Origin of the sequence: Streptomyces cinnabarinus (genome assembly GCF_027270315.1) — a bacterium.
Lineage (GTDB): Bacteria > Actinomycetota > Actinomycetes > Streptomycetales > Streptomycetaceae > Streptomyces > Streptomyces cinnabarinus.
This window is the reverse complement of sequence record NZ_CP114413.1, coordinates 4,893,543-5,802,288: the sequence shown is the minus strand read 5'-3', so window position 1 is coordinate 5,802,288 and position 908,746 is coordinate 4,893,543. Positions and strand designations below refer to the sequence as shown.

Here is a 908,746-nt window from a genome sequence, read left to right as displayed (position 1 = left end):
TCACCACCGACGCCCTGGCACGCCGCGCCCGCGAACTGGCCGAACAGGACATCCGGCTGCGGGGCGCCGAGCCTGAGCCGGCAACGTCGCAGAGCTTCGGGGGCCCGCGCACCTGTGAGCGGCGGGGCTGACGTCAGAACAGGCTCAGCAACGCCTCCGCCGGGTCCATGAGGCCCGTTTCGCCGTCCGGCAGGGGGAGTTCGAACCAGACCGTCTTGCCGCGTGGGGTGCGGCGGGAGCCCCAGGCCGCGCTCAGGAGGCCGACGAGCTGGAGGCCGCGGCCGCCCTCGTCGGTGTCCCGGGCTCTGCGGCGGCGGGGCTGGACCAGGCCCGCGTCCCAGACCTCGCAGACCAGGGTGCGGTCGAGGAGGAGGCGCAGCCGGATCTCGCCCTCGCCGTAGCGCAGGGCGTTGGTCACCAGCTCGCTGACCAGGAGTTCCGTGGTGTCGACGAGGGGTTCGAGGTCCCAGGAGAGGAGTCGGCCGCGGGCGTGTTCCCGGGCGCGGCCCACACTGCGCGGCTCGCGCGGGAGGGTCCAGTCGCCGACCGAGTCGGCGGGCAGGCCCTGGACGCGGGCCATGAGCAGCGCGATGTCGTCCTCGCCGTGGTGGGTGTCCAGGGTGTTGAGGACGTGGTCGCAGACGTCCTCCAACGGGCGGGTGGGGTCCGTCAGCGCTCCCACGAACGCCTGGAGGCCCTCGTCCAGCGGGTGGTCGCGGCTCTCGACGAGTCCGTCCGTGTAGAGGGCGAGGAGGGCACCTTCCGGCAGCTCGACCTCCACCTCCTCGAACGGCTCCCCGCCCACGCCCAGCGGCATGCCCGGCGGCACGTCGAGCATCAGCGCGTCCTCGCCCGGCTCGACCAGCACGGGCGGCAGATGGCCCGCGTTGGCGAAGGTGCAGCGCCGGGTCACCGAGTCGTAGACCGCGTACACGCAGGTCGCGAGGTACACCTCGGACAGGTCGGCCTCACGGGGGCGGCGGGCGGCGCGGGTCGCCTGCTGGACCCCGCCCGGGGCGCCGAGTCCGCGGGCGATCTCGTCCAACGCGCTCAGCACTTCCGCCGGTTCCAGGTCCAGCAGGGCCAAGGTGCGCACGGCCGAACGGAGTTCGCCCATCGCCACAGCGGCGCGCAGGCCCCGGCCCATGACGTCCCCGACGACCAACGCCGTACGGTGTCCGGGCAGTTCGATCACGTCGAACCAGTCGCCGCCCACCTCGCTCGGCCGGTCCGCGGAGGAGTTGCCGGGCAGATAGCGGCAGGCGATGTCCAGGCCGGAGGCGACCGGGTCGCCGGGCGGCAGCAGGGACCGTTGCAGTATCAACGCCCGCTCGTGCTCCCTGCGGTACAGCCGCGCGTTGTCGATGCACACCGCGGCCCGCGCCGCGAGCTCCACCGCCAGATCCCGGTCCCGGTCCCCGAACGGCTCACTGCCCTTGGTCCGCGAGAACTGCGCCAGTCCTACGACGGTGTCGTGGGCGACCATCGGCACGGCCAGCGTGGACTGGACGAGGCCGCCCTCCTCGGCGGGCACGGACCGCGGGCGTGCGGTGCGCAAAGCGTCCGCGCACGGGGAGTTGAACGGGTAGTGGTGGACCGCGCCGACCGCGACGGAGGCGGCGCCGGCCACGAAGGGCGCGTCGGAGACCGCGCTGGCGAAGGCCACCCGGCGCAGTTCCGCGCTGCCGTCGGCGAGGCCCGGCGGGGTCTCGTCGCCGGCCAGCAGGCCCTGGTAGAGGTCGACCGTGGCCAGGTCGCAGAAGCCGGGGACGACGACGTCGAGGAGTTCGCGGGCCGTGGTCTCCAGGTCGAGGGAGTTCCCGATCCGGGCACCGGCCTCGTTCAGCAGGGCGAGATTGCGCCGTGCGGCGGCCGCTTCCCGGGCGGCGGCACGACGGGCCGTGATGTCGGTCCCGAGCCAGGCGATGCCGATGGGGCGGCCGGAGCCGCTGCGCACCCGGTAGAGGTTGATGGACCAGTGCCGTCGCTCGTCGGAGCCGGGCAGAAAGCCGGTGACGTGCATGTCGGTGATGGACTCGCCGGTCTCCAGCACCCGGCGCAGGGTCGCGGTGACCCGCTCCGCCTCCGGCCTCGGCAGATAGTCGTGGACGCCCTTGCCGCGATGGTCGTCCGGCGTGCCGCCGAACAGCGAGGCGAACCGGTGGTTGGCGCGGCGGACCCGGAGGTCGGTGTCGATCAGCAGGAAGCCGAAGGGAGATTGACCGAAAATCGCCTGCGAGGCGGCCAGGTCGGTCTCGATGGTCCGCAGGGTGCGCACATCGACGACGATGCAGACGGCGGCCTTCTCGCCCTCCTCGGTCCGCGTCGGCATGACATAGACCTCGGCAAGGGCCTCCTCGCCGCGCAGACCGGTCTCCTCGTCGGGCTTGCGGAAGGGGACGACTCCGGTCCACTCCCTGCCGTCGAGGATCTCGGCCATCTTGCGGTGGCCCTGCTCGCGCCGGTCGGGGTCGATGAAGGCCGCGATGGGGTCCATGCCGACCGCACGCTGGGCGGGGATGCCGAAGAGCTGCTCGGCGCGCAGGCTCCACTGCTCGACCAGACCGTCGGGGCCGATGGAGAAGGACGCGACCCGGATGTAGTCGTACATGGAGCCGGGCGGACTGCTCTGCCACATGGCGTCGGCGGGCGGGAGATCGCCGGAGACGCGCGTGGCGTCGGCCGCGGGGGCCGCCGCGGCCCCCGTCCTCGCGCCGTCCGACGGGTCCTCGGACTCCGTGGCCTTCGCTGGTATCTCGCTCACGCGAACCGTCCCCTCCAGCTCACCGCGTCCGGCACCGGTCACCGAAAGGCGGCTGCCCGCAGTATCCAGCACTACGGCGCCGCACAACACGGTGTTCACGATCACAGCACGTTCCCGATCGTTTTTGGACCGGACCGCGGAAACACTTCCAGTCTTCTAACCAGCCAACACGCAGTCGAATCACACACTCCGACAACTGCCAGTGGCCTGAACCAGCCGCTCGACAGGGCGGGCCCGGACGTACAGCCTTCGCGGGGGTCTCAGGGCACCGCCAACTCGAACCAGACGGTCTTCCCGACCTCCCCGGGGCGGGTGCCCCAGCGACGCGAGGAGTGGGCGACCAGTTGCAGTCCGCGCCCGCTCTCGTCCTCGGGGCGGGCGACGCGCTCGCGCGGGAAGTCCGGGAGGGGGTCGGAGACCTCCACCCGCAGGACGTCGCCCAGGCGGGAGGGGCGGACCAGACGGACGCCGATGGGGCCGGTGGCGTGCCGGAGGGCGTTGGTGACGAGTTCGCTGACCAGCAGGGCGGCGATGTCGGCGAGGCTGTCGAGGCCCCAGTCGTGCAGTCGGCTGCGGACGGCGGCGCGGGCGGCGCGCACCGCGCCGGGCTCGGCGGAGAAGGTCCACTCGACGCAGTCGCCTTCGGTGTCGATCACACCGATCACTTCCCGGGCAGCGGTGTCCTTTTTTACGGGGTTAATGGGCACATACCCGATATTTGGGGGGCCGTATCGCTGTGGTGGGCGCACTGTGGCGCGAACGGGCGTACGCCGGGGCGCCGTGCGCCTACCGGCTCCCCGCGCCTAAATGTGGCTCAGGCCGCCTTCGATCTTCCGCACCGCCGGAACATCCTGGTCGAGCCACTCCACGTCCCACAGTTCCGTGGGCGTCAGCCAGCGCAGTTCGTCGTGGTCCTGGAGCTGCTTCGGTGCCGGGGAACCCGGGAGCAGGCGGGCCGTCCAGACCTGCAGGACGTACGGGGCGCGCAGCGGCCACTCGCCCGGCACGCGGTCCGACGTCTCCGTCTCCACGCCCAACTCCTCGCGGAGTTCGCGCACGAGGGCCGCCTCGGGGGTCTCGCCCGGTTCGACCTTGCCGCCGGGAAGTTCCCAGCGGCCGGCCAGTTCGGGGGGTGCGCTGCGGCGCGCGGCGAGGAGGCGGCCGTCGTCCAGCAGGGCGGCTCCCACCACCACGATCCGTTCCGTCATGCGCGGGAGCCTACGGGACCCGGAGGGCGTCTCAGTTGGCGGTCTCGCTGCCGCCCTGGCCGATCCGCTCGACCCAGTAGAGCTGTTTGTGCCCGCGGGAGTCGAGGCTGTCCGCGATCTTCTGGGCCTCGGCCCGGGTCGCGTACCGGCCCACGCGGTAGCGATTGCCGTTGTCGTCCTGTCGTATGACGAGCCAGGGAAGAGTGGTCGTGCTGTCGTTCATCGCGCCCCACCGCTCCTTCCCGCCCAAGGCCGCACGAGTTTTGCCCGCGGCCTGTGCCGTGCCCCGCCCGATAAGGAAACCGCAATCCGCATATGCCCGAGCCTACGCCTAACCTTTACGCAGCGAATACGCCTTTTCACAAAGAGGTACGCAACCGGCCAGGACGCAGGGGGCGCACGTCATCGAATGCGCCGTCGGCGCGCGCTGACGCATCCGGTCAGCGGCATGCCGGGCACATCGGCGACCACCTGCGAGAACGACCAGATTCCAACCCCGGTCCACGGGGCTCCGGTTGACCGGGTGACGGGAGCAACTGCCTCGGGGTTGTGCGCTACTTCACTGGGAGGTGGTAGGCGACCCGGTAGCGGTCGGCGGGGACGACAACGTCCGCGGTCTCCACGGGGCGGCCGGAGGCGTAGTAGGTGCGCTGGATGACGAGCACGACATGGCCCGGGACACCGCCCAGGGCGTGCAGTTCCTCGGCGAGGCCGGGGCGGGCGCCGACCTCCTCGGTGACGTTGTCGACGATGACGTCGATGGCGCGCATCCGCTCGACGACGCCCATGCCGCCGAGCGGGCCCTCCTCGGGGAGCATCACGGGCGTGCGGCCGGTGACCGCGAGGGGCTCCCAGGAGGTGGAGAGCATCATCGCCTCACCGGCCTCCCGGAACAGATACCGGGTGCACATGACCCGGTCGCCGGGCTGGAGGCCCAGCCGCTCGGCGACCGCCCCGCTCGCCTCGGCCTGCTCACTGCTGGACTCCCAGGTGCCGCGCGCCTCTCCGTCGGACTGTTCCTGCCGGAACGGCGTGGCCCCGCCGGTGGGACGGAACCCGGAGCGGGCGATACGGCGGGGCACGGGCCGCTCGCGCACATACGTACCGGAGCCGGAGCGGCCCTCCACCAGGCCCTCGGCCATCAGCACCTTGCGCGCCTCCAGGGCGACGGTGTCCGAGACGCCGTACTCCTCGCGGATCCGGGCCTGGGACGGGAGACGGGTATGCGGTGGCAGTGAACCGTCGACGATCTTCTTGCGGAGATCACCCGCGACACGCAGGTACGCCGGCTGCTCACCGAATGTCACTGGCCGCTCCCATCAGGTTGTACAGACAGCAACAGCGTGGCAACCGTGGGTTGTGCCGTGCAAGCAAAGGCCAGAGAATCACTCGATGTGATGACTTGTGATGGCCACTGCCTTTACGCAGGCACTTTCTCCCCGCTATAGCCGCGCTCACACATCGAGTTCGCCGCCACCCGCGCTCTCGTCGCCGCCCTCGTACTCCCCGTCATAGGACGGCACGGAGGTGGTCAGGCCCAGAGCCTTGCGTGCGGTGACCGTGGTGGGGCCGTCGACGTACTCATAGCCGGTGTCGTAGTGCTCGTAGAAGGTGTCCGCGTCGTCGGCCGCGGCCGCCTTCGCCCAGGCCGTACGGGCGGCCTTCAGGTCCGCGAGCAGGTCGGCGACGGGGTCCTCGGCGCCGGACTCCCAGCCGTGCCCCGCCAGCGCCCCGATCTGCTCGCCGAGCACCTCTTCGACATCCTTCGCCCAGGTCAGGTTGACGGGCAGGTCGTCCTCGGGGAATTCCTCCGGCTCCTCGTAGAGCACCTCGTCGACGGTGTTCATGGCCTTGAGGAAGGCGATCTGGTCGGCGTCGAGCGTGCTGTCGTCGTTGCGCAGCGAGCCGGTGAGGGTGCCGTTGTCGGCGGTGCTGCCGAACAGGCAGGTGATCTCGCGGTCGCCGAAGCGCCAGCTCTGGCTGGACGGCAGGAGGTAGTAGACGGCGGCGTCCTCGGGTACGGCCCAGGGGTCCATCGCGTACTCGGCTTCGAGGGTGTAGCACTTGTCCTCGGCGGTCGCGGTCACCGAGTCGTCGCCGGGGAAGCGTCCGCCGGGCAGGGTGATCACGGCGAACACCTCGGCGTCGTGCCGGCCGGCGCAGGGCACCTCGTCCACGTCGTAGGTGGAGCCCTCCAGGGACCCGGTCGGGGAGTCGAAGCAGTCGCCCTTGGCCAGCGCGTAGGCGGTGCCCTCTTCGCTCGCGGCGTCCTTCAGCGTGTCCCAGGCGTCGGAGGCGATCCCCGTGCTCAGGGTCACCGTCCACAGCACGAGCCCCACGGAGGACAGCACCGAGCCCGCGATCGCCATCCCCCGGCCCCGCTCGCCCTTCTTCCTGATCTGCCCCAGCGCCACCAGACCGAGCACCAGGCCCAGGGCCGGGACGAAGCAGAGGATGCCGAGCACCAGGGCGGCGATGGCGACGCCGTTGACCGGCGCGGGGCGGCCGTAGGGCCCGTAGGGGTGGTGCGGGTACGGGGCGTACGGGCCCGGCGGCGGGAACTGGCCCTGCGGGTACGGCCCATAGGGCCCCGGAGGCTCCTGGGGCCCGTACGGCTGGTGGGGCCCGTGGGGCGGGGGTATGGACACGAGTACCGTGCTCCTGGTTCGGGCGGCGGGGGCCGGGGCGAGGCAGAACTGGCGTGCGTGAACGCACGCGCATGGTAAGCGCGGTACGGGCGGGGGCGGAATGCGGGGCACGAATGCGGCAATCCGGGCGGCGAACGGGCTGACGGGACGTTGGGCCGGGGCCGTGGAGGGCGGCACCGTGTTCTCGGCGGTGGGTGTGTGGCCGCTGCTCGCCCTGCTCGCGGACGGTGCCGCCGAGCTGACGCGGGAGGAACTGACCGGGGCGCTCGGGATTCCGGCGGACCGGGCGGCCGGTGCGGCGCGGGAGCTGCTGGGGTCCCTGGACGGCATGGACGGCCTGGACTCCGCGCTGGGGCTGTGGATGCAGGCCACACTTCAGCCGCGGCCGGAGTGGGTGGCGGGACTGCCCCAGGGGGCGCACGGGGTGCTCGGTGGCGACCTCGGGGCGGACCGGAAGGCGCTGGACGCCTGGGCCGCCGAGCGGACCGGCGGGCTCGTCGAGGCCATGCCGGTGGAGCTGACGCCGCTGACCGAGCTGGTGCTGGCGAGCGCGCTGGTGCTGCGGACGACGTGGGAGGAGCCCTTCGAGGGCGGCCCCGGCTACTGGCTCGGCGCCTTCGGCCGCGCGGGGCTCAGCCGTACCACTGAGGGACTCGAGGATCTGGCCGTCGCGCGTACCCCCGCGGGGAGGGTCACCCGGGTCGTGGTGCGCGGTGACAACGGCATCGACGTCCACCTCCTGCTCGGCGAGGAGGAGATGACTCCCGGTCAGGTGCTCGGCGCGGGGCTGGACTGCCTCTCCGGCGCCCTCGCCCCGACCGCGGGCGAGCGGCTGAAGAACGGGGCGGTGGGTCCCGGGCTGGAGATGTCCGAGGTGCGCAGCGCACAGCCGGTGCCCTCACGAATGACCTTGCAGACCGTGGAGTTCACCCTCCACGCCCGGCACGATCTGCTGGCCCGCCCGGAGCTGTTCGGGCTCTCCTGTGCCGACGACCCGGCGTGGGGCGGCTTCCCCGGTATCAGTGCCGTGCCGCTCGGGGTGGGCTCGGCGGGGCAGTCCGTCACGGCGACCTTCAGCGCCGAGGGCTTCCGCGCGGCAGCGGTGACGGCGGTCGGCATGGCGTGGATGGGGTCGTCCCCCGACGCACTGCCCTACACGACGACCAGGGCGTACGTCCGCCTCGACCGGCCCTTCGGCTTCCTCGCCGTGCACCGGGAGACGCGCCTCGCCCTCGTCGCGGGCTGGGTGACGGAGCCCAGGCCCTACGACGAGGCCGAGTTCAGCGGGTGAGCCTCAGAACTGGAGCGCCCAGGCGTCGATCCGCCCGGTGTCCAGGTTCGCGTTGTCGCTGACCCTGAGCTTCCACGTGCCGTTGGCCGCCTCGGAGGAGGCGTTCACCGAGTACGTGGTGTTGATGTTGTCCGAACTGCCGCCGGTGCCATAGCCCTTGAGCGTGTACGCCGTCCCGTCGGGGGCGATCAGCTGGACCTGGAGGTCACCGATGTAGGTGTGGACGATGTGCACCTCGACGGCGAGGGCCGAGGGCGCGTTGCCGGACACGCCGGAGACGGTCACCGGGGACTCCACGGTGGCGTTGTCGTTGATCGCGTAGTCGCCGGTGTTCTCGAAGCGCGGTCCGGGCGGGGTGGTGGTGCCGCCGCCGACGTAGAGCAGCCGGTTGGGCGAGCCGGTGCCGGGGCTCGTGACGACGTTCGGGGTGGCCGCGGTCGTCAGGGCCGTGGAGACCTGCGCGGGGGTGGCCGTCGGGTTGGCGGCCAGGTGGAGCGCGGCCGCGCCGGCCACGTGCGGGGTCGCCATCGACGTACCGGAGATGGTGTTGGTGGCGGAGTCGCTGGTGTTCCACGCCGAGGTGATGGACGAGCCCGGGGCGAACAGGTCCAGGACCGTGCCGTAGTTGGAGTAGCTGGCCTTGGCGTCCGTCGAGGTGGTCGCGCCGACCGTGATGGCCTCCGTCACGCGTGCCGGGGACCTGGTGGAGGCGTTGGTGGACTCGTTGCCCGCCGCCACGGCGAAGGTGACACCGGAGGCGATGGCGTTGCGGACCGCGGTGTCGATCGCGGTGTCCGCCCCGCCGCCGAGGGACATGTTGGCGACGGCCGGCTTGACCGCGTTCCGGGCCACCCAGTCGATACCGGCGACGACCTGCGCGGTCGTACCGGAACCGGAGTTGTTCAGCACCCGGACGCCGACGACCCGCGCCTTCTTGGCGACACCGTAGGAGGTGCCGGCGACGGTGCCCGCGACATGGGTGCCGTGGCCGTGGCCGTCCTGGGCGGTGTTGTCGTTGTCGACGGCGTCGTAGCCGTAGGAGGCACGGCCGCCGAAGTCGCCGTGGGTGATGCGCACGCCGGTGTCGATGACGTACGCGGTCACGCCCTGCCCGGCCGAGTCCGGGTAGGTGTACGAGCTGTTCAGCGGGAGGTTGCGCTGGTCGACCCGGTCCAGGCCCCAGGAGGGCGGGTTGGGCTGGGTCGCGGCGATGCTGAAGGTGCGGTTCTGCACGACGGAGGCGACGGCCGGGTCGGCGGCGAACCTCTTCGCCTCGGCCGCGGTGGCCTCGACCGCGTAGCCGTTGAGCGCCTTCCGGTACGTGCGCTCGATGTCGGCGCCGTACTTCTCGGCGAGCGCCCGGCCCTCGGCGGAACCGGCGCGGGCCGCATCCGACTTGAGGGTCACGATGTAGCTGTCGGCCACGGCGTTGGCCGCGCCCGCGTACTGGACCTGCCCCTCGGCGGCGGTCGGAGCGGCGCCGGCGGGGAGGGCGGAGACGAGGCCCGCGGTGAGTACCGCTGAGGCCGCCACGCTGATCGCGGTCAGTCTTCGCCGAGTGGAACGCATCACTGCCATCTGAGGGATCCTCCTCAATCGGTGGTGCGCGGTGGGGGGGGGTGGTGCAGGCATGCCGGAGCCCGCCCGGGTGGCGTGATCATGTCAATCTTGCTTGCCTGTGCGAACTCTGTGCACCAGCCGAAAGATTGAGGCTTCCACAGGAATTCCACAAGGGCCCTGCACGGACAGGGCCCTTGCGTCAGTCAGGCAATCAGTCGTCGAAGTCGGTCGCCCGGGTGCGCTTCTCGGTGCTCCTCAGCCCCTGCGGCCTATCTGTCTGCGGATCGTCCCGTCCGTGATCTCCTTGTCCGCGGCCAGCAGGAACGCCTTGCTGAGGATCAGGGAGAGGCGGGCGTCCTCGAACGGCAGGAACATCTTGCCGCCGCCCTTCTCGCGGGCCGGGACGATGCACAGGTAGGCGCCGTCCGGATCCATCAGGACGTTGGCCGAGCCGATGTGGATGCGGTACGTGCGCAGCTCACCGCGGACGACCAGGAAGCGGCCGTCCAGCTCGCACCGCTCGGCGATCCTCAGCCGGGGCAGGATCCGCTCCAGGGCGTCCCGGCGGGCCTCGGAGCTCTCGGTCAGCTCGGCGAACGAGGCCCGCTCCCAATAGGCGCGCTCGGGGCCGCGGTCGGCCCAGTCGGGGTCCGCGGCGATCGAGGTGACGCCGATGAACAGGTCCACGTCCCGCATCGCCTCGCTGAAGACCAGCTCGGGCACCTCGGTGAGCGGCACCTCGCGCCAGGCGCCCTCGGCCCGGCGGTCGAAGCGGACCTGGTCGGTCGCCGCGAGGCCCTCCCCGTCAGCGGATTCGGTCCAGGTGTGGAAGAAGCGGATCCGCCACTCCCCCGCCGCCAGGACGCGATCGGCCGTGTCCTCGTACCCGGTGTCCCAGGGCCCGAGGCGGCCGCTCGTCCAGCCCCGGGCCCGGAACAGGGCGAACATCCGGGGGTAGTGGACGAGATGACCGGCGAAGCGGTTGGAGTAGGTGCGGGTCTCCTCCTCGGCCGGGGTGAGCCGGTAGATCTCACGGAACGCCTGCTTGAACGGCTGCCGGACGCGCGCTTCGGTGAGCAGATCCCGCCATCCGCGGACGGCCTCGGCGTCGGAGCGCAGAGGGTGCCAGAGCCGTACGGAGGCGTCGTCCGGGGCGTCGGGCAACTCGTCCGCGGTCTCGGGCAGTACGGTCCGACAGTCGCCGGGCGCGACCTCGATCTCCCAGATCAGGCAGCGTACGACGGTCCGGGCGAGCGGGTGTGCGGCCAGCTCGGTGCGCCACCAGCCGTAGGGGTGGACGGCGTCGACGGTGTAGGCGCCCTCCAGCGCGCGGGCGAGCGTGAGGAGTTGGGCGTCCGCGCGCTTGACCAGCTCGCGCAGCTCCTTCACCAGCTCGGGGTGGTCCCGGCGGACCGGCGCCGGGGTGCCGCGCAAGGTGCGGCCGTCCTTCTCCCAGGTGAGCGCGGCGTTCTCGGTGACGGTGACGACAGCCGTGTAGTCGCCCGCCGTGCGGCGCAGGACGCCGGCCGTGGCCGAGCCGCCGAGGGACTCGGTCGTGAAGTCCAGGGTCGGAAGGCGCAGCGCCACGTCGGTGCGCTCGGCCAGGGCCGCCTCGACCTTGCGCAGCATCTTGTCCAACTGCTTGGGCACGCCCGCGTGCCGGACGTTCCGGCGGACCGTGCGGATCGTGGTGACCAGCTCGGGCGTGGGGAAGTCCTGGGCGGCGCGCACCAGTTCGTAGAGCATGGCCTGTGAGGGGAGCGTCTTCGCCGTAGTGGGGGCGAGGGCGACGCCGGGGAGCAGGCGGTCGAACAGCTCCGGCAGCCAGGGCTCGTCGCGCAGCAGGGCGACCCGCGCGGCCTGGCCGACGGTGAGGACCTCCCGGTCCGTGAACGCCTTGTCCGCGCGGTAGGGGATCTCGCCCGACCTGATCGCGTCGGTGCGGTCGGCGGCGGCTTCCAGGGCGCGACGGGCGAAGGCGACGTAGGCGGAGTGCGCGGCCGGGTGGCGCCAGTCGTCGGCGGGCGGCCGTTCGCCGAACGCATGGTCCCGGTCGATCGCGCTGAGCAGGTCCTGTTCGGCACGGGGAAGGGCGGCCACGACCGCCATCTCGTCCGCCACGATCGGGCCCGCCTCCCGGGCGAAGCGGGCCACGGTCTCGCGCAGGGTCTCCTCGCCCGCGAGCCGCGCGGCCGCGAGCAGCGCGTAGGGCTGGCGCACCCTGGGCTCCGCCAGCCGGAGTTCGAGCAGGGCGCGGATCGGTGCCGTCAGGTCCGGGAGCGGGCCCGTGCGGTGCTCCACGGCGGACAGGGCCAGATTGACGTCGGCGAAGGTGCCCTTCTCGGTCCGCTCGACGAGCGCCTCGAACATCCGGCGGCACGCCTCGGGTGTGAAGCGCGGCCGCCGTTCCTCGGTCGCCCGCCGGATCGCGGTGTGCGCCCGCCCCGCCGCCACGGTCCAGGTGCTCACCGCGCAGGACTCGGCGAACAGGGCGGCGAGTTGCCCGTCGGAGAGGCTCGACAGGTCGGGTGACGGGTCCTCGAACGGGGAGTCCGGGTCGGTCAGCGCGTTCATCAGCAGGTCGGTGAGGTTCATCCGGCGTCCTTCTCGTCGAGCCTGCCCGGATCATGGCAGCCGCCACTGACATCGCGGCCGCCCGGCGGTCACTGTCAGTGGGGGCGGCTACGGTGACAGCCAGTTCGGATCGGACGATCACCGGCCGGGGGTCGGGCGGGAGGGGAGGGGCTGTGCGGCGCTGGGAGTTTGCGGGTGACGGCTCGGCGAAGTTCTGGGAGGCGGCGGCCGAGGACACGACGGTCACCGTGCGCTACGGCCGGGTGGGCTCGCAGGGGCGCACACAGGCAAAGGAGTTGGAGTCGGCGGAGGCCGCCGGGGCGTATCTGGCGAAGGTGATCGCGGAGAAGGAGCGCAAGGGGTACGTGGCGGTGGGGGCCGACGCCGCGCCCGGCTCCGTGGCGGTCGGGTCCGACGCCGAGCCCGGCTCCGAACCGGGCTCCGAAGCTGCTGAAGTACTCCGCCCCGACGAGGACACCTTCGTCATGCCCACCGCCTGGCGCCGGCTGGTCGTCCCCCGGCGCGGCGGCATCCGCCGGACCGTCCCCGAACTCCGCTCCGAGGCCGATGAGTTGCTGGCCAGGCGCCAGACGGAGGAGCAGGGCTGGATCGAGGCGATGCTCGCCGCGCCGGAGAGCGATCCGGAGATTGTCCAGGCGGCCCGCGCCCAGCTGAACGGCGGCGCCAGCCCGCTCGGCGCCGCCACCCTGGCCTGCCTGACCCTGCACTACCGGCTTCCGGAGGGCATCTTCGTGGACGCCTGGGTGCGCGCCCACGGGCTGGCCTTCGCCGCCCGCGCGGTCGTGGACTTCTGCGACATCGAGGCCCACTGGATGCAGTACGGCATGCAGCGCTCGGACCCTCAACTCCGTTACCGCGCCGACCAGGACTGCGCGGACGGCCGTTGGGCCCGCCCCTTCGCCGAGCGGCTGCGCGCCCTGCTGACCGTGGCCGACGAGGACGCCTACCGGCAGGCCGTCGCCGTACTGTCGAAGTGCCGGGACACCCCCCGGCGCCGCGTCGTCGTCTCCTACGTCGTGCCGTCCGAGCTCGACTGGGCCGCCGAGGCCGCAGTGGAGGCGAACGTGGTCGACGAGGGCCTGCGGGCGATGCTGCTGTACTCGCTGAACTCCCCCGAGCAGATCGCCCACTTCGGCACCCGCTTCGGCCTCTCCTGGGGCGACTGGTCGATGGCGCTGGTCGCCACGCTCGCCGAGGGCGTCGGCGAGCACATGACGCCCGTGCTCAGGGCCGCCGTCGAGGAGGCGTACGACACCGATCAGTTGCGCGCCTTCTCGGGCGCCCTGGTGGAGCTGCCGACGGACGAGGCGTTCCGGGTGCTGCTGGACCGCGTCGCCGACAAGACCGTACGTCCGCATCTGATGGAGGCGATGCGGCGCCGGCCGGTCCGCGCGCTGCGGCTGCTGGGCGCGGCGGCGACCGGTGCGGTCAGGGACGCCACGATGGTGGAGCAGCTGCTGGCCGCGCACATCCACACGAACCCCGAGCTGACGGCGGCGATGCTGCCCGAACTCCCGGACACGGTCGCCGAGTTCGTCCGGCCGAGGCTCACCTGTCAGAACCGGGTGGCCGACGCGCCGGTGGAGGCGCTGCCCGCGCTGCTGGTCAGCCCGCCGTGGGCGAAGGGGCGCAAGACCGCCAAGGTGCGCGTCGCGGCCGAGGCGCCGGTGGTGCCCGAGCCGCGGGTCGTCTGGCGGCCCGAGGAGCGGGAATCCTGGACCCCGACCACCAACTGGTGGAGCACCTGGCTGCGCAGGCACAACTGGAAGGAGGAGATCAGGAAACTCCGCAACGGCGAGCAGCAGTGGGGCTTCCAGGAGGCCGGGCTGTTCGTCTCGGCCCCCGCGGACGCGGTCCGTCCGCTGCTGGCCGCCTACGCTCCCGAGTCCTTCCTGTACGGCGAGGAATCGCTGCAGCCGGTCGCCGCGCGGTTCGGGGTGGACGCGATGCCGCTGATGGTGCGCGCCGCGGCCCGGCATCCCGCCACCCTGAGCGGGCTGGTGATGCCGTATCTCAGCGTCGAGGTCGCCGGTTTGGTGGGTGACTGGCTGGTCCGGCTGAAGTCCGGCGATGCCCTGGGCGGCGCCTGGCTGAAGCGGCACGGCCTCGACGTCGTCCCGTATCTCCTCCCGAACGCCCTGGGGAAGGCCGGTCCGGCCCGGCGCGGCGCCGAGCAGGCGCTACGGCTGCTGGCCGACTCCCATGGCGGCGAGGCCGTGGTGGCGGCCGCCGCCGGGGCCGGACCGGAGGCCGCCGGTATCGTCGCGGAGGCACTCGCCGCCGATCCGCTGGAGAGCGCCCTGCCCGCCAGGATGCCGGCCGTCGGCGCCTGGGCCACGCCCGCGCTGCTGCCCCAGATCATCCTCAAGGACGGCGGCGCGCTGCCCACGGGCGCGGTGCAGCACGTGCTCACCCTCCTCGCCCTGTCCAAGCCCGGCGCGGTCTACCCCGGTCTCGGCGTGGTGACCGAGCACTGCACCGCCGACTCGCTCGCCGAGTTCGCCTGGGCCCTGTTCGAGCAGTGGCGGATCGCCGGAATGCTCCCCAAGGAGAGCTGGGCGCTGCACGCGCTCGGCTGGCTCGGCGACGACGAGGTGGTACGGCGGCTCACGCCCGTCATCCGCGCCTGGCCCGGCGAGAGCGCCCATCACCGCGCGGTGGAGGGGCTGACCGTGCTCGCGACGATCGGCACCGACGTGGCGCTGCTGCACTTGCACGGCATCTCCCAGCGGGTGCCGTTCAAGGCCCTCAAGACGCGCGCCCAGGAGAAGATCGCCGAGGTCGCCGAGGGACTCGGGCTGACCAGTGAGCAGTTGGGCGACCGGCTCGTGCCCGACTTCGGCCTGGACACCGACGGCAGCACCGTCATCGACTACGGCACCCGGCAGTTCACGGTCGGCTTCGACGAGCAGCTGCGCCCCTACGTCCGGGACGCCGACGGCAAGCCCCGCAAGGCGCTGCCCGAGCCCGCCGCCAAGGACGACCCGGAGCTGGCCCCGGCCGAACGCAAGCGGTTCGCCGCGCTGAAGAAGGACGTCCGGACCGTCGCCGGCGACCAGGTCCGGCGGCTGGAGGCGGCCATGGTGACGCGGCGCTCCTGGACGGCCGGGGAGTTCCAAGAGCTGTTCGTCGCCCATCCGCTGCTGTGGCACCTGGTGCGGCGGCTGGTGTGGCTCAGCGATGCGGACGGCGCGGTGACGGCCTTCCGGGTCGCGGAGGACCGTACGTTCGCCGACGTCGAGGACGACGAGCTGACGCTGCCCGAGGGGGCGAGCGTACGGCTGGCCCATCCGCTGCACCTGGGCGAGGAGCTGGGCGCCTGGTCGGAGCTGTTCGCCGACTACGAGATCCTCCAGCCGTTCCCGCAGCTGGGCCGGGCCGTGCACGCCCTCACCGGGAAGGAGACCCTGGAGCACCGGCTGGCCCGGTTCGAGGGGGCCACCGTGCCGGTGGGCAAGCTGCTCGGCCTGACCAAGCGCGGCTGGCAGCGGGGCGCGCCGCAGGACGGGGGCGTGGAGGACTGGTTCCTGCGGCGCATCGGGGAGGACCGGTACCTGGTCATCGACCTCGACCCGGGGATCGCCGTCGGCATGGTCAACGAGTTCGGCGACCAGACCTTCAGCGCGCTGCGGCTGAGCGGCAACCCGGACAACCACTGGCGCAGCCGCCAGGAGAACCTCCCCTTCTCCGGCATCGACCCGGTCGTCGCCTCCGAGCTGCTCGCCGACCTGACCGAGGTGACCGCGAAGTGACGGTCGCCGAGGAGCAGGTGCAGCGGCCGCCCGCCGAGGTCCGCTGGGCCGACGAGCTGGCCGCCCTGCGCGCCGCCGACGAGGACCCCCGCCCGCCCGGCTGGCAGCTCAGTCTGCGCGCCGCGCGCCGGTTCGTCGTCGGTGACGAACCGGCCGGTGTCAGCCGCAAGTTCGTCGGCAACGTCTCCTTGGTGGAGCGGGCCCTGGTCACGCTCGCCACCAACCGCGGCCTGATGCTCGTCGGGGAGCCGGGGACCGCCAAGTCGCTGCTGTCCGAGCTGATCGCGGCGGCGGTCAGCGGTGACTCCGCGCTCACCGTGCAGGGCGGCGCGGCCACCACCGAGGACCAGATCAAGTACTCCTGGAACTACGCGCTGCTGGTCTCCGAGGGCCCCTCCGAGCGGTCCCTCGTCCCCGCGCCGATGCTGCGCGGGATGGCGGAGGGCCGCGTCGTGCGGTTCGAGGAGATCACCCGTTGTCCGCTGGAGGTGCAGGACTGTCTGCTGTCGCTGCTGTCCGACCGGGTCATCGCGATCCCGGAGCTGGACGGGCCGCGGGGCATGGTGTTCGCCCGCGCGGGGTTCAATGTCATCGCCACCGCCAACACCCGTGACCGGGGCGTCAACGAGATGAGCGCCGCGCTCAAGCGCCGGTTCAACTTCGAGACGGTCTTCCCCATCGCCGACTTCGACACCGAGCTGGCGCTGGTCGAGGCGGAGGCCACCGCGCTGCTGCGGCAGTCCGGGGTGCCGGCCCCGCCGCGCCAGGACGTACTGGAGGTGCTGGTGGCCACCTTCCGTGAGCTGCGCGGGTCCGCCGAGCGCGGTGAGCGGATGTCGACGGTGATGAGCACCGCCGAGGCCGTGTCCGTCGCGCACGCGGTCGGGGTGCGCGGCTGGTTCCTGCGCGGCGAGTCCGGTACGGCCGCCGATGTGGTGGCGAGCCTCGCGGGCACGGCGGCGAAGGACAGCCCCGAGGACCTGACCCGGCTGCGCCGCTTCCTGGAGCAGGAGGTGCCGCGCCGCAAGGGCGGTCAGTGGCGGGCCCTGTACGACGCACGGCACCTGCTGGCGGACTGATGTCGTCGGCGGTGTTCCTCGGGGTACGGCACCACTCCCCGGCCTGCGCCCGGCTCGTCGGGCGGGCCATCTCGGCGCTGCGTCCGGCGTATGTGCTGGTGGAGGGTCCGGCGGACATGAACGGTCGGCTGGACGAGCTGCTGCTCGAACACCGGCTGCCGGTCGCGGTGTTCAGCCACTACCGGGACGAGTCACGGGTCGCGACGTCCTGGGCGCCGCTGTGCGACTACTCCCCGGAGTGGATCGCGCTGCGCGACGGGCGGGCGGCCGGCGCCGAGGTGCGGTTCATCGATCTGCCCGCCTGGCACCCGGCGTTCACGCGGCGCGCCGAGGGCGCCGCCAACCGGTACGCGGACGCGGAGACGCGGTACGAGGAGGCGGTCCGGCGGCTGTGCGCGCGGTTCTCCGTGGACTCCGTGGACGCCCTGTGGGACCGCCTGTTCGAGGTCACCGAACCGGATGACGCCGATGGCCTCCAGGCCCGCCTCGACACGTACTTCGACCTGGTGCGCGGCGACACCGAGGGGGACCCCGGCGACCGGGCCCGCGAGGAGTACATGGCGTCCTGGGTCCGCGCGGCACAGGCCCACTCGGGCGGACGGCCGGTGCTGGTGGTGACGGGCGGCTTCCACCGGCCGGCGCTGCGGGAGCTGTCGTACCGGGGCGGGACCGGCTGGCCGGAGGTGCCCGAGCCGCCCGGCGGAGCGCTCGGCGGCAGCTTCCTCGTGCCGTACTCCTTCCGGCAGTTGGACGCGTTCGCCGGGTACCAGTCGGGGATGCCCTCGCCCGGCTACTACCAGCGGCTGTGGGAGAGCGGTCCGGAGGCCGCCGCGCGGGAGTTGACGCGCGCGGTCGCCGAGCGGTTGCGCGGGCGGGGGATCCCGGTGTCCACGGCCGCGCTCATCGCCGCGCGCGGTCTCGCGCGGGGACTGGCGTTGCTGCGCGGGCACCCGTACGAGACCAGGGTGGATGTCCTGGACGGGCTGGCGGGCACGTTGATCACCGATGACCTGGACCACCCGCTGCCGTGGACGACCAGGGGCACGCTGCACGCGGGCACCCACCCCGTGGTGGCGGAGATGGTCGCCGCCTGCACCGGCGCCGTCGAGGGCCGGCTGCACCCCGACACCCCCGTGCCGCCCCTGGTGCACGACGTGACCGAGCAGCTTGCCCGGCTGGGGCTCGCCGACCCCGACGGCCCCGTCGTCCTCGATCTCACCGGCCCGGACGGCCTGACCCGCAGCCGGGTCCTGCACCGTCTGCGGGTGCTGGGCGTCCCCGGCTTCACCCGGGTCTCCGGCCCGGCCGACGGCACCGACCCGGTGTTCACCGAGCGCTGGGCGCCGGGACCGGCGGCCGGTCGTGAGGCGGCCCTGATCGAGGCGGGCGCGTACGGGGCGCGGCTGGACGAGGCGGCCTCGGTGCTGCTCGCCGAGCGCGCACACGCGGCGGGCACGGACGCCGGGCCGCTGGCCGGGCTGCTGTTCGACGCGGTGCTGTGCGGCGTCGGTCCGCTCTGCGCGGAGTTGCTGGACACGCTCGCGGCCCAGGTGGGCCAGGTCCGTGAACCGGGCCCGCTGGGCGAGGTGCTGACGACGGCGCTGGGCCTGTGGCGGCACGACCGGGTGTTCGGCGTGGCCCGCGGTCCGCTGCTCGGCTCGGTCGTCGCGAGCGCCGTGGAGCGCGTGCTCTGGCTGGCGGAGGGCCTGCACGGCGGCGAAGGCGGTGTGGACCTCGGGAGACTGCGCGCCCTGGCGGCCGTACGGGACGCGCTGCGGTACGCGCCCGAAGTCCTGCCGGTCACCCGGGAGGCCGCCGCCGAGGTCGCCGCGCGGATCGCCCGGGACCCCCGCGCCCCCGTCGATCTGCGGGGCGCCGCCTGCGGACTGAGCCGGTCGCTGGGCGGCTCCGACGATCCGACGGGGGTCGTGACATCGCTCGCCCTCGACACCCTCGGGGACTGGCTCGCCGGGTTGTTCGTGGTGGCCCGCGAGGAGGTCACGACTGGTGAAGGGGCCCTGGTCGACGTACTGGACGACATCGTCGGCGCGATGTCCGAGGGCGACTTCCTCGCCGGACTGCCCGCGCTGCGGCAGGCCTTCGCCTTCTTCCCGCCCCGCGAGCGCGAACGCGTCGCCGAGCGGCTGCTGGACCGGCGCGGTCGGCGCGGTTCGGCCCGCGCCCTGCTCCGCACGACCGCGGACCCCCTGCTGCTGGCCCGCGCGAGGGCGCTGGAGGAGAACGTGGCCCTACTGCTCACCCGGCACGGCCTGAGGACGACGCCATGACCACCCCCGACCCCGCCCTGGAACGCTGGCGCCTCATCCTCGGCGCCCCCGCCGAGCGCTGCACCGGCGCCTTGCAGGGCTCCGCCGCCGCCCGCGACACCGCGCTCGATTGGCTCTACGGCCGCGACGAGGACCTGCGCCGCCGCGGTGTGCGCAGGCCTCCCTCCTCCCGGGCGGGCGGCACCGGCCCGTCCCAGGTCACCGCCGTGGACTGGCTCGACGACATCCACCGGCTGTTCCCGAAGGAGACGGTGGAGCGGCTGGAGCGGGACGCGGTGGAGAGCTACGGCATCCAGGAGATCCTCACCGATCCGGACGTGCTCGCCCGGGTGGAACCCAGCCAGGCGATGCTGCGGGCCGTGCTGCGCACCAAGCATCTGATGAACCCTCAGGTCCTGGCCGCGGCCCGCCGGATCGTCGAGGCGGTCGTCCGGGACCTGTTGGAGCGGCTGCGCCCGGAGGTCCGCCGGGCCTTCACCGGGTCCCGCTCCCGCCGCCCCAGCCGGCTCCCCCTCGCCCGGGACTTCGACTTCAGGGCCACCATCCGCGCCAACCTCGCCCACTACCAGCCCGAGGAGCGCCGGATCCTCATCCGGCGCCCGCACTTCCACTCGCGCACCCAGCGCCATCTCGAACAGTGGCAACTCGTGCTGCTGGTCGACCAGTCGGGCTCGATGGCGGGCTCGGTGATCCACTCCGCGGTCACCGCGGCCTGCCTGTGGAGCCTGCCGGGCCTGAAGACCCACCTCGTCGCCTTCGACACCGAGGTCGTGGACCTCACCTCCGAGGTGTCCGACCCGGTGGAGCTGCTGATGGGGGTGCAGCTGGGCGGCGGCACCGACATCGCGCGGGCCGTCCACTACGGCGCCGGACTCGTCGACAACCCGCGGCGCGCGATCGTCGCGATCGTCTCGGACTTCTACGAGGGAGGCGACCCCTACCGCCTGGTCCGCACCGTGCGCGGACTCGTCGAGCAGGGCAGCACGGTGCTGTGCCTGGCCGCCCTCGACGAGGCCGCCGATCCCGTCTACGACCGTTCCCTGGCCGGCCGCCTCGCGGAGGCCGGCGCGCCGGTGGGCGCGATGACACCAGGACGGCTCGCGGAGTTCGTCGCCGAGAAGGTGGGCCGATGAGCCGTGCCGACCTGCTGGCGCTGACGCCCGAGACGCTGGTCTCGCTCGCCAACCGGGGGCTCGTCAAGCGTGCCGAGAAGGACCTCGCGGCGGGGTCGGGGCCGGAGGTGACCGTCGCCGACGACGGCACCGTGCGCGGGCGCTTCCCCGACGGAACGGCCACGGCCCTCCCGCCCGGCCGTGGCCTGGACGCGGCGGAGTGCGACTGCGGGGCGCCGCGGGTGTGCCGGCACCGGATCGGCCTGGTGCTGGCGTACCAGCGCGGGGCGGACACCGGGAACCCGGACGCGGCCGCGTTCGTGGACTGGTCCCCGGGCGACTTCTCCGACGAGACGCTGGCCGCGGCGCTGGGCCGGGCCTCCCTGAACGCCGCCCGGCGCACCCGGGACCGCGGCTACACGGCCCGCCTGCACCACCCCACCCCGGCCGACCCGTCCCCCCGAGCCGAACTCCCCACCTGCACCGTCCGCTTCCCGGTCCCCCACGAGCCGGGCTACGCCCTGACCGACGCCAACGACGAACTCCGCGGCGAGGTGGTGACGTTGGCGGTGTGGGCGTTCCGCGCGGCGGGGGCGGAGAACAAGGGGGACGGCGTCACCGAAGTGAGCGTCGGTGGTCGTGCCGCCCCCGCCGTCGGTGACGCGCTGGCCGGTGCTCTGGCGCTCGCCGACGAACTGTTGCTCGACGGAGTGCCGCAGGCGGGCCCGGTGTTCGGTGGGGCGCTCGCGCGGGTTCGTGAGGGGCTGGTCGCCGGGGCGCGGTACTGGCCCGCCGGTGCGGTGGCCGAGCTGGCGGAACAGCTCGGGGCGTATGCCGTACGAGGTGCGCGGTACGAACCCGAGCGCGTGGCCCGGCTGCTGGCCGAGCTGCATGCCCGGGAGCGGGCCGCCGCGCTGGATCCGGTCGGTGTGCTGGGGACCGAGGAGGCGCCGGAGACCCCCCTGCGCCGGGTGCGCCTGGTCGCGCTGGGCTGCCGGATCGGCGGCACCGAGCGGGACCGCACCGCCGAGATCTACTTCGCGCACGCCGACGCGGGCCTGGCGCTGGTGCTGCGCAAGCGGTGGGACGTACCGGAGGGCCAGTCCCCCACCGGCCACGACCTCGCCGCCCGCCGTCTGCTCGGCTCGCCCCTGCACGCGCTGGCCACCGCGAACATCGTCAGCGAGCGCACCGCCCGCGCGGCCGACCGTACGGTGACGATCTCCCGGGGCCGTGTCGCCGCCACCGGCGTCACGCCCCTCGGCACGACAGCCTGGCGCGACCTACCGGCCCCGGTACTGCTCCGGGACACGGCCGCCCACCTGCGGACGACGGCCGGGCGGCCCCCGCGCCTGATCCGTCCACGCGTCGAGGCGGAGTCCGTCCACGTGGTGGAGATCGCGGCCGTGGACGCGGTCGGCTACGACCCCGCGACCCAGCGCCTGGAAGCCACGGCCCACGATCCGGCGGGCAACGAGATCCTGGTCCGCGCCGACCACAACCCCCTGTGCCCGGCGGGCCTGGACGCACTGGCCACGGCGCTGGGCGCGGGCGCCGGGGAGCCCCTCCGGGTGAGCGGCGTGCTGGGCCGCGACCACGGCCGTACGGTCCTGGAACCGCTGGCCGTACTCACCGCCGAGGGTGTCGTCGTCCCCGACCTCGCGCCCGGCGACGGCGACACCGCCCTCACCACATCCGTCCGCCGTACGACGGACCCCCTCACCCACGCCCTGGAATCAGCCCTGCGCGCCCTCGCGGAAGCGGCCCACCACGGCCTCCGCCATCTGACACCCCCGGCCCGCACCCGCCTGACCGACAGCGCGACGACCCTCCGCCGCACCGGCCTGCACACCGCCGCCCACCTCCTCGACGACCTGACCGACCGCCTCGGCCGCGACAGCGTGGACACGGCGATCCCGGCCTGGGTGAACGCCCAGATGCACCTGCTGACCACCCTGGAACTGCACCAGGAGGGAGCGTCCCCGCCGGCCTGAACCACAGGCCCGACTCCCCCCGTTCAGGCCGACGCCCGCCCGGCCGACCGGCGGTTGCGGAGCCAGGTGACCAGCCACAGGACGTTGATCCCGCCGAGGACGACCAGTACGGCGACCGCGTCGGCGTTGCCCGCGAGGCCGTGGTCCGGTCCCAGTCCGCGCGCCGCGCGGACCAGCAGGGTGATGTCGGCCGGAAGGGTGACGACGGCCATGAACGCCAGACAGGCGACCGTGCCGATCACCAGGACGACGCTGTAGACCCGGACGGCCCGGCGCTCGTGCGCCGGCAACCGGGTGCTCGGGTCGGCGGCCCCGGTGGTCCCGCCGCGCCGCGGCCGCCGTACCGCTCTCCGGAACACGTACCGGGCGTAGGCGAGCCCGTCGCCGTACAGGTCGCGGCAGCCGGTGAGGTCCTGGAGGACGAAGTACAGGTCGGTGCGGGTGAACAGCAGGCACTGGAACGGCAGGGGCAGCAGCGCCAGCAGCAGGGCAGCGGCCAGCAGGCGGTGCGCCGTCGTCCCCGGGCCGGTCAGGGCGAGGGTCAGGACCAGGGCCGAGGCGAGGGACAGATTGAAGGCGATGCCGGCCAGGTAGGCGGTCAGCCGCTGGCGGCGGGGCGCGAGTTCGATGCCGCTGATGTCGGTCTGCATGACGAGGAACTGGAGCCGGGTGCCCAGCCGCATTTTTCCCGGCACGCCCGCCGCGCGGGCCGTCACCAGGTGCGCCAGCTCATGGGCCAGCAGCAGCGTCCACCCGGCCGCCGCCCCACCGACCAGGACCAGGCTGCCGTGCGGGCTCCACAGCAGGTCGCGGTAGCCGGGCAGCAGGTCGGGGCGGCGGAACAGGACGACCACGGCGGCCGTCAGCAGCGCCGCGACGAGCACGGGAAGCGCCGGATGCAGGGCGAGCCGGACATGGTGGGGGCGCAGCCACGGCAGGGACGCGCGCGGCGGTTCGGCGTCCGGAATCGGGCGGTCGTCGCCGATCCGGGCCACGAAACCCAGGGTGACCAGGTCCCTGATGAAGTCCGCGATCTCGAACTCCTCGCCGGTCTCGGCGCGCAGGGCCCGCTCCGTGTCGCCCACGCTCCGTCCCTCGCGCAGGAGTTCCACCGCGCGCGCTCCCACCGTCGGCAGGGCGACGAAGGTCCGGGTGGCGGTGCGGCCCACGATCCACTCGTCCCGGTCCCGCCGTACCGCCAGGTCGTGCAGCACGACACGGGTCGACGGCTGGATCCGGGGCTTGCCGTTCTCGGTCACGGCGTCCGTCACGCGCCGGCTCCCGGCCGCACCGGTTCCGTCCCGCAGGCGGGGCAGTCGGAACGTCGTTCCGAGCGCTGCATGATCGGGTCGCCGGGCACCATGAGGTTGAGGCCGAAGCGGCAGCCGGGGTCGATCCGCGGGACTCCGCACAGCAGCGCGAGGGCGGCATGGGCGAGCAGGCTGCCGGACAGTCCCGCGGTCACGGCGTTGACCGGATTCCATGGCATACGGGGCGAGGCGACCTCCTCGTCCTGCCCGGGCGCGAGCCGCAGATCGCGGCGCTCGATCTCCGTACTGCGCAGGCACTCCCAGCACGCGCCCCGGCCCGGCGTGAAGACCCCGACGCTCACCAGGGGCCCGCGGTATCCGGCCTCGGCCCACGAGGTGCCGGAGGCCAGACAGACCTGATTGGCCCAGCGGCGGATCACGGCGGGACGATCCGCGGCCAGCAGCATGACGTCGTACGGCGATCCGCCCCCGGACGGGCCGGTCAGCAGGTCCGCCAGGTCCGCAGGCCCGCGCACCTCGCGGCGCTCGCCGGTCACCGTCACGTCCGAGTTCAGGGCGCGCAACGCCGTCAGCGCCGCGTCGGTCTTGGACGTGCCGAGGTCCGTCTCGCGGTAGAGCGTCTGCCGGTTGAGGTTGGACAGCTCGACGACATCGGGATCGACGCAGTGCAGGAGTCCCACTCCGGAGGCGACGAGATCCCGCGCCGCGGCTCCGCCGGTACCGCCGACGCCGATCAGCAGGACCCGGCCGCGACGCAGGCTCAGCTGGGGTTCCCAGGCGCTCTCCCTCGGCCGGAGATCCATCCAGCGCAGCAGGGTCATGCCCCTGCCGTACCGTTCGCGTTCCCGCTCGGACAGCTCCGCGGGCGGAGGGGCAGCGGCGTCCTCCACGTACCCGGCCTCGGTCAGGTCCGTCATCGCCTGGACGATGTCCGGGGCGGGAAGCCGCAGTTCGGGGTGGTGCCGGGACACCTCGGCGACGATGTCCGCGGCGCTGCGCGTTCCGTCCATGGCCTCGACCAGCGTCCACAGCCAGCCGTCGGGGTCCTTGACCTCGGCGCCGATGCCGTAGACGACGCTGCCGATCCGCAAGTGGCCGTCGACCGTCCGGTACGCCCGGTGCTCCGGCTTGATCCGGGGCCTCCCCAGCCCTTGCACCGTCACTTTCCCGCCAATCTCTTCATCCCCAACTGCCCCGGAATCAACGGACATTGACAACAGTGACCCGATCAACGAAGTCTTGCAAGAGCACCACAGATCACGGACGCCCCAACCACCACGGGAGGAACGGCATGCCGAACAAGATCGAGATCCGTCCGCTGGACAAGAAGGAGACCACCGGCGACAGCGGTGGCAACGGCGGTTCCTGACCCCGGACTCCAGTGATGGACCGCTACCCCACGGTCGCGGACGTCACCGAGTCGGCGCGGCGGCTGGTCTCCCGGTACCCCGGGACCGGCCGCCTGCGCCGGATCGGGACCTCCCGCGCGGGCCGCCCGATCCTGATGCTGTCCGTGGGACACGGGCCACGGCACGTCCTGGTGGTCGCCCGGCCGCACCCCGACGAGCCGGTCGGCGGCGCGACGGCGCTCGCGCTGGCGGAGCGGGTGGCACGGGGCAATAGGCACTCCCCTTCCGCCGACCCGGCCGCCCCGGCCGACCCGGCCGACCGGCTCTCCCCGGCGACCGACCCGGCCCTCGTCACCTGGGACATCGTGCTCTGCCTCGACCCGGACGGCGCCGCGCTGAGCGAGGGGATCGAGGCGGCGACGGCCGGTCCCGGGACCACCCTGGAGGGCTACTACGGCAGCGCCTTCCGCCCGATGGCGGCGGAACAGCCGGAGTGGGCGCCGATCGTCCAGCAGCAACTCCCGGAGAGTCAGGCACTGTTCGACGTGATCGACGAGCTACGGCCGATCCTCCAGTGCTCCCTGCACAGCGTCGACGCGGGCGGCAGCTGGGTCCAGTTGACCCGTGAGCTGCCCGAACTCGCCCTGCTGTTCCGCAAGTCCGCCGCAGAGCTGGGCATTCCGCTCCAGCACGGCACCTACGATGCCCTGTACTGGGACAACCCCAGCCCCGCGATCCACGTCCTGCCCCCACCGGGCAGCACCGCCCGCCTGGCGGCCGGTTCCGAGAACATCGAACGGTCCACCTGGTGCGCGCCCTCGCGATACGGCGGCGTCACCGCGATCATCGAAGTGCCCATGTGGGCCACCGACCTGGCCGACGACCTGTCCCCGCACCCGGACCCCGTGGCCGCCCTGAGCGACCTGTCCCGCCTGGTACGCGGCGGCGGACGCCAGGTGACCGAGATCCTCGACAAGGCACGCGCATTCCTCCCGCCCGCCGACGGCAGCCCGCCCCGACGGGTGCTGGAGTGGATGGCCGATGACCTCTACGACCTGGTCGTCGCCTCCTGGGAACCGCTCGCCCGGCAGGCGGCCGAGGACCCCCAGCGCCTGACGAGGGCCCAGATCAGCGCCCTCGACGTCGTGGCCCGCCGCCAGCCCCTGCGCGCGGCGGGCCTGTTGCTGCGCCTGCTGAGAACGTCGGACGACAGTGCCGCCCCGGGACTCCACCAGGAACTCGGCGCTCTCTTCACAGCCTGGTCCGCGGACTTCGCGAGGACCCTGCGGCTGCGCTGGGTGCCGGTGCGCCATCAGGTGGAGCACCAGACGCGGACGGTGGTGGCCGCGGCGGACAGCGCGCTGAAGGACCCGCGGTGAGGGCTCCGCGTCAGCTCCGCCCCAGCTCGGCGAAACCCTGCCGCCAGGAGGCGTACCGCGGGGTCCAGCCGAGCTCCTTCCTCGCCTTCGCGTTCGATGCGCCGCGGATCTCCGTCGAGGCCCTGACGATGAACTCGCCCGCGAGCAGCCTGCCCAGCCAACGGGGCACGCTCATGGGCTTGCGTGCCCCCACGGCCGCCGCGAGCGCCGGAAGCCACTCGGCCAGCGGCGCCGGTTCGTCGTCCACGATGTTGTAGATCCCGGGCGCACCGCCCTCGGCCGCGGCCACCGCGGCACCGGCCGCGTCCTCGACGTGGATGAACGACCAGACCCCGCCGCCCCCGCCGACCACCGGGAACTGGCGCTTGCGGACCAGCTCCAGCTGTTCGCCGCCCGGGGCGATCGAGGTGCCGGGGCCGTAGAAGCCGCCGTAGCGCAGGACGATGCCGTCGACGCCCGGTGTCGAGGTCACCGCCCGCTCCAGGAACCGGATCGCGGCGAGGGTCTGTTCGCTGCCCGGTGCCGGATGGGTGTCGAGCGGGTCCTCTTCCGCCTTGACCGGCCCGCCGGTACGGGCGTACAGCACCTGCATGGCGCTCTGCACGACGAACCGCCGCACCCCATACTCCGCGGCGGCCGTCAGGAGGTTCTGGGTGCCCTTGGTGCGCAGCTGGTTGGTGACCGCGAAGTCCCGGTCCACCTTGCGCAGCTTCAGGTTCCCGGCCAGCGCGGTCGCCTGATGGATGATCACATCGGGCCGGGCGCGCCGTACCGCGTCCCGTACGGCGGCCGTGTCCAGGACGTCCAGCACGATCGGCTCGGCACCGGCCTCACGCAGCCGGGCCGTCCTGGCCTCGGAGGTGGTGGCGGCGACGACCGTATGACCGGCCTCGACGAGCTGAGGCACGAGCCGACTGCCGACCGCGCCGGTGGCGCCGGTGACGAGAACCTTCATGATGGCCTCCTGCGTTCGCTGCTGCTGTGTCACCCCCCTGACAGGGCAGCGGCCGGGAATCTGACACCATCGAGCCCCTCCGGCACCAATGTGACCGGAGTCACAGGTGCCCGTGTTCTACGCGGCCGGCGGCAGTCGCGGCCGGATCACCGACGAAGCGCCGACCCGCTCGGGGGCCTCACTCGGACGCCCTGTTGCGGTCGCCGTGCCGTGGGAGCACGGCGAGGCTGGGGCCACGGCGGAGACCGCACGGCGCGACAACAGCGAGTGGGCGATCGACCCGAACCTGTCCCGAACTACCCGCTGTGGTCGATCAGCGTGATGATCTCCGACCTCTTCGCCGTCCGGACACCGGCCAGGTCCATTCCGCCGCAGCGCGTGTCCTGACCAGCAGAGTGTCTGATCAGCAGACCTGATCGATGGAGGAGCCGTGGGCAACCTGGTCGTCGTAGGAGTGGACGGATCGTCGTCGAGTCTCGCCGCGGTGGACGAGGCGGTCCGGGAAGCGCGGCGACGGCGTGGGGAACTGCGGGTCGTGCACGCCTTCAGCTGGCCCGTCCGTCCCATGTACGCGCCACTGGATCCCTCGCCGCTCAATCACCTCGCCCACGAAGCCGCGCAACGTGCCCGGAGCCTGGCCCCCGACGTCGAGGTCACCGAGGCCGTGGTGACCGGTGACACGGTGGCGGTGCTGGAGGCCGAGTCGCGCGCCGGGGACCTGTTGGTCGTCGGCCCCCGCGGCATGGGCGGATTCATCGGCATGCTGCTGGGATCGACGGCGGCGTCCCTGGCCGCACACAGCCAGTGTCCGGTGATGGTGGTCCGCGAGGAACCGGCCGACACCGGGCCGGTGGTCGTGGCCGTCGACGGCTCTCCTGTCGGTGAGAAGGCGATCGAATTCGCCTTCGCGGAAGCGGCGCTGCGCGAGGCCGAGCTGCTTGCCGTACACGCGTGGCTGCCGGACTACGCGCCGCCCGGCACGAGCCCCGAGAGCGCGGAACGTCTGCTGGCCCAGGCGGTCGCCGGACGCGCGGAGCGGTATCCCGACGTCACGGTCCGGCACGAAGTGCTGAGCGGCGAAACCCGCGAGGCGCTGATCGAGACGAGCAGGACCGCCCAGCTCATGGTCGTCGGCGCCCGAGGCCGCGGCGGCTTCGCCGGGCTCCTCCTGGGCTCGGTGAGTCAGGCACTGCTGCACCACGGGCACTGCCCTGTCACCGTCGTCCGCGGCAGGGCGTGACGGTCCCGCCGTCAGACGAATACGACATTGGATGCCGCCGGGACCTTCAGGGAACCGGCGCGGTGCGGGATCCCCGTCGCGGAGTCGACGTCCAGCCAGGTGACATCCCCCGAGCCCTCGTTCGCCGCGTAGAGGCGCCTGCCCGACGGATGCAGCACCAGATCGCGCGGCCACCGTCCCCCGCACGGCACCGATGTGACCAGCTCCGCCCGCTCACCGGCCGCGTCGAGGGCCAGGACGGCGATCGTGTCGGCGCCCCGTACCGCCACCCACAGATGGCGTCCGTCGAGTGAGACGACCGGCGCCGACGGGGAGACGGCACCATCGGCACCGTCCGGGAACAGCGGCGTCGCCCGCACCGGTTCGAGGATCCCCGCATCGTCGTCCCAGCGGCACACGGTGACCGTGGGATCGAGTTCGCCCAGAACGTACGCGTGCCGTCCGCCCGGATGGAAGGCGAGGTGACGCGGGCCGGTGCCGGGCGGCAGTGCGGTCTGCCCCTGCAGCTTCAGCTTGCCCGACTCCGCGTCGAGGGAGCAGATCCGCACCGAGTCGGTGCCCAGGTCAACGCTGAGGATCCAGCGTCCCGAGGGATCGGGGAGCACCTGGTGTGCGTGCGGGCCCAGTTGGCGGTCCGGGTCCGGGCCGCTTCCCTCGTAGCGCAGCACATCGGCGGCGGCGCGCGGGGTGCCGTCGGCGGCGAGCGGCAGCACGGTGACGCTGCCGGAGTCGTAGTTGGCGGTCAGCAAATGGCCGTGAGCGACCGCGAGATGCGTGGGCCCCTGCCCGTGCACCGACATGGGCTCGCCGAGCGGGTGGGGCACCGGACCGGCGATGTCGTACGCGGCGACCACCCCGTCCGCGGTTTCGGAGACGGCGTAGAGCACCGGGCCTGACCCGACCGCCAGATACGAGGGGTCGGCGACGCCGTCGACGACGCCGGTCCCGGTCAGCGCGCCGGTCGCCGGGTCCACGGCGGCCGCCACGATTCCGCGCCCGCCCGCCGAGGTGAACGACCCGATGAAGGCGCGCCCCGTGCCGGTGCTGCCGCCCGCGGCGCCCACTCAGCCGCTCCGCGTGTGCTGCGAGGCGCCAAGGTCGCTTTCGCCGTGCTCGCGCACCGCGATCCGGGCCAGTTTCGTGAGCATCATGCCGTTGCGGATCCGGACGGCGTAGTCCACGGGGAGTCCGTGCATCCGGGTGCCGGGACCCCGCAGGGCGTGCCAGTCCAGGACGAAGAGCGTGTTCTCGCCCCAGGGGACCAGGTTCATGGCGATGCGGGCCGCGCCGAAGGGCTCCGCCTTCGCCTCCAGCTCCAGACGGCGCCGCGGTTCGCAGATGCGGACGACGCAGATGTCGTCGAGGGTCAGCGGGCCGAGGCCGACCCGGACCCGCAGCCGGGCGCCCACGTCCGGCCAGTGCGGATCCGCGTCGAGGACCTGTTGGGTGCCGGTCACCCACTCCCCGTAGCGGTGGCCGTCGGCCAGCAGGCTCCAGACCTCGGACGGCGAGCTGAGGATGAGACGGCGGTTCCGGGCCACGCCGACCACGCTCCTTCTCCAGGGCAGGCACAGACACGCCTCAGCGGCTGCTGCTCGGCGTGCTCATCGACCGTAGCCGCGAGGTGCACGGCACGCACCCGCAGCCGATCCGCCTCACCGGGGTGGCTCTGGTGCCGGTGCGATCGGGTCGCGGGACGGTGGGGCCCTTGCGACAGTGGCAGGAGTGAACGACCGAGGCAGGCGCGGCAGGAAGAAGGACGGAGAGATGAAGGCATTCGTCATGAAGGAGATCGGGCAGGTGGGTTTCCTGGAGAAGCCCGTCCCGCAGCCTGGCCCGGGTGACGCGGTCGTCCGCACGACCAAAGCCCTGATCTGCACCTCCGATTCCCACACCGTCCAGGGCGGCATCGGTCCGCGCGAGGATCTGACACTGGGCCACGAAGCGGTGGGCATCGTGCATGCCGTGGGCAGCGAGGTGCGGGACTTCCGGCCCGGCGACCGGGTGCTGGTCGGCGCCATCACCCCCGACTGGGGCGACCCGGCCTCGCAGAACGGGTTCCCGTCGCAGTCCGGGGCACCCCTCGGAGGCTTCAAGTTCGCGAACTCGAAGGACGGGGTCTTCGCCGAGTACTTCCATGTGAACGAGGCCGACGCCAATCTCGCCAAGATCCCCGACTCCGTCAGCGACGATATGGCGGTCTACTGCGCCGACATGCTGTCGACCGGCTTCATGGGGGCGGAGAAGGGCGACATCCCGATCGGCGGCACTGTGGCCGTCCTCGCCCAGGGCCCGGTGGGCCTCATGGCGACGGTCGGGGCGCGACTGCGCGGTGCCGGCCTGGTCATCGGCGTCGAATCGGTTCCCGACCGGCAGAAATTGGCCCGTATGTACGGCGCGGACGAGATCGTCGACTTCACCGGCGAGGATGTCGTCGAGCGGATCCTTGAGCTGACCGGGGGCCAGGGGGTCGACACCGCGATCGAGGCGCTCGGCGCGGATGTGACGTTCCAGACCGCGGTCAAGATCACCAAGCCCGGTGGCACCGTCTCCAACATCGGCTACTTCGGCGACGGGGAGTTCGTGCGCATCCCCCGGGCCGAGTGGGGCGTCGGCATGGCCGACAAGACGATCGCGACGGGCCTGTGCCCCGGCGGCAGGCTCCGTATGGAACGGCTGCTGCGGGTACTGGAGGCACAGCGCGTCGACCCCTCGCATCTGACGACCCATGAGTTCCACTTCGACGATATGGAGCGGGCCTTCGAGGTCTCCGACAAGAAGCTCGACAACGTCGTGAAGGTAATGATCACCTTCTAGCCAAGAGGGACGGCATGCACGACCCCGACCCCCCGTTCCGGCCCGTCCGCAGACGCCAGGGCTACCTGCCGCTGGAGGACCTCGGCCTCATCGGGAACGGCACGACGGCCGCGCTCGTCGGCCTGGACGGTTCCATCCCCTGGCTGTGCCTGCCGCGCTTCGACGCCGACCCGGTCTTCTGCGGACTGCTGGACCGGGCGCACGGCGGGCATTTCACCCTCGCCCCGGAGGACCTGGTCGAGGCGCGTCAGCGCTACGAACCCGACACCGCCGTACTGACCACCGAGTTGCGCAGCACCACCGGCCTGGTCCGTATCACCGACGCCCTCGTTCTGCGCTCCGGCGCCGATCTCACCGACGACGCCCCCGCCGACCGGGCCGAGCTCGTCCGCTCGGCCGTTGTCCTGGACGGCGACGTACGTCTGCGCATGGACCTGGAACCCCGGGACGGCGCACAGACGCGGGTGCTGTTCAGCGGACTCGAAGTACGGCCGTCCCGGCGCCCCGACCTGCGCCTGCACCTGCGCTCCAACCGCCCCCTGACCGGCCTGCACAGCACCCATGACCTCCACCGGGGCGACCGCCTCGACCTCGTGCTGTCCTGGGGCCGCTTCCATCGCCACCACCGTTTCGACACCGACACGATGCTGCGCGGCACCGCCGACGCATGGCGCCGCTGGATGCGCCATTTCCGGTACGACGGCCCCGAGGAACCGCTGGTCCGGCGCGCGGCGATCACGCTGAAGCTGTGCGACGACTGGGCCAATGGCTCGCTCGTCGCGGCCCCCACCTCTTCCCTCCCCGCGCCGATCGGCGGGATCCGCAACTGGGACTACCGCTACACCTGGATCCGGGACGCCGCCTTCACCGTGTTCGCGCTGCGCCGCATCGGGTTCGCGGGTGAGGCCGACGCCTTTCTCGGCTGGGTCCTGGACGCGTTCGAGTACAGCCGTCAGCCCCGGATCATGTACGCCGTCGACGCCAACCCGGTGCCGGACGAGGTGGAGGACGCCGCGCTGGAGGGCTATCAGCGCTCCGCCCCGGTGCGCTGGGGCAACGGCGCGGCCGACCAGCGCCAGCACGACGTCTACGGCGAGATTCTGGACTGCGCCGATCAGTGGCTGCGCTCCGGCGGGGAGATCCAGCCGGCGCTGTGGGCCGGACTTGCGGATCTGGCCGATGCCGCCGGACGGGCGTGGCGCGAGCCGGACCAGGGGATCTGGGAGGTGCGCAGCGAGGGCCGGGCGTTCACGTACTCGGCCGGGATGTGCCAGGTGGCCCTGGACCGCGCGGCGACCATCGGCGAGCGGCTCGGCCTGCCCGGCAAGGTCGCCGAGTGGCGGGCATCCGCCGACGAGCTGCGCCGGCTCATCCTGGAGGGGTCCTGGGACGAGGAGGCGCAGACCCTGAGCGTGCACCTCGACGGCGGCGGCGCCCTCGACGCCAGCCTGCTGGCGCTCCCCCTGCGCCAGGTCGTGCCGCCCGATCACCCACGCATGGTGGCCACCGCCAAGGCCGTGGCCGAACGCCTGTCAGCGGGCGGCGGCCTGCTCTACCGCTATCTGCACAAGGAGTCGCCCGACGGCCTGCCCGGCGACGAGGGCGCCTTCGTGCTGTGCAGCTTCTGGCTGGTCGACAATCTCATCGGCCAGGGCCGGATCGACGAGGCCGAGGAGCTGTACGCCTCGCTGTGCGCCCGCGCGAGCCCGTTGGGGTTGCTGTCGGAGCAGATCGACCCGTCCACCGGAGCGTTCATGGGCAACTTCCCACAGGCCTTCAGCCATATCGGGATCACCGCGAGCGGAGTCAACCTCGCCCGAGCGAAAGCAGGCGTCCACGCATGATCAACCGGCTCGTGATCCTCGGTGCCACGGGCGACCTCAGTGCCCGCTTCCTCCTCCCCGCGCTGGTCGCGCTGAGGTCCGCGGGGAACCTCGGCGACGGCTTCCGGCTGACCGGGGCGAGCCGGGAGGACTGGGACGGCGCACGGTACCGGGAATGGGTGACCGCGCAGATCGAGCGCCACGGCGGGCACTACCCGGCCGACACCAAGGCGGCGGTCGCGGACGCGGCCGACTATCGACGGGCCGACGTCACGAACCCGGCCCACGTCGCCGCGGTCGTCGCGGGCGACGACCCCGTGGCCGTGTACCTGGCCCTGCCCCCGGCCCTGTTCCCGGTCGTGGTCACCGCGCTGCACGAGGCAGGCCTGCCCCCGGGCAGCCGTGTCGTCCTGGAGAAGCCCTTCGGCGCGAACCTGTCCGACGCACGGGAGTTGAACCGGCTCTTGGCCGAACTCGTCCCCGAACAGGCCGTGTTCCGGGTCGACCACTTCCTGGCCATGACGACCGTCCAGAACGTACTCGGCAGCCGACTCGCCAACCGGGTGCTGGAGCCCCTCTGGAACAGCACCCACATCGCCGAGGTGGACATCGTCTGGGACGAGACCCTGGCGCTGGAAGGCCGGGCGGGCTACTACGACACGGTCGGCGCACTGAAGGACATGGTCCAGAACCACCTGCTCCAACTGCTCTGCCTGGTGGCCATGGAACCCCCCATCACCCTCGGCGAACGCGACCTGCGCGACCGGAAGGTGGACGTGCTGCGCTCGGTGCGGCTCCTCACGGAGGACGACGTCCTACGCTGCACCCGCCGCGCCCGCTACCTCGCCGGCCGTATCGGGGACCGCGACATCCCCGCCTACGCCGACGAGGAGGGCGTGGACCCGGACCGCCGTATGGAGACGTACGCCGAAGTGGAGCTGGAGCTGGACAGCTGGCGCTGGTCGGGGACAACGTTCCGGCTCCGCACCGGAAAGGCTCTGCGCGCGAACCGCAAGGAGGTCGCGGTGCGCTTCCGCTCCGTGCCCCATCTGCCCTTCGGTCACAGCGGAGAAGCTCACCCCAACGTGCTCCGCTTCGGACTCGAACCGGAGGACCTGACCTTCGACCTGACCGGCATCGGCGCCCACACCGACACCCTCGCCCCGCTGTCACTGACCGCGCGCATGGAACCACCCCACCTCCCCGCCTACGGCCGGCTCCTCCTGGACGTCCTCAACGGCGACCCCGCCTTGTCCATCCGCGGCGACGAGGCCGAGGAGGCCTGGCGGGTCCTGACCCCCGTACTGACCGCATGGGAGAAGGACCTGGTCCCGCTGGAGGAGTACCCCGCGGGCTCCGACGGCCCGACTCCGGCATGGTGACCCACGAGATGCCCCGCACGACCGAGCATCGGGCCCCCTGCATCGTTGTCACCGGTGTGGCCGGTACCGGAAAGACCACGGTGGCCCGCCTGCTCGCGCAGCGGATGGCCCTCCCCTTCGCGGAGGGCGACGACTTCCACTCCCCCACCGCCATCGCCAAGATGTCCGCCGGCACTCCCCTCGACGACGCGGACCGCCGGCCGTGGCTGGATTCCATCGGCCGCTGGCTGCACGAACGCGACACGGCGGGCAGCGGCGGCATCGTGACCTGCTCCGCCCTCAAGCGCCGCTACCGGGACACCCTGCGAGCAGCCTGCCCCAGCGTCTTCTTCCTCCACCTCACAGCCACCCGCGCCCAACTCCTGGACCGCATCAGCAAACGCACCGGCCACTACATGCCGACATCACTCCTGGACTCCCAACTGGCCACCCTCGAACCCCTGGCCCTCGACGAGCACGGCGCCACCTTGGACGCCAGCCCGGCCCCCCGCACAGTCGCCGACACGGCCACGCGTCTCATCCCGGGACCGGCCCGATAGACAAGGGCACAGAACGTCAGACGTTGACCAGGCTCGCGCGCCGGGTCTCAGGGCGACACCGGCGAGCACAGAACGCGGCAGCCGCACAGGACATGCCGTCGGCCCTCCGACGGGACACGTGCCCCTCGACCCGCTCCGCTCCCTCGGTGCGGGGACGGGATCACCCTCATCCACGGCGCGAATCCCCGTGTGGCGGCGCCGAAGCCACTGGGCGGGGCAGCCGCCTGAGGTCTCGTGACACCTCTCCTGGCGGCCCTCTCCGACACAGCGCGCGGATGCCGGCAGCGCGACCGTGACCTTCACCGAGTCGGCAGGAACCGGGCCCGGCGGAGGCCGGCACTCGCTCTCACCTGATCACTGCACCGGGAGAGCTGGAACCTTTCGCGGTTGCGACCGGAGCACGCTGCGCCCGAGCGGGTTTGTCGCCGTCCAGCACGGATCCAGCACGGCAAAAATCAAGGGGCCTGACCCCGAAGAGTCAGACCCCTTTTGACCTGCACGTTTGCCAGATCGGTGACGTGGTGCAAAGTCACCGGCTAGACGTTGAAGCGGAACTCCACCACATCCCCGTCCTGCATGACGTACTCCTTGCCCTCCATCCGGGCCTTGCCCTTCGCTCGGGCCTCGGCCACCGATCCCGTCTCCACCAGGTCGGTGAAGGAGATGACCTCCGCCTTGATGAAGCCCTTCTGGAAGTCGGTGTGGATGACTCCGGCGGCCTCGGGGGCCGTGGCGCCCCTCTTGATGGTCCAGGCGCGGGATTCCTTGGGGCCGGCCGTGAGGTAGGTCTGGAGGCCGAGGGTGTTGAAGCCGACGCGGGCGAGGGTGGCCAGGCCGGGCTCCTCCGCGCCGACCGACTCCAGGAGCTCCATGGCGTCCTCCTCGTCCAGCTCGGCGAGGTCCGCCTCCAGCTTGGCGTTGAGGAAGATCGCCTCGGCGGGGGCGACCAGGGCGCGCTGCTCGTCCTTGAAGGCGTCGTCGGTCAGCTCGTCCTCGTCGACGTTGAAGACGTAGAGGAAGGGCTTAGTGGTGAGGAGGTGCAGGTCGTGCAGGAGCTCCTCGCGCCCGGAGCCCTGGGCGATGCCCACGGAGAAGAGCGTGTCGCCCTTCTCCAGGATCTCCTTGGCCTCCTCGACCGCCTTGACCTTCGGCGCGACGTCCTTCTTGATCCGCGACTCCTTCTGGAGGCGGGGCAGGACCTTCTCGATCGTCTGGAGGTCGGCGAGGATCAGCTCGGTGTTGATCGTCTCGATGTCGTCCTTCGGCGAGACCTTGCCGTCGACATGCACGACGTTCTCGTCCTTGAAGGCCCGGATGACCTGGCAGATCGCGTCGGACTCACGAATGTTCGCCAGGAACTTGTTGCCCAGGCCCTCACCCTCGGAGGCGCCGCGCACGATGCCGGCGATGTCGACGAAGTCGACCGTCGCCGGGAGGACGCGCTGGGACCCGAAGATCTCGGCCAGCTTGGTCAGGCGGGCGTCGGGGACACCCACCACGCCGACGTTGGGCTCGATCGTGGCGAACGGGTAGTTGGCCGCCAGCACGTCGTTCTTGGTCAGGGCGTTGAACAGGGTCGACTTGCCGACATTCGGCAGACCGACGATTCCGATCGTGAGCGACACGTTGCGACTTCCCGAAGTGAGAGGAGGACTGGAGGCGGGTGGGGCCGATCCACCAGTCTACGGCGTGACCCACCCGGCACCGGCGGCCCGTCGAACGCTTGGCCAAGGTCCGCCCCTCGGCGTGTCTGATGGGCGATTCGACACATAAACAGACCTAAGTTGGTCCAGTGGAGCAACACAGAACCCGATCCGCCCAGGACCGACCGCCCCGCGGCGCCTCCGCCCTGCCTCCGCAGGCGGCCCGCGGGGGCGGCGGCGGATCGGAGAAACAGCGGGCGGCAGCCGCACGCCCGCCCGGCCCCCACGCCCCCCGCGACGGCGCTCCGGCATCGCGCCGGCCCCCCGCGGCGGCTGCCGTACGGCGGCCCGGCCCCCCGGTGATGCAGGCGGTGAGCCGGCTGCCCAACCCCCGGCTCACCGGACTCGGCGTCGGTCTCTTCTGCCTGGTCCTGATGCTCGCGCTCGGCTCACTGGTCTCGCTGCTGTTCGGCTCGTCGCTCACGGTCTACGGCGTGCTGTTCCTGCCGGTGTGCGTGCTGACCGCGGCCTGGGTGCGCAGGGCCGACCTGGTGACCGCGGTCATCATCGTGCCGATCGCCTTCGCGCTGGGCCTGCTGCCCGTCGCCGACGGCGGTGGCGGCGGCACCGGTGACCGGCTGATGGGCCTGTTCACCGCGCTCGCCACCGAGGCCGGCTGGCTGTACGGCGGCACCCTGGTCACCGGGGTGATCGTGACCGTGCGCAAGGTCCGCCAGATGCGCCGCCGGGTCGCCCGCAACCGAATGGCCGGGTGAGCTACCCCTTCGCCGCGTGCATCGCCGCCCCCACGATGCCCGCGTTGTTCTGCAGCTGGGCAGGGACGATGTCCGCCTTGATGTCCTCGATGTAGTGCAGGAACTTCTGCGACTTGCGGCTGACGCCGCCGCCGATGATGAACAGCTCCGGCGAGAACAGCATCTCCACGTGGGCGAGGTACTTCTGGACCCGGCGCGCCCAGTGCTCCCAGGTCAGCTCGCCGTCCTCCTTGGCCTTGCTGGAGGCCCGCTTCTCCGCGTCATGGCCGTGCAGCTCCAGATGGCCGAGCTCGGTGTTGGGCACCAGGGCGCCGTCGACGAACAGGGCGCTGCCGATGCCGGTGCCGAAGGTGAGCAGGATGACGGTGCCCTTGCGGCCCTGTCCGGCGCCGAAGGCGACCTCGGCGACACCGGCCGCGTCCGCGTCGTTGACCACCGTCACCGGCAGGCCCCCGAGGCGCTCGCTGAACCGGGCGCGCGCGTCGGTGTCGATCCAGCTCTTGTCGACGTTGGCCGCGGTGCGGATCGTCGACCCGCCGGTCACCACGCCCGGGAAGGTCAGCCCGACCGGGCCCGTCCAGCCGAAGTGGTCGACGACCTGCCTGACGCCGTCGGCCACCCCGTCCGGTGTCGCCGGATGCGGGGTGAGCACCTTGTGGCGCTCCTCGGCCAGGTCGCCCCTGTCCAGGTCCACAGGGGCGCCCTTGATACCGGACCCGCCGATGTCCACACCGAAGATCTGCATGGCTCTACGTTACGACGAACGACTGACAGTCACTCCCGGGAGTCCCCCGGACGTCCCGCCGTGCGCTCCGCGATCAGGGCCGCGGCCTCCTCGCGCAGGTCCCGGCGCAGCTCCTTCGGCAGCGAGAAGGTGATCGACTCCTCGGCCGCCTTCACCAGCTCGACATCGCCGTACCCGCGCTGGGCGAGATACTCCAGGACCTCCTCGACGAGGATCTCCGGGACGGAGGCGCCGGAGGTGACGCCGACCGTGCTGACGCCCTCCAGCCAGGCCTCGTCGATCTCGCTGGCGAAGTCCACCAGGTAGGCCTCGCGGGAGCCGGCGAGCTTGGCGACCTCGACGAGCCGCTTGGAGTTGGAGGAGTTGCGCGAGCCGACGACGATCACCAGCTCGGCCTCGGCGCCCATCTGCTTCACGGCGAGCTGACGGTTCTGCGTGGCGTAGCAGATGTCATCGCTCGGCGGGGAGATGAGCTGCGGGAACTTCTCCTTCAGCGCGTCGACGGTCTCCATGGTCTCGTCCACGCTGAGGGTGGTCTGGGATAGCCACACGACCTTCGACTCGTCGCGGACCTGGACCTTGGCGACGTCCGCGGGGCCGTCGACGAGGGTGATGTGGTCGGGGGCTTCGCCGGAGGTGCCGATGACCTCCTCGTGGCCCTCGTGGCCGATCAGGAGGATGTCGTAGTCGTCGCCCGCAAAGCGGACGGCTTCCTTGTGGACCTTGGTGACGAGCGGGCACGTGGCGTCGATGGTGGCGAGCTGCCCGCGCGCGGCCTCTTCGTGGACGACGGGGGCGACGCCGTGCGCCGAGAACATGACGATGTTGCCCGGCGGGACCTCTTCGGTCTGCTCGACGAAGATGGCGCCCTTCTTCTCCAGGGTCTGCACGACGTACTTGTTGTGCACGATCTCGTGCCGGACGTAGATCGGGGCCCCGTACTGCTCCAGGGCCTTCTCGACGGCGATCACGGCGCGGTCCACGCCCGCACAGTAGCCACGGGGGGCGGCGAGCAGGACACGGCGGCCAGGCGAAGCAGTCATGCGTCCCATCGTAAGGCCGCGTCCGGCGCGTCAAAGATCGCGGCGTCCATGACGGTTCCGGACACCGGGCGGCATGTCCGACATCGGTACGGCGTCCCCTACGGCCGACGCGGAACCGGCGAAGGGCGCAAGGGCGCCCCGCCGCACCGGACTTCACCGACCGCCCCGCCTCGCCCCGCCGTCGGCGGTTCGTTGTCGGTGCCTGCGGTTACGCTCACGGACATGGCTCTCAACACGTCCGCGGAAACCCCGCTGCCCGTCGGTGAGGTGTCACGGCTCATCGGGGGGTGGATCGACCGGCTCGGCGCGGTGTGGGTCGAGGGGCAGATCACCCAGCTGTCGCGGCGGCCGGGCGCCGGGGTGGTGTTCCTGACGCTGCGGGACCCGTCGTACGACATCTCCGTGAGTGTCACCTGCTACCGGCAGGTCTTCGACGCCGTCGCGGACGTGGTGAGCGAGGGCGCGCGGGTCGTCGTACTGGCGAAACCCGAGTGGTACGCCCCGCGCGGGCAGTTGTCGCTGCGGGCGGCGGAGATCAGGCCCGTCGGTGTGGGTGAGCTGCTCGCGCGGCTGGAGCAGCTGAAGAAGGCGCTGGCGGGCGAGGGGCTGTTCGCGCCGGAGCGGAAGCGGCCGCTGCCGTTCCTGCCGCAGCTCATCGGCCTGGTCTGCGGCCGGGCCTCGGCAGCCGAGCGGGACGTGCTGGAGAACGCCCGGCACCGCTGGCCCGCCGTCCGGTTCGAGGTGCGCAATGTCGCCGTGCAGGGAGTGCACGCGGTGCCGCAGGTCGTGCAGGCGGTGAAGGAGCTCGACGAGATCGACGACGTCGACGTGATCATCGTGGCGCGCGGTGGCGGCAGCGTGGAGGATCTGCTGCCGTTCTCCGACGAGCAGTTGGTGCGGACCGTCGCCGCCTGCCGTACGCCGGTCGTCTCCGCGATCGGGCACGAGCCCGACAACCCGCTGCTGGACCATGTCGCCGACCTGCGCGCCTCCACCCCGACCGACGCCGCCAAGAAGGTCGTACCGGACGTGGGCGAGGAGTACGAGCGGGTGCGGATGCTGCGCGACCGTGCCCGGCGGTGCGTCGGGGCCGTCGTCGAGCGGGAGGAGCGGGGGCTCGCCCATGCGCTGGCCCGGCCGTCGATACAGGATCCGCACCGGATGATCGACGAGCGCGCCGATCAGGTCGCCGCCCTCCTGGACCGCGGCCGCCGCACGCTCGGCCATCTCCTGGACCGCGCCGACTCGGAGCTGACGCACACGCACGCACGCGTGGTGGCGCTGTCCCCGGCGGCGACCCTGAAGCGCGGGTACGCCGTGCTCCAGAAGGCCGACGGTCATGTCGTCCGGGACCCGGAGGAGGTCAGCGGCGACGAGGTGCTGCGGGCGCGGGTCTCCGAGGGTGAGTTCGTTGTCAGAGTCGATTCTTAGGGTGAGTGAATGACCGGCAGGGTGGATGAGGCGCTCGGCTACGAGCAGGCGCGCGACGAGCTGATCGAGGTCGTACGGCGTCTTGAGGCGGGCGGTACGACGCTGGAGGAGTCCCTGGCGCTGTGGGAGCGCGGGGAGGAGCTGGCCAAGGTGTGCCGGCGCTGGCTGGACGGTGCGCGGGCGCGGCTGGACGCGGCGCTGGCCGAGGAAGCGGCGGAAGAGGCGGAGGCCGAGGAGGAGTAGGCCGCCCCCGGCACGCTGTGAAGCGGATCACCACGCCCCGCTTTTTGTTGAAGATTGAACCTCTCTGTCATATGGTTGACGTGTCAGCTGATCCGGTGCCCGGATCCGACGTACACCCCCGAGAAGGTTCACGCATGTCTCTCGTTCTTGACCCCGCCGCCCAGGACCTGCTGTTCCGCGAGGCCCGCACCGCGAACACCTTCACCGACGAGCCGGTGACCGAGGAGCAGGTGCAGGCGATCTACGACCTGGTCAAGTTCGGCCCGACCGCCTTCAACCAGTCGCCGCTGCGCGTCACCCTGGTCCGCTCCGCCGAGGCCCGTGAGCGCCTGGTGCAGCACATGGCCGAGGGCAACCAGGCCAAGACCTCCACCGCCCCGCTGGTCGCGATCCTCTCCGCGGACAACGAGTTCCACGAGGAGCTGCCGCAGCTCTTCCCGCACTTCCCGCAGGCCAAGGACGCCTTCTTCGCCGAGCGCCCGGTCCGCGAGGGCTCCGCCACGCTGAACGCCGCCCTCCAGGCCGCGTACTTCATCATCGGCGTCCGCGCCGCGGGCCTGGCCGCCGGTCCGATGACCGGTCTGGACTTCGAGGGCATCCGCAAGGAGTTCCTGGACGACGACCACACCCCGCTGATGGTGGTCAACATCGGCAAGCCGGGCGAGGACGCCTGGTTCCCGCGCTCCCCGCGACTGTCGTACGACGAGGTCGTCACCACCGTCTGAGCGTGACAGGCAGGCGCATGAGGAAGGCCCCCGGCTGGATCGCCGGGGGCCTTCCTCATGCGCCGGACGCGCTCACTTCGTCTTCAGCGCGCCCGCCATCTCCGCGAGCTGGCCGAACGAGCCCGTGCCGGCCACGACGGTCGTGGCGCCGTCCTCCTTGAGCACCAGGGCGTCGTAGCGGCCGCCGGTGTACCGGGTCCAGTTCCGGCCCGCGACCTCCTGGGTGGCCTTGGTCGCGTGGGCGCCCTGGGTGGCCTCGTCGATGAAGGCCTTCGGCTTCTGAGTGGACTGGCGGACCTGGACGTACTCCCCATCGGGGGCGTGGAAGCCGAGGTGCCAGGTGTCACCCTGGTCGCCCCGGAAGCGCACCGAGGTCGCCTTCCATTCCTGGGCCAGGCCCTCGGGGGCCACCACCGGGTAGGCAGCCGCGCGCCGGGCCGTGAGGAGCTCGACGCGGTAGTCGACCCGGGGGACATCCGGCGCGGCGTCCTCGTGCGGGATGAAGATGTACACGACCCCCGCGGCGAGAATGGTCACCGCGAGGGAGAGGACCATGTTCCGGACCGACTTCTGCTTAGCGCTCGTACCTGCCACGTCCCCTATCGTCGCAGGTGCCCCGGTCCGCTCATCCGTGGGGGCCACTGCTCATTTTGTCGACCTGACGATAGAGTCATGGCCATCACCCTCATCCGGCCGTCGTCGTATCAGAAAGGTGCGCTCCGATGACCGAAAATCATCATCTGCCGTCCGAGCTCGATGTTCCCTCCGAGGCTCCCGACCGCAACCTCGCCCTGGAGCTCGTCCGGGTGACCGAGGCCGCCGCCATGGCCGCGGGCCGCTGGGTCGGGCGGGGCGACAAGAACGGTGCCGACGGTGCCGCGGTACGCGCCATGCGCACCCTCGTCTCCACCGTGTCGATGAACGGCGTGGTCGTCATCGGCGAGGGCGAGAAGGACGAGGCGCCGATGCTCTTCAACGGGGAGCGGGTCGGCGACGGCACCGGGCCCGAGGTGGACATCGCGGTCGACCCGATCGACGGCACCACACTGACCGCCAAGGGCATGCCCAACGCCATCGCCGTGCTCGCGGCGACGGAGCGCGGGGCGATGTTCGACCCGTCCGCCGTGTTCTACATGGACAAGCTGGTCACCGGGCCCGAGGCGGCGGACTTCGTCGACATCAACGCGCCGGTGTCGGTGAACATCCGCCGGGTCGCCAAGGCCAAGCGCTCCACGCCCGAGGACGTCACCGTCGTCATCCTGGACCGGCCCCGGCACGAGGGGATCATCAAGGAGATCCGGGACGCCGGTGCGCGGATCAAGCTGATCTCCGACGGTGATGTCGCCGGGTCGATCTACGCGCTGCGCGAGGGCACGGGCGTCGACATGCTGCTCGGTATCGGCGGTACGCCGGAGGGCATCATCTCGGCCTGTGCCGTGAAGTGCCTCGGCGGCACGATCCAGGGCAAACTGTGGCCGAAGGACGACGAGGAGCGGCAGCGGGCGATCGACGCGGGGCACGATCTGGACCGGGTGCTGACCACGGAGGATCTGGTGACCGGGGAGAACGTGTTCTTCGTCGCCACCGGGATCACGGACGGGGAGTTGCTGCGTGGGGTGCGGTACCGGGCGGACTCCGCTGTCACCGAGTCGATCGTGATGCGGTCCAAGTCGGGGACGGTGCGGCGGATCAGCTCCGAGCACCGGCTGAGCAAGCTGCGGGCTTACAGCGCGATTGACTTCGATCGGGCCAAGTAACGCCTCATCAAAGGGGGGTTCGGGGAGCTTGGCGGCTGCGGGTCCGTTGTGGCTTGTCGCGCAGTTCCCCGCGGCCCTTGGGTCGGAGCACTACCCCTGAGTCAAAAGGGCGCCCTCGGTGCGGTGGGGGCGCCCTTTCCGCTGTGTCTCAGCCTGCTTGCGCTATGCGGTCCGTTGCCCTTGCGGCCTTCTTCAGTTCCAGGTCGCGGCGCCTGCGGCGGGCCAGGACCACTCGGCGTTCCGCCGCGGTGAGGCCGCCCCAGACGCCGTACGGCTCGGGCTGGAGGAGGGCGTGTTCGCGGCACTCGACCATGACCGGGCAGCGCGCGCAGACCCGCTTGGCGGCCTCCTCGCGGGAGAGCCGGGCGGCGGTGGGCTCCTTGGAGGGGGCGAAGAACAGGCCGGCCTCGTCCCGCCGGCACACCGCCTCGGTGTGCCACGGGGCGTCTTGGTCCCTGTCTCGCACTGGCACCCGCTGGGCCGGAACGGCAGCTACCTGCAGGGACGAATGCGGCGGTTGCAGCACGGTCTACTCCTGACGACGGCTTCGCGAGCGAGAGACGATGCAGCAAGGTCTACCCGTTGTACGCGAGCCTATGCAGGGAGTTCCGAAGCGCTGGATTCCGGCGGCTCGCGCACGCCCGGCTGAGCGGAACGGCTGCTTTCGGTTCCGGTCCGCTTCGCGACCGTCAACGATCCAGATGCTTGCGCAAACTCTTCCCGACCTTGGCGTGGACCCGGTCGAGGATGTCCGCCACCAGCTTGCCGCGCCTCGGTCTGCCCTCGACGCTGCCCAGCACGGCCCAGCCGTCCAGGTAGATCACGGGCGCCGCCGGGTCCTCCGCGTCGAGCGTGTCCACCTCGAAGCTGCCGAGGACGCCGCCGCCCGCGCCGCGCAGCGTGACGTTCTCCGGGACGTAGACCTCGACGCTGCCGAAGACCGCGAACGCCTTGATGACGACCTGCTGGTACTCGAAGAGCGCCTCGCTGAGGTCTATCTCGACACTGCCGAAGATCGCGTACGCGTGGATCCGGCGACCGGCACGCCAGCGGCCCTTGCGGACGGCGCTGCTGAAGATCGCCACGGCGGTGTCGTCCGGATCGGCGGGGAGGTTGGCCGGGCGCCCGGGGACCGGGGTGTACGACGGGGCCGCGCGGCGGGCGTGGGCCGCGGGCAGGTCCTGGATGAAGACCTCCAGCTCACCCACCGTCTTGGCGTTCAGCACCCCCTCCACCCGCTCGCTGTGCTCGTCGGCGGTCAGGCGCCCCTCGGCGAGCGCCTCGCGCAGGATGTCCGCGATCCGGTCACGGTCGGCGTCGGAGGCGCGCAGCTCGGCGGCGGCAACGGGCGCGGTCTGCTTCTCAAGGTCCACGACAGCAGCGTACCCAAACACGATAGATCGCGATAGCCCCTGCCCGGATCCAACTGAGCCTTACCTCACAGGCTTGCCGCCGACGGCAGGTTCTACGCTGGTGGACGCTGCCCAATGGAGGTCAGCCGCCGCATCAGTCGAGTGAGGAATGGCACCGATGCCTGAGTTCGAGTACACCGATCTGCTCCCCATGGGAGAGGACACCACCCCCTACCGGCTGGTGACCTCCGAGGGTGTCTCCACCTTCGAGGCCGACGGGCGCACGTTCCTCAAGGTCGAGCCGGAGGCGCTGCGCAAGCTCGCCGAAGAGGCCATCCACGACATCCAGCACTACCTGCGACCCGCGCACCTGGCCCAGCTGCGCCGGATCATCGACGACCCCGAGGCGTCCGGCAACGACAAGTTCGTCGCGCTGGACCTGCTGAAGAACGCGAACATCGCGGCGGCGGGCGTCCTGCCGATGTGCCAGGACACCGGCACGGCCATCGTCATGGGCAAGCGCGGACAGAACGTGCTCACCGAGGGCGGCGACGAGGCGGCCCTGTCGAAGGGCATCTACGACGCCTACCTGAACCTCAACCTGCGCTACTCGCAGATGGCTCCGCTCACCATGTGGGAGGAGAAGAACACCGGCTCCAACCTGCCCGCGCAGATCGAGCTGTACGCCACCGACGGCGGCGCCTACAAGTTCCTCTTCATGGCCAAGGGCGGCGGCTCGGCCAACAAGAGCTTCCTCTACCAGGAGACGAAGGCCGTCCTGAACGAGTCCTCCATGATGAAGTTCCTGGAGGAGAAGATCCGTTCGCTCGGTACGGCCGCCTGCCCGCCCTACCACCTGGCGATCGTGGTCGGCGGCACCTCCGCCGAGTACGCGCTGAAGACCGCGAAGTACGCCTCTGCGCACTACCTCGACGAGATCCCCGCCGAGGGCTCGCCGCTCGGCCACGGCTTCCGGGACAAGGAGCTGGAGGAGAAGGTCTTCGAGGTGACGCAGAAGATCGGTATCGGCGCCCAGTTCGGCGGCAAGTACTTCTGCCACGACGTCCGCGTGGTCCGCCTGCCCCGGCACGGCGCGTCCTGCCCGGTCGCCATCGCCGTCTCCTGCTCCGCCGACCGCCAGGCCGTCGCGAAGATCACCGCCGAGGGCGTCTTCCTGGAGCAGCTGGAGACCGACCCGGCGCGCTTCCTGCCCGACACCACGGACGAGCACCTCTCCGCGGGCGACGACGACGTGGTGAAGATCGGCCTCAACCAGCCGATGGACACGATCCTCGCCGAGCTGACCAAGTACCCGGTCAAGACCCGGCTCTCGCTCACCGGCCCGCTGGTCGTGGCCCGCGACATCGCGCACGCCAAGATCAAGGAGCGGCTGGACGCGGGCGAGGAGATGCCGCAGTACCTGAAGGACCACCCCGTGTACTACGCGGGCCCCGCGAAGACGCCCGAGGGCTACGCGTCCGGCTCCTTCGGCCCGACCACGGCCGGCCGCATGGACTCCTACGTCGAGCAGTTCCAGGCGGCGGGCGGCTCCAAGGTGATGCTGGCCAAGGGCAACCGCAGCAAGCAGGTCACCGACGCGTGCGACGCGCACGGCGGCTTCTACCTCGGCTCGATCGGCGGCCCGGCCGCCCGGCTCGCCCAGGACTGCATCAAGAAGGTCGAGGTCGTCGAGTACGAGGAGCTCGGCATGGAGGCCGTCTGGAAGATCGAGGTCGAGGACTTCCCGGCGTTCATCGTGGTCGACGACAAGGGCAACGACTTCTTCCAGGACCCGGCTCCGGCGCCGACGTTCACGACGATTCCGGTGCGGGGCCCCGGGCTGGCGTAGGGCCTGTCCAAGCCGTCTGAGCAATGAGAGGCGGCGGGGGACAACTTCCCCCGCCGCGCTCTAACCTGAGGGGCAGTCACTCTCGGGGGAGCGTTCATGGCGTCTTTCGACCAGTCCGGCTGGCAGCTCCAGAACAGCCGGGTCTACAACATCGCGGGGAACCTGACGCTCACCGAGCACAGCGGCCCGCGCGAGTTGGCCGAGGTGGTGGCCGAACTCCAGGCCCGGGTCCGTGGGTTGACGGACGTGGCGGAGGCGGAGCGGGAGGCCGTCAACACCGAGCTGGCCGAGGCGCTGGCGGGCGGCGACGAACCGGCGGCCGAGCGGCTGACCCGGCTCGCGGAACGGCTGCGGGACCTCGGCGGCAGTAGGGCCGCCGCCACCGCGCTGGGCAACTCCGTGGACGCTCTGGCCCAGTGGGCCGGACGGCACTTTTGATCGGCCCCGCACCATGCGGGGCGCCCCCGACTTCGAGCAGCCGGCCTGGCAGCCGGGCACCGTCATCAACGCGGGCGTCTACCAGGCGGTCCAGCAGCCCGCCCGGGGCGCGGCTCCCCCGCCGCCCTCCGACGACCCGCAGTTCCGCCGCGCCCTGGCCCGCCTGCTCCTGCGCAAGCTCACCTCCACGCTCGACGAGATCCACTGGCTGGACGACGAACTGGTCGAACTGACCGCCATCGTCGAGGACGTCGACGGCTACCCCGCCACCCGCCGCCGTGGCCTGCTGCGCCGCCGCGGCCGCTACGCCACCAGCCCGCTCAGCCAGGCGCTGACCCGCCCCAAGACCGATCTGATCCTGCTCCAGGGCCAGGCCGGGTCCGGCAAGAGCGTCGCGCTACGGCAGTACGCCACGGCCCAGTTGCGGCAGATCGCCGAGGGCCGCGCCCCGAACGCCCCCCTGCCCGTCTACGTCAACCTCCGTGAACTGCACGCGAAACCGCACGAGATCACCACGGAGCTGCTGCGGCGCTACATCATGGAGCAGACCGGCCCGCGGGGCAGCGCCGACATCGCCGCGTACTTCACCCACTGCTTCGCCGACGACCTGCGCGAGCGCCGGGTCACGCTGCTGCTCGACTCCTTCGACGAGATCCCGGCCGTCCTCGGCAGCGCGACGGTGGACGCGGTGGTCGCGCCGTACGTGCAGACCGTGATCGAGCTCGTCGGGGGCGGCGGGCGGTGTGTGGTGGCCTCGCGGGAGTACAAGGGGCTGCGGGCCAACGGCTGGACCCGGCTGCACATCCTGGGCCTCTCCCCCCAACAGCAGGAGGACTTCCTGCGCCGCGTCGGCCTCGACCAGCGGGAACTGGCCCTGCTCCAGCCCCTGTTGACGGACCCGCGACGCGGTTTCACGGCCGAGGCGCAGAACCCGCTGAGCCTGAAGCTGCTCGCCACCTACGTCCAGGCCCACCATGCCCTGCCGGACCGGCCGAGCACCCTGTTCGCCGACTACGCGGCGCTGCGGCTGCGCTCCGTCCTGGCCGAGGCCCCAAACGTCCAGCAGCGCCTGGCGGACTTCCTGGCCCGCTTCGCCTTCCGGCTCACCGCGTCCGGCGGCGGTCTGTCGGTGGACGAGCGCAGCCACCACGAGGACCTGGCGAAGGTCGCGGAGGAGGACCCTGGCACACGCGTGCTGCTGATCCGGGCCCTGTCGGAGTCCCGCATCCTGGTCTCGTCGGGCCGTCGTGTGTTTTTCGGCCACCGCCGGGTCCAGCAGTACTTCGCCAGCAAGTACGTCGCCGACCACCCCGACGCCGTGGCCCCGCACGAGCTCGCGACCAACGGGCGGTGGCGGGAGACGGCGGTGACCGTCCTCCAGGACGGCGCCCCCGAGGTCACCGAGCCGCTGCTGCGGGCGCTGGCCGAGGTTCTGGCGGCCGAGCGGACGGACGAGGCGGTGTTCGAGTGGTCGCCGGCGGCGGTGCATTGTCTGGAGCTGCTGACGGCGGCGTATCAGGGGCGGGCGAGCTGGCCGTACGAGACGATCCGGCCGCTCGCCGACGCCCTGGTCGCCGCCGCGTGGGAACGGGGCAGCGTGAGCGACCGCAAGTTCGCGCTGGACTGTCTGCCGCTGCTGTCGGAGGAGGCGCGGGAGCTGTACATCGACCGGGCGTTCGCGGGCGAGAGCGGGTGGCTGCGGACGACCGCGCTGCGGGACTGCGCGACGCTGCCGACGCTGTCGCCCGCGATTCGGGGGTCCGTCCGACGGCTGCTGATCACGATGCTCGGGCAGAAGATCCCGCTGGCGGAGGCCCACGCGATCAAGGCGGACCTGCAACGGCTTCGGGAGGACGAGGACCTGGTCAGGGTGCGCAGGGTGGTGGAGCGGGTTCCGCTGGGGGTCGTACTGCTGAGCATCGCCTATTACGTGGGTCTCATGGCCGGATCCATCTGGGATGCCCTGACCCTACTGGTCACCCCCGTCATGCTCCTGATGCCGATCACGCTGTTCTGGTTGTTCAAGTCGACGCAGCCACTGTCGTACGGGGTGGCCAAGAGCCGACTCCGAAGGTTCCTGGAGGAGCTGTTCCGCCGCTGGATCGACATGGACAAGGCCCGGGCGGACACCGACCCCTTTCTCATGGGCATGACCTTGTGCGGCGGTGTCCTGACCGCGGCGCATCTCGCTACCGCGGTGGAACACCTAGTGAAGGGCAACGTCTCCTTCGCCGTGATCTGGGTCCTGACTGTCCCGCTCGCCGCGCTCGCCTGGATCTGGGGCCCGAGCACGCTCTACGTCGTACGGCACGGCTGCCCGCCCGGGGGTCTGGGTGTGGCGGGACTGGTTCGTATGCCGTTGACGGCGCTCCGCATGGAGGAACACCCGATCCATGGATTGCTCGCCGACGACTGGTTCAGGCGGGCGCTTCGTTCGTTGAGGACACACGGTTCCACGTTGGTAACGGGGATGACGATCGTCGGCGGGCTGGTCTATGTGGCCCTCCGGTACCTCTGGATCGCGACCCTGGTCTGGGCATCGGCGCTGGCACTGGGCGTGCTGACGATCATCTTCGACCTGATCCGCTCCCTCTTCCGCGACCTCCGCAGCCGCCGCCGAGTAACCCGAGCCGCCGAACGAGGCTCCGTCGGCGGCCCCGCCTTCTTCTCCGCTCTCCATGAGCTGCGTGACACCGCCGAAGCCGCCGAGTACGTACGCCTAGTCCGTGCCGTTCCCCGGGCGGAGCCGCTCGCGCTGGACCGGCAGGCCCTGCGCCGTTACATCGCGGAGCTGCCCGAGACCGACAGTGAGCTTCTCGATGAGCTCGGACGGCTCGATGAGCAGCTCAGGACTCGCTGAGGTCGAAGTCCAGCTTCTGGTAGTCGCCGTCATCCGTGAAGTGGATCTGGCCACTCGCGCCGCGGTAGTCATCCGTACCGCCCGTGATCGCCGCGTCGAACGGAGGCTGTTCCTCCTCCGTCAGCGGCACCGTCATCAGCACCTGCGCCGTGATCTGCCCGCCGGACAGCACGAACGTGCCGAGACACTGGATGTCCAAGGGGTTGCCCGTGCGGACGACCGTGCAGGTCACGCCGTCGCGGCCGACCCGCTCGCCGCCCTTCTCCTCGTAGAGGTCATCGGCGAAGGTGAAGCTGTCGCCGACCTTGGGAACCTGCTGCGGTTCCTCCTCCTCGGTCGCGACCTCCCTGGCGTAGAGGGTGAAGTCGTCCTCCTGGGCCGCCGCCGGGGTCGCGGCGACAAGGGCGGTCGCCGCCGCAAGGCCCGCGCCGAGTGCGCCGAGTGTCCTGATGGTGCGGAGCATGTCCGGCCTCCTGTGGGGTGGCGAACCCCCCTGCGCTCTTCCTCATTGTCCGGCGGTGGTCCGAACCCCGCCACGGAACATCCTCGCCCGCCCCGGCGCTGTACCGGTCATGACCGACTACCGCATCGAGCACGACTCCATGGGCGAGGTCCGGGTCCCCACCGACGCCAAGTGGCGGGCCCAGACCCAGCGTGCCGTGGAGAACTTCCCCATCTCCGGGCAGCGCATCGAGCGGGCCCATATCGAGGCCCTCGCGCGGATCAAGGGCGCCGCGGCGAAGGTGAACGCGGAGCTGGGGGTGCTCGACGAGGACGTGGCCGAGGCCATTCAGGGGGCGGCGGCCGAGGTCGCCGCGGGCAAGTGGGACGAGCACTTCCCCGTCGACGTCTTCCAGACCGGCTCCGGCACCTCGTCCAACATGAACACCAACGAGGTCATCGCCACCCTCGCCAGTGAGCGGCTCGGCAGGGACGTACACCCCAATGATCATGTGAATGCCTCGCAGTCCTCCAACGACGTCTTCCCCTCCTCCATCCACATCGCCGCCACCGCCGCCGTCACCCGCGATCTCGTCCCGGCGCTCCAGCACCTCGGCGACTCCCTCGGCCGCAAGGCCGAGGAGTTCGCGGACGTCGTGAAGTCGGGGCGGACTCATCTCATGGACGCCACGCCCGTCACCCTCGGCCAGGAGTTCGGCGGATACGCGGCCCAGGTCCGGTACGGGATCGAGCGGCTCCAGGCCTCGCTCCCCCGGCTCGCCGAGCTGCCGCTGGGCGGTACCGCCGTGGGCACCGGGATCAACACCCCGCCCGGGTTCTCCGCCGCCGTGATCGAGGAGGTCGCCCGGGTGACCGGGCTGCCGCTGACCGAGGCCCGCGATCACTTCGAGGCGCAGGGCGCCCGGGACGGCATCGTCGAGATCAGCGGGCAGCTGCGGACCATCGCGGTCGGACTGACGAAGATCGCCAATGATCTGCGCTGGATGGCCTCGGGTCCGCGGACCGGCCTCGCGGAGATCGCGCTGCCCGATCTCCAGCCCGGTTCGTCGATCATGCCGGGCAAGGTCAATCCGGTCATCCCGGAGGCGGTGCTGATGGTCGCCGCGCAGGTCACCGGGAACGACGCGACCGTCGCCACCGCCGGAGCCGCCGGGAACTTCGAGCTCAATGTGATGCTCCCGGTGATCGCGAAGAACGTGCTGGAGTCGATCCGGCTGCTGGCCAATGTCTCCCGGCTGCTCGCGGACCGGACCGTGGACGGCATCGTCGCCGACCGTGAACGGGCCCGTGAATACGCCGAGTCGTCACCCTCCGTGGTCACCCCGCTGAACAAGTACATCGGGTACGAGGAGGCCGCCAAGGTCGCCAAGAAGGCGCTCGCGGAACGCAGGACCATCCGTCAAGTCGTGCTGGAGGGCGGATATGTGGAGCGTGGCGACCTCACCCTCGCTGAGCTGGACGAAGCCCTGGATGTCCTGCGTATGACGCGCCCGTGACGTTTGGCGCCGCGACCGCGAACCGTGACGTTCGCCGCAGCGTCGTCAGTGAGTGACACCTAATATCTGTGCATGGCGGACGACGGAGCGACGACGACAGTGGAAGCGGGCGGTTCTACGGCGTACTGGACGCCCGGGAGTCACATCCTGTGGCGATACCGGGAGAACGCCGGCGCGCGCTTCCACATCGTGCGTCCGGTCACCGTCGTCCGGGACGACGCCGACCTGCTCGCCGTGTGGCTGGCGCCCGGGACCGAGTGTCTGAAGCCCGCGCTCGCCGACGGCACCCCCGTGCACCAGGAGCCGCTGGACTCGCGCTACACCAAGCCGCGCACGGTCCAGCGCGGCCGCTGGTTCGGCACCGGGGTACTGAAACTGGCCAGACCCGGCGAGCCGTGGTCGGTGTGGCTGTTCTGGGAGCCGGGCTGGCGGTTCAAGAACTGGTACGTGAACCTGGAGCAGCCGCTGGCCCGTTGGGCGGGCGGAGTGGACTCCGAGGACCATTTCCTGGACATCTGCGTGTACCCGGACCGGAGTTGGGGCTGGCGGGACGAGGACGAGTTCGCGCAGGCCCAGCAGGACGGACTGATGGACGCCAGGGCCGCCGAGGGGGTGCGGGAGGCCGGGCGGGCCGCCGTGGAGACGATCCGCTCCTGGGGGGCGCCGTTCACGGACGGCTGGCAACACTGGCGCCCCGACCCGTCCTGGGCTGTACCGTCACTGCCGGAGGACTTGGACCGTACGCCCGCGCACGTGTCCTCATGAGACCCTTGATGCGCCCCCGGGCAAGAAACGTAGGATCGTCCTCCGCAAGGGCGCGCGGCGGCAACTGCGGGAGCGCACAGCGGGCTTGACCGATCGTCACCGAGGGGCGGCAGGACGTGAGCGAGGGGTACGACGGCAACACCGGTACGGGCGGCGCACAGCCCGCCGGTTGCACAGGAACAGCCTCTGACCACGCGGGAATCCCGTTCCTGGGGCACGTATTGCGGGTATCGGGACTTCGGCGGGACGAACGACACGCCCCGGACGGATGGATGCGACACGCGTGACGGAGCAGCCGACCTCCTTCGAGCGCCCCCTGGGCGCCGACCCCGCGGACAGCCGCGGGGCGCTCCTGCGTACCCCGACACCGCCCCGCGCGCCCGGCGCCGCCGCGTTACCCGCGCAGGCGCGCACCGGCGAACCGCCCTCCACCCCGGGCACCACCGCACCGTCCGGCAACGACAAGGCCCCCGTGAGCAACGGTCCCGAGCATGCGCAGCCCTCCGCCGCCGCGGAGGCCGACACCCATCGTCCCCGGCCGGTCCCGGAGGGCATCCCGCCCCAGCCGGGCACCGAGTCGTCGGCGGAGGAACGCCGCACCGGCCAGGGCGTGCAGCCCGGCCGGCCCACGCCCATGCGGCGGGACGGCGACCGGCTGCGGTTCGTGGGCGCCGCGACCCGGCGGATCGCCCGCGGTATCGACCTCGACGAGATCGTGATGGGGCTGTGCCGGGCGACCGTGCCGACCTTCTCCGACGCGATCCTGGTCTATCTGCGCGATCCGCTGCCGGTCGGCGACGAGCGGCCCACCGGGCCCGTCGTGCTGCGGCTGCGGCGCACCGACCGGATACCGGAGGAGCGGGACACCGAGGGCTTCCTGCCCGTCCCGGGCGTGCCGGAGCCCACCGAGCTGGCCGAACTGTCCGCCGTCACCGCCGAGTTGTGCGAGGTGCAGCCCGGCGGCGCGCTCGCCGAGGTGCTGCGCGGGGTCCGTCCGGTGTTCGCGGACGCGCCGGCCGCTCGCGCCGCGCTGCCCGAACTCCTGGGCGAGGACGGCGAGTTGGTGGTGCCCACCGGACAGCGCGCGATCCTCGCCCCGCTGCGCGGCCGCCGCCGGGTGATCGGCGCCGCGCTGTTCCTGCGCCGCCCCGAGCGCATCGCCTTCGAGGCGGACGACCTGCTGGTCGCCGCCCAGCTCGCCACGCACAGCGCGCTCGGCATCGACAAGGCGGTGCTGTACGGCCGTGAGGCGTACATCGCGGACGAGCTCCAGCGCACCATGCTGCCCGAGACCCTGCCCCGGCCGACCGGCGTACGGCTCGCCTCCCGCTATCTCCCGGCCGCCGAGACCGCCCGGGTCGGCGGCGACTGGTACGACGCGATCCCGCTGCCGGGCAGCCGGGTGGCGCTGGTGGTCGGCGATGTCATGGGCCACTCCATGACCTCCGCGGCGATCATGGGCCAGCTGCGGACGACGGCCCAGACGCTCGCGGGCCTGGACCTGCCGCCGCAGGAGGTGCTGCACCACCTCGACGAGCAGGCCCAGCGGCTCGGCACGGACCGGATGGCGACGTGCCTGTACGCCGTTTACGACCCGGTCTCGCACCGCATCACCATCGCCAACGCCGGTCACCCGCCGCCGGTGCTGCTGCACCTGGGCGGACGGGCCGAGGTGCTGCGGGTGCCGCCGGGGGCGCCGATCGGGGTCGGCGGCGTCGACTTCGAGGCCGTGGAGCTGGACGCGCCGGCCGGTGCGACCCTGCTGCTGTACACGGACGGTTTGGTCGAGTCGCGGCTGCGGGACGTGTGGACCGGGATAGAGCAACTGCGCGAGAAGCTCGCCGCGACCGCTCAGCTGACCGGTCCCGACCATCCGCCGCCGCTGGAAGCGCTGTGCGACGAGGTGCTCGACATGCTCGGCCCGGGTGACCGGGACGACGACATCGCGCTGCTCGCCGCCCGGTTCGACGGGATCGCGCCCAGCGATGTCGCGTACTGGTTCCTGGAGCCGGAGGACGCGGCGCCCGGCCGGGCCCGGAAGCTGGCCCGGCGTGCCCTGTCGCGCTGGGGCCTTGAGGAACTCAGCGACTCCGTCGAGCTGTTGGTGAGCGAGGTCGTGACGAACGCCGTGCGGTACGCCTCCCGGCCGGTCACGCTCCGGCTGCTGCGCACCGATGTGCTGCGCTGCGAAGTCGGGGACGACGTGCCGCAGTTGCCCCGGCTGCGGCAGGCTCGCGCCACGGACGAGGGCGGGCGAGGGCTGTATCTGGTGAACAAGCTGGCCCGGCGGTGGGGGGCCACGCGGCTCAGCACCGGGAAGGTCGTCTGGTTCGAGCTGAACCGAGGCTGAGCCGAGAACGAGCGGAGGCCGGTCCCCCATGCGGGGACCGGCCTCCTCGGCTATCTCTCCTGGTCCGGATCGACGGGATCCTCCGGGATGTCGTCCGTCGGCGGCCCCGTCGTCGGTTCCTCCGTCGTCGGCTCGCCCGTCGGGGGCTCCGTCGTCGGGGTGCCGGTGGGCGTCTGGGTCGGAGTCTGCGTCGGCGCCTGGGTGGTCGGGGCCTGGGAGGTCGGCTCCTGCGTCGGCGTCCGGCTGGGCTCCTGGGTCTTCGTCGGCGTCCAGGTCGGCTCCACCGCCGCGCCCTGGTCGGTGTCGAGGTCGAACTCGGCGTCCGGGTCGGTCACTCCGAACATGTACGCCGACCAGATCGAGGCCGGAATACCACCGCCGTTGACCCGGCCGTTGCCCGGCAGCTTGCCCGTCGCGCCCTTCATGTTGACCTGCTTGCCGGTCTTGGCGTCCTCGCCGAACAGACCGACCGAGGTCACCAGGTCCGGTGTGTAGCCGGTGAACCAGGCCGACCGGCCGAAGTCGGACGTACCCGTCTTGCCGGCCACCTCCTGGCCGTCGCGGGCCGGGTTGTCGCGCACCGAGCGCTGGGCCGTACCGTCGTCGACCACACCGGTGAGCACCGAGGTCACGGTGTCCGCGGCCTCGGGACTGATGACCTGCTCACCGATCGGGTCGGGGATGTCGACCGTGCGGTTGTGCTGCTCGGCGGACTTGATCAGGGTCGGGGTGACCTGCTTGCCGTGGTTGTCGAGGGTGGCGTAGACCCCGGCCATCTGGAGCGGGCTGGCGCCCATCGTGCCCAGCGTCTGCGCGGGCACGGCCTGGAGGTCGTCGTCCATGCCGAGGGCGGCGGCGGTGTCCATCACCTCGTCCATGCCGACGTCGATGCCCATCTGCGCGAACACCGAGTTCACGGACTTGTTCATGGCGGTCTGGACGGTGACGTCGCCGTAGGAGACGTTGTCCTCGTTCGGCGGGGCGAAGCCGACCTTCTTGCCGTCGGCGTCCACCGCCGGCCGCTTGCTCGTGCCGTCGTAGACCGTCTTGGCGCCGATGGTCTGGCCGTCCTGGTTCTCGGACTCGTTCTCCAGGGCGGCGGCGAGGATGACCGGCTTGAACGTGGACGCCGGCTGGTAGTCGTTTCTGGTCGCGTTGGAGCGGTAGTGCTTGAAGTAGTCCTCGCCGCCGTACAGGGCGACGATCTTCCCTGTCTTGGGGTCGACGGAGACGGCGCCCGCCTGGACGTCCCCGTCGACGGGGCGCTCCTTGGCGTCGAGCTTGCTGGTCAGCTCGGCGTCGACCGCCTTCTCCAGTTGCGCCTGCTTCTTCGGGTCGATGTTCAGGGTGATCGTCCAGCCCTGGGACTTGACCTGGGTCTCGGCCTCGGAGCGGGAGATGCCCTCCTGCTCCATCAGCTGCTCTTCGAGCTGGTTGTTGGCGAGGTCGACGAGATAGCCCTTCTGGCCCTCCAGACCGGCGGCGGCCTTGGGTTCCTTGGGCGTGGGGAACTTCATCGACTGGCGGTCGGAGGAGCTGAGCCAGCCTTCCTCGACCATGTTGTCCAGGACGTAGTTCCAGCGGGCCTTGACGAGCTTCTTGCCGGTCTCGGAGGCGACCGCCCAGTCGTACTGGCTCGGCGCCTGGAGCAGCGCGGCGAGGTACGCGCCCTGCTCGACCTTCAGCTTCTCGGCGTCGACCCGGTAGTAGGCCTGGGCGGCGGCCTGGATGCCGTAGGCGTTGCGGCCGAAGTAGCTGGTGTTGAGGTAGCCCGCGAGGATCTCGTCCTTCGACATCTGGCGGTCCACCTTCAGGGAGATGACCAGTTCCCGCAGCTTGCGGGTGACGGTCTGCTCCTGGGTGAGGTAGTAGTTCTTGACGTACTGCTGGGTGATCGTCGAGCCGCCCTGCGCGCCCTTGCCGCTGACCGTGTTGAGCAGACCGCGGGCGGTGCCCTTGAAGTCGACGCCGGAGTCCTTGTAGAAGGACTTGTTCTCGGCGGCGACGAAGGCGTTGCGGATCTCCTCGGGCACCTTGGACAGGTCCACGATCTCGCGGTTGACCTTGCCGTCGCGGGCCAGGACCGTGCCGTCGCTGTACTTGTAGACGTTGCTCTGCAGCCGCGCGGCGGCGTTGCCCTTGGGCACGTCCACCATCATGTAGAGCACGATGAAGCCGCCGATGCCGAGCAGGCACAGGCCCAGGAACGTGCCGAGGATCTTCTTCCAGGTGAAGAACCGGCGTATGCCGCTCTTGCCGGCAGTACCCGACGAGCGGTGACGCTGGGGCGCCGCGCGGCCGCCACCGCGCTGCCGTGCTCGTCTCTCTTCCGCTCGTCCCATGAGTCCGATCCGCTCCGCTTCGCTCTCGTGTGCACCGATGCCACACAGGTTCGCCGGTCAGGTCAGCTCAGAAAGCTAACACCGGGAGATGTGACAAAGGGCTGCCGATCCGGCCTTTTACGGACGTGACAATCAGCACCCGTATCAAAGGAACCGACCGCTGACGGATGCATAGGGTTGCTTCTCACGTTAAAGTGATATCACTTAGCTAGATTGAAGCTAGTGCACCGAAACGGGGGACCCACCATGTCCGAGAGCCACACCTTCACCGCCGCCGACGTACCCGAGATGCCCGCTCCACGAGTGCGGGAGTTCGCCGCCCAGAGCATCGGCGGCGGGCTCGCGCTGCTGCTCGGTCTGGTCGGCCTCGCCGTCGGGGCCGGCTGCGTCGTCACCGCGACCGCCGTCTCCGGGACCGGCGCCAAGGCGGTGCTGATCACCGGCGGCATCCTCATCGCCCTCGCCGCCTTCCTCGCGATGTGCGGGCTGAACATGGTCGCGCCGGGCGAGGCCCGGGTGGTCCAGCTCTTCGGGCGGTACCGCGGGACGATCCGGCAGGACGGACTGCGCTGGGTGAACCCGCTCACCTCCCGGACGAAGATCTCGACCCGGGTGCGCAACCACGAGACCGCCGTCCTCAAGGTCAACGACGCCTACGGCAACCCGATCGAGCTGGCCGCGGTCGTGGTGTGGAAGGTCGAGGACACCGCGCAGGCCAGCTTCGAGGTGGACGACTTCCTGGAGTTCGTCTCCACCCAGACCGAGGCGGCCGTCCGGCACATCGCCATCGAGTACCCCTACGACGCCCACGACGAGGACGGCCTGTCGCTGCGCGGCAACGCCGAGGAGATCACCGAGAAGCTCGCCACCGAGCTGCACGCGCGGGTGGAGGCGGCCGGTGTGCAGATCATCGAGTCGCGCTTCACGCATCTCGCGTACGCTCCCGAGATCGCCTCGGCGATGCTCCAGCGGCAGCAGGCCGGGGCGGTCGTCGCGGCACGGCGGCAGATCGTGGACGGAGCAGTCGGCATGGTCGAGGCGGCGCTCGCGCGGATCAACGAGCAGGGCATCGTGGAACTGGACGAGGAACGCAAGGCGGCGATGGTGTCGAACCTGATGGTGGTGCTGTGCGGTGACCGGTCGCCGCAGCCGGTCCTCAACACCGGAACCCTCTACCAGTGACCACCCCTCAGGGCCGGCCGCAGCGCAAGCAGGTGCTGCTGCGGCTGGACCCCGCCGTCTACGAGGCGCTGGCCCGCTGGGCCGGCGACGAGCTGCGCTCGGCCAACGCGCAGATCGAGTTCCTGCTGCGCAGGGCCCTGTCCGAGGCGGGCCGCATGCCCCGGGACACGGGCCCGATCCCGCGCCGCGGACGGCCGCCCGCGGACCCCTCCGAGCCCCAGTAGCAGAACCGTGACAATCGGCCCCCACCTGGGCCGCCGCACCCACCGCCAGGAACTGCACACCGAGCGTATACATGCCGCGTATACACCCCGTGTAGAGTCCTGGACATGTCCATCGGTCACACCCTCCTGGGGCTCCTGGAGTCGGGCCCGCGTCACGGCTACGACCTGAAGCGGGCCTTTGACGAGAAGTTCGGTCACGACCGGCCACTGCACTACGGCCAGGTCTACTCGACGATGTCCCGGCTGCTGAAGAACGGCCTCGTCGAAGTCGACGGCATCGAACCCGGCGGCGGCCCCGAGCGGAAGCGGTACGCGATCACCGACGCCGGGGTCACCGACGTACAGCGGTGGCTGGCGACGCCCGAGAAGCCCGAGCCGTACCTTCAGTCCACGCTCTACACCAAGGTCGTCCTCGCGCTGCTGACCCGGCGCGACGCCGCCGACATCCTCGACACCCAGCGCGCCGAGCATCTGCGGATGATGCGGATCCTCACCGACCGCAAGCGCAAGGGCGATCTCGCGGACCAGTTGATCTGCGACCACGCCCTGTTCCACCTGGAGGCCGATCTGCGCTGGCTCGAACTGACCGCCGCACGTCTGGACAAGCTGGCGGAGGTGGTGGTCAAGTGACGCCGCCCCCTGGTGCCCTGCTCGCGGCCGAGGAACTGCGCAAGGCCTACGGCCCGACCGTCGCGCTCGACGGGGCCGAGTTCTCCGTGCATCCCGGAGAGGTCGTCGCCGTGATGGGGCCGTCCGGCTCCGGCAAGTCGACGCTGCTGCACTGCCTGGCCGGCATCGTGCCGCCGGACTCCGGCTCCATCCTGTACGCCGGACGCGAGTTGGCGACGATGAGCGACGCCGAGCGCAGTCAGCTGCGCCGCTCGGAGTTCGGGTTCGTCTTCCAGTTCGGCCAGTTGGTGCCCGAGCTGACCTGCGTCGAGAACGTCGCCCTGCCGCTCAGACTGAACGGCACCTCCCGCAAGGAGGCCGAGCGGACCGCGCTGTCCTGGATGGAGCGGCTGGAGGTCGACGATCTGCGCAAGAAGCGGCCCGGCGAGGTCTCCGGCGGCCAGGGCCAGCGCGTCGCGGTCGCCCGTTCGCTGGTCACCAGCCCCCGGGTGCTGTTCGCGGACGAGCCGACCGGCGCGCTGGACTCCCTCAACGGCGAGCGGGTGATGGAGCTGCTCACGGAGGCCGCGCGGTCCACCAACGCCGCCGTCGTGCTGGTCACGCACGAGGCGCGGGTGGCGGCCTACTCCGACCGCGAGATCGTCGTACGGGACGGGCGGTCCCGGGACATGGAGCGGATCGTATGAACCAGTGGGGGAGGGACCTCGCCCTCGGTTTCCGTTTCGCCTTCGCGGGCGGCCGCGAGGGCTGGACCCGGGCCCTGCTGACGGCCGTCGGGGTCGGGCTCGGCGTGACGCTGCTGCTGCTGACGACCGCGATCCCGAACGCGCTGGCGGCCCGCGACGACCGGGGCAACGACCGCACGGACATCACCTACAGCGGCCAGGTGCCCGCCAAGGCGGACAACACCCTGGTGGTCGCGGACGCGGACACCGACTTCCGTGGCGCGGAGATCCGCGGCCGGACCCTGGAGCCCGAGGGCCCGCGCGCCCCGCTGCCGCCCGGGGTGGACAGCTTCCCGGCGGTCGGCGAGATGGTGGTCTCCCCCGCGCTGAAGCGGCTGCTGGACTCGGACGGCGGCAAGCTGCTGCGCGAGCGGCTGCCGGACCGGATCGTCGGCACCATCGGCGACAGCGGCCTGGTCGGCTCGGCCGATCTCACCTTCTACCGGGGCGGCCAGGGCATCGGACAGTACGTCGACGGCGCCCAGGTGACCCGCATCGACCGCTACGGCGACCCGGACCCGTACGAGGCCGAGGCGGACCCGGTGCTGATCCTGCTGATCCTCGTCGTGTTCGTCGCGCTGCTGATGCCGGTCGCGGTGTTCATCGCGGCGGCCGTGCGGTTCGGCGGCGAGCGGCGCGACCGGCGCCTGGCCGCCCTGCGCCTGGTGGGCTCCGACGGGCGGATGACCCGCCGGATCGCGGCCGGCGAGGCCCTCGCGGGCGCGCTGCTCGGACTGGTCTTCGGTACGGTCTTCTTCCTGATCGGACGTCAGATCGCGGGCTCCGTGGAGGTGTTCCGGTTCAGCGTCTTCCCGGCCGACCTCAACCCCTCCCCCGCGCTCGCCCTGCTGGTGGCCGTACTGGTCCCGGCCGCGGCGGTGCTGGTGACGCTGCTGGCGCTGCGCGGGGTGGTCATCGAGCCGCTCGGTGTGGTGCGTACGGCGAAGCCCACGCGGCGCAGGCTGTGGTGGCGGCTGCTGCTGCCGCTCGGCGGACTCGCCATGCTCTACCCGATGATCGGCAAGGGCAACGACGACGGCGACTTCAACCAGTACCTCGTCATCGGCGGTGTGATGCTGCTGCTGGTCGGGGTGACCGCCCTGCTCCCCTGGGTCGTGGAGACGGTCGTCGCCCGCCTCGGCGGCGGTGGCGTGGCCTGGCAACTGGCCGTACGACGGCTCCAGTTGAGCAGCGGCACGGCCGCCCGGCTGGTGAACGGCGTCGCGGTGGCGGTTGCCGGTGCCATCGCGCTCCAGATGCTGTTCGCCGGGGTGGAGCAGGACTACACCAAGGACACCGGCTACGACCTGGCCACGGCGCAGATGGAGGTGACCGCGGGCGGCGGCGTCGAACTCGCCGATGTCACCGAGCAGTTGCGGCGCACGGAGGGCGTGCGCCAGGTGGTCTCCCACTCCGAGAGCTACCTGGGCGACGCCCGCCTGGACCCGGCCCGCACCTCCGAGGTGACCGTCGGCGACTGCGCGGCGCTGCGCGAGGTGGCGGACCTGCCCACGTGCCGGGACGGTGACGTCTTCGCCGTCCGCGACGCCGAGTGGGACACCGACACGCCCCAACTGGCCCGCCCTGGAACGACGCTGTATCTGGACCCGAGCTACGAGAAGGACGTCCGCGGTCACGAGGTCGCCTGGAAGGTGCCGGAGGGCATCCGCAAGGTGGACTCGCACCAGGACCTGAGCGGGCGGGAGCGCGGCGGCTTCCTGATCACCCCGAAGGCGCTGCCCGAGGCGGCCCTGCCGGCGATGACCGGACGTGCGTACATCGGCCTCGACGCCTCGGTGCCCGACGCCCGTGAGCGGGTCCGCAACACCGCGGCGGCCCTGGGTCCCCTGGTGTTCCCGGCGGACTGGTCGGCGACGGAGCGCGACGACCGTTTCGCCTCCATCCGCACCGGCCTGTTCGTCGGCGCCGTGTGTGTTCTGCTGCTGATCGGATGCAGCCTGCTGGTCTCCCAGCTGGAGCAGTTGCGGGAGCGCAAGAAGCTGCTGTCGGCGCTGGTCGCCTTCGGCACCCGGCGGCGCACGCTGAGCCTGTCGGTGCTGTGGCAGACGGCGATCCCGATCGCGCTGGGCCTGCTGCTGGCCTCGGCGGTGGGCCTGACGCTCGGCGCGGTCCTGCTGCGGATGACCGACACCAAGGTCCGGGTGGACTGGGCGAGCCTGCTGTCGATGACGGGCGCCGCCGCCGGAGTCGTCCTCGCGGTGACCCTGCTCAGCCTGCCGCCGCTGCTGCGGCTGATGCGGCCGGACGGGCTGCGCACGGAGTGACTACGGGCCCCTCCCCGGTGCGCCGGGGAGGGGCCGCGCGCTTCACAGCCCGTACTCCCGCACCACCCGCCTGACCTGGGCGAACAGCATGCCCACATTGACCGACTTACGGCAGACGACGACCGCGACGACGTCCTGCTGCTCGCTCATCCGCACGAACAGATGGGTGAGGTTCTCGCTGTTGACGAGGATCTCCTGGAAGAAGTGCTGGTCGGTCTCGATCCCCCGGCGTTCCTTGAAGACGTCCTCGATCATCACGACCGTACGGCCCTGGAACAGATCGAGGGTGGCACCTGCCAGCAGGTCGAGGACCTCCGGCGGATGGTTGTCCACCGTCTCGTACGACAGCAGCATTCCGGTGCTCATGTCGACCACACCCGAGGCCACACAGTCGGGGGCGTCGGTGCGCAGGGACTTGACGAGTCCCATCACCTGGTCGGAGAAGCCGGGGGTCATGCGTTTGGTGGCCATGTGCTCAAACACCTTCCGTTGCTTTCTGTGGGCTGGTCAGGATCGAGTCGATGCGGCGCAGCGTCGGCTGCGTCGCCTGGTGCAGCCGGTCCAGGTCCATGCCCTCGTCGCCGAGGACGACCATCAGCGCGGTGTCCCCGACGGCGTAGAAGGCCGCGCAGCCGCCGCTGCCGTAGGTCACCGTCCGGCGCAGGGCGCCGCGTTCGGCGGCCTGGGCGGTGCGCCGGGCGAGGCCGAGGCCGGCCGCGGCGAGGGCCGCGAGGCACTCCGCGTCGATGGAGTCGGCGGTGTCGGCGGCGATGAGCAGCCCGTCGGCCGCGGCGACCGCCGTGTCGGTGATTCCGGTCACCTGCTCGCGCAGACCGCGCATTTCGCGTGCCAGCGCTTCGTGGTCCATGTCGTCAACGCTCCTCTTGCTGTTCACACTGTTCCCCCGCTTCCTCTGGCGGCTCCGTTGCGCAGGCGGAAGAACCATTTCCAGCCCGCCGCCGACCGTTCCGGGGCGAGCACATCGGCGATGCCACTGGCGCCCGGTTCACGGCGGGGCAGGGCAGTTGGCGTGGGGGGTGGTGCGAGCGGCGGCTCGGGGGGCGGCTCGGGGATCCGCGGGACGCGGCGGCGGACGCCCTCGGGGGGTGTGCGGATCCGGACCGGCCGGGGTTCCGGGGAGCACTCCAGGAGGCCGTCGGCGAGCATCCGCGCCACCTCGACGGTGACGGTGTAGACGCTGCGCCCGGTGCGGAAGGCGAGGTCGCGGGCAGTGGAGCGGCCGTCGGCATGGGTGAGCAGATCGCTCTGGAGCGGGGTGAGCGGGCCGTCCGGCTCCGCCGTGGGAAGGGGGCGCTCGCGGTCGGGGTGCACGGGGTGGTCCAGCGCCCGGACGGCGGCGATCCGGCGGGCGGTGTCCTGGACCAGCCGGTCGGTGGGCTCGCCGACCGCGACCGGCGCGAACGGGTCGGTGTCGTCGAGGGTGCGCCGCCAGTCCTCCACCCGGCCCGCGGCGATCGCGAACACGGCGTCGTGCAGCGCCATCACACAGACCACCCGCAGCGTGGCGTCGCCCGCGTAGCCGTGCGCGACCAGTGCGGCGACCGGCCAGTTCGCCCCGCCGGACTCGGCCAGCAGCGCGGCCCACTGCTCCGCGCTGATCCGGCCGGAGCGCAGCAGCAGCGCCTCGGGGCCGGGCGCGCCGGGGGACTCGGCTGCGACGACGAGTCCGTTCCTGAAGTGAACGGTGCCGCCCGGGGTTCCGGCGACGCACAGCGCCCCCGTGAAGCCGTCGCGCCCGCAGCCGGCCAAGGCCGGTGCCAGGTGGTCGTAGCCCGACATCACTCCCCTTGGCCTCTCGCACACACGCCTGACGCGTAGCGCTGAGGGGGGAATTCCTATCAGCCGGGGGGTGAACTCCGGCCGTGGATTGCCGACCTGCCGCTAGTTGACGGAAGTTGATATTCCCGACGGTCCAAAGCGCTGACTTGGGCGCCCATTTGACCGATCAGGACTGTGTTCGACCCTCAGCCGTCAACCCCCAACACCCTTACGGGCAGCGGCCGTAGCGCCTCACGCAGGGCGCCGGACAGCTCCCGGTACTCGGCACCGCGGGCGGCGCCGGTGCGCATGGCGAGGGCGATCCGGCGGGTGGGGGCGGGGTCGGAGAAGTAGCCGGTCATCAGCTGGTTGCTGCGGGTCGTCTCGACCTTGACGGCGGTGCGCGGCAGCAGCGTGACCCCGAGGCCTCCGGCGACCAGCTGGACCAGCGTGGACAGCCCGGCGGCGGTGGTGGTGACCGGGGCGTCCTCGCGGCCCGCCTCCCGGCAGATGTCGAGGGCCTGGTCGCGCAGACAGTGCCCCTCGTCCAGGAGCAGCAGGTTCAGTTCCTTCAGCGCCTCGCGCGGGATGCCCTCGCGGCCGCCGAGCCAGTGGTCCAGCGGGGTGACCAGCACGAAGTCCTCGTCGAAGAGCGGGAGTTCGACGACTCCGGGGACCCCGAGCGGAACGGCGAGCAGCAGCAGGTCGAGGCGGCCGGTGTGCAGCCCGTCGACGAGGCTCGCGGTCTGCTCCTCGTGGACCTGGAGGTCGAGGTCCGGGTAGCGCTCGTGGATCAGCCGCAGCACGGTCGGCAGCAGATACGGCGCGACGGTCGGGATGACGCCGAGCCGGAGCACTCCGGTGAACGGGGCCCGTACCGCCTCGGCCTCCTCCAGCAGCGCGCCCACCTCGTCCAGTACGGCCTTGGCGCGTATCGCGAGCCGCTCTCCGGCCGGGGAGAGCAGCACCTTGCGGGTCGTACGCTCAAGGAGGGTGACGCCGAGTGTCTCCTCCAGCGCGGCGACGGCGCCGGACAGCGCGGGCTGGCTCATGCCGATGGCGGCGGCCGCGTCCCGGAAGTGCAGATGCTCGGCCACGGCCGCGAAGGCCCGCAGCTGGGACAGGCTGGGCTGCCGTCGCTTGGCTCCACCATTACTGACGGTCACTGATAATCGCCTCCGATCAACACAACTAAGTGTAGCGATTTCTCTAATCAATGCACCTTGTGCCAGCATCGGGCTCGTCCAACCCATGGGAAGCGTCCGCGATCCGGACGCTTCTTCGCTGCAAGGAGAGCGTGTGCTCACTGTTGGTGACAAGTTCCCCGAGTTCGAACTGACCGCCTGTGTCTCGCTGGAGAAGGGCGCGGAGTTCGAGCAGATCCACCACAAGTCCTACGAGGGCAAGTGGCTCGTGGTCTTCGCGTGGCCGAAGGACTTCACCTTCGTGTGCCCGACCGAGATCGCCGCGTTCGGCAAGCTGAACGAGGAGTTCGCCGACCGCGACGCGCAGATCCTCGGCTTCTCCGGTGACTCCGAGTTCGTGCACCACGCCTGGCGCAAGGACCACCCGGACCTCACCGACCTGCCGTTCCCGATGCTGGCCGACTCCAAGCACGAGCTGATGCGCGACCTCGGCATCGAGGGCGAGGACGGCTTCGCGCAGCGCGCCGTGTTCATCGTGGACCCCAACCGGGAGATCCAGTTCACGATGGTTACCGCCGGCTCGGTCGGCCGTAACCCCAAGGAGGTCCTGCGGGTCCTCGACGCGCTCCAGACCGACGAGCTCTGCCCGTGCAACTGGAGCAAGGGCGAGGAGACCCTGGACCCGGTCAAGCTGCTGGCCGGGGAGTGATCTGACGATGTCGCTCGACTCCCTGAAGTCCGCCGTACCGGACTACGCCAAGGACCTGAAGCTCAACCTGGGCTCGGTCATCGGCAACTCCGACCTTCCCGCGCAGCAGCTGTGGGGCACGGTGCTGGCCACCGCCATCGCCTCGCGCTCCCCGATCGTGCTGCGTGAGCTGGAGCCGGAGGCGAAGGCGAACCTGACGCCGGAGGCGTACACCGCCGCCAAGTCGGCGGCCGCGATCATGGCGATGAACAACGTCTTCTACCGCACCCGCCATCTGCTGTCGGACCACGAGTACGGCACCATGCGCGCGGGTCTGCGGATGAACGTCATCGGCAACCCCGGTGTCGACAAGGTCGACTTCGAGCTGTGGTCCTTCGCCGTCTCCGCCATCAACGGCTGCGGCATGTGCCTCGACTCGCACGAGCAGGTGCTGCGCAAGGCGGGCATCGAACGCGAGGTCGTCCAGGAGGCGTTCAAGATCGCCTCGGTGATCCAGGCCGTCGGTGTGACGCTGGAGACCGAAGCGGTGCTGTCCGCGTAACGCCGGTTCTCCCAGCCCCGTTCACCCCTGGTGAGCGGGGCTCTCGGCGTTCGCGGCCTCGGGTTGCGGCGCCGCGGGGGCCGTCCGCCGTTGCAGCGCCTGCTCCTGGGAGTACGCCCGCAGGTAGCCCACCACGGTGTTCGACACCGCCACCAGCGGCACCGCCACCACCGCGCCCCCGATGCCCGCGATCATGCCGCCCGCCGCGACGGACAGCACCACCGCCAGCGGATGCACCCGGACCGCGCGGCCGAGGATGAACGGCTGGAGGATGTGCCCCTCGATCTGCTGCACCGCGAGCACCACCGCCAGCGTCATCACCGCCGTGAACACGCCCTGGGTCACCAGAGCGACGACGACCGCCAGGGCGCCGGAGGCCACCGCGCCCACGAGCGGGATGAAGGAGAACAGGAAGATGAAGACGGCCAGCGGCACGGCCATCGGCACATCGAGGAAGTAGATGCCGATACCGATGAAGACGGCGTCGATGAGAGCCACTATCACCGTGCCGCGCACATACGCGGTGAGCGTCCGCCACGCGGCCGGACCGGCGCCCGCCACACCCGGCCGGGCGGCGGCAGGCACCAGCTTCAGCGACCACTCCCAGATCCGCTTGCCGTCGTAGAGCAGGAAGAGCGTCGAGAAGGCGGCCAGCAGGATGCCGGTCAGCGCCTCGACGATGACCGTGACGCCCTCAAGGCCCGCCGAGGTGATCTCGTCGGTGTTGGCGCCGATCGTGTCGCGCAGGTTCTCGGCGATGTCGTTGATCTGCTTGTCGGTGACGTGGAAGGGGCTGTCCAGCAGCCAGTTGCGCAGTTCGTCGATGCCGTCCTGGACCTGGTCGGAGAGATTGTCGATGTTCTCCATGACCTGCCAGGTGACGAACCAGCCCATCAGGCCCATCACCACGAAGCCCAGGATCGCCGTGAGCGCGGTCGCGAGGCCGCGCGGGACGCCGTAGCGGCGCAGGCGGGCCACCGTGGGCTCCAGCAGCGCGGTGATCAGCAGCGCCGCGACGAAGGCCAGCACCACCAGTTGTACGGCGCTGATGACCCGCATCAGCACCCAGACGGTCCCGGCGAGCACCAGCAGCCGCCATCCGGCCTCGGCGGCGACCCGTACGCCCCACGGCACGGCCAGCGCGGGATCGGGACGCTCGGGCGCGGCGGGTACGGGTTCGGCGGGTACGGGGACCCGGTCCGCAGGCGGGGCCGGGGCCTTCGGGGTCGGTGCGGGCGCCGGGTCGGCGCTCTCGCGCTCCACCTCGGCGCGGCGCTCGTCCAACCGCTTTTCCATCCGCGTCAGTCCGGCCCCCAGCCGACCGAGCCACCCTGGCACTCGCGCCATGATCCGTCCTCTTCCCCCGTCTTTCCCCACCACTCCCCCCTGGAGTCGTCGGCTCCGACCGTACATGGCGAAGCCCCTCACCGTAGGACGGTGAGGGGCTGCCAAGGGTTGAGAGGTGCCGCGAGGCGCCTAGTACCAGTGGTTGGCCTGCCAGAACGACCAGGCGTCGCAAGGACTGCCGTAGCGCTCGTTCATGTAGTTGAGGCCCCACTTGATCTGGGTGGCCGGGTTGGTCTGCCAGTCGGAGCCCGCGGAGGCGTACTTGCCGGCGGGCAGCGCCTGGAAGAGACCGTAGGCGCCGGAGGACGGGTTCACGGCCTTGTAGTTCCAGCTGGACTCGTGGTCCACGATGTTGCTGAAGCACTGGTACTGGCCGGACGGCACCATCTGCTGCGCCATCGCCTGGATCTGCGCGATGGTGTACGAGCTCTGCACCGCGAAGCTGGTGGAGGACCGGGAGGCCTTCGCCTCGGCCTCTTCGCGCTCCTTGGCTTCCTCGGCAGCCTTCGCCGCCTTCTCGGCGGCGTCCTTCTTGTCGATCGCGGTCTGGGCGGCGGCCCTGCGGGCCGACTCCTCCGCGTCCTTCTTGGCGCTCGCGTCCGCCGCGATGGCCTGGACGTTCGCCTGCTGCGTCAGGGACGCGGTCTGCACCTGGGCCTGCTGACCCGTGGGTATGTCCGCGAGGAGCGTCGCGTCGGCTGCCGTCGCTTCGGCGTCGTTGTTCTGCGCGGTGCTGCCCGAGGCAACGCCGACGACGCTTCCGACAGCGGTGACCGCGGTGGCCGAGGCCACTGCGAATCCCCGGACCGAGATCCGGCTCACACGGTTTCCTTCCAGCATCGTCCGCTTCGGTGACCCTGGCGGACGCAATCGTGCCCCTGGCACTGGCCTCCCAACTGCGGGGTCACGGGAGGCGCGGGCCCGGTGGGCAACTCCCCTGCGGGGAGCGCCGCGTGGTGCACGGGCGGCATACGACGACGCTATGGAGTTAGCGGTGCTTCTCAAGTGGTGCCGTACCGCTGGGGGTACAGATGTGTCGTATGCGGGGCCTGACAGGAGTGAGACTCTGCCGTAACCCGACGCCGCAAGGCAATTCTGTGTCGGGTGTGAAAGCTCACATCTCGTTTGACCCAGGGAGTTCTGAGAATCAGCAACACGCCGAAGCGCCGCCCGGCTAGGCTCTAGGCCTTTGCCAGACGGCGCCAACTGGTAGCTATGGCCTCAGATTTGGCCGTCCTCCAGCATTTCGGTCACAAGGGCCGCAATCTGGGACCTCTCGGACCGCGTCAGCGTGACATGCGCGAAGAGCGGATGCCCCTTCAGCTTCTCCACGACGGCGACGACACCGTCGTAGCGCCCGACCCGCAGATTGTCCCTTTGTGCCACATCGTGGGTCAGAACCACCCTGGAATTCGCTCCGACTCGGGACAGAACGGTCAGCAGAACGTTCCGCTCCAGGGACTGCGCCTCGTCCACGATCACGAACGCGTCGTGCAGGGAACGGCCGCGGATGTGGGTGAGCGGGAGGACCTCCAGCATCCCGCGCGCGGTGACCTCCTCGATGACCTCGCGGCTGGTGACCGCGGACAGCGTGTCGAAGACCGCCTGCGCCCAGGGGCTCATCTTCTCGGCCTCGGTGCCCGGCAGATAGCCCAGCTCCTGCCCGCCCACGGCGTACAGCGGCCGGAAGACCATCACCTTCTGGTGCTGACGGCGCTCCAGCACCGCCTCCAGACCCGCGCACAGCGCCAGCGCCGACTTGCCGGTGCCGGCCCGGCCGCCCATCGACACGATGCCGATGTCCGGGTCGAGCAGCAGATCGAGCGCGATGCGCTGCTCGGCGCTGCGCCCCTTGATCCCGAACGCTTCCCGGTCGCCGCGCACCAGACGGACGTTGCCCTCGGCCGTCACCCGGCCCAGCGCCTTGCCGCGCTCGGACTGGATGGTGAGACCGGTGTGCACGGGCAGATCCGTCACCTCGGGCACATGGACATGCCCCTCCTCGAAGAGGATGTCCACCTGCTCGCCGGAAAGCGTCAGTTCGGACATTCCGGTCCAGCCGGAGGAGTCCGTGATGGCGAGTTCGGCGCGGTACTCCTCGGCGAGGAGCCCGACGGACGAGGCCTTGATCCTGAGCGGAAGGTCCTTCGACACCACGGTGACGTCGAACCCCTCGGCCTGCAGATTGCGGGCGACCGCGAGGATGCGGGAGTCGTTGTCCCCCAGGCGGTAGCCGCTCGGCAGAACGCTGGGGTCCGAGTGATTGAGCTCGACACGCACCGTCCCACCGAGGTCCCCGATGGGGATCGGTGCGTCGAGACGGCCGAACCGCACCCGGAACTCGTCCAGCAGGCGCAGCGCCTGCCGGGCGAAATAGCCGAGTTCGGGATGGTGCCGCTTGGCCTCCAGCTCCGTGACCACGACGATGGGGAGCACGACCTCGTGCTCGTCGAAGCGGCTCAGGGCGTTCGGGTCGGCCAGCAGGACGCTGGTGTCGAGAACGTAGGTGCGCCGGTCGGGCGTGCGGCGCTTTGTGCTGGTCACCACGGAAGGACGTACCCCCTCGGAAGAGGTCGGGGAGCGACGGAGAGGAGCTGGACCGGTCGACGGCCCCCGTGCACGGGCCGAGAACCGGCCCTCCGCTGCTTCGTCCGTACGGTGACCGCACGATCGGGCTGGTGCAAAGGGCCTCCCGGGCGGACGGCCCCGTGCCGTCCGCTGAGATCCGACACCCGTGGTTCGGGCGTCGACCTGCTTGGCTTATGCCCTCGAACAAGCGCTGCCATGCCACGGCATATGACGGCGCGCTGATGAACTCCTCATTACTTCCGCCCCAAACGGGGTACTCCGGGAGCCCCGTGGGCCCCCGCCGCGCTCAGCCGCCGTAACGGCGGTGGCGGGCCGCGTAGTCGCGGAGCGCGCGCAGGAAGTCGACCTTGCGGAAGGCCGGCCAGAACACGTCACAGAAGTAGTACTCGGAGTGCGCCGTCTGCCACAGCATGAATCCGGACAACCGCTGTTCGCCGCTGGTGCGGATGACCAGATCGGGGTCGGGCTGGTCGCCGGTGTAGAGGTGGCGCCCGATCATCTCGGTGTCGACGGTGTCGGCGAGCTTCTCCAACGAGGTGCCCTTGTCGGCCGCGTCGAGCAGCAGCGAGCGCATCGCGTCGGCGATCTCCTGGCGTCCGCCGTAGCCGATGGCGACGTTGACGAGTATTCCGTCGATGTGCTCGGTGGTGTCCTCGGCCTCTTTGAGGGTGGTCTGCATCTGCTGCGGCAGCAGATCACGGGTGCCGACGTGGTGGACGCGCCAGCGGCCGTCGGCGGCGAGGGTGCGGACGACGTCCTCGATGATGCCGAGCAGCGGGACGAGTTCGTCCTGCGGCCGCTCGAAGTTGTCGGTCGACAGCAGCCAGAGCGTGACGACCTTCACGTCCGTCTCGGAGCACCAGCCGAGAAACTCCTCGATCTTCTCGGCCCCGGCCCGGTGTCCGTGCACGGTGGTGGAGCCGGCCGCCTTCGCCCAGCGGCGGTTGCCGTCCATGATGACGCCGATGTGCTGGGGCACCTGAGCGTGGTCCAGGTGGCCTTCCACCCGGCGCGCGTACAGCCTGACCAGCAGGCCGCGCAGCTTGTCGCGCAGGTTCACGTGATTGTCAGCCCCTCCGTGCGGATCGGGCGGCCGTCGCCCCGGCAGGTGTGCCGAGGGCGGTCCCAGCCCGGTGGCGGTCCCCGGGCGCTGCCCGGCGGTGGTCCCCCGGGGCCGAAGCCTACCCCCGTGAGAAGAAGGGGCCGGGCGAGGCTTTGCACGGAAGCGGTGGGAGGCGGTCCGGAAGCGGTGGGAGGCACTCCGGACACAAAAGAAAACGGGCCGGTCCGTGGGGGGGAGACGGACCGGCCCGAGGGGGGGTTTCCACCATAACCCTTCGTAAGTGATGCTGCGCGCATCGGCGTGCCACAACTACTCTCCGAAATCGGACGGCGACGCGGCGAGGGGTCCGGAGGGGGCGTTTCGCAGGGTGTTCATGGCCGGAACACAGCGGATTCCCAGGGAATTCGGGCGTGACATGAGGGGCAGCGGCCGACTTTGGCGGCGGTTGCGCCACACGGGGCGAGTTGTCCGCCCTTCCCTCCCCCGGGTGACCCGGGCAGCGAACGTCGGCTTGACGTCCGGACGGGGTTGTACGGCGACCTGTGCGCCGCAGATGAGCATGGCACCGCGCAGCCCCCTCCTCTGCGCGGTACCGCCCGCGCAGCTTTGCTGACGCGAATTGCCTTGGTCTGAACTTACGTGAGATGCGCGTGAGGCGCGAGTGACAAGCGATAACAATGCGGACAAGGCATGAATCCTTGAATACGTAGGCGATCATCCCGCGGAGCCCTATTTGCCGCCTTTGCTCCATTACGCCCGCCTCTCAGTCGTACCCCCGTGCCGCACCCCGCGCTGCCGCCCGAAGAGGACACGATCCGACCTAGATCACCCCTACCGTCGCCCTATGACGGTGACGATCTCCTGGCACGAGGCGAGCGCGCGGCGGCTCGAACGGCAGTTCCTGGCCAATCCGGCGGCGGAGGGCACCACGGTCCCCGACGTCGTCTCGGCGATGCTCGGCGCGCACGCCCAGGTGCTGTCCGCGGCCGAGCTGTCGATCGGCGTCCGGAGCACCGGCCTGACCCGGACGGACGTACGCGCCGCGCTCTGGGAGCACCGCTCCCTGGTGAAGACCCACGGCCCGCGCGGCACGGTCCATCTGCTCCCCGCCCGGGAACTCCCCCTGTGGACCTCCGCCCTGACCGCGATCCCGTCCGGCGCGGGCTCCTTCGCGCCCGGCGTCCGGGTCACGGACGAACAGGCGCGCCAGATCGTGGCGGCGATCGGGGACGCGCTGGACGGGGTGTGCCTGACGATCGACGAGTTGAGCGAGGAGGTCGTGGCCCGGACCGGCTCCTGGGCGGGTGACCTGGTGATGCCGGCCTTCCAGGGCCTGTGGCCGCGCTGGCGCCAGGTCATGCACCGCGCGGGCCAGTCCGGCGCGCTCTGCTTCGGCCCCGACCGCGGCCGCAAGGTGACCTACACCCGCCCCCCGCACTTCGCCCCCCTCCCCGCCACCGAGGCAGTGACCGAACTCCTACGCCGCTATTTGCACGCGTACGGTCCCTCGACCCCGGCGTTCTTCGCCAAGTGGCTCGCGGCACCGGACGGTTGGGCCGGCCGGCTCTTCGGGAGGCTGGCCGGCGACGGTGTGATCGAGGAGGTCGATTTCGAGGGGGCCCCGGCGTGGGTGGTCGCGGGCGACAAGGAGTTCCCCTCCGGCGGATGGAAGGGAGTGCGGCTGCTGCCGTACTTCGACGCCTACGCCATCGCCGCGCAACCCCGGCAGTCGCTGTTCCCCGGCGAGGCATACCGGCGGGCGCTGGCGGGTGGGCAGGCCGGGAACTATCCGGTGCTGCTGGTGGACGGGGTGACGGCCGGGGTCTGGCACCAGCGGCGGCAGGGGCGTCGTACGACCGTGACCGTGGAGGTACTGGGCGGCGGCGAACTGACGGCCCGGCAGGAACGGGAGTTGACGGAGCAGGTGGAGCGGGTGGGCGAAGTGCTGCAGGCGCGGCCCGAGTTGGTGCTGGGAGAGGTGAAGGTGGGCCCGCACGCGTGAACCGGCCTCGGATCGGCGCGGCCGGCATCGATCAGTCCAGCTTGCGGGCCTCGATGAGGTGACGGGTGCTGTGGGCGACGAAGGGCCCCTCGTCCTGGATCCGCTGATGCAGGGACCGGAGTTGAGACTCGTACGCCTCGACGGTGAAGCCGGGGACCATCCAGATCACCTTGCGCAGGAAGTGGACGACCGCCGCGATGTCGTGGAACTCCATGCGCAGTTCCTCGGCGCGCAGGTCGACGACCTCCAGCCCGGCGGCCTCGGCATCGGCGCGCTCTCGTTCCGGATCACGGCCGTTGCGGACTTCCTCGGGCTGCGGCCCGAGGAAGTACTCGACGAGTTCGACGACGCTGTGCGGTCCGACGTGCTGGGCGAAGTAGCAGCCGCCGGGTTCGAGCACCCGGGCGATCTCGGTCCAGTGCGCCCGCACCGGGTGCCGGCTGCTGACGAGGTCGAAGGCGCCGTCGGCGAACGGCAGCGGGTCCGGCTCGGGCGAGGCGACAACGGCGACGCCGCGGGACCGGAGGAGAGCGGCGGCCTTGGCGAGGTTCGGTGCCCACCCCTCGGTGGCGACGGTGAGAACGGGGGCCTTGGGCGCTCGCCCGAGGGCGAAGTCGAGTACTTCCCCTCCCCCGGTCTGGAGATCGAGGGCGGCAGTGGCGCCCGCGAGCTTCTGGGCGAGGGAGACGGCGTATCCCCAACTGGGGCGCGCCTCGGTGGCGCGCACGCGGGTGGTGGCTCGCACGCTGGTAGTGGCCGGCTCCTGGATGGTGTCCCGCCCCTGGACGGTGTCCCGCCCCTCGAACCAGGAGAAGTCCCAGCCCTCGGTGGGGACGGCGGCGCCCTCTGCGACGAGGTCATCGAAGCTGCGGTGGCGGCTGTGCGGGTGGCCCATGGCCAGATGATCGCAGGAGCGGGCGGGCCCCGCCGCCGAATTTCTGGGTCATACGGCGCTGCTAGCTTCAGCGGTATGACGAACCCTGAGACGACGGACATGGACACGGACGCGGGCACGGACACGGGCACGGGCACGCAGTACACGGCCGGAGACAAGGAGACGCTGCACGCGAGCCTCGACCGGATGCGGGACGCGGTGCTGTGGAAGCTGGAGGGCTTGAACGACGCGGACCTGCGCCGCCCGCTCACCCCCTCGGGCACAAGCCTCCTGGGCCTGGTCAAGCACCTGGGCTCGGTGGAGTACGGCTGGTTCGTCTCGACCTTCGGCGGCGAGGCCGAGCCGCTGTGGTTCGACCCGTACAGCGACGAGGACATGCGCGCGGACCAGGGCGAGACGACCCAGCAGATCATCGACTTCTACGGCCGTGCCCGCGCCGCGGCGGACCGCACGATCACCTCGCGGTCCCTGGACGACCTGGGCCGACCGGACTGGCGGAGCGAGGACGTGTCACTGCGCTGGGTCCTGGTCCACATGATCGAGGAGACGGCAAGGCACGCGGGTCACATGGACATCGTGCGGGAGTTGATCGACGGGGCGACGGGAGTCCGGCGCCCGGCGTCGTCCTGACTCATGCGTCCCCCGCGGGGAGCATGAGCATGATGTGCTCGTCCTCGCCGTGGGTGAGAGTCCCGACGCGCTGGAATCCGTGCTTCTCCAGGAGCCGGACGGAGGCGGTGTTGTCCTTGAACGGGTCGGCGTACAGGGGCCGTACCGCCTCCCGTCGCAGAAAGAGCGCGAGCGCCCGACTGCCGACGCCGCGCCCCCAGTAGGACCGCCCGAGCCAGTACCCGATGAACCGGCGGTCGCCGTCCGACCAGGAGACAACACTCCCGGCGACCTCCCCGTTCACGACGACGGTCTGCACGAGACAGTCGGGATCCCCGATCACACGCTCCTTCCAGTGCCGCATGAACTGTTCCCGAGGCCGCGGCGCGAACCGGGACCGCCGGACGGCGTCGGGATCGTGCTCGAAGTCGAGGAAGATGGGGAGGTCGGCCTCGACAACGTCACGCAACTCCATGGTGTGACCACTCATGTCGGGGAGTGTGGCACCAGGCACTGACAACGGCGGTGACTACGGGACGAGGGGCCGCACGCCCTCGGCAACGAACCGCACGAACCCCTCGGGGTCGGGCTCGTCCCCGGTCGGCTGGAGCACAACTGCGTCAGCCCCGGCCTCAGCCAGCCGCTGCACGGCCTTGGCAACGGCACCGGCGTCTCCGGCGACACCGAGGCCGGGGACGTCCGCGAGCCCTTCCTCCGTCAGCTCCCTGAGCAGCCGTTCGGCAGCGTCGGCTCCGGTGGCGGCGAGGAGATAGACGACGAGGCGATGAGGATCGGTACGCCCGGCGGCGGCGCGCCCTTCGTTGATGAGCTGCCGAGCCCGCCGTACGCCGTCCGGTGGGGTGGAGGCGGTGAGCAGGGTCCCGTCGGCGCACTCACCGGAGAGCCGCAGCGAACGGGGCCCGGTGACACCGGCGATGACGGGAACGGCGGGCCCGCTGGGCGGCCAGTCGAGAGCGACGTCGTCGAGCCGGACGTAGCGCCCTCCGGTGGTAAGCCGTTCCCCACGCAACAGGGCCCGCAGAGCAACAAGGTGCTCCCGCAACAAGGTCACCGGCGACTCGACCCGAGCCCCCACCTGCCCCATCCACTCCTGCACCCCGTGCCCGACCGCGACGACGGCCCGCCCGGGAAACATCCGCTCAAGAGTGGCGGCCTCCATCGCAGTAACAGCAACGTTCCGCAACGGCACGGGAAGCAACCCGATCCCGACCCTCACCCGCTCGGTCCAGGCCAGCGCCGCGGCAGCAGCGGAGACCCCGCCTTGCCGAAAACAGTCCTCCCAAAGCCACAGCTCCTCAAGCCCGGTTTCATCGGCAAGCCGGGCGATGGAGCGGAGGTCCTCTGGCGGGAGCTGCGGACGGAAGACTGCGCCTAGTTGGGTCATGGGGGTGTTCCTACCCAGGATGGAGCATGCCGTAGTACGGGTACAGACTCGGGATGCCGGCCCCGCCGCGGCGGGCGATGCCGACGATTTTGCGGTACAGGCGCACACGATCAGCGCTTCCACGACGATGAAGCCGATCTGAAACGCCCGGGACTTCTGGGCCGCGACCAGATCCCAGAACGGCCACGCGCCGACACCGAAGACGAAGAGCAGTACGGACAGCAGACAGCCGAGGCAGACCGCACGATCAACGAACGGTCGCTGGATGACCCGGGCCAACGAGACTGGCAGAGCGAGGACGCATCACTGCGGTGGGTCCTGGTCCACATGATCCAAGAGACGGCAAGGCTCGCGGGACATGTGGACAAGGAGCGGGAGCTGATCGACGGGGCGGCGGGGGGGGGCGGTGGCTGAACCTCGCGCCCCAAGTTGCACTGGCAACACGGGAATGGAAGAGAATGCCGCAACAGCCCTGTAGCCACTCACCCAACCGCGGTGCGCTGACCACGTAAGTGCAAACGGGAGGTCCCATGGGGGAGCACGACCGCCTGGTAGCTGACTACACACTCCTGGAGTCTTCGAGAACGAATCTGCGGGACATCAAACGGGCTCTCGAAGGCATCGACAAACATCGCGATGACATCCATGACATTTGGGGCCATAGCGACATCACGGGCAAAATGAATGATTTCGTCAACAACTGGGACAACTACCGACGCGAACTCCTCGAAAACGTGCAGGACTTGGGCGAGCACGTCGAGACGGCGCTCGAGAGCTTCCAGAAGCTGGACCTCGACCTCGAGAACGCGACCAAGCCGAAGCGCGGCAGAAGCGGGAGAAAGTAGCCGATGGGTACGGGCACGGGCAGGCGCCGACCGGTCGACTGGCATCCGCTGGCGGAGAAAGACCCGATCCCCGGCGACCCGGAGGACATCCGCCACGAGGTCAACAGGATGACCGACCTCGCCGGGACCCTTCGCGACCAGGCTCGCATCCTGCGTCAGGCCGCCGACGGCGAGGCACTGAAGGGCAAATACGCCGACAAGATCCGCGAGAAGTCCGACGAGCTCGAGAAGCACTTCCGCGAGACGGCGGCCCGCTACGAACGCGTGGTCGGCGATCTCGGCAACTGGGCCAACGAGTTGGAGGACTTCCAGGAGCGAGCCGACGGCGCCTTACGATCCGCGAAGCGGGCCGACGAGGAACACGCCGCCGAGGTGAGGAAAAGGGAAGCCGAGGCCAAGAAGGACGGCAAGGACGGTGACAAGCCGTCGGCGCAGGAAGCTGACCCAGACAGCCACCTGGCGCCATATCACAAGCAGCTCAACCAGGTCATCTCCGAGCGCAACTCCCGCGCCGAGCACTTCGCGGCGAACATCGGCCATGACATCTCGGACATCATCAAGGACAGCCGGTGGGAGAACATCAAGGACTGGGTCCACGAGCACGCGGACACGATCAAGAGCGTCGTTGAGATCCTAAGTTGGGCAGCGACCATCATCGGGGTCATCGCCCTCCTCTTCACACCGGTCGGATGGGTGGCGACCCTCGTCACCTGGGCCGCCCTCAGCCTCACAGGGCTCGTCGGCCTCGGTCACACTCTGCTGGCCCTCTCCGGTGACGGGAGCTGGACGGACGTCGCCATGGACGTCTTCGCGCTGGCGACGCTGGGTTTCGGCAGCATCGCGATGAAGGGCGTGAAGGCCGCGACGACAGCACTCAAGGCCGCCAGCAGGGCAGGCCGGTTCCAGCGCTACGCGAATCTGCGCAAGCTCCTCGACAAAAACATCACCCGGTACGGCACGGACTCGGTCCGCGGCGCGAAAGCAGCACGCGCGAAGAACGCGCTGCGTCAGATCGGCGCGAAGGAAACACGGCCCGCGACAACCCGGCTTGACCGGCTGCTAGGAGGTGACAGGGAGGTCGTCAGCGCGACCAAGTTCGCGAGGGCCATGCGGGCCGAGTTCGGCGGGAATCCTGATGTAGTGAGGGCAGCGGATGCGCTGGACAAGGCCGCACTGAAGTTCAAGCTGAACTACGGCGCCGCTACCGCAGTGGACGTTGGCGACAAACTCGGAGAAAAGGGCCCCTATGCAGACCAGTACGGCGACGCCAAAGATGTCCTGACGCGCGAAGTCGGGAGTCGCTGGTGATCGCTGCGGAGTGCAGATTGGCCGATGCCAACTCAAGGCCAAGCTTGAGGGAGTGGAGATAGTGGCGACAATCCCGGCGAAAAGCCCACAAGAATCGCGGGCCATGAAGTTCCTTGCTGTCTACACACTGGGGCCAGTCCTCTGTCTCGCCTTCCAGGACCTCGGCAGCAAGTACGGCGGCATGGACTGGCTCACGTACGATTACGTAGCGTGGCCGCTAATGATCGCGCCCGTACTGATGCTGATCCTTTTCTTCCGGAACCGAGAACTCATCCGCAACACGAGGATGGGCTCCAATTTCTCCCAGACGATCAAAATCGTTGCCGCCATGTACCTGTTCTGGAACATCATCGGAGCCATCGGTTACAGCTTCCTGGCCGTGATTCCCGTTCTCTGCTGTCTGACGATCCTGGTGGCCGACTGGCAGATCAAGAAGCAGGCCCGCACGTGAGCACGCCAGAACAGCCAGCCCCCGTTGGGGTAACCGCTCCCCGCCGCTATGAGCTCATCCTGCCACCCGGGTGGGTTCGCATCCCCCTGCGCGAGGGAACAAAGGAAGCACTTCAGAACGTCCTCTTCTCGCACATGGAACAAGTCCCGGAGGGTATTCCCCGGGACGACGCGATGCGCTTCCGGCTGGACATGCGTCGCCAGTTGGAGAAACAGGCCCGTGCGGCCAGGAGAAACGGTGGCCTTGACCTCTACCTTCCGGTGCTTCCGCGCGGGGGAATCTTCCTCATGGCCTCCTTCATCGTTGCCGAGATGCCAATCGGCCATCACCATGCGGTTCCCCCGCAGGCAGTCATTGATCAGCTGGCCAACGAGGACGTCCGAGGCGGAAGCGCGACGAAGGTCGACGTGGCAGGGGCGCCCGCAGTCCGTCGCACCTACAGCTCCACCCTCGACGAGGAGAAGTCGAGTTCCGCCGCCGATTCCGTACAGCAGGCCGCGCTGCCGACGCGGCGGGTCGATTACGTAATCCCCGTGCCGGACGACCCCGGTCGCTGGATCAGCATCGACTTCTCCACACCGGGTGACGGCGACGTCGACAGTGAAATCACCGACGTGCTGGTCGAGTTGTTCGACGCGGTGGTCGGCACGTTCAAGTGGAGTTACGAGTGAGCTGGCTCAACGTCAAGCACGCCATGAATCTGTCCCCTTGGATCCGCATCCCGCTCATGTGGCCGGAACCGGGCCTTGAAGACGTCGCGGAGGCACAGACGCCTGAATCGTGGGCACGCTACTTCGCCGAGGGCCTCTGGGAGGACTTCGCGTCGGAGAAGCCGGCGGCGGGCGAAGTCGACCTGCTGACCGACATCCTGACGATGTACGCCGTCAGAGCGCCTGCGGCCTTTCCGGACTTCGAGGTCTTCCTCCACCTCCCGCACCCACGGGAGATCCCCCTGCCCGCATATGTCGACCTGGTGGAGATCGAGGAGGGCGAGGACCGGGAAACGGCACTGCGAGCACTTACGCACGCCGATGCGAGCTACTCGATCGAACCCCCTATCGTCGAGGCCATCACTTCCCCGTATCTGGGAAGCGGCTTGCGGGTGCTGCGCTACTACCAGGACGAGGACAGTAACGAGGTACACGTTGGCCTCCGTTACGCCTGGCGCTACGAGAAGGGCACGGAGGCCGCGGACATCCTGATCATCCTGGCCGACCCGGACGCCGGCCGGATCCTCCGGGCTATCGACGACGTCGACGAATTCGCCCGCACTGTCCGGATCAGCCCGGATGAGGAAGCGGATGCTTGGCAGTCCCCGTGATCCTTCTCGCCGTTGACTCCGCGGGGCGGCGTGCGGTTTGCCTTGAAGCTGACGACGGACTCGGCTGAGACGTTGGCGCGGGCGTGCCGGACCCTCGGGGGCGGTTGGGCTCGTGTCCGCCGACGGGATGGGACGAGCACGACGCGTGCCAGCGGCGTCCAGGCCGTGGTCGAGGACATGACGCCAGCAGACTCGCCGGTGCCGTTCTACGTACGGTCGAAACCCACGCCACCGGCGGATACGGACATCTTGTCGCCATCGATGGCGAGCCGGGCGATGGAGCGGAGCTCTTCTGGGGAGAGTTGGGGACGGAAGACTGCGCCTAGTTGGGTCATGGGGGTGTTCCTACCCGGGCGCGGCGGGGCGGACAACGGGGCCGAACGGCTTCTCGAAGCTGACCGTCTCGGCGATCTGGCGAAGGATGACCCGGTACTCGTCGCGGCGGGCCAGGGCGGTGGTGCCGAGGGTGAGGACGGCCAGGCGTTTGCAGTCGGGGTGGGGAAGGTGGGCGCGGAGCTGGAGAAGCGGCGTGTCCACGGCGGCGGAGAGAGCGGACGTAGACTCGCTGACGGTGGCGGGCCCGCAGGGCAGCTCCAAGTACTCGACATAGGCGCCGCCTTGGGTCACCGACGTGGCCGACACCGCGCGGGCCGCCATCACGCCCCGCGGAACCGTGGCCGTCCGACGCCAGGAGACGGTGAAGAGGGAGAAGAGGGGTCTCGCTCCCCCTCCCACGTCGTCGCGATGCAGGCCGATCGAGCAGTGCACGGTGCCGATCTCGCGTAATGCGGCGAGGAGTTGCTGGCCAGACGCGACCTGGGCGATGAGCTGCTGGCGGAGCAGTTCGTCCGGGGCCGCGTTCAGGAAGGGTTCGGCGGCCGTCCGTAAGGCGTGGGCGGCTGTTGAGTCCGGCTCGGGCAGCAGGGCGTCCAGGGGCAGGGGCAGGAAGCCGGGCGGTTCGGCGAACCAGAACTCCGCGTCGGGGTCCTCGGCGGAGTCGTCCACGACGATCGTGGGGGCGGTGCTCATGGCTCCTGCCTGGCGGGGGTGACGGCGACCGCCGACGGCAGGAACCTGGCTCCGGCCCGGCGTGCGCGTTCGATGTCTTCCGGGGTGATGCCGTCCCACTCCCGCCGTGCGGCCCGTGCGTCGAGCGCGGACGGCTGGTAGAGGAAGTGCAGCCGCCGAGGGGCACCGCGCCGACCGTTCACCGCCACGACCCCCAGGAACCGGGGGTCACCGGCGAACCAGAGCGGCTCCAGCATCGCCTTGAGCTCCGGTCTGGTCCGCGGCCCGCCGATGTGTCGCAGCCACCAGTAGGCACGGAAGTGCTTGACGAAGGTGAGCGGAATCCCCCTCTTCCCACGGCTACTGGGATCAGGCAACTCGATCCACATCTCTCCGACCTCGGCATCGGGGTGCTCATCGAGGGCGCGGGGGGCGTTGGGGAGGAGTTGCCAGGGGTAGTGCTGGAGGACTTGGAGGGTGCGGAGGGCGGTGGGGAGGCAGCGGAGTTGGACGAGGGTTCGGTAGAAGCCGTAGACGAAGTAGGGCATGAAGATCCACACGGCCCAATTGGGGGTGCGTGTGGAAATGCCGAGCAACAGGACCCAGCCGCCGGCCCAGCCCACGAGACCGATCACATTCATGCTCATGTGACCCGCCCAAGCGCGCCGAGTGGGAGGGTGGTCCCAAGCCGTCGAATATGCGGCAGGATTCACGAGATCGCTCCTTTGCCCTGGGAATCAGAGGACATGACGGGCCAGTGCGTAGATTGCGCCCGTGTCCAGCGCAAGCCGCGATCCATCGATACCTGCGACCGTGCCGTCCTTGATGCCGTCGTCCTCGGCGTCCACCACCTTGTTGTGAAGACCGAATCCCCCGGTCCCGACTCCGACCAGCCCTGAACTGCCCTGTACCGCGCGGGCCGCCTTCTCCGGGTCACTCAGTCCCCGCACGGCCCTCACGACCAACGCGTTGTCGAGGCTCGCCACACCCTTCGCCTCATCCATGGTCCTCGTGCCGACCACGGAGAGCTTCTCCCCGAGACTGACTGCCGTGGTGCTGCGAGCAGCCTCCCTGATTCCCGCGAACGCGCCCTTGCCAACCGCACCTACGCCGGGCAGTGCTCCCGCGAGATCCGCTCCGACCGACACCGAGTTGCTCCAGAAGTCAGCATCAAGTTCGCCGTGCCGGATCCCGTCCCACAGAGATGCTCGTACTGCGGGATCGCCGAGCCGGAGGAACAACGCCGTAAGACTGATCGCCGAAGACCCCAGCATCAGCACTCCCACCGTCGCGAGGCCCCACCCCAGTGGCCCGGAGAGAAGCAGTGCGGCCACCGCGATCGTGCCGGCCAGGAAGCTGAGGACGTCCGGCAGGTTCTCGCCGAGCCAGTCGAGCGCGTCGTCGAACCACCCCGGCTCATGCGGCGCCAGCTTCTGCGTCGCCGCCCGGATCTTCCCCGCCCGGTGCTTGGCCCTGGCCTCGTGCTCCTCGGCGAGCCGCCGCGCCCGGCCGAGTACCTTGTCCAGTTCCGACTGGGCGTCGTCGACAACCGCCTCCGCCTTGCCCTCCGCACGCTTCACCGCGTCGCGAGCATCCTGCGCGTCACTCTCGAGCCGCTTGGCGCGCCGCTGGAAGTCGTCGAGTTCCGTCTCCCAGCGGCTGAGTTGAGTGACGGCCTTACACAGCGAACGCGCGGCGTTCCTGAGATTCCGCGGCAGCGGCCCACCATCGAGCTGCTCGCGGAAGGCAACGGCGGCGTCGCCCTTCCAGTAGCTGCCGTCAAGGAGCTTGGTGACGAGGTCGTGGGTGTCCTCCAGGACCTTCGCGCAGGCGGCGAGTTTGAGATGCAGATCCCGGACGGTCTGGGTGCTGCCGGGGACGGGGTTGAAGCCCAGGTGGGGATAGTTCGGGTGGGGAATGGTGGGCGCCGACTTGAGCCCCTGGGGCTTGTCCAGGTCCGCGCGGGACTTGGGGTCGAGGGCGGCGCCGGTCTCTTCGATGCCGGGGGCGTAGGTCACTTGGAACCACCGTCCGCACCACTGCCCGACCCGCCCTTCGCGGCCTTGCTCAGCGCCGCCTCCAGGGCCTTGTCGACCTCCAGATAGCTATCCCGGCTCTTGCCGATGATCTCGGCGAGATCCTCCGTCTGCTTGCCGATCTCCTCGGCGCCGTACTTCCAGTCCTCCTGGAAGTCCTCACAGGCGCAGTCGAGATCGTCCGTACCGAGTCCTGTGACCGTCGAGTCGAGCAACGCCTTGCGGACGCCGTTCAGTGAACTGCGCGACTTCCGCAGCGAGTTCATGAACCGAGTCAGCTCACCACCATCAACAGCCAACCGCTCCGCCATCCTTCGTCCCCTCTCCCTGCACGCCAGGCACCGTACGGAGGAACGACGTGGCGGAGCGTTCGTGGCGTATGCGGAAGTGCTCCCCCTCGTAAGGAGGAGCAGCTGCGGGACAGGAAGGAGGGGGGCGGAATCGTCAGCCCACGAACAGATGTCCGCAGATCAGGGCAGGCACTTCGCGCTCCCCCTCTGCGAATTCAGGGTCTCGGTGACCCATACGCCGCCTTTGCTTTCGCGCAATGTGCCCGCGTAGATGACGTAGCTGTCCTTCGTCACCGGCGTGACGTCGGTCTTACCCGTCCTCAGGAACTTGTTGAACGAAGCAACGCCATCCAGCGTGATGCGGTGACACCAGGGCGCAGCTGATCAGCTGAGGGCGCCGCCGGTCAAACCAGCGGCGCCCTGTGTGTCAGCGGTTGATGGACTGGATTTCCTGGACGACCACGTCCTGGGTGGCGCCGAAGGTGCCATCGGGCATTTCGCCACCGGCTCCGCCGGTGCCGGTCCAGGTGATCTCCCAGGTGATGGTGGCCTGGAGCGGGAAGGTGTCGTCGCCGGACGAGCGAAGGTACTTCACTCCGCAGGGCGGGGTGCGGTTCGCCTTACCCTTGGCGTACGGCTCGCCGATACGGTCGTTGTTGATCTCGCAGACGCCGGACGCGGGGTAGGTGACCGCGTCGGCCGTACCGGGCTCGATCTGGAGGGATACGGGCTCCGCGGTGGCCGTCGCCTCCAGGTTCAGCACCGGGACGGACGCCGTGACCGACACCGGCTTGAACTCCGCGGCATCCAACCAGGCCCACGTCGGGAGGTTGACCTTCGTGGCGTTCTCGGGGGCGAGTGTGACCTCGGTGCCGGGGACTCGGATCTCGGCGTAGGCGAGTTCGGCGAGGATTTCGGGGGTTACGGCGTTCTCGATGTTGGCGGGAGGGGCGTCGCCAGTGTCAACCCAGAAGTACTCGTCCTCGTAGCAGGCATCCCAACCCGCGGGAAAGTCCTTGTCGTTGACGTAGGCGCCCCACCAGTAGCCCTTGCCAGACTTGTCCTTGTTGAAGCCCTTCTCCTCGTCATTGGCGTTGTACTTCTCGCGCTGTTCGGCATCCCAGGTGTGGCCCGTCGAGCCGGCCTCCCAGATCGGCTCCAGGTACTTCTGGAGCCCCTCGGGGGTGTACTTCGGAGCATGCCAACAGGGCGGCGGCGTCCAGGCCGTGGTCGAGGTCAGGGCGCCGGTTGATTCGCCGCTGCCGTTCTTGGAGCGGTCGAACACGACACCGCCGACGGTTACGGAGACCGTGTCTCCGTTGGTGTCAGCGCTCTGTTCCGTGTCGCCGTTGTTGTCGTAGCCCCCTCGGGCGAAGGCTGTCTGGGCAGCGAAGAGTGACGCGCATACGAGCGTCAGGGCCGTTGCGGTCCTCGCCGAGTTCCTTACGGTTGGCACGCCTTGTCTCCCCCGTTCGACGCGATGTTGGTGGTCTGCCAGACTCCCTGGTCGTTCTTGGTCAGGCTGGTGTTGTACCGCACGTAGGAGTCCGCGGTGGCAGGCGACCTGTCGACCTTCCCGGTCTTCCGGTCCTTGATGAAGGACTTGCTCTCGTCGGAGCAGTAGGTGACATATGCCTTGTCAGCTCCGGACAGGGTCACCTTGTAGCCGAAGTAGCGGGTCACGCCGGTCCACGTGTCGCCACCGTCGATGTACTGCTGCGCGAAAGTGATCGACGACTCCAGGGCCTTGCCCGCGTTGTAGAAGCCGAGCGCCTTCGTGTCCGTGTTCCCCTCGAAGATCGCTTCGTCGACGGAGTTCACGCTCGAGGCGCTATCGGCGAGCACCGCGTCCTTCGCCGCGTCGCCCGTCTTCTGGTCCTCGAAAACGTTCTTCGCGTCGGACGGGAAGGTGATCTTCGGGCGGTCACCGGAGTCGGACGCGGCGGCCGTGGGCGACGGGGACTTCTTGCCCCCCGTGTCGGCTCCCGCGATCTTGTCGTTGTCCTTGTCCTTGGAGCTGTCGTCGCTCCCGCACGCGGACAGCGTCAGGGCCGCTGCGGCGGTCAGCGTGAGCGCTGCGAGGAGGGTGGGGCGGCGGTTCACGGTCGACTCCCAGTGAGACGAGACTTCTCTTGAGCGAAGCAACGCTATCCAGCGTGATGCGGTGACACCAGGGCGATGCTCGTCAACTGACGGGATGTATGAGTCCAAAACAACCAATGAGACGTCGATTCGGCCCGTAACGGTTCCGTAACACGGCACCCTGGTGCAACGTACACATCACGAGCAGGTCATTCCACTTATGAACATGCAAAGGAGAGTGCCCGTCAGCGGTGATGCGTAGCGCCATCCGGATCGGGGAGATTCCTGGGCATGAGGCAGCAATGGCGTGACGGCGTGGGGAAGTTGGTCGTACAGGGGGCGGCAGGGGACGTCGGCCTGCCTCTGGAGATCGCCTCGTCCTATCGCGCTCGGACTCGGGGGCTGCTTGGGCGGGACGCCGTGGATGGGGTTCTCCTGCTCTCCCCCGCCAGCAGCATCCACACGGTCGGCATGCGGATCCCCATCGATGTCGCCTATCTCGACTGGCGGTTGAACGTCATCGCTGTCCGGACCATGAAGCCGGGGCGCCTCGGACTACCCAGGCTGCGCGCTCGCCACGTGCTGGAGACCGAGGCCGGGGCGATGGTGGGGTGGGGGCTGCGGGTCGGGGTGCGAGTGAAGGTCGAGGTCGGGGTAGATGGCGACATGGAATGAGCTGCCATCGGGATACCGCGGTGGCGATTCGCTGACGCTGGACACCTACGTTCTCGATCGGGAGTCACGGCCGAGACCTACTGCGACGTTACTTCAGCGACGTGCAGTTCCGGCCGATCGTGTCGCTGCTCGGCTGTTTCAGGGCCGCCCTCACGCCCCTTGGTAGAACCCGACGTATGGGACGCCCCCTTGCACACGGCTACCCGGCCGGTCATGCGCTGCGCAATGCCGGTGATCCGGGGTCAAATCTTCTGCTGCTGCGACACGGTCGAGTGGCAGCCACCGCCGCCCCTGACCGTGATCGATGACGCGCCTTATGGACGGCGGCATGTACTGCGCGTTCTTGCCGGCCAAGCCCGACGTCACCAGGAAGGGATTACCGCCTCTGCGACGATGCCCGCGGCGGCCGGACTGGCGGCTTGGCTGCCGAGCGAGGCCGCGTCATGCGCGAGCGGAAACGTCACCATGCCCGGTAGCCAGCAGATGCTGGCCGACCTCCTGGAGGTCGCCAGGGTGACCGTCAACCGCGCGCTCTCCCGGCTCCGCCAGGATGGCCTGATCGAGGTTAATCGCCACACGATTACTGTCCTTGCCCCGGAACTCCTTGAACTGCGAAACCGCGGCGGGTCTACCGGGCGCGCACCTTGAGGCTCGCGATGAGTGTGGTGAAGGCATCGGCGGGGAGGGAGAGGGCGGCGCGGGTTCGGTCCTTGGAGTCGCGTATGGCGACCCGTGCGCCGAAGTTCGCTATCTCTACGCACGCATCGCCCTGGCCGCCTCCGGAGAACGATGACTTCGTCCAGGTGTCGGGGGTGAGCACGTCCTCACAGCTCCTTCGTCAGCCGGTGGATGAAATCACGCGAACGGCCTGGTTCGAGCGACATCGCCTCTACCCTACGGAAGAGCGTTCGATAGCGGGTGAGTTGCGCCGCGGCATCGACGAAGACCGGCCCGCTGGGGCTGTCGCGGACCATGGTGTCCAGCTGGGGAACCGGGCCGGCCGCATAGACCATGGCGCTCCCGGCCCCGCCGAATCCGTCCAACTCGAAGGGGATGACCCGGACGGTGACGTGACCGGCTCCGGAGAGTTCGAGGATGCGGACGAGTTGTGCCCGTGCCTCGGCTCGGTCGCCGACTCTGATGCGCAGGGCGGCCTCGTGGATCAACGTCTCGTACGGGACCGGGTCGGGTCGCTCGATGATGGTCCTGCGCTTCATCCGGTGTTCCACCCAGCGCTCCACGTCGCTCGCCGGGAACTCCGGGTTGACGAAGGCGAAGAGTGCCCGGGCATAGCCCTCGGTCTGTAGGAGGCCAGGGATGTGCAGGAAGTCGACGTCCCATCGGTATCGGGCGTGGTGTTCAAGCTCGGGCAGGTCGAGGAACGGCGTCGGCAGGTCATCCTGGTATTTCTCCCACCAGCCGCTCACTCGCTCCGTGGCCATCGCGACCAAGGCGTCGATCAACTCCACGTCCGAGCAGGAATAGTGAGCGGCGAGGCGTCGTACGCGCGTCTCGCTCACACCGGCGACACCGGACTCGATCTGGCTCATCTGGACGGAGTCGGCGCCCAGCAGCGCTGCGGCTTCCCGCGCCTTCAGGCCTGCGGCCTCACGTAGTTTGCGCAGTTCAGCGCCCAATCGGACCTGGCGTGCGGTGGGGTTGCGCCGACGCGTCATGACTTCCTCCTTGCCTCCAACGACCGGGAGGCAGCGACTCGTTCGGGCGCAAGATTACGACAACGGCTTGCTTGGGCCTAAATTTAGGACCTACTGTCAGTGACGTAGCGATCACGCTGCGGCATGCCGGGCGCCCCCGGTAGTGCACCACTCCGTCCTGTCGTGACGGCTGCGGCGATGCCACCGCCCGCCCAAACATGCCCCGCCCTCAAGAGGAGTTCACCCATGCCAGCAAACGAACCCGAAGCCTGGGAGTACACCCTCTACATCCCCCACGACCCCCGCGCCGTACCTGTCTGTCGCCGCACCCTCCGCCTGATCCTGACCATCCACGGCCTGATCCGTCTGGTCGACACCGCCGAGCTGGTCGGGGCGGAGCTGGTCTCCAACTCTGTACGCCATACGGCAGGACCCGCGGCCCTGCGTGTCCGTTGGTCGGCCGGGGTGCTGCGGATCGGGGCATGGGACGCCGACCCCGCGCCTCCCGATCCGCCAGAGAAGTGGGAGCGGCTGGGTGGGGCGGAGGAGGAGGGGAGAGGCCTGGCTCTCGTGCGGGCCTGTGCCGATGTGTGGGGGTGGCAGCCGCTGTCCCGTGATGGCCGTCGCGGCAAGTACGTGTGGTGTGACCTTGCCGCTGCGTGACTCGTTGATCAGATCGGATGGAAAGAAGAAGGCCTATGGTCAGCTCACCACATGAAGGTCTGCATCAGATCTGTCAGAAGGATCCGGCAGGTTTCACGCGGACGCTCCAGCGTGTGCTTCACATCCCAATCCCCGAACCGCGCGACTTCGCGGTGCTGAACGCGGATCTCACGGAGATCGGACCGATCGAACGGCGCGTGGACACGCTGTTACGGGCGGAGACGGATGACGGATCGTACTTGTTGGTCATCGAGTCTCAAGGGAAGCAGGACGACGACAAGCGGAGCAGCTGGGCCTACTACCTCAGTTACCTGTACGCGAAGTATCGCTGGGAGCCGGTTCTGATCGTCCTGACGCAGAGCGTCTCCACGGCCAGATGGGCGGCTCGGCCGATCCGTCTGGGGCTACCGGGCTGGCATTCGCTTACCGTGCGACCGCTGGTCCTAAGTCCGGAGAATGTGCCGCTCATCGAGGATGAGACAGAAGCTCAGCGGGACGTGTTCCTCGCGGCGTTCTCGGCGATGACGCATGGTCGGGGCCCTCGTGCCACTGCCATACTGAAGCCGCTGGCCGCAGCCCTGGCGACTACCGACACCGAAAACGCGGGCATGCTCGCGCAGTTCGTCGAATCCTGCCTGGTCGATGTCGAGGCCAAGCAGACGTGGAAGGAGCTGATGATGGCAGTGCACTACTTCTTCCGGCACGAGGTCGCCGAGAAGGTCCGGGAAGAAGGCCGCGAAGAGGGCCGAGCCCAAGCCAAGGCCGAGATGGTCTTGCAGATCCTGGACTGGCGGGGGGTCACGGTGCCCGACTCCGTGCGGGGACGGGTACAGGACTGTGCCGACCTGGAGCAACTGGACCTCTGGGCACAGCGTGCAGTGCACGCTACGGCTGCGGAGGATCTCTTCGCCGCCGCTTCCGAGCCGCCCAGTCATCGAGCAGTTTGTCTGGAGTGACCGTTGGGGCCGCCCGCGGAAAGCGGGGCCCAAGGTGGGAGCCACTCAGGTGGGTTGTGGAATGAGCCGGGGTCGGGGGCGCGTCAGCTCCTCGCCTGCACGCCTGAGCCGCTTTTCACTGCGTTCTCAAGTGGCGCTGCTACTCATACCGGGTCGCTGCCGGCAGTAGATGAGGCAAGCGATTCTTGGAGGTCTCGGACGAGCAGCAAGTCGTAACGGCCCAGGGTGGCCAGGTTCTCGAAGATGTGGCGGGCCGTCGCCTCCTGGCGCTCCAGGTTCGTGTCGAAATCCCTGATCGTGACCAGGGAGTCGTAACGCTCGAACGGCATGCCACGGTCGCCCTCGTACTCGTGGGTGAACTCGACCTCGACCGCGGCGTATCCAAGATTTCCCGCATAGTCGACGAACTCGTCGTCAGTTGGCCTCAGTTCGACAGCGCATGCCGTGGAGATATCCTGAACGAGCCGTTCCCGCGGAAATCCGGGCCTGGCGAAGATGTAGTGGTACTCACTCATGCGGAACCCCCATGTGCAATCCCCTCAGGGCCATACAATATTGTAGCCGTCGCCAATTATTCGGATCGAGTTCATTCGTCCGGGAGGGTTGTTGCGCAGGAACTTCCCCAGCCCCTCACGAGCGCCATCCTCACTGAGCCCGCTCCCTACGCATAGTGGAGGAGCGCGGCAGCCGTGTCGCCGTCTCTTCTCTCCGCGGTCAGGAGTACGTCGGGCAGTCCGCGCTTGGCCCGGTGCAGGGCGAACAGGTCTGCGGTCATCGCGAGGAGCAGCGCGGTGAGGGGGGCGGCCCACAGGATGGCGTCCAGGTCGGACAGCCACTGGTCCGCTTTCGTACGGGTGTGTGTGGCCGCGTAGTTGTTCAGCGTGTGGTGGGCCGCCGCCGCGCCGAACGGGACCAGCGCCAGGACCTTCCATACCCCGCGCGCCCGCCACAGCAACCCGACGCCCAGACCCGCGACGGTCGTCCACACCAGGTGCGTGAAGGTCGGGATCGACACGTCGCCCGTGCGCCCTAGGTCCAGGGGGGGGCGACCGGCGCGGGTAGCCAGGAGGTGAAAACCTGGGAAGCGCTGGGGACGTACGGTGCGGACAGGCTGTCGGGCACGATCCAGCCGCCGTGGCGGGCAATGGCCCGGTCGGCGTCAAGGGCGTATCGCAGCAGCGCTTCCAGGAGCCCGAAGCCGGCACCGAGCGCGGCCCCCAGCACCGTAAAGTCGGTGAGGCCCCATTGTCGGCGGACCCGCGCCCACAGTCCGACGAGCAGCAGTGGTGCCACCTTCACCGATTCCTCCACCCACGGAGCCACGGTGTAGGACGTGGTGTTCACGACCTGGGTCAGGGACTGGTCCGCGGTTTCGGCGATCAGCCTCGTGTACGTGAGTTCAAGGAGGGCCGCGGCCGTTCCGCACGCGTGTACGCCGACGAGGACGGCCAGCAGCACCGTTGTCGGGCCTACGGACCTCGTGGGCAAGGAGAACAGGGACAATTGTGCGACGCCGTACAGGGCCGCCGCCACCATCAGTACGGTCACGTGGCTCCCTGTGACAGGGTCGCGTACGGGTCAGTCCTCAGAGCGCGGAAAGCTGACCTCCACCCTTCGGTTCTTCTTGCGGCTTGCCTCTGTGGTGTTGGAGGCGATGGGGTATTGCTCGCCGTAGCCGCGGACCTCGTAGGTGATGTTCGGGTCGTTCAGTTCGGATTTCAGGATGTCTTCTACGGCCGTGGCTCGCTGTTTGGACAAGACGTCGCCGTGGGCCGATGAACCCAGGTTGTCCGTGAAGCCGAAGACCCGGATCTTTGTTGCCTTCTGGGTTTCGATCTCCTTCGCGATCGCTGCGATTCGGGCCTTTGCCTCGCCGTTCAGCTTTGCGCTGTCCTTCGGGAACAGGACCTCCGCCTGGAGCGCGAACTTCACGTCCGCGTTGGTGTCCTCGCGGCGTTCGTCGCCGCTCTCCTCTTCGACGACTTGCTTGATGTCCAGCACCTTGGCTTCGGCGAGCGTGGCGCCCTCGGGGAGCTTCAGGTCCGGGTCGTTGGGGTCGACTTCTACGGGGGCGGTGGCGGTGGCTTCTGTGCCTGGGGGGACGCTGGGGTTGTCGTCGGCGTGGGCCGTGGTCGCGGCGCCGTAGAGCGTGGTGACGAGCATGACGGTGGTTGCCGCCATGGCTGTGGTGAGGCGCTGGGGGGATGTCATGGTTCGGCTCACCCAGCGATCTGGATGGGGGCTGCCGCGAAGGATGGAAGCTGGAAGGTCACTTCTGTCGTCTCCGCGGGCGGGGCGGGGAACTGCATGAACACAGGGATGGATTCACCAGGTTTGATTCGCGGCATCTCCGTGGTCGCCAAGGGGCGTCCGTCCGTGTCACGCAGCACGTAATACCGCTTCTTGGAACCAGAGTCCACAAGTGTGGCTCCGCCGAGTGACGAGCCATGCCGCATGATCTCGGTTTCATCACCGCGTGTCTGAATGGGGATGCGGGCCGCCTCAGCTCCATCGTTCTTGATCTCACCGCTCACTGTTACGAATCCGCCCGCGTCCCTGGTAACGGCGTCGATAGTGAGAATCAGCCCGCTTTCGCCCCTGAGCTCGGCCAGTGGCTCATCCGTGCCTTCCTGCGTACTCGGATCAGAGCCGCTGTTCTTCGAAGCGGACGCAGACGACTCGGGCTTCTCGTCACTGCCTCCCCCGCCTCCGCAGCCGGCCACGCCGAGGGCCAGTCCAGCCACAACGGTCAGCGCGACCATCCTCCTGCGGGCCTTCGTAGTGAACCGAATGCTCATGCCTCTGCTTCCTTCATTACTCGACATCCGCTTGTCAGTCGGCCAGATGGACTTCGAAGAGATCCTCGGGGTCCGGCAGGTCGGTGAGGTCCTCCGGGTCCAGGTCCCAGTCTTCGTCCTCGCAGGTGAGCTGCGGCAGTTCGTCGTCCCCCGCGTCCTCACCGGGGAGTTCGAACTCGCATCGGGCCTCGATCACGGCTTTGGCGGACGCCTTCGCGAACTTGCCCTCCGTGCCCGGAACGATCGAGTCTCCAACCGGCTTGTCCATCTGGACCTCGACGGTGTACTCCAAGGGACCGGTCTGATCGCACGCCTCTACGTGGGCATCGTTCTGTGCCGCGAGTTGGTCAGCCCGCCAGCACGAGGGTTCAAGTCCGGGCACGAAACCGTCGAAGATGTCCTGCCACTGGGTGGGGTCGAGTACGACTTCGATCCACTTGCCCGCGAGTTGGTCTCGGGTGTCCTGCGCCGCCGCAAGCGCCGCCGCATCGGCAGCTGTCTGGGCGCCGTTGCGGTTCGCTGCGGCCTGGCCGACTGCAAGGTACGCGAACGCAAGAAAGAGCAGGCCTCCCACCACCGTGATGTAGATGGGGAATGCCTGCCCGGTGTCGCCGTACCGAGGGCGTCGTGTCACCCGACGACTTCGTCGATCTTGTCCACGATCGCCGTGTAGATCGTGTTGCCGATGTCCGTCCCCGTAATAGCCAAAACAATCGCAACCACCACCGCAATGATCCCCAGGTACTCCACCGCGGTCTGACCCTTGTCGTTCAGGTTGGGGCGGTTGTTCATGGTGGGTCCCTTCGGTTGCGGGTGTGGTGGCCGCACCGTAGGGCGGGGTGGGGTGGGAGGGGGAGGGTCCGGGGGCCCAACGGTGGGCCCAAAGGTGGGGCATGTCAGGTCACCCCCAGCCATGTGGCGGTGGCCTGGGCCCGGGTGGTGCTGTGGAGTTTGGCGAAGATGCGGTTGATGTGGTTCTTGACCGTCTTCTCGCTGATGAAGCACGTGGCGGCGATCTGGTGGTTGGTCATGCCGGATGCGATGAGGTCCATGATCTCCGCCTCCCTCGTGCTCAGTTGAAACTTCGCCCTCCCGGAGGACTGTCCCACACTTGGTTGCATTTGCGAAAGGGGGGTGGCTTTGTTTGGGGTTGGAGCGGGAGGTTCCGTATGCGGATGCGAATCTGCCGTTCTGCGCAGTTGCGTCAGCAGCGCCTCCGCCGCCGTTGCCGTGAAGTGGGGTCTGCCCTTGTTCAGGCCCCGCACCGCCTCCACCAGCTCCGCCGCCGTGAACTCGCCGTGGACCAAGTAGCCGTTGGCCCCTCTGCGCAGGGCCTCCTCCACCGTCTCCGATTCCCTGCTGTACGTCAGCATCATCACGGGGGCCAGGTCCACCAGGTACGGGAGGGCCGCTATGCCGTCCACTCCTGGCATCTGGACGTCCAGGAGGACCACGTCGGGGCGGTGATGGCGGGCCGCCTCGTACGCTTCTCGGCCGTCCGCCGCCTCCGCCACGACCGTGATGTCCTCGCGGCCGGAAAGGAGCGCTGTCAGGCCCGCTCGTACTACCGGGTTGTCGTCAGCGACCACTACGCGCAGGGGATTGTTCTCGGATTCGGGCGTGGGGAAATCCGGATGTGTCATGCCGTCATGTCCTTCGCGCCGCCAGAGGGAGTTCCAGGAGGACTTCCGTGCCATTCGGGTGCTCGCCGCGGCCCATGCGGATGCGGGCGCCCACCGACGCGGCTCGTTCGACCATGCCGATCAGGCCGAAGTGGCCCGCGCCGCGGAGCTGTTCGAGGGTGGTGTCCGGGGGGAGGCCCGTGCCGTCGTCGTACACGCTGATGCGGAGTACGTCGCCGTGAATGCCCGCGCGGACGTTCACCGCCGTCGGGGTCGCGTGGCGGTGGGCGTTCTCCATGGCCTCCGCGGCGATGGAGAGGAGGTGGCGGGTCACCGCCGCGGTCAGGGGTGGGGGTGTGTTCTCGGGGCTTGTGGGGTGGTAGGTCGCCGGGACTCCCGTGCGGGTTGCGAAGGCTCGTGTCCGTGACGCCAGTTCTTCGAAGACGTCCCTTGTAGGGACAGAGTCGCTTCTCAAGTCCGTCAGCAGGGCTCGGGATTCTGTTGCCGCCCTGCGGGTGGCCCTTGCCACCAACTCCGCCTGTTCCTTGATCAGGGTGGGGTTCAGGCTCGTACTCGTCGTGGATGCCGATGCCGCCAGGGCGTCCGCCGCCATGGCCACTCCGTGCAGGGTCTTCGCCACCGAGTCATGCATCTCCCTTGCCAGGCGGGCCCGTTCCGCGGCTACCGCCTCTGCCGCCGCCAGGCGGGCCCTGGTGGTGGTCAGGGCCTCGGTCGCCTCGCCGAAGCGGAGCATCAGGTTGCGGAGTGCCGAGCCTGCCGCGCCTGTGATCACGCAGAAGCCGGGGAGCAGGAGCTTCTCCGCGAGGGTGGAATGCGCCTCCGCTGTGGTGGCGTAGACGAGGAGGAGGATCAGGGACTGGAGGCTGGCGAAGACCGCGGCGGCTCGGTAGCCATAGGCGATGCCTGCCAGGAGGGGGGTGCAGACGCTGACGTAGGCGAGGGGGGTGTCCGGGCCCGCCGAGATCAGCAGCAGGGCGCCGAAGAGGGTGTCCGCCGCCAGGAGGGTGGGGTGTCGGAGGAGGAGGGGGCCGAAGCGTTCCCAGTCCCTGAAGAGGACGTAGCTGGCCATGAAGGTGGCTACCGTCGCCGCGCCCACCAGGCGTGTGCCCAGGCCGGGGGCGGCGTTCAGGAGGGCGGCGGGGGCGGAGAGGGCGAGCATGGCCAGGCGGAAGGCGAAGACCATGCGGGTGGTTGCCTGCAGAGCGTTTATCTGGAGGGTGATCGTCGGGTCCTTGGACGGGCGGCTGCCCAGCGGCGCCGCCGGCAACGCCTCCCCCAGGCCCCGCGGCTCCTCCAAACCCCGCGGCTCCTCCAAACCCCTCGGCTCGTCCAGACCCCGCGGCTCGTTCAGACCCCTCGGTGGCGTCAAGGTCACCCTCAACCCCCGCACGGGCATTCCGATTCCCATCCCTACTCCCCCGTGATGGAGCCGAAGTCCGTGCCCGAGCCCAGCAGCAGGCCCGCGCCCAGCAGGATCATCGTCGCCGGGACCATGAAGGTCGTGATCATCATCGTGGCCTTGGGGACCGCTCGTGCCGCCTTGCGGCGGGCGTTCTGGGCGTCTGTCCGGCGCATGTCCTTCGCCAGGGCGACGAGGGTGTCGACGATCGGTGCGCCCAGTTCCTCGCCCTGCTGGAGCGCCGTCACGAACATCGCGACCTGTTCGGAGTCGTTGCGGCGGCGGAGTTCCGCGAACGCCTGGCGGCGGCTCATGCCGAGGTCCATCTGGCGGAGCGTGATGCGGAGTTCGTCCGCCCACGGGCCCTCGTAGCGCGAGGCCACTCGGTCCAGCGCCTGGCGGAAGCCCAACCCCGCGCTCACCACCACCGCCAGCACGTCCAGGAAGTCGGGGAGGGTCCGCTCGATCACGTCCTTGCGGATGCGGATCGCCGACCAGATGCCGACCTCCGTCCAGAACGCCCCGAAGGCCAGCAGGAGCAGAGTCACCAGGTACTGGCCCCGCATGAGGAAGACCAGGCCGCCCACCGCGCCCAGGAAGCCGTACACCGCCCGGCGGGCCGCGTAGCGGTCGATCGTCAGGCCGCCGGGGTTGCCCGCCAGGTCGATCCTGCGGCGGTACTTCGCCACCTGCTTCGGGCCCATCAGGCGCAGCACCGCCGGTGCGTACCGCATGCCCATGCGGTCGATCACCGAGTCCACCGCGCCGGTGCGGGTGGCGCCGACCTCCAGCGCCAGTTGCAGGTCACCGGGGAGTTTCGCGTCCGCCCGGTACATGCGGATGCCCGCGAAGAAGCCCCATACGCTCAGGCCCATCACCAGGGCGAGAATCCATGCCATCGTCCCCGCCCTCCTATACGTCGATCCGGGACAGCCGCCGGATCATCACGAATCCGACCGCGTACAACACGAACGCCACGATCACCGCGAACTGGCCCGCCGGTGAGCCCGTCATCCGGTCCAGGGCGCCGTCCTTCACCCCGTTCATCAGGAAGAGCGAGCCAATGCCCAGCGCCGGGACCGCGTACGACGTCATGCTCACCTGGGAGAGCTGGGTGCGGATCTCCCGGCGGGTCTCCTTGCGCTCCTCCAGGGTCTCCGTCAGGTTGCGCAGGGCGCTCACCACCTGGCCGCCCGCGCGGTTCGACAGGACCAAGGTGGTGACGAGGACCACCAGTTCGCGGGACGGGAGGCGGTCCGCCAGTTCGCCCAGTGCGTCGTCCATCGACGCGCCCAGCGCCAACTGGTTGGCCACCTTCGCCAGTTCCTCGCCCGCCGGGGCCTCCAGCTCCTCCGCCGCCATGCCGATCGCGGTGCGTAGGGCCAGGCCGGCCTGGGTCGCGTTGGCCAGGATGCGGGCCAGCTCGGGGAGTTGGTTGATGAAGCGCTCGATGCGCTTCTGGCGTTGCCAGTTCAGGAACTGGACGGCTGCCCAGACGCCCAGCATGCCCGCTATCGGGCCGAAGAAGGGCGCCAGCGTCGCCTGGCCCACCAGCCACAGGCCCGCCACGGCGGTGAGCATGTAGACGAAGAACTCGCCCGGCGTCACGTCCAGGCCCGTCGCCAGCAGGCGCAGTTCCAGCTTCCGGCCCAGTCTCGTACGGCGCAGGCGGCGGTCCAGGTCGCCGAAGCGGCGCCTGCGGCCGACGGGGGCTATCTGGCCGGTGGCCGCCAAGCGGTCCACCAGAGCCTGGCGCTGGGCCCGGCCGGCGGCGTAGGCGTGGAGGCCGGCCACGGCGAGACCGCAGGTCAGGAGGGTGATGCCGGTGGTCAGCGTGATCAGCGTCTCGAACTCCATCGGTTCCCGCCCTCTACCGCGCCGCTCGGATGGCCAGCTGCTCCATGGATCCCGCCACCCCGAACGCCTGCGGTACCGGCTGGTTGGCCATGTAGAGACGGTCCGCGGTGCGGCGTGGGAGCGGGAAGTACTCGAAGTTGCCGTAGACCCTGCCGTCCGCGGCCATCGGGCGGGCGTGGAAGCGGGCGGCCGTGGCCAGCCGGTACGGCTCCGCGCCATGGCTGTCGAGGATCGCGATCTCGGTGATGCGGCGGGCGCCGTCGGCGAAGCGGGTGAGCTGGATGATCACGTCGACCGCACTGTTGATCTGGTCGTGCAGCGCCTCGAAGGGGACCTCGACGTCGGACATGGAGGCCAGCGTCTTGAGCCGCATCAGCGCGTCCTCCGTGCTGTTGGCGTGCACGGTGGCCAGGGAGCCGTCGTGGCCCGTCGACATCGCCTGGAGCATGTCCAGGGACTCGCCGCCGCGGACCTCGCCGACGACGATACGGTCGGGGCGCATCCGCAGGGAGTTGCGGACCAGGTCGCGGATGGTGACCCGGCCCTGGCCCTCCACGTTCGGCGGGCGGGACTCCAGGCGGATCACATGGTTCTGCTGGAGCTGGAGTTCGGCCGAGTCCTCGATGGTGATGATGCGCTCGACCTCGGGGATCAGACCGGAGAGGGCGTTGAGGAGTGTGGTCTTTCCGGTGCCCGTCGCGCCCGAGACGATGATGTTGAACTTCGCCTGCACCAGGCCCGCCAGCAGATACACCATGGGCTCGTCGAGCGAGCCGAGGCCGATCATCTCGTGCAGGGTGAAGGAGCGCGGGAAGCGGCGGATGGTGAGGGTCGCGCCGGTCAGGGACAGAGGGGGGATGATGACGTTCACGCGCTCGCCCGAGGGCAGGCGGGCGTCGACCATCGGGTTCGACTCGTCGACCCTGCGGTTCACCGTCGAGACGATCCGTTCGATCGTCTGCATCAGCTGGTCGTGGGAGGGGAAGCGGAGCGGCAACTGCTCCACGCGGCCCGCTCGTTCCACGAAGATCGCGTCGGGGCCGTTCACCATGATCTCGGTGATCGACGCGTCTTCCAGCAGGGGTTCCAGGATGCCCAGGCCGAGGGCCTCGTCGACGACCCGGCGGATCAGCTGGGAGCGCTCCACCGTGGAGAGCACCGGGCCCTCGCGGCTGATGATGTGGCCGAGGACGCGTTCCAGCCGCGCCCGGCGTTCGGCCGCGGCCAGCGAGCTCATCTCCGCGAGGTCGATCTCCTCCAGGAGCTTGGCCCGGTAGGAGGCGACCAGGTGGCCGTCCTCGCCCCTGCTTCCGTTCTCCTCGGGGGAGTTGATGCGTGCCCGCAGGCTCATGGCTTCCGGTGCTCCTCAGTGGTCGAGCGGCATGGTGGCGGACTTGGTGGCGTCGCCGAAGTCCCAGCCGGGGACCACGGACGGGATGTCCACGGTGGCGGTGACCCGGACCTCGTCGCCGAGCCCGGCGCTGGTGCAGCCGGTCCCGTCGGCCAGCCAGCCGCTCACGGCGGCCTGGCAGTCCGCCGCGTACGGCCCGTCCAGCGAGGCGCTGCGCGCCCCGGCGCGGGCGGCGGTGCCCGCCTGCTGGGCGGTGTAGGCGATGAGGCCGATCTGGATGGCGGCCATGGCGACCAGGATCAGGATCGGGATGAAGCCGAGGTATTCGATGGCCACTTGACCCCGGTCACGGGAACATTCACGGGCACCTTCACCATCACGACCCCGGTCACCGGAACATTCACGGGCACCCTCACACTCACGACCCCGGTCACGGCGGACACGTTCGTACGCCATCTCAGTCCCCCTCCTCCACGACCGCCCCCGCGTGCCCGTCGACCTCGAAGGGGAAGGCGATCGTGCCGGGGAAGAGGACCGGGACGTCCAGATGGACGTCGGCCGTGACCAGGCCCCCGCTCTCGCCGCAGGTCACCTCGGCACCGCCCTCCCACGCGCCCGGCAGATGCTTCAGCCCCGCCTCCTGGCAGGCGCCCTGCCGGTCCTCGGCCGCCGTGCCCGCCCGCGCCGCCTCGTCCGCGGCGTTGGCGGCCAGCGTGAAGGTGTACCCGAGCAGCGCGCACTGCCACAGCAGCACCAGCGTCACCAGGATCAGCGGGGTCATGCCGAGGAACTCGATGGTGACCTGGCCCCGGTCGGCCCCGCGCCGGAAGAGGCCCGCGCGCCCACTCACCCTCGGCCCCGCGCGCCCCCTCATCCCCCACCGTCCTTCCGCCTGCGGAAGGACCCCCGGCCCGCCCGTCGGTCGACCTCCGCCGCCTTCACCAGGCCCAGTTCCCCGGCGAGCGCCCACAACGCCTGTTTCACCGTGCTCTTGGATTCCAGTTCGTGCAGGCGGCCCGCGTCCACCGCCCCCTGGAGTTCCTTGAAGTTGGCGGGGACCGCGGTGGCCGCCAGCGCCGTGCCGGTGATCTTCTGGATCAGCGGGGGCTGGATCTCGGTGCCGCGGGTGTGGCGGTTGACGACGACCGTGGTCTCCTCGGCCTTGCGGATCTGGAGCCGGTCCCACATGCGGACGACGCGCTTGGCACCCCGGACGGCGACCACGTCCGGGGTGGTCACCAGCAGCGCCGTGTCGGCCATCTCCACGGTGGCCGCTCCGGCGCCGCTGAGCTGGGCGCCGCAGTCGACGATCACGACCTCGTAGCGGGAGCGCAGGGCGCTGACGATCTGGCGGGCGGCGCGGTCGGTGACCTCCTCGCCCCGCTCGCCCTCGCCGGGGGCGAGCAGCAGGGCGAGCCCGGTGTCGTGGCGGAAGACGGCGTCGGCCAGGACGCGCGGGGTGATGTCGGTGATGGCGGCGAGGTCGACGACGGAGCGGCGGAACTGCACGTCCAGGTAGGCCGCGAGGTCGCCGGTCTGGAGGTCCATGTCGAGCAGGGCGGTGGAACGGCCGGAGGCCTGGGCGGCCAGGGCCAGTTGGATGGACACCAGGGTCGTGCCGACGCCGCCCTTGGCGCCGCTCACCGTGACGACGGTGCCGCCGACGCCGGTGAACACCTCCAGGGCGCCGCCCAGATGCCGCCGTACGCCCGCCGACCAGGAGGCGACGGCCTGGACGCGGCTGGCGAGTTCCTCGTACGACAGGGGCAGCGCCACCAGGCCCCGGGCGCCGTAGTCCATGGCGGCCTGGAAGAGGCCGGGGGAGGCGTCGGAGGTGACGAGGATGACGCCCACCGCCGGGAAGCGTAGGGCGACTTCGCGGATCAGCTCCAGGGCCGGGACCGGGCCGATGCGCTCGTGCACGACCACGACCTCGGGCAGTTCGTCGACGGACTCGGCGGCCAGCCGGGCCAGGGTGTCGATGAGCTGGGTGGAGTCGGTCACGGGGGCGACCGGCTCGGCGTCCGGGAGCTGGGAGAGCAGGGTCGTTACCGACCGGACCGCGTCCGCGTCGCCGACCGCCGGGAGGATCCTCGTGGGCATGCGGGCCTCTCACTTGTCCTTCGCGAGTTCGTACGTCCGGTCCGACTCGGGGACCGTGGAGTCGCTGCCGGGCGCCACCAGCGCGAGCCGGACCCGCTGGGCGAACGACTCGGCGTAGGTGAGGCGCTGGGCGTCGAGGGTGGACAGTGCGAAGGTGATCGGGACGGCGTCGGTGGGCTGCCGGTCGCGGTCGTCGGCGTCGGGTTCCAGGGGGGTCAGCTCGCCCACGTCGAGGACCTTGGCGTTGGTCACGATGATCTTGGACTGGGCGGGGTCGCCCTCCCGGACGCCCTCGAAGGTGGCGTACACGTTCACGGTGGAGTTGGGCGTGATCTTGCCCGCCACGCCGGTCGCCGCGTCGATCATGATGGCGACCTCCTGCTGCCCGGGCTGGAGGGCGGGCTGGGCCACGACCATGTCGCTCTGGAGCAGGGAGCCCTTGCGCAGCGCGGTGACCGCGATCTTGCCCTCGATCTCCCGCAGATCGGTGACCGCGTTGTCGGACAGCCAGCGCTCCGGCATCGAGATCTTCTCGAACTGGGCCGCGGCCAGCGGCTTGTAGGGCTCCACGTTCGTCTTCAGCCGGTAGGCGGTGACCTCGGGACCGACCTTGGACTCGGCGTCGTTGATGACGGACAGCACGCCGGCGAAGGCGCCGAGGGCGCAGACGACCGACAGGATCAGGAGTATCACGCCGCGGCGCTGACGGGAGTTCATGAACCGTGCAACCTCATTGGGGGAATCGGTCGGGATCGGTCGGGTGCGGCTTGCGGGTCGGCCGGCCCTCGTGGACGGTCGGCCGACCCTCGCGGGCGTCCGTCAGCCCGCGCGGGTATCGGGGACGGGCGCGGGCGGGGTCGCGGAACAGAACACACAGCGGTCGCCGATGACGTCGATGCCGCACCAGTGGCAGGCGCTGCGGCGGACCGAGGTGACGAGCTGGTACAGCACTGACAGGTCGGAGAGGTGGGCGCAGAACTCGATCAGCCGGCCGGTCCCCCACCACCGCGCCGACTCGGCGGGCAGCGGGACCTCGCGCAGGCCCTGGACGTTCCAGGACTTGGCGAGGGTGTCGGTGACCCAGTCGGACTGGAGCTGGCCCCGGGCGACGAGCATCCGGGTGCCGAACTCCGGGCCGGTCAGGGCGGCTTCGGGGCCGATCCGCACGAGCTGGGGCTCGGGGTGGGCGAGGACGCCGAAGTGGCTGCCCGGGACCCAGGACTTGGCGTGCGACTTCAGGCCGACGGGGACGCGGTCGAGCTTGGCGACGGAGCCGAGGAGCGCCCCGGCGTGGATGTAGTGGGTGAGGAGTCGGCCCGCCGAGGCGAGCACGCCGGGGCCGAGGTCGCAGGAGGCGAGCTGGCGCAACTGGCGGGCCAGGACGGCGAGTCCGAGCGGGGGCAGTTCGGGGCGGAACAGGGCGATCCGGTCGCTCTCCAGCAGTGAGCGGAGGGTGTAGAGGCGACGCTCCACGGCGGGGTCGAGGGCCTGGGAGCAGACGACGACCAGATGGCCGTGGCTCTCGACGATCGCTTGCAGCGCGCTCAAGGAGCGGTCGAGGGGCTGGCGGTCCAGACCCTGGAGCACGATGGCGGGGACGGTGCGCTCGTCCTGTGGCGGCAGCGCCAGGTCGGCACTGGTCACGGCGATGGCAGTTGGCACGCGCGGCTCCCCACTCCCCACCCAGGACACACGGTCGACTTCACTGTGTGACTACCCGAGCACTGTATCCACGGGTCGATGACCGGAGAACAGCGTTTCTGTAGCTATGAAGGAACTGCCGTTTCACAAGTTGCGCCAAATCGGGGCAGGTTGAGCATCACGACGGTACCTCTTGACAATTAAATTGGTCTGGACCAACGTCTTTGGCATGTCCATAAGAAGCCGTACGACTCGTCTCTGGACGGGTGCCGTCACGTTGGCGCTCGCCCTCACCTTCGCCGGCACCGGCCAGGCGTCCGCCGCCGATGTCAACAACGCCAAGAACGCCGGTTTTGAGAACGGCCTGACCAACTGGACCTGTTCCGCCAACAGCGGTACGACCGTCTCGTCGCCCTCGCACGGAGGCTCAGCCGCGCTGAAGGCGACCCCGGCCGGTCAGGACAACGCCCGCTGCACCCAGGCCGTTGCGGTCCAGCCCAACTCGACGTACACACTCAGCGCCTGGGTCCAGGGCGGCTACACCTACCTGGGTGTGACCGGCACCGGCACGACGGACGTGTCGACCTGGACGCCCGACTCCAGCGGCTGGAAGCAGCTGACCACCACCTTCACCACCGGCTCGTCGACCCGCTCGGTGAACGTGTACACGCACGGCTGGTACGGACAGGCCGCCTACTACGCCGACGACCTCTCGGTGTTCGGCCCGGACGGCGGCGGTGGCGGTGACCCGGAGCCGACGATCCCGGGCGCGCCGAACGGCGTGACGGTGTCGGGGCGGTCCTCGTCGTCGATCTCGCTGGCCTGGAACACGGTCTCGGGCGCGACCGGCTACAACGTCTACCGGGACGGCACCAAGGTGACCGCGGTGAGCGGCACTTCGGCGACGGTGACCGGGCTCGCGGCCTCCACCTCGTACTCCTTCCAGGTCACGGCGACCAACTCGGCCGGTGAGTCGCCGAAGTCGGCGCCCGTGACCGGGACGACGACGCAGACCCCGACGGGTCCGGCGCTGCCGAAGCACGTGGTGACCGGGTACTGGCAGAACTTCAACAACGGCGCGGCGGTGCAGAAGCTGTCGGACGTGCAGGCGCAGTACGACATCATCGCCGTCGCCTTCGCCGACGCCACCGGGACCCCGGGCGCGGTGACCTTCAACCTGGACTCGGCCGGGCTCGGCGGCTACACCGTCGACCAGTTCAAGGCGGACGTCCGGGCGAAGCAGGCGGCCGGGAAGAAGGTCATCATCTCGGTCGGCGGTGAGAAGGGCACGGTGTCGGTGAACTCCGCCGCGTCGGCCACGAACTTCGCCAACTCGGTGTACGCGCTGATGCAGGAGTACGGCTTCGACGGCGTCGACATCGACCTGGAGAACGGGCTGAACGCGACGTACATGACGCAGGCCCTGCGGTCGCTGTCGGCGAAGGCGGGACCGTCGATGATCCTGACCATGGCGCCGCAGACCATCGACATGCAGTCGACGTCGAACTCCTACTTCCAGACCGCGCTGAACGTGAAGGACATCCTCACGGTCGTCAACATGCAGTACTACAACAGCGGTTCGATGCTGGGCTGTGACGGCAAGGTGTACAGCCAGGGCTCGGTGGACTTCCTCACCGCGCTCGCCTGCATCCAGCTGGAGGGCGGCCTCGCCCCGTCCCAGGTGGGCCTCGGTCTTCCTGCCTCCACCCGGGGCGCGGGCAGCGGGTATGTGTCGCCGTCCATCGTCAACAACGCCCTCGACTGTCTGGCCAAGGGCACCAACTGCGGTTCCTTCAAGCCGTCCAGGACCTATCCCGACCTGCGGGGCGCGATGACCTGGTCGACCAACTGGGACGCCACGGCGGGCAACGCCTGGTCGAACGCCGTGGGTCCGCACGTGCACGCGCTGCCGTAGCGGCGCCGGTCGTGGTCGGGGTTCGTCAGAAGAACTCCGACCACGGCTGGTCCCAGATCTGCTTCACGCACAGGACTAGGAACAGCAGGCCCGCGATGGCCAGCATGGTGTTGCTGAGCGCGCCGTTGCGCCACGGCGCCGGGGTGCGGGCGGAGTTCAGCAGCCAGAGCAGGGTGCCGGCCAGGAACGGCAGGAAGGCCGCGCCGAGGACGCCGTAGATGATGATCAGGCGGAAGGGCTCGTCCTGGAAGAGCAGGACGATCGGCGGGAAGGTCAGCCACAGCAGGTAGAGGCGGAAGGGCAGGCCGCGCTCGCGGCTGCCGGTGGCGATCTCCTCGCCGCGGACCGCCTCGCCGGCCGAGCGGTAGCGGGCCACGAAGTCCGCGAACATCAGGCTCACCCCGTGCCAGACGCCGATCAGCGAGGTGAACGAGGTGGCGAAGAAGCCGATCAGGAAGAACTTCGCGGTCGCCGAGCCGTACTCGGCCTCCAGGATGTCGCTGAGCTGGAGCAGGCCCTTGTCGCCGCTCGCGATGGCCACGTTCGCCGAGTGCAGCAGCTCCGCGCCGACGAACAGCATCGACACGACGAAGATGCCGGTGGTGACGTAGGCGACCCGGTTGTCCAGCCGCATCACCTTCATCCAGCCGGTGTTCGTCCAGCCCTTGGCGTTGACCCAGTAGCCGTACGCGGCCAGCGTGATGGTGCCGCCGACGCCGCCGATCAGGCCGAGGGTGTTGAGGACCGAGTCCTCCTCGTCGGGCAGGACCGGCAGCAGGCCCGCGAAGGCCTCGCCGAGGTTCGGGGTGACCCGGATCGCCAGGTAGACCGTCACCACGAACATGACGCCGACCAGGACCGTCATGACCTTCTCGAAGACGGCGTACTTGTTGAACCAGACGAAGACCAGGCCCACCAGACCGCAGGCGATCCCCCACCACTCCAGGTCCATCACATCGGGGAACAGCGCCTGGAGCGGCAGCGCGCTGGACGACATCGCCGCCGCGCCGTAGACGAAGCCCCAGATCACCACGTAGACGACGAAGAACCAGGTGGTCCAGCGGCCGAGGCTCGCCCAGCCGTCGAAGAGGGTGCGGCCGGTGGACAGATGCCAGCGGCCGGCCGCCTCGGCGAGGGAGATCTTCACCAGACAGCCGAGGACCGCGGCCCACAGCAGGGTGTACCCGAAGCTGCTTCCGGCGATCAGGGTGGCCACCAGGTCCCCGGCGCCGACGCCGGTCGCCGCGACAACGATGCCAGGGCCGATGTACTTCCAGCTGGACTTGCGAGGGGAGGAGTCGGGGGAGGAGTCGGTTCCGTCAACTTGCGTTGCCTGAGTGTTTTCCGAGCTGTCCGCCATGCAGATCAAGAAACCGCAGCGGGCCGGGACCGACAAGAGGGCGCGTCAGAGTTCGAACCAGACCGTCTTGCGCCGCCCGTCCTGGTGACAGCCCCATCTCCGGGCCAGCGCGTCCACCAGGAACATGCCCCGCCCGCTCTCCGAACTGCCCGCCTCCAGCACCTGCGGGGTGCGGCGCCCGGCGTCCTCCACCTCGCAGCGCAGCACGCCGCGCGCGGCGGACAGCGTCACCCGGAACCGGCTCGCCGAGTGCAGCAGCGCGTTCGTCGCCAGCTCACTGACCAGCAGCTCGGCCGTGTCCAGCAGCTCGTCCTGGCCCGCGAGCCCCCACCCCTCCAGCTGCCTGCGCACCTCCATGCGGGCCTCACGGACCGCCGAGGGGCGCGGGTCGTACTCCACGGTCAGATGACCGGCTCCGACGGGCGGTTGACGGAAGGATCCGTTCCGGAGTTGCAGCATGATGTCCATGGTGGCCTCGCCACGGACCCCGCACACGGGTAGATATACCTGCTTACCTACCTGCGTACGGTGCGCACTACCCGTATTGCAGACGTACGGTCGTCCCCTCGGCGTCGGCCCGGACGTCGACGTAGGCGCACACCTGCCGGGCGTACCACAGGCCCTGTCCCGGTTCCGGTTCGCCGGTGTCCGGCGGGACGAACCCGGCCAGCGGATCGGTGATCCGGCGCGTGCCGCGCAGTTCGCAGACGCACTCGGGGGCCCGGCCCCACAGCCGGACCCCGGTGACCGGGCCGAGCGCGGCCGCCGCCTCGGTCACGGCCAGCGCGAACAGCTCCGCGTCCGCCGCGCCGAGCCCCCGGCCGCCGCCCCAGGACCGTACGGCGTCGGCGTCCGGCCGGCCGAGCGAGCGCGCGTCCTCGGGCGCCGACGGCAGGGGTACGGCGTCCAGCTCGGCGGCGATCCGGACGGGGTCCTCGTACACGCCCGTGGCGGGGTGGGTGCGGCGGGCCTCGGCGATGACGGCGGGGCCCGCGGTGCGGGAGTCGTAGACGCACAGCGCGGTCGTGGCGAACGGGGCGAACAGGAGGTTGGCGAGGGCCTCGTAGCGGATCCACTCGGCGCTCTCCCGCGGCGAGCGTCCGGCCCGGCCGCTCCAGACGGGCTCCATCAGCAGATGGATACGGCCGCCGGGGCCGGCCTGCGCGGCGAGGTAACCGGCGGCCCGGGCCACGGCGTTGGCCGCGGAGCCGGTGTACCAGTCGGTGTGCGGCAGCAGCACCGCGCTCCGCGCCTCGGCTCCGAGGGCGTCCCGCAGCAGGGCCAGCTTGTCGGGGGCGGCGATCGCGACGGGCGGGGGTTCGGCGGGGGCGCCGAGGGCTTCGGCGAGGAAGGGGAGGGCAGCGGCCACGAACTCCTCGTCGGTGCCGAGCACGGCCAGGCGGTGGTCGAAGGCCCCCGGGGCGGAGGTGGGTTGGCTGATCACGCGATCCCCTGTCTGTGCCGGGTCCGATGGGTGGTCCGCTGGATGGGGCGATGGGGTGGGGCGGGTCAGCGCCGGGCCGTCACCCAGGCGGCGAGCTGGCTGCGATTGCTCAGCCCGAGCTTGCCGAGGATGCGCTCCACATGGCCCTCGGCCGTCCGCCGGGCGATGACCAGCCGCTCGGCGATCTGCTGGTTGGCGAGCCCTTGGGCGACGAGTTCGGCCACCTGGGACTCGCGAGGGGTGAGGCCGAAGTCCGGAGCGGCTCGTCGGCTGTCCTGGTCGGCTCGTCGGCGGGTCGTGATCTCGCGGGCGCGTTCGCCGGTGCCGGCCTGATGCCGGGTCCGGTCCCGGTGGCGACCACGGGTGGCCGACTCCTCGTCGGGCAGGGCACGAAGCCGGTCGAGGCCGTAGTGGCGGAGGGTGCCGAGGAGGCGGTAGCGGACGCCGCCCGCCGTCGCTTCCCTGATCAGTACCGACTTGTCCACCAGCCCGGCGACCGCCTCCAGGACCTCCTCGCTCCGCAGCCGTACCCCGTCCGCGCACACCGCCTCCGCCGTCTCCAGGTCGAAGCCTCCCGCGAGCACCGAGGCCCGGGCCCAGGTCAACCGCTCCTGTTCGGTGCAGAGTCGGTGGCTCCGGTCGACCGTCGCGCGCAGCGAGCCGAAGTGCCCGTCCGCGAGCCGGTCGAGGCCGACGTCCCGCAGCCGGCCCGCCGCGAGCTCGATGGCCAGCGGGAGTCCGTCCAGGCTCCGGCAGAGACGGGCCACGGCGGCCCGGTTGGCCTCCGTCAGCCGGAAGCCGGGCACGACGGCCGCCGCCCGGTCGGCGAAGAGGGCGAGCGCCGGATGGCGGTCCGCGTCGGACAGGTCGCCGTCGGGGTCGGGGACGGGCAGCGGCCGTAGCTCCAGGAGGTGTTCGCCCGTCAGGCCCAGGCGGTGCCGGCTGGTCGCCAGGATCCGGGCGTTCGGGGTGCCGTGCAACAGGGCCGCGGTCAGTTCCGCGCAGGCGGTCAGCAGGTGCTCGCAGTTGTCGATCACCAGGAGCAGGCGGCGCTCCCCCACCCGCTCCGCGAGCGCGTCCAGCGGGGGCCGGCCGACGCGGTCGGGCGGACCGAGCGCGGCGGCGGCGGCGAGCGGGACCAGGGCCGGGTCGTCGAGCCCGGCCAGGTCCACGAAGCGGATGCCGTCCGGGAACGTGCGGTGGACCCGGTCCGCGAGGCGCAGGGCGAGCCGGGTCTTGCCGACCCCGCCGGGACCGGTCAGCGTGACCAGCCGCGATCCCGCCAACAGCTGGCGCCCGCCGAGCAGTTCGGCGCGACGGCCCACGAAGCCGGCCGGCTCGGCCGAGGGGCGCTCGTCCCGTCGTGGCGCTGATCCGCCCATGACCAGCCAGTCCAGTCCTGTGGGGATGTGGTCCGAGGAGCGGGCCGGAGTATCGGGCTCCTCTTGTCCGCGGACCCTCACTGTCCCCCGCCCCGCCCGGACACGCACCCGAATCTCACACCCCCGGGTGCAACTTCGCCCGCACCCATGCCACTTGACCCGTGCGCGCGTACACTGCGCGGCCCTCGCCCCCAGGAGCGGTTCGCGCCATCGCGGCCCATTTCGCTCTTGACCTGGTCATGCCACGCGCGGACGATGAGCGCCACCCGCACCAGCACGTCGCTGAACCACCCCCCGCTCCACTCCCCACTTCCGGAGATCCCGGAATTCCTGGAGAACCAAGGAGAATTCATGCGACTTCGCATCCGAGGCTCGGGCGCCCGCAGCGGCAGACGAACCGCCGCGCTCGCCACCCTCCTCGCCCTGGCCCTCGCGGCACCCCTTTCCGCGAACGTCACGGCGAACGCCGACAGCGGCACCCGCGCGGCGCCCTCCGCCGACGACATCCGCCAGTACGAGGTCCACACCCACTCCACCGCCAAGGACCGCACCGCGATCCAGCGGACCGGCGTGAGCGTGGACGAGGTCGACAGCCACGGGCTCGTGGTCTCCGGCCGCGCCGCCCAGATCCGCAAGCTGCGCGGACTCGGCTACGAGGTCACGCCGTTGGCCGCCGTACCCGACCGGTCGAACGGGGCGGACGACATCCGGCTGTTCGACTTCCCGTCGGCGGACTCGCGCTATCACAACTACGCGGAGATGACGAGCGAGATCAACTCGATCGTCTCGGCCAACCCGAGCATCGCCAGCACCCGGGTGATCGGCACGTCGTACCAGGGCCGGAACATCACCGCCATCAAGATCAGCGACAACGTCGGCACCGACGAGGCCGAGCCCGAGGTGCTGTTCACCCACCACCAGCACGCCCGTGAGCACCTCACCGTCGAGATGGCGCTGTACCTGCTGCGCGAGCTGACCTCCGACTACGGCACCGACTCCCGGGTCACCGGCATGGTGAACAACCGCGAGATCTGGATCATCCCGGACCTCAACCCGGACGGCGGCGAGTACGACATCGCGACCGGTTCGTACCGCTCCTGGCGCAAGAACCGGCAGCCCAACTCCGGTTCCTCGTACGTCGGTACCGACCTCAACCGCAACTGGAACTACCGCTGGGGCTGCTGCGGCGGCTCCTCCGGCTCCACGTCCTCGGAGACCTACCGGGGTACGGCGGCCGAGTCCGCGCCCGAGGTGCGGGTGGTCGCGAACTTCGTGCGCAGCCGGGTCGTCGGCGGGAAGCAGCAGATCAAGGCCGGGATCGACTTCCACACCTACAGCGAACTGGTGCTGTGGCCCTTCGGGTACACCTACTCCGACACCACGACCGGCATGACGGCCGACGACCGCAACGCCTTCGCCACCGTGGGCGGGAAGATGGCCGCCAGCAACGGCTACACCCCCGAGCAGGCCAGTGACCTGTACATCACCGACGGGTCGATCGACGACTACCTCTGGGGCTCCCAGAAGATCTTCGGGTACACCTTCGAGATGTACCCGCGCTCCGGCGGTGGCGGCTTCTACCCGCCCGACGAGGTGATCGAGCGGGAGACGTCCCGGAACCGGGACGCCGTCCTGCAACTGCTGGAGAACGCGGACTGTATGTACCGGTCGATCGGGAAGGAAGCCCAGTACTGCTAGCCCGGTGCTCCGTTACTCCGACTCCTCGAAGTAGGCGTCCAGCACCTCGTCGAGCTGTGACTCCCACTCGCTGAAGCGGCTCCTGGCCGCCGCCTCGATCTCGATCGGGTACCAGCGGCGGTCAGGAGTGTGCACGGTGATGGTGAACCGCTTGCCGAAGCGCGCGGTCTCCGTCTCCACGGCGCCGATCTCGTCCCAGCGGAACTCGCACTCCTGGTCGTCCAGGGTGAGCCGGACCCCGCGGCGGTCGGCGACGATCCGCGCGCGGCGGTCGGCGGCCTCGAAGACCGGCCCGTCGGCGTCCGCTTCTTCGGAGTCCTCCTGTTCGGAGTCCTCCTCGGCGCCCTTCTCTTCGGCGTCCGTCTTCTCGGCGTCCGTCTCCTCCGAGTCCTCGACCTCGGGGGTCTCCTGCTCGGCCTCGGCCTCGACTTCGCCCTGGCCCTCGGCCTCTTCTCCGGCCTCGGACTCGGGCTCCGCCTCCTTGGACCGGGGCGAGGTGAGCCCGGGGACGAAGGCCGGGTCGGATCCGGCGCCCTCCAGGGGCTGGCTGCTCGAACCTATGCGCTGCTCCACAGCGGGCAGTATGGTCGACGATCCTGTGCCGCACACAGCCAGCCCCTGCATCGTTATACGAAGATGCTCAACGCGGCGGCCACCACGAACCCGACGACGGACAGCACCGTCTCCAGCACGGTCCAGGTCCTGAGGGTGTCCCGCTCGCTGATGCCGAAGTACTTGGCGACCATCCAGAAGCCTCCGTCGTTGACGTGCGAGGCGAAGATGGAACCGGCCGAGATCGCCATGATGACCAGGGCGGTGAAGGCCTGGGAGTGGTCGCCCCCGGCGAGCAGCGGCGCCACGATGCCGGCCGTGGTGACGATGGCGACCGTCGCCGAGCCCTGCGCCACCCGCAGCACGACGGAGATCAGATAGGACAGCGCGATCACCGGCAGGCCCACGTCGTTGAAGGTGTCCGACAGCGCCTGCGCCACCCCGCTCGCCTTCAGCACGGCGCCGAAGACCCCGCCCGCGCCGACCACCAGCAGGATGTTGCCGACCGGCTTGAGGGAGGAAGTGGACACCGTCTCCAGGGACTTGCGGGACCAGCCGCGCCGGATGCCGAGGACGTAGTAGGCGAGCAGCAGTGCGATCGTCAGGGCGACGAAGGGGTGGCCGAAGAACTCGATGACCGAGCGCGGGGTGGAGGGGTCCAGCGCGATCGAGGAGAACGTGGCGGCGAGGATCAGGATCAGGGGCGTACCGATGATGGCGAGCACCGTGCCGAGGGCGACGGGCTGTTCCCGCGGTTCCCCGTGCCCACCCCCGGCCGCACGCTGTTCGTCGAGGACGGCGCGCTTGGCCTCCTCGGCCGCCTCGACCATGTCCTGCGGTACGGCGACGAAGATCCGGCGGCCGATCCAGGCGGCGAACACCCAGGCGGCGAGCACGGCGGGGATGCCGCAGACCACGCCCATGAGGATGACCCAGCCGAGGTCCACGTCCAGCAGTCCGGCCGCGGCCACCGGGCCGGGGTGCGGGGGCAGGAAGGCGTGGGTCATCGACAGGCCCGCGAGCAGGGGCAGGCAGTAGAGCAGGATCGACTTGCCGGAGCGCTTGGCGGCGGCGTAGACGATCGGGGCGAGGACGAAGATGCCGACGTCGAAGAAGACCGGGACGCCGAAGACGACTCCGGTGACGCCCATGGCGAGCGGGGCGCGCTTCTCGCCGAACATCCCGAGCAGCCGGGACGCCAACACCTCGGCGCCGCCGCTGACTTCGAGGATCGCGCCGAGCATGGTGCCGAGGCCGATGATGATCGCGACATGGCCGAGGATGCCGCCCATGCCGGTCTCGATGGTGGAGACGGCGTCGGAACGCTGGACGGTGCCGAAGAGTTCGGTGACCGACAGACCGGCGAGCAGGCCGACGGCTATGGAGACGGCGAGCAGGGCGACGAACGGCTGGAGTCGCACCTTGATGATCAGGAACAGCAGCAGAGCGATACCGATGGCGGCGACGGTCAGCAGACCGGCGGTGCCGTCGAGGAGGAGGAGCAGTCCGCCGGTGTGCGGGGGTGGAGTCATGGGGGGCCTCTTGCTGAGTGCATGCAGCTTTCGGGCAGGGGGGATCGCGGCATGGCCCGGCGAGAGGGGCCATGCCGTGTACGACGTGCGGGAGTTCGGAAGTGTGGGGGTGCGTCAGCTCAGGACGGCGAGGGCGTCGATCTCGATGAGCAGGCCCGCGGGGAGGCCGACGTAGACGGTGGTGCGCGCGGCGGGCGGGGCGGTGAGCCGCTGGTCCTCGAAGTACTGGTTGTAGATCTCGTTCATCTCGGCGAAGTGGGCCACGTCGGTGAGGTAGACGCGGATCATCATCACGTCGTCCCAGGAGGCGCCGCCCTCCTCCAGGATCGCCTTGACGTTGGCGAGGGTCTGGAGGGTCTGCTCGCGCAGGGTGGGCCCGGCGGGGGTGGGCGGCTTGCCCTCCTCGGCGGGCAGGAAGCCGACCTGGCCGGCGACCTGGAGGAGGTTGCCCTTCTTCACTCCGTGCGAGAACTTCGCGGGCGGGGTGGTGTGGGTCTTCGGGGTGAGCGCGATCTTGTCCGACTTGTTGGTCTGGCTCGTCATTCGGGGTCCTTTGCTGGGGTCTTGCCGGAGTACTCGCCGCTGATCCCGTCCGCGGTACGGCGGACCAGCGGGAGCAGGGTGAGGAGTTCGTCGGCGGTGACGACGACGTTGGGCGCGGACACCGACATCGCGGCGACGACCCGGCCGTCCGCGCCGCGGACGGGGGCGGCGACGCAGTTGATGGACTCCTCGTGGCCGCCGAGGTCGGTGGCCCAGCCCTGTTCGCGCACCTTGTCCAGCTCGCGCAGGAAGGCGGGTGCGTTGGGGGTCGAACGGGACGTGTACATGGGGTAGTCGAGCTTCTCGGCGAGCACCCGGCGCTCGTGCTCGGGCAGATCGGCGAGCAGCAGCTTGGCGACGGCGGCGACGGTGATGGCGACGGGCTTGCCGATCCGGGAGTACATCCGCACCGGGTAGCGGCTCTCGACCTTGTCGATGTACAGCACCTCGTCCTCCTCGTACACGGCGAGGTGGACGGTGTGGCCGCACTGCTCGTTGAGGCGTACGAGGTGGGGGTGGGCGATCTCGCGGATGTCGAGGTTCTCCATCGCCTCCTGGGCGAGGGCGATGAGCCGGGCGCCGAGGCGGTAACGCTGGTCCGACTGGCGGTAGACCATGCCGTGCTCGTGCAGGGTGCGCAGCAGGCGCAGGGCGGTGGACTTGTGCACCCCCAGGCGGTCGGCGACGGTGCCCAGGTCGGCGGGGCCCTCGGCGAGCAGCGGCAGGATGCTGAGCGCGCGGTCGACGGTCTGGCTCATGGGGTGCGTACCTCCTCCTCGGCCCGCGGATCGGCCTGTGTCCAGCCGGGGCCGAGTCGAAGTCTCCCCCACACGTCGTCCGCGACGGCCGCCAGACGGTCGGCGGTGTCGCGGGTCGGGGGTACGGCGAGGTCTCCGGGGGCGGTGAGGGCGGCGGCGGCCCAGAGGTGCCCGTGCCGCAGGCGCTCGCGCGCGGGGAGGTTCCGGAGGGTCGCGGAGAGATATCCGGCGGCGAAGGCGTCCCCGGCGCCGGTGGTTGCCACGAGGGTTACTCGGAGGGCGGGTTCGAAGGTGACGTGGGTGGGCGTCGGTGAGCGGTACTCGACCGCCCCTCTCGCTCCTTGCTTCACGACCAGCACCTCCGGCTCCGGCAACAACTCCCGGATCTCCTCAGGGCCGCCGGTCACCCCCCACGCGCTCTCCGCCTCGTCCTCGCCCACGAACACGATGTCGGCGCCCCGGGCCAGTTCCAGCAGCACCCGGGGGCCTTCCGTGCCCCGCCACAGGCCGGGGCGGTGGTTGACGTCGAAGGAGATCAGGGGGCGGTCCGGGCGGGGCGCGGTCAGGGCTCGCAACAGGGCCAGGCACTGGTCCGACAGGGCCGCCGTGATGCCGGAGAGGTGCAGCACACGCCCCGGTCCCGGGTCGACGTTCGCCACGGACATCGCCGAGGCCGCCGAACCCGCCCGGTAGTACGCCACCTCGTGCGCGTCCGTCCCCCGGTCCCCCGCCGTGCGGAAGTACACCCCCGTCGGCCGCGAAGGGTCCCGGCGCACGGACGAGACGTCGACGCCGTACGAACCGATCGTCTCCACCAGGTGGTCGCCGAAGCCGTCCGCGCCGACTCGGCTGACCCAGCGCACGGAGTGTCCCGCGGCCGCCAGCGCGCAGGCGACGTTGGACTCCGCGCCGCCGATCGACCGGTCGAAGGACGGCACCTCGGCGAGGCGCCCCGGCCGGGTGGGCAGGAACGCGACCATGGACTCGCCCAGCGCGACCACATCGACGAAGTCGCAGGCTCCGGTACTGGTCACGATCGTCGTAGCTCCCCACCCTGGTACTCGTCCTTGTGCTCGTGTTGGCCGAGATGTTAGACAGCAGTAAGCGACATACGCAATGAACGTTGCAGACAGCGCAACGCTACTGATCAGGGAGGCCCCATGCCCGCTGAAGCGCTCGCCCGTCTGGCCGAGGAACGCATCGACCACCGCTTCAAGGGCCTTCCGCCGGACGCCACGGGCCGCACGGTCCGCGAACTGGCGGCCGAGCGGCGCAACCTCTTCACCGACGGCTTCGCCACCCCCGTACTCGCCCTCTCCGCCGAGCGGCTCGACCACAACCTCCGCCTCATGGAGACCTACGCCGAACGCCACGGCCTCGCCTTCGCCCCGCACGGCAAGACCTCCATGGCCCCGCAGCTCTTCCGGCGGCAGATCGAGCACGGCGCCTGGGGCATCACGCTCGCGGTGCCGCACCAGGTCTGGGTGGCCCGGGAGTTCGGCATCGAGCGCGTCTTCCTCGCCAATGAGCTCGTGGACGCCGCCTCCCTGCGCCGTATCGCCGCCGAACTGGCCGCCGACCCCTCCTTCCGGTTCATCTGCTACGTCGACTCCGTGCGGGGCGTGGAACTGATGGACGCGGCCCTGGAGGGCGCCGCCCGCCCCCTGGACGTCGTCGTCGAACTCGCCGCGGGCGACGGCGCGCGCACCGGTGTCCGTGCCGAGGCCGAGTGCGTGGCGGTCGCCGACGCCGTGGCCGCCGCCCGCGGGCTGCGGCTGGTCGGTGTCGCGGGGTACGAGGGCGAGGTCCCGCAGGCGACCCCGGAGCGGGTGGACGCCTATCTGCGCCGACTGGTCGCCCTGGCCGCCGACTTCGACAAGGCGGGCCGGTTCGCGGACACGGACGAGGTCGTCGTCAGCGCGGGCGGCAGCGCCTGGTTCGACGCGGTGGCGGAGGTGTTCGCGGAGATCCCCGAACTCTCCCTGCCCGTGCTGAAGTTGCTGCGCTCGGGCGCGTACGTCTCGCACGACGACGGCCACTATCGCAAGCTGACCCCGTTCAACCGGGTCCCCGAGGAGGGCGCCCTGGAGCCCGCGTTCCGGCTGTGGGCGCAGGTGGTCTCCCGTCCCAGCGCGGAACAGGGCTTCCTCAACGCGGGCAAGCGGGACGCGGCGTACGACCTGGATCTCCCCTTCGCCCAGGTGATCCGCCGGGACGGCACCGAGCGCCCGGCCACCGGGGTCTCGGTGACCGCCCTGTCCGACCAGCACGCCTGGCTGCGGACGACGCCCGAGGCGGATCTGGAGGTCGGCGACTGGGTCGGCCTCGGCCTGTCCCACCCGTGCACGTCGTTCGACAAGTGGCCGCTGATCCCGGTCGCCGAGGCGGACGGCACGGTCGTCGACTACATCCGTACGTTCTTCTAGAGACGCAAGGCCGAGGGAGGCCCGCTGTGCTGGACCTGGTCATCCGGGACGCCGAGGTGGTGGACGGCTCCGGCGCCGACTCCTACCGCGCCGACGTGGTGGTCGACGACGGCCGGATCGTCGCGATCGTGCGCGAGGCCGCGGCGGCGGGCTGCCAACGGCCCACGGCGATGCGGGAGCTGGACGCCGAGGGCCTCGTCCTGGCCCCCGGTTTCATCGACATGCACGCGCACAGCGATCTGGCCCTGCTGCGGGACCCGGACCACAGCGCCAAGGCCGCGCAGGGCGTGACGCTGGAGGTGATCGGCCAGGACGGGCTGTCGTACGCGCCGGTCGACGACCGTACGCTCGCCGAGGTGCGCCGCGCGATCACCGGCTGGAACGGCTCCGGCGACGACATCGACTTCGACTGGCGGTCGGTGGGCGAGTACCTCGACCGGCTGGACCGCGGTATCGCCGTGAACGCGGCCTATCTCATCCCCCAGGGCACGGTCCGGGCGCTTGCCGTCGGCTGGGAGGACCGCGAGGCGACGCCCGAAGAACTGGACCGGATGCGGCAGTTGGTCGCCGAGGGCCTGGAACAGGGCGCGGTCGGCCTGTCCTCGGGCCTCACCTACACCCCCGGCATGTACGCCAAGGACGCCGAACTGACCGAACTGTGCCGGGTGGTGGCCTCCTACGGCGGCTACTACTGCCCGCACCACCGCTCGTACGGGGCGGGCGCGCTGGAGGCGTACGCGGAGATGGTGGCGCTGACCCGGGACGCCGGGTGCGCCCTGCACCTGGCCCACGCGACGATGAACTTCGGCGTGAACAAGGGCCGGGCACCGGAGTTGCTGGCCCTGCTGGACGACGCGCTGGCGTCCGGCGCGGACATCAGCCTCGACACCTACCCCTACACGCCCGGCTGTACGACCCTGGCCGCGCTGCTGCCGAGCTGGGCGAGCGAGGGCGGCCCGGAGGCGGTGCTGGCGCGGCTGCGGGACGACGCGACGGCCGAGCGGATCCGCCACGACCTGGAGGTCATCGGCTCGGACGGCTGCCACGGGGTGCCGATGGACTGGGCGACGATCGAGATCTCGGGGGTGAACGACCCGGGGCTGTCGGAGCACATCGGCCGCCGCCCGGCCGACTGGCCGACCGCCCGGAACCTGCTGCTCGCGGACCGCCTCGGCACGACGATCCTCCAGCACGTCGGACATGAGGAGAACGTCCAGGAGATCATGCGCCACCCGGCCCACACCGGCGGCTCGGACGGCATCCTCCAGGGCACCAAGCCGCACCCACGGGCCTACGGCACCTTCCCGCAGTATCTCGGCCGGTACGTACGGGAGTTGGGGGTGCTGTCGCTGGAGGAGTGCGTGGCGCATCTGACGTCCCGCCCGGCGGCCCGGCTGCGGCTGCCGGACCGCGGGCTGGTCCGTGAGGGCTACCGGGCGGACCTGGTGCTGTTCGACCCGCGGACGGTGGCGGCGGGCTCGACGTACGAAGAACCGCGGAAACTCCCGACGGGCATCCCCTACGTCCTGGTCGACGGCCGTTTCGTCATCGAGGAGGGCCGCCGGACGGATGTGCTGGCGGGGCGGGCGATCCGCAGAACGCCCGCCCACTGAGCCACTAGGGCTTGGGCAGCACGCACCCGGCGGCGCTGAGGTCGAGCTTGTTGTCGATGCCGAAGCAGGCCGGGATCTGGTAGGTCTCCTGGGCGTAGTTGATGCCCTGGCGGACTGTGACGTTGCCGCTCTGGTCGACCTCGCAGGGGTTGTTGTCGGTGCAGCGCTGGCCGTCCTCGTTGCCGGTGTTGTTCACGGCGACGACCTTGCCGGTGGCCTGGTCGAGGACGGGCGAACCGGACGTACCGCCGATGGTGTTGCAGGCGGAGGTGTACCGGAGGGAGTCCTTCCAGGTCCAGTCGCCCTCCTTCAGGCGGTAGGCGAAGCCGTCGACGGAGCAGTTGTAGATCCGCTTCCAGTAGCCGGAGACGACACTGATGGCGGTCCCGGCGACCGGGTGGGTGTCGTTGAGGGTGAGCGCGCTGATGCCGTACGAGGACCTGATCTGCGCGTAGGTGCGGGTGAGTTGGTAGATCGCGGCGTCGGTGTCGGTCATCGTCGCGTAGGCGATCTTGCTGGCGCGCAGGGTGCCGACGCGGGTGCCGGCGGAGTTGAGCAGCCCGAAGGAGCGGGAGGACGCCTGGTCGACGACGACCTCGCCGGGGCCGGGGAATCCGCTCTCCAGGCAGTGCCCGTTGGTGAGCACGAGGGCGGGGTCATTGTCCTCGGAGTCGGGCATCCGGACGACCGAGCCCGAGCAGTTGCTGAGCGACACGGTCCCGGCGAAGTTGACGGCCTGGATCGCGGGTGCGGCGCTGTCGCTTTGCTCCGGAGCGGCGACCGCGGGTGCCGCGCCGGCCCCGGCGATCACCAGGGTGAAGAGCGCGGCGACGAGAGGCTTTCTCATGTGGGGGGTCCCCTCTTGCAACAAAGGCAGCCGGAGATCTTCCGGCCGCCCGCAGATTTGTCATGCGCATTGTTGTTTGAGGGGGCGGTGAGAACAAGCGGTGATTTCCGGCCACGCCCGAGGGACGTCGGCGCCGTGAGACCTACCTCGGCTTCTTGGTGGCGCCCGCGCCGTTGCCCGGGTTGCTGCCGGAGTTGCCCGGGCCCGCGTCTTCCGAGGTGGCGGTGGGAGCAGCCGTCGGAGAGGTCTCCGCAGGAGAGGCGGACTCGTCGTCAGGCTCGCTCGCGTCCTTCGACGCGCTCGCATCAGGGGACGTCGTCGCGCTCGGTCCGGCCGAGGAAGCGGTGGACGTCGGCGCCGGGTCGGTCGCCGTGACCTCGTCCGAGGGTGCGCCGGATTCGTCGGTCACCGAGCGGGCCGGGCCCTTCCCGCCGTCCGGACCGGAATCGGACGAAAAGGCGAAACCGGCGACCAGGGCCGCGACCGAAACCGCACCCAGCGCACCGGCGCCCACCAGCGCGCGACGCCGGTTGGCGCGGCCGCGGCGCGCCCGGCGGGCGGCCCGCCCTTCGGGCGTGTGCGACAGCTCGGTCGTGTCGTCGTACACGCTCTGCCAGCCGTGCGCGGCGGCCGGGTCGGCGTACTCCTCGTAGTCGGGGGTCGACGCGGCCCGCGGGACGTAAACGTGGGGCGGATCGTCGGGATGCGGTGGCCTGGACATGGCCGCGCATTGTAGAGACGGGAGGGGCCCCGGGAACAGCGCTCGGCGATAACCTCCCAAATCACCCGTCTCATGTGGTGGGAAACACGGCCCAAGCGGCGTTACCGGGCCGTAAGCTCACCGACATGCAGGTGATCCAGTCGACCAAGCTCGCCAATGTCTGTTACGAGATCCGGGGCCCGGTTCTCGAGGAGGCCATGCGGCTGGAGGCGGCGGGGCACCGCATCCTCAAGCTGAACACCGGCAATCCGGCCGCCTTCGGGTTCGAGTGTCCGCCCGAGATCCTCGAGGACATCCTGCGGAACGTGTCCTCCGCCCATGGGTACGGCGACGCCAAGGGCCTGCTCGCCGCCCGCCGTGCCGTCGTGATGCACAACCAGACCCTCGGCATCGAGACCGACGTCGAGCACGTCTTCATCGGCAACGGCGTCTCCGAGCTGATCGTGATGGCCATGCAGGCGCTGCTGGACGACGGCGACGAGGTCCTCGTACCGTCGCCCGACTACCCGCTGTGGACGGCGGCGGTGTCGCTGTCCGGCGGTACGGCGGTGCACTACCGCTGCGACGAGCAGTCCGACTGGATGCCCGACCTCGCCGACGTGGAGCGGAAGATCACCGACCGCACCAAGGCGCTGGTCATCATCAACCCCAACAACCCCACCGGCGCCGTCTACGACGAGGCGATGCTCAAGGGGCTCACCGACATCGCGCGCCGGCACAACCTGCTGGTCTGCTCCGATGAGATCTACGACAAGATCCTCTACGACGGGGCCACCCACACCGCGACCGCCAGGATCGCCCCCGACCTGCTGACCCTCACGTTCAACGGTATGTCCAAGGCGTACCGGGTCGCCGGGTACCGCGTCGGCTGGATGTCGATCTCCGGGCCGCGCGCCCACGCCGACTCCTACATCGAGGGCCTGACGATCCTGGCGAACATGCGGCTGTGCGCCAACATGCCCGGTCAGCACGGTGTCGTCGCGGCACTGAGCGGCCGGCAGACCATCAAGGACCTGGTGCTGCCCGGCGGGCGGCTGAAGGAACAGATGGACGTGGCCTACGAGCTGCTCACCCGGATCCCCGGGGTGAGTTGTGTACGGCCCAAGGGCGCCCTCTACCTCTTCCCCCGCCTCGACCCCAAGGTCTACAAGATCAAGGACGACCGGCAGCTCGTGCTGGACCTGCTGCGGCGCGAGAAGATCATGGTTGTCCAGGGGACCGGGTTCAACTGGAGCGAGCCCGACCACTTCCGGGTCGTGACCCTGCCGACCGTCGGTGATCTCCGGGACGCGGTGACCCGGATCGGGACCTTCCTGGACGGCTACGGCCAGCCCTGACCGGCCGTTTTAAGAGCGACTCAACTTTAGACGGAATCTAAGCTAGGATGGCTTCCTGTCAGAGCACAGGAGGCCATCCCCATGTACGAACCGATCCGCACCAAGTCGGTCCACAGCACGATGGCCGGCACCACCTCCGACTTCCCCCACCGGACGCGCGAGGAGGAGCTGGACATCCAGCTGGCGGGCCATCTCGCCGCACTGCTGGCGGTGACCGACGAGCTGCGCGCCCAGACCCCGTCCGCCGACCTGGACACCGCCGCCGAGCGCCTCGCGGAACAGGTGACCCGACTGCGCGGCGGCCTGGTGCGAGCGGTACCCGCGACCGACCCCCGGGCCCCCGAGGCCCTCCATCAGCGGGCCCACACCCTCGCCGGACGGGCCCTGGTCGTCGCGGCCTCGCGCGCCGACACCGCGGTAGCCATCCTCACCGCCGAACGCATGGACGCCCACGCCGCGGCCCTCGACCCCCGCGAACTCGCGTCCCACTGAGCCCCCCGGGCTCCCCCTGACGGCCCCGGTCCGCGCGCACCCGCAGCGACGCGCGGACCGGGCGCCACACACCCCGTCGGCCCCGGTCCCGGGAATCCTCGGTTCCCGTTGCATTCCGGGTCCGCCCCTTCACCCCCCGTTCATGCGAGGCGCCCCGGAACGTGGGGTTCCGAGAGCACTCTCCTCGCGTGAGACGAATCGCAGGAATCGTCCTCGCGGTGTTGCTGATCGGCGGCGTGGTGGCTGCTGTCGTGGCGGGCCGGGACAACGGGGACACGGGCACGGCAACGAAGACCGTGCGGGCAGTGATCGGATCGGAGAAGGCGGAGTTCTTCGCCGATCCCGACGTGGTGAAGGCCCTCGCCGCCAAGGGCTACACCGTGCGGACGGAGACGTCCGGGTCCTGGGCGATGGAGGGGCTCGACCTCAAGGGGTACGACCTCGCCTTCCCCTCCAGCCAGGCACCCGCCGATGAGCTGGCCGACAAGTTCCAGGCCCGCCGGCCGTTGCCCCGGCCCTTCTACTCGCCCCTCGTCGTCGTGGCGCACCGCAGCGCCGCCGAGGTGCTGGTGGGCAACGGGCTGGCCGAGCTGGACGGTGGGCATCGCGGCACCCTGAGGATGGATGCCTATCTCGACGCCGCCCGCGCCGACCGGACCTGGCAGCAGCTCAAGGGGGCCGAGAAGTACGGGGAGTTGACCGGCACCCTCTTCATCGCCTCCACCGACCCGGAGACCTCCAACTCCGGCGCGCTCTACCTCGCCGCGGCCTCCTATGTGGAGGGCGGCGGCCGGGTCGCCGCGAGCGGCAAGGACGTCGACGCCACCGCGCCGCTCATGCGCAAGCTCATCAGCGTGCAGGGTGCCCAGCAGCCCAGCACCGACGCCGCGTTCCGGGACTTCGTCTCCGGCGCCGGGAACCCGCTGGTGCTGGTGTACGAGTCGCAGGTCGCGGCACTCCTCGGACAGGGGACCGGCGAGGGCGTGGACGACCTGACCGTCCTCTACCCGGACACCACCGCCAACAGCGACCACACCGTCGTACCCCTCACCGAGCAGGGCCGGGCGCTCGGGGAACTGCTCAGCACCGACCCGCAGTTGCGCGCTCTCGCGGTGCGGCACGGGTTCCGGCCGCAGGGCGCCACCGCCGAGTTCACCTCGGCCACCGCAGCGCACACGGCCTATCTCAACCAGAAGCTCACCGGTGTCCGGCAGGCGCCCGTGCCCACCTCCGCGGTGCTGCACGACATGGCGCGCCGGGCCGGATCCTAGGGGGAACCGCAGATGGCAGAAGAAAGCTTTACGCTCACCCCGCCCGAGGCCGTCGCGCCCGTGCCGCGGGAGAAGGCGGGCGGGCTGGTGCCCGTCGAGGACAGCGTCCGCGCGGGCATCGCGCAGAAGGCGTCCGACTACGTCCGGTCGCTCGCCGCGCTCGACGCCCGCTCCCCCGAGTTCGCGGGCAAGGTCGGGGAGATCACCGCGCTCGGCTCGGGCGAGATGCGCAGCGCCGCCGCGCAGTCCAACCGGATGCTGGAGCGGACCATCCGCAGCCTCCCGGACCAGGGCGGGGACGCGCAGTCGCAGGTCGCGGGCTCGCTGGTGGAACTGCGGCGCGTCGTCGAGGACCTGGACCCGCGTGACCTGCCCGCCGCCAAGGGGCGCAAGTTCCTCTCCAGGCTGCCCGGCGGCAACAAGCTGCGCGACCACGTCGCCAAGTACGCCTCCGCACAAGGGACGCTCAACAAGATCGTGGGCTCGCTGCGCGGCGGTCAGGACGAACTGCGCCGGGACAACGCCGCGTTGCAGACCGAGCGGGTGCGCCTGTGGGAGACCATGGGCAAGCTCCAGGAGTACGTCGTCCTCACCGAGGCCCTCGACAACGCGGTGGAGCAGCACATCACCGGCGTCCCCGACCCGGACACCGCCGACTCGCTCCGCGCCGACGTGCTCTTCCCGGTCCGCCAGAAGCACCAGGACCTGCTCACCCAGCTCGCGGTGTGCGCGCAGGGCTACCTGGCCATGGACGTCGTACGGCGCAACAACGACGAGCTGATCAAGGGCGTCGACCGGGCCGCGACCACGACCGTGTCGGCGCTGCGGATCTCCGTCATGCTGGCCTCCGCCCTCGACAACCAGAAGAAGGTCATCGAACAGGTCAACGCGTTGCGCGGGTCCACCGAGGACCTGATCCGGGGCAATGCGGAGATGCTCGCGACGCAGGGCGGGGAGATCCAGCGGATCGCCGCCGACCCGGCAGTCGGCGCGGAGACCCTGCGCGGCGCCTTCCAGCAGATCTACCGCACCCTGGACGCGATCGACTCCTACAAGGTCCAGGCGACCGAGGTGATGGCCACGACGGTGGAGAACCTGACGGCCGAACTCCAGAGCGCCTCTGCCTACTTGGAGCGCAGCCGGACCCGGGGGGCGCTGGACGGGGGCCTCGGATGAGAGCCCGCGCCGCAGCAGTCCTCGCCGTCGTCCTGCTGGCCGGCGCCTGCACCGGCGAGGGCCACCGGCAGCCCGACTCCCCCACGACGGGCACCCTGCGCGTCCTCGCCTCCAGCGAACTGGACGACATGAAGCCGGTGCTGGACCTCGTCGAGCAGGACACCGGCATCACGGTCAAGCCCACCTACATCGGCACCCTGGACGCGGTGGAGCTGCTGGCCGAGGGCGGGGTGGACGGCAAGTACGACGCCCTGTGGCTGTCCTCCAACGACTATCTGCGGCTGCGTCCCGAGGCGGCGAGTAAGGTCGTCTCGGAGACGCCGGTGATGAGCAGCCCGGTCGCCATCGGCGTGCGGTCGGCCACCGTGGAGAAGCTCGGCTGGAAGCCGGAGGACGTCACCTGGTCCCAGGTCGAACAGGCCGTGCGGGACGGGAGACTGACGTACGGCATGACCGATCCGGCACGCTCCAACTCCGGTTTCGCCACGCTGGTCTCGGTCTCCTCCGCGCTCTCCGACGCCCAGTCGGCGCTCACCGACGCGGATGTGAAGAAGGCGGGCCCTCGTCTGAAGGAGTTCTTCCGGGGGCAGCAGCTGACCTCGGGGTCGTCGGGCTGGCTGGCGGCGGCCTACGAGCGGCGCGGGGACGTCGACGCGATGCTCAACTACGAGTCCGTGCTCATGGGCGTCCCCGGCCTGACCGTGATCCGCCCGAGCGACGGTGTCGTCACCGCTGACTACCCGCTCTCCACGCTCGCCTCGACCGACGCCGACACCCGCGAGAAGGTGCGTCTGCTGACCGAGTCGCTGCGCGGCCTGGACCTCCAGAAGGAGATCACCGACCTCACGCACCGCCGCCCGGTCGTCCCCTCGGTGGCACCGGGAGCGGGCCTGGACACCGGCCGACGGCGTGAACTGCCCTTCCCGGGCAGCCGTTCCGTCGCCGACGGGCTGCTCGACTCCTACGAGAACGAGCTGCGCCGCCCCTCGCGGACCGTGTACGTGCTGGACACCTCCGGCTCCATGGAGGGCGACCGGCTGGCCGGTCTGAAGTCCGCGCTCACCGGTCTGACCAGCGACTTCCGGGAGCGCGAGGAGGTCACACTGATGCCGTTCGGCTCGGCCGTGAAGAGCGTGCGCACCCATGTCGTGGACCCCGCCGACCCGGATGCGGGCCTGGAGGGGATCCGCGAGGACACCGAGGCGCTGACCGCCGAGGGCGACACCGCCATCTACACCTCCCTGGAGGAGGCGTACGACCATCTCGGCTCCGGCCAGGACACGTTCACCTCGATCGTGCTGATGACGGACGGCGAGAACACCGCGGGCGCCGAGGCGGACGAGTTCGACACCTTCTATGCCGGCCTCGACCGTGAGCGGCGCGGCACGCCCGTCTTCCCCATCGTCTTCGGCGACTCCGACCGGTCCGAGCTGGGCCACATCGCCGACCTGACCGGCGGTCGGCTCTTCGACGCCCAACAGGGCTCGCTGGACGACGCCTTCGAGGAGATCCGTGGCTATCAGTAAGTACCTGGAGTCACGCAAGAACATCGCGGGCAGCGTGTGCGGGCTGGCCGGGCTCGGGCTGACCTTCGCCGGGGTGGCGGGCCCGTACTGGCCGGCCGTCGTGGCGGGACTGTACGGCGCGGGCGCGCTGATCGCCCCGCCGGAGCGGCCCGAGCCGCCGGACTTCCCGGATCCTTCGGCCCAACTCGACGAACTGCGGGGCGACTTCGAGAAGCTGAGCGAGTATCTGATGGAGGTGGAGCTGTCCCCGGCATCGGCCGGACAGCTCACCGAGCTGACGAACCTGCTGACCGCGCTGCTCGCTCCCGGCTGGTCCACCCAGCTGCTCGCCCAGGACCCGGAGGGCCTGCACACCCTGTCCCGGGCGGTACGGCAGGACCTCCCCGAGGCCGTGGACAGCTATGTACGGGCGCGCTGGTGGACCCGCCTGACACCGGGCCAGGAACCTCCGGAACGCCACCTGGAACTCCAGCTCGCCCTGCTCCGCCAGGAGGCGGAGACCCTGGCGGCGACCCTCCGCGACACCGAGGCCCGCCGCCAGGAGACCCACAGCCGGTACTTGGAGGACCGGGGTGGGGGCTAGGGCCCGTCCGACGACAGGCCCTGGGGGTCAGCGCGTGACGTAGACCGTCGCCGAGGCGGTCGAGGACGTGTGCAGGTCGTCGCCCGGCCAGGTGACCTTGTACGTCGTCTCGCGTCGGGTGCGGGGGATGTCGTTGATGGTGAAGGTGCCGTCCGCGGCGACCGTCACCGACGACAGGGTGCCGGTGCCGAGCCGGTCGGTGCGCTCGACCTTGAGCACCGCCCGGTCCGGGAGCGCCTTGCCCTGGGCGGTGAAGGTGCCGGTGATCTCGACGCCGGTGCTGAGCGAGGCCTCCGCCGGGGCGGTGAGCGCGATCGAGGTGGGCGCCTTGCCGACGGACACGGTGTGGGTGACGTCGGTGGCCGGACGGTGGGTGAGGTCGCCGAGGTAGGAGACCGTGTAGGTGGCGTCCCCGAGCAGGTCGGGCTCGTCCAGGACGGTGTAGGAGCCGTCCGCCTTGACGGGGAACGTGCCGAGGTCGTGGGTGCCGTTCGCGTCCGTGCGGGTCGCCTTGACCTTCAGCGGCTCGGCGGGCGCGGGTCCGTCGTACTCCAGACGCCCCCGCACCGACAGCGGCTCGCCCGCGACGGCCTGGGCGGGGCTGTGCGTGAACGTTTCGCTGAGGCGTACGTCGTACTGGACGGCCGGGGGCTGGACGACGTGCAGCCAGTACTGGGTGCCGGCCGCGTTGGTGGTGACCGTGAAGAGCCGGGAGCCGTCGGCGGACCACTCGATGCCGCGCGGAGCCACCCGGTCGCCGTCGAGGCTGCCCTCGTAGACGAACTCCAGCGGAGCGGTGGCGTCCGTCGGGTCGGCGGGCTGCACCAGCAGGTCGGGGGTGGAGCCGGTGGCCGAGGAGCCACGCGCGACGTACCTGCCGTCACCGCTGAAGCCGACGGCGCTCGCCGTGGCCCCGGACGGCAGGGCCTGGTAGCCCTCGGCCGCGTCGGACAGGTCGGAGGTGTTCAGCAGCCGGTGGCCGTGGGCGGCGTCCGCGACGCCGACCTTGCTGCCGTCCGCCGAGAACGCCATGTCCTTCAGGTTCAGCGCGCCGGTGCCGTCGGCGGCGGCGAAGCGGCGGGCGGCGTTGCGGACCAGGGTGCCGCCGCTGGTGTCGAAGACGGCGACGAAGGGGTTGGCCGCGTTCGCGTTGGGCGGCTGGCCCATGAGCATCCGGTCACCGGGGCCGGACTTCAGCTGGAGCTTGCCGTAGTCCTGCCAGTTGGTGCGCCCGGCCAGACTGTCCAGGTTCGAGTACGCGGTGGTGTCGCAGTTCGGGGTGTAGGCGGCGTACGGCGTGGTGTAGTACAGCTGGCCGCCGGAGAAGGCCATGCTGCGGCCGCAGTTGTCGAAGGACGCGGAACGCTCGTAGTCCACCACGTAGGTGGTGGTGTCGACCTTGAGGATGTACTCCATCCCGCCGGCGTACAGCGTGCCGGCGTCGGCGCTGAGCGCCAGACCGGAGATGTACTGCGGCGTGGTGATGGTGGTGACGCGCTCGCCGTCGAAGGTGTACACCGCGATGGTGCCGCGGTTGTAGGTGCTGCTGGTCTGGGCGTCGGCGACGTACACCCGCTGGTGCACGTCATCGACGACCAGCGCGGAGTACGACGTGATCGGCAGCTTGGCCACGACATCGGAGGCCGCCGCGTGCGCCGCGGGTGCGACGGCGACGGTCAGACCGGTCCCGGCGAGTGCGGCGGCGAGAACCGTGGCCGCGAGACGTCCGGTACGGTGTGCGCTCTTCAACTGTGCCCCCCACAGGCTGTGTTGGGCCTCACCGGGAGCGGTGAGGCCCGCGTGGCCCCCATGTAACAGGGGTGAAGATCCTGTGATCAAGGGGGCGCGTGGAGGGTGCGGCGATCAGGGGCAGCTGATGCGGGTGTCGCCCGGGTCCGTGGTGCAGGTGTCCGTGTTCGCGCCGCCGTTGGCGGTGTCGTTGCCGGAGACGCTGTCGACGGTGTTGAGGCTGTCGTAGCCGTAGTTGCCGATCAGGTTGTCGTTCCCGGCACCGCCGTTGAGGGTGTCGTTGCCGGAGCCGCCGTCGATCCGGTCGTTGCCGAAGCCGCCGTGGACGGTGTCGTTGCCGTAGCTCGCGTTGACGGTGTCGTCGCCGCCGAGGGAGCAGATGACGTCGGTGCCGGAGGTGCCGGTGATGGTGTCGTTGCCGCTGGTGCCGATCCGGGTGCAGCCGCGGGCGTTGTTGACGGTGGTGGTGACCGTGACCGTGTTGTTGGTGGCCGCCGGGTCGGACTGGGTGGCCGTGACGGTGGCCCGCTGGGTGAGGGTGCCGGTCGCGCGGGGTTCGGCGACGACGGTCACGACGACCTGCGCGCCCGCGGCGAGGCTGCCGAGGGTGCAGGTCACGGCGGTGGTGCAGGTGCCCTGGGTGGTGGTCGCCGAGATGACGGTGCGGGCGGGGCCGGTGAAGGTGTCGGTGAGGGAGACTCCGGTCGCCGTGGCCGGGCCGTTGTTGGTGACGGTCACGGTGTAGGTGGCCCGGTCGCCGATGCTGACCGTGCCGGGGCCGGACTTCGTCACCGCCAGGTCCGCGCCGGAGGGTTGCGGCGTTCCGCCGCCCTGGAAGCGGGCGAGCGCGAAGTCGCCCTCGGCGCCGCCCCGACCGGCCGCGACGATCTTCCCGTCGGACTGGACGGCCACGCCCCGCACGGAGTCGCCGCCGCCGAAGTCCGCGGTCGCCACGCCCCCGCTGCCGAAGCCGGTGTCCTGGCTGCCGTCGGTGTTGTAGCGCAGGACGGCGAAGTTCCCGCCGGCTCCGTTGCTTCCGGCGAGGACGATCCGGCCGTCGGCCGGCTGGAGCGCCAGGTCCCAGGCCGCGCCTCCGGAGACGACGACCTTGCCGTCACCGTCGAAGCCCGTGTCGAGGGAGCCGTTGGTGTGGTAGCGGGCCAGGCTGTCGCCCCCGGCGGCGACGATCCGGCCGTCGGACTGGAGCGCGAGCCCCTCCACGGTCTCGTAGTCGCCGAAGTCGGTGCGGACCATGCCGTCGCCGTCGAAGCCGGTGTCGAGGTCGCCGTTGGTGGTGAAGCGCATCAGCGAGAAGTCGAAGCGGGTCGAACCGACATCACCCCCAACGACGATCTTCCCGTCGGGCTGCAGGACCAGGGCGTGGGCGCCGCCGCCCGCCTCATTGGGCTCCGGCGAGGGGTCGGCGGTCACCGTGCCGTCGCCGCCGAACGAGGTGTCCGGGGTGCCGTTGCCGTTGAGGCGGACCACCGCCACCTCGCCGCCGGTGTAACCGGCCACGACGATCCGGCCGGACGAGTCGATCGCCACGTCGCGGGCCTCGGTCGGACCGTCGATGTCGGCGAAGAACCTGCCGTCATCGCTGAAGGTGTTGTCCAGGCTGCCGTCGCTGTTGTACCGGGCCACCGTGAACCAGCAGCAGTTCTCGTAGCCGCGCCAGCTGTAGCCCGCGACGACGATCCTGCCGTCGGGCTGCAACGCCACGGCGTTGGCCTCGCTCCACTGGAGGTCCGGCTCCATGTTGTTGATGGCGGTCGTCACCGTGCCGCCGTCACCGAAGCCGGTGTCCGGGGTGCCGTCGGCGTTGTGCCGGGTCAGCGCCCAGCGGCCCTCCAGCACCGAGTAGTCGGTGGAGGTGCCGACGGAGACGATCTTCCCGTCGGGCTGCACCGCCACGTCGTAGGCCTGATCGTCGTCGGCGAGGTCGGTGACGACCCGGCCGTCGCCGCTGAAGTCGGTGTCGAGGTCGCCGGGGGCAGCCGTCGCGGTGCCGGGCAGGGTCAGGACGAGGGCCAGTACGGTCGCCGCGACGGTCCCGGCGCGGGCCAGGACGGGTCGGCCGCGGCGCCATGCCCGCCGTACAAGAGGTGTGCGCATGGGCGCCAGCCTTCCGCCGGGCGCCCGCCCGCCGGCGCTCGCCACGAGCGGCGTTGCCCTCACCGGACGCAGGAATTCCATCCCAGCGGGGGAGCGCGCAGCACGGCCCCGCACGCCGTTGTGCGGGGCCGGGTTCGTGACATCGTGCCGCCACCCGCGGCCGGCCCGTGACGATCACTGGTCAGGGCTCCCATCGGAGGCCGGCCGCGGGGGTCTGTGAGGGGACTGACTAGCCCAGGCGCTCGACCAGCGCGTGGTACTCGTCCCACAGCTCCTTCGGGGTGTGGTCGCCGAAGGTGTTGAGGTGCTCGGGGACCAGCGCGGCCTCCTCGCGCCAGATCTCCTTGTCGACCGTGAGCAGGAACTCCAGGTCGGCCTCGGGCAGTTCCAGGCCCTTGGTGTCGAGGGCGCCCTTGGCCGGCAGGACGCCGATCGGGGTCTCGACGCCCTCCGCCTTGCCGTCCAGGCGCTCCACGATCCACTTCAGGACGCGGCTGTTCTCGCCGAACCCGGGCCAGACGAACTTGCCCTCGTCGTTCTTGCGGAACCAGTTGACGTAGTAGATCTTCGGGAGCTTCGCGGCGTCCTTGTCCTTGGCGACGTCGACCCAGTGGCCCATGTAGTCGCCCATGTTGTAGCCGCAGAACGGCAGCATGGCGAACGGGTCGCGGCGCAGCTCGCCGACCTTGCCCTCGGCGGCGGCGGTCTTCTCGGAGGCCACGTTGGCGCCGAGGAACACGCCGTGGTTCCAGTCGAAGGACTCGGTCACCAGCGGTACGGCGGTGGCGCGCCGGCCGCCGAAGAGGATCGCGGAGATCGGGACGCCCTTGGGGTCCTCCCACTCGGGCGCGATGATCGGGCACTGGGACGCCGGGACCGTGAAGCGGGCGTTGGGGTGGGCGGCCGGAACGTCGGACGCGGGCGTCCAGTCGTTGCCCTTCCAGTCCGTCAGGTGGGCCGGGGTCTCCTCCGTCATGCCCTCCCACCAGATGTCGCCGTCGTCGGTGAGGGCGACATTGGTGAAGACGGAGTTGCCCCACAGGGTCTTCATCGCGTTGGCGTTGGTGTGCTCACCGGTGCCGGGCGCGACGCCGAAGAAACCGGCCTCGGGGTTGATGGCGTACAGGCGGCCGTCCTCGCCGAAGCGCATCCAGGCGATGTCGTCGCCGATGGTCTCCACCGTCCAGCCGGAGATCGTGGGCTCCAGCATGGCGAGGTTGGTCTTGCCACAGGCGGACGGGAAGGCGGCGGCGACGTACTTGGACTCGCCCTGCGGGGGCGTGAGCTTCAGGATCAGCATGTGCTCGGCCAGCCAGCCCTCGTCCCGCGCCATCACCGACGCGATGCGCAGGGCGTAGCACTTCTTGCCGAGCAGGGCGTTGCCGCCGTAGCCGGAGCCGTAGGACCAGATCTCGCGGGACTCCGGGAAGTGGGAGATGTACTTGGTCTGGTTGCACGGCCACGGCACGTCTGCCTGGCCGGCCTCCAAGGGCGCCCCCACGCTGTGCACGGCCTTCACGAAGAAGCCGTCCTCACCGAGCTCGTCGAGGACGGCCTGTCCCATGCGGGTCATGGTGCGCATGGAGACGGCGACATAGGCGGAGTCGGTGATCTCCACGCCGATCGCGGACAGCTTGGAGCCGAGCGGGCCCATGCAGAACGGGACGACGTACATGGTCCGGCCGCGCATCGAGCCGCGGAAGACGCCCTGCTCGCCGGAGAAGACCGCACGCATCTCCGCGGGGGCCATCCAGTGGTTCGTGGGGCCCGCGTCCTCCTCCTTCTCGGAGCAGATGAAGGTGCGGTCCTCGACGCGCGCGACGTCGGTCGGGTCGGAGGCCGCGTAGTAGGAGTTGGGGCGCTTGATCGGGTCGAGCTTCCGGAAGGTGCCCTTCGCCACGAGCTCCCCGCACAGGCGCTCGTACTCGGCCTCGGAACCGTCGCACCAGACCACGTTGTCCGGCTGGGTCAGTTCGGCGATCTCGTTCACCCACGAGATCAGTTCCTGGTGGTTGGTGGGAACGACGGAGGGAGCCGCGTTGTCGCGCGCCACGATTGCTCCTAAATGAGGGATTTTTTGTTGGAGGCCCCGTGGGGGCTGCGACCCGGATGCCTGCCAGAGGGGTACCTGGCGCTCATCCGGTGCCGACCGCACTCATTTGATCATCCGACGGGAGTGCGCATATGTCCAGAGGGCGTCACAGGTGAGCGAGCGTGAGGCTGGCCACGTCCGCTTCAGCCGGAGGCCGTACAGGCGTCAACTCCCGTGAGATGATGGCCACTCTTGCTGTCCGGACTGCTACGTAACCTACGGTTCCGTAGGTACGATTCGGACCATGACTGCGTCCGTCCCCGACGCGCCCGCGGACCTGCCGGCATCCGGCCGTGGTTCCGTCGCGCTCTCCCTGCATCCGGTCAAGCCCAAGCTCCGGGGCTGGCTGCATCTCGGCATGTTTCCGGCCGTGCTCATCGCGGGCCTGGTGCTGACCGCCCTCGCCGACTCCTCCAGAGGCCGCATGGCCTGCGGGATCTACGTCCTCACGGCCTGTCTGCTGTTCGGCGTGAGCGCGCTGTACCACCGGGGCAACTGGAGCCCGCGGATGGACGGCATCCTGCGCCGCCTCGATCACGCCAACATCTTCCTGATCATCGCGGGCACCTACACCCCGCTGACCCTGCTGCTCCTGCCGGGCGCCAAGGGGCAGTGGCTGCTGTGGGGGATCTGGGCGGCGGCGGCCGCGGGCATCGTCTTCCGGGTCTTCTGGGTCGGCGCCCCGCGCTGGCTCTACACCCCCTGCTACATCGCCATGGGCTGGGCGGCCGTCTTCTTCCTGCCCGACTTCATGCGCTCGGGCGGCATCGCGGTCCTGGTCCTGGTGATCGTCGGCGGCCTCCTCTACAGCGCGGGCGGCGTGATCTACGGCATCAAGCGCCCGAACCCCTCACCGCGCTGGTTCGGCTTCCACGAGGTGTTCCACTCCTTCACCCTGGCGGCGTTCGTCGTGCACTACGTCGGCATCTCCCTGGTGGCGTACCAGCACGGATAGCCCGTCTCCGGCAGAGCGAGGGCCACGGTTCGAGCGACCGTGGCCCTTTTTCATGCCCGCACACATTTGACAGTGGGCACCTTTTGAGAGCTACTCTCATTTCATGGCTACTGTCACTCCGGACTCCCGCCGTTGGTGGGCCCTCTCCGCCCTGGTCGCGAGCATGCTGACGCTCGGCTTCGACATGACGATCCTCAATGTGGCGCTGCCGACCATGGCCGCCGACCTCGGCGCCACCACCGGTCAGCAGCAATGGATGGCGGACGCCTACGTCGTCGTCTTCGCGGCGCTGATGCTCCCCGCCGGACTGCTCGGCGACCGGTTCGGGCGCCGCCGGATGCTGATCGCCGGACTCGGGGTCTTCCTGGCCGGTTCCGTCGTCGGCGCGCTCGCCGGGGACGTGGACACGGTGATCGCCGCCCGCGCGGTCATGGGCGTCGGCGCCGCCCTGGTCACCCCGCTCGCGCTGTCCGTGCTGCCCTCGCTGTTCGCCCCCGAGGAGCGCACCAAGGCCGTCGGCGTGATGTCCGCCGCCTCCGCGCTCGGCCTGCCGCTCGGCCCGATCATCGGCGGCTGGCTGCTGGACCACTTCTGGTGGGGCTCGGTCTTCCTGGTCAACGTCCCGATGGCCGCGCTCGGCATCACCGCCTGTCTGTTCCTGCTGCCGGAGACCCGGGACCCCGCCTCGCCCAGGGTCGACACCGTCTCCACCGCCCTCACCGCGACCGGCCTCGGCGCCCTGGTCTACGCGATCATCGAGGCCCCGGCGCGCGGCTGGGCCGACCCCCTGGTGCTGGGCACGCTCACCGCGGCCGTCCTGCTGATCACCGCGCTGGTCCTGCGCGAACGGCGGGCCGCCCGCCCCATGCTCGACATGACGCTCCTCGCCCACCGCGGCTTCCTCTTCAACACGCTCGCCGCGACGCTGGTGATGTTCGTCCTGTCCGGCCTGCTGTTCGTGCTGCCGCCCTACCTCCAGGCCGTCCTCGGCCACGACGCCCTCGGCACCGGTGTGCGGCTGCTGCCGATGATGGGCGGACTGCTGGTCGCCGCGCGGGCCGCCCAGCCGGTCGTGGCCCGGTTCGGGGCGCGCGCGGTGGTGAGCGCGGGCCTGGCGGTCCTGGCCTTCGCCGCGCTGCTGGGCAGCCGTACGACGGTGGAGTCCGGCTACGGCTTCACCGCGCTGTGGCTCTCGGTCGCCGGGCTCGGGTTCGGGCTCGCGGTGGTCCCGGCCATGGACGCCGCCCTCGGCACCCTGCCCGCCGACCGGGCCGGCAGCGGTTCCGGGCTGCTGATGACGCTCCGGCAGGTCGGCGGCGCCGTCGGCATCGCCCTGCTCGGCAGTCTGCTCGCCGGGGTCTTCCGCGACCGGCTCGATGCCACCGGGCTGCCCGCGGAGGCCGCCGACACCGCCGGGGAGTCCGTGGTCGCCGCCCATCTCGTCGCCGAACGCACCGGCGCCGCCGACCTGGTGGCCTCCGCGAACAGCGCCTATGTGCACGGCATGGGCGTGGTGCTGCTGGTCTGCGCCGTCGCCTCCCTGGTGGCCGCGCTGCTGGCGGCGGTGTTCCTGACGGATGCCGGGGCCGACGACAAGGACACCGGGGAGTTGGTCCCCGGCTCGGCCGATGCCCGACAATGACCTGCATGACGGCCGCACGCACCACCTCCGCCGACCACTCCCACCTGGGACTGCGGGAGCGGAAGAAGATCAAGACCCGGACGGCGATCCGGGACGCGACGTACGCACTGATCCGGGAGCAGGGCTACGACGCCACCACCGTCGAGCAGATCGCCGAGCGGGCCGAAGTGTCGCCGTCCACGGTCTTCCGCTACTTCCCGACCAAGGAGGACATCGTCCTCACCGACGAGTTCGACCCGCTGCTGATGGAGGAGATCCGCAAGCGGCCGGCCGACGAGCCGTGGATGGAGACGCTGCGGCATGTGATGACCAAGGCCGTCGGCGTCGGGCTCGCGGAGGACCTGGACGTCCTGAAGCTGCGGTCGCATCTGATGGTCCAGGTGCCCGCGGTGCGCTCCCGGATGCTGGAGACCATGTCGGTCACCGGGAAGATGCTCACCCAGGCCATCGCCGAGCGCACCGGCCGGGACCCGGAGAGCCTGGAGGTCCGCGTCTACACGATGTCCCTCATCGGCGGCCTCGCGGAGATCACCCTGTACTGGGCGGAGCACGACTTCCGCGACGACCTCGGCGAACTGCTGCACCACGCCCTGGATGTCATCGAGCACGGCCTGCCCCCGGAAAAGCCCTGAACCCGGGCCGCTCCCCCATGGCATCCTGACCGCGTGACCGGACCGGAGATCCACCTCGAAGTAGCCCCCGAACTGGCCCTGTTCGTCCCGCACGGACGCCGCGTGGGCGTCACCGCCCTGACCACCGACGGAGTCTCCTCCCTCGGCCATGTCGTGGAGTCCCTCGGCGTACCCCTCACCGAGGTCGGGACGCTGGAGGTCAACGGCCGCGAGGTGACCGTGTCGTACGTCGCCGAGGCGGGCGACGCGGTGCGGGTGCGGGCCGTCGAGCGGCCCCAGCGGGTGCCCGGCGCTCCCCTGTGCTTCCTGCTCGACGTCCACCTCGGCACGCTGGCGCGACGCCTGCGGCTGCTCGGGGTGGACACGGCGTACGAGTCGACGGACATCGGCGATCCGGCCCTCGCGGCGCGGTCCGCTGCGGAGCGGCGCGTCATGCTCAGCCGGGATCGGGGGTTGCTGCGGCGGCGTGAACTGTTCGCCGGGGCCTACGTCTACAGCACGCAACCGGAGGACCAACTCCGGGACGTCCTGGAGCGGTTCCGGCCTGAACTCCGGCCCTGGACCCGATGCACCGCCTGCAACGGCCTGCTGAAGGAGGCCACGAAGGAGGAGGTCGCGGATCAGCTCCACGGTGGTACGCAGAGGTCGTACGACGTGTTCGCGCAGTGCCGGGATTGTGGGCGGGCGTATTGGAAGGGCGCGCACCACGAGCAGCTTGTCGCCATCGTGGAACGCGCCCTGTCGCTCCGCTCGGAGGACCGTTGAGCGAAAGGTCGTGGGGAACCGCGGCGCCGTTGTGGCTGGTCGCGCAGTTCCCCGCGCCCCTACGTATGTCTAGCGCTTCCTGAGATCTCCCTTTCCGCAGGCCTTTCCGTCCCTGTTCGGGTCCAGCTTCAGCGGGTCGTCCTTGCCGTTGAGCTTCAGGCGGCCGTAGTCGTTCTTCTTCAGCCAGTCGCAGCGGGACTTGGTCGTGGCCTTCACGGTCGGCGGGAAGTCCGTCGGGACGCAGACGTTGGCCGAGCCGTAGTGGCGGTCACAGCCGGAGACGGTCGGGCTGACCTTCTGCGCGGTGCGCTTCTTGCCGGGGCCCGTGACCTTGCCGGAGAGGTCGTCGGCGAAGGAGTGGACGTGCGCCGAGGCGTCCGTCGCCTTCAGGGCCTCGGGGCCGGAGAGATGGACCCACTTGGCCACCGACGGGACACCGTTGGCGTCGACCGCGAAGAGCATGTACCAGCCGGGCGGGGCCAGGTTGGGGTTGCTCGTCACGTTCAGGTCGATGTTGTTGCCGTCCACCGAGAGCGGCAGGTCGACGAAGCGCTGGTTCGGGTCCGAGGAGTGCGTCACCGCCGCCGGGCGGATCAGCTCCGCCTTCGCGATGGGACGGTCCACCGTGATCCGCTGGGTGTCGCCGTAGGTCCACTCGGTGTCGATCACCGAAGTGATCGCCGGACGCTCGCCCTTGAGGAGATAGGGCGGGGTGTAGATCGACACGTTGTGGTTCCAGGAGCCGTTGCCCGGGTTGTCACCGGTCGTCATGACCCGGCCGTCGGGGAGCAGGAACGCCGAGGAGTGGTAGCCGCGGGCCTCGGGGTCGGCGGCTACCTGGTCGAAGGTCTCCGTCGCCGGGTCGAAGATCGACGTCTCGTAGACCGGGTTGGCACGGTTGTGCAGCGCGCCGCCGGTCTCCAGCACCTTGCCGTCGGGCAGCAGGACCGCGGAGACGTACATCTTGCCCTGGGCGCCGGTCTGCGGCACGGGTCCGTTGCCGAGGTCGACCGTGCCCTGCGGGATCGGCGGCCCGGCCACGTAGGAGGGGTTGGGCTGCTTGAGGTCGATGATGTCGGTCAGCCGGTTGCCGTCCGGGTTGGACTCGATGTTGCCGCCGCCGAGGGTGAGGACCTTCTGGTCCTGCGCCGGAGGCAGCAGCACGCTCGCCGACTGGTCCCGCTCGTCCTTGCGCTGGAGCCCCGGCACCTGGGTGACGGAGTTGGCGCCGTAGTCGTAGATCGCCGAACCGGTGCCCGGGATGTTGTTGCCGAAGACATGGCTGCCGGAGTAGAAGAGGCGGCCGTCCTGCATGAGGATCATCGACGGGTACAGGCCCCAGTAGGACCAGGTCTGGTTGACCTTCCAGAGCTCCAGCCACTTCTGCTCGGCGTCCGACCAGAGCTCGGCGGTCACCGAACCGGTGGAGTCCTCCTTCAGCCCGCCGAAGGAGATCACGTCACCGTTGCCGAGGACGGTCGCCGACGGGTACCAGTGACCGTCGTTCATGTCGTTGGTCTTGGTGTACGTCTCGGTCTCGGGGTCGAAGATGTACGAGTCCTTGTACCCCTGGTAGCCGATCGTGCCGTCCGCCGAGGGATAGCCCTTGTTGCCGCTCATCACCAGCACCCGGCCGTCCTGGAGCTGGACATGGCCGGCGCAGAACATGTCCTTCGGGGTGGGGACGATCTTGTACGTGCCGTTGACCGGGTCGTACACCGCGGAGGTGAAGGTGCCCGCCTCGAACATCTCCTCGCTGTTGCCGGAGCCCGCGATCAGCAGCACCTTGCCGTTGTGCAGCACGACGGAGTGCATGGAGCGCACCGGGTTCTGCACCGGCAGCACGTCCCAGCGGCCGTTGGCGCACTCCTGGGCGGTGCCCGTGCAGTCCGGCGGCGGGGTGACGTCGGCGACCTGTTCCATCGTGTAGTCGTCGGTGGTCGCCGAGCCGGTGCCGTAGACCGAGACGCCCCAGCTGATGCGGTCGGTGCCGGCCGGGACCTCGGGGGTGCGGACCGTCGCCTCGGTCCAGCTGCCCGCCATGTCCAGGGTCTTGAGGTCGGTCCAGTACTGCCAGCCGGCCGTGGTGTCGTGCCGGAACAGGGTGAGGTTGGCGTCCGGGGTGGTCGTCTTGTACCAGAGGCCGAGGTCGTACTGCTTGCCCGGCGACACCACCGGCGCGCAGTCGGTGGACTCGGTGATCAGCGCCTTGCGGTCGCCCGAGGCACGGCGGGTCAGCTCGACCTTCATCGCCTTGGAGCCGGAGTGGGCGTCACCGACGGTCTGGAACGTGAAGTCGTTGTCGCCCCAGCCGGACTTGGACCAGCAGTACGGCATATCGCCGCTGCCCGCGGTCTCGAAGCCGGGGTTCTTGATCAGGTTGGCGGCTGCGGCTGACTGAGGTGTGGTCAGGAGAAGCCCGGCGGTGAGGGTGCCCACCGCGATCAAGGCCGTTCTCCGTCGGTGTCTCATGTGGTGCTCCTTGCTGTGCGGCTCCTGTGCTGCTCCCCGCCGGACTTCCTGCGGGGCAGGTAGACCAGCGCCTCGGTGGCGGCGAAGCGCAGGACGAAGGTGGTGACCAGGGCGACGGCGGTGGCGGTGAGCGCGTCCATGCCGAACCGGTGCACGAACAGCGCGATGAGCGGGATGCGCAGCACCAGGTCGGCGTTGGCGAGCAGCGCGAACCGTCCGGCGCGGTCCCACCAGCGCCGGTGCAGCCGCCGGTCGCGGAACAGCAGGTGTTCGATGAGCAGGAAGTTCCAGGCCACACCGAACTGGTTGGCGACGATCTCGGCGGGCAGGTAGTGCATGCCGAGGCCGGTCAGGATCCACAGGGCGAGCAGGTTCGGCAGGAAGCCGGAGGCGCCGATCAGCCCGAAGCCGATCATGCGGGCGGCCGGGGTCGCGGTGCGCAGTCCGACCAGGTGGCGCAGGAACCGCAGGCCCTCCTGGGCGGTCGACTTGGACTCGCCCGCGAACCGGTCCTGGAAGACGAACGGCACCTCGGCGACCTGGCGGGGGCGGCTGCGCACGGCGAGTTCGAGCAGGATCTTGTAGCCGAGGGGCTTGAGGACGTCGGCGGTCACCGCCTGGCGGCGGATCGCGAAGAAGCCGCTCATCGGGTCGCTGATGCCGTGCAGCCGGCGCGGGAAGAGGGACTTGGTCAGCCAGGTCGCCCCGCGCGAGACCGCGACCCGGTAGCTCCCGGCGAGCCCGGCCCGGCTGCCGCCCTTGATGTACCGGGAGGCGACGACGAGTTCGGCGCCCGCCCGCTCACCCGTGGCCACCAGCTCCGGTACCAGGGACGGCGGATGCTGGCAGTCGCCGTCCATCACCACGATCCAGTCGGAGGTGGCCGCCTTCAGCCCCTCCACGACCGCCCCGCCGAGCCCGCCGACCGGCTCGTCCCGGTGGATCACGGCCACCGGGAACGGGCAGTCCTGCGCCGCCTCCTTGATCACCTCGGGGGTGTCGTCGGTGGAGTCGTCCACGAAGACGACCTCACAGGGCAGCCGCGCGGGCACCGACTCGGTGATCTGGTGCAGCAGTTCGCGGATGTTCGCCGACTCGTTGAAGGTCGGCACGACGATGGTGACGGCACCGGGCTCGGGAACCTCGGAGGCTTCCAGATCCGGTACGGGAGTCGTGTATTCCTGGCTCATCGGGCGCCTCCCGCGGTCTGGATCTGCCGGATCTCGATGCGGTCCTCGCCCTTGCCGAAGACGGCGACGGGCGTCGAATGCTCCATGGCCGCCTTCACGTTGGGCAGGTCGTCCGCGTCCCGTCGTACGGTCGGGGAGGCGACGACGTAGTCGATGTCCCGCCAGCCGCGCGGCATCGTCTTGGTCACCGCGGGGTCGAGGTCGGCCTTGTAGAACCAGATGACGCCGTTGCCGGGCCGGTATCCGGCGTGCACCAGGTCCAGCCAGAGCGCGTCGTCGACGAGCACCCGGGTCTTCTCGGGCTGCTCCACCTCGGTGCTGAGCCACTTCGAGGCCGCCCGGTAGGGGGCGTTGGCGTCGGTGGTGACGGCGGTGCGGGCGCCGTCGTACCAGCGCGGTACGACATAGGCGCCGGCGCCGATCGCGAGGACGGCGGCGAGGGTGTACCGGCCCGCCTTGTGCACCCGTCCCTTGCGCAGCACGGCATGGGCGACGGAGGCGGTGCCACCGGCGAGGACCAGGGCGAGGAACGGCAGCGCCTGGATGATGTACATCGCGGGCAGATAGCCGCTGGGCCGCATGGCGACCAGGGCGAGGATGGCGACCGCGGCGCAGGGCCCGGCGAGAGCGCGGGCGGTGACCGACCAGCGCCAGGTGGCGAGCAGCAGCAGCGCGCCCGCGAGACCGCCGAGGGGCAGCACCCGGTCGTAGTAGAGCCACGACTGCAGGACGCCGTAGGAGCCGGAGCCCTGGTCGAGGATGAAGCCCGAACCGGGCCGGGTCATCTGGTACTTGATGCCGTCCCAGAGCGAGACGTGTCCGGCGCCGGGGAACAACTCGCCCTTGAGCAGGGCGAAGAGGGGGTACGACAGACCGATCAGGGTGCAGGCGGTGATCGCGCCGGTCACCGCGAACTTACGGGTGTCGCGGTGGCTGTGCCGCCACATGGTGACCAGGACCGCCGGGAGGACGAACAGCATCGTCTCCTTGGTCAGCACCGCGGTCGCGGCGGCGATGCCCGCGCCGAAGTGGTGCCAGAGATGGCGGCTCGGGGAGGCGGCGAGGGTGAACGCGAGCAGCGTCCACATCACGGCGAGGTTGTCGAGGAAGATCTCGCGCTGGAGGACCACGGAGAGCGGGGAGAGCCCGAAGAGGACCATGCCGAGTCCGGCGGCCCAGCGGGGCAGCGCCAGCCGGCGGCCGAGCACGTACACCAGGACCGCGCTGATGCCGCTGATCACCAGCATCGCGGCCCGCATCGAGCCGACGGTCATCGACTCGGGGCTGATCAGCGAGGGTATCCAGGTGAGCAGGGCTATCTGCATCCAGCCGAAGGGCGGGTGGTCGTACCAGTACGTGTAGTGGGCGAGGCCCTTGCCCTCCTGGACCGCCCAGGCCTGCGCGAGATAGGTGCCCTCGTCGTCGCTGAGCGTCGGGTAGTCGGCGATGTTCCAGCCCTGGACGACGAGGATCGCAACGAGCAGTACGCCGCACAGCAGCAGGTCGGGCCGGGAGGTGCGCAGTCTCTTCGGCGGGGCGGGGCGCTCGGTCGGACCGGTTTCGGGCGCAGGCTGCCGCTGCGCGGTGACCTCGGTGGTCACCGCGGGGAGGGTGGAGGTCACGCGGGGACGTCCTCTCGGGTCACGTCGGACTGGTTCAGGTGTGCGCCGACATGGGTGGTCAGCTCCCAGTCGTTACGGCCGCGCTGCTCGCGCCAGACGGCACGGATCGCGGCACCGGCGAGCAGCACCTGGTAGAAGGGACCGCCGACGATGAGCTTCAGGTAGTGCACGAAGCGGACACGAAGTCCGTACTGCTTGCCGAAGTCGTGCAGTCCGACGAGCTCGAAGACGAAGGTGACGAGCGCGGTGACGGCCGGCAGGAAGGTGATGAAGGCGATGGACACCGGCACGTCGAGGAAGAGCGCGATGGCCACGTTGAGCGGGATGATCAGGCCGGTGAAGGCCTGGAGGAACGGGGTGGTGAGGGTGTAGCGGGCGAGCAACCGCTGCCCGAAGGTGGGCAGTTGCTTCCAGTCCTTCTTCCGGTAGACCTGCAGGAAGCCCTGGTTCCAGCGGGTGCGCTGCTTGAGCAGCGACATCAGGCTGCCGGGGGTCTCCTCCTTGGTCACCATGTCGGAGTCGTAGGCGACGACGACCTTCTTGCCGACGCTGGAGAGCCGGACGCCCAGATCGCAGTCCTCCGCCAGGCAGTTGGGGTCCCAGCCGTCGGCTTCCCTGAGCACGTCCGTGCGGACGAAGACGGTGTTGCCGCCGAGCGGGATGAACCCCTTCTGCGCGTGCAGGTGGAGCCGGGAGCGGAACCAGAAGAAGTACTCCAGGCAGTTGCGCAGGCTGTACCAGCTGGAGTGGAAGTTGATCAGCTGCACGCCGCCCTGGACGACATCGGCGCCGGTGGAGCGGAAGGCGTGGTCGACGTGGGCGAGCAGCTCCGGGTGGACCTGGTCCTCGGCGTCGAAGACCCCGACGACATCGCCGCGGCAGTGCGGCAGCGCCGTGTTCATGGCCTTCGGCTTGTTCTTCTTCTCGTGGGTGTCGACGACGACGCGCACGCGCTGGTCGCGGGCGGCGGCCCGCTCGGCGACCGCGGTGGTCTCCGGGTCGTCGTGGCCGACGATCACGATGATCTCGAAGTCGGTGTGGCTCGACTCCAGCAGCCGCTGGATGGTGTGGTCCAGCACGGCCTGTTCGTGCCGGGCCGGGAGCAGCAGCGAGAAGGACAGATGCTCACCGCCGTCCGGTCTGCTGAACCGGGTGGAGGCGAGCACCTCGGGCGTGCGCCAGGCGTGCATCTGCCACCACAGCGTGAACGCGGCCATCCAGAACAACGCCAGTGAGACGACAGCAATGAAGACAGACGTGAGCAACAGATCCCCCCAGATCCCAAAACCCCCTGTCGCGACGGGCAGTCACACGCGTCGCGTCACTGTGCAGAGATTAGGGGGGAAGTGTGAAGCGCGGGAGCTGTTCCGATAAATAGCTTGTTTCGGAACGGTGCGGCGACTAGCGGGATCTAACCGAACACACGCGCAATTTGGGCAGCCCGCGAACGCCCCCGACCGCACCTTGTCGCAAAGCTTCAGCCGCTCAGCGCGGTCCGCAGCCGTTCCGGGTCGGTCGTCGGGGCGTCACAGGTGAAATTACGGCAGACATAGGCGGCCGGTTCACCGCCGACCAGCGGACGCCCGGCGAGCAACGGCAGTTCGTCACTGTCCGGAGTCCCCGCCGCGACCACGGCACCGGGCGCGCTGCCCAGCAGGGCCGTGCGGTGCAGGGCGCGGGTGGCCGGGTCGTCCAGCGCGGGGCCCACGACCGCGACCTCCTTCGGCCCGTCGAGTGAGGCCTCGGCGACGGCGAGCCCCCAGCCGATGAACCGGGGCACCCGCGGACCGAGCGCCTTCACCACGCCCAACGCCCGTTCCGCGGCGGTGCGATGGGGCTCGGCGCCGGTCTGCGCGGCATAGCTCAGCAGCGCGCCCGCGGCGGCGGTCCAGCCGGAGGGGGCGGCGTTGTCGGTCGGGTCCTGCGGGCGCCGGATGAGCCGCTCGGCGTCCACCGCGGTGTCGTACAGCGCCCCCGACTCCTCGTCCACGAACCGGGCGAGGACATGGTCGAGCAGGAATCCGGCGAACTCCAGCCAGACGCCCTCACCGGTGACGGACGCGAGCGCGAGGAACCCCTCGGCGACGTCGGCGTAGTCCTCCAGCACCCCCGCGTTCGCCCCGGCGTGCCCGTCCTTGCTGGTCCGGGCGATCCGGACGTGCTCGTCCAGATGCAGCCGTACGAGGAGATCGGCGGCGCACACCGCGGCCTCGACGAGGTCGGGGCGGTCGAAGTAGGCGCCGGTCTCGGCCAGCGCGGCGATGGCGAGGCCGTTCCAGGCGGCGACGACCTTGTCGTCCCGGCCGGGTGCCGGGCGCTCGGCGCGGGCGGCGAGCAGCCGGTCCCGGATCCCCGCGATCCGCTCGGCGTCGAACACGTTCTCCTGCTGCGGAAGCTGGAGGACGGAGGCGCCCTCCTCGAAAGTCCCCTCCTCGGTCACGCCGAAGTACTGGGCGGCGAGTTCCGCGTCGTCCCCGAGAACCTCGCGGAGCTGGTGGGGGGTCCAGACGTAGTAGGCGCCCTCGACATGCTTCCCGGTGCCGTCATCGCTGTCGGCGTCGAGCGCGGAGGCGAACCCGCCCTCGCCGGTGCGCAGTTCACGGACCATGAAGTCGGCGGTCTCCAGCGCGACGCGCCGGGCGAGTTCGGACCCGGTCGACCGCCACAGATGGGCGTAGACCCGGCACAGCAGCGCGTTGTCGTAGAGCATCTTCTCGAAGTGCGGCACCACCCACTCGCGGTCCACGGAGTACCGGGCGAAGCCGCCGCCGAGCTGGTCGTAGATACCGCCCCGGGCCATCCGCTCACAGGTGTCGGCGGCCATCTGCAAGGCGCCCTCGGAGCCGGTCCGCGCATGGTGGCGCAGCAGGAACTCGATCACCATGGACGGCGGGAACTTCGGCGCGCCCCCGAACCCGCCGCGCTGCGCGTCGTACTCCCGGGTGAGCCCGAGCAGCGCCCCCGCCAGCTCCTCCTCGCCGGGCGCCCGGGAGTCGCCGTAGGAGATCTCCCGCTCGGCGAGATCGCGGACGATTTTCCCGGCGACCTCCGAGACCTCGTCCCGGCGTCCGTCCCAGGCCTGCCGGACGCCCTCCAGCACCTGCCGGAAGGAGGGCATGCCGTGCCGGGGGGCGGGCGGGAAGTAGGTGCCGAAGTAGAAGGGCTCGGCATCCGGGGTGAGGAAGACCGTCATGGGCCAGCCGCCCTGGCCGGTGGCCGCCTGCACGGCCTCCATGTAGACGGCGTCCACGTCGGGGCGTTCCTCACGGTCGACCTTGACGTTGACGAAGTTCTCGTTGAGGTAGGCGGCGGTCGCCTCGTCCTCGAAGGACTCGTGAGCCATCACATGGCACCAGTGGCAGCTCGAGTACCCGACGCTGAGCAGCACGGGTTTGCCACTGCCGCGCGCCTCCTCGAACGCCTCCTGCGACCAGGGCCACCAGTCGACCGGGTTGTCGGCGTGCTGGAGCAGGTACGGAGACGTCTCATGGGCCAGTCGGTTCGGCATGGGGTCCATCCTGCCGCAGTACCTGGGCCCGCACAGCGCAGCACACCCCACGAGCCCGATCTTCCGGCCCTCTCCCCACGGCGTCCCGTCCGCAGCACACTTGACCAAGAATGCCGTTGCCGCCGGAGGGGGAAGTGACATGCGGGACAGCCATCGGACAGAGGCCGAGCGGCTGTTGGCTCGGGCCGTGGAGGAGGAGGTGCGCCGCTCGGGCGGACGCACCGACGGGAACGTACTGCTGTCCCGGGCGCGGGGCGCGCTGGACGCCATGGCGCAGACCGCGGCCGAGGAGTACGAGACGTACACCAGCGCGCTGGACGAGACACAGGCCGGCCGGCTCACCTTCGGCCAGCGCTACGCCCGCGACGGCGGCGGCACTCCGCTGCTGGTGGCGGGCGTCGCGGGGATCACCGCCGCGGTCGCCGACCTGGCGCTCGGCACCGGTATGGGTACGGCGGTGGGCGCGGGCGTGACCGCCGGGGTGGTCGGCGCCGTGGCGACCGTGGTGAAGGTGGCCGGGACCCATCTGCCGGCCGCGCACCACCAGGCCGGGGCGGTCGGACAGCCGGGCGGGCCCGAGCAGTTGCGGCTGGCCTGGCTGACCGCGCTGGAGGTACGCGGCATCCGGCCCTTCCTCGACCAGCAGCGGGTGCTGAGCGCGTCGACGGGGTCGGCCCCGCCGCTGCGCGGCACCGACAAGAGCGCGGCGGCGCGCAGGCGCACCGTCCTGGAGCAGTCGCTCGGCCAACTCCCCGAACCGGCCGGGGTGTTCGCCGGGCGGCGGCAGGAGCTGGGGCGGATCGGGCAGTGGGTACAGGCAGCCCGCGCGAGCACCGAGACCCGGCCCACGGTCGTGGTGCTGCACGGGGCGCCCGGCAGTGGCCGTACGGCGCTCGCGGTGCGGGCGGCCCATGATCTGAAGGACCAGTTCCGCGGCGCCTGCGTGGTGGACCTGCGCGGCGACAGCGGCGACGAGCCGCCGCTGTCCACCCGGGACGCCCTGCTGCATCTGCTGAACCGGCTCGGCGCCCCGCGCGAGCAACTGCTCTTCCGCGAGCGCACCGCCCCCGACCAGCAGGTCAAACGGCTCAGCGAGCTGTACCACCAGCATCTGACCGGGCTGCCGGTCACCGTCGTCCTCGACGACGCCCACGACCCGGAGCAGATCCGCACCCTGCTGCCGGAGCGCTCCGACAGCCTGGTGCTGGTCACCGCGCGCGAGCCGCTCGCCCTGCCCGACGACCATGTCGCCTGGGTCCACCAGCTTCCGGTGGAGCCCCTGGACGAGGCGGGCGCGGAGGAGCTGCTGGGCGCGGTGGCCCAGGACGCCTCGGGCCCCTACGACGCCGAATCCGCCGACGGGATCCGCCGGTTGTGCGGCGGACTCCCCCTGGCCCTGCGCATCGCGGGCTCCTCCCTGGGCCCCCGCTCACCCCGGCGCCTGGCCACCGATCTGGGCGCGTACGGCCCCGTCGAACCGGTCGAGCGGGTGCTGTGGCTGCGCTACACCGACCAGTCCGAGCCGGCCCGCCGTCTCCTGCGCCGCCTCGCGCTGGCCGGACGGGCCTCGCTGGGCGCCGCGGCGGCCGCCGCGCTGCTGGCGACCGACGAGGCGGAGGCCACCCGTCATCTGGCGGCCCTCGCCGAGGCGGGCCTGATCGACCACGTCCGCGGCAGCCGCTACCGGCTGCACGAACTGGTCCGCGCCTTCGCCCACGCCCGCCTCCTCGACGAGGAGGAGCCCGCCGAACGCACCTCGGCCCAGGAACGCCTGATCGTCAACTACGCCGACCTCGCCGACTCGGTCCTGCGCCTGGTCGACGGCAACATGTCCACCCGCTCCGACCGCTTCAGCCCGCACGGCTTCACCTCCCTCGACGACGCGCTGCGCTGGCTCGACGACGAGTCCAGCTTCATCACCTCCGCGCTGCGGCACGCGGAGGGCGTCAACCAGTCGGCGGTGCTGGAACTGCTGGGCGCCCTGTGCGACTACTGCCTGCTGCGCGGCGACCTGTACCGGCTGGGCGAGATCAGCGAACTGGCCCAGGCGGTGGACCAGGGCCTGCTGATGCGCTCGGTGCAGTGGCGCACCGGCATCGCGGCCCGGCAGCTGGGCGAGCTGGACAAGGCGCGTACGACACTGGCGTCGGTGGTCGACCTCTACCTGGAGGCCCACCAGGACGCCGGAGCGGCCCGCGCCCTGTGCTCCCTCGGCATCACCCTGCACCACCAGGGCCAGTTGACGGAGGCCGCGCGCAAGCTCCGCGAGGCCCTCGACCTCCAGGCCCCGCCCCAGCTCGCCACCGACCGCGCCTGGACGATGCACGCCCTGGCGGCCGTCGAACGCGACCGGGCCCACCTCTCCGAGGCCCTGGACCTGCTGACCCGCTCCCTGGACCTGCACCGCGCGGGCGAGTCGGTGCACGGCGAGGCCTGGGCGCACTTCCAGCTCGGCCAGCTCGGCCTGCGCATGGGCGACGTACCGCGCGCGGAGCGGGAGTTGCGCACCGCCCTCGACCTGTACGGCCGCACCCGTGACGCGCGCGGCGAGGCCTGGGCGCTGACCCAGCTGGCCCGCGCCCGGCTGGTCGACGGCGACCCCTCGCCGGCGGTCGACGGCCTGCGCCAGGCGGCGTCCCGGCACCGGGAGAACGAGGACGCGCGCGGCGAGGCGTGGACGCTGTACTACCTGGGCCAGGCCCTGGAGGAGACCGGCAGCCTGGACCAGGCGGTCCGCGAACTGGAACGCTCCCGCACGATGTTCTCCCGGATGCGGGACGTGTACGGCCTCGCGTGCGCCCGCCACCACTCGGCACGGGCGACGCGGGACCTGCGCGCCGCCCAGACGGGTTCGCTCAGGAACTCGGGCTTCGCCCGCCAGCTCCTGGTGGACGCGCGGGCGGACTTCCAGCGCATCGGGGTCGCCCACGGCGAGGCCTGGACCTGCCTGGAGCTGGCGGTGGTGGACGCCGGCAACGCCCGTACCCAGCAGGCACTTTCGCTGTGTGACGAGGCGACGGCCCTGTTCACCTCCTACGGCGACCGGCGGGGCGAGGACTGGTCCCGCTTCCTGCGCTGCACGCTGCTGCCGTACGCGGCACCGGGCGGCGTCGAGGTCGGCACGGCGGTGGCCCAGGAGGAGCTGGCGCAGTTGGCGCGGGGCGGCCATGGGGCGCGGGACGAGAAGCTGGAGGAGTACGTAGGCGCGTACCGACTTCTGCTGGAACGGGGCGTGAACCTGGAGGCGGGCTGGCAGGCTTGGAGGTTGGGGATGGTGCCGAGTCGGCATGCCCGGGAGGTGATGGGGGTGGCGGTGACGGTCGCCGGGAGGTCCAGTGGCGTTTGACCTGCGTAAACCGTCGCCGTCCCCGGACCGGGACGGGTTTGTGGGGCGGGAGCCCGAACTCCTCTCGGTCCTCGGTGGCGTGCCCACCGGCCCCGACGGGCGGGCGAGCCACACCTCCGTGCACGTCCTGCACGGCCCGCCCGGCGTAGGCAAGTCGGCCCTGGCGGCCGAGGCGGCCCGGCGGCTGGGCCATGAGCAGCGCCGCCGTTCGGGGGCGGACCCCGTTCCGGTGCACTGGCTCTGCCTCGGCGATGACACGGTGGATGTGCCGGGCACGCTGCTCCGGCTGCTGGCGGAATGCGGGGCACCGCAGGTGCCGGTCGTGCGGGCGGCCCACCAGTCCGGCCGCGCGTTCGGCCGACTGCTGCGGGAGCAGTGCGCGCAGCACTTCCGTGAGCGGATCGTGGTCCTGGACGACATCGGTCCCGCCGCGCACCCCCTGCTGAAGGTGTTACGGGGCTGCCTCCGGCTGACGGTGATCGTCACCTCGCGCCGCCGGCGCGGATGGCGGAACATCGACCGGCTGCACGAGGTGGGGCCGCTCGACGGGCAGGATGCCGCGGAACTCTTCGCACGGCTCTGCCAGAAGTCCGGGAGCGGATCGCTCGTCCCGTCCGCCACGGGAGGACTGCCGTCGCTCGTGCGTCTGGCCGGCGCGCTCGCGCACGATGTGCCGCTCGATCGGCTCCGGGCGGTGAGCAGTCCGGAAGGTCTGGTCGAGCTCGCTCTGCTCGGTTGCACCAGCCAGGAGCTCACGCTCCTGGAGGTCCTGGCCGCAAGGCCGTCCCGCGCTCCCTTCACGATCCTGACGGTCCGGCCCGTGGACGTGGGAAACGCGGTGTCCGGCCTGGTACGGCGAGGGCTGGTGCAGCGGCTGCGCGACACCGATGAGATGTTCCTGCTGTCCGCACCGGCGCGCCAGACGATGCGCGGGCGGATGGGCTACCGGGAGCGCCCGGAGCCGGCCGGGACCGCCGCGCGGATCGTCGACGACGCGGCGAGCCTGCTGGACGGGCGCCCTCGCGTGCTCTCCGACGACAAGCCTCCGGACGTGCTCGCCCCCCGTGTATTCGCCGCGCATCTGGACGAGTTCCTGCGACTGGCCGCCGACGTCAGGCAGCAGCGGAAGCATCCTCTGGACGAGCTGTTCAGCAGTGCGCTGGCGACGGTCCTGGCCTTCCTCGGGGACGCCCACCGGCTCGTGGGGCTGTACCGCTCGTCGAGGGATCACCCTGCGGTGCGCCGGGCCCTGTGCGCCCTCGCGCGTGAGGTGGGCCTGCCGGACGTGGCGCAGCTGCTGGTCGAGGGCGACCCCGGCCCGGAGGCCGCCCACGAGAGCGCCGCGAACCATCACGCGGCCGGTCGTCTGGACACGGCCCTGACCGATCTCGGTACGGCACCCGCGGCGGAGGACATCCACTCGGCCTGGCACCACCTGGTGCGCGGGGCCGTACTGTGCGACCAGGGCAAGGTCGACGAGGCCGCCCGTCACCTGCGGTTCTCCGCCGATCTGCACCGGGCCTTCGACTGCCGGCGCGGCCACGGCCAGGCGTTGCTGCACCTGGCCCGGGTGGACCTGCTGCGTGGACTGGACGCGGCGGCCGAGGAGCTGCTGGCAGAGGCCGACGAGCTGTTCGACGCCCTCGGTGACATCCGCGGCCAGAACTGGGTGGAGACCGAGCGGGTCAGGCTGCGGACGCGGAGCGGCGCCGTCGATGCCGCTCTCCACACGGCACGGGGCGCCTTCGCGGCACACGAGGCCGCCGGGGATACCAGGGGTATGGCCTGGACCCTGTTCTGGCTGGGGCATGCGCATGAGGCCGCCGGCCGGCCACAGGAGGCACGGTCGCAGTGGACGACGGCCGGCGTGCTGTTCTCGCAGTGCCAGGACGCCCTCGGGGAGGCCTGGACCATGCACCGTAAGGCGCTGGGGCCGACCGGCACGCCGGGCGGCGGCTCCCTGGACCAATGGCTGGAAGTCCAGCGGGCGTTCCTCGCGACCGGGTGTCCGCACGGGCGTGCCTGGACGAATCTGGAGATCGCCGCACGGATCCCCGGGAAGGAGATGTCGAGCGCGTTCGCGAGCATGGCGAGCGCCGACTTCGACCTGCTGGACGACCTGACCGGGCAGGCGTGGCGGAGTGCCCTCCTCGTCGTGCGTGGCGGACCGCCGGGCCCGGACGACTACGACCGCATCGCCGGCCTGCTGCCGGCCCGCGTTCCGCGGGCGAGCGAACTGATCGCGGCCATCGGCGCGTTCATGGAGAGCGGGGTCGCCACCGGCATCCCGCCCGCCGCCCGCGACCTCGTCCTCACCCACCACACGCCTGTCCGCACGGATTCCCTCCCCGGCACCCCGGGCCACCCCCGATGCCGTGTCCGGATCACCCTCCTCGACGACTCCCCCGCCGCCGACACCACTGCCCGTCTCCTCCTGCGCGTCTCCCCGGAGCCGGGCCACCCGTGGGCGGCCGGCCTCCGGTCCGCGCCCTGGCTGACCGCCACCGCCCTCCCCCTGACCCGCGCTTCCCTGGAACCGCCGTCAGCGCTTCTGCGCCCTTCCCAAGAGCAGGCCCACGGCGCCGAGTTCGACTTCACCCCGCACCGCACCGGAACCCACCGCCTCCGGTTCACCATCGCCCTCGAACGCACCGGGACGGTCCTGCAACAAGTGGAAACAGAGCTCGACATCCTCGACAGCGACCGGCCCGGCAGCCACGCGGCACCGCACGCCGCCATCCCGCGCGGCCGGTAGCCCGCCATGGCCACCGAACTCCATGTGCGAGTCGTACAGGACCCCAGCCGCGGCTTCACCGCCCTCCCCGACCGGCTGACCCGCGGCCCGGACATCACCGTCACCCTGGACAGCCTGGGCGAGGACCGGATCCGCGCCCGGCTGTACGGCCCCGCCGTGCCCTCGCTGCACGGCACCGAGCACTGCGTCGACCTGTCGGTGCGCCCGGCCGACGTACGCGCGGCATCGGCCCGGCTGTGCAGGCAGTGGAAGGAACACTTCGTCGACCATCAGCCGGACGACGAACCCGAGAACGCGTACGCGACCCTCGTGGACCTGCGTTCCCGCCCGGTCGCTGAGGTGCACGGCATCGTCAGCGAACTGGCCCTGGTGGGCTCGGAGTTGCTGCACGGCACCCTTCTGGGCAGCGCGGACGAGCGGGTCGTACGCTTCCGCGGCTATCTCACCGAGGCGCTCGGCAGCCGCGAGGGGCTGCGGGTCCGCTTCGACTCGGACCTGCATGTGCCGTGGCCCATGGTGTGCCTGCAGCGGAACCAGGTTCCGTACGATCCGAAGGACGACGGAACGCTGTCCTGGCTGTTCCGCCGCTTCCTCGGCCACCGCCACCAGATCGAGCAGACCGGCGGCCACTACCCGTGGGTCGGCGGGCTGCGCGAGGCCCCGGACGTCCCGGCCGTGAGCCTCAACCACGACACCCGCCTCGACCGCAGGGGCCGTACCCGCGCCGCGGACGTCGCCGCCGTGCTGGCCAAGGGCACCCGGTTCGTGGAGCGCACGACGCGCGGCGAGCTGGTGGACGCCCTGGACCAGGAGGACCTCTGCGAGCAGGTCATGTATTTCTGGTGCCACGGCCACTACGTCCCCAACGGCGCCCAGCCCGCCTCCCTCGCCCTCAGGCTGACCGACAGGAAGACCATCGACGCGCAGACGGTACGGGACCGCAGACGCGAGTACGGCAGCGACAGCCCCTTCCAGCCGTTCGTTGTGCTGAACGCCTGTCATGCCGGGGTGCCGGAGGGCGGCGACCACAAGTTCCTGAGCGTGGCGCTGATCGAGGCGGGCGCCCGGGGTGTGCTGGGCCCGCAGATCGAGATGCCGCAGATGTTCGCGGCCGAGTACGCGCTGGAGTTCCTGAGCCGCTATCTGCACGGCACCGGGACGGCGGGCGACATCGCGCACGCCGTCGCCCGCCACTTCGCCGATGTCCTGCGCAATCCCCTCGGCTTCGCCTACACCCTGCACAGCGGCATGGACACCCGGCTGGAACGCGCCGCCGGACAGGAGAGCGCCGGATGAGCGAGGTGCGGGTGGTGCGCCTCGGGGCCGACGGCCGGCTGCTGGAGGAGACCGCGCACGGACTGCGGCCCGTGCCCGCCGACCGGCTGCTCGACCACTTCACCGAGGAGCTGACCCCACCCGAGTGGGCCACCGATCTGCTGGTGTACGCGCACGGCTGGCGCACCCCGCCCGAGGACGCCCGAGCGATGCTCGACGGCCTGCTGGCGCACGCGGCCGAGCGGTACTCCCCCGAGCGCTACCCGGGGCTGCCCGAGTGGCGGCCGTGGACGGTCCTGCTGTGCTGGCCCTCGGGAAAGCGCCGGGGGATGCGCGAGTACCGGAGGATGCGCGCCCGCACACACGCCCTGAGCACGGAGGGCCACGCGGGCCGGGTCCTGGGCCGGCTGCTGGGGTACGTCGACGCCCTCCGCGGCGATCCGGCGGCGCCGCCCGTGCTCGCCACGCGGGAGGGACAGTACCTGCACCTGGTCGGGCACTCCTTCGGGTGCCGCGTCCTGTGCGAGGCGGTGCGGTGGGCGGCGGAGGGGCCGGACACGCTGGGCTGGAGCACGCCCCGGCCGCCGGACCGGCCGTTCACCGCGGACTCGATGCTGCTGTTCCAGATGGCCGCGCCGCGCGACGCCTTCTCGACCCTGTTCAACGCGCTCGACGGGGCGCCGCTGCACGGCCCGGTCGTGGCGACCCACGCGCGGGCCGACCTCGCCACCGGGTTCTGGCACGGGCTCGCCGAGAGGCGGGCGGGGGTCGGGCACGGGGGCATCGGCACCGCGCCCGCGCCGGTCTCCGCGATCCGGCTGCGCGGGGCGGGCGAGCCGTATCCGCACCAGGAGCTCGACCACCGGTTCGTCAGCGTCGACGCCTCGCAGGTGTACGTCCGGCGGCGCGGCTGGTCGGGCGCCCACTCCGACCACGTACGGCCGGAGTCGGCGCACCTGCTGCTGTCACTGGCCGAGCACGCGCGGTAGCGCCGACCGGTGGGGTCAGCCCTTCGCGGAGTCCCGTGGGGCGTCCGCCGGGGACTCGGCCGCCTCGGGGTCCGGGGCCTCCGTGAAGGCGACCTTGCCCATGTGCTTGTTCATCGACTTCATCAGGCCCCACACGGCCAGGGCCATCACCGCGAAGACGATGAAGCCGAGGACACCGGGGGTGACCTTGTCCTCGTCGACCTCCTTGGCGAGGGTGGCCAGGTGCGTCATTGCCAGGCTTGCGCTTGCGCTCATGTCAGGCATTGTCGCGGACGCCCGCGAAGAGGTCGTCCTCGGGGAGGGAGGTATCGACGAGGGACTTCGCCAGCTCGTACTCCTCCGTCGGCCAGACGTCCTTCTGGAGCTCCATCGGCACCCGGAACCAGCCGCCGTCGGGGTCGATCTGCGTGGCGTGCGCGATCAGCGCCTTGTCGCGGATCTCGAAGAACTCGGCGCACGGGACGTGCGTGGTCAGCGTGCGCTCGGTGCGCTCGAACTCGTCCCAGCGCTTGAGCCACTCCCCGTACGGCGACTCCAGGCCGCGGTCGAGCATCGCCTGGTGCAGCGCCTCGGTGCGGGGGCGGTTGAAGCCCTGGTTGTAGTAGAGCTTCCGCGGCTGGTACGCGGGGCCGAACTCGCCCTCCGGGTACTTCTCGGTGTCCGCCGCGCCCTCGAAGGCCACCATCGAGATCTGGTGGGTCATGATGTGGTCGGGGTGCGGGTAGCCGCCGTTCTCGTCGTAGGTGGTGATCACCTGGGGACGGAAGGCGCGGATCTTCCGCACCAGCTCACCGGCCGCCTTGTCGACGTCCTCCAGGGCGAAACAGCCCTCGGGGAGCGGGGGCAGCGGGTCGCCCTCGGGCAGACCGGAGTCGATGAAGCCGAGCCACTCCTGCTTGACGCCGAGGATCTCGCGGGCCTCGTCCATCTCCTTCTTGCGTACCTCGTGGATGTGCTCCTCGATGTACTTGTCGTGCTGAAGCTTGGGGTTGAGGATGGAGCCGCGCTCCCCGCCCGTGCAGGTCACGACCAGCACGTCCACCCCCTCGGACACGTACTTCGCCATGGTGGCCGCGCCCTTGCTCGACTCGTCGTCGGGGTGGGCGTGCACGGCCATCAGTCGCAGCTGGTCAGTCAAGACTCAATCCTCGTCGGTCGGCGCCCCCGTGTGAACGGGCGCAAAAGGCGGCTTCTATAGTGACCGAATCGGGGGCCGAATAATTCCGGGGCCCGGCCCCGCCGAGAGGACGATCATGACCACGGCGAGCACAGGACTGCCCGAGGGCCGTTACGGGCGCCCCTCGGACGAGCGTGCCGACCGTCGGCTCAAGCTCGCCGCCGTCGTCCTCGGCACGCTGCTCGTGGCGGTGGTGGGCTACTTCGGCTATCACTACGTCGGCCAGAACAGGATCAGCGCCGAGATCATCGAGTACGACTTCTCGGAGAAGGCGGTCCAGGTGCATCTGGAGGTCCGCAAGGACTCCGGCGCCTCCGGCTACTGCACGATCCGGTCCCAGTCCCAGGACGGCTCCGAGGTGGGCCGGGGGGACTTCCGCTTCGACGGGGACGCCACCCGGATCGACAAGGTCGTCACCCTCCGTACCAGGGCCGAGGGCACCACGGCCGAGCTGCTCGGCTGCCAGGCGGACTGAGCTCGGGCCGGTCGCCGACCGGCCGCGGCGGGTTCGCTCGCAATACGTAGGTGCTGACCTGCGTTGACGTAATTCTGGTGGCTTATGTCCTCCCCCTGGCGCCATTGAATTGTTAGGCTCGTGGTTTCGCCCATCCGAGAGGGAACATTCTTCTGGGTAGGGCGATGCTTTGTATTCCCAGTACCGACGAGGAGCACCTGTGACCCAGACCAGCGAGTCCGTCACCTGGCTGACCCAGGAGGCGTACAACAAGCTCAAGGACGAGCTTGCGCACCTTACTGGTCCTGCGCGCACGGAGATCGCCGCCAAGATCGCGGCCGCGCGCGAGGAGGGGGACCTGCGCGAGAACGGCGGGTACCACGCGGCCAAGGAGGAGCAGGGCAAGCAGGAGCTCCGCGTGCGCCAGCTGACCCAGCTTCTCGAGAACGCGCAGGTCGGCGAGGCGCCGACGTCCGCGGAGGGCGAGGTCGCACCCGGCATGGTGGTGACGATCGCCTTCGACGGCGACGAGGACGACACCCTGTCCTTCCTGCTCGCCTCGCGTGAGTACGCCAGCGCCGACATCGAGACCTACTCCCCGCAGTCCCCGCTGGGCGCCGGCGTGATCGGCCACAAGGTCGGCGAGGACGCGGAGTACGAGCTGCCGAACGGCAAGACGGCCTCGGTGCGGATCCTGAAGGCCGAGCCGTACAGCGGCTGACGCAGCCCAGTACGCCCTTGCCGAAGCCCCCGGCGTCCGCGCGGTCCGCGTGGCACCGGGGGCTTCGTCATGCCGACGGGCGCCGCGTCACGCCGAGGCCGAGCGGTACTTGCGGACCGCCAGGGTGCGGAACACCACGACGATCACGACCGAGTAGATCAGCGACGCCCACACCGGGTGCTGCATGGGCCAGGCGTCGGAGGTGGAGACCCCGGGGTTGCCGAAGAGCTCCCGGCAGGCCTGGACCGTGGCGCTGAAGGGGTTCCAGTCGGCGACGTGCTGGAGCCAGGGGGTCATCCGGCTGGAGTCCACGAACGCGTTGGAGATGAACGTGACCGGGAACAGCCAGATCAGTCCGCCCGAGGTGGCCGCCTCGGGGGTCCGCACGGACAGGCCGATCAGCGCGCCGACCCAGGTGAAGGCGTAGCCGAGCAGAAGCAGCAGGCCGAAGGCGCCGAGCACCTCGCCGAAGCTGGTGTGGGTGCGCCAGCCGACCAGCAGGGCGACTATCGCCAGCACGAACAGGGTCAGCGCGGTCTGCACCAGATCGGCCAGGGTCCGCCCGGTGAGTACCGCGCCGCGGGCCATGGGCAGGGAGCGGAAGCGGTCGATGAGCCCCTTGTGCATGTCGTCGGCGATGCCCGCTCCGGCGCCCGCGGTGGCGAAGGTGACGGTCTGCGCGAAGATGCCGGCCATCAGGAACTCGCGGTAGACCTGGGGGTCGGTGGTGCCGCCGATGTTCATGGAGCCGCCGAAGACATAGCTGAACAGCACCACGAACATGATCGGCTGGATCAGCCCGAAGATGATCATCTCGGGGATCCTGGACATACGGATCAGATTCCGCTTGGCCACGACCAGGGAGTCCCGCACGGACTGGACCAGCGGATGGGCCGGGGCCATGACCGGCACGGCGTCGGTGACGGCGCTCACTTGACTGTCTCCTTGTCGGTCTCGGCGTCCTTCTCCTCGGCCATGTGTCCCGTCAGGGAGAGGAAGACGTCGTCGAGGGTGGGGCGGCGCAGGCCGATGTCGTCGATCTCGATACCGCGGGTGTCCAGCTCACGGATGACCTCGGCGAGCAGCTTGGCGCCGCCGCTCACCGGGACGGTGAGCATGCGCATGTGCTCCTCGACGGTGGTCTCGCCCTTGCCGAAGCCGCTGAGCACCTCCGCGGCCGTCCCCATGTGCTCGCGCTCGTGCACCACGACCTCCACGCGCTCGCCGCCGGTGCGGGCCTTGAGCTGGTCGGAGGTGCCCTGGGCGATGACACGGCCGTGGTCCACCACCGCGATGTCATGGGCGAGGTGATCGGCCTCCTCCAGATACTGCGTGGTCAGCAGCAGCGTCGTCCCGCCGGAGACGAGCTTCTTGATGACCTCCCACAGCAGCTGCCGGTTGCGCGGGTCGAGGCCGGTCGTCGGCTCGTCCATGAACATCACGGGCGGCGAGACCACCAGGGCCGCGGCGAGGTCGAGGCGGCGGCGCATTCCGCCGGAGTAGGTCTTGGCCGGGCGGTCGGCGGCGTCGGCGAGGTCGAACTGCTCCAGCAGCTCCTGCGCGCGGAACTTCGCGGCCTTCGCTCTCATCTGGTAGAGCTGGCCGACCATCTGGAGGTTCTCGCGGCCGGTGAGGTACTCGTCGACCGCCGCGAACTGGCCGGAAAGACCGATGGAACGGCGCACGGTGTCGGGGTGCTTGAGCACGTCGACCCCGGCGACGACGGCCTTGCCGCTGTCGGGGCGCAGCAGGGTCGTCAGACAGCGGACGGTGGTGGTCTTGCCCGCGCCGTTCGGCCCGAGCAGGCCCAGGACGGTGCCCTCGGGCACATCGAGGTCGACACCGTCCAGTGCCCTTACGTCGCCGAAGGTCTTCACCAGACCTTCGGCATGGATGGCGCCTGGCATATGAGTCTCCACGTCGTCGGGGATTCTTCGGGAAGCCTGGATTCGCCCACACCATAACGCGATGTATCGCGTCTCACAATGCAATTTCTCGAACGAGTGAACGGAAGCCGCTGACCTCGGTCGATGACCTCAGTCGATGACCGTGTAACCGGCCTCGCGCAGGGCCTGCCCGACCTCGGCGCAGTGCGCCGGACCCTTCGTCTCCAGGTGCAGCTCGACCTCCGCCTCGGTGAGCCCGAGCCGGGGATCGGTCCGTACGTGGCTCACGTCGAGGACATTGGCGTCGACCCCTGACAACACCCCGAGAAGCGTGGCGAGGGCGCCCGGCCGGTCCGTCAGCCGCAGCCGTACGGCCAGGTAGCGGCCCTGCGCCGCCATGCCGTGCCGCAGCACCCGCTCCATCAGGACCGGGTCCACATTGCCGCCGGAGAGCACCGCGACCACCGGGCCCTCGAAGGCGCCGGGCTCGCTCAGCAGCGCCGCGACCGGGCTCGCCCCGGCCGGCTCCACGACCAGCTTGGCCCGTTCCAGACAGAGCAGCAACGCCGTGGACAGCTCGTCCTCGGTGACCGTGCGGACCTTGTCCACCAGTTCGCCGATGATCCGGAACGGCACCTCGCCGGGCCGTCCGACCTTGATCCCGTCCGCCATCGTCGCCGGGTTCCGCACCGACACCGGATGCCCGGCCGCCAGCGAGGGCGGATACGCCGCGGCGCCCGCCGCCTGCACGCCCACGATCCGCACATCGGGCCGCAGCGCCTTCACCGCGACCGCGATACCGGCGGCGAGACCGCCGCCGCCGATCCCGACGACGATCGTGCGCACCTCCGGGCACTGCTCCAGGATCTCCAGGCCGACCGTGCCCTGACCCGCGATGACGTCGGCGTGGTCGAAGGGGTGGATGAACACCGCGCCGGTCGCGGCCGCGTACTCCTCGGCGGCGGCCAGCGTCTCGTCGACCACCTGGCCGTGCAGGCGCACCTCGGCGCCGTACTCCCGGGTCGCACTGATCTTCGGCAGCGGGGCGCCCTTCGGCATGAACACGGTCGAGCGGACCCCGAGCAGCGCTGAAGCGAGCGCGACCCCCTGCGCGTGGTTGCCGGCGCTGGCCGCCACGACGCCGGCGGCCCGCTCCTCCGGCAGCAGCCCGGCGATCCGGACATAGGCACCGCGCAGCTTGAACGAACCGGTCCGCTGGAGGTTCTCGCACTTGAAGTGCACCGGGGCGCCCACCAGCTGGGACAGGTGCCTGCTGCCCTCCATCGCGGTCATCCGGGCCACGCCTGTGAGCATCTTCTGGGCGCCGCGCACGTCGTCGAGCGTGACCGGCGGCAACAGGTCGGCCTTGCGGTAGCTCATGACTCAAGTCTCGCAGTTCACACGCGCCCACTGCCGCCGTGACCAACCACCGAGACGGGTTTTCGCAGCGCAGGTACGGCCCGCCTTCCGGCCGCGTACCCTGTCCCCCAACCCAGCAGCCCTCATGAAGTGAGCCTCCGGCCATGCCCACAACACCTGAAATGTCGATGGACATGTCGACCGTCGGTGACACCGGTCTCCTCGACACCCTCCAGCACGAGGTGGCGGTGTTCGCCCGCCGTGCCGAACAGACCCGGCTCGGCGGGGTGGGGCAGGTGCGCAACTCCATGGACCGCGCCGCCTACCTGCTGCTCAACCGCCTCGACAAGGAAGGCCCCATGGGGGTCAAGGCGCTCGCCGCGAGCATGGGCATCGACTCCTCGACGGTCACCCGGCAGGTGGCTCCGCTCGTCGACACCGGGCTCGTCAAGCGCACCTCGCACCCCGAGGACGGCCGGGCCGTGGTGCTTCAGCTCTCCCCGCGCGGGGCGTCCCGGCTGGAGGAAGTGCGGTCCTCCAGGCGTCAGTTGATGGCCGAGCTGACACACGACTGGGCACCGGGGGAGCGCGAGGCGTTCTGCACGCTCCTCACGCGCTTCAACACCGCGCTGTCCACCCGCATGGCCGCCCACGGCATGCCCGGAGCCGAGCCGACCCCGGCCTCCTGAACCCGCGGAGCCCACGGCTCCGCACGCGCGTGCCGCCCGGCTCTTGACCCTGGGCCACTCACGGGCCTCATATGAGACCGGGTCCCCTTCGTACGCCCGTACGTGGCCGGGATCCGACCACTCAGGCGGTCGCCCTCAGGCGGGAGGCGCGGTGCGAGAACGGCTTGTGTCCCAAAACGCACGCCGGACCCGGGAGTTCGAGGCGTTCGTCGCGGGCGCCGCGGGCCGGCTGCTGCACACCGCCACCCTGCTCACGGCGGAGGCACCGGCCGACAACCCCCGCGCACGGCGCCTGCTGACGCTCGCCCTCGCCCATACGTACGCGGGCTGGGACCGGCTGCGCGGCGAGGACCCCTATGACCACGCCCGTCAGCATCTGGCCGGACGCTACGCGCGGGGAGCGTGGCACCAGTACGGCGGACTCGGCCGGGCCCGCCCGCACCCCGACAGCCCGCTGGCCGTGCTCGGTCCCCAGGAACGCCTGATCCTCGTGCTCATGCTGTACGAAGGGGTGGCCGAGCAGCAGACGGCGGCCCTGCTCGGACTGCCCGTCGAACGGGTGCGCACGATCTGCGACCGGGCCACCGCGACCCTGCTGCACCCACCGCGCGGCCCCGCACCGGCGGTCGTCCGCGCGAGGGCGGCGACGCCATGAACCGGTCCGAACGCGAGGCCGCCGCACGGCGGATCATGGAGCGCACGGCACCTGCCGTACCGCCCGACCTGTGCTCGAACGCCGTCCGGCGCGGCGGCCGGATGCTGCGCCGCCGCAGGGCCGCGCTGCGGCTGATGTGGCTGCTGATGTTCGCCGCGACGGTGGCGTTCGTGGTGTGGGCGCTGATGGCGCGCCCGTGGGTGGAGCCACCGTCGGAGGTGACTCCACCGCTCACCGGCTGGTGAACCCTCGCAAAGGGATCAGCCGAGCGCCTGCTGAAGGTCCTCCAGCAGGTCCTCCACGTTCTCGATGCCCACGGAGAGGCGGACGAGATCGGCCGGCACCTCAAGGGCCGAACCGGCGGCCGAGGCGTGCGTCATCCGGCCCGGGTGCTCGATCAGCGACTCGACACCACCGAGGGACTCGCCGAGCGTGAACACCTTGGCGCGGTTGCAGACCTCGACGGCCGCCTCCTCGCCGCCCGCCACCTGGAAGGAGACCATGCCGCCGAACGCCTTCATCTGCTTGGCGGCGACCTCGTGGCCGGGGTGCTCGGGCAACCCCGGGTAGAGCACCTTCGTCACGCGCGCGTGCCGGGAGAGCATGTCGGCGACCTTGGTGGCGTTCTCGCTGTGCCGGTCCATGCGCACCGACAGCGTCTTGGTGCCGCGCAGCACCAGCCAGGAGTCGAAGGGCCCGGCGACCGCGCCCATCGCGTTCTGGTGGAAGGCCAGCTCCTCGCCGAGGCCCTCGTCGCTCACGATCAGCGCGCCGCCGACGACGTCGGAGTGGCCGCCCATGTACTTGGTCAGCGAGTGGACCACGACATCGGCACCGAGCGAGAGCGGCTGCTGGAGGTAGGGCGTGGCGAAGGTGTTGTCGACGACGAGCTTCGCGCCCGCGTCCCGGGCGATCTGGGCGACCGCCGCGATGTCGGTGATGCCGAGCAGCGGGTTGGAGGGGGTCTCCACCCACACGGCCTTGGTCTTGGGGGTGATGGCGGCCCGGACCGCGGCGGGGTCGCTGGTGTCGGCGACCGACCACTCCACACCCCAGCGGGCGACGACCTTCGCGAAGAGCCGGAAGGTGCCGCCGTACGCGTCGTTCGGGATGACCACGTGGTCGCCGGGGCTGAGCAGCGTACGCAGCAGGCAGTCCTCGGCCGCGAGACCGGACGCGAACGCGAGCCCTCGACGTCCGCCCTCCAGGGCGGCGAGGTTCTCCTCCAGGGCGGTCCTGGTGGGGTTGGCGCTACGGCTGTACTCGTAGCCGCCGCGCAGGCCGCCGACGCCGTCCTGCTTGTAGGTCGAGACCTGGTAGATGGGCGGGACGACCGCACCGGTGAGGGGGTCCGCCGTGTTGCCCGCGTGGATGGCGAGCGTCTCGAAGTGCTGACTGATGTGCCTGTCGCTCATGGGTCACGAGCGTAGTGCGCCGACGGCTCTGATGACGCATGGAGCGGTCATCCACAGACCGTTGTCCACAGGCCGCGGACCGGGTTGGCCAATTGTCAGCGCCGTCTGGAACCCTTGAGGCATGGAGATTCTCTTGGTCCTGTGGGCGCTGCTCATGATCGGCTTCGTGGTGCTGCCGGTCATGCGGCGCCGCCGGGGCATGATCGAGCAGGTCCCGGCAGGCCACCCGGACGCCGCGGACCCCGAGAACTATGGCTTCGCACGGCAGGAGGAGCTGGACGTCCGCATGCCGGGCCCCGACCAGGACCTGCTGGATGTGCTGGACCTGGTGCAGCGCAGCCAGGACTACCGCGCGGCGGGACAGCTCCTCGCGGGCACCGGGAGCGACGGCGAGCGGCGCTGGCAGCGGGTGCAGGCCTTCGCGGGCGCCGCCTCACTGGAGCTCCAGCAGCGGCCGGGCGGCGTCGGTGACACCCCGGGCGGACAGTGGCTGCGGGTGTGGCGGGCCGAGCAGCCCAAGGACGCGGGCGGCGCGGCGGTCCACGCCGAGTTCCTGGTGCAGCAGGCGTGGCGCACCGCGACGCCCGGCACGGACGAGTTCCGGATCATCATGGAGGAGGCGAAGGCGGCCTGCGGCGATGCCGCGCTGCTCGCCCCCGGCGACCCGATCCCGTACATCGTCGAGCTGTCGGTGGCCCGTGGCCTCGCCTACACCCAGCCGGAGTTCGAGCAGGTCTGGCTGAAGATCCTGGACCGCGCGCCGAACCACATGGGCGCCCATCTGGCCGCGCTGCACTTCTGGTGCGAGAAGTGGCACGGCTCGCGTGAGCAGGCGTACGGCTTCGCGGAGGCCGCCGCGGCCCGCGCGCCGCAGGGCTCGCTGCTCGCGGCGATGCCGCTGTTCGCGGTGTTCGAGCACCTGCCCGAGGTCAACCTGGTCAGCGGCTTCTACCAGAGCGAGGTCGTGACCAAGGCGATCCACGGCGCGCTGCACGCAGTCCACTCGGCCCGGGCGGACGACCCGATGCTCGCCCATGTCCGCCATCTGCTGGTGTTCTTCCTGGTCCGCGCCGAGCGCTGGGCCGAGGCCATGAACCAGCTGATACACGTCGACGGCCATGTCGGCGCCGTGCCCTGGACCCTGTCCCCGGACCCGGCGGCCGAGTTCGCGGTGTACCGCGCGCTGGCGGTCGCGGGCTACGAGGCGAACGGCGGCAGCCCGGCGACGCTCCCGCACTGAGCGCACTGAGCGCACGGGCGCCGAGCACCGAGCGCCGTAGGACTCGGGCGGCCCCGCCTCAACGCGCGGGGCCGTCCCCCGCTCAGCCCTCCGCGCGGGTGGGCAGTCGCCAGCCCGGGCGCGGGAAGTGGCAGGTGTAGCCGTTCGGGTAGCGCTGGAGATAGTCCTGGTGCTCCGGCTCGGCCTCCCAGAAGGGGCCGACCGGCTCCACTTCGGTGACGACCTTGCCGGGCCACAGTCCCGAGGCGTCCACATCGGCGATGGTGTCCTCGGCGACCCGCTTCTGCGCGTCGTCCACGTAGTAGATCGCCGAGCGGTAGCTGAGCCCGATGTCGTTGCCCTGCCGGTTCCTGGTGCTCGGGTCGTGGATCTGGAAGAAGAACTCCAGGAGCGCGCGGTAATCGGTCTGCTCGGGGTCGTAGAGGATCTCGATGGCCTCGGCGTGCGTGCCGTGGTTGCGGTACGTCGCGTTCGGCACGTCGCCGCCGGTGTAGCCGACCCGGGTCGACGTCACACCGGGGAGTCGACGGATCAGCTCCTCCATCCCCCAGAAACATCCACCGGCCAGCACGGCCCTCTGCGTCTGCCCAGCCATTACGGCCCCTCCAAATGTCAGTCGGCTCGGTCACTGCCCTCAACGCACGACGCCTCCGAGCGATTCCGCATGAAGGCGAGCCTCCGCCACTGACAGTGGTGACGGCTACGGTGTCGCCGTGACCGTCATAGAGATCTTGGCTCGGGCGCGCACCACTGGTGGGGCGCCTGTTGAGCGGCTGGTGTGTCATCCGCGGCTTCCGCTGGTCGCCGGGTTGGACTCGGAGCGGCCCGCGGTGCGGGTGTGGGACTGCGGGGCCGGGCAGTTGCGCGAGGTCGGGTGTACGGGCGGTGAGTCCGACGCCTACGGCGATGCGCCAGGGTGGGAGCGATACCAGCGGATTCCTGTGCCGGCGTGGCACCCGGAGCGGGCCGAGCTGCTGATCTCGGGCGAGGGAGGGGTCGTGCGGTGGACTCCCGAAGGGGTGTCCGACGCCGACGGGGTTCCGGACGGCGCCAGGTATCAGAATCTGGCGTTCAGCCCCGATGGCCGGACCCTGTGGGCCTCGCCCCCTGCCGCCGCCGAGGACGACTCCTACGAGCACTCCGACGCCATCGATCTCCCTACGGGAACCGTGGTGGCCGGGCCGTGGTGGGACACCGGGGTCGCGGAGCATCCCGGGGGCGGGCTCGTCCTCACCCTCAGCAGCGATCAGGGCGCCACGCACGGCCTCTTCGCCAGAGCACAGAACGATGCGGGCAGCGCGGGCGCTCCGCTGCGAGTCCTCCAGCGGGCCCTGATCCTGGACTGCGACGGCTACGAGAAACCTGTGTTCAGCGCGGACGGACGCCACTTCGCGATCAGGGGCAACGCGTACGACAACTCCGTGGACGTCTTCGCGTTCCCCTCCCTGGAGCGCGTCCTGTCGACCACCCTCGGCGACCCCAGCCCGGGGTATCCGTATCCGCCGGAGTGGCTGGAGCGGATGCGGGCCTGGTCGCGGCACAACCTCGCGTTCGGCACCGATCCGGGCGTGCTCTGGGTGGGCACGCCGAAGGGAACCCTCGTAGCCCTCGATCTCGACAGCAAGGAGGGCGAGGAGCACACAGTCCTCGACGGCTCGCCGGTCACCGCGCTCACCTCGACCACGGCCGGTGAACTCCTCGTCGGCACCGCAGCCGGTGAACTCGCCCTGCTGTCCGTGCCCGGCCGCACCGCTGACCCCGACATCGCAAAGGCCGCCGTCGCCGAGTTCCTGCACAGCACCTCCGAAGTCCCCGAGGACGCCTGCGAGGGCCGCGACCTGGAGGAACACCTCGTCGTGACCGACGGGTTCCGGACCTGGTCGGCGGCGGATCTGGACGCGGCGGACGCCGCGACCGACGCCGACCCGAGCTGGCTCCAGATCCAGGCGGCCGTCAACAGCCTGCGGGACCAAGAGCCGTAGGAGACCAGGAGCCCCGAGAATTTCGGTTGCGCCCAGCCCGCCACCCGGGCTTCATAGCGGCATGGCCGACATCCATGGCACGTACGACGATCTCTTCACCGCCGTGCCGAGCACGCTCGCGGAGTTCCTGGACGGCGGGGACGCGGGCGGCTCGGTCGCCGTGTTCGTGGACGGCGAGCCGGTGGTGGACGTGTGGGGCGGGTACGCCGACGCCGGGCGGAGCGTGCCCTGGCAGCGGGACACCCTCGTCAACGTCTGGTCCGTCACCAAGACCATGACGGCCCTGTGCGCGCTGGTCCTGGCCGATCGCGGCGCCCTCGACGTGGACGCGCCCGTCGCCCGGTACTGGCCCGAGTTCGCGGCGGCCGGGAAGGAACGGGTACTGGTACGGCAGTTGCTCGCGCACACCGCCGGGCTGCCCGACTGGGATCCGCCGCTCGCCCCGACCGAGCTGTACGACTGGGACACCGCCACCTCCCGGCTCGCGGCACAGGCACCGCGCTGGGAGCCGGGCAGCGCCGCCGGCTACCACTCGCTCACCCAGGGCTACCTGGTGGGCGAGGTCGTCCGCCGCGTCACCGGCCGCACCCTGAGCACGTTCTTCGCCGACGAGATCGCGGGACCCCTGGGCGCCGACTTCCACATCGGCCTGTCCGCCGAGCACGACACCCGGGTCGCCCCCAGCGTCCCGCCCCCGGGCCAGGACGAGGACTACTCGGCGAGCCCGCCCGGCGGCATCGACCCGACCGAGCCCCACACCCCCGCCCTCCGCGTCCGCGTCGGCAACAGCCCCGCCTGGCGCCGCGCCGAGATCCCCGCCGCCAGCGGCTTCGGCAACGCCCGCTCGGTGGCCCTGGTCCAGTCCGCGCTGGCCTGCGGCGGCTCGGTCGGCGCGACACGGCTCCTCTCCCCGGCCGGTGCCGACCGGGCCCGGCAGGAACAGTTCAACGGCGAGGACCGCACCCTCGGCATGACGACCCGCTGGGGTCTCGGCTACGGCCTGTTCGGCTCCACCTTCGGCTGGGGCGGCTGGGGCGGCTCCCTCGTCATGATCGAGCCCGAGACCCGCTCGGTGGTGGCCTACGTGACCAACCAGATGCGCGAACCCATCGAGGACACCCGGGGCTTGGAACTGGTCATGGCAGCCCAGGACGGAATCAAGGCGCTCCAGAAGTGACCACGGCGTCCGCGGCCGCACGGGGCTCCCGCAGCCCCCGTACCAGCAGCCACCCCACCGCGGGCAGCAGCGCCAGCGGGGCCAGGGCCGTCCGCAGGGACGTCGCGTCGGCCGCGGCGCCGATCAGCGGGGTGGTCAGGCCGCCCACGCTGACCGTGAGGCCGAGGGTGATGCCGCCCGCGGTGCCGATGCGGGTGGGCAGGTAGTCCTGGCCAAGGGTGACCTGGAGGGAGAAGGGGACGTACAGGCCCGCCGAGGCCAGGGCGACGAAGACGTAGACCGCCGGGCCGGGGGCGAACACCAGGCCCGCCACCGCGACGACCGTCAGCAGGTACGAGCGGCGCACCACGGCGACCCGGTCCCAGCGCTCGGCCAGGGCACCGCCCAGCACACTGCCCACCGCGCCGCCCGCGTACAGGACGAACAGCGCGGCGGTGCCGGACGCCGTCCCGCCGCCGGTGCGCTCCTGGACGTGGAAGGCGATGAAGGTGCTGAGGCCGATGAAGGTGATCGAGCGACAGACCACGGCCAGGGACAGACGGGCGAAGGAGCGGGGATCGTCGGATCCCGCCGACAGGTCCCGCGCCCCCGGCTTCCTCGGCCTTTCCGCCGGCGCCCGCAGCGCCACGAGGCACAGCACGCTTCCCACCACCGCCGGTATCACCAACAGCGGGGTCAGCCGCAGACCACCGCCCGCGACGACCGCCGCGACCAGCAGCGGAGCCGCCGCGAAGCCGAGCGTGCCGCCGAGGGAGAACCAGCCCATCGCGGTGTGGCTGCCCCGGGACGCGAGGCGGGCGACGCGCGCCGATTCCGGGTGGTACGCCGCGACCCCAAGACCGGACAGCGCCACCAGCGCCAGCGTCAGCGCGTAGGAGTCCCCCAGTCCGCTCAGCGCGATCCCGGCGCCGCCGAGCAGGGTGCTGACGGGCAGCAGCCAGGGCAGGGGGCGGCGGTCGGTCAGCGCCCCGAACAGGGGCTGGGCCACCGAGGAGAGGAGGGAGGCGGCGAGCACGACGCCCGAGGCGGCGGCGTAGGAGTAGGCGCGCTCGGCGACGAAGAAGGGGACGAGGGCGGCGACGGCGCCCTGGTAGACGTCGACGCAGGCATGCCCCGCCGACAGCAGAATGATCGACTTGTTCCTTCGCACCTGGCCATCGTCGGCGGGACGGCACCTGTCGGGCTTTCGATAATCTGCCAAGCAATGACGCAGATCCGCCACACGCCGGCCGCCCCCACCCGCGCCCAGTTCCTCGCCCCGGGCGCCGCCATCGACGCCCACCGCCACGACGAACACCAGATCGTCTACGCCGCCCGCGGTGTCCTCGCCGTCACCACCGACGCCGGGTCCTGGGTCGCCCCGGCCACCCGGGCGGTCTGGGTGCCCGCGGGCACCGTGCACGCGCATCGGGCGTACGGCGGTCTCGACCTGCATCTCGTGGGCCTGCCCGCGTCCGACAACCCGCTCGGCCGCACCGCGCCGACCGTGCTGAGCGTCGGCCCGCTGCTGCGCGAGCTGATCCTCGCCTACACGCGCGCCCCGCAGGACGACACCCCCGAGCGCGGGCGGCTGCGGGCGGTACTGCTCGACCAGTTGCGGGCCTCGCCGCAGCAGCCGCTGCACCTCCCGGCTCCCGACCACCCCCAACTGCGGGCGCTGTGCGCCCTGTTGCACGAGGACCCGGCCGACCAGCGGACGCTCGGCGCGCTCGGCCGGGAGGTCGGGGCCAGTGAGCGGACCCTGTCCCGGCTCTTCCGGGCCGACCTCGGGATGACCTTCCCGCAGTGGCGCACCCAACTGCGGCTGCACCACGCGCTGGTGCTGCTGGCCGAGGGCCGGTCCGTGACCGCCGTGGCGCATGCCTGCGGCTGGTCGTCGGCGAGCGCGTTCATCGAGGTGTTCCGGCGGACGTTCGGGCACACACCGGGGGCGCACGAGGCACGGTGAGGGCCCCGGGGGCGGGGGAACCTCCGGGGCCCTCGGTCAGATGCCGAGCTCAGTCAGATGGCCGAGCTCAGATCGTGGCGGTGTCGATCACGAACCGGTACCGGACATCACTCGCCAGCACCCGCTCGTACGCCTCGTTGATCTCGCTCGCGGCGATCAGCTCGATCTCCGCACCGAAGCCGTGCTCAGCGCAGAAGTCCAGCATCTCCTGGGTCTCCTGGATGCCGCCGATGCCGGACCCGGCGAGGGACTTGCGGCCCATGATCACCGAGAAGAGGTTGAGCGCGACGGGCTCCTCGGGGGCGCCGACGTTCACGAACGCGCCGTCCGTCCTGAGCAGCGACAGGAACTGGTCCAGGTTCAGCGGGGCCGAGACCGTGGACAGGATCAGGTCGAAGCTGCCGGCCAGCTCCTCGAAGGTCTTCGGGTCGCTGGTGGCGTAGTAGTGGTGCGCGCCCAGCTTCAGCCCGTCCTCCTGCTTGCGCAGGGACTGCGACAGGACCGTCACCTCGGCGCCGAGCGCGTGGGCGATCTTGACGGCCATGTGGCCGAGGCCGCCCATGCCGACGACGGCGACCTTCTTGCCGGGCCCGGCGTTCCAGTGCCTGAGCGGGGAGTACGTGGTGATGCCCGCGCACAGCAGCGGCGCGGCCACGTCCAGGGACAGTCCGTCCGGGATCCGGACGACGTAGTTCTCGTCCACGACGATCTGCTGGGAGTACCCGCCGTAGGTGGGCTCGCCGTTCCTGTCGAGGGCGTTGTAGGTGCCGGTCATGCCGCCGCCGGTGCAGTACTGCTCAAGACCGGCCTTGCAGTTGTCGCACTCACGGCAGGAGTCGACCATGCAGCCGACGCCCACCCGGTCACCGACGGTGTACCGGGTGACGCCGGATCCGACCTCGGTGACCACGCCCGCGATCTCATGGCCGGGGACCATCGGGAAGATGGCCTCACCCCAGCCCTCGCGGGCCTGGTGGATGTCCGAGTGGCAGATTCCGGCGAACTTGATGTCGATCAGCACATCGAACTCGCCGACCGCCCGGCGCTCGATCGTGGTGCGCTCCAGCGGGGCCTTGGCAGCGGGGGCGGCGTACGCAGCGACAGTGGTCATGGGAGTGGTTCTCCTAGGGGGTTGCGCGCCCGGCTGCCTTCCGTCCGGGCACGTCTCCACACTGCCGGTCGAGCCGACATCCACCCAGGTCACGGCTTTGCGTACGTCTGCTGTTCCTACTACTGACGGGGGCAGGCTGGTGTGCGTACGACCGGGAATAATGGACGCATGAACGAGCAGCCCGCATCCCGCCAGGAGCCCGGCGGCGGCCTGGACCGGCGTGCCGAGCTCAGCGAGTTCCTGCGCACCCGGCGCGCCCGGCTGAAGCCGGAGGACGTGGGGCTGCCCGAGTACGGACGGCACCGCAGGGTGCCGGGGCTGCGCCGTGAGGAGCTGGCCCAGCTGGCCGGGGTGTCGGTGGCGTACTACACCCGTCTTGAGCAGGGCAACGGCCGCAATGTGTCGGCGGAGGTACTGGACTCCATCGCGCGGGCGCTGCGGCTGAGCAACGCCGAGCACGCGCATCTGACGCATCTGGCGAAGCCGAAGCAGCACAAGAAGAAGCAGGCGGCGCGCCAGGAGCAGGTGCGTCCGGCGCTACGGCAGCTGCTGGACTCGATCGAGACGGTCCCGGCGTACATCACCGGCCGCCGCTCCGACATCCTCGCCTGGAACCGTATGGCGGCCGCCGTCTTCGGCGACTGGGCCGAACTGCCGCCGCAGGACCGGAACTGGGCGCGGCTGGTGTTCCTGCGGCCCGAGTACCGCGAGCTGTTCATCGAGTGGGACCAGAAGGCGTACGACATCGTCAGCTTCCTGCGCATGGACGCGGGCTGCCATCCGGACGACCCTCAGCTGTCCGCCCTGGTCGGCGAACTCTCCGTGAAGAGCGAGGAGTTCCGGCGGCTGTGGGCCACGCACGACGTCAAGGAGAAGACCTACGGCGTCAAGCCGCTGCGTCATCCGCTGGTGGGTGAACTGACCCTGTCCTTCGAGTCGTTCCGGCTGGCCGACGAGAGCGAGCAGGTCCTGATCACGTATCACGCGGAGCCGGGGTCCCCGTCCGCGGACGCGCTCCGGCTGCTGGCGAGCTGGGGCACGGACGCGACCCGGGCGGGGACCGGGGCGGCTCATCCCTGATACGGCGGCGCCGCCCCCCAGTTCCACCGGGGCACCGGCTGTTCGGCCGGGGCCTGGGCGTCGGGGCCGGAGAAGTAGACGGCCAGGCGGGTGCCCCACTCCACATAGGCGAGGAAGGCCGAGCGGAACTCGGCGTCCGTGGGCAGGCCCACCTCGTCCGCCGCGTCCTGCATGAGGTTGACCCAGCGGCGGCGCTGGGTCTCGGTGATGCCCAGGCCCATGTGCTTGGCGACCATGTGGTTGTGGCCGCCCTGGGTGCCGGAGTAGACGGCCGGGCCGCCGAAGACCTCGCCGAACCAGAGGGCGACATGCTCGGCGTGCTCCGCGGGCAGGCCCTCGAAGAGGGGGGCCAGCAGTTCGTCCTTCAGGGCCCGGTCGTAGAACGCCGTAGTGAGGCGGCTGAACGCCTCGGCGCCGCCCGCCCAGGTGTAGAGCGTCGGCACCGCCGCGCCCGTGCCGCGCACACCGGTCTGCCGGTAGTGCCGCATCTCCTCGATGTTGCCGACGTAGGGGCGGATCTCGGCCAGGAAGTCGGTGAACACCGCCGAGGTGCGGAAGCCCTTGATGTGGTCCTCGGTCGAGGTCCAGGTGATCCGCAGGATGAAGTGCTCGGAGTCCTCCTCGCATTGGGTCAGTTCGTAGTCGACGCATTGCGGGGCCGCCGTCAGAGCGGCCGCCGCTCGGGTGTAGGCGGCCAGGAACTCCGCCGACTGCTGCTCGGGAATGCGGTACCGGACGTATTCCACCGTGTGAGCCGTCATGCCCACACACAAGCACGGAAGCCGGACGGAAGGTGCTCTTCCGGCGTCGCCGGGGCCCGGGTCAGCGCTGAGCGAAAAACCAGCCGCTTCCTGGCTCACGGACAGCCTTCTCATCCTTCTCTTATTTCGGCCTTATCCCTTCATCACGAGCCGTCCCTAGCTTGCGGCGCATGTTCTTCACCTACCTGAGGCGCGAGTTGCGCCGCCGCAGAAAGGCGGCCCTCGTCGTCGCCTCCGGCCTCGCGCTGGGCATCGCCCTGGTCATCGTGGTCAACTCCGTGTCCGCGGGCATGGGCAAGGCCCAGGACAAGGTCCTGGAGTCGCTGTACGGGCTCGGCACCGACATGACGGTCACCAAGGCGGCCGCCGCAGAGGGCAGTCAGCCGGAGCGGCCGCGCTTCGAGTTCGACGCCCAGGACGAGGACTCCGACGAGGAGCAGAGCAGCGACCGGGTCATGGTCCAGGGCTTCCAGACGCTCGCGTCCTCGACCGTGGACAAGGTCGGCGACCAGAACGGCGTCTCGGACGCGGTGGGCGGGCTGAGCCTCCAGGTCATCAAGGTCAGCGGGCAGTTCCGGCGCGGCGAGTTCCAGCAGCAGGAGGGCGGCGGCGGCCAGCAGCAGGGCGGTCCCGGCGGGGGGATGCAGTCCCCCGAGGGCCGGGTCGAGGGCGGTGGCGCCGAGTTCGACGTCAACAACTACTCGGTCTACGGCACGGATGTCACCGAGCCCGCGCTCGGTCCGCTGACCTCCTCGAAGATCACCAGTGGTCGTATGTTCAAGTCGACCGAGACGAACGCGAAGGTGGTCGTCGCCGATGCCTCCTACGCCAAGGAGAAGGAGCTGAAGGTCGGCTCCAAGGTGACGGTGAAGGGCACCAAGTTCGAGGTGATCGGCATCGCCACGCCCGAGAGCGGGGACGCGGCGGCCAACCTCTACATGCCGCTCAAGCAGGCGCAGACGCTGAGCGACTCGAAGAACAAGGTCACTACGATCTACGTCAAGGCGACCGACTCCCAGCGGATCGACGCGGTGAAGTCGGAGATCCAGCAGAACATCTCCGGTACGACGGTGACGACTTCGGCGGATCTGGCGGACACGGTGTCGGGCTCCCTGTCGACGGCGTCGGACCTCGCGAGCAGTGTCGGCAAGTGGCTGTCGATCGCGGTGCTGGTGGCCGCGTTCCTGGTGGCCGGGCTGCTCACCTCCTCGGCCGTCTCGCGCCGGGTGCGGGAGTTCGGCACGCTGAAGGCGCTGGGCTGGAAGTCGGGCCGGGTGACCCGGCAGGTCGTCGGTGAGGCGGTCGTCAACGGCCTGGTCGGCGGCGTCCTCGGCATCGCGGTGGGCCTCGCCGGCGCCTACGCCGTGACGGCGGTCAGCCCGACCCTGGAGGCCCAACTCGGCTCCATGGGCGGCGGCTTCGGCGGGCCGGGCGGCGGCATGGCCGGCGGCCCGGGTGGCGCGATGGGCGGTGGCCCCGGCGCCGAGCAGACCTCCAGCGCCCTGGAGGTGGCCCTCACGGCCCCGGTGAGCGCGACGACGATCGCCCTGGCGGTGGGCCTGGCGGTGGCGGGCGGCCTGATCGCGGGCGCGTTCGGCGGCTGGCGGGCATCGCGCCTGCGCCCGGCGGACGCGTTGAGGCGCGTCGAGTAGCGCGGGTTGGGACTGAAGCAGCGTCGACCTCGAACCAACCCAGGAGCCCCCTATGTACGAACTCAGAAACGTCACCAAGCTCTACACCCGAGGCAAAGAAACAGTCCACGCCCTCCACGGAGTTGACCTCACCATCGCCGACGGGGACCGTCTCGTCATTCAGGGCCCCACCGGCGGCGGCAAGTCCACCCTTCTCCAGATGCTCGGTGGCCTGGACCGCCCGACGTCGGGCGAGGTCGTTCTGGATGGCACGGATCTGGCCAAACTTTCCGAGTCCAAGCTGACCCGCGTTCGCAGCGAGAACATCGGCTTCGTCTTCCAGAGTTTCAATCTGATCCCCACGCTGACCGCACAGGAGAACGTCGAAACCGCGCTCGTACCGCTCGGCGCGAAGGTGAAGGAGCGGCGCGAACGCGCCGCCGAGGCGCTGAAGTCGGTGGGTCTGGGAGAGCGCCTGGGACATCTGCCGTCGGAGATGTCCGGTGGTCAGCAGCAGCGCGTGGCCATCGCCCGGGCCTTGGTCAAGGAGCCCAAGGTGCTGCTCGCCGATGAACCCACCGGCAATCTCGACGAGTCGATGCGCGACGAGATCATGGAGGTGCTCGAACGAATGTGGAAGGAGCTCGGGCTCACTTTCATCATGGTCACGCACGATTCGTCCATCGCGAAGAAGGCCCCCCGTCTCGCGACCATCCGCAAGGGAAAGATCTCCGTCCGGGAAAACACGGGCGGGTAAGTCCGGCGGGTAAGTCCGGTTCGTAACAGTCCGATTCTGCCCGTCCCCGGTCTATTGAGGTCGCTGATCACTCCCCGGCATACTTCGTATACCGGGGGGTGCACGTACGTCTGTGCAGGACCACCCCCGGCCGGGTGAACGGGGAAATTCACCCGGTACATCAGCAAGGGGGAAACTTGCGCAGACAAGTGAAAAGAGCATGCGCGGCCACCGTCGCCACGGCAGCCGCCGTCGCCCTCGCCGCCGGAATGACCAGCCCGGCGTCGGCGAAGCCCGAGCAGCGGAGCGATTCCGCCGCCCAGCTCTCCGCCCACCACCGCATCACCCTCATCACGGGTGACCGGGTCGCCGTGAACGCCAAGGGCCAAGTCGTGGGCCTGGAGCGGGCGAAGGGCCGTCAGCACATACCCGTCCAGGTCCGCAAGGCCGACGGGCACACGCTCGTCATCCCGGCCGACGCGGCCCGGCTGATCGCCGCCGGAAAGCTCGACCAGCGCCTCTTCGACATCACCGAGCTGAACAAGTCCACGACCCGCAAGTCGCAGGCCAAGGGCCTGAAGGTGATCGTCGGTTACCAGGGCGCCGCCACCGGCACCAAGGCCGACGTCCGCGAGTCGGGCGAGCTGCGCCGCACCCTGAAGTCCCTGAACGCGGACGCGGTGCAGACGCCGTACGCCGAGACGCCCGACCTGTGGGACGCCGTCACCAACAGCGGCAGGACCGCCTCGGGCATCGCGCACATCTGGCTCGACGGCACCCGCAAGGCCACGCTCGACAAGTCCGTGGCCCAGATCGGCGCCCCGAAGGCCTGGTCGGCGGGGTACGACGGCAAGGGCGTCAAGATCGCCGTGCTGGACACCGGCGTCGACGCCAACCACCCGGACCTCAAGGACCAGGTGATCGCCGCCAAGAACTTCACCCCGGCCGCCACCGCCGAGGACAAGGTCGGCCACGGCACGCATGTCGCGTCCATCGCGGCGGGCACCGGCGCGAAGTCCGGCGGCAAGTACAAGGGCGTGGCGCCCGGCGCCCAGGTCCTGAACGGCAAGGTCCTCGACGACACCGGCTCCGGTGACGACTCCGGCATCCTGGCCGGCATGGAGTGGGCGGCCGAGCAGGGCGCCCAGGTCGTCAACCTCAGCCTCGGCGGCATGGACACCCCCGAGGTGGACCCGCTGGAGGCGGCGGTCAACAAGCTGTCCGCCGAGAAGGGCATCCTGTTCGCCATCGCTGCGGGCAACTCGGGCCCGGAGTCGGTCGGTTCGCCGGGCAGCGCGGACGCCGCGCTCACCGTCGGCGCCGTCGACGACAAGGACAAGCTGGCCGACTTCTCCTCCACCGGACCGCGCCTCGGCGACGGCGCCATCAAGCCGGACGTCACCGCGCCCGGTGTGGACATCACCGCCGCGTCCGCCAAGGGCAGCCTGATCGAGCAGGAGGTCGGCGAGAAGCCGCCCGGCTACCTGACCATCTCGGGTACGTCGATGGCGACGCCGCATGTCGCGGGCGCCGCCGCGATCCTGAAGCAGCAGCACCCGGAGTGGACGTACGCCGAGCTCAAGGGCGCGCTGACCGCGTCCACCAAGGGCGGCAAGTACACGCCGTTCGAGCAGGGTTCGGGCCGGATCCAGGTCGACAAGGCCATCAAGCAGACCGTGATCGCCGATCCGGTGTCGGTGAGCTTCGGCGTGCAGCAGTGGCCGCACACCGACGACACCCCGGTCACCAAGCAGGTGACGTACCGCAACCTCGGTACCGAGGACGTCACGCTGAAGCTGTCGGCGACCGCCACCAACCCCAAGGGCCAGCCGGCCCCGGCGGGCTTCTTCAAGCTGGGCGCCACCTCGGTGACCGTCCCCGCGGGCGGCAAGGCCAGCGTGGACATGACGGTCAACACCAAGCTGGGCGGCACCCTGGACGGCGCCTACTCCGCGTACATCACGGCGACGGGCGGCGGGCAGAGCGTCCGTACGGCCGCCGCGGTGCAGCGCGAGGTGGAGTCGTACGACCTCACGGTGAAGGCCATCAACCGTGACGGCACCGCGGCCGAGTACTGGAGCGCCTTCCTGCTGGGCGTCGGGGGTCTCGCCGAGAACCGGTACTTCTTCCCGTACGACGCCGACGGCACCGTCACGGTGCGCGTCCCCAAGGGCCAGTACATCCTGGACTCCAGCATCTCCGTGGACGCCGAGGACCCCACCAAGGGCATCGACTGGCTGGCCCAGCCCAAGCTGAACGTCACCAAGAACACGACGGTCACGCTGGACGCCCGTACCGCCAAGCCGGTGGACATCACCGTGCCGGACGCGAACGCCAAGTCGGAGTTCGCCGCTCCGGGGTACGAGCTCCAGGTGGGCGACTCCGGCTATGGGTTCATCTGGTTCCTGGACACCTACGCCAACTTCCGCACCAAGGGCCTCGGTCCGAAGGTCACCGACGGTTCGCTGTCCCAGCAGTGGGACGGCCACTGGAGCAGCGGTGACAAGGCGGAGTACAACACCGTCGCCGGCGGCAAGGTGCAGCAGCTGGCCACCGGTTACACCAAGCACTACAAGGCGAGCGAGCTGGCCACGGTGAAGGTCGGCATGGGCGCCTCGTCGAGCGGCAAGAAGGGCGCCGTCAACGCCGTGGGCTGGCTGCCCAACGCAACGAGCAGCGGCTCCTCGATCGGCATCAGCCAGAAGCTGCCCGGCACCCGCACGCTGTATCTGTCCGCCGCCTCCGGTGTGAAGTGGCAGCTGGACTTCGAGCAGATCGGCGGGGTCGACGCGGACGGCTGGCCGATCACCGAGGCGTACTACACGCTCGGCGGCGAGCAGTCCTTCAAGGCGGGCCAGACCTACTCTAAGACGTTCAACACGGCCGTCTTCGGCCCGCACCTGAACGCCGACTTCGGCCTGTACCGCGACGGCAACGACATCTTCGGCTACCTGCCGCTGTTCGCGGACGGCAAGGCGCACGCCGGCTCCTCGGAGTTCAGCTCGGTCACCACCACGCTGTACCGCAACGGCACCAAGGTCGGCACCAACGACGACCCGCTGTTCGGTGAGAAGCAGTTCAAGGTCCCGTCCGCGGAGGCCGAGTACAAGCTGACGACCTCGGTGAAGCGGAGCGTCAAGGTCGCGGCCGCCTCCACCCGGATCGACGCGAGCTGGACGTTCAAGTCCAAGAAGCCGGGCGCCGACCCGGCCAAGCTCCCGGCCTCCACGGTCCGCTTCAACGCCAAGACGGGCCTGGACAGCAAGGTCGCGGCGGGTCACACGAAGACCATCCCGGTGGTCGTCGAGGGCGCGGCCAAGGGCAGCAACCTGAAGTCGCTGGCGGTGTACGTGTCGTACGACTACGGCCAGACCTGGAAGAAGGTCACCGTCACCAACGGCAAGATCAAGGTGAAGAGCCCGGAGAAGGGCAAGGGCATCTCCTTCCACGCGAAGATCGCCGACAAGAAGGGCAACAAGTCGACGATCTCGATCTACAACGCGTACTACGGCAAGTAGTCCGTAGCCCGTGACAAGGAAGCGGCCCCCGGGACTCAGGTCCCGGGGGCCGCTTCTCTTCTCGTCGAGGAACGAGCGGCGGATCAGGCCTCCGAGCCCGCCTTCCAGTCCGCCCAGTTCATGTTCCAGCCGTTGAGGCCGTTGTCCGGGGAGACCGTCTTGTCGCCGGTGTTCTGGACGACCACGACGTCACCGATGATCGAGTTGGTGTAGAACCAGTAGCCCGCCGTGCCCTTGTCGTTGGCACCCTTGGTGTCGTTCAGGCCCACGCAGCCGTGGCTGGTGTTGACGCTGCCGAAGACCGAGTCGGCGCCCCAGTAGTTGCCGTGGATGAAGGTGCCGGAGTTGGTCAGGCGGATGGCGTGCGGCACGTCCTTGATGTCGTACTCGCCCTTGCCGTCGTCGTCGGTGAAGCCCACGGTCGCGCCGTTCATGCGCGTCTCCTTGAACATCTCCGACATCACCATGGTGCCCTCGTACGTCTTGTTCTCGGGCGAACCGGCGGAGATCGGGATGGTCTTGACGACCTTGCCGTCCTGCGTCACCTTCATCTGCTTGGTGTTCGCGTCGACGTAGGAGACCTGGTTGCGGCCGATGGTGAAGGTGACCGTCTTCTGCTGGACGCCGTAGACGCCCTCGGCACCCTCGACGCCGTCGAGGGCCATCTTCAGGGTGACGGTCGAGCCTTCCTGCCAGTAGTCCTCGGGGCGGCAGTCCATGCGGTTGGCGTTGAACCAGTGGCAGGCGACCTCCTGGCCGCTGCTGCTGGAGACGGTGATGCCCTTCTGGACATCCGCCTTGTTGGTGATCGCCTTGTCGAAGTTGATCGACACCGGCATGCCGACGCCGACCGTGGAGCCGTCCTCGGGGGTGAAGTAGCCGAGGAAGCTGTTCGTCGGGGAGAGCGTGGAGAACGAGGCGTTCTCGTGGGCCTCCAGGCCCTTGGCGTCCTCGGCGGTCGCCGTGATCTTGTAAGTGGTGGACCGCTCCAGCTGGGCGGTCGGCTTCCAGCTCTTCTTGTCCGCGGATATCGCACCCTCGACGGCGGCACCGTCGGCGGTGGTCATCTTCACCTCGGTGAGCGTGCCCTTGCTCACGGTGACCGCGGTGGCGTTGATGGAGGCGTTGTCGGCGCCGTCCTTCGGCGTGATCTTGATCTGCGCCTCGGAGGTCTTCTGGGCCGCCGCCTCGTCGACCTTGGCCTGCGAGGTGTCGCCGCTCTCGTCCCCGGATGCTTCGTCCCCGCCGGAGCACGCCGAGAGCACCAGAACACTTCCGAGCAGTGCGGACGCGACCGTCAGGCCCCTGCGCCGCTTACTGACCGTCATCACACGCTTCTCCATCGTTGCCGAATCCCCAGTACCCCGAGAGTCCCCGTCAAGAACCATCAACGCTACGACCGGTTCGTCCCGTTCCACATCCCTTGGATGTGTGGGGCACACCACGTCCGCCGGGGCGGGTGGTGCGGATGTCGGTCAGTGCGCAAGCTTGAGACGAAGAAACCCCGGACGGCGGTTGCCGACCGGGGTCACGATTTCCCCAAGCCTGCTCAGCCAACCGTCGTTTCGTCGTCGTCCTCGTCGACATCATCCTCGTCGATGTCCCAGTCCGGCGAATCGGGGTCGTAGTCGATCTGCTCGCTGGACCAGGAGGCCTGGGCGAGGTCCACCCCGGGCACCTCACTGACCAGGTCGAACGGGTCGACGAGATAGGCCAGCGCCTCCGCGGTGTCCTCCGTCACAGCGTTCTCGGCGTGCGCCCGCTCGTCGGCGGGCATGTCCACGTCGCCGGCGATCCGGGCCAGGGCCGCCTTGGTCACGGCGCCCGCGTCGTCCACTTCCAGGACGAGCTCCACGCGAAGCCGGACAAATCGTGATGTCTCTTCTGTGTTCATGGTCGGAGCGTACGGCCCGAGCCCGACTTGAGGCTCCCACGACTTTCCCGCGACCCCGGCCTTTCATTAGCATCGCTCCACACGGCCAATTCGCCAGCGCCACAAGGGGATCGATATTCCGTGTCATCCGCTCGCCGTCCACTGCTGACCGCCACCGCCGCGGGGACCCTGCTGGGCGCCCTGTGGTTCGTCCCGTCCGCCAACGCGAGCGGGGACGAGCCGGCCAGAGAGCTGCCCTCGACGAGTCCGACGACGCAGGTCACCCAGCAGGCACGAGCCGCCGCCACGGACACCTCCGAGGTCGAACTCGCCGACACCGGCAGCTTCGACACCACTCCGTACGTCGTCGGCGGGACCTTCTCCCTCGCCCTGGGCGCGGGGTTCGTGGTGTATTCGGTACGACGGGAACGTCACGGTTTCTGAACCGACTTGACGTTTCTTTAACCAAAGCTTCATAGTCCGGCTCATGAAGAGATCATCGGGGGCGCGCATAGGCGCCACGGTCGCCATGAGCGCGGTAACGCTCGCCCTCATCACGGGTTGTTCGAGCGACGAGTCCAAGGACTCCTCGGACAACGGCAAGGAGGCCTCGGCCTCCCCCACCCAGGCCGCGAAGGCGCTCAGCGCCGCGGAGCTGGAGAAGCTGCTGCTCACCAAGAGCGACATCAAGGGCTACAAGGTCGACTCGGGGGACGACACCCTCCCCAAGTCCAAGTCCGAGGTGAAGCCGGACAAGGCCGAGTGCGCCCCGCTGGCCTGGTCCACGGCGGGCCTGGCCCCCGGTGACACCGAGGCGAGCGCCTCCAACACGGTCGCCGAGGACAAGGCGTCGACCGCGACGGCCGCCCCGGACGACTTCGAGGACGCCTTCGACCTCAACATGACCTTCGTGGGCCTCTCGTCCTACGACGGCGACGGCGCCGAGAAGACCATGAAGGCGCTGAGCGACGGCGTCGCCGCCTGCTCCGACGGCTACGGCCTGGCCGCGGACGGCGAGAACTCCAAGGTCACCAAGGTCGCCTCGGCCAAGGCCTCCGGCCAGGGCGACGAGTCCGTGGCGTTCTCCCAGGGCGTCGACATGGACGGCGAGGGCACGGCCGAGTTCACCACCGAGGTGGTCCGCAAGGGCAACACCATCGCCACGTTCTACACGGTGAACCTCGCCTCGCTCGGCACCGGCAAGGTCGCCGAGATCCCGGCGGAGGTCGTCACGGCGCAGGTCGGCAAGCTGAAGTAGGCAAGCGAGAGCCCCGCCGTACATCTCATACGGCGGGGCTCTGTGCTGTCCGGCTACTGAAGTGGCTGTCCGGCTACTGAAGCGGCCCGGTGACGCTCTCCGCGGCCGCCACCAGCCGCCCGTCCCGCACGAAGGCGTCCGCGGCGGCGAGGTCGGGCGCGAGGAACCGGTCCGGCCCGGGACCCTGGACCCCCGCCTTGCGCAGGGCCTCGATAACGGCCTGCGTGGCGGGTGCGGGGGTGAGGCCCTCGCGCAGTTCGACGCCGCGCGTGGCCGCGTACAGCTCGACCGCGATGACCCGCGTGAGGTTGTCCACGGCGGTCCGCAGCTTGCGCGCGGCCGACCAGCCCATGGAGACGTGGTCCTCCTGCATGGCCGAGGACGGGATCGAGTCGGCGGAGGCCGGCACGGCCAGCCGCTTCAGCTCGCTGACCAGCGCGGCCTGCGTGTACTGGGCGATCATCAGGCCGGAGTCGACGCCCGCGTCGTCCGCGAGGAACGGCGGCAGCCCGTGGCTGCGGTTCTTGTCGAGCAGCCGGTCGGTGCGCCGCTCGGCGATGGAGGCCAGGTCGGCGGCGGCGATGGCGAGGAAGTCCAGGACATAGGCGACCGGCGCGCCGTGGAAGTTGCCGTTGGACTCCACGCGCCCGTCCGGCAGGACGACGGGGTTGTCCACGGCCGAGGCCAGCTCCCGCTCGGCGACCAGCCGGGCGTGCGCCATGGTGTCCCGCCCGGCCCCGGCGACCTGCGGGGCGCAGCGCACCGAGTAGGCGTCCTGGACCCGGGGGGCGTCGTCCTGGTGGTGACCGGTGAGCTGCGAGTCCTTCAGCACGGCGAGCATGTTGGCGGCGGAGGCGCCCTGCCCCGGGTGGGGGCGGATGGCGTGCAGCTCCGGCGCGAGGACCTTGTCGGTGCCGAGCAGGGCCTCCAGGGACAGGGCGGCCGTGATGTCGGCGGACTTGTACAAGGAGTCCAGATCGGCCAGCGCCATGATCAGCATGCCGAGCATGCCGTCGGTGCCGTTGAGCAGGGCCAGGCCCTCCTTCTCGCGCAGCTCGACGGGGGCGATGCCGTGCTCGGCGAGCAGCTCACCGGCGGGGCGCACGGCGCCGTCCGGGCCCTCGGCGTCACCCTCGCCCATCAGCGCGAGGGCGCAGTGGGAGAGCGGGGCCAGGTCGCCGGAGCAGCCGAGGGAGCCGTACTCGTGGACGACCGGGGTGATCCCGGCGTTCAGCACGTCGGCCATGGTCTGGGCGACCTCGGGGCGGACGCCGGTGTGGCCCGAGCAGACGGTCTTCAGGCGCAGGAACATCAGCGCGCGCACGACCTCGCGCTCCACGCGCGGGCCCATGCCGGCGGCGTGCGAGCGGACGATGTTCCGCTGGAGTTGGGCGCGCAGCTCCTGGCTGATGTGCCGGGTCGCCAGGGCGCCGAAGCCGGTGGAGACGCCGTAGACGGGCTCGGGCTTGGCCGCCAGCGCGTCCACGATCTCGCGGGCCGCGGCGAGTGCGGCCACGGCCTCCTGACCCAGCTCGACGCGAGCGCCGCCGCGCGCCACGGCGAGAACGTCGGACGCGGTCACCCCGGACGTCCCCACCACCACAGTGTGCATATCCATATTCAGGAGCGTACGCACTGAATTCCAAGATGTCACCAGTGGGGACGGGGTTCGCCCCTTACCGATGCGTCCCTACCGACGGGTCACGTCAGCGGCGCCCGCGGAAACGGCGGCGCTCACCGGACGGCGTCTCCGCCGCGGGCGTGTCGGCGAGTTGTACGACGGGGTCGTCGGGGCCCTCCCGGCCCGCGACCACCGGTTTGGCGGCGCGCATGGCCTTGGCCCGGTACTGGGCGGCGTCCGCGAGCCGGAACAGGCGGCGGGCGGAGCGGACCGGACCAATGGGGTCCTCGGTGGAGGCGACCCCGCAGGCGACCCCGTCGCCCAGCTCCAACTCGGCGGCACGGCGGCACAGTTCGTCGGCGGCCTGGACGACGTCGTCGGCGGGCGGACCGACGGCGAGCAGACAGAACTCGTCACCGCCGAGGCGGGCCGCGAGGGCGCCGGGGAGCATGGCGCCGCACAGGGAGAGCACCGAGCCGAAGCGTTCCAGCAGGCGGTCGCCGACGGCGTGCCCGAGGGTGTCGTTGACGCGCTTGAGGCCGTTCAGGTCGCAGACGACGAGGCTGACGACGACGCCGTCCGCGCGGTGCCGTTCGATGGCCTCGTCGAGGCGTCCGTCGACGGCCCGGCGGTTGGCGAGCCCGGTGAGCGCGTCGGTGTACGCCAGCCGGCGGGCCTCCTCCAGCCGTTCCGCCTGGGCGATTCCGGCGGCCACGACAGCGGCGAGGACGGTGGCGAAGTCGGCGTCGGAACGGTCGAAGAGGGGGGCGCCGGTCGGCCGGGCGACGTACAACTCGCCCCAGGCCCGCCCGTTCAGCACGATCGGCGCGACGACACAGCACCCACGGCCGCGGCGGCGCAGCGCGGCGACCCGCTGATGGACGTACCCCGGGCGCCGCCCCGCGGCAGGCCCCTCCGCGGTCTCCACCCAGGCGTTGGGCTCACCGCCACCCGCCCAGCGCTCGTGCAGGAACTCGGTGATCTCCGGGAACTGATGGACGGGGTAGGCCTCCCCCTCCGGAAACTCCTCCTCGTCGGGGGCCCGCTCCCCCACGTTCACCAGCACCCGCAACCGCCCCAGCTCCCGCTCCCAGACGGACAGCGCGGCAAAACTCCCCCCGAGCGCCCGACAGGCCCCCATGGCCGCCGCCCGCCAGGCCTCCCTCGACCCATGAGCCGCCGCCATCCCCTGGGCCAACCCCACAACAGCCGCCAGCCGAACGTCCTCTCCCATCACTCCAGGCTAGGGAGGTTCACGACAATTAGGGACATTGATACGGCGAACAGGTGTCGCCTCGCGGTCGCGGAGCGGAACACCCGCCCCGCGGACCGTCACTCCCCCGGCCACTCCGGCTTGCGCTTCTCGTTGAACGCCGCGACTCCCTCCGCCCGGTCCCCCGAGAAGGCCACCGAGCGCCAGGCCGCGTCCTCGACCTCCAGGCCCGCCCGCAGATCCAGGCCGTGCCCAAGACGCAAGGCCCGCTTGGCCGCACGCAGCCCCACCGGGGAGTTCCCGGCGATCCGCGCGGCCAGGGCCAGCGCCGCCTCCCGGTCCGTGCCGGGCGCCACCAGCTCGTCCACCAGGCCCAGTTCACGCGCCTCGGCCGCCTCCACCCGCCGCGCGGAGAAGATCAGCTCCGCCGCCCGGGCCGCGCCGACCCGCCGAGGCAGGAGCTGTGTACCGCCGCCGCCCGGGATCACCCCGACCGACACCTCGGGCAGCCCCACCACCGCCGTCCCGTCGGCGACAATCAGATCGCAGGAGAGCGCCAGCTCGAACCCGCCCCCGAGCGCGAACCCGTGCACCGCCGCGATCGTCGGCACCGGAATCTCCAGCACCCCCGTGTACGCCCCCCGCGCCACCGGCCGCTGCCGCACCAGATCCGCGTCGCTGAAGGAGTTCCGCTCCTTGAGGTCCGCCCCGACGCAGAACGCCCGCTCATGCGTGGAGGTCAGCACCACCACCCGCACCCCGCTGTCCGCGCCCAGCGCCGCACAGGCCGCCCCGACCGACCGCGCCATCTCCGTCGACACGGCGTTCATGGCCTTCGGCCGGTCCAGGGCGAGCTCCGCGACGTGCCCACCGTCCCCATGCCGCCGCACCAGCACGAACTCCCCGTACCGCTCCTCGCTCATGACGCCCTCCGGTTAACGCGGGTTAACAACATTCGCCCCGATCATCGCAGCCCAGCTCCCCAGGGGGAAGGCACCCCGTTCGGGTGACATCCCCCGGAACCCGCTCCCCCCGCCCGCCGGAGCGCATAGCGTGCGTCCGCCACGGCGCACCGGGGGCGTGAACGCATCGGGGAGGTTCGTGATGACGACGACGGAATCGGCCGGCACGGCGACCGCGGACGACACGGCGCCCGCGGACACCACGGGAGCCGCGGACGACACGTCGGTCGCACCCCCGCTCCGGCTCTTCGGCCCCCGCGGCCGGCACCGCCGCCCCCGCCCTCGCAAGGTCCTGCTCGCGGCGGGCGGCCTCGCCCTGGCCGCGGGCGCCCTGAGCCTCGTACGGCCGACTCCGGACTCCGGGCTCGGCAGCCTCGGCACACCGGAAGCGGAGCCCTGGGCGAGTGACGACTCCGGCACCGATTCCGGCACGGGACGCTCCACCAACGCCGCCGCGGCCGTGGACACGGTCCCCCGGGTCAGCCCGTCCGCGACCTCCGCCATGGGCGGCCTGACGGCGACACCCACGGCGGCCGCCACCGTCGTACCGACGCCGAACGCCACCTCCGTACCGGCGGCCCTGGAGCGGGACCCGGCGACGACCATCCCCCAGGCGCCGAACGCCACCGCCCCGCGGCCGACCGCCACGAGCGCCGGCCCACAGGCGCCGCCCGCCGCCGCGCCCAGTCGGCCCGCGGCCTCCCCGAGCCCGAAGCCGTCATCGCCGTCGCCCTCGCCTTCACCGAGCCAGTCCGACCGGCCCGGCGTGTGCGTGCCGATCATCGGGCTGTGCGTGGACCCGCTGGCCGCCCGCGACGACGCACCGCGTGAGGCTAGGACGGCTCCCCGTCACGGCGGGTGAGCAGCCAGGGCTCGACGACACCGAGGCCACGCACCGGCCGCTGCCACATCGGCTGGAGCGCGAAGCGGTACGTCGGCGGCTCCTCGCCCTCCTTCTCCGCGGCCGCAGCGGCCTCGGCCGCCTCCGCCTCGGAGGCCGGCGCCTCGCCGCTACGGATCAGCTCCTCCGCGAAGGCGCTGTCGACGAGGACGGCGTCCCGGGGAGCTATCGAGGTGAGCCGGGAGGCGAGATTCACGGTCGTCCCGAAGACATCGCCCATCCGGGTGGTGACCGTGCCGAACGCGATCCCGACCCGCAGCTCCGGCATGGTCTCGTCGTTCGCCATGGTCTCGATGAGCCGGATGGCGATCTCCGCGGCCACGCCCGCGTCGTCGGCGGAGTACAGGACCTCGTCGCCGAGCGTCTTGATGAGCCGTCCACCGCGCGCGGCCACCAGGTCGGCGGCCGTGGTCTCGAAGGCCTCGACCAGCTCGCCGAGCTCCTCCTCCTCCATCCGGCGGGTCAGCCGGGTGAACCCGACGAGATCGGCGAAGCCGACCGCGAGCCGGCGGTCCACCATCTCCTCGTCGTCGGCGGCCTGCACGACCCGGCCGGTCGCGGCGGCGAGCTGGCGCCGCCAGACGTAGACCAGGAACTCCTCCAGCTCGGGCAGGAGCAGCTCGACCAGCGGGTACGTGACCTCGGTCCGGGTCATGCCCGGCTCTGGAGGCTCGGTCAGGCCCTCCAGGAAGGAGTCGATCTGCCACTCGGCCAGCCGGGCGGTGGTCTGCCCGGTGGATCTGGCCACCTGCACGGCCATCGCCTCGCTCAGCAGCCCCGCCTCGACAAGACCGGCGAGGCGCCGCAGCGCCAGCACGTCGGCCTCGGTGAGCGCCTTGGCCTGCCCGATGTCGGCGAAGCCCATGGCCCGCCAGAACCGGGACGCCAGCTCCATGGAGACACCGGCGCTGCGGGCGGCCTGAAAGGGGGTGTAGCGCCGCTCCGCGCCGAGGATGAGGCCTTCGAGACGCAGGGCGAGTGGATCTTCGCCGGGGTCGGCGGCGAGGGGGTCCGTGCCGGAGCCCGTGTCGTCGACGGTCACGCCTGCTGCCCTTCCGATCTGCCGCGGTCAGGTATCGACCGGCCCCAACTCTACGGCAGGTGTGCGCCAGCTCACTCAGTCAAGCGCAGGGAAGACTTCCGTGATTACGGAACTTCCGCTACGCCCCGGCCGGCGCTCCCCGCCTCGGTGCCGGCGCTCGTCTCACGCCGGTCGCAGATGCACGATGTCCCCCGCCCCCACCGGCTCCTGCACGCCCTGCTCCGTAGCGATCACCAGGCGTCCGTCGCCGTCCAGGGCCACCGCCTCCCCGACCACCGAACGGTCGCCCGGCAGCTCGGCCCGCACCGTCCGCCCCAGCGTCGCGCAGCCCGCCGCGTACGTCTCCTGAAGGCCGCTGACCGCCGGGTCGCCCCCGGCCGCGCGCCACCGCCCGTACCAGTCCTCCAGGGACCGCAGGACCGCCCGCAGCAGCGGATCGCGGTCCGTGCTCACCGCTCCGGCGAGCGCCAGGGAGCCCGCCTGGGGGACGGGGAGCTCCTCCGCCTTGAGGGTGACGTTGATCCCGACGCCGATCACCACGCCGTCGTCCCCGGCCCGCTCCGCGAGGATGCCGCCGGTCTTGCGCTCCTCGCCGCCGACGGTCACCAGGACGTCGTTGGGCCACTTGAGTGCCGTGTCCACCCCCGCGGCCCGCGACAGCCCCGCCGCCACCGCCACCCCGGTGAGCAGCGGCAGCCAGCCCCAGCGGGCCACCGGGACCTCGGACGGCTTCAGCAGCACCGAGAAGAACAGGCCCGAGCGCGGCGGCGCGGTCCACTGCCGGTCCAGGCGCCCCCGCCCGGCCGTCTGCTCCTCCGCGACCAGGACCGCGCCCTCCGCCGCCTTGCCCTGGCCCGCCCGGGTCACCAGGTCACCGTTGGTGGAGCCGGTGCGCTGCACCACCTCCACCTCGCTCCACAGTCCGCCCGGCCGGACCAGGGCCCGGTGCAGCGCCTGGGCGTTGAGCGGCGGGCGGTCCAGGTCGGACCAGCGGCTGTCGTCTGATGCATCTCGCGGCGTCATGCAAGCCACCCTAGGTGTGGCCAACGCCGCACTGCCGATTGGTAGGCGCGCCACTACTCTACGGATGAGTAACCGTCCCCCCTTTTGAGCAGGCAGGGAGCCGCGATCCCGATGTCCGAGCCGGAAGAGCAGATCGACATCCACACCACCGCGGGCAAGCTCGCGGATCTTCAGCGCCGCATCGACGAAGCGACGCACGCCGGCTCCGCACGTGCCGTCGAGAAGCAGCACGCCAAGGGCAAGTTGACGGCCCGTGAGCGCATCGAGCTCCTGCTCGACGAGGGCTCCTTCGTCGAGCTGGACGAGTTCGCCCGGCATCGGTCGACGAACTTCGGCCTGGAGAAGAACCGTCCGTACGGCGACGGCGTGGTCGTCGGGTACGGCACCGTCGACGGCCGCCCGGTCGCCGTGTTCTCGCAGGACTTCACCGTGTTCGGCGGTGCGCTGGGCGAGGTCTACGGGCAGAAGATCGTCAAGGTGATGGACTTCGCGCTGAAGACCGGCTGTCCGGTCATCGGCATCAACGACTCCGGCGGCGCCCGGATCCAGGAGGGCGTCGCCTCGCTGGGCGCGTACGGCGAGATCTTCCGCCGCAACACGCACGCGAGCGGTGTGATCCCGCAGATCAGCCTGGTCGTCGGCCCGTGCGCGGGCGGCGCGGTCTACTCCCCGGCGATCACCGACTTCACCATCATGGTCGACCAGACCTCGCACATGTTCATCACCGGCCCGGACGTCATCAAGACGGTCACCGGTGAGGACGTGGGCTTCGAGGAGCTGGGCGGGGCCAGGACCCACAACTCGGCCTCCGGCGTGGCGCACCACATGGCGGGTGACGAGAAGGACGCCATCGAGTACGTCAAGCAGCTGCTGTCGTACCTGCCGTCCAACAATCTCTCCGAGCCGCCGGTCTTCCCGGAGGAGGCGGACCTCGAACTCACCGACGAGGACCGCGAGCTGGACACGATCGTGCCGGACAGCGCGAACCAGCCGTACGACATGCACGCGGTGCTCGAACACGTCCTGGACGACGCCGAGTTCTTCGAGACGCAGGCGCTGTTCGCGCCGAACATCATCACCGGCTTCGGCCGAGTCGAGGGCCGCCCGGTGGGCATCGTCGCCAACCAGCCGATGCAGTTCGCGGGCTGCCTGGACATCGACGCCTCGGAGAAGGCGGCGCGGTTCGTGCGGACCTGCGACGCCTTCAATGTGCCGGTGCTGACGTTCGTGGACGTGCCGGGCTTCCTCCCGGGCGTCGACCAGGAGCACACCGGGATCATCCGCCGCGGCGCCAAGCTGATCTACGCCTACGCCGAGGCCACCGTCCCGCTGATCACGGTCATCACCCGCAAGGCCTTCGGCGGCGCCTACGACGTCATGGGCTCCAAGCACCTGGGTGCCGACCTCAACCTCGCCTGGCCGACCGCCCAGATCGCCGTCATGGGCGCCCAGGGCGCGGTGAACATCCTGCACCGCAGGACCATCGCCGAGGCGGAGGCCAACGGGGAGGACCTGGACGCGGTGCGCGCCCGACTGATCCAGGAGTACGAGGACACCCTCCTCAACCCCTACATCGCGGCCGAGCGCGGCTACGTCGACTCGGTAATCATGCCGTCCGAGACCCGCCGTCACATCGTGCGCGGGCTGCGCCAGCTGCGCACCAAGCGGGCCTCCCTGCCGCCGAAGAAGCACGGCAACATCCCCCTTTAAGGAGCCGCTGTGACGATCAAGGTCCTGCGGGGCAACCCGACCCCCGAGGAGCTGGCCGCCGCCCTGGCGGTGGTCCGCGCCCGCGCCGCGGCGGCAGCAGCCGTACCGCCCGGCGCGGCCCCGCCCGGGGCGGCATGGTCCGACCCGTCGAGAATCGCGGCACACCGCCTGCCGCAACCGGGCCCGACGACGTGGGCACGGAGCTACTGGCCGGGCTAGAACTCCTTCAGGGGCGCGGGGAACCGCGCACAGAAGTGGAACCCAGGGCGCCAATTTAAGTACGCGTACTCAGGCGCCCTGGACCCACCCAGCCGCACCCTGAAGACATGCTGTGGTCCGACCCCGAAGACGAACCCCCCGAGGAACTGCGCGACATGCAGAACATGCTGCGCAGACTGGGCGTGTTCGTCGCGTTGGCCATGGTGCTCGCCATGCTGGTCACCGGTCTACGCTGATCCCATGACAGATCAGCCGCGCCGCCGACTCGTCCTGGCCTCCCAGTCCCCCGCCCGACTGAACCTCCTGCGCCAGGCCGGCCTCGCGCCGGAGGTGATCGTCAGCGGTGTCGACGAGGACGCCGTCACCGCACCCACACCCGCCGAGCTGGCCCTCGCCCTCGCCGAGGCCAAGGCCTCGGTCGTGGCGGCGAAGCCGGAGGTCATGGGCGCCCTGGTGATCGGCTGCGACTCCGTCCTCGACCTGGACGGACGGCCGCTCGGCAAGCCCGCGGACGCCGAGGACGCGACCGCCCGCTGGAAGGCGATGCGCGGTCGCGCGGGCACCCTCCAGACCGGTCACTGCGTCTGGGACACCGTCAGCGGGCGGTACGCCTCCGCCACCGCCTCCACCGTCGTCCGCTTCGGCGAGCCCACCGACGAGGAGATCGCCGCGTACGTCGCCTCGGGCGAACCCCTCTACGTCGCCGGGGCGTTCACCCTCGACGGCCGCTCGGCGCCCTTCATCGACGGCATCGACGGCGACCACGGCAACGTCATCGGCATCAGCCTGCCCCTCGTCCGGCGCCTGCTGGGCCGGCTGGGGGTCTCCATCACGGACCTGTGGACCTGACCCGAGGCGACCGGCCCTAGGCGGGCGCGGGCCCGTTCGCGGGCTCCGGGCCGGGCTTGGGGCCGGGCTCCGGTCCCGGTTCCGGACGGGCGTCAGACGGCTCCTGCTGGGCGTCGTAGGTCATCAGCAGGAGCACGATCAGCCCCAGGACGACCACCATGAAGGAGAACGCTCCCCAGCCCACCAGGCCCCAGGCGAAGGCGCCCAGGAGGCCGTGGACCACCGCCGCGCTGATCAGCAGGACCCGGCCGAGGCCCGCGGGCGGGCGGTCGCGCAGGGCGACCAGCAGGGCCACCAGGCCGCACAGGACGAAGTAGAGGCCGAAGACGACTCCGCCGATCTTCGACGAGATCGCCATCATGTCGGAGTCGAGGCCCGCCAGGGACATGTCCTGGCGGTCGACGACGATGCCCAGGAACCACTGGACCGCCGCGATGCCCAGCCCCTCGGCGAAGAGAACTATCGCCACCACCCATGCCACCGGTCTGCGCACCACCGGCCCCCACCCACTTCCGAGCGCTCCAGCGCCGTCCTAGCAGGACTGCGGTTACTCCAAGTACGTTCGAGACATCGCGAACGCTACTAACGGGTAAACCTCGGGACAAGGGTTCTGGGAGGGGCAAAGAAACGTTGGGCCATTCGTAGGGACTCCACAAAGAAACCGAGTGGCCCGCAGCACCTGATGACAGAGACCTTGACCACAACGGGCGGCTAGGGTTTCCAGGAGGAGTCCGCCGTACCGCGGTGCGACAAGGGATTTCGCGGGTCGAGCGAGCCTCGAATCACGCTCCGTGTGGGCAAGCTCACCATTGGGGACGGGTCGAAGTGCCGTGTCGGCTGTCCCTAAACTCGGCTTGTTTCAAGGAGGGAGCCTCAATCGTGCGCAAGGTGCTCATCGCCAACCGTGGCGAAATCGCTGTCCGCGTGGCCCGGGCCTGCCGGGACGCCGGTATCGCGAGCGTGGCCGTATACGCCGACCCGGACCGGGACGCTCTGCATGTCCGCGCCGCGGATGAGGCGTTCGCCCTGGGCGGTGACACTCCGGCCACCAGTTACCTGGACATCGAGAAGGTCCTGAAGGCGGCACGCGAGTCGGGGGCGGATGCCATCCATCCCGGCTACGGCTTCCTGTCGGAGAACGCCGAGTTCGCGCAGGCGGTTCTCGACGCGGACCTGATCTGGATCGGCCCGCCGCCGCAGGCCATCCGGGACCTCGGCGACAAGGTCGCCGCCCGGCACATCGCCCAGCGCGCCGGCGCCCCGCTGGTCGCCGGTACGCCCGACCCCGTCTCCGGCGCCGACGAGGTCGTCGCCTTCGCCGAGGAGCACGGCCTGCCGATCGCCATCAAGGCCGCCTTCGGTGGCGGTGGCCGCGGTCTGAAGGTCGCCCGGACCCTCGAAGAGGTGCCCGAGCTCTACGAGTCCGCCGTCCGTGAGGCGGTCGCCGCCTTCGGTCGCGGCGAGTGCTTCGTCGAGCGCTACCTGGACAAGCCGCGGCACGTGGAGACCCAGTGCCTGGCCGACCAGCACGGCAATGTCGTCGTCGTGTCGACCCGTGACTGCTCGCTCCAGCGCCGTCACCAGAAGCTGGTCGAGGAGGCCCCGGCGCCGTTCCTCTCCGAGGCGCAGATCGCGGAGCTGTACTCCTCCTCCAAGGCCATCCTGAAGGAGGCCGGCTACGTAGGTGCCGGCACCGTCGAGTTCCTCGTCGGCCTGGACGGCACGATCTCCTTCCTGGAGGTCAACACCCGTCTGCAGGTGGAGCACCCGGTCACCGAGGAGGTCACCGGCATCGACCTCGTGCGCGAGATGTTCCGTATCGCCGACGGCGAGGAGCTCGGCTACGACGACCCGGCGATCCGCGGCCACTCCTTCGAGTTCCGCATCAACGGCGAGGACCCGGGCCGTAACTTCCTGCCCGCCCCCGGCACCGTCACCGCCTTCGCCCCGCCCACCGGCCCGGGCGTGCGCCTGGACGCGGGTGTGGAGTCCGGCAGCGTGATCGGCCCGGCCTGGGACTCCCTGCTGGCCAAGCTGATCGTCACCGGCGCCACCCGGCAGCAGGCCCTCCAGCGCGCCGCCCGCGCCCTGGAGGAGTTCCAGGTCGAGGGCATGGCCACCGCCATCCCGTTCCACCGCGCGGTCGTCAAGGACCCGGCGTTCGGCCCCGAACTCACCGGCAGCCAGGACCCGTTCACGGTCCACACCCGCTGGATCGAGACCGAGTTCGTCAACGAGATCAAGCCCTTCGCCGCGCCCGCCGACGTGGACGCGGACGAGGAGGCGGGCCGTGAGACGGTCGTCGTCGAGGTGGGCGGCAAGCGCCTGGAGGTCTCCCTCCCGTCCTCGCTCGGCATGTCGCTGGCCCGCACGGGCCTCGCGGCGGGCGCCAAGCCCAAGCGCCGCGCGGCCAAGAAGTCCGGCCCCGTGGCCTCCGGCGACACCCTCGCCTCCCCGATGCAGGGCACCATCGTCAAGGTGGCCGTGGAGGAGGGCCAGGAGGTCAAGGAGGGCGACCTGGTCGTCGTCCTGGAGGCCATGAAGATGGAGCAGCCGCTCAACGCCCACCGCTCCGGCACCATCAAGGGCCTGTCCGCGGAGGTCGGCGCGTCCATCACCTCCGGCGCCCCGATCTGCGAGATCAAGGACTGACGTCACGTACGACAGAGTCGAGGCGCCCGGCGGACGGCAACAGCCAGTCCGCCGGGCGCCTCGCTTTTCCCCGTCCCCCGTCGACGGTGGTCGCCGGGTGGTACCGCTAGCCAGTAGCACGCACCCATCCCGTGCCGTACCGGACGACGACGAGCCCGGCCAGCGCGAAGGCGACCCCCATCATCACGAACGACACGACGGTCAGCGGCATGATGCCGCCCGCGTAACCCACGACATTGAGCGGCATGGAGAGGATCAGCAGCCAGGCCGCCCAGGGCGCGATCACCCGGCCGCGCAGCAGGGCGACGCCGAGCAGGATCGCCCCGACGACATGGGCGACGACGAAGTAGAGGATCGGTACGGCGACCACGAGCAGCTCGTACGTGCCCTCCCCGGCCTTGGCCAGGGCGTCCTGACTCACCCCCTCCGCCAGCCCGCCCAGGGCGACCGCGTCCATCTCCGGCGTCGAGGCGATGGCCAGCAGCCCCGTGCCGAACAGCACGAGCCCCCACAGCCCGAGCTTCGGCGAGGCCCGCATCGCCAGCAGCCCCACCGCCAAGGCGCCGACGACCAGGGCGATCGACCCCGACAGCCAGCACCACAGGGTCACTTCGGTGAGCGTCCGGTCGGCGGCGATGTCCCGGACGATCTCCTTCTCCGCACCCCCGGTGGCGTACGGGAGGATGCCGACGCCCAGGGCCAGCAGAAACGGCCCGAGCGCCGTGGTGACGCCCAGCAGGACGCGCCCGGTACCGGAGGACGCCCCCGGCTCGGCGGCCGCGGTCGGCGCACGTGACGGAGTCGTGGTCATGAGCCCCCCTCGCCGGCTGCCCGCACACGGGGCGCCTCCCGCCAGTGAAGCGACGGGCCCTGGCCGATGACCATCCGTCAATTCTGACGTATCGCGACATGTCGACTTGGTCCCGTCATCGCCCCTCAGTCGCCGAGCATCCCCAGATCCCGGCCCCTGCGCAGCAGCGCGGCCGTGTGTCCGGCGTCCAACTTCCGGTGCAGGGAGGCGATATAGCCCCGCACGGTCGCCGGGGACAGCCCCATGCGCCGGGCGGCCTCCGTCGCCGTACAGCCGCCGTCGAGGTGGCGCAGGGTGCGCAGCTCCTGCTCGGTGACGCCGAACAGCCGGGCCCTGGTGCGGGGTCGGGCGAGATCCCGGAGCAGCAGCAGGACCGGCAGTCCGGGCGCGGCCGGCGGCAGCTGACGGACCTCGACGTCCCGGGTGCTGAAGTCACCGGTGCCGAGCAGGGGATGACCGCGTACGGCGGGCAGCAGTCCGCTCGCCGACGCGTTGAGGGCGTACGGCCGCCCCGCCCCGTCGAGCGCGGCGAGGCCCAGGTGTCTGCCGACGAGCTCCAGTGCGACGACCGTGGCCGCGAGAAGGCATACGCCGGGTTCCGGCACCCACCCGCACCGTCGGTCCGCGCCACTGCTCTCCATGCGCACTCCCCCGGCGCCGCTCCCGCCCGAGACGTCCTGCAAGAGACGTTAGGGCCTGGAAGCGGGACGGGAAGGCCGCTTCGGCCCGCTCGGTGGCATCCTGAAGGAAGAGCAGGGCGTGGAGGAGAGCAGGTGGGAGCCATGGTGGGCGCGAGCTCACGCGGGACCGCGGAGAGCGGAGGTGCGGGAGCACCCGGGGTCGCTCCCCGCGCCATGCGCGCCGACGCCCGCCGCAACTACGAGCGCCTGCTCACCGAGGCCCGCACCGCCTTCGCCCAGCACGGCGCGGACGCCTCCCTGGAGGACGTGGCCCGCCGCGCGGGCGTCGGAATCGGCACCCTCTACCGCCACTTCCCCCACCGCGACGCCCTCTTGAGCGCGGTCTTCGAGGACGCGGTGAACGACCTCCTCGCCCGAGCCCGGGAACTGCGGCAAGCCCCGGAACCCTGCACGGCCCTGGTCACCTGGCTGCGGGAAATGGTCGAGCACGCAAGCGAGTACAGAGGCTTGTCCCGGGCTCTGATGTCCGTGACCAACGACGACACCTCGGCCCTGGCGAGGTGCAGCGACCCCATCCGGGAGGCGGGGGCTGAGCTGCTGACCAGAGCACAGCAGGCGGGCAAGGTCCGAGAGGACGTGGCCATCGGGGACCTGCTGCAACTGACGCACGCCATCGCACTGGCGGCGGAGGCGACGCCGGGGGATCCCACCTTGGCGGACAGATTGCTGATGCTGACGCTGGGGGGCCTCAGACGTACCTAGGGCCCCCAACGGCGCATAGGGAAACCTAGCGTCGCCGAAGATCAGCGACGCGCCCCCGCTCGGCCCCGGGCACCGGCTCCCCAAGAACAGTCGACCGAAGCCCCGCAGGAGCCGCCCGCCTAGGGCCCGGCACGGACCGCGCCCGCCGAGCCGGGACTTCGTCACCCCCCGGGTTACCGCTCGCACCGGCGACAGCGATCTGCACCCCTTGATCGGCAAGGGCCTGCAACTCGGTCTGGGCACGGTCGTCATGACCCGGCGGCTCGTCGGTGACCAGCCGCGTGATCACATCCGTGGGCACGGTCTGGAACATCGTGTCCGTACCGAGCTTCGTGTGATCGGCGAGGACGACGACCTCCGCCGCCGCCTGCACCAGCGCCCGGTCGACGGACGCCGAGAGCATGTTGGACGTGGACAGCCCGCGCTCGGCGGTCAGACCGCTCCCGGACAGGAAGGCCCGGGAGACCCGCAGCCCTTGCAGGGACTGCTCGGCGCCGGAGCCGACCAGGGCGTAGTTGGAACCGCGGAGCGTGCCGCCGGTCATCACGACTTCCACCCGGTTCGCGTGGGCCAGCGCCTGGGCCACCAGCAGGGAGTTGGTGACGACGGTCAGCCCGGGAACCCGGGCCAGCCGGCGGGCCAGCTCCTGCGTGGTCGTACCGGCCCCGACCACGATGGCCTCGCCCTCTTCGACGAAGTTCGCGGCGAGATCGGCGATGGCCGTCTTCTCGGCGGTCGCGAGATGTGACTTCTGCGGAAAGCCGGACTCCCGCGTGAACCCGCCCGGCAATACCGCACCGCCATGTCGGCGGTCGAGGAGTCCTTCTGCCTCCAGCGCGCGCACGTCCCGCCGTACGGTCACTTCGGAGGTCTGGACGACGCGGGCGAGCTCACGGAGCGACACGGCCCCGTTCGCTCGCACCATTTCGAGGATCAATTGGCGACGTTCTGCAGCGAACACGAAACTGACAGTAACCCCAACGACCGTCTGCTTTCAGCAGTTTGCGCCGAATAACAGAAGTTGTTCGCACAGCAGACCGGGAAGTGGTATAGAGCCTATCCTCGGCGCCTATGCCGTACGCATGCTCGACAACTCCCCGTGACCAGCGGGGAGTCGGCACCGGCCGTCAGACCTCGCCGCCGCTCTTCCGGGTGTGCAGCTGCCGGGCGACCTCGGCGATCGACCCCGAAAGGGACGGGTACACGGTGAACGCGTTCGCGATCTGTTCGACCGTCAGATTGTTGTCGACGGCGATCGAGATCGGATGGATCAGTTCCGAGGCGCGGGGGGAGACGACCACACCGCCGACCACGATGCCGGTGCCCGGACGGCAGAAGATCTTGACGAAGCCGTCCCGGATGCCCTGCATCTTGGCGCGCGGGTTGCGCAGCAGAGGCAGCTTGACGACCCGGGCGTCGATCTTGCCCGCCTCGACGTCGGCCTGGGTGTAGCCGACGGTGGCGATCTCGGGGTCGGTGAAGACGTTCGAGGAGACCGTCTTGAGGTTCAGCGGGGCCACCGCGTCGCCGAGGAAGTGGTACATGGCGATCCGGCCCTGCATCGCGGCCACGGAGGCGAGGGCGAAGACGCCGGTGACGTCACCGGCGGCGTAGACACCGGGAGCCGTGGTCCTGGAGACCTTGTCGGTCCAGATGTGACCGGACTCGCGCAGCTTGACCCCGGCCTCCTCAAGGCCGAGGCCCGCGCTGTTGGGGATGGCGCCGACCGCCATCAGGCAGTGGGTGCCGGTGATGACGCGGCCGTCGGCGAGGGTGACCTCGACCCGGTCGCCGACCCGCTTGGCGGCGGCGGCGCGGGAGCGGGCCATGACGTTCATGCCGCGGCGGCGGAAGACGTCCTCCAGCACGGCGGCGGCGTCGGGGTCCTCGCCGGGCAGCACGCGGTCGCGGGACGAGACGAGGGTGACCTTGGAGCCGAGGGCCTGGTAGGCACCGGCGAACTCGGCGCCCGTCACACCGGAACCGACCACGATGAGCTCTTCGGGCAGCTCGGTGAGGTCGTAGACCTGGGTCCAGTTGAGGATGCGCTCGCCGTCGGGCTGGGCGTCGGGCACCTCGCGGGGGTGACCGCCGGTGGCGATGAGGACGGCGTCGGCGACGAGGGTCTCCTCGGTGCCGTCGGCGGTGGAGACGATCACCTTGCGGGAGCCGTCGAGGCCCTGCATGCCGTCGAGCCGGCCGCGGCCGCGCATGACACGGGCGCCGGCCCGGGTGACGGAGGCGGTGATGTCGTGCGACTGGGCGAGCGCGAGGCGCTTGACCCGTCGGTTGACCTTGCCGAGGTCCACGCCGACGACCCGGGCGGGGGTGTCGATGTGCGGGGTGTCGTCGGCGACGATGATGCCGAGCTCTTCATAGGAGGAGTCGAAGGTGGTCATCACCTCGGCCGTGGCGATCAGAGTCTTCGACGGCACGCAGTCGGTGAGCACCGACGCCCCGCCCAGACCGTCGCAGTCGACGACGGTCACCTCCGCGCCGAGCTGAGCGGCGACCAGCGCCGCTTCGTATCCGCCGGGTCCGCCACCGATGATCACGATCCGAGTCACGTACTCCATTGTCCCGCACGTACCAAGGTGCTACGTCCCAGGGCCCGGCCCGAGACCCCACTGTTACGGGAGGGTCGCCTGTGGCGGCCTGCCGTACCCTCTCCCCATGTCGCTCTACGCCGCGTACGCCGGCAACCTCGACGCGCGGCTGATGACCCGCCGCGCCCCGCATTCGCCGATGCGCGCCACCGGGTGGCTGAACGGGTGGCGACTGACGTTCGGCGGCGAGCAGATGGGCTGGGAGGGGGCGCTGGCGACGATCGTCGAGGACCCCGCGTCCCAGGTCTTCGTCGCGCTCTACGACATCGCCCCGATGGACGAGGAGTCGCTGGACCGCTGGGAGGGCGTGGGCCTGGACGTGTACCGCCGGGTCCGGATCCGGGTGGTCACGCTGGACGGCGAGGAGCCGGCCTGGACCTACGTCCTGAACGGCTACGAGGGCGGCCTGCCGTCGGCCCGCTACCTGGGCGAGGTCGCCGACGCGGCGGAGTCGGCGGGGGCGCCGCACGACTATGTGATGGAGCTGCGGAAGCGGCCTTGCTGAGGCCGCGCCGAGGCCCCCTCGCGCCCGGTTTCGTCGGAAACAACAAGACAACGATCGCCATCCCGTGGGCTCTGTCATCTACGCGCGTAGGCATTGACCGGCTACCCTCGTCGGCGTGAACGCATCTCTTCTTCCGGACGACATCCAGGGCGACCCCTACGCCGCCGCCGACGCCGCCGCCGCTCGCCTGCGCGAACTGACGGGGGCCGAGACCCACGACGTCGCCCTCGTGATGGGCTCCGGCTGGGCGCCGGCCGTGGACGCCCTCGGCGACCCCGATGCCGAGTTCCAGGTCACCGAGCTGCCCGGGTTCCCGCCGCCGGCGGTCGCGGGCCATGGCGGCAAGGTCCGCTCGTACAAGATCGGCGAGAAGCGTGCGCTGGTCTTCCTCGGGCGTACGCACTACTACGAGGGCCGTGGCGTGGCCGCGGTCGCGCACGGTGTGCGTACGGCCGTGGCGGCGGGCTGCAAGACGATCGTGCTGACGAACGGCTGCGGCGGTCTGCGGGAGGGTATGCGCCCGGGGCAGCCGGTGCTGATCAGCGACCACATCAACCTCACGGCGACGTCGCCGATCGTGGGCGCGAACTTCGTGGACCTGACGGACCTCTACTCCCCGCGGCTGCGCGCCCTGTGCAAGGAGATCGACGGGACGCTGGAGGAGGGTGTCTACGCCCAGTTCCCCGGCCCGCACTACGAGACTCCGGCGGAGATCCGGATGGCTCGGGTCATCGGTGCGGACCTGGTCGGTATGTCGACGGTCCTTGAGGCCATCGCGGCACGTGAGGCGGGGGCGGAGGTGCTCGGCATCTCCCTGGTCACCAACCTCGCCGCGGGGATGACGGGCGAGCCCCTCAACCACGAGGAAGTCCTGCAGGCCGGTCGCGACAGCGCCACCCGGATGGGCGCGCTGCTGACGCAGGTGCTGGGCCGCCTGTAACTCCGGTAGTCCGGCAGAAGCTTTTCCTCGCCCCCGCCGCGCCTGCCCGTCCCATCCCGGGGCTCCGCCCCGGACCCCGCTCCTCAAACGCCGGAGAGGCTGGTGTTCAGCGCGGGGGGCTGGGGGCGGCAGCCCCCAGGGGACGGGAATGGGCAGGGGCGGCGGGGGCGGACGAAACTCACTCGAACACACCGAGAGGTTGACCGACCGTGCACGACGATCTCATCGCCCGGGCCAAGGCGTGGCTGGCCGAGGACCCCGACACGGACACCCGTGACGAACTCGCCAAGCTGATCGACGCCGAGGACCACGCCGAGCTCACCGCACGCTTCGGCGGCACCCTCCAGTTCGGCACCGCGGGCCTGCGAGGCGAGATCGGCGCGGGCCCGATGCGCATGAACCGCACCGTCGTCATCCGCGCCGCCGCCGGCCTCGCCGCGTACCTGAAGAAGCAGGGCCAGGACGGCGGCCTCGTGGTCATCGGCTACGACGCCCGCCACAAGTCGGAGGACTTCGCCAACGACACCGCCGCCGTGATGACCGGCGCCGGCCTCCGCGCCGCAGTCCTCCCGCGCCCCCTCCCCACCCCTGTCCTCGCCTACGCCATAAGGCACCTCGGCGCGGTCGCCGGAGTCGAGGTCACCGCCAGCCACAACCCGCCCCGGGACAACGGCTACAAGGTCTACCTCGGCGACGGCTCCCAGATCGTGCCCCCCGCCGACGCCGGGATCGCCGCCGAGATCGACGCCATCGGCTCCCTCACCACCGTCCCCCGCCCCACCACCGGCTGGGAGACCCTGGACGACTCCGTCCTCGACGCCTACCTCGCCCGCACGGACGCCGTACTGGCCGCGGACTCCCCCCGCACCGCCCGCACGGTCTACACGGCCATGCACGGCGTCGGCAAGGACGTCCTCCTCGCCGCGTTCGCCCGCGCCGGCTTCCCGGAGCCCGCGCTCGTCGCCGAGCAGGCCGAACCCGACCCGGACTTCCCCACCGTCGCCTTCCCCAACCCGGAAGAGCCCGGCGCGATGGACCTCGCCTTCGCCAAGGCCCGCGAGACCGACCCGGACCTCGTCATCGCCAACGACCCGGACGCCGACCGCTGCGCCGTGGCCGTCAAGGACGGCGGCGCCTGGCGGATGCTGCGCGGCGACGAGGTCGGCGCCCTGCTCGCCGCGCACCTCGTCCGCCGCGGCGCGACCGGCACGTTCGCCGAGTCCATCGTCTCCTCCTCCCTCCTCGGCCGGATCGCCGAGAAGGCGAACCTGCCGTACGAGGAGACCCTCACCGGCTTCAAGTGGATCGCCCGCGTGGACGGCCTGCGCTACGGCTACGAGGAGGCCCTCGGCTACTGCGTGGACCCGGACGGCGTACGCGACAAGGACGGCATCACCGCCGCCCTCCTCATCACGGAGCTCGCCTCCGAGCTGAAGGAGCAGGGCCGTACGCTCCTGGACCTCCTCGACGACCTCGCCGTGGAGCACGGGCTGCACGCCACCGACCAGCTCTCGGTCCGGGTCGAGGAGCTGTCCGTCATCGCGGACGCCATGCGCAGGCTGCGCGAGCAGCCGCCGACCGAGCTGGCGGGCCTGTCCATCACGCGCGCCGAGGACCTCACCCGGGGCACGGACAAGCTGCCGCCCACCGACGGGCTGCGCTACACCCTGGACGGCGCCCGTGTCATCGTCCGCCCCAGCGGCACGGAGCCGAAGCTGAAGTGCTACCTGGAGGTCGTCGTCCCGGTCGCCGGCCACTCCGCGCTCCCGGCGGCCCACGCCAAGGCCACGGACCTGCTGGCGGCCATCAAGCGGGACCTGTCGACCGCGGCCGGCATCTGACCCGTACGGGACAGCCCGACAGGGCCGACCGCGCCGTAACGTCAGAGGCCGTCCGGCTCGATTCGCCGGACGGCCTCTGACGTTCTCGGGGGACCGCACGGTCTCTCGCGTCCCCGCGCCGCAATCGGACGGCCTCAACAGCGACGGAACGGCCCCTACAGCCCCGCCCGCAGCACGACCAGCGCCGCCACCCAGCCGGCCGCGAGCACCAGGGCCCACGGCCACACCACCCGGCCCCGCTCGCGCGCGACGCTGTCACCGGTCGGCCGCAGGGCGGGGTCGGCGCCCAGCGCGGTCAGCTCGGCGGCCAGCCGGTCGTAGGGGTGGGTCAGCCCGCGCCGTCGCTCCAGCCACTTCCAGCCGGGGGCGGCGACGGCCCAGGACGGGCCTCCGCGCCGGCGCAGCTTCAGTTCCAGGGACTGATGGCGGGCCGAGCGGAAGTCGTCCCAGGGGATGTGGGTGATCCTGAACAGCCCGTTGATCCACAGCCCGGTTCGGTCGGCGGTGATCCGCCATGCCAGCTTCACCGGCACCCGGGCCGCGCCGAACACACCGAGCACGCCCACCAGGATCTGCTCCCACAGCGCGGTCCCGGCATCGGTGAACGCGCCCCACGCCAGCCAGACACCCCACTGAGCGAGCAGCAGCGCCGCCACCAGGTCCAGCCATCCGGCGCGCCAGCGCAGCACGGGCTGGGCGGGGATCGTCACGTCGCCCGCGGTCCCGTCGGCACCCCGCACCGCCCACTTGCGCACCGGCCGCACCGGCCCGCTGGACCGCTCCACGACGGGTTCCTCGTCCAGGTCCTCGTCGGCGCTGACGATCACGACCTCGGCACCGTCGTAGGGGACGCCGTAGAGCACGGCTTCGCGGAGGGGACCCGGCGCGTCGTCGTCGAGCCGCTCAAGAAGGTCGTCGACCCCCTCGTCGCTGTCCCCCTCGTCGCTGTCGTCCTGGTCGCTGTCGTCCTGGTCGGGTTCCTCCTCGTCGGACTGCACCGGCATCACTGAGACGACGAACAGGGGCCGGAGCGCGTCCACGTCGTCCGCGGCGAACACCTCGGTCCGCGCCGCCGCGTCGTCCCGGATCAGCACGCGCAGCACCGGGGCGGGCGCCGAGTGCAGCCGGTGGGCGCGGTACCGCCCGAGCGCGCCGGAGACGAGAAGGGTGAGCCCGAGCCCGGCCAGCAGGTAGCCGACGGCTGCCGTGGCTCCGTCGGCTCCGGCCAGCAGTCCCCCGCCGATGACCGACGCCAGCCCGGCCACCCCGAGCAGCACGCCCCGCCGCAACGGCGACTCCGCCCCCGGCACCGGAGCCGTGACCCCCTCGGAGGCGGCCAGAGCGCACTCCCGCTGGCGCCGGCGCACCCACAGCCGCAGCTCGGCGAGCCCCAGACAGACCCCACCGAACACCCCGGCCCCGAGCAGTCCCGGCCACCCGACGGAGTCCACGGCCACCGCGACGACGAGCCCCGGCGCGGCGACCCGCACCACCTCCGGCCGCACCAGCACCCACAGCAGCTGAAGCGGCAGCAGAGCGGCGAGATACGGCTCCACACCGGCGGAGCCCAGCGGGAAGGTGACCGCGACGGCCCCCAGGGTCACCAGCTCGTCGAACCGCCCGTACCCCCGAACCGGCACCCATCGAGGCGGCAACACCGCAGCCCAACACCGCCCCGACTCCCCGTCCCAGGCACGCGCCCCCTCAGGCACAGCGGACCCGGACAGCGGCCGAGGCAACGGCGGCCGAACATCAGTACTCATCGCTAGCCAGACGAACAAACGCCGCGGTTGGTTGCACCGGCCCCGAAGACGGCGAAAGGCGAGCCTTCCGGAGCACGCGGAGGGGAGCCTTGGGGAGCCTGGGGCGGCCCACCGCTACACCCCGAAGGCCGCCGAAGGCGGCCCTTCAGGGGCGCGGGGAACTGCGCGACCAGCCACAGCGCACCCGCACCTGCACCTGCACCTGCACCTGCACCCGACAACCTTCACCGGCCCGGCACCCGGCACCCGGCACCCGGCACCCGCTCAGCCCACCACCAGCAGAATCACCAGCAGAACCGCCCCCGCCACCGCAGGCCCAATCAGCTCATAGGCCCACCGCACCGTGACCTCCCCCTGCGCGGACTCCGCCTTCTCCCCCGCCTCCATCAGTTGCCGCAGATCGTCCATGACCTTGTCGGTCTCGGCCCGCACGGGCCCGTCGGCGTCACCGGAGCCGCCGACGCTCCCGAACCCCCCGAGCCCGAGCCCCCCACCGCCCGCACCACGACCACCCCGGCCACCACCACGCCGCTCCGCCTCGGCCCGCGCCTGCCGCCGAGCCGCCTTCTTCCGCGCCCGCAGCGAGACGGGGATCGCCCACAGCTGGAACTTCCCCCCGGACTTCGCGACGACCTCATTGGAGTAGCCGGACCGAAGAGAAGCCACCTCGCCCCACGGCAGCACGATCACCCGGAGCGGATTCCGGATCCGCAGCCGCTCCTCGTTGGCGAAGACGGCCGGTCGCAAGGTGAACGCGACCACCAAAGGAACCAGGAGAATCAGCGACGCCAGCGCCAGCCACGGCGTCCGTCCGGACCCCTGGACCAGCGCGTCGATCCCCAGCCACACCACGATGCCCAGCAGCAGCACGCCACCCACGATGCCGAGCGGCGAGCGATACACCCGGTCCCTGTCCGGAGGAACCTGCGGCGCTGATGAGGGGTGTTCCGGGGTCGTCATGGCCCCGATTGTGCCCGACGCCCCACCGGGCACCTCCACCCCCGCTCATTCGCGGCGCCGACTCCGAAGATGAGCACCTGGGGGTGTACAGCCGCTACGCGCGTAGATATGCTCGTCTGGTGACCATGCCCACCAATGCACCCACCGCAGCAAGTGTCCTCTCGGACGTGACGTCGTCGGACACCTCGCTGCGCCGCTTCCTCCACGGGCTGCCCGGCGTCGACGCGGTCGGCCTGGAGGCGCGCGCCGCCTCCCTCGGCACCCGTTCCATCAAGACGACCGCCAAGGCGTACGCCATCGACCTCGCCATCTCGATGGTCGACCTGACGACGCTGGAAGGCGCGGACACCCCGGGCAAGGTCCGGGCGCTCGGCGCCAAGGCGGTCCGCCCCGACCCGACCGACCGCACCACGCCCACCACCGCCGCGGTCTGCGTCTACCCCGACATGGTGGCCGTCGCCAAGGAGACCGTCGCCGGTTCCGGCGTGAAGGTCGCCTCCGTCGCCACCGCGTTCCCGGCCGGCCGCGCCGCCCTGGACGTGAAGCTGGCGGACGTCCGCGACGCCGTCGCCGCGGGTGCCGACGAGATCGACATGGTCATCGACCGCGGGGCGTTCCTCGCGGGGAAGTACCTGAAGGTCTACGACGAGATCGTCGCCGTCCGGGAGGCCTGCGGCACGAGCGCCCGCCTGAAGGTCATCTTCGAGACCGGCGAGCTGTCGACGTACGACAACATCCGCCGCGCGAGCTGGCTCGGCATGCTGGCGGGCGCCGACTTCATCAAGACGTCGACGGGCAAGGTCGCGGTCAACGCCACCCCCGCCAACACCCTGCTGATGCTGGAGGCCGTGCGCGACTTCCGCGCCCAGACCGGCGTCCAGGTCGGCGTGAAGCCGGCCGGCGGCATCCGCACGACCAAGGACGCGATCAAGTTCCTCGTCCTGGTCAACGAGACCGTCGGCGCGGACTGGCTGGACAACCACTGGTTCCGCTTCGGCGCCTCCTCGCTGCTGAACGACCTGCTGATGCAGCGTCAGAAGCTGGCCACCGGCCGCTACTCCGGCCCCGACTACGTGACGGTGGACTGATCGATCATGACTTTTGAGTACGCCCCGGCGCCCGAGTCCCGCTCGGTCGTCGACATCGCCCCGTCCTACGGCCTGTTCATCGACGGCGAGTTCACCGAGGCCGCCGACGGCAAGGTCTTCAAGACCGTCTCGCCGTCCAGCGAGGAGGTCCTGTCCGAGATCGCCCAGGCGGGCGAGGCGGACGTCGACCGGGCGGTCCAGGCCGCCCGCAGAGCCTTCGCCAAGTGGTCGGCGCTGCCCGGCTCCGAGCGCGCGAAGTACCTCTTCCGCATCGCCCGGATCGTCCAGGAGCGCTCGCGCGAGCTCGCCGTCCTCGAAACCCTCGACAACGGCAAGCCCATCAAGGAGACCCGCGACGCCGACCTCCCCCTGGTCGCCGCGCACTTCTTCTACTACGCGGGCTGGGCCGACAAGCTCGGCCACGCGGGCTTCGGTGCCGACCCGAAGCCGCTGGGCGTGGCCGGTCAGGTCATCCCGTGGAACTTCCCGCTGCTGATGCTGGCGTGGAAGATCGCCCCGGCGCTCGCCACCGGCAACACGGTCGTCCTCAAGCCCGCCGAGACGACGCCCCTGTCCGCCCTGTTCTTCGCGGACATCTGCCGCCAGGCCGGTCTGCCGAAGGGTGTCGTCAACATCCTTCCGGGCTACGGCGACACGGGCGCTGCCCTGGTGGCCCACCCGGACGTGAACAAGGTGGCCTTCACCGGCTCCACCGCGGTCGGCAAGGCGATCGCGAAGACCGTCGCGGGCACCCGTAAGAAGGTCACCCTCGAACTGGGCGGCAAGGGTGCCAACATCGTCTTCGACGACGCCCCGATCGACCAGGCCGTCGAGGGCATCGTCAGCGGCATCTTCTTCAACCAGGGCCAGGTCTGCTGCGCGGGCTCCCGGCTGCTGGTGCAGGAGTCGATCCAGGACGAGCTGCTGGACTCCCTCAAGCGCCGTCTGTCCACGCTCCGCCTCGGCGACCCGCTGGACAAGAACACCGACATCGGCGCGATCAACTCCGAGGAGCAGCTGGCCCGGATCACCTCGCTGGTGGAGAAGGGCGAGGCGGAGGGCGGCGAGCGCTGGTCGCCGGCCTGCGAACTCCCCGAGAGCGGCTACTGGTTCGCCCCGACGCTGTTCACCAACGTCACCCAGGCGCACACGATCGCGCGGGACGAGATCTTCGGCCCGGTCCTGTCCGTCCTCACCTTCCGCACGCCCGACGAGGCCGTCGCCAAGGCCAACAACAGCCAGTACGGCCTGTCCGCGGGCGTCTGGACGGAGAAGGGGTCGCGGATCCTGGCCGTCGCGAGCAAGCTGCGCGCGGGCGTGATCTGGTCCAACACGTTCAACAAGTTCGACCCGACCTCGCCGTTCGGCGGCTACAAGGAGTCGGGCTTCGGCCGCGAGGGCGGCCGCCACGGCCTGGAGGCGTACCTCGATGTCTGACAAGACCGAAAAGACAGAGCGGCTCTCCGTCTTCAAGACCTACAAGCTGTACGTCGGGGGCAAGTTCCCCCGCTCCGAAAGCGGCCGGGTGTACGAGGTGACCGACTCCAAGGGCAACTGGCTGGCCAACGCGCCGCTCTCCTCCCGCAAGGACGCCCGGGACGCGGTGGTCGCCGCGCGCAAGGCGTTCGGCGGCTGGTCCGGGGCGACGGCGTACAACCGCGGCCAGATCCTCTACCGCGTCGCCGAGATGCTGGAGGGCCGCCGCGAGCAGTTCGTGCGTGAAGTGGCCGACGCCGAGGGCCTGTCGAAGTCGAAGGCCGCCGCCCAGGTGGACGCGGCGATCGACCGCTGGGTCTGGTACGCCGGCTGGACCGACAAGATCGCCCAGGTGGTGGGCGGCGGAAACCCGGTCGCGGGACCCTACTTCAACCTCTCCTCGCCCGAACCGACCGGCGTGGTCGTCGTGCTGGCCCCGCAGGAGTCGTCCTTCCTCGGCCTGGTCTCGGTGATCGCCCCGGTGATCGCCACCGGCAACACCGCGATCGTGGTCGCGAGCGAGAACTCCCCGCTCCCGGCCCTCTCCCTGGGCGAGGTGCTGGCCACCTCCGACCTGCCCGGCGGTGTGGTCAACGTCCTCTCCGGCCGTACGGCGGAGATCGCCACCCCCCTCGCCGCGCACCAGGACGTCAACGCCATCGACCTCGCGGGCGCCGACGACGTACTGGCGAAGGAGCTGGAGATCGCGGCGGCGGACAACCTGAAGCGGGTTCTTCGTCCACAGCCTGTGGATTATTCCGAGACCCCGGGCATCGACCGCATGACGGCCTTCCTGGAGACCAAGACGGTCTGGCACCCCACGGGGTCGCTGGGCGCGTCCGGCTCGGCGTACTAGGCGTACCGAGCCGCCGGAACCAGAGAGCCGCGCCTCCCCTCCGTCCGGGGGATGCGCGGCTCTCTGCATGCCCGTCACCCCAGCGCCGTCCGCGTCGCGCCCCCATGCCGTGTGACGCGTGGGCGGCAGTCCACTTTGACCGTCCCCCTGACGAACGCCTCATCCGTCGACTTTCCTGACCACACGTACGCCTCACCCGGCCTGAGCGCCGCCAGCTTCTGCGGGTTGAGGCCCGACAGCGCCGCGTTGACCTTCTGCAAGTGCTTCAGCCATGCCGGTGAGGTGAATCTGTGCAGCACCATGTGGGTGGAGAGTTCGATGAGCTCGGACGGCACGGACGGCGGATCCTGACTGGCGACGAGTACGGACATGCCCTTGTGGCGCATTTCGCGCACGCTGGACACGAGTCCTGTCACCAAGTCGCCGCTGTCGGCGTACTTGTGCGCCTCGTCGAAGACAACCAGCTTGTTGAAGGGACGGCCGTCGTCGGTCGCCTCCGAGAACAGGTGCATCAGGACGACAAACAGGCTGAGTGCGTCGCTCTTCTCGATGTCGTCGGAGCGCAGATCCACGACGATCAGACGGCCCGGCCGCGCCAGGTCCTTGATACGGGCGGAATCGTCGATGAAGTCGCCGGCGAGGTCGAGCCGATCCCGGGCCTTCCTCTTCAAGTGCTCGTCGAGTGTCGATTCCTCAACTCCGCGGCGGACTGCCTCCAGGGTCAGGTCAGCCCTGTTGGCCTTGATGATCCTGCCGATCTGCCGGATGTAGCCGGACTGGTTGCCGACCGCTCCCATGAGGAACTTCCAGTGGGCGATCTTCAGTTCGGCGGCAGCGAAGGCCAAGGGACGCACAAGGACACCCGGGTAGCGGGCCTGGCGCTCCTCCACATACTCCTCAGGAACCAGCAGTACGACATCGGAGAGACCGGCGGGCCGCGCCCCGTATCGGCGGAGCAACGCCTCTCGCTGCCCCTCGTCGTCGTTGGCGTGGATCATGCTCAGGAACTCGGGCTCGTATTCAGAAGTCTCGCTGTAATGGAAGACGACGCTCGCCAAGGGGCTCGCCAGTTGGTTGACCCCCGGCACCGGCAGGCTCGCCATCTCCAGCACCGAGCCCAGGGTGTAGCTCTTGCCGCCGCCCTGCACTCCGAACAGGCTGATCGCGTGGGTCTCGTTGAGGTCCAGGGCGACGGTACCGCCCGCACTCGTGCCGAGGAGACCGAACTGCCGGGACGGTCGTGAGACGCCGAGGAAGATGTCCGGGGCTTTGGCCTCCGGGAGTTCGGCTGCCACGTCGGACGAGCCGTCAGACGCCCTGCCCCTCGAACCGGGCGCAGCCGCGGCGGCCTCTTCGGCCTCCCCGGTTCCCTCCCGCTCTGCCTCCGTGTCGCTCTGGCCGGCTTCGGTCCCCTGGGTGCTGACGGTGTCAGCGGCCGAAGGCGCGTCGGCCTCGGGGAGTTCGGAGGGGTCGTCGTCGGGATCCTCGGACAGCGGGGCGGGCTCCTCGGGAATATCCCGAGTGCGTGCGCGCGGGCACAGTTGGACGGTCGCTGTGGCCGGGACGGGCTCTCCGTCGTGTGTGCTGAGACCCTCCAGCCCCGGCAGAACGGGCTCGGGTGCCACGGCGCCCCCGGCGGCCGGGGTGTCCTGCGCCGTGGGCCGATACTCCGTCTCGATGTCGTCGAGCAGCCGCACGGCGTAGTCGCGGCCGATGCGGTGGAACGCCACCCCTTCCTCGTGGTCGGTGTCGAAACCGTCCCTGGAGAGGTCGAATACCAGGCCGGTGCGGGTGAATTCCAGGCGGTAGCCGTGATCGAGACGGTCCAGCAGCCAGCGCGCCTCGGCCATCGCACGCTCACCGAAGAGGCCGTAACGCCCGGCGCGGGAAAGGTACTTGTCCAGCAGTGTGCGCAGCGCCACGTTCTGCAGCGGACGGTCGGTACGGCCTCGGACCGGGTCGAACCGCTCGGCAAGGATCCGCTCGGTATTCCCGGTCTGGCGGACGATGTGCTGGAGCTTGCCCTGATAGGCGCTGAGACCGCCGCCTGTGTGGCACTTGACCTCCAGCAGTCGGCACACGATGGTGCGCCGCTCGGCGTCGAGGTCAAAGAGGGCGAGATCGGTGCGCTGGAGGCGGACCTCGGTGTCCCCTGTCGCCGCCCGGCCACGCTCCTCCGCATACAGCTCGGGGTGGGAGTCGAGGGGGACGAGGATCTGGTCACGCAGTGCGTCGCGGGCACCGAGGTAACGGCGGGCGAGGGCCAGACCGAGAACCTCGGTCCGATGGTTCTCACCGAGCGCGGCGAGTTTGAACACCAGGCTGCCGGACAGTTCCCGTAGCTGGTCGAAGAAGGTCCTCAGGTGCCGCTCGGGGATGCCGAGCGACCGGTCGGCGAGCACTGGGCCGAGCAGGGCACGCATCTCGTCCAGGGACCGGGAGGAGACGACGATCTGATGACCGAGCCCGCTGTGGGACGTGGTGGTGTGGTCGATGACGTACTCGGTACGTCCGGGCCGCCCGTGGTCGAAGTACTCGGCTCCGAGGGTGCGGTCCACGGTGACGACCCAGTCGCTCATCCGGTGCACGTCGTGCAGGAGGGCCCGGTCGTCCGGGGACAGCCGGACCGTTATCTGCGGCAGCATGCCCGGCCGGTGTTCACCCGCGCTGGCCGCGACCAGGGCGGCGGACAGGGTCCGGGGCAGGGTCGCGAGCAGGTCTCCGGTCGTCTCGGCGCCCGTCAGCGGGTCGGTGACGCCATGCCGAGGCCGGCGGGTCCACTCGACGCTGTCGTCGTCCTCTCGGTAGTCGCCGCTCATCTCCTGGACGAGACCATGCACGGCGACACGTCCGGTGCCGTCCTGACCCGGGGCGATGTCGTGGCTCTCCCCGCCGAACGGGTTGAACAGGAAAGTGAGGTGGGCCGGGAAGTCGTCCGCCGCTGTGAGGAGTTCCTCCGCGTCACGAATCACCGCCGACAATTTGGGGCGCAGGGGATCCCCCGGGGTGGCGAACGCCTCCGCGGCGGCGGAACGCGGGCCGCTCGCCGGAACCATCAGGTCGGTCAGCGACGATCCGGTCCACGGGTCGTCTGGCGCGGTAGCGAAGAGCCGCACCGTGTAGTGGAGATGGGACAGGTGGCGGCGTTCCTGCAAGGCCACCAGCATGTCGGCGAGGAGTTCGCCGTGGCCGGCGCCGAGCGCGTTGATCACCAGACTGTCGGCGTAGGGGTGGAGGCGGATGTACTTCTCCACCCGGTCAGCGAGTTCCGTTCCGGTCACCCCGCCCGCCGCTGCCGCCACGTCGACGCCGAGCGCGCCCGCTACCCGGGCCAGGGCCTCGCGGGGGTCGTCGGCCTCACTCGGCAGGCACACCTGCCAGTAGTCCGTCAACGGGCTACTGGCAAAGGCTAGTTCTCCTGAGTCCAGCGGCACGGCAAGTGGGTAGCCGAGCGGTGCCAGCTCCCGTTCCAGACTGTCCAGCCGCGTCTTGACGACGCCCGCCGAGGCGTCCTGGAGCTGTTCGAGCCAGTGGTCGGCGAGGGCGGCCTGTCCGCTCCACCACAGCATGCGCAGCGGATGGGTGGGGGCGACCAGCACGACGGTGCGCCGACTGCCGTCCGTGTCGTGCAGGTGGACGGTGAGAGTGTCGGTGCGCAGCAGATCGTGCAGCCGCGCCCGCCGCTGCTCGGTGTCGGGCAGGCCCGGCCGGTCCAGGGCCCGCAGACAAGCCGTGACGGCGGTGAGGTACGCCTCCGCGCAGGTCTCGACGGCGGCCCGCAGCGTGCGCGGGTCCACGCCCTCCACGACAAGGACGTCCGACGCGCCGTCCGCGGCCTCCGGCAGGGCGAGTCGGGCGAAGAGTTCCGCTCGTGCGCGGAGGTATCCGGAGAGGGGTTCCTCCTCCTCGGCCCGCGAACCGTCCTCCCCTTCTCCGGGCTTCCCGGAGACCACGTGCAGCCGGGCGGCACCGGCCGCGTCCACATCGATCCTCGGCCCCTGCAAGGTGCGCGGGGCCCGCAGGATGTGCTGCTCCGCCTCGGCCAGGAGCCGTGGCAGGTCGATAGTGACCAGTCCGGCGGGCCCGAAAGAGGCTCGCAGCGAGCGGGTCTTCACGCTGGTGCCGCGCGGGCCCCAGCCGGTCTCGCGGCACTGCACCCGGGCTGGATCACGGCCTTCGGCCAGCGCGGTGAAACGCAGCCGGTTGATCGCCTGGGCGAGACCGGGCGCGTGGTGACCGCGCGGGGTGGGAGGCTCGTCGAACTCGCCCTCGGGGACGACATAGAAACGGTCGCTCTCGTACGGGCGGCGGCCCGCCGTCTGTCCGCTGCCCGCGGCGGGCATGGGGTCGTCGTTGCCGTCGAGCGGGGTGACACGGACGAAGTGCCAGCCTTCCTCCCAGTCCGGTGCCCGGCGCCCCTTGCGGAGTTTGATGCTCGCCTTGTACTGCGGCTTGTTCCGGGGACCGGCCGGTACGGTCACCGTGAGTCCGGTCGGGCTAGCCAGCGCTGTCCCCACGTCACCACCGCTCTCCTCACCCGGATCGTCGCCGGTCTCGGCGCAGATCTCGACCTTGAAGCGCTTCAGGCCCGTGACACCCCGCTGATCACGGTCCACGGAGAAGGTGACCGGGAGTGAGGGCAGGCCGCCGGGCAGGAGGTAGGGCTGGCCGAAGAGCCGGTCGAGGGCGGGATGGTTGCGCTGGTCCTCCGCGTTCTCCCCGGCCTTGGGCAGCGCGGTCAGGTCGTCGACCTCGATGCGCACGGTCTGGTCGGCCGGGTCGTGCTCCTGCGGCCAGTGGTGGAAGGCCAGCGGCCAGTTGTCGGGATCGACGGCGATGGCCCGGCACCAGTGCCCGGGATCGGTCAGGCCGGTGGTCGCAGCGAAGTCGACGAGACGGCGCAGGAAGCGCTGGTGCTCCTCGGAGTTACGGGGCAGGCCGAGGGCGAGGACCCGTTGCCGGTCGGTGGCGGGGCCGTCGGTGAGTTTCTCGACGGTGCGCCGGTTGCGCTGGATCTTGGTGACCAGGAGAGATGGGTCGTTGAAGAGCTGGAAGTCCGGGATGAGTCCCAGCAGGTGGACGGCGGCACCGGCGGCCTGCGGGTCGTGCTGGTTCTCGCGCAGGGTGAGCAGGTAGCGGGCGGCAGCCCGGTCCGAGACGTCGGCGGTCTCCGCGAGCAGCCGTTCGACACTTGAGCGCAGCGGTTCGGGCACGTCCTTGAGCAGGTTGCGCCTCAGCCGGGCGTGCACCTCATGGAGCGAGACCTCTTCGAAGGTCGCTACTGAGAAGGAGTCCTCCGCGCTGGCCTTGGTCCCGGGCGGTACGAACACCAGGAGCGGCGGCCTGAGGCGGCCGTGTTCGTCGGGGTTGCGCAGTTCGACGAGCTTGGTGCTGGTGATGGACGTGTCGCCGCCGTCGGCGAGGCCGGCCGCGAGAACGTGCACCTGGGCGTCGGGGACGGCCTGACGCAGGCCGCGGGTGAGGCGGGCGGCGAGTTCGGCGTCGAGCCCACCGACCCGCATGCAGTGGCCGGCCTCGCGGGTGCGCAGCAGGTCGGCGAGGCCCGGCAGCGCGACGTGTTCGAGTGCGCGCCGCCAGTCGGTCTCACTGATCTCCACCAGTCCGCGTTTCATGGTCCCGCTTGTCATGCCGCCCTCTCCCCCGTCCGACTCTCGCCTGCCGTGCGCCGCTGCTGTTGGTGGTGGTCGTCGCTGCTACCGTCCGCCGGTGGCCACCATGCCGTCCTCGGTGATGGAGAACCTGGGGGTGATCACCTGAGTGAGGTAGGCGTCCGACAGATCGTCGTAGAAGCCGATCTCCCGCATCCGTGTGGTGAACGCCTCGGCGTTGGCCCGCAGGGCGGCCTCCTCCTCCAGACCCGCGGGGCCGAATCCGTCGGCCGTGGGCAGCCGGTCCACGTACAGCCCGTACCGGTCGCGCAGCAGGGCGAGGAACTCGTCGAGCCGGAGCGAGACGGTGTGGTGGGTGTACGGGGAGGAGGCGCCGCGGGGGTTGAGGCGCAGCAGCGCCACCTGGACGAGCACCTCCAGCAGCGCACTGTCCAGGATGAAGCGGCGGCGGCCGCCGTGGGGCTGCGCGATGGCGGCGCCGGGGCGGTTCTTGAGCAGGAGGGAGTCGATGGCCTGGAAGATGTACTTGTGGTGGTAGGGCCCTCGGTAGGCCATCAGGACTTCCAGGTACTTCTCGAAGGGGGCCAGGCCCATGGATTCGTCCAGCAGCGGCCGGACCTCTTCGGGCTGCTCGCTGACGGGGGTGTCGTCGAGGATCGCGGTGAGCCGGGAGCCGAAGAACTCGTCACGCGCCTTGCGGTAGTCGTCCGTGCCGAAACGGAGGAGCTCGGGCACGGTGAAGTGTCCGTGCGGCGGGCGGCGCTCCTTGCCCTGGCCGACCAGGTGCTCGGCGAACTCGTCGAGCTTGCGGACCGTGTAGGAGGCACGTACGAAGTCGGGGATTCGGCGCAGCCAGTGTTCGGCACTGTGCTCGGCGAGGGCGGCGGCGGGGGTGCCGGGGACTCCCGCGACATCCATGAAGAGGCCTACGCGGAAAGGGCATCCGGCCAGCGGATCCTGTGCGGTCGCGGAGGCCGGGCAGCGGTCGTGGCCGCAGGCAGGGTCGGCCGCCGAGCGCGCCACTGCGACGGGCAGCAGTTTCATGGTCTTGAACTGGCCCAGGGCGAGGTGGAACGCGAAAAGGATCTTCAGGTACTCGACCATGGTGATGCGCGGCAGCAGATCCTTCAGGGACAGCAGACGTACGACGTCGTCGGCGAGAAGGTCGGCCTGTCCGACGCACAGCGGGGGCGCCGCGTACCAGCCCTTGACCGTGTGCGGACTGTCAGCCTTCACCTGGCTGTTGAGGTGCAGTACCGCCTGCGTCTCGATGTCCACGGGGGTCTTCTGCGCAGGGACGGAGGCCGCCGTACCGAGTCCGGTGAAGAAGAACGCCCGAAGCTGTTCCAGTGCGAGGGCACCCAGCGGGCCGCGAGCGTGCCGCAGCATCTCGTACAGCTGGGCGTCGGCGCCGTAAGGGCGGGAGTGGCGGCTGCTGCGGAACCGGTAGGTGAGTCCGTGCAGTGGGCGCAGTCCGGCTACTTCCTGGGCGGGTTTGCCCCGGTTGACCACGTCCAGGAGCTGAGTCTCCACCCAGCGCCGGGCCATCTCGGGGTGCTCCGCGAAGCCTTGGAAGCGGTCGGCGTTGACGGGGTCGGTGAACTCGTCCGCGAACTCTTTGACGAACAGGTCCTTGCGCCGCACGAGGCGGCTGGTGAGGCCCTTGTGGTTGAGTCGCATGAGGAACCCGGTCAGCACCCGGTCCATCTGCACACGCTTGAAGTCCAGGTAGGAGACGCCGAGGTGCTTGAACTCGGTGTCACGGCGCCGCAGTGCCATCAGCGTGCTCCTTCCGGTACCGGACCGGGGTCGATGTCCGGGGGTGTGTCGGGTCGGGCCGCCGGCGCCAGGCGCAGGGCGCCGTCCGGGAGTCGGCGCAGCCGGTGGGGCGGCGATCCGGGTGCGTTGAGGAGGACCTCTTGATAGGAGGTCGCGGCCAGGGCGTTCTTGAAGACGGCAAGGGCGAGGTTCTGGCCCTGGCGGTCCTCGACACCGGGCTGGTAGCCGCGGTGCAGCCGGTCGAGCAGTTCGTACAGGTCGAGGCGGACGGTCAGCTGAGCGCGGTGGGCGCGGCCGTCCTCGGGGTGGTGGCGTACGACGAGTTCGCGGGGGCCGGTCTCGACGTACGGCGAGGCGGGCGGGCCGTCGACGGTGATGGTGAACTGCTCGGCGGGGAACAGCCGGTGGCTGCGCACGGTGCCGCCGGGGACGGCCCGCACCTGGAGCGCGAGGTCCTGGCCGGCCGTCTGGCCCAGCCCACGAGGCATGCCCTCGCCGCGGCTGACGGCCTCGACGATCCGGGCCAGTTCCTCCGGGCCCGGCTGCCCGCAGGCGAGCATGCGCAGGAACCGGTCGGCGGCCTGGTAGGGCAGGAGGCCCCGCCAGCGGGTGTCGTCGAGGCTCTCGAAGTAGAAGCGGCGCCTGGCCGCGGCAAGGTAGGCACGGTGCGCGGCGATCTGGGCGCGGTCGGCCTGGTGGGTGCGGGGCAGGGCCTCGAAGGCGTCGGTGAGGAGGCGCTCGTCGAGGTCACCGCGCTGGTCGAAGGAGACGAGGCTGTGTCCGTCGGCGGGGCCGCTGTAGTCGAGCTTCCGGTCCAGCTGGGGGTCGGGGACGGCGGCGACATCGAGGTCGCGCAACTGGGCGAGCAGGCGGTCGCGTTCGTCCGGGCGCGGATGCGGATGGGCGCCGGTGTGGATGCCCGTCCAGCTGGTGAAGTACAGACTGTCCAGGATCTCCTGGACAGTCTCAGGCTCCTCACGCGCGTACAGGGCGTGGATCTCGGTGCAGTCGCGGCCGGAGGTGAGGGTGTAGGCGAGGGCGGAGCGCAGGTCCCGCAGCGTGATGTGGAGGCGGCCTCGCAGATGGGCCATGCGGTAGAGGGTGGCGAGGCGTTCGGTGACCTGGACGCCCGCGCTGGGGTGGGCGAAGGTGCGGGCGTTGTGCAGGGCGTAGCAGCGCGGGGCGAGGGCGCAGGAGCCGCAGGCCTGCCAGTGCCGTTCGTCCGTGAGGACGGCGACCATGCGGCGCATGATCGACCCGGCGCCGTCGGGGTCCGCGAGGACGTCGCGGGCGTTCAGGTTGACCACGGCGACGCCGTGGGCGGCACGGCCGGTGGTCAGCCCTTCCCGGACGGTGTCCGCGAGCAGCGGGTAGCGCTCCTGGTGCCGGGTGACGAAGTCGACGAGCCGGCCCTCGTTGACAGCGACGAGCCGAGTGGCGTCGTCGGGCCAGCCCTCGTCGGTGGCGCCGCGGTAGGGGGCCAGGAACGTGTCGAGGACGGTGTCGTTGTCGGTGTCACCCTCGTCCTGGCTGCCGTCGTGGTTGGTGTGGAAGGAGCGGCCGTCGAGGGTGAAGTCGTCGCCGTTGGCGCGTGCTTCGCCGAACCGGGCGCCCCGGCGGCGGGCCTCGTCGGCGAGGAACTGAAGGAAGGCGGTCTTGCCGTCCCCGGCGTTTCCGGTGATGAGGACGAGACGGTGGCGGCCCGCGAGGACATCGGGGCGCAGCCGGTCGTCCAGGGCGGTGGCGACGTAGAGGTGGTAGGCGGCCGGGTCGAGGCCGCGGGTACCAGCGTTGGTGCGGGCGCTCTGGCTGTAGAGGGTCTGGAGGTGTCCGACGAACGGATTGGTACCTGCCTCGTCCCCGTCGCCGTCGGCCGGTGCGGGCCGCCGCGGCTCCTCGTGCGCCGGGGCGGGCGGCACGAGGCGCACCTCGCGGACCTCGGCAAGGGCGGCGCGGAACTCGTCGGCGTCGTGGTAGCGCTCGTGGCGACGGGGAGCGAGGGCCCGCAGCAGGACTGCCGTGAAGTCCGGGTCGAGGTCGGCGAGGCCGGGCAGGTGGCGCGGGTCGAGGGGCTGTCCGCCGCGCGGCGGGGTGCCGCGCCCCTGCCAGGGATAATCGCAGGTGAGGGCCTCGTAGGCGGAGATACCGAGCGCGAACAGGTCGAGGTCGGTCAGCTCCTCGCGGGTTGGCCGGGTGATACGGGTCGCTTCGGGGGCGAGGTAGCGGGGCGAGCCGAGGGTGGGGGTAAGGGTGGAGTCGGCGGAGACCGCCGCGTTGAGGTCGAGGATGCGGGCGCCGTCGGCGGTCCACAGCAGATTGCTGGGCTTGATGTCGCAGTGGAACACCCCGCCCGCGTGCAGGTGGGCGAGGCCGGCCAGACAATCGTCGAGGAGCTTGCGCACATCGGCGGGGCCGAGCGGGCGGCCCTGGTCGAGGACGCGTTTGAGGTCCTTCCCCTCGGCGAACTCCATGCGCAGGTACGGGAATCCGCCCTTGGGCAGCCACTCCGCGTCGATCAGCCGCACGACATTGGGATGGGGGGCGATCCGGCGCAGGATGCGGTACTCGCTCTCCAGGCGCTCACGTACGGACTCCCGGTCCCTGGTGATGATCTTCAGGACCTCGTCGGTGTCGTCGAGGGTGTTGAACACCCGGTAGACGACCCCGAACTGCCCCTGTCCCAGCAGGGAGCGCACCCGGAACCGCTCGGTGAGGCGGAACCCTTCGGGCAGGCTGGTGTAGCTGTGCGGGTCGTCCCAGTCGAACGGGTCCCCGGACTCCTCGCCTCCCCCGCGTCGGCCCCGGACTCGGGCACGGCGCTTGTCGGCGCTGCCGAGCCGTGCGATGGCCTCGCGGGCGGGCGGCCGGTCACCGGGGTCGGCGGACAGCAATTCCCGGATGACCGCCTTGAGCTCGGGGTCGATCCGGTCCGCTTCGTCAAGGCTGTCGAGCGGGGTGCCCCCCGCGCCGAGGGCGGGCTCCTCGCCCGTATACAGCTCGTGGAAGAGCACCCCGGCCGCGTACAGATCGGTCTCCGGTGAGAAGACCCCGGGCCGCTCGTGGCACTCGGGGGCGAGGTAGGCGGGTGACTGGTGAGCGTACGCCTCGATGCCCCGGGACTCGTCGCGCGGGCGCGGCGGACCGGGGTGGGCGTAGTCGAACCCGGTGAGCATGGCGGTGCCGTTGCGCCCGATGAGCACGGTGTCCGGGCTGAGGTAGCGGTGCACGACCCGGTGGGCGTGCGCGACCGCGAGACCGCCGAGCACCCCGTCGACGATCCGCCGCCGGGCGTCGGCTCCCAGCGTGCCCGGCCCCCGGGCGTCGAGCCTGACCCGCAGCGCCTCGGCGAGCACATCCTTGAGGACCACGGCGTACCCGTCGCCCTCGTCCAGCGGAAAGGACGTCTCGCACGGCACGATGTACGGGCTGGACGGCAGCTTGCTGAGAGCCTGTACCGGGTTGCCGATCCGCGCGTAGGCCGTGGACCGCGCGCCGTCGGGCAGCAGCGGATCTACGGCGTGCGCCTGGAGGATGCGCGTTCCTGACCGGGGCTGGTCGGCGAGGCGCACCCGGTACACGGAGACCTTGCGGGCCGGATCGCCGTCCTGGTCGGCGAGGTCGGCAGGGGATGCCTCGTACAGCGTCTCGACGACCTCATAGTGCCCGAACCGACGCTGGCCCGAAGGCGGCCGGGTCTCCGCCTGGAAGACGCGGGCGATGTCTTCGCGAAGCGCGGAGATGTCCTCGTCACCGGGCCCCGCGCGGTGACCGGGCGGGCGATGCCGCTCGATGAACGGCACGAGATCGGCGAGCTGGTATGTGGTCACCTCGTCGCGCCCGTCCGGATCGTGCAGCGTGGCACCCCGGTACGGCAGGACCACGAGCCCCTCGCACCACACCGAGCCGAGCCGACCGCTCGCCGCCCGGGAGCGCGCCAACAGGTCACCGGCGACCCGCGCGTGGTTACGGATCTTGCGCGCCGGACTGGGAAAGGACATGCCCTGCGGATACCAACGCCCACCGCGCACCTGCACCCGGCCATGAACGCCCTTGGTGTCGGCCAGATAAACCCCGCGATCGGCGATGACCGCCAGGTCCACCTCGAACATCGGCCGCCCCGGCCCGTACGGCAGCTCGAAGTTGGCCACGACGATCCAGTCGTCCGGCGCGTGCTCCCGCAGATGGCGCAACACCATGCGCTCGGCCTCGTTGGCCGGCTCCCCGATCGGGATGATCCGCGCCATCGCCCTGCCCCCGCTCCCCGTACTCCACCGTGCGTGCGCCGCCCGCGTCTGCCGACGATCCCCACGGCATATGCGGCCCCATCTGTGTCACCGGACACTTTAGGACGACCCACTGACAACGCGTCGGGATTCGGTCACGCAGGGGTGGTTCCACGCTCACTCCCCGCTCACAGAATCTCGCCCCTGCTGCGGGCGTTCGCGTCGGCCACCCGCGCCCACATCAGGGCGGCCGCCTGCTCACGGACATACAGCGGCCGTACGTCGCAGGGACGCGCGGTCCACTCCAAACCCCCGCCCTCCGGGCGCAGCCATACAAACCCGGCGAGGTGATCCATGACGATTCCGCACTGCTCCAGCCGCGTGTCCTAGGCGAGTCGGCCGACGGGGAGCCGGATCTCCTCAAGCTCGACGCCGGTTGTCGTAGGTCCTCGGGATGTCACGGGCGCCTCCGTCCTCGCTGTTCGCACACCCAGCGAAACGGGCGGCTGCCGCCGGAGGACAGGGTGACGGTGTTCCAAACCCGGTTACGGAATGGCCCCCACCTCCCGCCTTTCACTGTTCGCGCACACACTGTCACCACCCGCGACTACCGTTGTCCGGGTGACGTCCCATCAGCGATGAGGAACAGCACGGCACTTCACGCCCGCCTGCACGGCAAGGGAGCCCCCACGATGACCCAGCCCGCCCGCGAACTCGACCCCGCGCACTCCGCACGCGACCTGTACGGCGTGGAACTGCGCCGCCAACGCCAGCTCGCCGGGCTGTCGTTGGACCGGCTGTCGGACATCGTCAACTACAGCAAGACGCACCTGCACGGAGTGGAGACGGGGGAGCGGCTTCCGTTGCCGCCGATCTCGGAGAAGCTGGATGTGGCGTTTGGGACGGGGGAGTTGTTCCAGGGGTTGTGGGGGGTGGTGAAGCGGGAGCATACGCCGAGACGGTTCGATCATTGTTTGGAGTTGGAGGCGCGGGCGGCGCGGATTCAGGAGTTCGGCGCGAGTCTCATTCCCGGGCTGCTCCAGACAGAGGCGTACATGCGAGCCCTGTTCACCGCGGGGGAGCCCGGGATGAGCCCTCGGGAAATCGACGGCCTCGTGGCAGACCGCTTGGGCCGCCAGGAGATCCTGCGCCGGGATTGCCCGGCGGACTGCTGGTGGATCATCGGGGAAGCGGCGCTACGACAAGCCGTAGGCGGACCAACAGTAATGAGCGGGCAACTCGCGGCGCTGCTGCCACTGGTCAACACACGTCACACGACCATCCAGGTGAGCCCGTTCGAGGCGGAGGCATGCGCCCTGATGAGCGGCACCCTCATCCTGCTGACTCTCCCAGACAACTCGATCACCTTGTACCAAGAGGGCGCCGGGTACGGGGAAGTCATCGACGACCGGGAGGCCGTCACGCGGCACGTGCGAGAGTACGATCTGAAGAAAGCGTGCGCCCTCTCGCCGCGGGAGTCAGCAGCGCTGATCGAGACGATGTTGGAGACACACGAGTCATGCGAGTCACCCGGGACCTGAGCACCGCCCGCTGGCGCAAGTCCTCGTACAGCGACGGCCAGCAGGGCGGCGCTTGTGTCGAAGTCTCTGACGATTTCCCCGGCTCCGTCCCCGTCCGCGACAGCAAGAACACAACCGGCCCTGTCCTGATGCTGGACGGAGTTGCCTGGCAGCTGTTCATCGACGGCATCAAGGACCGCTCCCTGTAGGACCGTTGCCTGACGCGGAACGGTCCTGGAGTTGTTCCATGACCGTTCCGGAACAGACAGCCCAGCTCAGCCCGTCACGGCCGCTTCCAGCTTCACGAGCGCCAAGTCCTCCCTGCGGTCAGCCTCGTCGCGCTTCCTGTAGGCGGCACGGACGGTGTCGGCGATACGGTCGCGGTCGGGCTGGGTGAGGACGGGAATGGGCAGTCCCCTTAGCAGCTTGGTGTGGTACTCCTGCTGCTTCCCTCCTACGCTCATGGACCGCAGAACGCGGAATACAGCCTCCGAACGGAAAAATGCGAACAGGTAGGCGCCGGAAACACCCGAGTCCCCGCTGACGACCCGCACAAAGTCCTGACTGAACGCGTTGTCCAGCCACGAACCCGTGACCAGGATCGATCGGCCGTACACCTCGTTGTCACCCAACGTGCCGTGAGCGGCGATCAAGACCGTCTCGTCCTCTTGCAGGATGTCATCGGGTGCCTGCTCCGCGCTGATCCAACGCCCTTCCGGCCGGACCCAGAAGGACTGACGCTGCCCGACGAGCCGAACGCCATAGGCCGGGTCCGCTTCAACACGCTTGAACCGCTTCCCGGTTCTGAGCATGCCCCCCGCACAAACCTCCCCCAACGACACACACTCCCGCTCCCCCAACCGCTCCAGAATCCCCCGAGCCCTCGGCTGAAAGTTGAGCGCCCGCAAGCTCGTCGCCGAGACACCGCGCTCCGCGAACCCCAGATCCCGCCCCTGCTCGTGCCACCGCAGATCCAGCAGCTCCTCGATCCCGGCCGTACGGAACAGATCCCGCGTCGCCGCATCGAGTCCCGCCTGGAACTCCGCCCTCAACTCGGCCGCGCCTTGGACGAGTTCGTGAATCTCGGTCTCTACGGCGTCCCCAAAGCGCGGAACAGGAATCTCACCGACGTGCTCGGGCGCGATGTGCTTCACCGCCGACCCGTAGATACCGCCTCTGACAAGCACCTCACCAAACCGGCTGGCCAGAAACGCGTACAGGTATCCCGGTTGGATCCTGTCTTGGTTCGGTACGACCTTCATGACGTGTTCCGATGACCAGAATCCGACCATGTCCGAGCGTACGTACGAGCGTCGCCCGGCGTTGAACCCTGACCGCGAGATCAGTGTCATCCCGGGCTTGAGCTCCATGTAGCTCAGGCTGGGTGACTCCGCTTCGGCCCTGCTCAGCCGGGGCAGGGCGCTGAAGTCAGCGACAAGCATGTCCTTGCTGCCCACGAACGGAACGCTGTGCGCGGGATCGGTGAGGTACACCCGCCGCGACATCGGACCGTCGAAGATGCCCCCCGCGTACCCCGCTGTGAGGTCTTTCAGCGCCGTCTTCTCCACTGGCAGCCGCTCCAGCAGCCGCGTCGTGGCAAACGCTCCCGACAGATAGGGCCTCGCAACAAGCTTCAACCCCTGCCGCTCAAACCACCCCAGCCGCGCCGGATTCCCGGGTTCGGCGACCTTCACGCCGTCTCCCCCTTCCGCCACGGAAGTTCGCGCCCGTGCTCCTTGAGGAACTTCCGGTACTCGTCGTGGACGTTGGGCCGCTCGTACTCCACAGGCCGGTCCCGCAGGTCCATCAGGTCGTTGTCGACGACCTTGTTCCGCACCTTGATCCGCCGGGGGATGACAACGCTCTTGACATAGATGTCGTCGTCCTCGAACTCGTCACGCCACTCGTAGTCGCCACGAGGATTCCGCACGTAGAGCTTGTTCCCGCGCCGGTCCATGCCGGCCTTCTCGACGACCGACATGAAGACCGGGTAATCCTCACGGCCGTGCAACTGCTCCTCGGTCTTCTCCCGTTGGGTCTTCTTCCGCAGGAAGAGCATGGTGGTGAGGATGTTGACCCCGGCGCCCACCACGAACGGCTCGATGGGCAGCTCAACGCTCGCCATGACCCAGCACTCGTCGAGGATGTACTGCCGTACGGCCTCGTCGTCGGGACCGGGGTTGGAGAGGATGCCGTTGGGCAGGACGATCCCCATCCGGCCGCCCTCTCTGAGCCACTCCACGCACTTCTGCACGAACAGCCGCTCGGGCGGGAGGGAGGCGGCGGGCTTGCCCTGCTTGAGCGAACCGTCCGCCTTGTCCCTGCTCCAGTCGTAGGCGATGCTCTGGGGCTTCTCCCCACCGGACTCGTCCACCCGGAACAGGTCCAGTGTGGGACCGGAGACGGGGATGTCGGTACCGAAGGGCGGGTTGGTGAGCAGGACGTCGACCTGGCCGGGGTAGATGCGCTCGCGGTGCTTCATCGCCGCTTCGTAGCCGGGCTGCTTCTGGCCCATGCGGGGGAACTGAAGGGAGTCCACCTGGAAGGTGTTGCCCTTCTCCTCGGTCAGCATCATGACGCCGAAGGAGGCCGCGCGGGTCAGGAACGGGTCGAAGTCCAGGCCGAAGATCCGATCGCGTGCGTACCGTGCGAGGTCCGGACGGTGCTCGGTCTCCAGCTCGGCCTTCCGCTTCGCGGACAGCCCGCGCCCGAAGTCCGGCATCCACTCGCGATGGAGTACATGGAGCAAGGTCTCGCGCAGGAAGCCGCCGGTGCCACAGCAGGGGTCGAGAACGGTCTCGTCGAGTTGCGGATCCAGGAGTTCGACCATGAAGCGGGTGGCGACATTCGGGGTGAAGTACTGCCCGCGGTCGCCGCGCAGGTTGTCGCCGACGAGTTCCTGGTAGGCGGTGCCGAGCGCGTCGAGGGAGGTGCCGTGCAGGGTGTACGTGGACAGTTCACCGGTGATGAAGGTGAGCGCGGCGTCGTTGAGGGTAAGCCGGTCGTACTCGGTGAACTGGTCGGGGTGGTCCTTCTTGACCTCGGCGAAGAGATCCTTCACACGCTGGGCCACAGCAGAGCTGCCCGCGTCGTCCTTCGCGAGGGCCACCAGCTCCGTCGTGTCGACGTAGAAGCGAGGGTCGCCCTTCTTCTCGCGCACCATTTTCTCGTCGTGCAGCTTGGCGAACAGGACGTACAGGAACTGCCAGAACGCTGCGTCCTTGGGCAGACCCTCGTTGCCGTGGATGAAGTCGTGGCAGCGGCGGAAGGCGAACCGCAGCATCGTCTCGTCGGCACTGCGCATGATGCCGAGCGAGGAGAGGTTGCCCTGGACGTCGAAGAGGGTGGCGTCGCCGCGCGGCCAGTTCGCCAGCGGAAGGTACTCGTCCTCGAAGCGGTTCGGGTCGCGACGGATGAAGTAGAGGTCCTTGTCATCCGTCCACATGCCGTACAAGCACTGCGGGCCGGCCGCGTGCATCAGGTCGGCGACCTCGTCGACCTGCTCCTTGGCCCGTGCGAACGTGCGGATCTTGGAGACGGTGCGGCTGTCGTTGGGGCGCGGCTTGATGACCACGATCCGGCGGATGTTCTCCCGCTTGGGCTCCTCGCCCTCCGGGATCGAGCCGTGCTCGAAGATCGCGATGCTCACGCGCTTGCGCGACTTGCGGCCGGTTTTACGGTTCTCCACCTGGAGCGGGAAGTCGGCCCGCATGTCGCGCGGGTCGATGCCGTACTGGTGGACGAGCGCTCGGGCGATGCGCTGCCGCACCTCCTCCATCGGGGTGTGCTTGACGACCTTGTCGCCGCCGGAGATGTAGTCGAAGATCTCGTCGTCCTGGAGCTTGCGCGGCCCGGAGTCCTCCTCCTGCACCCCCGCCGCCGCCCGCCCCTTACCGGACCCCTTCGGCTTCGCCCCGGCCGACGACCGCGCCGGCCTCCGCTCACCCTCCCCGGGAATGTCGAAGCCCAGCTGTTCCTCACCCATCGCGCCCGCGTCCACCCTGTCCCGTATTGCCACAATTAACGCCGCCTGCGGTCATCCGGCGGCACCGCCCAAGACTAGGCCAGCGCGGAACCGCTTCCGCACCGCTCCGCGCCGGACACGTACAACCCTGCCCACCGCTCGCGTCAGTCGCCGGTGTCGGCGTTCTCCCTCAACTCCTTCGCGATGTCGACCAGCGAACCGCGCTCCGGCACATGCCAGTGCCGGGTGCCCTGCACTTGCTGGTCGTTGCCCATCGACGTCCGCCGCATCAGACGTACCAGTGTGGAGGGCGCGTACGCCTTGCCGTCCGCCGCCCACACAAGCGGCTTGACCTTGTTGTTCTGCCAGGTGGCCCGAGCCCTCAGCGGATCCTCCTCGATCCACCGGGGCAGCTGCCTACGCTCGGGACCGGTCACCGGCCGGAACTCCAGCACCGTCCCGTCCTGGAGGTGGTCCGCGTCCACGATCACCCAGACCGCGTTGGTCACACGCCCACCGGTTCCGGACTCCTGGTCCAGCCTGGAGTCCGCATCACTGGGCGGCTCCTCGTCACCGACGACCCGGGCATACAGGCCGTCCGTCACCAGCTGGGCACGCTCCTCGGCCTGAACCGCTGTACGAAGCTGGCTGTTGCGGCCGTAGGCGCCGTCAACGACGATCACCATCCAGGCCAGAGCGCGCCGCACCCGGCCCGGCACCTCGGCCAGACGTGCCTCCCACGCCGCGTCCGCCTCCTTCTCGTCATCGAGGTCCGCGACGCCCATCGCCCGGTAGAGCACATGGGTGATCAGCAGGTCCCCATAGGCGGCGGCGCCCGCCAGGCGACCGACGGCACTCTCCTTCTCCCGCTCCAGCGCCTCCCGCACACCGCGCAGCAGCTGGACACACCGCCACACTCGATGAGCGGTCGGCTGCGGCCCGAAGAGTTGGCGATAGGTGTGCACTCCCCACAGTGCCGACGCATCCCGCTTGGCTTGGGCGGCGAGACCGGGAGAATGGGCAGCGGCCAGGGCAATGGCGGCCTCCTCCATCGTGCACCCCTCGTCGTGGGCAGGCTCGGGCTCCCCTCGCTTGATCACGTACCGGAGGCCCAGCGAGAGTGCGAAGTCATGCCGGAGATCGAACTGTTCCGGCCTGCGCGACCGGAAGTCCCGCTCCTGGGTGGGGTTCTGGGTGTTGGCAGCCACGGTGACACGGTCACCGAAGTCCTCGGGGCAGTCTTCCAGGGAGATGATCCGCACCAGAAGCCGCCCAAGGGCGGCCTTGCCCGGTTTCTGCTGCATCGCGCGATGCACAGCGCTCACCGTCTGCGCCCCGTTGATGAGGCTGGCACCCTCCAGCCGGAAGCCAGCTCCGGCCCCCGCAACCGGAGCGCCCTTGCCGTGCTTGCGGATCCGGTCGCAGAGCAGCGTGATCCCGTTGCTCAGATACCAGAAGTGCTCGGGCTCCTTGACCAGGGTGGCGCGGATCTTGTCGTTGACGTCACTTACGTCAAGAGCGTCGCGGATGTTGCGCGCCGTGAGGTGACGCCCGTGATCGTCGTACCACCCGGCGACCGCCTCGGCGGAGACCGTTCCGTAGTAGGCGGTGTAGGGGGAATCGATTTTTCCCACCCCGTCGACCTGTACGTCCAAGTCGACCTTCCGCTCGGCGTGGTCGCCCAGGATCTCCCGGTGCAGATCGCGCAGGTTGGTGACCTTGAGTTCCACGAGGTCGTCATCCAGGTTGTGCTTGTCGACCGCCTCATTGAGGAAGTCCTTGGTGTTCTGGTGCAGTTCCGTGCCGGTCACGAGCGCCAGCACCAGTGTCACCTTGGGCGAGGGACTGTTGAGCGCCCCGTCTATGGCGGCCGAATGCCGGTCGATCTTGCTGCCGAAGCGATGGAACTCCAGCTCCAGCAGATAGTCGAGCCCACGCATCAGTGCGGCGGCGTCATGCTCGCCGAATCCGGCCTCACCCTTGTCGCTCCACTTCGCCTGCACGAGGGTGACATGTTGCCGGTCGCCTCGTTGCTGCACCGCGACCGCGTCGATCCCCTTGTCCGTAGAGCTGTCGATCACGGACCGGCCGGCCTCTTCATCAGAGCACGCCGTCTCGATCTTGACCGCCAGGGCGGCCACCGCACGACTGAGGAACATCTGCTCCTCGTCCGGCCGTCCCGCGACATCCGACATGTCGATCAATGGCCGAAACCGCTCGATCAGCTTCCTGCGCAGGTTCCGGACCTGGACCGGGTACGCCACGGATTCCCCTCGACTTCGCAGACTTGTCGCAAGGCACCACACCCTCTCGGGTGCCGCACTCGACGAGGCTATCCCGGCAGCCGACAGGTGTTCCCTCCGTTTGACGGAACACCCGGAACGCAGCGCAGCAGCCATACCCGCATAGACATATGGTCACATGAATTGCTCACAAGAGTAATCTCGTGCCACCATGTGCACATGGTTGAGATCGCCATCAGCGCCGCCCGTTCCCAGCTCGGCGACCTGGTCCGCCGCGCCGCCCACGGGCGCGAGACCATCGCCCTCACCGACCACGGACACGTGGCCGCCCTTCTCGTATCGCCGCAGGTGATAGAGGACTTCGAAGACGCCCTCGCACTCGCCGACTTCCAGCGCCGCAAGGCGGAGGGGACCCTTGAGCCGGGCATCCCCCACGAGGAAGTCGGCCGAATGCTGGGGCTGCGGTAAGTGACCTATCAGATCATCTGGGAGCCGCGCGCCACGAACTCGGCGACGCGGTTCCTCAAGGACGACCCGGCAGGCCTGGCAGCCGTCTACGAAGCCGTCGACCTGCTGGCCACACAACCACGTCCGCACCACTCAGTCCCCTACGGATCTCAGGACGTCCGCCGCCTGCACGTCGGCGACTACCGAGTGCTGTACGTCATCGACGACAACGTGATCCACATCCTCGTCACCCACCTCGGCCGCACCCCCTGAGCCGACGAAAGAGCCGCGCCTCCCCTCCGCCCAGGGGAAGCGCGGCCCTCTGCCGTGGCCGTCGCCCTCAGCCGCCCAGCAGCCCCGTCGCCTGGCCCAACACCGGAATGCTGCCGATCGACTGCGCCTGCGCCACCGGCGCCGTGAGCATCCGCGAGGTCAGGGGCTGGAAGTCGGCGAGCTGGGTGCCCACGCCGTTGTCCAGGGGGTCGACGCCCGTCCCGGCCAGCGGGTTGGGCTTCAGGCCCGCGACCGTGCCGGTGACATGGCCGACCGTGCCGGTGACCGCCTGCAGGCCCGCCTGCGGGTCGATCTGGCCCAGGGAGGTGGGGCGGGTGCGCACCACGTCGAGGGCCGGCTCGGCGTCCGCGGCGGCCGTCGTCGCGGACGCGCCCAGGGCGGCACCGGCGGTCGCGAGGACGGCCAGGGCACGCCGGGCGGTGGTGTGGGGGAGGGACGCTTGTCCGGCCATCGGTTCTGCCACCTTCTGACGCAGCGGGTAATCAGGTCGACACGAAGGGTAGTTGAGGTGTGACGCGCGCTTCAAAGCCGACCCGCGGAGTCGATGAACGGCAGGTGAATGCGTCATATTGGTGTTCCGTGAGCTCCCATCCACCCATACCGACCCGAGTCGTGCTGCTCTGCGGCCCCTCCGGCTCCGGCAAGTCCCTTCTCGCGGCCCGCTCCGGGCTTCCGGTGCTGCGCCTCGATGACTTCTACAAAGAGGGCGACGACCCGACGCTGCCGCTGGTGCTCGGGAGCTCCGACATCGACTGGGACCACCCCGAGTCCTGGGACGCCGACAAGGCGGTGGCGGCCATCGAGGCACTGTGCCGCACGGGCCGTACGTCGGTCCCGGTCTACGACCTCTCGCTCAGCGCCCGCACCGGCGAGGAGCCCGTCGAGATCGGCCGTACGCCGCTGTTCATCGCGGAGGGCATCTTCGCGGCCGAGATCGTCACCCGCTGCCGGGAACTGGGCCTCCTCGCCGACGCGCTGTGCCTGAGCCGCGGCCCCGTGAAGACGTTCCGCCGCCGCTTCCTGCGGGATCTGAAGGAGGGCCGCAAGTCGGTGCCCTTCCTGCTGCGCCGGGGCTGGCGGCTGATGCGGGCGGAGCGGTCGATCGTGGCCCGGCAGACCGCGCTGGGCGCCTACGCCTGCGACCGCGACGAGGCGATGGGCCGCCTGACCGACGCCGCCGCGGGCCGCCACGTACAGGCGCGGACGCCCGCGTAGCGGCCGGGCGACGCGCAGGCACGAGAAAGCGGGACTGGACGGACCCCCCGGCCCTCCAGTCCCGCTCCCTTTTGGTGCTCCCCCGTGGTGCTCTCCCCCGTTGGTCCCCCGTGACCCCCGTTGAGCCCCCCAGTTACTGCTCCCCCGTTACTTGCTCCCCCCGGACCTTCAGGCCACCAGCTCGCCGAAGGCGTCCTCCTCGTCACGGCCGAAGCTGAGGACCTCGTCCTCGCGCAGCCGGCGGAGCGACCGCCAGATGCTGGACTTCACCGTGCCGACACTGATGTCGAGGATGTCCGCGATCTCCGGGTCGGTACGGCCCTCGTAGTAACGCAGGACCAGCATCGTCCGCTGGAGTTCGGGCAGCCGGGCCAGCGCCTGCCACAGGACCGCGCGCAGCTCGGTGCCGCGCATCGCGTCCGTGTCGCCGGCCGTCTCCGGCAGCTCCTCGGTCGGGTACTCGTTCAGCTTGCGGCGGCGCCACGCGCTGATGTGCAGATTGGTCATCGTCCGCCGCAGGTATCCCCCGACGGCGGCCTTGTCGCTGATCCGGTCCCAGGCCCGGTACGTCGAGAACAGCGCGCTCTGCAGCAGGTCCTCGGCCTCGAACCGGTCACCGGTGAGGTGGTAGGCGGTTGCGTACAGGGAGGCGCGGCGCTCCTGGACGTAGGCGGTGAACTCCGCCTCCGACAGCGAACGACGCTCCCCCGTGTCCTCCCTGTACGCGCTTCCCCCGTGCGCTTCCCCCGTGAAACCGTCAACCACCGTCATGTACGCGGTGTGCTGACGCCCGGCGCCGCGAGCGCACCCCCGCCCGCTCACGGCACCGGACTTCTCCGGACCCCGGCCCCCGTGCACGTCGTGCAGGCGCGTGACAACTGCGCTGGTGCTCATGCTGTGCAGCGTGTTCATCTCGCGCCCCCCGTCGTGGACTTCCGGTGTTCGGCTTGCTTCCTTGCCTGTGCCGAAAAGCTTGCCCTCGCACCTTCATGGCCGTGTCCGCCGACTGTCACAGACCTGTCACAGGGGTCCGTCGTACCGGACGCACAGCGTGGTCACAGAGCGCAGCGCTACTGCCACGTACCCGTACAGGTGTCGAAACCCGCAGCGCCATGGGCCAGAATGAGCCCCGTGCCTTCCCTGTTGCTGATCGAGGACGACGACGCCATCCGCACGGCCCTGGAGCTCTCACTGACGCGCCAGGGACACCGGGTGGCTACTGCTGCCACCGGTGAGGACGGCCTGAAGTTGCTGCGCGAGCAGCGGCCGGACCTGATCGTGCTGGATGTGATGCTGCCCGGCATCGACGGCTTCGAGGTGTGCCGTCGTATCCGGCGCACCGACCAGTTGCCGATCATCCTGCTCACCGCGCGCAGCGACGACATCGACGTGGTGGTCGGGCTCGAGTCCGGCGCCGACGACTACGTCGTCAAACCGGTGCAGGGCCGGGTGCTCGACGCCCGTATCCGTGCCGTACTGCGGCGCGGGGAGCGGGAGTCCAACGACGCGGCGGCCTTCGGCAGCCTGGTCATCGACCGGGCCGCGATGACGGTCACCAAGAACGGCGAGGACCTCCAGCTCACCCCGACCGAGCTGCGGCTGCTGCTGGAGCTGAGCCGGCGGCCCGGACAGGCGCTGTCCCGGCAGCAGTTGCTGCGGCTGGTGTGGGAGCACGACTACCTCGGTGACTCCCGGCTGGTCGACGCCTGTGTGCAGCGGCTGCGCGCCAAGGTCGAGGACGTGCCCTCGTCCCCGACGCTGATCCGTACGGTCCGTGGTGTCGGCTACCGCCTGGACGCGCCTCAGTGACATCGGCGCAAGGGGGGTTCCGCGGCTGGTTCGCGGTTCGCAAGGGAGTCTGGTCACGGCTGCGTTTCACCAGCCTGCGGCTGCGTCTGGTGGTCGTCTTCGGTCTGGTGGCGCTGACCGCCGCCGTGTCCGCGTCCGGGATCGCCTACTGGCTCAACCGTGAGGCGGTGCTCACCCGTACCCAGGACGCGGTGCTGCGGGACTTCCAGCAGGAGATGCAGAACCGGGCCGGGGTGCTGCCCGAGCGGCCGACACAGTTCGAACTCCAGCGCACCGCGGACCAGATGGCCAACGGCAGCCAGCGCTTCAGTGTGCTGCTGGTCGCGGAGAACCCCGACGGCCGTACCGTCTCCGGCAGTTCGGGCGGCCTGAGCGGCTTCACGCTGAAGGACGTGCCCGAGTCGCTGCGCGAGACGGTGAACGAGGAGCAGGAGGTCAACTCCACCAACAAGTACGCGTACCACCTGTACTGGCAGCGCGTGGTGGAGGACGACATCCCGTATCTGGTCGCCGGGACCAAGGTGATCGGCGGCGGGCCGACCGGTTACATGCTGAAGTCCCTGGAGCCGGAGGCCAAGGACCTCAACTCGCTCGCCTGGTCGCTGGGCATCGCCACCGGCCTCGCCCTGATCGGCTCCGCGCTGCTCGCGCAGGCCGCCGCCACGACCGTGCTCAAGCCCGTGCACCGGCTGGGGGTCGCCGCCCGGCGGCTCGGCGAGGGCAGGCTGGACACCCGGCTGCGGGTGTCCGGGACGGACGAACTGGCCGATCTCTCACGGACGTTCAACAACGCCGCCGAGGCGCTGGAGAAACGGGTCGCGGACATGGCCGCGCGGGACGACTCCTCACGGCGGTTCGTCGCCGACATGAGCCATGAGCTGCGCACCCCGCTCACCGCCATCACCGCCGTCACGGAGGTGCTGGAGGAGGAGCTGGAGGCGGAGACCGGGTCCATGGACCCGATGATCGAGCCCGCGGTCCGGCTGGTGGTGAGCGAGACCCGTCGCCTCAACTCCCTGGTGGAGAACCTGATGGAGGTCACCCGCTTCGACGCGGGCACCGCCCGTCTGGTGCTGGACGACGTGGACGTCGCCGACCAGATCACCGCCTGCATCGACGCCCGTGCCTGGCTGGACGCGGTCGACCTGGACGCCGAGCGCGGCATCCACGCCCGGCTCGACCCGCGCCGCCTGGACGTCATCCTGGCCAACCTCATCGGCAACGCGCTCAAGCACGGCGGATCGCCGGTGCGGGTGTCGGTGCGCGAGTCGGCGGCCGAGGACGGTCGGGGCGCGGCGGTCGTCATCGCGGTACGGGACCACGGTCCTGGTATCCCCGAGGACGTCCTGCCGCACGTCTTCGATCGCTTCTACAAGGCGAGCGCCTCCCGCCCCCGTTCCGAGGGCAGTGGCCTGGGCCTCTCCATCGCCCTGGAGAACGCCCATATCCACGGCGGCGAGATCACCGCCGCCAACTCGCCCGAGGGCGGTGCGGTGTTCACGCTCCGGCTGCCCCAGGACGCCTCCTCGCTGACGCGGGAGGACGAGGAGAACAAGGGCGCGGACGAGAAGGGCGAGGCGTGATGACCGTACGCCGTCTGCTGGCGCTTCCGCTGTTCGCCGGGCTGCTCGCCGGCTGCGGGATCCGGGCCACCGAGGTGCCCACCGACTTCGGCCCCGCGCCGTCCCGGGTCCACTGCTCCCTTGTCGAGCCGGACATCTCCACCCAGGTCTCCCGGGGCGTGCCCGCCCAGGTGTTCCTGCTGTGCCGCTCGTCCCTGGTGGCCGTGGACCGCACGGTACGGGTCCCGGAGGGCGCCCCCGACTCCCAGCGGCGCGTCCTGGTCGCCCAGGGCCTCCTGGACGAGCTCAAGGCGAACCCGACGGGACCGGAGCAGGAGGCGGGCTACACGAGCGAGGTCCGCGGCAACCTCTCGGTCACCGGCCCCCGCGCCGACGACCCCGACGACACCCTCCGCCTGAGCACCCCGCCCGAGGCCCTCCCCCCGGTGAGCCTGGCCCAGATCGTCTGCACCTTCTCCGACTCGGAGGCGGCGGAGGGCGACGGCTCGGTGATCCTGGGCGGCCCCGAGGAGGACGACCTGCGGCGCTACGAGTGCACGGAGGACGTAAGGGCGAGACCGACCACGGAAGAGCCACCGTCGGCACCCCTCTAGAGCCGCGGCAGGACAGCGCCGGGAGGTCGGGGGCGCGGGGAACGGCGCGACAGGCCCCCACGCACCCGCAGCCAAAACACGCCCCCTCCCCCGCCCCGGAACCAACCGCACCGAAGAAGGCGTCTTGGGGGTCGTGCAGCGTCAAGGCTCCATCAGCGGCGGCAACATCATCCGCATCCGGGTAATAGTCGGCGGCCTCCTGGCCGCCCACCTCGCATTGGTCGCCTGGCTCACGCTGCGCCCCCTCGACGTCCCCTGGGTGATGCCTCCCAACCTGCGCCCGTTCGCCGGGATCGAGGCCGACTTCGCGCTGGGCTGGCAGGTGGGGGTGCGGCGGATCGCCGAGGGCCTCGCTCTGCTCGCGCCGCTGGGCGTCCTGCTCCCCGCGGTGCACGGCAGGATCAGCGTCTCCCCGCTCGCGTCACTGGTCCGTACGGTCGCGGCGGGCGCCCTGATCTCGCTCGCCGTCGAACTGCTCCAGACCGGCGTGCCGGGACAGGTCGTGGACGTCGACTCGCTGCTGCTGAACCCGGTCGGGGTGGCCCTCGCCCACGTGGCGGTGGTGCCGGCGGCACGCCACTGGCTGCGTCGCAGGACCGAGCGCGACCACACCGTCTCCGCCCTGAAGGAGGAGGCTCCTCAGGGTAGGACCCCGACGATTCCCAGGGTCGGGATCGCACCGTAGAGCGACGCTTTGCCCCCTTCGTCTCCGTACCGTGGAAGTCAGATGAGGCAGCCGGACAGGCGGCCTCCGACCGACGCTCACGAAGGAGCCGAAGATGTCCCGTCTCGCCCGCCCCACCCAAGGCCGCATGATCGGCGGAGTGTGCGCCGCGCTGGCGCGACGCTTCGGTACCTCCGCGACCACAATGCGCGTGCTGTTCCTGCTGTCCTGCCTGCTGCCGGGCCCGCAGTTCCTGATCTACATAGCGCTGTGGATCTTCCTGCCCTCCGAGGACAAGGCGCGCACCGCCTGGTAACGGCTTCGACCCTACGCCGATGGGGCGCACCCCCGTGTCCAAGGGGTGCGCCCCATCTGCGCGTTCGGGGAGGCTCAGCCGAGCGGCAGGCCGTTCACACCCGTGCCGGCGCCACCGCCGGGCAGCACCTTGCCGACCGGGAGGCCGCCGAGGAGCCCCGCGACCGGCGCGGTCGGGCCGCCGGTGAGCACCTTCTGGGCGATCGGCTGCGCGGCGGCCACGCTCGTACCGACCGCGCTCTGCCCCTGGGCCAGCGCCTGACCGGCACCCGGCAGCGCCTGGGAGACGTTCTCCGCGGGCAGCGTCCGGGTCACCGTGTCCAGCGCCGAACCGGCGTCCGGCAGGGCCGGGGCGGCGTTCGCGGCGCCCGCACCGGCGGCGGCGAAGGCGGCACCGAGGGCGGCGACACCGAGGGTCTTGGCAGCAGACTGCTTCATTGAATGCGTCCTCGAAATGGGATGGCGGGGATGTGAGCGGTCCACGACCGTAAACATGCCACGGTGCCCGCCGCAAACATCGAAATGCGGACGGATTGTGAACGCCCGCCCGCATTCCGAGTTCCGCAATATCCCTCGATCAGCCCTCTTCGTCCGCAGAGCCGCTGGTGGACGCGGTCTGCTGGAACAGCCACTCGGATTTCAGCTCGGCGTAACCGGGCTTGATGACGTCATTGATCATCGCGAGTCGTTCATCGAAAGGAATGAACGCTGATTTCATCGCATTGACGGAGAACCACTGCATGTCGTCGAGCGTGTAACCGAATGCGTCGACAAGGTGCTCGAATTCCCGGCTCATGCTGGTGTGGGACATCAGCCGGTTGTCGGTGTTCACCGTCGTCCGGAAGTGCAGCCGCCGGAGCAGCCCGATCGGGTGCTCGGCGTAGGAGGTGGCGGCGCCGGTCTGGAGGTTGGAGCTGGGGCACATCTCCAGCGGGATGCGCTTGTCGCGGACGTAGGAGGCGAGCCGGCCGAGGTGGACGGTGCCGTCGTCCTTGACCTCGATGTCGTCGATGATGCGCACCCCGTGCCCGAGCCGGTCGGCGCCGCACCACTGGAGGGCCTGCCAGATGGACGGCAGCCCGAACGCCTCACCGGCGTGGATGGTGAAGTGGTTGTTCTCGCGCTTGAGGTACTCGAAGGCGTCGAGGTGCCGGGTGGGCGGGTAGCCGGCCTCGGCCCCGGCGATGTCGAAGCCCACCACGCCCAGGTCGCGGTAGCGGTTGGCGAGTTCGGCGATCTCCAGCGCGCGGGCGGCGTGCCGCATGGCGGTGAGCAGGGCGCCGACCCGGATCCGCCGGCCGCTCTCGCGGGCGAGCCGTTCGCCCTCCCGGAAGCCGTCGTTGACGGCCTCGACGACCTCTTCGAGGCTGAGCCCGCCGTCGAGGTGCTGCTCGGGCGCGTAGCGCACCTCGGCATAGACGACGCCGTCCTCGGCGAGGTCCTCGGCGCACTCGCGGGCGACGCGGACGAGGGCGTCGCGGGTCTGCATGACGCCGACGGTGTGCGAGAAGGTCTCCAGATACCGTTCCAGCGAGCCGGAGTCGGCGGCCTCGCGGAACCAGATGCCGAGCTTGTCGGGGTCGGTCTCGGGGAGCTGGGAGTAGCCGCCCTCACGGGCGAGTTCGACGATGGTCCCGGGGCGGAGGCCGCCGTCGAGGTGGTCGTGCAGCAGAACCTTGGGCGCCCGGCGGATCTGCTCCGGCGTCGGGGTGTTCGCGATGGTCTGGCTCGTCATTTCCGCACTCTAACGCCTACGCGCGTAGATCGCCTGTTGGACGTTTCCGTCGATACGTAACGGTGACCCCACCGACGGGTGGCGTACACCCGTCCTTCTGACACTGTTCTGTCATGGCGCAACAAGCGACGCCGGTTCGCACGGCCCGGCTGGGGAGACCGCTCGGCCCGGAACCGGCGACGGTCAGCGGAGTGGTACTGCTGCTCCCCGGAGGCGATGAGACGTCACATCGCCGTCCCTCCACGATGTTGGCTGCGGCCCCGGTCCGCGCTCTCGGGCGCCGGCTGTCCCGCGCGGCCCGGGAGGAGGGGCTCGCCGCGCATGTCGTCCACTACCGCTGGCGGGGCTGGAACGGCAGCGAGGCGAACCTGGCGCGGGACGCGAACTGGGCGGTGGAGGAGGTCGTACGGCGCTACGGGGATGTGCCGGTGTGTCTCGCCGGGTTCGACATGGGCGGGCGGGCCGCGCTGCGCTCCGGCGGGCACGAGGCCGTCAACTCCGTGCTGGCGATAGCGCCTTGGCTGCCGGAGGAGGACGTCGCGGCGCCACCCGAACCGGTGAAGCAGCTCGCGGGGCGGCAGGTGCTGATCGTGCACGGCACGAACGATCAGCGGACGGATCCGGAGTTGTCGTTCCGGTTCGCCGCCCGGGCGAAGAAGGCGAACCGGGATGTGTGCCGGTTCGAAGTGCACTCCGACGGACACGGGTTGCATCAGCACCGGGATGAAGTGCTGGCGCTGGCCGAGGACTTCGTGATGGGGGCGTTGTTCGGGCGGGCGTTCGCCCGGCCGGTCGCGGACGCGTTCGCGGCTCCGCCGCCGCTTGGCCTGCGGATGCCGCTCGCCTCTGGTTTCGGGCGTCGTCGGTAGCCCCCTAGGTGGGGAGCAGGTTGCCCCTCTTCGACAGCAGGAACTTCTTGAAGGCCGCCACCGGCGGAGTGTCCGGGTGGCCGTCCAGCCACGCCACGCCGATCTCCCGTACCGCCCTCGGGGCCGTCACCGTCAGTTCCACCACCCCGGGGCGGGGTACCGCGGGCGGAGGCAGGAGCGCGACCCCCAGACCGGCCGCCACCAGACCCCTCAGGGTCTCCGCCTCCTCCCCCTCGAACGCGACCCTCGGCTTGAAGCCCGCTTCCCTGCACAGGTCGTCGGTGATGCGGCGGAGGCCGTAGCCGGGCTCCAGGGTGACGAACGTTTCGTCGGCCGCCTCGGCCAGGCGGATGCGTCGGCGGGAGGACAGGCGGTGGTCGGCCGGGACCACCAGACGCAGCTTCTGTTCGTCCAGGCGGCGGCCCACCAGGTCCGGGGCGTCCGGCACCGGGGACGTGAGGCAGAGGTCGAGTTCGCCCGCGCGCAGTCCCTCAAGCATGGCCTCGCCGTAGTTCTGGACGAGGCTGAAGCGGACCCGGGGGTGGTCCGCCCGGAAGGCGCTGATGAGGCCGGGGACCGTCTCCCAGCCCATGGTGTGCAGAAAGCCGAAGGCGACCTTGCCGGTGGCCGGGTCGGCGTCCGCGCGGACCTCGTCGGCGGCGCGTTCGACCTCGGCCAGGGCGCGTTCGACGGAGGTGAGGAAGGTGCGGCCCGCGGGGGTGAGGGAGACCGTGCGGCCGCGGCGGGTGAACAGGTCCACGCCCAGGTCCTGTTCGAGGCGGACCATGGCGCGGGAGAGGGTCGACTGAGGGACCTGCATCTCCTGCGCGGCCCGGGTGACGTGCTCGGTGCGGGCGACTCCGGCGAAGTAGGCGAGCCGCGGCGCCAGCAGCATCGCCATGTCTTCTGTGTCACTGGACGGTGACAGTCGCGCCTGTGACCTCTGCTGATGCTCCATGGGAACGATTATGGAGAGTTCATGCATTGGACGGATCAGCGGGCGCGTCCGTACTTTCGAAGCATGTCTCCCGCCAGTACCGGGGCGTCCACCATCGTGGGCGCCGTCGCATCCGTCCCCTCCTCCGACTCCCGTACGGCCCCGGGCGGCCCCGGCTACCGCCGGATGAGCCTCGCCCTCTTCCTGGCCGGAGTGGCGACCTTCGCGCTGCTCTATTCCACCCAGGCCCTGCTGCCGCTGATCTCCGGCGACTTCGGGGTGACGGCGGGCGAGGCGAGCTGGACGGTGGCGGCGGCGACCGGTGGTCTGGCGCTGTTCGTCCTTCCCATGAGCGCGCTGTCGGAGCGCTTCGGCCGCCGTACGGTCATGACGGCGTCGCTGGCGGTCGCGGTGACGATCGGACTGCTGGTCCCCTTCGCGCCGAACCTGACCGCGCTGGTCGTGCTGCGGGCGGTGCAGGGCGCGGCGCTGGCGGGTCTGCCGGCGTCGGCGACGGCGTATCTGGCCGAGGAGGTCCGCCCGAAGGCGCTGATCACGGCGATCGGTCTGTTCGTCGCGGGCAACAGCGTGGGCGGGATGAGCGGCCGGGTGATCACGGGCTGGGTCGCCCAGGAGTGGGGCTGGCGGGTGGCCGTCGGGGTGATCGGCGCGCTGGCGGTGGCGTGCGCGGTGGCGTTCCGGCTGCTGCTGCCGGCGCCGCGGCACTTCGTGGCGGGCTCGCTGAAGCCGCGGGTGCTGGCCCGAACGGTCCGCGACCACCTCGCCGACCCGCTGCTGCGCCGCCTGTACGCGATCGGCGCGCTGTTCATGACGGTCTTCGGCGGTGTGTACACGGTGATCGGCTACCGCCTGACGGAGGCGCCGTTCGGGCTGCCGCAGGGCGTCGTGGGCTCGATCTTCCTGGTGTACCTGGTGGGCACGGTCTCCGCGTCGACGTCCGGCCGTCTGGTGGGCCGCCTCGGCCGCCGGGGCGCGCTGTACGCGGCGGGCGGTACGACGGCGGCGGGCCTGCTGCTGTCCCTGGCGAACTCCCTCCCGCTGGTCCTGCTGGGCCTGGTGCTGATCACCGGCGGCTTCTTCGCGGGCCACGCGGTGGCCTCCTCGGCGGTCAGCAGGACGGCGACCCGGGGGCGGGCGCAGGCGGCGGCGCTGTACCAGTCCGCGTACTACGTCGGCTCCAGCGCGGGCAGCACGGTGGGCGCGCTGGCGTTCCACGCGAGCGGCTGGTCCGGCACGGTGGGCGTGGGCCTGCTGGCGGTGCTGGGCGTCGTGACGATCACGGTGCTGGGGTCGAGGGCGGCCCGGCTGGAGCGCCGCGCGCTCGCCGCCGCGGCCTGACCCACAGTCGCGCCAACCCCGCTTCACCTGCGCGTTCCCTCACTCGGCACGCCATTGTCAGTGGGCTGCGGTAGCTTCCGAAGTGCTGGACGCAATGAGGCGTACGACACAGGAACGGCCACAGGGGTGGGTGGACGATGAGCAACACGGCGACCACGACGGATCTCGACACCACGCTGGAGCGGCACCGGGTCGAACTGACCGGGTACTGCTACCGCATGCTCGGCTCCTCCTTCGAGGCCGAGGACGCGGTGCAGGACACCCTGGTCCGCGCCTGGCGCAGCTACGACAAGTTCGAGGGCCGCTCCAGTGTCCGCTCCTGGCTGTACCGGATCGCGACGAACGTGTGCCTGGACATGCTGAGCGCGGGCAACAAGCGCGCCCGCCCGATGGACCTCACCGAGTCCACCCCGCTGGCCCAGGCAGCCCTCTCCCCCCGCCCCGACCACACCTGGCTGGAACCCATGCCCGACGCCCGTGTGCTGCCGACGGTCGAGGACCCGGCGGAGGCAGCCGTAGCCAAGGAATCCGTCCGGCTGGCCTTCATGGCCGCGCTCCAGCAACTGCCGCCCAAGCAGCGCGCGGTGCTGATCCTGCGCGAGGTGCTGGCCTGGAAGGCGAGCGAGGTCGCCGAACTGCTCGGCACCACGGTCGCCTCGGTGAACAGCGCCCTCCAGCGCGCCCGCGCCACCCTCGCCGAGCAGCAGCAGCCGGGTGGCGAGGCGACCGTCTCCGACCCGCTGGACGAGGAGCAGCAGAAGCTCCTGGAGCGCTATGTCGCCGCCTTCGAGGGCTACGACATGACCGCGCTGACCGCGCTGCTGCACGAGGACGCGATCATGACGATGCCGCCGTTCGACCTGTGGCTGACCGGCCCGGCGGACATCACCGGCTTCATGACCACCCTCGGCGCCTCCTGCGCGGAGTCCCGGCTGGTGCCCGTCCAGGCGAACGGCCTGCCCGGCTTCGCCCACTACAAGCCCGACGAGGAGAACGGCGGCTACACCGCGTGGGCGGTGCAGGTGCTGGAGATCTCAGACGGCCGGATCACCGGGTTCCACTGCTTCCTCGACACCAAGCGCTGGTTCCCGCTGTTCGATCTGCCCCTCCAGCTCGAAGCGGAGACCGACCAGGTCGAGAAGGGCATGTAGGCCGGGGTCGGGGTCGCGCAGGCGTATCCGGCCGCCGCAGCGCCGCGCGGCCAGCTGGAGCCGGGCCAGCAGGTCGACGGCGCCGAGGCCCGGTGGCCCGAGCCCTCCGACATCGCAGACCACGACCCCGGCGCCGGACTCCTCCAGCAGCGCGCGCACGTCGTCGCAGAGCCCTGTCACCTCGTCCTTGGTGACGGGGCCGGCCAGTACGAGTACAGCGGGTGTCATGGCGTCCACGTCCGGTAGACCGGGCGGACCCGCGGAACTCATCGCAGGCCCGCCGAGGATCACATTGACCTGGGTCCCGCCTGCCCCGGAGGGTTGGGTGTATGCCCCATGAATCAGCGCCTCCCGCGATACCCCACGGCCACCGTCGCGCCGAGGAGGTGCCGTGCAGGGGGTGCTGACGGGCTTCGCGGTCATCGCGGTGGTGATCGTGGCCGGGTACGTCATCGGCCGCCGCGGCCATCTCGGGGAGCACGGCCGTGAGGTCCTGACGAAGCTGGCCTTCCATGTGGCCTCCCCCGCCCTGCTCTTCACCACCCTCGCCGACACCGACCTCTCGGTGATCTTCTCCAGCCGCCTGCTGGTCACGGCCCTGAGCACGGCGGCCATGGCGGGGGTCTTCATCGCGGTGGCCGTCACCCGCCGCTGGAGCGTCGGCTACACGACCATCGGCGCCCTGTGCTCCAGCTACGTCAACTCCGGCAACCTCGGCATCCCGATCGCGGTGTACGTCCTCGGTGACGCATCGCTGGTGGCCCCGGTGCTGCTCTTCCAGCTCGTCCTGGTCGCCCCGGCCGCGGTGACGGTCCTGGACCTCTCCGGCGAGGGCGACAAGGGCCCGCTGTGGCGACGGCTCCTCACTCCGCTGCGCAACCCGATCGCGGTGGGTTCCCTGTCCGGCGTGGCGGTCTCGGCGACGGGCCTCAGCATCCCCGCCCCCGTCCTCGACCCGCTCACCCTCATCGGCAACATGTCGGTCCCGGCGGTCCTGCTGGCCTTCGGCATCTCCCTGTGCGGCAGCACGCTCCCCGGCCGCGGCCCGGACCGAGGTCCGGTCCTGCTCTCGGTCGCCCTCAAGTCCCTGGGTCAGCCCGCGGTCGCCTGGGCACTGGCGGCGGGAGTCTTCGGCCTGCGGGGCGCTCCCCTGCTGGACGTGGTGGTGACCTCGGCACTGCCCGCCGCGCAGAACCTCTACACGTACGCATCGGCCTACGGGGTGGGCGAGCGGCTGGCCCGGGACTCGATCCTGGTGTCGACGGTGATCTCGGTGCCGGTGCTGGTGGTCGTGGCGGCGCTGCTCGGCTGAGGGCGGCCGGTATGCGAAAGGGGCCGAACCCGAAGGTCCGGCCCCTGTTCTCGCGGGTCAGGCGATGCGTTCCAGCACCACCGGGGACGCCGTGAAGCCGGTTCCGGCGGCCGCGATGTCGTACGAGCCCTCGACCGCCTGGAGCGCGTACTCGAAGCGCTCCGGGGTGTCCGTGTGGAGGGTCAGGAGCGGCTGGCCCTCCTTGACCGTGTCGCCGGGCTTGGCGTGGAGTTCGATGCCCGCGCCCGCCTGGACCGGGTCCTCCTTGCGGGCACGTCCGGCACCGAGACGCCAGGCGCCGACGCCGATGTCGTAGGCGTCGAGGCGGGTCAGGACGCCGGAGGACGGCGCCTTCACCACATGCTGCTCGCGGGCCACGGGCAGCTCCGCGTCCGGGTCGCCGCCCTGGGCCGCGATCATGCGGCGCCAGACGTCCATGGCCGAGCCGTCGGCCAGGGCCTTCGCCGGGTCGGCGTCGTGGATGCCCGCCGCCGCCAGCATTTCGCGGGCCAGGGCGACCGTCAGCTCCACCACGTCCGCCGGGCCGCCGCCCGCCAGGACCTCCACCGACTCGCGGACCTCCAGCGCGTTGCCCGCGGTGAGGCCGAGAGGGGTGGACATGTCGGTGAGCAGGGCCACCGTCTTCACGCCGTGGTCCGTGCCGAGGCCCACCATCGTCGACGCCAGCTCACGCGCGTCCTCGATGGTCTTCATGAAGGCGCCGGTGCCCACCTTCACGTCCAGGACCAGCGAGCCGGTGCCCTCCGCGATCTTCTTCGACATGATCGAGGAGGCGATCAGAGGGATCGCCTCGACCGTGCCGGTGACGTCCCGGAGCGCGTACAGCTTCTTGTCCGCGGGGGCCAGTCCGTCGCCCGCCGCGCAGATCACCGCGCCGGTGGTGTCGAGGACGTTCAGCATCTCCTCGTTCGACAGCAGTGCGCGCCAGCCGGGGATCGACTCCAGCTTGTCCAGCGTGCCGCCGGTGTGGCCGAGGCCGCGGCCCGAGAGCTGCGGGACGGCCGCGCCGCACGCCGCGACCAGGGGCGCCAGGGGCAGGGTGATCTTGTCGCCGACGCCGCCCGTGGAGTGCTTGTCCGCCGTCGGACGGGACAGCGAGGAGAAGTCCATGCGCTCGCCGGAGGCGATCATCGCGGCCGTCCAGCGGGCGATCTCACCACGGTTCATGCCGTTGAGCAGGATCGCCATGTTGAGGGCGGCCATCTGGTAATCGGCCACCTCCCCGCGGGTGTACGCGTCGATCACCCAGTCGATCTGCTCGTCGCTGAGCTCACCGCGGTCCCGCTTGGTGCGGATGACGGAGATGGCATCCATGGCCATGACTTTCCTTCCGACGTTCTCAAGAAAGTGCACGGCCCCTCTGAAGCGGTTCAGAGGGGCCGCACGGGAGTTACTTGGCGAGATGGTCCGGGCCGAAGGCCTGGGGCAGCATCTCCGAGAGGGGGAGGATCCCCGCCGGGGTCTCCAGCAGGAGTTCCGCTCCGCCGAACTCGTACAGCAGCTGTCGGCAGCGGCCGCACGGGACGAGGATCTCGCCCCTGCCGTTCACGCAGGTGAAGTGCGTCAGACGCCCGCCGCCGGTGCGCTGGAGCTCCGAGACCATCCCGCACTCGGCGCACAGGCCGAGGCCGTAGGAGGCGTTCTCCACGTTGCAGCCGGAGACCGTGCGACCGTCGTCGACCAGGGCCGCGACGCCGACCGGGAAGCCCGAGTAGGGGGCGTAGGCGTGGCTCATCGCCTCCCGCGCCACCTCCCGCAGGGCGTCCCAGTCGACCGCGGGCGTCACTTGCCCTGACCCTTCCGGTACGGCAGACCGTCCGCCTTCGGCATCCGCAGGCGCTGGGCCGACAGGGCGAGGACGATCAGCGTGATCACGTACGGCGTGGCCGAGACGACCTGGTTCGGGACCTCGTTGGTCGTGGCGTACCAGGCGAACACCAGGGCACCGATGACCGCGGTGATCGTCGAGGAGGCGTACTTCTTCCGAACCACCAGCCAGATCGCGCCGATGATCAGCAGCAGCGCGCCGAGCAGCAGCAGGGCGTGGACGTTCTCCGAGCCGCCGCGCAGGTTGAGGCTGTCGGTGTAGCCGAACAGACCGGCGCCGAGGGCGAGGCCGCCCGGCATCCAGTTGCCGAAGATCATCGCCGCGAGGCCGATGTAACCGCGTCCCGAGACCTGGCCCTCAAGGTAGAAGGGGTTGGCCACGATGGAGAGGAAGACACCACCGAGACCGGCCAGGCCACCGGAGATGATGACCGCCAGGTACTTGTACTTGTAGACGTTCACACCGAGGGACTCGGCCGCGACCGGGTTCTCACCGCAGGAGCGCAGCCGCAGACCGAAGGCCGTCCGCCACAGGATCCACCAGGTGGCCGGGATCAGCGCGATCGCGATCAGGGTCAGCCAGGAGACGTTGGTGATCAGACCGCCGAGCAGACCGGCGACGTCCGAGATGAAGAACCAGCCCTCGTTGTTGAGGTCCCGGAGCCAGTCGGACAGACCCGGCACGGTGAAGTGGCCGAGCGAGTCGACCGCCGGGGACTGCTTGGCGGAGCCGCCCGCGTGACCCACGAAGGCGAGGGGCGCGAGGTAGCGGGTGACGCCGAGGGCGAGGATGTTGATCGCCACACCGGAGACGATGTGGTTGACGTTGAAGGTGATGGTCGCGATCGCGTGCAGGATGCCGCCGATGCAGCCGCCGATGATGCCGACCACGACACCGGTCCAGGGGCCCCACTGGAAACCGGCCCAGGCGCCGAACCAGGTGCCGAGGATCATCATGCCTTCGAGGCCGATGTTGACGACGCCCGCCCGCTCGGCCCACAGACCGCCGAGACCCGCGAGGCCGATCGGCACGGCGAGCTGGAGCGCGGTGGACATCTGGCTGACGTTGGTGATGCCGTCGGCGCCGGTGATGATGCGGACGATGGAGGTCAGCGCCAGGGCTCCGGCGATGACCAGCAGCAGGACGGGCCACGACATACGGCGGCCGGTGGGCGCCGTGGGCTGCAGCGTGGGCTGGTTGACGTCGACCGCTGAGGTCTGCGGGGTGGTCATCGGCCGGCCACCTCCTTCGAAGTGTTGTTGTCGGCGCCGAGCACATGCCCGGCGGCGAGCTCCGCGCCGACCCGGCGCTGCTGGCGACGCAGGCCCCACTCGCGGACGGCCTCGTAGGAGATGACGACGGAGAGCACGATCAGGCCCTGCATGATGACCGCGATCTCCTTGTCGTAGTCGTGGAAGTCCAGCTCGGGCGAGGCCTTGTCGAGCCAGGCCCACAGCAGGGCGGCGAAGGCGATGCCGACCGGGCTGTTACGGCCGAGCAGGGCGATCCCGATGCCGAGGAAGCCGATGCCGGTGGGGAAGTTCAGGCTGTAGGTGTGAGTGTCGCCGAGCAGGATCGGCAGGCCGGCGAGGCCCGCGATCGCGCCGGAGATCAGCATGGCGGTGAGGACCATCCGCTTGGGGTCGACACCGCTGGCCGCCGCGGCCGACTCGGAGGCGCCGGAGGCGCGCAGGTCGAAGCCGAACCGGGTGCGGTTGAGGACGATCCAGTAGCCGATGCCGAGCAGCGCGGCGAGCAGGACCAGGCCGTAGATCTCGCCGGCGTCGCCCATGTCGAAGCCGGGGATCCAGCCGGACTCGTGCATCTCGCCGGTGGTGTTGTTGTTGCCGACCTTCACACCGAAGACGTCGGGCAGCCACAGATAGGCGATGACGGAGGTCGCGATCGCGTTGAGCATGATCGTCGAGACGACCTCGCTGACACCCCGGGTGACCTTCAGGACACCGGCGATGCCGGACCAGAAGGCGCCGGTGCACAGGGCAGTCAGCAGCAGCAGCGGGACCTGGAGCACGGCCGGGAGGTTCGCGTGCGCGCCGACGATCGCGGTCATCATGGCGGCGAGCTGGTACTGGCCGTCCACGCCGATGTTGAACAGGTTCATCCGGAAGCCGATGGCCACCGCGAGGGCCGCGATGTAGTACATCGAGGCCTGGTTGACGATCAGCACCTGGATGTCGGAGTACGTGGCCTGCTCGAACATCAGGGTGTACGGCTCGACCGGGTTCTTGCCCGAGGCGATGAGCACGATCGAGCTCAGCGCGAAGGCCACGGCGAGCGCGATGACCGGTCCGGCCACCGCGAGGAGCACGCGCTCCTTGTCGAACTTCTTCATCAGCGGGCCTCGTCTTCGCCGGGCTCGGAAGACCCAGGGGCGTCTTCGGTGGTTTCGTCCTGCTCCAGGTGGCCGGTGGCGGCACCGGTCATCGCCGAGCCGAGCTGCTCCGGGGTGACGCTCGCCGGGTCGGCGTCCGCCACCAGCTTGCCGTTGTAGATCACCCGGAGCGTGTCGGACAGGCCGATGAGCTCGTCGAGGTCGGCGGAGATCAGCAGCACGGCCAGGCCCTCGCGGCGGGCCTCCCGGATGTGGTCCCAGATCGCGGCCTGCGCGCCGACGTCCACACCCCGGGTGGGGTGGGCGGCGATCAGGAAGCGCGGCTTGTGGCTCATCTCGCGGCCGACGATCAGCTTCTGCTGGTTGCCGCCGGACAGCGAGGAGGCGGTGACGTCGATCCCGGGGGTACGGACGTCGTACTCCGTCACGATCCGCCGGGTGTCCTCCTGGGCCGCCTTCGGGTCCAGCCAGACGCCCTTGGCGAGGGGCTTCTCGGTGACATGGCCCAGGATGCGGTTCTCCCAGAGGGGGGCGTCCAGGAGCAGGCCGTGGCGGTGGCGGTCCTCGGGGATGTAGCCGATGCCCTGCTCGCGGCGCTTACGGGTGGTCCAGGAGGTGATCTCCTCCTCGGCCAGCGCGATGGTGCCGGAGTCGGCGCCCTTGAGGCCGATGAGGGCGTCGACCAGCTCGGTCTGGCCGTTGCCCTCGACGCCGGCGATGCCCAGGACCTCGCCCGCGTGGATGGTGAAGCTGATGTCGTCCAGCAGGGCCTTGCCGCCCGGGGCTTCGAGGCGCAGCTTGTCGACGGTGATGACCGGGCGGTCGGTGACCGTGGACTCGGCGGTCTCCGGGGTGGGCAGCTCGCTGCCGACCATCATCTCGGCGAGCTGACGCGGCGTCGTCTCGGCGGGGACGGCCGTGCCGACCGTCGTGCCGCGGCGGATGACGGTGATCTCGTCGGCGACGGAGAGCACCTCGCCCAGCTTGTGGGAGATGAAGATGACCGACAGGCCCTCGGCCTTCAGCTCGCGCAGGTTGTCGAAGAGCGAGTCGACCTCCTGCGGGACGAGGACGGCGGTGGGCTCGTCGAGGATCAGCGTGGTGGCGCCGCGGTAGAGGACCTTGAGGATCTCCACGCGCTGGCGGGCGGCGACCCCGAGCTCCTCGACCAGGAGGTCGGGGCGCACCCCGAGGCCGTAGCGGTCGGAGAGCTCCTTGATCTTGCGACGGGCCCGGCCGCCGATGCCGTAGAGCTTCTCGCTGCCGAGGACCACGTTCTCCAGGACCGTGAGGTTGTCGGCGAGCATGAAGTGCTGGTGGACCATGCCGATGCCACGGACGATGGCGTCGGCCGGGGACGAGAAGGTGACCTGCTCGCCGTCGACCGCGATGGTGCCCTCGTCCGGCTTCTGCATGCCGTAGAGGATCTTCATCAGGGTCGACTTGCCGGCGCCGTTCTCGCCGACGAGGGCGTGCACGGTGCCCTTGCGGACGGTGAGGTGGATGTCGTGGTTGGCCACGACGCCCGGGAATCGCTTCGTGATCCCGGCGAGCTCGACGGCGGTCACCTGACCGTTGACCGCCGCGCCGGCCGGAGGGCTGCTGGACGCGTTGATGGCGCACTCTCCTGGGGACGGGGGTCGTCTACGCGCGTAGCGCCCCTACGGCATACAAAGGGGTGACGGATCGCTGACAACGGGGCACGGGGAAGTCTCCTTTTCAGGAGGCCCCGTACCCCGTCGAGCGACCGCGACGACCCCGCGGTTACACGCTGCTCAGGGTGTTGCTGTTCAGCTGCTCTTGACCTTGATCTCGCCGTTGATGATCTTCTCCTTGGCCGTCTCGATGGCTGCCTGGAGCTCGGCGTTGTCGGCGAACTTCGGGTTGGAGTTCGCGAGGCTCACCTCGCCGCTCTTCAGATCGCCACGAACGATACCGGTCTCGGGCTTCCCGTCCTCGACCGACTTCGCCAGGTTGTACACCGCCTTGGCGACGTCCTTCATCGCCGACGTGAGGATCGAGTCCTTGTACTTGGCGAGGGCTTCCTGGCTGTACTGGTCGGAGTCGACACCGATGGCCCACACCTTGTTGGCGGCGGCGGCCTCGATCACGCCCTGGCCGGAGAGACCGGCGGCCGCGTAGACGACGTCCGCCTTCTTCTCGATCTGGCCCTCGGCGGCCGTCTTGCCCTTGTCAGGGCTGGAGAAGCCACCCTCCTCCGCGGTCTGCGTGAGGTACTGGGAGAGGACCTTCGCCTTGGGGTTGGTGTCCTTGACGCCCTGCTCGAAGCCGGCCTGGAACTTGTGGATCAGCGGGATGTCCACGCCGCCCACGAAGCCCACGGTATTGGTCTTGGTGCTCTTGGCGGCGGCGACACCGGCGAGGTAGGAGGCCTCCTCCTCGGAGAAGACCAGGTCGGCCACGTTCTTCGACTCGACGGTGGAGTCGTCCACGATGCCGAAGGTGGTGTCCGGGAACTTCTCCGCGGCGCCCTTGACGGCGGCGGCGTAGGCGTAGCCGACACCCACGACCGGGTTGTAGCCCTGCTTGGCCAGCGACTCGAGACGCTGCTGCTTGTCCGCGTCGGTCTCGCCCTCGGTGGGCTCGACATCCTGCGTCTCGTAGCCGAACTCCTTCTTCGCCTGCTCCAGGCCCGCGAACGCGGCGTCGTTGAAGGACTGGTCGCCCTTGCCGCCGACGTCGTACGCGATGGCCAGGCCCTTGTCGCCCTTGGAGTCGGACGAGCCGCTCTCGGTCGAGGTGCCGCCACAGGCGGAGAGCGCGAGGGCCAGAGAGGCGGTCGCTGCGCCTGCGACCGTGATCCGGGAAATCCGGCGCATGTGAGGTGCTCCTAGTGGTACAAGCGCCGGACGGTTATCGCTTCACAGCATCGGCGCTGGGCTTCGCCGCAGATTAACGCGCGTAGACCTGCCTGAAAACCCCTTCTGTCCACCTTGTTATCCGGCCGTGCTCAACGCCACTTCGCCGCAAGCTCGAATCGAACGCAGAAGCGGGCGGGTGTCCTGGACACCCGCCCGCTTCAGGCGATTTGACGCGATTAGCCCGATCGGGCGCTGACGGTTACTCCGTGTTGACCTTGATGTCGCCCGCGACGATGGCTTCCTTGGCCTTGGCCACGGCGTCCGTCAGACCCGGGATCTCGGCCATCTTCGGGTTGCTCTCCGCGAGGCCGACGCCGTCCACCTTCAGGTCGAAGGTCTGGACACCGGTCAGCGGCTTGTCGTCGTGCACGGACTCGGCGAGGGTGAACACCGCGCCACCGACGTCCTTGAGGGCGGAGGTGAGGATGTAGTCCTTGTACGCCGAGAGCGCTTCCTGCTGGTACTGGTCCGAGTCGACACCGATCGCCCAGACCTTCGCCTTGGCGGCGGCCTCGATCACGCCCTGGCCGGAGAGACCGGCGGCCGCGTAGACGACGTCCGCCTTCTTCTCGATCTGGCCCTCGGCGGCGGCCTTGCCCTTGTCGGGGCTGGAGAAGCCGCCCTCCTCCGCGGTCTGGGTCAGGTACTGCGAGACGACCTTGACCTTGGGGTTGGTGTCCGCCACGCCCTGCTTGTAGCCGGCCTCGAACTTGTGGATCAGCGGGACGTCCACGCCACCCACGAAGCCCACGGTGTTGGTCTTGGTGGCCTTGGCCGCGGCGACACCGGCGAGGTAGGACGCCTGCTCCTCGGCGAAGACCAGGGAGGCCACGTTGTCACCCTCGACGACCGAGTCGACGATGCCGAAGGTGGTGTCCGGGTACTTCGAGGCCACGGCCTCCATCGCGGGGCCGTAGGCGAAGCCGACGCCGATCACCGGGTTGTAGCCCTGCTTGGCGAGGGAGGCCAGACGCTGCTCCTTGTCGGCGTCCGTCTCACCCTCGGTGGGCTCGATGTCGGCGGTCTTGTAGCCGAACTCCTTCTGGGCCTTCTGCATACCGGCGTACGCGGCATCGTTGAAGGACTGGTCGCCCTTGCCGCCGATGTCGTACGCGATGGCGAGCCCGAGGTCGCCGGAGGTCTCGCTGCTGCTGTCACTGTCGCTGCTCGTACCACCGCACGCCGTGGCGGCGAGCGCGATCGACGCGACCCCCACCGCGATACGGGTCAGTTTGGATGTCCGACGCATCGTGAAGTTCCCCATTCTCCAAAAGCCCCGCGATGGGTGCCTGAGTTCGGCGCACATTAACGCGCGTAGACACTCCTGGGAACGGGGTATCGCGTGGCCGTTATCCATTCGTGCCGATGGCCGGTTACGTCCCCGTGAACCACGGAACCAAAAGGTGCACTTCAGGACATCGGTGCGCATGTCTGAGCGCCATGCGGCCAGACTCCACCCGCCCGGCTCCGGCCGCAACCGGGACGGGTCCGATCAGAGATCGATCAGGGCCGCCGCCGTGAACAGCTCCACACCCACCGTGATCGCGTGCTCGTCCACATCGAAGTCGCCCTGGTGGAGATCGCGGATGGTGCGCTCGCCCGGGGTGCGGACGCCGAGGCGGGCCATGGCGCCGGGGACGTGCTCCAGGTACCAGGAGAAGTCCTCGCCGCCGAGGCTCTGCTCGGTGCCCTCGACGGACTCGGGGCCGCGGCGGGCGATCATGGCGTCGCGGAGGAGTTCGGTGATCCCGGGGTCGTTGACCACGGGCGGGACGCCACGGACGTAGGTGATCTCGGACTTGGCCCGGTGCAGGTTGGCGACCTCGTCGATCGCGGCGACCACGATGTCGGGGGCCTGCCGCCAGGCGTTGAGGTCCAGGCAGCGCACGGTGCCGGAGAGCTCGGCGTGCTGCGGGATGACGTTCGGGGCGTGGCCCGACTCGATCCGGCCCCAGGTCACGGCCAGTCCGCTACGGGTGTCCACGCGCCGGGCGACCAGTGCGGGCACGTCCGTGACGACACGGGCGACCGCGGTGACCAGGTCGGTGGTCAGATGGGGGCGCGCGGTGTGGCCGCCGGGGCCGTCCAGCGCGATCTCCAGCCGGTCGCAGGCGGAGGTGATGGCACCCTCGCGGATACCGATCCTCCCGGCGTCCACCCGGGGGTCGCAGTGCACGGCGACGATCCGGCCGACGCCCTCCAGCACCCCGCACTCGATGGAGTCGGCGGCGCCGCCGGGCAGCACTTCCTCGGCGGGCTGGAAGATCAGCCGCACCGGCCGCGGCAGCAGGCCCTTGCGGTGCAGGTCGGCGAGGACGAGCCCGGCACCGAGCACCACGGTGGTGTGCACGTCGTGCCCGCAGGCGTGGGCCCGGTCCGGCACGGTCGAGCGGTACGCGCACTCCGTCTTGGCGTCCGGGATGGGCAGGGCGTCGATGTCGGCCCGCAGGGCGAGCGCGGGCAGCCCGTCGTCCCAGTTGCCGATGTCACAGACGAGGCCGGTCCCGACGGCGAGCACCCGCGGCTCAAGACCCGCCCGCTCAAGGCGCTCCTTGATCGCGGCGGTGGTACGGAACTCCTGGTTGCCGAGCTCGGGGTGCATGTGCAAGTCGCGACGGAACGCGACGAGTTCGGCACGCAGCGACTCGGGCAGCGTGCCGGGAAGCAGTGCTTCCCCGGCGTCCCCCGGCAGATCGGCCTCGGACTCTACGGACATCAATTGCTTCACCCTCTGAAGGGTAGGACGCCCGGGTGGTCAACTGACCCTCGATCAACAAAAGTTCAGCCCGTTAGGGGAAGAAAAACTGACCGCCAGGCGCATAGGCGTGGGTTGGGATGGGTAAACTCCCTCACTTTTCGAGCGAGTCGATCATGACCACCCATCCGCTCTCCTACCAACCCTTACCACGCCCCGCACGGCCGCGTCGGTTCTGTTCATCTGTCGGAACCCGGAGTCGAGGCGTCCTCGAGCGTTCCTGCGGCCGCCAGGGCGCGCAGGACGCGGGTCAGATCGGCCGGGGCGGCGGCCAGGCGGACCGGGGTGCCGGCGTCGTCGAGCTCGGCGATGTGCCAGCTCCGGGGCACGAGGTCGCCGTCGGTGCCCCGGGCCCGGCGCACCTGCCTGACGGTGAGCCGCCGGGCGGGGACGGTCCGTGCGGCGAAACGGTCGGGGCCGGGGGTCACCGCGGGCGGCTCGTCGCCGCCGAGGGCGATGTGGGTGCCGAAGCCGTGCGGGTTGTAGTCGGTCGACTCCAGGAAGTGGGCACGCACGAAGACTTCCCCCTGCTCGGCGGGGGCGTCCGTGTCGCCGGGGGGCCGGACCCGGGTGGCGCGCCAGGCCAGGGCGGCCATGCCCAGCGAGGCGGCGGTGCCCGCGACCGCCCAGATGATCGTCGTGGGCGAGTCGAGGAGGGTCGTGGGGTGGCGGTGGCACAGCGGCAGCAGCCAGGCTCCGGTCCCGGCGAGGACGGCGGCGAAGGGCAGGGCCGAGGGCAGGACCTCGCCGTCGGGGAGGCGGCGGCCGCGGCGGCGCGTCAGCATCCGGGCGGCGGGGTATCCGGCGGCGAGGGCGAGTCCGGCCGATACGGCGGCCAGGTCACCGGGCGGGGCGACATGCTCGCGCCAGACGTAGCGGCTCCCGGCGATCTCCCGCACCTCGCCGCGCCAGGCGGTGAGCTCCACCTCGTCCCCGGGCCCGAACTCCTGAACCGCCTCCTGCGAGACCCGGAGCCGGTCGACTGGGCGGTCGTCGGCGAAGTACAGCACGCCGCCGCGCTTCGGCCCGTCGTCGTCGGTCCGCTCGATCACGGCCGGGATGCGCGTCAGGCACTCGCGCCGGTCCTCGGCGGGGGTCGCGGCGGCGCACGGGACGGCCGCCTCCCACGCCCGCCGGTCGGCGTCGGCCCGGGGGACGAACCAGGCGGTGAGGCCCGCGCCCGCCAGCAGCAGGACACACAGGACCGGCGACCAGACCGAGCCGCGTCCGGCGGTGCGCCGGGAGACGACGACGAGATGGTCCGACTCGGGGTTTCCATGGCGCCGGTGCAGGGCGCGCAACGCCTCCAGGCCGGTGTCGAAGTCCTGGTCGGCGCCGCCCCACCCGACGGGCAGGGGCAGCTGTCGCGCGGGCCCCTGGGGCGGGGCCACGAGGACGTGCCGGGACTCCTCGCCCCGGGGCCAGGTCTTCACCCGTACGCGCAGGTCGGCGACGTCCGGCCAGGGCGTGGTCCGGCCCCGGGTGTGGATGCCGCGGGCGTCGGCGCGGACCTCGGCGGTGGCGGAGCGCAGCGCGGCGAGACCGAGGCCGAGGAAGAGCGCGCCGGCACCGGCCAGCGGCGCCGGACCGCCCAGGGCGAGGCCGAGGGCGGCGAGGAGGACGCCGGCGGCCGTGATCCCGACGACACCCCAGAGGGCCCGCCGCCATCGCGACCGAAGGACGACGTCACCCACACCACCGCTGTTCACGCCGACCATCCTGACGTGCTCAGGACGCGGGGACCTGTCCGGTGTCCGGCAGCTTTCCGATGGGTGAAGTTGCCGACGGCGCACCGCTGCCCTGGGTAGGCTCCGGCCACGTGACGGATCCGACCACAGACCCGGACTTCGTACGGGCCACCAGGACGTCGTACGACGCGATAGCCACCCCCTACACCGACCGCCACCCCGACAGCCTGGCCGGGCATCCCCTGGAGCGGGCTCTGCTGGCCGCCTTCGCCGAGCAGGTACGCGCGCACGGTACGGCGCCGGTGGGCGACCTGGGCAGCGGTCCCGGCGATGTCACCGCCCGGCTGCACGCCCTCGGCGTCCCGGTCTTCGGGGTGGACGTCTCCCCGCGGATGGTGGCGCTGGCCCGCGAGGCCCATCCGCACCTGCGCTTCCACGTCGGCACGATGACGTCCCTCGACCTGCCGGACGAGACGCTGGGCGGCATCACCGCCCTGTACTCGACCATCCACATCCCGACGGACCACCTGACGGCGGCCTTCGCCGAGTTCCACCGCGTCCTGGTCCCGGGCGGCCACGCCCTCCTCTCCTTCCAGACCGGCGACTCAGACGAACTCATGCACCTGACGGAACGGTTCGGCAAGGACATCTCCCTGCACTACTACCTGCGCACGCCGGAGACGGTGGAGGCCCACCTGGGCAAGGCGGGCCTCCAGGTCCGGGCGAGGGTGGTGCGGGAGCCGGTGGAGGAGGAGACGAGGGCTCGGGCGTTCTTGCTGGTCAGGCGGTGTGGAGGGTGAGCCCGTAGCGGGAGAGGATCTCGTTCACCGGCTGGAACCAGGTCTGGCCGCCGCTGGAGCAGTTGCCCCAGCCGCCGGAGGTGACGCCCTGGGCCTGGTCACCGCTGATGAAGGAGCCACCGGAGTCGCCGCCCTCGGCGCAGACGCTGGTCTTCGTCATCTGGTGGACCGCGCCCTGGCTGTAGTTGACGGTCTCGTTCTTCGCCAGGACGGTGCCGCAGCGCCAGTGGGTGGTGGAGCCGGAGCGGCATATGGACGTACCCACCGGCGCTTCCGCGGAGCCGCGGACGAGACGGTCCGGGATGGTTCCCCAGCCGAGTACGACCGGTACGGTCCACCAGCCGCTGTGGATGCTGACGTACGCGTAGTCATTGCCGGGGAACGAGGACCCCTGGAAGGTGCCCATGGCCGAGCCGTCCCAGCCGCGTACCGACGCCCCGGCCTGCCCGCAGTGGCCGGCCGTGACGAAGCCGCCGTGCACGGAGAAGCCGATCGAGCAGCGGACGTTGCCGGTGTAGTAGGGGTCACCGCCGACGGTGCCGGCGGCGTAGGTGCGCGGAGCCTCGGAGGTCTGCACGACGGTGAGGGGACCGTTGCGGTGTGCGCGCTCGACGAAGTCCCGCACCGCGGGGGCGTTCCGCTCGCCGCGCACAACGGTGACCACGACCGAGTTGGCCTCGGCATCGACGTGCGACCCGGCGACCCCGGCCGGCGCGGACAGCGAGTCGAGCCGTGACTTGGCGCGGTCCAGGGCAGCGGCGCTGTGCTTCACGAGCCGTGTGTCGGCGCCGAGTTCGCGCACGTCGTCGACCTTGGCCCCGTCGGTGAGGGCGACGACGACTCTGCCGGTGGACGCCTCGTACCACGAGCCGCCGTACGCCCGCCCGGCAGCGGCCCGGGCGGCCTTCTCGGTACCCACGGCGGCGGCTTCCGCACGCAGCCGCTCCTTCGCCTGTGCCTCGGTGAGCCCGAGATCCCGACGCATGGCGTCAAGCATCCCCGGCGAGACGGAGGCCTCGGTCCGCGTGGCGGAAGGAGCGGCACTCGCGGCACCGGCCTGGGCGGTACCGAGTCCGGTGGCGAGCAACAGGGCCGCTGCGGCGGCGCGCAGGGCGACGGTGCGTTTCATGGGGCCTCCTGGTGGGGTCCTGGGGAGCGGGAGGGCTGAGAGCGCTCTCACGAGCACACCGCTCGCACCGTAGGACCATCACCTTGGCAGGTCCATACCAAGTTTCAGCCGTCGTCCAGCGGCCGGGTTCCCGGAAATCGCCGTGGCCGCACGCGGCGGCTCAGGTCGCGCTCACCGCCGCCAGGCGGTGGACGTCCTTCGCCGAGCCCGTTACGCCGGAGAGGAAGCCCTGGGCTCGGGGGGAGGCGTGGGTGGTGAGCCAGGTGGGGTCGATGTCGCAGACCGCTACCCGGACGTCCGTGCCGACCAGGGCCAGGGGGAGGGTGTGGACGACCGTGGACGGGAAGCTGAGGATGGTGCGCCCTATCGGGCCTCGGCGGGCGATCAGTTCCAGGGGGAGGTCCGGGCGGACTATTTCCAGGCCGGTCTCGACCGCCAGGCGGTGCAGCTTCTCCGTGCTCTCGCGGCGGTGCGCGAAGTAGCGCGTCGCGCCGTGGGTCTTGGCCAGGGAGCGGACCGCGTCCAGGTAGCGGTCGGCGTCCACCACGCCCGTTTCCACCAGCGACGTGCCGACCATGTCGGCGCCCTTGCTGATGCGCGGCGGGCCGAAGCGCGAGCGGGTCCAGGCGAAGTCGTTCGACGACACCGTCAGGCCCGGCAGGGTCTCCTCCATCGGCATCGAGGAGAAGATCTCCACCCTGCGCTTCTCCCCCGGCGTCAGCTTGCGCCGCGCCGCCGAGGAGGCCGGGGCGAGGATCAGGTCCCGGGGGCCCGGGCGGCCGCCCTTGCGGTGCCAGCGCACCAGGCGTTCACCGCGGGCCAGTTGGCCGACGAACTCCATCGTCGCCGTACCGTCGTCCACGACCACCAGGTCCCGGGCCCGGGTGATCGTCAGCAGGAGTTGGACGTAGCGGGAGAAGGGGTCCCCCAGGACCACCCGGGGAACCCGGCGGAGCGTGCCCGCCAGGCCCCCGATCGTGTGGAACGGCGCCGCCGCGCCGCCCCGCGCCTCCTCCCAGCGGACCTCGTGCCCCTCCTCGCGCGCCAGCTCCGCCATACGGCGCAGCTGGCCACGGGTCATCGGATCGACCGGGGCCAGGACCACCACGGTGAGCCCCGCGCCGAGCGCATGCTCCTGCGCATACGCCCACTCCAGCACGTTCAGCAGCTGTACCGGACTCTCCACGAACGCGAGAGTGCGGGTGCCGGCGTTCCCGGCGCGGGGGCTCATCTACGTACGACCGTCCCGTCGTAGGGGAAGCGGGGAGGAATGAATCAGGGTGATTCCGAAAGGATCTGATCAGATCGTGACAGATCCTTCTGGATCAGGTCAGACCGACACCGGCTCGCCGGCCGCCGCGGCGATCTCCGCCTCGGCGATGACGCCCTGGACGCGGCGCAGCTTCTTCATCGGGCCGAGCTCGGAGTCGTAGACCTTCTTGACGCCGTCGCCGAGGGACGCCTCGATGGTGCGGATGTCGCGCACCAGGCGCTGCAGGCCCTGCGGCTCGACGGACGCGGCCTGGTCCGAGCCCCACATGGCGCGGTCGAGGGTGATGTGACGCTCGACGAAGGTGGCGCCGAGCGCGACGGCGGCCAGCGTGGTCTGCAGGCCCGTCTCGTGGCCGGAGTAGCCGATCGGGACGTTCGGGTACTCGTCCTGGAGGGTGTTGATCACGCGGAGGTTGAGCTCGTCGGCCTTGGCCGGGTAGGTCGACGTGGCGTGGCAGAGCAGGATGTTGTCGCTGCCCAGGACCTCGACCGCGTGGCGGATCTGCTTCGGGGTCGACATGCCGGAGGACAGGATGACCGTGCGGCCCGTGGCGCGCAGGGATCGCAGCAGCTCGTCGTCCGTCAGGGAGGCGGAGGCCACCTTGTGGGCGGGGACGTCGAACTTCTCCAGGAAGGCGACGGCCTCGGTGTCCCACGGGGAGGCGAACCAGGCGATCCCCTTCTCCTTGCAGTACTCGTCGATCCGGCGGTACTCGTCCTCACCGAACTCCACCCGGTGGCGGTAGTCGATGTAGGTCATCCGGCCCCAGGGGGTGTCGCGCTCGATGTCCCACTGGTCGCGCGGGGTGCAGATCTCGGGGGTGCGCTTCTGGAACTTCACGGCGTCGCAGCCGGCCTCGGCCGCCACGTCGATCAGCTTGAAGGCGTTCTCCAGCTCGCCGTTGTGGTTGATGCCGATCTCGCCGCAGATGTAGACGGGCTGACCGGGGCCCGCGAGGCGGGACGAACCGAACGTGCGAAGACGGGAGTTGCTCATGGCGGAAACAGTCCTTACTTGGTGAGGGAATCGAGAGAGGGGCCGAGGATCCAGCTGGCGATCTCTCGGATGGCGCCGTCGCCACCGGGGACGGTGGTGACCGCGCGTGCGGCGCCGCGTACGACGTCGTGGGCGCTCGCGACCGCCACGGGCCAGCCCACGAGGGCGAAGCACGGGAGGTCGTTGACGTCGTTGCCGACGTAGAGCACGCGCTCCGGCGCGATGCCCTGCTCCTCGCACCACTGCTTCAGCGCGAGGTCTTTGCGGTCGATGCCGTGCAGCACGGGGATCTGGAGCTTGCGTGCGCGGGCGGCTACGACCGGGTTCTGCTCCGTGGACAGGATCAGCATCCGCAACTCGCTCTTGCGTAGGGCCGCGATGCCGAGGCCGTCTCCGCGGTGCACGGAGACGAACTCCTTTCCATCGGCGTCGATCAGCACCCGGTCATCGGTCTGGGTGCCGTCGAAGTCCAGGACGACCGCGTCGATGTCATCGGCGGTCGGCAGCGAACCGGGGCGGTCCGCGTCGAACAGGGGCGCGAGGGCGCGGGCGCGCGCGAGGTCGTGCGGGTCGTCGATCTCCAGGACCCGGGCCGGGTCGGTGCGGACGAGTTCCGTACGGCCGAAGAAGCGGTGGTTGTGCTTGCGGAAGCCCGCCGCGTCCATCGCGTAGGCGGCGCCGGTCTCCAGGTAGTCCTGGGGGCGGTCCTGGCGGCGGGGGCGGTAGGACTTGTCATGGTTGACGCCGACGCCGCCCTCCGCGGGCTCCTCGGCGTCGCGCCAGACGAAGCCGTGGAAGGGGGCCACGGTGACCGCGGTGTCGGCGCCGTTCTCCACGACCGCCGCCGCGACTCCGTCGATGTCCTCGCGGATCACGAACGGGCTGGTGCACTGCACTAGCAGCACCACGTCGACCGGGGAGCCGTGCAGCGCCTCGTGGCCGTCCATGGCGTGCAGCACGGCGGCCTCGGAGGTGGCGGTGTCCCCGGCGATGGCGGCGGGCCGCAGCACGACCTCGGCACCGGCGGAGCGGGCCGCTGAGGCGATCGCCTGGTCGTCGGTGGAGACGACCACATCGGTCACCAGCCGGGCGGACAGGCATTCGCGCACGGCACGGGCGACCAGCGGCACACCGCCGACGGGGGCGAGGTTCTTCGCGGGCACACCCTTGGAGCCACCGCGGGCGGGAATCACCGCGAGCACACGGCGTACGGAGGCGCCGGTCGGCGAGTCGGACATGGGTTGCACTCCTTGTGCAGAGTTCGCAGAGGTCTGGGCGGCGAGGCCGCTCTCCTGGGGCGCGGGGATCACAGCTCCCCCATCCGCCGGATGACGGGCGCGACGCGCTGCACCCCGTGCCGATAGGCGCCCCGGGCGGCCCGCCGCACTATCTGCCGGACGGGCCCCGGCTCCTTGTCGGCCGACGGCGCTCCCGGCAACACGCTGCCGTCGGGCCCGAGGTGATGCCGGGCGAGGATCCCGGGCAGATAACCCGGCGCCGTGACAGGCGTGTAGTACGGCGTCAGCGGCGGCAGCACCGCCGAAGGCGCGAGCAGCTTCGCGATCCGCTCCCGGGCCGCGTCGAACGCGGTCTCGTACGCCCCGTCCGCGGCGACGCCCTGCCGGGCCACCCACTCCTCGTCGGGCGCCGGACGGTGTCCGTCGTCCAGCTGGTCCCAGGAGGCGAGGCAGCCGGAGCCGACGAAGTGGTGGTTGCCGAGCGTCTCGCGCACCCCGAGGTCGGTGAGCACGACGGTGGGGATCCGGCGGTGCAGTGACTCCAGCGCGGCCGTCGAACTGACCGTGACCAGCAGGTCGGTACGGTCGAGGACCTCGCCCATGTGGCCGTACACCAGCCGGAAGTTGTCCGGCAGATCCAGCTTCTGGGCCAGCTTCTGGTACGGCAACTCCTCGATGTGCGTGGTGTGTTCGCCCGGCTTGGAGCGCAGCTTGAGCAGCACCTCGCGCTCGGGGTGCAGCCGCGCGTGCTGGACCAGCCGGTTCAGCAGGTACGTCCGGTCCCTGCGGTTCTCCGGGACGGAGGGCTGGGCGGCGAAGACGACCGTGTACGAGTCGCGCTCCCCCTCGTAGGGCGCGCCGCCCAGGAACGGCAGCGCCACCTCGGTGACGGCCGAGGCGTCGGCGCCGACACCCTCGTAGACCGCGCGGAACCGCTCGGCGTCCTGGCGGGAGTTGGCGAGCACGAGGTCGGCGCCGTGCCGCAGCAGCAGACCGTCGGCGAGCTTCTCGTAGACGACGCCGACGTAGCCGGTGACGACGACGGGGCGCCGCTCGCGGCCCTCCCAGACCCGCTGCAGGCCGTGCAGCATGGCCTGGACACCGCCGCCGACGAGGGCGAGCACGACGATGTCGTACTCCTCCTCGGCCATCGTGCGCAGGAACTCCGGCGCCGTGACCTCACGCAGCGACTCCGCCCGCACGCCGACTTCCGCCAGCTGGCGGGCGGTGGGCGTGGCCCGGCCGCGCAGCAGGAATCCGCTGAGGGCGGGGGCGACTTGCGTGCCGCCTTCGGCTCCGGCTTCCATGGACGGGCCCGGGGCGATGCGGCCCGCTGTCAGCGCACCCCATTTCCAGCGGGTGTCAGAGTCCGCCAGGACGGCGATACGCGGCGACTTCGGTGTACTTGCTGGCACGAAGAAGACGCTAGGAACCATTTCCTAGGTATAGCCCAACCGAGAATCAACGAAGAGTTAACAACACACCACCGCGAGCCGAACTGGCCCGTCAAAGCCCGAGAAGCGCGCGGGAGACACCATTCCGACACATTGAGTTCACCCGTAGTACGTACACCGGCAAGTTCTGCTGCCGGGGTTCCAACTACCCTTTTGCGGGTGCCAAAGCTTTCCGTGATCGTGCCGTTCTACAACGTGCAGCAATACGCCCCGGACACCCTCAGAAGTCTTCGGGCGAACGCCCGCGCCGACTTCGAGTTCATCCTGGTGGACGACCATTCGAAGGATGAAACTCCCGCCATTCTCGAACGTGCTGCCGAACAACTCTCGGATGTCGCACACGTGCGTTACATCCGCCACGACGTGAACGGAGGACTCGCCACCGCCCGCAACACCGGTCTGGACGCCGCCACCGGTGAATACCTCACCTTCCTCGACGGCGACGACTGGCTGGCGCCCGGCTACCTCGCCGAGCTCACCGCCGCCCTGGAGGACCTGGGCTGCGACTTCGTGCGCACCGACCACGTCCAGGCCAACGCCCGGGCCCGCACGGTGCACCGGGTGCCGCACGGCCGCCGCGGCGAGGTCCTCGACCCGCGCGCGGCGATCCTGCCCGCCGACCGGACCACCTCCGTGGACTACGCCTACGCCTGGGCCGGCGCCTACCACCGCCGGCTGCTGGACAAGGGCCTGCTGCACTTCACCGACGGGCTGCGCACGGCCGAGGACCGGCCGTGGATCTGGAAGCTGCACCGGGAGGCGGAGTCGTTCGCCGTGGTGGGGCTGCTCGGTGTCTTCTACCGCCGGGGCGTGGCCGGTTCGCTGACCCAGATCGGCGATGTGCGCCAGCTCGACTTCATCCGCGCCTTCGACCAGGTCGTCGAGGAGACCGCCGCGGACCGGGAGGCGGACCAGCTGCTGCCCAAGGCGGTGCGCACCTACTGTGCGATCATCGCCCACCATCTGTCGGACGAGTCCAAGTGGGAACCGGCCGTGGCCAAGCAACTGCGGGCGATGAGCGCGGCGGCCATAAAGCGGATGCCGCAGGAAGCGCTCGGGGATGTGCTCGAAACCATGGACCTGCGCCGGGCCAGCAAGCTGCGGCGGCTGCGGCGCCGGGCCACCACTGCGAAGGCGGCCGCGTGATGTCCCGTAAGACCCAGATCTTCTGCGTCTCCACGCTCTACGGCGCCGCCACCCTGGCCGCCGCGCTGGACTCGGAGTGCTTCGCCGAGGCGGACCGGCGGCTGCTGCTGGTGTTCAACAACTCCGCCTGCCCGGAGACCACCCCGTCCGTCGACGAGATGCCCGGCTTCGAGCCGCTGCGCGACCACTTCGACGGCGTGCTCTCCTTCAACGAGGCGATCCGCCCCTTCCACCCCGGCGCCTGGACCCCGCGCCCGGACGACCTCCCGCTGTTCGAGCGGTACCTGCGGCTGCTGTGGGGGCTCGGCGAGGACCGGGTGGAGCTGATTCTGGAGTCCATCCAGGTCAACCCGGCGCTCGGCCTGACCCAGATCTTCACCGGCGCGCCCGTCCAGGTCTACGCCGACGGCCTGATGAGCTACGGCCCCACCCGCAACAAGCTCGACCCGCTGGTCGGCACCCGGGTGCGGCGGCTGCTCCACCTGGACCTGGTGCCGGGCCTGACGCCGATGCTGCTCACCGAGTTCGACGTGCCCGCCGAGGTGGTGCCGCGCGAGGCGTTCCTGAAGGTGATGGGCGAACTCGCGGGCGCCGTCGAGGAACTGCCGGTGCTGCCGGACAACTGCGCCCTGCTGCTGGGCCAGTACCTCTCCGCGCTGAACATCATGACGCCGGAGGCGGAGGAGGAGCTGCACGTCCGGATGATGCGCGGGGCCCTGGAGCGCGGGCACCGCTCGATCGTCTTCAAGCCCCACCCCACGGCCCCCGCCCGCTACAGCCGCGCCCTGGAGGCCGAGGCCGAGCAGCTCGGCGTGGACCTCACCGTGCTGGACACCCCGGTGCTCGCCGAGGTGCTGTTCGAGAAGTCCCAGCCCGGACTGGTCGTCGGCTGCTTCTCCACCGCGCTGTTCACCGCCTCCGCCTTCTACGACCTCCCGGTCGCCCGGATCGGCACCGAGCCGCTGCTGGAGCGGCTGACGCCGTACCAGAACAGCAACCGCATCCCGGCCGTGCTGGCGGACGCGGTGCTGCCGGATCTGGAGCGACGCGCGGGCGAGGAGCCCGTCCCGGCGGACACCCTGGGCGCGCTGGTCGCCGCCATAGGGTTCACCATGCAGCCGCAGATCCACCCGAGCCTGCGTCCGGCCGCCGAGCGCTATCTGTCGGAGCACTTCGCGCCGCGCACCCACCGCTACTTCAAGCGCAAGCGGCTCACCTCGCTGGGCCTGCCCGGCGGTATCCCCGAGCGGCTGTCGTTCCTGCCGCGCAGCGCCACCGCACGCCGGGTGGTGCGGCGGGCGAAGGCGCTGAGGAAGGCGGTTCGCCGCTGAGCCAATACCCGGTGAACTGCCGGGAACGGCCGAGGAAACGGTGGCACACCGTCGGATGAAACCGATGAATCCATGGTGTGGGCGGCGTTCGAATCCCTAGGATCACGGAACGCCGCCCCATCCGACTCCGTGAGGCACTCATGACGAACCTCGGCCGGCTGTACCCCATGCTCGACGGCGTAAAGCTGCCGGACGACCTCCCCTATTCCCAGGTCAGTTCCTGGGAGCTGCGTTTCCTCTACCTGCTCGGCCGCCATCGCCTCACCGGCGAGGACCGGCTGGTCGAACTCGGCTCGGGCGGCGGCGGGTCGACGTACGCGCTCGCGCTCGGGCTGCGCGACAGCCCCGTGTTCGACGAGCGGACAGGGCGGCTGCACGCGTACGACTTCTTCCATGTCGGCAAGGGCACCTTCGCCACCGAGAAGTTCTTCTCGGCCGGCAGCAAGCCCGCCGACGGCGACACCTCGTTCCTGGACGACTTCCGTGAGCGGCTCGATCCCTTCCTGCCGTTCCTGGAGATCCACGCCGGTGACATCTGGCAGACCTCGGACCCGGACGACACCAGCCCGATCGAGTTCCTGCACATCGACATCGCCAAGACGGCCCGGGTCTTCCGCTGTGTCTCGGAGCGCTTCCTGACCCGGCTGCGGCCCGGATCCGTCGTGCTGCACCAGGACTTCGCCGGGCCCCGGCTGCCGTGGCTGCACCACAGCACGGGCGCGCTGCTGCCGTACATCGAGATCGCGGGGCCGCCGATCCGCTCCACGCTCGCCTTCGAGGTCACCAGGCCGATCCCCGAGGACGTGCTGCGCAGGATCTCCGAGGACGCCTTCACCGTCGAGGAGAAGCTGACGCTGATCTCGGCCGTGCAGGAGCGCGTGGACCGCGACCACACCGGCGGGATCCCCTTCAGGTCGGTGCTGGAGCTGGCGAAGGCGTATGTCGCGCACTACGACGGGCAGCACAAGCAGGCCTGGTCCATCGCGCGGAAGCTGACCGACGACGAGTATCTGAGCCGGACCCGCGCCGACCACTTCAAGCAGTTGAGGACGGCCTACGAGAAGGACGGCGGCGACGCGGGTTCCGGCTCGCTGCTGAACCGGCTGAGCAAGAAGCTCGTACGGCGCTGAGAACGGCCGAGCCCCCCGCACGGACGGCGTGCGGGGGGCTCGGTCATCGGCTCAACCGCCCAGCAGGACCCGCAGATCCGCCGCGTTGGCCTCGGTGATCTTCCACAGCTCCTGCTGGCGGCCGTGCACGTCGGCGACGGTCGCCGCGTGGTCGCGGAGCAGGTCCCTGGAGCGCTCCACCAGGCGGGCGGCCAGATGGCGGTCGTGGACCGAGACACCCCACTCGGGGCGCTCGATGTCCCGCAGGAAGTACGCCATCTTCGGGTGCGAGATCAGGCTGATGATCGGCGTGCCACAGCCGAACGGGATCATGCCCGCGTGGCCGCGCATGCCGATGACCAGCTTGGTGCGCGCGTACAGATCGCGGATCTCGTCGTTCTCGAAGTCGTACATCGGGATGACCGGCATCGAGACGCCGTGCTCACGGCGCAGGTCGAAGACGAGCTTCTCGTCGTCGAGGGAGTGCGCCACGCACCGCACCTCCGCCAGCTCGCCCAGCTCCCGTACCGCCTGGGCCATCTGGGCCAGGAAGTAGCCGTAGTCATGGCCGAAGCGCAGGCCCGCGCGGTCGTAGGCGGCGTTGATGAGGATGGTGTCCTCGCGGCGCGCCGGGTCCTGCCAGTCCGGCACCAGCCGGCGGGTGACGGTCGTCGGACAGGGCTGGAAGCGGATCTTGTCGTGCAGATGCGCCGGGACCATCGCGCGCACCTTCTCGATCGAGCCGTGGTTGCGCAGCCCGAAGAAGGCGGACTTCTCCACCAGCAGGCGCAGTGAGTCCCGGAACCGGCTCGCCCGGTAGGACTGGCCGTCGAAGGCGTTGAAGCCCACCGCGTACACCGCGATCGGCACGTCGATCCGGCGCAGCAGCTCGTCCGGGACGTTCCACTGCCAGGCGCTGTTGCCGTTGGGCATGGTGTCCGGGATGAACAGGCCGCCGCCGCCGATGACCAGGCCGCGCCGGGCGTTGACGCGCTCCAGGGCGGCCTCGTCGAACAGCCGGTGGGCGTGGACCGGGTGCCAGCGCCGGGAGCCGGTGTCGGGGCCGAAGGCGCTGCGCACGCTCTCGGGGAGCAGCTTGTCGCCCGCGTTGCCCTGACGGTCCATGTAGAAGGCGACGTGCGCCAGCTGGTCCTCGGGGGCGCCCAGCTCCTGGGCCGGGACGGAGGCGGCGCGCTGCGCCCACAGGCGGCTGGAGCGGTGGGTGATGTCCACGGACATGCCGGCCGTGGCGTACGTCAGCGCGGCGGCGTTGTCGCCCTGTACCCAGGACATCTGGGCGAGGCGGGCGTAGGCGGTGGCGGCCCGGTTGGGGGCGGCCGTCGCCAGCAGCAGCTGTGCCCTGGCCTCGGCGGTGCGGGAGACGCTCATCAGGGCGTGGCCGAGGACCTCGTGCGGCCACGCCTCGTCGAGCGGGATGCGGACACTCTCCAGGATGTCCACGGCGTCCTGGTAGTCACCGGAGGCGATGTGCGCGGCGGCCACCTTGCGGGCGGTCTCGACGTCGCCGGTGCGGGCGACGTGCGGGGTGCCGTAGTGCACGATCAGGTCGTGGTGCAGGCCGCCCGCCCTGGCGAGGTACTCGGCGTGGAAGTCGGCGTCGGACAGGTCGTACTCGCGCCACTTCTCCTCGGCCAGGCTGTACCCGCTCTCGCCGCCCTGCCACGGCTTGTGGCGGCCGGTGAAGTGCAGGATCGCGGTGTCCTCGGGGACCGGGAGGTCGCCGGACAGACGTCGCTTGACGAAGTTGTAGCGCGGGTCGAGGCGCACGAAGTCGCCGTCCAGGACGGCGTTGAGGATGCCCTGGTCGTGCTTGTCGAGTTCGTAGTCGCCGCTGCGGCCGGTGGCGTCGAGCCGGGCGCAGAACTCCTCGCTCAGGTACTCGCGCTGGATGACCAGCAGACCGGAGTTGAGCTTGTGCTGCCCGTAGAAGAACTGCGGGACGGCGGCGAGTCCCTCGCGCAGTCTGAGCAGTTCGCCCAGGTCACCGAGGACGACCATGTCGGTGTCGAGGGTGATGACGGTGTCGTACTCGCGCAGCCGGAAGACGTCGAGGATGAAGTACGCCTTGCGGACCAGGTAGTTGTCCTGGTCGCCCTTCTTGTACGCGTCGTAGTGCGTGTCATTGACCCGCTTGAGGACGATCCGCGGGTGCAGGGCGCGGATCCTGGCGATCGACCCGGGGCGCAGATCGTCGTAGAGGACGACGAAGTCCTCGCAGACGGCCGGGTTGGACAGGGCCAGGCTGCGCAGCAGGACGAGGAAGCCGGGCAGATAGTTCTCGTCGACGTAGGACGCGAACGCGATGCGGCGCTTGCCGGTGAGGGCGGCCGCGTCGGTGACGGGAGCCTGTGTCGCAGACAGGGTGGTCGTGGTCATCGCAGGGATATCCTCATGTCCGTCACGCTCTGGGCCCGCTCCATGACCCATGCCTTCTCGCTGGTGTACTCGTGCACGGAGGTGATGGCGAGCTTCATGGCCTCCTGCACGCGGTAGGCGCCGCTCTCGTAGAAGTCGAAGCCGATCAGGTCGAGCTTCGGGCTGACGTCCAGGAAGTCCAGCAGGTACAGCATGTTGAAGCCGGTGGTCGGGATGCCCGACCAGACGTCGGTGGAGACCTTGCCGATGTTGCGCACCGGCCAGCGCAGCGACTCGTCGCCGAGGTGGGTCTGGGCGCCGGGCACCAGGCGGTTGCGCAGCGACCACTTCCAGTCGCCGGAGACCCCGCCGAAGACGAGCCGGGTGTCGACCCGCTTGTCCCAGTTGAAGCCGTGCTTGTGGATGGTGGCGTGGATGTCGGTACGGCTGCCGGTGTGCTTCGGGTCGATCTTGAAAGAGTTGAAGCGCACCACGAGGTCGTAGGCGTCGATCTCGGAGCCCATCGAACTGGCGCCGACCCGCCCGGAGTTGGCGATCAGGCAGATCGACTTGCCGGCGATCCGGTTGCGGAACTCGCCGAGGCTGATCCACTGCACCCCGCCGATCGCCGGGTCGGCGACGGGGCCGCGCATCCGGCTGCGGCGCTGCTCGGCGTAGAGCGCGAGGACCGCGGTGAGGTCCGTGAGGGCGGCGGCATCGGTGTCGACGGCGATCCGCAGGTCCAGGTACTGGCTCAGCATGTCCTGACGGTCCGCCACCGGGGCGTCGGCCATGGTCAGGAGCGCTCCCACCAGCCGGGGTTCGGCGGCGGCCCAGTCGCCGACGGCGTGCGCGGCCAGGCCCTCGGCCCACACCTCGGTGGCGTCGCCGCGGGTGTACTCCTCGGCGCGCGGGCACTGGCGGCGCAGCAGGGCGAGCAGTTCGCCCTCCCGGTCGCTCGCGGTGCGCAGGCCCGCGATCCGGGCGCGGACGCCGAAGCCGTCGTCGTCGGTGAGCCCGAGGTACTTCTCGTACGCCTCCAGCGCCTCGGCCTCCTCGCCGAGGGTCTCCATCAGCCGGGCGCGCAGCCGCCATCCGGCGCGGGAGTTCTTGCGCTGGGCGAGCACGGTGTCGCTGATGACCAGAGCGAGGTTCAGCTCGTCGTCGTAGCCGCACTTGAGCGCCTGGTTGGCCACGGCGAGCAGGGCGTCGAGCAGTTCGTTGGCGATGCCCTGGGCGGGGGTCGCGGCGCCCTTCACGGCGCGCTTGAGCAGCGCGGTCGCGCCGGTGGCCGGGGCGGGTGCGGGGGCGGCGGGGGTGGTTCCCCATACGACGAGCAGCTTTCTGAGCTGTTCGGCGAGTTCGATTCGGCGGCGGTCGACACTGCCGACGACTTTTCCGCTGTGCACCGCGCAGGCACGCAAACAGTCGTCCAGCTCCCCTCCGCGCGCACGTGCCCTTCTGTTGTTGACCCTCGTCATGGCACTCCTGGGTTCTGCCAAGCCAATGCTGTGTTTTGCCGTTGTTCACCGGCGAGTGGGGGGATCTTGAAACCGTCTGATTATCCGTGGGGGGATGCTGAGCAAAATTAGGAAGGCAAAACGACGTTCAGGTGAACTCACCGGTACTACCGGACCAATCGTTGGCTCGTCTCCTCGGACATACCTGTGATTCGGACTAATGTGCCTAGCCGCACCCGAGAGAAGATCCGACAAGGGGAATATCTGTGACCAGCACGACCGTCCGACCGGTGATCGAACCGCCCCGGAGGGCGGAACGGACGGCGCCCCGGGAGACCCGGCTACGGGCCCTGGACGGACTGCGGCTGGTCGCCGCGCTGATGGTGGCCGCGTACCACTACGGCGGCCGGGGCGGCGAGGTCACCGCGGCCTGGGGCAGCTCCCCCAGCGTCCAGTTCCCCACGCTGCACGAGTTCTTCGCCTACGGCTGTCTCGGCGTCCAGGTGTTCTTCGTGATCAGCGGGTTCGTGATCTGCATGAGCGGCTGGGGACGGCCGCTGAAGTCCTTCTTCGCCTCCCGCGCCGCCCGGCTGCTGCCCGCCTACTGGGCGGCGGTACTGCTGGTGACGGCGGTGTTCGCGCTGCCGGTGGTCGCCTACGAGGCGGTGTCGCCGAGCGACGCGCTGGTGAACCTGACCATGCTTCAGCAGCCGCTGGGCGTGGACCGGGTGCTCGGGGTGTGCTGGACGCTGTGGGCGGAGGTCCGCTTCTACGCGCTGTTCGCGCTGTGCGTCGTCCTGCCCGGCGCCACCCGGCGGCGGGTCATCATGTTCTGCGCGGGCTGGACGCTCGCGGCGGTCATCGCCGAGGCCGCGAACGAGCCGCTGCTGGACCTGGTCCTGATGCCCGAGTACGCGCCCTTCTTCATCGGCGGGGTCGGCCTCTACCTCGTCCACCGCGACCGGCGGGACGCCTACGCCTGGGGCATCGTCGGGGTCAGCTGGCTGATCGGGCAGCACTACGCGGTGCAGAACCTGTGGCGGGCGCCCGGCCCGGACGCCTTCGCCAACCGCACCTCGTTCGGCATCGTGCTGGTGGTCACCCTCGGCTTCCTGGCCGTCGCGGCCATCGCGCTCGGCTGGCTGAACCGGGCGAACTGGCGCTGGCTGACCGTGGCCGGGGCGCTGACGTACCCCTTCTATCTGGTGCACGAGCATCTGGGCTGGGTGGTCATCAAGACCCTGCACCAGGATCTGTACCTGTCCTCCTGGGCGACCTTCACCCTGACAATCGGCACGATGCTGCTGCTCGCCTGGCTGCTGAACCGTTACGTCGAGAAGCCGCTGACCCCATGGCTCCGGACGGCCCTCGCCAGGATGCGGTGACCTCCGGGCGCGGGAAGACTGCGCCGTATGGCCAACGCTCAGCAGACACCCGTACTCCCCGGTGAGCTCGGCGATGTGCCGGGCTGGTTCCCCGCGCTCGACCAGACACTGTTCACCTGGTTCCTTCAACGGCAGGAGAGCCTCGGACAGCGGGGCGACCTGCTGGAGCTGGGGGTCTATCTCGGCAAGAGCGCGATTCTGCTGGGGCGGCACTCGCGTCCCGGTGAGACCTTCACGGTCTGTGATCTGTTCGAGGACGACGCGCCGGACGGGGCGAACCAGGCGGAGAGCTCGAAGTCGTACGGCTCGCTGACGCGGCAGGCCTTCGAGCGGAACTATCTCTCCTTCCACGACACCCTGCCCCAGGTGGTCCAGGGGCCCAGCTCGGTGATCACGGACGTGGTCGCGGCCGGGAGCTGCCGGTTCGTCCATATCGACGCCTCGCACCTGTACGAGCATGTGCACGACGACATCGGCGCGGCTCGGGAGTTGCTGGTGCCGGACGGGATCGTGGTGCTCGACGACTTCCGCTCCGAGCACACGCCGGGGGTGTCGGTCGCCACGTGGGAGGCGGTGCTGAACCGGGGGTTGCGGCCGGTCTGTCTCAGCACGCAGAAGCTCTACGGGACGTGGGGGGATCCGGAGGGTGTGCAGGAGGAGTTGCTCGGGATGCTGCGGGGGCGGGCGGACTGCGGGCTGAGTGTGCAGGAGGCGGCTGGGCATCGGCTGGTGCGGGTCCGCTACCGCGGGATGCCGAAGAGTCAGCCTCGGCCTCAGCCGAAGCGGCGGCCTCGGTCTCGTGTTCGTGGGATCGCTGTCGATCTGTTGCCGCCGGTTGTCACTCGGGCGGTTCGGGCTTCACTCAAAGCGCGGGCCGGTGGGGGTTGATCGCGCGGTTCCCCGCGCCCCCGGGTGGGTCATCTCACCTGTACTTCGCTTCGATCCCCGCGATCACCAAGGCCAAGCCCTCCTCGAAGTGGTCCTCGTAGTTCGCGAAGATCTCCCTGCCCGCCTCCGCCGACAACGGGAAGTCGGTGAGTAGCCGGGCCCTTTCGTCCGGCACCGGCTTGGCGCCCTGTTCCTCCGTGACGAAGCCGAGGGTGTACGCGTAGGTCGTTGTCGTCGCCCGTACCGCCTGGGGCAGGGTGAAGCCGGCGGACGAGAACAGGCGCAGGTTGTCCTCCATCTGCTCGGCGTGCTCGATGCCGGTGAAGCTGGAGCCGCTGAAGACCTTGGCGCCGTCGCGGTAGCCGAGAAGGGCGGTGCGCAGGCCGCGGTTGGCCTTCAGCAGGCGCTCCTGCCAGGTGTCGGCGGGATCCAGGGCGGCGCCCGCGACCATCCGGCGGTACATCTCGGTCGCCATCTCGTCCAGCAGGGCCTGCTTGTCCTTGAAGTGCCAGTAGAGAGCCGGCGCCTTGACGTCCAGCTCCTTGGCGATCGCCCGCAGGGTCAGGCCGTGCAGACCGGCCTCGTTCAGGAGCTCCAGCGCGGTGGCGGCGACTCGGCGGCGGTCGAGGGGGGCCCGGCGTTCCGTGTTCACGCTTGACAGCTTAACGGCGTTAAGTCCATCCTCGTACCCGAGAACACTTAACAGCGTTAAGGGGAAATGGCATGGATACTGACGTTTTGATCGTGGGTGCGGGTCCGACCGGGCTCGCCCTCGGCGTGGACCTCGCGCGGCGCGGGGTGGACGCGCTGGTGGTGGAGCGGGCCGAGGAGCTGTTCCCCGGCTCGCGCGGCAAGGGGCTCCAGCCGCGGACGATGGAGGTCTTCGACGACCTGGGCGTGCTCGACGCCGTCCGGGCGGCGGGCGGGGGCTATCCGGTCGGGATGATCTGGCAGGACGGGCGCCGGATGGGTGAGCACCGGATGTTCGACGAGGCCGAGGCGACCGGGGACTCGCCGTACAACGAGCCGTGCATGCTTCCGCAGTGGCGGACGCAGGAGATCCTCCACGCCCGGCTGCGCGAGCTGGGCGGGCGGGTCGCCTTCGGGCGGGAGGTGGTCTCGCTGGAGCAGGACGACGACGGGGTGACCGTCGCGTTCGCGGACGGGGAGACGGTCCGGGCGCGGTACGCGGTCGCGGCCGACGGCGGGCGGTCGGCCGTCCGTCGGGCGCTGGGGATCGGGATGACCGGGGAGACGGTCGATCCGCAGCCGATGCTGGTGGCGGACGTCCGGATCACCGGTCTCGACCGCGCCAACTGGCACATCTTCCCGCCGTCCGAGAGCCACGGCTACCTCGCTGTCTGCCCGCTGGCGGGCACGGAGGACTTCCAGGTGGTGGCGCAGTTCCCGGAGGGCGCCGAGGTGGACCTCTCCCCGGAGGGCGTACGGAAGACGGTGGCCGCACGCTCCCATCTCGCCCCCGAGGACGTGACCGAGGTCCGCTGGGCCTCGGACTTCCGGCCCCGGGCCGCGCTGGCGGACGCCTTCCGGTCCGGCCGGGTCTTCCTCGCGGGGGACGCGGCGCACATCCACTCCCCGGCCGGCGGGCAGGGCCTGAACACCAGCGTCCAGGACGCCTACAACCTGGGCTGGAAGCTGGGGGCGGTGGTGCGGGGGTCGGCCGATGCCGGGCTCCTGGACACCTACGAGGAGGAGCGGCGGCCGATCGCGGCACAGATGCTGGCGGTGTCCACCGGCATCCACCGCGGCGAGGTCCGGCGCGGCGCGGCGACCCGGCAACTGGGGCTCGGCTACCGCGACTCGTCCCTCACCGAGGAGACCCGCCCCGCCCCGGGTCCGCTCCGCGCGGGCGACCGCGCACCGGACGGCACGCTGGACGGCGTACGGCTGTTCGACGCGTTCCGGGGGCCGCACTGGACGCTGGTCGCGGTGGGCGTGGCGGCGCCCGAACTACCGCAATCGGTACGGGTGATCAGCGGCGCGGAGCAACCGTCGTACGGGAAGGGGCTGTTCCTGGTGCGGCCCGACGGGTATGTGGGGTGGGCCGGCGGGACCGCCGATGAACTGCCCGCCTATCTCGACCGGCTCGGGGCCTAGGAGCCCGCCAGCGACAGCTTCACCGCGAAGCCGAGGAACAGGGCGCCGGCCGCCGAGGTCGCGCCCGCCGACAGGCGCTTGCGGCGCCGGAAGGCGGCGGACAGCCTCGTACCGCCGAATATCAGGGCGCTCAGGTACAGGACGCTGGCGACCTGGGCGAGCGCGCCGAGCACGACGAAGGAGAGCGCCGGGTAGGCGTATCCGGGATCGACGAACTGCACGAAGAAGGCGACGAAGAACAGGATCGCCTTGGGGTTGAGCAGGCTGACGACGAAGGCCCGCCGGTAGGGGCGCTCGTCGGCGGCCGGGGCCGAGGTCTCCTCGACGGCCGCCTCCCGGCGCGCCCGCCACATCCCCCAGGCCGCCCGCAGCATGCCGACGGCCAGCCAGGTCAGATAGCCGGCGCCGGCGTACTTCACGATGCCGAACAGCACGGCGTTGGTCTGGAGCAGCGAGGCGACGCCGGCCGCGGACAGTGTCATCAGCACGGTGTCCCCGCAGAACACCCCGGCTGCGGCGGTGTACCCGGCCCGAACGCCCTTGCGGGCGGCCACGGACAGCACGTACAGCGAGTTGGGCCCGGGCAGCAGGACGATCAGGATCAGGCCCGCGAGATAGGTGGGGAGGTCGATGACACCGAACATGAAAAGGAGTGTCGCACGGGGGTACGACACTCCGATTCCGGGTCCCAGGGGGCGAGACGGTCAGATGCTCAGAAGGCGTCCGACGGCACGTAAGTCCCCCAGATCTCCCGCAGGGCGTTGCAGACTTCGCCGACGGTGGCGCGGGCGCGCAGGGCGTCCTTCATCGGGTAGAGGACGTTGTCGTCGCCCTCGGCGGCCTTCTTCAGGGCGGCCAGGGCGGTGTCGACGGCCTGCTGGTCGCGTTCGGCGCGGAGCTTGGCCAGGCGCTCGGCCTGCTGGGCCTCGATGGCGGGGTCCACCCGCAGCGGCTCGTAGGGCTCCTCCGCGTCCAGCTGGAAGCGGTTGACGCCGACGACGACCCGCTCGCCGGAGTCGGTCTCCTGGGCGATGCGGTACGCGCTGCGCTCGATCTCGTTCTTCTGGAAGCCGTGCTCGATGGCGGTGACCGCGCCGCCGAGCTCCTCGACCTTGTGCATCAACTCCAGCGCCGCCGCCTCGACCTCGTCGGTCATCTTCTCGATGACATAAGAGCCCGCGAACGGGTCGACCGTGGCGGTGACATCGGTCTCGTAGGCCAGCACCTGCTGGGTGCGCAGGGCCAGGCGGGCCGACTTGTCGGTGGGCAGCGCGATGGCCTCGTCGAAGGAGTTGGTGTGCAGCGACTGCGTGCCGCCCAGGACCGCGGCCAGGCCCTGGACCGCGACCCGGACCAGGTTCACCTCGGGCTGCTGGGCGGTCAGCTGGACGCCCGCGGTCTGCGTGTGGAAGCGCAGCATCAGCGACTTGGGGTTCTTCGCGCCGAACTCGTCCCGCATCACCCGCGCCCAGATCCGGCGGGCCGCACGGAACTTGGCGACCTCCTCCAGGATCGTCGTACGGGCCACGAAGAAGAACGACAGCCGCGGCGCGAAGTCGTCGACGTCCATGCCCGCCGCGACCGCGGTGCGCACGTACTCGATGCCGTCCGCCAGGGTGAACGCGATCTCCTGCGCGGGCGAGGCACCCGCCTCCGCCATGTGGTAGCCGGAGATCGAGATGGTGTTCCACTTCGGGATCTCGGCCCGGCAGTACTTGAAGATGTCGGCGATCAGACGCAGCGACGGCTTCGGCGGGAAGATGTACGTCCCGCGCGCGATGTACTCCTTGAGCACATCGTTCTGGATCGTGCCGGTCAGCTGCGCGGCCGGCACGCCCTGCTCCTCGCCGACCAGCTGGTACATGAGCAGCAGCAGCGCAGCCGGCGCGTTGATGGTCATCGACGTGGAGACCTTGTCCAGCGGGATCCCGCCGAACAGCACCCGCATGTCCTCCACCGAGTCGATGGCCACGCCGACCTTGCCGACCTCGCCGTGCGCGATCGACGCATCGGAGTCATGACCCATCTGGGTGGGCAGGTCGAAGGCGACCGACAACCCCATCGTGCCGTTGGCGATCAGCTGCTTGTAACGGGCGTTGGACTCCGTCGCGGTACCGAAACCGGCGTACTGGCGCATCGTCCAGGGACGCCCGGTGTACATCGACGGGTACACACCCCGGGTGAAGGGATACGAGCCCGGCGCGCCGAGCTTCTCGGCCGCGTCCCAGCCCGCAAGGTCATCCGGTCCGTAGACCGGTTCGATGGGCAGTCCGGACTCCGACTCGCGCGCCATGGTGTGTTGCCTCCCGCCGAGCAGTTCGCTCGCTGCCTACTTACTCACTGGTACAGACCGACCCTTCGACGGACTGTAGCCGCGTGGTGCGCACCCGGAGGAGTGCAGCACGCTGGGACCTTGCTCACAGCTTCGATGCGGCCCCGGTCACAACCATGCACCGCCGTTCGCAACCAGTCATCCGCGGGGAGCATCTCAGAGGACATCGACGCCTTTGGGGGGCCTGATGGGGACCATGAGGAGAACGGCCGCGGCGCTCGCCTCGGCGGCGGTGCTCGCTGGCTGCACGGTGGAGGCGGCGGAGGGCGACGGGCGCTCGCCGGTCCGGATCGACCTGCCCGGCGACTCGCCGTCCGCGTCACCCGACGACGCCAAGCCCTCGTCCCCCGCCGAGACGTCCGAGCCGCCGAAGCCGCCCGAGGTCCTGTGGTCGCGCGGTGACACCGGCCGGGACGTCCGGGAGCTCCAGGCCCGGCTGCGCCAGGTCGCCTGGCTCTTCGACGGCCCCACGGGGACCTACGACGACCTCACCGAGCGGGCGGTCAAGGGGTTCCAGGGCAAGCGTGGGCTGCCGAGGACGGGGAAGACGGACGCCGTCACCTGGAAGCGGTTGCTGAGGATGACCTCGGAGCCCGGCAAGTGGGATCTGTATCTGATGGGCGGGCAGCCCGCCGCCGAGCCCGATCCGCGCTGTCTGACCGGGCGGGTGCTGTGCATCGACAAAACCAGCCGCACGCTGCGCTGGATGGTCGACGGCCGGACCCTGTCGACGGTGGCGGTGCGCTTCGGCTCCGAGTACACCCCGACCCGCGAGGGCGTGTTCCAGGTGTACTGGAAGTCCCGCCACCACCACTCCACGCTCTACGACTCGCCGATGCCGTACGCGATGTTCTTCAGCGGGGGCCAGGCCGTGCACTTCTCGTCCGACTTCGCGGCCCGCGGCTACGCGGGTGCCTCGCACGGCTGCGTCAACATTCGGGACGAGGAGGCCATCGCGGCGCTGTTCGCGCAGGTGAGGAACGGCGACAAGGTCGTCGTCTCCTGGTGAGTGTGGGGCGCGGACGGGACCGGGGGAACGTGTCCCGCCCGCGCCAGGTGCACGAGCCGTAGGTACGGGGGGAACCCCGGCTCAGTGCGACGGCCGATGACCAGTCGGCTCACTGAATACTGCGCCCGCGTCGGCGAAAACGTCACACCCCGCGCGAAAAAAGTTCAGCGGATTACAAAATTGCAGGTCAGCAGGCGTGTTGCCATGCCGTCCGCGGTCACGCGACGGAGTGGACCGGGCTCGGCGAGGCGCTCGGAGCCCCGGGCGCCGCCTGTGATCCGCCGCGCTCCGGGAGCAGTGGGGCCAACGGGGAGGACGGGGTGCCGGTGACGGCGCCGTCGGCGCGGTGGTCGTTGCCGGGGTGGCCGTGACCACGGCCGTTGCCGTTTCCGCGCCCGTGGCTCCTTCCTTCGCCGTCCCCGTCGCCGCCCTGGTCGTCCCGGTCCTCGTCCTCGTCCTGCCCGTTGCCGTGGCCCTCGCCGTCCTCTGCGGCGCCGAGGACGGCCTTGCAGTACTGCGACACGCGGGCGGAGCCGCCCGCGGCGCCCTCCAGGGCCCGGCGGCGGTCGTCGCCGAGGCGCTTGCCGTCGCGCAGGTCCCGGCAGCCGGAGGTGACGGTGCCGCGCCAGGAGCCGCCGGTGCGGTCCTGGCGCCGCTCGCCGGCCGTGGCGCCGGGGCCGGGTTCCGCGCCGCCGCCCGGTGCGCGGGAGTCGTCCGGGTCCGGCACCGGGGCGCGGGACCCGTCGTCGGGGCGGTTCTCGCCGCTGAGGGCGTCCTTCGGGGGCGGCGACACCAGCGGGCGTTCGGGCGCCGAGACCGAGGACGCGGGTGCCGGTTCGCCGCTGTCGAAGGGCGTGGGCAGGGCTCCGGTTCCGACCGCCGCCGCGACCCCGCCGACCATGCCGACGGCGAGCGCGGCGGCCAGCCCGAGGCGCGCCCGTCGCGCCCAGCGGGGGGCGCGGCGGGGAGTGCGGCGGGAGGGCTCGGGGGCGCCGAGGCGGATGAGGCCGGCGTCGGAGGAGTGCGGGTGGGGCGGCGGGGCGGAGGGCTCTGCGGGGACGGCGCTCTCCGTGCCTTCGGCACGTTCCGTGCGTTCCGTGCGGGCGGCGCGGAAGGCGGCCAGCGCGGCGGCCTCGCCAGGGAGTTCGGCGGCTTCGCCGGGGAACTCGGCGCTGATCGGCGGGGGTTCGGCGGACAGTGCCTCAAGCGTCTTGGCGAGGCGTTGGGCCCGGTCCCGGTCGGCCGCGTCGACAGCTTCCAGTGGCTCACCGCTCAGAAGACGTTCCGCCGCCTCAGGGTCCAGCCATCTGAAGTGCTCGTCGGCCATCACACATCCTTCTGCGTCCGCGCACGCGTATGCGTCACACTCGCGGACGTCACCGCGCGTCCACGCGGTTCTCGCTGGGGCGGCATCGCGTCGAGGCTGCCGCCCGATTCCGGATCGGCCTCCGGACGGTCGCCGAGGAGTTCGGCGAGGCGCTTCAGACCCCGGTGCGCCGCCGTGCGGACGGCGCCCGGACGCTTGCCCAGCGTCTCGGCGGCGGTCTTCGCGTCGAGGCCCACCACCACCCTGAGGACGACGGCCTCGGCCTGGTCCTGCGGGAGCCGGGCGATCAGGGAGAGGGTGCTGTCGGTGGCCAGCGCCTCGATGGCCTCGCCCGCGGTGTCGGACTCGGCGGCCCGGCCGGTCAGTTCCGTCTCGTCGCCGCCTATCGCGGGGCGGCGGCCGCGCATGCGTATGTGGTCCAGCGCGCGGTTGCGGGCGATCCGGGCGGCCCAGCCGCGGAAGCGGTCCGCGTCCCCGCTGAAGCGGTCCAGGTCCCGGGCGATCTGGAGCCAGGACTCCGACGCCACGTCCTCGGCGTCCGGGTCGCCGACCAGCGTCCGTACGTACCCGAGCAGCCGTGGATGCACCGAGCGGTACACAGTCCGGAACGCGGTCTCGTCCCCGTCCTGTGCCGCAAGCAGCGCGGCCGTCAGCTCCGCGTCGTCCCCCAGCACTCGGTACCTCGGTAGATGGTCGGGTGGATGGCCCCGGCTCGGCGGCCCGCCGATGGTTTCAGTGATCATTCAACTTTCCCCCTGCGGCGCGAAAGGCACGTTACGACCTGAAACCGCTGCTCGTCCATGTCCGTACAAGGCGCAACGCAGTCGTGACGGGCCGGGGTGTGACAGAAAACGCACTCATGGCGCTGTAGGAAGTACGGGTCGCCGCGCGGCCCGTGCCGCGCGACGGCCGGGGCCTCTCCTGTGGGGGGTGGCGGCCCCGGCCGTTGCTTTGGCACCGGGAACTCACCGGAAATCACCGGATCCTCGGGGGCTGCACAGGCCCACCGGGGTCAGTCCTTCTTGGCGTTCCCGCCGTTGCCCTGGCCGGTGTTCGCGCCGTTGTCGCCGCCGTTGCCGTTGTTCCCGCTCGTGGCGCCGTTGCCGTTGTCGGCACCGTTGCCGTTCTCGGCACCCGGGTTGCTCTGCTCGGTCGCCTGCGCGAGCAGCTCCGCGCAGTACGGGGCGACCTTCTCCGCGCCGCCCGCCGACTCGATCAGCCGCTGCCAGGCCGTCGACTCCAGCTCCTTGCCGCCGCTCGACACGTGCCGCTGGTACGCGCGGCACTTGGCCTCGGTGTCCTTGGCGGTGTCCGGGCGGTCGTCCGGACCGTGACCGGGGCCGGCCGTCGAGGCCCCGGCACCCGACCGGGACGCGGCACCGGCCGAGGGCGTGCCCGTGCCGTCGTCGGCGGCGTCCGAGGAGGAACCGCTCGTGCCGATCGCGGCGAAGGCGACGCCGCCGAGCGCGAGGCTCGCGCCGAACAGCGAGAGCGTGACCCGCAGCGAGCGCACGGTGCGGCGCCGGGCACGGGGGCGCCAGTCGTCCCGGCGCCGGGTGCGGGCCCGGTGCGGGCCCGCGTCCCGGGCGGCCCGGAAGGCGGCGACGGCGCGCCGCTCGCCCTCGGCGTCCACGGTGGCCGGGCGCATGGCGGCGGCGAGCAGGGCCTCCAGGTCGGGCCGGGGGCCGGCTCCGTGCGGGCCGGACGCGGTGCCGCCAGGGTGCGCACGCCGACGGCCGGCCGTGCCGCCGTCGCTCAGCTGTTCACCCATGTCCGTTTCCGTTCCTGTTCCGACCTGTCCGCCCCGGGGCTCATGGTCCCCGTGGGTCCTGTGTGGCCCATGGGGCCTGTACGGGCCGCGTGTCCCCGGTGGGGCGACGCGATTCCCGCGACCGATGAGAGGGCGGCGCTCCCCTGTCCTACGCCCGCGCTTCCCGCTCCGTTCATTTCGACTCCCCCAGCGTCCGGGGGGCGTCATCCGTCACACCGTCCTCCGTGCCCAGCTGGACGGCCAGGCGCTTCAGACCCCGGTACGCGGCGGTGCGCACCGCGCCGGGGCGCTTGCCGAGGACCCGGGCCGCGGCCGGGCCGTCGAGTCCGACGACCACCCGCAGCAGCACCGCCTCGGCCTGGTCCCGCGGCAGCCCGCGGACCAGTTCCAGGGCGTACTCGGTGGAGATGGACTCCAACGCCTGCTCGTGCGTGCTGTGCGGTCCGGGCAGGTCGAGTACGTCCTGCTCGGTCGCCGTCGCCCGGGGCCGTACCCGCTGCCGTCGCAGATGGTCCAGCGCCCGGTGCCGGGCTATGGTCGCGCTCCACCCCCGGAAGCCCGCGCCGTCGCCCTTGAACCGGCCGAGGTCGCGGGCTATCTCCAACCAGGCGTCGGAGGCCACGTCCTCGGCGTCGTCGCCGACGATCCCGCGCAGATAGCCGAGGAGCCCGGGCTGCACGATCCGGTAGGCGACCGCGAAGGCCGTCTCATCGCCCTCCTGCGCCCGCGCCACGGCCGTACCCAGCTCCCCGTCGTGCGCGTGCCCGCGACGGGGTTCCGCTCCCTGGCCCAAGAACTGTCCTCGTCCTGCCGAGTTAACGGCGGACCCGCACCGCACGGCACGGCCCGCCTCTTGCCACGCCCCCCACGGTCAACAGCGCCAGGCTTCACAGAAGTGTCACAGCAAGCGCCATCACCCCATCCGTCTCATGCCACGGCCCGCCGTGCCCGGCCGTGCAGCGTCAGGTAGAAGGTCTGGAGGGATTCCTCCGGGCTGCCCGACTCGAACCGGTTGCGGACCTTGCCGAGCGGGTTCCAGACCCGGCCGTCCGGCATCCGTACGCCGACCGGCTGGCCGAAGTAGGCCCGCTGCCGGTCGTCGTAGTCGACCCACTGGGCGCCCGCCCGGCGGACCAGCACCTCGCCGACGTACGCGCCGAGCCCGAAGAGCGTCTCGCCGGCCCGGTCGGGGTCGGCGCCGCCCTTGCGCAGACCGTCGATGAGGAAGTCGACGACCCGCAGGCTGGCCACGGAGTAGTCGAGCGGCAGCCGGCTCCGGGCGGTGACCCGGGCGACGAAGGCAGCCGTGTACCCGCGCATCTCGCTCGCGCCCGGCACCGGTCCGTCCACCTGGCCCATCGGCCCCACCTCTCCGCTCGATCCACGGGCGAGCCTTCTCGGCCCCCCATCGCATCCAGCGGATTTCGCCACCGGAGCATCACGGGCCGGGGCTGTGCTCATTCACACACAGAAATCACACACGTTCGTACAACCTTTTGCCCGGGTGACGTTTGAACCTGACCCAACGCTGGATGGAGGGTGCACCTGTTACAGGTGTGGCTGTTGTGTCCAATCTCCATAGGGGTGGGGTAGTTGAGTCCTCGTAGGACCCATGCGTACAAGCCGCTCAGTCTCAAACGGCGGGCCTGGCTGACCGTCGGAGCGGTCGTCCTGAGCGGGGCGGGAGTCGTCACTTATGCGATGGCGGGCCAGTCCGCGCCCTCCGACGACAAGGCCGCCGAGCGTGAGCCGTCGGTGCACACCCTGAAGCTGGAGAACGAGGGCGGCGGCCGCAAGGGCCTCGGCAAACGGGGCACCGAGCAGTTCAGCGCCGTCGTGGTGACCTGGGACGACCCCGAGGCGAGGACCAAGGGCACGCCCGAGGTACGCACCCGGGACACCGAGACCGGCGACTGGTCGCCGTGGCGCGAGCTGGTCCTGGAGCCCAGCCAGGCCGACGGCAAGGAGGCCGAGCGGTCCGCCCTGCGCGGCGGCACCGAGTCGGTGTGGACCGGCGAGTCCGACGGCGTCGAGGTGCGGGTGGTGAACGCCGACGGCACCGAGGTCGGCGGCCAGCCCGCCGGTATGGACATCAAGCTGCTCGACCCGGGCACCGACCCCGAGGGCGGCGTCGAGCCGGCCGCGTTCGTGGCGGAGACCCCGACGCCGACGGAGACCGCGACGCCGCCGGAGGCCTCCGCGACCGGCTCGCCCACGGAGACCGTGTCCGCCACGCCGACCGAGTCGGCCCCGGCCTCGCCGACGGCGACCACCTCCGAGTCGCCCACCGCCTCGGGCTCACCGACGACGACGCCGACGCCGACCCCGACGGTCCCGGAGGCCCGCCCCTCCACGGTCGCCAAGCCGCCGGTCATCACGCAGGCCGAGTGGGGCGCGTCCACGGACTACAACGGCACGCCGAGCTACAGCACCGACATCAAGGCCGCCGTCATCCACCACACCGGCGTCGACACCGACAACACGCTGTCCTGCGCGGAGTCCCGGGCCCGGATGCGCACCATCCAGCAGGCCCACTTCGCCCAGGACTACTTCGATGTCGGCTACAACTTCGTCGTCGACAAGTGCGGGCAGATCTTCGAGGGCCGCAGCGGCGGCATGGACCTGCCGGTGACCGGCGCGCACGACGCCGGTTTCAACACCGACACGCTCGGCATCTCCTACATCGGCAACTTCGAGTCGGCCAAGCCCACCAAGGCCGCCCTCGACGCCATCGCGCGGGTCGTCGCCTGGAAGTTCGGCATGTACGGCATCGACCCGGCCGAGAAGGTCACGCTGACCTCGCGGGCGCCGCTGAACTACAGCGGCAACAAGATCGCCGAGGGGCAGCAGATCACGCTCCCCCGCGTCTTCGGCCACCGGGACACCAACGCCACGGCCTGCCCCGGCGCCAACCTGTACCCCAAGCTGAGCGGCATCGCCACGCTCGCCAGGACCCCGGGCATCTCGCACGCCCTGGCCACCACCGACGTCAACCGCGACGGCGTCAGCGACCTGGTCGCCGGTACCCCGAAGGCCAACCGCGTCACCGTGGTCCCGGGCAGCGTCGACGGGCCCGTCCCGGCGTCCCGGATCGCCTTCACCCAGAACAGCGCCGGGGTCCCCGGCACCTCCGAGTCCGGTGACGCCTTCGGCACCGCGACCGCCTGGGGCGACGTCAACGGCGACGGCCACGCCGACCTCGCGATCGGCTCGCCGGGCGAGGACGACACCAGCGGCAACGCCGACCGCGGCCAGGTCACGGTGATGTACGGCCCGGCTCTCAACACCGGGTTCTCGTACACCACGACGGGCGTCACCGCGGCCGGCGCCAAGCTCGGTTCGGCCGTCACCGTCGGCGACTTCAACGGCGACGGCAAGGCGGACGTCTTCTCCGCGGGCACCGGCAAGGGCGGCTCCTACAACGTCCGACTGACCGGCGGTCCGACGACGTACGGCGCCCTCACCACCGCCACCGGCGCGATCGCCTACCTGGACGCCGCGACCGGCGACTTCAACCGGGACGGCTACTCCGACGTCGCCCTCAACTACCGGGACACCGGCGGCATCGGCCGGGTCGTCCGCTTCGCGGGCTCGGCGAACGGCCTGACCAAGGCCGGGGTGCTGTCGGTCAAGGGCGGCCGGTCCGTCGCGGTCGGCGACTTCAACGGCAACGGCTACGACGACCTCGTCATCGGCCAGCCGGTCGCCAGCGAGTCCGGCGCGATATCCGGCGGCCAGATCACCATGCTGTTCGGCACCTCGACCGGCTTCACCACGACCGGCATGAAGGTCATCCACCAGGACACCGCGGGCGTCCCCGGCGCCAACGAGTCCGGCGACGCCTTCGGCATCTCCGTCTCGGCCGGCGACCTCGACGCCGACGGCTACGCCGACGTCCTGACCGGCGCCCGCAACGAGGACCTCACCCGCAGCGGCGTCAGCTACGCCAACGCGGGCACCGTGGTCCTGGTCAAGGGCTCCTCGACCGGGCTGACCGGCTCCGGCGCGATCGCGGTCTCGCAGGACACCACGAGCGTCCCCGGCGCCGCGGAGGCGGGCGACCTGTTCGGTACGTCCGTGTCGCTGACCGACCTGTCCGGCTTCGGCCGCGCCGACCTCACGATCGGCGCCGACGGCGAGGACGGCACCGACGGTGTCCTGCTGCACATCCCGAGCAACAGCACCGGCCTCGGCTACGGCGACTCGGTGATCTACAGCAAGACCGCCCTCGGCACCCCGACCGACGGCGGGCTCGGACAGGTGCTGGCGCCGTAACGGCGACGGCAGCCAACTGAGACGGCCGGGGTCCCGCGCGGTGCGCGGGACCCCGGCCGTCTCAGTTCAGCCCGCTGGTCGCGTCCCGGCACAGCAGCCGCAACGAGCCGTCCCCGGCGAAGCAGCGGCGGGCCTCCTCCATCGGGTCCCACAGCTTGCCGTCGGGCGTACGGACCCAGTGCTCACCGCCGGACGCCCACCACTCGGCGCCGGTCTGCCGGACTATCACCTCACCGGCGTACGCCCCGAGTCCGCGCAGCACGCCCTCCACGGCGCCCTGCGGAGTGCCCTCCCGGCGCAGGTCGTCGATCATCCGGTCCACCCGCCACAGGCTCTGCGCCGAGTAGTCGAGGCGCAGCCGCGCCCCCTCGCGCATCGTCGAAACCGCGTCCGCCGCCCATCGCACCGGCTTCGCCGCAGCCGAGGGCCTGGTCTGCTGCTCTGTCACTGTCGTCACATCGACAAGAGCGTGGCCACCTCGGGTTTCGTCACCCGGATCCGGGCACTGCCCGCAACCGGCGCAGGACCGACCCACCTCCACCTCAGGACGGTCACAGGAAGACCCCGGCACGAGGGTGTGACATCTGGGCGCTCCGATGCGCTCCAGTCACTGATGAGCGTGTACTTCCATCTGCGCGCGGTGCCGCCTCCGGCGCTGCGCAACAGCGCGTCATGGTTCCGGCGACTGTTCGACGACGACTGGGACACCGTCCGGGACCGGATCGGCAGGCACCGCGAGGAGGTGCTGGACAAGGGGTATCTGCACCACGAGCTGCTGTACGCGGGCAGCCCGCCGGACCGGGCGCCGGACGGCCCCCGTACGCATGTGGTGCTGGGCGGACGCCCGGTCGGCCACCCCGATCCGTCCCGGCCGCCGTTCCTGCTGCTCACCGCCGCCCAGGCCGGCCGGGTCGCGGACTACCTGGCGAAGACGGATTTCGAGGAGCTGTGGGGGCGGGCCCGCGAGGAGGTGATGCGTCCCTACGGCATGCCGGAGGCCGAGCGGGACGTGCGCGGCGCCTTCGCCGCGGCCCACCGGGACCTGCGGGCCTTCTACGCGCAGACCGCCCAGTACGGCGACGCGGTGGTGAAGTGGCTGATGAGATGAGGCGCGTACGGCTCAACTGCGGCCCCGCGCCCGTCTCGACACCACCGCGCGCAGGATCCGGCGCCCCTCGGTGGACACCTCGAGCGCCGGACGCAGTCCGCCCGCGCCGTGCCCGGCGAGGAGTTCCAGGACGGTGATCTGGCGGCGCAGCTCGGCGGCGACCAGCGGTGGCATGCCCTCGGTGCGGCCCTCGCGGCGGGCGTCGACCGGTGCGTCGTCGTCGGCCGCGTCGAGCAGCCGGTGGATCTGGAGGGAGGCGACGGAGCAGGCGTCGGCCCAGACCCGTACCCCCGTGTCGGCCGGTGCGGGCGGAGCCGCGTCGAGCATTCGGCGGGCCAGGACGGCCGCCTCGTCCTCTTCCGACCCCTCCGGGTCGCCGAGCTTGCCGCGCGCCTGTTCGAGGAGCTCGGCCCACAGCCCGGGGTCACCGCCCTCGCTGAGGGTGGCCCACAGGGGCCGCAACAGCTCGTCGTCACCGCCCAGCAGGGGTATACACCGATCCAAACAAGCCAACCCGCTGGCGGCCAGTCCGCGTTCGTCCGCCCGAGCGATCAGCTCCACCAGACTCATGCACGCCTCCCTCGCCTGCGGTCTTCCCTTACGGAACCCGCACTTCCCCTAACTGCGTGCGACGGCCCGGGAGTGTCACAGGGGCACCACAGCGAGCCGGTCGAGCAGCCGGAAGAAGAGGTTTTCGGCCAGCGGGTCGGGGTCGGCGGCGAACACGTCGAGCAGGCTTTCCGCGGCCACGGTGTGCCCGGCCTCGGCTGCCCAGGCGACGGCCCGCTCGGCGGCGTCGCGCGGCTGGAGGAAGTAGTCCTCCAGGGAGAGCCCCTCCCCCGCGCCGAGCCGGCCCGCCATGGCGTCCCGGCCGAGGCAGGTCGTCCACGCCCCGCTCTCCGGACCCGCCGCCTCCACCACCGCGCAGTCGCTGTCCATGACGTACCCGAAGAGCGCGGGCGCCCCGGTCTGGTGGGCGAGTTCATGCATGTTCCCGACGTCGCCCTCGCCGCTCGGGTACTCCCAGACCTGCCAGCCCCCCGGCGCCTCCTGGCGCAGGGTCATGCCCGGCGCGCCCGCCAGTGCGGCCAGCTCGGCGAGCGGCCGCTCGGCGCTCCCCACGACGAAGTACCCCCAGTAGCCCATGTCCGTTCCCCCAGGCAGTTCGGTTCGGCTCCGGCCGAATACACCACAGCCGTACGCCCGTTCGCAGCCGAACCGGACAATCCGTACGCGATGCTCAGCCGAGCCGGTCGGCCAGGGCCGTGAAGTCCGCCCACGAGCGCTGCGGTGTGCCCGGGTTCCAGAGCTTCTCGACGGTCGCCCGCAGCGGCATGCGGATGCCCGCCGCCACCTGGTCCTGGGTCTGGGAGTTCGCCAGGTCGCACCAGACGGCGAAGGACCCGCCGAGGATCTGGCCGTCGTACTTCGCCGGGACCGCCTCGGTGCCGCGCAGGACCCGGGGTGTCCACTGCTCGTAGATGCGCTGACCGGTCGGGTAGACGAAGGTCTGCGGCTGGCCGAGGACGTAGTAGAGGAACTCGTCGTTGTAGTTGATGACCTGCCGTCCCGCCGACAGGTACTCCACCGGCAGCCGGGCGCCGATCTCCTTGCCGGTCCAGTAGGCGACCTGGATGTCCTTGTCCGCGGTGACGGAGGTGTCCCGGAAGAAGCCGTCGTTCCAGGCCCGCACGGTCTTGTCGTGGACGCGCATGGTGGCGGCGCGGTCGTTGACCCAGCTGGTCGCGAGGTCCTCGACGGTCGCCCCGGCGCCGAACTCCGCCCGCGCGGCGGCCGCGAGCTGCGGGAAGGACGCCTCCGGGTCGGACACGGTCAGCGCCTGGTACTCGTCACCGCCGAGGTGCCACTGGCCGCCGGGGAAGACCTCGGCGAACTCGTTCAGCAGATCGTCGACGATCTCGTGGGACTCGTCCTTGGAGATGTCGATCGCGCCGCGCGTGGCCGCGCCCGAGGCGTTGCGCAGCTGCAGATCGGGATGGGCCGCGATGACCGCGCCCAGATGCCCCGGCGAGTCGATCTCGGGCACGACGGTGATGTGCCGTTCCGCGGCGAGCGCCACGATCCGCCGTACCTCCGCCTTCGTCAGATGCGGGTCGGAGACGATCTCGGGGTGCGAGTCGGACTGGATCCGGAACGCCTGGTCGTCGGAGAAGTGCAGTCCGAGCTGGTTGAACTTCAGATCGCCCAGCTCCCGGACGCGGTCCTCGATCCAGCCGGCCGTGAAGTTCTTGCGCGCGATGTCCAGCATGAACCCGCGCACCGGCTTCGCGGGCTCGTCGCGTACGACACCCTCCGGCGCCGTACCCCCGGCGTGCACGGTCTGCTTCAGGGTGCGGGTGCCGTAGAACACGCCCGCGTCGGCGGGCCCGCTGATGTTCACCCGCCCGCCGCGCACGGTCAGGGAGTAGGACTCCGGGTCCGCGCCCTCGTCGTCGTTGAGCGACAGTCGTACGTCGCCCGCCCGCACGTCGTCCTTCTCGCCCGCGTAGGTCAGCCCCAGCTCCCGGGCGAGCAGCCGCCCCTCGTCGGCCAGGTCCGCGTCCCCCACGACCACCCGCTCCCCGCGCACCGGCCGCCAGCCGGGCCCGCGCGCCGGGGTGTGCGAGCGGACCGCCGGGACGGTCCGGGGCGCGCTGGACAGGGCGTACGACCTGCTGGGGCTCGGCGTGGCATCGACCGCGGACCGGGACCCCTCGGCCGCCCGGGACGAGGCCGTGCCCGACGGCTGCCGTACCGCCGACCCCGTGGGCCCGCTGTCCCCGGCGTCACCGGAGGCCCACAGCCCGAGGCCCACCCCGAGCCCGGCGACCAGGACCCCGACCAGCAGGGTTCGCTGTCCGACCTTGTGCTGTGGCGCCCGGCGCCGGTGCTGGCTCACTCAGCCAACCTACGACCGGTGAGCGCGACTCGCGTCCACCACACGTTCCGAAACTCTCCCGTTCGGCTGAAATTCGGGCATCCTTCGGACGCGTCACGTCCACTGTCGATAACGTGGCGCCACATCTCTCACAGCATCCCCTGCCGAAACGCACGTGACGCCCACACACCTTCCTGGCCGAGTGGCCATACCAGAGCGCTTCAACACGGCACCCGCCGATGAACTCCAGCGCATCCTGCTCACCTGCCTGCACAGCCTCCGCTGGGCCCATCGCATCGCGACCCACCGCCCGTACCCCACGCCGGACGCCCTGCTGGCGGCCTCGGACGAGGCGGCGTACGACCTGACACCGGGGGATCTGGCGGAGGCACTGGCGGGCGAGACCCTGCCCGTACTGCCCGAGGGCGTGTACTCCGCGGCCCAGACCGCCCTGAACGCGGCGAACGCGGCATACGAGGCGAAGTTCGGCCATGCGTTCGTCATCTGCCTGGACGACGTGCCGCCGGCGGAAGCCCTGGACCACGCACTGGCCGGAATCCGGTCACGATTGGCAAACGATCCGGAGGAGGAACGGGTGGTGGCCTGGGAAGAACTGCGCCGCCTGGCGAAGGGACGCCTGCTGAGGATGCTGGCCGCCCTCACCCATCCGCGTGCCACTTTGATCACACAGGTAGGCCCGGAGTAAGCATCCCGACAGCACGTCGCTACGATGCTGGGGGCCGGTGGACCGTACCCGGCCGGGCCCGACCGACAGCACAAGCCGGCGCGGCCCCAATCCCCGCTCCCGGAGGGACTTCCGTGCCGGCTGGAACGCTGTACCGCGGCCGGGAAGGAATGTGGTCCTGGGTGGCTCACCGAGTCACCGGCGTCCTCATCTTCTTCTTCCTGTTCGTTCACGTGCTGGACACCGCTCTCGTGCGTGTCTCCCCCGAGGCCTACGACGAGGTCGTCGCGACGTACAAGACGCCGATCGTCGCGTTGATGGAGTACGGCCTCTCCGCCGCCGTGCTCTTCCACGCGCTCAACGGCCTGCGCATCATCGCCGTCGACTTCTGGTCCAAGGGCCCGCGCTACCAGAAGCAGATGCTCTGGTCCGCCGTCGGTCTGTGGCTGGTGCTGATGCTGGGGGCGATCTACCCCCTGCTCGGCCACGCCGCTCGTGAACTCTTCGGGAGCTGACGCCCATGTCCACGACTGAGAAGACCGCGTCCGGAATCAGCCCCGTCGAGGGCGATGCCGGGTACAACGTCGACAACCCGGCCCCCTACATCGAGGCCCCGCGCAAGCGCACCAAGAAGACCCCGAAGTCCACGCGGGGCAACTTCGAGATGGCCGCCTGGCTCTTCATGCGCCTGTCCGGCGTCGTGCTGGTGGTCCTGGTCATCGGCCACTTGCTCATCCAGCTGGTGCTCGACGGCGGCGTCTCCAAGATCGGCTTCGCCTTCGTGGCGGGCCGCTGGGCGTCCCCGTTCTGGCAGGTCTGGGATCTGCTGATGCTCTGGCTCGCGACGCTGCACGGCGCCAACGGCCTGCGCACGGTCATCAACGACTACGCGGAGCGCGCGAACACGCGGCTGTGGCTCAAGGGCCTGCTCTACACCGCCACGGCGTTCACCATCCTGCTGGGCACGCTGGTGATCTTCACCTTCGACCCGAACATCCGCTAGGCACGGGGCTGCGAGAATCATGAAGATCCACAAGTACGACACCGTCATCGTCGGCGCCGGTGGCGCGGGCATGCGCGCGGCCATCGAGTCCACCAAGCGCAGCCGCACCGCCGTGCTGACGAAGCTCTACCCCACCCGCTCCCACACGGGCGCCGCGCAGGGCGGCATGGCCGCCGCGCTGGCCAACGTGGAGGAGGACAACTGGGAGTGGCACACCTTCGACACGGTCAAGGGCGGTGACTACCTGGTCGACCAGGACGCCGCGGAGATCCTGGCGAAGGAGGCCATCGACTCGGTCCTCGACCTGGAGAAGATGGGCCTGCCGTTCAACCGCACCCCGGACGGCACCATCGACCAGCGCCGCTTCGGCGGTCACAGCCGCAACCACGGCGAGGCCCCGGTCCGCCGGTCCTGCTACGCCGCGGACCGCACCGGCCACATGATCCTCCAGACGCTGTACCAGAACTGCGTCAAGGAGGGCGTGGAGTTCTTCAACGAGTTCTACGTCCTGGACCAGCTGATCACCGAGGTCGACGGCGTCAGGAAGTCCGCCGGTGTGGTGGCGTACGAGCTGGCCACCGGCGAGATCCACGTCTTCCAGGCGAAGGCCGTGATCTACGCGTCCGGCGGCTGCGGCAAGTTCTTCAAGGTGACGTCGAACGCGCACACCCTGACCGGTGACGGCCAGGCCGCCGTCTACCGCCGGGGTCTGCCGCTGGAGGACATGGAGTTCTTCCAGTTCCACCCGACCGGCATCTGGCGGATGGGCATCCTGCTGACGGAGGGCGCCCGCGGTGAGGGCGGCATCCTGCGCAACAAGGACGGCGAGCGCTTCATGGAGAAGTACGCGCCGGTCATGAAGGACCTCGCCTCCCGTGACGTCGTCTCGCGCTCCATCTACACGGAGATCCGCGAGGGCCGCGGCTGCGGTCCCGAGGGTGACCATGTCTACCTGGACCTGACCCACCTCCCGCCGGAGCAGCTGGACGCCAAGCTGCCCGACATCACCGAGTTCGCGCGGACCTACCTCGGCATCGAGCCGTACACGGACCCGATCCCGATCCAGCCCACCGCGCACTACGCGATGGGCGGCATCCCGACGAACGTCGAGGGTGAGGTGCTCGCCGACAACACGACCGTGGTTCCGGGTCTGTACGCCGCCGGTGAGGTCGCCTGCGTGTCGGTGCACGGCGCCAACCGGCTCGGCACCAACAGCCTCCTGGACATCAACGTGTTCGGCCGCCGCGCGGGTATCGCCGCCGCCGAGTACTCCCAGAAGGCCGAGTTCGTCGAGCTGCCGGAGGACCCGGCGCGGCTGGTGATCGACCAGGTGGAGGACCTGCGCACCGCCACCGGCACCGAGCGGGTGGCCACGCTCCGCAAGGAGCTTCAGGAGACCATGGACGCCAACGTCATGGTGTTCCGCACGGAGCAGACGATCAAGACGGCGGTCGAGAAGATCGCGGAGCTGCGCGAGCGCTACCGGAACGTCTCGATCCAGGACAAGGGCAAGCGGTTCAACACGGACCTGCTGGAGGCCATCGAGCTGGGCAACCTGCTGGACCTGGCCGAGGTCATGGCGACCTCCGCGCTGGCCCGCAAGGAGTCCCGCGGCGGTCACTACCGCGAGGACTACCCCAACCGCGACGACGTCAACTTCATGCGCCACACCATGGCGTACCGCGAGGTGGGCGACGACGGCACCGAGTCCATCCGTCTCGATTACAAGCCGGTCGTCCAGACCCGCTACCAGCCGATGGAGCGTAAGTACTGATGGCTACCCCCGTTCTGGACAAGGTGGAGGCCGAGTCCGCCGCGTCCCCGTACATCACGGTCACCTTCCGGGTCCGCCGCTTCAACCCGGAGATCTCGGCCGAGGCGACCTGGGAAGACTTCCAGCTGGAGATCGACCCCAAGGAGCGTGTCCTCGACGGTCTCCACAAGATCAAGTGGGACCTGGACGGCACGCTGACCTTCCGTCGCTCCTGCGCGCACGGCATCTGCGGCTCCGACGCGATGCGGATCAACGGCAAGAACCGCCTCGCGTGCAAGACGCTGATCAAGGACCTCAACCCGGAGAAGCCGATCACGGTCGAGCCCATCAAGGGCCTGACGGTCCTGAAGGACCTCGTGGTCGACATGGAGCCGTTCTTCCAGGCGTACCGCGACGTGATGCCCTTCCTCATCACGAAGGACACCAACGAGCCGACGCGTGAGCGTCTGCAGACGTCCGAGGACCGCGAGCGCTTCGACGACACGACGAAGTGCATCCTGTGCGCCGCCTGCACCTCCTCGTGCCCGGTGTTCTGGAACGATGGCCAGTACTTCGGCCCGGCGGCCATCGTCAACGCGCACCGCTTCATCTTCGACTCGCGTGACGAGGCCGGCGAGCAGCGGCTGGAGATCCTCAACGACAAGGACGGCGTGTGGCGCTGCCGCACGACCTTCAACTGCACGGACGCCTGCCCGCGCGGTATCGAGGTCACCAAGGCGATCGCCGAGGTCAAGAAGGCCCTGATCACCCGCCGCTTCTGACGCCCCTTCGGGTACGTCGCCGCTGGGCCCCGCTCCTCCTGGAGCGGGGCCCTCGGGTTTTCCGGGGGCCGTCGGTCAGCCGCCGGCCAGGGGTATGAGCCTCAGGAACGTGACCTCCGTGTCCGCGGTGAGGTCGATCTCCTCGTCCAGCTCGGTGACCTGGCGGTCGCCGACCAGGACGATCAGGCCGTTCGCCGTGAAGGCCCTCAGCGCGAGCCGCCGGTCCTCCTCCCGCCGTATCCGGCGCCGGATCAGCTCCCGCACCGTCAGCCGCCGCTCGGCGACTTCCAGCCGCGGGCCCGTCTCGCGCCGCCCCATGGTCGTCTCGTCGACGAAGGTCACCTGTGCCATACGCCGACTGTACGAGGCACCACTGACAATGCCGGGCTCCGGCCGATCATCGACCTACTCTGACTGTGTGTCAGATGACGAGTCGTACGAACTGCTCGGGTTCGACAACGTGCTGCTGCCCGTCGGGGACCTCGGTGAGGCCGTCGGGTTCTACGAACGGGCCGGGTTCACGGTGGAGTTCCGCTTCGACGAGGCGGGGATCGCGCTGCTGAAGGTGGGCGGCGAGACGCCCGGGATCCTGCTGCGGCAGGAGGACGGTCTTGAGCACCGGCCGCCGCCCTGGCACTCGCCCCGGCTGTGGCTGGAGGTGCCGGACGCCCGAACGGCTGCCCGGCGGCTGGCCGAAGCCGGGATCGCGCCGCTGGACGAGCCGTTCCCGGTGGTCACCGGATGGACCGTCGAGCTGGCCGACCCCTGGGGGAACGTCATCGGGCTCACCGACTACTCCAAGCGCCCGGCGCTCGGCCGGAGGGCGTGACGCAGACCTCACGCGGGGCCCCGCAACGGAGTTGAACACGTTCAAAGGCAGGTCTACAGTCATCCCTGTCAGCGTTTTGAACGCGTTCAACAAGGGGGTCGGCATGGACCGCACGGTCGTCGCCTACGTCATCTACCTGGTCGTCAGCATCGCCCTGACGGTCTGGGTGGCCCGCACACTCAACCGCAACGGGCGGATCTTCCTCTCGGACGTCCTGCGCGGCAACGAACAGCTCGCCGACGCCGTCAACCACCTGCTGGTCGTCGGCTTCTACCTCGTCAACCTCGGCTTCGTCGCCCTGTACCTGAGCGACGACGAGACCATCACCGACACCCGCGGCATCTTCGAGGCCCTGTCGACCAAGCTCGGCGTGGTGCTCCTGGTGCTCGGCGTGATGCACCTCGGCAACGTCTACGTCCTCAACAAGATCCGGCGGCGCGGGGTCATGGAGCGGGAGCAGGTGCCGCCGGTCGCGCCGCAGGACTGGGTCCGCGCGTGAGCGCCGCCGCGGCCACCGTGGTCCCGGTGCACCGGCTCACCGTCCTGTACGACGCCGACTGCTCACTCTGCTCCTTCCTGCGCGACTGGCTCGTACGGCAGCCGCAGTTGGTGGAGCTGGAGTTCGTGCCGGCCGGGTCCGAGGAGGCGGCGCGACGGTTCCCGGGGCTCGGCTCCGCGCTGGACGAGATCACCGTCGTGGGGGACGGCGGGCAGGTCTACCGGGCGGCGGGGGCCTGGATCGTGGTGCTGTGGGCGCTGCGTGAGTACCGGCGCCTCGCGCACCGGCTGAGCACTCCGGCCGGGACGCTGCTGGCCAGGGGTGCCGTGCTGGCCGCCGCCAAGTGGCGCGGTTCGCAGTGGGGCGGGCGGGCGTATCAGCGGGGGGACGGGTGGCGGTACGAGCCGGACCTCGGCTGGACGTACGCCCCGCCCCGGTGCGAGAGCGGCTGAATCTCGCCCATCGGAATGGCATGCACCCTTCCAAAATGCGGCTCGGGTGAGGACGCTTCTGACAGCTTCGATCCACTCCGCACCCCCACAGAAGGAGTACGCGTGAGAGGCATTCCCCGGATATCCCGCTCCCTTCTCGTCGGCGTCACGGCGCTGCTCACCGCCGGGGCCCTGGCCGTACCGGCGAGCGCCGGGCCCCGGTCCGACACCGGCGTCCGTACCGTCGGCGCGGCGGCGCGGGAGAAGGCCGCCGAGTTCTGGACCCCGGCGCGGATGCGGGCGGCCGAGCCGCTGGACCTGCTCTCCGTGAGCGGCGGCCAGCGCGGCTCGGCGCCGGCCAAGGGCGCGCGGACCACCGTCCCGGCCACCTCCGCCGACGCCGGCATCCTGGCCTTCCCGCACGGCGGCGGCGCCTGGACCGGCGGCGGGGCCGTGGTGAACACGGCGGGCCGGGTGTTCTTCACCTACCAGGGCCGTACCGCGTCCTGCTCCGGCAACGCCGTCACCAGCGCCAACAAGAGCACGGTGATCACCGCGGGGCACTGCGTGAAGCTGGACGGCGCCTGGCACACCAACTGGGTCTTCGTGCCCGGCTACCACGACGGACAGTCCCCCTACGGCCGCTGGACCGCGTCGAAGACACTGTCCACCCCGCAGTGGACGGCGAGCGAGGACATCAACTACGACATCGGCGCGGCCGTCGTCGCCCCGCTGAACGGCCAGTCGCTGACGGATGTCGTCGGCGGACAGGGACTCGCCTTCAACACCGGCTACAACCTGCGCATGTACTCCTTCGGCTTCCCGGCCGCGAGCCCCTACAACGGGGAGAAGTTCATCTACTGCTCCGGCACCACCAACCGGGACTTCCTGCTCTCCAACGACCACGGCATGACCTGCAACATGACCGGCGGCTCCAGCGGCGGCCCCTGGTTCACCCAGTTCAACGAGTCGACCGGGACCGGACTGCTGTCGTCGGTGAACAGCTTCAAGTACAACTTCTTCCCGAACCGGATGTACGGACCGTATTTCGGGGCCGACGCGCAGAACCTGTACCAGGCGGCTCAGTCGTCCTGATCCGCACTGGTTAGTCTCGCTCCGTGCCCTCGAAGAACGACAGCCCTGAACAGGGCGACACGCCCAGCAAGTCCGAGCAGACCCGCGCGCTGATCCTGGAGACCGCGATGCGGCTGTTCCAGGAGCGCGGCTACGACAAGACCACGATGCGGGCCATCGCCCAGGAGGCCGGGGTCTCGGTAGGCAACGCCTACTACTACTTCGAGGGCAAGGAACACCTGATCCAGGGCTTCTACGACCGGATCGCCGCCGAGCACCAGGTGGCGGTCCGGGAGGTCCTGGCCCGGGAGACCGATCTGGAGGCGCGGCTGGCCGGGGTGCTGCGCGCCTGGCTGGACATCGCCACGCCGTACCACGAGTTCGCGGTGCAGTTCTTCAAGAACGCCGCCGATCCCGACTCCCCGCTCAGCCCCTTCTCGCCGGAGTCGGAGCACGCGCGCGCGGAGGCCATCCGCGTCCACCGCGACGTGCTCGCGGGCGCCACGAAGACGAAGGTGCCGGAGGAACTGCGGGACGTCCTGCCGGAGTTGATGTGGCTGTCCCAGATGGGGCTCTGCCTGTACTGGATCTTCGACCGCACCCAAGGCCGCGAGCGCAGCTACAAGCTGGCCGAGCGCGGCGCCCGCCTCACCGCGCGGGGCGTGGCGCTGTCCCGCTTCAGGGTGCTGCGCCCGCTGGTGCGTGAGGTGCACGAGCTGTTCACGGACTTCCTGCCGGGGATGACGAAGGTGATGCCGGACCCCGGCAGGAAGCCGTAGCCACGTCAGTTGACCGCGTCGAGCTCGCCCTCCGCGAGCTCCACGTCGTACACCAGCGGCTCCCCGCCGACGACCACGCTCCGCGCGCGTGAGCCGTACGCGGGGGCCGTCGCCGCCAGCAGATAGGTGCCCGGCGCCGGGACGGAGACGATGTAGGAGCCGTCCGCCAGGGAGGTCACCCGGTCCAGTTGGCGGCCGCCCTTGGACAGCAGGCTGACGGCCGCTCCGGGCACCGGCTCGCCGTCCGGCGTACGGATGTAGCCGTGGACGACCGAGGCGCCGCCCGCCACGGCCGGCTCCGGTTCCTCCTCCTTCGGCTCGACCGCCAGATGCGGCAGCCGCTTCTCCAGCCCGGCCGGCAGCCACCAGTTGGACTTGCCGAGCAGATGCATCGCGGCCGGGACCAGCGCCGTACGCAGGATGAACGCGTCCAGCGCGACCGCCGCCGCGAGGCCGATGCCCGCCATCGCGCCCTCCATGTCGCCGCTGAGGACGAACGCGGAGAACACACAGATCATGATCAGGGCGGCGCAGTTGATGACCCGGCTGGTCTCCGCGAGGCCGACCCGCACCGCGCGGGCGTTGTCCTTGGTGTGCACCCACTCCTCGTGCATCCGGCTGACCAGGAAGACCTGGTAGTCCATGGAGAGGCCGAAGAGCAGCGAGAGCATGATGACCGGCAGGAAGGAGGTGATCGGCCCCTCCTTGCCGACGCCGATCAGCTCGGTGCCCCAGCCCCACTGGAAGATCGCCACCAGTACACCGAAGGACGCGGCCGCCGCGATCAGGTTCATCAGCGCCGCCGTCAGCGGCACCACCAGCGAGCGGAACGCGACCATCAGGAGCAGGAAGCCCAGCGCGATGATCGTGGCGATGAAGTACGGCAGCCGGTCGCCGGTGACCTCCGCGAAGTCCTTGAACACGGCCGTCACACCGCCCACATGGGCCTCGACGTCCGCCTGCGGGAGCACGTCGTCGCGCAACCGGTCGATGAGGGCGTCGGTCTGCTCCGACTGCGGTGACGTCGTCGGCACCACGTTGATCACCGAGACGCCGTTGGCGGGCGGCACGGCGACCGCCTGGGCCACTCCCTCGGTGGACGAGATGGCGGTGACGAGCGACTCGGGCGCCGGGCCGTCGACGACCACCTGGAGCGGGCCGTTGAAGCCGGGGCCGAATCCCTCGGCGAGCAGGTCGTAGGCCTGCCGGGTGGTCGTGGACTCCTGGTGGTTGCCCTGGTCGGTGGCGCCGAGCCGGATCGACAGCACCGGCAGCGCCAGTACCGCCATCACGACGAGCGCGCCCGCCGCGATCGACCGCGGCCGCTTCTGGACGTACGTCGACCAGCGCGCCGCGAGCCCGCTCGCCTCGTCCGGCTCCGGTCCCTTCTCGGCCAGCCGGCGGCGCTGCCTGCGGCTGAGGACGCGGTGGCCGAGCAGGCCCAGCAGCGCGGGCAGCAGGGTGATCGCGGCCAGCACACTGAGCACCACGGTCAGCGAGGTCGCGATGACCACGCCGTCCAGGAACCGCATGTTCATCACCAGCATGCCCGCCAGCGCGATGCACACCGTGCCACCCGCGAACAGCACCGCGCGCCCGGAGGTGTTGAGGGCCGTCACCGCGGCCTCCTCCGGCTTCACCCCACGCAGGATGCCGCGCCGGTGCCGGGTGACGATGAACAGGGCGTAGTCGATGCCGACGCCGAGGCCGATCAACGAGCCGAGCAGCGGGGCCACTTCGGGCACGTCCGTGACATGGCTGAGCAGCATCGTGGAGAGCATGCCGGTACCGACCCCGGCGACCGCCACGACGATCGGCAGCAGCATCGCGAACAGCGAGCCGAAGGCCAGGAACAGCACGACCGCCGCGGCGAGGATGCCGACCGCCTCGGCGGTGCCGGCCGGCGGCTCCTGGGTGCGGGCGATCGCCTGGCCGCCCAGCTCCACCTGGAGACCGTCCTGTTCGGCGGCCTGCGCGATGTCGACGATGTCCTCGACCACCTCCTTCGGGATGCCGTTGGCCTGCTCCTTGAAGGTGATCTGGGCGTACGCGATCCGCCCGTCCTCGCTCACCTGGGGATCGGTGATCTCGCCGACCCCCTCGATCCGGCCGATCTCCGCCAGGGCCGGCTCGATCCGGGACGTCACGGCGGCGTCCCGCGCCGAGCCCTCGTCGACCTTCCACACCACCGTGTCGGTGTCACCGGCGGTCTCCGGGAAGGCCTTCTCCATCAGGTCGTACGCGCTCTTGGAGTCCGTGTCCGGCAAGGAGAAGACATTCGCGTAGTCCGTGCCCGCGGCGGTGCCGCCGAAGCCCAGGCCGAACAGCGCCCCCACCCACAGAAACAGGACCACCAGCCGGTGCCGATAGCACCACCGTGCCAATGCAGCCACCCTCAACGCTCCTTCATCGGTCGTCGGTCGGTCCCCCAGGTCCTGCACACAGAATCGGTGGCGGGGCTCGCGCGCGGACATGCGACGGGCTCGACTCTCAAGGAACTCCAAAGCACGGAACCGGCCCGGCTGTCAGTGGTCGCGCCGATACTTGAGGACATGACTACGGCTGTGGGCACCGTGCTGGTCGTGGAGGACGAGGAGAGCATCGCGGACGTCCTCGCCATCGCCCTGCGCTACCACCGGTTCGAGGTGATGACCGCCGGCACCGTCCGCGAGGCCCTGGCGCTCGCCGACCGCACCCGGCCCGACGTGGCCCTGCTGGACGTGATGCTGCCGGACGGCGACGGCCGCGCCCTGGGCCGCCAACTGCGCGCCCGGCGGCCCGACCTGGCGCTGGTCTTCCTCACCGCGCGGGACTCACCCGCCGAGATCGTCGGCGCCCTCGGCTTCGGCGACGACTACATCACCAAACCGTTCGACATCGACGTGGTGATCGCCCGGATCACCGCCGTCCTGCGCCGCACCCGCGCGGAGGACGTCCTCCCGCAGCGCCCGCCACTGCGCTACGGCGACCTGGAGCTGGACGAGACGACGTACTCCGTGCACCGCGCGGGCCGCACGGTCGAGCTCACCCCCACCGAGTACGCGCTGCTGCGCTTCCTGGTCCGCAACGGCGGCCGGATCGTGCCCAAGGAGCAACTCCTCAGACATGTCTGGCAGTACGAGCACACCCCGCCGGAGTCGACCGTCGTGGAGACCTACATCAGCTATCTGCGCCGCAAGCTCGACACCCTCGGACCGCCGGTGATCACCACCCGGCGGGGCGTGGGCTACGGACTGGCATGAGGCTGCGCTGCCTGGGCCGGGGGCATCGCGGCATCCACTCGCTGCGCGCCAAGCTGACGCTGGCGAACGTGGCGTTGTTGGCCCTGGGCATCATCGCGGCGACCGCGATCAGCCTGATGGCCGCCCGCCACTACCTCCTGGACAAGATCGACTCCGAGCTCCTCGCGACCCGCTCCGCCCTGCAGAGCGCCGGGTTCAGCATGCGCCAGATCGAGTCGCTGGGCGAACTGGGCATCGCCATGGACCAGTTCACGGGCGCCGACGCCAAGGCCCTGCCCAGCTCGAACGGCTCGGTGTTCGTGGCCGTCGACACCGCGGGCCGACCGGCGGCCCTCGGCCCGCTGAAGCCGACGGCACGGCAGCGTGCGGTGGCCGAGGCGGCCGGCGGCTCCGACGACCCCGCCGCCCTCGCCGCGCTCGCCGCCGAGACGGAGCCGCGCGACATCCGGGTGAATGACACGCCGTACCGGATCATCGGCGCCCGTCTCTCCGACGGCACGCTGGTGCTGATCGCCACCTCCACCGACGCGCTGCACGAGGGCATGGCCAAGGCCATCAAGCTCGACCTGGCCTTCGGCACCGTGCTGCTGGCCCTGCTGGCCTGTCTGACTCTGATCAGCGTGAGCCGCAGAATGCGCCCGCTGGAGGACATGGTGGAGACCTCCTCGGCCATCGCGGAGGGCGATCTGACCCGCCGGGTGCCCTCCAGCCGGGAGGCGACCCTGGAGGTCGAACAGCTCCGCCTGGCCCTGAACTCCATGCTCCACCAGGTGGAACTGGCCCACCGCACCCGTGAGCACAGCTCGGCCCAGCTCCGCCGCTTCGTCGCGGACGCCTCGCATGAACTGCGCACCCCGCTGTCGGCGATACGCGGCTATCTCCAGCTCTACGACAAGGGCATGCTCAACGACCCCGACCAGCGCAAACGCGCCTGGGTGCGGGTCATGGCGGAGGCCGACCGGATGGGCCGCCTGGTGGACGAACTGCTCTGTCTGGCCCGCCTGGACCAGCAGCCCGAACTCCGCTTCCGCAATGTCGACGTCAGCCGTCTGGTCCGGGACGCGGCGGACGACCTGCGCGTGCAGCAGCCGGACCGCCCGCTCACGGTGACCGCCGAGGGCGCCCTCCTGATCCGCGCCGACGAGTCCGGGCTACGACAGGTGCTGGGCAACCTGGTCGGCAACGTCCGCACCCATACGCCGGCCGAAGTGCCGGTCCATCTGGAGGTGCGGCGCGAGGACGGCGTCGTACGGCTGCGCGTGGCGGACGAAGGTCCCGGGCTGGCCGAGGAGGACGCGGCGCGCATCTTCGACCGCTTCTTCCGGGCGGGCGGGGGCGCGGGCAGCGGATTGGGCATGGCGATAGTGCAGGGGGTGGTGAAGGCGCACGGGGGTGTGGTGCGGGTGGATACGGCGCCGGGCGAGGGTCTGAAGGTGACCATCAGTCTGCCGATCTAGATCCACCCCAGCCGCCACAGCCGAAATACCCCCGTCCCCTCACTCAAATACTGCCCACCACCGCTGACTCTTCTGAATGAGCCGATCAACAGCACTGTCGCTGTACCCGGTATTCATCGTGCCCTCGGTACCGACCAGGGGACCGCCATAGGTGTCCGGGTCGGGAAAGTCCGCGACCCACCCCACGCCGTACGCGTCCAATTTCCCGGCGGCCCACCGCTTCTGGAAATCGGTCCACTCATAACCCTTGAGGGTGACCTTGAACAGCCCGCCGGACTCCAGCTGCGTCTTCAGCTCGGCGGCCTTCTCCAACAGCGCCCGCGCCCTGCCGGCGTTCTGCTGGGGATAGGCGTCGAAGAACGACGTCGTATGCCCGGTGATCCCGGTCGGGATCAGGGAGTACAGCGGATCCACCGTCCCCTGGTACACGGTCGCGGCGAGCTTCTCCCGGTTGACCAGCCAGGCCATCGCCTGCCGCACCCGCACATCGTGCAGCGGGGAGCCGGCACGGGTGTTGAGGTACAGGTTGTGGACCTCGGAGCTGTCCGCCTCGGACACCCGCTGGTCCGGGTCGCCGGGGTCGAGTTCGGCCAGCGCGTCCGGCGGCAGCTGGCGGGTGGCGACATCGATCCGCCGCCCCTTCCACGCCCGGTCCAGCCGGCCCGCGTCCTCGAAGTACCGCAGCTCGACCGGCCGCCCGGTCTCCTCAACGGCCCCCTCGTACCGGCCCCGTTGGGCACCAGGACCGCCCGCTCGCCCGCCCCGGTACGACGAGAGCTCGTAGGGCCCGCTGCCGTCGACGCCGTTGTCGGTGCGCAGGCCGTTCTTCGGGTACTTGGTGCGGTCGACGATCGAACCGGCGCCCGTGGCCACCTTGAACGGGAACGTGGCGTCCGGCGAGGAGAGCCGGAAGGTGACCGTCAGTCCGTCGGCGTCCACCGAGTCCAGCGTGTCGAGGAGCGAGGCGGGTCCGACGTCGGACTTGATCGCCCGGACCCGGTCGAAGGAGTACTTGACGTCCTCCGCGGTCATCGTCCGCCCGCTCGGAAAGGTCAGCCCCTCGCGCAACTCGCAGCGGTAGACGCGCAGTCCGCTGTCGGACCAGGCGCAGCTGTCCGCCGCGTCCGGCACCGGTGAGGCGCCGCCGGCCTCGAAGGTCAGCAGGGACTGGAAGACGTTGCTGAACAACGCCCACGACCCGGCGTCATGGGCGCCGGCCGGATCGAGCGACGTCACCGCGTCCGTCGTGCCGACCGTGATGGTCCCGCCCTCTTCGCCCTCCGACGGCAGCAGCTGCCGGCCGACCGCTCCCACGGCCGCCCGCACGAGCAGCGTCGCGAGAACCCGCATGCGAACCGATCGCATGGTGCCCTCCCCGGGCCCCGCACGGACCCCAGCGCATATGCCACTCCCCTAGTGGCGGGCACACCTAATCACATGGGTTTCAACCGGGGGAAGGGGGTTTTGGTCGACCTGGGGAAGAACTTACCGACAACAGTTTCCGGATGGTTTCACAGCGAAAGCACAGCACCGCAATCAATACGCGAATACGAACGGAAAAGCGCCGGTAGAACAGGAAGTCGATATCGCTGTCGCGCTCACCGGGATCAGGCCTGCTTGGAGGCCAATTCGATCACCGTGATGTCCGACGGGGCCCCGACCCGCGTGGGCGGGCCCCAGGCTCCGGCGCCCCGGCTGACGTAGAGCTGGGTGTCGCCGTAGCGCTCGAGTCCCGCCAGGGTCGGGTTGGCCCCGGCCGCGATCAGGTTGCCGGGCCAGAGCTGGCCGCCGTGGGTGTGGCCGGAGAGCTGGAGGTCGACGCCGTGCTCGACGGCGTCATGGATCTGGACCGGCTGATGGGCGAGGAGCACGCACGCGCGTGCCGGGTCGCGGTCGCCGAGCGCCTTGGCGAAGTCGGGGCCCTGGCCCTCGTCCTCGCCCGCGATGTCGTTGACTCCGGCGAGGTCGAACCAGGGCAGTTCGGCGCGGGCGTTCTCCAGGGGCAGCAGGCCGAGCCTGCGTACCTCCTCGACCCACTGCTCGGCGCCGGAGAAGTACTCGTGGTTGCCGGTGACGAAGTAGGCGGGCGCCTTGAGCTGGGTCAGCGGGGCGGCGGCCGGGCGGAGGTCCTTCACACTGCCGTCGACCAGGTCGCCGACGACCGCGACGAGGTCGGGCTGGGTGGAGTTGATGGTGTCGACGACCCGCTGCGCGAAGCCCCGGCCGAGGACCGGGCCCAGGTGTATGTCGCTGACCACGGCGATGCGGTAACCGTGCGCCCCGCGCGGGAGCTTGGCCAGCGGGACGGTGACCCGCTTCACGCTCGGCCCCTTCAGCACGCCGTAGGTGCCGACGCCGACGGTCCCGACGGCCGCCGCGGCGGCGGCACCGCCGATCACGCGGGAGACGAAGAGCCGACGGGAGGGGGCGGCGAGCAGCGCGGGGCCCTCGGGCTCGGGCGGGGTCGGCGCCCCGACCGGCACCGGCTCCGTCCGCCGTACCGGCACCTCGGCGGGCTTGCGCCGCTCCAGCCAACGGCGCAGCAGCGGCCGGAGGACCTCACCGACCAGCAGTCCCAGCAGCAGGTACATCGAGAGCGCCAGCCACAGGAAGCCGGGCCAGGCCAGCGTCTGCTGGAGCCAGAAGGGGGCGCCGGTGCGCTCGGCCACCAGCGCGCCGAACGCCATCAGCCAGCCGCCCGCGATCAGGGCGGCGCCCGCGCGGCGCGGCCAGCCGGGGCCGCTGGTCGTGTCGCGGAACAGACGGCGCCACACGTACCAGTTGGCGGTCACCATGACCGCCAGGACGAGCGCTACGAAGACGATGACCACGTGAGTCGTATCCCTCTGCTGATGACGTCCGGTGCCTGTGCCTGTGCCTGTGACGTCCGGTGCCTATGACGTCTGGCGCAATGCGCGCACCCCACGCAACCCGATGCCCCCGACGACCGTCCCCAATACGAAGGAAACGACCGCGAGCAGCAGGTGCACCCAGAAGTACCCGGTCGGATCGCCCGCGTCGTCGAACGCGAGCCCGCTGCCGTCCTTGACGAGGTTCTTGACGAAAGTGATCCAGATGACCCAGCTCCACACCCCGAAGGCGAGCAGGAACCAGGAGACGGGGCGGCTGAGCTTCATACCTTCAGTATCACCGCCGCGTGTCCGGTTCCGTGGCCGGGGTGGGGGTCGGGGCGGGACTTCACATGGCGTGCCCTGTACGTTCTCGTCCGTGTCCGCACCCCAGAAGACCACCAGGCGATCGCTGCTGGTCACTTCCGCCGCTGTTCTGTCGTCCCTGGCGCTGACCGCGCCCGTCTCGTACGCGGCCCCCAGTCCGTCACCGACGCCGTCCGCCACTCCCCCGGCGAACATGTCGACGGTGGGCGGCGAGCGGCTCGGCCGGGCGGGCACCCAGGTCAATCTGGCGAGCGGGGTGCCGGTCCTGCCCAAGGAGCTGTCCGCGCGGTCCTGGATCGTCGCCGACGCCGAGTCCGGCGAGGTGCTCGCCGCGCACAACGCGCACTGGCGACTGGCTCCGGCAAGCACCCTGAAGATGCTGTTCGCCGACACCCTGCTGCCGAAGTTCCCCTCCTCCACCGAGCACAAGGTGATCCCCTCCGACCTGGCGGACGTGGGCTCCGGCTCCAGCATGGTCGGGATAAAGGAGGGCGAGACCTACTCCGTCCACGATCTGTGGCTCGGGGTCTTCCTGCGCTCCGGCAACGACGCCGTGCACGTGCTGTCGAAGATGAACGGCGGCATCAAGCCGACCGTGGCCCAGATGAACGAGCACGCCGAGGAGCTCCAGGCCCTCGACACCCACGCGGTCTCCCCCGACGGCTACGACGCCCCGGGCCAGGTCTCCTCCGCCTACGACCTCACCCTGATCGCCCGCTCCGGGCTCCAGAAGAAGGACTTCCGCGAGTACTGCTCGACGGTCAGCGCGAAGTTCCCGGGCGAGACGAAGAAGAACAAGAAGGGCAAGAAGGTCCGCGGCTCCTTCGAGATCCAGAACACCAACCGGCTGCTCAGCGGCGACACCGATGTCTCCGTCTACCAGGGAATCGCGGGGGTGAAGAACGGCAACACCACCAACGCGGGCGCCACCTTCACCGGTGTCGCCGAGCGGGACGGCCGGGTGCTGCTGGTGACGGTCATGAACCCGGAGAAGCAGGAGTCCAACGAGGTCTACAAGGAGACCGCGAAACTCCTCGACTGGGGCTTCAAGGCGTCCGGCAAGGTCGAGCCGGTGGGTGAGCTGGTGCCGCCGAAGAGCGCGGCCGAGCCGAGCGCGCAGCCGGGCGGTGCGGGCTCCGGGTCCGGGGCCGGCTCGGGCTCCGACTCGGGTGAGGCCGGCGGGTCCGAGGACGGCGCGTCGGGGAAGCAGGCGGTGGGCGCGGCGGCCGAGGGCGGTTCCAGCGGTATCGGGATCGCGTTCGCGGTGACGGGCGGGCTGCTGGTGCTGCTCGCGGCCGGCGCCTACCTGGTCAACCGTCGCTGGCCGCTGCCCGATCTGGTACGCCGTCGTCGCTGACGTCGTCGCCGTCGTCGCTGTCGCCCTCACCGGGTTCGCTCGGGGTGGCCGTCCAGGCGGCGCAGAACACCACCAGTTTCGACGTGAAGTTGATCCACAGCAGCAGGGCGACCGGCACTCCGAAGGCGCCGTACATGCTCTTCGTCGCCACGCCCTGCATATAGCCGCTGAGCAGCAGCTTCAGCAGTTCGAAGCCGATCGCGCCGATCAGTGCGGCCACCATCAGGCGGCGGCGCGGCGGCTCGACGCCGGGCAGCAGGGTGAGGACGCAGATCAGCAGCAGGAAGTCAGCGAGGACGGCGACCGAGAAGGCGGCGACACGCAGCAGGATGCCGCCCCAGCCGCCCTCCTCGATACCGAGTTCGCGGGTGATCCAGCCGACCATCGCGGAGGCCACCGTGGAGACGCCGAGGGTGATCAGCACGGCGCCACCGAGGCCCACCAGAACACCCGCGTCCTTGGCCTTGCGCAGGACGGGGTTCTCCTCGGGGTCCTCCAGCTCCCACACCGCGCGCAGGCTGTCGCGCATGGAACCGACCCAGCTGATGCCGGTCAGCAGCAGCAGGGCGCCGGCGATCAGGCCGACGGTACCGGCGTTCTGGACCAGGCCCTCGATGTTCAGCTGGTCGGCGATGCCGGGCACCTGATCGGCGATCTTGTCCTCCAGCTTGTCCTGCTGGTCCTTGCTGAGCGTCGCCGCGCCGATCGCGGCGGCCACGGCCAGCATCGGGAACAGCGCGACAAAACTGGTGAACGTCATCGCCGCGGCCAGCATCGTCCATTTCACGCGGTCCATGCGCTCGTACGACCGCCACGCGTGCGTGGTCATCAGCCAGGTGGCGAGCGGCCCGACGACGGGGAGCTTTTTCAGCCAGTCCATGATCCGACACTCCCCTCGTTGCGGAAGACCCATGTCCGGGTTCCCCAGAACCGCAGGACAGTCGCCAGTGCCATACCCACTCCGGCACCCGAGACGATGTCCGCGCGCCGCGAAGTGAGGCCGAGGCCGTAGTGGCTGACGGCGAGACAGAGCAGTTGTACGGCGGCTCCGGCGACGTTCACCGCGAAGAAGGCGGCGTAGGGGCGCAGGCCCTTCGGGCGGGTGTGCCGGTAGGTGCCGAGCGCGTTGCCCGCGTAGGCGACCGTGCAGCCGGCGACGAAGGAGAACCCCTTGGCGATGAGCGGGTCGAGGCCGGCCGGTCCGCGCAGGGCGACGAAGAGGGCGGTGTCGACGGCGTAGGCGAGCAGGCCGGCGGCGGCGAAGCCGAGGAGTTCGCGGCGGTGGGTGCGTGCGGGGGTGCCCGCCCGCACGGGGGCGGGTGTGCCGCGGCGGCTCGGCCACGCGCGCGTGCTCACCAGTTGGCCACCGCCAGGCCGTACATGGCGAGCCACACCAGGCCGATCAGGGCAAGGGCGCGGTCGCGCAGCACGACGTCCTCGGGCTCGCCCGCGGTGCCGCGGTCGGCGAAGACGGCGTACCTGAGGATCGCGAGGACGAAGGCGACCACGGACAGCTGCCGCCAGGGCAGCACGCTGGTGTGCGGCAGGCCGCCCTCCTCCAGGGCCCACAGGCAGTACCCGAGAACGGCGACCCCGGCTGCGAGCTGCCAGACGAAACGCAGGTAGCCGGTGGTGTACTCGGTGAGCAACGCGCGCGTGGCGCCCGCTTTCCCGGCCATCTGCACGGCCTCCGAGTAGCGCTTGGCCGAGACCATGAACAGCGCGCCGAAACCCGTCGTGATCAGGAACCAGCGCGAGAGCGGGATGCCGAGCGCGAGCCCGCCGACCACGGCCCGCATCAGAAACCCGGTCGTGACGACGACCAGGTCGACGACGAGAACGTGCTTGAGGCTGACGCAGTACGCCAGTTGCATGCCCAGGTAGGCGGTGAGCAGGGCGGCCACGAGGGGCGTGCTCAGCCATACGGCGGCGGCCGGCGCGAGGACGGCGAGGGCGCCGCCCACGGCGTAGGCGACCGGTACGGGGACCTGTCCCGCGGCGACCGGGCGGTGCCGTTTGGTGGGGTGGGCGCGGTCGGCCTCGGCGTCGCGGGCGTCGTTGATCAGATAGACGGCCGCGGCGCAGGCGGTGAAGAGGGTGAAGACCAGCGCGAGTTGGGTGAGAGCGCGGGTGGTGAAGAGCTGTCCGGCGGCGGCCGGGGCCGCGATGACCAGGACGTTCTTGACCCACTGTTTGGGGCGGGCGGTCCTGAGCAGGCCGCGCAGGAGGCCGCGGTCCGGGGGCGGGGTGCCGGTGGTGCGCGTGGGCGTGCGCTGTTCGTGGAGCGCGGGTTCTCTGGTGCGGGCGGCTGCGCCCGTGCCTGCGAGCGGCGCGGTCTCAGTCATGCGCGCCCCCTCTCATCCAGCGCGCTCCGACACGGGCCGTGAGCGCCCCCATGGCCGCGCCCGCCGCCACGTCGGAGGGGTAGTGGACGCCGACGATCAGCCGGGAGAGGCACATGGCGGCGGCCAGGGGCGGGAGGGCGGCGTGGGTCGCGGCGAGGGCGGAGCGGGTGCCGCGGGTCGCGGGGCGGAGGGCGCGGGTCGTGGAGCGGGTGGTGCGGGTCGCTGGACGTTGGGCGCGCGCCCGGCGTGTGTCGAGTGCGCCGAGCGTGTGGACCATGTCGTGCGCTCGGGGCGTGCCGGATGCGCCGGGCGCTGTCGGCTTGGTGCGCGCCCTCAGCATGCCGAAGGCGACCGCGGCGGCTGCCGCCGAGGCTGCGTGGGAGCTGGGGAAGGAGTGGCGGCCCGCGGTGCGCACCAGGGGTTCGACGTGCGCGGGGCGCGGGCGGCGCACCACCCTTTTCACGCCCATGCTGAGGAGGTGCGCGCCCGCGGTGAGCGCCGTACCGCGCAACCAGGCGCCGCGCCGGGCGCCGTCCACGGCGGCTCCCGCGAGGCCCGTCGCCAGCCACAGGGCACCGTGCTCGCCGGCCCAGGACAGGGCGCGCGCGGCACCGGCCACGCGCGGGTCACCGCCGTACGCACGCAGCGCCGACAGGATTCGGTCGTCCAGATGGTCCATGTGGACTCACTGTTCACGCCGACCCCGCCGGAACTCCGGCAATATTGAGCGACATCCCATTAATCACCCATTTCGGGGAGAGAGGGGACCGTTTCGGGGAGAGACGGGATGTTCCACAACCGATCGCCCACGGTGCGGGGATACGGTCGCCGACATGCCTGCCGACACCGTTTCCGTCACGGGATGGGGCCGCACCGCTCCCACCGCCGCCCGTCTGATCCGTCCCCGGACGTACGAGGAGGCCGCGGCGGCCGTCCGTGCGTGCGGGGCCCGGGGCGGGATCCCGAGGGGCCTGGGGCGGGCGTACGGGGACGCGGCGCAGAACGCCGGCGGGGCCGTGATCGACATGACGGCCCTGGACCGCGTGCACGCCATCGACGCCGACGGCGGCACCGTCCTGTGCGACGCGGGCGTCTCCCTGCACCGCCTGATGCAGGTGCTGCTGCCGCTCGGCTGGTTCGTGCCGGTGACACCGGGCACCCGGCAGGTGACCGTGGGCGGCGCGATCGGCGCCGACATCCACGGCAAGAACCACCATGTGTCCGGCGCCTTCTCCCGGCACGTCCTCTCCCTCGAACTGCTCACCGCGGACGGCGAGATCCGCACCGTCAGCCCCGGCACCCCCCTGTTCGACGCGACCGCGGGCGGCATGGGCCTGACGGGCGTGATCCTCACCGCCACGCTGCGACTGCTGCCGGTCGAGACCTCGTTGATGTCGGTGGACACCGAACGCGCGACGGACCTCGACGACCTCATGGCCCGGCTCACCGCCACCGATCACCGCTACCGCTACTCGGTGGCCTGGATCGACCTCCTGGCCCGCGGTGGCACGACCGGCCGCGCCGTCCTCACGCGGGGCGACCACGCGCCCCTGGACGCGCTCCGGGCGGGCACGCGCGCGCGTAGGGACCCGCTGGCCTTCCGCCCCGCCCAGTTCCCGTCCCCGCCCGCCCTGTTCCCCGAGGGCCTGCTCGGCCGCCGCACGGTCGGCCTGTTCAACGAGTTCTGGTACCGCAAGGCCCCCCGCGCGCGTACCGGCGAACTCCAGCGCCTGTCCACCTTCTTCCACCCCCTCGACGGCGTCCCGCACTGGAACCGCGTCTACGGCCGCGGCGGCTTCGTGCAGTACCAGTTCGTCGTGAACCACGGCCAGGAGGACGCCCTGCGCCGGATCGTGCGGCGCATCTCCGAGCATCGCTGCCCGTCGTTCCTGGCCGTGCTCAAGCGCTTCGGGGACGCCGACCCCGGCTGGCTGTCGTTCCCGGTACCCGGCTGGACGCTGGCCCTGGACATCCCGGCGAACCTCCCCGGCCTCGGCGCCCTCCTCGACGAGCTGGACGAGGAGGTGGCCGCGGCCGGCGGGCGCGTCTACCTCGCCAAGGACTCCCGTCTGCGGCCCGAGCTGCTCGCCGCGATGTACCCGCGCGTGGCCGACTTCCGCGCGCTGCGCGCCGAGGCCGACCCGCGCGGGGTGTTCACCTCGGACCTGTCACGCCGCCTAGGTCTCTAGCCCCTTAAGGAGCCGTCATGAAGGACGCCTTCGGCCTCCCCCAGTCCCTGCTCGTCCTCGGCGGCACGTCCGAGATCGCGCTCGCCACCGCCCGTCGGCTGATCGCCCGCCGCACCCGCACGGTGTGGCTGGCGGGCCGCCCGACGCCCGCCCTGGAGGAGGCGGCCGAGCACCTGCGCTCCCTGGGCGCCCAGGTGCACACCGTCGCCTTCGACGCGCTGGACACCGAGTCCCACGAGTGGGTCCTCGGCAAGGTCTTCGCCGAGGGCGACATCGACCTCGTCCTGATGGCCTTCGGCGTCCTCGGCGACCAGGCCCACGACGAACGCGAGCCGCAGGCCGCCGTACGCGTCGCCCAGACCAACTACACGGGCGCGGTCTCGGCGGGCCTGATCTGCGCGCGTGCCCTCCAGTCCCAGGGCCATGGCTCCCTGGTCGTCCTGTCCTCGGTGGCCGGGGAGCGGGCCCGCCGCGCCAACTTCATCTACGGCTCCAGCAAGGCGGGCCTGGACACCTTCGCCCAGGGCCTGGGCGACGCCCTGCACGGCACCGGCGCCCACGTCATGGTCGTACGCCCCGGCTTCGTACGCTCGAAGATGACGACCGGCCTGACGGAAGCACCCCTGGCGACGACACCGGAGGCGGTGGCGACGGCGATCGAGCTGGGCCTCAGGCGCCGCGCGGAGACGGTGTGGGTGCCCGGGACCCTGCGCGTGGTGATGTCGGCACTGCGCCACCTGCCGAGGGCACTGTTCCGGCGCCTGCCTGTGTAACCGGGTTCACACCAACTCCGAGAAGGGGCGCGGGGAGCTGCGCGACAAGCCCCCGCACTGCCGCAGACAGCCAACTACGCGATCTTGCCCGACCACCCCGGCACAGCTAATTCGCCGGGATGGACCCGCGCTCCACATGGCTGGCCTGCGGCGGCACCACGGCCCCGCCGAAGGCGAACTCCCGCAGCTTGCGCCACACCCCGTCGGCACCCTGCTCGTACAGCGCGAACCCGGTGCAGGGCCACTGCGCCTCGTAGTCGGCGAGTTCGTCGAAGGCGCGGTCCATGGCGTCTTCGTCGATGCCGTGCGCGACGGTCACATGCGGGTGGTACGGGAACTGAAGCTCGCGCGCCATGGGCCCGGAAGCGTCCCGTACCCGCTTCTGGAGCCAGGTGCAGGCCGCCGCGCCCTCGACGACCTGGACGAAGACGACCGGCGACAGGGGGCGGAAGGTGCCCGTGCCGGACAGCCGCATCGGGAACGGCCGCCCGGAGGTCGCGACCTCGACCAGATGGGCCTCGATCGCCGGCAGCAGCGAGCCGTCGACCTCGGTCGGCGGCAGCAGGGTGACATGCGTGGGGATGCCGTGAGCCGCGGCGTCGCCGAAGCCCGCGCGCCGCTCCTGGAGCAGGCTGCCATGAGGCTCCGGGACCGCGATCGACACGCCGATCGTTACGGTCCCCACGTCATCTCCTGTCGTCGTGACGGTCGGTTCTGTCAGCCGTCGGCTATCGACTGTACGGCCACGGCTGTGCCGGAGGCAGGCGCAACCGTAGTGATGTGCAGCGCTCTGCCGGGTAGTACGTCTGTGCGGTAGTACGCCTCAGTGCTTGGCGGGCAGGAAGCCGACCCTGCCGTAGGCCTGCGCCAGCGTCTCCGCGGCGACGGCCCGCGCCTTCTCCGCGCCCTTGGCCAGGATCGAGTCGAGCGTCTCAGGGTCGTCCAGATACTGCTGGGTCCGCTCCCGGAACGGCGTCACGAACTCGACCATGACCTCGGCGAGGTCGGTCTTGAGCGCACCGTAGCCCTTGCCGTCGTACTTCTGCTCCAGTTCCGTGATTCCCGTGCCCGTGAGGGTCGAGTAGATCGTGAGCAGGTTGCTGACGCCCGGCTTGTTCACGGCGTCGTAGCGGATGACGGTGTCGGTGTCGGTGACCGCGCTCTTGACCTTCTTCGCGGTGGCCTTGGGGTCGTCGAGCAGGTTGATCAGGCCCTTCGGCGTGGACGCCGACTTGCTCATCTTGATCGACGGGTCCTGAAGGTCGTAGATCTTCGCCGTCTCCTTGAGGATGTACGGCTTGGGGACCGTGAAGGTCGCGCCGAAGCGGCCGTTGAAGCGCTCGGCCAGGTCGCGGGTCAGCTCGATGTGCTGGCGCTGGTCCTCGCCGACCGGGACCTCGTTGGCCTGGTAGAGCAGGATGTCGGCGACCTGGAGGATCGGGTACGTGAACAGGCCGACGGAGGCCCGGTCCGCGCCCTGCTTGGCCGACTTGTCCTTGAACTGGGTCATGCGGGACGCCTCGCCGAAGCCGGTGAAGCAGTTCATGACCCAGGCGAGCTGGGCGTGCTCGGGGACATGGCTCTGGACGAAGAGCGTGCAGCGCTCCGGGTCGAGTCCGGCCGCGAGGAGCTGGGCGGCGGCCAGGCGGGTGTTCGCCCGCAGCTCCGCCGGGTCCTGCGGGATCGTGATCGCGTGCAGGTCGACGACCATGTAGAACGCATCGTGGGTCTCCTGCAGAGCCACCCACTGGCGGACGGCGCCGAGGTAGTTGCCGAGGTGGAACGAGCCTGCGGTGGGCTGGATTCCGGAGAGCACGCGGGGACGATCAGAGGCCATGCTCACCATTCTCTCAGGTCCGCGGGCCCGATCCGGAACTCATGGCGAACTGGTCGGCAACAGGCGGGAACCGATCCGTCTCCCGCGGTGTAACAAAGGTGTGAGAACGCGGGAGGGGGGCCGCATCGTCGATGAGGCCGCGGTGATCGCCCGGGTGCGCGCCGGAGATCCGGAGGCGTACGCGGAGTTGGTGCGCGCCCATACGGGCATCGCGCTACGGGCGGCCGCGGCGCTGGGCGCCGGTGCGGACGCGGAGGACGTGGTGCAGCAGGCCTTCGTCAAGGCGTACTGCGCGCTGGGCAGGTTCCGGGACGGCTCGGCGTTCCGGCCGTGGCTGCTGTCGATCGTCGCCAATGAGACGAGGAACACAGTGCGTACGGCGGCCCGGCAGCGCACGCTCGCCGGCCGGGAGGCGGCGTTCGTGGAGGCCGAGCCGCTGATACCGGAATCGGCGGACCCGGCGGTGGCGACGCTGCGGACGGAGCGCCGCGCGGCCCTGCTGGCCGCCTTGGAGAAGCTGAGCGAGGAGCACCGTCTGGTCGTCACCTACCGCTATCTGCTGGAGATGGACGAGTCGGAGACGGCCCAGGCCCTGGGCTGGCCCCGGGGGACGGTGAAGTCCCGCCTCAATCGCGCCCTGCGCAAGCTGGGCAGACTGCTGCCGGATTTCGAGCCCGGGGGAGGAGGTGAGGAGCATGAGTGAGGAGCACGGCCGTGGCGGCGGTGACGGCGGCCCGGGGCTGCCGGAGGAGCTGCGGTCGCTCGGACGGTCCCTGGACCGGCCCGGCGCGGACGGCCCCGAGACGATGGTCGAGCGGGTGCTGGGGCAGATACTCGCCGAGCGGCTGCCGGTGCCGGTGGCCGAGCCGGCGGGGGCCGGGGCGCGGCTGCGTGCGGCGCGCCGGTGGACCCGGGCGCGCTGGCGTTCGCTGACGGCGGCGCTGTGCGGGCTGCTCGCGGTGCTCGTGCTCACTCCCCCGGTGCGGGCGGCGGTCTTCGACTGGTTCGGCTTCGGCGGCGTCGCGGTCCGCTACGACCCGTCGGCCCGTCCGTCGGCGAGTGCCGAGACGCCTCGCTGCGCGGCCTCGGGGTCGATGTCCCTGGCGCAGGCGGCGCGCCGGGCCGGGTTCGAGCCAGTGGTGCCGGGGGCGCTCGGCGCGCCGGACGCGGTGACGGTGACCGGGCAGCCGAAGGGGCGGTTCCTGGTGAGCCTGTGCTGGGAGGAGGCGGGGAGGACGGTCCGGCTGGACGAGTTCCGGGCACGTCTGGACATCGCCTTCACCAAGACCGTCCGGGAACAGCCGAAGTGGATCACGCTGGAGTCCGGGGGCGGTACGGCTCCGGAGCCCGCCCTGTGGTTCCCGCGGCCCCATCTGCTGAGCTTCTGGCTGGTGGACGCGGACGGCTCCCCTTATACGCACAAGGAGCGGACCGCCGGGCCGACCCTGCTGTGGACCCACGGGACGGGTGTGGCGCAGGACGAGACGCTCACGCTGCGGCTCGAAGGGGTGGCGTCGAAGGAGCGGGCGGTGGAGATCGCGGAGTCGGTGGAGAAGTCCTCGGATTAGTCGGGCGGGGGTGGGAACCCCGGCGGGTCGGGCGGTGTACCAGAAGTGACACGCGGCTCGCGGACGGGCCGCTCGGCGATCGACTGCTTGGGGGTCGGGATGCGCAGGCGAGTGCTCGGTGGGAGGACCGGAGAGCGTCGACTCACGGCGCTGGCAGGGGCGTTGACGGTGACGCTCGCGATGATCGTGTGGGGTGCGGCGCCCGCCGCGGCCGGAGGGCCCACCAGCGCCTTCCTGGCCTCGCCGACCACCGGGGAGACGGCAGGGCTGTACTACTCGGACCGGGACTACGCCGAGCTGGAATCGCTCCTCCGGGCGGGCACTCTCGGGGCGCCGCCCAAGGATGTGATGGCGGACCGGCGGGTCACCGTCACCTGGCTCGTCCACGACACCTCCCCCTGGCGGGTCGACGTGATCTTCCCCGTCGCCGGAGGCAAGGACGTCTGGGTGCAACGGGCGATGAACATCACCGAGCCGACCGAGAACAGCTGGCACCGCGCCCCGGCCCCCGCCGAGCTCCGCTCCCTGCTCACCGACCTGGGTGTGCTGGGCAAGCCCGAGGGCGTTGAGGAGCTGTCGGCCTTCTCCCTGCGGGAGGTGTACGAGGCGGACCGGGAGAGCGGGGTCGCGGCGGAACCGGCGCCCGGGTCGGAATCGGGATCGGCGGAGAAGGCAGCGGCGCCCCGGAGTGTGGCGGCGGCACAGCCGGAGGACGGTACCGACTGGTGGTGGGCGCTTCCTGGCGCTGCGGGCGGTGCGGCGCTGGCGCTGTTCCTGCGGCCCTTCGCCGCTCGGGTGCCGTGGGGCGGTCGGGGGCGGGACGCCGGGCCCCGGCAGGAGCTGCTGGACGCGTGAGTCCCGGGCAGGCGGACGGCGCTGACATATGGATCGGATCGACAGGAGAGGTCGAGGGCGGATGAGGAGCCGAAAGGGGCGGGTGGCGGCGCGGCTGGCGCTGCTGGGGCCGGTGTCGGCGGGGCTGGCGCTGTGCGGCGGGGCGCCGATGGCCGGGGCGGTGGGCGGGTCGGGGGCACGGGGGCCCGGCGGGGATGTGCCGGATCTCGCGATGGTGGTCGCGGGCGGCGCCGGTCGGCCGACCGCGGTGCGGTCCGGGGAGCAGCGGTTCGCCAGGCTGTGGCAGTTGCTGGAGCCGATGTACACCGGGACCGAGCGGGTGCCCGCGGCCTGGGTCGAGGGCCGGCATCCACCGGTGCGGATCACGGTGGTGTGGGGGCTGAGCGGGATCGGCGGCTGGCCCGAGACCCGTCGGCCGCCGGGCGGAGATGTGGCGATCGAGCGGCAGGACCAGCTGGTCGTCGCCGAGGACGGCACGCCCTGGGTGCGCTCGGATCCGGCGCCGGAGGTGGAGGACGACGACATCCGCTGGCATCGGGCGCCGCGCTCGGTCTTCGAGCGCCTGGACCGGGCCGGGCTGCTGGGCGGACCGGTGAGCGGCGCCGCGCCCGAAGCCGACGGATGCGGCCCGGCGGGGGACGCCGTGTGGTGGGCGATACCGGGCCTGGCCGTGGGCTTCGCGGCCGGTGTCGGCGGCACTGTGGCGATACGCCGCGCGGCGGCCCGGTCGGGGGCCGGACCGCCGCGTGAGGGGCCGCGTCAGCAGCTCATCGATCTGTGAGAGCCACCGTTCCTTGACAACTCAACAGGGCGTTTTCAGCCGAGGTCGATCTCCGGGTAGAGCGGGAAACCGGCCACCAGGTCGGTCGCCCGGCGGGAGATCTCGTCCGCGATCTTCGCGTCGAGGACGTGGGAGGCCTTGGAGGGGGCGCCGGACTTGGTGGTGCCGGGCTCCGTGGTGGTGAGAACGCGGTCGATGAGACCGGCGACCTCGTCCATCTCGGCGGTGCCGAGACCACGGGTGGTCAGGGCCGGGGTGCCGATGCGGATGCCGGAGGTGTACCAGGCGCCGTTGGGGTCGGCGGGGATGGCGTTGCGGTTGGTGACGATGCCGGACTCCAGCAGCGCCGCCTCGGCCTGGCGGCCGGTGAGGCCGTAGGAGGTGGCCACGTCGATCAGGTTCAGGTGGTTGTCCGTGCCGCCCGTGACCAGGGTCGCGCCCCGGCGCATCAGGCCCTCGGCGAGGGCGCGGGAGTTGTCGACGATGCGCTGCGCGTAGTCCTGGAAGGAGGGCCGGCGGGCCTCGGCGAGGGCTACGGCCTTGGCGGCCATGACGTGCGGGAGCGGGCCGCCGAGGACCATCGGGCAGCCGCGGTCGACCTGGTCCTTGAGGGAGTCGTCGCACAGGACCATGCCGCCGCGCGGGCCGCGCAGCGACTTGTGGGTGGTGGTGGTGACGATCTGGGCGTGCGGGACCGGGTCGAAGTCGCCGGTGAGGACCTTGCCGGCGACCAGGCCCGCGAAGTGGGCCATGTCGACCATCAGGGTCGCGCCGACCTCGTCGGCGATCTCCCGCATGATCCGGAAGTTCACCAGGCGGGGGTAGGCGGAGTAGCCGGCGACGATGATCAGCGGCTTGAACTCGCGGGCGGAGGCGCGCAGGGCCTCGTAGTCCACGAGCCCGGTGACCGGGTCGGTGCCGTAGGAGCGCTGGTCGAACATCTTGCCGGAGATGTTCGGGCGGAAGCCGTGGGTGAGGTGGCCGCCGGCGTCCAGGGACATGCCGAGCATGCGCTGGTTGCCGAAGGCCTGGCGCAGTTCGGCCCAGTCGGCGTCGGAGAGGTCGTTGACCTGGCGGACGCCGGCCTTCTCCAGGGCCGGGGTCTCGACCCGGGCGGCGAGCACGGACCAGAAGGCGACCAGGTTGGCGTCAATGCCGGAGTGCGGCTGGACGTAGGCGTGGCGGGCGCCGAAGAGTTCCTTGGCGTGCTCGGCGGCGAGCGACTCGACGGTGTCGACATTGCGGCAACCGGCGTAGAAGCGGCGGCCGATGGTGCCCTCGGCGTACTTGTCGCTGAACCAGTTGCCCATCGCCAGCAGGGTGGCCGGGGAGGCGTAGTTCTCGGAGGCGATCAGCTTGAGCATCTCGCGCTGGTCGTGCACCTCCTGGCCGATGGCGTCGGCGACCCGCGGCTCCACGGCGCGGATGACGTCGAGGGCGGCGCGGAAGGCGGTGGATTCAGGGGAAAGGGGCTGCTCGGGCATGTCGGCCTCCGGACGGTGTGGCGTTCAGCGTTCACGGTTCGGCCCAGGCGCACGGCACACAGTCACCACCAGGCCGCTCCCCGATGGTCGTTCCCATCCCAGCGCGCCAGTCACGGCCCGCTGGTCAGCCTACCGGGCGCGCCGTCGGGTGAAGGTCCCGCGTCCACCATCCGAGCAAGGATAGGAAGGGGGTCCGCTTGTCTTCCGGTGTCTTCTGGAGGTCCCGTGAGCACTACGGAAACCCTCATCGCCGCGGCCGAGGTGCACGGTGCGCACAACTACGCGCCGCTGCCAGTGGTCGTCGCGTCGGCCGACGGGGCGTGGATGACGGATGTGGAGGGTCGGAGGTATCTGGACCTGCTGGCCGGCTATTCGGCGCTCAACTTCGGGCACCGCAACCGGCGGATCATCGAGGCGGCGAAGGCGCAGCTGGAGCGGGTGACGCTGACGTCGCGGGCGTTCCATCACGACCGGTACGCCGCGTTCTGCGAGCAGCTCGCGCAGTTGTGCGGCATGGAGATGGTGCTGCCGATGAACACGGGCGCGGAGGCGGTGGAGACCGCGGTGAAGACGGCCCGCAAGTGGGGGTACCGGGTCAAGGGCGTGCCCGCGGAGATGGCGAAGATCGTGGTCGCCGGCAACAACTTCCACGGCCGGACGACGACCCTGATCAGCTTCTCCACGGATCCTGAGGCGCGGGCGGACTTCGGGCCGTACACCCCGGGGTTCGAGATCGTGCCCTATGGGGATCTGACGGCGATGCGGTCGGCGCTGAGCGAGAACACGGTCGCGGTGCTGCTGGAGCCGATCCAGGGCGAGGCGGGGGTGCTGGTGCCGCCGCAGGGGTATCTCGCGGCGGTGCGGGAGCTGGCCCGGGAGCGGAACGTGCTGTTCGTGGCGGATGAGATCCAGTCGGGGCTCGGCCGGACGGGGCGGACGTTCGCCTGTGAGCACGAGGGCGTCGTGCCGGACATGTATGTGCTGGGCAAGGCGCTCGGGGGCGGGGTGGTGCCGGTGTCGGCGGTGGTGTCGTCGGCCGAGGTGCTGGGGGTGTTCCGGCCCGGTGAGCACGGCTCGACGTTCGGCGGGAATCCGCTGGCCTGCGCGGTGGCACTGGAGGTGATCGCGATGCTGCGGACGGGCGAGTTCCAGGCGCGGTCCGCGGAGCTCGGTGCGCATCTGCACCGTGAGCTGGCGGGGCTGGCGGACGCCGGGCGGGTCACGGCGGTGCGCGGGCGCGGACTGTGGGCGGGCGTCGACATCGCCCCGCGGTACGGCACGGGGCGTGCGGTATCGGAGCGGCTGATGGACCGGGGTGTGCTGGTGAAGGACACGGGCTCGCACAGCGTCAGGGGCACGGGCGGTGCCCCCGGCTCGACGATCCGGATCGCGCCGCCGCTGGTGATCTCGAAGGAGGATCTGGACTGGGGGCTGGCGCAGCTCTCGGCCGCGCTGGAGGGCTAGGCCCCCGGTCGGCCTAGAGGATCACGTGCGGCAGGAAGCGGGCGTACTCGTCGGTGATCAGGCCGGCCGACTCGCGGATGCCGAGGCCCGCCGACTCGTCCTCGACGACCCAGGCACCAAGGACGACGCGGTTGCCGTCGAAGTCGGGCAGCGGGGCCAACTCCTGGTAGCAGCAGGGTTCTTCGCGGACGACGGGGTCGACGCCCGGTTCATGGACGGTGACGCCCGCGCCTTCGCGGCCCAGGAGCGGCTTGGCGACGTAGCCGGTGGTGCGGGCCAGTTCGCGCGGGCCGTCGAGATGGGCCGGGAGCAGGTTGGGGTGGCCGGGGTAGAGCTCCCAGAGGATGGCCAGGAGGGCCTTGTTGGACAGGAGCATCTTCCACGCCGGTTCGATCCACAGGGTGGACCCGGTGCCGCCGCCGTTGTCGAGGGTGTCCAGGACATGGTCGGCGAAGCGGTCGGTGGTGAGCCACTCCCAGGGGTAGAGCTTGAAGCAGCTGCGGATGAAGCGGAGCCGGTTGTCGACGAAGCGGCCGGAGAGCCGGTCCCAGCCGATCTCCTCCATGGAGATCCAGTCGGTGTCCAGGCCGGCCTGCTCGGCGGTCTCCTTGAGGTAGGCGACCGTCATGAGGTCCTCGCCGAGTTCGTCGGCGGAGGAGTGCGCGAAGTACAGGGGGCTGCCGGGCGGGAGCAGGGCGGACTGCTTCTTCCAGGCGTCGACCAGGCGTTCGTGGAGGGAGTTCCACTGGTCGGCGCCGGGGAAGCGCTCCTCCATCCAGAACCACTGCGGGGAGGCCGCCTCGACGAGGGAGGTGGGGGTGTCGGCGTTGTACTCCAGGAGCTTCGCCGGGCCGCGGCCGTCATAGCGCAGGTCGAAACGGCCGTAGACGGAAGGGAGTTCGGCGCGGCGCTGCCAGGCCTCGGTGACCGCGGCGACCACGCGCGGGTCGGTGATGCCGAGGTCGGCGAAGCGGCCGGAGGTGACGATGTGGTCCGCGGCACCGAGGCACATGCGGTGGAGTTCCTCGACCACCTCCTCCAGCGCCTCGACCTCCTCCAGGGAGAAGACGTAGTAGGCGCTCTCGTCCCAGTACGGGCGCAGGGAGTCGTCGGGGTAGCGGGTGAGGGGGTAGATCAACCCCTGTTCCTCGACGGTGCGTTGCCAGTCGGGGCGAGGGGTGATGGTGCGGCGTTCCATGCGATGCGTCCGGGGGTTCTCAGCCGCCGCCGCTGCCGGAGCCCGAGCAGCCGAAGCCGCCTCGGTCGACGGCCTCGCCGCGGCTGAAGGTGCCGTAGTCGGCGTAGCCGCCCTCGACTTCGGCGTCGTAGTACCAGGCGGCGTCGGTGCCGCCCTTGCCCGAGGTCTTCTTGCCCTTGCCGCTCCTGCCCGAGGAGGAGCCCGAGGAGCCCGACTTGCAGTTCTTGTCGGCCACGACCTTGTAGCCGTCCCAGGTGTAGCTGTCCCGGTCGACGCAGCGGCGGTCGGGCTCGGAGCCGCAGGAGGTCAGGGTCGCCGCGACGACTCCCATACCGCCGAGCACGACCGTGCTGGACCGCAGTCGGCGCTTCGTCTGAGCCATGTCCCGTCTCTCCCCGTGTCCCTCGGCTGGGCGATCACCTTACGGCAGCACCCTGCACAGGGCTTCGAGGGCCCCCGCCCACGCGTGGTCCGGGGGTGTGGCGTAGCCGACGACCAGGGCGTCGAGGGGTTCGGCCCGTGCCTGTTCGTGGCGGAAGTAGGTGAGGCCGTGCAGGGACAGGCCCTGCCAGTGGGCGGCCTGGACGACGGTCGCCTCGGTGCCGGGCGGCAGGCACAGGACGGCGTGCAATCCGGCGGCGATGCCGGTGACCTGGACGTCCGGGGCGCGCTCGGCGAGGGCGGTGACCAGGGCGTCCCGGCGTCGGCGGTACCGCAGCCGGGAGGCGCGGACATGGCGGTCGTAGGCGCCGTGGGTGAGGAACTCGGCCAGGGTCAGCTGGTCGATGACTCCGCAGGTGTCCACGTCGCCCTTGGCCGCCGTCACCGCCTCCACCAGGGCGGGCGGCAGGACCAGCCAGGCCAGGCGCAGGCCGGGGGCGAGGGATTTGCTCGCGGTGCCGAGGTGGACGACGTGATCGGGGTCCAGGCCCTGGAGTGCGCCGACCGGCTGGCGGTCGTAGCGGAACTCGCCGTCGTAGTCGTCCTCCAGGATCAGGCCGCCGGTGCGGCGTGCCCAGTCCACGACGGCGGCGCGCCGGGTGCGGTGCAGGACGGCACCCATGGGGAACTGGTGGGCGGGCGTGAGCAGTACGGCTCCGGCGTCCCGCAGCTGTTCCGGGTCGGTGCCGAGTTCGTCGAAGGGGAGGGGAGCGGTCGTCAGGCCGGTCCCGGCGAGCACCTTGCGGTGATCGGGCAGCCCGTAGGACTCGACGGCGACGGTCCGGGCGCCGTGGGAGCGCAGGACGGTGCCGAGGAGGCGCAGGCCGTGGGCGAACCCGGAGCAGATGACGATGCGTTCGGGGTCGGCGCGGACGCCCCGGGCCCGGGAGAGATAGCTCGCGAGGGCGGTGCGCAGTTCGATCCGGCCGCGCGGGTCGCCGTAGCCGAGGACGTCGTAGGGGGCCGTGTTCAGGGCGCGGCGGGCCGCCTTGAGCCACTCGGCGCGGGGGAAGGCGGCGAGGTCGGGGGTGCCCGCGGTGAGGTCGTGGGCAGGGCGGTGGCGGGCCCGGGGAGTGGGGGCGGTGGCGGTGGGGGGTGCCGAGCGGCCCTCGGCGACTCGGGTGCCCGAGCCCTGGCGGGCGGTGAGCCAGCCTTCGGCGACCAGGTCGGCGTAGGCGTCGGCGACGGTGTTGCGGGCGATGCCGAGGTCGGCGGCGAGGGAGCGGGAGGACGGCAGCCGGGTGCCGGGGGCGAGCCGGCCGGTGCGGACCGCCTCGCGCAGGGCGTCCGTCAGGCCCCGGCGCAGTCCTGGTCCGGCGGCCGGTTCCAGGTGAAGGTCGATGCCCAGGGCTCCTGAAGTGGCCCACGTATCTGCCATGGAAATGGACCATACTCCTGGGCCTTTGTCTTCGTAGGGTCGAGGGCATGACGATGACCAGTGATCACACCGCCCCTGTCGAGTACGCCCCTGAGCACGCGCCCCGGTTGAACTGGGCCGAGCATGTGCCCGATGTCTACAAGGCCATGGTCCGGCTGGACGCGGCCGCGCGGCGGGGCCTGGACCCGAAGCTGCTGGAGCTGGTGAAGATCCGGGCCTCGCAGCTCAACCACTGCGCGTTCTGCCTGGACATGCACACCAAGGACGCGATCGCGGCCGGTGAGAGCGTGGAGCGGATCATCCAGCTCTCCGCGTGGGAGGAGTCGGCGCACTTCTACACCGAGAAGGAGCTGGCGGCGATCGCCCTGACCGAGGCGGTCACCGTGCTCACGGACGGTTTCGTGCCGGACGAGGTGTACGCGAAGGCGGCGGCTCAGTTCCAGGAGGCCGAGCTGGCCCAGTTGCTCGCCGCGATCACGGTGATCAACGCCTGGAACCGGTTCGGGGTGACCTGCCGGATGACGCCGGGCCACTACCAGGCGGGCCGGCGATGACCGACCGGGTCGAGGTGTTCCGGGCGCTGCACCGGCGCCCGGCCCCGGACGACCCGCTGATCCTGCCCGGCCCCTGGGACGCGGCGAGCGCGCGGGCCCTGGAGGCGGCCGGGTATCCGGCGCTCGCCACGCCCAGCGCCGGGGTCGCCGCCTCGCTCGGGTACGAGGACGGGCGGACTCCGGCCGAGGAGATGTTCGCGGCGGTGGCGCGGATCGTGCGGGCCGTGGACGTGCCGGTGTCGGCGGATGTCGAGGGCGGGTACGGGCTGGCGCCGACCGAGCTGGTGGAGCGGCTGCTGGAGGCGGGGGCCGTCGGCTGCAACCTGGAGGACTCCGAGGAGGGGGTGCTCAAGGACCCGCGGCGACATGCCGACTGGCTGGCCGAGGTGTGCGCGGCGGCCGGGGACCGGCTGTTCGTCAACGCGCGTGTGGACACCTTCATCCGGGGTGTCGCGGAACCGGAACGGGTCATCGAGCGGGCCGCGTTGTATGTCGCCGCGGGTGCGGACTGTGTGTATCCGATCGGCGCCCCTGTCGACGTACTGCCGCTGCTGCGGGCCGGGATCCAGGGGCCGGTCAACGCGATCGCCAAAGTGGGCGAGGGCCCCTCGCCCTTGGAGCTGGGTGAGCGAGGGGCCACGCGGATCACATTCGGGCCGTACCTTCAGCGGCGGGCGGCGGAGGGGATCGCCGGGCTGCTGCGGTGACGGTCAGGACAGCCACGAACGCCAGGTGGACTCGTGGCTGTCCACCCACTTCCTCGCCGCCTCCTCCGGGGACAGCTTCTGGTCGGCGATCATCAGGGAGACCTCGTTCTGGTCCGCCGTCGTCCAGCGGAACTTCTTCAGGAAGGCCGCGGCGTCGCCGCCGTCCTGAGCGAAGTCGGCGTTGAGGTACTTCTGGAGCGGAGTGTGCGGATAGGCGCAGGCGACCTTCTCCGGGTCCGCGTCGCAACCCTCCTTGTAGGCGGGGAGCTTCACCTCGGTCAGGGGGACCTTCTTGAACAGCCACTGGGGGGCGTACCAGTACGTCAGGAAGGGCTTCTTCTCCTTGGCGAACTGCTTGATCTGGGTGATCTGGGCGGCCTCGGAGCCGGCGAAGACGACCTGGTAGTCCAGGTTGAGGTTCTTCACCAGCGCCTTGTCGTTGGTGACGTAGGACGGGGAGCCGTCCATCAGCTGGCCCTTGCCGCCGCTCTCGGGGGTGCGGAGCTGGTCGGCGTACTTGTTGAGGTTCTTCCAGTCGGTGACGTCGGGGTGCTGCTTCGCGAAGTACGTCGGGACGTACCAGCCGATGTGGCCGGTGACGCCGAGGTCGCCGCCGTTCACGATCGTCTTCTTGTCCTGGACGTAGCGCTGTTCCTGGTCGGGGTGGCCCCAGTCCTCCAGGATGGCGTCGACGCGGCCCTGGCTGAGCGCGTCCCAGGCGGGGACCTCGTCGACCTGGACGGTGTCGACGCGGTAGCCGAGCTCGTGCTCCAGCAGGTACTGGGCGACGGCCACGTTGGCCTGCGCGCCCACCCAGGACTGGGTGGACAGGGTGACGGTCCGGGCGCCCTGGGCGTTCGCGAAGGGTGAGGCCTGCTTGGTCATGTCGGCGGCGCCGCAGCCGGTGAGCAGCAGCGCACCGACAGCAGCGGCTGTCGTGGCGATACGGATGCGCATGTCACGCTCCCTTCCGGGTCGGCTGGGTGACCCGGTCGAGCATCAGCCCCAGGCAGACGATCGCGGCGCCCGCGACGAGGCCGGTCGCCAGGTCGCCCTGGGCAAGGCCGAAGACGACGTCGTAGCCGAGCGCGCCGCCGCCGACCAGGCCGCCGATGATCACGACGGCGAGGACCAGGACCACGCCCTGGTTGACGGCGAGCAGCAGGGAGCGGCGGGCGAGCGGGAGCTGGACCTGCCACAGCTGCTGGGCGGGGGTGGCGCCGAGCGAGCGGGCCGACTCCAGGGCTGCGGGGTCGACCTGGCGCAGGCCCTGTGCGGTGATGCGGACGACGGCGGGCAGCGCGTAGACGACGGCCGCGGCGACCGCGGGAGCGCGGCCGACGCCGAACAGGGCGACGACCGGGATCAGGTACACGAACTGCGGCATCGTCTGGAAGACGTCCAGCACCGGGCGCAGCAGACGCTCCACGCGGTCGCTGCGGGCCGCGGCGATACCGGTCGCGAAGCCCAGGACCAGGGTGACGGCGACGGCCGCGAGGACCTGGGACAGGGTGTCCAGGGACGGCTCCCACACGCCGAGGACGCCGATCGCGGCCATGGCCAGGGTCGCGGTGAGCGCGGTGCGCCAGGTGCCGATCAGCCAGGCGAGGGCGGCGACCACCAGCAGTACGGCCCACCAGGGCAGCCACTGCAGGCCGTCGCGTACCGGGTCCAGGACCCAGGTGGTGAAGTGGCCGGCCCACTCGGCGGTGCCGCCGATGACGGGGACGCCGGAGTAGAGGTGGGCGGTCATCCAGTCGACGGCCCGGTTGACCGGCTCGGCGATGTTCAGCACCCAGGCGTCGGGCCAGTCGAGCCGGTTCATGAGACGTCCGGCCATGGCTACGGCGAGGGCGGCGACCAGGGTGTACGCCCAGCCCGCACGGCCGGTGCGGCCGGTGCGCTCCGTCCCGGCGCCCGCGGCGGCGGTGACGCGGTCCAGGACGACCGCCAGCAGCACGATCGGGATACCGGCCGCCAGGGCCGCGCCCACGTCGACCGAGGCGAGCGCCTGGTAGACGCGGTCACCGAGGCCGCCGGCGCCGATGACCGAGGCGATGACGGCCATGGAGAGGGCCATCATGATCGTCTGGTTGACGCCGAGGAGGAGTTCCTTGCGGGCCAGTGGGATCCGGGCGGTGAGCAGCCGCTGGCGGGCGGTGGCGCCGAGGGAGTCCACCGCCTCCAGGACCTCCTTGTCGGCGCCGCGCAGGCCCAGGGCGGTGAGGCGGGCCATGGGCGGGGCGGCGTAGACGACGGTGGCCAGGACGGCGGCGGGGACGCCGATGCCGAAGATCAGGACGACCGGGAGGAGGTAGGCGAAGGCGGGGAGGACCTGCATGGTGTCCAGGACCGGGCGCAGGGCTCGGTCCAGGCGGTCGGAGAGGCCCGCGGCGAGGCCCAGGAGCGCGCCGACCGCGACCGAGGCGAGGACGGCGACCACCATCAGGGCGAGGGTCTGAGTGGTCGGGACCCACATGCCGAGGGCGCCGCAGGTCAGGAAGGCGGCGGCGGTGCCGAGGGCGAGCCTCGCTCCGGCCACGCGCCAGGCGACCAGGGCGGCGAAGGCGGTGGTGCCGGCCCAGCCCGCGGCGAGGAGGAGCAGGTAGACGGCGCGTACGGCGAGGACGACCGCGTTGCTGACGTGGCCGAGGAAGTACAGGAACAGGGGGTGGCTGTCCCGGTTGTCGATGATCCAGGTGCTGGTGTCGGTGAGGGGGGTGGTGAGGTCGACGGTGAGGGCGGTCGGCCAGGCGCCGCTGGCCCAGCGGGCGTGGGCGAGGGGGACGAGGACTGCGGCGGCGAGGGCCAGTACGAGGAGTTTGCGTCCGGCGGCGGCCTTCAGCAGGCCAGGGATCGCCGCGCGCGGGGCGGCTGCTGTGACGGTGGCCATCACACCAGCTCCTCGCTGGTGTCGGCGGTGGGTGGGGCCGCTTCCCCGCGCTCGGCGGGTGCGCCTTGTTCGGGGACGGGCGCCGCCTCAGCGGCACGACTGCCCGCAGCTATGTCGGCCGCGTCGGCCGCGCCCGCCGTGTCAGTCACGTTCGCGATGACGCCCAGCAGCGCCGCCGAGTCCACCACGCCCAGGCACCGGCCCTCGTCCACGACCCGGGCCGGTGCGCCCGCTCGGGCCACTGCCTCGATGGCCTCCGAGACCGTCGCGGTCGGGGGGATCGCGGGGCCGTTGCCCGCTTCGTCCGTCGTGGCGGGGCGCATCGCCGTGCGGACGGTGATGACCTGTTCGCGGGGGACGTCGCGGATGAATTCGCGGACGTAGTCGTCGGCCGGGGAGGCGACGATCTCTTCGGGGGTGCCGAGTTGGACGACCGCGCCGTCGCGCATCAGGGCGATGCGGTCGCCCAGCTTGAGGGCCTCGCTCAGGTCGTGGGTGATGAAGACCATCGTGCGGCCCTCCTCGCGGTGCAGTCGGACCACTTCCTCCTGCATGTCCCGGCGGATCAGCGGGTCCAGGGCGCTGAAGGGCTCGTCGAAGAGCAGGACCTCGGGGTCGACGGCCAGTGCCCGTGCCAGGCCGACGCGTTGGCGCTGGCCGCCCGAGAGCTGGCTCGGCCTGCGGTGTTCCATGCCCTCCAGGCCGACCTTCGCGACGACCTCGGCGGCCCGCTTGCGGCGCTCGGAGCGGCCGACGCCCTGGATCTCCAGGCCGTAGGCGACGTTGTCGAGGACCGTGCGGTGCGGGAGGAGGCCGAAGTGCTGGAAGACCATCGCGGCGCGGTGGCGGCGCAGTTCGCGCAGCCGGGACTTGTCCATCGCGCGGACGTCCTCGCCGTCGATGGCGATGGTGCCGGACGTCGGCTCGATCAGCCGGGTGAGGCAGCGCACCAGGGTGGACTTGCCCGAGCCGGACAGGCCCATCACGACGAAGACCTCGCCCTTGCGGACGTCGAAGGACACGTCCCTGACCGCGGCCGTGCAGCCGGTGCGGGCGCGCAGGTCGGCGGGCGGGAGGGCCGCGAGTTCGGGGGTGGTGGGGACTCTGGACGCCTTGGGGCCGAAGACCTTCCACAGGCCGTTCACGGAGAACACGGGAGTACTCATCACGCATCACCACCGATCAGGTCGACGGCTCGTTCCCCGACCATGAGCACGCCGATCATCGGGTTCACCGCCGTCATGGTCGGGAAGACGGAGGCGTCCGCGATACGGATGCCGTCCAGGCCGCGGATCCGCAACTGGGGGTCCACCACAGCGAGTTCGTCGTCCTGCGCGCCCATGCGGCAGGTGCCCGCCGGGTGGTACACGGTGTGCGCGACCTTGCGGGCGTACTCGCTCAGCTCGGCGTCGCCCACGACCTCCGGCCCCGGGCACACCTCCCGCTTGAGCCAGCCCGCCAGTGGCTCGGCCTTGGCGATCTCGCGGGCGATGCGGATGCCGTCGACCAGCGTCCGCCCGTCGTAGTCGTCCTCATCGGTGAAGTACCGGAAGTCCAGGGCGGGCTTGACCGAGGGGTCCGGGCTGGTCAGGTACAGGCGGCCGCGGGACTTCGGCTTGGGGATGTTGGGGGTCATCGAGACGCCGAACTCCGGGCGTTCGTAGCCCAGTCGCTCCGGGTTGTCGGTGAAGGGGATCTGGTAGAAGTGGAACATCAGGTCCGGGCCCGCGTGTTCGGGGTCGCGGCGGACGAACAGGCCCGCGTCGGAGTCCATCGCGGAGTTCTCGGGGATGGGGCCGTTCGTCTCCCAGACGATCACCGACTCGGGGTGGTCGAGGAGGTTCTCGCCGACGCCCGGCAGGTCGAGGGCGACGGGGATGCCGAGCGCCTCCAGGTCCTCGCGGGGGCCGATGCCGGAGTGCAGCAGCAGCCGGGGCGAGTCGACGGCGCCCGCGCACAGCAGCACCTCGTTGCGGGCCTGGACCAGGAACTCCGCGCCGTCCTTGGCGCGTACGTGGACCCCTTCGGCGCGGGTGCCGTTCAGCTCCAGTTTGTGCGCCCAGGTCTCCAGCAGGATCGTGAGGTTCGGGCGCTCGTCCATCACCGGGTGCAGATAGGCCACCGAGGCGGAGGACCGCTTGTTGTTCTCCGGGTGATAGGCAAGGTCGAAGAAGCCGGCGCCCTCGGTGAACGGCTTCTGGTTGAAGCCCTCCACGCGCGGCACGTCGAGCGCCTTCTGCGCGGCGTCGACGAAGTCCCGGGCGATGGCGTTCCGGTCCTTCTCGTCGACCGGGACGATGTTGTTCAGCAGCCGGGCGTAGTACGCCTCCATCGGCACCGCGCCCCAGCCCCTGGCACCGGCCGCCTCCCACTCGTCCCAGTCGGACGGCAGCGGCTTGAAGGCGATGAGGGTGTTGTGCGAGGAGCAGCCGCCGAGGACACGGGCGCGGCTGTGCCGGATGTGGGAGTTGCCGCGGGGCTGTTCGGTGGTGGGGTAGTCGTAGTCCAGTTCGCCGCCGAGCAGGCCCATCCAGCGGCGCAGGGTCAGTACGTCGTCGCGGCCGACGTCGCTCGGGCCGCCCTCGATGACGGCGACGCTGACATCGGGGTTCTCGGTCAGCCGGGAGGCGATGACGGAGCCGGCGGTGCCGCCGCCGATGACGACGTAGTCGTAGACATGGGTGTTCTCAGGCATGGGGTCGGTGCTCCAGAAGATGCGGGGAGGGCGGGTGAGTTCAGCCGGCGAACCAGCGGACCGGCTTCGGCGCGAGGTTCTGGTAGACGTGCTTGCTCTCGCGGTACTCGGCGAGTCCGGCCTGGCCCAGCTCGCGGCCGACGCCGCTCTTGCCGAAGCCGCCCCACTCCGCCTGGGGGAGGTAGGGGTGGAAGTCGTTGATCCAGACGGTGCCGTGGCGCAGCCGGCCGGCCACCCGGCGGGCGCGTCCGGCGTCGGCGGTCCAGACGGCGCCCGCCAGGCCGTACTCGGTGTCATTGGCGAGCGCGACAGCCTCGTCCTCGGTGCGGAAGGTCTCGACGGTGAGGACGGGGCCGAAGACCTCCTCGCGTACGACCTTCATCTCGCGGTGGCAGGCGTCGAGGACGGTCGGCTCGTAGAAGTAGCCGTCGCCCAGGCCCTCGGGGCGCTTGCCGCCGGTGCGCAGGACGGCGCCTTCGGCCAGCGCGGAGGCGACGTAGGACTCGGTCTTCGCGCGCTGCTGCTCGGAGACGAGCGGGCCGCACTCCACGCCGGTGCCGGTGCCGCGGCCGAGGCGGATCTGCCCGGCCCGGTGGGCGAGTTCGGCGACGAAGCGCTCGCGGATCGGCTCCTCGACGATCAGGCGGGAGCCGGCCGAGCAGACCTGGCCGCTGTGGATGAAGGCCGCGTTGAGGGCCTGGTCGACGGCGGTGTCGAAGCCCTCCGCGCTGGCGCAGGCGTCGGCGAAGACGATGTTGGGGTTCTTGCCGCCGAGTTCGAGGGCGACCTTCTTCACCGAAGGGGCCGCCGCCTGGGCGACCTTGATGCCGCTGACCAGGCCGCCGGTGAAGGAGACGAGGTCGACGTCGGGGTGCTCGGCGAGCCGGGCGCCGACCGAGTGACCGGGCCCGGTGACGATGCCCGCGACGCCGGACGGCAGGCCCGCCTCGGCCAGCAGGTCGATCAGGGCGATCGTGGTCAGCGGGGTGATCTCGCTCGGCTTGACGACGAAGGTGTTGCCGGCGGCGAGCGCGGGGGCGATCTTCCAACTGGCCTGGAGGAGGGGGTAGTTCCAGGGGGTGATCAGGGCGCAGACGCCGACCGGCTCGTGCACGACGACGCTGTGGATGTCGGGCGAGCCCGCGTCCACCACCCGGCCCGGGGCCTCGGCGGCGACAAGGCCGGCGAAGTAGCGGAAGGCGTCGGCGACACAGTCGATGTCGACGCGGCCCTCCTCCAGGGTCTTGCCCGCGTCGCGGCTCTCCAGCAGGCCGAGTTCCTCGCGGTCGCGCACCAGGAGGTCGGCGACGCGGCGCAGCAGGGCGGCGCGCTCGGCGACCGGGGTGTGCGGCCAGTCGCCCTGGTCGAATGCGCGGCGGGCGGCCTCGACCGCCAGGTCGGTGTCCTTCTCGTCGCCCTCGGCGACCACGGCGAAGGGCCGGGCGTCCGCTGGGTCGATGATGTCTCGGGTGGCTCCGGAGATCGCGTCCCGCCACTCGCCGTCGACATGGATCGTCCGTCGTTCGTGCTGCCTTGCCATGATCGGTATTGCCTTCCGTTCCTGTTCCGTTCCCCTGAGTCACACGGGTGTCACCTTCGGGGACCGCGTCCGCCTGCCCGGGGCCCCCGGATGCATGCGCGTTTCGGGGCCGAAAGTGGGCGGCGTCACTGAACATGCGGGCAAATAGGGCAAAACGTAACCTGGGGAGTGATGCGCGCCAGGCCGCGCACCAGGCCGTGCACCACGGAGGTGACGCCGATGGCCGTCAGGGCGCTGATCTCGGCCGCGGTGGGCGCGACGCTGTTGCTGGCACCGACGGCGGCAGCGGTCGACGATCCCACCGCGCAGGAGCTCGCCGAGGAGGCGGAGTCCAACCTCCTCGACGCCAAGTCGGTCCATCTGAAGCTGACGGACCGCAGCGCGGGCACGGAGACGAGCCGGACCCAGCCGACGTCGATGGAGCTGTCCCTGGACCGGTCCGGGAACTGCGTCGGGACGATGGAGATGGGCTCGGACGGCGGCAGCGTCGAGATCGTCAAACGGGGCGACGAGGTGTGGATGAAGCCGGACACCGCGTTCTGGAAGGCGCAGGTGCCGGGCGGTGAGGGCGACGCGGTGGCCGAGTTGTTCGAGGACCGCTACATCCACGGCTCCACGGACGACGCGCTGCTCAAGGGCATGGCCGACACCTGCGATCTGAGCAACTTCCAGCGGGACGTCGACTCCGGCTCCTCGCCCGGGACGACCTCGTTGAAGAAGGGCGAGGAGACCACCCGGGGCGGCGTGGACGTCATCCCGCTCACCGGCGAGGTGGACGGCGCGCGGACCACGCTCTACGTCACCGCCGACTCGCCGCACCTGCTGGTCGAGGCCGGCCAGCGCGGCGAGGACATCGATGTGCGGCTGAGGTTCTCCGAGTACGACGAGCCGGTGCCGTCACGGACTCCGTCGGCGGACGACACGGTCGACATCGACAAGCTCCAGGACGAGTTGCAGAGCGTCTAGAGCACTCCGGGAAGCGTCAGGCCGTTGTCCGGGGTCAGTCCGCCGAGCTTGTCGGGGTTCACCTGGAACCGCAGGTTGTGCATGCGGCCGTCGGCGACGTCGTAGGTCAGGGCGCCGATGGTCTGCCCGTCGAGCTTGGCCAGGATGCCGAGTTCGCCGTTGATGACGGCGGACTCCATGGTCATGGCGGCCAGTTCGGGCTTGGCCATGAAGCCCAGCATCCAGCGGGCGACGTTCTCGACGCCGTGCATCGGACGGCGGGCCGCGGTGACCTTGCCGCCGCCGTCGGCCCAGGAGGTCACCTCGGGCGCGAGGAGTTCCATGACGGCGTTGAGGTCGCCGCCCGAGCATGCCGCGAGGAACTGGTCGGTGACCTGCTGCCGTTGGGCGGGGTCGGCGTCGAAGCGGGGCCTGCGGGCCTGCACATGCGCTCGGGCCCGGTGGGCGATCTGGCGGACCGTCGGCTCGGGGCGGTCCAGGGCCTCGGCGATCTCGGTGTGGGAGTAGCCGAAGACCTCGCGGAGCAGGAAGACGGCGCGTTCGACGGGGCTGAGGGTTTCGAGGACGACCAGCATCGCGGTCGAGACGGAGTCGGCCAACTCTGCCTCCGAGGCGATGTCGGGCGAGGTCAGCAGGGGTTCGGGGAGCCATGGGCCGACGTAGGTCTCGCGGGTGGCCCGGGCCGAGGTGAGGCGGTTCAGGGAGAGGTTGGTGACCGTGCGCACCAGATAGGCCCTGGGGTGGCGGATCGTCGAACGGTCCGCGGTGCTCCAGCTCAGCCAGGCGTCCTGGAGGACGTCCTCGGCGTCGGCGACGCTGCCCAGCATGCGGTAGGCGGTCGCGAACAGCAGCCGGCGGTGTTCGAGATACGGGTCCTGCCCCGTGGCCATGTCCATCACCGCGTCATGCTCCCAGCGCCGTGAACCGGGCGGCAAGGCCCTTATCACCGCGCTGGGAGCCAGCACGCCTGTCATACCGCGGGCCTGCGGGTGGCCCGGCCACCCTTGGAGACGACGGTGGTGACGTTCATGCGCTTGCTGAACCGGTAGGTCAGCAACGGGCTGCCGCTGACGAACTCCTTGTACATCACGGCGCTTCGCCCGGTGAGCCACCAGCGGGCGGGGGTGTCGTCGGCCTTGGTGAACTGGATGACGGCGTCCCGGCGGCCGAGGCTGACCGGCTGGTGGAAGTACCCGAACCGGAACGGCTTCACGGTCCTGCCCCTGACCAGCCGCGCGATGGTGTCGGCGGTGTACTGCGCGGTGGGCAGCCCGCTCTGGCAGGTGCCGTGGATCCGCCCCCAGGCCAGCCGGACGGCGGCGGCGTCACCGATGGCATGGATCTCCGGGTGGGACACCGACCGCAGCGAGCCGTCGACCACGATCAGGCCCCGCTCGTCGGTGGCGATCCCGGCCTCGGCGGCCAGCGGCGACACCTTGACCCCGGCGGTCCACAGACAGGCGGCGGAGGGGACGATCCGGCCGTCGGCCAGCTCGACCGCCTCGGGCAGCACCTTGGCGACCCGGGCGCCGCTCTCCACCTTGATGCCGAGCCGGTCCAGCGCACGGTGCAGGTAGCCGCGGGCCCTGTCCCCCATCATGCCGCCGGGCTCGTCCTGGCTGATCAGCGTGACCTGCAGTCCCGGGTGGCTCTCCGCGATCTCCGTGGCCGCCTCGACACCGGTCAGACCGCCGCCGCAGACGGTGACGGTGCCGCCGGCCGCGGCGACCTCGGTCAGCCGCTCGGCGAACCGGCCCGCGATCTCGATGCTGTTGAGGGTGAACGCGTGGGCGTCGGCGCCGGGGACCTTGCCGGTGTCGGTCGAGCTGCCCAGCGCGTAGACGAGGGTGTCGTAGCCGAGGGACATGTCCCCGCCGATGGTGACGGTCCGCGCCTCGGGGTCGATCGCGGTGGCGGTGCCCTCGACGAACCGGACACCGGTTCCCGCGAGCATGCTCGGGATCCGGTGCTCGGCCAGCGTCTGTCCGGCGGCGACCTGGTGCATCCGCAGCCGCTCCACGAACCGGCCCGTCGGGTTGACCAGAGTGATCCGCACGCCCGTCCGACGGGTGCGGTGAGCCAGCCGCACCGCGGCGAACATTCCGGTGTAGCCCGCGCCGAGAACCACGATGTGGTGGCCGTTCGACATCTCGATCTCCCCTGTTCGGCACCGGCTTCCGTACCGGTGACGCCCATGGGACAAGCGGCCCCCCGCGGACGTGACAGGTCGCCGATGCGACCCACGTCACACCCGCTCCCGCGGGCCTCGGCACGGCCGGTACCGGACTAGAACGGCCGGTAGTCCTCCGGCGGGTCCTCCCCCACCCGGCCGTCGATCGACTCACGGATCAGGTCCAGCTGGCCGAGGTGGCGCGCGTACTCCTCGACCATGTCGATCAGCAGACGGCGCAGGCTGGGCGACTCACCGGCCCGTGTGGTGTAGGACACGAGCCCGCCGGGGCCGCCGTCCGCCAGTGCCCTGCGTATGTTCGCCCGGGAGCGGGTGACCTCGGTGAGCCAGAGCGCGTACAGCTCCTCGGGGGTGTGCCCGGCGGCCGAACGCCACTCCCAGTCCGGCTCCGCGTCCCAGTCCACCGTGTTCCACGGCGGTCCCGGGTCCTCCCCGAGCAGTCGCAGGGTGAAGTAGTCGGCCTCCACCAGGGCCAGATGCTTGATCAGTCCGCCAACGGTGAGCGCGGAGGGCGCGAGGCGGGTGCCCAGGGCCGCCGCGTCCAGGCCCTCGCACTTCCAGGCGAAGGTGCGGCGCTGCCGCTCCAGGGAGCCGACCAGGGTGTCGGCCTCGTCGCCCGCGACCGGGGGTTCAAGCAAGATCTCGGTGTTCTCACTCATGCGCCGCAGCCTAGGCGCGGGTACTGACAACCACTGGACTCTTCCGAATCGTTTGACTAAAGTCAAAGAAATATGGAACCCGTGTCGACGGAACATGTGACGGCATTCCGCCGCTTCAACCGCTATTTCACGCGCCGGATCGGCGCCCTCGACGACCACTATCTCGGCCAGGACCGCCCGCTCGGCGAGGCCCGGCTGCTGTTCGAGATCGCGGAGCCGGTCTCCCTGCGCGAGCTGCGGAACCGACTCGGCCTGGACGCGGGCTACTTGAGCCGGATGGCCAAGGCGCTGGAGGCGCAGGGCCTGATCCGGGTCAGCGTGCACCCGGACGACAACCGGCTGCGGATGGTCGAGTTGACCCCGGCCGGCCGCATCGAGCTCAAGGAGCAGCAGCGCCGCGCCAACGCCCTGGTGGCCGAACTGCTCGGCGGCCTCACCGCGGAACAGCGCGCCGAACTGGCCGAGGCGATGTCCACCACCCGCCGCCTGCTGCGCCTGGCCGCCATCAGCGTCTGTCTCGTCGACGGGGCGAGCGCGGACGCCCGCGCGTGCCTCGACGCCTACGCCGCCGACCTCGACGCCCGCTTCCCCGAGGGCTTCGACCCCGCCGACCTCGTCCGCCCAGGGGAGGTCTCGGGCGACGCCGGGGCGTTCTTCGTCGCGTACGAGGAGGGCGCGCCGGTGGGTTGCGGGGCGCTGCGGCGGCTGGAGCCCGGAGTGGGCGAGATCCGGCATGTGTGGGTGCACCCCGCCGCCCGCCGCCTGGGACTCGCCCGGCGGCTGCTCGGCGCGCTCGAAGGCGAGGCGTCCGCCCGGCGGTTGCCGGTCGTACGGCTGGACACGCATGCGGCGCTCGGTGAGGCGCAGGCGATGTACCGGGCCTGCGGGTACACCGAGATCCCGCGCTACGACGACAGCGTCTATGCGAGCCACTGGTTCGAGAAGCGGCTGCCGAGCCCCTGACGTCCCGTCACCCGCACGCGCCGGCCGCCGGGCAGAAGGAGGTCAGGGCCGTGGTGAGGGGCGCGCGGATCCGCTCGGGGGCCAGCTCCTCCGGGCCGCTGGCGCGGATCGCGTACGGCGTGCCGTCGGCGGCCTCGAAGCGGTGGTCGACGACAAGACGGGGGCCCTTGTCCTCGTCGTCGTAGCGGTAGGTCAGCTCCTCGAAGCCGGAGCCCGAGTCGCGGGCGAGGGCCCGGTAGCCGGGGCGGCTCGCGAAGCCGTAGCCGGGGGCGTTCTCGGCCTGCGCGAGCGACTCCTCGACGGTCGGCTCGGCGACCCTGAAGATCTGGAGCTGACGGCCGTCGTCCGGGGCGTCGTAGAAGACCACCGGGGCCTCCTCGCCCGCCTTCTGACGGCGGATCCACTCCTCGGGGACGAGGAGGGTGAAGCCGACGGGGTCCTGGGCGCGGCGGTATCCCGGGGCTGTCGACATCCCGGCGGACGGCGAGGTGCTCGTCCCGGACGGCGGTGAAGTCGTCGCGGTGACCTCGATGGCCCCGGCCGCGCCGCCGCTGTCGTCCTCCCTGATCAGGACCCACACCCCGGCGCCCGCGCCCACACCCAGGACGACCGCGGCCAGCAGGGCCAGGACCAGGCGGCGAGGACGCGGAGCACGCGGCGGGGCGGGGGCGGGCCGGTGGCCGCCGTACGTCTGGGTCTCGGCCGTGGACCACGGCGGTACGGTGCCGTCCGGCTGGCGCGCGGACCAGGGGGCCCGGCCGCGTTCCTCGCTCGGTTCGTGTCCCCAGCCGCTCATCGCGAGTCCCCCGAATCGCCGTACCCGGTACCGCTTTTCCGACGGTAGCGGCAGAACAGGCCACAGGCCCCGTTCCGGCCGAAACCGGTACGGGGCCTGTGCGGGCTGTGCTGAGGGAGCCGGGGCTCAGATGAGGCCGAGGGCGCGGACCGCGTCCCGCTCCTCCGCGAGCTCGGCGACCGAGGCGTCGATCCGGGCGCGGGAGAACTCGTTGATCTCCAGGCCCTGGACGATCTCGTACTTGCCGTCCTTGGTGGTGACGGGGAAGGAGGAGATCAGGCCCTCCGGGACGCCGTAGGAGCCGTCCGACGGGATGCCCATGGAGACCCAGTCGCCGTCGGCGGTGCCGTTGACCCAGGTGTGGACGTGGTCGATGGCGGCGTTGGCGGCCGAGGCGGCGGAGGAGGCGCCACGGGCCTCGATGATCGCCGCACCGCGCTTGGCGACGGTCGGGATGAAGTCGTCGGCCAGCCACTTCTCGTCGCTCACGACCTCGGCGGCGTTCTTGCCGGCGATGGTGGCGTGGAAGATGTCCGGGTACTGGGTGGCGGAGTGGTTGCCCCAGATCGTCAGACGCTTGATGTCGGCGACCGTGGAGCCCGTCTTCTTCGCGAGCTGGGTCAGCGCGCGGTTGTGGTCCAGGCGGGTCATCGCGGTGAAGCGCTCGGCCGGTACGTCCGGGGCGGACGCCTGGGCGATCAGGGCGTTGGTGTTGGCCGGGTTGCCCACGACGAGGACCTTGATGTCGTCCGCGGCGTGGTCGTTGATGGCCTTGCCCTGCGGCTTGAAGATGCCGCCGTTGGCCTCCAGGAGGTCACCGCGCTCCATGCCCTTGGTGCGGGGGCGGGCGCCGACGAGCAGCGCGACGTTGGCGCCGTCGAAGGCGACGTTCGGGTCGTCGCTGATCTCGATGCCCTGAAGCAGCGGGAACGCGCAGTCGTCCAGCTCCATGGCCGTGCCCTCGGCGGCCTTCAGCGCCGGGGTGATCTCCAGCAGGCGCAGCTTGACCGGCACGTCCGCGCCGAGCAGCTGGCCGGAGGCGATGCGGAAGAGCAGGGCGTAACCGATCTGGCCGGCCGCGCCGGTGACGGTGACGTTCACGGGAGTGCGGGTCATGGCGTTCTCCGTATGACAGCTGGCGGTGGGGCGGCACTGCCCCGGTACGGACGTACAGATGATCGATCTCTTGGTATCAAGAGATCCAGCGGTCAGGCTATCGCGCCCGCGTGATCCCCGACGTCCGGGTCGGTGTGGCCCAGCCCACAGCACCCCGAAGAGGCAACCCCCGGCCCATGAAAGAGGCGGCCGCCCGGTCCGGGAGAGGTGGGACTGGGACGGCCGCCTGTGGGGGTACCGGATGCCGGACTCCCGTGGGGGTACGGGGCGCGTGCCCCCGATGGAGCGGAGTATTCCCGCGCCCCGGGAACTTGTTACGGCTCCTGCGTGCAGCCTTCCTGCCCCGCCGCCAGGGTCACGCAGGCCGTCGCGTCGCCCGCGTCCTTCACCGCGACCATCGGGGTGTAGGCGATGGTGTCCTCGGCGAGGGTGATGGCGCCGGTCTGCTCGGACTTGCCGGCCTTCACGCTGACCTTGTCGCCCTGGGTGCCCTGGGTGATGCGGCCCCAGGCCGCGCCACAGGTCTCGCTGTAACGGACCTCGACGACCGTGGTGCCGACCGTCGCCGTCTGCGCCGTCGTCACCAGATCGCCGCTGCACCCCATGCTCTCGGCGTCCTTGCCCGTGCAGGAGGCTCCGCTGCACTTGACGCCCGGCGGCAGGTCGACGTCCTTGGTGACCGTCGGGGACGGGGAGGCGTCGCCGCCCTCGTCCTTCTTCTTGCCGCCCGGGTCGGTCAGGAAGAACACGGCCGCCACGACGACCAGCACCCCCACGACCCCGGCCAGGAACATCGTCAGCCGGCGCTTGCCCCCGCCCTCGCCCGGAGGCGGGCCGGCGCGCCGTGACGCCCGCGGGGGTTCGGCGTACGACGGGGTGGAGGGCGTCGCCGATGCCGTACCGCCGGTGCCGCCGCCACCGCCGGGGCCGCCCGTACCGCTCACCGCGGACGGGCCCCGATAGCCCTGGAGCCCCCACGAGTTGGCGCCGGACCCCGCCGACGAGGACGAGGACGACGAGGCCGCCGCCTCCTCCGCCGCGTCCCGCACCGGACCCGCGTCACGCACCGCGCCCGCGTCCCGGTCGTCACGGCCCGCCGCCGGCGCCGTCGACCGCGGCGGCACCGTGGGTGCCACGCCGGCCGGTCCCGCCACGCCCGGCGTCGCCGTCGCGCTGCCGCCGCGGCGGGCCGTCCTGCTGCCCTTGGCGTTCGCCGGAGGCGCGCCGAACTCCCCGAGCGCGGCCCGCGCCTGGGAGATCCGGATCGCCTCCATGGTCATGTCGTGCCGCATCTCCGAACGGCTCCACGCCCGCTCGGCCAGCTCCCACATCGTCGTGAGATGGACCGGATTGGTCCCGGTGACCTCCGCCAGCGCGACGATGGCACCCTTCGGCGCCAGCAGCCGCCCGTTCAGATACCGCTCCCAGGACGTCTTGCTGTAACCCGTCCGGTCGGCCACCGCCGCGACGCTCAGACCACTGCGGTCCACCAGTCGGCGCAGCTGGCTCGCGAACTCTCTGACCTGCGGATCCAGTTCATCCGGCAAGTCCCGCCAACGAGGCATTGCTTCCCCCCTCTTCCCCCCGGTCGTGCTGTCTCTATCCCCCGCGCGCGTGCCCTCTGCCGAGTCCCCGATGTGGCTACCCACAGGGATGCGCCCGGTCAGGATCTCAGTTCCCGGGGTGGGGGCGCACGGGAGCATGGGGGCTGTGGGCATGCACCGTCGCACGCCCACCGGGCCGCGGTCCAGTCTTCCACCGCCCGTTCCCCTGCGGCCGGTCTCCCCCCGGTGACGCCGCTGACAGCCGTTCGGGACGTCCCGGACCGTCCCGATTGGCCAGGCTAGCCCGACTGTCGAACGACTTCCTTCCAAATCCGCAAACTTGTCAACACATCGACACACAGAACGCACATATCCCGTCACGGACAGCACGCAACTCGCTGCCTTCTCAGCCCAGTACGAAAGCCCCGATCACCACCGCGAGCACCAGCGCCACCGCCGGCCCCACGGCCGCCCTGAGCAGACGACGGCGGACGGTGATCGGTTCCGCGGGACCGCGCCCTGTGGCACGGCCCGCACACCGTGTCGGAACGGTCACCGCTGTGCCACAGCGCCCTGCCGGCCGTTGAACCGGGGCTTCCCGGCGCGGGAGGGTGAACGCACGGCGGCGGCCCGTCCTTGCTCGGGGGAGAGGACGGACCGCCGCTGTGCGTACGTACGAGCGCTAGTTGCTGACCGTGAAGTGCAGGGTGTCCTTCAGGAACGGGATCTCCAGCAGCGGGTTCGGCTGCACCATCAGGGCGAGCAGGACGATCGCGGTGCCCAGCACGCCGTACGTGACGATGTCCGTGAAGCGGGAGCGGACCGCGAGCATGCCGACGCCGGGCAGTATCCAGCGCAGCAGGCCGCCGCAGAGCAGGGCGGCGCCGATCAGCAGGGTCCCGGCGCGGAAGGCGTCCAGGGCGGTCACCAGCAGGCCGACGGCGACCAGCCCGGTGACCAGCAGGATGGGCCACTGGCGGGCGGGCGCCGGGGCGTCACCGGGTGCCGCCCGGCCGCCGCCCTCGGGGCGCGCGGTGTCCCGGGTGAACAGCGGGAAGCGGCGGGTCGTACGGCGCGGCCGGCCCTCGGCGTCGGGCGCGCTGACCGCGTCCCGCACCTCGTGGTCGTCCCCCACCGGCTCAGTCGACACTGCGCTCCGCCGCCTCGACCACGTTGACCAGCAGCTGGGCCCGGGTCATCGGGCCGACACCGCCAGGGTTCGGGGAGATGAAGCCGGCCACCTCGGCGACGTCCGGGTGGACATCGCCCACGATCTTGCCCTCGGCGCTGCGCGAGACACCGACGTCGAGCACGGCCGCGCCCGGCTTGACGTCCTCGGGGCGGACGAGGTGGGCCGAACCGGCGGCTGCGACGATGATGTCGGCGCGCTTGAGGTGCGCGGACAGATCGCGGGTGCCGGTGTGGCACTGGGTCACGGTGGCGTTCTCGCTGCGGCGGGTGAGGAGGAGCGGCATGGGGCGGCCGATCGTGACCCCGCGGCCGACCACGACCACCTCCGCACCCTTGATCTCCACGCCGTAGCGGCGCAGCAGGGTCAGCACGCCGTTGGGGGTGCAGGGCAGCGGGGCGGGCTCGTTGAGGACGAGCCGGCCGAGGTTCATCGGGTGCAGACCGTCGGCGTCCTTGTCCGGGTCCATCAGTTCGAGGATGCGGTTCTCGTCGATGCCCTTGGGCAGCGGCAGTTGGACGATGTAGCCGGTGCAGGCAGGGTCCTCGTTCAGCTCCCGTACGACCGCCTCGATCTCCTCCTGGGTCGCGGTACCGGGCAGCTCGCGCTGGATGGAGGCGATGCCGACCTCCGCGCAGTCGCGGTGCTTTCCGGCGACGTACTTCTGGCTGCCGGGGTCGTCCCCGACCAGGATCGTGCCGAGGCCGGGCGTGACGCCCTTCTCCTTCAGCGCCGCCACCCGGGCGGTCAGGTCGGACTTGATCGCGGCTGCGGTGGCCTTGCCATCGAGAATCTGGGCGGTCATGGGCCCATCCTCCCGGATGACAGGGTCCCGGTTCCAATCCGGGTCCCGGCGTATCCACCCCTTGGACCCTGGCATGATCAGCGAGGTTGCACTTGCACAACACATACGGATTGCGGCTGGACAACGAACCGGCCACTGAAACACGATTGCGGCACAGTGCCGCGGGCAGTACCGGGGGGACGAACCGCATCTGTTGAACCTTCCTCCGAACCGTGCCGCTCGTCGTCCCCACACATCGGTTCACACGGAGGAACATCGCCATGAGTTTCGGCGACCCGAACAGCCCTTACGGGCCCCCGCCCCAGCAGCAGCCCCCCGCTCCCGGTTACGGCTACCCGCAGCAGGCCCCGCCCGGAGTCCCGCAGCAGGGCTACGGCGCCTACCCCGCGGCCCCGCCGATGCAGGGCTACGGCTATCCGCCGGCCGGACCGGCCCAGATGCCCGGCATCACCCGCGCCGCGCAGATCATGCTCGGTGTCATCGTGCTGGCGCACGCGGTCATCGCGGCGCTGTACGGCTACAGCCTGACCCAGTGGGACGAGCTGGTGGCCGAGGCCGACCTCTCCAACAACTCGCAGGCCGAGGCGATCGCCGACCTCGGCAAGGGCATCCTCGTCTTCCTCATCGGCCTCGCCGCGGTCTTCGCGCTGCTCGGCCTGGCGCTGGTGGTCCAGTACGCCAAGGGCGGCAACGGCGTCCGGGTCTGCTCCATCGTCTACGGCTCGTTCGCGATCATCACCGGCATCTTCATGATCGCCGCGTGGGGCATCGGCCTGCTCATCATCATCGTGGCGATCCTGCTGATCATCTTCGCGGCGAAGCGGACCAGCGCCGAGTGGTTCAACCGCCCGCGCTTCTGAGCGCCTCGCACAGTCCACTCCGAGGGCCGTGTCCCACCCGAACGAGGTGGGCACGGCCCTCGTGCGTCCCCGGCGGTCCCGCGTTCACCGACTCGCCGTGCGGCGGACAACCCTGCCGATCTCAGGGGCTCGTCCCTTACCCTCGCCTTCGTTGGACCGGGGGAGGGTGGCCCTCATGGATCGGACAAGGGGACGAGTCCATGTACAGCGTCATCGTCGTACCTCCCGCCTGCGCGCATACGGACGACCAGATCAGGATCGGCACCGGTGAACGGCTCGTGTTCGGCCGAACCGGGACACCCGGCGGACTGACCATCGCCCATGAGGGGGTCCCCCGGATCGCCGGGGAGATCACCGCCCATCGCACCTACTGGCTGCTGACCAACCTCAGCAAGGACCAGACCTACGTCGTCGAGAACCCCGAGGGCGCGGGCGAGCACATCAAGGTCGCGCCCGGCCGGGTGGACGCCCCGGTGCCCTTCGAGTTCGCCCGTGTGGTCCTCCCGGCCGCGGGCGACCTGCTCACCTTCGACGTCTGGGCCCCCCGGCACAGCTTCCGCAGCGTTGCCCGGCACGAGCTCTCCGGGCCGCTGACCGCACGGCGTTCGCCCTCGACCGCACCAAGCGGTACTTCACGGTGCTGGCCGCCCTGTGCGAACCCCGGCTGCGCGGTGCACCGCACGCCCCGCTGCCCGCGGTGGAGCAACTGGTGGAGCGGCTGCGCCCGGTGTGGCCCGCGGCCAGCCGCTCCGCCGTCTACTGGAACATCGACTACCTCGCCCTGAAGCTGGGCCTGCGACCGGGCCCCGACACCGCGGAGCCCGGACAGCGCGTGAACGGCAAGAAGGAGACGCTGGTCTCGCTGGCGCTCCGCTTCGACCTCGTGCGCGAGGACGATCTGGCGGTGCTCGATGCGGCAATGAGTGCGCGCTGAAGTCTTCCCGTTCGCGGAAGTGATCCACGGCACACCGACGTGTGACGATGCGGGCGCGGCCGGGGGTGCGGTGCGGCAAAGGGGGATCGAGGATGAACGACGTCATGCCTGTGCGCGTCCCGAGGGGCTATCGGGTCGGGAGCTGGGAGGTCCTCGATCCCCTGGCCTCGGGCGCGTTCGCCACCGTCTACGCGGGCCGACGCGCCGGTGCCGGCGGGCCGGGGGCCGCGGCCCTGAAGTTCCTGCCCACCGGCGGCCGTTCCCCGCGCCGGCTGCGTCACTTGCGGGAACTGGCCGACCGGGAGGTCGAGTTGCTCGGCCGGCTGCGGTCACCACGGCTGATCCGGATGTACGAGACGCCGGCCGTCGACGACCCCGGCCGGCCGGAACTCGACGGCGCCACCGTCCTCGTACTGGAGAAGGCGGAAGGGTCCCTGGACGCGGCGCGGGTCGCGGAGCCCGGTCCGCTGCTCGCCGAGATCTGCGAGGGCCTGGCTGAGTTGCACGGGGCGGGCTGGGTGCACGGGGATCTGAAACCCGCCAACGTCCTGCTGATGGGGGACGGTTCGGCCCGGCTGGCGGACTTCGGCCTGGCCGCGGAAATGGAGGGCGCGCACGCCTACGCGCCCGCCTTCTCCACCCCGGACTACTCGCCTCCGGAGCTGCTGTGGCCGGAGATGGACGAGCGGGGCGCGCGGATCCGTCCGGCCGCCGACGTGTGGGCCTTCGGAGTCCTCGCCCACCAGCTCATGACCGGCGCGTTCCCCCTCCCCGGCGGTACCACGGACGCCCGCTGCGACGCGGTGATGCGGTACGCGAGGGGAGCGCGCGAGTTACGGCTGTCCCCCGAACTCCCGGACGCCTGGCGGGAGATCGTCCGGGACTGTCTGGCCCGTGCGCACGCCGACCGGGTGGACACGGCGACGCTGTCCCGGCGGGTGCGGTGCGCGGCCGCCGCCGTGCGCCGGCGGCACTGTGCCTGATCCGCGCACGCGGCGGCCGGAGCATCGCCTTCTCCCGCCGTGGACAGGGCTTTTGCGCTGCACCGCAACAGGGTCGCCGGATCCGCCCTCTCCGGGCGACAGTTGAGGTCAGCGGGGCGCGTCGCTCCCCGAACGGTTTCCGTCACCGTCGTTCTCCGCCCCCGCCACGGCGGCCGGGGGCACCACCCGGAGAGCGGCGACGGCGTCCGGACCCGGGAGCGCGTTCCGGCTGAAGACGGTTCTGCGGCATACCCGTTACACATGCAACTTCCCTTGATCCCCTTCCCTCCGTCATCATGATCACGGCAATCGCCACTTCGAACATCTCTTCCACGGGGGAAGGACCCGCATGACCTTTCGCATGACCCGCACCCGCCTGGCCACCGCCGCGATCAGCGCCGCCGTCGCCGGCACGCTCGCGGTGAGCGCGTCGCCGGCCTCGGCATCCGCGTCCAACGGCTACATCAGCGGGGGCGGTTCGTTCTACGACGACTTCGCCGACGAGGGCACGCTGTCGACGGCGTCGCACAACGACACCAACGCGACCTGCCTGTGGCAGATCATCCTGTACGCCGAGGGCGTCAAGGAGAGCAACGGCACGCAGTTCGACTACGCCGACATCGACGGCAGGTTCGGCTCGAACACCGCCTACGCCACGAAGCAGTTGCAGAAGGCCTGGGGTCTGACGCAGGACGGCAAGGTCGGCAACAAGACCTTCGGCGCGGCCGACGACAAGTGGAACTCCTCCACCCGCGCGGGCGAGCTGGAGTACCGCAGCACCGGTTCCACCAACGCCACCAAGTACAAGATCCGCTACCACGGTTCGCGGTACTACTTCGACATCTTCCGTACGGAGGACGGCAAGTACCGCTTCTACCACAAGAACGTGTGGCACTACGCGACCTACAAGTCCAACAGCGGTTGCAGCTGACGCCCGCCCCGTAGCACCAGCACGGCCCGCCGGTCATGGAACCGGCGGGCCGTCGCCGTTGCCCTCAGGGCTCGCCCCGCGCGGCGCGCAGGACGGACGCGCCGGTGGGCGTGAGGGTGTGCAGCACGCTCGGCCCGTGCCGGACCGAGGCGATGAGTCCCGCGTCGCGCAGGGCGGTGGCGTGTCTGCTCGCGGCGGAGGCCGACACCCCGGCGGCGCGCGCGATCTCGCCGATCGTGGCGCCGGCGGACGCGGTGTGCAGGGCGACCGCCCGGGCCCGTCCGAGCAGGTTGGCCAGCGACCTCTCGGGGTCGGCGGCGCCGGCCTGCGGTTCGTGCAGCAGCGAGTACCAGACCACGGGCGGCAGTCCCGGGTCGGCGAAGGCGACCGGCTCGCCCCAGTTGAAGTAGGAGGGGACGAGGGTGAGTCCCCGGCCGTTCAGGTACAGGTCCCGGTCGGCGGCCTGCCGGGGGTAGGCGACCTCCAGGACGGGAGGGCGCCAGCGGAGCATGGGCCCGAGTCCGGCGAGCATCCCCTCCACCCCGCCGTCGAGCAGCCCACGGCACCGGGCCGCCCGCTCCGCCTCGATACGCGCCTGCACCTGCTCCTGGTGCGGGACGACGACGGCCTCGTGATAGGCGCGCAGCAGGCCCATGAACTCCTCGCGCGCCTGTGGAGCGGCGAGTTGCCCGGCCCACGCGGGTGCTCCGACGGTCCGGTCCAGCAGGGCCAGCTCCGCCCCGACCCGTTCCCGGGGCGTGGCCAGGATCGACTCCAGCCCCGCCTCCAGGCCGTCCACCGCGTCGACCGGGGTGCGGAAGTCCGGGAAGTACGCGGCCCTCGGATACAGCGGGAGCAGCACGCTCCGCAGCGCCCGTTCCAGCCCCCTCTCGTGCAGCTGCCGCCGTGCCGTGCGGTACCACCCGGCGTAGGCCCACCTGCCCCGCCGGGACTGGAAGCGGTGCAGGCTCGCCGCGATCTCGAAGAGCGGATCGGGTGCGGAGGCCAGTCGGGTCCTCGCCAGATCCACCTCGGTGAAGTGAATGCGGAGCATGTGTCGATCCCCCGTTGCGTCGGCTCTTGCTCTGCTCCGCACCAGTGTCGGTGCGGAGCGAGCCGGCCGCACGAGGCCGGGCAGCGGAGATCAAGCCAGGGCGCTCGGGGTCAACGCACGACGGGTGCCCCCCGCCTGGGGGCACCCGTCCGGTGCGTCAGTGGAAGAAGTGGCGCGTGCCCGTGAAGTACATCGTCACGCCGGCCTTCTTCGCGGCCTCGACCACCTGCTCGTCGCGGACCGAGCCACCGGGCTGGACGACGGCCTTGACGCCGGCGGAGGTGAGGATCTCCAGGCCGTCGGGGAAGGGGAAGAAGGCGTCGGAGGCGGCGTAGGCATCCTGCGCCCGCTCGGCGCCCGCCCGCTCCACCGCCAGCTTCGCGGAGTCGACGCGGTTGACCTGGCCCATGCCGACGCCGACCGAGGCGCCGTCCTTGGCGAGCAGGATGGCGTTGGACTTCACCGCGCGGCACGCCTTCCAGGCGAAGGCCAGCTCGCGCAGCTCCTCGGGGCTCAGCGCGTCGCCGGTCGCCAGGGTCCAGTTCGCCGGGTCGTCGCCCTCGGCCTGGAGGCGGTCGGTGACCTGGAGCAGCGCGCCGCCGTCGATCGCCTTGACCTCGACCGGGGCGGCCGGGGCCTCGGGGCAGCGCAGCACGCGGATGTTCTTCTTCTTGGCGAGGGCCTCCAGGGCCCCCTCCTCGTAGTCCGGCGCCACGATGACCTCGGTGAAGATCTCCGCGACCTGCTCCGCCATCTCCTTGGACACCGGACGGTTGACGGCGATCACTCCGCCGAACGCCGACAGCGGGTCACAGGCGTGCGCCTTGCGGTGCGCCTCGGCCACGTCCGCGCCGATCGCGATTCCGCACGGGTTGGCGTGCTTGATGATCGCGACGGCCGGCTCGTCGTGGTCGTACGCGGCACGGCGGGCGGCGTCCGTGTCCGTGTAGTTGTTGTACGACATCTCCTTGCCGTGCAGCTGCTCGGCCTCGGCGAGACCGCCGGACTCGGAGGTGTACAGCGCGGCCGGCTGGTGCGGGTTCTCGCCGTAGCGCAGGGTGTTCTTCCGCTCCCACGTGGCGCCGAGGAAGTCGGGGAACCGGGACTCGTCGACGGGCGCGTACTCCGAGGCGAACCAGCTCGCCACGGCCACGTCGTACGCCGCCGTGTGCTGGAACGCCTCCGCCGCGAGCCGCTTGCGGGTGACCAGGTCGAACCCGCCGTCCTTGACCGCGCCGAGCACGTCGGCGTACCGCTCGGGGCTGGTGACGACCGCCACGGACGGGTGGTTCTTGGCGGCGGCGCGCACCATCGACGGGCCGCCGATGTCGATCTGCTCGACGCACTCGTCGGGGGTGGCGCCGGAGGCGACGGTCTCGCGGAACGGGTAGAGGTTGACGACGACCAGGTCGAACGGCTCGACGCCCAGCTCGGCCAGCTGCCGCCGGTGGTCCTCCAGGCGCAGGTCCGCGAGGATGCCCGCGTGCACCCTCGGGTGCAGCGTCTTGACGCGGCCGTCCAGGCACTCGGGGAAGCCGGTGAGCTCCTCGACCTTGGTGACGGGGACGCCGGCGGCGGCGATGCGGGAGGCGGTGGAGCCGGTGGAGACGAGGGCCACGCCCGCCTCGTGCAGGCCGCGCGCGAGCTCCTCCAGCCCGGTCTTGTCGTAGACGCTGACGAGCGCCCGGCGAATCGGCCGCTTGTTGCTCTCGGCGGTCACTGGATAACTACCTTTCGTCCCTCAATGCGATAGCCGTTGCGGGCGAGCCGCCCCACGACCTCGACGAGCAGCCTGCGCTCGACTTCCTTGATGCGCTCGTGCAGAGCGCTCTCGTCGTCCTCGTCCCGGACCTCGACCACGCCCTGGGCGATGATCGGACCGGTGTCGACGCCGTCGTCGACGAAGTGGACGGTGCAGCCGGTGACCCGGGCGCCGTACGCGAGCGCGTCACGGACGCCGTGGGCGCCGGGAAAACTGGGCAGCAGGGCGGGGTGCGTGTTGACGAACCGCCCGCCGAAGCGCGCGAGGAATTCCTTGCCGACGATCTTCATGAACCCGGCGGAGACGACGAGGTCGGGCTCGTGGGCGGCGACGGCCTCGGCGAGCGCGGCGTCCCACGCCTCCCGGCTCTCGTACTCCTTGACCTTTCGTACGAAGGTCGGGATCCCGGCGCGCTCGGCGCGGGCCAGTCCTTCGATGCCGTCGCGGTCGGCGCCGACGGCGACGATCTCGGCGCCGTAGCCCTCGGTGCCGGTCTCGGCGATGGCGTCGAGCAGCGCCTGGAGGTTGGTGCCGGATCCGGAGACCAGCACGACTAGGCGCTTGGCAGCCACAGCGGGGGCCTTTCTCGGGGGTGCGTCGGTACGGCGGCCGGAGCCGTACGGCGTGTTGTACGTTCGTACGAATGCGTCGGGCCCCCGGATACGGGGAAGCCTACGAAGCGGCCGACCGTCAGCAACGATACCGGCACACCGGACGGCCCCCACGGGACGGGGGCGTGGCCGGAAGGTAGCGTCTGGGAGGGGCCAGGTCGGGAACGCCGTTCATGGGCGGCGCGTTCACAGGGTGACGGACCTGGTGCCACCCGCCATAGTCAGCCGTAATCACCTAGGGGAAGACGCTCACTTGATGCCGGACCGCAGCCTGCGACTCCTCACGCTCCCCCCGCAGCCGGTGCAGGGAGGGGAGCGCCACGGCGTGCTGCTGCGCGAGCGGCCCTCCTCGCCGCCGGACGCCCCGTCGGGCGGGAGCAACGGCGACGAGCGGGACGACAAGCCGAGGGACGACAACCCCTTCGCACCGCCGCCGGAGGGCACCCCGGACCGCCCGTGGCAGCCGCGCCGCCCGGCGTCGGGAGAGGGCGACGGCCAGGGCAGTGGCCAGGGCGACGGCGACAGCCCCTGGGGCAACCAGTGGAGCGACCAGCAGCCCGGCCGCTCCTCCGGGGGCTTCGGCCAGCGCCCGGGTGCGGGACCCGAGGGGCCGAGCAGCAGCGGCGGCCCCGGCGGCGGCATGCGCTGGGACCCGACGGACCCGGCCCAGCGACGCGCGCGGTACGCCCTGCTGTGCGGCATGTGGGCCTTCTTCTTCGCCCTGTTCAGCTGGCCCTACGTGGCTCTGCTGCTCGGCGCGCTCGCCCTGTACTGGGGCATCAGCGCGCTGCGGGCCAAGCCCCGCACCCCCGACCCCGACACCCCGGCCCCGGCGAGCTCGGGCCGCCCCCAGACCACGGCGGCGGTGAGCGGCCTGGTCACCGCGTCCCTGGCGATCGCCCTGGTCGCGGCGGGCTTCACCGCGAAGCTGGTCTACAGCGACTACTACACCTGCACCAACGACGCCCTCACCAACGAGGCCAAACAGTCCTGCAACGACCTCCTGCCGGAGGAGCTGCGGGGCGTACTGGGAACCAACAGCTGACCCGAACGCATGTCAGCCCGGGGACGGCACGGGCTGGGGCGGCGGGGGCGGGATTCAAGGGCCCGGCGGAGCATCCGCCTCCCCCGACGCCTCCCCCGACGCCTCCCGCAGCGCGGCCCAGCGGGCCTCGCGTGTCGCATCGTCGGCGAGCCAGGGGACCGGCTCCGGCTCGGCGGGAAGAAAGTCGTACCCCTCGAAGTCCACGTCCGCCACCCCGCCCGCCCCGGCCTCCCCGCCCTTCCCGCGCCGCCCAAACCACCGCAGCCCCTTCACCGGCTCCTCCCCGGACTCCCCCGCCCGCGGTTTCCCGATCCTCGGCGCCCGCTCGTCCCGCCCCCGGCACCTCCACACCCGCACCCCCACCGCCGTGGGCACGGCCACCGCCACGCCCCAGAGCAGCGCCGCCGCCCCCACCTGCCACCACACCGGCCCGAAGCTCGCGAGCGCCGCGACCCCGAGCGGCCCACCCGCCACCGCGGCCAGCACCGCCAGCGCGCCCGCACACATCGCCGAGGCCAGCAGGGCCACCCCGGCGGTCCGCCCGCGTGACCACGCGCGCGCGTCCCCTTCACCGCCACCGCCGCCCGCCCGGCCCACGAACCACCCCACCGTCACCCCGGCCGCCACCGGCACCGCGCCCACCGCCCAGTTCAAAGGCGTCCCGGACCCCGCCTCCGGCACCGCGGCCAGCAGCGGAAAGGGGGGCAGGAGCGCGGCGGGGGACGAGGACAGGGGGCCCACGACGTGGCCCGCGCCCAGGGAGAAGCCGGGGCCCAGGGAGTACGCCATCGCCCACAGCGCCGCGTTCGGCATCAGGACCGCGCACAGCAGCAGAACGGCGAACTGCCCCGACAGCCCCTCCGTCAGACGCAGGAACGAGCTCCGCGCCGCGGGCCCGTGCCACACCAGCGACACCGCCAGCAGCAGCGCCCCACCACCGAACAGCACCGCCACCCCGGCCCCCGCCGCCCGCGCCGCCGCGTCCAGGCGGGCCCGGGCCTCCGCCCCCACGCACAGCCGCCGCACGGCCGCCGGCAGCAGGATCAGCGCCTCGTCCACCGCGTCCCGGGGCCGCCCGTACGCCGTCCACACCCCGGCCCCGGCCGCCCCCATCACGACCAGCGGCGCGCACACCCCCGTCCACACCCAGTCCGGACGCAGCGTCCCGCCCGTCGCGTACACCGCGGCCGCCGTCCCCACGGAGAGGTAACCGGTCACCACACCCGCCCACGCGGTACGGCCCGACGCCGCCTCCCCGTCCATCGCGTCCCGCGCCGCCCGGTGCACCAGCCACACCGGCAGCACCGGCAGGAGCAGCGGGGTGACGCCCACCGGCGCGGGGATGCCGGACAGCGTGTCGGTGCGGACCAGCTCGGCACCGTGCGCCAGCAGCCACAGGCCCGCGGCCACATGCAGCGCACCACCCGGCCCGCTGTCCGGGTACGGCGAACTGATCCACAGCACCATCACCAGTACGGCGAGCGACCCGAGCCCGAGACCCGCGGCCACCGCGCCGCCCAGGAGGCCCGTGGCCAGTCCGGGCGACCGGTCGCGCAACCGGGTGAGCAGGGACGGCAACGGCGATCGGCGAGCGGTCATCTGGATCACGCCCGCCATGCTCCCAACGACACGCGCTTTCCCGTCGTAACAGGCGAACCTCCGCCGTGTCACCCAATATACGTTTATGTACTTTTTCGTACGAAGGGGCGCCCTGTGACGCAGAGCCCTGCCACCCCACTCCCCCCGCCCAAGGAATGCCGACGCCTGCGCGAGGCACAGTCGTTGACGCAGGCTCAGGTCGCGGAGCGGGTCGGCGTGACGCGGGAGACGGTGCGCTCATGGGAGACCGGCCGTACGACTCCGCGCGGCCGGAAGCGGGCGGTGTACGCGAGGTTCCTGCACGAGCTGACCGCACATCAGCAGGAGGGCACCGAGCCCGCCGAGGAGACGCCCGTACGAATGTGGCCGCCCGCGCCCGTGGCGGAGGTAACGAATCCTCACCGTGAGCCGTCGGCCGCGGCCTCCCCCGCCGCGCTGACGCCCGCTCAGGCCTTTGACGCGCTGTACGCGTTCTGCGCGCCCGCGCTGGTCCGGCAGACCTATCTGCTCACCGGGCGGCGGGAGCTGGCCCGGGAGTCGGTGGAGCGGGCCTTTCAACTCGCCTGGCAGCGCTGGCCGGAGGTGGCCGTCGACCGGGATCCGGCGGGCTGGGTGCGGGCGACGGCGTACGAGTACGCGCTCTCCCCCTGGCACCGGTTCCGCCCCCGCTACCGGCACCCCGAACCACCGCCCGCCGACGCCTCCGACCGGGCCCTGATGGACGTACTCCTCACCCTGCCGCCGCCGTACCGCCGCACGCTGGTGCTCTACGACGGGGTCGGGCTCGATCTGCCGGACACGGCGGCGGAGACCGAGGCGACCACGCCCGCGGCGGCGAACCGGCTGCTGCACGCGCGCGAGACCGTGGCCGCGCGGCTGCCGGAGCTGTCGGACCCGGCAGAGCTGCACCGCCGCCTGACCGAGGTGGCCTCGGCGGAGCGGTTGCGGGCCGCGAAGCCGCCGACGGTACGCACCGGCAGCGAGCGCCGGGCCAGCTTCTGGACCCGCGCCGCCATCGCCTTCACGGTCGCCCTGATCGGCACGACGGCCCTCACCGTGCGCACGGCCCCCACCCAGTACGAGCCCCCGGTGGCCCCGGGCGCCACGATCCGCGGCGTCCCCCCGCGGGTGGCCCCGGGCCCCCTGTCGGAGAAGGAGCAGAAACTGAGGAAGAAGCTCCGCGAGGAGGGGGCGAGCGGCCCGGAGCGGCTGGTCCCGCAGCACCGCTGAACGTCGATGGGCCCGTCCCCCACCCGGGGAACGGGCCCATCGGCCTAGCGGCGGAAAACTCAGGCGGAGAGAATCTCCCGCGCCAGCTTCGCCGTCTCGGTCGGGGTCTTGCCGACCTTGACGCCCGCGGCCTCCAGGGCCTCCTTCTTCGCCTGGGCCGTGCCGGAGGAGCCGGACACGATGGCGCCGGCGTGGCCCATGGTCTTGCCCTCGGGCGCGGTGAAGCCCGCGACGTAGCCGACGACCGGCTTGGTCACGTTCTTCGCGATGAAGTCCGCGGCCCGCTCCTCGGCGTCGCCACCGATCTCACCGATCATCACGATCAGGTCGGTGTCGGGGTCGGCCTCGAACGCGGCGAGCGCGTCGATGTGCGTGGTGCCGATGATCGGGTCACCACCGATGCCGACGGCGGTCGAGAAGCCGATGTCACGCAGCTCGTACATCATCTGGTACGTCAGCGTGCCGGACTTCGAGACCAGACCGATGCGGCCCGGCTTGGTGATGTCGCCCGGGATGATGCCGACGTTCGACTGGCCCGGGGTGATGATGCCGGGGCAGTTCGGGCCGATGATCCGGGTCTTGTTGCCCTTCTTGCCGGCGTACGCCCAGAACGCCGCCGAGTCGTGCACGGCGATGCCCTCGGTGATCACGACGGCGAGCGCGATCTCGGCGTCGATGGCCTCGACGACCGCGTCCTTGGTGAACTTCTCCGGCACGAAGATGACGGAGACGTTGGCGCCGGTGGCCTCGATGGCCTCCTTGACGGTGCCGTAGACCGGTACCTCGGTACCGTCGAAGTCCACGGTGGTACCCGCCTTGCGCGGGTTGACGCCGCCCACGACGTTGGTGCCGTCGCCCAGCATGAGCTTGGTGTGCTTCATGCCCGTGGCGCCGGTCATGCCCTGGACGATGACCTTGCTGTCCTTGTTGAGCCAGATAGCCATGGTGTGTTCTGTCCTCGTCCTGAGTGCTTACTTGGCGGCGTGAGCCAGCTCGGCGGCCTTGTCGGCCGCGCCGTCCATGGTGTCGACGCGCTGCACCAGCGGGTGGTTGGCGTCCGTGAGGATCTGCCGGCCGAGCTCGGCGTTGTTGCCGTCGAGCCGGACGACCAGCGGCTTGGTGACGTTCTCGCCACGGTCCTCCAGGAGCTTCAGGGCCTGGACGATGCCGTTGGCGACCTCGTCACAGGCGGTGATGCCACCGAAGACGTTGACGAAGACGGACTTGACGTCCGGGTCGCCGAGGATGATCTCCAGACCGTTGGCCATGACCTGGGCGGAGGCGCCACCGCCGATGTCCAGGAAGTTGGCCGGCTTCACGCCGCCGTGGTTCTCACCGGCGTACGCGACGACGTCGAGGGTCGACATGACCAGACCGGCACCGTTACCGATGATGCCGACCTCGCCTTCGAGCTTGACGTAGTTGAGGTTCTTCTCCTTGGCGGCGGCCTCGAGCGGGTTGGCCGCGGCCTTGTCGTGCAGCTCGTCCCAGTCGTGACGGAACTCGGCGTTGTCGTCGAGCGACACCTTGCCGTCCAGGGCGATGACGTCACCGGAGGCGACCTTCGCGAGCGGGTTGACCTCGACGAGGAGGGCGTCCGACTTGATGAAGGTGTCCCACAGGGTGACGAGGACGTTCACGACCTTGTCCGCGACCTCGGCCGGGAACTTGGCGGCCGCGACGATCTCGCGGGCCTTCTCCTCGGTCACGCCGTCGATCGCGTCGATCGGCGTCTTGGCGACGGCCTCCGGACGGGTGGCCGCCACCTCCTCGATCTCCATGCCGCCCTCGACGGAGGCGATGGAGAGGAAGGTGCGGTTGGCACGGTCGAGGAGGAAGGAGACGTAGTACTCCTCCAGGATCTCCGGGGCCGTCTCGGCGATCATCACCTTGTGGACCGTGTGGCCCTTGATGTCCATGCCGAGGATGTCCGTCGCGCGGGCGACGGCCTCGTCCGCGGTGGCGGCGAGCTTCACGCCACCGGCCTTGCCACGGCCGCCGACCTTCACCTGGGCCTTGACGACGGACTTGCCACCGAGACGCTCAGTGGCTGCGCGGGCCGCCTCAGGCGTGTCGATGACTTCACCGGCCAGCACCGGTACATCGTGCTTGGCGAAGAGGTCCCTCGCCTGGTACTCGAACAGGTCCACGCGCTTCCGTCCCTATCAGTGATCTCGCGGTTCGTTGGATGCGTGGGCGTGCCGCGAAGGGCAACGTGACGTCCGCTGTCACAAGGGAGGCGCACACGGTGTCCGAGCGCGCGGCATGTCCGTCTCGCAGGTTATCGCCGCTCGCCGGGGGCTTCTAAATCAGGGGTCACACCTGAGCGGTGATACCTGTCACATGATGCCGCGCTCACTGGCACGGGGTGCCTGAGGTGAAGGGCCTCACCGGGTTGGGGTTGACCCGGTGAGGCCCCTTGAACAGCCCGAAGGGGCGCGAATCGGTGCGTCCCCGAGGGCTTCGGCCGGGCGGTCCCCACCCCAATGGGGACCGCACGGCCCGTCCGTGAGGTCCCTGCCGGACGATCCGACGGCTTTCGGCCGTCCGGGTTCCGGTCGCCCCACGGAATCCGGAATCAGAGGTTGCGCACGTAGCCCGGGGCGACCGAGTCGGCGACGCCCTGGACACCGGTGACGGCATTGTGGGCGAGCGGGGTGCCGGTCACGTCGTCGGCGACGGGGGTGACATGACCGACGGCGCCGCCGGCGAACGGGCCGACCTCCCCGCTCACGCCGTACGCCAAGGCCTCGGCGCCCCGAGTGACCGGCTGGACGAGGCCGACGACCGGCTCGGCGACGGCCTCGGCGAACGGCGGCACCTGCCCGACGACCCCGTGTGCGAAGGGATCGACCTCACCGGCCAGTCCCCGCGCGAGCGGCCGCGCGTCGCCGGTCACGTCGTACGCCAGCGCGCCCGCGTCCGTCACGGCCTGCCCGGCGACGGGGACGGCGCCGTGCACCGCGGTCCGCGCGACGGGCGGCAGCACGGCACCCTGCGCGTCCGCGGTGACCTGACCGGCCAGTCCGGTGGCGTACGGCGGTACGTCGGCCAGGGCTCGCTCGGCGATGGGGAGCGCGCCGTCCAGGGCGGAGGTGGCGAGGGGTGGGGTGGCCGCGGTGGTGGTCTCCTGGGCTTGGGCCTGGGCGGCAGCCAGGGCCTGCTCCAGTTCGGGGGCGAAGGCGGAGAGGGGGCCGAAGAGGTAGTCGACGGTTTCGGTGGCGCTCTGCGGCACGGTCTTCGCCTCGGTGACTGCGGTGTGAGTGGTGGTCGTTGCCGCCTGCTCGACCTGAGCTGCCGCCTGCTGTGCGGCCTGCGTGGCCCGGGCCGCCTTGACGCCCTCGGTGAGCTTGGCGGCGCCGCCCTTGAGCTGGGCGGTCTTCGAAGCGGCGGTCGCCTGGGCTGCCTGCGTGGCCTTCGTCGCCTTCTCGGCGCTCGGGACGTTGACGTCGACAGCGACCTCCTCGGTCACGCTCTCGGCGATGTCACCGGCCGGGTCGGTCGTGGCGTCCGGCACGGACAGGGTGGAGGCAGGCAGGTCGGAGGCGTTCGCGGCGGTGGAGCCGAGCGCCCACGCACCGGAGACTCCGGCGGCTATGACGAGGGAACGGCGGATGTTCTTGTTCATGCGTGCGTCAGATCCTTCGGGGACTGCGACGGGATGGGGGACATTCCGCGCCGGGTCGTCGTACGACTCCGGCGGCATCCGTCCGGTGCCCCAAAGGGGCTTTCCGGACGGGACAGCCCTGCCCTAGGCAGGGGATACGGGAATGTCCCGGTACTCGTCCCGGGTCTCGTCCGCGTCGACGCGCGCGGCGGCGCCGGGCACCAGCCGCAGCGGGGCCCGGTGGTCCAGGGCGACGGCATGGGCGTCGCCGTGCCGGGGCGTGCCGTTGTCCACCGTCGCCCGGTGGTCCAGCGCACCGCCCGGACCGTCCGTCGGCGCGTGCGGCACCGGGGCGGGCGGGGGCGTGACCGAGTCGGCACGGTGGTGGGGGCGCGCCGCCGCGCGGTCCACGGTGACGTCGTACGACGTGCTGGACCGCGGTCCGTACGGCGTGCCCTTCGCGGCCTCGGCGCGCCTTGCGTGGTCGCCCGTCGAGGAGGCGCCCGGCTCCGGCTCCGGCTGTGGTGCCGTGGTGGCGGGCGCGGGGAGCGTCCGCACGGGCAGTTCGGGGAGCGCGGGCAGCCCCGGCGCGTCCGGCGTCGTCGGCAGGGTGGGCAGCGACGACAGCGGCGGCAGCTTCTCCCGCGTCTCGTCGAGTCCTTCGGTCACCCCTTCGACCACGTCAGCGACCGGCAGCGGGCTGTGCTGGGGCGGGGTGGGCGCGTTCCCCACCTGCTCCACCACTCGCCCGAGCGACGCGCGCACCTCGCCCACGGGACCCGTCGGCACGCCGTCCGCCGCCTGCGCCCGCTGCCCCCAGAGGAGGCCGAGCGCGAACAACCCGCCCACCAGCAGCGCCAGAAACAGCGCACGCCGTCCGGCCACCGTGCGCGGAAGGCGCAGGGCGGCAGCGGGCGGGGCTGCTGGCGAGGTCAAGAGGGGCGGGTCCTCCGGTACGGCGGAACAAGCTTTCGCGGAACGAGCGTCGATCCTTGCACGGGGCTCCCGCGGTTGCGCAAGCCCCCTGTTACCGATGGGTACTCATGTCCCTTTTGCTGCCCCAAGTCGGGAGACAACGGGACGTCAGTACGTCGACAAATCACCGGGAAACCAGTCCGCCGAGGCCCTCACACCGTGTCCGGCACCGGTATCGGCCGCTTCTCGATCGCCGCCGCCATCACCTCCGGGAACAGGTCCGGCGTACAGGCGAACGCCGGTGCGCCCAGCGCGGCGAGCGCTGCCGCGTGCTCCCGGTCGTAGGCCGGCGCCCCTTCGTCGGAGAGCGCGAGCAGGGCCACGAACTGCACACCGGACGCCTTCATCGCCGCCACCCGCTTCAGCATCTCGTCGCGGATGCCCCCTTCGTAGAGGTCGCTGACCAGCACGACCACCGTCTCCGCGGGCCGGGTGATCTGCGCTTGGCAGTACGCCAGCGCCCGGTTGATGTCCGTACCGCCGCCGAGTTGCGTGCCGAACAGGACGTCGACCGGGTCGTCGAGCTGGTCGGTGAGGTCGACGACCGCGGTGTCGAAGACCACCAGCCGGGTGTCGATCGACCGCATGGAGGCCAGCACCGCGCCGAACACCGACGCGTACACCACGGACGCCGCCATCGACCCCGACTGGTCGATGCAGAGCACGACCTCCTTCTTCACCGACCGGGAAGCGCGGCCGTAGCCGATGAGCCGCTCGGGCACGATCGTCCGGTACTCCGGGAGATAGTGCTTGAGGTTGGCGGCGATCGTGCGGTTCCAGTCGATGTCGTGGTGGCGCGGCCGGCTGATCCGCGCGCTGCGGTCGAGGGCGCCGGTGAGGGTCGCCCGGGTGCGGGTGGCGAGCCGCTTCTCCAGGTCCTCGACGACCTTGCGCACGACGGCCCGTGCCGTCTCCTTGGTGGTCTCCGGCATCGCCTTGTTGAGGGAGAGCAGGGTGCCGACGAGATGCACGTCGGCCTCCACCGCCTCCAGCATCTCCGGTTCCAGCAGCAGCGTGGAGAGACCGAGCCGGTCGATGGCGTCTCGCTGCATGACCTGGACGACGGAGGAGGGGAAGTAGGTGCGGATGTCGCCGAGCCAGCGCGCCACGGACGGCGCCGACGCCCCGAGCCCCGCCGAACGGTCCTTGCCCGTCCGCGGTTTGTCCCCCTTGCCGTACAGCGCGGCGAGCGCCCCGTCCATCGCGGCGTCCTGCCCCGCCAGTTGGCATCCGGTGCCGTCGGCCGGGTCCCCGCCGAGCACCAGCCGCCAGCGGCGCAGCCGCTCCTGCGCCGGGTCCGTCATTCCTGTCGTCATGCGCGCACCCCTCCGCCGAGGCCCTCCCACAGCGGCATCACCGGAACGGTCGTCGCAGGCCGGTTCTCAACCCGCAGCTCGCCCTGCCCCGCGACCTCCGCCACCCGCTCCCCCGGCTCGCTCAGCCCGTCGGTCTTCATCGCGCCACCCCCACCAGTTCGACGTCGTCCGCTTCCAGCCCCAACAGCAGCCGCACCACCGGCAGTACGGCATCCGCCCGTTCCTGATCCGGCTCGGCCGCGAACCCCGGTACGCCGGACCCCGTGGCCGCCACCCCGCCCCGCTGCCCCGGCCCGCGCCGCACCAGCTCGCCGAGTGTCCTGCGCACCCCCGGCTCGTACGCCGAGAACGTGCGCCGCAGCAGCGGCAGTACGTCCGTGAACGCCTCCGCCGGTACTCCGGTCAGCCAGGTGTCGACCAGGCCGAGCAGACGCTCGTCGTGCACGAGGAGCATTCCGCCGCCCGAGCCGCCGCCGACGAAGCCCTCGATCCAGGCCGCCGCGTCCCCGGGCGGTGTCCCCGGCGACAGCACGAGCCCCATCAGCCGAGCCGCCTCGTCCGGCGCCAGCTCCCCTTCGTCCAGCAGGAGTCGTACGGCCCGTCCGCGGATCACGCCGGGCACGGTGTCGCGCCCGGACAGCACCCTGAGCACCGTCCGCCAGCGGGCCCGCAGGTCGCCGTGGCCCGGTGCGGGGGCGTCGCCGAGCAGGCCCACCGCGCCGTGCACCGCGTCCACATGACGCCGTATCTCCTCCGCCGCGTCCGCGTCGAGGCCCGCGCAGGCCGGGGGCAGACCGACGAAGATCCGCTCGGCGAGGCCCGCGGCGACCTCCGCGAGCGCCCCGGTGCCGGTGCCGCGCACATCGCCGTACCGCAGGGAGCGGACCAGGGCCGGCAGGGCCTGGGCGAGATGGCCGACGTCGGTGTCGAGGGCGGCGCGGTCGGCGAGCACCCGCATCACCGTGGGCAGCGCGTCCGGCAGTTCGGCCAGCAGACACCGCTCGGCGAGCGCGGTGACCTCGGCGAGGGCCGGTGCGGAGACGGCGTCCGCCTCGGACTTGGCGGTCGCGGCGGCGAGTACGGTCGTCCCCCACACCCCGGCCTCGGCGATCCGCACCGACAGCTCGGGCTCCCAGCGCAGCCGCCAGGTCTCCCGGAAGGTGCCCGTGCTCCCCCGTGAGGCGACCGGCTCGCCCCACGGCACGCCCAGCAGCCGCAGCCGGTGCAGCAGCCTGCTGCGCGCGGCGTCGGTCTCCTTGCGCAGGTCCAGCTCCAACTCCCGCTCCAGCGCCTCCGGCTTGAGCCGCAGTCGGCGCTGGATCCGGTCGAGGTCCCGCTGCAACGGCACGGCGGGCGCGTCCGGCGGCACCTCGCCGAGCACATCGCCCACCACGAGCCGGTCCCGGACCAGCGCCAGCGGGACGTCCGAGCCGTCGCACATCACCGCCCGTACCGCGTCGGTCGTCTCACCCAGGCCGGGCAGGGGGCGGCCGCGCATCACCGCGAGCGTCTCGGCGAGCCGGACCGCCTCGATGACATGGGCGGAGGACACGATCCGGTCCTCGGCCCGCAGCAGCCCCGCCACCTTGGTCAGCCAGCGCTCGACCGGGCGGTCCGGGGCGCTGAACAGATGCCCGTACCAGCCCGGCGAGTCGATGCCCGCGCCGTAGCCGCTCGCCCGCGCGAGCCTGCGGTACGTCCAGGGCACCCAGGTCATGTCCGCCTTGACCTTGGGCAGGCCCTTCAGCCGGGCCCGGTCGGCGGCGACGGTGGTCCGCTCGCTCAGCGCGGGCACGTGCCAGGCCCCGCACACGACGGCCACCGCGTCGCCGAACTCCTTCTGCGCTGCCCTGATCCGGAGCCGCATGTACGCCTCCCGCACCAGGTCCCGCTCATGCCCGCCGCTCCCGTACACCTCCCGGAGCGCCGCCATCGCCTCCGCCAGCACGCCGAACGGCGCGAGCGGGTCCTCCGCGCCGACCCCGCGATGCTCGACGACGTCCTCCCACCAGCGCTCGGCGTCGTCGTATCCGGCGGCGTCGGCGAGCACGGCGAGGGGGTCGATCCGGACGTCGTCGGACGGCTCTTCGTCGGCGGGTTCTGCTTCGGCGAGGTCTGGCTCGGCAGGCGCCTCCTCGGAAGGTGCCTCCTCGGCGGGCTCCTCCTTCTCCCACGCCAGCGTGTGCGTGGCCGGGAGGTCGATGAAGCGGGCCGGCACCCCGTTCTCCAGCGCCCAGCGGATCGCCACCCACTCCGGGGAGAACTCGGCGAGCGGCCAGAACGCCGAGCGGCCGGGCTCGTCCACGGCGTGGGCGAGGAGCGCGACCGGCGGGCGCATGTGCTCGTCCGCGGCCAGCGGGATCAGGGCGTCCGCCTCGGGCGGCCCCTCGATCAGCACCGCGCGGGGCCGCGCCGCGTCCAGCGCCGCCCGCACGGCCCGCGCGGACCCGGGCCCGTGATGCCGTACGCCGAGCAGCAGCGGCCCGGTGCGGTCAGCTTCCGTCGTCACGCCGTTCCCCTCGCCTCGCGGACCACGCGCTGTCGTCGCCGTTCGTGCGGTTCCCCCGGTTCGCGGTCACACGCTCACCTCCCGGCAGGCACGGTAGAAGTCGGTCCAGCCGTCACGCTCGCGGACCACCGCCTCCAGGTACTCCTGCCACACCACCCGGTCGGCGGCCGGATCCCGGACGACGGCACCGAGGATGCCCGCGGCGACATCGGCCGGGCGCAGCACGCCGTCCCCGAAGTGGGCGGAGAGGGCAAGGCCGTTGGTGACGACGGAGATCGCCTCGGCGGTCGACAGGGTGCCGCTCGGCGACTTCACCTTGATCCGTCCGTCGGAGGTCACACCGTCACGCAGCTCGCGGAAGACGGTGACCACCCGGCGGATCTCGTCGACGCCGTCGGGCACGGCCGGCAGGTCGAGCGAGCGGCCGATCTGGTCGACGCGCCGGGAGACGATGTCGACCTCGGCCTCGACACTCTCCGGCAACGGCAGGACGACCGTGTTGAAGCGGCGGCGCAGCGCGCTGGAGAGGTCGTTGACCCCGCGGTCGCGGTCGTTGGCGGTGGCGATGAGGTTGAAGCCGCGCACGGCCTGCACCTCCTGGCCCAGCTCCGGGACCGGCAGGGTCTTCTCCGACAGGATCGTGATCAGCGTGTCCTGGACGTCGGCCGGGATCCGGGTCAGCTCCTCGACCCGGGCCGTCATGCCCTCCGCCATGGCCCGCATGACGGGGCTCGGCACCAACGCGTCCCGGCTCGGTCCGTGCGCGAGCAGCTGCGCGTAGTTCCAGCCGTACCGGATCGCCTCCTCCGGGGTGCCGGCGGTGCCCTGCACCAGCAGAGTGGAGTCACCGCTGACGGCCGCGGCCAGATGCTCGGAGACCCAGGTCTTGGCGGTGCCGGGCACGCCGAGCAGGAGCAGGGCCCGGTCGGTGGCGAGGGTGGTGACGGCGACCTCGACGATCCGCCGCGGTCCCACGTACTTCGGGCTGATCACCGTGCCGTCCGGCAGGGTGCCGCCGAGCAGGTAGGTCGCCACCGCCCACGGAGACAGCTTCCAGCGGGCCGGGCGGGGCCGGTCGTCCTGCGCGGCGAGCGCGGACAGTTCGGCCGCGAAGGCGTCCTCGGCGTGCGGTCGCAACGCCTCGGCCGGTGTGTTCTCACCGGTGGTCCCGGTGGTCGGTGCTGCGGTCGCGGTCATGGCGAAGTCCCCCTCCAGCTCGGCCGGTTCGGATCTGTCACCAACCCTGCACCACGCCACTGACAATCGGCCTTGACCTGCGCGAACGCGCTCGCCGGGCCGATTGTCAGTGGGGGGATCTACCTTCGATGGCATGACTCAGCAGGGGGTGCGCTGGAGCGCGGAGCAGGTGCTGGCACTGGCGCCTGACGCCGCGTCACGCAAAGCGGGCAGCAAACTCGGCGCGGCGGGTCCGTGGTCCGAGGCGGGCAGTTCGGACGAGGGGACGGTGTGGGGGCTGTGCAAGGGCAGTGGCAGCAAGCCGTATCAGACGGTGGTCGACCTCGCGGACGGGGCCGGTCCGGCGTACAAGTGCAGTTGTCCGAGCCGGAAGTTCCCGTGCAAGCACGCGCTCGGGCTGCTGTTGCTGTGGTCGGGCGGGGACGGGGCAGTGCCGTCGGGTTCGCCGCCGGACTGGGCGGAGGAGTGGCTGGCGGGGCGGAAGGAGCGGCAGGAGAAGCGGGCGGAGGGCTCGGGTTCCCCGGCCGGTTCGGCTGATCCGGAGGCGGCGCGGCGGCGGGCGGAGCGGCGGGCCGAGAAGGTCACCGCGGGGGCGACGGAGCTGGAGCAGCGCCTGGCGGATCTGCTGCGCGGAGGACTGGCCGGCGCGGAGCAGGCGGGGTACGGGCTGTGGGAGGAGACGGCGGCCCGCATGGTCGACGCCCAGGCGTCGGGACTGGCGGCGCGGGTGCGGGAGCTGGGGGCGATCCCGTCGTCCGGGCCGGGCTGGCCGGTGCGGCTGCTGGAGGAGTGCGCGCTGCTCCATCTCCTCGACCAGGGCTGGCTGCACCGCGAGCGGCTGCCCGGGGATTTGGCGGCGACGGTCCGCTCCCGCCTCGGTCTGCCCACCTCACCCGAGGGCCCGCCGGTCCGCGACCGCTGGCTGGTCCTCGCCCAGTACGACACGGCGGACCCCCGCCTGACCACCCGCCGGATCTGGCTCCACGGCACCGAGTCGGCACGCACCGCGCTGCTCCTCTCCTACGGCGCCGCGGGCCGCGCCCCGGAGCCGGCGCTGCCGGTCGGGCTGGCCCTGGACGCCGAGTTGTCCTCCTATCCGGGCGCAGGACAGGTGCGGGCGGCGCTGGGAGAGCGGTTCGCCGCCCCCGTACCGACGTCGACGCGACCGCCCGGGGTGACGACGGCCGAGGCCACCGCCCGCTACGGCGAGGCCCTGCGGGACGATCCGTGGCTGGACTCTGTGCCGGTGACGCTGGAGGGAGTGATACCGGCTCCGGACGGCGATTCCTGGCAGCTGGCGGACGCCGACGCGGACATGGCCCTGCCGCTCACACCGACGGCCCGGTCCCGCCCCGGCCTGTGGAAGCTGGTCGCCCTCTCGGGCGGCGCACCGGTCAAGGTCTTCGGCGAGTGCGGTCACCGAGGCTTCACCCCGCTCGCGGCCTGGCCGCAGGGGCCGGGGGACGCGGTGCCGCTGTGCTGACACCCACTCCTCGACAACGGCACCCCGAAGAAGGGACGACCCGCATGAACACGACCCCGGCTCCCGAGGCCGCGCCCGCGTGGGAGGAACTCGTCACCGCCGCCCTGCTCGGCACCGACCGCCGTACCCCGCCCGGCACCGGCCCGGCCCGCGAGGCACCGGTCGCCCTGCTGGACGCGGCCGCCGTGGAGACCGTACGGCGTCGGGCGGGGCTGCGTCCGGCCCGTGCCGTGGAGCGGCCCGAACCGGCACCCGAGGACACGCGTCCCGCGCTGCCCGGGGCGGCGGCCCGCAGACTCGGGCTGCTGCTGGCCGACCGCGCGGGAGGCGGGGGCAGCGGGCGCAGGGGTACGGCGCCGGACCTCATGGAGCTGCTGCCCCAGTGGCTGGCGGCGGCCAACGCCCACGGCTACGCGGCGCCCGCGCCCCTGCTGCCCGCCCTGCTGGACGCGGCCCGGGGACGCACGGATCTGCGGCCCGCGGCGCTGCGGTTCGCGGGCCCGCGCGCGGTGTGGCTGGCCCGGCTCAACCAGGACTGGCGGTTCGCCCTGCGCGCGACCCCCGGCGCGGGCGCCGCCCTGCCGCGGCCGGAGGACCGGGAGCGGGTCCGACGCCTGTGGCAGGAGGGCCTGTTCGCCGAGCGGGTCGCGCTGCTCGCCGCGATCCGCGCGCGTGAGCCCGCCGCCGCACGGGAGCTGCTCGCGGCGACCTGGGCGACGGAGCGGGCCGAGGACCGGCTGATGTTCCTCGACTCGCTGCGCACCGGGCTCGGCGCGCCGGACGAGCCGTTCCTGGAACAGGCGCTGGCCGACCGGAGCCGCAATGTGCGGGCGACGGCGGCGGAACTGCTGTCCGCGCTGCCGGAATCGGCGCTGGCCGGGCGGATGGCGGCGCGGGCGAGCGCGTGCGTGGCCGTCGACCGCACCGCGGACACCCCGACGATCACGGTTGAAGCGCCGCACGAGTGCGATCCGAGCATGGAGCGCGACGGTGTGGTGCCCAAGGCTCCGGCGGGCCGCGGGGAAAGGTCGTGGTGGCTGGGACAGTTGGTGGAGGCGGCACCCCTCGGCGCGTGGCCGGGGCGGCTCGGCGGTCGTACGCCCGCCGAGATCGTGGCACTTCCGGTCGCGGACGACTGGCAGGCCGAGCTGCACGCAGCGTGGTGCCGGGCGGCCGTACGACAGCGGGACGCCGCGTGGGCGCGGGCGCTGCTCGGGTCGCCGTCGGCGCCGGAGGCGGGTGGTCCGGGGGCGGTGTCGCTGGCCGAGCGGGCGAAGCTGCTGGGCACGCTGGAGGCGGGCGAACGGGCCGAGTGGGTGGCCGGGTTCATCGCGGCGCACGGACTGTCCGAGGCGTTCCAGCTGCTGGGGGTGTGTGCCGTGCCATGGGCCGCGCCGCTCGGGCGGGCGGTCGTCGACGCGCTCAACATCGCGCGGGACGCGGGGAGTTATCCATGGAGTTTCAGCGGAGTGATGGGACTGGCCGAGCGCTGCCTCGACCCGGCGGAGGCGAGCCGCCTCGACGGCCTGCTGGCGGTGCCGGACGAACCGGAGGACGCGTCGCCGGGGGCCGGGGGGTACTGGGCGGAGGCGTTCCAGCGGCTGGTGACGACGCTGCGGTTGCGCGCGGCGATGCTGGAGGAGTTGCGCCCGGCCCAGGCCAATGGCTGACCTGGGCTACGGCTGACGACTGCCCGCGGCTGAGCGGATGCGGGCCGCTGGGCGGATACGGGCTGCCGGGCGGATACGGACTACGCCTCCGCCGTCTGCCTCACGTTCGCCCGCACCCAGTCCACGATCGACTGCGTCGTGGCTCCAGGCGTGAAGATCTCCGCGACGCCCTTCTCCTTCAGCGGGGCGATGTCCGCCTCGGGGATGATCCCGCCGCCGAAGACCAGGATGTCCGCCGCGTCCCGCTCCTTGAGCAGCGCGATCACCGCGGCGAACAGCGTGTTGTGCGCGCCGGAGAGGATGGACAGACCGATCGCGTCGGCGTCCTCCTGGATCGCCGTGTCGACGATCTGCTCGGGCGTCTGGTGCAGCCCGGTGTAGATGACCTCCATACCGGCGTCGCGCAGCGCCCGCGCGATCACCTTCGCACCCCGATCGTGGCCGTCGAGCCCCGGCTTGGCCACCACCACGCGGATCGGACCGGCTGCCACACCCATCACTGCCTCCATGAAGCGACTACATCCATCCGTACGGACAAGTACCGCACACACCGCTCGAGCCGTGCACGCCGAACCCGCCGTGGCACGGAAGCCCCGTGCCATACCGCCCGGGGAAGTGAACGAACGTTATCGCCAGCATCCCGCAACCGGCAGTTTCACGGTGGAGACCGAGGGGGAAATCACACGGTGGGACACGTTCGCCGCGCATCACAACACGCGCAACGGGAGCCGCAACGAGGTCGCCGCACCACCGCGCCGCAGGCCGCGCGGCGTGGTGGTGCGGCGCGTCGACGAGGGCACGAAGAGCACGCAGGGCAGGTACGGCACGACAGCGGGGAGCCTCGTCGCCACACCGGCAGGGAGCCTCGTCACATCACCGGCGTCATCGACGCCACACGCCGCGCTCACCCCGCACCGCCCACTCGCGCACCGTCGGCCGGCCTCGGCGCGGCTTCCCATGAGGGCACACGGGGGACGGAGGCGTCCTCGGGTGTGCCGACAGGAGGTCGGCCATGAGCGTCACCAAGGCAGTGCTGCCCCTTCTCCCCCTCTGCCAGCGGCTCCTGCCGAGCCGGCTGGCGGGACTGTCCATGGCGCTCCTGAAGGCCACCGCACTCGAGATCGCGATCCTCGCCGGACACCTCCTCCTCTATCCCTCCGGAATCACCCAGGAACGCAGGGCGGCGCTACCGCCACAGGGCTCGCCGGACACGCCCCACCTGCCCACGGAGACCCATCCCCCGGTCGTGCTGCTGCACGGCTTCATCGACAACCGCTCGGTCTTCGTACTGCTGCGCCGCAGCCTCGCCCAGCACGGCAGGCACCGGATCGAGTCGCTCAACTACTCTCCGCTGACCTGTGACATCCGTACTGCGGCCGAGCTGCTCGGCCGGCACATCGAGGAGATCTGCGAGCGCACCGGAAGCCGGCGGGTCGATGTCGTGGGGCACAGCCTCGGCGGCCTGATCGCCCGCTACTACGTCCAGCGGCTCGGCGGAGACCTGCGGGTGCGGACGCTGGTCACGCTCGGCACCCCGCACTCCGGCACCAAGGTGGTGCCGCTGGCCAACGCCCACCCCATCGTGCGGCAGATGCGCCCCGGTTCGGCGGTGCTGGAGGAGCTGGCCCGGCCCGCGCCGGGCTGCCGTACGCAGTTCGTCAGTTTCTGGAGCGACCTCGACCACATCATGGACCCGCTGGAGACCGCCTGTATCGACCACCCCGATCTGCTCGCGCAGAACGTGCGGGTGAGCGGGGTCGGTCATCTCGCGCTGCCCGTGCACCCGGCTGTGGCGGCGGGGATACGCCAGGCCCTCGACAGCGAACCGACGGGAGTCGCGGAGGCCGCGGAAGCCGCTCCGGCGGGCGGTCTGACCGTGGCGTGACCCCGACCAGACTCGAACACTCTTCGAACACAAGGCCAAACTCCCGCCCACAGTCCCCCGAAACACGGCCGAATGCCCGTTTCCCGGGAGCGGGAAACCTGCCGAAGATTGTCGTGCCCGCGTACCGCCGGGTACAGTCGCCGCACTGCTCTGGCAGCCCCTGTTGTCGAGGCGAAAGAGAAGTTGGTGAACGACCGTCACCCGTCGGGGACCATGACCACCCCGGCTCCGGCTTCCGATGCCGCCTCCGCGCACTACGCGTCGTACGGCACGCAGGAAGCCCAGTACGGCGACTTCACCACGTATGCCGCTTACGACGCCACCGGTTTTCAGCAGACCACGCAGACCACCGGGACCTTCGACGCCGACCCGCTGTTCGGCACGCTGCCGGGCGACGGCGGCACCGGCGCGTACGACGCGAGCCAGTGGACCAACGGCGGCCAGCAGACACTGAACTACGACGCGTACGCGGCCCAGCACCACGCCGCCTACGACACCGGCGCCTACGAGACGACGGCCTGGGCGGCCGAGTACCAGCCGTTGTCCTGTGTACCGCCGCAGTCCACCGGCCCCGAGGCGAGCGGTCATTGGGACGCCAGCGCCTGGAACCAGCCCGAGCAGTCCGGTGTCACCGCCGACCAGACCCAGCACTGGGAATGGGGCACGCAGACCTTCGACACCGGCGCCTACGACGCCACGCAGTGGAACTCCGACGGCGCCACGGCCGGGGCGGACGACTACGAGCACCGGGCCGAATCGTTCGACCAGCAGGCCACGGCGACGTTCGAGCAGGCCACGGCGGAGGACCCGGCGTACGGCGCCGCGTCGTACGAGAAAGCGTCCTACGACGCGGCGCCGTACGAGGAAACCACCTCCGGTGAGGGCGAGTTGACCGCCACCGGTGAGCTGCCCGCCGTCACTCCCCTGCTCGACGACCAGGAGGAGACCGGCCCCGTCCCGGGCTCCCGGACCGCCGCCCGCGCGGCCCGCTCCCGCCGCCGTCCCCCCGCCAAGCGCTCCGCGCTGCTGACCGTCGCCGTGCCGTCGGCCTGTGTGATGGGCGTGGCCGGGATCGCCGCCGCCTCCGTCGGCACCCTGACGACGGACGAGAAGGACACGGTGACGACCGCCTCGGACGCGCAGGCCGTCAAGCCGTCGGCCGCCAACAACAAGCTCGACACCCAGCTGGAGAGCCTCTCCGCGGGCGCCGACGACTTCGCCGACCGGGCCAGCCGGACGCAGGAGCGCATCGACCTCAAGGCCGAGCAGGAGGCCGAGCGGAAGAAGGCGGCGGAGGAGGCGGCCCGCAAGGAGCGGCTGCGCCCCAAGTTCGCCCTGCCGGTCGCCCAGCAGGGGCTCAGCGCCTACTACGGCCAGGCCGGCATCAACTGGATGTCGGTGCACAGCGGCATCGACTTCCCGGTGTCCTACGGCACCACGGTGATGGCCGCGACCGACGGCACCGTGCGCACCCAGTGGAACAGCGCCTACGGCAACATGATGATCGTGACCGCGATGGACGGCACGGAGACGTGGTACTGCCACCTCTCCACCTACCAGGTCGCCTCCGGTACGACGGTGAAGGCCGGCGACCCGATCGCGTACTCCGGCAACTCCGGCAACTCCACCGGTCCGCACCTGCACTTCGAGGTCCGTCCGGGCGGCGGCTCGGCCATCGACCCGCTCGCCTGGCTGCGCAGCCACGGCCTCGACCCGTCGTAGCCTCGGCTGTCGCAACTTCCCTGCGAGCCCCCGCTGTTCGACAGCGGGGGCTTTCTCGTGGCTAGAGCTTCTCCACCGGCGCGTAGCGCAGCAGCAGCCGCTTCGGCTTGGTGTCGCCGAAATCGATCGTCGCCTCGGTGTTGGCGCCAGTGCCCTTGACCGCCATCACGGTGCCGAGCCCGAACTGGTCGTGCGTCACCCGGTCGCCCACGGCCAGCGCGACGACCGGCTGCTCGGCGGTGCGGCGGGTGGCGAAGCCGGAGGCGCCGGACGCCGCCGAGCGGGAGCGGGACGAGGACAGCGAGGCCGCCACGCCTGACGCGGGCCCGGAGGACACCGGCGAGGTGGCACCCGTGCGCTTCCAGTCCACGTGCTGCGCCGGGATCTCCTCCAGGAAGCGGGAGGGCGGGTTGTACGACGGCTGCCCCCACGCGCTGCGCAGCGACGAGCGCGTCAGATACAGCCGTTCCCGCGCGCGGGTGATGCCGACGTAGGCGAGGCGGCGCTCCTCCTCCAGTTCCTTGGCCTGGCCGAGGGCGCGCATGTGCGGGAAGACGCCGTCCTCCATGCCGGTGAGGAAGACGATCGGGAACTCCAGGCCCTTGGCGGTGTGCAGGGTCATCAGGGTGATGACTCCGGAGCCGTCCTCGTCCTCGTCGGGGATCTGGTCGGAGTCGGCGACGAGCGCGACCCGCTCCAGGAAGTCGGCGAGCCCGCCCGGGGTTTCCTCCGACTCCTGCTCGAACTCCAGGGCCACGGCGGCGAGTTCCTGGAGGTTCTCGATCCGGGTCTCGTCCTGCGGGTCGGTGGATGCCTGCAACTCGGCCAGATAGCCGGTGCGTTCGAGGACGGCTTCGAGGACGGTCGCGGGTCCGGCGCCGGACTCCACGATCGTCCGCAGCTCCTCCATCAGCGTGTTGAACCGCTTGACGGCGTTCGTGGAGCGCGCGGCCATGCCGTACGCCTCGTCCACCCGCTTGAGGGCCTGCGGGAAGCTGATCCTCTCCCGCTGGGAGAGCGCGTCGATCATCGCCTCGGCGCGCTCGCCGATGCCGCGCTTGGGGACGTTCAGGATCCGCCGCAGCGGGACCGAGTCCTCGGGGTTGGCCAGCACCCGCAGGTAGGCCAGGACGTCCCGGACCTCCTTGCGCTCGTAGAAGCGGACGCCGCCGACGACCTTGTAGGGCAGGCCGACGCGGATGAAGATCTCCTCGAAGACGCGGGACTGGGCGTTGGTGCGGTAGAAGACGGCGACGTCGCCGGCCTTCGCGTCGCCCGCGTCCGTGAGGCGGTCTATCTCGTCGGCGACGAACTGGGCCTCGTCGTGCTCGGTGTCGGCGACATAGCCGGTGATGCGCGCGCCCGCGCCCGCGTTGGTCCACAGGTTCTTGGGGCGGCGGGACTCATTGCGCTCGATGACCGCGTTGGCGGCGGTCAGGATGGTCTGCGTGGAGCGGTAGTTCTGCTCCAGCAGGATCGTCGTCGCGTCCGGGTAGTCCTCCTCGAACTGGAGGATGTTGCGGATCGTCGCGCCGCGGAAGGCGTAGATCGACTGGTCGGCGTCGCCCACGACGCACAGTTCGGCGGGCGGGAGCTCCGCCTCGGGCGGTACGTCGACGGGGTGCTCGGAGGTGCCCACCAGCTCGCGCACGAGGGCGTACTGGGCGTGGTTGGTGTCCTGGTACTCGTCGACGAGGACATGGCGGAAGCGGCGGCGGTAGTGCTCGGCGACGTCCGGGAAGGCGCGCAGCAGATTGACCGTCGTCATGATCAGGTCGTCGAAGTCGAGGGCGTTGGCCTCGCGCAGCCGCGACTGGTAGAGCGCGTACGCCTGGGCGAGGGTCTTCTCGAAGCCGTCGCCGGCCTGGGCGGCGAAGTCCTCCTCGTCGATCAGCTCGTTCTTGAGGTTGCTGATCTTGGCGCTGAAGGACTTGGGCGGGAACCGCTTGGGGTCGAGGTCGAGGTCCCGGCAGACCAGGGCCATCAGACGCTTGGAGTCGGCGGCGTCGTAGATCGAGAACGACGAGGTGAACCCGAGCTTCTTGCTCTCGCGGCGCAGGATGCGGACGCAGGCGCTGTGGAAGGTCATCACCCACATCGCGTTCGCGCGCGGGCCGACGAGCTGCTCGACGCGCTCCTTCATCTCGCCCGCGGCTTTGTTGGTGAAGGTGATCGCGAGGATCTGGCCGGGGTGCACGTTCCGCTCGGCGAGGAGATAGGCGATGCGGTGCGTGAGCACACGGGTCTTGCCGGAACCGGCGCCGGCCACGATGAGCAGCGGGGTGCCGGAGTGGACGACGGCCGCGCGCTGGTTCTCGTTGAGCCCCTCGATGAGCGCGGCGGCATCCAGCGCCGGGCGTGGGGCGCCGTCGCGGTAGTAGTCGTCCCGGTCCGGCGGCACGTCGAACTTCCCACCGAACAGATCGTCCGGAACCGACTCCGGAGCGTGCTCGTCCTCGGGCGGCGGCGGAGGCTCCTCCTCACGCCCACGAGGGGCCTGAAGATCCGCCAGGAAGCTGTCATCAAAGAGGCTGCTCATCGCTCTCCGAGTCTAGGGCTCCCCACTGACACCCCGCCGCCGCCCTCGGAACATCGGACGGTTTTCAGAAGCCGAGGATCTTCCAGACCTGGCCGCCCGGGGTCTTCCTGCCGTCCAGGACGGTGCCGTCGCGGTCGGCGATCGACCAGGCGGAGACGTAGACCTTGCCGTCGTGCGGGTCCACGGCCACGCCCGCCGGGAAGGGGACCTTGACGTCAGTGCGCCCGGTGCCCGAGAGCTTCGTCACCACGCCCGCGAAGAGCTGGCTGACGTACAGGTCTCCGCTGCCGTTGACGGCGATGCCGCTGATCGGCCCGAAGCCGGACTTGAAGCCGAGGATCTTGCCGGTCCAGGCATCGACGCGCCACACCCGCGCGGTGGGCTTCTCGGTGAGGCCGTTCAGCTCACCGACGTAGAGCGTGCCGTCGGGTCCGAGCGCCAGGGACGTGGGGACGGACTCCCGGCCGTTGTGGTCCGGGAAGACGGTGAAGGGGCGGGCCTTGCCGGACCGGGAGATCTCCACCAGGTCGTTGCCCGCCGCGTCCGCGACGATCTTCCGGCCGTCCGGCAGGGCGAGGACGGCGTACGGGTTGGACTCCACGTTCGCCTTGTGCGGGTTGTGCTTCAGCTCCACGGCGGACACGTCGGCGGCGATCCGCGCCGTGCCGTGGTCGATGCGCAGCAGCTTGCCGAGGGTGTTCCAGGGCCGGTGCGTGGGCACCCCGGCCTCCGGCGGGACGAAGGTCTCCACGCCCCACACCTCCCCGTATCGGGCGGACACACCGGCGACGCCGGTGGCGAAGCCGCCGTCCGGGGCGGCGCCCGAGGGCAGCCCCTTCACCACCCGGCGGTGCTTCCACGCGCCCCCGTCCCAGTAGATCTTGGTGACGGCGGAGGTGAGTCCGACGCAGGTCTCCCCCTCCGGCCCCTCCCCGATGCACTTCTTGCCGCCCCGGCCGGCTTCGGCGACGTACAGCCGCCCCTCGTCGTACGAGAGCTGGCGTGGATTGTCGAGCCCGCTCGCGATCACCCGGACGACCGGCCGGCCGTCCCCTCCCCCGCTCGCCCCGGCGGGCGCCACGCCCACGGTGGCGGCGAGCGCGACGCCCGTGGCAACGACGAGTGATGTGCGCTTCCTCATGGCCGTACCCCCTACTCCCCCACCGCGGCTCACACGACCGCGGCTGGCTGGAAGCTAGCGCCGGGAAGCGGGCGGACGATGTCACTCCGGAGAAAATACGCACAACTCGGCATAGATCCATCCGGATTGACCACACCCCGCGACGTTCTGACCCAAGGTCACGAAAATGTATCGGGCATATCACCCATCAACCTTCACAGGGGCCACACGAGTTGGCTACCGTGCCGGGCAGGCCGTACGACCCCCACCGGCGAACGACGCCGGGCCGCGCGGCCTCCGCCGAGTCCGCTGCCCGCCGACGGCAGCCGGAGCCGGGGACCCAACGGACCTTGGGGTGAATCGGCCCGACTCCCTTACCGGAGAGGGCCGTAGGGCAAACCTTCCGAACCACCCGCCCGAACCCGACAGCTAACTCGGTAGGCGGTACATGGAAGGAGTCGCCTCCCTTGGCGTCGCACCGCAAGTCGCGTCCCGCAGGGCCGCGCGTCGCAGGCATACGGACCCCCGCCCTCGCCACGGCCGCGCTCACCTCCGTGGCCCTGCTGTCCCAGACGGCCAACGCCGCTCCGGCCACGGACGACAAGCCGAGCCTCGAAGAGGTCGAGAAGAAGGTCGATGACCTCTACCGCCAGGCGGAGACGGCGACCGAGAAGTACAACGCGGCCAAGGAGAAGACGACCAAGCAGCGCAAGCAGGTCGACACCCTGCTGGACGACGTCGCCAAGCGCACCCAGAAGCTGAACGACGCGCGGGAGGAGCTGGGCTCCTTCGCGGCCGCGCAGTACCGCACCGGCGCCGCGGCCCCCGACACCGCGACGTTCCTGCTGGCCGACTCGCCGCAGGACTACTTCGACCAGACCCAGCTGATGAACCGGATGACCGGTCGCCAGAAGGAAGCGGTCGACGACTACGTCACGCAGCAGTCGGCGACGATGAAGAAGCGCGAGGAGGCCACCGAGAGCCTCCAGACGCTGAACGAGTCGCAGGGCGAGCTGAAGACCGCCAAGGCGACCGTCCAGAAGAAGCTCGCCGACGCGCGGGACCTGCTCTCCGACCTGACCGCGGAGGAGAAGGCGCGGCTCGCCGAGATCGAGCGCAAGCGCCAGGAGGAGGCCGCGCAGAAGGCGGCCGAGCTGGCGGAGAAGCAGGCGGCGGAGGAACAGCGCCGCAAGGAGGCCGCGGAGGCGGCAGCGGCGGCCGAGGCCGAGCAGCAGGAGAGCGGCTCCTCCTCCAGCGACTCGTCGTCCTCCGGCTCGTCCTCCACCGGGTCCACCGAGACCGAGGCCCCGGCGGACTCCACCTACGCCGCGAAGGCCGAGAAGGTGCTCGCCTTCGCCCGCGCGCAGATCGGCAAGCCGTACGTCTGGGGCGCGACCGGCCCGGACTCCTACGACTGCTCCGGCCTCACCCAGGACGCCTGGGCGGCCGCCGGCATCTCCCTCCCGCGCACCACCTACGACCAGGTCAACGCGGGCACCACGGTCTCCCTCGCCAACGCCAAGCCCGGCGACCTCGTCTTCTTCTACGAGAACCTCGGCCACGTGGGCATCTACATCGGCAACGGCATGATGATCCACGCCCCGAAGCCCGGCGCCTACGTCCGCGAGGAGTCGATCTACTACGACGGCGAGGGCTCGATCCACAGCGTCGTACGCCCCGCCTGATCCGACCCGGCACGCGCGCGTGGGCGTGATCGACGCCTACGCACGCGTGCCGCTGCCGCTGGGCGAGCGACGGCGACGGATCCGTGGACGCCCCGCGCGTAAACCCGTCCGCCCTGCCACCCTGCCGCCCGCGCGTATTTCGTGGCCCCCGCGCGCGTGGCCCGTCGGGAACCGGCCTCCCGCTCCTTAGCATCGGCGCATGCCCGGCACCTCTGCCCCTCGCTCACTTCGCGCCTGGTGGGCGCTGCGTCCTCCGGCGGCCGGTGCCGCGGTGATGGCGACCGGCATCATCTCGGTCGGCCTGCACCTGACCGGCTACGAGGTCCTCTCCCGGATCACCCTGGCCGTGGCCTGCGTCGCCTGGCTGGGCCTCGCCACGGACTTCGTCCTCAGGCTGCTGCGGCAGCCCGCGCGCTGGCGGCAGGAGGCGGGCACCCCCGCCGCGCTCACCGCCGTCGCGGCGACGACCGTGCTCGGCACCCGTTTCTCCGCGCTCGGCTGGCAGGCCCTGGCCGCTGCCCTGCTGGCGCTCGCCGCGGTGCTGTGGCCGGGCCTGCTCTACGTCGTCGTGAGCAACTGGCGCCGCCGTATGCCCGGCGCGGTGTTCCTCAGCTGCGTGGCCACGCAGGGCCTCGCCGTCCTCGGCGCCACCCTCGCCGCGGCCGAGTCCACGGCCTGGCTCGCGCACGCCGCGCTCGTGCTGTTCTGGCTGGGACTCGTCCTCTACGGCCTCGCCCTGCTCCATTTCGATCCGCGCCAGGTGCTGGAGGGCGCCGGGGACCACTGGGTCGCGGGCGGCGCGATGGCCATCTCGGCGCTCGCCGGGTCCAAGCTGATCGCCGCGGACAGCCCCGGGCTGTATCTGTGGAACGACGACGCCGACGATGTCCTGCACACGGTCACCGTCACCCTGCTGGTGCTCGACCTCGCCTGGTACGCCGTGCTCGCCGTGGCCGAGGCGGTCCGGCCACGGCCCCGCTACGACGTACGCCGCTGGGCGACCGTGTTCCCGCTGGGCATGACCGCGACGGCGACCCTGTCCGTCGCCGCCGCCATCGAGGTGTCCTGGCTGGAGACCCCCGGCGAGATCCTGCTGTGGATCGCGGTCGCGGCCTGGCTGGCCGTCGCCGTGGGGGCGGTCCAGGAGGAGCGGGCCTACGTCTCCGCCGCGGCCGAGGAGGCCGAACTCACGTCCACAGCACGGCGATGAAGACGTTCGCCGTGGTGAGCAGCCCGACCAGCCCGAACAGGCCCTTGTCGACCTTCTCCTCGTCCCGCTTCACATAGACCAGACCGAGGATCACGATCAGCAGCGCCAGCTTCACGCCGATCTTGATGTTGTTCACGGTCTGATCGTCGGCCTGGTTGAGCCCGACCAGGATCACGCCGGTCACCAGCATCGTCAGCGCACCGTGCAGCATCGCCGGCACGAACCGGGCGGTGCCCTGGCCCATCGCCTTCATCTGGGTGAGGAAGCCGCCCAGGAGCGAGGCGATGCCGATGATGTGCAGGCCGACGAAGAGATGGATGAGTACGTCCATGAGGCCGGAGCCTAATCAGGGGCCTCTGAGGCGTCCGACACCGGCCCGCCTCCCCACGCCCTCGCCGCGCCCTCCCCGCTCGATGGATCCTGCATATATGCGCTCCATAGCACCCCGCCGCCCCCACCCGCCCCGCAATCCAGGACTTCGGTCATCGCGCAGCGTGAAGGCGACCGCTCCGTTCGCGGATCACGGTCACATACGGTCACCCGGCGATCCCCTCATGGCAGTTCCGTACAACGCGTTACCAAGCCGACACACACAGGCTTAGCGTCCTCCACCAGGTGACCGGCTCCCCACCGCCGCCCGGGCCAGGGGCGGCAGTCGGACACCACCGCCAAGAAGGTCCGGCGGTGGCCTGCTCCCCCTGTGCGGGCCGCCGCCGGACGCGTCATCAGGCGGCCGTAGGAGTCGTGCGAAAGGACGTGCAGTCCACGTGGCAGCACATCGCAAGTCCCGGCAGCGCTCGGCCGGCGGCACCACCGTCCGTACGGCCGCCACGGTCGCCCTCGCGGGCGCGGCGACCGCGACGGGCTTCAACGGGACCGGACACGCCGAGCCCGAACTGACACCGGCGCAGGTCAAGGCGAAGGTGGACCGGCTGTACCAGGAGGCCGAGGCCGCCACCGAGAAGTACAACGGCGCCAAGGAGAAGGCGGACGCGGCCGAGGCCCGGCTGAAGACCCTGCGGGACGAGGCCGCACGCAAGACGGACAAGCTCAACTCGGCCCGGGACGCGCTCGGTTCCATGGCCGCCGCGCACTACCGCGAGGGCGGCCTCGACCCCTCCGTACAGCTCGCGCTCTCCGACGATCCCGAGCGGTACCTGGACGGCGCCGAGTTCGTCGAGCGGGTCGGCACCCGGCAGGCGGCGTCCGTGGCGGACGTCCGCAGACAGCTGCGGGAGGTCGGGAAGCTGCGCGGGGCCGCGCACATCGAGCTGGCCTCGCTCAAGTCGCGCCAGGCGGAGCTGAAGCGGCACAAGGAGACGATCACCGGGAAGCTGGCCGAGGCCAACCGGCTGCTGTCCCGGCTGACGGCGCAGGAGCGGGCGAGGCTGGTCGGGGGTACGGAGGACCGCGCCACCCGTTCCGCCTCGGGCGCGCGCGAAGGACTCGCCGCCCCCGGGTCCGCCGGCACGAAGGCCCCCAACTCCCGCGCGGCGGACGCCGTGGCCTACGTCCACCAGAAGCTCGGCAGCCCCTATGTGTGGGGCGCGACCGGACCGGACGCCTTCGACTGCTCGGGCCTGACCCAGGCCGCCTACCGCGCCGCCGGCGTCTCCCTGCCCCGCACCACCTACGCCCAGATCGGCGCCGGACAGCGCGTCTCCCGCTCCGAACTCCTCCCCGGCGACCTGGTGTTCTTCTACTCCGGGATCAGCCATGTCGGCCTCTACATCGGCAACGGCCAGATGATCCACGCCCCGAACCCGTCCGCTCCGGTGCGGATCGCACCGATCACCGAGATGCCGTTCGCGGGGGCGACGCGGGTGGTGTGAGCCCTGAGCCCGGTCGGCCGGTGCGGGCCTCAGACCAGCCGTCGGGCCGTCGCCCACCGCGTCAGCTCGTGCCGGTTCGACAGCTGGAGCTTCCTCAGCACCGCCGAGACATGCGACTCGACCGTCTTCACGGAGATGAAGAGCTGCTTGGCGATCTCCTTGTAGGCATAGCCACGAGCGATCAGCCGCAGCACCTCGCGCTCGCGCTGGGTGAGACGGTCCAGGTCCTCGTCGACCGGAGGGGCGTCGGTGGAGGCGAAGGCGTCCAGGACGAAGCCGGCCAGGCGGGGCGAGAAGACCGCGTCGCCCTCCTGGACCCGGAAGACGGAGGCGACCAGGTCGGTGCCGGTGATCGTCTTCGTCACATAGCCCCGGGCACCGCCCCGGATCACGCCGATCACATCCTCCGCGGCGTCCGACACGGACAGGGCGAGGAAGCGCACGGGCTGCTCGGCGTCGGCCATCAACGGGGCGCAGCGGCGCAGTACTTCCACCCCGCCGCCGCCCGGGAGGTGCACATCGAGCAGGACCACCTCGGGCCGGGTCGCGGTGATGACCGTGACCGCCTGGTCGACGTCCGCGGCCTCGCCGACAACCTCGACGCCGGTCTGCTCGGTCTGGCCGATCTCGGCCTGGACCCCGGTACGGAACATCCGGTGGTCGTCGACGAGAACCACACGCACCCGGCGCTCACCCGCCCCGCCGGGGGCCTCCGTCGTACCGTTCGCCTCGTCGCTCATGACGTCTTCTCCGCCCTCTCCATCTCCAGTTCGACCTCCGTGCCGCCGTCGGGTACGGGGCGCAGCCGCGCCGTACCGCCGTTGCGTTCCATGCGGCCGATGATCGATTCTCTGACGCCCATGCGGTCGGCGGGTATCGAGTCGAGATCGAAGCCGGGGCCGCGGTCCCGGACGGACACGAAGACCGTCCTCCCCTCGACCTCGGCGTAGACCTGCACGGCGCCGCCCTCGCCACCGTACTTGGCGGCGTTCACCATCGCCTCGCGCGCGGCCTGCATCTGTGCGGCGATCCGCTCGTCGAGCGGGCAGTCGCCGACCACGACGACCTCGATCGGGACGCCGTGCTTGTCCTCCACCTCGGCGGCGTTGCGCCGGACCGCGTCGGCGAGGGTGGTGGGTTCGTCGGCCTCCTCCTTGCCGGTGCCCTCCGGCTTGTACAGCCAGGTGCGCAGGTCGCGCTCCTGGGCGCGGGCGAGACGGCGCACCTCGCCGGCGTTCTCCGCGTTGCGCTGGATCAGGGTCAGGGTGTGCAGCACGGAGTCATGGACATGGGCGGCGACCTCGGCACGCTCCTGGGCGCGGATGCGCATCAGGCGCTCCTCGGAGAGGTCCTGGGTCATCCGGACGAGATAGGGCCCCGCGAGCAGGGTTATCCCGACGAGGACCGCGAGGGCCGCCTGGAGGACGGAGCCGAGGTGGGCGGCGGAGCCCTGGAGGACGAAGATGCCGGTGACGCCGGCGGTCACCAGCAGCACGCCGCCGGCCGCGCGCAGCAGGCTCAGCGTGCGCCGGCGGCGGCCGACCTCCATCCAGCGGGCCCGGCGGGCGTTGTCCGCCTGCCGCCAGACCAGCGCGACACCCGCGGCGACCAGCACGATGGGCCAGAGATAGGCCTGGGCGCCGCTGCCGAGGTCGACGCTGCCCACGAAGACCATGGCCACCACGACCATGAGGAGCAGGGCGACGATCTGGCCCCGGTCCGGCTTGCGGGCGATGAGTCTGCGGCGGCCGTCCGTCGAGGTCTCGGTGGTGACGAAGGAGGGCGGCTTCTGCCCGGCGACGCCGCCGACGCCGAGCGGCACGAAGAACCAGAACGCGGCATACAGCAGCGCGCCGAGACCGTCCGCCATGAACAGTCCGACGAAGACCAGCCGCACCCAGATCACGGGCAGCCCGAGATGCCCGGCGAGCCCCCGCGCCACGCCCCCGAGCCAGCGTCCGTCGCTGCTGCGGTAGAGCTTGCGCGGCGGCCGCGGTTCGGCGAGGGGCGGTGCTGCGGCTTCCGACATGCCACCGATGGTCACACGAGCGGCGGAGCGGAGCATCAGGGTTCGCCCCCGAGACTCCCCCGATCTTCGGGCCGCGGCGGTCTCGAACGGGTCCCGGGATCCGGCTCAGGGGCGATATCAGGGTCCGGCCAGGGTCGTTCCCACTGCCGCCGGGCCGCCTCGGCCGTCACCATGGATGCATGACTGATCACGAGCACGCCGCGACGGGTCCGGGACCCGGCTCCGGCCCACGCCCCGCCGTGGGCGCCGGGCCGCAGGATGCCGCGCCCGCCGCGGACCCGGCTCCCGGCGCGGGCGGGGGCTCGCGCGCGCACGGGCGGGCGCCCGCGCAGGAAGAAGGGGGAGGCGCCGAACCGCCCGGCCGGTTCCGGCGGGACCGGGGGCACAAGATGCTCGCCGGGGTGTGCGCGGGGCTCGGGCGGCAGTGCGACATGGATCCGGTGATCTTCCGGATCACCCTCGCGGTCCTCTCCGCGACCGGCGGCCTCGGCCTGATCTTCTACGGCTTCGCGTGGCTCTTCGTCCCGTACGAGGACGACGAGGAGAACGAGGTGCGCAAGCTGCTGACCGGCCGGGTGGACGGCCAGGCGCTGACGGCGGTGCTGTTCGCGCTGGTCGGCTGCGGGGTCTTCCTGACGATGATGACGAACGGCGGGGTGCTGTCCTTCGCCGTCATACTCTCCCTGCTGCTCGCGGGCGCGGGCTACTGGTCGCGGCAGCGCGGCGGCGCCGACCCCGATCCGCTCGCCGCGCAGGCCGTCGCCGACGCCCCGCCGGAGGCCAAGGCGCCCCCGGCGCCCACGGCCTACCCCTCCTGGTGGCGCGACCCGATCGTCAAGGACGGCACCCATGACGGTGGCACCGGCTATCTGTGGGGCCCGCACGACTCCCAGGACCGGGACATCGTGGCGGCGGTCGACATCAGCCTCGGCCCCGGATACGGGCATCGCCGGGAGGATCTGCGCGCCCGCCGCTCCCAGCCGCCGAAACCGCGCGGCCCCCGCTGGATCGGCGGCTGGATCCTGCTGCTGGCCCTGTTCGCCGGTGGCCTCGGCATCAGGCTGACGTGGGACGACCATCCGCTCGGCACCAGCCTCCAGACGGGCCTCGCCGCCGCGCTGATCGTGTTCGGCGTCGGCATCGCGGTCAGCGCGTTCCTCGGGCGCACCGGCGCCGGGTCGGTCTTCCTGGCGGTCGTCACCGCGGGACTGCTGGCCGCGTCGGCGGCGCTGCCCAAGGACATCGGCACCCAGTGGATACGCACGACCTGGGAGCCTGCCACGGTGGCCGCGGTCCAGCCGGGATACGACCTCGGCACCGGCGTCGGCACCCTCGATCTGAGCGGGCTGGACGTGGCCGAGGGCAGGACGGTGACCACGCGCGCCGAGGTGGGCGTGGGACAGCTGAAGGTGATCGTGCCGCCGGAGGTGACGGTGAAGGTGGACATCGACGTGGGCGTGGGGGACATCCAGCTGCCGGGCGACGACAAGCAGGACGTGGATGTGGCACCGGACAAGCACAAGGAGGTCACGCTGAAGCCGGCCAAGGGTGCCGAGGCGGCGGGCACCATCGAGCTCGATCTCAATGTCGGCGTGGGACAGGCGGAGGTGCGGCGTGCTGCGTCATGAGTTCCAGCCGGGCCGGCTGGTCGCGGGCGCGTTCCTGACCCTCGCGGGCGTGATCTACGCCGGGGACGCGGGCGGGGCCTGGGAGACACCGTGGTTCGTGGTGATCCCCGTGGTGATGGGCGGTCTGGGTCTGGCCGGGGCGACGGCGGTGCTGTCGCGGGAGATACGGCGGCGGCGCGGCGCGGGGCCCGCGGGAGGCGGCTCCTGAGAAGGGACGGGCATCCCGGCCGGCGGCGGGCTCCCGGCCGGGGTCCGGGGGGCTACTGCTCGTAGCCCGCTCGGCGGCGCTTGCGGGTGCGGAGCATCGCGTCCAGGGAGAGATAGGGGGCACCGGCCAGGACCAGGGGCAGCCAGGCCATCAGATAGGCGAGGTCGTTGCCGTAGTAGTAGGGCTCCGCGGCCCAGCTCACCGTCAGCCAGAGGCTGAGCGAGATCAGGGCGCCGCCGAGGGCCGCGAGGCGGGCGAAGAGGCCGAGGAGGGTGCCGATGCCGACCGCCAGTTCACCCAGGGCGATGGCGTAGCCGAAGGCCACGGGGTTGTCGAGGGCCATGTCGACCATGGACGGGATGGCGGCGGAGTCCCGGACGGCGCGCATCATGTCGCCGATGGAGCCGGAACCGGAGTCCTTCAGGAAGGCGCTGTCGGTGAGTTTGTCGAGGGAGGCGTAGATGAAGGTGACGCCGAGGAAGACACGGAGCGGGAGGAGGGCGTAGTGAGTGGCCAGGTCGCGCCAGTCGCGGCCGCCGTCCAGATAGGGGTCGTGCGCATCGGTACGGAAGCCGTGAGTCATCGGTGCCGCCTCTCGCCCGTCGGGACGTGCCCCTCAAGGGACGATACGTACACCGACTGGGACCCGCTCAATCCTGACCCGACCATTTTCTCCGCGTTGTCGGTTTCTCGCCCCGCCAGAGCACGGCTCCCGGTACCGGGTCACTCCGTCACGTCGATCGCGTACCGCCCGGTCTCCGCACCCGCGGCCGTGACCACCTGTACCTCCACCCGGCCGGGTTCCACATCGGCCGGTACCGGAACCGTCAGCAGCGTGTCCGTGGGGTTGCTGAAGCCGCCCCGGACCGGGATGAGGGGGACATGGACGTTGACCGGGCCGATGCGGACGACCATGCGGGAGAGACGGTCGGCGGTGCCGGCGCCCGGCGGGACGAAACCGGCGCCGCGGATCTCGATGTCGTCGCCCGTGCGGATGGGGCCGTCGAGGTCGCCCGCCTCCCGGGAGCGGACCACGGAGAGGATCACCGGGCGCCCGCCCTCGGCGTACTTCCCGGCCAGGTAGGTCGCGGCGGAGATCAGGACGACCACCGCCAGGCCCCAGGGCAGGTCGGGGAGCTGGTCCGGGCGGCGGGCGAGGCGGACCGCGGCGAAGAGGAGGGCCACCGTGCCGATCACGACGTACTGGATGTCCGCGAAGGTCCCCCGGCCCGCGTCGTCCGTGAGGAGGTCCGAGGCGCGGGGGCGGTCCGCCCGTACCTTCTGCAGGCGCTGGCCCAGTACGCGCAGGCCCACGACCCGGCGGACGAGGACGGCGACCGCGCACACCACCGCCAGGACCGTCACCACCCCGGCGCCGCGGGCCAGTTCGAAGCCGGAGATCAGTGTGTCGCGTTCGGCGGGGTCGGAGGCGGCGGCGAGGCGGCCCACCAGGACCAGCACCGCGTACGCCACGAACAGCACCCAGGCCACGGCCACCGCGCGGGAGGTGGACAGCCGGTTGTCGTCGCCGATGACCGGCGCCAGCGCTCCACCGCGGGCGCGGTGGAACCAGGACGCCGCCGTCAGCGCGCCCGCGGTCACCGCCGCCGCCACCAGTCCGGCGGTACGGGCGTTGGTCCAGCCCGCGCCGATCGCGGTCAACGCCTGGACCAGCAGGAGCAGGACGGCCAGTCCCCACACCGTGTACGCGGTGCGCTGCCACAGGCGGGTCAGCCAGGCCTCGCCCTCGGCGCGGCCGCGTTCGGCGACCAGTTCGGCGGACTGGGTGAGTTCCTCGGAGACCCACTGCCGGGACGCCGACGCCGAGTGCGCCACGCCTGCGGGCAGGCCCTGTCCGGCGGCGAACTCGTCCCGCTTCAGCAGGAATTCGGCGACCGCGCGCCGGTGTCCCGCGCGTGCCCCGTGCGGACAGTCCCCGCAGGTACAGCCGCCCGCGTGGGCACCCGTGCCCGGGTCCGCGCCCTGTCTCGCCTCCTGCACCGCCACGTCCGACGCCCGCCTTCCCTCACGCTCCGTACCGCCACAACTCCAGTGCAACGCCAGCGAATTGTGCCCTACGCCGACTGGGGCCCGCCCGGCAGGTCCGGTCCGTGGAAGCCCCGCCGGGAGTGAGACGCGGGCCGCCGTGTTGACCCGGCTGGGAGAATCTCCCTATGGCCGAGATCATCCAGCGCGACGGGACCTGGGCCTTCGACGGCACCACGGTCAGGATCACGCCGGGTCTGCACCGCTCGGTGCCGCTGTTCCGGCAGACGTACGGGGAGATCGCCGTACCGCTGGAGGCCGTCGCCGGAGTCGTCTTCGAACCCGAACGCAAGCGCGGGCGGCTGCGGATGAGGCTGCGCGAGGGCGCCGATCCGCTGCTCCAGGCGACCGGCGGCCGGCTGCCCGATCCGGCGGATCCGTATCGGCTGGTGGTGGACGTGGACCGGGCCGGGGTCGCCGAGTACGTGGCCGAGGAGATCCGGCATTCGCTGCTGCTGGACCAGATCCCGAGCGAACCCACCAAGGCCTATCTGCTGCCCGGTCCCCCGGTCCCGGTCTCGGTGCGTTCCTCGGACGGCACGGTCTCCTTCGACGGGATCCAGGTACGGATCGACTGGGCCGACACTTCCGACCGGGTCAAGCGGGCGACCGGGCCGCGGATCATCAATGTCTCCGATGTCGTCCAGGTCGAGTGGCTGCCCAACTCTGGCTACGAGGACGGCTTTCTGCGGTTCGTGAGCCGGGAGACGTCGTTCTCCAAGCTCCCGCCGGAGAAGGATCCGTACGCTCTCGATCTGTGGGGCAGCGCCCGTCGCGATCTGCTCACCGCGCTGGTCGCGACCGCGGTGACCGCCCGGCTGCCGCATCCCTCCACGCGCACCGGCGGGGAGTACGCCGAGCGCGTCCGCCCGCTCGCCGCGGCCGTACCGCCGCCGGCCGACCAGCACGACGTGCTGCTGCGCAGGCTGCGGGAGCTGGGTGAGCTGTACAAGGACGGGGTGCTCACCGACGAGGAGTTCGCGATGACCAAGGCGGCCGTGCTCAGGGGATTTTGAACCCCGGGAGCCACTACGACAGCAGATCCGGCTCGCTGCGGCTGATGTCCTGCCACAACGGCTGGTAGTTGATCCAGGCCACCAGGTCGCCGCCCAGTTGTTCCCGGGTCGCGACCGCCGCCTTGTGGTCGATGAGGACCGGGCGGCCCGCCGCCCTCGCGGTGAGCTGCACCTGGCAGGAACGTTCCAGGGACAGGAACCACCAGGCCGCCGCGTCCACCGAGTCGCCCACGGTGAGCAGTCCGTGGTTGCGCAGCACCAGCGCCTTGCAGGAGTCGAGGGCGCCCGCGATCCGGCGGCCCTCCCCGGCGTCGACGGTGACGCCGCTGTAGGCGTCGTACAGGGCGAGGTCCTCGTAGAAGGCGCAGCTCTCCTGGGTGATCGGGTCGAGGAGTTCGCCGAGTGCGGCCAGCGCGCGGCCGTGCACGGAGTGGCAGTGGGCGACGGCGACGACGTCGGGGCGGGCGGCGTGGACCTGGGCGTGCACGGCGAAGGCGGCCTGGTTGACGTGGTAGCGGCCCTCGACGACCTGTCCGTCGGAGTTGGCCAGCACCAGATCGCTGACGGTGACATGCCTGAAGGGCATCCCGAAGGGGTTCACCCAGAAGCAGTCGCTGAACTCCGGATCGCGTGCGGTGATGTGCCCCGAGACCCCGTCCTCGAAGCCGAGGCGTCCGAAGATCCGGAGCGCGCCCGCGAGCCGTTCCTTGCGGTGCCGGCGTTCGTCCTCGACCGAGTCGTGCATCGGCGGCATGGCGAAGCGCAGCCGGTCGGTGGGGAGCGGAAGCGGCGGCGTGGGCCCGGGCATGTGGCAGCCTCCTGCACTAATTCCTTTACGGCCCGGAAGTTACCGTCGGTCAGGGCAAAAGGGCAGGGCCGAGTTGTAAAGATGACGCGCAACCCTTTCAGGGACTCGGGGGTCTGGGATGCGGAATCAGTAGTTCAGCGTCATTTTTCAGCCAGATACCAGGAGTCCCCGTGAGTCTCGCCGACCGTCACGTCACCGCCCTCATGCGGCAGCTCGCCTCCCAGGACGTCGTCGAGCTCGTCCACCCCTTCGCCGAGTGGGAGACACTCGGCGCCCTCGCGTACATCGCCGAGTGCTACGGCTTCCGATACGCGGACGTGCGCCACCTCGGCAAGCAGAAGACCGTGCACGTCACCATGGTCCGGGACGCCGATCCGCGGGCGGTGCAGCGCGCGGCGGCCAACGCGGCCGCGTTCCCGCAGGCGGGCGCGGGCGGCCCGGTGCCCGGCATGTACCAGGGCTCGCTGACCCCGGTCCCCGAGGCGCAGCCGGACGTCGATCTGATCACGACGCTCATCCGGTACGACGCCCTGGGCGCCGCCGCCAACCGAAAGCAGCTGCTCACCATGGCCTGGGGCATCCCGCTGGTGCTGGTGCTGCTGGCCGCGCTGACCGGCAAGTTCGCGGTGCTGCTCACCCTCGCCGCGCTGGTCCCGGCGTTCCTGCTGATCACCCTGCGGGTGAACGAGGCCCGCCGCGCCAAGCTGGCCGAGCGCCTGACCGCGGCGGGCTGCACGCAGGTGCGCGACGGGCAGGGCCGGGAGCGGTACGTACGCGCCTGAAAGCGGACAGAGGATGTCGGGTATCGGCGCCACACTCGTCGTATGACGATGAATTGGGCCGCGTTCAGCAGCGCCGAACCCGCACTCGCCAAGCTCGTCGAGGAGCGCTTCGGCGCCTTCACACACCACATCCTCGCCACCCTCCGCAAGGACGGCTCCCCGCGCACCACCGGTCTTGAGGTGACCTTCCGGGGCGGCGAGCTGTGGCTCGGGATGATGCCGGACTCGCTCAAGGCGCTCGATCTGCGCCGCGATCCGCGCTTCGCGCTCCAGGCGAACCCCGGGGAGGGCCAGTCCATGGGCGGCGGTGACGTCCGGATCAGCGGCCGGGCGTCGAGGTCGTGGACCCGGCGGAGAAGGCCGCGTACGGCGAAGAGGTGGAACCGCCGGAGCCGTTCCACCTCTTCCGTACCGAGCTGACGGAGGTCGTGCGGACCTCCGTGGAGGACGAGAAGTACCTCGCTCTCCAGGTCTGGAAGCCCGGTCAGCCGCTGCGCCTGATCAAGCGCACCTAGCGCGCCCAGCGCGCAACGGGAGTGCCTACTCCCACTCGATCGTGCCCGGCGGCTTCGACGTCACGTCGAGGACCACTCGGTTGACGTCCCGCACCTCGTTGGTGATCCGGGTGGAGATCTTCGCCAGGACGTCGTACGGCAGCCGCGACCAGTCGGCCGTCATGGCGTCCTCGGAGGAGACCGGGCGCAGCACGATCGGGTGGCCGTAGGTGCGGCCGTCGCCCTGAACGCCGACCGAGCGGACGTCGGCGAGCAGGACCACCGGACACTGCCAGATGTCGCGGTCGAGGCCGGCCGCGGTCAGCTCCTCGCGGGCGATGGCGTCGGCCTCGCGCAGCAGGTCCAGGCGCTCCCGGGTGACCTCGCCGACGATCCGGATGCCGAGGCCGGGGCCGGGGAACGGCTGGCGCTGGACGATCTCCTCGGGCAGGCCCAGCTCCTGGCCGACCATCCGGACCTCGTCCTTGAACAGCTGGCGCAGCGGCTCGACGAGCTCGAACTCGATGTCGTCGGGGAGGCCGCCCACGTTGTGGTGGGACTTGATGTTGGCGGTGCCGGTGCCGCCGCCGGACTCGACAATGTCCGGGTAGAGGGTGCCCTGCACGAGGAAGGCGACCTCGGGGCCGTCCTCCTGGAGGATCTCCAGCTGCGCCTGCTCGAACACGCGGATGAACTCGCGGCCGATGATCTTGCGCTTGGTCTCCGGGTCGGAGACGCCCGCCAGCGCGTCGAGGAATCGCTCCTGCGCGTCGACGACCTTCAGGTTGGCGCCGGTCGCCGCCACGAAGTCCTTCTCGACCTGCTCGGTCTCGTTCTTGCGCATCAGACCGTGGTCGACGTACACGCAGGTCAGCTGGGAGCCGATGGCCTTCTGCACGAGGGCCGCGGCCACCGCGGAGTCGACGCCGCCGGACAGACCGCAGATGGCGCGCTTGTCGCCGACCTGAGCGCGGATCGCGGCGACCTGCTCCTCGATGACGTTGCCCGTGGTCCACGACGGCGTGAGCCCGGCGCCGCGGTACAGGAAGTGCTCCAGCACCTGCTGGCCGTGCGTGGAGTGCATGACCTCGGGGTGGTACTGGACGCCGTAGAGCTTCTTGTCGTCGTTCTCGAAGGCGGCGACCGGGACGACGTCCGTGGAGGCCGAGACGATGAAGCCCTCGGGGGCGGCGGAGCAGGCGTCGCCGTGCGACATCCACACGTGCTGCTCGTCCGGGGTGCCCTCGAAGAGGGTGGAGGAGGAGCGTGAGACGTGCAGGTCGGTACGGCCGTACTCGCGCGCGCCGGTGTTGTCGACGGTGCCGCCGAGGCTCTGCGCCATCAGCTGGAAGCCGTAGCACATGCCGAAGACGGGGACGCCGGCCTCGAAGAGCGCGGCGTCGAGGCTGGGGGCGCCCTCCTCGTAGACCGACGAGGGGCCGCCGGAGAGGATGATCGCCGCCGGGTTCTTGGCGAGCATCTCCGCCACCGGCATGGTGCTCGGCACGATCTCGCTGTAGACCCGGGCCTCGCGGACGCGGCGGGCGATGAGCTGGGCGTACTGCGCGCCGAAGTCGACGACCAGGACGGTGTCGGGGGCGGCGTGGGTCGCTGGTGACACGGGTTGCCTTCCGGCGGCTTGACAAGGGCTGTGCCACCGATTCTAACGGGGCGCCCAACGCCGGATTACGTCTCGGGACGTCTCAGGATGCGAACCGGTTTGGGCGGTCACCGTGCGGGACGGCATACTGACCGCATGCTCACGCAGACGACCTTCCTCTTTACCTATGGCACCCGGCCCGCCGGCTGCCATGGTCGTGCCGCTTGAGCTACTGACAAGCGACTTCCCAGGCGCCCCGGGCCGACAAGGCCCGGGGCGTCTGTCGTGTCCGGGCCTTGTCGATCCGGGGCATCCCACCCCGTACAGGAGCCCCCTTCATGACCACCACCGCCACGGACAGGACCGGCGCCCGCACCGACGAGGCCGCCGGAGTGATCACCGGCGCCCGGGAGCGCATCGACTCGCTCGACGACCGGATCATCGGTCTGATCCAGGAACGGATGGCCGTCTCGGCCGTCGTCCAGGAGGCCCGGATCACCTCCGGCGGGCGCCGGGTGAACCTCTCCCGGGAGATGGAGATCCTCGACCACTACCGCGAGGCGCTCGGCAAGCCGGGCACGGCGCTGGCGATGACGCTGCTCGAACTGTGCCGCGGTCGCATCTGAGTTCGGGCCCACCCTCACCCGTACGGCGCGTGACCGTGGGCCGAGACCCTTCGTTGGTGGTGGTGTCCGTGTCAGCCAGGGGCGGGCCCGAAAGAACCACGCGTGGCTCACTGGAGCGATGAGACGCACGGATCGTGCCGTGCGTCGTGGGACCTCGCTCCAGTCAAGTGACCGGACGGCAGGGGACAGCAGCCCGGTCACCCAAGAGAACGGTCGGCTCCGGGGACGCCCGGGGCCGACCGACGGGAACTCACACGACACCGAGCAAGCGGCGCAACCCCCCGGCGCCGCTCCCAGGCACCGACGCTGCCCTGACGTCGGTGCTGACGCAAGAAGGGCCCCGCGGCTCCGTCCCGCGGGGCCCTTCGTCGTGCAGAACCGCAGGTGAGCCGGGTCACATAAAAATTCTGTCAGTGCGGACGCAACCCTTCCGCCGGCTCGTGGATCAAACCATGCGAACCAAGGGCCACACCCGCGCCCCCATCGCGGAGGTCTCACCATCGACTTTCCGAGGTTTGCATGAAGCTCCGCCGTGCCCTTGCCGTCGCCGCCGCGACGGCCGCCCTGGCGCCGGTCGCCCTGATGTCCGCCCCGGCCGCGTTCGCCACGGACGGGACGTCGCCGTCGCCGACCGCGACGGAGAGCACTCCGGCCACCCAGGAGAGCTCCTCCGCCCCCGCCGAGACCTCCCCGGCACCGACCGGGACCAGCCCGGCCCCGGAGGACAGCTCCCCGGCACCGGCCGAGTCCTCCCCGTCCGCCACGGAGAGCAGCCCGGCCCCGGCCGGGAGCAGCCCCGCCGCCACCGAGAGCTCCCCGGCGCCGACCGAGAGCACCCCGTCCGACGACGAGTCGGAGGACGAGGGCAAGGACGAGTGCCCGGTCGACGAGTACGGCGACCCCGTCTGGGACATCAGCGAATCGCTGCACAGCTCGCTGAGCGGTCTGCCGGAGACCGTGGTGGCCGGCAGCGGCTGGACGAACTTCACGTTCAACGTCAGCAACTCCGGCGACGAGACGATCGAGGACATCCTGCCCGTCGTCGGCGTCGCCGCGATGGACTGGGAGCTGGAGTCCGACTACACCGAGCTGATCACCGTGCAGGTGAAGAAGGGCGGCTCCTGGGTCGACCTCGCCACCGAGTTCGGCGAGGGCGGCGCGCTCAACGCGTTCTCCCTCGAAGGGGGCCAGTCGATCAGCTACGACCTGCGCCTGAACGTCAGCCGCGACATCCCGAGCGCGATCGGCATCGCCATCGGTCTGGCCGAGTACTCCACCGAGGACGGCTGCTGGACCTCCGAGGACGAGAACTACGGCATCTACTTCTTCGAGGTGCTGCCGGCCGGTTCCGACCCGGGCAAGCCCGATGACTCCAAGCCGCAGACCGGCGGCAAGGACGAGATCACCGACGTCGACGAGGTCGATGTCGACGGTGAGCTCGCCGAGACCGGTTCGGACTCGGACCTGCCGGTCATCGCCACCATCGGCGGTATCGCGGTCCTCGCCGGCACGGGCGTCGTGTTCGCGATGAAGCGCCGCAAGGTGGGCGCCGAGGCGTAAGCGGCGCCTCGACACAAACTCTCTGCAAGAGAAGGAGAAGGACCTGCGCTCGGAGGGGGGTGCAGGTCCTTCTCTTTCTGTTTCGGTTCGGGCTACTTCTTCGGGGGCACCGCCGGCATCCCCAGGAACGGCAGCCGCAGGGCGCCGAACGCCTCCGCCGGGACCGCGGGCTGCTTCGGCTCGACCGCCTGGAGCCGCTCGTAGGGCCGGTCCTGCGCGGGACGCGGGTCCTCCTCGCCCTTGTTGGGCCAGTACGACATCGCCCGCTCGGCCTGTGCGGTGATGGTCAGCGAGGGGTTCACGCCCAGGTTCGCGGAGACCGCGGCGCCGTCGACCACCGAGATGCCCGGGTGGCCGTAGAGCCGGTGGTACGGGTCGATCACGCCGGTCTCCCGGGAGGCGCCGATCGGGCAGCCGCCGAGGAAGTGCGCGGTGAGCGGGGTGCCCATCAGCTCGCCGACGTTGGAGCCCGGGAAGCCGTTGATCGACTCCGCGAGCGCGGTCGCGCCCTCGGTGGCCGCCTTGATCTGCATCGGGTTGGGCGAGCCATGGCCCTGGCGGGCGGTGAGCATGCCCTTGCCGACGCCGTCCGGCTTCAGGTACGTCGTCAGGGAGTTGTCCAGGGACTGCATCACCAGGCCGATGATGGTCTTCTCCGACCAGCGGCGGTTGGACAGCGAGCGCATGATCAGCAGCGGATGCCGGGCGGCGTTGCCCAGCCAGGCCGCGAGGCGGGAAGCGCCCTCCGTGTACGGCACCTGAAGGATCGTCAGGCTGCCCATGGAGTTGGAGCCCTTGCCGTAACGGACCGGCTCGATATGGGTGTTGGCGTCCGGGTGGACGGACGAGGTGATGGCGACCCCGCGGGTGAAGTCGACCTTCTTCTCCCCGGTCGCCTTGCGGTAGCGCCGGTTGTCGGTCTGTGCGCCCACCAGCGCCTCGGAGTTGGTGCGGGTCAACTCGCCCAGCTTCGGCGAGAGATACGGCAGCCTGCCGCCGGCCTTCATGCGGTGCAGCAGGGTCTGGGTGCCGTAGGTGCCCGCGGCGAGGACGACCCGGCGGGCCTTGAAGACGCGGCTCTCGCCCTTCTTCTTCCGGTCCGTCGGAAGGGTCGTGACGGCGTAGCCGCCCTGCGAGTCGTCGGTGACCGACACGACCGTGGTCATGGGGTGGACGACCGCGCCCGCCTTCTCGGCGAGGTAGAGGTAGTTCTCGTTGAGGGTGTTCTTCGCGCCGTGACGGCAGCCCGTCATGCACTCGCCGCACTCGGTGCAGGCCTTGCGGGCCGGGCCCGCGCCACCGAAGTAGGGGTCGTCCACCTGCTGGCCGGGCTTCGCCCTCGTCGCGCCGTCGGCGTCCTCGCCGTCGCCGAAGAACACCCCGACCGGCGCCATGTGGAAGGAGTCCCCGACGCCCATCTTCTGCGCGGCGTCCTTCAGATGGACGTCGGACGGGGTCATCGTCGGGTTGAGCCGCACGCCGAGCATCCGCCGGGCCTGGTCGTAGTACGGCTTCAACTCCTCCTGCCAGTCGGTGATGTCCCGCCACTGCGGGTCGTCGAAGAACGGCTTCGGCGGTACGTAGAGGGTGTTGGCGTAGTTCAGCGATCCGCCGCCCACGCCCGCGCCCGCCAGCACCATGACGTTGCCCAGCAGATGGATGCGCTGGATGCCGAACATGCCGAGCTTCGGGGCCCAGAGGAAGTTCCTCAGGTCCCAGGAGTTCCTGGGCAGGGTCTCCCGGGTGAAGCGGCGGCCCGCTTCCAGGACGCCTACCTTGTAGCCCTTCTCGGTCAGCCGCAGGGCGGTCACCGAACCGCCGAAGCCGGATCCGACGACGAGGACGTCGTAGTCGTAGGCGTCGTTGTCGTAAGCGTCGTTGCTCACGCGCGCTCTCCTCCTGGCCCGACGGCCGATCTAACGGAACCGGAACGCCTTCATGAGCCGCAGGCTCCGGCTCATGAACTGGGCGTACTTCTCGTCATCCATGCCCAGGGACGGTGCCATCGGCAGCAGGCGCTGATGGGCGACCGTCTGGGCCTCGGTGTACTTGAGGATGCCCTCGGAGCCGTGGCGGCGGCCGAGGCCGGAGTCCTTCATGCCGCCCATCGGGGACTGGACGCTGCCGTAGGCGGGCGCGTAGCCCTCGTTGACGTTGACCGTGCCGGTGCGCAGCCGGGCGGCGACCGCGCGGCCGCGGCTGCCGTCCTTCGTCCAGACCGACGAGTTGAGGCCGTAGGGCGTGGCGTTGGCCTGCTCGATCACCTCGTCCTCGGAGGTGAAGCGGTAGATGGAGACGACCGGTCCGAAGGTCTCCTCGGCGCAGATCGCCATGGGTTCCGTCACTCCGTCGAGGATGGTCGGCTCGAAGAAGTAGGGGCCTATGTCCGGGCGGGCGACACCGCCGGCGACGAGCGTCGCGCCCTTGGCGACGGCCTCCTCCACATGCCGGGTGACGGTCTCCAGCTGACGCTCGCCGACCAGGGAGCCCATGTCGGCGCCGTAGGCGAGGGAGCGGCCGAGCCGCATGGCCTTGGTGCGGGCGGCGAAGCGCTCCAGGAAGGCGTCCGCGATCGACTCGTGGACGTACAACCGCTCGATGGAGATGCAGAGCTGGCCCGCGGAGGAGAAGCAGGCGCGTACGGCTCCCGCGGCCGCCTTCTCTATGTCGGCGTCCTCCAGCACCAGCATCGCGTTCTTGCCGCCGAGTTCGAGGGACACGCCGACCAGCCGGGCGGCGGCGCCCTGGGCGACCTCGCGGCCGGTGCGGGTGGAGCCGGTGAAGGAGACGTAGTCGGCGTGGCGGACGACCTCGGGGCCGACGACCGGGCCCTCGCCGAGCACGACCTGGAAGACCTCGGCGGGCAGCCCGGCCTCGATCAGCAGGTCACGGGCCCACAGAGCGGTCAGGCAGGTCTCGGTGTCCGGCTTCATGACGACGGCGTTGCCCGCGACGAAGGCCGGCAGGGCGTCGCCGACCGACAGCTCCAGCGGGTAGTTCCAGGGCGCGATCTGGCCGACGACTCCGCGCGGGTGGCGCAGTTCGGTGACGTGCGTGAGGGAGGGCATGGCACCCGCGTGCCGCTTCGGCTTCAGATAGGCGGCGGCCCTGCGGCCGTAATGGCGGGAGGCGATCGCGACGGCCTGCACCTCCTCATGGGCGTGCAGCCGGGCCTTGCCGGTCTCCAGCTGGATCAGGTCCAGCACCTCGGCCTGGCGGGCCAGCACCAGATCGTGGAAGCGCAGCAGTACGGCGGCGCGCTGCCGTACCGGGGTCTGCGCCCAGATCGCCTGGGCGGCGCGGGCCGCGGCGAACGCCTTCTCCACGTCCTCGGGCGTGGACTCCGGCAGGTCGGCCAGCTTCTCGCCGGTGAACGGCGTGTGGCTGGCGGTACGGCCCGAGCCGACCACGCCCCGGGTCAGCTGGGCGACCAGCTCGGGGGTGACCACGTCGGCGGCGGTGCGGGCGCCCGCCGGGGCGGGGGCGAGGGGGTTCGTGCCGGTCTGAGCCGGGGCCTGCGAGTCCGTCATGACGCGCAGGGTATGCCGCGACGGAGGCTTTGTGTACCCGGCGGTAATGGGGATTCACCGAGTACTCACATCTTGCCAGCGGTCACTGGCAACGAATGCGCTGATCAGGGCGTTGTGGCAATCCTGAGCCGGTCCCGGGCGTCCTTGAAAACCGCCGTGCCCGTCTTCTCCGCCGCCGAGCCCTTGGGCATCTCCACGCGCAGCTCGTACAGGCGGCCGTCGTCGGTGCGGACGAAGAGTTCCATGACGCGGCGGCGCAGCTCGGGCTCGCCATAGGTGCTGTCGGACTGGACGGCGTCCCAGCCGCGGAAGCTGGTGTCGGTGTACTGCGTACGGGCGTCCTCGAAGAACGTCCAGGTCTTCGCGTGCTGCTTCGCCTGGCTCATGGGGGTCCCGGGGGCCTTGTCCCAGAGGGTGAGGCGGACCTGTACGGAGTCGTCCGGGTCCGCGTACTCGACCTGGCGGGGCTGGATGTTCTCGCTGCCCGAGCGGGCGAACTCCTCGTACTCGGCGGGGAGGGCGAGGGTGGCGTGCAGGGGCTTCTCGGAGTGCGCGGTCCAGCCGTCCGTGGGGCTGGGCGTCGGCTTCCGGGCGGCCGTGTTCTCCGTCGCCGCCCCGCTGTCGGGGTCGGTCAGGAAGGCGATGCCCAGCCAGGAGGCGCCGACGAGGAGTCCGCCGAGGAGGGCGAGCGGGAGGGCTCGGCGGTGAAGAGGACGGGCGGTCGCCGGGAGCCGGGGCGGTACGGCGGATATCGGCTCCGCGGCCGTCTCGGGGTCCGGCGCCAGCCGTACCGTCCCGATGTCGTCCCCGAACTCCTCCAGTTCGGCGGCGAGCTGGGCCCCGGGCTCCGCCCGGACCGGCTCACCGGCCACCGCCTCCAGCGCGGCCGCCGTCTCCTCCGCGTCGGGGCGCCCGTCAGGGTCCTTCGTCAGCAACCGGACCAGCAGCGGGCCGAGTTCGCCCGCGCGCTTCGGCTCGGGCGGATCGACGGCGAGGATCGCGGCGAGCGTGGACTCCATCGTCGTACGGCGGAAGGGCGACCAGCCTTCCGTGGCGGCGTAGAGGAGGACGCCGAGGGACCACAGGTCGGAGGCGGGGCCGGCGGTGCGGCCCGACATGCGCTCGGGGGCGATGAACTCCAGGGAGCCGACGAACTCGCCGGTGACGGTGAGGGATTCCTCGCCCTGGACATGGGCGATGCCGAAGTCGGTGAGGACGACCCGGTCGTGCGGCCCGAGCAGCACATTGGCCGGTTTCACATCCCGGTGCACGATGCCCACGGAGTGCGCGGCGCGCAGGGCGCCGAGGACGGCGAGGCCGATCCGGGCGGACTCGGCGGGGTCCAGGGGGCCGCGCCGGAGCAGCTCGTGCAGCGACTCGCCGCGCACCAGCTCCATGACGATCCACGGCAGCCCGTCCTGCTCCTCGGCGACGACGTCGTGGATGGCGACGGCGGAGGGATGCTCGACGCGGGCGGCGGCGCGGGCCTCCCGGTAGAGCCGGTGGGCGGCCCGCTGGAACACCTCGTCCTCGGGGTCGCCGGGCAACCGCGGCTCCTTCACGGCGACTTCGCGCTCGACCAGCTCGTCGAGCGCGCGCCACACCGTGCCCATGCCGCCGGAGCCGATGCGTTCGAGGAGGCGGTAACGCCCGCCCACCACCCGCGCCTTGGAGCCCCGGCCGACCCCGTCTTCACTCATGCCCCATGCCTACCTTGCGCGGCGGGGGCTTCGCCAGTTCAGAGGGTCTTGATCTCCAGGCCGTCGATCACGCCCTTGGCCACCTCTCGGCCCCGCTCGGTGAAGTCGCCCTTGCCCGGGTAGGCGATCGTCACCTTGTACATGTCGCCATCGGACGTCCGGTAGTAGAAGAGCTTCACTTCGCGTGGGCGCGGGTTCTGGGTGTCGTTGGTGACGTAGGTGACCGTGTTCTCGGCCGACTTCTTGCCCTTGTACTGGGTCTGCTCCGGCTTGGTATCGGGGTTCTCGGGCATGCCGAGGTCGTATTCGCCGGTGCTCTTGAACCCCTCGTTGTCGGCGTACATCTGGGCCGCGGCCGAGCCCTTGATGTTGCCCGAGGTGTCGTCCTTCTTCCGGGCCACGTTCACGCCGACCCAGATGGCGCCGCTGAGGTCGGAGTAGCTGACCCAGTTCTTGTCGGTCTCATCCGCGTCCGGCTTGCCCACCTTGTAGTCCTCGGGCACGTTCAGGGTCACGCCGAGTTTCGCGTGGGGTCGCTGCGCCCAGGGGTCCGGCTTCTCCGACTCCCCGAACGGGTCGGCGACCACCACGCCCGCCGCCGCCACGACCACGGCGACGAACGCCGCGGCGATCCCGAAGAGCGCCTTGCGGCTGAGGCGCACCCCGCCGCCGTCGGACGCCGTCCCGAGCTGTACCACCTGCGTGGGCGCGGGCGCCTGCACCGGCGGGTTGACGGCACGGTCCAGCAGCGCGCGCGTCTGCGCGGCGTTCGGACGGTGGGCCGGGTCCTTCTGGAGCAGTCCGGTGATGACCTCGGCGAGCGGGCCCTGCGCGGAGGCGGGCGCGGCCGGGGTGGCGTTGAGGACGGACTGGAGCGTGGCCGGGGTGTTGCTGCGGCGGAACGGCGAGACGCCCTCCGTCGCCGCGTACAGCACCACACCGAGGGACCAGAGGTCGGAGGCCGGGCCGGGGCGCTGGCCCAGCACCCGCTCGGGCGCGATGTACTCGGGCGAGCCGACGAAGCCGCCGGTGTCGGTCAGGTTGGTCTCGCCCTCGATCTGGGCGATGCCGAAGTCGGTGAGCACGACCCGGTCGTGCCGTCCGAGCAGTACGTTGTCCGGTTTCACGTCCCGGTGCAGGATGCCCGCGGCGTGCGCGGCCTCCAGCGCGCCGAGCACTTCAAGGCCGACGCGGGCCGCCTCACGGGCGCCGAGGGTGCCCTCCTGGAGGACGGCGCCCAGCGAGCGGCCCTGCACCAGCTCCATCACGATCCAGGGCTGGCCGTCCACGACCGCGACATCGTGCACGTTCACGACGGACGGGTGGTCCAGGCGGGCGGCGGCGCGGGCCTCGCGGCGCATCCGTTCGAAGGCGTTGGCGCGTTCGCGTTCGGGAAGGTGGTCCGGGATGCGGGGCTCCTTGACGGCCACCTCGCGGTCCACGGTCTCGTCCTTGGCCCGCCACACCGTGCCCATGCCACCGTGCCCGAGCTTGCTCAGCAGGCGGTAGCGACCCGCGATCAGCCGCCCGGCGCCCGGGTCCTGGGCCGCGGGCTGCTGCTGCGGCGGAACGACCTGGGTGGGCGCCGCGTACGGGTTGCCCGGGTGCGGGACACTCTCCGGGTGCGGAACGCCGGCGGGCGGTCTCGGCGGTTGCAGGCCGAAAGACGTCGGCTCGTCCGAGCCGTAAGGGGCTCCCCCGTTGTTGCTCATGTGTCCATCCATATCGCGCCAGGGGGCCCGCAATCCACTTCGAACAGCGTCCGGTCACAGACCCGTGACCCGTGGCGCGGCTTATCTCCCATTTATGGGCGTGCGGACGGACAGCGACGGTGATGCGGTGCCCGTGGGAGAAGCCGACGTACTCGAACTCGTCGAAGCCGAAGCCGAAGCCGAACTCGAACTCGACGGGGAGGGTGGCGGAACGTTTCCGTCGCCCTCCCCGTTCACCAGCAGCGCCACCGCCGACACCCCGGCCACCGCCACCGCGGCGACCAGCACCCCGCTCACCAGCAGCCCCCTGGGCGACCGCCACACCGACGGCAACGGCGCCGGGCCCGGCGGGCGCCCGGTGGCCAGGAAGTCCCGCAACAGCCACTCCGCCCGGTCCGCGTCGAGCCGCCGATGGGGATCCCGCTCCAACAGGCCCCGGACGACCGGCAGCAGGAGCGTGGCCTGCGGGGGCGGCCGTATCTCGTCGAAGACGACCGCGTGCAGGATCCCGCCCAGCGAGTCCCGCCGGAACGGCGATTCACCGCTGACCGCCGTGCACAGCAGCGCGCCCACCGACCACAGGTCGGAGGCGGGACCGGTACCGGCGCCGGACATCCGCTCGGGCGCGGTGTACTCGGGCGAGCCGACGAAGGTGCCGGTCTCGGTGAGGGTGCTGGCGCCCGCGAGCTGGGCGATCCCGAAGTCGGTGAGCACGACCCGGCCGGTCCCGCTGTCGATGAGGACGTTCGCGGGCTTGATGTCACGGTGCAGCACCCCGGCCGCGTGCGCGGTGCGCAGCGCGCTCAGCAGATCGGCGCCGATCCGCGCGGCCTCGGCGGCGTCGACCGGGCCGTAGGCGGAGATCCGGTCGGCGAGGGAACCGCCCTCGATCAACTCCATGACGATGTACGGCCGTTCGGCATGCTCCACGACGTCGTGCACGACGATGATGTGCGGATGGCGCAGCCGCGCGACCGCCCGCGCCTCGCGCAGCGTGCGCTCACGGCGGCGCCGCAGGTCCGCTGGGGACAAAGAACCGGAGTCGGAGTCGTCGAACGGGAACTCCTTGACCGCCACCCGCCGCCCGAGCAGTTGATCGGTGGCCCGCCACACCACGCCCATCCCGCCGCGCCCGATCCGGTCCTCCAGCCGGTAACGCCCCGCGATGACCCGGAAGTTGCCGTCCCCCTGATCCCCATGGGTCGCCATACGCCCCATCATGCCCCGCGGGCGGCCCTCCCCCGCGGCGCTGACCGGCCAACTGTCCTGGTGAACCGACCGGGACCGGAATCAGCCCTCGCGCCAGCTCTGCAGCACCGTCTCGAACCGCTTCTCGGCGTCGGCCCATTCGTCGACGGGAGCGCTCGCGTAGATCGCGTACTCGACGCCGCTGTCGGCGAGGTACATCTCGTCCACGGCCCGGAACGGACCCGCGAACGGCGAGTCCTTCGCGAGCTGGGTCCAGGTGTACTCCAGACGCGAGGCCGGACGGTCGCGATAGAGCTCGCGCTCCAGGCTCACCGTCGTGTAGTCGACCAGCCGCTGCTCCAGCTGCGCGTCCAGGCCGACCTGGTGGTCGTAGGGGTCGTTGTAGTCGGGCGCGGTGTCCATGGCGAACCGCACGAGGTTCTTACCGCCGTCGGGCGAGTAGTCGACCTGCTGGATCGTGCCCGACTTCTGGTAGTTGCTCCGCTCCCAGCCCGCGGGCAGGAAGAGGCTGAAACCCAGGGGGTCCTCGACGGAGACCCAGCCGGCGGGGACATTGCCGCGGGGGGTCCCGCTCGGGCTGTTCTCGGGCGAGGGCGTCGGCGTGGGCGTCGGGCTCGGGGACGTCCGGTCCGGGGACGTCTGGTTCGTCTGCCGCCCCTGGTCCCACTTCTGCAGCGCGACGACCGTACCGCCGCCGACCAGCGCGGCCAGCACCACGACGAGCGCGAGCGTGCGCATACGGCGGCGCTTGGACGGAGCGGCCACGGGGGCGGTGTAAGGCGACTGCGGCGTAGCGGAGTTGTACGGCGCATGCGGGTGGTACGGCGTGTGCGGCGTGGCCGGTGCCGTCTCCGGGGACGTACGGGGTTCGGGCCCGGCCGTCGGATGCGCGTGCTGCGTCGGCACGTACATCTGCGCCGCCTGCGGCCGCCGTCCCTCCGCCGCCTCGGCGAGCATCAGCTCGGCCGCGGCCGCGTCGGGGCGTACCGCGGGGTCCTTGTGCAGCAGCGCGGCGATGACCGGGCCGAGCGGACCGGCGTACGCGGGGTGGCCCGGCTCCTCCTCGACGACCGCCTGCATGGTGGAGAGCGGGGAGGTACGGCGGAACGGCGATCTGCCCTCCACCGCCGTGTACAGGGTGGCACCGAGCGCCCAGAGGTCGGACGCGGGGCCCGGGTCATGGCCGCGGATCCGCTCGGGGGCGAGGTAGTCGACGGAGCCGACGACCTCTCCGGTCCGGGTGATCGTCGTATCGCCCTCGATCTGCGCGATGCCGAAGTCGGTGAGCAGGACCCGGCCGTCGTCGCCGAGGAGGACGTTGCCGGGCTTGACGTCACGGTGCAGCACCCCGGCCAAGTGCGCGGCGCGCAGGGCCCGCAGCACCCACAGGCCGATCCGGGCGGCCTCGCGCGGCTCGACCCGGCCGCGCTCCTTGACCGCGTCGGCCAGCGAGTGGCCCTCGACCAGCTCCATCACGATCCACGGCCGGGCGTCGTGATCGAGCACGTCGTGCACGGTGACGACGGCGGAGTGGTTGATCCGCGCGGCCGCGCGCGCCTCGGCGCGGGTGCGGGCGAGCAATCGCTCCTGGTCGCTGTCGGAGACGAAGTGCGCGGCGGTCAACTCCTTGATCGCGACGGCTCGGTGCAGCACCTCATCGTGCGCACGCCACACCCGGCCCATGCCGCCGCTGCCGATGGCGTCGGCTAGCCGGTAGCGCCCCGCGAGGAGCTGGCCCTGCATCTGATTCACGTTGCCCCGCAATGCTCTTGACAGGGTCAGATTAAGGACCGGGGCACTCCCAGGGAACCTGCGGGGTGGCACAGAGACAGCACTGTGACGGTTGTCGCTTCCGACCCCGGAGCGCAACCATCCGGGCCCCGTCACCCACAGTCGGGGATACCGGTCAGCCGGTCACCTGATAGGTGGCCGACGCCTGCTCGAACAGTCGCGTCACCTCGTCCCGCTCCGCCTCCGGACCGCGCACCTGCACCACGTGGTACCGGTCCCCGATCAGGATCGCGAGATTGCGCACGAACCGCTCCCGCCCCGCGTCGTCGGTCCAGGTGAACTGGCCCTCCGCCATGGTCCGTCCGCCCACCTCGATGGTCTTCAGGCCCGTGGAGGTGGCCCAGCTGGAGTCGCGGTACGGCTGGAGCTCGGGCTGGTCCTCGCGCTGGTAGGCCATGGGGTCGTCGCCGTACTCGGCCGTGGTGTCCCGGCCCGGTACGACGATGAGTTCGAAGTCGCCGTGGGCGTAGACGACCTGGCCGCGGCCGTTCTTCCCGCTGCGGTTCCAGCCGTTGGCGACGGCGACCCGGAAGCCCTCGTCGTCCGTGCGCAGCTCGAAACCGTCGGCGACGTCGGGATCGGTGGTCTGCGACTCCGTCGAACCGGACGACTCCGCGGGGCTCTTGTCCCCTCCGGGCGAGGTCTGGTCGGGCCGCGGCTCGCTGCTGGCCTCCGGCGCCTGGCTGACCTGCCCGGTGGCGCCGGTCCGGTCGGTGTCGTCGCCGCCACCGGCATCGGTGCCGGCCTTCGGCATGAAGAGCATGGCGTACGCGACGGCCCCCGCCATCAGCAGCAGGATCAGCACGAGCAGGGTACGGCCGAGGCTGCGCGGCGAACGGGCCTCCTCACGCGCCCGCTTGTGCCGCCCGTGATGCGCGGGCAGCCCGGCGCGCCTCTTGCGCACCAGCTCACCGCGGCGGCGCACCACCGGCAGCCGGCTGACGTCGACCGGCGGCGCGGCCACGACATGTGCCCCGGCCTCCGGTTCGGGCGCGGACCGCACCAGCGAACGCAGCCAGCCGCGCAACTCCTCGAAGTCCAGCCGCTCGGTCGGGTCCTGCCGCAGCAACGACTCCACCACCGGCCTGAGCGGCCCGCACTCCTCCGCGAACGCGGGCGGCTCGGCGCACACCATCTGCACCAGCTCGGCGGTCGACTCCTCCGGATACGGCGCGTGCCCCTGCACCGCCCGGAACAACAACGCCCCGAGCGCCCACAGGTCGGTGGCCGGTCCGATGGGCGCCGCCAACTGCCAGTTCTCATGCACGGGTCCGGCCTGCTCCGGCGCCCACCGCTCGGTGACGGGTCCCACCACAGCCATCCGGGCCTGCCTGGCCCGCTCGGCGGCGAGGGCGGTGCCGGGGCCGCGGGGGAGGGGGGCGGTGGCGGCCAGGTCGTCCCAGCGGCTGGGGGTGGGGGCGGCGGTGGCGGGGACTGGGGCGCCGGTGGCCGGGACGGGCGTGCCGGGGGCGGGCGTGCCTGTGGCGGGGACGGGCGTGCCGAGGTGTGGGGCGGTGAAGCCGGCGGGTCGGATCTGGCCCGGGACAGGGGCGCCCGTGCCGCGCGGTCCCGCAGGTGCGGTCGGCTGTGCGCCCGGGACGGCCGGGGGCAGGGCGGTGCGGCCGGGGCCGCCGGGGTGCCGGGTGTCGCCCTCCGGCAGTGCGGGGCCGGTGCGGGGCGCGGCGCCGTGCCAGGAGGCGGCGCGGACGCCGTAGGGGTCGGCGATCTGCCCGGGCGGTCCGGCGGCCGGAGCGGCCGGATGCTGCTGGGCGCCGCCGTTGGCGGAGGGGTACGGCGGCTGCACGGCACCGTTCGCCGAGGAGTACGGCGGCTGCTCGGCACCGCTCCCCGAGGGATACGGCGGCTGTGCGGCGCCGTGGGGAGGCGGGGTCGTGCCGTTCGTGTCGGGGGCCGGGCGGGCGCCCGGGAGGGCGGCTCGGCCGTTCTGCTGGGCCTCCTGGACCCGGGCCGCGGCCCTGGCCCCCGCCCGGTACGCGGCGATCGCCCCGGCCCGTGCCGCCCGGATGTCCCCACCGCTCTCCACGGCCCGGCGCGCCGGTACTCCAGCGCCCCCGCCGCCGACGCTCGTACGGCCGCCCGCGTCCGCTCCACCGGCCGGCGGCAGCCCACCCGCCGCCCGAGCCTCGATCGCGGCCCGCCGGGCACCCTCCGGATCCACCTCGACGGAGACGGCGGCGCCGGTGCCCCCGATGCCACCCGGCGCGGCTCCGGGGCCGCCGTGGCCCGCCCCGCCGCCACCGTCCTCCGGCGGTACCGGGTCGTACCCGCACAGCGCCTCTTCCGCCGCCCCCACGGCGAGCCCGGTCAGCATCACCCGGCCGTCGTCGCACACGAGCACGGTCCGCGCGGTGATGTTCCGGTGCACCCAGCCGTGCGCGTGCAGCACCCGCAGCGCCGTCAGCACGTCGGCGGCGACCTCGGCGGCCCGATACGGCGTCAGCGGCCTCTCCGCGAGCAGCGCGGCCAGCGGTCGCGCCGACACCAGCTCACTGACGATCCAGAGCGAACCGCCCTCGGCGAACACGTCGAAGACCTGGTCGAGCCGGGGATGGTCCGGTATCCGCGCGGCCGCCTGAGCCGCCTCCACAGCCCGCCGCACCGCGGGCTCCGTGGGCCGCCGCGTACTCCCCCGCGCCGAGGGCCGGCGCCCCGCACCCCGCTCACGCGCGGTGAACCCGTCCGGCAACCCCTCCGCGTCGAGCACCTCGGCCTCGACGACCTCCGGCAACGGCACCTGCCTGACCAGGACTTCCTGCCCGCTGTAGGTGTCGAAGGCGCGCGTCTCGGTGAGTTCGTACTCGTCGGACGGGGGCAACGGCAGGCGGTAGCGGTCGGCGAGCACCCGACCCGCATAGTCGTCCACGCTGCCTCCCCCGGCCGCCCGGTTGGTCAATTCCGTTCGCCTCGCGTGCGGTTGTGGCCGCATTCCTGGATGCGTACGGTCCGCAAGCACTCACGATACGTGCCGGAGGCAACCCTCCAAGAGGGGATGCCAGATCTCTTCCCCCAAACCGTGACCACTCACCCAACGTGACGGATCAAGCCTTCGGTTCGAAGGACTTCGTCAGCGTCCGCCATGTGTCCTTACGCAGCTCGCTGCCCCAATTGGCGGCTTTCGCCGTGTACATCAGCCCATATCCGAGATCGTCATCGACCACGGCCCCCCGGTCGATGCTCCGGTACTTCGTGCCGCCCTCGACGTAGGTGAACTCCCAGTCGGCCGTGTTCCAGCCCCGGTAGTTCACCGCCTCTATGCGAATCCGCTGGTACTGGGAGCGCAGCATGGCGCCCTCCTGTTTCTCCCAGTCCGCTACCGGGTCGTCCTTCGGCTGGGTGGTCCAACCGATCAGCAGCTTCTGCCCGTTGGGCCCGGTGAACCGGTCACCCGCGTCCCCGCTCGACTGGTACTTCCACCCCTTGGGCAGCCCGATGGAATACCCCTGGCCCCCCTGATGCGTGGTCACCGCACCGCTGTCACCACCGGACGAACCGTCCGACCCGGCCCCGCCGCCACTGGACGCACTGGCCCCACCACTCGGCTCCGCCCCGGACGTCTGCCCCGCCCCGGCCTCGCCCGACGCGGTCGCCTGCCCGTCCGGACGCGTCCCGCCGCTCTCGTCCTCCTTGGTGTCGGCACTGGCACTCGCCTTGGCCGACGCCTTGGCCCCGCCACCGCCGGCCGAGTCCTTGGTGTCGTCCCCGTTGAACGCGAAGGCCAGCACCACACCGATCACGGCCAGCGCCACGACCACGGCGATGATCACCAACGTCCGCCGCGGCACCACATCCGTCAACGGCGCCCTGGGCACCGGCCGAGGCGGCAGATCCGGCAGATCCGGCGGCGTCATCACGGGCCACCCCGAACTCCGCCCACCGGCCTGCCCGCCACCCGCGGCGGCCCCACCCGAAGCAGCACCAGCCGCCGAACCCGAACCGGAACCGGACTCCGCACGCGAACCGGACTCCGAGCCCGCGACCTCCGCGGAACCACCCGACGCCGCACCACCGGACGCCGAACCGCCCGACTTGGCCCGGGCACTCGCCGCCGCGGCGGCCCCGGCCCCGGCCGCGGCCTTCCGCACCGACCGCAGCGCACCCCGAAGCCGTTCCCCGGCCTCCGAGGGAGCATCCGGCTGCGCGGGCAGCGGCACGACCTTCGTCGCGTCCGGCTCCTCCGTCTCCTTGGGCTCGGGCGCATGGATGACGTCGCTCAGCATCGACCGCGCGGCGGCGTCGTCCAGCCGCTTCGCCGGGTCCTTGGTGAGCAGGCCGTAGATGACGTCCTTCAGCGGCCCGGCGTTCTTCGGGTCGCCCAGCGGCTCGGTCATCACCGCGGTCAGCGTCGCGATCGCGGAGCCCTTGTCGTACGGGGGCACACCCTCGACCGACGCGTACAGCAGACCGCCGAGCGACCACAGGTCGGCCGCCGGTCCCGGCTTGTGCCCGCGGGCCCGCTCCGGGGAGATGTAGGAGGGCGCGCCGACGAGCATGCCGGTGGAGGTGATGGACGGGTCGCCCTCGACCTGGGCGATACCGAAGTCGGTGAGCACGACCCGGCCGTCCTCGGCGATCAGCACGTTGGACGGCTTCACGTCCCGGTGCAGGATGCCCTCACGATGCGCCGAGCGCAGCACGTCGAGCACCGCGAGCGCGACCTCCGCCGCACGCCTCGGCTCCAGCAGGCCGTCCTCCCGGATGACCTCGGCCAGCGACTTGCCCTCGACCAGCTCCATCACGATCCAGGGCCGGTCGTCCTCGTCGACCACGTCGAAGACGGTCACCGCGCTGTTGTTGCGGATCCGCGCGATGGCCTTGGCCTCCCGCAGCGTCCGCGTGATCAGTCGGCGCTTCTCGTCCTCGTCGATGCTCGACGGGAACCGCAGCTCCTTCACGGCGACGGTACGGCCGAGGGTTTCGTCCTCGGCACGCCACACTGTGCCCATGCCCCCGCGGCCCAGCACATCTCCCAGCCGGTACCGCCCGGCGAGGAGACGACCGATGTTGTCCTGACGGGATGCCCCCGCCCGCTCCGCCTCCGACATGCGTCCCCTCATGCAACCCGCCCTGACAGAGCCTCCATTGTCTCTCACCCGACAAGTGCCCGACGCCCAGGGTGCCGATGGTGCGCGAGAGCTCCCGCACCCGGAGGCACCCCCACCGGAACAGAGCATTCCGCACCCTGCATGATGGGCTCGACAAGGAGGACCCCATGCCGCCGCTCCGGACCCTACTGGCCGTTCCTGTGGCCCTCTTCCTCCTTGCCCTCTCCCCCTTCCCCTCCCCCACCACCCCCACCGCCACCACGGCAGTCGCAGCCCCGGCCACCACGGCCCCGACCCCGGACGACCTCCTCCCCCTACTGACCCCCGAAGACGGCACCCCCACCACCGCCGCCCTCCTCTCCCGCGACGGCGACCGCGACCGCAACGGTGACGGCGACCGCACCCACTTCGCCCGCACCGGCCCCGGTATCGCCTACGCCGACCACTTCCGGGCGGGCAGCATCACCAAGACCTTCATCGCGACGGTCGTCCTGCAACTGGCCGACGAACATCGGCTGTCGCTCTCCGACACGGTGGAGGAGCATCTACCGGGGCTGGTGCGCGGAGCCGGGAACAACGGGCGGGCGCTGACCCTGCGTGCCCTGCTCACCCACACCAGCGGCCTGTACGACTTCACCGCCGACACCGGGGGCCTGGTCCCCCTCACCCCTCGTCAGGCCGTGCGGCTCGCACTTACCCACCCCCCGTCCGGCCGTGGCCGCTTCGCCTACTCGAACACCAACTACGTCCTGCTCGGCCTGGTCATCGAGCGGGTCACCGGCCGCTCCTACGCCGCCGAGGCCGAACGCCGGCTCATCACTGAGCTGGGTCTGACCGGCACCTCCTTTCCCGGTTCGCGGACTTCCCTGCCCTCCCCGCACGGCCGCGCCTACACCTCGGGCGGGCTGGACGTCACCGAGCTCGACCCGCGGGTGGCCGGAGCTGCGGGTGAGCTGGTGACCACGCTCGCCGATCTGAACCGCTTCTACGCGGCGCTGCTAGGCGGCGAACTGCTGCCCCCGCGCCGGCTGCGCGAGATGCTCGACACCCGCACCGCACACGGCTTGTACGGCATGGGCCTGTTTCCCGTGAAGCTGCCGTGCGGCACCACGGTGTGGGGACACAGCGGGCGCATCTCCGGCAGCTACGTGCGCACCGCGGCCACCGAGGACGGGCGCCGTGTCCTCACCTTCCGGGTGAACACGACCGCGGTGACGGACCCCGGCCTCGAACCCCGGTTGCTCACCGCCGAGTTCTGCCCCCGCACCCGGTAGAACGGCCGGGTTCCGGACAGAGATCCCAGTTCACGACACTCGTTCGAGTGAAGAGCGGACCACCGGACCAGACAGACCCCACCGGTCAGAGCGGCACGATGTCCGGAGCCCCCAGCCGTGCCGCGTCCGCCGTCAGATCGTCCGGCTGGCGCTGGGACTCCCGCTCCGCCTCCACCCGCTTCTCGTAGTGCTCGACCTCGCGCTCGATCTGGTCCTTGTCCCAGCCGAGCACGGGTGCCATCAGCTCGGCCGCCTCGCGGGCGCTGAGCGTGCCGCGGTCGAAGGTCTCGATGGAGATGCGGGTGCGCCGGGTCAGGACGTCGTCCAGGTGCCGTGCGCCCTCGTGCGAGGCGGCGTACACCACCTCGGCGCGCAGATAGTCCTCGGCCGCGCGCAGCGGCTCGCCGAGTGAGGGGTCCGCGGCGACGAGGTCGAGTACCTCCTCGGTGAGCGCGCCGTAGCGGTTCAACAGGTGTTCCACGCGCACCACATGAAGCCCGGTGCGGGCGGCGATGCGCGCCCGCGCGTTCCACAGCGCCCGGTAGCCCTCGGCGCCCAGCAACGGGATGTCCTCGGTGACGCATTCGGCGACGCGCATGTCGAGTCCGTGCACCGCCTCGTCGACCGCGTCCTTGGCCATGACCCGGTAGGTCGTGTACTTGCCGCCCGCCACCACGACGAGGCCCGGCACGGGATGGGCCACGGTGTGCTCGCGGGAGAGCTTGCTGGTGGCGTCGGACTCGCCGGCCAGCAGAGGCCTGAGGCCCGCGTAGACGCCCTGGACGTCGTCGCGGGTGAGCGGCACCGCGAGCACGGAGTTCACATGTTCGAGGATGTAGTCGATGTCCGCGCTGGAGGCGGCCGGGTGTGCCTTGTCGAGGTCCCAGTCGGTGTCCGTGGTGCCGATGATCCAGTGCCGTCCCCAGGGGATGACGAAGAGGACGGACTTCTCGGTGCGGAGGATGAGGCCGGTGATCGAGTGGATGCGGTCCTTGGGCACGACCAGGTGGATGCCCTTGGAGGCGCGGACGTGGAACTGTCCCCGCTCGCCCACCATGGCCTGGGTGTCGTCGGTCCATACGCCGGTGGCGTTCACGATCTGCTTGGCGTGGATCTCGTACTCCCCGCCCGCCTCGACATCCTGCACCCGGGCGCCGACGACGCGTTCGCCCTCGCGCAGGAATCCGGTGACCCGGGCGCGGTTGGCGACCTTGGCGCCGTAGGCGGCGGCGGTGCGGACGAGGGTGGCGACATAGCGGGCGTCGTCCATCTGGGCGTCGTAGTACTGAAGCGCGCCGACGAGGGCGTCCTTCTTCAAGGCGGGGGCGATGCGCAGGGCGTGACGGCGGCTCAGGTGGCGGTGCATGGGCAGGCCCCGGCCGTGGCCGCGTGCCATCGACATGGCGTCGTAGAGGGCGACGCCGGAACCGGCGTAGAGGCGCTCCCAGCCCTGGTGCTGGAGGGGGTAGAGGAACGGGACGGGCTTCACCAGGTGCGGGGCGAGGCGTTCCAGGAGCAGGCCGCGTTCCTTGAGGGCCTCGCGGACGAGGGCGAAGTCGAGCATCTCCAGATAGCGCAGGCCGCCGTGGATCAGCTTGCTGGACCTGCTGGAGGTGCCCGACGCCCAGTCACGCGCCTCGACCAGACCGGTGGACAGGCCCCGGGTCACCGCGTCGAGCGCGGTGCCCGCGCCGACCACGCCGGCTCCCACGACCAGCACGTCCAGCTCGCGCTCGGCCATTGATGCGAGTGACTCGGCGCGCTGCGCCGGCCCCAGTGTCGCTGTCCTCACCGCTGCCTCCCGCTGTAGGTCGCACCGGCCGCTCCCGTGGGGGGCGGCCCGTTCGGATCCCCCATGCCCAAATTCTGACCGGGTTGCCCGACTTCAGCCACCAGTCACCCCCAGCCTGTGGACAACTTTCACGGACCTGTCCGTCGGGTGTCGCCCACTCGCCAGAAAGACACAGGTGATCAATCCCGTATTTCGGTCATATTTACTCCTAGTCTGACATTGCGCTCGCTCATTCTGTCCACCGGGCTTGCGCACCTGTCCCGCTTCGGTTACTGGGAAGGACGGCCCACGCCATGCCCGCAGATCTCGCCGTCATCGGACTCGGCCCGTACGGCCTGCCCCTGGCCCAGGCAGCCGTGGCGGCCGGCATCCCCACGCTCGGGTACCGCACGGGGCCCGAATCAGGCTCCCTCAGCCCCGCCGAACTGCGCCGCATGCTCGCGGCGGGCTTCCGGCACGCCACCAGCCCGGCCGAACTCGGACGGGTGCGCACCGCGGTCATCTGCGCGCCGACCCCGCGCGGGGCGGACGGCGGTCTCGACCTCACCCAGGTGGAGGCCGCCGCCCGTACCCTGGCCGGCCGGATGCGCCCGCACACCACGGTCGTCCTGGAGTCACCGGTCCCGCCCGGCACCACCGAGGAGCTCCTGCGCCCCCTCCTCGAAGAAGGTTCGGGCCTCCGCGCGGGCCGCGATTTCCATCTCGCCTACTCCCCCAGCCGCGTCGACCCCGGCAACCGCGACTTCACCCCCGCCAACACCCCGAAGGTGATCGGCGGTCTCACTCCCGCCTGCACGGAATCGGCCGCCGCCTTCTACGCCCGGCTCACCGACAAGGTGGTACGCGCGCGTGGCCCGCGAGAAGCGGAGACGGTGCAGGTCCTGGAGACCAACTTCCGCCACGTCAACATCGCCCTCGTCAACGAAATGGCCGTCCTCTGCCACGACTTGGGCGTCGACCTCTGGGACGTCATCCGCTGCGCCGAGACCAAGCCCTTCGGCTTCCACGCCTTCCGCCCCGGCCCCGGCGTCGGCGGCCACAGCGTCCCCCAGGATCTGACCGGCCACACCGGCCGCACCCTGCGCATGGTCGAACTCGCCCAGCAGGTCAACCACCAGATGCCCCGTTACGTCGTCCAGCGCGCCGCGACCCTCCTGAACGAGCACGGAAAGTCGGCGCGGGGCGCACGCGTACTGCTCCTCGGAGTCACCTACAAGGCGGACCTCGCCGACCAGCAGTCCACCCCCGCCGAGGAGGTCGCCGTCCGCCTGATGAGCCTCGGCGCCTCCGTCAGCTACCACGACCCCCACATCCCGTCCTGGACCGTCCTGGACCGCCCACTCCCCCGAGCGGACTCCCTGTACGAGGCGGCGGCCGACGCGGACCTGACGATCCTGCTCCAGCAGCATCGGACGTACGACTTGCAGGGGCTGTCGGTGAAGGCGCAACTGCTGCTGGACACGCGGGGGGCTACGCCTACGGGGGCGGCGCACAGGTTGTGAAGAGGGGCGCGCGGGGTTACTGAGCCTCGGGGCTGGTGGCGTGCGGCACCCGGCGCCCGTACTTTGGACACAGGTGGAGCCCACCGCAGAGGTCACTGCGGCAGGCTCCTGGATGGTTCACGGAGTGTCCGCCCCTAGTTTGCGTGGCGGCGGCCGCTCACCAAATCCACCCACTGGGTGGAGCCCACCGCAGCGGTCACTGCGGCAGGCTCCTGGGTGGTGCGCGGAGTGTCCGCCCCTAGGTTGTGTGGGGGCGGCCGCTCACCATCCGGAAATCCGCAAGATCCACCTCCTCCGGCACTTCACCATCCACAGACGGATCCGATCCCAGCGAGTGGGCTTGCGGTGACGTCCCATGGGCGCCCCCTTCCACGACGCCGCCCATTGACCCGGTAGGCGGTCCGTTGGAAATCGGGTCGGGCCCCGAGGAGCGGGGTCCGGAACCAAATCCTTGGAAGGGGGCGCTCCAGCAACCTGGGGCGCCGATACGGACGTTATCGCCCTCGACCCTGCCGACCAGCCCGTATTCGCCCCGAACGCAACCACGCGCCCCCACCACACGCCACGCCGGGCATGCGAAAGGGCCGGTCGCCTCGCCAGGCAACCGGCCCCTTCCGCGTCGTAAGACCTACCGCTGATGCTGCGAATCAGCCACCGTCACCTCGACCCGCTGGAACTCCTTCAGCTCGCTGTACCCGGTCGTGGACATCGCCCGCCGCAGCGCACCGAAGAAGTTCATGGAACCGTCGGGGGTGTGCGACGGGCCCGTCAGGACCTCCTCGATGGTGCCGACCGTGCCGAGGTCGACCTTCTTGCCGCGCGGCAGCTCCTCGTTGACGGCCTCCATGCCCCAGTGGTGGCCGCGGCCCGGCGCGTCGGTCGCGCGGGCCAGCGGGGAGCCCATCATCACGGCGTCCGCGCCGCAGGCGACGGCCTTGGGGAGGTCGCCGGAGAAGCCCACGCCGCCGTCGGCGATCACGTGGACGTACCGGCCGCCGGACTCGTCCATGTAGTCCCGGCGGGCCGCCGCCACGTCGGCGACCGCCGTCGCCATCGGGACACGGATGCCGAGGACGTTGCGCGTGGTGTGCGCGGCGCCGCCGCCGAAGCCGACCAGGACGCCCGCCGCGCCGGTGCGCATCAGGTGCAGGGCTGCGGTGTACGTGGCGCAGCCGCCGACGATCACCGGGACGTCGAGCTCGTAGATGAACTGCTTCAGGTTCAGCGGCTCGTGCGAACCGGAGACATGCTCGGCGGAGACCGTCGTGCCGCGGATGACGAAGATGTCCACGCCCGCGTCGACGACCGCCTTGGAGAACTGGGCGGTGCGCTGCGGGGAGAGCGCGGCGGCCGTGACCACGCCGGAGTCGCGCACCTCCTTGATGCGCTGCCCGATCAGCTCCTCCTTGATAGGGGCCGCGTAGATCTCCTGGAGGCGGCGGGTGGCGGCCTCCGTGGGCAGCTCCGCGATCTCGTCGAGCAGCGGCTGCGGGTCCTCGTACCGCGTCCACAGGCCTTCGAGGTTGAGCACGCCGAGGCCGCCGAGCTCGCCGATGCGGATCGCGGTGGCCGGGGAGACGACCGAGTCCATGGGGGCGGCCAGGAACGGCAGCTCGAAGCGGTAGGCGTCGATCTGCCAGGCGATCGAGACCTCCTTCGGGTCTCGCGTACGGCGGCTCGGGACGACGGCGATGTCGTCGAAGGCGTACGCCCGGCGGCCGCGCTTGCCGCGCCCGATCTCGATCTCAGTCACGTCTGTGGCCTTTCCCTGATGCGTTGCAGCGTCTACCAGTATCGCCGACGGGCACGGCGAGGGCGGCCCCGGAGCATCCCGGGACCGCCCTGAGTGAGACCGGCGACTACTTGCGGCTGTAGTTCGGCGCCTCGACCGTCATCTGAATGTCGTGCGGGTGCGACTCCTTCAGACCCGCCGACGTGATCCGCACGAACCGGCCGTTGGCCTGGAGGTCCGGCACGGTCCGGCCGCCGACGTAGAACATCGACTGGCGCAGACCGCCGACCAGCTGGTGGACGACCGAGGAGAGCGGGCCGCGGTAGGGGACCTGGCCCTCGATGCCCTCGGGCACGAGCTGCTCGTCGGAGGCGACGCCCTCCTGGAAGTAGCGGTCCTTGGAGAACGACTTGCGGTCGCCGCGGGACTGCATGGCACCGAGCGAGCCCATGCCGCGGTACGACTTGAACTGCTTGCCGTTGATGAACATCAGCTCGCCCGGCGACTCCTCGCAGCCCGCGAGCAGCGAGCCGAGCATCACCGTGTCGGCGCCCGCGACCAGGGCCTTGGCGATGTCGCCGGAGTACTGCAGGCCGCCGTCGCCGATGACCGGGACACCGGCCTCCTTGGCGGCGAGGGACGCCTCGTAGATGGCGGTGACCTGCGGGACGCCGATGCCGGCGACGACGCGGGTGGTGCAGATGGAGCCGGGGCCGACGCCGACCTTGATGCCGTCCACACCGGCGTCGATCAGCGCCTGGGCGCCGTCCCTCGTGGCGATGTTGCCGCCGATGACGTCGACGCCGGACGAGTTCGACTTGATCTTGGCGACCATGTCGCCGACCAGCCGGGAGTGGCCGTGCGCGGTGTCCACGACGATGAAGTCGACACCCACCTCGATCAGGGCCTGGGCGCGCTCGAAGGCGTCACCGGCCACGCCGACCGCGGCGCCGACCAGCAGCCGGCCCTCGGCGTCCTTCGCGGCGTTCGGGTACTGCTCCGCCTTGACGAAGTCCTTGACCGTGATCAGGCCCTTGAGGACGCCCGAGTCGTCGACCAGCGGCAGCTTCTCGATCTTGTGCTTGCGCAGCAGCTCCATGGCCTCGACACCGGTGGTGCCGACCTTGCCGGTGACCAGCGGCATCGGCGTCATGACCTCGCGGACACGGCGCGAGCGGTCCGTCTCGAAGGCCATGTCACGGTTGGTGACGATGCCGAGGAGCTTCTTGTCGCCGTCGGTGACGGGGACGCCGCTGATGCGGAACTTGGCGCACAGCGCGTCGGCCTCGGCGAGGGTCGCGTCCGGGTGCACGGTGATCGGGTCGGCCACCATGCCGGACTCGGAGCGCTTGACCAGGTCGACCTGATTGGCCTGGTCCTCGATGGAGAGATTGCGGTGCAGCACGCCGACGCCGCCCTGGCGGGCCATCGCGATCGCCATCCGCGACTCGGTGACCTTGTCCATGGCGGCGGACAGCAGCGGGATGTTCACCCGCACGTTCTTGGAGACGTACGAGGCGGTGTCGATCTCGTCGGGCGCCATGTCCGACGCGCCCGGCAGCAGCAGCACATCGTCGTAGGTCAGCCCGAGTGTCGCGAATTTGGCGGGCACTCCGTCGACGTTGGCAGTCATGACACCTTCCCCAAATGGCCTTGATCGGTGCGGATGTCCATGCTAACGGGAAGCGGGGGTAGCAAATTCCACGGTTCCGGGTACCCCCGGGCTTCGTATGTTCGTACGGAGTGAAGGCGGCGCCTGTTCAGCAAAGGCCGGTTACTGCTCCGCGAGGGCCCGGAGCCTGCTCAGTGCCCGGTGCTGGGCCACGCGCACCGCTCCGGGTGACATTCCCAACATCTGACCCGTCTCTTCCGCGGTCAACCCCACGGCGATGCGCAGCAGCAGCAGCTCGCGCTGGTTCTCCGGCAGGTTGGCCAGCAGTTTCTTCGCCCACTCGGCGTCGCTGCTGAGCAGGGCGCGCTCCTCGGGGCCGAGGGAGTCGTCGGGGCGCTCCGGCATCTCGTCGGAGGGCACGGCCGTGGATCCGGGGTGGCGCATGGCCGCGCGCTGCAGGTCGGCGACCTTGTGCGCGGCGATCGCGAAGACGAACGCCTCGAAGGGGCGGCCGGTGTCGCGGTAGCGCGGCAGGGCGAGCAGGACGGCTACGCAGACCTCCTGCGCGAGGTCCTCCACGAAGTGCCGGGCGTCGCCCGGGAGCCGGGAGAGCCGGGTGCGGCAGTAGCGCAGAGCAAGAGGGTGGACATGGGCGAGCAGGTCATGCGTGGCCTGCTCGTCCCCGTCGACGGCGCGATGGACGAGTGCACCGATCGCCCCTGCGGCTTTGGCCGCCTCGTCGTCGCGCATCGGTCCATGGTGCCTTGCGGCGTCGCGGTCCGTTGCACCGCGTCCATGGTTGTGCACCGAAGCGTTATGAGCAGGTGCGCCGGAACTCATCTCCTGCGCCCTCCCCTTCCGCTCGACCGACTCGTCCCCGAGAGACTCCACATCTCCAAGGATGCGGCATCCGCGCCGAAACGGGCACCCGCGCCCCGACAGGGGCGCGGGGCAGCATCCCTATGCGGCTCCGCCGCGTGGGCGCGACCAGCCACAAAACGACCCGCACACAGCCACGGCCCGCAGGACCGAGCTCTTAGCGGACCAAACCCCACCGGAACCCGAGCGCCACAGCGTGCGCCCGGTCCGAAGCACCGAGCTTCTTGAACAACCGGCGCGCATGGGTCTTGACCGTGTCCTCGGAGAGGAACAGCTCGCGCCCGATCTCCGCGTTGGAGCGACCGTGGCTCATTCCTTCGAGCACCTGGATCTCACGCGCGGTGAGCGTCGGCGCCGCGCCCATCTCGGCGGAGCGCAGCCGCCGCGGGGCGAGCCGCCAGGTCGGGTCGGCGAGCGCCTGTGTCACCGTGGCCCGCAGCTCCGCGCGCGAGGCGTCCTTGTGCAGATAGCCGCGGGCACCGGCGGCGACCGCGAGGGCCACGCCGTCCAGGTCCTCGGCGACGGTGAGCATGATGATGCGCGCACCGGGGTCGGCGGACAGCAGTCGCCGGACGGTCTCGACGCCGCCCAGGCCGGGCATGCGCACGTCCATCAGGATCAGGTCGGAGCGGTCGGCGCCCCAGCGGCGGAGGACTTCCTCGCCGTTGGCCGCCGTCGTCACACGCTCGACGCCCGGCACGGTCGCCACCGCACGGCGGAGCGCCTCTCGGGCAAGCGGGGAGTCGTCGCAGACGAGGACGGATGTCATGGCCGCCCTCCGCAGCTGATGCACGTCACCTTGAGCCTCCAGGCTGGTACGAATCGTCACCTGTGCGGTCGACCGTCTCGGACGCCTGCCCGAGCGCTTGTTCTTTCAACCGCCTCCGCACTCTCAACGACGGTCACTCGAAAGAGTTACGGGGCCGTGCGTCGTCTTCGGCACTCTACGTGAGGGGGCGGACACGGTGCAGACATGCACGGCAGACCCTCAAGCTTTCATCACAAGCCATGCCCCATTCGGCCCTTTTTCTTCCCTTTTGCTGGTGTCTGAGGCTAGATTCGCAATGAGTCATATTTTCATCTCCTTAGATCGTAGTTGTACGGTCGTGGACACCGTATCCGCCCAGAACGGCTACAAGGGGTCACGTAATGGCAGATTTCTCCCGCCTTCCCGGACCGAACGCGGACCTGTGGGACTGGCAGCTCCTGGCTGCCTGTCGCGGGGTGGACAGCTCGCTCTTCTTCCATCCTGAGGGCGAGCGCGGTGCGGCTCGGAGCGCACGCGAGAACTCGGCCAAGGAGGTCTGCATGAGGTGCCCGGTTCGTGCCCAGTGCGCGGCGCACGCGCTCGCGGTGCGTGAACCGTACGGCGTGTGGGGCGGCTTGACCGAGGACGAGCGCGAAGAGCTCATGGGGCGGGCGCGTCACCGGCTGGTGGCGGCATCGGCCGGCGGCGGCGAGGCCGCCTCGAACAACTGAAGTAACGTTTCTTCAACTCGGGGCACGCTCACGCGTGCCCTTACTACTGCGCCGCCGACCGCCCCCGGGCGTCCCGCACTTGGCGCCGCGCCGCCCGCGTCAGCTGCTCCAGGGTCGCCGTCACCGCCGGAACCTGGGCGAGGTCGGGCAGGGTGAGGGCGACGATCTCCCGTCGTACCGCCGGTTCCAGGGTCACCATGCGGGCCCCGCGCGGCCGTACCGACTCCACCGCGAGCTGCGGCAGGACCGCGACGCCCAGGCCCGCGCCGACCAGGCCGACCACGGCCGGGTAGTCGTCGGTGGCGAAGTCGATGCGCGGGGTGAAGCCGGCGCCCTCGCACACCTCGACCAACTGGCCGCGGCAGCGCGGGCATCCGGCGATCCAGGGCTCGGCGGCGAGTTCGCCGATGGCCACGGACTCCGCGCGGGCGAGCCGGTGACGCTCCGGTACGAGGGCGACGAGGCGGTCGGTGAGCAGGGGCCGTACGACGAGGTCGTCCCATTCGCCTTCCTGGGCCGCTCCTTCGTAGCGGAAGGCGAGGGCGAGGTCGCAGTCGCCCTCGCGCAGCAGCTCCACCGACTTCGGCGGCTCGGCCTCCTCCAGGGAGACCCGGGTGCCGGGGTGGGCGGCGCGCAGGGCGGCGAGGGCGGTGGGGACGAGGGTGGAGCTGCCGCTGGGGAAGGAGACCAGCCGGACCCGTCCGGCGCGCAGGCCCGCGATGGCGGCGACCTCCTCCTCGGCGGCGGTGAGTCCGGCGAGGATCCCGGCCGCGTGCCGGACGAGGGCCTCGCCCGCCTGGGTCAGGCGCATCTCGCGGCCGCTGCGGATCAGCAGCGGTGTGCCGACGGACGACTCCAGCGCCTTCATCTGCTGGCTGACGGCGGGCTGGGTGCAGCCCAGCTCCCGCCCGGCGGCGGAGAAGGAACCGGTGGCGGCGACGGCGCGCAGCACTCGGAGATGTCGGGCCTCGATCACGCCACAAGGATAAGGGAGCCTTTGGCCAGGCGCCCATTAATGCGGGAACACTTTGACCGTCCGTCGCCTACCGTTTCCCACATGGAGCTTCTTTCTCTCAACCTCGGCCGCCGTACGGTCGTCCCCTACACCGACCACCCCGAGGGCGTGACGGGTATCGACAAGCGGCCGGTCGACGGGCCGGTGCGGGTGGCGGCGCCGGGGCCGAAGGGGACCGGGGCGAGCGGTCTGGCCGGGGACGACGTGTGCGACACGCGGCATCACGGCGGGAACGACCAGGCCGTGTACGCGATGGCGCGCGAGGACCTGGACGACTGGGAGCGGGAGCTGGGCCGGACGCTGGCCAACGGCTCCTTCGGCGAGAACCTCACCACCCTCGGCCTGGACGTCTCCGGCGCGCTGATCGGTGAGCGCTGGCGGATCGGGCCCGAGGTGGTGCTTGAAGTGACCAGCGGGCGGATTCCGTGCCGTACGTTCCAAGCCCACATCGGCGAGGAGCGGTGGGTGAAGCGGTTCACGGCGAAGGGGGCGCCGGGCGCGTATCTGCGGGTGATCGAGCCCGGCGAGGTGCGGGCGGGTGACGCCGTGGAGATCGTGCACCGGCCGGACCACGAGGTGACGGTGGCGTTGCAGTTCCGGGCGGTGACCCTGCAGCGGGATCTGCTGCCACGGCTGCTGGCCGCGGGCGAGGCGCTGCACCCGGAGGAGCTGGACATGGCGCGGAAGTACGTCGCGAAGCACGGGAACTGACGTGCCGTAGGGCCGCGGGGTGGGTGGGTCCTGGGCAGGAGACGGACAGAAAGCGGATTCCGTTGGTCCGGGTCACTAACCTTGCGTCATGACAACGGCTCTCATCACGGGATCGACCGCGGGCATCGGCGCCGCGTTCGCGCGGCGGCTGGCCGCCGACGGGCACAACCTCGTCCTGGTCGCGCGGGACACCAAGCGGCTGCGCGAGCAGGCGACCGAGCTGCACGACCGGCACGGCATCGAGGCGGAGGTCCTGACGGCGGACCTGGCGACGGACGAGGGCATCGATACGGTCGCCGACCGGCTCGCCGACCCCCGCGACCCCGTCGACCTGCTGATCAACAACGCCGGTTTCGGCAACAAGGGCCGCTATCTCGACGTCTCGATGGCCGATGAGCTGAAGATGCTCAAGGTGCACTGCGAGGCGGTGCTGCGGCTGACGTCCGCCGCGACCGGAGCGATGCGCGAGCGGGGCCGGGGCGGGGTCGTCAACGTCGCCTCGGTCGCCGCCTTCGTGCCGCGCGGGACCTACGGCGCCTCCAAGGCGTGGGTCGTGCAGTTCACGCAGGGCGCGGCCCGGGACCTGGCGGACACCGGGATCCGGCTGATGGCGCTGTGCCCCGGCTTCGTGCGCACCGAGTTCCACGAGCGGGCCGGGATGGGCACGGACAACATCCCGGGGTGGATGTGGCTGGACGCCGACAAGCTGGTGGCGGCGGCGCTGGGCGATCTTGCGCGCGGCCGGACGCTGTCGATCCCGGACGCCCGGTACAAGGCGCTGATGGGCGTCACGAAGATGGTGCCGCGCGGGATGCTCGGCCGGATCAGCTCCCGCACGGGCCGCAAGTACGGGCCTCAGTAGGGCGCGCCCACGGGGAACCGGAGGAGAATGGAGCTGTTTCGACCGGACCCTCGGGGGACGGAGGCTGCGCCATGACGTTCGTACAGCTCATCGACTGCAAAACGAGCCGGTTCGACGAGATGAACCGGCTGATGGACACGTGGGTCGAGCAGACCAAGGGGAAGCGCACCGCGACGCACAGTGTGATCGGCAAGGACCGGTCCGACGCGTCGCACTTCATCGAGATCGTGGAGTTCTCGTCGTACGAGGAGGCGATGCGGAACTCGAACCTGCCGGAGACCGACAAGATCTTCCGGGAGATGGTCGCCCTCTGCGACGAGATGCCGACGTTCACCGACCTGGACGTCGTGCGTGACGAGCAGTTGTACGCGGCGACCGCGCGGCGGTTCTTCGAGGAAGTGGCCGCGAAGGGGGACCCGCCCACCTTCAACGACGTGCTGATCGAGGACTACCACGACCACGATCCGGCCAACCCGCAGGACAACATCGGGATGGACGCGATCCGGCGCGAGGTGGGCATGTGGCGGGCCGGGTTCGACTTCTCGTTCACCGTCGAGGACCAGATGGCCCAGGGCGACCGGGTGTGCACCCGCTGGACCTGGAACGGTCTGCACAAGGGCGACTTCATGGGGATCGCCCCCACCGGCAAGCAGGTGTCCATGACCGGGACGACCGTCCACCGGTGCACCGCGGACGGGAAGATCGCCGAGGGCTGGTGGCAGTACGACCGGCTCGGGCTGATGGAGCAGCTGGGCGCGCTGGACGCGCTGGAGCAGTAGGCAACGCGGAGGCCCGGCACCCCACGGGGTGCCGGGCCTCGGTGCTGACGTGTGTCAGTGAGCGTGACCGTGGCCGTGACCGGCGGCGGCGGGCTCTTCCTCTTCCTTCTTCTCGACGACCAGGGTCTCGGTCGTGAGCAGCAGGGAGGCGATGGAGGCGGCGTTCTCCAGGGCGGAGCGGGTGACCTTCACCGGGTCGATGACGCCGGCCTTGACCAGGTCGCCGTACTCGCCGGTGGCGGCGTTGAAGCCCTGGCCCTTGTCGAGCTCGGCGACCTTGGAGGTGATGACGTAGCCCTCAAGGCCGGCGTTCTCGGCGATCCAGCGCAGCGGCTCGACGACGGCCTTGCGGACGACGGCGACACCGGTGGCCTCGTCGCCGGTCTTGCCCAGACCGCCGTCCAGCACCTTGGCGGCGTGGACCAGAGCCGAGCCACCACCGGAGACGATGCCCTCCTCGACCGCGGCGCGGGTCGCGGAGATGGCGTCCTCCAGACGGTGCTTCTTCTCCTTCAGCTCCACCTCGGTGGCGGCGCCGACCTTGATCACGCACACGCCGCCGGCCAGCTTCGCGAGGCGCTCCTGGAGCTTCTCGCGGTCCCAGTCGGAGTCGGTGTTCTCGATCTCGGCCTTGATCTGGGCGACGCGGCCCACGACGTCCTCGGACTTGCCGGCGCCGTCGACGATGGTCGTGTCGTCCTTGGTGACCGTGATGCGGCGGGCGGAGCCCAGCACGTCCAGACCGGCCTGGTCGAGCTTGAGGCCGACCTCCTCGGAGATGACCGTGGCGCCGGTGAGGACCGCCATGTCCTGGAGCATCGCCTTGCGGCGGTCACCGAAGCCGGGGGCCTTGACCGCGACCGCGTTGAAGGTGCCGCGGATCTTGTTGACGACCAGCGTGGACAGGGCCTCGCCCTCGACGTCCTCGGCGATGATCAGCAGCGGCTTGGAGGCGCCGGCCTGGATGACCTTCTCCAGCAGCGGCAGCAGGTCCTGGATGGAGGAGATCTTGCCCTGGTTGATGAGGATGTAGGGGTCCTCCAGGACGGCCTCCATGCGCTCCTGGTCCGTCACGAAGTACGGCGACAGGTAGCCCTTGTCAAAGGCCATGCCCTCGGTGAAGTCCAGCTCCAGACCGAAGGTGTTGGACTCCTCGACGGTGATGACACCGTCCTTGCCGACCTTGTCCATCGCCTCGGCGATGAGCTCGCCGACCTGCTGGTCCTGGGCGGACAGCGCGGCGACGGCGGCGATGTCGGCCTTGTCGTCGATCGGGCGGGCGGTGGCGAGAAGGTCCTCGGAGACGGCGGCGACGGCCGCGTCGATGCCCTTCTTCAGCAGCGCCGGGGAGGCACCGGCGGCGACGTTCTTGAGGCCCTCACGGACCAGCGCCTGGGCGAGCACGGTGGCGGTGGTGGTGCCGTCACCCGCGATGTCGTTGGTCTTGGTCGCCACCTCCTTCACCAGCTGGGCGCCGAGGTTCTCGTAGGGGTCCTCGACCTCGACCTCACGGGCGATGGTGACACCGTCGTTGGTGATGGTCGGCGCGCCGAACTTCTTGTCGATGACGACGTTGCGGCCCTTGGGGCCGATCGTCACCTTGACCGTGTCGGCAAGCTTGTTGACGCCGCGCTCGAGGGCGCGACGGGCGTCCTCGTCGAACTTCAGGATCTTCGCCATGGGAGCGGTTCAGCCCTCTCGGAAAACGTGGGTGAAAAAGCGAACTGCGCCCCTGACGCCCGGCTTCATAAGGTCGCGGGGGCCCGGGGCGCAGCTCGTCAAGCAGAAATGCTCGGTGAATTACTTCTCGATGATCGCGAGCACGTCGCGGGACGAGAGGACGAGGTACTCCTCGCCGTTGTACTTCACCTCGGTGCCGCCGTACTTGCTGTACAGCACGATGTCGCCGACCTTCACGTCGAGCGGCAGACGCTCGCCGTTCTCGAAGCGGCCCGGACCGACGGCGAGGATGACGCCCTCCTGCGGCTTCTCCTTCGCGGTGTCCGGGATGACCAGGCCGGAGGCCGTGGTCTGCTCGGCGTCGAGCGGCTGGACCACGATGCGGTCCTCGAGCGGCTTGATGGCAACCTTGGAGCTGGTGGTCGTCACGATCCGACCTCCCCCTTCGGAGATCTCACGGGGTTAACTGTCTGAGGTGGCGACCAGGTCGATCCGTCGTCGCGGGTGCCGGACCTGCCCGTCGCGTGTGTTGGCACTCTCCAGGGGGGAGTGCCAGACCCGAGACTATGACCGCGATTAGCACTCGGTCAAGCGGACTGCTAATCGCGTCCCCGAGAGGAGCCCGAAGACGGCTCCTACAGGTACTCCTCCAAGCGGGCCGGCTTCAGCCCCCGCTCCCGGATCTCCCGCAGCAGCCTCGTCGTCCGCTCCGTCAGGCTCAGCCCCGTCGGATCCCGCGAGGGCAGCGAGACGATGTCGCCGGGACCAAGGCGCCGGGGGCCCTCGGTGTACGTCAGTTCGCCGTCGCCGTCCATCGACGCCCGCCACAGCACCACCGCCGAGATCCCGCAGCCGGCCGCGACACGCCGTGTGGTCGTGTCGTACGTGCCGTGCGGCGGGCGGAAGAGGCGGGGCCGGACGCCGAAGCGGGCGCGGAGCTTGTCCTGCTGGCCGCAGATCTCGGCGCGCTGCCCGGCGAACGGCAGTCCGCGCAGGGCGGTGTGGTCGAGGGTGTGGTTCTGGATCGACGCGCCCACCGCCTGCAGGCGGGCGAAGTGTCCGTACCCCGGCCCGACCACGCTGTCCGTGAGGAACATGGCGACCGGGAGCCGCAGTTCGCGGACCAGGTCGATGAAGCGGGGGTCCTGCTCGGCGCCGTCGTCGTAGGTGAGGAAGACGACCTCGTCCTCGGTGGCGACGCGCTGCACGACCGGGGCCGGGGCGGCTCCGGGGGCCCGCAGGGGCGGCCGTTCGGAGGGGCCCGCGGCCTGGGCGCAGCCCGCCAGGAGTACGGCCGCCACCATCCCGGCGAGCGGGCCCCGGGGCCTCACAGGTAGTCCTCCAGACGGGCCACCGCGTACCCCTTGGCGGTGATCCGGTCGAGGAAGCGGCGGATCATGTCGGGCATCGTGCCCTTCCAGTGCTCCCTGCCCCGGAAGTGGCTGAGCACGATGTCGCCGGGATGGATGTCCCGGTCCCACTCGCGGTAGGCCCAGCGGTCGACGAAGACCTCCTCGTTCCACAGGGGCGCGTGGGTGATGCCGCAGGACTTGGCGGCGCGCAGGGTGTTCCGGTTGTAGCTGCCGAAGGGCGGCCGGAAGAGGACGGGACGCTTGCCGTAGCGCTGCTCGATGACGTCCTGCATGCCGCAGATCTCGTCCTTCTGGCGGGCGTGGGACAGGCCCGGCAGGTAGGGGTGGTTCAGGGTGTGGTTGTTCAGACCGACGCCGGCGCGCTGCATCCGCTCGAAGTAGCCGTAGTCCTCCTTGACCAGGTAGTCGCTGAGGAAGGCGGTGTACGGGATCCTCAGCTCGGTCATCATGCGCAGGAAGGCGGGGTCCTTCTCGGCGCCGTCGTCGATGGTGAGGAAGACGATCTTCTGCTCGGTGGGGATCGTGGTGAAGACCGGCGGCAGGCCGTCCGCGCTGTGGCCGTCGACCTCGAAGCCCTTGCGGGTGGTGATCCGCGGCTTCCTCGCGGGCGGCGCCGGGGCCGTCAGCGGGACCTTGGCCAGCCCCCAGCGCCTGGCCGCGGCGGCACGGGCCGCGGCGGCGGCGCGCAGCCTGGTCGCGTAGGCGTCCAGGGCGCGGGCGGGCGGGTCCAGGAGGGGCTGTCGGCCGGGGGCGGGGCGGGCGCGTGAGCCGCTGTCCGGGCTCTCGCTCTGCGCACAGCCCGAGGCGATGGCGGCGGCGGTCAGCACGGCGAGACCGCCGCGTACCCGTACTCCCCAAAGCGCCCGGTTTTTGTAATTTTGTACTACTGCTCGCATGGGGCCGGATCCTCCCAGGCCCCCGCCACGATCCCGGGCCGACACCGCCACCGCGGGCACACCGTCCACCGACTGGCCCACAATGACCCGGTGAACGACCTCGCCCCCCTCCTCACCCCCGAGGGCCGCGCCCTCCTCGACGCGGTGCGCGGCACCGCCCCCGCCGACGAACTCGCCGTAGCCACCCGGCTGCGCCGGGACCACCCCGCCGAGCTGGTGTCGGCGGCGCTCGGGCAGGCCCGGCTGCGGCAGCGGGCGGAGGCGAAGTTCGGGGCCGAGGACGCGCGGCGGATGTACTTCACCCCGAACGGCGTCGAGCAGTCGACCCGGGCGAGCGTGGCCGCGTACCGCGCGGAGCGGCTGCGGGATCTTGGCGTCACCTCCGTCGCCGACCTGTGCTGCGGGATCGGCGGGGACGCCATCGCGCTGGCGCGGGCCGGGATCCGGGTGCTGGCCGTGGACCGGGACCCGCTGACCGCGGCCGCCGCCCGTGCCAACGCCGACGCGCTCGGGCTGGACAAGCTGATCGACGTGCGCGAGGCGGACGTCATGGAGGTGGACACGGCCGGCTACGACGCCGTCTTCGTCGACCCCGCCCGGCGCGGCGGCCGGGGCCGCATCTTCGACCCCGAGGCCTACTCCCCTCCGCTGTCCTGGGCCGTCCAGGCGGCCCTGAAGGCACCGCACGCCGCCCTGAAGATCGCCCCCGGCGTCCCGCACGAGGCGATCCCCGCCGAGGCCGAGGCCGAGTGGATCTCCGACGGCGGCGACGTGAAGGAGGCCGTGCTGTGGTTCGGCACCGCGCCCGGCGCCGTCCGCGCCACGCTCCTCCCCGGCCCGCGCACCCTCCTCTCCCGAGGGCTCCCGAACCCCGAGGTCCGGCCCGTCGGGCGGTACTTGTACGAGCCTGACGGCGCCGTCATCCGCGCCCATCTGGTCGCCGAGGCCGCCGAGGAGCTGGACGGGGGGCTGATCGACCCGACCATCGCCTACGTCACCGCCGACACCCTGCGCCCCACCCCGTACGCCTCGGCCTACGAGATCACCGACCAACTCAACTTCAACGTCAAGAAGTTGAAGGCACTGCTGCGCGAGCGCGAGGTCGGCGTCCTCACCGTCAAGAAGCGCGGGTCGGCCGTCGAGCCGGAGGAACTGCGCAAGAAGGTCAAGCCGCAGGGGCCCAACGCCGCGACGGTGTTCCTGACCCGGGTCGCCGGGGCGCCGACCATGCTGGTCGGTCAGCCCGTCTGAGCCCGGCGCAGCAGCAGGCCGCCGCGGGCGATGAGCATGCGGTTCCAGCGGCGGCGGTGCGGGCGGCCTGGAACTCCAACAGGGCGGTCAGACCGTTGCCTTCCGGCTCCTTCGACATCAGCGCGGAGAGCACGCGGGCCAACCGGAGGGCGTCCTCGCACAGGGAGGGGCGCAGCCAGTCGTCGCCCGCGGTGGCGGCGTAACCCTCGTTGAAGATCAGGCAGATGACGTCCAGGACGGAGCCGAGGCGGGCCTCGCGGTCGGGGCCGTAGGGGACCTCGAAGGGGATGGTCCGGGTGGCGACACGGATCCAGTCCGTGGTCCGAGCCCGGGAGGCCGGTCCCCTCACGACCTGGCCGAACGGCGGCGGCCCCATCGGCACCCTCGCCGAAAGGTTCTCAGCGCAGCGACGCCCACAGTTCGCCCGCCTCCGGCTCCTCCGCGACCACCCGGTTGGGGTCCGACGGTGCCCGTACGACGGGCAGGGTCACCGTCGTCACGGCGTCCGCCGACAGGGCTTGCAGGCTGCGGCCGAGCCCGGTCAGCTCGGTGAGGGAGTCGAGGCCGGTGTCGGTGGTGAGGCTGCCGGTGACCGCGTCGGCGACCCGGTACAGCTTGGCGGGGTCGGTGAGCAGGTCGGTCGCGGAGATCTGCGTGAGCAGTGCCTTCACCAGTTGCTGCTGGAGCTCTATACGGCCCAGATCGCTGCCGTCGCCTATGCCGTGCCGGGTGCGGGCGAGGGCCAGGGCCTGCTCGCCGTCGAGATGATGGGTGCCGGCCTCCAGGGTGAGGTGGCTGTCCTCGTCGTCGATGTCCTCCTCGGTGGTGACGGTGACCCCGCCGAGCGCGTCCACCAGGTTCGCGAAGCCCGCGAAGTCGATCTCGACGTAGTGGTCCATGCGGACGTCCGTCATCGACTCGGCCGTCTTCACCGCGCAGACCGGACCGCCCACCGAGTAGGCGCTGTTGAACATCGCGTTGTGGGCGACCTCGGTCGAGCCGCCGTCCTCCAGCGGGCAGGACGGACGCGTGACCAGGGTGTCGCGCGGGATGCTCACCACCGTCGCCTCGGACCGGCCCGCGTCCAGGTGGACCACCATCGCGGTGTCGGAGCGGGCGCCGCCGCTGTCGCCGCCGCCGAGCGCCTGGTTCTCGGCGCCGTCGCGCGAATCCGAGCCCAGGACCAGGATGTTCAGCGCCTCGGTCGGCAGCACCTCGGCCTCCGCAGTGGCCGACGGGGTCGCCTTCCGCGGCCGGTTGTCGCCGAGCGCGCTGTTGATGTCGACGCCCTTGATGTTGTCGTTGAGGTGCCAGTACGCCCAGCCCGCCGCCCCGGCGGCCAGCACCAGTACCCCCGCGAGAGTGAGGCCGGCGATCTTCAGCGCTCTCGACCGCCGGCCCACCGCTCTGCTCTCGTCCCCGTTCGCCTCGTCTCCGCTCACAGACAGGAACGTAAGTCCGAATTATTACGGCGAGCGCGTCCGGGACCGGTTTCTTGGGAAATTCTCAGACTTCTCAGCCCAGCGTCACCACCGGCACCGGATTGCTCCCGCTCCACGACCCGTTGAACCCGAAGGTCACCGAACCGCCGTCCGGGACCGTGCCGTTGTAGGAGGCGTTGGAGCAACTGACCGCGGATCCGGACTGGGTGCAGGTCGCGTTCCAGGACTGGGTGAGCTGCTGGCCGGCGCCGTAGGTCCAGGTCGCCTTCCAGGACGACAGCGAGGCCCCGTCGCAAGCGATCCGGACCTGGCCGGTGAACCCGGTGTTCCACTGGTTGACGACGCTGTAGGTCGCCGTGCAGGCGTCCGTCGGCGGCGGTGTGGTGGTGCCGCCGAGGGCCTCCGCGATGGCGTGGTACGCCGGTTTCGGCGCGAAGTTCTCGTCGTACGGGGTCGCCGCGCCCTGGCCCGGGAAGGTGGACGGGATCCAGGAGTCGGAGTCGGTGAAGCCCCAGACGGTGACGCCGACGCACCGGGTCACGGCCACGCAGGCGTTGACGACCTGCTTGTACTCGGTGGCCTGCTGGGCGAGCTTGGCGCTGTCCGAGGGCAGGTTCATCCGGATGTCCAGCTCGGTGATGGCCACGTCCACGCCGAGGTCGGCGAAGCGCTGGATGTTCTGCTGGAGCGTGGACGGCACCTGGCCGAGGATCAGATGGGCCTGGAGGCCGACGCCGTCGATCGGCACACCGCGCGCCTTGAGGTCCCGGACCAGGTTGTACAGGGCGGTGGACTTCGCGTTGACGCCCTCGACGTTGTAGTCGTTGATGTACAGCTTGGCGCTCGGGTCGGCGGCGCGGGCCGCGGTGAGCGCCTCGGCGATGTAGTCGGCGCCGAGGCCGTTGTACCAGAGCGTCTGCCGGTAGGTGCCGTCCTCGTTGAACGGCTCGTTCACCACGTCCCAGGTGGCCAGGCGCCCCTGGTAGCGGCCGACCTCGGTGGCGATGTGGTCGGTCATGAGCTGCCGCAACTGGGCGGTGGTCCAGGTGCCGTTGGTCAGCCAGCTCGGGTTCTGGCTGTGCCAGACCAGGGTGTGGCCGCGCACCTGCTGGCCGTTGGCCTCGGCGAAGTTCACGATCTGGTCGGCCTCGGCCCAGTTGAAGCTGCCCCGGGTGGGTTCGACCGAGCCCCATTTCATGGCGTTGCCGGGGGTCAACGCGTTGAACTCACCGGCGGCGATCTGGCCGTAGGTGCCGGTGAGTTTGGAGCCGGTGACCGCCGTGCCGATCACCTTGCCCTTGGCGTCGGCCAGGTCGCGCAGCGGTTCGTCGGCCGCGTGCGCTGCGGGCGCCGCGAGCAGGGTGCCCGCGAGCAGCGCGACGCCGGCGAGGAGTGAAGCCAGGGTGGAGCCCGTTCTCAGAGATCTCATTGCGGGTGCCTCCGAAAGTTTCGGTCGTTCAACCGACTGGCTTCGGGCAGTGTGGTGGCGGCGCGGAACACCCGTCAATACACGGGCCCCTCACATCGCGGGCGGCACCGAGGTACTGCTGCGCACCACCAGGCTCGTGGCCAGCTCCACCCGGGTCGCCGCCCGATCCCCGTCCTCCTTGGCCAGGTCCAGCACCAGCTTGGCCGCGGCCTCGGCCATCTCGGTCAGCGGCTGCCGTACGGTCGTCAGCGGCGGGCCGACCCAGCGCGCGACCGGCAGATCGTCGAAGCCGACGACGCTGAGGTCCTCCGGGATGCGCAGGCCCAGTTCGCGCGCGGCCTCGTACAGGCCGAGCGCCTGGAGGTCGTTGCCCGCGAAGACGGCCGTCGGTCGGTCGGGGCCGCGCAGCAGTTTCAGGCCCTCCCGGTAGCCGGTCTCGTGGTGGAAGTCGCCGGGCCGGATCAGCGCGGGGTCGACCGGCAGTCCGGCCGTCTCCAGGGCGGCCCGGTAGCCGTCGATCCGGGCCCGGCTGCACATCATCCGGGAGGGTCCGGTGATGGCGCCGATCCGGGTGTGGCCGAGTTCGACCAGGTGCCGGGTGGCGGCGAGGCCGCCCTGCCAGTTGGTGGCGCCGATGGAGGGCACGTCGGCGCCCGGGTCGCCCGCCGGGTCCATCACCACGAACGGGATGGAGCGGCTGGTGAGCAGCGCGCGCTGGGACTCGTCCAGGCCGGACAGGACCAGGATCACGCCGTGCGGGCGGCGGGCGGCGACCTGGTCGGCCCAGGTCCGGCCGGGGGTCAGGCGGCCCATGCTCTCGCTGAGCACGACGCTCAGGCCCGCGTCCCGGGCGACGTTCTCCACGCCCCGGATGACCTCCATCGCCCACGCGCTCTCCAGCTCGTGGAAGACCAGGTCGATCAGGGGCGAGCGGCTCGCCTCGGCGCGTCGGCGCCGGTAGCCGTGGGCGCGCAGCAGCTCCTCGACGCGGCTGCGGGTGGCCGGGGCGACATCGGCTCTGCCGTTGAGGACCTTCGAAACAGTCGGCGCCGAGACGCCGGCCTCGCGGGCGATCTCGGCGAGCGTCGCGGTCTGCGCGGACCGACCTGTCGCGCGGGTTGTCGTCCGGGTTTCAGCGGGCTCGGAGGGTGTCATGGCGGCGATCGTATCCCTGCGCCCCCTCTTGACGAACCCTTCTCACCGCCCCTAGGTTCCCGGAACATTCGAGGTGAATAACGAAACATTCGCGAGAGGCCATCCGCCCCGACAGGAGTTTCATGACCACCGCCCCCTGGCGCGACCCCGCACTGCCCGCCTCCGCCCGCGTCGACGACCTGCTCTCCCGGATGACCCTTCAGGAGAAGACCGCCCAGCTGTACGGCGTGTGGGTGGGCGCCGCCACGGACGGCGACGGAGTCGCCCCGCTGCAACGCGAGATGACCGCCGACTATGACTGGGACGAGCTGATCACGCACGGCCTGGGCCAGCTCACCCGCTCCTTCGGCACCGCCCCCGTGGACCCCGCACTCGGCGCGCAGGCCCTCGCCCGCGCCCAGCGCCGGATCGCGGCGGCCGGACGCTTCGGCATCCCCGCCGTCGCCCACGAGGAGTGCCTGGCCGGGTTCACCACCTGGCGGGCCACCGCCTATCCGGTGCCGCTGGCCTGGGGAGCGAGCTTCGACCCGCCGCTCGTCGAGGAGATGGCCCACCGGATCGGCGCGGACCTGCGCTCGGTCGGCGTCCACCAGGGGCTCGCGCCCGTCCTGGACGTCGTACGCGATCCGCGCTGGGGGCGGGTGGAGGAGACCATCGGCGAGGACCCGTATCTGACCGGCACCATCGGCACCGCCTATGTGCGGGGCCTGGAGTCCGCCGGGGTGATCGCCACGCTCAAGCACTTCGCCGGGTACGCCTCCTCCGCGGGCGCCCGCAATCTCGCGCCCGTGCGGGCCGGGGTGCGCGAGTTCGCCGATGTCACGCTGCCGCCGTTCGAGATGGCGCTGCGCGAGGGCGGGGCGCGCAGTGTGATGGCCGCGTACACCGAGACCGACGGCGTGCCCGCCTCGGCGGATCCCCGGCTGCTGACCGAACTCCTGCGGGAGCAGTGGGGGTTCACCGGCACGGTCGTCGCGGACTACTTCGGCATCGGCTTCCTCCGGTCGCTGCACCGGGTGGCGGGCACCGACGCCGAGGCGGCGCACGCGGCGCTGGCGGCCGGCATCGACGTGGAACTGCCCACCCTGAAGTGCTACGGCAAGCCCCTGGCGGACGCGGTCCGGGCGGGCGAGGTCTCCGCGGAACTGGTGGACCGGGCGGCCCGTCGCGTGCTGCTCCAGAAGTGCGAACTGGGCCTGCTGGACGAGGACTGGGACCCGGAACCGGCCGAGCGCGTCGACCTCGACTCCACCGCGGGCCGCGCCCTGGCCCGGCGCCTGGCCGAGGAGTCGGTGGTGCTGCTGGACAACCCGGACGGACTGCTGCCGCTGGCCCCGGACACCCGGATCGCGGTCGTCGGCCCGCGCGCCGCGGACGCCCTGGCGATGCTGGGCTGTTACTCCTTCCCGTCCCATGTCCTCACCCACCACCCGGGCATCCCGATGGGCATCGACATCCCGACCGTCCTGGAGGCGGTGCGTACCGAACTCCCGGACGCCAAGGTGACGTTCGCGGAGGGGTGCGGGGTGTCCGACCCCGACGGAGCGGGGTTCGAGGAGGCGGTGGCGCGGGCGGCCGAGGCGGACGTCTGTCTGGCGGTGCTGGGCGACCGGGCCGGCCTGTTCGGGCGCGGCACCTCGGGCGAGGGCTGCGATGTGAGCGACCTGCGACTGCCGGGCGTACAGGGCGAGTTGCTGGACGCGCTGGTGGCGACCGGCGTCCCGGTGGTGCTGGTGCTGCTCACCGGCCGCCCCTACGCGCTCGGCCGCTGGCAGGGCCGCCTCGGCTCGGTCGTCCAGGCCTTCTTCCCCGGCGAGGAGGGCGGACCGGCGGTCGCGGGAGTGCTGTCGGGCCGGGTCAACCCGTCGGGACGCCTGCCGGTGAGCGTCCCGCGGGAGCCCGGCGGCCAGCCCTGGACGTATCTCCAGCCTCCGTTGGGCCTGGCGGGCGAGGTCAGCAATCTGGACCCGACCCCGCTGTACGCGTTCGGGCACGGGCGTTCGTACACGAGCTTCGCCTGGGAGTCCGAGGCGGCCGACGCGGAGATCGGCACGGACGGCTCGTACGAGATGGCCGTGACCGTCCGCAACACCGGGGACCGGGCGGGCGCGGAGGTCGTGCAGCTGTACCTGCACGATCCGGTGGCCTCGGTGACCCGTCCCGATGTCCGGCTGATCGGTTACCAGCGGCTGGAACTGGCGCCCGGCGAGTCCCGGCGGGTGGCCTTCCGCTTCCATCCGGACCTCTCGGCCTTCACAGACCGTTCAAATGTGAAGGTGGTCGAACCCGGGCTGCTGGAACTACGGTTGGGAACATCCAGCGCGGAGGTGCTGCACACGGCACGACTGACTCTCTCCGGCCCGGTACGGGTGCTCGGCCCGGACCGACGGCTGGTGTGCGAGGCGGTGGTGTCCTGAGCTCTGGGGAGGGGCTCGATGGACAGGTATGTGCATCATGAACTGCGGTCCGTCATCACGGTGCTGGCCGCGGTCGCGGTCTGTGCGCCGGTGACGGCGGCCGTCCACGGCACCCTGATCGACTCGGGTGATCTCTCGCTGTTCCTGGCCGGGCTGATCGGGTTCGCGGTGCTGTTCACGCTCGCGCAGGCGTCCCGGATCAAGTGGCTGAGCGAGGTGCTGGACTTCGAGGCGGCGGTCCCCTTGGAGGAGCCGCCGCCGGAGGTGTCCCTGCTCCGGCATCCGGTCAACCCCTGGCTGCTCGCCGTGATGACGGCCGGGACCCTGGGCACGGCGCTCGCCTGGGAACCCGCGGCGGCCCTGTTCCCGCTGTGGCTGGCGCTGGCCTGGCTGGGCCAGGCCTGGCTGGCCGTCAACTGGGAGCGCGGCAACGGCAAGGTGCTGTGGCGGGGCCACGACCCGGACAAGCCCTGGCGGCTCTCGGTCAGCCCCCGGCCACTGACTCGAACCGCCACCGGTGCACTGCCCGAGTGACCAGCTCACCGTCCGGCTCGGGCAGTTCGGGCAGTACGGCGTCGTAGTCGGCGTCCCACCAGGTGATCACCAGCACCCGGTCCTCCGGCGCCCGGAAGGTCTCCCGGCGCAGCGGCGGCTCGGCGAGCCGCTGCCCCGAGACCCAGGCCAGCAGCTCCTCGGCCCGGCCCTCGGCGGCCCGCGCCTCCCACATCAACGCGATGGTCATGAGTAGAGGTTCTCCTTGCTGACCTCGTGCACATGGTCATGTCCGGGGACATGCGGGTCGGTCACCGGCAGCGAGGAGTCGGCGGACAGGTCCCAGCTGGAGGCGGCCCGGTTGCGGGCGACCATCTCCGCGCCGAGGGCGGCAACCATCGCGCCGTTGTCCGTGCACAGTTTCGGCCGCGGCACCCGCAGCTGAATACCTGCGGCCTCGCAGCGGTGCCGGGCCAGCTCCCGCAGCCGGGAGTTGGCGGCGACCCCGCCGCCGATCATCAGGTGGTCGACGCCCTCGTCCTTGCAGGCCCGCACCGCCTTGCGGGTCAGCACGTCCACGACCGCCTCCTGGAAGGAGGCCGCCACATCCCGCACCGGCACCTCCTCGCCCGCCGCCCGCTTGGCCTCGATCCAGCGGGCCACGGCCGTCTTCAGACCGGAGAAGGAGAAGTCGTACGCCGGGTCCCGGGGGCCGGTGAGCCCGCGCGGGAAGGCGATGGCCCGCGGGTCGCCCTCCTTCGCGTACCGGTCGATGACGGGCCCGCCGGGGAAGCCGAGGTTCAGCACCCGGGCGATCTTGTCGAAGGCCTCGCCGGCCGCGTCGTCGATGGTCGCGCCCATCGGGCGGACGTCGGAGGTGATGTCCGAGGACAGCAGCAGGGAGGAGTGCCCGCCGCTGACCAGCAGGGCCATCGTCGGCTCGGGCAGCGCGCCGTGCTCCAACTGGTCCACGCAGATGTGCGAGGCGAGGTGGTTCACGCCGTAGAGGGGCTTGCCGAGCGCGTAGGCGTACGCCTTGGCCGCGGAGACGCCGACCAGCAGGGCACCGGCCAGACCGGGACCGGCGGTGACCGCGATCCCGTCCAGGTCGCGGGCGCTGACGCCCGCCTCCTTCAGCGCCCGGTCGATGGTCGGCACCATCGCCTCCAGGTGCGCGCGCGAGGCGACCTCGGGCACCACGCCGCCGAAGCGGGCGTGCTCGTCGACGCTGGAGGCGATCGCGTCGGCGAGCAGGGTGGTGCCGCGGACGATGCCGACGCCGGTCTCGTCGCAGGACGTCTCGATGCCGAGGACGAGGGGTTCGTCAGCCATGGATCTCGGTTCCTTGTACGGAGGAGGAAGGGTCGTTCAGGCGCATCACGAGGGCGTCCACATTGCCCGGCTGGTAGTAGCCGCGGCGGAAGCCGATGGCCTCGAAGCCGTAGCGCTCGTAGAGCTTCTGGGCGCGGACGTTGTCGACGCGGCACTCCAGCATCACTTCGGCGCACTCGAAGGTGGTGGCCGCCCGCAGCAGCTCGGTCAGCAGCTGCCCGCCGAGGCCGGTGCCCCACTGGTCGCGGGCCACGGCGATGGTCTGGATGTCGGCGAGGTCCCCGGAGGCGGCGAGCCCCGCGTAGCCGATGATCCGCTCGTCGGCCAGGGCGACGACGTACCGCCGGGTCGCCTCCGCGCCGCGCGCGTGGGCCAGCTCGGACCAGAACATGCCCCGGGACCAGGCGTCCTCGGGGAACAGGTCCTTCTCCAGGGCCAGCACGGGATCGATGTCCCACCAGCGCATCTCGCGCAGCACCGCTGTCACTTGGGGGTGACCACCTTGTAGTTCTTGGGGACCTGGGCGTCGGGGCGGCGCAGGTACAGCGGTCTGGGCGCGGGCAGTTCCTCGCCCGCCGCGAGCCGCTCGGCGGCCAGCGCGGCGAGGGCGGCGGCCGACACGTGCTCGGGCTCGTGGGCGCTGGGGAAGGTGTCGGGGTAGAGCAGCGCGCCCGCGCCGACCGCGGGCAGTCCCGCGACCCGTTCGGCGATCTCGGCGGGACGGTCGACGGCCGGGTCGGTCAGCCGGGTGCGGGAGTCGGCGTAGGTCGCCCAGTAGACCTCCTTGCGCCGGGCGTCGGTGGCCACGACGAAGGGCCCCTTGTCGATGTCGGCGGCGTAGGCGAGGGCGTCCAGCGTGCACACGCCGTGCACGGGGACGCCGAGCGCGAGCCCGAAGGTGTCGGCGGTCATCAGACCGACGCGCAGCCCGGTGTACGGGCCGGGCCCGGTCCCTACGACGACGGCGGTGACGGCGTCGAGCCTCAGCCCCGCCTCGGCGAGCACACGGTCGACGGCCGGCAGCAGCAGCTCGCCGTGACGGCGGGCGTCCACCTGGCTCGACGAGGCGATGACGTCCGTGCCGTCGTGCAGCGCGACGGTGACGGCGGGGGTGGCGGTATCCAGAGCGAGCAAGAGCACGCAAACAGCCTACGGCTCCCCGCGCACGGGCACGGCCGCACCGGCGGAGCGGGCACCGGCTGCTACCGTCGCCGGGAGGCACGACGTACGGCGAAGAGGTGGGCGACGGTGGCAAGCAACAGCTCCGGGATCGTGGCCGGGCTGACCACGGCGGCCCTGGTGACCGTGGGCTTCCTCGCCTATCAGGCCTCGGCGAACGTGCCGGCCGAACTCCGGCAGTCGGACGAGAACACCGCGCCCGCGGTGGCCACGTCCAAGGCGCCGCGCGACAAGAAGAACCCCGCCGCGCTGCCCGCCGGGTCCGGCAGGGGTGAACGGGTCGTGTACTCGGTGGACGACGACCGGGTGTGGCTGGTCGGCAGGGGCGACAAGGTGCGGCGCACCTTCGAGGTGAGCCCCGGCACGGTCGACCCGAAGCCGGGCGTCTACACGGTCACCTCCCGCTCGGGCCGGGTCACCGGCACCGACGGGGTCCCGATCGAGCACGTGGTCCGCTTCACCACCGTCGGCGGCGTGATCGTCGGATTCAGCGCGGCCGTGGACGACACACCCCCGAACCCCGACGCCCCGAAGCTCACCGGCGGCATCCGCGAGTCCCGAGGGGACGGCGACGCGATGTGGGCCTTCGCGACGATCGGCCACAAGGTGGTCGTGATCCGCTAGGGATCAGGCCGCTTTACGTTCCTGCGCCGGCGCGGTGCTCTGTTCCGGAGCGCGCGGCGGGGTCGATACGGCGGTTGCCGCGGCGCCTGCCGCCAGCAGATCGCGCATGGACACTCGGGGCAGCGGCTGGAGCCGGTCGGTGTCCCGTTCCGTGGCCGACATGGACGCCTCCTGGGAGCCGGGGGCGGAGGTAGTTAGGCACACCTAACTACGGGCTGGGTACCATGTGACCACGCCCGGGACGGCGAACGCAATATCTTCCCGACGACTTGTCGGAATGTTCCCGGACACCTCAGGCGGACAGCGCCTCCAGCCCCGCCGCGATCCAGCGCTCCCCGAGCCCGGTCACCGTCACCTGCCGTACCTCGTCCGTGGTGTCGCCGACGGCCCGGTGGATGACGAGCTGGAGCCGGTCCTCGGTCAGCTCCTCGACCTTGCCCTCGCCCCACTCCACGACGATCACCGAGTCGGGCAGCGAGACATCGAGGTCGAGGTCCTCCATCTCGTCGAGACCGCCGGCCAGGCGGTAGGCGTCGACATGGACCAGCGGCGGCCCGTCCCCGAGGGAGGGGTGCACCCGGGCGATCACGAAGGTCGGTGAGGTGACGGCGCCCCGGACCCCGAGCCCCTCGCCGAGCCCCCGGGTCAGCGTCGTCTTGCCCGCGCCGAGTTCCCCGCTGAGCATCACGAGGTCACCGGCGCGCAGCAGCTTGGCGAGACGGCGGCCGAGTTCCCGCATCTGCTCGGGAGAGGTGACGGTCAGCTCGGTCTCAGCCTGGTTGTGCGGTGCTGCTTCCATAGCCCCCCACGGTAGCCCCTGCGGGCACCGCCCCCGCGCGGGTGAGCAGGTCGGCGAGACGGTCGGTGACCACTTCCGGGTGTTCCAGCATCACCAGATGCCCGGCGTCCGGGACGAGCACCAGTTCGGCGTCGGGGAGCAGGTCGGCGATCGCCTCGCTGTGCTCGCTGGGGGTGACCAGGTCCTTGACCCCGGCCAGCACCAGCACCGGCAGCCGGGCGAAGTGGGCGATCGCCTCGGTCTTGTCGTGGTCGGCGAAGGCCGGGTAGTACTCGGCGACCACGTCGATCGGCGTGGCCTCGATCATCCGTTCGGCGAACCGCGCCACCGCCGGGTCGACGTCCCGGGAGGCGAAGGAGTACCGCTTGATGATCCCGGCGAACAGGTCCGCGGTCGCCCGGCGCCCCCGCTCCACCAGTTCGGCCCGCTGCCCGAGCGCCTTCAGCACACCGGGCAGCACCCGCCGTACCGCGTTGACACCCGCGACGGGCAACCCGAAGTTGACCTCGCCGAGCTTCCCCGAGGACGTGCCGACGAGGGCGACGGCGACGACCCGGTCGCGGATCAGCTCGGGGTACTGGTCGGCCAGCGCCATCACGGTCATGCCGCCCATGGAGTGCCCGACGAGCACGATCGGCCCCTCCGGCACCGTCGCGTCGATGACCGCCTTCAGATCCCGGCCGAGCTGCTCGATGTCGACCGGCACCCCGTCCTGGACCTGCGCCACCCCGCGCTCCGACCGGCCGTGGCTGCGCTGGTCCCAGTGCACGGTGCGGACGACGCCGCGCAGCGCCGCCCGCTGGAAGTGCCAGGAGTCCTGGCTGAGGCAGTAGCCGTGGCTGAAGACGACGGTGACCGGGGCCGGGGCCTTGCGTCCGAAGAGCCGGCGCCGGCGCGGGGCGGGACCGCCCTCGGGCTCGACGTCGTCGACCTCGTAGTACAGCTCGGTGCCGTCGTCGGACCGCGCCTTTCCGGGCATGCCGCGCAGCGCGCCGTACGGGCCCGCCGAGTCGAGCGCGAGGCGGGCCTTCTGCCGCATCCCCCGGCCGACGGTGAGCCGCTCTATGGCGACACCGGCAGCGGCGCCCGCGGCGACCACGCCTATCGCGGCGCCCGCGATACCGGTCGCCCGGCGCCAGTTCCCGGCGGAGGCGACGGCCGCGACGGCCTCCGCACTGCTCTCGCTCACGTACCGCTCCTCTTCGCCGGACTAGTGCCGACTGTCAGGCTGGCCTTCGTTCACATAGACGCGGGGAACACGGGATCCGATCCGGGTGACGATTTCGTACGCGATGGTGCCGGCGGCCTGCGCCCAGTCCTCGGCGGTGGGTTCACCGCCGTCGCCGGGCCCGAACAGCACCGCGCGCTCCCCCGGCTCGGGTTCGTCGCCGCCCAGGTCCACGATGAACTGGTCCATCGCGACCCGTCCGGCGATCGTCCGCCACTTGCCGCCGACCAGCACCGGACCGGCGGAGGAGGCGTGCCGCGGGACACCGTCCGCGTACCCGACGGGGATGAGTCCAAGGGTGGTCTCACCCGCGGTGGTGTACTTGTGCCCGTAGCTGACGCCGTGACCGCCGGGCACGTGCTTGACCAGGGCGACGGACGCGGACAGCGTCATCACCGGCCGCAGTCCGAAGTCGGCGGGGGTGCCCAGTTCGGGACTGGGCGAGATGCCGTACAGGGCGATCCCGGTCCGTACCAGGTCGAAGTGGCTGTCCGGACGGGTCAGGGTGGCGGGCGAGTTGGCGATGTGCCGCACCTCGGCGCGTACGCCCCGCTCCTCGGCGTACGCGACCATCTCCCGGAAGCGGTCGAGCTGGGCGTCGATGGAGGGGTGTCCCGGTTCGTCGGCGCAGGCGAAGTGCGACCAGAGCCCGGTGATCCGGACGAGTCCCGCGCCCTCGGCGGCGAGCGCCTCGCGGACCAGCTCGGCCCAGTCGTCGCCGGGCTGGCAGCCGCCGCGGCCGAGCCCGGTGTCCGCCTTGAGCTGCACACGCGCGGGGCGCCCGGCCTCGCGGGCGGCGGCGGTGACCTCCGTCAGCGCCCACATCCCGCTCACCGACACATCGAGGCGCGCCTCGATCGCCTCCCGCCAGGGGCCGCCCGGCGTCCACAGCCAGCACATGATCCGCACGTCGTCCGGCAGCCCACCGCTCGCCCGCAGGACGAGGGCCTCCTCCGGAGTGGCGGTGCCCAGCCAGGTCGCCCCCGCCTCGACGGCCGCGCGGGCACACTGCGCCGCGCCGTGGCCGTAGCCGTCGGACTTCACGACGGCCATCAGGGCGGCGCCCGGCGCCAGGGCGCGCAGGGCCCGCACATTGGCGCGCACGGCGGCCAGATCGATCTCGGCGCGGGCCCGCAGGGGCGCGGTCCGCAGGGCAGCAGTTTCAGTCATGGCGCCCCCAGTGTCTCAGAGGGGTCCGACGGCCGAGCCGAGCCCCGGACGGCGGGGCGTGCCGAGTGGCCGGGGTCACCCGGACGTATCACCCGCCGGTCATAGGGTGCTCGGCATGAGCATCATCGGGGTCGGTATCGACGTGGCGGAGATCGACCGGTTCGCGGCGTCCCTGGAGCGCACGCCCGGGATGGCGGGGCGGCTGTTCCTGGACAGCGAGTTGTGGCTGCCGAGCGGGGAGCGGCGCGGAGTCGCCTCGCTGGCCGCGCGGTTCGCGGCGAAGGAGGCGCTGGCCAAGGCGCTCGGCGCCCCGGCGGGGCTGCACTGGACGGACGCGGAGGTGTACGTCGAGGACAGCGGGCAGCCGCGGCTGCGGGTGACGGGGACGGTGGCGGCCCGCGCGGCGGAACTCGGCGTACGGGCCTGGCATGTGTCGCTCAGTCACGACGCGGGCGTGGCCTCCGCGGTGGTGGTCGCGGAAGGCTGAGGGGCACGAGAGACTCGACCCCATGCGGACTGCGTACGGCGTGGAGACGGTCAGGGCGACGGAACGGCAGCTGATGGCACGGCTGCCCGAGGGCACGCTGATGCAGCGGGCGGCGGCCGGACTCGCCGTGGCCTCGGCGGACCTGCTCGGCCGGGTGTACGGCAGCCGCGTCGTGCTGCTGGTCGGCAGCGGCGACAACGGCGGTGACGCGTTGTACGCGGGGGCCCGGCTGGCCCGCCGCGGCGCGGGTGTGACGGCGCTGCTGCTGGCACCGGAGCGGGCGCACGCGGGCGGGCTGGCGGCGCTGCGCAGGGCGGGCGGCACGACGGTGCACAGCCCGGCGGGAGGCCGGGCGGCAGGGGCGACGGAGGGCGCGGCGGATCGACCGGCGGGGGGCAGCGCGAGCGACCCGGCCGAACGCCCGGCAGGCGGCCCGGCCGGCCCCACAGCGGCCGAGGTGCTCATCGAGCGGGCCGATCTGGTGCTGGACGGCATCGTGGGCATCGGCGGCAAGGGCGGGCTGCGGCCCGACGCCGCGCGGCTCGCCGAGGCCGCCGAGCGCTCCCGGGCCGCCGTGATCGCCGTCGACCTGCCGAGCGGCGTCGACGCGGACACCGGTCAGGTGCACGGCGCCGCGATCCGCGCCGACCTCACCGTCACCTTCGGCACCCACAAGCCGGGGCTGCTGATCGACCCGGCGCGGGACTTCGCGGGCACGGTCCGCCTGGTCGACATCGGCCTCGACCTGCCGGAGGAGCCCGCGCTGGAGGCCCTTCAGCACGCGGACGTGGCGCGGCTGCTGCCGGTGCCGGGCCCGGAGAGCGACAAGTACCGGCGGGGCGTGGTCGGCATCGCCGCCGGTTCCGCGCGCTACCCCGGCGCCGCGGTGCTGGCGGTCGCGGGCGCCCTGCACGGCGGCGCCGGAGCCGTGCGGTACGTCGGACCGGCCGGGGACGCGGTGCTCGCCCGCTTCCCGGAGACCCTGGTGTCGGACCTGGGCCCCGCCAAGGCGGGCCGAGTCCAGTCCTGGGTGGTCGGACCGGGCGCCGGGGACGACGCGGCGACGGTGGCGCAGGTGCTGGAGGCGGACGTACCCGTGCTGATCGACGCGGACGGACTCCGGCTCGCGGACCGGGACACGGTACGGGCGCGTACGGCGCTGACCCTGATGACCCCGCACGCCGGGGAGGCGGCGGCGCTGCTGGGTGTCGCGCGCGCGGAGGTCGAGGGCGCCCGGCTGTCGGCGGTGCGGGAGCTGGCGGCGCGGTACCGGGCGACGGTGCTGCTCAAGGGCTCGACAACCCTGGTGGCGGCCGAGGAGGGAGCGGTGCGGGTGAACGCGACCGGCACCTCCTGGCTGGCCACGGCGGGCAGCGGGGACGTGCTGTCGGGCCTGGCCGGATCCCTGCTGGCCGCGGGGCTCCCGGCGCGGGACGCGGGGAGCGTGGCGGCGTATCTGCACGGGCTGGCCGGGCGGTACGCGGCGGACGGGGCGCCGGTGGGGGCGCAGGACGTGGCGAAGGCGATCGCGCGGGCCTGGCGGGACGTCCGGGACTGAGCCCGGACGTCCGGCGGGCGGATCAGTAGTACCAGCGCTGGTCGTCGTTGAGGCTGCAGTTCCACAGGATCAGCTGGACGCCGTTGGCGGTGCTGGAGTTGGGGACGGCGAGACAGAGGTCGGCCTCCATGCTGCGCAGCCGGCCGATGCTGTCGTGGATCCAGAGGTCGCTCTCGCTGGGCGGGTTCGACGTGCTGCACGTGTACTGGAAGGGCTTGGAGCCGGGCGTGTACGAGCCGACGACAAGGCACTTGCCGCTGTTCTGGTTGACGAGCCGGACCCTGTTCTCCGCCTCCTTGCGCAGCTCCCAGCGCTGGTCGGTGTTGCCCGTGCACTGCCACTGGACCGGAACCACGCCGTTGCTCTCGCTGGAGCCGGGAATCGCGAGGCACTTGATGGAGTTGCGGTTGGTCAGTTCGAGGTAGGTCACGGCCTGGGCCTGGGACTGCGTCACGGCCAGGACGGAAACGAGCGCGATCAGCAGCACGCCGAGTCTCCGTGCCGCCTTCAGGGCAACGGTCATGTGTCACTCCGGAATCAGGGGTCACATCGGTCACTTACCGGCGGCACACCCTGACACCCCTGGCCGAACTCCCGTAGAACTCTTGGCCAACGCTCGCCGACGCGGTGATCGCTACTCCACCGTGACCGACTTCGCCAGGTTCCTCGGCTGGTCCACCTCGTTGCCCCGGGCCGTCGCCAGTTCGCAGGCGAATACCTGCAACGGCACCGTCGCCACCAGCGGTTGGAGCAGCGTCGGCGTCACCGGGATACGGATCAGATGGTCGGCGTACGGGACCACCGCCTCGTCGCCCTCCTCCGCGATCACGATGGTCCGGGCACCCCTGGCCCGGATCTCCTGGATGTTGGACACGATCTTGTCGTGCAGGACGGACCGGCCCCGGGGCGAGGGGACGACCACCACCACGGGCAGGTCGTCCTCGATCAGCGCGATCGGGCCGTGCTTCAACTCGCCCGCCGCGAAGCCCTCGGCGTGCATGTAGGCGAGCTCCTTCAGCTTCAGCGCGCCCTCCAGGGCCACCGGGTAGCCCACGTGCCGCCCGAGGAACAGCACCGTCTTCTTGCCGGCGAGCGAGCGGGCCAGGGCCCGTACCGGCTCCATGGTCTCCAGCACCCGCTCCACCGCGCCGGAGATCTCCGCCAGATCCCGGATGACGGCCCGGATCTCGTCGCCCCACTTGGTGCCGCGCACCTGGCCGAGGTAGAGCGCCACCAGGTAACAGGCCACCAACTGGGTCAGGAACGCCTTCGTCGAGGCGACCGCGACCTCCGGGCCCGCGTGAGTGTACAGCACCGCGTCCGACTCGCGCGGGATCGTCGAGCCGTTGGTGTTGCAGATCGCCAGCACCCTGGAGCCCTGCTCCCGGGCGTGCCGCAGCGCCATCAGGGTGTCCATGGTCTCGCCGGACTGGGAGATCGCGATCACCAGGGAGCGCGCGTCCAGGATCGGGTCCCGGTAGCGGAACTCGCTGGCCAGCTCCACCTCGCAGGGGATCCGCGTCCAGTGCTCGATGGCGTACTTGGCGATCAGCCCGGCGTGGAAGGCGGTGCCGCAGGCGACGATGACGACCTTGTCCACCTCCCGCAGCTCCGGGGCGGAGATCCGCACTTCGTCGAGGGTCAGGGCGCCGGAGGTGTCGATGCGGCCCAGCAGGGTGTCGGCGACCGCCTTGGGCTGCTCGGCGATCTCCTTGAGCATGAAGTAGTCGTAGCCGCCCTTCTCGGCCGCCGAGGCGTCCCAGTCGACGTGGTACGAGCTGACCTCGGCCGGGCTGCCGTCGAAGCCGGTCACCGTGACACCGTCCCGGCGCAGCTCGACCACCTGGTCCTGGCCCAGTTCGAGCGCGGAGCGGGTGTGCGCGATGAACGCGGCCACGTCCGAGGCGAGGAACGCCTCGCCCTCCCCGACGCCCACCACCAGCGGCGAGTTGCGGCGCGCGCCGACGACCACGTCCGGCTCGTCCGCGTGCACCGCGACCAGCGTGAACGCGCCTTCCAGACGGCGGCACACCAGCCGCATCGCCTCTGCGAGGTCGGCGCAGGAGGAGAACTCCTCGGCGAGCAGATGGGAGACGACCTCGGTGTCGGTCTCGGAGGCGAGGTCATGGCCGCGCTCCGCCAACTCAGCCCGCAGCAGCGCGAAGTTCTCGATGATGCCGTTGTGGACGACGGCCACCCGTCCGGCGTTGTCCAGGTGCGGGTGCGCGTTGGCGTCCGTGGGCCCGCCGTGGGTCGCCCAACGGGTGTGCCCGATACCGGTGGAGCCGCTCGGCAGCGGGCGGTCGACCAGTTCCTTCTCCAGGTTGACGAGCTTTCCGGCCCGCTTGGCGGAGGCCAGACCGCCGTCCGCGAGCACGGCCACGCCCGCCGAGTCGTATCCCCGGTACTCCAGCCGCTTCAGTCCGGCCATCACGACATCGAGCGCCGACTGCGACCCCACGTATCCCACGATTCCGCACATGAGCGGCAGCCTACGATCGAATCGGCCGCCAAACCGGCCACAGCGTGCCCGATTTCGGAAATTCTCAGGCTGTTCCGGCTCAGGTCTTCGCCCGGTACGCCCGCATCGCCAGCGGATAGAACACGAGCGCTATCCCCGCCGCCCACACCAGCGACCACAGCACCGGCTCCGCCACCGGACCGCCGAGCAGCAACCCCCGGAAGGCGTCGGAGAGATGGGTCACCGGGTTGACGTCGCTCCACGCCTGGAGCCACCCCGGCATGGTGTCCACCATGACGAAGGCGCTGCTGGTGAAGGTGATCGGGAAGATCAGGGTGAAGGCGAACGCCTGCACCTTCTCCGCGTCCCCGGCCAGCATCCCGATCAGCACCGCGCCCCAGGACACGGCCGCCGCGAACACGATCACCAGCAGGGTGCCGAGCAGGAAGCCGCCGAAGCCGCCGGTGACCCGGAAGCCGAGCAGCAGTCCGAGCCCGATCATCAGCAGCAGCGCCCACAGGTGCTTGGCGAGGTCGGCGGTGATCCGCCCGATCAGCGGCGCCGAGCGGGCTATCGGCAGGCTGCGCAGCCGGTCGAAGACGCCCTTGGTGAGGTCGGTGTTGAGCGCCATCGCCGTGTACATCGTCATGAACAGGGTGTTCTGCACGATGATCCCGGGCAGCGCGTACTTCAGATACGCCTCGGGCGATCCGGCCATCTGCCCGCCCAGGACATAGGTGAACAGGAACACGAACATGATCGGCGTGATGCTGTAGTCGACCAGTTCGAGCGGGTTGTGCTTGACCGCGACCAGACTGCGCCAGGCCATGGTGAAGGTCTGCTGGAGTCCGGCGAGCGGCCGGACCCGGCCCGACGCGCTGACGGGCGCGGTGAGGGTCGTGGCGGTCATGACCGGCTCACCGCCTTCTCCAGATCGGCGCCTTCCCGGACCGGATCGCCCTCGGCCTCCTCGTCCTCCTCGGACGGTTCGGCGCGATGTCCGGTCAGTGCCAGGAAGACCTCGTCCAGCGAGGAGCGGCGCAGCGCCAGCTCACCCACGGCGATGCCCTCCCGGTCCAGGGTGCGCACGACCGCGGGCATCAGCTCGGGGTCCTTAACCGGGGCCGTGACCGTCTCGCCCTCGATCTGGGTCTGCGCCCCGGCCGCCCTGGCCACCAGCTCGTGCACCCGCCCGAGCTCCTCGGCGAGCAGCGGCCGCACCTGGAGCACCTGGCCGCCGACCTGGGACTTCAGCTCGTCCGGGGTCCCCTCGGCGATCACCCGCCCCTTGTCGATCACCACGATGTCGTCGGCGAGGACATCGGCCTCGTTCAGATACTGCGTGGTCAGCAGGGCCGTGGCGCCGTCCGCGACCAGTCCCCTCAACAGGTCCCACAGCTCGCCTCGGCTGTGCGGGTCGAGGCCGGTCGTGGGCTCGTCGAGAAAAAGAATGCTGGGCCGGCCCACCAGGCTCGCGGCGAGGTCGAGACGCCGTCGCATCCCGCCCGAGTACGTCTTCGCGGCCCGGCCGGCCGCGTCGGTCAGCTGGAACCGCTCCAGCAGCTCCCGCGCCCGCGCCTTGCCGTCCTTGCGGCTCAGGCCCAGCAACCGGCCGATGAGCAGCAGATTCTCCGTACCGGTCAGGTTCTCGTCCACGGCGGCGTACTGCCCGGTCAGCCCGACCAGGGCACGGACGATCCCGGCCTCCCGCACCACGTCGTGCCCCGCCACCCGGGCGCGCCCGCCGTCCGGCTGGAGCAGCGTCGCGAAGATCCGTACGGCGGTCGTCTTCCCCGCGCCGTTGGGGCCGAGCAGCCCGAGCACCGTGCCCTGCCGGGCACCCAGGTCGACCCCGGCCAGCGCCTCGGTCTCCTTGAACCGCTTGACCAGGCCTTCCGCCTCAATCGCATACGTCATGGGTCACCCCTCGGGGGTCGGTGGACCCCGGGCCGGGCCCACCTCTCCCACAACTGTGACGCACGCCACTGACATTCCCCACCTCGGCCCGGTTCGCCCCGTAATGCTCGCCGCGTGACGGATGCCACCCCACCGTCCGTTCGTACTCCCGTAACAATGGACTGTGATCTCTCCGGTCTCCCCGCTGCCCCGGAGCGCCCACCGGCACAAACCGGAGGCGACTCCCTACGTCGACCTCACCCGAGCCGAGTGGAGCGCGCTGCGCGACAAGACGCCGCTGCCCCTCTCCGCCGAGGAGGTCGAAAAGCTGCGCGGCCTCGGCGACGTCATCGACCTCGACGAGGTGCGGGACATCTACCTCCCGCTCTCCCGGCTGCTCAATCTCTACGTCGGCGCCACCGACGGACTGCGCAGCGCGCTCAACACCTTCCTCGGCGAACAGGGCTCCCAGTCCGGCACCCCCTTCGTCATAGGGGTCGCCGGTTCGGTCGCGGTCGGCAAGTCCACGGTCGCCCGTCTGCTCCAGGCCCTGCTCTCCCGCTGGCCCGAGCACCCGCGCGTGGAGCTGGTCACCACGGACGGCTTCCTGCTGCCGACCAAGGAGCTGGAGGACCGCGGCCTGATGTCGCGCAAGGGCTTCCCGGAGTCCTACGACCGCCGCGCCCTGACCCGTTTCGTCGCCGACATCAAAGCGGGCAAGGACGAGGTCACCGCCCCCGTCTACTCCCACCTCATCTACGACATCGTCCCGGGCCAGAAGCTCACCGTGCGCCGCCCGGACATCCTGATCGTCGAGGGCCTGAACGTCCTCCAGCCCGCCCTGCCCGGCAAGGACGGCCGCACCCGGGTCGGCCTCGCCGACTACTTCGACTTCAGCGTGTACGTCGACGCCCGCACCGAGGACATCGAGCGCTGGTACCTCAACCGCTTCACCAAGCTGCGCGCGACGGCCTTCCAGAACCCGTCCTCGTACTTCCGCAGGTACACCCAGGTCTCCGAGGAGGAGGCCCTGGACTACGCCCGGACGACCTGGCGGACGATCAACAAGCCCAATCTGGTGGAGAACGTCGCCCCGACCCGGGGCCGCGCCACCCTGGTCCTGCGCAAGGGCCCGGACCACAAGGTGCAGCGGCTGAGTCTGCGCAAGCTGTGACGGCTACGCTGCCGCCATGCTGCACCTGCGCCTGATCACCCCGGCCGACCGGACCGACGAGGTGGTGCGCCTGATCGAGGACACGGTCGGCACCACCCACCTCGTGGTCCTGCCCTGCTCCGCCCGCAACCCGGCCGGGGACGTGGTGCTGTGCGACGTGGCGCGGGAGGCGGGCGACGAGCTGCTCAGCGGACTTCAGCGGCTGGGCATCGACGACTCCGGCTCCATCGCCGTGGAGAACATCGACCTGTCCCTGTCCAAGCGCGCGGACAAGGCGGAGGCGGAGGCCCCCGGCGAGGGCGCGGACGCGGTCCTGTGGGAGCACCTGACGGACGCGACGCACGAGGAGTCGACGCTCTCCGTCACCTACCTCGCGTTCCTGACCCTGGCCACCATGATCGCGGCCTGCGGTGTGGTCCTGGACAACGCGATCCTGATCGTGGGCGCGATGGCCGTGGGCCCGGAGTTCGGCCCCCTGGCGGGCATCTCCACCGCACTGGTCCAGCGAGCCCCGCGGCTGGCACTGCGCTCGCTGAACGCCCTGATCGTCGGCTTCGCCGTGGCCATGGCGGTGACGGTCGGCTTCAGCCTCTTCATGAACTCGATCGACCTGTTCAGCCAGGAGCAACTGGACGCCGACCGCCCCCAGACCGCGTTCGTCTACGCCCCCGACGCCTTCAGCTTCATCGTCGCCCTCCTGGCAGGCGCGGCCGGCACCCTCTCGCTGACCTCGTCGAAGTCCGGTGCCCTGGTGGGCGTGGCCATCTCGGTCACCACGGTCCCGGCAGCGGCGAACGCGGCGGTGGCCCTGAGCTACGGCGACACCGAACAGACGTGGGGTTCGACGGAACAGCTACTGCTGAACCTGCTGGGCATCGTCCTGGCCGGAGTGCTGACACTGTTCGCCCAGAAACTCTTCTGGCACCGACAACGACAGCAGACCTGAAGGGGCGCGGGGAGCTGCGCGACCAGCCACGACGAACCCTGCGGCCGGCCGGCAACAGCTCCCCGCGGACGCTCAGCCCAACGCCGACTTCACGACATCGGCAAGCCGCCCGGCAACAGCCCGAGCCTGATCGATATCGGCCGCCTCGACCATCACCCGCACCAGCGGCTCCGTGCCGGACGGCCGCAGCAGTACCCGCCCGGTAGCCCCCAGCTCCCGCTCGGCGTCAGCGACAGCGGCAGCCAGCTCGGCGGACGTACCGGCACGGGACTTGTCCACATCCGGCACATTGACGAGCACCTGAGGCAGCCGCTCCATCACACTGGCCAGCTCCCGCAGCGACCGCCCGGTCTCAGCGACCCGAGCGGCCAGCAACATCCCGGTCAGCGTCCCGTCACCCGTGGTGGCGTGATCAAGGATGATCACGTGCCCGGACTGCTCACCGCCCAGCGCGTACCCGTGCTCCTTCATCTCCTCCAGCACATACCGGTCACCGACGGCGGTCTGGACGAGGTTCAGCCCCTCCCGCTCCATCGCCAGCTTGAACCCGAGGTTGGACATGACCGTCGCGACAACGGTGCCGGAGCGCAGTGCGGAACGCTCCCGCATCGCCAGCGCGAGCACGGCCAGGATCTGGTCGCCGTCCACCTCCTCACCGGTGTGGTCGACGGCGAGACAGCGGTCGGCGTCACCGTCGTGCGCGATGCCGAGCGCGGCACCGTGCTCGATGACGGCGGCCTTGAGCAGGTCCAGGTGGGTGGAGCCGCAGCCGTCGTTGATGTTGAGCCCGTCCGGCTCGGCTCCGATCGTGATCACCTCGGCACCGGCCCGCGCGAAGGCCTCCGGCGAGACCCGCGCGGCAGCACCATGTGCCTCGTCAAGGACGATCCTCAGCCCGTCGAGCCGGTTGGGAAGCACCCCGATGAGATGGGCGACGTACTGGTCGGAGCCCTCGTGGTAGCTGCGCACCCGGCCGACGCCCGAGCCCGTCGGCCGCTGCCACGGCTCGCCGTGCCGGTGCGACTCGTAGACGGACTCGATCCGGTCCTCCAGCTCGTCGGCGAGCTTGTGACCGCCCCGGGCGAAGAACTTGATGCCGTTGTCCGGCATGGCGTTGTGGCTGGCGGAGAGCATGACGCCGAGGTCGGCGCCGAGCGCGCCGGTGAGATGGGCGACGGCGGGTGTGGGCAGTACTCCGACCCGCAGCACGTCGACGCCGGCGCTCGCCAGACCGGCGACCACGGCGGCCTCCAGGAACTCCCCGGACGCGCGCGGGTCCCGTCCGACCACGGCTTTCGGCCGGTGGCCCTCGAAGGTGCCCGCCTCGGCGAGCACGTGGGCCGCCGCGACCGACAGACCGAGCGCCATCTCGGCGGTCAGATCCGCGTTGGCGACACCGCGCACGCCGTCCGTGCCGAAGAGTCGTCCCACTTGTCCTCCTGATGAAGCGTCACTTTCGAGATCATCTTCGGAGATCGTCCCAGATCACCCGATCACACAAGCCTTTGAACGTCTTGTGCCGTTATACGCCCACGGCTGTGATAAACGAACGCCCCGGCGGCACTGTGGCGTGCCGCCGGGGCGTTGCGAGCTGCAGGCAGCGAAGCTTAACGCTTGCTGTACTGCGGAGCCTTGCGGGCCTTCTTCAGACCGGCCTTCTTGCGCTCGACCGCACGGTCGTCGCGGCGGAGGAAGCCGGCCTTCTTCAGGGCGCCGCGGTTGTTGTCGACGTCGGCCTCGTTCAGGGCGCGGGCGACACCGAGACGGAGGGCGCCGGCCTGGCCGGAGACACCGCCACCGGCGATGCGGGCGATGACGTCGTAACGACCCTCAAGCTCCAGGACCTTGAACGGCTCGTTGACTTCCTGCTGGTGCACCTTGTTGGGGAAGTAGTCCTCAAGGGTGCGACCGTTGATCTTCCACTTGCCGGTGCCCGGGACGATCCGGACGCGGGCGATGGCGTTCTTACGACGGCCCAGGCCGGCGGCCGGCTGGGGCTCACCGAAGCGCGAGGCGAGGGATTCGGAGGTGTACTCGCCCTCCACCGGAACCTCGGACTCGGTGGTGTAGCTGTCGATGTCAAGCTCTTCGAGCGGCTGCTCGGCAGTGGTCTCGGCCACGATTCTCCTCAGATTCTGTTCAGTCTTAGGGGGTGGCCGGACTTACTGCGCGACCTGGGTGATCTCGAACGGCACCGGCTGCTGGGCAGCGTGCGGGTGCTGGTCACCCTTGTAGACCTTCAGCTTCGAGAGCATCTGACGGCCCAGGGAGTTCTTGGGGAGCATGCCCTTGACGGCCTTCTCGATGGCCTTCTCGGGGTTCTTGTCGAGGAGCTCGTCGTAACGGACGGAGCGCAGACCACCCGGGTAGCCGGAGTGGCGGTACGCCATCTTCTGGGTCCGCTTGTTGCCGGAGAGGTGCACCTTGTCGGCGTTGATGATGATGACGAAGTCACCGGTGTCGACGTGGGGCGCGTAGATCGGCTTGTGCTTGCCCCGCAGGATGGAGGCGGCGGTGCTGGCGAGACGGCCCAGGACAACGTCCTGAGCGTCGATGACGTGCCACTGACGAGTCACATCGCCGGGCTTAGGGCTGTACGTACGCACTTCGCAGCCTTCTTCTTCAGTGGATGGGTGCTGACACATGGCATCCATGAAGCGATCGTGCAGCTGGGGACGACAGTGCCGGGGACGCTGCCCGTATGCCGCCCACTGGTAACTGCTCCAGGGAACCTACGTAAGGGCCTCTCGCGTGAGAACGACCAAGCCGATACGCATAACAGTCCGCAAGAATACTCGTGCAGCCCCGGACGGGTCAAAACGAGGTCACTGCTGTCACGGGAGCAGATTTTACCCGCCCCCGGCCCCACCTCCGGGTCCGGACGCCCGGACGCGGGTCGTACCAAGCACCCGGAGATGTCGCATTTGCGCTCGCCCGGCGAGGTAACGGCTGGACTCCCAGGGCTCCTTGAGGCGGAACGGCACCCCCCGGTCCCCGTCTAAGATGCGCCCCATGAGCTTCGGGCAGCAGGGGGGACCCCAGTCCCAGTGGGATCCCTGGAAACCGCATTCCCAGCAGCCGTGGACCAGCGGCGGCGACAGCCGGACCCCGGACTGGGCCGCGCTCGCCGAGGCGTCCGAGTCCCGTAACAAGCGACGCCGGCTGCTGTTCATCGGCGGCGGCGCGCTGGCCACGGTCGGCATAGCCGCGGCGGTCGCCGTGGCCGTGGTGTCGGCCAATGGCGACGACGGCTCCAACAAGCCGACCGCCCAGCTGCCCGCGACCGCGGACATACCGAGCGGTTCCACGGGCCCGGAGCCGTCCTTCGAGCCGACGAGCGCGCCGCCCCCGCTGGATCCGAACGACTTCATCGCCAGCGCGAAGAAGGACACGGCCCCGCTGAGCCCGCAGACCCTCTACCCGGACCAGCAGCTCACCCTGGGCGGGACCGTCTACAAGAAGGGCCCGACGGCCGACACCAAGGACTGCTCGGCGGCGGCCCTGAAGACCCTGCCGAAGATCCTCGACGCCAACGACTGCACGCGTCTGATGCGGGTCACCTACGTCGACGGCGGCATCGCGGTCACGATCGGCGTGGCCGTCTTCGACACCGAGGCGCAGGCGGCCAAGGCCAAGGGCCAGACCGACGACAAGAGCATCGTGCGGGCCTTGTCCGGCAAGGGCGTGAAGTCCTTCTGCAACTCCGCCGTCTGCCGCTCCACGCGCAATTCCTACGGCCGCTACGCCTACTTCACGGTCGCCGGTTTCACCAACGGCAAGGACGTCACCGACAAGGACACCAAGGTGTTCGCGGCCGGCGACGCCCTCCAGACCTTCACCTTCGACCAGATCCGCCGCCGGGGCGAGGCGCAGGCGTCGGCGGCGGCCCAGGCTGGCTGAGACCCCTCAGGCAGTCCTGAGGGGTCCTTCCGGAATCCTCAGGAGTCCGAGGGCAGCGTGTCGAACCAGCCGACGCCGTCGCCCTGGAACTCCTTCGCGGCCGCCTCGGCCTGCTTCGCGGTCAGGGCCTTGCCGGACTGGTGGTAGAACCAGTCCACCTTCATGTCCCAGGCCCGGTCGCCGGTGAAGGGCAGGTCGACGAACCAGGTGTTGAAGTTGACCGCCATGTCGGCGCGCGGGGCGTAGTCCGAGCCGCTGCGGTAGAGGGTCTTGCCGTCGAGACTGTAGGTGACGGAGTCCTTCTTCACCGTGATCACCATGGTGTGCCAGCCGGCCAGGCTCTGCTCGGTCTTGCTGGTGACGCGGTCGCCCTCGTCGGCGTTGCGCCAGGTCGTGGTGTCCAGCTTCGGACCGGGCGCGCCCCAGCCGCCGTTCGGCATGTACTCGTTGTCCAGCTCGGCGTACTTGTTGCCGGAGCCGCCGATGGTGAAGAACGTCTGGTTGATGTGGTCGCCGTTGTCACCGGTGGTCGGCTTGTCGGTGAAGTGGATGCGCGCCGCGTAGGTGCCGGTGCGGAACTTCGACTCCTTGGTGCCGAGCGCGGCCTGCTCGGTACCGGCCTTGGTGCCGTCGGTGGCCGCGCGCAGGTTGAGCACCTGGCCGCCGAGCGCCTCCTCGTCCCCCGGGAACGAGACGCCCTTCGCGGTCCAGGTGTTCTCGATGCCGGGGCCGCCCTTGCTGGTGCGCACCAGCCAGCCGTGCTTGAACAGCGCGGTGTCCTTCGGGCCCCGATAGTTGAAGTCGTCGAAGAAGCCGCCCTCGGGCAGCTCCGGCACCGCCCGGGACACCGGCTTCGCGGAGGCCTCGGCACCCTTGCCGCCGGGCTCCTCGCCCCACACCAGCGCACCGCGCTTGTAGGCGGGCACCCGGTCGGACTCCTGGTAGGTCCGCTTGTCGGCGTCGTAGGACCAGTCACCGTCCTGGTCGACCGGCTCGTGGTCGGTGCGGTAGAGCTGGATCTCCAGTCCACGGCTGTTCGCACCGGGCTTCAGCACGCCCGCCTTCTCGGTGAACCCGAGCTCCAGGTAGTGGTCGGCGCCCTCGTGCGGCGTGTCCATGGCGACCACGGAACCGGTCAGATTCGAGCAGCCCACGGCCGCTTCCACACAGTTGAAGCCGTACGACGTGTCCCCGTCGGCGGTGAAGTAGTACCGAAGCGAAACCTCGCTCAGCGGCACGGGCTTCTCCGAGGTGTTGAAGACCTCCAGCCACGGCCGGACGGCGTCGGCCTCCGGATCGGTCTCCGTCCGGTAGCGGACGGTGAGCTCGGGGTCCTCCGGGTTGAAGTGGTTCCACAGCGGCTTCGCGGCCAGGACACCACCGGCCAGGACCGCGACCACGAGCAGGACCTTGAACGCGCGGGCTATGCCACTGCGGCGGCGGGGCTGACGGCGGGACGCCACGTGAGGTCTCCTTCGGGGGCGCGGGGCGTGCGCCCGGCGGATGTGGAATCGGCAAGAGGGTACCGGTCACCGCGCCAGGCACCAGGGGTCGGCTTAAGACCGGAATCCGACGTGAAGGGACCGACTCATGACCATGCGGAAGGGTTGTACGCGCTTTCGAGTGACAAAAACGACTGTGTGCGACTAGTGAACACATGTGTGGACGCTGTTAGCCTTCTCGCTCCTGTATTCAATTGAATGAGTGTGCGCCCGGGCTGGGGGCTTGGGTGGCGCCGGGGTGGGAAGTATTGCCGTGAACCGAAACTCCACTGTCGATCTCGTGATCATCGGGCTCGGCTACGTCGGGCTGCCCCTTGCCAGGGCTGCAAGCGCTTCCGGCCTGAAGGTCGTCGGCCTCGACCGCAGCGAGCCGGTGGTGCGGGGTCTGAGCTCGGGTTCCTCGCACGTCGACGACATCAGCGACGCCGACGTCCGCACCATGCTCGACCAGGGCTTCCGGGCGGTCACCACGCCCGAGGTCATCGCCGACGCGGCGGCCGTCGTCATCTGTGTGCCGACCCCGCTGACCGAGCACGGCGCGCCCAACCTCGGCGCCGTCGACTCCGCCGTCAACGACATCGCGGCCCACCTGCGGCCCGGCACCCTCGTCGTCCTGGAGTCCACGACGTACCCGGGCACCACCGACGAGGTGGTCCGCCCGCGTCTTGAGGCCGGCGGCCTGAAGGCGGGCACCGACTTCTACCTCGCCTTCTCACCCGAGCGCATCGACCCGGGCAACCCGACCTACGGCCTGGAGAACACCCCGAAGGTCGTCGGCGGCACCACCCCGGACTGCACCAAGGCGGCCCGCACGCTCTACGAGCGCTTCGTCGGCAGCGTGGTGGAGGCCAAGGGCACGCGTGAAGCCGAGATGGCCAAGCTGCTGGAGAACACCTATCGGCACGTGAACATCGCGCTCGTCAACGAGATGGCGATGTTCTGCCGCGAGATCGGCGTCGACCTCTGGGACGCCATCCGCTGCGCCTCCAGCAAGCCGTTCGGCTTCGCGCCCTTCTACCCGGGCCCCGGGGTCGGCGGCCACTGCATCCCGATTGACCCCAACTACCTCTCTTACAAGGTGCGTTCGCTCGGGATACCGTTCCGGTTCGTGGAACTGGCCCAGGAGATCAACCAGCGGATGCCCGCCCATGTCGTGTCCCGCGCCGCCGATCTGCTCAACCAGCAGGGCAAGCCGATCCGCGGCTCGCGCGTGCTGCTGCTCGGCGTCACCTACAAGCCGGACATCTCCGACCAGCGGGAGAGCCCCGCGGTGGATGTGGCCGAGCTGCTGCTGGAGCGCGGCGCGGACCTCGTCTACTACGACCCCCGGGTCGAGGACTGGACCGTCGAGGGCACCTCGGTGCCCCGGGTCGAGGACTACCTCGCCGGCGCGGCCGAAGCGGATCTGACCATCCTCCTCCAGCAGCACAGCGAGCTCGACCTGGACGAGCTGGCCGACCGCTCCCGGCTGCTCTTCGACACCCGGGGCAAGTCGGCCGACCACCCCCAGGTGGTCAAGCTGTGACCGACACCTACATACCCGGGGCGGTCGACAACGACGGCCGCCGCCGGCACAAACGCAGACGGCATCTGAAGGTCTCGTACTTCTTCTTCCTCGCCATCGCCGCCGTCATCGTCACCAAGCTCGACCCGGACTCGCTCCACCTCTACTCGTTCGGCGCGCTCGGTCTGCTCGCCCTGAAGATGTTCGGCGCCCTCTTCTACCGGCCCGCCAAGGCGGACCGCGAAGAGCTGATGCTGCTGGACAACTCCTGGGTCACCGCGGTCATCCCGATCTACAACGAGGACCCGGTGATGTTCGAGCAGGGCATGCGCAGCCTTCTCGCGCAGAGCCGGCTCCCCAACGAGATCCACATCATCGACGACGCCAGCGCCGACTCCTCCGGCATCAAGGCCGCGAAGAAGCTGCGCCGGGAGTTCGAGGCGCAGGGCGTGAAGTACACGGTCAGCGTCCAGCCCGAGAACAAGGGCAAGCGCGAGGCCCTCGCCCTCGGCTTCGAGGCGGCGCCGTACACCGACCTGTTCCTGTGCGTGGACTCCGACACGATCCTGTCCCGGGACACCGTCCGTGAGCTGCTGCTCCCCATGGCCGACCCGAAGATCATGGCCTCCACGGGCATGGTGCTGGCGCTCAACCACGACAGCAACATCTTCACCCGGCTCCAGGACCTGCGGTACGGCAACTCGTTCCTCTTCGAGCGGGCCGCGTACTCCCGGCTGAAGTCGGTGCTGTGCTGCTGCGGCGCGCTCTCCGTGTACCGCGGCACGCTGGTGCGCAAGTACCTGCCGGACTTCCTCAACCAGCAGTTCCTCGGCAAGCCGGCCGTCTTCGGCGACGACCGGCGGATGACCAACTACTGCCTGATGGAGGGCCAGGTCGTCTTCCAGGAGACGGCCGTCGGCTACACCGCCGTCCCCGAGAAGCTGCCGCACTTCCTGCGTCAGCAGGTGCGCTGGAACAAGTCGTTCTTCCGTGAGTCCCTGTGGGCCTTCAAGAACCAGAAGAAGTTCCGGCCCGCCTTCTGGCTGACCTGCATGGAACTCGCGCTGTGGCTGATCTTCGGCACGGCGATGTTCTACTCCATGGTCATCCTGCCGATCATGCAGCCGGAACGATTCGTCAACCACATCGGCGACTACCTGCTGTTCATGGTCCTCATGGGCTATCTGCGCAACGTCCGGTATCTCGACTTCCCGCGCCGCGGCATGGGCTTCATCAAGCGCTTCGGCATGTTCCTGCTGGCCCCGCTGTACGGCGTCATCCAGCTGGTGCTGCTCACCCCGCTGCGCTTCTACGCCCTGGTCACCCTCCACAAGGGCAGCTGGGGCACGCGTCAGGGCGGCGTCGAGGTCTCCGTGGCCGGCGACCACGAGCAGGATGTCTCGGCGGTGTACGAGGAAGAGGACGAGTACTCGTCCCCGCAGGTCTCCTCGACCATCGAGATGATGCGTCTGGAGGGCATCGCCCTGGCCCGTACGGCCCCGCACGCCTCGCCGCGCAACCCCAACGGCATGGCCCAGGCCTACACCGGGCACACCCAGGGCGAGCTGCGCGACATGGGCCGCAACATGCCCCAGCAGCAGGTGGCGTGGCAAGGCGTGACCGAGCCACAACCCATCCCCCAGCCGCAGCAGCCCCAGCAGCCGCAGTACCACCAGCAGCAGCCGTACCCCGGCCAGGCGCAGGACCCGTACCGGCAGCAGGGCTACCAGCAGGCCCACCACCAGCCCCAGCAGCCCCACCAGCCTCAGCAGCAGGGGTACGACCAGTGGCAGGGCCACCAGCAGGGGCATCACCAAGGCCATCATCAGCAGGGCCACCACCAGCAGCAGGGCCACCACCAGCAGCCCCAGCAGCCGTACATCCCGCACATCCCGCAGCAGCCGCAGGGTCCGTACCAGCAGCAGCCGCAACAGCACCAACAGCAGTGGGCACCGGAGAACCAGAACCAGCCGCACGCCCCGGAGCACCAGGACGACGGCTGGTTCGGTGACCGCCGCTAGCCGGGGTCAGTTGTAGTACGTCATCGCCTCCTGGACGGTGAGCACCTCGATCTCCCGCTTGTCGATCTCCGCCATCAGCGTACGGAGACCGGCCTGGCTGATCTCGGTGCTCGCCGCCGGCGTACCGGCCACGATCTTGTGGAGGCACAGGATCAGCCAGCTGCCGCTGCGGGCACACCGGTCCAGCGCACCGCCCGCGCCGATCACCTTGCTCAGCGCTGTGCCGCCGATACCCGTGCCGTCGGTGATCCCGGTCAGCGCCTTGAGCCGGTACGGCATGGCCGGCGCAAAGCTCTCGATGGTCTCTGAAATGATCGAGCGCGCGGTGGTGAAGTGGCGGGCCGCGAGCTCGTCGACGGCCACTCCGTCGGTGGTCTTCTGGAATGCGCCGTGCGGATAGGCGAAGTGCTCACTGGTGAATCCGTTGCCGACGAGCCATTCCCGCAGCTTCGCGAAATCCTGGTCGACCTGCTGGGCCGTGAGTTTGGGGTAACTCGCCGTGTGCGTGGCGTTGGCATACGAGTGCCCGGCCATCTCCCAGCCGGAGGCGTCCTGGAGCGAGCGCATCTGCCCGAGGCTCACGAAGGAGCCGGTGCCGATCACGTCGGCGATGTTGTAGAGCGTGCCCGGCATGGCGAACGGGTCCATGACCGGACGGGCCAGGTCGTGCACCGACTTGTGCGAGTCGTCGAAGGTGATGGAGACGACGCCCTTGGGGAAGACGGACTCGGTGTCGGGCACCAGCTCGACCGTCTGAAGGTGGTACGTCACCGGGGCCTTGGCGTCGTCGTAGACCGCGAACGACATGTCGGTGAAGCCCGTCTTCACGGACGGCTCGCCCTGCGCGGAGAGCGTGTACGTGCCGGACGCGGCGCTCACGTCGGCCCACTGGAGATGGACCGTCACCCACTCCCCGGACTGCACGTAGTTCGCGCCGCTCCCATGGGTGTGCACCCGCCAGCTGAAGGCGTTCTTCAGCCCTGAGCTGCCGAGATAGAAGACGACCTTGCTGAGGTCGGTGACGTCCGAGACCCGGAAGATCAGCCGGATCATCTTGCCGCTGAGGTCCATGGCCGTCATACCGGTCTTGCGGACGTACGACTGCACCCCGGTGCCCGTGGTCGTCACCCGCACCGAGGACGTGCCCCGGGTGAAGACCGCGGTGTCGGCCGGGCTCGACGAGGCGGTCCCCGCGCCGCCCGCCGTCCAGCCGTGCCCGGACTGGAACTGCTGGCTCCAGGTGGCCCGGCGATAACGCGGCCGCCGCCCGGTCGGCGCGTACGGCGGCACGCCCAGGCCCTCGGCGGGCGCGGCGTCCGCCGTCGCCAGCGCCCCGATCCCCCCGACCGTGACCAGGCCCCCGAGACCCATGGCCTTCAATGCCGAGCGTCTGCCCACCGGCCCAGAATGCTTACTTCCCCTGCTCAAGATGACTCCCCACTCGCAACAATGCCCCAACCCCCATAGTTCGCAAAGACGTTCGCAATTCAAGTGTCCAATGCGACTGGTGTGACAGTAAAATACGCCTAGACGGGTGGGGATGATGCGCACGGTCCTTGCTTCTTATCAAGGGCCCCGACGAGACAGGGGAATCTCGCTCCCCACCACTCTTCACACGCCTCCCGGGGGGGCTGTGTCTGTTACCGGAGGGGATCATGAACAGACGTACTTCCGCGCTGCGCCGAGGCACGCGCGCCGTGGGTGCGGCCGCGCTGCTGGTGGGTGGTCTGGGAGTCGGGGGCGCCTGGCCGGCCGCCGCCGCGGCGGCGGAGTCCAAGCCGTGCGACCCGCTGGCGGGCTTCACCCACTGCCGGATCTTCGACCACAGCGGCGCCGCCGCGGACTTCCAGGTCCCGGCCGGCGTGCGAGAGCTGGACTTCCGGGCCTGGGGCATGGGCGGCGACGGCAATCCGTTCGCCAGTGGCGGCAACGGCGCCTATGTGGGCGGCTCGCTGGACGTCACCCCCGGTGAGCACCTGACCGTGAACGTCGGCGGCTGGCGCGTCGGAGGAGGCAAGCTCTTCGGCGACGCCCTCGGTGGCAAGGCCGGCGCGAGCAACTGGGGCGGGAACGGCGGCGCGAGCACCGCGATCCGCGCCGCGGACGGCTCCGCGCTGTTCATCGCCGCCGGCGGCGGGGGCGCGGGATACGGCAGCCACGACATGGGCACGGCGGGCAGCGGCGGCGCTCCCGACGGCGTCGACGCCCGCGACGACTTCGGCGGCAAGGGCGCGAAGGGCGGCCAGGGCGGCGCGGCCGGTGTCGAGGGCGGAAAGCCCGGCGCCGACCACGCGCAGGGCGGTGCGGGCGGTGACGGCGGCGCCAAGGCGGGCGGCGGCGGCGCCGGTTACGCGGGCGGCGGTGGCGGCGGCGCCCGGGACGCGAAGGGCGACGGCGGCAGCGGCGGTGGCGGTTCCAGCTACGCCGACCCCGAGCGCACCTCCGACGTACGCATGCTGAGCAGCACCACGTTCAACCCGGCGGCGAAGGACGACCCGTTCTGGGTGCACGACCCGCTCGACGACACCCAGCCGGACCTCTCCGGCATCGGCCAGGGCGGCGGCAACGCCCGCGGCGGCGACGGCCGTGTCGTCCTGCAGTGGAAGGACCCCAAGGGCGCGCCCGTGGTGGCCGACCTGACCCGGGAGTCCGGCGACAACCAGACCGTCCTGCCGATCTCCACCTCCGACCCGATGGTGATCGTGGCCCGCGACAAGGACGGCGAGCCGCTCGCCGACCAGAAGGTCGCCTTCACCCTGGAGGACCCGGACGGCCTCGGCGTGAAGTTCGAGGACTACCCCACCGAGATGCGCACGGACGCCCAGGGCCGCGCCGCCTCCCCCTCCGTCATCACGGGCGCGAAGGAGGGCACCTTCAAGGTCCGGGCCACGTCCGGGACCGCCACCACGACCTTCACCGCCCATGTCGCGCAGACCAGCCACGCCATCGAGATCACCGGCGGCGACGAGCAGCAGGCGGCACCCGGTGACGCCTTCGCCGAGCCGCTGACCGTCAAGGTGACCAAGAACGGCGCTCCGGCGGCGGACGCCGAGGTGCAGTTCACCGTCGAGAGCAGCGACGAGGAGGCCCCGGCGTTCAAGGGCGACGAGGACTCCGTGAAGGTGACCACCGACGCCGACGGCGAGGCCACCGCCACCGAGCTGGTCGCGGGCCAGGAGCCGGGCACCTACAACGTCCTCGCGGCGGCCGGTGACGCCGGGATCCGCTTCACCGTCGAGGTGACCGAGAAGGACGCGAGCCCGTCCCCGTCCCCGAGCCCCTCCGGCACGTCCGACGCCACGACGGGCGGCTCGGACGGCACGGACACTCAGGGCGACTCGGGCAGCCTGGCGCTGACCGGCGCCGCGGGCATCGGCACCCTCGCCGGGGCGGCCGCCGCGTTCGCCGCGCTGGGCTGGGCCGCGATCCGGTTCACCCGCTCCCGCCGCGCGCAGGACTGACGCGAGCCGAAGGGGGGCCCTGTGCCGACAGGGCCCCCCTTCAGTGCACCTGCCCCCGCACCCGCCGAGCCTGCCGCTGCCGCTCCGCGAGCTGATCGGCGGCCGGGTAGGCGACCTCCTCCAGAGTCAGCCCGTACGGCCGTACGACATGGACGGCGCTGTCCCGCACCCGCGCGTCCAGCACCTTCCGCGGCCACTCCACGCCACGGTGCCCGTCCCCCACGAACAGCAACGCGCCCACCATGGACCGCACTTGGTTGTGGCAGAAGGCGTCGGCCCGGACCTCGATCTCCACGACACCGTCCGCGGTGCGCCGCACTTCGAAGTCGAAGATCTCCCGCACGGTCGAGGCACCTTCACGCTTCTTCGCGTAGGCGGCGAAGTCATGCTCCCCGACCAGGGACTTGGCGGCGGCGTCCATCACCTCGACATCCAACTCCCAGTCATGCCAGAGCACATGACTGCGCAGCAGCGGATCCACGCCACCGGGCCGGTCCCCGACCCGGTAGATGTAACGGCGCCACAGCGCCGCGAACCGCGCGTTGAACCCGTCCGGCGCCTCGGTGAGCGCCCACACCCGCACATCCTTCGGCAGCCGCCCCGCGAGCCTCTTGAGCAACTTCTCCTGATGCACGGCCCACAGCTCCTCGGGCAGATCCACATGAGCGACCTGCCCCCGGGCATGCACGCCCGCATCCGTCCGCCCGGCAACGGTCAACTCGTAGGTGGTCTCCCCCGACCGCGTGACGGTCCGCAGCGCGTCCTCGATCTCCCCCTGCACGGTCCGCTGCCCACCGGCCTGCTTGGCCCACCCGTGGAACTCACTGCCGTCATAGGAGAGATCAAGCCGAACCCGAACAAACCCAGGCGCCGCAACTTCACTCACAACACAGAGATCCTCTCAGGAACACGAAAGCGGGCCCGCCCCTCGAAAGGAACGGACCCGCCAACAGAACGCTTAGGCGTCCTTCGACTCCTCGGCGGGAGCCTCAGCAGCCTCGTCGGCCTTGGTCGTGTCGACCTTGGCCTCAGCGGCAACCTCGGCGTCCTTCGCGGCACGCTTGGTGGCGGCCTCGGCCTCGCCGGTCGCCTCCTGAGCCACCGTCAGCGCCTCGACAAGCTCGATGACAGCCATGGGCGCGTTGTCGCCACGACGGTTACCGATCTTGGTGATACGGGTGTAACCACCCGGACGGTTCTCGTAGCGCGGGCCGATCTCGGTGAAGAGCGTGTGGACGACGCTCTTGTCCGTGATCACCTGGAGCACCTGACGGCGGTTGTGAAGGTCGCCCTTCTTCGCCTTGGTGACCAGACGCTCGGCGTACGGGCGCAGGCGGCGGGCCTTCGCCTCGGTGGTGGTGATGCGGCCGTGCTCGAAGAGCGCCTTCGCGAGGTTCGCGAGGAGCAGCTTCTCGTGCGCGGCGCTGCCGCCCAGACGGGCACCCTTGGTGGGCTTCGGCATTGTTCTTCTCCTGTGTGTCTGCCCCGGCCGTATCAGGTACCGGGGTCAGGAACCCGATGAGCGGATGCTCACCGGCATCGACCGATCAGTACTGCTCGGTCTCCACGAAACCCGCGTCCGCGTCGTCGTCGGCGCCGAAGGCGTCGGCGGCGGCCGTGGGGTCGAATCCGGGCGGGCTGTCCTTCAGGGCCAGGCCCATGCCGGCCAGCTTCGCCTTGACCTCGTCGATGGACTTCGCACCGAAGTTGCGGATGTCGAGGAGGTCGGCCTCGGAACGCGCGACGAGCTCACCCACGGAGTGGATGCCCTCACGCTTGAGGCAGTTGTACGACCGAACGGTGAGCTCCAGCTCCTCGATCGGCAGCGCCAGGTCAGCGGCGAGGGCGGCGTCCGTGGGGGACGGGCCCATGTCGATGCCCTCGGCGTCGATGTTCAGCTCACGGGCGAGACCGAACAGCTCGACCAGCGTCTTACCGGCGGAGGCCATGGCGTCACGCGGACGCATCGCCTGCTTGGTCTCGACGTCGACGATCAGCTTGTCGAAGTCGGTGCGCTGCTCGACACGGGTCGCCTCGACCTTGTAGGTGACCTTGAGAACCGGCGAGTAGATGGAGTCCACCGGGATCCGGCCGATCTCCTGGCCCACCTGCTTGTTCTGCACGGCGGAGACGTAACCGCGACCGCGCTCGACGGTCAGCTCCATCTCCAGCTTGCCCTTGCCGTTGAGCGTGGCGAGGACGAGGTCGGGGTTGTGCACCTCGACACCGGCCGGGGGCGCGATGTCGGCGGCGGTGACCAGACCCGGACCCTGCTTGCGCAGGTACATCACGACCGGCTCGTCGTGCTCCGAGGAGACGACCAGCTGCTTGATGTTGAGGATCAGGTCGGTGACGTCCTCCTTGACGCCCGGCACGGTGGTGAACTCGTGCAGGACACCGTCGATGCGGATGCTGGTGACAGCAGCGCCGGGGATCGACGACAGGAGGGTACGGCGGAGGGAGTTGCCGAGGGTGTAGCCGAAGCCCGGCTCCAGCGGCTCGATCACGAACCGGGAGCGGAACTCGTCGACGACCTCTTCGGTCAACGAGGGACGCTGAGCGATCAGCATGTTGTGATTCCTTCAGTCATGGACGCCCGCTATTTGACGTCCTGCTGTTACTGCAAGGGTACGGGCGGCACCGCTCCGAAGAGCCGTACCGCCCGAAACCTCAAGACAACCGAGCCTCAGACGCGGCGGCGCTTGGGCGGACGGCAGCCGTTGTGCGGGGTGGGCGTGACGTCCTGGATCGAGCCGACCTCAAGGCCGGTGGCCTGGAGGGAGCGGATCGCGGTCTCACGGCCGGAGCCGGGACCCTTGACGAACACGTCGACCTTGCGCATGCCGTGCTCCTGGGCGCGGCGGGCAGCCGACTCGGCGGCCATCTGCGCGGCGAACGGCGTGGACTTCCGGGAGCCCTTGAAACCGACGTGGCCGGCGGAGGCCCAGGAGATCACGTTGCCGGACGGGTCCGTGATGGAGACGATCGTGTTGTTGAACGTGCTCTTGATGTGCGCGTGGCCGTGAGCGACGTTCTTCTTTTCCTTGCGGCGCACCTTCTTGGCAGCGCCCTGACGACCCTTGGGGGGCATCTGTACTCCTACGGGAGGTGGTCGGTCCTACAGCGAAGACCGCTGGACGGCGAAGTCCGCTGAGGACTACTTCTTGCCCGGCTTCTTCTTGCCGGCGATGGCGCGACGCGGGCCCTTGCGGGTGCGGGCGTTGGTGCTGGTGCGCTGACCGCGGACGGGCAGGCCACGGCGGTGGCGGAGACCCTGGTAGCAGCCGATCTCGACCTTGCGGCGGATGTCGGCCTGGATCTCGCGACGGAGGTCACCCTCGGTCTTGATGTTGTTGTCGACGTACTCACGAATCGCGACGAGCTGCTCCTCGGAGAGGTCGCGAACGCGGGTGTTCGGGTCGACGCCGGTCGCAGCCAGCGTCGCCTGGGAGAGGGTCCGGCCGATGCCGAACACGTAGGTGAGGGCGACCTCCACGCGCTTGTCGCGCGGGATGTCAACACCGGAAACGCGTGCCATTCAATGGCTCCTGGTGATCTTCGGAGGTCTTCCGCAGAACCGCTTCCCGACCGCCGTACCAGGTACGAATCGGGTCCCCGGCCTCCGAACCGGGGGTGTCAAGCCGTAGCGGCTTGGGTCCTGCCTATGAACAAATTCAGCTCGCGTCGCGCGAATCTCTGCGATATCGATGCAGAGGGATCGGTCGATCGTGCGTCAGCCCTGGCGCTGCTTGTGGCGCGGGTTCTCGCAGATGACCATGACCCGACCGTGACGGCGGATCACCCTGCACTTGTCGCAGATCTTCTTGACGCTCGGCTTGACCTTCATGAGATTGAGGTTCTCCGAGTCAGAGGGATCTACTTGTACCGGTAGACGATCCGGCCACGCGTCAGGTCGTACGGAGACAGCTCCACCACGACCCGGTCGTCAGGGAGGATGCGGATGTAGTGCATACGCATCTTGCCGCTGATGTGTGCCAGGACCTGGTGGCCGTTCTGGAGCTCGACCTTGAACATGGCGTTCGGCAGAGACTCGACGACAGTGCCCTCGATCTCGATGGCACCTTGCTTCTTGGCCACGCTTCGCCCTTCGAATCGACTACCTTGATCGACTCAGTGTGAGCGCATGCAGACATGCGGGTACACAAGAGCCGACGAGTCAGTCTACGTCAGCGCACCCGGAAAGACGAATCGAGGCAGTCTGCCCAAGGGGACAGATCATTAAGCGCGCGGGAACTCAGCCCAGCGGATCCGGCGCCGCCGTGATCCCGAGTTCGGCCAGCTTCGCCTTGCCCCCGTCGGGGGCCGTCAGCACCAGCGGACCCTGCTCGGTCAGGGCGACGGAGTGCTCCCAGTGGGAGGACCAGGTGCCGTCGGTGGTGATGACCGTCCAGTCGTCCTGGAGCACCTCGGTCTTCGGCGTACCGAGGGACACCATGGGCTCGATGGCCAGGCAGAACCCGGGCACCAGCTTCGGCCCCTTGCCGCGTCGGCGCTCGACGTAGTTCAGCAGGTGCGGGTCCATGTGCATCTCGGTGCCGATGCCGTGGCCGCCGTAGTCCTCGATGATCCCGTACCGGCCGCCGCCGGCCTTGGGCTGGCGCCGGATGTACGTCTCGATCGCGCGCGAGACGTCGACGAGCCGGTTGCCGGGCTTCATGGCCGCGATCCCGGCCCACATCGACTCCTCGGTCACCCGGGAGAGCTCGATCAGCTCCGGAGCGTGACCGGACCCCACGAAGGCCGTGTAGGCGGCGTCACCGTGCCAGCCGTCGACGATCGCGCCGCAGTCGATGGAGATGATGTCGCCGTCCTTGAGGACGACCTCGTCGGAGGGGATGCCGTGGACGACGACCTCGTTCGCGGACGTGCAGATGGTGGCCGGGAAGCCGCCGTAGCCCAGGAAGTTCGACTTGGCACCGTGCTCGGCGAGCACCTTGCGGGCCACCTCGTCCAGGTCCTTGGTGGTGGCACCCGGTACGGCGGCCTCCCGAGTGGCCGCGTGAATGGCGGCGACGACCAACCCCGCCTCACGCATCTTGGCGATCTGCTCGGGGCTCTTGATCTGCACCATGTCGGCGGGGGCCTTTCTCAAACCGGGGTAGGGGCTACCTCACAACCATACGTGCGCGGCCACGGCACACAGCAGCCGCGGCCCCTCGCGAGGGAACCGCGGCTACCGCGACGTACGAAGACCTACTTCTCGTCGCCCTCGCGCTTCAGCGCCGCCAGCGCACGGGCCGTGACCTCGTCCACCGGACCCATGGCCTCGATCGTCACGACCAGGCCCTGCGTCTTGTAGTAGTCGATGATCGGCTCGGTCTGCGTGTGGTAGACCTCCAGCCGCGTCCGGACGGTCTCCTCGGAGTCGTCGCCCCGCAGGTACAGCTCGCCGCCGCAGACGTCGCAGACGCCCTCCTTCTTCGGCGGGCTGTAGGTGACGTGGAAGACGTGCGCGGAGTTGTTGCGGCAGGTGCGCCGGCCGGCGATCCGCTTGACGACCTCCTCCTCGGGGGCCTCCAAGTCCAGCACCGCGTCCAGCTGCATGCCCTCGGTGTTCAGCAGCTCGTCCAGCGCCTCGGCCTGGGACACATTGCGCGGGAAGCCGTCCAGCAGGAAGCCGCCCTCGGCGTCGGGCTGCTCCATGCGGTCCTTGGCCATCGCGATGGTGACCTCGTCCGGAACCAGGTTGCCCGCGTCCATGTAGGACTTGGCGAGCTTTCCGAGCTCCGTCTGCCGGCTGATGTTGGCGCGGAACAGGTCGCCCGTGGAGATGTGCGGGATGTTCAGCTTCTCGGCAAGGCGCGTGGCTTGCGTTCCCTTACCGGCGCCCGGCGGCCCGACGAGGACGATTCGCATCAGCGGAGGAACCCTTCGTAATTGCGCTGCTGGAGCTGGCTCTCGATCTGCTTCACGGTCTCAAGTCCGACACCCACGATGATCAGGATGCTGGTACCACCGAACGGGAAGTTCTGGTTGGCGCCGAAACCGGCCAACGCGACGGTCGGGACGAGAGCGATCAGACCCAGATACAGCGAACCCGGCCAGGTGATCCGGTTGAGTACGTAGCTCAGGTACTCAGCGGTCGGTCGGCCAGCCCGGATGCCCGGGATGAAGCCACCATACTTCTTCATGTTGTCGGCGACTTCCTCAGGGTTGAAGGAGATCGCCACGTAGAAGAACGCGAAGAAAACGATGAGCAAGAAGTACATCGTGATGTAAATCGGATGCTCGCCTGTGACGAGGTTCGCTTCGATCCAGGTTTTCCAGCTCGAAGTGCCGTCCGAGAACTGCGCGATCAGGGCCGGAATGTAGAGCAGCGACGAGGCGAAGATGACGGGAATCACACCCGCCTGGTTCACCTTCAGCGGGATGTACGTGGACGTCCCGCCGTAGGAACGACGGCCGATCATGCGCTTCGCGTACTGGACCGGGATACGGCGCTGGGCCTGCTCGACGAAGACGACCAGGCCGACCATGACGAACCCGACGAGCATGACGGTGCCGAACTCGATCCAGCCGTCGGCCAGGGTGCCCGACGTCTTGATCGCCCACAGCGCGGACGGGAACGTGGCGGCGATCGAGATGAACATCAGGATCGACATGCCGTTGCCGACACCGCGGTCGGTGATGAGCTCACCGAGCCACATGACGACGGCCGTACCGGCGGTCATGGTGATGACCATGGTGATGGTCACGAAGATCGAGCGGTCCGGGACGATCTGCCCGGCGACCGTGCAGCCGGAGAAGAGGGCGCCGCTGCGGGCGGTGGCGACGAGGCCGGTGCCCTGCAGGATGGCGAGCGCCACCGTCAGGTATCGGGTGTACTGCGTGATCTTCGCGGTGCCGGACTGTCCCTCCTTCTTGAGGGCTTCCAGACGCGGGATCACCACGGTCAGCAGCTGGAGAATGATGCTCGCCGTGATGTACGGCATGATGCCCAGCGCGAAGACCGTGATCTGGAGCAGCGCGCCACCACTGAACATATTGACCAGACCGAAGAGGCCCTGGTTGCCGGCCGCCTCGTCCACGCACTGCTGGACGGACGTGTAGTCGACGCCGGGGATCGGGACGTGGGTACCCACCCGGTAGACCACGATGATCCCGAGCGTGAAGAGCAGCTTCTTGCGCAGGTCGGGCGTCTTGAACGCCCGGGCGAACGCGGTGAGCACGGTGCCTCCTGCGACCCCCGCGCTACTGCGTCAAGGGTGACGGTCTTGAGGTTCGACGATTAGGTAACGGTCAACTGCCGCTCCGAGTGCCGCTTGTGAGGCACTCGTTAAAAGTTGGCAGTGCAGGCCACCTTACCCGCGAGACTGCCACCCTAGGAACGACCAACCGGGGATACCCCATTTGTGGGGTATCCCCGGTGGGGATCGCTCAAGTCATCGAGACGCCTGCTGTGTTCAGACGAGCTCGGTGACGGTACCGCCGGCGGCGGTGATCTTCTCCTTGGCGGAGCCGGAGACGGCGTCAACCGTCACCTGCAGCGCCACGGAGATCTCGCCCTGGCCGAGGACCTTGACGAGGCTGTTCTTGCGAACGGCACCCTTGGCCACCAGACCCTCGACCGTGACCTCGCCACCCTCGGGGTAGAGCGCGGCCAGCTTGTCGAGGTTCACGACCTGGTACTCGGTCTTGAACGGGTTCTTGAAGCCCTTGAGCTTCGGGAGACGCATGTGGAGGGGCATCTGCCCACCCTCGAAGCGCTCCGGAACCTGGTAACGGGCCTTGGTGCCCTTGGTGCCACGACCGGCCGTCTTACCCTTCGACGCCTCACCACGACCGACACGGGTCTTCGCGGTCTTGGCGCCGGGGGCGGGACGGAGGTTGTGGATCTTGAGCGGGTTCTGCTCCGCCATGATCAGTCGACCTCCTCGACCGTCACGAGGTGGCGGACGGTGTGCACCATGCCGCGGAACTCGGGGCGGTCCTCCTTGACGACCTGCGTGTTGATGCCCTTGAGACCAAGGGAGCGCAGGGTGTCACGGTGGTTCTGCTTGCTGCCGATGTAGGACTTGACCTGCGTAATCTTGAGCTGCGCCATGATTACGCACCCGCCCCGGCACGGGCACGGAGAAGAGCCGCGGGGGCGACGTCCTCGAGCGGCAGGCCACGGCGGGCCGCGACCTCCTCGGGACGCTGCAGGCCCTTCAGGGCCTCCACGGTCGCGTGCACGATGTTGATCGCGTTGTCGGAGCCGAGCGACTTCGACAGGATGTCGTGGATACCGGCGCACTCGAGCACGGCACGCACCGGACCACCGGCGATAACACCGGTACCGGGCGACGCGGGCTTGAGCAGCACGACGCCGGCAGCCTTCTCACCCTGGATCGGGTGCGGGATGGTGCCCTGGATACGGGGGACCTTGAAGAAGTGCTTCTTGGCCTCCTCAACGCCCTTGGCGATGGCGGCCGGCACCTCCTTGGCCTTGCCGTAACCGACACCCACGGTGCCGTCACCGTCGCCCACCACGACCAGCGCGGTGAAGCTGAAGCGACGACCACCCTTCACAACCTTGGCGACACGGTTGATCGCGACAACGCGCTCAACGTAAGCGGTCTTCTCGGCGGCAGCTGCGCCGCCGTCACGGCCCTTCCGGTCCCGCCGCTCGCCGCCACCGGCACCGCCACCGCGGCGCTGGGGTCCAGCCATTGGAATTACCTCTCTCTTTTTCCGCTAGCTACGAACGGCTCAGAACTTCAAGCCGGCTTCGCGGGCGGCGTCCGCCAGGGCGGCGATGCGCCCGGCGTACTGGTTGCCACCACGGTCGAATACGACGGCCTCGACACCGGCGGCCTTGGCGCGCTCGGCGACCAGGGCACCGACCTGCTTGGCCTGCGCGGACTTGTCGCCCTCGCCACCGCGGACCGACGTGTCCAGGGTGGACGCCGACGCCAGGGTGTGACCCTTGATGTCGTCGATCACCTGGGCCACGATGTGGCGGTTCGAGCGGGTAACGACCAGACGGGGACGCTCCGCCGAACCGGAGATCCGCTTGCGGATCCGGATGTGACGGCGCTTGATCGCGGCGCGCTTGTAGGCGTCGCCCTTCAGGATCTTCTGTCCGTATGCCATGGCTTACTTACCCGCCTTTCCGACCTTGCGGCGGATGACTTCGCCCTCGTACTTGACGCCCTTGGCCTTGTACGGGTCGGGCTTGCGCAGCTTGCGGATGTTGGCCGCAACCTCGCCGACCTTCTGCTTGTCGATGCCCTCGACCGAGAACCGGGTGGGGGCCTCCACCTTGAAGGTGATGCCCTCGGGGGCCTCGACGGTGATCGGGTGGCTGTAGCCGAGCGCGAACTCGAGGTTCGAGCCCTTGGCCGTCACGCGGTAACCGACACCGCTGATCTCGAGCTTCTTCACGTAACCCTGGGTCACGCCGGTGATCATGTTCGCCACCAGCGTGCGGGACAGGCCGTGCAGGGCCTTGTTCTGACGCTCGTCGTTGGGGCGGGTGACGTTGAGAACGCCGTCCTCACCCTTGGCGATGTCGATCGGCGCGGCAACGGTGTGGGTCAGCGAGCCCTTGGGGCCCTTGACCGAGACCGTACGGCCGTCGATGGTGACGTCCACGCCGGCGGGAACCGTGATGGGGAGCTTGCCAATACGCGACATAGCTGTTTCCTCCGTTCCCTTCCGCTACCAGACGTAGGCGAGGACTTCCCCACCCACGCCCTTCTTGCCGGCCTGCTTGTCGGTCAGAAGACCGTGCGACGTGGAGATGATCGCCACGCCGAGGCCACCGAGGACCTTGGGCAGGTTGGTGGACTTCGCGTAAACCCGGAGACCGGGCTTGGAGATCCGCTTGATGCCCGCGATGGAGCGCTCACGGTTGGGGCCGAACTTCAGCTCCAGGACGAGGTTCTTGCCGACCTCGGCGTCCTCGACCTTCCAGCCCGTGATGAAGCCCTCCTGCTGGAGGATCTCCGCGATGTGAGACTTGATCTTCGAGTGCGGCATCGCCACGGTGTCGTGGTACGCCGAGTTCGCGTTCCGCAGACGCGTAAGCATGTCTGCGATCGGATCAGTCATGGTCATGAATTGGCCTTCGGCCTCTCTCGCCGGGGTTTCCTGATGCGCCATCCCTCTCCCCGATCCGAGACGGGACGGGTGCGGCGCGGTGGACCTACGGCGTAGTAAGTCGTACGGGCGTGACAGGCGCCCAACCCCACAAGCCTAAGCCATGCGGGGGTGGGCCCCTGTCCACCCAGATGCTTACCGAGAGCTTCAGGAATCCCTAAAAAGCGGGGATTACCAGGAGCTCTTGGTCACGCCCGGCAGCTCGCCACGGTGAGCCATCTCACGAAGGCACACGCGGCACAGGCCGAACTTGCGGTACACGGAGTGCGGACGGCCGCAGCGCTGGCAGCGCGTGTAGCCACGCACACCGAACTTGGGCTTGCGAGCAGCCTTGGCAATCAGAGCCTTCTTCGCCATCTCGCTCACGCCTCCTTGAACGGGAAGCCGAGGTGACGAAGGAGCGCGCGGCCCTCAGCGTCGTTGGTCGCCGTGGTGACCACGGTGATGTCCATACCCCGGGTACGGTCGATCTTGTCCTGGTCGATCTCGTGGAACATGACCTGCTCCGTGAGACCGAAGGTGTAGTTGCCACGGCCGTCGAACTGCTTGGGGGACAGGCCGCGGAAGTCGCGGATGCGCGGCAGCGCGAGCGACAGGGTGCGGTCCAGGAACTCCCACATGCGGTCGCCACGGAGCGTGACGTGGGCACCGATCGGCTGACCCTCACGCAGCTTGAACTGCGCGATGGACTTGCGGGCCTTGGTGACGGCCGGCTTCTGACCGGTGATCGTGGTGAGGTCGCGGATGGCGCCCTCGATCAGCTTGGAGTCGCGGGCGGCGTCGCCCACACCCATGTTGACCACGATCTTGACGAGGCCGGGAACCTGCATGACGTTCTCGTAGGAGAACTCCTCACGCAGCTTGCCCGCGATCTCCTCGCGGTACTTCGTCTTCAGACGCGGAGTGGTGGTGGTAGCCATCAGATGTCCTCACCCGTCCGCTTGGCAACGCGGATCTTGTTGCCCTCTTCGTCGAAGCGGTATCCGACACGCGTGACGACCTTGTTGCCGTCCTTCTCAACGACCAGCTGGACGTTGGAGACGTGGATCGGCGCCTCGGTCGTGACGATGCCACCGGCCTGGGAACCGCGAGCGGTCGGACCGGCCTTGGTGTGCTTCTTGACCCGGTTGACACCCTCGACCAGGACGCGCTCGTCGCGCGGGTAAGCGGCAATGACCTTGCCCTGCTTGCCCTTGTCCTTACCGGTGATGACCTGGACCAGGTCGCCCTTCTTGATCTTCATGCTTACAGCACCTCCGGCGCGAGCGAGATGATCTTCATGAACTTCTTCTCGCGCAGCTCACGGCCGACGGGGCCGAAGATACGGGTGCCGCGAGGGTCGCCGTCGTTCTTCAGAATGACGGCGGCGTTCTCGTCGAAGCGGATGTACGAGCCGTCCGGACGGCGGCGCTCCTTGACGGTGCGAACGATGACCGCCTTGACGACGTCACCCTTCTTCACGTTGCCACCGGGGATCGCGTCCTTGACGGTGGCGACGATGACGTCACCGATGCCCGCGTAGCGGCGACCGGAGCCACCGAGCACACGGATGCAAAGGATTTCCTTCGCACCAGTGTTGTCGGCGACGCGCAGTCGCGACTCCTGCTGGATCACGTCTATCTCCTGTTTGTCTGCCGGTTCCCGGCAGGGGCCGCCTCTTTACGAGGGGGAGCCCCTGCCGAGCCTGGCGGAACTGACCTGCGGGATGTTCCCCGCAGGAATTACTTGGCCTTCTCGAGGATCTCGACGACGCGCCACCGCTTCGAGGCGGACAGCGGCCGGGTCTCCATCAGGAGGACGCGGTCGCCGACACCAGCGGCGTTCTGCTCGTCGTGCGCCTTGAGCTTGTTGGTACGGCGGATGACCTTGCCGTACAGCGCGTGCTTGACGCGGTCCTCGACGGCGACGACGACGGTCTTGTCCATCTTGTCGCTGACGACGAGACCCTCACGGGTCTTGCGGAAGCCGCGGGCCTCTGCGTTCTCAGTCACGTTCTTCTCGCTCATCAGGCGTTCTCCACCGTTTCGATGCCCAGCTCACGCTCGCGCATCAGGGTGTAGATCCGCGCGATGTCCTTGCGGACCGCCTTCAGACGGCCGTGGTTTTCGAGCTGACCCGTGGCCGCCTGGAAGCGGAGGTTGAACAGCTCTTCCTTGGCCTCGCGGAGCTTCGCCAGAAGCTCCTCGTTGCCCAGTTCGCGCAGCTCGGACGCCTTGGTACCGGCCGACATCACGCTTCACCTGCCTCGCGCTTGACGATCCGGCACTTCATCGGCAGCTTGTGGGCCGCACGAGTCAGCGCCTCACGGGCGATCTTCTCGTTGGGGTACGACAGCTCGAACATCACGCGTCCGGGCTTGACGTTGGCGATCCACCACTCCGGAGAACCCTTACCGGAACCCATGCGGGTCTCGGCAGGCTTCTTGGTGAGGGGACGGTCCGGGTAGATGTTGATCCAGACCTTGCCACCACGCTTGATGTGACGCGTCATGGCAATACGAGCGGCCTCGATCTGGCGGTTCGTCACATACGCCGGGGTGAGCGCCTGGATGCCGTACTCGCCGAACGCAACCTGCGTGCCGCCCTTGGCAGCGCCGGAGCGCTTCGGGTGGTGCTGCTTGCGGTGCTTGACCCTACGGGGGATCAGCATGTCGGTCAGGCCTCCGTTCCGGTGCTCTCAGCCGGAGCGGCGGCGGGAGCCTCGGCCTTGGGGGCCTCGGAACCGGCAGCCTGCTGCGGCTTACGACCGCGCCGCTCGCCACCGCGGCCACCACGGGCCGGGCGGTCGGCACCACCACGGGCCGGGCGGTTACCCGCACGGGCCGCAGCGTTCTCGGCGCGGACCTCGGCGATGTTCTTGACGTCGCCCTTGTAGATCCAGACCTTCACACCGATACGGCCGAAGGTCGTCTTGGCCTCGAAGAAGCCGTAGTCCACGTTCGCGCGGAGCGTGTGCAGGGGCACGCGGCCCTCGCGGTAGAACTCCGAGCGGGACATCTCGGCGCCACCGAGGCGGCCACCGCACTGGATCTTGATGCCCTTGGCGCCGGCCTTCATGGCGGACTGCATGCTCTTGCGCATGGCCCGACGGAAGGAGACGCGGGAGGAGAGCTGCTCGGCGACGGCCTGGGCCACCAGCTGAGCGTCGGTCTCCGGGTTCTTGACCTCGAGGATGTTCAGCTGGACCTGCTTGCCGGTCAGCTTCTCCAGGTCACCGCGGATGCGGTCGGCCTCGGCGCCACGGCGGCCGATGACGATGCCGGGACGCGCGGTGTGGATGTCCACGCGGACACGGTCACGGGTGCGCTCGATCTCAACCTTCGAGATACCGGCGCGCTCCATGCCGGACGTCATCATCCGACGGATGGCGACGTCTTCCTTGACGTAGTCCTTGTACAGCTTGTCGGCGTACCAACGCGACTTGAAGTCGGTCGTGACACCGAGCCGGAACCCGTGCGGGTTTACCTTCTGGCCCATTACCGGGTTCCTTCCTTGCTGCTGACGACCACGGTGATGTGGCTGGTCCGCTTGCGGATCCGGTAGGCACGGCCCTGGGCGCGCGGACGGAACCGCTTCAGGGTCGGGCCCTCGTCGACGTAGGCCTCGGAGATGAAGAGGCTGTCGGCGTCGGTGTGGTCGTAGTTGTGCGCGGCGTTGGCGATGGCGCTGTCGAGCACCTTGCCGACCGGCACGGAGGCTGCCTGCGGAGCGAATCGCAGAACAGCCTGAGCCTCCGTGGCATCCATGCCACGGATAAGGTCCACCACGCGGCGGGCCTTCATGGGCGTAACGCGGATGTACCGCGCCTGGGCCCTGGCTTCCATGGTTGTCCCTCTCAGTTACTTACGTGTCTGAATGCGATCCGCTGTTAGCGGCGCTTCGACTTCCGGTCGTCCTTGACGTGACCCCGGAAGGTACGAGTCGGCGAGAACTCGCCGAGCTTGTGACCGACCATCGACTCGGTGACGAACACCGGGATGTGGGTCTTGCCGTTGTGCACCGCGAGCGTGTGGCCGAGCATGGCCGGCACGATCATGGAGCGACGGGACCAGGTCTTGATGACGTTCTTGGTGCCTGCTTCGTTCTGGGCGTCCACCTTCTTGATCAGGTGGTCGTCGACGAAGGGCCCCTTCTTGAGACTGCGCGGCATCTAAACCCGCTCCTAGCGCTTCTTGTTCGTCTTGCGGCGGCGGACGATGTACTTGTTCGAAGCCTTCTTCGGCGAACGAGTACGACCCTCCTTCTGACCCCACGGGGAGACCGGGTGGCGACCACCGGAGGTCTTGCCCTCACCACCACCGTGCGGGTGGTCGACCGGGTTCATCGCAACACCGCGGACGGTCGGGCGAACGCCCAGCCAGCGCTTACGGCCGGCCTTACCCCAGTTGATGTTGCTCTGCTCGGCGTTGCCGACCTCGCCGACCGTGGCGCGGCAGCGCTGGTCGACCAGGCGGATCTCACCGGAAGGCATGCGGAGGTGGGCCATCGTGCCCTCCTTCGCGAGCAGCTGCACGGAGGCACCGGCGGAGCGGGCGAACTTGGCGCCGCCACCGGGACGGAGCTCGATCGCGTGGATCGTGGTACCGACCGGGATGTTGCGGAGCGCCAGGTTGTTGCCCGGCTTGATGTCGGCCCCGGGACCGTTCTCGACGCGGTCACCCTGCTGCAGGTTGCGCGGGGCGAGGATGTAGCGCTTCTCGCCGTCCGCGTAGTGCAGCAGCGCGATGCGCGCGGTGCGGTTGGGGTCGTACTCGATGTGCGCGACCTTCGCCGGCACGCCGTCCTTGTCGTGACGACGGAAGTCGATCACTCGGTAGGCGCGCTTGTGTCCGCCACCCTGGTGGCGAACGGTCACACGACCGGCGTTGTTACGGCCGCCCTTGCTGTGCAGGGGGCGGACCAGCGACTTCTCCGGCGTGGACCGCGTGACCTCGACGAAGTCGGCGACGCTGGAACCACGACGGCCCGGCGTAGTCGGCTTGTACTTGCGGATTCCCATTTCTCAGTCCTCGTCCGATATCGGACGATCCGACCCGCTTACGCGGTCGGACCGCCGAAGATGTCGATACGGTCGCCCTCGGCGAGGGTCACGATCGCGCGCTTGCTGTCGGCACGCTTGCCGAAGCCGGTGCGGGTCCGCTTGCGCTTGCCCTGGCGGTTGATCGTGTTGACCCCGGTGACCTTGACCGAGAAGACCGCCTGGACGGCCTGCTTGATCTGGGTCTTGTTGGCGCTCGGGTCCACGATGAACGTGTACTTGCCCTCGTCGAGAAGCGCGTAGCTCTTCTCGGAGACGACCGGCTTGAGCAGGATGTCACGGGGGTCCGTGAACGACTTGCTCAGCGGGGTCTCGACGGTGTTCTTGCCCTCCGTGGCGTGGCGACGCGCCTTGGCGACGCGCGCGGCCTTGGCGGCCTTGGCGGCCTTGGAGGCAATGGCGGGGTGACGGATAGCCATCAGGCCTCGCTCCCTTCGGTGTCATTGGCCTTCGGGCCGGACACGAAGGACTCGAAGGCGGCCTGGGTGAAGACCACGTCGTCCGAGACGAGAACGTCGTACGTGTTCAGCTGGCCCGGCTCCAGGATGTGGACCTGGGGCAGGTTGCGGGCGGACAGCCACGCGGCCTCATCGGCGCGCTCGACGATCAGGAGCAGGTTCTTGCGCTCCGAGATCTTGCCGAACAGCGACTTCGCGGCCTTCGTCGAGGGGGTCTCACCCTCGATGACGCCGGAGACGACGTGGATGCGGTTGTTGCGGGCCCGGTCGGTGAGGGCGTGGCGCAGGGCCGCGGCCTTCATCTTCTTCGGGGTCCGCTGCGAGTAGTCACGCGGCACGGGACCGTGCACGACGCCACCACCGGCGAACTGCGGGGCGCGGGTCGAACCCTGACGGGCGCGGCCGGTGCCCTTCTGGCGGTACGGCTTCTTGCCGCCACCACGGACCTCGCCACGACGCTTGGTCTTGTGCGTGCCCTGGCGGGCAGCGGCCAGCTGCGCGACGACGACCTGGTGAAGCAGCGGGACGCTGATCTTCTCTACGTCGAAGATCTCCGCGGGGAGCTCGACGGTGCCGGCCTTGTCGCCCGCCGGCGAAAGGATGTCAACAGTGCTCATCGGTTACCTCAGGCCCCCTTGGCCGCGGTGCGGACCAGGACGAGGCCGCCGTTCGGACCGGGAACCGCGCCCTTGATGAGCAGCAGACCCTTCTCCGCGTCAACGGCGTGGACGGTCAGGTTCTGGGTGGTGACCCGCTCGTTGCCCATACGACCCGCCATGCGGAGGCCCTTGAACACGCGGCCCGGGGTGGCGCAGCCACCGATGGAACCGGGCGAGCGGTGCTTGCGCTGGGTGCCGTGACCGGCGCCGAGGCCCTTGAAGTTGTGACGCTTCATGACACCGGCGAAGCCCTTGCCCTTGCTCTTGCCGGTCACGTCGACCTTGATGCCGGCCTCGAACACCTCAGCGGTGATCTCCTGGCCGAGGGTGTACTCGCTGGCGTCAGCGGTACGGATCTCGACGAGGTGGCGGCGGGGAGTGACGTCGGCCTTGGCGAAGTGGCCCTTGAGGGGCTTGTTCACCTTGCGCGGGTCGATCTCGCCGAACGCGATCTGGACGGACTCGTAGCCGTCGACGTCGTTCGTGCGGACCTGGGTGACGACATTGGGGCCGGCCTTGACGACGGTGACCGGAACAACGCGGTTGTTCTCGTCCCACACCTGCGTCATGCCGAGCTTCTCGCCCAGGATGCCCTTGATCTGCTTAGCCATTCTCAGATCACCGGCCCTTAGAGCTTGATCTCGATGTCGACACCGGCCGGGAGGTCGAGTCGCATCAGAGAGTCAACGGTCTTGGGGGTCGGGTCGAGAATGTCGATCAGGCGCTTGTGCGTGCGCATCTCGAAGTGCTCGCGCGAGTCCTTGTACTTGTGCGGCGACTTGATGACGCAGTACACGTTCTTCTCAGTGGGCAGCGGCACCGGGCCCGCGACCGACGCACCAGTGCGGGTCACCGTCTCGACGATCTTCTTCGCCGAGGAGTCGATGACCTCGTGGTCGTAGGCCTTGAGCCGGATGCGGATCTTCTGTCCCGCCATGGCTACTCAGTAGTCCTTTGTCTCGTAACGCTCTGGAACCCGGTGTTCCTGTCTTCCGCTCCGACCCACGCGGTCGGGCGTGTCGCGCTCTCGCTGACACAGATGTCCCTTGTTCGAACATCCCCTGTCTGGAGCACGGCCCTTCCGGAACCGCAAGCCGAGGGCGGAAAGGCCCACCGGGTGCCTGGCCGGTGCCGCACTGACACTTCCCGGAAGATTCCCGTACGTCCGCCCCAGTGCTGCCGTGAGGCAGTTAGGGCGACGAGTACTGTGGGACTCGCTTCCAGTCCTCCCGGCGGGAGGCGCGCAGCATCAACACTCGACCGAGCAACTCCGACAGTCTGCCATATGGGGCAGGTCCTCCGCCAATCGAGCCGGAGAGAATACCCCGGGAGTGACGCAGGTCAAACCCACGGACGAACGGGCTGAACCGGTGCCTGGGTGTCGTCGTGCTTGACGCCTGCGAGGCGGGCGCCGAGGGCTCCGGACGGCTACTGGGCATACGGGTGCACGCCCCCGGCCGGTGTCAGGGACGTGCGCCCGTGTGCGGGAGGAATCGGGGTCAGGCCGGCTGCCACAGGGCCGGGACGTTCGGGGGCTCCCAGCCGGACTGGGCCGTGTGGGTCTGGAGGCAGACGTAGGGGCGGCCCGAGTAGGTGACCCGGGCGCCCGGCTGGTAGGTCGTGCCCACGGTCCAGGTGGTGTCGCCGGGGCCCGGACCGCCCGGTCCCTGGGGCACGTTCAGGACGAAGTCGAACGACGCCTCGCGGCCGCCGCCTCCGTCGCGCACCGCCATCAGCAGGCGCGGGTCGAAGAGGGCGTCGGTGTTGTTGCGGGGTTCGTTCGGGAAGTAGAGCTGCGTGGTGAGGACGGGGCGGCCGGGGGCCTGCACCTTCACGTGGATGTGCCGGGTGCGCCCGGGGTAGAGGCCAGGCACGATCGTGGTGAGGGCGAAGGAACCGTTCGACGCGGTGAACTGGTGGCCGCGGAAGCGGAAGCCGGTGTTGTCGTAGGCGCCGTTGTGGTCCGCCTGCCAGAAGTCCAGCAGGGCGCCCGCTATCGGGCGGCAGGCCAGCCCGAAGACATATCCGGTGACCGTGAGTCGCGTACCGGGCACACCAGGCCCCGCCAGGCTGGTGCGCTGCGGGGAGTTCGGCTTGAAATACGGGCCCTCCATCTGGCTCGGCGTCGGGTCGTCGCCGTCGTCGCACGGCGGGGTGAGCGGGACCTCCGTGGGCGAAGTGTCCGAGGAGTTCGAGGTGGCGAACGTACGGGCCAGGGCCGGGGCGCCGGTCATGACGACGGGGACCGCGGCGCCGGCCGCGAGCGCCGCGCGCAGCACCGTCTTGCGGCTGATCAGCGGGGAGTGCGGGGGGTTCGTCTCGCTGTCCATACCTGCTCCTTGTGGGGGGCCGTCGGATCGCCAACGAAACTAGGCCTGCTTCCCGGGGGCTTCGAGGGACTGGTGAGGGCGGCTGTGGTGTTTTCGGAAGGTGCCAGGACTGGTTCCGGTCTCCCGGCGGAAGAAGCGGCTGAAATAGGCGGGGTCGTCGAATCCGGTGCGCGCGGCAACCTGTCGTACGGACAGCTCGGTGTGCGCGAGCAGGCGCTGGGCCTGGTGGGTGCGGGCCTCGATCAGCAGGCGTCCGGGGCTGCGGCCGGTCGCCGCGCGTACGGACTGGGTGAGGTAGCCGGGGGTCACGCCGAGCCGGTCCGCGCACTCCCGTACGGTCCACTCCCCCGCCGGCCACGCCACCGACTCCCGCCGGTCGGCGAGCAGCCGCGCGAACGCCTCGGCCACGGCCTGCGCCCGGCCTCCGCCACCCGCACCGGGGACCGGGGCGTGCTCGGGCAGCCGCGCCGCCCGTACCACCAGGACGTGCAGCAAAGACCGCAGCACGCTCTCGTACCCGGGGGCCCGGTCGCCGTGCTCCGCCACCAGCTCCCCCATCAGCCGGCCGATCCGCGCGTCCTGCTCGGCGTCCAGGCCGAACCAGCACCGCTCCCCCAGCCGCCGCAGCACGTCGCGGTCGTCCGGGTGGTCGATCAGGAAGTCCTCGGTGAACAGCACGAGCGTGCCCGCCAGCGCCCGGTCCGCCTCCCAGTGGTGCACCTGTCCGGGCCGGATCACCGCGAGGTGCGGCGGGCGCAGCGGCCAGCGGGCGAGGTCGACGACGTGCGTGCCCGAGCCCGCCGTGACATGGACGATCTCGTAGAAGGTGTGCCGGTGCGGCCCGCCGTCCCGGGACAGCGGGCCCACCGCGTCGAAGCTGCCGGCCGCGAAGGGCGCCGCGCCGGGACCGGCGATCTCCAGCCGGTGCAGGGGTACGTCCCCGGGGCGCGGGACGGCGCACGGGGTTCCCGGTAGGACGGTGGTCCTGAGCATCGCCCCATCGTCCCGCCGTCGCCGCAAGTGGTCCATACCAACCCCTTGCACCCGTCCCGCCCGCCCAGCAAGCTCACTGCATGGAGCTGGAGTTGCGGCATCTGAGGACCATCCGGACGATCGCCGACGCGGGCAGCCTCACCCGGGCGGCCACCGCACTCGGGCTCGCCCAGCCCGCGCTGAGCGCACAGCTCAGGCGGATCGAACGGGCCCTGGGCGGCACGCTGTTCGAGCGGGGCCGGTACGGCGTACGCGCCACCGCGCTGGGCGAGCTGGTGCTGGAGCGGACCCGGGTCGTCCTGCCCGCCGTCTCCGACCTCCAGCGGGAGGCGGCCCGGTTCGCGCACGCCCGGCGGGAACCGGAGCGGCTGCGGCTCGGCGGCACCCACGGCCCGCTGCTCGGCGCGCTCGTCGACCGGCTCGCGGACGCTGCGCCGGACGCCGCCGTCACCACCAGCGCCTCCTGGTCCGAGCGGGAGCTGGCCGGGCAACTGGCCGAGGGGCGGCTGGACTTCGCCCTCGCGGGCACCTGCGGCTCGGCCGCCCCGCCCGGCGCCGAGCAGCTCGTCTGGCGGGAGATCGCCGTGGACCCGGTCCTCGTGATGCTCGCCGACGGCCACCCGCTGGCCCGCGACCGGGAGATCGACCTGGCCGCGCTGGCCGGCCAGGAGTGGGCCTGCGTCCCCGGCGACGGCTGCTTCGCCGACTGTTTCACCGCGGCCTGCGCCCGCGCCGGGTTCAGCCCGCGCCGGATGTACGAGACCGACACCGCGTCCTGCGTCCATCTGGTGCGGGTCGGCCGGGCGGTCGGGCTGTGCCGGGCCTCCTTCCCGGCCACGCCCGGCATCGCCATCCGTCCCGTCACCGGCACGCCCCTCGTCTGGCGCCATCTGCTGGGCTGGCACGCCGCGGCCCAGCAGCCGGACACGGCGACGACGGTCCTGGACCAGGCCCGCAGCGCGCACGCGGGCCTGGTCCCCCCGGCACACCGCGTTCCATAACACCGGGGCAGGGGGTCGGCTGACGTCTTATGCCGCCCGCTCGGCGCTCCCTACGGTTTGGGCACTCCCCGCACTTCGTGCTTCCCCGATCGAGCGATTCCGAGGAGACCACCCCATGCTCCAACGACTCAGCAGACCCACCAAAGCCGCCTGTACGGGGGCGGTGGCGGCCGGTGCGCTGTTCGTGGCCGGGCTCAGCGGCTCCGCGAACGCAGGCACCGAGCCCGCCGCCCCCACCGCGGCACAGACCCTCCAGACCGCCGAGGTCCCGCCCGCACTCATCCACGCCATGGCGCGGGACCTCGGCATCGACGCGCGGCAGGCACGCGCCCGGCTGGCCAACGAGGCCGAGGCGGGAGCGGACGCCGGGCGGCTGCGCGCCGCGCTGGGCGCGGACTTCGCGGGCGCCTGGGTGCGCGGCGCCGCGTCGTCCGCGCTCACCGTGGCGACGACGGACGCCGCCGACGTCCCCGCGATCGAGGCACGCGGCGCCACCGCGGCCGTCGTCCGCCACTCCCTCGCCGACCTGGACGCCGCCAAGGCCCGCCTGGACCGCACGGCGAGCGACCGGGCCGGCACCGGCACCGGCACCCCGGTCTGGTACGTCGACGTGCGCACCAACGCCCTCGTGGTGGAGGCGGTACGGCCTACCGCGGCGCGCGCCCTGCTCACCACGGCCGGGGTGGACACCGCCCTCACCCGGATCGTGCGGACCTCCGAACAGCCGCGCCCGCTCTACGACTTGAGGGGCGGTGACGCGTACTACATCGGCAGCGGCTCACGCTGTTCGATCGGCTTCCCCGTCACCCGGGGCACCCAGAACGGCTTCGCCACGGCGGGCCACTGCGGCCGGGCGGGCGCCACCACCACCGGCTCCAACCGGGTGGCGCAGGGCACCTTCCAGGCGTCGGTGTTCCCCGGCAGTGACATGGCGTGGGTGGCGGTCAACTCCAACTGGGTGGCCACCCCGAGCGTCGTCGGGTCCAGCGCCCAGGTCACCGGGTCCACGCAGGCCATGGTGGGCGCGTCCGTGTGCCGCTCGGGCTCCACCACGGGCTGGCACTGCGGCACGGTCCAGCAGCTGAACACCAGCGTGCGCTATCAGGAGGGCACCGTCTCCGGTGTCACCCGCACCAGCGTGTGCGCCGAGCCGGGCGACTCCGGCGGCTCGTTCATCTCCGGCAGCCAGGCCCAGGGCGTCACCTCGGGCGGCTCGGGCAACTGCACGAGCGGCGGGACGACGTACTTCCAGCCGATCAACCCGATCCTCCAGTCCTACGGCCTCACCCTGAAGACCACGTCGAGCGGACCCGGCGACCCGGGCGACCCCGGCGGCACCTGGTCCCCCGGCACCGTCTACCAGGCGGGCAGCACGGTCACCTACGGCGGCGGCACCTACCGCTGCCTCCAGACCCACCAGGCCCAGCAGGGCTGGGAGCCCCCGAACGTCCCGGCCCTGTGGCAGCGCCAGTAACCGGGGGCCACACACGAGCCCGGGTGCGTCCTGACGCGCACCCGGGCTCCGCCCGTTCCTAACGCGCCCGCATCCGGGCGAACGAGGCGTCCAGACCGCGTTTCACCAGCCGCGACACCGGCCGCTCCACCACCCTGTGCACCAACAGGCTCAGCAGCAGGAACCCGGCGATCAGCAGTCCCACCAGCAGCCGCGCGTCCAGCGTCCCGTGCAGCCGGCTGATGACCGCCGTACCGGCGACGTAGTGCGTCAGATACAGCGGATACGTCAGACAGCCCGCCGTGACCAGCCACTTCCAGCGGATCCGGTCGGTCAGGCCCAGCGACACCGCGACCATCACCAGCAGGAACCCGGTGAAGATCAGTACCGCGCCGCGCCAGCCGGAGACGCCCTCGTAGGCAACCCGCTCCCCCAGCTCCAGCTGGCCCATCAGCCAGGCCATCGCGAGGATGCCCCACAGGAGCAGGTCCGGGCCGAAGCGGTGCATCAGGTAGAGCGCGAGGCCCGCGATGAAGTACCAGGCGCCGTCGGGATTGGCGAGCAGCTCCAGCAGCGGGAAGCCGGAGACCGGGGCGAGCATCGCCACGGCCCCCCAGACACAGCAGAAGACGACGACCCTGCGGTACGTCAGCCCCATCGCGACGACGACCAGGAAGAGCAGGTAGAAGCGCAGCTCCGACCAGAGCGTCCAGTACACGGGGTCCACGTTCGGCACGTCCGACCCGGCCTGCAGCATCGTGAGGTTGAGCAGCACCTCGCGCAGAGGCAGGCGCTCCGCGGCCCCCCGCAGCAGCACCAGCACGCCGGTGGTGAACAGCACGGCGAACCAGTACGCGGGGTACAGCCGGATCACCCGGGAGACGAAGAACTGCCGCGGGGTGCGCCCCCAGCACGACATGCAGATCACGAAGCCGCTGATCACGAAGAAGATCTCGACGCCGATCCAGCCGTAGGCGGCGACCCGGAAGACCGACGGCATGATCTCGGAGACCGGGCGGCTCCAGATCTCGTTGCCGGGTTCGTTCAGCCGCCGGGTGCCGGCGTAGTGGTGCAGCACCACCATCAGCGCGGCCACCAGCCGGATGCCGTCGACGACATGGAGCCGTCGGGTGCGAAGGGGCTGGAGCGGGCGTTCGGCCACCGCGGCCGGGGCTTCTTTCGGCAGCGGCATCGACAGTGCGCCGCGCGCTCGGTGCATCAGGGAACCTGGCCGTCCTCGGGAAAACTCCGGTCCCGACCCAGGAAAGACCATTCCCGGGCAGCTCAGGGCGGCCTCGGCGGAACCCTCGCAAATCCGTCGCACAAGGTTCGGCCAGGTTTCATTCGCGGCCCGCGGGACACCGGACACGGGCCGCGGGACATGGCAAAGGGGCCCGTACGACCGAAGTCGTACGGGCCCCTTCGGGAGACCTAGAGGTCTACCAGGTCAATCAACAGACTTACTTGTTGATCTTGGTGACCTGGCCGGCGCCCACGGTCCGGCCACCCTCACGGATGGCGAACTTCAGGCCCTCTTCCATGGCGACGGGCTGGATGAGCTCCACCTTCATCTCGGTGTTGTCACCCGGCATGACCATCTCGGTGCCCTCGGGGAGGGTCACAACGCCGGTCACGTCCGTCGTACGGAAGTAGAACTGCGGACGGTAGTTGTTGAAGAACGGCGTGTGGCGGCCACCCTCGTCCTTGGACAGGATGTAGGCCTGGGCCTCGAACTCGGTGTGCGGCGTGACCGAACCGGGCTTGATGATGACCTGGCCGCGCTCGACGTCCTCGCGCTTGATGCCACGGAGGAGCAGACCGACGTTCTCACCGGCCTGGCCCTCGTCGAGCAGCTTGCGGAACATCTCGATGCCGGTGACCGTGGTGGTGGTCTTGTCCTGCTTGATGCCGATGATGTCAACGGTCTCGTTGACCTTCAGGACACCACGCTCGATACGGCCGGTGACGACCGTACCGCGACCGGTGATCGTGAAGACGTCCTCGACGGGCATGAGGAACGGCTTGTCGACGTCACGCTCGGGGGTCGGGATCGACTCGTCGACGGCGGCCATCAGGTTGAGGACGGACTCGCCCCACTCCTTGTCGCCCTCGAGCGCCTTGAGCGCCGAGACCTTGACGACCGGCAGGTCGTCGCCCGGGAACTCGTACTCGGAGAGGAGCTCACGGACCTCGAGCTCGACGAGCTCCAGGATCTCCTCGTCGTCCACCATGTCGGCCTTGTTCAGGGCGACGACGATGTACGGAACGCCGACCTGGCGGGCCAGGAGCACGTGCTCCTTGGTCTGCGGCATCGGGCCGTCGGTGGCGGCGACCACGAGGATCGCGCCGTCCATCTGCGCGGCACCGGTGATCATGTTCTTGATGTAGTCCGCGTGACCGGGGCAGTCGACGTGGGCGTAGTGACGCGTCTCGGTCTGGTACTCGACGTGCGCGATGGAGATGGTGATACCGCGCTGGCGCTCCTCGGGAGCCTTGTCGATCTGGTCGAAGGCCGAGGCCTCGTTCAGGTCCGGGTACGCGTCGTGCAGCACCTTGGTAATGGCGGCCGTGAGGGTCGTCTTACCGTGGTCGATGTGACCGATGGTGCCGATGTTGACGTGGGGCTTAGTCCGCTCGAACTTCGCCTTCGCCACTGGGTCCTCCTGTGGAGTGGTTCTGGTACGCCTTACTCATCGGCGCCAGGGTGATCTTTGCTGGGATGCCGCCCGCCGGGATTTCCGTTTCCGGGTGAATCCCGGCGGTCGGTGTCAAGCCTAAAGCGTGTGAACGGGGTGCGTTACTCGCCCTTGGCCTTCGCGATGATCTCCTCGGCGACGTTCCGCGGAACCTCGGCGTAGGAGTCGAACTGCATGGAGTAGCTGGCCCGGCCGGACGTCTTGCTGCGCAGGTCGCCGACGTAACCGAACATCTCCGAGAGGGGCACGAGGCCCTTCACGACGCGGGCACCGGCCCGCTCCTCCATGGCCTGGATCTGGCCACGGCGGGAGTTGATGTCGCCGATGACCTCACCCATGTAGTCCTCGGGCGTGGTGACCTCGACGGCCATCATGGGCTCAAGGAGCACGGGGGACGCCTTGCGCGCGGCCTCCTTGAAGGCCTGCGAGCCGGCGATCTTGAACGCGAGCTCAGAGGAGTCGACCTCGTGGTAGGCGCCATCGAGAAGCGTGACGCGGACGCCCGTCATCTCGTAGCCGGCGAGGATGCCGAACTGCATGGCCTCCTGCGCACCGGCGTCGACCGAAGGGATGTACTCCTTCGGGATACGACCACCGGTCACCTTGTTCACGAACTCGTACGAGGTGTCCCCGCCCTCGAGCGGCTCGATCGCGATCTGCACCTTGGCGAACTGACCGGTACCACCGGTCTGCTTCTTGTGGGTGTAGTCCACGCGCTCGACGGCCTTGCGGATCGTCTCGCGGTACGCGACCTGCGGCTTGCCGACGTTGGCCTCGACCTTGAACTCACGGCGCATACGGTCGACCAGCACCTCGAGGTGCAGCTCGCCCATACCACCGATGATGGTCTGGCCGGTCTCCTCGTCCGAGTGGACCTGGAAGGAGGGGTCCTCCTCCGCGAGACGCTGGATGGCGACACCCAGCTTCTCCTGGTCACCCTTGGACTTGGGCTCGATGGCGACCTGGATCACCGGCGCCGGGAAGTCCATGGACTCCAGGATGACCGGGTTCTTGTCGTCGCTCAGCGTCTCACCGGTGGTGGTCTGCTTCAGGCCCATGACGGCGATGATGTCGCCGGCGCCCACCGACTCGATCTCCTCACGCTTGTTCGCGTGCATGCGGTAGATCTTGCCGATGCGCTCCTTCTTGCCCTTGACGGAGTTCAGCACGGCGGTGCCGGACTCCAGGCGGCCCGAGTAGACCCGGACGAAGGTGAGCTTGCCGAGGTGCGGGTCGCTCATGATCTTGAACGCCAGCGCGGACAGCGGCTCGTCGTCGGACGGCTTGCGCTTGACGACCAGCTCGGGGTCCTTCACGTCGTGGCCCTCGATGGCCTCGACGTCGAGCGGGGTCGGCAGGTAGCGCACGACCGCGTCGAGCAGGGGCTGGACGCCCTTGTTCTTGAACGCGGTGCCACAGAACACCGGGGTGACCGTGGTGTCGTTGGACTTGCCGGACGCGATGGTGATGCGACGGATCGCGGCGTACAGCTGCTCCTCGGAGGGCTCCTCGCCCTCCAGGTACAGCTCCATGATCTCTTCGTCGTTCTCGGCGACGGCCTCGATCAGCTTGCCGCGGTACTCCTCGGCAGCCTCGGTGTGCGTGGCCGGGATGTCGACGACGTCGTACATCTCGCCCTTGGCGGCCTCGGCGGACCACACGAGCGCCTTCATGCGGACCAGGTCCACGACGCCCTTGAAGTCGGCCTCGGCACCGATCGGGAGCTGCATGACGAGCGGCTGGGCGCCCAGGCGGTCCGAGATCATGTCCACGCAGCGGTGGAACTCGGCGCCGGTACGGTCCAGCTTGTTCACGAAGCAGATGCGCGGCACGCCGTAACGGTCGGCCTGACGCCACACCGTCTCGGACTGCGGCTCGACACCGGCGACACCGTCGAACACCGTGACGGCACCGTCGAGGACGCGGAGCGAACGCTCCACCTCGACCGTGAAGTCGACGTGCCCGGGGGTGTCGATGATGTTGATCGTGTAGTCGTTGTCCTCGAGCGGCCAGTGACAGGTGGTGGCAGCAGAGGTGATCGTGATGCCACGCTCCTGCTCCTGCTCCATCCAGTCCATGGTGGCAGCGCCGTCGTGGACCTCACCGATCTTGTAGCTGACGCCGGTGTAGAAGAGGATCCGCTCGGTGGTGGTCGTCTTGCCCGCGTCGATGTGGGCCATGATCCCGATGTTGCGGACCCTGGCCAGGTCAAGTGAAGTGGTAGCCATAAGGCTTCAGTCTTCTCTCGGTCTCGATGTGGGTTGCGACTACCAGCGGTAGTGCGCGAAGGCCTTGTTGGACTCGGCCATCTTGTGGGTGTCCTCGCGCTTCTTCACAGCGGCACCGAGGCCGTTGGAGGCGTCGAGAAGCTCGTTGAGCAGACGCTCGGTCATGGTCTTCTCGCGACGGGCGCGGGAGTAACCGACCAGCCAGCGCAGCGCGAGCGTGTTGGCACGACCGGGCTTGACCTCGATCGGAACCTGGTACGTCGCACCACCGACACGGCGGGACTTGACCTCGAGGGTCGGCTTGATGTTCTCCAGAGCGCGCTTCAGCGTGATGATCGGGTCGTTGCCCGTCTTCTCACGCAGGCCCTCCATGGCGCCGTAGACGATGCGCTCGGCGGTGGAGCGCTTGCCGTTCAGCAGCACCTTGTTGATGAGCGACGTGACAAGAGGAGAACCGTAGACCGGGTCGATGATGACCGGGCGCTTCGGGGCGGGGCCCTTACGAGGCATTCTTACTTCTCCTTCTTGGCGCCGTAGCGGCTGCGGGCCTGCTTGCGGTTCTTGACACCCTGGGTGTCGAGGGAACCGCGGATGATCTTGTAGCGAACACCCGGCAGGTCCTTCACACGGCCACCACGCACGAGCACGATGGAGTGCTCCTGCAGGTTGTGTCCCTCACCCGGAATGTAAGCGGTGACCTCGATCCCGCTGGTCAGACGCACACGCGCGACCTTACGCAGGGCCGAGTTCGGCTTCTTCGGGGTGGTCGTGAACACACGCGTGCACACGCCGCGACGCTGGGGCGAACCCTCGAGTGCGGGCGTCTTGTTCTTCTCGACCTTGTCCTGCCGGCCCTTGCGGACCAGCTGCTGGATCGTAGGCACTACTTCTCCGGTTTCTGTGTGCCGAATGGTGAAGCTAACCTGGAACGTCGCCGACCCACGCGGTCGGGTGTGTCGAATCCGGCGGACTCCCGCCGCGAGGCGAAAAGAGCACAGATTGCGGTGGCCGCTCACAGCTCGCTATGCGGTTGAAGGCACGCACGAGAGCCAGGGCACACCCCAGGCACAAGGTCTGAGCGTACCTACCTCATTCGCTGCGGTCAAAACAAATGGACCGCACCCGGATCACCCGGCAGAACATGTCAAGCCCCTGCGCCGTAAGTGATCTTCGAATGGAGGTCATCCCGAGACGATCCCGGCGATCGCCGCGATCGTCAGGAGCGCCAGCCAGCCGGCCGTCGACAGCCAGCCGAGCACCAGCCCGGTGAGCGCGAGCCCGTCGCCGCCCTCGCCGGTCCGCTGTATCTCGGCGCGTGCCGAGTGCCCCAGGACCACGGCGGGTATGCCGGTGAGTCCGAAACTGGCCAGGCACAGCAGCCCGCAGACCGCCGAGCCGACCGCCTTCCCGTTCGTCCGGGGGCGCGGTACGGCGATGAAGGGCTGCGGTACGGCGATGAAGGTCCCCGAGCCGTGCGCCACGGGCCCGTTGGGCAGATCGGCGACGAGCAGGCCCAACTCCCCCACCGTACGGGCGGTGTACGCCCTGGCGACGCGCTTCTCGAACTCGGGCTGCTCCAGACGCCCTTCCCCGAACCCCGCCCTGAGCACGTCCACCGCACGCTCGCGGTCGGCGTGCGAGGCGAGCATCGACGGGGCACCGCCCGGTCCGGCCCACGGCTGTCCGGCCCATGGCTGGGGGACGGCGCCGCCCTGCCACGGCTGCCACGACGGTTGCGTCATGGAGCACCTCCCCCGTACTCGTCGGAGTCCCTCCATCATCCGCCGAACCGGCATTTCCGGCACCGGGCGCGGACCCGGAGAAAACCCGGAGGCGTCCCCCAGGGGAGCGGCTCCGGATGCGGGCCCCCGGCGCCGCGAACAGACTGTGGATCATGTCCGCGCCGCAGGGGCCGCCCCCCGAGCCCCCGCCGCCCCCAGCGCCCTCGCCCTCCCCCACCTCGACGTTCATGCGGAACGCGGCCCTGGTCGCGGCACCCGGCACCATCGCCTTCGCGCTGCTCTACTACTTCGGCAGCATCTACATCAAGGCGTACTACACCGCCCTCGGCGTCCCCCCGGAGGACCTCGGGTTCTCCATCCAGGGCGTCGTGTCCAACAGCACCAGCGGTGTCTTCGTCCCGGTGTGCCTGCTGCTGGCCGGCGGGCTGATCGTGTTCCTGCTGCTCGGCTGGCTGAACCCGGCGCTGGCCGGGCCGGAGCGCGCGGAGCTGCGCCGGAAGGTGATCAGATGGCTGCTTGTCGTCGGTGTGGCCCTGGTGGTGTTCGGCTTCCCGACGTTCTTCACGGACACGGTGACGCTCTTCCCGGCGGGCTGGCCCCGCCGGTTCCTGCCGGCTCTGGTGGTCGCGGCGGGCGCCACCCTCGCCGTCTTCGCCGTCCAGTTGCGGCTGAGCGAGGACCCGGGCGCCCGCCGCCGCCGAACCGCCCGCGGGACCGAGCCGACCTGGCTGGCGGGCGGCACGCTCCTGCTCGGGCTGCTGACGCTGAGCCTGTTCTACGAGATGGCGCTCTATGTGGCGGACGTCGGCCGGGGCGACGCCATGGTCCACGCGGACCAGGGCTACCAGGGCTCCCCGTTCGTGGTGGTCCATTCCCGGGTGCCCCTCGCGCACAGCGCGCTGGGCATCACCTACGAGGACCACGGCACCAAGACCGCGCCGTACCGCCATGTCTACCGCGGCTTCCGTATCGTCGCGAAGGCGCCGACCCGCTTCTATCTGATCTCCCAGGCATCGCAGAGCTACGCCGACCGCCACCTGGTGGTGCTGCCGGACGACGGCATGGCCTGGCTGGAGATCATGGCCGACTGAGGGGCTCGCTCAGGGGATCTCGTACTCGTCGGGGATATCCGTCGGCACCTCGTCGGTCGGGACTTCCGTAGGAACTTCCGTGGGCACCTCGGTGGGAGTCGCCGGCGCGGGTTCGGTGGTGGGCGGCGCCGCGGTCGGGTCCGTGTCCCCCACGGCTTCCCCGGAGACAGGGACGGTGAGACTGGAGCCGTCGTCCATGGTGAACGTCAACTCACCGCTGTACGGACCCGGTTCCACCGGGGTGACCTTGATCCCCACATCGCAGGGCGGCGTCTTCCCCACGCACTCCTGGCTGACCTCGCCCTGGGCCTCCGAGCTGTCCCATCTGACGCCCTGAAGCTGGGACGGGTTCTCATTCGAGCCCTGGACCTGCACATCCCCCTCGACCGCCTCCCCCGGCTTGGTCCGCGGCAGCTTGATCGCCGAGGTCGAACCGCCCCCGGAGTCACTGCCCGGGAAGACCGAAGCCAGCCGGTCCGCCTCCGAGGTCGGCTCCCCCGTCCCGTCCGCCTCGAACCCGGTGGGACGGGACTGCTGCTGCCCGGAGTCGTCCCCGCCCCCACAGGCCGCCGTGGCCGCCAGCACGGCCGTCGCCGCCGCTACCGCGAACACCCGGGCAATCGCTGACGTCATGACGCCGGCACCTCCGCTTCCGCTCGGCTGGGTCCGGCCCAACCTCGCACAGCGGCAAGGCCCGGACGGGGACCCCAGGAGGGGACACGGAGCGATCACTCGAACGCCGACCCGAACACGCCGAAGGGCGGCCACCCCGAAGGGTGACCGCCCGTCAAGCGGATACTCGCTTACTGGTTGTACGGACCGTAGTCGTAGTCCTCCAGCGGAACGGCCTGGCCGGAGCCGGTGCCGAACGGCGAGTAGTCGATGTCGTCGTAGCCGACGGCCGAGTACATCGCGGCCTTGGCCTCCTCGGTGGGCTCCACCCGGATGTTGCGGTAGCGGGACAGACCCGTACCGGCCGGGATGAGCTTACCGATGATGACGTTCTCCTTGAGGCCGATGAGCGAGTCGGACTTGGCGTTGATCGCCGCGTCCGTGAGGACTCGCGTCGTCTCCTGGAAGGACGCCGCCGACAGCCAGGACTCCGTGGCCAGCGAGGCCTTGGTGATACCCATGAGCTGCGGACGACCGGAGGCCGGGTGACCGCCCTCCTGCACCACACGACGGTTCTCGGTCTCGAACTTCGAGCGCTCGACCAGCTCGCCGGGCAGCAGCTCGGCGTCGCCGGACTCGATGATCGTCACACGGCGCAGCATCTGCCGGATGATGATCTCGATGTGCTTGTCGTGGATCGACACACCCTGCGAGTTGTAGACCTTCTGGACCTCGCCGACCAGGTGGACCTGGACGGCACGCTGACCCAGGATGCGCAGCACGTCGTGCGGGTTGGTGGCACCCACGGTGAGCTGCTGGCCCACCTCGACGTGGTCGCCCTCGCGGACCAGGACCTTGGCACGCTTGGAGATCGGGAACGCCGTCTCGTCGCTGCCGTCGTCCGGGGTGACGACGAGCTTCTTGGTCTTCTCGGTCTCCTCGATCCGGACGCGGCCGGAGGCCTCGGAGATCGGGGCGACACCCTTCGGCGTACGGGCCTCGAAGAGCTCGACGACACGGGGCAGACCCTGGGTGATGTCGTCACCGGCCACACCACCGGTGTGGAAGGTACGCATCGTCAGCTGGGTACCGGGCTCACCGATGGACTGGGCGGCGATGATGCCGACCGCCTCACCGATGTCGACCAGCTTGCCGGTGGCCAGCGAGCGGCCGTAGCACATGGCGCAGGTGCCGACGGCAGACTCGCAGGTCAGGACCGAGCGGGTCTTGACCGTCTCGATGCCCGCGGCGACCAGCTGGTCGATCAGGACGTCACCGAGGTCGACGCCCGCCGGGGCGAGCACCTTGCCGTCGACGACGATGTCCTCGGCGAGGCAGCGCGCGTACACGCTGGTCTCGGCGTTGTCCGCCTTGCGCAGGACGCCGTCGGCGCCGCGCTCGGCGATGTCCAGCTTGAGGCCGCGCTCGGTGCCGCAGTCCTCCTCGCGGATGATGACGTCCTGCGAGACGTCCACCAGACGACGGGTCAGGTAACCCGAGTCAGCGGTACGCAGGGCGGTGTCCGCCAGACCCTTACGGGCACCGTGCGTGGAGATGAAGTACTCCAGCACGGACAGGCCCTCACGGAAGGACGCCTTGATCGGACGCGGGATGGTCTCGTTCTTCGCGTTCGACACCAGACCACGCATACCGGCGATCTGCCGCATCTGCATCATGTTTCCTCGGGCACCCGAGTCAACCATCATGAAGATGGGGTTCGTCTTGGGGAAGTTCTCGTTCATCGCCTCGGCGACCTCGTTGGTCGCCTTGGTCCAGATCGCGATGAGCTCCTGAGTGCGCTCTTCCTTGGTGATCAGACCGCGCTCGTACTGCTTCTGGACCTTCTCGTCCTGCGCCTCGTAGCCGCGGACGATCTCCTTCTTCGCCTCGGGAACGACGACGTCGGAGATGGCCACGGTGACACCGGAACGGGTCGCCCAGTAGAAGCCCGCCGCCTTCAGGTTGTCGAGCGTCGCCGCCACGATGACCTTGGGGTAGCGCTCGGCCAGGTCGTTGACGATCTCGGAGAGCTGCTTCTTGCCCACCGAGTAGTCGACGAACGGGTAGTCCTCGGGCAGCAGCTCGTTGAAGAGCGCGCGGCCCAGGGTCGTCCGCAGGCGGAAGGTGTCACCCTGCTGCCACTCGGGCTCGCCCTCCTCCTGCGCCGGCGGGGTCCAGCCGCGCGGCGGGATGGTGCCCACCGGGAAGCGGATGTCGATCGCCGACTGCAGCGCGAGCTCACCGGCGTCGAACGCCATGATCGCCTCGGCCGTGGAGCCGAAGGACCGGCCCTCGCCCTTGGTGTCGCGCAGCTCGCCGTCGGTGGTGAGGAAGAACAGACCGAGGACCATGTCCTGGGTCGGCATCGTCACCGGACGACCGTCGGCGGGCTTGAGGATGTTGTTCGAGGACAGCATCAGGATGCGGGCCTCGGCCTGCGCCTCCGCGGACAGCGGCAGGTGCACGGCCATCTGGTCACCGTCGAAGTCCGCGTTGAACGCGGTGCAGACGAGCGGGTGGATCTGGATGGCCTTGCCCTCGACCAGCTGCGGCTCGAAGGCCTGGATGCCGAGGCGGTGCAGGGTGGGAGCACGGTTCAGCAGCACCGGGTGCTCGGCGATGACCTCTTCGAGGACGTCGTACACGACCGTGCGGCCGCGCTCCACCATGCGCTTGGCGCTCTTGATGTTCTGCGCGTGGTTCAGGTCGACCAGGCGCTTCATCACGAACGGCTTGAAGAGCTCCAGCGCCATGGCCTTCGGCAGACCGCACTGGTGCAGCTTGAGCTGCGGGCCGACGACGATGACGGAACGCGCGGAGTAGTCCACACGCTTGCCGAGCAGGTTCTGACGGAATCGACCCTGCTTGCCCTTCAGCATGTCGCTGAGGGACTTCAGCGGGCGGTTACCGGGACCGGTGACCGGGCGACCACGACGACCGTTGTCGAAGAGGGCGTCAACGGCCTCCTGAAGCATGCGCTTCTCGTTGTTGACGATGATCTCCGGAGCACCCAGGTCGAGCAGGCGCTTCAGACGGTTGTTGCGGTTGATCACACGGCGGTACAGGTCGTTCAGGTCGGAGGTCGCGAAGCGGCCACCGTCCAGCTGCACCATCGGGCGAAGGTCCGGCGGGATGACCGGCACGCAGTCGAGCACCATGCCCTTGGGGCTGTTGCTGGTCTGCAGGAACGCGGAGACGACCTTCAGGCGCTTGAGCGCACGGGTCTTCTTCTGGCCCTTGCCGGTACGGATGATCTCGCGGAGCTTCTCGGCCTCCTCGTCGAGGTCGAAGGACTCCAGGCGCTTCTGCAGCGCCGCGGCACCCATCGAGCCGTCGAAGTACGTGCCGAAGCGGTCACGCAGCTCGCGGTAGAGGAGCTCGTCGCCCTCCAGGTCCTGGACCTTGAGGTTCTTGAAGCGGGTCCACACCTCGTCGAGACGGTCGATCTCGCGCTGCGCACGGTCGCGCAGCTGCTTCATCTCACGCTCGGCACCCTCGCGCACCTTGCGGCGCACGTCGGCCTTGGCGCCCTCGGCCTCCAGCTCGGCCAGGTCGGTCTCGAGCTTCTTGGCGCGGGCCTCCAGGTCGGCGTCGCGACGGTTCTCGACCTGCTGACGCTCCACGGAGACATGCGCCTCCAGGGAGGGCAGGTCGCGGGTGCGGCGCTCCTCGTCGACGTACGTGATCATGTACGCCGCGAAGTAGATGACCTTCTCCAGGTCCTTCGGGGCGAGGTCGAGCAGGTAGCCGAGGCGCGACGGAACGCCCTTGAAGTACCAGATGTGGGTGACGGGCGCGGCCAGCTCGATGTGGCCCATCCGCTCACGGCGCACCTTGGCGCGAGTCACCTCGACGCCACAGCGCTCACAGATGATGCCCTTGAACCGGACACGCTTGTACTTGCCGCAGTAGCACTCCCAGTCCCGGGTCGGACCGAAGATCTTCTCGCAGAAGAGTCCGTCCTTTTCGGGCTTGAGGGTGCGGTAGTTGATGGTCTCGGGCTTCTTGACCTCACCGTGGCTCCACTGACGGATGTCGTCAGCGGTGGCCAGGCCGATCCGGAGCTCGTCGAAGAAGTTGACGTCGAGCACTATGCGTCAATCCCTCTCAGGGTTGTAAGTCTTTGGGTCTGATACGGGGGTCCTGGGGCCGGAGGCCTTCGTGGTGAAGGCCTCCGGACTCCCGTCAGACCTCTTCGACGCTGCTCGGCTCGCGCCGGGACAGGTCGATGCCGAGCTCCTCCGCGGCGCGGAAGACATCCTCGTCGGTGTCACGCATCTCGATGGACATACCGTCGCTGGACAGCACCTCCACGTTCAGGCACAGGGACTGCATCTCCTTGATGAGCACCTTGAAGGACTCGGGGATGCCGGGCTCGGGGATGTTCTCGCCCTTGACGATGGCCTCGTAGACCTTCACGCGGCCGGTGACGTCGTCGGACTTGATGGTCAGCAGCTCCTGGAGGGCGTACGCGGCGCCGTAAGCCTCCAGCGCCCACACCTCCATCTCACCGAACCGCTGGCCACCGAACTGAGCCTTACCACCCAGCGGCTGCTGGGTGATCATGGAGTACGGACCGGTCGACCGGGCGTGCAGCTTGTCGTCGACCAGGTGGTGGAGCTTGAGGATGTACATGTACCCGACCGAGATCGGGTCCGGGAACGGCTCACCGCTACGGCCGTCGAACAGCCGCGCCTTACCGGTCGGGAGCACCATGCGCTCGCCGTCGCGGTTCGGGATGGTGTGGTTCAGCAGACCCGCGAGCTCGTCCTCGCGCGCACCGTCGAAGACCGGGGTCGCGACGTTCGTGCCCGGGGCGACCTGGTCGGCGCCGATCACCTGAAGGCGCTGCGCCCACTCGTCCGCGAGACCGGAGACGTCCCAGCCGCGGCTGGCGAGCCAGCCGAGGTGGATCTCCAGCACCTGTCCCGGGTTCATTCGGGACGGCACACCCAGCGGGTTGAGGATGATGTCGACCGGGGTGCCGTCCTCCAGGAACGGCATGTCCTCGATCGGCAGGATCTTCGAGATGACGCCCTTGTTGCCGTGGCGGCCGGCGAGCTTGTCACCGTCGGTGATCTTGCGCTTCTGCGCGACGTAGACGCGCACCAGCTGGTTCACACCGGGGGGAAGCTCGTCGCCCTCCTCGCGGTCGAAGACGCGGACGCCGATGACCTTGCCGGTCTCGCCGTGCGGCACCTTCAGCGAGGTGTCACGGACCTCACGGGCCTTCTCACCGAAGATCGCGCGCAGCAGGCGCTCCTCCGGCGTCAGCTCGGTCTCACCCTTGGGCGTGACCTTGCCGACGAGGATGTCGCCGGCGATGACCTCGGCGCCGATGCGGATGATGCCGCGCTCGTCGAGGTCGGCGAGGACCTCCTCGGAGACGTTCGGGATGTCCCGGGTGATCTCCTCGGGGCCGAGCTTGGTGTCACGCGCGTCGACCTCGTGCTCCTCGATGTGGATCGAGGAGAGGACGTCGTCCTGCACGAGGCGCTGCGACAGGATGATCGCGTCCTCGTAGTTGTGACCCTCCCACGGCATGAACGCCACGAGCAGGTTCTTGCCCAGCGCCATCTCGCCGTTCTCGGTGGCCGCGCCGTCGGCGAGGACCTGGCCCTCGATGACGCGGTCGCCCTCGTCGATGATGACCTTCTGGTTGACCGAGGTGCCCTGGTTGGAGCGGGCGAACTTGGCCAGGCGGTACGTGATGTACGTGCCGTCGTCGTTGGCGGTGGTGATGTAGTCCGCGGAGACCTCCTGGACCACACCCGCCTTCTCGGCCTTGACCACGTCACCGGCGTCGACGGCGGAGCGGTACTCCATGCCGGTGCCGACGAGCGGGGCCTCGGACTTAATCAGCGGCACGGCCTGACGCATCATGTTCGCGCCCATGAGGGCACGGTTGGCGTCGTCGTGCTCGAGGAACGGGATCATGGCGGTCGCGACCGACACCATCTGGCGCGGCGAGACGTCCATGTAGTCGACGTCCTCGCCACCGACGTAGTCGACCTCGCCGCCACGGCGGCGGACCAGGACGCGGGCCTCGGCGAACCGCATGTCGTCGTTGAGCGTGGCGTTGGCCTGCGCGATGACGAACCGGTCCTCCTCGTCGGCGGTCAGGTAGTCCACCTCGTCGGTGACCTGGCCGTCGACGACCTTGCGGTACGGCGTCTCGACGAAGCCGAACGCGTTGACCCGGCCGTAGGAGGCGAGCGAACCGATCAGACCGATGTTCGGGCCTTCGGGCGTCTCGATCGGGCACATGCGGCCGTAGTGCGAGGGGTGCACGTCACGGACCTCGAAGCCGGCCCGCTCACGGGAGAGACCACCCGGGCCAAGAGCCGACAGACGGCGCTTGTGGGTGAGACCCGACAGCGGGTTGTTCTGGTCCATGAACTGCGACAGCTGGCTGGTGCCGAAGAACTCCTTGATGGAGGCGACGACCGGCCGGATGTTGATCAGGGTCTGCGGCGTGATCGCCTCGACGTCCTGAGTCGTCATGCGCTCACGGACGACGCGCTCCATACGCGCCAGGCCCGTACGGACCTGGTTCTGGATGAGCTCGCCGACGCTGCGCAGACGACGGTTGCCGAAGTGGTCGATGTCGTCGGTCTCGACGACGATCGTCTGGCCGTTGTCCGCGGCCGTCTCGGTCTCACCGGCGTGCAGCTTCACCAGGTACTTGATCGTCGAGATGACGTCCTCGACGGTCAGGATGCCCGCGTCGAGCGGAGCCTCCGCACCCAGCTTCTTGTTGACCTTGTAGCGGCCGACCTTGGCCAGGTCGTAGCGCTTGGGGTTGAAGTACAGGTTCTCCAGCAGCGTCTGCGCGGCCTCACGCGTGGGGGGCTCGCCCGGACGCAGCTTGCGGTAGATGTCGAGCAGCGCGTCGTCCTGGCCCTGGGTGTGGTCCTTCTCCAGGGTGGCGCGCATGGACTCGTACTCGCCGAACTCCTCCAGGATCTGCTCGGTCGTCCAACCGAGAGCCTTGAGCAGAACGGTCACGGACTGCTTGCGCTTGCGGTCGATACGCACACCGACCATGTCACGCTTGTCGATCTCCATCTCCAGCCAGGCACCCCGGGACGGGATGATCTTGGCCGAGAAGATGTCCTTGTCGGACGTCTTGTCGATGGAGGAGTCGAAGTAGACACCGGGCGAACGGACCAGCTGCGACACCACGACACGCTCGGTGCCGTTGATGACGAAGGTGCCCTTGTGCGTCATGAGCGGGAAGTCGCCCATGAAGACCGTCTGAGACTTGATCTCGCCGGTCTCGTTGTTGGTGAACTCAGCCGTCACGAAGAGCGGGGCCGCATACGTGAAGTCGCGGTCCTTGCACTCGTCGATGCTGTTCTTCGGGGGCTCGAAACGGTGGTCGCGGAACGTCAGCGACATCGACCCGGAGAAGTCCTCGATCGGGGAGATCTCCTCGAAGATCTCCTCCAGACCGGACTTGGTGGGGACGTCCTGACCCGACTCCAGAGCCGCCTCGACCCGACTCTGCCAGGCGGTGTTCCCGAGCAGCCAGTCAAAGCTCTCGGTCTGCAGCGCGAGCAGGTTGGGAACCTCGAGGGGCTCCTTGATCTTTGCAAAGGAGATGCGCAGCGGGGCGGTGCTGGCGCCGTTGTTCGTATTCGCGGTCGAGGCAGTGCGCGAGGCGGCCAAGAGGGGGTCCTTCCGAGGGCTCGGACTCACTACGCGCGTACCGGCCCCTCTCCGGGGCACGGGGACAGGTTCCCCATTTTGGCTGTTTGGCCAGGTCAGGGGTGGTCCGGTCGTCTGTGCTCAGGTGAGGGCATGCCCCTGGTGACGGGCAGGGGACAGCTAACAGGCAGCGCAAAGGGTCAGTGTAGCCACTTGGCACACTGATGTCCAGTGCGGGTTTTTCGCGACCCTTGTTGTGCTCAACGCCCTCGTTCTCAACGCCCTCGGCATGCCCGCCCTCGATGCACGTTGATACTGCCCTCTTCGCCGTCGATCCATGCCTCGGATTCGGACCGTTGTGACGACGCGTCCTGAGAATTGCGCGCTGCGTGCGGTTCGTCAAGGCCTGTCTTGCCGAAACCGGGGTCCGCCGGAGACACGACGAAGATCACCATACCCCCCGCGACCTCGGGTGCAAGGCAACCGCGGCCTGCCCTCCAGGAACGACGAAGAGCGACCACCCGGATGGATGATCGCTCTTCGGTGCGCTCGCGTTACAGCCCTACGGGGCCGAAATCAGCTCGCGGTGAGTCCGTGCGGACCCGTGAGGTGTTACTTGACCTCGACGGAGGCGCCGGCGCCCTTGAGGGACTCGGCGGCCTTCTCGGCGGCGTCCTTGGCAACCTTCTCGAGGACGGGCTTCGGGGCGCCGTCCACCAGGTCCTTGGCCTCCTTCAGGCCGAGGGAGGTCAGCTCACGCACGACCTTGATGACCTGGATCTTCTTGTCGCCGGCACCGGTGAGGATGACGTCGAACTCGTCCTTCTCCTCGACGGCCTCGGCGGCGCCACCAGCGGCACCACCGGCGACGACGACCGGCGCGGCAGCGGCGGCGGTGACGTCGAACTTCTCCTCGAAGGCCTTCACGAACTCGGAGAGCTCGATGAGGGTCATCTCCTCGAACTGCGCAAGCAGGTCTTCCTGGGTGAGCTTCGCCATGATGGCGGTCCTTCCACTAATTCGGCAGGTGCCGGATGTACTGGGTGAGGCGGGCGTACGTTCGGGCCCGCTGCGACCCGTGCCGTGGGGCACGGATCAGAAAGCGAGCCGAATTACTCGGCACCGCCCTGCTCGGCCTGCTTGGCGCGAAGAGCGTCCACGGTGCGGACGAGCTTCGACGGCAGCGCCTGGAAGACAGAGGCAGCCTGGGACTGCTTGCCCTTCATCGCGCCGGCCAGCTTGCTGAGCAGAACCTCGCGGGACTCGAGGTCCGCAAGCTTCTTGATCTCATCGGCGGACAGCGCCTTGCCGTCAAGGACACCGCCCTTGATGATGAGATTCGGGTTGTCCTTGGCGAAGTCACGAAGACCCTTCGCCGACTCCACCGGGTCACCGGTGACGAAGGCGACGGCAGTCGGACCAGCGAAGAGCTGGTCGTCCAGCGTGATCCCGGCCTCGTTGGCCGCAATCTTGGTCAGCGTGTTCTTCACCACGGCGTACTGGGCGTTCTCACCGAGCGAACGACGCAGCGTCTTGAGCTGCGCCACGGTGAGACCGCGGTACTCGGTCAGCACGGCGGCGTTCGAGCTGCGGAACTTGTCCGTCAGCTCGGCAACCGCGGCAGCCTTGTCGGGCCTCGCCATAGAGCCTCGGCCTCCTTCCGGGTGATTCGGACCGCGCGGACCCGAAGGAGGACTGGGGAAAACGAAACGCCCCGGCGCAGGCGCTCGGGGCGTAGCTCGACCGGCAATCCCCTGAAAGGGGCTCCGGGAGCACTTCCACAGTCACCTGCGCGGGTCGTCCGCAGTTCAGCGGATCCTTCGGCCACCGCACCCTCTTGCGAGCGCACGGCAACGACCAGCGGTCTTTGGCTTCTGTAGGAGCGTACGCGACCGGATCCCCGTCAAGCAAATCCGGTCCTACGCCGCTCAGCTGCTCTCGAGATCGTTCATCATGTCCGCCAGGTCCATGGTGTCCTTGGCGGGCGGGGCCTTGATGGTCACCGGCTTGTTGTAGTCGAGGAAGGTGATGGTGAGGTCGAGCCGGCCCTTGTCCGCCTCGCCCTTCATCCGGAACTGCTTGGTGTGGTCGTCGCCGTCGATCCACATGTCCATGGTCATCTCGTCGACGCCCATGTCCTCGTACTGCTTGATGCTCTTCTCGCGCTTCTCGCGCGTCTCCTTGTCCTCGTCCTTGAAGGAGTCGCGGAGCGTGTCGAGCGTGACGGTGCCCTGGTAGTGGGTCGTCTCGACGCCGTCGACCTTCTCGGTGCCGAGCTTCTTCACGTCCTTGGCGCCGGTGAGGAAGGTGGACTCGGTGGCCGGGTTCTGCTCGGCCTGGCCGGCCCCGGGAGCGCCCCCGCCGAGGTCCTCGCCGCCGAGCGCGGACATGTCGAACTTGATCCAGCTCTTGCCGTCCATCTCCTTGGCCATCTCGGCGTTGCCGCCGATGTACATGGCCTTGTCGACGAGCCGGATCTCGGCGGAGCCGTCCGCCCCCTGGTCCAGGGCCGTCATCTTCATGCTCATCGCCACATCGGGCTTCATGCGCATGGACGCCTCGGCCTTGACCCGGCCCTGCTCCGGCACCTCACCCGTCATGCGGTAGCGCAGGGACGTGATGTCGTCCGAGTTCTTCGCGGCCTTGGCCACGGCGGCCGCGGGCGTCATCTTCGGGGAGTCCCCGGCCGTCCCCTCGGCATCGCCCTTGGAACAGCTCACCGCGCCCGCGGCGAGGGCCACGGCGGCCAGCCCGGCACCGATCGTCCTACGGCGCGCGGAACGTCGTACAGCAGTCATTCGGTTCCCCCCAGGAACACTTGAGCGATTCACAGCGGAACGCGAGCCTAACCGATCAGTAGCAAAGCGGTCCCTTGAATTCCGGGCGGCCCCGGCAGGGTCCGGAAACGGGAACGGGCCCCGCACCTCGAAAGGTGCGGGGCCCGTCAGGCCTCGGGCGCTCAGACGGCGGCCGGGTCCTCCTCGACGAGGAGGTTGCGGGTGCGGTTCGGGTCGACCGGAATGCCGGGGCCCATCGTGGTGGTGATGGCGGCCTTCTTGATGTAGCGACCCTTGGCGGCGGACGGCTTCAGACGGAGGATCTCCTCCAGGGCCGCGCCGTAGTTCTCCACCAGCTTGGCGTCGTCGAAGGACGCCTTGCCGATGATGAAGTGCAGGTTCGAGTGCTTGTCGACGCGGAACTCGATCTTGCCGCCCTTGATCTCGTTGACCGCCTTGGCGACGTCGGGCGTCACGGTGCCGGTCTTCGGGTTGGGCATGAGACCACGCGGGCCGAGGACGCGGCCGAGGCGGCCGACCTTGCCCATGAGGTCCGGGGTGGCGACGACGGCGTCGAACTCGTTGAGGCGGTTGCCCTTCGAGATCTCGTCGATGAGCTCGTCGGAGCCGACGATGTCGGCGCCCGCGGCCTCCGCGGCCGCAGCACGGTCACCGGTCGCGAAGACCAGGACCCGGGCAGTCTTGCCGGTGCCGTGCGGCAGGTTCACGGTGCCACGGACCATCTGGTCGGCCTTGCGCGGGTCGACACCCAGACGGAAGGCGACCTCGACGGTGCCGTCGAACTTGGTCGTGGAGGTCTCCTTGGCGAGACGGACGGCCTCGAGCGGGGCGTAGAGCTTGTCCCGGTCGATCTTGGCGTCCGCAGCGCGGAGAGACTTGCTGCGCTTGCTCACTACTGCTCCTGGGGTTTCTTTAGGAGTTGTGGTCCAGGCCGAGCAGGCCCTGCCACTACTGCTGGGAGGTTGGGGTTCAGCCCTCGACCGTGATGCCCATGGAGCGGGCGGTGCCGGCGATGATCTTCGCGGCGGCGTCCAGGTCGTTGGCGTTGAGGTCGGGCATCTTGGTGGTGGCGATCTCGCGGACCTGCGCCTCGGTGATCTTGGCGACCTTGGTCTTGTGCGGCTCGCCGGAGCCCTTCTCCACGCCCGCGGCCTTGAGGATCATCTTCGCGGCCGGCGGAGTCTTGGTCACGAAGGTGAAGGAGCGGTCCTCGTAGACCGTGATCTCCACCGGGATGACCCAACCGCGCTGCGACTCGGTCGCGGCGTTGTAGGCCTTGCAGAACTCCATGATGTTGACGCCGTGCTGACCCAGCGCGGGGCCGACCGGCGGAGCCGGGTTGGCGGCACCGGCCTGGATCTGGAGCTTGATGAGCCCCGTGACCTTCTTCTTCTTGGGAGGCATAGCTCTCCGGGTCCTTTCGATTCGGGTCCTGCCCGCACCCGGGGACCACCCGGACGCAGGCATACCGCACAACGATAACGGGTATGGATGCGCGGCCAAAAACCGAGCAGGTCAGGCGATGCCTGACCTGCTCGGAAGCGTTCGTCCAGAAAGAGTCAGTTCTTCTGGATCTGGTCGAAGCTCAGCTCGACCGGGGTCTCGCGACCGAAGATCTCCACCAGACCCTTGACCTTCTTGGAGTCGGGGTTGATCTCGTTGATCGTCGCCTGGAGCGTGGCGAACGGACCGTCGGTGACGGTGACCGAGTCGCCGACCTCGAAGTCCAGCACCTGGACCTCGACCTTGCGGGCCGGAGCCGGCTTGCCCTCGGCCTCGGCGGCCTCGCGGGCGGCCTTCTCCTCGGCCTCCGGGGCGAGCATCTTGACGATCTCGTCCAGGGTCAGCGGGTACGGGTCGTAGGCGTTGCCCACGAAGCCGGTGACGCCGGGGGTGTTGCGGACGACACCCCAGGACTCGTTGGTCAGGTCCATGCGCACCAGGACATAGCCGGGGAGCTTGTTCTGGCGGATGGTCTTGCGGTCGCCGTTCTTGATCTGGACGACCTCTTCCTGCGGCACCTCGGCCTGGAAGATGTAGTCCTCGACGTTGAGCGAGACGGCGCGCTGCTCCAGGTTGGTCTTCACGCGGTTCTCGTACCCGGCGTAGGTGTGGATGACGTACCACTCGCCGGGCAGGGTGCGCAGCTCCTCGCGCAGGGCGGCGACGGGGTCGACCGGCTCGGCCGGCTCTTCCTCGACCGGCTCTTCCTCGGCCTCGGCCTCGGTCTCGTCCTCGACGTGCACGGCCGCTTCCTCGGCGGGCTCGCCCGCCTCGGCGTCGGCAGCCTCGACCTCGTCCAGGTCCTCGTCCGCGCCCTCGACGATGTCGAGCTCGTCCTCCACGGACACGGTCTCGTCCGGCTCGACGGCGTCGTTCAGGTTCTGGTCAGACACGGTGGCTGCTTCTTCCTGGATACATAGGGGTGGAACATGCGAAAAGGGGCGCCGGTAACCGCGGCGCCCTTCGCTCCTTGCTCAGCCGAAGACGTACTTGGCGGCGTGGTCGAGCCCATAGTCAATCACGGTCACCAGGCCGATCATGATGACGACAAAGACAATCACCACGGTCGTGTAAGTCGTCAGCTGGCTGCGCGATGGCCAGACGACCTTGCGGAGCTCTGCGACGATCTGCCGGTAGAAGAGGGCAAGGCGCTTCAGCGGGCCCTTCTTGGCACGCTTACCGCCCTTGCGGGTCTTCTTCTTGGAATCCGGCGCTTCGTCCTCGGCATCAGGCATGTCGATGGAGCCCACGGCGTCCGTCACTCGTCCTCACCTGATTCCGGGTCGTGGCCGTGCCGCGCCCGGTCTGAGCCGCACGGCGGTGCATTGCTGTACGTACATGCGCACACATCCTGGCGAAGGTGTGTGTAGCAGGGCCGGAGGGACTTGAACCCCCAACCGCTGGTTTTGGAGACCAGTGCTCTACCAATTGAGCTACGACCCTTTGTGTGTTCCCCAACGTACCGCATCCGGACGGGTGCTCGGTGTGCACCGTATGAGTGCGGGCTGCTGAAGGCCAACGAGGTGAGAGTGTACGTGGTCTCGGGCCCCTCGTCGAACAGAAAGTGCCCGTAGGCGCCTTGGGGATGAAAGATCGCCCAGCGTGCGCGGTGGATCCGGACGGTTGTTCAGTCGTTGTTCAGTCTGTGAAACCCGCGTGCCGGGCCTGTTTCGGGTCTGGAACGATGGGCCCATGAGCGCTGCAACCCCTCCCACCGAGCGCCGGGTCTCCGCCCGAGTCGGCGCGATCTCCGAGTCCGCCACCCTCGCCGTGGACGCCAAGGCCAAGGCCCTCAAGGCCGCCGGGCGACCGGTGATCGGCTTCGGCGCCGGTGAGCCCGACTTCCCGACGCCCGACTACATCGTCGAGGCCGCCATCGAGGCGTGCAAGAACCCCAAGTACCACCGCTACACCCCGGCCGGCGGTCTGCCCGAGCTGAAGGCCGCGATCGCCGCCAAGACGCTGCGCGACTCCGGCTATGAGCCCGACGTCTCGCAGATCCTGGTCACCAACGGCGGCAAGCAGGCGATCTACGAGGCCTTCGCCGCGATCCTCGACCCGGGCGACGAGGTCATCGTCCCGGCGCCGTACTGGACGACGTACCCGGAGTCCATCCGCCTGGCCGGCGGTGTCCCGGTCGAGGTCGTCGCGGACGAGACGACCAACTACCGCGTCTCCGTGGAGCAGCTGGAGGCCGCGCGCACGGAGAAGACCAAGGTCGTCCTGTTCGTGTCGCCGTCCAACCCGACCGGCGCCGTCTACAGCGAGGCCGACACCGAGGCGATCGGCCGCTGGGCCGTCGAGCACGGCCTGTGGGTGATGACGGACGAGATCTACGAGCACCTGGTCTACGGCGACGCCGCCGCGGTCTCCCTGCCGGGGCTGCTGCCCGAGCTGCGCGACAAGTGCGTCGTGGTCAACGGTGTCGCCAAGACGTACGCCATGACCGGCTGGCGGGTCGGCTGGGTCATCGGCCCGAAGGACGTGGTGAAGGCCGCGACCAACCTCCAGTCGCACGCGACGTCGAACGTCTCGAACGTGGCGCAGGTGGCCGCGCTCGCCGCCGTCTCCGGTGACCTGGACGCGGTCGCGACGATGCGCGAGGCCTTCGACCGCCGCCGGAAGACGATCGTGCGGATGCTCAACGAGATCGACGGCGTGCTCTGCCCGGAGCCCGAGGGCGCCTTCTACGCGTACCCGTCGGTCAAGGGCCTGCTGGGCAAGGAGATCCGCGGCAAGCGTCCGCAGAGCAGCGTGGAGCTGGCCGAGCTGATCCTGGAGGAGGCCGAGGTCGCGGTCGTCCCGGGCGAGGCGTTCGGCACGCCGGGCTATCTGCGGCTGTCGTACGCGCTCGGTGACGAGGACCTCGTCGAGGGCGTCAGCCGGATCCAGAAGCTGCTGGCCGAGGCCAGGTAGCCGAGGCTTCGCGCAGGGCACCCGGGGGCGTCCCGGGTGCCCTGTTTCTTTGTGCGAGCAAGACCACGAACGGGGAAAGCGGTACCGGGACGGCGGTTGCGTACGGCAGGATCCTGGGATGGAGCGTGTACGTGATGTCTCTGAGCTGCCGAAAGCCCATCTGCACCTGCACTTCACCGGATCGATGCGGCCCGGCACCGTCCTGGAACTGGCCGACAAGTACGGCGTGCGCCTGCCCGAGGTGCTCACGGAAGCCCTGACGAGCGGGGAGCCGCCCCGACTGCGGGCGACGGACGAGCGGGGCTGGTTCCGCTTCCAGCGGCTGTACGACGCGGCGCGCTCGTGCCTGCGGCAGCCCGAGGACATTCAGCGCCTGGTGCGCGAGGCGGCCGAGGAGGATCTGAAGGACGGCTCGGGCTGGCTGGAGATCCAGGTGGACCCGACGTCGTACGCGCCCCGGCTCGGTGGGCTGATCCCGGCGCTGGAGATCATCCTGGACGCGGTGGAGACGACGTCGCGGGAGACGGGGCTCGGGATGCGGGTCCTGGTGGCGGCGAACCGGATGAAGCACCCGCTGGACGCCCGCACGCTGGCACGGCTGGCAGTGCGGTACGCGGACCGGGGCGTGGTCGGCTTCGGGCTGTCCAACGACGAGCGGCGGGGCATGGCCCGCGACTTCGACCGGGCGTTCTCCATCGCCCGCGAGGGCGGACTGCTCTCCGCCCCGCACGGCGGCGAGCTGACCGGCCCCGCCTCGGTCCGCGACTGCCTGGACGACCTGGACGCCGACCGGATCGGCCACGGCGTGCGCGCGGCGGAGGACCCGCGGCTGCTGAAGCGCCTGGCCGACCGGGGCGTGACCTGCGAGGTGTGCCCGGCGTCGAACGTGGCCCTCGGCGTCTACGAGAAGCCGGGGGACGTTCCCCTGCGCACCCTGTTCGAGGCCGGTGTCCCGCTGGCCCTGGGCGCGGACGACCCCCTGCTCTTCGGCTCCCGGCTCGCGGCCCAGTACGACATCGCGCGCCGGCACCACGCCTTCACGGACGCGGAACTGGCGGAACTGGCCCGGCAGTCGGTACGGGCGTCCGCGGCGCCGGAGGAGGTCAAGGCGCGGCTGCTGTCCGGTGTGGACGAGTGGCTGACTCGCCCGGCCGCCTGAAGTGGGCGTACGGCGGATAGGGCTTGAAGCAGATCAGGACCTCGACGGGGTGCCCTCCGCCGGGCGGCTGGACCAGCGCCAGGCAGCCCATCATCGTCGAGCGTCCTTTGGCGACGCCCTTCTGATGCGGCCCGAGGCCTGCCGCGCGGGCGAGTTCGGAGGCGGTCTGGGCGAACACGTCCCGGCTGCCGAACAGGAAGAACGTCCGCGCGTGGGTGACGTGCCGCATGTCGTCGCGGTCCCGTCGCTCCTGCCAGGTCTTGGCGTCCCTCGCGGTGCGCGCCTCGTCGGTGCCGACGGTCAGCGGGGTGCCCTGGCGCAGCCTGGCGCGCAGCGCGGGCCACTGGCTGGGGCGCAGACCCAGCGTGTGGTGGGCGAGGACCAGGTCGACGCGCTCGCCCACGCCCTCGTCGGGCGGGACTCCGTCGCGCAGCGGAACGTGGACGATCGTGTGCCGGGAGCAGGCGGCGAAGGAGAAGAGTCCGGCCAGCCGGCTCAGGCCGTCGTGGTCACCGAACAGCATGCCGATGGGGTCGGGCGCCGTCAGTGAGGTGTGGCGCAGGGGGGTGCGGGGCTGGACGACGCGGTGTTCGTACGGTCCGGTCCGGGGTCTGAACTCGGTCAGCCTCAGCCGCATGTGCGATGCCTCATGCCCTCAGGGTCGGGGGCCGGCGTCGTCCGGCGCAACGGAGATTCCGCTCAGCAGGGTCCGGGCGAGCCGGGCGGCGAAGTCGTCCACGGGCGGGCGTCTGCCGTCCGGGGTGGCGTCGTAGGCGAAGGCGCGCTGGGCGCAGGCGCCGAGGAGCAGGGAGGCGGCCGCGAAGGTGTCGGCGTCCGCCCGGACGCGGCCCGCGGTCCGCTCGGCGCGCAGATAGGCGTCCAGGGCCTCGATCGGCATGTGCGGGCCCGCGCCGATCTTGCGCAGCGCGTCGTCGTGCCGCCGCTTGAGCTGTGCCTCGGCGTACAGGGAGGCGGCGATCGGGAAGCTCTGCTCGTAGAAGAGGGCCGCCTGCCGGGCGATCCGGGTCAGGTTGCCCTCCAGGGTGCCGGTCCCGGGCTCGGCCGTGAGCCCGCTGAGCAGCGGTGTCAGCCGGGGCAGCCGCTCGCTGAGGACCCGGACGAACAGCTCTTCCTTGCTCTCGAAGTACTTGTAGAGCGCGGCCTCGGAGCATCCGGCCGCCTTGGCGATCTCCTTGGTGGTGGCCCGGGCGAGCCCGACGGTGAGCATCAGGTCATGGGCGGCGTCGAGGATACGGACGCGGGCGGGCTTCTGAGCGGATTCCACGGATGGGGACCTTACCGGGGTTGACGAGTGGGTGAGTACTTACCCACCCTAGAGACAAGGCAGGGGTGAGTGAATACTCACCCACCAATTCACGGCGTAGTGGGGAGAGGCCATGAAGCTCACGGTCTTCGGTGCCACCGGCGGCATCGGCCAGGAGATCGTCCGGCAGGCGCTGACCGCCGGGCACCAGGTGACGGCGGTCGTACGGGATCCCGCGCGGCTCCCGGTGACGGGCGCGGGCCTGGAGGTGTTCCGCGCGGATCTGACCGACCCGGAGGCCGTACGTCCCGCGGTGGCCGGCCGCGGCGCGGTGCTGTCCGGCCTCGGCGCCCGCAGCCGCAAGGACGCCGGGGTCACCGCCCGGCTCACCCGCGCGGTGCTGCGGGCCATGGAGGCCGAGGGCACCCGGCGGCTGCTGGTGGTGAGCGCGGCCCCGCTCGGACCGGCCGCGGCACAGGACGGGCCCCTCGACCGCGCGATGCGCGCCGCGGTCTCCGCGGTCCTCAAGGGCGTCTACGACGACCTCAGGGAGATGGAGGCCGAGCTCGCCCGCAGCGCCGTGGACTGGACCTCGGTACGCCCGCCCCGGCTCCAGGACAAGCCGCTCACCGGGATGTACCGCACAGTGGTCGGCGGCACCCCGGCCAGGAGCCGCTTCATCGGCCGCGCGGACGTGGCGCACGCGATGCTGGCGATGACCGAGGACGCGGGGACGGTGAAGCAGGGGGTGGGGGTGGCCTACTGACCCCTGCCCTGGGCCGACTGGGCCTAGAGGCTGACGCCCACCGTCACCGGCTCGTTGACCAGCGTGATCCCGAAGGCCTCGCGGACTCCGGCGACGACCTCGCGGGCCAGCGCCAGCAGGTCCTCGGTGGTCGCCGCGCCCCGGTTGGTGAGGGCGAGGGTGTGCTTGGTGGAGATCCGCGCGGGCCCGCTGCCGTAGCCCTTGGTGAAGCCCGCCTTGTCGATCAGCCAGGCGGCGGAGGTCTTGGTGTGTCCCTCCCCCGCCGGGTAGGCCGGGGGCTGCACGCCGTCGCCGAGCCGCTCCTTCACGCGCGCGTGGAAGGCCGCGAACTGCTCGTCGGTGAGGATCGGGTTGGTGAAGAAGGATCCGGCGGACCAGGTGTCGTGGTCCTCGGGATCCAGGACCATGCCCTTCCCGGCGCGCAGCTTCAGGACGGTCTCCCGCGCGGAGGCGAGCGGCACCCGCTCACCGGGCTCGACACCGAGGGCGCGGGCGGTCTCGGCGTACTTGATCGGCCCGGACAGCCCGGCGGCGTCCTCCAGCTCGAACCGGACGCGCAGCACGACATACCGCTCGGGGTCCGCCTTGAAGCGGCTGTGGCGGTAGGAGAAGGCGCACTCCTCGTTCGTCAGCGTGACGGTCTCGCCGCCGCGGCGGTCGTAGGCGATCACCTCGGTGATGGTGGAGGAGACCTCCTGGCCGTACGCGCCGACGTTCTGGATCGGGGTCGCGCCCGCCGAGCCGGGGATGCCGGCCAGGCACTCGACCCCGGCGAGTCCCGCCTCGACGGTGCGGGCGACGGCGTCGGTCCACACCTCGCCCGCGGCGAGCTCCACGCGCGTGCCGTGGATCTCGAGTCCCTCGGTGGCGATGACGAGCGCGGTGCCCTCGAACCCCTTGTCGCCGATGACCAGGTTCGAGCCGCCGCCGATGAGCAGCAGCGGCGTGCCCGCGGCATCGGCCTCGCGGACGGCGGCGATCACCTCGGCGTCGGTGGTGGCGGTGACCAGCCGGGTGGCCGGTCCGCCCAGTCGGAAGGTGGTCAGCGGGGCGAGCGGGGCATCGTGGAGTTCCTGCACGCGCTCAAGGGTACGAGAACGGCCCCACCGGTCAGGGCGGGGCCGTCTTCGGTACGGCATCCAGGGCTCAGCTCAGCCGGCGGGCGGCCTCGGCCCAGTCGAGCGGGAGCTCGTCGCTCTTCGCCGTCCAGGTGGCGAACTTCGCGTCCCGCATGAGGGGGGCCAGGCCCCGGGAGGTCGGGGCGTGGGTGCCGGAGCGGGCGAAGGTCTTGAGGGCCTGCGGCGACTCCCAGGCGGACAGGGTCCAGAAGGTCCGCTTGAGCGGCTGCGCCTTCAGGGCGGCGCCGTACGCGCCGGGCGCCCGGCTGACCTGCCGCCACACGCCGGGTGTGCGGAGGAAGAACTTCAGCGCGCCCCAGCGGCTGCGGGTCTCGAAGCGGGAGGCGAAGACATGCACCTCGGCGCCGGTGGGCGGGGTGTTCGGGACGGTCCAGGGAAGCGTGGGCATGGTGTCCTCCTCAGCGGCCGGCGGTCTCGAGTACGGGGGCGGGCGCGTCCTGGCTCTCGACGCGCTCGGCGCGCCTGCGGCCCGGGATGCACAGGGCGGCGACTCCGGCGACGGCGACCAGCGAGGCGCCGGTCACCAGGGCGGGCTTCAGCCCGTCGACGAAGGTCTGTCCGGTCTCGTAGCCGCCCTGGGCCGCGAAGATCGACGACATGATGGCGATGCCGAGCGCGCCGCCCACCTCGCGCAGCGCGTTGTTGGCACCGGAGGCGACGCCCTGTTCCGAGGCCCGGACGCTGGACATCACCAGAGCGGAGGCCGGTGCGAAGAACAGGGCCATGCCGACGCCGCTGATGACCAGTCCGGGCAGCTGGATGCCGTAGGAGGCGTCCGCGGTGATGACGTAGGCCAGATAGCCGAGGCCGGCGGCCTGGAGGAAGAGGCCGGTGGCGACGACCGGGCGGCCGCCGATCCGGTCGGAGAGGATGCCGGCGATCGGCGCGACCAGCATCGGCATACCGGTCCAGGGCAGCATCCGCAGTCCCGCCTCGGTGGGCGAGTAGCCGAGCACGCCCTGCATGTACTGGCTGAGCAGGAAGATCGAGCCGAACATGCCGAGGAACATCAGCATGCTCGCGGCGTTGATCCCGGAGAAGGCACGGGAGCGGAACAGCCGCATCGGCAGCATCGGGTTCTTGGCGCGGGTGCTGTAGAGGACGAAGCCGACGAGCAGGGCGCCGCCGGCAAAGAGACCGGTGAGGACCAGGGGCGCGGCCCAGCCGTCGGCGGGGCCGCGGACCAGGCCGTAGACGATGCCGAAGAGGCCGCCGCTGGCCAGGAGGGTGCCGGGGAGGTCGAGCGGGGCGCCGGTGCCGTGGGACTCGGCGAGGCGAAGGCGGGCGAGCGGGAGCAGGATCAGGCCCAGCGGAACGTTCAGCCAGAAGATCCACTGCCAGGAGATGTGCTCGGTGAGGCTGCCGCCGATGAGCGGCCCGGAGGCGACCGCGAGCCCGTTGACCGCGCCCCAGATCCCGAACGCCATCCCGCGCTTGGCGGCGGGCACCGCGGCCGTCAGCAGAGTCAGCGTCAGCGGCATCATGATCGCCGCGCCGACGCCCTGCACCGCGCGGGCGGCGATCAGGGAGTCGATGCCGGGTGCCATGGCCGCGGCGGCGGAGGCGCCGGTGAAGATCGTGATCCCGACGAGGAAGAGCCGGCGGCGCCCGAAGCGGTCGCCGAGGGCCGCGCCGAACATCAGCAGGACGGCGAAGGTGAGGGTGTAGGCGCTCACCGTCCATTCCAGGTCGTGCAGTCCCCCGCCCAGGTCCTCCCGGATGGAGGGCAGCGCGGTGGTGACGACGAGGTTGTCCAGGGCCGCCATGAATCCGGCGACGCTGGTGATGACGAGGGCCCAGAGGGGTCCTCCACGAGGTGCGGTCTGCTGTGACATCTCTCCCCCAGAGGGTGCTCAGCGGTTCGGTTAGTAATTGATGACTAACTTCGACGATCATGAAAAGGCGCCAAAAACGCCTTCCTTGTGCCTCAGTGTTCGAGCCGCCCCTTGGTGCGGGCGGACGGGTAGAGCCCCTCCCACACCCGGTGCTCGGGCGGGAATCCCATGGCGACCAGGCAGTTGACGAGCATGCCGTACGCCAGGAACGTCGTCGTCTCGTTGACGTCGGCACCGAGCGGCAGGTGCACGGTGTCCCACAGTCGCATCCAGCCGTCGCGCACCGCCGCGCCGAACTCGTGGTCGCCCTCCTCCTCGGCGGCCCCTACGGCGACGTAGGTCTGCATCTGCATGAGCAGCCGCTCCGGGTGCTCGGCGATGACCTTGGTGTAGGCGTTCGCCATGGCATGCAGGGCCTCTTCGCCCTCCAGTCCCTCGGAGGCCTCCGCGAAGGTGCGGATGGTCTCCTCGACGCAGCGCGCCGCCGCCGCCAGGAAGATCGCCTTCTTGCCCGGGAAGAGCCGGAAGAGATACGGCTGCGAGACACCGACCCGCTTGGCGATCGCCTCGGTCGACGTGCCGTGGTAGCCACCGCGGGCGAACTCGCTCATCGCCGCGCGGATGACGCTCTCGCGCCGCTCCTCTGCGCTCATCCTGACCATGTTTGAAAGTTAGTACTCAATCACTAACTTCGTCAAGGGCCGAGGTGCCGCCGGTGCCGGGCTTCGTGGGCTGCCAGTTCTTCCGGCGTACCGAGGAAGGCGGGGCCGCAGCCCGCGGGGAGCCGCTGGACGACCATGGCGGCCGCCTCCAGGGCGGTGGCCACCGGGCCTACCACCTGGGTCCGGAGCGGGCCGGCGACCAGGTAGGCGCTCGCGGTGGCGGGCATGACGAAGGGGATGTCCCAGGTCCAGCGCGAGCCGGTGCAGCGGCTGAAGTGGAGCTCGCCCATTCCGGACCAGGGGAAGAGCTGCCGGAGGCGGGGTTCTGTGTAAGCCGCCTCCCACAGGTCGGCCCGTACGCGATGGTCGTCCCGTATGGCCTGCCAGGCTGCCGTTACCAGGGCGGCGGCGCGTTCGTCTGTGTCCACGGGCTCATTTTGCTTGTCGGCATCAGCAGTTGGAGCCCGGCTGGGGACCCAGCATGTAGGGGCGCCCCTCAAGGGAGGACGCCCCTTACATCACAGCCACGCGCGTGCCGTCACGCCAGGCGGACGACCGCCCGTGACATGCCCAGCACCTTCTGGCCCGCGCTGGTCGCCGTCAGGTCCACGCGGACCGTGTTGTCGTCGAGCATGGCCGCGACCTTGCCGCTGACCTCGATCGTGGCGCCCTGGTCGTCGTTCGGGACGACGACGGGCTTGGTGAAGCGGACGCCGTACTCGACGACCGCGCCCGGGTCACCGGCCCAGTCGGTCACCACCCGGATCGCCTCGGCCATGGTGAACATGCCGTGCGCGATGACGTCCGGCAGCCCGACCTCCTTGGCGAACTTCTCGTTCCAGTGGATCGGGTTGAAGTCGCCCGAGGCGCCCGCGTACTGGACGAGCGTGGCACGGGTCACAGGGAACGTCTGCGCGGGCAGCTCGGTGCCGACCTCGACGTCGCCGTACGAAATCTTCGCCGTCATGGTGTTGCTCACGCCTCCTCGGCCGCGCGGGCGACCAGCTTCGTCCATGCGGTCACGACGTGCTCCCCCGCCTCGTCGTGGACCTCGCCGCGGATGTCCAGGATGTCGTTGCCCGCGAGGGACTTGATCGCCTCGATGGTCGAGGTGACCGTCAGCCGGTCCCCGGCACGCACCGGACGGGCGTAGGCGAACTTCTGGTCGCCGTGCACCACCCGGCTGTAGTCCAGGCCGAGCTGGGGGTCGGCGACGACCTCGCCGGCCGCCTTGAAGGTGATCGCGAAGACGAAGGTCGGCGGGGCGATCACATCGGGGTGACCGAGCGCCTTGGCGGCCTCCGGGTCCGTGTACGCCGGGTTGGCGTCCCCCACCGCTTCCGCGAACTCACGGATCTTCTCGCGACCGACCTCGTAGGGGGCGGTGGGCGGATAGGTCCGCCCGACGAAGGACTGGTCGAGCGCCATGGGCTCGGCACCTCCTGTTGTCTGCTGTGACTTCCCGGTCTGCTCTGATCCCGTCGGGCCGGACGAGGGGTTACCGCTCGGTTCCGGCCGACGAAACGACGCAAGGCCGCCCCCTGTTACGGGGACGGCCTCGTCGTACGAGCCTGATTTATCGCGTCTCGCGGTGCGCGGTGTGCGCGTTGCAACGCGGGCAGTGCTTCTTCATCTCCAGTCGGTCCGGGTTGTTACGCCGGTTCTTCTTGGTGATGTAGTTCCGCTCCTTGCACTCCACGCAGGCCAGCGTGATCTTCGGGCGGACGTCGGTGGCAGCCACGTGAGTGCTCCTTGACGAACGGATAGGACTGAATTAACGCAAGAAAGAGTAGCCGATCGAAGGACCGACCCCACAATCGGCTACTGTCAGTAGCGGTGACCGGACTTGAACCGGTGACACAGCGATTATGAGCCGCTTGCTCTACCGACTGAGCTACACCGCTTTGATGCGATCAGTTCCCGCCTCGCGACGAGAACCTTTCACACCAGAGCCCCAAAACGGAATCGAACCGTTGACCTTCTCCTTACCATGGAGACGCTCTGCCGACTGAGCTATTGGGGCGAGCGATGAAGACATTACACGCTCCGCCGCCGTTCACCCAAATCCGTTTCGCGGCACCCTCGGCGCCCCGATCGGCACCCCGATCCGGCGGGCTTCCCAGGCGCCTCAGCCGTCACCACCACGGCCTCTTCACGCGGCCCTCGCACGCCGGACCACACCGGTACGACTATTGCGCTCCTCCCGGCCGCGAGCGGATCACCACCCTAGGCTCGACTCACTCTGCGTGATCTTGCGTCCCCGCGTGGTTCCGCGCGTAGGAGCGGTTCCGCGCGTAGTACCGCGAGCACGTCGCAGTCCCGAGCACGAGCACCTGGAGCGCGATGCCTGACAGTCAGCCCCAGCCGCCCCACTCGTCGTCCTCTTCGTCCTCGTCGTCCCCGGGGCCGTCCGACCCGGCCGCGCTGTTGCTGTGCGGGGCACGCCTCACCGACGGCCGCACCGTGGACGTCCGGCTGGGCGGCGGGCGCATCGAGGCGGTGGGCACGGCCGGGAGCCTGACGGAGAGCGGCACGCACGCGTGCGGCACGCGCGTGGACCTCACCGGCTACCTCCTCCTCCCGGCCCCCGCCGAACCGCACGCCCACGGCGACACCGCGCTCTCCGCCGACGCGGGCGGTCCGGTCTCCTACGACCCCCAGGACGTCCAGCGCCGGGCGACGGAGGCCGCGCTCCTCCAACTCGGCCACGGAGCAACGGCGCTCCGGGCGCACGTACGCGTGGGCGACGTCCAGGGCCTCGGCGCCCTGTCCGCCGTCCTGCGCGCCCGGCGTTCGCTGCGCGGGCTCACCGAACTGACCGCGGTGGCGATGCCGCGACTGCTGACCGGCGTGGCCGGCGCGGACGGGCTGGCGATACTGCGGGACGCGCTGAAGATGGGTGCCTCGGTGGTGGGCGGCTGTCCCGACCTGGACCCCGATCCGACGGGCTATGCGGAGACAGTCCTGGAACTGGCCTCCGAGCACGGCTGCCCCGTCGACCTCCACACCGACGCCGACGACCCGGCCCGGCTGTCCCGGCTGGCGGCGATGGCGGGCGGACTGCGCCCCGGAGTGACCCTCGGCCCCTGCGGCGGCCTCGACCGCCTGCCGGCCGACGCGGCGTCCCGCACGGCCGACCAACTCGCCGCCGCCGGCGTGACGGTGGTGTGCCTGCCCCAGGGCGGCTGCGGCGGCGTGGAACGCCGGGGCACGGCTCCGGTACGGCTGTTGCGCGCGGCCGGGGTGCGGGTGGCGGCCGGGAGCGGCTCGCTGCGGGACGTGTCCAACCCCGTGGGCCGCGGCGACCCCCTGGAGGCGGCGTACCTTCTCGCCTCCCGCTACGGCCTCGGTCCCGAAGACGCCTACGACACGGTGAGTTCGGCCGCGCGGACGGTCCTCGGCCTGCCCGAGATCCGCGTCGAGGCGGGCTTCCCCGCCGACCTGCTCGCCGTGCGCGGCGACCGGCTCTCCGGCGCGCTGTCCCTGGCGTACAGCCGGATCGTGGTCCACCGGGGGCGTGTGGTGGCGCGGACGAGCGCGGTGCGGGAGTACTGCAACTCGGCGGCGGCTGTGGAGTTGGGGCTGCCTCGGCAAGGGCGGGGAGAGGTTTCCTGAGGGGTGGTCGGGGCGGGCGGGGGGCGCGCGTAGTTGGGGGTGCGCGGGGCGCGTGAAACGAGTCGCGCGCCGGGCGTGCGGGATTGGGTGTGCGCGGGGCGCAGGTGAATTGGGGCGCGCGGGCGTGAAGGGCGTATGACGCGCTCGGGGCGCGCGGCGCGCTCGGAGACCGTGTGGCGTACTCGGAGGCCGTGTGACGTGCTCGGGGCGTGCTTCCGAGCAGGGCATGCCACGGCGCGAAAGGGCGCGCGAGCCGGGTATTGCGCGCCAAGGGAACTCGTGCGGCGAATGCGGCCGTCCGGGCGTACGGTCGAAGACATGCGCATTGTCATCGCTGGTGGTCATGGTCAGATCGCGCTGCGACTCGAGCGGCTGCTCTCCGCGCGCGGGGACGAGGTGGCGGGCATCATCCGCCGCGCCGAACAGGGCGACGATCTGCGGGAGGCGGGCGCCGAACCAGTGCTGCTGGACCTGGAGTCGGCGTCGCTGGAGGAGGTCGCGGCGTATCTTCAGGGTGCGGACGCGGCGGTCTTCGCGGCGGGCGCCGGGCCGGGCAGCGGGGCGTCCCGCAAGGAGACGGTGGACAAGGACGCGGCGATCCTGTTCGCGGACGCGGCGGTGCGGGCGGGCGTGGGCCGGTACGTGGTCGTGTCGTCGATGGGCGCGAACGCCAAGCACGAGGGCAGTGAGGTCTTCGACGTCTACCTGCGGGCGAAGGGCGAGGCGGACGAGTACGTCCGTGGCCTGGACGCCCTGGACTGGACGATCCTGCGCCCCGGCATGCTGACGAACGACGCAGGCACCGGACTGGTCCGCCTGGAGGCCCACACGGGCCGCGGCCCGATCCCCCGCGACGACGTGGCCGCCGCCCTGGCGGAACTGATCGACACCCCGGCCACGGCCGGACTGACCCTGGAACTGGTCAGCGGCTCGGCACCGGTGACGGTGGCGGTGAAGTCGGTCGCGGGCAACTGAGCCCGCCTCAGAACAACGGCAACTGACCGGGCATCTCCGGCACGACATATCCGTCCAACGACGGCTGGACGGCCCCGAGTTCGGCCATGCGCCGCGACCCGGGGCAGGAAACGAGCTCGCCGCTCCCCCGAGCGCCGGCCGGATCATGCCGAGCGAACCGCCCGGCCACCACAGCGATCTCCCGACGGCACTCGGGGCAACTCCTACGACGAGCGGACATGCGCCCAGTGTGCCTGGCCCCTTGGGCGCCGACCGAGGAGTTCGACCCTGGGAAGGCCGAATCGCCAGATGCAACGGGCTGAGTCATCTGTCCGTGACCTGCGGGTTTTTGCGAACGACCAGTGGCCGGGGTGGCTGCGCGGATACGGTCTGGTTGCTGGATCCGGCCGTGTTCGAGGGGGTTTCGGTGGCGGGCGGGAAGGCGCGGTACGGCGTTGAGGGTGGGGATCATGTCGACCTCACCCATGGTGAGTTCAAGGCCCCGACCACCCAGACACCCTGACCACTCGCAGCAACCTCGCCGGGTGGCGGGGGCGACGGGAGATGCGGCCGGTGCTGCCGCCGCGTACGAGCAGCTGCTGCCCGACCGAGTCCGGGTTCTGGGCGAGGACCATTCCTCCATCTGATCACTCGTCACAACCTCGCCTACTGGCAGGGAAGGGCAGAAGAGACACCCAGCGCCTGAGGCCGGCGGAATTCGACGCCCCAGTTCCTGGGGAAGGAGACGTGGGAACGCGCGAACTGCCGGATCGACGTGGCTCTCCGTGAGTGGAATGAGCCTGGTGAACATGATCACCCCGGGGGACACCTGGGGGACACGTCCCGTCCACGACGAACCGGACGAGGAGAGCAAAACAGAAACCCCCTCTGATCAGGCTAGGACCTGATCAGAGGGGGTTTCTCTCAGCGTGGCGGCGCCAGGATTCGAACCTGGGAAGGCTGAGCCGGCAGATTTACAGTCTGCTCCCTTTGGCCGCTCGGGCACACCGCCGGGGTTTGCTGCCGTTCGAACGACCCTTCGGCCGCACTCTCTGGCAACGACGTAAACAATACCCGATGCCGAGGGGTGCTTCGCCACCCGATTGATCTCGGCCCCGAGGACCGGGGGTGGCTAGGCTTGTCCGGATGCGGCCCGGGACCTATGCCGGGCTCGGCGGTCGCCCCCACGTACGCCGATACGCACCCGACACGGACCCCGATACAAGGAGCCACAGGACATGGCCGACTCCAGTTTCGACATCGTCTCGAAGGTCGAGCGGCAGGAGGTCGACAACGCCCTCAACCAGGCCGCCAAGGAGATCTCCCAGCGCTACGACTTCAAGGGCGTGGGCGCCTCGATCGCGTGGTCCGGTGACAAGATCCTCATGGAGGCGAACTCCGAGGACCGGGTGAACGCTGTCCTCGACGTCTTCCAGTCCAAGCTGATCAAGCGCGGCATCTCGCTGAAGGCCCTGGACGCGGGCGAGCCGCAGCTCTCCGGCAAGGAGTACAAGATCTTCGCGACGATCGAGGAGGGCATCTCCCAGGAGAACGCCAAGAAGGTCGCGAAGATCATCCGGGACGAGGGCCCCAAGGGCGTGAAGGCCCAGGTCCAGGGCGACGAGCTCCGGGTCAGCTCCAAGAGCCGCGACGACCTCCAGGCCATCATCGCCCTCCTGAAGGGCAAGGACTTCGACTTCGCCCTGCAGTTCGTCAACTACCGGTAATCCGCGAGAAAGGGTGGGCACCTGGCGGGTGCCCACCCTTCCCGCCTGCTGGCTGCGGTTCGGGGGGCGTGCTCAGGCGAACGCCTGTTGTTGGCCGCCTGTTGTTGGCCGCCTGTTGTTGGCCGCCTGTTGTTGGCGAGGACGTCCTCGCTGCACCCTGCGGTTGCGGTGATCAGTAGGGTTCGGCCCATGGCACAGTCCTCCGCCGGGCTCCGGCGCACCCTGGGCGTGGGCGACGCCGTGGTCATCGGGCTCGGCTCGATGGTCGGGGCCGGAATCTTCGCCGCCCTGGCGCCCGCGGCTCACGCCGCCGGTTCCGGGCTGCTGATCGGGCTCGCCGTCGCCGCTGTGGTCGCCTACTGCAATGCCACCTCCTCGGCGCGGCTGGCCGCGCTGTACCCCGCCTCCGGTGGCACCTATGTGTACGGCCGGGAGCGGCTCGGGGAGTTCTGGGGCTATCTCGCGGGCTGGGCGTTCGTGGTCGGGAAGACGGCCTCCTGTGCGGCGATGGCGCTCACCGTGGGCGCGTACGTCTGGCCGGACCAGGCGCACGCCGTGGCGGTCGCGGCCGTGGTGGCGCTGACCGCGGTGAACTACGGCGGTGTCCAGAAGTCCGCCTGGCTGACGCGGGTGATCGTGGCGGTGGTGCTGGCGGTCCTCGCTTGCGTGGTGGTCGTGTGTCTGACGTCCGGGGAGGCCGATGCCGGGCGGCTGGACATCGGGGCCTCCGGCGGTCTGGGCGGGGTGCTTCAGGCGGCCGGTCTGCTGTTCTTCGCGTTCGCCGGGTACGCGCGGATCGCGACCCTCGGCGAGGAGGTGCGCGACCCGGCCCGCACCATCCCGCGCGCGATCCCGATCGCCCTGGGTATCGCCCTGGCGGTGTACGTGTGCGTGGCGGTGGCCGTCCTGACCGTGCTGGGCTCGGACGGTCTCGGGGACGCGACCGCTCCGCTGGCCGACGCGGTCCGGGCGGCCGGGGTGCCGGGTCTGGTGCCGGTCGTCCGGGTCGGCGCCGCCGTGGCCGCGCTGGGCTCGCTGCTCGCGCTGATCCTGGGCGTCTCCCGGACCACGCTGGCGATGGCGCGTGACCGGCATCTGCCCGGCGCTCTGGCGGCCGTGCACCCGCGGTTCCAGGTGCCGCACCGGGCGGAGCTCGCCGTGGGCGTGGTGGTCGCGGTGCTGGCCGCAACCGTGGATGTGCGCGGGGCCATCGGGTTCTCCTCCTTCGGTGTGCTGGCGTACTACGCGGTGGCGAACGCCTCGGCCTGGACGCTCGGTTCGAGCCTGTCCGCGCGGGCGGTGCCGGCGGTGGGTCTCCTCGGATGCGTGGTCCTGGCGTTCGCGCTGCCCTGGGTGTCGGTGGTCGTGGGCGCGGGTGTGCTGGTGGTGGGGGTCGTGGCGTACGGGGTGCGGCGGAAGCTGCGGGCTGCGTAGGGAGCCGTACGGGCAGCCGATCGCCCGTTCCCAGGGACGCGATGCCCAAGAGGGCGCTCTCCGACGACCTGTTGCCCAGGGGCGCTACGAGGCCCGCGCCGTCCGTATGCGGAAGTCGGTCCACGGGGCCAGGTCCATGTCGTCGTTCGTCTCCTCGTACCAGCCGGTGCCCTCGACCCAGGTGTGCAGCCAGTGTTCGAGGCTGGGTGCGTCCACGTACCAGGCGTGGTCACTGGTGTCGGCGTTCGGTTCGAAGAGCAGGACGGTGGCCTCGGGGGCGAGGCAGTCCACGCACGCGTACATCGCGCAGCCCCAGTGGGAGATCGGCAGGACGCCCTCGGGCCAGGGCCAGTCGGGGTCCTTGCGGCCGCTCTCGCGGTTGGCGAGGTACTGCACGACGGCGGCGGGTTCGCCGGACGGCGGGCCGTCGAGCAGGGGCAACAGGCCGTACTCCGGGCCGAATCCGCCGTCGCCTATGCGCAGGTAGAGCTCGGTGAGCAGCGGGGGCAGGGGGAACCCCAGCGCGGCCTCGGCGCGGGCCGGGGCGGCCGCGTCGACGGGCTCGGGGAGGGAAGTCCAGCCCCACGGGTGGGTGCTGTGGGCCTTGGCCGCCACCCGTGCCAGCAACTGCTCGATCTCGGTCATGCGTTCATGATGCAAGCCGGCACTGACAATCGAGCTGGCCTGTGGACAACTCCGGGCTGTGGAAAACCCGGGAGCCGGTCGTCTACCAGCGTGTCGCCGCGAACGCCTGGTCCGTCCGCACGATTTCGCGGCCCAGCGGCAGCAGCGACACCGGGATCAGCTTGAAGTTCGCGATGCCGAGCGGGATGCCGATGATCGTGACGCACAGGAGGAGGCCGGTGGCGATATGGCCGAGGGCCAGCCACCAGCCCGCCAGGACCAGCCACAGGACGTTGCCGATACAGGAGGGCGCGCCCGCGTCCCGCCGTTCGACCGTGGTGTACCCGAAGGGCCACAGGGCGTAGACGCCGATTCGGAATGCGGCGATGCCGAACGGGATCCCGATGATCGTGATGCACAGCAGCAGGCCCGCGACCAGGTAGGCCAGGAACAGCCAGAAGCCGCTGAGGACGAGCCAGATGACGTTCAGGATTGTCTTCACTGGTGGGGACCTGCCATCTTCTCGAGCCGGGCGATTCGCTCGGCCATCGGCGGGTGTGTCGAGAACATCTTGGACAGCCCCTGTCCGGGCCGGAAGGGGTTCGCGATCATCATGTGGCTCGCCGTCTCGATCCGGGGCTCAGGAGGCAACGGAAGCTGCTTGGTGCCCGATTCGAGCTTGCGCAGGGCGCTGGCGAGGGCGAGCGGGTCGCCGGTGAGCTGGGCGCCGGAGGCGTCCGCCTCGTACTCCCTGGAACGGCTGATCGCCAGCTGGATGACGCTGGCGGCGAGCGGGCCGAGGATCATGATGAGGAGCATGCCGAGCAGGCCGGGGCCGTCATCGTCGTCGGAGCGGCCGATCGGGATCAGCCAGGCGAAGTTGACCAGGAACATGATCACGGAGGCGAGGGCGCCGGCCACCGACGAGATCAATATGTCCCGGTTGTAGACATGGCTGAGCTCGTGGCCGATGACGCCCCGCAGCTCGCGCTCGTCGAGCAGGCGCAGGATGCCCTCGGTGCAGCACACGGCGGCGTTGCGCGGGTTACGGCCGGTGGCGAAGGCGTTGGGGGCCTCCGTCGGGGAGATGTACAGACGCGGCATGGGCTGGCGGGCCTGGGTGGAGAGCTCACGGACCATGCGGTACAGCGCCGGGGCCTCGAACTCGCTGACCGGGCGGGCGCGCATCGCGCGGAGCGCGAGTTTGTCGCTGTTCCAGTACGCGTACGCGTTGGTGCCCAGGGCGATGACGACAGCGACGACGAGCCCCATGCGGCCGAAGAAGCTGCCGATGACGATGATGAGTGCGGACAGCCCCCCGAGGAGTACTGCGGTCCTGAGCCCGTTGTGCCGGCGGTGCACGGTACGCCCTCCAAGTGGTGCGGCAGGGGAACCCTTCGCTGATCGATCTCCGATGCCACTGGTGTCGTGCTGACACGTCCAGTGGACCCTCCCGTACTGGTCAACGCCAGGCGAGGGTCTGGGGTTCCCTGGTGCACGCGGCCGTACGGGTGGGCCGTACGGGTGAGGGCGGCGCCGTGTCACGGAGGGGGCGGGTGCCGTTCCCGTCCCCCTTCTCGTCGGGGCCGCTACTTCAGGGCGACGCCGTCTCCGGTCGCGTCCACGGAGGCGACCGTCGTGCTGCACGCGTAGGACCAGCGCCAGTAGCCCGCGGCGTTCGCGATGGTGGTCGTCGTCAGATATCCGGCCGAGTCCGTGGTGACGGTCTTGATCGAGGCTCAGGGGGCGCGTCCGCCGTCCGCTTCGACACCTTCAGCAGGGTGATGCCGTCGCCCGTGGAGACGGCGGCCGCGGAGGTGCTGTTCTGGGAGAACACCCAGCGCCAGGCGCCGGAAGCCGTCGCCTTGACGGTCGTGCGCAGCTTGCCGTCAGCGTCGGTGGTGGCCGTCTTCACGGTGCTGTAGGAGGTGGCGCCGGACTTCTTGAGCTGGAGCCGCACCGACTGCCCCGCGTACCCGACGGGGATCGCCGTACCGTCCACGTCCCGCGACTGCCAGTCCGGGCGAGTGAGCTGCCCGGTGACGGTGAGCGTGCCGTCCTTGCGTGCGGTTCCGGTGCAGGTGCTCACGGTCGACGTGGTCTGCACGCAGCTCATGTTGTGGCCGGTCTCGCCCTCCAGGAAGAAGGGCTGGCCGTAGACGACGAGCTTCGCGTCGATGGTCCCTTGCCGCCCACCACGATGGGCTTGCCCTCATTGATCGTGACGCTCTGGAACGCGGTGTCGTTGTACGCCGCTTGCGCCTGCGGTGGCTGCGGCCTTGGCGCAGGCTCAGAACAGGCTTGTGTCGGCGAAGCGCAGGACCAGCTGGGGGGCTCCGGACAGGGCGACACCCAGGACGGCGGTGACGGCGATGGCGGCCGTGACGGGCGCGGGGCCCCGGTGCCGTACGGGCTCGCCCTCGGGGGCGCGGAAGAGCAGGGCCGTCCACTGGAGGTAGTAGAACAGCGCGATCACCACGTTGACAGCCATGACGACGGCCAGCCAGCCGAGCCCCGCGTCCACGGCCGCCGAGAAGACGGTGACCTTCGCGAAGAGGCCGATGATGCCCGGCGGCAGTCCGGCGAGGCAGAGCAGGAAGAAGGCCAGGACGAGCGCGGAGAGCGGGTTCTTGGCGTACAGGCCCCGGTAGTCGGTGAGGCGGTTGAGGGCGTGCGTACGGCCCACCAGGGCGGCCACGGCGAAGGCGCCGAGGTTCACGGCGCCGTACATGAGGGCGTACGCGAGCGTGGAGCCGATGGAGCGCTCCGGGTCGTCGGAGTACGCGGCGGCGGCGATCGGTACGAGGAGGTAGCCGGCCTGGCCGACCGAGGACCAGGCGAGCAGCCGTACCGCGCTGTACGCGCGCGTGGGCTGCTGGCGCAGGGCGCCGACGTTGCCGACGGTCATGGTCAGGGCGGCCAGGGCGGCCAGCGCCGGGCCCCAGACGTCGGCGTACGACGGCAGGGCGATGACCGTGACGAGGATCAGGCCGGAGAAGCCGACGGCCTTGCCGACGACCGAGAGGTAGGCGGCGATGGGGAGCGGGGCTCCCACATAGGTGTCCGGGACCCAGAAGTGGAAGGGGACGGCGGCCGTCTTGAAGGCGAAGCCGACGAGGGTGAGGACGACACCGGTCTGGGCGAGGGTGTCCAGCTGTCCGTCGACGTTCTGGATGCGGTCCGCGATCTGGGTGAGGTACAGGGTGCCGGTGGAGGCGTACACGAAGCTGATGCCCATCAGGCTGACCGCGGTCGCGGTGACCGAGGACAGGAAGAACTTCAGGGCGGCCTCGGAGGACTTGCGGTCGCCGTGCCGCAGGCCGACCAGGGCGAAGGCGGGCAGCGAGGCGACTTCCAGGGCGACGATGAGGGTCGCGAGGTCGCGGGAGGCGGGCAGCAGGGCGGCGCCCGCGGCGGAGGAGAGCAGCAGGAACCAGAACTCCCCTTCGGGGAGTCTCTTGTTCTCGTCCTTGAGGGCGGTGACCGACAGGAGGGCGGCCAGGAGGGCGCCGCCGAGGACCAGGAGCTGCAGGACGAGCGTGAAGCGGTCGGCTGTGTAGCTGCAGATGTCGGGGGCGCCGGTCAGGCAGAAGGTGGAGCGGTCGCCGTCCAGGAGGGGCAGCAGGAGCAGCGTCGCCGCGGCGAGGCCCGCGACCGACGTCCAGCCGAGCAGCGCCTTCCGGTGCTCCGCGACGAAGAGGTCGGCGACCAGGACGACGAGTCCGACGACCGCCGTGAGGGTGGGCGGCGCGATGGCGAGCCAGTCGACGTCCTGGACGACGGACGCGGCCAGCGGCTGGGCCAGGGAGCTCATCGGGTGCCTCCTGCGAGAAGCTGCTGCACGGCCGGGTCGGTCAGGCCGAGGAGGGTTTTCGGCCACAGTCCGGCGACGACGGTGAGGGCGACGAGCGGGGTCCAGGCCGCGAATTCGTACATCTGCACGTCGGCGAGTTTCGGGCCCTGCCGCGGTACGGCGCCCATGCAGACCCGGCGGACCACGATCAGCAGGTAGGCGGCGGTGAGCAGGGTGCCGAACACGCCGATCGCCATGAAGGTGAGGAACGCCGGGCGGCTGAGCTGCTCGGCGGGTTCGAAGGCGCCGAACAGGGCGAGCATCTCGCCCCAGAACCCGGCGAGCCCGGGCAGGCCCAGCGAGGCCACCGCGGCGAAGGCGAGCAGTCCGCCGAGGCGCGGGGCCTTGCCGTACAGCGCCGCTCCCGTCTCCTCGGCGAGGGTGTCGAGGTCGGTCGTGCCGGTGCGGTCTTTCAGCGCGCCGACCAGGAAGAAGAGCAGGCCGGTGATCAGGCCGTGGGCGATGTTGGCGAACAGCGCGCCGTTCACGCCGGTCGGGGTCATGGTCGCGATGCCGAGCAGGACGAAGCCCATGTGGCCGACGGAGGAGTAGGCGATGAGGCGCTTGAGGTCGCCCTTCGCGCCCTGCTTGGCGAGGGCCAGGCAGGCCAGGGATCCGTAGATGATGCCGACCACGGCGAAGGCGGCGAGGTAGGGCGCGAAGTCCGCGAAGCCGTCGGGGGTGATGGGGAGGAGGATCCGGACGAACCCGTACGTACCCATCTTCAGCAGGACGCCGGCCAGCAGCACCGAGCCGACGGTGGGGGCGGCGGTGTGGGCGTCCGGCAGCCAGCTGTGCAGCGGCCACATCGGGGTCTTGACGGCGAGCCCGAGACCGATCGCCAGAACGGCGATGACCTGCACGGATGCGGTCAGTGACCGGCCGTTGTCAGTGGCGAGTGCCACCATGTCGAAAGTGCCCGCCTTGATCCCGATCAGGAGCAGGCCGAGCAGCATGACGACCGAACCGAGCAGCGTGTAGAGGATGAACTTCCAGGCGGCCTGCGTCCGCCCCTCGCCGCCCCAGCGGGCGATGAGGAAGTACATCGGGATCAGGACCATCTCGAAGGCGAGGAAGAACAGCAGCAGGTCGAGGACGGCGAAGGTGGCGAGGGTGCCGGACTCCAGGACGAGCAGCAGTGCGACGAAGGCCTTCGGGGTCGGCCCCGCGGGCATCTTGAAGTACGAGTAGAGCGCGCAGAGGAAGCTCAGCAGCGCGGTCAGGACCAGAAGGGGGAGGGAGATGCCGTCGATGCCCAGATGGATGCGCACGTCGAGTGCGGGGATCCAGCTGATGTCGGTCGTGGCCTGCATCCTCGACGGCTGGTCGTGGTCGAAGCCGAGCGCGAGGACGATCGCGGCGATGAGGATCACGCCGGTGACCGTGACGCCGTGCCGCAGCACGGCCTGTTGGGGTGACTTCCCCTTCAGTCCGGGCGGGGCGGGCAGGAGAGCGGCGACGGCACCGAGGAGCGGGCCGACGACGATCAACGCCAGAAGAAACTGCATCACGGACTCGTTGATATCGATCACGCCTGCTCACGCTCCCGTGGCGACGAGGACGGCGGCGACCGCCAGGACGACGGTTCCGGCGAGCAGCGCGCTCACATAGGTCTGCACGTTTCCGGTCTGGGCCCGCCGTACGGCGACGCCGAGCCAGCGAGGCAGGGCGCCCGCCGCACGGACGTAGGTGTCGACGACCTCTCGGTCGAGGAACCGGACAAGACTCGCGCCGGCCTGGACCGGACGGACGAAGAGGGTCGAGTACACGGCGTCCAGGTGGAAGCCGACGGCCGCGTGGCGGTGCAGCGGGCCGAGCAGCAGACGGCCCGGGTCCGCCGGGTCGGGTGCCGAGGCGACGTCTCCGTAGGCCGGTGCGTGGCTCGCGATGGCCTCGGCCTCGACCAGTCCGGCGTCGCCCTCCGGGTGGGCCGCGACCGCGCCCAGCGGTACTCGGGCCGCGAGCGCGGTGGTGTGGCGCCAGGCCGCGTAGGTGACGATGCCGCCGACCAGGGCCATGCCGGTGCCGAGCACCGAGGTGGTCAGGGTCGGGGCGAGGTCCTGGCCGTCGAACCAGTCGGGCAGCGTGCCGTAGGCGAAGCCGCCGAAGGCGAGTGACGGCACGGCCAGCACCCACAGCACCAGCGTCATGGTGAGCGGCTGGCGTCCGTGGTCCGGGGCCTCGGCTCCGTGGCCGCGGAAGGCCAGCAGCCACAGGCGCATCGCGTAGGCGGCGGTCAGCAGGGCCGTGAGCAGGGCGGCGAGGAGGACGATCCAGCCCGCGGCGGCGGGGGCGTGCTCGGTGTGGCCGGTGGAGACGTGCTCGGCGGCGCCGAGGACGGACTCCTTGGAGAAGAAGCCGCTGAAGGGCGGGATCGCGGCGAGCGCGAGGAGCGCCACGGTCATCGTCCAGTAGGCGTCCGGGACCCGGTCGCGCAGGTTCCGCATGCGGGACATGGCGGCCAGGGAGTTGGTGCCGGCGGCGTGGATGATCACGCCTGCCGCGAGGAACAGCAGCGCCTTGAAAGCGCCGTGGGACAGGAGGTGGAAGACGGCGGCACCGCGGTCGGCGACGGCGAGGGCGCCGGTCATGTAGCCGAGCTGGCCGATCGTCGAGTAGGCGAGGACGCGCTTGATGTCGTCCTGGGCGAGGGCGGCGAGGCCGGAGCCGAGCATCGTGACGGCGGCCATGGCGGCGAGGACGACCATCGCGGCCTGGGAGGCCTCGAAGACCGGGAGGAGCCGGGCGACGAAGTAGACACCGGCGGCGACCATCGTCGCGGCGTGGATCAGCGCGGAGACGGGGGTCGGGCCCGCCATCGCGTCGGGGAGCCAGGTGTGCAGCGGGAACTGCGCCGACTTTCCGGCCACGCCCGCGAGCAGCAGCAGCGCGATCAGCGTCGGGTGGTCGAGGCCGCCGCTCGCGACGGTGCCGAGGATCTTCGTGATGCTGAACGAGCCGGCGTCGGTGGCCAGCGCGAACAGACCGATGAGGAAGGGGACGTCACCGAGCTTGGTGACCAGGAAGGCCTTGAGGGAGGCGGCGCGGGCCTCCGGGGTCTCCCAGTAGTGGCCCACCAGGAAGTACGAGCAGATGCCCATGATCTCCCAGCCGACCAGCAGCACCATCAGGTCGCCGGAGTAGACGACGAGCAGCATCGCGGAGGTGAACAGGGAGACGAGGGCGGCGTACGAGGGGTAGCGCGGGTCCTCGCGCAGGTAGCCGGTCGAGTAGATCTGCACGCAGGAGGCGACGAGGCCGACCAGGACGGCGACGAGGGCGGCGAAGCCGTCGATGTGCAGGGCGAGTTCGATCGGTACGGAGCCGGTGGGGGTGAGCTCGGTGGCGGCGTTCACGGCCCGGCCGCCGCCCTGGTCGACGGCGACCAGTACGGCGAGGACGAGCGAGGTGAGTGTCGGCAGGACGGCGAGCGGGCGGACGTAGCCGGGGGCGGTGCGGCCCAGGAGCAGGCCGGTGGCGGCGCCCAGGAACGGAAGGAGGGGGACGAGGACGGCGAGGGTGGTCGTGGTCACGCGGTGGCCTCAGCCTTCTCGTCGGTTGGCCGACCGGCCGGCGCCTCGCCGTCGGGGGTGTCGCTCTCGTGGCCCTCGGCGGTGTCCCGGAGCTTATCGATGTCCGCGGTGCCGCGGTTGCGGTGGACGGCGAGGACGATCGCCAGGCCGATCCCGATCTCGGCTGCGGCGATGGCGATGGTGAACAGGGTCAGCGCCTGGCCGGAGTGCAGGGTCTCCTCGGCGGCCCGGCTGAGCCAGACGTCGAAGGCGACCAGGTTCAGGTTGACGGCGTTGAGCATCAGCTCGACCGACATCAGGACCAGGATCGCGTTGCGGCGGGCGAGGACGCCGTACAGGCCCGTGCAGAACAGGAGAGCGGAGAGCACGGCGGGATAGGCGAGGTGCATCAGCGGGCGCCTTCCTTGTCAGCCTGGGCGGCTCCTCCGCGGGTCGCGGGCGTGGTGTCGGCCTTCGCCTTGCGGGACAAGACGATCGCGCCCACGAGAGCGGCGAGGAGGAGGACGGAGAGGGCTTCGAAGGGGAGGACCCAGTTCTGGAAGAGGGCCTCGCCGGTGACCTCGGTGGATCCCGCGGGGGCGCCGTCGAGGTCGATCCAGGTGGTGCGGAAGGCGTCGACGACCACCCAGATCAGGGCGGCCGCGGCGACGACGGCCACTGCGAGGGCGACCCAGCGGTTGCCGGAGTCGGCGTCCGGGGAGCGGCCGATGGGGGCGCGGGTGAGCATCAGGCCGAACAGGAGGAGGACGACGACGGAACCGACGTAGATGAGGACCTGCACCCAGGCGATGAACTCGGCGGTGAGCAGGAGGTACTCGACGGCGATGCCGCCGAGGGTGACCACGAGCCACAGGGCCGCGTGCACCAGCTGCCGGGTGGTGACGGTGACCAGGGCCGCGCCGAAGGTGAACAGGCCGACGAGGAGGAAGGTGATCTCGACGCCGGTCGGGGAGAGGAAGCCATGGCTGTCCGCGGCGAGGTTCACGACTCTCCCTCCTGGGGCTCGGACTGAGCGGCGGCGAGCTTCTCCGCCGTCTTGCGGGCCGCGACGATCTCCTTGGGCTCCTCCGCGGCGGGGTCCAGGGCGGGCGGCGCCGGGACCGTCCACATCCACTCGCGGAGCTTGTCGCGCTCGTGGGTGAGCTCGTGGATGTCGGTCTCGGCGTACTCGAACTCCGGGGACCAGAACAGGGCGTCGAAAGGACAGACCTCGATGCAGATACCGCAGTACATGCACAGGGAGAAGTCGATGGCGAAGCGGTCCAGGACGTTACGGCTGCGTTCGCGGCCGCCGGGGGCCGCCGCCGGGATCGTCTCCTTGTGGGAGTCGATGTAGATGCACCAGTCGGGGCACTCACGGGCGCAGAGCATGCAGACCGTGCAGTTCTCCTCGAACAGGCCGATCACGCCGCGGGTGCGGGGCGGGAGGGCGGGCTGGACGTCAGGGTACTGCTTGGTGACCGACTTGCGCGTCATGGTGCGGAGGGTGACGGCCAGGCCCTTGGCGAGGCCGCTGCCAGGAATGGGGGCCATGGTTACTCGATCACCACCTTGACGATGCCCGTGAGGGCGATCTGGGCGAGGGCGAGGGGGACGAGGAGGGTCCAGGAGAGCTTCTGGAGCTGGTCCTCGCGCAAGCGGGGGTAGGTGACGCGGAGCCAGATCACGACGAAGGCGAGGACGGCGGTCTTCAGCAGGGTCCAGACCCAGCCGAGCCCGTCCGCACCCCACGGTCCGTGCCAGCCGCCGAGGAAGAGGACGGTGGTCAGACCGCACAGGACGACGATTCCGGCGTACTCGGCGAGGAGGAAGAGCGCGAAACGCAGACCCGTGTACTCGGTGTACGCGCCGAAGATGATCTCCGAGTCGGCGACCGGCATGTCGAAGGGCGGTCGCTGGAGTTCGGCGAGGCCCGCCACGAAGAAGACGATCGCGCCGACGATCTGCCAGGGCAGCCACCACCACTCGAACGCGGCGACGATGCCGGGCAGCGAGACCGTGCCGGCCGCCATGGCGACGGAGGCGGCGGTGAGGAGCATGGGGAGCTCGTAGGCGAGGAGCTGGGCGGCGGTGCGCAGGCCGCCGAGGAGAGAGAACTTGTTCGCGGAGGCCCAGCCGGCCATCAGCGCGCCGAGGACGCCCACGCCCATGACGGCCAGTACGAAGAAGACACCCGCGTCGATGACCTCGCCGACGGCGCCCTCTCCGGGGCCGATCGGGATGGCGAGGAGGACGAGGAGGTACGGCAGCAGGGCTACGGCGGGGGCGAGCTGGAAGATACGGCGGTCCGCGCCGGCCGGGACCACGTCCTCCTTCTGCGCGAACTTCACGCCGTCGGCGACGAGTTGGGCCCAGCCGTGGAAGCCGCCGGCGTACATGGGGCCGAGGCGGCCCTGCATGTGCGCCATCACCTTGTGCTCGGTCTGGCCGATGAGCAGGGGGAAGGTGAGGAAGACGACGAAGACGACGAGGAGTCGCAGGGTGACGTCGAGCGCGTCGTTCACCGCGGGCCTCCTGTGGGGTTGTCGTCCGGGTCTTCGGTGGCTTCGTGTCCGGGGGTGGCTTCAGGCGCGGATTCCGGCGTGGCCTCGGAAGCTTCTGCCGGTGCCGCTTCCTCCTCGAAGGCCGGGCGTGCGTGGTGCCACGGGGCGTCCGAGCTGCGCGGGGTCCTGGGCGGCGAGGAGGGTGTGTCCTCGGCCGCCGGGGGCTGGGTGCGCTGGGAGGCTGAGCCCTCGCCCGCGGTGCGGGAGCGGCGGGGCGGGGTTGCCGCAGGGGCGCCCTCCGCCGTAGGGGTGCCCTCCGCCGAAGGGGCCGTCGACGGAGGAGTCGCCGCCGGAGGAGTCGCCCTACCGGCCGCCGTCGCGGCCTGGCTCGCCGAGCCTTCCGAGGCGGACCGGGTGCGCCGCGCCGGACGCTCCCCCGTGGCACCGGCACCGGCACCGGCGGCCGCGCCGCGTGCCGGGCGCTCGCCCGCCGCTCGGCCCGCTCCTCGCGCCGGGCGGGCCGGGGCAGGGGGGAGCTGGCCCTTCAGGGGGCCCCACTCGTTGGGGTCGGGGACGCCGGGGGGAAGCATCTGGCGGCGCTTGGGGCCGCCGTGTTCGGACTCGCCCGGCTCCTTCGCGCCGGGCCACGCCTTGGCGACCCGGGAGGCGAGGACGAAGTCCTTGCGCAGGGGGTGGCCCTCGAAGGTCTCCGGGAGGAGGAGGTGGTCCAGCGCCGGGTGGCCTTCGAAGGTGACGCCGAACATCTCGTGCGTCTCGCGTTCGTGCCAGGCGGCGCCCGCGTAGACCGTGATCGCGGACTCCAGTACGGCGGACTCGTGCGGCACCGTCGTGCGGAGCAGCAGTCGGCGTACCGGGGCGAGGGCGGCCACGTGGGCGGCGACCCGGAAGCCCGTGCCGGGTTCGTCGACCGCGCTGAGCCAGTCGAAGTAGGTGCAGCCCAGCTCGTCACGTGCCGTACGAAGCGCAGAGGTCCAGGACGCCGACGGGACGTCGACGGTCAGGACCTCGTAGGACTCCTCGGCGGTGGCCTCCGGACCGAAGAGTTCTTCGACGGGGGCGGGCAGCCAGCCGACCGTGCTCATCTCTCCTCCCCCGATCCCGATCCCGATCCCGAAGCCGAACCAGATCCCGCATCGGATCCCGAACCCGATTCGGATCCCGATCCAGATTCCTCAGCCTGCCGGGAACTCGCGCCCCCGGCCGATCCGTTGATCGAAGCAGAGCCCACCGCCGGAGCCGAAACCAACCCACTCTGCAAAGCCGCCGCCGAAGGACGTGCCACTCCGTACCGCTCACTCAGCGACTCACGGGCGATCTTCTCCTGAAGTTTCAGGATCCCTTGGAGAAGAGCCTCGGGGCGGGGCGGGCAGCCCGGTACGTAGACATCGACCGGGATGATCTGGTCGACGCCCTTGGTCACCGAGTACGAGTCCCAGTAGGGGCCGCCGCAGTTGCTGCACGCGCCGAAGGAAATCACGTATTTCGGCTCGGGCATCTGCTCGTACAGGCGCTTCACCGCGGGAGCCATCTTGTCGGTGACCGTGCCGGAGACGACCATCAGGTCGGCCTGGCGCGGGCCCGGTGCGAAGGGGATGACACCGAGGCGGATGAAGTCGTGGCGGGCCATCGACGCCGCGATGAACTCGATCGCACAGCAGGCGAGCCCGAAGTTGAAGACCCAGAGCGAGTAGCGGCGGCCCCAGTTGAGGACCACCTTCATCGGCTCGGGCGCGAGGCGGGCCAGCGCGCCCAGCCGCTTCGGCTCCGGCAGCAGCACGGGCTCGGAAGAGGAGGGGGTCACGTCCATGCCAGGACGCCCTTCTTGTATGCGTACAGCAGACCAACGGCCAGGAAGCCGAGGAAGATGAACATCTCGACGAGGGTGGTGGCGCCGTAGCCGGGGGCGGCGAAGACCGTCGCCCAGGGGAACAGGAAGATCGAATCGACCGCGAAGATCACGTAGAGAAAGGCGTAGACGTAGTAACGGACCTGGGTGTGGGCCCAGCCCTCGCCGACCGGGTCGACTCCGCACTCGTACGTCAGAAGTTTCTCGGGCGTCGGGACCACGGGCCGCAGCAGGCGCCCGGCCCCGAAGGCCACCGCGACGAACAGCACGCCCACGATGGCGAGCAGTCCGACGACCGAGTAGGACTGGAAGTACTCCGCCGAGACGACGACACCCTTGTCCGCCGCGACGACGACGGTCGTTTCCGGCACGTCCGTCCCTCGCTCCCTGACCTCAGTGAACACAGCCGTTCGACGATCTAGTACGCACGGGAGTCTAGGCCCTGCTAAAGCGAGCGTAAGCAGCCTGTCACGGCTTCGTGTACACGGGTGGGGTTTTCCCCAGGGGAGCGCGGCGGTCCGCCTCATGGCGCGAGCGCCGCTCGACCGGCACGCTAGCCCATATGACCGAACGCCAGCCGTCCCCCAACCGCGCCACGAGAGCGACCGGATCCGACCGAGCGGAGGCGGCCGAGCCGCTGCCGCCGGCGCGTTTCGCCTACGACCGGCACACCTGGAAGGAGATCGCGCACCTTCTGGCGAACTTTCCGATGTCGTTGTTCGGCTTCGTCTATGTGGTGACGATGCTGTTCGTCGGGGCCGGGCTGACGGTGACGGTGGTCGGCTTCCCGTTGCTGGCGGCCGGGCTGATGGGTGCGCGGCAGTTGGGCAAGCTGGAGCGGAAGCGGGCCCGCTGGCTGCTCGGAGTGCGGGTGGACGAGCCGAGCCCGCTCAGGCTGCGGGGTGGCCGCGACGGCTTCTTCGCGCAGTTGTGGCAACTGCTGAAGGATCCGGTGGGCTGGCGGACGGTGCTGTACGACTTCATCCGGATGCCCTGGGGCATTCTCACCTTCACCATCACGCTGACCTCGCTGTTCGTGCTGTGGCCGGTGCTGCCGTTCATCGCGCGGGGGCTGGCCAACGCGGACCGGGCGATGGTGCGCGGGCTGCTGTCGCCCTCGGACGAGCTGGAGCGGCGGATCGCCGAACTGGAGTCCGACCGTGGCGTGGTGGTCGACACGGCGGCCGCCGATCTGCGCCGGATCGAGCGGGATCTGCATGACGGTGCGCAGGCCCGGCTGGTGGCGCTGGCGATGGGGCTCGGTCTGGCCAAGGAGAAGCTGCTGGAGGATCCGGACTACGCGGCTGCGATGGTCGCGGAGGCGCACGGCGAGGTGAAGCTGGCGCTTCAGGAGCTGCGGGATCTGGCCCGTGGGATCCATCCGGCGGTGCTGACCGACCGCGGGCTGGACGCGGCGCTGTCTTCGGTGGCCTCGCGGTGCACGGTTCCGGTGAAGGTGACGGTCGATCTGCACGGGCGGCCGGCCGCGGCCATCGAGGGCATCGCCTATTTCACCGTCTCGGAGCTGCTCCAGAACATCAGCAAGCACAGCGCGGCCCGGACGGCCTCGGTCGAGGTGTGGCGGACGGAGGACCGGCTGCTGCTGCAGGTGTGGGACGACGGGCGCGGCGGCGCACGGCTGGACGGCGGCACGGGGATGCGCGGGCTCGCCGACCGGCTCGGCGCGGTGGACGGGCTGTTCGTCATCGACTCCCCGCAGGGCGGGCCCACCACGGTCACGGCCGAGCTGCCGTGGCGTGACCGGGTTCCGGAGCAGGGGTAGGGAAAACCCCCCGTTCAAGACGCCGACGGACTCCATGGCCCGCGGACCTGCGGTCGAGGAGTGTGGAGGTAGCGCACACACCCCGGACGCACGAGCAGAAACGGACGACGCCGATGGCCATGGAGTACGGGCAGGGTTACGGACTCGATGTCCCGGACAAGCACCGGTTGCCCGCCGGGCTGCGGGCGCCGTTCGAGGCGCGGCACTGGCGGGAGCTGGGTTATGTCCTGCTGAGCCTGCCGATCAGCATTCTGCTCTTCACCTACGCGGTCACCATGGTCTCCCTGGGCATCGGCCTGCTGGTGACGTTCCTCGGCATCCCGGTGCTGGCCGCGGGCCTGGCCGGCTGCCGGGGCTTCGGGGCCATGGAGCGGGCCCGCGCGCGTGGGCTGCTGGATCTGGAGGTCTCCGACCCGGAGCCGCTGCGGATGCGCAAGCGCGGGTTCATGGCGTGGATGGGAGCCGTCCTGAAGAGCGGCACCTCCTGGCGCTCGTTCCTGTACGGGGTGCTGCAGCTGCCGTGGGCGGTCTTCTCCTTCGTCGTCGCGGTGAACTTCTGGGCCATCGGCTGGACCCTGCTGACGTACCCCCTGTGGTTCTGGCTCTTCCCGATGTACGGCGGACAGGGCGGTGTCCAGCTCTACGGTGACGAGACGCACCACATCTACCTCGACAACCCGTTCGAGATCGGTGTGACGGCGCTGGTGGGGCTGCTCTTCACGCTGGCGACGCCGTGGATCGTGCGGGCGCTGACGATGGTGGACCGGCTGCTGGTGCATGGCCTGCTCGGTCCGTCGCGGCTGGCCACGCGGGTGGTGGAGCTGGAGTCGGACCGCGGGGTCGTGGTCGACACGGCCGCCGCCGACCTGCGGCGCATCGAGCGGGATCTGCACGACGGGGCGCAGGCCCGGCTGGTGGCGCTGGCCATGGATCTCGGTCTGGCGAAGGAGAAGCTGGCGGAGGACCCGCAGGCCGCGGCCCGCATGGTGGACAGCGCCCACGGCGAGGTGAAGACCGCTCTTCAGGAGCTGCGCGACCTGGCCCGGGGCATCCATCCGGCGGTGCTGACCGACCGCGGTCTGGACGCGGCGCTCTCCGCGGTGGCCTCGCGTTGCACGGTGCCGGTCGAGGTCCAGGTCGATCTGGCGCAGCGGCCGGTGCCGGCGATCGAGGGCATCGCCTACTTCACCGTCTCGGAGCTGCTCCAGAACATCAGCAAGCACTCGCGGGCCACCTGGGCGGGCGTGGACGTCTGGCGGGTGGAGAACCGGCTGATGCTCCAGGTCGTCGACAACGGCGTCGGTGGCGCCGACACCTCCGTCGGCTCGGGCCTGGCCGGGCTCACCGAACGGCTGGACGCGGTGGACGGGATCCTGGTGGTGGACTCGCCGGTCGGCGGGCCCACCCGGATCACCGCGGAACTGCCCTGGCGGACGGTATAGCCCCGGCAAGTCAACCGAAGCGACGCTTGACGCCCGCCTCCGGGGCCCCCGCCCGGAGGCGGGCTCATGTCCGAATCCCGCCCTTCCTCGAGAGACAGCGGGCCAGGTTGTCCACAGGCCCCGCCGCGATCCGCTGTATCGCGGAATACTGAGGCCGTGGAACGAGGCCGGGCGAGAACCGGCCGGACGCAACATGGCTCGGGGGGCCGAAGGTCGTGGAGGACAGGGTGCGGGTGGTCATCGCCGAGGATTCAGTGCTGCTCAGGGAGGGCCTGACCCGGTTGCTGACCGACCGCGGGCACGATGTGGTCGCCGGCGTCGGCGACGGAGAAGCACTGATCAAGACCATTACGGAGCTGGACGCGCAGGGGGCGCTGCCGGACGTCGTCGTCGCGGATGTACGGATGCCGCCTACCCATACGGACGAGGGTGTGCGGGCGGCCGTGCAGTTGCGCAAGGCACACCCGGGACTCGGTGTGCTCGTGCTGTCACAGTACGTGGAGGAGCGCTACGCCACCGAACTGCTGGCCGGATCCAGTCGCGGGGTCGGATACCTGCTCAAGGACCGGGTGGCCGAGGTGCGGGAGTTCGTGGACGCGGTGGTGCGGGTGGCCCAGGGGGGCACGGCCCTCGACCCGGAGGTGGTCGCGCAACTGCTCGGGCGCAGCCGGAAGCAGGATGTGCTAGCGGGGCTCACCCCGCGGGAGCGGGAGGTCCTGGGGCTGATGGCCGAAGGGCGGACCAACTCCGCCATCGCCCGGCAACTGGTGGTCAGCGACGGGGCCGTGGAGAAGCACGTCAGCAATATCTTCCTGAAGCTCGGACTGTCCCCGAGTGACGGGGATCACCGTCGCGTTCTGGCGGTCCTGACCTATCTGAACTCATGACGACCTGACACCGTGTCAGATAATGCGCGGCGGCGGTCGCCGGGCCGGAGAACCACACAGCGAGCGGGGAGCGTCTTCAAAAGAAGCGCCGGGGGGCGTGTAAATCATGACAAGTCAGGGTGGCGAAGCGTCTCAAAATGGCGTCCATCATGCGAGTGGCCCGGGGATGGCGACCTTCGCGGACGTAGGGTTGATCCTGTGGGAGGGCCTGCGGGACAGCCTCTCCCCGACAGCCGCCTCTAGGGAGGTCCAGTTCAGTGACCAGCCAGGTCAGTAGCCCAGCGGAGCAGGCCGACGAAGCAGTAGTGGGAGAGCAGCGCAATCCGGCGACGGCGAAGGACGTGCGTCGGCTGGACCGGGTGATCATCCGGTTCGCGGGGGACTCCGGTGACGGTATGCAGCTCACCGGTGACCGTTTCACCTCGGAGACGGCGTCGTTCGGCAATGACCTGTCGACGCTGCCGAACTTCCCCGCCGAGATCCGCGCTCCCGCCGGGACGCTCCCTGGTGTCTCGTCCTTCCAGTTGCACTTCGCGGACCACGACATCCTGACTCCGGGCGATGCCCCGAACGTGCTGGTCGCGATGAACCCGGCGGCCCTGAAGGCGAACGTCGCCGATCTGCCGCGCGGCGCGGAGATCATCGTCAACACCGACGAGTTCACCAAACGTGCCATGCAGAAGGTGGGCTACGACTCCTCGCCGCTGGAGGACGGCTCGCTGGACGGCTACCACCTGCACCCGGTGCCGCTGACGACCCTGACGGTGGAAGCCCTCAAAGAATTCGACCTGTCCCGTAAAGAGGCCGAGCGCAGCAAGAACATGTTCGCGCTGGGCCTGTTGTCGTGGATGTACCACCGGCCGACGGAGGGCACGGAGAAGTTCCTGAAGTCGAAGTTCGCGAAGAAGCCGGAGATCGCGGCGGCGAACATCGCGGCGTTCCGCGCGGGCTGGAACTTCGGCGAGACGACTGAGGACTTCGCGGTCTCCTACGAGGTCGCGCCGGCGTCGAAGGCGTTCCCGGTCGGCACCTACCGGAACATCTCCGGGAACCTGGCCCTCTCGTACGGGCTGGTCGCGGCCTCCCGGCAGGCGGATCTGCCGCTCTTCCTGGGGTCCTACCCCATCACTCCGGCCTCCGACATCCTGCACGAACTGAGCAAGCACAAGAACTTCGGTGTGCGGACGTTCCAGGCCGAGGACGAGATCGCGGGCATCGGGGCGGCGCTGGGGGCGGCTTTCGGGGGTTCCCTGGCGGTGACGACGACGTCCGGCCCCGGCGTGGCGCTGAAGTCGGAGACGATCGGGCTGGCGGTCTCGCTGGAGCTGCCGCTGCTGGTGGTGGACATCCAACGAGGCGGCCCGTCGACCGGTCTGCCGACGAAGACGGAGCAAGCGGACCTGTTGCAGGCGATGTTCGGCCGCAACGGCGAGGCCCCGGTGCCGGTCATCGCGCCCTGCACCCCGGCGGACTGCTTCGACGCGGCGGTGGAAGCGGCGCGGATCGCCCTGACGTACCGGACCCCGGTGTTCCTGCTCTCGGACGGCTACCTGGCCAACGGCTCGGAACCCTGGCGGATCCCGGAGCTGGACGAACTCCCGGACCTGCGGGTGCAGTTCGCACAGGGCCCGAACCACACGCTGGAGGACGGCAGCGAGGTCTTCTGGCCGTACAAGCGCGACCCGCAGACTCTCGCCCGGCCGTGGGCGGTCCCCGGTACTCCCGGTCTTGAGCACCGCATCGGCGGGATCGAGAAGGAGGACGGCACCGGCAACATCTCCTACGCGCCCGCGAACCACGACTTCATGGTGCGGACGCGGCAGGCGAAGATCGACGGTATCGACGTGCCGGACCTGGAGGTCGACGACCCGCACGAGGCCAGGACCCTGGTGCTGGGCTGGGGTTCGACCTACGGCCCGATCACCGCGGCCGTGCGCCGGCTGCGTACCGCGGGGCTCCAGATCGCGCAGGCGCATCTGCGGCATCTCAACCCCTTCCCGAAGAACCTCGGTGACGTCCTCAAGCGCTACGAGCGGGTCGTCGTCCCCGAGATGAACCTCGGTCAGCTCGCCACGCTGATCCGGGCCAAGTACCTGGTGGACGCTCACTCGTACACCCAGGTCAACGGAATGCCGTTCAAGGCCGAACAGCTCGCAACGGCTCTCAAGGAGGCCATCGATGGCTGAGACGTCCAGGGAAGGCACGGGCACGATCGAGGCACTCTCGCTCGTTCCCAAGGCCGAGGCCAGGCAGTCCATGAAGGACTTCAAGTCCGATCAGGAGGTGCGCTGGTGCCCCGGTTGCGGTGACTACGCGATCCTTGCCGCGGTACAGGGCTTCATGCCCGAACTCGGCCTGGCGCGCGAGAACATCGTGTTCGTCTCGGGCATCGGCTGCTCGTCCCGCTTCCCGTACTACATGAACACGTACGGCATGCACTCCATCCACGGCCGCGCTCCCGCCATCGCCACGGGTCTGGCATCCAGCAGGCGGGATCTGTCCGTGTGGGTCGTCACGGGTGACGGTGACGCGCTGTCGATCGGCGGCAACCACCTGATCCACGCCCTGCGCCGGAACGTGAACCTCAAGATCCTGCTGTTCAACAACCGGATCTACGGCCTCACCAAGGGCCAGTACTCCCCGACCAGCGAGGTCGGGAAGATCACGAAGTCGACGCCGATGGGCTCGCTGGACGCGCCGTTCAACCCGGTGTCGCTGGCGATCGGCGCGGAGGCGTCCTTCGTGGCGCGGACCGTGGACTCCGACCGCAAGCACCTCACCGAGGTGCTGCGCCAGGCCGCCGCCCATCCCGGCACGGCGCTGGTGGAGATCTACCAGAACTGCAACATCTTCAACGACGGCGCCTTCGAGGTGCTCAAGGACCGGCAGCAGGCCGAGGAAGCGGTCATCCGGCTGGCGCACGGCGAGCCGATCCGCTTCGGCAGCGACGGCTCCCGGGGTGTGGTGCGGGACCGGGTGACGGGTGATCTGAAGGTCGTCACGGTGACGCCGGAGAACGAGGCCGAGGTCCTCGTCCACGATGCGCACGCGGCCTCGCCGACCACGGCGTTCGCGCTGTCCCGCCTGGCGGACCCCGACACCCTGCACCACACGCCGATCGGCGTCTTCCGCAGCGTCGAACGCCCGGTCTACGACACGCAGATGAGCGACCAGCTGGACACGGCGATCGAGCAGTACGGCAAGGGCGACCTGGCGGCGCTGCTGGCGGGCGGCGACACCTGGACGGTCGTCGGCTGACGGCAGGTCGGTCGGTACGGTGCGGGCCTGGGCGCGGATCACGCGTCCAGGCCCTTCTACGGTGACGCGGACCGGCACACGGCGGGGCGCTCAGCCCCGCCCCTTGTCCGCGTCGTACCGCTCCCGGGCCTCCCGCACCTCCCCCATCCGCACCTTCGTCCACTCCGCGAGCCCCCGCACCTGTTCCGCCGCCTCGCGGCCGAGGGCGGTGAGGGAGTAGTCGACCCGGGGCGGGATGACCGGCTTGGCGTCGCGGTGGACCATGCCGTCGCGTTCCAGGGTCTGGAGGGTCTGGGTGAGCATCTTCTCGCTGACCGGCCGGACCTCGCCGATCGCGCGCCGCAGCTCGCTGAATCGGTGCGGGCGGTCCAGGAGGTTGATCAGGACGAGTACGCCCCAGCGGCTGGTGACGTGCTCCAGCACCAGCCGGTACGGACACATCGTCTCGCCGTCGGCCTGCCATTCCTTCTCAGTCGCACTTACCGCCATGGCAGTACCTTACTTCAAAGTGGGTACTTTCCAATAGTTAGCACTCCTCCTAGGGTCGATGACAGATCACCCCACGAGGAGTTTCCACATGAGCATCGTCGTCACCGGAGCCACCGGACACCTGGGCCGCCACGTCGTGGAGCAGCTGCTCCGGAAGGTCCCGGCCGACCAGGTCACCGCCGTCGTCCGCACCCCGGAGAAGGCGGCCGACCTCGCCGAGCGGGGCGTGCGGATCGCGGTCGCCGACTACAACAGCCCCGAGACCTTCGACGGACTGTTCGCCGCCGGCGACAAGGTGCTGCTGATCTCCGGCAACGAGTTCGACAAGGGCCGGGTCGCCCAGCACCAGGTGGTCATCGGGGCCGCGAAGGCCGCCGGTGTCGCCCTGCTCGCCTACACCAGCGCACCGGGCAGCCTGAAGGCCGCGCTCGCCGACGACCACCGCGGCACCGAGGAGGCGCTCACCGGCTCCGGCGTGCCCTACGTCCTGCTGCGCAACGGCTGGTACCACGAGAACTACACCGAGAACCTGGCCCCGGTGCTGGAGCACAACGCCGTCGTGGCCGCCGCCGGTGAGGGCCGCGTCTCCTCCGCCTCGCGCGCCGACTACGCCGCGGCCGCCGTCGCCGTACTGACCGGCGAGGGGCACGAGAACAAGACGTACGAGCTGGGGGGCGACGAGGCGTGGAGCCTCGCGGAGTACGCGGCGGAGCTGAGCCGGCAGACCGGCAAGGAGATCGCGTACAACTCCGTCTCCGGTGAGGCCATGAAGGGCATCCTCGGCGGCACCGGGATGCCGGCGCACTTCGTCGACATCCTCGTCGGTGTCGACGCCTCCATAGCGCAGGGCGAGCTGGTCATCGCCTCCGGCGATCTGTCCCGGCTCGCGGGCCGTCCGACCACGCCGTTCGCCGAGGCCATCACCGCCGCGATCAAGGGCTGACCAGCACAGTCCCGGATGTCATGACCGTATGGCGATACGGGCATGACATCCGGGGGTGATCGGCGCTACCTTCTTCCAGGCGAGAACGACCAGAAGGAGGGCCCGTGAGCGGGAAGCCGAGGGGCGAGCGGCACATAGGACTGCTGAACGGCTTCGCGGCTTATGGGATGTGGGGGCTGTTCCCCCTGTTCTTCCCGCTGCTGAAGCCCGCCGACCCGTTCGAGGTGCTGGCCCACCGCATGGTGTGGTCCCTCGTCGCGGTCGCCCTGGCCCTGCTCGTCATACGGCGCTGGCGGTGGGCCGCCGAGCTGCTGCGCCAGCCCCGCAAGCTCGCGCTCATCGCGGTCGCCTCGGCGGTCATCGCCGTCAACTGGGGCGTCTACATCTGGGCCGTGAACAACGACCGGGTCGTCGAGGCCTCGCTCGGCTACTTCATCAATCCGCTGGTCACCATCGCGATGGGCGTGCTGCTGCTCAAGGAGCGGCTGCGGCCCGTGCAGTGGGCGGCGGTCGGCGTCGGCTTCGCCGCGGTCCTGGTCCTCACCATCGGCTACGGCCGCCCACCGTGGATCTCCCTGATCCTCGCCTTCTCCTTCGCCACCTACGGCCTGGTGAAGAAGAAGGTCAACCTCGGCGGCCTGGAGTCACTGGCCGCCGAGACCGCCATCCAGTTCCTGCCCGCGCTGGCCTATCTGCTGTGGCTGTCGGCCGACGGCGGCTCCACCTTCACCACCGAGGGCCCGGGACACGCGGCGCTCCTCGCCACCACCGGCCTCGTCACCGCACTGCCGCTGGTCTGCTTCGGAGCGGCGGCCATCCGCGTGCCGCTGTCCACGCTGGGCCTGCTCCAGTACCTGGCACCCGTCTTCCAGTTCCTGCTCGGCGTCCTCTACTTCCGCGAGGCCATGCCTCCGGAGCGCTGGGCCGGGTTCGCGCTGGTGTGGCTGGCGCTGACGCTGCTGACCGCCGACGCCTGGCGCTCCGCGCGCCGGACCGCCAAGGCGCTGCGGGCCGAGACCGGCAGCCCGAGCGTCACCATCGCCACCGGCAGCGCCGTACAGAACGCGGACAGTGTGGTGCCGGGGCCGGATCCGGTGGACGCCAGGCCGTAGACCACGGTCACCGCGGAGATTCCGATCGCCGAGCCGTACCGGCGATCACCAGCGGGGCCTTGTCGCGGCGCGGGCGCGCGAGGCGTACGACCTTCAGCATGCCGGGGTCGGACAGGACCGTTTCTGTCCTAGTGGGGGGTTATAAGTGACCCCATGACGCACACTCCTGACTCCGCACCAGTACCCGCCCCGCTGCACTGGAAGCTCGTCGTCGACTGCGCGAATCCGCAGTCGCAGGCCGACTTCTGGGCCGCCGCGCTGCACTACGAGGTCGAGGACAACAACGCGCTCATCGAGCGGCTGCTGGAGCTCGGGGCGCTGCCCCGCGAGGCCGTCGTCGAGTTCCACGCCCGCCTCGCCTTCCGGGACCTGGTCGCCGTACGGCATCCCGCGGACCCCTACGACCAGGACAGCGGCACCGGGCTCGGGCGGCGGCTGCTGTTCCAGCGGGTGCCGGAGGCGAAGACGGTCAAGAACCGGCTGCATCTCGACGTGCACGCGCCCGAGGGGCGGCGGGAGGCCGAGGTGGAGCGGCTGAGGGGGCTCGGCGCGAGCGTGCGGCGGGAAGTGAAGGAGCCGTCCGGGCAGTGGGTCGTGATGGAGGACCCGGAGGGGAACGAGTTCTGCGTGCAGTGAGCACGCACCCGGGCCTCCGATATGCGAACACGACTGTCCTGATACCGCTCTTGACGGAGTGTTAGTCCCAGCTTCACCATCCAGGCACCCCATTCACTGAGGAACCCCTGTGGTTCCCATGGAATTCGGAGCCCCCCACGATGAAGCTCTCGATTCCCGGGCGCGTCGCGGCCACCGCCGTCGTCGCGTCCGTCTCCCTGCTGGCCGGCGGTTCCATAGCCGGGGCGGCCCCCGCCCCGGAATCCGCGGTGGCCGCCGCTCCCGACATCCCCGTGGCCAACGTCAAGGCCCATCTGACCCAGCTCCAGTCCATCGCCACCGCCAACGGCGGCAACCGGGCGCACGGCCGGGCCGGTTACAAGGCCTCCCTGGACTTCGTGAAGGCCAGGCTCGACGCCGCCGGGTTCACCACCACCGTCCAGACCTTCACCGCCTCCGGACGCACCGGCTACAACCTGATCGCCGACTGGCCCGGCGGCGACCCCAATCAGGTCCTGATGGCCGGCTCACACCTCGACGGCGTCACCTCGGGCCCCGGCATCAACGACAACGGCTCCGGCTCGGCGGCCGTACTGGAGACCGCGCTCGCCGTGTCCCGCGCGAACCTCCAGCCCACCAAGCACCTGCGGTTCGCCTGGTGGGGCGCGGAGGAGCTGGGCCTGGTCGGCTCCCGCCACTACGTCAACAACCAGTCCTCGGCGAACCGCGCGAAGATCAAGGGCTATCTGAACTTCGACATGATCGGCTCGCCCAACGCCGGGTACTTCGTCTACGACGACGACCCGGCGATCGAGAAGACCTTCAAGGACTACTTCACCGGCATCGGCGTCGCGACCGAGATCGAGACGGAGGGCGACGGCCGGTCCGACCACGCGCCGTTCAAGAGCGCGGGCGTGCCGGTCGGCGGGCTGTTCACCGGCGCGAGCCGGGCCAAGACCGCGGCGCAGGCGGCCAAGTGGGGCGGTACGGCGAGGCAGGCCTTCGACCGCTGCTATCACTCGTCCTGCGACACCACGTCCAACATCAACGACACGGCCCTGAACCGGAACAGTGACGCGCTCGCGTACGCGGTGTGGGAGCTGTCCTCCTAGAGCCGCCGGCGTCCCCCACGCCTGCTGCCGGTGTCCTAGGCCTGCTGCCGGCGGACGCGCTCGGTGAGGCGGTTCATCCGGGTGCGGGCCGACTCCAGCCGCTCGGCCTCCTCCACCGCCGGGCCGCCCTCCGCCACGAGGGTGGCCCACAGGGCGATCAGCTCGTGCCCCAGGCGCAGGCCGTGCTCCGGATCGCGCACGGCACGCCAGGCGGTGGCCGCGCTCAGGACGTTGCCGTAGGCGGCCTCGGAGTCCTGTGCGCGGTAGTGAACCCGGGCCAGGTCCAGGGAGATCGCGAAGGCCTGGGCGGGTTCTCCGGCCAAGTAGGCGATGTACGCGGCCAGTTCGCGGAGCCGGAGCACTTCCGGGTGCTCCGGACCCAGGTTCTGGGCGGCCTCCACCACGGTCCGCTCCGCGAGCCGCGCCGCGTCCTGGGTCCGTCCGTCGCGCACGGCCGCGTTGATCCCGGCGACCGGCTCCGCCAGCAGCCCCGCGGGGGACGGCTCGTCCCCGAGCACGGCCTCGGCCACGGCGTCGAAACCCCGGGGCGGGGTCGGCGCCTTGGGAGCCGGGTCCAGGGCAGGGTCGAACGCGGGGTCCATCTGCACGAGGGGCTTCGGCTTCGGGGTGGGCGGCGGCTTCGAGCCCAACGGGACCGGCTGCGAGCCCAACGGGACCGGCTGAGCGTCCAGCGGGCCCGACGGCGGCGTGTCCGTGTGTGCCGACGGCTGCGCGTCCATCACCGGTGGCGGGCCGAACGCGCCGGTCGGCGGAGCGACCGTGCCGGGGGCGAGGTCGGGTACGGCGCGCAGTGGGAAGGTGGGTGCCGGGTCCACCGGCGGGCGCAGGAGGTGGGTGGGCATGTCCCTGGCGGGCGGCTCCTCTGCGAGGGCCACGGCCTCCGGTGCCGGACTGGGCTCCTCCGCAAGAGCTACGGCCACGTCCACCTCTCTCGGCTCCCCCGTCAGCGCGCTCGACCCGTCCAGGTTGATCTGGAGCGGTACGGCGTACCCGATGCGGTCGTCCTGGATCGTCGCGTACACGGGGTGGCCCGCGGCCAGCGCGATGCGGTGGAGGTGGTTCAGGACGGCCTGCTGGATCTCCTGGCCCGGGGCCGCCGTGACCGGGACGCCTCCGACCGAGGCCCCGGGATCGGACGCGTGGACACGGACCTCGATCGGGGCCGCCGACGGCCCAGCCTGCTGTTCCCGCTTCTTCGCGCGGCTGAGTCGAGACATCGGTTCCTCACTCGCTGGCAACACCTGTCGTCGAGTCTCTCCGCAGGTCCCCCGCGCACACGTCACCGGGGCGTCACAGCCTCGTTCCAGGTGGCGTGAGAACGGCGGGCGGGGGCAAGCGAACTGACGTGCGCTTGGGGCCGGAGATCTGGATACGCGGACCGGTGGCAGTGACGGACGAGAACATACCGCCACCTTTCACCCCCCGCCACTACTCCTGGGTCGGCACCCACGGCGGCGCCGGCGTCACCACCCTGTCCCGCGTCTACGGCGGCCACGACTGCGGGCGGGCCTGGCCCGGGCCCGGTGATCCGCGGTCGGTCCTGCTGGTCGGCCGGACGCACGCCGCCGGGCTGGACGCCGTACTGCGTGCCGTTGCGGACTTCCGGCGCGAGCCCCCGCCGGACGGGCTCGACCTCGACGCCGTCGTGCTCGTCGCGGACGCGCCGGGGCGGCTGCCGCGGCCACTGGCCCAGCGAATGAAGGCGATCGAGTCGGTCATCGACGTGTACCGGGTGCCCTGGGTGCAGTCCTGGCGGCTGGGACGGACCGAGGGGCCGCCACCCCGGGAGACCGAGGCGCTGGCCCAGCTGACAGGAGTCGGGCGCAGGTAGAGCGCCCTCGACATGTTCTTGCGTACGCATATAATGCAGATGCAGCTTGTTCGCGCACGCCTGCCATTCGCGGGCCTGCGACCATCCGCATCCCTGGGGGACCGATGACCCGCCGTTTCCTGTTCGTCCTGGGCAGCAGCCGCTCCGACGGAAACACCGAACTGCTCGCCCGCCGCGCCGCCGAGCAGTTGCCCGAAGACGTCGAGCAGCAGTGGATCGACCTCGCCGCGCACCCGCTGCCGGACTTCGAGGACCTGCGCCACGACAGCGACCACACCCGCCCGGCCGAGGGCAGTCTCGGGCTGCTCTTCGACGCCACCCTCGCCGCGACCGACATCGTGATCGCCTCCCCGCTGTACTGGTACACGCTGTCCGGCCAGGCCAAGCGCTACCTCGACTACTGGTCCGGCTGGCTGCGCATCCCCGGCGTCGACTTCAAGGCCACGATGGCCGGGCGCACGCTGTGGGGCGTCACCGCGCTCGCCGAGTACGAGCCGAGGGTCGCCGATCCGCTGATCGGGGCGCTCAACAACTCGGCCGCGTACATGGGGATGCGCTTCGGTGGCGTACTGCTCGGCAACGGCAGCAAGCCGGGTGACGTACTCAACGACGGTGAGGCGCTGGCCCGTGCGAAGACGTTCTTCCAGGGGGAGGCACCGCTCGCGCGGTACGCGCACGAGGGCTAGGCCGTGATGTCCTTCGTGGTGAACCGCGCCCAGGCCGCCGAGCCGAACACCCCGGCGTACAGGGCCTGGAGGCCGAGGTTCTTCACCAGGTCGTCCCAGTAGACCGGGTCCCGCATCAGGTCGGCGAAGGAAAGCCAGTAGTGGGAGAAGAAGTACGGCTGGAGCACGTCGAGCTGGGGGATCTGGTCGAGGATCTGGACGGTGATCAGCAGACCCACCGTTGTCGCCATCGCCGCGACACCGCTGTTGGTGAGCGTGGAGATGAACAGGCCCAGCGCCGCGACCCCGGTCAGGGAAGCGGCCACGGCCAGCGCGATCAGCAGTGCGCGGCCGAGGCCCTCGGTGAAGCTGATCCGGGTGCCGGAGATCGTCGTCAGGTCTCCCAGCGGGAACAGCAGCGCGCCGACCGTCAGCGCCGAGATCGCGACCACGAGGGTGGCGACCAGACAGAAGGCCATCGTGGTCGCGTACTTGGTGAGCAGCAGCCGGGAGCGTCCCGCGGGGGCGACCAGGAGGTAGCGCAGGGTGCCCGCGTTCGCCTCGCCGGCGATGGCGTCGCCCGCGACGACGCCGATGGCCATCGGAAGGAAGAACGGGAGTGTTGCCGCGAGTGCGGTGAACACGAGGAACAGGCCGTTGTTGGTGATCTGCGAGATGAAGGCGGGGCCTTCGCCTCCACCTCCGCCGCCGCCTCCGGAGCCTCCGTCTCCGGTCTCTATTTTCACCGCGATGCCTACGAGGATCGGGACTGCCGCGAGTACCCCCAGGAGGGCCAGGGTGCGCCAGCGGCGGAAGGTGGTGTGGAGTTCGTTGTGGAGCAGGGTGCCGTAGAAGGTTGTTGGGCGGCTAACGGTCTGGTTAACCAGCGACATCGAAGCCCTCCCCCGTCAGCGCCACGAACGCGTCCTCCAGGGAGGCTCGTTCCACTCCGAAGCCCCTTACCCGGACGCCTGCCATCACCAGCGCTGCGTTCAGGTCGGCCAGGTCGTGGTCCGGGGGTTCGGCTGTCACCCGGTCCTCGCTCACCACGACATCTCCCGCGCCCTGTTCCTTCAACACCCGCGCCGCGTCCGCCGTGTCGGGGGTGGTGACCACCAGCCTGCCGCGCATTCCCGCCGCCAGGTCGCCCACCGCGCCCTGGGTGATGAGTCTGCCCTGGGCCATCACGGCCACGTCCGTGCACACCTGCTCGATCTCGTCGAGGAGGTGGGAGGAGAGGAAGACGGTCGCGCCGTCGGAGGCCAGCTCGCGGATCAGCGCGCGGATCTCGCGCATGCCCTGCGGATCCAGGCCGTTGGTCGGCTCGTCCAGGACCAGCAGGCGGCGGGGCTGGAGGAGTGCCGAGGCGAGGCCGAGGCGTTGTTTCATGCCGAGCGAGTACGCCTTGGCCTTCTTGTTCGCGGCGGCCGTCAGGCCCACCCGGTCCAGGGCCGCGGCGACGCGGGTGCGCCGGGTGCGCGGGTCGGCGGTGGGGTCGGCCGCGTCGTAGCGCAGGAGGTTGTCGCGGCCGGAGAGGAAGCCGTAGAGCGCGGGGCCCTCGATGAGGGCGCCGATGTGCGGGAGGACGGCGCGGGTCGCGCGGGGCATGGGGCGGCCGAGCACCCGGGCCGTGCCGGAGGTGGGTTCGATCAGGCCCATCAGCATGCGGATGGTGGTGGTCTTGCCGGAACCGTTGGGGCCCAGGAAGCCGAAGACGCTGCCCGCGGGGACGGTCAGATCGAGTCCGTCCACGGCGAGTTGTCCGCCGCGGTACCGCTTGGTGAGAGCCCGGGTGACGATCACGCTGTCGCCCTGCTCGGATGCCGGCTCCGCGGCGGACATGTCAGTCATGGGTGCCTTATTACCCGGCGTCGGCGGCCTTCACCAGCGCGTCCTTGGTAACTGCGCCGACGTAAACCGTGCCGTCGTCGGTGATCAGCGCGTTGACCAGGCGGGTCTTGAAGACCGTGCCCTCGCCGAACTTGCCCTTCACCTTGTCCCCGAGGGAGTCCATGAACCCGCCGAGGTCACCGCCGACCTCGGAGCCCGAGGGGATGCCCTCGCCGCCGGTCTCCAGGACGGCGATGGAGTTCCAGCCCTCGCCGATGACCCGCGGTTCGCCCTCGGGAGCCTGTCCGAGGCCCTTCTCGGGCATCCTGGAGTGCTCCTCCCGCGCGACCGCGTCCTCCTCCGTGACCTTCGCGCCCTTCGGCGGGGTGAAGTCGAAGGTGGACGCGTCCGGCTTGGCGAAGCTGACCTTGGTGAAGCCCGCGTCCACCACGGCGGCGCCGCCGCTCGCCGGGGTGAGCGTGAACTTCAGCGGCATCCCCGTCTTGGCGTCCACGGCCACGGTGATCGCGCCGACCGTGGTGCCGGACTGCTTGGGCTTGATCACCAGGCGGTAGGCGTCCCGGCCCGCGACCTGCGCGGTGCCGTCGACGGTGACGGACGTGGTGTCGTCGACCGACTTCAGGGCCTCCTCGGTGAGGTCCTTGGGCGTCGCCGGGACCTCCTTCTCCTGCTTTCCGCTCTCTTCGGCGGTGCCGTGGAAGACCTCGTTGGACGCGCTGTCGTAGCCCCAGACGTCCTTGCCGTTGTGGATGAGGCTGTACTCGGCGGCGTTCTCCAGCAGCGAGAGCTTCTGCCGGTCGGGGCCGTCGGTGGCGACCCGCAGGGTGTGCGTGCCGGTGACCAGCTCGGTGAGCTTGGCCGACGGGTCGGCCGACGAACCGTCCCCTGACTCCATCGCCCCGGACGCCAGCGCGCTCTCCAGGCCCCCGAGGTCGGGCAGCCCCAGATCAGTGCTGATCTTCACGGTCCCGGACAGCTGCTGTACGTCGGACTCGGCGATCTTCTCGATGAGTTGCTGTGCGCTGATCTCCGGCAGGTCAGGGTCGCCGGAGTCCGCGATGGCGGGGACGAGACCGATGGTCGCCACCGCCACGCCCACCACCGCGACCGGCACGACGTACCGCGCGGCCTTGCGCCGCCCGGAGCGCAGGTCGTCCAGCTCGTCCGGGGTGGTGCTGTCGTCGGATTCGTACGGTGCCATGTGTGCCTTACCTCCGTCGTCGGCGGCGGCCTGCCAACTCCCGTGCGTCCAGCCCGTAGCCGCCATTCTCACCCGAATCGGTGAGGAGTGGTGTTTTCCGTTGTCACCATCTGACCAAATCGGCTCCCGCGAAGCGTCAGACCGCGGGCTCAACTCCGCGTACACCTGCGGTATGACACGAGAGGGCGGCGTCTCCCCCGACCCGTAGGGGTCGTACGGGGAGACGCCGCCCGTTTGCGCTCGCCGGTCCGGTCGATCAGTGCTGGATGAACACGTAGTCCGCCTGGTACGGAACGCCGACGATCGTCCCCGGGGTGCAGGAGCCGGACGGGGCGACTCCGCCGACGGTGTTCAGCCGGAGGATCTCCGCGGTGTGGGCGAGCAGGCCCCGGTGCTTTCCGGACTGAGTGGCCTTCAGGTCGAGCTCGGGGATGTTCCCCGCCCCGTTGGGGGTCCTGCTCAGGACGGATCCGGTGACCGCGCTGCGATCGGGCGCGATCCACTGCGGGGTACCGGAGTTGGGCTGCACGAAGGAGTGCGCGATCGGCCCGGCGAGCACGGCGCTGACGTCCCGCTGGGCGAAGGCGTGGCCGCCGCCCTCGGCCGGCTTGCACTCGTAGATCTGCTTGCCCTTGATGACGGACGCCTGGAAGTTGTCGAGGGCGTTGTGGAAGTCGAAGTCGGTGGTCACCTTGTGGAGTTGCCCGCGGACGGCTCCGCCGGGGAACTTCGCGGTGTGCAGGTTGGCGTAGAACGAGGCGGGTTCGGACTTGAGGGAGTCGAGGAGCGCCTGGTCGGTCACCTTGACGGTGCCGGTGAGGGTCTTGCCCTTGCTCCGTGCGAGGAGTTCGGTGAAGTCGACCTTGACGCCGCCGTTGCTGCCCTTGGCGCCCTGGTGGAGGTGGAGGGCGGTCGGCCGGTCGACGCCGCGCCACTTGACGGCGACGGAGACCTTGTCGCCCTTGACCCTGACGAACTGGAGCGCGGCGCCGTCCTGGTCCCCGACGGCGGGCCCACCGGCCACCGGCACCTCGTTGGCTCCGCGGAGGCTGGCGGCGAGGATGGTCCCGTTGTCGGGCGTGGCGGAGGTGGCCGAGGCGGAGGTGGGCACCACGGCGGCGGCCATGGCGACGGCGGTGACGGTCAGGCTCGTACGGATCAGGCTCGTACGCATGAAGTTATCTCCCCGTTTGTCAGCCGACGCCCCCTGCGTCGGCTTCTGGGCATCGATACGGGGAAGATCTTGATTTGGACTCAGTCCAGTGGTGTGGCGTGCGTCACTTGAGCAGACCTGGAGGGACGGGGAACCTAACCCGCCCGATGCACCACCGCGTCGCACAACTCCATCAGCGCCGCCTTCGCGTCGCACTCCGACAGCGGCGCCAGGGAGGCGCGCGCGTCCTGCGCATACCGCACCGTGTCACGCCGGGCCTGCTCCAGCGCCGGATGCGTGCGCAGCGCCGCCAGTGCCTCCGCGTGCCGGACGTCGTCGGTCAGGTCGGAGTCGAGCAGCTCGCACAGGGCGATGTCCTCGGCGAGACCCAGCCGCTCCGCGCGCTCCCGCAGCCGCAGCACCGGCAGCGTCGGAATGCCCTCGCGCAGATCCGTGCCCGGCGTCTTCCCGGACTCGTGCGAGTCGGAGGCGATGTCGAGCACGTCGTCGGCGAGCTGGAAGGCGACCCCGAGCCGCTCGCCGTACTGCGTGAGGACGTCCACCACCGTCTCGTCGGCGCCGGACATCATCGCGCCGAAGCGGCACGACACCGCCACCAGGGATCCCGTCTTGCCGGCCAGCACATCGAGGTAGTGCTCGACCGGGTCACGTCCGTCCTGCGGGCCCGCCGTCTCCAGGATCTGCCCGGTGACCAGCCGCTCGAACGCCTCGGCCTGCACCCGGACCGCCTCGGGACCGAGGTCGGCGAGGATGTGCGAGGCGCGGGCGAAGAGGAAGTCACCCGTGAGGACCGCGACCGAGTTGCCCCAGCGGGTGTTGGCGCTGGCCACCCCGCGCCGGACCTCGGCCTCGTCCATCACGTCGTCGTGGTACAGCGTCGCCAGGTGGGTCAGTTCCACCACCACGGCCGACGGCACGATCCCGGGCGCGTACCGGTCGCCGAACTGCGCGGAGAGCATGACGAGCAACGGCCGGAACCGCTTCCCGCCCGCCCGCACCAGATGCTGAGCGGCCTCCGTGATGAAGGGGACCTCGCTCTTGGTGGCTTCGAGCAGTCCCTCCTCGACAGCCGCCAATCCGGCCTGGACATCGGCTTCCAGAGCCTGGTCCCGCACGCTCAGCCCGAACGGCCCGACGACGGTCACGAGGGGTCTCCTGTCTGCTGGTGTCTACTGGCGATTACGCGGTTTGTCGATAGGTCGCTGCCTTCACTCAAGTCAGCGTATCCGGTCACGTTTCGATCACCGATGCCGCCCGCCCGTCCACGACGGGCGGTATGGGATCACGCCGGTTATGTTTTTGATCAACTGATAAGAACGGATATCTATCGACTTACGTGGAAGTAGTGGAGTGTGTCTCGAATCGAGGTCGATGCCGCACCCTGCCCGTCGGGGCCTTCACGCCGACTGGGGCTTTCGCGATGAACACGCGTATCCGTACGTCCTTCCCCTACGAGACGGCCCATGAGGACCTCCGCATCCCGCTCGCGGACGGAACCCTGCTCTACGCGCGGGTGTGGCGCCCGCTCACCGACGAGCCCGTCCCGGCGCTCCTCGAATACCTGCCGGACCGCCTGACCGACCGGACGGCCGCGCGTGACCACCAGCGCCACCCCTGGTACGCGGGCCACGGCTACGCCTCCGTCCGGGTGGACATCCGCGGGCACGGCAACAGCGAGGGTCTGCCCACGGACGCGTACTCGGCGACCGAACCGGCCGACGGGGTCGAGGTGGTGCACTGGCTGGCGGACCGGCCCTGGTGCGACGGCAAGGTCGGCATGTTCGGCATCTCCTGGGGCGGCTTCAACTCTCTCCAGATCGCGGCCCTCGCGCCCGAGCCGCTCAAGGCGATCGTCACGGTCTGCTCCACCGACGATCGCTATGACAACGATGCGCACCACGCGGGAGGTTCCGTCCGCGCGGTCGACATGCACGCCCGGGCGGCGACGACGCTCGCCGCCGCCTGTCTGCCACCCGATCCGCGGTACGCCGGTGAGGCGTGGCGGGAGCTCTGGCTGAAGCGCCTGGAGGCCGTCGAACCGCTGCCGCACACCCGGCCGGCCCACCCGACCCGGGACGACCACTGGCGCCACGGCAGCGTCCGCGAGGACTACGGCGCCATCGAGGCCGCCGTCCTCGCGGTCGGCGGCTGGCACGACCCGTACCGCGACACCGTGCTGCGCCTCGTGGAGCACCTGCCCGCCGACCGCGTCCGCGGTCTGATCGGCCCCTGGTCCCACCACTACCCCGACCGGGACCTGCCGCCCGGACCGGCGATCGGCTTCCTCCAGGAGACCCTGCGCTGGTGGGACCACTGGCTGAAGGGCGAGGGCGCTCTCCCCGAGCCCCTCCTGCGCGCCTACGTCAGCGACTCCCACCCGCCCGCCACGGCCTACGGCACCCTGCCCGGCCGCTGGGTCGGCGAGCCGTCCTGGCCCTCCCCGCACATCACCCAGGTGACGTACGCCCTCCAGGGCGCCCCTGTTGTCGTGCGGTCGCCCATGCAGACCGGGGTGGACGCCGGTCAGTTCGTCCCGCGCGGGAACGACGCCGACCTGCCGCCGGACCAGCGGGAGGAGGACGCCCGCTCGGCTTGCTTCGAGTTCGCCGTGGGCGAGGAGACCTGGGTGCTGGGGCGGCCGAGAGTGCGGCTGCGGCTGACCTCGGAGGTGCCGCGCGGGCAGGTGATCGCGCGGGTCTGCGATGTCGCGCCCGACGGCGCCTCGACGCTGGTCACGCGCGGCGTGCTGAACCTCGCCGCGCGCCACGGGCACGACCGGGCGGTGCCGTGGGAGCCGGGTGCCACGGAGGACGTCGAGTTCGGGCTGAGCGCCATCGGGCACGCCTTCCCGCCCGGCCATCGCATCCGGCTCGCGGTGTCCTGCGCGTACTGGCCGTGGGTCTGGCCGCACCCTGAGTCGACAGCCGGCTTCACGCTGGATCCGGCGGGGAGCTTCCTGGAAGTGCCGGTACGCGCGCGTGCCGCCTCGTCCGGCGTCGCGTCCGACGTCGCGTCCGGCGTCGCGTCCGGCGTCGCGTCCGGCGTCGCGTCCGACGTCGCCTCCGATGCCGCCTCCGATGCCGCCTTCGACATTGCCTTCGAGGCGCCGGAGCAGGCCGAGCCCCTGGGCGTGGCCGAGCCGGCCACGCTGGACGAGCCGCGCCCGCGGCGGCTGGTCGTCCGGGACGTGGCCAAGGGCGAGTGGCGCATCGAGGTCGATCCACGGCACGGCGGCACGCGCGTGCACCCCGACGGGCTGGAGTGCACCGAGGACGCACTGGAGACGTACACGATCCAGGAGGCGGACCCGCTCTCCGCCCGCGCCCGCTCGGACTGGTCGATCCGCCTGCACCGGCCGGAGCCGGCCTGGGACACCACCGTCCGGACCCGGTCGGAGACCACCTGCGACGCGACGGACTTCATCACCTCGAACGAGGTGATCTGCACGGACGGCGGCGAGGTGGTCTTCCACCGGACGTGGGAGAAGCGGATTCCGCGAACGCCGAGACGCTGAACACCCAGACGTTAAAGCCCCATTGGGGCTATTGCCCGTTTTGCTCACTCTTGCGCCTGTGCGTGACTTGACTCACGCCACACTCTTCACAGGCACTCCACAGGCCATCACCGACACCCCTCCCCCGCCCGCCAGTTGACCCTTGGCACCCGCAAACACCCAGCGGCCGCACATCCCCCTTTCGAAGATCAAATCCCTGGATATGTGAATCCGCTACTTGTTTCGGACATGTGCTCTCGCATACGTTCCCGGCCTGTCGGGCGGACGCCGAATCCTGCCGCCGTCCGGCTCCATCGAGATCTTCGTACGGCAGGAGCGGGGGACCCAGGTAAGTCGCCGGGCCGGACGTCCTCGGACGCGCCGAAACGGCTCGGGGTGAAGCCGCGTGCCCATCGTGGTGCGCGGCCGGGCAGCTCCCGCCCGAACCCGACAGCTCACCTCGCAGGCGCCGGAGAGGAACTTCGCCATGCCCGCTGCCGCTCAGCGCCGCCCCCGCCGCATCGCCCGCAAGCTCGCCGTCCTCGGCACCGGAGCCGCCGTACTGGCGCTCCCGCTCATCGGCGCCACCAACGCCTCCGCGGCCACGCCGACCGCCACCACCGCCGCCTCGCTGGGGTACGCCAACAACCTCGACGGCTGGATCCGGGCGTCCCTCCAGGTCATGGCGGATCACGGGATCCCCGGCAGCTATGACGGCATCTACCGCAACATCATCCGGGAGTCCTCGGGCAACCAGTACGCGATCAACAACTGGGACTCCAACGCCGCCGCGGGCACCCCGTCCAAGGGCCTGCTCCAGGTGATCGACCCGACCTTCATGGCGTACCACGTGGCGGGCACCTCGTACGACCCCTACGACCCGGTCGCGAACATCACCGCCGCCTGCAACTACGCGGCCCAGCGCTACGGTTCGATCGACAACGTCTTCGGCGCCTACTGAGCCACCGCGCCTTCCCCGGGCTACCGGAAGAGTCTTTCGAGGACGACGGCGATGCCGTCGTCCTCGTTCGACAAGGTGATCTCGTCGGCCACCGCCTTGAGTTCGGGGTGGGCGTTGGCCATCGCGACACCGTGCGCCGCCCAGTCGAACATCGGGATGTCATTGGGCATGTCACCGAAGGCGATCGTCCGGTCCGGGCCGAGCCCCAGATGATCGGCGGCCAGCGCGAGGCCGGTCGCCTTGGTGATGCCGCATGGCTGAAGTTCGACGGTTCCCGGGCCCGACATGGTGACCGTCGCCAGCGAACCGACCACCGAGCGCGCCGTCGCCGCCAACTGGTCGTCGGACAGCTCGGGATGGCGCAGCAGCACCTTGCTGATCGGCTCGCACCACAGGTCGTCGCGCCGCCCGACCCGCACCGCGGGCAGGGTGGGGTGCGGCATCAGATACCCGGGCTCGATCAACGTGAGTCCGTCCACGCCGTCCTGGTCCACCGCCGCGTACACCTGCCCCACCTCGGCCTCGATCTTGCCGAGCGCGGTCTCGGCCAACTCCCGGTCCAGGGTGACCGACCACAGCAGACGGTCCGCGCCGGCGTCGTACACCTGCGCGCCCTGCCCGCACACCGCGAGCCCCCTGCTGCCCAGGTCGTCGAGGAGCGGCCGCACCCTGGGAGCCGGCCGGCCGGTCACCACCAGGTGCCGGGCGCCGGACTCGGCCACCCGCGCGAGCGCGGCCAGCGACCGGTCGGAGAGCGTGTCGTCGCCCCGGAGCAGGGTTCCGTCCAAGTCGGTGGCGATGAGTGAATATGCGATGGGTGCGGCCATGATCAGAGAATACGGACAGGACGCCCCGTCGACTCAGCGCGAACCGGACGACCCCGGCGTCCACCACAGCCCCGCGCGCCCCCTCCAACTCCCTTGCCCCCATCCGCTTCTGGTGAAATGAGGGGCACTGTTGTGACGAACGGGGGCGATGGGTGTGGCAGACCGGCAAGAGGACTTCGCGAACCATCTCCGGGAGACCGCCGGACGCGTCCTCGAACGCTTCCCCGAGGACCTGAAACCCGAGATCTACGCACTCTCCTTCCGTATCTGGCGCGTTGACTACGACTACCGCCACCCGTACGTGGCGATCGGCTACAACACCGAGACGCAGTACGAGCTGGAGCGGCGCCCGGAGGACCCCGGCGAGGCCCGCTGGAACTACGCCTGCTGGCTCCTCGACGGCTTCGAGACGCTCGGCAACGTGCCCGAGGACCCGGTGGGCGGACCGCTGTACGAGACCGAGGTCAAGCGGCTCGGTCTGTGGTTCGAGGGAGAGGACGGGGAGGACGGAGCGGAGGGGGAGGACGAGGACGACGAGGACGACGCGAAGGACGATCTGTTGCAGTTGCACTTCGCCGACGCCTGTATCGCTCTCGCCCGGCATCTGCACGCGAGCGGCCGGATCGAGAAGATCTTCGGCCGTCCGCTGCCGATCGTGATTTTCGACATGGACTGCCCCGGCTGGGAGGTCGAGGCGACCGAGGCGGCCAACCCGCCCGAGCTGATCGAGGGCTTCCTGACGTGGCAGCGGGCCGACGACCCGTCCCCGTCGTGATCTTTCGGCACTGCCCAAGACGGGTGTTCCGCCCGTAACGTGTGCGACGACGACACGGACCCGTGGCACGCACGAGAGCGAGGCAGCACCCATGCCCCCCTTTGATGTCCCCGAGGGCGACCCCTTCGGCCCGCACAACCTTCCGTACGGTGTCTTCTCCGTCCCCGGTGAGGACAGCGCGCGCCGGGTCGGCGTACGGCTCGGAGACCATGTCCTCGACGCGGGCGCCGCGGCACTGGCGCTGGGTTCTCCCTACGCCTCCCTGCTCGCCCGGCCCAGCCTCGGCCCGCTGCTCGCCGCGGGCCGCACCGCCTGGTCCGATGTGCGCCGCGCGCTGACGGCCTGGGTCACGGTGCCGTCCCACCGGGAGACCATCGAGCCCCTGTTCCACCCCCTCTCCGCGGTGACCCTGCACCTCCCCTTCGAGGTCGCGGACTACGTCGACTTCTACGCCTCCGAGAACCACGCCCGGAACGTCGGCCAGATGTTCCGCCCCGACGCGGCGGACTCCCTCACCCCGAACTGGAAGCACCTCCCGATCGGCTATCACGGCCGTTCCGGCACGGTCGTCGTCTCCGGCACGGATGTCATCCGGCCGTCCGGCCAGCGCAAGGCCCCGGCCGACGCGGCCCCCGTCTTCGGCCCCTCCGTCCGGCTGGACATCGAGGCGGAGGTCGGCTTCGTGGTGGGCGTGCCCACGGCCATGGGCAGCCCGGTCGCGCTCACCGACTTCCGCGAGCACGTCTTCGGCCTCTGCCTGCTCAACGACTGGTCCGCGCGTGACCTCCAGGCCTGGGAGTACGTCCCGCTCGGCCCCTTCCTCGGCAAGTCCTTCGCCACGTCGGTGTCGGCGTGGATCACCCCGCTGGACGCCCTGGACGCGGCCCGGGTGGCACCGCCGGAGCGCACCCACGAGCTGCTGCCCTATCTGGACGACGCGGCCGAGGAGCCCGGCGGCTACGATCTGCGCATCTCGGTGTCCCTCAACGGCCATGTGATCTCCGAACCCCCCTTCTCGACGATGTACTGGACCGCCGCCCAGCAGCTGGCCCACATGACGGTCAACGGCGCCTCCCTGCGCACCGGCGACCTCTACGGCTCCGGCACGGTCAGCGGCCCGACGGAGCGCGAACGCGGTTCCCTCCTGGAGCTCACCTGGAACGGCCGCGACGCCCTGGAACTCCCCGACGGAAAGCGCACCTTCCTGGAGGACGGCGACGTCGTCACCCTGACGGCGTGGGCACCGGGCGCGGACGGGGCCCGGGTGGGACTGGGCGAGGTATCCGGGCGGGTGGTCACGGGCTGAGCGAGCCGGGAACGGCGAGCGCTTCGTCCGACGCCCGCCCTGCTCTACTGAACAGCTCTCCCACGTACGGGAATTGACGGTCTCCACCGCCCACTCCCGGCGGCCCCTCCCGCTCTCCTCCCACCGGAGAGTTCGACGGTCTCCGACGTCTGCCGCACGCCGTCCGCCGCCGTCATACTTGGCGGCGGACCGTGCGCGCGGCACCCGCTCCGCGGCGCCCGCGCACAGCCCGTCCCGCAGCCGCCCTTGTCCCGACCAGGATCCGGAGCCCGTGGCATGACCGTCTGCCTGCTCCTGCTGAGCGCCGTCGCTCTGACTGCCGCCATTCCGGTGCCGCGTTCCCTGACGCGGGCCGCCTGGCCGGAACGGGAGCCGGTGGTCGGGCTGTGGGTGTGGCAGTGCCTGGTCGCCACCGTCCTGCTGTGCTGTCTGACCGCCCTGGTCCTGGGCGCCGCCGCGGTCTTCCACACGGTCCGCGACCATGTCTTCGCGCCCGCGCCGCCGGCGGTGACCGCGGCGTACGACCTCTCCGCGGCGCCGGTCTGGGCCGTCGCCCTCACCCTGCTGCTGGCCTGCGGCGCCGCCTGGACGACGGCGATGCTGGCCCGCGAGCTGGCCGAGGCCCGCCGCAGCCGGGGCCAGGCCAGGGCCCACCTGCGGGAACGCGCTCCGGACCTGCCCGCGGGTCTGCCGGCCGCGCGGGGCCCGCTGCTGGTGCTGGAGGACGAGTACCCGGACGCCTGGTGGATGCCCGGCAACCCGCCCCAGCTGATCGTCACGACGGGCGCCCTGCACCGTCTGACCGACCACCAGCTGGACGCCGTCCTCACCCACGAGCGCGGCCACGCCCGAGCCCGCCACGACTGGCTGCTGCACCTCTCCACTGCTCTGGCCACCGGTTTCCCCCGAATCCCGCTGTTCGCCCACTTCTGCGATCAGACGCACCGACTGGTCGAACTGGCCGCCGACGACACGGCCTCCCGCCGCTGCGGCCACCTGACCACGGCCCTGGCCCTGATCGAGCTGAACCAGCACCGAGGCGTCCTGTCCTGCGCCTCCAGCCACCGCCTCCTCGGCGAACGAGTGGACCGCCTCCTGGAGCCCCCGCCCCGTCTGACCCGGCACCACCGGGCGATGACCACGGCTCTGGCCGCCCTGGTCCCACTGCTGCCCCTGCTGATCACCTTCGCCCCGGGCCTGACGGCACTGGGGTGACCCGCGGCCCTACGCCCAGTCCGGCTCCGGCTCGGGCTCGGGCTCCGCGTCCAGCTCGGGCCAGTCGTCGTCCCGCGCCGTCTCCCGCGCCGTCTCCGGTGTGGATCCGCCCAGCTCCGCCAGGACGCCGATCACGCCCTCGCCGTAGGTCGCCAGCTTCTTCTCCCCCACCCCGCTGACGCTTCCCAACTCCCGTACGGAAGCGGGCCACACGGTCACGATCTCCCGAAGCGTCGCGTCGTGGAAGATCACATATGCCGGAACTCCCTGCTCCCGGGCCTGCTCCGCCCGCCAGGCCCGCAGTGCCTCGAACGCCGGCACCAGCCGCTCCGGCAACTCCGCCGCCGCGGCCTTCGCCTTGCCCTTCCCCGCGGTGCCGGACCCGCCGGACGCCGAGCGCGAGGTGACCGGCTTGGGAGGCTCCTTGCGCAGCGGTACCTCCCGCTCCCGCCGGAGCACCGTCCCGCTGCCGTCGGTCAGCACCAGCGTCCCGTACTCCCCCTCGACCGCCAGCAGCCCCTGCGCGAGCAACTGCCGGATCACGCCCCGCCATTCGCCCTCGCCCAGCTCCTCGCCGATGCCGAACACGGACAGCTGGTCATGATCGAACTGGATCACCTTCCCGGTGCGCTTCCCGAGCAGGATGTCGACGATCTGCACCGCCCCGAACTTCTGCCCCCGCTCGCGCTGCAACCGCACCACCGTCGACAGCACCTTCTGCGCCGCGATGGTGCCGTCCCAGGTCTCGGGCGGCGTCAGGCAGGTGTCGCAGTTGCCGCATCCCGTCGGCTCCGGGTCCTGACCGAAGTAGGCGAGCAGCTGCCCCCGTCGGCAGCGGGCCGTCTCGCACAGTGCGAGCATCGCGTCCAGGTGGGACGCCGCCCGCCGCCGGAACGCCTCGTCGCCCTCGCCCGACTGGATCAGCTTGCGCTGCTGTATGACGTCGTTGAGGCCGTACGCCATCCACGCCGTGGACGGCAGCCCGTCCCGCCCGGCGCGGCCCGTCTCCTGGTAGTAGCCCTCGACCGACTTCGGCAGATCCAGATGCGCGACGAACCGCACGTCCGGCTTGTCGATGCCCATGCCGAAGGCGATCGTCGCCACCACGACCAGACCGTCCTCGCGCAGGAACCGGGACTGGTGCGCCGCTCGCGTCCCCGCGTCAAGGCCCGCGTGGTAGGGCACCGCCTCGACGCCGTTGCGGCTGAGGAACTCCGCCGTCTTCTCCACGGAGTTGCGCGAGAGGCAGTAGACGATGCCCGCGTCCCCGGCGTGCTCCTCGCGCAGGAAGCCCAGGAGCTGCTTCTTGGGGTCGGCCTTCGGCACGATCCGGTACTGGATGTTGGGCCGGTCGAAGCTCGCCACGAAGTGCCGGGCCGACGGCATGTTCAGCCGCTCGGTGATCTCCTGGTGCGTCGCGTGGGTGGCGGTCGCCGTGAGCGCGATCCGCGGAACGTCCGGCCAGCGCTCGCCGAGCAGGGACAGCGTCAGATAGTCGGGGCGGAAGTCGTGGCCCCACTGGGAGACACAGTGCGCCTCGTCGATCGCGAACACCGAGATCTTGCCGCGCGAGAGCAGGTCCAGCGTGGTGTCCAGGCGCAGCCGCTCCGGCGCGAGGTACAGCAGGTCCAGCTCCCCGGCCAGGAACTCGGCCTCCACCAAACGGCGTTCGTCGAAGTCCTGCGTGGAGTTGACGAACCCGGCCCGCACCCCGAGTGCCCGCAGCGCGTCCACCTGGTCCTGCATCAGCGCGATCAGCGGCGAGACCACGATGCCCGTGCCGGGTCTGACCAGGGACGGGATCTGGTAGCACAGTGACTTGCCGCCGCCGGTCGGCATGAGGACGACGGCGTCGCCGCCGGCCACCACATGCTCGATGACGGCTTCCTGTTCGCCCCGGAAGGCCTCGTACCCGAAGACCTTGTGCAGCGTGGCCAGCGCCTCGCTCTCGGCTGTCGCTGTCATCGTTCCGATCCCGCCCGTCCCGCCCATCGCCGTGCCCCCGTACGTCGCTCCTCGACCACTGCGTCCACGATAGGCGTCCGCACCGACAGCGCCGGAGTTATCCACAGGCTTGTGCGATGACGTTCGGACAGTCACATCGATGACGCTCGGTAGTCATGCCAATGGCCCCTGTCATCTGGCAGCGCCCCACCGGCCGGGACATGCTCATCGGGCGGTGCCGCTCACCAGGCCGTACCGCCCATCGGGCAGGGCAGGGGAGGCCCACCCGTCCCCCGACCTTCCTCAAGGAGTCGCACCATGGCCTCTCGCTCCCTCAAGGCCGTCCTCACCGCCGCGATCACCGCGTCCTTCGCGCTGGCCGCCGTACCCGCGCAGGCCGCCGCGGACCCCGACCCGTTCGTGTGGACGAAGCTGACCCCGACGTACACGGCCACCGGCGCGTACGCCTACGAGCCGTTCGCCGCGAAGGGCGGCTATGAGCGGACGGACGAGTGCGTGCCGAACATGGGCTACCACTACGTCAACCCCAAGTACATCAATTCACTCGACCCGGCGAGGCCCGCGGCCCTGCTGTACGAGGACGGCAAGCGCGGCAAGCGCGAGCTGGTCGCGGTCGAGTGGGTGGTCGAGGACAAGGGTCAGGCGACCCCCAAGTTGTTCGGACGCAAGTTTGACGAGGGGCAGCTGCCCGGGCACTTCACGCTCCACGCCTGGATCTACAAGTCCAACCCCAAGGGGCTGCTGGAAGCCTTCAACCCCAAGGTGAAGTGCCCCACGCCCAAGCCCTGACCAAGCCCGGATCCAAGCCCGGCCTCAAGCCACGGCGCGTACACGTGCGAAGGCCCCGGCTACCTCTCGGGAACCGGGGCCTCCGTACGAGCTCCGAACGCCGCAGGTCAGCGCACGAACACCCCGGCGTCGCTCGCGAGCTCCAGGAAGTACTGCGGCGCCACACCGAGCACCAGCGTGACCGCCACCCCGACCCCGATCGCGGTCATCGTCAGCGGCGACGGCACCGCGACCGTCGGCCCCTCGGGCCGCGGCTCGCTGAAGAACATCAGCACGATGACGCGGATGTAGAAGAACGCCGCGATGGCCGACGAGATCACACCGACCACGACCAGCGGGGCCGCCCCGCCCTCCGCGGCCGCCTTGAACACCGCGAACTTCCCCGCGAACCCGGAGGTCAGCGGAATGCCCGCGAAGGCCAGCAGGAACACCGCGAACACGGCCGCCACCAACGGCGAACGCCGGCCGAGCCCCGCCCACTTGGACAGGTGCGTCGCCTCGCCGCCCGCGTCCCGGACCAGCGTGACGACCGCGAAGGCGCCGATCGTCACGAAGGAGTAGGCCGCCAGGTAGAAGAGGACCGAGGAGACACCCTCCGGCGTGGTCGCGATGACACCGGCGAGGATGAAGCCCGCGTGCGCGATCGACGAGTACGCCAGCAGCCGCTTGATGTCGGTCTGCGTGATCGCGACGATGGCGCCGCCCAGCATGGTGATGATCGCGACGGCCCACATGACCGGCCGCCAGTCCCAGCGCAGACCGGGCAGCACCACGTACAGGACCCGCAGCAGCGCACCGAAGGCCGCCACCTTGGTCGCCGCCGCCATGAAGCCCGTCACCGGGGTCGGCGCGCCCTGGTACACGTCCGGCGTCCACATGTGGAAGGGCACCGCGCCGACCTTGAACAGCAGGCCCATGACGAGCATCCCCATGCCGATGAGGAGCAGGGCGTCGTTGCCCATGGTGTCCGCGAGGGCCGGGTCGACCGTGGTGAGGGTGCCGTCGACGACCTGCGCGATCGTCGCGTACGACACCGAGCCCGCGTAGCCGTAGAGCAGCGCGATGCCGAACAGGGTGAACGCGGAGGCGAAGGCGCCGAGCAGGAAGTACTTCACCGCCGCTTCCTGCGACATCAGCCGCTTGCGGCGGGCGAGGGCGCACATCAGGTACAGCGGGAGGGAGAAGACCTCCAGCGCGATGAACAGCGTCAGCAGGTCGTTGGCCGCCGGGAAGATCAGCATGCCCGCGACGGCGAACAGCAGCAGCGGGAACACCTCGGTGGTGGTGAACCCGGCCTTCACCGCGGCCTTCTCGCTGTCGCTGCCCGGCACGGACGCGGCCTGCGCGGCGAAGGAGTCGACCCGGTTGCCATGCGCCTCCGGGTCAAGACGCCGTTCGGCGAAGGTGAACAGGCCGACCAGTCCGGCCAGCAGGATCGTGCCCTGGAGGAACAGGGCGGGCCCGTCGACGGCGATGGCGCCCATCGCCGCGATGCCCGCCTTGGTGGTGCCGTATCCGTCGGCCGCGAGCGCGACCACCGCGGCGAAGGCGGCGGTCAGCGCGATGGCGGAGAGGAACGCCTGCGCGTAGTAGCGGGACTTGCGCGGGACGACCGCCTCGATCAGCACGCCCACGATCGCCGCGCCGACGACGATCAGCGTGGGCGACAATTGTCCGTATTCGATCTTCGGCGCGTCGATCTTCGAGATCGGGTCGGCCGCGGTTGTCCACAGGCTGTGGACGGCTGATGCGCTCACTTGGCCGCCTCCACCTCGGGCTGGGGGTCCTTCTTCTGTACGTCGGACAGGGTCTGCTCGACCGCCGGGTTCACGATGTCCGTGACGGGCTTCGGATAGACGCCCAGGAAGATCAGCAGTACGACCAGCGGCGCGACGACGGCGAGCTCCCGCACCCGCAGGTCGGGCATCGAGGAGACCTCGGGCTTCACCGGGCCCGTCATCGTCCGCTGGTACAGGACGAGGGTGTACAGCGCGGCGAGCACGATGCCGAAGGTGGCGATGATGCCGACCACCGGATAGCGCGTGTACGTCCCGACCAGGACCAGGAACTCACTGACGAACGGCGCGAGTCCGGGCAGCGACAGCGTCGCCAGACCGCCGATCAGGAAGGTGCCGGCGAGCACCGGGGCGACCTTCTGCACTCCGCCGTAGTCCGCGATGAGCCGCGAGCCGCGCCGGGAGATCAGGAATCCGGCGACCAGCATCAGCGCGGCCGTCGAGATGCCGTGGTTGACCATGTACAGCGTCGCGCCCGACTGTCCCTGGCTGGTCATCGCGAAGATGCCCATGATGATGAAGCCGAAGTGCGAGATCGACGCGTACGCCACCAGACGCTTGATGTCCCGCTGGCCGACGGCGAGCAGCGCACCGTAGACGATGCTGATCAGGGCGAGGACGAGGATGGCGGGCGTCGCCCACTTCGAGGCCTCCGGGAACAGACCGAGGCAGAAGCGGAGCATCGCGAAGGTGCCGACCTTGTCGACGACCGCGGTGATCAGCACGGCGACAGGGGCGGTGGCCTCACCCATGGCGTTGGGCAGCCAGGTGTGCAGCGGCCACAGCGGCGCCTTCACCGCGAAGGCGAAGAAGAAGCCCAGGAACAGCCAGCGTTCGGTGCTGGTCGCCATGGACAGCTCGCCGCTCGCGCGGGCCTCGGCGATCTCGGGGAGCGAGAAGCTCCCGGCGACCACGTACAGGCCGATCACCGCGGCCAGCATGATCAGACCGCCGACCAGGTTGTAGAGGAGGAACTTCACCGCGGCGTACGACCGTTGGGTGGACGCCACCTCCTCGCCGTGCTCGTGCGCACGGTCCCCGAAGCCTCCGATGAGGAAGTACATCGGGATGAGCATGGCCTCGAAGAAGATGTAGAAGAGGAAGACGTCGGTGGCCTCGAAGGAGAGGATCACCATCGCCTCGACGGCCAGGATCAGGGCGAAGAAGCCCTGAGTGGGCCGCCACCTCTTGCTGCCGGTCTCCAGCGGGTCGGCGTCGTGCCAGCCCGCGAGGACGATGAACGGGATCAGCAGCGCGGTCAGGGCGATCAGGGCCACCGCGATGCCGTCCACGCCCAGGTCGTACCGCACCCCGAACTCCGCGATCCAGGAGTGGGATTCGGTGAGCTGGTAGCGGTCGCCGTCCGGGTCGAAGCGGACCAGGATCGTGACGGCCAGCGCGAGCGTGGCGAGCGAGAAGAGCAGCGCCAGCCACTTGGCTGCGGTGCGCCGCGCGGCCGGTACGGCGGCCGTGACGATCGCCCCGACGGCGGGGAGTACCGCCGTCGCTGTCAGCAGGGGAAAGGACATCGGTATCAGACCGCCCTCATCAGCAGGGTCGCGGCGACGAGGAGTGCCGCACCGCCGAACATGGAGACCGCGTACGACCGCGCGAAGCCGTTCTGGAGCTTGCGCAGCCGTCCGGAGAGGCCGCCGACCGAGGCCGCCGTGCCGTTGACGACGCCGTCGACCAGGGTGTGGTCGACGTACACCAGGGAGCGGGTGAGGTGCTCGCCACCGCGGACGAGGACGACGTGGTTGAAGTCGTCCTGGAGGAGATCGCGCCGGGCGGCCCGGGTGAGCAGCGACCCGCGCGGGGCGACGACCGGGACTGGGCGGCGGCCGTACTGGAGGTACGCGACGGTGACGCCGATGACCATCACGGCGACCGTGGACGACGTGACCGTGGCCGCGCTGAGCGGGGAGTCGCCGTGGTCGTGGCCGGTGACGGGCTCCAGCCAGTGCATGAAACGGTCACCGACGCTGAACAGGCCGCCCGCGAAGACCGATCCGAAGGCCAGCACGATCATGGGGATCGTCATGGAGCTGGGCGACTCGTGCGGGTGCGGCTCATGGCCGTGCTCGTCGGGCTGCCAGCGCTTCTCGCCGAAGAACGTCATCAGCATCACGCGGGTCATGTAGTACGCCGTGATCGCCGCGCCCAGCAGGGCGCAGGCACCGAGGATCCAGCCCTCGGTGCCGCCCTTGGCGAACGCCGCCTCGATGATCTTGTCCTTGGAGAAGAAGCCGGACAGGCCCGGGAAGCCGATGATGGCGAGATAGCCGAGGCCGAAGGTGATGAAGGTGATCGGCATGTACTTCCGGAGGCCGCCGTACTTCCGCATGTCGACCTCGTCGTTCATGCCGTGCATGACCGAACCGGCGCCGAGGAAGAGCCCGGCCTTGAAGAAGCCGTGGGTCACCAGGTGCATGATCGCGAAGACGTAGCCGATCGGGCCGAGGCCCGCGGCGAGGACCATGTAGCCGATCTGCGACATCGTCGAGCCGGCCAGGGCCTTCTTGATGTCGTCCTTCGCGCAACCGACGATCGCACCGAACAGGAGCGTGACGGCGCCGACGATGGTGACGACCAGCTGCGCGTCGGGGGCGCCGTTGAAGATCGCCGCGGAGCGGACGATCAGGTAGACGCCCGCGGTCACCATGGTGGCGGCGTGGATCAGGGCCGAGACCGGGGTCGGGCCCTCCATCGCGTCCCCGAGCCAGGACTGCAGCGGCACCTGGGCGGACTTGCCGCAGGCCGCGAGCAGCAGCATCAGGCCGATGGCGGTGAGCGTGCCCTCGGAGGTCTGGGCGGCGAGGCCGGGCTCCTCCAGGCTGCCGAGCACCGGGCCGAAGGCAAAGGTCCCGAAGGTGGCGAACATGATCATGATCGCGATCGACAGACCCATGTCGCCGACACGGTTGACCAGGAACGCCTTCTTCGCGGCCGTGGCCGCGCTGGGCTTGTGCTGCCAGAAGCCGATCAGCAGGTAGGAGGCGAGACCGACGCCCTCCCAGCCGACGTACAGCAGCAGGTAGTTGTCGGCGAGGACGAGGATCAGCATCGCCGCGAGGAACAGGTTCAGATAGCCGAAGAAGCGGCGGCGCCGCTCGTCGTGCTCCATGTACCCGATCGAGTACAGGTGGATCAGCGAGCCGACGCCGGTGATCAGCAGGACGAACGTCATCGACAGCTGGTCCAGCCGGAAGGCAACGTCCGCCTGGAAGCCCTCCACCGGGATCCAGCTGAACAGGTGCTGGGTCAGCGTCCGGTGTTCGGCGTCCTTGCCGAGCAGGTCGAAGAAGAGGATCGCGCCGAACACGAAGGACACGGACGCGAGAAGCGTGCCGATCCAGTGGCCGACGGCGTCCAGACGCCGGCCACCGCACAGCAGGACCGCCGCTCCGAGCAGGGGCGCCGCGATGAGCAGCGCAATCAGGTTCTCCACGATTCAGCGACCCCTTACAGCTTCATCAGGCTGGCGTCGTCGACCGAGGCCGAGTGGCGGGAACGGAACAGCGACACGATGATCGCGAGCCCGACCACGACCTCCGCGGCGGCGACGACCATCGTGAAGAAGGCGATGATCTGGCCGTCGAGATTGCCGTGCATCCGGGAGAAGGCGACGAGCGAGAGGTTGCAGGCGTTGAGCATCAGCTCGATGCACATGAACACGACGATCGCGTTGCGCCTGATCAGTACGCCGGTGGCGCCGATCGTGAACAACAGGGCCGCGAGATAGAGGTAGTTGACGGGGTTCACTTCGACGCCTCCTCGGCCCGCTTGAGGTTCGCCGGCTCGACCGGGGTCCGCTCCAGGCGCTCCTCGGCGCGCTGTTCCAGGGCCTTCAGGTCGTTCAGCGCCTCGGTGGACACGTCCCGGATCTGGCCGCGCTCGCGCAGGGTCTTGCTGACCGTGAGCTCCGACGGGGTGCCGTCGGGCAGCAGGCCCGCGATGTCCACGGCGTTGTGCCGGGCGTACACACCCGGCGCCGGCAGCGGCGGCACGTGCGTGCCCTGGCGGACCCGCTCCTCGGCCAGCTCGCGCTGGGTCTTCGCACGCTCGGTGCGCTCCCGGTGGGTGAGCACCATCGCGCCGACCGCGGCGGTGATGAGCAGGGCGCCGGTGATCTCGAAGGCGAAGACGTACTTGGTGAACAACAGGGCGGCGAGGCCCTCCACATTGCCGTTCGCGTTCGCCTGGGCGATGCCGTTGAACTCCGTCAGGGAGGCGTTGCCGATCCCGGCGAACAGCAGGATGCCGAAGCCGAGGCCGCAGAGAAGGGCCAGCCAGCGCTGGCCCTTGATGGTCTCCTTCAGGGAGTCCGCCGCGGTCACGCCGACCAGCATCACCACGAACAGGAACAGCATCATGATCGCGCCGGTGTAGACGACGATCTGCACGACGCCCAGGAAGTAGGCGCCGTTGGCGAGGTAGAACACCGCCAGGATCACCATGGTCCCGGCCAGGCAGAGCGCGCTGTGCACGGCCTTCTTCATGAAGACGGTGCACAGGGCGCCGATCACCGCGACGGTGCCGAGGATCCAGAACTGGAAGGCCTCGCCGGTGGAGGTGGAGTAGGCGGCGAGTTGTGCGCTCATGCCTCCGCCTCCTGTTCTTCCGGCTTCTCGCCCTTGGAGACGGCGACCTGGCGCTCGGTGCCGGGCGCGGCCTCGGTCACCAGGCCCCGGTAGTAGTCCTGTTCGTCGGTGCCGGGGTAGATCGCGTGCGGCGAGTCGACCATGCCTTCCTCAAGACCGGCGAGCAGTTGCTCCTTGGTGTAGATGAGGTTGGCGCGGCTGGAGTCGGCCAGCTCGAACTCGTTGGTCATCGTGAGCGCGCGCGTGGGGCACGCCTCGATGCACAGCCCGCACAGGATGCAGCGGGCGTAGTTGATCTGGTAGACCCGGCCGTACCGCTCGCCCGGCGAGTAGCGCTCCTCGTCGGTGTTGTCCGCGCCCTCGACATAGATCGCGTCGGCGGGGCAGGCCCAGGCGCACAGCTCGCAGCCGACGCACTTCTCCAGGCCGTCCGGATGGCGGTTGAGCTGGTGCCGTCCGTGGAAACGCGGAGCGGTGGTCTTCTGCTGCTCCGGGTACTGCTCGGTCAGCCGCTTCTTGAACATGGCCTTGAAGGTCACGCCGAAGCCGGCCACCGGGTTCTGGAAGCCAGGCTTTGTCTGCCCGGTCTCCTTGGGCTCCTCAGCCATCGGACGCCTCCTTTCCATCCAGAGATCCGTCGTCACTCTGAGTATTCACCCCGCCACTGACAATCAGCTCCCGCTCCCGGCGCGAACTGCGTCGCGGTACGGGCGGCAACTCCTGTCCGGGCAGTGGTGGCACGGGGAATCCGCCCGCCATCGGGTCGAATCCGGCGGCCGGTCCCGCCTCCTGCTCCTCCTTCGGCTTGCCGCGGAACATGTCCACGACGAAGGAGAGCAGCAGGAGCACCAGGACGCCGCCGCCGACGTAGAGGGCGATGTCGGCGAAGTCGTAGTTCTCGTTGCGCAGGGTCCGTACGGTCGCGACGAGCATCAGCCAGACCACGGAGACCGGGATGAGGACCTTCCAGCCGAGCTTCATCAGCTGGTCGTAGCGGACCCGCGGGAGCGTGCCGCGCAGCCAGATGAAGAAGAACAGCAGCAGTTGCACCTTGACGGTGAACCAGAGCAGCGGCCACCAGCCGTGGTTCGCGCCCTCCCAGAAGGTGGAGATGGGCCAGGGGGCCCGCCAGCCGCCGAGGAAGAGCGTCACCGACACCGCCGAGACCGTCACCATGTTCACGTACTCGGCGAGCATGAACAGCGCGAACTTGATCGACGAGTACTCGGTGTTGAAGCCGCCGACCAGGTCGCCCTCGGACTCCGGCATGTCGAAGGGGGCGCGGTTGGTCTCGCCGACCATCGTGATGACGTAGATGATGAAGGAGACCGGCAGCAGGATGATGTACCAGCGGTCCTGCTGCGCCTCCACGATCGCCGAGGTCGACATCGACCCCGAGTAGAGGAAGACGGAGGCGAAGGCCGCGCCCATGGCGATCTCGTACGAGATCATCTGCGCGCAGGAGCGCAGGCCGCCGAGGAGCGGGTAGGTCGATCCGGAGCTCCAGCCCGCCAGCACGATGCCGTAGATGCCGACCGAGGCCACCGCGAGGACGTAGAGCATCGCGATCGGCAGGTCGGTCAGCTGCATCGTGGTGCGCTGGCCGAAGATCGAGACCTCGTTGCCGGCCGGGCCGAAGGGAATCACCGCGATCGCCATGAAGGCCGGGATGGCCGCGACGATCGGCGCGAGGACGTAGACGACCTTGTCCGCGCGTTTGACGATGACGTCTTCCTTGAGCATGAGCTTCACGCCGTCGGCGAGCGACTGGAGCATGCCCCAGGGGCCGTGCCGGTTGGGGCCGATGCGCAGCTGCATCCAGGCGACGACCTTGCGCTCCCACACGATGGAGAACAGCACGGTCAGCATCAGGAAGGCGAAGCAGAAGACGGCCTTGACGACGACCAGCCACCAGGGGTCGGTGCCGAACATCGAGAGGTCTTCTGCGGCGAGGTACGGGCTCATGCCTCCACCTCCTTGGGGGCCTCGCCGGCGAGCGTCGCCGGGCCGATGCGGACGAGGGAGCCGGGTCGCGCCCCGGTGCCGGAGGCGACGCCACCGCCCACGGAGTTCAGCGGCAGCCAGACCACCCGGTCGGGCATCGCGGTGATCCTCAGCGCGAGTTCGACCGTCCCGGCGGTGCCGGTGACCGCGAGGACGTCGCCGTCCTTCACGCCCGCCTCGGCGGCGGTGGCGGCCGACACGCGCGCGTGAGCCGCGTGCCGCGTCCCGGCGAGCGCCTCGTCGCCCTCCTGGAGTCGGCCGTGGTCGAGCAGCAGCCGGTGCCCGGCCAGCACGGCCTCCCCGGCGGCCGGCCTCGGCAACGGCACGGCGGCTTCGAGGGGTTCGGTGGCCCGGGACCCGTCCCAGGCGCCCAGCCGGTCCAGCTCCGCGCGCGTGGTGCGCAGATCCGGCAGGCCCAGGTGTACGTCCATGGCGTCGGCCAGCATCTGCAGGACGCGGGCGTCGGTCGGGGGCAGTTGGCGGGTCATCTGCTCGGGCTTGAGCGCGGCCTCGAAGAAGCGCACCCTGCCCTCCCAGTTGAGGAAGGTGCCCGCCTTCTCGACGACGGCGGCGACCGGCAGGACCACGTCGGCGAGTTCGCTGACCTCACTGGGCCGCAGCTCCAGCGAGACCAGGAATCCGGCCTCGGCGAGCGCCTCACGCGCGCGTGCCGGGTCGGGCAGGTCGGCGATCTCCACTCCGGCGACCACCAGGGCCTGGAGTTCGCCGTTGGCGGCGGCCTCCACGATCTGGCTGGTGTCGCGGCCGTAGCGGTGCGGGAGTTCGGCCACGCCCCAGGCGGCGGCGACCTCCTCACGCGCGCGTGGGTCGGTGGCCGGACGGCCGCCCGGCAGCAGCGACGGGAGCGCCCCGGCCTCGACGGCACCGCGCTCCCCGGCCCGGCGCGGAATCCACACCAGGTGCGCGCCGGTCGCGGACGCGGCCCGTACGGCGGCGGTGAGCCCGCCCACCACTCCGGCAAGACGCTCGCCCACGACGATGACCGCGCCCTCGGTGCGCAGCGCCTCGGCGGCCCGCCCGCCGTCCTCCTCCAGGCCGACCCCGCTCGCGAGCGCGTCCAGCCACTCGGTCTCGGTGCCGGGAGCGGCGGGCAGCAGCGTGCCGCCCGCCTTCTCCAGCCCGCGCGTGGCGTGCGTGGCGAGCGAGAAGACCTTCTGGCCGTGCTTGCGCCAGGCCTTGCGCAGCCGCAGGAAGACGCCGGGCGCCTCCTCCTCGGCCTCGAACCCGGCCAGCAGGACTGCGGGCGCCTTCTCCAAGAGGGCGTAGGTGACGCCCGTACCGTCGAGGTCGCGGCCGCGTCCGGCGACCCGGGCGGCCAGGAAGTCGGCCTCCTCGCCGCTGTGCACGCGCGCGCGGAAGTCGATGTCGTTGGAGTCGAGCGCCACGCGCGTGAACTTGCTGTACGCGTAGGCGTCCTCGATGGTGAGGCGGCCGCCGGTCAGGACACCGGCCCGCCCGCGTGAGGCGAGCAGTCCCTGGGCCGCGATCTGGAGGGCCTCCGGCCAGGACGCCGGTACCAGCTCGCCCTCGGGGTTGCGCACCAGCGGCGTCTCAAGACGGTCGCGCTGCTGCGCGTACCGGAAGGCGAAGCGCCCCTTGTCGCAGATCCACTCCTCGTTGACCTCGGGGTCGTTGGCCGCGAGCCGCCGCATGACCTTGCCGCGCCGGTGGTCGGTGCGGGTGGCGCAGCCGCCGGAGCAGTGCTCGCACACGCTCGGGGACGAGACCAGGTCGAAGGGGCGGGAGCGGAAGCGGTACGCCGCCGAGGTGAGCGCGCCGACCGGACAGATCTGGATGGTGTTGCCGGAGAAATACGACTCGAAGGGGTCACCCTCACCGGTGCCGACCTGCTGCAGCGCGCCCCGCTCGACCAGCTCGATCATCGGGTCGCCCGCGATCTGGTTGGAGAAGCGCGTGCACCGGGCGCACAGCACGCACCGCTCCCGGTCGAGCAGCACCTGCGTGGAGATCGGCACGGGCTTCTCGTAGGTCCGCTTGCGGCCCTCGAACCGAGACTCGGATTGGCCGTGCGACATGGCCTGGTTCTGCAGCGGGCACTCGCCGCCCTTGTCGCAGACCGGGCAGTCCAGCGGGTGGTTGATGAGGAGCAGCTCCATCACACCGTGCTGGGCCTTCTCGGCGACCGGCGAGGTGAGGTGGGTCTTCACGACCATGCCGTCGGTGCAGGTGATGGTGCAGGACGCCATCGGCTTGCGCTGGCCCTCGACCTCGACGATGCATTGGCGGCAGGCGCCGGCCGGGTCGAGGAGCGGGTGGTCGCAGAAGCGCGGGATCTCGATGCCGAGCTGCTCGGCGGCCCGGATGACCAGGGTGCCCTTGGGCACGCTGATCTCCGCGCCGTCGATGGTCAGCGAGACGAGGTCCTCCGGCGGGACCGCCGCCTCACCGCCCCCGGAGGGAGCGCTGTTGGTGGTCACTGTCATGCGTTCACCTCCGTGTGCTTGTCCGCCCAGGCCGTGGACTTGGCGGGGTCGAAGGGGCAGCCGCGGCCCGTGATGTGCTGCTCGTACTCCGCACGGAAGTACTTGAGCGAGGAGAAGATCGGCGAGGCGGCACCGTCGCCGAGGGCGCAGAAGGACTTGCCGTTGATGTTGTCGGCGATGTCGTTCAGCTTGTCGAGGTCGGACATGACGCCCTTGCCGGCCTCGATGTCACGCATCAACTGCACGAGCCAGTACGTGCCTTCGCGGCAGGGCGTGCACTTGCCGCAGGACTCGTGGGCGTAGAACTCGGTCCAGCGGGTGACGGCGCGGACGACGCAGGTCGTCTCGTCGAAGCACTGGAGCGCCTTGGTGCCGAGCATGGAACCGGCGGCGCCCACTCCTTCGTAGTCGAGGGGGACGTCGAGGTGCTCGTCGGTGAACATCGGCGTGGAGGAGCCGCCCGGCGTCCAGAACTTCAGCCGGTGGCCGGGCCGCATCCCGCCGCTCATGTCGAGCAGTTGGCGCAGGGTGATGCCGAGCGGGGCCTCGTACTGGCCGGGGCTCGCGACATGGCCGCTGAGGGAGTAGAGCGTGAAGCCCGGCGACTTCTCGCTGCCCATCGACCTGAACCAGTCTTTTCCTTTTTGCAGGATCGCGGGAACTGACGCGATCGACTCGACGTTATTCACCACAGTCGGGCAGGCGTAGAGGCCCGCGACAGCAGGGAAAGGAGGGCGGAGCCGCGGTTGTCCACGGCGGCCTTCGAGCGAGTCGAGCAGTGCGGTCTCCTCACCGCAGATGTACGCCCCGGCGCCGGCGTGCACGGTGATGTCGAGATCGAGGCCGCTGCCCAGGATGTTCTTTCCGAGGTAGCCGGCCGCATAGGCCTCGCTCACGGCCGAGTGCAACCGCCGCAGCACGGGGACGACTTCACCACGCAGATAGATGAAGGCATGCGACGACCTGATGGCATAACACGCGATGACCATGCCCTCGATGAGGCTATGCGGGTTCGCGAAGAGGAGTGGGATGTCCTTGCACGTCCCGGGCTCCGACTCGTCGGCGTTGACAACTAGATAGTGCGGTTTTCCATCCCCCTGCGGAATGAACTGCCATTTCATTCCGGTGGGGAATCCCGCGCCGCCGCGCCCGCGCAGACCGGAGTCCTTCACATAGGCGATGAGGTCGTCCGGTGACATGGCGAGCGCCTTGCGAAGTCCCTCGTACCCTTCGTGCCTTCGGTAGACGTCCAGCGTCCAGGACCTGTCCTCGTCCCAGAAGGACGACAGCACGGGTGCGAGCAGCTTCTCGGGGCTGGTGTCTTTCAGCTCGGGTGCCAACGTCATCACTCCCCCTCCTCGGCGGTAGGCCCGGCCGGGTGGGTCGGGTCGGAGGCCGATGTGTCCTGCGGCGCGTCGTGTGAGCTCAAGTGCTCCGCCGGTGACGGCTCGTGCACTGCCCTGTCCTGCGGCTCCTCATGAGGTCCGCCGTCCCGCGGATGAACCACGCGCGCGGGGGCGGCCTCCCCCTTGGCCAGCTTGAGGCCTACCAGCGAAGCGGGTCCCGCGCTTCCGCCGGCCTCGACTGCCCCGTCCCGCTCGTCGGGAAAGCCCGCCAGGATCCGGGCCGTCTCCTTGAAGGTGCAGATCGGCGCCCCGCGCGTGGGCGTCACCGGCTCTCCCGCGCGCAGCTCGTCCACCAGGCGCTTGGCGCTGGCCACGGTCTGGTTGTCGAAGAACTCCCAGTTCACCATCACGACCGGCGCGAAGTCGCAGGCCGCGTTGCACTCGATGTGCTCCAGGGTGACCTTGCCGTCGTCGGTGGTGTCGCCGTTGCCGACGCCCAGGTGCTCCTGGAGCGCCTCGAAGATCGCGTCGCCGCCCATCACCGCGCACAGGGTGTTGGTGCAGACGCCGACCTGGTAGTCACCGCTCGGCCGCCGCCGGTACATCGTGTAGAAGGTGGCGACGGCGGTGACCTCGGCGGTGGTCAGGTTCAGCATGTCCGCGCAGAACTGCATTCCGGTGCGCGTGACATGGCCCTCCTCCGACTGCACCAGGTGCAGCAGCGGAAGGAGCGCGGACCGGGAGTCGGGGTAGCGGGCGATGACCTCGCGCGCGTCCCGCTCCAGCCGGGCTCGAACGTCGTCCGGGTAGCCGGGCGCGGGCAGTTGGGGCATACCCAGGCTGACGCCCTGCTCCGAAGAACTGGTGGTCACCGGTCGACGCCTCCCATCACGGGGTCGATGGACGCGACAGCGACGATGACGTCGGCGACCTGGCCGCCCTCGCACATCGCCGCCATGGCCTGAAGGTTGGTGAAGGACGGGTCACGGAAGTGGACCCGGTAGGGGCGGGTGCCGCCGTCGGAGACGGCATGCACGCCGAGTTCGCCCTTGGGTGATTCGACAGCCGCGTAGGCCTGTCCCGGCGGGACGCGGAAGCCCTCGGTCACCAGCTTGAAGTGGTGGATCAGGGCCTCCATGGAGGTGCCCATGATCTTCTTGATGTGGTCGAGGGAGTTGCCGAGGCCGTCGGGGCCGAGCGCGAGCTGGGCGGGCCAGGCGATCTTCTTGTCGGCGACCATGACCGGTCCGGGCTGCAGCCGGTCCAGGCACTGCTCGACGATCCTGAGCGACTGGCGCATCTCTTCCAGGCGGATCAGGAAGCGGCCGTAGGAGTCGCAGGTGTCGGCGGTCGGTACGTCGAAGTCGAAGGTCTCGTAGCCGCAGTACGGCTGGGTCTTGCGCAGGTCGTGCGGGAGCCCGGTGGAGCGCAGGATCGGGCCGGTGGCGCCGAGGGCCATGCAGCCGGCCAGGTCGAGATAGCCGACGTCCTGCATACGGGCCTTGAAGATGGGGTTCCCGGTGGCGAGCTTGTCGTACTCCGGGAGGTTCTTCTTCATCTTCTTCACGAACTCGCGGATCTGGTCCACCGCGCCGGGCGGCAGGTCCTGGGCGAGTCCGCCGGGCCGGATGTACGCGTGGTTCATGCGCAGGCCCGTGACCAGCTCGTAGATGTCGAGAATCATTTCACGATCACGGAATCCGTAGATCATGATCGTCGTGGCGCCGAGCTCCATGCCGCCGGTGGCGATGCACACCAGGTGCGAGGAGAGGCGGTTCAGCTCCATCAGGAGCACCCGGATGAGGGTGGCGCGGTCGGGGATCTGGTCCTCGACACCGAGGAGCTTCTCGACGGCGAGACAGTAGGCGGTCTCGTTGAAGAATGACGTCAGGTAGTCCATGCGCGTCACGAACGTGGTGCCCTGCGTCCACGTGCGGAACTCGAGGTTCTTCTCGATGCCGGTGTGGAGATAGCCGATGCCGCAGCGGGCCTCGGTTACGGTCTCGCCGTCGATCTCCAGGATCAGGCGGAGCACTCCGTGGGTGGAGGGGTGCTGGGGGCCCATGTTGAGGACGATGCGCTCGTCGTCGGCACGGGCCGCGGCCTGGACGACCTCGTCCCAGTCGCCACCGGTGACCGTATATACGGTGCCCTCGGTGGTCTCACGGGCGGATGCTGACTGCGTGCTCATGAGTACGACCTCCGCTGGTCCGGAGCCGGGATCTGGGCGCCCTTGTACTCGACGGGGATGCCGCCGAGGGGATAGTCCTTGCGCTGCGGATGGCCCTGCCAGTCGTCCGGCATCATGATCCGCGTCAGGGCGGGGTGGCCTTCGAAGACGATGCCGAAGAAGTCGTAGGTCTCGCGCTCGTGCCAGTCATTGGTCGGGTACACGGAGACCAGCGACGGGATGCGGCGATCGCTGTCGGGTGCGCTGACCTCCAGCCGGATCAGCCGGTTGTGGGTGATCGAGCGCAGGTGGTAGACGGCGTGCAGCTCGCGGCCCTTGTCGTTGGGGTAGTGGACCCCGCTCACTCCGGTGCACAGCTCGAAGCGCAGGGCCGGGTCGTCGCGCAGGGTGCGGGCGACGCGCGACAGGTGCTCACGCTCGATGTGGAAGGTGAGCTCGTCGCGGTCGACGACCGTCTTCTCGATGGCGTTCTCGGGGAGCAGTCCCTGCTCCTCCAGCGCGCCCTCCAGTTCGTCGGCGACCTCGTCGAACCAGCCGCCGTAGGGGCGGGCGGCCGGTCCCGGGAGGCGGACCGAGCGGACGAGGCCGCCGTAGCCGGAGGTGTCGCCGCCGTTGTTGGCGCCGAACATGCCGCGCTGGACGCGGATCTCCTCGCCGCCCTCGCCGCGCTGGCCGGGGAGGTTGGAGGCGCCCAGGTCCTTCTCGGGGTTGACCCCGTTCGACCCGGCACCCGTGCCGTTGGCGTCGCTCACCGCAGCAGCCCCTTCATCTCGATCGTGGGCAGGGCCTTGAGCGCCGCTTCCTCCGCCTCGCGGGCCGCCTCCTCGGCGTTGACGCCGAGCTTGGAGGTCTGGATCTTCTGATGGAGCTTGAGAATCGCGTCCATCAGCATCTCGGGCCGGGGCGGGCAGCCGGGCAGATAGATGTCGACCGGGACGATGTGGTCGACGCCCTGCACGATGGCGTAGTTGTTGAACATGCCGCCCGAGGAGGCGCAGACCCCCATGGAGATCACCCACTTGGGGTTCGGCATCTGGTCGTAGACCTGCCGGAGCACCGGTGCCATCTTCTGGCTGACCCGGCCGGCGACGATCATGAGGTCCGCCTGCCGCGGTGAGCCGCGGAAGACCTCCATGCCGAAGCGCGCCAGGTCGTAGCGGCCGGCGCCGGTGGTCATCATCTCGATGGCACAGCAGGCGAGGCCGAAGGTGGCCGGGAAGACGGACGCCTTGCGCACCCAGCCCGCGGCCTGCTCGACGGTGGTCAGCAGGAAGCCGCTCGGCAGCTTTTCTTCGAGTCCCATGAGTTAAAGGCCCCTCAGTCCCATTCCAGGCCGCCGCGCCGCCATACGTACGCGTACGCGACGAAGACGGTGAGCACGAAGAGCAGCATCTCCACGAGCCCGAAGATCCCCAGGGCGTCGAAGGTGACGGCCCAGGGGTAGAGGAAGACGATCTCGATGTCGAAGACGATGAAGAGCATCGCCGTCAGGTAGTACTTGATGGGAAAACGCCCGCCGCCGGCCGGCGTGGGGGTCGGCTCGATGCCGCACTCGTAGGCCTCGAGCTTGGCCCGGTTGTACCGCTTGGGACCGATCAGCGTGGCCATGACCACGGAGAAGATCGCAAAGCCTGCCCCAAGGGCTCCCAGTACGAGGATGGGCGCATACGCGTTCACCGCTCCTCGCTCCTCTCAGTCGGCACTGACTGCTGGCGATGGTCGTCGGCCTCACTTCCGCCCCACCGGCCCCACGAACTCCGCCCGTCCCGGCGAAGATCGAGAACATGTGAAGCAGGTCACAAGCCCAACTGCCTCGCATCCTATGCCCGCCGCTCTGTGATCTGCGACACGGGGTATTACACAAGCTTTGTGATCTCCACCACCTGACGAAGGATCATGAAGTCGGATGAGTGGTGATCTTCGCACGCGAGGCATCCAAGTGATCACCTGAGGTGACATTTCCGCTCGTCGGCGCAGCTCGGAGGGGGCGTCTCAATATCAAGAGAGTTCCTCTGCATGCAAATTCGTGATGGACGCGAGCCCTTGATAGTGAGCCCCGTTCACACATCAGAGGGAGGTCCGGGGTGCGGTGTGGACGCGTGCACACATTCACGAGCGACTCGGGTCCGGGACGCGGCCGGGTCGCGGCCGGGCCGTACGCGCGGGACGCGGCCGTCCCCGTAACCGTTGCGTGACCTCCGCCACATCCATGAGAGGGCCGTGAGAACCGGGCTTGGCCACCTGCCTCAACCAATGGTAGGTGCGGGGCAATTCGGGCGAACCGATGAAAGGCCGTGATCACGGGCGGGTTGGGCGACGTCCGCAATGTCCGTTACGGCGTCAATAAAGGGCGACACACCCGGGGTTCATGACACCGATTGAACAACTGTGGCGCAGCACACGTTTCTTGTAGGTATGGAGGAGCCCCTGATACCGGTTGTTCTCATGTCCCACACCGCTCACATACGCAGCCACCGGAAACCCCGCCGCACCGGGTCCACGACCCTCGCGATGCGCGCCGGAGTTGCCGGTGGCGTCCTCAGCATGGCAGCGGCGGGCGCGTCGGCCACGGCGAGCGCCGCCGAGCCGGTCACGCAGACCCTCGAACTGCCCACCCTGACGGGCGACCTGGCCGCTCAGGTCGCGGAGTCCGCGGACGCCACGCAGCAGGCCGCGGCCAGCTACGAGCTCCAGGCCGAGCGCGACGCCGCCGCCGCGGCCGCCGCGAAGGAGGCCAAGGCCGACCTCGCCGAGGCCAAGGAGAAGGCGGAGGCCAAGAAGAAGGCGGCCGAGGCCGCTCGCAAGGCCGCGGCGGAGCGTGCAGCCCGCAGCGCCGAGCGGACCACGCTCGCCACGACCAGCGCGTCCACCACCGCCTCCGCTCCCGCCAGCGGCAGCGTCGGGACGGTCATTTCCTTCCTCAAGGCCCAGCTCGGCGACGCCTATGTCATGGGCGCCACCGGCCCCAACGCGTGGGACTGCTCCTCGCTGGTGCAGGCCGCCTTCAAGCAGGTCGGCGTCGACCTGCCCCGCGTCTCGCAGGACCAGTCGATGGCCGGCACGGACGTGTCGCTGTCCAACCTCCAGGTCGGGGACATCCTGTACTGGGGCGGCAAGGGCTCGGCATACCACGTGGGTGTGTACATCGGGAACGGCCAGTACCTGGACGCCGCCAACCCGTCCAAGGGCGTGGTCATTCAGGACCTTTCCGGCTATCCCGCTTCGGGTGCGGTGCGCGTACTCTGACGCACGGCCCATAACGGGCACAACAGTACGGATGGGGCCGCAGCCGCTCGGGGGCAGCGGCCCCGTCCGGCGTTCTCCTGGGCTCCGGGTGTGTTCTGCTGTGACACAAACAGCAACCGCTCAAAGGGAGTTCACGATGCCCAGCGTCTTCCTGCAAGGCAGGCCGGTCGACTCGTACCCGGCGCTCGCGCCCGAGGCCCGGCGCGGCAAGGTACGGCGGATCACCGAGGTCGGCGAGGAGGTGCTGCACAAGCCGTGCCGGGACGTGACCGAGTTCGGGCCGGATCTCGCGGCGCTCATCGACGACATGTTCCTCACGATGTACATCGCCGACGGCTGCGGGCTCGCGGCGAATCAGGTCGGCGTCGATTTGCGGCTGTTCGTCTATGACTGTCCCGATGACGACGGTGCCCGGCATGTCGGGCACCTCGTGAACCCGGTGCTGGAGCAGCTCGACAGGCCCCACAGGCGGCTGCTCGACGAGGGCGAGGGGTGCCTGTCGGTGCCGGGCGCCGTCATGGCCGTACCGCGCCCTGACCGGGCCGTGGTGCGGGGGCTGGACAAGGACGGCAGTCCGGTCGTCATCGAGGGCACCGGGTACTTCGCCCGCTGTCTGGCGCACGAGACCGATCACACCCACGGGCAGGTCTATCTGGACCGGCTCTCCGCGCGGGACCGCAAGGACGCGCTGCGGCAGGCGGAAGCCCGGCGGGAGGACGTGCTCGCCCGCCGGGCCGCCAATATCCGGGCACTGAGCGCCTGAGCCGGGCCGCCGGTGTCCGACCGACCCTCGGTATCCGACCAGGCCCCCGTGTCCGACCAGGCCCTAGGCCCGTGATCAGGCCTTCGGGGCCACCTTGCTCAGCCCGTTGATGACCCGGTCCATCGCGTCGCCGCCCGTCGGGTCGGTGAGGTTGGCCAGGAGCTTCAGGGTGAACTTCATCAGCAGCGGGTGGGTCAGGCCGCGCTGGGTCGCGATCTTCATGACCTTCGGGTTGCCGATGAGCTTCACGAAGGCGCGGCCCAGCGTGTAGTAGCCGCCGTAGGTGTCCTTGAGCACGCGCGGGTAGCGCTGGAGGGCCAGCTCGCGGCCCGCGGGCGTGGACCGCGCGTGCGCCTGGACGATGACGTCGGCGGCGATCTGGCCGGATTCCATGGCGTAGGCGATGCCCTCGCCGTTGAAGGGGTTCACCAGGCCGCCGGCGTCGCCGACCAGCAGCAGGCCCTTGGTGTAGTGGGGCTGGCGGTTGAAGGCCATGGGCAGGGCGGCGCCGCGGATCGGGCCGGTCATGTGCTCGGGGGTGTAGCCCCAGTCCTCCGGCATCGAGGCGCACCAGGCCTTGAGGACCTCGCGCCAGTCCAGTTCCTTGAAGGAGTCGGAGGTGTTCAGGACGCCCAGGCCGACGTTGCAGGTGCCGTCGCCCATGCCGAAGATCCAGCCGTAGCCGGGCAGCAGCCGGTCCTCGGGGCCGCGGCGGTCCCAGAGCTCCAGCCAGGACTCCAGGTAGTCGTCATCGTGGCGCGGGGACTCGAAGTACGTGCGTACGGCGACGCCCATCGGCCGGTCCTCGCGCCGGTGCAGCCCCATCGCCAGGGACAGGCGCGTGGAGTTGCCGTCGGCGGCGACGACGAGCGGCGCGTGGAAGGCGACCTCGCGCTTCTCCTCACCGAGCTTGGCGTTCACGCCGGTGATCCGGCCGGTGCGCTCGTCGATGATCGGGGCGCCGACGTTGCAGCGCTCGTAGAGGCGGGCGCCGGCCTTCTGGGCCTGGCGGGCGAGCTGCTCGTCGAAGTCGTCGCGCTTGCGGACCAGGCCGTAGTCGGGGAAGGAGGCGAGGTCGGGCCAGTCGAGCTGGAGCCGGACACCGCCGCCGACGATCCTGAGGCCCTTGTTGCGCAGCCAGCCGGCCTCCTCGGAGATGTCGATGCCCATCGCCACGAGCTGCTTGACCGCGCGGGGGGTGAGGCCGTCACCGCAGACCTTCTCGCGCGGGAACTCGGTCTTCTCCAGCAGCAGTACGTCGAGTCCGGCCTTGGCCAGGTGGTACGCGGTCGTGGAGCCGGCTGGCCCCGCACCCACGACGATCACATCGGCGGAGTTGTCGGAGAGGAGGGGCTCGGTCACGGCGGGATCTCCCCAAGTTCGAAATCTGCGTGCCGACCGGCACAGGACATGGGCAGTCTATTCAGCAGTAGTGATCACCCGGCTGAAGGGCTGCCCCGTGAACCGAGCTCTCCCCGCAGTACGGCTGCGCGTTCCCACCGACGAGGACGCCGTCGCCTGGCACCGGCTCTTCGACGACCCGGATGTCATGGAGTTCCACGGCGGCAAATCCGCGGGCCTGTCGGTCTACGAGGAGCTCACGGCCCGACAGCGCCGGCACGACGCCGAGCGCGGGTTCTGCCTGTGGTCCGTGCTGGACGAGTCCGGCGAGGTCATCGGCTTCACCGGCGCCCAGCCCTGGGAGCGGGACTGGGGCCCCACGGGGGAGATCGAGATCGGCTGGCGGCTCGCGCGGCCGCACTGGGGCCGGGGCTGTGTCACCGCGGCCGCGCGGCTCACGCTGGAGCGGGTGCGGGCGGCGGGGGTGCCGGGCGTGGTGGCCATGGTCGACGCCCGCAACCAGCGCTCGATCGCGGTGACCCAGCGCCTGGGCATGCGGCTCGCCGAGGTCTACACGACTCCGGTGGGCGGCCGGGAGGGGCACTGCTACCGGCTGGACCTGACAAGCGGAGCGGCGTGAAGCATTTTCACTACGGACGGTAACTGACTGTCACAGAAAGACACTTAGCGCTTCCGAGCGGTACCGGGTGGGGGTTACTCTGCCGGTACCGCTGGGGGTGACGTCTGTGTACAAACCGCCCAAGACATCCGAAGTGCGCGTGCCGCGCCTGGTCGGTCTGATGGCCGTGGACGCGCGCGTATCGGCCGAGGCGCGCGGCGTGCTGCTCGCCTCGCCCGACCGCCCGGACCTTCAACTCGCCGTCGTGGACTACGTCGTACGGCAGTACCCGGCGCCCGGCGTCGAGGTACCGCGCGGGGCCGTGGTCACCGTGTGGTTCGAGTTCGGGGAGGGAGAGGGCGGCGGAGGAGTGCGGGAGCCGCGGCCGTCGCGTCCCCCGCACGGCGGGCTACGACGGGAACTCGACGAGCCGGGGGGCCATTCCTACGCCGCCTGCGTAGGCTTCGGCCCACCCTGAACCCGGTCTCGGCCGCCCTCAGCTCTCCTTGAACCCCCGGTGCAGGGCCACGACCCCGCCCGTCAGGTTCCGCCAGGCCACCTTCGACCAGCCGGCCTTCTGGAGGCGCTCGGCCAGCGCGGGCTGGTCGGGCCAGGCGCGGATGGACTCGGCGAGATAGACGTACGCCTCGGGGTTGGAGGAGACCGCGCGGGCGACCGGCGGCAGGGCGCGCATCAGGTACTCGGTGTAGACAGTCCGGAAGGGCGCCCACGTGGGGTGCGAGAACTCGCAGATCACCACGCGGCCGCCGGGCTTGGTCACCCGGTACATCTCGCGCAGGCCGGCGTCGAAGTCCTGGACGTTGCGCAGGCCGAAGGAGATCGTGACGGCGTCGAAGGTGTCGTCCTTGAACGGCAGCCTCGTCGCGTCGCCCGCCGTCAGCGGCAGCCACGGGTGCTTCCGCTTGCCGACCTGGAGCATGCCGAGCGAGAAGTCGCAGGGGACGACATAGGCGCCGGTGCGGGAGAAGGGCAGGGAGGAGGTCGCCGTACCGGCGGCCAGGTCCAGGATCTTCTGCGCGGGCCGGGCGTCCACCGCCTTGGCGACCTCCTTGCGCCACACCCGGTCCTGGCCGAGCGACAGCACGTCGTTGGTCAGGTCGTACCGTTCCGCGACGTCGTCGAACATCGAGGCGACTTCGTGCGGCTGCTTGTTCAGGGAAGGGCGGGTCACCCGCCCATTCTTGCAGTACGCCCGCCGGGACCCGCTCAGGGGAGGAGCCTCGGCCGCTTCCTGGCGGCGACGTCCTCCACCCAGCCGCACACCAGGACGAATCCGGCGATCAGCACCCAGCCGACGCCGAACATGAACCACTGGCTCTCCAGCGGCAGATACGCCTCGAAGGCGGGCACCTGCCACAGCCGGTCGATCAGCGGGACGGCGAGGATCAGGGCGATCTCGTGCCAGAGGTAGATCGTCACGGCACGCGCGTTGAAGACCGTCACCAGCCGGTCCAGGCGCGGGAACCGGGTCAGCCCGGCGAAGTCGATCCGGAAGCGCTCCTTGGCCCACATCAGCAGCGTCACGAACCCGGCGGACCAGAAGGCCTGCGCGAGCGGGATCTCGTCCAGGTCGTAGGTGCCGTACTCCCCCTGGTGGGCGAGGGCGTACCAGCCGCCGTAGCCGAGGGCGGCGAGGGAGAGCAGGAGCACGGCCGCCGGGCGCAGCCGCTGGAGCACGCCGTCGCGGTGCGCGAAGCCGAGGATCCAGCAGAAGAGATACGTCGACAGGTCCCACAGCGCGCTGCCGAGCCGGCCGTCCGGGCCCGGCCAGAGGAACTGAAGCACCGCGATCGGAGCGAGGGAGGCCAGCAGGACCGGGACCGGAGCCAGCCGGAACACCTTCAGCAGGAGCGGGGACAGGAGCACGAACCAGAGGTACGTGCGCAGGTACCAGAGGATTTCGTACGCCTGGGCGCCCCACGCGTTGCCCGGCGGGTCGCCGAGCGGGACGACCCAGTAGACGATCTGCCGGCCGGGCATCCAGCCGTGGAACAGCATCGCCAGCACCACGAAGAAGCCCCAGAACCAGAACGGCGGCAGCAGGCGGCGGAGCCGTCCGCGGACCACCTTGGGCGCGGGCCCCTCCAGGGACCTGGCCATCAGGGTGCCGGCCAGGGCGAACATGACGCCCATGGAAGGGAAGACCAGACCGGCCCAAGCCCAGCCGAAGGTGTGGTAGGTCACGACCCGGACCAGGGCGACGGCACGGAGGGTGTCGAAGTAGCGGTCACGAACGGAGGGTGCGGCCACTACGGCGGCGGCCGTCCCCCCGCGCCGGTGCGAGCCCACTCAGCGCACCCCCGCCGGCGTCCCGACCTCGCCCGTGCGCTTCAGCTTCTGCCAGCGCAGCCGGCCGCCGGTCAGGGCGGTGACGCAGGAGTGGATCAGGACGAGGTACATCAGCTGCCGGTAGGCCAGCTGCTGGAGCGGCATCATCAGCAGGTAGCGGTACTTCTCCCGGTCCAGGCGGAAGGCGTACGCCGCGCAGACGAGCTGGACGGCCAGCACCGCGAGCCAGGCCAGCAGGGCCGCCCGGAAGTCGACGAAGATCATCGAGTAGACGGTGAACACATCGATGAGCGGCGCGAAGACCGGCGTGACGATCTGGAAGATCACCACGAGAGGCATCCCGACCCGGCCGAAGCGGCCCGAAGGCCCCTTGTCCGTCAGGGACTTGCGGTGCTTCCACAGCGCCTGCATGGTGCCGTAGGACCAGCGGTAGCGCTGGGACCACAGCTGCTTGAGCGAGCCCGGGGCCTCGGTCCAGGCACGCGCGTGCTCCTCGTAGACGACCCGCCATCCCGCGCGGTGCAGGGCGATGGTGATGTCGGTGTCCTCGGCGAGGGTGTCCTCGCTCATCCCGCCGGCCTCCAGTACCGCGTCCCGGCGGAACGCGCCGATCGCGCCCGGGATCGTGGGCATGCAGCGCAGCAGGTCGTACATGCGCCGGTCGAGGTTGAAGCCCATCACGTACTCGATGTGCTGCCAGGCCCCGATGACGGTGTTCCGGTTGCCGACCTTGGCGTTGCCCGCGACCGCGCCCACCTCGGGGTCGGCGAAGGGCTGCACGAGCTGCCGTACGGTGTCCGGCTCGAAGACGGTGTCGCCGTCCATCATCACGACGATGCCGTGACCGGCGCTGCGCACACCGTTGTTGAGGGCGGCCGGTTTGCCCGCGTTCTCCTGGCGGATGACGCGGACGTTCCGCATCCCCAGGGAGTCGGCCGCGGCCCGCGCGATCTCGGAGGTGCCGTCGGTCGAGCCGTCGTCGACCACGATGATCTCGATCGGATGGGTGCTCCGGGCCAGCGACTGGAGGGTGTTGGCGATGCACTCCTTCTCGTTGTACGCCGGGACGATCACGCTGACCGGCTCGGTGACCGTCGGACCCCACCTGAAACGGCGTCTGTTGCGTTGCCGGTGGTGGCGGCGGGCGAGGACCAGCATCATCCCGAACCGGCCCAGCACGGCCACGCCCACGACCATCAGGCCTACGGAGAGCGCCGGTACGGTCCACTCGGCGACCGCGACGGCGGCGATGAGGGCTTTGCCCTCGTAGAGGGTGGCGCCGGTGGCCTCGCGGTGTGCGGCCTGGAGGGTCGAGCCCTGGCCGCCGGCCACGGGACTCCCGGCGGTTGGTCCCTGACTCCCCATGACGCCGCTGATGGTCGTGAAGGTGTAGCCCTTCGCCTTCATCTTCTCGATGTATTTCGGCAGCGCCTTGATCGTCTGCGAGCGCTCACCACCGGCATCGTGGAAGAGCACGGACGCGCCGTTGTTCTTGCTGGGCGTCGCCCATTTCACGATCTTCGAGACGCCCGGCCGTTTCCAGTCGTCGCTGTCGGTGTCGATGAAGACGCTGGTGTAGCCGTCCTCGCCGAGGTTTTGGTAAACGGGCCAGCTGTAGTTGTCGATGGCGTCCGTCTTCGAGGAGTACGGCGCCCGGAACAGCGTGGTGGTGATTCCGGCGGCGCCCGCCAGCGCGAGTTGCGTCTGGGTGATCTCGCGGGTGACGCGGGCGTCGCTCTGGTACGACAGATCGACGTGGGTGAAGGTGTGGATCCCGATCTCGTTGCCCTGGTCGACCAGGTCCCGCACGAGCCCGGGATAGCGGGACACCATCGAGCCGACCACGAAAAAGGTGCCCGGGACGTCGTACTTCTCCAGGATCTCCAGGACCTGCGGCGTCCAGGTGGGGTTCGGGCCGTCGTCGAAGGTGAGGGCGATGGTCTTGTCCGGCACCGAGACCGTGGTGGCCTGTCCGCCGCGGAAGGTGAGGATCGGGCCGCCGTCGAGGATCTCGTCCGGTACGTCGCCGGAACCCGCCCCGGTGCGTACGCGCTGGTCACCGCCGACTTCGGCGCGCAGATAGCCGTCCAGCAGCATGATGCTGGTCAGGGCGAGCAGGAGCAGCAGGGCGAGGATGACACGCGGCTTCTGGAGCGCGGCGGCCCTGCCCGCGACGCGTTCGATCCGGGTGGGGGCACGGCGGCGGCCGCGTGAGGGGGTCGTCGTGGTCATGGGAGTTGCCGCGCCCCCGGAGCGGTCGGCGGCTGCTGGCCGGGAACGCCTTGGGCGCCGTTCGCGAACGGCAGCAGGTCGGCCGGGTCCAGGGACGTGCCGATGCCCATGAAGGCCATCCCCAGCACGACCGCGTACCCGAGGCAGCCGACGCCGACGGCGATGCCGATACGGCGCAGCACCTTCGAGCGGCGTCCGGAAGTGTCGACGAACACGGGCCCCGCTGCGCGGCTTTCGGTGGCAGGCTCGGAATGCATTCCCCGGACATTAGGCAGGCATTATGTGCGCAGGACGCCGAAGCCATGTGAGGCGCCCGTGAGAAACGCCTTAACCTGTCCCTTCACTGAGAGTTCCGGTCCTCACAGCGGCATCTCGGCGGGCGCTCGGTTCGATGTGAGACATTCACTCAATGCGGAGTTTTGTGAAGGCGACAGCCGGGATCGCCATGCTGTTTGTCCTGGCGGCCAGCGGATGTGCGGAGAATTCCGGAAACGCCGAAAGTCCTACCTCGTACGCCCCCTACGTCAGCGCCCTCACCGCCGCCGAAACCGACACCGCCGGCTCCCCCACGACGTACAACCTGGCCTTCGTCATCGCCGACGGCACGGAGTGCGCGCCGAGTTGGAGCGGCGTGTACGGCGTGGACGACGCCACCGTGGCCTCCCGGATCGCGGAGCTGAAGGAGTCCGGGGCCACGGTCCGCGTCTCCTTCGGCGGGGCCTCCGGGGACGAGCTGGCGGCGCGTTGCGGCAGCGCCTCCACGCTGGCGAAGGCGTACGGCGCGGCCCTGGACGCGGCGGGCTCCACCCAGGCCGACTTCGACATCGAGGGCGACGAACTCTCCGACTCCGGCTCGGTGGACCTGCGTTCGCGGGCGATAGCCCTGCTCCAGGAGGAGCGCATGGACCTGAGCGTCTCCTTCACGCTCCCCGTGATGCCGTCGGGACTCGACGAGGACGGCATTGCTCTGCTGAACTCCGCCAACAATCACGGCGTTCAGGTCTCCACCGTCAACCTCATGACGATGAACTACGGCGAGTCCTACGACGGTGACATGGGCGAGTACGCCCTCGCCGCGGCGAAGTCCGCGCACGCGCAGCTTCGGGACGTCTTCGGTACGTCGTCCGCCACTGCGTGGCGGGCCATGGCGCTCACCTCGATGATCGGCGTGAACGATGTCGACGGGGAGACGTTCTCGCTCCAGGACGCGGCTCAGGTAAGGGAGTTCGCGGAGGAGAAGGGGGTCGCGTGGGTGTCCATGTGGTCGACGGTGAGGGACCAGCAGTGCGCTCAGGGGGATGCGGAGGATGACGCGCAGACCGATTGCAGTGGGGTGGAGCAGGAGGACGGTGAGTTCGCCTCGGTGTTCGCGGGGTGAGCTCGGGCGCAGGGCGCCAAAAGGTTCGTTTCTAGCGGCGGCGGTACACCAGTCGGCCCCCCAGCACCGTCGCCACACACGTCCCCGCGCCCTTCGCCGCGAGCGTCTTCTCGTCCTGTACATCGAAGACCGCCAGGTCTGCCGCACCCCCAACGGTGAGCGGACCATGGGCTGTGGCCGGGAGGTCGTAGCCCTCCACGAAGGGGTCCAGGTCCGGGCCGTCCCACACCGGTGGAGCCGAGCGCCACGGCTCGGGCACCTCGCGCAGGCCCGAGCGGACCACCGACTGCCGTACGGCGTCCGGGAAGGGGCCGCCGACGTGGGTCGTGCCGTGGGCGAGCATCCGTTGCAGGCCGCGGCGGACGCTGCCCGCCATCCGGGCGGCGTCCGGGGCGAGTTCGGCGAGGGCCGCGCCGGTGAGAGGCTCGGTGCCCAGCTCGTCGGCCTCGCGCGGGTCGGGGTGGTAGCACCGGGTCAGGAGCCACCGCCCGTGCAACTGCCGTAGCCCCGGGGTCAGTACGCCCGGCCAGCGCCGGGTGCGCGCACCCTCGTAGGACGCCGCCACTTCCTCGTACGGCCCGATGGCCGCGACGCGGTCGCCGTCGGCGACGACCGCCCCGTCCGGCACCGGCTCGGCGCCGACCGGCAGCACCAGGGCCGCCGTATGGATGGTGAGCATCTAGTTGTTGGCGAGGATCTTCAGCTCGGGGTGGGCCGTGCCGCCCTCGATCGCCGTGGAGGAGATGTGGGAGACGACGCGCGCGTCGACCGGGTCGTTCGCCGGGTCGTCGTGCACGACGAGGTGCTCGTACGTGGTCGAGCGCTGGGCCGGGACCCGCCCCGCCGTACGGATCATGTCGATCATTTCCTGGAGGTTGGAGCGGTGCTTGGCGCCGGCCGCCGAGACGACGTTCTCCTCCAGCATGATCGAGCCGAGGTCGTCGGCGCCGTAGTGCAGCGTCAGCTGGCCCGCGTCCTGGCCGGTGGTCAGCCAGGAGCCCTGGATGTGCGCGATGTTGTCCATGAAGAGCCGGCCGATCGCGATCATCCGCAGGTACTCGAAGATCGTGGCCTGGGTGCGGCCCTTCAGGTGGTTGTTCATCGGCTGGTAGAGGTACGGGATGAAGGCGCGGAAGCCGCCCGTCCGGTCCTGTACGTCGCGGATCATCCGCAGGTGCTCGATGCGCTCGGCGTTGGTCTCACCGGTGCCCATCAGCATGGTGGAGGTGGACTCCACGCCCAGGTTGTGCGCGGCCTCCATGATCTCCAGCCAGCGCTCGCCGGACTCCTTCAGCGGCGCGATGGCCTTGCGGGGGCGCTCGGGGAGCAGTTCCGCGCCGGCGCCGGCGAAGGAGTCGAGGCCGGCCGTGTGGATGCGCTGGATCGCTTCCTCGACCGACACCCCGCTGATCCGGGCCATGTGCTCGACCTCGGACGCGCCGAGGGAGTGGATGACCAGCTGCGGGAACGCGTCCTTGATGGCCTTGAAGTGCTTCTCGTAGTACTCGACGCCGTAGTCCGGGTGGTGGCCGCCCTGGAACATGATCTGGGTGCCGCCGAGTTCGACGGTCTCCGCGCACCGGCGCAGGATGTCGTCCAGGTCGCGGGTCCAGCCCTTGGCGGTGTCCTTGGGGGGCGCGTAGAAGGCGCAGAACTTGCACGCCGTCACGCAGACGTTCGTGTAGTTGATGTTGCGCTCGATGATGTACGTCGCGATGTGCTCGGTGCCCGCGTAGCGGCGGCGGCGTACGGCGTCGGCGGCGGCGCCCAGCGCGTGCAGCGGGGCGTCGCGGTAGAGGTCGAGCGCCTCCTCTGGAGTGATCCGCCCACCCTCCGCGGCACGGTCGAGGACGGACTGGAGGTCGGCCTTCTCGGTCACCGGGGCGTCCCTTTCGTCAAGGGTTGTGGACGGACTGATCCAGCCTACGCCAGCCGGTTCCGGGGGCCGACGTCAGGCCGTGTACGCCCCGATCAGCAGTCCCAGGAAGGCCCCGGCGATCAGGAACGGCCCGAACGCGATCGCCGTCTTGCGTCCCGCCCGCCGTACGACGACGAGGGCGCCGCCGTACAGCGCCCCGAGCAGGAAGCCCGCGAACGTGCCGAGCATCAGCGTGGACCAGCCGTACCAGCCGAGGACCGCGCCCGTGCCGAGGGCGAGTTTGACGTCGCCGAAGCCCATCCCGGCGGGGTTGATCAGGAAGAGCACGAGATAGCCGCCGCCGAGGGCGAGGGCGCCGTAGAGGGCAGTCGGCCACTCCCCCGCGTGCTCCGGGACCAGGGCGACCACGCCGAGCAGGGTGAGGGCGGCCCCCGCGAGCGGCAGGGTCAGCGGGTCCGGCAGGCGCTGGACGCGGAAGTCGACCACCGCGAGCAGCACGCCGAGGGGCGCCAGCAGCAGCCATACGCCCAGTTCGGGGCGAGTGCCGGTGGCGGCGGCGAGGGCGGCGCAGACGGCGGCGGTGGCCAGGGAGAGGGGCGGGACGCCGGGGCCGTATGCCTTGGTGCAGCTGTCGCAGCGCGCGCGGCCGAGCCAGCCACGTACCGGATGCCCCTGCGGGCAGCTGTCCCGCCAGGGCTCGCCCGCCGGGGCGGAGAAGCGGTAGGCGGCCCGGGGCAGGAACGCGCCCGCCGCCGCACCCCATAGTGCGGCGGCGAGTACGAGGAGCAGGTCGGTCATCCCGCGGCGACGGCGCCGTCGCGCCAGGTCGGCAGCAGCTCGTCGAGCAGCGCCTCGGTGCGCGGCGGCAGTCCGCGCGCCCCGCTGCGGGTGATGAGGTCGGCGGCCAGCGTCTGGAGGCGGGCGGTGTCGCCGGTGGCGTGGGTGGCGCGCAGCAGCTCGTGCCACAGGCGCTCGTCGGCGGGCGCGGAGTTCAGGGCCGCGGTGAGCGCCTCGATGGCCTTCTCCGCACGGTCCTTCTCCAGGTGGAACGCGGAGAGCGCGAGCCCGATGTCCGCGACCAGCAGCGGGAGCTGTGCGTCGATGATCTCGTGCGTGAGCCAGCGGTAGCGGCCCTCGGCCCGGTCGGCCAGCAGCGGTCCGCGCACCAGCACCAGCGCGTCGGTGAGCAGCCGCCCGCGCACGGCCCGGCTGCCGACGCCGCGGCCCTGGGTGGCCTCGTGGTACAGCGACCGCAGCACATCCAGATCGGATACGACGGACTTGGCGAGGGTGAGCCGCCCGGTGGAGTCGGTGCGCAGCCGCGGGCTGCCGTCCGGGTCGGTGCCGAGCCATGCCCGCAGCCGCTCCAGCAGCGCGTCCCGCACGTCCTCGGTGACCCCGCGCGGCCACAGCGCGGAGGACAGCACCCGCGGGTGCACGCCCTCGCGGTGCAGGAGCAGCAGCGCGAGCGCCTCGTGCTGCAGGGCGCTGCGCTCGCCGTCCGGGGTGTCGAGGCCGATGATCTCGTACGGGCCGACGAGGCGGGCGTAGACCGCGGGCCGTCCCTGCTCGCTGACGTCGACCAGGAACGGCGGGGTGGTCGTCGGCCCGTCCGGGCTCTCGTCGGGGTCGGCCTGGACGAACAGCTCGACGACGGCCTGCTGTTGGGCGGTCGGCAGCAGCTGCGCCTCCAGCTCAAGACCGAGCAGCGGGGCGAGCAGCTTGCCCTCGCCGGTGATCTCCATCTCCCAGGCGGCGCCCGGCAGATCGCCGGTCTCGGTGCCGACGAGGTAGCCGATGCCGAGGCGGCTGGCGTCGGAGGCGAGTTCGGCGAGCTTGACGGCGTCCTCGGCGGAGGGCTGCGCGGCGAGCAGGACGAGGTGCGGGGCCCAACGGGTGTGCTGCGCGGGTCCGGTACGGCCGGTCAGGACCGAGTCCTGGCCCGCCGCCCCGAGCGCCCCGCGCCGCTGCCGGGTCTCGGCCTCCATCGTCTCGATCAGATCGTCGATGCCGTCGAGGTGGCGCAGGCGGTTGGGGGCGAGCGGGGTGAGGTCCTGGCCGAAGCCGACGAGGGTGATGGTCATGCGGTCGGACCAGCCGTTGGTGGCCAGTTCGGCGGCGACGGACGCGAACACGGCGGCCCGGTCGGCCTCGCGGCCGGCGAGGGAGACGATGCCGGGCACGGACTCCAGGTTCAGCAGCAGCCGGGACTCGTCCATGGTGCCGAGGCTGACGAGACCGGGGTACGGGGCGGCGGTGTCGGTGTCCTCGTAGCGCTCGGCGTCGGCGCGGGCCAGCATCCAGAAGGTCTGGTCCTGGCCGAGCTGCCAGGGGGCGGGCGGCTTCCCGGCGGGCTGGGCGAGCTGGAGATGCAGATCGCCGTTGCTGAGCCAGGCGGCGTAGACGGTGGGCAGGGCCCGGGACTCCTCGGCGAGCGAGGCGGCGAGCCCGCGCAGGGAACGGTCCAGCAGGCGTACGCCCTCGGGGTCGGCGCCGACGAGGAGCGCGTCCTGTGCGTCGGCGGCGTCGCCGGTCGGGGTGGGCGGCTCCATCCCGCGCCGCCCGCCGACGGAACCGAGCGCCGACTGCCACAGGGCCTGGCGGCGCCTGCGGCCGAGGGCGCCGAGGAGACCGGCGGCGAGGAGCGGGGCGGTGAGAAGGGCTTCGGGGAGGCCGAAGGAGGAGCTGTCGGACTCGGTGGCGGGGGTGGCGTGCTGCTGCTCCCCGGGGGCGGCGGGGCGCTGTTCGGGGAGGGAGACCTGGGCGGTGTCGCCGGAGGAGCCTCGCTCGTGGCCGCCGCCTTGGGCCCGGTCGCCGCCTTGGGCGTGGTCGCCGGTCTTGGCGTAGTCGTGGATCTGCTGCTCGACCTCGGGGGAGACATCGGGCGTCTCGTCCGGCATCTCGACGAGATCGCCGCCGCGCGCGTCGCCGGGCATCTCCATGATCCAGCCGGGCCGGATGAGGCTGGCCTCCGACAACCGCGACCCGTCGGGCTGCACGCGGTCCTTGTTGAGCTGGTAGATCTCCTTGTACCGGCGGCCGTCGCCGAGGTGCCGTTCGGCGATCTCCCAGAGGGAGTCGTGGTGGCGGCCCTCGGGCGGCTGGATCCGGTAGTACTTCGTGTCCCCGTCCTTGGCGGTGCTCGGGGCCGCGGTCTCGGCGTGCGACGCCTGCTCGGCGAGGGCGGCCGCGGCGGAGGCGGCCTGCTCCTGCTGCTGCGCGAACAGCCCGCCGCCCGGGGTCTGCTGGGCGGCGGCGACGGTCCCGCGCTGGTTGCCCTCCAGACTCTGGCCGAGCTGCGAGAGCCCCGGCGCGAGGCTGGCGGCGGTGGCCCCGACGAGGAGCAACGCGGCGACGAGCTGCCGGGCGAGCAACTGGCTGGGCCCGGCGCCGGGTACGCGCCCCGGCACGCCGACTCCCGACAGCGCGGCCTTCATCTCCACGATCACACAGGCGGTGAACTGGGCCCAGGCGAGCCAGACGAAGAAGGTGAGGATGTGCAGGAACGTCCCGACGCTCAGTTCATTGGTGAGCCACGCCTGGGGGTCCCAGGTGCTGGGCACCGGCCACCCGAGATACATGGCCAACGCCCCAGGCACCCCGACCAGCAGCACAGCCAGCGCGACGAACGCGAGGAACGCCTTGACGAAGTCCCCGAAGGAACGCCGGTGCACCCGCACGGGCTGCGGGGTCCGGTTCCGCGGGGTGGTCGGGCTTCCCGTCGAGCTTGAGCGTCGCGGCATGGAAAGTGTCCTGGGGTTGGGGTGTGAGGGTGTACTGAGACTACAGAGATCTTATGGACTGTCCTCGGGGCCGTCGAAGGCTGGAGCAGAAGCGCAACAGTCCGCCGACATCAGTGACCCACCACGCGTCCGAAAAGCCCGAGTTGCCCGACGCAAGGCCGAGACCCTCACCTTCCCCACACAAGGGTCAGCGCCCATGCCACACCCCGGGGTCGAGCGCCGCCCCGACCGTCCCGGCCGCCACGGTCACGGACAGGTCCGGTTGCGCCACCCGCCGCGCGATGTCCTCGGCCTCGAAGTCGAGGAACTCGAAGACGAAATGCTGGGCGACGGCAGGCCGGTCCCGAGGGCAACCGTCCAGGTCGACCCCCGAGTTCGCCCGGTCCGCCGCCTGGCACAGGACCGAGACGAACAGCGGGAAGTGCTCCGCCTCCAGCAGGCGGTCCGCCTCGTCGACGACCACGGTCACCCCCACTCCACCGGTCACCGCACCGCACAAGTCGTCCAGGCAGTCCACCATCGCGTCCCAGTTCCGGCCGAAGTAGCCGGGGAACCCGAGGACTTCGGCGAAGGTCTCGTAGATGCCTCGCTCGGTCATCAGGTCGGCGGAGCGAAGGCGCAGGACACGGCCTCCTCGCGACTCCAGCTCTCGCAGGTGCCGGTCGACCTCAGCCAGCCCTCGGGGGACGAGGACGACCCGATCGTTCCCGTTCATGACCGACCCCTCCCTCCACCCGGATACGGCTCCGTGGCGATCACATGCTGGATCTGCCAGCGCGCCTCCTCCCAGCGGGCGCGGCGGTCGACCTCCCTGCGGTCCGCGCTGTCGTCGGCGCGCTCGGCGTACCAGCGGCCCACCTCGGACTGGGCTGTCTTCGCTATGTACTTCGGGGAGGGGTTCGTGCGCCCGGCCCGGTTCAGGGCGCCGACCTCGATCAGCATGTCCTGGCAGGCGAGCCGTACAGCGGAGTTCAGCACATGTGTGACGTCGGAGTGGTCGGGTGTGCGCCAGCCGGCCTCGAAGAAGTCCTCGTGGGCGCGGACCAGCCGGTCGTTCGCCCGGCCGAGCCGGAGGGCCTCGCGGGCGGCGGCCACGTACTGCGCACACGCCTCTCGCATGTCGGGCGTGAGCGACTCCGCGCGGAGAGCCACCGGCCGCTCCGCGAAGTCGAGGCTCAGCGTCACCGCGCGCTCCGAGCCGACCCGCGTCAGAAGCTCGGAGAGAAGGACCGGCAGGGCGATCATCACTTGCTCCCTTTCCCCTCCCCCGCGTCGTCGTTCACGAGCGGCGGCGGCGCAGGGCTTTCCAGGTGTCCTCGGCCGTGTACAGCGCGCTCAGTCGCCAGGCGTCCAGTTTGTCCAGCACCGTGGTGCGGACCAACTGCCCTTTGAACCAGGGCGGAAGGTCCCGGAACGGCACGTACGTCAGCGTGTCCCGGATGGCGTGGTCGGCGAAGCCGCCCATGCCCTCGGCGCGCAGCGCGGCGAAGAGCTCCGGAGTCAGACGGCCGTTGAGTCGGGCCACATGGGCCGCGGCCGTGAACGGGAAGTCCCGTCGGGAGCGGTCCAGCACCTCGATGGCCCGGATGATCCGCGGCGAGGCCACCTCCGGGGGGCAGTTGAGGGCCAGCCCGATCACCCCCGCGCCGAGGGCGCGCTCGCCGCGCTCGAACGCCGCGTCCACCTCGGCCGGGTCGTCGATACCCAGCAGGCCCTTCCCGGTCTCCCAGTTCCAGCTCCGGCCCTCAGTCATCGTCGATCAGGCTCTCCAGCGCGTGGGCGTACGCCCTGAGCCTGTCCTTCACGGCGGGCGGCGCCGGGGCGTCCGGCCGCAGGACGCCCGGCAGATGGGCGACCCGCCACATTCGGAAGGCGTCCCTGACCACCTGTTCGCCGTCGCCACCCAGCAGCGCACCCGCCCCCCGCACGGCTTCGAGGACCAGCCCCGGCGCCTCCGCCAGGCCGGGACCGCGCACGGTGGCGGTACCCACCAACGCGTTCATCAGAGCGGCCGTCTGAAGGTCACCGCCCATGCGCACCATGCGCCTCAGCACGACGGGATCATCGGTGTCGGGCGGATAGCCCTCGATGCAGCCCGAGTACATCATCAGGTACTCGGGCGTCACCTCGCGGCCGTCGTTCCACCCTCCCTGCCGCTCGAAGATGGACATCGTGTCGGCGGAGAAGTCGCCGATGCCGCGGACCGTTTCGAGGATGCCGTCCACCTCGCCCCGATGGGCACCCACGAAGTCCGCGAGCGACACGTCCCTCAGGGGGCGCATCCCCGATGCGGTCACCGCGGCCAGTTCGAGGATTCCCCACAGCGGCGCGAAAACGTCGTACGCGAGCCCCGTCTCAGAAATCGGCGCATGTCTTTCCGTCATATCAAGAACCTCGTTCGTCACCACAGACCGGCGAAGAATTTCCCTGTGGCCTCTCGGGTCGGCAGGATTTCAGTGATTCCCTTGTTGATTATCTCCAGCCCCTCGGGCGTATTCACAAAGAACTCCGGTTGGTTGTGGCTCGGGCCGCCCAGCTGGAAGATGGACTCCGCGAACTCCTTCGGCACCTTGACCCGCACCATGTGCCCGTCCCGACCGTACGCCGTCGCCGCCCTGGTGAAGTCGTCGGTCAAGTACACACCGGCGTTCGGCGTACCCGCCCGCTTCGCTTCCTCGGAGATGTTCAGCGCGAACTGCGTCCCCTGCCAGTTGTCCGACCCGTGGTAGAGGATCTGGTACGGCGACAGCCCGAACGGGTCGATCCGCAGGAACGGGTTGGACACATAGCCGTAGGGATTCGGTGCCGGTGCCAGCCCCAGCGGGTCGGAGGAGACGTACCGAGCGGTTTCCGGGTCGTAATAGCGGTGGTAATTGTAGTGGAGGCCGGATTCCGGATCGTGGTACTGCCCGGGGAACCGGAGCGGTGTGTAGGCGACGCTGTCGGCCTGCCACGTGGTGATGCCCCAGAGGGTTCTGCGGGAGCGCCAGGCGATCTCTCCGGTCTCGTCGACGAGTTCCGTGGGGGTTCCGACGAGGTCGGTGACGATCGCGAAGAAGCGGGAGTCGATCTCCTCCTGAGTGACCCGGTCGGTGATCCGTTCGGTCTGTGCCACCGGGACCAGGCCGTCGTGGTCCCAGGTGAGGGTCACCGGGTGGGGCAGGCCGGACGCGGTCGTGGTCTGCTCGGCGACGTTGCAGCCGTCCCAGGTGAAGAGGGTCTCCTCCACCACGGTCATGCCGTCGTCGGCCAGCCGCTGCTTGGCCGTGCGCCGGCCGAAGGGGTCGTAGCGGTAGCGCCAGACCGTGCCGTCGGGCGTGGTCACGGAGGTGAGCCGGTCCTCGGCGTCCCACTCGTAGCGCCAGACGTCGGGCGTGCGCGACAGACGGGTCTTACGACGCGTGACGACCCGCCCCGCCCCGTCGTACTCGTACCGCACGGAACCGGCGTGGACGAGGCGGTTGCCCGCGTAGCCGCGGTCATCCTGGGTCTCCCGGCCCGGGTGCCGGCCGGGCCAGACCGCCTGGGTCTGGTTGCCCCCGGCGTCGTAGGCGTAGGTCTCGGTCCAGTCGCGGGCGTGGACCTCCGTCACCCGGCCCGCGGCGTCGAGCTCCATGCCGATCTCGCCGCGCTGCGAGTCGTCGATCCGGACGAGGGCGTCGTCCGGGCGGAAGGTGTAGGCGCGGCGCTGGACCGTGCCCCCGGCCGCCGTCACCGTCTGCTCCGTCGGCCGGCCGGTGACGTCCCAGCCCTGGGAGAGGCGGAGGGAATCGCCCACCAGTCGGGAGGTCTCACGGCCGTCGGCGTCGTGGGTGAAGGCGAGCGTGTGAGCGGAGGTGAGCAGCGAGGAGATGTTGCCCGAGCCGTCGTAGCCGTAGACGGCGCGGGCTCCGACCGGTGTCGTCCGTTCGGTACGTCGGCCCACGGCGTCGTACCGGAAGGCGAGGCTGCGGCCGTTCACCGTCTCCGCGACGGTCCTCCCGGTCGCGTCCCGCACCCAGAGCATCTCGCAGTCCGGGTTCGCGGCACTCAGCCTTCGGCCCACGCTGTCATAGGCGAAGGTGGCGACCGCGCCGTCCACGTCCTTGGCGACCAGCCGGCCCATGGCGTCGTACTCGTAGGCGACCGTCTGGCCCAGCGGATTGGTGCGGGAGACGGCACGGCCCGCGGCGTCGCGCCGGTACGTGACCCGCCGGCCGTCGAAGTCGGTCTCCGCGACCAGCCGGCCCGCCGGATCGTACTCGTACTCCCAGGTCAGGCCCTGCGGCGCGGAGACCTGGGTCAGCCGCAGCGAAGGGTCGTGCTCGAATGCGTACCGCACCCCGTCGGGCTGGATACGTGCGGCCAGCAGGTCGAAGTGGGTGTACTCGTAGGCGGTGACGGCACCTGTCGCGTCCGTGTGACGGACGCAGTTGCCCTCGCCGTCGTACTCCCACGACTGCTGTGAGCCGTCCGGTCCGAGCACGCGGGCGAGATGTCCCTCGACGGTCCAGTGGTACCGGGTGGCTGCCCCCAGCGGGTCGACGAGCCGGTCGACCCGGCCGAAGGCGTCACGACGGGCCACCCGCCGGTTGCCCTCCGGGTCGGTCACCTCGACCACCAGTCCGGCGGCGTCGCAGCGGATCCGGGTGGTGGCTCCGAGGGCGTCGGTGACGCCGGTCAGCCGGCCGGAGTCGTCGTACGTGTAGCGGGTCGTGGAACCCGCCGAGTCCGTCTCGGAGCGGCGGTTGCCCCGCCCGTCGTACTCGCGGCGCCAGCTGGACCCGTCGGGCAGGGTGACGGTCGTGGGGTGCCCGAGGTCGTCGTACGCGATGCGGGTCACCGTGCTGTCGGGGTGGCCGACGGTCAGCGGGCGGCCGACCGCGTCGTGGGTGAAGCGGCTGGTGTGGCCCAGGGCGTCCGTGGAGGACACGACGTGGTGATGGGTGTCGTACGCGGTCCGTGTAACGCCGCCGCAGGCGTCGATCTCGGCGACGACCTGGCAGTCCTCGTTGACCACGAATCGGCTCGCCGCGCCCTCGGCGGTGGTGAGAGTGGTGACGTGGCAGTCGGGCCAGGCGGGGTCGGTGCCGTCGTAGTCGAGGGTGATGGCGATGTGACCGGCCTCGCCGCCCTCGGCGACACAGCGGTCCTGGGTGTCGTAGCTGTAGAAGTAGCTGCGGTTGTTGGTGTCGGACCAGGAAGTGATCCGCAGACGCTCGTCGTACGTGAACTTCAGTGGCAGGCCGGAGGAGTTGATCGTCTCGGTCAGGTTGCCGTCGGTGTAGCGGTAACGCTTGATGACGGCGTCCGAGCCGTCCTCGGCGGCGCCGGCCAGGCTCAGTTCGGTGACCCGGCTGTCCTCGGTGGTGAGCTTCAGGTGGTAGCCGCCCGAGTGGCGGATGGCCAGCGGGGCGCCGTACTCGTCGTAGTCGAAGGCGATCGTGTGGCCGTTGCGGTCGGATATCCGCTCCAGCAGGGCCAGTCCGTCGGACGGCGTCGCGAAACGACGGATGTGTCCGGTGGCCGGGTCGGTGACCGTGTAACCGCCGCTCTCCAGCCGGGACATCGGCCAGCGCGGGCCGGTCTCCGGGAGCACCGGTGCGTCCGGCCCGTCCGGGTGCGGATAGGCCAGGAGCAGCCCGTCCTCGGTGACGAACACGACGCCTTCGGCATCGATCTCCAGCCGCTGGTCCACCGTGCTGGACCAGGAGGGACCGAACCACCAGCCCGTCGCGTACCCCGACTCCACCCGCCGCACGAAGGCCAGCGGGAGCATTCCCGGAAGCTCCACGTCGGCCAGCGGGAGGAACATCCTGCCCGTGGCCATGTCCACCGGGTCGCTGCCACCTCGGCGAACGACGCTCGCCAGTCGGTCGTACGCCCCCTTGGCGCCGTTGGCGAGCATGCCCCGGGCGCTCTTGCCGAAGCCGCGCAGGGCGAGCCCCATGCCCTTGAGGCCGCCCTTGATCCCCTGCATCGCGGCCATGCCGCCCTTGAGGCCCTTGGCGAGTCCGCCGAGGGTGGTCAGGCCCTTCATCCCCGGTATGCAGTCCAGCGCCGCGAGCCCCACATCCCACAGCGACGCCCGGCCCTGCGAATATTTGTAGAGCGTGTCCGCGAGCACGACCAGCGCGGCGATCAGCACGATCGCACCCAGGATCGGCCCACCGATGATCAACGCGATCACACCGAGCACCGCGACGACGACCTTGCAGACCGCGACGATCGTGTCCCAGTTGTCCACGAACCAGTCGCCGACGTCCTCCCACCACGACCGGTTCTGAATACCGGCGTCCGAAGCCTCGTCGATCTTCGTCTTCGCGGTCCGCGCGGCCTCCTCGCGCATCTTGCGCGCGTCCTCGGCCATCTTCTTCGCCGCGTCCAACGCGCCCTGCGCATCGGCCACATCACCACGGGCGTTGGCCTGCGCGGTCTCCGCATGCTGCGCGTCCCGCGCCGCCGCCCGCACCTTCGCCTCGTCCGGCTTGTCCGCGGACTTGCTCCCCGTGGGATCGTCCTTGTACTTGTCGGACTCCTTCGAAGCCCGCGTCACCCACGAATCAGCCGACGACAGACGCGACTTGGCCGACGACAGATCCGACTGCGCCTCCCGGCCCCGGGCCAGCGCCCGGTCCGCCAGCGCCTGCGCCCGCTCCAGCTTCGGCCAGTAATCCGACAGCGCATCGCCGCACATCTCGTACGACGTCTTCAACTTCCGCAGATTCTTCGGGACATCGGCGAAGTCCTCCTTGAAGACATCCGCCGACTTCCCCGCCCACTCGGCGAGGGTCCCTTCCCCCGCCATCCCCTTGACCAGACGCAACGCGTCCGACACGTCATCCGCGAAGTCGTGCAACTTCTTGGCCAGTTGCCGCACCTGCTGCGGATCCCCCGGCACCGGATCCTTCTCCAGGTCCAGGACATGCCAGTCCGTGGGCCGATGCCCCGCCATACCGCAACCCCCGTCACGTGCGCATCACCAACAACCGTACGCACAAGTGAACATACAAGGCACGGCAGTTCGATGGGAAGATCGGCCGGAACTGCCCTTCTCTTCCGCCGCCGAGGGCTACTCCGCGAACCGGAACGTCGAAGTGATCGCGTCGAAGATGTCGAAGAACGAGTCCGCCAGGTCCAGGATCTGGCTGCTGCCCGCCACCAGGGCGACCTTTCCCTCCTGGCCCGGTACCGGGATGAACGTCTGCATCAGCACCGCGCGGACCGTGCGCTTCAGGGCATCGTCCGGGATCGTGATGTCCTCGATGCCGTACGTCCGGGCCGCGGGGCCCACTCCCGGGATGTCGACCGTCGTCACCTTGCGCCAGGAGTCGCCCTCCTTCTTCGCCTCCTTGACGGCCAGCTGCCGCGCCATGACCACGGGGTCCGTCGACAGGGGCTCACCGGACGCGGAGCGGCCGCCCACCAGGGACACCGTCACCGAGCCCGTGATCGGGACATCCCCGCCGAAGCTGTCCGCCATGCAGCCGCAGTACAGCGCGCCCGACTTCCACGCGTCGGCCGCCGCCTTGCGCAGGAAGTCGGTGTACAGGTCACGGTACTTGGCCAGCTCGGGATTGGCCTCGATCCGCTCGTTCACCATCCGGCGGATCGAGTCGTCCCGGGACTCGGGACGGACGTCGAACTCCCACCACGACTCCGGAACCTTGATCAGGAATCCGCCGCGCTCGATCGTGAGCGCCTCCATGTAGCGGGCCATGACGTCGACCTTCCCCCTGCGTGCGATGTACCGTGCCGATCAGCCTACGAGGAACGGTCGGGGGACGAACACATGGGCAAGGGCAAGAGCGATCTCTCACTGCCGCTGACGGACCTGGAGGACTACGGGCGGCGGCTGCGGTCCATCAAGACCCGGATGAACCACACCAAGAAGATGTTCGAGTCCTACGAGGACGACATCGGCGACGGCACCGTCACCGGCGCTCTCGACGACTTCGAGTCCAACTGGGAGGACGGCCGCGAGGACATCGGCCAGCAGCTCGACGCCCTCGCCGGCATGTCCGACGCGGTGGTCCGCGAGTTCAAGAAGCTCGACGACGAGCTGGCCAAGCAGGTCAACGACGCGATGAAGACCGAGGACACGCGGGGGAAGAAGGGGGACGGGGGCGGCAACAAGGCCTGAGGCCGCGGGACTCCCGCGTCACCCCACCTCGTTCTCCGCCACCGCCTGCCCGCGGACGATCACATCACCGCCGTAGAACATGCCGGTGAACACCGGGGAGTAGGTCAGCTGGACCTCGACCTGCACCTGGTCCACGGCCGCCACCACGCAGTGCGTCGCCGCGATGTCCGCCCCGGACATGTCCATCTCGCGCGCGAACGCCTTCACGCGCGCGTCGCAGTTCTCGAAGTTGATCGGCGCGGGCCCGCCCTCGTTGTCGTAGAGGGCCTCGCGGTCGATGTCCTGGGCGGCGTAACGGGCCGCCTGTTCCGCGATGTCGGCCGCGCGCTCCCGCTTGGAGATGGACAGGCCGCCGTCGATCACGAAGGCGGACAGGGACAGGAACACCAGCGCGAAGATGATCACCGCGCCCGCGCCCGAACCTCGGTCGTCCATGCGGTCGTGCAGGTCGGCAAGCCACTGCCGCACGCTCTTCACGCCGACCTCCGGAAGGGGTCCAGCGGGGAGCTGAAGCTCGCGTCCATCGTCGGGTCGATGTCCAGGCCGAGCATGGCCAGACCGCGGACCCGGCAGCTGACCTGCACCGAGAACAGCGGGTCCACCTCGGGGTCGAAGCCCGTGCTCGTCTGGGTCACCGTCACCGGGCCCGTGCACACGTCCGCCAGATTCGCGGCCGCCGCCTTGCGCGCCTCGGCCATCGCCGTGCCGTGGTCCTTCTGGATGGAGCCCGCGCGGGCGGCGTCACGTGCCGCACCGTCCAAGGCGCCCCGCCCGTCGACCAGTTGGCCGAAGGCGACGAGCACCAGGATGAACAGCATCATCACCGGCGCGAGAATCACCACCTCGACCGTGGACAGGCCCCGGTCGTCACCCATCGCCGAGCCCCGTTCGTCCCGAAGGGACTTCATCAGTTCTCCCCCTCCGGCACGAACCGCTCCACCGGCCCCGCCGACTGCGCGTGCACCGTGAAGTCCAGGCCAGGGAAGACCGACGGCACCTTCGCCGTGATCTCCACGCCCACCGTGTTCTGCTCCGGCTGGAGCATCGTCACGTTCGGCGAGAGCACCAGCGCCGGGCCCAGTTGGTCGATGTAGCTGTTCACGACCGTACGGGCCTCGCCGCGCCAGCCGCCCGGCTGGGCGTCGGCCGTGGCACGGGCCTTGCGGGCACCGGCCTGCGCCGCCGCCTGGGCCACATGGTCCGCGAAGAAGTACAGCGCGAACTGCACGGTCGCGAAGATCATGAAGAACAGCACGGGGGTCAGCAGCACGAACTCGATCGCGGTCATGCCGGAGTCACCGCGCGACAGGATCGCCTCCCGTCTACGGCTTATCCATCTCCGCATACGTCGCTGCACCCCCGTACCAGTACCCGTACCCGAACTCAGCAGGTGCCGCTCTGGTTGGCCCCGTTGATGCAGTTCTCCACCTTCTCGGCACCGCCCTCGAGGGCGCGGTTGATGATCGCGGCGACCACGCCGACGATCGCCACGACGACCGCGGAGATGATGACCCACTCCACCGCCGAGGCACCGCGGTCCAGTTCGCCGGAGCGGGCGCGCTGCACGCGGCCCTGGAGGAAGGTGACGAGGAAGTCCACCGCCGGGATCCCCGTACGGAAGTTCCGTTCGGTCATGGTCAGTTGTCCTTTCAGAGGGTTGGTCGGCGTCAGACCTGGAACACACGCATGGCGGCCGGATAGATCAGGAACACCAGGAAGCCGGCGCAGAGCAGCAGCTGCGCCACGAGCATCGACTGGGACTTCTCGCCCGCGCTGCCCTCGATCTCGGCGAGTTCGCGGTGCCGCATGGTCTCGGCGCGGGAGGCGAGGGACTCACGGACCTTCGCACCGTCGTCCGCGACCAGGGCGAGGGAGGCGGAGAGGTCCTTCAGCTCCTCCACGCCCAGCTCCTCGCCGAGCGAACCCAGCGCCTGCCACTGGCTGATGCCGGTGATCCGGGCGTCGGCGAGGGCGTTGCGGATGCGCTGGTTGGCCCAGCCGTCCGACACCTCCGCCGCCGCCATCAGCGCCTCCGGCAGACCGCGTCCGCCGGCCAGGCTCATCGACACCAGGTCCAGGTAGGCGCCGATCACGCGCCGCAGGTCGCGCCGCTTCTCGGCCGCGTCCCGCCGTACCTCCACATCCGGGAGGAAGAAGAAGAGGACCGCGAACAGCAGGGCGAGCCAGACCGGGATGATCGGGCTGCTGCCGAAGCCGAGGGTCCAGACGACCGCGAACAGGAACGGGCCGAAGAACAGACCCGCCACGCCCAGCAGCGCCTTCGTCGCCAGGAAGTTCTCCCAGCTGCGCTCCAGGACGGCGAGGTCGGCCCGCAGCGAGCGCTGTTCCCACCCCTGCTGGAGGTAGAACTCGGCGACACGGCGGCCGACTTCGGACCGTGTCGAGCCGAACCGGCCCTTGCTCTGCGTGGGCTTGGCGGATTCGTACGCCGCCCCGCGTGCCCGCATCGCGTCGATCCGCGCGACCTGCGAGACCGCGCTGCGCTTGGTCGGCATCAGGGCACGGACCAGGGCGTAGATGCCAAGTCCGAAGACCGCGCCGACGACGATCGGCATCGTCACTTCGCTCACCGTCGTCCCCCTTCCTCGGACTGGAACGGCGACTGCTGCGGCGCGCCCGGCGCACCTGGTGCGGCCTGCGCACCGGCCGCGGCGGGCGTCCTCGGCCGTACGAACTGGACCGACGACTCGTCGCGGACCAGGAAGCGCTCGGGCGTCTCGATGGTCGACAGCTTGCGCAGCCACAGGAAGCCGAGCGCGAACAGACCGCAGACGCAGGCGAGGACGAGCTGGCCGACCGGATCGCCGTACGGCTCGACGAACTCCCGGTTGAAGATGGAGAGTCCGAGCACGAAGGCCACCGACACCGCGACGACGATCTGCACCGAGCGCCGAGTGGAGGCCCGCTGGGCCATCACGCGCTGCCGCATGTCGACCTCCTCGCGGGCCGACTTGGCGAGCGCGCCGAGCACCTGGCGCAGACCGGGGCCGCGCAGCCGGGCGTTGAGGATGAGCGCGGCGACGATGATGTCGGCGGACGCGTCGTCGATCTCGTCGGCGAGCTGCTGGAGCGCCTCGGGCAGCGGGGTGCGCGAGCGCAACCGGTCGACCAGGGCGTCCAGATGCGGCCGCAGCACGGGGGCCGCGGCGCGCGCGGACGCGGGGATCGCCTGCTCCAGGCCGACCGCGCCGGCGATGGTGTCGCGCAGGGACTCCGTCCAGGAGGCGAGCGCCTCCACCCGCTTCATCGCGGCCCGCTCCTCGGCGGCACCGCCGAACAGCCGGTCCCAGAAGAAGACGAGGATGCCCGCCGCGATGCCGAGCACCGCCCACCGCGTGAGCAGCAGCACCACAAGGCCTACGCCCGCGGCGAGCGACCCGCGCTGACCGGCGAACCGGATCAGCTCGTTGGCCCGCTCACTGGCCTTCTGCTTCTCGTGGTCGGGCTTGGCGGGCAGTCCGCGTACGGCGATCAGCAGTAGCGCGAGACCGCCGCCGACGGCGACACCGCAGGCGAGCGCGTACAGGACGGTCGTGGAGAACAGACCGCCCATGGAGCCGAGTTCACTCATGTGCTCACCCCCAAGTTCCGGCGGGCCGGTAGCCGTGCGCCATGAGTTCCTCCAGGCAGGCGAGCGGCGCGTGCGGCACGACACGGCCGTCCGGCGCCTCGGCGAACACCTCGCTGGACAGCACCCGGCCGTCGACGCCGTTGACCTCGCGGATGGAGGTGACCATGCGCTGGAGCCGGCCGCCGCTCTGGTAGTCGTTGCGCCGCTGGATGAAGGCGACGAAGTTCACCGCACCCGCGATCAGCATCTGGCTGGCCTCGATGGGCAGTCGCTCGGTCGCCTGCAACGCGTAGGTGGAAATACGGTTGAAGACCTCGCTGGAGCTGTTGGCGTGGATCGTGGACAGCGAGCCGTCGTTGCCCTGCGACATCGCGTTGAGCATGGTCACGATCTCGTCGCCGAGCACCTCACCGACGATGACGCGGGAGGGGTTCATACGCAGGGACCGGCGCACCAGCTCCGCCATGCTGATCGAGCCCTGCCCCTCGGAGTTGGGCAGCCGCTCCTCGAACGCCACGACGTTGGGGTGGAGTTCGGGGAACGTGTCGAGCCCGAGCTCCAGCGCGCGCTCCACGGTGATGAGCCGCTCGTGCCCCGGGATCTCATTGGCGAGGGCCCGCAGCAGCGTCGTCTTACCGGCGTTGGTGGCGCCCGCGATCATGATGTTCTTGCGGGCGCGGACCGCGCAGGCGAGGAAGTGGCCGACCTCCGGGGTCAGCGTGCCGTTGCCGACGAGGTCGGAGATGAAGACCTTGCCCATGCGCGCGCGGCGGATGGACAGCGCGGGCCGCCGGGCGACGTCCATGACGGCCGACAGACGCGAACCGTCGGGCAGCCGCAGGTCGAGCTGGGGGTTGGCGGAGTCGAAGGGCCTCGACGACAGACCGGAGTAGGCGCCGAGGACCTGAATGAGCTCGATGAGCTCCTCGTCGGTCTCGGCGACCGGGTCCCCCTTCACCTCCCGGCCGTCGCTGTAGCCGACGAAGACCTGGTCGCACCCGTTGATGTCGATGTTCTCGACCTCGGGGTTGTCGAGGAGCGGCTGGAGCCGGCCGACGCCGAAGAGGGCGGCGTGCACGGCGGCCGCGTACTGCTCCTCGGTCTCCGCGTCGAGGGGAGTGCGCCCGGCGTTGATCTCGGTGCGGGCGTACTCCTCCAATATCTGCGCGATGACGGCACGGGCGTACTGCCGCTCGTCCTCGCTGGACATCGGGGTGACACCGCTGACCTGGTCCAGTCGGCGCTGCTCGGCGATCCGGTCACCGGCCTCCTGCCGGAACCGCTTGACCAGCTGGTGGTCGACAGCGCTCATCCGGGCTGGCCGTTCATCTGGGCCTGATGGGCCCAAGCGGCGCCGTACTGCTGGTAGATGTCGGCCGCGACCTTGCGGGCCGAGCGGATCAGCAGGGACTTGTCGAGGCGGCCGCGCTTGCGTCCGGCGAGCTGGTCGGCGCCGGTGGGGTCGTCGGCGATGGTGCCGACGACGCGGGCGCCGGTCTGGGCGTGCACCAGCATGTCGTTGACCTGGCCCGCGATCTTCGGGGCGTCGCCCGGGTCGGCGACCAGGACGACCCCGATCAGCGGGGTACCGAGGCTCGCGGCACCGCGCGCACCGCCGTGCAGCTTGGTGGCGAGGGCGGCGGCCCGGTCCCGGACGCGGGCGATGGCCTCCGGCTCGGTACAGCTGATCAGCAGGACGAGGGCGGCGTGCGGGAAGAGCTCGACGGCCGGGGTGTCACCGCTGATGCGGCCGCAGTCGGCGATGACGTCGGCGGGCGCGTTCGGGGAGTCGGCGAGGGTGGAGAAGGCGTGCCCGAGGGTGGGCCAGAGCCCGGCGAGCCCGGCGGCCTGCTCGGCGATACCGAGCCCGACGAGCACCTCGAGTCCGCCGCTCAACGGCTGGACGTGGTCCCAGAGTTGATCGGGCACGAGGCCACGCCGCGCGGTGGCGGCTATGGACAGCATGCCGGTGTTGGGGTTGAGCGGTCCGCCGTGCGCGGCGGCACTGCGGTAGACCAGGTCTCCGCCCGCCGGGTCGGTCTCGGCGAGCAGGACGCGGCGCGGCCAGACCGCCGAGAGGGCGACGGCCGCGGTGGTGACGCCGGGGGAACCCTTGTCGGCGGCGAGAGCGATGAGCGCCATGGGTTTTGTGCCGCCTTCTAGTTGCTGCTGGAGACGCGCACGATGGCCACTTCGCCATTGGACGCGGCCTGGGCGAGGGGGGCGGCCTCGGCGGTGTCGACGGTCACGGTGATCGTGAAGTTGGTGCTGCCGACGAGGTCTTCGCCCTTGTCGCCCGGCACGGAGGAGATGGTGGCCTGGTCGACGATGACACCGCTGCCGCCGCCCGCTGCCGAGCCGCCATTGGCGTCCGCGTCGTCGGAGTCGGAGCCGGAGGTCGCGCCGACGCGGTAGGCGGCGACGACGTCGCCGACCTTGAGCCCGGTCGGGTACTGGCCGGCCTTGAGGGAGAGGCCGACGGTGGCCTTGCCCTGGGCGGGACCGGCCTCCTCGCCGAACATCTCGCCGACGGCGACGGCACCGGCGGGGATGGTGTTGACGGCCTTGAGCTTCTTCAGGTCGTTCAGGAGGGACCACTTGACGTAGTGGATGCTGTCGTCCTGGGCGACCATGACCGAGGTCACGTTGTCGTCGGTGACGGACCCGCCTGCCGGGATCTCCTCGGTGACCTTGACCACCTCGACCCGGTCACCGGCCTGGAGCACGAGCATCGTCGCGCCCAGCGCACCGATCAGGATCAACAGCACCGCCAACGCGGCCAGCGCGGGTTTGCGCTCGCGAGGAGGAGTGGGAAGCCGGTCGCCGACCGACGGCTGAGCCGGAGCCGCGGACCGTCCCGCGCCCGCCCCCGTACGCTCCTGGATCTTCACGCAACCGCTCCCCGTACACCCAAGAAATTGTCTGCCAAGACTGTCAAATACTTTGCAATTCCGGACACTTCACCCCCCTTCCTGCGTCATCTTCGCGTCTTGCGCGGATAGTCAGCAGCTGGGGTGAGTGTCAAGCCATCGCACCGTATCAGCCGCCCATAAGCCCCTCAAGGCGCGTCCGGTCCCGTGCGGAGCGGGGACCGTACTGTTACGCATCCGCAACTGGAGGCCCAGGAAACTCAGTTGTGGACCCGGCTGTGAGCTGCACTTTTCTGTGCGGGAGTGAAGAGCTCCCCGCTCCCCCACGACCCGCCCCTCACGCGTCAACCATGAGTCCTGCACGATTCACTCACGAGCGGGGCAATCACCCGTGCCATGATCACCGATTGCCGATCGCCGAAGACGGACGAAGGGTTACGGACTGACCGCCATGGCAGATACGACGACGAACCTCCTCCCGGTGAACGGGGCGACGCTGGCCGCGGACCCCCGCGTCCTGGAAGCCGCCCGCACGATCGGCGCCCGGCACGGGATGGACTACACGGACGACACGGCCGTGGCCGCACTGCTCAAGGAGCGGCAGCGGGCGATGGGGGCGACACAACGCGGCTGGCGGGCGTGGATCGGCGGTCTGGCGCTCACGGCGGGCGTGATCCTGCCGTTCACGGTGACGGCACTCCCGGACCGCACCGCGAAGCAGGCGCTGCTCGTGTCGGGCGTACTGCTGGTGGTGGGCGTGGCCGCGCTGACCTCACTGAGCATCCGCTGGAAGCGGGAGCTCACCCACCCGGCGCTGAACGGCTACCGCGAACTCCTGGGCGTGGCCCGCGCCCACGGCCTGCCGCTGACACACGTACCGGCATGGCTGGAGGGCCGGACATCGGGCGGGAGCGGGAAGGGCTGGGCGCGGATACCGGAGTACCCGAGCGTGCCACCGCTGCCGGCAGCCACACCCGAAGCTCCCCCCACGCCCGACCAATCTGTCGCCGTCCCGCCGAAACCGGCGGCGGTCACCCAGTACGAGCAGACGGCGGACACGGGCGGCTGGCACGACGAGACCGGCTGCCTGCTCCTCCTGGTGGGCCTGGTCGGCGCGGGCTGGGCCTGGGCCGAGAAGGTCCCCGTCGCCTACGGCCTCCTCGCCCTGGTCCCCCTCGCCATCCTCATCTGGCTGGCGGGCAGCCGCCAGGGCAACAAGAAGCAGGCACTGCGCGCGGAGGCCGAGGCATACGTCCGCGCACTGACGGCGGCCCAGGCGGCGGGGGCCCAGGTGCCGGAACTGTCACCGGCGCTGCGGAAGTTGCTGGACGCCGAGGAGTAGCTCCGTTTCGCGGCAGTGAAGGGATGAGTAGAGTGCCGCGGTGAGTCGGGGGCACGGCACGGGGGAGGCAGTGGTGGGTTTGTGGGGTCTTCTGGGGCGGGTGCGGGGGTTTCTCGTACTCGGCGTACTGACAGCCCTGTTCACGCCATTTGCCGCAGCTACGCCCGCCGGAGCCGCGGAGGACGACACCCAGGCCGCCTATCTGGCCGCTCGTCTCCGTGAGAACCCGGTGTACGTCACCGACCAACTGCCCCGCGAGGTGCCGAAGTCGATGACGGCGGACTTCGCGAGGGTGGCGAAGCGCACCGGTGTCCCGACGTACGTCCTCGTACTGCCGCGCCAGGCCACGTATCCCCAGGGCCTGCTCGGCGCGGTGCACGACCGGCTCGGCGAGGACGGGCTGTTCGTGGTCGTCGACGAGTCGTCGGTCACGGAAGCCGTGGCCTTCGGCGTCAGCGCGCCCGCCGAGGACGCCCTCACGGTCTGCCTCTACGAACTCCCCTACGACGCTGGCCCCTTGCGGGAGTTCGAGGTCTTCGCCGAGGTCATCGCGCAGGGCGGCGGGAAGGCGGCGGCGCGGGCGGACGCGGCGCGGGACAAGTACGCGGACGACGAGCCCGCGGCGATGTACATCGGTTCGTCCGACCGGGAGAACCAGTCGACCCTCACCGGGGTACTGGTCACCGCCGTACCCCTGCTGATCCTGCTCCTCGTCCCCGGGGTGCGGCGCTGGCGGCGCAAGCTCCGGGGCGGCCCGGCCCGTGGCAAGAGCGCCGATCGCCGGCTCCCGCGCTGGGTCACCCCCGCCGTGGCCCTGGCCGCTGCCGTCGCCATCCCCTTCGCCGCGGCCGCGGCCTTCGACCAGACCACGTCCAGCCCCTCCCCCCGCCCCAGGGCGATCGACCTCGAAGCCCGCCTTGACCGGGTCGCGGAGGGCCTGGCCGAGGACCCGGTGTACACGGACCCGGAGAGCCCACGGGTCCTGAGCACCGCCCAACTCACCTCCCTCCACGGCCGTATCGAGAACTTCGAGCGGTCCGAGGGTGGTGGACCGGTGTACGTGTCCGTCGTCCCGCAGCTGTTCGAGGACGAGTCGGAGGGCGACGAGGAGAACTTCGCGTACGCGCTCCACGACAAGCTCGGCGAGGACGGCGTCTACATCGTCGCCGACCCCCTGCACGGCTACATCAAGGTCTTCAACCACGGCCTGCGACTGGACGGTCTGGCTCTCCTCTTCGACCTCCCGGACTCGATCGCGTACGGCGACGACAAGGCGGACGAGGCCGAGGACCACCTCCTCGGTGAGCGCCTCGACGCCCTGATGACCTTCCTCGACAAGTCCCCGCGCACGGACGAGCCGGAGACCCCCGGCGACCCGTACCCGGTCACGAACCCCGTCACCGAGGACGACCTGCCCTCCCTCTTCAGCAGCGACTTCTGGCCGGGCCTCTTCCTGGGCCTGCTCGCCGCGGGACTGCTGTACGGCGTACTGGCGGGAGTGCTCGCCGTCATCGGCGCGGTGCTCCGGCGCCGCCGCCCCGAGCCGCTGTCGACGGAGTCACTGCCGCAGACGTCACCGACGGAGCCGGCACTGTCGTATCTCCGCACCACCGCACGCATCGAACTCCGCACACTGAAAGCCGACTTCGAGTCCGGTGAGCCCGGGCCGACACCGGGCCGGACGGACAGCCGCCCCGGGGACTGTCTGGACGCGGCGCTGCTCCTCCTCGAAGGCGATCCCGACCGTATCGACGCGGCGGATGCCGCCACCCTGGTCGCGGTCACCGTGCTCGCGCGCGCGGGACGTGCCGCCCTCGCGGGCAAGGCGTACAACCGCTGCTGCGCGGTCAACCCCCTGCACGGGCCCGCCGTCACCCGCCACCACGCGCGGGTCGTCGCCGAAGGCAGACAGCGGCGCCTCCTCCATGTCTGCGGCCTCTGCCGCGACATGGCGATCGCGGCGCCGGCCACCCTCCACACCCGCGTACTGACCCTGCCCGGTTCGAGCCCCCGCGCGCGGTACGAGGATGCCGAGCTGCTGAGCGTGATCCCCGAGGGCATCCGCCGCCTGATCGAGAAGGCGAAGGAGACGGCTCATGTGGCGTAGGCGGGTGGGTACGGCCGTACGGGCGTCGTGCCTGCTGTCCCTGTCCCTGTTCCTGTTCCCGGCGAGGGCGGCCGCCGACAGCGCGCCGCCGAGTCCGGGTGAGCGGATCGCGGAGGCCCTGCGCGAGTCGCCGGTGTACGTGGACGACGCGTACGCCGAAGCCGTACCACTGTCCCGGCAGCGGGAGTTGACACGCCAGATCGACGGGACGGGCCTGCCGATCAGGATCGTCCTCACTCCCCTCACCAAGGGCGACGCCTTCGACGGCGACGCGGACGTCCTGGCGTCGGTGGTACGGGACCGGCTCCCCCAGCGCGACCTGATCCTCATCACCACCGACGGCGTCTTCACGGACTCCCTCAACGGCTACGAATGGCCGGCCGACACCCACGAGACCCGCGACGCGGTGGCCGCGGCGGGCTTCCTCGACGAGACGCGGAACGCGGGCCTGGCGGACCTGACGTCGAAGGCGGTGGAGCTGGTGGCGGGGGGTGAGGGAACGGAGGCGTACGAGAGGGCGACGAGGGACACGGCCGGAGAACAGGAAGCGGCCCCGCCGCGGCGGCGGCAGGACTCGGGGGCGGGCTGGCCGACGATGGCGGCGATGGCGGGGGGCTGCGCGGCGGTACTCACCCTCCTCTTCCTCGTACGTCGCCGCCGTAGAACCGTCACGGCTCCCGCGCCGGAGTTCACGGCAGCCCGCGCCGCCGAGGAGGCGGACGTGCGGCGGCGGGCGGAGGCCGAGGTCGTGGCGCTGGGCGAGCAGGTCCAGGCGGCGGACGCGACGACGCCGGGCCTGTCCCGCGCATTGGACGCGTACGCGGCGGCGGGCACGGTGCTGGACGGAGCGAGGGGCCTGCCGGACCTGGCGGGAGCCCTGGCCCTGGCGACGGAGGGCCGAGACGCCCTGAGCGGCACCCCGTCCCCCCTCCCCCGCTGCTTCTTCAACCCCCTGCACGGCCGGGCGGCCCACCACACGAACTGGCGCCGACTGGGCCGCCGGGAGGGCACACGGGTAGCCGTCTGCCCCACCTGCGCCACGGCCGTCCACACCCACCGCGCGCCTCAGTCCCTGACGGACGTGAGCGAGGACGGCCGCACGATTCCCTACTTCGAGGTACCGGCGGAACGGAGCGTGTGGGCGGCGACCGGGTACGGGTCGCTGCCGGGGGACGGGATGGCGGGTCGGGTGGTGCGGGGGGACTTTACGCGGAGTTTTCGGGGGGAGCGGGATGACGACGGCGTGCGCCGACGTAGCTGCGCGCAGGCGAAGTTGCCTGCCCGGCCGCTGGATTGAGGACCGTCACCATCCCATAGGTCCTCAGTCCACCCCGGTGACTGCGACTTCCGTCGAGGGCGAGCGAGGAGACGAAGACCACACCTCAACCCTATTCATGCCTCGATAGCGAAGGGGAATCTGCAACAGCGCCCGGGAACGAGCAGCTCGGCCGACTCGGCCCCCGCGCCCACCCGTTCGGCACGATCAGGACACACACCACACTCCATCACCTCCCCATACGCCCGTATTGACCTCATTCCGGCGGAAGTTCGCGCTGGCGAAGCGGGAACCCCACAGATACCGTTTGTGGTCTTGACTGAACTCAAGTCTCACGGGGAGTCCACTGTGAAGCGCCGCACCTTGCCCACCGCCGCCGCACTCGCCGCGACGGCAGCACTGCTGCTGACCGCCTGCGGCAGCGGGGACGACGAGCCCAGCGACAACGACAAGATCCCGGGCGCCGACCAGCAGTCCTCGAAGCCGGAAAAGTCGACGGAGCCCTCGGGAGCACCCGCGGAGGACAAGCCGGACGGCGTCGACGTGTCCCTGCCCAAGGACATGAACCTCGTCTTCGACTGGGACAAGCCGAAGGACAAGAACGAGGCGGCGGCGATGGAGGATGCGGCGAACTTCGTCCGCGCCATCTACCGAGGCGTCGACAAGCGCACAACGCAGGATGCCGCTTTGGTCGCCTACTCCACTGGCGATGGACTGAAGTACGGGAAGACGCAGATCGACGTCAGGCTCGAAGGCGACTGGACGGCAACCGGCACGCGGCGCCACTACCAGGCCACCACCCGGTCAGCGTCGAACGGCACCTCGGTCGAGGTCGCGTTCTGCGTGGACTCGACCAAGTTCTATTCCAAAGAGATCAAGACCGGGAAGATCCTGAAGGCCGCGCCCAGCATCACAGACTTCGACTACTTCAAGATCATCATGGTCAAGCTCCCCACCGGAGACGGCCTGTGGCAGGCATCCAAGGTGTTCGTCGAGGCGAAGGCGGCGAAGTGCCAGTGAACAGGTCACGGCGTACGGCCCTCAGCACCGGCGCGGCTGCTCTGACAGTGGCCTTGGGCGTCCTCGCCCTCGCAGAGCCGGCCCACGCGGGAGAGGAGCCGGGTAACACCGATGGTTCCAGCACCGAACAGACGGGCGGCGGTGACGGCAACGGCATCTACGCAGCCGCCCGCGTCACCTACTCCGGATCCGTCGCCAAGAACGGCAGCAAGGGCAACGTGACGTCCTCCGACGTCAACTGGACGCCCCCGCCCTGCTGGTACGCCCCGTACCTCGGTGCCAAGGACTTCAAGGAGAAGATGTCCAAGGACATCGAGGGCCTGATGAACGCACCCGGCATGGGCGGCCACGCGGGCGCGGCGCTCAGCGAGTTGCAGCGTCACTACGAGGACGATTACGGCTGGACCGACACCCCCGGCTACAAGGACTACAACGTCGACAAGGACGGCGAGGGGATGTTCTGGGCCGCCGTCGAGAACCCCAGCGAGCCGGACCTGCTGAAGCGGAGTTCCTGCAACGACCTCCCCTTCTGGGTCGACAACGGCGAGCCCCCGCCGCCTCAGTACGAGGAGGCGATCACCCCGGAGGTGCTCGCCGCCCTGGCCTACCAGCACATGCAACTGCCCGACACCAAGGTCACCCTCGCCCCCGAGGCCGTCACCAAGGTGAACCTGCCGACGTGGGCCTGGCTCGACAAGGCCGTCTTCGACGAGGTCCAGGCGACCGCGGCCATCAACGTCCCCGGCTTCAACCTCCAGGCCACAACAACGGCCAAGCCGATCGCCCTCAAGCTGGAGCCGGGCACACCGGACGCCGAGACCTACCCGGCATCCGGCGAGTGCGCGATCAACGAGGACGGCTCCATCGGCGAGCCCTACGCCAAGGGCAAGGCCGACCAGACCCCGCCCTGCGGCCTGAAGTACCTCCGCTCCTCCGGCGACGACACCTTCAACCTCCAGGCCACGATCACCTGGGAAATCGCCTGGACAGGATCCGGCGGCACCGGCGGCGACCTCCCGAACGGCACCTTCGGCAACGACCAGGCCGTCACGGTCCAGGAGATCCAGTCCATCAACCGGTGACGCCCGCCCGCGGAAGAACCATGCACAGAACAACAGACAAATAGGGGGACCCATGTCGGACTTGGTTGTCGACTTCACCCTGCTCAGTACGTCCGCCAAACAGCTCGGCGCGATCCGTGACGAGTTCAAGAACCTGGGCGAATGGAAGGACGACATCAAGTCGGTAGTCGGAGCGTCCGAACTCAAAGACGCAATGGGCGAATTCATTGACAACTGGGACGACAATCGCAAGAGACTGCTTGAGTCCCTGGAAACCGTGGGCAAGATGGTGGAGGGAACGCGCAACGCCTTCAAGGGCCTTGACGACGATCTGGCAACGGTCGGCAAGAAGAAGTGATCCTTCACATATCCATGCCTGAATCACAATTGCACGGGGGAAATTAAATGGCGCGCCCGAAGGACTGGCAGCCGTTGCGTGAGAGCGATCCCGTACCGGGCGACCCGGAGGGAATTCGCGATCAGGTAAAGCACATGAAAGAGATCGCCGAGTACCTGCGCACCCAGGCGGCTGCACTCACTGCGATGGCCGACGCCGACAACCTCAAGGGCAAGTACGCGGAAAAGTTGGGCGAGGATTCACGGGGCCTGGGTCGCAAGCTCGACGAGGCAGAGGACCGGTACCGCGAGGTAAAGGGCCATCTGTCCAATTGGGCGAATGAGCTGGAAGAGTTCCAGAAGAAGGCGGACAAGGCCCTCGTCGACGCCAAGGAAGCACAGCGCACCATCGACAGTCACGCAGCCAAAGCCAAGGATTCGAAGGAGTCCGACAAGAAGAAGGAAACGGACTCCAACGACTCACCGGATGAGGATCCCGCTCTCAAGCAGGCCAAGGAAGATCTAGCAGACGCGGGCAGACGGCTGAACACAGCGGAGGGCGACTACCAAGAGCGGTCGGGCCACTTCGCAGGCAAGATCCGGTCTTCCATCGACGATGACATGAAGGACAGTTGGTGGACGGACTTCAAGGCGTGGGTCGCTGATGCCGAGTGGCTGAAGGACTGGACCGAACGCCTCAGCTGGCTGGCCACCATCGCGGGCGTTGTCGCCATGTTCATCCCCGTCGTGGGCTGGATCGCACTCGGGCTGACCATCGCGGTGACGCTCTCGCATCTCACCATGGCCGCCACAGGCAATGGTTCGTGGTTTGACGTCGTCATGGACATCGGTGCACTCAAAATGGCTCGAAACGGCCTCAAGGCAGCAAAAGCCATTAAGGGACTTCAGCAGAGTTCCCGCAAGACCGCTTCCGGAGTGGCCGACACCCAGAAGGCCGGGCAAGCAGCTCAGCGCAATGCAGGAGCGCGCGCCAACGCCCAGAGGGCCTCACGGAAACGCGGGGGCACTTCGGGTAACAAACGGAGCGCCGCGCGGGCCCGCAACCAGAACATGGAGGCCAAGAACCGCGCGGTCGGCAAGAAGGCCGCTGCCGAAGTACGCGACGCCGAGATGCCCGTGGCCACGGTACGGGACAAGGTCAGTACCATCGGCGACGCGAAGCTCAGCCAGCAGATGAAGGACATCAGGAAGTGGCGGGACGAGTACCCGGACAACACCACGCTCGCCGATAATGCCGCCCAGGCGAAGCGGCACCAGAACACGCTTCAGGGCTCGTGGGCAGTGGGCACGGGACTCGACCTCGGCGACAAGTTCGGGAACGACGTCTCGGGAGGCGAGTACGACAGGATGAAGGGGCGCATGGAAGCGCCGGTCGGTCAGTGGTGAGAGAAGAGTTCTGATGAACAAGCAAACCGGAGCAGAGGAACGAGCCCGGGCCGCGCAAGGGCACATCGACAGATCGCTCATGGCCCTGAAGATCATCCTGGTGATCGCGATCGCACGGCTGCTCGTCGGCCCAGCGACCGAGGACCTCCTCGGAAGCAGGCTGATGGGCCTGCCGACCTGGGAATGGTCCCTTTGCGCCCTCACTCCACCGGCACTTCTGTTCATCTATCGCAGCCCGGAGAGCTGGAGGCTGCTGTCGTACGACGCCATCTATGTGAAGTCCGCCGCCGGCCTCTACCTCTTCTACGCCACGGCCTATGTCATCTTTCAGGGCGGATGGACGCTCTGGATCGCTGTCGTAGCCTCGCTGGCCGCATTCCTGGGTATCTGGTGGCTGAATCGTAAGGAGCGTTTGAGTGCCCGCTGAGCAGACCAAGTCGGTGAGCACACCCATTACCGGGTATCGCATCATCCTTCCCGATGACTGGGCGCAGATTCCCCTGCGTCATGGCACGGAGGAAGCAATCCGCAGCATCCTGGACGACGCTTTCAGCCACATCCCTGCTAACGCGCCGCCGGACAGCGTCGGCCCGTTCAAGCGGGAGCTGGAACGCCGGTTCCGCGCCGCGGTAGCCCAGGCGCAGGAGAGCGAGGCACTTGACCTGTATCTCCCGGTAAAGTCAACGGCCGGTGTGAATGTGGGCGCGTCCATCGTCGTCTCCGAGAGCCTGCTGCCGAACCGGGGCAACGCAGCCGAGGCACAGAGCGCTCCGACCGATGTCGCCGTTCAACTGCTGTCCGAGGACGGCGCCCAAGACGCCGATCTGAGCTCGGGCGAGCTTGACGGCGCTCTCGCCGTGCGCCGCGAGCACATCGTTTCTGCGGACCCCGCGAAAGGGGCCGAACTCGCGTCCCGTCGGGTGGAATACATCGTGTCCGTACCGGACGAACCCGACCGCTGGTTCGTCGCCGCCTTCTCCACCGTGGGCGGCGGGGACCCAAGGGATGACTTGGCCGAAGCCCTCGTCGAATGGTTCGACGCGGTGATGGCCACCCTCCGCTGGAGCCATGGATGAACGATTTCTTTGCCATTCTCGATATCGAGCACATCGACCTTTATCCGTGGACGGTGATCCCTCCCCGCTCCGACGAGGAGAACCCGTTCGAGGCATGGGTCGACATCGCCGCCTGGTGCCGCGACGAGGCCGAGGACCTGTGGGACGACCGTGAACTCGACCCGGGCCCGAATGGTGTCGACTTCGTCGCCGGAACCTTCGAGCGCTGTGCGCAGGCGTTTTCTCCGCCCGGCTCGGATCATTGGCTCTTTCTGCACCGCGACCAGCCGACCGATCTGCCGCTGCCTGTGTGCGCGGCCATCGGACCGGCCTCGGGTCCGCGGGAGGAGACGCTTCGCGCTCTGACGATGGCGGACGATCCACAGGCGGTCGAACCGCCGGTCATGAAGCGCTTCAAGTCCGAGTATCTGGGTGAGGGCCAGTCCGCCTTCCGCTACGTGAACGAGGAAGGCTCGGCCCGCCTGCTCGCTTGCATGCGCTATGCGTGGCGAGTCGAGGAGTACGGTGCCGATGTCGTGATCTGGACAGCCACGGATGACCCGGCCCGCATTCTTCAGGCGGCCGAGGACATCGAGGATCTGGCACGGTCACTGGCAATCTTCAACCCCTGAGGACCGACACGTGATCTTCTTCGAGACCGAAGCCGACCCCACCCATTGGTTCCCCCTCCCGCTTCACTGGACCGCGCGGGATCAGGAGGAGATGGTCAAGTGGTCGTTGATGTGTGCGGAGATTGTTCGGCATCGGCATAGGAAGTGGTGGTACCGGCCCAGGCGGATCAGGATTGCCGAGCGGTTCCTGCGGTTGGCCGAGGCGCACCCGGTGCCGAATGTGCCGGCGGATCAGGCCTTTCTCTACGCCGGTGATGCCCGCAGGGTCCCGCAGCCGTTCTACGCCCTTGCCGCCGGGCCGGAGGGCGAGGATCGTGAGGCCGGGCTTCGGACGATGGTTCAGGCCGATGAGGAGAATCCTGTCCGGCCGCCCGATGTGGTGGAGTTCCGTTCGGACCGGTTGGGGCGTGGGTTGCGCTGTATTCGGTACTTCGGATCCGGATCCGGATCCGAGCGCGACCTCAATGCCTCCCTCAATTACGGCTGGTGGTCCGAGGAGCATCGGGTCTACGTGTCCGTGCGCACCGTGTCCACCGACGTCCCGTGGCTCATGGCCAATCTCGCCGCCTTCGACGACTTCGCCCGCAGCGTCTGGCTCAACCCGAACCCTGAGTGATTCACTCCGTCGCGTCCGGCTCCCTCGGGTTTCCCTCGGCGTCGACCAGCACCATGCGCACGGTGGACGCCAACTCGTCCGTCAGGCGCGTCGCTTCGTCGGTGTCCTCCGGTCGGTGCCAGGTGACCTCGACGACGCTGACTTGCTTCACTCCGGGCGGGAACACGGCGTACTTGAGGATGTCCGTCGTTCGGTCCCGGCCGCGGCCCAGTCGCAGGAAGCCGCCCCTCCTCCGCAATGTGGCCCGGATGCGCAGTGCCGGTCCGACCGGCAGGTTCAGGTGTCGGACCTCCGGCTCACCGACCACCTCCGCGTCCCCGAAGTCCACCAGCAGCGGCACGACCTCGTCCGGGGTCGGCCTCGGCTGCCCGTCGTCGGAGTACGAGTTGAGCGTCAGCCCGGCCACCGCGCGCCCCTGGGGCGTGTAGTAGGCGACCGCGAGATTCGGCGAGTCGACGCTCAGGGCGAGGGCCTGTCGTCGTATGTCCCGGATCAGCTTCCGGTTCTTCACCTTCAGCTCGGTCCGGTCGAACGCCGTCATCGCGACCGCCGTGGCCGTCGCCCAGGCTTCGACCCAATCCCGTTGATCCAGCGACAGATCGACCCAGCCGGGCTGAAAGTCGAACTCGAAGATATGGTCAACGAGTGAGTCGCCGTCACCATCACGACCACCGTCACCATCACGGCCACCGCCACCGTCACTCTCAGCAAAACCGGCGCTGGGCATTCGCATCCCCTGGAAAGGCGTACAGAAAAGACGTACAGAGCGAGGCCGGCTCACCCGCCATCTGGCGCCGCCACGGGACCTGATCCTCCTGGACGCCTTGACTCCGCGACAGCGGCGGACCGTTCTGGACCATGCCGCGGAATTGCGGATGCCGGATTCCGTCAGCCCCGTCATCACCCGTAATCCGACGGCCACATCCGGGTCGAAATCCTCGGACACCGAGGGGAAGAAGCTCGGCTTCGGTGACTACCGGTCACAGGACTTCTGAACGACCCCCGGACACCGGGGTCTCACGGTGCGGCGAGGCGACTCATCGCCTCGCCGCACCGGAAGTTCAGGAACTCACTTGCTCCGAGCCTGCTTCGCCAGCTCGTCGTCGATCTGCTCGAACTTGTCCGCCGCCATGGTCAGGTAGTCACCCATGCCGTCCAGACCGTCCAGCGTGTCCTTGGAACCCTTCACGAACTCCTCGAAGTTCTCGTCGAAGGCCTTGGACGAGCTCTTCGTGACATAGCCGGACTCGACCAGGTTGCCGATGTACTTGCGGAGGCCGTCGAGCTTCTCCTGGAGCCTTTCCTTTTCCTTCACGACATGCTTGGCCGCGTCCCGCATGTCCTGATATGTGATGTCAAGGTCCTTGGCCATGAAGCCGCTCCCTATCCAAAATGCCGCAGGGCCAACCCCCGTGGCTCCCTGTTTGCGGTCCGACAGTCCCGGCCGGCGTCAACTCGCGCGCGACAGCCGGTGTGATCGTCCGCTCTTGAGGCAGCAGCCTACTTGTGCGCCCTGAGGTGTCACATCCCAGCGTCGTGAACAAGGCGTCCTGAGGTCGTAACAACACCCGCACAAGTCATTGCCATCGGGAAGGTCCGGCCCCGACCCGCTGTGCCGCCCAGCACCGCAGCAGATATCGTCGGCTCCAACTGTGACCCGCGTTGCGGAAGCGGTCACAGGGGCAGCGGGGAGGACAAGAGACGTGCGCCTGACTCTGACCGTCGTCGACCCGTTCGGCGGCGGCACCGCCGACGTCGTACTCGATGCCGATCCTGAGTCCACCATGGGGGACATCGCGCAGGAGTTGGCCAAGCAGGTCGGCCACAGCGGGGCTCAGATCATTCCCATCGGGCAGCAGCCGCACCACGTGCCCGGCAACAACGCTCCCCTGCTCTACGTCGACGGCTATGCCGTCGATCCCGCCGCCACGGTCCTCAACTCACCCCTGCGCGAAGGCGCCGTCGTCAGCCTCCAGGATCCCTCGGGGTGCCTGCCCGGCGAGCCCACCGGGCTGGTCGAGCTCCGTGTCGTCGGCGGGCCCGTCGCCGGGTACGTCCACCGGCTCGGCGTCGGGCGCTACGACATCGGCAGCGGGCCCGCCGGCCACATCCGGATCGACGATCCCGAACTCGACGACCGCGCCCTCACCCTCTCCGTCTCCACCGACGGCACCTGCCGGTTCAAGATCCACGGTGACACCGAGGCCGCCACTCTCGACGGCACCTCCATCGAGGACATCCTCAACCCCAAGGAGGACAAGAAGGAGGAGAAGAAGAAGCGCAAGAAGAAGAAGCAACAAGAGGACGAGGCTCAGGAAGAAGCCCCGGCCCCTCCGCCCGACCCCGACATATGGACCCTCGGCGCTCACATCGCCGTCGGTAACACCCTTCTCGAACTCACCCGTTACTCCCCTCCCAACGCCGCCCTCAAGTGGTCCGACGACAGCATAGGTCTCGACTACAACCGGCCCCCGCGACTGCGGCCCCCCGAGCGGCAGACCCGCTTCCGGCTGCCGTCCTCGCCCCGTGAGTACGAGGCCCGGCCGCTGCCCTGGCTGATGGCGCTCACGCCGCTCGTCGGTGCCGTGGTCGCCGTGTTGATCTTCCAGCGCTGGTACTACCTGATCATGGCGGGCCTCAGCCCGATCCTGCTCTTCGCGAACTACTACAACGACAAGAAGCACGGCCGTAAGTCGCACGCGAAGCAGGTCAAGGAGTACGAGGAGCAGAAGGCCCGCATCGAGCAGGACGCCCAGGACGCGCTGGTCACCGAGCGGAACGACCGACGGCAGGCCATTCCCGATCCGGCCATCGTGCTCTCCCTCGGCACCGGGCCGCGTACCCGGCTCTGGGAGCGGCGCCGTACCGACCGCGACCATCTCCTGCTCCGCGTCGGGACCGGCCAACTCCCCTCCGAGGTCATCCTCGACGACCCCGAGCAGGACGACCACAAGCGTGAGGTCACCTGGAAGATCGAGGACGCGCCCGTCGCGCTCAATCTGCGCGGGCTGGGCGTCATCGGTATGGCGGGGCCCGGGGATTCCGCCCGTGCCATGGGGCGTTGGGCCGTCGCCCAGACCGCCGCGCTGCACAGTCCCATGGACGTGCAGTTCTACGTCCTCAGCGAGCAGACCGCGCAGGACAGTTGGGAGTGGGTGCGGTGGCTGCCGCATGCCAGGCCCGCGAGCGGCCAGGACATCAACGTCCTCATCGGCACCGACGCCGAGACCGTCGGCGCCCGGATCGGTGAGCTGACGCAGATCCTCGACGCCCGGAAGAAGGCCGCAGAGCAGAACCGGAGCCAGGGCACCACGTTCAGCGACCCGGACATCGTGGTCGTCTGGGACGGTTCGCGTCGGCTGCGGTCGCTGCCCGGTGTCGTACGGCTGCTGCGCGAGGGGCCGGCCGTCTCGATGTACGCCCTCTGCCTCGACGCCGAGGAGCGGTTCCTGCCGGGCGAGTGCCAGGCGTTCGTCGTGGCCGAGCCGAAGGCCGAGGAGCAGCAGCAGGCGCCGCAGGCTCATCAGCAGCAGGCTCCCGGCGGTTTCCCCTCCTTCCAGGCGTGGCATCAGGCCGCTCCCGAGCCCGCCCACGCCCACCAGCCGGACAAGCTGCGGCTGCGGGTGGAGGAGGCGGGCGCCGAGCGGCGCAAGGACGTACGGCCCGACTTCGTGTCGCCCTCCTGGTGTCTGCGGCTGGCCCGTTCGCTGTCCTCGCTGCGCGACATCAGCGGGGAGACCGAGGACTCGGCGCTGCCGGGCGCCAGCCGACTGCTCGATGTGCTTCAGCTGGAGCCGCCCACGGGCGACGCCATCGTCGCGCGCTGGCGGATGGGCGGGCAGTCGACGATGGCCGTCATCGGTGAGTCGTACGACGGGGCCTTCGGGATCGACATCCGCAAGGACGGTCCGCACGGTCTCATCGCCGGTACGACCGGTTCGGGCAAGTCCGAGCTGCTCCAGACCATCGTCGCGGCGCTCGCCGTGGCGAACACGCCGGAGAACATGACCTTCGTCCTCGTCGACTACAAGGGTGGCGCGGCGTTCAAGGACTGTGTCCATCTCCCGCACACCGTCGGCATGGTGACCGACCTCGACGCCCACCTCGTGGAGCGGGCGCTGGAGTCGCTGGGCGCCGAGCTGCACCGCCGCGAGCACATCCTGGCCGCCGCCGACGCCAAGGACATCGAGGACTACCAGGACCTGGTGCGCAGGGATCCGTCCCACAAGCCGGTCCCCCGACTCCTCATCGTCATCGACGAGTTCGCCTCGATGGTCCGTGACCTGCCCGACTTCGTCACGGGGCTCGTCAACATCGCTCAGCGAGGGCGTTCCCTCGGTATCCACCTCCTCCTCGCCACCCAGCGGCCCTCCGGTGTGGTGTCGCCCGAGATCCGCGCCAACACCAACCTCCGGATCGCGCTGCGCGTGACCGACGGCGGCGAGTCGTCGGACGTCATCGACTCCCCCGAGGCCGGGCACATCTCGAAGAACACGCCGGGTCGGGCGTACGTCCGTCTCGGGCACGCCTCGCTGGTGCCGTTCCAGTCGGGCCGCGTCGGTGGTCGTCGCCCCGGTGCCGCGGACCCCGCTGTCCTCATGCCCTGGGTCGGCCCGCTGGCCTGGGAGGACCTCGGACGGGCCGCCCTCACCAAGCCGAAGGCCGAGTCGCGCGAGGACGAGGAGATCACCGACCTGAAGGTGCTCGTCGACACCATCCGGGACGCCAACCGCTCGCTCGGCATCCCGCCGCAGCACAGCCCCTGGCTGCCGGCGCTCGACGAGCAGTTGCTGCTCGACGATATTCCGGCCCCGGAGTTCACGCCCGCGCCGGGCAGGCTGGCGCCCGCGGCCTTCGGTGTCGAGGACCTTCCGGCGATGCAGTCCCGCCGCCCGGTGGCCATCGATTTCGCGAGTTTCGGGCATCTGATGATCGGCGGCGCCCCGCGCAGCGGACGTTCGCAGATCCTCCGGACCATCGCCGGCTCGCTGGCCCGTACGCACTCCACCGCCGATGTGCACATGTACGGCATCGACTGCGGCAACGGCGCCCTGAACGCGCTGACCCGGCTGCCGCACGTCGGCGCGGTCGTCAGCCGTAATCAGACCGAGCGGGTCGTGCGGCTCGTCAACCGGCTCAAGGGCGAGATGGACCGCCGCCAGAACCTGCTCGCCGACAAGGGCTTCGCGGACATCGGGGAGCAGCGGGCCGCGGTCGGCGAGGACGAGCGGCTGGCACACATCGTGATCCTGCTGGACCGCTGGGAGGGCTGGGTGCCCACCCTCGGCGAGGTCGACCACGGCGCGCTGACCGACGAGTTGCAGACGATGATGCGCGAGGGCGCGAGCGTCGGCATCCACCTCGTCCTCACCGGTGACCGGACGCTTCTGGTGGGCCGTATCGCGACCCTCACCGAGGAGAAGTACGGTCTGCGGCTGTCCGACCGCTCCGACTTCTCCACGCTCGGCATCCCGGCGCGCAAGGTGCCCGAGGAGATCCCGCCCGGCCGTGCCTTCAAGAACGAGGCCGGTACGGAGACCCAGTTCGCGCTGCTCGCCGAGGACACCACCGGTCAGGGGCAGGCCGCGGCGCTGGCCGCGATCGGGGAGGCGGCGGCCGCTCGGGACGCCGAAGTGCCGAGGGCCAGGCGGCCGTTCCGGGTGGACAGCCTGCCCAGCCGGATCTCCTTCGCGGAGGCCTGGGAGCTGCGGGACCCGGATGTCTCCCGCTCCAAGCTGTACGCGCTGGCCGGTATCGGCGGCGACGAGATCGTCGGCTTCGGCCCCGACCTCGCGCAGGGCGTGCCGTCGTTCGTCATCGCGGGCCCGGCGAAGTCCGGTCGCTCGACCGTCCTGATGAACTTCGCGCAGTCGTTCCTCGCGCAGGGCGCACGCCTGATAGTCGCCGCTCCGCGCCAGTCGCCCGTCCGCCAACTCGACGGTGTGGAAGGCGTGCTGAAGGTCTACACGGGCGACGACATCGACGAGGACGAGTTCGAGGAGCTCATCGACGACGCCGAGCCGTCGATCGAGAACCCGGTCGTGGTCCTCATCGACGACGGCGAGATCCTTGAGGACGTCGACGCCGAGAGCCAGATGAAGAAGATCGTCTCCCGGGGCGCCGAACGCGGGCTCGCGCTCGTCATCGCCGGTGACGAGGAGGACGTGTGCAGCGGCTTCTCCGGCTGGCAGGTCGACGCGAAGAAGGGCCGCCGCGGCATCCTGCTCTCCCCGCAGGAGTCCTCCAGCGGCGACCTGATCGGCGTCCGCCTCAACCGCAGCATGGTCGGCGGCCAGGCGGTCCCCGGCAAGGGCATGCTGCACCTGGGCGACGGCGAGCTGCGGACGGTCGTGGTTCCCGGCTGACCGCCCGGACGGTCAGCCGATCCTCGACAGCCGGGACGTCGGGTTCCCCGACTCCTCGCTGTCCGAGGCGTAGTCGAGGTCATCGCCCACCGGGGTGAGCGTGACGGTCGTGGCCGCCGGGTTGCAGCCCTTGTGGTTGGACTCGGCGCCCACGGACGTCGCCACCAGCCGCTTGGCGGACACCGACTTCAGGGTCAGTACGTCGTTGCAGACGCCGCCGAGCAGGTCCGTCTGGCGGACGGTGCCCAGCTTGTCGCCCGGCTCGGCCTCCTTGACGGTGAGGCGGAACGTGCCGAGGGGAAGCTTGCCGTCCAGGGCCACTCCCTGGCCCTCCCAGGTGCCGAGGTAGGGCTCCAGGGTGCCCTTCGACGCAGGGGCGGAGGCGCTGGGGGCGTCGGAATAGGACGAGTCGGCGCCCGAACCGGCCTGGTCGTCGGCGGAGTTGTCCGGCAGCAGGTCGAGGACGAACACCGAGCCCACCGTCACCGCCGCCAGCGCGCCGGCCACCGCAAGCGCCACCGTGCAGCTCATCCGGCGCCCCTTGCCACCGGCTCCCGGCGCCGAGGTCGCCGCGACGGACACCGACAGCCTGCCGGGCGGCGGGGTCTGCCCCGGTACGGCATCACGTGGCTCGGGAACGGGGACGGGCACTGACGAGGAAACGGGGGGCGTCATCACCGGCGGCGGCCCGAACTCCCCGACGGACGCGACGGACCCCACGGGGCCTACGGACCCCACCGACCCCACCGAAGGACTGCTGAACCCCACCAGCCCCGAAGGCTGATCCCCGCCCGTGGCCTCCAGGTTCAGCACCTGCACCGCGCTCCGGCTCACCCGCTCCACCAGCGCCCCCGGCAGCCACCCCTGGGCCACCAGCCCCGCCGCGCCCTGCGGAGCGAGCCGCCGGGCCAGTTCACCGGGCGTGGGCCGGGCGGCGGGCGTCTTGTCCAGGCACGCCTCCACCACCTCCCGCAACTCGCCCTCCAGCGAGCCGAGTTCGGGCTCCTCGTGCACGACCTTGTAGAGCAGGGCCGCCGAGGAGTCACCGGGGAAGGGCTGTTCCCCCGTAGCCGCGTACGCCAGCACGGCGCCCAGGGAGAAGACGTCCGCCGCGCCCGTGACGCCCTTGCCGAGGATCTGCTCGGGCGACATGTAGCCGGGCGAGCCGATCGAGACGCCGGTCGAGGTGAGCGACGCCGTGCCGTCCGTGGCGCGGGCGATGCCGAAGTCGATCAGGAGCGGGCCGTCGAGGGTCAGCAGGACGTTGGACGGCTTGACGTCCCGGTGCACGAGTCCCAGCTCGTGCACCGCCGCCAGCGCCTCCGCGAGCCCGGCCCCCAGCACCCGTACCGTGTGCGCGGGCAGCGCGCCGGAGTCGGTCACCGCCGTGGTCAGGGACGGTCCGGCCGCGTACGCCGTAGCGACCCACGGCACCGACGCCTCCGGGTCGGCGTCCAGGACGGATGCCGTCCACGCTCCGCCGACCCGGCGGGCGGCCTCGACCTCACGCCGGAAGCGGGCCCGGAACTCCTCGTCGAGCGCGAAGTGCGGATGCACGATCTTGACGGCGACCGTGCGGCCACCGGCGCTGCGGCCCAGGTAGACCCGGCCCATGCCACCGGAGCCGAGCCGGCCGAGCAGCCGGTACGGCCCCACGGTGGCCGGCTCGTCGACTCCCAGCGGCTGCATGACGCCCTCCCCCGTATACACAGAAGCCCCCCGTAAAGCTCCCCAGCAGACTACGACTTCACGGCTGGAGCAGGTCCACCTTCACATCCGCCGGGAAGCCCGTGGTCGGACCCACCCGCCGGGCGAACTCGGCGACCGCCGCCAGCTGCGGAGCGCCGAAGCGGAAGTCGAGGGTGGTGAAGTAGCGCTCCAGGATCCGCTCGTCGAACGCCTCCCAGCGGGCCGCCTGTTCGGCGACCTTGCCGACCTCCTCCAGGGAGAGGTTGCGGGAGTCGAGGAACGCCTCGTGGACCTTGCGGGTGATCACCGGCTCGCGTTCCAGGTAGTCCCGGCGGGCGGCCCACACGGCGAAGACGAACGGCAGGCCCGTCCACTCCTTCCACAGCGTGCCGAGGTCATGGACCTCCAGGCCGTAGCGGGGGCCGTCCAGCAGGTTCGCCCGCAGCGCCGCGTCACCGATCAGTACGGCCGCGTCCGCCTCCTGCATCATCAGGCTGAGGTCGGGCGGGCAGGTGTAGTAGTCGGGCCGGACGCCGTACCGGTCGGCCAGCAGGAGCTGGGCGAGGCGGACAGAGGTGCGGGAGGTGGAGCCCAGGGCGACCCGGGCGCCGTCCAGCCGGTCCAGCGGGAGCTGCGAGACGATCACGCACGACATCACCGGTCCGTCGCAGCCGACCGCGATGTCGGGGAAGGCGACCAGGTCGTCTGCGTTCTTGAGGAACTCGACCAGGGTGATGGGCCCGATGTCGAGGTCTCCCCGCACCAGCTGCTCGCTGAGCTTCTCCGGGGTGTCCTTGGTCAGCTCGAAGTCGAGGAGCGTGCCCGTTCTCGCGAGCCCCCAGTACAGGGGCAGGCAGTTCAGGAACTGGATGTGGCCGACGCGCGGCCGGGTGCGAGAATTGTCCACATCGCGAGGCTAGACCCTATGAGGTACGCTCCAGAATCCGGCCCCGACGTCAACCCATTTTCAGGATCTTCAAACGTCCGGGTGACGTGATCTTGACCTCTATTGCTTTCGGCTGCCCCCGTGCTAGGCTCGCCCGCAAGTTGCAGTTTGGTTTCCCTTGCAGTACAGAGCCTGCGGAGCATGTAACCGCGGGCTCTAGTCGTTTTCAGACGTATGCAGTGCAGGCATTTGCTCTCACACTTGCAGGTTCTGGAGCAGGGCAACCCTTTGGGCCCAAGGAGGGCTTATGGCTACCGGAACCGTTAAGTGGTTCAACGCCGAAAAGGGCTTTGGCTTCATCGCCCAGGAGGGCGGCGGCCCCGACGTCTTCGTCCACTACTCCGCGATCAACGCGAGCGGCTTCCGTTCGCTGGAGGAGAACCAGCAGGTCTCCTTCGACGTGACCCAGGGCCCGAAGGGCCCGCAGGCGGAGAACGTCACCCCCGTCTGAGGCGAACCTCGTCTCTGATCCGGACCTGAGAGCAGTACCCAAGGAGCCCCGCGCCGCAAGGTGCCGGGGCTCCTGCCTTTTGCCCGCTCACACGTGCTGCATGACGAGCACGAACGTCGTCCCGGCCGCAAGCGCCTCGTAGGAGTGCGGCACATCCGCGCGGTACGACATGTAGTCCCCCGGCGCCAGTTCGACCTCCTCTCCCGCCGGACCGGCCTTCAACCGCCCCGTGCTCACGACCAGATGCTCCACCGAGCCCGGAATGTGCGGCTCCGACTCCCGGGCGGCGCCGGGCTCGGCCCGCAGGTGGTAGATGTCCCGGCGGGCCGCGGGCGGACTGGCGGAGAGCAGGGTGGCCGCGTACTCGGCCTGCTCCGAGGCCACGGTCGGTCCCTGACCCGCGCGAATCACCTGGACGGCCGGTGTCGGCGGCTCCACCAGGGCGCTGAACGGCACACCGAGGGCGACTCCGAGCGCCCAGAGCGTCTCCACGCTCGGGTTTCCGCTCGCCGCCTCCAGCTGGGAGAGCGTGGACTTGGCGATTCCGGCGCGTTTGGCCAGCTCGGAGAGGGAGAGGCCGGCGCGGGTGCGTTCCCTGCGCAGGGAGGCGGCGATCCAGTCGAGGGGGAGCCGGGGTGGGGTGTCGGCCATGTCGTTCGCTCCATCGGTACGATCGTTCGCCTTGACGTACAAGGTGTCTTCTGTCCATCGTAGAGAACATGCGTACGGCAGAGCGAACAGCGCGGGTCTCCCGTGAGCTGGTCAGGGACGCGTCCCTGGTCTGGGTCGCGAGCGGGGTGGTGGGGGTTTCCTTCGGGGCGATCGCGGTGGGCGGGGGGCTGCCGGTGTGGGTGCCGGTGGTGATGTCGGTCGTGGTGTACGCGGGATCGGCGCAGTTCAGCGCGGTGGGCGTACTGCTGGCCGGGGGCGGTCCGCTGGCCGCCGCCGCGACCGGGCTGCTGCTCAACACCCGAACCGCCGCCTTCAGCCTGGCGGTGGCGGACATCCTCGGTTCCGGTGGCCGGGTGTCCCGGCTGCTCGGCGCCCATCTGGTGACCGACGAGACGGTGGCGTTCGCGCTGGCCCAGGCGGACGTGGAACGGCGGCGGGCCGCCTTCTGGGTCTCCGGGGTCGGGCTGTTCGTGGTGTGGAACGTCGGGGTGCTGGCAGGCGCGCTCGCGGGCACCGCCCTCGGCGATACGGCGGTCTACGGACTGGACGCGGCCTTCCCCGCCGTCCTGGTGGCCCTGGTCCTGCCGACCCTGCGGGAGGACCCGGCCGTGCGCAGGTGCGCGGTGCTGGGGGCGGCGGTGGCGCTGGCGGTGTCGTCGGTGGTCCCGGCGGGGGTGCCGGTGCTGCTGGCGCTGGCGGGGCTGGTGTTCTACGGCCGCAGGACGGACCTGGCATGAGCGCGACGGTCGCCATGATCCTGGCGCTGGCCGTCGGGACGTACGCCTTCCGGCTGGTCGGGCCGGTGCTGCACGGCCGGGTGGAGCTGTCCTCGCGGGTGCGGGAACTGCTCTCCGCCGGGGCGGTGGTGCTGCTCGTGGCCCTGCTGGCGACGGGGGCCCTGACGGAGGACGGCGGGTCCGCGGGCTGGGCCCGCCCGGCCGGGGTACTCGCCGGAGGCGTACTGGCGTGGCGGAAGGCGCCGTTCGTGGTGGTGGTCCTGGGCGCGGCGGGGGTCGCGGCGGGGCTCCGATGGCTGGGGGTGCCGTGATGTCCGGCGCGGCTGCGATGAGTTCCGGGCGGGATGTGGGTCCCTAGTGGTGGGCGTCAAAGTGACGCCGCCCGTACGAGACCGCTCGGAGGACGCCATGCCGAACACCCCGCTCCCCGGCCGTCCGCCCATCGTCGACCTGGCCGCCTGGCGGACCGCCCGCGATGAGCTGCTGGTCCGCGAGAAGGCCCACACCCACGAGGGGGACGCCATCGCGGCAGCTCGGCGCCGGCTGCCGATGGTGGAGTTCGACGGGACGACGACGGTCGTCGGCCCCGAGGGACCGGTGCCGTTCCTGGACCTCTTCCAGGGGCGGGACGAGCTCGTCGTGTACCAGCACATGTGGTACGACGGCGCCCCGCACCAGGGGCAGTGCGAGGGCTGCACCACCACCGCCTGGCACCTCAGGGACTCCGTGTATCTCAACGCCCGCGGTGTGTCGTTCGCCTTCCTGACCACGGGCCCGTGGGAGGAGGTGGCCGAGTTCGTCGCGTTCATGGGATACACCGAGCCCTGGTACTCGGTGCGGGACACGCCCCCGCCGGTCGGCGGCGAGATGGGTTACCTCTCCTCCTTCCTGCGCGACGGCGACCGCACCTTCCTCACCTACTCCACGACCGGCCGCGGGACCGAGCGGGCCAACAGCGCCGTGGGCCTGCTCGACATGACGCCCTACGGCCGCGGCGAGGCGTGGGAGGACAAGCCGGAGGGCTGGCCCGAGGGAGACGTCCCGTGCTGGTTCTGGCGCGCGGACGCGGACGGGGCCGCCACCTGGGGCCCGACCAGCCGCCCCGTACCGCAGTGGACCCGCCCCGGCGCGACCCCCGTGGAGACCCTCGGCAGGCTGGGCAGCTACCACTGACCGCTCGTGTCTACAGGGTTCCCGCCAGGTGCCTGGCCGCTATGTAGCCGAACGTCATCGCCGGGCCGATGGTCGAGCCCGCGCCCGCGTAGCTGTGGCCCATGACCGCCGCGCTGGCGTTGCCCGCCGCGTACAGGCCCGGGATCGGCGTGCCGTCGGGGCGCAGGACCCGGGCCTGTGGGTCGGTGCGCAGGCCGCCCTTGGTGCCCAGGTCGCCCGGGACGATGCGGAAGGCGTGGTACGGCGGGAGCCAGAGCGGGGCCAGGCAGGAGTTCGGGAGGACCGCCGGGTCCGTGTAGTAGTGGTCATACGCGCTGTCGCCCCGGTGGTGGTCCGGGTCCTTGCCCTGCAGGGCCTGGGAGTTGAAGCGGTCCACCGTCGCGCGCAGGGCGGCCGGCGCCACGCCGATCGAGCGCGCCAGGGCGTCCCAGCTCCACGCCTTGTGGGCCGCGCCCGAGCTGTACCAGGAGTCCGGGAAGGGCAGCGTCGGGGCCACGTCCCGGAACAGGTAGCGGTTGCGGTAGTTCTGGTCCACGACCAGCCAGGCCGGGATCGCCGGGTTCGTCGGGTTCTGGTCGTACATGGTGTGCACGACATCGCTGTACGGCGCCGCCTCGTTCACGAACCGCGCGCCCGCCGCGTTGACCAACAGCCCGCCGGGCAGGGTGCGTTCGGCGAGACAGAAGTACGGCTGCCCCGGGAGCGGTATCGCCGGGCCCCACCAGGCGTCGTCCATCAACGCAAGCGCCCCGCCCACCCGTTCGCCCGCGCGGATCCCGTCGCCGGTGTTCTCCTTGGCGCCGACGGTCCAGTCCGTGCCGATCGGCTGGCGCTGGTACTGGGCGCGCATCGCCGCGTTGTGCTCGAAGCCGCCGGAGCCGATGATCACGCCCTTGCGGGCGCGGACCAGGGCGGGGGCGGAGCCGTCACGGGTGACGACCGCGCCGGTGACGACGCCGTTCTCGATGTGGAGGTCGGTGAGCGGGGTGCCGAGCCACACCGGGACACCGGCCGAGGCCAGCCCCGCGCGCAGGCCCGCCGCCAGGGACTGCCCCATCGTCAGGGGCTTCTGCCCCAGCGCCGCCGCCTTCGTGCCCCGGGCCAGACAAGTCGCGGCCACGGCGGCGCCCTTGGCGTTCACGGCGGCCAGGGCCAGCCACTTGTAGTCGGCGCTGAAGACCACCATCCCGGCCGGGACGGGCATGTACGGCGGGTTCAGACGGGCCAGTTCGGCGCCGAGGAGGTTGCCGTCGAGCTGGTCGGGTTCGATCGACCGGCCGCCCGGGAGACCGCCGGGCAACTCGGGGTAGTAATCGCTGTAGCCCTCCATCCAGCGGAAGCGGAGAGGGCTGTGGGCCATGAGGTACGACAGCATGGCGGGGCCATGGGTGAGGAAGGCCGCCTGGCGGGCCGCGGAGACCTCGGGGCCGACCACCGCGGCGAGGTAGGCGGCGGCCTTGGCCGGGGTGTCCGGCACGCCCGCCGCGAGGATCACGGAGTTGTTGGGGATCCAGATCCCGGCGCCGGAGCGGGCGGCCGAGCCGCCGAAGGTGGCCGCCTTTTCGAGGACCACGCAGGTCAGGCCCTGGCGGGCGGCGGTGAGGGCGGCCGTCATCCCGGCCGCACCGGCGCCGACGACCACGACGTCGTACGTACCGAGGAGGGGTAAGTCGGCGGCGGAGGCGTGCTGTTGGCTCAGCGCCAGGGCCGCTGTCGTGGCGGCGGCGGTGGTGAGGACCCGTCTGCGGGTGGGCGATGCGCTCGCGGTCATGGCATGGCGCTCCTGTGTCCCGGAACTTGAATCCCTGACGATGTGTCAGAAGTGGGAATGTCGCGCGACGCTCTTGTGAAGTCAAGCGAGAGCTCCGCCCACACCGTCTTTCCTACGTCCCGCTCGGCCACACCCCAGGTCCGCGCCAGCAGCGTCACGAGGATCAGACCCCGCCCCCGCTCGCTCTCCGCCTCCGTCACGTACCGCAGTTTTCGGTCGCCTCGCGCATCGCTCACCTCGATACGCAGCGTGTCCTCCGGGAGCAGCAGAAGCCGCAGCTCGAAGGCGCGACCGGGGACCCGCCCATGGAGCACGGCATTGGCCGCCAGTTCCGCGACCAGGAGCTGCGCCGTCTCGCTGACCTCGCAGTCGTGGGGGTACCCCCAGGCCGCGAGCTGTTGGGTTGCCAGGTGCCGGGCCAGGCGCGCGCCGCGTGGGGTGGCTCCGATGCGCTGGGCCAGTTCGGCTGTGGGGGTGGTGATTTCGGCGTTCACGTCACCGAGAGTGGCGGGTTCTCTCTACCCTGACCAGGAGTGGCAGGACGACTCTGGGTATCTGTACGACTGCGTTGAGTTCGGTGTCCGGGGTGTCGGACGGGAGGGGTACGGGAGTGAGCGACCACGACGGCGCGACGGGGTTCTTCATCGCCCTCGGCAAGCAACTGAAGATCCTGCGCGAGCGGAAGGGGCTGACCCAGAAGGAGTTCGGGGCGAAGGTGGGATACGGCCCCGACGCGATCTCGGCGATGGAGCGGGGAGTACGGACTCCGCAGCCCGACTTGCTGGACCGGGCCGAGGAGATCCTGGACGCCGGGGGCCTGTTGAGGGAGGTCATTCCCGAGGTCAGGGAGGCGATGTCGAAGGCACGGACGCGGCATCCGGAGTGGTACCGGAACTACGCGGGGTTGGAGGCGGAGGCGGTTGAGCTGCACTTCTACGCCAATCACGCGGTACACGGGCTGCTTCAGACGGAGGACCACGCAAGGGCCGTGTTCACCAAACAGCGGCCGTTTCTAGACGAGGACACGATCGAGCGGCGGGTCGCGGACCGGCTCTCGCGACAGCAGGTCTTCGAGCGGTCCCCCGCTCCGATCGTCAGCTACGTCCTCGAAGAGGTCGTGCTGGACCGGCCGATCGGTGGACGACGCGTGCATGCGGACCAGCTGCGGCGCATGCTGCACGTCGGGCAGATGCAGAACGTGGAGATCCAGGCGATGCCGACCGAGGTAGTGGAACACCCCAGCCTGGGCAGCGCGTTCAACCTACTGACGCCCAAGGGGCATGGACAGGTCGCTTACACGGAGGCACAGGGGCACCCCCGGCTGATCACCGACCCTGAGGAGGTCCGGAAGATCGCAGACCGCTATGGGATCATGCGAGCCATGGCGCTCTCCCCTGCAGAGACGCGGAAGTTGATCGAGAGCAAGCTGGAGGAGCTATGAGCAACGAGCATCTCACCTGGTTCAAGTCCAGCTACAGCGACGGCGAGGGAGGCGACTGCGTGGAGGTTGCCATAGCCCCCTCCACCATCCACCTCCGTGACTCCAAGAACCCCACGGGCCCCCGGGTCACCCTCGCCCCCGCCGCCTGGTCGAGCTTCCTGGCTACTGCGGGAACGCCGCCACGATGCCCAGTTCCTGAGCGCCGGAACCCGTGATGCCCGCACCCGTGCCGGGCAGCAGGACGCTCGGGCTGTAGTAGTCGGCCGACACCAGGACGTCCTTGTCACCGTCCCGGTCGATGTCGCGGACGCGGACCAGGGAGCCGAAGTTGTTGTACTGGGTCGGGCTTCCGGGGACGCCGGCCGTGGCGCGGGTGAACCACTGCGAGTTCGTGCCGGTCAGGCCCGACTTGCCGCCGCGCAGGACGTGGAGGCCGCCCGCGTCGTCCTGTGAGCTGACCGTCTCGTAGGGGACGCCGACCGCGAGGTCCGGGTACCCGTCGCCGTTGGTGTCCCCGGCGGACAGGCTCTGGCCGAAGTACTCCCGCGCCGAGGCGGCCGTGGCCACGCCCGAAGTCGACTGCGAGACGCGGTACTTGGTGCCGGGACCCGTGCTGCCGCCGCGCCAGACGACGACCGATCCGGCCTTGCCGTTGTACCTGGTGTCCCCGACCGCGAGGTCGCCGTAGCCGTCCTTGTTGAAGTCGGCGACGACACCGGAGGGGCTGTAGTCCGGCTCGGAGCTGTTGTAGACAGTGATCGCGCCGGACTTGATCGTGGCGCCACCGCGGATGAACCAGGCGTCCTGGGTCATCTTGTCGTTGTGGTAGCCCTGACCGAGCAGGAAGAGGTCGGTCGCGCCGTCCTTGGTGACCTTGCCCGCCACGAGGCCGGCCGGTTCGAGCAGCTGGTTCGGGACGTGCTTGGTGACCGAACCCGTCGTACCGGTCTTGGAGAATCCGCCCCGGTAGATCCGTACCGCCTCGATGCCGTCGGCGACCGCGAGGTCGGTCTTGCCGTCGCCGTTGAAGTCACCAGCCTCGATCTGCTTGCCGAAGCCGCGGTGCGAACTGGCGGTGATCTTGAGGCGGATGGCGCCGGTTCCGGTGAGGCCGGACTTCGAGCCCCACAGGATGGTGACCGCGCCGGAGCTGACCTTGCCGTCGACCTTCTCGGTGAAGTCGGCGACGGCGAGGTCGGCGTAGCCGTCCCGGTTGAAGTCGGCGGGGGCCAGGTCCTCGCCGAAGGCGTCGCCGTAGCCGTTGGTCTCCCCGGCCGTGCCCGGGACGCCCGAGGTGGACTGGCTGAAGGTCTTGGTGGTGGTGCCGGGGCCGGTGGCGGTCCCGTAGGTGACGACGAACTCGCCGCCGCCGACGGCGGCAACGGCGTAGTCCCGGTACCCGTCGCCGTTGAAGTCGTCGGCGTACTTCGCCGGGGTGGCCGCGGTCGCGGTGCTCACCGAGAGGGTGAGCAGTCCGCCGGTGAGGGAGGCGGCCGTGGCCGTGGCGAGCGCCAGGCGAACGGTGCTGCGCGTGAACATGCGTCTCCTGCGATGATCTGTGACTGGCGAGGAGGAGACTCACGGCAACGGCCGATGGTTGTACGCGATTTCGCGCCGGTGTTCAGCGCTCGTACAGCTCCTCGATCTCGAACGCGAAGTCCTTCATGACCGCCTCCCGGCGCAGTTTCATCGACGGGGTCAGATGCCCGGCCATCTCCGTGAAGTCGGTCGGCAGGATCGCGAAACGGCGGATGGACTCCGGGCGGGAGACCAGCTTGTTGGCCTCGTCCAGGGCGCGCTGGATGATCGCCCTCAACTCCTCGTCGTTGACCAGGAGTTCGGCCGGGACGGGGTGGCGGCCGTTCATGCGGCGCCAGTGGGTGATGCCGTCCATGTCGAGGGTGATCAGCGCGGAGACATAGGGGCGGCGGTCGCCGAGGACCATGGCCTGGGAGATCAGTGGGTGCGAGCGCAGCCAGTTCTCCAGCGGCGCCGGGGCCACGCTCTTGCCGCCCGCGGTGATGAGCAGCTCCTTCTTGCGGCCGGTGATGGTCAGATAGCCCTCGTCGTCGAGTTCGCCGATGTCCCCGGTGGCGAGCCAGCCGTCGACGGCCGCCGGGACGACACCCCCGGCCGACGGGTCCCAGTAGCCGCGCAGCACCTGTTCGCCGGAGATCAGGATCTCGCCGTCCGCCGCGATCCGGACCCGGGTGCCGGGCATCGGCCAACCCACGGTGCCCAGCCGGGGTTTGAGGGGCGGGGTGACGGTGGCGGCGGCCGTCGTCTCGGTCAGGCCGTAGCCCTCGTAGATCTCGATGCCGGCACCGGCGTAGAACGCGGCGAGGCGTCGGCCGAGCGGCGAGCCGCCGCAGATGGCGTGCCGGACCCGGCCGCCCATGGCGTTGCGGATCCGGCGGTAGACGAGCGGGTCGTAGAAGGTGCGGGCCATGGCCAGGGCGCGGCCGGGTCCTGATCCGGTGCCGTGCTGCTTGGCCTCCATGGCCTCGCCGTAGCGTCCGGCGACGGCGGCGGCCCGGTCGAACATGGTGAGCCGGCCGCCCGCCTCCGCCTTGGCGCGGGCGGCGTTGTAGACCTTCTCCAGCATGTAGGGGATGGCGAGCAGGCAGGTCGGGCGGAAGGCGGCGAGATCCGCCATCAGGTCCTCGGCCTGGAGGCTGGGCGCGTGCCCGAGCCGCACCCGGGCGCGGACGCAGGCCACCGCCACCATCCGCCCGAAGACATGCGACATGGGCAGGAACAGCAGGACCGAGACCTCCTCGTTCGACCTCGACTTGAAGACGGGGTAGAGGAGTTCGATGGCGTTGTCGACCTCGGCGAAGAAGTTGCCGTGGGAGAGCGCGCAGCCCTTGGGGCGGCCGGTGGTGCCCGAGGTGTAGATCAGCGTGGCCAGGGTGGCCGGGCCGAGCATGCCCCGGCGGACGTCGACCTCCTGGTCGGGGATCGGGGCCCCGGCCTCGGCGAGCCGGTCCACGTGCCCCTTCTCCATCACCCACAGGTGCCGGAGGTCGGGGATGCGGTCCAGCTCGGGACCGAGGGCGGCGGCCTGCGCGACGGTCTCGGTGACCAGGGCGACCGCGCCGGAGTCCTGGAGGATCCAGCGGGTCTGGAAGACGGAGGAGGTCGGATAGACCGGGACGGTCACCAGACCCGCGGCCCAGGCGGCGAAGTCCAGGAGCGTCCACTCGTACGTCGTCCGCGCCATGACCGCGATCCGGTCGCCCGGCGTCAGCCCCTCGGCGATCAGCCCCTTGGCCACGGCGAGCACCTGCTCGGCGAAGCGCGTCGCCGTCACGTCCGTCCAGCCGCCGTCCTCCGTCCTACGGCTGAGCAGCACCTTGTCCGGCACCGCGAGGGCGTTGTCGAAGGGCAGGTCGCCCAGCGATCCGTGCGAGACGGGCGGGGCGAAGGGCGGTACGTATGCCTCCCGGACGACTCCGTCGAGGCGCCGGGTCTCCGGCTCCACGAGGGTGGGGGCGGGAGCGTCGTCGAAGGCTGCGGATGCGGCGAAGGACGGCAGTGGCGTGGACACGGGCGGCTCCTGGCACGGCGTTCACGGACGGCTCCCCACGTGCGGAAAGGGGTTACCGCCGGTCAGGTAGGGGATCGTACGGGGCTGACGTGTGGAGGCTGTGCGCTTTCCGGGAGGGCTCGGGGGCGGGGCTGTGCAACCTCGGGGATTACGTGAGGGTCACTCAGGTTCGTGCAGTACAGGGTGCATTACCTACGGTAACCTTACTCCGGAGTAAGCAACTGGAGGAGTAGGGAGACGCCCCTCATGACGGTTCTGACCTTCAAACGGCCCCGCCACGACGCGGACTTCCCTCGCACGCCGTTGGTCCTCCCCCGCCTCCGGGTCGACCTGACCCGGCTCGCCGCGTACGAGCGAGTGTGCGGATTCCCGACCGGAGAGGACGCGCTGCCACTGACGTATCCGCACGTCCTGGGCTTCCCGCTCGCACTGCGCCTGATGAGCCGGCGGTCCTTCCCGCTCCCGCTACTGGGCCTGGTCCACACCTCGATCGAGATCACCGGGTACGAGCCGCTGCCGGCGACCGGCCGCTCCTACGAACTCTCCGTGCGCGTCGCCGGGTTGGCACCGCACCGACGAGGGACGGAGGCGGGGCTGGTGACCGAGCTCAGGGCCGACGGGAAGGCCGTATGGGAGTCGCGCAGCACGTATCTCGCACGGCACCGGACGGACCGGACGGACACACAGGCCGCCGGGCCCAGGCGGGAGCGGCCCCCTGCGCCGCTGCCCGTCGTCGCCGAGTGGCGGCTCGGCGGGGATGTGGGGCGGCGGTACGCCGCCGTGTCCGGGGACCGCAACCCCATCCACCTCCACCCGCTCACCGCCCGCCCGTTCGGCTTCCGGCGCGCCATCGCCCACGGCATGTGGACGGCGGCCCGCTCGCTGGCGGCGTACGGGGTGCCTCCGGCGGCGCGGGTCAGGGCGGAGTTCCGGGCGCCGGTGCTGCTCCCCGGGGCGGTGACCTACCGGGCGGAGCCGGGGCGGTTCGAACTGCGCGGGGAGGACGGCCGCGTACACCTCACGGGCACGGTCAGCTGACCGGCGGCACCCAGGGCCGGCCGTCCATCAGATTGCCCAGGCCCGCCCAGGCGAAGTTCATCAGGGTCGCGGCGGCCTGGCGAGCGGTGACGCCCGGGGTGGCGTTGGCCCAGCCGGCGAGCGACTCGGCGGCGCCGACGAGGGCCTCGGCGAGCCCGGCGATCTCGTGCTCGGGGAGGTCGGGGTCGCGGTGGGCGGCGCGGGCGGCGGCGAGGATCAGCTGGGTGACGAACGCGACGATCTCCTCGCGCATCGCGGTCACCTCGGCGGCGAACACATCGCCGTGGGTGCGCGCCTGGAGGTGCAGTACCGACCAGCCGTCCGGGTGTTGCGCGGTGTGCGTGAAGAACGCCCGCAGACCGTCCCAGAGTTGGCGGTCGGCGGGCGCGTCCGGCTGCACTCCGGAGCGCACGGCGGCGGTGAGCGCGTGCGCCTCGCGGCGGATGCAGGCGGTGAAGAGGTCTTCCTTGGAGTTCAGGTACAGATAGACCAACGGCTTGGAGACACCGGCGAGTTCGGCGATCTCGTCCATCGAGGCGGCCATGTACCCACGCCGCCCGAAGGTCCGCACGGCGGCATCCAGCATCTGCTGCTCACGGACCGCCCGAGGCATCCGCTTGGTCTTGACTGCACCCATGGGGGCAAGACTAGGACGTCTGTCCCTGGGCCCGGGCGGAGTCGTCGGCCACGTCCTCCTGGGAGCGGTTCGCCTCCAGGTTGGCCTTGACCCGGTCGACGCGCTCGACGATCTGGACGGAGGCGCGGTCGCGTTCCTTGCGCAGGACGACGAAGCTGATCGGGGCGGAGATCAGCAGGGCGAGCAGGATGACCCACATGCCGTTGGAGTCGCCGAGCCCACGCGGCATGACACCGGAGTAGACGAGGCCCCAGACGACCACGAGGCAGCCCGCGAAGATCCCGAGGCGCATCAGCGTGTAGCGGAGCATCTCAATCCAGTCTTCCGATTCCAAAAGGGGCGGCATCCAGTGAAGCATGCCCACGGCACGATCTTGGGGGCGGGGCTCAGTGGAGCGGCAGCAGCATGATCACGTCGTCGCGGTGGTCGTCCGGGGCGACGCGGATGGCGTCCGGTATCCGGCCGACCTCCTTGTAGCCGCAGGAGCCGTAGAAGCGCTCCAGGCCCATGCCGCCGCGGCAGGTGAGGCGTATCGCGGCTATGCCGTCGAAGGTGCGGGCGGCCTGGGCGGCGGCGTCCAGGAGGTCGCGGCCGTATCCCTTGCCCTGGTGGCTCGGGTGCACCATCACCGTGTACAGCCAGACCCAGTGCCGCATGAGCCGGTGCGTGTTGAAGGTGAGGAACGCGGTGGCGGCGACGTGGCCGTCGGTGTCGTGTCCGACGAGGAGTCTGGTCCTGCCCTCGGCCATCGCCACGAAGTGTTTCACCAGTTCGGGGCGGATCGCGTCCCGCGTGACCGGGGGTACGAAGCCTACGGAGCCGCCGGCGTTGGAGACGTCGGTCCACAGGTCCAGGACGCCGTCGCGGAGGGTGGGGTCTATGGCGGGGTCGAGTGTGAATGTAAGGGCCACGATTGCATGGTAGCCATTACGGATGAACGGTGGGTGCGGGTGGGTGGGGGCTGGTCGCGCAGTTCCCCGCGCCCCCACCCGCCTACCCGCTCACAGTCGCATCGGCTGGGGGGATTCCCTGCGTGCCGGGTCGTGGCCCTCGTACTCGCGGATGATCTCGTACCGCGTGTTCCGTTCCACCGGGCGGAAGCCCGCGTCGCGGATCAGGTCCAGGAGGTCTTCGCGGGTGAGTTTGTTGGGGGTGCCGTAGTTGTCGGCGTCGTGGGTGATCTTGTACTCGACGACCGAGCCGTCCATGTCGTCGGCGCCGTGCTGGAGGGCCAGCTGGGCGGTCTGGACGCCGTGCATGACCCAGAAGACCTTCACGTGCGGGACGTTGTCGAACAGGAGGCGGGAGACCGCGAAGGTCTTCAGGGCCTCGGCGCCCGTCGCCATCTGGGTCCGCGCCTGGAGGCGGTTGCGGACCTTGCCGTCCTTCATGTCGACGAAGTCGTGCTGGTAGCGCAGGGGGATGAAGACCTGGAAGCCGTTGGTCTCGTCCTGGAGTTCGCGCAGGCGCAGGACGTGGTCGACGCGGTGGCGCGGCTCCTCGATGTGCCCGTAGAGCATCGTGGAGGGCGTCTTGAGGCCCTTCTCGTGCGCCAGGCGGTGGATGCGGGACCAGTCCTCCCAGTGCGTGCGGTGGTCCACGATGTGCTGGCGGACCTCCCAGTCGAAGATCTCCGCACCGCCGCCGGTAAGGGATTCGAGGCCCGCGTCGATCAGCTCGTCGAGGATCTCCGACGCCGACAGACCGGAGATCGTCTCGAAGTGGTGGATCTCCGTCGCCGTGAACGCCTTCAGCGAGACGTTCGGCAGCGCCGCCTTCAGCTCGCGCAGCGACCGCGGGTAGTAGCGCCACGGCAGGTTCGGGTGCAGGCCGTTGACGATGTGGAGTTCCGTGAGGTTCTCCGCCTCCATCGACTTGGCCAGCTTCACGGCCTCCTCGATGCGCATCGTGTACGCGTCCTTCTCGCCCGGCTTGCGCTGGAAGGAGCAGTACGCGCAGGACGCCGTACAGACGTTGGTCATGTTGAGGTGGCGGTTGACGTTGAAGTGCACGACGTCGCCGTTCTTGCGCGTCCGCACCTCGTGCGCGAGGCCGCCGAGCCAGGCCAGGTCGTCCGACTCGTACAGCGCGATGCCGTCCTCGCGGGTCAGCCGTTCACCGGCCCTGACCTTCTCCTCCAGCTCGCGCTTGAGCCCGACGTCCATGCCCACACCTTTCGTCACGACCACGACCACCCCACCGTACGGCTAGACCTCTTCGGGCAGTTCCCCGACCCGGTTCTCCCACTTCGTGGAGAGCACGATCGTCGTACGGGTCCGGGAGACGCCCTTCGTGCCGCTCAGCCGGCGGATGATCTTCTCCAGGCCGTCCACGTCGTTCGCCCGCACCTTGAGCATGTACGAGTCGTCACCGGCGATGAACCAGCAGTCCTCGATCTCGCCGAGGTCCTTCATCCGGGCCGCCACGTCCTCGTGGTCGGCGGCGTCGGAGAGCGAGATGCCGATCAGGGCGGTCACGCCGAGGCCGAGGGAGGCCGAGTCGACGGTGGCGCGGTAGCCGGTGATGACACCGGCCGCCTCCAGCCGGTTGATGCGGTCGGTGACACTGGGTCCCGACAGGCCGACGAGGCGCCCAAGCTCCGCGTAGGAGGCCCGGCCGTTCTCCCTCAGGGCCTGGATGAGCTGCCTGTCCACCGCGTCCATGCGATTCGAAGCCTTCCGCTGAAAAGAGTTCTGAAGTCATGAGTACTGCTGGTGCCGCGTGATGCTCAGGTCGTGCGCGCGCCGCCGAGGTCGCCCTTCCAGCGGCGGTAGAGCCGGTGCTCGACGCCGGCCGCGTCCAGTACGCGTCCGGCGACGAAGTCCACCAGGTCCTGGATGTGGGTGGCGCCCGCGTAGAAGGCGGGCGAGGCGGGTACGACGATCGCGCCCGCGTCGTCGAGGGTGACGAGATGCCGCAGCGTCTGGCCGTTCAAGGGGGTCTCCCGTACGGCGACGACCAGCTTCCGTCCCTCTTTCAGTGTCACGCTCGCGGCCCGCTGGAGCAGGTCCTTGGAGAGCCCGAGGGCGACTCCGGCGACGGCGGCGGTGGAGGCGGGCACGATGAGCATGCCCTTGCAGGGATACGACCCGGAGGAGGGCCCGGCGGCGAGATCCCCGGCACCCCAGTGCCGGACCCCGCCGAGGTCCACATCGAAGACGCCGGGCTTCCCGTCCGCGCCCCGGGACAGCCATTCGCGCAGGTCGTCCGCCCAGTGCGCGTCCCGGAAGGAGATTCCGGTCTCGTCCAGCAGCGTGAGCCGCGAGGCCCGGCTGACCACGAGATCGACGCTCTCCCCGGCCTCCAGCAGCGCCCGCAGCACGGCGGCCGCATACGGCGTACCGGAAGCTCCGGACACCCCCACGATCCAAGGCACGCGCTGCGTTTCTCCTGCGTTCACATCTTGAGCGTACCGGGGTGGTGAACCGTCAGACGGTCAGGCCCCGAACCAGCAGGTCCAGCAGGGCACACACGAAGAGCGCGATGCCGATGAAGCCGTTGACGCTGAAGAACGCCCTGTTCAGGCGGGAGAGGTCATGGGGGCGGACGATGTTGTGCTCGTATACGAAGGCCCCCGCGACGATCATCAGGCCGATCCAGAAGAAGGCGCCGGCTTCGGTGGCCACCGCGTACCAGATGAACAGGGCCATCGTGAGGACGTGACAGGCCCGCGCCGCCCAGATCGACGCCGGGATGCCGAAGCGGGCCGGGACCGACAGCACACCGACCTCGCGGTCCGTCTCCACGTCCTGGCAGGCGTAGATCAGATCGAAGCCGCCGATCCAGATGCCCACCGCCAGGCCCAGGATGACCGCCTCCCAGGACCACTCGCCGGTGATCGCCAGCCAGCCGCCGATCGGGCCGATGGCCTGGGCCAGACCCAGGATGGCCTGCGGGAAGTTCGTGAACCGCTTGCCGTAGGGGTAGACCACCATCGGGATCACGGCCACCGGGGCGAGGGCCAGGCAGAGCGGGTTCAGCAGCGCCGCCGAGCCCAGGAAGATCACGACCGCGATCAGGGCGCCGGTCCAGGCGTGCTTCACCGACATCGCGCCGGTGACCAGCTCACGGTGGGCCGTGCGGGGGTTCCGGGCGTCGATCTCGCGGTCGATGATCCGGTTGACCGCCATCGCGAAGGTGCGCAGGCCCACCATGCAGATCGTCACCAGCAGCAGCCGGCCCCAGTGGATGTTCTTGTCCAGCTGGAACATCGCCGTGAGCGCGGCGATGTAGGCGAAGGGCAGCGCGAAGATCGAGTGCTCGATCATCACCAGGCGCAGGAATGCCTTCGTGCGTCCCGGTTGCGGGAGCGCTGCTGACGCGCTGCTCACAGGCCGTACTCCTTCCAGCGGCGGTCCACCTTCGCCGCCGTCTCCGGGTCCGGCTCCACCATGTCCGGCCAGCCGCCGTCGCGGGTGTAGCCCTCCTCGGGCCACTTCTTTGTCGCGTCGATGCCCGCCTTGCCGCCCCAGAACTGCTGGTAGGAGGCGTGGTCGAGATGGTCGACGGGGCCTTCGACGACCGACAGGTCACGGGCGTAGTCCGTGTTGCCCAGGGCCCGCCAGGCCACCTCGTGCAGATCGTGGACATCGCAGTCGGAGTCGACGACCACGATCAGCTTGGTCAGGGACATCATGTGTGCCCCCCAGACCGCGTGCATCACCTTCTGCGCGTGCTTCGGATACTTCTTGTCGATCGAGACGATCGCGCAGTTGTGGAAGCCGCCCGCCTCGGGCAGGTGGTAGTCCACGATGTCCGGGACGATGATCTTCAGCAGAGGCAGGAAGAAACGCTCCGTGGCGCGGCCGAGGGGGCCGTCCTCCGTGGGGGGCCTGCCCACCACGATCGACTGGAGCAGCGGGCGCTTGCGCATCGTCACGCAGTCGATCTTCAGCGCGGGGAACGGTTCCTGCGGGGTGTAGAAGCCGGTGTGGTCGCCGAAGGGGCCCTCCGGCAGCATCTCGCCGGGCTCCAGCCAGCCCTCGATCACGACCTCCGCCTGCGCGGGGACCTGGAGCGGGACTGTCTTGCAGTCGACCATCTCGATCCGCTTGCCCGCGAGGAACCCGGCGAACAGGTACTCGTCGATGTCACCGGGGAGCGGGGCGGTGGAGGCGTAGCTGACGGCGGGCGGGCAGCCGAAGGCGATGGCCACCGGCAGGCGCTCGCCGCGCCGGGCCGCGACCTGGTAGTGGTTGCGGCTGTCCTTGTGGATCTGCCAGTGCATGCCGATGGTGCGCTTGTCGTGGCGCTGGAGGCGGTACAGGCCGAGGTTGCGGACGCCGGACTCCGGGTCCTTGGTGTGGGTGAGCCCCAGGTTGAAGAAGGAGCCGCCGTCCTTGGGCCAGGTGAACAGGGCCGGAAGCTGGTCCAGGTCGACGTCGTCGCCGTGCAGCACCACCTCCTGCACCGGCGCGTCCTTGACCTTCTTCGGCGGTACGTGGGTCATCGCGCCGAGCTTGCCGAAGGCCTCCCGGACCCCGACGAACCCGTGCGGCAGCTCCGGCTTGAGCAGCCCGCCGATCTTCTCGCTGATCTCGCCGTACGACTTCAGGCCGAGCGCCTTCAGGAGCCGCCGGTCGGTGCCGAAGACGTTCATCGCGAGGGGCATCGAGGAGCCCTTCACGTTCTCGAAGAGCAGTGCCGGGCCGCCCGCCTTCTGAACCCGGTCGACGATCTCCCCGACCTCCAGATACGGATCGACCTCAGCCTTGACGCGCTTGAGGTCGCCTTCGCGTTCCAGTGCCCTGAGCAGGGAACGAAGATCGTCGTAAGCCATGGGGTCAAGTATCCCCGAGCGGCTACCCTGGCCCTGTACCTGGGGGCTGTGTACGCGGCCCCGACCACGATCCCGCTGGAGGGCCCCATGCTCCGGGTGCTGATGTTCCTCGTCCCGCTGGCCCTCAGCATCTACGCCTTCATCGACTGCATCAGCACCAAGGACGAGGACATCCGGCACATGCCGAAGCCGCTGTGGGCGATCCTCGTGCTGCTGTTCCCCGTCGTCGGCTCCATCTCCTGGCTGATCGCGGGCAAGAAGCGGAGCCCGGCCGCGGAGGGCTGGTCCGGGGTGCGGACCGGCCGGGGCGGTCAGCGGTGGGTGGCGCCCGACGACAACCCCGAGTTCCTGAAGTCGCTGGACGACGAGGACAAGAACAAGCGGGATGAACCCTGACATGGAGCTGCGGCTGCTCGTCACCTTCGAGAAGGTCGCGACCGTCCTGAGCTTCACCCGGGCGGCGGCCGAGCTGGCGTACGCGCAGTCCAGTGTGACCAGTCAGATCCGGGCTCTGGAGTCCTCGCTCGGCACGGAGCTGTTCGACCGGCTCGGCGGGCACATCCGGCTGACGGAGGCCGGTGAGCGGCTGCTGCCGTACGCGCGGCAGCTCATCGAGCTGGCCGAGGAGGCGCGGGCGGCGGTCACGGGGGCGGAGGAGCCGACGGGTTCGCTGGTGGTCGGCACGATGGAGTCCCTGACCTCCTACCGGCTGCCCCCACTGTTGGAGCTGTTCCACCATCGCTATCCGAAGGTGCGGCTCGCGCTGCGCACCACCATCGGCGACGAGACCCGGCAGGCGCTGCGGCGGGGGACGTACGACCTCGGCTTCCTGATGGAGGAGGAGACGGCGCATCCGGGCCTGGAGAGCGAGGTGCTGGCGGTGGAGCCGCTGGCGCTGGTGGCGGGGCGGGACGCGGACAGGGACGTCACGTCCACGGCCGACCTCCTGCGGCACCCTTTGCTCGCCACCGAACCGGGCTGCGCGTACCGGGACTTGTTCGAGCGGGAACTCAAGTCGGTCTCTTCGTCCGTGGAGTTCATGGAGTTCGGGACCATCGAGGCGACCAAACGGGCGGCGGCGGCCGGTCTCGGGATCGCGTTGCTGCCCGAGGTGACGGTCGCCGCCGAACTCGCGGAGGGTTCTCTGGTACGGCTGGACTGGGAGCCGCCGTTCACGCTTCGGACGCAACTGGCGTGGCGGGCCGGGAAGCGGCTTCCGGCGCATGCCCGGCTGTTCCTGGAGCAGGCGCGGAAGCTGGTCGTCGAGCAAGGGTGACCTTCAGGCTCGCCGTCACGATCAGCGGGACGCCGAGCGCCTGGACGAGGCCGATGTGGTGGCCGTACACCGCCCAGTCGACCAGCATCGCGACCGCCGGGTAGACGAAGGCGAGGACGGCGATCTTCGCGGTGGGCAGCTGGGCGTAGGCGGCGTACATCAGGACGTACATCAGCCCGGTGTGGATGATGCCGAGGCCCACCAGCCAGCCCCAGTCGGCGCCGGTGCCGCGCATCGCGCCGAAGTCGGCGAAGGGGAGCAGCAGGGGGATGCCGACGAGGACCTGGACGAGCGCGATGAGGTGCGGGCGGACGCCGGTGACGCGCTTGGTGACGACGGTGGACAGGCCGTACAGGAGCGCGGCGAGGAGGGCCTGGCCGAGGCCGGTCAGATAGGCGCCCCCGCTGCCGAAGTCGCCGGGTGTGACGCCCGAGACGAGCACCAGCCCCGCGAAGGCGACGCCGATCCAGGCGGCCTTGGCGGCGGTGATCCGCTCGCGGAACAGGAGCGCGCCGAGCAGCACGACGTAGAACGGCTGGGTGTGGTAGACGACCGTCGCGACGGAGATGGAGGTGTTCTCGTACGACTGGAAGAGCAGGACCCAGTTGAAGACGATGAACACCCCGCCGAGGACGGCGAGTCCGAGGGTGCGGGGCGTGAACCCGTGGTCCCTGAGCCAGCCTCGGGCGAGGATGTACCCGCCCAGGGCGAGCGCGCCGAACAGCACGCGGAAGAAGACGACGTTGAAGGGCGAGGCGCCCGACTCCACGACGAAGACGCCGAGGGTGCCGGAGAGCACCATCGCGATGGTCAGCTGGGCCGTGCCCTTGTTCTCGGATGTCATGTCCTGGACGCTACGAGCGGACGTCGTCGCAGGTCCACGCGCTGCCGGTGCGTCCTGCCGATGGCCCCATCGGCGGTGCCGATCAGTCCAGGTGGGCCTGTTCGACGTGGACGACCCTGAGGTGCCGCTCATGGCCGAAGGTGTCGTGGAGGACGGGCTCGGCGGTGCCGGGGTCGTCGACGCCGACGCTCACCCAGCCCCGTTCGTCCACGCCGACCTGGCGGAGCTGGAAGGTGCCGTCCCAGCGGTTCATGTCCTCGCTGATCCGGTCGGCGAGGGCGTCGAGATCCGTGCGGCTCGCGTCGGTGTCGTGGATCCGCACGGTGACCCCCTTCTCGGCGGCGTCGCAGACGGCGTCGTCGAAGGAGGCGGAGGGGATGCGGTAGAGGTCGGCGGCCTTGTGGTCCTCGTCGACGGAGAGTCCGGTGAAGGAGTGGGCGAAGCGGTTCCGGCCGAGCCGGTCGATGTCGTCGAGGAGGCGGTCGAGAGGGGTCTCGTCGGGGTTGTCGACGGCGGTCGTGGCGGCCTTGGCGCCGACGCACCGAGACGCCTTCGGCTGGGCAGCGACGGTACCGCGGTCGCCGTCGTCGTCGGCATGCCCGGTCCCCAGGGCGTTGATCCACAGCCCGGCGCCGGTCACGACACCCGCGGTGGCGACGGCGGCGGCGCCGATCCGGACGCGGTTCCTCTTCATGTCGTCACTCCTGTTCCGGGGGCAGTCGGGGGAGCTTGTCGATCTCGGGCGGCAGGTCGCCGCCCTCACGGACGGCTACGAAGATGACGTCGTCGGGGGCGTCTCCCACGGCGATGGCGATGCCGGGGTCCAGGCCCTGGACGGCGTAGGCCGTGATGCGGCGGGTGGGCTCGCCGTCGTCCCCGTCGCCCGGGGTGTCGTCGCAGGGGGGCTGGGTGGCCGTGCCGAGCTTCTCGCCCCGGCGGTAGTCGATGTTGGCCACGTCCGAGTAGCGGCGGTTGTCGTAGTCGATGACGTAGGCGCAGGAGGCCGCGGCCTCACCGGCCTCGTCGCTGGTCTCCGCGCATCCGACGGCGCCCAGCGCCAGCGCGGTGATCCCCGCCATCAGCAGTACCGGTCTCATCGGTCCCCTTCCCCGTGCTTCCCGGAACTCCGACGCGGCGGGCACCGGTTTCGTTCGGTCCGGGGCCGGTCAGGACGCGGGGACGATGTCGCCCTTCTCGTCGAGGGTGTGGGTGCGCCAGTAGACGTCCCACTTGTCGTCGACCTGCTCCGGCACCTTGCCCTCCGGGTAGCGGGCGTAGCCGTCCGCGGGCTCCTCGTCGTCCGGCGTGCACGCGGATCCGGTGCCGTTCACCTGGAGGACGGGGTACTCACCGCTGTTGCAGATGTTCTCCGTGTACTCCCAGCCGGAGCATCCGGTGAGCGCCACGGCCGCCGCCGCGGCGACGAGGGCGGCTGCGAGGGTCTGGAACCTGCGGGGCTTGGGCACGATCGACTCCTGTGAGTGCTGTGGGTGCCGTGATCCGGCTCGACCTACCTTCGCGGTGCCCGGCCGTCCGGGCCTGAGCACGCGTACTCAGACCGGGTTGCGCCTTTCACGCGTTGCCCTGGTGTCGCCGGGCCAGCAGAGTGGGCGGTATGGATCAGGCACAGGCACGGAGCCGGCTCGCGGTCGCCGTCGAGGAGGCCCGCGCGGGGCTCGCGGAGGGCGGTATTCCGATCGGGGCCGCGCTGTTCGGGGCCGACGGGGCGCTGCTCGGGCGGGGGCACAACCGGCGGGTCCAGGACGGTGATCCGTCGATGCATGCGGAGACGGCCGCGTTCCGGGCGGCGGGGCGGCAGCGGTCGTACCGGGGTACGACGATGGTGACGACCCTCTCGCCCTGCTGGTACTGCTCCGGACTGGTCCGGCAGTTCGGGATCTCGCGGGTCGTGATCGGCGAGGCGGTGACCTTCCGCGGTGGGCACGACTGGCTGGCCGAGCACGGCGTGGAGATCGTGCTGCTCGACGACCCGGAGTGCGTCGAGCTGATGCGTGACTTCATCAAGGACCGGCCCGAACTGTGGAACGAGGACATCGGTGAGTGACTCCCGCATTCCCGTCATCGACCTGGCGCCCTGGGTCGACGGCGACCCCGGCGTCCGCGCCGGGATCGCCCGTACCGTCGACGAGGCCCTCCAGACGGCCGGGTTCCTGCTGGTCACCGGGCACGGAGTGGATCCGGCGCTGCGTTCACGTGTCCGGGACGCCGCCCGGGACTTCTTCCGGCTGCCCGACCGCCTCAAGCAGCCCTACGCCGCCAGGGTCGGCGGGCGGGGGTGGCTCGGGCCCGGCGCCGAGGCCAACGGGTACGCGGAGGGGACCGAGACGCCGCCGGACCTGAAGGAGTCGCTGACCTTCGCCACCCACGAGCCCTTCGACGACCCGGTCGTCAACGCCGAGTGGTACGCGCCCAATGTGTGGCCGAGCGAGGTGCCTGAGCTGCGGACCCTGTGCGAGGAGTACCTCGCGCACATGGCCGCGCTGGAGAAGGAGCTGCTCTCCCTGCTCGGCGACGCCCTCGGGCTCGAACCCGACTTCTTCTCCCGGCACATGGACCGTCCGACGTACGGCTTCAACATCAACTGGTACCCGGGGACCGAGGTGACCGGCGAGCCGCGGCCGGGGCAGTTCCGGATCGGGCCGCACACCGACTTCGGGACGGTGACCATCCTGGACCGGCAGGCCGGGAAGGGCGGCCTTCAGGTGTACACGGACGAGGGCGGCTGGGCGGACGCGCCGTACGACCCGGACGCCTTCACCATCAACATCGGTGACCTGATGGCCCGTTGGACCGGCGACCGCTGGCGCTCCGGACGCCACCGCGTCCTCCCGCCGCCCGCGGACGCGCCCACCGAAGAGCTGATCTCCCTGGTCTACTTCGGCGAGTGCACCCCGGGGACGCGGGTGGAGTCCGTGCCCGCGCCGGTCGGGCGGGTGGCGTACGAGCCGGTCGACTCGCATGTGTACCTGCGGGCGAAGCTGGACTCGATCACCGTCGACTGACCCGGCTACTGCATCGCCTGAAGGTGCGGGTGGTCGAAGGACTCCGGGCAGAGGTGGATCTGCATCGTGTAGCCACGGCCGATGTTGACCATCGTGGGTTCGTGGGACTGCGGGTACAGCGGGCGCTCGTCCGGCGCGGGCTCCTCCTCGGGGCACCAGCTCCCGGTGCCGCCGTCCCATTCGGAGCTGTCGACGGTGAGGAAGGGGCGCATGGCGCTGCCGCACTCCTCGCAGTTCATCGGCCAGGGGTCGCAGAAGCTCCAGTTGCCGTATCCGCCGAGCTTCCAGCCGGGGGCGACGGCGAGGTCGGAGTGGTAGTCGTACGCTCCGCCCTCCTCCCAGGCAGCGACGCGCTCGGCGAGGTCGTCGTCGAGTTCGTGCGGGGCCGGGTACTCGACGACCCCCGGCTCCGGGTGGAGCAGACAGGGCTCGGGCAGGTAGCCGTTCTCGCTCACCACCGGCGGCCACGGGGTCTCCCGGGGCGAGCGCACCTCTTCGGCCGTCCGCCAGCGCAGTTGGACCCCGGGCATGCAGTCCTCGCCGTGCTCGAAGGAGCACCACAGCACCTGGAGCAGGTCGGTGCCGGGCGGGCGGGGCAGGGACGGGACGTCCCGGGCGTAGAGCTGGAGGACGGGCAGGAGGGGGACCTCGCCGTCCAGGGGCTTGCGTACGCCGGTGTAGCCGAGGCCGTTGACGAAGGCGCGCTCCTCGGGTGTGAGGAAGTCCGTCCCGGGGGTGCGGGGGCGGGCCCAGCCCTCGGTCAGGATGCGGCGCTGGGCGCGCAGGTCCTCGGGGTCGTAGCCGGTGAGCCAGGGGCCGGTGTGCTCCGGGCAGGTGGGCCAGGGCTCGTCCGCCGGCCACAGCAGCGGCCCGCCGACCGAGCTGTCCGCCGCAGTGGGCGCACCGGGACGCGGATGCAGCCGGACCGAGGTGCGGGCGAGCGGCGCCAACTCGGGGAGGACGGCCGCTATGTCGACCGGACGGGGCGGTGTCGTACGGGTCATGCGGGGAGGTTAGCGGGCTGGATTCCGCCCCGCGGCGGCCGCATAGCGACACTTTCGGAACCCAATGGACACCACGCGATCTAGTGCGAACCAACTCCCCCTCCCTACCCTGGTGTTGATAGATCTCACGCGTGTACAGCAGCGCGGACGGATCGACGTTGACCGCCTCGGGGGGAGATGCGGTGGGCAGACGGTTGCACGGGCGCGGGGCGTTGTTCGACACCGATCCGGCCGGGCTTGCGCCACGGCTCGTCGGGCTGCGCCCGCATCAGCACCGGGTGACGCCGTACGAGCATCCCCGGGAGCTGCCGTTCGTGGTGCTGTCCGGGGCACGCGGGCTCGGCAAGAGCGCGGTGCTCGGCGAGTTGCGGTCGGCCTACAAGGGGCACACCCCGGTCGGGCTGATCGACTGCGAGGACACCGAGTTCGCGGGGCCGCCTCCGGGGCGGCCCGCCGAGGCGTGGTCCCGGGTGTCGCAGGCGCTGCTGGTCCTCGCCGAGCAGCTCGCCGAGCAGGTGACCGGCGCCGGGCGGATCCAGTTCCCGCGGCTGATGACGGGGCTCGTCGCGGTCGCGGCCGGCGGCTGGGGGGACGCCGACTCGGAGCGGATCCGGCGCGAGGTGCAGCGGATCCTGCTGCTGAACGAGAGCGGGTCCTGGGTCGGCGGCTTCGCCGGGCGCTGGGCGGGCCGGGTCGCCGCGAAGGTCGTCGCGGCCGCCACCGGCACCGGGCCGCTGCTGTCGGCGGCCGTGGAGGCCACCCTGGAGTCCCTCTCCGACGGCTTCGCGGGCCGGCGCCACCAGCGGGCCTCCGCCTGGTACCGGGACTACCCCAACGCCGGGGACAACGCCCGCCGCGGACTGATCCTGCTCTCCGGGCACTTCCGGGCCGGCGGCACCTCCCGCGAGCACGCCGAACGGCACCTGGTGCGGGCGCTGCTGGCCGATCTCACCGACGCCTACACGGGCGTACTGCCCCGCATGAAGCGGCTGGGACGGCCGCTCGTGCTGCTCGACAACGCGCAGACCGCGCCTGGGCCCGGCCTCGTCGAGGCGGTGCTGCGGGACCGCTCCGAGGGCGTCACCGACCAGGTCGTCTTCTTCGCCGCCGTCCGCGGCACCGGACGCCCCGCCCTGCGCAACGCGGGACGGCGGGCGCTGCCCGAGGTGGCCCGCTCCAGCGACTGGGCCCCGGACCCGGGCTCGGCGTCCTCGCGGGCGCTGCTGGTGTCGCTGCCGCCGCTGAGCGGTGACGACACCCTGCACATCGTCGGCGCCGACCCCTCGGTCCCGCCCCGACTCCCGCAGGCCATACACCGGTTGACCGGCGGGAACCCGCTCGGCACCACCCTGCTCGCCGAGTCCGCCGAGCAGAACCTCACCGACGCCTCCTCGCTCGGCGAGCTGCTCACCGCGGACGTACGGCTGCACGCCGAGCACGACGGCAGGCCCGCCTACCTGGAGCTGCTGGACCGGCTCGTGCCCCCGGACCGGCTGGACGAACTGACCGTGCTGGCCGCCGCCCACGACCACGACTCCGCCTGTGCGCTCGCCGACGCGCTGCTCCCGGAGGACTTCGGGCCCGCTGACGTACGGGCGTTGCAGACCCGGCTGGTGTCCGAGGGGCTGCCCGCGGTGCCGGGACGGTTCGTCGGTGACGCCTTCGTGCGGACGCTGCTGCTGCTCCGGCTGCATCACCGGGACGCCGACCACGGGCAGTGGCGTACGGCGCACGAGACGCTGATCGACCACTACGCCGACCCCTCCGAGGAACGCGTCCGGTACCGGCTGCACCATGAACTCGCCCTGGGCAACACCGAGTCGGCGGTGGCGTACCTGCGGGACACCTTCGCCACGCTGCCGACCCGCGAGTGGCTGAAAGCGCTGCGGTTCATCGCCTCCGCGCCCTACTTCCACGCGCACGACGCCGACGGCCGCGACTTCACCGGGCACGACGACCGGCGGGCGGCGGTCGCGCTCGGCCGCACCGACGCCGGGCACGAGCCGCCGGAGGGCGTCGAGGCCGGCCTGCACCTGCGGGTGCGCCGACTGCTGTACGCCGTATGGCAGTTGACCGATCCGCTGACCCTGCCCGACGAGACGGTCGGACAGCGGCTGCGGTTCGAACTGGAGCAGCTCTCCAATCTGCGGCCCGCCGGGAACGCCCTGCTGTGGCGGGCCTCGCGGGACTGGCCGGACGACGCCCTCGCGGGGCGGACGCCGCACATCCCGGACGACGACGAGGGGGAGGCCTGATGGCGCGCGGAGGTCTGTGGACGTGGCTGCGCGAGGACGTCTGGGAGATCCCGTTACGCCGCTACCTGGCCCTGCTGCTCACCGCCGCGCTGGTGACCGGCGGCTGGTTCGGGGTCGGCGCGCTCGCGAAGGAGGACCGCTCCTGCGCCCGGGGGGTGGAGAAGCCGGAGGACAGCGACGAGTGCGTGGGGGTGTCGACCACGGACTACGACTTCGGCCGGCCCCGACTGCGGGACGTGATCTCGGCGATCGACCGGGAGAACCGCTCACTGAAGCCGGGCAGCTATGTCACCGTGGCGCTGCTGGAGCCGTTCACCGCGTCCGACCCGGACAACCTGGGCGACGTCCTGCATGAGGTGCAGGGCGCCTATCTCGCGCAGTACCGGGCCAACCACGAGTCCAACGGGCAGTCCCCGGCGATCCGTCTGGTGCTCGCCAACCCCGGTGCGACGGGGGCGCATTGGAAGCACACGGTCGATCAGCTGGAGCGGATGACGAAGGGCCCGGACCGGCTGCGGGCGGTGACCGGGGTGGGTCTGAGCACCGAGAACAACAAGCGGGCCGTGCGGGAACTGACCCGGCGCGGCATCCCGGTCATCGGCACCTCCATCACCGCCGACGACCTCGCCAACGGGCAGCACGGCAAGGACCCCTTCCCCGGACTCGCCCGAGTCTCCCCCACCAACACCGACGAGGCCCGCGCACTCGCCTCCTTCGCCCAGGTGACGGCGGGCAAGGCGCTGCTGGTCTACGACAAGCCGGGCGACCCGTACACGCGCACGCTCCAGGAGTCCTTCGCGAAGCTGATCGAGGGCTCGCCCTACGAGCCGCAGCCCTTCACCCCGCCCGCCGACCGCAGCCAGGAGGGCACCACCGCCAACACCTTCCGGCAGATCACCCACCTGGTGTGCGACACGGCCCCCGGCACGGACACCATCCTGTTCGCCGGACGCCACACGCAGCTGCGGCAGTTCATCAACGCGCTGGGCGGACGCGGCTGCCAGGACCGCGAGTTCACGCTGCTGACCGGCGACGAGGGCTCCTACCTCACCGGCGACAAGGACCTCGACCGCACCGCCCTCACCCGCAAGCTCTCGGTGCGCTACACCGCCCTCGCCCACCCCGACGCCTGGGGCAAGAACCCCTCGCAGACCGGCGGCTCGACGCTGGACGCGGCGGCCCTGACCGAACTGCTGTCCTTCGCCGCGCGCAAGCCGATCGGCCCCATCGGCGAGGTCTCCCTCCAGGACGGCCAGCTGATCATCGCCTACGACGCCATGCGGCTGGCCGTGCACGGCATCCGCGAGGCCACGCCCGACGGCAGGGTCCTGCCGCCGCTCGCCGATGTCGGCCTCCAGTGGCCGCAGGTCAAGGGCTCGCTGCGGGTCAACGGGGCGAGCGGCTGGATCTGCCTGGACGTGCACGGCAACCCGTACGACAAGGCTGTGCCGGTCGTGGAACTCACGGCGGAGGGGCGGGCGCGGTTCGTGGAGATCGCGTGGCCGGAGGGGAAGCCGCCGGGGAAGGAGTGCCTGCCGCCGTCCTAGACGGCCGAAAGGTATTCGATCAGCCGTTCGAAGCGAGCTCGCCAGCGCTCCTCGGTCTCCCGCTCGCCCTGAAACTCGTGGGTGAACCGCAGGACACTGCCCTCGTCGCCGTCGCGCTCCAGGTGGAACCGGATCCGGCCACCGCCCTCGACCGTGTACTCGGCGACCCGGTCCACATCCCAGGCGGTGACCTGCCCGGATCCCAGCTCACGCAGGGTGACGGCGCCGCCGAGCCGGGGTTCGAGGACATCCGCGGCCGTGAACCAGCCGGCCAGCCCCTCCGGAGTCGCGAGCGCCGGCCAGACCGACTCCATACGCCTCGGGAGCCGCACCAGGAAGTGCAGGATGTGCGTGCTCCCCTGGATCCGGCTGGCGCCCTGCTCGATGGATCCGGTCATGACACCAGCCTGACCCTCGGCGAGGGGTTCCGCACGCTGTTACGGACGCTTGCCCGCCGCGTCGACGATGCCGCGCTCCAGGACGGCGTTGTCCCACAGCACCGAGCCGGCCTTGATCATGCCCGTGCAGTCCTCGCCGAGCGCGTCCTCGGAGTCCTTGATCATCACCTCTCGGGTGCCGAGCAGCAGCCAGGTCTCGGCGTCGAAGACCAGCTCCGTCCGGCTGACTCCCCGCTCGTCGACGAACCCGACGGCGGTGCCGTGCCGCCCGACGGCGTCCTCGGAGTCCTTCACCAGCTCGACGCCGGGAATCTCGCCGACCGCCCGATAGAGCGCGGCACTGACCTTCGGGGGCAGGACGCCTTCGAAGAGGAGGCTCGTCGCGTTCTTGAAGGCGTAGTACTCGGGCCTTTCGCCCTTGCCTCCCTTGGTCTCATACAGCCAGTCGAGCATCCCCTCGGGGTCGGTGGGCAGGGCCTCCAGATCACGGTAGGTCGTGCCGGTGTCCTCGTCCGGCTCAAGGCGCAGGGGTTCGCCCCCCTCGCCGAGCGAGGGATCGCGCAGCAACCCCGGACGACTCCCGTCGACGGACTTCCAGAGCTCCCGGGTCTCCAGTGGTCCGCCGGACCGCACCGGCCTGCAGGGGGCCTCGGCGACGTGCTGCTGGGACTTGGCGTAGGTGAACCGGTCGTCGCGCACCTCCGGCACACCCTGGCCCGCGGCGGCGAGGGCCACCCGCTCCAGGACCTGGGGGGCGCTCTCGGGGGCCTGCGCGGCGGGCGCGGACGTGGGCGGGGCGGCGGCGGGGTCCCCGCCGGAACTCCCGCCGGAGGACGGCGTGAAGGTGAGCGTGACCGCGGCGACCGCCGCGGCGGCGCCCGCCACGAGTACGGGGCGCAGCCACGGCCTGCGGGCGCGGGCAGGTTCGTCGGAGTGCCGGACCTCGGTCATCAGATGCTCCTTGAGGAGTCGGTGCCGGCCCGGCGGAAGGTCTTGTTCGGGAAGCTGATTCATCGGTGTCCCTCCCTCATGGGCCCGACCGCGGTGGTGCGGTCACCTCTCATCTGTCCGCGGATTTGCGCGGGTTCCCTATCTTTCGCGAGTTTCTTCCGCGCCCGCGAGAGCCGTGATCGCACGGTCCCGACCGGCACCCCGAGCGCCTCGGCGGCGGCCGTGTAGTCGAGGCCCGACCACACGCACAGCGCCAGCACCTCCCGCTCGGCCCGCCGCAGCCGCGCCAGCGCGGTCCGTACGACGGCCAGTTGCGCCTCGTCGTCCAGTCGCCCGGCGACCTCGTCGGCGAAGTCCCGGACCGGCTCCTCCCGGGGCAGCCGGGCGACGGCGGCCGCGTGTCTTCGGGCGGCGCGGCGGGTGTTGCGCGTGACGTTGGTGGCGATGCCCAGGAGCCAGGGCCGCAGCGAGCCGCCCTCCTCGTCGAGGCGCTCGCGCAGCCGCCAGGCGTCCAGGAAGGTCAGCGAGACGACGTCCTCGGCGACCGCCCAGTCGCCGGTGAGCCGGTAGGCGTGGTTGTAGACGGAGCGCGCGCAGGCGTCGAAGAGATCACTGAAGGCGTCATGGTCCCCCGCGCGGATGCGTTTCCGCAGATTCGTATCCACGCCCCTCTACCTGTCCGCACGACAAAGGCCGGTTCCCGTGACCCAGGTCACAGGCAACCGGCCTTCACCGTACGGGACTTCAGAGCCCCATGGACTTCAGAACCCCACGGCCTGGAGGGCGCCGAGACCGACGTCGGCGTAGGAGTGCTTGCCGGAGACGAAGATGTTCACGCCGTAGTAGTTGAACAGCCAGCAGCCGAAGGCGAGCAGGGCCAGGTAGGCGGCCTTGCGGCCCTTCCAGCCGGCCGTGGCGCGGGCGTGCAGGTAGCAGGCGTAGGCGACCCAGGTGATGAAGGACCAGGTCTCCTTGGGGTCCCAGCCCCAGTAGCGGCCCCAGGCGTCGCCCGCCCAGATCGCGCCCGCGATGATCGTGAAGGTCCACAGCGGGAAGACGGCCGCGTTGACGCGGTAGGAGAACTTGTCCAGGGAGGACGCGGCGGGCAGCCGGTCCAGCACGGAGTTCGCGAAGCGGCCGGGGGTGCCGCCGCCCGCCAGCTTGTTCTCGTAGCTGTCCTTGAAGAGGTACAGCAGCGTGGAGACCGCGCCGACGTAGAAGACCGCGCCGCACAGGATCGCCGTGGAGACGTGGATGTACAGCCAGTACGAGTGCAGGGCGGGAACCAATTGGTCACTGGCGGTGTACAAGACAGTGACGGCGAGGCCGAGATCGAGGAGGACCGTGGTGGTCAGGAACAGCCCCAGCCAGCGCACGTTCTTCTTCAGCGCCAGCAGCGTGAGGTACACCCCGACGGCGACGGTGGAGAAGGTGATGTTGAACTCGTACATGTTGCCCCACGGCGCCCGCTGCACCGACAGGGCCCGGGTGAGCACACCACCGAAGGCGATGAGGAAGGCCAGCACCGTGAGGGACACGGCGATACGCCCGTAGAGGTCGCCCTGCTCGTCCCCGCCGTGCGCGCCGGGCCCGTCGGGCACGTCCCGGGTGCCGGTCGCGGCCCGGACGACGACCTTCGGCCGCTCCAGTACGGCGGTGCCGCCGGCCTTCTTCACCGTGACCGCGGGAGCGGCGGCGGCCTGCTTCGCCTTCGTCGCGGTGAGCGCGGCGGCGGTGCGGCCGACCTTGCTGCGGCTGCCGAAGAGCCATTCGGCGATGTACGCGAAGAAGGCCAGGGTGTAGACGGCCATCGCGGAGTAGATCAGCGTGTTGCTGAGGTTCGCGAGGCCTTCGTTGGTTGCGGCGGCGAGAGTCACTTCCCAGCCCCTTCGGCAGGTACCGGCGAGTCGGAGTCGGTTGCGGGTTCGGAGTCGTCGTCGGGATCGGGCGCGCCCGGCGCCTGTTCGTACAGGATTCCGGCGAGGTCGCCGAGCTCCTCGGGCACCTTGGCGGACTCGCTGCGGCCGAGCCCGGCCATCTCGACGACGGTCACCCCGTCGGCGCCCTTGACCGCCCGCACCCACACCCGTCGGCGCTGGATGAACAGGGAGGCGGCGAGACCGAAGATCGCGGCCATGGAACCGGCCAGCGCCCAGCCGCTCGCGGGCTGCTGGGTGATCTGGAAGTTCGCCCACTCCTTGGTGCCCTCGTAGGTGAGGGACCCCGCGCCGTTCGGGAGCGTCAGCGTCTCCCCGGGCCGCAGGTTCTCCCGCATCTGCTTGCCCTTGGAGTCCTTGAACCCCTTCATGTGCTTCTTGTCGAGCTGGTACACGCTCTGCGGGATGCCCGAGTTGACGCCCAGGTCACCGTGGTACGGCTCCAGGTTGAGCACCGGGTTGATCAGGGCGGGGAAGCTGGAGGAGACCTCGTTGCCGGCCGTGTAGGTGGGCAGGAAGAAGGCCTGGAAGGCGAGCTGCTCGCTGACGCCCTCGGCGTTGCGGTAGCCGTCGAGGACCTTGATCACTCCGGAGGAGGTGACATTGGAGTCGAGCGGCAGCAGCGGTACGGCGTCGCTGAAGACGACCTTGCCCTTGCCGTCCCGGACGGTGATGACGGGGGCGTAACCGTGGGCGGTGAGGTAGACCTTGGAGTCGCCGATCTTCAACGGCTCGTTGACCTTGACGACCGTGGGCCGGTCCTTGCCGTAGGCGCCCTCGGCGTAGGTGAGGGAGGTCTGGTAGGTGCGCGGGGTGCCCTTGTTGGGGCCGGACGCCTCGTAGGTGCCCTTGAAGTCCTTCATGTCGAAGGAGAAGGGGGCGAGGTCCTCGGTGTCGAAGAGGGTGCCGGACTTGAAGTCGTCGTACTGGGTGAGGGTGTTGGAGAACCCGCCGCCCTCGACGATCAGCTTGTTGCCCTCCATCTTGAACAGCTGCCCCCAGGCGAAGGCGATCAGCATCACGATCAGGGCGATGTGGAAGGCGAGGTTGCCGACCTCCCGCAGATAGCCCTTCTCGGCGGCGACCGCGTCACCGTCGAGGTGGGACCGGAAGCGGTTCTTCTTCAGCAGGGCCAGCGCGGCCTCGCGGACCTGCTCGGGCTCGGCCTCGGTGCGCCAGGTGGTGTAGGCGGGCAGCCGGGTCAGCCGCTTCGGGGCGCCCGGCGGACGGCCGCGCAGCTGGCCCACGAACTGCCAGGTGCGGGGCACGATGCAGCCGATGAGGGAGACGAACAGCAGGATGTAGATCGCGGAGAACCACACCGAGCTGTAGACGTGGAAGAGGCCGAGCTTGTCGTAGACCGGCGCGAGGATGTCGTGCTGGTCGCGGAACTCGGCGACCTTGGTCTCGTCCGATCCGGACTGCGGGATCAGCGAGCCGGGGATCGCGCCGAGCGCGAGCAGCAGAAGCAGCAGCAGCGCGACCCGCATGGAGGTCAGCTGCCGCCAGAACCAGCGGGCCCAGCCGACGAAGCCCATGGCGGGCAGGTTGGACAGCTCCTCCTTGGGGGCGGTGGAGAGCTGGGAGCCGGCGGCGCCGAGGTCCTGCTCTTCGGCGCGGTCGGTTGTCGTCTCGCTCATCGCTCAGATCCCCACAGTGAAGCCGTTGGACCAGTTCTGCATCTCCGACACCATGCTGTCCCAGGCACCGGTGAGCAGCAGCAGACCGGTCACGATCATCATCGTGCCGCCGATCCGCATCACCCAGACATAGTGGCGCTTGACCCAGCCGAAGGCACCGAGCGCCTTGCGGAAGGCGACCGCGGCGAGCACGAAGGGCAGGCCGAGCCCGAGGCAGTAGGCGACGGTCAGTATGGCGCCCCGTCCGGCGCTCGCCTCGTTGTAGGAGAGGGCGATCACGGAAGCCAGGGTCGGGCCGATGCAGGGCGTCCAGCCGATGCCGAACAGCGCGCCGAGCAAGGGGGCCCCGACCAGTCCGGTGACCGGCCGCTTGTGGAAGCGGAACTCCCGCTGGGTCATCCAGGGCATCAGGCCCATGAAGAAGACGCCCATGGCGATCATGAGCACGCCGAGCACCTTGGACAGGACCGCCTGGTGCTCCTGGAGGCTGTCCCCGAAGTAGCCGAACAGGGCCCCGCTGGAGACGAAGACGGCCGTGAAGCCGAGCACGAAGAGGGAGGCGCCGGCGACCATCCGGCCGCGGCGGGCCTCGGCGAGGTCGGTGCCGGTGACGCCGGTGACGTACGACAGATAGCCGGGGACCAGCGGCAGCACGCACGGGGAGAAGAAGGAGACCAGACCGCCGAGGACCGCGACGGGCAGGGCGAGCAGCAGGGCGCCGCTCATCACCGTCTCGTTGGTGCCGGTCGCGGCGAGGGTCGTGAGGGTGCTCACGTCACTTCTCCGCGAGGACCGGGGCGATCATCTTGCGCAGCTTCTCCTCGCTGAGCGGGGCCAGCGAGCGGGCCGCGATCTTCCCCTCCCGGTCGAGGACGAGCGTCGAGGGGATCGCCTGCGGGTTGAGTGTGCCCTTCTCGAAGCGGAGCATCAGCTTGCCGGTCGGGTCGTACAGACTCGGATAGGTGACGCCCTGCTCCTCCTCGAAGGCGAGGGCGTTCTTGGTGCTGGTGTCGCGGGTGTTGATCCCGACGAACTGCACACCCTGCGCCTTCAGGTCCTGGGAGACCTTCTCGAACCCCGGCGCCTCGGCCCGGCAGGGGGCGCACCAGGAGCCCCAGACGTTCAGCACGACGACCTTGCCGTCGTAGGCGGAGACATCGAGTTGCTTGCCGTCGACGGTGGCGCCGGACAGCTCGGGCGCGGAGTCCCGCTGCCCCGACTTGACGGTCGCGATGCCGTCCTCGCCCATGACGAAGCCGGTGTCCCCGGCACCCCCGGACTTACCGCCCGAGGTGCATGCGGACAGCAGCAGCGCGGTGACGACGGCACCGGCGAGGGTCAGGGGGGCGCGACTGGCGGCACTCATGTGAAAAGTTTCGCATGTCCGTTCCGGGGATCTTGCGCACCCCCCTTGCAGGTGAAAACCCGCATATCAGGACGGCTTTCAGAGCTTCTTCCAGCCGTTGGCGGGCGCCTGCCCCACATCGAGGGTGCGCAGCTTGTCGAGCACGTCCGGCGACTGCACGTCCAGCCAGTCCACGAACTGCCGGAAGGAGACGAGCCGTACGTCCTCGCCCTTCTCCTTCTCCCGCGCGATGTGCTGCAGAGCCTCTTCCACGGCGTCCATGTAGATCCCGCCGTTCCACTGCTCGAAGTGGTTGCCGACGAAGAAGGGTGCACGATTTGTCTCGTAAGCCCGCTTGAAGCCGGATATGTACGCCTGAGTCGACTGCTCACGCCAGCCCGGATAGTTATGGGCAGGCGCGTTGGTCGAGTTGACCGACTGGTTGGCGAGCATGTTGTAGTCCATCGAGAGCACCTCGAAGGAGCGCCCGGGGAAAGGTATCTGCTGAAGCGGCAGGTCCCATATGCCCTGCTTCTTGGTGGGCCAGACCTGACGCCCGCCGGGCGAGGAGGCGTCGTAGCGCCAGCCGAGGTCGCGGGCGGTGGGCAGCAGGTTCTCCTGGCCGAGCAGACAGGGCGTACGGCCGCCGACGAGTTCCTTGTCATAGTCGAAGGGCAGCGACGGCAGCTCGGTCCAGCCGCTGTTGGTGCGCCACTCCTTCACGAAGGACTTCGCCTGGTCGATCTCGCTGCGCCACTGCTGTGGGGTCCAGTTTCCGACCGAGCCGGAGCCCGCGCAGAAGTGGCCGTTGAAGTGGGTGCCGATCTCGTGCCCGTCGAGCCAGGCCCGGCGGACGCCCTTCAGCGTGTCCTTGATGTGCGCGTCGGTGAGATAGCCGATGTCGGAGGCGCCGCGCAGGTTGTTCGGCGGGTCGTAGAGCCGCTTCTTGCTCTCGGGCAGCAGATAGAGCCCCGAGAGGAAGAAGGTCATATGGGCGCCGAGTTCCTCGGCGAGGTCGAGGAAGCGCGGGAAGAGGCCGTTGCCGACCTCTCCGGCGCCGTCCCAGGAGAAGACGACGAACTGGGGCGGGGTCTGGCCGGGTTCCAGCGGCACGGGCTTGGCGGGCTGCTTCGGCTGCTTGCCGGTGTACGAGGTGGAACCGTCGCCGATGGGCCGGTCGGCGGGCTTGGCGGCACCGCCGTCGGCGGGCCGGGGATCCGAACCCGCGGAACCTCCGGAGGGGTTCGACCCGTCTGACGGCTTGAGGGCACCGCATCCGGCGAGTCCGGCCGCGGCGGCCCCGGCGACGCCGAGTCCGAGTGCTCCCCTTCGGGTGAGAGTGCGCATGGCATCCCCGTTCGTCACGTTCTCTGGTGGTCAACCAGTCAGAGGACGGGACGAAGGGGGAGGTTCCTGTGGATCACATGTGATTCAGAACAAATGCCATACAAACGGGCCGGGGTTGCGCTATGCCCCGAATGCCTTGTCCTTGCCCTTCACCGGCTTGGCACCCGCACGAAGATGAGCAGGTACGAGGTCGATCGCGGGCTCGCTGTAGCCGACCGACACGATCTTGTCGCCCTGATACGTGAACGACGTCAGGGACGCCAGCGTGCACTGCCGACGCCGCGGGTCATGCCAAAGCCGCCGCTTCTCGACATACGACCGCACGATCCAGATCGGCAGCTGATGGCTGACCAGCACGGCCTCATGCCCCCGCGCCCGGTCCTTCGCGGCGTCCAGCGCCCCCACCATCCGCACGACCTGCTCGAAGTACGGCTCGCCCCAGGACGGCCTGAACGGATTGACGAGGTGCTTCCAGTTGCCCGGCTTCTTCAGCGCACCGTCACCGACGCCGAAGGTCTTGCCCTGGAAGACGTTGTCCGCCTCGATGAGCCGCTCATCGGTGGCGATGTCCAGGCCGTGCGCCTTGGCGATCGGCGTGGCGGTCTCCTGCGCCCGCTCCAGCGGGGAGGACACCACGTGGGTGACGTCCCGGGAGGCGAGGTGCTCGGCGACCCGGTCGGCCATCTGACGGCCCAGCTCGGAGAGGTGGTAGCCGGGGAGACGGCCGTAGAGGACGCCGTCGGGGTTGGCGACCTCGCCGTGCCGCATGAGATGCACGACGGTGATGTCGGAGTTCAAGTGGGAGCCGTTCTCGGGGTTGGTCATGCCTGCGCCTCCGCCGCCGCGCGGGCCGCCGCCGGAAGGGCGTCGGCGATCTTCTGCACCGCTCGCTCGTCATGGGCCGTGGAGACGAACCAGGACTCGAAGGAGGACGGCGGCAGATAGACGCCGTTGGCGAGCAGCGAGTGGAAGAAGGCGGTGAAGCGGAAGGAGTCCTGCTTCTTGGCGTCCTCGTAGTCGCGCACCTCACGGTCGGTGAAGAACACCGAGAACATGTTGGAGGCGGTCTGAAGCCGGTGAGCGACGCCTTCCTTGCTGAGCGCGTCGGTGACCAGACCCTGGATCTGCCCGGACACGGCGTCGACCTTGTCGTAGGCCGCATCGTCGAGGAGCCGGAGCTGAGCGAGACCGGCGGCCGTGGCGATCGGGTTCCCGGAGAGGGTGCCGGCCTGGTAGACGGGCCCGGCGGGGGCGAGGTGCGCCATGACGTCGGCACGTCCGCCGAAGGCCGCGGCCGGGAAGCCACCGCCCATGACCTTGCCGAAGGTCATCAGGTCGGGGACGACCCCGTCGACCCCGAACCACCCGGCGCGGCTGGTCCGGAACCCGGTCATGACCTCGTCGGAGATGTAGAGGGCGCCGTTCTTGGCGCAGGCGTCCTTGAGCCCCTGGTTGAAGCCGGGCTGCGGCGGTACGACGCCCATGTTGCCCGGGGATGCCTCGGTGATGACGCAGGCGATCTCGCCGGGGTGCCGGTGGAAGGCCTCCTGCACGGCTTCGAGGTCGTTGTACGGCAGCACGATGGTGTCGCCGGCCTGGGCGCCGGTGACACCCGGGGTGTCGGGCAGCGCGAAGGTGGCGACGCCGGAGCCGGCGGCGGCGAGCAGCGAGTCGACGTGACCGTGGTAACACCCGGCGAACTTGATCACCTTGCTTCGCCGGGTGAACCCGCGAGCGAGCCGAATGGCGGACATGGTGGCTTCGGTCCCACTGGACACGAGCCGAACCTGCTCGACGGGCCCGACCCGCTGGACGATCTCCTCAGCGAGGGCGACCTCGCCCTCACCGGGCGTGCCGAAGGAGGTACCGCGGGAGACGGCCTCCCGCACGGCGGCGATGACCTCCGGGTGGGAGTGCCCGAGGATCATGGGCCCCCAGGAGCAGACGAGGTCGACGTACTCACGGCCGTCGGCGTCGGTCAGATAGGCACCCTTGCCGGACACCATGAACCGGGGCGTTCCGCCCACGGCGCGGAAGGCGCGCACCGGGGAGTTCACGCCGCCGGGTGTGACGGCCGCCGCACGGTCGAACAGAGCCTGCGACTCAGGGGCATCGTATGAATAAGGCAGTGAGCTCATGTCCTGCGACTTCTCCGACCTTCTCCGACTGCTCGGACTCCGGTTGCCAGTGACCTCCTCAGGGTAGGCCAGCGGACCCCCGCACCTGTGGGCCAGCTCTCCTCTGACCCGACATCCGACCCCCTCCCCCGCGCGATCTGCGAAACTGGGGGCTGGTACAAGATCCTGCGGACAGGTGTTTCAGCGCACGTTTCGGCGAGCGGCCGTGGGGGAGGTCACTGACACGATGATCGGGTTGCGCGGCGGGGGCCGCGCGTCCTAGAAAAGCAGTCGGGTGGAGATATGCATCGCGGTGGCGGACTGGGCGAGGGGACCGATGACGTCGGTCCGCGTCGTGCCCGTCGGGGCAGGCACCGGCGCGAGGCGGAGGACACGACAGAAGCACGTCAGGCACAGGGCGGACAGAGCGGACAGGCAGACCCCGAGCGGATCGACCGACGCGTCGACGAGCTCCGGGCGGCGAGCAGGAATGGTGGTCGGGTGGGGGTGACGTACAAGTACTTCGGCGCGCCTGACGGCGCGACCGCGGCCCGCGTCCCGATCTCGATGCGCCCCGAGGAACTCGGCGGCGACGAGCTCGGCATGAACGGCATGTTCACCAAGATCAAGCCGGAGACGATGGCCGCGATGGTGCTCACCGGCATCGAGGGCGTCCCCCTGCACAAGGTCCCACCCCTGGAACTGGTCGTCCTCCACCCCGACTACGCGGTCGTCAAGCTCCCCATGACGGTCGTGGACCCCCTGCGCGGCATCGGCGAGGAGGCCGTCGGCGCGGCAGCCTTCATCTGGTCCACGGTCCCGGACCGCGGCGGTCCGCGAGACGCGTTCAACGTGTATCAACTGCTGCACGAGTGGCAGGACTTCAGCCATCGGTTGCATGAGGCGGGGCATCAGCCTTATTGCCTGGTGTGGCCCTGAGCCGCGAAAACCTGTTGGCGAGCGTACGGCGAGCGCTGCTACGTTTTCGGAGGCCGTGCCGGAGAACAAGGAGGTGGTACCCGTGAACGCAGTATCGACGTGGGTGCTCCTCTCCGGGGTCACGGTCGGGCGGTAGGTCGTCCGGGAGTGCCGTTTCAAGCGCACTCCCGAAAGGGCACGACCATGCGATTCACTTCCGAGCAGCGCCTCGACGACAGCGTCCTCGAGCGCGAATTCACCCTCGGCGAGATCCCCGGCACCCTTTGGACGCCTGGATCCGCATCCGAGCAATCCGCACCGGTCCCGCTGATCCTCATGGCCCACAACAACGGCCTGCCCAAGCGCGATGCCCGGCTGGTGGCCCGGGCCCGGCTCACCGCGGCGTACGGCTACGCGGTGGCCACCATCGACGCCGCCGGGTGTGGTGACCGGCCCCGTTCCGCCGCCGACGAACAGGCCCGCGCCGAACTCCGCCGGGCGATGCAGGCCGGTGAGCCGGTCGACGAGATCTTCGAGTCCCTCGTCGGCCCGCTGGTGGAGAACGCGGTCCCGGAGTGGCGGACCACCCTGGACGCCCTCCTTGCCCTGCCCGGGATCGGCGGCCCGGTCGGGTACTCGGGGTGGATGGCCCTCGGCATTCGGCTGGCGGTGGTCGAGCCGCGTATCGCCGCCGCCGGATTCTTCGCCGGGGGTTACGTGCCCCGGGCCCAGCGCGAGGAGGCCCGGCAGGTCACCGTTCCGCTGCTGCTCCTGCTCCAGTGGGACGACGAGGGGAACCCCCGCCAACGGGCCCTGGACCTGTTCGACGCCTTCGGCACCAAGGAGAAGACACTGCACGCCAATACGGGCGGGCACACCGGCACTCCGTGGTTCGAGCTGGCGGACGGGAACCGTTTCTACGACCGCCACCTGAAGTGAGGCCGGGCCAGGAAGCCCGGCAGTCGCGCGTCGTGCTCGGTCATGCGTGGCGGTGATCGTACGGTTCCGATATGTCCGAGTCCGACGCCGGCCGGCCCCCGGTCACCGCCCAGGTGCTCGAAACCCTGGTCGAGCGGGTCAAGGAGCGGGTCTACGCGACGATCACCATGCTCGCCGTGCTGGTCGGGCTGGCGCAGAACACGCATACCCGGTACTCGACGGCGACGGTGTTCATCGCCTGCACGGCGCTCGGCCTGTGGCTGGCGACCCTCGTGGCCGACTTCCAGGCCCACCGCGTGGTCCACCAACGCCTGCCGGACCGGGCCGAGTTGCGGCACCTGCTCTACGTCACCAGCCCCCTGCTCAGCTCCGCCGCGGGCCCACTGGTGATGATCGTCCTCTCTGCCTTCGGTCTCTTTCACCTGTCCACCGCGCTGTGGATCGCGGTCGGCGTGGACATCGCCTCGCTGGCCGCGTGGGGCTTCGTGGGCGGGCGGCGGATGGGCAGCGGGGTCGTCCCGTCGATCGTCGCGGCGGTCGTCGACGCGGCGATCGGTCTGGGCGTGGTCATGGTGAAGGTGGTGGCCGGGCACTGAGGGCGGGCGGGACAATGCAGTCCATGGACCCCGTGCATTCCATAGACCCCGTGCATTCCATGGACACCGTGCATCCCGTGCGTGTCGCGCCTATGGCACCCGAGCACGCCGACGCGGTGCTGGCGATCTACCAGGCCGGCATCGACGAGGGCGACGCCACCTTCGAGACGGTCGCGCCCGGCTGGGAGGCGTTCGATACGGCGAAGTCGCCCGCGCATCGGTTCGTCGCCCTGGACGAGCGCGGTGCCGTGCTCGGGTGGGTCGCCGTGACTCCGGTCTCCGACCGCTGCGCCTACGCCGGTGTGGTGGAGCACTCCGTGTACGTCCATCCCGGCGCCCGGGGGCGCGGGGTGGCGTCCGCGCTGCTCAAAGCCATGATCGACAGTACTGAGGCGGCCGGTGTCTGGACCGTCCAGTCCGGGATCTTTCCGGAGAACACCGCGAGCCTCGCCCTGCACGAACGCGCCGGGTTCCGGGTCATCGGTACCCGGGAGCGCATCGGGCGCCAACACGGCCGCTGGCGAGACGTGGTCCTGCTGGAGCGCCGCAGTCCCGCCGTCGTCTGAGACGGATGACCGGGGTCAGGACAGTTTCTTCAGCATCTCCGCCGCCGCCGGGTCGGCGGAGGCCGGGTTCTGGCCCGTGACCAGGTTGCGGTCCACGACCACGTACGGGGCCCACGGCTCGCCCTCCTGGTAGTCCGCGCCGATCTCGACCAGCCGGTCCTGCAGAAGCCACCTGGCCTTGGGCGCGAAGCCCGCCTGGGTCTCCTCGGCGTTGCTGAAGCCGGTCAGGCGGTAGCCTGCGAAGGCGTTGGTGCCGTCTGCCCTGGTGGCCGCCAGCAGCGCGGCCGGGGCATGGCAGACCACCCCGAGCGGCTTGCCCGAGTCCAGCGTGTCGATCAGGAGCCTGCCGGAGGTCTCATCGACGGCCAGGTCCTCCATCGGGCCGTGGCCACCGGGGTAGTAGACGGCGGCGTAGTCGGCGAGGTCCACGTCCTCCAGCCGTACGGGCCGCTGGAGTTCGGCCATCGTACCGAGGGCGTCCGCCATCCGCCGCGCGCCCTCCTCACCGCCGTTGAACTCCGGGGCCAGACTGCCCTGGTCCAGGGGCGGTGCGACACCGCCCGGTGTCGCCACGACGATCTCGTGGCCGGCGGCCGTGAACGCCTGGTGGGGGGCGACGGCCTCCTCGGCCCAGAAGCCGGTCGGGTGCTTGCTGCCGTCCGCCAGCGTCCAGTGGTCGGAGCCGGTCAGCACAAAGAGGATCTTCGACATGGTGCGCTCTCCGAGGGTCGGGCACGAGGTCAGCTCGAACATACCGAGCGCCCGCCGTACCCGCATGTCGCCGGAGGCCGTACGGCAGGGATGTACCCCGGCACCGGTCGGCGGCTGCCGGCTCCGGTACCGGAGTCATCCGTAGTGCTCCCCGGCACCGATGATGCCGGGGCGTCCGCACTCCGCGCATTGCCGGGTTCCGGCAGTGTTCGGCGCCCTGTCGGTGCCGGGCGGGTCAACCGGTGATCTCCACCTTGCCGTTGAGCGCCGCCCCCGCGGGCTCCTCCCCGGTCACGGCACCAGCCCCCCGCGTTGCCCCCTTCAGCAGCTCCGCGAGGTCGACACCCGTCGTGGAGCCGAGGAGTTCCAGGCCCTGGGCCACGTTGTCCGCCACGGCCCGCGGAATCCGTCCCGCCCCGTCCGTCGAGATCACGGTCATCTTGTCCACGGCGCTCAGCGGCTCGGACGCCTTCGCCACGACCTGCGGGAGCACCTCGACGAGCATCTGGATGATCGCCGCGTCGCCGTACTGCCCGAACGCGTCCGCCTTCTTCCGCATCGCCTCCGCCTCGGCGGCACCCTTCGCCCCGATCGCCGCCGCCTCGGCCTCTCCCTCCAGACGTACGGCCTCGGCGATCGCCGCACGCCGGGAGCGCTCGGCCTCGCCCTGCTTCAGGCCCTCCATGGCCTCCGCCTCGGCCAGCGCGCTCCGGCGCTGCTTCTCGCCCTCACCGGTCAGCCGCGCCCGCTCGGCCTCGGCCTGCGCGTCCGCGATACCGGCCGACTTCTCCGCCTCGGCCTGCTTGACCCGGGCCACCCGGCGGGCCTCGGCCTCCTGCTCGGCGGCGTAGCGCTGGGCGTCGGCGGGCTTGCGGACCTGGGTGTCGAGCTGGCGGTCGGTCAGCGCGGCCTGCCGCTCGGCGACCTTCTCCTGCTCGGTGAGGATCTCCTGCCGCCGGGCCGCCTCGGCCAGCGGACCCGCGGCGGCGGCACGGGCCGCGGCCTCGTCGGTCTCGGCCTTGATCTCGGCCTGCTTGAGCGCGAACGTCCGCTGCGCGACCGCGATTTCCTCCTCCGCCTTCAGCCGCGCCTGCTCGGCGGCCCGCCGGGCCACGGCCTCGGCGATATCGGCCTCCTGCCTGGCTCGGGCGGCCTCCGGACGGCCCAGGTCCTCCAGGTAGGAGCCCTCGGTGGTGATGTCCTGGATCTGGAAGGCGTCCAGCACCAGCCCCTGCCCGGACAGGCTCGCCTCCGCTTCCTCCGCCACCTGCCCGGCGAACGCGGCCCGGTCACGGATGACGTCCTCCACCGACATCCGGCCCACGATGGCGCGCAGCGCGCCGGAGAGCACCTCCTGGGTGAAGCCGACGATCCCGTCCTGCTGCATCAGGAACCGCTGGGCGGCGGCCCGGATCGAGTCCTCGGTGCCGCCGACCTTGACGATCGCCACACCGTCCAGGTTGGCCTTCACGCCGCGCAGGGTGACCGCGCCGCGCACCGCCACCGGGATGTGCCGGGAGGACAGGTCGAGGGTGAACTTCTGCTGCACGAACGGCACGACGAACACTCCGCCGCCGACCACGACCTTCTGCCCGCTGTTGTCGGTGAAGACCCGTCCGGTCTCCGGATCGGTGGCCTTCTTGCCGCGCCGGCCGGTGACGATGAACGCCTCGCTCGGACCCGCCACCTTGTAGCGGGTGATCACCACCAGCGCCAGCAGCACGAGGAGTACGACGACTCCCACGACGGCGAAGACGACAGGACTCATGACACTGCCCCCGAATCACGTACGAACCAAGAGAAGAGAAAGGAAAGTTCAGCGGTCCACCGGACGCACCACGACCGACGTCGCCGACGGCACCGCCTCGACCCACACCTCGGCGCCGCGCGCCACCGGGCCTGCGCTGCGGGCCGCGAACTTCACGCGCTGCCCGGCAAGTTGGAGCAGCACTTCGCCGTACCCGTCCACCGGAATCGCGGTGACCACATTCCCGGCGACGCCCACCAGGTCGCCCCCGTTCGGGGTGCGATCGGTCTGGTCACGCATCAGGATCCGGCTGAGGCGATACGTCAGCCAGGCCGTCCCCGCTCCGCACACGGCACCCGCCGTGGTGGCGACCGCGGGGCCGACGTCAGCAACCCCGGTGACGATGGCGCCGCCGAAGCCCGTCATCGCCAGGAATCCGGCAACGACCGGCAGCGACAGCCACCCGTCCAGGACGACGTCGAGCGCGCCTTCCAGCACCCCGTCGAAGACCAGCGACAGGGCGAGCAACGCGACCCCCGCTGTGCCCAGTCCCAGAAACCAGACCATGCGCGCCGTCCCCCTCCCGCCCCGACGCCGACCTCCGACCTGCCGGAATCGTGTCAGGTGAGGGGGAACCGTTTCACTGCCGGATTCCGGCAATCTCTATGCCGTCTTGATGCCGGGTCCCCGCGCAACCGGAACCCGTGCTCGCCCCTCGCCTCACCGCTCCGGCACGTTCACCCGGATCAGCGTCTGCTGACCGTTGGCGACGAGCTTGCGGCGGTCGTCCTGGACGCCGTACACCTCAAGTTGACAGACCGTCAGGGTCCGGCCGGACTTCAACACCGTTCCGATCGCCTCCAGATGGTCGCCCAGGGCCGGGGCGAGGAGGTTGATCTTGTACTCGACGGTGAGCACGTCGGAGTCCTCGGGGAACAGCGTGTACGCGGCATAGCCACCGGCGCTGTCGGCGATGGCGCTGGTGGCTCCGGCGTGGAAGTAGCCGTGCTGCTGGGTGACTTCGGGGCGGTTCGGGAGCGTGATGTGGACCCGGCCCGGCGCGATGTGGGTGATCCGGGCGCCGAGATGGCCCATCAGGCCCTGGCGGTCGAAGCTGCCGCGGATCCGGGCCTGCGTCTCGGGGCTCGCCTGCTCCCGCGCGTCTTTCTGGTCTTCCACGTGCTCTCCTCACGGACATCACGGCACCACGACCGACGGACACCGACGGATACTGACGGACATCGACCGGCACCCACGGACACCGACGGCCCCGGCATATGACCGGCGAACGTCATCATCGCACCGAGGGGTGCCGGGCCCCTCGGACCCCGGCACCCCTCCGTACGGATCAAGCCGCCTGCAGCACCGGCGTCTCCGGCACCTTCGGCGCCTCCGGCCCGTCCAGCAGATCCAGCAGCGTCGCCCGTGCCCGCGCCACCCGCGAACGCACGGTCCCGACCGGGCAGTCGCTCACCTCGGCCGCCTCCGCGTACGGCAGTCCGAGGAGCTGGGTGAGCACGAACGCCTCGCGGCGCTCGGCGGGCAGCGAGGCCAGCAGATCGAGCAGGACGACTCCGTCGTCGAACCCGGGCAGGCCCCGCGGCTGCGCGTTCTCCACGGCCAGTTGCCAGTCCGGCAGATCGGAGAGCCGGGGCCGGGCGGCGGCGTGGCGGTAGCTGTCGATCACCGCGCGGCGGGCGATGGCCAGCAGCCAGGAACGGGCCGAGGAGCGGCCCTCGAACCGGTGCAGGCTGCCGAGCGCGCGCAGGAAGGTGTCCTGCGCCAGGTCGTCCACAGCCTGGGGATCGGCGCACAGGTGGGCGACATAGCGCAGCACGTCCCGGTGCAGGGCGCGCACGAAGTGCTCGACGGCGGCCGGATCACCGGTCCGCGCGGCGAGCGCCCACGCCGTTATCGACTCATCGGCGGCAGCGGCGGTCGTGGATCTGCGGGATGCCGTCCGCTCGGGCGGATCAGGAACGATCACCTGATGTCCTTCGGGTCGTCCGGAGCCCGGACCGCGCGCGTGCGGACACGCGAACACACGGCACAGACAGGCGCGGCGGTCCGCGACCCGGTGAGTGATGTGGGGGAAACGGCCCTACGGCCGTCGGCGCCGGCTGTCGTCAGGCGACAGCGGGCCCCACCGGCGGACCCCGGGAAGTGATCGCATGGACGAGGAAGAGGCGCGGCACCCGGTCGGCACCGCCCCGGCCGAGGCGGAGGCGCGGGCGCTCCGGCGGCGCGGGCAGGGCGAGCAGCAGGCGCAGCGGGGCGGCCAGCCGTCCGGCGGCGGCCCGCAGGATGCGGAACGCGGCCTTCTCGCCGTACGCCAGCCACAGTCCGCAGAGCAGCGCGGCGAGCAGGTGGGCGGCGAGCATGCCGAAGGAGGACGAGGAGTCGGCGGCGGCCGTCGTCGAGCCGCCATGATCCATGTGACTCATGTCCATGGCGCCCATGGTGTCCATGGAGTGCATGTGCTCGGCGCCCATGTCTTTCGCGGACGCCGACTGCACCCGCGAGAACGCCGAGTGCAGCCCCGTCTGCGCGGCCACCACGACCGTCACGATCAGCGGCAGCCCCCGCTCACGCGCCGCCAGGAACCAGCCGGCGACCGCGGTGACGGCGACTCCGGCGGCCAGCGCCCAGGCGGGCACCTGGCGGCCGGACATCAGGACGTGGCCGAGGGCGGCGAGCAGCACGCAGACGGCCGCGAACACCGCGGCCCTGATCGTGCGAGTACACCGCCCTGCTGTCATGGCGCCTCATCCTCGCATCCGGGCACGGTCCGTCGGGCAGGGGTACGGCTGCCGCCCACGGACGGTTCATCTGTTCATGTCTGTGAATAAGAATCAAGTACACAGATATTGACGCGCACACAACACCACTCCCAAGCTTCCCGGAGAAAGCGCTTACCCCCAAGGCTTCTGGAGGCACCAGATGCACCTGAGATCCGCCCTCGCGTGCGCCGGCCTGCTGGCCGGTGCACTGGTCGCGCTGTCCGGAAACCCGGCGCAGGCCGCGACCACCCGGTACGAGGCCGAGACCTCGCCCGCGATCTGCACCGGCACCATCGACTCCGACTGGGCCGGGTTCTCCGGCAGCGGCTTCTGCAACGGCACCAACGCCACCGGCGCGTACGCCCAGGTCACCGTGAACGCGGCCGCCGCGGGCACGGCCACCCTGAACATCCGGTTCGCCAACGGCACCACCACCGCCCGCCCGGCGAGCCTGATCGTCAACGGCACCACCGTGCAGACCCCGTCCTTCGAGGGCACCGGCACCTGGTCGACCTGGACGACCAAGTCGCTGACCGTGAACCTCAACGCGGGCAGCAACACCATCCGTCTCAGCCCGACCACCGCCGGCGGCCTGCCCAACCTCGACCACGTCGACGCGGTGACCGGCGACACCCCGCCGCCGACCGGCAGCGCGCTCTACGTCGCCCCGAACGGCACCGACGGCGCGGCCGGCACCCAGTCGGCGCCCACGACACTGACCTCGGCGATCAGCCGGATCTCCGCGGGCGGCACGATCTACGTGCGCGGAGGGACGTACAACCAGGCCGCGACGGTCACCATCCCGGCGGGCCAGAACGGGACTTCCGGTGCCCGCACCACGCTGGCCGCCTACCCGGGTGAGACCCCGGTACTCAACTTCTCGGCGCAGAGCGAGAGTTCGTCCAACCGCGGGCTCCAGCTGAACGCCTCGTACTGGCACATCAAGGGGCTGGTCGTCGAACGGGCCGGGGACAACGGCATCTTCGTCGGCGGCAGCAACAACGTCATCGAGCGGACGGTGACCCGCTTCAACCGGGACACCGGGCTCCAGCTCGGCCGGATGACCTCCACCACGCCGACCGCGCAGTGGCCGTCGAACAACCTGATCCTGAGCGCCGAGTCGCACGACAACGCCGACTCCGACGGCGAGGACGCCGACGGCTTCGCCGCGAAGCTCACCACCGGCACCGGCAACGTCTTCCGCTACGCCGTCGCCCACCACAACATCGACGACGGCTGGGACCTCTACACCTACGCCGACGAGGACCCCATCGGCCCGGTGACCATCGAGGACTCGCTCTCCTACGAGAACGGCACCCTCAGCGACGGCTCCCAGGCGGGCGCGGGCGACCGCAACGGCTACAAGCTGGGCGGCGAGGACGTGCCGGTCAACCACATCGTCCGGCGCAGCTTCGCCGTCGACAACGGCAAGCACGGGTTCACCTACAACAGCAACCCGGGCTCGATGACGATCTCCAACAACGTCAGCGTCGACAACACCGAGCGCAACTTCAACTTCGACGCAGGCACCTCGGTGTTCCGGAGCAACACCTCCTGCCGCAGTGACAGCGGCACCAACGACCGGATCATCGGCGACTCCGACAGCTCCAACCAGTTCTGGTCCGGCACCAACGGCTCCCGCTGCTCCTCCTACGACGGCACCCTCGGCTGGTCGCTCGCCTCGGACGGCAAGCTGGTGGTGACGTTCGGCGGCTCGGTGGTCTCGCCCTAGGGCCTGTCGTCACCGCGTCCCCACGCTCCGCAGGATCACCGGAACCAACGTCCTTGCCACGTCCACGACTTCGCGCACCGAGACCCGCTCCCGTGCGCTGTGGGCGACCTGGATGTCACCGGGCCCGTACTGGAGCGTGGGGATCCCGGCCCCGGAGTAGAGCCGCAGATCGCTGCCGTACGTCGCACCCCGCACCGGCAGCCGCCCGTCCCCGACCGCGTCGGACCGGGCCTCGCGCACCAGGTCGGCGAGGGGATGCCCGTCCGGCAGCGCACCGCTCGCGAACTGCCCGCCAGGCCAGGTGACGACCGCCGGATGCTCCCGCAGCCACGGATCGTCCGCACACGCCTCGGCCACACACCGTCCGAACTCGGCCCGCGCGTCGGCCGGTTCCTCCCCCAGCCGCACCCCGAGCCGTCCCTCGGCCACCAGCAGATCGGGCACGCTGCTCGCCCAGTCACCGGCGCGCACGGTACCGACCGAGAGGCCGTACGGGATCGGGTGCTCCGCCATCAGCGGTGCCGGGTCCCTGTTGCGCTCGGCCTCCAGACGGGCCAGCGCCGCGTGCAACGGCAGATAGGCGTCGATCGCGCTGACGCCCTGCTCCCGTGAGCTCCCGTGCGCGGACTTGCCCGGCACGGCGATCCGGAAGGTCAGCGCGCCCGCGTTGGCGGTGATGACGCTCCCGCCGGTCGGCTCGGCGATGACACAGGCGTCACCGCGGTACCCGCGCCGCAGGGTCCCGAAGGCGCCGATCCCGCCGTCCTCCTCCCCCACGACGAAGTGCACGGCGACCCGCCCGCGCAGCCGGACCCCGGCCGCGCGGATCGCGGCGAGCGCGGCGAGGTGCGCGACCAGCCCGGCCTTCATGTCACAGGCACCCCGCCCGTGCACGAGATCTCCGGTGACCCGGGGGACGAAGGGGTCCCCGTCCCAGGCGGCGAGGTCTCCGGGCGGCACGACATCGACGTGACCTTGGAGGATGAGGGTCGGCCCGTCACCGTCCCCGGCCGTGCCGACCAGGCCCCACGCCTCGTCGCGTGGAGCCTCGGAGCCGGGGAAGTCGGGGTCGGCGCGGAGGGCGTCGAGGCCCATGGACCACAGGTCGACGTCGAGGTCGAGAAGTTCGAGCCGCCGGGCCAGCAAGTGCTGCAACTCCGACTCGGCAGCGCTGCCGGTGACGCTGGGGACGGCGATGAGTTCCAGCAGCGTACGAGCAACAGCGGCCTCATCAACGGCACCAAGCGCAAGACCCTCTTCACGGCTCAACATAACGCCGGATAGTAAGACTCCCCAGGGGCGCGGGGAACTGCGCGACCAGCCCCCACGCACCCGCACCCGGCAAAGCACCTAACCGCCCCCCACGGTGAACCCGATGACAGAACCGCCCCCCGCCCGCCGCAAGGCGAAGGTCGCGCCCCCATGCGCCAACGCGACCTCCCGAACGATCGACAACCCCAGCCCCGACCCCGGCAGCGACCGCGCGTCCGCGGCCCGATAGAACCGATCGAAGACATGCGTCAGATCGTCGTCGGCAACCCCGGGCCCCCGGTCCAGCACCTCCACCCGCACAATCCCATGCACCGCGGGCCCCGCCACATTGATCTCGATAGGGGCCGTCCCTTGACGGTCGAACTTCGCCGCGTTCTCCACCAGGTTGGACATCGCCCGCTGAAGCATCCCCGGCCGCCCGTCCGTCGTCGTGTCCCCGCTGGCCCGCACCACGATCCGCCGCCCCGTACGCCGCTGCGCGAGCCCCGCCACGTCCTCAGCGATATCGGCGAGATCCACCCGCTGCGGCGGCTCGGAGTCGGACTGACCGGCCGCGAGGTCCACCAGCTCATTGACGAGATCGGTCAGTTCACGGGCCTCCGTCGCGAGGTCGGCGACCAGTTCGTCCCGCGTCTCCGGCGGGAACTCGTCGATCCGGCGCAGCAGGGAGATATTGGTCCGCAGCGAGGTCAGCGGCGTCCGCAGCTCGTGCCCCGCGTCCTGCACCAGCCGCCGCTGGTCCTCCTCGGACTGGGCGAGCCGCCCGAGCATGCGGTCGAAGGCCCGGCCGAGGCGGCCGACCTCGTCGTAGCCGGTGACCGGCACCTGGATGCCGAGCCGCCGGGTCCGCGCGACGTCCTCCGCGGCGGAGGCGAGGACGATCAGCCTGCGGGTGATCCGCCGGGCCAGCCACCACCCGAACAGCCCGGCCCCGACCACGACCGCCGACATCAGGATCAACGTCCGCTGCTGAAGCGCCCGCAGCAGATCCTCGGTGTTGCTGAACTCCTGCGCGATCTGCACCGCTCCCCGGCCGCCGCCGAAGGAGACGGTGGCGACGCGGTAGACGTCGTTGCCGACATCGACGTCCGCGTGCACGACCGTGCGCCCGGAGACCTGCTGAGCGGCGATCCGCCGGTCGGAGCCGGTGACGGGAAGTCCGGGACGTCCGGGATCGTAGACGGAGCCGTCCGGCCCGAGGACCTGCACATCCGTCCGGGCGGGGCGCACCAGGTCGTGGCCCGGCGCGGTGGAGGAGAAGTCCACCGGGTCCATCCGGCGGTTGCTGACCTCGTCGCGTACGTCCTGCACCACCTCGTCGAAGACGGACTGCTGGTCGACCCGGACCAGCCGGGCGGCGGCGCTGTAGGACAGGATGCCGACGAGGACGGTGACGACGGCGGTCACCGTCGCGAAGGACACCGCGAAGGTGGTGCGCAGCGAGACCAGCCGGGGCCGCGGGCGCCGCAGCAGCCGCCTGACGCGGCCCACTCAGTCCTCCCGGAGCACGTAACCCACGCCGCGCACCGTGTGGATCAGCGGCGGGGCGCCGGGCTCGTCGAGCTTGCGGCGCAGATAGCCGACGTAGACGGCGAGGTTCTTGGAGCCGGGGCCGAAGTCGTAGCCCCAGATGCGGTCGTAGATGGTGGCGTGGTCGAGGACGATCCCGGCGTTGCGCGCCAGCAGTTCCAGCAGCTCGAACTCGGTGCGGGTCAGCTCCAGTTCGCGCTCGCCGCGCCAGGCCCGGCGGGCCTGCGGGTCCATCCGCAGCCCGGCCGCCTCCAGCGAGCGCTCGGGCGGCTGCTCGGGGGTCTCCTCGGGCTCGGGGACCTGCACGGGCGCGGCGCCGGTCCGCCCGGTGCGGCGCAGCAGGGCGCGCAGCCGGGCGAAGACCTCCTCCACGTCGAAGGGCTTGACGACGTAGTCGTCGGCGCCCGCGTCCAGGCCCGCGATCCGGTCCTGGGTCTCCACGAGCGCCGTCAGCATCAGGATGGGGGTGCGGTCGCCCTCGGCGCGCAGCACCCGGCAGACCTGGAGGCCGTCGATGCCGGGCATCATCACATCGAGGACGAGGACGTCCGGCGGCGAGGTGTGGGCCTGCGCCAGCGCCTCCACGCCGTCGGCGACCGCGGTGACCCGGTAGCCCTCCAGGGTCAGGGCACGCTCCAGGGCGTGCCGGATGGCGCGGTCGTCTTCGGCGAGCAGCACGGTCTGGGACACGCTGCCAGTGTGCCAACCCGGTTCGGACTCCGGCGTGACGGGCGGCTCACCCGGAGTCCTTCTTACTGGCCTCTCACCCGGTGGGCCGCAGCGCCGCCAGCTGCTCCGCGAACGGCACCACCGCGAGGTCGTCCTTCGCCGGCCGCGCCGAGCCCAGCCCCGTCATCAGCGCCGCCAGCTCCCCCGCCGCCCGCTCGATCCGCCCGTCCAGACCCTCCGCGCCCCAGTCCTCCGAGGCCGCGTAGACACCGGTCGGGACGACCACGGCGTGCAGGTGGGCGAAGAGGGGGCGCAGGGCGTGTTCCAGGACCAGCGAGTGGCGGGCGGTGCCGCCGGTCGCGGCGATCAGCACCGGCTTGCCCGCCAGCGCGTCCTGCTCCAGCACGTCGAAGAACGACTTGAACAGTCCGCTGTACGACGCCGAGAACACCGGGGTGACCACGATCAGCCCGTCCGCCGCCGTGATGGCCTGCTGTGCGGCGGACAGCTTCCGGCCGGGGAAGCCGTTGGTGAAGTTGTGCGCGATCTCCACGGCGAGGTCGCGCAGCTCCACGACCTCGACCTCGACCGGGGTCCGGGCGCCTACGGCGGCGGCCAGCCGGTCGCCGAGCAGCCGGGTGGAGGACGGGACGCTCAGCCCCGCCGACACGACGACGAGCTTCATCAGACGGTCACCTCCTGGGAGGAGCTGTCCTGCGCGGACATCTCCTGCGCGGACTTGAGGGATGTGTGGGTCGGGGCGTCCGGCACGTCCGCCGGGCGGTTCTTCGCGAACTCCTCGCGCAGGACCGGGACGACCTCCTCGCCGAGCAGGTCGAGCTGCTCCAGCACGGTCTTCAGCGGCAGCCCGGCGTGGTCCATCAGGAACAGCTGGCGCTGGTAGTCACCGGCGTAGTCGCGGAAGGCCAGGGTCTTCTCGATGACCTGCTGCGGGGAGCCGACGGTCAGCGGGGTCTGCTCGGTGAAGTCCTCCAGGGAGGGTCCGTGGCCGTAGACCGGCGCGTTGTCGAAGTAGGGGCGGAACTCGCGCACCGCGTCCTGCGAGTTCTTCCGCATGAACACCTGCCCGCCGAGGCCGACGATCGCCTGCTCGGCGGTGCCGTGGCCGTAGTGGGCGTAGCGGCTGCGGTACAGCTCGACCATCCGCTTGGTGTGGTCGGCCGGCCAGAAGATGTTGTTGTGGAAGAAGCCGTCACCGTAGAACGCGGCCTGCTCGGCGATCTCCGGGGAGCGGATGGAGCCGTGCCAGACGAACGGTGCTACGCCGTCCAGCGGGCGGGGCGTGGACGTGAAGCCCTGGAGGGGCGTGCGGAACTGGCCCTCCCAGTTCACGACGTCCTCGCGCCACAGGCGGTGCACCAGGTTGTAGTTCTCGATGGCGAGGTTGATGCCCTCGCGGATGTCCTTGCCGAACCAGGGGTAGACCGGGCCGGTGTTGCCGCGGCCCATCATCAGGTCGACCCGGCCGTCGGCCAGGTGCTGGAGCATCGCGAAGTCCTCCGCGATCTTCACCGGGTCGTTGGTGGTGATCAGCGTGGTGGAGGTGGAGAGGACCAGCTTCTCCGTCCGCGCCGCGATGTAGCCGAGCATGGTGGTCGGCGAGGACGGCACGAACGGCGGGTTGTGGTGCTCGCCGGTCGCGAAGACGTCCAGGCCGACCTCCTCGGCCTTCAGCGCGATGGCGACCATGGCCTTGATGCGCTCCCGCTCGGTCGGTGTCCGGCCCGTGGTGGGGTCCGGTGTGACATCGCCGACGCTGAAGATCCCGAACTGCATGGTCGCTCACCCTCCAGGTTGTTGACTGTTCAACTATACCCTGGGAACGGTGACCCCTCGCGAGCTATTCCCGGCCTGCTCAGGGCGTCCAGTGCGGGTCACGTCCGGTGTCGGCGAGCAGCCGCTCGAAGGCCGGCGCGTCCTCCGCCACCGGCACGGGCGCCCCGAAGACGCCCATCTTCCGGGCCGTCGGCTCCAGCTCCTCGACCGCCGCGGCCAGCTCCGCCACGACCGCCTCGTCCGCGCCGGAGTACTCCTGGCCCGTCGCCCGCGCCAGGTCCCACACATGCACGGTCAGATCCAGCAGGGCCATCGAGCCGACCAGCCGCGCCGGCATGTTCATCGCGCCCGTCGTGCCCTCCTCGGCGCCGGGCGCGGACCAGAGCGCCACCAGCCGGTCCGTCTCCTCGGCGAACAGCTCGCGCCACTCGGGGCTCCCGGCCAGCCGGTCCGGGGTCTCGCCGAAGTCCGAGTCCTGCTTCACCGCCAGCCGCTGGAACTGGACGACCACCTGGAACAAGTGGTTGCACAGCGCCTTCACGTCGTACTCCGCGCACGGCGTGGGACCGCCGAGGGCCGGGTCCGGGATGCCCCGCACCACCGGGACCGCCCGCTCCCGCGCCATGGCCAGCAGCTCACCGATGCCGTACGTCTTCACAGGGTTCGTGTCCATGCCCCGACCGTAGGAGCGGCGACGGCCGCTCTTCTTGAAGAAACGCGACATACGATCCGAGGATGGAAGCTCGCCGGCGTGACACCGACACCCGGGGCATCGTGGACCCGGCCGGACTGCTGACCCGCGTGCGCTTCCGCCGCCACCGGCCGGCCGAGCCGCTGGGCCGCTACGTCGAGTGGTACTGGCTGATCGACTGGGACCTGCCCGAGCCGTACGCCTCACAGATCGTCCCGCACCCGGCCGTCAACCTCACCTTCCAGTGGGACGAGGACGAGGGTCCGCCCTACGGGGAGCTGACCGGGGTGACCCTCGGTCTGTACACCCGCAAGCTGAGCGGACGCGGCCGGGTCTGCGGGGTGAAGTTCCGCCCCGGCGGCTTCCGCCCGTACGCCCCCGGGGATCCCGTCTCCCGGTGGACGGACCGCGCGCTGCCCGCCGAGGAGGTCTTCCCGCGGGCCACGGGCGAGGCCGCCCGCACGATCGTCACCCCCGTCGACGACCGTGACCGGGTGGCCGCCCTCGACGCGTTCCTGCTGGCCCTGGCCCCCGCCCCGGACCCCCAGGCCGACCTCGCCATGGAGCTCGTCCGGCGCATCCGCGCCGACCGCGCGCTCCGCCGGGTGGGGGACTTCGCCGACGCGGAGGGGCTGTCGACCCGGGCACTCCAGCGGCTGTTCTCGGCCTATGTGGGCGTCAGTCCCAAGTGGGTGCTGCTGCGGTACCGCATCCAGGAGGCCCTGGACCACGCCGGCACCCGCCCCGACCTCGACTGGGCCGCCCTCGCCAACGAACTCGGCTACGCCGACCAGGCCCACCTGATCCGGGACTTCACGGCCACGGTGGGGGTGCCGCCGACGGCGTACGCGCAGGCGGCGACCCCCTCGTAGCCGCCGGTCACGGCACCAGCACCAGGCGCCCGCGCAGGCCGCCCGCGGCCAGTCGGGCGTGGGCCTTCGCCGCGTCGTCCAGGGCGTAGGTCTCGGCGACCCGGAGGGTCAGGACGCCCTCGTCGACCAGTCGGGACAGCTCGGCGAGCGCGCCGCCGTCGGCGTTCACCTCGACCGCGCCGACCCGCACCCCGCGCACCGACGCCGGTTCGGCGTGCGGGATGACGCCGATGTAGGCGCCGCCGTCGCGCACCCGCTCCAGGGCCGCCTCGCCGAGGAACGCCGCGTCGAGCACGGCGTCGAAGCCGCCCTCGTCGGCGCCCGCGAGCCGGGCCGCCCCCAGCGACCGTACGAGCTCCTCGTCCGTCTCCCGGGCCAGCGCCGTCGCGGTGATCCCGCGGTGCGCGGCGAGCTGGAGGGCGTACCCGCCGACCGCCCCCGCGGCACCGGTCACCAGCAGCGACTGGCCCGGCTCCACCCCGAGCAGGTCAAGGGCCTGTACGGCGGTCAGGGCGTTCAGCGGAAGCGTGGCCGCGTGCACGGCGTCGGCGCTCGCGGGGGCCTTGGCCACCGCGTCCGCGTCCACGACGACGTACTCGGCGTGCGTGCCGTGCGGCTTCAGCGGGCCGTAGACGAGGGCCACGACGTCCTCGCCGACGGTCCAGTCGGCGGCCGTGCCGGCCGCGTCCACCGTCCCGGCGACGTCCCAGCCAAGGCCGATCCGCTGCCCGGCGCCCCCGAAGACGCCCGCCCGGACCCCGGAGTCGACCGGGTTCAGCGTGGCCGCCGCCACCTTGATCCGTATCTGGCCGGCGCCCGGCTCCGGCACCTCGGTCTCCACGAGCTCCACGGCCTCGGGTCCGCCGAACGTCGTCACCACTGCTGCGCGCATGTCTGAACAGCTCCTCGAAAGGTTGAGCGCCTCGGTATCTCCTCGGCTTCCGCAACCCTAGGAAGAGCTACTATCTATTCGTAAGTAGTTACCTGAGAGTGCGTACATACCCCAGAGGTGAGCCATGGCGACCATGACGGCGGCGCAGCGACGCGAGCAGGCACGTCTGGATTACGACGCGTTCATCAAGGGGTGCCCCACCAACCAGCTGCTCGACCGGCTCAGCGACAAGTGGGTCAGCCTGGTCGTCGCCGCCCTCGCCGCCGGGCCCATGCGCTACAGCGACCTCGGCCGCAAAATCGCCGGGGTCAGCCCCAAGATGCTCACCCAGACCCTGCGCTCACTGGAGCGCGACGGCATCCTCTCCCGCGAGGTGACGCCGTCCGTCCCGGTCCGGGTCGACTACGAGCTCACCCCGCTCGGCCACAGCCTGTCGCTGCTGCTGACGGCCGTGAAGGACTGGGCCGAGACCCACATCGAGCAGGTCCACGAGGCCCGGGAGCGCTACGACTCCGTGCAGGACGTCTAGAAGTCCGGGGCGCCTAGAAGTAGTAGGCGTCCCCGGTGTCCAGGATCAGCACCCGCTGACGGTCGTTGAGGGGGTTGCGGTCCACCGCCCCGCCGCTCCACACCGTGTCGATCTCCAGCTGCACCTCGGTGGGCGCCTCCCGCAGCCGTACCCGCAGCGCGATCCGCTCCCCCACCTCGTCCGCCGCCAGCGCGCCCACCCGGCACAGCACCGCCTTCGTCCCGGTCCGGGCGCAGCCGTCGGGCAGGTCCTGCCGGTCCGCCAGCGGCTCCGACCAGCGCAGCCGCACCGTCGCGTCCGGCACCTCCGACGGCCCGTGGTTGCGCGGGGTGAACCGCAGGTCGACCTCGCCGGAGACCAGCGCCGCGGCCCCGTGATACGCCAGGTCGGCCTCCTGGCCCTGAGCGGCACCGGCCGCCGACGCCCCGCCCGCCACCAGCACCGCCGCCACGACCCCGGCCCCGAGCACCCGCACACTCCGCATACCGCCGACCTCTCCCAGGCATTCCTCGTACTTGTCGTACGGATGTATGCCACGCGGAGCGGGCCGCAGGCGCCGTCCATCAGGTGACGGGCCGCGGGCGGGCGTGTGCGAGGCTGCGCGCATGTCCGTCCTGCGCTCCGCCACCCTGTTCGTCGTCGCCGCCCTCTTCGAGATCGGCGGCGCGTGGCTGGTCTGGCAGGGCGTGCGGGAGCACCGCGGCTGGGTGTGGATCGGCGGGGGCGTCCTCGCGCTCGGCGCCTACGGCTTTGTGGCGACCCTCCAGCCCGACGCCGAGTTCGGCCGCATCCTCGCCGCGTACGGCGGGGTGTTCGTGGCCGGCTCGCTCGCCTGGGGCATGGTCGCGGACGGCTACCGGCCCGACCGCTGGGACGTGCTGGGCGCGCTGATCTGCCTCGCGGGAATGGCCGTGATCATGTACGCCCCGCGCGGCGAATAACGGGCCCGGTTCAGGCGGGCTCGTCCGGCAGCAGGCCGAGCTGGTCCAGGAAGTCCATCTGGTCGAAGTAGAGGCGGTAGCTGACGATCCGGCCGTCCCGGACGGTGGCGAGGTCCACGCCGCGGATCCGGACCGCTTTCCCGGTCGCGGGCAGCGTCTCCCCGTCGGGCAGTGCGATCGGCCCGCTGTTGGTGCCGCTGAACCAGCCCTCGTCGATGGCGGTGTCGCCGGTCTCGTAGGCGTGCTCGGGCACGAAGGTGCCGTCCGGCACGGCGTCCGTCATCTGCCGCCAGTAGTCGACGATGTTGTCCCGCCCGGTGACTTCCCCGCCGTCGGGTGTGAAGGCGACCGCGTCCTCCGCGAAGAGCTCCGCGAGCGCCTTCAGATCCGGTTCCCCGGTGACCGCCTCGGTCAGCCGGTCCATCAGCTCACGCGCCTGTCCCATGGTCCACCTCCGATACGGAAGCCCTCCGGTCATTTTCTCCCGCATGCACCCCACCCGCCTGTGGACGGCTGCGGGTGAGTGGGGGCCGGTCGCGCAGTTCCCCCGCGGCCGCACAGACCACCGAAGCGCCCGCCTATCCTGGCCGGACAGCCTTTCGAGGGCTGCCCCAATCGTCCGAGGACCCGAGGAGCACCACCCATGGCCCCCGCCGCACCGTCCGCCGCCTCCCGTATCGCGATCATCACCGGCGCGAGCGGCGGAATCGGCGCCGCCACCGCGCGGCAGCTCGCCGCGGCCGGATACCGGGTCGTGCTGACCGCCCGCCGCAAGGACCGCATCGAGGCGCTGGCCGAGGAGATCAACGCGGCCGGGCACTCCGCCGCCGCCTACCAGCTGGACGTCACCGACCGGGCCGCGGTCGACGAGTTCGCCACCGCCTTCCCGGCGATCGGCGTCCTGGTCAACAACGCCGGCGGCGCCCTGGGCGCCGACCCGGTGGCCACCGGCGACCCGGCCGACTGGCGCGCGATGTTCGAGACCAACGTCATCGGCACCCTCAACCTCACCCAGGCCCTGCTGCCGAAGCTGGAGGCGAGCGGCGACGGCACGGTCGTCGTGGTGTCCTCCACGGCGGGCCTCGGCACCTACGAGGGCGGCGCGGGCTACGTCGCCGCCAAGCACGGCGAGCACGTCCTCGCCGAGACCCTCCGGCTGGAGATCGTCGGCCGGCCGGTCCGGGTGATCGAGGTCGCGCCCGGCATGGTGAAGACGGACGAATTCGCGCTCACCCGCTTCGGCGGCGACACCGAGAAGGCCGCCAAGGTCTACCAGGGCGTGGCCGAGCCCCTCACCGCCGACGACGTCGCGGACACCATCAGCTGGGCGGTGACCCGCCCGAGCCACGTCAACATCGACCTCCTCGTCGTCCGCCCGCGCGCCCAGGCCTCCAACACGAAGGTGCACCGAGAGCTGTGAGCCCCGACGGGAACGGCCCGGAACCCGAGCCGAAGGAGCAGCACAACGAGCGCCAGATGTGGTGGTGGCTCGGCTACTTCCTGTTCGGCATCCACATCGTGGCGTTCGTCATGATCTACGCGGTCACCCACGCGCCGAAGTAGAACCGACGTAGAACGGTGGCCGTGGACAGACACCTGCGCTTCGACGCCCTGCACAACTTCCGCGACCTCGGCGGCTACCGCACGACCGACGGCCGCCGGATCCGCCCCGCCCTCCTCTACCGCGCCGACTCCCTCGGCAAGCTCAGCGAAGGCACCGAGGACTGGACCCGCTTCCTCGCGCTGGGCGTCCGTACGGTGATCGACCTGCGCCATCCCTGGGAGATCGAGGCCCGGGGCCGGGTCCCGGACCACCCCGGCCTGACGTACCGCAACCTCAGCATCGAGCACCGCCCCTACGACCAGGCCGCACAGCCGCCCGGCGTCCTCGCGGGCCCGTATCTGGCGGAGCGCTACCTGGAGGTCGCCGAGGACGGCACCGAGGAGATCCGCCAGGCCCTCGAACTCATCGCGAAATCGGCGGAGTCGGACGAGCCCCTGGTCTTCCACTGCGCCTCCGGCAAGGACCGCACGGGCGAGCTGGCGGCCCTGGTGCTGTCCCTGCTCGGCGTGGACGAGCAGACGATCATCGAGGACTTCAGCCTCACCGAGCTGGCCACCGAGGCCCTGCTCGCCGACTGGCGGGCCCGCAACGACGGCCGCTCCCCGCGCTGGCCGGACTTCGCCCGCGCCCCGGAGTCGGTGATGCGGCTCTTCCTCGCCGCCCTGAAGGAGCGCCACGGCTCGGTCGAGGGCTATGTCACCGAGGCCCTCTCCCTGGACGCGGAGGCCCTCGCACGCACCCTGCGAGGCGCGCTGCTGGAACAACCGCCCGCCGAATGGCCCGAGTTGGCCTACCGCAAGGCGACGGAGGAGGACGCCCCCACGCTGGTCCGCCTGCGCGACTCGGCGGCGCTGTGGCAACTGGCCCGCGGCATCGACCAGTGGAAGCCGGGCGAGAAGGGCGCCGACCACTTCCGCGCCCGGACGCGCGACGGCGAGGTCTGGCTGGCCCACTCGGGCGGCCACCTCGCCGGAGCCTGGGAACTGTGGTGGTCCGACCCGGCCGCCTGGGGCCCCCGCCCCGACGAGGCGGGCTACATCCACCGCCTGATGACCACGCCCCACACGGCCCCTCCGGGCACCGGCCGCGCCCTCCTGGCCCGGGCGGAGTCCCGCATCACCGAGACCGGCCGCCCCTACGCCCGCCTGGACTGCCTCAGCTCCAACCCCCGCCTGCGCGCGTACTACGAGTCCGCGGGCTACCGGGTGGTCGGCGAACAGCGGGCCAAGCAAGGCGGCGCGGGAAGCCCGTACGCGGTGACGCTGATGGAGAAAAGGCTGGCGTGACAGACGAAGGGCCCGGGCCTCGACGGCCCGGGCCCTCGCGCGGTCAGCCCTTCACGCAGACGACCTGCTTCAGCTTCGCCACGACCTCCACCAGGTCCCGCTGCTGATCGATGACCTGCTCGATCGGCTTGTAGGCGCCCGGGATCTCGTCCACGACACCGGAGTCCTTACGGCACTCCACGCCCCGCGTCTGCTCCTCCAGGTCCTTGGTGGAGAAGCGGCGCTTGGCGGCGTTGCGGCTCATGCGCCGCCCCGCGCCGTGCGAGGCCGAGTTGAAGGACAGCGGGTTGCCGAGGCCCTTCACGATGTACGAACCCGTGCCCATCGAGCCCGGGATGATCCCGTACTCGCCGGAGCCGGCCCGGATCGCGCCCTTGCGGGTCACGAGCAGGTCCATGCCCTCGTAGCGCTCCTCGGCCACGTAGTTGTGGTGCGCGCTGATCTCCGGCTCGAAGACCGGCTTGGCCTTCTTGAACTCCTTGCGGACCACGTCCTTCAGGAGCGCCATCATGATCGAGCGGTTGTACTTCGCGTACTCCTGCGCCCAGAACAGGTCGTTGCGGTACGCCGCCATCTGCGGGGTGTCCGCGACGAAGACGGCGAGGTCGCGGTCGACCAGGCCCTGGTTGTGCGGGAGCCTCTGGGCCACGCCGATGTGGAACTCGGCGAGTTCCTTGCCGATGTTGCGGGAGCCGGAGTGCAGCATCAGCCAGACGGCACCCTCGGTGTCGGTGCACACTTCGACGAAGTGGTTTCCGCTGCCGAGCGTCCCCATCTGCTTGGTGGCCCGCTCCTGCCGGAACTTCACCGCGTCCGCGATCCCGTCGAAGCGTCCCCAGAAGTCGTCCCACCCGGCCGTGCCGAAGCCGTGCATCCGGGTCGGGTCGACGGCGTCGCCGTGCATGCCACGGCCCACCGGAATCGCCTGCTCGATCTTCGACCGCAGCCGCGACAGGTCACCGGGGAGATCGTTCGCGGTCAGGGACGTCTTCACCGCCGACATTCCGCAACCGATGTCCACGCCCACCGCGGCCGGGCACACCGCGCCCTGCATCGCGATGACGGACCCCACCGTCGCGCCCTTGCCGTAGTGCACGTCCGGCATGACCGCCAGACCCTTGATCCACGGCAGGGTCGCCACATTCCGCAGCTGCTGGAGGGCCACGTCCTCCACCGTCGTCGGATCCGTCCACATCCGGATCGGAACCTTCGCGCCCGGCATCTCTACGTACGACATATCGTCCTCATTCCCCCGACAGGTAACACAAGTCTTAAATCGCAAAACCGGCGCCAAGGTCAACGAAAGGGACAACGGACCGGCGTTCACGGCAGTGCGTGCGATACACATTGTCTGCAGGGGCCGCCCCTGCCCCGCAAACCATTTCCGCAGCGAGAGGAGCCGACCGTGCAGCGGAAGGCGTACGTACCCGGCGCCGTCGCGCTCCTCGCGGCACTGCTGGCCGGCTGCACCGGAAGCTCCTCGGACGGCGGCCCGACGGACGGCTCCAACCCCGGCGACTCCGGTACGGCGACGGCCGCGGCCGAGCCCGGCCGCTACCGCACGCTCCCGGAGCCCTGTGGCGCGGCCGACCCGGACACCCTCGACCTCCTGCTGCCCGGCATCCCGCAGATCGCCGACGAGGACCAACAGGAGAAGGCGTACGAGGGCACCCCGACCGTCACGTACGACACCGACCGCAAGGTCGGCTGCCGCTGGAAGGTGGAGTCGGCCGACGCCACCGACCACCTCTTCATCGACTTCGAGCGGGTCGTGTCCTACGACAACGCCGTCAGCGACGACAGCCAGGCCGAGCAGGTCTTCGCGACGCTGCGCACGGAGGCCGACCTCCCGGAGCCGACGATCTCGGACACCGAGGCGGTGGACGACGCCACCAGCACCCCGACCGACGCCGCGTCCGCCTCCGCCTCCCCCTCGGACTCGACCTCCCCCTCTTCCTCCCCCCCTTCTTCTCCCTCCTCCACACCCACCGACCTCCAGCCCCGCGTCCTCGACGACCTCGGCGACGAGGCGTTCCTGGACGACGCGTTGAGCAGCGCCGGTTCGACCGCCCAGCAGCGCACGGTGACTGTGGCATTCCGCACGTCCAACGTCATCGTGACCATCCAGTACGAGGAGCAGCCGGCCACCGTCGGCGCGGTCCCGGACAGCAAGGAAATGCAGGACAGGGCGCTGAATCTGGCGGCCGAACTCGCGGACACGCTGGCCGGCTGAGCCTCGCGCGAGGCCGTTTGTGAAGACGGCGAAAGAGAAACACACGCCTTGCGCACCGCGTACCGTGGCCCCTCGGACCCGATCCGACCGCAGGAGCACGAGCAGCGCGATGAGTGAAGGAACCATGCAGCGACCAGCACAGCGAGAGCAGCTCAACCAGCGAACGAAGCGCCTGAGCCGGGTACTTCTCGGTGCCGCCACGGTCCCGGTGATGCTGATCGCCGCCGGCTGCTCCTCCGACTCCGGCTCGGACAGCGCGAGCAAGAACTCCGCTGCCGAGACCTCGGCGTCGGCGAGCCCGTCGCCCACGGTGCAGGCCGCCGCGTACGACAAGCTGCCCGAGGCCTGCGACGTACTGTCGGGCGACACTCTCGGCGATCTCGTGCCGAAGGCGGGCAAGTCCGGCAAGGAGGGCGCGTCCAACGACACCGCGACGCGCGCCAGCTGCTCCTGGAGCAGCCTCGACAACAACGGTGTGGACGGTTCGCAGTTCCGCTGGCTGAACGTCTCGCTGCTGCGCTTCGAGTCCGACGTCACCCGTGGCTCGGGCGACAAGCTGGCGCAGGAGTACTACGCCAAGCAGGTCAAGGACGTCCAGGCGGTGGAGGGCGCGAAGAACGTCAAGTCGGAGCCGGTCACCGGGACGGGCGACGAGGCGACGGCGGTGCGCTACGACCTGAAGAAGAAGGAAGGCTCCTTCAAGCAGCAGACCATCGTGGCCCGCGTCGAGAACGTCGTCATCACCCTCGACTACAACGGCGCCGGTCTCGCGGGCGAGAAGACGCCGAGCGCGGACACCCTCACCAAGCTGGCCAAGCAGGCCACCAAGGAAGCGGTGACCGCGGTCACGAAGGCCAACGGCACGGACGGCGGCTCGGCGAGCGCGAATCCGTCCAAGTCGGCGTCAAAGTCCCCGTCGAAGTCGTCCTCGAAGTCGCCCTCCAAGAAGGCGACGACGAAGAGCTGACCCTCCGGCAATACGTACGCCGCACACATGTGCCACCCTGTTGCGCGCAACAACACGCAAGGGGAGGGGAAGACGAGTGGCCGGGCCACCGCAACTGACCCGGACACACCGCGTTCTCATCGGCGTGGTCGTGTTCGGCGCAGTGATCATCGCCGGTATCGGCTTCGCCGGTTCGTACGCGGCCGTCCGTGAGCTGGCCCTGCAGAAGGGCTTCGGGAACTTCAGCTATGTGTTCCCGATCGGCATCGACGCGGGCATCTGTGTGCTGCTCGCCCTGGACCTGCTCCTGACCTGGATCAGGATCCCCTTCCCGCTGCTGCGCCAGACCGCCTGGCTGCTGACGGCCGCCACCATCGCCTTCAACGGCGCGGCGGCCTGGCCGGACCCGCTGGGCGTCGGCATGCACGCGGTGATCCCGATCCTGTTCGTGGTGTCCGTGGAAGCGGCCCGCCATGCGATCGGGCGCATCGCGGACATCACCGCGGACAAGCACATGGAGGGCGTCCGCCTGACCCGCTGGCTGCTCAGCCCGGGCCCGACGTTCCTCCTGTGGCGCCGCATGAAGCTCTGGGAGCTGCGCTCCTACGAGCAGGTCATCAAGCTGGAGCAGGAACGTCTCGTCTACCAGGCCCGCCTCCGCTCCCGCTTCGGCCGATCCTGGCGCCGCAAGGCCCCGGTGGAGTCCTTGATGCCGCTGCGGCTGGCCCGCTACGGCGTCCCCCTGGCGGAGACGGCCCCGGCGGGCCTGGCGGCGGCGGGCATAGAACCGGCGGTGATACCCGCCACCGACGTAGCTGCGGGCAGTCGTGCCGCTGGGGCGGCGCCCGTGCCACTGAACGGCGCACCTCCCAGCGAGCAGCGCCCCCAACTGGTCGCGAACCAGCACCCCGAGCACTACGACTACGGGCCCGAGCCGGAAGAAAGCCCGTGGCTGCACGCCAGGCACCCGGAACAGATCGAGTACCACGGCGGCTACGACCCCGCGTTCGACCCGGGCTACGACCAGTGGCACGAGGAAGAACCCCCGGCCCCCGAACCCTCCCCGGAGGAGACCGGCAGCTTCCCCATCCCGGTGGCCCCCGGCCGAACCCGCGAGCTGGGCGAGGGCGGCGGCAACCCGGAGCCGGACGAGGAGTCGTACTACCAGGTCTTCCGCCAGTCGATAGACGGCAGCTACCCCACGCCCCGGGTCCTGGGCGACAACATCCAGGCGACCTACGGCACGACCCTGAGCCCCAGCGAGCTGAAGAACCTCACGGAGCGCTTCCAGAAGCGCCACTCGGAGGAACTCGAAGAGGACCACATCGCGTAAGGCGCGACGCAAGGCGCAAAGGGAAGAAGGGGCCCTCCGCCTACGGAGGGCCCCTTCCTCATGCGTACCGGCTACTCCCCGAGCAGCGCCCGCACCCGCTCCTGCCCGACCGCCAACAGCAGCGTGGGCAGACGCGGACCGGTGTCACGGCCGACCAGCAGGTGGTACAGCAGCGCGAAGAACGTGCGCTGGGCCGTCTTGATCTCCGGCGGCAGCTCCTTGGGCGTGGCGTCCGCCGAGAACCCGGCCTGCACCTTGGGCACGCCGTAGACGAGGTGCGTCAGCCCGTCCAGGGACCAGTGCGAGGCCAGCCCGTCGAGCAGCAGCCGCAGCGAACGCTGGGACGCCTCGTCGAGTGACTTCAGCAGTTCGGCGTCCGGCTCGTCCCGCACGATGGTCCGCTGGTCGGCGGGGACGTGCGTGTTGATCCAGGCCTCGGCCTTGTCGTAGCGGGGCCGGGCCTCGTCCAGCGCCGCGAGCGGGTTGGCCGGGTCCAACTCGGACAGGATCCGCAGCGCCTGGTCCGCGTGCCCGGCGGTGATGTCGGCGACGGACGCGAGCGTCCGGTACGGCATCGGCCGGACCGTGCGCGGCAGGTCACCGCCCGCCGTGCGCACCGCACGCGAGTGCGCGGCGGCGTCCGCCGGGAGCACCGAGCCGTCGGCGACCTTGGCGTCGAGCTTGTCCCACTCGTCGTAGAGCCGCTGGATCTCCTGGTCGAAGGCGATCTTGAAGGACTGGTTCGGACGGCGCCGCGCGTACAGCCAGCGCAGCAGCTGCGGCTCCATGATCTGGAGGGCGTCCGCGGGCGTCGGCACCCCGCCCCGCGACGACGACATCTTCGCCATCCCGGAGATGCCGACGAACGCGTACATCGGGCCGATCGGCTGCTTGCCGCCGAAGATCCCGACGATCTGCCCGCCGACCTGGAACGACGACCCCGGCGAGGAGTGGTCGACACCGCTCGGCTCGAAGACCACGCCCTCGTAGGCCCAGCGCATGGGCCAGTCGACCTTCCACACCAGCTTGCCGCGGTTGAACTCGCTCAGCCGCACGGTCTCGGCGAAGCCGCACACGGTGCAGGTGTACGACAGCTCGGTGGTCTCGTCCTCGTAGGAGGTGACCGTCGTCAGGTCCTTCGCGCAGTTGCCGCAGTACGGCTTGTACGGGAAGTACCCGGCGGAGCCGGAGGACCCGTCGTCCTCGGCGGCCGCCCCCGAGCCCTCGGCGGCCTCCAGCTCGGCCTCGTCGACCGGCTTCTGCGACTGCTTCTTCGCGGGGGCCTTCTTGGTCCGGTACTGGTCGAGGATCGCGTCGATGTCGCCGCGGTGCTTCATGGCGTGCAGGATCTGCTCGCGGTACACCCCGGAGGTGTACTGCGCGGTCTGGCTGATCCCGTCGAACTCCACGCCCAGCTCGGCGAGCGAGTCGACCATCGCGGCCTTGAAGTGCTCGGCCCAGGTCGGGTGCGCGGAGCCCTTCGGCGCCGGGACGGAGGTCAGCGGCTTGCCGATGTGCTCGGCCCACGACTCGTCGACCCCGGCGATCCCGGCCGGCACCTTGCGGTAGCGGTCGTAGTCGTCCCAGGAGATCAGGTGCCGGACCTGGTACCCGCGGCGCCGGATCTCGTCCGCGACGAGGTGCGGCGTCATCACCTCACGGAGATTGCCCAGGTGAATGGGCCCGGACGGGGACAGACCGGACGCGACGACGACCGGTTTGCCCGGGGCCCGACGCTCCGACTCCTCGATGACCTCATCCGCGAAACGGGAGACCCAGTCGGTGGTCTCGGTGCTCTGAGCCACGATCGGCACGTCCTTCTTTCTCCAGGGCAGCCATCCGGTCAAGGCTGACGTCAACATTCTCCCAGCTACCCGGGCAACCGCGAAAACGCCTTTTCAGCGCGGCGCCCGATGAGGCGGCGCAGCCGCCTCCAAGGGGCGCGGGGAACTGCGCGACCAGCCCCCACCGGCCCGCAGGGTCAAAAATCCCTTTACCCCCCATGGGATACTGACGGCGTCTATCAATCCACCGAGGAGAACGGCTCCCACCCCATGGCCCCGGTCACGTCGCTCACCGATCTCGTCAACCAGCGCCTCACCGACGCCCTCGCTTCCGCCCTGCCGGAAAGCGACGGAGTCGACCCGCTGCTGCGACGTAGCGACCGCGCCGACTTCCAGGCCAACGGAATCCTCGCGCTGGCCAAGAAGGCGAAGGCCAACCCGAGGGAGCTGGCGACCCAGGTCGTGGGCAACATCGTCACCGGCGACGTGATCAAGGACGTGGAGGTCTCCGGCCCCGGCTTCCTGAACGTCACCGTCGCCGACAGCGCGATCACCGAGACCCTCGCCGCGCGCGCCGCCGACGACCGGCTCGGCGTGCCGCTGAAGGCGAACCCCGGCGTCACGGTCATCGACTACGCCCAGCCGAACGTGGCCAAGGAGATGCACGTCGGCCACCTCCGCTCCGCGGTGATCGGCGAGGCCCTGCGCGGCATGCTCGACTTCACCGGCGAGAAGACGATCGGCCGGCACCACATCGGCGACTGGGGCACCCAGTTCGGCATGCTCATCCAGTACCTGATCGAGAACCCGGGCGTGCTGACCCCGGCGTCCGAGGTCGACGGTGCGGAGGCGATGAGCAACCTGAACCGGGTCTACAAGGCCTCGCGTGCCGTGTTCGACTCCGACGACGCCTTCAAGGAGCGGGCCCGTAAGCGGGTCGTCGCCCTGCAGTCCGGCGACAAGGAGACGCTGGAGCTGTGGCAGCAGTTCGTGGACGAGTCGAAGGTCTACTTCTACTCGGTCTTCGAGAAGCTGGACATGGAGATCCGGGACGACGAGATCGTCGGCGAGTCGGCGTACAACCATCTGATGCCGGAGACCGCGCGGATGCTGGAGGAGTCCGGTGTCGCCGTGCGCTCCGAGGGCGCGCTGGTGGTCTTCTTCGACGAGATCCGCGGCAAGGACGACCAGCCGGTGCCGCTGATCGTGCAGAAGGCGGACGGCGGCTTCGGCTACGCGGCCTCCGACCTCTCCGCGGTCCGCGACCGGGTCTTCGACCTGCACGCGACGACGCTCCTGTACGTCGTGGACGTCCGCCAGTCCCTGCACTTCAGGATGGTCTTCGAGGCGGCCCGCCGGCAGGGCTGGCTCAACGACGACGTGACCGCCCACAACATGGGCTACGGCACGGTCCTCGGCGCGGACGGCAAGCCGTTCAAGACCCGTGAGGGCGAGACGGTCCGGCTGGAGGACCTGCTGGACGAGGCGGTGCAGCGGGCCGCCGAGGTCGTCCGGGAGAAGTCGCAGGACCTCACCGAGGACGAGATCCAGGAGCGGGCCGCGCAGGTCGGCATCGGCGCCGTGAAGTACGCGGACCTGTCGACGTCGGCGAACCGGGACTACAAGTTCGACCTGGACCAGATGGTGTCGCTGAACGGCGACACCTCCGTGTACCTCCAGTACGCGTACGCCCGGATCCAGTCGATCCTGCGCAAGGCGGGCGAGTCGAAGCCGGCCGCGCACCCGGAGCTGGAACTCGCCCCGGCGGAGCGGGCGCTGGGCCTGCACCTGGACGGCTTCGGCGGCACGGTCCTCGACGCGGCCGCCGAGTACGCGCCGCACAAGCTGGCCGCGTATCTGTACCAGCTGGCCTCGCTGTACACGACGTTCTACGACAAGTGCCCGGTCCTCAAGGCCGACACCGACGAGCAGAAGGAGAACCGCCTCTTCCTCTGCGACCTCACCGCCCGGACCCTGCACCGGGGCATGGCCCTGCTCGGCATCCGCACCCCCGAGCGGCTCTAGGCGCGTGACCGCGGCCCGTCCTCTCCCCCGCGGGAGGACGGGCCGCGGCGTTTTCGGGCGCCGGCTCAGCCGTAGTCGTTCGCGAACCGCTTGAACGCCGCCTTGGTCTGCGGACCGGCGATGCCGTCGATGTCCCCCCGGTAGCCGTAGTGCTGCTTGAGCATGCGCTGGAGGCCCTTGACGGTGCCGCTGCCGACGATGCCGTCGATCGGGCCGCGGTACTGCCAGTGCTTCTTCAGATACCGCTGCATCGCCTGCCAGCTCCCGGTGCCGAGCAGGCCGTCGATGGGTCCGGAGTAGCCCCAGTCCCGGTGGAGCACGCGCTGGAGGTTCTTCGCCTGCGCCTTGCTCAGGCCGAGGTTGTTCACGGCGAGCGGCGCCACGCTCTCGGCGGCCACCGCCGGTTTGGTGTCCTGTGCGGTGGCCGCGGCGCCGGTGCCCGCGGCCGCCAGGCTTCCGACCGCGATCCCCACGGCGGTGCCCGCTCCGACGAGGGTCCTCGTCACTGCTCGCATTGCCTTCCCCCTTCGCTGGTTGGCCGGTGTTCGGTTGCCATCGAGACTGCGGGGCGGACCGCGGGGGCCGCCAGCCTCGCCGGGCAGCTGACGGCGTCCCGGGACGTCCCGCGCGCTGACCTGCGGGGACAGCGGCCGCCGGGACGGTACGGCGGGACGCCCCGGTGGCCGGTTCCGTACCGCCCCCGGAACCGCGCACCGTCCTCGTCCGTGCTTTGAGGCATGTCGCGTTGGAAAGAGCTGCCCGCCGAACTGAGCCCGCCGGTGCGCCAGTTGGTCGTACGGCTGCGCCGGCTGAAGGACCACGGCGGGCTGAGCATGCGGCAGCTGGCCGCCAAGACCGGGTACAGCGCGAAGTCCTGGGAGCGGTACCTGGGCGGCCGTTCGCTGCCGCCCCGGGAGGCGGTGGAGGCGATGGCCCGGACCGCCGGCGACGACCCGGACCGGCTGCTCGCCCTGCACGAGGTCGCCGCGGAGGCGTGGAGCCGGCGCACGACGCCGGCGCCGGAGCCCGAGCCGGAGCGCTCGCAGGGACGGTCGCTGCGCGTCGCGTTCGTGGCCGGGACGGTGGCCCTGGTGGTGGCCGTCGCCGCCTCGGTGGTACTGATCGTGCGGTTCACGGGCAGCGGCGAGCACCCGGTGGCACCCCCGCCGCCGGCCCCGTCCGCGTCAGTGTCGAAGCGGACGTACGAGTGCCGGGTGGAGCGGGACGCGGACGGCCGCTGGTACGCGGGCAACAGCCGTACCCGGGAGGCGATTCTGGCGTACGGCCAGGCCGGGCCCGAGGTGGCGGAGGCACAGTGTCTGCTGGGGCGGGCCGGGTTCCCCGCCGGGGCGGTGGACGGTATCTACGGCCCGTTGACGCAAGGGGCGGTCAAGCGGATCCAGCGGCGGGAGGGACTGGTCGTGGACGGCATCATCGGGCCGCACACCTGGAAGGTGCTGCGCGGGTGACGCCCGCCCGACTGGCCGCCGAGCTGAGGGAGCTACGGGCCCGCACGGGCCTGAGCCTGAAGGCGCTCGCGGACCGGACGACCTACTCCAAGTCCTCCTGGGAGCGCTACCTCAACGGCAGGACGCTGCCGCCCCGCCAGGCCGTCCAGGATCTGTGCCGGATCGCCCGGGAGCCGGAGGGACGGCTGCTGGCGCTGTGGGAGATCGCGGAGTCGGAGTGGAGCGGCCGGGCACGGGAGACACCCCGGCCGGAACAGGAACCGGACCAGCGGCGCCCCCGCCGACGCGCCCCGCTCCTGGCCGTCTCCGCCGTACTGCTGGCCGGAGTCGTGACAGCGGCCCTCGCCCTGCTCCTCCCCGGCCGGAGCAGCACCCCCTCCCCCTCCCCCACCGGACCCACCGGCCCCCGCTGCCGGGCCGCCGCCTGCGAGGGCCAGGACCCCATGCACATGGGCTGCGGCAAGGGCCCCGCCAACCTCGCCGAGCACCGGACGGCCTCCGGGGCCTGGGTGGCGCTGCGCTACAACGAGGCGTGCGGGACCAGTTGGGCCCGGATGTGGGGTACGCGGGTCGGCGACCGTCTTGAGGTCAGCGCGGGCGGCGGACCGACCCGGTCCACCCGGATCGGCGACGCCATCGACGCGGAGTCGTACGTCTACACCCCCATGACCGCAACGCGCCCAGGCGCCACGGTCCGGGCGTGCTTCCGGCCGGTGAAAGGCAGGAGGGAGTGCGTGGACGCCCGCGCCACCGGTCAGAGCTCGATGCCGAACTCCTCCGCCAGCAGCCGCTCGACGTCCTCCTCGGCGACCTCGCGCTCGCGCACCGTGCCGTCGGCGAGCGTCTCGGTGAGGACGTGGCCGTAGAGCAGGACGTGCCGGTCGGCCCTCACGCGCTGGACGTAGCGGTTCTGGGTGAACGGCGAGCGCGGGTTCGCGCCGACATGCCAGTTGAAGACCTCGTAGTCGGGCCGCTCGAAGGGGTCGAGGGTGAAGGCGTACTGCTGCTCCCAGTCCTTCCCGTCGTGCGCCTGGAGCACCCACAGCTCCAGCGGCCCGTGGTGCGGGGCGTGGACCAGCCGGTGCCGGCGGCCCGCGTGCCGGAACTCCACGTCGGCTGTGAGCGGCACCGGTTCCAGCAGCGCGCCGATCGACCCGAAGCCGACGTCGGCGAGGTAGGGCTGCGGGTCGCCGGGGACGTGCACGAGCAAGGTCATGTGTGTACGAGGACGGCTCTCGGCCCGCTCGGCCCCGAGCACAACACGCGCGGCGAGCCCGGTCACCCGGAAGCCGAGGGCCTCCAGGACGGTACGGAAGAGGGTGTTGTGCTCGTAGCAGTAGCCCCCGCGGCGGCGCCCGTGGACCAGCTTGGCCATCAGGTCCCCGAGTTCCAGCGAGGGCGCCGTACCACCAAAGGCATCCAGGTTCTCGAACGGGATGGCCCGGGAATGCGCCAGATGCACGCCCCGCAGGGTGGCCAGGTCGGCCCTGCGCTCCCCCTCCCAGCCGATCCGGCCGAGATAGGCGTCGAGGTCGAACTCCACTGTGTCGGACATGCCCCAACCCTAGGCAGCCGCCCGGGCCCCCGTCGGCGGTCCCCGGCCGCATCGGCCCCGGGACTTCGGTCCTAGTCCCGCAGTCCCCGTCCCAGCCGCCGCAGCCCCTCCCGGATCTGCTCGGGCGTCTCCGTGACGAAGCACAGCCGTAGGGTCGAGCGATCAGGGTCCCCGGCGTAGAAGGGCGCCCCAGGCACGTAGGCGACGTCCTGCCGCACCACCTGCGCCAGCAGCGCGGCCGTGTCGTACGACTCGGGCAGCCGCGCCCAGAGGAACATGCCGCCCTCGGGGCGGTTCCAGGTCGAGCCGTCCGGAAGAGCATCCGCCAGGCCCGCGAGCATGGCGTCGCGCCGCTCGCCGTAGACGGCCGCCACCCGCGCCACGTGGGCATCGAGGTCCCGGTCGGCCAAGTACCGTGCCGCGGCGAGCTGGTTGACGGTCGGGGTGTGCAGATCCGCGGCCTGCTTGGCGACGGTGCAGGCGCGGCGCAGCGCGGCCGGGGCGCGCAGCCAGCCGAGCCGCAGACCGGGCGCCATGACCTTGGAGAAGGAGCCGAGCAGAACGGTGCGGTCCTCGGCGCCCGGGTGGGCGGCGATCCACGGCACCCGCTCGCCCTCGAAGCGCAGTTCGCCGTACGGGTCGTCCTCGACGAGCCACAGCCCGTGCCGGGCGGCGACGGAGGCGACGGCGGCCCGGCGGTCGGCGGGCATGGTGCGGCCGGTGGGGTTCTGGAAGGTGGGGACGGTGTAGAGGAGCTTGGGCCGCTCCCGGACCACCAGCTCCTCCAGCGCGGCGGGATCCACGCCGTCCCCGTCGCCGGGCACGGACACCACCCGGGCGCCGGTGAAGGCGAAGGCCTGAAGTGCCGCCAGATAGCAGGGACTTTCGACCAGCACCACGTCACCCGGTTCCAGCAGCGCGGTGGCCAGCAGGGACAGCGCCTGCTGCGAACCGGTGGTGACCAGGACGTCGTCGGCGTCGGTGGGGAGCCCGCGGACGGACATACGGTCGGCCAGCGCGGCCCGCAGACTCGGCTCGCCCTCGGTCGTGGAGTACTGGAGCGCCCGCTCGGGCAGCTCGGCGAGCACCGCCCGGTAGGCCGCCGCGATCCCGTCCACGTCGAACAGCTCCGGCGCCGGCAGCCCGCCCGCGAAGTTGATCACCTCGGGGCGGGCGGTGACGGCCAGGATGTCCCGTACCGGTGAACCACCGACGGACCGGGCCCGCGCGGCGAGCGGCGGAACGGACGCGGAACGGGACGGCGCGGGCTCGACAACGGTCACGTGGCGGCTCCTCGAAGGCATACGGCTACTGCCCGCACCCTAGGCAACTAAGTGCCGTCTACAAGGAGGTTTCCGCGATACGGACGTCGGCGTACCGCTCCGGCCGTCCCGACCCGTCCTGCCGGGACGGCACATAGGCGCAGGTCGCTAGGAACCTTCGCCGCTCGACGGGAGCCACTTCTCCCCGCCGAGCGGGAACTCGTACGCCGGACGGCCGTTGTTGCCGCTCGTGCGGAACGGCTCGCCCCCGTCGTCCACGGCGAGCTTGCCGCTCCGGCCGCCGCTGGACCAGGCCAGCTCCAGATACCAGCGCACGTCGTACGCCGAGGCGTCGGCGGTGACCTGGAAGACCTCCGGATCGGACTCGCTCACCGAGAACGGGAAGTCCCGCTGCCCGGCCCCGGCCACCACGACCGGACGGGCCGCGTCGAGGGCGACGGAGAAGGGACGGGTCGGCACGTTGCCGCCGCAGCCGACGCCCATGACGTAGTCGTTCCAGGGCAACGGCGTGTCCTTGCCGACGACATGCACAGTCAGACTGTCCAGGACCACGGTCTCCTCCCCGGTGCCCTGCACGGTCAGCGTCACCAGCTGCTCCTTCGCCGACACCGCCCCGTGCGCCCCGACCCAGGCCGGCGCCTCCTGCTCGAACGGCGGGGGCTGCACCTTCGCCGCGGCCCGGTCGATCAAGTAGTGCTGGGAGCAGGGCCCTTCCCAGGCATACGGCCGGGTGGTGACGGTCAGCGGCGGTGCGCTCGACGCACTGGTCGCGTCGGGCCGGGCGGCGGCGGCGGCCGACGGAGTGCTCTTGCCGGCGTCGGTGCTCCGGGAGGGGGACGGGGACGCGGACGCGGACGGTGAAGTCTTGTCCGGCGACGGGGAGACGTCACGGGACGCCGGGGCACCGAGGGGACTTCGCCGACCGGCGTCACTCGTACCGCCGTTGCCGCTGTCGTCGCCCTTGAGCGGGCTCACGACGAAGGCGACTCCGGCGAGAACGGCGGCGAGCGCGACTCCGGCGAGGACGGCGGCGCGGCGGGGGAGGCGGGGGCGCGGAAGGCCGGGGCGCGGCGCGGCTTCGGGCTCAGGTTCTACGGCTTCTGCAACCTCTGGGACCTCTGGGACCTCTGCAACTTCCGGGACTTCTGCAACTTCCGGGACTTCTGCGACCGTTGGCGGTGTCGCGTCCGCCCCCTTCTTCCCTCGCCCCGCGTCGGCCAGCACCCAACGCCGGTGCAGCTCGACCAACTCCTCCGGAGTTGCCTTGCAGAGGCGGGCGAGCCGCTCGACGGGCGCGTAGTCGGTGGGCACGGCGTCCCCGTTGCAGTACCGGTGCAGCGTCGACGTACTCATGTGCAGCCGCTTGGCGAGCACCCCGTAGCTGAGCCCGGAGCGGTCCTTCAACTCCCGCAGATACGCGGCGAACCCATCCCCCGTCATCCCATTCCCCCGTTCCAGGGGAAGAGTGTTTCCCCACGTCAAACGCATTGCAGGCGTTCCAGTGTCCCGCATACCCCAACGGTGGCTGCGCCCGGGACAAAAGATCGCACAAGCTCTCCTCATCCACAGCAGAGCCCCGTAGACACGGACAAGGAACCAGCCATGCGCACCTTCCGCCATGCCCGCCTGCTCGCCGCGACCGGCGCAGCGCTCGCCACCCTCGCCCTGACCGCGTGCGACAGCGGCACCGGCACCGAGGACGAGGGCGCGGCAAAGCCGACGGCGACGCGGCCTTCGCAGACGGGTTCGGAGTCGGGCCCGGAGCCGCAGCAGACGACCGAGCCGAACGGCACGACCGAGCCGGCAGCCCCGGCCGACTCCGGGAACGGGGACAAGCCCGCGGCGTCCTCGACAGAGCCGGTCATCTGCAACGGCTCGAACACCAAGGTCACCGCACAGACGGTGTCCCGCCCCCTGAACCACATGCTGCTGACGGTGACGAACACCGGCTCGAAGCCGTGCTCGCTGATGTACTACCCGGTGCTGCGCTTCGACGAGATGCAGTGGGCACCGCAGGCCCGGCCGGAGAGCAAGCCGCAGGCGGTGCCGACGCTCGCGCCCGGTGACTCCGGCTACTCGGGCGTGCTGCTCAGCGCGGCCGACGGCAGCGGTGACGGCGGGATGACCGCCAAGAAGCTGACGGTCATGTTCCAGGGCAGGACCCCGAGCAGCGAGGGCGGCGCAGCGGCGCTCCCGAGCCTGCCGGCGAAGGGCGTGTACTACGACAGCTCGCTGACGGTGACGTACTGGCAGACGGACCCGGAGGACGCCCTGAACTGAACTGCCCTGACGTGAACTACCGCAGCTTCTGGGCCACTTCGGTGGCCCAGTAGGTGAGGATGTTCCGGGCGCCGGCCCGCTTGATGCCGGTGAGGGCCTCCAGAATGGCCCGATCCCGATCGATCCAGCCCTTCTCGGCGGCGGCCTCGATCATGGAGTACTCGCCGGAGATCTGATAGGCGGCGACCGGCACGTCCACGGCGTCGGCGACCCGAGCGAGGATGTCGAGGTAGGGACCGGCGGGCTTGACCATCACCATGTCGGCACCTTCCTCCAGATCGAGGGCCAACTCCCGCAGGGACTCCCGTACGTTGGCGGGGTCCTGCTGGTAGGTCTTGCGGTCCCCCTGCAGCGAGGAGCCAACAGCCTCCCGGAAAGGACCGTAGAAGGCGGAGGCGTACTTGACGGTGTAGGCGAGAATCGCCACGTCCTCCCGCCCGATCTGATCGAGGGCATCGCGAACGACCCCGATCTGCCCGTCCATCATCCCGCTGGGCCCGACGACATGGGCACCGGCGTCGGCCTGGACCTGGGCCATCTCGGCGTACCGCTCAAGGGTGGCGTCGTTGTCGACCCGCCCCTGCTCGTCGAGCACACCGCAGTGCCCGTGATCAGTGGTCTCGTCGAGACAGAGATCGGACATCACCAGAAGCTCGTCGCCGACCTCGGCCCGCACATCGCGAAGAGCGACCTGGAGGATCCCGTCCGGGTCGGTCCCCGGCGTCCCGACGGCGTCCTTCTTCGACTCCTCGGGCACGCCGAACAACATGATCCCGGAGACCCCAGCGGCCACAGCCTCAGCGGCAGCCTTCTTCAGACTGTCCCGAGTGTGCTGCACGACCCCCGGCATGGCCGCGATCGGCACCGGCTCGCTCACACCCTCGCGCACAAAGGCCGGGAGGATGAGGTCGGCGGGGTGCAGCCGGGTCTCGGCCACCATGCGCCGCATGACGGGAGAGGTCCGCAACCGCCGCGGCCGCGAACCGGGAAAGGATCCGTACGTCGTCATACCGCCTACGCTACGCCCGCCCCACCCACCCCGATGCCGACGCAATGTCGGCCACATCCCACCCAACCTGCACACCCCACCCCCACCAGCCATCCTGGAAGAACAACCGCCCCCAGGACCCCGACGGCCACCCCGACCGCCGCCGTCCCTCCGTAAGCGCGCCACGGAGGACCACATGACCGCCCCCACCCGCCACCACGACACCCCGGACCTCTTCGCCCTCTCGGACATCCACGGTCAGATCCTGCGTCCCGGCGAGGACGGCTACGCCGAAGCAGTCACCGGCTTCAACCTCGCCGCCCTGCACACCCCGGACATCGTCATCCGCGCGACAGGCCCCGACGACATCGTCACCGCCCTGCGCTGGGCATCCGCCACCAACACCCCCGTCGCCGTACAGGCCACCGGCCACGGCGCCAACTTCCCCATCGAACACGGCCTGCTGATCAACACCGCCCGCATGACCGAGGTGACCGTCGACCCGGACGAGAACACCGCGACCATCGCCGCGGGAGCGAAGTGGCGCGACGTCCTGGCCGCAGCCGCTCCCCACGGCCTCGCCGCGCTCAACGGCTCCTCCACCGACGCGGGCGCCATCGGCTACACCCTCGGCGGCGGCCTCCCCCTCCTGGGCCGCACCTACGGCTACGCGGCGGACCTGGTCCGCTCGTTCCGCGTGGCCACACCCGACGGCACCCTGCGCGAGGTGGACGCGGACGACGACCCCGACCTCTTCTGGGCCCTGCGCGGCGGCAAGGGCAACGTGGGCGTGGTCACCTCCATGGTCACGGAGCTGCCCCGGCTCTCGCACGTCCTCGGCGGCGGAATCTACTGCGCGGGCCAGGACGCCGAGCCCCTCCTGCGCACCTGGGCGGAGTGGACACGCACCGTCCCGACGGAGATGAACAGCACCTTCAGCCTGCTGAGACTGCCCCCGTTCCCGGAGATCCCCGAACCCTTCCGAGGCGGCTTCTGGGCCCGGATCTGCCTGGCCTGGACCGGCGGCACGGCAGCGGGCGAAAACCTCCTCGCACCGCTCCGAGCAGCCGCGCCCGTAGCCGTCGACACGGTGGAGGAGATGCCGTACGCAGCCGTGGACCGCATCTTCATGGACCCCCAGGACCCGCTCCCCGCCCGCGAATCCTGCGCCCTGGTGCGCGAACTGCCCCCGGACGCGGTGCGGACATTCCTCGCCGAGGTAGGACCCGACGTCCCGGACTGCCCCCTGCTCATGATCGAGATCCGGCACATGGGCGGCGCGCTCTCCCGCCCCGCCACCGTCGACGACGCGGTCTGCTCCCGTGACGCCGAGTACCTGCTGGAAGCCGTGGGAGTCCTGGCCGCACCCCCCGCCGCGGAGGCGGTGGAACACGCCACCCGCTCCCTCTACACGGCGATGTCCCCCTACGGCACCGGCCGCACCATGGTCAATCTCCATGGCACCCCGGGCAGCGCGGAGGACCGGGCCCGAGCCTGGACCCCCGAGGTCTACCAGCGCCTCCAGCAGACGAAGACCAAGTACGACCCCAAAAACCTGCTGAGCCTCGGCCACACCGTTCCCCTGACATAGGTGTGGCCAAGGCTCAGATTCAGATCACGTCGTGGTCCGACGCCTCCGCGCGCCCGGCCGACGCTCGCTCGGCCGGGTGACCGGATCCCCGGCCTCCACCGCCGCGTCCCGCCGCTTCGCGCCGAAGTTCGCCAGCGCCTCCGCCAGCTTGTGCACGGACGGCTCCGGAGCCATCACATCGACCCGCAGCCCGTGCTCCTCGGCGGTCTTCGCGGTGGCGGGACCGATACAGGCGATCACCGTCACGTTGTGCGGCTTGCCGGCGATACCCACCAGGTTCCGCACCGTGGACGACGAGGTGAAGAGAACGGCGTCGAAGCCACCCCCCTTGATCGCCTCCCGGGTCTCCGCCGGCGGCGGCGACGCCCGCACGGTCCGGTAGGCCGTGACGTCGTCCACCTCCCACCCGAGCTCGATCAGCCCGGCGACCAGCGTCTCCGTGGCGATGTCCGCCCGCGGCAGGAACACCCGGTCGATCGGATCGAAGACGGGGTCGTACGGCGGCCAGTCCTCCAGCAGACCCGCGGCCGACTGCTCGCCCGAGGGCACGAGGTCCGGCTTCACACCGAACGCGATCAGCGCCTTCGCCGTCTGCTCGCCCACCGCGGCGACCTTGATACCGGCGAACGCCCGAGCGTCGAGCCCGTACTCCTCGAACTTCTCGCGCACCGCCTTGACCGCGTTCACCGAGGTGAAGGCGATCCACTCGTAGCGGCCCGTGACCAGGCCCTTGACCGCCCGCTCCATCTGCTGCGGCGTGCGCGGCGGCTCGACGGCGATCGTCGGCACCTCGTGCGGGACCGCCCCGTACGACCGAAGCTGGTCGGAGAGCGAAGCCGCCTGCTCCTTGGTGCGCGGCACCAGCACCCGCCACCCGAAGAGCGGCTTGGACTCGAACCACGACAGCTGCTCGCGCTGAGCCGTCGCGGACCGCTCGCCGACCACGGCTATCACCGGTCGCCCGCCTTCGGGCGAGGGCAGCACCTTGGCCTGCTTCAGCGTCTGCGCGATGGTGCCGAGCGTCGCGGTCCAGGTCCGCTGCCGCGTGGTCGTACCGGCGACCGTCACCGTCATCGGGGTGTCCGGCTTACGGCCGGCGGCCACCAGCTCACCGGCCGCGGCGCCGACGGAGTCGAGCGTCGTGGAGACGACCACCGTCCCGTCCGAGGCACCGACCTCCGTCCAGCACCGGTCCGACGCCGTGCGCGCGTCCACGAACCGCACGTCCGCACCCTGCGCGTCGCGCAGCGGCACACCGGCGTACGCGGGCACGCCGACCGCGGCCGCGACACCGGGGACCACCTCGAAAGGCACCCCGGCGGCGGCGCACGCCAGCATCTCCTCGGCGGCGTACGTGTCGAGCCCGGGGTCCCCGGACACCGCACGCACGACCCGCCTGCCGCCCCGCGCGGCCTCCATGACAAGATGTGCCGCATCCCGCACAGCGGGTGCTCCAGCGGTTGTTGACGCACCGTCAACAACTGCTAGCTGAGGTGTGCCCGGCTCCGACGAAGGGTCCGTGTGCACGACGGCGACGCCTGTCCTGGCGTGGACGCGTACGACGTCGAGCACCTCGTGCTCGGCGACGAGAACATCCGCGTTCGCCAGCGCCTCGACGGCGCGCAGAGTCAGCAGTCCCGGATCCCCGGGTCCGGCACCCAGGAAGGTGACGTGCCCGTGTTCGAGGCCGGCGGGAAGGGTGGTGGGGCTCACTGTGCTCGCTCCCCCATCAGACCGGCCGCGCCCTGCGCGAGCATCTCGGCGGCGAGTTCGCGACCGAGTGCCAGCGCCTGCTCGTGCGTCTCGGGCACGGGACCGGTGGTGGACAGCTGCACCATGCGGGTGCCGTCGGTCGTGCCGACGACGCCGCGCAGGCGCATTTCCTTGACAATCTGCCCGTCGGCCAGAAGGTCGGCCAAGGCGCCCACGGGGGCGCTGCAACCGGCCTCCAGGGCGGCGAGCAGTGACCGCTCGGCGGTGACGGCGACCCGGGTGAAGGGGTCGTCGAGCTCACCGAGCGCGGCGATGAGGTCCGCGTTGTCCGCGGTGCACTCGATCGCCAGGGCCCCCTGGCCGGGGGCGGGCAAAACCGTGTCGACCGACAGGAAGTCGGTCACCTCGTCGATGCGACCGATCCGGTTCAGTCCGGCGGCGGCCAGAACGACCGCGTCGAGCTCACCATCGTGCACGTACCGGATCCGCGTGTCGACGTTCCCGCGGATCGCAACCGTCTCGATATCGAGTCCGTGCGCGCGGGCGTACGCGTTCAGCTGGGCCATGCGGCGCGGCGAACCCGTACCGATGCGCGCCCCGCGCGGCAGATCGGTGAACTTCAGCGCGTCCCGGGCGACGATCACGTCGCGCGGGTCCTCGCGCAGCGGGACGGCGGCCAGCGCCAGCTCCTCGGGCTGCGCCGTCGGCAGGTCCTTCAGCGAGTGCACGGCGAAGTCGACCTCGCCGCGCACCAGCGCGTCACGCAGCGCGGTGACGAACACACCCGTGCCGCCGATCTGCGCGAGGTGCTCCCGCGATACATCCCCGTACGTGGTGATCTCGACGAGCTCGACGGGCCGTCCGGTCACCTGGCTCACGGCGTCCGCCACCTGCCCGGACTGGGCCATGGCGAGCTTGCTCCGCCGGGTCCCGAGCCGTAGTGCCTTGTCGTTCATGCCGGCCCTCGGTTCTGGTCGTGCTTCTCTGTGCTGTCCTCGGCCCGGGAGACGGCGGCCACCGTCTCGGGGTCGAGGTCGAACAGGGTCCGCAGCGCGTCCGCGTACCCGGCACCGCCGGGTTCGGCCGCGAGCTGCTTGACCCGTACGGTCGGCGCGTGCAGGAGCTTGTCCACGACGCGCTTCACGGTCTGGGTGATCTCGTTGCGGTGCTTGTCGTCAAGACCCGGCAGCCGCCCTTCGAGCCGGGCGATCTCACCGGCGACGACATCGGCGGCCATGGTCCGCAGCGCGACCACGGTGGGCGTGATGTGCGCGGCCCGCAGCGCCGCGCCGAAGGCGGCGACCTCGTCGGAGACGATCCGCCGCACTTGGTCGACATCGGCGGCCATGGGGGCGTCCGCGGAAGCCTCGGCCAGCGACTCGATGTCCACCAGCCGCACCCCGCCGAGCCGGTGCACGGCGGCGTCGATGTCCCGCGGCATGGCGAGATCGAGCAGATACAGCACGGGTTCGGGCCGCGGCGCCTCGACGACCGCCTCGGGCCTGCGCCGCTCGGGAATCCGCCCGACGGTGGCGACGGCGGCAGCGAGCGCGGCGATGGCCTCGGTCTCGTCGGCGGGGCTGTACGGCCGCGGAATCCCGTTGTCGACCCAGGCGGCGTGCTGCTCAAGCGTGGCCGCGTCCATACCGGCGACGGCGGCTTCACCCATCACGGAGAAGCCGGTCGGAACGGCGGCGAGATCGAGAGGACAGTTCTCCTCATCGCCGGCACCGCCCGTCAAGCTGCGGGCATTCGTGCCGCCTGGGGCTGCACGGGTGGGCGCAGGCGGCACCCCGTCAGCGCCGGGCCGCGCGACCGACCCCGCGCTCGCACCAGCGTCCGGCACCCGACCAGCGACGGCCCCGGCAACAGCCTCGCCCGTCAGCACCAGCCCCGTAGCCCCGGTGCACGACACCACGACATCGGCACGTGTCAGTTCATCCGCCACCGCGTCCATGGACACCGCGCGGGCCACCCCGGCCGTACCGCCCTCGTTCAGGATCTCCACGAGCCGCTCGGCCCGGTCGGCCGTACGGTTCGCGATCACGACCTCGGCGACCCCGGCCCGAACCAGCGTCGCCGCCGCCAGCGAGGACATCGACCCGGCACCGATGACCAGCGCCGACTTCGCACGCGCCCAGTCCGGCACAGCCGTACCACCGGAGAGCTGCTCCAGCCCGAAGGTGACCAGCGACTGCCCGGCCCGGTCGATCCCGGTCTCGGAGTGCGCCCGCTTGCCGACCCGCAGCGCCTGCTGGAAGAGGTCGTTCAGCAGCCGCCCGGCGGTGTGCAGGTCCTGTGCCCGGGCCAGCGAGTCCTTGATCTGCCCGAGGACCTGGCCCTCGCCGACGACCATCGAGTCCAGCCCGCAGGCCACCGAGAACAGATGGTGGACGGCCCGGTCCTCGTAGTGGACGTACAGATACGGCGTCAGCTCGTCGAGCCCGACCCCGCTGTGCTGGGCCAGCAGCGTCGACAGCTCGGCGACACCGGCGTGGAACTTGTCCACGTCGGCGTACAGCTCGATCCGGTTGCAGGTGGCGAGCACCGCGGCCTCGCTCGCCGGCTCCGCGGCGACGGTGTCCTGGAGCAGCTTGATCTGCGCGTCCGCGCTCAGCGCGGCCCGCTCCAGCACGCTCACCGGAGCGCTGCGGTGGCTCAGTCCTACGACGAGAAGACTCATGCCGGCATCACGGCGGGTACGTCCCCGTCGGGTCCCTTGTCGCCGGACTCACCGCGCACGGCGGGCGCCGCACCGGTGCCCTCGTTCGCCGCGGCCTCCTCGCCGGCCTTGCGCTGCTCGTGGAAGGCGAGGATCTGAAGCTCGATGGAGAGATCGACCTTGCGCACGTCCACGCCGTCCGGGACGGTCAGCACGGTCGGCGCGAAGTTCAGGATGGAGGTGACCCCGGCGGCCACCAGCCGGTCGCACACCGGCTGCGCGGCACCGGCCGGGGTGGCGATGACACCGATGGACACGCCGTTGTCCTCGATGATCTTCTCGAGGTCGTCGGAGTGCTGCACGGGGATCCCGGCGACAGGCTTTCCGGCCATTGCGGGATCGGCGTCGATCAGCGCCGCGACCCGGAAACCACGGGACGCGAACCCGCCGTAGTTGGCCAGCGCGGCGCCGAGGTTACCGATACCTACGATCACAACCGGCCAGTCCTGCGTCAGCCCCAGTTCGCGGGAGATCTGGTAGACGAGATACTCGACGTCGTACCCCACACCGCGCGTCCCGTAGGAGCCCAGGTAGGAGAAGTCCTTGCGCAGCTTGGCGGAGTTGACCCCCGCCGCGGCCGCGAGCTCCTCGGAGGAGACCGTGGGTACCGAGCGCTCCGACAGTGCGGTCAGCGCACGGAGGTACAGCGGAAGCCTGGCGACGGTGGCCTCGGGAATCCCTCGGCTACGGGTCGCCGGTCGGTGAGTTCGGCCAGTTGCCACGGTGCTCCTGCGGGTAGAGCGGGGCTGCAGGCGGTCGTACGTCCCCAGACCGCCCCGTCGAAAGCAGGCTATGTCTTTGTGAACGCGTGCACAAAGATGGTGTCCGATTTGCCCGGCCAACGTGACCGGGGTCACGCGCGTCTGTCCTGGAGGCAAAACCGCACACTTCCCTCGTCAATCCCGCCCCCAAGACCACTTCTCCATCGATCCTAAGCGACCGGCCGGACCAGTTGTACTAGTCGGTCAGTGCCCGGCGGAGGCGGTCCTCGTTCACCCGCCAGAAGGTGTGCTGCTCCCCGTCGACGAGCACCACGGGGATCTGTTCCCAGTACTCGTCGTGGAGTTGGCGGTCCTCGGTGATGTCCTTCTGCTCCCAGGGGACCCCGAGATCGGCGCAGACCTTCTCGATGACGATCTGTGCGTCATCACACAGATGACAGCCCGGCTTGCGGATGAGGGTGACGAGCCGCTCCTGGGGCGCCCGGGCCCTGCTGCGGCGGAAGAGGGGAGTCATGTCGGCCATTCTCGCGCGGCGGGCGGCCGGACGGACCCGCGTAAAACCGTCGGACAACGCGCTGACCGGATCAGTTCTTTAACGACACGGTCGCGGAGAGTTCACAGCCTTCAAACCTCTCGACTCCGGAAGCACCGAACAAACTGGCTATGCTCACGCCATGGCCGCTCTCGGATGGCTCACCCCTCGTAGGCGCTCCGCCACCGCGCGGAGCGTGTTGGCAGGCGAGGCCTCGGCGGAGGCCGCGCGCAAGTCGGTCCCCGACACGGTGCCGGAGGAGGAACCGGAGTTCCCGGTGCTCGGGGACGACAAGGCAGCCGCCTTCTTCGACCTGGACAACACCGTGATGCAGGGCGCCGCGCTGTTCCACTTCGGCCGGGGCCTGTACAAGCGGAAGTTCTTCGAGACCCGCGACCTGGCCAAGTTCGCCTGGCAGCAGGCGTGGTTCCGGCTCGCCGGGGTCGAGGACCCGGAGCACATGCAGGAGGCCCGGGACTCCGCGCTGTCGATCGTGCAGGGGCATCGGGTCTCCGAACTCCAGTCGATCGGCGAGGAGATCTACGACGAGTACATGGCGGAGCGGATCTGGCCGGGCACCCGGGCGCTGGCCCAGGCGCACCTGGACGCGGGCCAGAAGGTGTGGCTGGTGACGGCGGCGCCGGTGGAGATCGCCCAGGTGATCGCGCGGCGGCTGGGCCTGACCGGCGCGCTGGGCACGGTCGCCGAGTCGGTGGACGGCGTCTACACGGGCAAGCTGGTCGGCGAACCGCTGCACGGCCCGGCCAAGGCGGAGGCGGTGCGCGCCCTCGCCGCCGCGGAGGGCCTGGACCTGAGCCGCTGCGCGGCCTACAGCGACAGCCACAACGACATCCCGATGCTGTCCCTGGTGGGCCACCCCTACGCGATCAACCCGGACACCAAGCTCCGCAAGCACGCCCGCCAACTGGACTGGCGGCTGCGCGACTACCGCACCGGCCGCAAGGCGGCGAAGGTGGGCATCCCGGCCGCGGCGGGCGTCGGCGCGGTGGCCGGCGGTACGGCGGCGGCGATCGCCCTGTCACGCCGCAAGCGGTAGTTCGCGGCGGTTCATCGCCGTACAGCTCTGATCAACAGCGGCCCACGCCGGGCGAACACGGCCAATCACGGCGTCGTACCCGCACAACGCCCTGTCCAGTCACCTTGGCTGCACACGGCCACAACACGCCCTGGACCCGGCCGAAAGTCGATCTCTTCTGATCAACAAGTGGTCACTGTGCGGCACTTGATCGGGCGTCAATCGGTTACAGAAGCGACGTAATCGATGATTTGAGCAACTGGGTGTAGCAGCGCCTGTACGAAGCGTTATTCTCCTCAGACGCAAACCGGTACCCCTCCGTCGCTACGACGGGTGAACGGTCCCGCACTGCACGTGATGGAAGCTCTGCCTCTGGGAGTCCCGTGTACCCACACGTCGGGGTTGACGCCTCGGGCCTGGCTACGCTGCGCGCAACGGTCCAGGACCTGTTGCGCGGCTTCGTCCCCACCGCGTACGCCGTCCCCGCACTCGCCGTGGCCGCCGCCCCCGTCGGCCCCTGCTACGCGCTCGCCGACGGTGGTGCCGCCGTCGGCAGACGGGGGCGTTCGGCCGGTGCCACGACCACCCGGCGCCCGGCCGCGGACAGCGACAGCGCCCGCATGATGGATCTCGTGGAGCGCGCGCAGGCCGGCGAGGCCGACGCCTTCGGGCGGCTCTACGACCAGTACAGCGACACCGTCTATCGGTACATCTACTACCGGGTCGGAGGTAAGGCCACCGCCGAGGACCTCACCAGTGAGACCTTTCTGCGGGCCCTGCGCCGGATCGGCACCTTCACCTGGCAGGGCCGGGACTTCGGCGCCTGGCTCGTCACCATCGCCCGCAACCTGGTCGCCGACCACTTCAAGTCCAGCCGCTTCCGGCTGGAGGTCACCACCGGCGAGATGCTCGACGCCAACGAGGTCGAGCGCTCCCCGGAGGACTCGGTGCTGGAGTCGCTCTCCAACGCCGCCCTGCTGGACGCCGTACGACGGCTCAACCCGCAGCAGCAGGAGTGCGTCACGCTCCGCTTCCTGCAGGGCCTGTCCGTCGCCGAGACCGCCCGCGTCATGGGCAAGAACGAGGGCGCCATCAAGACCCTCCAGTACCGGGCCGTACGCACCCTCGCCCGGCTGCTGCCGGACGACGCCCGCTGACCGCGCACGCTCGGTAGCGTCCAACTCGCTGTCGGTGAAAGTCCGTTGACTCCCCGATCCGATCATCCGCCGTCCGTAACCCAAGTGCCGCGACGCTCGTTGTGCGGGATGCAGGCTCCCTGTGGTCACTACCCGGCCGCCTCCGATCACCCGATCGTGTGGACGCGGTCAGGGAGTGCAACCCTCAGGACCCCCTGGGGAGTCGACCGTCATGACGAGAGGAGGTGCCGCCAGTGATCGCGAACGTATCGGCGCACCGGCGGGCGAACGCCTTCGCCCAGGCCCTGGAGGAGCAGTCCGACCGGGGCACGGCGGCCGAGCAGCCAGAAGGATCGGCACCGGCCCCGGCAGCTGCGGAACAGACCGAGCGGGGCCGTCTCCTGGCCCTGGCCTCGGGTCTCGGCGAGCTGCCAAGACCGGAACTGGATCCCGAGGTCAAGGTCGTGCAGCGGGCCCAGCTCGTGGCCGCGATGGAGGCCATGCTGCTGGAGGGCGCAGGAGGCGGGGCTGATTCGGTACCGGAGCAGCGCTCCCACCGGGCCCGGGGCGCACACCGGGCCAGCCCGCTGGGCAAACTGCGACCGCGCTCCCGGCTCACCAAGGGCCTCGCCGCGGGCGGCCTCAGCGTCGGTGTGGCCGCCGGAGCCTTCGGCGGCGTCGCCGCGGCCAGCGGCGACGCCCTGCCCGGAGACTCGCTCTACGGCCTCAAGCGCGGCATCGAGGACTTCAAGCGCGGCCTCGCCGACGGCGACACCGAGCGCGGCCGGGTCTTCCTCGACCAGGCCTCCACGCGGCTGAACGAGGCCCGCCGACTGATGGAGCGCGACCGCGGCGGCCCGCTAGACCACGAGTCGCTCGGCGAGATCCGGCGCGCCCTGTCAGGCATGCATCACGACGCCTCCGAGGGCCACCGGCTGCTCTCCGCGGCCTACGAGGCCGACCCGGACTCCCTGGGCCCCATCCAGGCGCTGGACTCCTTCTCCCGCTCGCACCGGGACACCTGGGGCGCCCTGCGCGACCGCCTCCCCGTCCAGCTCGGCGACGTCGGCGAGCAGGTGACGTCGGTCTTCGCCGCCATAGACGAAGAAGTGGCCCCGCTCCAGTCCCTGCTGCCCGAACCCCCGGCCCGGGGCGGCGGCGACAGCGGGCGCCGAGGAGGCCCCGGCGCGTCCTCCACCGGCTCCTCCGGCACGGACCGCTCCGCGGCCCCCAGCAGCGGCAACAGCGCCTCCGACGGCCGCCAGTCCAGCAGCGGCAGCCCCAGCAGGTCCGCGGGCTCCGACAGCCAGGACGACGGACTGCTCGGCGGCAGCACCGGCGGCCTGCTCGACCCGCCGCAGGACAGCACGGACAGCACCACCCCGTCCGCCAGCAACTCGCCCGTCCCCGAACCGGACGTCACCCTCCCGCCCCTGCTCCCGGGCCTGCTCCCCGGACTCGGCATCGACGGCGAGGACGCGAACTAGCCGGTACGCGAATGGGGGCGCCCTTCCTGCTCAGGAAGGGCGCCCCCATTGCCGTATAAACGTTTCTTCTGTCCGCAAATATCTAGCGCGGAGGTCTAGAAGAAGACCGACCTGCGCTGGACCAGCAGCTTGTACAGAGTGTGCTGGATCTGTTCCCTGACCTGGTCGGTCAGGTTGAACATCAGCATCGGGTCCTCGGCCGCCTCCGGCGGATAGCCGTCCGTGCGGATCGGCTCGCCGAACTGGATCGTCCACTTCGTCGGCAGCGGGACCGCGCCCAGCGGGCCGAGCCAGGGGAAGGTCGGGGTCAGCGGGAAGTACGGGAAGCCGAGCACCCGGGCCAGCGTCTTGGCGTTGCCGATCATCGGGTAGATCTCCTCCGCGCCCACGATCGAGCACGGGATGATCGGAGCGCCCTGCCGCAGCGCCGTCGAGACAAAGCCGCCGCGGCCGAACCGCTGGAGCTTGTAGCGCTCGCTGAAGGGCTTCCCGATGCCCTTGAAGCCCTCCGGCATCACCCCGACCAGCTCGCCCTGGCCGAGCAGCCGCTCCGCGTCCTCCGCGCACGCCAGGGTGTGGCCCAGCTTGCGGGCGAGCTCGTTGACCACCGGCAGCATGAAGACCAGGTCCGCCGCGAGCAGCCGTAGATGACGGCCCGTGGGGTGGTTGTCGTGGACGGCGACCTGCATCATCAGGCCGTCCAGCGGCAGCGTGCCGGAGTGGTTGGCCACGATCAGGGCGCCGCCCTCGGACGGGATGTTCTCCACGCCCTTCACCTCGACCCGGAAGTACTTCTCGTACACCGGCCGCAGCAGCGACATCAGGACCTGGTCGGTCAGCTCCTCGTCGTAGCCGAAGTCATCGACCTCGTAGTCCCCCGTGAGCCGCCGGCGCAGGAAGGACAGACCGCCCGCGATCCGCCGCTCCAGACCGCCGCCGTCCTGGGGCTCCGGCTTCTCCTGGGTCTCCGGCTTCTGTTCCGTCACTGGTACATCATCCTGCGCGACAGCCCTGCCGGGCAGGGGCTGGACCTCGCCCACCAGCGTGGGCTCCGCGCTCTTGCGCCGTTTCCCCGTCGTGCTCCGGCGGCGCGGCGGCCGCGTTACGGCACCCGCGCGGGAGCGGTCGTCGTCGAACGGAATGACCTTGGCGTCCGCCATCGTTGATGCGCTCCTCAGTTGGCGCTCTGCGTCGGGGGGTGACCGCTGCCCGCGAGGGGCAGCGCGGCGATCCGGTCGACGGCCCCCGCGAGGGCCTCCGGCGGGAGCAGTCCGGGTCCGCGGCTGCGGGTGAAGTCCGCGAAGGTCTCCGCGGTCGTGTACTTGGGCCGGAAGCCGAGGGTCTCCCGCATCTGGTCCGTCGACACGACCCTGCCGTGGGTGAGCAGCCGGATCTGTTCGGGCGAGAAGTCCGTCATGCCGAGCGTGCGCACCAGCGAGCCGGCCCAGGTGACGGCGGGCAGCAGCAGGGGCACGGTGGGCCGGCCGAGCCGTCGCGAGCACTGCGACAGCAGCAGGACTCCGTCACCGGCGATATTGAAGGTGCCGCTGTTGAGGGTGCCGCGCTGCGGCTCGTGCGAGGCGATCCGCAGCACCTCGATCACATCGTCCTCGTGCACGAACTGAAGCCTCGGGTCGTAGCCGAAGACGGTCGGCAGGACCGGCAGCGAGAAGTACGCGGCGAGCGGTGAGTCCGCGGTCGGCCCGAGGATGTTGGCGAACCGCAGCACACACACGGCCACGTCCGGCCGCCGCCGCGCGAACCCGCGCACATAGCCCTCGACCTCGACGGTGTCCTTGGCGAACCCGCCGCTGGGCAGCGACTTCGGCGGCGTGGTCTCGGTGAACACGGCCGGATCCCGCGGCGCGGAGCCGTACACGTTCGTACTGGACTTCACCACCAGCCGCTTTACCGTCGGCGACTTCTGGCAGGCCCCGAGCAGCTGCATGGTGCCGATGACGTTGGTCTCCTTGACCGTGGTCCGGCTGCCACTGCCGAGCGCCGTGCCCGTCACATCCATGTGGACGACGGTGTCCGCGGCCGTCTCGGCCAGGACCCGCGCTATGGTCGGCTGCCGGATGTCGGCCTGGATGAAGTCCGCGCCGCCCAGGTGGTGCTCGGGCGGTACCGCGTCCACGGCGACGACCCGGTCCACTTCCGGGTCACGCTGGATCCGTCGTACGAACCGGCCCCCCAGTTGACGGGCCACTCCGGTCACGAGCACGACCTTGCCCAAGATCAGCGCCTTCCTTCCAGGAATCGTCCAGACCCGATGTACCGCTGCTCGTTACCCTGCCGGGTTCCCCGTGTGCGGCCAACCTAGCGGGTCGATGTTGCGCTGTGATGACCACCCAATGCACGAAGTGACGGCAGCCACGGACGTACGAACAGACCAAGCCATTCTTGCCGTCCGGACATCCGCACAGGGTCCGGCCCACCGCACGACCACCCCGGAAAAGGCGCGTGGCCCCCACCCGAAAACGGTGGGGGCCACACTCACACTCTCGCGGCTCGCGTCGCGAACTACTTCTTGTTGCGACGCTGAACGCGCGTGCGCTTGAGCAGCTTGCGGTGCTTCTTCTTGGCCATCCGCTTGCGCCGCTTCTTGATAACAGAGCCCACGACTACCCTCGCTCACTTCTCATCACTCGGTGTTTGGGCGCCATGGGCCCACACGACCTACGAGGGGCTAGCCTACCCGCCCGAGCGCTGAGGTCGTAATCGAGGTGAACGGGAGGGATCCACCGGCACCCCGAGGATCCCCCCGTACCCCTTGCCGTCAGGCGGTTTCCACCCCCACATAGCTCTCACGGAGGTACTCGTGTACCGCTTGCTCGGGGACGCGGAAGGACCGCCCCACCCGGATCGCGGGCAGATGACCGCTGTGCACCAGCCGGTACACGGTCATCTTCGACACTCGCATCACCGAGGCGACTTCCGCCACGGTAAGGAACTGAACCTCGTTCAGAGGCCTCTCGCCAGCTGCAGCCATGACACACCTGAACCTTCCGCACTCGACGGCCACCGGCTTCCCCTTCCGGTGACTCTTCGTCGCTGCGTGCTCACTCCCCAATGTAGGGGCGGGTGATGCGAGTGGGGAAGAGGTGCACCCATCGGCGGCCTACTGTGACAGACACGCTCGATTGAGTACGTAGCGGGTAAGCGGCCGGTAGTAAACAGACCGCACAGCGTCATCAAGTGGAACGACGACGGACACGACCCCCTCGGCCTCCCCCACGAAGAGCGCGGGGTCATCGGTATCGGCGAGCCCAATGGCCTCAAACCCCAGCTGACCTGCCCCGCAGACCCAGCCGTGATCCCCGATCACCAGCTCCGGCAAGGTCCCGTCGGCCTCGGCGGCGGCCGCCAGCGCGATACGAACCGGGAGCGGCGAATGCGTGTGTGCGCCGGGCTCACTACCGGGGCTTACGGCGTCGGGATCGCGTACCAGCGCGACTCCTCTGACGTAGTCGAGGTTGTACGTGCGTAGACCGAACCGGGTCGTTATGTCGACACAGCGACCCTGCGCCGGTGTGAGTACGGCACACCCTGCCGCCGAGAGAGCGTCCGCGAGGGCGGCGTAGAAACCGAGCAGTCGATGCGGATGCCCGGTACCGATCAGCACCGTCCCGCCCCGCTCGGCGACCGCCCGAATCCGCCCGGCGAACGCATCAAGCCCGGCCAACGTCCGCTCAGGATCGATCACATCATGCCCGTCAACGCGCCGCGGATCGCGAGAACCCCCACACTTGTCGGCCATCAGTTCAACCAACTCCCGCCGCCCCCAGGCGGCACACGGATCGATCCCCATCAGCACCCGGGGATCCCGGGCAGCGAACAACCGATAACTCCGCAGACTCGCTTCCCGAGAGGTGGCCACCACCCCAGCCAACCGAGCAGCAACCAGATGCCCCCGCAGAGCCCCAATGGACAACACGAGAGCGATGCTGACGGACAGGGGCGGCGGCGGACGCCGGAACAGGGGAAGTGCGCACGGTTGGCGTAACGGGGGCCGACACCGCGCCTGGACGACTTTCAGCCCGCCCGACTTCCAGCCCGTCCGGCGGGATGGGACGGGTAGGGGCGGCGGGAGCGAAAAAGGGCCCCTACGCCAACAGCCCCCGCAACGGAAACACGGCCCGCCGAGCCGCCAGCACCGCCTGATCCAGCCGGTCCGCAGGGTCGTACCCCGCCTCCCACGCCCCCCACTTCACAGGCCACCGCCCATCAGTCATCCGCACCGGCGCCAACTGCCGCGTACGCGCGAACACTTCCTGCCGCCACTCCTCAGGAATAGACGCCTCCGGAGCAATCTCCCGCCCCGCAGCGATCCCCACCAGATGAGTCCAGGACCGCGGCACAACCTCCACCACCGCGTACCCACCACCCCCGAGTGCCACCCACCGCCCATCGGCGTACTCATGCGCCAACTCATGACAGGCAACCTGCACAGCCCGCTGCGCATCCAACGACACCGCCAGATGCGCCAACGGATCCTCGAAGTGCGTATCCGCCCCATGCTGCGTCACCAGCACCTGCGGCCGAAACTCAGCCATCAACTCCGGCACCACAGCATGAAACGCCCGCAACCAGCCCGCATCCCCCGTCCCTGCCGGCAACGCCACATTCACCGCCGACCCCTCCGCGACCCCCGAGGCCCCCGTCTCCTCCGGCCACCCGGTCTGCGGAAACAGCGTCCGCGGATGCTCATGCAGAGAGATCGTCAGAACCCGCGGATCCTCCCAGAACGCCGCCTGCACCCCGTCCCCGTGATGCACATCGACATCCACATACGCGACCCGCTCGGCCCCGAGCTCCAGCAACCGCGCAATCGCCAGCGACGCATCGTTGTAGATGCAGAACCCCGACGCACCCCCCGGCATCGCATGATGCAACCCACCCGCGAAGTTCACCGCATGCAGCGCGTCCCCCCGCCACACAGCCTCCGCAGCCCCCACCGACTGCCCGGCGATCAACGCGGAAACCTCATGCATCCCAGCGAACGCCGGATCATCCAACGTCCCGATCCCGTACGACCCGTCCGCCGCCCGAGGATCCACCGACGCCGCCTTCACGGCCGCGATGTAGTCCTCCCGGTGCACCAGCCGCAAGGTCGACTCCCCGGCCGCCTTCGCCGCGACCACATCCACGTCCTGGTCGAGCCCGAAGGACTCCACGAGTCGACGGGTGAGGGCGAGCCGGACCGGATCCATCGGATGCTCCGGCCCGAAGTCATAGCCCGTTACTGCCTCGTCCCACATCAGCTGTGCGCGGCCGCTCATGCCCGCCACCGTATCGGTCAGGTTGAGTCTCGAACGAACGGGCATACACAAGCGTCACCAGCACCAACACCATCGGCACAAGCATCGCCCCGCGATAGCTCCACGCATCGCCCAAGGCTCCCACCAACGCCGAACCGATCAAAAAGCCCACATAGTTGAACACATTAAGTCGAGCCACAGCCGTATCGGACGCCCCTGGGAACATCCGCCCCGCCGCCGCGAAGGTCTGCGGCACCAGCACGCACAACCCCAGCCCCAGCAAGGTGAACCCGAGCATCCCGACCCAGGCCCCGGGCGCCCCGGCCACCACGGCGAACCCACCCGCGGCTACCACGGCCCCGCCCCGCACCACAGCCACGGCCCCGAACCGCCGTACCCCGAAGTCCCCGATGGCCCGTCCCAGCAGGGTCGTCACCATGTAGACGTTGTACGGCACGGTCGCCAACTGCTCACTGCTGCCCAGCACGTCCTCGAGATACTTCGCGCTCCAGTTGGAGACCGTCGAATCCCCGATGTACGCGAAGGTCATCACCAGACACAGCGGCAACAGCACCTTGAACCCGACGCCCGCACCCGAGCCCTTCTCCGGCTCCTCGGCCGCCGGCGCGGGCTCCCCGTCGGCGTACCACCGGCTCCCCACCAGCGCGGCCGGCAGCAACACCACCATGACCGGCAGATACGACACGAACAGCGCGAAGTCCCAACGCGCCCCGACCCACGCCAGCGAGGCCCCCAGAATCCCGCCCAGGCTGTACGCGGCGTGAAAACTCAGCATGATGCTGCGCCCGTACGACCGCTGGAGGCTGACCCCGAGCATGTTCATCGAGGCGTCCAGCGCCCCCACGGACAGGCCGAACGCCCCGAGCGCCACCCCCAGCTCGACCATCCGGTCCCCGGCCGCGACGCCCAGCAGCGCCAAGAACACCACCGGCTGGGACCACCGCAACACCAGACTCGGCGGCACCCGCCTCACCAGCCGCTCGGTCGCCACACTCCCGGCCCCGGCAAGGATCGGCACGGCGGCGAGGAAGGCGGGCAGCAGCGCGTCAGAGACCCCGTACCGATCCTGGATCGCCGGGATACGGGTCACCAGCAGCGCAAACGCCACGCCCTGGGCGAAGAAGCCGAACGCCAACGAGGCCCTGCCGCGCCGCAGCACATCAGTCATGGCGGCGAGCGTAGGGCCCCGGCGTACTCGTGGGTAGATCCAGCCAAAGATGAATTTCGCTCAGCTTCGGACTGTCGCCCGGCTCATAGCAGGTCGATCAACTCGCCCATGTCACCGAAGAGTCCGGTGGCCCCCGCCAACCGCGCGGCCGGAGTCATCGCCGTGAACCCGTAGACATCCATCCCAGCGGCCACAGCGGCCTGCACACCCAACGGGCTGTCCTCGACCACGACACACCGCTCGGGAGCGATCCCCATCCGCTCAGCGGCATACAGAAACAGATCCGGGTCCGGCTTCCCCCGCCCGACATCCTGCGAGCTGAAGATCCGCCCCTCCTCGAACCACCGCGTCAGCCCGGTCGTCCGATGCCCCACCCGAATCCGCTCATGGCTCCCGGAGGAGGCCACACAGTACGGCACCCCGTCCGCGGCCAGCTTCTCCAGCACCCCCTCGGCCCCCACCACAGGCTTCAACTCCCGCTCGAAGGCCGCGAACACCCGAGCGTGAAAGACATCGTCGAAGTCCGCCGGCAACCGCTCCCCGGTCCGCTCCGCGACCAGATCGTGCACGCGGTGCATGGCCGAGCCCATGTAGTCCCGCAGCGAGTCCTCGTAGGAGGTCGGATACCCCAGCTCGGTGAGATAGGCGGCGAGGTGCCGGTTGGAGATGGGCTCACTGTCGACGAGCACACCGTCGTTGTCGAAGATGACGAGGTCATAGCGCATAACAAAGACCCTAAACGCAGAAAACCCCGCACCGAAAGGTGCGGGGTTTTCTTCAAGTTTTGTTCGGCGGCGTCCTACTCTCCCACAGGGTCCCCCCTGCAGTACCATCGGCGCTGTGAGGCTTAGCTTCCGGGTTCGGAATGTAACCGGGCGTTTCCCTCACGCTATGACCACCGAAACACTATGAAACTGTCGAACAATGCCGCACCACATCAGGGATGTGGGGCTGTTCGTGGTTTCAGAACCAACACAGTGGACGCGAGCAACTGAGGACAAGCCCTCGGCCTATTAGTACCGGTCACCTCCACCCATTACTGGGCTTCCAGATCCGGCCTATCAACCCAGTCGTCTACTGGGAGCCTTACCCCATCAAGTGGGTGGGAATACTCATCTCGAAGCAGGCTTCCCGCTTAGATGCTTTCAGCGGTTATCCCTCCCGAACGTAGCCAACCAGCCATGCCCTTGGCAGAACAACTGGCACACCAGAGGTTCGTCCGTCCCGGTCCTCTCGTACTAGGGACAGCCCTTCTCAATATTCCTGCGCGCGCAGCGGATAGGGACCGAACTGTCTCACGACGTTCTAAACCCAGCTCGCGTACCGCTTTAATGGGCGAACAGCCCAACCCTTGGGACCGACTCCAGCCCCAGGATGCGACGAGCCGACATCGAGGTGCCAAACCATCCCGTCGATATGGACTCTTGGGGAAGATCAGCCTGTTATCCCCGGGGTACCTTTTATCCGTTGAGCGACGGCGCTTCCACAAGCCACCGCCGGATCACTAGTCCCGACTTTCGTCCCTGCTCGACCCGTCGGTCTCACAGTCAAGCTCCCTTGTGCACTTACACTCAACACCTGATTGCCAACCAGGCTGAGGGAACCTTTGGGCGCCTCCGTTACTCTTTAGGAGGCAACCGCCCCAGTTAAACTACCCATCAGACACTGTCCCTGATCCGGATCACGGACCCAGGTTAGACATCCAGCACGACCAGACTGGTATTTCAACGACGACTCACCGCGAACTGGCGTCCGCGTTTCAAAGTCTCCCAGCTATCCTACACAAGCCGAACCGAACACCAATATCAAACTGTAGTAAAGGTCCCGGGGTCTTTCCGTCCTGCTGCGCGAAACGAGCATCTTTACTCGTAGTGCAATTTCACCGGGCCTATGGTTGAGACAGTCGAGAAGTCGTTACGCCATTCGTGCAGGTCGGAACTTACCCGACAAGGAATTTCGCTACCTTAGGATGGTTATAGTTACCACCGCCGTTTACTGGCGCTTAAGTTCTCAGCTTCGCCCGACCGAAGTCGGACTAACCGGTCCCCTTAACGTTCCAGCACCGGGCAGGCGTCAGTCCGTATACATCGCCTTACGGCTTCGCACGGACCTGTGTTTTTAGTAAACAGTCGCTTCTCGCTGGTCTCTGCGGCCACACCCAGCTCGAGGAGCAAGTCCTCTCACCAGACATGGCCCCCCTTCTCCCGAAGTTACGGGGGCATTTTGCCGAGTTCCTTAACCATAGTTCACCCGAACGCCTCGGTATTCTCTACCTGACCACCTGAGTCGGTTTAGGGTACGGGCCGCCATGAAACTCGCTAGAGGCTTTTCTCGACAGCATAGGATCATCCACTTCACCACAATCGGCTCGGCATCAGGTCTCACCCTGTATGAGTGGCGGATTTGCCTACCACTCGGGCTACACCCTTACCCCGGGACAACCACCGCCCGGGATGGACTACCTTCCTGCGTCACCCCATCACTCACCTACTAACCGCTTGGTCCGGCGGCTCCACCACTCCCCTCAACTCCGAAGAGATCAGGGCGGCTTCACGGCCTTAGCATCACGATGCTCGATGTTTGACGCTTCACAGCGGGTACCGGAATATCAACCGGTTATCCATCGACTACGCCTGTCGGCCTCGCCTTAGGTCCCGACTTACCCTGGGCAGATCAGCTTGACCCAGGAACCCTTAGTCAATCGGCGCAAACGTTTCTCACGTTTGTATCGCTACTCATGCCTGCATTCTCACTCGTGAACCGTCCACAACTCGCTTCCGCGGCTGCTTCACCCGGCACACGACGCTCCCCTACCCATCACGATCCCCGTTGGGGGTACATATCGCAATGACACGACTTCGGCGGTACGCTTGAGCCCCGCTACATTGTCGGCGCGGAATCACTAGACCAGTGAGCTATTACGCACTCTTTCAAGGGTGGCTGCTTCTAAGCCAACCTCCTGGTTGTCTCTGCGACTCCACATCCTTTCCCACTTAGCGTACGCTTAGGGGCCTTAGTCGATGCTCTGGGCTGTTTCCCTCTCGACCATGGAGCTTATCCCCCACAGTCTCACTGCCGCGCTCTCACTTACCGGCATTCGGAGTTTGGCTAAGGTCAGTAACCCGGTAGGGCCCATCGCCTATCCAGTGCTCTACCTCCGGCAAGAAACACACGACGCTGCACCTAAATGCATTTCGGGGAGAACCAGCTATCACGGAGTTTGATTGGCCTTTCACCCCTAACCACAGGTCATCCCCCAGGTTTTCAACCCTGGTGGGTTCGGTCCTCCACGAAGTCTTACCTCCGCTTCAACCTGCCCATGGCTAGATCACTCCGCTTCGGGTCTTGAGCGCGCTACTATGTCGCCCTATTCGGACTCGCTTTCGCTACGGCTTCCCCACACGGGTTAACCTCGCAACACACCGCAAACTCGCAGGCTCATTCTTCAAAAGGCACGCAGTCACGAGAACAAGGCAAGCCTTGCTCCGACGCTCCCACGGCTTGTAGGCACACGGTTTCAGGTACTATTTCACTCCGCTCCCGCGGTACTTTTCACCATTCCCTCACGGTACTATCCGCTATCGGTCACCAGGGAATATTTAGGCTTAGCGGGTGGTCCCGCCAGATTCACACGGGATTTCTCGGGCCCCGTGCTACTTGGGTGTCTCTCAAGCAAGCCGCTGACGTTTCGACTACGGGGGTCTTACCCTCTACGCCGGACCTTTCGCATGTCCTTCGCCTACATCAACGGTTTCTGACTCGCCTCACAGCCGGCAGACTGTGAAAGAGAGATCCCACAACCCCCACGACGCAACCCCTGCCGGGTCTCACACGTCGTAGGTTTGGCCTCATCCAGTTTCGCTCGCCACTACTCCCGGAATCACGGTTGTTTTCTCTTCCTGCGGGTACTGAGATGTTTCACTTCCCCGCGTTCCCTCCACACTGCCTATGTGTTCAGCAGCGGGTGACAGCCCATGACGACTGCCGGGTTTCCCCATTCGGAAACCCCCGGATCAAAGCCTGGTTGACGACTCCCCGGGGACTATCGTGGCCTCCCACGTCCTTCATCGGTTCCTGGTGCCAAGGCATCCACCGTGCGCCCTTAAAAACTTGGCCACAGATGCTCGCGTCCACTGTGCAGTTCTCAAACAACGACCAGCCACCCATCACCCCCGGCACAAACCGGAGTTCACTGGGGCCGGCATCCGAAGACAGACCTTTACGGCCGTGCCCTCAGACACCCAACAGCGTGCCCGGCACACTCCCCGCTTCCCTCAACGTTCCACGCTCCGAAGAGCAGTACTGGAAGGAGAAGACGGTCAAGTGTGCCGAATAATCAACGTTCCACCCATGAGCAACCAGCACCGGACATTCGCCGATGTACTGGCCTCTGACCGAGCAAGCCCGGTAAGAAGTGCTCCTTAGAAAGGAGGTGATCCAGCCGCACCTTCCGGTACGGCTACCTTGTTACGACTTCGTCCCAATCGCCAGTCCCACCTTCGACAGCTCCCTCCCACAAGGGGTTGGGCCACCGGCTTCGGGTGTTACCGACTTTCGTGACGTGACGGGCGGTGTGTACAAGGCCCGGGAACGTATTCACCGCAGCAATGCTGATCTGCGATTACTAGCAACTCCAACTTCATGGGGTCGAGTTGCAGACCCCAATCCGAACTGAGACCGACTTTTTGAGATTCGCTCCACCTTGCGGTATCGCAGCTCATTGTATCGGCCATTGTAGCACGTGTGCAGCCCAAGACATAAGGGGCATGATGACTTGACGTCGTCCCCACCTTCCTCCGAGTTGACCCCGGCGGTCTCCTGTGAGTCCCCATCACCCCGAAGGGCATGCTGGCAACACAGAACAAGGGTTGCGCTCGTTGCGGGACTTAACCCAACATCTCACGACACGAGCTGACGACAGCCATGCACCACCTGTACACCGACCACAAGGGGGCGCCCATCTCTGGACGTTTCCGGTGTATGTCAAGCCTTGGTAAGGTTCTTCGCGTTGCGTCGAATTAAGCCACATGCTCCGCTGCTTGTGCGGGCCCCCGTCAATTCCTTTGAGTTTTAGCCTTGCGGCCGTACTCCCCAGGCGGGGAACTTAATGCGTTAGCTGCGGCACCGACGACGTGGAATGTCGCCAACACCTAGTTCCCACCGTTTACGGCGTGGACTACCAGGGTATCTAATCCTGTTCGCTCCCCACGCTTTCGCTCCTCAGCGTCAGTAATGGCCCAGAGATCCGCCTTCGCCACCGGTGTTCCTCCTGATATCTGCGCATTTCACCGCTACACCAGGAATTCCGATCTCCCCTACCACACTCTAGCTAGCCCGTATCGAATGCAGACTCGGGGTTAAGCCCCGAGCTTTCACACCCGACGTGACAAGCCGCCTACGAGCTCTTTACGCCCAATAATTCCGGACAACGCTTGCGCCCTACGTATTACCGCGGCTGCTGGCACGTAGTTAGCCGGCGCTTCTTCTGCAGGTACCGTCACTTTCGCTTCTTCCCTGCTGAAAGAGGTTTACAACCCGAAGGCCGTCATCCCTCACGCGGCGTCGCTGCATCAGGCTTTCGCCCATTGTGCAATATTCCCCACTGCTGCCTCCCGTAGGAGTCTGGGCCGTGTCTCAGTCCCAGTGTGGCCGGTCGCCCTCTCAGGCCGGCTACCCGTCGTCGCCTTGGTGAGCCATTACCTCACCAACAAGCTGATAGGCCGCGGGCTCATCCTTCACCGCCGGAGCTTTCGACCCTCACAGATGCCTGCGAGAGTGATATCCGGTATTAGACCCCGTTTCCAGGGCTTGTCCCAGAGTGAAGGGCAGATTGCCCACGTGTTACTCACCCGTTCGCCACTAATCCACCCCGAAGGGCTTCATCGTTCGACTTGCATGTGTTAAGCACGCCGCCAGCGTTCGTCCTGAGCCAGGATCAAACTCTCCGTGAATGTTTTCCCGTAATCGGGACGACACCACGAGAGCGGAACGGTCGGAGGAATGATCCGACCGTTCACAGCGTCCTCGCTGTGTTATTTCAAAGGAACCTCGTCCCGATCATGATGACCGGAGACGGGGTATCAACATATCTGGCGTTGATTTTTGGCACGCTGTTGAGTTCTCAAGGAACGGTCGCTTCCTTTGTACTCACCCTCTCGGGCTTTCCTCCGGGCTTCCCTTCGGTCTTGCGTTTCCGACTCTATCAGATCTTTCCGATCCGATTTCCTCGGTGCTTTCCAGGTTCTCGCTCTCGCGTTTCCCTTTCCGGCGGTTCCGACTCTATCAGATCCTTTCGGGCCTGATTCCCAGTCAGCGGGAGTTGTCTTCCCGGCCGTTGCGGGCCGTTCCGACGAGTGAGACTTTAGCGGATTCCCGGCTCCCGAGCTAATCGGGGGCCGCGTCCTTTCGAACGTGGATTCCTCATTTCGCAAATACGCATGCCAATGACACGACGGCAGACGGAACGACTGTCGTCGAGGTGTTGGCTGGTTCTTGCGGAATGGCTGTCCGGGGACCGACCGGAGTCGGCGCTCACGTCGGACAACTCGGAGAACACTACGGACCACGTCGAGGAGTGTCAACCCGAGCCCGGAGAGCTCCCTGGAGGCGTACCCTGGCCCGCATGACAACGCGTACGTGCACCCAGCTGTGGTGGGCCGCCTGACGGGCGGCCGTACTCACGTATGTACTCAACGGCCGCCGCCTCGGCGGCCGTTTTCGTATCTCCCTCCGGAGCTCCAGAGGGTCGGCCGGCCGGGACGGCGGCCTCGACCAGGAGGTGGAGAGAGATGACGCGGGTCTTCAGTGGGGTCAAGCCGACCGGGCACCTGACGCTGGGGAACTACCTGGGAGCCATGCGGCGGTGGGCGGACGTCGACCAGCACCGGGCCGACGCGCTGTTCTGCATCGTGGATCTGCATGCGCTCACCGTGGAGCACGATCCGGCGCGAGTGCGCAGGCTCAGCCGGCAGGCGGCGACGCTGTTGCTCGCGGCCGGGCTGGATCCGGCGCTGTGCACCGTGTTCGTACAGAACCATGTGGACGAGCACGCGCGGCTGTCGTATCTGCTGGAGTGTGTGGCCACCGACGGCGAGATGCGGCGGATGATCCAGTACAAGGAGAAGGCCGGGCGGGAGCGGGAGCGCGGTGGGAGTGTGCGGCTGTCGCTGCTCACCTATCCGGTGCTGATGGCGGCGGACATCCTGGCGTACGGCAGTGATGAGGTGCCGGTCGGGGACGATCAGGCGCAGCATGTGGAGCTGACGCGGGATCTCGCGGTGCGGTTCAACCAGCGGTACGGCAGCACGTTCGTCGTTCCGCGGGCCACGCACCCGGCGGTGGCGGCGCGGGTGATGAACCTCCAGGAGCCGACGTCGAAGATGGGGAAGAGCGATGACGTCGGGCCGGGGATCGTCTACCTGCTGGATGAGCCGGACGTGGTGCGCAGGAAGGTGATGCGGGCTGTCACCGACAGCGGGCGGGAGGTCGTCTACGACCGGGAGGGGCGGCCTGGGCTCGCGAATCTGCTGGAGATTCTCGCGGCGTGCACGGATGGGAACCCCGAGGACCTGAGCGGTGTATATGAGTCGTATGGCGCTTTGAAGAAGGACACCGCGGACGCCGTGGTGGAGGTTCTGAGGCCGGTGCAGGAGCGGCACAGGGAGCTGTGTGCTGATCCTGGCCATGTGGAGGGGGTGCTGCGGGATGGAGCGGAGCGGGCTCGGGCGATGGCGCGGCCGACTGTGGATGCCGCGTATCGGGCGATCGGGCTGCTGCCCGCGGCAGCGGATATCGGGGTGACCGCTTAGCGGCGGTCGGAGGCCGAGTGCTGGGCCGCCCCTGGGTCAGGGGCGGCCGGGTGTCAGCTGTTGTTGCCGGAGGCCAGCTCGCGGCTGCGGTCGCGGGCGGCTTCGAGGGCGGCGATGAGGGCGGCTCGTACGCCGTGGTTCTCCAGCTCGCGGATGGCGTTGATGGTGGTGCCGGCCGGTGAGGTGACGTTCTCGCGGAGCTTGACGGGGTGCTCGCCGCTGTCGCGGAGCATCGTCGCGGCGCCGATCGCGGACTGGACGATCAGATCGTGCGCCTTGTCGCGGGGCAGGCCGAGCAGGATGCCGGCGTCGGTCATGGCTTCGACCAGATAGAAGAAGTACGCCGGGCCCGAGCCGGAGAGAGCGGTGCAGGCGTCCTGCTGGGACTCGGGGACGCGAAGGGTCTTGCCGACGGCGCCGAAGATCTCCTCGGTGTGGGCGAGGTGGGCCTCGGTGGCGTGGCTGCCGGAGGAGATGACGGACATGGCCTCGTCGACGAGGGCGGGTGTGTTCGTCATGACGCGGACGACGGGGGTGCCCGCGGTGAGGCGCTCCTCGAAGTAAGAGGTGGGGATGCCCGCGGCGCCGCTGATGACCAGGCGGTCGGCGGGGACGTGCGGGGCGAGTTCGTCGAGGAGGGTGCCCATGTCCTGCGGTTTGACCGTGAGGATCAGGGTGTCGGCGGTCTTGGCGGCCTCGGGGTTGCTGACCGGGGTGACTCCGTAGCGCTTGCGGAGTTCCTCGGCACGCTCCGGGCGGCGGGCGGTGACCAGGAGGTCGGCCGGGCCCCAGCCTGCTCGGATCATTCCGCTGAGCAGGGCTTCGCCGATCTTGCCGGTGCCGAGGACTGCGACTTTCTGAGTCATGGCGGGGGTGCCCTCCGGGTGTTCGTCGTCCGGTGTTCATCCTCCCATCGGGGGCTTGAGTGCGGGTGGGGTGTCCGGTGGGCGGGACGTGGGCTCGGAGGTCAGGCGGTGCGGCGGCGCAGGGTGGCGGCGCCGAGGGCGAGGACGAGGAGGGCGCAGCCGGCGACGATCAGGGCGTCGCGGACGAAGGCGGCTGTCATGTCGGTGTGCTTGAGAACTTCGTTCATGCCGTCGACGGCGTAGGACATGGGGAGGACGTTGGAGATGGCCTCCAGGACGGGGTGCATGGTGTCGCGCGGGGTGAACAGTCCGCAGAGGAGGAGCTGAGGGAAGATCACGGCCGGCATGAACTGGACGGCCTGGAATTCGGAGGCCGCGAAGGCGGAGACGAAGAGGCCGAGCGCGGTGCCGAGGAGGGCGTCGAGGAGCGCGACCAGGAGGAGCAGCCAGGGGCTGCCGGTGACGTCCAGACCCAGGCCCCACAGGGCGAGGGCGGTGGCGAGGGCGGACTGGATGATCGCGATGGTGCCGAAGGCGAGGGCGTAGCCGGCGATCAGGTCGCCTTTGCCGAGGGGCATGGCGAGGAGGCGTTCGAGGGTGCCCGAGGTGCGTTCGCGCAAGGTGGCGATGGAGGTGACCAGGAACATCGTGATCAGCGGGAAGATCCCGAGCAGTGATGCGCCGATGTTGTCGAAGGTCTGCGGGTTGCCGTCGAAGACGTAGCGCAGCAGGAAGAGCATCACGCACGGGACGAGGACCATCAGCGCGATGCTGCGCGGGTCGTGGCGGAGCTGGCGCAGGACTCGGGCGGCGGTGGCGGTGGTGCGGTACAGGTTCAGGGCGCTGGTCGGGGTGGGGCCGGCCGTGGCGGGTGTGCCGGTGGGGTGGGTCGTGGTGCTCATCGGGTGGTCTCTTTCTCGCGGGCGGCGGCCGCGACCGCCTCGTCCACCAGGTGCAGGAAGGCCGCCTCGACGGTCTCGGAGTCGGTACTGGTGCGCAGGGCGTCGGGGGTGTCGTCGGCGAGGATCTGGCCCTCGCGCATGAGGAGGAGGCGGTGGCAGCGCTCGGCCTCGTCCATGACGTGGGAGGAGATGAGCAGGGTGGCGCCGCGGCGGGCGGCGATGTCGTGGAAGAGGTTCCACAGGTCGCGGCGCAGGACGGGGTCGAGGCCGACGGTGGGTTCGTCGAGGACCAGGAGTTCGGGGGTGCCGAGGAGGGCGACGGCGAGGGAGACGCGGTTGCGCTGGCCGCCGGAGAGGTTGCCGGCGAGGGCGTCGGCGTGGCTGGTGAGGTCGACGTCCTGGATGGCGCGGGCGACGTTCTCGTGGCGCTGGTCGGCGGCGCCGTGGCCCGGGGTGAGGATCGCCGCGAAGTAGTCGAGGTTCTGGCGGACCGTCAGGTCGTCGTAGACGGAGGGGGCTTGGGTGACGTATCCGATGCGGGTGCGCAGTTCGGGGTGGCCGGCGGGGTGGCCGAGGACGTCGAGGGTGCCGGTGACCTTGGCCTGGGTGCCGACGATGGAGCGCATGAGGGTTGATTTGCCGCAGCCGGAGGGGCCGAGGAGGCCGGTGATCTGGCCGCGGGGGACGGTGAAGTCGATGCCGCGCAGGACGGTGCGGGGGCCGCGGGCGACGGTGAGGCCCTCGGCGCGGACGGCGGGCGATTTATCCATGTTTGGAGGCGTTCCCATGAGTGGCGGGCCGGAGCTGATATTCATCATGTGCTGATTAACCACCCGGGCGAGGGGTGCCGTCAAGTGGTTGCACCGGACGGCGCAGGCGCACGGAGGAGTGATCGGAGTCAGGTGGTCCGCTTTGTACGCCTCCGTCGGCTTCGGAGAGTCGCCGGAAGGTGATGCGGGAGTGGCCCTTTGTTCCTGACAATGGGTTTCAGTTCGCCGTTCCCTCCCCCGGTGCGGCGCCCGCGCATCTCCCTTTCGCAACCGGAGGTGCCGTTGTGATGCGCCGTGGCGTAGGCAAGGCCGATCTGTTCGCTTCTCTCGTCGTGTTCCTCGTGGCTCTGCCGCTGTGCGTGGGCGTGGCCGTGGCCTCCGGTGTGCCCGCCGAGCTGGGGCTGGTGACCGGGATCGTCGGCGGGCTGGTCGCCGGGGCGCTGCCCGGCAGCAGCCTGCAGGTCAGCGGGCCCGCGGCGGGGCTGACCGTGCTGGTGTACGAGGCCGTGCGGGCCCATGGGATCGAGGTCCTCGGGGTGCTGGTCCTCGGGGCGGGGCTGGTGCAGCTCGGGCTGGGGGCGCTGCGGCTCGGGCGGTGGTTCCGGGCCGTGTCCGTGGCCGTGGTGCAGGGGATGCTCGCCGGGATCGGACTGGTGCTGGTCGCCGGGCAGGTCTACACGCTCGGGGACGCGGCGGCTCCCGCCGACGGGCTCGGGAAACTCGCCGGGCTGGTGTCGCTGCCGGGGCGGGTGGATCCGGTGGCGTTGTCAGTGGGGGCCGCCACCGTGGCCGTACTGCTGCTGTGGCCGCGGTGGCGGCGGGGGGCTCGGCTGGTGCCGGCGCCCTTGGTGGCGGTGGCTTTGGCGGCGGCGGTGACCGGGGTGTTCGACCTGGAGGTGCGGCGGGTCGAGGTGCGGGGGCTGCTGGAGTCGGTGCGGGTGCCCGAGGCGGCGGATTTCGGGCGGCTGACGGAAGTGGGGGTGATCGGGACCGTGGTGGCGTTCGCGCTGATCGCGTCGGCGGAGTCGTTGTTCAGCGCGGCGGCGGTGGACCGGCTGCACCACGGGCGGCGGACCGACTACGACCGGGAGTTGATGGCGCAGGGCGCCGGGAACGCGGTGTGCGGGGTGCTCGGGGCGCTGCCGATGACGGCGGTGATCGTGCGGAGTGCGGCGAATGTGCAGGCCGGGGCGCGGACCAAGGCCTCCCGGGTGCTGCACGGGGTGTGGCTGCTGGTGTTCACGGCCCTGCTGCCGGGGGTGCTCGGGGTGATTCCGGTGGCCGCGCTGGCCGGGCTGCTGGTGCACGCGGGCTGCAAGCTCGTGCCGGTGCGGGAGGTGGCGGCGCTGTGGCGGGGGCATCGGGGCGAGGTGGTCGTGCTGGTGGTGACGGCGGGGGCGATCGTGCTGGGGAATCTGTTCGAGGGGGTGTTGCTGGGGCTGGCGCTGGCCGTGGCGAAGACGGCGTGGGACGCGAGCCATGTGCATGTGGAGACCGAGGACCGCGGGGACGCCGGGATGGTCGTACGGGTGCTGGGGCATGCGACGTTCCTGCGGCTGCCGAAACTGCTCGACGCGTTGGAGGCGCTGCCCCGGGACCGTGAGGTGCGGCTGGAGCTGGGCGGGCTGCGGCATCTGGACCATGCCTGTGCCGCGGCCCTGGAGGGGTGGGCCGCGGCGCGCGGGAAGGGCGGCGGGGAGGAGGGTTATGGCTTGGTGGCGACCAGGAGGTCGACGTCGTAGGTCTCCTCGACGGTGCCCTCGGGGAAGGCGGCCAGCAGACGGGTGCGCTCCTCGGTGAGGAAGGTGGTGCTCGCCTCCTCGCCGTGGACCAGGAAGATCGAGTGGCTGCCGAGGTTGGCCAGGTGGGTGTCGACGGGGACGCGGCGGCTCCAGCGGACCACGCGCCGGGTGAAGTCGAGGCGGCCGTCGGGGTCGGCGGCGCGGCTGCCGGTGCCGCTCTTCTCCACGACGGGGTCGATGCCGAAGTGGCTCTGGATGCGCTCGGCCTGGGCGGCGATCCAGGGGATGTCGAGGGCGTAGGTGTTCCACCACAGGGCGAGCGCGCCGCCGGGACGCAGGACGCGCAGGGCCTCGGGGATCGCGCGGGCCGGGTCGGTCCAGTGCCAGGCCTGGGCGCTGGTGAGGAGGTCGGCGCTGGAGTCGGCGAGGGGCAGGGCGTTGCCGTCGCCGCGGACGATGGGGACGTCCGGGTGCGCCCGGCGGAACTGGACGGCCATGCCGTCGCCGGGTTCCACGGCGATGACGTCGGCGCCGCGGGCGTGCAGCAGCGCGGTGGCGATGCCCGTACCGGCGCCGATGTCCACGACCCGCGCCCCGGCGAGCGGGCGGCCGGCGAGTTCCTCGACGGCGTCCAGGAGGGCGGGTGGGTAGGAGGGGCGGTTGGCGGCGTACTGGGCCGCTGCGGCGTTGAAGGAGTGGGCGCGGCCGGGGTGGAAGGAGGCTGCCGTCATGGGGCCATGGTGGACGGCGGGTGGGGCGTGGGGCGATGGGATTTGAGTAAGAGAGGGCCGGCCGGGAGGGCGGTTCAGGAGTGGCGGCGCTTCTTCGACGGGTTGCCCGAGCGGCGCTTGGTGCGCTTCTCGTACTGCTGAACTGCGCTCTCGTACTCCTCGCGGTGGAGCTTCTCGCCGGGAGCCTCGGTGAGGGCGCGGAAGAAGTAGGCGAGGAGGGAGCCGACGAAGCCGATGGTGAGCAGGCCGCGGAGGGACGCCTGGCGGGCGGGGTCGGGGCGCCGGGTGAAGCCGTCCCAGGTGTTGCGGAAGGCGAGGGCGCTGCAGATCGCGAACATCACGACCATCAGGACCGTGACGAAGCCGCCGACCGCGGCGATCTGGAGGCCCTGATAGGCGAAGCGGAGGACCAGGCAGGCGACCACCGCGGCGGCGAGCGCGCCGACGGCGACGCCGACGCGGCGGGCCGGGTAGCCGCCGCTGTGGTCGACCCAGGTCGTGCCGAAGAAGCGGATGGGCTCGGGCCGGGGGCCCGCGGCCGGGTCTGGGGTGCCGTTCTCGTCGCTCACGCGTCGATTATGGCTCCGCCCGGCCGGGGGCCTCCGAAGGGGTTCAGGCGCAGCGCGGACGGATGTAGCCGTCGGTGCCCGTCTTCACATACGCGTCCGCGATGTACTCGCCGCTGGAGATGTTGTCCCAGATGTTGCTGGTGCCGTACGTGCCGGTCACGGTCTCGCCCGGCGTCTGGCAGTAGATCGCGACCTTGGCGCCCACGGGCAGCTGGCGCACGATGGCGTACTGCGTACCCGGGCCCCGGCGCACATTGAGCTGGACGCCCGGAGCGACGTCGTAATACGTGGCGGCGCTGGCCGTCGGCGAGATGCCGAGGACCATGAGGAAGGCGCCGGTGGCGGCGCCGGCGAGGAGGAGGGATCTACGACCGCGCGAGGTCATGTGGTTCGGGTTCCTTTTCTGTGGGGGTCAGCTTCTGTGGGGGTCAGCCGCAGCGGGAGGCCACATAGCCGTCGCTGCCGGTGTTCACATACGCGTCCGAGACGAACTCGCCGTTGCTGATGTTGTCCCAGATGTTCGACGTGCCGTAGGGGCCGGTCACCGTCGTACCCGGCGTCTGGCAGTAGATCAGCACATGGGAGCCGGCGGGCAGGACCCGCAGGATGTTGTATCCCGTGCCGGGGCCGCTGCGGACGTTGAGACGGACGCCCGGAGCGACCTCGTAGGTGCGGTAGGCCGCGGTGGCCGTGGGCGATACGCCGAGGAGCAGGAGGAACGCGCCCGCGGCAGCGGTGAGAAGGATGGCAATGCGTCTACGACGGGCCATGGACGAACTCCAGGATCAGCAACGGTCAGAGCGAGCAGCGCGGTCGGACGTAGCCGTCGCTGCCCGTTTTCACATACGCGTCCGAGACGAACTCGCCGTTGGCGATGTTGTCCCAGATGTTCGACGTGCCGTAGGGGCCGGTCACCGTCGTACCCGGTGACTGGCAGTAGATCGGGACCTTGACGCCCTCGGACAGGATGCGTGTGACCGGGTAGTTGGTGCCGGGGCCACTGCGCACGTTCAGGCGGACGCCCGGCGCGACCGGGTAGTAGCGCACCGCCTCGGCGGCCATGGCGACTGCCTCCGTCGCGTCTCCGCTCTGTGCCTCGGACACTTCGTCGACACGGTCAACAGACATGAAAGACCTCCCCCGTTGAACCCCATGGCTGCCATGGGGCCCCGATGATTCCCCCGGATCACGCCACGAAACACGCGTACGCAATTCGCACGCAGAGGCTAGCAAGCCGCCTCTGCCCCGTACGAATCATCGACTAGGCTCCGTGCGTCGCGCGCGCGGACGAACAGCACGGGGGTGGTCCCATGGCGCCACAGCGGAACGCCGGAGCGGGCGCGGAAGCGGAACTTCCCGAGTACGCCGGTCACTACCGTCTTGAGTCCTGCCTGGGCTCCGGCGGCATGGGTGTCGTGCATCTGGCGCGCAGCACCTCGGGGATGAAGCTCGCGGTGAAGGTCGTGCATGCCGAGTTCGCCAGGGACCGCGAGTTCAGGGGGCGTTTCCGGCAGGAGATAGCGGCGGCTCGGAAGGTCAGCGGTGCCTTCACCGCGTCCGTCGTGGACGCCGATCCGGATGCCGAACGGCCCTGGATGGCCACGCTGTTCATCCCCGGTCCGACGCTCTCCGACCAGGTGAAGCGGAACGGCGCCATGACCCCGGAGCAGTTGCGTCGGCTGATGGCCGGGCTGGCGGAGGCGCTGCGTGACATCCACCGTGTGGGGGTCGTGCACCGGGATCTGAAGCCGAGCAACGTGCTGCTCGCCGAGGACGGTCCAAAGGTCATCGACTTCGGCATTTCTCGGCCAAAGGACAGCGAACTGCGGACCGAGACCGGGAAGTTGATCGGGACGCCGCCGTTCATGGCGCCCGAGCAGTTCCGGCGGCCGCGGGAGGTGGGGCCCGCCGCCGACATCTTCGCGCTGGGGTCGGTGATGGTGCACGCGGCGACGGGACGGGGGCCGTTCGACTCCGACAGCCCGTATGTCGTCGCGTACCAAGTCGTCCATGACGAGCCGGATCTGACCGGGGTGCCGGAGAATCTCGCGCCGCTGATCGTCCGTTGTCTCGCCAAGGAGCCCGAGGACCGGCCCACGCCGGACGAGTTGATGCGTGAGCTGCGGTCGGTGGCGGCCTCGTACGACACGCAGGCGTTCATTCCGGCTCAGCGGACGAGCGAGGAGCCCGGCGCTCCCCGGGTCCCCGCCGAGAAGCCGGAGACGCGGCGGCGCCGCGGGAGGCTCCGGGGCCGACGGGCGGCCCTGACAGCAGCCGTGCTGGCGCTCGTCGTCGGCGGGGCGTTCACGGCGGTCCGGATGGCGGGCGACGAACCGGCGCCGGCGGGGAACGGCACCGGTAAGACCTCGGCCGGGTTCAGCAAGTGGGAGACCGCCTCGGTCTCGGGGTCGGCCACCGTGCCCCAGTGTTCGTACGGGGCGGGCAAGTTGCTCTGCGCGCAGTCCGGTGTGGTGTTCGCCCTCGACCCCCTCGACGGACGGGTGCTGTGGCGGCACGCCGTTGCCGGCACCCGGGTCGGCCCACCTGCCGTCACCGGCGGCCTCGTACAGCCCTGGCTGGACCTCAGCCGCAGCCTGAAGGCGCTCGACCCGGCCACGGGCAAGCCCAAGTGGCAGCGGGACGTGCCTCCGTACAGCGGGCTCACGTACGCGGGCGGCAGCCTCCTGCTCACCCGCACCGACGGCGCGGTCAGCGGGGTGGACGGCGCGACCGGCGCGCCGCTGTGGAGCCACCACGTCCCCGGCCATGAGCTGCCCTACTTCGCCTCCTTTCCCGGCGACCCGCTGGCCTACGCGATCAGCAGGTCCCCGGACGACGCGACCACGCGCGTCACAGCCGTGGAGCCCGACACCGGTGACGTGCGGTGGGACGCCTTGCTGGACGGCGCGCTGAAGCCCGTCGGAACGGCCGACGGGTCCGTCTGCTTCGTCGCCCTCGGCAAGGTCTACGAGGACGCGACGAGCGTGGTCCGCTACTCGCCCGACACCAAGGAGTCCGTGCGCGTGAAGCTGCCCGTGCCGGTCCAGCAGCCCGAAGGCACCGTGCGCGGGGACGTCGTCTATCTCCTGGGCAACGGCGGATCACTGGTGGCCGTCGACATGGACGCGCGCCGACAGCGGTGGAGCACGGAGACCGGGGTGACCCGGGGGTCGACCCCGGTGACCGACGAGCGGCATGTGTTCTTCACCGCCCTGGACGGACGGCTGCTCGCCCTGGACGCCCGGGACGGCAGGCTCGCGGGGCAGACGCCCCCGCGGCTCGGTTCGAAGCCGGACCAGGTCGCGGCCAGACTGCCCGACCCGGTGATCGTCGGGGGCCACATCTACGCCTCCGCCCCCAACGGCTCGGTCTTCGCCGTAAGCGCCCGCAACCCCTCCAACTGGTGACATGACGAAGGGCCGCCCCCAGCCAACTGGAGGCGGCCCCGACAGTTCAGGTCTCAGCCCAGCTTGCTGACGTCCCGGACCGCGCCCTTGTCCGCGCTCGTCGCCATCGCCGCGTAGGCCCGAAGCGCCGCCGACACCTTGCGTTCGCGGTTCTTGGGGGCGTACACGCCGTTCAACGCCTGCTCACGGCGGGCGAGTTCCCCGTCCTCGACGAGCAGCTCGATCGTGCGGTTGGGGATGTCGATGCGGATGCGGTCGCCGTCCTCGACGAGGGCGATGGTGCCGCCGCCCGCCGCCTCGGGCGAGGCGTGGCCGATCGAGAGGCCCGAAGTGCCGCCGGAGAAGCGGCCGTCGGTGATCAGCGCGCAGGCCTTGCCCAGGCCGCGGCCCTTGAGGTACGAGGTCGGGTAGAGCATCTCCTGCATACCGGGGCCGCCCTTGGGGCCCTCGTAGCGGATGACGACGACGTCGCCCTCCTTGACCTGCTGGGTCAGGATCTTCTGGACGGCCTCCTCCTGCGACTCACAGACGACCGCCGGGCCCTCGAAGGTCCAGATCGACTCGTCGACACCGGCCGTCTTCACCACGCAGCCGTCGACCGCCAGGTTGCCCTTGAGGACCGCGAGGCCGCCGTCCTTGGAGTACGCGTGCTCGGCGGAGCGGATGCAGCCGCCCTCGGCGTCCTCGTCCAGGGAGTCCCAGCGCTCGGACTGGGAGAAGGCCTCGGCGGAGCGGACGCAGCCGGGGGCCGCGTGCCACAACTCGACGGCCTCGGGGGACGGCGAGCCGCCGCGGACGTCCCAGGTCTTGAGCCAGTCGGCGAGGGACGGGCTGTGGACCGAGTTCACGTCCTCGTTCAGGAGGCCCGCGCGGTGCAACTCGCCCAGCAGGGCGGGGATGCCGCCCGCGCGGTGCACGTCCTCCATGTAGTACGTGCGGTTCTTGGCGACGTTCGGCGCGACCTTCGCCAGGCACGGCACCCGGAGCGAGACCGCGTTGATCTCGTCGAGGCCGAAGGGCACGCCCGCCTCCTGGGCGGCGGCCAGCAGGTGCAGGATCGTGTTGGTGGAGCCGCCCATGGCGATGTCCAGGGCCATGGCGTTCTCGAAGGCCGCGAAGGTGGCGATCGAGCGGGGCAGGACCGTCTCGTCGTCCTGCTCGTAGTAGCGGCGGGTGATGTCCATGACCGTGCGCGCGGCGTCGACGTAGAGCCGCTTGCGCGCGGTGTGCGTGGCCAGGACCGAGCCGTTGCCGGGCAGGGAGAGGCCGATGGCCTCGGTCAGGCAGTTCATCGAGTTGGCGGTGAACATGCCGGAACAGGAGCCGCAGGTCGGACAGGCGTTCTCCTCGATGCGGAGGATGTCCTCGTCCGAGATCTTGTCGTTCACGGCGTCGGAGATCGCGTCGACCAGGTCGAGCGTACGGACCGTGCCGTCGACCAGCGTCGCGCGGCCGGACTCCATCGGGCCGCCGGAGACGAAGACCGTGGGGATGTTCAGCCGCAGGGCGGCGTTCAGCATGCCCGGGGTGATCTTGTCGCAGTTGGAGATGCAGATCAGGGCGTCGGCGCAGTGGGCCTCGACCATGTACTCGACCGAGTCCGCGATCAGGTCGCGGGACGGGAGCGAGTACAGCATCCCCCCGTGCCCCATCGCGATGCCGTCGTCCACCGCGATCGTGTTGAACTCGCGGGCGATGCCGCCCGCCTCGACGATCGCCTCGCTGACGATCCGGCCGACCGGCTGGAGGTGGGTGTGGCCCGGCACGAACTCGGTGAAGGAGTTCGCGACGGCGATGATCGGCTTACGGCCGATGTCCGCACCCGGTACACCGGAGGCGCGCATAAGGGCGCGGGCGCCCGCCATGTTGCGGCCGTGGGTGACTGTGCGGGACCTCAGCTCGGGCATCGTCGCTCGCTCCTTCAGACAGATAGGGCTGATATCGAGCGTACGCCGGTCATCCAGGGTCCGGACACGTTGTCCGGAATACGGGACGCACGTCTCGCTCGCCGGGCCTCAGGGATTGGTCAGGTGCCCCTGTACGACGGGGGCCACCCGCTGGATGATCCGCTCGGCGTCCGTCGACGCGATCGGCTCGATCTTGATGACGTACCGCAGCATCGCGACGCCCACGAGCTGGGCGGCCGCGAGTTCGGTGCGCAGATCGGCGTCGGGGAGGTCGAGCTGTTCGACGATACGGCGCAGCAACTGGGCCGCGATGAGCTTGCGGAAGACGGCGGCCGCGCTCTCGTTGTTCACCGCCGAGCGGACGATCGCGAGCAGCGGGGCCCTCGTCACCGGGTTCTCCCAGAGCCCGAAGATCATCCGGGTGAGCCGCTCGCCCACGCCGTCCAGGGGACCTTCGAGCAGTGTGTCGCGGGCCTCGAACGCGGGGGCGAAGGCGACCTCCACGGCCGCCTCGAAGATCTGTTCCTTGGTGCCGAAGTAGTGGTGCACCAGCGCGGAGTCCACACCGGCCGCCTTGGCGATCCCGCGCACGGACGTCTTCTCGTAACCGCGCTCGGAGAACTCCTCGCGGGCCACGGCCAGGATCCGGGCGCGGGTGTCGGCGGCCTCACTGCGCGTACGGCGGCCCCGCCCCCGGCGCGGAGCGGCGGTGTCGGTCACGGCCGGGGCACCTTCACGGCGGAGGCCAGATGGAGCCGGGTGAAGGCGAGCGCCTCGGCGAGATCGGCCTCGCGCTCGGCGCTGGACATGGCCCGGCGGGTGTTGACCTCGATCACGACATGACCGTCGAACCCGGTCAGGGCGAGACGTTCCAGCACCTCGGCGCACGGCTGCGTCCCGCGGCCGGGGACCAGGTGCTCGTCCTTGGCGGACCCGCGCCCGTCGGCGAGGTGCACATGTCCCAGTCGGTCACCCATGCGGTCGATCATATGAATGGCGTCGGTGCGGGCGGTCGCCGTGTGGCTGAGATCGACCGTGAAGTGACGGTAGTCGTCCTTCGTGACGTCCCACTCCGGGGCGTACGCGAGCATCTCGCGGTCGCGGTAGCGCCAGGGGTACATGTTCTCGACGGCGAAGCGCACATCCGTCTCGTTCGCCATCCGCCAGATTCCGGCGACGAAGTCCCGCGCGTACTGACGCTGCCAGCGGAACGGCGGGTGCACGACGACCGTACTGGCGCCCAGCTTCTCGGCCGCCGCCTGGGCGCGCTGGAGCTTGGTCCAGGGGTCGGTGGACCACACGCGCTGGGTGATGAGCAGGCAGGGAGCGTGTACGGCGAGGATCGGCATCCGGTGGTAGTCGCTGAGCCGGCGCAGGGCCTCGATGTCCTGGCTGACGGGGTCGGTCCACACCATGACCTCGACGCCGTCGTACCCGAGGCGCGCCGCGATCTCGAAGGCCGTCGCCGTCGACTCCGGATAGACCGAGGCCGTCGACAGAGCGACCTTCGCATCCGGGATGCGCACCACTGGTTCTGCCACGAGGGACAGCGTACGGGGCCCACCTGGGCACCGGGGCTCCGATGCCGCCGCGGGAGACCCAGGGCACAGAGACCGGCCGGCGCGGCGGAGGCGTTCGAGGAGGACGCCCCCGGCGGACGCCTCCCCTCACACCGTGGGCATATGGTCCAGTCGCCGCAGGATCACGCCCTCGCGCAGGGCCCACGGGCAGATCTCCAGCGTCTCCACGCCGAACAGGTCCATCGCGCCCTCCGCGACCAGCGCGCCCGCCAGCAGCTGCCCCGCGCGTCCCTCCGAGACGCCGGGGAGTTCGGCGCGCTGCGCCCCGGTCATCCCGGCGAGCTGCGGCACCCAGGCCTCCAGGGACTCCCGCTTGAGATCGCGCTGGACGTACAGGCCCTCGGCGGAGCGCGCCGCACCGGCGATCCGGGCGAGCTGCTTGAACGTCTTCGACGTGGCCACGACATGATCGGGGCGCCCGAAGCGGCTGAACTCACCGACCGTCCGGGCGATCTGGGCGCGGACGTGCCGACGCAGTGCGCGGATGTCCTCGGGGTCGGGCGGATCGGCCGGCAGCCACCCGGCGGTCAGCCGCCCCGCGCCCAGCGGCAGCGACACCGCCGCGTCCGGCTCCTCGTCGATTCCGTAGGCGATCTCCAGGGAGCCGCCGCCGATGTCCAGCACCAGCAGCTTCCCGGCCGACCAGCCGAACCAGCGGCGCACGGCGAGGAACGTCAGCCGGGCCTCCTCGGCGCCGGTCAGCACCGTGAGCTCGACCCCCGTCTCCGCCTTCACGCGGGCGAGGACGTCGTCCGCGTTGCTCGCCTCCCGCACCGCGGAGGTCGCGAAGGGCAGCAGGTCCTCCACGCCCTTGTCCTCGGCGGCCTGCAGCGCCTCCTGGACGACCGAGATCAGCTTGTCGACCCCGTCGGGACCGATCGCTCCGCTCTCGTCGAGCAGTTGGGCAAGGCGCAGATCCGCCTTGTGCGAGTGCGCGGGCAGCGGTCGCGCGCCCGGGTGCGCATCCACCACCAGGAGATGCACCGTGTTAGATCCCACGTCGAGGACACCGAGTCTCATGTACGGAACGCTACTGCCAGCCGGGCCATCCACCTCCCCCGGAGCGGTCCCGGCCGGGGTCCCGGGCGACTTACCCTGGACGCGTGCCAAAGACGAAAAAGGCGAAGGACCCGAAGGTGGCCAAATCATCCGGCGGCTCTTCGCAGGTGAAGCCATCGAAGAAGGCGAAGCAGAAGGCCTCGGCAGCGGACGAGCAGGGCCTGGACTTCGCACGCGCGTGGGTGGAGTTCCCCGATCCGGCAGACGACGAGCAGATCTTCCGGTGCGATCTGACATGGCTGACCTCTCGTTGGAACTGCATCTTCGGCAGCGGCTGCCAGGGCATCCAAGCAGGTCGCGCGGACGACGGCTGCTGCACCCTGGGCGCCCACTTCTCCGACGAGGACGACGAGAAGCGGGTCGCCGAGCACGTGGCGAGGCTCACGCCGGAGATCTGGCAGCACCATGACGTGGGCATGGAGTCCGGCTGGGTCTCCACGGACGAGGACGGCGAGCGCCAGACCCGCCCCTACCAGGGCTCGTGCATCTTCCAGAACCGCCCCGGCTTCGCCGGTGGCGCGGGCTGCTCGCTGCACATCCTCGCCCTCAAGGAGGGCAAGGAGCCGCTGGAGACGAAGCCGGACGTCTGCTGGCAGCTTCCGGTCCGGCGGACCTACGACTGGATCGACCGGCCCGACGACACGCGCGTGCTCCAGGTGTCGATCGGCGAGTACGACCGCCGCGGCTGGGGCCCGGGCGGCCATGACCTGCACTGGTGGTGCACCTCTGCGACCTCGGCACACGGCGCCGGAGACCCGGTGTACGTCTCCTACCGCGCGGAGCTGACCGAGCTGATGGGCAAGGCCGGCTACGACCGCCTGGTCGAACTGTGCGAGCAGCGCCTGGCCTCACAGCTGCCGCTGGTGGCACCGCATCCCGCGGACCCGGTGGGCTGACGGCACGGGTAGCGCGGGCCTGTCGTTTGGATCAGGCCGGCTGCAGGAAGGGTGCCGTCCGGCTGGCCCCAGACCCCGCGACGCCGGACTGGTCCAAACGACAGGCTCTAGGACTGGGAGGGGCTCGGGTCGCCGCTGTTGCTCGGTGGTGGTGACGGCTGTGACGAGCCTCCCGGATCCGTCGGTTCTCCCGTCCCGGACGGCGGCGGATCCGGATCGGAGGACGAGGGCGGCGGATCCGTCGGCGTGGGGTCGGTCGGCGCCGGATCGGTGGGCGTCGGTTCCGGATCGGTGGGCGTGGGACCGGGCGTCGTCGGGGGCGGGTCGCTCGGCGTGGGGCCGGTGGGCGTCGGATCGGGGCTGCCGGGGCCGGTTCCCGGGGCGGAGGGGCTCGGCGCGCTGCCGTAGCCCTCGATGCGGACGACGGCTCCGGCGGGCGACACGGCGACCCGCGCGGTCCAGTACCCGGACGGCTCCCGCAGCGGATCGACGTACACCTTGATCGTGAACGACTCGCCGGGCGCGAGGGTTCCCGACGAACGGCTCAGGTACAGCCAGGACGCGCCGGTGGCGGCGGACCAGCGCACGGGTGCGTCGCCGGTGGCGGTGAGGGTGATGAGGGTGGTGTCGCCGCTGGTGTCGGCCGTGACGTCGAGCTGTCCCGCGCCCTTCTTCCCGGCGCCGGTGACGCTGATGACCTCGACGGTGACATCGGGTCCGGCGCCCTTGGCGTGGCGGCCGCCGGGGCTGGCGTTGCCCGCGTTCTCGTAGCCGCCCGCCGCCTCGCCGTCGAGGGCGTCCGGGCCCTCCGCCTCGCTCGCGCTGGCCGCGCGGCCCGAGACGCCCTCACCGGTGGGTGTCCCGCGATAGGCGGCCCACAGAGCGAGCACGGGGGCGGCGACGACGGTGGCCACGACGGTCGTGGTGACGGCACGCGCGCGCAGACGGTCCCGGCGGGCGGCCCGGTCCTTGGGGTCCATGGGGAAGCCGCGCCGGTCGAACCGGGGCGCGGTGCCCCGCGCGCGTGGGACGTGCGCCATGGCGATGTGCAGGGCCGCGCGGGGCGCCTCCAGGACGGGCAGCTCGGCGGGGGTGACGCTGGCGCCGGGCCAGCGGCCGGGGACCGCGCGCTCGGCGGTGCGGCGGCAGCGGGGGCAGTCGTCGACATGGCGGACCAGCTCGCGGCGCAGGGCGGTGGACAGGACGAGCCGGTTGTCTCCGGTGAGACGGGCGACGCTCGGGCAGGTGCCGGTCTCCACCACGGCGAGGGCCGCGCGGGTGCGCTCCACCTCGCAGGCGGCGGAGGCGAGGAGTTCGCGGGCGGCGACAGGGTCGGTGCCGAGGACGGCGGCGACCTCGTGGGCGGCGAGATGGTGGCGTACGGCGAGTTCGAGCGCCTCGCGCTGTTCGGGGGTGGTGCCGGCCGCCTCCGGCCAGGCGAGCAGGGCGAGTTGCCGCCTGCGCTCCTCCTGGGCCCGCTCGGAGACGGGCGGGGCGGCGGGCGGCCGGTGGCTGCCGTGGCGGCCTGCGGCGTGGGTGCCCTGACGTTTCTGCTTGGCCTCGGCGAGCTTGCGCAGACAGGACCAGCGGGCGAGGGCGTACAGCCAGGCGCGGCGGTCGGCGGCGGACTCCGGGACGCGCTGACCGCGGCGCTCGGCCAGGGCGAGGACATCGCCGAGGGCGGCGGTCGCGGCGTCGTGGTCGCACAGCACGGAGAGGCAGTAGGTGAACAGGCCGTCCAGGTACGGCTCGTAGCGCGCGGGCGGGCGCTGCGCCAGGGTGCGCGCCGCGCCTCGGTCGCGCGCCTCTCGGTGCGCTCGGTGTGCGCCGGTGGTGCGGGTGGAGGTCTCCGGACGGCTGCTCGTCATCCGTGGACCGTAGGCGCGTCGGGGAGGCGCCTTCTCCCACCTTGAGCACATTTAATTCGTACGGGTGAAACGATCCCTCATAAGGGGACAGGAGCACCTCGTTCCGTGGCCTGTTCCCTGTCGGCGTGGCTGGTTCGCGACGGGTGCGCGGGCGTTGTCAGTGGGGGCGGTTAACGTTTCGGTCATGGCTGCCCGTACGAAGACCGCCAAGGAGCGTCCGTCCTACCGCTGCACCGAGTGCGGCTGGCAGACGGCCAAATGGCTCGGTCGCTGCCCCGAGTGCCAGGCCTGGGGGACGATCGACGAGTACGGCGCGCCCGCGGTCCGTACCACGGCTCCGGGGCGCGTCACGACCTCCGCGCTGCCCATCGGCCAGGTCGACGGGCGGCAGGCCACCGCCCGCCCCACCGGCGTGCCCGAGCTGGACCGCGTCCTCGGCGGCGGTCTGGTGCCCGGCGCCGTGGTGCTGCTCGCGGGCGAGCCCGGCGTCGGCAAGTCCACCCTGCTGCTGGACGTCGCCGCCAAGTCGGCCAGTGACGAGCACCCCACCCTCTATGTCACCGGCGAGGAGTCGGCGAGCCAGGTGCGGCTGCGCGCCGACCGCATCAAGGCACTCGACGATCATCTGTACCTCGCCGCCGAGACGGATCTGGCCGCCGTGCTCGGCCACTTGGACGCGGTCAAGCCGTCCCTGCTGATCCTGGACTCCGTGCAGACGGTCGCCTCCCCGGAGATCGACGGCGCCCCCGGCGGCATGGCCCAGGTGCGGGAGGTCGCGGGCGCGCTGATCCGAGCCTCCAAGGACCGCGGGATGTCCACGCTGCTCGTGGGCCATGTCACCAAGGACGGCGCCATCGCGGGCCCCCGCCTGCTGGAGCACCTCGTGGACGTCGTCCTGCACTTCGAGGGCGACCGGCACGCGCGCCTGCGCCTGGTGCGCGGCGTCAAGAACCGCTACGGCGCCACCGACGAGGTCGGCTGCTTCGAACTGCACGACGAGGGCATCACGGGCCTCGCCGACCCAAGCGGACTTTTCCTGACCCGTCGTGACGAACCGGTCCCCGGCACCTGTCTGACGGTCACCCTGGAGGGCCGCCGCCCGCTCGTCGCCGAAGTGCAGGCGCTCACCGTCGACTCGCAGATCCCCTCCCCGCGCCGCACCACCTCCGGTCTGGAGACCTCCCGGGTCTCGATGATGCTCGCGGTCCTGGAGCAGCGGGGCCGGATCAGCGCGCTCGGCAAGCGGGACATCTACTCCGCGACGGTCGGCGGAGTGAAGCTCTCCGAGCCCGCGGCGGACCTCGCCATCGCCCTCGCGCTGGCCAGCGCCGCCAGCGACACCCCGCTGCCGAAGAACCTCGTCGCGATCGGCGAGGTGGGCCTCGCGGGCGAGGTCAGACGGGTCACGGGCGTGCAGCGACGGCTCGCCGAGGCACACCGCCTGGGCTTCACCCACGCCCTCGTTCCGGGCGACCCGGGCAAGATCCCTTCCGGTATGAAGGTGCTGGAAGTCGCGGACATAGGGGACGCTCTCCGGGTCCTTCCGCGCTCGCGTCGCCGAGAGGCCCCACGGGACGAGGAGGAGCGCCGGTAGACTTTGCCCTGGTCTCGCCCGTCCGTACGAACCGAGTGTGCGAAACGGGAGCGCCCCAGAACCTGCGACCGGAGGAGTGCAGTGGCAGCCAACGACCGGGCAGCAGCTCCCGGAAAGTCCGGTGGGAGCTCCGGTGCCGATGGCCTGATGCGCGCCTCACTGAGCGCCGTGGCACCCGGCACGGCCCTGCGCGACGGCCTTGAGCGGATCCTCCGCGGCAACACCGGAGGACTCATCGTGCTGGGCTCCGACAGGACCGTCGAGGCCATGTGCACGGGCGGATTCGTCCTGGACGTCGAGTTCTCGGCGACCCGGCTGCGGGAGCTGTGCAAGCTCGACGGCGGCATCGTGGTCTCCTCGGACCTGTCGAAGATCCTGCGCGCGGGCGTGCAGCTGGTGCCGGATCCGACGATCCCCACGGAGGAGACGGGCACCCGGCACCGTACGGCGGACCGGGTCAGCAAGCAGGTCGGGTTCCCGGTCGTCTCGGTGTCCCAGTCGATGCGGCTGATCGCGCTGTACGTCGACGGTCAGCGCCGTGTCCTGGAGGACTCGGCCGCGATCCTCTCCCGCGCGAACCAGGCCCTCGCGACCCTGGAGCGGTACAAGCTCCGGCTGGACGAGGTCGCGGGGACGCTGTCGGCGCTGGAGATCGAGGACCTGGTGACGGTCCGGGACGTCTCCGCGGTGGCGCAGCGTCTTGAGATGGTCCGGCGGATCGCCACCGAGATCGCCGAGTACGTGGTGGAGCTGGGCACCGACGGGCGGCTGCTCGCGCTGCAGCTGGACGAGCTGATCGCGGGCGTCGAGCCCGAGCGGGAGCTGGTCGTACGGGACTATGTGCCCGAGCCGACGGCGAAGCGGTCCCGTACGGTCGACGAGGCGCTGTACGAGCTGGACGCGCTGAGCCATGCGGAGCTGCTGGAACTGCCGACCGTGGCGCGGGCGTTGGGGTACACCGGGTCTCCTGAGGCGCTGGACTCCGCGGTGTCGCCGCGCGGGTTCCGGCTGCTGGCGAAGGTGCCGCGGCTGCCCGGGGCCATCATCGACCGGCTGGTGGAGCACTTCGGGGGGCTGCAGAAGCTGCTCGCCGCGAGCGTGGACGATCTCCAGACGGTGGACGGGGTCGGCGAGGCCCGGGCGCGGAGCGTCCGCGAGGGCCTGTCGCGACTGGCGGAGTCCTCGATTCTGGAGCGGTACGTCTAGCCGGCGCCGCTTTCGGGTGCGCCCTGCCCCTAGGGCCTGCCCTAGTCCTTCTCCAGTACGAACGACGTCTGCGCCTTCGCGAAGCCCGGAGTGGTCGCTTCGACCAGGTAGGTACCGGCCTTGGCCGAGCCCGCCGGAGGTGTGGCGCACTCGGGGGCGCTCGGCTTGCGGTCCCACTTCACCGGGTAGGTGACGCTGCTGTCGGCCGCCACCCGGAAGACCAGGCTGCCCGCCGTCTTCGGGCAGTGCTCCGAGGACCAGTAGTCCTCGTCACTGTCGGCCTGAGTGACCGTCAGGACCGCGTTCTTCGGGCCGAGATCGACCTTGCAGTCGCCGCCGGACGAGTTCGTCGCGGTGAGCTCCAGCGTGGGCGTCTCACCGGGGCCGTAGGTGTTGCGGGCGCTGCGGACCGTCAACTTCACCGCGCCTGCGGTGCAGTTGGGCAGCGAGGAGCCCGCCGGAAGCGTGTCGCCCGCGCCGACCCCCGTACCGCCCGCGGAGCCGCCACCGGCGCTCCCGTCGGACCCGGATCCGGACCCGGACCCGTCGCCGGAACCGGAGCCCGAGCCATCGCCGGAACCCGAACCCGAAGAGTCCCCCGAGCCGCCGTCCTCCGACTCGTCGCGCCCGCCCGGCGCCTGGCTGATCGCCGGACCGGAGCCGGAGGGACCCGGCGTGATGGTGGAGGGCGCGGGATTCTTGCCGTTGGACCCGTTGGCGCCGTTCTTGTCGCCCCCGCCGCCGGAGGCGAGCACCCAGGTGATCAGCAGCGCCAACAGGGCGACCACGGACAGCAGTACGGCCCTCCGACGCCAGTAGATGGTGGAGGGAAGCGGCCCGACCGGATTGCGCAGAGATCCCACGGCGCAAACTGTACGAGAGATCGGCGCGTTCCCTCGCCCCACCCGCCGCCCTGGGTCACATCTTTTCCGGATCATCATCCCGGAGAGCCGCCGCGGCCGGCGGGGAACTCGGCGCCGGGGCCCGTCCGTTGGTGAGGGTGACGGTCGTGCCGCCAGCCTCCTCGGTGACTCCGCCCGGCGGTACGGCCGTCCCGGACCCGTCCGCTCCACGGCGAACCCGCGGGCACATGCCGTACCCCCATGGGGTGGCGGTCCCCCCGTGCCCCCGTCCCCGCATGGCAGGATCGGTAGGGCCATGACTGCGCCCACAGAGTCCGACGCCCGCCCCGAGCCCCGCGGCGACGAGGCGTCCCGCGGAGAGCCGCTGCACGCACCCGTCATCGACTGGTTCGACGACCACGCCCGCGACCTGCCCTGGCGGCGGCCGCAGGCCGGACCGTGGGGGGTGATGGTCAGCGAGTTCATGCTCCAGCAGACCCCGGTCAACCGGGTCCTGCCCGTCTACGAGCTGTGGCTGGCCCGCTGGCCGCGCCCCGCCGACCTCGCCGAGGAGGCACCCGGCGAGGCCGTCCGGGCCTGGGGACGGCTCGGCTATCCCCGCCGCGCGCTGCGGCTGCACGGCGCCGCGGTGGCGATAACGGAACGGCACGGCGGTGACGTACCGACCGATCACGCGCAGTTGCTCGCGCTGCCCGGCATCGGGGAGTACACCGCGGCGGCGGTCGCCTCGTTCGCGTACGGGCAGCGGCATCCGGTGCTCGACACCAACGTCCGCCGGGTGTTCGCGCGGGCGGTGACCGGGGTGCGCTACCCGCCGAACGCCACCACCGCCGCCGAGCGCAAGCTGGCCCGCGCGCTGCTGCCCGCGGACGAGCCGACGGCCGCGCGCTGGGCCGCCGCCTCCATGGAGCTGGGCGCGCTGGTGTGCACGGCCAAGAACGAGTCGTGCCACCGCTGTCCGATCGCCGCGCTGTGCGCCTGGCGCCTCGCGGGCAAGCCGGAGCACGAGGGCCCGCCGCGCCGCGGCCAGACCTACGCCGGCACCGACCGCCAGGTCCGCGGCAAGCTGCTCGCCGTACTGCGGGAGGCCCACGCGCCCGTGCCGCAGACGGCCCTGGACCGGGTGTGGCACGAGCCGGTGCAGCGCGCTCGCGCGCTGGACGGACTGGTCTCGGACGGGCTGGTCGAGCCACTGCCGGGTGGTCTGTATCGGTTGCCCGCAACCTGAGTCACACGCCAAATCACCCTATAGCCCCGCCATTTGGTGTGCCGCTTTACCCCGTTCCTACTTCCGTTACACAACCGACGGACAGCCGATTGCCAGCCGCAGGCTGCTTCGGACAGCGCCGTGACAACGCCTCCGTAGCTTCATTGCCGTGCCCGAGGGGTGGCACGGAACGAAGAAAAACGGGGAATCGGAGGCGGTCAACATGGCGCAGGGCGAGGTGCTCGAGTTCGAGGAGTACGTCCGCACCCGGCAGGACGCGCTGCTGCGCAGCGCGCGTCGGCTGGTGCCGGACCCCGTGGACGCACAGGACCTCCTCCAGACCGCGCTGGTACGGACGTACGGCCGCTGGGAGACCATCGAGGACAAGCGGCTCGCGGACGCCTATCTGCGCCGGGTCATGATCAACACGCGGACCGAGTGGTGGCGGGCCCGCAAGCTGGAGGAGGTCCCGACCGAGCAGCTCCCGGACGCCTCGGTCGACGACTCCACCGAACAGCACGCGGACCGCGCCCTGCTGATGGACATCATGAAGGTGCTCGCCCCCAAGCAGCGCAGTGTCGTCGTGCTGCGACACTGGGAGCAGATGTCCACGGAGGAGACGGCCGCCGCCCTCGGCATGTCGGCCGGAACGGTCAAGAGCACGCTGCACCGGGCGCTCGCCCGGCTCCGCGAGGAGCTGGAGAGCCGCGATCTGGACGCACGCGCGCTGGAGCGTGAGGAGCGGGAGCGGTGCGCGGCCTAGCCAGTCAGGCGCCCGGCGCGGGGCCGGATCCGGAACCGGAACCGGCCCGGGGAACCCATCAGGCGGTGATCACGGCACTCGTCGTGTTCGCCGCCCTCGCCCTTTTGGTGTCCGCCTGCGCGACCGGCGGCACCGGCGCCCGCGACGAGGGCCCGGCGCACGACCAGTCGGGGGCCGCCGCGGCCGTGGCTCCGTCGGCCTCCCCCGCGCCCTCGTCGAGCGGCCGCCCCGGGCCGGCCGAGGTGGTGCGGCTGATCAAGACGGATCCGCTGGTGTCGACCGAGGTGAAACGCGGTCTCAGGCCGTGCGCCGCCGACGACTACGCCATTGACACCTCCTACGGCGACCTCACCGGCGGCACCGCCGAGGACGTCGTCGTCAACGTCCTGACCTGTGGAGACGGCGTCGGGGTGGGCTCGTACGTGTACCGCGAGCAGAACGGCTCGTACGAGAATGTGTTCCAGGCCGAGGAGCCGCCGGTCTACGCGCAGATCGACCGCGGCGATCTGGTGGTGAGCAAGCAGGTGTACGAGAAGGGCGACCCGGTGTCGAACCCGTCCGGCGAGAACGTGATCACGTACCGCTGGAGCGGGAGCCGCTTCGCCCAGGAGTACTTCTGGCACAACGACTACGGCACGGTCGTCGAGGACACGCCCTCGCCGGTGCCGGAGGCCTGAGCACCGCCGAAGGCCCGGCCGCCGCCGGTGTGAACCGATCGGGCCCCCGCATCCGATCTCCTGTAGGACGCCCACCACCACCCAGAGGACTGAGAGCACCGGGATGGCAGACCAGACCCACGTTCTGTTCGTCGAGGACGACGACGTCATCCGCGAGGCGACCCAGCTCGCCCTGGAGCGGGACGGTTTCGCGGTCACCGCCATGCCCGACGGCCTGTCGGGCCTGGAGGCGTTCCGCGCGGACCGGCCCGACATCGCCCTGCTCGACGTCATGGTCCCCGGTCTGGACGGCGTCAGCCTGTGCCGCCGGATCCGGGACGAGTCGACCGTGCCGGTGATCATGCTGTCGGCGCGGGCCGACTCCATCGACGTGGTGCTGGGTCTGGAGGCGGGCGCGGACGACTACGTCACCAAGCCGTTCGACGGTGCCGTGCTGGTCGCCCGGATCCGCGCGGTGCTGCGCCGCTTCGGACACGCGAGCGGTGGCGCGCAGGCCGAGGAGGCGGGGGCGACGGCGAACGGCGGGGTGCTGACCTTCGGCGAACTGGAGATCGACACCGAGGGGATGGAAGTGCGCCGGGCCGGCTCGCCGGTGGCGCTCACTCCGACCGAGATGCGGCTGCTGCTGGAGTTCTCCTCCGCGCCGGGCACGGTGCTCTCCCGGGACAAACTCCTGGAGCGGGTGTGGGACTACGGCTGGGGCGGGGACACCCGCGTCGTCGACGTCCATGTGCAGCGGCTCCGTACGAAGATCGGCCAGGACCGGATCGAGACGGTCCGTGGCTTCGGCTACAAGCTCAAGGCCTGAGCGGGGCGGGGCAGCAGGACATGCGGGGGATCTCCTGGGGCCGTGCGGATCTGCGCGCGGTCGATATCCGTACCGGTCTGAAGTGGAAGCTCAGCGCGGCCATCGCGCTGGTCGGCGCGCTGGTGGCGGTCGCGCTCAGCCTGGTCGTGCACAACGCCGCGCGGGTGTCCATGCTGGACAACGCGCGCGATCTGGCCGATGAGCGCATCCAGATCGCACAGCGCAACTACGAGCTGTCCGGGCGGCCCAACTTCCCGAACGTCAAGGTCGACGACCAGGATCTGCCGGAGCCGCTGCGGGACAAGGTCCGCCAGGGGCGGCGGGCGACCTATGTCACCGACTCGGCGCGCGGCGGGCCGGACATATGGGCGGCCGTGCCGGTGCAGGACGGGCGGGTGCTGTCGCTGCACTCCGGGTTCACCGACCGCAGCACCGACATCCTCAACGACCTCGACCAGGCCCTGGTGATCGGCTCCATCGCGGTCGTCCTCGGCGGCAGCGCGATCGGGGTGCTGATCGGCGGGCAGATGTCACGCCGGCTGCGCAAGGCGGCGGTCGCCGCCGGGCAGGTCGCCAAGGGGGAGACGGACGTCCGGGTGCGGGACGCGATCGGCGGGGTGGTGCGGGACGAGACCGACGATCTGGCGCGGGCGGTGGACGCGATGGCGGACGCGCTGCAGCAGCGTCTTGAGGCGGAGCGGCGGGTCACCGCCGACATCGCGCACGAGCTGCGTACGCCGGTGACCGGGCTGCTGACGGCGGCCGAGCTGTTGCCGCCGGGGCGGCCGACCGAGCTGGTGCTGGACCGGGCCAAGGCCATGCGCACGCTGGTGGAGGACGTCCTGGAGGTGGCCCGGCTCGACGGTGCCTCGGAGCGGGCGGAGTTGCAGGACATCATGCTGGGCGAGTTCATCGCGCGGCGGGTGGCGGCGAAGGACCCGGACGTCGAGGTGCGGGTCGTCCATGAGTCCGAGGTCACGACCGATCCTCGGCGGCTGGAGCGGGTGCTGTTCAACTTGCTGGCCAATGCCGCGCGGCACGGGAAGCCGCCGGTCGAGGTGAGCGTGGAAGGGCGGGTCATCCGGGTTCGGGACCATGGGCCCGGGTTTCCGGAGGCGTTGCTCGCGGAGGGGCCCAGCCGGTTCCGGACGGGGAGTACGGATCGGGCTGGGCGGGGGCATGGGCTGGGGCTGACCATCGCGGCGGGTCAGGCGCGCGTTCTGGGCGCGCGCCTGACGTTTCGGAATGTGCGGCCCGCGGGGGCTCCGGAGGGGGTTCCTGCGGAGGGGGCGGTGGCGGTGCTGTGGCTTCCGGAGCATGCGCCCACCAATACGGGCAGTTATCCGATGCTTCCGTGATCCGTAGCTGTTCGACTGCCGGTCGGTGGGGGCTTGTCGCGCAGTTCCCCGCGCCCCTGGGTACGCCTCCCCGAGGGAGTTCTCAGACCGTCTCCGCCACCGTTGCCTGCGGCGTCGTCGCCGTCTCCTCCTTCGGGCCCGCCCCCTTCAGCGGGACCTCCTTCACGAACACCGCGGCGACGAGGGAGATGACCGCCACCGCCGCCCCAAGCAGGAACGCGGAGTGGGTGCCCGCGGAGACCGCGTGCTGGTACGCCTCCCGTACCGCCTCGGGCAGCTTCTCCAGGCTCGCCGCGTCCAGTTGGGCTGACTGCTCGGTGATCTTGGAGCCGATCGACGGGGACCGTTCGGCCATGACGTCCTGGACGCGGTTGTTGAAGAGCGCGCCCATGATCGCGACGCCGAAGGAGGAGCCGAGGGTGCGGAAGAGGGTGGTGGAGGAGGACGCGACGCCCATGTCCTTCATCTCCACGCTGTTCTGCGCGACCAGCATGGTGATCTGCATCAGACAGCCCATGCCGAGTCCGACCACGGCCATGAAGACACCGGAGGTGAGGCGGGAGGTGCCGGTGTCCATCGTGGAGAGCAGGTAGAGGCCGAGGACCATCAGGACGCTGCCGAGGACCGGGAAGACGTAGTAGCGGCCGGTGTTGGTGGTGACCCGGCCCGCGACCATCGAGGTCACCAGCATCGCGCCGAGCATCGGCAGGAGCAGCAGCCCGGAGTTGGTGGCCGAGGCGCCCTGCACGGCCTGCTGGTACAGCGGCAGGAAGAGCGTGGCGCCGAACATCACGAAGCCGGCGATGAAGCCGATGACGGACATCAGCGTGAAGTTGCGGCTGCGGAAGATGTGCAGCGGCAGTACCGGCTCGGCGGCCCTGGTCTGCCAGAACACGAACCCGACCAGCGAGGCGACGCCGATGCCGATCAGCTCCATGATCCGCGCGGACGTCCAGGCGTACTCCGCGCCGCCCCAGGCGGTGACCAGCACGATCGCGGTGATGCCGACGGTCAGCAGACCGGCGCCCAGATAGTCGATCCGCGCCTGCGCCCGCTTCTTCGGCAGATGCAGGACCGCGCTGATGGCGGCCAGGGCGACGACGCCGAGAGGGAGGTTGATGTAGAAGGCCCAGCGCCAGCCCCAGTGGTCGGTGATGGTGCCGCCGACCAGCGGGCCGCCGATCATGGCGAGGGCCATGACGCCGGCCATCATGCCCTGGTACTTGCCGCGCTCACGGGGCGGGATGAGGTCGCCGATGATCGCCATCACACCGACCATGAGTCCGCCGGCGCCGAGGCCCTGCACCGCGCGGAAGCCGATCAGCTGGCCCATGTCCTGGGCCATGCCGCTGAGCGCGGAGCCGATCAGGAACAGCACGATCGAGCTCATGAAGACGCCCTTGCGGCCGTACATGTCGCCGAGCTTGCCCCACAGCGGGGTGGAGGCGGCGGTGGCGAGGGTGTACGCGGTGACGACCCACGAGAGGTGTTCGAGCCCGCCCAGTTCACCCACGATCGTCGGCATCGCGGTGCCGATGATCATGTTGTCGAGCATCGCGAGCATCATCGTGATCATGAGCGCGAGGAGTACCACCCGCACGCTCCTGGGCCGTTCCTCCGGTACCGCGTCCCCGTCCGCGGACTGCGTCTGCGCCATGGCTCCCACTCCCCCAGCTACTTACTTGCCGCCCGGCAAGTTGTCTACACTTCAGGAAAGTAGAGGCGTAACTAGCCGGGCGTCAAGTAAGTTTTTGGCAAGCGCGAGGAGTACGAGGATGGGTGGCATGGGCGGCATGGATGGCACCAAGCAGCGGCGGCGCGGTAACACCCGTCAGCGCATCCAGGACGTGGCACTCGAACTCTTCGCCGAGCAGGGGTACGAGAAGACCTCACTGCGGGAGATCGCCGAGCGCCTGGACGTCACCAAGGCGGCGCTCTACTACCACTTCAAGACCAAGGAAGAGATCATCGTCAGCCTCTTCGAGGATCTGACGAAGCCGATCGAGGAACTGATCGCCTGGGGCCGGGAACAGCCGAAAACCCTGGAGACCAAGCGGGAACTGCTACGGCGCTACGGCGTGGCGCTGACCGAGGCGGAACCGCTGTTCCGCTTCATGCAGGAGAACCAGGCGACCGTACGGGACCTCAGTATCGGCATGATGTTCAAGAACCGCATGAAGGGCATGCGGGAGATCGTCATCGACCCCGACGCCGACCTGGTCGACCAGGTCCGCTGCATCAGCGCGCTGTTCACCATGCATGCCGGGATGTTCGTCTTCCAGGAACTCGAAGGCGACCCCGAGGACAAGCGCGAAGCTGTCCTGGAGGTCGCCATCGATCTGATCACCAAGGCGCACGGCGGCGCCCGGAAGTCCTCTTAGGGAGATCTCCTCAGAGGGACAGGCCCTTGGCGCGGAGGAAGGAGACCGGGTCGACGGCCGAGCCGTAGTTGGCGGTGGTGCGGATCTCGAAGTGCAGGTGCGGGCCGCTGGAGTTGCCGGTGTTGCCGGACAGGGCGACCTTCTGGCCGGTCTTGACGAGCTGGCCGACCTTCACCTGGATCTTCGACAGGTGGGCGTACTGCGAGTAGGTGCCGTTGCCGTGCTTGATGACGACGGCGTTGCCGTAGGCGGGGCCGTCACCGGCGCCGTTGCCGCCGGCCTTGACGACGGTGCCGCCGTGCGCGGCGTACACCTGGGTGCCGCTGGCGACGGCGAAGTCCTGGCCGCTGTGGGTGGACTGCCACATGGCACCGTTCTGCGCGAAGCTCGCGGACTTCGTGTACTTCTTCACCGGCTTGACCCAGGAGACGGCCTTCTTGGCCTTCGCGGCCTTGGCGGTCTTCGCGGCGGTCGCGGTCTTGGCGGTGGCCGCGGTCTTCGCGGCGGCGGGCTCGGCGGCCGAGGCGACTCCGGCCCCCAGCACGACCGTCGCCCCCAGGGCGGCGGCCACTGCGGCGACGCGGTTGCGGAGCAGGGACGTACGGGAAGAGCGGACGGAGACGCGCTGGGACATCAGAACCTCGGGGGGTCGGGAACAGAGAAACCACCTGGCGCACTGCCTGCCGCCGGGTGGGCCAGTCCTTGGTACCGCCGCCGCCCATCTCCGCCCAAACGTGTGACCTACGACGGAAACTAGTAGTTCGTAGCAAAACTGATGTCACATTGACAGAGCTCCCATCCGTGACGAATACGCCCATCACGACGGGCCCGGCTCCGGAGGACTGGACCAAAAGTCCGTTTTGTCCCAACGGGCCTTTCTACTACTCCCCCTCGTAAGGGACATATCGCCTGTGCGGCATGTCACCGGTGCCCAAGATCCAGGGACGCCGGAATGTGACCGGCGCTACCCTGACCTGCGTTCATGTGACGACGGGGGTGGGCGGGTTGGACCCGGCAGTACTCGGCGCCAGGCTCGCGTCCGGCCTGGTCGGTCCGCTGGTGCGCAAGCTGTTCGTCAAGGACGGTCCGGGCGCCGCCCTGGTGGACCGCCCGGTGCGGCTGTCGGCGCTGGTGTCCTTCCGGGGCGAGAAGCGCGCCCTCGGCGAGAAGGAGTTACGCAAGCTGGTCCGCGAGCTGGTGGACCGCGCGGCCCGCGAGACCCGGGAAGCCCCACTGGACGACTCCGAGCTGGAGGCCGTCACCGACGCCCTGGAGCTGACGCTGTACGCCCTGGGCCGGCTGGAGCTCGACGACGTCCAGGCCGTACGCCTGGGCCACGAGGCCCTGGCCACCACCCTGTACGTCCAGGCCGGCGGCCGTGAGCTGGTCCGCTTCCTCAGCGAGGACTCGGTCTCCCTCTACTCCCAGCTGCTGACCAGCGCCTGTCTGCACATCCTGCACTTCTTCACCCAGCGCTCCGCCTTTGTCCCGCGCACCCTCGTCGAGCAGAGCCGGCAGCTCGGCGACCTGATCGAGCGGATGGACCTCCTCCTCGGGCGCCTGGCGAACCGTACGGTCGAGGACACCAGCTTCGAGCAGCGCTACACCGCCTACCTCGCCAAGAAGCACAGCCGGCTGACGATCTACGGCGTCGACCTCAACGAGTCCCGCGCCTGGCCGCTGGACGCCGCCTATCTGAGCCTGGAGGCGACCCGGGACGCCGAGCACCAGGAGGCGCCCGGCGAGTCCCTGACCACACGGGACGCCGAGGTCGCCCTTCCGGAGCGCTGGCTGCCGTCCGCCCCGCAGCCCGTGGAGCAGGTGCTCGCCGGGCACGAGCGGGTGCTGCTGCGCGGCGCCGCCGGGTCCGGCAAGACCACGCTGGTGCAGTGGCTCGCGGTCACCACCGCCCACCAGGGCCGCCTCACCGGTGATCTCGCCCACCTCATGGGCCGCGTCCCCTTCGTCCTGCCGCTGCGCACCCTCACCCGGGGCGGCGCCCGCCTCCCCGTCCCCGGCGACTTCCTGAACGCGGTCAGCTGCCCGCTCGCCGGTTCGCAGCCCGCCGGCTGGGCGGACCGCGTCCTCGGCGCCGGCCGCGGACTGCTCCTGGTCGACGGCATCGACGAGGTCCCGGAGGAGGAGCGCGAACGCACCCGGCGCTGGCTGGCCGATCTGCTCGCCGCCTTCCCCGGCAACCTCTGGCTGGTCACCTCCCGCCCCTCCGCGGTACGCCAGGAATGGCTCGGCGGCGAGGACTTCACCGAGCTGACCCTCTCCCCCATGAACCGGGAGAACATCACTGTCTTCATCCGCCGCTGGCACCGGGCCGCGGGCGCCGAGGCGGCCCTGTGCGAGGCGCTGCTGAACGCCGTACGCACCAAGCAGGACCTGGGCAGGCTCGCCACCAACCCGCTGATGTGCGCGCTGATCTGCGCCCTGCACCGTGAGCGCCGGGGCTTTCTGCCGCGCGGCCGCAAGGCGCTGTACGACGCCGCGCTGTCGATGCTGCTGGAGCGCCGGGACCGCGAGCGCGAGCTGAGCGTCGAGCTGGACGAGGAGTCCCAGGTCGAGCTGTTGCAGCGGCTCGCGTACTGGCTGATCCGCAACGGCCGTGCGGAGATGGACCGTTCGGACGCGCTCCATCAGCTGGAGCGGCTGCTGCCCTCCATGCCTTACGTCGCCGCGCAGGGCTCGGCCGAGGAGATCCTGCGCCACCTGATCGTCCGCTCCGGACTGCTGCGCGAACCGGCCGCCGGGGCCGTGGACTTCGTCCACCGCACCTTCCAGGACTATCTGGGCGCACGGGCGGCCGTGGAGGAGCGGGACTTCGACGTCCTGCTGCACCACGCCCAGCTCGACCAGTGGGAGGACGTCATCCGGATGGCCGTGGCGCATGCCCGCCCGGCCGAGCGGGCCCGGCTGCTGCGCGGGCTGGTGGAGCGCGGTGACCGGGAGCCGGAGCACCGGGTACGGCTGCATCTGCTGGCGATGGCCTGTCTGGAGCACGCGGCCAAGCTGGACCCGGAGGTCAGGGCCCGGGTGGAGAGGCGGGCCGGGGAGCTGATCCCGCCGCGCACCCAGGCGGAGGCCCGCAAGCTGGCCGACCTCGGCCCGATGGTGCTGGAGCTGCTGCCGGGCCCGGAGGAGGTGCACGACGACCAGGCCGCGGCCAATGTCGTCAGCGCGGCGAGCCTGATCGGCGGGGACGCGGCGCTGCCGTGCGTGGTGCGGTACCGGGACCACGAGAGCGTCGCCGTGCGCAATCAACTGGGCTTCCACTGGAACCAGTTCGACACCGAGACGTATGCCGAGGAGGTCGTCCGGCATCTGCTGGACACGCCGGGCACCACGATCGCGGTGCGTACCGCGCAGGAGCTGGCGGCGCTGGGGCGGCTGGGCGGGCACCATGACGTGGAGGTGTTCGGGGACCTCGGACCGGAGCTGATCACCCAGGCCCTGGGCGAGGCGAAGCTGCGTAGCCTCTCGCTGGTCAACCATCCCGCGACCGACCTGGGCTTCCTGGCGGGGTACCGGCGCCTGACCCGGCTCCGCCTGATGGAGTGCCCAGGCGTCATCTCCCTCGCCCCCTTGGCCGGGATACCCCTTCAGGAGCTGATCCTGCGCGGCTCCACTCCCTGGCAGGGCATCGAGGTCATGGGCCGCGAGGTGCCGCTGCAGCGCCTCCTGCTCCCCCCGTCCGCGCGCGACCTGTCCTTCCTGGCCTCGTTCCCGTCACTGCGCCAGCTCGGCCTCGACCTGGACACGCCACCGACCGAGGAGGACTGGCAGGCGGTCACCGCCCTGAAACGGCTGACCGTGCTGAGCCTCAACCTCGGCGAACTCACCGCCCTGAAAAGCCAGAACGTCCGGCTGGAGAACGTCACGCGCATCTCCCTGGTGTCCCAGCACCAGACCCCCGACCTCGGTTCACTCGTCACGGTGTTTCCCGAGGTGACCTGGCTGTACGTGTTCCAGGCCGACGAGGTCGACCTGTCCCCGCTCGCGGCGGCGGCCCGCCTGAGCCATGTGCTGACCTCGTTCCCCTGCCGTGTGCACAACGCCACCGCCCTGCCCCCGTACGTCGAGGTCAACCCTCGGCCCAAGGAGTGACCGCCCCCATGGAACCCTCAGCCGTAGGCGTCAGGCTGGCGTCCTCCCTGGTCACTCCGCTGATCAGGAAGCTCTTCGTGACCGAGTCCGCGGGCGCCGCGCTGGTCGACCGCCCGGTCCGGATCTCCGGGTTCGTCTCCTTCCGCGGCGAGCGGCGCACGCTGGACCGGCCCGCCCTGCACAAGCTCTCCGCCGAGCTGGTCCGCCAGGCCCTCAAGGGCGGCGAGCGGCCCATCCACGCCGACGAGGAGCAGGCCGTCGTACACGCCCTCGCCGACACCCTGTTCGCGCTCGGCGACCTCACCATGACGGACGTCCAGGCGGTGGACCTCGGCCATGAGTCGCTCGCCGCGAGCCTGCGCGGCGCGGGCGGCCACCCCGACCGCGAACTCTCCTACGACGCCGCCGAGTTCTACGGCCGCCTGCTCACCACCGCCTGTCTGCACATCGTGCACTTCTTCACCCAGCGGTCCACCTTTGTCGCCCGCACCCTCGTGGAGCAGTCCCGGCGCCAGCACGCGCTGATCGCCAGGGTCGACGAGCTGATCGCCCGCACCCCGCCCACCGGCGGCACCGACACCACCTTCGAGCGGCGCTATCTGCCCTACGTCACCACCAAGCACGGCCGGCTCACGATCTACGGCATCGACCTGGCCAACTCCCCCGACCGCTGGCCCCTGGACGCCGCCTACCTCAGCCTCCAGGCCCTCGGCCCCGGCGAGGACGACCGCGCCGGCGGTCCCGGCGGGCCGCACATCGCCTCCGCCGCGCAGCCGGTGGAACAGGCGCTCGCCGGACACGACCGGGTGATGCTGCGCGGGGTCGCCGGGTCCGGCAAGACCACGCTGGTGCAGTGGCTCGCGGTGACCGCAGCCCGCGCCGAGCACGGCGACCGGATCCCGTTCGTGCTGCCGCTGCGCACTCTGGTCCGCCGCCCCGGCGGCCTCCCGGCGCCCGACGCCTTCCTGTCCGCCGCGCACGTCCCCTTCCACGCCGGCCAGCCGGACGGCTGGGCCGACCGGGTGCTGGCCGCCGGGCGGGGCCTGCTGCTCGTGGACGGCATCGACGAGATCCCCGAGCGCGAGCGGGAGCGCACCCGCCGCTGGCTGCGCGATCTCCTCGACGTCTACCCCGGCAACCAGTGGCTGGTCACCTCCCGCCCCTCCGCCGTCCGCGAGGACTGGCTCGCCGCCGACGGCTTCACCGAGCTGGCCCTCACCCCGATGGGCCGGGACGACGTGTCCGCGTTCATCGAGCGCTGGCACACCGCGGCCCGGCTCGACGCGCCCGACCCGGAGCGCCTGGACGGCTACCGGCGGTCCCTGCTGGACGCCGTGCGCACCAAGCCCGACCTCGGGCGGCTCGCCACCAACCCGCTGATGTGCGGGCTGCTCTGCGCCCTGCACCGCGACCGGCGCGGCTATCTCCCGCACGGCCGCAAGGAGCTGTACGACGCCGCCCTGTCGATGCTGCTCGCCCGCCGGGACGAGGAGCGGGACATGTTCGGGCAGGGGTTCGGGCAGGGGGAGGTCCTCCTCACCGAACTCCCCCTGATCCAGCTGCTCCAGCGGCTCGCGTACTGGCTGATCCGCAACAACCAGTCCGAGCTCGACCGCGACCGCGCCGAGCGGATCATCGCCGACGTACTGCCCTCGCTGCCGCTCGCGGCGGAACAGGGCGACGCCGGTCAGATCCTGCGGTACCTGCTGGTCCGCAGCGGTCTGCTGCGCGAACCGGCCGCCGGGACCGTGGAGTTCGTGCACCGCACCTTCCAGGACTACCTGGGCGCCAAGGCCGCCGTCGAGGACGGCGACTTCGGGCTGCTGGTGCGCGGAGCCGCCGACGAGCAGTGGGCGGACGTGGTCCGGATGGCGATGGCACACGCCCGTCCGCGCGAACGGGCCGAGCTGCTGCGGGACCTGAGTGCGGCGGCGGAGCGGGCCGAGGGCGCGGTGAGCGCCCGGCTACGGCTGCTCGCGCTCGCCTCGCTGGAGCACGCGACGGAGCTCGACCCCCGGGTGCGCGCCGAGGTCGAACGGAACGCGGCCTCGCTCATCCCGCCGCGCACCACGGAGGAGGCCCGCGCGCTGGCCTCGGTCGGCCCGCTCGCCCTGGAGCTGCTGCCCGGCCCGGCGGGCCTGGACCCGGAGGAGGCGCGGGCGGTCGTCGTCACCGCCTCCCTCATCGGCACCGAGGCCGCGCTGCCGGTGCTGGCCCGGTTCCGGGAGCATCCGGGGCTGGACGTGCGGGCGCAGCTCTCCTGGAGCTGGTCCCGGTTCCCCACCCGCCGCTACGGCGAGGAGATCATCGGCCAACTGCCGCAGGAGGGGCTCTTCTTCAGCGTCCGGTCGGCGGAGCAGTTGCGGTTTCTGCGGGAGCTGGGGGGAAGGGGTTCCGTCCAGCTCGTCGGCGGGATCGCGCCGGACGAGATCGGGGCCGGGCTCAACGACACGACGTCGGAGCTGGTCGTCCGCGACAACGACGAACTGCGCGACCTGAGCTGTCTGTCGGGCCTGGACCGGCTGGTCTACCTGGACGTGAACCGGTGCTCCTCCCTGGAGAGCCTGGCCGCGCTGGCCCGCCTCCCGCTGATCTGGCTCTCCCTCGACCTGCTGCCCCGCGAGCTGGATCTGACCGTCCTGTCCGGCTCGCCGACCCTGGACCAGCTCGACCTCGGGATCCTCCTGGAGGGCGAGTCCCTGGGCGAGACGCTGCCCCGGGACCTGAACCTGCGCTATCTGCGGTTCACCAAGCACGCCCTGGAGCTGACCGGGCTGCGCGGCCTGCACCGCTTCGCCTCCTTGCGGCGGCTGAGCCTGGGCAAGCTCACCACCTCGCTCTCCCCCGCCGACCACGAGGAGGTCGCCCGGCTGCCGGAGCTGGAGCATCTGCACATCGACTGGCAGCACAACAGAGGCTGGCAGGGCCCGCCGCTGCCCGGCGTCACCCATCTGCGGCTGAACAACTTCCAGGGCACCGAGGACCTTTCGGCGGTCCCGGCCCTGTTCCCCTCCCTCCGCTCAGCCACCGTCGTACACGCCCCGGACGTCACCGAGATCCCGGAGGCGGCTCTCGCCACGCTGCCGTCGGCCCGAACTTTCGAAAGGATCCGCCGAGTTGTGTGACGCACACCTCTAGCGGCCTACCGTCCAGTAACCCTACGGTTCCCCACGCGCCACCCAGCCCGACGAACATGCACACGACACGCTGGCCGTACGCGAAGGGACCCCCACACACATGACCACCCGACGCCCCTGGGCGCTCCGCATAGGTGCCACCGCCGCCTCCGCCGCCGCCCTGGTGGCCTTCGCCGGCCCCGCTGCCCAGGCCGCGACGAGCTCCGGCACGCTGACCGTCGCCACCGCCGCCGCCACCGCGGATGTCGACTACGCGACCTGGCAGAAGGACTGCCAGCTGGTGATGAACACCGCGCTGCCCGAGATCAAGCAGCGGATCGCGAACACCAAGCCGGGCGAGAAGCAGGCGATCGTGTTCGACATCGACAACACGACCCTGGAGACCGACTTCGGCTTCAGCTTCCCGCAGCCGGCCAACAAGCCGGTCCTGGACGTCGCCAAGTACGCCCAGGAGCGCGGCGTCGCCCTGTTCTTCGTGACCGCCCGTCCGGGCATCATCGCCTCGGTCACCGACTACAACCTCAAGTACCGCGGCTACAAGGTCGCCGGCCTCTACGTCCGCGGCTTCCTCGACCTGTTCAAGAACGTCGGCGACTACAAGACGGCCCAGCGCGTCGACATCGAGAACAAGGGCTACACGATCATCGCGAACATCGGGAACAGCGCCACCGACCTGTCGGGCGGCCACGCGGAGAAGACGTACAAGCTGCCGGACTACGACGGCCAGCTGTCGTAAGTCGCCAAGGGAACGCGACAGGGCCGGTGCTCGATGAGCACCGGCCCTTTCACTCGCTCGTGAGGCTTACGCCTCCTTGCTCAGGTTCGGCCCGGCACCGCCGGCCGCCTGCTCGATCGGCGGGACGTCGGGCAGCGCCGACTTCTCCTCACCGCGGAAGGTGAAGGTCTGGGACTCGCCCTCGCCCTCGGTGTCCACGACCACGATGTGACCGGGGCGCAGCTCGCCGAAGAGGATCTTCTCCGAGAGCGTGTCCTCGATCTCGCGCTGGATGGTGCGACGCAGCGGACGCGCACCCAGCACCGGGTCGTAACCCTTCTTGGACAGCAGCTCCTTGGCGGACTGGGAGAGCTCGATGCCCATGTCCCGGTCCTTCAGGCGCTCGTCGACCTTGCCGACCATGAGGTCGACGATCCGCAGGATGTCCTCCTGCGTCAGTTGCGGGAAGACGACCACGTCGTCGACGCGGTTGAGGAACTCGGGCCGGAAGTGCTGCTTGAGCTCGTCCGAGACCTTGTTCTTCATGCGCTCGTAGTTGGACTTCTTGTCGCCCGAGGCCGCGAAGCCAAGGTTGAAGCCCTTGGAGATGTCCCGGGTGCCGAGGTTGGTCGTCATGATGATGACCGTGTTCTTGAAGTCCACGACCCGGCCCTGGGAGTCGGTCAGACGACCGTCCTCCAGGATCTGCAGCAGCGAGTTGAAGATGTCCGGGTGCGCCTTCTCGACCTCGTCGAAGAGGACCACGGAGAACGGCTTGCGGCGGACCTTCTCGGTCAGCTGGCCGCCCTCTTCGTAGCCGACGTAGCCGGGAGGCGAACCGAACAGACGCGAGACGGTGTGCTTCTCGCTGAACTCCGACATGTCGAGGGAGATCAGCGCGTCCTCGTCGCCGAAGAGGAACTCGGCGAGCGCCTTGGACAGCTCGGTCTTACCGACACCGGACGGGCCGGCGAAGATGAACGAGCCACCGGGACGCTTGGGGTCCTTCAGACCGGCACGCGTACGGCGGATCGCCTTCGACAGCGCCTTGACGGCGTCGACCTGGCCGATGACCCGCTTGTGGAGCTCGTCCTCCATGCGCAGCAGACGCGAGGACTCCTCCTCGGTCAGCTTGAAGACCGGGATGCCGGTGGCGGTCGCGAGGACCTCGGCGATCAGCTCGCCGTCGACCTCGGCGACGACGTCCATGTCGCCGGCCTTCCACTCCTTCTCGCGCTTGGCCTTGGCGGCCAGGAGCTGCTTCTCCTTGTCGCGCAGGGAGGCGGCCTTCTCGAAGTCCTGCGAGTCGATCGCGGACTCCTTGTCGCGGCGGACGCCGGCGATCTTCTCGTCGAACTCGCGGAGGTCCGGCGGCGCGGTCATCCGGCGGATGCGCATCCGGGAACCGGCCTCGTCGATCAGGTCGATCGCCTTGTCCGGCAGGAAGCGGTCCGAGATGTACCGGTCGGCCAGGGTGGCGGCCTGGACCAGCGCCTCGTCCGTGATGGAGACCCGGTGGTGGGCCTCGTACCGGTCACGCAGACCCTTGAGGATCTCGATCGTGTGCGGCAGGGACGGCTCCGCGACCTGGATGGGCTGGAAGCGGCGCTCCAGCGCGGCGTCCTTCTCCAGGTGCTTGCGGTACTCGTCCAGGGTGGTGGCACCGATGGTCTGGAGCTCACCGCGGGCCAGCATCGGCTTCAGGATGGAGGCGGCGTCGATGGCGCCCTCGGCGGCACCCGCACCGACCAGCGTGTGCAGCTCGTCGATGAACAGGATGATGTCGCCGCGGGTGCGGATCTCCTTGAGGACCTTCTTCAGGCGCTCCTCGAAGTCACCGCGGTAGCGGGAGCCGGCGACCAGCGCGCCGAGGTCCAGGGTGTAGAGGTGCTTGTCCTTGAGGGTCTCGGGCACCTCGCCCTTGACGATGGCCTGAGCGAGGCCCTCGACGACGGCGGTCTTGCCGACGCCGGGCTCACCGATCAGGACCGGGTTGTTCTTGGTACGGCGGGACAGCACCTGCATGACCCGCTCGATCTCCTTCTCGCGCCCGATGACCGGGTCGAGCTTGGACTCACGAGCGGCCTGGGTGAGGTTCCGGCCGAACTGGTCGAGGACCAGGGACGTCGAGGGGGTGCCCTCGGCAGGCCCGCCGGCGGTGGCGGTCTCCTTGCCCTGGTAGCCGGAGAGCAGCTGGATGACCTGCTGCCGCACCCGGTTGAGATCGGCGCCCAGCTTGACCAGGACCTGGGCGGCGACGCCCTCGCCCTCACGGATCAGGCCGAGCAGGATGTGCTCCGTGCCGATGTAGTTGTGGCCGAGCTGAAGGGCCTCGCGGAGCGACAGCTCCAGGACCTTCTTGGCACGGGGGGTGAAGGGGATGTGCCCGGACGGGGCCTGCTGGCCCTGGCCGATGATCTCCTCCACCTGCTGGCGGACCGCCTCGAGCGAAATCCCGAGGCTCTCAAGGGCCTTGGCGGCGACACCCTCACCCTCGTGGATCAGGCCCAGGAGGATGTGCTCGGTGCCGATGTAGTTGTGGTTGAGCATCCGGGCTTCTTCCTGAGCCAGGACGACAACCCGCCGCGCGCGGTCGGTGAACCTCTCGAACATCGTTAATCGCTCCTCAGAGCGGTCAGGCAGTGGGGGGAACTTCCCCTCCCTGTCCTTCCGCAGCTTAGTCCCGCAAGCGGGGACCGCTCATTCCAACTGCCGACACCGTCGATGGCCTCCTGACCCCGAACGCCGACATCTGCTCCAACCCGATGGTGCGAGACGATGTTCCCGCAGGCCAGGCAGTTACCCGCTTCGCCAGTACGCCGATGGCGAACGTGAGACGCCCTGTCCTGCGTGTCGCCCCCTCTCACTAGGGATGTCTTACCCGCAGCGACGGACAGTCCATGCCGCGTGCACGGGTTCCCTCCGCTACGGGCGAACAACCTCGCGCCTCCCCGCACCCCCGTACGCCCCCTCCGTCGATACTCTGCGCGTTCGCGAGAACACCCAGCGTAACTCGCGACCTCTTCGGGCGGTTGCACTTGGCATGGTTGGCAGCCTCCCTCCGGTCACCACGGTCCCGCTTCCCCGTCGGCCGCTCGATCCGAGCGATCAGGTCCGCCGGTGGTACGAGAACGAACTGGGGTGGCCGACGGTGCCCGGGAATCCACCGGGACTCCGGCTGGGCCTGCGCTTCGACGTCCTGGACGTCCCGGCCGAGGCGGGCCGGGCGGCGCTGCGCCATCTGTTGCCGGGCTCTCCGGTGGCCCTGCGCGACGACCGGATGCGACTCCTGGTGGCCGCGGGCAGCGCGGAGGAGCTGCCCGGGGTGCTGGCCTGGCTGGAGTGGGGCGCACTGCCCCTGGACCTCACGGCAACGGGCGAGGGTGGCGTCATGGAGGCGCCCGAGCCCTTCGGGGGGCCTGCACCGGGCGGTGTCATGGACGCGCCCGATCTCCCCGGGCCGGGGGCGGTGGCCGACGGGCGGCCGCTTCCCCTGGGCCGCCCCGGCACGCCGCAGGGGGTCGCCGTCTGGCTGCGACCCCCCGAGCCGGGGTGCGAGGTCGAGGCCTCGCTGCCGACGCTGTCGGCTCTGGGGGGCGGTGGGGGCGCCCCCGATCTCGTACGACTCGTGGACACGGTGGCCACGCACTGCCACCGAATGCGGCTGCGCCGCGTGTGCGCTCAGCCGTTGGCCTTCTCGTAAGCCTCACGAATGGACGCGGGAACACGGCCGCGGTCGTTGACCTCGTAACCGTTCTCCTTCGCCCACGCGCGGATCTGGGCGGTGTCCTGGCTGCCACCGGAAGCGGCACGCGCCTTTCCACGCCCACCCGAAGCACGGCCTCCGGTACGACGACCACCCTTCACGTAAGGCTCGAGAAGGCCGCGGAGCTTGTCCGCATTGGCAGTCGTGAGATCGATCTCGTACGTCTTGCCGTCCAGCGCGAACGTCACGGTCTCGTCCGCCTCGCCGCCGTCGAGGTCGTCGACAAGAAGGACCTGAACCTTCTGTGCCACCGGATTTCCTTTCATCGATAACTTGAGGGCTGGGGTCTGCGGCGTCCCGCCGTTTCGCCGTCCCCTGTTATATGCAGTACTGCACTACGTCGGAAAGCAAACCGCTTTTGCTGGAAAAACACAAACCCCTGGCAGAGACCTACAGCCCGCTCCCCGCCCGGAAACATGCGCGTTTCGGACATAGGGCACCGGATCTCTGCTTCGGTCTCCGCTTCGGCTTACCGGCGATCACAGATGCAGAAGCATCCGGCTGTTGCCCAAGGTGTTCGGTTTCACTCGTTCGAGACCGAGGAACTCCGCGACGCCCTCGTCATAGGAACGCATCAGCTCGGCGTAGACATCCGTGTCGACCGGCGTCTCTCCGATCTCGACGAAGCCGTGCTTGGCGAAGAAGTCCACTTCGAAGGTCAGGCAGAAAACCCGGCGAACACCGAGCCAACGCGCGGTCTGGAGCAACTTCTCCAGCAAGTGGTGACCGACGCCGGCGCCCTTCAGTCCCGGCTTCACGGCGAGAGTGCGGACTTCCGCGAGGTCTTCCCACATCACGTGCAGGGCGCCGCAGCCGACGACCTCCGCGTTGTCGTCGCGTTCCGCGACCCAGAACTCCTGGATGTCCTCGTAAAGCGTCACCGTGGCTTTGTCGAGCAGGATGGAGCCGCGGACGTAGGCGTCAAGGAGCCGGCGCACCGCCGGGACATCGCTGGTGCGGGCCCGTCGGACGGTGATGGCTTTTGCGGTGACTTCTGGGCTCTCTGCCGGTGAGCTCTGTGCGGACATGAGCGGACGCTATCGCCCGTCGCCCTCCGCTGCCGAGCCGGGGTTCTCGGCGGGGGTATCGGACCCGCTATCCACTTGCCCGGCTTCTTCCGGCCCTTGGACGATGCGGACCGCATCCCGAAGGGCATGCCGCTGTTCCTCGCTCATCATGCCGAAGAAGGCGACGAGGGCGGCGGCGGGGTTGTCGCTCTGCGACCAGGCGTCGTTCATCAGGGCGGCGGCGTAAGCGGCGCGAGTGGACACCGCCTCATACCGATAGGCCCGGCCTTCCGCCTCACGGCGCACCCAGCCCTTCTGATGGAGATTGTCCAAAACGGTCATCACCGTGGTGTACGCGATGGACCGTTCCTGCTGAAGATCTTCGAGGACTTCTCGAACGGTCACCGGGCGGTTCCACTTCCACACCCGCGTCATGACCGCGTCTTCGAGTTCTCCCAATGGGCGAGGCACAGCTCAGCACAATAGTGGGAGATGCCGGGATTGGCGTGCCGGACGTGCACTTTCATCAGCAAACGATCACAAAAAGGGCGTACGACTCGAAAAGCGAGAGTCGTACGCCCTGACAGTCCCGGCGGCGTCAGCCGTCCGCGCGTCCCGCCCCCTGCCGGGCCCCCTCGGCCCGTGCGAGGGCGGCGTCGACGACGGCGTCCTCCTTGGCCTTGTTGGCCCCGCCCTGGGTCTTCACGATCACCCTGATCACCCCGATGAAGAACACGGCCATGACGACGGGGGGCACGAGCGCGGAGACGTAGTCCATGGATTCAGGGTAGCGAGGGGCGCGGACCGGGAAAGGGGTGGGGTTCGCGGGCGGCGGGTCAGCCGGCGGCCAGCTGGTGGGGTGGCTGCGCCGGGGGTGGAGTCGGTTTGCGGCGGGGGAAGACCTCGCCCGGGGTGGGGACGGGGCGGCGGGGCGGTTGCGGTGCCGCGGGCTCGGGGTCGGCCGGCTTCTCGGCGGGCCTGGCCGGGGGCTTCTTGGCGGGCTTCTCGGCGGGATCGCCGTCCGCGTCGGCGGCCGGTGTCGCCGCGAGGCCTCCAGGAAGGGCGAGAAGGCGGGTACGGGAGGCGGGGACGGTCGGGATGGCCGAGGAGTCCCGCCGGGCCGTACCGCGCGCGAGACGGGCTCGTACGTCCCGCTCGGCCAGCACCTGGCAGCGGCTCAGGAGAGCCGCGGCGACGGGGTTGCCGCGCAGGGCGCGCAGGGCGGCGAGATCGTCGGGGTCGGGCCGGTATCCGGCACCCAGGGCCTCCTCCAGAAGGGCGAGATAACCGGCGGCGGTGCCGGGGAGGGCGGAGCGGTAGCGCGCGAGGTCGGCCACGAGGAAGGCGCGCAGCCGGGCACCCTCGCGCATCGCTTCGTCCAGCGAATCGGCGAGGCGGAGACACTCCTGGACGTCCTCTGCCGAGGCGGGGTCGGGGTTCAGGGCAAGAGCGAGCGCGCGGCGGAGCACACGCAGCTCCTCCACGCCGAACGCCATGCCGCCGCGAGATCCGTATGGCGTGGGCATGCGCCGACGATACGCGCTAATCAGACAAACTCGACATAGGGAGAGGGCGTGGCGCGACGGAGCCACCCGGTCGGACCGGGCGGGCGCCGCCGCGTCCTCCGCGTCCTCACATGCGGGACACGTTCCGCTCGTACACCAGCCGCAGCCCGATCAGCGTCAGCCAGGGCTCGTGCTCGTCGATGACCGAGGACTCGCCCAGGACCATCGGGGCCAGTCCGCCGGTCGCGATCACCGTCACGTCCTCCGGGTCGTTGGCCAGCTCCCGCGCCATCCGGCTGACCACGCCGTCCACCTGCCCGGCGAAGCCGTACACGATCCCGGACTGCATCGCCTCGACCGTGTTCTTGCCGATCACGCTCCGCGGCCGGGCCACCTCGATCTTCCGCAGCTGCGCCCCCTTGACACCGAGCGCCTCCACGGAGATCTCGATACCGGGCGCGATGACGCCGCCGATGTACTCCCCGCGCGCGGACACCGCGTCGAAGGTCGTCGCCGTACCGAAGTCCACGACGATCGCGGGCCCGCCGTACAGCTCGACCGCCGCGACCGCGTTGATGATGCGGTCCGCGCCGACCTCCTTGGGGTTGTCGGTGAGGATCGGCACGCCCGTCTTCACCCCGGGCTCGACCAGCACCGCCGGCACATCGCCGTAGTAGCGCCGCGTCACCTCCCGCAGCTCGTGCAGCACGGACGGCACGGTCGCGCAGATCGCGATCCCGTCGATGCCGTCCCCCAGCTCCTCACCGAGCAGGGGATGCATCCCCATCAGCCCCTGCAACAGCACCGCGAGCTCGTCCGCGGTGCGGCGCGCGTCCGTGGAGATGCGCCAGTGCTCGACGATGTCCTCGCCGTCGAACAGGCCCAGGACGGTGTGGGTATTGCCTACGTCGATCGTCAGCAGCATGGCCGGATCCCGCTCCCTACTCCGCCGCTCGCAGGTCCAGCCCGATGTCGAGGATCGGCGAGGAGTGCGTCAGCGCCCCCACGGCCAGATAGTCGACACCCGTGTCCGCGTACGCCTTGGCGGTCTCCAGCGTGAGCCGCCCGGACGCCTCCAGCGCCGCCCGCCCGTTCACGAGCGCCACGGCCTCCTCGCACTCCCCGGGCGTGAAGTTGTCCAGCAGGATCAGATCGGCCCCGGCGTCCACCACCTCGCGCAACTGGTGCAGGGTGTCCACCTCGACCTCGATCGGCACCTCGGGGAAGGCCTCCCGGACGGCCTTGAAGGCCTGCGCGACGCCGCCCGCGGCGACCACGTGGTTGTCCTTGACCAGGGCCGCGTCCGACAGCGACATCCGGTGGTTCACACCGCCGCCGCAGCGGACCGCGAACTTCTCCAGCGAGCGGAGCCCCGGGGTGGTCTTCCGCGTGTCCCGCACGCGTGCCTTGGTGCCCTCCAGAACATCGGCCCACGCACGCGTGGCGGTGGCGATGCCGGACAGGCGGCACATCAGGTTCAGCGCGCTGCGCTCGGCGGTCAGCAGGTCGCGCGTGCGCGTGGTGACCGACAGCACCTTCTGCCCGGCTTCCACCCGGTCGCCGTCCTCGACATGGCGCTCGACCTCGAACTCGTCGGTGCAGACCACGGAGATCACCGCCTCGGCGACCCGCAGCCCCGCCACCACGCCCGCCTCACGGGCGGTGAAGTCGGCGGTGGCGACCGCGTCCTCGGGGATGGTCGCGACCGTCGTCACGTCCACGCCGTGGGCGAGGTCCTCCTGGATGGCGACGTTCGCGATGTCCTCGACCTCCACGGGGTCGAGGCCCGCGGCGGCCAGCAGCTCGGCGAGCGCGGGGTCGAGCCCGCACTCCAGATACGTCTCGTCGGTGTCCGCCCCGCAGGCGCAGCCGTCGCCGCAGCCGTCTTCCTGGGCGAGGGGGAGGTCGGGGGTGCTCACGTCTGTCACTGCTCCTGGGGCTGCCGGGTCGGGGGGAAGTCTGCGGTATCGGTGGGCTCTACGGCGAGTGTGCGGTCCGGATTCAGCCGTACGACGATGTGCCGGCGCCAGTCGGTGTCGTCGCGCTCGGGCCGGTCCTCGCGCCAGTGGCAGCCGCGGGTCTCCTCGCGCAGCAGGGCGGCGGCGACCAGGACGCGGGCCACGCACAGGAGGTTGGTGGCCTCCCAGGTGTCGACGCCGGGCTCGGCGGTCTTGCCGTTCTCGACGAGTGCCTCGCGCGCGTCCGCGTGCAGCCGCTGGAGCTGCTCGGCGGCCCGCGCGAGGGAGCCGGCGGAGCGCAGGACGCCCGCGCCCTCCGTCATGATCCGCTGGATGGCGAACCGGTCCTCGGGCGCGAGCAGCGGATGCGCGGGCACCTCCGGGTACGGCACCGGATGCGGCACCCGCGCGTGGAGGCCGTGGCCGGCGTGGCTCGCCGTGATGTCGGCGGCGATGCGCTCGGCGTAGACCAGGCCCTCCAGCAGGGAGTTGGACGCGAGCCGGTTCGCGCCGTGCACGCCGGTGCACGCGACCTCGCCGCACGCGTACAGGCCGGGGACGGTCGTACGGCCCTGGGAGTCGGTGCGCACGCCCCCGGAGGCGTAGTGCGCGGCCGGGGCGATCGGGATGGGCTCGTGGACGGGGTCGATGCCGTTGGCGCGGCAGGCGGCGAGGATCGTCGGGAAGCGGTGCTCCCACATGTCGGCGCCGAAGTGCCGGGCGTCGAGGAACATGTGCTCGGCGTCCTGCTCCTGCATGCGCCGCATGATGCCCTTGGCGACGATGTCCCGGGGCGCGAGCTCGGCCAGTTCGTGCTGGCCGACCATGAAGCGCACGCCGTCGCCGTCGACCAGGTGGGCGCCCTCGCCGCGCACGGCCTCGGAGACGAGCGGCTGCTGGCCCTCCGCGTCCGCGCCGAGGAACAGCACGGTGGGGTGGAACTGCACGAACTCCAGGTCGGAGATCTCGGCTCCCGCGCGCAGGGCGAGCGCGACACCGTCGCCGGTGGAGACCGAGGGGTTGGTCGTGGCGGAGAAGACCTGGCCCATGCCGCCGGTCGCCAGGACGACCGCGGGGGCGTGCACGGCGCCCACGCCGTCGTGCTGGCCCTCGCCCATCACGTGCAGGGTCACGCCCGCGGTACGGCCGTCGGCGTCCGTGAGGAGATCCAGGACGAGCGCGTTCTCGATGGTGCGCACGCCCCGCGCACGAACCGCCTCGACCAGCGCGCGGGAGATCTCCGCGCCGGTCGCGTCGCCGCCCGCGTGCGCGATCCGGCGCCGGTGGTGGCCGCCCTCGCGGGTGAGCTCCAGGCCGCCCTCCTCCGACTCGTCGAAGTGGGCGCCCGTCTCGATGAGCCGGCGCACGGCGTCCGGGCCCTCGGTGACGAGGATCCGCACCGCGTCCTCGTCGCACAGCCCGGCGCCCGCGACCAGGGTGTCGGCCAGGTGCTGCTCGGGGGTGTCGCCCTCGCCGAGGGCCGCGGCGATGCCGCCCTGCGCCCAGCGGGTGGAGCCGTCGTCGAGGCGGGCCTTGGTGACGACGACCGTGGTCAGACCGGCGGCCTCGCAGCGCAGGGCCGCGGTCAGACCGGCGACGCCGGAGCCGACGACGACGACGTCCGCGTCGATCGACCACCCGGGCGCGGGGGCGTGCAGTCGTATGCCTGTGCTGGTCACGAGGCGGCTCCGAGGGTTCCGAGAGTTCCGAATGTGAGGGGGATGTTGTCGATCAGCCGGGTCGTGCCGACCCGGGCGGCGACCGCGAGGACGGCCTCGCCGGTGAAGTCGTCACCGATGTCGGTGAAGTCGGCGGGGTCGACGAGGGCGAGGTAGTCCAGGGCGAGCGGCGGGTCGAGGCGGGCGGCCTCGTCCAGGACGAGGCGGGCGGCGGCGCGCACGGCGGCTGGGCCGCCCGGGGCGGCCTTGGCGACGGCGTGCGCGTCGGCGGCGGCGCGGGACTCCCCGAGGGCGCTGAGCGCCTCGGCACGCGCGTGCGTGGCGGGCACTTCGAGCGCCCGCGCGCGCAGTGCCTCCTGCGCCGCGTGCCGGTCCTGGCCCGCGAACAGCGCCTGGGACAGCGCGAGCGCGGTGCGCCGGCCGGCGGGCGAGAGATAGCGGTTGCGGCTGGACAGGGCCAGGCCGTCCTCCTCGCGCACGGTCGGGACGCCCACGATGTCGATGCCGAAGTTCAGATCACGGACCATGCGGCGGATCAGGGCGAGCTGCTGGGCGTCCTTCTGGCCGAACAGCGCCACGTCGGGGCGGGTGAGGTGGAGCAGCTTGCCCACGACCGTGAGCATGCCGTCGAAGTGCCCGGGGCGCGCGGCACCCTCCAGGCGCTCCCCCATGGGGCCCGCGCTGACCCGGACCTGGGGTTCGCCGCCCGGGTAGACCTCCTCCGCGGAGGGCGCGAACACGACGTCCGCGCCGGCCTCCTCGGCGATCTTGAGGTCGGCTTCGAGGGTGCGCGGGTAGCGGTCGAGGTCCTCGCCCGCGCCGAACTGGAGCGGGTTGACGAAGACCGTCACCACGACCTCGCCGTTCGGTCCGGCGATCTCACGCGCGGAGCGGACCAGGGTGGCGTGGCCCTCGTGCAGGGCCCCCATGGTCATCACGACGGCCCGGCGGCCGGTGCGCGCGCGTGCGGCCAGTTCGGCGGCGGTGCGCAGCAGGGTGGTGGTCATCCCGCGTCTCCCTTGGTGCTGTCGGCGAGCACTCCGAGCAGGTCTTCGGCGAGTTCCGGTTTGAGCAGCCCGTGCGCGAGGGCGCGGTCGGCGGTGGCGCGGGCCATCGCCAGGTAGCCGGCGACGGTCTGCGGGGCGTGCTTGCGCAACTCGGTGACGTGCGCGGCGACCGTGCCGGCGTCCCCGCGCGCGACCGGGCCGGTCAGGGCGGCGTCGCCGGAGCGCAGGGCGTTGTCGAGGGCGGCGCCGAGCAGCGGGCCGAGCATCCGGTCGGGGGCCTCGACCCCGGCGGCGCGCAGCAGCTCCATGGACTGGGCGACCAGCGTCACCAGGTGGTTGGCGCCCAGGGCGAGGGCCGCGTGGTAGAGCGGCCGCATCTCCTCGGCGATCCACTCCGGTTCGCCGCCCATCTCGATGACGAGGGCCTCGGCGGCCAGCCGCAGTTCCTCGGGGGCGGTCACGCCGAACGAGCAGCCCGCCAGGCGCTGGACGTCCACGGGAGTGCCGGTGAAGGTCATCGCGGGGTGCAGGGCCAGCGGCAGCGCGCCCGCGCGCAGGGCGGGGTCGAGGACCTTGGCGCCGTACCGCCCGGAGGTGTGCACCAGCAGCTGGCCGGGCCGTACGGCGCCGGTCTCGGCGAGACCGGCGACCAGTGCGGTCAGGGCGTCGTCGGGGACGGTGAGCAGGACCAGGTCGGCGCGCTGGAGGACCTCGGCGGGCGGCACGAGGGGGACGTCGGGCAGGAGTTGCGCGGCCCGTCGGCGAGAGGCGTCGGAGACCCCGGAGACGGCCACCGGGCGGTGCCCGGCGAGCTGGAGGGACGCGGCGAGCGCGGGGCCCACGCGGCCGGCGCCGACAACGCCGACGGTGAGCCGCGCGGGGCGGTCCTTCGGATCTGGCTGTTGGCTTGTACTCACTCGACGGTGGCCTTCCCGTTCCAGTCCGCTCCGGGTACCGGACGATTTCTCGTCATGTTAACGCGATCGGTTCGAGGGGAGTTCGGTTGTCCACAGGCTGTGGGTTTTCCGTGAGCCTTCCGCGCGCGGGCAAACGCTTGCGGAAAATGCGGGTGCCCGCGTGAGGCGGGGCGCGACATCATCCGGGCATGAGTGATGCGGCGGAGACGAATCAGCAGGGCGCGGGGCGCGCGGAGCAGCTCCCGGACGACGAACGGCGCAAGCTCCTGAGGAAGCGGCGCGTCAGCGCGTCCAGGAGCGCGCGGCGCCTGCTGGGGCGCCCGGTGGCACAGCGCACGCTCCGGGACCGCCTCGCGCTCCTGGAGGGCGCGGCGGACGTGTACGACCTCGACCAGCCCGCCGACATGTACGGCGACGGCGTCGTCGAGGCCCTGGAGGACAAGGTCGCCGGGCTGCTCGGGAAGGAGGCCGCCGCGTTCTTCCCGACCGGCACCATGGCCCAGCAGGTGGCCCTGCGCTGCTGGGCGGGCCGGACCGGGAACCCCGCCGTCGCCCTGCACGCGCTGGCCCACCCCGAGGTGCACGAGCGGAACGCGTTCAGCCAGGTCAGCGGCTTGCGCCCGGTCAGGATCACGAGCGAGCCGCGCCAGCCGACCGCCGACGAGGTGCGCGGCCTGGACGAGCCCGTCGGGACGCTGATGCTGGAACTGCCGCTCCGGGACGCCGGTTTCGTCCTGCCGTCCTGGGAGGAGCTCACCGAGGTCGCCGAGGCGGCGCGGGAGCGCGAGGCGGTGGTGCACTTCGACGGCGCGCGCCTGTGGGAGTCCACCGTCCACTTCGAGCGCCCCTTGGACGAGATCGCGGACCTCGCGGACAGCGTCTACGTGTCCTTCTACAAGTCCCTCGACGGCTACGGCGGCGCCGCGGTCGCCGGGCCCCGGCCCCTCGTCGACGAGATGAAGGCCTGGCGCCACCGGTACGGCGGCACCGTCTTCCAGCAGTTCCCGACCGCCCTGTCGGCCCTCGTCGGCCTGGAGCGGGAGCTGCCCCGGCTGCCCGACTACGTCCGGCACGCGCGCGTGGTGGCCGGCGCGCTGCGCGAGGGGTTCGCGGCGGCGGGCGTGCCCTGGACCCGCGTCCACCCCGAGGTGCCGCACACCAACGAGTTCCAGCTCTGGCTGCCGTACGACGCCGACGACGTCGCCGAGGCGGCGGTCCGGCACGCCGAGGAGACGAGGACACTGCTGTTCTCCCGCCCCTGGGCCGCTCCCGGCCCCGGACTCGCCGTCACGGAGATCGACGTACGGGCCGCGGGCCTGACCTGGACCGCCGACGACATACGGACGGCCGTAGCGGAGTTCGTGCGGCGGCTGAAGGAGCAGGTCAGAGGGTAGGGCGCGGACCACGGCGGCCCAGGGCCCGGCGGAGCCTGCCGCCCACCGGGCGCCCGGCGAGGACGGCACGGAAGCGGCGCTCGTCCCGCCACTCCCGTACGACCCGCGCGTCGTGGGTGCCCGGCGCGGGCGGCGCGGGCTCGCCGTGCTGCCCGGCGCGGTACGCGTCGAGGAGGTACTGCTGGGTGATGCTCATGGCGGTTCGCCTCTTCTGGACGAGGGGCAGGCTCCGGTTCTGGACGGTTGCCGGATCCGGAAGGCTCCGCGGCTGCCCCGGCCCTCCCAGCGTGCGCCCCTCCCGTGCCGAAGTCGCGTCGATTGACGGCGGGCGTCAAGCGAGGGCGGCGTTGTCAGTGGTGGGGTGCACCATGAGGGCATGAGCGTGAGCATCGACATCGCGGGGCTGCGGCCGGAGAGAGTCGCGGTCGTGCCCTCTCCCCTGGCCGAGCTCGGCATGGCGCTGCACGCGCTGTCCGAGCCGGCCCACCATCCGGGACTCCAGGGCTGGGTGACCAGCGTGACCGCGGGCCTCGACCCGCATCTGGCCGACCGTATGTGCGAGGCCGACTTCCTGTGGCGTACGACGTTCTCGGACCTGTTCCTGCCCTGCGCCGGCGTCCCCGGCGGACCCACCCTCCCGGGCGCCACCCTCGCCGAGGAACTGGACCTGCTGGACAAGCTGACGGACGAGCAGTTCGTGGACGCCGCGCTGGAGTTCACCTGCGCCCTGCCGTACGCCACCCCGGGCCCCTCGGTGCTCGACGACGCCGAGCTGCGCCGCCGCGCCCTGGAACTGGCCGCCGCGCGCGGGCCCCAGCAGCTGCGCTTCAGCAAGCGGCTGCTGGACGAACCGCCGCGGATCCGGGCCTGGCTGCGGCAGTTCCTGGAGGACTGCGACGAGGCGTTCTTCGCGGACGTCTGGTACCGCCTGCGGCACCAGCTCGCCACCGACGCCCGCCACAAGACCGACCTGATGCGGCACAAGGGGCTGGCCGGGGCGCTCACCTCGGTGTCCGCGGCCGTGAAGCTCGACGAGGACGGCGGCCGCATCACCATCGACAAGCTGCGCCAGGGCCACACCGTCATCCGCGACCGCAGCCTGCTGCTCGTGCCGACCAGCCTGGGCTGGCCGCATCTGATGGTGCTGCACCGGCACGGCTGGCAGCCGGTGGTGCACTACCCGGTCGGTTCCCCCGAGCTCAGCGCGCCGCCCGCGGTCGACCAGCTGATCCTGCGGATGACCGCCCTGTCCCACCCGGTGCGCATGCAGCTGTGCCGCAACCTCGCCCGCAGCACGTACACCACGAGCGAGCTGGTCCAGATCCACGGGATGACCGCGCCCGAGATATCCCGGCACCTGGGCGTGCTGAAGAAGGCGGGTCTGATCACCACCCGCCGCCGCGGCCGCTACGTCCTGCACCAGCTGGACGTGACGGCCGTGGCCCGGCTCGGCAGCGACTTCCTGGAGGCCCTGCTGCGGTGACCGGGGCGCCTTGGTGGTGAACGCCCCGGCTCAGCCCTGGCCGCCGCCGGCCCGCACCAGTCCCGTCTCGTAGGCCAGGACCACCACCTGCACCCGGTCCCGCAGCCCGAGCTTGGTCAGGATGCGGCCCACATGCGTCTTCACGGTGGCTTCCGACAGCACGAGCCGGGCCGCGATCTCGCCGTTGGACAGGCCCTGCGCGACCAGCACCATGACCTCCCGCTCGCGGTCGGTCAGCCGCTCCAGCTCCTTGTGCTTCGGCTCCTTGCCGGTGCTCGGCAGCATCGGCGCGAAGCGGTCCAGCAGACGGCGTGTGGTCGAGGGTGCCACCACCGCGTCGCCGCTGTGCACGGCGCGGATGGCGGCGAGCAGTTCACCGGGCGGCACGTCCTTGAGCATGAAGCCGGAGGCGCCCGCCTTCAGCCCGGAGAAGGCGTACTCGTCGAGGTCGAAGGTGGTCAGGATCAGCACCTTCGGCGGGTTGGGGTCCGAGCAGATGCGGCGGGTGGTCTCCACGCCGTCCAGCTTCGGCATGCGCACGTCCATCAGCACCACGTCGACGGCGGTCTCCCGCAGCACCTGAAGGGCCTCCACGCCGTCGCCCGCCTCCGCGACGACCTCCATGTCCGGCTGGGCGGCGAGCACCATCCGGAACCCGGTGCGCAGCAGCACCTGGTCGTCGACGAGCATCACGCGGATCGTCATCGGGGTCCTCTTCCCTGTCCGTCTACGGGGTTGTTACAGGTGTCAACACAGCGCATGGCTCGCCTCAGTGCGCCGCTTTCAGCGGCAGCAGGGCGCTGATGCGGAATCCTCCGCCGGGGCGGGGGCCGGCGTCCAGAGTGCCGCCGACCATGCCGACGCGCTCCCGCATGCCGATCAGGCCGTGGCCCGCTCCGTCGACCCCGCCCTCCTCGTACAGCTCGTGCGGGGCACCCTTGCCGTCGTCCTCGACGAGCAGGCCGAGGCCGTCGTCGAAGTAGACCAGGCGCACGCTCGCACCCGCGTTCGGACCGCCGTGCTTGCGGGTGTTGGTGAGCGCCTCCTGCACGATGCGGTAGGCGGTCAGCTCGACCCCGCTGGGCAGCGGGCGCGGGGTGCCCTCGACCTTGAAGTCGACGGGCAGTCCGGAGGTGCGGCACTGCTGGACGAGCTCGTCGATCTGCTCGACGTCGGGCTGCGGGACGTACTCCCCGCTCTCCTGATGCTCACCGGTGCGCAGCACGCCCAGCAGGCGGCGCATCTCGGCGAGGGCCTGACGGCCGGTGGAGGAGATCGTCTCCAGGGCCTTCTTGGCCTGGTCGGGCGCGGCGTCGAGGACGTAGGCGGCGCCGTCGGCCTGCACCACCATCACCGACACGTTGTGCGCGACGACGTCGTGCAGCTCGCGCGCGATCCGGGCGCGCTCGGCGGCGACCGCGACCTTGGACTGCGCCTCGCGCTCCTTCTCCAGCCGGCTCGCGCGCTCCTCCAGCTCCGCGAAGTACGCGCGCCGGGTGCGTATCGAGTCGCCGAGCACCCAGGCGAGCGCGAACGGCACCGTGGTGAAGATCATGATGGCGACGGTGCCGAGTGCGCTGGACTCGTTCTCCGGCCAGCGCAGCTGCGCCAGGGGCGCCGCCACCAGGCCGACGCCCAGCGCCATCCGGGAGGCCCAGCGGGCACCGGTCGCGGCGACGGTGTAGGTGATCACCAGCATGGCGAAGTTGGCGGGCATCGTCTCCACGTCCAGCGCCAACTGCGCCACACCGAGACCGACGGCCAGCAGCAGCATCCGCTCCGGCATCAGCCGGCGCAGGGCGACCACCAGGGAGAGCAGCAGCGCGATCGGCACGGCGGCCACCGGGTAGTCGGTGCGCTCCACCTCCTGCTGCACGACCCCGGACACCACCGAGATCCCGAACAGGAAGACGGCCCAGAAGCTGTCGACCCACGTCGGGTGCCTGCGGAGGAAGTCATAGATGCGCTGCACGTAACCCAGCGTAGGGAAGCGTGACGTGTGCAGGGGTCAACCGGAGGACCGATCCGCGACGGGCGCGCGTACTCCCCAAGGTGGAGGGACCGTTCCCCTGTGCCTTTAGCCTGGGCCGGTGACGGAAGACACAGGCGAGGACTGGCCGGGGTGGCGGGCGGCGGCCCAGCAGGCGCTGTACGGACCCCACGGCTTCTACCGCAGGCCCGAGGGCCCGGCCGGTCACTTCCGTACGTCCGTCCACGCCTCGCCCCTCTTCGCCGAGGCCGTGGCCCGGCTGCTGTGCCACGTCGACGAGGCGCTCGGCCGCCCCGGGAGGCTCGACTTCGTCGACATGGCCGCGGGCCGGGGCGAACTGATCACCGCGGTCCTCGCCGCCCTCCCCGCGGACGTGGCCGCCCGCGCGCGTGGGTACGCCGTCGAACTCGCCGACCGCCCGCCGGGACTCGATCACCGGATCGAGTGGCTCGCGCGGCCGCCACACGGCATCACGGGCCTGCTGTTCGCCAACGAGTGGCTCGACAACGTCCCCGTCGAGGTCGCTGAGGCCGACGCCGCGGGAGTGCCGCGCCTCGTCCTCGTCCGACGCGACGGGACCGAGCGGCTCGGGGAGCCGGTCGAGGGGGCGGACGCGGAGTGGCTCGCGCGCTGGTGGCCGCTTCCCGCGGAGGAGGGGTCGCGAGCCGAGATCGGCCGGCCCCGGGACGAGGCGTGGGCGGCGGCCGTCGCGACGCTCAGGCGGGGGCTCGCGGTCGCCGTCGACTACGCGCACACGGCGGACGAACGCCCGCTGTTCGGCACGCTGACCGGCTTCCGCGAGGGGCGCGAGACGGCGCCGGTGCCGGACGGGTCGTGCGACATCACGGCACATGTGGCGCTGGACGCTTGTGCGCACGCGGGCGTGAACCCGAGTGCGCGGGCGGGCGCGGAGGCGGGCACTACGGCGCATGCGCTGACGCCTGCGCGTCTGCTCGTGCAGCGCGACGCTCTGCGCGCCCTGGGCATCACAGGCGCACGCCCCCCGCTCGCCCTCGCGACCACGCAACCCGCCGCCTACGTACGCGCCCTCGCGAGCGCCGGTGAGGCCGCCGAGCTCACCGCGCCCGGCGGCCTCGGCGACTTCGGGTGGCTGCTTCAGCCGGTAGGAATTCCGGACGCACCCCTCGAAGGACCGCTCCGGGAGCTACTTGTCGATGTCCCCGACCACGAAGAACATTGACCCCAGGATCGCCACCATGTCCGCCACCAGCGTCCCCGGGAGCAGTTCCACCAGCGCCTGGATGTTGTTGAACGAGGCGGAGCGGAGCTTGAGCCGGTACGGGGTCTTCTCGCCCTTGCTGACGAGGTAGTAGCCGTTGATGCCGAGGGGGTTCTCGGTCCACGCGTAGGTGTGCCCCTCGGGCGCCTTCAGGACCTTGGGCAGCCGCTGGTTGATCGGACCGGGCGGCAGCTCGGTGAGCCGGTCGAGGCAGGCGTCGGCCAGGTCGAGTGCGTTGTGGGTCTGCTCCAGCAGGCACTCGAACCGGGCCAGGCAGTCGCCCTCCTGACGGGTCACGACCTTCAGGGTGTCCTGAAGCTCGCCGTAGGCGAGATAGGGCTCGTCGCGGCGCAGGTCGAAGTCCACGCCCGAGGCGCGCCCGATGGGCCCGCTCACGCCGTACGCGTGCACGGCCTCCGCCGAGAGGGCGCCCACGCCCCGCGTGCGCCCGCGGAAGATCTCGTTGCCGAGGACCAGGTCGTCGAACCGGTCCATCCGGGAGCGCACATCGGCGACGGCGGCACGCGCGCGTGTCGTCCAGCCGGCGGGCAGGTCCTCCTTGAGGCCGCCCACGCGGTTGAACATGTAGTGCATGCGCCCGCCGGAGACCTCCTCCATGACGTGCTGGAGCTCCTCGCGCTCCGAGAAGGCGTAGAAGATCGGCGTGATCCCGCCCAGCTCCAGCGGGTACGAGCCGAGGAACATCAGGTGGTTGAGCACCCGGTTGAGCTCCGCGAGCAGCGTCCGCGTCCACACCGCGCGCTCGGGCACCTCCATGCCGAGCATACGTTCCACGGCGAGGACGACGCCCAGCTCGTTGGAGAAGGCCGACAGCCAGTCGTGGCGGTTGGCGAGCATGATGATCTGGCGGTAGTCGCGCGCCTCGAAGAGCTTCTCCGCGCCGCGGTGCATATAGCCGATCACCGGTTCGGCGCTGGTGATGCGCTCGCCGTCCAGGACGAGCCGCAGGCGCAGCACACCGTGCGTGGACGGGTGCTGGGGCCCGATGTTGAGCACCATGTCGGTGCTCTCCGCGGCTCCGCCGATACCGACCGTGGTCTCCGTCGTAGGCATGGACACAGTCTCTCCTACGTAGGCTGACCATATGGAGACGGGGAGCCGGGAAAACGCGGCGCATACCGGGCATACGGGCGCCGCGCCTGCTGTCGGGCACGAGCCGGTCTGGACCGGGCTGCCACCGGGGCTGTTGCGGATGCGGCGGCTGTTGCTGGTGGTGTGGCTGGGACTGCTGACGATCGGCCTCGCCGTGCTCCTGGGTCTCCTCGCCGGCCCCACCTGGGCCGCGTTCGCGCTGATGCCCCTGGCGGTGGCGGTCTGGGGCTGGGTGATGCTCGGCCGCAACTGGCGCTCCTGGCGCTACGCCGAGCGCGCCGACGACCTGCTCATCAGCCGGGGCGTGCTGTGGCGCGAGGAGACGGTCGTGCCGTACGGCCGCATGCAGCTCGTGGAGGTCACCTCCGGGCCCGTCGAGCGGCACTTCGGGCTGGCCAGCGTGCAGCTGCACACCGCGGCCGCCGCGACCGACGCCACCATCCCCGGCCTGGACCCGGCCGAGGCCGAACGGCTGCGCGACCGGCTCACCGAGCTCGGTGAGGCCCGATCGGCGGGGCTGTGACCGTCCCGGGCGTCGAGGACGCAGTCCGCGCGCAGCCGGCCGTCACCGAGCGGCGGCTGCATCCCGTGACGCCGCTCAGGCGGGCGTGGGCGCCGGTGGCCGTGGTCATCGGGTGGGCGGTGCACGACCCCGACCAGACACAGCGACAGCTGACCCGGCTGACGACGACCACGCTGCTGCTCGCCATAGCCGTCGCCGTACCGGCCGCCGCCCTGTACGGCTTCCTCACCTGGTGGTTCACGCACTTCGCGGTCACCGACACCGAACTGCGCATCCGGACCGGTCTGGTGTTCCGGCGCACCGCGCACATCCGCCTGGAGCGCATCCAGGCCATCGACGTCACCCAGCCGCTCCTCGCGCGCGTGGCGGGCGTGGCCAAGCTCAAACTCGATGTCGTCGGCGCCGACAAGAAGGACGAGCTCGCGTTCCTGGGCGCGGAGGAGGCGCGTGCGCTCCGTGCGGAACTCCTGGCGCGCGCCGCCGGATTCGCACCCGAGACGGCGCACGAAGTCGGCGAGGCACCGGCGCGCGAGCTGATGCGCACGCCCCCACGCGAGCTCGCGCTCTCCCTCGTGCTGACGGGCGCCACCTGGGGCACCCTGGTCGCCGCCCTCGTCGTCCCGCCGGTGCTCTGGTTCGCCACCCACAGCGTGTGGACGGTCCTCGCCACCGCCCTGCCCCTGCTCGGCGCGGCGGGCGCGAGCAGCGTGGGCCGGTTCGTCGCCGAGTACGACTGGACGGTCGCCGACTCCCCCGACGGACTGCACATCGACCGCGGACTGCTGGACCGCGTCCACGAGACGGTGCCGCCGGGACGGGTGCAGACGGTGCGGATCGTGCGGCCGCTGCTGTGGCGGCGGCACGGATGGGTGCGCGTGGAGCTGGACGTGGCGGGGTCGTCGAACTCCGTACTGGTTCCGGTCGCCCCGCGTGAGGTCGCCGAGGCCGTCATCGCGCGGGTGCTTCCCGGCGTGACCGTGCCGCCGGACTCGGCGCTGTCCCGGCCGCCGCGGCGTGCGCGCTGGTGCGTGCCCTTGTGGTGGCGCGGCTACGGACTGGTCGTCACCGACGCGGTGTTCGCCGCGCACGAAGGACTGCTGCGCCGGAGCCTGGCGCTCGTGCCGCACGCGAAGGTGCAGAGCGTGCGGCTCGCGCAGGGGCCCTGGAAGCGCGCGCTGGGCGTCGCCGACGTCCACGTGGACACGGGGGCCAACAAGACCGTCACAGCGCGTCTGCGGGACGCTGAGGAGGCGGCGGAGCTGCTCCGGACCCAGGCCGAACGCTCCCGGACGGGCCGGAGGGACGCGCTGCCGGACCGGTGGATGGCGTGACCGGACCAGTGGCTGGCAGCAATGGACCGCTGGACGGCAAAAGGGGCCGGCCCTGAGGCCGACCCCCGGTTGAGCGCTCCCGGCGTCAGGACACCGCGCTGCGCAGCCCCTGTACGTCGATCTGCTCGGTCTCGTCGTGCGCCGTCAGGTCGATCACCTGGCCGATGCCGCGGGACCCCTCGTCCACTGGCTTGAACTCCGCCTCGGACTCGGCCTTGTGCAGGGCGAGCGCCTCCTGCCCGACGACGTCGGCGAGGTCCTCGTTCTGCACGTCCTCCAGGGCGGGCGCATCGCCCTTGTGGGTACCGAAGAAGTCGAAGCCGCCCTCGACCTTCGGGCGCCGCGCGGGCGTCGACGGTACGACGGCCACCGCGGTCGGCGCGATGAAGTGTCCGGCGGGCTGCTGAGCGGGCAGTGCCGGCTTACCCGTGGTGGTGGCGGCCGCGCGCACATGCTCCTGCCCGTCGACCGCCTCGGGCTTCCCCTGCGCCTCGTCCTCCTGCGCGACCGAACCGGCCTGTACGGCCCGGTCGTTCGAGGAGCCGTTGTGCTGCGCGGGCACGTCGGCCTGCGCGTCGGCCGAGGTCTGAGCCTCGGCACCGACCGACACGGGGACGGCGGCCTTCACCGCACCGTCCCCCTTCGCCTCGCCGTCCCCCTGAGGCTCACCGTCGTCCTGCGCCGAACCGTCGCCCTTGGGCTTCGGGGGCTCCTCCCCGTCGAGCTTCGACAGTGCCGCACGCGCGCGCAGGAACAGCCGCGACCCCTCGGGAGAGAAGATCGCGGGAGTCGTCGGCTCGGACGCCTCGTCCTCGGCGTCGACATCGCTGTCGACTTCAACCTCCGCGTCGGCGTCGGCCTCAACCGCCGGAGCTGCCACGGCCCCAGCCTCCTCCGAAGCCGAAGCCGAAGCCTCAACCGAAGCCGAGGCCGAACCCTCGTCCGGCTCCGAATCCGCCTCGTCCGCCGTCGACACCGGCCCCGGCGGCAACGCCCGCGCGGGCTCCGCCGCCTCTATCTCCAGCAGCCGGCGCCCCTCCAGGGCGCTCGCCCGCTCGGTCTCTGCGGTGGCGTACCGCCGCAGCAGCGAAGCGTGTTCGTTGCGCAGCCCCGCGAGCTCCGCGCGCTTGGCACGCAGCCGCTGCTCCAGCTTGCCGCGCAGTTCACGCGACTCGTCGAGGTCGGTCTCCAGTTCGGCGACCCGCTCCTCGAAGCGCCACTCGTCACTCGCACGCGCGCGTACGAGATCAGCGACGCGCTTACCGGCCTGGGTGTCCCAGCGGCGCATGACGACCGCGCCGATGACCGCCGTCGCCGCGGCGGCCGCGGCGAGACCCCGGAGCACCAACGGCTCCGAGAACGCCCAGGGGCCGAGCGCGCAGACGACGGAGACGCCTGCGATGGCCGACGGGGGCAGCAGCCTGTGCAGAGGCGGGGAATGGCGGTGACGTCCACGTGGCATGGCCAGAAACTTACCGCGCGTAGGCGAATCTTGGTGGCCCGCGCAGTAAAAACACAGCCATCCCCAGGCCTTCACGGAATTCCGATCCCGAATCGAGATGAGGACCAGCCTCAGAAGCGCCTCAGCAAGGGCTTTCCGCGGCCTTGGCGCCTGCTTTGGCGAAGCGAATGAACCTCGCCCGCCAAGACACCGTCCTAGAGGGCGCAATGTCGCCGGATGCCCGAATCGGCACCGGGTTCAAGGTCTCTCGCGGAACTACGGGATGCGATGTCTGTCAGGACGGATGACGAAGAGTCGGGCAGGGTTCCGCGGCCACCGGACCGTGGGCGCCGGTTCCCGCGCGGCCCGCGCCCCGAGGCGGTCCCCCTTCTCGTCGGCAGAACCTGTGCCTTGGTAGGACTCCTGGACATTGCCGCGGTCGTCCTCCCGCACAGCCCGCACTCCCCGCACTCCCCGCACAGCCGTGTGCAGACTGTCGCCGAGGTGCTGCCCGAGGCACTCGGCCCGTTCGCGGCCGCCCTCTCGCTCAGCGCGGGCGTGCTGTTGCTGCTGCTGGCGCACAGCCTCACGCGGGGCAAGCGCCGGGCGTGGCGAGCCGCCGCGGTCCTCCTCCCGGCCGGTGCCGTAGCGCAGTTCGGCTACCGGCACTCCCTGCTGGGCGCCGTCATCCCGCTCGTCCTGCTGGCCGTGCTGCTGCGTCACCGCGACCGGTTCGCGGCGCCGCCCGACCCCCGCAGCCGCTGGCGGGCGCTCGCCAACTTCGTGCTCATGGGCGCCGGTTCCCTCGCCCTCGGCCTGGTCATCGTCAGCGCCCACCCCGGGACCCTGATCGGCAACCCGAGCCTGGCCGAGCGCATCACCCACGTCCTGTACGGCCTGTTGGGCCTCGACGGCCCCGTCTACTACCAGGGCACCACCTCCTGGACGGTCACCTCCTCCCTGGGCGCCCTCGGCCTGCTCACCGCCGTCACCACGCTCTACCTCGCCCTCCGCCCCGAACACCCGGCCGCCCGCCGCACCGAGGAGGACGAGACCCGGCTGCGGGCCCTGCTGGCGAAGCACGGCCACCGTGACTCCTTCTGCCACCCCGCGCTGCGCCGCGACAAGGCCGTTGTCTTCTCCCCCAGCGGCAAGGCCGCGGTGACCTACCGCGTCGTCTCCGGCGTGATGCTCGCCAACGGCGACCCGATCGGCGACATGGAGGCCTGGCCCGGCGCCATGGAGCGCTTCATGGACGTCGCCAAGGCCCGCTCCTGGACCCCCGCCGTCACGGGCTGCTCCGCGACCGGCGGCGAGGTCTGGACCCGCGAGACCGGCCTGGACGCCCTCCGACCGGGCGACGAGGCGGTGGTGGCCGTCGGGGATTTCTCCCTCGCCGGCCGCGCGATGCGCAACGCGCGGCAGACGGCCAAGCGCATCGAGCGAGCCGGTTACCGAACCCGGGTACGACGAGTCCGTGACCTCGGCGCTGCCGAGCCGGAGCGAATCCACCGCGCCGCCCTCCGGACCGAAGGCATCGCCGTGGCCTCGCACTCCCCCTTCCGCGCCCTCTGCGCCGCCGCACCACACCCGCACGCCCCTGCGCCCGCGCGACGACGGACGCCACCGTCCGCGCGGCGTAACCCGGACAGGCCCGGACGGAAGCCCCCTACCCCCCGCCCCCGGGGCTTCCGTCCGGGCCGCAGCACGAGCGGCGACGCCTCCGCAGACCCCGCCACCGGCGCCCGCAACCCACCGTGCGACCGACCCCGGCCCGCCCTGGGCCTACGCTGAACATATGAGCAAGCAGAGCGGACGCGGGCGCGTGACCGGCCTTCCTGAATGGGACCGCTGCGCGGTCATGGGAGTCGTGAACGTGACCCCCGACTCCTTCTCCGACGGCGGCCGCTGGTTCGACACGACCGCCGCCGTCAAGCACGGCCTCGCCCTGGTCGCGGAGGGCGCCGACCTGGTCGACGTCGGCGGCGAGTCCACTCGCCCAGGCGCCACCCGCGTCGACGAGGCCGAGGAACTCAAGCGCGTCATCCCCGTCGTCCGCGGTCTCGCCTCCGAGGGCGTCACCGTCTCCGTCGACACCATGCGCGCTTCCGTCGCCGAACAGTCCCTCGCGGCCGGCGCCGCCCTGGTCAACGACGTCAGCGGCGGCCTCGCCGACCCCGCGATGATCCCGGTCGTCGCAGCGGCCGGCGCCCCCTTCGTCGTGATGCACTGGCGCGGCTTCCTGGCGGGCGGCAATGTGAAGGGCGTCTACGACGACGTCGTCACCGAGGTCGTCGACGAACTGCACGCACGCGTGGAGGCCGTTCTGGCGGGCGGCATCGCCCCCGACCGTGTCGTCGTCGACCCGGGCCTCGGCTTCTCCAAGGACGCCGAGCACGACCTCGTCCTCCTCGCCCACCTCGACCGGCTGCTCGCTCTCGGCCACCCGCTGCTCGTCGCCGCCTCCCGCAAACGCTTCCTCGGCCGGGTCCTGGCGGGCCCGGAGGCCGCGCCGCCGCCCGCGCGCGAGCGCGACGCGGCCACGGCCGCCGTCTCCGCGCTCGCGGCGCACGCCGGCGCGTGGGCGGTGCGTGTGCACGAGGTGCGCGCGACGGCGGACGCGGTACGGGTCTCGCGCGCCGTGGAAGGAGCGCGCGGAACGGCACACGCGCCGGGCGCGCACACCTCCGAGCGGGGTGCGCACTCCCCCGAAGGAGCCCGGTGAGCGCCCCACACACCGACGTAGAGCAGGTGGAAGCCGCGAACACCGCCTTCTACGAGGCGATGGAGCGCGGCGACTTCGAGGAGCTGACCTCCCTCTGGCTCACGCCGGCCGACCTCGGCGTCGACGAGACGTCTCACGACCCGGCCGATGCCGGCGTGATCTCCTGCGTGCACCCCGGCTGGCCGGTACTGACCGGCCGCGGCGAGGTCCTCAGGTCGTACGCGCTGATCATGGCGAACACCGAATACATCCAGTTCTTCCTCACCGATGTGCATGTCTCGGTCACCGGCGACACCGCGCTCGTCACCTGCACCGAGAACATCCTCAGCGGCGGCCCCGCACCCGAGGGCGGCGACGAGCTCGGCCCTCTCGTCGGACAGCTCGTGGTCGCCACGAATGTCTTCCGGCGCACCCCGGGCGGCTGGAAACTCTGGTCCCATCACGCCTCACCGGTTCTGGCCGAAACCGACGAGGACGAAAGCGACGACTCACCCTCCTGAGTGGGTAGGCGCCCCACAGGGACCAACAAGTGGTTGGAATCACGCGGCCCTGGGTAGGGGCGGCTACCAACCCGTGAGCCGCCGGGTTCCCCAGGGGAAACAGCCGATGAAACCTCCTGGCCCCGGCGCGGGCCCCGCCCCCGTGGAACGGCCCTGTCAGTGCCCGCAGGTAGATTCGTTCGAGGCCGGTGTGCCGCCCGCACACGGTACGGACCGGCCATTACCGACGATTGCAGGAGTGATTCGCGTGGATCGTGTCGCGCTGAGCGGCCTCAAGGCCCGCGGGTACCACGGGGTGTTCCCCAAGGAGCGCGAGGAGGGCCAGACCTTCATCGTGGACCTCGTCCTGGGCCTGGACACCCGGCCGGCCGCCGCCGACGACGACCTGGCGAAGACCGTGCACTACGGCATCGTGGCCGAGGAGGTCGTGGCCGTCGTCGAGGGCGAGCCCGTCAACCTCATCGAAACCCTCGCCGAGCGCATCGCCCAGGCCTGTCTGAAGCACGAAGGAGTCCAGGAGGTCGAGGTCCGCGTCCACAAACCCGACGCGCCGATCACCGTCCCCTTCGACGACGTGACCGTCACCATCATCCGGAGCCGAGTATGACCGCGTTCTTCACCGAGGGGCAGAGCGACCCGACCGTACAGCCGGTACCCGCCTCCGTCGTCGAGAAGGTCGACGCCGCCGACACCACCCTGCACAACCCGAAGCGCGCCGTGCTCTCCCTCGGCTCCAACCTCGGCAACCGCCTGGAGACCCTCCAGGGCGCCATCGACGCGCTGGAGGACACCCCGGGCGTCCGCATCAAGGCCGTCTCGCCCGTCTACGAGACCGAGCCGTGGGGCGTCGAGCACGGCAGCCAGCCCTCCTACTTCAACGCGGTCGTGGTCCTGAAGACCACGCTCCCCCCGTCCTCCCTGCTGGAGCGGGCCCACGCGGTCGAGGAGGCCTTCCACCGGGTCCGCGACGAGCGCTGGGGCCCGCGCACCCTGGACGTCGACATCGTCGCCTACGCCGACGTCGTCTCCGACGACCCCACCCTCACCCTCCCCCACCCGCGCGCGCACGAGCGGGCCTTCGTGCTCGCCCCCTGGCACGACGTGGAGCCCGGGGCCCAGCTCCCCGGCCGCGGCACAGTCGCCGATCTGCTCGGCACGCTGACCCGGGAAGGCGTCAGTCCCCGCGGAGACCTGGAACTCCGGCTGCCCGAGTAGTCGTTAAGGTCAAGACGATCGACCACAGTCCGTGGGGATCCGGGGGAGCTGAAGGGACACCGTGAGAGAGCTGCGCATCAGGGTGCTGGCCGGCGTGTTCATCGTCGCCGGCATCCTGTCCTGGGCGGGCGCCCGCCTCTGGAACTCGATCGGGACCCTGCCGAGCGTCCCCCTGGCCGCCCCCATCGTCCTGGCACTGATCGCCGCGGTCCTGCTGGCCACGGCCCTGTCGATCCGCTCCCGCCTCAAGGCCCAGCGTGAGCGCCGCCCCGGCGCCAAGGGCGTCGACCCCCTGATGGCCGCCCGCGCGGTCGTCTTCGGCCAGTCCAGCGCCCTGGTCGCCGCCCTCGTCGCCGGCATGTACGGCGGCACCGGCGTCTTCCTCCTGGAGACCCTCGACATCCCCGCCCGCCGCGACCAGGCCATCTACGCCGCCTTCTCCGTCGTCGCGGGCATCGCCGTCATAGCCTCCGCCATCTTCCTGGAACGAGTCTGCAAGCTCCCGGAGGACGACGAACACGACGGCACGGGGGCGGCACCGGTCGCCTAGGCGTCAGCGCGCCGGCAACAAAGAGAACATCAGCGCGCCATGATCAGGCTCATCGCCTCGGCCCGGGTCGCCGCGTCCCGCAGCTGACCGCGCACCGCCGAGGTGAGCGTCTTCGCCCCCGGCTTCCGGATCCCCCGCATCGACATGCACATGTGCTCGCACTCCACGACGACGATCACACCGCGCGGCTCCAGGATCTCCATCAGGGAGTCCGCGATCTGCGTGGTGAGTCGTTCCTGCACCTGCGGCCGCCGGGCGTAGACATCGACGAGCCGGGCCAGCTTGGACAGCCCCGTGATCTTGCCGGTGGTGGCCGGAATGTAGCCGACGTGCGCCACGCCCCGGAACGGGACCAGATGATGCTCACAGGTCGAGTACACCTCGATGTCCTTCACGAGCACCATCTCGTCGTGCCCGAGGTCGAACGTCGTGGTCAGCACATCCTCCGGCTGCTGCCACAACCCCGCGAATATCTCCTTGTACGCCCGGGCAACCCGCCCCGGCGTCTCCTTCAGCCCCTCGCGGTCCGGGTCCTCTCCGACCGCGATCAGCAGTTCGCGTACGGCGTTCTCGGCGCGCTTCTCGTCGAACTCGCCGATGCGGCCCTCGCCGTCCAGCGTCACGGGGTCGGTCATGTGGTGCCTCGTTCCTGTACGGGTGGCGCGTGTGGGTCACGCGTCTGAACTGCGGGCATACGAAAATGCCGCGCCCCCCAGGCTAAAACCAGGGGGACGCGGCATCCATTCCGGGCCCGGTGGGATCACCGGGACACGGGTCAGCTCTCCGGCCGCTCCTCGGGAGCGGGCTCGGTGACGGGCTCCGTCACCGTCGACTTGGCGGTGCTGATCGCCGGAGTCGCGCCGTTGGCACCGTTCGTCAGGGCCAGCTCCTTGGGGGAGAGCACCGGCGGACGGGTGGACGGCGTACGGCGGGAGGAGCCGGTCCAGGCGGGCCGGGGCGGGCGCTTGACGATGGGGGCGAAGATCTCGGCGATCTCCTCCTTGCCCAGCGTCTCCCGCTCCAGCAGTGCGAGGACCAGGTTGTCGAGGACGTCGCGGTTCTCGACCAGGATCTCCCAGGCCTCGTTGTGCGCCGTCTCGATGAGCTTCTTGACCTCTTCGTCGACCAGCGCGGCGACCTCTTCCGAGTAGTCGCGCTGGTGAGCCATCTCACGGCCGAGGAAAGGCTCGGTGTTGTCGCCGCCGAACTTGATCGCACCGAGGCGCTCGGTCATGCCGTACTGCGTGACCATCGCGCGGGCCGTGGTGGTGGCCTTCTCGATGTCGTTCGCGGCGCCCGTGGTCGGGTCGTGGAAGACGAGCTCCTCGGCCGCGCGGCCGCCCAGCATGTACGCGAGCTGGTCCAGCATCTCGTTGCGGGTCGTGGAGTACTTGTCCTCGTCCGGGAGCACCATCGTGTAGCCCAGCGCGCGGCCGCGGCTCAGGATCGTGATCTTGTGGACCGGGTCGGAGTTCGGTGAGGCCGCCGCGACCAGGGCGTGGCCGCCCTCGTGGTACGCGGTGATCTTCTTTTCCTTGTCCGACATGATCCGGGTCCGCTTCTGCGGGCCCGCCACGACGCGGTCGATCGCCTCGTCGAGCATCTGGTTGTCGATGAGCTTCTTGTCCGAGCGGGCCGTCAGCAGCGCCGCCTCGTTGAGCACGTTCGAAAGGTCCGCGCCCGTGAAGCCCGGCGTACGGCGGGCGACCGCCGAGAGGTCGACGTCCGGGGCGACCGGCTTGCCCTTCTGGTGGACCTTGAGGATCTCCAGACGGCCCTGCATGTCCGGGCGGTCGACCGCGATCTGGCGGTCGAAGCGGCCGGGGCGCAGCAGAGCCGGGTCGAGGATGTCGGGCCGGTTCGTCGCGGCGATGAGGATCACGCCGCCCTTGACGTCGAAGCCGTCCATCTCGACGAGCAGCTGGTTCAGGGTCTGCTCGCGCTCGTCGTGACCGCCGCCGAGGCCGGCGCCGCGGTGGCGGCCGACCGCGTCGATCTCGTCGACGAAGACGATCGCCGGGGCGTTCGCCTTGGCCTGCTCGAACAGGTCACGGACTCGGGAGGCACCGACGCCGACGAACATCTCGACGAAGTCGGAGCCGGAGATCGAGTAGAACGGCACGCCGGCCTCGCCCGCGACGGCACGCGCGAGCAGGGTCTTGCCGGTGCCGGGAGGGCCGTACAGGAGTACGCCCTTGGGGATCTTGGCGCCGACGGCCTGGAACTTGGCGGGCTCCTGGAGGAATTCCTTGATCTCGTGGAGTTCCTCGACGGCCTCGTCCGAGCCGGCGACGTCCGCGAACGTCGTCTTGGGGGTGTCCTTGGTGATGAGCTTGGCCTTGGACTTCCCGAAGTTCATGACTCGGGAGCCGCCGCCCTGCATCTGGTTCATCAGGAACAGGAAGACGACGACGATGAGAACGAAGGGGAGCAGCGAGAGCAGGATGCTCACGAAAGCGTTCTGCTTGGTCGGCGAGACCGTGTAGCCGTCCGGGATCTGCTTGTCCTGGAACTTGGTCTGCAGGGTGTTGGCGAGGGTCACACCCTGGTCGCCGATGTAGCTCGCCTGGATCTTCGAGCTGCCCTCGATCTTTTCGTCGTCCTTGAGCTGGACCTTGATGGTCTGCTCGTCACCGGTGGTCAGCTTTGCCGACTCGACCTTGTTGTCATTGATCGCCTGGACGACCTGGCCGGTGTCCACCGTCTTGTAGCCGCCGGACGAGCCGACGACCTGCATCAACACGACCACGGCAAGGACGGCCAGCACGATCCACATGACCGGCCCACGGAAGTATCGCTTCACGTCCATCCATACGGAGCGGTGTCGCCCCGTCCCTCCTGCCATAGTGAGTTTGATAAGACAGTTCTTCTGACGGTACCCCAGCATTCGCGCGAAGCCGCACGGGACGGCTGGCAATCCCGTCTCTGCATGCTCCAACGGCGCGAACCGCGCCGGGGTTCCCGATCGTCCTACAAGCGTCGCCCTTCTGGCTCAGCCGCCGTAGACGTGAGGCGCGAGCGTACCGACGAACGGGAGGTTGCGGTACTTCTCGGCGTAGTCGAGGCCGTAGCCGACGACGAACTCGTTGGGGATGTCGAAGCCGACCCACTCGACGTCGATGGCGACCTTGGCGGCGTCCGGCTTGCGCAGCAGGGTGCAGACCTTGAGCGACTCGGGCTCGCGGGAGCCGAGGTTGGACAGCAGCCACGACAGGGTCAGGCCGGAGTCGATGATGTCCTCGACGATCAGGACGTGCCGGCCCTTGATGTCCGTGTCGAGGTCCTTGAGGATCCGCACCACGCCGGAGGACTGGGTGCCCGCGCCGTAGGAGGACACGGCCATCCAGTCCATGGTGACGGGGGTGGACAGCGCCCGGGCGAGGTCCGCCATGACCATCACCGCGCCCTTGAGCACGCCGACGATGAGCAGGTCCTTGCCCGCGTACTCCGCATCGATCTTCGCGGCCAATTCGGCCAGCTTCGCGTCGATCTCTTCCTTGGTGATGAGCACCTGCTGGAGGTCGGCACCCATGTCTTTCGCGTCCACCCGCATCACTTTCGGTCGTCCCACCGGCTGTCCGCCCCCGGGAAGGGGGTGCGGATTCAGCCTTGCCGAATCACCAGTCTGCCACCCTGACGCTGGGCGACGACTTTGCCTGGGAGATTGATGGCCCCCTGGCCGCGCCAGCCGGTGATCAGACGGTCCACTTCCTCGATGTGCCGGGCGAAGAGCGAACCCGCGGGGGCACCGGCCTCGATGGCGGCGCGGCGCAGGATCCGGCGGCGTACGGCGGGCGGGAGGGCGTAGAGCTTGGCGCACTCCAGCAGGCCGGTCGCGTCGCGTACGGCGGTTTCGGCCTGACTGGCCCAGGCGTCGAGGGCGTCTGCATCGTCGCGGGACAGTTGGGCCGTACGGGCGAGGGCTTCGACGACGCCCTTGCCGAGGGCCTTCTCCAGGGCGGGCAGGCCCTCGTGGCGCAGGCGGGAGCGGGTGTAGGCGGGGTCCGCGTTGTGGGGGTCGTCCCAGACGGGGAGGGACTGGACCATGCAGGCGCGGCGGGCGGTCTGCCGGTCGAGTCCGAGGAAGGGGCGCCGATAACGGCCGTCGGCCCCCGAGACCGCGGCCATTCCGGACAGGGAGCGGATGCCGGAGCCGCGGGCGAGGCCGAGCAGGACGGTTTCGGCCTGGTCGTCGCGGGTGTGGCCGAGCAGAACGGCGAGGGCGCCGTGGCGCTGGGCGGCGGCGTCGAGGGCGGCGTAGCGGGCGTCCCGGGCGGCGGCCTCGGGGCCGCCTTCGCGGCCGACGGTGACGGCGGTGGACTCGACGGGGTCCAGGCCGAGTTCGCGCAGGCGCAGGACGACTTCCTCGGCGCGCAGATCGGAGCCGGGCTGGAGGCCGTGGTCGACGGTGATGCCGCCCGCGCGGATGCCGAGTTTGGGGGCCTCGAAGGCGAGGGCGGAGGCGAGGGCCATGGAGTCGGCGCCGCCGGAGCACGCCACGAGCACGAGCGGCGACGGCGGGCGCTCGGGCGGGGTGTCGGAGGAGGTGTCACTGTGTTCGGTGAGGATGTCGTGGAGGACGCGGCGGACCGCCAGGCGTATCGCCGCGACCGCAGGATGGGGACCCATGTCCGGTTCCCTTCATGAAGTTTTCGGGGGGTGAACCCGATGTCGGTCACTCAGAGTGTGTAGATGGTGACAGAAACGGGCGGTTCCCCGAGCATTGCACGCCTACCCATGGCTCACGGTCCCTCGGACGGGTGATTGAAGGGGCGTTCGCCTGCCGTCGGCCGGATTCGTTTCACGACGTTCCCGGGGGGGGTCACGACTCGGCCTTGCGGTGCACCCGCGCGACCCAGTCCGCCGGTTTGGCGATCTCCGCCTTGGTCGGGAGGGTGTTGGGGGAGGTCCACACGCGGTTGAAGCCGTCCATGCCGACCTGGTCGACGACCGCCCGCACGAAGCGTTCGCCGTCGCGGTACTGGCGGAGCTTGGCGTCCAGGCCGAGCAGTTTGCGCAGAGCCAGGTCCAGTCGGGAGGCGCCCTTGGCGCGGCGCTGCTGGAACTTCTCGCGGATCTCGGCGACGGACGGCACGACGGCCGGACCGACGCCGTCCATCACGAAGTCGGCGTGGCCCTCCAGGAGGGACATCACGGCGGTGAGGCGGCCGAGGATCTCGCGCTGGGCCGGGGTCTGCACGATCTCGACGAAGGAGCGTCCGCCGTCGTCCTCCTCGCCCTCGGGCCTGCTCCCGGCGAGGGACTGGGCGGCCTCCCGGATGCGCTCCAGCACGGTCATGGGGTCGACGTCGGTCTCCCCCAAGAAAGACTGGATTTCACCCTCCAGGTGGTCCCGCAGCCAGGGCACGGCGGTGAACTGGGTGCGGTGGGTCTCCTCGTGCAGGCAGACCCAGAGGCGGAAGTCGTGGGGCTGTACGTCGAGTTCGCGCTCCACGTGCACGATGTTCGGCGCGACGAGCAGCAGGCGGCCGCCGCCGTTGGTGCCGGCGGGCAGTTCGCGGGTGGCGGGGGCGAAGGTCTCGTACTGGCCGAGGACGCGGGAGGCGAGAAACGACAGCAGCATGCCGAGTTCGACGCCGGTGACCTTGCCGCCGACGGCGCCGAGGACCGCGCCGCCGGGGGTGTCGCTGCGGCGCTCCTGCATCTTGTCCAGGAGCGGTTTGAGCAGTTCCCGGAAGCCGGCCACGTTGGCCCGGACCCAGCCGGGGCGGTCGACGACGAGGACGGGGGTGTCGTGGGTCTCCTCGGTGCCCAGACGAGTGAAGCCCCGGACGTGTTCCTCCGAGGCTTTGGCGTGCCGGCGCAGCTCGGCGACGACGGCGCGGGCCTCATCGCGGCTGACCTCGGGGCCCGGCCGCATCAGCCGGGTCGCGGTCGCCACCGCGAGATTCCAGTCGACCATCCCAGGAGTTGCCGCACCACCGATGCTCGTCATGCGTCAACCGTACGTGAGCGCTGCGGCTGTGGGCAGGGCGTCGAGTTCGGCCGGGTCCGGGCGAGTTCGCGCCGGTTCAGCTGCAGCCGCACCCCGCCAGGGCGGTCGCCGCCTTGTCCAGCGCCGACTGGGCCTCTGCCGGGTTGGTGGTGTCGGTGGCCAGGAAGGCGAAGGCCAGCAGGTGGCCGTCGCTGTCGACGGCGGTGCCCGCGAGGGCGTTCACGCCGGTCAGGGTGCCGGTCTTGGCGCGTACGACGCCGGCCGCGCCGTCCGCGTAGCGGCTGGTCAGGGTGCCGGTGAAGCCCGCGACGGGCAGGCCGGTGAGGATCGGGCGGAGTTCGGGACGGGCGGGGTCGCCGGACTGTGCGAGCAGGGCCGTGAGCAGGTCGGCCGTGAGGCGGTTGTCGCGGTTGAGGCCGCTGCCGTCCTTGAATTCGGTGCCCTTCACGGGCAGTCCGAGCTTGTTGAGTTCGGCGCGGATCGCGCGGCCCGCGCCGGTGAGGTCGGGGCGTTCGCCGGTGGCGATGGCGGTGTGCCGGGCGAGGGCCTCGGCGATGTCGTTGTCGCTGTTGGTGAGCATGCGCTCGACGAGGGCCGACAGCGGCGGCGAGGAAACCTCGGCGAGGGTCTCGGCGCGGGCCGTCGCCTTGGAGGGGCCGGGCGAGGTCGTTCTGATGCCGTGGTCCTCGATCAGGTCGGCGAAGGTACGGGCCGCCTCCGCCGCCGGTTCGCTCACCCGCGGCACGGGCCCGCTGGTGGAGTCGTCGGTGCGGGCCTCGTCCGCCATCAGGGCGCTGACCGGCGCGAGGTTGTCGTTGACCCCGATCGGGTGGAGCTCCTCGCCCGCGTAGAGCGTGGTGTCGTACGACAGGGTCACCTCGCGCACGCCGTCCTTCTTCAGGGCGGCGGCGGTGTCCTCGGCGAGGGTGCGCAGGCTCGCGAGGCCTTCGGCGTCCTCGCGGGCGGTGAGGGTGGGGTCGCCGCCGCCGACGAGGACGAGTTCCTTGGTGTCCGGTTCCAGGGCGGTGCGGGTGGTGAGGCGGTGGTCGGGGCCGAGGGCGGACAGGGCCGCGGCGGCGGTGGCGATCTTCGTGGTGGAGGCGGGGGTGAGCGCGGTGTCGGCGCCGGCGCCGTACAGGCGCTTGCCGGTGGTCACGTCGACGACGGCGGCGGAGTGGCGGGCGCCGAGCGCGGGGACGTCCAGGAGCGGGTCGAGGAGGGTGGACAGGGCCTTGCTGCCGGGTGCCGCTTTCACCCGCCCGGCGGCTCCGCCGAGGCCGGTGAGGACGGATGCGGCGCTCGGAGCAGGGCCGGGTGCCTTGGCCGCCGTATCGGAACTACGGCCGTGATCTGCGCCACCCGTGCCCTCCTGGGCGGCTGCCCGGTCGCGCTCGGCCGTACGCTGACCCGAGGAGTCCCAGGGACCGGCGGCGGTCACCACCCCGACGGCCAGCGCGAGGCCCGCGGTGGCGGCGCCGGCGGTGTACTGCCAGGTCTTCGGCCTTGTGACCTGTGCCGAGACGGTTCGGCCGAGCCTTGCCAGGCGCGGTCGTCCGGCCGTGGCCGCCCGTGCGAGACGCGGTCGTACGGCGCCCGCGATCCGTGCCAGCCGCGGTCTCGCGGCTCGCCAAGGCCTCAGCTCTGGCACGACCACCAGCCCCTTTCGCGATCACACACCTGCGTGAGGGACACTTAACCACCAGAACTATGTGCTGATCATGGAGGAGCCACCGGTGGAGTTCGACGTCACGATCGAGATTCCGAAGGGTTCGCGGAACAAGTACGAGGTGGACCACGAGACCGGTCGGATCCGCCTGGACCGTCGCCTCTTCACCTCGACCGCCTACCCGACCGACTACGGCTTCGTCGAGAACACCCTCGGCGAGGACGGCGACCCGCTGGACGCGCTGGTCATCCTGGACGAGCCGACCTTCCCGGGCTGCCTCATCAAGTGCCGCGCGATCGGCATGTTCCGGATGACCGACGAGGCCGGCGGCGACGACAAGCTGCTGTGCGTGCCGGCGACGGACCCGCGCCAGGAGCACCTGCGGGACATCCACCACGTGTCGGAGTTCGACCGCCTGGAGATCCAGCACTTCTTCGAGGTCTACAAGGACCTGGAGCCCGGCAAGTCCGTCGAGGGCGCCGACTGGGTCGGCCGTACCGAGGCCGAAGCCGAGATCGAGCGTTCCTACAAGCGCTTCAAGGACCAGGGCGGCCACTGAGCCCCGGGTCTCCTGAGGTTTGTGTCACGGAACGGGCCGCACGCGCACGCGTGCGGCCCGTCGTGTTCGTGTGCGCATACTGAGGCTTGGCCAGGAGGCGTCGTACAGGGAGCGCTGCGCAAGTGACGGAGGCGGAGGACCGCAAGCCGCAGTCGGACGAGGCGACCGGCACGTTCGACCCCGAGATCACATCCGAGTTCGCCCTGCCCGAAGGGCTCGCCGTTCTCAGAGGCGAGTCCGAGACCTCGTCGGAGTTCGCGCTCCCGGTCGGTCTGGACGCGCCGCCGGGGCCGACCGCCGAGCCGGAGGGGTCGGCGTTCAGCCCGCCGAGCACCTATCACTCCAGTGACGCGCCGCCCGCGTTCACCCCGGCGACCGGGATCCCCGCGGTCAGTCTGACCAAGAACGTGCCCTGGCAGGACCGGATGCGCACGATGCTGCGGATGCCGGTGGCCGAGCGGCCGGCGCCGGAGCGGGTCCACAAGGCCGAGGACGAGGGGCCGGCCGTCCCGCGCGTGCTCGACCTGACGCTGCGTATCGGCGAGCTGCTGCTCGCGGGCGGTGAGGGCGCGGAGGACGTCGAGGCGGCGATGTTCGCGGTCTGCCGGTCCTACGGCCTGGACCGCTGCGAGCCGAACGTCACCTTCACCCTGCTGTCGATCTCCTACCAGCCGTCCCTGGTGGACGATCCGGTGTCGGCGGCGCGGACGGTACGGCGGCGCGGGACCGACTACACGCGGCTCGCGGCGGTGTTCCGGCTGGTGGACGACCTCAGTGACGCGGAGAGCCATATCTCGCTGGAGGAGGCCTACCGGCGGCTCGCGGAGATCCGCCGCAACCGGCATCCGTATCCGACCTGGGTGCTGACCTCGGCGAGCGGACTGCTGGCGGGTGCGGCCTCGGTGCTGGTCGGTGGTGATCTGATCGTGTTCATCGCCGCGGCGGTGGGCGCGATGCTCGGCGACCGGCTGGCGTGGCTGTGCGCGGGGCGGGGGCTGCCGGAGTTCTACCAGTTCACGGTGGCCGCGATGCCTCCGGCCGCGATAGGGGTCGCGCTGACCCTGGCGCATGTGGACGCGAAGGCGTCCGCCGTGATCACCGGTGGGCTGTTCGCGCTGCTGCCCGGGCGGGCGCTGGTGGCGGGCGTGCAGGACGGCCTGACCGGGTTCTACATCACCGCCTCGGCGCGGCTGCTGGAGGTCATGTACTTCTTCGTCGGGATCGTCGTCGGAGTGCTGATCATCCTGTACTTCGGCGTGAACCTCGGCGCGAAGCTGAACCCGGACGCGGCGCTGAACATCTCCGAGCGGCCCTACTGGCAGATCGGTGCCTCGATGCTGCTGTCGCTGACCTTCGCGGTGCTGCTGCAGCAGGAACGGTCCACCGTGCTGGCCGTCACGCTGAACGGCGGGGTCGCCTGGTCGGTGTACGGCGCGCTGCACTACACCGCCGGTCTTTCGCCGGTCGCCTCTACGGCCGTGGCGGCGGGGCTGGTGGGGCTGTTCGGGCAGTTGCTGTCGCGGTACCGGTTCGCGTCGGCGCTGCCGTACACGACCGCGGCGATCGGGCCCCTGTTGCCAGGGTCCGCGACCTACTTCGGGTTGTTGTCCATCGCGCAGAACGAGGTGGACAAGGGGTTGGTGTCGCTGGCCACGGCGGCGTCGTTGGCCATGGCCATCGCCATCGGGGTGAACCTCGGGTCGGAGATCTCGCGGTTGTTCCTGCGGCTTCCCGGTGGGACCGAGGCGGGACGCAGGGCTGCTAAGCGGACTCGGGGGTTCTGAGCCCGGATCGATACAGTCCCGCGCCCCTCAGGGAGTCTCTAGTAGCCCTGGTTGTAGGGGTACTGGTTGTTCTGCTGCTGGTCGTGCTGCTGGTTGCCGTAGCCCTGGGGGTACTGCTGGGCGTACGGCTGCTGCTGGCCGTAGTACTGCTGCTGGGGGGGCTGGTCCGTCGGGTCGATGCGGCGGAGCTGGGTCGTCGCGTCGTCCATCACCTGCGGGTGCTGCTGGTGGTGCTGTTGGCCGGGCTGGGGCGCGGGGGCCTCGGCGGCCGCGCGCTTCTTCTTGGAGCGCTCGCGGAGGTACTCGACGATGATCGGGACGACCGAGATGAAGACGATCAGGATGAGGATCGACTCGACGTTCTTCTTGATGAAGCCGATCTGACCCAGCCAGTAACCCGCGAGGGTGACGCCGGTGCCCCAGGCGATACCGCCGATGATGTTGTACGTCAGGAAGGTGCGGTACTTCATCCGGCCAGCGCCGGCCACGATGGGCGCGAAGGTGCGGACGATCGGCACAAAGCGGGCCAGAACGATCGCCTTGGGGCCGTACTTCTCCATGAACTCGTGCGCTTTCTCCAGGTTCTCCTGTTTGAAGAGCTTGGAGTTGGGGCGGCTGAAGAGCTTCGGGCCGAAGAACTTGCCGATCATGTAGCCGACCTGGTCGCCGATGACTGCGGCGAGCACGATCAGGGTGCAGACCAGCCACAGGGGCTGGGTGATGTAGTTGCCCTCGGCCACGAAGAGACCCGCCGTGAACAGCAGCGAGTCACCGGGCAGGAACGCGAAGAGGCCCGATTCGGCGAAGACGATCAGCAGGATGCCGGGCAGGCTGAAGGTCTCGATCAGGTAGTCCGGGCTGAGCCACTCGGGGCCGAGCGCAAGGGTGGTCACGGGTTCGTGGCTCCTGCGGGGTGGGGCGGGCGGGGGCTGGTTGCTAAAAGTACCAACGCGGCACTCCTACCAACGCACCGCTGGAGGCCCAGGTTCCATGGGCCCCCACAGGATGCCCTTTGCCCCGGCTCGGGCAAAGCTGTGAACCATGGGTATCGAAGAGTACGGCGGCGGACAGGGCCCCCAGCCCGATGTCCTGGTGGTCACCACGAACGACGTACCCGGCTACCGGGTGCAGGAGGTCATCGGCGAGGTCTTCGGGTTGACGGTGCGCTCCCGGCATCTGGGCAGCCAGATCGGCGCGGGGCTGAAGTCGATGGTCGGCGGTGAGCTCAAGGGGCTCACCAAGACACTGGTGCAGACCCGCAACCAGGCCATGGAACGGCTGGTGGAACAGGCCCGCGCGCGGGGCGCCAACGCGGTGCTGGCCTTCCGGTTCGATGTGACGGAAGCCGCCGATGTCGGCACCGAGGTGTGCGCGTACGGAACGGCCGTGGTCGTGGCCCGGGAGTGAGCCCCCGGGCCACGACGGTCACGACGTGTGGCGGTCGGCGTTGGCGAGGATCGCGTCGCGCAGGTGCTCGGCGAGTCCCGGACCCATGGCGTCGTAGAACGCCTTGAAGCGTTCGTCGGAGACGTACATCTCGCCGAAGCACCGGTGCATCTCGTAGGGAACCTCGAAGTAGTACCTGCTGATGTGCTGCCGGTGTTCCTCGGCGAGGTCCATGGCCGCCTCCCCGGACGGCTGTTCGCCGCCCGCCACCAGGGCCGCGTACCGCGCGCCCCAGTCGTCGACCTCGGCCTGGATGCGCTTCCAGTCCTCCTTGGTGTACGTCGCGACCCGGCGCTGGGACTCGGCGTACACCTCGGTGTCGCCCCAGCGCTGCTCGGCCTCCTCGGCGTACTGCTGCGGGTCCTTGTCGCCGAAGACCTCGAAGCGCTCCTCGGGCGTGAGATTGATCCCCATCTTGCGTGCCTCCATGGCCTGCTCCACGGCCGTCGCCATCTTCTGGAGCTTCTCGATCCGGGCGGTCAGCAACTCGTGCTGGCGGCGCAGATGCGCGCGCGGGTCGACGTCCGGATCGTCGAGCAGGGCGGCGACCTCGTCGAGCGGGAAGCCGAGCTCCCGGTAGAACAGGATCTGCTGCAGCCGTTCGAGGTCCCCGTCGCTGTAGCGCCGGTGGCCCGCGTGGCTGCGCTCGCTCGGGGCGAGCAGGCCGATGTCGTCGTAGTGGTGCAAGGCCCGCACCGTCACTCCGGCGAAGCCCGCGACCTGTCCCACGGAGTAGCTCACTTCATCCGCTCCCTTCTCGGTACGCACTCCACGGTGAATCCTCACGCCACGTGAGGTGCAAGCCCACTCGGTATGCCTGCATTGCCCGAATTGCGCGCTTATGGTGTCCCTCGTGGCCCAGGAACCCGCGCCGCAGGCGCCCGCCGCCCCGGCGAGACCGGCGACCCCGGCACGCACCCTGCTACCGCTGATCCTCCCCGCCGTGATCGTGGGCGTGGGAGCGAGCCTGCTGTTACTCGGGGTGAGCGAGGCGGCCGAAGCCCTCCAGGACGTGCTGTGGCAGAACCTGCCGGACGCGCTGGGTGTGGGCCGCTACTCCGTGCTGTGGATGATGATCATGCTCACCGCCACCGGAGTCGCCGTCGGTCTGGTGGTGTGGAAGGTCCCCGGGCATGCCGGGCCCGACCCCGCCACCACCGGTCTCGAAGCCCCCGTACTGCCCCCCGCCGTGCTGCCGGGTCTGCTGCTGGCGACCGCCCTGATGCTCGCGGGCGGGCCCAGCCTGGGCCCGGAGAACCCGATCATCGCCGCCAATGTGGGCCTCACCTTCTGGATCGGGCACCGCTTGCTGCCCAAGGCGCCCGGCGGGCTGTGGGCGGCGCTCGCGGAGGCGGCGACCATCGGCGCGCTGTTCGGCACGCCGGTGGCGGCGGCGCTGGTGATCTCCGAGGCGCTGGCCGGGCGCAAGATCCGCGGGGCGCTGTGGGACAACGTCTTCGCCCCGCTCGTGGCCGCCGCGGTCGGCGCGACCACCACCACGCTGATCGCCGAGCCGACCTTCGACCTGGATCTGCCCGCCTTCGACCACCCCGGCTGGGACGATCTGCTGGCGGCGGTGGTGATCGCCTCGGCGGGCGCGCTGCTCGGACTGGCGGCCGTGTACGCCTTCCCGTATGTCCACGCCGCGTTCAACTGGCTGCGGCACCCGATGCTGATGCTTCCGGTGGGCGGACTCGTCCTGGGCCTGTTGGGGGCCCTGGGCGGCCATCTGACGCTCTTCAAGGGGCTGGACGAGATCGGGGAGCTGGCGGCCGATCCCGACGGCTGGTCGGCGGGCGAGTTCGCCACGATGTCGGTGGTGAAGCTGGCCGCCATGGTGGTCGCCGCCTGCTGCGGCTTCCGGGGCGGGCGGATCTTCCCGTCCGTCTTCGTGGGCGTGGCCCTCGGACTGTGCGCCCACGCACTGGTGCCGGAGGTGCATTCCGCGCTCGCGGTCTCGACCGCCGTGCTCGGTGTCCTGCTCGCAGTCACCCGGCAGGGCTGGGTGAGCCTGTTCACCGCCGCCGTCCTGGTCGCCTCCCCCACCATCCTCGCCCTCCTCTGCATCGCCTCGCTGCCCGCCTGGCTGCTCGTCACCGGCCGCCCCCAGATGCAGCTGCGCGAGGACGGCACCCCTGTCCGCTGAACTCCCCCACCCGCAAGGAGACCCCGATGGCGCTGCACAAGGGCCCCGAACGGCCCGATGACCGCCCCCTGTCCGTCAACCCCTTCTACGGCGAGGCCAATCCGGTCAGCCGGATGACCGGGGCGCCGCCCCAGCACCGGCTCCCGGACAGCCCGCTGTCGCCGACGACGGCGTACCAGCTCGTCCATGACGAGCTGATGCTGGACGGCAACTCGCGGCTGAACCTGGCCACCTTCGTCACCACCTGGATGGAGCCGCAGGCCGGGGTGCTGATGGCGGAGTGCCGGGACAAGAACATGATCGACAAGGACGAGTACCCGCGCACCGCCGAGCTGGAGCGGCGCTGTGTGGCGATGCTCGCCGATCTGTGGCACGCGCCCGACCCGGCGGCAGCCGTGGGCTGTTCGACGACCGGGTCCAGCGAGGCCTGCATGCTCGCGGGGATGGCGCTCAAGCGCCGCTGGAGCCGGCGGAACACCAGCGGCCGTCCGAACCTGGTGATGGGCGTCAACGTCCAAGTCTGCTGGGACAAGTTCTGCAACTTCTGGGAGGTGGAGCCCCGGCTGGTGCCCATGGAGGGTGAGCGCTTCCACCTCGACCCCCAGGCGGCGGTCGAGCTGTGCGACGAGAACACCATCGGCGTCGTGGGCATCCTCGGCTCCACCTTCGATGGGTCCTACGAGCCCATCGCCGATCTGTGCGCCGCCCTGGACGCCCTCCAGGAGCGCACCGGCCTCGACATCCCGGTCCATGTCGACGGCGCCTCCGGGGCGATGGTCGCGCCCTTCCTCGACGAGGACCTGGTGTGGGACTTCCGCCTCCCGCGGGTGTCGTCCATCAACACCTCCGGGCACAAGTACGGGCTCGTCTACCCGGGCGTCGGCTGGGCGCTGTGGCGGGACAAGGCGGCGCTGCCCGAGGAGCTGGTGTTCCGCGTGAACTACCTGGGCGGCGACATGCCGACCTTCGCGCTGAACTTCTCCCGGCCCGGCGCCCAGGTCGTCGCGCAGTACTACACCTTCCTGCGGCTGGGCCGGGAGGGCTACCGGGCCGTGCAGCAGACCGCCCGGGACGTCGCGAACGGGCTCGCCGGGCGGATCGAGGCCCTCGGCGACTTCCGACTCCTCACCCGGGGCGACCAGTTGCCGGTCTTCGCCTTCACCACGGCACCCGATGTGACGGCGTACGACGTCTTCGACGTCTCCCGCAGGCTCCGGGAGCACGGCTGGCTGGTGCCCGCGTACACCTTCCCGGCGAACCGGGAGGACCTGTCCGTGCTGCGGGTGGTGTGCCGCAACGGCTTCTCCACGGACCTCGCGGCGCTGCTCCTGGAGGACCTGCAGCGACTGCTCCCCGAACTGCGGCGACAACCGCATCCCCTGGGACGTGAGGCGGGTCAGGCGACCGCCTTCCATCACTAGGCGACGCGCCTGGCCGGCCGGGCCACTCGCCCTCACCCGACCCCCTCCCCCACGGTGAACCCGTGCCAGCGCACGCCGTCCGCCGAAATGCGGTACTGGCCGTTGCCGTAGCTGTCGGTCCACAGCCAGCCGAGGGGAGTGCGGGTGACGGAGCCGGCGGGGCCGCGGGTGCCGCCGGTGGAGCGGAAGGTGCGGGCGCCGTCGGTGCTGTGCCAGACGCCGGACTCGCCGTACACGGTGACGCCGCCGTCGGCAGCAGTGACCGGGTCGCCGAGGATCGACAGGGGTTCGACACCCTTGCGGTAGGCCCAGACGCGGTTCCAGGTCAGGCCGCCGTCGGTGCTGGTGTGGATGGCGCGCAGGCCGTTCTTCCCGCCCTCCTCCTCGGGGAGCCGGCCCGGCTGCGCGGCGAAGAGGCGGTCCGGTCCGGCGGCGACCACGCGCAGGCCCCAGCCGCCTTTCCCCGGCTCGGTCAGCCGGGCCACCTTCCAGGTGCGGCCCCGGTCCTCGCTCTTCGCCAGTGCCGGGCGGCCGGAGGCGTCCAGGCCGGAGACGAAGAGCGCGTCCCGGGCCCCGTCTCCGGCCGGGGCGAGGATGCCCTTCAGGGGCGGCTGCCGTTTCAGGACGCGGAGTTCACCGGTGTCGGGCAGCACGACGAGCAGGCGGTTGCGGGCGCAGGAGTTGAGATCGGACTCCAGCTCCAGGCACTCCTCGGTGAGCAGCGCGCCCTCGGGGACGGTCGCCGTACGGCCCTCCGGGTCGGTCGAACCGCGGGTCCAGCTGCGGCCGTTGTCCCGGGTGAACCAGGTCGGTGCGGGCCGGGGCCACTGCTCGCTCTGGCCGATGATGACGGCACGGCCCGGCCCGAGCACCGTGAGCCCGACGGTGATGCCGTCGTCGCCGGTGACGTCCGGCAACGGTGACTCGGCCGGGCGCCAGCGCCGGGCGCCCCTGTCCAGGACGGCCACGCCCTGCTCGCACCGCGCATCGGTGCACTGTGCGAGCAGGGCGAACCCCGAGCCGTCGGCTGCGAAACCGAGGCTGTGGGACCAGCCGGGGAGGCCCGGAGCGGACGGTATCCGCGGCGGCGGCACCCCGGCCGTGGGCCTGGCGGACGGCGCGACCGAACGCCCCGCGTCGCGCCCGCCCGCCGACCCGCTGTCGCACGCGGACAGCGGCAGGAACAGAAACAGAACCAGGAACAGCTGCGCCCTCGGCAGTCGAAATCCCATGACCCCCCGATCTGCGATCACCAGCAGCGATTGACACTTCTGGTACACCGCAGACCGGCCCTGGGTTCCACTCCTCGCCCGATTACTTGCTCAGCCGCCCGAAGCGCCGCACCGCCAGCGGAAAGAACACCGCCAGCAGCACCAGCGGCCACAGGACGGCGGGCCAGATGTGCCCCGCCTCGCCGCCCGGTGTGCCGAACAGTTCCCGTACCGCGGTCGCGGTCTGGGACATGGGGTTCCACTCGACCACCGTGCCCAGCCAGTCGGGCATGGAGTCGGCGGGGGCGAAGGCGTTGGAGAGGAAGCCGACCGGCCAGACCAGGATCTGGACGGCCTGCACCATCTCCGGCTTCCCCGCCACCATCGCGAGATGGATGCCGATCCACAGCATCGCGAACCGGAACAGCAGCAACAGCCCGACCGCGCCCAGGAAGCCTCCCGCGGAGCCGTTCGCCCGCCAGCCCAGGGCGTACCCGACGCCGATCATCACCGCCAGGCCGACCGCCGACTGAAGCATGTCGGCGACCGAACGGCCCACCAGGACCGCCCCGTTGGACATCGGCATCGAGCGGAAGCGGTCGATGACGCCCTTGTTGAGGTCCTGGGTGACGGCGATCATCGTGCCTTCCAGGCCGAAGGCCATGGTCAGCGCGAGCATGCCGGGCACCAGGTAGTCGATGTAGTCGCCCCGCACGTCCCGGCCGCCGCCGATGAGGTAGCCGAACATCAGCAGCAGCATGACCGGGAAGACCAGCCCCACGATCAACTGGACCGGCTGCCGCGCCCAGTGGGCGAGTTCGCGGCGGGTCATGGTCCAGGAGTCGGTCAGTGCGTACGTGGTCATACGGCCTCCTTCGCGTGGTCCGCCGTCAGATGCAGGAACACCTCGTCCAGCGTCGGGCGCCGCAGGGCGACGTCCTCCGCCGCTATCCCGGCCTCGTGCAGGGCCCGCAGGACCTCCGTGAGCGCCGTCATCCGGTCGGTGACCGGGGCGCTCAGCAGCCGGCGGTCGGTGTCGACGGAGACACCCGCGGGGTCGAACGGCAACAGGGCGACGGCGGCGCCCAGTTGGCCGGCGTCGCGCAGGACGACGTCGATGCGGTCGCCGCCGAGGGCGGCCTTCAGTTCGTCGGCGGTGCCGTCGGCGATGACCCGGCCCGCGTCGACGACCGAGATCCGGTCGGCGAGCTGGTCGGCCTCCTCCAGGTACTGGGTGGTGAGCAGGACCGTCGTACCGCCGCCGACCAGGGAGCGGACCGAGTTCCACACCTCGGCGCGTCCGCGCGGGTCGAGGCCGGTCGTGGGTTCGTCCAGGAACAGCACCTCCGGATCGGTGATCAGGGAGGCGGCGAGGTCGAGGCGGCGCCGCATGCCGCCGCTGTACCGCCGTACCGCCTTGCGGCCGGTGTCGGCGAGGCCGAAGCGCTCCAGGAGCTCGTCGGCCCGCACGCGCGCGCGGCGGGCGCCCAGGTGGTGGAGGCGGCCGAACATCTCCAGGTTCTGGTGGCCGCCGAGCTCCTCGTCGAGCGCCGCGTGCTGGCCCAGCAGGCCGATGCGGGTGCGCACCGCGCGGGCGTCGGTGACCACGTCGTGCCCCGCGACCTGGATGCGGCCCGCGTCGGGCCTGAGCAGGGTGGACAGGACGCGGACCAAGGTGGTCTTGCCCGCGCCGTTCGGCCCGAGCACGCCGTGCACGGTGCCCCGCGTGACGCTCAGGTCGAGGCCGTCCAGTGCTCTCTTCTCGCCGTACTTCTTCTCCGCGCCTTCGACGGTGATCGCCGTATCGGCCACGAACTCTCCCTCGCTAGCCCGTCAGCTCATCGATCAAGCCATTAATCAAACTTGACTACCCGATGGAGGCTAATACCCGGGACCTCACTCGTCAAACTTGATTAGCCGGGATCCGGCGAAGTTCTAGCGAAGATCTCCGGGGTGCCGCTCCCTCGTGGCGTACGGGTTCTCCTCGTCCTCGGCGAGGACGCCGACGAACGGGGCGCCCTCCCCCGCGAAGGTGTACGCGCCGCCCTCGATCCGCTCGATCAGTCCCTGGGTCCACGCGGACTCGGCGTCCGCCGTGTGGACCCAGAGGTTCATAATCTCGCCGATATGACCCAGTTGACCTGGGCCTTCCTCGGGGACGTAGTGCTCGGTGACGGCGGAGCGCCACTCCTCGCTGCGCCGGATCCGCTCCTTGAGCAGGGACACCGTCTCGGCGCGCGGCAGGTCGACCATGAAGCCGATGGCCGCCGACTTCACGTCCATCTTCTGGTCGTAGGAGACCAGCGCCTCCCGGACCAGCCGGAGGAACTCCTCGGTGCCCTGCTCCGTGATCTCGTACTCGGTGCGGGGCGGGCCCCCGGCCGTGGACGGGGCGATCTCGTGCGCGTGCAGCAGGCCCTGTTTCGCCATCTGTTTCAGGGCGTGGTAGATCGAGCCGGGCTTGGCGTTGGACCACTCGTGCGCGCCCCAGTACTCCAGGTCATTGCGCACCTGGTAGCCGTGGGCCCGCCCGTGCTGGCGGACCGCGCCGAGCACGAGGAGACGGATCGCTGACATGTGCCTCAGGTTATGACGTCACCGGTAGGCACAGGCCATGGCCTCAGCTTCCGGCGAGGTCGACCAGTTCGAAGGCCGTCCTGCCGTCCAGCGACTCCCGGATGATGTCGGCGTGGCCGGCGTGCCGGGCGGTCTCACGGATCAGGTGCAGCGCCAGCCAGCGCAGCGACACCCGGCCCTCCGGCGGGAACCAGGGCTGGTCCGGAAGCCCGAAGGTGTCGTCCAGGCTGGGCGCGGACCGGATGAGCGCCTCCGTCTCGGCGGCCACCTTCTCCCAGTACGCGAGCTGCGACGCGACGGTCTCGCCGTCGACCAGGACGAAGCACTCGTGCCAGTTCGACTGGTCACGCGCTACGGCCGGTTCCTCACCCCTGGCCCGCGCGACCCAGCCCTGTTCGACCTCGGCCACATGCTTGACCAGACCGGCCAGGGACAGCTCACTGGCGCTCGGCCGGGACGAAGCCTGCTCGTCCGTCAGCCCGAAGACGGCACGGCGGATGCCGCCGCGCTGCTCCGCGAGGAAGCTCAGCAGCGCTCCGCGCTCGTCGCCCTGCGCCTCTGCGGGAACGTGAGTGACCATGACCGGCCGCCTTTCGTCGGAGTGGCTCCTTGCCTGACACCGACGAAGCTACGGGCCATCGAGGACAGTTTCAGTCCTCGACGGCCCGTCACAAGGAAAAGTCGCGAGGAAGCGTCAGAACGGGAAGCCGCTGCGCCCGTGCTGCACCGAGATCCACTTCATCGTGGTGAACGCGTCCAGCATCGTCTCGCCGTTGAGGCGCCCGAGGCCGGAGTGCTTCTCGCCGCCGAAGGGGACGATCGGCTCGTCGTGGACGGTGCCGTCGTTCACATGGAACATGCCGGTGTCGATCTGCTTGGCGAAGGCCACGCCCCGCTCGATGTCACCGGTGTGGACGGCGCCGCTCAGTCCGTACGGCGTGTCATTGACGAGGCGTACGGCCTCCTCCTCGCCGTCGAACGGGACGAGGAAGACGACCGGCCCGAAGACCTCCTGGCGCAGCAGCGCGGAGTCGGCCGGCACGCCGGTCAGCACGGACGGCTCGACCAGGTTGTCGGTGGTCGCGCCGTGCACCAGGGCGGTGGCGCCCTCGGCGACGGCCTGGTCGACGACGCCCGAAATGGCGTCCGCCTGCGAGGAGTTGATGACCGGGCCGATCACGGTCTCCGGGTCGCGCGGGTCGCCCGCCTTGAGCGTCCTGACCTTGGCGACGAACTTCTCGGTGAACTCGTCGGCGACCGACCGGTCGACCAGGACACGGTTGGCGGCCATGCAGACCTGACCCTGGTGGACGTAGCGGCTGAAGACCGCGGCGTCGACGGCGTAGTCGAGGTCCGCGTCGTCGAGGACCACCAGGGCGCTGTTGCCGCCGAGTTCGAGGACCGAGCGCTTGAAGTGCGAGGCGCAGACGGTGGCGACATGGCGGCCGACCTTGTCGGAGCCGGTGAAGGAGATGACCTTCGGGACCGGGTGCTCGATGAACGCGTCGCCGATCTCCGCTATGTCGGTGACGACGACGTTGAGCAGTCCGGCGGGCAGGCCCGCGTCCTCGAAGAGCTTGGCGACCAGGGTGCCGCCGACGATCGGCGTGTTCTGGTGCGGCTTGAGGACCACGCCGTTGCCGAGCGCGAGCGCCGGGGCGACCGACTTCAGCGACAGCAGGAAGGGGAAGTTGAAGGGGCTGATCACACCGACCACGCCCACCGGGACGCGGTAGACGCGGTTCTCCTTGCCGTCCACCGGCGAGGGGATGATCCGGCCCTCGGGGCGCAGCGCCAGATGGACCGACTCGCGCAGGAACTCCTTGGCGAGGTGGAGTTCGAAGCCCGCCTTCAGGCGGGTGCCGCCCAGCTCGGCGATGATCATCTCGCTGATCTCGGCCTCGCGGTCCTCGATCAGTCTGAGGGCCTTCTCGAAAACGGCGCGCCGCGCGTAGGCGTTCGTCGCGGCCCATTCCTTCTGGGCGCGGGCGGCGGCCTGGTAGGCCTCATCCACCTCGTCGATCGTGGCTATGGTGATCGAGGCGAGCTTCTCACCGTCGTACGGGTTGAAGTCGATGATGTCCCAGGAGCCAGTGCCCGGGCGCCACTCACCGTCGATGTACTGCTGGGCCAGGTCGGTGAAGTAGGACGACATGTGATCCCTCGAATCCCCTAAGCGGACATCCCTGCGGACACCTGATCAGTTTCTGATCGTCTCCACGGTCTGATCACACGTCATCGTACTTGTGTTTCAAGACAGTTGAAGGAGTCCTCGGAGAAGGTCGCGACTCTCGTCGGGGCCGGGACTGTCGTGCTGGAGCTCCTTCAGCGCCTTCTCGTACTGGGCGACGTCCTCGTGCTTGTCCAGATACAGCGCACTGGTGAGCTGCTCCAGATAGACGACGTCGGACAGATCGGACTCCGGGAAGCTGAGGATGGTGAAGGCGCCGGACTCGCCGGAGTGCCCGCCGAAGCCGAACGGCATGATCTGGAGCCGCACATTGGGGCGTTCGGAGATGTCGATCAGATGCTGGAGCTGACCGCGCATCACCGCACGGTCACCGTACGGGCGGCGCAGGGCAGCCTCGTCGAGGACGATGTGGAACTCCGGGGCGTTCTCGTCCACGAGGTACTTCTGCCGCTCCAGACGCAGCGCCACCCGCCGCTCGACGTCGGCCTCGCTCGCGCCCTTCATCCCGCGCCGCACGACCGCGCGGGCGTAGGCCTCGGTCTGCAGCAGACCGTGCACGAACTGCACCTCGTACGCCCGGATCAGCGCCGCGGCGCCCTCCAGGCCGACGTAGGTGGGGAACCAGCTGGGCAGCACGTCGGAGTAACTGTGCCACCAGCCCGCGACGTTGGCCTCCTTGGCGAGGGAGAGCAGCGAGATGCGCTCCGCCTCGTCGGTGATGCCGTACAGCGTCAACAGGTCTTCGACGTCCCTGGTCTTGAAGCTCACCCGGCCCAACTCCATCCGGCTGATCTTCGACTCGGACGCGCGGATCGAGTACCCCGCGGCCTCACGCGTGATCCCGCGTGCCTCACGCAGTCGCCTGAGTTGCGAGCCGAGCAGCATCCGCCGCACCACCGATCCGGGCTCTCCCGCGCTCACGTTCGCCAGCCTCCCCAACCTCTTCAGGGCCCGAAGTCTGCCACTAAAACACTCCGAGCTGTACTCGTCCGATTACGCAGACGGAAAGAAGCCAAAGATTTCCTTCAGGAAGGAGCGACCAGAACACAAGCGGGGCGCGCGAAGATGGCGGAAAAAATGGCCAACAAGCGGTACGGGAGGGTCCAATTCGGTCACGTGCACGTGCATCTGCCCTTGCATCTGCTGTACGCATCCGAAACCATGGTCCCGCGCAACCGCTGCATCGCAACGACCGCGAATTCCCGGGAGTGCCTCGCATGGGGACGAATGGATCGACCATGCTCGAGCCGTTACGGCAGGGCCTTCCGCCGCTGGATCCCGCGGCCGTGTCCAACGCCGCCTCCTGCGCACTCCCCGCCCGCTACGAAGCGGTGCGCGAGGCCCGCCAGTTCACCCGCAGAACGCTCGACCAGTGGGACATAGGCGAGCGCTTCGACGATGTGTGCCTGGTGGTGTCCGAACTCGTCACCAACGCCCTGCGCCACGCCCTTCCGGCCGGCCACGCGCGCGTGCCCGAGCAGACACCTCCGGTACGGCTGCATCTGATGCGGTGGACCGAGCGGCTGGTGTGCGCGGTGCGCGACCCCAGTCACGACAGCCCGGTCGCACGGGACACGGACGACTTCTCGGCGGAGTCCGGGCGCGGCCTGTTCCTGGTGGACTCCTTCGCGGACGGCTGGGGCTGGCATCCCATGGCCGGCACGCTCAACGGCAAGGTGGTCTGGGCACTGTTCCGGCTGCCGCACAAGCCGCAGTCCGGCTCCGCCGAGTGATGAACCACGGCGCTTCGCGGCGCCGTGCTTCTACGCGCGTAACCGAGCGGTCACGGCATGTATTCATCGCCAACTGCCCGAAATGTTCCGCGAGTTGCCCGTTCGGGCATCAGCCCGCTATCAAGTGGTCGAACTCGCCGTCCTTGATGCCCAGGAGCATCGCCTCGATCTCGGCGCGGGTGTAGACGAGCGCCGGACCGTCCGGGAAACGCGAATTGCGTACGGCGACGTCACCGCCGGGAAGCCGGGCGAACTCCACGCACGAGCCCTGCGAGTTGCTGTGCCGACTCTTCTGCCAGGCGACACCGCTGAGCCGGGTCGCGGCCATGCCGTTGTACACGCCGGACGCGTCGTCAACGTCGTACACGTCGTGATCCACAGGTCGCTCCCCGGTGGTGCACTGGCTGGTGAGGCCATTGATGCATTGGTCAACTGACCCGGATCATAACCCTGTTCATGTGCGGATGCATGAGAGGATGCACGGGCAGATGCACGTGCACGCGGGGTGTTCCTGCGGTTACAGGTACCACGCCCTTCCTCGTCCATGATCTTCCGCGCCATGGACTGAGCCGGATCGTCCGGATCGAATGCCTCGCGTATGTAGGAACAGACGCATGCGACGCCATTCCTGTTCCAACGTGCGTGCATTGTTCGGTCGGCGGACCCGTCCGGAATGGCGTCGTCCCAGTGGACGCTCGGCATCCGCTCTTTGCCGTGGGAGAAGTCGGCAGGAAGCGCGGTCCCGAGGGCGTGCGGCGGCGGACGGGGGTGACGGCGAGGTCGTCACCGGGTGCGGTGCGCCGGTCGGTCCATCGTCGGACGGCCGGGCGAGCCGGTCGCCGGGCCCGTGCAGACGCACGTGCCGGAACCCCTCGTACGGATGAATGCGATGCCATACCTCGGGGAGGGGAGGGGGTTCCGGGCGGGGGTGCGGTGTCGGCCATGGGGTGGCCGGCAGGGGGCGGGGCTCCCGGCTCAGCGGGTCGCGTACGGCAGCAGCGCCATCTCGCGCGCGTTCTTGACGGCCCGGGCCAGCCGGCGCTGCTGCCGGGCGGAGATCCGGGTCACCCGGCGGCTGCGGATCTTGCCGCGGTCGGAGATGAACTTCCGCAGCAGCTCGGTGTCCTTGTAGTCGATGTACTCGATGCCTGCTCGGTCCAGCGGGTTGGGCCGGTTCTTCGCGGGCTTGCCGCGGTCGGGCTTGCGGGGCATGGGTCAGACCTCCAGGAGGGTGTCGAAGGCGGGCGGCAGCCGCTTCCAGGCGGCGCGGCCCGCGGCGTACTCGGCATCGGTCAGCAGACAGGACTCCAGCAGCCGTGCGAGGCCGTCGCGGTCCAGGCCGGGCGAGGTGAAGACGAGGTGCTGGCAGCAGTCGCCGTGCTCGGGGTGCCAGTCCAGCGCTGCGGCCGCCCGGCGCACCGGCGGGACCAGCTCCCAGGCCGCGTCCGGGAGCGAGGCCAGCCAGGGGCCCGCGCTCTCCACGCACAGGGCGCCGCCCGCCGCGTCCCAGTGCAGCAGGGCGTCCGGCCGGTCCGCCAGCCAGAAGCGGCCCCGGCTGCGGGCGGCGGCGCAGGTCAGGTCCTCCAGCGCCGCGTACAGCCGCTCCGGGTGGAAGGGGCGGCGGCGGTGCCAGACGAGCGTGGAGACGCCGTGCGCGTCCGCCTCGGCGGGCAGCAGGGCGCACGCGGGGTGCTGGGCGGCCGCGGCGGCCTCGACGTCGAATCCGGCGCGTACGGCGCCCGCCAGGTCGCCGTGGCCGATCAGGACCTGGCGGGCCGTCGGGTGCAGCTGCGCGAGCAGCTCGCGGTCCTCGTCGTCCTCGTCCGCCGACTCCACGAGGGCGAGGACGGGCGCGTACTCCAGCTGGCGCGCGAAGGTGTCGGCGACCGTGCGCTGATCGGTGGGTGCTGCGGCCAGGCCCCGCTCGGCCAGGTCGTCGCCGTTGGCGAGGTACGGCAGCAACAGGGCCGGGTCGACGGCGGTGACCACGCCGGTCAGGCCGAGACCGCCGGAGGTGATCACCTCCGCCATCGCCTTGGGCTCCACGGAGTCCCACAGCTCGACGACGGCGAGCGGCGTGCCGCCCGCCTCCTCGATGCGCTTCAGCTCCGGCACCAGGTCCTCGCGCAGGGCGCAGCAGGCGCAGTCGTTGACGAGGGGCGTCTCGGCGGCGGAGCGCGTGCCATTGGCGTCGCGGATCGACCGTACGACGGTGCCGGCGACGGCCGTGGCGAGGTCGTGGTGGAGCGCGACACCGCCGGGCACCTCGACGAGCAGCCGGTCGACGGCGGCCCTGCGGGCGTCGGCGTGCAGTCCGCCGACGATCACGACGGGGAGCATCAGCCCTGCCCTCCGTACCGGCGCTCGAAGCGCTCCACGCGTCCGGCGGTGTCCAGCACGCGCGCGGTGCCGGTGTGGAAGGGGTGGCTGACGTCGGAGATCTCGACGTCCACGACGGGGTAGGTGCGGCCGTCCTCCCACTCGATCGTCTTCTCGCTGGTCATCGTCGAGCGGGTGAGGAAGGCGTGGCCGGCGGCCCGGTCCCGGAAGACGACGGGGCCGTAGGCGGGGTGGATTCCCTCGCGCATGGCGTCAGCGCTCCTCTCGGAAGTCGACGTGGCGGCCGACGACCGGGTCGTACTTGCGCAGGGTCATGCGGTCCGGGTCGTTGCGGCGGTTCTTGCGGGTGACGTAGGTGAAGCCGGTTCCCGCCGTGGAGCGGAGCCTGATGACCGGGCGGAGTTCGTTGCGAGCCATGCTGGTACCTTACTGAAAATGAATTCCATTTACACAACCGCTTCGAGAGAGGTGCGTCACCTGTGTCCGCCCACTGCATGCTGACCGGCGCCACGCCCGGCTTCGGCAACCGGATCTCCCACTCCCATCGGCGGACGTCCCGCCGCTTCGACCCCAACATCCAGGCCAGGCGCTACTGGCTGCCGAGCGAGAGCAGGTACGTGCGGCTCAGGCTGAGCGCGAAGGGCATCAAGACCGTCGACGCGATCGGCGTCGAGGCCGCCGTGGCGCGCATCCGCGCGCGTGGGGTGCGTGTCTGATGGCCAAGAAGAGCAAGATCGCGAAGAACGAGCGGCGGCAGTCGGTGGTCGCGCGGTACGCGCGGCGGCGGGCCGAGCTGAAGGAGATCATCCGGCGGCCGTCGTCGACGGAGTCCGAACGGCTCACGGCCCAGCGGGAGCTGCGCCGCCAGCCGCGCGACGCGAGCGCCACGCGCGTGCGCAACCGGGACCAGGTGGACGGGCGCCCGCGCGGGTACTTCCGGGCCTTCGGGCTGTCCCGGATCTCGCTGCGGGAGCAGGCGCACGCGGGGTATCTGCCGGGGGTGCGCAAGTCGTCCTGGTAGCCGGGGGGCGTACGTCCTTCGGTGGCCGCCCCCGGAGCCGTTCTGATTCTGGTTACGGGCTGGTAGCTTGCTGCGGACCTATCGTCCGACCGGCTCGACCTGGGGGCTTGCAGTGACTTCGGCGACGTACGCGCGCGTGGCGCGCAGGCGGATGCGGCTCATGGCCGTGGCCTCGGGGCTGGCCGGGGTGCTCGTGCTGAGCGGGTGCAGCGACGACTCCCCCGACGAGGGCTCGCCCAGCACGAGCGCGACGCCGTCCGCCGCCGAGACCGCCGACACCGGCGGGGGCAGCGGCGGTGGTACGGCCTCCCCCGCGGGCGAGCTGGAGGGCAGCTGGCTCGCCACGACCGACGGCAAGGCGGTGGCGCTGGTCGTCACCGGGAGCCAGGCGGGGCTGTTCGCGACGGGCGGGACCGTGTGCAGCGGTACGGCCGGCGAGACGATCCGCCTGAAGTGCACCGACGGCACCGAGGACCGGACGACCGGCACGGTCGAATCCGTCGGCAAAGACACGCTCAAGGTGACCTGGGACAGCGAGCTGGGCACCGAGACGTACCAGAAGGCCGACGGGGCCACCCTGCCCACGGGACTGCCGACCGCGGGATAGGCCGCGGGCCGGGCCGCGGGTCGGGCGACCGCCTCGCGGCCGGATGCGTGATGATCCATGCACTCGATCCGTCACGCACGCCTCAGAGGACCCCATATGCGCGCCACCGCCGTCCCGCTCGCCGCCCTCGCCCTGGCCCTTCTGCTGACCTCCTGCAGCGACGGTGACGGTGGTGACGGCGGCGGGGAGAAGCAGAGCGAGGGCGCCACGGCCGCCTGCGCGATCGGCGACGTGGGGGTGGAGGTCGGCCCCGCCAACAACGCCCCGGCCCCCGGGGACACCGGCAACGTGCCCGTCACGCTCACCAACAACACCGCCGACTGCACCCTGGACGGGCTGCCCTCGGTGACCCTGCAGGCGGAGGGCACCTCGGCGGAGGTCCCCCCGGACGCGGCGGCGACCGGGGAGAAGCGCACGCTCGCCGAGGGCGGCACCGTGTCCTTCACCATCACCTATGTGCGCGGCGAGGGCGAGGGCAGTCTCACCGCGCAGACGGCCGAGTTCGCACTGCCGGGCGCGGACACCACGGAGAGCTTCCCCTGGTCGTACGGCGACGTCGCGCTCAAGGACGGGAAGCCGGAGGCGTCGGTGAGCGGGTTCCAGCAGGGCGACTGAGTCAGCCCCGGTCCAGCGGGCGCCGGGCCCTCACCTGGGCCTGGTCGGCGGCTTCGGCGCCCTCGGTCCAGCCCGCCGCGTCGGTGACGCCGCGCAGCCGGGACGTGGTGGTCTCGGGGAACATGCGGTCCAGCCGGTCGGTGACCGCGACCTCCCGGGAGGCCAGGACCGGCAGCAGGTCGTCGCTGACCTGGCTCTCGGCGGCCCGCGTGAGGCGGGTGCCGATGCGGTGGGCGTAGGCGGCGAGGAACGACTGCCGGAAGGTCTTGGTCCGCTTGCGGCCGCCCGCCCGCTGGGCCGCCTCCGCCCTCGTCAGCGCCGTCTGGGCCTGGACGAGGAGCGAGGTGTGGAGCAGCTCGACCACCTCCAGATCGGCCTCGAATCCGACCACGGTGGAGAAGCCGAGGGGTTCGTTCCACACCGCGCGGCAGTGGTTCGCAGCGGCCACCGCGTCCAGCAGCACCGCCTTGGCCTGCTCGTACGGCGCCTCGACCCCGATCCGGCAGGCGCCGGGGGTGTCGGGCGCGGGCGCCTGCGCCGATAGCAGCGCCTCGTCCACGCTGTGCCGCGCCATCAGCTCCTGCGCCTTGGCGGTCAGTGCCTCCGCCTCCTCCGGGAACCCCGTCGCCTCCGCCTTGGCCAGCAGCGCGCGGATCCGGGTCAGCATGCGGGACTCGGGCCTGCGGGAGTGCTGCGGCTCGTCGAGGGGCTCCAGGGCCGGCAGTCGCAGCAGCAGGCGGTACAGCTCCAGGACGGCCGTCGCGTACGAGAAACGGTCGCCCGCGCGCGTGGGCGTCACGTCCAGCTCGTCGAGCTGCGCGCGCCACCGGGGTCCTCGCGGGATGTCGTCCGGCGCCTGCGCGTGGACGAGGGAAGCCAGCAGCCGCAGATGGACGTCGTCCAGATCGCGGCGGACCATCCGGGCGACGTCCGCGGGCTGCCAGCCGCGCCGCCAGGCCGCCGCGACGAACTCCGTTCCCCGGCGCTCCAGTTCCCCGTCCGCGCCCGGGTCCGCGGCGAGAAGGGAGGCGCCGGTGTCCAGGGCCGTGTCGGAGGCGGTGTGGAGGGCGGCCTGGAAGGCGAGGTCGACGGTGCGGGGCTTGCTGCTCACGTAGGGATCGTGCCATGGGGTCCGGATCGGGGGCCGGGGGGCCGGGGTGCCGGGGGCCAGAGGGCCGGGGGGCCGGGGGGCCAGGGGGCCAGGGGGCCAGGGGGCCGGGGGGCCGGGGTGCCGGGGGCTCAGGGGTCGAGGCCGGGTGCCGGGGTGCCGGGGGCTCGGGGGTCGAGGTCGGGGGCCCGGGGGCCCGGGGGCCCGCCCGCCCGTAGAAGCCGGTCGCTGTCGGATCCGGCGTGAGGGGCCGTTGTCAGACCCCCCTGTCACACTCACGACCATGACCGACCGGTGGGCTCTCGCACCGGCCGAGGACGGCGGCGCCGAGCTCGCCCCCCTCGGCCCGGACGGGCTGCCCGCCGGGCCGGTCGTGCGGGAACCGGACCTCGCCGCTGCGGTGCGCGGCAGGCCGGAGGTCGCGCGCTGGGTCTGGCGTTCCACCGCCGAGGTCTACCCGCGTCTGCTCGCCACGGGGGTGCGAGTGGAGCGGTGCTACGACATCGAGGACGCCGAGACCCTCCTGCTCGGCCACGAGGGGCGGTACGGCGAACCCCGTTCCGCGGCAGCCGCCCTGGCCCGGCTGCGCGGCGGGCCCGTACCGCCCGACCCGCCCCAGCGGGCGGCCGAACCCGGGGCGCAGTCCTCGCTGTTCGAGCCGCAGGCCGTGCATCTGCCGCTGACCGACCTCCTGGAGGTCTACGCCGAGCAGCAGCGGCGGCACGACAAGGCGGCGCACCCGGAGCGGATGCGGCTGCTGACGGCAGCCGAGTCGGCGGGGATGCTGGTCGCCGCCGAGATGAACCGGGCCGGGCTGCCGTGGAGCGCCGACGTGCACCGGCAAGTGCTGCACGAACTGCTCGGCGAGCGGTACGCGGGCGGTGGCGAGCCGCGTCGCCTCGCCGAGCTGGCCGACGAGGTGTCCGCCGCCTTCGGCCGCCGGGTCCGGCCCGATCTGCCCGCCGATGTGATCAAGGCCTTCGCGCGGGCGGGCATCAAGGTCAAGTCGACCCGGCGCTGGGAGATCGAGTCCGTCGACCATCCGGCCGTGGCGCCGCTGATCGAGTACAAGAAGCTGTACCGGATCTGGGTGGCCCATGGCTGGTCCTGGCTCCAGGACTGGGTGCGCGAGGGGCGGTTCCGGCCGGAGTTCCTCGCGGGCGGCACCGTCACCGGCCGCTGGGTGACCAACGGCGGGGGCGGACTCCAGATCCCCAAGGTGATCCGGCGTGCGGTCGTCGCCGACCCCGGCTGGCGGCTCGTCGTCGCCGACGCCGACCAGATGGAGCCGCGGGTGCTCGCCGCGATCTCCCGCGACCCCGGTCTGATGGAGGTGGCGGGCCGCGAGAGCGACCTGTACCAGTCGGTGTCCGACCGGGCCTTCTCCGGCGACCGCGACCAGGCCAAGCTCGCGGTGCTCGGCGCGGTCTACGGCCAGACCTCCGGCGACGGCCTGAAGAACCTCGCCGCGCTCAGACGCCGCTTCCCGCGAGCCGTGTCCTACGTCGACGAGGCGGCGCGGGCCGGTGAGGAGGGGCGGCTGGTGCGCACCTGGCTGGGCCGCACCTGCCCGCCCGCGGCCGGCGGAGGCGAGGCCGCTGAGGAGGCGGGTATCCCGATGGGCGAGGAGGACTCCGACGACCGTCAGCAGTGGGTGCCGGGGTACGCCTCCACCGACGCCCGCGCGCGGGGCCGCTTCGCCCGTAACTTCGTCGTCCAGGGCAGCGCGGCCGACTGGGCGCTGCTGCTGCTCGCCGCGCTGCGCCAGTCCTGCGCGGAGATGGCTGCCGAGCTGGTCTTCTTCCAGCACGACGAGGTCATCGTGCACTGTCCCGAGGAGGAGGCGGAGGCGGTCGTGGCGGCGATCCGGGAGGCGGCGGAGCTGGCGGGGCGGCTGACGTTCGGGGAGACGCCGGTGCGGTTTCCGTTCACCACGGCGGTGGTGGAGTGCTACGCGGAGGCGAAGTGATCGGAGGTGGGGGGTTCACCGATGTCGGCCAGCAGGGAGGCGAGTTCGGCAACGACCGCCTTCTCGTCCGTGCCGGTCAGGGCGTCGAGCGCCGCCTGCCAGGAGGTGCGGGCCTCCTCGGTCCGGCCCGACTCGCTGAGCAGGAGTCCGAGCTGGTGGCGGGCGAGGCCGCCGATGTAGCGGTCGGCGCGGGCGTCGGCGCGGCGCAGCAGTTCGGCGCACTCCCGGTCGGCGCGTTCGGTGCGGCCCAGCTGCCGCAGGGAGCGGACCAGGCCGAGACGGGTCTGCGACTCGCCGTGCCAGTCGCCCTGGTCGACGAGGTCCCGCAGGCTCTCCTCGAAGTGCCGGGCCGCCGCGCCCGGTTCACCGAGGGTGAGATGGGCGTAGCCGATGTTGCACCGCGCGTAGAGCTGGATGAGGACGTTGCCGATCGTCTCGCCGATCGCCAGCGAGAGACGGTGCTGCTCGATGGCGGCGCGCGGGTCGGTGTGCTCGAACAGGTTGCCGAGGTGCTGGTGGGTCACGGCCTCGCCGTACGGATCGTTCAACCGGCGTGAGTAGGCGAGGCTCTGGCGCAGCGCGCGCCCCGACTCCTCGTAGCGGCCGAGTCCTTCGAGCAGCAGGCCCCGGTTGTTGAGGCTGCGGCGCATCCAGGACAGGACACCGAGCCGCTGCCAGATGGTCAGGGCCTCGTCGTTGAGGGTGAGGGCCTCGTTGTGGCGGCCGGTCAGGAAGTGCACGCCGGCCAGGTCACCGAGGGCGTACGCCTCGGCCGCCTCGTCCCCGAGCCGCCGGGCGACCCGGAGCGCGGCCCGGCCGAGGACCTCCATCTCGGCGACCCGGCCGCTGCGCTGGACGTAGGGGAAGAGCAGCCGCAGCAGCGTGCACAGGCGGGCGGCGATACGCGTGTCGGGGGCATCGGCGTACCGCTCGGCGAGCGCGGCGATGTTCTCCAGCTCCGCGTCGCCCCAGGCGAAGGCGGCCTCGGGGCCGTCGAAGGGGTGCGTGTCGGCGACATGGGCCGCGTGCTCGGGCGGCTGGCATGAGGTGGGGCGGCGCCGGTCGTCCTGGTCGAGGCCGGGTTCGACGATCGCGGTGAGGGTGCGTTCGGCGAGGGCGGCGTACCAGCTCAGGGCGGATTCGGCGACGGCGGTGCCGCCCGCCGTTCCGGCCAGCTCGCGGGCGAAGTCGCGGACCAGGTCATGGGGGACGTAACGGCCGAGGGCGGTCTCCTCCAGGAGGGCCACGTCGACCAGGCGGTCGAGGGCGTCCTCGGCGCGGCGGACTCCCGTGCCGCTCAGGCGGGCCAGCAGGGGTGCGCCGTACTCGGGCAGGTCGAGGGCGCCGATCCGGCGCAGTACGAGGGCCGCGTCCCGGTCGGCCTCGCGGTCGGAGGCGGCGAGCGCGTCGTGCGCCACGGCGAGGGAGCGGCGGACGCTGAGGTCGTCGTACTCCAGATGGTGCAACCGCCACTCGGTGGCGGCCAGTTGACCGGCCAGCACCTCCGGGGTGAGGGCCCGGCGGGCGGCGAGCCGGGCGGCGACGACCCGTAGGGCGAGCGGGAGGCGGCCGGTCAGTTCCACGAGGGGGTGACCGGCGTCGATCCCTTCCTCCCGTCCGGACACCGCCCGCAGCAGCGCGGCACTGTCCTCGTCGGACAGCGGCGCGAGGGGGAAACGCCGGACGCCGTCGAGGGCGGCGAGCGACGAACGGCTGGTGATGATCACGGCACAGCCGGGGCCCGCGGGCAGCAGCGACCGTACCTGCGCGGCGTTCGCGGCGTCGTCCAGGACCAGGAGGGTGCGGGTCGGCGCGAGCATCGACCGCAGCAACGCCGCGGCCGCGTCCGGGTGTTCGGGGATGGATCGGGGGTCGGCGCCCACGTCCCGCAGCAGTGCGGCGAGGGCCTGCGCGGAGGTGAGCGGGAGCATGCCCGGGGTGGCGCCGTGCAGATTGACGTAGAGCTGACCGTCGGGGAAGCGGTCGGTGAGGGCGTGGGCGACGTGGAGGGCGAGGGCGCTCTTCCCGATACCGGCCATACCGGTCAGGACGGCGATGGTGGGGCCGGGGGTGGCGAGGGTGCCGTGGAGGGTTTCGGCGAGGAGGGCCCGGCCGGTGAAGTGGGCGGGGGGTGGGGGAAGTTGGGCGGGGCGAGGGGCGGGCGTGGGGGTCCCCGGGGCTTGAACATGGGCGTCCGCGGCCGGGTGCGCACCCCCGGAACCCGCACGGGACCCGCCCTCTGCACCACTCTCACCGTCGTCACCCCTCCCCTCCTCTCCCCCACGGAGGACCTCCAGGTGTGCCTCGCGTACGGCGGGACCGGGCTCCACGCCGAGTTCCTCCACGAGCCTGCGCCGCAGGTCGCGGTGGGCGGCGAGGGCCTCGGCCTGACGGCCGCTGCGGTGCAGGGCGAGCATGAGCTGGCGGTGGTAGGCCTCGCGCAGCGGGTGTTCGGCGGCGAGGGCGGCCAACTCGGGCAGAAGCGCGTCGAGTCGGCCGTCGGCGAGGGCCAACTCGGCGTCGTAGCGCCACTCCAGGAGCAGCAGTCGGGCCTCTCTGAGGCGCTGGACGAGGGCGTAGCCGCCCAGTTCGGCCGGGAGTCCGCTGAGGGGGGTGCCGCGCCAGAGGGCGAGGGCGGCGGCGCATTCGCAGAGGGTGCGGCGCCAGTCCCGGCCCGCGTGGGCGGCGCGCGCGGCGGCGGAGTGGGCGTCGAAGGTGTGGATGTCGAGTTCGCCGTCGTCGACGCGGAGGAGGTAGCCGGGGGACACGGCCCGCAGCCGGGTGGGGTCGTCGAGGAGCCGACGGAGCCGGGTGACGTGGTTGTGGAGGGAGGCGTGGGCGGAGGCGGGCGGGGCGCCGCCCCAGAGCGCGTCCTTGAGCGCCTCGACGGAGACGGTACGGCCGGCTTCGAGCAGGAGGGCGGTCAGGAGCAGGCGCACCTTAGGGCTGCCCACGGGACGGACTACGGCGCCGTCCGGGCCGTGGTCGTAGAGAATCGGCGGTCCCAGCAGGCCGAACCGCAGCTCGCACCGCTTCACGCCGCCCACTGCCTTCCCGCGCACGGCTTCGTGCGCGTACCCCGGGCCGACACGGCCGTCGATGGCGGAATACCGCCGGTCGACGGCGGTATTCCGCCACCTGTTCCCGACGGGCTGCCCGCCGGAATCCGCTACTGTTCCGGCCACCCGACAAGATCGCCTCGACGACTTCACGCCAATCGGCCGACGACAGTCCTGGGAACCGTTGGCCACATGTTAGCGATCCGTTAGTGCGGTCTGATGTGATCACTTCATCGGATCCGGCCCGACGGTGCGCGCGTAAGACGCGTTGCTCGGGGGAGTGTTACCGCCTTGCCGGATCCGCGGACGCAACGGGTCCCGGCCGGCGGAGGTGACCGGCCGGGACCCGCGTCCACCTCTCCTCGGCAGGACGCCGTACGGCCGCGACACCGACCCACTCGGCCCCCGCAACGCCATTCGCCAGGTTTCGCCACCCCCCGCAGAGCGCTGACCAGCCAGTTCCAAACGATCTAGGCGATGCGGTCACCGCGCCACCCTCAACGCCAGGGTTTCACCACGGGTCTTCGCCACGGCCCGACCGCCGGGTTCCGTTCCGGACGCTTGATGCTCCCCATGACTTGGGGTTTCCTCGTCCTGGAACCGCGAGGTTTCCACGCCGCGCATACGGCCTGACCCCGGGTGGCGTCCCGGGGCCAGGCCCACATGCGGGGCTAGCCGGCGAGCCCGGCCGTGCAACCAGCGGCCGGGCTCGCTAGCACCCGACCAGCCGGCCGGACCGCCACCGGCGCCTCACACATCTCCGGTCTCCCATCTCTCAACATCTCCAACTGTGTTGGGACCCGCCCGATCCGGGCGGGCGCAAGGGAGAGAGACGCGCCGGACACCCGCAAGTTAACCGGCGCTCCAGTAGCGCCACCGGTGGTTCAAGGGTGGCGAATGCTGGCGAACACCACCGCGCACTCCGGCCCCCGTCTGCGCCGGGGCCCACGGACACAACAAAAAGCCCAGCTCAGAGCGAGTCCGAGCTGGGCTTCAGTGGAGCCGCCTTCGGGATTCGAACCCGAGACCTACGCATTACGAGTTGTCTGATCTTGGTCCGGAGGTGTCCACTCATGTCCCCGGAGCGGCATGATGGCCTGATCAGGCGAGGCCACGGACTTCAATGGACCACGGCGGACGTTTGTGGATCGGACGCCGGATGAGACCGCCATTGAGACCACCAGCAGCGTCGGCGATCTTGAAGGCTGTTACTCGTGGGGCGAAGTACCACCCGCCCCCGCAAAGAGCTGCGCCCCTGCCCAGGTCGATTCGCCAGAGGCCCGGGATGCCGGAAACCGTACTCGCTCACCTCCGCCTGGGGCCATCGAAGACGGACGGGAGCGCTCCGCGCCCATGCCACTGCTCCGTCGGCCCTCGCGAACGGGGCCGCCTCATCTCGGAGCCGCCTGAGGCGGCCCCACGCCGCGGCGCGGATGGGACCCGAAGGAGTACTACCGTCGGTGCGGGCCCTCCACGTCTGCGCGCCTGAGACGGTCACTGCTTGTTGACTGCTAGCGGACTCATGGCGAGCGCTTCCACTGCGGAGTTCCGCCAAATCGCCCTGCTGGAACGACACTTCATCCTATGCTGCCGGAGAGCATAGAAGGTGGGGGCATGACTACATCGGAGCCGAACACACCGGAAACGGGTGCGCTTCGCGATCAGTTCGCATTGGAGCGGTACCGATACGTACTGCAGCAGATCCAAGCCGTGAACGAAAATACACATCGATTCCTGGCCATTTATCAAACGCTCGCTACAGCATTGGTTGGGGCAGCGCTGGCACTCTTCGTCGGTTACCGAAAGTGGGAAGTGGCCCCAGACGTCGCACGCTCCGGAGTGATCGGGTTACTAGTACTGACCACAATGGTCGCCGCATTCACAGCAACGTTGATCGCGGTGGGCGCAGCCGCTTGGCTTGACTACCGAAACGAAGAGTGCGACATAACAGATGAAATGGTAGGTCCTGGATTCCGCAAGCGTCCTCGCCCTGGCAACCTACTGCGCTGGTATGAAACCTACGTTCTCCTTTTCATTATTTTCTCCGTAATGTTGATGTGGGTGCTTTCTGGGATTCTCGTGATACCTGCAATAAAATAGCACAGCAGAGTGTCCTTATATCGACTACACCCCTTCTGTTTCGCGCCGCCGACAAGCGGGACGGAGGCTAGCCCAATAATCGGTTGATCGGAGGCATTAATGGATTACGAGGAGACGCGTTTTTGGAGACTCTTCAGCGAGCAGATTGGGGTGCAAGCTCAGAGTGAGGCGCAGCGGCTTGCAGAGCAGTTTAAGAGTAGCCGCAAACGGGCTGCGCTTATCGCTGCAGAGATCAGTCGAGATTCTGCAGACCTAACACAGCACGACATTTCTCACATCGACGCTCTTTGGGAGTATGCCGAGCTAGTTTGCGGCCCAGAGTACGTGCTAAACCCTGCCGAGATCTATGTCCTGGGCATCGCCTTCCTTGCCCACGATCTAGCCAATGGATTGGCGGCAATCCCGGGAGGGATGGAACATGTAAAGAAAGATGCAAGATGGCTAGATATCTTGACTTCGGAATACCGGGCAGAGAACGGCGTTTACCCTTCACCCGAGAAACTTACCGAACCGGATCCCGAGATAAAATCCCGAGCAATCTCACGCTATCTCCGCGAGACACATGCCGACTTCGCCGCAAATATTCCCTTGGAGCCATACAAGGACACAGCTACAGGCGAATCATTCTATCTGCTAGAGGACGCTGAACTGCGCAATCAATATGGACACCTGGCCGGCCGCATCGCAGCGAGCCATTGGTGGCCATCAAGAGCGTTGCGCGAGGAATTCAGTGTGCGAATTGGTGCGCGTGCCAGCATGCCCAGTTCATGGGAGGTAGACCCACTCGCACTTGCCTTCATTCTTCGATGTGCAGATGCCAGTCATTTGGATTCCCGTAGGGCACCTGCCTTTTTGCGTGCAGTGCGGAGCCCAAGGACCGAATCAATGCCGCACTGGGTCTTTCAGGACAAGCTTCAGAAACCGCGCATTCACGATGATCGATTGTCATACACCAGCTTGAGCCCCTTCGGACGGAACGAATCCGAGGCTTGGTGGGTCTGCCACGACGCCCTCTCAACGCTCCATCACGAACTTACAGCAGCCGATAACATCCTATCTGATTCAGGGAGGGATCGGTTTGCTGCGCGAGGCGTAGTAGGTATTAGCGACCTGGAGGAGCTCTCTCGGAACATCCGGACTGATGGCTGGCACCCGATCAACGCCACGGTTAAGGCTACCGACGTAATCACTCTCGTCCGCCGCCTGGGGGGTGCAGAACTATACGGCAATGATCCATCAATCCCCATTCGAGAATTGATCAGTAACGCTGCCGACGCCGTGCGGGCGAAGAAATCACTTCTGGGTGCATCCGGAGCGCGCCCCTGGGAAATTACGGGGGATGTCACCGTTTCACTAAATGACGATACAGATGGGACCTGGCTCCATATTCACGACACAGGTCTCGGCATGTCAAAAAACGTCCTGACGAATGCACTTTTGAACTTCGGCACCTCTTACTGGGATTCACCCGACTCGCGGCGAGACCTCCCGGGACTACTTTCGTCTGACTTCCGCCCTACGGGGCGGTATGGTATCGGATTCTTTTCCGTATTCATGATTGGCCGCTCAGTTCGAGTAACCTCTCGTCGCTATGACGCTGCTGCGAGCGAGACAATGGTACTTGAGTTCGCAAACGGCCTGACCGGGCGCCCGCTGCTGAGGAATGCCGAGTTTCATGAGCAGCTAGTGACCGGTGGCACCGAGGTCAGGGTACTACTGAACACGGACCTTTCCGATATCCTGACCTTCGATGATCATCGTGGAGTTCTAGAGAGCCACACGCTAACTTTGGCTGAGTATTATGCCTGGCTCTGCCCTGCACTGGATGTAAATCTCTACGTGGTAAACGAAAACGGGGAGCGCGTTCTCGCTGTAGAAGCAGATGATTGGAAGCGCCTCGATCGCGACTCACTTATTGATCGGCTACATGCAGACCATCGACCAAGTGAGCGTGAGCAATTCAAACAGGTGATCAACGGCGACCCGGAGCCTGTCTATTCGCCTCTCGGGGAAATGGTGGCCAAGATAGCCATTGCGCCCATGATCAGCGATGCTGAACTCCGCGAGCGTCCTGACTCCGATGACCTTCATGGAGTGGACTGGATTTCCATGGCTGCTCCACTCGTAGTCGGCGGGGTGCGTGCCAAATCAAGCATGCAGAACTGTGCAGGTCTAATCGTTGGTAGAACACTGCGAGCAGCGCGCGACGTTGCGATTCCTGTTATCCCTGCACAGGATTTCTCTGCTTGGGCTACCAGCCAGGCTGAATCTTGGAATCCGACTTGGGACCACTATATGCAGAATATCACCCTGCATTTGGTTTCACTTTACGCGGAGCCAGGGAAAATGCCAATAGGTGAAACGTCGGATGGCCCGGTGACATATGAGCAACTGGTCGAGCACTGCAAAAATCTGAGTCGCGTTATCCTATTGCAGGATGCCGCGTGGTCCAATTACTGCAGAAGAGATGGCGCCAGCCAACATGAACTCCAAAACGACGTGGTTCTTATGCATCCGGGATACGCGTCGGTCTTGAGTTTCGAACGCAGCCCACATGGCGGGCAGCATATTGATGCTCACGATTGGGTGGGACACTTCTCTGTCGGCGAGAACTCGGTCGCACCCAACTCGATTCCAGGCATCGTCATTCGAGCCGTGGCTCAAGCATGGAGCATCGATGAGTCCGAGCTTCAATCAGCCTATGCCCGCCGGGAAAGAGGTGATGCAAGGCAAATTGAGGTCGTCGGGGTAAGTAAAAAGGGTGAAACTGTGAAGAGCGTGCGACTCTCGACAGTGGCTGTTCTTTCACGAGAATAGGCGATTACATAAGTATCACCCCGGAACAGGCGCCAGCCGGGCTGGAAACGAGGTGGAGACCGGAACGGAGCTGATCCGAGTCTGTGCTCGGTAGCGCTCGATCTCCGCAGGGTGATCACATTCAGCCTGGTTGGCCCACTGGCGACGATGATCGCGGTGCTCGTCAGACATTGGGTTTGGTGTCAACTCGTAAGTAGCCACTGCGCGACAGCATCCTGCCGCAACGAGAGCCATGGGAAGCTTGATACAGACAGTGAGCAGACGGGGAAGGAGAGCGAGTGTCTCAGCAGGTCAGCCCTCGGGGAACCTTCCTGAAAGTCGCGGACGCGCTGAAGGCTCGCACTGCGGCAGACCCGGACATGGCGGAGCTTCCGTCCTTGGCTGAGGTTATGCGGGAGCACAGGGTCTCGCGCGGGGTTGCCCTTCGCGCCTTCGGCGTGCTGCGCCAGGAAGGTGTGGCTGAGCCGGCGCCCGGGGGTCGATGGCGTGTTGTGCGCTTGGGTGCACGAGTTGACGGGCGCCCGCTCGATGAGCGCATCACCGACATCATCATGGCTGAGGGGTTCGAAGTAGGCGAAGCCTTCCTGAGCGCCTCCGCGCTGGCGAACCGGTTCGGAGTCTCACGCCCCACGGTCACCAAGGCACTGGAGAAGCTGGAGACCGCCGGCGTGCTAGCGGGTGGCGGACAAGGCAAGGTGCGGACGATCCGCGCCGTGCCGACAGGAGAGGAGCGTTCGTAGCTTGCCGACGTTGACCGAGTGGGCCTATGCCCTGGCTGAGTCCCTGCTCGCCGAGCCGCTTCCCCGGCGCTGGAAGCACTGTCTCGGAGTAGCCGAGAGGGCGCGTACGATCGCGCTCGTTCTGGACCAGGACGCGGATCTGTTGGAGGCCGCAGCGGTACTGCACGACATCGGCTATGCGCCGGACCTGGCCAAGACCGGCTTTCACCCGCTGGACGGCGCCCGATACCTCCGGGACGTGGCCGACGCCGACGAACGGGTCATCAACCTGGTTGCTCACCACTCCTGCGCCTGGATGGAGGCGGAAGCGCGCGGCCTGCGCGAGGAGCTGGAGGGCGAGTTCCCCCGCGAGAGCGCGCACCTGAATGACGCGCTCTGCTACTGCGACATGAACACCACGCCGGACGGCACGCCCACGAATCCGATCGATCGGATCAACGAGATCGCCGGACGGTACGGGCCAGAGAGCCTGATCGGGCAGTTCATCCGCCGGGCCGAACCCGAGATCCTGGCGTGCACGTCCCGCGTACTTGAACGGGTCGGCGACGCCAAGCGTCAGCCGATGTAGGGGGTCGGACGCGCCCGGTCCATGGCGTGCTCGATCCGAAGTCGCATCGTGGGGTGTACGTCCAACGTGGTCAGGTCCGCTGGGTCGACCCAGCGGACCTGAGTCGTCTCGTTGCTCGTACGGAGTTCACCACCGACCGGCCGCGCACGGAAGCAGATGCTGAACTGCTGGCGCACTTCGCCGTCGTCGTACTGCATCACGTGGCCGGGGTCGGTGTAGATCCCGGACATGTCGACGACTTCGGCTTTGATGCCCGTCTCTTCCCAGACTTCGCGCACCACGGTGTCACTGATGGACTCGCCCACGTCGTGCCCACCGCCGGGCAGTGCCCAACGGCCGTTGTCGGATCGCTGGATCATCAGCACCTGTCCCGCATCGTTCTGCACGAATGCCACGACGGACGGCACCACCGAGTTGGCCGGCGGGGCGTCGGGGTCGTGAAGGTAGTCGATGCGTCCCATGCCTCATGCTCCTGCGATGTCGTGTTCAGTCACTGGCCTTGCGCCCTCCCACGTCTGCTGAACGCTGTTGGCGAAGGTGTCGAAGAGCCCGCCCCCAGGGAGTCGCCGCAAGTGCAGCACCGGAGCCAGATAGGCGCCGATGCCGTACACATGCGTGTTGACGAGCATCTCGTCATCCACACGGTAGATCGAGTTGTAGAGCACGGTGTCGTGCAGGCGAAACGTGATCTCAGGGTGGCTGGTGAACAGAGGGCGGTAGTTGACCAGGGCGTTGCGGATCTTTCCGTCCATGATGCGGTGACCTTCGTCGATACCGCGCCGGATGACGGCCTCGCACGCGGGGTCCCCCATCAGCACGCGAATCGCGACGCTCTTTGATTTCGCCTTGAGGACCGACAGGAAGCGTGGGTCTTCCGCAAGGCCGATCCCTGCGTAGACCAAGATGTCGATGCGCTCCTTGGCACGTTCGCACAGCTGTCGCCACAGGTCGGTCGGTACGACGTGGCGATGCGGGTAGACCGTGACAATCTCCGCTTTGCTTAGGTCAGTTGCACTGTCGAGTGATCGCGCGTCATCCCACAGCGTTATCACGTCGACGTTCAGGACGGACGCCGTGGCGTACTGATGGCGCCGGTACGGCACCTTGCCCTGCGTGATCCAGCGCTCGACCGTCTTCGGGTTGACCTCGATCTGTTCCGCGAGCTGCTGAATGGTCATGTTCTGCGCTAAGAGGGCCGACCGTAGACGCTCGTTGGACATCTCCACCCCCGATGGGAGCTCTAGGGAGCTCTTGACGGTAGCCAGATCAACCGAAGCTGTCCACGCATGGGGTGACCAACTCCCCTGACCTGCACCGATTCTGATGGTGCACCAAGAAATCCCAGTGCAAGACCAAGAGGTTCCGTCGTCACACTTGACGACCCCTTATGCAGTACCTGTAAAACAGGTACTGCATCCGCGGAACGGAACAACTAGGCGGAAGCGGCTCATGCCGCATGTGCAGAGGGCGGGGACGCTGCAATCCCGCTAAAGGCCAGGTGGAACAGGGCTTCGGCCCGTACTGGCGAGGTGGCCCGGTGACCGCGAGCAACGGCCGGAGAGTGGGGACACGGTCCCCCTTGCAGTGCGTATCCCCTGTTCAGCGGTCTGAAGGAGTGGCAGTGAGTCGACGAAAGCGTTGGGCGCGGCCGTGATCGACCGGCACGGCGGCGCCGTTCCATCCCCGGTCCGTGAGCGCCTCGGAGTGCCGCGGACGACCGGTCGCCTTCCACCGAATCGCGGCGGCTAGCGCCGCGCCGGTTGCTCGCCCCGCCCGTCCGGGCGCTCTGCGGAGCGGTCCCGTACGGGCGGGGTTGAGAGGAGCCGGAACACCCCTTCTCCTCTTGGGAGTTCGCATGATCACAACGCTGATTGCCGTTCTCGGCACGCTCGCCGGTGCGGTCGTTGCCGGGTTGATGCAGCACCTGACCAGCACCCGCACCGCTCGCGCGGCGGAGGCCGAACGGCGTCGTCAGGCGCTCGCCGCTGCGGTTCCCGCGTTACTGGCTGCGCTGGTGGGTCACCGTGAGCGGCAGTACTTGAAGATCGTGGCCCGCCGTGAGGGCCGGGAGGACTCGGCCGAGGCCCGGCAGGCGCGTTACGCGGCTCGTTCCGCTGTCACCAGCGCCATGGACGGGCTTTACATGGCCACGGACAACGCGGATCTGCTCGCCGTGGCTCAGGAGGCCGTGGATGCGGCGATGGCGCTCGGGGACGTCCCGGATGCCGAGGTGGACGCGGCCGGTCTGCTGGCCCGCGAGACGCATACCGCCCTGCGGGTGGTCGGCGCCGGTCACGTCCACGCCTGACCCGTTCCTCACCGCCCCGATGGTCCTTGGCGTCGGGTTCGACTCCCGGCCGGGGCACGACGGCTGGCCCCCCAGTGGGCCGGCCGGAGCTGTCCGCACACCGCGGGCGGCACACACATGAGGGCGGTCCCCGGGTGGCACCCCGGGGACCGCGTACAGGCACCTGAGTTGGAGGCACCTGTGACTACCAGTCTGACAGAGGCAGAGCAGGCGGAACTCGCCCGGAAGAACGCCGCGCAGAACAAGCGGAGCGAGGACAACGCCCGTGCGAGGGGCGGCCGTTGATGGCCGATGCCGAGCACGGGAAGACGAAGGATCCTCTTCCGCCGCGTCCCCGCGGTCCTCACCCCTACCTGTGGGTGACCGGCCGCTGAGCATGCCGCCCCGATGGTCGCAGGCCGGGTTCGACTCCCGGCCGGGGCACTCATTTCCTTCCGCCGCCGGGCGGGCGCCGTCTCTCCAAAGCCTGCGCCCGCCCCGGCCGGCCTTCCCGTCCCTCCACTTCAGGAGCCCTGTCATGCGTTCGTACATCGGCGGCCATCAGGCCGTCTCCGTCGACGATTTCATCGAACTGTCCCTTGGCACCCCGGCCGAACTGTGGCTCGGGGTCGAGGGCGAGACCGACCAGGAGCGGGCGGCTCGCCTGGATGCGGCCCGCGACATCCTCGCCGACAACCCCGGCCTCCCGGACGCTGTGGCCCGCGTCGCTGCCGAGGTCATTGCCGCGCACCCGGAGCTGTTCGACGTCGTTGCGCTGCCGCGTCCGGCCGGGCGCCGCCGGAGCTCCCGGAAGGCGGTGGCGGCATGACGACCATGGCCCCCGCCCGCGAGATGCTGAACGACCACACCGGCACCCCGCGCCCCGTGCTGGACATGCCGCTGTCCTACGAGCAGGCCCGGTTGGGCATGGCCTTTCATGAGGCCGGGCACGCGGTGCTGTCCATGGCCTACGGCATGCACGTCATCACGTCCGAGGTCATCGCGTGGGAGCCGGAGCCCGGCACGTGGGCCGTCACCGGCAAGACCGCGCATCAGACGCAGGACACCCCGCCGTGGCACTACGCCGCGCAGTGCGCGGCCGGGGAGATCGCGCACGTCACCTACCTGATGGCCTACGGGCTGTGGACGCCGGAGCGTGCCGCCGCTTGCGCCGCCGATCACGACCGTGAGCACGCCATCGACGTACTGGCCCAGTTCGGCTACCGACTCGGGCGCTGCACGGTCCCCGAGGGCGGCAAGTCGTGGGGGATGGTGCAGGGCATGGCCCGCCGCAAGGTCTCCCACCTGTGGCGCGAGATCCGCACCGTGGCGCACGCCATGACCGAGCGCACCGTACTGACCGGCGACGAGATCGCCGCCCTGACCGGTCTCGTCAACCCGCCGTTCGATGGCGGTGCGGCGTGATGGGCCTGCGCGACCGCATCCGCGATGCCGCCAACACGCACATGAAGGACCCCGACGGCACCCCGAACCTTGCACGCCGCGCCACTCAGATGGCCGCTGTTCTGGCCGACACCACGGCTGATCACAGCACCGCCGCAGCCGCGGCCGTTGCCGGGCTCGGGGCTGCTGCGGTGGCTGCCGAGGGCGCGCTGAGCAACTACGTCTACCCGCCCGGCGATTACACCACCTTCCGCGACGACCGGAAGGGGGCACGGTGATGACCGAGCAGACCATCGAGGGTGCGGCCGTTCCGCCGCTGACCCGCCCGGAAATGGGGCTCGCCGGACTCGGGGCGCTCGCCGCGGCCGGGGTCGGCGCGCTCGGGCTGATCTCCTCCTTCGACGCCGTGTCCGCTGCCGCGGCCCGGTGGGGGTTCGGCCAGCCGTGGATGCTGCCGGTCGGTATCGACGTGGCCATTCCGGTGTTCACCGTGGCCAACCTGCTGCTGATCCGGATGGACATGGCGCTCGCGTGGGTGCGGTTCGTGCCCTGGGTGCTCACCCTGGTCACGTGCGGGCTGAACATCGCGGCCGGCCACTCGCTCACGGCGAAGGTGGCGCACGGCACGATGCCGCTGCTGTGGGTGGTGTTCTCCGAGATCGGCGCCCACATCTACGCCGTGCGGATCGGCGCTGCGACCGGTCGCCGGATGGAGAAGATCCGCTGGTCCAGGTGGCTGCTGGCGCCGCTGTCGACGTTCGCGTTGTGGCGGCGCATGACGCTGTGGGAGGTCACCTCCTACAGCACGGCGCTGGCCTGCGAGCGGGAACGGCTGCTGGCCCGCGCGGACCTGCATGAGCGGTTCGGCTGGCGGTGGCGGTGGCAGACCCCGCGGCGTGAGCGCGTGATGCTGCGCATGGGCGAACTCGCCCCCGCCGATGATCCCGCACCGCTCACCCCGGAGCCGGAGCCGGAGCAGGCACCCGAGCCACCGCGCGACACGGCGCCGAAGCCGCCGCGCAAGCGGCCCGCCAAGGGCAAGACCGCGCCCCGCACGGTGGCCGATCTGCTCGCTGAGGCGCGCACGGTCGCTGCGGACTGGACGGACGGCCAGATCAACGCTGAGGCGCTGCGCAAGGCCCTGCACTGCGGTTCCGGACCGGCCCGGCAGGTGCGCGATGCGCTGCTCGCCGAGCGGGCCGATGGCCGCGCCCTGCACCCCGTCACACCCGCCGGGGCCGACGGCATCGCAGTGGAGGGCGAGCGCGAGGGGGTAGCAGCATGAACACCCTGGCCACAATCCTGCTGTCCGCGCTGCCGATGGCCTGCGGGTGGGCCGTGCACGTGTGGTGGCTGCGAGGCTGCCTGAACACGGCCCGGCGCGACCCGCTCACCGGGTTACGTACCCGCGACGGCTTCACCCGCCGCGCTCAGGTCCTGCTCAAGGACCCGCGCGCGGTGGTGGTGCTGGCCGACGTCGACAAGTTCAAGCACATCAACGACACCCACGGGCACGGGGCCGGGGACGCCCTGTTGAAGGCGACCGCGGAACGTCTCGCCCGCCACGTCGGCCGGAGTGGGGTTGCCGGACGGCTCGGGGGCGACGAGTTCGCCGCCGTTCTGCTCGACGACCACGGCACCGCCGCCGACCTGCTCGCCGTGCTGCACGGCGTGCTCGCTCGCCCGGTCGACGGCCAAGACCCGGCCGTGCACACCACGGTCTCGCTGGGCTGGGTGCGCGCCGCGGACTTCCCCGCCGATGACCTGTCCGGGCTGCTGCGGCGGGCGGACGAGGCGATGTACGCGGCCAAGCAAGCCCGCGCCGGAATGCGCCGCGCCGGGCTCGGCTGGCTGTTTGCCACCGTCACCGGCCGCCGCGCCGGCCGCACCGGCGCCCGCGTCGATGCGCCGGTTGTGGCGGTGGCCTGATGGCCGCGTACGGCAAGTGCTTCGACCCCACCGGCGCCCGGTTCGGCATCCCCACCTTCCCGTGGCAGTTCGCCCCGGACGGCTACGCCACCCGCCGCCAGCTGCGCGAGCGCGGGCTGAGGCCCGGCGGTCAGCCGGTCGCCGCGCAGGTGATGCGCCACCACCGGGGCCGCAAGGCCGGTGTGCAGGTCGCCTACCTCTACCGGGTCGACCGTGCGAAGCCGGTCCGGCCGATGACGTCGCGCAAGTGGGGCGCGCTCGCGCTGGCGATGCACGCCCGCCGCACCTGCCCCCAATGCCACCTGACTTACAGCTACTGCATCCCGACCTCACTCGGGGTGTGCCTGCTGTGCGCCTACCCCGACACCCCACCGACCACCAACTGACCTTCCCTGAGGAGGAGTTGACCTATGGCCAGGCCCAACACCCGTCGTCTGGACCGTGAGATCCAGCAGACGGAGCGCAAGCTCAAAGCCGTCCGCAAGGAAGAGATGTGGCCGCTGACCGGCCGCGAACGCCGCCAGGTCGTGGCCGCGCTGGCGGGCGGCTCGTTGAAGGTCGCCCGTGGCAAGAGCCCCGGCCGCGCGGAACGCAAGCTGGAGACGCTGTGGCAGTCGGTACAGACCCGGCTCACCCAGGAGCTGACCGCGTTGCAGACCGAGCGGCAGCGGATCGTGAACGAGGCCGCCAGCACGAAGGCCGCCAAGAAGTCCTCCATCTGGTGGTGACCGCCGCGCTCCACCTCGCGCTGCCCGGCCGCTAGAAGCCGTCCAGGAACCGCGCTACGGCCTTCAAGACCCGCATTCCGCGGCGATGCGCCTTGCTGCAATACCGCCGTGTGCGCCACCGCCGTGGCTGTGGCACCGGCTCGCCGCACCACCTGCACGGCACCGTGCCAAATGACTCCCCGCTCATGCCGCTCACGGTAGCGGCCTTCCGGCGGGGCCCGTCCGCTCACCTCCTACAGCGACGGACCGGCCCCGCCTTTTCTCTCCCCTTGGAAGGGACCTTCAGTGAAGCACCCCGACGACGACCACGAACTCTTTGACCGACTCGAAGCCGAGATGGCCGCCGACTCCCGACCCGATTCCGGCGGTGAGGTAGTCGACCTCGACAAGGCCCGGTCGGCCCGCGCGGAGTCGGCCGACCCGAATGCCCGACCCGACGCCGACCCGTCGGCCGACTCGAACGCCGGTCGGTCGGGTGCCGAGTCGGGCGACCCGACCGCGCCCGTGATGGTCGACCAGCCGACCCCGACCGCTGCCGGTCCGGGCTACCTGGGTCGGCTGCTCGGAGCGAAGCGCCGTGCGGTCGTCCCCGTCTGGCTGAGGTCCATGGCGGAACTCAAGACCGCTTCGGCATGGGTGGCCCGCCACTACGCCCATTCGATCGGCTATCACGCGCTGCGGTCCCCGGTCTACGCCGTCCGCCTCACCCTCCAAGCCCCTTCCGGTGCCGCGAAGTTCGTCGGCGGCACCATGCGGTGGATGGCCGACCGCGAGGGCGAACCGGTCCGACTCGCCGCCGTGCGCCGCGAGGACGCCGCGGAGTATCTGAAACTGTCACGGCAGCGCGACGGACGCGTCCGACTGCGCACCCTCGTAACCGTGCTCGCGATGTTCGTCGGGCTCGGCGCCGCACTCGCCATGTACGTGCTCGCCCCCGGCTGGCTTCAGGCCGTCTCGGTCAGCGCGGTCGTGATGGCGCTCGGCTACGCGGGCCAGAAGGCGGACGACCCGGTCATCCACCGCGCGGTGGAACTGCCCAAGGCGGTCAAGCTCACCAGTGACATCGTGCTGCGCGCGCTCGGGGCGCTCGGCATCCCCGCCATCAACCAGGCGCAGTCCAAGGGGCGGGACGGATTCGAGTTCACCGCTCCGATCACCCGTGACGGCCCCGGCTGGCGCGCACAGGGCAACCTCCCCTACGGCGTCACCGTCACGGACGTGATCGAACGCCGCGAGCGCCTCGCATCCGGGCTTCGCCGGCCGCTGGGGTGCGTGTGGCCGGAGGCCGTCTCCCAGGAGCACACCGGGCACTTGGTGCTGTGGGTGGGTGACCAGGACCTGACCAATGCGAAGAAGCCTCAGTGGCCGCTGGCCAAGGGCGGGTTCGTCGACCTGTTCAAGCCCGTCGCCTACGGCACCGACCAGCGCGGACGCTGGGTCGACGTCACCCTGATGTACATCGCCGGAGTGATCGGCGCGATCCCGCGCATGGGCAAGACGTTCCTGCTCAGGCTGCTGCTGCTCATCGCCGCACTCGATCCGCGCGCTGAGCTGCACACCTACGACATGAAGGGCACCGGCGACCTCGACCCGGTCGGTGACGCCGTCTCCCACCGGCACGCCGCCGGTGACGACGACGAGTCCATCGGCTACGTGCTCGCCGACTTCCGCGCGCTGCGCGAGGAACTCAGGCGGCGCACGAAGGTGATCCGCTCGCTGCCGAGGGACGTCTGCCCGGAGTCGAAGGTGACCAGCAACCTTGCGGACAAGCGCTCGCTCGGGCTGCATCCGATCGTGGTCGGGGTGGATGAGTGCCAGGTGCTGTTCGAGCACCCCGAGCACGGCAAGGAATTCGAGGAGATCGCCACCGACCTGGTCAAGCGCGGCCCCGCGACCGGCATTGTGATGCTGCTCGCCACGCAGCGCCCGGACGCCAAGTCGCTGCCCACCGGTATCAGCGCGAACGCGTCGGCCCGCTGGTGTCTGAAGGTGATGGGCCAGACCGAGAACGACATGGTGCTCGGCACGTCCGCCTACAGGCGCGGGGTACGCGCGACCATGTTCGCCTGGGGTGACAAGGGCATTCACTACTTCGTCGGTGAAGGCTCGGACGCCCGGATCGTCGCGGGCGCGTTCGTCGACGCCCCCGGCGCCGACGCAATCGCCGCGCGTGCCCGTGAGGCCCGCGAGAGCGCCGGACTGCTCTCCGGACACGCCCTCGGAGAAACCCCGGAGACGGTCACCGGCCCGGCCTACGACCTGCTCTCCGACATCCTCGCCGTCGTCCCCGCCGACGAGCCCAAGGCGTGGTCCGAGACCGTCGTCGCCCGCCTCGCCGAACTCCGGCCGGACGTCTACGGCGGCTGGGACGCTGAAGGTCTCGCCGCCGCGCTCAAGCCCCACGGCATTTCCACGGGGCAGGTGTGGGGCAAGACGGAGTCCGGCAAGGGCGCCAACCGGCGCGGTATCGAGCGCGCCCGGATCACCACCGCAATTGCGGAGCGTGACGGAAAGCGGGATGCGGGCTGAGTGGATCCGGCCGCTAGACCTAGCAGCACACCCTGCTAGGTCTAGCGGCACCGCTAGCGCCCCATTTGCCACTTGATCAGGCCACTAGTACCTAGCGGCCCATCTGCGCAAACCCCGGAAACCACCCTGGAGGGCCCCTCGTGACCCCCATCCTGCTCGCTAGCACCTGCCTACTCGCCATCACTGTCAGTTACGCCGGGCTGTGTGCGGTCTCGCCGTTCGGCAACTGCCGCAAGTGCAACGGCTGGGGCTTTCAGACGAAGACCGACCGCAAGGGCCGCATCAAGCGCGGCAAGGACTGCCGCCGCTGCAAGGCCACCGGCAAGCGCATACGCGCCGGCCGCTGGCTCTACAACCGCTGGTCCCGTATCTACCGCGCCGGAACCCGCTGATGGGCCGCGCACTGCGCATCGCCCTCGCCATCGTCCTGCTCGGGCTCGCGGTCGCCTCCTGCCCCGGCAACGACACCACCCCCGAACCCGCCCCCACTACCCACGAAGGAGCCCACACATGGCCGTGACCATCTCCCTCGCCCTGCTCTTCGGCATCGTGCTCTTCATGCTGCTGCGCTCCAACACCCTCGGCCCCGGCAGCGCGTTCGTGGCCGTGATGTTCGGCTTCTACCTCGCCTCCACCGGCGCCGCCGACAGCATCAACCAGCTCATGAACGCCGTCGTCAACGCCATCCCGGACCTGTGAGGAACACAGCCGTGAACGAGCACGCTCCCGCCGTGCATCCGCACACGCCGACCGCCCCGGCCGCGTACGACCCCGCGCCGCTGGACCTGTACGCGCCCGCCCCGGCGGCCGTCGAACTGGCCGCCGGACGCGGCCCCGTGGTGTGGGTGCCCGACGCCTACGGACGCATGGTCCCCATGCCCAAACACCTCACCCCACCGCCCATGGCCGTGCCCGAGCCGCGCGACCTGACCCCGCTCCCGCTGCTGGACCCCATCGCTCAGCGCTTCATCGGCGCCGGGATCGGCGGGGGCGCCCTCGCGGCCGGGGTCGGATGGGGCATCGGCGAAGTCATCAACGCCGCCGCCGGGTTCGCCTCCGGCGCCGCCATGTGGATCGCCCTCGCCGTCCTCGCCTGGCGCATGCCCACCCGCGCCATCAACGGCGGCCGGAGCGGCAGCACGGTCAACATCCGCAAGGCCGTCATCAAGCGCAGCCACTTCCACGGCTGAGGGAGATCGGCTTGCGCTTCTACCTGACCACCCACAAACGCCACTGGGTCCGGCTGACCAACGTGCCGCTGTTCCTGAAGTCCGAGCACTTCGCCAACGCGGTCAAGCTGGATGCGGCGCGCGGTCCGTACGCGGTGGACTCCGGCGGGTTCTCGGAGCTCCAGCGCCACGGCCGATGGACGCGCACCCCGCGCCAGTACATCGACGACCTGCGCCGCATCTGGGAATGCGTCGGCCCCTACGACTGGGCCGCCCCGCAGGACTGGATGTGCGAAGACCTCATCATCCACGGCGGCACCGCCGGGCCGAACGTCTTCGTTGGCACCCATCTCAGCGTGCAGGAACACCAGCGCCGCACTGTCGCCAACTTCCTCGAACTGCGCTCCCTCGCCCCCGAGTTGCGCATAGCCCCCGTACTGCAAGGCCGCACGGTCGCGGACTACGAGCGATGCGTAGAGCTGTACGAGCGCGCCGGAGTCGACCTCACCCGCGAACCCACGGTGGGACTCGGCTCGGTCTGCCGCTTGCAGTCCACCCGCGAGGGAGCGGCGATCGTCACCGCGATGGCCTCTCGCGGTCTGAAGCTGCACGGCTTTGGCTTCAAGACCCTCGGACTGGAACGCGTCGGCCACCTGCTCGCATCGGCTGATTCCGCGGCATGGAGCTATCACGCCCGTCGCAGGCCCCCGTTGCCCGGCCACACCCACAAGAACTGCGCCAACTGCATCGACTACGCCCTGCGCTGGCGTACCCGCGTCCTGGACAGCCTCCCGCCCTGGCAACAGCCCTTCCTCGACGCAGCCTGACGAAAGGAAGCCATGTTCGAGATCCGCATCATCTGCGACCCGGCCGACGCCGACCGCGTTAGCCACGCCCTGGCCGCAGTGTTCGACACCGGCCCGGCACGTCAGTACCCCACCCGAGACGGCAAGCGCGCCCGCTTGTACGTCACCGCCGACCACCACCCGGAGCCGGAGCCGTGGCCCACACCGGAAGAGGCATACGCGCTCGCCCCGAGCATCATCAGCGAGATCGGATGGACGGCTCGCACGGCGGCTGACGGGCCGATCTACGAGGGCGTGGACCGGGAGTTCTGGCTCCGCAAGGCCGCACTGCTGGACCGCGTTGCGCTCAGCAATGAAGGCGCCAGCGTCAGTAGCGACGCGGCCGACCTCGCTGTCAAGGCCGCCCACCGGCTGATGGACCTGGATGACATTCACGGCAGTTGTGACCCGCGCGGCTACGTGCGGCAGCAGTACGCCCGATGGATCAAGGACCAGTAGCTGTGACCGGGGCGGGCGCCGTCTCTCCAAAGCCTGCGTCCGCCCCGGTCCTCCCGTCCCTCCAAGAGAGCAGGAGAACCCCCAGCATGACCCATGCCTGCACCATCCCGCGAGATCCCCTGTCCGCGGCCCTGGATGCCGCCGCTCGCGGCTGGCACGTTTTCCCCCTGCGTCCCGGCACGAAGCGGCCTGCCCTGCACGGCGAAGCCTCTTGCCCCCGCACCGGCCAGTGCGCCGGCGGGCACGTGAAGTGGGAACAGCGCGCCACCACCGACCCCGACCGCATCCGCGCCGCCTGGACACGGGCCCCGTTCAACATCGGCATCGCCACCGGCCCGTCCGGGCTGGTAGTCGTCGACCTCGACGTGCCCAAGGACAAGGACCGTTCGGACGCGCCTGACGGCGCGGCGACCTTTGAGGCGCTCTGCGAGCGCGCCGGACACCCCGTCCCCGACACCTACCGAGTGCGGACCGCGAGCGGCGGAACCCACCTGTACTTCACCGCCCCGTCCGGCGTCCGGCTGTCCAACAGCGCAGGCACCATCGGTGAGTTGGTCGACACCCGCGCGTGGGGCGGCTACGTCATCGCCGCTGGCAGCACGACCGACGCCGGAGCGTACGAAACCGTGGGCGGCTCGGTGGCGGCGCTGCCCGCATGGCTGCACCCCATCCTGAAGCCCGCCCCGGCGCGCCGTGCGGGGCCGTTGAGGCTTCCTGAGGTGAGCGGCAGCCGCGCGGCTCTGTCCGCGCTGGAGGCCGAGTGCGCCGTGGTGTCCGCGGCGCCGGACAAGCGGCGCAACACTACGCTCAACCGGTGCGCCTTCAAGGTGGGGCGCTTCGTCGCGTGGGGCGACATCCCCCGGGGCGTGGTGGAAGCCGCCTTCCAAGGGGCGGGGGAGGGGCGGGGACTCACCGCTGCCGAGTGCCGCGCCACGATCCGCAGTGCCCTGGACAGCTCCATCCGCAAGGCCCGGCCCCGGGAGACGGCATGAACGCCCCCGCCCGCTCCCCCTTGGAAGGCCAACCCCCTCCGAGCGGAGCGCAGGCCGCCGAACTCGCCTTGCCCGCACCGGCCGTGGGCGCCCCGAAGGGCGTCGCCGAAGGCGTCCGAACTGCCTTTGGCACTGACCCGCACGGTGACGACGGGCGCCGTCCCATCGCGTGGCTGCACATCAGCGCGCCCGGCCGCGGCACGGTCCCCACCGCCACGTCGTGGTGTGCGTGCGGACGCGACCGGTCGGCAGTCGGCATCCGCCGCGTGCTCGCCCTCGCTTCCGATCACGGCGCGCACCGCGCCGCCTGCCCGTTGCGCAACCCTCAGGAAGGACGGGCCGCATGAGCGACCAGACCCCCGCCCCGCCCGCCATCGACGGCGCCGCGCTCCTCAACGACGTCGAAGCCTTCCACCGGCGCTTCAACGTCTTCCCCACCGAAGCCGCCTACGTTGCCGTGACGCTGTGGGACGCGCACGCCCACCTGCTGGACTGCTTCGAGTCCACCCCCCGCCTCGCCTTCCTCAGCCCCGAACCGGGGTCCGGGAAGTCGCGGGCGCTGGAGATCGTAGAGACCCTCGTGCCGAACCCCATGGCCGCGGTCGACGCGTCCGCCGCCGCCCTGTTCCGTGCGGTCTCCGGAGTCGACGGCAAACGGCCCACGATCCTCTTCGACGAGATTGACACCATCTTCGGCCCCAAGGCCGGGGAGAACGAGCAGCTCCGAGGGTTCATCAACGCAGGCCACCGCCGCGGCAAGGTCATGTACCGGTGCGTCGGTGACGGCGCCAACCAGACCGTGCAGGCATTCCCCTCCTACACCGCCGTCGCGGTCGCCGGACTCGGCTCGCTGCCCGACACGATCCTGACCCGCTCGGTCATCATCCGCATGCGCCGGCGCGCCCGGAACGAGAAAGCCGAGCCCTACCGCTCGCGCATCCACGAGAAGGAAGGCTTCGCCCTGCGCGACCGCCTCGCCGCGTGGGCCGAAGCCGCCCGCGGCTTCGTCATGGGCGCCTGGCCCGACATGCCCGACGGCGTCACCGACCGCCCCGCCGACGTATGGGAACCCCTGCTCGCCGTCGCCGACGCGGTCGGAGGCGACTGGCCCCGCCGAGCCCGCACCGCCTGCACCGAACTGGTCAAGGCATCGCAGGCCAACGACAAGGGCAGCATCGGCATCCGCCTGCTGACCGACCTGCGCGACCACGTCATGGTGGGCGTCGACCGCCTGCCCACCATCGCCGTACTCGACCGGCTCAACGCCCTCGACGACGCCCCGTGGGCCGACCTCGACGGCAAGGCCCTCGACAACCGGCGCCTGTCGAAGATGCTCGCCCAGTACGTCACCGCCGACGGAACCCCCGTCGCCTCGCGGAACATCCGCACGGCCGGAGGGGTCCTCAAGGGCTACTACAGCGAAGACCTCGAAGACGCATGGGCCCGCTACTGCCCGCCCCCGTCCCCGTAGGTCCGCTACAGCCGCTACATCCGCTACACCCCAGGTCAAAGCCCCATTTCCTGTAGCGGCAACCACCCGATGTAGCGGCTACGGCCACACCCCCGCGTAGCGCCGTAGCCGCTACACCGCGCGCGTCCGCTACACAAACGCACCCGCTGACCTGCGATGTAGCGGCGTAGCGGATGTAGCGGACTTCTGAGAGCACCCCGAGAGCCCTCCGAGGAGATACGCCCCAATGAGTACGCCTCTCGCGCCCGCCGATCAATTGCTCTACACGCCGAAAGAGGCCGCCACGGTCCTCCGCTGCGGTCGCTCCACCGTCTACGAGCTGATGGCCGAAGGCGCCCTGAAGTACGTCAAGCGAGGCCGCTCCCGCCGCATCCGCCGATGCGACCTAGAGGCATACGTGAACGACCTCGAACCATTCCCCAACTGACCAGCGCACGCCTGAGGCGGCCCCGGACGTCCGGGGCCGCCTCTTGCATGGAGGAGTACATGAGCCCCCGCAACCCGAACATGGAGTCGTCCATCTACGAGGGCAATGACGGCTGGTGGCACGGCCGCGTGACCATGGGCGTCAAGGACGACGGGAGTCCGGACCGGCGCCACCGGCGCGCCCGCACGGAATCCGAAGTAAAGCGCAAGGTCCGTGAGTTGGAAGACCTGCGCGACAAAGGCCGCGCCCCCAAGGCTGGCCGCAAACCGACCGTAGAGCAGTGGATGACCACCTACCTCACGGACATCGCCTCACTGAAACTCAAGCCGCGCTCCCTGGACGATTACTGGTCCAAGACCAGGAACGACATCATCCCTGGCATCGGCAAACACCGTCTCGACAAGCTTCAGCCGGAGCACTTGGAGCGGATGTACCGCGTCATGCTCGACGAGGGACACGCGCCGTCGCATGTGCTCAAGGTGCACCGCATCCTTTCGCGTGCCCTGAAGATCGCCCACCGCCGTCGACTGATCGTCGAGAACGTAGCCACCCTCGTTGACCCGCCCACGGTCGACGAGACTGAGGCAAACCCGTTCACCACCGAAGAGGCCAAGGCGTTCCTGCAAGCCGCTGCCAAACGTCCCACCTTCATGCGGTGGTGCATCGGGGTCGGTATGGGCTTCCGACAGGGTGAGACCTTGGGCCTGAGGTGGCCTTACGTCGACTTCGACAACGAGCTGTTCCGCCCCGAGTGGCAGCTTCAGCGCCTGACATGGCGGCACGGCTGCAAGGACCCCCATGCATGCGGCGCGAAGTTCCACCGGCTCGAGCCTTGCCCGCCGGAGTGCACCACCCACAAGAGTTACAAGCGCGGCTGCCCCAAGCCGTGCCCGGAGGGCTGCACGAGTCACGCCCGCGCCTGCCCCGACCGCAAGGGCGGTGGCCTGGTCTTCACCCGTCCCAAGACCAAGAAGAGCCGCAACGCCGTGCCCATCCCGCCGCCATTCATCCCCTACCTGCGCGAGCACAAGGCGCAGCAGGATCAGGCGCGCACCGAAGCAGGGGACGCGTGGGGGGAGCACAAGTTGGTCTTCACCCGCCCGGACGGTCGTCCCCTCGATCCTCGCCAGGACTGGGAGGAGTTCAAGGAGTTGTTGGAAGAAGCCGGTATCGACGACCGGCGCCTGTACGACGGGAGCCGGCACACCGCAGGCACGATCCTGAACGAACTCGGGGTGGACATGCCGACCATCATGGAGATCCTCCGGCACACCCAGATCAGTCAGACGCGTCGGTACGTGAAGGGCAGATCGCACCTCTCGAAGGACGCCATGCGCCGCATGGGAGACGCGTTCATGCCTCGCCCGGAACCCTCAACTGAGACCAGGAATGAGACCACGGACCGCCGCGCGGCACGCGCGCAGCGCCGTCGCCGCATCCGCTGAACGCAAAAGCCCAGCTCAGACAGTGTCTGAGCTGGGCTTGAAAAGAGCCGCCTTCGGGATTCGAACCCGAGACCTACGCATTACGAGTGCGTTGCTCTGGCCATCTGAGCTAAGGCGGCGCGCTGTCCGCACTATGGTGCGATCAGCAACGTCGGTAAGTCTACACAGTTTCCGAGGGTGCTCCGCACCCGGCCCGGAGGGGGTCGTTCCGGGGCCGGGGGCAGGGGTGCCGCAGGGGCTATGAGCAGCGCTTTCGGTCCGTGGGAGGGGTGCCTCGGAGGAGGTAGGCGTTGATCGTGCGGTCGATGCAGTCGCTGCCGCGGCCGTAGGCGGTGTGACCGTCGCCCTCGTAGGTGAGCAGGCGGGCCGAGGAGAGCTGGGCGGACAGGGCGCGGGCCCAGCGGTACGGGGTCGCCGGGTCGCGGGTGGTGCCGACCACGACGATCGGGGCCGCGCCCGCCGCCTCGATGCGGTGCGGCCCACCGGTGGCGGCCACCGGCCAGTACGCGCAGTTCAGGGACGCCCAGGCGAGGCCCTCGCCGAAGACGGGGGACGCCTTCTCGAAGGCGGGCAGGGCGTCCCGCACCTCTTCGGGGGTGTCGAAGGCGGCGGGCAGGTCCAGGCAGTTCACGGCGGCGTTGGCGAACATCAGGTTCGAGTAGCGCCCGTCCGCGTCCCGCTCGTAGTAACTGTCCGCCAGGACCAGCAGTCCGGCGCCGTCGTCCTCCTTCATCGCCGAGGTCAGCGCCTCGCGCAGTTGCGCCCAGGCCGCCTCGTCGTACATCGCCGCGATCACGCCGATCGTGGCGAGGGACTCGCCGAGCTTGCGGCCGTCCGCGTCGCCCGTCGGGATCGGCTGAGCGTCGAGCTTCTCGAAGTAGGACTTCAGGTTGTCGCCCACCTTGTCCGCCTTCGTGCCCAGCGGGCAGTCCGGCTGCTGGACGCAGTCCCGGGCGAACGCCTTGAACGCCGTCTCGAACCCCGCCGTCTGGTCGAGGTTCAGCCGGCGGGCGGGCAGCGAGGGGTCCATGGCGCCGTCCAGCACCAGGCGGCCTGCCCGCTGGGGGAACAGTCCGGCATACGTCGCCCCGAGGAAGGTGCCGTAGGACGCCCCCACGTAGTTCAGCCGCTCGTCCCCCAGCACCGCGCGCAGGAGGTCCATGTCCCGCGCCGCCTCGACGGTGGACACATGGCGCAGCAGCTCCGGCGAGTGCGCCCCGCAGCCCTCCGCGAACTTCTTGTACGAGTCCACCAGCGCCGACTGCTCGGCCCCGTCGTCGGGTGTGAGGTCGGTCTGGGTGTACGTGTCCATGTCCGGCCCGTCCAGGCATTCGACGGGTTCGCTGCGGGCGACGCCCCGCGGGTCGACGGCGACCATGTCATAGCGGGCGCGAACCTCGGCCGGGTAGCCGATACCGGCGTACGCCTGGAGGTAGCCGACCGCCGAGCCGCCCGGCCCGCCCGGGTTGACCAGCAGCGATCCGAGCCGCTCACCCGGCCCGGTGGCCTTCTTGCGGGCCACGGCCAGCCGGACGTCACCCTCCTCCGGTTTCGTGTAGTCGAGCGGAGCCTTCAGCGTGGCGCACTGGAAGCCGGGGACTCCGCAGCTGCGCCAGGCCAGCTTCTGCCCGTAGTACGCCGCGAGCGTGTCCGGCGTCGCCTGCGGCAGCGCGGCGAGTGCGGGCGCGGCCGCCGGGCTCGCGGAGGTGGTCGATCCGCCCGTGGAGCACGCGGAGACCACCAGCGCGGCCACGGCGAGGAGAACTCCCGCCGCGCGGGCTCCGTGGGGGTGGGGGCGGGCGTGCGGACGGCGGGACGACCGGCTGACGAGGGTCGGGTGGGGGCGCCTGATGTGCATCAAGCGAGCGTAACTCTGTGCAGCCGCCCGGATGCCCTCCGTGCAGGGTGCGGCTCGTACGGGTTACCTGGTCAACCTTTCGTTGATCGTGGATCGGGAGGGCGGTTCGTCAGCCCGCTCTCAGGGCCATCGTCATCGCCTCCACCGCCAGCAGTGGCGCCACATTGCGGTCCAGGGCGTCCCGGCAGGCGGCAATGGCCTCGATACGGCGGAGGGTGGACTCGGGTGAGCCGTCCCGGGCCAGACGGTCCAGGGTCTCCTCGGCGTCAGCGTTGGCGATGGCCACGCGGGAGCCGAGCTGAAGGGCGAGGACGTCACGGTAGAAGGCGGTGAGGTCGGTCAGGGCGAGGTCGAGGCTGTCGCGCTGCGTCCGGGTGCGGCGGCGCTTCTGCTTGTCCTCCAGGTCCTTCATCACGCCCGCCGTGCCACGCGGGAGCCGGCCGCCCTGGGCGGCGCCGAGTGCCGCCTTCAGCTCCTCGGTCTCCTTGCCGTCCCGCTCCTCGGCGAGCTGCTTGGCGTCCTCGGCCGCCGCGTCGACGAGTTCCTGCGCGGCCCTGAGGCAGCCGCCGATGTCCTCGATCCGCAACGGCAGCTTCAGTACGGCGGCTCTGCGCTCACGGGCGGCCGGGTCGGTGGCCAGTCGCCGGGCCCGGTCGACGTGACCCTGGGTGGCGCGGGCCGCCGCCGCGGCGACCGCGGGTTCGATGCCTTCCCGGCGGACGAGCATGTCGGCGACCGCGTCGACCGCGGGCGTGCGCAGGTTCAGGTGACGGCAGCGGGAGCGGATCGTGGGCAGGACGTCCTCGATGGAGGGGGCGCACAGGAGCCAGACGGTGCGCGGGGCCGGTTCCTCCACCGCCTTCAGCACGGCGTTGGCCGACTTCTCGTTCAGGCGCTCGGCGTCCTCGACGAGGATGACCTGCCAGCGGCCGTTGGCGGGTGAGGTGAACGACTTGCGGACGGTGTCCCGCATGTCGTCGGCGAGGATCTGGGTGCCTACGGCGGCCACGGTGGTGACGTCGGCATGGGTGCCCACCAGGGCCGTGTGGCAGCCGTCGCAGAAGCCGCAGCCGGGGGCGCCGCCGAGGGCGCGGTCGGGGCTGACGCACTGGAGGGCGGCGGCGAAGGCGCGGGCCGTCTGGGTGCGACCGGAGCCGGGCGGGCCCGTGAACAGCCAGGCGTGGGTCATCTTCGACGCCTCGGGGGGCGGGGCGTCGGTGGCGGCCGCGGTGACCAAGGCGTCGGCGTCCCGGGCAGCGGCGGTGAGCTGCGCGCTCACCTTCTCCTGCCCCACCAGGTCATCCCACACGGTCATGACACCCGCCGCCCTTCCGTCCACGTGCCGCGATACGCCCTCCATTGTGAGGGGCGGCACTGACAACGAGGGCGGCGTGCCCGCGCACGCCTCCGGGGAAGCGGTCCGCGCTCAGCGCCCATGCCCCGGCGAGGACCACACTCAGGCGCCCCCGCCCCAGCGAGGTCCGCGCTCAGCGCCTCCCCCGCCCCTGCCCCTGCCCACGCTCGTCGTCGTACTCGTCCTCCCGAGGTCCCAGCAGTTCGTCCGCCAGGGACGGCAGGTCGTCGAGAGGGGTCTCCTCGGCCCAGTCCGAGCGGGGGCGCCGGCGTCGGCGGGCCTCCGGTTCGGCGGACTGCGGATCGACCTGGGGCAGCTCGCGCGTACGGTCGTCCGCCCGCTCCGGCTGCCGCTCGTCGCGGAAGATCCCCGGCGGCACACGGTCCGCGGGAGCGTCGTCCCGTACGGGAGGCAGTACCGCGGTCTCGTCCGCCTCTCGCGGCTCCACCTGCGGCAACACGGCCGTCTCGTCCGCCGCTCGCACCGGAGGCAGCACCGTCGTCTCGTCCGCCGCCCCCGAAGGAGCCGGCGGCTGCGGCAGCTCGGCCGTCACATCGGAGTCCGAGGTACGGGACGTACGCGATGAACCGGAGGTGTCCGGACCGGCCCCGGATTCCTCCCCGGGTCCGTCCTCCACCCTGCGCAGCACGGCCGTCTCGTCCCCCCGCCTGCGGGCGGCGTCCGCCGGATCCACCACCGGCGTCGGCACCGTCACCGCGTCGGGGGTCCTGTCCGGTGCCGCCGGACGCGTCGGCTTCGGGCCCGCCTCCGCCGCCGTGGCGGCACGCTCGGCCAGGCGGCGCGCCTCCTCGGCCCGCATCAGCGCCTCCTCCGCCTTGCGCTGCTTCTCCAGGCGCCGCTCCTCGGCCTCGGCACGCAGCCGGGCCTCCTCCTCGGCCTGCTTGCGGCGGCGTTCCTCCTCCGCGCGGTGCCGGGCCTCCTCCTCCGCGCGGGCCTTCTCCTCGGCGAGGAGCCGCTGGCGCTCCTCCTCGGCACGGCGGGCCGCCTCCTCGGCGCGCTGCCGGGCTTCCTCCGCCTGCCGTTCGGCCTCGCGGCGCTGCGCCTCCTCCAGCTCGCGGCGCTTGCGCTCCTCCTCCTCGGCGCGCAGCCGGGCGAGCTGCTCCTGGCGCTCGCGCTCCTGCCGCTCCTCCTCGGCCTTGCGGGCGGCCTCCTCCTCGGCCTTCCTACGGGCCTCCGCCTCGGCCTTGCGCCGCGCCTCCTCCTGCTCCCGGATCTCCTGCTCGGACAGGGGCAGGGCCTGGTCGAGCCGGTGCCGGATGACGGTCGTGACGGACTCGGGCTCCTGGCCCGCGTCCACCACGAGGTAGCGGCCGGGGTCGGACGCGGCCAGCGTGAGGAAGCCGGAGCGCACGCGCGCGTGGAACTCGGCCGGCTCCGACTCCAGCCGGTCCGGCGCCTCGGTGAACCGCTCGCGCGCGGTCTCCGGGTCGACGTCCAGCAGCACCGTCAGATGCGGCACCAGGCCGTTCGTCGCCCAGCGGTTGATACGGGCGATCTCGGTGGGCGAGAGGTCACGGCCCGCGCCCTGGTAGGCGACCGAGGAGTCGATGTAGCGGTCGGAGATGACCACCGCGCCGCGCTCCAGCGCGGGCCGCACCACCGTGTCCACGTGCTCCGCGCGGTCGGCCGCGTACAGCAGCGCCTCCGCGCGGTGCGACAGACCGGCGCTGGAGACGTCCAGCAGGATCGAGCGCAGCCGCTTGCCGACCGGCGTCGCGCCCGGCTCGCGCGTCACCACGACCTCGTGGCCCTTGGCCCGGATCCACTCCGCAAGCGCCGCGGCCTGGGTCGACTTGCCGGCGCCGTCGCCGCCCTCCAGGGCGACGAAGAAGCCGGTCGCGGCGGGCGCCTGCTCGGGGTCGTCGCCGCCGAGCAGCGCGTCGCGCAGATCGTGCCGCAGGGGCACCCCGGAACGGTCGTCGACCTTGGCCAGCACCAGGGCGGCCACCGGCAGCAGCAGCGCGCCGACCAGCATCAGCGTGAACGCGGCACCGCCGTGCGCGAACACGAACCGGCCGTTCTCCAGCCGGTGCGGGCCGATCGCCGCGGCCACCACGGGCGCGACGACCGCGCCGAGCGCCACGGACACGCGGACGACCGCGTGCAGATGCTCGGTGGTGCGCGGGCGCCGGAAGTCCTCGGTCTCCTGGTCCAGCAGGGTGTGGCCGGTGTTGGCGGCCACGCCCGCGGCGACGCCCGCCAGCACGAGGACCAGCAGCACGGTGGTGACGTCCGGGACGAGCCCGGCGACCAGCAGCGCGATGCCGGTGAGCGCGATGGCCAGCGCCAGCAGGCGGCGCCGGGACAGCGACACCAGCACCTTGGGCGCCGTACGGATGCCGACGCCGACTCCGCCGGTCAGCGCGAGCACCAGCAGGCCGTAGAGCACCGGGCCGCCGCCCAGGTCCTTGGCGTGCAGCACCGAAACGGCGACCGAGGCCGACACCGCGCCCGCGACGGCCGCGCAGGCCGGCACCAGCAGCGGGATCGCGCCGGTACGGCCCTTGTCGACGCCGGTGCCCGTCTTCGGGCGGCGCAGCCCCTCCAGCGGGGAACGCGCGCGCGGGGTGCGCGTGTCGGGCAGCTCCAGGAAGGTCACCACGGACAGCGACGCGGCGAAGAGCCCGGCCGCGACGTAGGACGCGAGCGCCGCCTGGTGCTCGCCGAACCAGTCGATGCCGGTGCCCAGCAGGTTGTTGAACAGGGCCGCGGTGACGAGCGCGGCGGCGCCGAGCGGGATCGCCACGAAGCCGGTGCGCAGCGACAGGCGCCGCAGCGCGTCCATGTGGTCCGGCAGCGGCCGTACCGTCGCGCCCTCCAGGGGCGGGGCGGGCAGCAGGGCGGGCGCCGCGCTCTCCCGGCAGACGGTCCAGAAGCGCTCGGCGACCCCGGTCACGAAGACGGTCACGAGGAGAAGCGCGAGGGCGTTCTCCGGCGTCCAGTCGATCCACAGCGGCGCGACGATGAGCAGCGCGGCGCGCAGTCCGTCCGCGCCGACCATGGTCCAGCGCCGGTCGAGCGGGCCCTCCTTGGAGGTCAGCGAGGTGAGCGGGCCGAGCAGGACGGCGCCGAAGAGCAGGGTCGCGAGGATGCGCGCCCCGAAGACGGTCGCCACTGCGAACGCCACACCCCGGTACCCGCCGCCGAAGGAGCCGTCGGCGATCGCCGCCTGGAGCGCCAGGAGGACCAGGACGAGGAGGGCGAGGACATCGCCGACGCCGCCGACGAGCTGTGCGCTCCACAGCCGCCTGAGCTGCGGTCGGCGCAGCAGCGCACGGACCGCGCGTTCGCGGGAGTCCGCCGCGAGTGCTTCGTCGGGGGCCGGATGGGGGGCCGTTGGCTGCTCGGCACGCGTCATGCTTTCAGCCTATCGGCAGGTACCGACAGCCCGCCGGGTACGCCCGAACGTACGGCCGCCCCGACACCAAAGAGTGATGCCGGGGCGTTCGTTTCGCGAAGCCGGGGGGCGCGGGCCCCGTCAGTCCTCCGCGGCCGGCTTGGTGGCCGTCGCCTTCTTCGCTGCCGTCTTCTTGGCCGTGGCCGTCGTCTTCTTCGCCGCGGTCTTCTTCGCGGCGGTCGCCTTCTTGGCCGGAGCCTTCTTGGCGGCGGCCTTCTTCGTCGTGGCCTTCTTCGCCGTCTTCTTGGCGGGCCCCTTGGCGCGCTTCTCGGCGAGCAGCTCGTAGCCGCGCTCCGGGGTGATGTCCTCGACGCTGTCGCCGGAGCGCAGGGTCGCGTTGGTCTCCCCGTCGGTGACGTACGGACCGAAGCGGCCGTCCTTGACCACGACCGGCTTCTCGCTGACCGGGTCGGTGCCCAGCTCCTTCAGCGGCGGCTTGGCGGCGGCCCGGCCACGCTGCTTGGGCTGGGAGTAGATCTCCAGTGCCTCTTCGAGGGTGATCGTGAAGAGCTGGTCCTCGGTCTGGAGCGACCGCGAGTCCGTGCCCTTCTTCAGATACGGGCCGTAACGGCCGTTCTGGGCGGTGATCTCCTGGCCCTCGGCGTCGGCGCCGACCACGCGCGGGAGCGACATCAGCTTCAGGGCGTCGTCGAGCGTCACCGTGTCCAGCGACATCGACTTGAACAGCGAGGCCGTCCGCGGCTTCACGGCGTTCTTGCCGGTCTTCGGGGTGCCCTCGGGCAGGATCTCGGTGACGTACGGGCCGTAGCGGCCGTCCTTGGCGACGATCTGGTTGCCGCTGACCGGGTCGGCGCCCAGCTCGAAGTCGCCGCTCGGCTTGGCGAGCAGTTCCTCGGCCAGCTCCACGGAGAGCTCGTCGGGCGCCAGGTCGGTCGGGATGTCCGCGCGCTGGTGGTTCTCGGAGTCCTTCTCACCGCGCTCGATGTACGGGCCGTAGCGCCCGACCCGCAGCACGATGTCGTTGCCCACCGGGAACGAGGACACCTCGCGCGCGTCGATCGCGCCCAGGTCGGTCACCAGCTCCTTGAGGCCGCCGAGGTGGTCGCCGTCGCCGTTTCCGGCCTCGGCCGCGCCGCCGATGCCGGCGCCCTCACCCTCGCCGAAGTAGAACCGCTTCAGCCACGGCACGGACTGCGCCTCACCGCGGGCGATGCGGTCGAGGTCGTCCTCCATCTTGGCGGTGAAGTCGTAGTCGACGAGCCGCCCGAAGTGCTTCTCCAGGAGGTTGACCACGGCGAAGGACAGGAAGGACGGCACGAGGGCCGTGCCCTTCTTGAAGACATAGCCGCGGTCGAGGATGGTGCCGATGATCGAGGCGTACGTCGACGGGCGGCCGATCTCGCGCTCTTCGAGCTCCTTGACCAGGCTGGCCTCGGTGTAGCGGGCCGGGGGCTTGGTGGCGTGCCCGTCGACCGTGATCTCCTCGGCGCTGAGCGCGTCGCCCTCGCCGACCTGGGGAAGCCGGCGCTCGCGGTCGTCCAGCTCGGCGTTCGGGTCGTCGGCGCCCTCGACGTAGGCCTTCAGGAAGCCGTGGAAGGTGATCGTCTTGCCGGAGGCGCTGAACTCGACGTCCCGGCCGTCGGCGGCGGTGCCGGCGATCTTCACGGTCACGCTGTTGCCGGTCGCGTCCTTCATCTGGGAGGCGACGGTGCGCTTCCAGATCAGCTCGTAGAGCTTGAACTGGTCACCGGTCAGGCCGGTCTCGGCGGGCGTGCGGAAACGATCACCCGACGGGCGGATCGCCTCGTGCGCCTCCTGCGCGTTCTTGACCTTCCCGGCGTAGGTGCGCGGGGCGGACGGCAGGTAGTCGGCGCCGTACAGCTGGGTCACCTGCGCGCGGGCCGCGGCGACAGCGGTGTCGCTGAGCGTCGTGGAGTCCGTACGCATATAGGTGATGAAGCCGTTCTCGTACAGCTTCTGCGCCACCTGCATGGTCGCCTTCGCGCCGAAGCCGAGCTTGCGGCTGGCCTCCTGCTGGAGGGTCGTCGTACGGAAGGGGGCGTACGGCGAGCGGCGGTACGGCTTGGACTCCACCGAGCGGACGGCGAACCGCGTCTGCTCCAGGGCGGCGGCCAGCGCGCGGGCGTTCGCCTCGTCGAGGTGGAGGGTGTTCGCGCTCTTGAGCTGTCCCAGGGAGTCGAAGTCGCGGCCCTGCGCGACCCGCCTGCCGTCGACGGTCTGAAGGCGGGCGACCAGCGACGACGGGTCCGACGAGTCCCCCGCGCGGCCGGTCGAGAAGGTGCCCGTCAGGTCCCAGTACTCAGCCGAACGAAACGCGATGCGGTCGCGTTCCCGCTCCACCACAAGGCGCGTCGCGACCGACTGGACCCGGCCCGCCGACAGTCGCGGCATGACCTTCTTCCACAGCACCGGCGAGACCTCGTAGCCATAGAGGCGGTCGAGGATCCGGCGGGTCTCCTGGGCGTCGACCAGCTTCTGGTTGAGCTGACGCGGGTTGGCGACGGCGGCCTGGATCGCGGCCTTGGTGATCTCGTGGAAGACCATCCGCTTGACCGGGACCTTGGGCTTGAGCACCTCCTGGAGGTGCCAGGCGATGGCCTCGCCCTCGCGGTCCTCATCGGTGGCGAGATAGAGCTCGTCCGACTCCTTCAGCAGGTCCTTGAGCTTCTTGACCTGCGCCCGCTTGTCAGCGTTGACCACATAGATCGGCTCGAAGTCATGTTCTACGTCCACACCGAGGCGGCGGACCTCACCGGTGTACTTCTCCGGCACCTCCGCGGCGCCGTTGGGGAGGTCGCGAATGTGCCCGACGCTCGCCTCGACAACGTATCCGGGGCCGAGATAGCCCTTGATCGTCTTTGCCTTGGCAGGCGACTCGACGATGACGAGTCGGCGGCCGCCCTTCGCGGTCTCGCTGGTCGGGGACAACTTCGCTCTTCTCTCCGGTCGACACTGGGTGGCCTCCCCAGGCCTTGCTCCCGGGGTCGGGTGGTGGTGACGCTGCGGAGTGTGACGGTACATCCCGCCCCCGTGTCAAACGGGAAAAGCCCGCAACGGCCACTCGAACGGTAACCCGACTACCGCCATTCCTGCCGCCCGGAGTGCTCAGCGGCCTTTTCGAGCCTTTCCGGAGGGGCGCCTCCCAATTATCGGAATCCCAGCTCCGGCGCGGTTCTCACAGGCGGGTGAAGCACCACACGGCGACGGCGAGCGTGATCATGGCGGCGAGGCTCGCGAGGGTCGCCGATGCGACGGGGTTCACACCGTGGGCGACCGGCTCCCGGTGCCGTACCCGGGTCACCGTCCACGCCAGGAGCCCGGCTCCGAACAGGGCGAACACCACTCCCGCGAAGATCGCCGGTCCGCTCTCCATGGCCCTGGTGCCCCTTTGCTCCGCTCCGCGCACGCCTCGGTCCCGCGAGACTGTCACGCGCGGGCGGCGGCGAGGCGAACCCCGGGTGAACGCGCGGCCGACGCGGCTGTGCGCTTCCCAGGGCCCCTGGAGCGCCTCCCGAGGCCCTCCCGGCCCGCTCCCGGCCGAGCGGTGAACGAGGGCGGCGCGGGTGCCTTTCCGGTCATCTTTGTTTCCGGAGATCTTGATCTCGTCGCCCGTGCTCTTCTCACGGCCCATTTCACCGGGTGCCGGAAGCGCCGGCGGCCCAATGGCACCTCACCGGTTTGCGATCACGCCGGATCCAGGAACCCCTGTTCCACCAGCACCCGGATCTGCGCGGGTGTGCGGTCGCGGAGCAATACCGGATCCTCGCCCACCAATTGAGCGATGGCGTCCAGGATCCGGCCCGCGCTGAGCGATCCGTCGCAGACGCCCGCGAAACCGGCGCCAACGGTGTCCACCTTGGTGGCCCGGCGCATCCCGCGGTTCTGGCGCAGCACCACGTGCTCGGGGTCCTCGGCACCGGGCAGCCCGACCTGTTCCTGCACGATCTCGGCGGCGAGCCGGAAGTGCCCCTCCAGCAGGGCCGCGTCATCGTGCGCACGCAGATAGTCGAGGCGGGCGAAGTGCGCGCGCACCGTCTCGCCGAGCGGCTGCTCGACCGGGTGCGGCCACTCCTCCACGGTGACCGAGGGCACGGCGGAGCCCGTCCTGCACAGGGTGATCCAGCCGAAGCCGACGGCCTTGACCTTGCGCGCCTCGAACTCGTCCAGCCAGGCGTCGTAGCGCGCCTGGTACTCGGCGGGGTCGCCGCGGTGGTCCCCGGCGTCCCGCAGCCACAGCTCGGCGTACTGCGTGACGTCCTGCACCTCGCGCTGGACGATCCACGCGTCGCACCCGCGCGGCACCCACGACCTGAGCCTGTCCTGCCAGTCCTCCCCCGCAACGTGCTGCCAGTTGGCGAGGAACTGCGCGAACCCGCCCTCGTTCAGCAGCTCTCCCGCTCCCTGAACGAGCGAGCGGCACAGATCGTCCCCGCCCATCCCGCCGTCGCGGTACGTCAGCCGGGCGCCCGGCGAGATCACGAAGGGCGGGTTGGAGACGATCAGGTCGTACGTCTCCCCCTCCCGGACCGGCTCGAACAGCGAGCCCCCGCGCAGGTCCGCGGCCGGGGCGCCGGAGAGCGCAAGGGTCAGCGCGGTGATGTGCAGGGCACGCGGGTTGAGATCGGTCGCCGTCACGCGCGTGGCGTGCTGCGCGGCGTGCAGGGCCTGGATCCCGGAGCCGGTGCCGAGATCGAGGGCGGCGGAGACGGGCGTGCGGACGGTGATGCCCGCGAGGGTCGTGGAGGCGCCGCCGACGCCGAGCACGACCCCTTCGTCGTTGCTGCCGATGCCTCCGGCGCCGCCGACCGCGCACCCCAGGTCGGAGACGATGAACCAGTCCTCGCCGCCGGGTCCGCCGTACGGCCGTACGTCCACGGCGGCGGCGAGCTCGTCATCGCCGGCCCGCACCAGCCACCCGGTCTCCAGGCAGTCGTGGACGGGCAGCACGTCCGCCACGCGCGCGTGCGCGACGGGCTGCTGCAACAGGAACAGCCGTACGAGGGTCTCCAGCGGTGTGTCCCCGCGGGTCGCCCGGAGCGCGGGCACGGTCTCGCTGCGGGCGAGCGCGGCGTACGCGGGCGCACCGAGCAGTTCGAGCAGCCCGTCGGCGGTGAAGGAGGCCCCGAGCAGGGCGTCCCGCAGCCGGGCGGCGGCATCGAGGCGGTCGGAGGCGGGCAGAGCGGGCAGCCTGGAGGTACTCACGCCCCCCATTGTGACCCGCGCCGCCGCCCCCACGCGGCCGCTCGGGTCAGCCGGCCGCGGCCGACGGCGTGCCGGTGGCCGACTTGCAGCTGGACTGCTCCGCCATGGCCTGGCCGACCTCGCCCTCCTCCAGCGTCTTGAGCGCGTTGCTGCCGCTGGTGCTCAGCTTGTTCAGCTCGGTGGCGATGTCCTTCAGGCCCTCGGCGAACTTGCCCTGGTCCTTGGTGTCGAGCTTGTCGACCTGCTTCTTCAGGTCGGCGTAGGACGCGGAGATGCCGTTCAGCTCCTTGACCGCGTCCTGCTGCTTCTTCGCGCCGTTCTCGACGTCCGGCGCCCCCGCCTTGTCCACGGCCGTGCCGATCGCCTTGTAGGCGTCGGACATGTCCTGGAAGGCCTGCGAGTCGGTCTTCTGGACCTCCTCCGGCGTGGCGTTGTCGGAGGTCTCCTTCTGGATCGCGGCGTTCGCCGACTCGATCTTCTTGGCCTGCGGCTGTACGGCGTCGCAGACCTGCTTGGCCCAGGCATCCAGCTTGTCGTTGCCGTCGTCGCTGCTGCATCCCGACAGCGCCAGTACCAGTACCGCACCGCCGGACAGTGCGGCCACGAGCTTCTTGTTCACCGGATTGGTCCCTTCCATGGCTCTCGGCCCCGGAAGATACACGCCGGATGGCGTACGACCGCATACCGGATGTCCGAGATGAATGCTTTTGCTGCGATTCGCACCATGGGAGAGAAGGCTCACGACAGGAGCGCGCGCCCACGCGAAGCGGGCGGGCGACGCGTCAATTCGCGCCGTCCGCCCGCTCGTTGAGCCGGAACCTCGTGACGAGGCCTACGAAACCACCGCCGGATCGGGCGACTTGGCCGTCCGCTCGGCGTTGCCGTCGTCACCCATCGCGATCCCGCGCCGCTTGGAGATGTACACGGCACCGGCGATCACCAGGAACGCCAGCACCGCGATCAGCACGCGGGCACCGATGTTCTTGTCGTCGCCGTACGAGAAATCGATCACCGCGGGCGCGATCAGCAGTGCCACCAGGTTCATGACCTTCAGCAGCGGGTTGATCGCGGGACCGGCGGTGTCCTTGAAGGGGTCACCGACGGTGTCGCCGATCACCGTGGCGGCATGGGCCTCGCTGCCCTTGCCGCCGTGGTGGCCGTCCTCGACGAGTTTCTTGGCGTTGTCCCAGGCGCCGCCGGAGTTGGCGAGGAACACCGCCATCAGCGTGCCCGCGCCGATCGAGCCGGCCAGGAAGGAGCCGAGGGCGCCCACGCCGAGCGTGAACCCGATGAAGATGGGCGCCATCACCGCGAGCAGACCGGGCGTCGCCAGTTCCCTGAGCGCGTCCCTCGTACAGATGTCGACGACCTTGCCGTACTCCGGCGTCTCGCTGTAGTCCATGATCCCGGGCTTCTCGCGGAACTGCCGCCGCACCTCGTAGACCACCGAACCGGCCGAACGCGACACGGCGTTGATGGCCAGTCCGGAGAAGAGGAAGACGACCGCCGCGCCGGCGATCAGGCCGACGAGGTTGTTGGGCTGCGAGATGTCCATCATCAGACTCAGCGGGGCGTCCTCGCCCGACAGCTTCTCGCCCACGTCCCGCGCGCCGGTGGTGATGGCGTCGCGGTACGAGCCGAAGAGCGCCGAGGCCGCGAGGACGGCCGTGGCGATGGCGATGCCCTTGGTGATGGCCTTGGTGGTGTTGCCGACCGCGTCCAGGTTGGTGAGCACCTGGGCGCCCGCGCCCTCGACGTCCCCGGACATCTCGGCGATGCCCTGGGCGTTGTCGGAGACCGGCCCGAAGGTGTCCATCGCGACGATCACACCGACCGTGGTGAGCAGGCCGGTGCCGGCCAGCGCCACGGCGAACAGCGCCAGCATGATCGACGTACCGCCGAGCAGGAAGGCGCCGTAGACGCCGAGGCCGATCAGCAGGGCGGTGTAGACGGCCGATTCCAGACCGATGGAGATACCGGCGAGGACGACCGTGGCGGGTCCGGTCAGGGAGGACTTGCCGATGTCCTTGACCGGGCGCCGGTTGGTCTCGGTGAAGTAGCCGGTCAGCACCTGGATCACCGCGGCGAGCAGGATGCCGATCGCCACGGCGACGAGCGCCAGGATCCGCGGGTCGCCGCTCTTGCCCTGGATCGCCGCGTCGGTGATCCCGTCGAGGTCGGCGTAGGTCGACGGCAGGTAGACGAAGACCGCGATGGCCACCAGGACCAGCGAGATCACCGCGGAGATGAAGAAGCCGCGGTTGATCGCCGCCATGCCGCTGCGGTCGCTGCGGCGCGGGGCCACGGCGAAGATGCCGATCATCGCCGTGATCACGCCGATCGCGGGCACCAGCAACGGGAAGGCGAGTCCGGCGTCACCGAAGGCCGCCTTGCCGAGGATGAGCGCGGCGACCAGGGTCACCGCGTACGACTCGAAGAGGTCGGCCGCCATGCCCGCGCAGTCGCCGACGTTGTCGCCCACATTGTCGGCGATGGTCGCGGCATTGCGCGGGTCGTCCTCCGGAATGCCTTGCTCGACCTTGCCGACCAGGTCGGCGCCGACGTCGGCGGCCTTGGTGAAGATGCCGCCGCCGACCCTCATGAACATGGCGATGAGGGCGGCACCCAGGCCGAAGCCCTCCAGCACCTTCGGCGCGTCGGCCGCGTACACCAGCACCACACAGGAGGCGCCCAGCAGACCGAGCCCCACCGTGAACATGCCGACGACGCCGCCCGTGCGGAAAGCGATCTTCATGGCTTTGTGCGAGACGGCGGTGAGATCCTTTTCGGGCTCACCTTCCGCCGGGGTCGCTTCCCTGGCCGCGGCGGCGACGCGCACATTGCTGCGTACGGCGAGCCACATGCCGATATAGCCGGTGGCCGCCGAGAACGCGGCGCCGATCAAGAAGAACAATGATCGGCCGATGCGCTGATTCCAGTCGTCCGCGGGCAGCAGCATGAGCAGGAAGAACACGACCACGGCGAATACGCCGAGGGTGCGCAGTTGCCGGGCCAGATAGGCGTTGGCGCCTTCCTGGACCGCCGCCGCGATCTTCTTCATGCTGTCGGTGCCCTCGCCCGCCGCGAGCACCTGGCGTACCAGCACGCCGGCGACGACCAGCGCCGCCAGCGCGACGACACCGATGACCATCACCAGGGCACGGTTGCCGTCGGTCAGGACTGCGGCTGCGAAGGTTGTGGGGTGATCCAACTGATGAGGGGTAGAAAGCCCCGCCATTCGTCCTCCTTGACGCTTGGGCTGAGCTCAAGATGTGGACGGATTGTAGGTACCGGAACCTGATCAAAACAGTGCGCGGTAAACGGAATTGGCCTTCACATGCTCTTCAGCAAATGATCGACCCCCGACCACGGGACCCGAAAGTGGTAATGCGTCAAAGGCATTGACGCCCGGATCGGCCCCGGTAGGAACTTGATCGAATTATCAGTCGATTGATCGTGAAGGAATTCACGAAATGCCGAAGGGCCCTACCGGGGTAGGGCCCTTCGGGTGACGACCGCGCGTTTTGAGTCAGGAAAGCCCGGCCTCGGCCGGGGTCGTCGGCCAGGTCATACGGATCAGCCCGCCGTGCTCGCCGGCGGTGACCTCCACGTCGTCGACGAGGCCGCTGATGACCGCGAGGCCCATCTCGTCCTCCTCGGCCTCCACGTCGTCGCCCGCGGCGCCCGGCGCCCGGTCGCCCGGAGCGGAGCGCGGCGCCTCGTCGCCGACCTCGATGGAGAACTGCTTCTCCTCCTCGTGCAGCACCACCTTCACCGGGGCGGTGACCCCGCCGAGCTGATGCAGTCCGACGGCACGGCTGCACGCCTCGCCGACCGCGAGGCGCACCTCGTCCAGGACGGCCTCGTCCACTCCGGCCCTGCGCGCCACTGCCGCCGCGACCAGTCGTGCGGTCCTGACGTGCTCCGGCAGCGCGCTGAAGCGGAGTTCAACGGTGGCCATGCATCCCCCTCGGAACTACGGGCGTGCTGTCCGGAGGGCCGGGCCGCCGAACGCCCGGTCCCCCTTCCTGAACTACTTCCGTCCCGGAGCCGAGACCGCCCCGGAATCGGTCGTCAGTCGGTGGCCGCCACCGCTTCCTCGACCGAGGTGTGGATCGGGAACACCTTGGTGAGGCCGGTGATGCGGAAGATCTTCAGAATGCGCTCCTGGTTGCAGACCAGGCGCAGCGAGCCCTCATGGGCACGCACTCGCTTCAGGCCGCCGACCAGCACGCCGAGCCCGGTGGAGTCGAGGAAGTCGACACCCTCCATGTCGACGACGAGATGGAAACTCCCGTCGTTCACCAGCTCGACCAGCTGTTCGCGCAACTTGGGCGCGGTATATACGTCGATTTCGCCACCGACCTCGACGACCGTACGATCGCCGACGGTACGGGTCGACAGGGACAGGTCCACGGATCCTCCAGCACCTTGCTATCGAGCGGTCGCCCTTCGGGACACCTCGGCTTGAAGCCCCCAGGACGTTCGCCAGCCGCGATGGCATTCAATCACTTACCGGCAGGCGTGCACGACGCCTTGGTCCCATTGTCCGTCACGCCAGTGACACACTCGGTGCCGATGGCCAAGAATCACCGATCCGATCGATCCCTGACGGGCCCCGTTTCCCGGGTGGACCCGGGCACGGTGCTGGGCCGGCTCGCCTCGGGGCCGAACCGGGCTTCGCGCATCACTCATACGGAGCATGTGCCCCCGCGTGAGGGCCGTCATGCCGTCTGGCCTGACCGGATCCGGGCGGAGGTCATCGCCGCCGTCCAGGCGGCCGGTGTCGAGCACCCCTGGGCCCACCAGGCACACGCCGCCGAGCACGCCCTGGACGGCGAGTCGGTGGTCGTCGCCACCGGCACCGCCTCGGGCAAGTCGCTGGCCTATCTGATGCCCGTGCTCTCGGCCCTGCTGGACGGCTCCGAGGCCCCGAACGGCCGCGGCGCCACCGCGCTCTACCTGGCTCCCACCAAGGCGCTCGCGGCAGATCAGTGCCGATCGGTGAAGGAACTTTCACAACCGCTGGGTCATTCTGTCCGGCCGGCGGTGTACGACGGCGATACGCCGTTCGAGGAACGCGAGTGGATCCGCCAGTACGCCAACTACGTCCTCACCAACCCGGACATGCTGCACCGCGGCATCCTGCCCTCCCACCCCCGCTGGTCCTCCTTCCTGAAGTCGCTCAAGTACGTCGTCATCGACGAGTGCCACACCTATCGCGGCGTCTTCGGCTCGCATGTCGCCCAGGTACTGCGCCGACTGCGCCGTCTGTGCGCCCGCTACGGCGCCTCCCCGGTCTTCCTGCTGGCCTCGGCGACCGCGGCGGAGCCCTCGGCGGCCGCCCGGCGCCTGACCGGCCTGCCGGTCGTCGAGGTGGCCGACGACGCCTCACCCCGGGGTGAACTGGTGTTCGCCCTCTGGGAGCCCCCGCTCACCGAGATGCAGGGCGAGAAGGGCGCCCCCGTCCGGCGTACCGCCACCGCCGAGACCGCCGACCTGCTGACCGACCTCGCCGTGCAGGGCGTGCGCTCGGTCGCCTTCATCCGCTCCCGGCGCGGCGCCGAGCTGATCTCGGTGATCGCCCAGGAGCGGCTCGCCGAGGTCGACCGCTCGCTCGCCCGGCGGGTGGCCGCCTATCGCGGCGGCTACCTCCCCGAGGAGCGCCGCGCCCTCGAACAGGCCCTGCACTCCGGCGAACTCCTCGGCCTCGCCGCCACCACCGCCCTCGAACTCGGCATCGACGTCTCGGGGCTGGACGCCGTGGTGATCGCCGGATACCCGGGCACGCGCGCCTCCCTGTGGCAGCAGGCGGGCCGCGCCGGGCGTTCCGGGCAGGGCGCGCTCGCCGTCCTGGTGGCCCGGGACGACCCCCTGGACACCTTCCTCGTGCACCACCCCGAGGCCCTGTTCGACCAGCCCGTGGAGTCCACGGTCCTCGACCCCGACAACCCTTATGTCCTCGCCCCGCACCTGTGCGCCGCCGCGGAGGAACTGCCCCTGACCGACGAGGACCTGGCCCTCTTCGGCCCCGCCTGCGAGGAACTCGTCCCCCAGCTGGAGGCCGCGAAGCTGCTGCGCCGCCGGACCAGGGCCTGGCACTGGACGCGCCGGGAACGGGCCGCCGACCTCACCGACATCCGCGGCGGGGGCGGACGTCCGGTCCAGGTCGTGGAGTCCGGCACGGGCCGCCTGCTCGGTACGGTCGACGCGGGCGCCGCCCACACCACCGTGCACGAAGGCGCGGTCCACCTCCACCAGGGCCGCACCTATCTGGTGCGCTCCCTGGACCTGGAGGACTCGGTGGCCCTGGTCGAGGGGGCCTCGCCGTCGTATTCGACGGTGGCCCGGGACACCACCTCGATCTCCGTCCTGGAGACGGACGTCGAGATTCCGTGGGGCGACGGACGCCTGTGCTACGGCTCCGTCGAGGTCACCAACCAAGTGGTCTCCTTCCTGCGCCGCCGGCTGATCACCGGCGAAGTACTGGGCGAGACGAAACTCGACCTCCCTCCTCGTACGCTGCGCACCCGCGCGGTGTGGTGGACGGTCACCGAGGACCAGCTGGACGCGGCCCGGATCACCCCGGAGATCCTCGGCGGCGCCCTGCACGCCGCCGAGCACGCCTCGATCGGCCTGCTGCCCCTCTTCGCCACCTGCGACCGCTGGGACATCGGCGGCGTCTCGGTCCCGCTCCACCCCGACACCCTCCTCCCGACGGTCTTCGTCTACGACGGCCATCCCGGCGGCGCGGGCTTCGCGGAGCGCGCCTTCCACACCGCCCGCGCCTGGCTCACCGCCACCCGTCAGGCCATCGCCTCCTGCGAGTGCGACGCCGGCTGCCCGTCCTGCATCCAGTCCCCCAAGTGCGGCAACGGCAACGACCCGCTGCACAAGAGGGGGGCGGTACGGCTGCTCACGGAGCTGTTGCGGGGGGCGCCGGAGAAGGGGGCGGAGGGGGAGCCTGGGGTGCCGGAAGGGAGTCCGCGGGAGCCGGAAGGTCGGCCGCGGGTTCCGGAGGGGAATTCCGGGGCGCCGGAAGGCCGGCCTGGGGCGGCCCCGCCCGCGCCCTGACCTCCGCCGCGAACGGCCCCTGTCCCGCCGCCGCGGTCACGTCCGACACCTCCCCCACGAGGGCGCACCGCACAAGCCGGGTGCCCTGGGCGCGGGCCACCCGGTCCGCCCTAGCGCAGGCCGCCTCCCCGCCCTGCGCCCAGTGGTCCGCCGCCGCGAGTGCCGCAAGATCGGCACCGCCCGCCGCGCGATGCCGGGCGACCACGGCCTGCCCCAAGGCGAGCACGACCCCGAACACGACACAAAGGACGGCGACGGCCGAGACGGTCCATACGGTGGCGGAGCCCCGGTCGGAGGATCTGCGGTCGGCAAGGCGGCAGTCGGCGAAGCTCCAAGCGCTCATGGAGTTGCCTCCGGCGTCGCCTGCGAAGGCGCCGTGTCCTGCTCCGCCGCCGCCACGGCCTCCTCCCGCACCTCGAACGGCAGCCCCCGCAGCGCCGGCGGTTTGGCCACCACGAGGACTCTGACCTGGTCCCCCGCCCGGCTGACGGTGACCTTCGCGCCGGACGGGGCGGCCTCCCGGGTGACCGCGACGACCTGGCCGGCCGGGTCCTGGCGGGCCGCGGCGCGGGCGCCCGTGCGAGCCGCGTCCACGCACTGGATCTGGGCGGCGACCACCAGCAGCCCCCACACCAGCGCCATCGCGAACATGACCAGCACGGGCAGCACCACGGCCGACTCCGCCGTCACGAACCCCCGGTCGGCCCCGCGCCCTACATATCGGCACCGCTCACATCCGCGCATCGAGCGCCCGCTTCACGATGGCCTGCAGCTCCGCGCTGACCTGCCCACTGGTCACCACCTTGTAGAGCACCACGGCGAACGCCACCGCCGCGATGATCCCCATCGCGTACTCGGAGGTGACCATCCCCGAGTCCCGCCGCGCGACAAGGGCCCGCATCCGCGCCCGTACTGCCGCCACTGCCTTCCGTACCGCCTTGCTCCGTACTGCCTTGCTCATGGCAACCCCCGTGAGGATCAGTTCCGTTGACTACGAATGCCTACGAACAGCTACGAATCGCCACACCCCTCTCACCCACCACCCCCTCCCAGCACCCCGTCCGCCAGCCCGATCACCACCGGCAACACGCCCACCGCGATGAACGCGGGCAGGAAGCACAGCCCCACCGGCGCAGTGACCAGTACCGCCGCCCGGCGCGCCCGGGCCGTCGCGGCCCGTGCCCAGGCGGCGCGCGCGTCCGCCGCGAGCCGTGCCACCGGTCCGGCCGCCGGAAGCCCGGACACATCGGCCCGCTCCAGCAACCGCGCCAGCTCCCCGGCGCCGGGCAGCGCCGCCAACTTCCGCCAGGCGTCTCCCGGTTCACCGCCCAGCCGCACCTCGGCCGCGCCCCGCGCCAGCCCCTCCCCCACCGGCCCGCCCAATGCCTCACCCACGGCCTGCGCCGCGATCACGGGCCCGGCACCGGCAGCGATACAGGCCGCCAGCAGATCGGCGGCGAGCGGAAGTTGCCGGGCCGCCTCGGCGGCGTCGTACTCCGCGCCCACGGCGGCCACCCGCCGCCCACGCCACCGGTGCAGCGCGACGGCCCCGGCAAGACCGGCCACCACCCCGGCGACCCCACCGACCAGCACCCACCCGGCACACCCCACCGCCACGACAGGCGCCCACCGCCGCACCAGGTCCGTCACGTCGCACCTCCGCGCGGCCGGTGCCTCCACGGCGGCCAGCAGCTCGGCGAGCCGCCGCCGTGCCCGTCGCTCGCACCGCACGACCCCCACCCAGCGCACCAGCCACCCCAGCCCCAGCGCGATCCCCACAACAACCCCCAGCCTGTGGACAACTTCCGCACTCACAGCGCCTCCTCCTCCCGACTCGCCCCGCTCACACCGCCTCCGCCCCGCGCACGATCCGCAGCGCCCACCACACGCCCAGCCCCTCCAGCACCCCTCCCGCGAGCAGGCACCCGAACCCGGCACCGCTGTGCAGCAGCACCCGCAGGGGATCGGCGCCCATGACCGCGCCCAGGAGAAGTCCCAGCACCGGCAGCCCGGCGAGCATCAGCGCCGTGGACCGGGCACCCGCCAACTGCGCCCGCAGGTCCTGCCGTTGGTCCCGCTCGGCCCGCAGTGCCGCTTCGAGCCGGTCCAGTCCGGCCGCGAGCCCTGCGCCCTGGTCCACGGCCACCCGCCAGCACGCCGCGAGCCCCAGCAGCCCTTCGGCACCCGGTTGTCGCGCCGCCGCCGCGAGGGCGCCGGGGACCTCGCCGCCGAACCGCGCGGCGGCCAGCACCGTCGCCTGCGCCTCGCCGAGTCCGCCGGAGTCCCGCGCGGCCCGCAGCAACGCCTCGCCCGGCTGCCGTCCCGCGCGTACCTCCCCGGCGAGCGCCGCGCACAGCGCGATCACCGCGTCGCCCCGCCGCTCCCGAGCCCGCCGCGCCTGACCGGCCACCCGACCCCGCCGCAGCAACGGCACCCCGGCCGCCCCGGCGACGAGCGGCAGCACAGAGGCCCCGAGTACCGCCAGCGCTGCCCCGACGGCCACCGCCCACCACTCGGCCCGCAACCGCCCCCGGATCCGCCGCGCCTCACCGGCCGCGGTCTCGCGCCAGCCGGGCGGCCCGGCCCCCGTCACCCCGCCCCCGGCGAGCAGCAACCGCGCCCGCCGAGCCCCGGCATTCCGCCCGTTCATCAGCCACAGAACAGCCGCCCCGGCACAGAGAACCGCCCCCGCCGAAGCCCCGCCCATCCCCGTCTCACCCATCGCAGTCCCCACTCCTCATCCGGCCTTCCGGCACCACCGGCCCATCGCCCTCGCACCGCAAGAGCCCCCGCAACCGCGCCCACCCCCGCTCCGCCACGAACGCCCCCGTCCCCCACCGCAGCGCGGGCACCGTCCGCACCAGCCCCGACGGATCCCGCTCCAGCACCTGCACCTCGGCGATCCGCCGCCGCCCGTCGCGGCCCCGCACGAGATGCAGGACCACCGACAGCGCTGCCGCCACCTGGCTGTGCAGTGCCGCCCGGTCGAGCCCGGCCGCCGTGCCGAGCGCCTCCAGGCGGGCCGGGACATCGGCGGCCGCATTGGCATGGACAGTTCCTGAGCCGCCCTCATGTCCCGTGTTGAGAGCGGCCAGCAGATGAACCACCTCCGGCCCCCGCACCTCACCCACCACCAGCCGGTCCGGCCGCATCCGCAGTGCCTGCCGCACCAGGTCCTGGAGCGTGACGAGCCCCGCGCCCTCCTGGTTGGCGGGTCTGGTCTCCAGCCGTACGACGTGTGGATGGTCGGGCCGCAGCTCGGCGGAGTCCTCGGCGAGCACGATCCGTTCGCCCGGCCCGACCAGCCCGAGCAACGCGCTCAGCAGCGTGGTCTTGCCGCTGCCCGTCCCACCGCTGATGAGGAAGGACAGCCGCGCCTCCATCAGCGCCCGCAGCACCCGGTCCCCGCCCGGCGGCACCGTGCCCGCGGCGACCAGTTCGTCGAGCGTGAACGCCCGCGGCCGTACGACCCGAAGGGACAGGCAGGTGCAGCCGACGGCCACCGGGGGCAGGACCGCGTGCAGCCGGGTCCCGTCGGGCAGGCGGGCGTCGGCCCAGGGCCGCGCGTCGTCCAGGCGCCGTCCGGCCACCGCGGCCAGCCGCTGCGCGAGGCGTCGTACGGCCGCCGCGTCGGGGAAGCGGACGCCGGTCAGCTCAAGTCCGCCGCCGCGGTCCACCCAGACCCGGTCCGGCGCCGAGACCAGCACATCCGTCACCGACGGATCGGCGAGCAGGGGTTCCAGCGGCCCGCTGCCGACCAGCTCGGACCGCAACTGCTCGGCCGCGCCCAGGACTTCGGCGTCCCCGAGCACCCGCCCCTGTTCCCGCAGCGCCTGCGCCACCCGCGCGGGTGTCGGCTCGGCCCCACTCTCCGCGAGTCTGCGCCGCACCCCGTCGAGCAGCGCGGGCGTCATGTCCGCCCCGGCCGCGGAGCGAGCGGCGTCGACGGCCTCCAATCCCAGGAACGTACTCATGCCGCCTCCACCAACGCCCGCTCCCAGAAGCCCCGGCAGAAGCGCGCCAGCGGACCGCGTCCCGCCGCGGCAGGCGGCGCCTTGCTCTCGTGCCGACGGCGCAGTCCCGCCTCCGTCGGCACCTCTCCCGCCAGGGGCAGGCCGAGGAGCCGGGCCACCTCGCGGTCGTCGAGGCCGGGGGCGTACGGCCCGCGGACCGCCACCCGCAGATCGCCCAGCACCATCCCGGCCGCGGAGGCCACCCGTCCGGCCGCCGCGACGGCACGCAGTTCGGCGGGGACCACCAGAAGGCCGATGTCGAGCTGGGCGAGCGCCTCGGCGACGCCGTCGTCGATCCGGCGCGGCAGGTCGACGACGACCGTGCCGCCCCGGCGGCGGGCGGCGGCCAGCACCGCCCGTACGGCCTGCGGCGGTACGGCGACACAGTCCCCGCGGTCCCAGCTGAGCACCCGCAGGTCGTGCAGCCGGGGCAGCGACTCCTCCAGGGCGCCGCCGCCGACCCGCCCGCGTGAGGCGGCGAAGGCGGGCCAGCGCAGGCCTTCGGCCGTTTCACCCCCGAGGAGTACATCGAGTCCGCCGCCCAGGGGATCGGCGTCCACGAGCAGGGTGCGCAGTCCCTCCCGCGCGGAGGTGACGGCGAGGGCGCACGCGAGCGTGGAGGCGCCCGCACCGCCCCGCCCGCCGATGACGCCGACGGTGAGGGCGGGCCTGCCGACTCCCTCGGCCACGTCGGCGATGCGGTCGACCAGCCACTGCTCCCCGTCAGGGAGCATCAGGACGTGGTCGGCGCCGATCTCGACGGCCCGGCGCCAGACCCCGGAGTCGTCCTGGTCCCGGCCGACCAGCACCACCGAGCGCCTGCGGGCGGCGCCGCGCACCCGCTGGGCGGCGTCGTCGCCGACCAGGACGAGCGGCGCGGCCTCCCAACTGCCGCGCGGCTCCGGGATCCCGTGATGGACCTCGGGTGTGGCACCCGCCGCCGCGCACAGGCGCAGCAGGTCGTCCAACAGCCCGGCGTCCTCAGTGACGATCAGCGGTGCGCCCGGCCGGCCCGCGGCGGCGGGCGGCGGTTCCTGAGTGACGGCTGCGGCCATGGTCTCCCCCTTGCTGCTTCTCTCGCGCAGCCCCTGCGGCCCCGCGATTCCCAAACGTGTGAAGAACCGGGCAACCGGTCTCCATATGAGCGGCCGATACGAACCGGCCAAACACGCCGGACTAACCGGAACCGGCCATGAAGTCGGCTCCGGCGGGACGCGTTGGAATCACGGTGCGGCGTTGCCGGAAATCGTGTGGATCTTGGTCGAAAACTGTGGACAACTCAGCGGCTGTGAATATCGCCGTCACCCATACCGGTGAGCGTTGAACCAACTCTCGTGCGACTTCCGCAGAGCAGCGCGACAACTACTCACAGTGACGGATCATGAGCATGTCGAGGAGGCGGCCGAAGCCGCCTCACTCCGGCCTCAAGGCCGCTGGAAAGGAGAGAAAAGCCGTCCGGACATGCGACGACCCCCGCCGGGGGGGAGAGCGGGGGTCGTCCCCACGGCCGACTCGGGGGGGGAGGAGCCGGACCGGGTTAGCACGGTCGCGAACGATCCGTGACTTCCATGGTGTACCCGAGAGCCCTCTCAGGCAAACCCACGCGCCACACCTTACGCCGAATGGGCTGCGCCTATGCTCGGGGTCGTGGAAAACCACTCCTTGCCCCGCACAGCGGCCTTCTTTGACCTGGACAAGACGGTCATTGCGAAGTCGAGCACGCTCACGTTCAGCAAGTCCTTCTACCAAGGCGGACTGATCAACCGCAGGGCCGCCTTGCGGACCGCATACGCCCAGTTCGTCTTCCGCGTCGGCGGTATGGACCATGACCAGATGGAGCGCACGAGGGAGTACCTCTCGGCGCTCGTCCGCGGCTGGAACGTCCAGCAGGTCAAGGAGATCGTCGCCGAGACCCTGCACGACCTCATCGACCCGATCATCTACGACGAGGCCGCCTCCCTCATCGAGGAGCACCACACCGCCGGCCGCGACGTGGTCATCGTGTCCACGTCGGGCGCCGAGGTCGTCGAGCCGATCGGTGAACTGCTCGGCGCCGACCGGGTGGTGGCCACCCGGATGGTCGTGGGCGACGACGGCTGCTTCACCGGAGAGGTGGAGTACTACGCCTACGGCCCGACGAAGGCCGAGGCCGTCAAGGAGCTGGCCGCGTCCGAGGGGTACGACCTCGCGCGCTGCTACGCCTACAGCGACTCGGCGACCGATCTGCCGATGCTCCAGTCCGTGGGCCATCCGCACGCCGTGAACCCGGACCGCGCGTTGCGCCGCGAAGCGCTCTCACGCGGGTGGCCGATTCTCGACTTCCACCGTCCGGTACGGCTCAAGCAGCGGCTCCCCACGCTCTCCGTCCCCACCCGTCCGGCGCTGGTCGCGGCAGCCGCCATAGGAGCCGCAGCGGCCACCGCGGGCCTCGTCTGGTACGCCAGCCGACGCCGCACCGCGACCGTCTGACCTGCGCCGACGCCACACCTTGGGGCCGTTCGGCATCCCGGTGCCCGTTTGGCTCGCTTTTGGGATCAAAAGTAAAGAACCGCAGCCAGGGCTTCCGCTTGCTCCGGAGCTGGAGTAGAAAGGAGTCAACGGCCCGCGAGACCAAGGACATCCGAGAGGATCACCTTAAAAACGCAACTGGCCCCACGGACCGAGCATGAACACTGGGCACCCACGCGACGTCGACCCGTCGATTACGGGCCAGCCGCACCAGGTGACGGGCAAAGTCCCCGGCCTGATGGGCAACATATCGAGGACGCTTGGTAACCCGGTGAACATGCCAGCGGCGGTACGAATCCTCGTACCGCCGCAACCCTTTTCCCCGGCCTGACGGCCCTCTACGCCGCCCCGCGTTGCAGCGCCTCGCACACCGCCGTCGACTCGCGCGCACCCAGCTCGACCGCCTTGCCGCAGTGCGCGATCCAGGCCGCCATGCCCTCGGCCGTGCCGGAGACGTAGCCGTCCAGCGCCGCGAGATAGGGCGCGCGGCCGAGTTCGGCGTAGCCGACCTCCGACGGGCACACGGACTTCGGGTCGAGGCCGCTGCCCACCAGCACGACGCGCTCGGCCGCGCGGGCGACCAGGCCGTTGCGCGAGGTGAAGGGGCGCAGCGCCAGCAGTTCGCCGTGCACCACGGCCGCCGTCACCAGTGCCGGCGCGGAGCCGCCCGCGATGATCAGTTCGGACAGGCCCTCAAGTCGGCCGTTGACCTCGGCGGCGCTCGGCAGCGGCAGCTCGACGATCGGCTCGTCGACCGCCTCGCCCGCCTGGCGCGGACGCCCGACCTCCGGACCGTTGGTCGCCGCCGCCACCAGATGCAGCCTGGCCAGCACCCGCAGCGGCGACTGCCGCCAGATGGACAGCAGTTGCCCCGCCTCGGCGGTCAGCCGCAGGGCGGCACCCACGGTGCGCGCCTCGTCGTCACCGCTGAAGTCGGTGCGCCTGCGCACCTCTTCCAGCGCCCAGTCGGCGCCGGACAGCGCCGCCGAGCCGCGTGCGCCGCGCAGCGCCGCCTCGGAGGTGATCGTGTTGCTGCGGCGGCGCATGATCCGGTGCCCGTAGACCCGGTCCACGGCCTTGCGCACGGACTCCACGGAATCGGCCACACCGGGCAGCGCGCCCAGGGCCGCGAGCGGATCGGCGGTCGCGCCTGTCGTACTCATGAGTACGACATTACGCACCCCACGGCCCCGCCCCACGATCGAGTGGCCTTCTTCACGTCCAACTGTCACCTACAGCCAGTGCACCACTACCCTTAGTGAACATGAAAATTGCTTTCGTCGGGAAGGGCGGCAGCGGCAAGACGACCCTGTCCTCCCTGTTCATCCGCCACCTCGTGGCGACCGGGGCGCCGGTGGTCGCGATCGACGCCGACATCAACCAGCACCTGGGGCCCGCGCTCGGCCTCGACGAATCCGAGGCGGCCGCGCTGCCCGCGATGGGCGACCGGCTCCCCCTGATCAAGAGGTACCTGCGCGGCTCGAACCCGCGGATCGCCTCCACCGAGACGATGATCAAGACCACTCCGCCCGGCGAGGGCTCCCGGCTGCTGCGGGTGCGCGAGCCCAACCCGGTCTACGACGCCTGCGCCCGGCCGGTGGAACTCGACGGCGGTGCCGTCCGTTTGATGGTCACCGGCCCCTTCACCGACGCCGACCTGGGGGTCGCCTGCTACCACTCCAAGACGGGAGCGGTGGAGCTGTGCCTGAACCACCTGGTGGACGGGCCCGACGAGTACGTCGTGGTCGACATGACCGCGGGCTCGGACTCCTTCGCCTCCGGCATGTTCACCCGCTTCGACATGACGTTCCTCGTCGCCGAACCGACCCGGAAGGGGGTCTCCGTCTATCGCCAGTACAAGGAGTACGCCCGCGACTTCGGCGTCGAGCTGAAGGTCGTCGGCAACAAGGTGCACGGTCCGGAGGACCTCGACTTCCTGCGCGCGGAGGCCGGGGACGACCTGCTCGTCACGGTCGGGCACTCGGACTGGGTGCGCGCCATGGAGAAGGGCCGCCCGCCCCGGTTCGAGCTCCTGGAGGACACCAACCGCCGCGCCCTGCACCGGTTGCGGGACGCCGTGGACGCGACGTACGACGCCCGGGACTGGGAGCGCTACACCCGCCAGATGGTGCACTTCCATCTGAAGAACGCGCAGTCGTGGGGGAACGAGCGGGTGGGGGCCGACCTGGCCGCGCAGGTCGACCCCTCGTTCGTGCTCGACGAGAGCGTTGCCGCTCCCGCGTGAGCGCGCTTCCGTCCGCCCGTGCGAGCGGGCGCTACTGCCGGGCCGCCGGCGCCCCGGGCACTCCCTTGGGGGCCGGGGCCGGGCGGCCCGACAGGAAGTCCGCCCAGCCCTGCTTCGGGGCCTCGCCGACCGTCAGTGTGGTCAGTTTGGCCAGCGTGTCGGGGTCCTGGGTGTCCAGCCAGTCGGCGAGCTGCCGGAAGGAGACACAGCGCACCTCGGCCCTGGTGCACACGCTCTCGATGACGTCCTCGATGGCCCGCATATAGGTGCCGCCGTTCCAGGACTCGAAGTGGTTGCCGATGATCAGGGGCGCACGGTTGCCGTCGTAGGCCCGCTGGAAGCCCTGGAGCAGGCCGTCGCGCATCTGGTCGCCCCAGAACGCGTACTTGTCCGGGTCACCCTGGCTGGTGGTGCCGGACTGGTTGACCATGAAGTTGTAGTCCATGGTCAGCTGCTCGAACTTGCGCCCGGGGAACGGCACCAGCTGCATCGACAGGTCCCACAGGCCGTCCTGCTTCTTGGGCCAGACCTGGTTGTTGACGCCGCTGGTGTCGTAGCGGAAGCCCAGCTCGCGGGCGGCCTGCATGAAGTTCTTGCGGCCCTCCAGACACGGGGTGCGGGCGCCGATGAGCTCCTTGTCGTAGTCGAAGGGCAGCGGCGAGGACTTCCTCATCCCGGTGTTGGTCTTCCAGGACTTCACGAACTGCTTCGCCTGCGCGATCTCCTCCTTCCACTCCGCCACGGACCACTCGCCGACACCGCCGCCCTTGCCGCAGAAGTGGCCGTTGAAGTGGGTGCCGATCTCGTTGCCCTCCAGCCACGCGCCGCGCAGTTGCTCGACGGTGTCGGCGATGCCCTGCTCGTCGTTGAAGCCGATGTCGGAGCGGCCCGGCGAGTGCTGCGGCGGCCGGTACAGGTCCCGCTTGACCTCGGGGAGCATGTACACACCGCTCAGGAAGTACGTCATCGTCGCGTTGTTGGCCTTGGCGACCTTGCGGAAGTGGGAGAACAGCCGCTGTCCGTCCTCGCCCGCGCCGTCCCAGGAGAACACCACGAACTGCGGCGGTTTCTGACCCGGCTTCAGACGCTCGGGCCGCGGCAGATGAGGCTGGGCCCCGGTGTACGCGGTCGAGCCGTCGCCGATCAGCCGGACCGGGCTCTTGGGCGGCGCCTGGGCCGGCTTCGCCTTCTGCGGACCGGGGGCCCCGGCCTTCTCGCCCTCGCCGCCGGTCGCGCAGCCGGCAAGTGATGCGGCACAGACCGCGGCGACCACGGCGCCCGCGGCGATCCTCTGGGTGGCGGCCATTCCGCCCACCTACTTCCTTCTCTCGGGGCCAACGCCGAAAGAGGCGTTTTCTGGCGATCTGCCGGAAAAGCGCCGACAGCGCCGTCAAGATCGCACGGGACCGAGAAGGAATTAATACGACAAGCCGACCGCCTGACCACTTCACTCATTCAGGTGAGCTATTCGCCCATTTGCCCGGAAACTCTATGCTCGTCCTTTACTCTGCATTACGATCCGTTTACCGAGCGTTGATTCATCCCGCCACTGCACGCCGTGACCCACGGCCGCCGACCCGACCCCCCGCCATCCGGACGGGGACCGCCAGATCCGCGACCGCGCTGCCCCGGAGGAGACGGGAACCATGTCAGCCTGCGTCCCCACCCGCACCACCGATCCCACCCGGCCCGAGCACTCCCACCAGTCCCACAGTCCGCCACCCACCCGTCCGCGTCGCTTCCGGCTCGCCGGTGCCGATGTGTCCGCGTCCATCGCGGTCTTCCTGATCGCCCTGCCGCTGTCCCTCGGCATCGCGCTCGCCACCGGCGCCCCCCTCCAGGCCGGGCTGGTCGCCGCCGCCGTCGGCGGGCTCGTCGCCGGCCGTCTCGGCGGCTCCCCGCTCCAGGTCAGCGGCCCCGCCGCCGGGCTCACGGTGGTCACCGCCGACCTCATCCAGCGCTACGGATGGCGCACGACCTGCGCCATCACCGTCCTCGCCGGGGTCGTCCAACTCGGCCTGGGGTGTCTGCGCGTGGCGCGCAGCGCGCTCGCCGTCAGCCCCGCCATCGTGCACGGCATGCTCGCGGGCATCGGCGTCACCATCGCCGTCGCCCAGCTGCACATCGTCCTCGGCGGCACCCCGCAGAGCTCCGTCCCCGACAATCTGCGTGCCCTGCCCGCCCAGTTGGCCGAGATGCACCCGGCCGCCGTCTCGGTGAGCGCACTCACCCTCGCCTTGCTGCTGCTCTGGCCGCGCGTCCCCGGCCGGGCCGGACAGCTCCTGCGCAGGATCCCGGCCGCCCTGATCGCCGTCACCGGAGCCACCGCGGCCGCCTCGCTCGCCGCGCTGAAGCTGCCCAAGGTCGACCTGCCGTCCTGGAGCAGCCACGCGCTGGCCGGGCTCCCCGAGGGCCCGGTGCTCGGCATCGTGGCGGCCGTGCTGACCACCACCCTGGTGTGCAGTGTGCAGTCGCTGCTCGGCGCGGTCGCCGTGGACAAGCTGGTCGCCGCCCGCCCCGGTCCGCCGGCCGATGTCGGCCGCTCCGGCCTGGACCGCGAACTGCTCGGGCAGGGCGCCGCCAACATCGTCTCCGGCGGCCTGGGCGGACTGCCCGTGGCCGGGGTCGCGGTGCGGAGTTCGGCGAATGTGAACGCGGGTGCCGTGAGCCGGAACTCCACGATGCTGCACGGCGTTCTCGTAGTAGTCGCCGCGCTGCTGATGGTCCCGCTCCTGGAGCTCATCCCGCTCGCCTCACTCGCCGCCCTGGTGATGGCCGTCGGCATCCAGATGGTGTCCCTGCACCACATCCGCACGGTGACCCGCCACCGAGAAGTGCTGGTCTACGCCGTCACCACCGCCGGCGTGGTCTTCTTCGGCGTCCTGGAGGGCGTGACGCTGGGGATCGCTGTCGCCGTCGCCGTCGCCCTGCACCGCCTGGCCCGCACCCGGATCACCCACGACGAGAAGGAAGGAGTCCATCACGTACGCGTCCGAGGCCAGTTGACCTTCCTCGCGGTGCCCCGGCTCAGCCGTGCCCTGCATCTCGTACCCCAAGGGACCCATACCGTCGTGGAGTTGGACGGGTCCTTCATGGACCACGCGGCGTACGAGACGCTCCAGGACTGGCAGAGCACGCACACCGCGCGGGGGGGTTCCGTCGAGCTCACCGGCCGTCGGGCGGGGCTGCGGATCGCCGAGCCCGGAGTCCCCGTGACCGGGCAGGCCGAACCCCGGTCCGCCGACCCGGCCGCCCCCACCGGCTGCCGTTGCAGCCCCTGGACGCCCTGGCGCAACCACCAGTGCGAGCGCCCGCAGCCCGCACCCGAGCCCGGTGCTCGGCCGGACGCCCCGGGCCTCGGCACCGGAGCCGGGGCGGATGCGGACCGGCCCGCCCATGGGCCGAGCGGGCATGAACTGGCGCGTGGCATCAGCGCGTTCCAGCGCAACACCGCACCGCTGGTGCGCAGCGAGCTGGCCCGGCTGGCGCGCGAGGGGCAGCGGCCCTCCCAGCTGTTCCTCACCTGTGCCGACTCCCGGCTGGTCACCTCGATGATCACCTCCAGTGGTCCCGGTGACCTGTTCGTGGTGCGCAATGTGGGCAACCTCGTCCCTCCCCCGGCCAACTCGGGGACGTGCTGCCCCCAGCCGGGCGAGGAGAGCGGGGACGACTCGGTGGGCGCCGCGATCGAGTACGCGGTGGACGTGCTGAAGGTGCGCTCCATCACGGTGTGCGGGCACTCGGGGTGCGGGGCGATGCAGGCGCTGCTCAGCTCCGAGCCGGGCGGTGCGCCGACCCCGCTCAAGCGGTGGCTGCGGCACGGGCTGCCGAGCCTCGCGCGGATGGCCGACGACGGCAGGCCGTGGCCGCGGCTGGCCGGGCGGGCGCCCGCCGACGCGGTGGAGCAGCTCTGTCTGACCAATGTGGTGCAGCAGTTGGAGCATCTGCGGGCCCATGAGTCGGTGGCGCGGGCGCTGCGGGACAGGGCGCTGGAGCTGCACGGGATGTACTTCCACGTGGGCGAGGCGCAGGCGTATCTGCTCACCGGGGCGGACGAGGACCAGGTGTTCGATCATGTACGGGCGGCGGACCTGTCGGTCTGAGGCCGGTCGTGGCGCCGTTGCCCGGAATGTGAAAGGCGTTACAGGGTCTGAACTCTCCCTGGTCAGCGTCCGTGGATACGGATGACGCCGACTACCGGACAACGGCCGCGGACCGGGCCGCACACAGGTCTAAACCAATTTCCCGTCGGCCCTTGTCATCGGGCCCCCGGGTCTGATGAGCTGTGGCCTGGGACACAACGGACACCCTGGGAAAGGGAGATGTCGTGAGCAACGAAAGCCTGGCCAACCTGCTCAAGGAAGAGCGCAGGTTCGCACCGCCCGCCGACCTGGCCGCGCACGCCAACGTCACCGCGGAGGCGTACGAACAGGCCAAGGCTGACAGGCTCGGCTTCTGGGCCGAGCAGGCCCGTCGGCTGACCTGGGCCAAGGAGCCGACCGAGACGCTGGACTGGTCGAACCCGCCGTTCGCGAAGTGGTTCAAGGACGGCGCGCTCAATGTCGCGTACAACTGCGTGGACCGGCATGTGGAGGCCGGGCTCGGGGACCGGGTCGCCATCCACTTCGAGGGGGAGCCCGGCGACAGCCGCGCCATCACCTACGCCGAGCTCAAGGACGAGGTCTCCAAGGCGGCGAACGCGCTGCTGGAGCTGGGCGTCCGCAAGGGCGACCGGGTCGCCGTCTACATGCCGATGATCCCCGAGACGGCCGTGGCGATGCTCGCCTGCGCCCGGATCGGCGCCGCGCACTCCGTGGTCTTCGGCGGCTTCTCCGCGGACGCGCTCGCGACCCGTATCCAGGACGCCGACGCCAAGGTCGTCATCACCTCCGATGGCGGTTACCGGCGCGGCAAGCCGTCCGCGCTGAAGCCGGCCGTCGACGAGGCCGTCTCCAAGGTCGACAACGTCGAACATGTCCTCGTGGTCCAGCGCACCGGCCAGGAGGTCGCCTGGGACGACAGCCGGGACGTGTGGTGGCACGACCTCGTCGGGCGGCAGAGCGCGGAGCACACGCCGGAGGCGTTCGAGGCGGAGCACCCGCTGTTCATCCTCTACACCTCGGGCACCACCGGTAAGCCGAAGGGCATCCTGCACACCTCCGGCGGCTACCTCACCCAGACGTCCTACACCCACCACGCCGTCTTCGACCTCAAGCCGGAGACCGACGTCTACTGGTGCACCGCCGACGTCGGCTGGGTCACCGGGCACTCCTACATCGTCTACGGCCCGCTCGCCAACGGCGCCACCCAGGTGATGTACGAGGGCACGCCGGACACCCCGCACCAGGGCCGGTTCTGGGAGATCATCCAGAAGTACGGGGTGACCATCCTGTACACGGCGCCGACGGCGATCCGTACGTTCATGAAGTGGGGCGACGACATCCCCGCGAAGTTCGACCTGTCCTCCCTCCGTGTCCTCGGATCCGTCGGTGAGCCGATCAACCCCGAGGCGTGGATCTGGTACCGCAAGCACATCGGCGGCGACCGGACCCCGATCGTGGACACCTGGTGGCAGACCGAGACCGGCGCGATGATGATCTCGCCGCTGCCCGGTGTCACCGAGACCAAGCCGGGTTCCGCCCAGACCCCGCTGCCCGGCATCGCCGCGACCGTCGTCGACGACGAGGCCCAGGAGGTGCCGAACGGCGGTGGCGGCTACCTGGTCCTGACCGAGCCCTGGCCGTCCATGCTGCGCACCATCTGGGGCGACGACCAGCGCTTCCTCGACACCTACTGGGCGCGTTTCGAGGGCAAGTACTTCGCCGGTGACGGCGCGAAGAAGGACGACGACGGCGATGTCTGGCTGCTCGGCCGGGTCGACGACGTCATGCTCGTGTCCGGCCACAACATCTCCACCACCGAGGTCGAGTCGGCGCTCGTGTCGCACCCCTCGGTCGCCGAGGCGGCCGTGGTCGGCGCGGCGGACGAGACGACCGGGCAGGCGATCGTCGCCTTCGTGATCCTCAGGGGCACGGCGGCGGAGACCGATGACCTGGTCGCGGAGCTGCGCAACCACGTGGGCGCGACGCTGGGCCCGATCGCCAAGCCCCAGCGGATCCTGCCGGTGGCGGAGCTGCCGAAGACCCGCTCCGGCAAGATCATGCGCCGACTCCTGCGGGACATCGCGGAGAACCGTGAGCTGGGCGATGTCACCACGCTGACCGACTCCACGGTCATGGACCTCATCCAGGCCAAGCTGCCGGCCGCGCCCAGCGAGGACTGAGCGGGCCGCCGACACACGGGGAGCGTCCGGCGCCGGGCGCTCCCCGACGTGCGTCACGGGGTCCGTCGTGCGCCGGTCCGCCCCTGGTTGGGTACGCTAAAAGGGCGTAAAGAACTGCTCAAGGTGCGCCGGGAAGTCTGGTCGGCAAGTGTTTGTGCTGCCCACTTTCCGGAGGTCCCCGTGTCCGCGCCCCGCACCAGCCGCAAGGTTCTCGGACGGCTGTCCCTGCCCGAGCGGACCTTCGTCGCGGACGCCCTGCGCACCGAGACCGTCGGCGGGGTGCTGCTGCTCGTGGCCGCCGTCGCCGCGCTGGTCTGGGCGAACGTCCCGGCGCTGAGCGACAGCTACGACAGCGTCAGCGACCACCACTTCGGGCCCGCAGCGCTCGGCCTCGACCTCTCGGTCGCGCACTGGGCCGCCGACGGACTGCTCGCGATCTTCTTCTTCGTCGCCGGGATCGAGCTCAAGCGCGAGCTGGTCGCCGGTGATCTCAGGGATCCCAAGGCCGCCGTGCTGCCGGTGGTCGCCGCGCTGTGCGGAATGGCCGTACCGGCGCTCGTCTACGTCCTCACCAACGTCGTGGGCGGCGGCTCACTGGACGGCTGGGCCGTGCCCACCGCCACCGACATCGCCTTCGCGCTCGCCGTGCTCGCCGTCATCGGCACCTCCCTTCCGAGCGCTCTGCGCGCCTTCCTGCTCACCCTCGCCGTCGTCGACGACCTCTTCGCGATCCTGATCATCGCGATCTTCTTCACCGACACCCTGAACTTCGCGGCCCTCGGCGGCGCCTTCGCCGGCCTTGCCGTCTTCTGGCTGCTGCTGCACAAGCGGGTGCGCGGCTGGTACGTCTACGTCCCGCTGGCGCTGGTGATCTGGGCACTGATGTACAACAGCGGCATCCACGCCACCATCGCCGGTGTCGCGATGGGACTGATGCTGCGCTGCACCCCGCGCGAGGGCGAGGAGCACTCCCTGGGCGAGCGCGTCGAGCACCTGGTCCGGCCGCTCTCGGCGGGCCTGGCGGTGCCGCTGTTCGCCCTGTTCAGCGCCGGTGTCACCGTCTCCGGCGGGGCGCTGGCCGAGGTGTTCACCCGGCCGGAGACCCTGGGCGTCGTCCTCGGACTCGTCGTCGGCAAGGCGGTCGGCATCTTCGGCGGTACCTGGCTGACCGCCCGCTTCACCCGGGCCTCCCTCAGCGAGGAGCTGGCCTGGGCGGATGTCTTCGCGGTGGCGACCCTGGCCGGCATCGGCTTCACCGTCTCGCTGCTCATCGGTGAGCTCGCCTTCGAGGGCGACTCCACTCTGACGGACGAGGTGAAGGCGGCCGTTCTGCTGGGCTCCCTCATCGCGGCGACCCTGGCGACCGTGCTGCTGAAGGTACGGAACAGCCGCTACCGCCGGATGACCGAGGCCGAGGAGCGCGACGAGGACCACTCCGGTGTCCCCGACATCTACGAGCAGGACGATCCGGAGTACCACCTGCGGATGGCCGCCATCCATGAGCGCAAGGCCGCCGAGCACCGCCGGATGGCCGAGGAGAAGGCGGCGGAACTTGCGCGGCTTGCCGAAGTGACGGGCGGGGCAGGCGAGGAGAACGACCGTCGGGCATGATCTGACGGGACGGTACAAAAGACGAGACCTCACCCAGACGGTCAGAAGTCACAAGAGGGAGAACGCGATGAGCGCACCCGACGGCAGCCCGGTCGGCGCCGAACGCAGCATCGGCCAGCTGTTCGCCTCGGCGACGACCGAGATGTCGGCATTGGTGCACGACGAGATCGCGCTGGCCAAGGCGCAGCTCAAGCGGGACGTGAAGCGCGGCGCGACCAGCGGCGGCGCGTTCATGGTGGCCGGCGCGGTGCTGGTGTTCTCCCTGCCGATGCTCAACTTCGCCCTGGCCTACGGCATCCGGACCTGGAGCGACTGGAACCTCGCCCTCTGCTTCCTGCTCTCCTTCGCCGCGAACGTGCTCATCGCCGTGGCCCTCGCGCTCATCGGCGTCGTCTTCGCGAAGAAGGCCAAGAAGGGCAAGGGACCGCAGAAGGTCGCCGCCTCGGTGAAGGAGACCGCGGGCGTCCTGCAGAACGCCAAGCCGCACCCGCGTCCGGTCCCGGCCCTGGAGGACCGGTCGCCCGCCGCCCTCGAGCCTGTGGCACGCTCGTCGTCATGACGGACCCGGCCCTCACCCCTCCGGCGCAGCCTGCCTCGGTCGCACGACTCGATGGTCCCTGGACCCATCGGGACGTGGCGGCCAATGGTGCGCGCTTCCACATCGCCGAGATGGGCGACGGGCCGCTGGTCCTGCTCCTGCACGGCTTCCCGCAGTTCTGGTGGACGTGGCGGCACCAGCTCCCGGCGCTCGCCGACGCCGGGTTCCGGGCCGTCGCCATGGACCTGCGCGGTGTCGGCGGCAGCGACCGCACCCCGCGCGGGTACGACCCCGCCAACCTGGCGCTCGACATCACCGGAGTGATCCGCTCCCTCGGCGAGCCGGACGCCGCCCTCGTCGGCCACGACCTGGGCGGCTATCTGGCGTGGACGGCGGCGGTGATGCGCCCGAAGCTGGTACGGCGGCTCGCGGTCGCCTCGATGCCGCATCCGCGGCGCTGGCGCTCGGCGATGCTCTCGGACGTCAAGCAGACGACCGCGGGCTCCTACATCTGGGGGTTCCAGCGGCCCTGGATCCCGGAGCGGCAGCTGACCGCCGACGACGGGGCGCTGGTGGGCCGGCTGGTCCGGGACTGGTCCGGACCGCGGCTCCCGGAGGACGACGCGGTCGACATGTACCGGCGTGCGATGTGCATCCCCTCCACCGCGCACTGCTCGATCGAGCCGTACCGCTGGATGGTCCGCTCGCTGGCGCGTCCCGACGGCATCCAGTTCAACCGCCGGATGAAGCGCCCGGTCCGGGTGCCGACGCTGCATCTGCACGGCTCCCTGGACCCGGTGCTGCGCACCCGCAGCGCGGCCGGTTCCGGCGAGTACGTCGAAGCCCCGTACCGCTGGCGCCTGTTCGACGGCCTGGGACACTTCCCGCATGAGGAGGATCCCGTGGCTTTCACCGCGGAACTGGTCAATTGGCTGAAGGATCCCGAACCGGACAGGTGAGCGCGGAACCCGAACCCGGTCGGTGACCGCTCCGGCGCTCCCGGTGTTCCAGGTCTGAACATCTGTACTACGAACAGCCAATTGCCCGGCGCATAGGCCAATTGGGGGCCCTGGGGGCGGTTATCGACCTTGGGGCAGGGGCAGACGTCGGGGTATGGGCTGGACGCACGACTACAACGACGTAGCACGCAACCGCCGCTCGGGCAGCGCCCTGAGCTCTCACCAGGGCGGCAGTGCCCCGCAACTCGCGGGCGCCGACCCCCGGGTGGGGATTCCGCGCATCCTGCGCCGCCGGGCCCGCTGGGTCTCGGTACGCCTGCGCCACCCCCGCGGCTGACCGCCCCGGGGCTTCTTTCACCAGGGGCTCACAGCGCGCAGCTGTCGCTGTCCACCTGCTCGTTCGCGGTGCGTCCGGCGGCGATGTCGTCCTGGATCTCGTCCGCGGTGAGCGCATAGCCGGTGTCGGCGTCGTCGAGCGACTTCGCGAAGACCACGCCGTACACCTTGCCCTCGGGCGTGAGCAGCGGGCCGCCGGAGTTGCCCTGGCGGACGGTCGCGTACAGCGAGTAGACGTCGCGGTGCACGGTGCCGCGGTGGTAGATGTCCGGACCGTTGGCCGGGATCCGGCCGCGGACGCGGGCGGCGCGGACGTCGTAGGCGCCGTTCTCCGGGAAGCCGGCGATGATCGCGCCGTCGCCGCTGCGGGCGTCGGTGGAGGTGAACTCCAGCGCGGGCGCGTCCAGATCCGGTACGTCGAGCACGGCGATGTCGCGCTTCCAGTCGTACAGCACGACCTGCGCGTCGTACTTGCGGCCCTCTCCGCCTATCTGGACGGTGGGTTCGTCGACGCCGCCCACCACATGGGCGTTGGTCATCACGCGGCGGTCGGCGAAGACGAAGCCGGTGCCCTCCAGGACCTTGCCGCAACTGTCCGCGGTACCCACGACCTTGACGATGGATCGCTTCGCGCGGGTGGCCACGCCGCTGTTGGCGAGCGCCGGGTCGGGCGGCCGTACGTCGGTGATGGGCTCGTTGGAGAACGGGCTGAAGACCTGCGGGAAGCCGTTCTGCGCGAGGACCGAGGAGAAGTCGGCGAACCAGGTGTCGGCCTGCGCCGGCAGCGCCCGGGACACCCCGAGCAGCACCTTGGAGTTACGGACCTCCTTGCCGAGCGTCGGCAGGGTGGTGCCGGCCAGCGCCGAACCGATCAGCCAGGCGACCAGCAGCATCGCCACGACGTTGACCAGGGCGCCGCCGGTGGCGTCCAGGGCGCGGGCCGGGGACCAGGTGATGTAGCGGCGCAGCTTGTTGCCGAGGTGGGTGGTGAGGGCCTGGCCGACGGAGGCGCAGACGATGACGACGACCACGGCGACGACGGCGGCGGTCGTGCCCACCTCGGAGTTGTCCGTCAGGGCGTCCCAGATCACCGGGAGCAGATAGACGGCGACGAGTCCGCCGCCGAGGAAACCGATCACCGACAGGATGCCGACGACGAAGCCCTGGCGGTAGCCGACGATCGCGAACCACACCGCGGCGACCAGCAGCAGGATGTCCAGCACGTTCACCGCTTCAAGCCTCGCCTCGTCACTTCACGGCCCCCCGATTCACACAGCACGGCGACCAGCCTGTCATGACCGCCAGTCCAGCGGGACCTGCTTCTCCCGGTCCCAGGGCCGCTCCCAGCCCGCGAAGTGCAGCAACCGGTCGATGATCCCCGCGGTGAAACCCCAGACCAGAGCCGATTCGACCAGGAATGCCGGACCTCGGTGGCCGCTGGGGTGGACGGCGGTGGCGCGGTGAGCGGGGTCCGTGAGATCCGCCACGGGCACGGTGAAGACCCGGGCCGTCTCGTTCGGGTCGACGACGCCGACCGGGCTCGGCTCGCGCCACCAGCCGAGGACGGGGGTGACCACGAACTCGCTGACCGGGATGTACAGCCGGGGCAGGACCCCGAAGAGCTGCACGCCCGTCGGGTCGAGGCCGGTCTCCTCCTCGGCCTCGCGGAGAGCGGCCCGCAGCGGTCCGTCGGCCTTCGGGTCGCCGTCCTCGGGGTCGAGGGCGCCGCCGGGGAAGGAGGGCTGGCCCGCGTGCGAGCGCAGGGAGCTGGCACGCTCCATCAGGAGCAGCTCAGGACCGCGTTCTCCGTCGCCGAACAGGACGAGTACGGCGGATTGCCGGCCGGCGCCGTTCTTCGGGGGCAGGAAGCGGCTCAGCTGTATGGGCTCGACGGTTTCCACGGCGTGGACGACGGGGGTCAGCCAGGAGGGCAGCCCGTCCTTGCTCAGCGCCACCATGTCGCTTGCGTTGGTCATCCGGCGGCTCCCAGCGGCGGTGCCGCCTTCCCGCCCGCGTCCAAGTAGGCCTGCGGGGGGTTCAGGCGCTGCCCGGGGAAGCCGCCCTTCTCGTACTTGAGGAGCTTCTTCGCCTTCTCGGGGTCCGTCTCGCCCTCGCCGTACGCCGGGCAGAGCGGGGCGATGGGGCAGGCGCCGCAGGCCGGTTTGCGGGCGTGGCAGATGCGGCGGCCGTGCCAGATCACGTGATGCGAGAGGTCGGTCCAGTCGCTCTTGGGGAACAGTGCCCCGATCTCGGCCTCGATCTTGTCGGGGTCGGTCTGCTCGGTCCACCGCCAGCGCCGCACCAGCCGCTGGAAGTGCGTGTCCACGGTGATGCCGGGCCGCCCGAAGGCGTTGCCGAGCACGACGAAGGCGGTCTTGCGGCCGACGCCGGGCAGTTTCACGAGGTCTTCGAGGCGTCCTGGCACCTCGCCGCCGAAGTCCTCGCTCAGGGCCTTGGACAGGCCTATGACCGACCTGGTCTTGGCCCGGAAGAACCCGCACGGGCGCAGGATCTCCTCGACCTCCTCCGGGTTGGCGGCGGCCAGGTCCTCGGGGGTGGGGTACTTCGCGAAGAGCGCGGGGGTCGTCTGGTTGACGCGGAGGTCGGTGGTCTGGGCGGACAGGACCGTGGCGACCAGGAGCTGGAAGGGGTTGTCGAAGTCCAGTTCGGGGTGGGCGTACGGGAAGACCTCGGCGAGCTCGCGGTTGATCCGGCGGGCCCGGCGGACCAGGGCCGTACGGGACTCGGGCTTCGGCGGCTTGACGGCACGCTTCGCCGCTTTTGCCGGTTTCTTTCCGCCACCGGGGTTCTGTTCGCCCACAGCGGAATCACGACGTACAACCACCCGCCCAGCCCCCTTGGCCTGTGCTCTCACCGGCGATTTGGACACCCGGCCAGCCTAAAGCCAGGCACTGACATCCGCCCCGAGCCCTGAAGATCAGCCCCCAATTGGACCCCTGCCGCTTAACTCGGGACACGTGTGCGGCATCCTTGTGACAGATCACACTGTTTGGACGGTCCGGCAAAATGGGGAGCACGGTCCCCTGGTACCAAGGGGGAGCAAGATCCCCTGAGCAGGTCGACAAGGAGAGAACTCGTGGACGACGTTCTGCGGCGCAACCCGCTCTTCGCGGCGCTCGATGACGAGCAGTCCGCGGAGCTCCGCGCCTCCATGAGTGAGGTGACCCTCGCGCGCGGTGACTCCCTGTTCCACGAGGGCGACCCCGGTGACCGGCTCTATGTCGTCACCGAGGGCAAGGTCAAGCTGCACCGCACCTCCCCCGACGGCCGCGAGAACATGCTCGCCGTCGTCGGCCCCGGTGAGCTGATCGGCGAGCTGTCGCTGTTCGACCCGGGCCCGCGTACGGCGACCGCCACCGCGCTGACCGAGGTCAAGCTGCTGGGCCTCGGCCACGGCGACCTCCAGCCCTGGCTGAACGCCCGCCCCGAGGTGGCCACCGCGCTGCTGCGCGCCGTCGCCCGCCGGCTGCGCCGCACCAACGACGCCATGTCCGACCTGGTCTTCTCGGACGTCCCCGGCCGTGTCGCCCGCGCGCTGCTGGACCTCTCGCGCCGCTTCGGCGTGCAGTCCGAGGAGGGCATCCACGTCGTCCACGACCTCACGCAGGAGGAGCTGGCCCAGCTGGTCGGCGCGTCCCGCGAGACGGTCAACAAGGCCCTCGCCGACTTCGCCCAGCGCGGCTGGCTCCGCCTGGAGGCCCGCGCGGTGATCCTGCTGGACGTGGAGCGCCTCGCCAAGCGGTCCCGCTGACGCTCGGTCTTCGCCGGGTACGGCTGTTTCGGGGCCCGTCTCCTCGTGAGGCGGGCCCCGTTCGCGTGACCGGCCCCTGGGGGCCGCGCGCCGAGGAGTGCGCGCGCGTGCACGGAGTGAAGGCGCCGCGTCCCGGCTAGATCAGCCCGTGCTCGCTCAGGTACTCCAGCTGTGCCCGCACCGACAGCTCCGCGGCCGGCCACAGTGAGCGGTCCACGTCCGCGTACACGTGCGCCACGACCTCTGCGGGCGTCCGGTGGCCGTCCTCGACCGCCGTCTCGATCTGGGCGAGGCGGTGGGCGCGGTGGGCGAGGTAGAACTCGACCGCGCCCTGGGCGTCGTCGAGGACCGGCCCGTGCCCGGGAAGGACCGTGTGGACGCCGTCGTCGACGGTGAGCGAGCGCAGCCGCCGCAGCGAGTCGAGATAGTCGCCGAGACGGCCGTCAGGATGCGCCACGACGGTCGTTCCGCGCCCCAGGACGGTGTCGCCGGTCAGGACGGCCCGGTCGGCCGGGAGATGGAAGCACAGCGAGTCGGCGGTGTGCCCCGGCGTGGGCACGACCAGCAGTTCCAGGCCGCCCACCCGCACCACGTCCCCGGCGCCCAGGCCCTCGTCGCCGAGGCGCAGGGCCGGGTCCAGGGCGCGCACCTTGGTGCCGGTGAGGCCGGCGAAGCGGGCGGCGCCCTCGGCGTGGTCGGGGTGGCCGTGCGTCAGCAGGGTGAGGGCGACGCGCTTGCCGGCCTGCGCGGCGGTGTCGACGACGTGCCGCAGGTGCCCGTCGTCCAGCGGACCGGGGTCGACCACGACGGCGAGCTCGGAGTCCGGCTCGGACAGGATCCAGGTGTTGGTGCCGTCCAGGGTCATCGCGGAGGCGTTGGGCGCGAGGACGTTCACGGCCCGCGCGGTGGCGGGGCCCGAGAGAACCCCGCCCCGCGGCTGCCCGGGAAGAGTGCTGGCGTCCGTCATGCGGGGGCTCCACCGGTCGGCGTGGTCGGGATGTGCTTGGTGAACTCGTCGTGCCCCGGCCAGGACAGCACGATCTCGCCGCCCTCCAGACGCGCCCGCGCGATGACCGGCGTCATGTCCCGCGCGGGGGCGGCGGAGAGCGCCTCGGCGGGGGTGCCGTACGGGATCAACTGGCGCAGGGTGGCGATGGTGGGCGGCATCATCAGCAGCTCGCCCTTGTCGTACGACGTGGCCGCCTCGCCGGGTGCGGTCCACACCGTGCGGTCGGCCTCCGTGGACGCGTTGCGCGTGCGCTGGCCCTCGGGGAGGGCGGCGACGAAGAACCAGGTGTCGTAGCGGCGGGCCTCGAACTCCGGGGTGATCCAGCGCGTCCAGGCGCCGAGCAGGTCGGAGCGCAGGACGAGCCCGCGGCGGTCGAGGAACTCGGCGAAGGAGAGGTCCCGGGCGACCAGGGCGGCGCGGTCGGCCTCCCATTCGGCGCCGGTGGTGTCACCGACCACGGACTCGGGGGTCGGACCGGCGAGCAGGACACCCGCCTCCTCGTACGTCTCCCGCACGGCGGCGCAGACGATCGCCTGGGCGCCGGTCTCGTCGACCCCGAGCCGCTCGGCCCACCACGCGCGCGTGGGCCCGGCCCAGCGGACGTGAAGATCGTCGTCCCGGGGGTCCACGCCGCCGCCGGGATAGGCGTACGCCCCGCCCGCGAAGGCCATGGAGGCGCGTCTGCGCAGCATGTGGACGGCCGTCCCGCCGCCGGTGTCCTTGAGCAGCATGACCGTGGCGGCACGCTTGGGGGACACCGGCGTGAGGGTCCCTTCCGCAAGCGCACGAATGCGGTCGGGCCACTCCGGGGGATACCACTGACCGTTCGCCATGTGCGGAGGCTATCTCGGTGCGCGCGGATGTTCGAGGGGTGCCCGGTGCAGGTGAGGGCGCCGCGGGACGGTCCCGCGCGTTCCGCCGCGCCCACCCGCGCGGGCGCCGGGCGTCAGGCCCCGACCAGCTCCACCTGGACCTCGACCTCGACCGGGGCGTCCAGCGGCAGCACCGTGACCCCCACCGCGCTCCGCGCGTGGACGCCCTTGTCGCCCAGGACCTGGCCCAGCAGCTCGCTCGCGCCGTTGATCACGCCCGGCTGGCCGGTGAAGTCGGACGCGGAGGCCACGAAGCCCACGACCTTCACCACGCGCGCGATCCGGTCCAGGTCGCCCGCGACCGACTTGACCGCGGCGAGGGCGTTGAGGGCGCAGATACGGGCGAGGTCCTTGGCCTCCTCCGCCGTGACCTCGGCCCCGACCTTGCCGGTGACCGCGAGCTTGCCCTCCACCATGGGAAGCTGACCGGACGTGTACACGTACACGCCGGACTGCACGGCAGGCTGGTACGCGGCCAGCGGCGCCGCCACGGCGGGCAGCGTCAGCCCCAGTTCGGCCAGCTTGGCCTCGACCGCGCTCACGCCTGCTTCTCCCGCTTCAGGTAGGCCACCAGCTGCTCGGGGTTGTTCGGCCCGGGCACGACCTGGACGAGCTCCCAGCCGTCCTCGCCCCAGGTGTCCAGAATCTGCTTCGTGGCGTGGACGAGCAGCGGCACGGTTGCGTATTCCCACTTGGTCATGCGGCCGACTTTAGCCCCTGCCGTACGGGCGCTCGCGCGCAGCCGTACCGGCGCTCACGCGGACGTTGTCCACAGCCTCCGGCGTGATCCGGCGGCCGACTGGTTAGGCTCGAATACGTGAGCAGGCTTCAGGTCGTCAGCGGCAAGGGCGGGACCGGAAAGACCACGGTCGCCGCCGCGCTCGCGCTCGCCCTCGCCACCGAGGGGAAGCGCGCGCTTCTCGTCGAGGTGGAGGGCAGGCAGGGCATCGCACAGCTCTTCGAGGCGGAGGCGCTCCCGTACGAGGAGCGGAAGATCGCCGTCGCGCCGGGGGGCGGGGAGGTGTACGCGCTGGCCATCGACCCCGAACTGGCCCTGCTGGACTACCTCCAGATGTTCTACAAGATGGGCGGTGCGGGCCGGGCCCTGAAAAAGCTCGGCGCCATCGACTTCGCCACCACCGTCGCGCCGGGCCTCAGAGACGTCCTGCTGACCGGCAAGGCGTGCGAGGCCGTACGGCGGAAGGACAAGAGCGGACGGTTCGTGTACGACTACGTCGTCATGGACGCTCCGCCCACCGGCCGCGTCACCCGCTTCCTGAACGTCAACGACGAGGTCGCGGGACTCGCCAGGATCGGCCCGATACACAACCAGGCGCAGGCCGTGATGCGGGTGCTGAAGTCCCGCGAGACGGCCGTGCATCTGGTGACGCTGCTGGAGGAGATGCCGGTCCAGGAGACCGCGGACGGGATCGCCGAACTCCGCGCGGCCCGGCTGCCGGTGGGCCGGGTCATCGTGAACATGGTGCGCCCCCAGGTGTTGGACGCGGCCGGGCTGGAACTCGTACGGGCCACACCGCGTACGGCCCTCGCGCAGTCCCTGTCGGCGGCCGGCCTCGGTGGCGCGCGGCGCGGCGGGCACGCGGAGCGGCTGGTGGACCCGCTGCTCCAGCAGGCGGAGGAGTACGCCGAGCGGTACGCGCTGGAGCACGAGCAACGGGCCGTCCTGACCGAGTTGGGCCTGCCGCTGCACGAACTGCCGCTGCTCACCGAGGGAATGGACCTGGCAGGGCTGTACGAACTGGCCACCGAGCTGCGAGAGCAGGGAATGACATGAGCCCGGACGCCCACCAGCCGCACGCCCCTCATCACCTCTCCCCCGCGCGGGGGCTCGACGTCGATCCGCTGCTGGACGATCCGCAGACACGGATCATCGTGTGCTGCGGCTCCGGCGGCGTCGGCAAGACGACCACCGCGGCGGCGCTCGGGCTGCGCGCCGCCGAGCGCGGCCGGAAGGTGGTGGTGCTCACCATCGACCCCGCGCGCAGGCTCGCCCAGTCCATGGGCATCGACTCCCTGGACAACACCCCGCGCCGGGTGAAGGGCGTCGAGGGGGCCGGCGAACTGCACGCGATGATGCTCGACATGAAGCGCACCTTCGACGAGATCGTCGAGGCGCACGCGGACCCCGAGCGGGCCGCCGCGATCCTGGGCAACCCCTTCTACCAGTCGCTCTCGGCGGGCTTCGCGGGCACGCAGGAGTACATGGCGATGGAGAAGCTGGGGCAGTTGCGGGCGAGGGACGAGTGGGACCTGATCATCGTCGACACCCCGCCCTCCCGCTCCGCACTGGACTTCCTCGACGCGCCCAAGCGGCTCGGCTCGTTCCTCGACGGCAAGCTGATCCGGGTGCTCCTGGCCCCCGCGAAGGTCGGCGGCCGGGCCGGGATGAAGTTCCTGAACGTCGGGATGTCGATGATGACCGGCGCGCTCGGCAAGCTGCTCGGCGGTCAACTGCTGAAGGACGTCCAGACGTTCGTGGCCGCGATGGACTCGATGTTCGGCGGCTTCCGTACCCGCGCGGACGCGACGTACAAGCTGCTCCAGGCGCCCGGGACGGCGTTCCTGGTGGTCGCGGCGCCGGAGCGGGACGCGCTGCGCGAGGCCGCGTACTTCGTGGAGCGGCTGGCCGCCGAGGACATGCCGCTCGCGGGCCTGGTCCTCAACCGGGTCCACGGCAGCGGCGCCGACCGGCTCTCGGCCGAGCGGGCGCTCGCCGCCGCGGAAAATCTTGAGGAGTCCCGCATTGTCGATCAGGAGGGCGGGAAAGCTGGACTTCGTAACTCTCCCGACACGTACGGCAGTTCAGAATCTCCCGCATCCGAGTCCGCATCAGAGCCCGCACGCGGACCCGCATCCGGGCCCGCAGCCAAGACCGCACCCGAGGCCGCCGAGGAAGGCTCCCCCGCCGCCATGGACCCGGCCCCGGCACACCCGGTCGACCAGCTCACCGCAGGCCTGTTGAGGCTGCACGCGGACCGTATGCAGCTGCTCTCCCGCGAGCAGCGCACGCGTGACCGCTTCACCGCGCTCCACCCCGAGGTGGCGGTGGCCGAAGTGGCCGCGCTGCCCGGCGATGTGCATGACCTGGTGGGCCTGCGGGACATCGGAAACCGCCTGGCGACCGGCCGCCCGGAGCTGCCCACTCCCGGGGCCTGAGCCGTCCGACGGATACCCCCTGCCGGCGGGGAGCTTTCAGCTCACCGCCGCGTAGTTCTCGTACACCTCATCGTCGTCGAGGGGCAGCAGGCCCGCCCCGCGCTCGTACTCGGTACGAGCCGTCTCCAGCAGCCGACGCCATGAGGTGACGGTGGGCCGCCTGCGCAGCAGTGCGCGGCGCTCCCGCTCGGTCATTCCTCCCCATACGCCGAACTCGACGCGGTTGTCGAGCGCATCAGCCAGACATTCCGTGCGTACCGGACATCCGGTGCACACCGCCTTGGCCCTGTTCTGCGCTGCTCCCTGAACGAACAGTTCATCCGGATCGGTAGTGCGGCAGGCCGCCTGCGCACTCCAGTCGGTTACCCAGCCCATACCGGCGCCGTCCTCTCCCGAATCGAGGCTCCCCCACGGCGGCAGCGGCATATTCACCGCCGCCAGTTGAGGACGTTACGGAAGGTGGGCACAGCGCAACACCCCCAGCGGGCCCAATCTTGAATGGCCCGAACGGACTATGGGTAAGCGGCAGATCACCCGGGGGAGTGAGCTGGTGACATGCGTGATCATCCCGGCAAAGCGGGACAGTTCAGTTGAGTCACAACGGGCGCCAGGTGACACACAAGGCGGATTCGGACACGCGCCCATCAAAAATGTGATGGCCGACCGGAACGATTCGGGGTCGCCGGACGTATTGATACGTAGCCCTACTGCTGTGACAGTTGAGAGCAGCTTAGGCCAAGGCATATACGCGTGTCCGGCGAATGAGAACGTAGGCTGCCCCCATGCCAAAGAAGCGCTCGGGCGGTGGTCTGTCGCCAACGCAGCAGGCCGCCAAGTTCCTCGGTGTCAGTGTGCTCGCTGGAGCAGTGCTGGCGGGAATCGCGCTGCCCGCGGTAGGTGCGCTGGGGCTGGCCGCCAAGGGCTCGGTCGAGAGTTTCGACGAGCTCCCCGCCAACCTCAAGACGCCACCGCTCTCGCAGCGCACCACGATCCTCGACGCCGAGGGCGGCACGATCGCCACGGTCTACTCACGCGACCGCACGGTGGTGGACCTCAAGGACATCTCGCCGTACCTGCAGAAGGCGATCGTCGCGATCGAGGACGCCCGCTTCTACGAGCACGGCGCGGTCGACCTGAAGGGCGTCCTGCGCGCGCTGAACAAGAACGCGCAGAGCGGCGGGGTCGCCGAGGGCGCCTCCACGCTCACCCAGCAGTACGTGAAGAACGTCTTCGTGGAGGAGGCCGGCGACGACCCGACGAAGGTCGCCCAGGCCACCCAGCAGACCCTCGGCCGCAAGATCCGCGAACTGAAGTACGCGATCCAGGTCGAGGAGGAGCTGGGCAAGAAGAAGATCCTCGAGAACTACCTGAACATCACGTTCTTCGGCCAGCAGGCGTACGGCGTCGAGGCCGCGGCCCAGCGCTACTTCTCCAAGTCCGCGAAGAACCTGAAGGTCCAGGAGGCCGCGCTCCTCGCCGGTATCGTCCAGTCGCCCTCGCGCTACGACCCCGTCAACGACGAGGCCGAGGCCACCAAGCGGCGCAACACCGTGCTCGACCGCATGGCCGACGTCGGCGACATCTCCCAGGCGGAGGCCGCCGAGGCCAAGAAGAAGCCGCTGGGCCTGAAGGTCAGCAAGCCCAAGAACGGCTGCATCACCGCCGTGAAGGGCTCGGGCTTCTTCTGCGACTACGTCCGCGCGGCCTTCCTGAGCGACCCGGTCTTCGGCAAGTCCAAGGAGGCCCGGGCCAAGATCTGGAACCAGGGCGGTCTGACCATCAAGACCACCCTCGACCCGCAGGCCCAGGAGTCGGTCCAGCAGTCGGTCAAGGACCACGTCAACAAGAGCGACGACGTGGCGACCGCCGCGACCATCGTGGAGCCCGGCACCGGCAAGATCCTGGCCATGGGCCAGTCCCGCCCGTACGGCTTCGGCAAGAACGAGACCCAGATCAACCTCTCGGTCGACGCGGCGATGGGCGGCGGCGCGGGTTACCAGCCCGGTTCGACGTTCAAGCCGATAGTGGCCGCGGCGGCCCTCGAAGGCGGCATGGCGGCGAACAAGGTCTACGGATCGCCGTACAAGATGGACTACCCGACGCCGGTCGCGACCTGTGACGGCACCTGGGACGAGAAGGGTGTCTCGCTCACCAACGAGAACGAGTCCGAGGTCGGCCCCTACGACATGAAGGAAGCGACCGCGAAGTCGGTCAACACCTACTTCGTCGAGATGATCAGCGAGATCGGCACCTGCCCGGTCACCGAGATGGCCGCGAAGATGGGCGTCGAGCGCGCGGACGGCGGAAAGATGGGCCAGGGTCCCTCCATCGCCCTGGGCACCCAGGAGATGTCCCCGCTGACCATGGCGAACGGCTACGCCACCTTCGCCTCGCGCGGGATGTACTGCACCCCGATCGCGATCGAGTCGATCAGCCAGCGGGTCGGCGGCAAGTCCAAGTCGCTGGAGGTCCCGAAGTCGACCTGCTCGCGTGCGATGTCCGAGCAGACCGCCGACACCGTCAACACCCTGCTGCGGGGCGTGGTCGAGGACGGTACGGGTCAGCAGGCGGGCCTCGGCGGCCGGCCGAGCGCCGGTAAGACCGGTACGACGGACGAGCGGTTCGCCGCCTGGTTCGTGGGCTACACCCCGAACATGGCCGGTGCCGTCTGGGTCGGTGACCCCGCGCACAAGCGGAAGATGCAGAACATCACCATCGGCGGCATCTGGCACGCGAAGGTCTTCGGTGGCCAGGTGCCGGGCCCGATCTGGCGCGACATGATGACCGGCGCGCTGGACGGCCGGGAGGCGCCCGAGTTCAACCTCGTCGACATCCCCCGCGGCGACACCGGCGACCGGGACCGCGACGACGAGGACAACGACAACGGCAACGGCGATGAGAACGGCAACAACGGCAACAACAACGGCGGTCTGATCGGCGGCCTGGTCGACGGCGGCACGAATGGCGGTACGACCGAACCGGACCCGACGTTCTCGATCCCGGAGGACTTCTTCCAGGGCCAGACGAACACCGGCAACGGCAACGGCGGCGGCCGGGGCTGAGCCGCCCACGAGTACGACAGCGGCCCCTTTCCCTCCACGGCCCTGGGACACCAGGGCTCTGCGGAGGGGAAGGGGCCGTACGTCTGTCCGCTTGTGTTCTCGGTCTCAGCCCGCGAGGAGCTTCTTCACGGCGGCGGCGACCCGGCCGCCCTCCGCCTGGCCCGCGACCTTCGGGTTCACGATCTTCATCACGGCGCCCATGGCCCGCGGACCCTCGGCGCCGGCCGCCCTGGCCTCGGCGACGGCCGCGGTGACGATCTGCTCCAGCTCCTCGTCGCTGAGCTGCTGGGGCAGGTACGCGGCGAGCACCTCGCCCTCCGCCTTCTCCCGCTCGGCGGACTCGGGACGGCCGCCCTGCGCGAACGCCTCCGCGGCCTCGCGCCGCTTCTTCGCCTCGCGGGTGATCACCTTCTGCACCTCGTCGTCGGAGAGCTCGCGCTTCTCCTTGCCCGCGACCTCCTCCTTGGTGATCGCGGTGAGCGTCAGCCGGAGCGTCGAGGAGCGGAGCTCGTCGCGCCCCTTGATCGCGGCGTTGAGGTCATCCTGCAGCTTCGACTTGAGCGTGGTCATGAGGCGATTGTCGCAGGTACGTGTGACCGGGCGCCGCTCGATTTCCCGTGGGGGCGCTTGAGGGGCGGCCGGGCACGGGAGTTGGGGCCGGTCTGACACGATGGAGGTATGCGTGCGCGATACGGAGTACCTCTGGGGATCGCGGCGGCTGGTGCCGCCGGACTGCTCTACTCGGCGGGTTTCGAAGCCCGCTCCTTCCGCCTGCGGAGGGTGACGGTCCCCGTCCTCCCCCGCGGCATGCGTCCACTGCGCGTACTGCAGATCTCCGACATCCACATGGTGAGCGGACAGCGCAAGAAGCAGCGCTGGCTGCGCTCGCTGGCGGGCCTGCGCCCCGACTTCGTGATCAACACGGGCGACAACCTCTCGGACACCGAGGGCGTGCCGGAGGTCCTGGACGCGCTGGGTCCGCTGATGGAGTTCCCGGGCGCGTACGTCTTCGGCTCGAACGACTACTACGGCCCCAAGCTGCGCAACCCGGCCCGCTATCTGCTGGAGAAGGCCCAGGGTCGCTACGGCCTGAACGGCAACCCGCCGGCGGTCGGCGTGGTCCACAACCCCTGGGAGAACCTGCGGGACGGCTTCGACACGGCGGGCTGGCTGAACCTCACGAACACGCGGGGCACGCTGAAGGTCGACGGGATGTCGGTCGAGCTGACGGGCCTGGACGACCCGCACATCAAGCGGGACCGGTACGCCGAGGTGGCGGGTGGCCCCTCCGGTACGGCGGACTTCTCGATGGGCGTGGTGCACGCGCCGTATCTCCGCGTCCTGGACGACTTCGCGGCGGACGGCTACCCGCTGATCCTGGCCGGCCACACCCACGGCGGCCAGCTCTGCATCCCCTTCTACGGCGCCCTGGTCACCAACTGCGACCTGGACACGGAGCGGGTGAAGGGGCTGTCGACCCACACGGCGGCGGCCCGGACGGCATACCTCCACGTCTCGGCGGGCTGCGGCACGAACCGGTACACGCCGGTGCGGTTCGCGTGTCCGCCGGAGGTGACGCTGTTGACGCTGGTGGAGAAGGTGTGACGCCGGGGGAAAGGGGTCACGCCGGGGGACGGCTGCTGCGCTGGTAGGCGGGTGTGACGCCGGGGGAAAGGGGTCACGCCGGGGGACGGGTGTTGCGCTGGTAGGCGGGTGTGACGCCGGGGGACGGTGCTGCGCCGGTGGAGGGGTGACGCCGGCGGAAAAGGCGTGACGGGGTGGAGCCGGAGAGTGAGCCGCCCGAATAGCCCGCCCGGATAGCCCCTTTTATCCACCCTGCTTAGCGTGAGGGGCATGACCGCCCCCATACCCAGGGACATCCCGGATCTGCCCGCCGTGCCCGGCGTGCCCGGGCTGCTGCCCGCGCCCGTTCCCGCCACGGCGGTGGTGGATCCCGTACGCCGCCGTCTGGCCGCCGTGTTCCGCCTGCTGATCGCCCTGGCGGCGGCCGGGGCGGTGACGATCGAACTCGTCCTCAGCAGCCCCGCGCGGGTACTCAGCTACTTCACGGTCCAGAGCAACATCCTGCTGGCGCTGGTCATGCTGTTCGCGGCTCGCAGGGCGTGGTCGGCCCGCAGGCCCCTGCCGTCGGCACTGACGGGCGCGGCCCTGTTGTACGTGGCGATCACGGGCCTGGTGTACCACCTGCTGCTGGCGAACGCGGCGAGCCCGTTCTCGATGACGGGAGAGGCCGTACCGCCGACGGGCTGGCACGCGGTGGCGAACCACGTCCTGCACACGGTCACCCCGATCGCGGCGGCCCTGGACTGGCTCCTGCTGACGGCACCGGGCGCCCTGCACCTGCGCCAGGCGGCGGGCTGGCTCCTGTACCCCCTGGCCTACCTGGCCTTCTGCCTCACCCGAGCGGAACTGCTGGCACCCGGCGGGCCGGCCCGCTACCTCTACCCCTTCCTGGACGTGGACGCGCACGGCTACAAGTCCGTCCTGGCCAACGCCCTCCTCCTCGGCCTCTCCATCTACGCCCTCGCCGTCCTCCTCGTGGCCATCGACCACACCCGCCCCAACCCCGTCCGCCACCGCGCCCACCACCGCGCCAAAACCGGATTTCGTCTCCAGCCACCGGTGGGCTAAAGTAAACGACGTCACCGCGACGAGCGGGGACAATCGGGGTGTAGCGCAGCTTGGCAGCGCGCTTCGTTCGGGACGAAGAGGTCGTGGGTTCAAATCCCGCCACCCCGACAGCCGAAACACCAGTTCAGGGGCCTGATCCGCAGTGCGGGTCGGGTCCCTGAGTGGTTTCTGAGGATCCCTTGGGGGAAGTCCGGGGAAGATCTTTGGACATCACTCAGCAGGTACCGACGGTCAGGCTCGCCGTGGGGCATCACGTCCCCGGCATTGCGTCTCGCCCAGCGGCGGGTGCGACGGGCTTGAGTGCATGCCGTGGCACCGGGAGAACGCCGTCCTCCGCCAGGTCCCTTATGGAGACGAGAGGGCCGGAACAGACGCCTTCCAGCAGTTCCCGCTGAGCCGGTTCCTCCTGGACCAAGAGGCCAAGGATGTTGAGCAGCGTCAGCAACTCGCTTGTCCAGTCGGGGGACCAACGACGGGCCACCACATGGTCGAGTTCCAGGCGACGCTTGCCCGCAGGCTTCTTCCGGCGATAGCCGAACCACTTGTCCAAGACGTTCATGCCGGAGACCTGGTACTCCCTTGTGGACGGCGGCACGGGAGCGATGCATCCCGAACCGATCCACAGCCTCTGCTCGTCCGGCTCATATCGGAGGGCCTGCGGCATTCCTTCCTCTGTATCCGGTATCTCCACAACACAGCGAGGGCGATTGGAGGGCAGTCGCAGCATCTCGCGCGTGCGTCCTTCTGCTCGGTCCGAGAAGCGGTCTCCGTATGTATGCAGCCATAACACGCGGCGGCCTGTTCGAATCGCCCGGTCCCACAGACGAACGTCTCCGGTCAGTGGTATCCGGACGCCGGGGTCCTCGAGGTTGTCGCGGAAGCGCTCCGTGTAGGCGGGATGGGAGACCACCGCGGCGATGTAGGCCAGGAAGTCCTCGGACGTGACCTTCGTGGCGAGCCGTCGTGTGAGCACGTCGAGCAGGAGGGGGGCGATGTTGGGAGATCCGCCCCGCGCATCGCGATAGAGCGGCCGGACACAACCACTACGCCCGTTGAAGTAGTGCATGTCAGGGATCAACGCGCTGAACACGAGGGCCGGTCCGTTAACGACAGGATGAGCGTTCTGCTCCACGGTGAACACCTGTTGATGTCCCCGCACCCGCCAGAGGTCTGGCCGGGCAACCACCATGAGCCGGTGATCCGGCAGGATCAACTGGCGGTCGAAGGAGCGGTACCCAATCTGGACGGGATCGGGCTGCGGTCGCCTCTCCTGTCGTAACGGAGTTGCGTCATAGCCGGTCGTTCCGGCGAGAGGCGTCACTCGGCTGTCGATCGTACGGTCCCTGGACTCTCCGAAGAGTTTTCTGCGCTCGGTCGCGTCGGCGCCCAGGAAAATACGCCATCGCTTGCGGAGCGTCGCCTCGTCCGGTGCGTAGACCCATACGCGGCCGGGAGTCACTCCACGCGAAGACCATGGCATCAGGTCTCTGAGCAGGGGAGCGCTCATCCATGAGTCATCTCCTTCCGGAAGGAAGGGGTCTGTGTCTCCGCTCGCGCAGTCGCGCCACTCAGGGTCGTCGAGGGTCAAGCTGAGCAAACGCCGGGTCTTGTCCTCCCGATGGCCGTGCACTTTCAGATGGTGCACGAGAGCACCGTCCTCACGGTGGTCGTCTCGTCGACGCACGAATACCGCGATGCAGAGCTCTTGGGCGACATCCGGGAAGAGGCGGTTCGCCACGGCAGATCGTTGACCTTCGGGGGAAAGATCGATGACCCAGCCTTCATCTGCCGATTTCCGCAGATAGCGGCGCATGCCAGCGAACGCGCGACTCTTCAGCCAGGCTTTCGGCGTGATGTAAGCAACCACACCGAACGGTGCGTCATCGTGGGCGTCGAAGACCTTCCAGGAACCCCACCGCCAGAAGAAGACGTGCAGGTTCGACAGTTTCGACTCGTACGTGCCGTTGCCCGGCAACCGGAAGTCGTCCAGCGGTGGATCCTCGCCGACGTTCGGATCACCCGTCTCGATCCATTTTCCCGCACCTCGGGTGACCGCATCGTGGGGTGGGTTTCCTATGACCACCATCACGCGCTCGTCCCGCTTGACTTTGTTGGCTTGCCGACGGGATTCCGCGAGCGGGCGATAGGTGTGGGGGATCCAGTTGAACTCGGCCCTCGGGTTGTCGAGCGTGTCAGCTACGAGCAGGCGTAATCCCTGTCTCGGAGCAGCGGATCCGTAGTCCTTCAGCAGTGCGTGCATCCGCAGATCCGCCACGGCGTAAGGGCCGATCTGTCGTTCGAAGCCAATGAGCCGCTGACCAACCATCTGCCGGAGCCGGGGACCCAGCGCGCCGGGCCCTTCTTCCTCGGTGATGGTGTCGGCAGCCCGTCTGAGGATCGACAGCAAGAACGTGCCCGTTCCCATGGCGGGGTCAACGACGACGACTTCCGATGACGCAAACCCGGTCTCGATGCGGAAGGCCCTCTTCAAAATCGCCTCGGTCAGGCGGACCATCGCCTCGACCACACCGTGCGGCGTGTAGTAGGAGCCAGTGCGTACGCGCAGTTCACGGTCGTAGATCTGTAGGAAGTCCTCGTACAGGAGGAGGTAGGAGTCTCCGGAGCCGTCGTCGAGTCGGCTCCAATCGACGACTCCCACCACCCGCAGCAGCGTGTCCAGCGTGGTGGACAGGTCGCCGGTCGCCGACTCTTCAGTGAGGACATCGAGGGCCTTGCCCATCAGCGAGTGCCGCTTGCCCAGTTTCGCGGCTATGGCGTGTACCGACTCGCCCTCGAATGCGATGCCTTCGACCCGGGCCAGCAGAAGGGCGAACACCACTGTCTGGCCGAACTGTTCGACGAACTCGTCATCGGTTGTCTCGGGGAACAGCAGTCGTCGCCACTCTTCGGCGATCTCCGTGAAAACTCGGCGGCGTCTGTCAGCCTTCTCCTGGACCATCGACTCGGCCACCTCGTCGCAGAGCAGACGACACAGGCCGGCGACAGACCGAACCAACTGCATGGTGGTTCGAGGTGGCTTCGGCTGCCAAGTGAGAAAGTCTTGAAGTACCCGGGCAAGAGCACCTCCGTCGGGGGTGAGCCGGGCCCCGGACGTGAGGACTGAGCCCTTCATCCGGGCCATTGGCCCGACGAGTCGGCCACTCCGGTACAGCCCGAACTCGTTCCCGTCGCAGTAAAGAACATTGGGAAGCAGACAGAGCTTCTCCCATTGGGCGGCGCTGTCTCCGGTGAAGAGGGCGGGGTCCGCCCCGCGCCCGGGCCTCTTCAACTCGATGTAGCCGATGAGCGCTCCGTCTACCGACACCGCGTAGTCGGGCCTCGCCCGCAGGTCCACGAGTGGGACCTCACCGGCCAGGGTGATGGTGAACCCCAAACGTGCTCCGACAGCCCGGACCAGGGTCTCCAGCGGGCCACGGAGTTGGTCCTCCTGCCACCCACCGCCCTTTAGCTTCGGGGTGACCTCGGCCCCGAAGGCGGATACGGCCGCCTGCACGGATTCTTCGTAGGTACCTCGTTGATCTGCTCGTGCCGCCATGCCGCCCCCTCGCGGTGAGGGCGGCCATTGGGTTGTGCGAACCTCACGGCCGCACCCTGCACTCGTCAACGCGGGGCCCCATCCCCGGCATCACGCTCTTACCGAATGTAAAGAGCACACAGCAGATTGTGAAGTGGGCATCATGCGAGCGGGATGCGCCGGTTCACACTCCCCAGCCACAGCACGTCACGCGCTCGGGTCATGGCCACGAAGAGCTGGCTGCGAGCCAGATCGTTGCGCTCGCGTTCGGTTTCCGAGACCTCCTCATCGGGTGATGTGGGGGAGCCGCCCAGCAAGGTCGCGTCGTGTTCGGGCAGGTAGACGCGCTTGAACTCCAGGCCCTTGGCCCGGCGGTAGCTACCGAGTTTGACGGCGTCGACGGGGCGGCCGTCGTAGTGCTCCAGCAGGCATACGGAGATGCCCGCCCGTTCGAGGAGCCTCTGGTAGTGGCCGATGGCGCGCATGGACGCGCACAGCACCGCGGTGTCGGCTCTGGCACCGGGCGGCAGGTCACGCAGGGCTTCCAGGAGGGCTTGGTCGTGCTCAACCGATGTCGGCTTCGACACGCGGATCACGTTGCCGTCGTGATACGTGAGATCGACATCTCTGCGGCCTGGGGTCCGGAGCCCGTCGATGTCCTCGAAAGTGTCCTCGGCGACGACCGCGAGCGCGGTGTCGAGGATCTCCTTGCTGTTGCGGTAGTTGGTGCGCAGCACTTGCCCGCGGTCGCCGCGGATGTCGATGCCCGCGTCGGACAGGCGAAAACCGCCGGGGTAGACGGCCTGCTGGCCGTCGCCGACCAGCAGCAGTCCGTTGGGCGTGTCGCCGACGAGCGCGTGCAGGAGCCGTACTCCGACCAAGGTCAGGTCTTGGACCTCGTCGACGATCACTCCCGCATAGCGGTGTTGTGCCGAGTCGCGCCGTGCTTCCACCAGGGCCAGGGAGAGCACGTCGTTGAAGTCGTGCACGCCGCGCTCGATGCGGAGCGCTTCGTACGCCTCGTACAGTGCCCAGACGGCCTGCCGATGTGGACGCCGCAAACTCGCGCGACGGCGACGGCGGGGCACCGTGGCGTACTCCTCGAAGGACGTGATGCCACGACCCTTGATGACGTGGTCGATCTCCTCCTTCCAGTATCCCGGGGCCGGGTCGATCTCGATCAGGCAGCTGTCACGGCCGACGTGCTTCCAGGCGAGGCTGAATGCCGTCTGAGCCTTGTCTCCATGCAACCGGACGGGGACACCGGTTTTGTGCAGGTACTCCTGGGCCCAGGAGTGCAGACTTCGGAAGTCGACCCTGTCGGCCACGGCGGGAGACATAGTCCTGAGAAAGGTCGCCTGCACCCGCGGAAGGTTGTTGGCGAAGGTGACATACAAGAGCCGGCCAGTGGTGCGCTGAGCAAGGTGCGCCGCGCGGTGCAGGCCGACGACGGTCTTGCCAGTGCCTGCTGGGCCGCTGATCCGTGCAGGGCCGGCCCAGTTGCGGCGGACCAGAGCTACCTGATCGGGGTGGAGGAAGGTCATCCACTGTTCGATCGGGGCCTGCAGCGCTTCCTCCAGAGCCGCCTCACGCAGTCCGTCGAGATCGAACAGGCCGTCGGACAGCTCTTCTTGGGGCTGCACCTGAGGCAGGGGCGGTGCTGCCTGCGTGACCGACGATCCCTCGTACTCGGGGAAGACCCGCTCCAGATGGTCGGCGATGGCACGTACGGATTCGGCTCGAAGTCGACTGCGTTCCGACAGCAGGGCCGGCCCGACCTCATGCTCCCCCAGTAGCCGGATCCTGCCCAGCCCGGCATCTATTCGGTGCCCCGCGAAAACCATGACAGGTTGGACGGCGACCGGGGACATTCCCAGGGACTCCACCGCCGACTCGGCCGCCTTCGTCACGGCCAGGAGCTTGGCCGCGTGCTCATCGCGGGGCTCGCCACCGGCGCGGAGCTTCCCCTCCGAAGTCTCTGGCATGGAACGCCAGTTCTTGACGTCGAGAACGAACACACCGCCAGGACCGACCAATAGCATGTCCACGTTGGACGCCCGCGTTCCCGGCCACCTACGGTCTACCAGTAATCGCCACCCGCGCGCCGTCAGAACCAACAGCTGAGCGACGACGCGTCGTTCGCCCTCGCTGGCGGCTTCCCAACGGCGTGCTTGCTGCCGAGCCGTCTGCCACTGCTCCCTGAGTAGCCGCTCCTGCCGCCGCGCCTCCTGCGCCCGCCGCGATGCCGATCCACCAGCCGCCATGCCACGCTCCCTCGTACGCAGAGTAGCGATCTTAAGACGATCAGCAACGAACAGGGCAGGGCGCACGACTGACCAAGTGCGTCCCCACCGAACAACTTCAGCCATGCCTGAGGTCATCGGGCAGATGGCGCAGCCGACGCGCCGTCGACAGACCACCCGTCACGGAGGTCACCCTCGTCGGTGACCTCTCACAGAAGATCTAGGGCGCCGGTGCACCGATGAGTTTTTCGCGTGGTCCAGGTCATCCATGTCGGTAACGCCGTTCGACCGAAGGAGATCATCGACATGACCGCCCCCGTGAAAGGCCCCGCCAGCTACTTCCCCTCCATCGAGAAGAAGTACGGCCGTCCCGTCGAGGAGTGGAAGGGGCTCATCCGCAGCTCTCCGCTCACCAAGCACATGGAGCTCGTCAACTGGCTCAAGGCCGAGCACGGGCTGGGGCACGGGCATGCCAATGCGCTGGTCGCGCACACTCTTGCCGAGTCGAAGGGCTAGACGTCAGTTGTTCCAGGTCTCGTCGTACGGGTCCTTCGGGGGCGGGACCGGGGTTGCCTTCGTCACCTTCAGGTAGGGGATGGGGGCGCCGTTCACCGGGTCCTCGGTGGTGCCGGGGGTGTAGGTGCCGGTGACGCGCAGCCAGGTGTCCGGGCGCAGGACCGGTGGGACCTTTCCGGTCAGGGCGATCTTTACCGGCTGGGCGTCCGCCGCGCAGCAGTTGAGGGTCATGCGGACCAGGTAGGGCGGGCCGGAGCGGGGGGTGGCCACGAAGCCGGTGATCTCCAGCTCGCGGTTTCTCAGGGTGCGGCCTTTGTCGTAGGCGGCTCGGGCCGCGTAGTCCGTCAGGGCCAGGCGCAGGGTGCCGGACGGGGGTAGGTCCGCGTAGCCGTACGGCTGTTGCAGGGCCGTGCCGGTGCGTACGGCGCTGTAGGAGCCGAGGGCGGGCGGGGCCACCAGGATCAGGGCCAGGACGGGGAGGGTGAGGAGCCAGGTGACCCGCGGTTCCGGGTGGCCGGTGTGGTCCGGGGTTCGGCGTTCGTACCAGACCGTGGCGATCGCCGCCGCGATCAGGACGGCCGCCGAGAGCAGCAGCAGGGGGCGCAGTCCTGATTTGACGTAGCGCAGGTAGAGGTCGGTCGTGCCCGCGTGGAGCAGGGTCGCGCCCAGGAGGAAGAGCAGGGCTGCCTGGGCCTGGTGAGTCCCGGGTTTCACAGCAGCACCGCCCCTGTCGCCGTCGAGACCAGTACCGCCATCACGAATGTCGCGGGCGCGAAGCGCAGGGCGAAGGCGCGGCCGAAGGTGCCCGCCTGCATCGCGAACAGCTTCAGGTCGACCATCGGGCCGACGACCAGGAAGGTGAGCCGGGCCGTCAGGGAGAAGTGGGTCAGCGACGCCGCCACGAACGCGTCCGCCTCCGAGCAGATCGACAGCAGTACGGCGAGGACGCCCAGGGCGAGAACAGCGGCGAAAGGGTTGGCCGCCAGTCCGCGCAGCCAGCTCTCCGGTGCCACCGCCTTCAGGGTCGCCGCCGCCATCGCGCCCACCACCAGGAAACCTCCGGCGTGCAGCACGTCGTGCCGGACCGAGCCCCAGAAGGCGGCGCCGCGGCCCTGGCCGTCGTAGGACGAACGAGCCGGTGGGCGCAGCCAGTCGGTGCGGCCGAGGCGGAGCCAGAGCCAGCCCATCGCGCAGGCCACCAGGAGGCTCGCGACCAGGCGGGCCAGGACCATCTCGGGGTTGCCGGGGAAGGCCACGGCTGTCGCGGTCAGGACGATCGGGTTGATCGCGGGGGCGGAGAGGAGGAAGGCGAGTGCCGCGGCGGGGGTGACTCCGCGGCGGACCAAGGCGCCCGCCACCGGGACCGACGCGCACTCGCAGCCCGGCAGGACCGCGCCCGCCGCGCCCGCCACCGGGACCGCGAGGGCGGGGCGGCCGGGCAGGGCGCGGGCGAAGAACGACGCGGGCACGAACACCGCGATCGCCGCCGACAGCAACACGCCCAACACCAGGAACGGCAGCGCCTGGATCACCACCGCCACGAACACCGTCGTCCAGCTCTGCATCACCGGTGCGGACAGGGCGCCGCGCAGGGGGTTCTGGAGGAGGACGGCGAGCACGAGGAGGGTGATGAAGGCGAGGGGGGTGGAGGCGGAGCGGGTGTCCGGCTGGTCGGGGGGACGGGTTCTGGTGGTGGTCGCCACGGGTGGTCGTGTCCCTCCGGTGCGGGCTTGCCGGTCTTCCTCCCCTTTCCTACGGGGAGTTGGCGTGCATTGTTCAGATGGTTGCTGGAACCACCCGTCTCGTTGAGGCAGTCTTTTCCCTTGTGGTGAGCGTTCCGAGTCAGGGTCAGCCGGGTGGTGCGCCCCCGGCGCACATGGTGGTGTGCGGCGACGACGGTCTCGCGCACCGGCTCGCCGCCGAACTGCGCGGGGTCTACGGCGAACAGGTCACGCTCGTCGTGCCCCCCGCCGAACGGGCGGTACGGCCGCCGGTGGTGGGGCGGGCCCGGGCCGCGTCGGCCGCGCTGCTGGACCGGATGGTCAGCGCCGCCGTGAGCCGGGCCGCGGGCAACAGCAACGGGTCGCCGGCCGAGAGCGAGCGGCTCGTCGAGGCCGCCGAGGTCACCGAGGCGGTGCTGGCGGACGCCGGGGTGGAGCGGGCGGCCGCGCTCGCGCTCGTCTATGACGACGACGAGACCAACATCCGCGCCGCCCTCACCGCGCGCCGGATCAATCCCCGGCTGCGGCTGGTGCTGCGGCTCTACAACCGGCGGCTGGGGCAGCACATCGAGGAACTGCTCGACCAGGCCGCCGCGTTGGCCACGAGTTCCGCCAGCACCGCCGATGCATCGACCACCGTCCTCTCCGACGCCGACACCGCCGCTCCCGCGCTGGTCGCCACCGCGCTCGTCGGCACCAGCAAGGTCGTACAGACCGACGGGTTACTGCTGCGGGCGGTGGAGCGGCAGCCGGGCGCGCGGGGGGAGGTCGCGGATCCCGGTCTTGCCACGCTGGCGCTGCTGTCCGCGCCGGGGGGCGGTGGTGGCCCGGAAGGCGACGAGGAGGGGCCGCAGTTGCTGCCCGACGAGGCCGCGGTGCGTCGGGCGCGGGGGCGGGGAGCCGTCGTACTGGAGCAGGTGTCGTACTCCGGGCCCTCGATGTCGGGCGGGCGGGGAGTCGTGCCCGCCTTCTCGTCCCTGTTCTCGCGGCGGCTGCGGTGGTCGCTGGCGGGTCTGGTGGGCTGTGTCTTCGCGCTGGCCGTGGCGTTGACGGTGGTCACCGGGGATCATCCGCTGCACGCCACGTATGTGACGCTCCTCGATCTCTTCGCCATCAACGAGCCCGCGCTCAACCAGTCCACGGGCCGTCAGGTGCTGCAACTCCTCTCCGGGCTGCTCGGGTTGCTGCTGCTGCCGGTGCTGCTGGCCGCGGTGCTGGAGGCGCTGGGTACCTTCCGGACCGCCTCCGCGCTGCGCAAGCCGCCTCGGGGACTGGGTGGGCATGTGGTCCTGCTCGGGCTGGGGAAGATCGGGACGCGGGTGCTGACCCGGCTGCGTGAACTGCACATCCCGGTGGTGTGCGTCGAGGCCGATCCCGAGGCCCGCGGGATGGCCACGGCACGGCGGCTGCGGGTGCCCGTGGTGCTGGGGGACGTCACCCAGGAAGGGGTGCTGGAGGCCGCGAAGGTCCATCGGGCCAGCGCGCTGCTCGCGGTGACCAGCGTGGACACCACCAACCTGGAGGCCGTACTGGCGGCCCGGTCCGTACGGCCCGACCTTCGGGTCGTCCTCCGGCTCTACGACGACGACTTCGCGACGGCGGTGTACCGCACCCTGCGTGCCGCGCACCCCTTCGCCTCCACCCGGAGCCGGAGCGTGACCCATCTGGCCGCGCCCGCGTTCGCCGGGGCGATGCTGGGGCGGCAGATCCTGGGCGCGATCCCGGTCGAGCGGCGGGTGCTGCTGTTCGCGTCCGTGGAGGTGGGCGGGCACCCTCAGCTGGAGGGGCGGACGGTCGGGGAGGCGTTCCGGGCGGGAGCCTGGCGGGTGCTGGCCCTGGACACGGCGACCGGGGCGGGGGCTGGAGCCGGGGCGGCAGGGTCCGGTCCGGCGGACGGGGGCGGGGCCGGGGGCGCCCAGGGCTCGGCGTCCGGGCTGGTGTGGGATCTGCCGGACACGTATGTGCTGCGCGCGGAGGACCGGGTGGTGCTGGCCGCCACGCGGCGGGGACTGGCGGAGCTGCTGGGACGGCGGAGGCGAGAGTCGGCGGGGGCGTGACAGGGGATCGACGGGGGGCGGGTTCGTGAAGTGTGGGCAGGGGGACGGGCAGGTGCCGGTGTTGCGGCCCGGGCCCGCGACGCACGGGGTTCTGGTTCAGGACGTCGACGCGTGGCGGGGTGCGTTGCGGGAGTCGGCGACGGCGCTGGACGCGGCGCTCCTCGGACCCGGCGAGCGTCTCGGCGAGCGTCCTCGCGGCCGTTCCGCCGACTGCCCCGGCTACACCGGCTGGGTCTACGCGCTGGACCTCGGCGAGGTCGGGCTCGTGGACATCGGGTCCGATCCGGTGCGGGTCACCCGCACTCGGCGGCTGATCGACCGGGACCCCCTCGATCTCTACCACCTCGCCGTCGCCCAGCGCCCCGGCCAGGCCCTGGCAGGGGGCCGCCACACCCGGCTGCGCGTCGGCGACGCCCTGCTCCACGGCAGCGCCGACCCGTGGTCGGTCACCGCCGACTCCTTCGGCCACTTCCTCGTGATCAACGTCCCGCGAGCCGTCCTGCGGCGCGATCTGCAGATCGAGACGGGGATGATCGGGCAGGTCGTCCCCGCCGAGAACCCCCTCCTGCGGGTGCTGACCCGCACGGTCACCGAGCTCGGCCGCGAGGCGCCCCGGCTGCCCTCCGCCTCGCTCGCCGAACTCGGCCACACTGTCCGTGAGTTGCTGGTCTCCACCCTGCGGCTGGAGATGGCCGGCCAGGAGCCCGGCACCGCCACCGCGCGCAGCGTCCTGCTGGCGCGGATGCGGGAGTTCGTCCACGAGCATCTGCGCGACCCGGACCTGTCGCCGCGCATGCTCGCCGACGCCTTCCGGGTCTCGACCCGGTACGTCGAACTCGCCTTCCGGGACGCCGACCGCTCCCCCGCGCGCTTCATCCGCGAGACCCGGATGGCGGAGGCCCGCCGGATGCTCGCCGATCCACGGCAACGGCACCGCTCGATCGCCGCCATCGCCCGCACCGTCGGCATCCCGAACCCGACGGTCTTCGCCCGCTCCTTCCGCGCCCACTACCAGCTCACCCCGCGCGACTACCGGCACTCCCACACCCCCGAAGCGGAGCGCAGAAGCGGAATGCAGGAGCGGAATGCAGGAGCGGAATGAATGAACGGCCCCTCGCCTGACGGCAATTGACCGTTCGGACTGTGCACACAACCCGCTCGCGAACCGTGCAGATCCGCGCCGCCCCGCTGCCTACAGTCCGATCGCCCCGCCTCCCGGACGCCCCCGTACGTGGGGGCGGGGCACACCACGCCGGCCGCCCTTGCCCCCGGGCTCCGTCAGGCGTTCAGATGGCGGGCCGCGAAGTCCAGCTCCAGGCGGACCTGCTTGATGCGCTCGTCCACGACCAGGGAGCCATGGCCCGCGTCATAGCGGTACACCTCGTGGACGGCGTCGCGGGCTTCGAGGCGCTTGACGTAGTTGTCGATCTGGCGGATGGGGCAGCGGGGGTCGTTGACGCCTGCGGAGATGTAGACGGGGGCCGTCACCTTGTCCACGTAGGTGAGGGGCGACGAGGCCTCGAAGCGCTCCGGGACCTCCTCCGGGGTGCCGCCGAGGAGCGTGCGGTCCATCGCCTTCAGTGCCTCCATCTCGTCGTGGTACGCCGTGACGTAGTCGGCCACCGGGACCGCCGCGATGCCCAGGGTCCATGCGTCGGGCTGGGCGCCGAGGCCGAGGAGGGTGAGATAGCCGCCCCAGGAGCCACCGGTCAGGATCAGCCGGGCGGGATCGGCGAGACCCGAGGTCACCGCCCACTCGCGGACCGCCGCGATGTCCTCCAGTTCGATCAGGCCGACGCGGTGTTTGAGGGCGTCCGTCCAGGCGCGGCCGTAGCCGGTCGAGCCCCGGTAGTTGACCCGGATCACCGCGTAGCCGTGGTCCACCCAGGCCGCCGGGCCCGCCGCGAAGGCGTCGCTGTCGTGCCAGGTCGGGCCGCCGTGGATGTCGAAGACGGTGGGGAGCGGGCCGGTGGACCCGGCCGGCTTCTGGACCAGGGCGTGGATCCGGCCGCCGGGGCCGTCCACCCAGACGTCCTCCACCGGGACCGAGCCCGGGGACTTCATCCCCGGCGGGTCCAGGACGGTCTCACCGGTCGTCGAGCGGACCGTCGACGGCCGGGCGGCCGAGGACCACAGGAACTCCACCGTGCCGTCCGGGCGGGCCGTAGCGCCCGAGACCGTGCCCTGCGGGGTGGGGATCCTGGTCAGGTCGTGGCCGGCGAGGTCGTAGCGGAAGAGCTCGCTGCGGGCCTCGTGGCTGTGCGCGACCAGCAGGCCCGAGCCGTCCGGGTACCACTCGGCGCTCACATCGCCCGGCAGGTCCAGGACCAGGTCCGTCTGCTCGCCCGTGGCCACGTCCCACACCAGGGGCTCCCAGCGGCCGCGGCGCTGGTGGCCGACGAGCAGGCGGGTGTCGCCGTCGACGGGGGCGAAGCCCAGCACTTCGAGGCCCAGCTCCTCGGTGCCGCCCTTGGTGTCGTCCAGCTCGGCGACCGCGGAGCCGTCCGGGCGCAGGACGCGCAGCGCGGAGTGCATGGCGTCGCCGTGCTCGGTGTGCTCGACGGCGATCAGCGAACCGTCGTGGGAGAGATCGCCGACGCCCGCGGACTCGCGGTGCCGGTAGAGCTCCGCCGGGGGCTCGCCGAGGCGCGCGAGGTGGATCGTGGTGCCCTCGTCGTCCGTGGAACGGCCCACGATCGCCGTACGGCCGTCGCGGCCGAGGGCGAGGCCCGCTGGGTAGGAGGGGTCAAGGCCCGGGGTGGCCAGCTCGTCCTCGCCGCCCGTGAACGGCTGGCGGCGCCAGACGCCGAACTCGTCGCCGTCCTTGTCGTCGAACCACCAGATCCAGGCGCCGTCCGGGGAGAGCACACCGTCCGTCGTGCCGTTCGGGCGGTCCGTCACCTGGCGCTGCTCGCCGGTGGCACGGTCCCAGGCGTACAGCTCGTACGTCCCCGTCGCGTTCGACACGAACAGGGAGCGGTCCGGGGCGTCCTCCGCCCAGTCCGGCAGGGACACCCGCGGCGCCCTGAAGCGCTTCTCCCAGTCCGGCATGGACCGCTTCTGCTCCTGCTGATCCGGCGCGGCGGACCCGTTGCTCTCAGTCATGGCCCCATAGTGCCTGGCATCGCCGACATCGCGCTGACTCGGTCCTCAGCCTGTGGACAACTCGGTGCCTGTGGATGAAGTCCATCGGCCGCCGCCGTTGTCAGTGGCCCGGTGCACACTGCTGGACATGACCGAGCTGCGGAAGACCGTCGAGGAGTTCTGGGCCGCCGCCGAGGCCCGTGACTGGGAAGCGTTCGCGGAGACGCTCGCGGAGGATGTGGCGTACGAGGCGCCGATGAGCCGGGAGCGGGTGCGGGGGCGGGAGGCGTATGTGCGGTTCAACCGGGAGTTTCCCGGTGACTGGCGGGTGCGGGTGGAGCGGATCGTCGCCGAGGACGCGCAGGCGGTGTCGTGGATACGGTTCACGCTCGGGGACGAGGTGAATGTGGGGATCTCCTTCTTCACCGGTGACGCGGCCGGGCGGATCACCACGGTCACGGACTTCTGGCCGGACCCGTACGAGCCGCCCGCGAACCGGGCCCGTCTCACCGAGCGGTTCTGACCCCCGCGGGACCGCGCCGGCGGGGCTGGCCGTACCGTGGGAGGCGTGTACCGGTTTCTGCTGACGCCCCGTTGGTGGGGGATCAACGTCTTCGTGCTGCTCGCCATCCCCTTCTGCGTCTTCATGGGGTCATGGCAGCTGAGCCGGTTCGAGGAGCGGGTGGACAGCCACCGCGGGGCGCGGGCCGAGGCCGCGTCGGACAAGCGGGAGGCGGCCCGGCCGGTGGCCGGGATGCTGCCCGTGGACAAGTCGACGGTGGGCGAGCAGGTCACGGCCACCGGGCGGTACGGGGAGCAGTTGCTCGTGCCCGACCGGGAACTGGACGACCGGCGGGGGTTCTACGTCCTGACGCTGCTGCGGATCGACGGGGGTGAGGCCCTTCCGGTGGTACGGGGGTGGCTGCCCGGGGACGCGGACGCGGCCGAAGTGCCGGACGCGCCCGCGGGTGAGGTCACCGTCACCGGAGCGCTCCAGGCCTCCGAGCAGCCCGGGGAGAACGGCGTGACCGGGCGCGGCGGATGGCCCGAGGGGCAGACCGGGGCGATCAGCGCGGCGTCGCTGGTGAACCTCGTCCCGTACGACGTGTACGACGCGTGGGTGACGCTGAACGAGGCCGACGGCGGGATGAAGGCCGTGCCGGTCAGTGCGACTCCGGACTCCGGGCTGGACCTGAAGGCCTTCCAGAACCTCGGCTACACCGGCGAATGGTTCGTCTTCGCCGGGTTCGTGGTCTTCATGTGGTTCCGCCTGCTCCGCCGCGAGGTGGAGTTCGCGCGGGACGCGGAGCTGGGCCTGGTCGAGCGGGAGGACTCGGAGCCGGTCGGGGTCTGAACCCCGGGCCCTGCCCGCGGCGGCGGCAGGAGCGGCTACGCCCCCGCCAGTACCCCGGTCCAGTACACCGTGCCCGCGCAGGCTCCCGAGATGGTCGTCTGGGCCGTGGGAGCGCCCGGCTCCGCTGTGTTGGTCACCGTCACCGTGCCGTCCACGGTGCCGTCGGCGGTGAGGAGCTGGGTGGAGGTGCCGGCGTCGGCGCCCGTCGAGGTGCCGCCCGTGGTGCCGGTGCTGTCCGAGGGGGTGGGGTCGGGGCTGGGTTCGCCGCCCGTCGTACCGCCGGAGTTCTCGCCCGTGGTGGGGCAGGTCTCCGAGGGGACCCAGGCGAACTTCACCTCGTAGGCGGAGCCCGGCTGCAGGAGCAGAGACGTCAGTTCCACGGACGGGTCCGGCAGGGAGGCCGCCGGGTCACCAGAGATGTGGCGGGCCGTGGACAGCTTCGTGGCGTCCGCCGCGCCGCCCGGCACCAGGTTCAGCGAGCCCGGGTTCGTGACCGTGCAGGCGGTCAGCGAGGAGTTCGTGAAGCGGAACGTGCCGTAGACCGCGCCCACGGCGTCCGGCGCGTCCGCGCCCGCCGCGGCGACCGCCAGCTGCTCCGCCGTACAGACGGCCGCGCCGGTGTCAGCCGTCGCCGCGGGGTCCGCGGAGCCGCCCGAGCCGTTGCCGCCGCCGTTGTCCTTGCCGTCGTTCTCCTGCTGCTCGTTCTCCGGGCCCTGGTCCTCGGTCGTGCCCGATGAACCGCCCGAGGAGCTCTCGCCGTTGTCGGGGTCCACGCCCTGGCTGGCGCCGCCCTGTGCCTGGGTGCCGTGTCCCGCGACCGAGGGGTTGGCGCCCGGGCCGGTCGTGTTGGAGACGTGCACCAGCGCCGGGACCGCCGTACCGACGAACAGCGCCGCGGCCGCCATGCCGACCAGCGCCTGCCGCTTGCGCGCCCGCCGTGCGGGCACCGCCCGCCGCAGATGCTCTAGCGTGCCGTCGCGCGGCTCGATCTCCTGCACCGCGTCGCGCAGCAGCTGACGCAGGTCCAGCTCCTCCATGCCGAGCCCGGCCGCCGCGGCGACACCGGCGCCCGGGGTGGCCGCCGTCTCGCGCGCGTCCCGCTGGTCCCGCCGGGCCCGCTGGTCCGAGCCCCAGCGCGCCGCGCCACGGCCACCGGCCCCACGCGCGTCCGGCTCACCCGAGCCCTCGACCTCGGCCCTCAGCCGGTCCAGACCGTCCAGACCGCGCCCGTCCAGGCCCAGGCCGCCAAGGCCCGGCCCGTCCGCGCCAGGCTCATCCGAGCCCAGCCCGTGCAGATCCAGCCCATCCAGGCCCAGCCCGTCAAGGCCCGCCCTGTCCGCGCCACGCCCGTCCAGGCCCAGCCCGTCAGAGCCCAGCCCATCCAGGCCCGCCCCGTCCGCGTCGGCCTCAGCCGTCCCCCGCAGGTCCAGGTCGTCCGATTCGGCCCCGTTCGGGCCCTGGCCGTCCCGGCCGTCGTTCACAGTTTCGTTCCCAGCGTGCGATTGCTCAGGCGTCTGGTCGTCCCCCCGGACATGACGCCGCCGTTCGTCGTGGTCCCCGCTCATGCCGGCGCCTCCATCGCGACCCGCAGCGCCGCGATGCCGCGCGAGCCGTACGCCTTGACCGAACCCAGGGAGATGCCGAGCGTCTCGGCGACCTGGGCCTCGGTCATGTCCGCGAAGTAGCGCAGGACGAGCACCTCGCGCTGCCGCCGCTGAAGCCCCTTCATCGCCTTGATCAGGGAGTCGCGCTCCAGCTGGTCGTAGGCGCCCTCCTCCGCGCTCGCCATGTCCGGCATCGGCTTGGACAGCAGCTTCAGGCCGAGGATGCGGCGGCGCAGCGCCGAGCGGGAGAGGTTGACCACCGTCTGGCGCAGGTACGCCAGGGTCTTCTCGGGGTCACGGACTCTCTTGCGCGCCGAGTGGACGCGGATGAATGCCTCCTGGACCACGTCCTCGCAGGAGGCCGTGTCGTCGAGGAGAAGCGCGGCGAGACCCAGCAGCGACCGGTAGTGGGTGCGGTAGGTCTCGGTGAGGTGGTCGACCGTCGTACCGGCGGCCGCGGCTTCCTCGACGTACTCGGAGCCGTCGCGCTGACTGGGGATGCGGGCGGGCCGCGCTGCGGGCATGGGTGCGATCACCGGCATGCCGCCGGGCGTACCGGGCATGCGGGGTCGGCGGTAGGGGCGGGGCGGCCGTAGAGCCGTGCCGCGCGTCGCCGCGGGGAAGTCGAGTACCTCTGCCACGCCAGTTGGACACGCTTCCCCCCGAGAGGGTTGTACGTGCCGGACGTCACTTTTGCGTCAGGCAGCACGGCTGATGGCGCCTCACATGCACTCATGCGTCCCGCTCTTCCCCTATGTCCCATATGAACGGGCGTCCCCACGCCCTGCCCATGGCGTCCCCACGCCAGAAAAACACGCCCGCGCACCCGCCGAAGGGCGACCGCAAAGACGCTCCCCGCCCTCCGCGCGGTTGCGGAGGGCGGGGAGGAAATCTTCGAACGCCGAAGGGGTCCTGTTCAAGTGGTACGGGCCATCATCCGGCTCACATCTCTGATGTAGATCCTACAAATGATTCGGGGAAGATCCCGGAGTTTTCCGGCCAACGGCCCCTCGTCACGAAAACTCCGCCGCCACCAGCTCGGCGATCTGGGCGGTGTTCAGCGCCGCCCCCTTGCGCAGGTTGTCCCCGCACACGAAGAGTTCGAGCGCCGTCGGGTCGTCCAGGGCCCGGCGGACCCGGCCGACCCAGGTGGGGTCGGTGCCGACCACGTCGGCGGGCGTGGGGAACTCCCCGGCCTCGGGGTTGTCGAAGAGCACGACGCCGGGGGCGGTGGCGATGATCTCCCGGGCGCGGGCGACCGTGACCTCGTCCTCGAAGCGGGCGTGCACGGTCAGGGAGTGGGTGGTGATCACGGGGACGCGGACGCAGGTGACCGCCACGGGCAGCTTCGGCAGTCCGAGGATCTTGCGGGACTCGTCCCGCACCTTCATCTCCTCCGACGACCAGCCGTCCTCGCGCAGCGAACCGGCCCAGGGGACGACGTTCAGCGCGACCGGCTCCGGGAACGGCCCGGTGTTCTCGCCCACGGCCCGCCGGACGTCGCCGGGGTTGGTGCCGAGTTCGGTGCCGGCGACCAGGGC

The 908,746-nt window shown here is 70.5% G+C and carries 839 protein-coding genes, 6 tRNA genes, 3 rRNA genes, 8 pseudogenes and 3 riboswitches (2 of these 859 only partly in view); of the genes and pseudogenes, 337 read left to right on the top strand and 519 right to left on the bottom strand.

Annotation, left to right across the window (positions count from 1 at the left end):
• A protein-coding gene (locus STRCI_RS26390; protein ID WP_418953475.1) for a hypothetical protein crosses the window boundary here: on the top strand, positions 1-131 show its end. Its footprint begins 1,291 nt before the window's first position; 131 of the gene's 1,422 nt are visible here — the last part of the coding sequence; its start codon lies off the left edge, out of view; its stop codon occupies positions 129-131.
• 2 nt (positions 132-133) lie between these two features.
• Here the strand turns inward: STRCI_RS26390 and STRCI_RS26385 are convergent, their stop codons facing one another.
• From STRCI_RS26385 to STRCI_RS26360, 6 genes are all read right to left on the bottom strand, one after another.
• Positions 134-2,764: a SpoIIE family protein phosphatase gene (locus tag STRCI_RS26385; protein ID WP_269661453.1), complete on the bottom strand. Its 2,631-nt coding sequence runs from the start codon at positions 2,762-2,764 to the stop codon at positions 134-136.
• Positions 2,765-3,024: 260 nt separating this feature from the next.
• Positions 3,025-3,471, bottom strand: coding sequence for an ATP-binding protein (locus STRCI_RS26380; protein WP_418953376.1), 447 nt, complete (start codon positions 3,469-3,471; stop codon positions 3,025-3,027).
• Positions 3,472-3,567: 96 nt separating this feature from the next.
• A complete protein-coding gene (locus STRCI_RS26375) occupies positions 3,568-3,972 on the bottom strand; it encodes a (deoxy)nucleoside triphosphate pyrophosphohydrolase (protein ID WP_269661452.1) in 405 nt (134 codons plus the stop codon).
• A 31-nt stretch (positions 3,973-4,003) separates the two neighbouring features.
• Positions 4,004-4,195 (bottom strand): SPOR domain-containing protein, encoded by a 192-nt coding sequence (locus tag STRCI_RS26370; RefSeq protein WP_269661451.1) that lies wholly within the window; start codon positions 4,193-4,195, stop codon positions 4,004-4,006.
• A 331-nt stretch (positions 4,196-4,526) separates the two neighbouring features.
• Positions 4,527-5,279 (bottom strand): GntR family transcriptional regulator, encoded by a 753-nt coding sequence (locus tag STRCI_RS26365; protein ID WP_269661450.1) that lies wholly within the window; start codon positions 5,277-5,279, stop codon positions 4,527-4,529.
• A gap of 147 nt (positions 5,280-5,426) precedes the next feature.
• A complete protein-coding gene (locus tag STRCI_RS26360) occupies positions 5,427-6,620 on the bottom strand; it encodes a DUF4190 domain-containing protein (RefSeq protein ID WP_269661449.1) in 1,194 nt (397 codons plus the stop codon).
• 100 nt (positions 6,621-6,720) lie between these two features.
• Between STRCI_RS26360 and STRCI_RS26355 the strand changes: the two genes are divergently transcribed.
• Positions 6,721-7,911 (top strand): serpin family protein, encoded by a 1,191-nt coding sequence (locus STRCI_RS26355; RefSeq protein WP_269661448.1) that lies wholly within the window; start codon positions 6,721-6,723, stop codon positions 7,909-7,911.
• 3 nt (positions 7,912-7,914) lie between these two features.
• Here the strand turns inward: STRCI_RS26355 and STRCI_RS26350 are convergent, their stop codons facing one another.
• The gene (locus STRCI_RS26350) at positions 7,915-9,489 is read right to left on the bottom strand and encodes a S8 family peptidase (RefSeq protein WP_269661447.1); all 1,575 of its coding nucleotides are present in this window, start codon (positions 9,487-9,489) and stop codon (positions 7,915-7,917) included.
• Between the two features lie 237 nt (positions 9,490-9,726).
• The gene (locus tag STRCI_RS26345) at positions 9,727-12,066 is read right to left on the bottom strand and encodes a DUF4132 domain-containing protein (protein ID WP_269661446.1); all 2,340 of its coding nucleotides are present in this window, start codon (positions 12,064-12,066) and stop codon (positions 9,727-9,729) included.
• A gap of 152 nt (positions 12,067-12,218) precedes the next feature.
• On the opposite strand from STRCI_RS26345, the gene STRCI_RS26340 reads away from it, so the two are divergent.
• Genes STRCI_RS26340 through STRCI_RS26320 form a run of 5 tightly spaced genes read left to right on the top strand, consistent with a single transcriptional unit; the run spans position 12,219 to position 22,291 of the window.
• The gene (locus STRCI_RS26340; protein ID WP_269661445.1) at positions 12,219-15,818 is read left to right on the top strand and encodes a WGR and DUF4132 domain-containing protein; all 3,600 of its coding nucleotides are present in this window, start codon (positions 12,219-12,221) and stop codon (positions 15,816-15,818) included.
• Positions 15,815-16,897 (top strand): ATP-binding protein, encoded by a 1,083-nt coding sequence (locus tag STRCI_RS26335; RefSeq protein WP_269661444.1) that lies wholly within the window; start codon positions 15,815-15,817, stop codon positions 16,895-16,897. Before STRCI_RS26340 ends, STRCI_RS26335 begins: the two co-directional genes overlap by 4 nt.
• Positions 16,897-19,185: a DUF5682 family protein gene (locus tag STRCI_RS26330; RefSeq protein WP_269661443.1), complete on the top strand. Its 2,289-nt coding sequence runs from the start codon at positions 16,897-16,899 to the stop codon at positions 19,183-19,185. Before STRCI_RS26335 ends, STRCI_RS26330 begins: the two co-directional genes overlap by 1 nt.
• Positions 19,182-20,318, top strand: coding sequence for a VWA domain-containing protein (locus STRCI_RS26325; protein WP_269661442.1), 1,137 nt, complete (start codon positions 19,182-19,184; stop codon positions 20,316-20,318). The genes STRCI_RS26330 and STRCI_RS26325 overlap by 4 nt, the downstream gene beginning before the upstream one ends.
• A complete protein-coding gene (locus STRCI_RS26320; RefSeq protein ID WP_269661441.1) occupies positions 20,315-22,291 on the top strand; it encodes a hypothetical protein in 1,977 nt (658 codons plus the stop codon). The genes STRCI_RS26325 and STRCI_RS26320 overlap by 4 nt, the downstream gene beginning before the upstream one ends.
• A 23-nt stretch (positions 22,292-22,314) precedes the next feature.
• On the opposite strand, the gene STRCI_RS26315 is transcribed toward STRCI_RS26320, so the two are convergent.
• Both STRCI_RS26315 and STRCI_RS26310 read right to left on the bottom strand, forming a co-directional pair.
• Entirely contained in the window at positions 22,315-23,562 is a 1,248-nt protein-coding gene (locus tag STRCI_RS26315; RefSeq protein ID WP_269661440.1) for a hypothetical protein, read from the bottom strand.
• Positions 23,559-24,725 (bottom strand): HesA/MoeB/ThiF family protein, encoded by a 1,167-nt coding sequence (locus STRCI_RS26310; RefSeq protein WP_269661439.1) that lies wholly within the window; start codon positions 24,723-24,725, stop codon positions 23,559-23,561. Before STRCI_RS26310 ends, STRCI_RS26315 begins: the two co-directional genes overlap by 4 nt.
• A gap of 221 nt (positions 24,726-24,946) precedes the next feature.
• On the opposite strand from STRCI_RS26310, the gene STRCI_RS26305 reads away from it, so the two are divergent.
• Positions 24,947-26,290 (top strand): M14 family zinc carboxypeptidase, encoded by a 1,344-nt coding sequence (locus STRCI_RS26305; RefSeq protein WP_269661438.1) that lies wholly within the window; start codon positions 24,947-24,949, stop codon positions 26,288-26,290.
• 10 nt (positions 26,291-26,300) lie between these two features.
• Here the strand turns inward: STRCI_RS26305 and STRCI_RS26300 are convergent, their stop codons facing one another.
• Positions 26,301-27,245: an NAD-dependent epimerase/dehydratase family protein gene (locus STRCI_RS26300; RefSeq protein ID WP_269661437.1), complete on the bottom strand. Its 945-nt coding sequence runs from the start codon at positions 27,243-27,245 to the stop codon at positions 26,301-26,303.
• A 430-nt stretch (positions 27,246-27,675) separates the two neighbouring features.
• Between STRCI_RS26300 and STRCI_RS26295 the strand changes: the two genes are divergently transcribed.
• Complete coding sequence (locus tag STRCI_RS26295) at positions 27,676-28,485, top strand: universal stress protein (protein ID WP_269661436.1); 810 nt, start codon at positions 27,676-27,678, stop codon at positions 28,483-28,485.
• A gap of 11 nt (positions 28,486-28,496) precedes the next feature.
• On the opposite strand, the gene STRCI_RS26290 is transcribed toward STRCI_RS26295, so the two are convergent.
• Positions 28,497-29,549 (bottom strand): lactonase family protein, encoded by a 1,053-nt coding sequence (locus STRCI_RS26290; protein ID WP_269661435.1) that lies wholly within the window; start codon positions 29,547-29,549, stop codon positions 28,497-28,499.
• Positions 29,550-30,026: an SRPBCC family protein gene (locus STRCI_RS26285; RefSeq protein WP_269661434.1), complete on the bottom strand. Its 477-nt coding sequence runs from the start codon at positions 30,024-30,026 to the stop codon at positions 29,550-29,552.
• A 226-nt stretch (positions 30,027-30,252) separates the two neighbouring features.
• Between STRCI_RS26285 and STRCI_RS26280 the strand changes: the two genes are divergently transcribed.
• Genes STRCI_RS26280 through STRCI_RS26265 form a run of 4 tightly spaced genes read left to right on the top strand, consistent with a single transcriptional unit; the run spans position 30,253 to position 35,046 of the window.
• Positions 30,253-31,302, top strand: a complete 1,050-nt coding sequence (locus tag STRCI_RS26280) for an NAD(P)-dependent alcohol dehydrogenase (RefSeq protein ID WP_269661433.1) — start codon at positions 30,253-30,255, stop codon at positions 31,300-31,302.
• A gap of 14 nt (positions 31,303-31,316) precedes the next feature.
• The gene (locus STRCI_RS26275; protein ID WP_269661432.1) at positions 31,317-33,146 is read left to right on the top strand and encodes a glycoside hydrolase family 15 protein; all 1,830 of its coding nucleotides are present in this window, start codon (positions 31,317-31,319) and stop codon (positions 33,144-33,146) included.
• Complete coding sequence (locus STRCI_RS26270; protein WP_269661431.1) at positions 33,143-34,507, top strand: glucose-6-phosphate dehydrogenase; 1,365 nt, start codon at positions 33,143-33,145, stop codon at positions 34,505-34,507. The genes STRCI_RS26275 and STRCI_RS26270 overlap by 4 nt, the downstream gene beginning before the upstream one ends.
• 8 nt (positions 34,508-34,515) lie before the next feature.
• Positions 34,516-35,046 (top strand): gluconokinase, encoded by a 531-nt coding sequence (locus STRCI_RS26265; protein WP_269661430.1) that lies wholly within the window; start codon positions 34,516-34,518, stop codon positions 35,044-35,046.
• 536 nt (positions 35,047-35,582) lie between these two features.
• Here STRCI_RS26265 and ychF read toward each other — a convergent pair.
• Positions 35,583-36,671: a redox-regulated ATPase YchF gene (ychF, locus tag STRCI_RS26260; protein ID WP_269661429.1), complete on the bottom strand. Its 1,089-nt coding sequence runs from the start codon at positions 36,669-36,671 to the stop codon at positions 35,583-35,585.
• A gap of 389 nt (positions 36,672-37,060) precedes the next feature.
• Between ychF and STRCI_RS43560 the strand changes: the two genes are divergently transcribed.
• Positions 37,061-37,465, top strand: coding sequence for a DUF6542 domain-containing protein (locus tag STRCI_RS43560; protein WP_418953375.1), 405 nt, complete (start codon positions 37,061-37,063; stop codon positions 37,463-37,465).
• 1 nt (position 37,466) lies between these two features.
• On the opposite strand, the gene ppgK is transcribed toward STRCI_RS43560, so the two are convergent.
• Complete coding sequence (gene ppgK / locus STRCI_RS26250; RefSeq protein WP_269661427.1) at positions 37,467-38,210, bottom strand: polyphosphate--glucose phosphotransferase; 744 nt, start codon at positions 38,208-38,210, stop codon at positions 37,467-37,469.
• Between the two features lie 29 nt (positions 38,211-38,239).
• A complete protein-coding gene (locus tag STRCI_RS26245) occupies positions 38,240-39,253 on the bottom strand; it encodes a 4-hydroxy-3-methylbut-2-enyl diphosphate reductase (RefSeq protein ID WP_269661426.1) in 1,014 nt (337 codons plus the stop codon).
• Positions 39,254-39,475: 222 nt separating this feature from the next.
• Here STRCI_RS26245 and xseA point away from each other — a divergent pair, with 222 nt between their 5' ends.
• The 3 genes from xseA (at position 39,476) to STRCI_RS26230 (ending at position 41,652) form a co-directional block, all read left to right on the top strand.
• The gene (xseA, locus tag STRCI_RS26240; protein ID WP_269661425.1) at positions 39,476-40,684 is read left to right on the top strand and encodes an exodeoxyribonuclease VII large subunit; all 1,209 of its coding nucleotides are present in this window, start codon (positions 39,476-39,478) and stop codon (positions 40,682-40,684) included.
• 9 nt (positions 40,685-40,693) lie between these two features.
• A complete protein-coding gene (locus tag STRCI_RS26235) occupies positions 40,694-40,927 on the top strand; it encodes an exodeoxyribonuclease VII small subunit (protein WP_269661424.1) in 234 nt (77 codons plus the stop codon).
• A 134-nt stretch (positions 40,928-41,061) separates the two neighbouring features.
• Positions 41,062-41,652 carry a malonic semialdehyde reductase gene (locus tag STRCI_RS26230; RefSeq protein WP_269661423.1) on the top strand — a complete coding sequence of 197 codons (591 nt, stop codon included), beginning with the start codon at positions 41,062-41,064 and terminating at the stop codon, positions 41,650-41,652.
• Positions 41,653-41,724: 72 nt separating this feature from the next.
• Here STRCI_RS26230 and STRCI_RS26225 read toward each other — a convergent pair whose 3' ends face one another.
• Positions 41,725-42,246, bottom strand: coding sequence for a DUF4245 domain-containing protein (locus tag STRCI_RS26225; RefSeq protein WP_269661422.1), 522 nt, complete (start codon positions 42,244-42,246; stop codon positions 41,725-41,727).
• Positions 42,247-42,374: 128 nt separating this feature from the next.
• Here STRCI_RS26225 and glpX point away from each other — a divergent pair, with 128 nt between their 5' ends.
• The gene (gene glpX, locus STRCI_RS26220; protein WP_269661421.1) at positions 42,375-43,409 is read left to right on the top strand and encodes a class II fructose-bisphosphatase; all 1,035 of its coding nucleotides are present in this window, start codon (positions 42,375-42,377) and stop codon (positions 43,407-43,409) included.
• 148 nt (positions 43,410-43,557) lie between these two features.
• Here the strand turns inward: glpX and STRCI_RS26215 are convergent, their stop codons facing one another.
• Together STRCI_RS26215 and STRCI_RS26210 are read right to left on the bottom strand one after the other, a co-directional pair.
• Positions 43,558-43,935, bottom strand: a complete 378-nt coding sequence (locus tag STRCI_RS26215; protein WP_269661420.1) for a WhiB family transcriptional regulator — start codon at positions 43,933-43,935, stop codon at positions 43,558-43,560.
• A gap of 163 nt (positions 43,936-44,098) precedes the next feature.
• A complete protein-coding gene (locus STRCI_RS26210; protein WP_269661419.1) occupies positions 44,099-44,782 on the bottom strand; it encodes a DUF1707 SHOCT-like domain-containing protein in 684 nt (227 codons plus the stop codon).
• 157 nt (positions 44,783-44,939) lie between these two features.
• Here STRCI_RS26210 and STRCI_RS26205 point away from each other — a divergent pair, with 157 nt between their 5' ends.
• From STRCI_RS26205 to STRCI_RS26195, 3 genes are all read left to right on the top strand, one after another.
• Complete coding sequence (locus STRCI_RS26205; RefSeq protein ID WP_269661418.1) at positions 44,940-46,610, top strand: fumarate hydratase; 1,671 nt, start codon at positions 44,940-44,942, stop codon at positions 46,608-46,610.
• A 96-nt stretch (positions 46,611-46,706) separates the two neighbouring features.
• Positions 46,707-47,048, top strand: coding sequence for a hypothetical protein (locus STRCI_RS26200; RefSeq protein WP_269661417.1), 342 nt, complete (start codon positions 46,707-46,709; stop codon positions 47,046-47,048).
• Positions 47,049-47,061: 13 nt separating this feature from the next.
• The gene (locus STRCI_RS26195; protein ID WP_269661416.1) at positions 47,062-49,908 is read left to right on the top strand and encodes an NACHT domain-containing protein; all 2,847 of its coding nucleotides are present in this window, start codon (positions 47,062-47,064) and stop codon (positions 49,906-49,908) included.
• On the opposite strand, the gene STRCI_RS26190 is transcribed toward STRCI_RS26195, so the two are convergent.
• Entirely contained in the window at positions 49,895-50,371 is a 477-nt protein-coding gene (locus tag STRCI_RS26190; protein WP_269661415.1) for an allene oxide cyclase barrel-like domain-containing protein, read from the bottom strand. The two genes, STRCI_RS26195 and STRCI_RS26190, sit on opposite strands and share 14 nt — an antisense overlap.
• A 109-nt stretch (positions 50,372-50,480) precedes the next feature.
• Here STRCI_RS26190 and STRCI_RS26185 point away from each other — a divergent pair, with 109 nt between their 5' ends.
• From STRCI_RS26185 to STRCI_RS26175, 3 genes are all read left to right on the top strand, one after another.
• The gene (locus STRCI_RS26185) at positions 50,481-51,866 is read left to right on the top strand and encodes a class II fumarate hydratase (RefSeq protein ID WP_269661414.1); all 1,386 of its coding nucleotides are present in this window, start codon (positions 50,481-50,483) and stop codon (positions 51,864-51,866) included.
• Positions 51,867-51,938: 72 nt separating this feature from the next.
• A complete protein-coding gene (gene fomD, locus STRCI_RS26180; protein ID WP_269661413.1) occupies positions 51,939-52,631 on the top strand; it encodes a cytidylyl-2-hydroxypropylphosphonate hydrolase in 693 nt (230 codons plus the stop codon).
• Between the two features lie 268 nt (positions 52,632-52,899).
• Positions 52,900-54,981, top strand: a complete 2,082-nt coding sequence (locus STRCI_RS26175; protein WP_269661412.1) for an ATP-binding SpoIIE family protein phosphatase — start codon at positions 52,900-52,902, stop codon at positions 54,979-54,981.
• 50 nt (positions 54,982-55,031) lie between these two features.
• On the opposite strand, the gene STRCI_RS26170 is transcribed toward STRCI_RS26175, so the two are convergent.
• Positions 55,032-57,323 carry a transglycosylase domain-containing protein gene (locus STRCI_RS26170; RefSeq protein ID WP_269661411.1) on the bottom strand — a complete coding sequence of 764 codons (2,292 nt, stop codon included), beginning with the start codon at positions 57,321-57,323 and terminating at the stop codon, positions 55,032-55,034.
• A 246-nt stretch (positions 57,324-57,569) separates the two neighbouring features.
• Between STRCI_RS26170 and STRCI_RS26165 the strand changes: the two genes are divergently transcribed.
• The 5 genes from STRCI_RS26165 to STRCI_RS26145 all read left to right on the top strand — a co-directional run bounded on the left by STRCI_RS26165 (position 57,570) and on the right by STRCI_RS26145 (position 62,369).
• On the top strand, positions 57,570-58,505 hold the full coding sequence (locus tag STRCI_RS26165; RefSeq protein ID WP_269661410.1) for an SPFH domain-containing protein: 936 nt from the start codon (positions 57,570-57,572) through the stop codon (positions 58,503-58,505).
• The gene (locus tag STRCI_RS26160) at positions 58,502-58,729 is read left to right on the top strand and encodes a type II toxin-antitoxin system antitoxin (RefSeq protein WP_269661409.1); all 228 of its coding nucleotides are present in this window, start codon (positions 58,502-58,504) and stop codon (positions 58,727-58,729) included. Before STRCI_RS26165 ends, STRCI_RS26160 begins: the two co-directional genes overlap by 4 nt.
• Positions 58,730-58,834: 105 nt before the next feature.
• A complete protein-coding gene (locus STRCI_RS26155; RefSeq protein WP_015658114.1) occupies positions 58,835-59,359 on the top strand; it encodes a PadR family transcriptional regulator in 525 nt (174 codons plus the stop codon).
• Positions 59,356-60,045: an ABC transporter ATP-binding protein gene (locus STRCI_RS26150; protein ID WP_269661408.1), complete on the top strand. Its 690-nt coding sequence runs from the start codon at positions 59,356-59,358 to the stop codon at positions 60,043-60,045. Before STRCI_RS26155 ends, STRCI_RS26150 begins: the two co-directional genes overlap by 4 nt.
• Complete coding sequence (locus tag STRCI_RS26145) at positions 60,042-62,369, top strand: ABC transporter permease (protein ID WP_269661407.1); 2,328 nt, start codon at positions 60,042-60,044, stop codon at positions 62,367-62,369. The genes STRCI_RS26150 and STRCI_RS26145 overlap by 4 nt, the downstream gene beginning before the upstream one ends.
• Before the next feature lie 42 nt (positions 62,370-62,411).
• Here STRCI_RS26145 and STRCI_RS26140 read toward each other — a convergent pair whose 3' ends face one another.
• The 4 genes from STRCI_RS26140 to STRCI_RS26125 all read right to left on the bottom strand — a co-directional run bounded on the left by STRCI_RS26140 (position 62,412) and on the right by STRCI_RS26125 (position 65,314).
• Entirely contained in the window at positions 62,412-62,840 is a 429-nt protein-coding gene (locus tag STRCI_RS26140; RefSeq protein WP_269661406.1) for a hypothetical protein, read from the bottom strand.
• 4 nt (positions 62,841-62,844) lie between these two features.
• Complete coding sequence (locus tag STRCI_RS26135) at positions 62,845-63,237, bottom strand: roadblock/LC7 domain-containing protein (RefSeq protein ID WP_269661405.1); 393 nt, start codon at positions 63,235-63,237, stop codon at positions 62,845-62,847.
• Between the two features lie 23 nt (positions 63,238-63,260).
• Entirely contained in the window at positions 63,261-64,169 is a 909-nt protein-coding gene (locus tag STRCI_RS26130) for a MarR family transcriptional regulator (protein ID WP_269661404.1), read from the bottom strand.
• A gap of 185 nt (positions 64,170-64,354) precedes the next feature.
• Positions 64,355-65,314: a LysR substrate-binding domain-containing protein gene (locus STRCI_RS26125; protein ID WP_269661403.1), complete on the bottom strand. Its 960-nt coding sequence runs from the start codon at positions 65,312-65,314 to the stop codon at positions 64,355-64,357.
• A gap of 133 nt (positions 65,315-65,447) precedes the next feature.
• Between STRCI_RS26125 and STRCI_RS26120 the strand changes: the two genes are divergently transcribed.
• Both STRCI_RS26120 and STRCI_RS26115 read left to right on the top strand, forming a co-directional pair.
• Positions 65,448-66,002: a peroxiredoxin gene (locus tag STRCI_RS26120; protein ID WP_269661402.1), complete on the top strand. Its 555-nt coding sequence runs from the start codon at positions 65,448-65,450 to the stop codon at positions 66,000-66,002.
• 7 nt (positions 66,003-66,009) lie between these two features.
• The gene (locus STRCI_RS26115) at positions 66,010-66,543 is read left to right on the top strand and encodes an alkyl hydroperoxide reductase (RefSeq protein WP_269661401.1); all 534 of its coding nucleotides are present in this window, start codon (positions 66,010-66,012) and stop codon (positions 66,541-66,543) included.
• Positions 66,544-66,564: 21 nt separating this feature from the next.
• On the opposite strand, the gene STRCI_RS26110 is transcribed toward STRCI_RS26115, so the two are convergent.
• The 4 genes from STRCI_RS26110 to STRCI_RS26095 all read right to left on the bottom strand — a co-directional run bounded on the left by STRCI_RS26110 (position 66,565) and on the right by STRCI_RS26095 (position 71,539).
• Entirely contained in the window at positions 66,565-67,890 is a 1,326-nt protein-coding gene (locus STRCI_RS26110) for an AI-2E family transporter (protein ID WP_269661400.1), read from the bottom strand.
• Between the two features lie 129 nt (positions 67,891-68,019).
• On the bottom strand, positions 68,020-68,712 hold the full coding sequence (locus STRCI_RS26105; RefSeq protein ID WP_269661399.1) for an aggregation-promoting factor C-terminal-like domain-containing protein: 693 nt from the start codon (positions 68,710-68,712) through the stop codon (positions 68,020-68,022).
• Between the two features lie 399 nt (positions 68,713-69,111).
• Positions 69,112-70,437 carry a PhoH family protein gene (locus STRCI_RS26100; protein ID WP_269661398.1) on the bottom strand — a complete coding sequence of 442 codons (1,326 nt, stop codon included), beginning with the start codon at positions 70,435-70,437 and terminating at the stop codon, positions 69,112-69,114.
• Between the two features lie 328 nt (positions 70,438-70,765).
• A complete protein-coding gene (locus STRCI_RS26095) occupies positions 70,766-71,539 on the bottom strand; it encodes an isoprenyl transferase (protein ID WP_269661397.1) in 774 nt (257 codons plus the stop codon).
• A gap of 847 nt (positions 71,540-72,386) precedes the next feature.
• Here STRCI_RS26095 and STRCI_RS26090 point away from each other — a divergent pair.
• On the top strand, positions 72,387-73,544 hold the full coding sequence (locus STRCI_RS26090) for a winged helix DNA-binding domain-containing protein (RefSeq protein ID WP_269661396.1): 1,158 nt from the start codon (positions 72,387-72,389) through the stop codon (positions 73,542-73,544).
• Between the two features lie 31 nt (positions 73,545-73,575).
• On the opposite strand, the gene STRCI_RS26085 is transcribed toward STRCI_RS26090, so the two are convergent.
• Positions 73,576-74,439 carry a methyltransferase domain-containing protein gene (locus STRCI_RS26085; protein ID WP_269661395.1) on the bottom strand — a complete coding sequence of 288 codons (864 nt, stop codon included), beginning with the start codon at positions 74,437-74,439 and terminating at the stop codon, positions 73,576-73,578.
• A 99-nt stretch (positions 74,440-74,538) separates the two neighbouring features.
• On the opposite strand from STRCI_RS26085, the gene STRCI_RS26080 reads away from it, so the two are divergent.
• The gene (locus STRCI_RS26080; protein WP_269664646.1) at positions 74,539-75,069 is read left to right on the top strand and encodes a DinB family protein; all 531 of its coding nucleotides are present in this window, start codon (positions 74,539-74,541) and stop codon (positions 75,067-75,069) included.
• 1 nt (position 75,070) lies between these two features.
• On the opposite strand, the gene STRCI_RS26075 is transcribed toward STRCI_RS26080, so the two are convergent.
• Positions 75,071-75,538, bottom strand: a complete 468-nt coding sequence (locus STRCI_RS26075; RefSeq protein WP_269661394.1) for a GNAT family N-acetyltransferase — start codon at positions 75,536-75,538, stop codon at positions 75,071-75,073.
• 39 nt (positions 75,539-75,577) lie between these two features.
• Positions 75,578-76,453: an LLM class flavin-dependent oxidoreductase gene (locus tag STRCI_RS26070; protein ID WP_269661393.1), complete on the bottom strand. Its 876-nt coding sequence runs from the start codon at positions 76,451-76,453 to the stop codon at positions 75,578-75,580.
• Between STRCI_RS26070 and STRCI_RS26065 the strand changes: the two genes are divergently transcribed.
• The 6 genes from STRCI_RS26065 (at position 76,445) to STRCI_RS26040 (ending at position 80,378) form a co-directional block, all read left to right on the top strand.
• The gene (locus STRCI_RS26065; protein ID WP_269661392.1) at positions 76,445-76,867 is read left to right on the top strand and encodes a mycothiol transferase; all 423 of its coding nucleotides are present in this window, start codon (positions 76,445-76,447) and stop codon (positions 76,865-76,867) included. The genes STRCI_RS26070 and STRCI_RS26065 overlap by 9 nt on opposite strands.
• Positions 76,868-76,983: 116 nt before the next feature.
• A complete protein-coding gene (locus STRCI_RS26060; protein WP_269661391.1) occupies positions 76,984-77,298 on the top strand; it encodes a hypothetical protein in 315 nt (104 codons plus the stop codon).
• Positions 77,299-77,301: 3 nt separating this feature from the next.
• Positions 77,302-78,606, top strand: coding sequence for a putative T7SS-secreted protein (locus STRCI_RS26055; protein WP_269661390.1), 1,305 nt, complete (start codon positions 77,302-77,304; stop codon positions 78,604-78,606).
• A gap of 52 nt (positions 78,607-78,658) precedes the next feature.
• Complete coding sequence (locus STRCI_RS26050; RefSeq protein ID WP_269661389.1) at positions 78,659-79,057, top strand: hypothetical protein; 399 nt, start codon at positions 78,659-78,661, stop codon at positions 79,055-79,057.
• The gene (locus STRCI_RS26045) at positions 79,054-79,728 is read left to right on the top strand and encodes a hypothetical protein (protein WP_269661388.1); all 675 of its coding nucleotides are present in this window, start codon (positions 79,054-79,056) and stop codon (positions 79,726-79,728) included. The genes STRCI_RS26050 and STRCI_RS26045 overlap by 4 nt, the downstream gene beginning before the upstream one ends.
• Positions 79,725-80,378 (top strand): hypothetical protein, encoded by a 654-nt coding sequence (locus tag STRCI_RS26040; protein ID WP_269661387.1) that lies wholly within the window; start codon positions 79,725-79,727, stop codon positions 80,376-80,378. The genes STRCI_RS26045 and STRCI_RS26040 overlap by 4 nt, the downstream gene beginning before the upstream one ends.
• Before the next feature lie 345 nt (positions 80,379-80,723).
• On the opposite strand, the gene STRCI_RS26035 is transcribed toward STRCI_RS26040, so the two are convergent.
• From STRCI_RS26035 to STRCI_RS26010, 6 genes are all read right to left on the bottom strand, one after another.
• On the bottom strand, positions 80,724-81,407 hold the full coding sequence (locus STRCI_RS26035; protein ID WP_269661386.1) for a hypothetical protein: 684 nt from the start codon (positions 81,405-81,407) through the stop codon (positions 80,724-80,726).
• Positions 81,404-82,033 (bottom strand): hypothetical protein, encoded by a 630-nt coding sequence (locus STRCI_RS26030; protein WP_269661385.1) that lies wholly within the window; start codon positions 82,031-82,033, stop codon positions 81,404-81,406. The genes STRCI_RS26035 and STRCI_RS26030 overlap by 4 nt, the downstream gene beginning before the upstream one ends.
• Before the next feature lie 90 nt (positions 82,034-82,123).
• Positions 82,124-83,404, bottom strand: coding sequence for a hypothetical protein (locus STRCI_RS26025; protein ID WP_269661384.1), 1,281 nt, complete (start codon positions 83,402-83,404; stop codon positions 82,124-82,126).
• The gene (locus tag STRCI_RS26020; protein ID WP_269661383.1) at positions 83,401-83,688 is read right to left on the bottom strand and encodes a hypothetical protein; all 288 of its coding nucleotides are present in this window, start codon (positions 83,686-83,688) and stop codon (positions 83,401-83,403) included. Before STRCI_RS26020 ends, STRCI_RS26025 begins: the two co-directional genes overlap by 4 nt.
• A gap of 451 nt (positions 83,689-84,139) precedes the next feature.
• Positions 84,140-85,168 carry a hypothetical protein gene (locus STRCI_RS26015; protein WP_269661382.1) on the bottom strand — a complete coding sequence of 343 codons (1,029 nt, stop codon included), beginning with the start codon at positions 85,166-85,168 and terminating at the stop codon, positions 84,140-84,142.
• On the bottom strand, positions 85,156-85,815 hold the full coding sequence (locus STRCI_RS26010; RefSeq protein WP_269661381.1) for a hypothetical protein: 660 nt from the start codon (positions 85,813-85,815) through the stop codon (positions 85,156-85,158). The genes STRCI_RS26015 and STRCI_RS26010 overlap by 13 nt, the downstream gene beginning before the upstream one ends.
• 270 nt (positions 85,816-86,085) lie before the next feature.
• Between STRCI_RS26010 and STRCI_RS26005 the strand changes: the two genes are divergently transcribed.
• Positions 86,086-86,469, top strand: coding sequence for a DUF192 domain-containing protein (locus STRCI_RS26005; RefSeq protein ID WP_269661380.1), 384 nt, complete (start codon positions 86,086-86,088; stop codon positions 86,467-86,469).
• Between the two features lie 213 nt (positions 86,470-86,682).
• Positions 86,683-87,117 carry a Crp/Fnr family transcriptional regulator gene (locus tag STRCI_RS26000; protein WP_269661379.1) on the top strand — a complete coding sequence of 145 codons (435 nt, stop codon included), beginning with the start codon at positions 86,683-86,685 and terminating at the stop codon, positions 87,115-87,117.
• Here STRCI_RS26000 and STRCI_RS25995 read toward each other — a convergent pair.
• Both STRCI_RS25995 and STRCI_RS25990 read right to left on the bottom strand, forming a co-directional pair.
• Entirely contained in the window at positions 87,098-87,289 is a 192-nt protein-coding gene (locus STRCI_RS25995; protein ID WP_269661378.1) for a DUF397 domain-containing protein, read from the bottom strand. The genes STRCI_RS26000 and STRCI_RS25995 overlap by 20 nt on opposite strands.
• A 4-nt stretch (positions 87,290-87,293) precedes the next feature.
• The gene (locus tag STRCI_RS25990) at positions 87,294-88,145 is read right to left on the bottom strand and encodes a helix-turn-helix domain-containing protein (protein WP_269661377.1); all 852 of its coding nucleotides are present in this window, start codon (positions 88,143-88,145) and stop codon (positions 87,294-87,296) included.
• 225 nt (positions 88,146-88,370) lie between these two features.
• On the opposite strand from STRCI_RS25990, the gene STRCI_RS25985 reads away from it, so the two are divergent.
• The gene (locus STRCI_RS25985; protein ID WP_269661376.1) at positions 88,371-88,787 is read left to right on the top strand and encodes an ATP-binding protein; all 417 of its coding nucleotides are present in this window, start codon (positions 88,371-88,373) and stop codon (positions 88,785-88,787) included.
• A gap of 35 nt (positions 88,788-88,822) precedes the next feature.
• Entirely contained in the window at positions 88,823-89,743 is a 921-nt protein-coding gene (locus STRCI_RS25980; RefSeq protein WP_269661375.1) for an RpnC/YadD family protein, read from the top strand.
• A 143-nt stretch (positions 89,744-89,886) separates the two neighbouring features.
• On the opposite strand, the gene STRCI_RS25975 is transcribed toward STRCI_RS25980, so the two are convergent.
• The 17 genes from STRCI_RS25975 to STRCI_RS25895 all read right to left on the bottom strand — a co-directional run bounded on the left by STRCI_RS25975 (position 89,887) and on the right by STRCI_RS25895 (position 102,556).
• Positions 89,887-90,258 carry a hypothetical protein gene (locus STRCI_RS25975; protein WP_269661374.1) on the bottom strand — a complete coding sequence of 124 codons (372 nt, stop codon included), beginning with the start codon at positions 90,256-90,258 and terminating at the stop codon, positions 89,887-89,889.
• 146 nt (positions 90,259-90,404) lie between these two features.
• Positions 90,405-90,758, bottom strand: a complete 354-nt coding sequence (locus STRCI_RS25970) for a hypothetical protein (protein WP_269661373.1) — start codon at positions 90,756-90,758, stop codon at positions 90,405-90,407.
• A 14-nt stretch (positions 90,759-90,772) separates the two neighbouring features.
• A complete protein-coding gene (locus STRCI_RS25965) occupies positions 90,773-91,291 on the bottom strand; it encodes a PrsW family glutamic-type intramembrane protease (RefSeq protein WP_269661372.1) in 519 nt (172 codons plus the stop codon).
• A 30-nt stretch (positions 91,292-91,321) separates the two neighbouring features.
• Positions 91,322-91,954 (bottom strand): OmpA family protein, encoded by a 633-nt coding sequence (locus STRCI_RS25960; protein ID WP_269661371.1) that lies wholly within the window; start codon positions 91,952-91,954, stop codon positions 91,322-91,324.
• A gap of 8 nt (positions 91,955-91,962) precedes the next feature.
• On the bottom strand, positions 91,963-92,541 hold the full coding sequence (locus STRCI_RS25955; protein WP_269661370.1) for a hypothetical protein: 579 nt from the start codon (positions 92,539-92,541) through the stop codon (positions 91,963-91,965).
• Between the two features lie 34 nt (positions 92,542-92,575).
• Positions 92,576-93,175 carry a pilus assembly protein TadG-related protein gene (locus tag STRCI_RS25950; protein ID WP_269661369.1) on the bottom strand — a complete coding sequence of 200 codons (600 nt, stop codon included), beginning with the start codon at positions 93,173-93,175 and terminating at the stop codon, positions 92,576-92,578.
• Positions 93,172-93,333 carry a Flp family type IVb pilin gene (locus STRCI_RS25945; RefSeq protein WP_269661368.1) on the bottom strand — a complete coding sequence of 54 codons (162 nt, stop codon included), beginning with the start codon at positions 93,331-93,333 and terminating at the stop codon, positions 93,172-93,174. Before STRCI_RS25945 ends, STRCI_RS25950 begins: the two co-directional genes overlap by 4 nt.
• A gap of 104 nt (positions 93,334-93,437) precedes the next feature.
• Positions 93,438-94,184 (bottom strand): response regulator, encoded by a 747-nt coding sequence (locus tag STRCI_RS25940; protein WP_269661367.1) that lies wholly within the window; start codon positions 94,182-94,184, stop codon positions 93,438-93,440.
• 4 nt (positions 94,185-94,188) lie between these two features.
• Positions 94,189-95,592, bottom strand: a complete 1,404-nt coding sequence (locus STRCI_RS25935; RefSeq protein WP_418953374.1) for a sensor histidine kinase — start codon at positions 95,590-95,592, stop codon at positions 94,189-94,191.
• 2 nt (positions 95,593-95,594) lie between these two features.
• Positions 95,595-96,482, bottom strand: coding sequence for a DUF5936 domain-containing protein (locus STRCI_RS25930; protein WP_269661366.1), 888 nt, complete (start codon positions 96,480-96,482; stop codon positions 95,595-95,597).
• A gap of 13 nt (positions 96,483-96,495) precedes the next feature.
• Complete coding sequence (locus tag STRCI_RS25925) at positions 96,496-97,440, bottom strand: type II secretion system F family protein (protein WP_269661365.1); 945 nt, start codon at positions 97,438-97,440, stop codon at positions 96,496-96,498.
• 13 nt (positions 97,441-97,453) lie between these two features.
• On the bottom strand, positions 97,454-98,791 hold the full coding sequence (locus STRCI_RS25920) for a TadA family conjugal transfer-associated ATPase (protein WP_015658145.1): 1,338 nt from the start codon (positions 98,789-98,791) through the stop codon (positions 97,454-97,456).
• Positions 98,792-98,806: 15 nt separating this feature from the next.
• Complete coding sequence (locus STRCI_RS25915; RefSeq protein WP_269661364.1) at positions 98,807-99,247, bottom strand: TadE/TadG family type IV pilus assembly protein; 441 nt, start codon at positions 99,245-99,247, stop codon at positions 98,807-98,809.
• Position 99,248: 1 nt separating this feature from the next.
• The gene (locus STRCI_RS25910; protein ID WP_269661363.1) at positions 99,249-99,665 is read right to left on the bottom strand and encodes a TadE/TadG family type IV pilus assembly protein; all 417 of its coding nucleotides are present in this window, start codon (positions 99,663-99,665) and stop codon (positions 99,249-99,251) included.
• Entirely contained in the window at positions 99,662-100,894 is a 1,233-nt protein-coding gene (locus STRCI_RS25905; RefSeq protein ID WP_269661362.1) for a CpaE/TadZ family protein, read from the bottom strand. Before STRCI_RS25905 ends, STRCI_RS25910 begins: the two co-directional genes overlap by 4 nt.
• A 9-nt stretch (positions 100,895-100,903) precedes the next feature.
• Complete coding sequence (gene cpaB, locus STRCI_RS25900) at positions 100,904-101,611, bottom strand: Flp pilus assembly protein CpaB (RefSeq protein WP_269661361.1); 708 nt, start codon at positions 101,609-101,611, stop codon at positions 100,904-100,906.
• Between the two features lie 102 nt (positions 101,612-101,713).
• Positions 101,714-102,556: a hypothetical protein gene (locus STRCI_RS25895; protein WP_269661360.1), complete on the bottom strand. Its 843-nt coding sequence runs from the start codon at positions 102,554-102,556 to the stop codon at positions 101,714-101,716.
• 208 nt (positions 102,557-102,764) lie between these two features.
• Here STRCI_RS25895 and STRCI_RS25890 point away from each other — a divergent pair, with 208 nt between their 5' ends.
• The gene (locus tag STRCI_RS25890; protein ID WP_269661359.1) at positions 102,765-104,450 is read left to right on the top strand and encodes a chitinase; all 1,686 of its coding nucleotides are present in this window, start codon (positions 102,765-102,767) and stop codon (positions 104,448-104,450) included.
• 25 nt (positions 104,451-104,475) lie between these two features.
• Here the strand turns inward: STRCI_RS25890 and STRCI_RS25885 are convergent, their stop codons facing one another.
• The 4 genes from STRCI_RS25885 to STRCI_RS25870 all read right to left on the bottom strand — a co-directional run bounded on the left by STRCI_RS25885 (position 104,476) and on the right by STRCI_RS25870 (position 108,636).
• Positions 104,476-105,810, bottom strand: a complete 1,335-nt coding sequence (locus STRCI_RS25885) for an Nramp family divalent metal transporter (RefSeq protein ID WP_269661358.1) — start codon at positions 105,808-105,810, stop codon at positions 104,476-104,478.
• Positions 105,811-105,855: 45 nt separating this feature from the next.
• Positions 105,856-106,269 (bottom strand): ATP-binding protein, encoded by a 414-nt coding sequence (locus STRCI_RS25880; RefSeq protein ID WP_269661357.1) that lies wholly within the window; start codon positions 106,267-106,269, stop codon positions 105,856-105,858.
• A 76-nt stretch (positions 106,270-106,345) separates the two neighbouring features.
• Positions 106,346-107,254, bottom strand: coding sequence for an MEDS domain-containing protein (locus tag STRCI_RS25875; protein ID WP_269661356.1), 909 nt, complete (start codon positions 107,252-107,254; stop codon positions 106,346-106,348).
• 65 nt (positions 107,255-107,319) lie between these two features.
• Positions 107,320-108,636, bottom strand: a complete 1,317-nt coding sequence (locus tag STRCI_RS25870) for a LuxR C-terminal-related transcriptional regulator (protein ID WP_269661355.1) — start codon at positions 108,634-108,636, stop codon at positions 107,320-107,322.
• Between the two features lie 351 nt (positions 108,637-108,987).
• Between STRCI_RS25870 and STRCI_RS25865 the strand changes: the two genes are divergently transcribed.
• Entirely contained in the window at positions 108,988-110,334 is a 1,347-nt protein-coding gene (locus STRCI_RS25865) for a M14 family metallopeptidase (RefSeq protein WP_269661354.1), read from the top strand.
• 12 nt (positions 110,335-110,346) lie between these two features.
• On the opposite strand, the gene STRCI_RS25860 is transcribed toward STRCI_RS25865, so the two are convergent.
• From STRCI_RS25860 to STRCI_RS25840, 5 genes are all read right to left on the bottom strand, one after another.
• Positions 110,347-110,907: a hypothetical protein gene (locus tag STRCI_RS25860; RefSeq protein ID WP_418953373.1), complete on the bottom strand. Its 561-nt coding sequence runs from the start codon at positions 110,905-110,907 to the stop codon at positions 110,347-110,349.
• Between the two features lie 53 nt (positions 110,908-110,960).
• A complete protein-coding gene (locus STRCI_RS25855; RefSeq protein ID WP_269661352.1) occupies positions 110,961-112,418 on the bottom strand; it encodes a GntP family permease in 1,458 nt (485 codons plus the stop codon).
• Between the two features lie 114 nt (positions 112,419-112,532).
• Positions 112,533-112,961 carry a RidA family protein gene (locus tag STRCI_RS25850; RefSeq protein ID WP_269661351.1) on the bottom strand — a complete coding sequence of 143 codons (429 nt, stop codon included), beginning with the start codon at positions 112,959-112,961 and terminating at the stop codon, positions 112,533-112,535.
• Positions 112,958-113,719, bottom strand: a complete 762-nt coding sequence (locus STRCI_RS25845) for an IclR family transcriptional regulator (protein WP_269661350.1) — start codon at positions 113,717-113,719, stop codon at positions 112,958-112,960. Before STRCI_RS25845 ends, STRCI_RS25850 begins: the two co-directional genes overlap by 4 nt.
• Positions 113,716-114,753, bottom strand: coding sequence for a sugar kinase (locus STRCI_RS25840; RefSeq protein ID WP_269661349.1), 1,038 nt, complete (start codon positions 114,751-114,753; stop codon positions 113,716-113,718). Before STRCI_RS25840 ends, STRCI_RS25845 begins: the two co-directional genes overlap by 4 nt.
• 126 nt (positions 114,754-114,879) lie before the next feature.
• Here STRCI_RS25840 and STRCI_RS25835 point away from each other — a divergent pair, with 126 nt between their 5' ends.
• Positions 114,880-116,145 (top strand): amino acid deaminase, encoded by a 1,266-nt coding sequence (locus STRCI_RS25835; RefSeq protein WP_269661348.1) that lies wholly within the window; start codon positions 114,880-114,882, stop codon positions 116,143-116,145.
• A gap of 26 nt (positions 116,146-116,171) precedes the next feature.
• Positions 116,172-117,758, top strand: a complete 1,587-nt coding sequence (locus tag STRCI_RS25830) for an N-acyl-D-amino-acid deacylase family protein (protein WP_269661347.1) — start codon at positions 116,172-116,174, stop codon at positions 117,756-117,758.
• Between the two features lie 4 nt (positions 117,759-117,762).
• Here STRCI_RS25830 and STRCI_RS25825 read toward each other — a convergent pair whose 3' ends face one another.
• Positions 117,763-118,605 carry a S1 family peptidase gene (locus STRCI_RS25825; RefSeq protein ID WP_269661346.1) on the bottom strand — a complete coding sequence of 281 codons (843 nt, stop codon included), beginning with the start codon at positions 118,603-118,605 and terminating at the stop codon, positions 117,763-117,765.
• A gap of 142 nt (positions 118,606-118,747) precedes the next feature.
• Positions 118,748-119,326: a hypothetical protein gene (locus STRCI_RS25820; RefSeq protein WP_269661345.1), complete on the bottom strand. Its 579-nt coding sequence runs from the start codon at positions 119,324-119,326 to the stop codon at positions 118,748-118,750.
• A gap of 125 nt (positions 119,327-119,451) precedes the next feature.
• Between STRCI_RS25820 and STRCI_RS25815 the strand changes: the two genes are divergently transcribed.
• The 6 genes from STRCI_RS25815 to STRCI_RS25790 all read left to right on the top strand — a co-directional run bounded on the left by STRCI_RS25815 (position 119,452) and on the right by STRCI_RS25790 (position 125,711).
• On the top strand, positions 119,452-120,663 hold the full coding sequence (locus tag STRCI_RS25815) for a pyridoxal phosphate-dependent aminotransferase (protein WP_269661344.1): 1,212 nt from the start codon (positions 119,452-119,454) through the stop codon (positions 120,661-120,663).
• Between the two features lie 81 nt (positions 120,664-120,744).
• Positions 120,745-121,155, top strand: a complete 411-nt coding sequence (locus tag STRCI_RS25810; protein WP_269661343.1) for an SCO4983 family protein — start codon at positions 120,745-120,747, stop codon at positions 121,153-121,155.
• A 188-nt stretch (positions 121,156-121,343) separates the two neighbouring features.
• Positions 121,344-122,426, top strand: coding sequence for a substrate-binding domain-containing protein (locus STRCI_RS25805; protein ID WP_269661342.1), 1,083 nt, complete (start codon positions 121,344-121,346; stop codon positions 122,424-122,426).
• A 12-nt stretch (positions 122,427-122,438) separates the two neighbouring features.
• Entirely contained in the window at positions 122,439-123,602 is a 1,164-nt protein-coding gene (locus tag STRCI_RS25800; protein ID WP_269661341.1) for a toxic anion resistance protein, read from the top strand.
• A complete protein-coding gene (locus STRCI_RS25795; protein WP_269661340.1) occupies positions 123,599-125,128 on the top strand; it encodes a vWA domain-containing protein in 1,530 nt (509 codons plus the stop codon). Before STRCI_RS25800 ends, STRCI_RS25795 begins: the two co-directional genes overlap by 4 nt.
• Positions 125,115-125,711, top strand: a complete 597-nt coding sequence (locus STRCI_RS25790; RefSeq protein WP_269661339.1) for a hypothetical protein — start codon at positions 125,115-125,117, stop codon at positions 125,709-125,711. The genes STRCI_RS25795 and STRCI_RS25790 overlap by 14 nt, the downstream gene beginning before the upstream one ends.
• Before the next feature lie 27 nt (positions 125,712-125,738).
• Here STRCI_RS25790 and STRCI_RS25785 read toward each other — a convergent pair whose 3' ends face one another.
• The 3 genes from STRCI_RS25785 to STRCI_RS25775 all read right to left on the bottom strand — a co-directional run bounded on the left by STRCI_RS25785 (position 125,739) and on the right by STRCI_RS25775 (position 131,628).
• A complete protein-coding gene (locus STRCI_RS25785) occupies positions 125,739-127,460 on the bottom strand; it encodes an Ig-like domain repeat protein (protein WP_269661338.1) in 1,722 nt (573 codons plus the stop codon).
• Positions 127,461-127,574: 114 nt separating this feature from the next.
• Positions 127,575-129,575, bottom strand: a complete 2,001-nt coding sequence (locus tag STRCI_RS25780) for a beta-propeller fold lactonase family protein (RefSeq protein WP_269661337.1) — start codon at positions 129,573-129,575, stop codon at positions 127,575-127,577.
• A gap of 229 nt (positions 129,576-129,804) precedes the next feature.
• On the bottom strand, positions 129,805-131,628 hold the full coding sequence (locus STRCI_RS25775) for a phosphoenolpyruvate carboxykinase (GTP) (RefSeq protein WP_269661336.1): 1,824 nt from the start codon (positions 131,626-131,628) through the stop codon (positions 129,805-129,807).
• A gap of 283 nt (positions 131,629-131,911) precedes the next feature.
• On the opposite strand from STRCI_RS25775, the gene trhA reads away from it, so the two are divergent.
• The 4 genes from trhA to STRCI_RS25755 all read left to right on the top strand — a co-directional run bounded on the left by trhA (position 131,912) and on the right by STRCI_RS25755 (position 135,661).
• Positions 131,912-132,622 carry a PAQR family membrane homeostasis protein TrhA gene (gene trhA, locus STRCI_RS25770; RefSeq protein ID WP_269661335.1) on the top strand — a complete coding sequence of 237 codons (711 nt, stop codon included), beginning with the start codon at positions 131,912-131,914 and terminating at the stop codon, positions 132,620-132,622.
• 103 nt (positions 132,623-132,725) lie between these two features.
• The gene (locus tag STRCI_RS25765; protein WP_269661334.1) at positions 132,726-134,264 is read left to right on the top strand and encodes a DHA2 family efflux MFS transporter permease subunit; all 1,539 of its coding nucleotides are present in this window, start codon (positions 132,726-132,728) and stop codon (positions 134,262-134,264) included.
• A 5-nt stretch (positions 134,265-134,269) separates the two neighbouring features.
• Positions 134,270-134,896: a TetR/AcrR family transcriptional regulator gene (locus tag STRCI_RS25760; protein ID WP_472926751.1), complete on the top strand. Its 627-nt coding sequence runs from the start codon at positions 134,270-134,272 to the stop codon at positions 134,894-134,896.
• 33 nt (positions 134,897-134,929) lie between these two features.
• Entirely contained in the window at positions 134,930-135,661 is a 732-nt protein-coding gene (locus tag STRCI_RS25755) for a Mut7-C RNAse domain-containing protein (RefSeq protein ID WP_269661332.1), read from the top strand.
• Between the two features lie 69 nt (positions 135,662-135,730).
• Here the strand turns inward: STRCI_RS25755 and STRCI_RS25750 are convergent, their stop codons facing one another.
• The 5 genes from STRCI_RS25750 to STRCI_RS25730 all read right to left on the bottom strand — a co-directional run bounded on the left by STRCI_RS25750 (position 135,731) and on the right by STRCI_RS25730 (position 144,453).
• Positions 135,731-138,133, bottom strand: a complete 2,403-nt coding sequence (locus STRCI_RS25750) for a galactose oxidase early set domain-containing protein (RefSeq protein ID WP_269661331.1) — start codon at positions 138,131-138,133, stop codon at positions 135,731-135,733.
• A complete protein-coding gene (locus STRCI_RS25745) occupies positions 138,130-139,323 on the bottom strand; it encodes a glycosyltransferase (protein ID WP_269661330.1) in 1,194 nt (397 codons plus the stop codon). The genes STRCI_RS25750 and STRCI_RS25745 overlap by 4 nt, the downstream gene beginning before the upstream one ends.
• On the bottom strand, positions 139,320-140,945 hold the full coding sequence (locus tag STRCI_RS25740; RefSeq protein WP_269661329.1) for an ArnT family glycosyltransferase: 1,626 nt from the start codon (positions 140,943-140,945) through the stop codon (positions 139,320-139,322). The genes STRCI_RS25745 and STRCI_RS25740 overlap by 4 nt, the downstream gene beginning before the upstream one ends.
• On the bottom strand, positions 140,942-142,210 hold the full coding sequence (locus STRCI_RS25735) for a glycosyltransferase (RefSeq protein WP_269661328.1): 1,269 nt from the start codon (positions 142,208-142,210) through the stop codon (positions 140,942-140,944). Before STRCI_RS25735 ends, STRCI_RS25740 begins: the two co-directional genes overlap by 4 nt.
• A 212-nt stretch (positions 142,211-142,422) precedes the next feature.
• Entirely contained in the window at positions 142,423-144,453 is a 2,031-nt protein-coding gene (locus STRCI_RS25730; RefSeq protein ID WP_269661327.1) for a thioredoxin domain-containing protein, read from the bottom strand.
• A gap of 139 nt (positions 144,454-144,592) precedes the next feature.
• On the opposite strand from STRCI_RS25730, the gene STRCI_RS25725 reads away from it, so the two are divergent.
• From STRCI_RS25725 to STRCI_RS25710, 4 genes are read left to right on the top strand one after another with little or no spacing between them, the layout of a single operon-like run.
• Positions 144,593-147,799 carry a tetratricopeptide repeat protein gene (locus STRCI_RS25725; protein WP_269661326.1) on the top strand — a complete coding sequence of 1,069 codons (3,207 nt, stop codon included), beginning with the start codon at positions 144,593-144,595 and terminating at the stop codon, positions 147,797-147,799.
• Entirely contained in the window at positions 147,789-150,554 is a 2,766-nt protein-coding gene (locus tag STRCI_RS25720) for a hypothetical protein (RefSeq protein ID WP_269661325.1), read from the top strand. The genes STRCI_RS25725 and STRCI_RS25720 overlap by 11 nt, the downstream gene beginning before the upstream one ends.
• 6 nt (positions 150,555-150,560) lie before the next feature.
• Positions 150,561-151,850, top strand: coding sequence for a CHAT domain-containing protein (locus STRCI_RS25715; RefSeq protein WP_269661324.1), 1,290 nt, complete (start codon positions 150,561-150,563; stop codon positions 151,848-151,850).
• A complete protein-coding gene (locus STRCI_RS25710; RefSeq protein ID WP_269661323.1) occupies positions 151,847-152,818 on the top strand; it encodes a hypothetical protein in 972 nt (323 codons plus the stop codon). The genes STRCI_RS25715 and STRCI_RS25710 overlap by 4 nt, the downstream gene beginning before the upstream one ends.
• A 15-nt stretch (positions 152,819-152,833) precedes the next feature.
• Here the strand turns inward: STRCI_RS25710 and STRCI_RS25705 are convergent, their stop codons facing one another.
• Positions 152,834-153,082: a hypothetical protein gene (locus tag STRCI_RS25705; protein ID WP_269661322.1), complete on the bottom strand. Its 249-nt coding sequence runs from the start codon at positions 153,080-153,082 to the stop codon at positions 152,834-152,836.
• Positions 153,075-153,956, bottom strand: coding sequence for a mycothiol conjugate amidase Mca (mca, locus tag STRCI_RS25700; protein ID WP_269661321.1), 882 nt, complete (start codon positions 153,954-153,956; stop codon positions 153,075-153,077). The genes STRCI_RS25705 and mca overlap by 8 nt, the downstream gene beginning before the upstream one ends.
• 115 nt (positions 153,957-154,071) lie before the next feature.
• On the opposite strand from mca, the gene STRCI_RS25695 reads away from it, so the two are divergent.
• Both STRCI_RS25695 and greA read left to right on the top strand, forming a co-directional pair.
• A complete protein-coding gene (locus tag STRCI_RS25695; protein WP_269661320.1) occupies positions 154,072-154,470 on the top strand; it encodes a DUF4307 domain-containing protein in 399 nt (132 codons plus the stop codon).
• 199 nt (positions 154,471-154,669) lie between these two features.
• A complete protein-coding gene (greA, locus tag STRCI_RS25690; protein ID WP_269661319.1) occupies positions 154,670-155,170 on the top strand; it encodes a transcription elongation factor GreA in 501 nt (166 codons plus the stop codon).
• 87 nt (positions 155,171-155,257) lie between these two features.
• Here greA and STRCI_RS25685 read toward each other — a convergent pair whose 3' ends face one another.
• The 3 genes from STRCI_RS25685 to ilvA form a co-directional block, all read right to left on the bottom strand.
• Entirely contained in the window at positions 155,258-156,103 is an 846-nt protein-coding gene (locus tag STRCI_RS25685) for an ABC transporter permease (RefSeq protein WP_269661318.1), read from the bottom strand.
• The gene (locus tag STRCI_RS25680; RefSeq protein ID WP_269661317.1) at positions 156,100-157,077 is read right to left on the bottom strand and encodes an ATP-binding cassette domain-containing protein; all 978 of its coding nucleotides are present in this window, start codon (positions 157,075-157,077) and stop codon (positions 156,100-156,102) included. The genes STRCI_RS25685 and STRCI_RS25680 overlap by 4 nt, the downstream gene beginning before the upstream one ends.
• Positions 157,078-157,206: 129 nt before the next feature.
• Positions 157,207-158,436: a threonine ammonia-lyase gene (gene ilvA, locus STRCI_RS25675; RefSeq protein ID WP_269661316.1), complete on the bottom strand. Its 1,230-nt coding sequence runs from the start codon at positions 158,434-158,436 to the stop codon at positions 157,207-157,209.
• A 161-nt stretch (positions 158,437-158,597) separates the two neighbouring features.
• On the opposite strand from ilvA, the gene STRCI_RS25670 reads away from it, so the two are divergent.
• The 3 genes from STRCI_RS25670 to STRCI_RS25660 all read left to right on the top strand — a co-directional run bounded on the left by STRCI_RS25670 (position 158,598) and on the right by STRCI_RS25660 (position 160,004).
• Positions 158,598-159,104 (top strand): MarR family winged helix-turn-helix transcriptional regulator, encoded by a 507-nt coding sequence (locus STRCI_RS25670; RefSeq protein ID WP_269664644.1) that lies wholly within the window; start codon positions 158,598-158,600, stop codon positions 159,102-159,104.
• 151 nt (positions 159,105-159,255) lie between these two features.
• The gene (locus STRCI_RS25665; RefSeq protein ID WP_269661315.1) at positions 159,256-159,759 is read left to right on the top strand and encodes a sigma factor-like helix-turn-helix DNA-binding protein; all 504 of its coding nucleotides are present in this window, start codon (positions 159,256-159,258) and stop codon (positions 159,757-159,759) included.
• Positions 159,756-160,004 carry a hypothetical protein gene (locus STRCI_RS25660; protein ID WP_269661314.1) on the top strand — a complete coding sequence of 83 codons (249 nt, stop codon included), beginning with the start codon at positions 159,756-159,758 and terminating at the stop codon, positions 160,002-160,004. The genes STRCI_RS25665 and STRCI_RS25660 overlap by 4 nt, the downstream gene beginning before the upstream one ends.
• A 15-nt stretch (positions 160,005-160,019) precedes the next feature.
• On the opposite strand, the gene STRCI_RS25655 is transcribed toward STRCI_RS25660, so the two are convergent.
• Entirely contained in the window at positions 160,020-161,174 is a 1,155-nt protein-coding gene (locus STRCI_RS25655; RefSeq protein WP_269661313.1) for a cystathionine gamma-synthase, read from the bottom strand.
• A 121-nt stretch (positions 161,175-161,295) separates the two neighbouring features.
• On the opposite strand from STRCI_RS25655, the gene STRCI_RS25650 reads away from it, so the two are divergent.
• The gene (locus STRCI_RS25650; RefSeq protein WP_269661312.1) at positions 161,296-162,414 is read left to right on the top strand and encodes a hypothetical protein; all 1,119 of its coding nucleotides are present in this window, start codon (positions 161,296-161,298) and stop codon (positions 162,412-162,414) included.
• Positions 162,415-162,496: 82 nt separating this feature from the next.
• Here STRCI_RS25650 and msrA read toward each other — a convergent pair whose 3' ends face one another.
• Complete coding sequence (gene msrA / locus STRCI_RS25645; RefSeq protein ID WP_269661311.1) at positions 162,497-163,009, bottom strand: peptide-methionine (S)-S-oxide reductase MsrA; 513 nt, start codon at positions 163,007-163,009, stop codon at positions 162,497-162,499.
• 118 nt (positions 163,010-163,127) lie between these two features.
• Here msrA and STRCI_RS25640 point away from each other — a divergent pair, with 118 nt between their 5' ends.
• Together STRCI_RS25640 and STRCI_RS25635 are read left to right on the top strand one after the other, a co-directional pair.
• Positions 163,128-164,396, top strand: coding sequence for a hypothetical protein (locus STRCI_RS25640; protein ID WP_269661310.1), 1,269 nt, complete (start codon positions 163,128-163,130; stop codon positions 164,394-164,396).
• 61 nt (positions 164,397-164,457) lie between these two features.
• Entirely contained in the window at positions 164,458-165,573 is a 1,116-nt protein-coding gene (locus STRCI_RS25635) for a serine hydrolase domain-containing protein (protein ID WP_269661309.1), read from the top strand.
• Here STRCI_RS25635 and STRCI_RS25630 read toward each other — a convergent pair.
• On the bottom strand, positions 165,554-166,723 hold the full coding sequence (locus STRCI_RS25630) for an MFS transporter (protein ID WP_269661308.1): 1,170 nt from the start codon (positions 166,721-166,723) through the stop codon (positions 165,554-165,556). The genes STRCI_RS25635 and STRCI_RS25630 overlap by 20 nt on opposite strands.
• 54 nt (positions 166,724-166,777) lie before the next feature.
• Between STRCI_RS25630 and STRCI_RS25625 the strand changes: the two genes are divergently transcribed.
• Entirely contained in the window at positions 166,778-167,521 is a 744-nt protein-coding gene (locus STRCI_RS25625; protein WP_269661307.1) for an AraC family transcriptional regulator, read from the top strand.
• 67 nt (positions 167,522-167,588) lie between these two features.
• Here the strand turns inward: STRCI_RS25625 and STRCI_RS25620 are convergent, their stop codons facing one another.
• Positions 167,589-168,632, bottom strand: a complete 1,044-nt coding sequence (locus STRCI_RS25620) for an NAD(P)-dependent alcohol dehydrogenase (RefSeq protein ID WP_269661306.1) — start codon at positions 168,630-168,632, stop codon at positions 167,589-167,591.
• 168 nt (positions 168,633-168,800) lie between these two features.
• On the opposite strand from STRCI_RS25620, the gene STRCI_RS25615 reads away from it, so the two are divergent.
• Positions 168,801-169,712 (top strand): helix-turn-helix domain-containing protein, encoded by a 912-nt coding sequence (locus tag STRCI_RS25615; RefSeq protein WP_269661305.1) that lies wholly within the window; start codon positions 168,801-168,803, stop codon positions 169,710-169,712.
• On the opposite strand, the gene STRCI_RS25610 is transcribed toward STRCI_RS25615, so the two are convergent.
• Positions 169,703-170,473: a group II truncated hemoglobin gene (locus STRCI_RS25610; protein WP_269661304.1), complete on the bottom strand. Its 771-nt coding sequence runs from the start codon at positions 170,471-170,473 to the stop codon at positions 169,703-169,705. The genes STRCI_RS25615 and STRCI_RS25610 overlap by 10 nt on opposite strands.
• 170 nt (positions 170,474-170,643) lie before the next feature.
• Between STRCI_RS25610 and STRCI_RS25605 the strand changes: the two genes are divergently transcribed.
• From STRCI_RS25605 to STRCI_RS25595, 3 genes are all read left to right on the top strand, one after another.
• Entirely contained in the window at positions 170,644-172,125 is a 1,482-nt protein-coding gene (locus STRCI_RS25605; protein ID WP_269661303.1) for an ABC transporter permease, read from the top strand.
• Between the two features lie 52 nt (positions 172,126-172,177).
• A complete protein-coding gene (locus STRCI_RS25600; RefSeq protein WP_269661302.1) occupies positions 172,178-172,861 on the top strand; it encodes an ABC transporter ATP-binding protein in 684 nt (227 codons plus the stop codon).
• Positions 172,862-173,049: 188 nt separating this feature from the next.
• The gene (locus STRCI_RS25595; protein WP_269664643.1) at positions 173,050-176,358 is read left to right on the top strand and encodes a S8 family peptidase; all 3,309 of its coding nucleotides are present in this window, start codon (positions 173,050-173,052) and stop codon (positions 176,356-176,358) included.
• A gap of 83 nt (positions 176,359-176,441) precedes the next feature.
• Here STRCI_RS25595 and STRCI_RS25590 read toward each other — a convergent pair whose 3' ends face one another.
• Both STRCI_RS25590 and STRCI_RS25585 read right to left on the bottom strand, forming a co-directional pair.
• Positions 176,442-177,701: a L,D-transpeptidase gene (locus tag STRCI_RS25590; RefSeq protein WP_269661301.1), complete on the bottom strand. Its 1,260-nt coding sequence runs from the start codon at positions 177,699-177,701 to the stop codon at positions 176,442-176,444.
• A gap of 206 nt (positions 177,702-177,907) precedes the next feature.
• Entirely contained in the window at positions 177,908-178,252 is a 345-nt protein-coding gene (locus STRCI_RS25585) for a hypothetical protein (RefSeq protein WP_269661300.1), read from the bottom strand.
• A 120-nt stretch (positions 178,253-178,372) separates the two neighbouring features.
• Here STRCI_RS25585 and STRCI_RS25580 point away from each other — a divergent pair, with 120 nt between their 5' ends.
• A complete protein-coding gene (locus STRCI_RS25580) occupies positions 178,373-178,675 on the top strand; it encodes an LPXTG cell wall anchor domain-containing protein (protein ID WP_269661299.1) in 303 nt (100 codons plus the stop codon).
• 43 nt (positions 178,676-178,718) lie between these two features.
• Positions 178,719-179,489 (top strand): hypothetical protein, encoded by a 771-nt coding sequence (locus STRCI_RS25575; RefSeq protein ID WP_269661298.1) that lies wholly within the window; start codon positions 178,719-178,721, stop codon positions 179,487-179,489.
• Positions 179,490-179,562: 73 nt separating this feature from the next.
• Here STRCI_RS25575 and hutH read toward each other — a convergent pair whose 3' ends face one another.
• From hutH to STRCI_RS25560, 3 genes are all read right to left on the bottom strand, one after another.
• On the bottom strand, positions 179,563-181,101 hold the full coding sequence (hutH, locus tag STRCI_RS25570; protein WP_269664642.1) for a histidine ammonia-lyase: 1,539 nt from the start codon (positions 181,099-181,101) through the stop codon (positions 179,563-179,565).
• 94 nt (positions 181,102-181,195) lie between these two features.
• Positions 181,196-182,344, bottom strand: coding sequence for a GGDEF domain-containing protein (locus tag STRCI_RS25565; RefSeq protein WP_269661297.1), 1,149 nt, complete (start codon positions 182,342-182,344; stop codon positions 181,196-181,198).
• 98 nt (positions 182,345-182,442) lie between these two features.
• Positions 182,443-183,246, bottom strand: coding sequence for an enoyl-CoA hydratase/isomerase family protein (locus tag STRCI_RS25560; protein ID WP_269661296.1), 804 nt, complete (start codon positions 183,244-183,246; stop codon positions 182,443-182,445).
• A gap of 181 nt (positions 183,247-183,427) precedes the next feature.
• Between STRCI_RS25560 and STRCI_RS25555 the strand changes: the two genes are divergently transcribed.
• Positions 183,428-184,147, top strand: a complete 720-nt coding sequence (locus STRCI_RS25555) for a hypothetical protein (protein ID WP_269661295.1) — start codon at positions 183,428-183,430, stop codon at positions 184,145-184,147.
• Here the strand turns inward: STRCI_RS25555 and STRCI_RS25550 are convergent.
• Both STRCI_RS25550 and STRCI_RS25545 read right to left on the bottom strand, forming a co-directional pair.
• The gene (locus STRCI_RS25550) at positions 184,119-185,228 is read right to left on the bottom strand and encodes an adenylate/guanylate cyclase domain-containing protein (protein WP_269661294.1); all 1,110 of its coding nucleotides are present in this window, start codon (positions 185,226-185,228) and stop codon (positions 184,119-184,121) included. The genes STRCI_RS25555 and STRCI_RS25550 overlap by 29 nt on opposite strands.
• 162 nt (positions 185,229-185,390) lie before the next feature.
• Positions 185,391-186,251, bottom strand: coding sequence for a biotin--[acetyl-CoA-carboxylase] ligase (locus STRCI_RS25545; RefSeq protein WP_269661293.1), 861 nt, complete (start codon positions 186,249-186,251; stop codon positions 185,391-185,393).
• Positions 186,252-186,362: 111 nt separating this feature from the next.
• On the opposite strand from STRCI_RS25545, the gene STRCI_RS25540 reads away from it, so the two are divergent.
• The 4 genes from STRCI_RS25540 to STRCI_RS25525 all read left to right on the top strand — a co-directional run bounded on the left by STRCI_RS25540 (position 186,363) and on the right by STRCI_RS25525 (position 189,029).
• On the top strand, positions 186,363-187,961 hold the full coding sequence (locus tag STRCI_RS25540) for an acyl-CoA carboxylase subunit beta (protein ID WP_269661292.1): 1,599 nt from the start codon (positions 186,363-186,365) through the stop codon (positions 187,959-187,961).
• Positions 187,962-187,970: 9 nt separating this feature from the next.
• Entirely contained in the window at positions 187,971-188,180 is a 210-nt protein-coding gene (locus STRCI_RS25535) for an acyl-CoA carboxylase epsilon subunit (RefSeq protein WP_269661291.1), read from the top strand.
• 107 nt (positions 188,181-188,287) lie between these two features.
• Positions 188,288-188,416: a morphogenic membrane protein MmpB gene (gene mmpB, locus STRCI_RS25530; protein WP_269661290.1), complete on the top strand. Its 129-nt coding sequence runs from the start codon at positions 188,288-188,290 to the stop codon at positions 188,414-188,416.
• Positions 188,417-188,420: 4 nt separating this feature from the next.
• On the top strand, positions 188,421-189,029 hold the full coding sequence (locus tag STRCI_RS25525; RefSeq protein ID WP_269661289.1) for a Maf family protein: 609 nt from the start codon (positions 188,421-188,423) through the stop codon (positions 189,027-189,029).
• 16 nt (positions 189,030-189,045) lie between these two features.
• Here STRCI_RS25525 and STRCI_RS25520 read toward each other — a convergent pair whose 3' ends face one another.
• On the bottom strand, positions 189,046-189,525 hold the full coding sequence (locus STRCI_RS25520; protein WP_269661288.1) for a hypothetical protein: 480 nt from the start codon (positions 189,523-189,525) through the stop codon (positions 189,046-189,048).
• A 383-nt stretch (positions 189,526-189,908) separates the two neighbouring features.
• Between STRCI_RS25520 and STRCI_RS25515 the strand changes: the two genes are divergently transcribed.
• The gene (locus STRCI_RS25515; protein ID WP_269661287.1) at positions 189,909-191,681 is read left to right on the top strand and encodes an acetyl/propionyl/methylcrotonyl-CoA carboxylase subunit alpha; all 1,773 of its coding nucleotides are present in this window, start codon (positions 189,909-189,911) and stop codon (positions 191,679-191,681) included.
• A gap of 106 nt (positions 191,682-191,787) precedes the next feature.
• On the opposite strand, the gene STRCI_RS25510 is transcribed toward STRCI_RS25515, so the two are convergent.
• Both STRCI_RS25510 and STRCI_RS25505 read right to left on the bottom strand, forming a co-directional pair.
• On the bottom strand, positions 191,788-192,492 hold the full coding sequence (locus tag STRCI_RS25510; RefSeq protein ID WP_269661286.1) for a hypothetical protein: 705 nt from the start codon (positions 192,490-192,492) through the stop codon (positions 191,788-191,790).
• 125 nt (positions 192,493-192,617) lie between these two features.
• Complete coding sequence (locus STRCI_RS25505; protein ID WP_269661285.1) at positions 192,618-193,133, bottom strand: helix-turn-helix transcriptional regulator; 516 nt, start codon at positions 193,131-193,133, stop codon at positions 192,618-192,620.
• Positions 193,134-193,346: 213 nt separating this feature from the next.
• Between STRCI_RS25505 and STRCI_RS25500 the strand changes: the two genes are divergently transcribed.
• On the top strand, positions 193,347-193,895 hold the full coding sequence (locus STRCI_RS25500) for a TetR/AcrR family transcriptional regulator (protein ID WP_269664641.1): 549 nt from the start codon (positions 193,347-193,349) through the stop codon (positions 193,893-193,895).
• 25 nt (positions 193,896-193,920) lie between these two features.
• Here the strand turns inward: STRCI_RS25500 and STRCI_RS25495 are convergent, their stop codons facing one another.
• Together STRCI_RS25495 and STRCI_RS25490 are read right to left on the bottom strand one after the other, a co-directional pair.
• Positions 193,921-194,856 carry a DeoR/GlpR family DNA-binding transcription regulator gene (locus STRCI_RS25495; protein WP_269661284.1) on the bottom strand — a complete coding sequence of 312 codons (936 nt, stop codon included), beginning with the start codon at positions 194,854-194,856 and terminating at the stop codon, positions 193,921-193,923.
• Between the two features lie 166 nt (positions 194,857-195,022).
• Positions 195,023-196,471 carry an NAD(P)H-quinone dehydrogenase gene (locus STRCI_RS25490; RefSeq protein ID WP_269661283.1) on the bottom strand — a complete coding sequence of 483 codons (1,449 nt, stop codon included), beginning with the start codon at positions 196,469-196,471 and terminating at the stop codon, positions 195,023-195,025.
• Between the two features lie 97 nt (positions 196,472-196,568).
• Between STRCI_RS25490 and STRCI_RS25485 the strand changes: the two genes are divergently transcribed.
• From STRCI_RS25485 to STRCI_RS25475, 3 genes are all read left to right on the top strand, one after another.
• Positions 196,569-197,006, top strand: a complete 438-nt coding sequence (locus STRCI_RS25485) for a gamma-glutamylcyclotransferase (protein WP_269661282.1) — start codon at positions 196,569-196,571, stop codon at positions 197,004-197,006.
• 115 nt (positions 197,007-197,121) lie between these two features.
• On the top strand, positions 197,122-197,946 hold the full coding sequence (locus tag STRCI_RS25480) for a purine-nucleoside phosphorylase (RefSeq protein ID WP_269661281.1): 825 nt from the start codon (positions 197,122-197,124) through the stop codon (positions 197,944-197,946).
• Positions 197,947-198,155: 209 nt separating this feature from the next.
• Entirely contained in the window at positions 198,156-199,787 is a 1,632-nt protein-coding gene (locus STRCI_RS25475) for a phospho-sugar mutase (RefSeq protein ID WP_269661280.1), read from the top strand.
• Between the two features lie 155 nt (positions 199,788-199,942).
• On the opposite strand, the gene STRCI_RS25470 is transcribed toward STRCI_RS25475, so the two are convergent.
• Complete coding sequence (locus STRCI_RS25470; RefSeq protein ID WP_269661279.1) at positions 199,943-201,427, bottom strand: hypothetical protein; 1,485 nt, start codon at positions 201,425-201,427, stop codon at positions 199,943-199,945.
• 387 nt (positions 201,428-201,814) lie between these two features.
• Entirely contained in the window at positions 201,815-202,510 is a 696-nt protein-coding gene (locus tag STRCI_RS25465) for a PH domain-containing protein (protein WP_269661278.1), read from the bottom strand.
• 125 nt (positions 202,511-202,635) lie between these two features.
• Here STRCI_RS25465 and deoC point away from each other — a divergent pair, with 125 nt between their 5' ends.
• The 3 genes from deoC to STRCI_RS25450 are packed head-to-tail and all read left to right on the top strand — an operon-like array spanning position 202,636 to position 205,930.
• Positions 202,636-203,598: a deoxyribose-phosphate aldolase gene (deoC, locus tag STRCI_RS25460; RefSeq protein ID WP_269664640.1), complete on the top strand. Its 963-nt coding sequence runs from the start codon at positions 202,636-202,638 to the stop codon at positions 203,596-203,598.
• 6 nt (positions 203,599-203,604) lie between these two features.
• On the top strand, positions 203,605-205,035 hold the full coding sequence (locus tag STRCI_RS25455) for an aldehyde dehydrogenase family protein (RefSeq protein ID WP_269661277.1): 1,431 nt from the start codon (positions 203,605-203,607) through the stop codon (positions 205,033-205,035).
• Positions 205,028-205,930 (top strand): aldehyde dehydrogenase family protein, encoded by a 903-nt coding sequence (locus STRCI_RS25450; RefSeq protein ID WP_269661276.1) that lies wholly within the window; start codon positions 205,028-205,030, stop codon positions 205,928-205,930. The genes STRCI_RS25455 and STRCI_RS25450 overlap by 8 nt, the downstream gene beginning before the upstream one ends.
• A 74-nt stretch (positions 205,931-206,004) precedes the next feature.
• Here STRCI_RS25450 and mads8 read toward each other — a convergent pair whose 3' ends face one another.
• From mads8 to STRCI_RS25430, 4 genes are all read right to left on the bottom strand, one after another.
• The gene (mads8, locus tag STRCI_RS25445; protein WP_269661275.1) at positions 206,005-211,578 is read right to left on the bottom strand and encodes a methylation-associated defense system ATP-binding protein MAD8; all 5,574 of its coding nucleotides are present in this window, start codon (positions 211,576-211,578) and stop codon (positions 206,005-206,007) included.
• Between the two features lie 66 nt (positions 211,579-211,644).
• On the bottom strand, positions 211,645-213,339 hold the full coding sequence (gene mads7 / locus STRCI_RS25440) for a methylation-associated defense system protein MAD7 (protein ID WP_269661274.1): 1,695 nt from the start codon (positions 213,337-213,339) through the stop codon (positions 211,645-211,647).
• Complete coding sequence (gene mads6, locus STRCI_RS25435; RefSeq protein WP_269661273.1) at positions 213,339-217,583, bottom strand: methylation-associated defense system protein kinase MAD6; 4,245 nt, start codon at positions 217,581-217,583, stop codon at positions 213,339-213,341. The genes mads7 and mads6 overlap by 1 nt, the downstream gene beginning before the upstream one ends.
• Positions 217,584-217,750: 167 nt before the next feature.
• Positions 217,751-217,918 carry a hypothetical protein gene (locus STRCI_RS25430; RefSeq protein ID WP_269661272.1) on the bottom strand — a complete coding sequence of 56 codons (168 nt, stop codon included), beginning with the start codon at positions 217,916-217,918 and terminating at the stop codon, positions 217,751-217,753.
• 336 nt (positions 217,919-218,254) lie between these two features.
• Here STRCI_RS25430 and STRCI_RS25425 point away from each other — a divergent pair, with 336 nt between their 5' ends.
• Both STRCI_RS25425 and STRCI_RS25420 read left to right on the top strand, forming a co-directional pair.
• Positions 218,255-219,103 (top strand): helix-turn-helix domain-containing protein, encoded by an 849-nt coding sequence (locus tag STRCI_RS25425; RefSeq protein WP_269661271.1) that lies wholly within the window; start codon positions 218,255-218,257, stop codon positions 219,101-219,103.
• A complete protein-coding gene (locus tag STRCI_RS25420; protein WP_269661270.1) occupies positions 219,082-219,291 on the top strand; it encodes a DUF397 domain-containing protein in 210 nt (69 codons plus the stop codon). Before STRCI_RS25425 ends, STRCI_RS25420 begins: the two co-directional genes overlap by 22 nt.
• Positions 219,292-219,357: 66 nt before the next feature.
• Here the strand turns inward: STRCI_RS25420 and mads5 are convergent, their stop codons facing one another.
• From mads5 to STRCI_RS25405, 3 genes are all read right to left on the bottom strand, one after another.
• Complete coding sequence (gene mads5 / locus STRCI_RS25415) at positions 219,358-220,776, bottom strand: methylation-associated defense system restriction endonuclease subunit S MAD5 (protein WP_269661269.1); 1,419 nt, start codon at positions 220,774-220,776, stop codon at positions 219,358-219,360.
• A complete protein-coding gene (gene mads2 / locus STRCI_RS25410; protein WP_269661268.1) occupies positions 220,773-223,067 on the bottom strand; it encodes a methylation-associated defense system DNA methyltransferase MAD2 in 2,295 nt (764 codons plus the stop codon). Before mads2 ends, mads5 begins: the two co-directional genes overlap by 4 nt.
• 143 nt (positions 223,068-223,210) lie before the next feature.
• The gene (locus STRCI_RS25405) at positions 223,211-225,310 is read right to left on the bottom strand and encodes an AIPR family protein (protein WP_269661267.1); all 2,100 of its coding nucleotides are present in this window, start codon (positions 225,308-225,310) and stop codon (positions 223,211-223,213) included.
• Between the two features lie 198 nt (positions 225,311-225,508).
• On the opposite strand from STRCI_RS25405, the gene STRCI_RS25400 reads away from it, so the two are divergent.
• Positions 225,509-225,757, top strand: coding sequence for a type II toxin-antitoxin system Phd/YefM family antitoxin (locus STRCI_RS25400; RefSeq protein ID WP_269661266.1), 249 nt, complete (start codon positions 225,509-225,511; stop codon positions 225,755-225,757).
• Positions 225,758-226,009: a type II toxin-antitoxin system RelE family toxin gene (locus STRCI_RS25395; RefSeq protein ID WP_269661265.1), complete on the top strand. Its 252-nt coding sequence runs from the start codon at positions 225,758-225,760 to the stop codon at positions 226,007-226,009. It abuts the gene before it with no gap.
• 67 nt (positions 226,010-226,076) lie between these two features.
• Here the strand turns inward: STRCI_RS25395 and STRCI_RS25390 are convergent, their stop codons facing one another.
• On the bottom strand, positions 226,077-226,481 hold the full coding sequence (locus STRCI_RS25390; RefSeq protein ID WP_269661264.1) for a hypothetical protein: 405 nt from the start codon (positions 226,479-226,481) through the stop codon (positions 226,077-226,079).
• 59 nt (positions 226,482-226,540) lie between these two features.
• Here STRCI_RS25390 and STRCI_RS25385 point away from each other — a divergent pair, with 59 nt between their 5' ends.
• Entirely contained in the window at positions 226,541-227,245 is a 705-nt protein-coding gene (locus STRCI_RS25385) for a uridine kinase family protein (RefSeq protein ID WP_269661263.1), read from the top strand.
• Positions 227,246-227,413: 168 nt separating this feature from the next.
• Here the strand turns inward: STRCI_RS25385 and STRCI_RS25380 are convergent, their stop codons facing one another.
• Positions 227,414-228,157, bottom strand: coding sequence for a SigE family RNA polymerase sigma factor (locus STRCI_RS25380; protein ID WP_269661261.1), 744 nt, complete (start codon positions 228,155-228,157; stop codon positions 227,414-227,416).
• Positions 228,158-228,376: 219 nt separating this feature from the next.
• Between STRCI_RS25380 and afsQ1 the strand changes: the two genes are divergently transcribed.
• The 5 genes from afsQ1 (at position 228,377) to STRCI_RS25355 (ending at position 232,210) form a co-directional block, all read left to right on the top strand.
• Positions 228,377-229,054: a two-component system response regulator AfsQ1 gene (gene afsQ1, locus STRCI_RS25375; RefSeq protein ID WP_041819431.1), complete on the top strand. Its 678-nt coding sequence runs from the start codon at positions 228,377-228,379 to the stop codon at positions 229,052-229,054.
• Complete coding sequence (locus tag STRCI_RS25370; protein ID WP_269661260.1) at positions 229,051-230,637, top strand: sensor histidine kinase; 1,587 nt, start codon at positions 229,051-229,053, stop codon at positions 230,635-230,637. Before afsQ1 ends, STRCI_RS25370 begins: the two co-directional genes overlap by 4 nt.
• Positions 230,637-231,230 (top strand): hypothetical protein, encoded by a 594-nt coding sequence (locus STRCI_RS25365; RefSeq protein ID WP_269661259.1) that lies wholly within the window; start codon positions 230,637-230,639, stop codon positions 231,228-231,230. Before STRCI_RS25370 ends, STRCI_RS25365 begins: the two co-directional genes overlap by 1 nt.
• A 133-nt stretch (positions 231,231-231,363) precedes the next feature.
• Complete coding sequence (locus STRCI_RS25360; RefSeq protein ID WP_269664639.1) at positions 231,364-231,915, top strand: VanZ family protein; 552 nt, start codon at positions 231,364-231,366, stop codon at positions 231,913-231,915.
• A 94-nt stretch (positions 231,916-232,009) separates the two neighbouring features.
• Positions 232,010-232,210, top strand: coding sequence for a PspC domain-containing protein (locus STRCI_RS25355; protein ID WP_015658253.1), 201 nt, complete (start codon positions 232,010-232,012; stop codon positions 232,208-232,210).
• Positions 232,211-232,284: 74 nt separating this feature from the next.
• Here the strand turns inward: STRCI_RS25355 and STRCI_RS25350 are convergent, their stop codons facing one another.
• Together STRCI_RS25350 and STRCI_RS25345 are read right to left on the bottom strand one after the other, a co-directional pair.
• Positions 232,285-232,647 (bottom strand): ATP-binding protein, encoded by a 363-nt coding sequence (locus STRCI_RS25350; RefSeq protein WP_269661258.1) that lies wholly within the window; start codon positions 232,645-232,647, stop codon positions 232,285-232,287.
• A 139-nt stretch (positions 232,648-232,786) separates the two neighbouring features.
• Positions 232,787-233,944, bottom strand: coding sequence for an adenosine deaminase (locus tag STRCI_RS25345; RefSeq protein ID WP_269661257.1), 1,158 nt, complete (start codon positions 233,942-233,944; stop codon positions 232,787-232,789).
• A gap of 113 nt (positions 233,945-234,057) precedes the next feature.
• On the opposite strand from STRCI_RS25345, the gene STRCI_RS25340 reads away from it, so the two are divergent.
• On the top strand, positions 234,058-234,813 hold the full coding sequence (locus STRCI_RS25340; RefSeq protein WP_269661256.1) for a prolyl oligopeptidase family serine peptidase: 756 nt from the start codon (positions 234,058-234,060) through the stop codon (positions 234,811-234,813).
• 4 nt (positions 234,814-234,817) lie between these two features.
• Here the strand turns inward: STRCI_RS25340 and STRCI_RS25335 are convergent, their stop codons facing one another.
• Positions 234,818-235,771, bottom strand: a complete 954-nt coding sequence (locus STRCI_RS25335; RefSeq protein ID WP_269661255.1) for a LysR family transcriptional regulator — start codon at positions 235,769-235,771, stop codon at positions 234,818-234,820.
• 63 nt (positions 235,772-235,834) lie between these two features.
• Between STRCI_RS25335 and STRCI_RS25330 the strand changes: the two genes are divergently transcribed.
• Both STRCI_RS25330 and STRCI_RS25325 read left to right on the top strand, forming a co-directional pair.
• Positions 235,835-237,109: an MFS transporter gene (locus tag STRCI_RS25330; protein WP_269661254.1), complete on the top strand. Its 1,275-nt coding sequence runs from the start codon at positions 235,835-235,837 to the stop codon at positions 237,107-237,109.
• 137 nt (positions 237,110-237,246) lie between these two features.
• On the top strand, positions 237,247-238,260 hold the full coding sequence (locus tag STRCI_RS25325) for a sigma-70 family RNA polymerase sigma factor (protein ID WP_269661253.1): 1,014 nt from the start codon (positions 237,247-237,249) through the stop codon (positions 238,258-238,260).
• Here STRCI_RS25325 and STRCI_RS25320 read toward each other — a convergent pair.
• On the bottom strand, positions 238,144-238,530 hold the full coding sequence (locus STRCI_RS25320; protein WP_269661252.1) for an STAS domain-containing protein: 387 nt from the start codon (positions 238,528-238,530) through the stop codon (positions 238,144-238,146). The genes STRCI_RS25325 and STRCI_RS25320 overlap by 117 nt on opposite strands.
• Positions 238,531-238,651: 121 nt before the next feature.
• On the opposite strand from STRCI_RS25320, the gene STRCI_RS25315 reads away from it, so the two are divergent.
• Positions 238,652-239,572, top strand: coding sequence for an AEC family transporter (locus tag STRCI_RS25315; RefSeq protein ID WP_269661251.1), 921 nt, complete (start codon positions 238,652-238,654; stop codon positions 239,570-239,572).
• Positions 239,573-239,629: 57 nt separating this feature from the next.
• Here STRCI_RS25315 and STRCI_RS25310 read toward each other — a convergent pair whose 3' ends face one another.
• The 9 genes from STRCI_RS25310 to STRCI_RS25270 all read right to left on the bottom strand — a co-directional run bounded on the left by STRCI_RS25310 (position 239,630) and on the right by STRCI_RS25270 (position 251,129).
• Positions 239,630-240,913 carry a thymidine phosphorylase gene (locus STRCI_RS25310; RefSeq protein WP_269661250.1) on the bottom strand — a complete coding sequence of 428 codons (1,284 nt, stop codon included), beginning with the start codon at positions 240,911-240,913 and terminating at the stop codon, positions 239,630-239,632.
• Positions 240,914-240,983: 70 nt separating this feature from the next.
• Positions 240,984-241,379: a cytidine deaminase gene (locus STRCI_RS25305; protein ID WP_269661249.1), complete on the bottom strand. Its 396-nt coding sequence runs from the start codon at positions 241,377-241,379 to the stop codon at positions 240,984-240,986.
• Positions 241,376-242,653, bottom strand: coding sequence for an ABC transporter permease (locus STRCI_RS25300; RefSeq protein ID WP_269661248.1), 1,278 nt, complete (start codon positions 242,651-242,653; stop codon positions 241,376-241,378). Before STRCI_RS25300 ends, STRCI_RS25305 begins: the two co-directional genes overlap by 4 nt.
• Positions 242,650-243,774 (bottom strand): ABC transporter permease, encoded by a 1,125-nt coding sequence (locus STRCI_RS25295; protein WP_269661247.1) that lies wholly within the window; start codon positions 243,772-243,774, stop codon positions 242,650-242,652. Before STRCI_RS25295 ends, STRCI_RS25300 begins: the two co-directional genes overlap by 4 nt.
• Positions 243,774-245,342: an ABC transporter ATP-binding protein gene (locus tag STRCI_RS25290; RefSeq protein ID WP_269661246.1), complete on the bottom strand. Its 1,569-nt coding sequence runs from the start codon at positions 245,340-245,342 to the stop codon at positions 243,774-243,776. The genes STRCI_RS25295 and STRCI_RS25290 overlap by 1 nt, the downstream gene beginning before the upstream one ends.
• A gap of 222 nt (positions 245,343-245,564) precedes the next feature.
• Positions 245,565-246,614, bottom strand: a complete 1,050-nt coding sequence (locus STRCI_RS25285; RefSeq protein WP_269661245.1) for a BMP family lipoprotein — start codon at positions 246,612-246,614, stop codon at positions 245,565-245,567.
• 241 nt (positions 246,615-246,855) lie between these two features.
• Positions 246,856-247,905, bottom strand: coding sequence for a BMP family lipoprotein (locus STRCI_RS25280; RefSeq protein WP_269661244.1), 1,050 nt, complete (start codon positions 247,903-247,905; stop codon positions 246,856-246,858).
• 243 nt (positions 247,906-248,148) lie between these two features.
• Positions 248,149-249,372, bottom strand: a complete 1,224-nt coding sequence (locus tag STRCI_RS25275) for a M20 family metallopeptidase (RefSeq protein WP_269661243.1) — start codon at positions 249,370-249,372, stop codon at positions 248,149-248,151.
• 218 nt (positions 249,373-249,590) lie between these two features.
• Positions 249,591-251,129 (bottom strand): PH domain-containing protein, encoded by a 1,539-nt coding sequence (locus STRCI_RS25270; protein WP_269661242.1) that lies wholly within the window; start codon positions 251,127-251,129, stop codon positions 249,591-249,593.
• Between the two features lie 101 nt (positions 251,130-251,230).
• Between STRCI_RS25270 and STRCI_RS25265 the strand changes: the two genes are divergently transcribed.
• Positions 251,231-251,899: a class I SAM-dependent DNA methyltransferase gene (locus STRCI_RS25265; protein ID WP_269661241.1), complete on the top strand. Its 669-nt coding sequence runs from the start codon at positions 251,231-251,233 to the stop codon at positions 251,897-251,899.
• Here STRCI_RS25265 and STRCI_RS25260 read toward each other — a convergent pair.
• The 5 genes from STRCI_RS25260 to STRCI_RS25240 all read right to left on the bottom strand — a co-directional run bounded on the left by STRCI_RS25260 (position 251,880) and on the right by STRCI_RS25240 (position 257,950).
• Complete coding sequence (locus STRCI_RS25260) at positions 251,880-253,028, bottom strand: S1 family peptidase (protein ID WP_269661240.1); 1,149 nt, start codon at positions 253,026-253,028, stop codon at positions 251,880-251,882. The two genes, STRCI_RS25265 and STRCI_RS25260, sit on opposite strands and share 20 nt — an antisense overlap.
• Before the next feature lie 160 nt (positions 253,029-253,188).
• Complete coding sequence (locus STRCI_RS25255; protein ID WP_269661239.1) at positions 253,189-254,259, bottom strand: hypothetical protein; 1,071 nt, start codon at positions 254,257-254,259, stop codon at positions 253,189-253,191.
• Between the two features lie 99 nt (positions 254,260-254,358).
• Positions 254,359-255,297, bottom strand: coding sequence for an N-acetylneuraminate synthase family protein (locus STRCI_RS25250; protein ID WP_269661238.1), 939 nt, complete (start codon positions 255,295-255,297; stop codon positions 254,359-254,361).
• Between the two features lie 14 nt (positions 255,298-255,311).
• Positions 255,312-256,535 carry an acylneuraminate cytidylyltransferase gene (locus STRCI_RS25245; protein WP_269661237.1) on the bottom strand — a complete coding sequence of 408 codons (1,224 nt, stop codon included), beginning with the start codon at positions 256,533-256,535 and terminating at the stop codon, positions 255,312-255,314.
• 68 nt (positions 256,536-256,603) lie between these two features.
• Positions 256,604-257,950 carry a DUF6716 putative glycosyltransferase gene (locus STRCI_RS25240; protein ID WP_269661236.1) on the bottom strand — a complete coding sequence of 449 codons (1,347 nt, stop codon included), beginning with the start codon at positions 257,948-257,950 and terminating at the stop codon, positions 256,604-256,606.
• 198 nt (positions 257,951-258,148) lie between these two features.
• Between STRCI_RS25240 and STRCI_RS25235 the strand changes: the two genes are divergently transcribed.
• The 3 genes from STRCI_RS25235 (at position 258,149) to STRCI_RS25225 (ending at position 261,596) form a co-directional block, all read left to right on the top strand.
• A complete protein-coding gene (locus tag STRCI_RS25235) occupies positions 258,149-259,135 on the top strand; it encodes a glycosyltransferase family 2 protein (RefSeq protein WP_269661235.1) in 987 nt (328 codons plus the stop codon).
• Positions 259,135-260,466 carry an alpha-2,8-polysialyltransferase family protein gene (locus STRCI_RS25230; protein ID WP_269661234.1) on the top strand — a complete coding sequence of 444 codons (1,332 nt, stop codon included), beginning with the start codon at positions 259,135-259,137 and terminating at the stop codon, positions 260,464-260,466. The genes STRCI_RS25235 and STRCI_RS25230 overlap by 1 nt, the downstream gene beginning before the upstream one ends.
• Positions 260,467-260,606: 140 nt before the next feature.
• The gene (locus STRCI_RS25225) at positions 260,607-261,596 is read left to right on the top strand and encodes a class I SAM-dependent methyltransferase (RefSeq protein ID WP_269661233.1); all 990 of its coding nucleotides are present in this window, start codon (positions 260,607-260,609) and stop codon (positions 261,594-261,596) included.
• A 51-nt stretch (positions 261,597-261,647) separates the two neighbouring features.
• Here STRCI_RS25225 and STRCI_RS25220 read toward each other — a convergent pair whose 3' ends face one another.
• Positions 261,648-263,972 (bottom strand): glycosyltransferase, encoded by a 2,325-nt coding sequence (locus STRCI_RS25220; RefSeq protein WP_269661232.1) that lies wholly within the window; start codon positions 263,970-263,972, stop codon positions 261,648-261,650.
• The gene (locus STRCI_RS25215) at positions 263,969-265,432 is read right to left on the bottom strand and encodes a glycosyltransferase family 29 protein (RefSeq protein ID WP_269661231.1); all 1,464 of its coding nucleotides are present in this window, start codon (positions 265,430-265,432) and stop codon (positions 263,969-263,971) included. Before STRCI_RS25215 ends, STRCI_RS25220 begins: the two co-directional genes overlap by 4 nt.
• A gap of 245 nt (positions 265,433-265,677) precedes the next feature.
• Between STRCI_RS25215 and STRCI_RS25210 the strand changes: the two genes are divergently transcribed.
• Both STRCI_RS25210 and STRCI_RS25205 read left to right on the top strand, forming a co-directional pair.
• Positions 265,678-266,796 (top strand): acyltransferase family protein, encoded by a 1,119-nt coding sequence (locus STRCI_RS25210; RefSeq protein ID WP_418953372.1) that lies wholly within the window; start codon positions 265,678-265,680, stop codon positions 266,794-266,796.
• 27 nt (positions 266,797-266,823) lie between these two features.
• Entirely contained in the window at positions 266,824-267,684 is an 861-nt protein-coding gene (locus STRCI_RS25205) for a class I SAM-dependent methyltransferase (protein WP_269661230.1), read from the top strand.
• Between the two features lie 34 nt (positions 267,685-267,718).
• On the opposite strand, the gene STRCI_RS25200 is transcribed toward STRCI_RS25205, so the two are convergent.
• Positions 267,719-268,336, bottom strand: a complete 618-nt coding sequence (locus tag STRCI_RS25200; RefSeq protein ID WP_269661229.1) for a TetR/AcrR family transcriptional regulator C-terminal domain-containing protein — start codon at positions 268,334-268,336, stop codon at positions 267,719-267,721.
• A gap of 71 nt (positions 268,337-268,407) precedes the next feature.
• On the opposite strand from STRCI_RS25200, the gene STRCI_RS25195 reads away from it, so the two are divergent.
• Positions 268,408-269,802: an FAD-dependent oxidoreductase gene (locus tag STRCI_RS25195; protein WP_269661228.1), complete on the top strand. Its 1,395-nt coding sequence runs from the start codon at positions 268,408-268,410 to the stop codon at positions 269,800-269,802.
• Here STRCI_RS25195 and leuE read toward each other — a convergent pair.
• Positions 269,799-270,446 (bottom strand): leucine efflux protein LeuE, encoded by a 648-nt coding sequence (gene leuE, locus STRCI_RS25190; RefSeq protein WP_269661227.1) that lies wholly within the window; start codon positions 270,444-270,446, stop codon positions 269,799-269,801. The two genes, STRCI_RS25195 and leuE, sit on opposite strands and share 4 nt — an antisense overlap.
• A gap of 68 nt (positions 270,447-270,514) precedes the next feature.
• The gene (locus STRCI_RS25185) at positions 270,515-272,095 is read right to left on the bottom strand and encodes an acyl-CoA mutase large subunit family protein (protein ID WP_269661226.1); all 1,581 of its coding nucleotides are present in this window, start codon (positions 272,093-272,095) and stop codon (positions 270,515-270,517) included.
• A 235-nt stretch (positions 272,096-272,330) separates the two neighbouring features.
• Between STRCI_RS25185 and STRCI_RS25180 the strand changes: the two genes are divergently transcribed.
• Complete coding sequence (locus STRCI_RS25180; RefSeq protein ID WP_269661225.1) at positions 272,331-273,143, top strand: L,D-transpeptidase family protein; 813 nt, start codon at positions 272,331-272,333, stop codon at positions 273,141-273,143.
• Between the two features lie 217 nt (positions 273,144-273,360).
• Here the strand turns inward: STRCI_RS25180 and STRCI_RS25175 are convergent, their stop codons facing one another.
• The 5 genes from STRCI_RS25175 to STRCI_RS25155 all read right to left on the bottom strand — a co-directional run bounded on the left by STRCI_RS25175 (position 273,361) and on the right by STRCI_RS25155 (position 277,600).
• A complete protein-coding gene (locus tag STRCI_RS25175; protein WP_269661224.1) occupies positions 273,361-274,470 on the bottom strand; it encodes an extensin in 1,110 nt (369 codons plus the stop codon).
• Positions 274,470-275,144 carry an RNA polymerase sigma factor gene (locus STRCI_RS25170; RefSeq protein WP_269664636.1) on the bottom strand — a complete coding sequence of 225 codons (675 nt, stop codon included), beginning with the start codon at positions 275,142-275,144 and terminating at the stop codon, positions 274,470-274,472. Before STRCI_RS25170 ends, STRCI_RS25175 begins: the two co-directional genes overlap by 1 nt.
• Before the next feature lie 338 nt (positions 275,145-275,482).
• Positions 275,483-276,241 (bottom strand): hypothetical protein, encoded by a 759-nt coding sequence (locus STRCI_RS25165; RefSeq protein WP_269661223.1) that lies wholly within the window; start codon positions 276,239-276,241, stop codon positions 275,483-275,485.
• A 172-nt stretch (positions 276,242-276,413) separates the two neighbouring features.
• Positions 276,414-277,034 (bottom strand): RNA polymerase sigma factor, encoded by a 621-nt coding sequence (locus STRCI_RS25160; RefSeq protein WP_269661222.1) that lies wholly within the window; start codon positions 277,032-277,034, stop codon positions 276,414-276,416.
• A gap of 134 nt (positions 277,035-277,168) precedes the next feature.
• A complete protein-coding gene (locus tag STRCI_RS25155) occupies positions 277,169-277,600 on the bottom strand; it encodes a hypothetical protein (protein ID WP_269661221.1) in 432 nt (143 codons plus the stop codon).
• Positions 277,601-277,834: 234 nt separating this feature from the next.
• Between STRCI_RS25155 and STRCI_RS25150 the strand changes: the two genes are divergently transcribed.
• Complete coding sequence (locus tag STRCI_RS25150) at positions 277,835-280,516, top strand: FG-GAP-like repeat-containing protein (protein ID WP_269661220.1); 2,682 nt, start codon at positions 277,835-277,837, stop codon at positions 280,514-280,516.
• 61 nt (positions 280,517-280,577) lie between these two features.
• Here the strand turns inward: STRCI_RS25150 and STRCI_RS25145 are convergent, their stop codons facing one another.
• Positions 280,578-280,973, bottom strand: a complete 396-nt coding sequence (locus STRCI_RS25145; RefSeq protein ID WP_269661219.1) for a hypothetical protein — start codon at positions 280,971-280,973, stop codon at positions 280,578-280,580.
• A gap of 156 nt (positions 280,974-281,129) precedes the next feature.
• Between STRCI_RS25145 and STRCI_RS25140 the strand changes: the two genes are divergently transcribed.
• Positions 281,130-281,624 (top strand): DUF1877 family protein, encoded by a 495-nt coding sequence (locus STRCI_RS25140; RefSeq protein WP_269661218.1) that lies wholly within the window; start codon positions 281,130-281,132, stop codon positions 281,622-281,624.
• A gap of 12 nt (positions 281,625-281,636) precedes the next feature.
• Here STRCI_RS25140 and STRCI_RS25135 read toward each other — a convergent pair whose 3' ends face one another.
• The 3 genes from STRCI_RS25135 to STRCI_RS25125 all read right to left on the bottom strand — a co-directional run bounded on the left by STRCI_RS25135 (position 281,637) and on the right by STRCI_RS25125 (position 284,523).
• Complete coding sequence (locus STRCI_RS25135; RefSeq protein WP_269661217.1) at positions 281,637-282,194, bottom strand: hypothetical protein; 558 nt, start codon at positions 282,192-282,194, stop codon at positions 281,637-281,639.
• Positions 282,195-282,269: 75 nt separating this feature from the next.
• Positions 282,270-282,770, bottom strand: a complete 501-nt coding sequence (locus tag STRCI_RS25130; RefSeq protein ID WP_269661216.1) for a hypothetical protein — start codon at positions 282,768-282,770, stop codon at positions 282,270-282,272.
• Between the two features lie 94 nt (positions 282,771-282,864).
• Positions 282,865-284,523, bottom strand: a complete 1,659-nt coding sequence (locus STRCI_RS25125) for a beta-N-acetylhexosaminidase (protein ID WP_269661215.1) — start codon at positions 284,521-284,523, stop codon at positions 282,865-282,867.
• 154 nt (positions 284,524-284,677) lie between these two features.
• On the opposite strand from STRCI_RS25125, the gene STRCI_RS25120 reads away from it, so the two are divergent.
• The 5 genes from STRCI_RS25120 to STRCI_RS25100 all read left to right on the top strand — a co-directional run bounded on the left by STRCI_RS25120 (position 284,678) and on the right by STRCI_RS25100 (position 288,725).
• Positions 284,678-285,208, top strand: a complete 531-nt coding sequence (locus STRCI_RS25120) for a 2-oxo-4-hydroxy-4-carboxy-5-ureidoimidazoline decarboxylase (RefSeq protein ID WP_269661214.1) — start codon at positions 284,678-284,680, stop codon at positions 285,206-285,208.
• Between the two features lie 113 nt (positions 285,209-285,321).
• Complete coding sequence (gene sdhC / locus STRCI_RS25115; protein WP_269661213.1) at positions 285,322-285,702, top strand: succinate dehydrogenase, cytochrome b556 subunit; 381 nt, start codon at positions 285,322-285,324, stop codon at positions 285,700-285,702.
• Positions 285,703-285,707: 5 nt separating this feature from the next.
• Positions 285,708-286,190, top strand: a complete 483-nt coding sequence (locus tag STRCI_RS25110; protein WP_269661212.1) for a succinate dehydrogenase hydrophobic membrane anchor subunit — start codon at positions 285,708-285,710, stop codon at positions 286,188-286,190.
• A 19-nt stretch (positions 286,191-286,209) separates the two neighbouring features.
• A complete protein-coding gene (gene sdhA, locus STRCI_RS25105; protein WP_269661211.1) occupies positions 286,210-287,964 on the top strand; it encodes a succinate dehydrogenase flavoprotein subunit in 1,755 nt (584 codons plus the stop codon).
• On the top strand, positions 287,964-288,725 hold the full coding sequence (locus tag STRCI_RS25100; protein ID WP_269661210.1) for a succinate dehydrogenase iron-sulfur subunit: 762 nt from the start codon (positions 287,964-287,966) through the stop codon (positions 288,723-288,725). The genes sdhA and STRCI_RS25100 overlap by 1 nt, the downstream gene beginning before the upstream one ends.
• Positions 288,726-288,800: 75 nt before the next feature.
• Here the strand turns inward: STRCI_RS25100 and STRCI_RS25095 are convergent, their stop codons facing one another.
• Positions 288,801-289,076 carry a hypothetical protein gene (locus tag STRCI_RS25095; RefSeq protein WP_269661209.1) on the bottom strand — a complete coding sequence of 92 codons (276 nt, stop codon included), beginning with the start codon at positions 289,074-289,076 and terminating at the stop codon, positions 288,801-288,803.
• Positions 289,077-289,143: 67 nt separating this feature from the next.
• Here STRCI_RS25095 and STRCI_RS25090 point away from each other — a divergent pair, with 67 nt between their 5' ends.
• From STRCI_RS25090 to STRCI_RS25070, 5 genes are all read left to right on the top strand, one after another.
• Positions 289,144-289,554, top strand: a complete 411-nt coding sequence (locus STRCI_RS25090; protein ID WP_269661208.1) for a VOC family protein — start codon at positions 289,144-289,146, stop codon at positions 289,552-289,554.
• Between the two features lie 103 nt (positions 289,555-289,657).
• On the top strand, positions 289,658-290,053 hold the full coding sequence (locus STRCI_RS25085; protein WP_269661207.1) for a hypothetical protein: 396 nt from the start codon (positions 289,658-289,660) through the stop codon (positions 290,051-290,053).
• On the top strand, positions 290,050-290,505 hold the full coding sequence (locus STRCI_RS25080; RefSeq protein ID WP_269661206.1) for a thiol-disulfide oxidoreductase DCC family protein: 456 nt from the start codon (positions 290,050-290,052) through the stop codon (positions 290,503-290,505). The genes STRCI_RS25085 and STRCI_RS25080 overlap by 4 nt, the downstream gene beginning before the upstream one ends.
• A 102-nt stretch (positions 290,506-290,607) precedes the next feature.
• Complete coding sequence (locus STRCI_RS25075) at positions 290,608-291,579, top strand: trypsin-like serine peptidase (protein WP_269661205.1); 972 nt, start codon at positions 290,608-290,610, stop codon at positions 291,577-291,579.
• A gap of 23 nt (positions 291,580-291,602) precedes the next feature.
• The gene (locus STRCI_RS25070; protein ID WP_269661204.1) at positions 291,603-292,337 is read left to right on the top strand and encodes a TetR/AcrR family transcriptional regulator; all 735 of its coding nucleotides are present in this window, start codon (positions 291,603-291,605) and stop codon (positions 292,335-292,337) included.
• A 5-nt stretch (positions 292,338-292,342) separates the two neighbouring features.
• On the opposite strand, the gene STRCI_RS25065 is transcribed toward STRCI_RS25070, so the two are convergent.
• Complete coding sequence (locus tag STRCI_RS25065) at positions 292,343-294,721, bottom strand: MMPL family transporter (protein WP_269664635.1); 2,379 nt, start codon at positions 294,719-294,721, stop codon at positions 292,343-292,345.
• 168 nt (positions 294,722-294,889) lie between these two features.
• Between STRCI_RS25065 and STRCI_RS25060 the strand changes: the two genes are divergently transcribed.
• A complete protein-coding gene (locus STRCI_RS25060; RefSeq protein WP_269661203.1) occupies positions 294,890-295,579 on the top strand; it encodes a response regulator transcription factor in 690 nt (229 codons plus the stop codon).
• Positions 295,576-297,036 (top strand): sensor histidine kinase, encoded by a 1,461-nt coding sequence (locus tag STRCI_RS25055; RefSeq protein ID WP_269661202.1) that lies wholly within the window; start codon positions 295,576-295,578, stop codon positions 297,034-297,036. The genes STRCI_RS25060 and STRCI_RS25055 overlap by 4 nt, the downstream gene beginning before the upstream one ends.
• On the opposite strand, the pseudogene STRCI_RS25050 reads toward STRCI_RS25055, so the two are convergent.
• From STRCI_RS25050 to STRCI_RS25040, 3 genes and pseudogenes are all read right to left on the bottom strand, one after another.
• Positions 297,033-298,386: pseudogene (locus tag STRCI_RS25050) on the bottom strand (ABC transporter substrate-binding protein). The gene STRCI_RS25055 and the pseudogene STRCI_RS25050 overlap by 4 nt on opposite strands.
• Positions 298,387-298,643: 257 nt before the next feature.
• Positions 298,644-299,867, bottom strand: a complete 1,224-nt coding sequence (locus STRCI_RS25045; RefSeq protein ID WP_269661201.1) for a metallophosphoesterase — start codon at positions 299,865-299,867, stop codon at positions 298,644-298,646.
• 63 nt (positions 299,868-299,930) lie between these two features.
• Complete coding sequence (locus STRCI_RS25040) at positions 299,931-300,173, bottom strand: SCO4848 family membrane protein (RefSeq protein ID WP_269661200.1); 243 nt, start codon at positions 300,171-300,173, stop codon at positions 299,931-299,933.
• Positions 300,174-300,264: 91 nt separating this feature from the next.
• Between STRCI_RS25040 and STRCI_RS25035 the strand changes: the two genes are divergently transcribed.
• On the top strand, positions 300,265-301,569 hold the full coding sequence (locus STRCI_RS25035; protein WP_269661199.1) for a D-alanyl-D-alanine carboxypeptidase family protein: 1,305 nt from the start codon (positions 300,265-300,267) through the stop codon (positions 301,567-301,569).
• Here STRCI_RS25035 and STRCI_RS25030 read toward each other — a convergent pair.
• From STRCI_RS25030 to STRCI_RS25015, 4 genes are read right to left on the bottom strand one after another with little or no spacing between them, the layout of a single operon-like run.
• Entirely contained in the window at positions 301,523-302,449 is a 927-nt protein-coding gene (locus STRCI_RS25030; RefSeq protein ID WP_269661198.1) for a YihY/virulence factor BrkB family protein, read from the bottom strand. The two genes, STRCI_RS25035 and STRCI_RS25030, sit on opposite strands and share 47 nt — an antisense overlap.
• The gene (locus STRCI_RS25025; protein ID WP_269664634.1) at positions 302,437-302,880 is read right to left on the bottom strand and encodes a GtrA family protein; all 444 of its coding nucleotides are present in this window, start codon (positions 302,878-302,880) and stop codon (positions 302,437-302,439) included. Before STRCI_RS25025 ends, STRCI_RS25030 begins: the two co-directional genes overlap by 13 nt.
• A 41-nt stretch (positions 302,881-302,921) precedes the next feature.
• On the bottom strand, positions 302,922-303,914 hold the full coding sequence (locus STRCI_RS25020) for a decaprenyl-phosphate phosphoribosyltransferase (protein ID WP_269661197.1): 993 nt from the start codon (positions 303,912-303,914) through the stop codon (positions 302,922-302,924).
• A complete protein-coding gene (locus STRCI_RS25015; protein WP_269661196.1) occupies positions 303,907-304,593 on the bottom strand; it encodes a phosphatase PAP2 family protein in 687 nt (228 codons plus the stop codon). Before STRCI_RS25015 ends, STRCI_RS25020 begins: the two co-directional genes overlap by 8 nt.
• Positions 304,594-304,747: 154 nt before the next feature.
• On the opposite strand from STRCI_RS25015, the gene STRCI_RS25010 reads away from it, so the two are divergent.
• Both STRCI_RS25010 and STRCI_RS25005 read left to right on the top strand, forming a co-directional pair.
• Positions 304,748-306,103: a decaprenylphosphoryl-beta-D-ribose oxidase gene (locus STRCI_RS25010; RefSeq protein ID WP_269661195.1), complete on the top strand. Its 1,356-nt coding sequence runs from the start codon at positions 304,748-304,750 to the stop codon at positions 306,101-306,103.
• A gap of 17 nt (positions 306,104-306,120) precedes the next feature.
• A complete protein-coding gene (locus STRCI_RS25005) occupies positions 306,121-306,876 on the top strand; it encodes a decaprenylphospho-beta-D-erythro-pentofuranosid-2-ulose 2-reductase (protein WP_269661194.1) in 756 nt (251 codons plus the stop codon).
• A gap of 106 nt (positions 306,877-306,982) precedes the next feature.
• On the opposite strand, the gene STRCI_RS25000 is transcribed toward STRCI_RS25005, so the two are convergent.
• On the bottom strand, positions 306,983-307,561 hold the full coding sequence (locus STRCI_RS25000) for a 2'-5' RNA ligase family protein (protein ID WP_269661193.1): 579 nt from the start codon (positions 307,559-307,561) through the stop codon (positions 306,983-306,985).
• Between the two features lie 138 nt (positions 307,562-307,699).
• Positions 307,700-308,713 carry a tryptophan--tRNA ligase gene (gene trpS / locus STRCI_RS24995; protein ID WP_269661192.1) on the bottom strand — a complete coding sequence of 338 codons (1,014 nt, stop codon included), beginning with the start codon at positions 308,711-308,713 and terminating at the stop codon, positions 307,700-307,702.
• Positions 308,714-308,855: 142 nt separating this feature from the next.
• Between trpS (STRCI_RS24995) and STRCI_RS24990 the strand changes: the two genes are divergently transcribed.
• The 4 genes from STRCI_RS24990 to STRCI_RS24975 all read left to right on the top strand — a co-directional run bounded on the left by STRCI_RS24990 (position 308,856) and on the right by STRCI_RS24975 (position 311,917).
• On the top strand, positions 308,856-309,416 hold the full coding sequence (locus STRCI_RS24990; protein WP_269664633.1) for an RNA polymerase sigma factor: 561 nt from the start codon (positions 308,856-308,858) through the stop codon (positions 309,414-309,416).
• Positions 309,409-310,281: a hypothetical protein gene (locus STRCI_RS24985; RefSeq protein ID WP_269661191.1), complete on the top strand. Its 873-nt coding sequence runs from the start codon at positions 309,409-309,411 to the stop codon at positions 310,279-310,281. The genes STRCI_RS24990 and STRCI_RS24985 overlap by 8 nt, the downstream gene beginning before the upstream one ends.
• 168 nt (positions 310,282-310,449) lie before the next feature.
• The gene (locus STRCI_RS24980; RefSeq protein ID WP_269661190.1) at positions 310,450-311,136 is read left to right on the top strand and encodes a hypothetical protein; all 687 of its coding nucleotides are present in this window, start codon (positions 310,450-310,452) and stop codon (positions 311,134-311,136) included.
• Between the two features lie 61 nt (positions 311,137-311,197).
• Positions 311,198-311,917: a hypothetical protein gene (locus STRCI_RS24975; protein WP_269661189.1), complete on the top strand. Its 720-nt coding sequence runs from the start codon at positions 311,198-311,200 to the stop codon at positions 311,915-311,917.
• A 35-nt stretch (positions 311,918-311,952) separates the two neighbouring features.
• Here the strand turns inward: STRCI_RS24975 and STRCI_RS24970 are convergent, their stop codons facing one another.
• Positions 311,953-313,401, bottom strand: coding sequence for a glycine hydroxymethyltransferase (locus STRCI_RS24970; RefSeq protein ID WP_269661188.1), 1,449 nt, complete (start codon positions 313,399-313,401; stop codon positions 311,953-311,955).
• Positions 313,402-313,435: 34 nt separating this feature from the next.
• Positions 313,436-313,525: riboswitch (ZMP/ZTP riboswitch) on the bottom strand.
• Positions 313,526-313,626: 101 nt separating this feature from the next.
• Between STRCI_RS24970 and rocD the strand changes: the two genes are divergently transcribed.
• On the top strand, positions 313,627-314,865 hold the full coding sequence (gene rocD, locus STRCI_RS24965; protein ID WP_269661187.1) for an ornithine--oxo-acid transaminase: 1,239 nt from the start codon (positions 313,627-313,629) through the stop codon (positions 314,863-314,865).
• Positions 314,866-314,878: 13 nt separating this feature from the next.
• Here the strand turns inward: rocD and STRCI_RS24960 are convergent, their stop codons facing one another.
• The 3 genes from STRCI_RS24960 to pdxR are packed head-to-tail and all read right to left on the bottom strand — an operon-like array spanning position 314,879 to position 317,882.
• A complete protein-coding gene (locus STRCI_RS24960) occupies positions 314,879-316,063 on the bottom strand; it encodes a glutathionylspermidine synthase family protein (RefSeq protein WP_269661186.1) in 1,185 nt (394 codons plus the stop codon).
• Positions 316,064-316,082: 19 nt separating this feature from the next.
• Complete coding sequence (locus STRCI_RS24955) at positions 316,083-316,445, bottom strand: hypothetical protein (protein ID WP_269661185.1); 363 nt, start codon at positions 316,443-316,445, stop codon at positions 316,083-316,085.
• A 39-nt stretch (positions 316,446-316,484) separates the two neighbouring features.
• A complete protein-coding gene (gene pdxR / locus STRCI_RS24950; protein ID WP_269661184.1) occupies positions 316,485-317,882 on the bottom strand; it encodes a MocR-like pyridoxine biosynthesis transcription factor PdxR in 1,398 nt (465 codons plus the stop codon).
• A 53-nt stretch (positions 317,883-317,935) separates the two neighbouring features.
• Between pdxR and STRCI_RS24945 the strand changes: the two genes are divergently transcribed.
• Together STRCI_RS24945 and STRCI_RS24940 are read left to right on the top strand one after the other, a co-directional pair.
• Positions 317,936-318,436 carry a carboxymuconolactone decarboxylase family protein gene (locus STRCI_RS24945; protein WP_269664632.1) on the top strand — a complete coding sequence of 167 codons (501 nt, stop codon included), beginning with the start codon at positions 317,936-317,938 and terminating at the stop codon, positions 318,434-318,436.
• Positions 318,433-319,143 carry an isocitrate lyase/PEP mutase family protein gene (locus STRCI_RS24940; RefSeq protein WP_269661183.1) on the top strand — a complete coding sequence of 237 codons (711 nt, stop codon included), beginning with the start codon at positions 318,433-318,435 and terminating at the stop codon, positions 319,141-319,143. The genes STRCI_RS24945 and STRCI_RS24940 overlap by 4 nt, the downstream gene beginning before the upstream one ends.
• A 3-nt stretch (positions 319,144-319,146) precedes the next feature.
• Here the strand turns inward: STRCI_RS24940 and STRCI_RS24935 are convergent, their stop codons facing one another.
• From STRCI_RS24935 to STRCI_RS24915, 5 genes are read right to left on the bottom strand one after another with little or no spacing between them, the layout of a single operon-like run.
• Complete coding sequence (locus STRCI_RS24935; RefSeq protein ID WP_269661182.1) at positions 319,147-320,100, bottom strand: ABC transporter substrate-binding protein; 954 nt, start codon at positions 320,098-320,100, stop codon at positions 319,147-319,149.
• A gap of 1 nt (position 320,101) precedes the next feature.
• Complete coding sequence (locus tag STRCI_RS24930) at positions 320,102-322,036, bottom strand: ABC transporter permease (RefSeq protein ID WP_269661181.1); 1,935 nt, start codon at positions 322,034-322,036, stop codon at positions 320,102-320,104.
• Positions 322,036-323,202: a quaternary amine ABC transporter ATP-binding protein gene (locus tag STRCI_RS24925; protein WP_269661180.1), complete on the bottom strand. Its 1,167-nt coding sequence runs from the start codon at positions 323,200-323,202 to the stop codon at positions 322,036-322,038. Before STRCI_RS24925 ends, STRCI_RS24930 begins: the two co-directional genes overlap by 1 nt.
• Complete coding sequence (locus STRCI_RS24920) at positions 323,202-324,731, bottom strand: GMC family oxidoreductase (RefSeq protein WP_269661179.1); 1,530 nt, start codon at positions 324,729-324,731, stop codon at positions 323,202-323,204. Before STRCI_RS24920 ends, STRCI_RS24925 begins: the two co-directional genes overlap by 1 nt.
• A 40-nt stretch (positions 324,732-324,771) precedes the next feature.
• Positions 324,772-326,271, bottom strand: coding sequence for an aldehyde dehydrogenase family protein (locus STRCI_RS24915; RefSeq protein WP_269661178.1), 1,500 nt, complete (start codon positions 326,269-326,271; stop codon positions 324,772-324,774).
• Between the two features lie 171 nt (positions 326,272-326,442).
• On the opposite strand from STRCI_RS24915, the gene STRCI_RS24910 reads away from it, so the two are divergent.
• Positions 326,443-327,237, top strand: a complete 795-nt coding sequence (locus tag STRCI_RS24910; RefSeq protein WP_269661177.1) for a LolA-like protein — start codon at positions 326,443-326,445, stop codon at positions 327,235-327,237.
• Here STRCI_RS24910 and STRCI_RS24905 read toward each other — a convergent pair.
• The 3 genes from STRCI_RS24905 to STRCI_RS24895 all read right to left on the bottom strand — a co-directional run bounded on the left by STRCI_RS24905 (position 327,234) and on the right by STRCI_RS24895 (position 330,087).
• Positions 327,234-328,127 (bottom strand): RNA polymerase sigma-70 factor, encoded by an 894-nt coding sequence (locus STRCI_RS24905; protein ID WP_269661176.1) that lies wholly within the window; start codon positions 328,125-328,127, stop codon positions 327,234-327,236. The two genes, STRCI_RS24910 and STRCI_RS24905, sit on opposite strands and share 4 nt — an antisense overlap.
• Before the next feature lie 80 nt (positions 328,128-328,207).
• Positions 328,208-329,386, bottom strand: a complete 1,179-nt coding sequence (locus STRCI_RS24900) for an NAD(P)/FAD-dependent oxidoreductase (RefSeq protein WP_269661175.1) — start codon at positions 329,384-329,386, stop codon at positions 328,208-328,210.
• 137 nt (positions 329,387-329,523) lie between these two features.
• Positions 329,524-330,087 (bottom strand): DinB family protein, encoded by a 564-nt coding sequence (locus STRCI_RS24895; protein WP_269661174.1) that lies wholly within the window; start codon positions 330,085-330,087, stop codon positions 329,524-329,526.
• A 72-nt stretch (positions 330,088-330,159) separates the two neighbouring features.
• On the opposite strand from STRCI_RS24895, the gene STRCI_RS24890 reads away from it, so the two are divergent.
• Positions 330,160-331,050: a bifunctional helix-turn-helix transcriptional regulator/GNAT family N-acetyltransferase gene (locus STRCI_RS24890; RefSeq protein WP_269661173.1), complete on the top strand. Its 891-nt coding sequence runs from the start codon at positions 330,160-330,162 to the stop codon at positions 331,048-331,050.
• A 7-nt stretch (positions 331,051-331,057) separates the two neighbouring features.
• Here the strand turns inward: STRCI_RS24890 and STRCI_RS24885 are convergent, their stop codons facing one another.
• The 5 genes from STRCI_RS24885 to STRCI_RS24865 all read right to left on the bottom strand — a co-directional run bounded on the left by STRCI_RS24885 (position 331,058) and on the right by STRCI_RS24865 (position 336,500).
• Positions 331,058-331,846 carry a hypothetical protein gene (locus STRCI_RS24885; RefSeq protein ID WP_269661172.1) on the bottom strand — a complete coding sequence of 263 codons (789 nt, stop codon included), beginning with the start codon at positions 331,844-331,846 and terminating at the stop codon, positions 331,058-331,060.
• A 126-nt stretch (positions 331,847-331,972) separates the two neighbouring features.
• Positions 331,973-332,962 (bottom strand): malate dehydrogenase, encoded by a 990-nt coding sequence (locus tag STRCI_RS24880; RefSeq protein WP_269661171.1) that lies wholly within the window; start codon positions 332,960-332,962, stop codon positions 331,973-331,975.
• Positions 332,963-333,276: 314 nt separating this feature from the next.
• Positions 333,277-334,527, bottom strand: coding sequence for a helix-turn-helix domain-containing protein (locus STRCI_RS24875; RefSeq protein ID WP_269661170.1), 1,251 nt, complete (start codon positions 334,525-334,527; stop codon positions 333,277-333,279).
• Positions 334,528-335,188: 661 nt separating this feature from the next.
• Positions 335,189-335,656: a DUF3017 domain-containing protein gene (locus STRCI_RS24870; RefSeq protein ID WP_269661169.1), complete on the bottom strand. Its 468-nt coding sequence runs from the start codon at positions 335,654-335,656 to the stop codon at positions 335,189-335,191.
• Entirely contained in the window at positions 335,646-336,500 is an 855-nt protein-coding gene (locus STRCI_RS24865; RefSeq protein WP_269661168.1) for a bifunctional methylenetetrahydrofolate dehydrogenase/methenyltetrahydrofolate cyclohydrolase, read from the bottom strand. Before STRCI_RS24865 ends, STRCI_RS24870 begins: the two co-directional genes overlap by 11 nt.
• Positions 336,501-336,760: 260 nt before the next feature.
• Here STRCI_RS24865 and STRCI_RS24860 point away from each other — a divergent pair, with 260 nt between their 5' ends.
• The 4 genes and pseudogenes from STRCI_RS24860 (at position 336,761) to STRCI_RS24845 (ending at position 340,208) form a co-directional block, all read left to right on the top strand.
• A complete protein-coding gene (locus STRCI_RS24860; RefSeq protein WP_269661167.1) occupies positions 336,761-337,360 on the top strand; it encodes a hypothetical protein in 600 nt (199 codons plus the stop codon).
• A gap of 200 nt (positions 337,361-337,560) precedes the next feature.
• Positions 337,561-338,294 (top strand): annotated as a pseudogene (locus tag STRCI_RS24855) (FHA domain-containing protein).
• 92 nt (positions 338,295-338,386) lie between these two features.
• A pseudogene (locus tag STRCI_RS24850) lies at positions 338,387-339,259 on the top strand (protein kinase domain-containing protein); the annotation flags it as partial.
• A 367-nt stretch (positions 339,260-339,626) separates the two neighbouring features.
• Positions 339,627-340,208, top strand: coding sequence for a peptidoglycan-binding domain-containing protein (locus STRCI_RS24845; protein WP_269661166.1), 582 nt, complete (start codon positions 339,627-339,629; stop codon positions 340,206-340,208).
• A gap of 64 nt (positions 340,209-340,272) precedes the next feature.
• On the opposite strand, the gene STRCI_RS24840 is transcribed toward STRCI_RS24845, so the two are convergent.
• The 3 genes from STRCI_RS24840 to purN all read right to left on the bottom strand — a co-directional run bounded on the left by STRCI_RS24840 (position 340,273) and on the right by purN (position 343,596).
• Entirely contained in the window at positions 340,273-341,262 is a 990-nt protein-coding gene (locus tag STRCI_RS24840) for an ArsR family transcriptional regulator (RefSeq protein ID WP_269661165.1), read from the bottom strand.
• A gap of 157 nt (positions 341,263-341,419) precedes the next feature.
• Positions 341,420-342,982, bottom strand: a complete 1,563-nt coding sequence (gene purH, locus STRCI_RS24835) for a bifunctional phosphoribosylaminoimidazolecarboxamide formyltransferase/IMP cyclohydrolase (RefSeq protein ID WP_269661164.1) — start codon at positions 342,980-342,982, stop codon at positions 341,420-341,422.
• Positions 342,979-343,596: a phosphoribosylglycinamide formyltransferase gene (gene purN, locus STRCI_RS24830; RefSeq protein WP_015658357.1), complete on the bottom strand. Its 618-nt coding sequence runs from the start codon at positions 343,594-343,596 to the stop codon at positions 342,979-342,981. The genes purH and purN overlap by 4 nt, the downstream gene beginning before the upstream one ends.
• A gap of 295 nt (positions 343,597-343,891) precedes the next feature.
• Between purN and STRCI_RS24825 the strand changes: the two genes are divergently transcribed.
• Complete coding sequence (locus STRCI_RS24825; RefSeq protein ID WP_269661163.1) at positions 343,892-344,680, top strand: hypothetical protein; 789 nt, start codon at positions 343,892-343,894, stop codon at positions 344,678-344,680.
• 54 nt (positions 344,681-344,734) lie between these two features.
• Here STRCI_RS24825 and STRCI_RS24820 read toward each other — a convergent pair whose 3' ends face one another.
• Positions 344,735-346,297, bottom strand: coding sequence for a cell division protein PerM (locus tag STRCI_RS24820; protein ID WP_269661162.1), 1,563 nt, complete (start codon positions 346,295-346,297; stop codon positions 344,735-344,737).
• A 96-nt stretch (positions 346,298-346,393) separates the two neighbouring features.
• Here STRCI_RS24820 and STRCI_RS24815 point away from each other — a divergent pair, with 96 nt between their 5' ends.
• Positions 346,394-347,509 carry a helix-turn-helix domain-containing protein gene (locus tag STRCI_RS24815; protein WP_269661161.1) on the top strand — a complete coding sequence of 372 codons (1,116 nt, stop codon included), beginning with the start codon at positions 346,394-346,396 and terminating at the stop codon, positions 347,507-347,509.
• A gap of 59 nt (positions 347,510-347,568) precedes the next feature.
• On the opposite strand, the gene sucD is transcribed toward STRCI_RS24815, so the two are convergent.
• From sucD to STRCI_RS24775, 8 genes are all read right to left on the bottom strand, one after another.
• Positions 347,569-348,453, bottom strand: coding sequence for a succinate--CoA ligase subunit alpha (gene sucD, locus STRCI_RS24810; protein ID WP_269661160.1), 885 nt, complete (start codon positions 348,451-348,453; stop codon positions 347,569-347,571).
• Positions 348,454-348,480: 27 nt separating this feature from the next.
• On the bottom strand, positions 348,481-349,659 hold the full coding sequence (sucC, locus tag STRCI_RS24805; protein ID WP_269661159.1) for an ADP-forming succinate--CoA ligase subunit beta: 1,179 nt from the start codon (positions 349,657-349,659) through the stop codon (positions 348,481-348,483).
• 428 nt (positions 349,660-350,087) lie between these two features.
• Positions 350,088-351,137 (bottom strand): hypothetical protein, encoded by a 1,050-nt coding sequence (locus STRCI_RS24800; RefSeq protein ID WP_269661158.1) that lies wholly within the window; start codon positions 351,135-351,137, stop codon positions 350,088-350,090.
• Positions 351,138-351,260: 123 nt separating this feature from the next.
• A complete protein-coding gene (locus tag STRCI_RS24795) occupies positions 351,261-352,052 on the bottom strand; it encodes a hypothetical protein (protein WP_269661157.1) in 792 nt (263 codons plus the stop codon).
• Between the two features lie 191 nt (positions 352,053-352,243).
• Complete coding sequence (locus tag STRCI_RS24790) at positions 352,244-353,407, bottom strand: VWA domain-containing protein (protein ID WP_269661156.1); 1,164 nt, start codon at positions 353,405-353,407, stop codon at positions 352,244-352,246.
• Positions 353,404-353,547 carry a hypothetical protein gene (locus STRCI_RS24785; protein ID WP_269661155.1) on the bottom strand — a complete coding sequence of 48 codons (144 nt, stop codon included), beginning with the start codon at positions 353,545-353,547 and terminating at the stop codon, positions 353,404-353,406. The genes STRCI_RS24790 and STRCI_RS24785 overlap by 4 nt, the downstream gene beginning before the upstream one ends.
• Positions 353,544-355,916: a DUF5682 family protein gene (locus tag STRCI_RS24780; protein WP_269661154.1), complete on the bottom strand. Its 2,373-nt coding sequence runs from the start codon at positions 355,914-355,916 to the stop codon at positions 353,544-353,546. Before STRCI_RS24780 ends, STRCI_RS24785 begins: the two co-directional genes overlap by 4 nt.
• Positions 355,917-355,982: 66 nt before the next feature.
• Positions 355,983-357,113, bottom strand: a complete 1,131-nt coding sequence (locus STRCI_RS24775) for an ATP-binding protein (protein ID WP_269661153.1) — start codon at positions 357,111-357,113, stop codon at positions 355,983-355,985.
• 133 nt (positions 357,114-357,246) lie between these two features.
• Here STRCI_RS24775 and STRCI_RS24770 point away from each other — a divergent pair, with 133 nt between their 5' ends.
• Together STRCI_RS24770 and STRCI_RS24765 are read left to right on the top strand one after the other, a co-directional pair.
• Positions 357,247-358,596, top strand: coding sequence for an SWIM zinc finger family protein (locus STRCI_RS24770; RefSeq protein ID WP_269661152.1), 1,350 nt, complete (start codon positions 357,247-357,249; stop codon positions 358,594-358,596).
• Between the two features lie 44 nt (positions 358,597-358,640).
• Complete coding sequence (locus STRCI_RS24765) at positions 358,641-360,266, top strand: DUF5691 domain-containing protein (protein WP_269661151.1); 1,626 nt, start codon at positions 358,641-358,643, stop codon at positions 360,264-360,266.
• Between the two features lie 80 nt (positions 360,267-360,346).
• Here STRCI_RS24765 and STRCI_RS24760 read toward each other — a convergent pair whose 3' ends face one another.
• On the bottom strand, positions 360,347-360,763 hold the full coding sequence (locus STRCI_RS24760) for a coenzyme B12-dependent isobutyryl CoA mutase small subunit (protein WP_015658371.1): 417 nt from the start codon (positions 360,761-360,763) through the stop codon (positions 360,347-360,349).
• 210 nt (positions 360,764-360,973) lie between these two features.
• The gene (locus tag STRCI_RS24755) at positions 360,974-361,117 is read right to left on the bottom strand and encodes a hypothetical protein (protein WP_269661150.1); all 144 of its coding nucleotides are present in this window, start codon (positions 361,115-361,117) and stop codon (positions 360,974-360,976) included.
• 161 nt (positions 361,118-361,278) lie between these two features.
• Between STRCI_RS24755 and STRCI_RS24750 the strand changes: the two genes are divergently transcribed.
• A complete protein-coding gene (locus tag STRCI_RS24750) occupies positions 361,279-362,151 on the top strand; it encodes an esterase/lipase family protein (protein ID WP_269661149.1) in 873 nt (290 codons plus the stop codon).
• Positions 362,152-362,364: 213 nt separating this feature from the next.
• Positions 362,365-363,873, top strand: coding sequence for a M23 family metallopeptidase (locus STRCI_RS24745; protein ID WP_269664631.1), 1,509 nt, complete (start codon positions 362,365-362,367; stop codon positions 363,871-363,873).
• Between the two features lie 61 nt (positions 363,874-363,934).
• On the opposite strand, the gene pcrA is transcribed toward STRCI_RS24745, so the two are convergent.
• Positions 363,935-366,412, bottom strand: coding sequence for a DNA helicase PcrA (gene pcrA / locus STRCI_RS24740; protein ID WP_269661148.1), 2,478 nt, complete (start codon positions 366,410-366,412; stop codon positions 363,935-363,937).
• 64 nt (positions 366,413-366,476) lie between these two features.
• A complete protein-coding gene (locus STRCI_RS24735; protein WP_269661147.1) occupies positions 366,477-367,553 on the bottom strand; it encodes a ScyD/ScyE family protein in 1,077 nt (358 codons plus the stop codon).
• A gap of 283 nt (positions 367,554-367,836) precedes the next feature.
• Positions 367,837-367,991, top strand: a riboswitch (cyclic di-AMP (ydaO/yuaA leader).
• A gap of 8 nt (positions 367,992-367,999) precedes the next feature.
• Here STRCI_RS24735 and STRCI_RS24730 point away from each other — a divergent pair.
• Together STRCI_RS24730 and STRCI_RS24725 are read left to right on the top strand one after the other, a co-directional pair.
• Complete coding sequence (locus tag STRCI_RS24730; protein ID WP_269661146.1) at positions 368,000-369,217, top strand: C40 family peptidase; 1,218 nt, start codon at positions 368,000-368,002, stop codon at positions 369,215-369,217.
• A 199-nt stretch (positions 369,218-369,416) separates the two neighbouring features.
• Entirely contained in the window at positions 369,417-370,427 is a 1,011-nt protein-coding gene (locus tag STRCI_RS24725) for a tellurite resistance/C4-dicarboxylate transporter family protein (RefSeq protein WP_269661145.1), read from the top strand.
• On the opposite strand, the gene STRCI_RS24720 is transcribed toward STRCI_RS24725, so the two are convergent.
• A complete protein-coding gene (locus tag STRCI_RS24720) occupies positions 370,405-370,758 on the bottom strand; it encodes a hypothetical protein (RefSeq protein ID WP_269661144.1) in 354 nt (117 codons plus the stop codon). The two genes, STRCI_RS24725 and STRCI_RS24720, sit on opposite strands and share 23 nt — an antisense overlap.
• 436 nt (positions 370,759-371,194) lie before the next feature.
• Between STRCI_RS24720 and STRCI_RS24715 the strand changes: the two genes are divergently transcribed.
• Entirely contained in the window at positions 371,195-372,259 is a 1,065-nt protein-coding gene (locus STRCI_RS24715) for a C40 family peptidase (RefSeq protein ID WP_269661143.1), read from the top strand.
• A gap of 29 nt (positions 372,260-372,288) precedes the next feature.
• Here STRCI_RS24715 and STRCI_RS24710 read toward each other — a convergent pair whose 3' ends face one another.
• Together STRCI_RS24710 and STRCI_RS24705 are read right to left on the bottom strand one after the other, a co-directional pair.
• Positions 372,289-372,999 (bottom strand): LuxR C-terminal-related transcriptional regulator, encoded by a 711-nt coding sequence (locus tag STRCI_RS24710; RefSeq protein WP_269661142.1) that lies wholly within the window; start codon positions 372,997-372,999, stop codon positions 372,289-372,291.
• Entirely contained in the window at positions 372,996-374,288 is a 1,293-nt protein-coding gene (locus STRCI_RS24705) for an ATP-binding protein (RefSeq protein WP_269661141.1), read from the bottom strand. Before STRCI_RS24705 ends, STRCI_RS24710 begins: the two co-directional genes overlap by 4 nt.
• 179 nt (positions 374,289-374,467) lie before the next feature.
• Between STRCI_RS24705 and STRCI_RS24700 the strand changes: the two genes are divergently transcribed.
• Both STRCI_RS24700 and STRCI_RS24695 read left to right on the top strand, forming a co-directional pair.
• Positions 374,468-375,916, top strand: coding sequence for a PspC domain-containing protein (locus STRCI_RS24700; protein ID WP_269661140.1), 1,449 nt, complete (start codon positions 374,468-374,470; stop codon positions 375,914-375,916).
• Positions 375,903-376,124, top strand: a complete 222-nt coding sequence (locus STRCI_RS24695; RefSeq protein WP_269661139.1) for a hypothetical protein — start codon at positions 375,903-375,905, stop codon at positions 376,122-376,124. Before STRCI_RS24700 ends, STRCI_RS24695 begins: the two co-directional genes overlap by 14 nt.
• A 52-nt stretch (positions 376,125-376,176) precedes the next feature.
• On the opposite strand, the gene STRCI_RS24690 is transcribed toward STRCI_RS24695, so the two are convergent.
• The gene (locus STRCI_RS24690) at positions 376,177-376,707 is read right to left on the bottom strand and encodes a DoxX family protein (protein ID WP_269661138.1); all 531 of its coding nucleotides are present in this window, start codon (positions 376,705-376,707) and stop codon (positions 376,177-376,179) included.
• A 140-nt stretch (positions 376,708-376,847) separates the two neighbouring features.
• Positions 376,848-378,131, bottom strand: a complete 1,284-nt coding sequence (locus STRCI_RS24685) for a hypothetical protein (RefSeq protein WP_269661136.1) — start codon at positions 378,129-378,131, stop codon at positions 376,848-376,850.
• A gap of 167 nt (positions 378,132-378,298) precedes the next feature.
• Here STRCI_RS24685 and STRCI_RS24680 point away from each other — a divergent pair, with 167 nt between their 5' ends.
• Positions 378,299-379,186, top strand: a complete 888-nt coding sequence (locus tag STRCI_RS24680; protein WP_269661135.1) for a DUF4429 domain-containing protein — start codon at positions 378,299-378,301, stop codon at positions 379,184-379,186.
• Positions 379,187-379,199: 13 nt separating this feature from the next.
• Here the strand turns inward: STRCI_RS24680 and STRCI_RS24675 are convergent, their stop codons facing one another.
• Positions 379,200-379,994, bottom strand: coding sequence for a class II aldolase/adducin family protein (locus STRCI_RS24675; RefSeq protein ID WP_269661134.1), 795 nt, complete (start codon positions 379,992-379,994; stop codon positions 379,200-379,202).
• Between the two features lie 170 nt (positions 379,995-380,164).
• Here STRCI_RS24675 and STRCI_RS24670 point away from each other — a divergent pair, with 170 nt between their 5' ends.
• Entirely contained in the window at positions 380,165-380,776 is a 612-nt protein-coding gene (locus tag STRCI_RS24670; RefSeq protein ID WP_269661133.1) for a hypothetical protein, read from the top strand.
• Between the two features lie 42 nt (positions 380,777-380,818).
• Positions 380,819-381,291: pseudogene (locus tag STRCI_RS24665) on the top strand (pyridoxamine 5'-phosphate oxidase family protein).
• Between the two features lie 25 nt (positions 381,292-381,316).
• Here the strand turns inward: STRCI_RS24665 and guaA are convergent.
• A complete protein-coding gene (guaA, locus tag STRCI_RS24660; protein ID WP_269661132.1) occupies positions 381,317-382,891 on the bottom strand; it encodes a glutamine-hydrolyzing GMP synthase in 1,575 nt (524 codons plus the stop codon).
• A 317-nt stretch (positions 382,892-383,208) separates the two neighbouring features.
• On the opposite strand from guaA, the gene STRCI_RS24655 reads away from it, so the two are divergent.
• On the top strand, positions 383,209-383,496 hold the full coding sequence (locus tag STRCI_RS24655) for a chorismate mutase (protein WP_269661131.1): 288 nt from the start codon (positions 383,209-383,211) through the stop codon (positions 383,494-383,496).
• A 519-nt stretch (positions 383,497-384,015) separates the two neighbouring features.
• Positions 384,016-385,056, top strand: coding sequence for an LAETG motif-containing sortase-dependent surface protein (locus tag STRCI_RS24650; RefSeq protein WP_269661130.1), 1,041 nt, complete (start codon positions 384,016-384,018; stop codon positions 385,054-385,056).
• A gap of 92 nt (positions 385,057-385,148) precedes the next feature.
• Here STRCI_RS24650 and STRCI_RS24645 read toward each other — a convergent pair whose 3' ends face one another.
• The 8 genes from STRCI_RS24645 to STRCI_RS24610 all read right to left on the bottom strand — a co-directional run bounded on the left by STRCI_RS24645 (position 385,149) and on the right by STRCI_RS24610 (position 400,061).
• The gene (locus tag STRCI_RS24645) at positions 385,149-386,942 is read right to left on the bottom strand and encodes a GMC family oxidoreductase N-terminal domain-containing protein (RefSeq protein ID WP_269661129.1); all 1,794 of its coding nucleotides are present in this window, start codon (positions 386,940-386,942) and stop codon (positions 385,149-385,151) included.
• 30 nt (positions 386,943-386,972) lie between these two features.
• Positions 386,973-388,586 (bottom strand): succinic semialdehyde dehydrogenase, encoded by a 1,614-nt coding sequence (locus STRCI_RS24640; RefSeq protein ID WP_269661128.1) that lies wholly within the window; start codon positions 388,584-388,586, stop codon positions 386,973-386,975.
• 104 nt (positions 388,587-388,690) lie between these two features.
• On the bottom strand, positions 388,691-390,286 hold the full coding sequence (locus tag STRCI_RS24635; RefSeq protein WP_269661127.1) for a serine/threonine-protein kinase: 1,596 nt from the start codon (positions 390,284-390,286) through the stop codon (positions 388,691-388,693).
• A gap of 38 nt (positions 390,287-390,324) precedes the next feature.
• A complete protein-coding gene (locus tag STRCI_RS24630; RefSeq protein ID WP_269661126.1) occupies positions 390,325-391,998 on the bottom strand; it encodes a serine/threonine-protein kinase in 1,674 nt (557 codons plus the stop codon).
• An 81-nt stretch (positions 391,999-392,079) separates the two neighbouring features.
• Entirely contained in the window at positions 392,080-393,207 is a 1,128-nt protein-coding gene (locus STRCI_RS24625; protein ID WP_269661125.1) for a serine/threonine-protein kinase, read from the bottom strand.
• Between the two features lie 81 nt (positions 393,208-393,288).
• On the bottom strand, positions 393,289-394,950 hold the full coding sequence (locus STRCI_RS24620; RefSeq protein WP_269661124.1) for a serine/threonine-protein kinase: 1,662 nt from the start codon (positions 394,948-394,950) through the stop codon (positions 393,289-393,291).
• A 163-nt stretch (positions 394,951-395,113) separates the two neighbouring features.
• Entirely contained in the window at positions 395,114-397,882 is a 2,769-nt protein-coding gene (locus tag STRCI_RS24615) for a protein kinase (protein ID WP_269661123.1), read from the bottom strand.
• 175 nt (positions 397,883-398,057) lie between these two features.
• On the bottom strand, positions 398,058-400,061 hold the full coding sequence (locus tag STRCI_RS24610) for a serine/threonine-protein kinase (protein WP_269664630.1): 2,004 nt from the start codon (positions 400,059-400,061) through the stop codon (positions 398,058-398,060).
• A 167-nt stretch (positions 400,062-400,228) separates the two neighbouring features.
• On the opposite strand from STRCI_RS24610, the gene STRCI_RS24605 reads away from it, so the two are divergent.
• Positions 400,229-401,335: a serine hydrolase domain-containing protein gene (locus STRCI_RS24605; RefSeq protein ID WP_269661122.1), complete on the top strand. Its 1,107-nt coding sequence runs from the start codon at positions 400,229-400,231 to the stop codon at positions 401,333-401,335.
• Between the two features lie 85 nt (positions 401,336-401,420).
• Here STRCI_RS24605 and STRCI_RS24600 read toward each other — a convergent pair whose 3' ends face one another.
• Complete coding sequence (locus tag STRCI_RS24600) at positions 401,421-403,127, bottom strand: glycerol-3-phosphate dehydrogenase/oxidase (RefSeq protein WP_269661121.1); 1,707 nt, start codon at positions 403,125-403,127, stop codon at positions 401,421-401,423.
• A gap of 293 nt (positions 403,128-403,420) precedes the next feature.
• Here STRCI_RS24600 and STRCI_RS24595 point away from each other — a divergent pair, with 293 nt between their 5' ends.
• The gene (locus tag STRCI_RS24595; RefSeq protein WP_269661120.1) at positions 403,421-404,629 is read left to right on the top strand and encodes a nucleotide sugar dehydrogenase; all 1,209 of its coding nucleotides are present in this window, start codon (positions 403,421-403,423) and stop codon (positions 404,627-404,629) included.
• A 628-nt stretch (positions 404,630-405,257) separates the two neighbouring features.
• On the opposite strand, the gene STRCI_RS24590 is transcribed toward STRCI_RS24595, so the two are convergent.
• From STRCI_RS24590 to STRCI_RS24575, 4 genes are all read right to left on the bottom strand, one after another.
• Positions 405,258-406,382, bottom strand: a complete 1,125-nt coding sequence (locus STRCI_RS24590; protein ID WP_269661119.1) for a GuaB3 family IMP dehydrogenase-related protein — start codon at positions 406,380-406,382, stop codon at positions 405,258-405,260.
• A gap of 106 nt (positions 406,383-406,488) precedes the next feature.
• On the bottom strand, positions 406,489-407,994 hold the full coding sequence (guaB, locus tag STRCI_RS24585) for an IMP dehydrogenase (protein WP_269661118.1): 1,506 nt from the start codon (positions 407,992-407,994) through the stop codon (positions 406,489-406,491).
• Positions 407,995-408,135: 141 nt separating this feature from the next.
• A complete protein-coding gene (locus STRCI_RS24580) occupies positions 408,136-408,723 on the bottom strand; it encodes a sigma-70 family RNA polymerase sigma factor (RefSeq protein WP_190072542.1) in 588 nt (195 codons plus the stop codon).
• A gap of 286 nt (positions 408,724-409,009) precedes the next feature.
• Positions 409,010-409,621, bottom strand: a complete 612-nt coding sequence (locus tag STRCI_RS24575; protein ID WP_003948568.1) for a response regulator transcription factor — start codon at positions 409,619-409,621, stop codon at positions 409,010-409,012.
• A gap of 380 nt (positions 409,622-410,001) precedes the next feature.
• Between STRCI_RS24575 and STRCI_RS24570 the strand changes: the two genes are divergently transcribed.
• Entirely contained in the window at positions 410,002-410,331 is a 330-nt protein-coding gene (locus tag STRCI_RS24570) for a WhiB family transcriptional regulator (RefSeq protein WP_269661117.1), read from the top strand.
• 43 nt (positions 410,332-410,374) lie between these two features.
• Here the strand turns inward: STRCI_RS24570 and STRCI_RS24565 are convergent, their stop codons facing one another.
• Positions 410,375-411,307 carry a LysR family transcriptional regulator gene (locus STRCI_RS24565; protein WP_269661116.1) on the bottom strand — a complete coding sequence of 311 codons (933 nt, stop codon included), beginning with the start codon at positions 411,305-411,307 and terminating at the stop codon, positions 410,375-410,377.
• 81 nt (positions 411,308-411,388) lie between these two features.
• Here STRCI_RS24565 and STRCI_RS24560 point away from each other — a divergent pair, with 81 nt between their 5' ends.
• The 3 genes from STRCI_RS24560 (at position 411,389) to STRCI_RS24550 (ending at position 413,698) form a co-directional block, all read left to right on the top strand.
• The gene (locus STRCI_RS24560; protein WP_269661115.1) at positions 411,389-412,057 is read left to right on the top strand and encodes an MOSC domain-containing protein; all 669 of its coding nucleotides are present in this window, start codon (positions 411,389-411,391) and stop codon (positions 412,055-412,057) included.
• Between the two features lie 88 nt (positions 412,058-412,145).
• Positions 412,146-412,919 carry an SDR family NAD(P)-dependent oxidoreductase gene (locus STRCI_RS24555; RefSeq protein WP_269661114.1) on the top strand — a complete coding sequence of 258 codons (774 nt, stop codon included), beginning with the start codon at positions 412,146-412,148 and terminating at the stop codon, positions 412,917-412,919.
• A gap of 71 nt (positions 412,920-412,990) precedes the next feature.
• A complete protein-coding gene (locus STRCI_RS24550) occupies positions 412,991-413,698 on the top strand; it encodes an ester cyclase (protein ID WP_269661113.1) in 708 nt (235 codons plus the stop codon).
• A 54-nt stretch (positions 413,699-413,752) separates the two neighbouring features.
• On the opposite strand, the gene groL is transcribed toward STRCI_RS24550, so the two are convergent.
• The 4 genes from groL to STRCI_RS24530 all read right to left on the bottom strand — a co-directional run bounded on the left by groL (position 413,753) and on the right by STRCI_RS24530 (position 417,647).
• A complete protein-coding gene (gene groL / locus STRCI_RS24545) occupies positions 413,753-415,378 on the bottom strand; it encodes a chaperonin GroEL (protein ID WP_269661112.1) in 1,626 nt (541 codons plus the stop codon).
• A gap of 120 nt (positions 415,379-415,498) precedes the next feature.
• The gene (groES, locus tag STRCI_RS24540; RefSeq protein ID WP_190072550.1) at positions 415,499-415,807 is read right to left on the bottom strand and encodes a co-chaperone GroES; all 309 of its coding nucleotides are present in this window, start codon (positions 415,805-415,807) and stop codon (positions 415,499-415,501) included.
• Positions 415,808-416,013: 206 nt separating this feature from the next.
• On the bottom strand, positions 416,014-416,709 hold the full coding sequence (locus tag STRCI_RS24535; RefSeq protein ID WP_269661111.1) for a polysaccharide deacetylase family protein: 696 nt from the start codon (positions 416,707-416,709) through the stop codon (positions 416,014-416,016).
• On the bottom strand, positions 416,706-417,647 hold the full coding sequence (locus STRCI_RS24530; RefSeq protein ID WP_269661110.1) for a polysaccharide deacetylase family protein: 942 nt from the start codon (positions 417,645-417,647) through the stop codon (positions 416,706-416,708). The genes STRCI_RS24535 and STRCI_RS24530 overlap by 4 nt, the downstream gene beginning before the upstream one ends.
• Before the next feature lie 90 nt (positions 417,648-417,737).
• Here STRCI_RS24530 and STRCI_RS24525 point away from each other — a divergent pair, with 90 nt between their 5' ends.
• Entirely contained in the window at positions 417,738-418,898 is a 1,161-nt protein-coding gene (locus STRCI_RS24525) for a THUMP-like domain-containing protein (RefSeq protein WP_269661109.1), read from the top strand.
• On the opposite strand, the pseudogene STRCI_RS24520 reads toward STRCI_RS24525, so the two are convergent.
• The 4 genes and pseudogenes from STRCI_RS24520 to STRCI_RS24505 form a co-directional block, all read right to left on the bottom strand.
• Positions 418,895-419,202 (bottom strand): annotated as a pseudogene (locus STRCI_RS24520) (DUF6596 domain-containing protein); the annotation flags it as partial. The gene STRCI_RS24525 and the pseudogene STRCI_RS24520 overlap by 4 nt on opposite strands.
• A gap of 94 nt (positions 419,203-419,296) precedes the next feature.
• Positions 419,297-420,340 (bottom strand): LCP family protein, encoded by a 1,044-nt coding sequence (locus tag STRCI_RS24515; protein ID WP_269661108.1) that lies wholly within the window; start codon positions 420,338-420,340, stop codon positions 419,297-419,299.
• 73 nt (positions 420,341-420,413) lie between these two features.
• Complete coding sequence (locus tag STRCI_RS24510) at positions 420,414-421,769, bottom strand: glycoside hydrolase family 10 protein (RefSeq protein WP_269661107.1); 1,356 nt, start codon at positions 421,767-421,769, stop codon at positions 420,414-420,416.
• A 90-nt stretch (positions 421,770-421,859) separates the two neighbouring features.
• Entirely contained in the window at positions 421,860-422,924 is a 1,065-nt protein-coding gene (locus STRCI_RS24505) for a LacI family DNA-binding transcriptional regulator (protein ID WP_269661106.1), read from the bottom strand.
• 122 nt (positions 422,925-423,046) lie between these two features.
• On the opposite strand from STRCI_RS24505, the gene STRCI_RS24500 reads away from it, so the two are divergent.
• Complete coding sequence (locus tag STRCI_RS24500; RefSeq protein ID WP_269661105.1) at positions 423,047-425,341, top strand: beta-xylosidase/alpha-l-arabinosidase; 2,295 nt, start codon at positions 423,047-423,049, stop codon at positions 425,339-425,341.
• A gap of 18 nt (positions 425,342-425,359) precedes the next feature.
• Entirely contained in the window at positions 425,360-425,875 is a 516-nt protein-coding gene (locus tag STRCI_RS24495) for a hypothetical protein (RefSeq protein WP_269661104.1), read from the top strand.
• Here the strand turns inward: STRCI_RS24495 and STRCI_RS24490 are convergent.
• The 4 genes from STRCI_RS24490 to tsaB are packed head-to-tail and all read right to left on the bottom strand — an operon-like array spanning position 425,826 to position 428,305.
• Complete coding sequence (locus tag STRCI_RS24490; protein ID WP_269661103.1) at positions 425,826-426,083, bottom strand: hypothetical protein; 258 nt, start codon at positions 426,081-426,083, stop codon at positions 425,826-425,828. The two genes, STRCI_RS24495 and STRCI_RS24490, sit on opposite strands and share 50 nt — an antisense overlap.
• Positions 426,080-427,165, bottom strand: a complete 1,086-nt coding sequence (tsaD, locus tag STRCI_RS24485) for a tRNA (adenosine(37)-N6)-threonylcarbamoyltransferase complex transferase subunit TsaD (RefSeq protein ID WP_269661102.1) — start codon at positions 427,163-427,165, stop codon at positions 426,080-426,082. Before tsaD ends, STRCI_RS24490 begins: the two co-directional genes overlap by 4 nt.
• Entirely contained in the window at positions 427,158-427,631 is a 474-nt protein-coding gene (gene rimI / locus STRCI_RS24480; protein ID WP_269664629.1) for a ribosomal protein S18-alanine N-acetyltransferase, read from the bottom strand. Before rimI ends, tsaD begins: the two co-directional genes overlap by 8 nt.
• Before the next feature lie 17 nt (positions 427,632-427,648).
• Positions 427,649-428,305, bottom strand: a complete 657-nt coding sequence (tsaB, locus tag STRCI_RS24475; protein WP_269661101.1) for a tRNA (adenosine(37)-N6)-threonylcarbamoyltransferase complex dimerization subunit type 1 TsaB — start codon at positions 428,303-428,305, stop codon at positions 427,649-427,651.
• A 108-nt stretch (positions 428,306-428,413) separates the two neighbouring features.
• Between tsaB and STRCI_RS24470 the strand changes: the two genes are divergently transcribed.
• Positions 428,414-428,968: a hypothetical protein gene (locus STRCI_RS24470; RefSeq protein WP_269661100.1), complete on the top strand. Its 555-nt coding sequence runs from the start codon at positions 428,414-428,416 to the stop codon at positions 428,966-428,968.
• Positions 428,969-428,971: 3 nt separating this feature from the next.
• Here STRCI_RS24470 and STRCI_RS24465 read toward each other — a convergent pair whose 3' ends face one another.
• The 4 genes from STRCI_RS24465 to alr all read right to left on the bottom strand — a co-directional run bounded on the left by STRCI_RS24465 (position 428,972) and on the right by alr (position 432,165).
• Positions 428,972-429,130, bottom strand: a complete 159-nt coding sequence (locus STRCI_RS24465; RefSeq protein WP_269661099.1) for a hypothetical protein — start codon at positions 429,128-429,130, stop codon at positions 428,972-428,974.
• A gap of 130 nt (positions 429,131-429,260) precedes the next feature.
• Entirely contained in the window at positions 429,261-429,767 is a 507-nt protein-coding gene (tsaE, locus tag STRCI_RS24460) for a tRNA (adenosine(37)-N6)-threonylcarbamoyltransferase complex ATPase subunit type 1 TsaE (protein WP_269661098.1), read from the bottom strand.
• Positions 429,739-430,956: an alpha/beta fold hydrolase gene (locus STRCI_RS24455; RefSeq protein ID WP_269661097.1), complete on the bottom strand. Its 1,218-nt coding sequence runs from the start codon at positions 430,954-430,956 to the stop codon at positions 429,739-429,741. The genes tsaE and STRCI_RS24455 overlap by 29 nt, the downstream gene beginning before the upstream one ends.
• A gap of 21 nt (positions 430,957-430,977) precedes the next feature.
• Positions 430,978-432,165, bottom strand: a complete 1,188-nt coding sequence (alr, locus tag STRCI_RS24450) for an alanine racemase (RefSeq protein WP_269661096.1) — start codon at positions 432,163-432,165, stop codon at positions 430,978-430,980.
• Between the two features lie 115 nt (positions 432,166-432,280).
• Between alr and STRCI_RS24445 the strand changes: the two genes are divergently transcribed.
• Both STRCI_RS24445 and STRCI_RS24440 read left to right on the top strand, forming a co-directional pair.
• Positions 432,281-432,652 (top strand): holo-ACP synthase, encoded by a 372-nt coding sequence (locus STRCI_RS24445; protein ID WP_269661095.1) that lies wholly within the window; start codon positions 432,281-432,283, stop codon positions 432,650-432,652.
• Positions 432,653-432,674: 22 nt separating this feature from the next.
• A complete protein-coding gene (locus STRCI_RS24440; protein WP_269661094.1) occupies positions 432,675-434,210 on the top strand; it encodes an NAD(P)H-hydrate dehydratase in 1,536 nt (511 codons plus the stop codon).
• A 22-nt stretch (positions 434,211-434,232) separates the two neighbouring features.
• On the opposite strand, the gene STRCI_RS24435 is transcribed toward STRCI_RS24440, so the two are convergent.
• The 4 genes from STRCI_RS24435 to STRCI_RS24420 form a co-directional block, all read right to left on the bottom strand.
• The gene (locus STRCI_RS24435; protein WP_269661093.1) at positions 434,233-434,733 is read right to left on the bottom strand and encodes an RICIN domain-containing protein; all 501 of its coding nucleotides are present in this window, start codon (positions 434,731-434,733) and stop codon (positions 434,233-434,235) included.
• 111 nt (positions 434,734-434,844) lie between these two features.
• The gene (glmS, locus tag STRCI_RS24430; RefSeq protein WP_269661092.1) at positions 434,845-436,692 is read right to left on the bottom strand and encodes a glutamine--fructose-6-phosphate transaminase (isomerizing); all 1,848 of its coding nucleotides are present in this window, start codon (positions 436,690-436,692) and stop codon (positions 434,845-434,847) included.
• A gap of 79 nt (positions 436,693-436,771) precedes the next feature.
• Entirely contained in the window at positions 436,772-437,581 is an 810-nt protein-coding gene (locus STRCI_RS24425; protein WP_269661091.1) for an ABC transporter permease, read from the bottom strand.
• On the bottom strand, positions 437,578-438,588 hold the full coding sequence (locus STRCI_RS24420) for an ATP-binding cassette domain-containing protein (protein ID WP_269661090.1): 1,011 nt from the start codon (positions 438,586-438,588) through the stop codon (positions 437,578-437,580). The genes STRCI_RS24425 and STRCI_RS24420 overlap by 4 nt, the downstream gene beginning before the upstream one ends.
• Before the next feature lie 163 nt (positions 438,589-438,751).
• Here STRCI_RS24420 and coaA point away from each other — a divergent pair, with 163 nt between their 5' ends.
• Together coaA and STRCI_RS24410 are read left to right on the top strand one after the other, a co-directional pair.
• Complete coding sequence (gene coaA, locus STRCI_RS24415; RefSeq protein WP_269661089.1) at positions 438,752-439,741, top strand: type I pantothenate kinase; 990 nt, start codon at positions 438,752-438,754, stop codon at positions 439,739-439,741.
• 16 nt (positions 439,742-439,757) lie between these two features.
• Positions 439,758-440,687, top strand: a complete 930-nt coding sequence (locus tag STRCI_RS24410) for a DUF389 domain-containing protein (protein WP_269661088.1) — start codon at positions 439,758-439,760, stop codon at positions 440,685-440,687.
• 72 nt (positions 440,688-440,759) lie between these two features.
• Here the strand turns inward: STRCI_RS24410 and glmM are convergent, their stop codons facing one another.
• The 3 genes from glmM to rplM all read right to left on the bottom strand — a co-directional run bounded on the left by glmM (position 440,760) and on the right by rplM (position 443,293).
• Positions 440,760-442,118 carry a phosphoglucosamine mutase gene (gene glmM, locus STRCI_RS24405; protein ID WP_269661087.1) on the bottom strand — a complete coding sequence of 453 codons (1,359 nt, stop codon included), beginning with the start codon at positions 442,116-442,118 and terminating at the stop codon, positions 440,760-440,762.
• Between the two features lie 176 nt (positions 442,119-442,294).
• Positions 442,295-442,807: a 30S ribosomal protein S9 gene (gene rpsI / locus STRCI_RS24400; protein ID WP_067018959.1), complete on the bottom strand. Its 513-nt coding sequence runs from the start codon at positions 442,805-442,807 to the stop codon at positions 442,295-442,297.
• A 42-nt stretch (positions 442,808-442,849) separates the two neighbouring features.
• Positions 442,850-443,293, bottom strand: a complete 444-nt coding sequence (gene rplM / locus STRCI_RS24395) for a 50S ribosomal protein L13 (RefSeq protein ID WP_269661086.1) — start codon at positions 443,291-443,293, stop codon at positions 442,850-442,852.
• A 406-nt stretch (positions 443,294-443,699) separates the two neighbouring features.
• On the opposite strand from rplM, the gene STRCI_RS24390 reads away from it, so the two are divergent.
• Positions 443,700-444,587 carry a hypothetical protein gene (locus STRCI_RS24390; RefSeq protein ID WP_269661085.1) on the top strand — a complete coding sequence of 296 codons (888 nt, stop codon included), beginning with the start codon at positions 443,700-443,702 and terminating at the stop codon, positions 444,585-444,587.
• 38 nt (positions 444,588-444,625) lie between these two features.
• Here STRCI_RS24390 and STRCI_RS24385 read toward each other — a convergent pair whose 3' ends face one another.
• Complete coding sequence (locus tag STRCI_RS24385) at positions 444,626-446,050, bottom strand: cellulose binding domain-containing protein (protein ID WP_269661084.1); 1,425 nt, start codon at positions 446,048-446,050, stop codon at positions 444,626-444,628.
• Between the two features lie 292 nt (positions 446,051-446,342).
• Here STRCI_RS24385 and STRCI_RS24380 point away from each other — a divergent pair, with 292 nt between their 5' ends.
• Positions 446,343-447,614, top strand: a complete 1,272-nt coding sequence (locus tag STRCI_RS24380) for a nucleotide sugar dehydrogenase (RefSeq protein ID WP_269661083.1) — start codon at positions 446,343-446,345, stop codon at positions 447,612-447,614.
• Positions 447,611-449,614 (top strand): glycosyltransferase, encoded by a 2,004-nt coding sequence (locus tag STRCI_RS24375; RefSeq protein ID WP_269661082.1) that lies wholly within the window; start codon positions 447,611-447,613, stop codon positions 449,612-449,614. The genes STRCI_RS24380 and STRCI_RS24375 overlap by 4 nt, the downstream gene beginning before the upstream one ends.
• A 6-nt stretch (positions 449,615-449,620) precedes the next feature.
• Here the strand turns inward: STRCI_RS24375 and STRCI_RS24370 are convergent, their stop codons facing one another.
• Positions 449,621-451,012: a polysaccharide deacetylase family protein gene (locus STRCI_RS24370; RefSeq protein ID WP_269661081.1), complete on the bottom strand. Its 1,392-nt coding sequence runs from the start codon at positions 451,010-451,012 to the stop codon at positions 449,621-449,623.
• A 257-nt stretch (positions 451,013-451,269) separates the two neighbouring features.
• Between STRCI_RS24370 and STRCI_RS24365 the strand changes: the two genes are divergently transcribed.
• Entirely contained in the window at positions 451,270-453,075 is a 1,806-nt protein-coding gene (locus tag STRCI_RS24365; protein ID WP_269661080.1) for a glycine-rich protein, read from the top strand.
• A gap of 40 nt (positions 453,076-453,115) precedes the next feature.
• Here the strand turns inward: STRCI_RS24365 and truA are convergent, their stop codons facing one another.
• The 33 genes from truA to STRCI_RS24200 form a co-directional block, all read right to left on the bottom strand.
• Positions 453,116-453,961, bottom strand: a complete 846-nt coding sequence (truA, locus tag STRCI_RS24360; RefSeq protein ID WP_269661079.1) for a tRNA pseudouridine(38-40) synthase TruA — start codon at positions 453,959-453,961, stop codon at positions 453,116-453,118.
• Positions 453,962-454,033: 72 nt separating this feature from the next.
• Positions 454,034-454,537 carry a 50S ribosomal protein L17 gene (gene rplQ / locus STRCI_RS24355; RefSeq protein ID WP_269661078.1) on the bottom strand — a complete coding sequence of 168 codons (504 nt, stop codon included), beginning with the start codon at positions 454,535-454,537 and terminating at the stop codon, positions 454,034-454,036.
• 85 nt (positions 454,538-454,622) lie between these two features.
• On the bottom strand, positions 454,623-455,645 hold the full coding sequence (locus tag STRCI_RS24350) for a DNA-directed RNA polymerase subunit alpha (protein ID WP_003966937.1): 1,023 nt from the start codon (positions 455,643-455,645) through the stop codon (positions 454,623-454,625).
• A gap of 116 nt (positions 455,646-455,761) precedes the next feature.
• Positions 455,762-456,166: a 30S ribosomal protein S11 gene (gene rpsK / locus STRCI_RS24345; protein ID WP_003956432.1), complete on the bottom strand. Its 405-nt coding sequence runs from the start codon at positions 456,164-456,166 to the stop codon at positions 455,762-455,764.
• Positions 456,167-456,232: 66 nt separating this feature from the next.
• Complete coding sequence (rpsM, locus tag STRCI_RS24340) at positions 456,233-456,613, bottom strand: 30S ribosomal protein S13 (protein WP_015658452.1); 381 nt, start codon at positions 456,611-456,613, stop codon at positions 456,233-456,235.
• 195 nt (positions 456,614-456,808) lie between these two features.
• Entirely contained in the window at positions 456,809-456,922 is a 114-nt protein-coding gene (gene rpmJ, locus STRCI_RS24335) for a 50S ribosomal protein L36 (protein ID WP_003998809.1), read from the bottom strand.
• A gap of 29 nt (positions 456,923-456,951) precedes the next feature.
• Positions 456,952-457,173 (bottom strand): translation initiation factor IF-1, encoded by a 222-nt coding sequence (gene infA, locus STRCI_RS24330; RefSeq protein WP_003948620.1) that lies wholly within the window; start codon positions 457,171-457,173, stop codon positions 456,952-456,954.
• A gap of 157 nt (positions 457,174-457,330) precedes the next feature.
• Complete coding sequence (gene map / locus STRCI_RS24325; RefSeq protein WP_269661077.1) at positions 457,331-458,167, bottom strand: type I methionyl aminopeptidase; 837 nt, start codon at positions 458,165-458,167, stop codon at positions 457,331-457,333.
• A 122-nt stretch (positions 458,168-458,289) separates the two neighbouring features.
• Complete coding sequence (locus STRCI_RS24320) at positions 458,290-458,952, bottom strand: adenylate kinase (protein WP_269661076.1); 663 nt, start codon at positions 458,950-458,952, stop codon at positions 458,290-458,292.
• Entirely contained in the window at positions 458,952-460,265 is a 1,314-nt protein-coding gene (gene secY, locus STRCI_RS24315; RefSeq protein WP_269661075.1) for a preprotein translocase subunit SecY, read from the bottom strand. The genes STRCI_RS24320 and secY overlap by 1 nt, the downstream gene beginning before the upstream one ends.
• A 234-nt stretch (positions 460,266-460,499) precedes the next feature.
• Complete coding sequence (gene rplO / locus STRCI_RS24310; RefSeq protein WP_014674382.1) at positions 460,500-460,955, bottom strand: 50S ribosomal protein L15; 456 nt, start codon at positions 460,953-460,955, stop codon at positions 460,500-460,502.
• A 2-nt stretch (positions 460,956-460,957) separates the two neighbouring features.
• On the bottom strand, positions 460,958-461,140 hold the full coding sequence (gene rpmD, locus STRCI_RS24305) for a 50S ribosomal protein L30 (protein ID WP_003974250.1): 183 nt from the start codon (positions 461,138-461,140) through the stop codon (positions 460,958-460,960).
• A 2-nt stretch (positions 461,141-461,142) separates the two neighbouring features.
• Complete coding sequence (gene rpsE / locus STRCI_RS24300) at positions 461,143-461,748, bottom strand: 30S ribosomal protein S5 (RefSeq protein ID WP_015658456.1); 606 nt, start codon at positions 461,746-461,748, stop codon at positions 461,143-461,145.
• 39 nt (positions 461,749-461,787) lie between these two features.
• Complete coding sequence (rplR, locus tag STRCI_RS24295; protein WP_269661074.1) at positions 461,788-462,171, bottom strand: 50S ribosomal protein L18; 384 nt, start codon at positions 462,169-462,171, stop codon at positions 461,788-461,790.
• A 3-nt stretch (positions 462,172-462,174) separates the two neighbouring features.
• Positions 462,175-462,714: a 50S ribosomal protein L6 gene (rplF, locus tag STRCI_RS24290; RefSeq protein ID WP_269661073.1), complete on the bottom strand. Its 540-nt coding sequence runs from the start codon at positions 462,712-462,714 to the stop codon at positions 462,175-462,177.
• Between the two features lie 24 nt (positions 462,715-462,738).
• Entirely contained in the window at positions 462,739-463,137 is a 399-nt protein-coding gene (gene rpsH / locus STRCI_RS24285; protein WP_015658459.1) for a 30S ribosomal protein S8, read from the bottom strand.
• Positions 463,138-463,350: 213 nt separating this feature from the next.
• Positions 463,351-463,536: a type Z 30S ribosomal protein S14 gene (locus STRCI_RS24280; protein ID WP_003948630.1), complete on the bottom strand. Its 186-nt coding sequence runs from the start codon at positions 463,534-463,536 to the stop codon at positions 463,351-463,353.
• Between the two features lie 5 nt (positions 463,537-463,541).
• Positions 463,542-464,099: a 50S ribosomal protein L5 gene (rplE, locus tag STRCI_RS24275; protein ID WP_077796752.1), complete on the bottom strand. Its 558-nt coding sequence runs from the start codon at positions 464,097-464,099 to the stop codon at positions 463,542-463,544.
• The gene (rplX, locus tag STRCI_RS24270) at positions 464,099-464,422 is read right to left on the bottom strand and encodes a 50S ribosomal protein L24 (protein WP_269661072.1); all 324 of its coding nucleotides are present in this window, start codon (positions 464,420-464,422) and stop codon (positions 464,099-464,101) included. The genes rplE and rplX overlap by 1 nt, the downstream gene beginning before the upstream one ends.
• Before the next feature lie 2 nt (positions 464,423-464,424).
• A complete protein-coding gene (gene rplN, locus STRCI_RS24265) occupies positions 464,425-464,793 on the bottom strand; it encodes a 50S ribosomal protein L14 (protein WP_003998823.1) in 369 nt (122 codons plus the stop codon).
• A 107-nt stretch (positions 464,794-464,900) separates the two neighbouring features.
• Positions 464,901-465,185 carry a 30S ribosomal protein S17 gene (gene rpsQ, locus STRCI_RS24260; protein ID WP_015658462.1) on the bottom strand — a complete coding sequence of 95 codons (285 nt, stop codon included), beginning with the start codon at positions 465,183-465,185 and terminating at the stop codon, positions 464,901-464,903.
• Complete coding sequence (gene rpmC / locus STRCI_RS24255; RefSeq protein WP_007494763.1) at positions 465,185-465,409, bottom strand: 50S ribosomal protein L29; 225 nt, start codon at positions 465,407-465,409, stop codon at positions 465,185-465,187. The genes rpsQ and rpmC overlap by 1 nt, the downstream gene beginning before the upstream one ends.
• Positions 465,409-465,828, bottom strand: coding sequence for a 50S ribosomal protein L16 (gene rplP, locus STRCI_RS24250; RefSeq protein WP_009327094.1), 420 nt, complete (start codon positions 465,826-465,828; stop codon positions 465,409-465,411). Before rplP ends, rpmC begins: the two co-directional genes overlap by 1 nt.
• A 5-nt stretch (positions 465,829-465,833) precedes the next feature.
• Positions 465,834-466,655: a 30S ribosomal protein S3 gene (gene rpsC / locus STRCI_RS24245; protein WP_015658463.1), complete on the bottom strand. Its 822-nt coding sequence runs from the start codon at positions 466,653-466,655 to the stop codon at positions 465,834-465,836.
• The gene (gene rplV / locus STRCI_RS24240) at positions 466,655-467,002 is read right to left on the bottom strand and encodes a 50S ribosomal protein L22 (RefSeq protein ID WP_003974262.1); all 348 of its coding nucleotides are present in this window, start codon (positions 467,000-467,002) and stop codon (positions 466,655-466,657) included. Before rplV ends, rpsC begins: the two co-directional genes overlap by 1 nt.
• Before the next feature lie 44 nt (positions 467,003-467,046).
• Positions 467,047-467,328, bottom strand: a complete 282-nt coding sequence (gene rpsS / locus STRCI_RS24235; protein ID WP_003992359.1) for a 30S ribosomal protein S19 — start codon at positions 467,326-467,328, stop codon at positions 467,047-467,049.
• 12 nt (positions 467,329-467,340) lie between these two features.
• On the bottom strand, positions 467,341-468,177 hold the full coding sequence (rplB, locus tag STRCI_RS24230; RefSeq protein WP_007384068.1) for a 50S ribosomal protein L2: 837 nt from the start codon (positions 468,175-468,177) through the stop codon (positions 467,341-467,343).
• A 38-nt stretch (positions 468,178-468,215) separates the two neighbouring features.
• The gene (gene rplW, locus STRCI_RS24225) at positions 468,216-468,635 is read right to left on the bottom strand and encodes a 50S ribosomal protein L23 (RefSeq protein WP_269661071.1); all 420 of its coding nucleotides are present in this window, start codon (positions 468,633-468,635) and stop codon (positions 468,216-468,218) included.
• Positions 468,635-469,291, bottom strand: a complete 657-nt coding sequence (gene rplD, locus STRCI_RS24220; RefSeq protein WP_269661070.1) for a 50S ribosomal protein L4 — start codon at positions 469,289-469,291, stop codon at positions 468,635-468,637. The genes rplW and rplD overlap by 1 nt, the downstream gene beginning before the upstream one ends.
• Positions 469,292-469,299: 8 nt before the next feature.
• On the bottom strand, positions 469,300-469,944 hold the full coding sequence (gene rplC, locus STRCI_RS24215) for a 50S ribosomal protein L3 (RefSeq protein WP_020135811.1): 645 nt from the start codon (positions 469,942-469,944) through the stop codon (positions 469,300-469,302).
• Between the two features lie 17 nt (positions 469,945-469,961).
• Positions 469,962-470,270 (bottom strand): 30S ribosomal protein S10, encoded by a 309-nt coding sequence (gene rpsJ / locus STRCI_RS24210; RefSeq protein ID WP_003948644.1) that lies wholly within the window; start codon positions 470,268-470,270, stop codon positions 469,962-469,964.
• A gap of 562 nt (positions 470,271-470,832) precedes the next feature.
• Complete coding sequence (locus tag STRCI_RS24205; RefSeq protein WP_269661069.1) at positions 470,833-471,663, bottom strand: dioxygenase family protein; 831 nt, start codon at positions 471,661-471,663, stop codon at positions 470,833-470,835.
• A 39-nt stretch (positions 471,664-471,702) separates the two neighbouring features.
• Entirely contained in the window at positions 471,703-472,656 is a 954-nt protein-coding gene (locus tag STRCI_RS24200; protein WP_269661068.1) for an AraC family transcriptional regulator, read from the bottom strand.
• Positions 472,657-472,736: 80 nt separating this feature from the next.
• On the opposite strand from STRCI_RS24200, the gene STRCI_RS24195 reads away from it, so the two are divergent.
• Together STRCI_RS24195 and STRCI_RS24190 are read left to right on the top strand one after the other, a co-directional pair.
• Entirely contained in the window at positions 472,737-473,657 is a 921-nt protein-coding gene (locus tag STRCI_RS24195) for a LysR family transcriptional regulator (RefSeq protein WP_269661067.1), read from the top strand.
• Positions 473,658-473,772: 115 nt separating this feature from the next.
• Positions 473,773-475,131 (top strand): carbohydrate-binding protein, encoded by a 1,359-nt coding sequence (locus STRCI_RS24190; protein ID WP_269661066.1) that lies wholly within the window; start codon positions 473,773-473,775, stop codon positions 475,129-475,131.
• 58 nt (positions 475,132-475,189) lie between these two features.
• Here STRCI_RS24190 and STRCI_RS24185 read toward each other — a convergent pair whose 3' ends face one another.
• The 6 genes from STRCI_RS24185 to STRCI_RS24160 form a co-directional block, all read right to left on the bottom strand.
• Entirely contained in the window at positions 475,190-476,329 is a 1,140-nt protein-coding gene (locus tag STRCI_RS24185; protein ID WP_418953371.1) for an acyltransferase family protein, read from the bottom strand.
• 241 nt (positions 476,330-476,570) lie between these two features.
• Entirely contained in the window at positions 476,571-477,764 is a 1,194-nt protein-coding gene (gene tuf, locus STRCI_RS24180; protein WP_269661065.1) for an elongation factor Tu, read from the bottom strand.
• A 143-nt stretch (positions 477,765-477,907) separates the two neighbouring features.
• On the bottom strand, positions 477,908-480,034 hold the full coding sequence (fusA, locus tag STRCI_RS24175) for an elongation factor G (RefSeq protein WP_269661064.1): 2,127 nt from the start codon (positions 480,032-480,034) through the stop codon (positions 477,908-477,910).
• A 39-nt stretch (positions 480,035-480,073) separates the two neighbouring features.
• Entirely contained in the window at positions 480,074-480,544 is a 471-nt protein-coding gene (rpsG, locus tag STRCI_RS24170; protein ID WP_003992340.1) for a 30S ribosomal protein S7, read from the bottom strand.
• A 2-nt stretch (positions 480,545-480,546) separates the two neighbouring features.
• The gene (gene rpsL, locus STRCI_RS24165; RefSeq protein ID WP_003948652.1) at positions 480,547-480,918 is read right to left on the bottom strand and encodes a 30S ribosomal protein S12; all 372 of its coding nucleotides are present in this window, start codon (positions 480,916-480,918) and stop codon (positions 480,547-480,549) included.
• Positions 480,919-481,215: 297 nt separating this feature from the next.
• A complete protein-coding gene (locus STRCI_RS24160; protein WP_269661063.1) occupies positions 481,216-481,776 on the bottom strand; it encodes a DUF1707 and DUF4190 domain-containing protein in 561 nt (186 codons plus the stop codon).
• Between the two features lie 152 nt (positions 481,777-481,928).
• Here STRCI_RS24160 and STRCI_RS24155 point away from each other — a divergent pair, with 152 nt between their 5' ends.
• On the top strand, positions 481,929-482,867 hold the full coding sequence (locus STRCI_RS24155) for a hypothetical protein (protein WP_269661061.1): 939 nt from the start codon (positions 481,929-481,931) through the stop codon (positions 482,865-482,867).
• Between the two features lie 9 nt (positions 482,868-482,876).
• Here the strand turns inward: STRCI_RS24155 and STRCI_RS24150 are convergent, their stop codons facing one another.
• The 11 genes from STRCI_RS24150 to STRCI_RS24100 form a co-directional block, all read right to left on the bottom strand.
• Positions 482,877-483,500: a hypothetical protein gene (locus STRCI_RS24150; RefSeq protein ID WP_269661060.1), complete on the bottom strand. Its 624-nt coding sequence runs from the start codon at positions 483,498-483,500 to the stop codon at positions 482,877-482,879.
• A gap of 170 nt (positions 483,501-483,670) precedes the next feature.
• Positions 483,671-487,570, bottom strand: coding sequence for a DNA-directed RNA polymerase subunit beta' (locus STRCI_RS24145; RefSeq protein ID WP_269661059.1), 3,900 nt, complete (start codon positions 487,568-487,570; stop codon positions 483,671-483,673).
• A 94-nt stretch (positions 487,571-487,664) separates the two neighbouring features.
• Positions 487,665-491,150 (bottom strand): DNA-directed RNA polymerase subunit beta, encoded by a 3,486-nt coding sequence (gene rpoB, locus STRCI_RS24140; RefSeq protein WP_269661058.1) that lies wholly within the window; start codon positions 491,148-491,150, stop codon positions 487,665-487,667.
• A gap of 591 nt (positions 491,151-491,741) precedes the next feature.
• The gene (rplL, locus tag STRCI_RS24135; RefSeq protein ID WP_269661057.1) at positions 491,742-492,128 is read right to left on the bottom strand and encodes a 50S ribosomal protein L7/L12; all 387 of its coding nucleotides are present in this window, start codon (positions 492,126-492,128) and stop codon (positions 491,742-491,744) included.
• 113 nt (positions 492,129-492,241) lie between these two features.
• Positions 492,242-492,772 carry a 50S ribosomal protein L10 gene (gene rplJ, locus STRCI_RS24130; RefSeq protein ID WP_269661056.1) on the bottom strand — a complete coding sequence of 177 codons (531 nt, stop codon included), beginning with the start codon at positions 492,770-492,772 and terminating at the stop codon, positions 492,242-492,244.
• A gap of 285 nt (positions 492,773-493,057) precedes the next feature.
• Entirely contained in the window at positions 493,058-493,927 is an 870-nt protein-coding gene (locus STRCI_RS24125) for an SCO4651 family lipoprotein (protein WP_269661055.1), read from the bottom strand.
• Positions 493,928-494,088: 161 nt separating this feature from the next.
• The gene (rplA, locus tag STRCI_RS24120; protein WP_269661054.1) at positions 494,089-494,820 is read right to left on the bottom strand and encodes a 50S ribosomal protein L1; all 732 of its coding nucleotides are present in this window, start codon (positions 494,818-494,820) and stop codon (positions 494,089-494,091) included.
• Positions 494,821-494,896: 76 nt separating this feature from the next.
• Positions 494,897-495,331, bottom strand: a complete 435-nt coding sequence (gene rplK, locus STRCI_RS24115; protein WP_186281124.1) for a 50S ribosomal protein L11 — start codon at positions 495,329-495,331, stop codon at positions 494,897-494,899.
• 155 nt (positions 495,332-495,486) lie between these two features.
• Positions 495,487-496,323, bottom strand: coding sequence for a transcription termination/antitermination protein NusG (gene nusG / locus STRCI_RS24110; RefSeq protein ID WP_269661053.1), 837 nt, complete (start codon positions 496,321-496,323; stop codon positions 495,487-495,489).
• An 81-nt stretch (positions 496,324-496,404) separates the two neighbouring features.
• Positions 496,405-496,692 carry a preprotein translocase subunit SecE gene (gene secE, locus STRCI_RS24105; RefSeq protein WP_269661052.1) on the bottom strand — a complete coding sequence of 96 codons (288 nt, stop codon included), beginning with the start codon at positions 496,690-496,692 and terminating at the stop codon, positions 496,405-496,407.
• Positions 496,693-496,800: 108 nt separating this feature from the next.
• Positions 496,801-496,873: transfer RNA gene (locus STRCI_RS24100), tRNA-Trp, on the bottom strand.
• 249 nt (positions 496,874-497,122) lie between these two features.
• Between STRCI_RS24100 and STRCI_RS24095 the strand changes: the two genes are divergently transcribed.
• The gene (locus tag STRCI_RS24095; RefSeq protein WP_269661051.1) at positions 497,123-498,346 is read left to right on the top strand and encodes a pyridoxal phosphate-dependent aminotransferase; all 1,224 of its coding nucleotides are present in this window, start codon (positions 497,123-497,125) and stop codon (positions 498,344-498,346) included.
• A gap of 118 nt (positions 498,347-498,464) precedes the next feature.
• Positions 498,465-499,505 carry an adenosine deaminase gene (locus tag STRCI_RS24090; protein ID WP_269661050.1) on the top strand — a complete coding sequence of 347 codons (1,041 nt, stop codon included), beginning with the start codon at positions 498,465-498,467 and terminating at the stop codon, positions 499,503-499,505.
• On the opposite strand, the gene STRCI_RS24085 is transcribed toward STRCI_RS24090, so the two are convergent.
• Together STRCI_RS24085 and STRCI_RS24080 are read right to left on the bottom strand one after the other, a co-directional pair.
• Positions 499,450-500,142 (bottom strand): hypothetical protein, encoded by a 693-nt coding sequence (locus STRCI_RS24085; RefSeq protein ID WP_269661049.1) that lies wholly within the window; start codon positions 500,140-500,142, stop codon positions 499,450-499,452. The two genes, STRCI_RS24090 and STRCI_RS24085, sit on opposite strands and share 56 nt — an antisense overlap.
• 18 nt (positions 500,143-500,160) lie before the next feature.
• Positions 500,161-500,790, bottom strand: a complete 630-nt coding sequence (locus tag STRCI_RS24080) for a TetR/AcrR family transcriptional regulator (protein ID WP_269661048.1) — start codon at positions 500,788-500,790, stop codon at positions 500,161-500,163.
• A 112-nt stretch (positions 500,791-500,902) separates the two neighbouring features.
• Here STRCI_RS24080 and STRCI_RS24075 point away from each other — a divergent pair, with 112 nt between their 5' ends.
• Positions 500,903-501,535 carry an NAD(P)-dependent oxidoreductase gene (locus STRCI_RS24075; RefSeq protein WP_269661047.1) on the top strand — a complete coding sequence of 211 codons (633 nt, stop codon included), beginning with the start codon at positions 500,903-500,905 and terminating at the stop codon, positions 501,533-501,535.
• Positions 501,536-501,558: 23 nt separating this feature from the next.
• Here STRCI_RS24075 and STRCI_RS24070 read toward each other — a convergent pair whose 3' ends face one another.
• From STRCI_RS24070 to STRCI_RS24025, 10 genes are all read right to left on the bottom strand, one after another.
• Positions 501,559-502,674 carry a UDP-N-acetylmuramate dehydrogenase gene (locus tag STRCI_RS24070; RefSeq protein ID WP_269661046.1) on the bottom strand — a complete coding sequence of 372 codons (1,116 nt, stop codon included), beginning with the start codon at positions 502,672-502,674 and terminating at the stop codon, positions 501,559-501,561.
• Positions 502,675-502,681: 7 nt separating this feature from the next.
• Positions 502,682-503,062 carry a DUF3291 domain-containing protein gene (locus STRCI_RS24065; protein WP_269661045.1) on the bottom strand — a complete coding sequence of 127 codons (381 nt, stop codon included), beginning with the start codon at positions 503,060-503,062 and terminating at the stop codon, positions 502,682-502,684.
• A gap of 10 nt (positions 503,063-503,072) precedes the next feature.
• A complete protein-coding gene (locus tag STRCI_RS24060) occupies positions 503,073-504,509 on the bottom strand; it encodes an MFS transporter (RefSeq protein ID WP_269661044.1) in 1,437 nt (478 codons plus the stop codon).
• Between the two features lie 92 nt (positions 504,510-504,601).
• Positions 504,602-505,171 carry a TetR/AcrR family transcriptional regulator gene (locus STRCI_RS24055; RefSeq protein ID WP_269661043.1) on the bottom strand — a complete coding sequence of 190 codons (570 nt, stop codon included), beginning with the start codon at positions 505,169-505,171 and terminating at the stop codon, positions 504,602-504,604.
• Between the two features lie 32 nt (positions 505,172-505,203).
• Complete coding sequence (locus STRCI_RS24050; RefSeq protein WP_269661042.1) at positions 505,204-505,599, bottom strand: DUF6193 family natural product biosynthesis protein; 396 nt, start codon at positions 505,597-505,599, stop codon at positions 505,204-505,206.
• A 110-nt stretch (positions 505,600-505,709) separates the two neighbouring features.
• A complete protein-coding gene (locus STRCI_RS24045; protein ID WP_269661041.1) occupies positions 505,710-506,138 on the bottom strand; it encodes a MaoC family dehydratase in 429 nt (142 codons plus the stop codon).
• A gap of 8 nt (positions 506,139-506,146) precedes the next feature.
• Positions 506,147-506,599, bottom strand: a complete 453-nt coding sequence (locus tag STRCI_RS24040; protein WP_269661040.1) for a MaoC family dehydratase N-terminal domain-containing protein — start codon at positions 506,597-506,599, stop codon at positions 506,147-506,149.
• A gap of 148 nt (positions 506,600-506,747) precedes the next feature.
• Complete coding sequence (gene rpmG / locus STRCI_RS24035; RefSeq protein ID WP_003948671.1) at positions 506,748-506,912, bottom strand: 50S ribosomal protein L33; 165 nt, start codon at positions 506,910-506,912, stop codon at positions 506,748-506,750.
• Between the two features lie 90 nt (positions 506,913-507,002).
• Positions 507,003-507,075, bottom strand: a tRNA-Met gene (locus STRCI_RS24030).
• A 46-nt stretch (positions 507,076-507,121) separates the two neighbouring features.
• Positions 507,122-507,194: transfer RNA gene (locus STRCI_RS24025), tRNA-Thr, on the bottom strand.
• A 320-nt stretch (positions 507,195-507,514) separates the two neighbouring features.
• On the opposite strand from STRCI_RS24025, the gene STRCI_RS24020 reads away from it, so the two are divergent.
• Both STRCI_RS24020 and STRCI_RS24015 read left to right on the top strand, forming a co-directional pair.
• Positions 507,515-508,786 (top strand): amidohydrolase family protein, encoded by a 1,272-nt coding sequence (locus tag STRCI_RS24020; protein ID WP_269661039.1) that lies wholly within the window; start codon positions 507,515-507,517, stop codon positions 508,784-508,786.
• Positions 508,787-509,104: 318 nt separating this feature from the next.
• Positions 509,105-509,761: an SDR family oxidoreductase gene (locus tag STRCI_RS24015; RefSeq protein ID WP_269661038.1), complete on the top strand. Its 657-nt coding sequence runs from the start codon at positions 509,105-509,107 to the stop codon at positions 509,759-509,761.
• Positions 509,762-509,768: 7 nt separating this feature from the next.
• On the opposite strand, the gene STRCI_RS24010 is transcribed toward STRCI_RS24015, so the two are convergent.
• Together STRCI_RS24010 and STRCI_RS24005 are read right to left on the bottom strand one after the other, a co-directional pair.
• Positions 509,769-509,981, bottom strand: coding sequence for a hypothetical protein (locus tag STRCI_RS24010; protein ID WP_269661037.1), 213 nt, complete (start codon positions 509,979-509,981; stop codon positions 509,769-509,771).
• A gap of 689 nt (positions 509,982-510,670) precedes the next feature.
• A tRNA-Tyr gene (locus STRCI_RS24005) sits at positions 510,671-510,752 on the bottom strand.
• Positions 510,753-510,978: 226 nt separating this feature from the next.
• Between STRCI_RS24005 and STRCI_RS24000 the strand changes: the two genes are divergently transcribed.
• Entirely contained in the window at positions 510,979-511,467 is a 489-nt protein-coding gene (locus STRCI_RS24000; protein WP_269661036.1) for a YajQ family cyclic di-GMP-binding protein, read from the top strand.
• Between the two features lie 189 nt (positions 511,468-511,656).
• Entirely contained in the window at positions 511,657-512,901 is a 1,245-nt protein-coding gene (locus tag STRCI_RS23995; RefSeq protein WP_269661035.1) for an APC family permease, read from the top strand.
• A gap of 84 nt (positions 512,902-512,985) precedes the next feature.
• Here STRCI_RS23995 and STRCI_RS23990 read toward each other — a convergent pair whose 3' ends face one another.
• From STRCI_RS23990 to STRCI_RS23925, 14 genes are all read right to left on the bottom strand, one after another.
• Positions 512,986-513,546 (bottom strand): SMI1/KNR4 family protein, encoded by a 561-nt coding sequence (locus STRCI_RS23990; RefSeq protein ID WP_269661034.1) that lies wholly within the window; start codon positions 513,544-513,546, stop codon positions 512,986-512,988.
• A gap of 82 nt (positions 513,547-513,628) precedes the next feature.
• Positions 513,629-514,027 carry a YccF domain-containing protein gene (locus STRCI_RS23985; RefSeq protein ID WP_269661033.1) on the bottom strand — a complete coding sequence of 133 codons (399 nt, stop codon included), beginning with the start codon at positions 514,025-514,027 and terminating at the stop codon, positions 513,629-513,631.
• Entirely contained in the window at positions 514,024-514,887 is an 864-nt protein-coding gene (htpX, locus tag STRCI_RS23980; protein ID WP_269661032.1) for a zinc metalloprotease HtpX, read from the bottom strand. The genes STRCI_RS23985 and htpX overlap by 4 nt, the downstream gene beginning before the upstream one ends.
• Before the next feature lie 334 nt (positions 514,888-515,221).
• A complete protein-coding gene (locus STRCI_RS23975) occupies positions 515,222-515,632 on the bottom strand; it encodes a hypothetical protein (protein WP_269661031.1) in 411 nt (136 codons plus the stop codon).
• 183 nt (positions 515,633-515,815) lie between these two features.
• The gene (locus tag STRCI_RS23970; protein WP_269661030.1) at positions 515,816-517,339 is read right to left on the bottom strand and encodes an NADH-quinone oxidoreductase subunit N; all 1,524 of its coding nucleotides are present in this window, start codon (positions 517,337-517,339) and stop codon (positions 515,816-515,818) included.
• Positions 517,336-518,910 carry a complex I subunit 4 family protein gene (locus STRCI_RS23965; protein WP_269661029.1) on the bottom strand — a complete coding sequence of 525 codons (1,575 nt, stop codon included), beginning with the start codon at positions 518,908-518,910 and terminating at the stop codon, positions 517,336-517,338. The genes STRCI_RS23970 and STRCI_RS23965 overlap by 4 nt, the downstream gene beginning before the upstream one ends.
• 6 nt (positions 518,911-518,916) lie before the next feature.
• Positions 518,917-520,911: an NADH-quinone oxidoreductase subunit 5 family protein gene (locus STRCI_RS23960; RefSeq protein WP_269661028.1), complete on the bottom strand. Its 1,995-nt coding sequence runs from the start codon at positions 520,909-520,911 to the stop codon at positions 518,917-518,919.
• Positions 520,908-521,300 carry an NADH-quinone oxidoreductase subunit NuoK gene (gene nuoK / locus STRCI_RS23955; RefSeq protein WP_269661027.1) on the bottom strand — a complete coding sequence of 131 codons (393 nt, stop codon included), beginning with the start codon at positions 521,298-521,300 and terminating at the stop codon, positions 520,908-520,910. The genes STRCI_RS23960 and nuoK (STRCI_RS23955) overlap by 4 nt, the downstream gene beginning before the upstream one ends.
• Positions 521,300-521,896, bottom strand: a complete 597-nt coding sequence (locus tag STRCI_RS23950; RefSeq protein ID WP_269661026.1) for an NADH-quinone oxidoreductase subunit J family protein — start codon at positions 521,894-521,896, stop codon at positions 521,300-521,302. The genes nuoK (STRCI_RS23955) and STRCI_RS23950 overlap by 1 nt, the downstream gene beginning before the upstream one ends.
• Entirely contained in the window at positions 521,893-522,444 is a 552-nt protein-coding gene (locus STRCI_RS23945) for a NuoI/complex I 23 kDa subunit family protein (RefSeq protein ID WP_269661025.1), read from the bottom strand. Before STRCI_RS23945 ends, STRCI_RS23950 begins: the two co-directional genes overlap by 4 nt.
• 2 nt (positions 522,445-522,446) lie before the next feature.
• On the bottom strand, positions 522,447-523,415 hold the full coding sequence (locus tag STRCI_RS23940; RefSeq protein ID WP_269661024.1) for a complex I subunit 1/NuoH family protein: 969 nt from the start codon (positions 523,413-523,415) through the stop codon (positions 522,447-522,449).
• On the bottom strand, positions 523,412-524,497 hold the full coding sequence (locus STRCI_RS23935) for an NADH-quinone oxidoreductase subunit C (protein ID WP_269661023.1): 1,086 nt from the start codon (positions 524,495-524,497) through the stop codon (positions 523,412-523,414). Before STRCI_RS23935 ends, STRCI_RS23940 begins: the two co-directional genes overlap by 4 nt.
• Entirely contained in the window at positions 524,494-525,222 is a 729-nt protein-coding gene (locus tag STRCI_RS23930; protein WP_269661022.1) for an NADH-quinone oxidoreductase subunit B, read from the bottom strand. The genes STRCI_RS23935 and STRCI_RS23930 overlap by 4 nt, the downstream gene beginning before the upstream one ends.
• Positions 525,213-525,632: an NADH-quinone oxidoreductase subunit A gene (locus STRCI_RS23925; RefSeq protein WP_015658512.1), complete on the bottom strand. Its 420-nt coding sequence runs from the start codon at positions 525,630-525,632 to the stop codon at positions 525,213-525,215. Before STRCI_RS23925 ends, STRCI_RS23930 begins: the two co-directional genes overlap by 10 nt.
• 191 nt (positions 525,633-525,823) lie before the next feature.
• Between STRCI_RS23925 and STRCI_RS23920 the strand changes: the two genes are divergently transcribed.
• From STRCI_RS23920 to STRCI_RS23900, 5 genes are all read left to right on the top strand, one after another.
• Positions 525,824-527,044 carry a sensor histidine kinase gene (locus STRCI_RS23920; RefSeq protein ID WP_269661021.1) on the top strand — a complete coding sequence of 407 codons (1,221 nt, stop codon included), beginning with the start codon at positions 525,824-525,826 and terminating at the stop codon, positions 527,042-527,044.
• A 113-nt stretch (positions 527,045-527,157) separates the two neighbouring features.
• Positions 527,158-528,486, top strand: coding sequence for a sensor histidine kinase (locus STRCI_RS23915; RefSeq protein WP_269661020.1), 1,329 nt, complete (start codon positions 527,158-527,160; stop codon positions 528,484-528,486).
• A 227-nt stretch (positions 528,487-528,713) separates the two neighbouring features.
• A complete protein-coding gene (locus STRCI_RS23910; RefSeq protein ID WP_336298851.1) occupies positions 528,714-529,373 on the top strand; it encodes a response regulator transcription factor in 660 nt (219 codons plus the stop codon).
• 257 nt (positions 529,374-529,630) lie between these two features.
• A complete protein-coding gene (locus STRCI_RS23905; protein ID WP_269661018.1) occupies positions 529,631-531,559 on the top strand; it encodes a 2-oxoacid:acceptor oxidoreductase subunit alpha in 1,929 nt (642 codons plus the stop codon).
• Positions 531,552-532,631: a 2-oxoacid:ferredoxin oxidoreductase subunit beta gene (locus STRCI_RS23900; protein WP_269661017.1), complete on the top strand. Its 1,080-nt coding sequence runs from the start codon at positions 531,552-531,554 to the stop codon at positions 532,629-532,631. The genes STRCI_RS23905 and STRCI_RS23900 overlap by 8 nt, the downstream gene beginning before the upstream one ends.
• A gap of 90 nt (positions 532,632-532,721) precedes the next feature.
• Here the strand turns inward: STRCI_RS23900 and STRCI_RS23895 are convergent, their stop codons facing one another.
• Positions 532,722-533,120, bottom strand: a complete 399-nt coding sequence (locus tag STRCI_RS23895; protein ID WP_269661016.1) for a winged helix-turn-helix transcriptional regulator — start codon at positions 533,118-533,120, stop codon at positions 532,722-532,724.
• 88 nt (positions 533,121-533,208) lie between these two features.
• Here STRCI_RS23895 and STRCI_RS23890 point away from each other — a divergent pair, with 88 nt between their 5' ends.
• The 4 genes from STRCI_RS23890 to STRCI_RS23875 all read left to right on the top strand — a co-directional run bounded on the left by STRCI_RS23890 (position 533,209) and on the right by STRCI_RS23875 (position 536,902).
• Positions 533,209-534,063, top strand: coding sequence for an SDR family oxidoreductase (locus tag STRCI_RS23890; protein ID WP_269661015.1), 855 nt, complete (start codon positions 533,209-533,211; stop codon positions 534,061-534,063).
• A 167-nt stretch (positions 534,064-534,230) separates the two neighbouring features.
• A complete protein-coding gene (gene rarD, locus STRCI_RS23885) occupies positions 534,231-535,175 on the top strand; it encodes an EamA family transporter RarD (RefSeq protein ID WP_418953473.1) in 945 nt (314 codons plus the stop codon).
• Between the two features lie 153 nt (positions 535,176-535,328).
• The gene (locus tag STRCI_RS23880; protein WP_269661013.1) at positions 535,329-535,811 is read left to right on the top strand and encodes a VOC family protein; all 483 of its coding nucleotides are present in this window, start codon (positions 535,329-535,331) and stop codon (positions 535,809-535,811) included.
• A 140-nt stretch (positions 535,812-535,951) separates the two neighbouring features.
• Positions 535,952-536,902, top strand: a complete 951-nt coding sequence (locus STRCI_RS23875; RefSeq protein ID WP_269661012.1) for a M28 family metallopeptidase — start codon at positions 535,952-535,954, stop codon at positions 536,900-536,902.
• Between the two features lie 35 nt (positions 536,903-536,937).
• On the opposite strand, the gene STRCI_RS23870 is transcribed toward STRCI_RS23875, so the two are convergent.
• Positions 536,938-538,140, bottom strand: a complete 1,203-nt coding sequence (locus STRCI_RS23870; protein WP_269661011.1) for a tetratricopeptide repeat protein — start codon at positions 538,138-538,140, stop codon at positions 536,938-536,940.
• Between the two features lie 170 nt (positions 538,141-538,310).
• Between STRCI_RS23870 and STRCI_RS23865 the strand changes: the two genes are divergently transcribed.
• Complete coding sequence (locus STRCI_RS23865; RefSeq protein WP_269661010.1) at positions 538,311-538,754, top strand: DUF6668 family protein; 444 nt, start codon at positions 538,311-538,313, stop codon at positions 538,752-538,754.
• A 104-nt stretch (positions 538,755-538,858) separates the two neighbouring features.
• Positions 538,859-539,440, top strand: a complete 582-nt coding sequence (locus STRCI_RS23860) for a flavodoxin family protein (protein ID WP_269661009.1) — start codon at positions 538,859-538,861, stop codon at positions 539,438-539,440.
• Here the strand turns inward: STRCI_RS23860 and STRCI_RS23855 are convergent.
• The 5 genes from STRCI_RS23855 to STRCI_RS23835 all read right to left on the bottom strand — a co-directional run bounded on the left by STRCI_RS23855 (position 539,437) and on the right by STRCI_RS23835 (position 544,790).
• On the bottom strand, positions 539,437-540,312 hold the full coding sequence (locus STRCI_RS23855; RefSeq protein WP_269661008.1) for an ABC transporter permease: 876 nt from the start codon (positions 540,310-540,312) through the stop codon (positions 539,437-539,439). The two genes, STRCI_RS23860 and STRCI_RS23855, sit on opposite strands and share 4 nt — an antisense overlap.
• Complete coding sequence (locus STRCI_RS23850; protein WP_269661007.1) at positions 540,299-541,270, bottom strand: ABC transporter ATP-binding protein; 972 nt, start codon at positions 541,268-541,270, stop codon at positions 540,299-540,301. Before STRCI_RS23850 ends, STRCI_RS23855 begins: the two co-directional genes overlap by 14 nt.
• Positions 541,271-541,280: 10 nt before the next feature.
• Positions 541,281-542,471, bottom strand: coding sequence for a LolA family protein (locus STRCI_RS23845; RefSeq protein WP_269661006.1), 1,191 nt, complete (start codon positions 542,469-542,471; stop codon positions 541,281-541,283).
• 256 nt (positions 542,472-542,727) lie between these two features.
• The gene (locus tag STRCI_RS23840) at positions 542,728-543,645 is read right to left on the bottom strand and encodes a CHRD domain-containing protein (RefSeq protein WP_269661005.1); all 918 of its coding nucleotides are present in this window, start codon (positions 543,643-543,645) and stop codon (positions 542,728-542,730) included.
• Between the two features lie 134 nt (positions 543,646-543,779).
• Positions 543,780-544,790, bottom strand: a complete 1,011-nt coding sequence (locus tag STRCI_RS23835) for a polyprenyl synthetase family protein (protein WP_269661004.1) — start codon at positions 544,788-544,790, stop codon at positions 543,780-543,782.
• Between the two features lie 275 nt (positions 544,791-545,065).
• Between STRCI_RS23835 and STRCI_RS23830 the strand changes: the two genes are divergently transcribed.
• Entirely contained in the window at positions 545,066-547,159 is a 2,094-nt protein-coding gene (locus tag STRCI_RS23830) for a CocE/NonD family hydrolase (protein WP_269661003.1), read from the top strand.
• Positions 547,160-547,424: 265 nt separating this feature from the next.
• A riboswitch (cyclic di-AMP (ydaO/yuaA leader) is annotated at positions 547,425-547,621 on the top strand.
• A 4-nt stretch (positions 547,622-547,625) separates the two neighbouring features.
• A complete protein-coding gene (locus tag STRCI_RS23825; protein ID WP_269661002.1) occupies positions 547,626-548,099 on the top strand; it encodes a transglycosylase SLT domain-containing protein in 474 nt (157 codons plus the stop codon).
• Positions 548,100-548,119: 20 nt separating this feature from the next.
• Here STRCI_RS23825 and STRCI_RS23820 read toward each other — a convergent pair whose 3' ends face one another.
• The gene (locus STRCI_RS23820; RefSeq protein WP_269661001.1) at positions 548,120-548,926 is read right to left on the bottom strand and encodes an HAD family hydrolase; all 807 of its coding nucleotides are present in this window, start codon (positions 548,924-548,926) and stop codon (positions 548,120-548,122) included.
• Positions 548,927-549,074: 148 nt separating this feature from the next.
• Between STRCI_RS23820 and STRCI_RS23815 the strand changes: the two genes are divergently transcribed.
• From STRCI_RS23815 to STRCI_RS23805, 3 genes are all read left to right on the top strand, one after another.
• A complete protein-coding gene (locus STRCI_RS23815) occupies positions 549,075-549,701 on the top strand; it encodes a hypothetical protein (protein WP_418953370.1) in 627 nt (208 codons plus the stop codon).
• Positions 549,702-549,792: 91 nt separating this feature from the next.
• Positions 549,793-551,007 carry a fumarylacetoacetase gene (fahA, locus tag STRCI_RS23810; protein WP_269660999.1) on the top strand — a complete coding sequence of 405 codons (1,215 nt, stop codon included), beginning with the start codon at positions 549,793-549,795 and terminating at the stop codon, positions 551,005-551,007.
• A gap of 276 nt (positions 551,008-551,283) precedes the next feature.
• Entirely contained in the window at positions 551,284-552,222 is a 939-nt protein-coding gene (locus tag STRCI_RS23805; protein WP_269660998.1) for a M56 family metallopeptidase, read from the top strand.
• Between the two features lie 9 nt (positions 552,223-552,231).
• On the opposite strand, the gene recQ is transcribed toward STRCI_RS23805, so the two are convergent.
• On the bottom strand, positions 552,232-554,214 hold the full coding sequence (gene recQ, locus STRCI_RS23800; RefSeq protein WP_269660997.1) for a DNA helicase RecQ: 1,983 nt from the start codon (positions 554,212-554,214) through the stop codon (positions 552,232-552,234).
• A gap of 270 nt (positions 554,215-554,484) precedes the next feature.
• Between recQ and STRCI_RS23795 the strand changes: the two genes are divergently transcribed.
• A complete protein-coding gene (locus STRCI_RS23795; protein WP_269660996.1) occupies positions 554,485-554,976 on the top strand; it encodes a hypothetical protein in 492 nt (163 codons plus the stop codon).
• A 107-nt stretch (positions 554,977-555,083) separates the two neighbouring features.
• Here the strand turns inward: STRCI_RS23795 and nuoN are convergent, their stop codons facing one another.
• The 14 genes from nuoN to STRCI_RS23725 are packed head-to-tail and all read right to left on the bottom strand — an operon-like array spanning position 555,084 to position 571,056.
• The gene (nuoN, locus tag STRCI_RS23790; RefSeq protein ID WP_269660995.1) at positions 555,084-556,733 is read right to left on the bottom strand and encodes an NADH-quinone oxidoreductase subunit NuoN; all 1,650 of its coding nucleotides are present in this window, start codon (positions 556,731-556,733) and stop codon (positions 555,084-555,086) included.
• Positions 556,730-558,301 (bottom strand): NADH-quinone oxidoreductase subunit M, encoded by a 1,572-nt coding sequence (locus STRCI_RS23785; protein WP_269660994.1) that lies wholly within the window; start codon positions 558,299-558,301, stop codon positions 556,730-556,732. Before STRCI_RS23785 ends, nuoN begins: the two co-directional genes overlap by 4 nt.
• Before the next feature lie 5 nt (positions 558,302-558,306).
• The gene (gene nuoL, locus STRCI_RS23780; RefSeq protein WP_269660993.1) at positions 558,307-560,220 is read right to left on the bottom strand and encodes an NADH-quinone oxidoreductase subunit L; all 1,914 of its coding nucleotides are present in this window, start codon (positions 560,218-560,220) and stop codon (positions 558,307-558,309) included.
• Between the two features lie 14 nt (positions 560,221-560,234).
• Positions 560,235-560,534, bottom strand: a complete 300-nt coding sequence (nuoK, locus tag STRCI_RS23775) for an NADH-quinone oxidoreductase subunit NuoK (RefSeq protein ID WP_015658544.1) — start codon at positions 560,532-560,534, stop codon at positions 560,235-560,237.
• Positions 560,531-561,373 carry an NADH-quinone oxidoreductase subunit J gene (locus STRCI_RS23770; RefSeq protein WP_269660992.1) on the bottom strand — a complete coding sequence of 281 codons (843 nt, stop codon included), beginning with the start codon at positions 561,371-561,373 and terminating at the stop codon, positions 560,531-560,533. Before STRCI_RS23770 ends, nuoK (STRCI_RS23775) begins: the two co-directional genes overlap by 4 nt.
• The gene (nuoI, locus tag STRCI_RS23765) at positions 561,370-561,981 is read right to left on the bottom strand and encodes an NADH-quinone oxidoreductase subunit NuoI (RefSeq protein WP_269660991.1); all 612 of its coding nucleotides are present in this window, start codon (positions 561,979-561,981) and stop codon (positions 561,370-561,372) included. The genes STRCI_RS23770 and nuoI overlap by 4 nt, the downstream gene beginning before the upstream one ends.
• Positions 561,974-563,338, bottom strand: a complete 1,365-nt coding sequence (gene nuoH, locus STRCI_RS23760) for an NADH-quinone oxidoreductase subunit NuoH (RefSeq protein WP_269660990.1) — start codon at positions 563,336-563,338, stop codon at positions 561,974-561,976. The genes nuoI and nuoH overlap by 8 nt, the downstream gene beginning before the upstream one ends.
• Positions 563,335-565,842, bottom strand: coding sequence for an NADH-quinone oxidoreductase subunit G (locus tag STRCI_RS23755; protein ID WP_269660989.1), 2,508 nt, complete (start codon positions 565,840-565,842; stop codon positions 563,335-563,337). The genes nuoH and STRCI_RS23755 overlap by 4 nt, the downstream gene beginning before the upstream one ends.
• Positions 565,839-567,188: an NADH-quinone oxidoreductase subunit NuoF gene (gene nuoF, locus STRCI_RS23750; RefSeq protein WP_269660988.1), complete on the bottom strand. Its 1,350-nt coding sequence runs from the start codon at positions 567,186-567,188 to the stop codon at positions 565,839-565,841. Before nuoF ends, STRCI_RS23755 begins: the two co-directional genes overlap by 4 nt.
• Positions 567,188-568,060, bottom strand: coding sequence for an NADH-quinone oxidoreductase subunit NuoE (nuoE, locus tag STRCI_RS23745; RefSeq protein ID WP_269660987.1), 873 nt, complete (start codon positions 568,058-568,060; stop codon positions 567,188-567,190). The genes nuoF and nuoE overlap by 1 nt, the downstream gene beginning before the upstream one ends.
• Positions 568,057-569,379 (bottom strand): NADH-quinone oxidoreductase subunit D, encoded by a 1,323-nt coding sequence (locus STRCI_RS23740; protein WP_269660986.1) that lies wholly within the window; start codon positions 569,377-569,379, stop codon positions 568,057-568,059. The genes nuoE and STRCI_RS23740 overlap by 4 nt, the downstream gene beginning before the upstream one ends.
• Positions 569,376-570,131 (bottom strand): NADH-quinone oxidoreductase subunit C, encoded by a 756-nt coding sequence (locus tag STRCI_RS23735; protein WP_269660985.1) that lies wholly within the window; start codon positions 570,129-570,131, stop codon positions 569,376-569,378. The genes STRCI_RS23740 and STRCI_RS23735 overlap by 4 nt, the downstream gene beginning before the upstream one ends.
• Positions 570,128-570,682 (bottom strand): NuoB/complex I 20 kDa subunit family protein, encoded by a 555-nt coding sequence (locus STRCI_RS23730; RefSeq protein WP_003998928.1) that lies wholly within the window; start codon positions 570,680-570,682, stop codon positions 570,128-570,130. The genes STRCI_RS23735 and STRCI_RS23730 overlap by 4 nt, the downstream gene beginning before the upstream one ends.
• A gap of 14 nt (positions 570,683-570,696) precedes the next feature.
• Entirely contained in the window at positions 570,697-571,056 is a 360-nt protein-coding gene (locus STRCI_RS23725) for an NADH-quinone oxidoreductase subunit A (protein WP_003992243.1), read from the bottom strand.
• 738 nt (positions 571,057-571,794) lie between these two features.
• Between STRCI_RS23725 and STRCI_RS23720 the strand changes: the two genes are divergently transcribed.
• Together STRCI_RS23720 and def are read left to right on the top strand one after the other, a co-directional pair.
• Positions 571,795-572,625 carry a C40 family peptidase gene (locus STRCI_RS23720; protein ID WP_269660984.1) on the top strand — a complete coding sequence of 277 codons (831 nt, stop codon included), beginning with the start codon at positions 571,795-571,797 and terminating at the stop codon, positions 572,623-572,625.
• A 136-nt stretch (positions 572,626-572,761) separates the two neighbouring features.
• A complete protein-coding gene (gene def, locus STRCI_RS23715) occupies positions 572,762-573,388 on the top strand; it encodes a peptide deformylase (protein ID WP_269660983.1) in 627 nt (208 codons plus the stop codon).
• Between the two features lie 75 nt (positions 573,389-573,463).
• Here the strand turns inward: def and STRCI_RS23710 are convergent, their stop codons facing one another.
• Positions 573,464-574,750 carry a geranylgeranyl reductase family protein gene (locus STRCI_RS23710; RefSeq protein WP_269660982.1) on the bottom strand — a complete coding sequence of 429 codons (1,287 nt, stop codon included), beginning with the start codon at positions 574,748-574,750 and terminating at the stop codon, positions 573,464-573,466.
• A gap of 97 nt (positions 574,751-574,847) precedes the next feature.
• Between STRCI_RS23710 and STRCI_RS23705 the strand changes: the two genes are divergently transcribed.
• Positions 574,848-575,369, top strand: coding sequence for a GNAT family N-acetyltransferase (locus STRCI_RS23705; RefSeq protein WP_269660981.1), 522 nt, complete (start codon positions 574,848-574,850; stop codon positions 575,367-575,369).
• Between the two features lie 133 nt (positions 575,370-575,502).
• Positions 575,503-575,826, top strand: coding sequence for a PASTA domain-containing protein (locus STRCI_RS23700; RefSeq protein WP_418953369.1), 324 nt, complete (start codon positions 575,503-575,505; stop codon positions 575,824-575,826).
• A gap of 18 nt (positions 575,827-575,844) precedes the next feature.
• Here STRCI_RS23700 and STRCI_RS23695 read toward each other — a convergent pair whose 3' ends face one another.
• From STRCI_RS23695 to STRCI_RS23680, 4 genes are read right to left on the bottom strand one after another with little or no spacing between them, the layout of a single operon-like run.
• Entirely contained in the window at positions 575,845-576,540 is a 696-nt protein-coding gene (locus STRCI_RS23695; RefSeq protein WP_269660979.1) for a demethylmenaquinone methyltransferase, read from the bottom strand.
• Positions 576,541-576,575: 35 nt separating this feature from the next.
• Complete coding sequence (locus tag STRCI_RS23690) at positions 576,576-577,658, bottom strand: acyltransferase family protein (RefSeq protein WP_269660978.1); 1,083 nt, start codon at positions 577,656-577,658, stop codon at positions 576,576-576,578.
• The gene (locus STRCI_RS23685) at positions 577,659-579,890 is read right to left on the bottom strand and encodes a bifunctional polysaccharide deacetylase/glycosyltransferase family 2 protein (RefSeq protein WP_269660977.1); all 2,232 of its coding nucleotides are present in this window, start codon (positions 579,888-579,890) and stop codon (positions 577,659-577,661) included.
• A complete protein-coding gene (locus STRCI_RS23680) occupies positions 579,887-580,147 on the bottom strand; it encodes a hypothetical protein (protein ID WP_269660976.1) in 261 nt (86 codons plus the stop codon). The genes STRCI_RS23685 and STRCI_RS23680 overlap by 4 nt, the downstream gene beginning before the upstream one ends.
• Before the next feature lie 152 nt (positions 580,148-580,299).
• Here STRCI_RS23680 and STRCI_RS23675 point away from each other — a divergent pair, with 152 nt between their 5' ends.
• Positions 580,300-581,268 carry a chitinase gene (locus STRCI_RS23675; protein WP_269660975.1) on the top strand — a complete coding sequence of 323 codons (969 nt, stop codon included), beginning with the start codon at positions 580,300-580,302 and terminating at the stop codon, positions 581,266-581,268.
• A gap of 31 nt (positions 581,269-581,299) precedes the next feature.
• Here STRCI_RS23675 and STRCI_RS23670 read toward each other — a convergent pair whose 3' ends face one another.
• The 10 genes from STRCI_RS23670 to STRCI_RS23625 all read right to left on the bottom strand — a co-directional run bounded on the left by STRCI_RS23670 (position 581,300) and on the right by STRCI_RS23625 (position 594,589).
• Positions 581,300-581,947 (bottom strand): amidohydrolase family protein, encoded by a 648-nt coding sequence (locus STRCI_RS23670; protein ID WP_269660974.1) that lies wholly within the window; start codon positions 581,945-581,947, stop codon positions 581,300-581,302.
• A complete protein-coding gene (gene mqnC, locus STRCI_RS23665; RefSeq protein ID WP_269660973.1) occupies positions 581,948-583,147 on the bottom strand; it encodes a cyclic dehypoxanthinyl futalosine synthase in 1,200 nt (399 codons plus the stop codon).
• Between the two features lie 72 nt (positions 583,148-583,219).
• A complete protein-coding gene (locus STRCI_RS23660) occupies positions 583,220-583,945 on the bottom strand; it encodes a prepilin peptidase (protein WP_269660972.1) in 726 nt (241 codons plus the stop codon).
• The gene (locus STRCI_RS23655; RefSeq protein WP_269660971.1) at positions 583,942-586,890 is read right to left on the bottom strand and encodes a BTAD domain-containing putative transcriptional regulator; all 2,949 of its coding nucleotides are present in this window, start codon (positions 586,888-586,890) and stop codon (positions 583,942-583,944) included. Before STRCI_RS23655 ends, STRCI_RS23660 begins: the two co-directional genes overlap by 4 nt.
• A gap of 187 nt (positions 586,891-587,077) precedes the next feature.
• On the bottom strand, positions 587,078-587,605 hold the full coding sequence (locus tag STRCI_RS23650) for a barstar family protein (RefSeq protein ID WP_269660970.1): 528 nt from the start codon (positions 587,603-587,605) through the stop codon (positions 587,078-587,080).
• Positions 587,602-588,135 (bottom strand): hypothetical protein, encoded by a 534-nt coding sequence (locus STRCI_RS23645; RefSeq protein WP_269660969.1) that lies wholly within the window; start codon positions 588,133-588,135, stop codon positions 587,602-587,604. The genes STRCI_RS23650 and STRCI_RS23645 overlap by 4 nt, the downstream gene beginning before the upstream one ends.
• Positions 588,136-588,169: 34 nt before the next feature.
• Positions 588,170-588,643, bottom strand: coding sequence for a hypothetical protein (locus tag STRCI_RS23640; protein WP_269660968.1), 474 nt, complete (start codon positions 588,641-588,643; stop codon positions 588,170-588,172).
• A complete protein-coding gene (locus STRCI_RS23635) occupies positions 588,636-589,274 on the bottom strand; it encodes a hypothetical protein (RefSeq protein WP_269660967.1) in 639 nt (212 codons plus the stop codon). The genes STRCI_RS23640 and STRCI_RS23635 overlap by 8 nt, the downstream gene beginning before the upstream one ends.
• A 17-nt stretch (positions 589,275-589,291) precedes the next feature.
• The gene (locus STRCI_RS23630) at positions 589,292-593,824 is read right to left on the bottom strand and encodes an RHS repeat-associated core domain-containing protein (protein ID WP_269660966.1); all 4,533 of its coding nucleotides are present in this window, start codon (positions 593,822-593,824) and stop codon (positions 589,292-589,294) included.
• A gap of 117 nt (positions 593,825-593,941) precedes the next feature.
• Positions 593,942-594,589, bottom strand: a complete 648-nt coding sequence (locus tag STRCI_RS23625; protein ID WP_269660965.1) for a hypothetical protein — start codon at positions 594,587-594,589, stop codon at positions 593,942-593,944.
• A 72-nt stretch (positions 594,590-594,661) separates the two neighbouring features.
• Between STRCI_RS23625 and STRCI_RS23620 the strand changes: the two genes are divergently transcribed.
• On the top strand, positions 594,662-595,012 hold the full coding sequence (locus tag STRCI_RS23620) for a hypothetical protein (RefSeq protein WP_269660964.1): 351 nt from the start codon (positions 594,662-594,664) through the stop codon (positions 595,010-595,012).
• Between the two features lie 18 nt (positions 595,013-595,030).
• Here the strand turns inward: STRCI_RS23620 and STRCI_RS23615 are convergent, their stop codons facing one another.
• The 9 genes from STRCI_RS23615 to STRCI_RS23575 all read right to left on the bottom strand — a co-directional run bounded on the left by STRCI_RS23615 (position 595,031) and on the right by STRCI_RS23575 (position 601,495).
• A complete protein-coding gene (locus STRCI_RS23615; RefSeq protein ID WP_269664627.1) occupies positions 595,031-595,447 on the bottom strand; it encodes a Tad domain-containing protein in 417 nt (138 codons plus the stop codon).
• Positions 595,448-595,485: 38 nt separating this feature from the next.
• Positions 595,486-595,920, bottom strand: coding sequence for a TadE/TadG family type IV pilus assembly protein (locus tag STRCI_RS23610; protein WP_269660963.1), 435 nt, complete (start codon positions 595,918-595,920; stop codon positions 595,486-595,488).
• A complete protein-coding gene (locus tag STRCI_RS23605; protein WP_269660962.1) occupies positions 595,920-596,300 on the bottom strand; it encodes a TadE family protein in 381 nt (126 codons plus the stop codon). The genes STRCI_RS23610 and STRCI_RS23605 overlap by 1 nt, the downstream gene beginning before the upstream one ends.
• Positions 596,301-596,395: 95 nt before the next feature.
• On the bottom strand, positions 596,396-596,647 hold the full coding sequence (locus STRCI_RS23600) for a hypothetical protein (RefSeq protein ID WP_015658575.1): 252 nt from the start codon (positions 596,645-596,647) through the stop codon (positions 596,396-596,398).
• 32 nt (positions 596,648-596,679) lie between these two features.
• The gene (locus STRCI_RS23595; RefSeq protein WP_269664626.1) at positions 596,680-597,588 is read right to left on the bottom strand and encodes a type II secretion system F family protein; all 909 of its coding nucleotides are present in this window, start codon (positions 597,586-597,588) and stop codon (positions 596,680-596,682) included.
• A gap of 11 nt (positions 597,589-597,599) precedes the next feature.
• On the bottom strand, positions 597,600-598,604 hold the full coding sequence (locus STRCI_RS23590; protein ID WP_269660961.1) for a type II secretion system F family protein: 1,005 nt from the start codon (positions 598,602-598,604) through the stop codon (positions 597,600-597,602).
• A 4-nt stretch (positions 598,605-598,608) separates the two neighbouring features.
• Complete coding sequence (locus STRCI_RS23585) at positions 598,609-599,916, bottom strand: TadA family conjugal transfer-associated ATPase (RefSeq protein ID WP_269660960.1); 1,308 nt, start codon at positions 599,914-599,916, stop codon at positions 598,609-598,611.
• Positions 599,913-600,746 (bottom strand): hypothetical protein, encoded by an 834-nt coding sequence (locus tag STRCI_RS23580; RefSeq protein ID WP_269660959.1) that lies wholly within the window; start codon positions 600,744-600,746, stop codon positions 599,913-599,915. Before STRCI_RS23580 ends, STRCI_RS23585 begins: the two co-directional genes overlap by 4 nt.
• A 17-nt stretch (positions 600,747-600,763) precedes the next feature.
• The gene (locus STRCI_RS23575) at positions 600,764-601,495 is read right to left on the bottom strand and encodes a hypothetical protein (protein ID WP_269660958.1); all 732 of its coding nucleotides are present in this window, start codon (positions 601,493-601,495) and stop codon (positions 600,764-600,766) included.
• A gap of 430 nt (positions 601,496-601,925) precedes the next feature.
• On the opposite strand from STRCI_RS23575, the gene STRCI_RS23570 reads away from it, so the two are divergent.
• The 11 genes from STRCI_RS23570 to STRCI_RS23520 all read left to right on the top strand — a co-directional run bounded on the left by STRCI_RS23570 (position 601,926) and on the right by STRCI_RS23520 (position 612,326).
• The gene (locus tag STRCI_RS23570; RefSeq protein WP_269660957.1) at positions 601,926-602,816 is read left to right on the top strand and encodes a hypothetical protein; all 891 of its coding nucleotides are present in this window, start codon (positions 601,926-601,928) and stop codon (positions 602,814-602,816) included.
• A gap of 100 nt (positions 602,817-602,916) precedes the next feature.
• Positions 602,917-604,923 carry a hypothetical protein gene (locus STRCI_RS23565; RefSeq protein WP_269660956.1) on the top strand — a complete coding sequence of 669 codons (2,007 nt, stop codon included), beginning with the start codon at positions 602,917-602,919 and terminating at the stop codon, positions 604,921-604,923.
• Positions 604,913-606,220: a hypothetical protein gene (locus tag STRCI_RS23560; RefSeq protein WP_269660955.1), complete on the top strand. Its 1,308-nt coding sequence runs from the start codon at positions 604,913-604,915 to the stop codon at positions 606,218-606,220. The genes STRCI_RS23565 and STRCI_RS23560 overlap by 11 nt, the downstream gene beginning before the upstream one ends.
• A 327-nt stretch (positions 606,221-606,547) precedes the next feature.
• Positions 606,548-607,219, top strand: a complete 672-nt coding sequence (locus tag STRCI_RS23555; RefSeq protein WP_269660954.1) for a hypothetical protein — start codon at positions 606,548-606,550, stop codon at positions 607,217-607,219.
• Positions 607,216-608,301, top strand: coding sequence for a hypothetical protein (locus tag STRCI_RS23550; RefSeq protein ID WP_269660953.1), 1,086 nt, complete (start codon positions 607,216-607,218; stop codon positions 608,299-608,301). The genes STRCI_RS23555 and STRCI_RS23550 overlap by 4 nt, the downstream gene beginning before the upstream one ends.
• Before the next feature lie 52 nt (positions 608,302-608,353).
• Entirely contained in the window at positions 608,354-608,638 is a 285-nt protein-coding gene (locus STRCI_RS23545) for a hypothetical protein (RefSeq protein ID WP_269660952.1), read from the top strand.
• Positions 608,639-608,685: 47 nt separating this feature from the next.
• Entirely contained in the window at positions 608,686-610,023 is a 1,338-nt protein-coding gene (locus STRCI_RS23540; protein WP_269660951.1) for a putative T7SS-secreted protein, read from the top strand.
• Between the two features lie 13 nt (positions 610,024-610,036).
• Positions 610,037-610,450, top strand: a complete 414-nt coding sequence (locus tag STRCI_RS23535) for a hypothetical protein (protein WP_269660950.1) — start codon at positions 610,037-610,039, stop codon at positions 610,448-610,450.
• Positions 610,440-611,099, top strand: a complete 660-nt coding sequence (locus STRCI_RS23530) for a hypothetical protein (RefSeq protein ID WP_269660949.1) — start codon at positions 610,440-610,442, stop codon at positions 611,097-611,099. Before STRCI_RS23535 ends, STRCI_RS23530 begins: the two co-directional genes overlap by 11 nt.
• Positions 611,096-611,710: a hypothetical protein gene (locus STRCI_RS23525; RefSeq protein ID WP_269660948.1), complete on the top strand. Its 615-nt coding sequence runs from the start codon at positions 611,096-611,098 to the stop codon at positions 611,708-611,710. Before STRCI_RS23530 ends, STRCI_RS23525 begins: the two co-directional genes overlap by 4 nt.
• A gap of 10 nt (positions 611,711-611,720) precedes the next feature.
• Positions 611,721-612,326 (top strand): hypothetical protein, encoded by a 606-nt coding sequence (locus STRCI_RS23520; RefSeq protein ID WP_269660947.1) that lies wholly within the window; start codon positions 611,721-611,723, stop codon positions 612,324-612,326.
• Between the two features lies 1 nt (position 612,327).
• Here the strand turns inward: STRCI_RS23520 and STRCI_RS23515 are convergent, their stop codons facing one another.
• Positions 612,328-612,867 carry a hypothetical protein gene (locus STRCI_RS23515; RefSeq protein WP_269660946.1) on the bottom strand — a complete coding sequence of 180 codons (540 nt, stop codon included), beginning with the start codon at positions 612,865-612,867 and terminating at the stop codon, positions 612,328-612,330.
• A 528-nt stretch (positions 612,868-613,395) separates the two neighbouring features.
• A complete protein-coding gene (locus tag STRCI_RS23510; protein ID WP_269660945.1) occupies positions 613,396-613,698 on the bottom strand; it encodes a WXG100 family type VII secretion target in 303 nt (100 codons plus the stop codon).
• A gap of 331 nt (positions 613,699-614,029) precedes the next feature.
• Here STRCI_RS23510 and STRCI_RS23505 point away from each other — a divergent pair, with 331 nt between their 5' ends.
• Positions 614,030-618,691: an FtsK/SpoIIIE domain-containing protein gene (locus tag STRCI_RS23505; protein WP_269660944.1), complete on the top strand. Its 4,662-nt coding sequence runs from the start codon at positions 614,030-614,032 to the stop codon at positions 618,689-618,691.
• Positions 618,692-618,703: 12 nt separating this feature from the next.
• Here the strand turns inward: STRCI_RS23505 and STRCI_RS23500 are convergent, their stop codons facing one another.
• Both STRCI_RS23500 and STRCI_RS23495 read right to left on the bottom strand, forming a co-directional pair.
• Positions 618,704-620,380 (bottom strand): serine/threonine-protein kinase, encoded by a 1,677-nt coding sequence (locus tag STRCI_RS23500; RefSeq protein WP_269660943.1) that lies wholly within the window; start codon positions 620,378-620,380, stop codon positions 618,704-618,706.
• Between the two features lie 58 nt (positions 620,381-620,438).
• Entirely contained in the window at positions 620,439-621,287 is an 849-nt protein-coding gene (locus STRCI_RS23495) for a menaquinone biosynthetic enzyme MqnA/MqnD family protein (protein ID WP_269660942.1), read from the bottom strand.
• A 286-nt stretch (positions 621,288-621,573) separates the two neighbouring features.
• Here STRCI_RS23495 and STRCI_RS23490 point away from each other — a divergent pair, with 286 nt between their 5' ends.
• Entirely contained in the window at positions 621,574-621,777 is a 204-nt protein-coding gene (locus STRCI_RS23490) for a cold-shock protein (protein ID WP_003992177.1), read from the top strand.
• A gap of 87 nt (positions 621,778-621,864) precedes the next feature.
• Here the strand turns inward: STRCI_RS23490 and STRCI_RS23485 are convergent, their stop codons facing one another.
• Positions 621,865-622,428: a helix-turn-helix domain-containing protein gene (locus STRCI_RS23485; protein ID WP_269660941.1), complete on the bottom strand. Its 564-nt coding sequence runs from the start codon at positions 622,426-622,428 to the stop codon at positions 621,865-621,867.
• Between the two features lie 68 nt (positions 622,429-622,496).
• Here STRCI_RS23485 and STRCI_RS23480 point away from each other — a divergent pair, with 68 nt between their 5' ends.
• The 3 genes from STRCI_RS23480 to STRCI_RS23470 all read left to right on the top strand — a co-directional run bounded on the left by STRCI_RS23480 (position 622,497) and on the right by STRCI_RS23470 (position 624,359).
• On the top strand, positions 622,497-623,186 hold the full coding sequence (locus STRCI_RS23480; protein ID WP_269660940.1) for an AzlC family ABC transporter permease: 690 nt from the start codon (positions 622,497-622,499) through the stop codon (positions 623,184-623,186).
• Positions 623,183-623,497: an AzlD domain-containing protein gene (locus tag STRCI_RS23475; RefSeq protein ID WP_269660939.1), complete on the top strand. Its 315-nt coding sequence runs from the start codon at positions 623,183-623,185 to the stop codon at positions 623,495-623,497. The genes STRCI_RS23480 and STRCI_RS23475 overlap by 4 nt, the downstream gene beginning before the upstream one ends.
• A 97-nt stretch (positions 623,498-623,594) precedes the next feature.
• Positions 623,595-624,359, top strand: coding sequence for a DUF899 family protein (locus STRCI_RS23470; protein ID WP_269660938.1), 765 nt, complete (start codon positions 623,595-623,597; stop codon positions 624,357-624,359).
• Positions 624,360-624,369: 10 nt separating this feature from the next.
• Here STRCI_RS23470 and kstD read toward each other — a convergent pair whose 3' ends face one another.
• Positions 624,370-626,130: a 3-oxosteroid 1-dehydrogenase gene (gene kstD, locus STRCI_RS23465; RefSeq protein ID WP_269660937.1), complete on the bottom strand. Its 1,761-nt coding sequence runs from the start codon at positions 626,128-626,130 to the stop codon at positions 624,370-624,372.
• The gene (locus STRCI_RS23460) at positions 626,127-626,624 is read right to left on the bottom strand and encodes an ATP-binding protein (RefSeq protein ID WP_269660936.1); all 498 of its coding nucleotides are present in this window, start codon (positions 626,622-626,624) and stop codon (positions 626,127-626,129) included. Before STRCI_RS23460 ends, kstD begins: the two co-directional genes overlap by 4 nt.
• Before the next feature lie 116 nt (positions 626,625-626,740).
• Here STRCI_RS23460 and STRCI_RS23455 point away from each other — a divergent pair, with 116 nt between their 5' ends.
• Positions 626,741-627,571, top strand: coding sequence for a helix-turn-helix domain-containing protein (locus STRCI_RS23455; RefSeq protein WP_269660935.1), 831 nt, complete (start codon positions 626,741-626,743; stop codon positions 627,569-627,571).
• Positions 627,568-627,786 carry a DUF397 domain-containing protein gene (locus STRCI_RS23450; RefSeq protein WP_269660934.1) on the top strand — a complete coding sequence of 73 codons (219 nt, stop codon included), beginning with the start codon at positions 627,568-627,570 and terminating at the stop codon, positions 627,784-627,786. Before STRCI_RS23455 ends, STRCI_RS23450 begins: the two co-directional genes overlap by 4 nt.
• On the opposite strand, the gene STRCI_RS23445 is transcribed toward STRCI_RS23450, so the two are convergent.
• Together STRCI_RS23445 and STRCI_RS23440 are read right to left on the bottom strand one after the other, a co-directional pair.
• Entirely contained in the window at positions 627,734-629,110 is a 1,377-nt protein-coding gene (locus tag STRCI_RS23445; RefSeq protein WP_269660933.1) for an FG-GAP and VCBS repeat-containing protein, read from the bottom strand. The two genes, STRCI_RS23450 and STRCI_RS23445, sit on opposite strands and share 53 nt — an antisense overlap.
• 82 nt (positions 629,111-629,192) lie before the next feature.
• A complete protein-coding gene (locus STRCI_RS23440; RefSeq protein ID WP_269660932.1) occupies positions 629,193-631,121 on the bottom strand; it encodes an AMP-dependent synthetase/ligase in 1,929 nt (642 codons plus the stop codon).
• 246 nt (positions 631,122-631,367) lie between these two features.
• Here STRCI_RS23440 and STRCI_RS23435 point away from each other — a divergent pair, with 246 nt between their 5' ends.
• A complete protein-coding gene (locus STRCI_RS23435) occupies positions 631,368-632,159 on the top strand; it encodes a MaoC family dehydratase (protein ID WP_269660931.1) in 792 nt (263 codons plus the stop codon).
• On the opposite strand, the gene STRCI_RS23430 is transcribed toward STRCI_RS23435, so the two are convergent.
• From STRCI_RS23430 to STRCI_RS23395, 8 genes are all read right to left on the bottom strand, one after another.
• A complete protein-coding gene (locus tag STRCI_RS23430; protein ID WP_269660930.1) occupies positions 632,152-632,796 on the bottom strand; it encodes a TetR/AcrR family transcriptional regulator in 645 nt (214 codons plus the stop codon). The two genes, STRCI_RS23435 and STRCI_RS23430, sit on opposite strands and share 8 nt — an antisense overlap.
• Before the next feature lie 10 nt (positions 632,797-632,806).
• Positions 632,807-633,106 (bottom strand): DUF4229 domain-containing protein, encoded by a 300-nt coding sequence (locus STRCI_RS23425; protein ID WP_269660929.1) that lies wholly within the window; start codon positions 633,104-633,106, stop codon positions 632,807-632,809.
• Between the two features lie 76 nt (positions 633,107-633,182).
• Positions 633,183-633,707, bottom strand: coding sequence for a GNAT family N-acetyltransferase (locus STRCI_RS23420; protein WP_269660927.1), 525 nt, complete (start codon positions 633,705-633,707; stop codon positions 633,183-633,185).
• 90 nt (positions 633,708-633,797) lie between these two features.
• On the bottom strand, positions 633,798-634,961 hold the full coding sequence (gene mqnE / locus STRCI_RS23415; protein ID WP_269660926.1) for an aminofutalosine synthase MqnE: 1,164 nt from the start codon (positions 634,959-634,961) through the stop codon (positions 633,798-633,800).
• Between the two features lie 42 nt (positions 634,962-635,003).
• Positions 635,004-635,459, bottom strand: a complete 456-nt coding sequence (locus STRCI_RS23410; protein ID WP_269660925.1) for an Lrp/AsnC family transcriptional regulator — start codon at positions 635,457-635,459, stop codon at positions 635,004-635,006.
• 65 nt (positions 635,460-635,524) lie between these two features.
• Positions 635,525-636,172: a UbiX family flavin prenyltransferase gene (locus STRCI_RS23405; protein WP_269660924.1), complete on the bottom strand. Its 648-nt coding sequence runs from the start codon at positions 636,170-636,172 to the stop codon at positions 635,525-635,527.
• A gap of 52 nt (positions 636,173-636,224) precedes the next feature.
• The gene (gene mqnP / locus STRCI_RS23400) at positions 636,225-637,127 is read right to left on the bottom strand and encodes a menaquinone biosynthesis prenyltransferase MqnP (RefSeq protein ID WP_269660923.1); all 903 of its coding nucleotides are present in this window, start codon (positions 637,125-637,127) and stop codon (positions 636,225-636,227) included.
• Positions 637,124-638,575, bottom strand: a complete 1,452-nt coding sequence (locus STRCI_RS23395) for a menaquinone biosynthesis decarboxylase (protein WP_269660922.1) — start codon at positions 638,573-638,575, stop codon at positions 637,124-637,126. Before STRCI_RS23395 ends, mqnP begins: the two co-directional genes overlap by 4 nt.
• 87 nt (positions 638,576-638,662) lie before the next feature.
• Here STRCI_RS23395 and STRCI_RS23390 point away from each other — a divergent pair, with 87 nt between their 5' ends.
• The gene (locus STRCI_RS23390) at positions 638,663-638,971 is read left to right on the top strand and encodes a PLD nuclease N-terminal domain-containing protein (protein WP_269664625.1); all 309 of its coding nucleotides are present in this window, start codon (positions 638,663-638,665) and stop codon (positions 638,969-638,971) included.
• A gap of 1 nt (position 638,972) precedes the next feature.
• A complete protein-coding gene (locus STRCI_RS23385; protein WP_269664624.1) occupies positions 638,973-639,851 on the top strand; it encodes a LysR family transcriptional regulator in 879 nt (292 codons plus the stop codon).
• On the opposite strand, the gene STRCI_RS23380 is transcribed toward STRCI_RS23385, so the two are convergent.
• From STRCI_RS23380 to STRCI_RS23365, 4 genes are all read right to left on the bottom strand, one after another.
• On the bottom strand, positions 639,748-640,695 hold the full coding sequence (locus STRCI_RS23380) for a DMT family transporter (RefSeq protein ID WP_269660921.1): 948 nt from the start codon (positions 640,693-640,695) through the stop codon (positions 639,748-639,750). The genes STRCI_RS23385 and STRCI_RS23380 overlap by 104 nt on opposite strands.
• Positions 640,696-640,777: 82 nt before the next feature.
• Complete coding sequence (locus STRCI_RS23375; RefSeq protein ID WP_269660920.1) at positions 640,778-641,389, bottom strand: hypothetical protein; 612 nt, start codon at positions 641,387-641,389, stop codon at positions 640,778-640,780.
• Positions 641,390-641,393: 4 nt separating this feature from the next.
• A complete protein-coding gene (locus STRCI_RS23370) occupies positions 641,394-641,792 on the bottom strand; it encodes a DUF6281 family protein (protein ID WP_269660919.1) in 399 nt (132 codons plus the stop codon).
• 69 nt (positions 641,793-641,861) lie between these two features.
• Positions 641,862-642,161 carry an SCO0607 family lipoprotein gene (locus tag STRCI_RS23365; protein ID WP_269660918.1) on the bottom strand — a complete coding sequence of 100 codons (300 nt, stop codon included), beginning with the start codon at positions 642,159-642,161 and terminating at the stop codon, positions 641,862-641,864.
• Positions 642,162-642,310: 149 nt separating this feature from the next.
• Here STRCI_RS23365 and STRCI_RS23360 point away from each other — a divergent pair, with 149 nt between their 5' ends.
• Together STRCI_RS23360 and STRCI_RS23355 are read left to right on the top strand one after the other, a co-directional pair.
• Entirely contained in the window at positions 642,311-642,760 is a 450-nt protein-coding gene (locus tag STRCI_RS23360) for a nucleoside deaminase (RefSeq protein ID WP_269660917.1), read from the top strand.
• On the top strand, positions 642,753-643,718 hold the full coding sequence (locus STRCI_RS23355; protein ID WP_269660915.1) for an isopenicillin N synthase family dioxygenase: 966 nt from the start codon (positions 642,753-642,755) through the stop codon (positions 643,716-643,718). The genes STRCI_RS23360 and STRCI_RS23355 overlap by 8 nt, the downstream gene beginning before the upstream one ends.
• A gap of 5 nt (positions 643,719-643,723) precedes the next feature.
• On the opposite strand, the gene STRCI_RS23350 is transcribed toward STRCI_RS23355, so the two are convergent.
• A complete protein-coding gene (locus tag STRCI_RS23350) occupies positions 643,724-644,722 on the bottom strand; it encodes a hypothetical protein (protein WP_269660914.1) in 999 nt (332 codons plus the stop codon).
• Positions 644,723-644,904: 182 nt separating this feature from the next.
• Here STRCI_RS23350 and STRCI_RS23345 point away from each other — a divergent pair, with 182 nt between their 5' ends.
• Together STRCI_RS23345 and STRCI_RS23340 are read left to right on the top strand one after the other, a co-directional pair.
• The gene (locus tag STRCI_RS23345; protein WP_269660913.1) at positions 644,905-646,977 is read left to right on the top strand and encodes a hypothetical protein; all 2,073 of its coding nucleotides are present in this window, start codon (positions 644,905-644,907) and stop codon (positions 646,975-646,977) included.
• On the top strand, positions 646,977-648,524 hold the full coding sequence (locus STRCI_RS23340; protein WP_269660912.1) for a type 1 periplasmic-binding domain-containing protein: 1,548 nt from the start codon (positions 646,977-646,979) through the stop codon (positions 648,522-648,524). The genes STRCI_RS23345 and STRCI_RS23340 overlap by 1 nt, the downstream gene beginning before the upstream one ends.
• Here STRCI_RS23340 and STRCI_RS23335 read toward each other — a convergent pair.
• The 10 genes from STRCI_RS23335 to hemL form a co-directional block, all read right to left on the bottom strand.
• Positions 648,521-648,922: an SRPBCC domain-containing protein gene (locus STRCI_RS23335; protein ID WP_269660911.1), complete on the bottom strand. Its 402-nt coding sequence runs from the start codon at positions 648,920-648,922 to the stop codon at positions 648,521-648,523. The two genes, STRCI_RS23340 and STRCI_RS23335, sit on opposite strands and share 4 nt — an antisense overlap.
• Positions 648,923-648,961: 39 nt before the next feature.
• Positions 648,962-649,936 carry a CU044_5270 family protein gene (locus STRCI_RS23330; RefSeq protein WP_269660910.1) on the bottom strand — a complete coding sequence of 325 codons (975 nt, stop codon included), beginning with the start codon at positions 649,934-649,936 and terminating at the stop codon, positions 648,962-648,964.
• Positions 649,933-650,538, bottom strand: coding sequence for an RNA polymerase sigma factor (locus STRCI_RS23325; protein WP_269660909.1), 606 nt, complete (start codon positions 650,536-650,538; stop codon positions 649,933-649,935). Before STRCI_RS23325 ends, STRCI_RS23330 begins: the two co-directional genes overlap by 4 nt.
• A gap of 96 nt (positions 650,539-650,634) precedes the next feature.
• Positions 650,635-651,750, bottom strand: a complete 1,116-nt coding sequence (gene ccsB, locus STRCI_RS23320) for a c-type cytochrome biogenesis protein CcsB (RefSeq protein WP_269660908.1) — start codon at positions 651,748-651,750, stop codon at positions 650,635-650,637.
• Positions 651,747-653,450, bottom strand: coding sequence for a cytochrome c biogenesis protein ResB (gene resB / locus STRCI_RS23315; RefSeq protein ID WP_269660907.1), 1,704 nt, complete (start codon positions 653,448-653,450; stop codon positions 651,747-651,749). The genes ccsB and resB overlap by 4 nt, the downstream gene beginning before the upstream one ends.
• A 3-nt stretch (positions 653,451-653,453) precedes the next feature.
• Positions 653,454-654,224: a cytochrome c biogenesis CcdA family protein gene (locus STRCI_RS23310; protein WP_269660906.1), complete on the bottom strand. Its 771-nt coding sequence runs from the start codon at positions 654,222-654,224 to the stop codon at positions 653,454-653,456.
• 1 nt (position 654,225) lies between these two features.
• Positions 654,226-654,816, bottom strand: a complete 591-nt coding sequence (locus STRCI_RS23305) for a TlpA family protein disulfide reductase (RefSeq protein WP_269660905.1) — start codon at positions 654,814-654,816, stop codon at positions 654,226-654,228.
• A 78-nt stretch (positions 654,817-654,894) separates the two neighbouring features.
• Positions 654,895-656,142: a polysaccharide deacetylase family protein gene (locus STRCI_RS23300; RefSeq protein WP_269660904.1), complete on the bottom strand. Its 1,248-nt coding sequence runs from the start codon at positions 656,140-656,142 to the stop codon at positions 654,895-654,897.
• A gap of 120 nt (positions 656,143-656,262) precedes the next feature.
• Positions 656,263-656,967 carry a histidine phosphatase family protein gene (locus tag STRCI_RS23295; protein WP_269660903.1) on the bottom strand — a complete coding sequence of 235 codons (705 nt, stop codon included), beginning with the start codon at positions 656,965-656,967 and terminating at the stop codon, positions 656,263-656,265.
• A complete protein-coding gene (gene hemL, locus STRCI_RS23290) occupies positions 656,964-658,280 on the bottom strand; it encodes a glutamate-1-semialdehyde 2,1-aminomutase (RefSeq protein WP_269660902.1) in 1,317 nt (438 codons plus the stop codon). The genes STRCI_RS23295 and hemL overlap by 4 nt, the downstream gene beginning before the upstream one ends.
• A gap of 282 nt (positions 658,281-658,562) precedes the next feature.
• On the opposite strand from hemL, the gene STRCI_RS23285 reads away from it, so the two are divergent.
• The 4 genes from STRCI_RS23285 to STRCI_RS23270 all read left to right on the top strand — a co-directional run bounded on the left by STRCI_RS23285 (position 658,563) and on the right by STRCI_RS23270 (position 661,278).
• Positions 658,563-659,198 (top strand): hypothetical protein, encoded by a 636-nt coding sequence (locus STRCI_RS23285; protein ID WP_269660901.1) that lies wholly within the window; start codon positions 658,563-658,565, stop codon positions 659,196-659,198.
• Positions 659,199-659,381: 183 nt separating this feature from the next.
• The gene (locus STRCI_RS23280; protein ID WP_269660900.1) at positions 659,382-660,116 is read left to right on the top strand and encodes a dienelactone hydrolase family protein; all 735 of its coding nucleotides are present in this window, start codon (positions 659,382-659,384) and stop codon (positions 660,114-660,116) included.
• Between the two features lie 71 nt (positions 660,117-660,187).
• Positions 660,188-660,712 (top strand): hypothetical protein, encoded by a 525-nt coding sequence (locus tag STRCI_RS23275; protein WP_269660899.1) that lies wholly within the window; start codon positions 660,188-660,190, stop codon positions 660,710-660,712.
• A 59-nt stretch (positions 660,713-660,771) separates the two neighbouring features.
• Positions 660,772-661,278, top strand: a complete 507-nt coding sequence (locus tag STRCI_RS23270) for a GNAT family N-acetyltransferase (protein WP_269664623.1) — start codon at positions 660,772-660,774, stop codon at positions 661,276-661,278.
• A gap of 15 nt (positions 661,279-661,293) precedes the next feature.
• On the opposite strand, the gene STRCI_RS23265 is transcribed toward STRCI_RS23270, so the two are convergent.
• The 6 genes from STRCI_RS23265 to STRCI_RS23240 all read right to left on the bottom strand — a co-directional run bounded on the left by STRCI_RS23265 (position 661,294) and on the right by STRCI_RS23240 (position 666,495).
• Positions 661,294-661,989: a type 1 glutamine amidotransferase domain-containing protein gene (locus STRCI_RS23265; RefSeq protein WP_269660898.1), complete on the bottom strand. Its 696-nt coding sequence runs from the start codon at positions 661,987-661,989 to the stop codon at positions 661,294-661,296.
• A 235-nt stretch (positions 661,990-662,224) separates the two neighbouring features.
• Complete coding sequence (locus STRCI_RS23260) at positions 662,225-663,757, bottom strand: flotillin family protein (protein WP_269660897.1); 1,533 nt, start codon at positions 663,755-663,757, stop codon at positions 662,225-662,227.
• Positions 663,758-663,805: 48 nt separating this feature from the next.
• Entirely contained in the window at positions 663,806-664,303 is a 498-nt protein-coding gene (locus STRCI_RS23255) for an NfeD family protein (RefSeq protein WP_269660896.1), read from the bottom strand.
• Positions 664,304-664,456: 153 nt separating this feature from the next.
• A complete protein-coding gene (locus STRCI_RS23250) occupies positions 664,457-664,915 on the bottom strand; it encodes a PaaI family thioesterase (RefSeq protein WP_269660895.1) in 459 nt (152 codons plus the stop codon).
• 169 nt (positions 664,916-665,084) lie between these two features.
• Entirely contained in the window at positions 665,085-665,723 is a 639-nt protein-coding gene (locus tag STRCI_RS23245) for a sigma-70 family RNA polymerase sigma factor (RefSeq protein ID WP_269660894.1), read from the bottom strand.
• A gap of 139 nt (positions 665,724-665,862) precedes the next feature.
• On the bottom strand, positions 665,863-666,495 hold the full coding sequence (locus tag STRCI_RS23240) for a hypothetical protein (RefSeq protein ID WP_269660893.1): 633 nt from the start codon (positions 666,493-666,495) through the stop codon (positions 665,863-665,865).
• A gap of 181 nt (positions 666,496-666,676) precedes the next feature.
• On the opposite strand from STRCI_RS23240, the gene STRCI_RS23235 reads away from it, so the two are divergent.
• On the top strand, positions 666,677-668,248 hold the full coding sequence (locus STRCI_RS23235; RefSeq protein ID WP_269660892.1) for a carbohydrate-binding protein: 1,572 nt from the start codon (positions 666,677-666,679) through the stop codon (positions 668,246-668,248).
• A 9-nt stretch (positions 668,249-668,257) separates the two neighbouring features.
• On the opposite strand, the gene STRCI_RS23230 is transcribed toward STRCI_RS23235, so the two are convergent.
• From STRCI_RS23230 to STRCI_RS23205, 6 genes are all read right to left on the bottom strand, one after another.
• The gene (locus tag STRCI_RS23230; RefSeq protein ID WP_269660891.1) at positions 668,258-669,520 is read right to left on the bottom strand and encodes an ArgE/DapE family deacylase; all 1,263 of its coding nucleotides are present in this window, start codon (positions 669,518-669,520) and stop codon (positions 668,258-668,260) included.
• 78 nt (positions 669,521-669,598) lie between these two features.
• On the bottom strand, positions 669,599-671,011 hold the full coding sequence (locus STRCI_RS23225; protein WP_269660890.1) for a sensor histidine kinase: 1,413 nt from the start codon (positions 671,009-671,011) through the stop codon (positions 669,599-669,601).
• Complete coding sequence (locus STRCI_RS23220) at positions 671,012-671,740, bottom strand: response regulator transcription factor (protein ID WP_269660889.1); 729 nt, start codon at positions 671,738-671,740, stop codon at positions 671,012-671,014.
• A gap of 73 nt (positions 671,741-671,813) precedes the next feature.
• Complete coding sequence (locus STRCI_RS23215; protein ID WP_269660888.1) at positions 671,814-672,404, bottom strand: FMN reductase; 591 nt, start codon at positions 672,402-672,404, stop codon at positions 671,814-671,816.
• Complete coding sequence (locus STRCI_RS23210; protein ID WP_269660887.1) at positions 672,404-673,516, bottom strand: LLM class flavin-dependent oxidoreductase; 1,113 nt, start codon at positions 673,514-673,516, stop codon at positions 672,404-672,406. The genes STRCI_RS23215 and STRCI_RS23210 overlap by 1 nt, the downstream gene beginning before the upstream one ends.
• Before the next feature lie 79 nt (positions 673,517-673,595).
• Positions 673,596-674,189, bottom strand: coding sequence for a TIGR03086 family metal-binding protein (locus tag STRCI_RS23205; protein ID WP_269660886.1), 594 nt, complete (start codon positions 674,187-674,189; stop codon positions 673,596-673,598).
• A gap of 62 nt (positions 674,190-674,251) precedes the next feature.
• Between STRCI_RS23205 and STRCI_RS23200 the strand changes: the two genes are divergently transcribed.
• Positions 674,252-675,079: a helix-turn-helix domain-containing protein gene (locus tag STRCI_RS23200; protein WP_269660885.1), complete on the top strand. Its 828-nt coding sequence runs from the start codon at positions 674,252-674,254 to the stop codon at positions 675,077-675,079.
• A 7-nt stretch (positions 675,080-675,086) separates the two neighbouring features.
• On the opposite strand, the gene STRCI_RS23195 is transcribed toward STRCI_RS23200, so the two are convergent.
• Positions 675,087-675,971, bottom strand: coding sequence for an NADP-dependent oxidoreductase (locus tag STRCI_RS23195; protein ID WP_269660884.1), 885 nt, complete (start codon positions 675,969-675,971; stop codon positions 675,087-675,089).
• 124 nt (positions 675,972-676,095) lie between these two features.
• On the opposite strand from STRCI_RS23195, the gene STRCI_RS23190 reads away from it, so the two are divergent.
• A complete protein-coding gene (locus STRCI_RS23190) occupies positions 676,096-676,500 on the top strand; it encodes a winged helix-turn-helix transcriptional regulator (RefSeq protein ID WP_269660883.1) in 405 nt (134 codons plus the stop codon).
• Between the two features lie 13 nt (positions 676,501-676,513).
• On the opposite strand, the gene STRCI_RS23185 is transcribed toward STRCI_RS23190, so the two are convergent.
• On the bottom strand, positions 676,514-676,984 hold the full coding sequence (locus STRCI_RS23185; RefSeq protein WP_269660882.1) for a hypothetical protein: 471 nt from the start codon (positions 676,982-676,984) through the stop codon (positions 676,514-676,516).
• 121 nt (positions 676,985-677,105) lie between these two features.
• On the opposite strand from STRCI_RS23185, the gene STRCI_RS23180 reads away from it, so the two are divergent.
• Positions 677,106-677,441, top strand: coding sequence for a YnfA family protein (locus tag STRCI_RS23180; protein ID WP_269660881.1), 336 nt, complete (start codon positions 677,106-677,108; stop codon positions 677,439-677,441).
• Between the two features lie 10 nt (positions 677,442-677,451).
• Here the strand turns inward: STRCI_RS23180 and STRCI_RS23175 are convergent, their stop codons facing one another.
• Positions 677,452-677,886 carry an ester cyclase gene (locus tag STRCI_RS23175; RefSeq protein WP_269660880.1) on the bottom strand — a complete coding sequence of 145 codons (435 nt, stop codon included), beginning with the start codon at positions 677,884-677,886 and terminating at the stop codon, positions 677,452-677,454.
• 198 nt (positions 677,887-678,084) lie between these two features.
• On the opposite strand from STRCI_RS23175, the gene STRCI_RS23170 reads away from it, so the two are divergent.
• From STRCI_RS23170 to STRCI_RS23160, 3 genes are read left to right on the top strand one after another with little or no spacing between them, the layout of a single operon-like run.
• Positions 678,085-678,861: an SDR family NAD(P)-dependent oxidoreductase gene (locus tag STRCI_RS23170; protein WP_269660879.1), complete on the top strand. Its 777-nt coding sequence runs from the start codon at positions 678,085-678,087 to the stop codon at positions 678,859-678,861.
• On the top strand, positions 678,858-679,004 hold the full coding sequence (locus STRCI_RS23165) for a hypothetical protein (protein ID WP_269660878.1): 147 nt from the start codon (positions 678,858-678,860) through the stop codon (positions 679,002-679,004). The genes STRCI_RS23170 and STRCI_RS23165 overlap by 4 nt, the downstream gene beginning before the upstream one ends.
• A 21-nt stretch (positions 679,005-679,025) precedes the next feature.
• A complete protein-coding gene (locus tag STRCI_RS23160; RefSeq protein WP_269660877.1) occupies positions 679,026-680,291 on the top strand; it encodes a GNAT family N-acetyltransferase in 1,266 nt (421 codons plus the stop codon).
• A 43-nt stretch (positions 680,292-680,334) separates the two neighbouring features.
• Here STRCI_RS23160 and STRCI_RS23155 read toward each other — a convergent pair whose 3' ends face one another.
• Positions 680,335-681,528 carry an RtcB family protein gene (locus STRCI_RS23155; RefSeq protein ID WP_269660876.1) on the bottom strand — a complete coding sequence of 398 codons (1,194 nt, stop codon included), beginning with the start codon at positions 681,526-681,528 and terminating at the stop codon, positions 680,335-680,337.
• Between the two features lie 168 nt (positions 681,529-681,696).
• Between STRCI_RS23155 and STRCI_RS23150 the strand changes: the two genes are divergently transcribed.
• The 3 genes from STRCI_RS23150 (at position 681,697) to STRCI_RS23140 (ending at position 684,803) form a co-directional block, all read left to right on the top strand.
• Positions 681,697-682,524, top strand: a complete 828-nt coding sequence (locus tag STRCI_RS23150) for a DUF3558 domain-containing protein (RefSeq protein ID WP_269660875.1) — start codon at positions 681,697-681,699, stop codon at positions 682,522-682,524.
• Between the two features lie 109 nt (positions 682,525-682,633).
• Positions 682,634-683,491, top strand: coding sequence for a DUF3558 family protein (locus tag STRCI_RS23145; RefSeq protein WP_269660874.1), 858 nt, complete (start codon positions 682,634-682,636; stop codon positions 683,489-683,491).
• A gap of 76 nt (positions 683,492-683,567) precedes the next feature.
• The gene (locus STRCI_RS23140) at positions 683,568-684,803 is read left to right on the top strand and encodes a DUF2637 domain-containing protein (protein WP_269660873.1); all 1,236 of its coding nucleotides are present in this window, start codon (positions 683,568-683,570) and stop codon (positions 684,801-684,803) included.
• A 71-nt stretch (positions 684,804-684,874) separates the two neighbouring features.
• On the opposite strand, the gene lysS is transcribed toward STRCI_RS23140, so the two are convergent.
• Positions 684,875-686,617 carry a lysine--tRNA ligase gene (gene lysS / locus STRCI_RS23135; protein ID WP_269660872.1) on the bottom strand — a complete coding sequence of 581 codons (1,743 nt, stop codon included), beginning with the start codon at positions 686,615-686,617 and terminating at the stop codon, positions 684,875-684,877.
• 240 nt (positions 686,618-686,857) lie between these two features.
• Between lysS and argS the strand changes: the two genes are divergently transcribed.
• Complete coding sequence (gene argS / locus STRCI_RS23130; protein ID WP_269660871.1) at positions 686,858-688,612, top strand: arginine--tRNA ligase; 1,755 nt, start codon at positions 686,858-686,860, stop codon at positions 688,610-688,612.
• A gap of 65 nt (positions 688,613-688,677) precedes the next feature.
• Here argS and STRCI_RS23125 read toward each other — a convergent pair whose 3' ends face one another.
• Entirely contained in the window at positions 688,678-689,127 is a 450-nt protein-coding gene (locus STRCI_RS23125) for a peptidoglycan-binding domain-containing protein (protein WP_269660870.1), read from the bottom strand.
• Positions 689,128-689,349: 222 nt separating this feature from the next.
• On the opposite strand from STRCI_RS23125, the gene STRCI_RS23120 reads away from it, so the two are divergent.
• Both STRCI_RS23120 and STRCI_RS23115 read left to right on the top strand, forming a co-directional pair.
• Positions 689,350-690,081, top strand: coding sequence for a peptidoglycan-binding protein (locus STRCI_RS23120; protein WP_269660869.1), 732 nt, complete (start codon positions 689,350-689,352; stop codon positions 690,079-690,081).
• A complete protein-coding gene (locus STRCI_RS23115; protein ID WP_269660868.1) occupies positions 690,078-690,947 on the top strand; it encodes a helix-turn-helix domain-containing protein in 870 nt (289 codons plus the stop codon). The genes STRCI_RS23120 and STRCI_RS23115 overlap by 4 nt, the downstream gene beginning before the upstream one ends.
• On the opposite strand, the gene STRCI_RS23110 is transcribed toward STRCI_RS23115, so the two are convergent.
• The 3 genes from STRCI_RS23110 to STRCI_RS23100 form a co-directional block, all read right to left on the bottom strand.
• On the bottom strand, positions 690,836-691,636 hold the full coding sequence (locus STRCI_RS23110; RefSeq protein WP_269660867.1) for an arylamine N-acetyltransferase family protein: 801 nt from the start codon (positions 691,634-691,636) through the stop codon (positions 690,836-690,838). The two genes, STRCI_RS23115 and STRCI_RS23110, sit on opposite strands and share 112 nt — an antisense overlap.
• Before the next feature lie 71 nt (positions 691,637-691,707).
• Positions 691,708-692,940, bottom strand: coding sequence for an aminotransferase-like domain-containing protein (locus STRCI_RS23105; RefSeq protein WP_418953368.1), 1,233 nt, complete (start codon positions 692,938-692,940; stop codon positions 691,708-691,710).
• Positions 692,941-693,066: 126 nt separating this feature from the next.
• Positions 693,067-694,359, bottom strand: a complete 1,293-nt coding sequence (locus STRCI_RS23100) for a helix-turn-helix domain-containing protein (protein WP_269660865.1) — start codon at positions 694,357-694,359, stop codon at positions 693,067-693,069.
• Between the two features lie 162 nt (positions 694,360-694,521).
• Between STRCI_RS23100 and STRCI_RS23095 the strand changes: the two genes are divergently transcribed.
• Positions 694,522-695,199: a DUF4232 domain-containing protein gene (locus tag STRCI_RS23095; RefSeq protein WP_269660864.1), complete on the top strand. Its 678-nt coding sequence runs from the start codon at positions 694,522-694,524 to the stop codon at positions 695,197-695,199.
• A gap of 16 nt (positions 695,200-695,215) precedes the next feature.
• On the opposite strand, the gene hemB is transcribed toward STRCI_RS23095, so the two are convergent.
• The gene (gene hemB / locus STRCI_RS23090) at positions 695,216-696,208 is read right to left on the bottom strand and encodes a porphobilinogen synthase (RefSeq protein ID WP_269660863.1); all 993 of its coding nucleotides are present in this window, start codon (positions 696,206-696,208) and stop codon (positions 695,216-695,218) included.
• Positions 696,209-696,383: 175 nt separating this feature from the next.
• Between hemB and STRCI_RS23085 the strand changes: the two genes are divergently transcribed.
• A complete protein-coding gene (locus STRCI_RS23085; RefSeq protein ID WP_269660862.1) occupies positions 696,384-697,778 on the top strand; it encodes an FAD-binding oxidoreductase in 1,395 nt (464 codons plus the stop codon).
• 24 nt (positions 697,779-697,802) lie between these two features.
• Here the strand turns inward: STRCI_RS23085 and STRCI_RS23080 are convergent, their stop codons facing one another.
• From STRCI_RS23080 to STRCI_RS23060, 5 genes are all read right to left on the bottom strand, one after another.
• Positions 697,803-699,491, bottom strand: coding sequence for a bifunctional uroporphyrinogen-III C-methyltransferase/uroporphyrinogen-III synthase (locus STRCI_RS23080; RefSeq protein ID WP_269660861.1), 1,689 nt, complete (start codon positions 699,489-699,491; stop codon positions 697,803-697,805).
• Positions 699,488-700,447 (bottom strand): hydroxymethylbilane synthase, encoded by a 960-nt coding sequence (gene hemC, locus STRCI_RS23075; RefSeq protein WP_269660860.1) that lies wholly within the window; start codon positions 700,445-700,447, stop codon positions 699,488-699,490. The genes STRCI_RS23080 and hemC overlap by 4 nt, the downstream gene beginning before the upstream one ends.
• On the bottom strand, positions 700,444-702,174 hold the full coding sequence (locus STRCI_RS23070; protein WP_269660859.1) for a glutamyl-tRNA reductase: 1,731 nt from the start codon (positions 702,172-702,174) through the stop codon (positions 700,444-700,446). The genes hemC and STRCI_RS23070 overlap by 4 nt, the downstream gene beginning before the upstream one ends.
• Positions 702,171-702,935, bottom strand: coding sequence for a redox-sensing transcriptional repressor Rex (locus STRCI_RS23065; protein WP_269660858.1), 765 nt, complete (start codon positions 702,933-702,935; stop codon positions 702,171-702,173). Before STRCI_RS23065 ends, STRCI_RS23070 begins: the two co-directional genes overlap by 4 nt.
• 235 nt (positions 702,936-703,170) lie before the next feature.
• Positions 703,171-703,458 carry a glutaredoxin family protein gene (locus STRCI_RS23060; protein WP_269660857.1) on the bottom strand — a complete coding sequence of 96 codons (288 nt, stop codon included), beginning with the start codon at positions 703,456-703,458 and terminating at the stop codon, positions 703,171-703,173.
• A gap of 151 nt (positions 703,459-703,609) precedes the next feature.
• Here STRCI_RS23060 and STRCI_RS23055 point away from each other — a divergent pair, with 151 nt between their 5' ends.
• The 3 genes from STRCI_RS23055 to STRCI_RS23045 all read left to right on the top strand — a co-directional run bounded on the left by STRCI_RS23055 (position 703,610) and on the right by STRCI_RS23045 (position 707,126).
• Positions 703,610-704,524 (top strand): HAD family hydrolase, encoded by a 915-nt coding sequence (locus tag STRCI_RS23055; protein WP_269660856.1) that lies wholly within the window; start codon positions 703,610-703,612, stop codon positions 704,522-704,524.
• 362 nt (positions 704,525-704,886) lie between these two features.
• Positions 704,887-705,660: an ECF subfamily RNA polymerase sigma factor, BldN family gene (locus tag STRCI_RS23050; protein ID WP_015658715.1), complete on the top strand. Its 774-nt coding sequence runs from the start codon at positions 704,887-704,889 to the stop codon at positions 705,658-705,660.
• A gap of 233 nt (positions 705,661-705,893) precedes the next feature.
• Entirely contained in the window at positions 705,894-707,126 is a 1,233-nt protein-coding gene (locus tag STRCI_RS23045) for a DUF5667 domain-containing protein (protein WP_269660855.1), read from the top strand.
• Positions 707,127-707,221: 95 nt separating this feature from the next.
• Here STRCI_RS23045 and STRCI_RS23040 read toward each other — a convergent pair whose 3' ends face one another.
• The 11 genes from STRCI_RS23040 to STRCI_RS22990 all read right to left on the bottom strand — a co-directional run bounded on the left by STRCI_RS23040 (position 707,222) and on the right by STRCI_RS22990 (position 719,527).
• Positions 707,222-708,286, bottom strand: a complete 1,065-nt coding sequence (locus STRCI_RS23040; protein WP_269660854.1) for a lysophospholipid acyltransferase family protein — start codon at positions 708,284-708,286, stop codon at positions 707,222-707,224.
• Between the two features lie 14 nt (positions 708,287-708,300).
• Positions 708,301-709,362 carry an NAD-dependent epimerase/dehydratase family protein gene (locus STRCI_RS23035; RefSeq protein ID WP_269660853.1) on the bottom strand — a complete coding sequence of 354 codons (1,062 nt, stop codon included), beginning with the start codon at positions 709,360-709,362 and terminating at the stop codon, positions 708,301-708,303.
• Positions 709,363-709,649: 287 nt separating this feature from the next.
• Positions 709,650-709,748, bottom strand: coding sequence for a 30S ribosomal protein bS22 (locus tag STRCI_RS23030; protein ID WP_003948845.1), 99 nt, complete (start codon positions 709,746-709,748; stop codon positions 709,650-709,652).
• Positions 709,749-709,905: 157 nt separating this feature from the next.
• On the bottom strand, positions 709,906-710,118 hold the full coding sequence (locus STRCI_RS23025) for a helix-turn-helix domain-containing protein (protein WP_004984898.1): 213 nt from the start codon (positions 710,116-710,118) through the stop codon (positions 709,906-709,908).
• Between the two features lie 129 nt (positions 710,119-710,247).
• Complete coding sequence (locus tag STRCI_RS23020; RefSeq protein ID WP_269660852.1) at positions 710,248-711,063, bottom strand: phosphatase; 816 nt, start codon at positions 711,061-711,063, stop codon at positions 710,248-710,250.
• A 169-nt stretch (positions 711,064-711,232) separates the two neighbouring features.
• Positions 711,233-712,408: an acetoin utilization protein AcuC gene (locus STRCI_RS23015; RefSeq protein WP_269660851.1), complete on the bottom strand. Its 1,176-nt coding sequence runs from the start codon at positions 712,406-712,408 to the stop codon at positions 711,233-711,235.
• Positions 712,359-713,576: an MFS transporter gene (locus tag STRCI_RS23010; RefSeq protein ID WP_269660850.1), complete on the bottom strand. Its 1,218-nt coding sequence runs from the start codon at positions 713,574-713,576 to the stop codon at positions 712,359-712,361. The genes STRCI_RS23015 and STRCI_RS23010 overlap by 50 nt, the downstream gene beginning before the upstream one ends.
• A gap of 83 nt (positions 713,577-713,659) precedes the next feature.
• Positions 713,660-714,301 carry an HAD family hydrolase gene (locus tag STRCI_RS23005; RefSeq protein WP_269660849.1) on the bottom strand — a complete coding sequence of 214 codons (642 nt, stop codon included), beginning with the start codon at positions 714,299-714,301 and terminating at the stop codon, positions 713,660-713,662.
• A gap of 61 nt (positions 714,302-714,362) precedes the next feature.
• Positions 714,363-714,479, bottom strand: a 5S ribosomal RNA gene (gene rrf, locus STRCI_RS23000).
• Positions 714,480-714,569: 90 nt separating this feature from the next.
• Positions 714,570-717,692: ribosomal RNA gene (locus STRCI_RS22995) — 23S ribosomal RNA — on the bottom strand.
• A 309-nt stretch (positions 717,693-718,001) separates the two neighbouring features.
• Positions 718,002-719,527: ribosomal RNA gene (locus tag STRCI_RS22990) — 16S ribosomal RNA — on the bottom strand.
• The 16S, 23S and 5S rRNA genes sit together here, the layout of an rRNA operon.
• Positions 719,528-720,364: 837 nt before the next feature.
• Between STRCI_RS22990 and trpS (STRCI_RS22985) the strand changes: the two genes are divergently transcribed.
• Positions 720,365-721,384, top strand: a complete 1,020-nt coding sequence (gene trpS, locus STRCI_RS22985; protein ID WP_269660848.1) for a tryptophan--tRNA ligase — start codon at positions 720,365-720,367, stop codon at positions 721,382-721,384.
• A gap of 53 nt (positions 721,385-721,437) precedes the next feature.
• Here trpS (STRCI_RS22985) and proC read toward each other — a convergent pair whose 3' ends face one another.
• The 3 genes from proC to STRCI_RS22970 all read right to left on the bottom strand — a co-directional run bounded on the left by proC (position 721,438) and on the right by STRCI_RS22970 (position 723,970).
• Positions 721,438-722,250, bottom strand: a complete 813-nt coding sequence (gene proC, locus STRCI_RS22980) for a pyrroline-5-carboxylate reductase (RefSeq protein WP_269660847.1) — start codon at positions 722,248-722,250, stop codon at positions 721,438-721,440.
• A gap of 101 nt (positions 722,251-722,351) precedes the next feature.
• Positions 722,352-723,152 (bottom strand): ABC transporter permease, encoded by an 801-nt coding sequence (locus STRCI_RS22975; RefSeq protein ID WP_269660846.1) that lies wholly within the window; start codon positions 723,150-723,152, stop codon positions 722,352-722,354.
• Positions 723,149-723,970: an ABC transporter ATP-binding protein gene (locus STRCI_RS22970; protein ID WP_269660845.1), complete on the bottom strand. Its 822-nt coding sequence runs from the start codon at positions 723,968-723,970 to the stop codon at positions 723,149-723,151. Before STRCI_RS22970 ends, STRCI_RS22975 begins: the two co-directional genes overlap by 4 nt.
• A 239-nt stretch (positions 723,971-724,209) precedes the next feature.
• Between STRCI_RS22970 and STRCI_RS22965 the strand changes: the two genes are divergently transcribed.
• Complete coding sequence (locus STRCI_RS22965; protein WP_269660844.1) at positions 724,210-725,664, top strand: SulP family inorganic anion transporter; 1,455 nt, start codon at positions 724,210-724,212, stop codon at positions 725,662-725,664.
• Here STRCI_RS22965 and STRCI_RS22960 read toward each other — a convergent pair.
• The 5 genes from STRCI_RS22960 to STRCI_RS22940 form a co-directional block, all read right to left on the bottom strand.
• Positions 725,628-726,395: a class I SAM-dependent methyltransferase gene (locus STRCI_RS22960; protein WP_269660843.1), complete on the bottom strand. Its 768-nt coding sequence runs from the start codon at positions 726,393-726,395 to the stop codon at positions 725,628-725,630. The genes STRCI_RS22965 and STRCI_RS22960 overlap by 37 nt on opposite strands.
• A 74-nt stretch (positions 726,396-726,469) precedes the next feature.
• A complete protein-coding gene (locus STRCI_RS22955) occupies positions 726,470-726,964 on the bottom strand; it encodes an EamA/RhaT family transporter (protein ID WP_269660842.1) in 495 nt (164 codons plus the stop codon).
• A gap of 43 nt (positions 726,965-727,007) precedes the next feature.
• On the bottom strand, positions 727,008-727,349 hold the full coding sequence (locus STRCI_RS22950) for an SH3 domain-containing protein (protein WP_269660841.1): 342 nt from the start codon (positions 727,347-727,349) through the stop codon (positions 727,008-727,010).
• Between the two features lie 43 nt (positions 727,350-727,392).
• Positions 727,393-727,734, bottom strand: coding sequence for a hypothetical protein (locus STRCI_RS22945; protein ID WP_269660840.1), 342 nt, complete (start codon positions 727,732-727,734; stop codon positions 727,393-727,395).
• A gap of 25 nt (positions 727,735-727,759) precedes the next feature.
• On the bottom strand, positions 727,760-728,092 hold the full coding sequence (locus STRCI_RS22940; protein WP_269660839.1) for an SH3 domain-containing protein: 333 nt from the start codon (positions 728,090-728,092) through the stop codon (positions 727,760-727,762).
• Positions 728,093-728,274: 182 nt separating this feature from the next.
• Here STRCI_RS22940 and STRCI_RS22935 point away from each other — a divergent pair, with 182 nt between their 5' ends.
• Positions 728,275-730,371, top strand: a complete 2,097-nt coding sequence (locus STRCI_RS22935; RefSeq protein WP_269660838.1) for a serine/threonine-protein kinase — start codon at positions 728,275-728,277, stop codon at positions 730,369-730,371.
• Positions 730,372-730,424: 53 nt separating this feature from the next.
• On the opposite strand, the gene ilvD is transcribed toward STRCI_RS22935, so the two are convergent.
• From ilvD to STRCI_RS22915, 4 genes are all read right to left on the bottom strand, one after another.
• A complete protein-coding gene (gene ilvD, locus STRCI_RS22930; protein ID WP_269660837.1) occupies positions 730,425-732,278 on the bottom strand; it encodes a dihydroxy-acid dehydratase in 1,854 nt (617 codons plus the stop codon).
• A 108-nt stretch (positions 732,279-732,386) separates the two neighbouring features.
• A complete protein-coding gene (locus tag STRCI_RS22925) occupies positions 732,387-732,998 on the bottom strand; it encodes a TetR/AcrR family transcriptional regulator (protein ID WP_269660836.1) in 612 nt (203 codons plus the stop codon).
• Positions 732,995-733,819, bottom strand: a complete 825-nt coding sequence (locus STRCI_RS22920) for a sugar phosphate isomerase/epimerase family protein (protein ID WP_269660835.1) — start codon at positions 733,817-733,819, stop codon at positions 732,995-732,997. The genes STRCI_RS22925 and STRCI_RS22920 overlap by 4 nt, the downstream gene beginning before the upstream one ends.
• A 126-nt stretch (positions 733,820-733,945) precedes the next feature.
• Complete coding sequence (locus tag STRCI_RS22915; protein WP_269660834.1) at positions 733,946-734,878, bottom strand: Ppx/GppA family phosphatase; 933 nt, start codon at positions 734,876-734,878, stop codon at positions 733,946-733,948.
• Positions 734,879-734,961: 83 nt separating this feature from the next.
• Here STRCI_RS22915 and STRCI_RS22910 point away from each other — a divergent pair, with 83 nt between their 5' ends.
• The gene (locus STRCI_RS22910) at positions 734,962-735,813 is read left to right on the top strand and encodes a DUF3109 family protein (protein ID WP_269660833.1); all 852 of its coding nucleotides are present in this window, start codon (positions 734,962-734,964) and stop codon (positions 735,811-735,813) included.
• Between the two features lie 107 nt (positions 735,814-735,920).
• On the opposite strand, the gene STRCI_RS22905 is transcribed toward STRCI_RS22910, so the two are convergent.
• Positions 735,921-737,681, bottom strand: a complete 1,761-nt coding sequence (locus STRCI_RS22905; protein ID WP_269660832.1) for a BACON domain-containing protein — start codon at positions 737,679-737,681, stop codon at positions 735,921-735,923.
• Positions 737,682-737,865: 184 nt separating this feature from the next.
• Here STRCI_RS22905 and radA point away from each other — a divergent pair, with 184 nt between their 5' ends.
• On the top strand, positions 737,866-739,275 hold the full coding sequence (gene radA, locus STRCI_RS22900; protein ID WP_269660831.1) for a DNA repair protein RadA: 1,410 nt from the start codon (positions 737,866-737,868) through the stop codon (positions 739,273-739,275).
• Positions 739,276-739,356: 81 nt separating this feature from the next.
• Positions 739,357-740,481, top strand: coding sequence for a DNA integrity scanning diadenylate cyclase DisA (disA, locus tag STRCI_RS22895; RefSeq protein ID WP_269660830.1), 1,125 nt, complete (start codon positions 739,357-739,359; stop codon positions 740,479-740,481).
• A 41-nt stretch (positions 740,482-740,522) separates the two neighbouring features.
• Here disA and STRCI_RS22890 read toward each other — a convergent pair whose 3' ends face one another.
• Positions 740,523-741,344, bottom strand: a complete 822-nt coding sequence (locus STRCI_RS22890) for a hypothetical protein (protein ID WP_269660829.1) — start codon at positions 741,342-741,344, stop codon at positions 740,523-740,525.
• 295 nt (positions 741,345-741,639) lie between these two features.
• Between STRCI_RS22890 and STRCI_RS22885 the strand changes: the two genes are divergently transcribed.
• From STRCI_RS22885 to cseC, 5 genes are all read left to right on the top strand, one after another.
• On the top strand, positions 741,640-742,572 hold the full coding sequence (locus STRCI_RS22885) for an HhH-GPD family protein (RefSeq protein ID WP_269660828.1): 933 nt from the start codon (positions 741,640-741,642) through the stop codon (positions 742,570-742,572).
• Positions 742,573-742,774: 202 nt separating this feature from the next.
• Entirely contained in the window at positions 742,775-743,314 is a 540-nt protein-coding gene (locus STRCI_RS22880) for a SigE family RNA polymerase sigma factor (protein ID WP_015658751.1), read from the top strand.
• Positions 743,302-743,991: a hypothetical protein gene (locus STRCI_RS22875; RefSeq protein ID WP_418953367.1), complete on the top strand. Its 690-nt coding sequence runs from the start codon at positions 743,302-743,304 to the stop codon at positions 743,989-743,991. The genes STRCI_RS22880 and STRCI_RS22875 overlap by 13 nt, the downstream gene beginning before the upstream one ends.
• Positions 743,992-744,094: 103 nt before the next feature.
• Entirely contained in the window at positions 744,095-744,799 is a 705-nt protein-coding gene (gene cseB, locus STRCI_RS22870) for a two-component system response regulator CseB (protein ID WP_269660826.1), read from the top strand.
• 20 nt (positions 744,800-744,819) lie between these two features.
• Positions 744,820-746,157, top strand: coding sequence for a two-component system sensor histidine kinase CseC (cseC, locus tag STRCI_RS22865; protein WP_269660825.1), 1,338 nt, complete (start codon positions 744,820-744,822; stop codon positions 746,155-746,157).
• Between the two features lie 82 nt (positions 746,158-746,239).
• Here cseC and STRCI_RS22860 read toward each other — a convergent pair whose 3' ends face one another.
• On the bottom strand, positions 746,240-747,814 hold the full coding sequence (locus tag STRCI_RS22860; protein ID WP_269660824.1) for an MDR family MFS transporter: 1,575 nt from the start codon (positions 747,812-747,814) through the stop codon (positions 746,240-746,242).
• A gap of 127 nt (positions 747,815-747,941) precedes the next feature.
• Here STRCI_RS22860 and STRCI_RS22855 point away from each other — a divergent pair, with 127 nt between their 5' ends.
• The gene (locus tag STRCI_RS22855; protein WP_269660823.1) at positions 747,942-748,538 is read left to right on the top strand and encodes a TetR/AcrR family transcriptional regulator; all 597 of its coding nucleotides are present in this window, start codon (positions 747,942-747,944) and stop codon (positions 748,536-748,538) included.
• A 10-nt stretch (positions 748,539-748,548) separates the two neighbouring features.
• On the opposite strand, the gene STRCI_RS22850 is transcribed toward STRCI_RS22855, so the two are convergent.
• On the bottom strand, positions 748,549-749,172 hold the full coding sequence (locus tag STRCI_RS22850; protein WP_269660822.1) for a M23 family metallopeptidase: 624 nt from the start codon (positions 749,170-749,172) through the stop codon (positions 748,549-748,551).
• A 350-nt stretch (positions 749,173-749,522) separates the two neighbouring features.
• On the opposite strand from STRCI_RS22850, the gene STRCI_RS22845 reads away from it, so the two are divergent.
• From STRCI_RS22845 to STRCI_RS22835, 3 genes are all read left to right on the top strand, one after another.
• Positions 749,523-752,651 (top strand): NACHT domain-containing protein, encoded by a 3,129-nt coding sequence (locus tag STRCI_RS22845; RefSeq protein ID WP_269660821.1) that lies wholly within the window; start codon positions 749,523-749,525, stop codon positions 752,649-752,651.
• An 8-nt stretch (positions 752,652-752,659) separates the two neighbouring features.
• Positions 752,660-755,776, top strand: coding sequence for an NACHT domain-containing protein (locus STRCI_RS22840; protein ID WP_269660820.1), 3,117 nt, complete (start codon positions 752,660-752,662; stop codon positions 755,774-755,776).
• Positions 755,777-755,888: 112 nt separating this feature from the next.
• Positions 755,889-756,524, top strand: coding sequence for an HAD family acid phosphatase (locus tag STRCI_RS22835; protein ID WP_269660819.1), 636 nt, complete (start codon positions 755,889-755,891; stop codon positions 756,522-756,524).
• 66 nt (positions 756,525-756,590) lie between these two features.
• Here the strand turns inward: STRCI_RS22835 and STRCI_RS22830 are convergent, their stop codons facing one another.
• Positions 756,591-759,116: an ATP-dependent Clp protease ATP-binding subunit gene (locus STRCI_RS22830; RefSeq protein ID WP_269660818.1), complete on the bottom strand. Its 2,526-nt coding sequence runs from the start codon at positions 759,114-759,116 to the stop codon at positions 756,591-756,593.
• 430 nt (positions 759,117-759,546) lie between these two features.
• Here STRCI_RS22830 and STRCI_RS22825 point away from each other — a divergent pair, with 430 nt between their 5' ends.
• The gene (locus STRCI_RS22825; RefSeq protein WP_269660817.1) at positions 759,547-760,206 is read left to right on the top strand and encodes an SCO3374 family protein; all 660 of its coding nucleotides are present in this window, start codon (positions 759,547-759,549) and stop codon (positions 760,204-760,206) included.
• Here the strand turns inward: STRCI_RS22825 and STRCI_RS22820 are convergent.
• From STRCI_RS22820 to STRCI_RS22775, 10 genes are all read right to left on the bottom strand, one after another.
• Entirely contained in the window at positions 760,185-760,520 is a 336-nt protein-coding gene (locus STRCI_RS22820; RefSeq protein ID WP_030573823.1) for a histone-like nucleoid-structuring protein Lsr2, read from the bottom strand. The two genes, STRCI_RS22825 and STRCI_RS22820, sit on opposite strands and share 22 nt — an antisense overlap.
• A gap of 228 nt (positions 760,521-760,748) precedes the next feature.
• Complete coding sequence (locus STRCI_RS22815) at positions 760,749-761,297, bottom strand: amino-acid N-acetyltransferase (protein ID WP_269660816.1); 549 nt, start codon at positions 761,295-761,297, stop codon at positions 760,749-760,751.
• A gap of 9 nt (positions 761,298-761,306) precedes the next feature.
• Positions 761,307-761,735, bottom strand: coding sequence for a BlaI/MecI/CopY family transcriptional regulator (locus STRCI_RS22810; protein WP_269660815.1), 429 nt, complete (start codon positions 761,733-761,735; stop codon positions 761,307-761,309).
• A gap of 139 nt (positions 761,736-761,874) precedes the next feature.
• Positions 761,875-762,054, bottom strand: a complete 180-nt coding sequence (locus STRCI_RS22805) for a hypothetical protein (protein WP_269660814.1) — start codon at positions 762,052-762,054, stop codon at positions 761,875-761,877.
• Positions 762,055-762,112: 58 nt separating this feature from the next.
• Positions 762,113-762,772: a hypothetical protein gene (locus STRCI_RS22800; RefSeq protein ID WP_269664622.1), complete on the bottom strand. Its 660-nt coding sequence runs from the start codon at positions 762,770-762,772 to the stop codon at positions 762,113-762,115.
• A gap of 136 nt (positions 762,773-762,908) precedes the next feature.
• Positions 762,909-763,706 carry a type III pantothenate kinase gene (locus STRCI_RS22795; RefSeq protein WP_269660813.1) on the bottom strand — a complete coding sequence of 266 codons (798 nt, stop codon included), beginning with the start codon at positions 763,704-763,706 and terminating at the stop codon, positions 762,909-762,911.
• 16 nt (positions 763,707-763,722) lie between these two features.
• Entirely contained in the window at positions 763,723-764,700 is a 978-nt protein-coding gene (gene nadC, locus STRCI_RS22790; RefSeq protein ID WP_269660812.1) for a carboxylating nicotinate-nucleotide diphosphorylase, read from the bottom strand.
• A gap of 5 nt (positions 764,701-764,705) precedes the next feature.
• Entirely contained in the window at positions 764,706-766,418 is a 1,713-nt protein-coding gene (locus STRCI_RS22785; RefSeq protein ID WP_269660811.1) for an L-aspartate oxidase, read from the bottom strand.
• Positions 766,415-767,425, bottom strand: a complete 1,011-nt coding sequence (panC, locus tag STRCI_RS22780) for a pantoate--beta-alanine ligase (RefSeq protein ID WP_269660810.1) — start codon at positions 767,423-767,425, stop codon at positions 766,415-766,417. Before panC ends, STRCI_RS22785 begins: the two co-directional genes overlap by 4 nt.
• Entirely contained in the window at positions 767,422-768,342 is a 921-nt protein-coding gene (locus tag STRCI_RS22775) for a Rossmann-like and DUF2520 domain-containing protein (RefSeq protein ID WP_269660809.1), read from the bottom strand. The genes panC and STRCI_RS22775 overlap by 4 nt, the downstream gene beginning before the upstream one ends.
• A 188-nt stretch (positions 768,343-768,530) precedes the next feature.
• Between STRCI_RS22775 and STRCI_RS22770 the strand changes: the two genes are divergently transcribed.
• Positions 768,531-769,736 carry a threonine aldolase family protein gene (locus STRCI_RS22770; RefSeq protein ID WP_269660808.1) on the top strand — a complete coding sequence of 402 codons (1,206 nt, stop codon included), beginning with the start codon at positions 768,531-768,533 and terminating at the stop codon, positions 769,734-769,736.
• Here the strand turns inward: STRCI_RS22770 and STRCI_RS22765 are convergent.
• Positions 769,726-769,932, bottom strand: a complete 207-nt coding sequence (locus tag STRCI_RS22765) for a hypothetical protein (protein WP_269660807.1) — start codon at positions 769,930-769,932, stop codon at positions 769,726-769,728. The genes STRCI_RS22770 and STRCI_RS22765 overlap by 11 nt on opposite strands.
• Before the next feature lie 180 nt (positions 769,933-770,112).
• Here STRCI_RS22765 and STRCI_RS22760 point away from each other — a divergent pair, with 180 nt between their 5' ends.
• Positions 770,113-771,219, top strand: coding sequence for a DUF5937 family protein (locus STRCI_RS22760; RefSeq protein WP_269660806.1), 1,107 nt, complete (start codon positions 770,113-770,115; stop codon positions 771,217-771,219).
• Positions 771,220-771,249: 30 nt separating this feature from the next.
• Here STRCI_RS22760 and STRCI_RS22755 read toward each other — a convergent pair whose 3' ends face one another.
• Both STRCI_RS22755 and STRCI_RS22750 read right to left on the bottom strand, forming a co-directional pair.
• Positions 771,250-771,924, bottom strand: a complete 675-nt coding sequence (locus STRCI_RS22755) for a response regulator transcription factor (RefSeq protein WP_269660805.1) — start codon at positions 771,922-771,924, stop codon at positions 771,250-771,252.
• Between the two features lie 64 nt (positions 771,925-771,988).
• Entirely contained in the window at positions 771,989-773,191 is a 1,203-nt protein-coding gene (locus STRCI_RS22750; protein WP_269660804.1) for a sensor histidine kinase, read from the bottom strand.
• A 118-nt stretch (positions 773,192-773,309) separates the two neighbouring features.
• On the opposite strand from STRCI_RS22750, the gene STRCI_RS22745 reads away from it, so the two are divergent.
• Entirely contained in the window at positions 773,310-774,410 is a 1,101-nt protein-coding gene (locus STRCI_RS22745; RefSeq protein ID WP_269660803.1) for an SAM-dependent methyltransferase, read from the top strand.
• On the opposite strand, the gene STRCI_RS22740 is transcribed toward STRCI_RS22745, so the two are convergent.
• Complete coding sequence (locus STRCI_RS22740; RefSeq protein ID WP_269660802.1) at positions 774,375-775,523, bottom strand: NADH-quinone oxidoreductase subunit D; 1,149 nt, start codon at positions 775,521-775,523, stop codon at positions 774,375-774,377. The genes STRCI_RS22745 and STRCI_RS22740 overlap by 36 nt on opposite strands.
• Positions 775,524-775,554: 31 nt before the next feature.
• Between STRCI_RS22740 and STRCI_RS22735 the strand changes: the two genes are divergently transcribed.
• Both STRCI_RS22735 and STRCI_RS22730 read left to right on the top strand, forming a co-directional pair.
• On the top strand, positions 775,555-776,085 hold the full coding sequence (locus STRCI_RS22735; protein ID WP_269660801.1) for a PH domain-containing protein: 531 nt from the start codon (positions 775,555-775,557) through the stop codon (positions 776,083-776,085).
• A complete protein-coding gene (locus tag STRCI_RS22730) occupies positions 776,082-777,416 on the top strand; it encodes a PH domain-containing protein (RefSeq protein ID WP_269660800.1) in 1,335 nt (444 codons plus the stop codon). The genes STRCI_RS22735 and STRCI_RS22730 overlap by 4 nt, the downstream gene beginning before the upstream one ends.
• 85 nt (positions 777,417-777,501) lie before the next feature.
• On the opposite strand, the gene STRCI_RS22725 is transcribed toward STRCI_RS22730, so the two are convergent.
• Positions 777,502-778,878, bottom strand: a complete 1,377-nt coding sequence (locus STRCI_RS22725; protein ID WP_269660799.1) for a hypothetical protein — start codon at positions 778,876-778,878, stop codon at positions 777,502-777,504.
• A gap of 267 nt (positions 778,879-779,145) precedes the next feature.
• Here STRCI_RS22725 and STRCI_RS22720 point away from each other — a divergent pair.
• The 6 genes and pseudogenes from STRCI_RS22720 to STRCI_RS22695 all read left to right on the top strand — a co-directional run.
• Positions 779,146-780,378 (top strand): annotated as a pseudogene (locus STRCI_RS22720) (phosphatidylglycerol lysyltransferase domain-containing protein); the annotation flags it as partial.
• A gap of 277 nt (positions 780,379-780,655) precedes the next feature.
• Entirely contained in the window at positions 780,656-781,582 is a 927-nt protein-coding gene (gene folP, locus STRCI_RS22715) for a dihydropteroate synthase (protein ID WP_269660798.1), read from the top strand.
• Positions 781,579-782,082 carry a nuclear transport factor 2 family protein gene (locus STRCI_RS22710; protein ID WP_269660797.1) on the top strand — a complete coding sequence of 168 codons (504 nt, stop codon included), beginning with the start codon at positions 781,579-781,581 and terminating at the stop codon, positions 782,080-782,082. Before folP ends, STRCI_RS22710 begins: the two co-directional genes overlap by 4 nt.
• Positions 782,083-782,329: 247 nt before the next feature.
• On the top strand, positions 782,330-782,689 hold the full coding sequence (gene folB, locus STRCI_RS22705) for a dihydroneopterin aldolase (RefSeq protein WP_269660796.1): 360 nt from the start codon (positions 782,330-782,332) through the stop codon (positions 782,687-782,689).
• The gene (gene folK, locus STRCI_RS22700) at positions 782,686-783,297 is read left to right on the top strand and encodes a 2-amino-4-hydroxy-6-hydroxymethyldihydropteridine diphosphokinase (protein WP_269660795.1); all 612 of its coding nucleotides are present in this window, start codon (positions 782,686-782,688) and stop codon (positions 783,295-783,297) included. The genes folB and folK overlap by 4 nt, the downstream gene beginning before the upstream one ends.
• 61 nt (positions 783,298-783,358) lie before the next feature.
• Complete coding sequence (locus STRCI_RS22695; RefSeq protein WP_269660794.1) at positions 783,359-783,847, top strand: DUF3180 domain-containing protein; 489 nt, start codon at positions 783,359-783,361, stop codon at positions 783,845-783,847.
• Positions 783,848-783,876: 29 nt separating this feature from the next.
• Here the strand turns inward: STRCI_RS22695 and folE are convergent, their stop codons facing one another.
• The 6 genes from folE to dacB all read right to left on the bottom strand — a co-directional run bounded on the left by folE (position 783,877) and on the right by dacB (position 791,457).
• Positions 783,877-784,482 carry a GTP cyclohydrolase I FolE gene (gene folE / locus STRCI_RS22690; RefSeq protein ID WP_269660793.1) on the bottom strand — a complete coding sequence of 202 codons (606 nt, stop codon included), beginning with the start codon at positions 784,480-784,482 and terminating at the stop codon, positions 783,877-783,879.
• Between the two features lie 140 nt (positions 784,483-784,622).
• Positions 784,623-786,656, bottom strand: coding sequence for an ATP-dependent zinc metalloprotease FtsH (gene ftsH, locus STRCI_RS22685; protein WP_269660792.1), 2,034 nt, complete (start codon positions 786,654-786,656; stop codon positions 784,623-784,625).
• A 183-nt stretch (positions 786,657-786,839) separates the two neighbouring features.
• Positions 786,840-787,400 (bottom strand): hypoxanthine phosphoribosyltransferase, encoded by a 561-nt coding sequence (gene hpt, locus STRCI_RS22680; protein ID WP_269664621.1) that lies wholly within the window; start codon positions 787,398-787,400, stop codon positions 786,840-786,842.
• 50 nt (positions 787,401-787,450) lie between these two features.
• Entirely contained in the window at positions 787,451-788,476 is a 1,026-nt protein-coding gene (gene tilS, locus STRCI_RS22675; protein ID WP_269660791.1) for a tRNA lysidine(34) synthetase TilS, read from the bottom strand.
• Between the two features lie 193 nt (positions 788,477-788,669).
• The gene (locus STRCI_RS22670) at positions 788,670-789,803 is read right to left on the bottom strand and encodes a zinc-dependent metalloprotease (RefSeq protein ID WP_269660790.1); all 1,134 of its coding nucleotides are present in this window, start codon (positions 789,801-789,803) and stop codon (positions 788,670-788,672) included.
• 76 nt (positions 789,804-789,879) lie between these two features.
• Positions 789,880-791,457, bottom strand: coding sequence for a D-alanyl-D-alanine carboxypeptidase/D-alanyl-D-alanine endopeptidase (gene dacB / locus STRCI_RS22665; RefSeq protein WP_269660789.1), 1,578 nt, complete (start codon positions 791,455-791,457; stop codon positions 789,880-789,882).
• Between the two features lie 79 nt (positions 791,458-791,536).
• On the opposite strand from dacB, the gene STRCI_RS22660 reads away from it, so the two are divergent.
• Both STRCI_RS22660 and STRCI_RS22655 read left to right on the top strand, forming a co-directional pair.
• On the top strand, positions 791,537-792,028 hold the full coding sequence (locus tag STRCI_RS22660) for an inorganic diphosphatase (RefSeq protein ID WP_015658794.1): 492 nt from the start codon (positions 791,537-791,539) through the stop codon (positions 792,026-792,028).
• 122 nt (positions 792,029-792,150) lie between these two features.
• Positions 792,151-793,812, top strand: a complete 1,662-nt coding sequence (locus STRCI_RS22655; RefSeq protein ID WP_269660788.1) for a threonine/serine exporter family protein — start codon at positions 792,151-792,153, stop codon at positions 793,810-793,812.
• Between the two features lie 38 nt (positions 793,813-793,850).
• Here STRCI_RS22655 and STRCI_RS22650 read toward each other — a convergent pair whose 3' ends face one another.
• Entirely contained in the window at positions 793,851-794,705 is an 855-nt protein-coding gene (locus STRCI_RS22650) for a DedA family protein (RefSeq protein WP_269660787.1), read from the bottom strand.
• A 148-nt stretch (positions 794,706-794,853) separates the two neighbouring features.
• Between STRCI_RS22650 and STRCI_RS22645 the strand changes: the two genes are divergently transcribed.
• Positions 794,854-795,219, top strand: a complete 366-nt coding sequence (locus STRCI_RS22645; RefSeq protein ID WP_269660786.1) for a YbjQ family protein — start codon at positions 794,854-794,856, stop codon at positions 795,217-795,219.
• Between the two features lie 18 nt (positions 795,220-795,237).
• Here the strand turns inward: STRCI_RS22645 and STRCI_RS22640 are convergent, their stop codons facing one another.
• Positions 795,238-795,999, bottom strand: a complete 762-nt coding sequence (locus STRCI_RS22640; protein ID WP_269660785.1) for a MerR family transcriptional regulator — start codon at positions 795,997-795,999, stop codon at positions 795,238-795,240.
• Between the two features lie 112 nt (positions 796,000-796,111).
• On the opposite strand from STRCI_RS22640, the gene STRCI_RS22635 reads away from it, so the two are divergent.
• Both STRCI_RS22635 and STRCI_RS22630 read left to right on the top strand, forming a co-directional pair.
• A complete protein-coding gene (locus tag STRCI_RS22635; protein WP_269660784.1) occupies positions 796,112-797,404 on the top strand; it encodes an ion channel protein in 1,293 nt (430 codons plus the stop codon).
• A 26-nt stretch (positions 797,405-797,430) separates the two neighbouring features.
• A complete protein-coding gene (locus STRCI_RS22630) occupies positions 797,431-798,825 on the top strand; it encodes a glutamate decarboxylase (protein WP_269660783.1) in 1,395 nt (464 codons plus the stop codon).
• A gap of 32 nt (positions 798,826-798,857) precedes the next feature.
• On the opposite strand, the gene STRCI_RS22625 is transcribed toward STRCI_RS22630, so the two are convergent.
• The 7 genes from STRCI_RS22625 to STRCI_RS22595 all read right to left on the bottom strand — a co-directional run bounded on the left by STRCI_RS22625 (position 798,858) and on the right by STRCI_RS22595 (position 805,689).
• Entirely contained in the window at positions 798,858-800,057 is a 1,200-nt protein-coding gene (locus tag STRCI_RS22625) for a WD40/YVTN/BNR-like repeat-containing protein (protein WP_269660782.1), read from the bottom strand.
• Between the two features lie 82 nt (positions 800,058-800,139).
• A complete protein-coding gene (locus STRCI_RS22620) occupies positions 800,140-800,901 on the bottom strand; it encodes an ABC transporter permease (RefSeq protein ID WP_269660781.1) in 762 nt (253 codons plus the stop codon).
• A complete protein-coding gene (locus STRCI_RS22615; RefSeq protein ID WP_269660780.1) occupies positions 800,898-801,848 on the bottom strand; it encodes an ATP-binding cassette domain-containing protein in 951 nt (316 codons plus the stop codon). Before STRCI_RS22615 ends, STRCI_RS22620 begins: the two co-directional genes overlap by 4 nt.
• A 123-nt stretch (positions 801,849-801,971) precedes the next feature.
• Positions 801,972-802,613: a PadR family transcriptional regulator gene (locus STRCI_RS22610; protein WP_269660779.1), complete on the bottom strand. Its 642-nt coding sequence runs from the start codon at positions 802,611-802,613 to the stop codon at positions 801,972-801,974.
• Positions 802,614-802,656: 43 nt separating this feature from the next.
• Entirely contained in the window at positions 802,657-803,193 is a 537-nt protein-coding gene (locus STRCI_RS22605; protein WP_269660778.1) for a DinB family protein, read from the bottom strand.
• Between the two features lie 114 nt (positions 803,194-803,307).
• On the bottom strand, positions 803,308-804,768 hold the full coding sequence (locus STRCI_RS22600; RefSeq protein WP_269660777.1) for an aldehyde dehydrogenase family protein: 1,461 nt from the start codon (positions 804,766-804,768) through the stop codon (positions 803,308-803,310).
• A 96-nt stretch (positions 804,769-804,864) separates the two neighbouring features.
• Positions 804,865-805,689 carry a helix-turn-helix domain-containing protein gene (locus tag STRCI_RS22595; RefSeq protein ID WP_269664620.1) on the bottom strand — a complete coding sequence of 275 codons (825 nt, stop codon included), beginning with the start codon at positions 805,687-805,689 and terminating at the stop codon, positions 804,865-804,867.
• 353 nt (positions 805,690-806,042) lie between these two features.
• On the opposite strand from STRCI_RS22595, the gene STRCI_RS22590 reads away from it, so the two are divergent.
• Positions 806,043-806,537 (top strand): ATP-binding protein, encoded by a 495-nt coding sequence (locus STRCI_RS22590; RefSeq protein WP_269660776.1) that lies wholly within the window; start codon positions 806,043-806,045, stop codon positions 806,535-806,537.
• Between the two features lie 109 nt (positions 806,538-806,646).
• Here the strand turns inward: STRCI_RS22590 and STRCI_RS22585 are convergent, their stop codons facing one another.
• The 5 genes from STRCI_RS22585 to rpmG (STRCI_RS22565) form a co-directional block, all read right to left on the bottom strand.
• Positions 806,647-806,916: a DUF397 domain-containing protein gene (locus tag STRCI_RS22585; protein ID WP_269660775.1), complete on the bottom strand. Its 270-nt coding sequence runs from the start codon at positions 806,914-806,916 to the stop codon at positions 806,647-806,649.
• 596 nt (positions 806,917-807,512) lie between these two features.
• Positions 807,513-807,749 carry a 30S ribosomal protein S18 gene (rpsR, locus tag STRCI_RS22580; protein ID WP_269660774.1) on the bottom strand — a complete coding sequence of 79 codons (237 nt, stop codon included), beginning with the start codon at positions 807,747-807,749 and terminating at the stop codon, positions 807,513-807,515.
• A gap of 3 nt (positions 807,750-807,752) precedes the next feature.
• Complete coding sequence (locus STRCI_RS22575) at positions 807,753-808,877, bottom strand: CobW family GTP-binding protein (protein WP_269660773.1); 1,125 nt, start codon at positions 808,875-808,877, stop codon at positions 807,753-807,755.
• The gene (locus STRCI_RS22570; RefSeq protein ID WP_269660772.1) at positions 808,877-809,125 is read right to left on the bottom strand and encodes a type B 50S ribosomal protein L31; all 249 of its coding nucleotides are present in this window, start codon (positions 809,123-809,125) and stop codon (positions 808,877-808,879) included. Before STRCI_RS22570 ends, STRCI_RS22575 begins: the two co-directional genes overlap by 1 nt.
• A 4-nt stretch (positions 809,126-809,129) precedes the next feature.
• The gene (gene rpmG / locus STRCI_RS22565; protein ID WP_269660771.1) at positions 809,130-809,294 is read right to left on the bottom strand and encodes a 50S ribosomal protein L33; all 165 of its coding nucleotides are present in this window, start codon (positions 809,292-809,294) and stop codon (positions 809,130-809,132) included.
• Between the two features lie 62 nt (positions 809,295-809,356).
• Here rpmG (STRCI_RS22565) and rpmB point away from each other — a divergent pair, with 62 nt between their 5' ends.
• The 4 genes from rpmB to STRCI_RS22545 all read left to right on the top strand — a co-directional run bounded on the left by rpmB (position 809,357) and on the right by STRCI_RS22545 (position 811,120).
• Positions 809,357-809,593, top strand: a complete 237-nt coding sequence (rpmB, locus tag STRCI_RS22560; protein ID WP_269660770.1) for a 50S ribosomal protein L28 — start codon at positions 809,357-809,359, stop codon at positions 809,591-809,593.
• Entirely contained in the window at positions 809,593-809,898 is a 306-nt protein-coding gene (gene rpsN, locus STRCI_RS22555; protein ID WP_269660769.1) for a 30S ribosomal protein S14, read from the top strand. The genes rpmB and rpsN overlap by 1 nt, the downstream gene beginning before the upstream one ends.
• A gap of 151 nt (positions 809,899-810,049) precedes the next feature.
• Entirely contained in the window at positions 810,050-810,505 is a 456-nt protein-coding gene (locus tag STRCI_RS22550; RefSeq protein WP_269664619.1) for a hypothetical protein, read from the top strand.
• 96 nt (positions 810,506-810,601) lie between these two features.
• Positions 810,602-811,120 carry a DUF4232 domain-containing protein gene (locus STRCI_RS22545; protein ID WP_269660768.1) on the top strand — a complete coding sequence of 173 codons (519 nt, stop codon included), beginning with the start codon at positions 810,602-810,604 and terminating at the stop codon, positions 811,118-811,120.
• 1 nt (position 811,121) lies between these two features.
• Here STRCI_RS22545 and STRCI_RS22540 read toward each other — a convergent pair whose 3' ends face one another.
• Positions 811,122-812,231, bottom strand: coding sequence for a DUF2786 domain-containing protein (locus STRCI_RS22540; RefSeq protein WP_269660767.1), 1,110 nt, complete (start codon positions 812,229-812,231; stop codon positions 811,122-811,124).
• A gap of 280 nt (positions 812,232-812,511) precedes the next feature.
• Between STRCI_RS22540 and STRCI_RS22535 the strand changes: the two genes are divergently transcribed.
• Positions 812,512-814,197: a bifunctional 3'-5' exonuclease/DNA polymerase gene (locus STRCI_RS22535; RefSeq protein WP_269660766.1), complete on the top strand. Its 1,686-nt coding sequence runs from the start codon at positions 812,512-812,514 to the stop codon at positions 814,195-814,197.
• Here STRCI_RS22535 and STRCI_RS22530 read toward each other — a convergent pair.
• Complete coding sequence (locus STRCI_RS22530) at positions 814,179-817,235, bottom strand: AfsR/SARP family transcriptional regulator (RefSeq protein ID WP_269664618.1); 3,057 nt, start codon at positions 817,233-817,235, stop codon at positions 814,179-814,181. The genes STRCI_RS22535 and STRCI_RS22530 overlap by 19 nt on opposite strands.
• Before the next feature lie 1,635 nt (positions 817,236-818,870).
• Here STRCI_RS22530 and STRCI_RS22525 point away from each other — a divergent pair.
• The 4 genes from STRCI_RS22525 to STRCI_RS22510 all read left to right on the top strand — a co-directional run bounded on the left by STRCI_RS22525 (position 818,871) and on the right by STRCI_RS22510 (position 823,481).
• Complete coding sequence (locus STRCI_RS22525; protein WP_269660765.1) at positions 818,871-819,356, top strand: hypothetical protein; 486 nt, start codon at positions 818,871-818,873, stop codon at positions 819,354-819,356.
• Positions 819,357-819,455: 99 nt separating this feature from the next.
• Complete coding sequence (locus tag STRCI_RS22520; RefSeq protein WP_269660764.1) at positions 819,456-822,173, top strand: HD domain-containing protein; 2,718 nt, start codon at positions 819,456-819,458, stop codon at positions 822,171-822,173.
• Between the two features lie 278 nt (positions 822,174-822,451).
• Entirely contained in the window at positions 822,452-822,913 is a 462-nt protein-coding gene (locus tag STRCI_RS22515; RefSeq protein ID WP_269660763.1) for a GntR family transcriptional regulator, read from the top strand.
• 1 nt (position 822,914) lies between these two features.
• On the top strand, positions 822,915-823,481 hold the full coding sequence (locus STRCI_RS22510) for an HD domain-containing protein (RefSeq protein WP_269660762.1): 567 nt from the start codon (positions 822,915-822,917) through the stop codon (positions 823,479-823,481).
• On the opposite strand, the gene STRCI_RS22505 is transcribed toward STRCI_RS22510, so the two are convergent.
• Positions 823,469-823,942, bottom strand: a complete 474-nt coding sequence (locus STRCI_RS22505) for an NUDIX domain-containing protein (RefSeq protein WP_269660761.1) — start codon at positions 823,940-823,942, stop codon at positions 823,469-823,471. The two genes, STRCI_RS22510 and STRCI_RS22505, sit on opposite strands and share 13 nt — an antisense overlap.
• A 3-nt stretch (positions 823,943-823,945) precedes the next feature.
• The gene (locus STRCI_RS22500; RefSeq protein ID WP_269660760.1) at positions 823,946-824,659 is read right to left on the bottom strand and encodes a MerR family transcriptional regulator; all 714 of its coding nucleotides are present in this window, start codon (positions 824,657-824,659) and stop codon (positions 823,946-823,948) included.
• A gap of 677 nt (positions 824,660-825,336) precedes the next feature.
• Between STRCI_RS22500 and STRCI_RS22495 the strand changes: the two genes are divergently transcribed.
• From STRCI_RS22495 to STRCI_RS22405, 19 genes and pseudogenes are all read left to right on the top strand, one after another.
• The gene (locus tag STRCI_RS22495; RefSeq protein WP_269660759.1) at positions 825,337-825,789 is read left to right on the top strand and encodes a protein kilB; all 453 of its coding nucleotides are present in this window, start codon (positions 825,337-825,339) and stop codon (positions 825,787-825,789) included.
• Positions 825,790-826,306: 517 nt separating this feature from the next.
• Positions 826,307-826,597 carry a hypothetical protein gene (locus STRCI_RS22490; protein ID WP_269660758.1) on the top strand — a complete coding sequence of 97 codons (291 nt, stop codon included), beginning with the start codon at positions 826,307-826,309 and terminating at the stop codon, positions 826,595-826,597.
• The gene (locus tag STRCI_RS22485) at positions 826,594-827,193 is read left to right on the top strand and encodes a hypothetical protein (RefSeq protein WP_269660757.1); all 600 of its coding nucleotides are present in this window, start codon (positions 826,594-826,596) and stop codon (positions 827,191-827,193) included. Before STRCI_RS22490 ends, STRCI_RS22485 begins: the two co-directional genes overlap by 4 nt.
• Positions 827,193-827,450 carry a hypothetical protein gene (locus STRCI_RS22480; protein WP_269660756.1) on the top strand — a complete coding sequence of 86 codons (258 nt, stop codon included), beginning with the start codon at positions 827,193-827,195 and terminating at the stop codon, positions 827,448-827,450. Before STRCI_RS22485 ends, STRCI_RS22480 begins: the two co-directional genes overlap by 1 nt.
• Positions 827,450-828,457 (top strand): DUF2637 domain-containing protein, encoded by a 1,008-nt coding sequence (locus STRCI_RS22475; RefSeq protein WP_269660755.1) that lies wholly within the window; start codon positions 827,450-827,452, stop codon positions 828,455-828,457. The genes STRCI_RS22480 and STRCI_RS22475 overlap by 1 nt, the downstream gene beginning before the upstream one ends.
• The gene (locus STRCI_RS22470; RefSeq protein WP_269660754.1) at positions 828,454-829,101 is read left to right on the top strand and encodes a GGDEF domain-containing protein; all 648 of its coding nucleotides are present in this window, start codon (positions 828,454-828,456) and stop codon (positions 829,099-829,101) included. Before STRCI_RS22475 ends, STRCI_RS22470 begins: the two co-directional genes overlap by 4 nt.
• Positions 829,101-829,487 carry an RRQRL motif-containing zinc-binding protein gene (locus STRCI_RS22465; RefSeq protein WP_418953366.1) on the top strand — a complete coding sequence of 129 codons (387 nt, stop codon included), beginning with the start codon at positions 829,101-829,103 and terminating at the stop codon, positions 829,485-829,487. Before STRCI_RS22470 ends, STRCI_RS22465 begins: the two co-directional genes overlap by 1 nt.
• A gap of 24 nt (positions 829,488-829,511) precedes the next feature.
• Complete coding sequence (locus tag STRCI_RS22460; RefSeq protein ID WP_269660753.1) at positions 829,512-829,829, top strand: hypothetical protein; 318 nt, start codon at positions 829,512-829,514, stop codon at positions 829,827-829,829.
• 285 nt (positions 829,830-830,114) lie between these two features.
• Complete coding sequence (locus STRCI_RS22455; RefSeq protein WP_269660752.1) at positions 830,115-832,358, top strand: cell division protein FtsK; 2,244 nt, start codon at positions 830,115-830,117, stop codon at positions 832,356-832,358.
• Positions 832,359-832,498: 140 nt separating this feature from the next.
• Positions 832,499-832,750, top strand: a complete 252-nt coding sequence (locus STRCI_RS22450) for a hypothetical protein (RefSeq protein ID WP_269660751.1) — start codon at positions 832,499-832,501, stop codon at positions 832,748-832,750.
• Positions 832,750-832,878 (top strand): hypothetical protein, encoded by a 129-nt coding sequence (locus STRCI_RS22445; RefSeq protein ID WP_269660750.1) that lies wholly within the window; start codon positions 832,750-832,752, stop codon positions 832,876-832,878. Before STRCI_RS22450 ends, STRCI_RS22445 begins: the two co-directional genes overlap by 1 nt.
• Positions 832,869-833,057: a hypothetical protein gene (locus STRCI_RS22440; protein WP_269660749.1), complete on the top strand. Its 189-nt coding sequence runs from the start codon at positions 832,869-832,871 to the stop codon at positions 833,055-833,057. Before STRCI_RS22445 ends, STRCI_RS22440 begins: the two co-directional genes overlap by 10 nt.
• Positions 833,058-833,068: 11 nt before the next feature.
• Positions 833,069-833,548 carry a hypothetical protein gene (locus tag STRCI_RS22435; RefSeq protein ID WP_269660748.1) on the top strand — a complete coding sequence of 160 codons (480 nt, stop codon included), beginning with the start codon at positions 833,069-833,071 and terminating at the stop codon, positions 833,546-833,548.
• An 11-nt stretch (positions 833,549-833,559) separates the two neighbouring features.
• On the top strand, positions 833,560-834,354 hold the full coding sequence (locus tag STRCI_RS22430; protein ID WP_269660747.1) for a deazapurine DNA modification protein DpdA family protein: 795 nt from the start codon (positions 833,560-833,562) through the stop codon (positions 834,352-834,354).
• Between the two features lie 12 nt (positions 834,355-834,366).
• Positions 834,367-834,831, top strand: a complete 465-nt coding sequence (locus STRCI_RS22425) for a hypothetical protein (protein WP_269660746.1) — start codon at positions 834,367-834,369, stop codon at positions 834,829-834,831.
• Positions 834,832-834,917: 86 nt separating this feature from the next.
• Positions 834,918-835,823: a bifunctional DNA primase/polymerase gene (locus STRCI_RS22420; protein WP_269660745.1), complete on the top strand. Its 906-nt coding sequence runs from the start codon at positions 834,918-834,920 to the stop codon at positions 835,821-835,823.
• A 343-nt stretch (positions 835,824-836,166) separates the two neighbouring features.
• Positions 836,167-837,350, top strand: a pseudogene (locus STRCI_RS22415) (DUF3631 domain-containing protein).
• A 170-nt stretch (positions 837,351-837,520) separates the two neighbouring features.
• Entirely contained in the window at positions 837,521-837,721 is a 201-nt protein-coding gene (locus STRCI_RS22410) for a helix-turn-helix domain-containing protein (RefSeq protein WP_269660743.1), read from the top strand.
• A gap of 59 nt (positions 837,722-837,780) precedes the next feature.
• A complete protein-coding gene (locus STRCI_RS22405) occupies positions 837,781-839,166 on the top strand; it encodes a tyrosine-type recombinase/integrase (RefSeq protein ID WP_269660742.1) in 1,386 nt (461 codons plus the stop codon).
• Positions 839,167-839,211: 45 nt separating this feature from the next.
• On the opposite strand, the gene STRCI_RS22400 is transcribed toward STRCI_RS22405, so the two are convergent.
• The 11 genes from STRCI_RS22400 to bldG all read right to left on the bottom strand — a co-directional run bounded on the left by STRCI_RS22400 (position 839,212) and on the right by bldG (position 855,396).
• Positions 839,212-839,285, bottom strand: a tRNA-Thr gene (locus tag STRCI_RS22400).
• Between the two features lie 119 nt (positions 839,286-839,404).
• Positions 839,405-841,024, bottom strand: coding sequence for an alpha/beta hydrolase (locus tag STRCI_RS22395; RefSeq protein ID WP_269660741.1), 1,620 nt, complete (start codon positions 841,022-841,024; stop codon positions 839,405-839,407).
• Between the two features lie 109 nt (positions 841,025-841,133).
• Entirely contained in the window at positions 841,134-842,339 is a 1,206-nt protein-coding gene (locus tag STRCI_RS22390; protein WP_269660740.1) for a DNA polymerase III subunit delta', read from the bottom strand.
• A gap of 172 nt (positions 842,340-842,511) precedes the next feature.
• Positions 842,512-845,757 (bottom strand): dTMP kinase, encoded by a 3,246-nt coding sequence (gene tmk, locus STRCI_RS22385; protein WP_269660739.1) that lies wholly within the window; start codon positions 845,755-845,757, stop codon positions 842,512-842,514.
• 120 nt (positions 845,758-845,877) lie between these two features.
• A complete protein-coding gene (topA, locus tag STRCI_RS22380; protein WP_269660737.1) occupies positions 845,878-848,706 on the bottom strand; it encodes a type I DNA topoisomerase in 2,829 nt (942 codons plus the stop codon).
• 247 nt (positions 848,707-848,953) lie between these two features.
• The gene (locus STRCI_RS22375) at positions 848,954-849,151 is read right to left on the bottom strand and encodes a hypothetical protein (protein WP_269660736.1); all 198 of its coding nucleotides are present in this window, start codon (positions 849,149-849,151) and stop codon (positions 848,954-848,956) included.
• Between the two features lie 311 nt (positions 849,152-849,462).
• Positions 849,463-850,989, bottom strand: coding sequence for a class I SAM-dependent methyltransferase (locus tag STRCI_RS22370; RefSeq protein ID WP_269660735.1), 1,527 nt, complete (start codon positions 850,987-850,989; stop codon positions 849,463-849,465).
• Positions 850,990-851,026: 37 nt separating this feature from the next.
• Positions 851,027-851,617, bottom strand: a complete 591-nt coding sequence (locus tag STRCI_RS22365) for a small secreted protein (RefSeq protein ID WP_269660734.1) — start codon at positions 851,615-851,617, stop codon at positions 851,027-851,029.
• A 195-nt stretch (positions 851,618-851,812) separates the two neighbouring features.
• Positions 851,813-854,218 carry a sodium-translocating pyrophosphatase gene (locus tag STRCI_RS22360; RefSeq protein WP_269660733.1) on the bottom strand — a complete coding sequence of 802 codons (2,406 nt, stop codon included), beginning with the start codon at positions 854,216-854,218 and terminating at the stop codon, positions 851,813-851,815.
• Between the two features lie 291 nt (positions 854,219-854,509).
• Positions 854,510-854,941: an ATP-binding protein gene (locus STRCI_RS22355; RefSeq protein ID WP_269660732.1), complete on the bottom strand. Its 432-nt coding sequence runs from the start codon at positions 854,939-854,941 to the stop codon at positions 854,510-854,512.
• A gap of 113 nt (positions 854,942-855,054) precedes the next feature.
• Positions 855,055-855,396, bottom strand: a complete 342-nt coding sequence (gene bldG, locus STRCI_RS22350; protein ID WP_003975386.1) for an anti-sigma factor antagonist BldG — start codon at positions 855,394-855,396, stop codon at positions 855,055-855,057.
• Between the two features lie 81 nt (positions 855,397-855,477).
• Between bldG and STRCI_RS22345 the strand changes: the two genes are divergently transcribed.
• Positions 855,478-858,054, top strand: coding sequence for a DEAD/DEAH box helicase (locus STRCI_RS22345; protein ID WP_269660731.1), 2,577 nt, complete (start codon positions 855,478-855,480; stop codon positions 858,052-858,054).
• A 40-nt stretch (positions 858,055-858,094) separates the two neighbouring features.
• Here the strand turns inward: STRCI_RS22345 and STRCI_RS22340 are convergent.
• The 7 genes and pseudogenes from STRCI_RS22340 to ssd form a co-directional block, all read right to left on the bottom strand.
• Positions 858,095-858,397, bottom strand: a pseudogene (locus STRCI_RS22340) (Rv3654c family TadE-like protein); the annotation flags it as partial.
• Positions 858,394-858,798, bottom strand: coding sequence for a TadE family type IV pilus minor pilin (locus STRCI_RS22335; protein WP_269660730.1), 405 nt, complete (start codon positions 858,796-858,798; stop codon positions 858,394-858,396). The pseudogene STRCI_RS22340 and the gene STRCI_RS22335, both read right to left, overlap by 4 nt.
• Entirely contained in the window at positions 858,785-859,015 is a 231-nt protein-coding gene (locus STRCI_RS22330; protein WP_269660729.1) for a DUF4244 domain-containing protein, read from the bottom strand. The genes STRCI_RS22335 and STRCI_RS22330 overlap by 14 nt, the downstream gene beginning before the upstream one ends.
• A 71-nt stretch (positions 859,016-859,086) precedes the next feature.
• Entirely contained in the window at positions 859,087-859,869 is a 783-nt protein-coding gene (locus STRCI_RS22325; protein ID WP_269660728.1) for a type II secretion system F family protein, read from the bottom strand.
• Positions 859,870-859,897: 28 nt separating this feature from the next.
• A complete protein-coding gene (locus tag STRCI_RS22320; protein WP_269660727.1) occupies positions 859,898-860,776 on the bottom strand; it encodes a type II secretion system F family protein in 879 nt (292 codons plus the stop codon).
• A complete protein-coding gene (locus STRCI_RS22315) occupies positions 860,769-861,968 on the bottom strand; it encodes a TadA family conjugal transfer-associated ATPase (protein WP_269664616.1) in 1,200 nt (399 codons plus the stop codon). Before STRCI_RS22315 ends, STRCI_RS22320 begins: the two co-directional genes overlap by 8 nt.
• A 56-nt stretch (positions 861,969-862,024) precedes the next feature.
• Positions 862,025-863,122 carry a septum site-determining protein Ssd gene (gene ssd, locus STRCI_RS22310; RefSeq protein ID WP_269660726.1) on the bottom strand — a complete coding sequence of 366 codons (1,098 nt, stop codon included), beginning with the start codon at positions 863,120-863,122 and terminating at the stop codon, positions 862,025-862,027.
• Between the two features lie 580 nt (positions 863,123-863,702).
• Here ssd and STRCI_RS22305 point away from each other — a divergent pair.
• Positions 863,703-864,536, top strand: coding sequence for an HAD family hydrolase (locus STRCI_RS22305; RefSeq protein WP_269660725.1), 834 nt, complete (start codon positions 863,703-863,705; stop codon positions 864,534-864,536).
• Positions 864,537-864,913: 377 nt separating this feature from the next.
• Here the strand turns inward: STRCI_RS22305 and STRCI_RS22300 are convergent, their stop codons facing one another.
• Positions 864,914-865,738, bottom strand: a complete 825-nt coding sequence (locus STRCI_RS22300) for a Fic family protein (protein WP_269660724.1) — start codon at positions 865,736-865,738, stop codon at positions 864,914-864,916.
• Positions 865,739-865,839: 101 nt separating this feature from the next.
• Here STRCI_RS22300 and STRCI_RS22295 point away from each other — a divergent pair, with 101 nt between their 5' ends.
• The gene (locus STRCI_RS22295) at positions 865,840-866,820 is read left to right on the top strand and encodes an ATP-binding protein (RefSeq protein WP_269660723.1); all 981 of its coding nucleotides are present in this window, start codon (positions 865,840-865,842) and stop codon (positions 866,818-866,820) included.
• A gap of 31 nt (positions 866,821-866,851) precedes the next feature.
• Here STRCI_RS22295 and STRCI_RS22290 read toward each other — a convergent pair whose 3' ends face one another.
• Complete coding sequence (locus STRCI_RS22290) at positions 866,852-868,126, bottom strand: polysaccharide deacetylase family protein (protein WP_269660722.1); 1,275 nt, start codon at positions 868,124-868,126, stop codon at positions 866,852-866,854.
• 340 nt (positions 868,127-868,466) lie between these two features.
• Here STRCI_RS22290 and STRCI_RS22285 point away from each other — a divergent pair, with 340 nt between their 5' ends.
• The 6 genes from STRCI_RS22285 (at position 868,467) to STRCI_RS22260 (ending at position 876,548) form a co-directional block, all read left to right on the top strand.
• Positions 868,467-870,923: a bifunctional SulP family inorganic anion transporter/carbonic anhydrase gene (locus STRCI_RS22285; protein ID WP_269660721.1), complete on the top strand. Its 2,457-nt coding sequence runs from the start codon at positions 868,467-868,469 to the stop codon at positions 870,921-870,923.
• A 224-nt stretch (positions 870,924-871,147) separates the two neighbouring features.
• Positions 871,148-873,103, top strand: a complete 1,956-nt coding sequence (gene acs, locus STRCI_RS22280) for an acetate--CoA ligase (RefSeq protein WP_269660720.1) — start codon at positions 871,148-871,150, stop codon at positions 873,101-873,103.
• Between the two features lie 180 nt (positions 873,104-873,283).
• Entirely contained in the window at positions 873,284-874,714 is a 1,431-nt protein-coding gene (gene nhaA / locus STRCI_RS22275) for a Na+/H+ antiporter NhaA (RefSeq protein WP_269660719.1), read from the top strand.
• A 67-nt stretch (positions 874,715-874,781) separates the two neighbouring features.
• Positions 874,782-875,273 carry a phage holin family protein gene (locus STRCI_RS22270; protein ID WP_269660718.1) on the top strand — a complete coding sequence of 164 codons (492 nt, stop codon included), beginning with the start codon at positions 874,782-874,784 and terminating at the stop codon, positions 875,271-875,273.
• Positions 875,270-876,211 carry an alpha/beta fold hydrolase gene (locus STRCI_RS22265; protein ID WP_269660717.1) on the top strand — a complete coding sequence of 314 codons (942 nt, stop codon included), beginning with the start codon at positions 875,270-875,272 and terminating at the stop codon, positions 876,209-876,211. Before STRCI_RS22270 ends, STRCI_RS22265 begins: the two co-directional genes overlap by 4 nt.
• Positions 876,212-876,365: 154 nt before the next feature.
• Positions 876,366-876,548, top strand: coding sequence for a hypothetical protein (locus STRCI_RS22260; protein WP_269660716.1), 183 nt, complete (start codon positions 876,366-876,368; stop codon positions 876,546-876,548).
• Between the two features lie 28 nt (positions 876,549-876,576).
• Here STRCI_RS22260 and STRCI_RS22255 read toward each other — a convergent pair whose 3' ends face one another.
• The 3 genes from STRCI_RS22255 to nth all read right to left on the bottom strand — a co-directional run bounded on the left by STRCI_RS22255 (position 876,577) and on the right by nth (position 879,368).
• Entirely contained in the window at positions 876,577-877,776 is a 1,200-nt protein-coding gene (locus STRCI_RS22255; RefSeq protein ID WP_269660715.1) for a MarP family serine protease, read from the bottom strand.
• A gap of 63 nt (positions 877,777-877,839) precedes the next feature.
• Complete coding sequence (locus tag STRCI_RS22250) at positions 877,840-878,523, bottom strand: NUDIX hydrolase (RefSeq protein WP_269660714.1); 684 nt, start codon at positions 878,521-878,523, stop codon at positions 877,840-877,842.
• Positions 878,520-879,368 (bottom strand): endonuclease III, encoded by an 849-nt coding sequence (gene nth, locus STRCI_RS22245; RefSeq protein WP_269660713.1) that lies wholly within the window; start codon positions 879,366-879,368, stop codon positions 878,520-878,522. Before nth ends, STRCI_RS22250 begins: the two co-directional genes overlap by 4 nt.
• 276 nt (positions 879,369-879,644) lie before the next feature.
• On the opposite strand from nth, the gene STRCI_RS22240 reads away from it, so the two are divergent.
• A complete protein-coding gene (locus tag STRCI_RS22240; RefSeq protein WP_015658871.1) occupies positions 879,645-880,319 on the top strand; it encodes a Crp/Fnr family transcriptional regulator in 675 nt (224 codons plus the stop codon).
• A 136-nt stretch (positions 880,320-880,455) separates the two neighbouring features.
• Here the strand turns inward: STRCI_RS22240 and STRCI_RS22235 are convergent, their stop codons facing one another.
• The 4 genes from STRCI_RS22235 to STRCI_RS22220 form a co-directional block, all read right to left on the bottom strand.
• Positions 880,456-881,286, bottom strand: coding sequence for an MBL fold metallo-hydrolase (locus STRCI_RS22235; RefSeq protein ID WP_269660711.1), 831 nt, complete (start codon positions 881,284-881,286; stop codon positions 880,456-880,458).
• On the bottom strand, positions 881,283-882,161 hold the full coding sequence (locus STRCI_RS22230) for an NUDIX hydrolase (RefSeq protein ID WP_269660710.1): 879 nt from the start codon (positions 882,159-882,161) through the stop codon (positions 881,283-881,285). The genes STRCI_RS22235 and STRCI_RS22230 overlap by 4 nt, the downstream gene beginning before the upstream one ends.
• A gap of 113 nt (positions 882,162-882,274) precedes the next feature.
• On the bottom strand, positions 882,275-882,742 hold the full coding sequence (locus STRCI_RS22225) for a RidA family protein (protein WP_269660709.1): 468 nt from the start codon (positions 882,740-882,742) through the stop codon (positions 882,275-882,277).
• Entirely contained in the window at positions 882,739-882,900 is a 162-nt protein-coding gene (locus tag STRCI_RS22220; protein WP_003975360.1) for a Sp36 family protein, read from the bottom strand. Before STRCI_RS22220 ends, STRCI_RS22225 begins: the two co-directional genes overlap by 4 nt.
• 117 nt (positions 882,901-883,017) lie before the next feature.
• Here STRCI_RS22220 and bagA point away from each other — a divergent pair, with 117 nt between their 5' ends.
• Together bagA and bagB are read left to right on the top strand one after the other, a co-directional pair.
• The gene (gene bagA / locus STRCI_RS22215; RefSeq protein ID WP_269660708.1) at positions 883,018-883,995 is read left to right on the top strand and encodes an ATPase BagA; all 978 of its coding nucleotides are present in this window, start codon (positions 883,018-883,020) and stop codon (positions 883,993-883,995) included.
• Positions 883,992-885,377: an ATPase BagB gene (bagB, locus tag STRCI_RS22210; RefSeq protein WP_269660707.1), complete on the top strand. Its 1,386-nt coding sequence runs from the start codon at positions 883,992-883,994 to the stop codon at positions 885,375-885,377. The genes bagA and bagB overlap by 4 nt, the downstream gene beginning before the upstream one ends.
• Positions 885,378-885,413: 36 nt before the next feature.
• On the opposite strand, the gene wblA is transcribed toward bagB, so the two are convergent.
• Positions 885,414-885,752 carry a transcriptional regulator WblA gene (gene wblA, locus STRCI_RS22205; protein ID WP_269664615.1) on the bottom strand — a complete coding sequence of 113 codons (339 nt, stop codon included), beginning with the start codon at positions 885,750-885,752 and terminating at the stop codon, positions 885,414-885,416.
• Positions 885,753-886,159: 407 nt separating this feature from the next.
• Here wblA and STRCI_RS22200 point away from each other — a divergent pair, with 407 nt between their 5' ends.
• Complete coding sequence (locus tag STRCI_RS22200) at positions 886,160-888,439, top strand: transglycosylase domain-containing protein (protein WP_269660706.1); 2,280 nt, start codon at positions 886,160-886,162, stop codon at positions 888,437-888,439.
• A 105-nt stretch (positions 888,440-888,544) separates the two neighbouring features.
• Here the strand turns inward: STRCI_RS22200 and STRCI_RS22195 are convergent, their stop codons facing one another.
• On the bottom strand, positions 888,545-889,009 hold the full coding sequence (locus STRCI_RS22195; RefSeq protein WP_269660705.1) for a GatB/YqeY domain-containing protein: 465 nt from the start codon (positions 889,007-889,009) through the stop codon (positions 888,545-888,547).
• Between the two features lie 108 nt (positions 889,010-889,117).
• Between STRCI_RS22195 and STRCI_RS22190 the strand changes: the two genes are divergently transcribed.
• The 3 genes from STRCI_RS22190 (at position 889,118) to STRCI_RS22180 (ending at position 891,199) form a co-directional block, all read left to right on the top strand.
• Complete coding sequence (locus tag STRCI_RS22190; RefSeq protein WP_269660704.1) at positions 889,118-890,044, top strand: metallophosphoesterase; 927 nt, start codon at positions 889,118-889,120, stop codon at positions 890,042-890,044.
• A gap of 249 nt (positions 890,045-890,293) precedes the next feature.
• A complete protein-coding gene (locus STRCI_RS22185) occupies positions 890,294-891,091 on the top strand; it encodes a Pr6Pr family membrane protein (RefSeq protein WP_269660703.1) in 798 nt (265 codons plus the stop codon).
• Positions 891,092-891,125: 34 nt separating this feature from the next.
• Positions 891,126-891,199 (top strand) — tRNA-Pro (locus STRCI_RS22180).
• 142 nt (positions 891,200-891,341) lie between these two features.
• Here STRCI_RS22180 and STRCI_RS22175 read toward each other — a convergent pair.
• A complete protein-coding gene (locus STRCI_RS22175; protein WP_269660702.1) occupies positions 891,342-894,647 on the bottom strand; it encodes a type ISP restriction/modification enzyme in 3,306 nt (1,101 codons plus the stop codon).
• Positions 894,648-894,787: 140 nt separating this feature from the next.
• Entirely contained in the window at positions 894,788-896,890 is a 2,103-nt protein-coding gene (locus STRCI_RS22170) for a nuclease-related domain-containing DEAD/DEAH box helicase (protein WP_269660701.1), read from the bottom strand.
• Between the two features lie 285 nt (positions 896,891-897,175).
• Here STRCI_RS22170 and STRCI_RS22165 point away from each other — a divergent pair, with 285 nt between their 5' ends.
• Positions 897,176-897,385, top strand: coding sequence for a DUF4287 domain-containing protein (locus tag STRCI_RS22165; RefSeq protein WP_269660700.1), 210 nt, complete (start codon positions 897,176-897,178; stop codon positions 897,383-897,385).
• Positions 897,386-897,388: 3 nt separating this feature from the next.
• On the opposite strand, the gene STRCI_RS22160 is transcribed toward STRCI_RS22165, so the two are convergent.
• Both STRCI_RS22160 and STRCI_RS22155 read right to left on the bottom strand, forming a co-directional pair.
• Positions 897,389-898,099, bottom strand: coding sequence for a TIGR03943 family putative permease subunit (locus STRCI_RS22160; RefSeq protein ID WP_269660699.1), 711 nt, complete (start codon positions 898,097-898,099; stop codon positions 897,389-897,391).
• The gene (locus tag STRCI_RS22155) at positions 898,096-899,088 is read right to left on the bottom strand and encodes a permease (RefSeq protein ID WP_269660698.1); all 993 of its coding nucleotides are present in this window, start codon (positions 899,086-899,088) and stop codon (positions 898,096-898,098) included. Before STRCI_RS22155 ends, STRCI_RS22160 begins: the two co-directional genes overlap by 4 nt.
• Positions 899,089-899,261: 173 nt before the next feature.
• Here STRCI_RS22155 and STRCI_RS22150 point away from each other — a divergent pair, with 173 nt between their 5' ends.
• The gene (locus STRCI_RS22150; protein WP_269664614.1) at positions 899,262-901,163 is read left to right on the top strand and encodes an NAD-binding protein; all 1,902 of its coding nucleotides are present in this window, start codon (positions 899,262-899,264) and stop codon (positions 901,161-901,163) included.
• 25 nt (positions 901,164-901,188) lie between these two features.
• Positions 901,189-902,265 carry an AraC family transcriptional regulator gene (locus STRCI_RS22145; RefSeq protein ID WP_269660697.1) on the top strand — a complete coding sequence of 359 codons (1,077 nt, stop codon included), beginning with the start codon at positions 901,189-901,191 and terminating at the stop codon, positions 902,263-902,265.
• Positions 902,266-902,441: 176 nt separating this feature from the next.
• Here STRCI_RS22145 and STRCI_RS22140 read toward each other — a convergent pair whose 3' ends face one another.
• Positions 902,442-904,268 carry a S9 family peptidase gene (locus STRCI_RS22140; RefSeq protein ID WP_269660696.1) on the bottom strand — a complete coding sequence of 609 codons (1,827 nt, stop codon included), beginning with the start codon at positions 904,266-904,268 and terminating at the stop codon, positions 902,442-902,444.
• A 127-nt stretch (positions 904,269-904,395) separates the two neighbouring features.
• Between STRCI_RS22140 and STRCI_RS22135 the strand changes: the two genes are divergently transcribed.
• Both STRCI_RS22135 and STRCI_RS22130 read left to right on the top strand, forming a co-directional pair.
• Entirely contained in the window at positions 904,396-904,770 is a 375-nt protein-coding gene (locus STRCI_RS22135) for a nuclear transport factor 2 family protein (protein WP_269660695.1), read from the top strand.
• Between the two features lie 45 nt (positions 904,771-904,815).
• Positions 904,816-905,601 carry an SURF1 family protein gene (locus STRCI_RS22130; RefSeq protein ID WP_269660694.1) on the top strand — a complete coding sequence of 262 codons (786 nt, stop codon included), beginning with the start codon at positions 904,816-904,818 and terminating at the stop codon, positions 905,599-905,601.
• A gap of 35 nt (positions 905,602-905,636) precedes the next feature.
• Here the strand turns inward: STRCI_RS22130 and STRCI_RS22125 are convergent, their stop codons facing one another.
• The 3 genes from STRCI_RS22125 to STRCI_RS22115 form a co-directional block, all read right to left on the bottom strand.
• Positions 905,637-907,082 (bottom strand): hypothetical protein, encoded by a 1,446-nt coding sequence (locus tag STRCI_RS22125; protein WP_336298817.1) that lies wholly within the window; start codon positions 907,080-907,082, stop codon positions 905,637-905,639.
• A gap of 80 nt (positions 907,083-907,162) precedes the next feature.
• The gene (locus tag STRCI_RS22120) at positions 907,163-907,846 is read right to left on the bottom strand and encodes a SigE family RNA polymerase sigma factor (protein ID WP_269660693.1); all 684 of its coding nucleotides are present in this window, start codon (positions 907,844-907,846) and stop codon (positions 907,163-907,165) included.
• A gap of 372 nt (positions 907,847-908,218) precedes the next feature.
• Positions 908,219-908,746, bottom strand: partial view of an aspartate-semialdehyde dehydrogenase gene (locus STRCI_RS22115; RefSeq protein ID WP_269660692.1) — the final stretch only. Its footprint extends 531 nt past the window's final position; 528 of the gene's 1,059 nt are visible here — the last part of the coding sequence; its start codon lies off the right edge, out of view; it ends in the stop codon at positions 908,219-908,221.

What these genes read in the sequence shown, in the direction of transcription:
- STRCI_RS25110 (WP_269661212.1), top strand. Translation starts at nt 285,708, where the DNA reads ATGTCCACGACTGAGAAGACCGCGTCCGGAATCAGCCCCGTCGAGGGC.
- STRCI_RS24510 (WP_269661107.1), bottom strand. Translation starts at nt 421,769, where the DNA reads ATGAGATCTCTGAGAACGGGCTCCACCCTGGCTTCACTCCTCGCCGGC.
- STRCI_RS22465 (WP_418953366.1), top strand. Translation starts at nt 829,101, where the DNA reads ATGGCCGCGTACGGCAAGTGCTTCGACCCCACCGGCGCCCGGTTCGGC.
- STRCI_RS25865 (WP_269661354.1), top strand. Translation starts at nt 108,988, where the DNA reads ATGCGACTTCGCATCCGAGGCTCGGGCGCCCGCAGCGGCAGACGAACC.
- STRCI_RS22330 (WP_269660729.1), bottom strand. Translation starts at nt 859,015, where the DNA reads ATGAGCAAGGCAGTACGGAGCAAGGCGGTACGGAAGGCAGTGGCGGCA.
- STRCI_RS25285 (WP_269661245.1), bottom strand. Translation starts at nt 246,614, where the DNA reads ATGCGCCGGATTTCCCGGATCACGGTCGCAGGCGCAGCGACCGCCTCT.
- rpmD (WP_003974250.1), bottom strand. Translation starts at nt 461,140, where the DNA reads ATGGCGCAGCTCAAGATTACGCAGGTCAAGTCCTACATCGGCAGCAAG.
- STRCI_RS26055 (WP_269661390.1), top strand. Translation starts at nt 77,302, where the DNA reads ATGGGTACGGGCACGGGCAGGCGCCGACCGGTCGACTGGCATCCGCTG.
- STRCI_RS23640 (WP_269660968.1), bottom strand. Translation starts at nt 588,643, where the DNA reads ATGACTGAGGGCCGGAGCTGGAACTGGGAGACCGGGAAGGGCCTGCTG.
- STRCI_RS23275 (WP_269660899.1), top strand. Translation starts at nt 660,188, where the DNA reads ATGTCCGAGTCCGACGCCGGCCGGCCCCCGGTCACCGCCCAGGTGCTC.
- rplE (WP_077796752.1), bottom strand. Translation starts at nt 464,099, where the DNA reads ATGGCTACCACCACCACTCCGCGTCTGAAGACGAAGTACCGCGAGGAG.
- STRCI_RS25060 (WP_269661203.1), top strand. Translation starts at nt 294,890, where the DNA reads ATGACTACGGCTGTGGGCACCGTGCTGGTCGTGGAGGACGAGGAGAGC.
- STRCI_RS22645 (WP_269660786.1), top strand. Translation starts at nt 794,854, where the DNA reads ATGGGTATCGAAGAGTACGGCGGCGGACAGGGCCCCCAGCCCGATGTC.
- STRCI_RS24945 (WP_269664632.1), top strand. Translation starts at nt 317,936, where the DNA reads ATGACCAGTGATCACACCGCCCCTGTCGAGTACGCCCCTGAGCACGCG.
- STRCI_RS22495 (WP_269660759.1), top strand. Translation starts at nt 825,337, where the DNA reads ATGATCACAACGCTGATTGCCGTTCTCGGCACGCTCGCCGGTGCGGTC.
- STRCI_RS26115 (WP_269661401.1), top strand. Translation starts at nt 66,010, where the DNA reads ATGTCGCTCGACTCCCTGAAGTCCGCCGTACCGGACTACGCCAAGGAC.
- rplK (WP_186281124.1), bottom strand. Translation starts at nt 495,331, where the DNA reads ATGCCTCCCAAGAAGAAGAAGGTCACGGGGCTCATCAAGCTCCAGATC.
- STRCI_RS23610 (WP_269660963.1), bottom strand. Translation starts at nt 595,920, where the DNA reads ATGAAGTCCCTTCGGGACGAACGGGGCTCGGCGATGGGTGACGACCGG.
- rplJ (WP_269661056.1), bottom strand. Translation starts at nt 492,772, where the DNA reads ATGGCGAGGCCCGACAAGGCTGCCGCGGTTGCCGAGCTGACGGACAAG.
- STRCI_RS22830 (WP_269660818.1), bottom strand. Translation starts at nt 759,116, where the DNA reads ATGTTCGAGAGGTTCACCGACCGCGCGCGGCGGGTTGTCGTCCTGGCT.
- STRCI_RS24900 (WP_269661175.1), bottom strand. Translation starts at nt 329,386, where the DNA reads ATGTCGAACGGCCACCACATCGTGGTTCTCGGCGCGGGCTACACCGGA.
- cseC (WP_269660825.1), top strand. Translation starts at nt 744,820, where the DNA reads ATGCGGGGGATCTCCTGGGGCCGTGCGGATCTGCGCGCGGTCGATATC.
- STRCI_RS24760 (WP_015658371.1), bottom strand. Translation starts at nt 360,763, where the DNA reads ATGGGTGTGGCAGCCGGTCCGATCCGCGTGGTGGTGGCCAAGCCGGGG.
- STRCI_RS23560 (WP_269660955.1), top strand. Translation starts at nt 604,913, where the DNA reads ATGTGGCGTAGGCGGGTGGGTACGGCCGTACGGGCGTCGTGCCTGCTG.
- STRCI_RS22855 (WP_269660823.1), top strand. Translation starts at nt 747,942, where the DNA reads ATGGGCGGCATGGATGGCACCAAGCAGCGGCGGCGCGGTAACACCCGT.
- STRCI_RS25715 (WP_269661324.1), top strand. Translation starts at nt 150,561, where the DNA reads ATGGCCACCGAACTCCATGTGCGAGTCGTACAGGACCCCAGCCGCGGC.
- cpaB (WP_269661361.1), bottom strand. Translation starts at nt 101,611, where the DNA reads ATGAACTCCCGTCAGCGCCGCGGCGTGATACTCCTGATCCTGTCGGTC.
- STRCI_RS23920 (WP_269661021.1), top strand. Translation starts at nt 525,824, where the DNA reads ATGACCGAACGCCAGCCGTCCCCCAACCGCGCCACGAGAGCGACCGGA.
- STRCI_RS22600 (WP_269660777.1), bottom strand. Translation starts at nt 804,768, where the DNA reads ATGTCGTCCTACTTCACCGACCTGGCCCAGCAGTACATCGACGGTGAG.
- STRCI_RS22190 (WP_269660704.1), top strand. Translation starts at nt 889,118, where the DNA reads ATGCGTGCGCGATACGGAGTACCTCTGGGGATCGCGGCGGCTGGTGCC.
- hemB (WP_269660863.1), bottom strand. Translation starts at nt 696,208, where the DNA reads ATGACGACGTACGGATCCTTTCCCGGTTCGCGGCCGCGGCGGTTGCGG.
- STRCI_RS25695 (WP_269661320.1), top strand. Translation starts at nt 154,072, where the DNA reads ATGACCACGGCGAGCACAGGACTGCCCGAGGGCCGTTACGGGCGCCCC.
- STRCI_RS26165 (WP_269661410.1), top strand. Translation starts at nt 57,570, where the DNA reads ATGTCCGAGAGCCACACCTTCACCGCCGCCGACGTACCCGAGATGCCC.
- STRCI_RS25180 (WP_269661225.1), top strand. Translation starts at nt 272,331, where the DNA reads ATGAGGAGAACGGCCGCGGCGCTCGCCTCGGCGGCGGTGCTCGCTGGC.
- STRCI_RS22185 (WP_269660703.1), top strand. Translation starts at nt 890,294, where the DNA reads ATGACCGCCCCCATACCCAGGGACATCCCGGATCTGCCCGCCGTGCCC.
- STRCI_RS22320 (WP_269660727.1), bottom strand. Translation starts at nt 860,776, where the DNA reads ATGGGTGAGACGGGGATGGGCGGGGCTTCGGCGGGGGCGGTTCTCTGT.
- STRCI_RS22295 (WP_269660723.1), top strand. Translation starts at nt 865,840, where the DNA reads ATGAAAATTGCTTTCGTCGGGAAGGGCGGCAGCGGCAAGACGACCCTG.
- STRCI_RS23675 (WP_269660975.1), top strand. Translation starts at nt 580,300, where the DNA reads ATGCGGAGTTTTGTGAAGGCGACAGCCGGGATCGCCATGCTGTTTGTC.
- STRCI_RS25400 (WP_269661266.1), top strand. Translation starts at nt 225,509, where the DNA reads ATGGTTGAGATCGCCATCAGCGCCGCCCGTTCCCAGCTCGGCGACCTG.
- STRCI_RS25670 (WP_269664644.1), top strand. Translation starts at nt 158,598, where the DNA reads ATGTCGATGGACATGTCGACCGTCGGTGACACCGGTCTCCTCGACACC.
- STRCI_RS25780 (WP_269661337.1), bottom strand. Translation starts at nt 129,575, where the DNA reads ATGCGCACACCTCTTGTACGGCGGGCATGGCGCCGCGGCCGACCCGTC.
- STRCI_RS24560 (WP_269661115.1), top strand. Translation starts at nt 411,389, where the DNA reads ATGGAGCTTCTTTCTCTCAACCTCGGCCGCCGTACGGTCGTCCCCTAC.
- STRCI_RS25245 (WP_269661237.1), bottom strand. Translation starts at nt 256,535, where the DNA reads ATGTCCGACTCGCCGACCGGCGCCTCCGTACGCCGTGTGCTCGCGGTG.
- STRCI_RS25335 (WP_269661255.1), bottom strand. Translation starts at nt 235,771, where the DNA reads ATGGAGCATCAGCAGAGGTCACAGGCGCGACTGTCACCGTCCAGTGAC.
- STRCI_RS25795 (WP_269661340.1), top strand. Translation starts at nt 123,599, where the DNA reads ATGAGAGCCCGCGCCGCAGCAGTCCTCGCCGTCGTCCTGCTGGCCGGC.
- STRCI_RS22135 (WP_269660695.1), top strand. Translation starts at nt 904,396, where the DNA reads ATGACCGAGCTGCGGAAGACCGTCGAGGAGTTCTGGGCCGCCGCCGAG.
- STRCI_RS23010 (WP_269660850.1), bottom strand. Translation starts at nt 713,576, where the DNA reads ATGACTGATGTGCTGCGGCGCGGCAGGGCCTCGTTGGCGTTCGGCTTC.
- STRCI_RS25255 (WP_269661239.1), bottom strand. Translation starts at nt 254,259, where the DNA reads ATGAGCCCCCGCGCCGGGAACGCCGGCACCCGCACTCTCGCGTTCGTG.
- STRCI_RS22410 (WP_269660743.1), top strand. Translation starts at nt 837,521, where the DNA reads ATGAGTACGCCTCTCGCGCCCGCCGATCAATTGCTCTACACGCCGAAA.
- STRCI_RS23540 (WP_269660951.1), top strand. Translation starts at nt 608,686, where the DNA reads ATGGCGCGCCCGAAGGACTGGCAGCCGTTGCGTGAGAGCGATCCCGTA.
- pcrA (WP_269661148.1), bottom strand. Translation starts at nt 366,412, where the DNA reads ATGAGCAGCCTCTTTGATGACAGCTTCCTGGCGGATCTTCAGGCCCCT.
- STRCI_RS23845 (WP_269661006.1), bottom strand. Translation starts at nt 542,471, where the DNA reads ATGGCACCGTACGAATCCGACGACAGCACCACCCCGGACGAGCTGGAC.
- STRCI_RS25800 (WP_269661341.1), top strand. Translation starts at nt 122,439, where the DNA reads ATGGCAGAAGAAAGCTTTACGCTCACCCCGCCCGAGGCCGTCGCGCCC.
- STRCI_RS26350 (WP_269661447.1), bottom strand. Translation starts at nt 9,489, where the DNA reads ATGGCAGTGATGCGTTCCACTCGGCGAAGACTGACCGCGATCAGCGTG.
- STRCI_RS24625 (WP_269661125.1), bottom strand. Translation starts at nt 393,207, where the DNA reads ATGGCGACCCATGGGGATCAGGGGGACGGCAACTTCCGGGTCATCGCG.
- STRCI_RS26080 (WP_269664646.1), top strand. Translation starts at nt 74,539, where the DNA reads ATGGACACGGACGCGGGCACGGACACGGGCACGGGCACGCAGTACACG.
- mmpB (WP_269661290.1), top strand. Translation starts at nt 188,288, where the DNA reads ATGCTGTGGTCCGACCCCGAAGACGAACCCCCCGAGGAACTGCGCGAC.
- STRCI_RS26200 (WP_269661417.1), top strand. Translation starts at nt 46,707, where the DNA reads ATGGCGTCTTTCGACCAGTCCGGCTGGCAGCTCCAGAACAGCCGGGTC.
- STRCI_RS23755 (WP_269660989.1), bottom strand. Translation starts at nt 565,842, where the DNA reads ATGACAGTGACCACCAACAGCGCTCCCTCCGGGGGCGGTGAGGCGGCG.
- msrA (WP_269661311.1), bottom strand. Translation starts at nt 163,009, where the DNA reads ATGGCTGGGCAGACGCAGAGGGCCGTGCTGGCCGGTGGATGTTTCTGG.
- rpsS (WP_003992359.1), bottom strand. Translation starts at nt 467,328, where the DNA reads ATGCCGCGCAGTCTCAAGAAGGGGCCCTTCGTCGACGACCACCTGATC.
- STRCI_RS22195 (WP_269660705.1), bottom strand. Translation starts at nt 889,009, where the DNA reads ATGACCACGCTCAAGTCGAAGCTGCAGGATGACCTCAACGCCGCGATC.
- STRCI_RS24710 (WP_269661142.1), bottom strand. Translation starts at nt 372,999, where the DNA reads ATGAGCGACGAGGCGAACGGTACGACGGAGGCCCCCGGCGGGGCGGGT.
- STRCI_RS23005 (WP_269660849.1), bottom strand. Translation starts at nt 714,301, where the DNA reads ATGCGCTATGACCTCGTCATCTTCGACAACGACGGTGTGCTCGTCGAC.
- STRCI_RS22970 (WP_269660845.1), bottom strand. Translation starts at nt 723,970, where the DNA reads ATGATGAATATCAGCTCCGGCCCGCCACTCATGGGAACGCCTCCAAAC.
- STRCI_RS23145 (WP_269660874.1), top strand. Translation starts at nt 682,634, where the DNA reads ATGAGTGAAGGAACCATGCAGCGACCAGCACAGCGAGAGCAGCTCAAC.
- STRCI_RS24885 (WP_269661172.1), bottom strand. Translation starts at nt 331,846, where the DNA reads ATGAGCGGCTGGGGACACGAACCGAGCGAGGAACGCGGCCGGGCCCCC.
- STRCI_RS24960 (WP_269661186.1), bottom strand. Translation starts at nt 316,063, where the DNA reads ATGGAACGCCGCACCATCACCCCTCGCCCCGACTGGCAACGCACCGTC.
- rpsE (WP_015658456.1), bottom strand. Translation starts at nt 461,748, where the DNA reads ATGGCTGGACCCCAGCGCCGCGGTGGCGGTGCCGGTGGCGGCGAGCGG.
- STRCI_RS25765 (WP_269661334.1), top strand. Translation starts at nt 132,726, where the DNA reads ATGGCTACTGTCACTCCGGACTCCCGCCGTTGGTGGGCCCTCTCCGCC.
- STRCI_RS25885 (WP_269661358.1), bottom strand. Translation starts at nt 105,810, where the DNA reads ATGGCGGACAGCTCGGAAAACACTCAGGCAACGCAAGTTGACGGAACC.
- STRCI_RS25455 (WP_269661277.1), top strand. Translation starts at nt 203,605, where the DNA reads ATGACTTTTGAGTACGCCCCGGCGCCCGAGTCCCGCTCGGTCGTCGAC.
- STRCI_RS23385 (WP_269664624.1), top strand. Translation starts at nt 638,973, where the DNA reads ATGGAGCTGCGGCTGCTCGTCACCTTCGAGAAGGTCGCGACCGTCCTG.
- STRCI_RS23815 (WP_418953370.1), top strand. Translation starts at nt 549,075, where the DNA reads ATGGGTGTGGCAGACCGGCAAGAGGACTTCGCGAACCATCTCCGGGAG.
- STRCI_RS23720 (WP_269660984.1), top strand. Translation starts at nt 571,795, where the DNA reads ATGGAGGAGCCCCTGATACCGGTTGTTCTCATGTCCCACACCGCTCAC.
- STRCI_RS23350 (WP_269660914.1), bottom strand. Translation starts at nt 644,722, where the DNA reads ATGACCCGTACGACACCGCCCCGTCCGGTCGACATAGCGGCCGTCCTC.
- STRCI_RS24550 (WP_269661113.1), top strand. Translation starts at nt 412,991, where the DNA reads ATGACGTTCGTACAGCTCATCGACTGCAAAACGAGCCGGTTCGACGAG.
- STRCI_RS23880 (WP_269661013.1), top strand. Translation starts at nt 535,329, where the DNA reads ATGACGCACACTCCTGACTCCGCACCAGTACCCGCCCCGCTGCACTGG.
- hutH (WP_269664642.1), bottom strand. Translation starts at nt 181,101, where the DNA reads ATGCACACTGTGGTGGTGGGGACGTCCGGGGTGACCGCGTCCGACGTT.
- STRCI_RS24775 (WP_269661153.1), bottom strand. Translation starts at nt 357,113, where the DNA reads ATGACCGCGACCGCAGCACCGACCACCGGGACCACCGGTGAGAACACA.
- kstD (WP_269660937.1), bottom strand. Translation starts at nt 626,130, where the DNA reads ATGACCGCGAGCGCATCGCCCACCCGCAGACGGGTCCTCACCACCGCC.
- map (WP_269661077.1), bottom strand. Translation starts at nt 458,167, where the DNA reads ATGGTGCAGATCAAGAGCCCCGAGCAGATCGCCAAGATGCGTGAGGCG.
- folK (WP_269660795.1), top strand. Translation starts at nt 782,686, where the DNA reads ATGACCGCGTTCTTCACCGAGGGGCAGAGCGACCCGACCGTACAGCCG.
- STRCI_RS25390 (WP_269661264.1), bottom strand. Translation starts at nt 226,481, where the DNA reads ATGGCCGGACAAGCGTCCCTCCCCCACACCACCGCCCGGCGTGCCCTG.
- STRCI_RS22965 (WP_269660844.1), top strand. Translation starts at nt 724,210, where the DNA reads ATGCGCCGTGGCGTAGGCAAGGCCGATCTGTTCGCTTCTCTCGTCGTG.
- STRCI_RS25855 (WP_269661352.1), bottom strand. Translation starts at nt 112,418, where the DNA reads ATGACTCCACCCCCGCACACCGGCGGACTGCTCCTCCTCCTCGACGGC.
- STRCI_RS24205 (WP_269661069.1), bottom strand. Translation starts at nt 471,663, where the DNA reads ATGGACAGCGAGACGAACCCCCCGCACTCCCCGCTGATCAGCCGCAAG.
- STRCI_RS23625 (WP_269660965.1), bottom strand. Translation starts at nt 594,589, where the DNA reads ATGGCCCGCTACATGGAGGCGCTCACGATCGAGCGCGGCGGATTCCTG.
- STRCI_RS23105 (WP_418953368.1), bottom strand. Translation starts at nt 692,940, where the DNA reads ATGCCTTCGAGGAGCCGCCACGTGACCGTTGTCGAGCCCGCGCCGTCC.
- STRCI_RS25745 (WP_269661330.1), bottom strand. Translation starts at nt 139,323, where the DNA reads ATGAGCCAGGAATACACGACTCCCGTACCGGATCTGGAAGCCTCCGAG.
- STRCI_RS22230 (WP_269660710.1), bottom strand. Translation starts at nt 882,161, where the DNA reads ATGGCGAACGGTCAGTGGTATCCCCCGGAGTGGCCCGACCGCATTCGT.
- STRCI_RS25650 (WP_269661312.1), top strand. Translation starts at nt 161,296, where the DNA reads ATGGAGATTCTCTTGGTCCTGTGGGCGCTGCTCATGATCGGCTTCGTG.
- STRCI_RS25985 (WP_269661376.1), top strand. Translation starts at nt 88,371, where the DNA reads ATGCCAGCAAACGAACCCGAAGCCTGGGAGTACACCCTCTACATCCCC.
- STRCI_RS22940 (WP_269660839.1), bottom strand. Translation starts at nt 728,092, where the DNA reads ATGTCTGTTGACCGTGTCGACGAAGTGTCCGAGGCACAGAGCGGAGAC.
- STRCI_RS22850 (WP_269660822.1), bottom strand. Translation starts at nt 749,172, where the DNA reads ATGTCCCAGCGCGTCTCCGTCCGCTCTTCCCGTACGTCCCTGCTCCGC.
- STRCI_RS23305 (WP_269660905.1), bottom strand. Translation starts at nt 654,816, where the DNA reads ATGAGTGCCGCCAGTCGCGCCCCCCTGACCCTCGCCGGTGCCGTCGTC.
- STRCI_RS26355 (WP_269661448.1), top strand. Translation starts at nt 6,721, where the DNA reads ATGCGGGGCACGAATGCGGCAATCCGGGCGGCGAACGGGCTGACGGGA.
- STRCI_RS23395 (WP_269660922.1), bottom strand. Translation starts at nt 638,575, where the DNA reads ATGGCTTACGACGATCTTCGTTCCCTGCTCAGGGCACTGGAACGCGAA.
- rpsJ (WP_003948644.1), bottom strand. Translation starts at nt 470,270, where the DNA reads ATGGCGGGACAGAAGATCCGCATCCGGCTCAAGGCCTACGACCACGAG.
- rplV (WP_003974262.1), bottom strand. Translation starts at nt 467,002, where the DNA reads ATGGAAGCCAGGGCCCAGGCGCGGTACATCCGCGTTACGCCCATGAAG.
- STRCI_RS23430 (WP_269660930.1), bottom strand. Translation starts at nt 632,796, where the DNA reads ATGGGTGCAGTCAAGACCAAGCGGATGCCTCGGGCGGTCCGTGAGCAG.
- STRCI_RS23630 (WP_269660966.1), bottom strand. Translation starts at nt 593,824, where the DNA reads ATGGCGGGGCATCGGCCCACGGACTGGCATGTCCTGGACCTGGAGAAG.
- STRCI_RS25600 (WP_269661302.1), top strand. Translation starts at nt 172,178, where the DNA reads ATGTACGAACTCAGAAACGTCACCAAGCTCTACACCCGAGGCAAAGAA.
- STRCI_RS23070 (WP_269660859.1), bottom strand. Translation starts at nt 702,174, where the DNA reads ATGAGTCTTCTCGTCGTAGGACTGAGCCACCGCAGCGCTCCGGTGAGC.
- STRCI_RS24790 (WP_269661156.1), bottom strand. Translation starts at nt 353,407, where the DNA reads ATGACGACAGGAATGACGGACCCGGCGCAGGAGCGGCTGCGCCGCTGG.
- STRCI_RS25710 (WP_269661323.1), top strand. Translation starts at nt 151,847, where the DNA reads ATGAGCGAGGTGCGGGTGGTGCGCCTCGGGGCCGACGGCCGGCTGCTG.
- STRCI_RS24720 (WP_269661144.1), bottom strand. Translation starts at nt 370,758, where the DNA reads ATGGACGTACTCATCCATCTCTTCGTCGGCCTGCACATCATCGGCATC.
- STRCI_RS23605 (WP_269660962.1), bottom strand. Translation starts at nt 596,300, where the DNA reads ATGACCGCGATCGAGTTCGTGCTGCTGACCCCCGTGCTGTTCTTCATG.
- STRCI_RS25945 (WP_269661368.1), bottom strand. Translation starts at nt 93,333, where the DNA reads ATGAACAACCGCCCCAACCTGAACGACAAGGGTCAGACCGCGGTGGAG.
- STRCI_RS25325 (WP_269661253.1), top strand. Translation starts at nt 237,247, where the DNA reads ATGAGCAACACGGCGACCACGACGGATCTCGACACCACGCTGGAGCGG.
- STRCI_RS23870 (WP_269661011.1), bottom strand. Translation starts at nt 538,140, where the DNA reads ATGTCTCGACTCAGCCGCGCGAAGAAGCGGGAACAGCAGGCTGGGCCG.
- STRCI_RS22915 (WP_269660834.1), bottom strand. Translation starts at nt 734,878, where the DNA reads ATGAGACTCGGTGTCCTCGACGTGGGATCTAACACGGTGCATCTCCTG.
- STRCI_RS25220 (WP_269661232.1), bottom strand. Translation starts at nt 263,972, where the DNA reads ATGACCACGACCACCCTGTCTGCGACACAGGCTCCCGTCACCGACGCG.
- leuE (WP_269661227.1), bottom strand. Translation starts at nt 270,446, where the DNA reads ATGTTCGGTGTCATCGACCTCCCCACCTATCTCGCGGGCCTGATCCTG.
- STRCI_RS25015 (WP_269661196.1), bottom strand. Translation starts at nt 304,593, where the DNA reads ATGGACCATCTGGACGACCGAATCCTGTCGGCGCTGCGTGCGTACGGC.
- STRCI_RS23655 (WP_269660971.1), bottom strand. Translation starts at nt 586,890, where the DNA reads ATGCCGCGACGCTCAAGCTCGACGGGAAGCCCGACCACCCCGCGGAAC.
- fahA (WP_269660999.1), top strand. Translation starts at nt 549,793, where the DNA reads ATGCCCCCCTTTGATGTCCCCGAGGGCGACCCCTTCGGCCCGCACAAC.
- ilvD (WP_269660837.1), bottom strand. Translation starts at nt 732,278, where the DNA reads ATGCCCGAGCTGAGGTCCCGCACAGTCACCCACGGCCGCAACATGGCG.
- STRCI_RS22250 (WP_269660714.1), bottom strand. Translation starts at nt 878,523, where the DNA reads ATGACCAACGCAAGCGACATGGTGGCGCTGAGCAAGGACGGGCTGCCC.
- STRCI_RS23025 (WP_004984898.1), bottom strand. Translation starts at nt 710,118, where the DNA reads ATGGCTGCAGCTGGCGAGAGGCCTCTGAACGAGGTTCAGTTCCTTACC.
- STRCI_RS25915 (WP_269661364.1), bottom strand. Translation starts at nt 99,247, where the DNA reads ATGGCGTACGAACGTGTCCGCCGTGACCGGGGTCGTGAGTGTGAGGGT.
- STRCI_RS23670 (WP_269660974.1), bottom strand. Translation starts at nt 581,947, where the DNA reads ATGCTCACCATCCATACGGCGGCCCTGGTGCTGCCGGTCGGCGCCGAG.
- glmS (WP_269661092.1), bottom strand. Translation starts at nt 436,692, where the DNA reads ATGTGCGGAATCGTGGGATACGTGGGGTCGCAGTCGGCGCTCGATGTC.
- STRCI_RS23015 (WP_269660851.1), bottom strand. Translation starts at nt 712,408, where the DNA reads ATGAGCGGCCGCGCACAGCTGATGTGGGACGAGGCAGTAACGGGCTAT.
- STRCI_RS25100 (WP_269661210.1), top strand. Translation starts at nt 287,964, where the DNA reads ATGGCTACCCCCGTTCTGGACAAGGTGGAGGCCGAGTCCGCCGCGTCC.
- STRCI_RS24060 (WP_269661044.1), bottom strand. Translation starts at nt 504,509, where the DNA reads ATGTCACAGCAGACCGCACCTCGTGGAGGACCCCTCTGGGCCCTCGTC.
- STRCI_RS24845 (WP_269661166.1), top strand. Translation starts at nt 339,627, where the DNA reads ATGACCTTTCGCATGACCCGCACCCGCCTGGCCACCGCCGCGATCAGC.
- STRCI_RS24365 (WP_269661080.1), top strand. Translation starts at nt 451,270, where the DNA reads ATGAACAGACGTACTTCCGCGCTGCGCCGAGGCACGCGCGCCGTGGGT.
- STRCI_RS22625 (WP_269660782.1), bottom strand. Translation starts at nt 800,057, where the DNA reads ATGGGATTTCGACTGCCGAGGGCGCAGCTGTTCCTGGTTCTGTTTCTG.
- STRCI_RS23525 (WP_269660948.1), top strand. Translation starts at nt 611,096, where the DNA reads ATGAACGATTTCTTTGCCATTCTCGATATCGAGCACATCGACCTTTAT.
- rarD (WP_418953473.1), top strand. Translation starts at nt 534,231, where the DNA reads ATGTGGGGGCTGTTCCCCCTGTTCTTCCCGCTGCTGAAGCCCGCCGAC.
- STRCI_RS25175 (WP_269661224.1), bottom strand. Translation starts at nt 274,470, where the DNA reads ATGGCCGACGAGCACTTCAGATGGCTGGACCCTGAGGCGGCGGAACGT.
- STRCI_RS24620 (WP_269661124.1), bottom strand. Translation starts at nt 394,950, where the DNA reads ATGCAGGGCCAGCTCCTCGCGGGGCGCTACCGGCTAGCCGACGCCATC.
- STRCI_RS25575 (WP_269661298.1), top strand. Translation starts at nt 178,719, where the DNA reads ATGAAGAGATCATCGGGGGCGCGCATAGGCGCCACGGTCGCCATGAGC.
- rplR (WP_269661074.1), bottom strand. Translation starts at nt 462,171, where the DNA reads ATGGCATACGGACAGAAGATCCTGAAGGGCGACGCCTACAAGCGCGCC.
- STRCI_RS23270 (WP_269664623.1), top strand. Translation starts at nt 660,772, where the DNA reads ATGGACACCGTGCATCCCGTGCGTGTCGCGCCTATGGCACCCGAGCAC.
- STRCI_RS23570 (WP_269660957.1), top strand. Translation starts at nt 601,926, where the DNA reads ATGGCAGATACGACGACGAACCTCCTCCCGGTGAACGGGGCGACGCTG.
- STRCI_RS26175 (WP_269661412.1), top strand. Translation starts at nt 52,900, where the DNA reads ATGGATGCGACACGCGTGACGGAGCAGCCGACCTCCTTCGAGCGCCCC.
- STRCI_RS25140 (WP_269661218.1), top strand. Translation starts at nt 281,130, where the DNA reads ATGAGCGTGTACTTCCATCTGCGCGCGGTGCCGCCTCCGGCGCTGCGC.
- STRCI_RS25730 (WP_269661327.1), bottom strand. Translation starts at nt 144,453, where the DNA reads ATGCCGAACCGACTGGCCCATGAGACGTCTCCGTACCTGCTCCAGCAC.
- STRCI_RS22960 (WP_269660843.1), bottom strand. Translation starts at nt 726,395, where the DNA reads ATGACGGCAGCCTCCTTCCACCCCGGCCGCGCCCACTCCTTCAACGCC.
- STRCI_RS22420 (WP_269660745.1), top strand. Translation starts at nt 834,918, where the DNA reads ATGACCCATGCCTGCACCATCCCGCGAGATCCCCTGTCCGCGGCCCTG.
- STRCI_RS26035 (WP_269661386.1), bottom strand. Translation starts at nt 81,407, where the DNA reads ATGAGCACCGCCCCCACGATCGTCGTGGACGACTCCGCCGAGGACCCC.
- STRCI_RS25660 (WP_269661314.1), top strand. Translation starts at nt 159,756, where the DNA reads ATGAACCGGTCCGAACGCGAGGCCGCCGCACGGCGGATCATGGAGCGC.
- STRCI_RS25275 (WP_269661243.1), bottom strand. Translation starts at nt 249,372, where the DNA reads ATGTCCGTAGAGTCCGAGGCCGATCTGCCGGGGGACGCCGGGGAAGCA.
- STRCI_RS25130 (WP_269661216.1), bottom strand. Translation starts at nt 282,770, where the DNA reads ATGGGCTACTGGGGGTACTTCGTCGTGGGGAGCGCCGAGCGGCCGCTC.
- STRCI_RS26305 (WP_269661438.1), top strand. Translation starts at nt 24,947, where the DNA reads ATGGACCGCTACCCCACGGTCGCGGACGTCACCGAGTCGGCGCGGCGG.
- STRCI_RS23970 (WP_269661030.1), bottom strand. Translation starts at nt 517,339, where the DNA reads ATGAGCTCCCTGGCCCAGCCGCTGGCCGCGTCCGTCGTCCAGGACGTC.
- STRCI_RS24445 (WP_269661095.1), top strand. Translation starts at nt 432,281, where the DNA reads ATGAGCATCATCGGGGTCGGTATCGACGTGGCGGAGATCGACCGGTTC.
- STRCI_RS23175 (WP_269660880.1), bottom strand. Translation starts at nt 677,886, where the DNA reads ATGGGACAGGCGCGTGAGCTGATGGACCGGCTGACCGAGGCGGTCACC.
- STRCI_RS23195 (WP_269660884.1), bottom strand. Translation starts at nt 675,971, where the DNA reads ATGCGCGCAGCAGTGGTGACGACGTTCGGCGGACCCGAGGCCGTGGAG.
- STRCI_RS25340 (WP_269661256.1), top strand. Translation starts at nt 234,058, where the DNA reads ATGGCGCAACAAGCGACGCCGGTTCGCACGGCCCGGCTGGGGAGACCG.
- STRCI_RS23490 (WP_003992177.1), top strand. Translation starts at nt 621,574, where the DNA reads ATGGCTACCGGAACCGTTAAGTGGTTCAACGCCGAAAAGGGCTTTGGC.
- STRCI_RS25505 (WP_269661285.1), bottom strand. Translation starts at nt 193,133, where the DNA reads ATGGAGAGCAGTGGCGCGGACCGACGGTGCGGGTGGGTGCCGGAACCC.
- STRCI_RS22570 (WP_269660772.1), bottom strand. Translation starts at nt 809,125, where the DNA reads ATGCGCGAGGGAATCCACCCCGCCTACGGCCCCGTCGTCTTCCGGGAC.
- STRCI_RS23435 (WP_269660931.1), top strand. Translation starts at nt 631,368, where the DNA reads ATGACGGTTCTGACCTTCAAACGGCCCCGCCACGACGCGGACTTCCCT.
- STRCI_RS25815 (WP_269661344.1), top strand. Translation starts at nt 119,452, where the DNA reads ATGCAGGTGATCCAGTCGACCAAGCTCGCCAATGTCTGTTACGAGATC.
- STRCI_RS22260 (WP_269660716.1), top strand. Translation starts at nt 876,366, where the DNA reads ATGGGCTGGACGCACGACTACAACGACGTAGCACGCAACCGCCGCTCG.
- STRCI_RS24920 (WP_269661179.1), bottom strand. Translation starts at nt 324,731, where the DNA reads ATGCCTGAGAACACCCATGTCTACGACTACGTCGTCATCGGCGGCGGC.
- STRCI_RS24155 (WP_269661061.1), top strand. Translation starts at nt 481,929, where the DNA reads ATGTCCGCGCCGCAGGGGCCGCCCCCCGAGCCCCCGCCGCCCCCAGCG.
- STRCI_RS23210 (WP_269660887.1), bottom strand. Translation starts at nt 673,516, where the DNA reads ATGCAGTTCGGGATCTTCAGCGTCGGCGATGTCACACCGGACCCCACC.
- STRCI_RS25905 (WP_269661362.1), bottom strand. Translation starts at nt 100,894, where the DNA reads ATGCCCACGAGGATCCTCCCGGCGGTCGGCGACGCGGACGCGGTCCGG.
- STRCI_RS24880 (WP_269661171.1), bottom strand. Translation starts at nt 332,962, where the DNA reads ATGACCCGCACTCCCGTGAACGTCACCGTCACCGGCGCGGCCGGCCAG.
- rplF (WP_269661073.1), bottom strand. Translation starts at nt 462,714, where the DNA reads ATGTCGCGTATTGGCAAGCTCCCCATCACGGTTCCCGCCGGCGTGGAC.
- STRCI_RS26265 (WP_269661430.1), top strand. Translation starts at nt 34,516, where the DNA reads ATGCCCCGCACGACCGAGCATCGGGCCCCCTGCATCGTTGTCACCGGT.
- STRCI_RS25260 (WP_269661240.1), bottom strand. Translation starts at nt 253,028, where the DNA reads ATGAAACGCACCGTCGCCCTGCGCGCCGCCGCAGCGGCCCTGTTGCTC.
- STRCI_RS23680 (WP_269660976.1), bottom strand. Translation starts at nt 580,147, where the DNA reads ATGCATTCCGAGCCTGCCACCGAAAGCCGCGCAGCGGGGCCCGTGTTC.
- STRCI_RS25760 (WP_472926751.1), top strand. Translation starts at nt 134,270, where the DNA reads ATGACGGCCGCACGCACCACCTCCGCCGACCACTCCCACCTGGGACTG.
- STRCI_RS23825 (WP_269661002.1), top strand. Translation starts at nt 547,626, where the DNA reads ATGCCCGCTGCCGCTCAGCGCCGCCCCCGCCGCATCGCCCGCAAGCTC.
- STRCI_RS22425 (WP_269660746.1), top strand. Translation starts at nt 834,367, where the DNA reads ATGTTCGAGATCCGCATCATCTGCGACCCGGCCGACGCCGACCGCGTT.
- STRCI_RS22370 (WP_269660735.1), bottom strand. Translation starts at nt 850,989, where the DNA reads ATGGGGGGCGTGAGTACCTCCAGGCTGCCCGCTCTGCCCGCCTCCGAC.
- STRCI_RS25355 (WP_015658253.1), top strand. Translation starts at nt 232,010, where the DNA reads ATGTCCCGTCTCGCCCGCCCCACCCAAGGCCGCATGATCGGCGGAGTG.
- STRCI_RS23340 (WP_269660912.1), top strand. Translation starts at nt 646,977, where the DNA reads ATGGCGCGCGGAGGTCTGTGGACGTGGCTGCGCGAGGACGTCTGGGAG.
- ftsH (WP_269660792.1), bottom strand. Translation starts at nt 786,656, where the DNA reads ATGGACGTGAAGCGATACTTCCGTGGGCCGGTCATGTGGATCGTGCTG.
- STRCI_RS24955 (WP_269661185.1), bottom strand. Translation starts at nt 316,445, where the DNA reads ATGGCTCAGACGAAGCGCCGACTGCGGTCCAGCACGGTCGTGCTCGGC.
- STRCI_RS23215 (WP_269660888.1), bottom strand. Translation starts at nt 672,404, where the DNA reads ATGAAGCTCGTCGTCGTGTCGGCGGGGCTGAGCGTCCCGTCCTCCACC.
- STRCI_RS25250 (WP_269661238.1), bottom strand. Translation starts at nt 255,297, where the DNA reads ATGAGCAACTCCCGTCTTCGCACGTTCGGTTCGTCCCGCCTCGCGGGC.
- STRCI_RS24350 (WP_003966937.1), bottom strand. Translation starts at nt 455,645, where the DNA reads ATGCTGATCGCTCAGCGTCCCTCGTTGACCGAAGAGGTCGTCGACGAG.
- STRCI_RS22140 (WP_269660696.1), bottom strand. Translation starts at nt 904,268, where the DNA reads ATGACTGAGAGCAACGGGTCCGCCGCGCCGGATCAGCAGGAGCAGAAG.
- STRCI_RS25085 (WP_269661207.1), top strand. Translation starts at nt 289,658, where the DNA reads ATGGACCGCACGGTCGTCGCCTACGTCATCTACCTGGTCGTCAGCATC.
- STRCI_RS25870 (WP_269661355.1), bottom strand. Translation starts at nt 108,636, where the DNA reads ATGGGCGGATCAGCGCCACGACGGGACGAGCGCCCCTCGGCCGAGCCG.
- STRCI_RS24745 (WP_269664631.1), top strand. Translation starts at nt 362,365, where the DNA reads ATGACCACCCCGGCTCCGGCTTCCGATGCCGCCTCCGCGCACTACGCG.
- STRCI_RS24390 (WP_269661085.1), top strand. Translation starts at nt 443,700, where the DNA reads ATGAGCTTCGGGCAGCAGGGGGGACCCCAGTCCCAGTGGGATCCCTGG.
- STRCI_RS25975 (WP_269661374.1), bottom strand. Translation starts at nt 90,258, where the DNA reads ATGAGTGAGTACCACTACATCTTCGCCAGGCCCGGATTTCCGCGGGAA.
- STRCI_RS25910 (WP_269661363.1), bottom strand. Translation starts at nt 99,665, where the DNA reads ATGAGGGGGCGCGCGGGGCCGAGGGTGAGTGGGCGCGCGGGCCTCTTC.
- STRCI_RS24505 (WP_269661106.1), bottom strand. Translation starts at nt 422,924, where the DNA reads ATGACACCCTCCGAGCCCGCTGAAACCCGGACGACAACCCGCGCGACA.
- STRCI_RS25350 (WP_269661258.1), bottom strand. Translation starts at nt 232,647, where the DNA reads ATGAAGCAGTCTGCTGCCAAGACCCTCGGTGTCGCCGCCCTCGGTGCC.
- STRCI_RS22480 (WP_269660756.1), top strand. Translation starts at nt 827,193, where the DNA reads ATGGGCCTGCGCGACCGCATCCGCGATGCCGCCAACACGCACATGAAG.
- STRCI_RS26275 (WP_269661432.1), top strand. Translation starts at nt 31,317, where the DNA reads ATGCACGACCCCGACCCCCCGTTCCGGCCCGTCCGCAGACGCCAGGGC.
- STRCI_RS23445 (WP_269660933.1), bottom strand. Translation starts at nt 629,110, where the DNA reads ATGTTCACGCGCAGCACCGTTCGCCTGGCGCTCGCCACGGCCACGGCC.
- STRCI_RS23875 (WP_269661012.1), top strand. Translation starts at nt 535,952, where the DNA reads ATGAAGCTCTCGATTCCCGGGCGCGTCGCGGCCACCGCCGTCGTCGCG.
- fomD (WP_269661413.1), top strand. Translation starts at nt 51,939, where the DNA reads ATGGCGGACGACGGAGCGACGACGACAGTGGAAGCGGGCGGTTCTACG.
- STRCI_RS26170 (WP_269661411.1), bottom strand. Translation starts at nt 57,323, where the DNA reads ATGGGACGAGCGGAAGAGAGACGAGCACGGCAGCGCGGTGGCGGCCGC.
- rpsH (WP_015658459.1), bottom strand. Translation starts at nt 463,137, where the DNA reads ATGACCATGACTGATCCGATCGCAGACATGCTTACGCGTCTGCGGAAC.
- STRCI_RS24700 (WP_269661140.1), top strand. Translation starts at nt 374,468, where the DNA reads ATGACTGATCACGAGCACGCCGCGACGGGTCCGGGACCCGGCTCCGGC.
- STRCI_RS23660 (WP_269660972.1), bottom strand. Translation starts at nt 583,945, where the DNA reads ATGACCGACCTGCTCCTCGTACTCGCCGCCGCACTATGGGGTGCGGCG.
- STRCI_RS22445 (WP_269660750.1), top strand. Translation starts at nt 832,750, where the DNA reads ATGGGCCGCGCACTGCGCATCGCCCTCGCCATCGTCCTGCTCGGGCTC.
- STRCI_RS26070 (WP_269661393.1), bottom strand. Translation starts at nt 76,453, where the DNA reads ATGACCCAACTAGGCGCAGTCTTCCGTCCGCAGCTCCCGCCAGAGGAC.
- STRCI_RS25310 (WP_269661250.1), bottom strand. Translation starts at nt 240,913, where the DNA reads ATGGCCATGGATGCCATCTCCGTCATCCGCACCAAGCGGGACCGCGGT.
- STRCI_RS25010 (WP_269661195.1), top strand. Translation starts at nt 304,748, where the DNA reads ATGCCTGCCGACACCGTTTCCGTCACGGGATGGGGCCGCACCGCTCCC.
- STRCI_RS22835 (WP_269660819.1), top strand. Translation starts at nt 755,889, where the DNA reads ATGACCACCCGACGCCCCTGGGCGCTCCGCATAGGTGCCACCGCCGCC.
- STRCI_RS23995 (WP_269661035.1), top strand. Translation starts at nt 511,657, where the DNA reads ATGGCACAGTCCTCCGCCGGGCTCCGGCGCACCCTGGGCGTGGGCGAC.
- STRCI_RS24690 (WP_269661138.1), bottom strand. Translation starts at nt 376,707, where the DNA reads ATGACTCACGGCTTCCGTACCGATGCGCACGACCCCTATCTGGACGGC.
- STRCI_RS26245 (WP_269661426.1), bottom strand. Translation starts at nt 39,253, where the DNA reads ATGACTGCTTCGCCTGGCCGCCGTGTCCTGCTCGCCGCCCCCCGTGGC.
- trpS (WP_269660848.1), top strand. Translation starts at nt 720,365, where the DNA reads ATGACGCGGGTCTTCAGTGGGGTCAAGCCGACCGGGCACCTGACGCTG.
- STRCI_RS23110 (WP_269660867.1), bottom strand. Translation starts at nt 691,636, where the DNA reads ATGTCCGACACAGTGGAGTTCGACCTCGACGCCTATCTCGGCCGGATC.
- trpS (WP_269661192.1), bottom strand. Translation starts at nt 308,713, where the DNA reads ATGGCCTCTGATCGTCCCCGCGTGCTCTCCGGAATCCAGCCCACCGCA.
- ppgK (WP_269661427.1), bottom strand. Translation starts at nt 38,210, where the DNA reads ATGCAGATCTTCGGTGTGGACATCGGCGGGTCCGGTATCAAGGGCGCC.
- STRCI_RS25935 (WP_418953374.1), bottom strand. Translation starts at nt 95,592, where the DNA reads ATGGGAATCGGAATGCCCGTGCGGGGGTTGAGGGTGACCTTGACGCCA.
- STRCI_RS23255 (WP_269660896.1), bottom strand. Translation starts at nt 664,303, where the DNA reads ATGGTCTGGTTTCTGGGACTGGGCACAGCGGGGGTCGCGTTGCTCGCC.
- STRCI_RS23330 (WP_269660910.1), bottom strand. Translation starts at nt 649,936, where the DNA reads ATGAATCAGCTTCCCGAACAAGACCTTCCGCCGGGCCGGCACCGACTC.
- STRCI_RS25500 (WP_269664641.1), top strand. Translation starts at nt 193,347, where the DNA reads ATGCGCGCCGACGCCCGCCGCAACTACGAGCGCCTGCTCACCGAGGCC.
- STRCI_RS24065 (WP_269661045.1), bottom strand. Translation starts at nt 503,062, where the DNA reads ATGCCCACGCTTCCCTGGACCGTCCCGAACACCCCGCCCACCGGCGCC.
- STRCI_RS26205 (WP_269661418.1), top strand. Translation starts at nt 44,940, where the DNA reads ATGCCTGAGTTCGAGTACACCGATCTGCTCCCCATGGGAGAGGACACC.
- STRCI_RS23480 (WP_269660940.1), top strand. Translation starts at nt 622,497, where the DNA reads ATGCGTACGGCAGAGCGAACAGCGCGGGTCTCCCGTGAGCTGGTCAGG.
- STRCI_RS24150 (WP_269661060.1), bottom strand. Translation starts at nt 483,500, where the DNA reads ATGACGTCAGCGATTGCCCGGGTGTTCGCGGTAGCGGCGGCGACGGCC.
- hemL (WP_269660902.1), bottom strand. Translation starts at nt 658,280, where the DNA reads ATGAGCTCACTGCCTTATTCATACGATGCCCCTGAGTCGCAGGCTCTG.
- STRCI_RS25620 (WP_269661306.1), bottom strand. Translation starts at nt 168,632, where the DNA reads ATGACCACTGTCGCTGCGTACGCCGCCCCCGCTGCCAAGGCCCCGCTG.
- deoC (WP_269664640.1), top strand. Translation starts at nt 202,636, where the DNA reads ATGCCCACCAATGCACCCACCGCAGCAAGTGTCCTCTCGGACGTGACG.
- STRCI_RS23280 (WP_269660900.1), top strand. Translation starts at nt 659,382, where the DNA reads ATGCGATTCACTTCCGAGCAGCGCCTCGACGACAGCGTCCTCGAGCGC.
- STRCI_RS22265 (WP_269660717.1), top strand. Translation starts at nt 875,270, where the DNA reads ATGACGGACCCGGCCCTCACCCCTCCGGCGCAGCCTGCCTCGGTCGCA.
- rimI (WP_269664629.1), bottom strand. Translation starts at nt 427,631, where the DNA reads ATGCGCTGGTGGGACATCGATCCCGTGCTGGCCCTGGAGAAGGACCTG.
- folE (WP_269660793.1), bottom strand. Translation starts at nt 784,482, where the DNA reads ATGACCGACCCCGTGACGCTGGACGGCGAGGGCCGCATCGGCGAGTTC.
- STRCI_RS24465 (WP_269661099.1), bottom strand. Translation starts at nt 429,130, where the DNA reads ATGTCGGCCACGGAACGGGACACCGACCGGCTCCAGCCGCTGCCCCGA.
- STRCI_RS24655 (WP_269661131.1), top strand. Translation starts at nt 383,209, where the DNA reads ATGACCACCACCGCCACGGACAGGACCGGCGCCCGCACCGACGAGGCC.
- tsaD (WP_269661102.1), bottom strand. Translation starts at nt 427,165, where the DNA reads ATGGCTGACGAACCCCTCGTCCTCGGCATCGAGACGTCCTGCGACGAG.
- ssd (WP_269660726.1), bottom strand. Translation starts at nt 863,122, where the DNA reads ATGGCCGCAGCCGTCACTCAGGAACCGCCGCCCGCCGCCGCGGGCCGG.
- STRCI_RS25155 (WP_269661221.1), bottom strand. Translation starts at nt 277,600, where the DNA reads ATGGGCCAGGTGGACGGACCGGTGCCGGGCGCGAGCGAGATGCGCGGG.
- STRCI_RS24020 (WP_269661039.1), top strand. Translation starts at nt 507,515, where the DNA reads ATGCCTGACAGTCAGCCCCAGCCGCCCCACTCGTCGTCCTCTTCGTCC.
- STRCI_RS22200 (WP_269660706.1), top strand. Translation starts at nt 886,160, where the DNA reads ATGCCAAAGAAGCGCTCGGGCGGTGGTCTGTCGCCAACGCAGCAGGCC.
- alr (WP_269661096.1), bottom strand. Translation starts at nt 432,165, where the DNA reads ATGACTGAAACTGCTGCCCTGCGGACCGCGCCCCTGCGGGCCCGCGCC.
- glpX (WP_269661421.1), top strand. Translation starts at nt 42,375, where the DNA reads ATGACCGAAAATCATCATCTGCCGTCCGAGCTCGATGTTCCCTCCGAG.
- STRCI_RS23370 (WP_269660919.1), bottom strand. Translation starts at nt 641,792, where the DNA reads ATGAGACCGGTACTGCTGATGGCGGGGATCACCGCGCTGGCGCTGGGC.
- STRCI_RS24095 (WP_269661051.1), top strand. Translation starts at nt 497,123, where the DNA reads ATGAGCGCTGCAACCCCTCCCACCGAGCGCCGGGTCTCCGCCCGAGTC.
- STRCI_RS23200 (WP_269660885.1), top strand. Translation starts at nt 674,252, where the DNA reads ATGGAAGCTCGCCGGCGTGACACCGACACCCGGGGCATCGTGGACCCG.
- STRCI_RS24895 (WP_269661174.1), bottom strand. Translation starts at nt 330,087, where the DNA reads ATGAGTGAGAACACCGAGATCTTGCTTGAACCCCCGGTCGCGGGCGAC.
- STRCI_RS25925 (WP_269661365.1), bottom strand. Translation starts at nt 97,440, where the DNA reads ATGGAGTTCGAGACGCTGATCACGCTGACCACCGGCATCACCCTCCTG.
- STRCI_RS25525 (WP_269661289.1), top strand. Translation starts at nt 188,421, where the DNA reads ATGACAGATCAGCCGCGCCGCCGACTCGTCCTGGCCTCCCAGTCCCCC.
- STRCI_RS22630 (WP_269660783.1), top strand. Translation starts at nt 797,431, where the DNA reads ATGGCGCTGCACAAGGGCCCCGAACGGCCCGATGACCGCCCCCTGTCC.
- STRCI_RS23235 (WP_269660892.1), top strand. Translation starts at nt 666,677, where the DNA reads ATGCACCTGAGATCCGCCCTCGCGTGCGCCGGCCTGCTGGCCGGTGCA.
- STRCI_RS23860 (WP_269661009.1), top strand. Translation starts at nt 538,859, where the DNA reads ATGACCCGCCGTTTCCTGTTCGTCCTGGGCAGCAGCCGCTCCGACGGA.
- trhA (WP_269661335.1), top strand. Translation starts at nt 131,912, where the DNA reads ATGACTGCGTCCGTCCCCGACGCGCCCGCGGACCTGCCGGCATCCGGC.
- STRCI_RS25725 (WP_269661326.1), top strand. Translation starts at nt 144,593, where the DNA reads ATGCGGGACAGCCATCGGACAGAGGCCGAGCGGCTGTTGGCTCGGGCC.
- STRCI_RS23335 (WP_269660911.1), bottom strand. Translation starts at nt 648,922, where the DNA reads ATGACCGGATCCATCGAGCAGGGCGCCAGCCGGATCCAGGGGAGCACG.
- STRCI_RS22365 (WP_269660734.1), bottom strand. Translation starts at nt 851,617, where the DNA reads ATGGAAGGGACCAATCCGGTGAACAAGAAGCTCGTGGCCGCACTGTCC.
- rplL (WP_269661057.1), bottom strand. Translation starts at nt 492,128, where the DNA reads ATGGCGAAGCTCACCCAGGAAGACCTGCTTGCGCAGTTCGAGGAGATG.
- STRCI_RS22520 (WP_269660764.1), top strand. Translation starts at nt 819,456, where the DNA reads ATGGATTACGAGGAGACGCGTTTTTGGAGACTCTTCAGCGAGCAGATT.
- nuoH (WP_269660990.1), bottom strand. Translation starts at nt 563,338, where the DNA reads ATGAGCCCGTACCTCGCCGCAGAAGACCTCTCGATGTTCGGCACCGAC.
- STRCI_RS22405 (WP_269660742.1), top strand. Translation starts at nt 837,781, where the DNA reads ATGAGCCCCCGCAACCCGAACATGGAGTCGTCCATCTACGAGGGCAAT.
- STRCI_RS22475 (WP_269660755.1), top strand. Translation starts at nt 827,450, where the DNA reads ATGACCGAGCAGACCATCGAGGGTGCGGCCGTTCCGCCGCTGACCCGC.
- STRCI_RS24190 (WP_269661066.1), top strand. Translation starts at nt 473,773, where the DNA reads ATGCTCCAACGACTCAGCAGACCCACCAAAGCCGCCTGTACGGGGGCG.
- rpsR (WP_269660774.1), bottom strand. Translation starts at nt 807,749, where the DNA reads ATGCCCCGCAAGCCCGACCGCGGCAAGCCCGCGAAGAACCGGCCCAAC.
- STRCI_RS23230 (WP_269660891.1), bottom strand. Translation starts at nt 669,520, where the DNA reads ATGTTGAGCCGTGAAGAGGGTCTTGCGCTTGGTGCCGTTGATGAGGCC.
- STRCI_RS22975 (WP_269660846.1), bottom strand. Translation starts at nt 723,152, where the DNA reads ATGAGCACCACGACCCACCCCACCGGCACACCCGCCACGGCCGGCCCC.
- wblA (WP_269664615.1), bottom strand. Translation starts at nt 885,752, where the DNA reads ATGGGCTGGGTAACCGACTGGAGTGCGCAGGCGGCCTGCCGCACTACC.
- STRCI_RS24635 (WP_269661127.1), bottom strand. Translation starts at nt 390,286, where the DNA reads ATGAGTGAAGACGGGGTCGGCCGGGGCTCCAAGGCGCGGGTGGTGGGC.
- STRCI_RS24040 (WP_269661040.1), bottom strand. Translation starts at nt 506,599, where the DNA reads ATGGCGCTCGACCAGTCCTTCGTCGGGCGGACCTATCCGCCCACCGCC.
- mads2 (WP_269661268.1), bottom strand. Translation starts at nt 223,067, where the DNA reads ATGGGTGAGGAACAGCTGGGCTTCGACATTCCCGGGGAGGGTGAGCGG.
- STRCI_RS23600 (WP_015658575.1), bottom strand. Translation starts at nt 596,647, where the DNA reads ATGACCGAACGGAACTTCCGTACGGGGATCCCGGCGGTGGACTTCCTC.
- STRCI_RS22815 (WP_269660816.1), bottom strand. Translation starts at nt 761,297, where the DNA reads ATGTCCGCACAGAGCTCACCGGCAGAGAGCCCAGAAGTCACCGCAAAA.
- proC (WP_269660847.1), bottom strand. Translation starts at nt 722,250, where the DNA reads ATGACTCAGAAAGTCGCAGTCCTCGGCACCGGCAAGATCGGCGAAGCC.
- STRCI_RS24970 (WP_269661188.1), bottom strand. Translation starts at nt 313,401, where the DNA reads ATGCCCGAGCAGCCCCTTTCCCCTGAATCCACCGCCTTCCGCGCCGCC.
- STRCI_RS26195 (WP_269661416.1), top strand. Translation starts at nt 47,062, where the DNA reads ATGCGGGGCGCCCCCGACTTCGAGCAGCCGGCCTGGCAGCCGGGCACC.
- STRCI_RS23615 (WP_269664627.1), bottom strand. Translation starts at nt 595,447, where the DNA reads ATGGACGACCGAGGTTCGGGCGCGGGCGCGGTGATCATCTTCGCGCTG.
- tilS (WP_269660791.1), bottom strand. Translation starts at nt 788,476, where the DNA reads ATGGGTCCCCATCCTGCGGTCGCGGCGATACGCCTGGCGGTCCGCCGC.
- STRCI_RS26030 (WP_269661385.1), bottom strand. Translation starts at nt 82,033, where the DNA reads ATGAGCATGAATGTGATCGGTCTCGTGGGCTGGGCCGGCGGCTGGGTC.
- STRCI_RS24500 (WP_269661105.1), top strand. Translation starts at nt 423,047, where the DNA reads ATGACCACCGCCCCCTGGCGCGACCCCGCACTGCCCGCCTCCGCCCGC.
- STRCI_RS25545 (WP_269661293.1), bottom strand. Translation starts at nt 186,251, where the DNA reads ATGACGCCGCGAGATGCATCAGACGACAGCCGCTGGTCCGACCTGGAC.
- STRCI_RS24840 (WP_269661165.1), bottom strand. Translation starts at nt 341,262, where the DNA reads ATGCTCCGCATTCACTTCACCGAGGTGGATCTGGCGAGGACCCGACTG.
- STRCI_RS22220 (WP_003975360.1), bottom strand. Translation starts at nt 882,900, where the DNA reads ATGACCAAGTGGGAATACGCAACCGTGCCGCTGCTCGTCCACGCCACG.
- resB (WP_269660907.1), bottom strand. Translation starts at nt 653,450, where the DNA reads ATGAGCGAGACGACAACCGACCGCGCCGAAGAGCAGGACCTCGGCGCC.
- STRCI_RS22885 (WP_269660828.1), top strand. Translation starts at nt 741,640, where the DNA reads ATGACTGCGCCCACAGAGTCCGACGCCCGCCCCGAGCCCCGCGGCGAC.
- STRCI_RS22545 (WP_269660768.1), top strand. Translation starts at nt 810,602, where the DNA reads ATGCGCGCCACCGCCGTCCCGCTCGCCGCCCTCGCCCTGGCCCTTCTG.
- STRCI_RS24595 (WP_269661120.1), top strand. Translation starts at nt 403,421, where the DNA reads ATGCCCGCAGATCTCGCCGTCATCGGACTCGGCCCGTACGGCCTGCCC.
- STRCI_RS23935 (WP_269661023.1), bottom strand. Translation starts at nt 524,497, where the DNA reads ATGAGCACGGTCGGCTGGCTGCCCGCCCCCGTCGAAGAACTCTTCGGT.
- STRCI_RS22150 (WP_269664614.1), top strand. Translation starts at nt 899,262, where the DNA reads ATGGTGGTGTGCGGCGACGACGGTCTCGCGCACCGGCTCGCCGCCGAA.
- guaB (WP_269661118.1), bottom strand. Translation starts at nt 407,994, where the DNA reads ATGACTGCCAACGTCGACGGAGTGCCCGCCAAATTCGCGACACTCGGG.
- STRCI_RS25490 (WP_269661283.1), bottom strand. Translation starts at nt 196,471, where the DNA reads ATGGAGTACGTGACTCGGATCGTGATCATCGGTGGCGGACCCGGCGGA.
- STRCI_RS24915 (WP_269661178.1), bottom strand. Translation starts at nt 326,271, where the DNA reads ATGGCAAGGCAGCACGAACGACGGACGATCCATGTCGACGGCGAGTGG.
- STRCI_RS22840 (WP_269660820.1), top strand. Translation starts at nt 752,660, where the DNA reads ATGGAACCCTCAGCCGTAGGCGTCAGGCTGGCGTCCTCCCTGGTCACT.
- pdxR (WP_269661184.1), bottom strand. Translation starts at nt 317,882, where the DNA reads ATGGCAGATACGTGGGCCACTTCAGGAGCCCTGGGCATCGACCTTCAC.
- STRCI_RS23840 (WP_269661005.1), bottom strand. Translation starts at nt 543,645, where the DNA reads ATGCGTACGAGCCTGATCCGTACGAGCCTGACCGTCACCGCCGTCGCC.
- STRCI_RS25560 (WP_269661296.1), bottom strand. Translation starts at nt 183,246, where the DNA reads ATGAGCGAGGAGCGGTACGGGGAGTTCGTGCTGGTGCGGCGGCATGGG.
- STRCI_RS22945 (WP_269660840.1), bottom strand. Translation starts at nt 727,734, where the DNA reads ATGGCCCGTCGTAGACGCATTGCCATCCTTCTCACCGCTGCCGCGGGC.
- STRCI_RS23265 (WP_269660898.1), bottom strand. Translation starts at nt 661,989, where the DNA reads ATGTCGAAGATCCTCTTTGTGCTGACCGGCTCCGACCACTGGACGCTG.
- fusA (WP_269661064.1), bottom strand. Translation starts at nt 480,034, where the DNA reads ATGGCTACCACTTCACTTGACCTGGCCAGGGTCCGCAACATCGGGATC.
- STRCI_RS22825 (WP_269660817.1), top strand. Translation starts at nt 759,547, where the DNA reads ATGGTTGGCAGCCTCCCTCCGGTCACCACGGTCCCGCTTCCCCGTCGG.
- STRCI_RS24675 (WP_269661134.1), bottom strand. Translation starts at nt 379,994, where the DNA reads ATGCCCGGGCCCACGCCGCCGCTTCCGCTCCCCACCGACCGGCTGCGC.
- STRCI_RS26300 (WP_269661437.1), bottom strand. Translation starts at nt 27,245, where the DNA reads ATGAAGGTTCTCGTCACCGGCGCCACCGGCGCGGTCGGCAGTCGGCTC.
- argS (WP_269660871.1), top strand. Translation starts at nt 686,858, where the DNA reads ATGGCCCCGGTCACGTCGCTCACCGATCTCGTCAACCAGCGCCTCACC.
- panC (WP_269660810.1), bottom strand. Translation starts at nt 767,425, where the DNA reads ATGACCACCACCCTGCTGCGCACCGCCGCCGAACTGGCCGCACGCGCG.
- STRCI_RS25320 (WP_269661252.1), bottom strand. Translation starts at nt 238,530, where the DNA reads ATGAGTTCCGCGGGTCCGCCCGGTCTACCGGACGTGGACGCCATGACA.
- STRCI_RS25980 (WP_269661375.1), top strand. Translation starts at nt 88,823, where the DNA reads ATGGTCAGCTCACCACATGAAGGTCTGCATCAGATCTGTCAGAAGGAT.
- STRCI_RS23945 (WP_269661025.1), bottom strand. Translation starts at nt 522,444, where the DNA reads ATGGCCCCCATTCCTGGCAGCGGCCTCGCCAAGGGCCTGGCCGTCACC.
- STRCI_RS22460 (WP_269660753.1), top strand. Translation starts at nt 829,512, where the DNA reads ATGGCCAGGCCCAACACCCGTCGTCTGGACCGTGAGATCCAGCAGACG.
- STRCI_RS25420 (WP_269661270.1), top strand. Translation starts at nt 219,082, where the DNA reads ATGCGAGTCACCCGGGACCTGAGCACCGCCCGCTGGCGCAAGTCCTCG.
- STRCI_RS22525 (WP_269660765.1), top strand. Translation starts at nt 818,871, where the DNA reads ATGACTACATCGGAGCCGAACACACCGGAAACGGGTGCGCTTCGCGAT.
- STRCI_RS22595 (WP_269664620.1), bottom strand. Translation starts at nt 805,689, where the DNA reads ATGCTGCTCGGCTCGCAACTCAGGCGACTGCGTGAGGCACGCGGGATC.
- STRCI_RS22345 (WP_269660731.1), top strand. Translation starts at nt 855,478, where the DNA reads ATGGCATTCAATCACTTACCGGCAGGCGTGCACGACGCCTTGGTCCCA.
- STRCI_RS25655 (WP_269661313.1), bottom strand. Translation starts at nt 161,174, where the DNA reads ATGAGCGACAGGCACATCAGTCAGCACTTCGAGACGCTCGCCATCCAC.
- STRCI_RS25835 (WP_269661348.1), top strand. Translation starts at nt 114,880, where the DNA reads ATGCCCGCTGAAGCGCTCGCCCGTCTGGCCGAGGAACGCATCGACCAC.
- STRCI_RS25345 (WP_269661257.1), bottom strand. Translation starts at nt 233,944, where the DNA reads ATGACGAGCCAGACCATCGCGAACACCCCGACGCCGGAGCAGATCCGC.
- STRCI_RS24010 (WP_269661037.1), bottom strand. Translation starts at nt 509,981, where the DNA reads ATGTCCGCTCGTCGTAGGAGTTGCCCCGAGTGCCGTCGGGAGATCGCT.
- STRCI_RS22235 (WP_269660711.1), bottom strand. Translation starts at nt 881,286, where the DNA reads ATGACGGACGCCAGCACTCTTCCCGGGCAGCCGCGGGGCGGGGTTCTC.
- STRCI_RS26270 (WP_269661431.1), top strand. Translation starts at nt 33,143, where the DNA reads ATGATCAACCGGCTCGTGATCCTCGGTGCCACGGGCGACCTCAGTGCC.
- STRCI_RS24890 (WP_269661173.1), top strand. Translation starts at nt 330,160, where the DNA reads ATGGAACCCGTGTCGACGGAACATGTGACGGCATTCCGCCGCTTCAAC.
- STRCI_RS26235 (WP_269661424.1), top strand. Translation starts at nt 40,694, where the DNA reads ATGACCGGCAGGGTGGATGAGGCGCTCGGCTACGAGCAGGCGCGCGAC.
- STRCI_RS25920 (WP_015658145.1), bottom strand. Translation starts at nt 98,791, where the DNA reads ATGAGCCTGCGGGCACGCATCAACTCCCCCGAGGAGAACGGAAGCAGG.
- STRCI_RS24490 (WP_269661103.1), bottom strand. Translation starts at nt 426,083, where the DNA reads ATGACCATCGCGTTGATGTGGGAGGCGCGGGCCGCCGAGGGCCGGGCC.
- STRCI_RS24940 (WP_269661183.1), top strand. Translation starts at nt 318,433, where the DNA reads ATGACCGACCGGGTCGAGGTGTTCCGGGCGCTGCACCGGCGCCCGGCC.
- STRCI_RS23620 (WP_269660964.1), top strand. Translation starts at nt 594,662, where the DNA reads ATGGGCAAGGGCAAGAGCGATCTCTCACTGCCGCTGACGGACCTGGAG.
- STRCI_RS25330 (WP_269661254.1), top strand. Translation starts at nt 235,835, where the DNA reads ATGTCTCCCGCCAGTACCGGGGCGTCCACCATCGTGGGCGCCGTCGCA.
- rpsM (WP_015658452.1), bottom strand. Translation starts at nt 456,613, where the DNA reads ATGGCACGCGTTTCCGGTGTTGACATCCCGCGCGACAAGCGCGTGGAG.
- STRCI_RS23770 (WP_269660992.1), bottom strand. Translation starts at nt 561,373, where the DNA reads ATGAGCGCACAACTCGCCGCCTACTCCACCTCCACCGGCGAGGCCTTC.
- STRCI_RS24070 (WP_269661046.1), bottom strand. Translation starts at nt 502,674, where the DNA reads ATGCCGTACCGAAGACGGCCCCGCCCTGACCGGTGGGGCCGTTCTCGT.
- STRCI_RS24015 (WP_269661038.1), top strand. Translation starts at nt 509,105, where the DNA reads ATGCGCATTGTCATCGCTGGTGGTCATGGTCAGATCGCGCTGCGACTC.
- STRCI_RS24085 (WP_269661049.1), bottom strand. Translation starts at nt 500,142, where the DNA reads ATGCGGCTGAGGCTGACCGAGTTCAGACCCCGGACCGGACCGTACGAA.
- STRCI_RS26075 (WP_269661394.1), bottom strand. Translation starts at nt 75,538, where the DNA reads ATGAGTGGTCACACCATGGAGTTGCGTGACGTTGTCGAGGCCGACCTC.
- STRCI_RS22485 (WP_269660757.1), top strand. Translation starts at nt 826,594, where the DNA reads ATGACGACCATGGCCCCCGCCCGCGAGATGCTGAACGACCACACCGGC.
- STRCI_RS26375 (WP_269661452.1), bottom strand. Translation starts at nt 3,972, where the DNA reads ATGACGGAACGGATCGTGGTGGTGGGAGCCGCCCTGCTGGACGACGGC.
- recQ (WP_269660997.1), bottom strand. Translation starts at nt 554,214, where the DNA reads ATGGGCGGGACGGGCGGGATCGGAACGATGACAGCGACAGCCGAGAGC.
- STRCI_RS23820 (WP_269661001.1), bottom strand. Translation starts at nt 548,926, where the DNA reads ATGGCCGCACCCATCGCATATTCACTCATCGCCACCGACTTGGACGGA.
- STRCI_RS24045 (WP_269661041.1), bottom strand. Translation starts at nt 506,138, where the DNA reads ATGACGGCGAAGATTTCGTACGGCGACGTCGAGGTCGGCACCGAGCTG.
- STRCI_RS23260 (WP_269660897.1), bottom strand. Translation starts at nt 663,757, where the DNA reads ATGAGTCCTGTCGTCTTCGCCGTCGTGGGAGTCGTCGTACTCCTCGTG.
- rplQ (WP_269661078.1), bottom strand. Translation starts at nt 454,537, where the DNA reads ATGCCGAAGCCCACCAAGGGTGCCCGTCTGGGCGGCAGCGCCGCGCAC.
- STRCI_RS23450 (WP_269660934.1), top strand. Translation starts at nt 627,568, where the DNA reads ATGAGCAACGAGCATCTCACCTGGTTCAAGTCCAGCTACAGCGACGGC.
- STRCI_RS25300 (WP_269661248.1), bottom strand. Translation starts at nt 242,653, where the DNA reads ATGACCACCCCGCAGACCTCAGCGGTCGACGTCAACCAGCCCACGCTG.
- STRCI_RS23590 (WP_269660961.1), bottom strand. Translation starts at nt 598,604, where the DNA reads ATGAGTGAACTCGGCTCCATGGGCGGTCTGTTCTCCACGACCGTCCTG.
- STRCI_RS24440 (WP_269661094.1), top strand. Translation starts at nt 432,675, where the DNA reads ATGCGGACTGCGTACGGCGTGGAGACGGTCAGGGCGACGGAACGGCAG.
- STRCI_RS25195 (WP_269661228.1), top strand. Translation starts at nt 268,408, where the DNA reads ATGGATACTGACGTTTTGATCGTGGGTGCGGGTCCGACCGGGCTCGCC.
- STRCI_RS25450 (WP_269661276.1), top strand. Translation starts at nt 205,028, where the DNA reads ATGTCTGACAAGACCGAAAAGACAGAGCGGCTCTCCGTCTTCAAGACC.
- STRCI_RS25040 (WP_269661200.1), bottom strand. Translation starts at nt 300,173, where the DNA reads ATGAAGCTCAGCCGCCCCGTCTCCTGGTTCCTGCTCGCCTTCGGGGTG.
- xseA (WP_269661425.1), top strand. Translation starts at nt 39,476, where the DNA reads ATGGCTCTCAACACGTCCGCGGAAACCCCGCTGCCCGTCGGTGAGGTG.
- STRCI_RS24555 (WP_269661114.1), top strand. Translation starts at nt 412,146, where the DNA reads ATGACAACGGCTCTCATCACGGGATCGACCGCGGGCATCGGCGCCGCG.
- STRCI_RS25510 (WP_269661286.1), bottom strand. Translation starts at nt 192,492, where the DNA reads ATGACCACGACTCCGTCACGTGCGCCGACCGCGGCCGCCGAGCCGGGG.
- STRCI_RS25030 (WP_269661198.1), bottom strand. Translation starts at nt 302,449, where the DNA reads ATGGACTGGCTGAAAAAGCTCCCCGTCGTCGGGCCGCTCGCCACCTGG.
- STRCI_RS24765 (WP_269661151.1), top strand. Translation starts at nt 358,641, where the DNA reads ATGAACACGACCCCGGCTCCCGAGGCCGCGCCCGCGTGGGAGGAACTC.
- STRCI_RS24725 (WP_269661145.1), top strand. Translation starts at nt 369,417, where the DNA reads ATGCCCGGCACCTCTGCCCCTCGCTCACTTCGCGCCTGGTGGGCGCTG.
- STRCI_RS24905 (WP_269661176.1), bottom strand. Translation starts at nt 328,127, where the DNA reads ATGGCCACGGGGCAGGACCCGTATCTCGAACACCGCCGGCTGCTGTTC.
- STRCI_RS22335 (WP_269660730.1), bottom strand. Translation starts at nt 858,798, where the DNA reads ATGCGCGGATGTGAGCGGTGCCGATATGTAGGGCGCGGGGCCGACCGG.
- STRCI_RS23785 (WP_269660994.1), bottom strand. Translation starts at nt 558,301, where the DNA reads ATGTCCTTTCCCCTGCTGACAGCGACGGCGGTACTCCCCGCCGTCGGG.
- tsaE (WP_269661098.1), bottom strand. Translation starts at nt 429,767, where the DNA reads ATGGAAGCAGCACCGCACAACCAGGCTGAGACCGAGCTGACCGTCACC.
- ilvA (WP_269661316.1), bottom strand. Translation starts at nt 158,436, where the DNA reads ATGAGCTACCGCAAGGCCGACCTGTTGCCGCCGGTCACGCTCGACGAC.
- STRCI_RS26280 (WP_269661433.1), top strand. Translation starts at nt 30,253, where the DNA reads ATGAAGGCATTCGTCATGAAGGAGATCGGGCAGGTGGGTTTCCTGGAG.
- STRCI_RS24630 (WP_269661126.1), bottom strand. Translation starts at nt 391,998, where the DNA reads ATGAGCAACAACGGGGGAGCCCCTTACGGCTCGGACGAGCCGACGTCT.
- STRCI_RS22670 (WP_269660790.1), bottom strand. Translation starts at nt 789,803, where the DNA reads ATGACGAGCATCGGTGGTGCGGCAACTCCTGGGATGGTCGACTGGAAT.
- STRCI_RS24935 (WP_269661182.1), bottom strand. Translation starts at nt 320,100, where the DNA reads ATGCGCATCCGTATCGCCACGACAGCCGCTGCTGTCGGTGCGCTGCTG.
- STRCI_RS25135 (WP_269661217.1), bottom strand. Translation starts at nt 282,194, where the DNA reads ATGAGTCTGGTGGAGCTGATCGCTCGGGCGGACGAACGCGGACTGGCC.
- STRCI_RS23805 (WP_269660998.1), top strand. Translation starts at nt 551,284, where the DNA reads ATGACCGTCTGCCTGCTCCTGCTGAGCGCCGTCGCTCTGACTGCCGCC.
- STRCI_RS24420 (WP_269661090.1), bottom strand. Translation starts at nt 438,588, where the DNA reads ATGACGTATGCGATTGAGGCGGAAGGCCTGGTCAAGCGGTTCAAGGAG.
- STRCI_RS24610 (WP_269664630.1), bottom strand. Translation starts at nt 400,061, where the DNA reads ATGTCGGAGGCGGAGCGGGCGGGGGCATCCCGTCAGGACAACATCGGT.
- STRCI_RS23890 (WP_269661015.1), top strand. Translation starts at nt 533,209, where the DNA reads ATGAGCATCGTCGTCACCGGAGCCACCGGACACCTGGGCCGCCACGTC.
- STRCI_RS24825 (WP_269661163.1), top strand. Translation starts at nt 343,892, where the DNA reads ATGCCGGACCGCAGCCTGCGACTCCTCACGCTCCCCCCGCAGCCGGTG.
- rplO (WP_014674382.1), bottom strand. Translation starts at nt 460,955, where the DNA reads ATGGCGGAGCAGAACCCGCTCAAGATCCACAACCTCCGTCCCGCCCCC.
- STRCI_RS23485 (WP_269660941.1), bottom strand. Translation starts at nt 622,428, where the DNA reads ATGGCCGACACCCCACCCCGGCTCCCCCTCGACTGGATCGCCGCCTCC.
- STRCI_RS23180 (WP_269660881.1), top strand. Translation starts at nt 677,106, where the DNA reads ATGTCCGTCCTGCGCTCCGCCACCCTGTTCGTCGTCGCCGCCCTCTTC.
- STRCI_RS25590 (WP_269661301.1), bottom strand. Translation starts at nt 177,701, where the DNA reads ATGGAGAAGCGTGTGATGACGGTCAGTAAGCGGCGCAGGGGCCTGACG.
- STRCI_RS25205 (WP_269661230.1), top strand. Translation starts at nt 266,824, where the DNA reads ATGGCCAACGCTCAGCAGACACCCGTACTCCCCGGTGAGCTCGGCGAT.
- STRCI_RS23855 (WP_269661008.1), bottom strand. Translation starts at nt 540,312, where the DNA reads ATGTCGCTGGTTAACCAGACCGTTAGCCGCCCAACAACCTTCTACGGC.
- STRCI_RS25565 (WP_269661297.1), bottom strand. Translation starts at nt 182,344, where the DNA reads ATGGGAGAGGACGTTCGGCTGGCGGCTGTTGTGGGGTTGGCCCAGGGG.
- STRCI_RS24410 (WP_269661088.1), top strand. Translation starts at nt 439,758, where the DNA reads ATGCTGCACCTGCGCCTGATCACCCCGGCCGACCGGACCGACGAGGTG.
- STRCI_RS23475 (WP_269660939.1), top strand. Translation starts at nt 623,183, where the DNA reads ATGAGCGCGACGGTCGCCATGATCCTGGCGCTGGCCGTCGGGACGTAC.
- STRCI_RS25750 (WP_269661331.1), bottom strand. Translation starts at nt 138,133, where the DNA reads ATGAGACACCGACGGAGAACGGCCTTGATCGCGGTGGGCACCCTCACC.
- STRCI_RS22740 (WP_269660802.1), bottom strand. Translation starts at nt 775,523, where the DNA reads ATGCCTACGACGGAGACCACGGTCGGTATCGGCGGAGCCGCGGAGAGC.
- STRCI_RS26155 (WP_015658114.1), top strand. Translation starts at nt 58,835, where the DNA reads ATGTCCATCGGTCACACCCTCCTGGGGCTCCTGGAGTCGGGCCCGCGT.
- STRCI_RS25430 (WP_269661272.1), bottom strand. Translation starts at nt 217,918, where the DNA reads ATGGATCACCTCGCCGGGTTTGTATGGCTGCGCCCGGAGGGCGGGGGT.
- STRCI_RS25955 (WP_269661370.1), bottom strand. Translation starts at nt 92,541, where the DNA reads ATGAGCATTCGGTTCACTACGAAGGCCCGCAGGAGGATGGTCGCGCTG.
- STRCI_RS23205 (WP_269660886.1), bottom strand. Translation starts at nt 674,189, where the DNA reads ATGGACACGAACCCTGTGAAGACGTACGGCATCGGTGAGCTGCTGGCC.
- STRCI_RS22765 (WP_269660807.1), bottom strand. Translation starts at nt 769,932, where the DNA reads ATGAGCATCACCCAGCAGTACCTCCTCGACGCGTACCGCGCCGGGCAG.
- STRCI_RS25095 (WP_269661209.1), bottom strand. Translation starts at nt 289,076, where the DNA reads ATGGCACAGGTGACCTTCGTCGACGAGACGACCATGGGGCGGCGCGAG.
- STRCI_RS25295 (WP_269661247.1), bottom strand. Translation starts at nt 243,774, where the DNA reads ATGAAGAAGTTCGACAAGGAGCGCGTGCTCCTCGCGGTGGCCGGACCG.
- STRCI_RS24425 (WP_269661091.1), bottom strand. Translation starts at nt 437,581, where the DNA reads ATGACCGCCACGACCCTCACCGCGCCCGTCAGCGCGTCGGGCCGGGTC.
- rplW (WP_269661071.1), bottom strand. Translation starts at nt 468,635, where the DNA reads ATGGCTATCCGTCACCCCGCCATTGCCTCCAAGGCCGCCAAGGCCGCC.
- STRCI_RS23295 (WP_269660903.1), bottom strand. Translation starts at nt 656,967, where the DNA reads ATGACCAACCCCGAGAACGGCTCCCACTTGAACTCCGACATCACCGTC.
- STRCI_RS23500 (WP_269660943.1), bottom strand. Translation starts at nt 620,380, where the DNA reads ATGCAGCCGCTGGGAGTCGACGAGCCGGCCACCGTGGGGCCGTACCGG.
- STRCI_RS23125 (WP_269660870.1), bottom strand. Translation starts at nt 689,127, where the DNA reads ATGCGAGCAGTGACGAGGACCCTCGTCGGAGCGGGCACCGCCGTGGGG.
- STRCI_RS26090 (WP_269661396.1), top strand. Translation starts at nt 72,387, where the DNA reads ATGACGGTGACGATCTCCTGGCACGAGGCGAGCGCGCGGCGGCTCGAA.
- STRCI_RS23930 (WP_269661022.1), bottom strand. Translation starts at nt 525,222, where the DNA reads ATGGACGTGACCCCCTCCTCTTCCGAGCCCGTGCTGCTGCCGGAGCCG.
- STRCI_RS22360 (WP_269660733.1), bottom strand. Translation starts at nt 854,218, where the DNA reads ATGGCGGGGCTTTCTACCCCTCATCAGTTGGATCACCCCACAACCTTC.
- STRCI_RS22770 (WP_269660808.1), top strand. Translation starts at nt 768,531, where the DNA reads ATGAGTGATGCGGCGGAGACGAATCAGCAGGGCGCGGGGCGCGCGGAG.
- STRCI_RS25705 (WP_269661322.1), bottom strand. Translation starts at nt 153,082, where the DNA reads ATGCCTGACATGAGCGCAAGCGCAAGCCTGGCAATGACGCACCTGGCC.
- STRCI_RS24820 (WP_269661162.1), bottom strand. Translation starts at nt 346,297, where the DNA reads ATGGCGGGCGTGATCCAGATGACCGCTCGCCGATCGCCGTTGCCGTCC.
- STRCI_RS24770 (WP_269661152.1), top strand. Translation starts at nt 357,247, where the DNA reads ATGACTCAGCAGGGGGTGCGCTGGAGCGCGGAGCAGGTGCTGGCACTG.
- STRCI_RS23285 (WP_269660901.1), top strand. Translation starts at nt 658,563, where the DNA reads ATGCATCGCGGTGGCGGACTGGGCGAGGGGACCGATGACGTCGGTCCG.
- STRCI_RS23240 (WP_269660893.1), bottom strand. Translation starts at nt 666,495, where the DNA reads ATGACAGCAGGGCGGTGTACTCGCACGATCAGGGCCGCGGTGTTCGCG.
- STRCI_RS22590 (WP_269660776.1), top strand. Translation starts at nt 806,043, where the DNA reads ATGCTCGAGCCGTTACGGCAGGGCCTTCCGCCGCTGGATCCCGCGGCC.
- STRCI_RS25960 (WP_269661371.1), bottom strand. Translation starts at nt 91,954, where the DNA reads ATGACATCCCCCCAGCGCCTCACCACAGCCATGGCGGCAACCACCGTC.
- STRCI_RS25280 (WP_269661244.1), bottom strand. Translation starts at nt 247,905, where the DNA reads ATGCGTCGGACATCCAAACTGACCCGTATCGCGGTGGGGGTCGCGTCG.
- STRCI_RS23040 (WP_269660854.1), bottom strand. Translation starts at nt 708,286, where the DNA reads ATGGCGGACGCCAAGGTCATTCCGTTCGACGACGACCGCTCCCGCGCG.
- cseB (WP_269660826.1), top strand. Translation starts at nt 744,095, where the DNA reads ATGGCAGACCAGACCCACGTTCTGTTCGTCGAGGACGACGACGTCATC.
- STRCI_RS23650 (WP_269660970.1), bottom strand. Translation starts at nt 587,605, where the DNA reads ATGAACGGGAACGATCGGGTCGTCCTCGTCCCCCGAGGGCTGGCTGAG.
- STRCI_RS24605 (WP_269661122.1), top strand. Translation starts at nt 400,229, where the DNA reads ATGCCGCCGCTCCGGACCCTACTGGCCGTTCCTGTGGCCCTCTTCCTC.
- STRCI_RS23990 (WP_269661034.1), bottom strand. Translation starts at nt 513,546, where the DNA reads ATGACCGAGATCGAGCAGTTGCTGGCACGGGTGGCGGCCAAGGCCCAC.
- STRCI_RS25055 (WP_269661202.1), top strand. Translation starts at nt 295,576, where the DNA reads ATGAGGCTGCGCTGCCTGGGCCGGGGGCATCGCGGCATCCACTCGCTG.
- STRCI_RS24090 (WP_269661050.1), top strand. Translation starts at nt 498,465, where the DNA reads ATGGAGCGTGTACGTGATGTCTCTGAGCTGCCGAAAGCCCATCTGCAC.
- STRCI_RS25585 (WP_269661300.1), bottom strand. Translation starts at nt 178,252, where the DNA reads ATGAACACAGAAGAGACATCACGATTTGTCCGGCTTCGCGTGGAGCTC.
- STRCI_RS22725 (WP_269660799.1), bottom strand. Translation starts at nt 778,878, where the DNA reads ATGCCACGTGGACGTCACCGCCATTCCCCGCCTCTGCACAGGCTGCTG.
- STRCI_RS26345 (WP_269661446.1), bottom strand. Translation starts at nt 12,066, where the DNA reads ATGAACCTCACCGACCTGCTGATGAACGCGCTGACCGACCCGGACTCC.
- STRCI_RS25165 (WP_269661223.1), bottom strand. Translation starts at nt 276,241, where the DNA reads ATGGGTGAACAGCTGAGCGACGGCGGCACGGCCGGCCGTCGGCGTGCG.
- rplD (WP_269661070.1), bottom strand. Translation starts at nt 469,291, where the DNA reads ATGAGCACTGTTGACATCCTTTCGCCGGCGGGCGACAAGGCCGGCACC.
- STRCI_RS22305 (WP_269660725.1), top strand. Translation starts at nt 863,703, where the DNA reads ATGCTCGGGGTCGTGGAAAACCACTCCTTGCCCCGCACAGCGGCCTTC.
- STRCI_RS26145 (WP_269661407.1), top strand. Translation starts at nt 60,042, where the DNA reads ATGAACCAGTGGGGGAGGGACCTCGCCCTCGGTTTCCGTTTCGCCTTC.
- STRCI_RS25825 (WP_269661346.1), bottom strand. Translation starts at nt 118,605, where the DNA reads ATGAGAAAGCCTCTCGTCGCCGCGCTCTTCACCCTGGTGATCGCCGGG.
- STRCI_RS26320 (WP_269661441.1), top strand. Translation starts at nt 20,315, where the DNA reads ATGAGCCGTGCCGACCTGCTGGCGCTGACGCCCGAGACGCTGGTCTCG.
- STRCI_RS25270 (WP_269661242.1), bottom strand. Translation starts at nt 251,129, where the DNA reads ATGGTCGGCGTGAACAGCGGTGGTGTGGGTGACGTCGTCCTTCGGTCG.
- STRCI_RS22755 (WP_269660805.1), bottom strand. Translation starts at nt 771,924, where the DNA reads ATGACGATCCGCGTGATGCTCGTCGACGACCAGGTGCTGCTGCGCACC.
- STRCI_RS25225 (WP_269661233.1), top strand. Translation starts at nt 260,607, where the DNA reads ATGACGAACCTCGGCCGGCTGTACCCCATGCTCGACGGCGTAAAGCTG.
- STRCI_RS23595 (WP_269664626.1), bottom strand. Translation starts at nt 597,588, where the DNA reads ATGCCGATCGTCGTCGGCGCGGTCTTCGGACTTGGCATCTACGCCCTG.
- STRCI_RS25605 (WP_269661303.1), top strand. Translation starts at nt 170,644, where the DNA reads ATGTTCTTCACCTACCTGAGGCGCGAGTTGCGCCGCCGCAGAAAGGCG.
- STRCI_RS22500 (WP_269660760.1), bottom strand. Translation starts at nt 824,659, where the DNA reads ATGACCATTCAGCAGCTCGCGGAACAGATCGAGGTCAACCCGAAGACG.
- STRCI_RS25540 (WP_269661292.1), top strand. Translation starts at nt 186,363, where the DNA reads ATGTCCGAGCCGGAAGAGCAGATCGACATCCACACCACCGCGGGCAAG.
- STRCI_RS22550 (WP_269664619.1), top strand. Translation starts at nt 810,050, where the DNA reads ATGCGGCTCATGGCCGTGGCCTCGGGGCTGGCCGGGGTGCTCGTGCTG.
- STRCI_RS24875 (WP_269661170.1), bottom strand. Translation starts at nt 334,527, where the DNA reads ATGCCTCGTTGGCGGGACTTGCCGGATGAACTGGATCCGCAGGTCAGA.
- STRCI_RS24160 (WP_269661063.1), bottom strand. Translation starts at nt 481,776, where the DNA reads ATGACGCAACCGTCGTGGCAGCCGTGGCAGGGCGGCGCCGTCCCCCAG.
- STRCI_RS24575 (WP_003948568.1), bottom strand. Translation starts at nt 409,621, where the DNA reads ATGACATCCGTCCTCGTCTGCGACGACTCCCCGCTTGCCCGAGAGGCG.
- STRCI_RS23410 (WP_269660925.1), bottom strand. Translation starts at nt 635,459, where the DNA reads ATGGACGCGGTGGACAGGCAGCTCATCCAGGCCCTGAGGGAGAACGGC.
- radA (WP_269660831.1), top strand. Translation starts at nt 737,866, where the DNA reads ATGGCTGCCCGTACGAAGACCGCCAAGGAGCGTCCGTCCTACCGCTGC.
- STRCI_RS23360 (WP_269660917.1), top strand. Translation starts at nt 642,311, where the DNA reads ATGGATCAGGCACAGGCACGGAGCCGGCTCGCGGTCGCCGTCGAGGAG.
- STRCI_RS25635 (WP_269661309.1), top strand. Translation starts at nt 164,458, where the DNA reads ATGGCCGACATCCATGGCACGTACGACGATCTCTTCACCGCCGTGCCG.
- groL (WP_269661112.1), bottom strand. Translation starts at nt 415,378, where the DNA reads ATGGCGAAGATCCTGAAGTTCGACGAGGACGCCCGTCGCGCCCTCGAG.
- STRCI_RS24930 (WP_269661181.1), bottom strand. Translation starts at nt 322,036, where the DNA reads ATGGCCACCGTCACAGCAGCCGCCCCGCGCGCGGCGATCCCTGGCCTG.
- sdhA (WP_269661211.1), top strand. Translation starts at nt 286,210, where the DNA reads ATGAAGATCCACAAGTACGACACCGTCATCGTCGGCGCCGGTGGCGCG.
- STRCI_RS22605 (WP_269660778.1), bottom strand. Translation starts at nt 803,193, where the DNA reads ATGGTCACTCACGTTCCCGCAGAGGCGCAGGGCGACGAGCGCGGAGCG.
- STRCI_RS23535 (WP_269660950.1), top strand. Translation starts at nt 610,037, where the DNA reads ATGAACAAGCAAACCGGAGCAGAGGAACGAGCCCGGGCCGCGCAAGGG.
- STRCI_RS23470 (WP_269660938.1), top strand. Translation starts at nt 623,595, where the DNA reads ATGCCGAACACCCCGCTCCCCGGCCGTCCGCCCATCGTCGACCTGGCC.
- STRCI_RS23580 (WP_269660959.1), bottom strand. Translation starts at nt 600,746, where the DNA reads ATGGCGCTCATCGCTCTCGCCGCCGACAAGGGTTCCCCCGGCGTCACC.
- rpsC (WP_015658463.1), bottom strand. Translation starts at nt 466,655, where the DNA reads ATGGGCCAGAAGGTAAACCCGCACGGGTTCCGGCTCGGTGTCACGACC.
- STRCI_RS25230 (WP_269661234.1), top strand. Translation starts at nt 259,135, where the DNA reads ATGTCCCGTAAGACCCAGATCTTCTGCGTCTCCACGCTCTACGGCGCC.
- STRCI_RS24000 (WP_269661036.1), top strand. Translation starts at nt 510,979, where the DNA reads ATGGCCGACTCCAGTTTCGACATCGTCTCGAAGGTCGAGCGGCAGGAG.
- STRCI_RS23095 (WP_269660864.1), top strand. Translation starts at nt 694,522, where the DNA reads ATGCGCACCTTCCGCCATGCCCGCCTGCTCGCCGCGACCGGCGCAGCG.
- rplB (WP_007384068.1), bottom strand. Translation starts at nt 468,177, where the DNA reads ATGGGAATCCGCAAGTACAAGCCGACTACGCCGGGCCGTCGTGGTTCC.
- rplP (WP_009327094.1), bottom strand. Translation starts at nt 465,828, where the DNA reads ATGCTGATCCCCCGTAGGGTCAAGCACCGCAAGCAGCACCACCCGAAG.
- def (WP_269660983.1), top strand. Translation starts at nt 572,762, where the DNA reads ATGCCCAGCGTCTTCCTGCAAGGCAGGCCGGTCGACTCGTACCCGGCG.
- STRCI_RS22505 (WP_269660761.1), bottom strand. Translation starts at nt 823,942, where the DNA reads ATGGGACGCATCGACTACCTTCACGACCCCGACGCCCCGCCGGCCAAC.
- bagB (WP_269660707.1), top strand. Translation starts at nt 883,992, where the DNA reads ATGAGCCCGGACGCCCACCAGCCGCACGCCCCTCATCACCTCTCCCCC.
- STRCI_RS23055 (WP_269660856.1), top strand. Translation starts at nt 703,610, where the DNA reads ATGGCCGCTCTCGGATGGCTCACCCCTCGTAGGCGCTCCGCCACCGCG.
- STRCI_RS24195 (WP_269661067.1), top strand. Translation starts at nt 472,737, where the DNA reads ATGGAGCTGGAGTTGCGGCATCTGAGGACCATCCGGACGATCGCCGAC.
- STRCI_RS22950 (WP_269660841.1), bottom strand. Translation starts at nt 727,349, where the DNA reads ATGACCTCGCGCGGTCGTAGATCCCTCCTCCTCGCCGGCGCCGCCACC.
- STRCI_RS26325 (WP_269661442.1), top strand. Translation starts at nt 19,182, where the DNA reads ATGACCACCCCCGACCCCGCCCTGGAACGCTGGCGCCTCATCCTCGGC.
- rpsN (WP_269660769.1), top strand. Translation starts at nt 809,593, where the DNA reads ATGGCCAAGAAGAGCAAGATCGCGAAGAACGAGCGGCGGCAGTCGGTG.
- STRCI_RS26370 (WP_269661451.1), bottom strand. Translation starts at nt 4,195, where the DNA reads ATGAACGACAGCACGACCACTCTTCCCTGGCTCGTCATACGACAGGAC.
- STRCI_RS25850 (WP_269661351.1), bottom strand. Translation starts at nt 112,961, where the DNA reads ATGACGAGCCAGACCAACAAGTCGGACAAGATCGCGCTCACCCCGAAG.
- STRCI_RS25990 (WP_269661377.1), bottom strand. Translation starts at nt 88,145, where the DNA reads ATGACGCGTCGGCGCAACCCCACCGCACGCCAGGTCCGATTGGGCGCT.
- STRCI_RS22395 (WP_269660741.1), bottom strand. Translation starts at nt 841,024, where the DNA reads ATGCACATCAGGCGCCCCCACCCGACCCTCGTCAGCCGGTCGTCCCGC.
- STRCI_RS23155 (WP_269660876.1), bottom strand. Translation starts at nt 681,528, where the DNA reads ATGTCGTACGTAGAGATGCCGGGCGCGAAGGTTCCGATCCGGATGTGG.
- STRCI_RS24435 (WP_269661093.1), bottom strand. Translation starts at nt 434,733, where the DNA reads ATGACCGTTGCCCTGAAGGCGGCACGGAGACTCGGCGTGCTGCTGATC.
- STRCI_RS25930 (WP_269661366.1), bottom strand. Translation starts at nt 96,482, where the DNA reads ATGGCATGGATTCTCGCCCTGGTGATGGGCCTGAGCGTATGGGGCTTC.
- rpmC (WP_007494763.1), bottom strand. Translation starts at nt 465,409, where the DNA reads ATGTCGGCCGGTACCAAGGCGTCCGAGCTGCGCGAACTGGGCAACGAG.
- rpmG (WP_269660771.1), bottom strand. Translation starts at nt 809,294, where the DNA reads ATGGCTCGCAACGAACTCCGCCCGGTCATCAGGCTCCGCTCCACGGCG.
- STRCI_RS24495 (WP_269661104.1), top strand. Translation starts at nt 425,360, where the DNA reads ATGGACAGGTATGTGCATCATGAACTGCGGTCCGTCATCACGGTGCTG.
- STRCI_RS22575 (WP_269660773.1), bottom strand. Translation starts at nt 808,877, where the DNA reads ATGCTCCCCGTCGTGATCGTCGGCGGACTGCACGCCGACGCCCGCAGG.
- STRCI_RS26005 (WP_269661380.1), top strand. Translation starts at nt 86,086, where the DNA reads ATGAGGCAGCAATGGCGTGACGGCGTGGGGAAGTTGGTCGTACAGGGG.
- STRCI_RS23170 (WP_269660879.1), top strand. Translation starts at nt 678,085, where the DNA reads ATGGCCCCCGCCGCACCGTCCGCCGCCTCCCGTATCGCGATCATCACC.
- STRCI_RS25610 (WP_269661304.1), bottom strand. Translation starts at nt 170,473, where the DNA reads ATGACGGCTCACACGGTGGAATACGTCCGGTACCGCATTCCCGAGCAG.
- STRCI_RS24925 (WP_269661180.1), bottom strand. Translation starts at nt 323,202, where the DNA reads ATGAGTACTCCCGTGTTCTCCGTGAACGGCCTGTGGAAGGTCTTCGGC.
- STRCI_RS23545 (WP_269660952.1), top strand. Translation starts at nt 608,354, where the DNA reads ATGTCGGACTTGGTTGTCGACTTCACCCTGCTCAGTACGTCCGCCAAA.
- STRCI_RS22935 (WP_269660838.1), top strand. Translation starts at nt 728,275, where the DNA reads ATGGCGCCACAGCGGAACGCCGGAGCGGGCGCGGAAGCGGAACTTCCC.
- STRCI_RS23900 (WP_269661017.1), top strand. Translation starts at nt 531,552, where the DNA reads ATGGCTGAGACGTCCAGGGAAGGCACGGGCACGATCGAGGCACTCTCG.
- STRCI_RS22270 (WP_269660718.1), top strand. Translation starts at nt 874,782, where the DNA reads ATGAGCGCACCCGACGGCAGCCCGGTCGGCGCCGAACGCAGCATCGGC.
- STRCI_RS24320 (WP_269661076.1), bottom strand. Translation starts at nt 458,952, where the DNA reads ATGCGAATCGTCCTCGTCGGGCCGCCGGGCGCCGGTAAGGGAACGCAA.
- STRCI_RS22285 (WP_269660721.1), top strand. Translation starts at nt 868,467, where the DNA reads ATGTCAGCCTGCGTCCCCACCCGCACCACCGATCCCACCCGGCCCGAG.
- sucD (WP_269661160.1), bottom strand. Translation starts at nt 348,453, where the DNA reads ATGGCTATCTGGCTCAACAAGGACAGCAAGGTCATCGTCCAGGGCATG.
- STRCI_RS24750 (WP_269661149.1), top strand. Translation starts at nt 361,279, where the DNA reads ATGAGCGTCACCAAGGCAGTGCTGCCCCTTCTCCCCCTCTGCCAGCGG.
- mads7 (WP_269661274.1), bottom strand. Translation starts at nt 213,339, where the DNA reads ATGGCACTGCGGCGCCGTGACACCGAGTTCAAGCACCTCGGCGTCTCC.
- STRCI_RS25185 (WP_269661226.1), bottom strand. Translation starts at nt 272,095, where the DNA reads ATGGCGCGCGAGTCGGAGTCCGGACTGCCCATCGAACCGGTCTACGGA.
- STRCI_RS24860 (WP_269661167.1), top strand. Translation starts at nt 336,761, where the DNA reads ATGAGTTTCGGCGACCCGAACAGCCCTTACGGGCCCCCGCCCCAGCAG.
- STRCI_RS23635 (WP_269660967.1), bottom strand. Translation starts at nt 589,274, where the DNA reads ATGACGGAAAGACATGCGCCGATTTCTGAGACGGGGCTCGCGTACGAC.
- STRCI_RS26190 (WP_269661415.1), bottom strand. Translation starts at nt 50,371, where the DNA reads ATGCTCCGCACCATCAGGACACTCGGCGCACTCGGCGCGGGCCTTGCG.
- STRCI_RS25465 (WP_269661278.1), bottom strand. Translation starts at nt 202,510, where the DNA reads ATGACGACCCCGGAACACCCCTCATCAGCGCCGCAGGTTCCTCCGGAC.
- STRCI_RS23085 (WP_269660862.1), top strand. Translation starts at nt 696,384, where the DNA reads ATGACCGCCCCCACCCGCCACCACGACACCCCGGACCTCTTCGCCCTC.
- STRCI_RS24075 (WP_269661047.1), top strand. Translation starts at nt 500,903, where the DNA reads ATGAAGCTCACGGTCTTCGGTGCCACCGGCGGCATCGGCCAGGAGATC.
- hemC (WP_269660860.1), bottom strand. Translation starts at nt 700,447, where the DNA reads ATGAACGACAAGGCACTACGGCTCGGGACCCGGCGGAGCAAGCTCGCC.
- STRCI_RS25820 (WP_269661345.1), bottom strand. Translation starts at nt 119,326, where the DNA reads ATGTCCAGGCCACCGCATCCCGACGATCCGCCCCACGTTTACGTCCCG.
- STRCI_RS22610 (WP_269660779.1), bottom strand. Translation starts at nt 802,613, where the DNA reads ATGTCAGCGATCCGTCTCCTCGTGCTCGGCGCGGTCCGCCAGCACGGG.
- rpmJ (WP_003998809.1), bottom strand. Translation starts at nt 456,922, where the DNA reads ATGAAGGTCAAGCCGAGCGTCAAGAAGATCTGCGACAAGTGCAGGGTG.
- STRCI_RS25555 (WP_269661295.1), top strand. Translation starts at nt 183,428, where the DNA reads ATGACGACGACGGAATCGGCCGGCACGGCGACCGCGGACGACACGGCG.
- STRCI_RS24910 (WP_269661177.1), top strand. Translation starts at nt 326,443, where the DNA reads ATGCGCGCCAGGCCGCGCACCAGGCCGTGCACCACGGAGGTGACGCCG.
- STRCI_RS25625 (WP_269661307.1), top strand. Translation starts at nt 166,778, where the DNA reads ATGACGCAGATCCGCCACACGCCGGCCGCCCCCACCCGCGCCCAGTTC.
- STRCI_RS23375 (WP_269660920.1), bottom strand. Translation starts at nt 641,389, where the DNA reads ATGAAGAGGAACCGCGTCCGGATCGGCGCCGCCGCCGTCGCCACCGCG.
- STRCI_RS22760 (WP_269660806.1), top strand. Translation starts at nt 770,113, where the DNA reads ATGAGCGTGAGCATCGACATCGCGGGGCTGCGGCCGGAGAGAGTCGCG.
- STRCI_RS22165 (WP_269660700.1), top strand. Translation starts at nt 897,176, where the DNA reads ATGACCGCCCCCGTGAAAGGCCCCGCCAGCTACTTCCCCTCCATCGAG.
- STRCI_RS26020 (WP_269661383.1), bottom strand. Translation starts at nt 83,688, where the DNA reads ATGAACTCGCTGCGGAAGTCGCGCAGTTCACTGAACGGCGTCCGCAAG.
- STRCI_RS24055 (WP_269661043.1), bottom strand. Translation starts at nt 505,171, where the DNA reads ATGGTCAGGATGAGCGCAGAGGAGCGGCGCGAGAGCGTCATCCGCGCG.
- STRCI_RS23120 (WP_269660869.1), top strand. Translation starts at nt 689,350, where the DNA reads ATGTCGCGTTGGAAAGAGCTGCCCGCCGAACTGAGCCCGCCGGTGCGC.
- STRCI_RS26110 (WP_269661400.1), bottom strand. Translation starts at nt 67,890, where the DNA reads ATGGCGCGAGTGCCAGGGTGGCTCGGTCGGCTGGGGGCCGGACTGACG.
- STRCI_RS25365 (WP_269661259.1), top strand. Translation starts at nt 230,637, where the DNA reads ATGACCGTACGCCGTCTGCTGGCGCTTCCGCTGTTCGCCGGGCTGCTC.
- STRCI_RS26060 (WP_269661391.1), top strand. Translation starts at nt 76,984, where the DNA reads ATGGGGGAGCACGACCGCCTGGTAGCTGACTACACACTCCTGGAGTCT.
- STRCI_RS23390 (WP_269664625.1), top strand. Translation starts at nt 638,663, where the DNA reads ATGCTCCGGGTGCTGATGTTCCTCGTCCCGCTGGCCCTCAGCATCTAC.
- STRCI_RS25680 (WP_269661317.1), bottom strand. Translation starts at nt 157,077, where the DNA reads ATGCCAGGCGCCATCCATGCCGAAGGTCTGGTGAAGACCTTCGGCGAC.
- STRCI_RS24705 (WP_269661141.1), bottom strand. Translation starts at nt 374,288, where the DNA reads ATGTCGGAAGCCGCAGCACCGCCCCTCGCCGAACCGCGGCCGCCGCGC.
- STRCI_RS23190 (WP_269660883.1), top strand. Translation starts at nt 676,096, where the DNA reads ATGGCGACCATGACGGCGGCGCAGCGACGCGAGCAGGCACGTCTGGAT.
- STRCI_RS24975 (WP_269661189.1), top strand. Translation starts at nt 311,198, where the DNA reads ATGAGGAGCCGAAAGGGGCGGGTGGCGGCGCGGCTGGCGCTGCTGGGG.
- STRCI_RS24640 (WP_269661128.1), bottom strand. Translation starts at nt 388,586, where the DNA reads ATGACGGACTCGCAGGCCCCGGCTCAGACCGGCACGAACCCCCTCGCC.
- STRCI_RS23740 (WP_269660986.1), bottom strand. Translation starts at nt 569,379, where the DNA reads ATGAGCACGCAGTCAGCATCCGCCCGTGAGACCACCGAGGGCACCGTA.
- STRCI_RS24185 (WP_418953371.1), bottom strand. Translation starts at nt 476,329, where the DNA reads ATGCACCGAGCGCGCGGCGCACTGTCGATGCCGCTGCCGAAAGAAGCC.
- STRCI_RS25880 (WP_269661357.1), bottom strand. Translation starts at nt 106,269, where the DNA reads ATGCTGCAACTCCGGAACGGATCCTTCCGTCAACCGCCCGTCGGAGCC.
- STRCI_RS24680 (WP_269661135.1), top strand. Translation starts at nt 378,299, where the DNA reads ATGGCCGAGATCATCCAGCGCGACGGGACCTGGGCCTTCGACGGCACC.
- STRCI_RS24650 (WP_269661130.1), top strand. Translation starts at nt 384,016, where the DNA reads ATGAAGCTCCGCCGTGCCCTTGCCGTCGCCGCCGCGACGGCCGCCCTG.
- STRCI_RS23510 (WP_269660945.1), bottom strand. Translation starts at nt 613,698, where the DNA reads ATGGCCAAGGACCTTGACATCACATATCAGGACATGCGGGACGCGGCC.
- STRCI_RS22470 (WP_269660754.1), top strand. Translation starts at nt 828,454, where the DNA reads ATGAACACCCTGGCCACAATCCTGCTGTCCGCGCTGCCGATGGCCTGC.
- STRCI_RS26330 (WP_269661443.1), top strand. Translation starts at nt 16,897, where the DNA reads ATGTCGTCGGCGGTGTTCCTCGGGGTACGGCACCACTCCCCGGCCTGC.
- STRCI_RS24785 (WP_269661155.1), bottom strand. Translation starts at nt 353,547, where the DNA reads ATGAAGACCGACGGGCTGAGCGAGCCGGGGGAGCGGGTGGCGGAGGTC.
- STRCI_RS26130 (WP_269661404.1), bottom strand. Translation starts at nt 64,169, where the DNA reads ATGTCGGGCTACGACCACCTGGCACCGGCCTTGGCCGGCTGCGGGCGC.
- STRCI_RS25940 (WP_269661367.1), bottom strand. Translation starts at nt 94,184, where the DNA reads ATGACACATCCGGATTTCCCCACGCCCGAATCCGAGAACAATCCCCTG.
- STRCI_RS24580 (WP_190072542.1), bottom strand. Translation starts at nt 408,723, where the DNA reads ATGCGCGACGACGAGGCGGCCAAAGCCGCAGGGGCGATCGGTGCACTC.
- mads6 (WP_269661273.1), bottom strand. Translation starts at nt 217,583, where the DNA reads ATGGCGCGGATCATCCCGATCGGGGAGCCGGCCAACGAGGCCGAGCGC.
- STRCI_RS22355 (WP_269660732.1), bottom strand. Translation starts at nt 854,941, where the DNA reads ATGGCCACCGTTGAACTCCGCTTCAGCGCGCTGCCGGAGCACGTCAGG.
- STRCI_RS22905 (WP_269660832.1), bottom strand. Translation starts at nt 737,681, where the DNA reads ATGACGAGCAGCCGTCCGGAGACCTCCACCCGCACCACCGGCGCACAC.
- STRCI_RS24570 (WP_269661117.1), top strand. Translation starts at nt 410,002, where the DNA reads ATGGCAGATTTCTCCCGCCTTCCCGGACCGAACGCGGACCTGTGGGAC.
- STRCI_RS26085 (WP_269661395.1), bottom strand. Translation starts at nt 74,439, where the DNA reads ATGGGCCACCCGCACAGCCGCCACCGCAGCTTCGATGACCTCGTCGCA.
- STRCI_RS25810 (WP_269661343.1), top strand. Translation starts at nt 120,745, where the DNA reads ATGTACGAACCGATCCGCACCAAGTCGGTCCACAGCACGATGGCCGGC.
- STRCI_RS23830 (WP_269661003.1), top strand. Translation starts at nt 545,066, where the DNA reads ATGAACACGCGTATCCGTACGTCCTTCCCCTACGAGACGGCCCATGAG.
- mqnE (WP_269660926.1), bottom strand. Translation starts at nt 634,961, where the DNA reads ATGGACGTCGGGCTCAAGCGCGAGCTGGAGGAGAAGGTCAGGGCCGGT.
- STRCI_RS23915 (WP_269661020.1), top strand. Translation starts at nt 527,158, where the DNA reads ATGGCCATGGAGTACGGGCAGGGTTACGGACTCGATGTCCCGGACAAG.
- STRCI_RS23100 (WP_269660865.1), bottom strand. Translation starts at nt 694,359, where the DNA reads ATGACGGGGGATGGGTTCGCCGCGTATCTGCGGGAGTTGAAGGACCGC.
- STRCI_RS26185 (WP_269661414.1), top strand. Translation starts at nt 50,481, where the DNA reads ATGACCGACTACCGCATCGAGCACGACTCCATGGGCGAGGTCCGGGTC.
- nuoF (WP_269660988.1), bottom strand. Translation starts at nt 567,188, where the DNA reads ATGACGTTGGCACCCGAGCTGAAAGACACCAGCCCCGAGAAGCTGCTC.
- STRCI_RS25890 (WP_269661359.1), top strand. Translation starts at nt 102,765, where the DNA reads ATGTCCATAAGAAGCCGTACGACTCGTCTCTGGACGGGTGCCGTCACG.
- nuoK (WP_269661027.1), bottom strand. Translation starts at nt 521,300, where the DNA reads ATGCACCTCGCCTATCCCGCCGTGCTCTCCGCTCTCCTGTTCTGCACG.
- STRCI_RS22290 (WP_269660722.1), bottom strand. Translation starts at nt 868,126, where the DNA reads ATGGCCGCCACCCAGAGGATCGCCGCGGGCGCCGTGGTCGCCGCGGTC.
- mads8 (WP_269661275.1), bottom strand. Translation starts at nt 211,578, where the DNA reads ATGACAAGCGGGACCATGAAACGCGGACTGGTGGAGATCAGTGAGACC.
- STRCI_RS23685 (WP_269660977.1), bottom strand. Translation starts at nt 579,890, where the DNA reads ATGACCACGACGACCCCCTCACGCGGCCGCCGCCGTGCCCCCACCCGG.
- STRCI_RS23730 (WP_003998928.1), bottom strand. Translation starts at nt 570,682, where the DNA reads ATGGGACTCGAAGAAAAGCTGCCGAGCGGCTTCCTGCTGACCACCGTC.
- STRCI_RS25485 (WP_269661282.1), top strand. Translation starts at nt 196,569, where the DNA reads ATGTCGCTCTACGCCGCGTACGCCGGCAACCTCGACGCGCGGCTGATG.
- hpt (WP_269664621.1), bottom strand. Translation starts at nt 787,400, where the DNA reads ATGCGGGTGGACGCGAAAGACATGGGTGCCGACCTCCAGCAGGTGCTC.
- STRCI_RS25845 (WP_269661350.1), bottom strand. Translation starts at nt 113,719, where the DNA reads ATGAGCCAGACCGTCGACCGCGCGCTCAGCATCCTGCCGCTGCTCGCC.
- STRCI_RS22315 (WP_269664616.1), bottom strand. Translation starts at nt 861,968, where the DNA reads ATGACGCCCGCGCTGCTCGACGGGGTGCGGCGCAGACTCGCGGAGAGT.
- STRCI_RS22805 (WP_269660814.1), bottom strand. Translation starts at nt 762,054, where the DNA reads ATGGACTACGTCTCCGCGCTCGTGCCCCCCGTCGTCATGGCCGTGTTC.
- STRCI_RS23300 (WP_269660904.1), bottom strand. Translation starts at nt 656,142, where the DNA reads ATGCGCACTCTCACCCGAAGGGGAGCACTCGGACTCGGCGTCGCCGGG.
- STRCI_RS22800 (WP_269664622.1), bottom strand. Translation starts at nt 762,772, where the DNA reads ATGGCGTTCGGCGTGGAGGAGCTGCGTGTGCTCCGCCGCGCGCTCGCT.
- STRCI_RS22375 (WP_269660736.1), bottom strand. Translation starts at nt 849,151, where the DNA reads ATGGAGAGCGGACCGGCGATCTTCGCGGGAGTGGTGTTCGCCCTGTTC.
- folP (WP_269660798.1), top strand. Translation starts at nt 780,656, where the DNA reads ATGAGCAAGCAGAGCGGACGCGGGCGCGTGACCGGCCTTCCTGAATGG.
- rpsK (WP_003956432.1), bottom strand. Translation starts at nt 456,166, where the DNA reads ATGCCCCCCAAGGGTCGTCAGGGCGCTGCCAAGAAGGTGCGCCGCAAG.
- STRCI_RS22795 (WP_269660813.1), bottom strand. Translation starts at nt 763,706, where the DNA reads ATGCTGCTGACGATCGACGTAGGCAATACCCACACCGTCCTGGGCCTG.
- STRCI_RS22880 (WP_015658751.1), top strand. Translation starts at nt 742,775, where the DNA reads ATGGCGCAGGGCGAGGTGCTCGAGTTCGAGGAGTACGTCCGCACCCGG.
- STRCI_RS22860 (WP_269660824.1), bottom strand. Translation starts at nt 747,814, where the DNA reads ATGGCGCAGACGCAGTCCGCGGACGGGGACGCGGTACCGGAGGAACGG.
- STRCI_RS24800 (WP_269661158.1), bottom strand. Translation starts at nt 351,137, where the DNA reads ATGAACAAGAACATCCGCCGTTCCCTCGTCATAGCCGCCGGAGTCTCC.
- STRCI_RS22535 (WP_269660766.1), top strand. Translation starts at nt 812,512, where the DNA reads ATGACCGACCGGTGGGCTCTCGCACCGGCCGAGGACGGCGGCGCCGAG.
- STRCI_RS24200 (WP_269661068.1), bottom strand. Translation starts at nt 472,656, where the DNA reads ATGCTCAGGACCACCGTCCTACCGGGAACCCCGTGCGCCGTCCCGCGC.
- STRCI_RS22175 (WP_269660702.1), bottom strand. Translation starts at nt 894,647, where the DNA reads ATGGCGGCACGAGCAGATCAACGAGGTACCTACGAAGAATCCGTGCAG.
- STRCI_RS22735 (WP_269660801.1), top strand. Translation starts at nt 775,555, where the DNA reads ATGGAGACGGGGAGCCGGGAAAACGCGGCGCATACCGGGCATACGGGC.
- STRCI_RS22440 (WP_269660749.1), top strand. Translation starts at nt 832,869, where the DNA reads ATGGCCGTGACCATCTCCCTCGCCCTGCTCTTCGGCATCGTGCTCTTC.
- STRCI_RS25425 (WP_269661271.1), top strand. Translation starts at nt 218,255, where the DNA reads ATGACCCAGCCCGCCCGCGAACTCGACCCCGCGCACTCCGCACGCGAC.
- STRCI_RS22170 (WP_269660701.1), bottom strand. Translation starts at nt 896,890, where the DNA reads ATGGCGGCTGGTGGATCGGCATCGCGGCGGGCGCAGGAGGCGCGGCGG.
- STRCI_RS23895 (WP_269661016.1), bottom strand. Translation starts at nt 533,120, where the DNA reads ATGGCGGTAAGTGCGACTGAGAAGGAATGGCAGGCCGACGGCGAGACG.
- STRCI_RS26135 (WP_269661405.1), bottom strand. Translation starts at nt 63,237, where the DNA reads ATGGACCACGAAGCGCTGGCACGCGAAATGCGCGGTCTGCGCGAGCAG.
- STRCI_RS25005 (WP_269661194.1), top strand. Translation starts at nt 306,121, where the DNA reads ATGAAGGACGCCTTCGGCCTCCCCCAGTCCCTGCTCGTCCTCGGCGGC.
- STRCI_RS24530 (WP_269661110.1), bottom strand. Translation starts at nt 417,647, where the DNA reads ATGCGAGCAGTAGTACAAAATTACAAAAACCGGGCGCTTTGGGGAGTA.
- STRCI_RS25615 (WP_269661305.1), top strand. Translation starts at nt 168,801, where the DNA reads ATGAACGAGCAGCCCGCATCCCGCCAGGAGCCCGGCGGCGGCCTGGAC.
- STRCI_RS24280 (WP_003948630.1), bottom strand. Translation starts at nt 463,536, where the DNA reads ATGGCGAAGAAGGCTCTGATTGCCAAGGCTGCTCGCAAGCCCAAGTTC.
- rplX (WP_269661072.1), bottom strand. Translation starts at nt 464,422, where the DNA reads ATGAAGATCAAGAAGGGCGACCTGGTCCAGGTCATCACCGGTAAGGAC.
- STRCI_RS24985 (WP_269661191.1), top strand. Translation starts at nt 309,409, where the DNA reads ATGAGTGAGGAGCACGGCCGTGGCGGCGGTGACGGCGGCCCGGGGCTG.
- STRCI_RS24865 (WP_269661168.1), bottom strand. Translation starts at nt 336,500, where the DNA reads ATGACCGCCCAGATTCTCGATGGCAAGGCCACCGCAGCCGCGATCAAG.
- STRCI_RS26230 (WP_269661423.1), top strand. Translation starts at nt 41,062, where the DNA reads ATGTCTCTCGTTCTTGACCCCGCCGCCCAGGACCTGCTGTTCCGCGAG.
- rpsQ (WP_015658462.1), bottom strand. Translation starts at nt 465,185, where the DNA reads ATGAGCGAGAAGAACGTGACTGAGAACGCAGAGGCCCGCGGCTTCCGC.
- tmk (WP_269660739.1), bottom strand. Translation starts at nt 845,757, where the DNA reads ATGACGCGTGCCGAGCAGCCAACGGCCCCCCATCCGGCCCCCGACGAA.
- STRCI_RS22490 (WP_269660758.1), top strand. Translation starts at nt 826,307, where the DNA reads ATGCGTTCGTACATCGGCGGCCATCAGGCCGTCTCCGTCGACGATTTC.
- STRCI_RS23795 (WP_269660996.1), top strand. Translation starts at nt 554,485, where the DNA reads ATGGCCTCTCGCTCCCTCAAGGCCGTCCTCACCGCCGCGATCACCGCG.
- STRCI_RS22390 (WP_269660740.1), bottom strand. Translation starts at nt 842,339, where the DNA reads ATGACCGTGTGGGATGACCTGGTGGGGCAGGAGAAGGTGAGCGCGCAG.
- STRCI_RS26140 (WP_269661406.1), bottom strand. Translation starts at nt 62,840, where the DNA reads ATGGCCACCAAACGCATGACCCCCGGCTTCTCCGACCAGGTGATGGGA.
- STRCI_RS22300 (WP_269660724.1), bottom strand. Translation starts at nt 865,738, where the DNA reads ATGAGTACGACAGGCGCGACCGCCGATCCGCTCGCGGCCCTGGGCGCG.
- STRCI_RS24125 (WP_269661055.1), bottom strand. Translation starts at nt 493,927, where the DNA reads ATGACTGCTGTACGACGTTCCGCGCGCCGTAGGACGATCGGTGCCGGG.
- rplC (WP_020135811.1), bottom strand. Translation starts at nt 469,944, where the DNA reads ATGGCTAAGCAGATCAAGGGCATCCTGGGCGAGAAGCTCGGCATGACG.
- nuoI (WP_269660991.1), bottom strand. Translation starts at nt 561,981, where the DNA reads ATGGCTGAGGAGCCCAAGGAGACCGGGCAGACAAAGCCTGGCTTCCAG.
- STRCI_RS25215 (WP_269661231.1), bottom strand. Translation starts at nt 265,432, where the DNA reads ATGACGAGGGTCAACAACAGAAGGGCACGTGCGCGCGGAGGGGAGCTG.
- STRCI_RS25020 (WP_269661197.1), bottom strand. Translation starts at nt 303,914, where the DNA reads ATGACTGAGACCGCGCCGCTCGCAGGCACGGGCGCAGCCGCCCGCACC.
- STRCI_RS22620 (WP_269660781.1), bottom strand. Translation starts at nt 800,901, where the DNA reads ATGACCACGTACGCACTGACCGACTCCTGGACCATGACCCGCCGCGAA.
- STRCI_RS23515 (WP_269660946.1), bottom strand. Translation starts at nt 612,867, where the DNA reads ATGACGGCGTTCGACCGGACCGAGCTGAAGGTGAAGAACCGGAAGCTG.
- STRCI_RS23645 (WP_269660969.1), bottom strand. Translation starts at nt 588,135, where the DNA reads ATGATCGCCCTGCCGGTCCTTCTCTCCGAGCTTCTGACGCGGGTCGGC.
- rpsG (WP_003992340.1), bottom strand. Translation starts at nt 480,544, where the DNA reads ATGCCTCGTAAGGGCCCCGCCCCGAAGCGCCCGGTCATCATCGACCCG.
- STRCI_RS23585 (WP_269660960.1), bottom strand. Translation starts at nt 599,916, where the DNA reads ATGAGCGCTGTCGACCACCAGCTGGTCAAGCGGTTCCGGCAGGAGGCC.
- STRCI_RS25380 (WP_269661261.1), bottom strand. Translation starts at nt 228,157, where the DNA reads ATGAACACGCTGCACAGCATGAGCACCAGCGCAGTTGTCACGCGCCTG.
- STRCI_RS23185 (WP_269660882.1), bottom strand. Translation starts at nt 676,984, where the DNA reads ATGCGGAGTGTGCGGGTGCTCGGGGCCGGGGTCGTGGCGGCGGTGCTG.
- STRCI_RS23380 (WP_269660921.1), bottom strand. Translation starts at nt 640,695, where the DNA reads ATGACATCCGAGAACAAGGGCACGGCCCAGCTGACCATCGCGATGGTG.
- STRCI_RS23060 (WP_269660857.1), bottom strand. Translation starts at nt 703,458, where the DNA reads ATGGCCGACATGACTCCCCTCTTCCGCCGCAGCAGGGCCCGGGCGCCC.
- STRCI_RS26000 (WP_269661379.1), top strand. Translation starts at nt 86,683, where the DNA reads ATGCGCTGCGCAATGCCGGTGATCCGGGGTCAAATCTTCTGCTGCTGC.
- STRCI_RS23850 (WP_269661007.1), bottom strand. Translation starts at nt 541,270, where the DNA reads ATGACTGACATGTCCGCCGCGGAGCCGGCATCCGAGCAGGGCGACAGC.
- STRCI_RS23425 (WP_269660929.1), bottom strand. Translation starts at nt 633,106, where the DNA reads ATGCTCCGCTACACGCTGATGCGCCTCGGGATCTTCGCGGGCTGCCTC.
- STRCI_RS24735 (WP_269661147.1), bottom strand. Translation starts at nt 367,553, where the DNA reads ATGAGGAAGCGCACATCACTCGTCGTTGCCACGGGCGTCGCGCTCGCC.